The sequence below is a fragment of the Escherichia sp. KS167_9B genome (assembly GCF_030295215.1).
Lineage (GTDB): Bacteria > Pseudomonadota > Gammaproteobacteria > Enterobacterales > Enterobacteriaceae > Escherichia > Escherichia coli_F.
On the sequence record NZ_AP025754.1, the window covers coordinates 173,014 to 1,095,759 of the forward strand.

Annotated in this window: 864 protein-coding genes, 25 tRNA genes, 3 rRNA genes, 2 other RNA genes, 22 pseudogenes, 1 riboswitch and 2 other annotated features (2 of these 919 cut by a window edge); of the genes and pseudogenes, 518 read left to right on the forward strand and 398 right to left on the reverse strand. The window is 50.9% G+C overall.

The genetic code is table 11. The annotated features are described in order from the left end of the window. The 5 genes from mrcB to fhuB form a co-directional block, all read left to right on the forward strand. Positions 1–502, forward strand: the final stretch of a protein-coding gene (gene mrcB / locus QUE34_RS00770; RefSeq protein WP_032302409.1) for a bifunctional glycosyl transferase/transpeptidase. Its footprint begins 2,033 nt before the window's first position; only the last 502 of its 2,535 coding nucleotides appear in the window; the start codon falls outside the window, past its left edge; its stop codon occupies positions 500–502. A gap of 219 nt (positions 503–721) precedes the next feature. After that, positions 722–2,917 carry a ferrichrome porin FhuA gene (gene fhuA, locus QUE34_RS00775; RefSeq protein WP_000124389.1) on the forward strand — a complete coding sequence of 732 codons (2,196 nt, stop codon included), beginning with the start codon at positions 722–724 and terminating at the stop codon, positions 2,915–2,917. A 50-nt stretch (positions 2,918–2,967) separates the two neighbouring features. Next, positions 2,968–3,765 (forward strand): Fe3+-hydroxamate ABC transporter ATP-binding protein FhuC, encoded by a 798-nt coding sequence (fhuC, locus tag QUE34_RS00780; RefSeq protein WP_001158929.1) that lies wholly within the window; start codon positions 2,968–2,970, stop codon positions 3,763–3,765. After that, positions 3,765–4,655 carry a Fe(3+)-hydroxamate ABC transporter substrate-binding protein FhuD gene (gene fhuD / locus QUE34_RS00785; RefSeq protein WP_103253560.1) on the forward strand — a complete coding sequence of 297 codons (891 nt, stop codon included), beginning with the start codon at positions 3,765–3,767 and terminating at the stop codon, positions 4,653–4,655. The genes fhuC and fhuD overlap by 1 nt, the downstream gene beginning before the upstream one ends. Next, complete coding sequence (gene fhuB / locus QUE34_RS00790) at positions 4,652–6,634, forward strand: Fe(3+)-hydroxamate ABC transporter permease FhuB (RefSeq protein ID WP_105268445.1); 1,983 nt, start codon at positions 4,652–4,654, stop codon at positions 6,632–6,634. Before fhuD ends, fhuB begins: the two co-directional genes overlap by 4 nt. A gap of 157 nt (positions 6,635–6,791) precedes the next feature. Here the strand turns inward: fhuB and hemL are convergent, their stop codons facing one another. Continuing rightward, on the reverse strand, positions 6,792–8,072 hold the full coding sequence (gene hemL / locus QUE34_RS00795; protein ID WP_032302414.1) for a glutamate-1-semialdehyde 2,1-aminomutase: 1,281 nt from the start codon (positions 8,070–8,072) through the stop codon (positions 6,792–6,794). A 165-nt stretch (positions 8,073–8,237) separates the two neighbouring features. Between hemL and yadX the strand changes: the two genes are divergently transcribed. The 4 genes from yadX to erpA are packed head-to-tail and all read left to right on the forward strand — an operon-like array spanning position 8,238 to position 10,144. Next, a complete protein-coding gene (yadX, locus tag QUE34_RS00800; RefSeq protein ID WP_211180485.1) occupies positions 8,238–8,285 on the forward strand; it encodes a protein YadX in 48 nt (15 codons plus the stop codon). Between the two features lie 11 nt (positions 8,286–8,296). Next, entirely contained in the window at positions 8,297–9,718 is a 1,422-nt protein-coding gene (gene clcA / locus QUE34_RS00805) for a H(+)/Cl(-) exchange transporter ClcA (RefSeq protein ID WP_000845394.1), read from the forward strand. Positions 9,719–9,741: 23 nt separating this feature from the next. Beyond that, positions 9,742–9,807 (forward strand): small protein YadW, encoded by a 66-nt coding sequence (yadW, locus tag QUE34_RS00810; protein ID WP_120795373.1) that lies wholly within the window; start codon positions 9,742–9,744, stop codon positions 9,805–9,807. After that, the gene (erpA, locus tag QUE34_RS00815; RefSeq protein WP_001295564.1) at positions 9,800–10,144 is read left to right on the forward strand and encodes an iron-sulfur cluster insertion protein ErpA; all 345 of its coding nucleotides are present in this window, start codon (positions 9,800–9,802) and stop codon (positions 10,142–10,144) included. The genes yadW and erpA overlap by 8 nt, the downstream gene beginning before the upstream one ends. A gap of 46 nt (positions 10,145–10,190) precedes the next feature. Here the strand turns inward: erpA and QUE34_RS00820 are convergent, their stop codons facing one another. Genes QUE34_RS00820 through mtnN form a run of 3 tightly spaced genes read right to left on the reverse strand, consistent with a single transcriptional unit; the run spans position 10,191 to position 12,343 of the window. Continuing rightward, on the reverse strand, positions 10,191–10,814 hold the full coding sequence (locus QUE34_RS00820) for a TRIC cation channel family protein (RefSeq protein WP_000964221.1): 624 nt from the start codon (positions 10,812–10,814) through the stop codon (positions 10,191–10,193). A 37-nt stretch (positions 10,815–10,851) separates the two neighbouring features. Next, positions 10,852–11,652: a vitamin B12 ABC transporter substrate-binding protein BtuF gene (gene btuF / locus QUE34_RS00825; protein ID WP_001306218.1), complete on the reverse strand. Its 801-nt coding sequence runs from the start codon at positions 11,650–11,652 to the stop codon at positions 10,852–10,854. Beyond that, positions 11,645–12,343: a 5'-methylthioadenosine/S-adenosylhomocysteine nucleosidase gene (gene mtnN / locus QUE34_RS00830; RefSeq protein ID WP_103253562.1), complete on the reverse strand. Its 699-nt coding sequence runs from the start codon at positions 12,341–12,343 to the stop codon at positions 11,645–11,647. Before mtnN ends, btuF begins: the two co-directional genes overlap by 8 nt. Positions 12,344–12,426: 83 nt before the next feature. Here mtnN and dgt point away from each other — a divergent pair, with 83 nt between their 5' ends. The 3 genes from dgt (at position 12,427) to cdaR (ending at position 16,810) form a co-directional block, all read left to right on the forward strand. Continuing rightward, positions 12,427–13,944: a dGTPase gene (dgt, locus tag QUE34_RS00835; protein ID WP_032302417.1), complete on the forward strand. Its 1,518-nt coding sequence runs from the start codon at positions 12,427–12,429 to the stop codon at positions 13,942–13,944. 129 nt (positions 13,945–14,073) lie between these two features. Next, positions 14,074–15,498, forward strand: coding sequence for a serine endoprotease DegP (gene degP / locus QUE34_RS00840; RefSeq protein ID WP_032302419.1), 1,425 nt, complete (start codon positions 14,074–14,076; stop codon positions 15,496–15,498). 154 nt (positions 15,499–15,652) lie between these two features. Continuing rightward, on the forward strand, positions 15,653–16,810 hold the full coding sequence (gene cdaR / locus QUE34_RS00845; RefSeq protein ID WP_088541426.1) for a DNA-binding transcriptional regulator CdaR: 1,158 nt from the start codon (positions 15,653–15,655) through the stop codon (positions 16,808–16,810). A gap of 53 nt (positions 16,811–16,863) precedes the next feature. Here the strand turns inward: cdaR and QUE34_RS00850 are convergent, their stop codons facing one another. The 5 genes and pseudogenes from QUE34_RS00850 to map all read right to left on the reverse strand — a co-directional run bounded on the left by QUE34_RS00850 (position 16,864) and on the right by map (position 22,660). Then, positions 16,864–17,250 (reverse strand): DUF3461 family protein, encoded by a 387-nt coding sequence (locus QUE34_RS00850; protein ID WP_000272188.1) that lies wholly within the window; start codon positions 17,248–17,250, stop codon positions 16,864–16,866. 161 nt (positions 17,251–17,411) lie between these two features. Next, positions 17,412–18,224 (reverse strand): annotated as a pseudogene (yaeI, locus tag QUE34_RS00855) (phosphodiesterase YaeI). 52 nt (positions 18,225–18,276) lie between these two features. Continuing rightward, positions 18,277–19,101, reverse strand: coding sequence for a 2,3,4,5-tetrahydropyridine-2,6-dicarboxylate N-succinyltransferase (gene dapD / locus QUE34_RS00860; RefSeq protein ID WP_064525011.1), 825 nt, complete (start codon positions 19,099–19,101; stop codon positions 18,277–18,279). Between the two features lie 30 nt (positions 19,102–19,131). Further along, a complete protein-coding gene (glnD, locus tag QUE34_RS00865) occupies positions 19,132–21,804 on the reverse strand; it encodes a bifunctional uridylyltransferase/uridylyl-removing protein GlnD (RefSeq protein ID WP_032302423.1) in 2,673 nt (890 codons plus the stop codon). Between the two features lie 61 nt (positions 21,805–21,865). Then, positions 21,866–22,660, reverse strand: a complete 795-nt coding sequence (gene map / locus QUE34_RS00870) for a type I methionyl aminopeptidase (protein WP_001018200.1) — start codon at positions 22,658–22,660, stop codon at positions 21,866–21,868. A 367-nt stretch (positions 22,661–23,027) separates the two neighbouring features. Between map and rpsB the strand changes: the two genes are divergently transcribed. The 20 genes from rpsB (at position 23,028) to tilS (ending at position 46,779) form a co-directional block, all read left to right on the forward strand. After that, positions 23,028–23,753: a 30S ribosomal protein S2 gene (rpsB, locus tag QUE34_RS00875; protein ID WP_000246882.1), complete on the forward strand. Its 726-nt coding sequence runs from the start codon at positions 23,028–23,030 to the stop codon at positions 23,751–23,753. Positions 23,754–24,010: 257 nt separating this feature from the next. Then, the gene (gene tsf, locus QUE34_RS00880; RefSeq protein ID WP_000818114.1) at positions 24,011–24,862 is read left to right on the forward strand and encodes a translation elongation factor Ts; all 852 of its coding nucleotides are present in this window, start codon (positions 24,011–24,013) and stop codon (positions 24,860–24,862) included. A 146-nt stretch (positions 24,863–25,008) separates the two neighbouring features. After that, positions 25,009–25,734 (forward strand): UMP kinase, encoded by a 726-nt coding sequence (gene pyrH, locus QUE34_RS00885; RefSeq protein WP_000224573.1) that lies wholly within the window; start codon positions 25,009–25,011, stop codon positions 25,732–25,734. 291 nt (positions 25,735–26,025) lie between these two features. Next, the gene (gene frr, locus QUE34_RS00890) at positions 26,026–26,583 is read left to right on the forward strand and encodes a ribosome recycling factor (protein WP_000622418.1); all 558 of its coding nucleotides are present in this window, start codon (positions 26,026–26,028) and stop codon (positions 26,581–26,583) included. Between the two features lie 92 nt (positions 26,584–26,675). Continuing rightward, complete coding sequence (gene ispC, locus QUE34_RS00895) at positions 26,676–27,872, forward strand: 1-deoxy-D-xylulose-5-phosphate reductoisomerase (protein ID WP_032183242.1); 1,197 nt, start codon at positions 26,676–26,678, stop codon at positions 27,870–27,872. Between the two features lie 187 nt (positions 27,873–28,059). Beyond that, positions 28,060–28,818: a (2E,6E)-farnesyl-diphosphate-specific ditrans,polycis-undecaprenyl-diphosphate synthase gene (gene ispU / locus QUE34_RS00900; RefSeq protein WP_001517776.1), complete on the forward strand. Its 759-nt coding sequence runs from the start codon at positions 28,060–28,062 to the stop codon at positions 28,816–28,818. A gap of 12 nt (positions 28,819–28,830) precedes the next feature. After that, a complete protein-coding gene (gene cdsA / locus QUE34_RS00905) occupies positions 28,831–29,688 on the forward strand; it encodes a phosphatidate cytidylyltransferase (protein WP_032302425.1) in 858 nt (285 codons plus the stop codon). Positions 29,689–29,699: 11 nt separating this feature from the next. Next, positions 29,700–31,052 carry a sigma E protease regulator RseP gene (gene rseP / locus QUE34_RS00910; protein WP_032302427.1) on the forward strand — a complete coding sequence of 451 codons (1,353 nt, stop codon included), beginning with the start codon at positions 29,700–29,702 and terminating at the stop codon, positions 31,050–31,052. A gap of 29 nt (positions 31,053–31,081) precedes the next feature. Then, positions 31,082–33,514: an outer membrane protein assembly factor BamA gene (gene bamA, locus QUE34_RS00915; RefSeq protein WP_001240896.1), complete on the forward strand. Its 2,433-nt coding sequence runs from the start codon at positions 31,082–31,084 to the stop codon at positions 33,512–33,514. Between the two features lie 121 nt (positions 33,515–33,635). After that, entirely contained in the window at positions 33,636–34,121 is a 486-nt protein-coding gene (skp, locus tag QUE34_RS00920) for a molecular chaperone Skp (RefSeq protein WP_000758956.1), read from the forward strand. A gap of 3 nt (positions 34,122–34,124) precedes the next feature. After that, positions 34,125–35,150, forward strand: a complete 1,026-nt coding sequence (gene lpxD, locus QUE34_RS00925; RefSeq protein WP_001139282.1) for a UDP-3-O-(3-hydroxymyristoyl)glucosamine N-acyltransferase — start codon at positions 34,125–34,127, stop codon at positions 35,148–35,150. 104 nt (positions 35,151–35,254) lie between these two features. Continuing rightward, positions 35,255–35,710: a 3-hydroxyacyl-ACP dehydratase FabZ gene (fabZ, locus tag QUE34_RS00930; RefSeq protein WP_000210739.1), complete on the forward strand. Its 456-nt coding sequence runs from the start codon at positions 35,255–35,257 to the stop codon at positions 35,708–35,710. Positions 35,711–35,713: 3 nt separating this feature from the next. After that, positions 35,714–36,502: an acyl-ACP--UDP-N-acetylglucosamine O-acyltransferase gene (gene lpxA / locus QUE34_RS00935; protein ID WP_105268446.1), complete on the forward strand. Its 789-nt coding sequence runs from the start codon at positions 35,714–35,716 to the stop codon at positions 36,500–36,502. Beyond that, complete coding sequence (gene lpxB, locus QUE34_RS00940) at positions 36,502–37,650, forward strand: lipid-A-disaccharide synthase (protein ID WP_032302428.1); 1,149 nt, start codon at positions 36,502–36,504, stop codon at positions 37,648–37,650. Before lpxA ends, lpxB begins: the two co-directional genes overlap by 1 nt. Further along, positions 37,647–38,243, forward strand: coding sequence for a ribonuclease HII (gene rnhB, locus QUE34_RS00945; protein WP_000569401.1), 597 nt, complete (start codon positions 37,647–37,649; stop codon positions 38,241–38,243). Before lpxB ends, rnhB begins: the two co-directional genes overlap by 4 nt. A 36-nt stretch (positions 38,244–38,279) precedes the next feature. Continuing rightward, complete coding sequence (dnaE, locus tag QUE34_RS00950) at positions 38,280–41,762, forward strand: DNA polymerase III subunit alpha (RefSeq protein WP_001294748.1); 3,483 nt, start codon at positions 38,280–38,282, stop codon at positions 41,760–41,762. A gap of 12 nt (positions 41,763–41,774) precedes the next feature. Further along, positions 41,775–42,734 carry an acetyl-CoA carboxylase carboxyl transferase subunit alpha gene (accA, locus tag QUE34_RS00955; protein WP_000055746.1) on the forward strand — a complete coding sequence of 320 codons (960 nt, stop codon included), beginning with the start codon at positions 41,775–41,777 and terminating at the stop codon, positions 42,732–42,734. 97 nt (positions 42,735–42,831) lie between these two features. Then, positions 42,832–44,973, forward strand: coding sequence for a lysine decarboxylase LdcC (gene ldcC / locus QUE34_RS00960; RefSeq protein WP_032302429.1), 2,142 nt, complete (start codon positions 42,832–42,834; stop codon positions 44,971–44,973). A 56-nt stretch (positions 44,974–45,029) separates the two neighbouring features. Continuing rightward, a complete protein-coding gene (locus QUE34_RS00965) occupies positions 45,030–45,419 on the forward strand; it encodes a VOC family protein (protein ID WP_000901098.1) in 390 nt (129 codons plus the stop codon). A gap of 64 nt (positions 45,420–45,483) precedes the next feature. Then, a complete protein-coding gene (tilS, locus tag QUE34_RS00970) occupies positions 45,484–46,779 on the forward strand; it encodes a tRNA lysidine(34) synthetase TilS (RefSeq protein WP_032302430.1) in 1,296 nt (431 codons plus the stop codon). A gap of 52 nt (positions 46,780–46,831) precedes the next feature. On the opposite strand, the gene rof is transcribed toward tilS, so the two are convergent. Beyond that, positions 46,832–47,092 (reverse strand): Rho-binding antiterminator, encoded by a 261-nt coding sequence (gene rof, locus QUE34_RS00975; protein WP_000062318.1) that lies wholly within the window; start codon positions 47,090–47,092, stop codon positions 46,832–46,834. After that, positions 47,079–47,279, reverse strand: a complete 201-nt coding sequence (locus tag QUE34_RS00980; RefSeq protein WP_000417058.1) for a YaeP family protein — start codon at positions 47,277–47,279, stop codon at positions 47,079–47,081. Before QUE34_RS00980 ends, rof begins: the two co-directional genes overlap by 14 nt. A gap of 165 nt (positions 47,280–47,444) precedes the next feature. Between QUE34_RS00980 and QUE34_RS00985 the strand changes: the two genes are divergently transcribed. The 3 genes from QUE34_RS00985 to nlpE are packed head-to-tail and all read left to right on the forward strand — an operon-like array spanning position 47,445 to position 49,133. After that, complete coding sequence (locus QUE34_RS00985) at positions 47,445–47,990, forward strand: YaeQ family protein (protein WP_001185281.1); 546 nt, start codon at positions 47,445–47,447, stop codon at positions 47,988–47,990. Then, positions 47,987–48,409 (forward strand): alternative ribosome rescue aminoacyl-tRNA hydrolase ArfB, encoded by a 423-nt coding sequence (gene arfB, locus QUE34_RS00990; protein WP_000605340.1) that lies wholly within the window; start codon positions 47,987–47,989, stop codon positions 48,407–48,409. The genes QUE34_RS00985 and arfB overlap by 4 nt, the downstream gene beginning before the upstream one ends. Positions 48,410–48,422: 13 nt before the next feature. Next, the gene (nlpE, locus tag QUE34_RS00995; protein ID WP_000239168.1) at positions 48,423–49,133 is read left to right on the forward strand and encodes an envelope stress response activation lipoprotein NlpE; all 711 of its coding nucleotides are present in this window, start codon (positions 48,423–48,425) and stop codon (positions 49,131–49,133) included. 155 nt (positions 49,134–49,288) lie between these two features. Here nlpE and QUE34_RS01000 read toward each other — a convergent pair whose 3' ends face one another. From QUE34_RS01000 to metN, 7 genes are all read right to left on the reverse strand, one after another. Continuing rightward, a complete protein-coding gene (locus QUE34_RS01000; protein ID WP_032302432.1) occupies positions 49,289–50,113 on the reverse strand; it encodes a YaeF family permuted papain-like enzyme in 825 nt (274 codons plus the stop codon). A gap of 52 nt (positions 50,114–50,165) precedes the next feature. Further along, on the reverse strand, positions 50,166–51,884 hold the full coding sequence (proS, locus tag QUE34_RS01005) for a proline--tRNA ligase (RefSeq protein ID WP_105268447.1): 1,719 nt from the start codon (positions 51,882–51,884) through the stop codon (positions 50,166–50,168). 110 nt (positions 51,885–51,994) lie between these two features. After that, entirely contained in the window at positions 51,995–52,702 is a 708-nt protein-coding gene (gene tsaA / locus QUE34_RS01010) for a tRNA (N6-threonylcarbamoyladenosine(37)-N6)-methyltransferase TrmO (protein ID WP_032302435.1), read from the reverse strand. Continuing rightward, positions 52,699–53,103 (reverse strand): envelope stress sensor lipoprotein RcsF, encoded by a 405-nt coding sequence (rcsF, locus tag QUE34_RS01015; protein WP_001202321.1) that lies wholly within the window; start codon positions 53,101–53,103, stop codon positions 52,699–52,701. Before rcsF ends, tsaA begins: the two co-directional genes overlap by 4 nt. A 117-nt stretch (positions 53,104–53,220) precedes the next feature. Then, a complete protein-coding gene (gene metQ, locus QUE34_RS01020; protein ID WP_000874224.1) occupies positions 53,221–54,036 on the reverse strand; it encodes a methionine ABC transporter substrate-binding lipoprotein MetQ in 816 nt (271 codons plus the stop codon). 39 nt (positions 54,037–54,075) lie between these two features. Continuing rightward, positions 54,076–54,729, reverse strand: a complete 654-nt coding sequence (locus tag QUE34_RS01025; RefSeq protein ID WP_001294600.1) for a methionine ABC transporter permease MetI — start codon at positions 54,727–54,729, stop codon at positions 54,076–54,078. After that, complete coding sequence (gene metN / locus QUE34_RS01030; RefSeq protein ID WP_000593991.1) at positions 54,722–55,753, reverse strand: methionine ABC transporter ATP-binding protein MetN; 1,032 nt, start codon at positions 55,751–55,753, stop codon at positions 54,722–54,724. Before metN ends, QUE34_RS01025 begins: the two co-directional genes overlap by 8 nt. A 187-nt stretch (positions 55,754–55,940) precedes the next feature. On the opposite strand from metN, the gene gmhB reads away from it, so the two are divergent. The 9 genes from gmhB to dkgB all read left to right on the forward strand — a co-directional run bounded on the left by gmhB (position 55,941) and on the right by dkgB (position 63,792). Beyond that, positions 55,941–56,513: a D-glycero-beta-D-manno-heptose 1,7-bisphosphate 7-phosphatase gene (gmhB, locus tag QUE34_RS01035; protein WP_001140174.1), complete on the forward strand. Its 573-nt coding sequence runs from the start codon at positions 55,941–55,943 to the stop codon at positions 56,511–56,513. A 365-nt stretch (positions 56,514–56,878) separates the two neighbouring features. Then, positions 56,879–58,420, forward strand: a 16S ribosomal RNA gene (locus QUE34_RS01040). 68 nt (positions 58,421–58,488) lie between these two features. After that, a tRNA-Ile gene (locus tag QUE34_RS01045) sits at positions 58,489–58,565 on the forward strand. A 42-nt stretch (positions 58,566–58,607) separates the two neighbouring features. Beyond that, positions 58,608–58,683 (forward strand) — tRNA-Ala (locus QUE34_RS01050). 183 nt (positions 58,684–58,866) lie between these two features. Next, positions 58,867–61,772: ribosomal RNA gene (locus QUE34_RS01055) — 23S ribosomal RNA — on the forward strand. 95 nt (positions 61,773–61,867) lie between these two features. Further along, positions 61,868–61,983: ribosomal RNA gene (gene rrf, locus QUE34_RS01060) — 5S ribosomal RNA — on the forward strand. Together the 16S, 23S and 5S rRNA genes with 3 tRNA genes alongside form the textbook arrangement of a ribosomal RNA operon. A gap of 54 nt (positions 61,984–62,037) precedes the next feature. Next, positions 62,038–62,114 (forward strand) — tRNA-Asp (locus QUE34_RS01065). 182 nt (positions 62,115–62,296) lie between these two features. Then, positions 62,297–62,755, forward strand: a complete 459-nt coding sequence (gene tnpA / locus QUE34_RS01070; protein ID WP_000502112.1) for an IS200/IS605 family transposase — start codon at positions 62,297–62,299, stop codon at positions 62,753–62,755. A gap of 233 nt (positions 62,756–62,988) precedes the next feature. After that, entirely contained in the window at positions 62,989–63,792 is an 804-nt protein-coding gene (gene dkgB, locus QUE34_RS01075; RefSeq protein ID WP_032302442.1) for a 2,5-didehydrogluconate reductase DkgB, read from the forward strand. Here the strand turns inward: dkgB and yafC are convergent. After that, on the reverse strand, positions 63,789–64,703 hold the full coding sequence (gene yafC, locus QUE34_RS01080; RefSeq protein ID WP_032302443.1) for a DNA-binding transcriptional regulator YafC: 915 nt from the start codon (positions 64,701–64,703) through the stop codon (positions 63,789–63,791). The two genes, dkgB and yafC, sit on opposite strands and share 4 nt — an antisense overlap. A 240-nt stretch (positions 64,704–64,943) precedes the next feature. Between yafC and QUE34_RS01085 the strand changes: the two genes are divergently transcribed. Together QUE34_RS01085 and QUE34_RS01090 are read left to right on the forward strand one after the other, a co-directional pair. After that, the gene (locus tag QUE34_RS01085) at positions 64,944–65,744 is read left to right on the forward strand and encodes an endonuclease/exonuclease/phosphatase family protein (RefSeq protein ID WP_001230983.1); all 801 of its coding nucleotides are present in this window, start codon (positions 64,944–64,946) and stop codon (positions 65,742–65,744) included. A gap of 77 nt (positions 65,745–65,821) precedes the next feature. Beyond that, entirely contained in the window at positions 65,822–66,592 is a 771-nt protein-coding gene (locus tag QUE34_RS01090) for a class I SAM-dependent methyltransferase (protein ID WP_032302445.1), read from the forward strand. 47 nt (positions 66,593–66,639) lie between these two features. On the opposite strand, the gene mltD is transcribed toward QUE34_RS01090, so the two are convergent. Further along, on the reverse strand, positions 66,640–67,998 hold the full coding sequence (mltD, locus tag QUE34_RS01095; RefSeq protein WP_000644684.1) for a murein transglycosylase D: 1,359 nt from the start codon (positions 67,996–67,998) through the stop codon (positions 66,640–66,642). A gap of 71 nt (positions 67,999–68,069) precedes the next feature. Then, positions 68,070–68,825 carry a hydroxyacylglutathione hydrolase gene (gene gloB / locus QUE34_RS01100; RefSeq protein ID WP_286338908.1) on the reverse strand — a complete coding sequence of 252 codons (756 nt, stop codon included), beginning with the start codon at positions 68,823–68,825 and terminating at the stop codon, positions 68,070–68,072. 33 nt (positions 68,826–68,858) lie between these two features. On the opposite strand from gloB, the gene QUE34_RS01105 reads away from it, so the two are divergent. Beyond that, positions 68,859–69,581 carry a class I SAM-dependent methyltransferase gene (locus QUE34_RS01105; RefSeq protein WP_032302448.1) on the forward strand — a complete coding sequence of 241 codons (723 nt, stop codon included), beginning with the start codon at positions 68,859–68,861 and terminating at the stop codon, positions 69,579–69,581. On the opposite strand, the gene rnhA is transcribed toward QUE34_RS01105, so the two are convergent. Then, the gene (gene rnhA / locus QUE34_RS01110; RefSeq protein WP_000917883.1) at positions 69,578–70,045 is read right to left on the reverse strand and encodes a ribonuclease HI; all 468 of its coding nucleotides are present in this window, start codon (positions 70,043–70,045) and stop codon (positions 69,578–69,580) included. The genes QUE34_RS01105 and rnhA overlap by 4 nt on opposite strands. Before the next feature lie 64 nt (positions 70,046–70,109). Here rnhA and dnaQ point away from each other — a divergent pair, with 64 nt between their 5' ends. Beyond that, positions 70,110–70,841 (forward strand): DNA polymerase III subunit epsilon, encoded by a 732-nt coding sequence (gene dnaQ, locus QUE34_RS01115; protein ID WP_001308374.1) that lies wholly within the window; start codon positions 70,110–70,112, stop codon positions 70,839–70,841. A gap of 132 nt (positions 70,842–70,973) precedes the next feature. Beyond that, positions 70,974–71,050 (forward strand) — tRNA-Asp (locus QUE34_RS01120). Positions 71,051–71,182: 132 nt separating this feature from the next. Here QUE34_RS01120 and QUE34_RS01125 read toward each other — a convergent pair. The 6 genes from QUE34_RS01125 to tagK are packed head-to-tail and all read right to left on the reverse strand — an operon-like array spanning position 71,183 to position 77,350. After that, positions 71,183–72,229, reverse strand: a complete 1,047-nt coding sequence (locus tag QUE34_RS01125) for a type VI secretion system protein TssA (RefSeq protein WP_103253956.1) — start codon at positions 72,227–72,229, stop codon at positions 71,183–71,185. A gap of 10 nt (positions 72,230–72,239) precedes the next feature. After that, positions 72,240–73,235, reverse strand: a complete 996-nt coding sequence (gene tssG, locus QUE34_RS01130; protein WP_103253955.1) for a type VI secretion system baseplate subunit TssG — start codon at positions 73,233–73,235, stop codon at positions 72,240–72,242. Next, positions 73,232–75,115 (reverse strand): type VI secretion system baseplate subunit TssF, encoded by a 1,884-nt coding sequence (tssF, locus tag QUE34_RS01135; RefSeq protein ID WP_103253954.1) that lies wholly within the window; start codon positions 75,113–75,115, stop codon positions 73,232–73,234. The genes tssG and tssF overlap by 4 nt, the downstream gene beginning before the upstream one ends. Positions 75,116–75,130: 15 nt before the next feature. Further along, positions 75,131–75,625 carry a type VI secretion system baseplate subunit TssE gene (gene tssE / locus QUE34_RS01140; protein ID WP_103253953.1) on the reverse strand — a complete coding sequence of 165 codons (495 nt, stop codon included), beginning with the start codon at positions 75,623–75,625 and terminating at the stop codon, positions 75,131–75,133. Then, positions 75,622–76,452 (reverse strand): type VI secretion system accessory protein TagJ, encoded by an 831-nt coding sequence (locus QUE34_RS01145; RefSeq protein WP_103253952.1) that lies wholly within the window; start codon positions 76,450–76,452, stop codon positions 75,622–75,624. Before QUE34_RS01145 ends, tssE begins: the two co-directional genes overlap by 4 nt. Next, positions 76,439–77,350 (reverse strand): type VI secretion system-associated protein TagK, encoded by a 912-nt coding sequence (tagK, locus tag QUE34_RS01150; protein ID WP_103253951.1) that lies wholly within the window; start codon positions 77,348–77,350, stop codon positions 76,439–76,441. The genes QUE34_RS01145 and tagK overlap by 14 nt, the downstream gene beginning before the upstream one ends. 332 nt (positions 77,351–77,682) lie before the next feature. Between tagK and tssH the strand changes: the two genes are divergently transcribed. The 27 genes and pseudogenes from tssH (at position 77,683) to QUE34_RS01280 (ending at position 105,062) form a co-directional block, all read left to right on the forward strand. Beyond that, positions 77,683–80,316 carry a type VI secretion system ATPase TssH gene (gene tssH, locus QUE34_RS01155; protein ID WP_103253950.1) on the forward strand — a complete coding sequence of 878 codons (2,634 nt, stop codon included), beginning with the start codon at positions 77,683–77,685 and terminating at the stop codon, positions 80,314–80,316. Between the two features lie 12 nt (positions 80,317–80,328). Beyond that, positions 80,329–80,532 carry a hypothetical protein gene (locus QUE34_RS01160; RefSeq protein ID WP_241232144.1) on the forward strand — a complete coding sequence of 68 codons (204 nt, stop codon included), beginning with the start codon at positions 80,329–80,331 and terminating at the stop codon, positions 80,530–80,532. 2 nt (positions 80,533–80,534) lie between these two features. After that, a complete protein-coding gene (locus QUE34_RS01165) occupies positions 80,535–80,825 on the forward strand; it encodes a hypothetical protein (RefSeq protein WP_000144227.1) in 291 nt (96 codons plus the stop codon). Between the two features lie 61 nt (positions 80,826–80,886). Then, positions 80,887–81,432, forward strand: a complete 546-nt coding sequence (gene tssB, locus QUE34_RS01170) for a type VI secretion system contractile sheath small subunit (protein WP_000996814.1) — start codon at positions 80,887–80,889, stop codon at positions 81,430–81,432. Between the two features lie 24 nt (positions 81,433–81,456). Then, the gene (gene tssC / locus QUE34_RS01175) at positions 81,457–82,971 is read left to right on the forward strand and encodes a type VI secretion system contractile sheath large subunit (protein ID WP_165289488.1); all 1,515 of its coding nucleotides are present in this window, start codon (positions 81,457–81,459) and stop codon (positions 82,969–82,971) included. A 235-nt stretch (positions 82,972–83,206) separates the two neighbouring features. Next, a complete protein-coding gene (locus QUE34_RS01180; protein WP_103253949.1) occupies positions 83,207–83,692 on the forward strand; it encodes an Hcp family type VI secretion system effector in 486 nt (161 codons plus the stop codon). A 67-nt stretch (positions 83,693–83,759) separates the two neighbouring features. After that, positions 83,760–84,293: a type VI secretion system lipoprotein TssJ gene (tssJ, locus tag QUE34_RS01185; RefSeq protein WP_016233836.1), complete on the forward strand. Its 534-nt coding sequence runs from the start codon at positions 83,760–83,762 to the stop codon at positions 84,291–84,293. A gap of 3 nt (positions 84,294–84,296) precedes the next feature. Continuing rightward, entirely contained in the window at positions 84,297–85,640 is a 1,344-nt protein-coding gene (gene tssK, locus QUE34_RS01190) for a type VI secretion system baseplate subunit TssK (RefSeq protein ID WP_103253948.1), read from the forward strand. Beyond that, complete coding sequence (tssL, locus tag QUE34_RS01195; RefSeq protein ID WP_103253947.1) at positions 85,637–86,953, forward strand: type VI secretion system protein TssL, long form; 1,317 nt, start codon at positions 85,637–85,639, stop codon at positions 86,951–86,953. The genes tssK and tssL overlap by 4 nt, the downstream gene beginning before the upstream one ends. 5 nt (positions 86,954–86,958) lie before the next feature. Continuing rightward, entirely contained in the window at positions 86,959–87,633 is a 675-nt protein-coding gene (locus QUE34_RS01200; RefSeq protein WP_103253946.1) for a hypothetical protein, read from the forward strand. An 8-nt stretch (positions 87,634–87,641) separates the two neighbouring features. Beyond that, entirely contained in the window at positions 87,642–87,929 is a 288-nt protein-coding gene (locus QUE34_RS01205) for a DUF2645 family protein (protein ID WP_286338909.1), read from the forward strand. Further along, positions 87,929–91,795, forward strand: a complete 3,867-nt coding sequence (gene tssM, locus QUE34_RS01210; protein WP_105268724.1) for a type VI secretion system membrane subunit TssM — start codon at positions 87,929–87,931, stop codon at positions 91,793–91,795. The genes QUE34_RS01205 and tssM overlap by 1 nt, the downstream gene beginning before the upstream one ends. Further along, the gene (locus QUE34_RS01215; protein ID WP_286338972.1) at positions 91,795–92,553 is read left to right on the forward strand and encodes a TagF domain-containing protein; all 759 of its coding nucleotides are present in this window, start codon (positions 91,795–91,797) and stop codon (positions 92,551–92,553) included. Before tssM ends, QUE34_RS01215 begins: the two co-directional genes overlap by 1 nt. 27 nt (positions 92,554–92,580) lie before the next feature. After that, on the forward strand, positions 92,581–93,051 hold the full coding sequence (locus tag QUE34_RS01220) for a glucosaminidase domain-containing protein (RefSeq protein WP_089522471.1): 471 nt from the start codon (positions 92,581–92,583) through the stop codon (positions 93,049–93,051). Then, on the forward strand, positions 93,036–93,509 hold the full coding sequence (locus QUE34_RS01225) for a Tgi2PP family T6SS immunity protein (protein WP_103253942.1): 474 nt from the start codon (positions 93,036–93,038) through the stop codon (positions 93,507–93,509). The genes QUE34_RS01220 and QUE34_RS01225 overlap by 16 nt, the downstream gene beginning before the upstream one ends. A 27-nt stretch (positions 93,510–93,536) precedes the next feature. Continuing rightward, positions 93,537–93,647, forward strand: a pseudogene (locus QUE34_RS01230) (TagF domain-containing protein); the annotation flags it as partial. Positions 93,648–93,839: 192 nt separating this feature from the next. Next, positions 93,840–94,556, forward strand: a complete 717-nt coding sequence (locus tag QUE34_RS01235; RefSeq protein WP_103253941.1) for a hypothetical protein — start codon at positions 93,840–93,842, stop codon at positions 94,554–94,556. Positions 94,557–94,626: 70 nt separating this feature from the next. Continuing rightward, on the forward strand, positions 94,627–94,941 hold the full coding sequence (locus QUE34_RS01240) for a hypothetical protein (RefSeq protein WP_249896388.1): 315 nt from the start codon (positions 94,627–94,629) through the stop codon (positions 94,939–94,941). Positions 94,942–94,965: 24 nt separating this feature from the next. Then, positions 94,966–95,738, forward strand: a pseudogene (locus QUE34_RS01245) (phage late control D family protein); the annotation flags it as partial. Next, a pseudogene (locus tag QUE34_RS28525) lies at positions 95,739–95,810 on the forward strand (hypothetical protein); the annotation flags it as partial. It abuts the pseudogene before it with no gap. A 141-nt stretch (positions 95,811–95,951) separates the two neighbouring features. Next, positions 95,952–96,653 (forward strand): hypothetical protein, encoded by a 702-nt coding sequence (locus QUE34_RS01250; protein WP_176262517.1) that lies wholly within the window; start codon positions 95,952–95,954, stop codon positions 96,651–96,653. Further along, on the forward strand, positions 96,650–97,036 hold the full coding sequence (locus QUE34_RS01255) for a hypothetical protein (RefSeq protein WP_094030461.1): 387 nt from the start codon (positions 96,650–96,652) through the stop codon (positions 97,034–97,036). The genes QUE34_RS01250 and QUE34_RS01255 overlap by 4 nt, the downstream gene beginning before the upstream one ends. A 24-nt stretch (positions 97,037–97,060) precedes the next feature. Further along, positions 97,061–99,280 (forward strand): type VI secretion system Vgr family protein, encoded by a 2,220-nt coding sequence (locus QUE34_RS01260; protein WP_105268722.1) that lies wholly within the window; start codon positions 97,061–97,063, stop codon positions 99,278–99,280. 32 nt (positions 99,281–99,312) lie between these two features. Continuing rightward, entirely contained in the window at positions 99,313–99,744 is a 432-nt protein-coding gene (locus QUE34_RS01265) for a DcrB-related protein (protein ID WP_103253938.1), read from the forward strand. Between the two features lie 30 nt (positions 99,745–99,774). Continuing rightward, positions 99,775–104,196, forward strand: coding sequence for an RHS repeat-associated core domain-containing protein (locus tag QUE34_RS01270; RefSeq protein ID WP_105268721.1), 4,422 nt, complete (start codon positions 99,775–99,777; stop codon positions 104,194–104,196). A gap of 8 nt (positions 104,197–104,204) precedes the next feature. Continuing rightward, complete coding sequence (locus QUE34_RS01275; RefSeq protein WP_001542649.1) at positions 104,205–104,402, forward strand: hypothetical protein; 198 nt, start codon at positions 104,205–104,207, stop codon at positions 104,400–104,402. Positions 104,403–104,447: 45 nt separating this feature from the next. Then, complete coding sequence (locus QUE34_RS01280) at positions 104,448–105,062, forward strand: SMI1/KNR4 family protein (protein WP_103253937.1); 615 nt, start codon at positions 104,448–104,450, stop codon at positions 105,060–105,062. A gap of 166 nt (positions 105,063–105,228) precedes the next feature. Here the strand turns inward: QUE34_RS01280 and QUE34_RS01285 are convergent, their stop codons facing one another. Next, a complete protein-coding gene (locus QUE34_RS01285) occupies positions 105,229–105,693 on the reverse strand; it encodes a hypothetical protein (RefSeq protein WP_105268720.1) in 465 nt (154 codons plus the stop codon). Between the two features lie 238 nt (positions 105,694–105,931). Between QUE34_RS01285 and QUE34_RS01290 the strand changes: the two are divergent. Further along, positions 105,932–106,306: pseudogene (locus QUE34_RS01290) on the forward strand (ISAs1 family transposase); the annotation flags it as partial. Positions 106,307–106,357: 51 nt separating this feature from the next. Here QUE34_RS01290 and yafV read toward each other — a convergent pair. After that, positions 106,358–107,128, reverse strand: a complete 771-nt coding sequence (gene yafV / locus QUE34_RS01295) for a 2-oxoglutaramate amidase (RefSeq protein ID WP_032302450.1) — start codon at positions 107,126–107,128, stop codon at positions 106,358–106,360. Between the two features lie 180 nt (positions 107,129–107,308). Here yafV and ivy point away from each other — a divergent pair, with 180 nt between their 5' ends. Further along, positions 107,309–107,755: an Ivy family C-type lysozyme inhibitor gene (ivy, locus tag QUE34_RS01300; protein ID WP_024212190.1), complete on the forward strand. Its 447-nt coding sequence runs from the start codon at positions 107,309–107,311 to the stop codon at positions 107,753–107,755. A gap of 42 nt (positions 107,756–107,797) precedes the next feature. On the opposite strand, the gene fadE is transcribed toward ivy, so the two are convergent. Further along, positions 107,798–110,242 (reverse strand): acyl-CoA dehydrogenase FadE, encoded by a 2,445-nt coding sequence (gene fadE / locus QUE34_RS01305; protein WP_286338910.1) that lies wholly within the window; start codon positions 110,240–110,242, stop codon positions 107,798–107,800. 239 nt (positions 110,243–110,481) lie between these two features. On the opposite strand from fadE, the gene lpcA reads away from it, so the two are divergent. Together lpcA and QUE34_RS01315 are read left to right on the forward strand one after the other, a co-directional pair. Beyond that, entirely contained in the window at positions 110,482–111,060 is a 579-nt protein-coding gene (gene lpcA / locus QUE34_RS01310) for a D-sedoheptulose 7-phosphate isomerase (RefSeq protein WP_000284050.1), read from the forward strand. A 205-nt stretch (positions 111,061–111,265) separates the two neighbouring features. Next, a complete protein-coding gene (locus tag QUE34_RS01315; protein WP_032302451.1) occupies positions 111,266–112,033 on the forward strand; it encodes a class II glutamine amidotransferase in 768 nt (255 codons plus the stop codon). Here QUE34_RS01315 and dpaA read toward each other — a convergent pair. Beyond that, positions 112,004–112,744 (reverse strand): peptidoglycan meso-diaminopimelic acid protein amidase, encoded by a 741-nt coding sequence (gene dpaA / locus QUE34_RS01320; protein ID WP_001225681.1) that lies wholly within the window; start codon positions 112,742–112,744, stop codon positions 112,004–112,006. The genes QUE34_RS01315 and dpaA overlap by 30 nt on opposite strands. Before the next feature lie 300 nt (positions 112,745–113,044). On the opposite strand from dpaA, the gene QUE34_RS01325 reads away from it, so the two are divergent. Continuing rightward, positions 113,045–113,794 (forward strand): C40 family peptidase, encoded by a 750-nt coding sequence (locus QUE34_RS01325; RefSeq protein WP_000093943.1) that lies wholly within the window; start codon positions 113,045–113,047, stop codon positions 113,792–113,794. 176 nt (positions 113,795–113,970) lie between these two features. Beyond that, complete coding sequence (gene rayT / locus QUE34_RS01330) at positions 113,971–114,468, forward strand: REP-associated tyrosine transposase RayT (RefSeq protein ID WP_032302454.1); 498 nt, start codon at positions 113,971–113,973, stop codon at positions 114,466–114,468. Positions 114,469–114,734: 266 nt separating this feature from the next. Here rayT and QUE34_RS01335 read toward each other — a convergent pair. Beyond that, positions 114,735–115,138, reverse strand: a pseudogene (locus tag QUE34_RS01335) (transposase); the annotation flags it as partial. Positions 115,139–115,210: 72 nt separating this feature from the next. Here QUE34_RS01335 and QUE34_RS01340 point away from each other — a divergent pair. Next, a protein-coding gene (locus QUE34_RS01340; protein WP_269567449.1) for an IS3 family transposase occupies positions 115,211–116,388 on the forward strand; the annotation gives its coding sequence in 2 pieces (ribosomal slippage) (positions 115,211–115,469 and positions 115,469–116,388; 1,179 coding nt in all). 16 nt (positions 116,389–116,404) lie between these two features. Here the strand turns inward: QUE34_RS01340 and QUE34_RS01345 are convergent. Both QUE34_RS01345 and QUE34_RS01350 read right to left on the reverse strand, forming a co-directional pair. After that, positions 116,405–116,614, reverse strand: a pseudogene (locus QUE34_RS01345) (IS110 family transposase); the annotation flags it as partial. A 246-nt stretch (positions 116,615–116,860) separates the two neighbouring features. Then, positions 116,861–118,579, reverse strand: a pseudogene (locus QUE34_RS01350) (flagellar biosynthesis protein FlhA); the annotation flags it as partial. Here QUE34_RS01350 and lafU point away from each other — a divergent pair. The 5 genes from lafU to prfH all read left to right on the forward strand — a co-directional run bounded on the left by lafU (position 118,545) and on the right by prfH (position 122,901). Continuing rightward, complete coding sequence (gene lafU, locus QUE34_RS01355) at positions 118,545–119,330, forward strand: putative lateral flagellar export/assembly protein LafU (RefSeq protein ID WP_162754239.1); 786 nt, start codon at positions 118,545–118,547, stop codon at positions 119,328–119,330. The pseudogene QUE34_RS01350 and the gene lafU sit on opposite strands and share 35 nt — an antisense overlap. Positions 119,331–119,400: 70 nt before the next feature. Then, positions 119,401–120,456 (forward strand): DNA polymerase IV, encoded by a 1,056-nt coding sequence (gene dinB / locus QUE34_RS01360; RefSeq protein WP_001226166.1) that lies wholly within the window; start codon positions 119,401–119,403, stop codon positions 120,454–120,456. Further along, positions 120,453–120,905 carry a GNAT family N-acetyltransferase gene (locus QUE34_RS01365; protein WP_072000924.1) on the forward strand — a complete coding sequence of 151 codons (453 nt, stop codon included), beginning with the start codon at positions 120,453–120,455 and terminating at the stop codon, positions 120,903–120,905. Before dinB ends, QUE34_RS01365 begins: the two co-directional genes overlap by 4 nt. A 245-nt stretch (positions 120,906–121,150) precedes the next feature. Beyond that, positions 121,151–122,290 carry an RNA ligase RtcB family protein gene (locus QUE34_RS01370; RefSeq protein WP_032302477.1) on the forward strand — a complete coding sequence of 380 codons (1,140 nt, stop codon included), beginning with the start codon at positions 121,151–121,153 and terminating at the stop codon, positions 122,288–122,290. Beyond that, complete coding sequence (prfH, locus tag QUE34_RS01375; RefSeq protein WP_032183297.1) at positions 122,287–122,901, forward strand: peptide chain release factor H; 615 nt, start codon at positions 122,287–122,289, stop codon at positions 122,899–122,901. Before QUE34_RS01370 ends, prfH begins: the two co-directional genes overlap by 4 nt. 56 nt (positions 122,902–122,957) lie before the next feature. Here the strand turns inward: prfH and pepD are convergent, their stop codons facing one another. Continuing rightward, a complete protein-coding gene (gene pepD / locus QUE34_RS01380) occupies positions 122,958–124,415 on the reverse strand; it encodes a cytosol nonspecific dipeptidase (protein WP_032302480.1) in 1,458 nt (485 codons plus the stop codon). 260 nt (positions 124,416–124,675) lie between these two features. On the opposite strand from pepD, the gene gpt reads away from it, so the two are divergent. The 3 genes from gpt (at position 124,676) to crl (ending at position 126,929) form a co-directional block, all read left to right on the forward strand. Continuing rightward, on the forward strand, positions 124,676–125,134 hold the full coding sequence (gene gpt, locus QUE34_RS01385) for a xanthine phosphoribosyltransferase (protein ID WP_001291990.1): 459 nt from the start codon (positions 124,676–124,678) through the stop codon (positions 125,132–125,134). A gap of 91 nt (positions 125,135–125,225) precedes the next feature. Next, on the forward strand, positions 125,226–126,470 hold the full coding sequence (frsA, locus tag QUE34_RS01390; protein WP_032302481.1) for an esterase FrsA: 1,245 nt from the start codon (positions 125,226–125,228) through the stop codon (positions 126,468–126,470). Positions 126,471–126,527: 57 nt separating this feature from the next. Further along, entirely contained in the window at positions 126,528–126,929 is a 402-nt protein-coding gene (gene crl / locus QUE34_RS01395) for a sigma factor-binding protein Crl (protein WP_000174675.1), read from the forward strand. Positions 126,930–126,967: 38 nt separating this feature from the next. On the opposite strand, the gene phoE is transcribed toward crl, so the two are convergent. Further along, positions 126,968–128,023 (reverse strand): phosphoporin PhoE, encoded by a 1,056-nt coding sequence (phoE, locus tag QUE34_RS01400; RefSeq protein ID WP_032302482.1) that lies wholly within the window; start codon positions 128,021–128,023, stop codon positions 126,968–126,970. A 287-nt stretch (positions 128,024–128,310) separates the two neighbouring features. Here phoE and proB point away from each other — a divergent pair, with 287 nt between their 5' ends. From proB to QUE34_RS01415, 3 genes are all read left to right on the forward strand, one after another. Beyond that, positions 128,311–129,414, forward strand: a complete 1,104-nt coding sequence (proB, locus tag QUE34_RS01405; RefSeq protein WP_001285288.1) for a glutamate 5-kinase — start codon at positions 128,311–128,313, stop codon at positions 129,412–129,414. Between the two features lie 11 nt (positions 129,415–129,425). After that, entirely contained in the window at positions 129,426–130,679 is a 1,254-nt protein-coding gene (gene proA / locus QUE34_RS01410; protein ID WP_032302484.1) for a glutamate-5-semialdehyde dehydrogenase, read from the forward strand. Positions 130,680–130,793: 114 nt separating this feature from the next. Beyond that, positions 130,794–130,869, forward strand: a tRNA-Thr gene (locus QUE34_RS01415). Positions 130,870–130,883: 14 nt separating this feature from the next. Here the strand turns inward: QUE34_RS01415 and QUE34_RS01420 are convergent. The 20 genes from QUE34_RS01420 to QUE34_RS01510 form a co-directional block, all read right to left on the reverse strand. Continuing rightward, on the reverse strand, positions 130,884–132,002 hold the full coding sequence (locus QUE34_RS01420; RefSeq protein WP_001132557.1) for a tyrosine-type recombinase/integrase: 1,119 nt from the start codon (positions 132,000–132,002) through the stop codon (positions 130,884–130,886). Then, the gene (locus tag QUE34_RS01425) at positions 131,924–132,274 is read right to left on the reverse strand and encodes a helix-turn-helix domain-containing protein (RefSeq protein ID WP_071784265.1); all 351 of its coding nucleotides are present in this window, start codon (positions 132,272–132,274) and stop codon (positions 131,924–131,926) included. The genes QUE34_RS01420 and QUE34_RS01425 overlap by 79 nt, the downstream gene beginning before the upstream one ends. Then, positions 132,246–132,524, reverse strand: a complete 279-nt coding sequence (locus tag QUE34_RS01430) for a DUF4222 domain-containing protein (protein ID WP_000488407.1) — start codon at positions 132,522–132,524, stop codon at positions 132,246–132,248. The genes QUE34_RS01425 and QUE34_RS01430 overlap by 29 nt, the downstream gene beginning before the upstream one ends. Before the next feature lie 47 nt (positions 132,525–132,571). Continuing rightward, entirely contained in the window at positions 132,572–132,790 is a 219-nt protein-coding gene (locus QUE34_RS01435; RefSeq protein ID WP_000763385.1) for a TraR/DksA family transcriptional regulator, read from the reverse strand. 105 nt (positions 132,791–132,895) lie between these two features. Further along, positions 132,896–134,109 (reverse strand): IS3 family transposase gene (locus QUE34_RS01440; RefSeq protein WP_394295875.1). Its coding sequence is split into 2 segments (ribosomal slippage): positions 132,896–133,821 and positions 133,821–134,109, totalling 1,215 coding nucleotides; the frame shifts between segments, so codons are not numbered across the junction. Next, positions 133,712–133,828 (reverse strand) — a sequence feature (AL1L pseudoknot). It overlaps the preceding gene by 117 nt. Before the next feature lie 92 nt (positions 134,110–134,201). Further along, positions 134,202–134,417 carry a hypothetical protein gene (locus QUE34_RS01445; RefSeq protein ID WP_000188870.1) on the reverse strand — a complete coding sequence of 72 codons (216 nt, stop codon included), beginning with the start codon at positions 134,415–134,417 and terminating at the stop codon, positions 134,202–134,204. Positions 134,418–134,493: 76 nt separating this feature from the next. Beyond that, complete coding sequence (locus tag QUE34_RS01450) at positions 134,494–134,685, reverse strand: DUF1382 family protein (protein WP_000548531.1); 192 nt, start codon at positions 134,683–134,685, stop codon at positions 134,494–134,496. Then, positions 134,658–134,840, reverse strand: a complete 183-nt coding sequence (locus QUE34_RS01455; protein ID WP_000682306.1) for a DUF1317 domain-containing protein — start codon at positions 134,838–134,840, stop codon at positions 134,658–134,660. The genes QUE34_RS01450 and QUE34_RS01455 overlap by 28 nt, the downstream gene beginning before the upstream one ends. Next, entirely contained in the window at positions 134,837–135,517 is a 681-nt protein-coding gene (locus tag QUE34_RS01460) for a lambda exonuclease family protein (RefSeq protein WP_000186812.1), read from the reverse strand. Before QUE34_RS01460 ends, QUE34_RS01455 begins: the two co-directional genes overlap by 4 nt. Continuing rightward, on the reverse strand, positions 135,514–136,299 hold the full coding sequence (gene bet / locus QUE34_RS01465; RefSeq protein WP_001302855.1) for a phage recombination protein Bet: 786 nt from the start codon (positions 136,297–136,299) through the stop codon (positions 135,514–135,516). Before bet (QUE34_RS01465) ends, QUE34_RS01460 begins: the two co-directional genes overlap by 4 nt. A gap of 5 nt (positions 136,300–136,304) precedes the next feature. Beyond that, entirely contained in the window at positions 136,305–136,601 is a 297-nt protein-coding gene (locus tag QUE34_RS01470; protein ID WP_000995486.1) for a host-nuclease inhibitor Gam family protein, read from the reverse strand. 74 nt (positions 136,602–136,675) lie between these two features. Then, positions 136,676–136,819 (reverse strand): host cell division inhibitory peptide Kil, encoded by a 144-nt coding sequence (gene kil, locus QUE34_RS01475; RefSeq protein WP_000372937.1) that lies wholly within the window; start codon positions 136,817–136,819, stop codon positions 136,676–136,678. Beyond that, positions 136,788–136,952: a protease FtsH-inhibitory lysogeny factor CIII gene (locus QUE34_RS01480; protein ID WP_001198861.1), complete on the reverse strand. Its 165-nt coding sequence runs from the start codon at positions 136,950–136,952 to the stop codon at positions 136,788–136,790. The genes kil (QUE34_RS01475) and QUE34_RS01480 overlap by 32 nt, the downstream gene beginning before the upstream one ends. Positions 136,953–137,024: 72 nt before the next feature. Next, on the reverse strand, positions 137,025–137,393 hold the full coding sequence (locus tag QUE34_RS01485) for a DUF2528 family protein (protein WP_000065362.1): 369 nt from the start codon (positions 137,391–137,393) through the stop codon (positions 137,025–137,027). 182 nt (positions 137,394–137,575) lie between these two features. Beyond that, entirely contained in the window at positions 137,576–137,827 is a 252-nt protein-coding gene (locus tag QUE34_RS01490; RefSeq protein WP_000394299.1) for a hypothetical protein, read from the reverse strand. A gap of 58 nt (positions 137,828–137,885) precedes the next feature. Continuing rightward, a complete protein-coding gene (locus tag QUE34_RS01495; protein ID WP_000088203.1) occupies positions 137,886–138,158 on the reverse strand; it encodes a transcriptional antitermination N peptide in 273 nt (90 codons plus the stop codon). After that, a complete protein-coding gene (locus QUE34_RS01500) occupies positions 138,136–138,318 on the reverse strand; it encodes a hypothetical protein (RefSeq protein ID WP_000438343.1) in 183 nt (60 codons plus the stop codon). The genes QUE34_RS01495 and QUE34_RS01500 overlap by 23 nt, the downstream gene beginning before the upstream one ends. Before the next feature lie 568 nt (positions 138,319–138,886). Next, on the reverse strand, positions 138,887–139,408 hold the full coding sequence (locus QUE34_RS01505; protein ID WP_001130059.1) for a hypothetical protein: 522 nt from the start codon (positions 139,406–139,408) through the stop codon (positions 138,887–138,889). 238 nt (positions 139,409–139,646) lie between these two features. Beyond that, positions 139,647–139,847: a hypothetical protein gene (locus QUE34_RS28530; RefSeq protein WP_434088152.1), complete on the reverse strand. Its 201-nt coding sequence runs from the start codon at positions 139,845–139,847 to the stop codon at positions 139,647–139,649. 62 nt (positions 139,848–139,909) lie between these two features. After that, a complete protein-coding gene (locus QUE34_RS01510; RefSeq protein WP_001302016.1) occupies positions 139,910–140,605 on the reverse strand; it encodes a LexA family protein in 696 nt (231 codons plus the stop codon). A 74-nt stretch (positions 140,606–140,679) separates the two neighbouring features. Here QUE34_RS01510 and QUE34_RS01515 point away from each other — a divergent pair, with 74 nt between their 5' ends. The 44 genes from QUE34_RS01515 (at position 140,680) to QUE34_RS01730 (ending at position 168,557) form a co-directional block, all read left to right on the forward strand. Continuing rightward, entirely contained in the window at positions 140,680–140,895 is a 216-nt protein-coding gene (locus tag QUE34_RS01515; protein ID WP_000067727.1) for a helix-turn-helix transcriptional regulator, read from the forward strand. A 141-nt stretch (positions 140,896–141,036) separates the two neighbouring features. Further along, the gene (locus QUE34_RS01520; RefSeq protein ID WP_000442612.1) at positions 141,037–141,333 is read left to right on the forward strand and encodes a CII family transcriptional regulator; all 297 of its coding nucleotides are present in this window, start codon (positions 141,037–141,039) and stop codon (positions 141,331–141,333) included. Positions 141,334–141,365: 32 nt separating this feature from the next. Then, entirely contained in the window at positions 141,366–141,527 is a 162-nt protein-coding gene (locus tag QUE34_RS01525; protein WP_000166961.1) for a hypothetical protein, read from the forward strand. After that, entirely contained in the window at positions 141,514–142,335 is an 822-nt protein-coding gene (locus QUE34_RS01530; protein ID WP_000539354.1) for a replication protein, read from the forward strand. Before QUE34_RS01525 ends, QUE34_RS01530 begins: the two co-directional genes overlap by 14 nt. Further along, entirely contained in the window at positions 142,332–143,708 is a 1,377-nt protein-coding gene (locus QUE34_RS01535) for a replicative DNA helicase (protein WP_001248388.1), read from the forward strand. Before QUE34_RS01530 ends, QUE34_RS01535 begins: the two co-directional genes overlap by 4 nt. A gap of 73 nt (positions 143,709–143,781) precedes the next feature. Further along, complete coding sequence (locus QUE34_RS01540; RefSeq protein ID WP_000736913.1) at positions 143,782–144,222, forward strand: recombination protein NinB; 441 nt, start codon at positions 143,782–143,784, stop codon at positions 144,220–144,222. Next, the gene (locus tag QUE34_RS01545) at positions 144,219–144,401 is read left to right on the forward strand and encodes a NinE family protein (protein ID WP_001254257.1); all 183 of its coding nucleotides are present in this window, start codon (positions 144,219–144,221) and stop codon (positions 144,399–144,401) included. The genes QUE34_RS01540 and QUE34_RS01545 overlap by 4 nt, the downstream gene beginning before the upstream one ends. Beyond that, complete coding sequence (locus tag QUE34_RS01550) at positions 144,398–144,568, forward strand: protein NinF (RefSeq protein WP_000566869.1); 171 nt, start codon at positions 144,398–144,400, stop codon at positions 144,566–144,568. Before QUE34_RS01545 ends, QUE34_RS01550 begins: the two co-directional genes overlap by 4 nt. Further along, positions 144,561–145,172: a recombination protein NinG gene (locus QUE34_RS01555; RefSeq protein WP_001108039.1), complete on the forward strand. Its 612-nt coding sequence runs from the start codon at positions 144,561–144,563 to the stop codon at positions 145,170–145,172. Before QUE34_RS01550 ends, QUE34_RS01555 begins: the two co-directional genes overlap by 8 nt. A 43-nt stretch (positions 145,173–145,215) precedes the next feature. Further along, the gene (locus QUE34_RS01560; RefSeq protein WP_000512806.1) at positions 145,216–145,704 is read left to right on the forward strand and encodes an antiterminator Q family protein; all 489 of its coding nucleotides are present in this window, start codon (positions 145,216–145,218) and stop codon (positions 145,702–145,704) included. A 91-nt stretch (positions 145,705–145,795) separates the two neighbouring features. After that, positions 145,796–145,870: transfer RNA gene (locus QUE34_RS01565), tRNA-Asn, on the forward strand. Between the two features lie 5 nt (positions 145,871–145,875). Continuing rightward, positions 145,876–145,951, forward strand: a tRNA-Thr gene (locus QUE34_RS01570). Positions 145,952–146,069: 118 nt separating this feature from the next. Continuing rightward, positions 146,070–146,285 carry a class II holin family protein gene (locus QUE34_RS01575; protein WP_000839574.1) on the forward strand — a complete coding sequence of 72 codons (216 nt, stop codon included), beginning with the start codon at positions 146,070–146,072 and terminating at the stop codon, positions 146,283–146,285. After that, positions 146,285–146,782 carry a lysozyme RrrD gene (gene rrrD, locus QUE34_RS01580; RefSeq protein ID WP_097507830.1) on the forward strand — a complete coding sequence of 166 codons (498 nt, stop codon included), beginning with the start codon at positions 146,285–146,287 and terminating at the stop codon, positions 146,780–146,782. Before QUE34_RS01575 ends, rrrD begins: the two co-directional genes overlap by 1 nt. Then, positions 146,779–147,237 (forward strand): lysis protein, encoded by a 459-nt coding sequence (locus QUE34_RS01585; protein WP_000092271.1) that lies wholly within the window; start codon positions 146,779–146,781, stop codon positions 147,235–147,237. The genes rrrD and QUE34_RS01585 overlap by 4 nt, the downstream gene beginning before the upstream one ends. A gap of 458 nt (positions 147,238–147,695) precedes the next feature. Further along, entirely contained in the window at positions 147,696–148,247 is a 552-nt protein-coding gene (locus QUE34_RS01590) for a terminase small subunit (protein WP_053275910.1), read from the forward strand. A gap of 2 nt (positions 148,248–148,249) precedes the next feature. Beyond that, on the forward strand, positions 148,250–149,872 hold the full coding sequence (locus QUE34_RS01595) for a hypothetical protein (RefSeq protein WP_001519796.1): 1,623 nt from the start codon (positions 148,250–148,252) through the stop codon (positions 149,870–149,872). Next, on the forward strand, positions 149,872–151,338 hold the full coding sequence (locus tag QUE34_RS01600) for a DUF1073 domain-containing protein (RefSeq protein WP_001551494.1): 1,467 nt from the start codon (positions 149,872–149,874) through the stop codon (positions 151,336–151,338). Before QUE34_RS01595 ends, QUE34_RS01600 begins: the two co-directional genes overlap by 1 nt. After that, on the forward strand, positions 151,229–151,963 hold the full coding sequence (locus QUE34_RS01605; RefSeq protein WP_286338911.1) for a phage head morphogenesis protein: 735 nt from the start codon (positions 151,229–151,231) through the stop codon (positions 151,961–151,963). Before QUE34_RS01600 ends, QUE34_RS01605 begins: the two co-directional genes overlap by 110 nt. 14 nt (positions 151,964–151,977) lie before the next feature. Then, entirely contained in the window at positions 151,978–153,198 is a 1,221-nt protein-coding gene (locus tag QUE34_RS01610) for a DUF2213 domain-containing protein (protein WP_021517256.1), read from the forward strand. Positions 153,199–153,201: 3 nt separating this feature from the next. Next, entirely contained in the window at positions 153,202–153,708 is a 507-nt protein-coding gene (locus QUE34_RS01615) for a structural cement protein Gp24 (protein WP_032197766.1), read from the forward strand. A gap of 11 nt (positions 153,709–153,719) precedes the next feature. Beyond that, on the forward strand, positions 153,720–154,661 hold the full coding sequence (locus tag QUE34_RS01620; protein WP_001473318.1) for a DUF2184 domain-containing protein: 942 nt from the start codon (positions 153,720–153,722) through the stop codon (positions 154,659–154,661). A gap of 42 nt (positions 154,662–154,703) precedes the next feature. Then, complete coding sequence (locus QUE34_RS28535; protein WP_021517255.1) at positions 154,704–154,925, forward strand: STY1053 family phage-associated protein; 222 nt, start codon at positions 154,704–154,706, stop codon at positions 154,923–154,925. Further along, positions 154,891–155,298 (forward strand): DUF4054 domain-containing protein, encoded by a 408-nt coding sequence (locus QUE34_RS01630; protein ID WP_021517254.1) that lies wholly within the window; start codon positions 154,891–154,893, stop codon positions 155,296–155,298. Before QUE34_RS28535 ends, QUE34_RS01630 begins: the two co-directional genes overlap by 35 nt. Then, the gene (locus tag QUE34_RS01635; RefSeq protein WP_021517253.1) at positions 155,295–155,849 is read left to right on the forward strand and encodes a hypothetical protein; all 555 of its coding nucleotides are present in this window, start codon (positions 155,295–155,297) and stop codon (positions 155,847–155,849) included. The genes QUE34_RS01630 and QUE34_RS01635 overlap by 4 nt, the downstream gene beginning before the upstream one ends. Beyond that, the gene (locus QUE34_RS01640) at positions 155,836–156,225 is read left to right on the forward strand and encodes a hypothetical protein (RefSeq protein ID WP_001142484.1); all 390 of its coding nucleotides are present in this window, start codon (positions 155,836–155,838) and stop codon (positions 156,223–156,225) included. Before QUE34_RS01635 ends, QUE34_RS01640 begins: the two co-directional genes overlap by 14 nt. Further along, positions 156,215–156,763, forward strand: coding sequence for a phage neck terminator protein (locus QUE34_RS01645; protein ID WP_000069892.1), 549 nt, complete (start codon positions 156,215–156,217; stop codon positions 156,761–156,763). The genes QUE34_RS01640 and QUE34_RS01645 overlap by 11 nt, the downstream gene beginning before the upstream one ends. A gap of 3 nt (positions 156,764–156,766) precedes the next feature. After that, entirely contained in the window at positions 156,767–157,912 is a 1,146-nt protein-coding gene (locus QUE34_RS01650) for a DUF3383 family protein (RefSeq protein WP_000046931.1), read from the forward strand. A 10-nt stretch (positions 157,913–157,922) separates the two neighbouring features. Then, complete coding sequence (locus QUE34_RS01655) at positions 157,923–158,363, forward strand: DUF3277 family protein (RefSeq protein ID WP_000109249.1); 441 nt, start codon at positions 157,923–157,925, stop codon at positions 158,361–158,363. Positions 158,364–158,366: 3 nt separating this feature from the next. Next, entirely contained in the window at positions 158,367–158,819 is a 453-nt protein-coding gene (locus QUE34_RS01660) for a phage tail assembly chaperone (RefSeq protein ID WP_000393958.1), read from the forward strand. Positions 158,820–158,842: 23 nt separating this feature from the next. Beyond that, on the forward strand, positions 158,843–159,007 hold the full coding sequence (locus QUE34_RS01665) for a DUF6889 family protein (RefSeq protein ID WP_369773020.1): 165 nt from the start codon (positions 158,843–158,845) through the stop codon (positions 159,005–159,007). After that, the gene (locus QUE34_RS01670; protein ID WP_097507831.1) at positions 158,997–160,985 is read left to right on the forward strand and encodes a lytic transglycosylase; all 1,989 of its coding nucleotides are present in this window, start codon (positions 158,997–158,999) and stop codon (positions 160,983–160,985) included. The genes QUE34_RS01665 and QUE34_RS01670 overlap by 11 nt, the downstream gene beginning before the upstream one ends. Then, positions 160,985–161,572, forward strand: coding sequence for a phage baseplate protein (locus QUE34_RS01675; RefSeq protein WP_016233441.1), 588 nt, complete (start codon positions 160,985–160,987; stop codon positions 161,570–161,572). The genes QUE34_RS01670 and QUE34_RS01675 overlap by 1 nt, the downstream gene beginning before the upstream one ends. Then, complete coding sequence (locus tag QUE34_RS01680) at positions 161,572–161,874, forward strand: phage baseplate plug family protein (RefSeq protein ID WP_016233440.1); 303 nt, start codon at positions 161,572–161,574, stop codon at positions 161,872–161,874. Before QUE34_RS01675 ends, QUE34_RS01680 begins: the two co-directional genes overlap by 1 nt. A 2-nt stretch (positions 161,875–161,876) precedes the next feature. Further along, the gene (locus QUE34_RS01685) at positions 161,877–162,938 is read left to right on the forward strand and encodes a hypothetical protein (RefSeq protein WP_286338912.1); all 1,062 of its coding nucleotides are present in this window, start codon (positions 161,877–161,879) and stop codon (positions 162,936–162,938) included. Between the two features lie 2 nt (positions 162,939–162,940). Continuing rightward, complete coding sequence (locus tag QUE34_RS01690; RefSeq protein WP_032216971.1) at positions 162,941–163,282, forward strand: STY1065/STY2022 family phage-derived protein; 342 nt, start codon at positions 162,941–162,943, stop codon at positions 163,280–163,282. A 168-nt stretch (positions 163,283–163,450) separates the two neighbouring features. Continuing rightward, entirely contained in the window at positions 163,451–164,023 is a 573-nt protein-coding gene (locus QUE34_RS01695; protein ID WP_032216972.1) for a hypothetical protein, read from the forward strand. A 1-nt stretch (position 164,024) separates the two neighbouring features. Continuing rightward, positions 164,025–164,441: a type II toxin-antitoxin system YafO family toxin gene (locus QUE34_RS01700; protein ID WP_023565512.1), complete on the forward strand. Its 417-nt coding sequence runs from the start codon at positions 164,025–164,027 to the stop codon at positions 164,439–164,441. A 42-nt stretch (positions 164,442–164,483) separates the two neighbouring features. After that, positions 164,484–165,239 (forward strand): Gp138 family membrane-puncturing spike protein, encoded by a 756-nt coding sequence (locus tag QUE34_RS01705; protein WP_032216973.1) that lies wholly within the window; start codon positions 164,484–164,486, stop codon positions 165,237–165,239. Then, on the forward strand, positions 165,239–165,592 hold the full coding sequence (locus tag QUE34_RS01710; RefSeq protein ID WP_001270634.1) for a contractile injection system sheath initiator: 354 nt from the start codon (positions 165,239–165,241) through the stop codon (positions 165,590–165,592). Before QUE34_RS01705 ends, QUE34_RS01710 begins: the two co-directional genes overlap by 1 nt. Next, complete coding sequence (locus tag QUE34_RS01715; protein WP_238064397.1) at positions 165,592–166,791, forward strand: baseplate J/gp47 family protein; 1,200 nt, start codon at positions 165,592–165,594, stop codon at positions 166,789–166,791. Before QUE34_RS01710 ends, QUE34_RS01715 begins: the two co-directional genes overlap by 1 nt. Then, positions 166,788–167,468 carry a baseplate wedge 1 family protein gene (locus QUE34_RS01720; RefSeq protein WP_089582186.1) on the forward strand — a complete coding sequence of 227 codons (681 nt, stop codon included), beginning with the start codon at positions 166,788–166,790 and terminating at the stop codon, positions 167,466–167,468. Before QUE34_RS01715 ends, QUE34_RS01720 begins: the two co-directional genes overlap by 4 nt. After that, entirely contained in the window at positions 167,468–168,115 is a 648-nt protein-coding gene (locus QUE34_RS28385; protein ID WP_096985277.1) for a gp53-like domain-containing protein, read from the forward strand. The genes QUE34_RS01720 and QUE34_RS28385 overlap by 1 nt, the downstream gene beginning before the upstream one ends. A 1-nt stretch (position 168,116) precedes the next feature. Continuing rightward, positions 168,117–168,557 (forward strand): tail fiber assembly protein, encoded by a 441-nt coding sequence (locus tag QUE34_RS01730; RefSeq protein ID WP_032344430.1) that lies wholly within the window; start codon positions 168,117–168,119, stop codon positions 168,555–168,557. On the opposite strand, the gene QUE34_RS01735 is transcribed toward QUE34_RS01730, so the two are convergent. Continuing rightward, on the reverse strand, positions 168,529–169,131 hold the full coding sequence (locus tag QUE34_RS01735) for a tail fiber assembly protein (RefSeq protein WP_116298538.1): 603 nt from the start codon (positions 169,129–169,131) through the stop codon (positions 168,529–168,531). The two genes, QUE34_RS01730 and QUE34_RS01735, sit on opposite strands and share 29 nt — an antisense overlap. Continuing rightward, the gene (locus QUE34_RS01740; RefSeq protein WP_286338973.1) at positions 169,131–169,583 is read right to left on the reverse strand and encodes a phage tail protein; all 453 of its coding nucleotides are present in this window, start codon (positions 169,581–169,583) and stop codon (positions 169,131–169,133) included. Before QUE34_RS01740 ends, QUE34_RS01735 begins: the two co-directional genes overlap by 1 nt. 29 nt (positions 169,584–169,612) lie before the next feature. Between QUE34_RS01740 and pinE the strand changes: the two genes are divergently transcribed. After that, on the forward strand, positions 169,613–170,167 hold the full coding sequence (gene pinE, locus QUE34_RS01745) for a site-specific DNA recombinase (protein WP_286338913.1): 555 nt from the start codon (positions 169,613–169,615) through the stop codon (positions 170,165–170,167). 332 nt (positions 170,168–170,499) lie between these two features. Continuing rightward, positions 170,500–171,798 carry a hypothetical protein gene (locus QUE34_RS01750; RefSeq protein ID WP_053897774.1) on the forward strand — a complete coding sequence of 433 codons (1,299 nt, stop codon included), beginning with the start codon at positions 170,500–170,502 and terminating at the stop codon, positions 171,796–171,798. Between the two features lie 193 nt (positions 171,799–171,991). On the opposite strand, the gene QUE34_RS01755 is transcribed toward QUE34_RS01750, so the two are convergent. Beyond that, a complete protein-coding gene (locus QUE34_RS01755) occupies positions 171,992–172,666 on the reverse strand; it encodes a hypothetical protein (RefSeq protein ID WP_286338914.1) in 675 nt (224 codons plus the stop codon). Positions 172,667–172,844: 178 nt separating this feature from the next. On the opposite strand from QUE34_RS01755, the pseudogene QUE34_RS01760 reads away from it, so the two are divergent. Next, positions 172,845–173,030, forward strand: a pseudogene (locus QUE34_RS01760) (tail fiber assembly protein); the annotation flags it as partial. A gap of 290 nt (positions 173,031–173,320) precedes the next feature. Here the strand turns inward: QUE34_RS01760 and QUE34_RS01765 are convergent. The 5 genes and pseudogenes from QUE34_RS01765 to QUE34_RS01785 all read right to left on the reverse strand — a co-directional run bounded on the left by QUE34_RS01765 (position 173,321) and on the right by QUE34_RS01785 (position 179,549). Continuing rightward, positions 173,321–174,700 carry an RES family NAD+ phosphorylase gene (locus tag QUE34_RS01765; protein ID WP_286338915.1) on the reverse strand — a complete coding sequence of 460 codons (1,380 nt, stop codon included), beginning with the start codon at positions 174,698–174,700 and terminating at the stop codon, positions 173,321–173,323. Between the two features lie 474 nt (positions 174,701–175,174). Beyond that, a pseudogene (locus QUE34_RS01770) lies at positions 175,175–175,377 on the reverse strand (integrase); the annotation flags it as partial. Between the two features lie 8 nt (positions 175,378–175,385). After that, positions 175,386–175,526 (reverse strand): helix-turn-helix domain-containing protein, encoded by a 141-nt coding sequence (locus tag QUE34_RS01775; RefSeq protein ID WP_001424131.1) that lies wholly within the window; start codon positions 175,524–175,526, stop codon positions 175,386–175,388. Continuing rightward, complete coding sequence (locus QUE34_RS01780) at positions 175,523–175,993, reverse strand: hypothetical protein (RefSeq protein WP_000201186.1); 471 nt, start codon at positions 175,991–175,993, stop codon at positions 175,523–175,525. Before QUE34_RS01780 ends, QUE34_RS01775 begins: the two co-directional genes overlap by 4 nt. Positions 175,994–176,339: 346 nt before the next feature. Next, entirely contained in the window at positions 176,340–179,549 is a 3,210-nt protein-coding gene (locus QUE34_RS01785) for a hypothetical protein (protein WP_103253298.1), read from the reverse strand. A gap of 316 nt (positions 179,550–179,865) precedes the next feature. Between QUE34_RS01785 and QUE34_RS01790 the strand changes: the two genes are divergently transcribed. Both QUE34_RS01790 and QUE34_RS01795 read left to right on the forward strand, forming a co-directional pair. Further along, positions 179,866–180,648 carry a type IV toxin-antitoxin system AbiEi family antitoxin domain-containing protein gene (locus QUE34_RS01790; protein ID WP_198600491.1) on the forward strand — a complete coding sequence of 261 codons (783 nt, stop codon included), beginning with the start codon at positions 179,866–179,868 and terminating at the stop codon, positions 180,646–180,648. Continuing rightward, positions 180,635–181,555, forward strand: a complete 921-nt coding sequence (locus tag QUE34_RS01795; protein WP_032302488.1) for a nucleotidyl transferase AbiEii/AbiGii toxin family protein — start codon at positions 180,635–180,637, stop codon at positions 181,553–181,555. The genes QUE34_RS01790 and QUE34_RS01795 overlap by 14 nt, the downstream gene beginning before the upstream one ends. Before the next feature lie 162 nt (positions 181,556–181,717). Here QUE34_RS01795 and ykgR (QUE34_RS01800) read toward each other — a convergent pair. Continuing rightward, positions 181,718–181,786, reverse strand: a pseudogene (gene ykgR / locus QUE34_RS01800) (small membrane protein YkgR); the annotation flags it as partial. Between the two features lie 229 nt (positions 181,787–182,015). Continuing rightward, positions 182,016–182,900: a LysR family transcriptional regulator gene (locus tag QUE34_RS01805; protein WP_001119037.1), complete on the reverse strand. Its 885-nt coding sequence runs from the start codon at positions 182,898–182,900 to the stop codon at positions 182,016–182,018. Positions 182,901–183,164: 264 nt separating this feature from the next. Here QUE34_RS01805 and QUE34_RS01810 point away from each other — a divergent pair, with 264 nt between their 5' ends. Further along, the gene (locus tag QUE34_RS01810; RefSeq protein WP_123058987.1) at positions 183,165–184,223 is read left to right on the forward strand and encodes an alpha/beta hydrolase; all 1,059 of its coding nucleotides are present in this window, start codon (positions 183,165–183,167) and stop codon (positions 184,221–184,223) included. A gap of 141 nt (positions 184,224–184,364) precedes the next feature. Beyond that, positions 184,365–185,492: an MFS transporter gene (locus QUE34_RS01815; RefSeq protein WP_123059891.1), complete on the forward strand. Its 1,128-nt coding sequence runs from the start codon at positions 184,365–184,367 to the stop codon at positions 185,490–185,492. A gap of 178 nt (positions 185,493–185,670) precedes the next feature. Here QUE34_RS01815 and paoD read toward each other — a convergent pair whose 3' ends face one another. Genes paoD through paoA form a run of 4 tightly spaced genes read right to left on the reverse strand, consistent with a single transcriptional unit; the run spans position 185,671 to position 190,474 of the window. Then, positions 185,671–186,627, reverse strand: a complete 957-nt coding sequence (gene paoD / locus QUE34_RS01820) for a molybdenum cofactor insertion chaperone PaoD (RefSeq protein WP_032302490.1) — start codon at positions 186,625–186,627, stop codon at positions 185,671–185,673. Positions 186,628–186,636: 9 nt separating this feature from the next. Next, positions 186,637–188,835, reverse strand: coding sequence for an aldehyde oxidoreductase molybdenum-binding subunit PaoC (paoC, locus tag QUE34_RS01825; protein ID WP_103253300.1), 2,199 nt, complete (start codon positions 188,833–188,835; stop codon positions 186,637–186,639). Continuing rightward, on the reverse strand, positions 188,832–189,788 hold the full coding sequence (paoB, locus tag QUE34_RS01830; RefSeq protein ID WP_000643332.1) for an aldehyde oxidoreductase FAD-binding subunit PaoB: 957 nt from the start codon (positions 189,786–189,788) through the stop codon (positions 188,832–188,834). Before paoB ends, paoC begins: the two co-directional genes overlap by 4 nt. Next, positions 189,785–190,474: an aldehyde dehydrogenase iron-sulfur subunit PaoA gene (paoA, locus tag QUE34_RS01835; protein ID WP_000070682.1), complete on the reverse strand. Its 690-nt coding sequence runs from the start codon at positions 190,472–190,474 to the stop codon at positions 189,785–189,787. The genes paoB and paoA overlap by 4 nt, the downstream gene beginning before the upstream one ends. A gap of 406 nt (positions 190,475–190,880) precedes the next feature. Here paoA and QUE34_RS01840 point away from each other — a divergent pair, with 406 nt between their 5' ends. Next, positions 190,881–191,495, forward strand: a complete 615-nt coding sequence (locus QUE34_RS01840) for a YagU family protein (protein WP_001019920.1) — start codon at positions 190,881–190,883, stop codon at positions 191,493–191,495. 248 nt (positions 191,496–191,743) lie between these two features. On the opposite strand, the gene QUE34_RS01850 is transcribed toward QUE34_RS01840, so the two are convergent. From QUE34_RS01850 to ecpR, 7 genes are all read right to left on the reverse strand, one after another. Further along, positions 191,744–192,073 (reverse strand): YkgJ family cysteine cluster protein, encoded by a 330-nt coding sequence (locus tag QUE34_RS01850; RefSeq protein ID WP_001307600.1) that lies wholly within the window; start codon positions 192,071–192,073, stop codon positions 191,744–191,746. 313 nt (positions 192,074–192,386) lie between these two features. After that, complete coding sequence (gene ecpE, locus QUE34_RS01855; protein ID WP_001361803.1) at positions 192,387–193,097, reverse strand: fimbrial chaperone EcpE; 711 nt, start codon at positions 193,095–193,097, stop codon at positions 192,387–192,389. After that, positions 193,066–194,709, reverse strand: a complete 1,644-nt coding sequence (gene ecpD, locus QUE34_RS01860; RefSeq protein ID WP_032302492.1) for a fimbrial adhesin EcpD — start codon at positions 194,707–194,709, stop codon at positions 193,066–193,068. The genes ecpE and ecpD overlap by 32 nt, the downstream gene beginning before the upstream one ends. Next, positions 194,699–197,224: a fimbrial usher EcpC gene (gene ecpC, locus QUE34_RS01865; RefSeq protein ID WP_032302493.1), complete on the reverse strand. Its 2,526-nt coding sequence runs from the start codon at positions 197,222–197,224 to the stop codon at positions 194,699–194,701. The genes ecpD and ecpC overlap by 11 nt, the downstream gene beginning before the upstream one ends. 25 nt (positions 197,225–197,249) lie before the next feature. Continuing rightward, positions 197,250–197,918: a fimbrial chaperone EcpB gene (gene ecpB / locus QUE34_RS01870; RefSeq protein WP_000716391.1), complete on the reverse strand. Its 669-nt coding sequence runs from the start codon at positions 197,916–197,918 to the stop codon at positions 197,250–197,252. Positions 197,919–197,974: 56 nt separating this feature from the next. After that, positions 197,975–198,562, reverse strand: coding sequence for a common pilus major fimbrillin subunit EcpA (gene ecpA, locus QUE34_RS01875; protein WP_000730972.1), 588 nt, complete (start codon positions 198,560–198,562; stop codon positions 197,975–197,977). A 74-nt stretch (positions 198,563–198,636) separates the two neighbouring features. Next, positions 198,637–199,179 carry an ECP biosynthesis operon DNA-binding transcriptional regulator EcpR gene (ecpR, locus tag QUE34_RS01880; protein ID WP_024166199.1) on the reverse strand — a complete coding sequence of 181 codons (543 nt, stop codon included), beginning with the start codon at positions 199,177–199,179 and terminating at the stop codon, positions 198,637–198,639. An 824-nt stretch (positions 199,180–200,003) separates the two neighbouring features. Here ecpR and ykgL point away from each other — a divergent pair. Continuing rightward, positions 200,004–200,230: pseudogene (ykgL, locus tag QUE34_RS01885) on the forward strand (protein YkgL). 34 nt (positions 200,231–200,264) lie between these two features. On the opposite strand, the gene ykgO reads toward ykgL, so the two are convergent. The 5 genes from ykgO to QUE34_RS01910 all read right to left on the reverse strand — a co-directional run bounded on the left by ykgO (position 200,265) and on the right by QUE34_RS01910 (position 203,915). After that, positions 200,265–200,405 (reverse strand): type B 50S ribosomal protein L36, encoded by a 141-nt coding sequence (ykgO, locus tag QUE34_RS01890; protein ID WP_000866436.1) that lies wholly within the window; start codon positions 200,403–200,405, stop codon positions 200,265–200,267. Then, complete coding sequence (locus QUE34_RS01895; protein WP_000803998.1) at positions 200,405–200,668, reverse strand: type B 50S ribosomal protein L31; 264 nt, start codon at positions 200,666–200,668, stop codon at positions 200,405–200,407. The genes ykgO and QUE34_RS01895 overlap by 1 nt, the downstream gene beginning before the upstream one ends. 365 nt (positions 200,669–201,033) lie before the next feature. Further along, on the reverse strand, positions 201,034–201,135 hold the full coding sequence (gene ykgR / locus QUE34_RS28390; RefSeq protein WP_032183332.1) for a small membrane protein YkgR: 102 nt from the start codon (positions 201,133–201,135) through the stop codon (positions 201,034–201,036). Between the two features lie 472 nt (positions 201,136–201,607). Further along, positions 201,608–202,750 carry an NADH-dependent flavin oxidoreductase gene (locus QUE34_RS01905; RefSeq protein WP_000182343.1) on the reverse strand — a complete coding sequence of 381 codons (1,143 nt, stop codon included), beginning with the start codon at positions 202,748–202,750 and terminating at the stop codon, positions 201,608–201,610. A gap of 244 nt (positions 202,751–202,994) precedes the next feature. Continuing rightward, the gene (locus QUE34_RS01910) at positions 202,995–203,915 is read right to left on the reverse strand and encodes an alpha/beta hydrolase (RefSeq protein WP_000860032.1); all 921 of its coding nucleotides are present in this window, start codon (positions 203,913–203,915) and stop codon (positions 202,995–202,997) included. Positions 203,916–204,071: 156 nt separating this feature from the next. Here QUE34_RS01910 and QUE34_RS01915 point away from each other — a divergent pair, with 156 nt between their 5' ends. After that, positions 204,072–204,998, forward strand: a complete 927-nt coding sequence (locus tag QUE34_RS01915; RefSeq protein ID WP_105268578.1) for a LysR family transcriptional regulator — start codon at positions 204,072–204,074, stop codon at positions 204,996–204,998. Positions 204,999–205,199: 201 nt separating this feature from the next. Next, positions 205,200–206,093 carry a LysR family transcriptional regulator gene (locus QUE34_RS01920; protein ID WP_000910706.1) on the forward strand — a complete coding sequence of 298 codons (894 nt, stop codon included), beginning with the start codon at positions 205,200–205,202 and terminating at the stop codon, positions 206,091–206,093. Positions 206,094–206,123: 30 nt separating this feature from the next. On the opposite strand, the gene QUE34_RS01925 is transcribed toward QUE34_RS01920, so the two are convergent. Together QUE34_RS01925 and QUE34_RS01930 are read right to left on the reverse strand one after the other, a co-directional pair. Further along, entirely contained in the window at positions 206,124–207,113 is a 990-nt protein-coding gene (locus tag QUE34_RS01925; RefSeq protein ID WP_001172288.1) for an aldo/keto reductase, read from the reverse strand. A 26-nt stretch (positions 207,114–207,139) separates the two neighbouring features. Continuing rightward, entirely contained in the window at positions 207,140–207,991 is an 852-nt protein-coding gene (locus QUE34_RS01930; protein ID WP_001174452.1) for an aldo/keto reductase, read from the reverse strand. A gap of 564 nt (positions 207,992–208,555) precedes the next feature. Between QUE34_RS01930 and fdeC the strand changes: the two genes are divergently transcribed. After that, entirely contained in the window at positions 208,556–212,809 is a 4,254-nt protein-coding gene (gene fdeC / locus QUE34_RS01935; protein WP_032302495.1) for an inverse autotransporter adhesin FdeC, read from the forward strand. Between the two features lie 120 nt (positions 212,810–212,929). On the opposite strand, the gene QUE34_RS01940 is transcribed toward fdeC, so the two are convergent. Further along, the gene (locus tag QUE34_RS01940) at positions 212,930–213,787 is read right to left on the reverse strand and encodes a helix-turn-helix domain-containing protein (RefSeq protein ID WP_032183341.1); all 858 of its coding nucleotides are present in this window, start codon (positions 213,785–213,787) and stop codon (positions 212,930–212,932) included. A 247-nt stretch (positions 213,788–214,034) separates the two neighbouring features. On the opposite strand from QUE34_RS01940, the gene QUE34_RS01945 reads away from it, so the two are divergent. Continuing rightward, a complete protein-coding gene (locus QUE34_RS01945) occupies positions 214,035–214,904 on the forward strand; it encodes an aldo/keto reductase (protein ID WP_032302496.1) in 870 nt (289 codons plus the stop codon). A gap of 60 nt (positions 214,905–214,964) precedes the next feature. On the opposite strand, the gene rclA is transcribed toward QUE34_RS01945, so the two are convergent. Next, positions 214,965–216,290 carry a reactive chlorine resistance oxidoreductase RclA gene (gene rclA, locus QUE34_RS01950; RefSeq protein ID WP_032302497.1) on the reverse strand — a complete coding sequence of 442 codons (1,326 nt, stop codon included), beginning with the start codon at positions 216,288–216,290 and terminating at the stop codon, positions 214,965–214,967. Positions 216,291–216,515: 225 nt separating this feature from the next. Here rclA and rclR point away from each other — a divergent pair, with 225 nt between their 5' ends. The 4 genes from rclR (at position 216,516) to QUE34_RS01970 (ending at position 220,733) form a co-directional block, all read left to right on the forward strand. Next, a complete protein-coding gene (gene rclR, locus QUE34_RS01955) occupies positions 216,516–217,370 on the forward strand; it encodes a reactive chlorine-specific transcriptional regulator RclR (protein ID WP_032183347.1) in 855 nt (284 codons plus the stop codon). A gap of 517 nt (positions 217,371–217,887) precedes the next feature. After that, positions 217,888–218,607 carry a (Fe-S)-binding protein gene (locus QUE34_RS01960; RefSeq protein ID WP_001102126.1) on the forward strand — a complete coding sequence of 240 codons (720 nt, stop codon included), beginning with the start codon at positions 217,888–217,890 and terminating at the stop codon, positions 218,605–218,607. A 10-nt stretch (positions 218,608–218,617) separates the two neighbouring features. Then, positions 218,618–220,045: a LutB/LldF family L-lactate oxidation iron-sulfur protein gene (locus QUE34_RS01965; protein ID WP_000023919.1), complete on the forward strand. Its 1,428-nt coding sequence runs from the start codon at positions 218,618–218,620 to the stop codon at positions 220,043–220,045. After that, positions 220,038–220,733, forward strand: a complete 696-nt coding sequence (locus QUE34_RS01970; protein ID WP_032183351.1) for a LutC/YkgG family protein — start codon at positions 220,038–220,040, stop codon at positions 220,731–220,733. The genes QUE34_RS01965 and QUE34_RS01970 overlap by 8 nt, the downstream gene beginning before the upstream one ends. 318 nt (positions 220,734–221,051) lie before the next feature. Here the strand turns inward: QUE34_RS01970 and QUE34_RS01975 are convergent. From QUE34_RS01975 to betI, 4 genes and pseudogenes are all read right to left on the reverse strand, one after another. After that, positions 221,052–221,306: pseudogene (locus QUE34_RS01975) on the reverse strand (hypothetical protein); the annotation flags it as partial. 207 nt (positions 221,307–221,513) lie between these two features. Next, entirely contained in the window at positions 221,514–223,202 is a 1,689-nt protein-coding gene (betA, locus tag QUE34_RS01980; RefSeq protein WP_032302499.1) for a choline dehydrogenase, read from the reverse strand. Between the two features lie 13 nt (positions 223,203–223,215). After that, on the reverse strand, positions 223,216–224,688 hold the full coding sequence (gene betB / locus QUE34_RS01985) for a betaine-aldehyde dehydrogenase (protein ID WP_103253303.1): 1,473 nt from the start codon (positions 224,686–224,688) through the stop codon (positions 223,216–223,218). Between the two features lie 13 nt (positions 224,689–224,701). Then, positions 224,702–225,289: a transcriptional regulator BetI gene (betI, locus tag QUE34_RS01990; protein ID WP_032302501.1), complete on the reverse strand. Its 588-nt coding sequence runs from the start codon at positions 225,287–225,289 to the stop codon at positions 224,702–224,704. A gap of 128 nt (positions 225,290–225,417) precedes the next feature. Here betI and betT point away from each other — a divergent pair, with 128 nt between their 5' ends. Both betT and pdeL read left to right on the forward strand, forming a co-directional pair. Next, positions 225,418–227,451 carry a choline BCCT transporter BetT gene (gene betT, locus QUE34_RS01995; RefSeq protein ID WP_286338916.1) on the forward strand — a complete coding sequence of 678 codons (2,034 nt, stop codon included), beginning with the start codon at positions 225,418–225,420 and terminating at the stop codon, positions 227,449–227,451. Positions 227,452–228,326: 875 nt separating this feature from the next. Continuing rightward, a complete protein-coding gene (gene pdeL / locus QUE34_RS02000; protein ID WP_001305451.1) occupies positions 228,327–229,415 on the forward strand; it encodes a DNA-binding transcriptional activator/c-di-GMP phosphodiesterase PdeL in 1,089 nt (362 codons plus the stop codon). A 41-nt stretch (positions 229,416–229,456) separates the two neighbouring features. On the opposite strand, the gene QUE34_RS02005 is transcribed toward pdeL, so the two are convergent. Both QUE34_RS02005 and QUE34_RS02010 read right to left on the reverse strand, forming a co-directional pair. Then, the gene (locus QUE34_RS02005; protein WP_032302503.1) at positions 229,457–230,389 is read right to left on the reverse strand and encodes a LysR substrate-binding domain-containing protein; all 933 of its coding nucleotides are present in this window, start codon (positions 230,387–230,389) and stop codon (positions 229,457–229,459) included. A gap of 91 nt (positions 230,390–230,480) precedes the next feature. Continuing rightward, complete coding sequence (locus QUE34_RS02010; RefSeq protein ID WP_032302504.1) at positions 230,481–230,978, reverse strand: DUF1097 domain-containing protein; 498 nt, start codon at positions 230,976–230,978, stop codon at positions 230,481–230,483. A gap of 257 nt (positions 230,979–231,235) precedes the next feature. Between QUE34_RS02010 and QUE34_RS02015 the strand changes: the two genes are divergently transcribed. The 15 genes and pseudogenes from QUE34_RS02015 to QUE34_RS02085 all read left to right on the forward strand — a co-directional run bounded on the left by QUE34_RS02015 (position 231,236) and on the right by QUE34_RS02085 (position 246,675). Then, a complete protein-coding gene (locus QUE34_RS02015) occupies positions 231,236–231,841 on the forward strand; it encodes an ankyrin repeat domain-containing protein (RefSeq protein WP_000023646.1) in 606 nt (201 codons plus the stop codon). Between the two features lie 39 nt (positions 231,842–231,880). Beyond that, a complete protein-coding gene (locus QUE34_RS02020) occupies positions 231,881–232,744 on the forward strand; it encodes an oxamate carbamoyltransferase subunit AllH family protein (protein ID WP_032302505.1) in 864 nt (287 codons plus the stop codon). After that, positions 232,734–234,281, forward strand: a complete 1,548-nt coding sequence (fdrA, locus tag QUE34_RS02025; RefSeq protein WP_032302507.1) for an acyl-CoA synthetase FdrA — start codon at positions 232,734–232,736, stop codon at positions 234,279–234,281. Before QUE34_RS02020 ends, fdrA begins: the two co-directional genes overlap by 11 nt. Continuing rightward, a complete protein-coding gene (locus tag QUE34_RS02030; RefSeq protein WP_032302508.1) occupies positions 234,281–235,699 on the forward strand; it encodes a YlbE family protein in 1,419 nt (472 codons plus the stop codon). Before fdrA ends, QUE34_RS02030 begins: the two co-directional genes overlap by 1 nt. 35 nt (positions 235,700–235,734) lie before the next feature. After that, positions 235,735–236,100, forward strand: coding sequence for a hypothetical protein (locus QUE34_RS02035; protein WP_072000926.1), 366 nt, complete (start codon positions 235,735–235,737; stop codon positions 236,098–236,100). A 31-nt stretch (positions 236,101–236,131) separates the two neighbouring features. Next, positions 236,132–237,082, forward strand: coding sequence for a carbamate kinase family protein (locus QUE34_RS02040; RefSeq protein WP_286338917.1), 951 nt, complete (start codon positions 236,132–236,134; stop codon positions 237,080–237,082). 9 nt (positions 237,083–237,091) lie between these two features. Next, a complete protein-coding gene (locus QUE34_RS02045) occupies positions 237,092–238,474 on the forward strand; it encodes an amidohydrolase family protein (RefSeq protein ID WP_105268577.1) in 1,383 nt (460 codons plus the stop codon). A gap of 296 nt (positions 238,475–238,770) precedes the next feature. Continuing rightward, complete coding sequence (locus QUE34_RS02050; RefSeq protein WP_032302547.1) at positions 238,771–239,181, forward strand: ASCH domain-containing protein; 411 nt, start codon at positions 238,771–238,773, stop codon at positions 239,179–239,181. 253 nt (positions 239,182–239,434) lie between these two features. Next, entirely contained in the window at positions 239,435–240,418 is a 984-nt protein-coding gene (locus tag QUE34_RS02055) for an autoinducer 2 ABC transporter substrate-binding protein (protein WP_001042116.1), read from the forward strand. A gap of 48 nt (positions 240,419–240,466) precedes the next feature. Then, positions 240,467–241,951 carry a sugar ABC transporter ATP-binding protein gene (locus tag QUE34_RS02060; RefSeq protein ID WP_000447340.1) on the forward strand — a complete coding sequence of 495 codons (1,485 nt, stop codon included), beginning with the start codon at positions 240,467–240,469 and terminating at the stop codon, positions 241,949–241,951. Continuing rightward, positions 241,944–242,915 carry an ABC transporter permease gene (locus tag QUE34_RS02065; protein ID WP_032302511.1) on the forward strand — a complete coding sequence of 324 codons (972 nt, stop codon included), beginning with the start codon at positions 241,944–241,946 and terminating at the stop codon, positions 242,913–242,915. The genes QUE34_RS02060 and QUE34_RS02065 overlap by 8 nt, the downstream gene beginning before the upstream one ends. Beyond that, positions 242,912–243,868 (forward strand): ABC transporter permease, encoded by a 957-nt coding sequence (locus tag QUE34_RS02070; protein ID WP_032302512.1) that lies wholly within the window; start codon positions 242,912–242,914, stop codon positions 243,866–243,868. The genes QUE34_RS02065 and QUE34_RS02070 overlap by 4 nt, the downstream gene beginning before the upstream one ends. Positions 243,869–243,954: 86 nt before the next feature. Next, positions 243,955–245,004, forward strand: a complete 1,050-nt coding sequence (gene yahK / locus QUE34_RS02075) for an NADPH-dependent aldehyde reductase YahK (protein WP_032302513.1) — start codon at positions 243,955–243,957, stop codon at positions 245,002–245,004. A gap of 242 nt (positions 245,005–245,246) precedes the next feature. Further along, positions 245,247–246,062, forward strand: coding sequence for a hypothetical protein (locus QUE34_RS02080; protein ID WP_001353421.1), 816 nt, complete (start codon positions 245,247–245,249; stop codon positions 246,060–246,062). A gap of 372 nt (positions 246,063–246,434) precedes the next feature. Continuing rightward, positions 246,435–246,675: pseudogene (locus QUE34_RS02085) on the forward strand (hypothetical protein). Positions 246,676–246,691: 16 nt separating this feature from the next. On the opposite strand, the gene QUE34_RS02090 reads toward QUE34_RS02085, so the two are convergent. Continuing rightward, positions 246,692–247,324, reverse strand: a complete 633-nt coding sequence (locus QUE34_RS02090) for a LysE family transporter (RefSeq protein ID WP_032302514.1) — start codon at positions 247,322–247,324, stop codon at positions 246,692–246,694. Between the two features lie 184 nt (positions 247,325–247,508). Between QUE34_RS02090 and yahO the strand changes: the two genes are divergently transcribed. Continuing rightward, entirely contained in the window at positions 247,509–247,784 is a 276-nt protein-coding gene (gene yahO, locus QUE34_RS02095; protein WP_000691948.1) for a DUF1471 family periplasmic protein YahO, read from the forward strand. 97 nt (positions 247,785–247,881) lie between these two features. On the opposite strand, the gene prpR is transcribed toward yahO, so the two are convergent. Further along, positions 247,882–249,468 carry a propionate catabolism operon regulatory protein PrpR gene (gene prpR, locus QUE34_RS02100; RefSeq protein ID WP_032302516.1) on the reverse strand — a complete coding sequence of 529 codons (1,587 nt, stop codon included), beginning with the start codon at positions 249,466–249,468 and terminating at the stop codon, positions 247,882–247,884. Positions 249,469–249,706: 238 nt separating this feature from the next. Between prpR and prpB the strand changes: the two genes are divergently transcribed. The 6 genes from prpB to codA all read left to right on the forward strand — a co-directional run bounded on the left by prpB (position 249,707) and on the right by codA (position 257,991). Then, positions 249,707–250,597, forward strand: coding sequence for a methylisocitrate lyase (gene prpB, locus QUE34_RS02105; RefSeq protein ID WP_032302517.1), 891 nt, complete (start codon positions 249,707–249,709; stop codon positions 250,595–250,597). A 44-nt stretch (positions 250,598–250,641) separates the two neighbouring features. Beyond that, on the forward strand, positions 250,642–251,811 hold the full coding sequence (gene prpC / locus QUE34_RS02110) for a bifunctional 2-methylcitrate synthase/citrate synthase (RefSeq protein WP_001285909.1): 1,170 nt from the start codon (positions 250,642–250,644) through the stop codon (positions 251,809–251,811). A 33-nt stretch (positions 251,812–251,844) separates the two neighbouring features. Beyond that, complete coding sequence (gene prpD / locus QUE34_RS02115) at positions 251,845–253,296, forward strand: 2-methylcitrate dehydratase (protein WP_032302518.1); 1,452 nt, start codon at positions 251,845–251,847, stop codon at positions 253,294–253,296. 39 nt (positions 253,297–253,335) lie between these two features. Next, positions 253,336–255,222 (forward strand): propionate--CoA ligase, encoded by a 1,887-nt coding sequence (gene prpE, locus QUE34_RS02120; protein WP_032302519.1) that lies wholly within the window; start codon positions 253,336–253,338, stop codon positions 255,220–255,222. 236 nt (positions 255,223–255,458) lie between these two features. After that, positions 255,459–256,718, forward strand: coding sequence for a cytosine permease (gene codB / locus QUE34_RS02125; RefSeq protein ID WP_000076233.1), 1,260 nt, complete (start codon positions 255,459–255,461; stop codon positions 256,716–256,718). Then, on the forward strand, positions 256,708–257,991 hold the full coding sequence (gene codA, locus QUE34_RS02130) for a cytosine/isoguanine deaminase (protein ID WP_032302520.1): 1,284 nt from the start codon (positions 256,708–256,710) through the stop codon (positions 257,989–257,991). Before codB ends, codA begins: the two co-directional genes overlap by 11 nt. A gap of 120 nt (positions 257,992–258,111) precedes the next feature. Here codA and cynR read toward each other — a convergent pair whose 3' ends face one another. After that, positions 258,112–259,011 (reverse strand): transcriptional regulator CynR, encoded by a 900-nt coding sequence (gene cynR, locus QUE34_RS02135; RefSeq protein ID WP_032302521.1) that lies wholly within the window; start codon positions 259,009–259,011, stop codon positions 258,112–258,114. A gap of 109 nt (positions 259,012–259,120) precedes the next feature. Between cynR and cynT the strand changes: the two genes are divergently transcribed. The 3 genes from cynT to cynX are packed head-to-tail and all read left to right on the forward strand — an operon-like array spanning position 259,121 to position 261,468. Further along, positions 259,121–259,780: a carbonic anhydrase CynT gene (gene cynT, locus QUE34_RS02140; protein WP_032302522.1), complete on the forward strand. Its 660-nt coding sequence runs from the start codon at positions 259,121–259,123 to the stop codon at positions 259,778–259,780. Positions 259,781–259,810: 30 nt separating this feature from the next. Beyond that, complete coding sequence (gene cynS, locus QUE34_RS02145; RefSeq protein WP_032183399.1) at positions 259,811–260,281, forward strand: cyanase; 471 nt, start codon at positions 259,811–259,813, stop codon at positions 260,279–260,281. Positions 260,282–260,286: 5 nt separating this feature from the next. Beyond that, positions 260,287–261,468 carry a cyanate transporter CynX gene (cynX, locus tag QUE34_RS02150; RefSeq protein ID WP_103253305.1) on the forward strand — a complete coding sequence of 394 codons (1,182 nt, stop codon included), beginning with the start codon at positions 260,287–260,289 and terminating at the stop codon, positions 261,466–261,468. 102 nt (positions 261,469–261,570) lie between these two features. Here the strand turns inward: cynX and lacA are convergent, their stop codons facing one another. From lacA to QUE34_RS02185, 7 genes are all read right to left on the reverse strand, one after another. Further along, on the reverse strand, positions 261,571–262,182 hold the full coding sequence (gene lacA / locus QUE34_RS02155) for a galactoside O-acetyltransferase (protein ID WP_032302549.1): 612 nt from the start codon (positions 262,180–262,182) through the stop codon (positions 261,571–261,573). A gap of 65 nt (positions 262,183–262,247) precedes the next feature. Beyond that, entirely contained in the window at positions 262,248–263,501 is a 1,254-nt protein-coding gene (lacY, locus tag QUE34_RS02160; protein ID WP_000291532.1) for a lactose permease, read from the reverse strand. A gap of 51 nt (positions 263,502–263,552) precedes the next feature. Beyond that, positions 263,553–266,627: a beta-galactosidase gene (gene lacZ, locus QUE34_RS02165; RefSeq protein WP_032302523.1), complete on the reverse strand. Its 3,075-nt coding sequence runs from the start codon at positions 266,625–266,627 to the stop codon at positions 263,553–263,555. A gap of 122 nt (positions 266,628–266,749) precedes the next feature. Continuing rightward, the gene (gene lacI, locus QUE34_RS02170) at positions 266,750–267,832 is read right to left on the reverse strand and encodes a DNA-binding transcriptional repressor LacI (protein ID WP_000805874.1); all 1,083 of its coding nucleotides are present in this window, start codon (positions 267,830–267,832) and stop codon (positions 266,750–266,752) included. Positions 267,833–267,868: 36 nt separating this feature from the next. Beyond that, complete coding sequence (ovrA, locus tag QUE34_RS02175) at positions 267,869–268,822, reverse strand: OI-19-encoded virulence regulator OvrA (protein ID WP_032302524.1); 954 nt, start codon at positions 268,820–268,822, stop codon at positions 267,869–267,871. A gap of 19 nt (positions 268,823–268,841) precedes the next feature. After that, positions 268,842–269,618, reverse strand: a complete 777-nt coding sequence (locus tag QUE34_RS02180; protein WP_000705458.1) for an MBL fold metallo-hydrolase — start codon at positions 269,616–269,618, stop codon at positions 268,842–268,844. A gap of 114 nt (positions 269,619–269,732) precedes the next feature. Continuing rightward, the gene (locus QUE34_RS02185; RefSeq protein WP_032183403.1) at positions 269,733–270,566 is read right to left on the reverse strand and encodes a DNA-binding transcriptional regulator; all 834 of its coding nucleotides are present in this window, start codon (positions 270,564–270,566) and stop codon (positions 269,733–269,735) included. A gap of 190 nt (positions 270,567–270,756) precedes the next feature. On the opposite strand from QUE34_RS02185, the gene QUE34_RS02190 reads away from it, so the two are divergent. The 8 genes from QUE34_RS02190 (at position 270,757) to QUE34_RS02225 (ending at position 279,091) form a co-directional block, all read left to right on the forward strand. After that, positions 270,757–272,421 (forward strand): bifunctional 3-(3-hydroxy-phenyl)propionate/3-hydroxycinnamic acid hydroxylase, encoded by a 1,665-nt coding sequence (locus tag QUE34_RS02190; protein WP_105268575.1) that lies wholly within the window; start codon positions 270,757–270,759, stop codon positions 272,419–272,421. A 1-nt stretch (position 272,422) separates the two neighbouring features. Further along, on the forward strand, positions 272,423–273,367 hold the full coding sequence (mhpB, locus tag QUE34_RS02195; protein WP_000543449.1) for a 2,3-dihydroxyphenylpropionate/2,3-dihydroxicinnamic acid 1,2-dioxygenase: 945 nt from the start codon (positions 272,423–272,425) through the stop codon (positions 273,365–273,367). 17 nt (positions 273,368–273,384) lie between these two features. Further along, positions 273,385–274,251: a 2-hydroxy-6-oxonona-2,4-dienedioate hydrolase gene (mhpC, locus tag QUE34_RS02200; protein ID WP_000121898.1), complete on the forward strand. Its 867-nt coding sequence runs from the start codon at positions 273,385–273,387 to the stop codon at positions 274,249–274,251. 9 nt (positions 274,252–274,260) lie between these two features. Then, on the forward strand, positions 274,261–275,070 hold the full coding sequence (gene mhpD / locus QUE34_RS02205; RefSeq protein ID WP_032302525.1) for a 2-keto-4-pentenoate hydratase: 810 nt from the start codon (positions 274,261–274,263) through the stop codon (positions 275,068–275,070). After that, the gene (mhpF, locus tag QUE34_RS02210) at positions 275,067–276,017 is read left to right on the forward strand and encodes an acetaldehyde dehydrogenase (RefSeq protein WP_000044306.1); all 951 of its coding nucleotides are present in this window, start codon (positions 275,067–275,069) and stop codon (positions 276,015–276,017) included. The genes mhpD and mhpF overlap by 4 nt, the downstream gene beginning before the upstream one ends. After that, entirely contained in the window at positions 276,014–277,039 is a 1,026-nt protein-coding gene (mhpE, locus tag QUE34_RS02215) for a 4-hydroxy-2-oxovalerate aldolase (RefSeq protein WP_032302526.1), read from the forward strand. The genes mhpF and mhpE overlap by 4 nt, the downstream gene beginning before the upstream one ends. 199 nt (positions 277,040–277,238) lie before the next feature. After that, positions 277,239–278,450: a 3-(3-hydroxy-phenyl)propionate transporter MhpT gene (gene mhpT, locus QUE34_RS02220; protein ID WP_032302550.1), complete on the forward strand. Its 1,212-nt coding sequence runs from the start codon at positions 277,239–277,241 to the stop codon at positions 278,448–278,450. Positions 278,451–278,551: 101 nt separating this feature from the next. Then, on the forward strand, positions 278,552–279,091 hold the full coding sequence (locus tag QUE34_RS02225) for a DUF2058 domain-containing protein (RefSeq protein ID WP_032302527.1): 540 nt from the start codon (positions 278,552–278,554) through the stop codon (positions 279,089–279,091). Between the two features lie 325 nt (positions 279,092–279,416). On the opposite strand, the gene fghA is transcribed toward QUE34_RS02225, so the two are convergent. The 9 genes from fghA to QUE34_RS02270 all read right to left on the reverse strand — a co-directional run bounded on the left by fghA (position 279,417) and on the right by QUE34_RS02270 (position 289,714). After that, positions 279,417–280,250, reverse strand: a complete 834-nt coding sequence (fghA, locus tag QUE34_RS02230) for an S-formylglutathione hydrolase (protein ID WP_032302528.1) — start codon at positions 280,248–280,250, stop codon at positions 279,417–279,419. A 92-nt stretch (positions 280,251–280,342) separates the two neighbouring features. Further along, positions 280,343–281,452 carry an S-(hydroxymethyl)glutathione dehydrogenase gene (gene frmA, locus QUE34_RS02235; protein ID WP_000842102.1) on the reverse strand — a complete coding sequence of 370 codons (1,110 nt, stop codon included), beginning with the start codon at positions 281,450–281,452 and terminating at the stop codon, positions 280,343–280,345. A 34-nt stretch (positions 281,453–281,486) separates the two neighbouring features. Further along, positions 281,487–281,762, reverse strand: coding sequence for a formaldehyde-responsive transcriptional repressor FrmR (frmR, locus tag QUE34_RS02240; RefSeq protein ID WP_001141271.1), 276 nt, complete (start codon positions 281,760–281,762; stop codon positions 281,487–281,489). Between the two features lie 159 nt (positions 281,763–281,921). After that, the gene (fbpC, locus tag QUE34_RS02245) at positions 281,922–282,968 is read right to left on the reverse strand and encodes a ferric ABC transporter ATP-binding protein (RefSeq protein WP_032302529.1); all 1,047 of its coding nucleotides are present in this window, start codon (positions 282,966–282,968) and stop codon (positions 281,922–281,924) included. An 11-nt stretch (positions 282,969–282,979) separates the two neighbouring features. Next, the gene (locus tag QUE34_RS02250; RefSeq protein ID WP_032302530.1) at positions 282,980–285,058 is read right to left on the reverse strand and encodes an ABC transporter permease; all 2,079 of its coding nucleotides are present in this window, start codon (positions 285,056–285,058) and stop codon (positions 282,980–282,982) included. A 68-nt stretch (positions 285,059–285,126) separates the two neighbouring features. Continuing rightward, positions 285,127–286,158: an ABC transporter substrate-binding protein gene (locus QUE34_RS02255; RefSeq protein ID WP_000783756.1), complete on the reverse strand. Its 1,032-nt coding sequence runs from the start codon at positions 286,156–286,158 to the stop codon at positions 285,127–285,129. Further along, on the reverse strand, positions 286,155–287,471 hold the full coding sequence (gene uhpC, locus QUE34_RS02260; RefSeq protein WP_077756934.1) for an MFS transporter family glucose-6-phosphate receptor UhpC: 1,317 nt from the start codon (positions 287,469–287,471) through the stop codon (positions 286,155–286,157). Before uhpC ends, QUE34_RS02255 begins: the two co-directional genes overlap by 4 nt. Before the next feature lie 72 nt (positions 287,472–287,543). Next, positions 287,544–289,085, reverse strand: coding sequence for an MASE1 domain-containing sensor histidine kinase (locus QUE34_RS02265; RefSeq protein ID WP_000089295.1), 1,542 nt, complete (start codon positions 289,083–289,085; stop codon positions 287,544–287,546). Continuing rightward, positions 289,085–289,714 (reverse strand): response regulator transcription factor, encoded by a 630-nt coding sequence (locus tag QUE34_RS02270; RefSeq protein WP_032183432.1) that lies wholly within the window; start codon positions 289,712–289,714, stop codon positions 289,085–289,087. Before QUE34_RS02270 ends, QUE34_RS02265 begins: the two co-directional genes overlap by 1 nt. A gap of 302 nt (positions 289,715–290,016) precedes the next feature. Here QUE34_RS02270 and tauA point away from each other — a divergent pair, with 302 nt between their 5' ends. From tauA to tauD, 4 genes are read left to right on the forward strand one after another with little or no spacing between them, the layout of a single operon-like run. Beyond that, on the forward strand, positions 290,017–290,979 hold the full coding sequence (gene tauA / locus QUE34_RS02275) for a taurine ABC transporter substrate-binding protein (protein ID WP_032302534.1): 963 nt from the start codon (positions 290,017–290,019) through the stop codon (positions 290,977–290,979). A 12-nt stretch (positions 290,980–290,991) separates the two neighbouring features. After that, complete coding sequence (gene tauB / locus QUE34_RS02280; RefSeq protein WP_032302535.1) at positions 290,992–291,759, forward strand: taurine ABC transporter ATP-binding subunit; 768 nt, start codon at positions 290,992–290,994, stop codon at positions 291,757–291,759. Beyond that, on the forward strand, positions 291,756–292,583 hold the full coding sequence (tauC, locus tag QUE34_RS02285) for a taurine ABC transporter permease TauC (RefSeq protein WP_032302536.1): 828 nt from the start codon (positions 291,756–291,758) through the stop codon (positions 292,581–292,583). The genes tauB and tauC overlap by 4 nt, the downstream gene beginning before the upstream one ends. Beyond that, entirely contained in the window at positions 292,580–293,431 is an 852-nt protein-coding gene (gene tauD / locus QUE34_RS02290; protein ID WP_032302537.1) for a taurine dioxygenase, read from the forward strand. The genes tauC and tauD overlap by 4 nt, the downstream gene beginning before the upstream one ends. A gap of 39 nt (positions 293,432–293,470) precedes the next feature. Here tauD and hemB read toward each other — a convergent pair whose 3' ends face one another. Next, positions 293,471–294,445 carry a porphobilinogen synthase gene (hemB, locus tag QUE34_RS02295; protein WP_001295337.1) on the reverse strand — a complete coding sequence of 325 codons (975 nt, stop codon included), beginning with the start codon at positions 294,443–294,445 and terminating at the stop codon, positions 293,471–293,473. 525 nt (positions 294,446–294,970) lie between these two features. Between hemB and ehaB the strand changes: the two genes are divergently transcribed. Then, complete coding sequence (gene ehaB / locus QUE34_RS02300; protein ID WP_286338918.1) at positions 294,971–297,919, forward strand: autotransporter adhesin EhaB; 2,949 nt, start codon at positions 294,971–294,973, stop codon at positions 297,917–297,919. Positions 297,920–298,004: 85 nt separating this feature from the next. Next, on the forward strand, positions 298,005–298,628 hold the full coding sequence (gene iprA / locus QUE34_RS02305) for a hydrogen peroxide resistance inhibitor IprA (RefSeq protein WP_001295817.1): 624 nt from the start codon (positions 298,005–298,007) through the stop codon (positions 298,626–298,628). Here iprA and ampH read toward each other — a convergent pair whose 3' ends face one another. After that, the gene (gene ampH / locus QUE34_RS02310) at positions 298,629–299,786 is read right to left on the reverse strand and encodes a D-alanyl-D-alanine-carboxypeptidase/endopeptidase AmpH (RefSeq protein WP_103253311.1); all 1,158 of its coding nucleotides are present in this window, start codon (positions 299,784–299,786) and stop codon (positions 298,629–298,631) included. A gap of 351 nt (positions 299,787–300,137) precedes the next feature. Between ampH and sbmA the strand changes: the two genes are divergently transcribed. Then, entirely contained in the window at positions 300,138–301,358 is a 1,221-nt protein-coding gene (gene sbmA, locus QUE34_RS02315) for a peptide antibiotic transporter SbmA (RefSeq protein ID WP_001353414.1), read from the forward strand. Between the two features lie 12 nt (positions 301,359–301,370). After that, positions 301,371–302,465, forward strand: a complete 1,095-nt coding sequence (gene yaiW, locus QUE34_RS02320) for a surface-exposed outer membrane lipoprotein YaiW (protein ID WP_103253312.1) — start codon at positions 301,371–301,373, stop codon at positions 302,463–302,465. 58 nt (positions 302,466–302,523) lie between these two features. Here yaiW and QUE34_RS02325 read toward each other — a convergent pair whose 3' ends face one another. Then, a complete protein-coding gene (locus QUE34_RS02325; RefSeq protein WP_000763146.1) occupies positions 302,524–302,832 on the reverse strand; it encodes a YaiY family protein in 309 nt (102 codons plus the stop codon). A 259-nt stretch (positions 302,833–303,091) separates the two neighbouring features. Between QUE34_RS02325 and QUE34_RS02330 the strand changes: the two genes are divergently transcribed. Beyond that, on the forward strand, positions 303,092–303,304 hold the full coding sequence (locus QUE34_RS02330) for a DUF2754 domain-containing protein (RefSeq protein WP_000056900.1): 213 nt from the start codon (positions 303,092–303,094) through the stop codon (positions 303,302–303,304). Between the two features lie 182 nt (positions 303,305–303,486). Here the strand turns inward: QUE34_RS02330 and ddlA are convergent, their stop codons facing one another. After that, positions 303,487–304,581 (reverse strand): D-alanine--D-alanine ligase, encoded by a 1,095-nt coding sequence (gene ddlA, locus QUE34_RS02335; RefSeq protein ID WP_032183445.1) that lies wholly within the window; start codon positions 304,579–304,581, stop codon positions 303,487–303,489. Between the two features lie 77 nt (positions 304,582–304,658). Between ddlA and QUE34_RS02340 the strand changes: the two genes are divergently transcribed. From QUE34_RS02340 to adrA, 5 genes and pseudogenes are all read left to right on the forward strand, one after another. Next, positions 304,659–304,862, forward strand: a complete 204-nt coding sequence (locus QUE34_RS02340) for a hypothetical protein (RefSeq protein ID WP_001353412.1) — start codon at positions 304,659–304,661, stop codon at positions 304,860–304,862. A 181-nt stretch (positions 304,863–305,043) separates the two neighbouring features. Next, positions 305,044–305,305 (forward strand): annotated as a pseudogene (gene iraP, locus QUE34_RS02345) (anti-adapter protein IraP). A 99-nt stretch (positions 305,306–305,404) separates the two neighbouring features. After that, a complete protein-coding gene (phoA, locus tag QUE34_RS02350) occupies positions 305,405–306,820 on the forward strand; it encodes an alkaline phosphatase (RefSeq protein ID WP_103253313.1) in 1,416 nt (471 codons plus the stop codon). A 118-nt stretch (positions 306,821–306,938) separates the two neighbouring features. Further along, a complete protein-coding gene (gene psiF / locus QUE34_RS02355; RefSeq protein ID WP_103253314.1) occupies positions 306,939–307,259 on the forward strand; it encodes a phosphate starvation-inducible protein PsiF in 321 nt (106 codons plus the stop codon). Between the two features lie 101 nt (positions 307,260–307,360). Continuing rightward, complete coding sequence (gene adrA / locus QUE34_RS02360) at positions 307,361–308,476, forward strand: diguanylate cyclase AdrA (RefSeq protein WP_000484048.1); 1,116 nt, start codon at positions 307,361–307,363, stop codon at positions 308,474–308,476. Positions 308,477–308,492: 16 nt separating this feature from the next. On the opposite strand, the gene proC is transcribed toward adrA, so the two are convergent. Beyond that, positions 308,493–309,302 carry a pyrroline-5-carboxylate reductase gene (gene proC / locus QUE34_RS02365; protein ID WP_001295331.1) on the reverse strand — a complete coding sequence of 270 codons (810 nt, stop codon included), beginning with the start codon at positions 309,300–309,302 and terminating at the stop codon, positions 308,493–308,495. Positions 309,303–309,421: 119 nt separating this feature from the next. On the opposite strand from proC, the gene QUE34_RS02370 reads away from it, so the two are divergent. The 7 genes from QUE34_RS02370 to QUE34_RS02400 all read left to right on the forward strand — a co-directional run bounded on the left by QUE34_RS02370 (position 309,422) and on the right by QUE34_RS02400 (position 314,994). Then, positions 309,422–309,880 carry a YaiI/YqxD family protein gene (locus QUE34_RS02370; protein WP_103253315.1) on the forward strand — a complete coding sequence of 153 codons (459 nt, stop codon included), beginning with the start codon at positions 309,422–309,424 and terminating at the stop codon, positions 309,878–309,880. 182 nt (positions 309,881–310,062) lie between these two features. Continuing rightward, positions 310,063–310,587, forward strand: coding sequence for a shikimate kinase AroL (gene aroL / locus QUE34_RS02375; RefSeq protein WP_000193393.1), 525 nt, complete (start codon positions 310,063–310,065; stop codon positions 310,585–310,587). Positions 310,588–310,636: 49 nt separating this feature from the next. Then, entirely contained in the window at positions 310,637–310,828 is a 192-nt protein-coding gene (yaiA, locus tag QUE34_RS02380) for a protein YaiA (protein WP_001142439.1), read from the forward strand. 257 nt (positions 310,829–311,085) lie between these two features. After that, positions 311,086–311,763, forward strand: coding sequence for an AroM family protein (locus QUE34_RS02385; protein WP_103253316.1), 678 nt, complete (start codon positions 311,086–311,088; stop codon positions 311,761–311,763). Positions 311,764–311,834: 71 nt separating this feature from the next. Then, complete coding sequence (gene ppnP, locus QUE34_RS02390) at positions 311,835–312,119, forward strand: pyrimidine/purine nucleoside phosphorylase (protein WP_000941942.1); 285 nt, start codon at positions 311,835–311,837, stop codon at positions 312,117–312,119. Positions 312,120–312,262: 143 nt separating this feature from the next. Next, entirely contained in the window at positions 312,263–314,542 is a 2,280-nt protein-coding gene (locus QUE34_RS02395; RefSeq protein WP_129707840.1) for a DUF2773 domain-containing protein, read from the forward strand. Further along, entirely contained in the window at positions 314,539–314,994 is a 456-nt protein-coding gene (locus QUE34_RS02400; protein ID WP_000194192.1) for an SF0329 family protein, read from the forward strand. Before QUE34_RS02395 ends, QUE34_RS02400 begins: the two co-directional genes overlap by 4 nt. 77 nt (positions 314,995–315,071) lie before the next feature. Here the strand turns inward: QUE34_RS02400 and rdgC are convergent, their stop codons facing one another. Further along, positions 315,072–315,983: a recombination-associated protein RdgC gene (gene rdgC / locus QUE34_RS02405; RefSeq protein ID WP_001298537.1), complete on the reverse strand. Its 912-nt coding sequence runs from the start codon at positions 315,981–315,983 to the stop codon at positions 315,072–315,074. Positions 315,984–316,107: 124 nt separating this feature from the next. On the opposite strand from rdgC, the gene mak reads away from it, so the two are divergent. After that, a complete protein-coding gene (gene mak, locus QUE34_RS02410) occupies positions 316,108–317,016 on the forward strand; it encodes a fructokinase (protein ID WP_001219294.1) in 909 nt (302 codons plus the stop codon). 132 nt (positions 317,017–317,148) lie between these two features. Here the strand turns inward: mak and araJ are convergent, their stop codons facing one another. The 3 genes from araJ to sbcD form a co-directional block, all read right to left on the reverse strand. Next, on the reverse strand, positions 317,149–318,333 hold the full coding sequence (gene araJ, locus QUE34_RS02415; protein ID WP_103253333.1) for an MFS transporter AraJ: 1,185 nt from the start codon (positions 318,331–318,333) through the stop codon (positions 317,149–317,151). Positions 318,334–318,458: 125 nt separating this feature from the next. Then, complete coding sequence (gene sbcC, locus QUE34_RS02420; RefSeq protein WP_103253317.1) at positions 318,459–321,602, reverse strand: exonuclease subunit SbcC; 3,144 nt, start codon at positions 321,600–321,602, stop codon at positions 318,459–318,461. Further along, positions 321,599–322,801, reverse strand: a complete 1,203-nt coding sequence (gene sbcD, locus QUE34_RS02425) for an exonuclease subunit SbcD (protein WP_001221329.1) — start codon at positions 322,799–322,801, stop codon at positions 321,599–321,601. The genes sbcC and sbcD overlap by 4 nt, the downstream gene beginning before the upstream one ends. A gap of 189 nt (positions 322,802–322,990) precedes the next feature. Here sbcD and phoB point away from each other — a divergent pair, with 189 nt between their 5' ends. The 7 genes from phoB (at position 322,991) to QUE34_RS02460 (ending at position 332,523) form a co-directional block, all read left to right on the forward strand. Next, positions 322,991–323,680 carry a phosphate response regulator transcription factor PhoB gene (gene phoB, locus QUE34_RS02430; protein ID WP_000113933.1) on the forward strand — a complete coding sequence of 230 codons (690 nt, stop codon included), beginning with the start codon at positions 322,991–322,993 and terminating at the stop codon, positions 323,678–323,680. A gap of 57 nt (positions 323,681–323,737) precedes the next feature. Continuing rightward, positions 323,738–325,033 (forward strand): phosphate regulon sensor histidine kinase PhoR, encoded by a 1,296-nt coding sequence (phoR, locus tag QUE34_RS02435; RefSeq protein ID WP_032183454.1) that lies wholly within the window; start codon positions 323,738–323,740, stop codon positions 325,031–325,033. A 198-nt stretch (positions 325,034–325,231) separates the two neighbouring features. Continuing rightward, the gene (gene tnpA, locus QUE34_RS02440) at positions 325,232–325,690 is read left to right on the forward strand and encodes an IS200/IS605 family transposase (RefSeq protein WP_000502112.1); all 459 of its coding nucleotides are present in this window, start codon (positions 325,232–325,234) and stop codon (positions 325,688–325,690) included. A gap of 461 nt (positions 325,691–326,151) precedes the next feature. Then, the gene (gene brnQ, locus QUE34_RS02445; protein ID WP_103253318.1) at positions 326,152–327,471 is read left to right on the forward strand and encodes a branched-chain amino acid transporter carrier protein BrnQ; all 1,320 of its coding nucleotides are present in this window, start codon (positions 326,152–326,154) and stop codon (positions 327,469–327,471) included. 75 nt (positions 327,472–327,546) lie between these two features. Next, positions 327,547–328,920, forward strand: a complete 1,374-nt coding sequence (gene proY, locus QUE34_RS02450; RefSeq protein ID WP_001353407.1) for a proline-specific permease ProY — start codon at positions 327,547–327,549, stop codon at positions 328,918–328,920. Between the two features lie 154 nt (positions 328,921–329,074). Further along, on the forward strand, positions 329,075–330,892 hold the full coding sequence (malZ, locus tag QUE34_RS02455) for a maltodextrin glucosidase (RefSeq protein WP_032302561.1): 1,818 nt from the start codon (positions 329,075–329,077) through the stop codon (positions 330,890–330,892). Positions 330,893–331,077: 185 nt separating this feature from the next. Further along, positions 331,078–332,523 (forward strand): hypothetical protein, encoded by a 1,446-nt coding sequence (locus QUE34_RS02460; protein ID WP_103253319.1) that lies wholly within the window; start codon positions 331,078–331,080, stop codon positions 332,521–332,523. A gap of 20 nt (positions 332,524–332,543) precedes the next feature. On the opposite strand, the gene acpH is transcribed toward QUE34_RS02460, so the two are convergent. Next, positions 332,544–333,125, reverse strand: a complete 582-nt coding sequence (gene acpH, locus QUE34_RS02465) for an ACP phosphodiesterase (protein WP_001009863.1) — start codon at positions 333,123–333,125, stop codon at positions 332,544–332,546. Between the two features lie 92 nt (positions 333,126–333,217). Here acpH and queA point away from each other — a divergent pair, with 92 nt between their 5' ends. From queA to yajD, 7 genes are all read left to right on the forward strand, one after another. Then, on the forward strand, positions 333,218–334,288 hold the full coding sequence (gene queA / locus QUE34_RS02470) for a tRNA preQ1(34) S-adenosylmethionine ribosyltransferase-isomerase QueA (protein WP_032302563.1): 1,071 nt from the start codon (positions 333,218–333,220) through the stop codon (positions 334,286–334,288). A gap of 54 nt (positions 334,289–334,342) precedes the next feature. Continuing rightward, entirely contained in the window at positions 334,343–335,470 is a 1,128-nt protein-coding gene (tgt, locus tag QUE34_RS02475; RefSeq protein ID WP_000667319.1) for a tRNA guanosine(34) transglycosylase Tgt, read from the forward strand. Positions 335,471–335,492: 22 nt separating this feature from the next. After that, positions 335,493–335,825 carry a preprotein translocase subunit YajC gene (gene yajC / locus QUE34_RS02480; protein ID WP_000007629.1) on the forward strand — a complete coding sequence of 111 codons (333 nt, stop codon included), beginning with the start codon at positions 335,493–335,495 and terminating at the stop codon, positions 335,823–335,825. A 27-nt stretch (positions 335,826–335,852) separates the two neighbouring features. Continuing rightward, a complete protein-coding gene (gene secD, locus QUE34_RS02485; protein WP_064735139.1) occupies positions 335,853–337,700 on the forward strand; it encodes a protein translocase subunit SecD in 1,848 nt (615 codons plus the stop codon). A 10-nt stretch (positions 337,701–337,710) separates the two neighbouring features. After that, positions 337,711–338,682: a protein translocase subunit SecF gene (gene secF, locus QUE34_RS02490; protein WP_001533008.1), complete on the forward strand. Its 972-nt coding sequence runs from the start codon at positions 337,711–337,713 to the stop codon at positions 338,680–338,682. Positions 338,683–338,876: 194 nt separating this feature from the next. After that, positions 338,877–339,335, forward strand: coding sequence for an IS200/IS605 family transposase (tnpA, locus tag QUE34_RS02495; protein ID WP_000502112.1), 459 nt, complete (start codon positions 338,877–338,879; stop codon positions 339,333–339,335). 186 nt (positions 339,336–339,521) lie between these two features. Continuing rightward, on the forward strand, positions 339,522–339,869 hold the full coding sequence (yajD, locus tag QUE34_RS02500) for an HNH nuclease YajD (protein WP_000974813.1): 348 nt from the start codon (positions 339,522–339,524) through the stop codon (positions 339,867–339,869). 176 nt (positions 339,870–340,045) lie between these two features. Here the strand turns inward: yajD and tsx are convergent, their stop codons facing one another. Beyond that, complete coding sequence (gene tsx / locus QUE34_RS02505) at positions 340,046–340,930, reverse strand: nucleoside-specific channel-forming protein Tsx (protein WP_001295328.1); 885 nt, start codon at positions 340,928–340,930, stop codon at positions 340,046–340,048. Positions 340,931–341,227: 297 nt separating this feature from the next. Then, complete coding sequence (locus tag QUE34_RS02510; protein ID WP_032183465.1) at positions 341,228–341,767, reverse strand: SadB/YajI family lipoprotein; 540 nt, start codon at positions 341,765–341,767, stop codon at positions 341,228–341,230. Between the two features lie 150 nt (positions 341,768–341,917). Between QUE34_RS02510 and nrdR the strand changes: the two genes are divergently transcribed. The 6 genes from nrdR to pgpA all read left to right on the forward strand — a co-directional run bounded on the left by nrdR (position 341,918) and on the right by pgpA (position 346,020). Then, positions 341,918–342,367: a transcriptional regulator NrdR gene (gene nrdR, locus QUE34_RS02515; RefSeq protein ID WP_000543535.1), complete on the forward strand. Its 450-nt coding sequence runs from the start codon at positions 341,918–341,920 to the stop codon at positions 342,365–342,367. 3 nt (positions 342,368–342,370) lie between these two features. Continuing rightward, a complete protein-coding gene (ribD, locus tag QUE34_RS02520) occupies positions 342,371–343,474 on the forward strand; it encodes a bifunctional diaminohydroxyphosphoribosylaminopyrimidine deaminase/5-amino-6-(5-phosphoribosylamino)uracil reductase RibD (protein ID WP_032302567.1) in 1,104 nt (367 codons plus the stop codon). 88 nt (positions 343,475–343,562) lie between these two features. Beyond that, positions 343,563–344,033: a 6,7-dimethyl-8-ribityllumazine synthase gene (ribH, locus tag QUE34_RS02525; RefSeq protein WP_001021161.1), complete on the forward strand. Its 471-nt coding sequence runs from the start codon at positions 343,563–343,565 to the stop codon at positions 344,031–344,033. A 19-nt stretch (positions 344,034–344,052) separates the two neighbouring features. Continuing rightward, positions 344,053–344,472, forward strand: a complete 420-nt coding sequence (nusB, locus tag QUE34_RS02530) for a transcription antitermination factor NusB (RefSeq protein WP_000801125.1) — start codon at positions 344,053–344,055, stop codon at positions 344,470–344,472. A gap of 77 nt (positions 344,473–344,549) precedes the next feature. After that, complete coding sequence (gene thiL, locus QUE34_RS02535; RefSeq protein WP_000742107.1) at positions 344,550–345,527, forward strand: thiamine-phosphate kinase; 978 nt, start codon at positions 344,550–344,552, stop codon at positions 345,525–345,527. After that, positions 345,505–346,020 (forward strand): phosphatidylglycerophosphatase A, encoded by a 516-nt coding sequence (gene pgpA, locus QUE34_RS02540; RefSeq protein ID WP_032302568.1) that lies wholly within the window; start codon positions 345,505–345,507, stop codon positions 346,018–346,020. Before thiL ends, pgpA begins: the two co-directional genes overlap by 23 nt. Before the next feature lie 176 nt (positions 346,021–346,196). On the opposite strand, the gene QUE34_RS02545 is transcribed toward pgpA, so the two are convergent. From QUE34_RS02545 to xseB, 5 genes are all read right to left on the reverse strand, one after another. Then, positions 346,197–347,726, reverse strand: coding sequence for a pentapeptide repeat-containing protein (locus QUE34_RS02545; RefSeq protein WP_032302569.1), 1,530 nt, complete (start codon positions 347,724–347,726; stop codon positions 346,197–346,199). A gap of 230 nt (positions 347,727–347,956) precedes the next feature. Continuing rightward, entirely contained in the window at positions 347,957–348,931 is a 975-nt protein-coding gene (yajO, locus tag QUE34_RS02550) for a 1-deoxyxylulose-5-phosphate synthase YajO (protein WP_001199777.1), read from the reverse strand. Between the two features lie 179 nt (positions 348,932–349,110). Further along, positions 349,111–350,973 (reverse strand): 1-deoxy-D-xylulose-5-phosphate synthase, encoded by a 1,863-nt coding sequence (dxs, locus tag QUE34_RS02555; protein WP_000006812.1) that lies wholly within the window; start codon positions 350,971–350,973, stop codon positions 349,111–349,113. A gap of 24 nt (positions 350,974–350,997) precedes the next feature. After that, positions 350,998–351,897: a (2E,6E)-farnesyl diphosphate synthase gene (gene ispA, locus QUE34_RS02560; protein ID WP_032302571.1), complete on the reverse strand. Its 900-nt coding sequence runs from the start codon at positions 351,895–351,897 to the stop codon at positions 350,998–351,000. Then, positions 351,897–352,139 carry an exodeoxyribonuclease VII small subunit gene (gene xseB / locus QUE34_RS02565; RefSeq protein ID WP_001124935.1) on the reverse strand — a complete coding sequence of 81 codons (243 nt, stop codon included), beginning with the start codon at positions 352,137–352,139 and terminating at the stop codon, positions 351,897–351,899. Before xseB ends, ispA begins: the two co-directional genes overlap by 1 nt. 205 nt (positions 352,140–352,344) lie before the next feature. On the opposite strand from xseB, the gene thiI reads away from it, so the two are divergent. Beyond that, on the forward strand, positions 352,345–353,793 hold the full coding sequence (gene thiI / locus QUE34_RS02570) for a tRNA uracil 4-sulfurtransferase ThiI (protein WP_032302572.1): 1,449 nt from the start codon (positions 352,345–352,347) through the stop codon (positions 353,791–353,793). 53 nt (positions 353,794–353,846) lie between these two features. Here thiI and yajL read toward each other — a convergent pair whose 3' ends face one another. Both yajL and panE read right to left on the reverse strand, forming a co-directional pair. Further along, complete coding sequence (gene yajL / locus QUE34_RS02575) at positions 353,847–354,437, reverse strand: protein deglycase YajL (protein WP_001276329.1); 591 nt, start codon at positions 354,435–354,437, stop codon at positions 353,847–353,849. Beyond that, positions 354,400–355,311, reverse strand: a complete 912-nt coding sequence (panE, locus tag QUE34_RS02580) for a 2-dehydropantoate 2-reductase (protein ID WP_000705864.1) — start codon at positions 355,309–355,311, stop codon at positions 354,400–354,402. Before panE ends, yajL begins: the two co-directional genes overlap by 38 nt. 167 nt (positions 355,312–355,478) lie before the next feature. Here panE and yajQ point away from each other — a divergent pair, with 167 nt between their 5' ends. Next, the gene (gene yajQ, locus QUE34_RS02585; protein WP_001138904.1) at positions 355,479–355,970 is read left to right on the forward strand and encodes a nucleotide binding protein YajQ; all 492 of its coding nucleotides are present in this window, start codon (positions 355,479–355,481) and stop codon (positions 355,968–355,970) included. Positions 355,971–356,097: 127 nt separating this feature from the next. Here yajQ and QUE34_RS02590 read toward each other — a convergent pair whose 3' ends face one another. Beyond that, a complete protein-coding gene (locus QUE34_RS02590; protein ID WP_032302573.1) occupies positions 356,098–357,462 on the reverse strand; it encodes an MFS transporter in 1,365 nt (454 codons plus the stop codon). A 416-nt stretch (positions 357,463–357,878) separates the two neighbouring features. On the opposite strand from QUE34_RS02590, the pseudogene QUE34_RS02595 reads away from it, so the two are divergent. Beyond that, positions 357,879–358,814: pseudogene (locus QUE34_RS02595) on the forward strand (tetratricopeptide repeat protein). A 55-nt stretch (positions 358,815–358,869) separates the two neighbouring features. On the opposite strand, the gene QUE34_RS02600 reads toward QUE34_RS02595, so the two are convergent. The 9 genes from QUE34_RS02600 to QUE34_RS02640 all read right to left on the reverse strand — a co-directional run bounded on the left by QUE34_RS02600 (position 358,870) and on the right by QUE34_RS02640 (position 367,244). Beyond that, positions 358,870–359,412, reverse strand: a complete 543-nt coding sequence (locus QUE34_RS02600) for a GNAT family N-acetyltransferase (protein ID WP_105268434.1) — start codon at positions 359,410–359,412, stop codon at positions 358,870–358,872. Further along, entirely contained in the window at positions 359,396–359,707 is a 312-nt protein-coding gene (locus QUE34_RS02605) for a type II toxin-antitoxin system TacA family antitoxin (RefSeq protein ID WP_001353405.1), read from the reverse strand. The genes QUE34_RS02600 and QUE34_RS02605 overlap by 17 nt, the downstream gene beginning before the upstream one ends. Before the next feature lie 184 nt (positions 359,708–359,891). Next, positions 359,892–360,782 (reverse strand): heme o synthase, encoded by an 891-nt coding sequence (cyoE, locus tag QUE34_RS02610; protein WP_000971336.1) that lies wholly within the window; start codon positions 360,780–360,782, stop codon positions 359,892–359,894. A gap of 11 nt (positions 360,783–360,793) precedes the next feature. Continuing rightward, positions 360,794–361,123 (reverse strand): cytochrome o ubiquinol oxidase subunit IV, encoded by a 330-nt coding sequence (locus QUE34_RS02615; protein ID WP_000019869.1) that lies wholly within the window; start codon positions 361,121–361,123, stop codon positions 360,794–360,796. Further along, positions 361,123–361,737 (reverse strand): cytochrome o ubiquinol oxidase subunit III, encoded by a 615-nt coding sequence (locus tag QUE34_RS02620; protein WP_000179807.1) that lies wholly within the window; start codon positions 361,735–361,737, stop codon positions 361,123–361,125. Before QUE34_RS02620 ends, QUE34_RS02615 begins: the two co-directional genes overlap by 1 nt. Next, positions 361,727–363,718 carry a cytochrome o ubiquinol oxidase subunit I gene (gene cyoB, locus QUE34_RS02625; RefSeq protein ID WP_000467180.1) on the reverse strand — a complete coding sequence of 664 codons (1,992 nt, stop codon included), beginning with the start codon at positions 363,716–363,718 and terminating at the stop codon, positions 361,727–361,729. Before cyoB ends, QUE34_RS02620 begins: the two co-directional genes overlap by 11 nt. A gap of 21 nt (positions 363,719–363,739) precedes the next feature. Then, positions 363,740–364,687 (reverse strand): cytochrome o ubiquinol oxidase subunit II, encoded by a 948-nt coding sequence (cyoA, locus tag QUE34_RS02630; RefSeq protein WP_001239441.1) that lies wholly within the window; start codon positions 364,685–364,687, stop codon positions 363,740–363,742. 459 nt (positions 364,688–365,146) lie between these two features. Next, on the reverse strand, positions 365,147–366,622 hold the full coding sequence (gene ampG, locus QUE34_RS02635) for a muropeptide MFS transporter AmpG (protein ID WP_032302574.1): 1,476 nt from the start codon (positions 366,620–366,622) through the stop codon (positions 365,147–365,149). Positions 366,623–366,665: 43 nt separating this feature from the next. Beyond that, complete coding sequence (locus tag QUE34_RS02640) at positions 366,666–367,244, reverse strand: lipoprotein (RefSeq protein WP_001295326.1); 579 nt, start codon at positions 367,242–367,244, stop codon at positions 366,666–366,668. Positions 367,245–367,548: 304 nt separating this feature from the next. Here QUE34_RS02640 and bolA point away from each other — a divergent pair, with 304 nt between their 5' ends. The 9 genes from bolA to fadM all read left to right on the forward strand — a co-directional run bounded on the left by bolA (position 367,549) and on the right by fadM (position 377,889). Next, complete coding sequence (gene bolA / locus QUE34_RS02645; protein WP_000973448.1) at positions 367,549–367,866, forward strand: transcriptional regulator BolA; 318 nt, start codon at positions 367,549–367,551, stop codon at positions 367,864–367,866. Between the two features lie 343 nt (positions 367,867–368,209). After that, positions 368,210–369,508, forward strand: coding sequence for a trigger factor (gene tig, locus QUE34_RS02650; protein WP_001198386.1), 1,299 nt, complete (start codon positions 368,210–368,212; stop codon positions 369,506–369,508). Between the two features lie 245 nt (positions 369,509–369,753). Further along, positions 369,754–370,377 carry an ATP-dependent Clp endopeptidase proteolytic subunit ClpP gene (clpP, locus tag QUE34_RS02655; protein ID WP_000122253.1) on the forward strand — a complete coding sequence of 208 codons (624 nt, stop codon included), beginning with the start codon at positions 369,754–369,756 and terminating at the stop codon, positions 370,375–370,377. Between the two features lie 125 nt (positions 370,378–370,502). Further along, entirely contained in the window at positions 370,503–371,777 is a 1,275-nt protein-coding gene (gene clpX / locus QUE34_RS02660) for an ATP-dependent protease ATP-binding subunit ClpX (RefSeq protein WP_000130305.1), read from the forward strand. A gap of 187 nt (positions 371,778–371,964) precedes the next feature. After that, positions 371,965–374,319, forward strand: coding sequence for an endopeptidase La (lon, locus tag QUE34_RS02665; RefSeq protein ID WP_001295325.1), 2,355 nt, complete (start codon positions 371,965–371,967; stop codon positions 374,317–374,319). Between the two features lie 190 nt (positions 374,320–374,509). Next, the gene (gene hupB, locus QUE34_RS02670; RefSeq protein ID WP_254892905.1) at positions 374,510–374,800 is read left to right on the forward strand and encodes a nucleoid-associated protein HU-beta; all 291 of its coding nucleotides are present in this window, start codon (positions 374,510–374,512) and stop codon (positions 374,798–374,800) included. Positions 374,801–374,991: 191 nt separating this feature from the next. Next, the gene (gene ppiD, locus QUE34_RS02675; RefSeq protein WP_032302576.1) at positions 374,992–376,863 is read left to right on the forward strand and encodes a peptidylprolyl isomerase; all 1,872 of its coding nucleotides are present in this window, start codon (positions 374,992–374,994) and stop codon (positions 376,861–376,863) included. 150 nt (positions 376,864–377,013) lie between these two features. Next, positions 377,014–377,385: a helix-hairpin-helix domain-containing protein gene (locus tag QUE34_RS02680; RefSeq protein WP_000680297.1), complete on the forward strand. Its 372-nt coding sequence runs from the start codon at positions 377,014–377,016 to the stop codon at positions 377,383–377,385. A 105-nt stretch (positions 377,386–377,490) separates the two neighbouring features. Further along, entirely contained in the window at positions 377,491–377,889 is a 399-nt protein-coding gene (gene fadM / locus QUE34_RS02685) for a long-chain acyl-CoA thioesterase FadM (RefSeq protein WP_001194534.1), read from the forward strand. Positions 377,890–377,940: 51 nt separating this feature from the next. Here the strand turns inward: fadM and queC are convergent, their stop codons facing one another. Next, positions 377,941–378,636 carry a 7-cyano-7-deazaguanine synthase QueC gene (queC, locus tag QUE34_RS02690; protein ID WP_105268433.1) on the reverse strand — a complete coding sequence of 232 codons (696 nt, stop codon included), beginning with the start codon at positions 378,634–378,636 and terminating at the stop codon, positions 377,941–377,943. A 64-nt stretch (positions 378,637–378,700) separates the two neighbouring features. After that, positions 378,701–380,401 (reverse strand): SgrR family transcriptional regulator, encoded by a 1,701-nt coding sequence (locus QUE34_RS02695; RefSeq protein WP_105268432.1) that lies wholly within the window; start codon positions 380,399–380,401, stop codon positions 378,701–378,703. Positions 380,402–380,500: 99 nt separating this feature from the next. Here QUE34_RS02695 and cof point away from each other — a divergent pair, with 99 nt between their 5' ends. From cof to amtB, 6 genes are all read left to right on the forward strand, one after another. Then, positions 380,501–381,319, forward strand: a complete 819-nt coding sequence (cof, locus tag QUE34_RS02700; RefSeq protein WP_105268431.1) for an HMP-PP phosphatase — start codon at positions 380,501–380,503, stop codon at positions 381,317–381,319. Positions 381,320–381,471: 152 nt separating this feature from the next. Beyond that, positions 381,472–381,930 carry a DNA-binding transcriptional regulator DecR gene (gene decR / locus QUE34_RS02705; protein ID WP_000884589.1) on the forward strand — a complete coding sequence of 153 codons (459 nt, stop codon included), beginning with the start codon at positions 381,472–381,474 and terminating at the stop codon, positions 381,928–381,930. Between the two features lie 29 nt (positions 381,931–381,959). Further along, complete coding sequence (locus QUE34_RS02710) at positions 381,960–383,732, forward strand: SmdA family multidrug ABC transporter permease/ATP-binding protein (protein ID WP_105268430.1); 1,773 nt, start codon at positions 381,960–381,962, stop codon at positions 383,730–383,732. After that, positions 383,725–385,506, forward strand: a complete 1,782-nt coding sequence (locus QUE34_RS02715; protein ID WP_032183484.1) for a SmdB family multidrug efflux ABC transporter permease/ATP-binding protein — start codon at positions 383,725–383,727, stop codon at positions 385,504–385,506. The genes QUE34_RS02710 and QUE34_RS02715 overlap by 8 nt, the downstream gene beginning before the upstream one ends. A 180-nt stretch (positions 385,507–385,686) precedes the next feature. After that, positions 385,687–386,025: a P-II family nitrogen regulator gene (gene glnK / locus QUE34_RS02720; protein ID WP_000780338.1), complete on the forward strand. Its 339-nt coding sequence runs from the start codon at positions 385,687–385,689 to the stop codon at positions 386,023–386,025. A gap of 29 nt (positions 386,026–386,054) precedes the next feature. Continuing rightward, entirely contained in the window at positions 386,055–387,341 is a 1,287-nt protein-coding gene (gene amtB / locus QUE34_RS02725) for an ammonium transporter AmtB (RefSeq protein ID WP_000685029.1), read from the forward strand. A 48-nt stretch (positions 387,342–387,389) separates the two neighbouring features. Here amtB and tesB read toward each other — a convergent pair whose 3' ends face one another. Further along, a complete protein-coding gene (tesB, locus tag QUE34_RS02730; protein WP_032302580.1) occupies positions 387,390–388,250 on the reverse strand; it encodes an acyl-CoA thioesterase II in 861 nt (286 codons plus the stop codon). A 217-nt stretch (positions 388,251–388,467) separates the two neighbouring features. Here tesB and QUE34_RS02735 point away from each other — a divergent pair, with 217 nt between their 5' ends. Beyond that, positions 388,468–389,040, forward strand: coding sequence for a YbaY family lipoprotein (locus tag QUE34_RS02735; protein WP_032302581.1), 573 nt, complete (start codon positions 388,468–388,470; stop codon positions 389,038–389,040). Between the two features lie 30 nt (positions 389,041–389,070). On the opposite strand, the gene QUE34_RS02740 is transcribed toward QUE34_RS02735, so the two are convergent. After that, entirely contained in the window at positions 389,071–389,382 is a 312-nt protein-coding gene (locus tag QUE34_RS02740; RefSeq protein ID WP_000409907.1) for an MGMT family protein, read from the reverse strand. 162 nt (positions 389,383–389,544) lie between these two features. Here QUE34_RS02740 and ffs point away from each other — a divergent pair. Both ffs and QUE34_RS02750 read left to right on the forward strand, forming a co-directional pair. Beyond that, positions 389,545–389,641, forward strand: an RNA gene (gene ffs, locus QUE34_RS02745) — signal recognition particle sRNA small type. Positions 389,642–389,759: 118 nt separating this feature from the next. Further along, a complete protein-coding gene (locus QUE34_RS02750; protein WP_000878140.1) occupies positions 389,760–390,113 on the forward strand; it encodes a DUF1428 domain-containing protein in 354 nt (117 codons plus the stop codon). Between the two features lie 41 nt (positions 390,114–390,154). On the opposite strand, the gene pdeB is transcribed toward QUE34_RS02750, so the two are convergent. The 7 genes from pdeB to acrA all read right to left on the reverse strand — a co-directional run bounded on the left by pdeB (position 390,155) and on the right by acrA (position 398,708). Then, positions 390,155–391,705: a cyclic di-3',5'-guanosine monophosphate phosphodiesterase PdeB gene (pdeB, locus tag QUE34_RS02755; protein ID WP_001353400.1), complete on the reverse strand. Its 1,551-nt coding sequence runs from the start codon at positions 391,703–391,705 to the stop codon at positions 390,155–390,157. A 163-nt stretch (positions 391,706–391,868) separates the two neighbouring features. Then, positions 391,869–392,339 (reverse strand): YlaC family protein, encoded by a 471-nt coding sequence (locus QUE34_RS02760; protein ID WP_000136192.1) that lies wholly within the window; start codon positions 392,337–392,339, stop codon positions 391,869–391,871. Between the two features lie 115 nt (positions 392,340–392,454). Continuing rightward, the gene (gene maa / locus QUE34_RS02765) at positions 392,455–393,006 is read right to left on the reverse strand and encodes a maltose O-acetyltransferase (RefSeq protein ID WP_032302582.1); all 552 of its coding nucleotides are present in this window, start codon (positions 393,004–393,006) and stop codon (positions 392,455–392,457) included. A 171-nt stretch (positions 393,007–393,177) separates the two neighbouring features. Further along, positions 393,178–393,396 (reverse strand): hemolysin expression-modulating protein Hha, encoded by a 219-nt coding sequence (hha, locus tag QUE34_RS02770; protein ID WP_001291435.1) that lies wholly within the window; start codon positions 393,394–393,396, stop codon positions 393,178–393,180. Between the two features lie 25 nt (positions 393,397–393,421). After that, a complete protein-coding gene (gene tomB / locus QUE34_RS02775; RefSeq protein ID WP_000344800.1) occupies positions 393,422–393,796 on the reverse strand; it encodes an Hha toxicity modulator TomB in 375 nt (124 codons plus the stop codon). Positions 393,797–394,342: 546 nt separating this feature from the next. Then, the gene (gene acrB, locus QUE34_RS02780) at positions 394,343–397,492 is read right to left on the reverse strand and encodes an efflux RND transporter permease AcrB (protein ID WP_001132494.1); all 3,150 of its coding nucleotides are present in this window, start codon (positions 397,490–397,492) and stop codon (positions 394,343–394,345) included. 22 nt (positions 397,493–397,514) lie between these two features. Beyond that, on the reverse strand, positions 397,515–398,708 hold the full coding sequence (acrA, locus tag QUE34_RS02785; RefSeq protein ID WP_001353399.1) for a multidrug efflux RND transporter periplasmic adaptor subunit AcrA: 1,194 nt from the start codon (positions 398,706–398,708) through the stop codon (positions 397,515–397,517). Between the two features lie 141 nt (positions 398,709–398,849). On the opposite strand from acrA, the gene acrR reads away from it, so the two are divergent. Both acrR and mscK read left to right on the forward strand, forming a co-directional pair. Next, positions 398,850–399,497: a multidrug efflux transporter transcriptional repressor AcrR gene (gene acrR, locus QUE34_RS02790; RefSeq protein ID WP_000101737.1), complete on the forward strand. Its 648-nt coding sequence runs from the start codon at positions 398,850–398,852 to the stop codon at positions 399,495–399,497. A 127-nt stretch (positions 399,498–399,624) separates the two neighbouring features. Then, positions 399,625–402,987 carry a mechanosensitive channel MscK gene (gene mscK, locus QUE34_RS02795; RefSeq protein WP_032302584.1) on the forward strand — a complete coding sequence of 1,121 codons (3,363 nt, stop codon included), beginning with the start codon at positions 399,625–399,627 and terminating at the stop codon, positions 402,985–402,987. Positions 402,988–403,198: 211 nt separating this feature from the next. On the opposite strand, the gene rsmS is transcribed toward mscK, so the two are convergent. Together rsmS and priC are read right to left on the reverse strand one after the other, a co-directional pair. Then, positions 403,199–403,360 (reverse strand): pleiotropic regulatory protein RsmS, encoded by a 162-nt coding sequence (gene rsmS, locus QUE34_RS02800; protein WP_000051146.1) that lies wholly within the window; start codon positions 403,358–403,360, stop codon positions 403,199–403,201. Between the two features lie 13 nt (positions 403,361–403,373). Beyond that, positions 403,374–403,901, reverse strand: a complete 528-nt coding sequence (gene priC / locus QUE34_RS02805) for a primosomal replication protein N'' (protein ID WP_032302585.1) — start codon at positions 403,899–403,901, stop codon at positions 403,374–403,376. Between the two features lie 69 nt (positions 403,902–403,970). Here priC and QUE34_RS02810 point away from each other — a divergent pair, with 69 nt between their 5' ends. The 8 genes from QUE34_RS02810 (at position 403,971) to hemH (ending at position 412,002) form a co-directional block, all read left to right on the forward strand. Then, a complete protein-coding gene (locus QUE34_RS02810; protein WP_001502189.1) occupies positions 403,971–404,348 on the forward strand; it encodes a DUF454 family protein in 378 nt (125 codons plus the stop codon). Positions 404,349–404,500: 152 nt separating this feature from the next. Then, positions 404,501–405,052, forward strand: coding sequence for an adenine phosphoribosyltransferase (gene apt, locus QUE34_RS02815; protein WP_000127356.1), 552 nt, complete (start codon positions 404,501–404,503; stop codon positions 405,050–405,052). 128 nt (positions 405,053–405,180) lie between these two features. Beyond that, positions 405,181–407,112 carry a DNA polymerase III subunit gamma/tau gene (dnaX, locus tag QUE34_RS02820; RefSeq protein ID WP_032302586.1) on the forward strand — a complete coding sequence of 644 codons (1,932 nt, stop codon included), beginning with the start codon at positions 405,181–405,183 and terminating at the stop codon, positions 407,110–407,112. Beyond that, positions 406,445–406,509, forward strand: a sequence feature (DnaX frameshifting element). Its footprint overlaps the gene before it by 65 nt. A gap of 52 nt (positions 407,113–407,164) precedes the next feature. Beyond that, positions 407,165–407,494, forward strand: coding sequence for a YbaB/EbfC family nucleoid-associated protein (locus tag QUE34_RS02825; RefSeq protein ID WP_000467098.1), 330 nt, complete (start codon positions 407,165–407,167; stop codon positions 407,492–407,494). Further along, positions 407,494–408,099 (forward strand): recombination mediator RecR, encoded by a 606-nt coding sequence (gene recR, locus QUE34_RS02830; RefSeq protein WP_001195025.1) that lies wholly within the window; start codon positions 407,494–407,496, stop codon positions 408,097–408,099. Before QUE34_RS02825 ends, recR begins: the two co-directional genes overlap by 1 nt. Before the next feature lie 109 nt (positions 408,100–408,208). Further along, on the forward strand, positions 408,209–410,083 hold the full coding sequence (gene htpG / locus QUE34_RS02835) for a molecular chaperone HtpG (protein WP_032302587.1): 1,875 nt from the start codon (positions 408,209–408,211) through the stop codon (positions 410,081–410,083). Between the two features lie 180 nt (positions 410,084–410,263). Further along, positions 410,264–410,908 (forward strand): adenylate kinase, encoded by a 645-nt coding sequence (gene adk, locus QUE34_RS02840; protein ID WP_001220233.1) that lies wholly within the window; start codon positions 410,264–410,266, stop codon positions 410,906–410,908. 131 nt (positions 410,909–411,039) lie between these two features. After that, on the forward strand, positions 411,040–412,002 hold the full coding sequence (hemH, locus tag QUE34_RS02845; RefSeq protein WP_032302588.1) for a ferrochelatase: 963 nt from the start codon (positions 411,040–411,042) through the stop codon (positions 412,000–412,002). Here the strand turns inward: hemH and aes are convergent. After that, positions 411,999–412,958, reverse strand: a complete 960-nt coding sequence (gene aes / locus QUE34_RS02850; protein WP_032302589.1) for an acetyl esterase — start codon at positions 412,956–412,958, stop codon at positions 411,999–412,001. The two genes, hemH and aes, sit on opposite strands and share 4 nt — an antisense overlap. A 151-nt stretch (positions 412,959–413,109) precedes the next feature. Between aes and gsk the strand changes: the two genes are divergently transcribed. Continuing rightward, positions 413,110–414,414, forward strand: coding sequence for an inosine/guanosine kinase (gsk, locus tag QUE34_RS02855; protein ID WP_286338919.1), 1,305 nt, complete (start codon positions 413,110–413,112; stop codon positions 414,412–414,414). A gap of 208 nt (positions 414,415–414,622) precedes the next feature. Here gsk and ybaL read toward each other — a convergent pair whose 3' ends face one another. Both ybaL and fsr read right to left on the reverse strand, forming a co-directional pair. Continuing rightward, complete coding sequence (gene ybaL / locus QUE34_RS02860) at positions 414,623–416,299, reverse strand: YbaL family putative K(+) efflux transporter (RefSeq protein WP_105268429.1); 1,677 nt, start codon at positions 416,297–416,299, stop codon at positions 414,623–414,625. Between the two features lie 237 nt (positions 416,300–416,536). Continuing rightward, positions 416,537–417,757 (reverse strand): fosmidomycin MFS transporter, encoded by a 1,221-nt coding sequence (gene fsr / locus QUE34_RS02865; protein ID WP_001251634.1) that lies wholly within the window; start codon positions 417,755–417,757, stop codon positions 416,537–416,539. A gap of 217 nt (positions 417,758–417,974) precedes the next feature. Between fsr and ushA the strand changes: the two genes are divergently transcribed. Then, complete coding sequence (gene ushA / locus QUE34_RS02870; protein WP_103253322.1) at positions 417,975–419,627, forward strand: bifunctional UDP-sugar hydrolase/5'-nucleotidase; 1,653 nt, start codon at positions 417,975–417,977, stop codon at positions 419,625–419,627. A gap of 36 nt (positions 419,628–419,663) precedes the next feature. Here the strand turns inward: ushA and ybaK are convergent, their stop codons facing one another. From ybaK to copA, 3 genes are all read right to left on the reverse strand, one after another. After that, positions 419,664–420,143, reverse strand: coding sequence for a Cys-tRNA(Pro)/Cys-tRNA(Cys) deacylase YbaK (gene ybaK, locus QUE34_RS02875; RefSeq protein ID WP_000186628.1), 480 nt, complete (start codon positions 420,141–420,143; stop codon positions 419,664–419,666). Between the two features lie 203 nt (positions 420,144–420,346). After that, on the reverse strand, positions 420,347–421,141 hold the full coding sequence (locus QUE34_RS02880) for a TraB/GumN family protein (RefSeq protein ID WP_032302591.1): 795 nt from the start codon (positions 421,139–421,141) through the stop codon (positions 420,347–420,349). 310 nt (positions 421,142–421,451) lie between these two features. Next, the gene (copA, locus tag QUE34_RS02885; protein WP_000083933.1) at positions 421,452–423,956 is read right to left on the reverse strand and encodes a copper-exporting P-type ATPase CopA; all 2,505 of its coding nucleotides are present in this window, start codon (positions 423,954–423,956) and stop codon (positions 421,452–421,454) included. A 261-nt stretch (positions 423,957–424,217) separates the two neighbouring features. Here copA and glsA point away from each other — a divergent pair, with 261 nt between their 5' ends. The 7 genes from glsA to cueR all read left to right on the forward strand — a co-directional run bounded on the left by glsA (position 424,218) and on the right by cueR (position 453,657). Beyond that, entirely contained in the window at positions 424,218–425,150 is a 933-nt protein-coding gene (glsA, locus tag QUE34_RS02890; RefSeq protein WP_286338920.1) for a glutaminase A, read from the forward strand. Positions 425,151–425,152: 2 nt separating this feature from the next. After that, on the forward strand, positions 425,153–426,445 hold the full coding sequence (locus QUE34_RS02895) for an APC family permease (RefSeq protein ID WP_000982158.1): 1,293 nt from the start codon (positions 425,153–425,155) through the stop codon (positions 426,443–426,445). Between the two features lie 337 nt (positions 426,446–426,782). Beyond that, positions 426,783–428,138 (forward strand): TolC family outer membrane protein, encoded by a 1,356-nt coding sequence (locus QUE34_RS02900; RefSeq protein ID WP_032302593.1) that lies wholly within the window; start codon positions 426,783–426,785, stop codon positions 428,136–428,138. Positions 428,139–428,246: 108 nt separating this feature from the next. After that, entirely contained in the window at positions 428,247–449,915 is a 21,669-nt protein-coding gene (locus QUE34_RS02905; protein WP_286338921.1) for an Ig-like domain-containing protein, read from the forward strand. Between the two features lie 3 nt (positions 449,916–449,918). Further along, complete coding sequence (locus QUE34_RS02910) at positions 449,919–452,081, forward strand: type I secretion system permease/ATPase (RefSeq protein ID WP_032302594.1); 2,163 nt, start codon at positions 449,919–449,921, stop codon at positions 452,079–452,081. Then, a complete protein-coding gene (locus QUE34_RS02915) occupies positions 452,078–453,253 on the forward strand; it encodes an HlyD family type I secretion periplasmic adaptor subunit (RefSeq protein WP_105268427.1) in 1,176 nt (391 codons plus the stop codon). The genes QUE34_RS02910 and QUE34_RS02915 overlap by 4 nt, the downstream gene beginning before the upstream one ends. After that, a complete protein-coding gene (cueR, locus tag QUE34_RS02920) occupies positions 453,250–453,657 on the forward strand; it encodes a Cu(I)-responsive transcriptional regulator (protein WP_001026747.1) in 408 nt (135 codons plus the stop codon). The genes QUE34_RS02915 and cueR overlap by 4 nt, the downstream gene beginning before the upstream one ends. Here cueR and QUE34_RS02925 read toward each other — a convergent pair whose 3' ends face one another. The 4 genes from QUE34_RS02925 to QUE34_RS02940 all read right to left on the reverse strand — a co-directional run bounded on the left by QUE34_RS02925 (position 453,658) and on the right by QUE34_RS02940 (position 456,653). After that, positions 453,658–454,881: a hypothetical protein gene (locus tag QUE34_RS02925; protein ID WP_105268426.1), complete on the reverse strand. Its 1,224-nt coding sequence runs from the start codon at positions 454,879–454,881 to the stop codon at positions 453,658–453,660. It abuts the gene before it with no gap. Positions 454,882–454,969: 88 nt separating this feature from the next. Continuing rightward, a complete protein-coding gene (locus QUE34_RS02930; RefSeq protein ID WP_032302596.1) occupies positions 454,970–455,164 on the reverse strand; it encodes a hypothetical protein in 195 nt (64 codons plus the stop codon). Then, entirely contained in the window at positions 455,161–455,583 is a 423-nt protein-coding gene (locus tag QUE34_RS02935; RefSeq protein ID WP_001353390.1) for a hypothetical protein, read from the reverse strand. Before QUE34_RS02935 ends, QUE34_RS02930 begins: the two co-directional genes overlap by 4 nt. A 53-nt stretch (positions 455,584–455,636) precedes the next feature. After that, positions 455,637–456,653 (reverse strand): YadA family autotransporter adhesin, encoded by a 1,017-nt coding sequence (locus tag QUE34_RS02940; RefSeq protein ID WP_032302597.1) that lies wholly within the window; start codon positions 456,651–456,653, stop codon positions 455,637–455,639. A 367-nt stretch (positions 456,654–457,020) separates the two neighbouring features. Between QUE34_RS02940 and QUE34_RS02945 the strand changes: the two genes are divergently transcribed. Then, complete coding sequence (locus QUE34_RS02945) at positions 457,021–457,383, forward strand: hypothetical protein (protein WP_001001644.1); 363 nt, start codon at positions 457,021–457,023, stop codon at positions 457,381–457,383. A 102-nt stretch (positions 457,384–457,485) separates the two neighbouring features. Here QUE34_RS02945 and QUE34_RS02950 read toward each other — a convergent pair whose 3' ends face one another. Both QUE34_RS02950 and QUE34_RS02955 read right to left on the reverse strand, forming a co-directional pair. Beyond that, positions 457,486–457,944 carry an NfeD family protein gene (locus QUE34_RS02950; protein ID WP_103253324.1) on the reverse strand — a complete coding sequence of 153 codons (459 nt, stop codon included), beginning with the start codon at positions 457,942–457,944 and terminating at the stop codon, positions 457,486–457,488. Continuing rightward, positions 457,941–458,858: an SPFH domain-containing protein gene (locus QUE34_RS02955; protein WP_000904502.1), complete on the reverse strand. Its 918-nt coding sequence runs from the start codon at positions 458,856–458,858 to the stop codon at positions 457,941–457,943. The genes QUE34_RS02950 and QUE34_RS02955 overlap by 4 nt, the downstream gene beginning before the upstream one ends. 145 nt (positions 458,859–459,003) lie before the next feature. Between QUE34_RS02955 and fetA the strand changes: the two genes are divergently transcribed. Then, complete coding sequence (gene fetA / locus QUE34_RS02960) at positions 459,004–459,681, forward strand: iron efflux ABC transporter ATP-binding subunit FetA (protein WP_001157551.1); 678 nt, start codon at positions 459,004–459,006, stop codon at positions 459,679–459,681. After that, positions 459,668–460,447 (forward strand): iron efflux ABC transporter permease subunit FetB, encoded by a 780-nt coding sequence (fetB, locus tag QUE34_RS02965; protein ID WP_032302599.1) that lies wholly within the window; start codon positions 459,668–459,670, stop codon positions 460,445–460,447. Before fetA ends, fetB begins: the two co-directional genes overlap by 14 nt. Positions 460,448–460,581: 134 nt before the next feature. Here the strand turns inward: fetB and cnoX are convergent, their stop codons facing one another. From cnoX to tesA, 3 genes are read right to left on the reverse strand one after another with little or no spacing between them, the layout of a single operon-like run. Beyond that, positions 460,582–461,436, reverse strand: a complete 855-nt coding sequence (cnoX, locus tag QUE34_RS02970) for a chaperedoxin (protein ID WP_105268425.1) — start codon at positions 461,434–461,436, stop codon at positions 460,582–460,584. Positions 461,437–461,496: 60 nt separating this feature from the next. Further along, on the reverse strand, positions 461,497–462,306 hold the full coding sequence (gene ybbO, locus QUE34_RS02975) for an NADP(+)-dependent aldehyde reductase (protein ID WP_077756940.1): 810 nt from the start codon (positions 462,304–462,306) through the stop codon (positions 461,497–461,499). Continuing rightward, positions 462,296–462,919, reverse strand: a complete 624-nt coding sequence (gene tesA / locus QUE34_RS02980) for a multifunctional acyl-CoA thioesterase I/protease I/lysophospholipase L1 (protein ID WP_001295836.1) — start codon at positions 462,917–462,919, stop codon at positions 462,296–462,298. The genes ybbO and tesA overlap by 11 nt, the downstream gene beginning before the upstream one ends. Here tesA and ybbA point away from each other — a divergent pair. Further along, positions 462,890–463,576 carry a putative ABC transporter ATP-binding protein YbbA gene (gene ybbA / locus QUE34_RS02985; protein ID WP_001110573.1) on the forward strand — a complete coding sequence of 229 codons (687 nt, stop codon included), beginning with the start codon at positions 462,890–462,892 and terminating at the stop codon, positions 463,574–463,576. The genes tesA and ybbA overlap by 30 nt on opposite strands. Further along, positions 463,573–465,987 (forward strand): putative ABC transporter permease subunit YbbP, encoded by a 2,415-nt coding sequence (gene ybbP / locus QUE34_RS02990; RefSeq protein ID WP_032302600.1) that lies wholly within the window; start codon positions 463,573–463,575, stop codon positions 465,985–465,987. The genes ybbA and ybbP overlap by 4 nt, the downstream gene beginning before the upstream one ends. A gap of 130 nt (positions 465,988–466,117) precedes the next feature. Here the strand turns inward: ybbP and mnmH are convergent, their stop codons facing one another. Then, positions 466,118–467,212 carry a tRNA 2-selenouridine(34) synthase MnmH gene (mnmH, locus tag QUE34_RS02995; protein WP_032302601.1) on the reverse strand — a complete coding sequence of 365 codons (1,095 nt, stop codon included), beginning with the start codon at positions 467,210–467,212 and terminating at the stop codon, positions 466,118–466,120. Positions 467,213–467,280: 68 nt separating this feature from the next. After that, positions 467,281–468,207, reverse strand: a complete 927-nt coding sequence (allS, locus tag QUE34_RS03000) for an HTH-type transcriptional activator AllS (protein WP_000460134.1) — start codon at positions 468,205–468,207, stop codon at positions 467,281–467,283. Positions 468,208–468,435: 228 nt separating this feature from the next. On the opposite strand from allS, the gene allA reads away from it, so the two are divergent. From allA to glxK, 9 genes are all read left to right on the forward strand, one after another. Next, positions 468,436–468,918, forward strand: coding sequence for an ureidoglycolate lyase (gene allA / locus QUE34_RS03005; RefSeq protein ID WP_000776388.1), 483 nt, complete (start codon positions 468,436–468,438; stop codon positions 468,916–468,918). Positions 468,919–468,995: 77 nt separating this feature from the next. Further along, positions 468,996–469,811: an HTH-type transcriptional repressor AllR gene (gene allR / locus QUE34_RS03010; RefSeq protein WP_000141275.1), complete on the forward strand. Its 816-nt coding sequence runs from the start codon at positions 468,996–468,998 to the stop codon at positions 469,809–469,811. A gap of 89 nt (positions 469,812–469,900) precedes the next feature. Next, on the forward strand, positions 469,901–471,682 hold the full coding sequence (gene gcl / locus QUE34_RS03015; RefSeq protein ID WP_001342079.1) for a glyoxylate carboligase: 1,782 nt from the start codon (positions 469,901–469,903) through the stop codon (positions 471,680–471,682). Positions 471,683–471,694: 12 nt separating this feature from the next. Further along, positions 471,695–472,471, forward strand: a complete 777-nt coding sequence (gene hyi, locus QUE34_RS03020; protein ID WP_032302603.1) for a hydroxypyruvate isomerase — start codon at positions 471,695–471,697, stop codon at positions 472,469–472,471. A gap of 99 nt (positions 472,472–472,570) precedes the next feature. Beyond that, positions 472,571–473,449 carry a 2-hydroxy-3-oxopropionate reductase gene (glxR, locus tag QUE34_RS03025; RefSeq protein WP_032302604.1) on the forward strand — a complete coding sequence of 293 codons (879 nt, stop codon included), beginning with the start codon at positions 472,571–472,573 and terminating at the stop codon, positions 473,447–473,449. Positions 473,450–473,618: 169 nt separating this feature from the next. After that, complete coding sequence (locus tag QUE34_RS03030; RefSeq protein WP_032302605.1) at positions 473,619–475,073, forward strand: allantoin transporter; 1,455 nt, start codon at positions 473,619–473,621, stop codon at positions 475,071–475,073. A 60-nt stretch (positions 475,074–475,133) separates the two neighbouring features. After that, a complete protein-coding gene (gene allB / locus QUE34_RS03035) occupies positions 475,134–476,495 on the forward strand; it encodes an allantoinase AllB (RefSeq protein ID WP_000006898.1) in 1,362 nt (453 codons plus the stop codon). Between the two features lie 56 nt (positions 476,496–476,551). Further along, positions 476,552–477,853 (forward strand): uracil/xanthine transporter, encoded by a 1,302-nt coding sequence (locus QUE34_RS03040; RefSeq protein WP_032302608.1) that lies wholly within the window; start codon positions 476,552–476,554, stop codon positions 477,851–477,853. Between the two features lie 21 nt (positions 477,854–477,874). Further along, positions 477,875–479,020: a glycerate 3-kinase gene (gene glxK, locus QUE34_RS03045; protein ID WP_032302609.1), complete on the forward strand. Its 1,146-nt coding sequence runs from the start codon at positions 477,875–477,877 to the stop codon at positions 479,018–479,020. A gap of 128 nt (positions 479,021–479,148) precedes the next feature. On the opposite strand, the gene allE is transcribed toward glxK, so the two are convergent. From allE to allD, 3 genes are read right to left on the reverse strand one after another with little or no spacing between them, the layout of a single operon-like run. Further along, on the reverse strand, positions 479,149–479,934 hold the full coding sequence (gene allE, locus QUE34_RS03050; RefSeq protein WP_032302611.1) for a (S)-ureidoglycine aminohydrolase: 786 nt from the start codon (positions 479,932–479,934) through the stop codon (positions 479,149–479,151). A 10-nt stretch (positions 479,935–479,944) separates the two neighbouring features. Beyond that, the gene (gene allC, locus QUE34_RS03055) at positions 479,945–481,180 is read right to left on the reverse strand and encodes an allantoate deiminase (protein ID WP_022645297.1); all 1,236 of its coding nucleotides are present in this window, start codon (positions 481,178–481,180) and stop codon (positions 479,945–479,947) included. A 21-nt stretch (positions 481,181–481,201) separates the two neighbouring features. Further along, positions 481,202–482,251: an ureidoglycolate dehydrogenase gene (gene allD / locus QUE34_RS03060; RefSeq protein WP_032302613.1), complete on the reverse strand. Its 1,050-nt coding sequence runs from the start codon at positions 482,249–482,251 to the stop codon at positions 481,202–481,204. A gap of 317 nt (positions 482,252–482,568) precedes the next feature. On the opposite strand from allD, the gene QUE34_RS03065 reads away from it, so the two are divergent. Genes QUE34_RS03065 through QUE34_RS03080 form a run of 4 tightly spaced genes read left to right on the forward strand, consistent with a single transcriptional unit; the run spans position 482,569 to position 487,224 of the window. Then, on the forward strand, positions 482,569–484,236 hold the full coding sequence (locus tag QUE34_RS03065; protein WP_032302614.1) for an acyl-CoA synthetase FdrA: 1,668 nt from the start codon (positions 482,569–482,571) through the stop codon (positions 484,234–484,236). Between the two features lie 9 nt (positions 484,237–484,245). Continuing rightward, entirely contained in the window at positions 484,246–485,505 is a 1,260-nt protein-coding gene (locus QUE34_RS03070) for a YlbE family protein (protein ID WP_105268422.1), read from the forward strand. Between the two features lie 10 nt (positions 485,506–485,515). After that, entirely contained in the window at positions 485,516–486,331 is an 816-nt protein-coding gene (locus tag QUE34_RS03075) for an oxamate carbamoyltransferase subunit AllH family protein (protein ID WP_032302616.1), read from the forward strand. Continuing rightward, complete coding sequence (locus QUE34_RS03080) at positions 486,328–487,224, forward strand: carbamate kinase (protein WP_105268421.1); 897 nt, start codon at positions 486,328–486,330, stop codon at positions 487,222–487,224. The genes QUE34_RS03075 and QUE34_RS03080 overlap by 4 nt, the downstream gene beginning before the upstream one ends. Before the next feature lie 433 nt (positions 487,225–487,657). Here QUE34_RS03080 and purK read toward each other — a convergent pair whose 3' ends face one another. The 4 genes from purK to ppiB form a co-directional block, all read right to left on the reverse strand. Next, positions 487,658–488,725, reverse strand: a complete 1,068-nt coding sequence (gene purK / locus QUE34_RS03085) for a 5-(carboxyamino)imidazole ribonucleotide synthase (RefSeq protein WP_103253328.1) — start codon at positions 488,723–488,725, stop codon at positions 487,658–487,660. Then, on the reverse strand, positions 488,722–489,231 hold the full coding sequence (gene purE, locus QUE34_RS03090) for a 5-(carboxyamino)imidazole ribonucleotide mutase (protein WP_001295318.1): 510 nt from the start codon (positions 489,229–489,231) through the stop codon (positions 488,722–488,724). Before purE ends, purK begins: the two co-directional genes overlap by 4 nt. Before the next feature lie 116 nt (positions 489,232–489,347). Then, a complete protein-coding gene (gene lpxH / locus QUE34_RS03095; protein ID WP_032302619.1) occupies positions 489,348–490,070 on the reverse strand; it encodes a UDP-2,3-diacylglucosamine diphosphatase in 723 nt (240 codons plus the stop codon). A gap of 2 nt (positions 490,071–490,072) precedes the next feature. After that, positions 490,073–490,567, reverse strand: coding sequence for a peptidylprolyl isomerase B (gene ppiB / locus QUE34_RS03100; RefSeq protein ID WP_000256002.1), 495 nt, complete (start codon positions 490,565–490,567; stop codon positions 490,073–490,075). A gap of 173 nt (positions 490,568–490,740) precedes the next feature. Between ppiB and cysS the strand changes: the two genes are divergently transcribed. Beyond that, positions 490,741–492,126, forward strand: coding sequence for a cysteine--tRNA ligase (cysS, locus tag QUE34_RS03105; protein WP_032302620.1), 1,386 nt, complete (start codon positions 490,741–490,743; stop codon positions 492,124–492,126). A gap of 35 nt (positions 492,127–492,161) precedes the next feature. Here cysS and QUE34_RS03110 read toward each other — a convergent pair whose 3' ends face one another. The 3 genes from QUE34_RS03110 to folD form a co-directional block, all read right to left on the reverse strand. Beyond that, positions 492,162–492,683 (reverse strand): metal-dependent hydrolase, encoded by a 522-nt coding sequence (locus QUE34_RS03110; protein ID WP_032302621.1) that lies wholly within the window; start codon positions 492,681–492,683, stop codon positions 492,162–492,164. A 107-nt stretch (positions 492,684–492,790) separates the two neighbouring features. Then, positions 492,791–493,003 carry a ribosome-associated protein YbcJ gene (ybcJ, locus tag QUE34_RS03115; RefSeq protein ID WP_000190288.1) on the reverse strand — a complete coding sequence of 71 codons (213 nt, stop codon included), beginning with the start codon at positions 493,001–493,003 and terminating at the stop codon, positions 492,791–492,793. Position 493,004: 1 nt separating this feature from the next. After that, positions 493,005–493,871: a bifunctional methylenetetrahydrofolate dehydrogenase/methenyltetrahydrofolate cyclohydrolase FolD gene (folD, locus tag QUE34_RS03120; protein ID WP_000729155.1), complete on the reverse strand. Its 867-nt coding sequence runs from the start codon at positions 493,869–493,871 to the stop codon at positions 493,005–493,007. Positions 493,872–494,342: 471 nt separating this feature from the next. Here folD and fimA point away from each other — a divergent pair, with 471 nt between their 5' ends. The 5 genes from fimA to sfmF all read left to right on the forward strand — a co-directional run bounded on the left by fimA (position 494,343) and on the right by sfmF (position 499,983). Then, positions 494,343–494,885: a type 1 fimbrial major subunit FimA gene (gene fimA, locus QUE34_RS03125; RefSeq protein WP_000776555.1), complete on the forward strand. Its 543-nt coding sequence runs from the start codon at positions 494,343–494,345 to the stop codon at positions 494,883–494,885. Positions 494,886–495,104: 219 nt separating this feature from the next. Then, the gene (gene fimC, locus QUE34_RS03130; protein ID WP_286338922.1) at positions 495,105–495,797 is read left to right on the forward strand and encodes a type 1 fimbria chaperone FimC; all 693 of its coding nucleotides are present in this window, start codon (positions 495,105–495,107) and stop codon (positions 495,795–495,797) included. A 30-nt stretch (positions 495,798–495,827) separates the two neighbouring features. Further along, positions 495,828–498,437: a fimbrial biogenesis usher protein gene (locus QUE34_RS03135; protein ID WP_032302622.1), complete on the forward strand. Its 2,610-nt coding sequence runs from the start codon at positions 495,828–495,830 to the stop codon at positions 498,435–498,437. Positions 498,438–498,449: 12 nt separating this feature from the next. After that, a complete protein-coding gene (fimH, locus tag QUE34_RS03140) occupies positions 498,450–499,457 on the forward strand; it encodes a type 1 fimbria D-mannose specific adhesin FimH (protein ID WP_103253329.1) in 1,008 nt (335 codons plus the stop codon). Between the two features lie 10 nt (positions 499,458–499,467). Then, the gene (gene sfmF, locus QUE34_RS03145) at positions 499,468–499,983 is read left to right on the forward strand and encodes a fimbria assembly protein (RefSeq protein ID WP_032302624.1); all 516 of its coding nucleotides are present in this window, start codon (positions 499,468–499,470) and stop codon (positions 499,981–499,983) included. 2 nt (positions 499,984–499,985) lie between these two features. On the opposite strand, the gene fimZ is transcribed toward sfmF, so the two are convergent. Then, positions 499,986–500,618, reverse strand: a complete 633-nt coding sequence (gene fimZ, locus QUE34_RS03150) for a fimbria biosynthesis transcriptional regulator FimZ (RefSeq protein WP_000805428.1) — start codon at positions 500,616–500,618, stop codon at positions 499,986–499,988. A 242-nt stretch (positions 500,619–500,860) separates the two neighbouring features. Here fimZ and QUE34_RS03155 point away from each other — a divergent pair. Continuing rightward, positions 500,861–500,937, forward strand: a tRNA-Arg gene (locus QUE34_RS03155). 45 nt (positions 500,938–500,982) lie between these two features. Here QUE34_RS03155 and envY read toward each other — a convergent pair. The 6 genes and pseudogenes from envY to cusR form a co-directional block, all read right to left on the reverse strand. Further along, the gene (gene envY / locus QUE34_RS03160; RefSeq protein ID WP_001177464.1) at positions 500,983–501,744 is read right to left on the reverse strand and encodes a DNA-binding transcriptional regulator EnvY; all 762 of its coding nucleotides are present in this window, start codon (positions 501,742–501,744) and stop codon (positions 500,983–500,985) included. A gap of 182 nt (positions 501,745–501,926) precedes the next feature. Next, on the reverse strand, positions 501,927–502,817 hold the full coding sequence (locus QUE34_RS03165) for a DUF4434 family protein (protein WP_286338923.1): 891 nt from the start codon (positions 502,815–502,817) through the stop codon (positions 501,927–501,929). Then, a pseudogene (nfrA, locus tag QUE34_RS03170) lies at positions 502,818–505,790 on the reverse strand (bacteriophage adsorption protein NfrA). It lies immediately after the preceding gene. Then, the gene (gene nfrB / locus QUE34_RS03175) at positions 505,777–508,014 is read right to left on the reverse strand and encodes a cyclic di-3',5'-guanylate-activated glycosyltransferase NfrB (protein ID WP_032302637.1); all 2,238 of its coding nucleotides are present in this window, start codon (positions 508,012–508,014) and stop codon (positions 505,777–505,779) included. Before nfrB ends, nfrA begins: the two are co-directional and overlap by 14 nt. A gap of 149 nt (positions 508,015–508,163) precedes the next feature. Beyond that, complete coding sequence (gene cusS, locus QUE34_RS03180; protein ID WP_103253840.1) at positions 508,164–509,606, reverse strand: Cu(+)/Ag(+) sensor histidine kinase CusS; 1,443 nt, start codon at positions 509,604–509,606, stop codon at positions 508,164–508,166. Further along, on the reverse strand, positions 509,596–510,279 hold the full coding sequence (cusR, locus tag QUE34_RS03185) for a copper response regulator transcription factor CusR (protein WP_000770953.1): 684 nt from the start codon (positions 510,277–510,279) through the stop codon (positions 509,596–509,598). The genes cusS and cusR overlap by 11 nt, the downstream gene beginning before the upstream one ends. A 156-nt stretch (positions 510,280–510,435) precedes the next feature. Here cusR and cusC point away from each other — a divergent pair, with 156 nt between their 5' ends. The 5 genes from cusC (at position 510,436) to pheP (ending at position 518,051) form a co-directional block, all read left to right on the forward strand. Further along, on the forward strand, positions 510,436–511,818 hold the full coding sequence (gene cusC / locus QUE34_RS03190) for a Cu(+)/Ag(+) efflux RND transporter outer membrane channel CusC (protein WP_000074270.1): 1,383 nt from the start codon (positions 510,436–510,438) through the stop codon (positions 511,816–511,818). A gap of 22 nt (positions 511,819–511,840) precedes the next feature. Beyond that, positions 511,841–512,173 carry a Cu(+)/Ag(+) efflux RND transporter periplasmic metallochaperone CusF gene (gene cusF / locus QUE34_RS03195; RefSeq protein WP_032183576.1) on the forward strand — a complete coding sequence of 111 codons (333 nt, stop codon included), beginning with the start codon at positions 511,841–511,843 and terminating at the stop codon, positions 512,171–512,173. A gap of 15 nt (positions 512,174–512,188) precedes the next feature. Continuing rightward, on the forward strand, positions 512,189–513,412 hold the full coding sequence (gene cusB, locus QUE34_RS03200; protein ID WP_032302640.1) for a Cu(+)/Ag(+) efflux RND transporter periplasmic adaptor subunit CusB: 1,224 nt from the start codon (positions 512,189–512,191) through the stop codon (positions 513,410–513,412). A gap of 11 nt (positions 513,413–513,423) precedes the next feature. Beyond that, positions 513,424–516,567, forward strand: a complete 3,144-nt coding sequence (gene cusA, locus QUE34_RS03205) for a Cu(+)/Ag(+) efflux RND transporter permease subunit CusA (RefSeq protein ID WP_103253839.1) — start codon at positions 513,424–513,426, stop codon at positions 516,565–516,567. A gap of 101 nt (positions 516,568–516,668) precedes the next feature. Further along, positions 516,669–518,051, forward strand: coding sequence for a phenylalanine transporter (pheP, locus tag QUE34_RS03210; protein ID WP_024211934.1), 1,383 nt, complete (start codon positions 516,669–516,671; stop codon positions 518,049–518,051). 156 nt (positions 518,052–518,207) lie between these two features. Here pheP and ybdG read toward each other — a convergent pair whose 3' ends face one another. From ybdG to QUE34_RS28395, 6 genes and pseudogenes are all read right to left on the reverse strand, one after another. Next, positions 518,208–519,455 (reverse strand): mechanosensitive ion channel YbdG, encoded by a 1,248-nt coding sequence (ybdG, locus tag QUE34_RS03215; protein ID WP_001153126.1) that lies wholly within the window; start codon positions 519,453–519,455, stop codon positions 518,208–518,210. Between the two features lie 107 nt (positions 519,456–519,562). Beyond that, positions 519,563–520,216, reverse strand: coding sequence for an oxygen-insensitive NAD(P)H nitroreductase (nfsB, locus tag QUE34_RS03220; protein ID WP_000351455.1), 654 nt, complete (start codon positions 520,214–520,216; stop codon positions 519,563–519,565). Between the two features lie 94 nt (positions 520,217–520,310). After that, positions 520,311–520,679, reverse strand: a complete 369-nt coding sequence (locus tag QUE34_RS03225; protein WP_000360942.1) for an MmcQ/YjbR family DNA-binding protein — start codon at positions 520,677–520,679, stop codon at positions 520,311–520,313. Between the two features lie 64 nt (positions 520,680–520,743). Beyond that, positions 520,744–520,992 (reverse strand): DUF1158 domain-containing protein, encoded by a 249-nt coding sequence (locus tag QUE34_RS03230; protein ID WP_000682514.1) that lies wholly within the window; start codon positions 520,990–520,992, stop codon positions 520,744–520,746. Between the two features lie 65 nt (positions 520,993–521,057). Next, on the reverse strand, positions 521,058–522,176 hold the full coding sequence (locus QUE34_RS03235) for a YbdK family carboxylate-amine ligase (protein WP_105268418.1): 1,119 nt from the start codon (positions 522,174–522,176) through the stop codon (positions 521,058–521,060). 223 nt (positions 522,177–522,399) lie between these two features. Continuing rightward, a pseudogene (locus QUE34_RS28395) lies at positions 522,400–522,659 on the reverse strand (hypothetical protein). Between QUE34_RS28395 and hokE (QUE34_RS03240) the strand changes: the two are divergent. Further along, entirely contained in the window at positions 522,628–522,780 is a 153-nt protein-coding gene (gene hokE, locus QUE34_RS03240) for a type I toxin-antitoxin system toxin HokE (protein WP_000956465.1), read from the forward strand. The pseudogene QUE34_RS28395 and the gene hokE (QUE34_RS03240) overlap by 32 nt on opposite strands. A 107-nt stretch (positions 522,781–522,887) precedes the next feature. Here hokE (QUE34_RS03240) and QUE34_RS28400 read toward each other — a convergent pair. Next, positions 522,888–523,161 (reverse strand): annotated as a pseudogene (locus QUE34_RS28400) (hypothetical protein). On the opposite strand from QUE34_RS28400, the gene hokE (QUE34_RS03245) reads away from it, so the two are divergent. Then, positions 523,130–523,282: a type I toxin-antitoxin system toxin HokE gene (gene hokE, locus QUE34_RS03245; protein ID WP_000956465.1), complete on the forward strand. Its 153-nt coding sequence runs from the start codon at positions 523,130–523,132 to the stop codon at positions 523,280–523,282. The pseudogene QUE34_RS28400 and the gene hokE (QUE34_RS03245) overlap by 32 nt on opposite strands. 121 nt (positions 523,283–523,403) lie before the next feature. Here the strand turns inward: hokE (QUE34_RS03245) and entD are convergent, their stop codons facing one another. After that, on the reverse strand, positions 523,404–524,024 hold the full coding sequence (entD, locus tag QUE34_RS03250) for an enterobactin synthase subunit EntD (protein ID WP_077756944.1): 621 nt from the start codon (positions 524,022–524,024) through the stop codon (positions 523,404–523,406). A 174-nt stretch (positions 524,025–524,198) separates the two neighbouring features. Further along, positions 524,199–526,439 (reverse strand): siderophore enterobactin receptor FepA, encoded by a 2,241-nt coding sequence (fepA, locus tag QUE34_RS03260; protein ID WP_001034939.1) that lies wholly within the window; start codon positions 526,437–526,439, stop codon positions 524,199–524,201. Positions 526,440–526,681: 242 nt separating this feature from the next. Between fepA and fes the strand changes: the two genes are divergently transcribed. From fes to wzz(fepE), 4 genes are all read left to right on the forward strand, one after another. Further along, positions 526,682–527,884, forward strand: a complete 1,203-nt coding sequence (fes, locus tag QUE34_RS03265; RefSeq protein ID WP_105268416.1) for an enterochelin esterase — start codon at positions 526,682–526,684, stop codon at positions 527,882–527,884. A 2-nt stretch (positions 527,885–527,886) separates the two neighbouring features. Continuing rightward, entirely contained in the window at positions 527,887–528,105 is a 219-nt protein-coding gene (locus QUE34_RS03270; RefSeq protein WP_000885808.1) for an MbtH family protein, read from the forward strand. Then, complete coding sequence (gene entF / locus QUE34_RS03275; protein ID WP_103253836.1) at positions 528,102–531,983, forward strand: enterobactin non-ribosomal peptide synthetase EntF; 3,882 nt, start codon at positions 528,102–528,104, stop codon at positions 531,981–531,983. The genes QUE34_RS03270 and entF overlap by 4 nt, the downstream gene beginning before the upstream one ends. A 215-nt stretch (positions 531,984–532,198) precedes the next feature. Further along, a complete protein-coding gene (wzz(fepE), locus tag QUE34_RS03280) occupies positions 532,199–533,332 on the forward strand; it encodes an LPS O-antigen length regulator Wzz(fepE) (protein WP_105268415.1) in 1,134 nt (377 codons plus the stop codon). Here the strand turns inward: wzz(fepE) and fepC are convergent. The 3 genes from fepC to fepD are packed head-to-tail and all read right to left on the reverse strand — an operon-like array spanning position 533,329 to position 536,134. After that, complete coding sequence (gene fepC / locus QUE34_RS03285; protein WP_000140646.1) at positions 533,329–534,144, reverse strand: iron-enterobactin ABC transporter ATP-binding protein; 816 nt, start codon at positions 534,142–534,144, stop codon at positions 533,329–533,331. The two genes, wzz(fepE) and fepC, sit on opposite strands and share 4 nt — an antisense overlap. Next, entirely contained in the window at positions 534,141–535,133 is a 993-nt protein-coding gene (gene fepG / locus QUE34_RS03290; protein WP_000640941.1) for an iron-enterobactin ABC transporter permease, read from the reverse strand. The genes fepC and fepG overlap by 4 nt, the downstream gene beginning before the upstream one ends. Continuing rightward, the gene (fepD, locus tag QUE34_RS03295) at positions 535,130–536,134 is read right to left on the reverse strand and encodes a Fe(3+)-siderophore ABC transporter permease (RefSeq protein ID WP_001295314.1); all 1,005 of its coding nucleotides are present in this window, start codon (positions 536,132–536,134) and stop codon (positions 535,130–535,132) included. The genes fepG and fepD overlap by 4 nt, the downstream gene beginning before the upstream one ends. 110 nt (positions 536,135–536,244) lie before the next feature. Here fepD and entS point away from each other — a divergent pair, with 110 nt between their 5' ends. Next, on the forward strand, positions 536,245–537,495 hold the full coding sequence (gene entS / locus QUE34_RS03300; RefSeq protein ID WP_001041789.1) for an enterobactin transporter EntS: 1,251 nt from the start codon (positions 536,245–536,247) through the stop codon (positions 537,493–537,495). A gap of 3 nt (positions 537,496–537,498) precedes the next feature. Here the strand turns inward: entS and fepB are convergent, their stop codons facing one another. Continuing rightward, positions 537,499–538,455: a Fe2+-enterobactin ABC transporter substrate-binding protein gene (fepB, locus tag QUE34_RS03305; protein ID WP_032302657.1), complete on the reverse strand. Its 957-nt coding sequence runs from the start codon at positions 538,453–538,455 to the stop codon at positions 537,499–537,501. Between the two features lie 188 nt (positions 538,456–538,643). On the opposite strand from fepB, the gene entC reads away from it, so the two are divergent. From entC to QUE34_RS03340, 7 genes are all read left to right on the forward strand, one after another. Further along, complete coding sequence (entC, locus tag QUE34_RS03310) at positions 538,644–539,819, forward strand: isochorismate synthase EntC (RefSeq protein WP_002431411.1); 1,176 nt, start codon at positions 538,644–538,646, stop codon at positions 539,817–539,819. 9 nt (positions 539,820–539,828) lie between these two features. Then, on the forward strand, positions 539,829–541,439 hold the full coding sequence (gene entE, locus QUE34_RS03315) for a (2,3-dihydroxybenzoyl)adenylate synthase EntE (protein ID WP_000026822.1): 1,611 nt from the start codon (positions 539,829–539,831) through the stop codon (positions 541,437–541,439). Between the two features lie 13 nt (positions 541,440–541,452). Further along, on the forward strand, positions 541,453–542,310 hold the full coding sequence (entB, locus tag QUE34_RS03320; RefSeq protein ID WP_032302658.1) for an enterobactin biosynthesis bifunctional isochorismatase/aryl carrier protein EntB: 858 nt from the start codon (positions 541,453–541,455) through the stop codon (positions 542,308–542,310). Further along, a complete protein-coding gene (gene entA / locus QUE34_RS03325) occupies positions 542,310–543,056 on the forward strand; it encodes a 2,3-dihydro-2,3-dihydroxybenzoate dehydrogenase EntA (protein ID WP_000347647.1) in 747 nt (248 codons plus the stop codon). The genes entB and entA overlap by 1 nt, the downstream gene beginning before the upstream one ends. A 2-nt stretch (positions 543,057–543,058) precedes the next feature. Beyond that, on the forward strand, positions 543,059–543,472 hold the full coding sequence (gene entH / locus QUE34_RS03330) for a proofreading thioesterase EntH (protein ID WP_000637953.1): 414 nt from the start codon (positions 543,059–543,061) through the stop codon (positions 543,470–543,472). 180 nt (positions 543,473–543,652) lie between these two features. After that, positions 543,653–545,758: a pyruvate/proton symporter CstA gene (gene cstA, locus QUE34_RS03335; protein ID WP_001043157.1), complete on the forward strand. Its 2,106-nt coding sequence runs from the start codon at positions 543,653–543,655 to the stop codon at positions 545,756–545,758. Between the two features lie 141 nt (positions 545,759–545,899). Then, positions 545,900–546,097 carry a YbdD/YjiX family protein gene (locus QUE34_RS03340; RefSeq protein WP_000460431.1) on the forward strand — a complete coding sequence of 66 codons (198 nt, stop codon included), beginning with the start codon at positions 545,900–545,902 and terminating at the stop codon, positions 546,095–546,097. A 9-nt stretch (positions 546,098–546,106) separates the two neighbouring features. On the opposite strand, the gene hcxA is transcribed toward QUE34_RS03340, so the two are convergent. Further along, positions 546,107–547,195, reverse strand: a complete 1,089-nt coding sequence (hcxA, locus tag QUE34_RS03345) for a hydroxycarboxylate dehydrogenase HcxA (RefSeq protein ID WP_032302659.1) — start codon at positions 547,193–547,195, stop codon at positions 546,107–546,109. A gap of 108 nt (positions 547,196–547,303) precedes the next feature. Here hcxA and ybdL point away from each other — a divergent pair, with 108 nt between their 5' ends. Further along, positions 547,304–548,464: a methionine-oxo-acid transaminase gene (gene ybdL / locus QUE34_RS03350; RefSeq protein ID WP_088542211.1), complete on the forward strand. Its 1,161-nt coding sequence runs from the start codon at positions 547,304–547,306 to the stop codon at positions 548,462–548,464. On the opposite strand, the gene QUE34_RS03355 is transcribed toward ybdL, so the two are convergent. From QUE34_RS03355 to dsbG, 4 genes are all read right to left on the reverse strand, one after another. Then, complete coding sequence (locus tag QUE34_RS03355; RefSeq protein WP_000528558.1) at positions 548,465–549,094, reverse strand: IbrB-like domain-containing protein; 630 nt, start codon at positions 549,092–549,094, stop codon at positions 548,465–548,467. Further along, positions 549,067–550,287, reverse strand: a complete 1,221-nt coding sequence (locus QUE34_RS03360) for a phosphoadenosine phosphosulfate reductase (protein ID WP_286338924.1) — start codon at positions 550,285–550,287, stop codon at positions 549,067–549,069. Before QUE34_RS03360 ends, QUE34_RS03355 begins: the two co-directional genes overlap by 28 nt. 146 nt (positions 550,288–550,433) lie before the next feature. Then, positions 550,434–551,336 (reverse strand): DNA-binding transcriptional repressor CitR, encoded by a 903-nt coding sequence (citR, locus tag QUE34_RS03365; RefSeq protein ID WP_024212087.1) that lies wholly within the window; start codon positions 551,334–551,336, stop codon positions 550,434–550,436. A gap of 207 nt (positions 551,337–551,543) precedes the next feature. Then, positions 551,544–552,290 (reverse strand): thiol:disulfide interchange protein DsbG, encoded by a 747-nt coding sequence (dsbG, locus tag QUE34_RS03370; RefSeq protein WP_001360488.1) that lies wholly within the window; start codon positions 552,288–552,290, stop codon positions 551,544–551,546. Positions 552,291–552,662: 372 nt separating this feature from the next. Between dsbG and ahpC the strand changes: the two genes are divergently transcribed. Together ahpC and ahpF are read left to right on the forward strand one after the other, a co-directional pair. After that, positions 552,663–553,226, forward strand: coding sequence for an alkyl hydroperoxide reductase subunit C (gene ahpC, locus QUE34_RS03375; protein WP_000052796.1), 564 nt, complete (start codon positions 552,663–552,665; stop codon positions 553,224–553,226). 170 nt (positions 553,227–553,396) lie between these two features. Next, positions 553,397–554,962, forward strand: coding sequence for an alkyl hydroperoxide reductase subunit F (gene ahpF, locus QUE34_RS03380; RefSeq protein ID WP_032183601.1), 1,566 nt, complete (start codon positions 553,397–553,399; stop codon positions 554,960–554,962). A gap of 121 nt (positions 554,963–555,083) precedes the next feature. Here the strand turns inward: ahpF and uspG are convergent, their stop codons facing one another. From uspG to citC, 11 genes are all read right to left on the reverse strand, one after another. Next, the gene (gene uspG / locus QUE34_RS03385) at positions 555,084–555,512 is read right to left on the reverse strand and encodes a universal stress protein UspG (protein WP_000278505.1); all 429 of its coding nucleotides are present in this window, start codon (positions 555,510–555,512) and stop codon (positions 555,084–555,086) included. Positions 555,513–555,635: 123 nt separating this feature from the next. Next, positions 555,636–555,725, reverse strand: coding sequence for a small membrane protein YldA (yldA, locus tag QUE34_RS28405; RefSeq protein ID WP_349813939.1), 90 nt, complete (start codon positions 555,723–555,725; stop codon positions 555,636–555,638). 142 nt (positions 555,726–555,867) lie between these two features. Then, a complete protein-coding gene (gene rnk, locus QUE34_RS03390; RefSeq protein ID WP_000089731.1) occupies positions 555,868–556,278 on the reverse strand; it encodes a nucleoside diphosphate kinase regulator in 411 nt (136 codons plus the stop codon). A gap of 229 nt (positions 556,279–556,507) precedes the next feature. Then, on the reverse strand, positions 556,508–557,314 hold the full coding sequence (rna, locus tag QUE34_RS03395; RefSeq protein ID WP_105268412.1) for a ribonuclease I: 807 nt from the start codon (positions 557,312–557,314) through the stop codon (positions 556,508–556,510). A 113-nt stretch (positions 557,315–557,427) separates the two neighbouring features. Next, positions 557,428–558,891 (reverse strand): citrate/succinate antiporter CitT, encoded by a 1,464-nt coding sequence (citT, locus tag QUE34_RS03400; protein ID WP_105268411.1) that lies wholly within the window; start codon positions 558,889–558,891, stop codon positions 557,428–557,430. Between the two features lie 50 nt (positions 558,892–558,941). Continuing rightward, positions 558,942–559,820 carry a triphosphoribosyl-dephospho-CoA synthase CitG gene (citG, locus tag QUE34_RS03405; protein WP_103253834.1) on the reverse strand — a complete coding sequence of 293 codons (879 nt, stop codon included), beginning with the start codon at positions 559,818–559,820 and terminating at the stop codon, positions 558,942–558,944. Continuing rightward, on the reverse strand, positions 559,795–560,346 hold the full coding sequence (gene citX, locus QUE34_RS03410) for a citrate lyase holo-[acyl-carrier protein] synthase (protein WP_000550422.1): 552 nt from the start codon (positions 560,344–560,346) through the stop codon (positions 559,795–559,797). The genes citG and citX overlap by 26 nt, the downstream gene beginning before the upstream one ends. Positions 560,347–560,349: 3 nt before the next feature. Beyond that, positions 560,350–561,882, reverse strand: a complete 1,533-nt coding sequence (gene citF / locus QUE34_RS03415) for a citrate lyase subunit alpha (RefSeq protein ID WP_000192245.1) — start codon at positions 561,880–561,882, stop codon at positions 560,350–560,352. Positions 561,883–561,892: 10 nt separating this feature from the next. Continuing rightward, positions 561,893–562,801: a citrate (pro-3S)-lyase subunit beta gene (gene citE, locus QUE34_RS03420; RefSeq protein WP_000622357.1), complete on the reverse strand. Its 909-nt coding sequence runs from the start codon at positions 562,799–562,801 to the stop codon at positions 561,893–561,895. Beyond that, the gene (citD, locus tag QUE34_RS03425; protein ID WP_097679080.1) at positions 562,798–563,094 is read right to left on the reverse strand and encodes a citrate lyase acyl carrier protein; all 297 of its coding nucleotides are present in this window, start codon (positions 563,092–563,094) and stop codon (positions 562,798–562,800) included. Before citD ends, citE begins: the two co-directional genes overlap by 4 nt. A 14-nt stretch (positions 563,095–563,108) precedes the next feature. Then, positions 563,109–564,167 carry a [citrate (pro-3S)-lyase] ligase gene (gene citC / locus QUE34_RS03430; protein ID WP_000467705.1) on the reverse strand — a complete coding sequence of 353 codons (1,059 nt, stop codon included), beginning with the start codon at positions 564,165–564,167 and terminating at the stop codon, positions 563,109–563,111. 379 nt (positions 564,168–564,546) lie between these two features. On the opposite strand from citC, the gene dpiB reads away from it, so the two are divergent. After that, the gene (gene dpiB, locus QUE34_RS03435) at positions 564,547–566,205 is read left to right on the forward strand and encodes a sensor histidine kinase DpiB (RefSeq protein WP_001305557.1); all 1,659 of its coding nucleotides are present in this window, start codon (positions 564,547–564,549) and stop codon (positions 566,203–566,205) included. Then, entirely contained in the window at positions 566,174–566,854 is a 681-nt protein-coding gene (gene dpiA, locus QUE34_RS03440) for a two-component response regulator DpiA (RefSeq protein ID WP_000126500.1), read from the forward strand. The genes dpiB and dpiA overlap by 32 nt, the downstream gene beginning before the upstream one ends. Positions 566,855–566,894: 40 nt before the next feature. On the opposite strand, the gene dcuC is transcribed toward dpiA, so the two are convergent. Further along, positions 566,895–568,280: an anaerobic C4-dicarboxylate transporter DcuC gene (gene dcuC, locus QUE34_RS03445; RefSeq protein WP_000955057.1), complete on the reverse strand. Its 1,386-nt coding sequence runs from the start codon at positions 568,278–568,280 to the stop codon at positions 566,895–566,897. 588 nt (positions 568,281–568,868) lie between these two features. Here dcuC and pagP point away from each other — a divergent pair. Together pagP and cspE are read left to right on the forward strand one after the other, a co-directional pair. Then, positions 568,869–569,429, forward strand: a complete 561-nt coding sequence (pagP, locus tag QUE34_RS03450; RefSeq protein WP_105268410.1) for a lipid IV(A) palmitoyltransferase PagP — start codon at positions 568,869–568,871, stop codon at positions 569,427–569,429. Between the two features lie 174 nt (positions 569,430–569,603). After that, a complete protein-coding gene (gene cspE / locus QUE34_RS03455) occupies positions 569,604–569,813 on the forward strand; it encodes a transcription antiterminator/RNA stability regulator CspE (RefSeq protein ID WP_000034825.1) in 210 nt (69 codons plus the stop codon). A gap of 53 nt (positions 569,814–569,866) precedes the next feature. Here cspE and crcB read toward each other — a convergent pair whose 3' ends face one another. Further along, positions 569,867–570,250: a fluoride efflux transporter CrcB gene (crcB, locus tag QUE34_RS03460; RefSeq protein ID WP_000939738.1), complete on the reverse strand. Its 384-nt coding sequence runs from the start codon at positions 570,248–570,250 to the stop codon at positions 569,867–569,869. 95 nt (positions 570,251–570,345) lie between these two features. On the opposite strand from crcB, the gene QUE34_RS03465 reads away from it, so the two are divergent. Continuing rightward, entirely contained in the window at positions 570,346–571,134 is a 789-nt protein-coding gene (locus QUE34_RS03465; RefSeq protein ID WP_001305561.1) for a deaminated glutathione amidase, read from the forward strand. Positions 571,135–571,262: 128 nt separating this feature from the next. Further along, positions 571,263–571,466 carry a twin-arginine translocase subunit TatE gene (tatE, locus tag QUE34_RS03470; protein ID WP_000503931.1) on the forward strand — a complete coding sequence of 68 codons (204 nt, stop codon included), beginning with the start codon at positions 571,263–571,265 and terminating at the stop codon, positions 571,464–571,466. 100 nt (positions 571,467–571,566) lie between these two features. On the opposite strand, the gene lipA is transcribed toward tatE, so the two are convergent. The 15 genes from lipA to leuS all read right to left on the reverse strand — a co-directional run bounded on the left by lipA (position 571,567) and on the right by leuS (position 587,101). Next, on the reverse strand, positions 571,567–572,532 hold the full coding sequence (gene lipA, locus QUE34_RS03475; RefSeq protein WP_000042632.1) for a lipoyl synthase: 966 nt from the start codon (positions 572,530–572,532) through the stop codon (positions 571,567–571,569). Positions 572,533–572,740: 208 nt separating this feature from the next. Next, a complete protein-coding gene (locus tag QUE34_RS03480; RefSeq protein WP_000378039.1) occupies positions 572,741–573,694 on the reverse strand; it encodes a YbeF family transcriptional regulator in 954 nt (317 codons plus the stop codon). A 259-nt stretch (positions 573,695–573,953) separates the two neighbouring features. After that, the gene (lipB, locus tag QUE34_RS03485) at positions 573,954–574,595 is read right to left on the reverse strand and encodes a lipoyl(octanoyl) transferase LipB (RefSeq protein ID WP_000284041.1); all 642 of its coding nucleotides are present in this window, start codon (positions 574,593–574,595) and stop codon (positions 573,954–573,956) included. A gap of 100 nt (positions 574,596–574,695) precedes the next feature. Next, positions 574,696–574,959 (reverse strand): DUF493 family protein YbeD, encoded by a 264-nt coding sequence (ybeD, locus tag QUE34_RS03490; protein ID WP_286338925.1) that lies wholly within the window; start codon positions 574,957–574,959, stop codon positions 574,696–574,698. 109 nt (positions 574,960–575,068) lie between these two features. After that, positions 575,069–576,280, reverse strand: coding sequence for a D-alanyl-D-alanine carboxypeptidase DacA (gene dacA / locus QUE34_RS03495; RefSeq protein WP_001092082.1), 1,212 nt, complete (start codon positions 576,278–576,280; stop codon positions 575,069–575,071). A gap of 139 nt (positions 576,281–576,419) precedes the next feature. Further along, a complete protein-coding gene (rlpA, locus tag QUE34_RS03500) occupies positions 576,420–577,508 on the reverse strand; it encodes an endolytic peptidoglycan transglycosylase RlpA (protein ID WP_096310577.1) in 1,089 nt (362 codons plus the stop codon). A 10-nt stretch (positions 577,509–577,518) separates the two neighbouring features. Further along, positions 577,519–578,631, reverse strand: coding sequence for a peptidoglycan glycosyltransferase MrdB (mrdB, locus tag QUE34_RS03505; RefSeq protein WP_000131719.1), 1,113 nt, complete (start codon positions 578,629–578,631; stop codon positions 577,519–577,521). A gap of 2 nt (positions 578,632–578,633) precedes the next feature. Further along, positions 578,634–580,535, reverse strand: a complete 1,902-nt coding sequence (gene mrdA, locus QUE34_RS03510; protein ID WP_000776191.1) for a peptidoglycan DD-transpeptidase MrdA — start codon at positions 580,533–580,535, stop codon at positions 578,634–578,636. A 30-nt stretch (positions 580,536–580,565) separates the two neighbouring features. Beyond that, entirely contained in the window at positions 580,566–581,033 is a 468-nt protein-coding gene (rlmH, locus tag QUE34_RS03515) for a 23S rRNA (pseudouridine(1915)-N(3))-methyltransferase RlmH (RefSeq protein ID WP_000776104.1), read from the reverse strand. Positions 581,034–581,036: 3 nt separating this feature from the next. Next, positions 581,037–581,354, reverse strand: coding sequence for a ribosome silencing factor (rsfS, locus tag QUE34_RS03520; RefSeq protein WP_001161664.1), 318 nt, complete (start codon positions 581,352–581,354; stop codon positions 581,037–581,039). A 259-nt stretch (positions 581,355–581,613) separates the two neighbouring features. Next, entirely contained in the window at positions 581,614–582,225 is a 612-nt protein-coding gene (locus QUE34_RS03525; RefSeq protein ID WP_105268409.1) for an adenosylcobalamin/alpha-ribazole phosphatase, read from the reverse strand. A 23-nt stretch (positions 582,226–582,248) separates the two neighbouring features. After that, entirely contained in the window at positions 582,249–582,890 is a 642-nt protein-coding gene (gene nadD, locus QUE34_RS03530) for a nicotinate-nucleotide adenylyltransferase (RefSeq protein ID WP_032183614.1), read from the reverse strand. A gap of 1 nt (position 582,891) precedes the next feature. Continuing rightward, a complete protein-coding gene (gene holA / locus QUE34_RS03535) occupies positions 582,892–583,923 on the reverse strand; it encodes a DNA polymerase III subunit delta (RefSeq protein WP_032302670.1) in 1,032 nt (343 codons plus the stop codon). Then, on the reverse strand, positions 583,923–584,504 hold the full coding sequence (lptE, locus tag QUE34_RS03540; RefSeq protein WP_001269673.1) for an LPS assembly lipoprotein LptE: 582 nt from the start codon (positions 584,502–584,504) through the stop codon (positions 583,923–583,925). The genes holA and lptE overlap by 1 nt, the downstream gene beginning before the upstream one ends. Positions 584,505–584,518: 14 nt before the next feature. Further along, a complete protein-coding gene (leuS, locus tag QUE34_RS03545; RefSeq protein ID WP_001157890.1) occupies positions 584,519–587,101 on the reverse strand; it encodes a leucine--tRNA ligase in 2,583 nt (860 codons plus the stop codon). Between the two features lie 235 nt (positions 587,102–587,336). Here leuS and QUE34_RS03550 point away from each other — a divergent pair, with 235 nt between their 5' ends. Further along, positions 587,337–587,819: a zinc ribbon-containing protein gene (locus QUE34_RS03550; protein WP_001044880.1), complete on the forward strand. Its 483-nt coding sequence runs from the start codon at positions 587,337–587,339 to the stop codon at positions 587,817–587,819. Positions 587,820–587,888: 69 nt separating this feature from the next. Here the strand turns inward: QUE34_RS03550 and ybeQ are convergent, their stop codons facing one another. Next, positions 587,889–588,866, reverse strand: a complete 978-nt coding sequence (gene ybeQ / locus QUE34_RS03555; RefSeq protein WP_105268408.1) for a Sel1 family TPR-like repeat protein YbeQ — start codon at positions 588,864–588,866, stop codon at positions 587,889–587,891. A 163-nt stretch (positions 588,867–589,029) separates the two neighbouring features. Between ybeQ and QUE34_RS03560 the strand changes: the two genes are divergently transcribed. Continuing rightward, positions 589,030–589,737 carry a DUF1266 domain-containing protein gene (locus QUE34_RS03560; protein ID WP_103253831.1) on the forward strand — a complete coding sequence of 236 codons (708 nt, stop codon included), beginning with the start codon at positions 589,030–589,032 and terminating at the stop codon, positions 589,735–589,737. After that, positions 589,734–591,161 (forward strand): J domain-containing protein, encoded by a 1,428-nt coding sequence (locus QUE34_RS03565; RefSeq protein ID WP_103253830.1) that lies wholly within the window; start codon positions 589,734–589,736, stop codon positions 591,159–591,161. Before QUE34_RS03560 ends, QUE34_RS03565 begins: the two co-directional genes overlap by 4 nt. Before the next feature lie 9 nt (positions 591,162–591,170). Here QUE34_RS03565 and QUE34_RS03570 read toward each other — a convergent pair whose 3' ends face one another. Further along, entirely contained in the window at positions 591,171–591,725 is a 555-nt protein-coding gene (locus QUE34_RS03570) for a tetratricopeptide repeat protein (protein WP_105268407.1), read from the reverse strand. A 100-nt stretch (positions 591,726–591,825) separates the two neighbouring features. On the opposite strand from QUE34_RS03570, the gene QUE34_RS03575 reads away from it, so the two are divergent. Together QUE34_RS03575 and djlC are read left to right on the forward strand one after the other, a co-directional pair. After that, positions 591,826–592,533 (forward strand): DUF1266 domain-containing protein, encoded by a 708-nt coding sequence (locus QUE34_RS03575; RefSeq protein ID WP_032183623.1) that lies wholly within the window; start codon positions 591,826–591,828, stop codon positions 592,531–592,533. Continuing rightward, positions 592,530–593,981, forward strand: a complete 1,452-nt coding sequence (gene djlC, locus QUE34_RS03580) for a co-chaperone DjlC (RefSeq protein ID WP_103253828.1) — start codon at positions 592,530–592,532, stop codon at positions 593,979–593,981. Before QUE34_RS03575 ends, djlC begins: the two co-directional genes overlap by 4 nt. Before the next feature lie 59 nt (positions 593,982–594,040). On the opposite strand, the gene hscC is transcribed toward djlC, so the two are convergent. The 6 genes from hscC to gltI form a co-directional block, all read right to left on the reverse strand. Further along, positions 594,041–595,711: a molecular chaperone HscC gene (gene hscC, locus QUE34_RS03585; RefSeq protein WP_089582969.1), complete on the reverse strand. Its 1,671-nt coding sequence runs from the start codon at positions 595,709–595,711 to the stop codon at positions 594,041–594,043. Between the two features lie 83 nt (positions 595,712–595,794). Beyond that, entirely contained in the window at positions 595,795–596,730 is a 936-nt protein-coding gene (gene rihA / locus QUE34_RS03590; RefSeq protein ID WP_103253827.1) for a pyrimidine-specific ribonucleoside hydrolase RihA, read from the reverse strand. 117 nt (positions 596,731–596,847) lie between these two features. Beyond that, positions 596,848–597,573: a glutamate/aspartate ABC transporter ATP-binding protein GltL gene (gene gltL, locus QUE34_RS03595; protein ID WP_103253826.1), complete on the reverse strand. Its 726-nt coding sequence runs from the start codon at positions 597,571–597,573 to the stop codon at positions 596,848–596,850. Beyond that, entirely contained in the window at positions 597,573–598,247 is a 675-nt protein-coding gene (gene gltK / locus QUE34_RS03600; RefSeq protein WP_000272807.1) for a glutamate/aspartate ABC transporter permease GltK, read from the reverse strand. Before gltK ends, gltL begins: the two co-directional genes overlap by 1 nt. Beyond that, positions 598,247–598,987, reverse strand: a complete 741-nt coding sequence (gene gltJ / locus QUE34_RS03605; RefSeq protein ID WP_000020941.1) for a glutamate/aspartate ABC transporter permease GltJ — start codon at positions 598,985–598,987, stop codon at positions 598,247–598,249. Before gltJ ends, gltK begins: the two co-directional genes overlap by 1 nt. 169 nt (positions 598,988–599,156) lie before the next feature. Then, positions 599,157–600,065, reverse strand: coding sequence for a glutamate/aspartate ABC transporter substrate-binding protein GltI (gltI, locus tag QUE34_RS03610; protein ID WP_001177085.1), 909 nt, complete (start codon positions 600,063–600,065; stop codon positions 599,157–599,159). Positions 600,066–600,520: 455 nt separating this feature from the next. Between gltI and QUE34_RS03615 the strand changes: the two genes are divergently transcribed. Then, a complete protein-coding gene (locus QUE34_RS03615) occupies positions 600,521–602,398 on the forward strand; it encodes a rhomboid family intramembrane serine protease (protein ID WP_103253825.1) in 1,878 nt (625 codons plus the stop codon). Between the two features lie 130 nt (positions 602,399–602,528). Here the strand turns inward: QUE34_RS03615 and lnt are convergent, their stop codons facing one another. From lnt to miaB, 5 genes are all read right to left on the reverse strand, one after another. After that, entirely contained in the window at positions 602,529–604,067 is a 1,539-nt protein-coding gene (gene lnt / locus QUE34_RS03620; protein WP_032302680.1) for an apolipoprotein N-acyltransferase, read from the reverse strand. A 24-nt stretch (positions 604,068–604,091) separates the two neighbouring features. After that, entirely contained in the window at positions 604,092–604,970 is an 879-nt protein-coding gene (gene corC / locus QUE34_RS03625) for a CNNM family magnesium/cobalt transport protein CorC (RefSeq protein WP_001278605.1), read from the reverse strand. A gap of 89 nt (positions 604,971–605,059) precedes the next feature. Continuing rightward, entirely contained in the window at positions 605,060–605,527 is a 468-nt protein-coding gene (ybeY, locus tag QUE34_RS03630; protein WP_000084469.1) for an rRNA maturation RNase YbeY, read from the reverse strand. After that, positions 605,524–606,564 carry a PhoH family protein gene (locus QUE34_RS03635; RefSeq protein WP_001018040.1) on the reverse strand — a complete coding sequence of 347 codons (1,041 nt, stop codon included), beginning with the start codon at positions 606,562–606,564 and terminating at the stop codon, positions 605,524–605,526. The genes ybeY and QUE34_RS03635 overlap by 4 nt, the downstream gene beginning before the upstream one ends. 152 nt (positions 606,565–606,716) lie before the next feature. After that, complete coding sequence (gene miaB, locus QUE34_RS03640; RefSeq protein ID WP_000162740.1) at positions 606,717–608,141, reverse strand: tRNA (N6-isopentenyl adenosine(37)-C2)-methylthiotransferase MiaB; 1,425 nt, start codon at positions 608,139–608,141, stop codon at positions 606,717–606,719. 145 nt (positions 608,142–608,286) lie between these two features. Here miaB and ubiF point away from each other — a divergent pair, with 145 nt between their 5' ends. Continuing rightward, complete coding sequence (ubiF, locus tag QUE34_RS03645) at positions 608,287–609,462, forward strand: 3-demethoxyubiquinol 3-hydroxylase (protein ID WP_032302681.1); 1,176 nt, start codon at positions 608,287–608,289, stop codon at positions 609,460–609,462. Between the two features lie 153 nt (positions 609,463–609,615). Here the strand turns inward: ubiF and QUE34_RS03650 are convergent. The 7 genes from QUE34_RS03650 to QUE34_RS03680 form a co-directional block, all read right to left on the reverse strand. After that, positions 609,616–609,690 (reverse strand) — tRNA-Gln (locus tag QUE34_RS03650). A gap of 37 nt (positions 609,691–609,727) precedes the next feature. Next, positions 609,728–609,802, reverse strand: a tRNA-Gln gene (locus QUE34_RS03655). A gap of 48 nt (positions 609,803–609,850) precedes the next feature. Further along, a tRNA-Met gene (locus QUE34_RS03660) sits at positions 609,851–609,927 on the reverse strand. Between the two features lie 15 nt (positions 609,928–609,942). After that, positions 609,943–610,017: transfer RNA gene (locus QUE34_RS03665), tRNA-Gln, on the reverse strand. Between the two features lie 34 nt (positions 610,018–610,051). Next, a tRNA-Gln gene (locus tag QUE34_RS03670) sits at positions 610,052–610,126 on the reverse strand. Between the two features lie 23 nt (positions 610,127–610,149). Continuing rightward, positions 610,150–610,234: transfer RNA gene (locus QUE34_RS03675), tRNA-Leu, on the reverse strand. Positions 610,235–610,244: 10 nt separating this feature from the next. Next, positions 610,245–610,321, reverse strand: a tRNA-Met gene (locus tag QUE34_RS03680). 332 nt (positions 610,322–610,653) lie between these two features. On the opposite strand from QUE34_RS03680, the gene QUE34_RS03685 reads away from it, so the two are divergent. Further along, the gene (locus QUE34_RS03685) at positions 610,654–611,091 is read left to right on the forward strand and encodes a hypothetical protein (RefSeq protein ID WP_000943486.1); all 438 of its coding nucleotides are present in this window, start codon (positions 610,654–610,656) and stop codon (positions 611,089–611,091) included. A gap of 41 nt (positions 611,092–611,132) precedes the next feature. Here QUE34_RS03685 and asnB read toward each other — a convergent pair whose 3' ends face one another. The 5 genes from asnB to nagB all read right to left on the reverse strand — a co-directional run bounded on the left by asnB (position 611,133) and on the right by nagB (position 617,232). Beyond that, entirely contained in the window at positions 611,133–612,797 is a 1,665-nt protein-coding gene (gene asnB / locus QUE34_RS03690) for an asparagine synthase B (protein WP_000337081.1), read from the reverse strand. A 396-nt stretch (positions 612,798–613,193) separates the two neighbouring features. Further along, positions 613,194–613,946, reverse strand: a complete 753-nt coding sequence (gene nagD / locus QUE34_RS03695; RefSeq protein WP_000153129.1) for a ribonucleotide monophosphatase NagD — start codon at positions 613,944–613,946, stop codon at positions 613,194–613,196. A 47-nt stretch (positions 613,947–613,993) separates the two neighbouring features. Continuing rightward, on the reverse strand, positions 613,994–615,214 hold the full coding sequence (gene nagC / locus QUE34_RS03700; RefSeq protein ID WP_000187590.1) for a DNA-binding transcriptional regulator NagC: 1,221 nt from the start codon (positions 615,212–615,214) through the stop codon (positions 613,994–613,996). A gap of 8 nt (positions 615,215–615,222) precedes the next feature. Then, positions 615,223–616,371, reverse strand: a complete 1,149-nt coding sequence (gene nagA / locus QUE34_RS03705) for an N-acetylglucosamine-6-phosphate deacetylase (protein WP_000271153.1) — start codon at positions 616,369–616,371, stop codon at positions 615,223–615,225. A 60-nt stretch (positions 616,372–616,431) separates the two neighbouring features. Continuing rightward, the gene (nagB, locus tag QUE34_RS03710; RefSeq protein WP_001237072.1) at positions 616,432–617,232 is read right to left on the reverse strand and encodes a glucosamine-6-phosphate deaminase; all 801 of its coding nucleotides are present in this window, start codon (positions 617,230–617,232) and stop codon (positions 616,432–616,434) included. 332 nt (positions 617,233–617,564) lie between these two features. Between nagB and nagE the strand changes: the two genes are divergently transcribed. The 4 genes from nagE to QUE34_RS03730 all read left to right on the forward strand — a co-directional run bounded on the left by nagE (position 617,565) and on the right by QUE34_RS03730 (position 623,741). Continuing rightward, positions 617,565–619,511: a PTS N-acetyl glucosamine transporter subunit IIABC gene (gene nagE / locus QUE34_RS03715; RefSeq protein WP_001023131.1), complete on the forward strand. Its 1,947-nt coding sequence runs from the start codon at positions 617,565–617,567 to the stop codon at positions 619,509–619,511. 202 nt (positions 619,512–619,713) lie between these two features. Then, positions 619,714–621,378 (forward strand): glutamine--tRNA ligase, encoded by a 1,665-nt coding sequence (gene glnS / locus QUE34_RS03720; protein ID WP_032302684.1) that lies wholly within the window; start codon positions 619,714–619,716, stop codon positions 621,376–621,378. A gap of 580 nt (positions 621,379–621,958) precedes the next feature. Continuing rightward, entirely contained in the window at positions 621,959–623,365 is a 1,407-nt protein-coding gene (gene chiP / locus QUE34_RS03725) for a chitoporin ChiP (RefSeq protein WP_032183660.1), read from the forward strand. A gap of 49 nt (positions 623,366–623,414) precedes the next feature. Continuing rightward, on the forward strand, positions 623,415–623,741 hold the full coding sequence (locus QUE34_RS03730; RefSeq protein ID WP_000733594.1) for a ChiQ/YbfN family lipoprotein: 327 nt from the start codon (positions 623,415–623,417) through the stop codon (positions 623,739–623,741). Between the two features lie 83 nt (positions 623,742–623,824). On the opposite strand, the gene fur is transcribed toward QUE34_RS03730, so the two are convergent. From fur to ybfF, 5 genes are all read right to left on the reverse strand, one after another. After that, complete coding sequence (fur, locus tag QUE34_RS03735) at positions 623,825–624,271, reverse strand: ferric iron uptake transcriptional regulator (protein WP_000131702.1); 447 nt, start codon at positions 624,269–624,271, stop codon at positions 623,825–623,827. Then, a complete protein-coding gene (gene uof, locus QUE34_RS03740) occupies positions 624,264–624,350 on the reverse strand; it encodes a fur leader peptide (protein WP_001695552.1) in 87 nt (28 codons plus the stop codon). Before uof ends, fur begins: the two co-directional genes overlap by 8 nt. Before the next feature lie 209 nt (positions 624,351–624,559). After that, entirely contained in the window at positions 624,560–625,090 is a 531-nt protein-coding gene (gene fldA / locus QUE34_RS03745; RefSeq protein ID WP_001018618.1) for a flavodoxin FldA, read from the reverse strand. Positions 625,091–625,229: 139 nt separating this feature from the next. Beyond that, a complete protein-coding gene (gene ybfE / locus QUE34_RS03750; protein WP_001300829.1) occupies positions 625,230–625,523 on the reverse strand; it encodes a LexA regulated protein in 294 nt (97 codons plus the stop codon). A gap of 139 nt (positions 625,524–625,662) precedes the next feature. Beyond that, positions 625,663–626,427 carry an esterase gene (ybfF, locus tag QUE34_RS03755; RefSeq protein ID WP_032302685.1) on the reverse strand — a complete coding sequence of 255 codons (765 nt, stop codon included), beginning with the start codon at positions 626,425–626,427 and terminating at the stop codon, positions 625,663–625,665. Positions 626,428–626,611: 184 nt separating this feature from the next. On the opposite strand from ybfF, the gene seqA reads away from it, so the two are divergent. From seqA to QUE34_RS03770, 3 genes are all read left to right on the forward strand, one after another. Next, entirely contained in the window at positions 626,612–627,157 is a 546-nt protein-coding gene (gene seqA / locus QUE34_RS03760) for a replication initiation negative regulator SeqA (protein WP_000848387.1), read from the forward strand. A gap of 25 nt (positions 627,158–627,182) precedes the next feature. Beyond that, positions 627,183–628,823, forward strand: coding sequence for a phosphoglucomutase (alpha-D-glucose-1,6-bisphosphate-dependent) (gene pgm / locus QUE34_RS03765; RefSeq protein ID WP_105268406.1), 1,641 nt, complete (start codon positions 627,183–627,185; stop codon positions 628,821–628,823). Between the two features lie 203 nt (positions 628,824–629,026). Next, entirely contained in the window at positions 629,027–629,521 is a 495-nt protein-coding gene (locus tag QUE34_RS03770) for a hypothetical protein (protein ID WP_000851056.1), read from the forward strand. 40 nt (positions 629,522–629,561) lie between these two features. Here QUE34_RS03770 and QUE34_RS03775 read toward each other — a convergent pair whose 3' ends face one another. Together QUE34_RS03775 and QUE34_RS03780 are read right to left on the reverse strand one after the other, a co-directional pair. Beyond that, positions 629,562–630,212, reverse strand: coding sequence for a DUF2625 domain-containing protein (locus tag QUE34_RS03775; protein WP_032302686.1), 651 nt, complete (start codon positions 630,210–630,212; stop codon positions 629,562–629,564). A 123-nt stretch (positions 630,213–630,335) separates the two neighbouring features. Continuing rightward, positions 630,336–630,466, reverse strand: a pseudogene (locus QUE34_RS03780) (winged helix-turn-helix domain-containing protein); the annotation flags it as partial. A 226-nt stretch (positions 630,467–630,692) separates the two neighbouring features. Between QUE34_RS03780 and tnpA (QUE34_RS03785) the strand changes: the two are divergent. After that, complete coding sequence (tnpA, locus tag QUE34_RS03785; protein WP_000502112.1) at positions 630,693–631,151, forward strand: IS200/IS605 family transposase; 459 nt, start codon at positions 630,693–630,695, stop codon at positions 631,149–631,151. Between the two features lie 118 nt (positions 631,152–631,269). Here the strand turns inward: tnpA (QUE34_RS03785) and potE are convergent, their stop codons facing one another. The 10 genes from potE to kdpF form a co-directional block, all read right to left on the reverse strand. Continuing rightward, positions 631,270–632,589, reverse strand: coding sequence for a putrescine-ornithine antiporter (gene potE, locus QUE34_RS03790; protein ID WP_000075850.1), 1,320 nt, complete (start codon positions 632,587–632,589; stop codon positions 631,270–631,272). Continuing rightward, positions 632,586–634,784: an ornithine decarboxylase SpeF gene (gene speF, locus QUE34_RS03795; protein ID WP_032302743.1), complete on the reverse strand. Its 2,199-nt coding sequence runs from the start codon at positions 634,782–634,784 to the stop codon at positions 632,586–632,588. Before speF ends, potE begins: the two co-directional genes overlap by 4 nt. 310 nt (positions 634,785–635,094) lie before the next feature. Continuing rightward, complete coding sequence (speFL, locus tag QUE34_RS03800) at positions 635,095–635,199, reverse strand: leader peptide SpeFL (protein WP_001312672.1); 105 nt, start codon at positions 635,197–635,199, stop codon at positions 635,095–635,097. Beyond that, positions 635,178–635,309 carry a TonB-dependent receptor gene (locus tag QUE34_RS28410; protein ID WP_103253904.1) on the reverse strand — a complete coding sequence of 44 codons (132 nt, stop codon included), beginning with the start codon at positions 635,307–635,309 and terminating at the stop codon, positions 635,178–635,180. The genes speFL and QUE34_RS28410 overlap by 22 nt, the downstream gene beginning before the upstream one ends. A 164-nt stretch (positions 635,310–635,473) precedes the next feature. Then, complete coding sequence (kdpE, locus tag QUE34_RS03805) at positions 635,474–636,151, reverse strand: two-component system response regulator KdpE (RefSeq protein ID WP_032302693.1); 678 nt, start codon at positions 636,149–636,151, stop codon at positions 635,474–635,476. Further along, positions 636,148–638,832: a two-component system sensor histidine kinase KdpD gene (gene kdpD, locus QUE34_RS03810; RefSeq protein ID WP_103253903.1), complete on the reverse strand. Its 2,685-nt coding sequence runs from the start codon at positions 638,830–638,832 to the stop codon at positions 636,148–636,150. Before kdpD ends, kdpE begins: the two co-directional genes overlap by 4 nt. Continuing rightward, on the reverse strand, positions 638,825–639,397 hold the full coding sequence (gene kdpC / locus QUE34_RS03815) for a K(+)-transporting ATPase subunit C (protein ID WP_103253902.1): 573 nt from the start codon (positions 639,395–639,397) through the stop codon (positions 638,825–638,827). Before kdpC ends, kdpD begins: the two co-directional genes overlap by 8 nt. An 8-nt stretch (positions 639,398–639,405) precedes the next feature. Then, positions 639,406–641,454, reverse strand: coding sequence for a potassium-transporting ATPase subunit KdpB (gene kdpB, locus QUE34_RS03820; RefSeq protein WP_032302696.1), 2,049 nt, complete (start codon positions 641,452–641,454; stop codon positions 639,406–639,408). A 22-nt stretch (positions 641,455–641,476) separates the two neighbouring features. Further along, positions 641,477–643,150: a potassium-transporting ATPase subunit KdpA gene (gene kdpA, locus QUE34_RS03825; RefSeq protein ID WP_032302697.1), complete on the reverse strand. Its 1,674-nt coding sequence runs from the start codon at positions 643,148–643,150 to the stop codon at positions 641,477–641,479. Next, on the reverse strand, positions 643,150–643,239 hold the full coding sequence (gene kdpF / locus QUE34_RS03830; protein ID WP_001365534.1) for a K(+)-transporting ATPase subunit F: 90 nt from the start codon (positions 643,237–643,239) through the stop codon (positions 643,150–643,152). Before kdpF ends, kdpA begins: the two co-directional genes overlap by 1 nt. Positions 643,240–643,551: 312 nt before the next feature. Between kdpF and QUE34_RS03835 the strand changes: the two genes are divergently transcribed. The 8 genes and pseudogenes from QUE34_RS03835 to phrB all read left to right on the forward strand — a co-directional run bounded on the left by QUE34_RS03835 (position 643,552) and on the right by phrB (position 647,989). Next, positions 643,552–643,758, forward strand: a complete 207-nt coding sequence (locus tag QUE34_RS03835; RefSeq protein ID WP_000424924.1) for a YbfA family protein — start codon at positions 643,552–643,554, stop codon at positions 643,756–643,758. 284 nt (positions 643,759–644,042) lie between these two features. Beyond that, positions 644,043–644,396, forward strand: coding sequence for a hypothetical protein (locus QUE34_RS03840; RefSeq protein ID WP_032302698.1), 354 nt, complete (start codon positions 644,043–644,045; stop codon positions 644,394–644,396). An 82-nt stretch (positions 644,397–644,478) separates the two neighbouring features. After that, entirely contained in the window at positions 644,479–644,736 is a 258-nt protein-coding gene (locus QUE34_RS03845) for a hypothetical protein (protein WP_002431428.1), read from the forward strand. A 117-nt stretch (positions 644,737–644,853) separates the two neighbouring features. Continuing rightward, positions 644,854–644,973 (forward strand): annotated as a pseudogene (locus tag QUE34_RS03850) (IS630 family transposase); the annotation flags it as partial. Positions 644,974–645,062: 89 nt separating this feature from the next. Next, positions 645,063–645,530 (forward strand): hypothetical protein, encoded by a 468-nt coding sequence (locus QUE34_RS03855; RefSeq protein WP_001188052.1) that lies wholly within the window; start codon positions 645,063–645,065, stop codon positions 645,528–645,530. Positions 645,531–645,572: 42 nt separating this feature from the next. Then, positions 645,573–645,980: a contact-dependent growth inhibition system immunity protein gene (locus tag QUE34_RS03860; protein ID WP_105268704.1), complete on the forward strand. Its 408-nt coding sequence runs from the start codon at positions 645,573–645,575 to the stop codon at positions 645,978–645,980. 84 nt (positions 645,981–646,064) lie between these two features. Next, the gene (locus QUE34_RS03865) at positions 646,065–646,574 is read left to right on the forward strand and encodes a YbgA family protein (RefSeq protein WP_001076023.1); all 510 of its coding nucleotides are present in this window, start codon (positions 646,065–646,067) and stop codon (positions 646,572–646,574) included. Continuing rightward, positions 646,571–647,989 carry a deoxyribodipyrimidine photo-lyase gene (gene phrB, locus QUE34_RS03870; protein WP_103253900.1) on the forward strand — a complete coding sequence of 473 codons (1,419 nt, stop codon included), beginning with the start codon at positions 646,571–646,573 and terminating at the stop codon, positions 647,987–647,989. The genes QUE34_RS03865 and phrB overlap by 4 nt, the downstream gene beginning before the upstream one ends. 148 nt (positions 647,990–648,137) lie before the next feature. Here phrB and dtpD read toward each other — a convergent pair whose 3' ends face one another. Continuing rightward, positions 648,138–649,619 carry a dipeptide permease DtpD gene (gene dtpD, locus QUE34_RS03875; RefSeq protein ID WP_032183679.1) on the reverse strand — a complete coding sequence of 494 codons (1,482 nt, stop codon included), beginning with the start codon at positions 649,617–649,619 and terminating at the stop codon, positions 648,138–648,140. A gap of 270 nt (positions 649,620–649,889) precedes the next feature. Here dtpD and ybgI point away from each other — a divergent pair, with 270 nt between their 5' ends. The 5 genes from ybgI to nei are packed head-to-tail and all read left to right on the forward strand — an operon-like array spanning position 649,890 to position 653,789. Then, on the forward strand, positions 649,890–650,633 hold the full coding sequence (gene ybgI, locus QUE34_RS03880; protein WP_000798863.1) for a radiation resistance protein YbgI: 744 nt from the start codon (positions 649,890–649,892) through the stop codon (positions 650,631–650,633). Between the two features lie 22 nt (positions 650,634–650,655). Beyond that, the gene (gene pxpB, locus QUE34_RS03885; protein WP_001188343.1) at positions 650,656–651,312 is read left to right on the forward strand and encodes a 5-oxoprolinase subunit PxpB; all 657 of its coding nucleotides are present in this window, start codon (positions 650,656–650,658) and stop codon (positions 651,310–651,312) included. Beyond that, positions 651,306–652,238, forward strand: a complete 933-nt coding sequence (gene pxpC, locus QUE34_RS03890; protein ID WP_032302700.1) for a 5-oxoprolinase subunit PxpC — start codon at positions 651,306–651,308, stop codon at positions 652,236–652,238. The genes pxpB and pxpC overlap by 7 nt, the downstream gene beginning before the upstream one ends. Then, positions 652,228–652,962: a 5-oxoprolinase subunit PxpA gene (gene pxpA / locus QUE34_RS03895; protein WP_032302701.1), complete on the forward strand. Its 735-nt coding sequence runs from the start codon at positions 652,228–652,230 to the stop codon at positions 652,960–652,962. The genes pxpC and pxpA overlap by 11 nt, the downstream gene beginning before the upstream one ends. 35 nt (positions 652,963–652,997) lie before the next feature. Continuing rightward, on the forward strand, positions 652,998–653,789 hold the full coding sequence (nei, locus tag QUE34_RS03900) for an endonuclease VIII (RefSeq protein WP_032302702.1): 792 nt from the start codon (positions 652,998–653,000) through the stop codon (positions 653,787–653,789). On the opposite strand, the gene QUE34_RS03905 is transcribed toward nei, so the two are convergent. The 7 genes from QUE34_RS03905 to QUE34_RS03935 form a co-directional block, all read right to left on the reverse strand. Then, positions 653,786–654,832 (reverse strand): AbrB family transcriptional regulator, encoded by a 1,047-nt coding sequence (locus QUE34_RS03905; RefSeq protein WP_032302703.1) that lies wholly within the window; start codon positions 654,830–654,832, stop codon positions 653,786–653,788. The genes nei and QUE34_RS03905 overlap by 4 nt on opposite strands. Before the next feature lie 150 nt (positions 654,833–654,982). Then, complete coding sequence (locus tag QUE34_RS03910) at positions 654,983–656,044, reverse strand: fimbrial protein (protein WP_286338926.1); 1,062 nt, start codon at positions 656,042–656,044, stop codon at positions 654,983–654,985. Further along, positions 656,041–656,772 (reverse strand): fimbrial biogenesis chaperone, encoded by a 732-nt coding sequence (locus QUE34_RS03915; protein ID WP_000143540.1) that lies wholly within the window; start codon positions 656,770–656,772, stop codon positions 656,041–656,043. The genes QUE34_RS03910 and QUE34_RS03915 overlap by 4 nt, the downstream gene beginning before the upstream one ends. 14 nt (positions 656,773–656,786) lie before the next feature. Further along, positions 656,787–659,246, reverse strand: coding sequence for a fimbria/pilus outer membrane usher protein (locus QUE34_RS03920; RefSeq protein WP_162754243.1), 2,460 nt, complete (start codon positions 659,244–659,246; stop codon positions 656,787–656,789). Positions 659,247–659,295: 49 nt separating this feature from the next. After that, positions 659,296–659,862: a fimbrial protein gene (locus tag QUE34_RS03925; RefSeq protein ID WP_000472411.1), complete on the reverse strand. Its 567-nt coding sequence runs from the start codon at positions 659,860–659,862 to the stop codon at positions 659,296–659,298. A 392-nt stretch (positions 659,863–660,254) separates the two neighbouring features. Continuing rightward, the gene (gltA, locus tag QUE34_RS03930; protein ID WP_000785834.1) at positions 660,255–661,538 is read right to left on the reverse strand and encodes a citrate synthase; all 1,284 of its coding nucleotides are present in this window, start codon (positions 661,536–661,538) and stop codon (positions 660,255–660,257) included. Positions 661,539–661,743: 205 nt separating this feature from the next. Beyond that, the gene (locus QUE34_RS03935) at positions 661,744–661,851 is read right to left on the reverse strand and encodes a hypothetical protein (RefSeq protein WP_123057340.1); all 108 of its coding nucleotides are present in this window, start codon (positions 661,849–661,851) and stop codon (positions 661,744–661,746) included. Between the two features lie 380 nt (positions 661,852–662,231). Between QUE34_RS03935 and sdhC the strand changes: the two genes are divergently transcribed. The 8 genes from sdhC (at position 662,232) to sucD (ending at position 672,168) form a co-directional block, all read left to right on the forward strand. Next, the gene (sdhC, locus tag QUE34_RS03940; protein WP_000263355.1) at positions 662,232–662,636 is read left to right on the forward strand and encodes a succinate dehydrogenase cytochrome b556 subunit; all 405 of its coding nucleotides are present in this window, start codon (positions 662,232–662,234) and stop codon (positions 662,634–662,636) included. Beyond that, positions 662,630–662,977, forward strand: a complete 348-nt coding sequence (gene sdhD, locus QUE34_RS03945; protein ID WP_000254365.1) for a succinate dehydrogenase membrane anchor subunit — start codon at positions 662,630–662,632, stop codon at positions 662,975–662,977. The genes sdhC and sdhD overlap by 7 nt, the downstream gene beginning before the upstream one ends. After that, positions 662,977–664,743: a succinate dehydrogenase flavoprotein subunit gene (gene sdhA, locus QUE34_RS03950; protein WP_000775540.1), complete on the forward strand. Its 1,767-nt coding sequence runs from the start codon at positions 662,977–662,979 to the stop codon at positions 664,741–664,743. Before sdhD ends, sdhA begins: the two co-directional genes overlap by 1 nt. Positions 664,744–664,758: 15 nt before the next feature. Continuing rightward, a complete protein-coding gene (gene sdhB / locus QUE34_RS03955) occupies positions 664,759–665,475 on the forward strand; it encodes a succinate dehydrogenase iron-sulfur subunit SdhB (protein ID WP_001235263.1) in 717 nt (238 codons plus the stop codon). Positions 665,476–665,824: 349 nt separating this feature from the next. Continuing rightward, complete coding sequence (sucA, locus tag QUE34_RS03960) at positions 665,825–668,626, forward strand: 2-oxoglutarate dehydrogenase E1 component (protein ID WP_001181473.1); 2,802 nt, start codon at positions 665,825–665,827, stop codon at positions 668,624–668,626. A gap of 14 nt (positions 668,627–668,640) precedes the next feature. Beyond that, entirely contained in the window at positions 668,641–669,858 is a 1,218-nt protein-coding gene (gene odhB / locus QUE34_RS03965) for a 2-oxoglutarate dehydrogenase complex dihydrolipoyllysine-residue succinyltransferase (protein ID WP_032302705.1), read from the forward strand. A 274-nt stretch (positions 669,859–670,132) separates the two neighbouring features. Beyond that, positions 670,133–671,299 (forward strand): ADP-forming succinate--CoA ligase subunit beta, encoded by a 1,167-nt coding sequence (gene sucC / locus QUE34_RS03970; RefSeq protein WP_001048602.1) that lies wholly within the window; start codon positions 670,133–670,135, stop codon positions 671,297–671,299. Next, positions 671,299–672,168 (forward strand): succinate--CoA ligase subunit alpha, encoded by an 870-nt coding sequence (gene sucD / locus QUE34_RS03975; protein WP_000025458.1) that lies wholly within the window; start codon positions 671,299–671,301, stop codon positions 672,166–672,168. Before sucC ends, sucD begins: the two co-directional genes overlap by 1 nt. A gap of 97 nt (positions 672,169–672,265) precedes the next feature. Here the strand turns inward: sucD and QUE34_RS03980 are convergent, their stop codons facing one another. Next, positions 672,266–673,663 carry an RtcB family protein gene (locus QUE34_RS03980; RefSeq protein ID WP_032302745.1) on the reverse strand — a complete coding sequence of 466 codons (1,398 nt, stop codon included), beginning with the start codon at positions 673,661–673,663 and terminating at the stop codon, positions 672,266–672,268. Between the two features lie 589 nt (positions 673,664–674,252). Here QUE34_RS03980 and QUE34_RS03985 point away from each other — a divergent pair. Continuing rightward, positions 674,253–675,158 carry a LysR substrate-binding domain-containing protein gene (locus QUE34_RS03985; protein WP_001214260.1) on the forward strand — a complete coding sequence of 302 codons (906 nt, stop codon included), beginning with the start codon at positions 674,253–674,255 and terminating at the stop codon, positions 675,156–675,158. 33 nt (positions 675,159–675,191) lie between these two features. Here the strand turns inward: QUE34_RS03985 and cobO are convergent, their stop codons facing one another. From cobO to QUE34_RS04040, 11 genes are all read right to left on the reverse strand, one after another. Continuing rightward, complete coding sequence (gene cobO / locus QUE34_RS03990; RefSeq protein ID WP_105283010.1) at positions 675,192–675,794, reverse strand: cob(I)yrinic acid a,c-diamide adenosyltransferase; 603 nt, start codon at positions 675,792–675,794, stop codon at positions 675,192–675,194. A 9-nt stretch (positions 675,795–675,803) separates the two neighbouring features. After that, a complete protein-coding gene (locus QUE34_RS03995) occupies positions 675,804–677,456 on the reverse strand; it encodes a class I fumarate hydratase (RefSeq protein WP_032302706.1) in 1,653 nt (550 codons plus the stop codon). A 107-nt stretch (positions 677,457–677,563) separates the two neighbouring features. Further along, positions 677,564–678,844 carry a dicarboxylate/amino acid:cation symporter gene (locus tag QUE34_RS04000; protein WP_000724204.1) on the reverse strand — a complete coding sequence of 427 codons (1,281 nt, stop codon included), beginning with the start codon at positions 678,842–678,844 and terminating at the stop codon, positions 677,564–677,566. Between the two features lie 160 nt (positions 678,845–679,004). Further along, the gene (locus QUE34_RS04005) at positions 679,005–679,322 is read right to left on the reverse strand and encodes a DUF4387 domain-containing protein (RefSeq protein WP_000813947.1); all 318 of its coding nucleotides are present in this window, start codon (positions 679,320–679,322) and stop codon (positions 679,005–679,007) included. Beyond that, positions 679,319–680,689: an acyclic terpene utilization AtuA family protein gene (locus QUE34_RS04010; RefSeq protein ID WP_032302707.1), complete on the reverse strand. Its 1,371-nt coding sequence runs from the start codon at positions 680,687–680,689 to the stop codon at positions 679,319–679,321. The genes QUE34_RS04005 and QUE34_RS04010 overlap by 4 nt, the downstream gene beginning before the upstream one ends. 3 nt (positions 680,690–680,692) lie before the next feature. After that, the gene (locus tag QUE34_RS04015; RefSeq protein ID WP_000695027.1) at positions 680,693–681,934 is read right to left on the reverse strand and encodes a methylaspartate ammonia-lyase; all 1,242 of its coding nucleotides are present in this window, start codon (positions 681,932–681,934) and stop codon (positions 680,693–680,695) included. Beyond that, positions 681,934–683,379, reverse strand: coding sequence for a methylaspartate mutase subunit E (locus QUE34_RS04020; protein ID WP_032302709.1), 1,446 nt, complete (start codon positions 683,377–683,379; stop codon positions 681,934–681,936). The genes QUE34_RS04015 and QUE34_RS04020 overlap by 1 nt, the downstream gene beginning before the upstream one ends. Before the next feature lie 18 nt (positions 683,380–683,397). Further along, the gene (glmL, locus tag QUE34_RS04025; protein ID WP_103253897.1) at positions 683,398–684,786 is read right to left on the reverse strand and encodes a methylaspartate mutase accessory protein GlmL; all 1,389 of its coding nucleotides are present in this window, start codon (positions 684,784–684,786) and stop codon (positions 683,398–683,400) included. Beyond that, positions 684,786–685,235 carry a methylaspartate mutase subunit S gene (glmS, locus tag QUE34_RS04030; RefSeq protein WP_000710393.1) on the reverse strand — a complete coding sequence of 150 codons (450 nt, stop codon included), beginning with the start codon at positions 685,233–685,235 and terminating at the stop codon, positions 684,786–684,788. Before glmS ends, glmL begins: the two co-directional genes overlap by 1 nt. A gap of 543 nt (positions 685,236–685,778) precedes the next feature. Then, on the reverse strand, positions 685,779–686,201 hold the full coding sequence (locus tag QUE34_RS04035; protein WP_077756948.1) for a hypothetical protein: 423 nt from the start codon (positions 686,199–686,201) through the stop codon (positions 685,779–685,781). 79 nt (positions 686,202–686,280) lie between these two features. Continuing rightward, on the reverse strand, positions 686,281–687,225 hold the full coding sequence (locus tag QUE34_RS04040) for a hypothetical protein (protein WP_032302711.1): 945 nt from the start codon (positions 687,223–687,225) through the stop codon (positions 686,281–686,283). An 803-nt stretch (positions 687,226–688,028) separates the two neighbouring features. Here QUE34_RS04040 and cydA point away from each other — a divergent pair. The 21 genes from cydA to pnuC all read left to right on the forward strand — a co-directional run bounded on the left by cydA (position 688,029) and on the right by pnuC (position 700,360). Beyond that, positions 688,029–689,597: a cytochrome ubiquinol oxidase subunit I gene (cydA, locus tag QUE34_RS04045; protein ID WP_000884361.1), complete on the forward strand. Its 1,569-nt coding sequence runs from the start codon at positions 688,029–688,031 to the stop codon at positions 689,595–689,597. A 15-nt stretch (positions 689,598–689,612) separates the two neighbouring features. Next, on the forward strand, positions 689,613–690,752 hold the full coding sequence (gene cydB / locus QUE34_RS04050; RefSeq protein ID WP_000568277.1) for a cytochrome d ubiquinol oxidase subunit II: 1,140 nt from the start codon (positions 689,613–689,615) through the stop codon (positions 690,750–690,752). Positions 690,753–690,766: 14 nt separating this feature from the next. Further along, positions 690,767–690,880 carry a cytochrome bd-I oxidase subunit CydX gene (gene cydX / locus QUE34_RS04055; protein WP_000270282.1) on the forward strand — a complete coding sequence of 38 codons (114 nt, stop codon included), beginning with the start codon at positions 690,767–690,769 and terminating at the stop codon, positions 690,878–690,880. Continuing rightward, the gene (gene ybgE, locus QUE34_RS04060) at positions 690,880–691,173 is read left to right on the forward strand and encodes a cyd operon protein YbgE (RefSeq protein ID WP_000034602.1); all 294 of its coding nucleotides are present in this window, start codon (positions 690,880–690,882) and stop codon (positions 691,171–691,173) included. Before cydX ends, ybgE begins: the two co-directional genes overlap by 1 nt. 149 nt (positions 691,174–691,322) lie before the next feature. Then, entirely contained in the window at positions 691,323–691,727 is a 405-nt protein-coding gene (gene ybgC / locus QUE34_RS04065) for a tol-pal system-associated acyl-CoA thioesterase (protein ID WP_137525730.1), read from the forward strand. Next, positions 691,724–692,416: a Tol-Pal system protein TolQ gene (tolQ, locus tag QUE34_RS04070; RefSeq protein ID WP_000131314.1), complete on the forward strand. Its 693-nt coding sequence runs from the start codon at positions 691,724–691,726 to the stop codon at positions 692,414–692,416. The genes ybgC and tolQ overlap by 4 nt, the downstream gene beginning before the upstream one ends. Positions 692,417–692,419: 3 nt before the next feature. Continuing rightward, positions 692,420–692,848 carry a colicin uptake protein TolR gene (gene tolR / locus QUE34_RS04075; protein ID WP_000090092.1) on the forward strand — a complete coding sequence of 143 codons (429 nt, stop codon included), beginning with the start codon at positions 692,420–692,422 and terminating at the stop codon, positions 692,846–692,848. A 64-nt stretch (positions 692,849–692,912) separates the two neighbouring features. Then, positions 692,913–694,178, forward strand: a complete 1,266-nt coding sequence (gene tolA / locus QUE34_RS04080) for a cell envelope integrity protein TolA (protein ID WP_032302713.1) — start codon at positions 692,913–692,915, stop codon at positions 694,176–694,178. Positions 694,179–694,310: 132 nt separating this feature from the next. Beyond that, positions 694,311–695,603, forward strand: coding sequence for a Tol-Pal system beta propeller repeat protein TolB (gene tolB, locus QUE34_RS04085; RefSeq protein ID WP_001295307.1), 1,293 nt, complete (start codon positions 694,311–694,313; stop codon positions 695,601–695,603). Positions 695,604–695,637: 34 nt separating this feature from the next. Continuing rightward, positions 695,638–696,159: a peptidoglycan-associated lipoprotein Pal gene (gene pal, locus QUE34_RS04090; protein ID WP_001295306.1), complete on the forward strand. Its 522-nt coding sequence runs from the start codon at positions 695,638–695,640 to the stop codon at positions 696,157–696,159. 9 nt (positions 696,160–696,168) lie between these two features. Next, positions 696,169–696,960, forward strand: a complete 792-nt coding sequence (gene cpoB, locus QUE34_RS04095) for a cell division protein CpoB (protein WP_032302714.1) — start codon at positions 696,169–696,171, stop codon at positions 696,958–696,960. Positions 696,961–697,124: 164 nt separating this feature from the next. Continuing rightward, positions 697,125–697,200: transfer RNA gene (locus QUE34_RS04100), tRNA-Lys, on the forward strand. Positions 697,201–697,335: 135 nt separating this feature from the next. After that, positions 697,336–697,411 (forward strand) — tRNA-Val (locus QUE34_RS04105). 2 nt (positions 697,412–697,413) lie between these two features. After that, positions 697,414–697,489: transfer RNA gene (locus QUE34_RS04110), tRNA-Lys, on the forward strand. Positions 697,490–697,540: 51 nt separating this feature from the next. Continuing rightward, positions 697,541–697,616, forward strand: a tRNA-Val gene (locus QUE34_RS04115). Positions 697,617–697,619: 3 nt separating this feature from the next. Then, positions 697,620–697,695: transfer RNA gene (locus QUE34_RS04120), tRNA-Lys, on the forward strand. A 146-nt stretch (positions 697,696–697,841) separates the two neighbouring features. Beyond that, positions 697,842–697,917: transfer RNA gene (locus tag QUE34_RS04125), tRNA-Lys, on the forward strand. Positions 697,918–698,049: 132 nt separating this feature from the next. Next, a tRNA-Lys gene (locus tag QUE34_RS04130) sits at positions 698,050–698,125 on the forward strand. A 31-nt stretch (positions 698,126–698,156) separates the two neighbouring features. After that, positions 698,157–698,282: non-coding RNA, RtT sRNA (locus QUE34_RS04135), on the forward strand. Positions 698,283–698,559: 277 nt separating this feature from the next. Then, complete coding sequence (nadA, locus tag QUE34_RS04140) at positions 698,560–699,603, forward strand: quinolinate synthase NadA (RefSeq protein ID WP_032302715.1); 1,044 nt, start codon at positions 698,560–698,562, stop codon at positions 699,601–699,603. Between the two features lie 37 nt (positions 699,604–699,640). After that, complete coding sequence (gene pnuC / locus QUE34_RS04145; RefSeq protein WP_000345406.1) at positions 699,641–700,360, forward strand: nicotinamide riboside transporter PnuC; 720 nt, start codon at positions 699,641–699,643, stop codon at positions 700,358–700,360. On the opposite strand, the gene zitB is transcribed toward pnuC, so the two are convergent. Both zitB and QUE34_RS04155 read right to left on the reverse strand, forming a co-directional pair. After that, positions 700,357–701,298, reverse strand: a complete 942-nt coding sequence (gene zitB / locus QUE34_RS04150; RefSeq protein ID WP_032183722.1) for a CDF family zinc transporter ZitB — start codon at positions 701,296–701,298, stop codon at positions 700,357–700,359. The two genes, pnuC and zitB, sit on opposite strands and share 4 nt — an antisense overlap. A 113-nt stretch (positions 701,299–701,411) precedes the next feature. After that, positions 701,412–701,792, reverse strand: a complete 381-nt coding sequence (locus tag QUE34_RS04155) for a YbgS-like family protein (RefSeq protein ID WP_000784342.1) — start codon at positions 701,790–701,792, stop codon at positions 701,412–701,414. A gap of 315 nt (positions 701,793–702,107) precedes the next feature. Between QUE34_RS04155 and aroG the strand changes: the two genes are divergently transcribed. Beyond that, complete coding sequence (gene aroG / locus QUE34_RS04160; protein ID WP_001109196.1) at positions 702,108–703,160, forward strand: 3-deoxy-7-phosphoheptulonate synthase AroG; 1,053 nt, start codon at positions 702,108–702,110, stop codon at positions 703,158–703,160. A gap of 157 nt (positions 703,161–703,317) precedes the next feature. On the opposite strand, the gene gpmA is transcribed toward aroG, so the two are convergent. The 7 genes from gpmA to modE all read right to left on the reverse strand — a co-directional run bounded on the left by gpmA (position 703,318) and on the right by modE (position 711,120). After that, entirely contained in the window at positions 703,318–704,070 is a 753-nt protein-coding gene (gene gpmA, locus QUE34_RS04165) for a 2,3-diphosphoglycerate-dependent phosphoglycerate mutase (protein WP_001295305.1), read from the reverse strand. A gap of 202 nt (positions 704,071–704,272) precedes the next feature. Continuing rightward, the gene (galM, locus tag QUE34_RS04170) at positions 704,273–705,313 is read right to left on the reverse strand and encodes a galactose-1-epimerase (RefSeq protein ID WP_103253295.1); all 1,041 of its coding nucleotides are present in this window, start codon (positions 705,311–705,313) and stop codon (positions 704,273–704,275) included. Continuing rightward, positions 705,307–706,455 (reverse strand): galactokinase, encoded by a 1,149-nt coding sequence (gene galK, locus QUE34_RS04175; RefSeq protein ID WP_032302717.1) that lies wholly within the window; start codon positions 706,453–706,455, stop codon positions 705,307–705,309. The genes galM and galK overlap by 7 nt, the downstream gene beginning before the upstream one ends. A gap of 3 nt (positions 706,456–706,458) precedes the next feature. After that, the gene (gene galT / locus QUE34_RS04180) at positions 706,459–707,505 is read right to left on the reverse strand and encodes a galactose-1-phosphate uridylyltransferase (protein ID WP_032302718.1); all 1,047 of its coding nucleotides are present in this window, start codon (positions 707,503–707,505) and stop codon (positions 706,459–706,461) included. A 9-nt stretch (positions 707,506–707,514) separates the two neighbouring features. Further along, complete coding sequence (gene galE, locus QUE34_RS04185; protein WP_001265443.1) at positions 707,515–708,531, reverse strand: UDP-glucose 4-epimerase GalE; 1,017 nt, start codon at positions 708,529–708,531, stop codon at positions 707,515–707,517. A gap of 260 nt (positions 708,532–708,791) precedes the next feature. After that, on the reverse strand, positions 708,792–710,264 hold the full coding sequence (gene modF / locus QUE34_RS04190; RefSeq protein ID WP_000096911.1) for a molybdate ABC transporter ATP-binding protein ModF: 1,473 nt from the start codon (positions 710,262–710,264) through the stop codon (positions 708,792–708,794). A 67-nt stretch (positions 710,265–710,331) separates the two neighbouring features. Continuing rightward, on the reverse strand, positions 710,332–711,120 hold the full coding sequence (gene modE, locus QUE34_RS04195) for a molybdenum-dependent transcriptional regulator (protein WP_032302721.1): 789 nt from the start codon (positions 711,118–711,120) through the stop codon (positions 710,332–710,334). Positions 711,121–711,248: 128 nt separating this feature from the next. Here modE and acrZ point away from each other — a divergent pair, with 128 nt between their 5' ends. From acrZ to modC, 4 genes are all read left to right on the forward strand, one after another. Next, the gene (acrZ, locus tag QUE34_RS04200) at positions 711,249–711,398 is read left to right on the forward strand and encodes a multidrug efflux pump accessory protein AcrZ (protein ID WP_032302722.1); all 150 of its coding nucleotides are present in this window, start codon (positions 711,249–711,251) and stop codon (positions 711,396–711,398) included. Between the two features lie 165 nt (positions 711,399–711,563). After that, positions 711,564–712,337: a molybdate ABC transporter substrate-binding protein gene (modA, locus tag QUE34_RS04205; RefSeq protein ID WP_032302723.1), complete on the forward strand. Its 774-nt coding sequence runs from the start codon at positions 711,564–711,566 to the stop codon at positions 712,335–712,337. Continuing rightward, a complete protein-coding gene (gene modB, locus QUE34_RS04210; RefSeq protein WP_000604034.1) occupies positions 712,337–713,026 on the forward strand; it encodes a molybdate ABC transporter permease subunit in 690 nt (229 codons plus the stop codon). Before modA ends, modB begins: the two co-directional genes overlap by 1 nt. Before the next feature lie 2 nt (positions 713,027–713,028). Next, entirely contained in the window at positions 713,029–714,087 is a 1,059-nt protein-coding gene (modC, locus tag QUE34_RS04215; protein ID WP_032302724.1) for a molybdenum ABC transporter ATP-binding protein ModC, read from the forward strand. Here modC and ybhA read toward each other — a convergent pair whose 3' ends face one another. Then, positions 714,088–714,906 (reverse strand): bifunctional pyridoxal phosphate/fructose-1,6-bisphosphate phosphatase, encoded by an 819-nt coding sequence (ybhA, locus tag QUE34_RS04220; protein ID WP_032302725.1) that lies wholly within the window; start codon positions 714,904–714,906, stop codon positions 714,088–714,090. It abuts the gene before it with no gap. 154 nt (positions 714,907–715,060) lie between these two features. Between ybhA and pgl the strand changes: the two genes are divergently transcribed. Continuing rightward, positions 715,061–716,056, forward strand: coding sequence for a 6-phosphogluconolactonase (gene pgl / locus QUE34_RS04225; protein WP_000815429.1), 996 nt, complete (start codon positions 715,061–715,063; stop codon positions 716,054–716,056). Positions 716,057–716,096: 40 nt separating this feature from the next. Here pgl and QUE34_RS04230 read toward each other — a convergent pair whose 3' ends face one another. Continuing rightward, positions 716,097–717,050, reverse strand: coding sequence for a LysR family transcriptional regulator (locus tag QUE34_RS04230; RefSeq protein ID WP_000679972.1), 954 nt, complete (start codon positions 717,048–717,050; stop codon positions 716,097–716,099). 183 nt (positions 717,051–717,233) lie between these two features. Here QUE34_RS04230 and QUE34_RS04235 point away from each other — a divergent pair, with 183 nt between their 5' ends. From QUE34_RS04235 to QUE34_RS04245, 3 genes are all read left to right on the forward strand, one after another. Continuing rightward, positions 717,234–718,286, forward strand: coding sequence for a 4-oxalomesaconate tautomerase (locus tag QUE34_RS04235; protein WP_103253293.1), 1,053 nt, complete (start codon positions 717,234–717,236; stop codon positions 718,284–718,286). 74 nt (positions 718,287–718,360) lie between these two features. Beyond that, entirely contained in the window at positions 718,361–719,794 is a 1,434-nt protein-coding gene (locus QUE34_RS04240) for an anion permease (RefSeq protein WP_286338927.1), read from the forward strand. A 182-nt stretch (positions 719,795–719,976) separates the two neighbouring features. Next, a complete protein-coding gene (locus QUE34_RS04245; RefSeq protein WP_105268526.1) occupies positions 719,977–722,238 on the forward strand; it encodes a hydratase in 2,262 nt (753 codons plus the stop codon). A 232-nt stretch (positions 722,239–722,470) separates the two neighbouring features. On the opposite strand, the gene QUE34_RS04250 is transcribed toward QUE34_RS04245, so the two are convergent. The 22 genes from QUE34_RS04250 to QUE34_RS04355 all read right to left on the reverse strand — a co-directional run bounded on the left by QUE34_RS04250 (position 722,471) and on the right by QUE34_RS04355 (position 734,485). Next, a complete protein-coding gene (locus tag QUE34_RS04250; RefSeq protein ID WP_032183739.1) occupies positions 722,471–723,754 on the reverse strand; it encodes a putative acyl-CoA thioester hydrolase in 1,284 nt (427 codons plus the stop codon). 134 nt (positions 723,755–723,888) lie between these two features. Then, positions 723,889–724,959: a tyrosine-type recombinase/integrase gene (locus QUE34_RS04255; protein WP_042970712.1), complete on the reverse strand. Its 1,071-nt coding sequence runs from the start codon at positions 724,957–724,959 to the stop codon at positions 723,889–723,891. Continuing rightward, entirely contained in the window at positions 724,937–725,155 is a 219-nt protein-coding gene (locus QUE34_RS04260; protein WP_001303849.1) for an excisionase, read from the reverse strand. Before QUE34_RS04260 ends, QUE34_RS04255 begins: the two co-directional genes overlap by 23 nt. A 39-nt stretch (positions 725,156–725,194) precedes the next feature. Then, a complete protein-coding gene (locus QUE34_RS04265; protein WP_042970713.1) occupies positions 725,195–725,362 on the reverse strand; it encodes a hypothetical protein in 168 nt (55 codons plus the stop codon). Positions 725,363–725,404: 42 nt separating this feature from the next. Then, entirely contained in the window at positions 725,405–726,028 is a 624-nt protein-coding gene (locus QUE34_RS04270; RefSeq protein ID WP_024226604.1) for an antA/AntB antirepressor family protein, read from the reverse strand. A gap of 322 nt (positions 726,029–726,350) precedes the next feature. Beyond that, positions 726,351–727,094 (reverse strand): hypothetical protein, encoded by a 744-nt coding sequence (locus tag QUE34_RS04275; protein ID WP_042970727.1) that lies wholly within the window; start codon positions 727,092–727,094, stop codon positions 726,351–726,353. A 49-nt stretch (positions 727,095–727,143) separates the two neighbouring features. Further along, positions 727,144–727,347, reverse strand: a complete 204-nt coding sequence (locus QUE34_RS04280) for a hypothetical protein (protein ID WP_024226606.1) — start codon at positions 727,345–727,347, stop codon at positions 727,144–727,146. A 1-nt stretch (position 727,348) separates the two neighbouring features. Continuing rightward, positions 727,349–728,119 (reverse strand): ead/Ea22-like family protein, encoded by a 771-nt coding sequence (locus QUE34_RS04285; RefSeq protein ID WP_001289918.1) that lies wholly within the window; start codon positions 728,117–728,119, stop codon positions 727,349–727,351. Beyond that, positions 728,116–728,337, reverse strand: coding sequence for a TraR/DksA family transcriptional regulator (locus tag QUE34_RS04290; protein ID WP_000763383.1), 222 nt, complete (start codon positions 728,335–728,337; stop codon positions 728,116–728,118). The genes QUE34_RS04285 and QUE34_RS04290 overlap by 4 nt, the downstream gene beginning before the upstream one ends. Before the next feature lie 98 nt (positions 728,338–728,435). After that, positions 728,436–728,651, reverse strand: a complete 216-nt coding sequence (locus QUE34_RS04295) for a hypothetical protein (protein WP_000188870.1) — start codon at positions 728,649–728,651, stop codon at positions 728,436–728,438. Between the two features lie 76 nt (positions 728,652–728,727). Further along, a complete protein-coding gene (locus tag QUE34_RS04300; RefSeq protein ID WP_000548547.1) occupies positions 728,728–728,919 on the reverse strand; it encodes a DUF1382 family protein in 192 nt (63 codons plus the stop codon). Continuing rightward, complete coding sequence (locus tag QUE34_RS04305) at positions 728,892–729,074, reverse strand: DUF1317 domain-containing protein (protein WP_001303590.1); 183 nt, start codon at positions 729,072–729,074, stop codon at positions 728,892–728,894. Before QUE34_RS04305 ends, QUE34_RS04300 begins: the two co-directional genes overlap by 28 nt. Beyond that, a complete protein-coding gene (locus QUE34_RS04310; protein WP_000186836.1) occupies positions 729,074–729,751 on the reverse strand; it encodes a lambda exonuclease family protein in 678 nt (225 codons plus the stop codon). The genes QUE34_RS04305 and QUE34_RS04310 overlap by 1 nt, the downstream gene beginning before the upstream one ends. Beyond that, positions 729,748–730,533 carry a phage recombination protein Bet gene (gene bet, locus QUE34_RS04315; RefSeq protein ID WP_047084740.1) on the reverse strand — a complete coding sequence of 262 codons (786 nt, stop codon included), beginning with the start codon at positions 730,531–730,533 and terminating at the stop codon, positions 729,748–729,750. The genes QUE34_RS04310 and bet (QUE34_RS04315) overlap by 4 nt, the downstream gene beginning before the upstream one ends. Before the next feature lie 5 nt (positions 730,534–730,538). Continuing rightward, on the reverse strand, positions 730,539–730,835 hold the full coding sequence (locus QUE34_RS04320; protein ID WP_000995439.1) for a host-nuclease inhibitor Gam family protein: 297 nt from the start codon (positions 730,833–730,835) through the stop codon (positions 730,539–730,541). Between the two features lie 74 nt (positions 730,836–730,909). Next, complete coding sequence (gene kil, locus QUE34_RS04325) at positions 730,910–731,053, reverse strand: host cell division inhibitory peptide Kil (protein WP_000372941.1); 144 nt, start codon at positions 731,051–731,053, stop codon at positions 730,910–730,912. Continuing rightward, positions 731,022–731,186, reverse strand: a complete 165-nt coding sequence (locus QUE34_RS04330; RefSeq protein WP_001198861.1) for a protease FtsH-inhibitory lysogeny factor CIII — start codon at positions 731,184–731,186, stop codon at positions 731,022–731,024. The genes kil (QUE34_RS04325) and QUE34_RS04330 overlap by 32 nt, the downstream gene beginning before the upstream one ends. A gap of 72 nt (positions 731,187–731,258) precedes the next feature. Next, positions 731,259–731,627 carry a DUF2528 family protein gene (locus tag QUE34_RS04335; RefSeq protein ID WP_000065351.1) on the reverse strand — a complete coding sequence of 123 codons (369 nt, stop codon included), beginning with the start codon at positions 731,625–731,627 and terminating at the stop codon, positions 731,259–731,261. A gap of 202 nt (positions 731,628–731,829) precedes the next feature. Continuing rightward, positions 731,830–732,009 (reverse strand): antirestriction Ral family protein, encoded by a 180-nt coding sequence (locus QUE34_RS04340; protein ID WP_000213971.1) that lies wholly within the window; start codon positions 732,007–732,009, stop codon positions 731,830–731,832. Between the two features lie 78 nt (positions 732,010–732,087). Further along, on the reverse strand, positions 732,088–732,414 hold the full coding sequence (locus tag QUE34_RS04345; protein ID WP_000340009.1) for an antitermination protein N: 327 nt from the start codon (positions 732,412–732,414) through the stop codon (positions 732,088–732,090). A 434-nt stretch (positions 732,415–732,848) separates the two neighbouring features. Next, a complete protein-coding gene (locus tag QUE34_RS04350; RefSeq protein WP_000032717.1) occupies positions 732,849–733,691 on the reverse strand; it encodes a BRO family protein in 843 nt (280 codons plus the stop codon). A gap of 80 nt (positions 733,692–733,771) precedes the next feature. Next, entirely contained in the window at positions 733,772–734,485 is a 714-nt protein-coding gene (locus QUE34_RS04355) for a LexA family protein (RefSeq protein WP_001274755.1), read from the reverse strand. Between the two features lie 100 nt (positions 734,486–734,585). Here QUE34_RS04355 and QUE34_RS04360 point away from each other — a divergent pair, with 100 nt between their 5' ends. The 19 genes and pseudogenes from QUE34_RS04360 (at position 734,586) to QUE34_RS04450 (ending at position 743,167) form a co-directional block, all read left to right on the forward strand. Next, positions 734,586–734,786, forward strand: coding sequence for a Cro/CI family transcriptional regulator (locus QUE34_RS04360; RefSeq protein ID WP_000437875.1), 201 nt, complete (start codon positions 734,586–734,588; stop codon positions 734,784–734,786). Positions 734,787–734,904: 118 nt separating this feature from the next. Then, complete coding sequence (locus tag QUE34_RS04365; RefSeq protein WP_000251069.1) at positions 734,905–735,198, forward strand: CII family transcriptional regulator; 294 nt, start codon at positions 734,905–734,907, stop codon at positions 735,196–735,198. 32 nt (positions 735,199–735,230) lie between these two features. Further along, the gene (locus tag QUE34_RS04370; RefSeq protein ID WP_000185505.1) at positions 735,231–736,130 is read left to right on the forward strand and encodes a replication protein; all 900 of its coding nucleotides are present in this window, start codon (positions 735,231–735,233) and stop codon (positions 736,128–736,130) included. Further along, entirely contained in the window at positions 736,127–736,828 is a 702-nt protein-coding gene (locus tag QUE34_RS04375; RefSeq protein WP_000788877.1) for a replication protein P, read from the forward strand. Before QUE34_RS04370 ends, QUE34_RS04375 begins: the two co-directional genes overlap by 4 nt. After that, positions 736,825–737,115 (forward strand): protein ren, encoded by a 291-nt coding sequence (locus QUE34_RS04380; protein ID WP_000145931.1) that lies wholly within the window; start codon positions 736,825–736,827, stop codon positions 737,113–737,115. Before QUE34_RS04375 ends, QUE34_RS04380 begins: the two co-directional genes overlap by 4 nt. A 73-nt stretch (positions 737,116–737,188) precedes the next feature. After that, positions 737,189–737,629 (forward strand): recombination protein NinB, encoded by a 441-nt coding sequence (locus tag QUE34_RS04385; RefSeq protein WP_042970715.1) that lies wholly within the window; start codon positions 737,189–737,191, stop codon positions 737,627–737,629. Then, positions 737,626–738,153 (forward strand): phage N-6-adenine-methyltransferase, encoded by a 528-nt coding sequence (locus QUE34_RS04390; RefSeq protein ID WP_000153280.1) that lies wholly within the window; start codon positions 737,626–737,628, stop codon positions 738,151–738,153. Before QUE34_RS04385 ends, QUE34_RS04390 begins: the two co-directional genes overlap by 4 nt. Continuing rightward, the gene (locus QUE34_RS04395; RefSeq protein ID WP_001254256.1) at positions 738,150–738,332 is read left to right on the forward strand and encodes a NinE family protein; all 183 of its coding nucleotides are present in this window, start codon (positions 738,150–738,152) and stop codon (positions 738,330–738,332) included. Before QUE34_RS04390 ends, QUE34_RS04395 begins: the two co-directional genes overlap by 4 nt. Before the next feature lie 274 nt (positions 738,333–738,606). After that, positions 738,607–739,341, forward strand: a complete 735-nt coding sequence (locus tag QUE34_RS04400) for a P22AR C-terminal domain-containing protein (protein WP_042970717.1) — start codon at positions 738,607–738,609, stop codon at positions 739,339–739,341. A gap of 74 nt (positions 739,342–739,415) precedes the next feature. Further along, positions 739,416–740,139: pseudogene (locus tag QUE34_RS04405) on the forward strand (phage antirepressor KilAC domain-containing protein). Beyond that, a complete protein-coding gene (locus QUE34_RS04410) occupies positions 740,139–740,429 on the forward strand; it encodes a DUF1364 domain-containing protein (protein WP_000002243.1) in 291 nt (96 codons plus the stop codon). Before QUE34_RS04405 ends, QUE34_RS04410 begins: the two are co-directional and overlap by 1 nt. Next, the gene (locus tag QUE34_RS04415; RefSeq protein WP_001008180.1) at positions 740,426–740,788 is read left to right on the forward strand and encodes a RusA family crossover junction endodeoxyribonuclease; all 363 of its coding nucleotides are present in this window, start codon (positions 740,426–740,428) and stop codon (positions 740,786–740,788) included. The genes QUE34_RS04410 and QUE34_RS04415 overlap by 4 nt, the downstream gene beginning before the upstream one ends. Next, positions 740,785–740,973 (forward strand): protein ninH, encoded by a 189-nt coding sequence (locus QUE34_RS04420; protein ID WP_000994511.1) that lies wholly within the window; start codon positions 740,785–740,787, stop codon positions 740,971–740,973. The genes QUE34_RS04415 and QUE34_RS04420 overlap by 4 nt, the downstream gene beginning before the upstream one ends. After that, complete coding sequence (locus QUE34_RS04425) at positions 740,970–741,488, forward strand: antiterminator Q family protein (protein WP_023155362.1); 519 nt, start codon at positions 740,970–740,972, stop codon at positions 741,486–741,488. Before QUE34_RS04420 ends, QUE34_RS04425 begins: the two co-directional genes overlap by 4 nt. Positions 741,489–741,551: 63 nt before the next feature. Beyond that, positions 741,552–741,626: transfer RNA gene (locus QUE34_RS04430), tRNA-Asn, on the forward strand. A gap of 5 nt (positions 741,627–741,631) precedes the next feature. Further along, positions 741,632–741,707: transfer RNA gene (locus tag QUE34_RS04435), tRNA-Thr, on the forward strand. 242 nt (positions 741,708–741,949) lie between these two features. After that, positions 741,950–742,273 carry a phage holin, lambda family gene (locus tag QUE34_RS04440; RefSeq protein ID WP_000783734.1) on the forward strand — a complete coding sequence of 108 codons (324 nt, stop codon included), beginning with the start codon at positions 741,950–741,952 and terminating at the stop codon, positions 742,271–742,273. After that, positions 742,257–742,733 carry a glycoside hydrolase family 24 protein gene (locus QUE34_RS04445; protein ID WP_000229392.1) on the forward strand — a complete coding sequence of 159 codons (477 nt, stop codon included), beginning with the start codon at positions 742,257–742,259 and terminating at the stop codon, positions 742,731–742,733. The genes QUE34_RS04440 and QUE34_RS04445 overlap by 17 nt, the downstream gene beginning before the upstream one ends. Then, positions 742,730–743,167: a lysis protein gene (locus QUE34_RS04450; protein WP_263803060.1), complete on the forward strand. Its 438-nt coding sequence runs from the start codon at positions 742,730–742,732 to the stop codon at positions 743,165–743,167. The genes QUE34_RS04445 and QUE34_RS04450 overlap by 4 nt, the downstream gene beginning before the upstream one ends. 72 nt (positions 743,168–743,239) lie before the next feature. Here QUE34_RS04450 and QUE34_RS04455 read toward each other — a convergent pair whose 3' ends face one another. Continuing rightward, positions 743,240–743,821, reverse strand: coding sequence for a lipopolysaccharide core heptose(II)-phosphate phosphatase (locus QUE34_RS04455; protein WP_040091473.1), 582 nt, complete (start codon positions 743,819–743,821; stop codon positions 743,240–743,242). A 393-nt stretch (positions 743,822–744,214) separates the two neighbouring features. Between QUE34_RS04455 and QUE34_RS04460 the strand changes: the two genes are divergently transcribed. The 28 genes from QUE34_RS04460 to QUE34_RS04595 all read left to right on the forward strand — a co-directional run bounded on the left by QUE34_RS04460 (position 744,215) and on the right by QUE34_RS04595 (position 767,297). Further along, on the forward strand, positions 744,215–744,511 hold the full coding sequence (locus tag QUE34_RS04460) for a hypothetical protein (RefSeq protein ID WP_040091471.1): 297 nt from the start codon (positions 744,215–744,217) through the stop codon (positions 744,509–744,511). A 345-nt stretch (positions 744,512–744,856) separates the two neighbouring features. Continuing rightward, positions 744,857–745,363: a terminase small subunit gene (locus tag QUE34_RS04465; RefSeq protein ID WP_040091469.1), complete on the forward strand. Its 507-nt coding sequence runs from the start codon at positions 744,857–744,859 to the stop codon at positions 745,361–745,363. Continuing rightward, a complete protein-coding gene (locus QUE34_RS04470; protein WP_040091467.1) occupies positions 745,335–747,251 on the forward strand; it encodes a phage terminase large subunit family protein in 1,917 nt (638 codons plus the stop codon). Before QUE34_RS04465 ends, QUE34_RS04470 begins: the two co-directional genes overlap by 29 nt. 3 nt (positions 747,252–747,254) lie before the next feature. Further along, complete coding sequence (locus QUE34_RS04475) at positions 747,255–747,464, forward strand: phage head-tail joining protein (protein WP_040091466.1); 210 nt, start codon at positions 747,255–747,257, stop codon at positions 747,462–747,464. A gap of 44 nt (positions 747,465–747,508) precedes the next feature. Continuing rightward, positions 747,509–749,032 (forward strand): phage portal protein, encoded by a 1,524-nt coding sequence (locus QUE34_RS04480; RefSeq protein ID WP_052319583.1) that lies wholly within the window; start codon positions 747,509–747,511, stop codon positions 749,030–749,032. Further along, positions 749,022–750,629 (forward strand): S49 family peptidase, encoded by a 1,608-nt coding sequence (locus QUE34_RS04485; protein WP_040091464.1) that lies wholly within the window; start codon positions 749,022–749,024, stop codon positions 750,627–750,629. The genes QUE34_RS04480 and QUE34_RS04485 overlap by 11 nt, the downstream gene beginning before the upstream one ends. 38 nt (positions 750,630–750,667) lie before the next feature. Beyond that, entirely contained in the window at positions 750,668–751,003 is a 336-nt protein-coding gene (locus tag QUE34_RS04490; protein ID WP_040091463.1) for a head decoration protein, read from the forward strand. A gap of 68 nt (positions 751,004–751,071) precedes the next feature. Next, on the forward strand, positions 751,072–752,100 hold the full coding sequence (locus QUE34_RS04495; protein WP_040091462.1) for a major capsid protein: 1,029 nt from the start codon (positions 751,072–751,074) through the stop codon (positions 752,098–752,100). Positions 752,101–752,151: 51 nt separating this feature from the next. Continuing rightward, complete coding sequence (gene gpFI / locus QUE34_RS04500) at positions 752,152–752,517, forward strand: DNA-packaging protein FI (protein WP_040091460.1); 366 nt, start codon at positions 752,152–752,154, stop codon at positions 752,515–752,517. Continuing rightward, a complete protein-coding gene (locus QUE34_RS04505; protein ID WP_236927362.1) occupies positions 752,517–752,921 on the forward strand; it encodes a head-tail joining protein in 405 nt (134 codons plus the stop codon). The genes gpFI and QUE34_RS04505 overlap by 1 nt, the downstream gene beginning before the upstream one ends. After that, a complete protein-coding gene (locus tag QUE34_RS04510) occupies positions 752,902–753,624 on the forward strand; it encodes a hypothetical protein (protein WP_042966187.1) in 723 nt (240 codons plus the stop codon). Before QUE34_RS04505 ends, QUE34_RS04510 begins: the two co-directional genes overlap by 20 nt. A gap of 11 nt (positions 753,625–753,635) precedes the next feature. Then, positions 753,636–754,187: a hypothetical protein gene (locus tag QUE34_RS04515; protein ID WP_042966191.1), complete on the forward strand. Its 552-nt coding sequence runs from the start codon at positions 753,636–753,638 to the stop codon at positions 754,185–754,187. Further along, positions 754,171–754,794, forward strand: a complete 624-nt coding sequence (locus QUE34_RS04520) for a phage baseplate assembly protein V (protein ID WP_040091456.1) — start codon at positions 754,171–754,173, stop codon at positions 754,792–754,794. The genes QUE34_RS04515 and QUE34_RS04520 overlap by 17 nt, the downstream gene beginning before the upstream one ends. Before the next feature lie 33 nt (positions 754,795–754,827). Beyond that, complete coding sequence (locus QUE34_RS04525; RefSeq protein WP_040091455.1) at positions 754,828–755,184, forward strand: GPW/gp25 family protein; 357 nt, start codon at positions 754,828–754,830, stop codon at positions 755,182–755,184. Next, entirely contained in the window at positions 755,159–756,073 is a 915-nt protein-coding gene (locus QUE34_RS04530; RefSeq protein WP_040091454.1) for a baseplate assembly protein, read from the forward strand. The genes QUE34_RS04525 and QUE34_RS04530 overlap by 26 nt, the downstream gene beginning before the upstream one ends. Further along, entirely contained in the window at positions 756,066–756,656 is a 591-nt protein-coding gene (locus QUE34_RS04535; RefSeq protein WP_040091453.1) for a phage tail protein I, read from the forward strand. Before QUE34_RS04530 ends, QUE34_RS04535 begins: the two co-directional genes overlap by 8 nt. Beyond that, complete coding sequence (locus tag QUE34_RS04540) at positions 756,653–757,912, forward strand: phage tail-collar fiber domain-containing protein (RefSeq protein WP_064754567.1); 1,260 nt, start codon at positions 756,653–756,655, stop codon at positions 757,910–757,912. The genes QUE34_RS04535 and QUE34_RS04540 overlap by 4 nt, the downstream gene beginning before the upstream one ends. 26 nt (positions 757,913–757,938) lie before the next feature. Then, a complete protein-coding gene (locus QUE34_RS04545) occupies positions 757,939–758,466 on the forward strand; it encodes a tail fiber assembly protein (RefSeq protein ID WP_040091481.1) in 528 nt (175 codons plus the stop codon). A gap of 54 nt (positions 758,467–758,520) precedes the next feature. Then, positions 758,521–759,996 carry a phage tail sheath C-terminal domain-containing protein gene (locus tag QUE34_RS04550; RefSeq protein WP_040091452.1) on the forward strand — a complete coding sequence of 492 codons (1,476 nt, stop codon included), beginning with the start codon at positions 758,521–758,523 and terminating at the stop codon, positions 759,994–759,996. Continuing rightward, complete coding sequence (locus tag QUE34_RS04555) at positions 759,993–760,511, forward strand: phage major tail tube protein (RefSeq protein ID WP_000988219.1); 519 nt, start codon at positions 759,993–759,995, stop codon at positions 760,509–760,511. Before QUE34_RS04550 ends, QUE34_RS04555 begins: the two co-directional genes overlap by 4 nt. A gap of 59 nt (positions 760,512–760,570) precedes the next feature. Beyond that, positions 760,571–760,873, forward strand: a complete 303-nt coding sequence (locus QUE34_RS04560) for a phage tail assembly protein (protein ID WP_001291421.1) — start codon at positions 760,571–760,573, stop codon at positions 760,871–760,873. Next, positions 760,873–761,010 (forward strand): hypothetical protein, encoded by a 138-nt coding sequence (locus QUE34_RS04565; RefSeq protein WP_157839838.1) that lies wholly within the window; start codon positions 760,873–760,875, stop codon positions 761,008–761,010. Before QUE34_RS04560 ends, QUE34_RS04565 begins: the two co-directional genes overlap by 1 nt. Further along, entirely contained in the window at positions 760,991–762,643 is a 1,653-nt protein-coding gene (locus QUE34_RS04570; protein WP_047088967.1) for a hypothetical protein, read from the forward strand. The genes QUE34_RS04565 and QUE34_RS04570 overlap by 20 nt, the downstream gene beginning before the upstream one ends. A 2-nt stretch (positions 762,644–762,645) precedes the next feature. Continuing rightward, positions 762,646–763,134, forward strand: coding sequence for a phage tail protein (locus QUE34_RS04575; RefSeq protein ID WP_040091450.1), 489 nt, complete (start codon positions 762,646–762,648; stop codon positions 763,132–763,134). Continuing rightward, on the forward strand, positions 763,109–763,327 hold the full coding sequence (locus QUE34_RS04580; protein WP_040091449.1) for a tail protein X: 219 nt from the start codon (positions 763,109–763,111) through the stop codon (positions 763,325–763,327). The genes QUE34_RS04575 and QUE34_RS04580 overlap by 26 nt, the downstream gene beginning before the upstream one ends. After that, positions 763,318–764,406 (forward strand): phage late control protein, encoded by a 1,089-nt coding sequence (locus tag QUE34_RS04585; protein WP_042966830.1) that lies wholly within the window; start codon positions 763,318–763,320, stop codon positions 764,404–764,406. The genes QUE34_RS04580 and QUE34_RS04585 overlap by 10 nt, the downstream gene beginning before the upstream one ends. Positions 764,407–764,430: 24 nt before the next feature. After that, a complete protein-coding gene (locus QUE34_RS04590) occupies positions 764,431–766,710 on the forward strand; it encodes a prophage tail fiber N-terminal domain-containing protein (RefSeq protein WP_286338928.1) in 2,280 nt (759 codons plus the stop codon). A 14-nt stretch (positions 766,711–766,724) separates the two neighbouring features. Then, entirely contained in the window at positions 766,725–767,297 is a 573-nt protein-coding gene (locus tag QUE34_RS04595) for a DUF4376 domain-containing protein (RefSeq protein WP_047662566.1), read from the forward strand. 611 nt (positions 767,298–767,908) lie between these two features. Here the strand turns inward: QUE34_RS04595 and QUE34_RS04600 are convergent. Together QUE34_RS04600 and bioA are read right to left on the reverse strand one after the other, a co-directional pair. Next, positions 767,909–768,385 (reverse strand): kinase inhibitor, encoded by a 477-nt coding sequence (locus QUE34_RS04600; protein WP_000767391.1) that lies wholly within the window; start codon positions 768,383–768,385, stop codon positions 767,909–767,911. Positions 768,386–768,443: 58 nt separating this feature from the next. Continuing rightward, positions 768,444–769,733 (reverse strand): adenosylmethionine--8-amino-7-oxononanoate transaminase, encoded by a 1,290-nt coding sequence (gene bioA, locus QUE34_RS04605; protein ID WP_072000938.1) that lies wholly within the window; start codon positions 769,731–769,733, stop codon positions 768,444–768,446. A gap of 86 nt (positions 769,734–769,819) precedes the next feature. On the opposite strand from bioA, the gene bioB reads away from it, so the two are divergent. The 5 genes from bioB to uvrB all read left to right on the forward strand — a co-directional run bounded on the left by bioB (position 769,820) and on the right by uvrB (position 776,023). Next, positions 769,820–770,860 (forward strand): biotin synthase BioB, encoded by a 1,041-nt coding sequence (gene bioB / locus QUE34_RS04610; RefSeq protein WP_097334410.1) that lies wholly within the window; start codon positions 769,820–769,822, stop codon positions 770,858–770,860. Beyond that, the gene (bioF, locus tag QUE34_RS04615) at positions 770,857–772,011 is read left to right on the forward strand and encodes an 8-amino-7-oxononanoate synthase (RefSeq protein ID WP_032302731.1); all 1,155 of its coding nucleotides are present in this window, start codon (positions 770,857–770,859) and stop codon (positions 772,009–772,011) included. Before bioB ends, bioF begins: the two co-directional genes overlap by 4 nt. Next, positions 771,998–772,753: a malonyl-ACP O-methyltransferase BioC gene (bioC, locus tag QUE34_RS04620; RefSeq protein ID WP_000246780.1), complete on the forward strand. Its 756-nt coding sequence runs from the start codon at positions 771,998–772,000 to the stop codon at positions 772,751–772,753. Before bioF ends, bioC begins: the two co-directional genes overlap by 14 nt. Beyond that, positions 772,746–773,423 (forward strand): dethiobiotin synthase, encoded by a 678-nt coding sequence (gene bioD / locus QUE34_RS04625; protein WP_000044827.1) that lies wholly within the window; start codon positions 772,746–772,748, stop codon positions 773,421–773,423. The genes bioC and bioD overlap by 8 nt, the downstream gene beginning before the upstream one ends. A gap of 578 nt (positions 773,424–774,001) precedes the next feature. Further along, positions 774,002–776,023 carry an excinuclease ABC subunit UvrB gene (uvrB, locus tag QUE34_RS04630; RefSeq protein ID WP_000042543.1) on the forward strand — a complete coding sequence of 674 codons (2,022 nt, stop codon included), beginning with the start codon at positions 774,002–774,004 and terminating at the stop codon, positions 776,021–776,023. 158 nt (positions 776,024–776,181) lie between these two features. Here uvrB and QUE34_RS04635 read toward each other — a convergent pair whose 3' ends face one another. Further along, positions 776,182–777,834, reverse strand: a complete 1,653-nt coding sequence (locus QUE34_RS04635) for a hypothetical protein (RefSeq protein WP_105268527.1) — start codon at positions 777,832–777,834, stop codon at positions 776,182–776,184. Between the two features lie 483 nt (positions 777,835–778,317). On the opposite strand from QUE34_RS04635, the gene QUE34_RS04640 reads away from it, so the two are divergent. Further along, the gene (locus QUE34_RS04640; RefSeq protein ID WP_105268528.1) at positions 778,318–780,615 is read left to right on the forward strand and encodes a pentapeptide repeat-containing protein; all 2,298 of its coding nucleotides are present in this window, start codon (positions 778,318–778,320) and stop codon (positions 780,613–780,615) included. Between the two features lie 175 nt (positions 780,616–780,790). Here the strand turns inward: QUE34_RS04640 and yvcK are convergent, their stop codons facing one another. Next, on the reverse strand, positions 780,791–781,699 hold the full coding sequence (gene yvcK, locus QUE34_RS04645) for a uridine diphosphate-N-acetylglucosamine-binding protein YvcK (protein WP_001246025.1): 909 nt from the start codon (positions 781,697–781,699) through the stop codon (positions 780,791–780,793). Positions 781,700–781,964: 265 nt separating this feature from the next. Further along, positions 781,965–782,109: riboswitch (molybdenum cofactor riboswitch) on the forward strand. Between yvcK and moaA the strand changes: the two genes are divergently transcribed. The 10 genes from moaA (at position 782,097) to QUE34_RS04695 (ending at position 787,922) form a co-directional block, all read left to right on the forward strand. Next, complete coding sequence (gene moaA / locus QUE34_RS04650; RefSeq protein ID WP_001295301.1) at positions 782,097–783,086, forward strand: GTP 3',8-cyclase MoaA; 990 nt, start codon at positions 782,097–782,099, stop codon at positions 783,084–783,086. It overlaps the preceding riboswitch by 13 nt. A 21-nt stretch (positions 783,087–783,107) precedes the next feature. Beyond that, positions 783,108–783,620: a molybdenum cofactor biosynthesis protein B gene (moaB, locus tag QUE34_RS04655; protein ID WP_000084639.1), complete on the forward strand. Its 513-nt coding sequence runs from the start codon at positions 783,108–783,110 to the stop codon at positions 783,618–783,620. A gap of 2 nt (positions 783,621–783,622) precedes the next feature. Beyond that, positions 783,623–784,108 carry a cyclic pyranopterin monophosphate synthase MoaC gene (gene moaC, locus QUE34_RS04660; RefSeq protein ID WP_000080885.1) on the forward strand — a complete coding sequence of 162 codons (486 nt, stop codon included), beginning with the start codon at positions 783,623–783,625 and terminating at the stop codon, positions 784,106–784,108. Continuing rightward, positions 784,101–784,346 (forward strand): molybdopterin synthase sulfur carrier subunit, encoded by a 246-nt coding sequence (moaD, locus tag QUE34_RS04665; RefSeq protein WP_000598604.1) that lies wholly within the window; start codon positions 784,101–784,103, stop codon positions 784,344–784,346. Before moaC ends, moaD begins: the two co-directional genes overlap by 8 nt. A gap of 1 nt (position 784,347) precedes the next feature. Then, positions 784,348–784,800, forward strand: a complete 453-nt coding sequence (moaE, locus tag QUE34_RS04670; protein WP_032165520.1) for a molybdopterin synthase catalytic subunit MoaE — start codon at positions 784,348–784,350, stop codon at positions 784,798–784,800. A 135-nt stretch (positions 784,801–784,935) separates the two neighbouring features. After that, on the forward strand, positions 784,936–785,640 hold the full coding sequence (locus QUE34_RS04675) for a Bax inhibitor-1/YccA family protein (RefSeq protein ID WP_000373624.1): 705 nt from the start codon (positions 784,936–784,938) through the stop codon (positions 785,638–785,640). Between the two features lie 108 nt (positions 785,641–785,748). Beyond that, on the forward strand, positions 785,749–786,489 hold the full coding sequence (locus QUE34_RS04680) for a Bax inhibitor-1 family protein (RefSeq protein ID WP_241232088.1): 741 nt from the start codon (positions 785,749–785,751) through the stop codon (positions 786,487–786,489). A 69-nt stretch (positions 786,490–786,558) separates the two neighbouring features. Next, complete coding sequence (locus QUE34_RS04685) at positions 786,559–787,272, forward strand: Bax inhibitor-1/YccA family protein (RefSeq protein WP_032302749.1); 714 nt, start codon at positions 786,559–786,561, stop codon at positions 787,270–787,272. A 58-nt stretch (positions 787,273–787,330) separates the two neighbouring features. Next, positions 787,331–787,687 carry a DUF3969 family protein gene (locus QUE34_RS04690; protein ID WP_032302733.1) on the forward strand — a complete coding sequence of 119 codons (357 nt, stop codon included), beginning with the start codon at positions 787,331–787,333 and terminating at the stop codon, positions 787,685–787,687. 13 nt (positions 787,688–787,700) lie between these two features. After that, positions 787,701–787,922 (forward strand): hypothetical protein, encoded by a 222-nt coding sequence (locus QUE34_RS04695; RefSeq protein WP_000471748.1) that lies wholly within the window; start codon positions 787,701–787,703, stop codon positions 787,920–787,922. 3 nt (positions 787,923–787,925) lie between these two features. Here QUE34_RS04695 and QUE34_RS04700 read toward each other — a convergent pair whose 3' ends face one another. From QUE34_RS04700 to QUE34_RS04710, 3 genes are read right to left on the reverse strand one after another with little or no spacing between them, the layout of a single operon-like run. Then, positions 787,926–788,882, reverse strand: a complete 957-nt coding sequence (locus QUE34_RS04700) for a lysylphosphatidylglycerol synthase domain-containing protein (RefSeq protein ID WP_039021608.1) — start codon at positions 788,880–788,882, stop codon at positions 787,926–787,928. Further along, positions 788,882–790,123, reverse strand: a complete 1,242-nt coding sequence (gene clsB, locus QUE34_RS04705; RefSeq protein ID WP_032302735.1) for a cardiolipin synthase ClsB — start codon at positions 790,121–790,123, stop codon at positions 788,882–788,884. Before clsB ends, QUE34_RS04700 begins: the two co-directional genes overlap by 1 nt. Beyond that, entirely contained in the window at positions 790,120–790,881 is a 762-nt protein-coding gene (locus tag QUE34_RS04710) for an endonuclease/exonuclease/phosphatase family protein (protein WP_001113348.1), read from the reverse strand. The genes clsB and QUE34_RS04710 overlap by 4 nt, the downstream gene beginning before the upstream one ends. Before the next feature lie 132 nt (positions 790,882–791,013). Between QUE34_RS04710 and QUE34_RS04715 the strand changes: the two genes are divergently transcribed. Continuing rightward, positions 791,014–791,424, forward strand: coding sequence for a YbhQ family protein (locus QUE34_RS04715; protein ID WP_000871982.1), 411 nt, complete (start codon positions 791,014–791,016; stop codon positions 791,422–791,424). Here the strand turns inward: QUE34_RS04715 and QUE34_RS04720 are convergent. Genes QUE34_RS04720 through cecR form a run of 5 tightly spaced genes read right to left on the reverse strand, consistent with a single transcriptional unit; the run spans position 791,386 to position 797,027 of the window. Continuing rightward, entirely contained in the window at positions 791,386–792,492 is a 1,107-nt protein-coding gene (locus QUE34_RS04720) for an ABC transporter permease (RefSeq protein WP_000469031.1), read from the reverse strand. The genes QUE34_RS04715 and QUE34_RS04720 overlap by 39 nt on opposite strands. 10 nt (positions 792,493–792,502) lie before the next feature. After that, positions 792,503–793,636: an ABC transporter permease gene (locus tag QUE34_RS04725; protein ID WP_000070131.1), complete on the reverse strand. Its 1,134-nt coding sequence runs from the start codon at positions 793,634–793,636 to the stop codon at positions 792,503–792,505. Then, complete coding sequence (locus QUE34_RS04730) at positions 793,629–795,365, reverse strand: ATP-binding cassette domain-containing protein (protein ID WP_103253286.1); 1,737 nt, start codon at positions 795,363–795,365, stop codon at positions 793,629–793,631. Before QUE34_RS04730 ends, QUE34_RS04725 begins: the two co-directional genes overlap by 8 nt. Next, a complete protein-coding gene (hlyD, locus tag QUE34_RS04735) occupies positions 795,358–796,353 on the reverse strand; it encodes a secretion protein HlyD (RefSeq protein WP_001296990.1) in 996 nt (331 codons plus the stop codon). The genes QUE34_RS04730 and hlyD overlap by 8 nt, the downstream gene beginning before the upstream one ends. 2 nt (positions 796,354–796,355) lie before the next feature. Beyond that, complete coding sequence (gene cecR / locus QUE34_RS04740) at positions 796,356–797,027, reverse strand: DNA-binding transcriptional regulator CecR (RefSeq protein WP_001296991.1); 672 nt, start codon at positions 797,025–797,027, stop codon at positions 796,356–796,358. Positions 797,028–797,255: 228 nt separating this feature from the next. Here cecR and rhlE point away from each other — a divergent pair, with 228 nt between their 5' ends. After that, positions 797,256–798,617 carry an ATP-dependent RNA helicase RhlE gene (rhlE, locus tag QUE34_RS04745; protein ID WP_032302738.1) on the forward strand — a complete coding sequence of 454 codons (1,362 nt, stop codon included), beginning with the start codon at positions 797,256–797,258 and terminating at the stop codon, positions 798,615–798,617. A 105-nt stretch (positions 798,618–798,722) separates the two neighbouring features. Here rhlE and QUE34_RS04750 read toward each other — a convergent pair whose 3' ends face one another. Next, the gene (locus QUE34_RS04750; RefSeq protein WP_157945169.1) at positions 798,723–800,408 is read right to left on the reverse strand and encodes a hypothetical protein; all 1,686 of its coding nucleotides are present in this window, start codon (positions 800,406–800,408) and stop codon (positions 798,723–798,725) included. Positions 800,409–800,711: 303 nt separating this feature from the next. Between QUE34_RS04750 and QUE34_RS04755 the strand changes: the two genes are divergently transcribed. The 4 genes from QUE34_RS04755 (at position 800,712) to hcxB (ending at position 807,374) form a co-directional block, all read left to right on the forward strand. Then, positions 800,712–802,724 carry a type III effector gene (locus QUE34_RS04755; RefSeq protein WP_032302740.1) on the forward strand — a complete coding sequence of 671 codons (2,013 nt, stop codon included), beginning with the start codon at positions 800,712–800,714 and terminating at the stop codon, positions 802,722–802,724. Between the two features lie 283 nt (positions 802,725–803,007). After that, positions 803,008–805,158, forward strand: a complete 2,151-nt coding sequence (dinG, locus tag QUE34_RS04760) for an ATP-dependent DNA helicase DinG (RefSeq protein ID WP_032302741.1) — start codon at positions 803,008–803,010, stop codon at positions 805,156–805,158. 27 nt (positions 805,159–805,185) lie between these two features. Continuing rightward, entirely contained in the window at positions 805,186–806,148 is a 963-nt protein-coding gene (gene ybiB / locus QUE34_RS04765; protein WP_032302742.1) for a DNA-binding protein YbiB, read from the forward strand. Positions 806,149–806,288: 140 nt separating this feature from the next. Beyond that, on the forward strand, positions 806,289–807,374 hold the full coding sequence (gene hcxB, locus QUE34_RS04770) for a hydroxycarboxylate dehydrogenase HcXB (RefSeq protein WP_103253284.1): 1,086 nt from the start codon (positions 806,289–806,291) through the stop codon (positions 807,372–807,374). A 139-nt stretch (positions 807,375–807,513) separates the two neighbouring features. On the opposite strand, the gene ybiJ is transcribed toward hcxB, so the two are convergent. The 5 genes from ybiJ to mcbA all read right to left on the reverse strand — a co-directional run bounded on the left by ybiJ (position 807,514) and on the right by mcbA (position 812,076). Continuing rightward, a complete protein-coding gene (gene ybiJ, locus QUE34_RS04775) occupies positions 807,514–807,774 on the reverse strand; it encodes a DUF1471 family protein YbiJ (RefSeq protein WP_032302754.1) in 261 nt (86 codons plus the stop codon). A 264-nt stretch (positions 807,775–808,038) separates the two neighbouring features. Further along, positions 808,039–808,305 carry a C4-type zinc finger protein YbiI gene (gene ybiI, locus QUE34_RS04780; protein WP_000146357.1) on the reverse strand — a complete coding sequence of 89 codons (267 nt, stop codon included), beginning with the start codon at positions 808,303–808,305 and terminating at the stop codon, positions 808,039–808,041. A gap of 73 nt (positions 808,306–808,378) precedes the next feature. After that, a complete protein-coding gene (gene ybiX, locus QUE34_RS04785) occupies positions 808,379–809,056 on the reverse strand; it encodes a PKHD-type hydroxylase YbiX (protein ID WP_032302755.1) in 678 nt (225 codons plus the stop codon). 212 nt (positions 809,057–809,268) lie between these two features. Then, positions 809,269–811,551, reverse strand: coding sequence for a catecholate siderophore receptor Fiu (locus tag QUE34_RS04790; RefSeq protein ID WP_105268530.1), 2,283 nt, complete (start codon positions 811,549–811,551; stop codon positions 809,269–809,271). Positions 811,552–811,815: 264 nt separating this feature from the next. Further along, positions 811,816–812,076 carry a DUF1471 family periplasmic protein McbA gene (gene mcbA, locus QUE34_RS04795; protein WP_024256498.1) on the reverse strand — a complete coding sequence of 87 codons (261 nt, stop codon included), beginning with the start codon at positions 812,074–812,076 and terminating at the stop codon, positions 811,816–811,818. Between the two features lie 274 nt (positions 812,077–812,350). Here mcbA and rlmF point away from each other — a divergent pair, with 274 nt between their 5' ends. Next, positions 812,351–813,277 carry a 23S rRNA (adenine(1618)-N(6))-methyltransferase RlmF gene (gene rlmF / locus QUE34_RS04800; protein WP_157945170.1) on the forward strand — a complete coding sequence of 309 codons (927 nt, stop codon included), beginning with the start codon at positions 812,351–812,353 and terminating at the stop codon, positions 813,275–813,277. Here the strand turns inward: rlmF and ybiO are convergent. The 6 genes from ybiO to rhtA all read right to left on the reverse strand — a co-directional run bounded on the left by ybiO (position 813,274) and on the right by rhtA (position 819,972). Continuing rightward, positions 813,274–815,499 carry a mechanosensitive channel protein gene (gene ybiO, locus QUE34_RS04805; protein ID WP_001267257.1) on the reverse strand — a complete coding sequence of 742 codons (2,226 nt, stop codon included), beginning with the start codon at positions 815,497–815,499 and terminating at the stop codon, positions 813,274–813,276. The genes rlmF and ybiO overlap by 4 nt on opposite strands. Positions 815,500–815,615: 116 nt before the next feature. Then, positions 815,616–816,338, reverse strand: a complete 723-nt coding sequence (gene glnQ, locus QUE34_RS04810; protein WP_000569080.1) for a glutamine ABC transporter ATP-binding protein GlnQ — start codon at positions 816,336–816,338, stop codon at positions 815,616–815,618. After that, positions 816,335–816,994, reverse strand: coding sequence for a glutamine ABC transporter permease GlnP (gene glnP, locus QUE34_RS04815; protein ID WP_103253282.1), 660 nt, complete (start codon positions 816,992–816,994; stop codon positions 816,335–816,337). Before glnP ends, glnQ begins: the two co-directional genes overlap by 4 nt. A 138-nt stretch (positions 816,995–817,132) precedes the next feature. Then, positions 817,133–817,879 carry a glutamine ABC transporter substrate-binding protein GlnH gene (gene glnH / locus QUE34_RS04820; protein ID WP_000843866.1) on the reverse strand — a complete coding sequence of 249 codons (747 nt, stop codon included), beginning with the start codon at positions 817,877–817,879 and terminating at the stop codon, positions 817,133–817,135. Positions 817,880–818,282: 403 nt separating this feature from the next. Continuing rightward, complete coding sequence (gene dps, locus QUE34_RS04825; protein ID WP_000100800.1) at positions 818,283–818,786, reverse strand: DNA starvation/stationary phase protection protein Dps; 504 nt, start codon at positions 818,784–818,786, stop codon at positions 818,283–818,285. A gap of 298 nt (positions 818,787–819,084) precedes the next feature. Further along, positions 819,085–819,972, reverse strand: a complete 888-nt coding sequence (gene rhtA, locus QUE34_RS04830; protein WP_286338929.1) for a threonine/homoserine exporter RhtA — start codon at positions 819,970–819,972, stop codon at positions 819,085–819,087. Positions 819,973–820,206: 234 nt separating this feature from the next. On the opposite strand from rhtA, the gene QUE34_RS04835 reads away from it, so the two are divergent. Together QUE34_RS04835 and ompX are read left to right on the forward strand one after the other, a co-directional pair. Then, the gene (locus QUE34_RS04835; protein ID WP_120795379.1) at positions 820,207–820,272 is read left to right on the forward strand and encodes a protein YliM; all 66 of its coding nucleotides are present in this window, start codon (positions 820,207–820,209) and stop codon (positions 820,270–820,272) included. A 52-nt stretch (positions 820,273–820,324) separates the two neighbouring features. Next, positions 820,325–820,840, forward strand: a complete 516-nt coding sequence (gene ompX, locus QUE34_RS04840) for an outer membrane protein OmpX (RefSeq protein ID WP_001295296.1) — start codon at positions 820,325–820,327, stop codon at positions 820,838–820,840. Between the two features lie 48 nt (positions 820,841–820,888). Here the strand turns inward: ompX and opgE are convergent, their stop codons facing one another. Further along, entirely contained in the window at positions 820,889–822,472 is a 1,584-nt protein-coding gene (gene opgE / locus QUE34_RS04845; protein ID WP_103253280.1) for a phosphoethanolamine transferase, read from the reverse strand. Positions 822,473–822,743: 271 nt separating this feature from the next. Continuing rightward, positions 822,744–822,872, reverse strand: a complete 129-nt coding sequence (gene mntS, locus QUE34_RS04850) for a manganase accumulation protein MntS (RefSeq protein ID WP_001001761.1) — start codon at positions 822,870–822,872, stop codon at positions 822,744–822,746. Between the two features lie 185 nt (positions 822,873–823,057). Here mntS and mntR point away from each other — a divergent pair, with 185 nt between their 5' ends. Then, complete coding sequence (gene mntR / locus QUE34_RS04855; RefSeq protein ID WP_000091016.1) at positions 823,058–823,525, forward strand: manganese-binding transcriptional regulator MntR; 468 nt, start codon at positions 823,058–823,060, stop codon at positions 823,523–823,525. Next, positions 823,522–824,640 carry an anion transporter gene (locus QUE34_RS04860; RefSeq protein WP_000056408.1) on the forward strand — a complete coding sequence of 373 codons (1,119 nt, stop codon included), beginning with the start codon at positions 823,522–823,524 and terminating at the stop codon, positions 824,638–824,640. The genes mntR and QUE34_RS04860 overlap by 4 nt, the downstream gene beginning before the upstream one ends. A gap of 58 nt (positions 824,641–824,698) precedes the next feature. Here the strand turns inward: QUE34_RS04860 and ldtB are convergent, their stop codons facing one another. Next, positions 824,699–825,619, reverse strand: coding sequence for a L,D-transpeptidase (gene ldtB / locus QUE34_RS04865; RefSeq protein ID WP_001056376.1), 921 nt, complete (start codon positions 825,617–825,619; stop codon positions 824,699–824,701). Positions 825,620–825,837: 218 nt separating this feature from the next. Here ldtB and QUE34_RS04870 point away from each other — a divergent pair, with 218 nt between their 5' ends. Further along, the gene (locus QUE34_RS04870; RefSeq protein ID WP_000961458.1) at positions 825,838–827,430 is read left to right on the forward strand and encodes an ABC-F family ATPase; all 1,593 of its coding nucleotides are present in this window, start codon (positions 825,838–825,840) and stop codon (positions 827,428–827,430) included. 249 nt (positions 827,431–827,679) lie between these two features. Here the strand turns inward: QUE34_RS04870 and QUE34_RS04875 are convergent, their stop codons facing one another. The 4 genes from QUE34_RS04875 to QUE34_RS04890 all read right to left on the reverse strand — a co-directional run bounded on the left by QUE34_RS04875 (position 827,680) and on the right by QUE34_RS04890 (position 833,389). Further along, positions 827,680–828,939 (reverse strand): DUF1479 domain-containing protein, encoded by a 1,260-nt coding sequence (locus tag QUE34_RS04875; protein WP_032302761.1) that lies wholly within the window; start codon positions 828,937–828,939, stop codon positions 827,680–827,682. A gap of 151 nt (positions 828,940–829,090) precedes the next feature. Next, positions 829,091–829,906, reverse strand: coding sequence for a sugar-phosphatase YbiV (ybiV, locus tag QUE34_RS04880; RefSeq protein WP_032302762.1), 816 nt, complete (start codon positions 829,904–829,906; stop codon positions 829,091–829,093). A gap of 145 nt (positions 829,907–830,051) precedes the next feature. Beyond that, positions 830,052–832,484, reverse strand: a complete 2,433-nt coding sequence (locus QUE34_RS04885) for a glycyl radical protein (protein WP_103253279.1) — start codon at positions 832,482–832,484, stop codon at positions 830,052–830,054. 5 nt (positions 832,485–832,489) lie between these two features. Then, a complete protein-coding gene (locus QUE34_RS04890) occupies positions 832,490–833,389 on the reverse strand; it encodes a glycyl-radical enzyme activating protein (protein ID WP_001353332.1) in 900 nt (299 codons plus the stop codon). A 130-nt stretch (positions 833,390–833,519) separates the two neighbouring features. Between QUE34_RS04890 and fsa the strand changes: the two genes are divergently transcribed. Then, entirely contained in the window at positions 833,520–834,182 is a 663-nt protein-coding gene (gene fsa, locus QUE34_RS04895; protein ID WP_103253278.1) for a fructose-6-phosphate aldolase, read from the forward strand. Between the two features lie 178 nt (positions 834,183–834,360). Here the strand turns inward: fsa and moeB are convergent, their stop codons facing one another. Next, positions 834,361–835,110 (reverse strand): molybdopterin-synthase adenylyltransferase MoeB, encoded by a 750-nt coding sequence (gene moeB, locus QUE34_RS04900; protein ID WP_032183812.1) that lies wholly within the window; start codon positions 835,108–835,110, stop codon positions 834,361–834,363. After that, entirely contained in the window at positions 835,110–836,345 is a 1,236-nt protein-coding gene (moeA, locus tag QUE34_RS04905) for a molybdopterin molybdotransferase MoeA (RefSeq protein ID WP_032302765.1), read from the reverse strand. The genes moeB and moeA overlap by 1 nt, the downstream gene beginning before the upstream one ends. Before the next feature lie 203 nt (positions 836,346–836,548). On the opposite strand from moeA, the gene iaaA reads away from it, so the two are divergent. From iaaA to QUE34_RS04940, 7 genes are all read left to right on the forward strand, one after another. Beyond that, complete coding sequence (gene iaaA / locus QUE34_RS04910; protein ID WP_000513761.1) at positions 836,549–837,514, forward strand: beta-aspartyl-peptidase; 966 nt, start codon at positions 836,549–836,551, stop codon at positions 837,512–837,514. Continuing rightward, positions 837,501–839,372 carry a glutathione ABC transporter ATP-binding protein GsiA gene (gsiA, locus tag QUE34_RS04915; protein ID WP_286338974.1) on the forward strand — a complete coding sequence of 624 codons (1,872 nt, stop codon included), beginning with the start codon at positions 837,501–837,503 and terminating at the stop codon, positions 839,370–839,372. The genes iaaA and gsiA overlap by 14 nt, the downstream gene beginning before the upstream one ends. Positions 839,373–839,391: 19 nt before the next feature. Next, on the forward strand, positions 839,392–840,930 hold the full coding sequence (gene gsiB, locus QUE34_RS04920; RefSeq protein ID WP_105268533.1) for a glutathione ABC transporter substrate-binding protein GsiB: 1,539 nt from the start codon (positions 839,392–839,394) through the stop codon (positions 840,928–840,930). 17 nt (positions 840,931–840,947) lie between these two features. Beyond that, complete coding sequence (gene gsiC / locus QUE34_RS04925; RefSeq protein ID WP_032302768.1) at positions 840,948–841,868, forward strand: glutathione ABC transporter permease GsiC; 921 nt, start codon at positions 840,948–840,950, stop codon at positions 841,866–841,868. Positions 841,869–841,870: 2 nt separating this feature from the next. Then, on the forward strand, positions 841,871–842,782 hold the full coding sequence (gsiD, locus tag QUE34_RS04930) for a glutathione ABC transporter permease GsiD (protein ID WP_032302769.1): 912 nt from the start codon (positions 841,871–841,873) through the stop codon (positions 842,780–842,782). 177 nt (positions 842,783–842,959) lie between these two features. Then, the gene (locus QUE34_RS04935) at positions 842,960–845,308 is read left to right on the forward strand and encodes a sensor domain-containing phosphodiesterase (RefSeq protein WP_032302844.1); all 2,349 of its coding nucleotides are present in this window, start codon (positions 842,960–842,962) and stop codon (positions 845,306–845,308) included. 7 nt (positions 845,309–845,315) lie between these two features. After that, complete coding sequence (locus QUE34_RS04940) at positions 845,316–846,644, forward strand: GGDEF domain-containing protein (protein WP_105268534.1); 1,329 nt, start codon at positions 845,316–845,318, stop codon at positions 846,642–846,644. Positions 846,645–846,690: 46 nt separating this feature from the next. On the opposite strand, the gene rimO is transcribed toward QUE34_RS04940, so the two are convergent. Then, a complete protein-coding gene (rimO, locus tag QUE34_RS04945) occupies positions 846,691–848,016 on the reverse strand; it encodes a 30S ribosomal protein S12 methylthiotransferase RimO (protein ID WP_032302771.1) in 1,326 nt (441 codons plus the stop codon). 212 nt (positions 848,017–848,228) lie between these two features. Here rimO and bssR point away from each other — a divergent pair, with 212 nt between their 5' ends. Together bssR and yliI are read left to right on the forward strand one after the other, a co-directional pair. Further along, the gene (gene bssR / locus QUE34_RS04950) at positions 848,229–848,612 is read left to right on the forward strand and encodes a biofilm formation regulator BssR (protein ID WP_000497137.1); all 384 of its coding nucleotides are present in this window, start codon (positions 848,229–848,231) and stop codon (positions 848,610–848,612) included. A 110-nt stretch (positions 848,613–848,722) separates the two neighbouring features. Then, positions 848,723–849,838 (forward strand): aldose sugar dehydrogenase YliI, encoded by a 1,116-nt coding sequence (gene yliI, locus QUE34_RS04955; RefSeq protein WP_286338930.1) that lies wholly within the window; start codon positions 848,723–848,725, stop codon positions 849,836–849,838. On the opposite strand, the gene gstB is transcribed toward yliI, so the two are convergent. After that, a complete protein-coding gene (gstB, locus tag QUE34_RS04960) occupies positions 849,835–850,461 on the reverse strand; it encodes a glutathione S-transferase GstB (RefSeq protein WP_032302772.1) in 627 nt (208 codons plus the stop codon). The two genes, yliI and gstB, sit on opposite strands and share 4 nt — an antisense overlap. A 246-nt stretch (positions 850,462–850,707) precedes the next feature. Here gstB and dacC point away from each other — a divergent pair, with 246 nt between their 5' ends. Continuing rightward, positions 850,708–851,910 carry a serine-type D-Ala-D-Ala carboxypeptidase gene (gene dacC / locus QUE34_RS04965; protein WP_000195961.1) on the forward strand — a complete coding sequence of 401 codons (1,203 nt, stop codon included), beginning with the start codon at positions 850,708–850,710 and terminating at the stop codon, positions 851,908–851,910. Between the two features lie 46 nt (positions 851,911–851,956). Here dacC and deoR read toward each other — a convergent pair whose 3' ends face one another. Together deoR and ybjG are read right to left on the reverse strand one after the other, a co-directional pair. Next, positions 851,957–852,715 (reverse strand): DNA-binding transcriptional repressor DeoR, encoded by a 759-nt coding sequence (deoR, locus tag QUE34_RS04970; protein ID WP_000450117.1) that lies wholly within the window; start codon positions 852,713–852,715, stop codon positions 851,957–851,959. 57 nt (positions 852,716–852,772) lie between these two features. Then, the gene (gene ybjG, locus QUE34_RS04975; RefSeq protein ID WP_024212110.1) at positions 852,773–853,369 is read right to left on the reverse strand and encodes an undecaprenyl-diphosphate phosphatase; all 597 of its coding nucleotides are present in this window, start codon (positions 853,367–853,369) and stop codon (positions 852,773–852,775) included. Between the two features lie 285 nt (positions 853,370–853,654). Here ybjG and mdfA point away from each other — a divergent pair, with 285 nt between their 5' ends. Further along, positions 853,655–854,887, forward strand: coding sequence for a multidrug efflux MFS transporter MdfA (gene mdfA, locus QUE34_RS04980; RefSeq protein WP_286338931.1), 1,233 nt, complete (start codon positions 853,655–853,657; stop codon positions 854,885–854,887). A gap of 40 nt (positions 854,888–854,927) precedes the next feature. Here the strand turns inward: mdfA and ybjH are convergent, their stop codons facing one another. From ybjH to QUE34_RS04995, 3 genes are all read right to left on the reverse strand, one after another. Beyond that, positions 854,928–855,212 (reverse strand): protein YbjH, encoded by a 285-nt coding sequence (gene ybjH, locus QUE34_RS04985; RefSeq protein WP_000605918.1) that lies wholly within the window; start codon positions 855,210–855,212, stop codon positions 854,928–854,930. Between the two features lie 85 nt (positions 855,213–855,297). Beyond that, positions 855,298–856,113 (reverse strand): 5-amino-6-(5-phospho-D-ribitylamino)uracil phosphatase, encoded by an 816-nt coding sequence (gene ybjI, locus QUE34_RS04990; RefSeq protein WP_286338932.1) that lies wholly within the window; start codon positions 856,111–856,113, stop codon positions 855,298–855,300. Next, positions 856,113–857,321, reverse strand: a complete 1,209-nt coding sequence (locus tag QUE34_RS04995; RefSeq protein ID WP_032302773.1) for an MFS transporter — start codon at positions 857,319–857,321, stop codon at positions 856,113–856,115. Before QUE34_RS04995 ends, ybjI begins: the two co-directional genes overlap by 1 nt. Before the next feature lie 83 nt (positions 857,322–857,404). On the opposite strand from QUE34_RS04995, the gene rcdA reads away from it, so the two are divergent. Beyond that, a complete protein-coding gene (gene rcdA / locus QUE34_RS05000) occupies positions 857,405–857,941 on the forward strand; it encodes a DNA-binding transcriptional regulator RcdA (RefSeq protein ID WP_001295289.1) in 537 nt (178 codons plus the stop codon). A gap of 174 nt (positions 857,942–858,115) precedes the next feature. Here rcdA and QUE34_RS05005 read toward each other — a convergent pair whose 3' ends face one another. Continuing rightward, entirely contained in the window at positions 858,116–859,801 is a 1,686-nt protein-coding gene (locus tag QUE34_RS05005) for an aspartate:alanine antiporter (RefSeq protein WP_001024876.1), read from the reverse strand. 269 nt (positions 859,802–860,070) lie between these two features. Here QUE34_RS05005 and QUE34_RS05010 point away from each other — a divergent pair, with 269 nt between their 5' ends. Then, positions 860,071–860,445, forward strand: coding sequence for an inner membrane protein YbjM (locus tag QUE34_RS05010; RefSeq protein WP_000681109.1), 375 nt, complete (start codon positions 860,071–860,073; stop codon positions 860,443–860,445). Positions 860,446–860,477: 32 nt separating this feature from the next. Here QUE34_RS05010 and grxA read toward each other — a convergent pair whose 3' ends face one another. Further along, positions 860,478–860,735, reverse strand: coding sequence for a glutaredoxin 1 (gene grxA, locus QUE34_RS05015; RefSeq protein ID WP_001195231.1), 258 nt, complete (start codon positions 860,733–860,735; stop codon positions 860,478–860,480). Between the two features lie 159 nt (positions 860,736–860,894). On the opposite strand from grxA, the gene QUE34_RS05020 reads away from it, so the two are divergent. From QUE34_RS05020 to rlmC, 10 genes are all read left to right on the forward strand, one after another. Further along, positions 860,895–861,182, forward strand: a complete 288-nt coding sequence (locus QUE34_RS05020) for a YbjC family protein (RefSeq protein ID WP_032302774.1) — start codon at positions 860,895–860,897, stop codon at positions 861,180–861,182. Further along, positions 861,166–861,888, forward strand: a complete 723-nt coding sequence (gene nfsA / locus QUE34_RS05025) for a nitroreductase NfsA (RefSeq protein ID WP_000189133.1) — start codon at positions 861,166–861,168, stop codon at positions 861,886–861,888. The genes QUE34_RS05020 and nfsA overlap by 17 nt, the downstream gene beginning before the upstream one ends. Positions 861,889–861,948: 60 nt before the next feature. Beyond that, positions 861,949–862,851, forward strand: coding sequence for a 30S ribosomal protein S6--L-glutamate ligase (gene rimK, locus QUE34_RS05030; protein ID WP_001755883.1), 903 nt, complete (start codon positions 861,949–861,951; stop codon positions 862,849–862,851). Between the two features lie 87 nt (positions 862,852–862,938). Further along, positions 862,939–863,415, forward strand: coding sequence for a type III secretion system chaperone family protein (locus QUE34_RS05035; protein ID WP_000203025.1), 477 nt, complete (start codon positions 862,939–862,941; stop codon positions 863,413–863,415). Between the two features lie 350 nt (positions 863,416–863,765). After that, positions 863,766–864,878, forward strand: a complete 1,113-nt coding sequence (gene potF / locus QUE34_RS05040) for a spermidine/putrescine ABC transporter substrate-binding protein PotF (protein ID WP_105268535.1) — start codon at positions 863,766–863,768, stop codon at positions 864,876–864,878. Positions 864,879–864,972: 94 nt separating this feature from the next. After that, positions 864,973–866,106: a putrescine ABC transporter ATP-binding subunit PotG gene (gene potG, locus QUE34_RS05045; RefSeq protein ID WP_286338933.1), complete on the forward strand. Its 1,134-nt coding sequence runs from the start codon at positions 864,973–864,975 to the stop codon at positions 866,104–866,106. A gap of 9 nt (positions 866,107–866,115) precedes the next feature. Continuing rightward, positions 866,116–867,069, forward strand: coding sequence for a putrescine ABC transporter permease PotH (potH, locus tag QUE34_RS05050; protein ID WP_000105436.1), 954 nt, complete (start codon positions 866,116–866,118; stop codon positions 867,067–867,069). Beyond that, positions 867,066–867,911, forward strand: coding sequence for a putrescine ABC transporter permease PotI (potI, locus tag QUE34_RS05055; protein ID WP_032302777.1), 846 nt, complete (start codon positions 867,066–867,068; stop codon positions 867,909–867,911). The genes potH and potI overlap by 4 nt, the downstream gene beginning before the upstream one ends. Positions 867,912–867,970: 59 nt before the next feature. Continuing rightward, positions 867,971–868,459 carry a YbjO family protein gene (locus QUE34_RS05060; RefSeq protein ID WP_000389258.1) on the forward strand — a complete coding sequence of 163 codons (489 nt, stop codon included), beginning with the start codon at positions 867,971–867,973 and terminating at the stop codon, positions 868,457–868,459. A 40-nt stretch (positions 868,460–868,499) separates the two neighbouring features. Further along, positions 868,500–869,627, forward strand: coding sequence for a 23S rRNA (uracil(747)-C(5))-methyltransferase RlmC (rlmC, locus tag QUE34_RS05065; protein WP_032302778.1), 1,128 nt, complete (start codon positions 868,500–868,502; stop codon positions 869,625–869,627). 174 nt (positions 869,628–869,801) lie between these two features. On the opposite strand, the gene artJ is transcribed toward rlmC, so the two are convergent. The 6 genes from artJ to QUE34_RS05095 form a co-directional block, all read right to left on the reverse strand. Continuing rightward, complete coding sequence (artJ, locus tag QUE34_RS05070) at positions 869,802–870,533, reverse strand: arginine ABC transporter substrate-binding protein ArtJ (protein ID WP_001354873.1); 732 nt, start codon at positions 870,531–870,533, stop codon at positions 869,802–869,804. 290 nt (positions 870,534–870,823) lie between these two features. Then, the gene (gene artM / locus QUE34_RS05075) at positions 870,824–871,492 is read right to left on the reverse strand and encodes an arginine ABC transporter permease ArtM (protein WP_000895400.1); all 669 of its coding nucleotides are present in this window, start codon (positions 871,490–871,492) and stop codon (positions 870,824–870,826) included. Further along, positions 871,492–872,208: an arginine ABC transporter permease ArtQ gene (artQ, locus tag QUE34_RS05080; RefSeq protein ID WP_001001698.1), complete on the reverse strand. Its 717-nt coding sequence runs from the start codon at positions 872,206–872,208 to the stop codon at positions 871,492–871,494. The genes artM and artQ overlap by 1 nt, the downstream gene beginning before the upstream one ends. Positions 872,209–872,214: 6 nt before the next feature. After that, positions 872,215–872,946, reverse strand: a complete 732-nt coding sequence (gene artI / locus QUE34_RS05085) for an arginine ABC transporter substrate-binding protein ArtI (protein WP_000756580.1) — start codon at positions 872,944–872,946, stop codon at positions 872,215–872,217. Positions 872,947–872,963: 17 nt separating this feature from the next. Next, positions 872,964–873,692 carry an arginine ABC transporter ATP-binding protein ArtP gene (artP, locus tag QUE34_RS05090; protein WP_000027198.1) on the reverse strand — a complete coding sequence of 243 codons (729 nt, stop codon included), beginning with the start codon at positions 873,690–873,692 and terminating at the stop codon, positions 872,964–872,966. Positions 873,693–873,909: 217 nt separating this feature from the next. Further along, positions 873,910–874,425: a lipoprotein gene (locus QUE34_RS05095; protein ID WP_032302779.1), complete on the reverse strand. Its 516-nt coding sequence runs from the start codon at positions 874,423–874,425 to the stop codon at positions 873,910–873,912. 653 nt (positions 874,426–875,078) lie between these two features. Between QUE34_RS05095 and QUE34_RS05100 the strand changes: the two genes are divergently transcribed. The 3 genes from QUE34_RS05100 (at position 875,079) to amiD (ending at position 878,208) form a co-directional block, all read left to right on the forward strand. Further along, positions 875,079–876,848 carry a pentapeptide repeat-containing protein gene (locus QUE34_RS05100; protein WP_032302780.1) on the forward strand — a complete coding sequence of 590 codons (1,770 nt, stop codon included), beginning with the start codon at positions 875,079–875,081 and terminating at the stop codon, positions 876,846–876,848. A gap of 209 nt (positions 876,849–877,057) precedes the next feature. Then, a complete protein-coding gene (locus tag QUE34_RS05105) occupies positions 877,058–877,381 on the forward strand; it encodes a heavy metal-binding domain-containing protein (RefSeq protein WP_105268536.1) in 324 nt (107 codons plus the stop codon). Next, positions 877,378–878,208, forward strand: a complete 831-nt coding sequence (gene amiD / locus QUE34_RS05110) for an N-acetylmuramoyl-L-alanine amidase AmiD (RefSeq protein WP_032302781.1) — start codon at positions 877,378–877,380, stop codon at positions 878,206–878,208. Before QUE34_RS05105 ends, amiD begins: the two co-directional genes overlap by 4 nt. On the opposite strand, the gene QUE34_RS05115 is transcribed toward amiD, so the two are convergent. The 8 genes from QUE34_RS05115 to aqpZ all read right to left on the reverse strand — a co-directional run bounded on the left by QUE34_RS05115 (position 878,205) and on the right by aqpZ (position 888,503). Continuing rightward, positions 878,205–879,218 (reverse strand): 3-beta-hydroxysteroid dehydrogenase, encoded by a 1,014-nt coding sequence (locus QUE34_RS05115; protein WP_032183969.1) that lies wholly within the window; start codon positions 879,216–879,218, stop codon positions 878,205–878,207. The two genes, amiD and QUE34_RS05115, sit on opposite strands and share 4 nt — an antisense overlap. Before the next feature lie 98 nt (positions 879,219–879,316). Continuing rightward, positions 879,317–880,747 carry an SDR family oxidoreductase gene (locus tag QUE34_RS05120; RefSeq protein ID WP_103253274.1) on the reverse strand — a complete coding sequence of 477 codons (1,431 nt, stop codon included), beginning with the start codon at positions 880,745–880,747 and terminating at the stop codon, positions 879,317–879,319. 10 nt (positions 880,748–880,757) lie between these two features. After that, complete coding sequence (gene ltaE, locus QUE34_RS05125) at positions 880,758–881,759, reverse strand: low-specificity L-threonine aldolase (protein WP_000566406.1); 1,002 nt, start codon at positions 881,757–881,759, stop codon at positions 880,758–880,760. A 37-nt stretch (positions 881,760–881,796) separates the two neighbouring features. Beyond that, a complete protein-coding gene (gene poxB / locus QUE34_RS05130; RefSeq protein WP_032302783.1) occupies positions 881,797–883,515 on the reverse strand; it encodes a ubiquinone-dependent pyruvate dehydrogenase in 1,719 nt (572 codons plus the stop codon). Between the two features lie 132 nt (positions 883,516–883,647). Then, entirely contained in the window at positions 883,648–884,616 is a 969-nt protein-coding gene (hcr, locus tag QUE34_RS05135) for an NADH oxidoreductase (RefSeq protein WP_032302784.1), read from the reverse strand. Positions 884,617–884,627: 11 nt separating this feature from the next. Then, complete coding sequence (hcp, locus tag QUE34_RS05140) at positions 884,628–886,280, reverse strand: hydroxylamine reductase (RefSeq protein ID WP_000458799.1); 1,653 nt, start codon at positions 886,278–886,280, stop codon at positions 884,628–884,630. 143 nt (positions 886,281–886,423) lie between these two features. Beyond that, on the reverse strand, positions 886,424–887,323 hold the full coding sequence (gene lysO, locus QUE34_RS05145) for an L-lysine exporter LysO (RefSeq protein WP_000491128.1): 900 nt from the start codon (positions 887,321–887,323) through the stop codon (positions 886,424–886,426). Between the two features lie 484 nt (positions 887,324–887,807). Next, entirely contained in the window at positions 887,808–888,503 is a 696-nt protein-coding gene (gene aqpZ, locus QUE34_RS05150) for an aquaporin Z (protein ID WP_032302785.1), read from the reverse strand. A gap of 425 nt (positions 888,504–888,928) precedes the next feature. On the opposite strand from aqpZ, the gene QUE34_RS05155 reads away from it, so the two are divergent. Next, positions 888,929–890,587 (forward strand): ATP-dependent endonuclease, encoded by a 1,659-nt coding sequence (locus QUE34_RS05155; protein WP_000599806.1) that lies wholly within the window; start codon positions 888,929–888,931, stop codon positions 890,585–890,587. Here QUE34_RS05155 and QUE34_RS05160 read toward each other — a convergent pair. Continuing rightward, the gene (locus tag QUE34_RS05160) at positions 890,584–891,540 is read right to left on the reverse strand and encodes a VirK/YbjX family protein (protein WP_134736206.1); all 957 of its coding nucleotides are present in this window, start codon (positions 891,538–891,540) and stop codon (positions 890,584–890,586) included. The genes QUE34_RS05155 and QUE34_RS05160 overlap by 4 nt on opposite strands. A gap of 150 nt (positions 891,541–891,690) precedes the next feature. On the opposite strand from QUE34_RS05160, the gene macA reads away from it, so the two are divergent. Together macA and macB are read left to right on the forward strand one after the other, a co-directional pair. After that, positions 891,691–892,806 (forward strand): macrolide transporter subunit MacA, encoded by a 1,116-nt coding sequence (gene macA, locus QUE34_RS05165; protein WP_000746460.1) that lies wholly within the window; start codon positions 891,691–891,693, stop codon positions 892,804–892,806. Beyond that, the gene (gene macB / locus QUE34_RS05170) at positions 892,803–894,749 is read left to right on the forward strand and encodes a macrolide ABC transporter ATP-binding protein/permease MacB (protein ID WP_103253273.1); all 1,947 of its coding nucleotides are present in this window, start codon (positions 892,803–892,805) and stop codon (positions 894,747–894,749) included. Before macA ends, macB begins: the two co-directional genes overlap by 4 nt. Positions 894,750–894,821: 72 nt before the next feature. On the opposite strand, the gene cspD is transcribed toward macB, so the two are convergent. Then, the gene (gene cspD / locus QUE34_RS05175; protein ID WP_000410785.1) at positions 894,822–895,046 is read right to left on the reverse strand and encodes a cold shock-like protein CspD; all 225 of its coding nucleotides are present in this window, start codon (positions 895,044–895,046) and stop codon (positions 894,822–894,824) included. 149 nt (positions 895,047–895,195) lie between these two features. On the opposite strand from cspD, the gene yljB reads away from it, so the two are divergent. The 3 genes from yljB to QUE34_RS05190 all read left to right on the forward strand — a co-directional run bounded on the left by yljB (position 895,196) and on the right by QUE34_RS05190 (position 897,317). Next, complete coding sequence (gene yljB / locus QUE34_RS05180; protein WP_001406719.1) at positions 895,196–895,270, forward strand: protein YljB; 75 nt, start codon at positions 895,196–895,198, stop codon at positions 895,268–895,270. 180 nt (positions 895,271–895,450) lie between these two features. Further along, the gene (locus QUE34_RS05185; RefSeq protein WP_097449680.1) at positions 895,451–896,689 is read left to right on the forward strand and encodes a tyrosine-type recombinase/integrase; all 1,239 of its coding nucleotides are present in this window, start codon (positions 895,451–895,453) and stop codon (positions 896,687–896,689) included. 418 nt (positions 896,690–897,107) lie between these two features. Next, positions 897,108–897,317: a helix-turn-helix transcriptional regulator gene (locus QUE34_RS05190; RefSeq protein ID WP_001206972.1), complete on the forward strand. Its 210-nt coding sequence runs from the start codon at positions 897,108–897,110 to the stop codon at positions 897,315–897,317. Between the two features lie 438 nt (positions 897,318–897,755). Here the strand turns inward: QUE34_RS05190 and QUE34_RS05200 are convergent, their stop codons facing one another. After that, positions 897,756–897,935, reverse strand: a complete 180-nt coding sequence (locus QUE34_RS05200) for a YlcI/YnfO family protein (protein ID WP_077170361.1) — start codon at positions 897,933–897,935, stop codon at positions 897,756–897,758. A 198-nt stretch (positions 897,936–898,133) separates the two neighbouring features. Between QUE34_RS05200 and QUE34_RS28540 the strand changes: the two genes are divergently transcribed. The 10 genes from QUE34_RS28540 (at position 898,134) to QUE34_RS05255 (ending at position 904,227) form a co-directional block, all read left to right on the forward strand. Beyond that, positions 898,134–898,613 (forward strand): host cell division inhibitor Icd-like protein, encoded by a 480-nt coding sequence (locus QUE34_RS28540; protein ID WP_097449691.1) that lies wholly within the window; start codon positions 898,134–898,136, stop codon positions 898,611–898,613. Continuing rightward, positions 898,603–898,833: a hypothetical protein gene (locus QUE34_RS05215; protein WP_097449681.1), complete on the forward strand. Its 231-nt coding sequence runs from the start codon at positions 898,603–898,605 to the stop codon at positions 898,831–898,833. Before QUE34_RS28540 ends, QUE34_RS05215 begins: the two co-directional genes overlap by 11 nt. Next, a complete protein-coding gene (locus QUE34_RS05220) occupies positions 898,826–899,053 on the forward strand; it encodes a hypothetical protein (RefSeq protein ID WP_000549000.1) in 228 nt (75 codons plus the stop codon). Before QUE34_RS05215 ends, QUE34_RS05220 begins: the two co-directional genes overlap by 8 nt. A gap of 5 nt (positions 899,054–899,058) precedes the next feature. Further along, positions 899,059–899,373: a DUF4222 domain-containing protein gene (locus QUE34_RS05225; RefSeq protein WP_097449682.1), complete on the forward strand. Its 315-nt coding sequence runs from the start codon at positions 899,059–899,061 to the stop codon at positions 899,371–899,373. After that, a complete protein-coding gene (locus QUE34_RS05230) occupies positions 899,370–901,514 on the forward strand; it encodes a DUF927 domain-containing protein (RefSeq protein WP_286338934.1) in 2,145 nt (714 codons plus the stop codon). The genes QUE34_RS05225 and QUE34_RS05230 overlap by 4 nt, the downstream gene beginning before the upstream one ends. Before the next feature lie 354 nt (positions 901,515–901,868). Next, entirely contained in the window at positions 901,869–902,111 is a 243-nt protein-coding gene (locus tag QUE34_RS05235; RefSeq protein ID WP_061892450.1) for a hypothetical protein, read from the forward strand. Continuing rightward, positions 902,108–902,530 carry a single-stranded DNA-binding protein gene (locus QUE34_RS05240; protein WP_089553105.1) on the forward strand — a complete coding sequence of 141 codons (423 nt, stop codon included), beginning with the start codon at positions 902,108–902,110 and terminating at the stop codon, positions 902,528–902,530. The genes QUE34_RS05235 and QUE34_RS05240 overlap by 4 nt, the downstream gene beginning before the upstream one ends. Before the next feature lie 36 nt (positions 902,531–902,566). Continuing rightward, entirely contained in the window at positions 902,567–903,103 is a 537-nt protein-coding gene (locus QUE34_RS05245; RefSeq protein ID WP_061892452.1) for a ProQ/FINO family protein, read from the forward strand. Continuing rightward, positions 903,100–903,387: a PerC family transcriptional regulator gene (locus QUE34_RS05250; protein WP_000617445.1), complete on the forward strand. Its 288-nt coding sequence runs from the start codon at positions 903,100–903,102 to the stop codon at positions 903,385–903,387. The genes QUE34_RS05245 and QUE34_RS05250 overlap by 4 nt, the downstream gene beginning before the upstream one ends. A gap of 330 nt (positions 903,388–903,717) precedes the next feature. After that, positions 903,718–904,227, forward strand: a complete 510-nt coding sequence (locus QUE34_RS05255; protein ID WP_130532855.1) for a DUF1441 family protein — start codon at positions 903,718–903,720, stop codon at positions 904,225–904,227. Here QUE34_RS05255 and QUE34_RS05260 read toward each other — a convergent pair. Continuing rightward, positions 904,212–904,535, reverse strand: a complete 324-nt coding sequence (locus QUE34_RS05260; RefSeq protein WP_235150673.1) for a hypothetical protein — start codon at positions 904,533–904,535, stop codon at positions 904,212–904,214. The genes QUE34_RS05255 and QUE34_RS05260 overlap by 16 nt on opposite strands. Before the next feature lie 59 nt (positions 904,536–904,594). Here QUE34_RS05260 and QUE34_RS05265 point away from each other — a divergent pair, with 59 nt between their 5' ends. Next, positions 904,595–904,765 (forward strand): hypothetical protein, encoded by a 171-nt coding sequence (locus QUE34_RS05265; RefSeq protein ID WP_157920044.1) that lies wholly within the window; start codon positions 904,595–904,597, stop codon positions 904,763–904,765. 149 nt (positions 904,766–904,914) lie between these two features. Here the strand turns inward: QUE34_RS05265 and QUE34_RS05270 are convergent, their stop codons facing one another. Further along, the gene (locus tag QUE34_RS05270; RefSeq protein ID WP_097449685.1) at positions 904,915–905,517 is read right to left on the reverse strand and encodes a terminase small subunit; all 603 of its coding nucleotides are present in this window, start codon (positions 905,515–905,517) and stop codon (positions 904,915–904,917) included. A 1,481-nt stretch (positions 905,518–906,998) separates the two neighbouring features. Here QUE34_RS05270 and QUE34_RS05275 point away from each other — a divergent pair. Next, complete coding sequence (locus QUE34_RS05275; protein WP_021558664.1) at positions 906,999–907,283, forward strand: hypothetical protein; 285 nt, start codon at positions 906,999–907,001, stop codon at positions 907,281–907,283. Positions 907,284–907,385: 102 nt separating this feature from the next. On the opposite strand, the gene QUE34_RS05280 is transcribed toward QUE34_RS05275, so the two are convergent. Continuing rightward, a complete protein-coding gene (locus QUE34_RS05280) occupies positions 907,386–907,676 on the reverse strand; it encodes a hypothetical protein (RefSeq protein WP_001243000.1) in 291 nt (96 codons plus the stop codon). Positions 907,677–907,790: 114 nt separating this feature from the next. Between QUE34_RS05280 and QUE34_RS05285 the strand changes: the two genes are divergently transcribed. From QUE34_RS05285 to clpA, 3 genes are all read left to right on the forward strand, one after another. Continuing rightward, the gene (locus QUE34_RS05285; protein WP_021558663.1) at positions 907,791–908,093 is read left to right on the forward strand and encodes a PerC family transcriptional regulator; all 303 of its coding nucleotides are present in this window, start codon (positions 907,791–907,793) and stop codon (positions 908,091–908,093) included. A 1,458-nt stretch (positions 908,094–909,551) separates the two neighbouring features. Then, the gene (gene clpS, locus QUE34_RS05290; RefSeq protein WP_000520781.1) at positions 909,552–909,872 is read left to right on the forward strand and encodes an ATP-dependent Clp protease adapter ClpS; all 321 of its coding nucleotides are present in this window, start codon (positions 909,552–909,554) and stop codon (positions 909,870–909,872) included. A 30-nt stretch (positions 909,873–909,902) separates the two neighbouring features. After that, positions 909,903–912,179: an ATP-dependent Clp protease ATP-binding subunit ClpA gene (gene clpA / locus QUE34_RS05295; protein ID WP_000934050.1), complete on the forward strand. Its 2,277-nt coding sequence runs from the start codon at positions 909,903–909,905 to the stop codon at positions 912,177–912,179. Positions 912,180–912,524: 345 nt separating this feature from the next. Here clpA and QUE34_RS05300 read toward each other — a convergent pair. The 6 genes from QUE34_RS05300 to trxB all read right to left on the reverse strand — a co-directional run bounded on the left by QUE34_RS05300 (position 912,525) and on the right by trxB (position 918,685). Then, a tRNA-Ser gene (locus QUE34_RS05300) sits at positions 912,525–912,612 on the reverse strand. A gap of 247 nt (positions 912,613–912,859) precedes the next feature. Beyond that, positions 912,860–913,078: a translation initiation factor IF-1 gene (infA, locus tag QUE34_RS05305; RefSeq protein ID WP_001040187.1), complete on the reverse strand. Its 219-nt coding sequence runs from the start codon at positions 913,076–913,078 to the stop codon at positions 912,860–912,862. A gap of 284 nt (positions 913,079–913,362) precedes the next feature. After that, positions 913,363–914,067 carry a leucyl/phenylalanyl-tRNA--protein transferase gene (gene aat, locus QUE34_RS05310; RefSeq protein ID WP_032302788.1) on the reverse strand — a complete coding sequence of 235 codons (705 nt, stop codon included), beginning with the start codon at positions 914,065–914,067 and terminating at the stop codon, positions 913,363–913,365. A gap of 41 nt (positions 914,068–914,108) precedes the next feature. Further along, on the reverse strand, positions 914,109–915,830 hold the full coding sequence (cydC, locus tag QUE34_RS05315) for a heme ABC transporter ATP-binding protein/permease CydC (RefSeq protein WP_105268540.1): 1,722 nt from the start codon (positions 915,828–915,830) through the stop codon (positions 914,109–914,111). Next, positions 915,831–917,597 (reverse strand): heme ABC transporter permease/ATP-binding protein CydD, encoded by a 1,767-nt coding sequence (cydD, locus tag QUE34_RS05320; protein WP_103253271.1) that lies wholly within the window; start codon positions 917,595–917,597, stop codon positions 915,831–915,833. A gap of 122 nt (positions 917,598–917,719) precedes the next feature. Beyond that, positions 917,720–918,685, reverse strand: a complete 966-nt coding sequence (gene trxB / locus QUE34_RS05325; RefSeq protein WP_000537408.1) for a thioredoxin-disulfide reductase — start codon at positions 918,683–918,685, stop codon at positions 917,720–917,722. A 544-nt stretch (positions 918,686–919,229) separates the two neighbouring features. On the opposite strand from trxB, the gene lrp reads away from it, so the two are divergent. Both lrp and ftsK read left to right on the forward strand, forming a co-directional pair. Continuing rightward, positions 919,230–919,724: a leucine-responsive transcriptional regulator Lrp gene (gene lrp, locus QUE34_RS05330; protein ID WP_000228473.1), complete on the forward strand. Its 495-nt coding sequence runs from the start codon at positions 919,230–919,232 to the stop codon at positions 919,722–919,724. 133 nt (positions 919,725–919,857) lie between these two features. After that, positions 919,858–922,746, forward strand: partial view of a DNA translocase FtsK gene (ftsK, locus tag QUE34_RS05335; protein WP_103253269.1) — the 5' portion only. 1,179 nt of this gene lie beyond the right edge of the window; 2,889 of the gene's 4,068 nt are visible here — the first part of the coding sequence; the start codon lies at positions 919,858–919,860; its stop codon lies beyond the right edge, outside the window.

The following is a 922,746-nucleotide window of genomic DNA, read 5'->3' on the forward strand; positions in this document are numbered from 1 at the left end:
ACAACGCGGTACGGGTCGTCAGCTTGGGGCGAAATACCCGAACCTGCATCTGGCGGGCAAAACCGGGACTACCAACAACAACGTGGATACCTGGTTTGCGGGCATTGACGGCAGCACGGTGACCATCACCTGGGTAGGCCGTGATAACAACCAGCCGACCAAACTGTATGGTGCCAGTGGGGCAATGTCGATTTATCAGCGTTATCTGGCTAACCAGACACCAACACCGCTGAATCTTGTTCCACCAGAAGATATTGCAGATATGGGCGTGGACTACGACGGCAACTTTGTCTGCAGCGGTGGCATGCGTGTCTTGCCGGTCTGGACCAGCGATCCGCAATCGCTGTGCCAGCAGAGTGAGATTCAGCAGCAACCGTCAGGCAATCCGTTTGATCAGTCTTCTCAGCCGCAGCAACAACCGCAACAGCAACCTGCTCAGCAAGAGCAGAAAGACAGTGACGGCGTAGCAGGTTGGATCAAGGATATGTTTGGTAGTAATTAACGTCTAAGCGTGACATACCGGATGGCGAGTCGCCATCCGGTAAAATAACATCCTACCCAAAGTATTAACCCTTTCTTTTCATCTGATTGTTTATTAACCCCTCAGGAATGCTCAGATTGCGTACCGCTTGCGAACCCGCCAGCGTTTCGAATATTATCTCATCTTTATAATAATCATTCTCGTTTACGTTATCATTCACTTTACATCAGAGATATACCAATGGCGCGTTCCAAAACTGCTCAGCCAAAACACTCACTGCGTAAAATCGCAGTTGTAGTAGCCACAGCGGTTAGCGGCATGTCTGTTTATGCACAGGCAGCGGTTGAACCGAAAGAAGACACTATCACCGTTACCGCTGCACCAGCGCCGCAAGAAAGCGCATGGGGGCCAGCTGCAACTATTGCGGCGAAGCACTCTGCTACTGCGACTAAAACGGATACACCAATTGAAAAAACGCCGCAGTCTATTTCGGTTGTGACCCGGGAAGAGATGGATATCAAACAACCCGCAACGGTAAAAGAAGCTCTGGATTATACGCCAAGTGTCTTTTCAACGCGTGGTAGTTCAACAACGTATGATGTTGTTTCTATACGTGGATTTACTACAGCCAGTACAGTAAATACTAACCAATATCTGGATGGCTTAAAACTTCAGGGGGATAACTACTCTGAAGCCTCTATTGATCCTTATTTCCTTGAGCGTGTGGAATTACTCCGTGGCCCAGTATCCGTACTGTATGGTAAAAGCCATCCGGGCGGAGTAGTGAGCATGGTAAGCAAACGGCCTTCAACGGATCCGATTAAAGAGATCCAGTTCAAAATGGGAACGGATAATCTTTGGCAGACCGGATTCGATTTTAGTGATGCAATAGATGATGATGGCGTTTGGTCATATCGTTTGACGGGATTAGGACGTAGTCAGGATGCGCAACAAAAGTACGCAAAAACTACAAGGTATGCAGTTGCTCCCTCATTCAGTTGGCGTCCTGATGATAAAACGGATTTCACTTTCCTGAGTAATTTCCAGAGTGATCCCGATGCGGGCTATTATGGTTGGTTACCGCGCCAGGGAACTGTTGTTCCCTATCAGGATGCAAATGGTAGCTGGCACAAATTGCCAACAGATTTCAATGAAGGCGAGAAAGATAATAAGATGTCTCGTCGTCAACAATTAATTGGCTACAGTTTTGCTCATGAATTTAATGATACTTTTACTGTACGTCAGAATCTGCGCTATACCCGCATTCATACACTCTACGATGCAGTATATGGCAATGGTTACATCGCGCCAGCGCAAATTAGCCGTGCTTATGTACGTTCAGACGAAGATTTAAATTCGTTTACTGTTGATACGCAACTACAGTCCAACTTTGCTACCGGTGCTGTAGCGCATACTTTGCTTACTGGCGTGGATTACCTGCGAATGCGTAACGATATTGATGCAAACTATGGTACTGCTAATCCGATTAGCATGACGGATCCACAGTACGGTAACGCCAATATCAATATCAATTTCCCATATGCGGTAATTAACCGTCAGGAACAGACAGGCCTTTATATTCAGGATCAGTCTGAGTGGAATAAGTGGGTATTGACGCTGGGTGGTCGTTACGATTTTGCGAAAACCTCTACCTATACTCGTTCAACGAGTTCTTTGGATGAAATTAACGATCAGCAGTTCACCTGGAGAGGTGGTATTAATTATCTGTTCGATAATGGTATTTCACCTTATTTCAGTTATAGCGAATCCTTCGAGCCAGTATCTGGAGCGACTAAAGAAGGTAAACCGTTTGATCCTTCTCGCGGTAAGCAGTACGAAGCAGGTGTCAAATACGTACCAAAAGATACGCCTGTCACTGTCACTGCCTCGGTATTCCAATTAACGAAAGACAAAAATCTGACTGCAGATCCAAGTAATACTTTGTTTAGCGTACAAGGGGGGGAGATTCGTTCTCGTGGCTTTGAGATTGAGGCTAAAGCAGCTGTCAACGCTAATATCAATGTGACTGCGGCATACAGCTACACCGATGCTGAATACACCAAAGATACACTGTACAAGGGTAAACGCCCGGCAGAGGTCCCCCGAAATATGGCTTCGCTGTGGGCAGATTACACTTTCCACGAAACAGCTCTTAGTGGTCTGAGTCTTGGTGCAGGGGCACGTTATTTTGGCGACACCTCAAGTTTCTACACTACGGGTGATAAGACCAATCAGACATTCAATGTTGGGGGGTATACCTTGGTTGATGCAATGATAAAATATGATCTTGCTCGTTTCGGTATGCCTGGTTCTTCTGTTGGTGTTAACGTAAATAACCTGTTCGACCGCGAATATGTCTCCAGTTGCTATCGTGATTATGCATGTTACTGGGGCGCAGAACGTCAGGTCGTTGCAACCGCAACCTTCCGTTTCTAATTTCTCTTTTGGGGCACGGATTTCCGTGCCCGTTTCACAAGTTGGCTGTTATGCAGGAATACACGAATCATTCCGATACCACTTTTGCACTGCGTAATATCTCCTTTCGTGTGCCCGGGCGCACGCTTTTGCATCCGCTGTCGTTAACCTTTCCTGCCGGGAAAGTGACCGGTCTGATTGGTCACAACGGCTCTGGTAAATCCACGCTGTTAAAAATGTTGGGCCGCCATCAGCCACCGTCAGAAGGGGAGATTCTTCTTGATGCCCAGCCGCTGGAAAGCTGGAGCAGCAAAGCGTTTGCTCGCAAAGTGGCTTATTTGCCGCAGCAGCTTCCTCCGGCAGAAGGGATGACGGTGCGTGAACTGGTGGCGATTGGTCGTTACCCGTGGCATGGCGCGCTGGGGCGCTTTGGCGCGGCAGATCGCGAAAAGGTCGAAGAGGCTATCTCGCTGGTTGGCTTAAAACCGCTGGCGCATCGGCTGGTCGATAGCCTCTCTGGCGGCGAACGTCAACGGGCGTGGATCGCCATGCTGGTGGCGCAGGATAGCCGTTGTCTGTTGCTCGACGAACCGACCTCGGCGCTGGATATCGCCCACCAGGTTGATGTGCTGGCGCTGGTGCACCGTTTAAGTCAGGAGCGTGGCCTGACGGTCATTGCCGTGCTGCACGATATCAATATGGCTGCGCGTTACTGTGATTATCTGGTCGCCCTGCGCGGCGGTGAAATGATTGCGCAGGGAACGCCTGCGGAAATTATGCGCGGCGAAACCCTCGAAATGATTTATGGCATCCCGATGGGAATTTTGCCGCATCCGGCGGGTGCTGCACCTGTGAGTTTTGTTTATTGATGAGTGGCTTACCTCTAATTACGCGCCGTCGACTGTTAACAGCGATGGCGCTATCTCCGTTGTTATGGCAGATGAATACCGCCCGCGCGGCGGCTATTGATCCAAAGCGTATTGTGGCGCTGGAGTGGTTGCCGGTGGAATTACTGCTGGCGCTAGGCATCGTGCCTTACGGCGTGGCGGATACCATCAACTATCGCCTGTGGGTCAGCGAACCGCCATTACCTGAATCGGTGATTGACGTCGGTTTGCGGACAGAACCTAACCTTGAACTGCTGACCGAAATGAAGCCGTCGTTTATGGTCTGGTCGGCAGGGTATGGCCCTTCGCCAGAAATGCTGGCACGTATTGCGCCGGGGCGCGGATTTAACTTCAGCGACGGCAAACAGCCGCTGGCGATGGCGCGTAAATCGCTGACGGAAATGGCAGATTTGCTTAACCTGCAAAGCGCAGCAGAAACGCATTTAGCGCACTATGAAGACTTCATCCGCAGCATGAAACCCCGTTTTGTGAAGCGTGGTGCGCGCCCGTTATTGCTGACGACGCTTATCGATCCACGCCATATGCTGGTCTTCGGCCCGAACAGCCTGTTCCAGGAAATTCTCGATGAGTACGGCATCCCAAATGCCTGGCAAGGAGAAACCAACTTCTGGGGCAGTACTGCCGTCAGTATCGATCGTCTGGCAGCGTATAAGGACGTTGATGTGCTCTGTTTTGATCACGACAACAGCAAAGACATGGACGCACTAATGGCAACCCCGCTGTGGCAGGCCATGCCGTTTGTCCGTGCCGGACGCTTTCAGCGCGTCCCCGCAGTCTGGTTTTATGGTGCGACGCTCTCGGCAATGCACTTTGTGCGTATTCTGGATAACGCCATCGGAGGTAAAGCGTGAGTAAACGTATTGCGCTTTTCCCGGCATTATTGCTGGCGCTGTTGGTGGTTGCCGCAGCGGTGCTCACCTGGATGAACTTCTCTCAGGCGCTGCCGCGTAGCCAGTGGGCGCAGGCTGCCTGGTCGCCGGATATTGACTTCATCGAGCAGATGATTTTTCACTACAGCTTGCTGCCACGTCTGGCGATTTCGCTGCTGGTGGGCGCGGGTCTGGGACTGGTGGGCGTGCTGTTTCAGCAAGTGTTACGTAACCCGCTGGCGGAACCGACCACGTTGGGCGTTGCTACAGGCGCGCAACTGGGGATTACCGTCACCACGCTCTGGGCGATCCCTGGTGCTATGGCGAGCCAGTTTGCTGCATTGGCAGGGGCTTGTGTGGTTGGCTTAATTGTCTTTGGCGTCGCGTGGGGGAAACGGCTTTCTCCGGTAACGCTGATCCTCGCGGGGCTTGTGGTGAGCCTTTATTGCGGGGCAATCAATCAGTTACTGGTTATCTTCCATCACGACCAGCTACAAAGCATGTTCCTGTGGAGTACCGGAACGCTGACGCAAACCGACTGGGGCGGCGTTGAGCGTTTATGGCCACAGCTGCTGGGCGGCGTGATGTTGACGTTACTGCTACTTCGTCCATTAACCCTGATGGGGCTTGATGATGGCGTGGCGCGTAATCTCGGACTGGCTTTATCGCTCGCGCGTCTGGCGGCGCTGTCGCTGGCGATAGTCATCAGTGCTCTGCTGGTGAACGCGGTGGGGATTATCGGCTTTATCGGGTTGTTCGCGCCGCTGCTGGCAAAAATGCTGGGGGCGCGGCGTCTGCTGCCAAGACTGCTGCTGGCGTCACTGATTGGTGCGCTGATCCTCTGGCTTTCCGATCAAATCATCCTCTGGCTGACTCGCGTGTGGATGGAAGTTTCTACCGGTTCGATGACGGCGTTGATAGGTGCGCCGCTGTTACTGTGGCTGCTGCCGCGTTTACGCAGCATCAGTGCGCCGGATATGAAGGCCAACGATCGTGTCGCGACTGAACGCCAACATGTGCTGGCGTTTGCCCTTGCTGGCGGTGTGCTGCTGATAATTGCTGTGGTGGTGGCGCTGTCGTTTGGTCGTGATGCGCACGGCTGGACGTGGGCGAGCGGGGCGCTGCTCGAGGATTTGATGCCCTGGCGCTGGCCGCGAATTATGGCGGCGCTGTTTGCGGGCGTCATGCTGGCGGTGGCGGGCTGTATTATTCAGCGGCTGACCGGCAACCCGATGGCAAGCCCGGAAGTGCTGGGGATTAGCTCCGGCGCGGCGTTTGGCGTGGTGTTAATGCTGTTTCTGGTGCCGGGTAATGCCTTTGGCTGGCTGTTACCCGCGGGAAGTCTCGGGGCGGCGGTGACGCTGTTGATCATTATGATCGCCGCCGGACGCGGTGGATTTTCTCCACACCGCATGTTACTGGCGGGGATGGCGTTAAGTACCGCGTTCACCATGCTTTTGATGATGTTGCAGGCAAGTGGTGACCCGCGAATGGCGCAAGTTCTGACCTGGATTTCCGGTTCGACCTACAACGCGACCGAGGCGCAGGTCTGGCGCACCGGAATTGTGATGGTGATTTTGCTGGCGATTACCCCGCTGTGCCGCCGCTGGCTGACCATTTTACCGCTGGGAGGTGATACCGCACGAGCCGTGGGAATGGCGCTGACGCCGACGCGAATTGCGCTACTGCTGCTGGCGGCTTGCCTGACGGCGACCGCGACAATGACCATCGGGCCGTTGAGTTTTGTTGGCCTGATGGCACCGCATATCGCACGGATGATGGGCTTTCGACGGACGATGCCGCATATTGTGATTTCGGCGCTGGTGGGGGGATTACTGCTGGTGTTCGCTGACTGGTGTGGGCGGATGGTGCTGTTTCCATTCCAGATCCCAGCGGGGCTGCTGTCGACCTTTATCGGCGCGCCGTATTTTATCTATTTGTTGAGAAAGCAGAGCCGTTAATTTTTCCATATAACGGCCCTTAACTCCTGGATGGATAAAGCTTTTACGCGGCAACGGATGCCCGATGCGACGCTGTGGCGTCTTATCGGGCCTACAAACGGTCCTGATCTGTAGGTCGGATAAGGCGTTTACGCCGCATCCGACAAACCATGCTGGATCACAACTTCGCAAACACCCGACGTGCAGCATCGATGGTGTTATTGATATCTTCCATGCTGTGCGCCACAGACATAAAGCCCGCTTCAAACGCTGACGGTGCCAGGTAAACACCTTCGTCCAGCATCATATGGAAGAAACGCTTAAAGCGCTCGACGTCGCAGGCCATCACATCCTGATAGCACGTCACGGACTCGGCGTCGGTAAAGAAAATACCGAACATGCCGCCAACATGGTTAACGACCAATGGAATTCCCGCTTCTTCTGCCGCTTCCCGCAGACCTTCTGCCAGACGTGTTGTCAGCTCATCCAGCGTCTCGTGAACGCCCGGCTGCGCGACTTCATTCAGACAGGCGAAACCGGCTGCCATCGCAATCGGGTTACCGGAAAGCGTACCCGCCTGATAGACCGGACCGGTCGGGGCCAGCGCATCCATCACATCACGACGACCACCGAATGCGCCTACCGGCATTCCACCGCCGATGATTTTGCCCAGGCAGGTGAGGTCTGGCACCACGTCGTAATAATCCTGCGCGCCAGCCAGCGCCACGCGGAAACCGGTCATCACTTCATCGATGATCAGCAATGCGCCAAATTCGTCGCACAGTGCGCGCAGACCCGGTAGGAACTCTGGCAGCGGCGGAACACAGTTCATGTTGCCTGCTACTGGCTCGACAATAATACAGGCAATCTCTTGCGGGTATTGCTCAAACGCGGCGCGTACAGAGGCCAGATCGTTATAAGTACAGGTTAATGTATGTTTGGCGAAATCTGCCGGAACGCCCGGCGAGTTTGGCTGGCCTAACGTGAGTGCGCCAGAACCGGCTTTTACCAGCAGGCAGTCAGCGTGACCGTGGTAACAACCTTCAAATTTAATGATTTTGTCGCGACCGGTAAAACCGCGGGCCAGGCGGATGGCACTCATTGTCGCTTCAGTGCCGGAGTTCACCATGCGCACCATATCCATGGTCGGGACCAGTTCGGTCACCAGTTGCGCCATTTTCACTTCCATTTCGGTCGGTGCACCAAAGCTTAAACCACGCTCGGCGGCTTCAATCACGGCATTGCGGATCGCCGGATGGTTATGGCCCAGCACCATCGGCCCCCAGGAACCGACATAATCGATATAGGCTTTGCCATCAACATCGTACAGATAAGCGCCGTCCGCTTTTTCGATAAACAGTGGAGTGCCGCCCACGCCGGTAAAGGCGCGAACAGGGGAGTTCACACCGCCAGGGATCAGCTCGCGCGCTGCGCTGTATAGATTTTCAGACTTACTCATGGAGGGTTCCTGATTCGTAGAAAAAGTGAATGGCTGCTATTCTATGTTATTCATAACAAGTTAAATACTCGTCAAACGTCAGGTTGCTTGTGCTGGTGCAATCCTGATTTCATAGAGTATAAAAGTTTTGTGCATTTGAAACATTACGCTTTGCAAAGGATTTTCATGGAACGTGCGAGTAAAATGCCGTCATCTTATTTGTATGACCAATAAGTGATCATTGGATGAAAACTGATACTCCCTCTTTAGAAACACCGCAGGCTGCGCGCCTGCGACGCAGACAACTGATTCGCCAACTTCTTGAGCGCGATAAAACCCCGTTAGCCATTTTGTTTATGGCTGCCGTCGTCGGCACGCTTGTCGGGCTGGCAGCTGTTGCTTTTGACAAAGGCGTCGCCTGGTTACAGAACCAACGGATGGGGGCGCTGGTCCATACTGCCGATAATTATCCGCTACTGTTAACCGTCGCTTTTCTCTGTTCGGCGGTGCTGGCGATGTTCGGCTACTTTTTGGTGCGCAAATATGCGCCAGAAGCAGGTGGTTCTGGGATCCCGGAAATTGAAGGGGCGCTGGAAGATCAACGTCCCGTTCGCTGGTGGCGTGTGTTGCCGGTGAAATTCTTTGGCGGGCTGGGGACACTCGGCGGCGGCATGGTGTTGGGGCGTGAAGGGCCAACCGTGCAGATCGGCGGTAATATCGGTCGGATGGTGCTTGATATATTCCGCCTGAAAGGTGATGAAGCGCGCCATACGCTGCTGGCAACCGGTGCAGCAGCGGGTCTGGCTGCGGCCTTTAATGCGCCGCTGGCGGGTATTTTGTTTATTATCGAAGAGATGCGTCCGCAGTTTCGCTATACGTTAATTTCGATTAAAGCGGTATTTATTGGTGTCATTATGTCGACCATTATGTACCGGATTTTTAATCATGAAGTTGCGTTGATTGACGTCGGTAAACTTTCTGACGCGCCGCTTAATACACTGTGGCTTTATCTGATCCTCGGTATTATTTTTGGCATTTTCGGCCCTATTTTTAATAAATGGGTGCTGGGGATGCAGGATTTGCTGCACCGTGTGCACGGCGGCAATATTACCAAATGGGTACTGATGGGCGGTGCGATTGGCGGTCTGTGTGGATTGCTGGGGTTTGTGGCACCAGCAACTTCGGGCGGCGGTTTTAACCTGATTCCTATCGCCACGGCGGGGAACTTCAGCATGGGAATGCTGGTGTTTATCTTCGTCGCGCGGGTCATTACCACCTTACTCTGTTTCTCTTCCGGCGCGCCGGGCGGTATTTTTGCCCCTATGCTGGCGCTGGGTACTGTGCTGGGAACCGCTTTCGGAATGGTTGCCGTTGAGCTGTTTCCGCAATATCACCTTGAGGCGGGGACGTTTGCTATTGCCGGAATGGGGGCGTTACTGGCGGCTTCTATTCGCGCGCCGTTAACGGGGATCATTCTGGTTCTGGAGATGACCGATAACTATCAGCTCATTTTGCCAATGATTATTACCGGTCTTGGCGCAACACTATTAGCACAATTTACCGGCGGGAAACCGCTATACTCGGCGATTCTTGCGCGCACGCTGGCAAAACAGGAAGCGGAACAACTGGCGCGAAGCAAGGCCGCATCAGCCAGCGAGAATACTTGAACGAAATACCAGGGTATTAGATAATGGCGATTATTATTGGGTTAGAATTTGCCCAATTGCCGATGTCGTTTGGAGCAAAATATGAGTGATGACGTAGCACTGCCGCTGGAGTTTACCGACGCAGCAGCCAACAAAGTTAAAAGCCTGATCGCTGACGAAGATAACCCGAATCTGAAATTACGCGTGTATATCACCGGTGGCGGTTGCAGCGGCTTCCAGTATGGTTTCACCTTTGATGATCAGGTGAACGAAGGCGATATGACCATCGAAAAACAGGGCGTTGGCCTGGTGGTTGACCCGATGAGCCTGCAATATCTGGTCGGCGGTTCCGTTGACTATACCGAAGGTCTGGAAGGTTCTCGTTTCATCGTGACCAACCCGAACGCGAAAAGCACCTGCGGTTGCGGTTCTTCCTTCAGCATCTAATCTGTTGTTCATGTGCCGGATAAACTATCCGGCACATCTTCACTCTTCAACGCCCATTCTCATCCAGCGCAAACGTCGGTAGCTTAAGATGCCAACGAATAGCCGCCAGTCGAATCAATAGCGTCACGACCATGCCCATCATACTGGCTGTTTCCAGGGGCACGGAAAATGTGTAATAAGCCGTAGCGTGGACAATACCGCCGATAATACAGGCCGTTGCGTAGATTTCTGTGCGTAAAATCATGGGGATTTCGCGGGCCAGTACATCACGAATGATCCCGCCGCCAACGCCAGTAATGACGCCCATACAAACCGCGATCAACGGACCGGCTTCCGCATTAAAGGCTTTATTCACGCCAATGCCGACAAACACCGCCAGACCAACGGCATCCAGCACCGGCAACATCCATTTCGGTAAGCGTCTTGGCTGGCGCACCAGCACGATCGTCAGCATACTGGTCACCATTGCAACAACCAGATCGGTGGGATCTTTCACCCAAAAGACCGGGCCGTGATCCAGCGCCATGTCGCGAATTGTCCCGCCGCCTACTGCGGTAACCACGCCCAGTACCAGAACACCAAAAGGGTCCATACGCAATTTTCCGGCTAACAAAACGCCGGAGATGGCAAATACCGCTGTGCCGACTATATCCAGCCAATAGACGAGCATTGTTCTATCCCCACTGAGCACCTGAAAAGATCAGGCGCTAATCTACCTGTGAAAGCGCATTACAGAGCTGTTGTGCAGCGAGGATAATACGTGGGCTTGCACGTTCAAACCAGTCACTCGTGAGAGGAATAACGGGAATTTTGAGCTGTTCACCCCAGTATTGTTTGATTTTAGGAATTTGGTCCGGTCCACCTGTAATGACAATCGCCTGTGGCGCGCGTGCTAACACCTGTTCGCGGCTAACTTGCGGCCAGGGAACCCGGCTGTCTTTAAAGATGTTTTCTCCGCCACAAACTTCGAGTACCTGGTTTTGAATCGACTCTTTTCCACTGGTAAATGGCGGATTAATGCCGAATTGCAGAAAAACACGTTTTTTAGGTTTATCAGCATATTGCGCTTTCAATTGTGCGTACTGGTCCAGCAGGGATTGCGCGGCTTGTTCAGCCTTGTCCGGTTGTGGGCTCCAGGGGGCCAGTTGACGTAACGCATTGGCAATTTGTTCAATGCTTGTCGCATCGACCCACATTACTTTTATTCCCAGCGAAGCTAACTGGTCAACCTGCCGCTCGGCATTACCTCCACGCCAGGCAATCACCAGATCGGGTTTAAGGGCCACAATGCGTTCGAGATTCATCCCCTGCCAGGTTGAAACCTGCTCAATCTTTTGCGCTTGTGGAGGGTAGTCGGAATAACTGCTGACCCCTACCGGCGTGATCCCGGCGGCAAAAGCAAGTTCAGTGTTGGCGGGTGAAAGCGTGATGACGCGCGGCGCGGCGTTGAGCCACAGCGGCGCGAGAAAAGACAGGGCGACCAGCGCCCTGAACAGTGACTTAGCCATGTGCCAGTTTCTGCACCAGTGACTCAACCATCAGACTGGACTGTTTAGCAGCAACAGCCAGGAACTCATCGAAGCTAAGATGAGACTGTTGATCGGCCACGTCGGAGATGGCGCGTACGACAACAAACGGGACGTTAAAATTGTGGCAGACATGAGCGATTGCCGTCGCTTCCATCTCTACAGCAATGGCCTGCGGGAAGTTGTGGCGGATTTTCGCCAGGCCAACAGAACCGTTGATGAAAGCGTCGCCGCTGACAATCAGGCCACGTACAGCGTTAAGATTCAGTTCGGCAATGCAGGCCTCAGCGGCAGCGATCAGTTTATCGTCAGCTTTGAAGCCTGCCGGGCAGCCTGGTAACTGACCGTATTCATAACCAAATGCCGTGACATCCGCGTCGTGATAACGTGCTTCGTCCGAGACAACGATATCGCCCACTTTCAGCGTTGGTGCCAGGCCACCGGCAGAACCGGTGTTAATAATCACATCTGGCTTGCAGTGTTCCAACAGCAGAGTTGCACCCAGTGCCGCAGCGACTTTACCGATGCCCGATTTCAGAAGCACAACTTCGGTTCCATTCAGTTGGCCGGTATAGATTTCGCAACCGCCCAGACTGATAGTTTGGCGGTTTTCGATTTTGTCACGCAGCAGCGTAACTTCTTCTTCCATTGCACCAATGATGCCGATTTTCATAGATTTACTCGCGATAAGCCCGATTTGAAGGCATAGTTTACCATGCGCTTACGGGGAAGCGTATTTCTCACGCGGGAGAGGACATGGCACAGATTGATTTCCGAAAAAAAATAAACTGGCATCGTCGTTACCGTTCACCACAGGGCGTTAAAACCGAACATGAGATCCTGCGAATCTTTGAGAGCGATCGCGGACGTATTATCAACTCTCCGGCAATTCGTCGTCTGCAACAAAAGACCCAGGTTTTTCCGCTGGAGCGAAATGCCGCCGTGCGCACGCGTCTAACCCATTCAATGGAAGTCCAGCAGGTGGGGCGCTACATCGCCAAAGAAATTTTAAGCCGTCTGAAAGAGCTTAAATTACTGGAAGATTATGGTCTGGATGAACTGACCGGCCCCTTTGAAAGTATTGTTGAGATGTCATGCCTGATGCACGATATCGGCAATCCGCCGTTTGGCCATTTTGGTGAAGCGGCGATAAATGACTGGTTTCGCCAGCGTTTGTTTCCGGCTGATGCCGAAAGCCAGCCTCTGACTGACGATCGCTGCTGCGTGGTGGCATTACGTTTACGGGAAGGGGAAGAACCGCTTAACGAACTGCGGCGCAAAATTCGTCAGGACTTATGCCATTTTGAGGGGAATGCACAAGGTATTCGTCTGGTGCATACATTGATGCGGATGAATCTCACCTGGGCACAGGTTGGCGGTATTTTAAAATATACCCGTCCGGCGTGGTGGCGTGGCGAAACGCCTGAGACACATCACTATTTAATGAAAAAGCCGGGTTATTATCTTTCTGAAGAAGCTTATATTGCCCGGTTGCGTAAAGAACTTAATTTGGCGCTTTACAGTCGTTTTCCATTAACGTGGATTATGGAAGCTGCCGACGACATCTCCTATTGTGTGGCAGATCTTGAAGATGCGGTAGAGAAAAGAATATTCAGCGTTGAGCAGCTTTATCATCATTTGCACGAAGCGTGGGGCCAGCATGAGAAAGGTTCGCTCTTTTCGCTGGTGGTTGAAAATGCCTGGGAAAAATCACGCTCAAATAGTTTAAGCCGCAGTACGGAAGATCAGTTTTTTATGTATTTACGGGTAAACACCCTAAATAAACTGGTACCCTACGCGGCACAACGATTTATTGATAATCTGCCTGCGATTTTCGCCGGAACGTTTAATCATGCATTATTGGAAGATGCCAGCGAATGCAGCGATCTTCTAAAGCTATATAAAAATGTCGCTGTAAAACATGTGTTTAGCCATCCAGATGTCGAGCAGCTTGAATTGCAGGGCTATCGGGTCATTAGCGGATTATTAGAGATTTATCGCCCTTTATTAAGCCTGTCGTTATCAGACTTTACTGAACTGGTAGAAAAAGAACGGGTGAAACGTTTCCCTATTGAATCGCGCTTATTCCACAAACTCTCGACGCGCCATCGGCTGGCCTATGTCGAGGCTGTCAGTAAATTACCGTCAGATTCTCCTGAGTTTCCGCTATGGGAATATTATTACCGTTGCCGCCTGCTGCAGGATTATATCAGCGGTATGACCGACCTCTATGCCTGGGATGAATACCGACGTCTGATGGCCGTAGAACAATAACCAGGCTTTTGTAAAGACGAACAATAAATTTTTACCTTTTGCAGAAACTTTAGTTCGGAACTTCGCGCTATAAAACGAATCTGAAGAACACAGCAATTTTGCGTTATCTGTTAATCGAGACTGAAATACATGAAAAAAACCACATTAGCACTGAGTGCACTGGCTCTGAGTTTAGGTTTGGCGTTATCTCCGCTCTCTGCAACGGCGGCTGAGACTTCTTCAGCAACGACAGCCCAGCAGATACCAAGCCTTGCACCAATGCTCGAAAAGGTGATGCCTTCAGTGGTCAGCATTAACGTAGAAGGTAGCACAACCGTTAATACGCCGCGTATGCCGCGTAATTTCCAGCAGTTCTTCGGTGATGATTCTCCGTTCTGCCAGGAAGGTTCTCCGTTCCAGAGCTCTCCGTTCTGCCAGGGGGGCCAGGGCGGTAATGGCGGCGGCCAGCAACAAAAATTCATGGCGCTGGGTTCCGGCGTCATCATTGATGCCGATAAAGGCTATGTCGTCACCAACAACCACGTTGTTGATAACGCGACGGTGATTAAAGTCCAGCTGAGCGATGGTCGTAAGTTCGACGCGAAGATGGTTGGCAAAGATCCGCGCTCTGATATCGCGCTGATCCAGATCCAGAATCCGAAAAACCTGACCGCAATTAAGATGGCGGATTCTGATGCACTGCGCGTGGGTGATTACACCGTAGCAATTGGTAACCCGTTCGGCCTGGGCGAGACAGTAACTTCCGGGATTGTCTCTGCGCTGGGGCGTAGCGGTCTGAATGCCGAAAACTATGAAAACTTCATCCAGACCGATGCTGCGATCAACCGTGGTAACTCCGGTGGTGCGCTGGTTAACCTGAACGGCGAACTGATCGGTATCAACACCGCGATCCTCGCACCGGACGGCGGCAACATCGGTATCGGTTTTGCTATCCCGAGTAACATGGTGAAAAACCTGACCTCGCAGATGGTGGAATACGGCCAGGTGAAACGCGGTGAGCTGGGTATTATGGGGACTGAGCTGAACTCCGATCTGGCGAAAGCGATGAAAGTTGACGCCCAGCGCGGTGCTTTCGTAAGCCAGGTTCTGCCGAATTCTTCCGCCGCGAAAGCGGGCATTAAAGCGGGTGATGTGATCACCTCACTGAACGGTAAGCCAATCAGCAGCTTTGCCGCACTGCGTGCTCAGGTGGGCACTATGCCGGTAGGCAGCAAACTGACCCTGGGCTTACTGCGCGACGGGAAGCAGGTTAACGTGAACCTGGAACTGCAGCAGAGCAGCCAGAATCAGGTTGATTCCAGCACCATCTTCAACGGCATTGAAGGCGCTGAGATGAGCAACAAAGGCAAAGATCAGGGCGTGGTGGTGAACAACGTGAAAACGGGCACTCCAGCTGCGCAGATCGGCCTGAAGAAAGGTGATGTGATTATTGGTGCGAACCAGCAGGCAGTGAAAAACATCGCTGAACTGCGTAAAGTTCTCGACAGCAAACCGTCTGTGCTGGCACTGAACATTCAGCGCGGCGACAGCACCATCTACTTGTTAATGCAGTAATCTCCCTCAACCCCTTCCTGAAAACGGGAAGGGGTTCTCCTTACAATCTGTGAACTTCACCACAACTCCATACATCTTCCTCATCCTTTGGGCATTTGCACAATGCCGTACGTTACGTACTTCCTTATGCTAAGCCGTGCATAACGGAGGACTTATGGCTGGCTGGCATCTTGATACCAAAATGGCGCAGGATATCGTGGCGCGCACCATGCGCATCATTGATACCAATATTAACGTAATGGATGCCCGCGGGCGTATTATCGGCAGCGGCGATCGTGAGCGTATTGGTGAATTGCACGAAGGTGCATTGCTGGTACTTTCACAGGGACGAGTCGTCGATATCGATGACGCGGTGGCACGTCATCTGCACGGTGTGCGGCAGGGGATTAATCTACCGTTACGGCTGGAAGGTGAAATTGTCGGCGTAATTGGCCTGACAGGTGAACCAGAGAATCTGCGTAAATATGGCGAACTGGTCTGCATGACGGCTGAAATGATGCTGGAACAGTCGCGGTTGATGCACCTGTTGGCGCAGGATAGCCGTTTGCGGGAAGAACTGGTGATGAACCTCCTTCAGGCCGAGGAGAATACTCCCGCACTTACTGATTGGGCGCAACGGCTGGGGGTCGATCTCAATCAACCGCGAGTGGTGGCTATTGTTGAGGTCGATAGCGGTCAACTTGGCGTGGATAGCGCAATGGCGGAGTTACAGCAACTGCAAAACGCGCTGACTACACCCGAGCGTAATAATCTGGTGGCGATTGTTTCACTGACCGAAATGGTGGTGTTGAAACCGGCGTTGAATTCGTTTGGGCGCTGGGATGCAGAAGATCATCGTAAGCGAGTTGAACAACTGATTGCCCGCATGAAAGAGTATGGTCAGCTACGTTTTCGCGTTTCGCTGGGTAACTATTTTACCGGACCAGGCAGTATTGCCCGCTCTTATCGTACGGCGAAAACGACGATGGTGGTGGGTAAACAGCGGATGCCCGAAAGTCGCTGCTATTTTTATCAGGATTTGATGTTGCCTGTGTTGCTCGACAGTTTGCGTGGCGATTGGCAGGCCAACGAACTGGCGCGACCGCTGGCGCGGCTGAAAGCGATGGACAATAACGGCTTGCTGCGGCGAACGCTGGCTGCGTGGTTTCGCCACAATGTGCAACCGCTGGCAACGTCAAAGGCGTTGTTTATTCATCGTAATACTCTTGAGTATCGGCTTAATCGTATATCGGAACTGACCGGGCTTGATTTGGGCAATTTTGATGACAGGTTGCTGCTGTATGTGGCGTTACAACTGGATGAAGAGCGGTAGGTCGATTACAAAATTACAGCCGGGTGAGACTTTACCCGGCCCACAGAATGACATTATTTACGCGTCAGTTTTTCCAGATCGGCTTCAATCTCGCTGATCTTATTGGTTACTACTGACTCCAGGTGACGTAAGTCGTCGAGGATCTTACGCTTAAGATCAACTTCGCTGCGGTCACGCTGGCAGATTTGATCTAGCTCATCAATGATATACCGTAGATTCGGGCTGATTTCCTGGACTTCTTTATAACCCTGACCCACACCATCAGCGACGACCGTTTTACGCTGACGCGGATATTTAAACTTCACGCTCTTGGCGAAAAACTCGCCTTTGTCTTTCTGGAAATAGATTTTCAGAATATCGTTGTTGGCTTCCTGCCGGAGGCTGTAACGATCAATTTCTTCAGGATTGGTAATACCCAGACTTTTCAGATTGTCGTACATAGCGTTACCTCAAAATGAGTCAGTAAATTGTGCTTATTTTAGCATTTGGCCTGGCCTGCCCGGCTCGACTGTGATCGCAGAAAGCCTTTTTCTTCCAGACTTCTATCATGGCGTAAAAATCAAAAAATTACCTGCTTTATTCTGGCGATAAAATTCACGTTCTACACCAGTTCCAGCATCGTTACTTCCGGGCGGCAGTTCAGACGCAAACCATACAAACTGCCCACGCCACGGGTTGTGTAGATGTGTCGTTCGCCAAAGGCATTTAATCCGGCGACGTAACGTTTATCTTCGACAGGGGCAAAAGGTTCACCAACCAACGGTACGCGCAGTTGCCCGCCGTGAGTATGGCCGCACAGCATCAGATCCCAGGGTTCATCACGTATGACTTCTTTGCTGTCGGGATTATGTGCCAGCACCAGACGAGGCAGATTTGCTTCGCTGGCGGGAGGTGGTTTGCATTGTCCGGCTCATAAATCACCAGTGCCAACCAGTTCAAATTGCCGTTTTGATGTGGCGATTACCGTTGCCTGGTTAAACAACACAGTGATCCCCGCCGATTTTAACGCCTCGCCAATTAAGCGATTTTTCTCTGTACCCACGGGGTGATCGTGATTGCCAAAACAGGCAAATGTCGGTGCACATTTGGCAAGGGGAGAGAGTACGTCACTGAACGCCGAAAAATTCAGCGGCATATCAAATAAAACATAATCGCCACCCAGCAAAATCAAATCAGGTTTTTGCGCTACGCCAAGGGCAATAGCGTCAGAAATCAGGCTTAAAGGAACAAAACGAGAGTAATGGAGATCGGCCAGAAACAGAATTTTGAATGGTGCGGCTTTTTCTTCAAAAAAGGCGAAGCGGTGATGGCTTAATTCAAGCCAGCCGGGTTCCAGGTAATGCATATAACCGAAACCTGAACTCACCGTTAACGTCGCGGCGGCAGCCTGTAAAAAACGCCTGCGTGTGATCATCATTCATCCCTGTAAAAAAACGGGCAGCTTCATGCTGCCCGTGTACTGACTTTTAGTCGATGGTGCGTAGCAGTTCGTTAATGCCGACTTTGCCGCGAGTTTTCGCGTCAACTTTCTTAACGATAACCGCACAGTAGAGGCTGTATTTGCCATCTTTCGACGGCAGATTACCTGACACAACCACCGAACCAGCCGGAACGCGACCGTAGTGGATTTCGCCGGTTTCACGGTCGTAAATACGGGTGCTCTGACCAATGTATACGCCCATAGAGATGACGGAACCTTCTTCGACAATCACCCCTTCAACCACTTCAGAGCGTGCGCCGATGAAGCAGTTATCTTCAATAATGGTCGGGTTAGCCTGCAGCGGCTCCAGCACGCCGCCGATACCCACGCCACCGGAAAGGTGGACGTTTTTACCAATCTGCGCACAGGAACCGACGGTCGCCCAGGTATCAACCATGGTGCCTTCATCAACATATGCGCCGATGTTGACGTAAGACGGCATCAGCACGGTGTTACGGGCAATGAACGCGCCCTGACGCACTGCCGCTGGTGGCACGACGCGGAAGCCTTCTTTCTGGAAACGTGCTTCATCGTAGTTAGCGAATTTCATCGGCACTTTGTCGAAGTAGCGGCTTTCTGCCCCTTCGATCACCTGATTATCATTAATACGGAAAGAGAGCAGCACCGCTTTTTTCAACCACTGATGCGTCACCCACTGACCGTTAATTTTTTCCGCAACACGCAGTGCGCCGGAATCCAGCAGGGCGATCACCTGATTTACCGCTTCGCGGGTAACGGTGTCTGCATTGGCTGGGGTGATCTCGGCACGGCGTTCAAAAGCGGTTTCAATAATGTTCTGTAACTGCTGCATTGTTAAACTCTTTTCATATCAGTAAACACATCACCCTTTATCGTTTGGATTGAGGGCCTCTGTCAACCGCTGATGCACTTCCTGCTGCAACTCGTTATTAAGCGCACGCCGGTCAGCGGTGGCAATTATGAATAAATCTTCTACTCGCTCGCCAATGGTTGTAATTCGGGCGCCATGAAGCGAAATTCCCAGATCGGCAAAAATTTTCCCGACTCGCGCCAGCAAGCCAGGTTGGTCGAGGGCAATCAATTCGAGGAATGATTTTCGGTCGGTATGGGTCGGCAAAAACGTCACTTCGGTTTCAACAGTAAAATGGCGCAATTTGGCGGGTTGGCGACGTGGCTGCGGTGGCTGCCAGCTACTTTGTGTCAGCACCTGTTCCAGACCAAATCGAATAACGTCATGGCGATCTGCGGACAGCGGGCTGCCATCGGGTTCCAGCACGATGAAGGTATCCATTGCCATACCGTCGCGAGTGGTGAAAATTTGTGCGTCGTGAACGCTTAAATTGCGGCGGTCTAACTCGGCACACACGGCGGCAAACAGATATGGGCGGTCCGGGCTCCAGATAAAAATCTCCGTGCCACCACGCGTAGCCTGCGGGCTAAGCAAGACCAGCGGTTTGCTTAAATCATGCTGTAATAAATGGCGCGCATGCCAGGCCAGTTGATTTGGGCTATGGCGGACAAAATAGTTAGCGCGACAGCGTGACCAGATATGGTGCAGCGCCTCTTCGTCAATATTGTCCATACGCAGTAGCGCCAGCGCCTGTAGCTGGTGATGGCGAACGCGTTCGCGCATATCCGGCGTGTTTTGCATTCCGCGCCGTAGCTGCTTTTCGGTGGCAAAGTAGAGCTCACGCAACAGACTTTGCTTCCAGCTGTTCCACAGTGTTTCGTTGGTGGCGCAAATGTCTGCCACTGTCAGGCATACCAGATAACGCAGACGATTTTCTGTTTGCACTTCTTCGGCAAACTGCTTGATGACTTCCGGGTCCTGAATATCGCGGCGCTGAGCTGTCACCGACATCAGCAAGTGCTGGCGAACCAGCCAGGCGACCAGCTGTGTTTCGCGCGAGTTCAGTCCGTGGAGTTCGGCAAAATGCACTACATCCTGAGCACCGAGAATGGAGTGGTCGCCGCCGCGTCCTTTGGCGATATCATGAAACAGCGCGGCGATGAAAATCAGCTCAGTTGACGGCAGGCGCGGCCAGACGTCCACACATAACGGATGGCGCTGTCGCGTTTCTTCACTGGCAAAACTCTCCAGTTTCAACATCACGCGGATAGTATGTTCATCCACCGTGTAGGCGTGGAACAGGTCAAACTGCATCTGCCCGACGATATGCGACCATTGCGGCATATACGCGCCGAGCACGCTATGGCGATGCATTGGCAATAGTCCGCGTCGCACCGCTCCGGGGTGGCGTAGAATGCTCAAAAACAGTTTTCGCGCTTCCGGAATATTGCACAGTGGTTGTTGCAGATGGCGACGGGCGTGGCGCAACTGGCGCAGCGTGGTGGAGTAAATGCCGGTGATCGCACTGTTGCGCACCATGGTGTAGAACATACGCAAGATGGCTTCTGGCTGGCGCATAAATAGTGTTTCATCACGCAGGTCGATCAGCGTTCCGCGTAGCTGAAACTCATCGTCGATTGGACGTGGTTTTTCGTCGGCGGGAAGGGCGAGGATGGCTTCATCGAACAGTTGCAGCAGCATCTGGTTGAGTTCACTGACGCGGCGTGTAACGCGGAAGTAATCCTTCATCATCCGCTCGACCGGTTCGTTACCTTCACCACTGTAATTCAGACGCTGGGCGACGCTAAGCTGGCGATCAAACAGCAGGCGATTATCGTAACGGCTGACGACCAGATGCAGGGCAAAGCGAATACGCCACAATATATGCAGACATTCGTTTAATTCCGCCCGCTCCGCTGAGGTCAAGAAGCCAAACCCTACCATTTCATCCAGTGAAGTCGCGCCAAAATGACGGCGGGCCACCCATTGCAGAGTGTGGATATCGCGCAAGCCGCCGGGGCTACTTTTGATGTCTGGTTCAAGGTTGTAGCTGGTGCCGTGGTAACGCTGATGGCGCTGGTTCTGTTCTTCAACTTTCGCCGCGTAGAACTTGTCGGAAGGCCAGAATCCTTCGCTAAAAATATGTTTTTGCAGTTCGAGGAACAGCGCAACATCGCCAATTAATAAGCGGGATTCGATTAAATTGGTGGCGACGGTTAAATCCGATAACCCTTCCAGCATGCACTCCTCAAGCGTGCGTACGCTATGACCGACTTCCAGCTTCACATCCCAGAGCAGCGTTAATAGCTCGCCAACTTTCTGTGCCTGATCGTCCGGGAGTTTCTTACGGCTTAAGATCAGTAAATCGATGTCGGAAAGTGGATGCAATTCACCGCGGCCATAGCCACCGACGGCAACCAATGCCAGGTCAGCAATCTGGCTGAATCCCGCTTCAATCCATAACCGTTGCAGGAGTTGGTCGATAAACTCGGTGCGTGCCTCAATCAATTGTTCTGCGGAGTTCCCATTGTCAAAGGCATCACCCAGCCAACGCTGGAAGGTATCAATATGGGCTTTTATCCCACAAACGGTTAATTCATCACGGGGCCAGGCGCATGGATTTTGCGGTTGACCGGGCAGGGTGGGGAGAGCGGTGTTTGCATACTGTTCTGGAAGGGTATTCATTGTGCGCCACCCATAAGATTAAATTATCGTATTAAAAAAGCCGGCATTCGCCGGCTTCATCTTATTCTTCGTGCGAGATTATCGCCGGGATGGTGTCATCCTTGCGTAGCGTCAGAATTTCGCAGCCGTTATCGGTCACCACAATAGTATGCTCATATTGTGCAGACAAGCTGCGATCTTTGGTTTTTACCGTCCAGCCATCTTTCATGGTGCGGATCTCTTTTTTGCCCGCGTTGACCATTGGCTCGATGGTGAAGGTCATTCCCGGCTTCAGCACGACGTTGGTTTCACGGGAGTCATAATGCAGCACCTGCGGTTCTTCATGGAAGCCGCGACCAATACCGTGTCCGCAATATTCACGAACGACGGAGAAGCCTTCTGCTTCGACAAATTTCTGAATTGCCGCGCCGATTTCGCGCAGATTAATGCCCGGTTTTACCATGCGCAGCGCCAGGTAAAGACTCTCTTGCGTTACGCGGCACAGACGTTCGCCCATGATGGTTGGCTTACCGACGATAAACATTTTTGAGGTGTCGCCGTGGAAACCATCTTTGATTACGGTGACATCAATGTTAACGATATCGCCATCTTTCAGCAGCTTGGCGTCGTCCGGGATACCGTGGCACACCACTTCATTAATAGAGATGCAAACGGATTTCGGATAGCCGTGATAGCCGAGGCAGGCAGAAACCGCGTGTTGTTCATTAACAATGTAATCATTACAGATGCGATCCAGCTCGCCGGTGCTGACGCCCGGTTTAACATACGGTTCGATCATTTCCAGCACTTCGGCAGCCAGTCGGCCAGCGACGCGCATTTTTTCGATATCTTCTGGGGTCTTGATTGAGATAGCCATTAATTCTGTCCATCAGCGTCGGTGATACCGACAATATATATGTAAGTGTCGTCAATGGTATCACACCCGGGCAAATTGAGAATCATTCTGAATTTCGCCAAACGTGCCACTGAACGTTTTCTATAATAGAAAATTCATCGTCTGATGCTGTACACAGCGCCAACAATTATTGGTGTCCACGACGTATTTGTGGTATAAAGCGCGCCGGACTTCCGATCCATTTCGTATACACAGACTGGACGGAAGCGACAATCTCACTTTGTGTAACAACACACACGTATCGGCACATATTCCGGGGTGCCCTTTAGGGTCGGTAATATGGGATACGTGGAGGCATAACCCCAACTTTTATATAGAGGTTTTAATCATGGCAACTGTTTCCATGCGCGACATGCTCAAGGCTGGTGTTCACTTCGGTCACCAGACCCGTTACTGGAACCCGAAAATGAAGCCGTTCATCTTCGGTGCGCGTAACAAAGTTCACATCATCAACCTTGAGAAAACTGTACCGATGTTCAACGAAGCTCTGGCTGAACTGAACAAGATTGCTTCTCGTAAAGGTAAAATCCTTTTCGTTGGTACTAAACGCGCTGCAAGCGAAGCGGTGAAAGACGCTGCTCTGAGCTGCGACCAGTTCTTCGTGAACCATCGCTGGCTGGGCGGTATGCTGACTAACTGGAAAACCGTTCGTCAGTCCATCAAACGTCTGAAAGACCTGGAAACTCAGTCTCAGGACGGTACTTTCGACAAGCTGACCAAGAAAGAAGCGCTGATGCGCACTCGTGAGCTGGAGAAACTGGAAAACAGCCTGGGCGGTATCAAAGACATGGGCGGTCTGCCGGACGCTCTGTTTGTAATCGATGCTGACCACGAACACATTGCTATCAAAGAAGCAAACAACCTGGGTATTCCGGTATTTGCTATCGTTGATACCAACTCTGATCCGGACGGTGTTGACTTCGTTATCCCGGGTAACGACGACGCAATCCGTGCTGTGACCCTGTACCTGGGCGCTGTTGCTGCAACCGTACGTGAAGGCCGTTCTCAGGATCTGGCTTCCCAGGCGGAAGAAAGCTTCGTAGAAGCTGAGTAATAAGGCTTGATAACTCCCCCAAAATAGTTCGAGTTGCAGAAAGGCGGCAAGCTCGAGAATTCCCGGGAGCTTACATCAGTAAGTGACCGGGATGAGCGAGCGAAGACAACGCATCTGCGGCGCGAAATATGAAGGGGGAGAGCCCTTATAGACCAGGTAGTACACGTTTGGTTAGGGGGCCTGCATATGGCCCCCTTTTTCACTTTTATATCTGTGCGGTTTAATGCCGGGCAGATCACATCTCCGAGGATTTTAGAATGGCTGAAATTACCGCATCCCTGGTAAAAGAGCTGCGTGAGCGTACTGGCGCAGGCATGATGGATTGCAAAAAAGCACTGACTGAAGCTAACGGCGACATCGAGCTGGCAATCGAAAACATGCGTAAGTCCGGTGCTATTAAAGCAGCGAAAAAAGCAGGCAACGTTGCTGCTGACGGCGTGATCAAAACCAAAATCGACGGCAACTACGGCATCATTCTGGAAGTTAACTGCCAGACTGACTTCGTTGCAAAAGACGCTGGTTTCCAGGCGTTCGCAGACAAAGTTCTGGACGCAGCTGTTGCTGGCAAAATCACTGACGTTGAAGTTCTGAAAGCACAGTTCGAAGAAGAACGTGTTGCGCTGGTAGCGAAAATCGGTGAAAACATCAACATTCGCCGCGTTGCTGCGCTGGAAGGCGACGTTCTGGGTTCTTATCAGCACGGTGCGCGTATCGGCGTTCTGGTTGCTGCTAAAGGCGCTGACGAAGAGCTGGTTAAACACATCGCTATGCACGTTGCTGCAAGCAAACCAGAATTCATCAAACCGGAAGACGTTTCCGCTGAAGTGGTAGAGAAAGAATACCAGGTTCAGCTGGATATCGCGATGCAGTCTGGTAAGCCGAAAGAAATCGCAGAGAAAATGGTTGAAGGCCGCATGAAGAAATTCACCGGCGAAGTTTCTCTGACCGGTCAGCCGTTCGTTATGGAACCAAGCAAAACTGTTGGTCAGCTGCTGAAAGAGCATAACGCTGAAGTGACTGGCTTCATCCGCTTCGAAGTAGGTGAAGGCATCGAGAAAGTTGAGACTGACTTTGCAGCAGAAGTTGCTGCGATGTCCAAGCAGTCTTAATTATCGAAAAGGAGCCGCCTGAGGGCGGCTTCTTTTTGCGCCCATCTTGTAAATTCAGCTAACCCTTATGGGGCTGCGCTGAAAAGCGACGTACAATGTCGCCGGTATTAATTCATTTCAATCGTTGACAGTCTCAGGAAAGAAACATGGCTACCAATGCAAAACCCGTCTATAAACGCATTCTGCTTAAGTTGAGTGGCGAAGCTCTGCAGGGCACGGAAGGCTTCGGTATTGATGCAAGCATACTGGATCGCATGGCTCAGGAAATCAAAGAACTGGTTGAACTGGGTATTCAGGTTGGTGTGGTGATTGGTGGGGGTAACCTGTTCCGTGGCGCTGGTCTGGCGAAAGCGGGTATGAACCGCGTTGTGGGCGACCACATGGGGATGCTGGCGACCGTAATGAACGGCCTGGCAATGCGTGATGCACTGCACCGCGCCTATGTGAACGCTCGTCTGATGTCCGCTATTCCATTGAATGGCGTGTGCGACAGCTACAGCTGGGCAGAAGCGATTAGCCTGTTGCGCAACAATCGTGTGGTGATCCTCTCCGCCGGTACAGGTAACCCGTTCTTTACCACCGACTCTGCAGCTTGCCTGCGTGGTATCGAAATTGAAGCTGATGTGGTGTTGAAAGCAACCAAAGTTGACGGCGTGTTTACTGCTGATCCGGCGAAAGATCCAACCGCAACGATGTACGAGCAACTGACTTACAGCGAAGTGCTGGAAAAAGAGCTGAAAGTCATGGACCTGGCGGCCTTCACGCTGGCTCGTGACCATAAATTACCGATTCGTGTTTTCAACATGAACAAACCGGGTGCGCTGCGCCGTGTGGTAATGGGTGAAAAAGAAGGGACTTTAATCACGGAATAATTCCCGTGATGGATAAATAAGGGTAAGATTCCGCGTAAGTATCGCGGGGGCGTAAGTCTGGTTATAAGGCGTTATTGTTGCAGGTAGTTTGGTCACGGCCAGCGCGCAGCAACCGGAGCGTACACAAGTACGTGAGGATGGCGAGCACTGCCCGGTGCCAAAATGGCAAATAAAATAGCCTAATAATCCAGACGATTACCCGTAATATGTTTAATCAGGGCTATACTTAGCACACTTCCACTGTGTGTGACTGTCTGGTCTGACTGAGACAAGTTTTCAAGGATTCGTAACGTGATTAGCGATATCAGAAAAGATGCTGAAGTACGCATGGACAAATGCGTAGAAGCGTTCAAAACCCAAATCAGCAAAATACGCACGGGTCGTGCTTCTCCCAGCCTGCTGGATGGCATTGTCGTGGAATATTACGGCACGCCGACGCCGCTGCGTCAGCTGGCAAGCGTAACGGTAGAAGATTCCCGTACTCTGAAAATCAACGTGTTTGATCGTTCAATGTCTCCGGCCGTTGAAAAAGCGATTATGGCGTCCGATCTTGGCCTGAACCCGAACTCTGCGGGTAGCGACATTCGTGTTCCGCTGCCGCCGCTGACGGAAGAACGTCGTAAAGATCTGACCAAAATCGTTCGTGGTGAAGCAGAACAAGCGCGTGTTGCAGTACGTAACGTGCGTCGTGACGCGAACGACAAAGTGAAAGCACTGTTGAAAGATAAAGAGATCAGCGAAGACGACGATCGCCGTTCTCAGGACGATGTACAGAAACTGACTGATGCTGCAATCAAGAAAATTGAAGCGGCGCTGGCAGACAAAGAAGCAGAACTGATGCAGTTCTGATTTCTTGAACGACAAAAAACGCCGCTCAGTAGATCCTTGCGGATCGGCTGGCGGCGTTTTGCTTTTTATTCTGTCTCAACTCTGGATGTTTCATGAAGCAACTCACCATTCTGGGCTCGACCGGCTCGATTGGTTGCAGCACGCTGGACGTGGTGCGCCATAATCCCGAACACTTCCGCGTAGTTGCGCTGGTGGCAGGCAAAAATGTCACTCGCATGGTAGAGCAGTGCCTGGAATTCTCTCCCCGCTATGCCGTAATGGACGATGAAGCGAGTGCGAAACTTCTTAAAACGATGCTACAGCAACAGGGTAGCCGCACCGAAGTCTTAAGTGGGCAACAAGCCGCTTGCGATATGGCAGCGCTTGAGGATGTTGATCAGGTGATGGCAGCCATTGTTGGCGCTGCTGGGCTGTTACCTACGCTTGCTGCGATCCGCGCGGGTAAAACCATTTTGCTGGCCAATAAAGAATCACTGGTCACTTGCGGACGTCTGTTTATGGACGCCGTAAAGCAGAGCAAAGCGCAATTGTTACCAGTCGATAGCGAACATAACGCCATTTTTCAGAGTTTACCGCAACCTATCCAGCATAATCTGGGATACGCTGACCTTGAGCAAAATGGCGTGGTGTCCATTTTGCTTACCGGGTCTGGTGGCCCTTTCCGTGAGACGCCATTGCGCGATTTGGCAACAATGACGCCGGATCAAGCCTGCCGTCATCCGAACTGGTCGATGGGGCGTAAAATTTCTGTCGATTCGGCTACCATGATGAACAAAGGTCTGGAATACATTGAAGCGCGTTGGTTGTTTAACGCCAGTGCCAGCCAGATGGAAGTGCTGATTCATCCGCAGTCAGTGATTCACTCAATGGTGCGTTATCAGGACGGCAGTGTTCTGGCGCAGTTGGGTGAACCGGATATGCGTACGCCAATTGCCCACACCATGGCCTGGCCGAATCGCGTGAACTCTGGTGTGAAGCCGCTGGATTTTTGCAAACTCAGTGCGTTGACATTTGCCGCACCGGATTATGATCGCTATCCATGCCTTAAACTGGCAATGGACGCGTTCGAACAAGGCCAGGCTGCGACGACTGCATTGAATGCCGCAAACGAAATCACCGTTGCAGCCTTTCTTGCGCAACAAATCCGCTTTACGGATATCGCCGCGTTGAATTTATCCGTACTGGAAAAAATGGATATGCGCGAACCACAATGCGTGGACGATGTGTTATCTGTTGATACGAACGCGCGTGAAGTCGCCAGAAAAGAGGTGACGCGTCTCGCAAGCTGAGGATAATCCGGCTACAGAGAGTCGTGCTATTTGTTAGCGTAGGGCTTCAGTGATATAGTCTGCGCCATCTGACCATAAGTAGTTGGCTTATAAGGTCAGGTATGCCGTGGTTTTACACGGCTTTTTTTTGTATAGGCTTCAGTATTCCTGAGTACCGTAAACCCTGTCAGGGAATAAGAAACGCGTGATGTTGTCTGCTACTCAACCACTTAGCGAAAAATTGCCAGTACATGGCTGTCGTCATGTTGCGATCATTATGGACGGCAATGGTCGCTGGGCAAAAAAGCAAGGGAAGATTCGTGCCTTTGGGCATAAAGCCGGGGCAAAATCCGTCCGCCGGGCTGTCTCTTTTGCGGCCAACAACGGTATTGAGGCGTTAACGCTGTATGCCTTTAGTAGTGAAAACTGGAACCGACCAGCGCAGGAAGTCAGTGCGTTAATGGAACTGTTTGTTTGGGCGCTCGATAGCGAAGTAAAAAGCCTGCACCGACATAACGTACGTCTGCGTATTATTGGCGATACCAGTCGCTTTAACTCGCGTTTGCAAGAACGTATTCGTAAATCGGAAGCGCTAACAGCCGGAAATACCGGTCTAACGCTGAATATTGCGGCGAACTACGGTGGACGTTGGGATATAGTCCAGGGAGTCAGGCAACTGGCTGAAAAGGTGCAGCAAGGAAACCTGCAACCAGATCAGATAGATGAAGAGATGCTAAACCAGCATGTCTGTATGCATGAACTGGCCCCTGTAGATTTAGTAATTAGGACTGGGGGGGAGCATCGCATTAGTAACTTTTTGCTTTGGCAAATTGCCTATGCCGAACTTTACTTTACAGATGTTCTCTGGCCCGATTTCGATGAACAAGACTTTGAAGGGGCGTTAAATGCCTTTGCTAATCGAGAGCGTCGTTTCGGCGGCACCGAGCCCGGTGATGAAACAGCCTGATGGGGGTCGCTTTTGCTGAAGTATCGCCTGATATCTGCTTTTGTGTTAATACCCGTCGTCATCGCGGCGTTGTTTCTGTTGCCGCCGGTGGGGTTCGCCATTGTAACGCTGGTGGTCTGTATGCTGGCAGCGTGGGAATGGGGACAGCTTAGCGGTTTTACCACTCGCTCGCAGCGAGTATGGTTGGCGGTGTTATGTGGGTTATTGTTGGCGCTGATGCTTTTTCTGTTGCCGGAATATCACCGAAATATTCATCAACCGCTGGTTGAAATCTCACTTTGGGCTTCGCTGGGTTGGTGGATTGTCGCGCTATTGCTGGTGCTGTTTTACCCAGGTTCCGCAGCAATCTGGCGTAACTCTAAAACATTGCGCATTATTTTTGGCGTGCTAACCATTGTTCCCTTCTTCTGGGGCATGCTGGCGTTACGGGCCTGGCACTACGACGAGAATCATTACAGTGGCGCAATATGGCTGCTCTATGTCATGATCCTGGTATGGGGCGCTGACTCTGGCGCATATATGTTTGGCAAATTGTTTGGTAAACATAAGCTGGCACCGAAGGTTTCTCCGGGTAAAACCTGGCAAGGCTTTATCGGTGGACTCGCGACTGCAGCGGTAATCTCATGGGGTTATGGCATGTGGGCGAATCTCGACATCGCTCCCGTCACCTTACTCATTTGCTCTATTGTCGCAGCGTTAGCCTCAGTGCTCGGCGATCTGACCGAGAGTATGTTTAAGCGTGAAGCAGGAATTAAGGACAGCGGTCATTTAATTCCAGGACACGGTGGTATTTTAGATCGTATTGATAGTCTGACGGCTGCGGTACCGGTCTTTGCTTGCTTGTTGTTACTGGTATTCAGGACGCTTTAACGGAAGGTAATATGCTGAGTTTTCTCTGGGATTTGGCTTCGTTCATCGTTGCACTGGGTGTACTTATCACCGTGCATGAATTTGGTCATTTCTGGGTTGCCCGGCGTTGTGGTGTTCGTGTTGAGCGTTTCTCAATAGGTTTTGGCAAGGCGCTCTGGCGCCGAACTGATAAGCTAGGCACCGAATATGTCATCGCCCTGATCCCGTTGGGCGGTTATGTCAAAATGCTGGATGAGCGCGCAGAACCGGTTGTTCCGGAACTCCGCCACCATGCCTTCAATAATAAATCTGTCGGCCAACGTGCGGCGATTATTGCCGCAGGTCCGGTTGCAAACTTCATTTTTGCTATCTTTGCCTACTGGCTGGTTTTTATTATTGGTGTACCTGGCGTACGTCCGGTGGTTGGCGAAATAGCAGCCAATTCGATAGCTGCGGAAGCACAAATTGCACCAGGTACGGAACTAAAAGCCGTAGATGGTATCGAAACGCCTGATTGGGATGCCGTGCGTTTGCAGTTGGTCGATAAAATTGGCGATGAAAGCACCACCATTACGGTAGCGCCATTTGGCAGCGACCAACGACGGGATGTAAAGCTCGATTTACGTCACTGGGCGTTTGAGCCTGATAAAGAAGATCCGGTATCTTCGCTGGGGATTCGTCCTCGTGGCCCGCAAATTGAACCTGTACTGGAAAATGTGCAGCCAAACTCGGCCGCAAGCAAGGCAGGTTTGCAAGCAGGCGACAGGATCGTTAAAGTCGATGGTCAGTCCTTAACGCAGTGGGTGACCTTTGTGATGCTTGTCCGGGATAACCCGGGTAAATCCTTAGCGTTAGAAATCGAAAGACAGGGGAGTCCCTTGTCTTTGACATTAATCCCGGAGAGTAAACCGGGTAATGGTAAGGCGATTGGTTTTGTCGGTATTGAGCCGAAAGTCATTCCTTTGCCAGATGAGTATAAAGTTGTACGCCAGTATGGGCCGTTCAACGCTATCGTCGAAGCCACGGACAAAACGTGGCAGCTGATGAAGCTGACGGTCAGTATGCTGGGAAAATTGATCACCGGTGATGTGAAACTGAACAACCTCAGTGGGCCGATCTCTATCGCCAAGGGGGCTGGGATGACAGCGGAACTCGGGGTTGTTTATTACCTGCCGTTTCTTGCGCTCATTAGCGTGAACTTAGGGATAATTAACCTGTTTCCGTTGCCCGTACTTGATGGGGGGCATCTGCTGTTCCTTGCGATCGAAAAGATCAAGGGCGGACCGGTATCCGAGCGGGTTCAAGACTTTTGTTATCGCATTGGCTCGATTCTGCTGGTGCTGTTAATGGGGCTTGCACTTTTCAATGATTTCTCTCGGTTATGAGAGTTAGTTAGGAAGAACGCATAATAACGATGGCGATGAAAAAGTTGCTCATAGCGTCGCTGCTGTTTAGCAGCGCCACCGTATACGGTGCTGAAGGATTCGTAGTGAAAGATATTCATTTCGAAGGCCTTCAGCGTGTCGCCGTTGGTGCGGCCCTCCTCAGTATGCCGGTGCGCACAGGCGACACGGTTAATGATGAAGATATCAGTAATACCATTCGCGCTCTGTTTGCTACCGGCAACTTTGAGGATGTTCGCGTCCTTCGTGATGGTGATACCCTTCTGGTTCAGGTAAAAGAACGTCCGACCATTGCCAGCATTACTTTCTCCGGTAACAAATCGGTGAAAGATGACATGCTGAAGCAAAACCTCGAGGCTTCTGGCGTGCGTGTGGGCGAATCCCTCGATCGCACCACCATTGCCGATATCGAGAAAGGTCTGGAAGACTTCTACTACAGCGTCGGTAAATATAGCGCCAGCGTTAAAGCTGTCGTGACCCCGCTGCCGCGCAACCGTGTTGACCTCAAACTGGTGTTCCAGGAAGGTGTATCAGCTGAAATCCAGCAAATTAACATTGTTGGTAACCATGCTTTCACCACCGACGAACTGATCTCTCATTTCCAACTGCGTGACGAAGTGCCGTGGTGGAACGTGGTAGGCGATCGTAAATACCAGAAACAGAAACTGGCAGGCGACCTTGAAACCCTGCGCAGCTACTATCTGGATCGCGGTTATGCTCGTTTCAACATTGACTCTACCCAGGTCAGTCTGACGCCAGATAAAAAAGGTATTTACGTCACGGTGAACATCACCGAAGGCGATCAATACAAGCTTTCTGGCGTTGAAGTGAGCGGTAACCTTGCCGGGCACTCCGCTGAAATTGAGCAGTTGACTAAGATCGAGCCGGGTGAGCTGTATAACGGCACCAAAGTGACCAAAATGGAAGATGACATTAAAAAGCTTCTTGGTCGCTATGGTTATGCCTATCCGCGCGTACAGTCGATGCCTGAAATTAACGATGCCGACAAAACCGTTAAATTACGCGTGAACGTTGATGCGGGTAACCGTTTCTACGTGCGTAAGATCCGTTTTGAAGGTAACGATACCTCGAAAGATGCCGTTCTGCGTCGCGAAATGCGTCAGATGGAAGGTGCATGGCTGGGGAGCGATCTGGTCGATCAGGGTAAGGAGCGTCTGAATCGTCTGGGCTTCTTTGAAACTGTCGATACCGATACCCAACGTGTTCCGGGTAGCCCGGACCAGGTTGATGTAGTCTACAAGGTGAAAGAACGTAACACCGGTAGCTTCAACTTCGGGATTGGTTACGGTACTGAAAGTGGCGTGAGCTTCCAGGCTGGTGTGCAACAGGATAACTGGTTAGGTACGGGTTATGCTGTTGGTATCAACGGGACCAAAAACGATTACCAGACCTATGCTGAACTGTCGGTAACCAACCCGTACTTCACCGTAGATGGCGTAAGCCTCGGTGGTCGTCTCTTCTATAATGACTTCCAGGCAGATGACGCCGACCTGTCCGACTATACCAACAAGAGTTATGGTACAGACGTGACGTTGGGCTTCCCGATTAACGAATATAACTCGCTGCGTGCAGGTCTGGGTTATGTACATAACTCCCTGTCCAACATGCAGCCTCAGGTTGCGATGTGGCGTTATCTGTACTCTATGGGTGAACATCCGAGTACCTCTGATCAGGATAACAGCTTCAAAACGGACGACTTCACGTTCAACTATGGTTGGACCTATAACAAGCTTGACCGTGGTTACTTCCCGACAGATGGTTCACGTGTCAACCTGACCGGTAAAGTGACCATTCCGGGATCGGATAACGAATACTACAAAGTGACGTTAGACACGGCGACTTATGTGCCGATCGATGACGATCACAAATGGGTTGTTCTGGGTCGTACCCGCTGGGGTTATGGTGATGGTTTAGGCGGCAAAGAGATGCCGTTCTACGAGAACTTCTATGCCGGTGGTTCCAGCACCGTGCGTGGCTTCCAGTCCAATACCATTGGTCCGAAAGCAGTTTACTTCCCGCATCAGGCTAGTAATTATGATCCGGACTATGATTACGAATGTGCGACTCAGGACGGCGCGAAAGACCTGTGTAAATCGGATGATGCTGTAGGCGGTAACGCTATGGCGGTTGCCAGCCTCGAGTTCATCACCCCGACGCCGTTCATTAGCGACAAGTATGCTAACTCGGTTCGTACTTCCTTTTTCTGGGATATGGGTACCGTTTGGGATACAAACTGGGATTCCAGCCAATATTCTGGATATCCGGACTATAGTGATCCAAGCAATATCCGTATGTCTGCGGGTATCGCATTACAATGGATGTCCCCATTGGGGCCGTTGGTGTTCTCCTACGCCCAGCCGTTCAAAAAGTACGATGGAGACAAGGCAGAACAGTTCCAGTTTAACATCGGTAAAACCTGGTAAGTGTTCTCCACAAAGGAATGTAGTGGTAGTGTAGCGATGACTTTAGGCGATCAATATAAGATCGCCGGGCCACGCAAAGAACTGCACCCTCCGGTGCAAATGGGATGGTAAGGAGTTTATTGTGAAAAAGTGGTTATTAGCTGCAGGTCTCGGTTTAGCACTGGCAACTTCTGCTCAGGCGGCTGACAAAATTGCAATCGTCAATATGGGCAGCCTGTTCCAGCAGGTAGCGCAGAAAACCGGTGTTTCTAACACGCTGGAAAATGAGTTCAAAGGCCGTGCCAGCGAACTGCAGCGTATGGAAACCGATCTGCAGGCTAAAATGAAAAAGCTGCAGTCCATGAAAGCGGGCAGCGATCGTACCAAACTGGAAAAAGACGTGATGGCTCAGCGCCAGACTTTTGCTCAGAAAGCGCAGGCTTTTGAGCAGGATCGCGCTCGTCGTTCCAACGAAGAACGCGGCAAACTGGTTACTCGTATCCAGACTGCTGTGAAATCCGTTGCCAACAGCCAGGATATCGATCTGGTTGTTGATGCAAACGCCGTTGCTTACAACAGCAGCGATGTAAAAGACATCACTGCTGACGTACTGAAACAGGTTAAATAAGTAATGCCTTCAATTCGACTGGCTGATTTAGCGCAGCAGTTGGATGCAGAACTACACGGTGATGGCGATATCGTCATCACCGGCGTTGCGTCCATGCAATCTGCACAAACAGGTCACATCACGTTCATGGTTAACCCAAAATACCGTGAGCATTTAGGCTTGTGCCAGGCGTCCGCGGTTGTCATGACCCAGGACGATCTTCCTTTCGCGAAAAGTGCCGCGCTGGTAGTGAAGAACCCCTACCTGACTTACGCGCGCATGGCGCAAATTTTAGATACCACGCCGCAGCCCGCGCAGAACATTGCACCCAGTGCGGTGATCGACGCGACGGCGAAGCTGGGTAACAACGTATCGATTGGCGCTAACGCGGTGATTGAGTCCGGCGTTGAACTGGGCGATAACGTGATTATCGGTGCCGGTTGCTTCGTAGGTAAAAACAGCAAAATAGGTGCAGGTTCGCGTCTCTGGGCGAACGTAACCATTTACCATGAGATCCAGATCGGTCAGAATTGCCTGATCCAGTCCGGAACAGTGGTAGGCGCAGACGGCTTTGGTTATGCCAACGATCGGGGTAACTGGGTGAAGATCCCGCAGATTGGTCGCGTAATTATTGGCGATCGCGTGGAGATCGGTGCCTGTACTACTATCGATCGCGGTGCGCTGGATGACACCGTTATTGGCAATGGCGTGATCATTGATAACCAGTGCCAGATTGCACATAACGTCGTGATTGGCGACAATACGGCGGTTGCCGGTGGCGTCATTATGGCGGGAAGCCTGAAAATTGGTCGTTACTGCATGATCGGCGGAGCCAGCGTAATCAATGGGCATATGGAAATATGCGACAAAGTGACGGTTACGGGCATGGGTATGGTGATGCGTCCCATCACTGAACCAGGCGTCTATTCCTCAGGCATTCCGCTGCAACCCAACAAAGTCTGGCGCAAAACCGCTGCACTGGTGATGAACATTGATGACATGAGCAAGCGTTTGAAATCGCTTGAGCGCAAGGTTAATCAACAAGACTAACGTTCCATCTTTTGTTCGCCAAACTTTACGGCCTGTCTCATTCTTACGATTGCGGCAGGCCGTGTTATTATTGTCGTTTCTTATATTTTGACAGGAAGAGTATCTTGACTACTAACACTCATACTCTGCAGATTGAAGAGATTTTAGAACTTCTGCCGCACCGTTTCCCGTTCTTACTGGTAGATCGCGTGCTGGATTTTGAAGAAGGTCGTTTTCTGCGCGCAGTAAAAAATGTCTCTGTCAATGAGCCATTCTTCCAGGGCCATTTTCCTGGAAAACCGATTTTCCCGGGTGTGCTTATTCTGGAAGCAATGGCACAGGCAACAGGTATTCTGGCGTTTAAGAGCGTAGGAAAACTGGAACCGGGCGAGCTGTACTACTTCGCCGGTATTGACGAAGCGCGCTTCAAGCGCCCGGTCGTGCCAGGCGATCAAATGATCATGGAAGTCACTTTCGAAAAAACGCGCCGCGGCCTGACCCGTTTTAAAGGGGTTGCTCTGGTCGACGGTAAAGTAGTTTGCGAAGCAACGATGATGTGTGCTCGTAGCCGGGAGGCCTGATACGTGATTGATAAATCCGCCTTTGTGCATCCAACCGCCATTGTGGAAGAGGGCGCATCGATTGCCGCCAATGCTCACATTGGTCCTTTTTGTATCGTTGGACCCCATGTCGAAATTGGTGAGGGTACCGTACTGAAATCTCACGTTGTCGTGAATGGTCATACTAAAATTGGCCGCGACAATGAGATTTATCAGTTCGCCTCCATCGGCGAAGTCAACCAGGATCTTAAATATGCTGGCGAACCGAGCCGTGTGGAAATCGGCGATCGTAACCGCATTCGCGAAAGCGTCACCATTCATCGTGGCACAGTCCAGGGCGGTGGATTGACGAAGGTGGGCAGCGACAACTTACTGATGATCAACGCGCACATTGCGCACGATTGTACGGTAGGTAACCGCTGCATCCTCGCCAACAACGCAACGCTGGCGGGTCACGTATCGGTTGACGACTTCGCGATCATCGGCGGCATGACCGCAGTCCATCAGTTCTGCATCATTGGTGCGCATGTGATGGTTGGCGGCTGCTCCGGTGTGGCGCAGGACGTCCCTCCTTATGTCATTGCGCAGGGTAACCACGCAACGCCGTTCGGTGTCAATATCGAAGGGCTGAAGCGCCGCGGATTCAGCCGTGAGGCGATTACCGCTATCCGCAATGCGTATAAGCTGATTTATCGTAGCGGTAAAACGCTCGATGAAGTGAAACCGGAAATTGCTGAACTGGCGGAAACATATCCGGAAGTGAAAGCCTTTACCGATTTCTTTGCACGCTCAACGCGCGGTCTGATTCGTTAATGACTGAACAGCGTCCATTAACGATTGCCCTGGTCGCCGGAGAAACCTCCGGCGATATCCTGGGGGCCGGTTTAATCCGCGCTCTGAAAGAACGTGTGCCCAACGCCCGCTTTGTTGGTGTTGCCGGGCCACGAATGCAGGCTGAAGGCTGCGAAGCCTGGTACGAAATGGAAGAGCTGGCGGTGATGGGCATTGTTGAAGTGCTCGGGCGTCTGCGTCGCTTACTGCATATTCGTGCCGATCTGACAAAGCGTTTTGGCGAACTGAAGCCAGATGTTTTTGTCGGCATTGATGCACCTGACTTCAATATTACCCTCGAAGGTAATCTTAAAAAGCAGGGTATCAAAACCATTCATTACGTCAGTCCGTCCGTCTGGGCGTGGCGACAGAAACGCGTTTTCAAAATAGGCAGAGCCACCGATCTGGTGCTCGCATTTCTGCCTTTCGAAAAAGCGTTTTATGACAAATACAACGTGCCGTGCCGTTTTATCGGTCACACCATGGCTGATGCCATGCCGTTAGATCCAGATAAAAACGCCGCGCGTGATGTGCTGGGGATCCCTCACGATGCTCACTGTCTTGCATTGCTGCCGGGAAGCCGTGGTGCGGAAGTGGAGATGCTTAGTGCCGATTTCCTGAAAACGGCTCAGCTTTTGCGTCAGACATATCCCGATCTCGAGATCGTGGTGCCGCTGGTGAATGCCAAACGCCGCGAGCAGTTTGAGCGTATCAAAGCTGAAGTCGCACCGGACCTTGCTGTTCATCTGCTGGATGGGAGGGGCCGTGAGGCGATGGTCGCCAGTGATGCGGCGCTACTGGCGTCGGGTACGGCAGCCCTGGAGTGCATGCTGGCGAAATGCCCGATGGTGGTGGGATATCGCATGAAGCCTTTTACCTTCTGGCTGGCGAAGCGGCTGGTGAAAACCGAGTATGTCTCGCTGCCAAATTTGCTGGCGGGCAGAGAGTTAGTCAAAGAGTTATTGCAGGAAGAGTGTGAGCCGCAAAAACTGGCTGCGGCGCTGTTACCGCTGTTGGCGAATGGGAAAACCAGTCACGCGATGCACGATACCTTCCGTGAACTGCATCAGCAGATCCGCTGCAATGCCGATGAGCAGGCGGCACAAGCCGTTCTGGAGTTAACACAATGATCGAATTTGTTTATCCGCACACGCATCTGGTTGCGGGTGTGGATGAAGTCGGACGCGGGCCGTTAGTTGGCGCGGTGGTTACCGCTGCGGTGATCCTTGACCCGGCGCGCCCAATTGCCGGGCTGAATGATTCCAAAAAGCTGAGCGAAAAACGCCGTCTGGCGCTCTGTGAAGAGATCAAAGAGAAAGCGTTGAGCTGGAGTCTGGGCCGCGCGGAACCCCACGAAATCGACGAACTGAACATTCTTCATGCGACCATGCTGGCGATGCAGCGCGCCGTCGCGGGGCTGCATATTGCGCCAGAATATGTGTTGATTGATGGTAACCGCTGCCCAAAATTACCGATGCCTGCGATGGCAGTGGTGAAAGGCGACAGTCGTGTGCCGGAAATCAGTGCTGCGTCTATCCTGGCGAAAGTGACGCGCGACGCTGAAATGGCGGCGCTGGATATTGTTTTCCCGCAATATGGTTTTGCCCAGCACAAAGGGTATCCAACCGCTTTTCATCTGGAAAAACTGGCTGAATATGGCGCGACTGAACATCATCGTCGCAGCTTTGGGCCTGTCAAACGCGCACTGGGACTTGCGTCCTGATTCTTGTGTCGAGATTAAGTAAACCGGAATCTGAAGATGTCTGAACCACGTTTCGTACACCTGCGGGTGCACAGCGACTACTCGATGATCGATGGCCTGGCCAAAACCGCGCCGCTGGTAAAAAAGGCGGCGGCGTTGGGTATGCCAGCACTGGCGATCACCGATTTCACCAACCTTTGCGGTCTGGTGAAGTTCTACGGAGCGGGACATGGCGCAGGGATTAAGCCCATCGTCGGGGCAGATTTTAATGTCCAGTGCGACCTGCTGGGTGATGAGTTAACCCACCTGACGGTGCTGGCGGCGAACAATACCGGCTATCAGAATCTGACGTTGCTGATCTCAAAAGCGTATCAGCGCGGGTACGGTGCCGCTGGGCCTATCATCGATCGCGACTGGCTTATCGAATTAAACGAAGGGCTGATCCTCCTTTCCGGCGGGCGCATGGGCGACGTCGGGCGCAGTCTTTTGCGTGGTAACAGCGCGCTGGTAGATGAGTGCGTTGCGTTTTATGAAGAGCACTTCCCGGATCGCTATTTTCTCGAGCTGATCCGCACCGGCAGGCCGGACGAAGAAAGTTATCTGCACGCGGCAGTGGAGCTGGCGGAAGCGCGCGGTTTGCCCGTCGTGGCGACCAATGACGTGCGCTTTATCGACAGCAGCGACTTTGACGCGCACGAAATCCGTGTCGCGATCCATGACGGCTTTACTCTCGACGATCCCAAACGCCCGCGTAATTATTCGCCGCAGCAATATATGCGCAGCGAAGAGGAGATGTGCGAGCTGTTTGCCGACATCCCCGAAGCCCTTGCCAACACTGTTGAGATCGCCAAACGCTGTAACGTGACTGTGCGTCTCGGTGAATACTTCCTGCCGCAGTTCCCGACCGGGGACATGAGCACCGAAGATTATCTGGTCAAGCGTGCAAAAGAAGGCCTGGAAGAGCGTCTGGCGTTTTTATTCCCTGACGAGGAAGAACGTCTTAAGCGTCGCCCGGAGTATGACGAACGTCTGGATACTGAACTTCAGGTTATCAACCAGATGGGCTTCCCGGGTTACTTCCTCATCGTTATGGAATTTATCCAGTGGTCGAAAGATAACGGCGTACCGGTAGGGCCAGGCCGTGGTTCTGGTGCAGGGTCACTGGTGGCTTACGCGTTAAAAATCACCGACCTCGATCCGTTGGAATTTGACCTGCTGTTCGAACGTTTCCTTAACCCGGAACGTGTCTCCATGCCTGACTTCGACGTTGACTTCTGTATGGAAAAACGCGACCAGGTTATCGAACACGTGGCAGATATGTACGGCCGTGATGCGGTATCGCAGATCATCACCTTCGGTACAATGGCGGCAAAAGCGGTGATCCGCGACGTAGGCCGTGTGCTGGGGCATCCGTACGGCTTTGTCGATCGTATCTCGAAACTGATCCCGCCAGATCCGGGGATGACGCTGGCGAAAGCGTTTGAAGCCGAGCCGCAACTGCCGGAAATCTACGAAGCGGACGAAGAAGTTAAGGCGCTGATCGACATGGCGCGCAAACTTGAAGGGGTCACCCGTAACGCCGGTAAGCACGCCGGTGGGGTGGTTATCGCGCCGACCAAAATTACTGATTTTGCGCCGCTTTACTGCGATGAAGAGGGCAAACATCCGGTCACCCAGTTTGATAAAAGCGACGTTGAATACGCCGGACTGGTGAAGTTCGACTTCCTTGGTTTGCGTACGCTCACCATCATCAACTGGGCGCTGGAGATGATCAACAAGCGGCGGGCGAAGAATGGCGAGCCGCCGCTGGATATCGCCGCGATCCCGCTGGATGACAAGAAAAGCTTCGACATGCTGCAACGCTCGGAAACCACTGCGGTATTCCAGCTTGAATCGCGCGGCATGAAGGACCTGATCAAGCGTCTGCAACCTGACTGCTTCGAAGATATGATCGCACTGGTGGCACTGTTCCGCCCTGGTCCGTTGCAATCAGGGATGGTGGATAACTTTATCGACCGTAAACATGGTCGCGAAGAGATCTCCTATCCGGATGTGCAGTGGCAGCATGAAAGCCTGAAACCGGTACTGGAGCCAACCTACGGCATCATCCTGTATCAGGAACAGGTCATGCAGATTGCCCAGGTGCTTTCTGGTTATACCCTCGGTGGCGCGGATATGCTGCGTCGTGCGATGGGTAAGAAAAAGCCGGAAGAGATGGCCAAGCAGCGTTCTGTATTTGCTGAAGGCGCAGAAAAGAACGGGATCAACGCCGAACTGGCGATGAAAATCTTCGACCTGGTGGAGAAATTCGCTGGGTACGGATTTAACAAATCGCACTCCGCGGCCTATGCTTTGGTTTCATATCAAACGTTATGGCTGAAAGCGCACTATCCAGCGGAGTTTATGGCGGCAGTAATGACCGCAGATATGGACAACACCGAGAAGGTGGTAGGCCTGGTGGATGAGTGCTGGCGGATGGGGCTGAAAATCCTGCCACCAGATATAAACTCCGGTCTTTACCATTTCCACGTCAACGACGACGGCGAAATCGTGTATGGTATTGGCGCGATCAAAGGGGTAGGTGAAGGTCCGATTGAGGCGATCATCGAAGCCCGTAATAAAGGCGGCTATTTCCGTGAACTGTTTGATCTCTGCGCCCGTACAGACACCAAAAAGTTAAACCGGCGAGTGCTGGAAAAACTGATCATGTCCGGGGCGTTTGACCGTCTTGGGCCACACCGCGCGGCGCTGATGAACTCGCTGGGCGATGCGTTAAAGGCGGCTGATCAACACGCGAAAGCAGAAGCCATCGGTCAGGCTGATATGTTCGGCGTGCTGGCAGAAGAGCCGGAACAAATTGAACAATCCTACGCCAGTTGCCAACCGTGGCCGGAGCAGGTGGTGTTAGATGGGGAACGTGAAACGTTAGGTCTGTATCTGACGGGACACCCTATCAACCAGTATTTAAAAGAGATTGAGCGTTATGTCGGAGGCGTAAGGCTGAAAGACATGCACCCGACAGAACGTGGTAAAGTCACCACGGCTGCGGGGCTCGTTGTTGCTGCGCGGGTTATGGTCACCAAGCGCGGCAATCGTATCGGTATCTGCACGCTGGATGACCGTTCCGGGCGGCTGGAAGTGATGTTGTTTACTGACGCCCTGGATAAATACCAGCAATTGCTGGAAAAAGACCGCATACTTATCGTCAGCGGACAGGTCAGCTTTGATGACTTCAGCGGTGGGCTTAAAATGACCGCTCGCGAAGTGATGGATATTGACGAAGCCCGGGAAAAATATGCTCGCGGGCTTGCTATCTCGCTGACGGACAGGCAAATTGATGACCAGCTTTTAAACCGACTCCGTCAGTCTCTGGAACCCCACCGCTCTGGGACAATTCCAGTACATCTCTACTATCAGAGGGCGGATGCACGCGCGCGGTTGCGTTTTGGCGCGACGTGGCGTGTTTCTCCGAGCGATCGTTTATTAAACGATCTCCGTGGCCTCATTGGTTCGGAGCAGGTGGAACTGGAGTTTGACTAATACAGGAATACTATGAGTCTGAATTTCCTTGATTTTGAACAGCCGATTGCAGAGCTGGAAGCGAAAATCGATTCTCTGACTGCGGTTAGCCGCCAGGATGAGAAACTGGATATTAACATCGATGAAGAAGTGCATCGTCTGCGTGAAAAAAGCGTAGAACTGACGCGTAAAATCTTCGCCGATCTCGGTGCATGGCAGATTGCGCAACTGGCACGCCATCCACAGCGTCCTTATACCCTGGATTACGTTCGCCTGGCCTTTGATGAATTTGACGAACTGGCTGGCGACCGCGCGTATGCAGACGATAAAGCTATCGTCGGTGGTATCGCCCGTCTCGATGGTCGTCCGGTGATGATCATTGGTCATCAAAAAGGTCGTGAAACCAAAGAAAAAATTCGCCGTAACTTTGGTATGCCAGCGCCAGAAGGTTACCGCAAAGCACTGCGTCTGATGCAAATGGCTGAACGCTTTAAGATGCCAATCATCACCTTTATCGACACCCCGGGGGCTTATCCGGGCGTGGGCGCAGAAGAACGCGGTCAGTCTGAAGCCATTGCACGCAACCTGCGTGAAATGTCTCGCCTTAGCGTACCGACTATTTGCACCGTTATCGGTGAAGGTGGTTCTGGCGGCGCACTGGCGATTGGCGTGGGCGATAAAGTGAATATGCTGCAATACAGCACCTATTCCGTTATTTCGCCGGAAGGTTGCGCGTCCATTCTGTGGAAGAGCGCCGACAAAGCACCGCTGGCGGCTGAAGCGATGGGGATCATCGCTCCGCGTTTGAAAGAACTGAAACTGATCGACTCCATCATCCCGGAACCGCTGGGCGGCGCTCACCGTAACCCGGAAGCGATGGCGGCGTCTCTGAAAGCGCAACTGCTGGCGGATCTGGCCGATCTCGACGTGTTAAGCACTGAAGATTTAAAAAATCGTCGTTATCAGCGCCTGATGAGCTACGGCTACGCGTAATCAGCAAATGTTCTGAAAAGGGTCACTTCGGTGGCCCTTTTTTATCGCCATGGTTTGAGCGGGCTATGATTAAGGAAGGATTTTCCAGGAGGAACACATGAATATCATTGCCATTATGGGACCGCATGGCGTCTTTTATAAAGATGAGCCCATCAAAGAACTGGAGTCGGCGCTGGTGGCGCAAGGTTTTCAGATTATCTGGCCACAAAACAGCGTTGATTTGCTGAAATTTATCGAACACAACCCACGAATATGCGGCGTGATTTTTGACTGGGATGAATACAGTCTCGATTTATGTAGCGATATCAATCAACTTAATGAATATCTCCCGCTTTATGCCTTCATCAATACTCACTCGACGATGGATGTCAGCGTGCAGGATATGCGGATGGCGCTCTGGTTCTTTGAATATGCGCTGGGGCAGGCAGAAGATATCGCCATTCGTATTCGTCAGTACACCAACGAATATCTCGATAACATTACCCCGCCATTCACTAAAGCCTTGTTTACTTATGTCAAAGAGCGGAAGTACACCTTTTGTACGCCGGGGCATATGGGCGGCACCGCCTATCAAAAAAGCCCGGTTGGCTGTCTGTTTTATGATTTTTTCGGCGGGAATACCCTCAAGGCTGACGTCTCTATTTCGGTCACCGAGCTAGGTTCGTTGCTCGACCACACCGGGCCACATCTGGAAGCGGAAGAGTACATCGCACGGACTTTCGGCGCGGAACAGAGTTATATTGTCACCAACGGAACATCGACGTCGAACAAAATTGTGGGTATGTACGCCGCGCCATCCGGCAGTACGCTGTTAATTGACCGCAATTGTCATAAATCGCTGGCGCATCTGTTGATGATGAACGATGTAGTGCCGGTCTGGCTAAAACCAACACGTAATGCGTTGGGGATTCTGGGTGGGATCCCGCGACGAGAATTTACCCGCGACAGTATCGAAGAGAAAGTCGCTGCTACCACGCAGGCACAATGGCCGGTTCATGCGGTGATCACCAACTCAACCTATGATGGCTTGCTCTACAACACCGACTGGATCAAACAGACGCTGGATGTCCCCTCGATCCACTTCGATTCCGCCTGGGTCCCGTATACTCATTTTCATCCGATCTATCAGGGCAAAAGTGGTATGAGTGGCGATCGGGTGGCAGGAAAAGTTTTCTTCGAAACGCAATCGACCCACAAAATGCTGGCGGCGTTGTCGCAGGCATCACTGATCCACATTAAAGGTGAGTACGACGAAGAGGCGTTTAATGAAGCCTTTATGATGCATACCACCACTTCGCCCAGTTATCCCATTGTTGCTTCGGTTGAGACAGCGGCGGCGATGCTGCGTGGTAATCCGGGCAAACGGCTGATTAACCGTTCAGTAGAACGAGCGCTGCATTTTCGCAAAGAGGTCCAGCGGCTGCGGGAAGAGTCTGACGGCTGGTTTTTCGATATCTGGCAACCGCCGCAGGTGGATGAAGCCGAATGCTGGCCCGTTGCGCCTGGCGAAAAGTGGCACGGCTTTAACGATGCGGATGCCGATCATATGTTTCTCGATCCGGTTAAAGTCACTATTTTGACACCGGGGATGGACGAGCAGGGCAATATGAGCGATGAGGGGATCCCGGCGGCGCTGGTGGCAAAATTCCTCGACGAACGTGGGATCGTAGTAGAGAAAACCGGCCCTTATAACCTGCTGTTTCTCTTTAGTATTGGCATCGATAAAACCAAAGCAATGGGATTATTGCGTGGGTTGACGGAATTTAAGCGCTCTTACGATCTCAACCTGCGGATCAAAAATATGCTGCCCGATCTCTATGCAGAAGATCCCGATTTTTATCGCAATATGCGTATTCAGGATCTCGCGCAAGGGATACATAAGCTGATTCGTAAACACGATCTTCCCGGTTTGATGTTGCGGGCATTTGATACTTTGCCGGAGATGATCATGACGCCACATCAGGCCTGGCAACGACAGATTAAAGGTGAAGTAGAAACCATTGCGCTGGAACAACTGGTCGGTAGAGTATCGGCAAATATGATCCTGCCTTATCCGCCTGGCGTACCGCTACTGATGCCAGGAGAAATGCTGACCGAGAAGAGCCGCACGGTACTCGATTTTCTGCTGATGCTCTGTTCAGTGGGCCAGCGCTACCCCGGCTTTGAAACGGATATTCACGGCGCGAAACAGGACGAAGATGGCGTTTACCGCGTACGAGTCCTAAAAATGGCGGGATAACTTGCCAGAGCGGCTTCCGGGCGAGTAACGTGCTGTTAACAAATAAAGGAGACGTTATGCTGGGTTTAAAACAAGTTCATCATATTGCGATTATTGCGACGGATTATGCGGTGAGCAAAGCTTTCTACTGCGATATTCTCGGTTTCACGCTGCAAAGCGAAGTCTATCGCGAAGCGCGCGATTCGTGGAAAGGGGATTTGGCGCTTAATGGGCAATATGTGATTGAGCTTTTCTCATTTCCGTTCCCGCCGGAGCGCCCCAGCCGACCGGAAGCTTGCGGCCTGCGTCATCTGGCTTTTAGCGTTGATGATATCGATGCGGCAGTGGCGCACCTTGAAAGCCATAACGTGAAATGTGAAGCCATACGTGTCGATCCCTACACGCAAAAGCGCTTCACATTCTTTAACGATCCGGACGGACTGCCGTTGGAACTGTATGAGCAGTAAGGCTTGTCATCGCCATATTTGCCCGGTAACGTGCCGGGCATTGCTACTGTAAAATCGCACCATCATGACACTCACTCTCAATAGACAACTTCTCATCTCACGCCAGATTCTGGTGGCCTTTAGCGGCGGGCTTGACTCCACCGTTCTGCTGCATCAGTTGGTGCAGTGGCGGACGGAAAATCCGGGCGTCACCCTGCGCGCGATTCATGTGCATCACGGTTTAAGTGCCAATGCCGATGCCTGGGTTATGCATTGCGAGAACATCTGCCACCAGTGGCAGGTGCCGCTGGTGGTTGAGCGTGTGCAACTTGCGCAAGAGGGGCTAGGTATTGAGGCTCAGGCGCGGCAGGCACGTTATCAGGCATTTGCTCGTACCCTGTTACCTGGTGAAGTGCTGGTTACAGCGCAACATCTCGACGATCAATGTGAAACGTTTCTGCTGGCGTTAAAACGTGGTAGCGGCCCTGCAGGGCTTTCGGCTATGGCGGAAGTCTCGGAGTTTGCCGGAACGCGGCTGATCCGACCGTTGCTCGCCCGCACACGGGGAGAACTGGAGCAGTGGGCGTTGGCGCATGGTTTACGTTGGATTGAAGACGAAAGTAATCAGGACGACTCATACGATCGTAACTTCCTGCGCCTACGCGTAGTGCCGTTATTGCAGCAGCGTTGGCCGCATTTTGCCGAAGCAACGGCCCGCAGCGCCGCACTTTGTGCTGAGCAAGAGAGCCTGCTGGATGAACTGCTGGCAGATGATTTAGCACACTGTCAAACGCCGCAGGGGACGCTGCAGATTGCGCCAATGCTGGCGATGAGTGATGCCCGTCGCGCGGCGATTATCCGCCGCTGGCTGGCAGGGCAGAATGCACCGATGCCTTCCCGCGACGCGTTGGTGAGGATCTGGCAGGAAGTGGCGCTGGCGCGAGAAGATGCTTCCCCCTGTTTACGTTTGGGGGCGTTTGAAATCCGCCGCTATCAATCGCAACTGTGGTGGATTAAATCCGTCACTGGGCAAAGCGAAACCATTGTGCCGTGGCAGACGTGGTTACAACCGCTGGAATTACCGGCGGCGCTGGGAAGTGTACAGCTTACTGCGGGAGGCGATATTCGCCCTCCGCGTGCAGACGAAGCGGTCAGCGTGCGTTTCAAAGCGCCAGGATTGCTGCATATTGTCGGGCGCAATGGTGGGCGTAAGTTAAAGAAAATCTGGCAGGAACTGGGCGTACCGCCGTGGTTGCGTGACACCACGCCACTGCTGTTTTATGGCGAAACGCTGATTGCAGCGGCAGAGGTATTTGTGACGCAAGAAGGTGTGGCTGAAGGTGAGAATGGCGTAAGTTTTGTCTGGCGGCGAAACACTTAGTTAAGTGAAAGCCGGATAAGACGCATCAAACGTCGCATCCGGCGAAAGTCAATCAGGACTCGCTCACCACCACCGTACCAATTTCCGGGTGGCTAAAGCTGGTAATTTTATCCAGGCGTAGCTCGCGTGTTTCGCCAGCAGCTTCAACGACCAGATATTCCACATTTTTGCGGGAGACTAAATCGCTGGCCTTCCCCTGCAGTTTTTCGCCATCTTTCAGCTCAAGTGTCAGCATTAAATGATGCTGGCAGGCGAGCTCAAGATTATCGTAATCATCACAATTGATTGGTTGATACGTATCATTCATTGACATAATCGCTCACCAGTAAGTTTGCCGCAGCGTATGCTGCTTTTTCCCTGACAGCCTCAGAAAGGGCATCGTCGGCAGCCATTTCATTCAGCACTTTCAAAACGCAGCCCAGCGCGTCCGGAACGTATCCTAAGTCTCCGCTGGCGATTTCCGCGTACCGCTTGCGTATTAACTCACAATATTTTTCCACATGCCCTCCTGTCAGCACTCTGACTTAACCGTGGATGCAAGTCTAAGCCTACGAAGATAAACTCTGTTTCGCAAGGTGACTATACCACACTCATTTCTGCAATATCAGCGTCGCAACTGCACGTATTCCGTTACAATGGCCTCCTGATTCGAAAGGAGTTTTCTTATGGCGCTTAAAGCGACAATTTATAAAGCGACGGTTAATGTGGCCGATCTCGACCGCAACCAGTTTCTCGATGCCTCTCTGACGCTGGCGCGCCATCCTTCAGAAACCCAGGAGCGCATGATGCTGCGCTTGCTGGCGTGGCTGAAATATGCTGATGAACGTCTGCAATTTACCCGAGGTTTGTGTGCCGATGATGAGCCGGAAGCGTGGCTGCGTAATGATCATCTGGGCATTGATTTGTGGATTGAACTGGGATTGCCGGATGAGCGGCGGATTAAGAAAGCCTGCACCCAGGCCGCAGAAGTGGCGCTGTTTGCCTATAATAGTCGGGCGGCGCAAATCTGGTGGCAGCAAAATCAGAGCAAATGTGCGCAGTTTGCCAATCTTTCTGTCTGGTATCTGGACGACGAGCAACTGGCAAAAGTGAGCGCCTTTGCCGATCGTACCATGACGCTGCAGGCAACGATTCAGGATGGGGTGATTTGGTTATCGGATGATAAGAATAATCTGGAAGTAAACTTAATCGCCTGGCAACAACCTTCATGATTATGATTTCCCGACATGTTGCTATCCCCGATGGTGAGTTTGAGATCACTGCTATTCGTGCACAGGGCGCGGGCGGACAGCATGTGAATAAGACCTCAACGGCTATTCATCTGCGTTTTGACATTCGAGCGTCCAGCCTGCCAGAGTATTACAAAGAGCGCCTGCTCGCTGCCAGCCATCATCTGATTAGCAGCGATGGAGTGATAGTCATCAAGGCACAGGAATACCGCAGCCAGGAACTGAACCGCGAAGCGGCGCTGGCTCGGCTGGTGGCAGTGATTAAAGAATTAACAACAGAACAAAAAGCCCGACGACCGACACGACCTACCCGCGCATCAAAAGAGCGCAGGCTGGTATCGAAAGCACAAAAATCAAGCGTGAAGGCGTTGCGCGGCAAAGTGCGCGGCGGTCGGGAATAAAAAGAAGGAATGGATGGTGAAAAAAGCGATAGTGACAGCGATGGCTGTAATCAGCCTCTTTACTCTGATGGGATGTAATAATCGAGCCGAAGTCGATACGCTTTCTCCGGCGCAGGCCGCTGAACTGAAGCCGATGCCGCAAAGCTGGCGCGGCGTGCTGCCGTGTGCTGATTGCGAAGGCATCGAAACCTCTCTGTTCCTCGAAAAAGATGGAACCTGGGTGATGAATGAGCGTTATCTGGGGGCTCGTGAAGAACCTTCCTCTTTCGCCTCCTACGGTACATGGGCGCGAACCGCTGACAAACTGGTATTAACCGACAGTAAAGGTGAAAAGTCATATTATCGGGCGAAAGGAGATGCGCTGGAGATGCTCGATCGTGAAGGCAATCCGATCGAATCGCAGTTCAACTATACACTGGAACCGGCAAAATCCAGCCTGCCAGTGACGCCGATGACTCTACGCGGCATGTATTTTTATATGGCTGATGCGGCAACCTTTACTGATTGTGCGACCGGAAAACGTTTCATGGTAGCGAATAACGCTGAGCTGGAACGGGGCTATTTGGCTGCCCGCGGCAACAGCGAGAAACCAGTGTTACTGTCAGTAGAAGGTCACTTTACGCTTGAGGCTAATCCGGATACTGGTGCGCCGACCAAAGTATTTGCGCCCGATACGGCAGGTAAATTTTACCCGCACCAGGATTGCAGTAGTTTGGGGCAGTAAGCCATCGTGAGACAGAAACAAACGAAAAATTGCCTGATGCGCAGCGCTTATCAGGCCTACAGCCAATAATGCAACATTTTGTATTAGCAAGATTTTGTAGGCCGGGTAAGGCGCTCACGCCGCATCCGGCATTTTGTGCACGAGGCAGGCTTTTATCACTGAGTCAGTCCAACAAAGCGACTCGCTTTAATATAAATTCCTGGCTTCAGGTGCCCAACATAATGTAACTGCGTTTCTGGCTTAAACGCAGAGACATCGCCAGTACGCATATGCATCAGATCGGCAGGGCTAATCCAGCCAGACTGTGCCAGCGTAAGCGGATGTCCGGCTTTGGCAAATGCATCAGTGACAAATTCCGAACAAAACCACGACTTTTTGTCTCCTTCGCTCACACTGCTTAACTGCGCTTTCGCCAGGCCGCTGACGCACTGTTGGCGAAAATCCTCGGAGAACGGATTCAGTGAGCACATCTGGCGAGTCACCATAAATGGAATAAATTCGACAATGCCGCGATAGTTATAACCGCTATCTTTGATTTTATTGGCAAACGCGGTAATTTCTGTGGCTTGTTGCGGGGTAAGATCCGGGACTCGTAAGACGAAAAGCTTATCACTATGCTTCATCGCTTTTTTAAGGGAAACAATCTGGATGCCATCTCCTGTCGCTTCTGCAACGTTATTATCTCCCAAAAAGATTGCAACGTGGCTCACTGAGGAAGTGCTGAAGACGCGGATACCAAATGAGGTTACCCCGAGGCTTGAGGAGAACAGTAAATCGCCGGGTTTGAGATCAGGTTCTGTTATTTCTTTTATTGATTGTTCGGTGAAAGAGCTTTGATGCTGGAATTTGACTGCCCATGTTTTTGCCTTGGCATCTACCGCTGTGGCTGATGAGTCTGGTTGGCTGATATCAACGGTACAGGCCGAAAGTAAAAGAAAGCAGGGGAGAAGCAGGCAGCAGTACGCCTTTGGTTTATCCATTTTATACAATCCATGTAAAAAAGGGTCCTGAAATTCAGGACCCTTTCTGGCATCAGCCTTTAATCTGTTTCACCAGATAATCGACGATGTCACCGGTCTTAATTAACTGTTTCTCACCGTTACGACGGTATTTGTATTCGATATCGTCGTTGTCGAGGTTACGGTCGCCCAACACGATAGTGTGCGGAATACCGATCAGTTCCATATCAGCAAACATCACGCCCGGACGTTCTTTGCGGTCATCCAGCAGCACTTCGATACCCTGTGCGCGCAGTTCGCTATACAGTTTCTCAGCCAGCTCCTGTACGCGGAAGGATTTGTGCATGTTCATCGGCAGAATCGCCACCTGGAAAGGTGCGATAGTGTCAGGCCATACGATGCCGCGTTCGTCGTGGTTCTGCTCAATTGCCGCAGCTACTACGCGCGTTACGCCGATACCGTAGCAACCCATAGTCAGGATCTGATTACGGCCATCTTCACCCTGAACGGAGGCTTTAAGTGCTTCGGAGTACTTAGTACCCAGCTGGAAGATGTGACCGACTTCGATACCACGTTTGATCAGCAGCGTACCCTGTCCATCCGGGCTTGGATCGCCAGCCACTACGTTACGGATATCCGCAACTTCCGGGGTTGCGACATCGCGATCCCAGTTGATACCGAAGTAGTGTTTGCCATCGATGTTAGCACCAGCAGCAAAATCACTCATCGCCGCAACAGTACGGTCAATTACTACCGGAATCGGCATGTTTACCGGACCCAGTGAACCCGGACCGGCTTTAACCACGGCACGAATTTCTTCTTCAGTCGCGAAAGTCAGCGGGCTTGCAACCTGCGGCAGTTTCTCAGCTTTAACTTCGTTCAGCTCGTGGTCACCGCGAACCAGCAGCGCAACCAGCGGGAAGCTACTGCCTTCAACGGCTTTAACCAGCAGAGTCTTAACCGTTTTTTCAATCGGCAGATTGAATTGTTCTACCAGTTCAGCGATGGTTTTCGCGTTCGGCGTATCAACCAGCGTCATTTCCTGGGTAGCAGCAGCGCGCGGTTCTTTCGGCGCGATAGCTTCTGCCAGCTCAATGTTCGCTGCATAGTCAGAGGTGTCGGAGAAGACCACATCGTCTTCACCGCTCTGCGCCAGCACCTGGAATTCGTGAGAGGCGCTGCCGCCGATAGAACCGGTGTCGGCCTGTACGGCGCGGAAATCCAGCCCCATGCGGCTGAAGATTTTGCTGTAGGCCGCATACATTGCATCGTAGGTTTCCTGCAGGGATTCCTGAGAGGTATGGAAAGAGTAAGCATCTTTCATCAGGAATTCGCGGGAACGCATGACGCCGAAACGCGGGCGCACTTCATCACGGAACTTGGTCTGGATCTGATAGAAGTTCAGCGGCAGCTGTTTGTAAGAGCTCAGCTCGTTACGAATCAGGTCGGTAATCACTTCTTCATGAGTTGGGCCGAGTACGAACGGACGGTCACCACGGTCAGCAATACGCAGCAATTCCGGGCCATACTGTTCCCAACGACCACTCTCTTGCCACAGTTCAGATGGCTGAACCACCGGCATTAACACCTCGATCGCACCGGCGTTGTTCATCTCTTCACGCACGATGTTTTCGACTTTTTTCAGAACGCGCACGCCGGTCGGCAGCCAGGTGTATAACCCGGAGGCCAGCTTGCGGATCATCCCGGCGCGCAACATCAGCTGATGGCTGATCACCTCGGCGTCGGCAGGTGTCTCCTTAAGAGTGGAGAGCAGGTATTGGCTAGTACGCATGTTGTTACGGTTCCAGTTGGAAGGTAGAGCAGGCTCAAGGCGAGCCTGGGACAAAAAAAGTGATTTAGTTTACCAGTGCAAAAGAAATGTCAAAAGAGAAGGGCGCGAATTTAACGCGGTTCCAGCGCAAAGACTTCAAAACCAGCGTCGGTGACGCGCCAGCGAACGTTAAAATTATGTAGCCAGACGGCATAGGTTTTGCCCGTTTCCTCACCTTTACGATAGGCTGGACGCGGGTCCTGCGCCAGTACTTCGCGGATAAACAGCGTTAACTGCGGATAGCGCTTCTCCAATGTCAAAAGCTGCTTTTCGACCTCTAAGGTAAAACTCACCGCCATCTCTGCCGCTGGTGCACTTTGCGCATAGCTGGCACTGGCATCAGGAAGCGATTCGGCAAAGGGAAGATACGGTTTGATATCTACCACCGGCGTACCATCGACCAGATCCAGACTGCCGAGCTTCAGAATCACGCTATCTTTATGACAAATAACTTCCTTCAGCTCTACCAGCGACATACCAATCGGGTTAGGGCGGAAAGTAGAGCGTGTGGCGAAAACGCCCATTCTGGCGTTACCGCCGAGGCGCGGTGGACGCACTGTCGGACGCCAGCCGCCTTCCATTGTTTGATGAAAGACAAAAAGGATCCATAAATGGCTAAACGCTTCCAGGCCGCGAACGGCGTCGGCCTGGTTGTAGGGAGCAATGAGATGCAGTTCACCGTTGGCGCTTTTTACCAGACCTGGCTGGCGCGGAACGGCGAATTTTTCTTTATAGGGCGAGTGAATAACGCCTATTTGCTCGAACTGGAAACTGCTCATTTCGCCGTAATGTTAAGCGCAGAACCGATACATACAGCCTGACGATAACAGCCTGGCGTACCGCTGGTAACTTCGCAGCTATGCAGTAATACCGCATTGGCTTTCATTTTAGAGGCATTGATTTGCATCCGCTTACGCGCGGTTGGAATGCTCGGCGGAGAGTCCTGATTAGAGGCCTGGCAAGAATCGCCACTGACTTCACCGAGATCGCGGAATGGTTTGCCGACTAATTCTTCTGCATTGGTATAAATTCGGACCGGCGCGGCGCGCGGTGCTTTCGGTTTTGCAGGCTCCGCTTTCGGCTGGGGTGCAGTGCTTTGAACGGGTTCGACAGGGGATCTGCTTAACATGGAACAGCCGCTTAGCATGAGTGCTACTAAACAGATCGGTAAAGCACGCATAGTATTTCCTCAATGTATGATCAAAACGTCAATATTGAATCAGGAGCTTGTAAAAATGACAAGACGGGCAAGCGCCCGTCCTGAATGATATTACAAATTGTGGAAACAGCCTAAAAATTACCAGCCTTTAACAGCGCCTCCGTTAAACACTTTGTTTGCTGCTTCGTAAACTTCGTCAGACTGATAAGCCTGGACGAATTTCTTCACGTTCTCAGCGTCTTTGTTATCTTCACGCGTTACGATCAGGTTTACGTACGGGGAGTCTTTATCTTCGACAAAGATACCGTCTTTCGCCGGAGTCAGGCCAATCTGGCTGGCATAGGTGGTGTTGATAACCGCCAGAGCGATTTGCGCATCGTCCAGAGAGCGCGGCAGCTGCGGTGCTTCCAGCTCAACAATTTTCAGGTTTTTTGGGTTCTCTACAACATCAAGAACTGTTGGCAACAGGCCAACGCCATCTTTCAGTTTGATCAAGCCCACTTTTTGCAGCAGCAGCAGTGAACGACCAAGGTTAGTCGGGTCGTTTGGCACGGCAACCTGCGAACCATCCTGCAGTTCATCCAGCGATTTGATTTTCTTGGAGTAACCGGCAATCGGATACACAAACGTGTTGCCTACTGCGACCAGTTTGTAGCCACGATCTTTCAGTTGCTGATCAAGGTACGGTTTATGCTGGAAGGCGTTGGCGTCGATATCGCCTTTGCTCAATGCTTCGTTTGGCAGAACATAGTCGTTGAAGGTGACCAGCTCAACGTCCAGGCCATATTTGTCTTTCGCGACTTTCTGCGCGACTTCTGCAACCTGCTGTTCGGCACCAACAATCACGCCGACTTTAATGTGGTTTGGATCTTTTTCATCCTGACCGCAGCCTACCAGTGCCAGTGATCCAATCAGGGCTCCCACTGCCGCAAAGGTTTTGAATTTGAACGCCATACCTTATTCCTTCTTCAATTATTTATGTTGTGTTGAACGTTATTTGCGAGTGACAGCCCGGACGATGCGGTCGCCTGCGAACTGAATTAAATAAACCAGAATGACCAGCAATACCAGTACCGTATTCATCACCGTCGCGTTGTAACCGATGTAGCCATACTGATAGCCAATCTGACCCAAACCACCGGCACCGACTGCGCCACCCATTGCGGAATAACCGACCAGAGTAATCAGGGTGATAGTTGCTGCATTCACCAGACCTGGCAACGCCTCCGGTAACAGCACTTTGCGAACGATCTGCATCGGCGTAGCACCCATTGCGCGGGAAGCTTCAATTAACCCGGTTGGGATCTCCAGCAGAGCGTTCTCGACCATACGGGCAATAAACGGTGCTGCACCAACTGTCAGCGGAACAATCGCTGCTTGCAAACCAATCGATGTACCGACAATAACGCGAGTAAACGGAATCATCCATACCAGCAAGATAATGAACGGGATGGATCGGAAAATGTTCACAATCGCAGAAACGGTACGATACAGCTTCGCGTTAGCAATAATTTGCCCCGGACGCGTGACATAAAGCAGGACGCCAACCGGCAGGCCAATCACAAAACCAAAAAAACCGGATACGAAGGTCATTGCCAGCGTTTCCCATACGCCACGAACCAGCAGCCACATCATCGGCTCAGACATAACCCAGTACCTCTACTTTTACATGGTGTTCCTGCAGCCAGGCAATGGCGGCTTGCGTATCTTGTTGTGTGCCGTGCATTTCAGTCAGCATGATGCCGAACTTAACGCCACCGGCGTAATCCATCTGCGCGCTAATAATGTTGTTATTGACGTTGAAACGACGCGCGGTTTCAGAAAGCAGCGGGGCATCGACCGATTGACCGGTAAACTCCAGACGCAGCATCGGCACGCAGTCAGCGAATGGTTCCGCTTGCAGTCGTTCCTGATAGTCTTCCGGGATATCCAGATGCAGGGTCGACTGAATAAACTTCTGCGCTAGCGGCGTTTTCGGATGCGAGAACACTTCACTTACCGTGTCCTGCTCGATCAACTCGCCATTACTGATCACCGCCACGCAATCACAAATGCGCTTCACAACGTCCATTTCGTGGGTGATCAACAGAATCGTCAAACCCAGACGACGATTGATGTCTTTCAGCAGTTCGAGAATAGAACGTGTTGTTGCCGGGTCCAGCGCGCTGGTGGCCTCATCACACAGCAATACTTTGGGATTGCTGGCTAACGCACGGGCAATCGCCACACGTTGTTTCTGCCCACCGGAAAGGTTAGACGGGTAACTATCATGCTTATCGCCAAGACCAACCAATGACAGTAATTCTGTCACGCGACGTTTAATCTCGTCTTTCGGCGTGTTGTCCAGCTCCAGCGGCAGTGCCACGTTGCCAAAAACAGTGCGCGAAGAGAGCAGGTTAAAATGCTGGAAAATCATACCAATCTGGCGGCGAGCTTTGGTCAACTCGGATTCTGACAGCGTGGTAAGTTCCTGACCATCGACCAGCACGCTACCCTCGGTTGGGCGCTCCAGCAGGTTTACACAACGGATAAGCGTACTTTTACCCGCGCCTGAGGCACCGATAACGCCATAAATTTGTCCAGCTGGCACATGCAGGCTGACGTTGTTCAACGCCTGGATGGTGCGGGTGCCCTGGTGGAACACTTTGGTGATATTCGAAAGTTTTATCATTGATTATTTATTATCGTCATTAAGTTAGTCGTGGCATTTCGAATGCCTGAAACGGTCAAAGCCGTCAATGAAATGGATGTTAAGGCATCCAGACGTCTAAATCAATCAGGTTTATGCGAAGAGCACTTTCTTGCAGGTCGAAACATGCGATACTAGCGTCACATGCCTTATTAAGGAGCTATAAAAGGTGGCGAAGAGCGTACCCGCAATTTTTCTTGACCGTGATGGCACCATTAATGTCGATCACGGCTATGTCCATGAGATCGACAACTTTGAATTTATCGACGGTGTCATTGACGCCATGCGCGAGCTAAAAAAAATGGGCTTTGCGCTGGTGGTAGTAACCAACCAGTCTGGCATTGCTCGCGGTAAATTTACTGAAGCACAGTTTGAAACGCTGACCGAGTGGATGGACTGGTCGCTGGCGGACCGCGATGTCGATCTGGATGGTATCTATTATTGCCCGCATCATCCGCAGGGTAGTGTTGAAGAGTTTCGCCAGGTCTGCGACTGCCGCAAACCACATCCGGGGATGCTTTTGTCAGCACGCGATTATTTGCATATTGATATGGCCGCTTCTTATATGGTGGGCGATAAATTAGAAGATATGCAGGCAGCGGCTGCGGCGAACGTGGGAACAAAAGTGCTGGTGCGTACGGGAAAACCTATTACGCCTGAAGCAGAAAACGCGGCGGATTGGGTGTTAAATAGCCTGGCAGACCTGCCGCAAGCGATAAAAAAGCAGCAAAAACCGGCGTAATGATTAAAAGATGAGCGGTTGAAATAAAAATGCATTTTTCCGCTTGTCTTCCTGAAACGACTCCCTATAATGCGCCTCCATCGACACGGCGGATGTGAATCACTTCACACAAACAGCCGGTTCGGTTGAAGAGAAAAATCCTGAAATTCAGGGTTGACTCTGAAAGAGGAAAGCGTAATATACGCCACCTCGCGACAGTGAGCTGAAAGCCGCGTCGCAACTGCTCTTTAACAATTTATCAGACAATCTGTGTGGGCACTCGAAGATACGGATTCTTAACGTCGCAAGACGAAAAATGAATACCAAGTCTCAAGAGTGAACACGTAATTCATTACGAAGTTTAATTCTTTGAGCATCAAACTTTTAAATTGAAGAGTTTGATCATGGCTCAGATTGAACGCTGGCGGCAGGCCTAACACATGCAAGTCGAACGGTAACAGGAAGCAGCTTGCTGCTTTGCTGACGAGTGGCGGACGGGTGAGTAATGTCTGGGAAACTGCCTGATGGAGGGGGATAACTACTGGAAACGGTAGCTAATACCGCATAACGTCGCAAGACCAAAGAGGGGGACCTTCGGGCCTCTTGCCATCGGATGTGCCCAGATGGGATTAGCTAGTAGGTGGGGTAACGGCTCACCTAGGCGACGATCCCTAGCTGGTCTGAGAGGATGACCAGCCACACTGGAACTGAGACACGGTCCAGACTCCTACGGGAGGCAGCAGTGGGGAATATTGCACAATGGGCGCAAGCCTGATGCAGCCATGCCGCGTGTATGAAGAAGGCCTTCGGGTTGTAAAGTACTTTCAGCGGGGAGGAAGGGAGTAAAGTTAATACCTTTGCTCATTGACGTTACCCGCAGAAGAAGCACCGGCTAACTCCGTGCCAGCAGCCGCGGTAATACGGAGGGTGCAAGCGTTAATCGGAATTACTGGGCGTAAAGCGCACGCAGGCGGTTTGTTAAGTCAGATGTGAAATCCCCGGGCTCAACCTGGGAACTGCATCTGATACTGGCAAGCTTGAGTCTCGTAGAGGGGGGTAGAATTCCAGGTGTAGCGGTGAAATGCGTAGAGATCTGGAGGAATACCGGTGGCGAAGGCGGCCCCCTGGACGAAGACTGACGCTCAGGTGCGAAAGCGTGGGGAGCAAACAGGATTAGATACCCTGGTAGTCCACGCCGTAAACGATGTCGACTTGGAGGTTGTGCCCTTGAGGCGTGGCTTCCGGAGCTAACGCGTTAAGTCGACCGCCTGGGGAGTACGGCCGCAAGGTTAAAACTCAAATGAATTGACGGGGGCCCGCACAAGCGGTGGAGCATGTGGTTTAATTCGATGCAACGCGAAGAACCTTACCTGGTCTTGACATCCACGGAAGTTTTCAGAGATGAGAATGTGCCTTCGGGAACCGTGAGACAGGTGCTGCATGGCTGTCGTCAGCTCGTGTTGTGAAATGTTGGGTTAAGTCCCGCAACGAGCGCAACCCTTATCCTTTGTTGCCAGCGGTCCGGCCGGGAACTCAAAGGAGACTGCCAGTGATAAACTGGAGGAAGGTGGGGATGACGTCAAGTCATCATGGCCCTTACGACCAGGGCTACACACGTGCTACAATGGCGCATACAAAGAGAAGCGACCTCGCGAGAGCAAGCGGACCTCATAAAGTGCGTCGTAGTCCGGATTGGAGTCTGCAACTCGACTCCATGAAGTCGGAATCGCTAGTAATCGTGGATCAGAATGCCACGGTGAATACGTTCCCGGGCCTTGTACACACCGCCCGTCACACCATGGGAGTGGGTTGCAAAAGAAGTAGGTAGCTTAACCTTCGGGAGGGCGCTTACCACTTTGTGATTCATGACTGGGGTGAAGTCGTAACAAGGTAACCGTAGGGGAACCTGCGGTTGGATCACCTCCTTACCTGAAAGAACTGTGCTTTGCAGTGCTCACACAGATTGTCTGATGAAAATGAGCAGTAAAACCTCTACAGGCTTGTAGCTCAGGTGGTTAGAGCGCACCCCTGATAAGGGTGAGGTCGGTGGTTCAAGTCCACTCAGGCCTACCAAATTTGCACCGCAAATTTGAAGAGGTTTTAACTACATGTTATGGGGCTATAGCTCAGCTGGGAGAGCGCCTGCTTTGCACGCAGGAGGTCTGCGGTTCGATCCCGCATAGCTCCACCATCTCTGTAGTGATTAAATAAAAAATACTTCAGAGTGTACCTGCAAAGGTTCACTGCGAAGTTTTGCTCTTTAAAAATCTGGATCAAGCTGAAAATTGAAACACTGAACAACGAAAGTTGTTCGTGAGTCTCTCAAATTTTCGCAACACGATGATGAATCGCAAGAAACATCTTCGGGTTGTGAGGTTAAGCGACTAAGCGTACACGGTGGATGCCCTGGCAGTCAGAGGCGATGAAGGACGTGCTAATCTGCGATAAGCGTCGGTAAGGTGATATGAACCGTTATAACCGGCGATTTCCGAATGGGGAAACCCAGTGTGATTCGTCACACTATCATTAACTGAATCCATAGGTTAATGAGGCGAACCGGGGGAACTGAAACATCTAAGTACCCCGAGGAAAAGAAATCAACCGAGATTCCCCCAGTAGCGGCGAGCGAACGGGGAGCAGCCCAGAGCCTGAATCAGTGTGTGTGTTAGTGGAAGCGTCTGGAAAGGCGCGCGATACAGGGTGACAGCCCCGTACACAAAAATGCACATACTGTGAGCTCGATGAGTAGGGCGGGACACGTGGTATCCTGTCTGAATATGGGGGGACCATCCTCCAAGGCTAAATACTCCTGACTGACCGATAGTGAACCAGTACCGTGAGGGAAAGGCGAAAAGAACCCCGGCGAGGGGAGTGAAAAAGAACCTGAAACCGTGTACGTACAAGCAGTGGGAGCACCCTTTGGGGTGTGACTGCGTACCTTTTGTATAATGGGTCAGCGACTTATATTCTGTAGCAAGGTTAACCGAATAGGGGAGCCGAAGGGAAACCGAGTCTTAACTGGGCGTTAAGTTGCAGGGTATAGACCCGAAACCCGGTGATCTAGCCATGGGCAGGTTGAAGGTTGGGTAACACTAACTGGAGGACCGAACCGACTAATGTTGAAAAATTAGCGGATGACTTGTGGCTGGGGGTGAAAGGCCAATCAAACCGGGAGATAGCTGGTTCTCCCCGAAAGCTATTTAGGTAGCGCCTCGTGAATTCATCTCCGGGGGTAGAGCACTGTTTCGGCAAGGGGGTCATCCCGACTTACCAACCCGATGCAAACTGCGAATACCGGAGAATGTTATCACGGGAGACACACGGCGGGTGCTAACGTCCGTCGTGAAGAGGGAAACAACCCAGACCGCCAGCTAAGGTCCCAAAGTCATGGTTAAGTGGGAAACGATGTGGGAAGGCCCAGACAGCCAGGATGTTGGCTTAGAAGCAGCCATCATTTAAAGAAAGCGTAATAGCTCACTGGTCGAGTCGGCCTGCGCGGAAGATGTAACGGGGCTAAACCATGCACCGAAGCTGCGGCAGCGACGCTTATGCGTTGTTGGGTAGGGGAGCGTTCTGTAAGCCTGCGAAGGTGTACTGTGAGGTATGCTGGAGGTATCAGAAGTGCGAATGCTGACATAAGTAACGATAAAGCGGGTGAAAAGCCCGCTCGCCGGAAGACCAAGGGTTCCTGTCCAACGTTAATCGGGGCAGGGTGAGTCGACCCCTAAGGCGAGGCCGAAAGGCGTAGTCGATGGGAAACAGGTTAATATTCCTGTACTTGGTGTTACTGCGAAGGGGGGACGGAGAAGGCTATGTTGGCCGGGCGACGGTTGTCCCGGTTTAAGCGTGTAGGCTGGTTTTCCAGGCAAATCCGGAAAATCAAGGCTGAGGCGTGATGACGAGGCACTACGGTGCTGAAGCAACAAATGCCCTGCTTCCAGGAAAAGCCTCTAAGCATCAGGTAACAACAAATCGTACCCCAAACCGACACAGGTGGTCAGGTAGAGAATACCAAGGCGCTTGAGAGAACTCGGGTGAAGGAACTAGGCAAAATGGTGCCGTAACTTCGGGAGAAGGCACGCTGATATGTAGGTGAAGCGACTTGCTCGTGGAGCTGAAATCAGTCGAAGATACCAGCTGGCTGCAACTGTTTATTAAAAACACAGCACTGTGCAAACACGAAAGTGGACGTATACGGTGTGACGCCTGCCCGGTGCCGGAAGGTTAATTGATGGGGTTAGCGGTAACGCGAAGCTCTTGATCGAAGCCCCGGTAAACGGCGGCCGTAACTATAACGGTCCTAAGGTAGCGAAATTCCTTGTCGGGTAAGTTCCGACCTGCACGAATGGCGTAATGATGGCCAGGCTGTCTCCACCCGAGACTCAGTGAAATTGAACTCGCTGTGAAGATGCAGTGTACCCGCGGCAAGACGGAAAGACCCCGTGAACCTTTACTATAGCTTGACACTGAACATTGAGCCTTGATGTGTAGGATAGGTGGGAGGCTTTGAAGTGTGGACGCCAGTCTGCATGGAGCCGACCTTGAAATACCACCCTTTAATGTTTGATGTTCTAACGTAGGCCCCTTATCGGGGTTGCGGACAGTGTCTGGTGGGTAGTTTGACTGGGGCGGTCTCCTCCTAAAGAGTAACGGAGGAGCACGAAGGTTGGCTAATCCTGGTCGGACATCAGGAGGTTAGTGCAATGGCATAAGCCAGCTTGACTGCGAGCGTGACGGCGCGAGCAGGTGCGAAAGCAGGTCATAGTGATCCGGTGGTTCTGAATGGAAGGGCCATCGCTCAACGGATAAAAGGTACTCCGGGGATAACAGGCTGATACCGCCCAAGAGTTCATATCGACGGCGGTGTTTGGCACCTCGATGTCGGCTCATCACATCCTGGGGCTGAAGTAGGTCCCAAGGGTATGGCTGTTCGCCATTTAAAGTGGTACGCGAGCTGGGTTTAGAACGTCGTGAGACAGTTCGGTCCCTATCTGCCGTGGGCGCTGGAGAACTGAGGGGGGCTGCTCCTAGTACGAGAGGACCGGAGTGGACGCATCACTGGTGTTCGGGTTGTCATGCCAATGGCACTGCCCGGTAGCTAAATGCGGAAGAGATAAGTGCTGAAAGCATCTAAGCACGAAACTTGCCCCGAGATGAGTTCTCCCTGACCCTTTAAGGGTCCTGAAGGAACGTTGAAGACGACGACGTTGATAGGCCGGGTGTGTAAGCGCAGCGATGCGTTGAGCTAACCGGTACTAATGAACCGTGAGGCTTAACCTTACAACGCCGAAGATGTTTTGGCGGATTGAGAGAAGATTTTCAGCCTGATACAGATTAAATCAGAACGCAGAAGCGGTCTGATGAAACAGAATTTGCCTGGCGGCCTTAGCGCGGTGGTCCCACCTGACCCCATGCCGAACTCAGAAGTGAAACGCCGTAGCGCCGATGGTAGTGTGGGGTCTCCCCATGCGAGAGTAGGGAACTGCCAGGCATCAAATTAAGCAGTAAGCCGGTCATAAAACCGGTGGTTGTAAAAGAATTCGGTGGAGCGGTAGTTCAGTCGGTTAGAATACCTGCCTGTCACGCAGGGGGTCGCGGGTTCGAGTCCCGTCCGTTCCGCCACTTATTAAGAAGCCTCGAGTTAACGCTCGAGGTTTTTTTATGCACAGAAAACCCCCGGCTAGGCTGGGGGTTCCGGAAAGCTTTCAGCTTTGAGCCAGTTATTAAAACCCCTTTTGATTTGTTAAAACACCTTGCGGTCTGGCAACTGCAAGTGTCAAACAAGAAATCAAAAGGGGGTCCCAATGGGGGACGAAAAGAGCTTAGCGCACACCCGCTGGAACTGTAAATATCACATAGTTTTTGCGCCGAAATACCGAAGACTGGCGTTTTACGGAGAGAAGCGTAGGGCGATAGGCAGTATTTTGAGAAAGCTGTGTGAGTGGAAAAGCGTACGGATTCTGGAAGCAGAGTGCTGCGCAGATCATATCCATATGCTTGTGGAAATCCCACCCAAAATGAGCGTATCCGGCTTTATGGGATATCTGAAAGGGAAAAGCAGTCTGATGCTTTACGAGCAGTTTGGGGATTTGAAATTCAAATACAGAAACAGGGAGTTCTGGTGCCGAGGGTACTATGTCGATACGGTGGGTAAGAACACGGCGAAGATACAGGACTACATAAAGCACCAGCTTGAAGAGGATAAAATGGGGGAGCAGTTATCGATTCCATATCCGGGCAGCCCGTTTACGGGCCGTAAGTAACGAAGTTGAATGCAAATGTCAGATCGTATGCGCCTGTTAGGGCGCGGCTGGTAACAGAGCCTTACAGGCGCATTTGAAAAACCTCCGGCTATGCCGGAGGATATTTATTTTCGTCTGTATGTTTATTGTTGCCATAATTGCAAAAATCCTCTGCATTTTATGCCCTTTTTCCGCAACAGTCTAAAGTCCATAATCATCTCAGTTAACGAACATAGCATTAAAAGAGGCATATTATGGCTATTCCTGCATTTGGTTTAGGTACTTTTCGTCTGAAAGACGACGTTGTTATTTCATCTGTGAAAACGGCGCTTGAACTTGGTTATCGCGCAATTGATACCGCACAAATCTATGATAACGAAGCCGCAGTAGGTCAGGCGATTGCAGAAAGTGGCGTGCCACGTAATGAACTCTACATCACCACTAAAATCTGGATTGAAAATCTCAGCAAAGATAAATTGACCCCAAGTCTGAAAGAGAGCCTGCAAAAATTGCGTACCGATTATGTTGATCTGACGCTAATCCACTGGCCGTCACCAAACGATGAAGTCTCTGTTGAAGAGTTTATGCAGGCGCTGCTGGAAGCGAAAAAACAAGGTCTGACGCGTGAGATCGGTATTTCCAACTTCACGATCCCATTGATGGAAAAAGCGATTGCTGCTGTTGGCGCTGAAAACATCGCTACTAACCAGATTGAACTCTCTCCTTATCTGCAAAACCGTAAAGTGGTTGATTGGGCTAAACAGCACGGCATCCATATTACTTCCTATATGACGCTGGCTTATGGTAATGCACTGAAAAATGAGGTTATTGCTCGTATCGCAGCTAAACACAATGCGACTCCGGCACAAGTGATTCTGGCGTGGGCTATGGGGGAAGGTTACTCAGTAATTCCTTCTTCTACTAAACGTGAAAACCTGGAGAGTAATCTTAAGGCACAAAATTTACAGTTTGATGCCGAAGATAAAAAAGCGATCGCCGCACTGGATTGCAACGACCGCCTGGTTAGCCCGGCAGGTCTGGCTCCTGAATGGGATTAAGCCTCTCTGACAGCTCCTCTGGGAGCTGTTTTTACATGCTCGCTAAGGAAATCGATAAAAGCCCGGATGCGCGTACTTACCGCACGGTCGCTGTAATAGACTGCACTGAATGGCATTTCCACTGGCAACACTTTATCTGCCATTAACTCCACCAATTCTCCGCGAGCGATTTCTCTGTCGATCATGTAGTCGGACAAACACGCAATCCCGTTGCCACTCAGGCAAAGCTGTTTCAGTGTTTCCCCACTATTGGATGACAAACCGTACTTTACCTCATGTAATTGTCCATCACTACAGGCTATCGGCCAGGTATTGAGGGAAGCGGGTTCAGTGAATCCCAGGCAAACATGTTGCTTTAAATCGTCGATCGTTTCTGGCTTCCCGTAGCGGGAAATATAATCGGGGGAGGCGATAATTTTTCGATAACTGTTAAACAATGGCCTGGCTCGTAAGCTGGAATCTGTTAACGTACCAGCGCGAATCGCGACATCCACTTTTCGTTCAATCAAATTAATAATCGTTTCGGAGGAGACTAGCGATAAAGTGACTTCCGGATAGCGTTCACGGAAAGGCTTAATCAACGGCATCAGGAAGTGCAGCACCACAGGGGTTGCAGCATCGATCCGTAACAGTCCACGCGGCGTATTACGCGTCTCCATAATTTCTGATTCTGCCGCTGCCATCTCCTGCAAAATTGACTGTACGCGACGAAAATAACGCTCGCCTTCTTCCGTCAGGCTAAGTTGCCGCGTGGTCCGATTAAGCAGGCTAACGCCAAGTTTCATCTCCAGCTTTTTCACCGCCCGGCTTACCGCTGAGTTTGCTTGCCCTAATTGTTCCGCTGCCCGGCTAAAGCTGCCGCTTTCGACGACCGAAACAAAAATGGCGAGTTCTTCCGACGTGGCTTTCATTTTTGCTCCTGTTGCAAAATAGATGAGATATTTTGAATTTATTTGTCATTAAACCATCGGGATGCGTGATATGTCATCCGATTTAATGTTCTCAATAATGAGCAAATTTCTGACCGGTGTAAGCACTTGCTTACATAACAATATACAATTGCTCGTTGAAAGAGTGAGCTAAAATCCCTATAACAGTAGAACCCTCCCGAGTGCGGAAGGGTTGACGTAATAGAGGTTTCAAAGTCAAAAGTGCGAAAAAACACCTATGCCATGCGCTATGTTGCCGGACAACCTGCGGAAAGGATCTTACCGCCGGGGTCTTTTGCGAGCATCGGCCAGGCATTACCACCTGGAGAACCGTTAAGTACCGAAGAGCGTATTCGGATCCTGGTGTGGAACATATACAAACAGCAACGCGCTGAATGGTTGTCGGTATTAAAGAACTACGGCAAAGATGCACATCTGGTGTTATTGCAGGAAGCGCAGACAACGCCAGAGTTAGTACAGTTTGCGACCGCTAACTATCTTGCCGCCGATCAGGTACCCGCTTTCGTGCTGCCACAACATCCTTCCGGTGTAATGACCCTTTCGGCGGCGCATCCAGTGTATTGCTGCCCGTTACGTGAACGAGAACCCATTTTGCGTCTGGCGAAGTCGGCACTGGTGACGGTCTATCCATTACCTGACACCCGCTTGTTGATGGTGGTTAATATACACGCCGTCAATTTCAGTCTGGGCGTGGATGTCTATAGTAAGCAGTTACTTCCTATTGGCGATCAGATAGCTCACCACAGCGGCCCGGTCATTATGGCAGGAGATTTCAATGCCTGGAGCCGTAGAAGGATGAACGCGTTATATCGCTTTGCGCGGGAAATGTCGCTGCGCCAGGTGCGTTTTACCGATGATCAGCGCCGTCGGGCGTTTGGTCGCCCGCTCGATTTTGTTTTCTACCGTGGTCTGAACGTCAGCGAAGCTTCTGTACTGGTTACGCGCGCTTCCGATCACAATCCGCTACTCGTTGAATTCAGTCCCGGCAAGCCTGATAAATAAGGTATGTCAGGTCTGCCACAGGGCAGACCAACGTTTGGCGCTGCCCTTTTATACTCAAATAACAAAAGGACAGCGCAATGACAACACAATCCCACCATGACCACGTAGAAAAGCAGTTTAGCTCTCAAGCCAGCGAATATCTGACCAGTACCGTACATGCATCCGGACGAGATTTACAGCGCCTGGCGGAGCGTCTGGCTGATTATCCTGATGCAAGTGTACTTGATATGGGCTGCGGAGCAGGGCATGCCAGCTTTGTCGCTGCGCAAAACGTGAGCACGGTGGTGGCGTATGACTTATCTGCCCATATGCTGGATGTCGTGGCACAAGCTGCCGAAGCCCGGCAACTGAAAAATATCACCACCCGCCAGGGATATGCCGAAAGTCTGCCATTTGCCGATAACGCATTTGATATTGTTATCAGCCGTTATTCTGCCCATCACTGGCATGATGTTGGTGCAGCACTGCGTGAAGTGAATCGGATATTGAAACCTGGCGGTAAGCTGATTGTGATGGACGTCATGTCGCCAGGACATCCGGTACGTGATATCTGGTTACAGACGGTAGAAGCGTTACGCGATACATCACATGTGCGTAATTACGCCTGCGGTGAGTGGTTGGCGTTAATCAATGAAGCCAATCTGATAGTTGATAATTTAATTACAGATAAGTTACCGCTGGAATTTTCTTCATGGGTCGCGAGAATGCGTACGCCAGAAACGTTAGTAGACGCTATTCGCGTTTACCAACAGAGCGCATCGACAGAGGTGAAAACGTATTTTGCCTTGCAGAATGATGGCTCTTTCACCAGTGATATCATCATGGTAGAAGCACATAAAGCAGCATAAATAAAAAAGGCACCGGGGGAATCGGTGCCTTTTTATTATCTGGTTTGTCAGGAATCTGGCATGTTGTTGTTTTTCACAAACAACGTCAGCTTATCGCCTGGTTGCAGATTCGCAGTGTCGCTGTTCCAGCGCATCACATCTTTGATGTTCACGCCGTGGCGTTTAGCAATGCTTGAAAGCGAATCGCCTTTGCGTACACGATACGTAATGCTATCGCTGTTGTTTGCCAACCGCTGTGCGCTACTACCTGCGCCAATCGTCAAACTTTGGCCTGCTTTCAGCTTAGATCCCCGCAGTTTGTTCCACTGCTGCAAATCTTTGGTGCTTACGCCGAGACGTGAAGCGATGCTTGAAAGCGTGTCGCCAGAGCGTACGGTGTAAACACGGCTGTTAAGCGGCGTATTGTCGGCAACCAGTGTCGACTGTACGGCAGCAATTTCGCCAGAAGCCAGAGATTCACGCAGTTGATCTGCATGCTTCTTTGGCACCATCACGTACTGCGGGCCACTTGCGCCCAGCGTGGAGCCTTTCACGCCAGCGTTGAATGTCTTCAGCTTGCTGACGGAAATCCCCGCCATATCTGCAACCTTCGCCATTTCAACCGGGCTGCTCAGGTGCACACGCGCCAGAGCACGGCTTTCATCAGTCGTTGGCAGACGTACACCATAACGCTTGCTGTTTTTGAGAATATCACTCAATGCCAGCATTTTAGGCACGTATTGCTTCGTTTCCTGCGGCAATGGTAATGACCAGAAGTCCGTGGATTTCCCACGCGCTTTGTTCGTTTTAATTGCCTTCATGACCCGACCTTCGCCGCTGTTATAAGCCGCTACGGTCAGAAGCCAGTCGCCGTCAAACATCTTGTTCAGACGCTGCATCATGTTCAGCGCGGCAGTTGTTGAAGCAACAACATCGCGACGCGCGTCATAATTACGGGTCTGTTTCAAACCATAATTGCGCCCCGTGCTCGGAATGATCTGCCAGATGCCTGCGGCATTGGCGCCAGACGTTGCGTGAGGATCAAAAGCGCTCTCCACTATGGGTAGTAGTACCAGTTCCATAGGCATGTTACGTTTTTTAACTTGCCCGGCTATCCAGTACATATACGGCTCTGCCCGTAAAGTTACATCGTGGAGATAGCTCTTATTGCGTAAATATTTCTGTTTCTGTTCGCGAATCCGGTCATTTTCCGGAATTCCCATCTTTAGCTCGTCGCCAATGAAAGCCCACAAGTCACCATCTGGCGCGATAGACGTCCCATCGTCCATCCATCGTGCCTGACTTGTAAACTTTGCTGCTTCCCCTTGACCAGCTGCAGAAAGGCTCTGTGCGTGCTGTTGAACGTTGCCGGTACTCTGGCAACCCACGAGCAGGACAGAGGCGAGTAATATCGCTTTTGCCTTCATGTGTGTGTCAATAGTTGCTTAAAAGACGACCGATCATAACGGCGAACGGAGCCGATGACAAGAAAGTTTTATCAGAACCTATCTTTCTTTGACCTTAACCATGCAAAACGCTCTTCTGGTTGTTGCAATAATGTTTCTTCATTAATTACATTAATTAAATCAATATTTTCTGTTCGCAAAAAAACATTAATTTGCCGCTCATTTTTCAGAATTACGGGTAGTGTTATTTGATTTTTTGCCCGTAACTCCTTAACTTTACGATAATAATCATTTATGGACAAATCGTGCGGAAGAATACTCAAAGCAAACTTCATATTTGATAACGTATATTCATGAGCACAACATACCAATGTATCGTCAGGTAATGCGCTTAACTTTTTAAGTGATTGATACATTTGGGATGGGGTCCCTTCAAATAACCGGCCACACCCACCAGAAAACAGCGTGTCGCCGCAGAATAGATAAGGTTTGCTGAAGTAACAGATATGTCCTAAAGTGTGACCCGGTGTGGCAATTACACTAAATTCATGCCCCAAAACGAAGGCAGTTTCGCCATCTTTGACTACCTGTGTTGTTCCCTTATCTTGTGTCTCTTGTGGACCATACACCACAATTTGCGGAAACTTTTTCACCAGTTCTTTCACGCCGCCAACGTGATCGTGGTGATGGTGGGTGAGAAATATGGCCTCCGGTTGCCAGTTATTGGCGGTAATGGCGTTTAATACTGGCTCTGCGTCTCCGGGATCGACAATCAGGCAGCGACCTGCTTCATCATTCAAAACCCAGATGTAATTGTCATCAAAGGCGGGAATACTGTTAAGATTCATAGATTACCTCTCAGTGTGAAACGGAAGGTTGTGATGAAACCGGCAAGAGTCCCTCAAACTGTCGTGGCTCCTGATCGCTGGGGCGATTTGCCCTGGGGAGAGCTTTATCGCAAAGCGCTGGAGCGCCAGCTCAACCCGTGGTTCACTAAAATGTATGGTTTTCATCTGCTTAAGATTGGCAATTTAAGCGCAGAAATCAATTGCGAAGCGTGCGCGGTTTCTCATCAAGTGAATGTTTCTGCGCAAGGAATGCCCGTCCAGGTACAGGCGGACCCACTTCATCTTCCTTTTGCCGATAAATCCGTTGATGTTTGTCTATTGGCACATACATTGCCGTGGTGCACCGATCCGCATCGTTTATTACGTGAAGCCGATCGGGTATTGATTGATGATGGTTGGTTGGTCATTAGCGGCTTCAATCCCATCAGTTTAATGGGATTACGCAAACTTGTGCCGGTATTGCGAAAAAACTCGCCCTATAACAGCCGGATGTTTACTCTGATGCGGCAACTGGACTGGCTCTCTTTGTTGAATTTTGAAGTGCTGCACGCCAGCCGTTTCCACGTTCTCCCGTGGAACAAACACGGTGGAAAACTATTGAATGCGCATATTCCTGCGCTTGGTTGCTTACAACTTATCGTTGCCCGGAAACGGACTATTCCTTTAACGCTAAATCCGATGAAACAGAGTAAAAACAAGCCACGAATTCGCCAGGCGGTTGGTGCCACCCGGCAATGTCGTAAACCACAGGCTTAAACTTCGACTTGATAGCCTGTATCTTCCAGTGTGGGATTCATCGCCGCAGCACGAGCCAGTTCATCACAGCGTTCGTTTTCCGGGTGTCCGGCATGGCCTTTAACCCATTCCCATTTGATTTGATGCTGCCCCAATGCAGCATCAAGACGTTGCCAGAGATCGACATTTTTTACTGGTTTTTTGTCTGCTGTTTTCCAGCCACGTTTTTTCCAGTTATGGATCCACTGGGTGATACCCTGGCGGACATACTGGCTGTCGGTACTCAAAATGACTTCGCAATGTTCTTTTAACGCCTCCAGCGCGACAATAGCGGCCATCAACTCCATACGGTTGTTGGTGGTGCGGGTGTAGCCAGCGCTAAAGGTTTTCTCGCGTCCGCGATAGCGTAAAATAGCGCCGTAACCACCAGGTCCAGGATTACCCAGACACGAACCATCGGTGAAAATTTCTACCTGTTTAAGCATCTCTGGTAGACTTCCTGTAATTGAATCGAACTGTAAAACGACAAGTCTGACATAAATGACCGCTATGAGCACTGCAATTACACGCCAGATCGTTCTCGATACCGAAACCACCGGCATGAACCAGATTGGTGCGCACTATGAAGGTCACAAGATCATTGAGATTGGTGCCGTTGAAGTAGTGAACCGTCGTCTGACGGGCAATAACTTCCATGTTTATCTCAAACCCGATCGGCTGGTGGATCCTGAAGCCTTTGGCGTACATGGTATTGCCGATGAGTTTTTGCTCGATAAGCCCACGTTTGCCGAGGTAGCCGATGAGTTCATGGACTATATTCGCGGCGCTGAGTTGGTGATCCATAACGCAGCGTTCGATATCGGCTTTATGGACTACGAGTTCTCGTTACTTAAGCGCGATATTCCGAAGACCAATACCTTCTGTAAGGTCACCGATAGCCTTGCGGTGGCGAGGAAAATGTTTCCCGGTAAACGTAACAGCCTCGATGCGTTATGTGCCCGCTACGAAATAGATAACAGTAAACGAACGCTGCACGGGGCATTACTCGATGCCCAGATCCTTGCGGAAGTTTATCTGGCGATGACCGGTGGTCAAACGTCGATGGCTTTTGCGATGGAAGGAGAGACACAGCAGCAACAAGGTGAAACAACAATTCAGCGCATTGTGCGTCAGGCAAGTAAGTTACGCGTTGTTTTTGCGACAGATGAAGAGCTTGCGGCACATGAAGCCCGTCTCGATCTGGTGCAGAAAAAGGGCGGAAGCTGCCTCTGGCGGGCATAAATACCTGTAAAAGGCGCTAAAAATAGCGACTTGGGCGATTTTTGCAGCAAACGATTCAAAAGATGAGAAAAACCGTTGACGAAGGGTGAGGCAATCCGTAATATTCGCCTCGTTCCCAACGGAACACAACGTGGAGCGGTAGTTCAGTCGGTTAGAATACCTGCCTGTCACGCAGGGGGTCGCGGGTTCGAGTCCCGTCCGTTCCGCCAATATTCAGAAAGCCCGAATCAGTAATGATTCGGGCTTTCGTCGTTTTGGTGAAGCGAGAATTTTTTCACTCAGGAAGTAAAACGAATATGATTTAAAAAATGGCCAGACATTATAAATTCTGGCCACTTCTGTTACTCCAGCGCATCCCATTTTTCCAGCAGTTCTACTGGAATTTCATTTATAACCTCCGAGAAGCGTTTTCCGACCAGGCGCTCTGCCTGGCGCAGCAAAGGAATGGTCGGGCTGCTCGGTTCGCTGTGCTCAAACCAGCGACGGATGACACGCAGGCGTTCCAGCGCGTCGTTCCGGTCGCGGATCTGCCTGGGTTCTGCGCCGGACATCGGTGATATTTCCTCCGCGATATGCACCGGTAGCGCAATCTGCTCTGACGATATCTGTTCAGTATGAACGATGGCGGTGCTCTCCGGCTGTTCAACCACTGGTTGTGGCAGGATCTCCGGCGTGGTGGTCCGTATCGCTCCCGGCAACAGAGCCAGCAATTGTGTCAGACGGGATAGGTTCGGTGCCTGTTCATTCAGCGTTTCACGCGCATGGCGTTGCAGCCGCTCAGTGGTCTCTGCGGCCTGGCGAAAGGCGTCAAGTGGCAGTGCGCCGCGCGCTTCCAGGTCGGCCAGTTGCTGGCGTACCGATTCCGGTGCCAGCGCATCCGCCGGGCGTGATGCAGACAGCGAACGCTCCACATCCCGTACCTGAAGGCGCATGGCGACATTATTTGACAGCGTGATACCCCGGATATCCGCCATTACGCCTTCGTGGTCCAGCAACGCCGCCAGCGCGTTACTGCGTGCCACAGCCGCCTCTTCGGCGGTGATATCTTCAGTCGCGAGCAGTTGCGGGTGGATGGCGTCCGGGTACGTGGCGCACAACGTTTCCAGCAGCGTGAGTACCTCCGCCAGTCCCCTGGCACCGGCCTGCTGGATACGGCAGCGCAGCAGGACAACCAGAATACGGATATCTTTACTGCGCGTCAGCAGGCGGCGGGCATCCCGCTCAAGCTCCGCCCAGTTAATGATTTCCGGCGTACTGACAAAATCGCCATATTGCGCTTCTTCACGCGGTGCGGCGCGGGTGAACAGCAGCAGGTACTCGGGATCGTACTCCAGATCCGGGCCGCAGGGGCATTCCGCCGAAACAGGGTCAGACAGGGATGTATCCATAAAATTATCCTCAGTGCGCCAGATAGTGTTCAGGTTCGAAAATCATGCCCGTCACCGGGTTGTCGTGCATGGCTTTACCGGCCCAGGCGGTCCAGCCAAGCTGGTATGGGCCACCGGTAACAGCCGGAGGGGCAGCATGTGGTTTAAGCTGTAGCTCAATTTCCCAGCAGTATTCAAAACCGGTGAAAGCGCGAACCAGTTCCGTCAGGACTGGCAGGTTATTGCCGCCAGGCAGAAAACGCTGATAATCGGCCAGCGTCAGCGGGCCAATCACCAGCCGGAATTTATACTGCATATCCGGCACCGCCTGGCCGATGAGTGCGCCATTGCCAATAACGGAAGAGGAAGCAGGCATCCCCAGCCGGGTGATCTCATCGTCCGCCACGGCTATCCAGTGCAGGACATACTCTTGTATCCGGAAAGGCACGCCGAAATAGTGAGCCAGCGTGGCGGCCAGCCCGTCGGGGTTGCGGGACTCACGCACCAGATGCGCCGATGCTGCCAGGCGAACGTGATCCGGCAGCGGGCTGTCGGCGCTCTCCCGCAAATCCTGCCCGCTGAGGCTGGCGACATAAAAGGCAAAGCGGTCATGTTGCGGTTTATCCAGACCGCCTCCGGCGGACTGGGCGCTGCGCCAGGCCTGGTAAAACTGCGTCAGCCAGCGGTGATGAAAAAGATCGGAAAAACGGGTCAGCGTCGGATCGCGGCGGCTTTCGGTCCGGTTACGCGCCAGTTCGGTGTAGTGCAGCGGCAGCGGGCCGTTCGGCCCCCACAGCCCGAGACTGTACAGGCTGATGTGCAGGCGTCCTTCCTGCCAGCTCACACTGGCGATTTCCCGTGGCGCAAAGGTCAGCGTGGGCGTTTGTCCGAGGCGAAATTTTTCCATCCGTGGTTGCCAGGTGTTGCCCGCCAGAACGGTACACAACTGCACATCCACGCGGCGCATCAGGTTCAGAAAACCGTAACGCCATGGGGTTTCCTGCGCCTGAGTGAAATCGTCGCTCATACGCTTCCCCGCTGTCCCGCCCTGACAGGCCAGGTCATAATTTTGCCGCGCTGCATGCTGTGCAGCGTCATCTGCGAGAAGGTATTAATGGAAACATGACGGGCGATATAGTGCTCCAGCACCAGGCCGAACAGATACGGACTGATACCGGAGAACCCTTCCTCATCCACCGTCAGTTCACAACTGACGCCGCGTCCATAGACCAGCAGCCCGGTACCGGGCAGACGGCGGGTGACCGGGGTGGTGTTGCAGCCAATCAGACTGCGTACCTGGCGCGACTGTGGGCTGTCATGCGCCGGAATAAACAGGTTAAGCAGATCGCGCAGCGCCTGGCCGCCGGTACGGTGATCCAGATCGGCCAGCGGCAGATAATTAAAGGATAACTGGCGGATCAAACGCCAGGCCATCTCACGTTCAGCCAGCGGGGGCTGCGGCGAGCGCGGCGGGCGGATAAGCCCTACGCCCGCCACTGGGATTGCCGCATCCACGGTTAGATCGTCCCGGCCATTACGTGCAATAAGACAGGGCAGATCGCGGTTAGTGACCATGGCCGTGATGGTGATGTGGCGCAGATTTTCTGGGTACGGCGCTTCATATTGGTCAACCAGCGACAGGAACACTTCCGAGCCCGTATAGGGGGTACGGGTGCCGTAACGGCGGGCGTTTTCTGATAAGCGGCGGGGCTCCCGGCGCAGGGAAAAATAACGTCCGTGATTGCCTTCATCATTATTGCGGGTGTGGTAGAGCGGGCGAAAGGCCATCTTCCGTGTGGTGTCGGTTTCCAGCCCTTCCACTTCCTGGACCGAGAACACCTCATAATCCAGTGGATGGGTTCTGTCTACCACCAGATGCTGTTCCGTCGTGCTGTGCGTGACATCGATCCGTGCGGTGACGCGGGGAAACAGGTTGATAATCGGGGTACAGAACAGGCTGAACTGTGCCGCGTTTGTCTGGTGGATCAGCCAGTCCGGCGGCAGGCGGTTCAGCAGGATAACAATCTCCGCCACGCCACCGTCAATTTTCTGTAACCCGGCAGACAGGCCTGTCGGGGTGAAAAAATAAAAGCGTTCTGGACAGGCAAAATATTCATGCAGCAGGTTATGACCGTGAAACACGTTCCACGCCAGCGGCAGCAGCCCCTGATCCAGCTCCAGGCCTTCGTACATAACGGGATGTTGCAGATTCACATCCAGCGCACCGTCAAAATGCCCCGGAATGCCAGCCAGGGTCGCGATGGCGCTGGTATGTAGCAGTTCGAACAGGTGTGAGGCCGTGCGCTCCTCGCCACAGAGATAAAACGGAAGCCTGTCCAGCCCTGCAAGCTGACTGAATGTCAGTTCACCAAAGGTGCGCAGGGTAATACGCAGCGCACCAGCGACGTGAATGTTGGCTGGCAGAGAGCGGTGCAGGGCAGGCATATCCGGCGGTGCGGCGGTCAGTCGCACCTCTTCGATGGCGAGCGGCCACAGCGTTACATCCTGGCTGCTGCGAAACTGACAGGCGGTACTTTCGCCTTCCGGAATGGCGGAAAAAAAGGCCGTGTCGCGCGGGACGGTAAATCCCTTCGCCAGATCGCCTTCTTCCGGGTCGGGATGGAGCTGCGCCACGCTCATTGAGGGCGTGGGGGTGACGTAATTGGGGCTGACTACTTCCAGCAGGCGCTGGGTGAAACGGGGGAATTCAGCGTCAATTTTTAGCTGCGTGCGGGCGGTCAGGAAGCTAAAGGCTTCGACCATACGCTCCACATACGGATCGGCAATATCCGTTCCCTGCATACCCAGTCTGGCGGCGACTTTAGGATGACGGGCGGCAAATTCGGCTCCCGTTTCCCGCAGATAGCTCAGTTCGCGGTTGTAGTATTCCAGTAGCCGTGGATCCATCGGTTTCTCTCTGAATTAAAAAAACGTAATGCGGCTCTGTTCCATATCCAGCGCGCTGCGTACCCGGAATGCCATCGGGTAGGGCTGCGTGAGGATCTCGCCGCGAATTTCAAACTGTAATGTGTTATGGCCGCTCTGGTGGCGCTCATCCTGAAGTGGGATGATTTGCAGGGTGGACGCTTGCAGCCGGGGTTCAAACCGGATGATGGTACGCAAAATGGCCCTGCGAATATCGTCCCATTTGTGTTCGTACAGAAAGCTGCCCGCCAGTGGCGGCAGGCCATAGTTCAGTACGGATGCCGCCGCGTGTGGGTAACGTGCGGCATCAATATCATCTTCATGGCTGACGGTGTTGAGCAGAAACGACAAATCCCGGCGGATGATCTCCTTAAGCTGAACCGGGCTGACGCTGATATCGTGGTCGCGCTTCTGGTCTGGGGCGTCATCGCACAGGCGGTCAAACAGTGTGGGCAGCAGGTGGCTGCCCGGACGCTGGCGGGAGGTGCTCACGCGTCGCTTCCTTCGGAGGTATTAAAGGTACAGGTGGACAAATCCAGCAGGCTGATATCGCCCTGGCTGGTGAGCCACACCCTCTGACCCTGCGCCTGTACCAGCGTCTCTCCCGGCCCGTCCTGCCAGACCGTTTCCCGGCACAGACGCAGGGTATCGGCGGCCTTTTCAGAGCCGCTGTAGCGGGGAAACAGCCAGGCGCTGTGCGTGTCACCGTTGTGCAGGGTGACGTTGACGGGTTTCCAGAGCAAATCGGTCAGATGCGCAGGCCGCGGCGATTTCAGCGAACAGATTTGTGAAAACGGCAGCCAGATATATACCCCGCCCGCGATCAGTTCGAGTACCGGACCGATACGGGAGTCGCTGTCGCTAATCCAGTCAAATGCGCCGCCATTCCACTGCCCTGCAGTATCTGTTATGGCCTCAAGTGCGCGGCTGCGGTGGGCGTCAGCTTCCTGCGCTTCACCACGGGCGTTACAGGCGAGGGCGGTCAGCAGATCCTCCATCCAGGCGGGCGGCGGAAGAATAAAATCGGGCCGTTGTTCTCCCTGAAAGCAGGCGTGGCGGTATATCTCACAGCGGATCAGCTCGCCAAATACCTGCGCTTCGCGGGTATAATTTGCGTCCATCCGGGCGCATAGCTGGATCTGTTGCAGTGCCCGCGACCAGTCGCCTGCCACGCACAATAACTGAAATAGACTGTGGCGGCGGAAGGTCTGCGCTGGGAGCATCCTGACCTGCTGCTCGGCCATCTGAATGCCTTCCGCCACGGAATAATCCCGCAGCAGCGCCGACAGGGTAGCCGGTAGCTCGTTATTGTTTATCATGAGAGGTATCTCCGTGTTGTGCCGGGTTTATCCGGTAATGGCTGTCAATGCCAATGATGCGATGCTCTTTGCGTGTCAGGTCGGGCAGAACGGTGTTATGCGCTGTTTCCGGGGCGTATTCCGGGGAAAGTAAATGCAGGATGTCAGGGGGAGTGTTTTCGACAGGCCAGATAGTTTCATCTTCGCCGGTGGCATCCAGTACATTGAGAATAGCGTCAATGCTTAACCCGCCAGTGACCATATCCTGCAATGTCTCGGCTTCGGTGACCAGGTCACGCAATGAATCCAGATCCTGCGAGGAGGGTTCTTCGTTAAAGGGAAAAGGATCAGCATGGCGATGAAGATCTTGTTCGGGAGATAACAACGCTTCGCGGTATTCCTGATAAAGTCGGGTCAGGGCATTTTCTTTTTCCGCATCTTCTCCGGTGGAGGAGGCTCCATGAACAGGAATGATATCGAATGGATTTTGTGATGTCAGATGCTGCTGCCTGAACCAATCCAGATCCAGATATTCGGTTATTGTTTCCGACGTGGTGGCAGTCTGCGATGTCTTTACTGCGCTTAGGTTCGGAGATGATGGATTGCCATGCACAAGGCACCATGAAGATAATCCCCATTCTATCAGGTCGCCTTCATTCAGACGCATACGGTGATGAGGTTCCACAATCTGGTCGTTTACCGTACAGCAATATTCGGTAGACTGATTGATAATCCACCATGCTTCTTCGTGGCGGGTCAGTCTGAGCGCAATCTTTACATCATCATTCACATCAAAAACAGGAATCCAGGGAGAGGTAACGGTGAAGATAATTTGTGTTCCTTCAGTCGCGTAAATTGTGTTATCGGCGATCCCATGCGCCTGTATTTTTTGGAGTTCCCACGTAATATTTGGTTTCATTGCGTATCACTGTGTAGAGTGTTTCTTTCAAAAGAATAAGTTTTCTAAATTTTTAGATAAGCAAAGCTGATCAATTTACTTTATCAATATAAGTTTTCACGGAAATATATAGTGGCGATTTACAATTTAATATATTCACGGTGCGTATGAAATTGGCTTGCTCTATTGAATATCACCATGAAAAAGATACTACCTGCTATATTACATTGTGTTCTGTGATATGCATCATTGTTTTATTCTGCCTTTTTGATAATTCTATTAATTAGAAGTTTTAATCGATACAGTTATTTTTATGTATCATTTATATGTTATTACATCATTAGGTGTAACAGATGGACACTCCTGTTTCGCGCAGTGCACTGTATGGAAAGCTAACCAAATCTTTGTTTAGATCTTTGGAATCTGCGACGACGTTCTGTAAATTACGCGCTAACCCTTATGTCGAACTGACGCATTGGTTGCATCAGTTAATACAACAACCAGAGAATGACATTCACAATGTGCTTCGACATTATCAAATAACATCTGCTGATGTTGAGAAGGCGTTAATTCAGCAATTGAATATATTGCCTGCCGGAGCGAGTGTAATTAACGATTTTTCCCATCATATCGATCTTTCAGTTGAAAAAGCCTGGATGTTAGCAAGTATCCGCTTTGGCGATCAAAAAATTCGTAGTGGATGGTTATTACTTGCCTGGTTAACCACGCCAGAATTGTGTCGGGTGTTAAAAAATATTTGTGCGCCATTGGCAGAGCTACCGGTAGATGAACTATTAGATATTCTTCCGTCTTTAATCACTTCATCTCCTGAATTAACAGAAATGCCTTATGACGGCTCGGATTTAAATTCTGCAGTACCGGGGGAAGCTAGCCAGGTCTTTGCCGGCGAATCAACCGGAAGCAAATCCGCGCTGGCGAAATACTGCCAGGACATGACTGCGCTGGCCCGTGAAGGCAATATCGATCCGGTCACCGGTCGCGAACACGAGATCCGTACTATGACGGATATTCTGCTGCGCCGTCGCCAGAACAACCCGCTACTGACCGGCGAAGCGGGGGTCGGGAAAACGGCAGTGGTGGAAGGATTCGCGCTGGCGATTGCCGGGGGGGAAGTACCGCCGTCACTGCGTAACGTGCGATTGCTGTCACTGGATGTTGGAGCGCTGCTGGCTGGGGCCTCCATGAAGGGTGAATTTGAATCCCGCCTGAAAGCGTTGCTGGAAGAGGCCGCGCGCTCGCCGCAGCCGGTGATCCTTTTTGTTGATGAAGTTCACACGCTGGTGGGCGCTGGTGGTACATCCGGTACGGGGGATGCTGCCAACCTGCTGAAACCGGCGCTGGCGCGTGGCACCCTGCGCACCATCGGCGCAACCACCTGGAGCGAGTACAAACGCCATATCGAAAAGGATCCGGCGCTGACCCGGCGTTTTCAGGTATTGCAGGTTGCTGAGCCGGAAGAGGTTGCGGCTGTTGAGATGGTACGCGGGTTAGTCACCACGCTTGAAAAACACCATGACGTGCTGATCCTTGATGAGGCCGTGCGTGCCGCCGTACAGCTTTCTCACCGTTACATTCCGGCCCGGCAACTACCGGATAAGGCCATCAGCCTGCTGGATACGGCGGCGGCCCGTGTAGCGCTGTCGCTGCATACCCCGCCTGCGAGAGTCCAGTATCTGCGCCAGCAGCTCAACGCTGCCGAACTGGAGCAGGAGTTGTTATTAAAGCAGGAAAAAATGGGTATCCGCTCGGAGCGGGGCGATGTACTGACGGCGCGGATTATATCGCTTAATGCCGATCTTTCTGACACCGAAGCGCGGTGGCAGCAGGAACTGGAGTTGGTTCGCAGTTTACAGGAGCAACGCGGCGCAGCGCCTGGCGAGCGCGACGAAATCACTCTACAACAGGCAGAAACGGCATTAAGAGGCTGGCAGGGTGAAAACCCCGTCGTGTACCCGGAAGTCAGTGCAACCGTGGTGGCAGAGATTGTCTCTGACTGGACCGGTATTCCCGCCGGACGGATGGTGAAAGATGAAGCCAGTCAGATACTGGAATTGCCCACCCGTTTGGCGCAGCGTGTTACCGGGCAGATGGATGCGCTGGCGCAGATTGGCGAGCGTATTCAGACCGCGCGGGCGGGGTTAGGCGACCCGCGTAAACCGATGGGCGTCTTTCTGCTGGCCGGGCCGTCCGGTGTCGGCAAGACCGAGACCGCGCTGGCGCTGGCGGAATCTATTTACGGCGGTGAGCAGAACCTGATCACCATCAACATGAGCGAGTTTCAGGAGTCTCACACCGTCTCCACGCTGAAAGGCGCGCCGCCCGGCTACGTCGGCTATGGCGAAGGCGGTGTGTTGACGGAAGCCGTACGCCGTCACCCCTGGAGTGTAGTGCTGTTGGATGAAATTGAAAAAGCCCATCACGACGTCCACGAGTTGTTCTACCAGGTATTCGATAAAGGCGCGATGGAGGACGGCGAAGGTGTCCACATCGATTTCAAAAATACCACGCTGTTGTTGACTACTAACGCGGGGGCGGAACTTATCAGCCAGCTCTGTGAGGATCCGGCGCTGATGCCTGATTCGGCAGGACTAAAAGAGGCGTTAATGCCGGAGTTACGTAAACACTTCCCGGCGGCTTTCCTGGGGCGTGTGACGGTTATTCCTTATTTACCGCTGGATGAGACCGCGCGTGGTGTTATTGCCCGCCTGCATCTTGGCAGATTGATGGCTCGGATGGCGGAGCAGCATGGCGTTTCACTGGTGTATGGCGATGAACTGATTACGCATATTGTGTCGCGCTGCCCGATGCACGAAACCGGCGCTCGTTTGCTCATCGGCTATATCGAACAACATATCCTCCCACAACTGTCCCGTTATTGGTTGCAGGCGATGACAGAGAAAACGGCCATCACGCAAATCCGCATTCGTGTTGATGAGGATGAACAGATTATTTTTGAAACGGATTAATGGAGCATCCTTATGGCAAAAGAATTAAGTGGCGCAATGTGGGTCAGTCGCTTTCCTGTAAGTTCTTCCACTAATGATTTGCAGGGGACTTTTCGTGCATCGGTAGAAAATTTTTTGCGCGCGCTTGGTAATGCGCGTGCAAGGGGCAGTATCTCTGCAACATATCGCCCTCCCGCCAGAGCATATCTCATGCACTGGTCAATTGATGGACATTAAGTATGACATTTCGTTATCCGGTGTTGTGGACATTCCTGTTAATGATGTTCGCTTTCAGTGTTCAGGGGGAACCGTCTTTACCACAGGATGTGCAGCATTTTCTGAGTAATGCGGAAATGTGCCAGCATCTTGCTGGTGAATGGGACAGTTCTTTACCAGAGAAGGATAAAAGAGACATCGAAAAGGGGGTTGATACCTGGTGTCCTCCAGCGAAGAAATCACTCCCTGTGCTGCGGGAAAAGTACAAAGAAAACAAAGAGATTATAAAAATACTCTCTGCGTATGATTTTTAAACTGTACCGTCGAACCGCTCCCCTGGTGGTCGTCGGCTCACTGATAAGGAAATGAAGGATTATGGCTATCAACAACAGCGCGCAGAAGTTTATTGCCCGCAACCGCGCGCCCCGCGTGCAGATTGAGTATGACGTTGAGATTTATGGCTCCGAGAAAAAAATCGAACTACCGTTTGTCATGGCAGTGCTGGCCGATCTGGCCGGTAAACCACGCGAAGAGCTGCCACCGGTCACCGATCGTAAATTCCTTGATATTGATATCGATAACTTCAACGAGCGGATGAAAGCCATTGCGCCGCGCGTGGCGTTTGCTGTCCCCAATACGCTGACGGGCGAAGGGCAGTTAATGGTCGATATCACGCTGGAGAATATGGACGATTTTTCGCCTGCGCAAATTGCCCGTAAGGTGGATGCCCTGAACCAGCTGCTGGAAGCGCGTACTCAGCTTGCCAACCTACAAACGTATATGGATGGTAAAGCGGGAGCAGAAAATCTTATCAACAAACTATTACAAGACCCTACGTTACTGAAAGCTCTGGCCAGTGCGCCAAAACCTGTCGCTCAACAGGAAAGTGTCTTATCAGGTGAAACAGGAACAGCAGACTAACTGCGATTTTATTAAGGAACTTTCATGGTAAACGATACTCTTCTGGCGACTGGCGATCTCTCTGCTGCGCAAACCACTGCCTATCAGGACACTGAATTTGATTCGCTCCTGGATAAAGCCTTCCGTCCCAAGACACCTCAGGCAGCAAAGGCTGTTGAGGCAGCAGTTCAGACGCTGGCCCAACAGGCTCTGACAAATACCGTCACCGTCAGTGACGACGCTTATAAAAGTATTGCTGCGATTATTGAGCAGATTGATTTCAAATTAACCGAGCAGATCAAACTCATCCTGAGTCATCCGGAATTTCAGAAACTGGAGTCCTCCTGGCGTGGGATGGAACATTTGGTTTACAACACTGAAACCGATGAAAAATTAAAAATCCGCTTTATGAACCTTTCGAAGGATGAATTGCGGAAAAATATGAAACGTTACAAAGGGATAGCCTGGGATCAAAGCCCCATGTTCAAAAAGCTGTATGAAGCTGAATATGGACAGTTAGGTGGAGAACCTTACGGTTGTATTATTGCGGATTATTATTTTGATCACACGCCACCGGATGTGGATCTGCTCGGTTCCATTGCCAAAGTAGCAGCCTCAGCCCATGCGCCGTTTATTGCCGGTGCCTCTCCGTCAGTGTTGCAGATGGACTCCTGGCAGGAACTGGCTAACCCGCGTGATTTGACCAAAATCGTGACCCAAAACCTCGAATACGCACCGTGGAACTCGCTGCGAAAAAGTGAGGATTCTCGCTACATTGGCCTGACGATGCCACGTTTTCTCTCCCGTTTGCCTTATGGAGCGAAAACAAACCCTGTCGATGAGTTTGATTTTGAAGAAGATGCGGATGGCGCAGATCACAGCAAATATGTCTGGAGCAATGCCGCCTATGCGATGGGTGTAAATATCAACCGTTCTTTCAAACATTATGGTTGGTGTACGTTGATCCGTGGTGTGGAATCTGGTGGCGCGGTGGAAAATCTGCCCTGTCATACCTTCCCGACCGATGACGGCGGCGTGGACATGAAATGCCCGACGGAAATTGCCATCTCTGATCGCCGTGAAGCTGAACTGGCCAAAAACGGTTTTATCCCGCTGATCCACCGCAAAAACTCTGATTATGCCGCCTTTATTGGCGCACAGTCGCTGCAAAAACCGCAGGATTATTACGATCCGGACGCCACGGCCAACGCCAATCTCTCCGCCCGGTTGCCCTATTTGTTCGCCTGTTCAAGATTTGCACACTTCCTCAAATGCATCGTGCGCGACAAGATCGGCTCGTTCAAAGAGCGCGAAGATATGCAGCGCTGGCTCAATGAGTGGATCATGAACTACGTCGATGCCGATCCGGTGAACTCCTCACAGGAAACCAAAGCTCGTCGCCCACTAGCAGCTGCCGAAGTGGTGGTGGAAGAGGTGGAAGGTAATCCGGGTTATTACGATGCCAAATTCTTCCTGCGCCCGCATTTTCAGCTTGAGGGATTAACGGGGTCGCTGCGCCTGGTCACAAAACTGCCGTCAGTAAAACAGGGTAATGCCTAATTTATTTATTTTGTGAATATATTGAGTGAGAAACGCAGGGCTAAAATTATTGTTTTGATGATTTATTTATAAGGTAAATAAATATCTTCCCGGTATTTCAGTACCGGAAATTATACAGCCTTCTGTTCTTCTGAAATTAAGGAGAGGGGGTTCTGTACGGCAATGGTTTACCTGTATCCAGATGTACAGATAAATCAGAGGTTATTTTTAAGTAATTCTAAATAAGGAAATGAAAATGGCTTATGACATTTTTCTGAAAATTGACGGTATTGACGGCGAGTCAATGGATGACAAACATAAAAATGAAATTGAGGTGCTGAGCTGGCGCTGGAATATCCACCAGGAATCCACCATGCACGCGGGCAGCGGTCTGGGATCCGGTAAAGTCTCCGTGACTAACCTGGACTTTGACCACTATATCGATCGCGCCAGTCCGAACCTGTTCAAGTACTGCGCCTCTGGCAAACACATTCCGAAAGCTGTGCTGACCATGCGTAAAGCAGGCGGCAATCCGCTGGAATATCTCAAATATACCTTCACTGACCTGATTGTGGCGGTTGTATCGCCCAGCGGCAGTAAAGAAGGTGAAATTGCCTCCCGTGAAACAGTCGAACTCTCTTTCAGCACCGTGAAGCAGGAATACGTGGTGCAAAACCAGCAAGGTGGCAGCGGCGGCACCATCACCGCAGGCTACGACTTCAAGGCCAATAAAGAAATTTAAGCGGTACTTTTCCGGCCCGGCAAATAGCCAGGCCGGTTTTTATCATTTGATTTTAAAGGAAATTACAGTGAATAAATGGCGTAACCCCGGTGGGTGGTTATGTGCGGTAGCTTTGTCTTTTGTCTGCCTGCTTTCCGGGTGCAGCATTGACAGCGACGACGTGCCGGACCTGATGTCACAAAGACTCGATCTGGTGATGAAGGCTTCCGATAAGGTGAATCCTGACAATCAGAAAAAAGCCGCGCCCATAGAGATACGCGTTTATGAACTGAAAAATGATGCAGCTTTCACGGCGGCGGACTGGTGGTCCCTTCAGGACAATGACAAGGCTGTTCTTGCTGATGATTTACTCCACCGCGACAGCTTTATTCTGCGTCCGGGCGAGGAGAAAAAATTGCGCCGCTCCCTCAATAAGGAAACCACCACGCTGGGGATCCTCGCCGGATACCGCAATCTGGGAAAATCGGTCTGGCGGGCTACATATAAAATTCCTGATCCACCGGAAAAAAGTTGGTACAGCCGCTTTATGCCAAAGAAAAAAGTCGAACTGGATGCAGGCATAGAGCAAAGCGCCATAGTGATTAAAGAACGGGATGAGTAAATTATGAGTTGGAATAACCGGGTGGTCTGGAGTGAAGGACAATTTTTGCTGCCACAGATGTTTCAGCAGCAGGAACGCTATCTGGAACATGTCATTCATTATCGCAGTTTGCCTCTTTCACCTTTTTTCTGGGGCTTCAATGAGTATGGTATTGGTAGTGAGGCGCTGAACATCGGAAAGCTGGTACTAACGAAGGCTTCCGGGGTATTTGCTGACGGTACACCTTTTAATGCGCCGGGGCACACACCACTCCCGCCGCCTCTGACCATCCTTCCTGAGCATCTTAACCAGTTGATTTATCTGGCTGTGCCAATACGCACGCCGAACAGTGAAGAAACCAGTTTCGACAATAACCCTGAATCACTGGCACGTTTTTCGGTACATGAAAGTGAAATCCGTGATGCCAATTCGCTGGGGCGAGGCGCGCAACTACTGCAACTTAGCCACCTGCGCTTGCGACTGTTACCTGAAAAGGCGGTGACAGACGCGTGGATCGGCCTGCCGCTGACACGCATCACGGCGCTGCATCCCGATGGTCGGGTCGATATAGACAAAGAGTTGATCCCGCCAGTAGCGAACTACCAGGCCAGTACGCTGATATGTACCTGGCTATCGTGGATTAACGATCTGATAAAAATGCGTGCAAATTCACTGGCGGAACGATTGACGGGGAGCGACAAACACGGTCATGAAGCGGCGGAAGTGTCTGATTACCTGCTTCTGCAAGTTCTTAATCGTTTCGGCCCCTTACTGATCCATATGTCGAAAACACCGCTGTCGCCTGAGGTGCTGTATCGTAACCTCTGCGCACTTGCCGGAGAACTCTCTACCTACGTGCGCCCGCAAACACGCCGTCCGGAAGAATATAAAGAATATAAGCATTTGACGCCCTATGCCGGGCTGAAATCGGTGGTGGACGAGGTTCAGTATCTGCTGAATGCTGTGCTAATACGTGGGGCGCAGCGAATCCCTCTGGAAGAGGGAATTTACGGTATTCTCAATGCGGTGGTTGAACCTACCGAACTGTCAGATTTCAGCTCGTTAGTATTGGCGGTGAAGGCACAGATGTCCGCCGACACCTTACTACAACATTTTTCGGCTCAGACCAAAATAGGGCCGTCAGAACGCCTGCCGGAACTGATTCGCTCGCACCTGCCGGGTCTTGCTTTACAGGTATTGCCGGTGCCGCCGCGTCAGATCCCGTTCCAGTCCGGTTACATCTATTACGACATCCGCCGCGACGGCGTGTTGTGGGAACATATCGCCCGCTATGGTGGTATGGCAATGCATACCGCCGGAGAGTTTCCAGGGCTGGAGCTGGAGCTGTGGGGAGTTCGCGATAAATGACCGATGAGATCCTGACGCCGCCTGCGGCGAATACCCTGCCCTTCCAGCCATCAGCCGGGGGAGTAAAACTGCCCGACAGTGACGGTTACGATACGGCAATACAGGACAACCTTCGCAGGGAAGATATAAAGGTGGTGGTTGAAGACGGCCCGGATGTGAAGATCCGGCTGGCTGAAATCACCGCTGCCGTGAATCCCCTTTTAGCGGCGGCAAGCCCTCTGCTGTGCGCGCTGGCGCAAATGCCCCGTGAACTATCCCCTGGTTTTGTCGAACATTATCGTGCCCTACTGGAGCGTGAAGTTCGTCGATATCAGACGTTATGCGATCAGGCAAACCTTCGCCGCGAACATGTGCTGGCTGTGCGTTATTGCCTATGCACTTCGCTGGACGAAGCCGCCAACAACACCACCTGGGGGCGGCGCGGTGTCTGGGCTGGAAAAAGCCTGCTGGTCACTTTTCATGGCGAAAGTGAAGGCGGCATCAAGCTGTTTCAGATAATTGGGCGTCTGGCCGCAAGCTTCCAGGAGCACAACGATGTACTGGAGATCATTTACCACATTCTGGGGCTGGGTTTTGAAGGCCGCTACAGTGTACGGCCTGACGGACGTAAACAACTGGACGATATTCGTCAGCAACTGCTGACTCAACTGGTCCAGCGTCGCGATCCGATCACGCCGACGCTCTCGCCGGGTTTTGCCGGTGCCGTCAGTGGGCGAATGCGACGGATGCGCCGCGTGCCGGTCTGGCTGAGTGCCGGAATCGCCCTGCTGGTGATGCTGACGCTGTTTGGCCTTTACAGCCACCGGATGAACCTCGCTATCGAAACCGTACAACAGCGTATCGACGCCATTGGTAAAAATCTACCGCCGCCACCCGTTCCAGTGCATAAACTGCGGCTGAAAATCCTGCTGGCGAACGAAATCGCCCGTGGCCTGCTGACGGTGGAGGAAGATGACCATCACAGCCGTGTAATCTTTCGTGGCGATACGATGTTTATACCAGGGCAGAAAACCGTGAATGATGCGCTAAGCCCGGTGATTGATAAGGCCGCGCGAGAGATTGCGCGTGTGGGCGGCGCGGTGACGGTGACCGGACACACCGACAGTCAGCCGATCCACTCCGCTGAATTCCCCTCCAACCAGGTGTTGTCGGAAAAACGGGCGACGGAAGTGGCTTCACTGCTGACGTCCGGTGGTGTTCCGGTCAGCCGGATTCGGGTCGTCGGGAAAGGAGATACCGTACCGGTGGCCGATAACAGCACTAAAACCGGACGGGCGCAGAACCGTCGGGTGGAAATTCTGGTGGTGGAGTGAGAAAAATGAATAATCTGGACTGCAATGCATCGAATCATTCACCGGTATGGGGCGTGACCGAATTTCTTTTCTGGAAATTAGCGCCAAAAAAATGGGGCGGTGGTGTACCGTTTGGGCGTTATTTCAAAGATGGCTGGGTAAAACATAACCATCTTCTGATAACATCGGCTGCCAATACATATAATTTGCCAGCACCTTTACTGGCAGGTGTGTGTTGGATAGAAGTCGGGGGGGATCCCAGTATTGTAGATATGCTGGCATTTGATGCTCGGACTATTGACTGGAGTGGGCCTGAGTGGATTGATGAACATATCACAATAACTTCGAGACCAGAAAAAACATCTTTTGGTGCAGTGAGTATGCAATTGCGAACCGCAGCCAGAACGCTTGGGCTTGATGAGTCAAAAATGGATACCTCTCAATTGCGTGAACTGGCAAATTGCCTCCAGCATGATATTTTTAATATTCAACTTGTGGCCAGACATCTTTATCAATTAGCTGAAAGAGATGAATTTCAGTCCTCCTTACCACACCTGACGAAAGAGCAGATAAGAATTATTGGTGCCCGTTATAACCGGGGTATGTCGCTTACTCTGGAGAAAATAAAGGAAGATACCAGCTATGGCAATTTTATTGTCAACAACTGGTTGCATTTCTCTAATTTACTCATCGCCCATTAGGAGTCTTCGTGAGAAGAATAATTCAGATATCAGGATGGTTGTTATTCATTATGGGTCTGATCATCATCATGCTTTTTTCCGGGAATGAGTATCAATGGATGCAGGATATGGATCCTTCAATGACAACGTTGCCTCAGGGAAATGGGAACAGAGAAATAATCAAAATGTTGATTTATTTTATTTTGATAATTGTTCAGATTGCTCTTTATTTTCTTTCAGTAGCCCGTACTGGAAGGATTTTTTCAGCTTGCGGCATTTTGCTATTACTGATTCTCGCATGGAGTTCTGAACAATAATGCAAAAATTTCTCAGTATGCTGTTTTCCCGCCGCGCGCTGGCCGTTGTCGGCGTGGTGATGCTGGCGTTGCTGGTCTGGTTTATCGGGCCGCTGGTGGCGTTTGATACCCTGCATCCGCTGGCATCTGTGGGGAGCCGGGTAGTCACCATCGTTCTGTTACTGATGTTCCTCGCCCTGTGGCTGGTGAACTGGTCGATGAGCATCATTGGCGTAACGGTTCTGTGCCTGGTCATCGGTTTTGTTTCACCCCTGCTGGCCTTCGGTGACGTTCGCCCGTTTGCGCCGCTGTGGCTGCGTCTGACGCTTATCGGCCTGATCCTGCTGACTTATGCGCTTTATGGCCTGTACCGACTGTGGCGGGCGCTGCGCCTGGATGAACAACTGCTGCGCCGTTTCCTGCATCCGCGCGGGGAAGACGTGCCGGTGGCCGGGGAAATTAAAGCCGACCTGCGCACGGTCAGCCATATTGTCACCCGTGCCATCCGGCAACTGAAACAACTGCGGGTGGACCTGCCCGGCTGGCGTAAGGTCCTGGAAGGGAAGCGCTTCCTGTACGAACTGCCGTGGTTTATGGTTATCGGCAGCTCCGGCGATGGCAAAACCACCGCGCTACTTAACACCGGGCTACAGTTTCCGCTGGCGGAGCAGATGGAGCAGACCGCGCATATCCTCACCGTGCCGGGCGGCGGCACGCTGCACTGTGACTGGTGGTTCACCAACGAGGCTGTACTCATCGATACCGCCGGGCGCTATGCCCGCCACGATGACGGCGGCGAAATCAGCGCGACTCAGCGTAACGCCGGGGAGTGGCAGGGGTTTCTTGGGCTGCTGCGTAAGCACCGCCCTGGCGCACCGCTCAACGGTGTGATCCTGACGCTGAACGTGGCGGATCTGACCGCGCAGTCCCCGGCGGAACGACTGGCTGCCTGTGCGGCCCTGCGTGCGCGGCTGGCGGAACTGCGGGAGACGCTGGGTATTCGTTTTCCGGTCTATCTGGTCGTCACCAAAATGGATCTGCTGCCGGGCTTTACGGAGTATTTCCACGGGCTGACCAGCCACCTGCGCGCCCAGGTTTGGGGCTTCACCCTGCCTTACAGCCGCAGGCGTCACGCCAGCGATCCGCAGTCGCTGCATGCGCTCTGTGGCCGGGAACTGGCAAACCTGACGCTGCGGCTGGATCAGGGGCTGGATACCCGGTTGCAGGAAGAGTACGACCTTCAAAGCCGCCAGCGGCTCTACCGCTTCCCGCGTGAATTTGCCGCGCTGGGTGCGCCGCTGCTGGAAGCCATTGAGCAGATTTTCCTCGACTCAAAATTTGACGCCACCCAGCTTAACAACACCCTGCGCGGCGTATTTTTTACCAGCGCCGCGCAGGCGCAGGCAGACGCCGTGGCTGACCAGTCGGGCATCTGGCAGCGTTTTGTCCGGGCGATCAAAGGGAAGGCTGATTCCCCATCCCATACCCTGCCGGACGGCAACCGCAGCTATTTCCTGCACGATCTACTGACGCAGTTTATCTTCCGCGAAGCGCACCTGGTGGAGCCGAATCTTCAATGGGCCTGGCGTTATCGCCTGCTGCGTACTGGCGGGCATCTGCTGGTACTGGCGCTGGCTTTCTGGTTGTGGCAGGGCATGCAGGGTAGCCAGCAGGGGAACAGCGGTTATCTGAATGAAATCGCCAGCCGGACGACCCAACTGGATGGTGATGTCAAAGCCTATACCGGAAAACCTGCTATGCAGCCTGTTCCGGCCCTGCTGAACCAGGCACGGGCGCTCTCTGCATGGCCGGGACTGGACCCGGACTCGCCGCCGCTGGCCTGGTGTTATGGTCTTTACAGCGTTCCGCCGGTGATGGAGAGCGTCGCATCCCTGTATGACCGTCTGCTGGACCAGTTACTGCTGCCACCGCTGGTGAAACGCATGGAATACGTGCTTTCGGATGCGATTGCGCGTCAGGACAGCAAAGCCGCCTATGACGCCCTGCATGTTTATCTGTTGCTGAACCTCGATAAGGACCACGAGGATAAATACAACGCGGCGGAGATCCACGCCTGGGTGCTGAACGACCTGGGCAACCGCGACAGCGTGGCGGAGTTCGGCGGTCGCGCCGCCGTGCTGGAGCATATCGATGCCCTGTTTGACGGCAGCCGCGTGGTGCATTTGCCCTGGGAAAAAGATGAGGGGCTGATCCGCCAGGCGCGAGCTTTCCTTGACGGCCATACCAGCACCGAGCGTATCTACACTCGAGCCCTGGCTTCCATGGAGAGCGAAGCACCGCAGGAGTTTTCGCTGGTTCGCGCTGTGGGCGCGGATGCGGGAACGGTTTTTGTCCGCACGGATGGCGCGCCGCTGGATCGGGGCGTGCCCGGCATCTTCACTCGCGAAGGCTACCGGGAACTGTTCGACAAACGGCTGTCGGAGTTTGTCGCAGCCGCATCAGCGGACGACGCCTGGGTGATGGGCCGGGAAAACACGCAAAAAAAAACGACGGATATTGTGATGAGCCAGTTGCCGGGGCAGGAACTCCCGGTTACCCGTGAGGTACGCCGCCTGTACCTGGCTGAATATGCCCGCCGCTGGCAGGATTTTCTGGCCAGTATTCACAGCATCAACAGTGCCGGGGAAGACGGCAGTCCCGGGCTGGCGTATGACCTTCAGGTGCTGCGTACCCTGGCCTCGCCGGATTCCCCGCTGATGCGCCTGAGTAAAGCGGTGGTGGAGCAGACCACGCTGGTGCCGCCGCTGGATGCGCAGGCCAGACAAAAGCAGATGGCCCAGCGCACGCAGGACCGGCTCTCCGGCAATGTGGGAAAAGCAGTGCAGACGGCAAAGCTATTGCAGGACATCCACCCGGAAGAGCGGCTAGAGAAATCACTGGTGGATGACCGTTTCGCCGCCTTGCGGGAAGTGGTTTCCGGGCGGACAGACAGCGGGCAGGGCGGCGGCGCGCCGCAGTTAAATTCGCTGCTGACGATGCTCAATGAGTATTACACCCAGCTCACCATCGCTGATAGTGCACTGGCAGCGAGCACATTACCTGGCCGCATTTCTGCGGCGGATAAACTGCAATTGGAGGCGGCAAAACTGCCCGCGCCACTGAAAAATATTCTGCTGGATCTCACGCAGCAGGGAACGCGAAAAATCAACGCCGGCACCGGTGAAGTGCTGAACGCGCAGATGGAAGCGGTGATCGGTGATGAGTGCCGCGACGCCATCGACGGGCGCTACCCCTTCACCGACAGCCCGCAGGAAGTCAGCGCGGACGATTTTAACCATATCTTTGCCAGCGGCGGCGTGCTGGATGCGTTCTGGACGAAGCAACTGGCCCCACTGGCGGACACCGCCAGCAACCCGTGGCGCTACAAACCGACCGAAGGCAACATGACGTTGCTTGGGCCGGACCTGACACCGTTTCAGGAGGCGAAACAGATCCGCAGCGTTTTTTTTAATGGGGAAGGCGGGAAAAAGTTTTCCTGGGCGATGCAGGTGCGGGTGGTGGATATGGACCCTGCCATCACCGAACTGGTGATTGACATTGACGGCCAGGTGCTTCGCTACGCTCACGGCCCGGTCAGGCCGCTGAAAGTGAACTGGCCGGGGCCGCGCAACGGCTCAATGGCGGAAATCACCGCCAGCCCGCGCATCCGCCAGGACACCTCGACGTTGCTGACTAACGGGCCATGGGCGCTGTTTCACCTGCTGGATGCGGGTAACGCGCAGGAGACGGTGGTACGGGGAACACAGCAGGTGGAGTACAGTTTTGACGGGCGGCGGGTGGTGCTGGAAATCACCGCCGGACGGGATTTTGACCCGGTGAACCGCGGGCTATTGCAACGCTTCGCCTGCCCGGAGCGAGCGCTGTGATGCGCCGGGCAGAGGTATCGGCTCCGGCGATGTTCGGCAGACTGCCGGACCAGCGGGACTACGTGCGCTGGCGGGTGAGCGCGAACGAAGGGCAGGTGTGGCAGGCGTGGCTGAACCAGCAGACGTGGCTGGGACAGGGGCGGCATATCGTGGTGCCGGACGGCGCGGATGCCGAGAAGGCCGGAACAAATGACGGCTGGATGCACCTGTCACCACGTGAGAAAACGGCACTACCGGAGCACCACCCATTGCCGTGGAGTTTTGTGCTGTCGCCGGGATTTCTCCCCATTGGCGGGCGCGATGAGTGGCTGACCGGGGTGCTGACCGCCTCGCGTGACAGTACGGGCAGGCCGTGGCCACTGGTGATTTACCAGCGTGTCGGGCGGGAATGGCTGGAAGAGAGCCTGGATGACACACAGGGCTGGCTGTACTGGCTGGCGCAGTTGACGGCAGCTCATGTCTCACCACAGACAGAACGCTGCGGTCGACTGGCGGAGCAGACAGACCAGCTCTGGGCGATGTGGCGACCGGGGCCGCGCTGGGCGCAGTGGCTACGCGGCTTACGACGTGTACCGCAGCGTAGCCGGGAACTCACCGGCCTGCCGGACGTGCCGGTAGTGGAACTGCCCGGTGTGCGCCACCTGCCGTGGCCGGGCTGGCCGGACAAAATGCTGACGCAGGCGCAGGGCTGGTTCTGGCAGCAGAACAGCGAGGGGCGGTATGTGGATGCGTTGCGGCTGGATATCCGGCCGCATTAAAAATAATCAGACAAGGAGTAGTGAATCATGGGGTCTTATGATAAAGCCTGTAATAACACTGGTGCAGTCAGGTTTGTACAGCAATATCTGAAAGAATGTGAATTAATCGCTAAGCAACTTGATGTGCCTGTGGAAAATATCCTGGGGCTTGCTGCAAAGGAGTCCTTTTACGGGCAGGGTAGAATCGCGACAGAATACAATAACTACTTTTCCATGCATGGTCCGGCACCTTTACAGTCAGGACAGGTTCACCCGCTGGGGAGTAATCAAGTGTGGGTTGCCACTTATACCTCTTTTTCAACTAGCGGAAAGTCCTTTGCAATCCGATTTGGTAATGCGGTCAGAAATAAAAAATCTCCGGAGCAATTTGCGCAGGCATTGATTGATTCTGGTTTTAATTCAGGTAAAAACAGTAATGGCGGCCATACCGGTTATGCTAGTGAGTTAGTGGGGGTGATTAATATGGTTAAGCGGAGAATAACATGTCCTGTAAATTAATATCAGTATTGCTTTTCATGGTCGTGTCCGTGAATTGTTGTGCTGAAATTCTTATCAGGAATGTGCCGCGGTTTGATCTAACGACTGTTAACCAGTCAGGTCTTACTGAAATACAGGCGCAGGCATTATTGGTTTTTTCACTAAAAAATGAAAAATATAATGTGGAATTGTCTGGGTTTTTTCTTGACGGTTCTCTGAAAGATAAAAAAGGTAACCTGTATCATCCTGGGTATTTTAGTTTTGGGGTAGGTTATGATTCTCCTTCCGCCGGAGCGACAGATGTGTGGGGACTATTTTCAGTTAGCCCTGTAACTGGTGATATATGGGAAGAGGATTCATGCAGGAGAATCTCATTTCCCGCGCTGCAAAAAATACAAAAAGGAATAATGAAAAAAACCGGAGCTACGTTTGCCAGTGAAGTGGTTCAGCGCCGGGGGCTGGGTTGTACGGATGAGTAGTACCTGTCATAGAATTGCCTGCCGTGACCGTGCTGGCTAGCAAAAATGTTAACGCAGGCGCAGCAGGGGCTGGGCTGGTTGTGGCAGCAGAACAGCGAGGGGCGGTATGTGGATGCGCTGCGGTTGGAAAAAAAATAATCTACCCACGAATGCTGAGAATAGCTATACAAAAATATGACGATAAACGTGTAGATGGGGAAACAAATATCCCCATGAACTTCAAGTTGATTGCTATCTGTTGACTTCAGGCTACCCTTGGTCCCGTCTGCGTTGGTGGGTAAGCAAGCATCTTCAGGTTTATTGGATATATAGCAATATAAGGAGGTGAACATGGGTGACTCTCATGATGAGGCTATTCAGCAGGCATACGATGCTTATGACGACTTAATGCTGGATAAACGATATATCAGGGACAATGATGCCTGGGGAGATTTAAGAATTGACCGTGAAAATGGTGCAATCTCATTGTTGCTGAGATGGAAATATAATTGGATAAAAAGATGGGATGCAAAAACTGATTGGACAGATATGGAAAAAAAAGCCTTTCATGGAAAAGTTATTTTTGTCATTAATCAAACATGGAATAATAAGGTTTTTTTATCCGTTTCTGGGAAGTCTGAGTTTGTCAGTAAGTTTAATGGTAAGGATTTATCTTTCACAATAGAAATAATTCAGACTGATCGTCATGGGTATTGGGATGTGGTGGTGTTTAAAATTGATAATGATGATCCAAATAGTTTTCGTCAGAGTTCCATTGTCTGGAATAGTCGATACGTTGAACTTGACTCTAAAGATATAGTTGCAGCAGCTAAATGTCTTGGTTCATCAAAAGTTTGCTCTAAGCAAATGGGGCTGTCTCATGAGCTTGGGCATATTATTGGATATCTTACCGATGAATACTATAGTGATGATGCAGATAAAGCAACTACACCATTCTCCGGGGATGCCAGTGCGTTAATGAATATTGGTATGGAACTGCGCTCTCGTTATATGGGAAATGTCATTGAGCGGTTAAATAGAATGGTTCCGGGTTCTAATTTTTTGTGAAAAGCGTAAAAAAATGAAACTAATATACGCTGTGATTATTTTTTTGATAGTGGGTGGGGCGAAAAATAGCATGTCTGATATTCCTGGGTATGCTTATCTGAATGCGAGTGGTGTGTATAATGGAGTTGAAGAGAATGTTCTATTAAATAACTATGGTCAGCCAGCGTATGAATTTATAAAGCCTCGTTATAAATTAGTCGGTGAGTATTATATAGAGATTGAAAATGTCTATCGCTCAACGAATCCTGAATTCAGAAATATCCCCATCAAAGAAATGTTTTGGCATTTGCGGGGGGATTTAAATCTGACATGTTTTTTTCATTATAAAGATGGACAGTGGCGGGTTATTTCTTATTTTTTCTGGCCGCCGGGCGCAAAATTTTAATCCGATATTAAAGGAATAAATATCATGAGTTTTGTATCTACGGGTAATAAATCTGGCAGTAACGGTGGGCCAGCTATCTCCACGCCACCGATAGCCGGAGAAAGTAGTGCTGTAAGCGCCAGTTCAGCCGCAACCGATGTAGCTGATGCAGCCGAGCAGATGGCAGAACAGGCCGCGGCGGACCTGTTTGGTGCGTTGCCGGAACCGTCAGGTCTGGTTAAAGCCGCAGTAGCTGCTGCGCAAGCCGCAGCCGCCGCAGCAGGGATCTCGGATATGGCTGGTGCAGTTCAGGATGCGGCGGCGTCGCTTGCTGCCGGTGGTCCGGGGGGCATAACGTCACAGTAAGTGGTAGTGCGGTGCCGCCGCAGCTGCTTTTGTTTGCAGGCATGAATGGTTCGGAAGGGCTTGGAAACCTGTTTTCCTACATAGTACAGCTTAAAACCCCGGACACCCTGAACCTCGGATATGTCTCCCTCGCCGCCAACCTGCCGCTTCAGCCCATGGTAGGCAAAGACCTGTGCGTCAGTATCGAACTGGACGGTGGCGGAAAACGGTATATCAGCGGGCTGGTGACGGCGGCGAGGGTGGTCGGCCATGAGGGCCGTTCGGTAACGTATGAATTACGCATTGAGCCATGGCTGAAGCTGCTGACCCATACCAGCGACTACAAAGCGTTCCAGAACAAAACCGTGGTGGATATTCTCGATGAAGTACTGGATGAATATTCCTTTCCGGTGGAAAAGCGGCTGGTGGAAAATTATCCACCCCGCGCCTGGCAGGTGCAGTACGGCGAAACCAAGGCAGGGTTAAGACGTAAGATGATAAAAGCAGCCATGGACAGAAACTACCTCGCGTCAGTCCTTGCGGGGCGGGCTTTCGTAATCTTGCCCTGCAGTGAAGGACGGTATGTGGATGCGCTGCGGCTGAAGGGGCAATACTCGTAATATATAAAATAATATTTTTCCAGATAATATTTTCGATACAAACAATTAGTATTTAATGAGAGTAAAATGACCAAGCTTAAATATGATGAGAATAGTTTGCTGGCCGAATACTATGAAAAAACAAATATTGATGGCGATATCATTATACATAAGGATGGTAGGAGGACGTATTTATTAAATCAAAATACTGGTTCGATTACGGCTGTGATAAGATGGAAGTATGAGTGGTATAAAGATAATACCGTTACAGATGACTGGATTATATGGGAAAAAGCTATTTTTATGCGAGCGATATATTTATCTGTTCAGCAGGCATGGAATGGGAAAATAACTTATTCTGTTTCCGGTGAATCTGAGTTCGCTAAAAAATTTCAGGGTAAAGCTTTGCCTTTTGATGTAAGAATAATTTCTGCATCTCAGAATGAAGACTGGTTGGTTATTGCAACAAAGGTTTTGCCTGGTGCTGATTTAAGAACATATGTTGATTTTAAAAACAGTACGGTTCATGTTGATTCAGCGGACCTGGAAAAAGTAGCGAAATGTATTAACTGTAATAATACGTTGCAAGTAAATATACCTCATGAAGCCGGACATGTACTTGGTTACTTAGATGATGATTATGATTCTTCGTCTCCGTATGTTGGAGATATTAGTGGGTTGATGAATGTGGGAATGGAGCTTCGGGAACGATACCTTAAAAACGCAACTATAACGTTGAATGTCATAATGCCTGAAACTAAATTTACTTTATTGAATGTAACCAAATGAAATTTTTCTGTATTATAGTGATTTTCCTTTCAATAACTTACATAACTACAGTGAATGTTTTCTCGCCTTCTGCAGTTGCTCAATCCACCAAATATTATGAAGAAAATGATATACATGATGGAAGTAATGACATCTTTTTTATGAAGAAATATGGGCCGCCTGCTCATGAGTTCGTGAGGCCACGATATAAATTTGTTGGTGAGTATTATATCGGCTTGAATCAAACTTATCGCATAACAGATCCTGAATTTCAAAATGTTCCTATTAAGGAAATGTTCTGGAATTTGCAGGGGGATTTGAATCTGACATGTTGGTTTCATTATAAAGACGGGCAATGGAGAGTGATTACTTATATTTTTTGGCCACCAGGGGCTAGATTTTAATCCGGTATTAAAGGAGCAAATATCATGAGTTTTGTATCTACGGGTAATAAACCAGTTGGAAACGGTGGACCCGTCATCACCACACCACCAATAGCTGGCGAAAGTGGCAGTATGAGCACAGGTTCAGCCGCAACCGATGTAGCTGATGCCGCCGAGCAGATGGCAGAACAGGCAGTGGCGGACCTGTTTGGTGCGTTGCCGGAACCGTCAGGTCTGGTTAAAGCCGCAGTAGCCGCTGCGCAAGCCGCCGCCGCAGCAGCAGGGATATCGGATATGGCTGGTGCAGTTCAGGATGCGGCGGCGTCGCTTGCAGCCGGTGGTCCGGGGGCGCATAACGTCACAGTAAGTGGTGGTTCGGTGCCGCCGCAGATGCTGCTGTTCGCAGGCATGAATGGTTCGGAAGGGCTTGGGAATCTGTTTTCCTACACAGTACAGCTTAAAACGCCGGACGCCCTGAACCTGGGATACGTTTCCCCCGCGGCCAACCTGCCGCTTCAGCCCATGGTAGGCAAAGACCTGTGCGTCAGTATCGAACTGGACGGTGGCGGAAAACGGTATATCAGCGGGCTGGTGACGGCGGCGAGGGTGGTCGGCCATGAGGGCCGTTCGGTAACGTATGAATTACGCATTGAGCCATGGCTGAAGCTGCTGACCCATACCAGCGACTACAAAGCGTTCCAGAACAAAACCGTGGTGGATATTCTCGATGAAGTACTGGATGAATATTCCTTTCCGGTGGAAAAGCGGCTGGTGGAAAATTATCCACCCCGCGTCTGGCAGGTGCAGTATGGTGAAACCGACTTCGATTTCATCCAGCGCCTGATGCAGGAGTGGGGAATCTACTGGTGGTTTGAGCACAGCGAGAACTGCCATACGCTGGTGCTGACGGATGCCATCAATGGTCATAAAGCGTGCCCTGACTCGCCACTGGTGGAGTGGCACCAGGAAGGGCTGAAACTGGACAAAGAATTTATCCACACCATTACGGCCAGTGAGAGACTGCGTACTGGAAAGTGGGTGATGGACGATTTTGATTTTATGAAGCCTCGTTCGCTGCTTAAAAGTACCGTGGCTAGTCCGCGTAATACCGGTCATGCTGAATATGAGCATTATGAATGGCCTGGTGATTACTTCACTACGGGCGAAGGTGAGATGCTGACGCGCATTCGTATGGAAGCGCAGCGCAGCCCCGGCAGCCGGGCACATGGGGCCGGTCATATCCGTACCCTCATGACCGGGTACACCTTTACGTTGATGAATCACCCGACGGCAGAAATTAATCAGGAATATCTGTTGGTACAAACCACGCTGTTTTTACGGGACAACGCGCAGCACAGCGGCCAGGATCAGCATTTTACCTATGTCACCACGTTTGAACTGCATCCCACCCGCGAAGTTTACCGCCCACAACGAACCCTGAGCAAACCCCACACCAAAGGCCCGCAGAGCGCCATCGTCACCGGCCCGGTAGGGCAGGAAATCTGGACGGATAAATATGGCCGGGTGAAGGTGCAGTTTGGCTGGGATCGTTACGGTAATAATGACGAAAACAGCTCCTGCTGGATCCGCGTCAGCTATCCGTGGGCGGGTAAAGGATTCGGCATGATCCAGATCCCGCGCATCGGCCAGGAAGTGCTGGTGGATTTCAAAAATGGCGACCCGGATCTACCGATTATCGTGGGGCGCACCTACAACCAGGACACCATGCCGCCGTGGGGGCTACCGGGCATGGCGTCGCAGAGCGGGATATTCAGCCACTCGTTACAGGGGGGGCCGACCAACGGAAACATGCTGCGCTTTGACGATAAAACGGGGGCGGAAGAAGTGAGGTTTCTTGCGGAGAAAGATCTGAATACCGTCGTGAAAAATAACGAAACACACACGGTAAAGGCAGATCGGACGAAAACCATCATTCATAACGAAACATCCACGGTAAAAATCGACCGCACGGAATTTGTTGATGGTAAGCATACCGAAACCATCAAAGGCAACCGGAATATTACCGTAACGGAAGGCGACCAGTCTCTGACGGTGAAAACGGGTAAACGCGAGGTGACGGTAGAAACGGGAACCTGCACGGAGACGGTAGAAGGGAATATCACCATCACGTCAAAAACCGGGGCGATACACCTTACCGCAGCAACGCAGATAAAGTTGACTGTCGGAAAAAGCACTCTTGTTATGAATTCAGACGGCACTATCACCCTCGATGGACCCACCCATCTGGCGCTAAATCCACAGTAATCCATTTCATTAATTTTCAGGGAAAAATAACAATGCAATATCTCATTAATGAAGGGCATTTCACTCTGCCGGGAAACTGGCAGGACAGCAGTATGAATATTCTGACGCCAGTACTAAGTGCGGTTGCCGGAGCAAATGTAGTTGTCACTCGTGAAATATTGCCGGAAGGCGCGCAGTTTGATGACTATCTGGCGGTGCAGAAAAAGAAATTCCGTACCGAACTGTCGAAAATGGTGTTCACCGTAGAAGAACGCTGTCATGTGCAGGAGCGCCCGGCGGAATACTGGGAATTTAGCTGGGATAACAAGGGGGTGATGATACAGCAGTTGCTGCTGGTAATCCTGAACGAGCGACAAGTACTGACGCTGACCTATTCCTCAACGCAGGCGCTGGCAGAGGAGGATCGTAAAGCGATGCGGGGAGCATTATTGAATTTTTGTTTTGGAATGCCACAGGATAAATAACCCAGCCAGTTCAGCGGGAAGGACGAACAGATGACGGAAAAAAGCGCGCAGGAGAAGTTAGCGGAGCTGGATCAACGGGACAGTAATGCCGAAACAGTGGAGAGTATTGCTACCACAGGACATATTGCCAGTACTGGAATAATGGCTGTCAGTATGGTGGGAGCAACGGCAAAGGTAGGACTGGCAGCCGCAGCAGCAAACACCTGTGCAGCCGGAATAGCCAAAGCTGTTGCAGGATTTGGAGGCCCTTTGATTGCCGGACTGGTTGGCGGGATGCTGGGGGGATGGCTGGGCACCAAAGCAGGTGACTGGTTCATGGATACCTGGGGTAAAGATCACGCAGTTTCCGGCCCAACAGATATACCTGCGTGTGTGGGTCATCACATTGTTCATAACAATTCCTTTCTGGGTGCTATTGGTGGGTTAATCGGTGGACTTATTGTAGGGATTGCAGTGGGAGCTCTGGTTGTCGCTACAGGGGGCGCGGCATTGGGTGTGCTGGCTGCCACCGTTGCTGCCGGGGCCGGGGGATTAGCTGGTGGATTTGTCGGTGGCGCAGCGATGGTAATTGGTTCCCGCTGGGCATCTGAAACCGGACAGATTGTAGAAGGCTCTCCTAATGTTTTTTTTGAAGGAAAAGCGGTAGCTCGCGTCACTGATCCGGTTGAATGTAGTAAGGATCCGGGCAGTCCTCCTCCACAGATAGTGGAAGGGAGCAAAATTATTTCCGTCAACAGCCTGCCGCTGGCGCGTAAGGGCCATAAAATTACCTGCTCGGCAGTTATTCAGGAAGGATGTAAAACCATTACGGCTGATAAGACGACCGGACAGTATGGGCCGATTAATGCCGATATGACGGTGCTGGAGCAATCTGTTGTATCAAGTCTGGAAGTGTTAACAGCTCTATGGGGAGCAAAGCAGTTAAACAGAGCCGCAAATGAGCGTATCAGTCAGGGGTTCAGCGATCCGGTGGATACCGGAACGGGTGAATATCTGGATTACCGAACTGATTTCAACTATCCGCATATTTTACCGCTGACGCTGAAACGTGCTTATACAGGCCGACATCCGGTTAGTGGTTTGCTGGGCAGTCGCTGGTTGTGTAACTGGTCGCAGTTTCTGGAGTTCGATTGCAACGGGAAAAACGTCACCTACTTTGATGCTGAGGGGCTATGTCTGGCCTACTCCACGGAGCAGGCACCATACAGTAGCCGTAACCTGCTTGTCCCGCACTATCGCCTCCTGGGAAACCGTGAGCGGGCTATTATCTTCGACGAATACTCACAATTGGGTTATATCTTTACGCCCATCTCCCCCGGCGCACGCCGCCTGCGGCTAACGGCAATAAAAGACCGCAACCGCAACGAAATTCGCTTCACCTATAACGTCATCGGCCAACTGACAAACGTAACCCACAGCAGCGGCCTGAATCTGCGGGTGATGTGTGGCCCGCAGGGGCAGATATTCCGTGTGATCGACGAGTCAGACGGCAGCGAGCTGGTGCGCTATGACTATATCAGTCACGGCGATGAACAGCGACTGAGCGATGTGCAGACCCGCTTTAATGGCGCGTTGCATTATACCTATACCGAACAGGGCTGGCTGAGTTCCTGGCGCGACAACGGCCCGACGCACTTCCACCTGCGCTATGACGATGAAGGCCGGGTGACTGCCACAGGCACACAGGAAGGCCTGTATAACGACACCTTCCGCTACTTCCCGGAGGAGCGCAGAACCGATTACACCGATGCCACCGGAGCCACCACCACGCTGTGGTTCGATGAGTCCTGGCTGCTGAAAAAACAGCGTGACCCGCTGGGGCGTATCACTGAATGGGAGCGTAACGAATACGACCAGCCGCTGTGTATTCGCCAGCCGGGTGGGCGCATTACTCAGATAAAACGCGATTATGCCGGGCGTATCCTGAGCGAAACGGACGAGAACGGGCGTAAACGTGAATGGCAGTGGGATGAATTTGGTCAGGTTACGGCATACCAGGACCACCGCACCACGGCGGCGTACCATTATAACGCCGAAGGGAATCTTATCCGCCGGGAGGTGAACGGGCAGAACTGGCAGTACCGTCATACCGAAGACGGTCTGCTCAAGGAGATACAGTACCCGGACGGCAGCCACGAACAGTGGAGCTACAGCGCTCACGGTGGCCTGCTTTCCCATACCGATGGTGAAGGCCGCACAACCCATTACACGGAAGACCGCTGGCTGCGGCTGACGGGGCTGGTGGATGCTGAAGGGCGCAGCGTGAACTGGCAGTACCGCCCCGGTGCCGATAACCCGCATGAGAAACTGAGCGCAGTAATCCGGGCCGACGGTGGCGCTGAAACCTTCCGCTATGATGGTGAAGGCAAAATCACTCTCCACACCGGGGCCATGGGCCAGACCACGCGCTACCGCCACGGGGCATTTGACCTGCTGCGGGAAGTGGAGGACGCGGGCGGGCAGCGGATACTTTGCGACTACGATGGTGCCGCAAGGCTCACGCAGCTTACGCGCAGCGGCAACCAGCAGTGGCGGCTGTACTACGATGCGGCGGGCCAGATGGCCGGGGAGGAGGACTGGTCGGGACGCAGAACCGTCTATATCCGTGATGAACAGGGCCGGCTGGCAGAAAAACACCGCCCGGACGGCAGCGTATGGCGCTATGCGAGGGATGAATATGGCCGGGTGGCGACCATCAGCGGCGAGCATCAGAAACTCAGCTATCAGTACGACCGCCATGACCGGATGGTGAGTGCGCAGGTGTATGAGCGCAGCGACGGCAGTGAAGCAGGCTATACGCTCACCAGTGAGGTAAAACTGGAGTGGGACGAACGCCATCGTCTGGTGGCGGAAGAGCAGGACGGCCAGCGCACGGAGTACCGTTACGACGAAGCCGGAAGGCTGACTGGCACCACAACGCCGGACGGGGAAACACAGAGAGAATACGACGCTTCGGGCATTCTGACGGGCTACCGCAGCAACGGTCACCGGATGGACTTCAGTCATTCCCCCGCGGGCCTTGAAAAAAATCGGCGTTACCGCCCGGAGGATGAGGAAAGCTGGCTGGCGCAGACGCCGCTGAACCATGCGGTCTATATGCAGGAGCAGGGATACGACACCTGCGGACGTACGGCATGGCAAAAACAGGGCGCAGAGCGGCTGGCAGGCAGCCACCAGAGCGTGGCATCGTGGCGACCGCTGGGCGAACACCGTTACGCGTGGGATAAATCGGGCCGCCTGACCGGGCATGAAGTGTGGTCGAAAACGCGTACGGAGCGGGAAACGCGCTACCAGTACGATGCCCGCGACCAGATAACCAGCGTACTGCGGCTGGACGCCAGTGGTCCGGCACAGGAAGAGCGCTACCGCTATACGGTCAATGAGCAGATAGCGGAAAGCCGGATAAACGGTATTCTGTCGCAGCACCAGTACAATAATGAATGTGTGAACCAGGCCGGTGACAGCCGCTACGGATACGACGCCTGCGGCAGGGTGACAAAGCGCACCGACCAAAAACTCGGCTTTCGCCCGCAGGAGTGGCGCTACCGCTGGGATGACTTCGACCGTCTGCGCGAGATAAAGACACCAGATGGTGAAGTGTGGCAGTACAGCTACGACGCCTTTGGCAGACGAACGGCAAAACGCTGCGTTATCCGGGCAGCGTGGAAACGAAGCCCGCACGCCATCAGCGAAGTACGCTACCAGTGGCTTGGGATGGCGCTTTCCACAAGTGAGAAACGCTATGCAGACGGCAGCCCGGCGCTACGGGAGCAGTGGCACTACCGGGGCAGATTTGAACTGCTGGCGAAGGAAAGCCGGGCGGCGAATGATGACAGAAGTTATTTTTACCCGGTAGTGACCGGCCCGGACGGCGCGCCGCAGGAGATGTACTGCGCGAACGGGCGGAAGGTGTGGACGAAACACCGCAGCCTGTGGGGGCTGGCTGCAAACGACTCGCCGGACAGTGAGCGTGAAAGCTGCGATGCGGGCTTCATGGGCCAGTGGCAGGATGAGGAGAGCGGGCTGTGGTATAATTTACACCGCTACTACGACGCCGGGACGGGGCAGTATTTAAGCCAGGATCCGCTGAAACTGAGCGGCGGGCTGGATACGCAGTCTTATGTGCATAATCCGGTGGGTTGGTGCGACCCGTGGGGGCTGGCAGGTGAAAAATGTCCTACCCAAATGAAAACCATCATAGAGGAGGATTTGGCGGCGAAGAAGGGGGATGCGCTCAAAGGAAAACAAGCTGAAGCCTATGATGCTATTAAAATTATGCTTTCTCGTGGTGAGTCAGGAAAAAACCAGCATTCTTTACATGGTGATTTAAAAGGGAAATCAGCAGCCGACTTACCAGGAAGTGGTAAAGGAAGAGGGGGAGATAGAGTTTTATATTCTGAAACAGAAAATGAAATAATTATTCATGATATTGTTGATTATCATAAAAAATAGGAGGAGATATGACTTGGAATTATAGAGTTATGCAATTTAAAGGGGAGCTTGCTATCTATGAGGTATATTATAATGAAGCAGGTAAGGTTTGTGGATATAGTGAAAAACCAGTGTCTCCGCGAGGTGAATCCCTTGAAGATTTGCGAGAGAATCTTCTTCGTTATTCAGAAGCATTAGATGAGCCAATTCTGGATTATGAAAATTGAAACTGTGCTTAATGATTCTATACTGAATCCAATAGGGAACTGACAATGTCTATTGATATGATAAAGAAAATAATTCCGCCACCAGCAGTTATTAATGAGAAAATAACTACTTATTGGGGACGGTTAGAATCTGAACTCGGTATTCAATTGTCTAATGATTATAAAAACCTTATTGACGATTATAATGGCGTCAATGACTGGCGGAAAGCAGAGTCTAGGCTAGGTATTTTGTTGCCAGAAGATTATAAATCCTTTATTGATGAATATGGGATAGGACGAATAAATGGGTTCCTTTGGATCTTTAGCCCGTTTGTTGATAATCCATATATTAATTTAATCGAGCAAGCAAAGGAAATAAATTCGGCTCTTGCTGAGGTCAAACTTCATGGCGAAAAATTCCCATACAATTTTTTTCCATCGGAAGATGGTGTTCTCCCGTTTGGTATAACTGATAGTGGAGAGGTTTTATTCTGGAAATTAGAAAAAAATTGTAATTGGAAAATAGTTATAAATGAAAGTCGTGGACCTCTTTGTGATGAATTTGACTTAGGGTGGGCAGAGTTTATGGTTGAACTGCTATCAGCACGACTAGAGTCTTTGGTACTACCGAAAAAGGAATTTGCCCGTGTTGCTGATTTTAAATCACTTACGGATATATGAGTTTAATTACATCAGCTACGGAACATCAGTTCATCTACGATGCGGACTGTGACTGACAGAGGAACCGCGCGCGGATGGTCTGGCAGGAATGTTTGCGCTGAATGTATGCGGGTATTCTCCCGGATCTCTGCCTGCACTTACAGGCGAGAATCCGGGGATATCCATCTTATGGTTCGATCAGATCTTCGATAAAGACCACGCCATCAGCAGTATGCAGCCAGCGTGGTGCTTTCAGTTTTGCTGCAAAGAACCAGACCAGTTCGCACAGTAATCCAGTAAGGGATTGTTGTGTTTCCGATCCCTGCGCCCGTTCCGTCAGAAGCTGGAGCAACGTCAGGCAATACTGACACAACTGTTCTGCATCTGGTTCAAAGCGCGGAAACGACGTCGGCAAATCATCAAGCGTCAGGCTGTCCACCAGATGGGACGGAATCGGCTCGTTCAGCGTGGGATGCAGAATGGCGAGACAGGCGCGAAGACGCCTATATAGCGCCATTTTCAGCGCCGGATCGTGACACTCTATAAGAGTTTCAGCGAAACGATCGCAGTGATCGGCCAGGTCAGTTAAATCGGTGGCAGAACTGAAAGGAATGGACAGTAAATCATAATCAGGGGGGAGGATTGTAGCCATAAGGCAACCTCCACTAAGTGATTTTAATACCGCCAACGGAGAGGCTAATCTCACGGGTGGCGGAACCAGACGAGGTTAGCCTTACCGGCCTTAGCAGGGAAAGATCACGTAACGCTGCTTTTTTGTACTAAACAATTCGCATTTTATGTTTAAAAATTGAGATATTCCTCATTACCTGAAGCTGTTTTTTATTGCTTATACATGATCAAATACTCCTTACATAATTAAGGAGAACAAAATGGAACTTAAAAAATTGATGGAACATATTTCTATTATCCCCGATTACAGACAAGCCTGGAAAGTGGAACATAAATTATCGGATATTCTACTGTTGACTATTTGTGCCGTTATTTCTGGAGCAGAAGGTTGGGAATATATAGAGGATTTCGGGGAAACTCATCTCGATTTTTTGAAGCAATATGGTGATTTTGAAAATGGTATTCCTGTTCACGATACTATTGCCAGAGTTGTATCATGTATCAGTCCTGCAAAATTTCACGAATGCTTTATTAACCGGATGCGTGAATGTCATTCTTCAGATGACAAAGACGTCATCGCGATTGATGGAAAAGCACTTCCACACTCCTATGATAAAAGTGGTCGCAGGAGAGCGGGCTTTCGTAGTCATACCCCAACTCTCCCCGGCCCTAAACACAACCCCCACTCACCACAACCTAAACTCATCCGCATCCTGCCATGCCGGAAACTTTTCTCTATATTCCCGTAACACCGCCATCGACAGCTCCGCATCAATGCGCGTTGCCTGATGCGCGTCGGCAGTAGCGATAATCTCGCCCTGTGGATTAATCACCCGGCTGTCACCGCGATAATGGCAGCCGTTGCCATCGCTGCCGACGCGATTACATCCCGCTACATACGCCTGATTCTCAATCGCGCGGGCTGTCAGCAATGCCTGCCAGTGCAGAGAGCGCGGAGCAGGCCAGTTGGCAACGTACAGGGCGAGGTCATAATCGTTGAGATTGCGCGACCACACCGGAAAACGTAAGTCGTAGCACACCAGCGGCAAAATACGCCAGCCGCGCCATTCCACAATCACTCGCGCATTGCCCGCTTTATAATGCAGATGCTCATCTGCCATTCGGAACAGATGACGCTTATCATAAAAATGTACCGTGCCGCCCGGCTCAACCAGCAAAAAGCGGTTAACCGAACCAGACTCCGTTTGTAATGCAACACTGCCTGCAATCAGCGCATTGCACTGCTGCGCTTTAGCTGTCATCCAGTTCACTACGTCATCTTGTGCTAGCGACGAAGCTGCCGCTTCCATGGCAAAGCCGCTGGTAAACATCTCCGGTAGAACGATCACATCGCGCCCGGTAATACCTTCCAGTTGACGATCAAAATGACGCAGGTTGGCAGGACCATCCATCCACACCAGTGGTTGCTGTAAAAGCGTAATCTTCAAACCAGGCACGGTGTACAACTCCTTTATGCGAAGGGTTTTATAACTCTAACACCTTATCAGGCAGTTGCCTTAGCGCAGAATAAATTGATAACAAATGCTGATATTGGAAATATCTGATTTGCAAATTATCGTGTTATCGCCAGGCTTTAGGAGGTTAATAACATGGGCAGGATAAGCTCGGGAGGAATGATGTTTAAGGCAATAACGACAGTCGCCGCACTGGTCATCGCCACCAGTGCAATGGCGCAGGATGATTTAACCATTAGCAGCCTTGCAAAGGGCGAAACCACCAAAGCTGCGTTTAGTCAGATGGTGCAAGGGCATAAGCTGCCTGCCTGGGTGATGAAAGGCGGTACTTATACCCCCGCACAAACCGTGACATTGGGAGATGAGACGTATCAGGTGATGAGCGCGTGCAAACCGCATGACTGTGGCTCGCAACGTATCGCTGTGATGTGGTCCGAGAAATCTAATCAGATGACGGGGCTGTTCTCGACCATTGATGAGAAAACCTCGCAAGAGAAACTCACCTGGTTGAATGTGAATGATGCGCTTTCGATTGATGGTAAAACGGTGCTATTCGCGGCGTTGACCGGCAGCCTGGAAAATCATCCGGATGGCTTTAATTTTAAATAATTAGCGGATAAAGAAACGGAGCCTTTCGGCTCCGTTATTCAATTATGCGGCTTCAACTTTCCGCACTTTCTCCGGCAACTTTACCGGCTTCGTCGCCAGCTCTTCCGGATCAAAGTCATCAACGTTAATACTGCGCAGACGACTCTCTTCAGCTTTCACAAGAATAGCGGCTTCATCTTTATCAATCAGCCCCTTCGCCAGCGCGTTATGCGCCAGTTCATCCAGACGGGTAAACGGCAGGTTTTTACCCAGCTCTTTACAGATCCGCTGATGAATTGGGTCGGCGGCAATCACATCCACCAGCGCCTCTTCCAGTAAACCAACCGGGTTATGCTCGCTCGGGGTCAGGTACTGACCGCGACCAATACGTGAACGGGTGGCGTTCGGCACTTGTAAAATCTTCGCCACCTTATGATCCAGCTTGTCAGACGGTGCCAGATAATGACGTCCGGTCGGGAAGATCACCACATTCAGCAGCCCGGCAACCACGCGGTTCGGGAAGTTTTGCAGTAAATCATCCATCGCCTGTTCAGCCTGATACAGCGCATCCTGTACGCCCCAGTGCACCAGCGGCAGATCGGCTTCATTACGGCCTTCGTCGTCATAACGCTTCAGAACGGCAGAGGCGAGGTAAAGCTGGCTTAAAATATCCCCCAGACGTGCCGAGATACGCTCACGACGTTTCAGGCTGCCGCCCAGCACAGCCATCGAGACATCAGAAAGCAGGGCGAGGTTGGCACTCAGGCGGTTCAGGTGCTGATAATAACGTTTAGTGGCATCGCCGGTTGGTGTGCTGCTGGTTAAACCGCGCGTCAGGCCCAGCCAGAAGCTGCGAACTTTGTTACTGCCGACGTGGCCAATATGTTTGAACAGCAGTTTATCGAACGCGTTAACGTCATTGTTCTTCGCCGCTTCCATCTCTTCCAGCACGTACGGATGGCAACGAATCGCTCCCTGACCGAAGATCATCATGCTGCGGGTCAGAATGTTGGCCCCTTCAACGGTGATGGCAATCGGTGCGCCCTGGTAAGCTCGTGCCAGGAAGTTGCTCTGACCGAGCATAATGCCTTTACCCCCGGTGATATCCATCGCATCAATAATCGACTGCTGCCCACGGTGGGTACAATGATACTTAACGATAGCCGACAGCACGGCAGGTTTTTCACCGAGCATAATTCCGTAGGTAATCAGCGATGCCGCAGCATCCATCACGTAGGCATTACCGGCAATACGCGCCAGCGGCTCTTCAATCCCTTCCATCTTACCGATAGAGATTTTGAACTGACGGCGAATGTGCGCATACGCGCCCGTTGCCAGTGCTACCGATTTCACGCCGCCGGTTGAGTTGGAAGGTAGGGTGATGCCGCGGCCCACGGAGAGACACTCCACCAGCATCCGCCAGCCTTGCCCGGCCATTTTTGGTCCGCCGATAATGTAGTCGATCGGTACGAAGACATCTTTACCTCGCGTCGGTCCGTTCTGGAACGGTACGTTCAGCGGGAAGTGGCGACGACCAATTTCCACGCCTGGCGTGGTGGTCGGGATAAGTGCACAGGTAATGCCTAAATCTTCTGCGCCACCCAGCAGTTTTTCCGGGTCGGAAAGTTTAAACGCCAGCCCAAGCACGGTCGCAATTGGCGCGAGCGTAATGTAGCGTTTGTTCCAGGTCAGTCGCATCCCCAGCACCTGCTGGCCCTGCCACTCGCCCATGCAGACAATCCCGGTATCCGGGATAGCGCCCGCATCGGAACCCGCTTCCGGGCTGGTCAGTGCAAAGCAAGGGATTTCCTGACCACGCGCCAGACGCGGCAGATAGTGATCTTTCTGCTCATCAGTGCCGTAATGTTGCAGCAGCTCGCCCGGGCCTAATGAGTTCGGCACGCCGACGGTAATCGCCCGGATCCCGCTCACGCCGGAGAGTTTTTGCAGCACACGAGACTGGGCATAAGCCGAGAACTCCAGCCCGCCGTACTCTTTTTTGATAATCATCGCGAAGAAACGATGCTCTTTAAGGTACGCCCACAACTCCGGCGGCAGATCCGCCAGCTCATGAGTAATCTGGAAATCATTCGCCATCCGGCAGGCTTCTTCTACCGGGCCGTCGAGAAACGCTTGCTCTTCTGCGGTCAGGCGCGGCTGCGGATAGTTATGCAGCTTTTTCCAGTCCGGCTTACCCTGGAACAAGTCGCCTTCCCACCAGGTAGTGCCTGCATCAATCGCTTCTTTTTCAGTGCGTGACATCGGTGGCATCACCTTACGGAATCCACGAAATACCGGCGCAGAAATCATCGACTTACGCATAGGCGCAAAGTTAAACGGTACGAGGATAATGGCCAGAGGCACCAGTACCCACGCCGACCACAGACCAGCGACGCCGAGGGCGGCTGTCCAGGCGAGCAAAATCAGACTGCTGATAAATAAGCTCACGCGGTGATAGAACAACGCGCCGAGCAGGACAACCGTAGCGAGAATACTCAAAATCATCATAACGAAAAGCCCCTTACTTGTAGGAGGTCTGACCACTTGTGATGATATGGTTGTAGTGGATGTAAAAATATTTAGCAATGTGTTTACAATATAATTACAACAAAGCTCACATTGTTGCTGTTTTTATCCGCACTTCAGGTCAAAAAGTCCTGGTCATCGCACCTGCCCGTACTTCTCGCTTTTGGCGGTATCCGGTACACTGCATTTTGTCTATTACATTTATGCTGAAGGATATCCTCATGTACCAGGATCTTATTCGTAACGAACTGAACGAAGCGGCGGAAACGCTGGCTAACTTTTTAAAAGATGACGCCAATATTCACGCCATTCAGCGCGCGGCGGTCCTGTTAGCAGACAGCTTTAAAGCCGGTGGCAAAGTGCTTTCCTGCGGCAACGGCGGTTCCCATTGCGACGCCATGCACTTTGCCGAAGAGTTGACGGGGCGCTACCGTGAAAACCGTCCGGGCTATCCGGCGATTGCCATTTCTGACGTTAGTCATATTTCCTGCGTCGGTAACGATTTTGGTTTCAACGATATTTTCTCCCGTTACGTTGAAGCGGTAGGTCGCGAAGGCGATGTACTGCTGGGGATCTCCACTTCCGGTAACTCTGCGAACGTGATCAAAGCGATCGCAGCGGCGCGTGAGAAGGGGATGAAAGTGATCACCCTGACCGGTAAAGACGGCGGCAAAATGGCTGGCACGGCGGATATCGAAATTCGCGTTCCACACTTTGGTTATGCCGACCGCATTCAGGAGATTCACATTAAAGTGATCCATATCCTGATCCAGTTAATTGAAAAAGAGATGGTTAAGTAAGTCTGGCGTAGGCTGGATAAGGCGTTTACGCCGCATCCGGCACTTGTGCGCTGATGCCTGATGCGACGCTGATGCGTCTTATCATGCCTACAAATCTGTACCCGAACCGTAGGCCGAATAATGCGTTCACGCCGCATCCGACCTGAAAATTCTTAAATCAATCTTCGCCGGGGGCCATGCGCCCTCGCTGTTGTGGAGGTTACCCATGTGCGAATTGCTCGGGATGAGCGCTAACGTCCCTACCGATATCTGCTTTAGTTTCACCGGTCTGGTGCAGCGTGGTGGTGGAACCGGGCCACATAAAGATGGCTGGGGCATTACCTTTTACGAAGGTAAAGGCTGTCGCACATTTAAAGATCCGCAACCCAGCTTTAATTCCCCTATCGCCAAACTGGTCCAGGACTATCCAATCAAATCCTGCTCGGTAATTGCTCATATTCGCCAGGCGAATCGGGGCGAGGTGGCACTGGAAAATACTCATCCGTTTACCCGCGAGTTATGGGGGCGTAACTGGACTTATGCCCATAACGGACAACTGACGGGCTACAAATCACTGGAAACTGGCAACTTCCGCCCGGTAGGCGAAACCGACAGCGAAAAAGCCTTCTGCTGGCTCCTGAATAAATTAACGCAGCGTTACCCGCGCACACCGGGCAACATGGCGGCAGTGTTTAAATATATCGCCTCACTGGCGGATGAACTGCGGCAGAAGGGCGTTTTCAACATGCTACTTTCGGACGGACGCTATGTAATGGCGTATTGCTCGACCAATCTGCACTGGATCACCCGCCGCGCGCCGTTTGGCGTGGCAACGTTGCTGGATCAGGATGTGGAAATCGACTTCAGCTCGCAGACCACACCGAATGATGTGGTCACGGTGATTGCGACACAGCCGCTGACGGGCAATGAAACCTGGCAAAAGATTATGCCAGGCGAATGGCGCTTATTTTGCCTCGGGGAGCGTGTAGTTTGATGCCAGCTGTGGCTGCACCACTTCATGGCTCAACGGTTTGCTGACGACGTAACGGCCATTGACCACAGAAACGGTCGGTGGCTTACGGGTCTGTTCAAAGTAGTCGTAGCCCGGCTTCAGTTGCTCCCAGAAGTCCTTAAAGTTGGAATATTTATGGCGCTGCATGTTGGCGTCGGTCATGCGGAACGGGTAAATACTTACCTGCACACTCGGCTGACCAAACACCAGCGCGCCGGTAACGAACTGGAAGATCTCATCAATACCTTGATTGGTCATCGCGTAGCAGCCGATGGAAACACAATCGCCGTGGATCATCAGGTATTTCCCTTCATAACCATGCGCACGGTCATAGGCATTGGGGAATCCAATATTAATCGCTTTGTAGTAACGGCTGTCTGGTTTTAACTGATTACGCTGGACGCTATAAAACCCTTCCGGGCTTTTGAAATCGCCCTGACGCTGTTTTGGCCCTAAGCCGCCGGAATATTTACAGATTTTATAGCTGTCGAGCAGTTGATATTGCTCGCCCATTTTGACGTAGAGATCGAGCGTACGTTCTTCCTTGAAGATCTGGATGTAGACAGGGGATCCCATCAACTGCTGCTTATACTCTTTGCTCACTGGCGTGGTCGAGCTACTGCTGCCCAGCAAACCGGCAAACGAAACGCACGGGATCAACAACATCGCAAGAATTAATGCGATTTTACGCATACTGCTTATTCCTTGATAAAACGGTTACACACGCCAGGACGGCAAAATGGATCCCAAATCGGAATAGTCTGGATTTGGAAGGCTCACATTATCACCAAAAGAGTTTTACGCAAGCCTGTCGGCGCAGGGTTTACAAATTTAGCACAAGGGCAGTTTTCATTAGTCCGAAAAGCGCATGTATCATTTATTTCCTAAGATTATGAAACCTCAATAGTAATATGCAAATAAGCAATTAATAATCCCGTTTACTCCTCCGGTCTTTTAAAATTCTCACCTTCATTCAGCCGGTTTATGTCCTTCATGTCTTCGTTCTTGCTCGGCAGATTTCTGCATCCAGGCGTGTTTTCGTTATGCGTTTTGCTCCCTTTACTCGCCAGCGCCACCACATCACATATCTCTTTCAGCTACGCCGCCCGCCAGCGGATGCAAAACCGTGCGCGTTTATTAAAACAGTACCAAATTCATCTGAAAAAGCAGGCCAGCTATATTGTGGAAGGCAATGCTGAAAGCAGAAGGGCACTGCGGCAACACAACCGCGAACAGATAAAACAGCATCCAGAATGGTTTCCTGCGCCGCTCAAGGCGAGTGACAGACGCTGGCAGGCGCTGGCGGAAAACAATCATTTCCTCAGCAGTAACCACCTGCATAATATCACCGAAGTGGCGATTCACCGTCTGGAGCAGCAGCTTGGCAAGCCATACGTCTGGGGTGGCACGCGACCCGATCAAGGCTTCGACTGTAGCGGGTTGGTTTTTTATGCCTACAACAAGATCCTCGAGGCGAAACTCCCGCGCACGGCCAATGAGATGTATCACTACCGTCGGGCAACCATTGTGGCAAATAACGACCTGCGCCGGGGAGATTTGCTGTTTTTCCATATTCACAGCCGCGAGATTGCCGACCATATGGGCGTGTATCTGGGAGACGGTCAGTTTATCGAGTCGCCGCGCACCGGGGAAACCATTCGGGTAAGTCGGTTAGCTGAACCTTTCTGGCAGGATCACTTTTTGGGCGCGCGCAGGATTTTGACAGAAGAGACGATTTTGTAGGGCGGATAAGGCGTGTACGCCGCATCCGGCGGTTATGCGCCGATGCCTGATGCGACGCTGGCGCGTCTTATCATGCCTACGAGTCTGCGAATATTTTGCGAGCCGCTTTCCCGATATAACACACCCGCATTGTCGACTTTTCCTTTTCTTCTTACCGTTGAGAAAAAGGAGTCGCTATGTCTGAATATCGTCGTTTTTATATAAAGGGGGGAACATGGTTTTTCACGGTAAATTTACGGAATCGTCGAAGCCAACTTTTGACCGCTCAGTTACAGATGCTCCGTAACGCCATTATTAACGTTAAGCGAGACAGGCCTTTTGAAATTAACGCCTGGGTCGTTTTGCCGGAGCATATGCACTGTATCTGGACATTACCCGAAAGCGATGATGATTTTTCCTCGCGCTGGCGGGAGATTAAAAAGCAATTCACCCATGTTTGCGGATTGAAAAATATCTGGCAACCGCGTTTTTGGGAGCATGCCATCCGCAACACCAAAGATTATCGCCATCATGTTGATTATATTTATATAAATCCAGTAAAACATGGCTGGGTAAAGCAGGTAAGTGATTGGCCATTCTCAACGTTCCATCGTGATGTCGCGAAAGGGTTATATCCCATCGATTGGGCGGGGGACGTAACGGATTTTAGTGCCGGAGAGCGTATCATTTTATAATTGTGCACCGATGCCTGATGCGACGCTGGCGCGTCTTATCATGCCTACAAACTGCACCCAACCGTAGGCCGGATAAGGCGTTTACGCCGCATCCGGCGGTTGTACGCAGATGCCGGATGCGCTTACGCTTATCCGGCCTACAAATCTGTGCTTTAACAGTAGATACTGTTACGGCCTGCAAGTTTTTTCCTGGTCCAGTCTCCCGGATTGCAGGCATGCCAGACACAGCGCCGTCAGGCGCTGTTGTTTCATCCCTTCCGCGATTTTTACGCAGCTACCGGATTATGCCGTGACGCATCGAACGGCACGCCTGACTTCAGCACTCCATACGCCACCTGTGCCAGCTTGCGCATCATCGCGCCGAGAATCACCTTTCCTTTCTTGCCATTAGCCGCCAGACGGTCACGGAACATCCGTCCCCACTAGTCTTACTGGTGGCTACCATTGCAGGCATATACAACGCCCTGCGAAGCGACACATGTCCGGCTTTACTCAACCGGCTTGCCCCTCTCACACTACTGCCTGATTCATAACGCCGTGGTGTCAGACCCGCAAAAGCGGCGAACTGTCTGGCATGGGCGAAACGGTCCTTCAGACCAATTTAAGCCAGCAATACCGCAGATGTTTTTTCTCCGATACCCGGGATGCTTTCCAGCAGTTTCCTGCGGTGTGTAGTGGCACAGTAAATTTGGCCACCTGATTAAAGGTGATATTCTCACCTCAACACAAAACAGGTGACTTAATGAACAAGAAAACCAAACGTACTTTCACCCCTGAGTTCAGGCTGGAATGTGCACAGCTGATTGTTGATAAGGGCTATTCATATCGACAAGCCAGTGAGGCGATGAATGTCGGTTCTACCACGCTTGAGAGCTGGGTACGTCAGCTCAGGCGAGAGCGCCAAGGTATTGCGCCCTCTGCAACACCCATTACCCCTGAACAGCAACGTATTCGCGAGCTGGAAAAGCAGGTTCGCCGACTGGAGGAACAAAATACGATATTAAAAAAGGCTACCGCGCTCTTGATGTCCGACTCACTGAACGGTTTACGATAGTTTCCAGACTGAGTGACAGCCACTCAGTTGTCAGCCTCTGTTCCGCACTGGGAATACACCGTAGCAGTTACCGGTACTGGCGAAAACGACGCGATACGGTTAATTCGGCTCGCGTCAGGTTGTGCAGCGAAATACGCCGGGCATGGAACCAGAGCCGGGGCTCTGCAGGCGCGCGCACGCTGGCTGAAATGCTGACCCAAAACGGCGTCCCGATGAGCCGTTATCGTGCCGGACGGCTGATGAAATACCTGAACCTGAGCAGTTGTCAGCCCGGAAAACATCAATACAAAAATGCCTGTCAGGAGCATACGTGTTTGCCGAATCTGCTCGAGCGTCAGTTCGCTGTACCGGAGCCAGACAGGGTATGGTGCGGAGATATTACGTATATCTGGGCAGGAAATCGCTGGTGCTATCTGGCGGTCGTCATGGATCTTTTTGCCCGCAGGGTTATCGGCTGGAGCCTGTCAGCGAATGCCGATACTGCACTGATAAGCAGTGCCTTGCGGATGGCGTATGAGGTGCGTGGTCAGCCGCGGGACGTCATGTTCCATAGCGACCAGGGAAGTCAGTATACAGGACTGAAATATCAACAGCTTCTCTGGCGTTACAGGATAAAGCAAAGTGTCAGCCGACGGGGAAACTGCTGGGATAACAGTCCTATGGAACGCTTCTTCCGCAGTCTGAAAACAGAATGGGTGCCGACGGATGGTTACGTAGGCAAGGACGAGGCCCGGCAACAAATTAGCGGTTATATCCTGAATTATTACAATAGCGTCAGGCCTCGCCATTACAACGGTGGGTTGACGCCGGAAGAATCAGAGAACAGATACCGTTTTTACTGTAAAACCGTGGCCAATATTACTTGACCACTACAAGGCACTCTGCGACAGGTTCCATATAGGTGCCGGTCGCTTCGATGCAGATATGCGCATGGCCAATCTTGTGACCTTTCAGCCAGCTCACCAGCTCATCGTGCCCTTTAGTGGTGTTAGCGAATTTTTTGGTGCGATGACGACCATCAGGACGCAACACATCGACATCCAGTTTCTCTTTAGCGGTGTCGATACCGATATAATGAAGTTCATGTTCCATAGTGAAACCAACCTTGCAAATACGGATTACCGGGAAAACCGGTCCATGATACTGTCCGGTTTATCACTTTGGGAGAAAGGCAGTCCGCTGCATAAATCTACCGCGCAGGTTAGAACCCAAGGCCGGATACGGCATGCGGACTGCAGGCAGAGAAAACTGGCCGATTTTCTCTGCACAGGAGGGATAATACAAGGCCGGATAAGGCGTTCACGCCGCATCCGGCAATTGTGCACCGATGCCGGATACCTACATCAACGCCCCCATTATCTTCAACTCCAGCTCATCCGGCACTTCGTTATACGACAGCACATGCAACCCCGGCGCAAACAACTTCGCATAACGCGCCAGCAACGGGCGCAGCTGCGGCGGCACCAGCAGCACCGGGTCTTTCCCCGCCGCTTTCATCTGCTCTTTTACCTGCGGCATCGTACTCTGGAACTGGTTGAGCATATTCGGGTCCACTGGCACGCTATCAAGCATCACTTTGCCGCCCTGTTGCGCCTGATTCACCACGTTGGTCAGCAGATTTTCCAGTTCATTATTCAGCGTATACACCGCCAGCTCCTGCTTGCGAACGAACGGATGGGTAATGCTGCGCCGCAGTGCCAGGCGCACATCGGCCGCCAGCAGAATATGATCTTTGGTGACGGTGCTACTGGCGACCAGCACGGTGGCGATGGTGACGATATCGCGCAGGGAAACGCCTTCGGTCAGCAGTGCCCGGTACACTTTCAGCAACTGGCTGTAATTCAGCGCCGCACTCAAATCCTCCGCCAGGCGCGGTGCCATCGACGACAAACGGTTATGCAGCTGAGTAATATCGTCATAGTTAAACAAATCAGGAATATAGCTGCGCACAATCTTATTCACATGCGTGGCAATTACGCTGGCGCTGTCGATCACCTGATACCCCATATTCAGCGCCTTCGCTTTCTGCGCAGGCTGGATCCAGGTCACCGGCATCCCGTACGCCGGGTCGTTCCCCAGCACGCCGTCAATCTCACCGTAGGTTTCACTGGAGGGCAGAGCCATCAGCTTATCCGCCGGAATATCCGCTTCATCGGCCTTAATGCCGTTGATGAAAATGGCGTACTGACTGGGCTTGAGGCGGAAGTTTTCGCGAATGCGGATCTCCGGCAGCAGCACGCCGTTGCCGTCGGAAATCACCTGCCGCACGCCGCGAATACGCTGGGTGAGCGGGTTGCCCTGCGCTTTATCCACCAGCGCCACCAGTTTGTAACCGAGGCTTAAACTGATGGGCTCGATCAGCGGAATGGTTTCCCAACTGACCTGTTGCTCGCTGGTTTCAGTGATTGTGCGGGTCAGCGTTTCGAGGCTTTTCTCTTCCGCCTCCGCCGCCTGCGGGCGTTTGCTCATTCGCCAGCCGGTAAAGCCAAGCAAGGCGCTGAACATCAGGAACGGGAAGTGCGGCATTCCCGGCACCACCGCCAGCACGAACATAATCCCGGTGGCGGTGTAGAGCACCGACGGGCTTGCCAGCAGCTGGTGGCGCACATCATGGGCGATATCGCCGTTGTCGCTGACGCGGGTGACGATAATCGCCGCCGCGGTGGAGAGCAGCAGGGAAGGGATCTGCGCCACCAGGCCGTCACCGATGGTCATCAGCACATACTGCTGGAAGGCGGCATCGGCGCTCAGGTTGTATTTGAAGATCCCGATACAAACGCCGCCAATCAGGTTGATCGCCAGAATCATCATCCCGGCGATGGCATCCCCGCGCACAAACTTCGATGCCCCGTCCATCGCGCCGTAGAAATCGGCCTCGCTGGCAACATCTTTGCGGCGGGTCTGCGCCTGCGCCTGGTTGATCAACCCGGCGTTAAGATCGGCGTCAATCGCCATCTGCTTGCCGGGCATCGCGTCCAGGGTAAAACGGGCAGAAACCTCGGAAATACGCTCGGCCCCTTTGGTGACGACAATAAAGTTGATTGTCAACAGTGTTAGTAAATCTGAGCGTGAAAGCATTATCGCCGCGCTGCACGGGCAGTCGATTTTCAATGGCGGCGGGCTGTCGCCGTTAAATAAAATCAGCCCGACGCATCCGCCGAAACCTGCCACCGTGGCGGTGCCGGAAGAGACGGAGAAAAAAGCCCGCGACGTCAACGAGAAAACGGCGCTACTGAAGAAGAAGTCTGCCACTGAGCTTGGCGAGCTGGCGACCAGTATCAACACCATCGCCCGCGATGCGCATATGGAAGCCAATCTGGAGATGGAGATTGTCCCGCAGGGATTACGCGTGCTGATTAAAGATGACCAGAACCGCAATATGTTTGAACGCGGCAGCGCGAAGATTATGCCGTTCTTTAAAACGCTGCTGGTGGAACTCGCGCCGGTATTCGACTCGCTCGACAACAAAATTATTATTACCGGGCATACCGATGCGATGGCCTATAAAAGCAATATCTACAACAACTGGAACCTTTCGGGTGACCGCGCGCTCTCGGCCCGTCGGGTGCTGGAAGACGCCGGGATGCCGGAAGATAAAGTGATGCAGGTAAGCGCGATGGCGGACCAGATGCTGCTGGATGCCAAAAACCCACAAAGCGCGGGTAACCGGCGCATTGAGATTATGGTGCTCACCAAAAGCGCGTCCGATACGTTGTATCAATATTTTGGTCAGCATGGGGATAAGGTGGTGCAGCCGCTGGTGAAAAAGCTGGATAAGCAGCAGGTGCTTTCGCAGCGAACGCGTTAAATGCTGAATCTTTACGCATTTCTCAAACTCTGAAATCACTGTATACTTTACCAGTATTGAGAGGTGAGCAATGCGTAAAATCATTCATGTGGATATGGACTGCTTTTTCGCCGCGGTGGAGATGCGCGACAATCCCGCCCTGCGCGATATCCCTATTGCTATTGGCGGCAGCCGCGAACGCCGGGGGGTGATCAGCACCGCCAATTATCCCGCGCGTAAATTTGGCGTGCGTAGCGCAATGCCAACCGGCATGGCGCTCAAACTGTGTCCGCATCTCACCTTGCTTCCAGGGCGCTTTGACGCCTACAAAGAAGCGTCAAATCATATCCGCGAAATCTTCTCTCGCTACACATCGCGTATTGAGCCGCTGTCACTGGATGAAGCCTATCTCGACGTCACCGATAGTGTCCATTGCCACGGCTCTGCGACCCTTATCGCTCAGGAAATCCGCCAGACGATCTTCAACGAGCTGCAACTGACGGCGTCTGCGGGCGTTGCGCCGGTCAAGTTTCTCGCCAAAATCGCCTCAGACATGAATAAACCCAACGGTCAGTTTGTGATTACGCCGGCAGAAGTTCCGGCATTTCTGCAAACCTTACCGCTGGCAAAAATTCCCGGTGTCGGCAAAGTCTCGGCGGCAAAACTGGAAGCGATGGGGCTACGAACCTGTGGCGATGTACAAAAGTGTGATCTGGTGACGTTGCTTAAACGCTTTGGCAAATTTGGCCGCATTTTGTGGGAGCGTAGCCAGGGCATTGACGAGCGCGACGTTAACAGCGAAAGGTTGCGAAAATCCGTCGGTGTAGAACGCACCATGGCGGAAGATATTCATCACTGGTCTGAATGTGAAGCGATCATCGAGCGGTTGTACCCGGAACTTGAACGTCGTCTGGCAAAGGTAAAACCTGATTTACTGATTGCCCGCCAGGGGGTGAAATTAAAGTTCGACGATTTTCAGCAAACCACCCAGGAACACGTCTGGCCGCGGCTGAATAAAGCTGACTTGATCGCCACTGCGCGTAAAACCTGGGATGAACGCCGTGGCGGGCGCGGTGTGCGGCTGGTGGGGCTGCATGTGACGTTGCTGGATCCGCAAATGGAAAGACAACTGGTGCTGGGATTATGAATAACATACAAATAAGAAACTATCAGCCTTGCGATTTTCAGCAACTATGCGCTATTTTCATTAGAGCGGTTACGATGACCGCCAGTCAGCATTATTCACCACAACAAATTGCCGCCTGGGCGCAGATTGACGAATCTCGCTGGAAAGAGCAACTCGCGAAATCACAAGTGCGAGTTGCTGTGATTAATGCACAACCGGTTGGTTTTATTTCCCGCATTGAACATTATATCGATATGTTATTTGTTGACCCTGAATATACTCGCCGTGGGGTTGCCAGCGCTTTGTTAAAACCTTTGATTAAGTCTGAATCCGAACTTACGGTGGACGCCAGCATAACCGCAAAACCCTTTTTTGAACGTTATGGTTTTCAGACAGTTAAGCAGCAACGCGTTGAATGCCGGGGAGCGTGGTTTACTAATTTTCATATGCGATATAAACCGCAACATTAAATCCAGCTTGCAATGAAAATAACGCCCGCCTAATATGTGCGCGTTTTCTTATTCCACAAACTGCAAGGAGGTAAATCATGAAAAATCCTTTATCAATGACTCTTTGCAGACCTTTCCAGGATTAATTCTTTTTTTCTTGCCCTGGATTCGTCTGCCATTTCCTGATTTTTATATTTATATACTCTAAATAATTCGAGTCGCAGTACATGCAACTTGAAGTATGACGAGTATAAATGGAATGATACATGGGCAAATATATTCGTCCCTTATCCGATGCGGTATTTACCATCGCATCTGATGACCTGTGGATCGAGAGTTCAGCGATCCAACAATTACACACCACGGCAAATTTACCCAACATGCAGCGCGTAGTGGGGATGCCAGATTTGCACCCCGGACGCGGCTATCCGATTGGCGCAGCGTTCTTCTCCGTAGGCCGTTTTTACCCGGCACTGGTCGGCAATGATATCGGCTGCGGTATGGCGCTATGGCAAACAGATATTCTCGCGCGTAAATACAACGCCGATAAGTTTGAAAAGCGATTATCTGCGCTGGATGACGTTGCTGAAGAAAGCTGGCTGGAGGAAAACCTGCCGTCAGCGTTTGCACAGCATCCGTGGCGCTGCGCGCTTGGCTCTATCGGTGGCGGTAACCACTTTGCAGAACTGCAACAGATTGATCAAATCATCGACGCGGAACTGTTTGCACTGTCAGGTCTGGATGCGCAGCATCTGCAACTGCTGGTCCATAGCGGCTCGCGTGGTTTAGGGCAGTCTATTTTACAGCGGCATATTGCCTCGTTTTCGCATCATGGTTTGCCGGAAGGCAGTGACGACGCGCTAAGTTATATTGCGGAACATGATGATGCGCTGGCGTTTGCGCGTATTAATCGCCAGCTGATCGCTTTGCGCATAATGCAACAAGTTAAGGCCAACGGAAATTCGGTTCTGGATGTGGCGCATAACTTTGTTAGCGCATGTCGAATCGGCGATCAACAAGGATGGTTACACCGTAAAGGGGCTACGCCGGATGACAACGGTCTGGTGATTATTCCCGGTTCACGCGGTGATTACTCCTGGCTGGTTAAACCTGTTGCGAACGAAAAAACGCTTCACTCACTGGCGCATGGGGCAGGGCGTAAATGGGGGCGCACCGAGTGTAAAGGGCGTCTGGCAGCGAAATACACGGCGACGCAACTCTCACGTACTGAACTTGGCAGTCGGGTAATTTGTCGCGATAAACAACTCATCTTTGAAGAAGCGCCACAAGCCTATAAATCGGCTGAAAGTGTGGTGCAATGTCTGGTGCAGGCCGGTTTAATTATTCCTGTCGCGCGACTGCGTCCGGTGCTGACGCTCAAAAACAGTGGAGGGAAAAAAGGATGATCTTGCTACAACTCTCCTCAGCTCAGGGGCCGGAAGAATGTTGTCTCGCAGTGAAAAAGGCACTGGACAGGCTGATTAAAGAAGCTGCCCGACAAGACGTCGCGGTAACGGTGCTGGAAACAGAAACGGGTCGCTACTCTGACACACTGCGTTCGGCGCTGGTTTCACTTGATGGCGACAACGCATGGGCACTAAGCGAAAGCTGGTGTGGCACTATCCAGTGGATTTGTCCGAGTCCGTATCGCCCTCATCATGGGCGCAAAAACTGGTTTCTGGGCATTGGGCGTTTTACTGCAGATGAGCAGGAGCAATCCGATGCGATCCATTATGAGACGCTGCGTTCGTCGGGGCCGGGCGGTCAACATGTCAATAAAACCGACTCGGCGGTACGCGCCACGCATCTGGCATCCGGGATTAGCGTGAAGGTTCAGTCAGAGCGCAGCCAACATGCCAACAAACGGCTGGCGCGATTGCTGATTGCCTGGAAGCTGGAGCAACAGCAACAGGAAAATAGCGCGGCGCTGAAATCGCAGCGGCGAATGTTCCATCACCAGATTGAACGTGGCAACCCGCGACGGACGTTTACAGGGATGGCTTTTATCGAAGGATAAGAAAGGATGAAACTGCCGGAAGGCGATCAAACGCCATCCGGCAGCAAATCAAAAAATTACTTCGCCGGAATTTCTTTCAGCAGTTCTGTCAGCAGTGTCCAGTAATGGCCTACGCTTTCGATGTGAACTTGCTCATCCGGAGAGTGTGGACCGGTGATGGTTGGCCCGATAGAAACCATGTCCATTTCCGGATACGGCTTTTTAAACAGGCCACATTCCAGACCCGCGTGAATAATCTGGATGTTCGGCGTCTTGTTGAACAGACGCTGATAGGTTTCACGTACCAGATGCATCACCGGAGAGTTAGCGTCCGGCTGCCAGCCAGGATATGCGCCTTTCGCTTCGGTTTTCGCGCCTGCCAGTTTACCCAGCGAATCCAGCATGCTCACCACGTAGTCTTTACCGCTGTCGATCAGAGAACGGATCAGGCAGTGAATTTCTACGTTGTTGTCGGTCATGGTCACGACACCGACGTTCAGTGAGGTTTCAACCACGCCTTTTGCCACGTCGGAGTTGCGGATCACACCGTTCGGGGTGGCGTTCAGCAGACGAATAAAGGTATCGCGAGATTTCGCAATCAGGGCAGCTTTATCGTTCGCAACAGAGTCCAGCAGCAATGCCAGATTTTTCTCTTTCTCTGCCAGCTCGTTTTTCAGGATCTCCTGATAGGTATTCACCAGCGTTTTCAGGGCGTCGACTTTATCAGCTGCGACAGCGATGGTCGCAAAGGCTTCACGCGGGATGGCGTTACGCAGTGTGCCACCGTTGAAATCGATAAGGCGCAGGTCCAGCTCTTCCGCATGACCCGCCAGGAAGCGCACCAGCAGTTTGTTGGCATTACCCAGGCCAACGTGGATTTCACCGCCGGAGTGACCGCCTTTCAGACCTTTTAAGGTTAACTTGAAGGTTTCAAAACCAGCTGGAACCGCTTCACGATCTAAATGCAGGTTGGAGGTGAAGTCGATACCCCCAGCACAACCCATGTAGATTTCACCTTCTTCTTCGGAGTCGGTGTTAATCAGAATGTCAGCCTGCAACCAGTTGCTCTGTAAGCCGAACGCCCCGTCCATACCGGCTTCTTCGGTCATGGTTAGCAGCACTTCCAGCGGGCCGTGAACCACGTTTTCGTCAGCCAGAACCGCCAGTGCAGAGGCCATACCAATGCCGTTATCCGCACCCAGCGTGGTACCGCGCGCTTTAACCCATTCGCCATCAATATAAGGCTGGATAGGATCTTTAGTGAAATCGTGCACGGTATCGTTATTTTTCTGCGGCACCATATCGAGGTGGGCCTGCAAGACGACTGGTTTACGATTTTCCATACCTGCGGTAGCAGGTTTACGAATCAGGATATTACCCACCTGATCGCGTTCGACATGGAAACCTTTCTCTTTTGCCCAACCAACAATGTATTCAGCGAGTTGCTCTTCATGATAGGACGGGTGAGGAATAGAACAGATTTTGGCAAAAATATCCCACAGCGGCTGTGGAGATAATTGAGACAGTTCAGACACGTTAAGTCTCCTTGTCGATCACCCGCAAAACAGTATTGCAGGTCACAGGGTTAGCAGAAAATGTTGTCAACACAAGACAGGCTTGCGAGATATGTTTGAGAATACCACTTTATCCCGCGTCAGGGAGAGGCTGTGCGTAAAAAGACGCGGACTCATGTGAAATACTGGTTTTTAGTGCGTCAGATCTCTATAATCTCGCGCAACCTATTTTCCCCTCGAACACTTTTTAAGCCGTAGATAAACAGGCTGGGACACTTCACATGAGCGAAAAATACATCGTCACCTGGGACATGTTGCAGATCCATGCACGTAAACTCGCAAGCCGACTGATGCCTTCTGAACAATGGAAAGGCATTATTGCCGTAAGCCGTGGCGGTCTGGTACCGGGTGCGTTACTGGCGCGTGAACTGGGTATTCGTCATGTCGATACCGTTTGTATTTCCAGCTACGATCACGACAACCAGCGCGAGCTTAAAGTGCTGAAACGCGCAGAAGGCGATGGCGAAGGCTTCATCGTTATTGATGATCTGGTGGATACCGGCGGTACTGCGGTTGCGATTCGTGAAATGTATCCAAAAGCGCACTTTGTCACCATCTTCGCTAAACCGGCAGGTCGTCCGCTGGTTGATGATTATGTTGTTGATATCCCACAAGATACCTGGATTGAACAACCGTGGGATATGGGCGTCGTATTCGTCCCGCCAATCTCCGGGCGCTAATCTTTTCAACGCCTGGCACTGCCGGGCGTTGTTCTTTTTAACTTCAGGCAGGTTACAATAGTTTCCAGTAAGTATTCTGGAGGCTGCATCCATGACACAGGCAAACCTGAGCGAAACCCTGTTCAAACCCCGCTTTAAACATCCTGAAACCTCGACGCTAGTCCGCCGCTTTAATCACGGCGCACAACCGCCTGTGCAGTCGGCCCTTGATGGTAAAACCATCCCCCACTGGTATCGCATGATAAACCGTCTGATGTGGATCTGGCGCGGCATTGACCCACGTGAAATCCTCGACGTTCAGGCGCGTATTGTGATGAGCGATGCTGAACGTACCGACGATGATTTATACGATACGGTGATTGGCTACCGCGGCGGCAACTGGATTTATGAATGGGCCACCCAGGCGATGGTGTGGCAACAAAAAGCTTGTGCGGAAGAAGATCCACAACTCAGTGGTCGTCACTGGCTGCATGCGGCCACGTTGTACAACATTGCCGCCTATCCTCATCTGAAAGGGGATGACCTGGCCGAGCAAGCGCAGGCTTTGTCAAACCGTGCCTATGAAGAGGCCGCCCAACGTCTGCCGGGCACGATGCGGCAGATGGAGTTTACCGTACCAGGCGGTGCGCCCATCACCGGCTTTTTGCATATGCCGAAAGGCGATGGCCCGTTCCCGACGGTATTAATGTGTGGTGGTCTGGATGCGATGCAGACGGATTATTACAGTCTGTATGAACGTTATTTTGCCCCGCGCGGCATTGCGATGCTGACTATTGATATGCCGTCGGTGGGCTTTTCTTCAAAATGGAAGCTCACCCAGGACTCCAGCCTGTTGCATCAGCACGTCTTAAAGGCGCTGCCTAACGTCCCGTGGGTGGATCACACCCGTGTCGCGGCCTTTGGTTTCCGTTTTGGCTCTAACGTTGCTGTGCGTCTGGCATATCTTGAATCGCCGCGTCTGAAAGCGGTTGCCTGTCTTGGTCCGGTAGTTCATACCCTGTTGAGTGATTTTAAGTGCCAGCAACAGGTGCCGGAAATGTATCTTGACGTTCTGGCGAGTCGTTTGGGGATGCATGATGCTTCCGATGAAGCGTTGCGTGTGGAACTGAATCGTTATTCATTAAAAGTGCAAGGATTGCTGGGCCGTCGCTGCCCAACGCCAATGTTATCAGGCTACTGGAAGAACGATCCGTTCAGCCCGGAAGAGGACTCACGCTTAATCACCTCATCATCTGCTGATGGTAAATTGTTAGAGATTCCGTTTAATCCGGTGTATCGGAATTTTGACAAAGGTCTTCAGGAAATCACGAGCTGGATCGAAAAACGATTGTGTTAAAAATTTGCTAAATTTTACCAGTTTGGTAAAACAGGTGCATCACAACAGGAGATCGCAATGACGTTACCGAGTGGACACCCGAAGAGCAGATTGATCAAAAAATTTACCGCACTAGGCCCCTATATTCGTGAAGGTAAGTGCGAAGATAATCGATTCTTTTTCGATTGTCTGGCTGTATGCGTCAACGTGAAACCAGCGCCGGAAGTGCGTGAGTTCTGGGGTTGGTGGATGGAGCTTGAAGCGCAGGAATCCCGTTTTACTTACAGTTACCAGTTTGGTCTGTTCGATAAAGCAGGCGACTGGAAGAACGTTCCGGTAAAAGATGCCGAAGTGGTTGAGCGACTGGAACATACCCTGCGTGAGTTTCATGAGAAGCTGCGTGAACTGCTGACGACACTGAATCTGAAGCTGGAACCGGCGGATGATTTTCGTGATGAACCGGTGAAGTTAACCGCGTGAGTGAAAAGTGCCGGATGCGCCGCATCCGGCAATCTCCATTAAAACTGATAGGTTATCCCAACCGCGACAATATCATCATTATTAATATTTAATTTGTTATCGCTGTCCAGTTGGTTGATTTTATAATCAACAAACGCTGACATATTTTTGTTGAAATAATATGTAGCACCGACATCAATATAATTGACCAGATCCTCATCACCGATGCCCTCAATATCTTTCCCTTTCGATAAGACATAACCCAGCGATGGACGCAGGCCAAAGTCGAATTGGTATTGAGCGACTGCTTCAAAGTTCTGCGTCTTATTGGCAAAGCCGCCAGAGATTGGCGTCATTTTACGCGTTTCAGAATAGAAAGTTGCCAGGTAAATATTATTGGCATCGTATTTCAGGCCTGTTGCCCATGCTTCTGCACGCTTGCCCGTGCCACGGCTTTGCAGGTTCTGCTCGTTGGTGCGATCGGAGTTGGTATAGGCCCCACTAATGGCAAAATCGCTGCCGCCAAAGTCATATGTCAATGACGTGCCGAAGCCATCACCGTTTTGCTTTTTAACGTCGCGGTTTTCGTTTTTTCCTTGATATTGCAGGGTTAAGTTCAGACCATCGATAACGCCGAAGAAGTCGGTGTTCCGATACGTTGCCAGTCCGCTGGCGCGTTTGGTCATAAAGTTGTCGGTCTGCGCGGAGGAATCGCCGCCGAATTCCGGGAACATATCGGTCCAGGCTTCCACGTCATACAGCGCCCCCAGGTTACGACCATAGTCGAAAGAACCCAAATCTTTATATTTCAACCCGGCAAAGGCAAGACGCGTTTTTTGCTGAGCAGTATCACTCTCTGCTTTATTTCCGGCAAACTCTGCTTCCCAGCGACCATAACCGGTCAGTTGATCGTTAATTTGTGTTTCGCCTTTAAAACCAAAACGGATATAACTTTGGTCGCCATCTTTACTGTCATTATCGCTCATATAATGCATGGCTTTAACTTTGCCATAGATATCCAGTTTATTACCGTCTTTGTTATATATTTCTGCGGCCTGTACGGATGCCGATGCCACAATGCCCATCACCACTAATGCCAGAGTGCTCTTTTTCATTTTCATTCCTGATTTTAATTAACGCGCGAATATTCAGCGGGAGTGTCCCGTTGAAAACAGGAAAGTTTTTAACCTGAGATTGTTAAAGATATATTACAGATTAATGATATTCTTAAAATGTGGTAATTTATTAAATCTGTAATAAAAGCGTAAACAACTGCCGCTACGCTTGCTGATCCCGCGCAACAAAACGCCATGCTTTGCTTGCAGATGGTTGGCAACCGGCGACAGTCCTGCTAAAACGTTCGTTTGATATCATTTTCCCTAAAATTGAATGGCAGAGAATCATGAGTGACAGCCAGACGCTGGTGGTAAAACTCGGCACCAGTGTGCTAACAGGCGGATCGCGCCGCCTGAACCGTGCCCATATCGTTGAACTTGTTCGCCAGTGCGCGCAGCTACATGCCGCCGGGCATCGGATTGTAATTGTGACGTCGGGGGCGATTGCCGCCGGACGTGAGCACCTGGGTTACCCGGAACTGCCAGCGACTATTGCCTCGAAACAACTTCTGGCGGCGGTAGGGCAGAGTCGACTGATTCAACTGTGGGAACAGCTGTTTTCGATTTATGGCATTCACGTCGGGCAGATGCTGCTAACTCGTGCTGATATGGAAGACCGTGAACGCTTCCTGAACGCCCGCGACACCTTGCGTGCGCTGCTCGATAACAACATCGTTCCGGTAATCAATGAGAACGATGCTGTCGCTACTGCAGAGATTAAAGTCGGCGATAACGATAACCTTTCGGCGCTGGCGGCGATTCTGGCGGGTGCCGATAAACTGTTGTTGCTGACCGATCAAAAAGGTTTGTATACCGCTGATCCGCGTAGCAATCCGCAGGCAGAACTGATTAAAGATGTGTACGGCATTGATGACGCTCTGCGCGCGATTGCTGGTGACAGCGTTTCAGGTCTTGGAACCGGCGGCATGAGCACTAAATTGCAGGCCGCGGACGTGGCTTGCCGTGCGGGTATCGACACCATTATTGCCGCGGGCAGTAAGCCGGGTGTCATTGGTGATGTGATGGAAGGTATTTCCGTCGGTACGCTGTTCCATGCCCAGGCGACTCCGCTTGAAAACCGCAAACGTTGGATTTTCGGTGCGCCGCCTGCGGGTGAAATCACGGTAGATGAAGGGGCAACCGCCGCCATTCTTGAACGCGGCAGCTCCCTGTTGCCGAAAGGCATTAAAAGCGTGACTGGCAATTTCTCGCGTGGTGAAGTCATCCGCATTTGCAACCTCGAAGGTCGCGATATCGCCCACGGCGTTAGTCGTTACAACAGCGATGCATTACGCCGTATTGCCGGACACCACTCGCAAGAAATTGATGCAATACTGGGATATGAATACGGCCCGGTTGCCGTTCACCGTGATGATATGATTACCCGTTAAGGAGCAGGCCGATGCTGGAACAAATGGGCATTGCCGCGAAGCAAGCCTCGTATAAATTAGCGCAACTCTCCAGCCGCGAAAAAAATCGCGTGCTGGAAAAAATCGCCGATGAACTGGAAGCACAAAGCGAAAGCATCCTCAATGCTAACGCCCAGGATGTTGCTGACGCGCGTGCCAATGGCCTTAGCGAAGCGATGCTTGACCGCCTGGCACTGACGCCCGCACGGCTGAAAAGCATTGCCGATGATGTGCGCCAGGTGTGTAACCTCGCCGATCCAGTGGGGCAGGTAATTGATGGCGGGGTGCTGGACAGCGGCCTGCGTCTGGAACGCCGTCGCGTGCCGCTGGGGGTGATTGGCGTGATTTATGAAGCGCGCCCGAACGTGACGGTAGATGTTGCTTCGCTGTGCCTGAAAACAGGTAACGCGGTGATCCTGCGCGGCGGCAAAGAAACGTGTCGCACTAACGCGGCAACGGTGGCGGTGATTCAGGACGCCCTGAAATCCTGTGGCTTACCGGCGGGTGCCGTGCAGGCGATTGATAATCCTGACCGTGCGCTGGTCAGTGAAATGCTGCGTATGGATAAATACATCGACATGCTGATCCCACGCGGCGGGGCTGGGTTGCATAAACTGTGCCGCGAGCAGTCGACGATTCCGGTAATCACAGGTGGTATAGGCGTATGCCATATTTACGTTGATGAAAGTGCAGAGATCGCTGAAGCATTGAAAGTGATTGTCAACGCGAAAACTCAGCGCCCGAGCACGTGTAATACGGTAGAAACGTTGCTGGTAAATAAAAACATCGCAGATAGCTTCCTGCCCGCATTAAGCAAGCAAATGGCGGAAAGCGGCGTGACATTACACGCTGACGCAACTGCGCTGGCGCAGTTGCAGGCAGGCCCAGCGAAGGTGGTGGCTGTTAAAGCCGAAGAGTATGACGATGAGTTCCTGTCATTAGACTTGAACGTTAAAATCGTCAGCGATCTTGACGATGCCATCGCCCATATTCGTGAACACGGCACGCAACATTCCGATGCGATCCTGACCCGCGATATGCGCAACGCCCAGCGTTTTGTTAACGAAGTGGATTCCTCCGCTGTTTACGTTAACGCCTCTACGCGTTTTACCGACGGCGGCCAGTTTGGTCTGGGGGCGGAAGTTGCGGTAAGCACACAAAAACTCCACGCGCGCGGCCCAATGGGGCTGGAAGCTCTGACCACCTACAAGTGGATCGGCATTGGTGATTACACCATTCGTGCATAAATAAAACCGGGTGATGCAAAAGTAGCCATTTGATTCACAAGGCCATTGACGCATCGCCCGGTTAGTTTTAACCTTGTCCACCGTGATTCACGTTCGTGAACATGTCCTTTCAGGGCCGATATAGCTCAGTTGGTAGAGCAGCGCATTCGTAATGCGAAGGTCGTAGGTTCGACTCCTATTATCGGCACCATTTAAATCAATAAGTTACACATCATTAGTACCTTCCTTATTTTTTGACTGGGACAAATTTGGGACCGATGGGTTCAGGATCGAGTCTATTTGCCGTGCGTGTTCGGTAAGGTGATTAGGTGCAAGGTGAGCATATCGACGAACCATTTCGATAGACTCCCAGCCTCCCATTTCCTGTAACACTGACAACGGGACTCCGGCTTGAACCAGCCAACTTGCCCAGGTGTGTCTCAAGTCGTGAAATCTGAAATCATCAATACCAGCCCGTCTCAGCGCCGCTTTCCAGGCTGTGTTTGCGTCATACCGCATCTTCCTTACTGTTGGCGCTTTCGTTCCGTCTGGTTTGGTACAGCTTTCCTTGTACACAAATACCCAACGGTGATGATTCCCGATTTGTTTTTTCAAAACGCGACATGCAGTATCATTCAGCGCAACGCCAATTGCGCGGTTTGATTTACTCTCTTCCGGGTTTATCCATGCCACCCGGCGCTGCATGTCTATTTGTTGCCATTCAAGGTTGATGATGTTCGAGCGTCTTAAGCCTGTTGCAAGTGCAAATTCAACAACAGACTTTAATGGCTCCGGACATTCATCAATCAGCCTTTGTGCTTCATGAGGCTCCAGCCAGCGGATCCGTTTATTCTTTGGTTGAGGCACTTTAATAATTGGTGCCTTATCCAGCATTTTCCATTCACGCTCTGCGGCTCTTAGCAGGGCCTTTATAAATGAAAGATGCGTTGCCTTCGTCGCAACGGACGCTGGTTTTGGCGTGTATTCTGGAACTGGTTTCCCTTTTTTTCTGCATGCTTCTGCCCTGAGTTTCCAGTTTTCCTCATGACGCCGGTTCGTCATTTTCTGCATTGCTGAATAAATTTTTGATTCAGTAATGTCTCTTAGTTGCATTCCTGCGAAATGTTGAAGCCAGAATCCGATCCGGCTTTTGTCATCGTCCAGTGATTTTTTATGTGCTTTCTCTTCAAGCCACCTGACACACGCTTCCTCGAACGTTATATCAGGTATTTCACCAAGTTTGCTGACCCGCCATGCTTCAGCCTTTAGCTTGTCATGGAGTTCTGTCGCCTGCCTTTTGTCCTTTGTTCCAAGAGACTGTTTAAATCTTTTACCGTTCGGCAATGTGAAACTGGCGTACCATATTTCACCTCTGCGGAAGAGTGACATTTTCTTTCCTCTGTTATGCCATCACCCGCGCTCACCTGGACAGTATGCAGCGGAGACTGAAGCGCCGCAATGCAGGCTTGTCGTGTTGTGAGGTAAGGAGATTTTAGTTTAGTGGGGTCTTTGCGTGTTGCCTGTAGGCGGCCTGTTCGTATCCAGTTGGTAGCGGTAGGTCTGGATATCTTGAGAAACTGACAGGCCTCATCGAGTGTGAGGCTGTATGATTCCATGGTTACCTCTGCTTTTTGAACGCATGTCACGTAACTTCTTAATGTGTTCTGCCGTTTCGATCTCTTCTGCTATCCGATCTGCATCAGCTTTATTCACAGGTTCAAAGTCATGATTAAAGCGGAACATGCTGGCGATACATGTTCTGCCTTTTCGGATGTAGTGAACTTTGTTGTGGGTAGAACGCAGGATTTTGCAGGGAGTGCCGTGGTGGTCGACGTACCAGGTGTTAGGAAAAATGATTCTGAACATTTTTACACCTCAGTTGGACGATGTTGAAATTTGCTGCTTTGAGGCCATCACAGTCCCCATTGTTTGTTCTTAAGTTCGATCTCCTCCTGGCAACTTGCACAAGTCCGACAACCCTGAACAGCCAGGCGTCTTCGCTCATCTATCGGATCGCCACACTCACAACAATGAGTTGCGGATACAGTCTGGTAGTTCAGACGACGCATTTTTATTGCTGTATTGCGCTGTAATTCTTCGATTTCTGATGCTGAATCAATGATGTCTGCCATCTTCCATTAATCCCTGAATTGTTGGTTAATACGCTTGAGGATGAATGCGAACAATAAAAAAGGTGAACCGCCCCGGTTTTCCTGGAGAGTGTTTTATCTGTGAACTCAGGCTGCCAGATCATCGTTTCTGATGGAAGCATAATAAGCTTTTTCTGCTTCTGCCGGAGGGATATGACCCAGCCTTCCCAGCAATCGTCGATTGTTATACCAGTCCACCCACGTGAGTGTGGCCAGTTCCACTTCTGCACGGTTTTTCCAGCTCTTACGGTGTATTACCTCCGCTTTGTAAAGACCATTGATGCTCTCCGCCATCGCGTTGTCATACGAGTCACCTGTACTCCCTGTTGATGCCAGCAGTTTTGCTTCTTTTAGTCGCTCCGTATAGGCCAGTGATACATACTGAGAACCTTTATCACTGTGATGGACTGTGCCGGACGGCCGACGGGCCCACAACGCCTGCTCCAGTGCATCCAGCACGAATGTCGTTTCCATAGACGATGAGACTCGCCACCCCACGATACATCCGGCAAACACATCAATGATGAACGCCACATAGACGAAGCCCTGCCATGTGCTGACGTAAGTAAAATCAGCCACCCACAGCTGGTCAGGACGTTCTGCCACGAACTGACGGTTTACGCGGTCGCCTGCGGAAACGGCTTTCCGGCTGACGGTAGTACGGACCTTTTTACCCCGGAGAACACCGGCAAGTCCCATAACCGCCATGAGGCGCGCCACTGTACATCTGGCCACCCTGATACCTTCGCGTAACAACTGGCGCCAGACTTTACGCACACCGTACACCTGATGATTTTCATCGTATACGCGCTGTATCTCTCTCTTCAGCCAGTCATCGCGCTGAGCACGGGCACTGCGTTTATCAGGATGATGTCGCTGTTGCTGACAGTGGTAATACGTTGACGGGGCAATATGCAGCTCACTGCATACCGGTCCGACCCCGTACTGCTCACGCAGCTTATCCAGCAGTGGCATTATTTTTTCCAGAGGCGGTCGAACTCCGCCTTCGCAAAATAAGCGGAAGCCTGGCGAAGGATATCGTTACTGCGGCGCAGTTCACGATTTTCACGTTCCAGCTCTTTCAGACGCTGACGTTCAGCGGTGGTGAGTCCACCATCACCGCCCCCGGTATCCCGCTCATGCTGACGAACCCACACACGCAGAGTCTCTGGTGTACAGCCAATCTTTGGGGCAATGGAACAAATTGCCGCCCATTGTGAGTCATATTCGCCCTGACTTTCCAGAACCATACGGACTGCCCGTTGACGGACCTCGGGGGAAAAACGTGTATTTTTAGTCATCCTGTTTACCTCTTTCTCAGGGAGTTTAGTCTCCAGGATTCCCGGGGCGGTTCAAGGAGCCTGTAGCTCCCTGATGATTTTGCTTTTCATGTTCACCGTTCCTTAAAGACGCCGTTTAACATGCCGATCGCCAGGCTTAAATGAGTCGGTGTGAATCCCATCAGCGTTACCGTTTCGCGGTGCTTCTTTAGTACGCTACGGCAAATGTCATCGACGTTTTTATCCGGAAACTGCTGTCTGGCTTTTTTGATTTCAGAATTAGCCTGACGGGCAATGCTGCGAAGGGCGTTTTCTTGCTGAGGTGTCATTGAACAAGCCCCATGTCGGCAAGCATAAGCACACAGAATATGAAGCCCGCTGCCAGAAAAATGCATTCAGTGGTTGTCATACCTGGTCTCTCTCATCTGCTTCTGCTTTCGCCACCATCATTTCCAGCTTTTGTGAAAGGGATGCGGCTAACGTATGAAATTCTTCGTCTGTTTCTACTGGTATTGGCACAAACCTGACTCCAATTTGAGCGAGGCTATGTGCCATCTCGATACTCGTTCTTAACTCAACGGGAGATGCTTTGTGCATACAGCTCCCCGTTTATTATTTATCTCCTCAGCCAGCCGCTGTGCTTTCAGGGGATTTCTGATAACAGAAAGGCCGGGAAATACCCAGCCTCGCTTTGTAACGGAGTAGACGAAAGTGATCGCACCTACCCGGATATTATCGTGAGGATGCTTCATCGCCATTGCTCCCCAAATACAAAACCAATTTCAGCCAGTGCCTCGTCCATTTTTTCGATGAACTCCGGCACCATCTCGTCAAAACTCGCCATGTACTTTTCATCCCGCTCAACCACGACATAATGCAGTCCTTCACGCTTCATACGTGGGTCATAGTTGGCAAAGTACCAGGCATCTTTTCGTGTCACCCACATGCTGTACTGCACCTGGGCCATGTAAGCCGACTTTATGGCCTCGAAACCACCGAGCCGGAACTTCATGAAATCCCGGGAGGTAAACGGGCATTTCAGCTCAAGGCCATTGCCGTCACTGCATAAACCATCGGGAGAGCAGGCGGTACGCATACTTTCGTCGCGATAGATGATCGGGGATTCAATAACATTCACGCCGGAAGTGAACTCAAACAGGGTTCTGGCGTCGTTCTCGTACTGTTTTCCCCAGGCCAGTGCTTTAGCGTTAACTTCCGGAGCCACACCGGTGCAAACCTCGGCAAGCAGGGTGTGGAAGTAGGACATTTTCATGTCAGGCCACTTCTTTCCTGAGCGGGGCTTTGCTATCACGTTGTGAACTTCTGAAGCGGTGATGACGCCGAGCCGTAATTTGTGCCATGCATCATCCCCCTGTTCGACAGCTCTCACGTCGATTCCGGTACGCTGCAGGATAATGTCCGGTGTCATGCAGCCACCTTCTGCTCAGAGGCTTTCTGTTTCAGGAATCCAAGAACTTTCACTGCTTCGGCCTGTGTCAGTTCTGACGATGCGCGAATGTCGCGGCGAAATATCTGGGAACAGAGCGGCAATAAGTCGTCATCCCATGTTTTATCCAGGGCGATCAGCAGAGTGTTAATCTCCTGCATGGTTTCATCGTTAACCGGAGTGATGTCGCGTTCCGGCTGGCGTTCTGCAGTGTATGCAGTATTTTCGACAATGCGCTCGGCTTCATCCTTGTCATAGATACCAGCAAATCCGAAGGCCAGACGGGCACACTGAATCATGGCTTTATGCCGTAACATCCGTTTGGGATGCGACTGCCACGGGCCGGTGATTTCTCTGCCTTCGCGGGTTTTGAATGGTTCGCGGCGGCATTCATCCATCCACTCGGTAACGCAGATCGGATGATTACGGTCTTTGCGGTAAATCCGGCATGTACAGGATTCATTGTCCTGCTCAAAGTCCATGCCATCAAACTGCTGGTTTTCATTGATGATGCGGGACCAGCCATCAACGCCCACCACCGGAACGATGCCGTTCTGCTTATCAGGGAAGGCGTAAATTTCTTTCGTCCACGGATTAAGGCCGTACTGGTTGGCGACGATCAACAATGCGATGAACTGCGCATCGCTGGCATCACCTTTAAATGCCGTCTGGCGAAGAGTGGTGATCAGTTCCTGTGGGTCGACAGAATCCATGCCGACACGTTCAGCCAGCTTCCCTGCCAGCGTTGCGAGTGCTGTACTCATCCGCTTTATACCTCTGAATCAATATCAACCTGGTGGTGAGCAATGGTTTCAACCATGTACCGGATGTGTTCTGCCATGCGCTCCTGAAACTCAACATCGTCATCAAACGCACGGGTAATGGCTTTTTTGCTGGCCCCGTGGCGTTGCAAATGATCGATGCAGAGTGATTCAAACAGGTGCTGGGGCAGACCTTTTCCCATGTCGTCTGCCAGTTCTGCCTCTTTCTCTTCACGGGCGATCTGCTGGTAGTGACGCGTCCAGCTCTGAGCCTCAAGACGATCCTGAATGTAATAAGCGTTCATGGCTGAACTCCTGAAATAGCTGTGAAAATATCGCCCGCGAAATGCCGGGCTGATTAGGAAAACAGGAAAGGGGGTTAGTGAATGCTTTTGCTTGATCTCAGTTTCAGTATTAATATCCATTTTTTATAAGCGTCGACGGCCTCACGAAACATCTTTTCATCGCCAATAAAAGTGGCGATAGTGAATTTAGTCTGGATAGCCATAAGTGTTTGATCCATTTTTTGGGACTCCTGGCTGATTAAGTATGTCGATAAGGCGTTTCCATCCGTCACGTAATTTACGGGTGATTCGTTCAAGTAAAGATTCGGAAGGGCAGCCAGCAACAGGCCACCCTGCAATGGCATATTGCATGGTGTGCTCCTTATTTATACATAACGAAAAACGCCTCGAGTGAAGCGTTATTGGTATGCGGTAACGCCGCGCTCAGGCGGCTTTGATAGTCATATCATCTGAATCAAATATTCCTGATGTATCGATATCGGTAATTCTTATTCCTTCGCTACCATCCATTGGAGGCCATCCTTCCTGACCATTTCCATCATTCCAGTCGAACTCACACACAACACCATATGCATTTAAGTCGCTTGAAATTGCTATAAGCAGAGCATGTTGCGCCAGCATGATTAATACAGCATTTAATAAAGAGCCGTGTTTATTGAGTCGGTATTCAGAGTCTGACCAGAAATTATTAATCTGGTGAAGTTTTTCCTCTGTCATTACGTCATGGTCGATTTCAATTTCTATTGATGCTTTCCAGTCGTAATCAATGATGTATTTTTTGATGTTTGACATCTGTTCATATCCTCACAGATAAAAAATCGCCCTCACATTGGAGGGCAAAGAAGATTTCCAATAATCAGAACAAGTCGGCTCCTGTTTAGTTACGAGCGACATTGCTCCGTGTATTCACTCGTTGGAATGAATACACAGTGCTGTGTTTATTCTGTTGTTTATGCCAAAAATAAAGGCCACCATCAGGCAGCCTTGTTGTAAATGTTGCAGGTATCAAGTAAGTAATTAGATGGAGCGCCATAAATTATGAATTCATCGTTTGTCGGGTCCATCTCCATCTCTTGTCCTATTGCCATTCTTGCGTCAGTGTCGTCAGCGGCGAAGCATAAAACAGCCCACGCACCCATTGTTTTAAAAAGAACTGCAATTGGCTGTGGTTTTACTGAATTTGCGTTAGCGCGAAAATCACAAATCGCACTTTCATGAAATTCCATATATCACCTCAAATAAGTGGTTTGCTGCCTAATTTCATTTTCTGGCGACCAACACAAGTCATCTTGCTGTCAGTTGTTTGGATTTACGGTAGCCTGCCGCGTAAAGAGCTACATTTGGAAGACAAGTTGAGCCTTCATATTTTCTGGTCAACGTTGTCAGTGTTATTACTTCTGCTCTCATTGCTGGTTTGCGTTTGCATTGTAAGACCACTCGTGATGGGGTTGGCCTGTGTAGTTTGTCGGAGCTAATCGCCTCCTGACTTTGCAGGTTTGCGCGACGAGCTCTACGGCGAGAAGCTGCGGTGCCTTTAAATTCTGTTTTTCTGGACATAGATTCCTCCCGAATAAACTTTGGCGATGCAATCTCGAAGCTCCTCCTGAGACGGTTGCTTCGGCATTGCATCCCACAGCTTATGTGGTTGGGTGATCTGGCTTTTCAGCCACGTAGTCGAGAGTCGACGTTGTTTAAAGAGCCTGCCAGTCTGTTCCATTTGGCTTCCAGCGTCCTGCTGATGGTTAAATAGTACGATATGTACTTCACTTGGTCAATACAATTTGTTCTAAAACGGGGCGTTTTTTTACAACGCTTTGTATTTAATAGTATTGTTTTTTAGCGTGGGTGTATTGCCTCGGCGATGTAAGGAGAGATCAGAATTGCGTTGTTTAGTGAGTTGTATCTATTTATTTTCCAATAAATACAATTGGTTATGTGTTTTTTTGGGCGAGAGGAAAAGAAAACCCGGCATGGAGGCCGGGTTGATGATTAGCGGTGTGGCCTTGAGCGATAATGCTCACACACATGTTCAAGATTTCCATGCCTTATCCGTTCATAGGCATTCACATGAACTTCTCGATCGAATTGGTCATTCAAATTGTATGTAGACATCTGTGTTTTCTCATATTGGCGGCAGCCCTACAACCGCTTGAAAAAATGTACCAGACGCGCTAAGGTTACATCGCAAATATTGTGTACCTTAACAAGGGCTCCTTTTGGAGGCTCTGGTTAAACAGCATCAATGTCGGACTGGGGAGTTGGACATTGTGCTGAATGCTTTTGCATTATTGAGGCCGAACGTAAACCTTCAGAATTGAAGAGATGCGTTCGGCTTCTTCGTTTGTGATATCGTTAGGAATGCCTTTAATCGTTACTGTAACCCCTGATTCAGGTCGAAGAACTACTGGAAGATCATAGGTATGAAGTGCATTAGCCTTGCCTTCGACTTTTGTTGGTTCGCCAGTCAAATCTTTTTCCTCACTGGATTCTTTGTCAATCGGAGTGTATGGGATTTCTTCACCAGACTGGAAAGCTACAAACTTTTTGATTGCACTTTCCATGCGGCTTTTATATGCAGTAATGCTGCTGTCGCTAGGCTTCGGCTCAGTTGCGTTGATGTATCGCTCGGCAAGCTCATTCACATCAAGCTGAGTAACATCACCCATTTCCTCTTCTTGGACTACCGTTAAGAGGCGAGCGGATGAGTTTTTTAAATTTCGAGCGGTGGCCTCCTTCATTATGTTCAGCGACATAAGCTCTTCAAGGAAGTCCTTGAATGCCTGCACGCTAACGTTTGACTTTGCCATTTGCTCTCTCTCTAAGTTATTGACTCAGATCGAGTTTATCCAGGAATTGATTTGCATGCAAGACTCAAGTCTTGAGAATTTCCGTTCAAGATCCACTCTCAATAAAAAAGGCCGCACCTCTGCGACCTTTCATCTCCTAAATCTCTTTTCTCTTACCTAAAGAAACAGCAGGCTGGGTCAGCCCTAACAACTTCAAGTGCATCGGTCAGAGAAAGCTCCGTGCTATACAGGTGTTATTTCATATCTTTTTGCATCCAATAAATTTTCCATCTGTCCAGAGAGCGGATGCACTTGATTCTTGTTGATGGCAGGACGTTTTTTCACCTGCCTCACCCTGCCATACAGGACGCTGCTCACCGATATCTATCGTCCGGTCATTGATGTTATAGACAATATCCAGATCATTACGGATATACTCAGATGGCCTTATGCTTTCAATGAATAGATGAACTTCTTTTTGACCGCTTGATACTCATGGCCATTAAACTCCATCTATCCTCTTTACCCAAACGTCTCTTCAGGCCATTGGCTGGCGATAACTTTCCCCACAACGGAACAACTCTCATTGCATGGGATCATTGGATATTGCGGGTTTAGTGGTTGTAGAAACACCTGACCGCTATCCCTGATCAGTTTCTTGAAGGTAAATTCATCACCACCAAGTCTGGCTATGCAGAAATCGCCGGGCTCAACAGCTTGCTCAGGGTCAACCAGAATTAACATCCCGTCAGGAAAACTAGGTTTGGAACCTGTTGGTGCGGTCATTGAGTTACCTTCAACCTCAAGCCAGAATGCAGAGTCACTGGCTTTTTTGGTTGTGCTTACCAATCTCTCCGCATCACCTTTGGTAAAGGTTCTGAGTTCTGGAGAGAACATCCCAGCCTGAACATGAGAAAAAACAGGGTACTCATATTGTTTTTTAACTGGGGCCGATGAGTATTCGCCAACAGGTGAAAATGTCCCGTCGTGGTTGAATGATATGTTATCAATACCAAGGTATTTAAACACCACACCAATATCACTAAGAGATGGATGACGAGATCCGCGCAACCAGTGTCCAATTCCACCCTGCGTCATACCTAGCTCTTCGGCTAACTTCTCTTGAGTTATGCCGAGCTCTTTCATTCTGGATCTAGCCAGTTCATACCATTTCATTTTCATGTCCTTATTATTACGCTCTGTACTGGAACCATCCATGCACAATGTGTATTTTTACTTGTATTTGAGAAGTACATATTGTATTTTTTATTCGTGGTTACTATGGAGGGCATATGAGCAACCTACGAAAATATCGAGAGTCACTGAATATCTCTCAAACAACACTTGCTAAGGCAGTTGGATGCACACAGGGAGCTATCGGACATTGGGAATCTGGTCGTCGCTTCCCAGACCTTAAAACATGCCGTGCTCTTGTTGCGTGTCTAAACAAGTTAGGCGCAAAAGTAAGTCTTGATGACGTGTTCCCGCCGGAGCACAAAGCCGCTTAATAAGCGGAGCCGCTCTTTGTAACAACGGACATTCGTCCTACGTCGCTGAAAAGCGAGTCCCAAGATATCTGACCAACTAAGGCCATATGCGTTTCCACGCATACCTTTCAACTAACTATTCACTATTGGAAATCTTAAGAAATGGAACGAACAAGTTACAGCAAACTATCACAGCGCGACGTTGATCGCGCAGAAACAGATTTACTCATCAACCTGTCAACGCTTACACAGCGCGGTCTGGCAAAGATGATTGGCTGTCATGAATCGAAGATAAGCAGAACGGACTGGCGGTTTATTGCTTCGGTCTTGTGTGCTTTCGGAATGGCATCAGACATCAGTCCGATTAGCAGGGCTTTTAAGTATGCGCTTGATGAAATCACAAAGAAAAAATCCCCGGCTGCCACCGAGGATTTTAAGCAAATTGATATGCAATTCTGAGGGAATTACTGGATCAATCCACAGGAGTAATTATGACAAAACGTCGTAAGAAATACCAGGAAAAAGAAGAGATTCGACACCCTGATTCACCTGAGGGATTAGTGGTAGCCGCAGCAAATAACAGGGCGTTCGCAGAGCGCCTTGTTGGTGTTTACAGACTAGCCAAAGCAGGAGTGAAACATGGGCGTCGTTAAGTTAGCTGATTACAGGCCTCAACTGGAGGTCGTGGAGCATCGCGTGGCAGATACCGAAGATGGTTTCATGCGCGTTGCTAACGAGATTACCGACAGTCTGCTGATGGCTGATTTAACCGTCCGGCAGTTGAAGGTGATGCTCGCTATCATGCGCAAGACATACGGATTCAATAAGCCGATGGATCGACTCACAAACACGCAGATAGCAGCCATGACAGGTATTCATCACACTCATGTTTGCGCTGCCAAGCGCCAGCTTATTGAGCGTAAATTCCTCATTGCTGATGGCGTGAAAATCGGAGTGAACAAGGTGGTTTCTCAGTGGATTAGCCAGGACAGCTTAACATTAGCTAAAACAGCTAATAAAACATTAGCCAAGTCGGCTAATGGGTATAAGCCAAGTCAGCTAAACACAAAAGACAATATACAAAAGACAATAAATACAAATACCCCCTTACCCCCTAACGGGGATGGCGATGGGCAGGTTAAACCTGAACGTCGCAAGGCAGAACGAATCGACTACGAATCCTTCCTGAACGCCTACAACACCGAAGTCGGTGACAGACTTCCACACGCTGTTGCGGTCAACGAGAAACGAAAACGCCGCCTGAAGAAAATTATCCCGCAACTGAAAACGCCAAACGTGGACGGTTTCAGAGCGTATGTCAGGGCGTTTGTGCATCAGGCCAAGCCGTTTTACTTCGGAGACAACGACACGGGCTGGACGGCAGATTTTGATTACCTGCTGAGGGAAGATTCGTTAACGGGAGTTCGGGAAGGGAAGTTTGCAGACAGGGGGATTGCATGAGACAGGATATCGAAGCTAGCGTTATCGGTGGCCTGCTGATTGGTGGATTAACTCCAACCGCCAGTGACGTTCTGGCAACGCTGGAGCCGGAAGCGTTTTCAATTCCGCTCTACCGGAAAGCCTTCGAGGTTATTCGCAAGCAGGCGAGAAACAGAAACCTAATCGATGCGCTGATGGTTGCCGAGGCGTGCGGAGAGGAGCATTTCACGTCAATCCTGATGACCAGCAAAAACTGCCCGAGTGCCGCAAACCTGAAGGGATATGCCGGAATGGTCGCGGATAACTATCACCGCCGTCTGGTGCTGGAAATCATGGATGAAATGCGTGAACCAATCCAAAGCGGAACCATCGACGCATCGAGTCAGGCGATGGATGAACTTGTAAAGCGTCTTTCAGCCATCAGAAAGCCCCGTGACGAGGTTAAACCTGTACGGTTAGGGGAAATCATCACTGACTACACTGACACGCTTGACAGGCGTCTGAGGAACGGAGAAGAGTCAGATACCCTGAAGACCGGAATCGAAGAGCTTGACGCTATCACTGGAGGGATGAACGCAGAAGACCTGGTGATTATCGCCGCTCGTCCTGGTATGGGGAAAACCGAACTGGCGCTGAAGATTGCCGAAGGTGTGGCAAGCCGCGTTATTCCTGGTTCTGACGTCCGGCGCGGGGTATTGATTTTCTCAATGGAAATGAGCGCATTGCAGATTGCAGAGCGAAGCATTGCCAACGCCGGGAGGATGTCGGTTAGCGTACTGCGAAATCCTGCATCGATGGATGACGAGGGCTGGGCACGTGTTGCTAACGGCATGAGTCAGCTTGCAGATTTGGATGTATGGGTAGTCGATGCTTCGCGGTTATCGGTCGAAGAAATACGCTCAATCGCAGAACGGCATAAGCAGGAAAATCCAAACCTGTCACTCATCATGGCGGATTATCTTGGCCTGATTGAGAAGCCGAAAGCAGACCGCAACGACCTCGCAATTGCTCACATCTCCGGAAGCCTGAAGGCGATGGCGAAAGACCTGAAAACACCGGTTATCTCCCTGAGTCAGCTTTCGCGCGATGTTGAGAAGCGACCAAACAAACGCCCGACAAACGCAGATTTGCGTGATTCAGGAAGCATTGAACAGGACGCAGACTCAATCATCATGCTCTATCGGGAAGCGGTATATGATGAGAACAGTAGCGCCGCGCCATTTGCTGAAATCATCGTGACGAAAAACCGTTTTGGCTCGCTTGGTACAGTTTACCAGCGGTTCTGTAACGGACACTTTGTTGCATGTGACCAGGATGAAGCCAGACAGATTTGCACAGCATCAAATGCACCTGCTGCGCGTGGCAGACGATATGCACAAGGGGCTGACGTATGACCATCTACATCACTGAGCTAATAACAGGCCTGCTGGTAATCGCAGGCCTTTTTATTTGGGGGAGAGGGAAGTCATGAAAAAACTAACCTTTGAAATTCGATCTCCAGCACATCAGCAAAACGCTATTCACGCAGTACAGCAAATTCTTCCAGACCCAACCAAACCAATCGTAGTAACCATTCAGGAACGCAACCGCAGCTTAGACCAGAATCGAAAGCTTTGGGCTTGCCTTGGTGACGTCTCTCGTCAGGTTGAATGGCATGGTCGCTGGCTGGATGCAGAAAGCTGGAAGTGTGTGTTTACCGCAGCATTAAAGCAGCAGGATGTTGTTCCTAACCTTGCCGGGAATGGCTTTGTGGTAATAGGCCAGTCAACCAGCAGGATGCGTGTAAGCGAATTTGCGGAGCTATTAGAGCTTATACAGGCATTCGGTACAGAGCGTGGCGTTAAGTGGTCGGACGAAGCGCGACTGGCTCTCGAATGGAAAGCGCGATGGGGAGACAGGGCGGCATGAGACGACAGCGACGAAGTATCACCGACATCATCTGCGAAAACTGCAAATACCTTCCAACGAAACGCTCCAGAAATAAACGCAAGCCAATCCCAAAAGAATCTGACGTAAAAACCTTCAACTACACGGCTCACCTGTGGGATATCCGGTGGCTAAGACATCGTGCGAGGAATACAAGGTGATTGACCCAAATCGAAGTTACGAACAAGAAAGCGTCGAGCGGGCTTTAACGTGCGCTAACTGCGGTCAGAAGCTGCATGTGCTGGAAGTTCACGTGTGTGAGTACTGCTGTGCAGAGCTGATGAGCGATTCGAATAGCTCGATGCACGAGGAAGAAGATGATGGCTAAACCAGCGCGAAGACGATGTAAAAACGATGAATGTCGGGAATGGTTTCACCCTGCATTCGCTAATCAGTGGTGGTGCTCTCCAGAGTGTGGAACCAAGATAGCACTCGAACGACGAAGTAAAGAACGCGAAAAAGCGGAAAAAGCAGCAGAGAAGAAACGACGACGAGAGGAGCAGAAACAGAAAGATAAACTTAAGATTAGAAAACTCGCCTTAAAGCCCCGCAGTTACTGGATTAAACAAGCCCAACAAGCCGTAAACGCCTTCATCAGAGAAAGAGACCGCGACTTACCATGTATCTCTTGCGGAACGCTCACGTCTGCTCAGTGGGATGCCGGACATTACCGGACAACTGCTGCGGCACCTCAACTCCGATTTGATGAACGCAATATTCACAAGCAATGCGTGGTGTGCAACCAGCACAAAAGCGGAAATCTCGTTCCGTATCGCGTCGAACTGATTAGCCGCATCGGGCAGGAAGCAGTAGACGAAATCGAATCAAACCATAACCGCCATCGCTGGACTGTCGAAGAGTGCAGGGCCATCAAGGCGGAGTATCAGCAGAAACTCAAAGACCTGCGAAACAGCAGAAGTGAGGCCGCATGACGTTCTCAGTAAAAACCATTCCAGATCACAAGGGAGAAGGCGCATGGGCATAAGAGAACTAAACCTCACCAAAGAACAGCACGAGTGGCTGAATGGCTGGCTTGAACTGTGGGGGGCATGGGTTTATTCAGGTCGTCTGGAAAAGCGCATGAGTAGCGTAATAGCTAAGTTCATGGAGAGCGTAGAGCCGGGAAGAGTTATGACAAGGCCAATGTGTAATGATGATGATGGAATGTTGATTTCTCAGGTCGTCGATTCCGTCATGTACATTGACAAGAAAGCCTTTGGCATCCTCCTCAGCTACTACGCCCACGGCTCTTCCAAGCACGCCATTGCATCTTACTATCATCGCGTCGCAAGACCTCGCAAGATGTTATGCCGGGGCGGCGGGCGCATTCAAAAACCATCGCTCGCAACCTGTCGACGGGAAGTTGACGAAATCCTCAATGCCTCGTTGTTTATGATTTACCCGGTTCTGGATAGTGCGTTTAAAAACCGGAAACGTGTAGAGAAAATTAAACATGTAGCATAGAACGTGTTGACATCATTGAGCAAATGAGCAACACTATTCGCATAAGCTGCCGTTAGTGACTCTTAAGTTGCAACGGTGGCTTTTTTTATTTGGGTCAGTCGTATAAAGGTCATTACGGAAGGCTGTTAACCTTCTTATCGTGGTTCGAGTCCACGCTGTCCCGCCAAATATGCTGGTTTAGCTCCAATGGTAGAGCGGTCGCCTTGTAAGCGAATGGGTAGCGGTTCAAGTCCGTTAACCAGCACCATAACTGAGCCGTAGCCACTGGATGTCCTGAATTCATCAGTGATAGTTATGCTGCGGTCTTCTTTTTCTCCCTTCCCAATATAAGAACTACGCAATCCGTTACTGGCGGAGGCGTTGCTATGAAATCAATGGACAAAATCTCAACTGGCATTGCCTACGGAACATCCGCTGGTAGTGCGGGATACTGGTTTTTGCAGTGGTTGGATCAGGTCAGTCCATCACAGTGGGCTGCGATTGGGGTGCTTGGAAGCCTTGTGTTGGGCTTTCTCACCTATCTGACAAATCTGTACTTCAAAATCAGAGAAGACAGAAGAAAGGCTGCGAGAGGTGAATAATGCCTCCATCATTACGAAAAGCCGTTGCTGCGGCTATTGGTGGCGGGGCTATTGCTATAGCATCTGTGTTAATCACTGGCCCAAGTGGTAACGATGGTCTGGAAGGCGTCAGCTACATACCATATAAAGATATCGTTGGTGTATGGACTGTATGTTACGGGCATACCGGAAAAGACATTATGCTCGGTAAAACGTATACCGAAGCAGAATGCAAAGCCCTCCTGAATAAAGACCTTGCCACTGTCGCCAGACAAATTAACCCGTACATCAAAGTCGATATACCGGAAACAACGCGCGGCGCTCTTTACTCGTTCGTCTACAACGTGGGTGCTGGCAATTTCAGAACATCGACGCTTCTTCGCAAAATAAACCAGGGCGATATCAAAGGCGCATGTGACCAGCTACGTCGCTGGACATACGCTGGCGGTAATCAATGGAAAGGACTGATGACTCGCCGTGAGATTGAGCGTGAAGTCTGTTTGTGGGGGAAACAATGAGCAGAGTAACCGCGATTATCTCCGCTCTGGTTATCTGCATCATCGTCTGCCTGTCATGGGCTGTTAATCATTACCGTGATAACGCAATCGCCTACAAAGAGCAGCGCGATAACAAGGCCAGTGAACTGGAGAAGGCGAACGCCACCATCGCTGACATGCGGAAGCGTCAACGTGATGTAGCAGAACTCGACGCAAGATACACAAAGGAGCTTGCTGATGCTAACGCGACTATCGAAAGTCTCCGTGCTGATGTTTCTGCTGGGCGTAAGCGCCTGCAAGTCGCCGCCACCTGTGCAAAGTCAACGACCGGAGCCAGCGGCATGGGCGATGGAGAAAGCCCAGGACTTACAGCAGATGCTGAACTCAATTATTACCGTCTCCGAAGTGGAATCGACAAGATAACCGCGCAGGTTAACTACCTGCAGGAATACATCAGGACGCAATGCCTGAAATAATTTTTTTTGCAAATCACAAAGTCCATTTAATGAGCCTCGCGATGCGGGGCTTTTTTCACATCTGAATTTCAACGCGCATCTCAGCGCACAATAACCACCTGACCATTTGGAATGAGTCGTTGAAGATACCTGCAGAGTAGACAGAAAAACCAGCAGAATAAACAACAGAGTAACGAATTAGCTAGCAGGAATGATTGGCCATCAACTACAGCAGTTCCGATTTGATGGCCGCAAAAAAGTTAGTTCAGATCGGCAACGTAGTTGGTAGCTTCGAGATTAGTGATACTAAATTCTGACGCCAAAATACGAGCAAGCTCTTCTTTCGAGCTTGCTGTGCGGTTTTGATTAGACCAGGCGATCAAGTAAAAACCATTGCTCTTCGCAAGCATGATTTGTATTGCATTGATAGTTATGTAGTAACTGTCCAAGAATAAATTACCTCAGTGTTAGGAAAAGTAATGGCACTCACCGACAAGCAAGAAATGTTCTGTCGCGAGTACCTCATCGATTTAAACGCCACGCAAGCGGCTATTCGGGCGGGGTACAGCGCAAAGACAGCCAACCGTACTGCGTCCGAAAACATGTCAAAACCTGACATACAATTCAGAATCTCCGAATTGAAAGCACAACGCAATGACTCTGTTGGAATAAATGCAGAATACGTACTTAATCGCCTTATTGAAATCGACCAGATGGATGTGCTCGACATTCTCCTGCAAAACGGTGAGTTAAAACCCATCAAAGACTGGCCTAAGGTATGGCGCACAACGCTATCAGGAATGGATGTCGTGGAGATGGTATCCGCAGATAGCGCCGCACTTCTGAAGAAAATCAAATGGCCTGATAAGGTTAAAAATCTTGAATTGCTTGGGCGTCATGTTTCTGTTCAGGCGTTTAAAGACAACGTCAAAAATGAAGTTACTGGCGCTGATGGAGGACCAGTCAGAACAGAAATTACCAACTTAACGCCGGAGCAGGCTGCAGAGGCGTATAGAAAAATGATGGGCTAAGTATGCCGTTACCATTCCCCTTCGATTTTAAACATCCTGATTACCAGATGGTTTTTGAATGGCGGATGGAACGCCTACAGCGCATTCGCCAGAATCCTGAAATATTGCCTGCACTAAAACAGTTTTACCGAACCAATCCGGCTCAGTTCATCATCGACTGGGGCATGACAACGGACCCGCGTAATATTGATTATGGCCTGCCGGTGACCATTCCGTTTTTACTCTTCCCTAAGCAGGAGGAGTGGATCCACTGGATTATGGAACGCTGGAGCAATCGGGAGAATGGTATTACCGAAAAATCCCGTGAAATGGGGCTCAGTTGGACCGCGATCGGACTGGCCTGCTCGCTTTGTCTCTTCAACAAAGAAATGGTTATCGGTTTCGGTTCCCGTAAAGAGGAATACGTCGACAGCACCGGTGACCCGAAAGCATTGTTCTGGAAGGCGCGCAAGTTCGTGGAAACGCTACCTGTAGAGTTTCGCGGTTCGTGGAGCGAGAAGAAGCATGCGCCATATATGCGTGTTGAGTTTCCTGAAACTGGTGCCGTTATCAAAGGCGAGGCTGGCGATAATATTGGTCGTGGTGACCGTACCACGCTTTATCTGGTTGATGAGGCTGCATTCCTTCAGCGTCCTCTGCTGATTGATGCGGCGTTGTCACAAACGACGCGTTGCCGTATCGACCTGAGTTCAGTTAACGGCATGGCTAACCCGTTCGCTCAGAAGCGTCATGGCGGGAAGATACCGGTATTCACATTCCACTGGCGGGATGATCCTCGCAAGGATGAAGAGTGGTATCGCAGGGAATGCGAGAAAATCGATAATCCGGTGGTGGTGGCACAGGAACTTGATCTGAACTACAGCGCATCAGCGGAAGGCGTTCTGATTCCATCAGAATGGGTACAGGCTGCCGTTGATGCGCATATCAAACTGGGTATCCAGCCAACAGGCAAACGACTTGGCGCGATGGATGTCGCCGACGAAGGCAGGGACAAAAATGCCTTTTCCACCCGTCATGGCTTCCTCCTGGAAAATGTGCGGGAATGGTCTGGTGTGGGCAGCGACATTTATCAGTCCGTCGAGAAGGTCTTCGGTTTTTGCGAACAGGACAACCTCGAAGAGTTTCGCTTTGACGAGGACGGGCTGGGCGCTGGCGTTCGCGGCGATGCGCGCGCTATCAACGAACTGCGTAACGCTGCGCGCCGACCGTCAATACTCGCCACACCGTTTCGAGGTAGTGGCGCGGTATTTGATCCGGATGATGAAGCTGTTCGCGGGGACAACGGGCAAGCCGCACGTCTGAACAAGGACTTCTTCGCTAACGCCAAAGCCCAGAGCTGGTGGCGGTTACGTAAACTTTTTCAGAATACCTGGCGCGCCGTGGTTGAAGGTATGGCTTACAACCCGGACGAAATCATCTCAATCAGCAGTAGCATGGCGCTCAAAGATAAACTCATCATCGAGCTTTCGCAGCCGACCTATTCCATTAATGGTGTGGGAAAAATCGTTATTGATAAACAGCCTGATGGAACCCGGTCGCCAAACCTTGCCGACTCGGTGATGATCAACTATGCCCCAATGAATTCAGCCCTGAACATCTGGGAGCTGCTAGGGAGACAGGCCTGATGGCACGAAACAAACAAGCCCTGCGGCGAACTGCGCAGGCCACAGCTGATGGTTATGAGAATTTTATTGCCCGCGTAGGGATGCAGACACCTAACCAGCACTCAGCATCCACCTATCGGGCTAATTTCACCAGTCGTAACCGCATGCTGGTGGAATGGTCCTATCGTTCATCCTGGATTATCGGCGAAGCAGTCGATGCTATCCCGGATGATATGACCCGCAAAGGCATTCGCATTACTTCGGAAATTGATGCAAAAGATCGTGGCATTCTAGAATCACAACTGGATGAGTTGCAAATCTGGGATGCGCTGAATGACGTGCTGAAATGGTCGCGCCTCTACGGCGGCGCGGTGGGTTTCATCATGATTGAGGGGCAGGCACCAATGACCCCGCTGCGACCCGAAACCATCGGTAAAGGCAAGTTTAAGGGGATTCTCCCGCTCGACCGCTGGATGATTGACCCGGTACTGACCCGCCGCATTAAAGATATGGGGCCGGACCTGGGTAAACCTGAGTTTTACGATGTGGTGACCACAGCAACGGGAATTCCTGCCTGGCGCATTCATCACAGTCGCCTGATTCGCTTTGATGGCGTCACGCTGCCATTTCAGCAGAAGATGACCGAGAACGAATGGGGAATGTCGGTTGTAGAGCGTATCTGGGATCGTCTTACCGCGTTCGACAGCGCTACTGTCGGCGCGGCGCAGCTGGTCTACAAAGCGCATTTGCGTACCTACAGCGTGGAGAAGCTACGTGAGCTTATCGCACTTGGTGGTCCTGCGTATGAAGCGTTGCTGAAGAATATTGACCTGATTCGACAGTTCCAGAGCAATGAAGGCATGACTCTCATGGACTCGCGGGATAAGTTTGAAACCCATCAGTACAGCTTCAGTGGTCTGGATGACATCCTTTCACAGTTTGCAGAACAGATTAGTGGCGCTGTTGGTATCCCACTGGTGCGGTTGTTCGGACAGTCCCCGAAGGGATTTTCTACCGGCGATGCAGACCTTGCCAACTATTACGACCGGGTAAGCTCGTTGCAGGAGAGGCGTTTACGTCTTCCGGTGCGGCGGATACTGGACATCATGCATCGTTCGGAGCTTGGCAAGCCGCTGCCGGACGATTTCACGTTTGAGTTTAACCCGCTCTGGCAAATGTCTGATGTCGATCGCTCAACGGTGGCGTTAAACACTACCAACGCAATCAGTACAGCGCTGGGTGATGGTCTGATGACACTGAAAGCCGCTATGACTGATTTGCGAGAAAATTCTGACGTAACCGGCATCGGGGCATCCATTACCGACGAGGACATCGAGAATGCCGAAGATGAAGCGCCGCCCGGCATCGGCGAACCTGATGACGAACCGCAGGAACCGTCAGGCGGAAATCCGGTATCGAACCAGCCTACGCAGGATAGCGCGGGCGGTCGGGGACATCGTAAATGGTCACTACGATGGTTCAAATGACAGTATCACGGAAATTATTGAGGCGCTGGAACGCTACAGTGAAATCATCACCCCCTGGGCGACAAAGGTCGCGGAAAACTTTACCGCCGATATTGTGCGCAAGAATGATGAGCAGTGGCGTAAACACAGCAAAACCATCAGCCGTGAGCTACGCAATCTGGTAAACAGTGCCCCGCCAGGGCAGGTGATGAAATCCATCGTTGCTGAACAGGTTAAGTACATTAAATCGCTACCCCTCGAGGCGGCTGACAGGGTGTACGACATCCGGAATCGGGCGATTGAAGCTGTTGTGACCGGTGGGAGAGCGGAACATTTTGCTAAAGAAATAGCCGCATCGGGTGATATAGCAAAGTCCAGAGCTGACCTGATTGCCCGTACTGAACTTGGACGTGCAACCGGCGCGCTGGATCAGGCGCGTGCGCTGGCAATTGGTTCGAATGGTTATATCTGGCGTACAGCCGAAGATGGTGACGTCAGGCATTCTCATCGGGAAATGGAAGGTAAATTTGTCGAATGGGGCGAACCTCCAACGCTTGATGGCATGACCGGTCACGCTGGCGAGCTCCCGAATTGTCGCTGTTATAAAGAAATCGTTTTTCCCACCTCCCATTCTTATCCCGCCTGAATCGCAGGTAACACATGAAATATTTTTTCAATACCCGGCTGGGGGAAACCCGCTATCAGCTGGCTGACGGCTCGTTGCTGTGCAAAGACGTGCCGATAGGACGAACAGGTAAGCAGCTCTATGGTGCTGATGACCTGCCAAAACTGAAACCCGATAAGTTCGGTGAAATAGTCGTCACGCGTTCTCCTGAGCAGGTATTCCATCCCGCCACGCTTGCCTCATTCGAAGGAATGAGTATCACGGTGTTGCATCCCGAGGATGAAAACGGGGATGTGCGGCTGGTGAATCCAGAGAACTGGAAAGAGCTCGCGGTCGGGCATCTTCAGAATGTCCGGCGCGGGACGGGTATGCAGTCTGATTTGATGCTGGCTGACCTTATCGTCAAAGACGAAAACGCCATTCAGCTGATCGAAGATGGCCTGCGCGAAGTGTCGTGTGGCTATGACGCGGAATATAAGCAGACTGAGCCGGGTAAGGCTGAGCAGGTTGATATTACCGGAAACCATGTGGCTCTTGTCCCTAAAGGCAGAGCCGGAAATCGTTGTGCAATTGGAGACAGAGACACAATGGCAAATCAAAAGAAAAGCTGGTGGACCCGCATGCGCACGGCCATCAAAACGGGTGACGCTGACACCATGAACGAACTGGTGGAGTCGGCTCCCGCATCGGTTACAGGAGATGAGGGGGATTTGCCGCAGGGCGTTAATCTCAACATCAACCTGTCCCCGCAGCAACCACTACCGGACAAAGCACCAGAGATGGGTGGAGGTCCAACCGGCGACAGTGATGATGACCTCAAAACATTACTGAAAGCCCTGCTGGCTAAGCTGGAAGGAAATGCCACGGGCGATAACGATAATAAGCCTGACGATAATCCGACCGGTGACGGCGAGGACGATGAAGAGGAAACCACGATTACTGGTGACTCAGCCTGGCGTGCCGAAGTTATCGTTCCGGGTATCGATCTGAGCCGTAAGATGAAACCGACCGCGTTCAAACGCGAGGTTCTGGCTTCCGCAGATAAAACGCTGGTTCGCCAGATCGTCGGTGATGCGGATATCCGCAAATTGCCGAAACAATCGGTCGACATGGCGTTTAATGCCGTGTCTGAGATTGCCAAAGGGCGAAACACCCGCGCCACCACCGGCGATGCACAGCGCCTAAACATGGGCATGACCAGTATCGCTTCCCTGAACAAACAAAACGCTGAATTCTGGGCAAACCGTAAAGGGTAAAAAATGAATAATGTATTTCTGTACCGGATGCCTGTTGGCATTGCCGGGGCTGTCTCTCGCCCGCAGGACTTAACCGTCGAACCGGTGGTCCTTAAATCCGATAACGCCTTCGCTGCCTATGGCCTGGCTGGTAAATACGATGATGACGGTTTTTTCGTGCCGCTGGCAGATGGTGATACCGCAGACAAGGTGAAGGGGATCTACGTGCGCCCTTATCCGACCACGTCGCAGCCGGACATGGTTCGCCAGGTGGGAACAGGCAAGAACTTCCCGGGCGACGCAATGAAGCGTGGCTACGTGACCGTTAATCTCGGTTCTGATTTTGATGCCAGCACCATCAAAAAAGGCGACCCGGTATACGTTGTCGTCTCCACTGATGAATCCATCAAAGTGCCGCTGGGTGGATTCATGGCCACGTCAGTCAGTGGCAAAAACGTGGTGCTGACCAACGCTGAATTCACAGGTGCCGGTGATGCTAACGGCAATGCAGAAATTTCCTGGAAGATTTAAGGAACAGACGAATGATTACTTTTGATCAGGCAACCGTTGACAGCTCTGGTGCCTTTCTCATCGGGGAGCTGGAGCGACTCGACCAGACGCTGAACCTGCCACTGGTGGGGTACACCTGGACCCGCGATATCCAACTGCGTGAAGATGTCTCCATCGCAGATGACATTTCCAGCTGGACGAATACCAGCTTCGCCGCTGCGGGTACTGGTGCAAATCCGAATGGCAAAAACTGGGTAGGCAAAGACTCAACCGCTATTGCTGGCGTGAACGTGGATATCGGCAAATCTGGTAACCCGCTGAACCTGTGGGGGATGGAACTTGGCTGGACGGTCATAGAATTGCAGGCTGCTCAGCAGGTCGGCCGCCCGATTGATACGCAGAAGTATGACGGTATGCAACTGAAATGGCAGATGGATAACGATGAACAGGTATATGTTGGCGATTCCGCATTAAACCTGAAAGGCCTTGTTACCCTGGACGGCGTGCCTGTCAACAACGCTGCCAAAACGTGGGCAACCTCAACACCGGACGAAATCCGCGCAAGCATTAACCAGGTACTGTCTGATGCGTGGGCCGCTTCCGGTTACTCTGTGGTTCCGCGTGATTTGCTGATCCCGCCTGAGCAGTTTGCTCTGTTGTCCAGCATCATCGTTTCATCTGCGGGTAACCAGTCCCTGTTGACGTATCTTCAGACCAACACCATCAGCTATCACCAGAACGGTGTTCCGCTGAATATCCGCGCGGTTAAATGGCTGAAAGGCCGTGGTGTGGGGAAAAAGGATCGCATGGTTGCGTACACCAACGATAAAAAATACGTCCGCTACCCGCTGGTTCCGCTTCAGAGCGTGCCGGTGCAGTATCGCGGTCTGTATCAGATCGTCACTTACTACGGCAAGCTGGGTGCAGTCGAGCCAGTGTACAAAGAAACCATTTCGTACGTTGATGGCATTTAACAGCCACATGGCCCCCCTGGCGGGGCCATTAAGGATGACCCGATGGCAAAAAATGATGCAGTAATACACGTACATACCCCGTTTGTGCTCACGCTTCCCGACGGTTCTCGGCGCGAGTTTGTTAAAGGCCGTCATGCTGTGGAGGAAGACGTTGCCACGCACTGGTTCACTCGTGCGCACGCGGAAGTATCCGTTGGCAAAGCCACAGACGCGTGTAACGAGGTAAAAAATGCCAAAGAATCAAAGTCTGCCAGCGGTAAGTGATTTTCGCCGCGACTTCCCGCAGTTTGCTGACCCTGCCAAATATTCCGAAGCGCAAATCCAGTTTCGTCTGAATCTGGCCGATGAACTGCTGAGCGAAAACGTCACCGGCAAAAAGTTGTTTCCGTACTTTGCCGGGTTGTTCGTTGCGCACTACATGACGCTCTGGGCGGCAGACAGCCGGGCGATGCTGGCTGGTGGTTCTGGCGGTTCAACCAATGGCGTTCAGTCCTCAAAGTCCGTGGATAAGGTAAGCGTCAGTTATGACACCAGTGCGACGCTGAATCCTGATGCAGGTTTCTGGAATAACACCCGATATGGCGCTGAATTTTATCAGTTGATCACGATGTTCGGTGCAGGCGGTCGCCAGCTATGAGTTTCAAAAGCGGTGTAACAACGAGGGTGGATAACGCTAAGGCCATTCTGGATGCGCTCAGGTCGTTAACCAAAAAAGATGTGCTGGTCGGCATCCCTTCGGAAGACAGCGAGCGGGATGATGTTCCGTTTGGTAATGCGGGCATCGGTTACCTCAACGAATACGGCTCACCAGAGCAGAACATCCCGCCACGACCTCACCTGGTCCCCGGCGTAAAATCGGCAGAAGAGCAGACGGTGCCGCAGCTCAAAACCGCGGCGCAGGCTGCTCTTGATGGTAATGCTGCGGGAGCAGAACGCGCACTCAACCGTGCCGGAACGCTGGCCGCTAATGGCGTCAGGCGTTACATGACTATTACCGGCTTTACGCCGCTTGCTGACAGCACTGTTGAAGCCCGGGCTCGTCGGGGGCGCAAGGGGGCAACACTGGAACTTGCCCGGCGTGTTGCTGGCGAATCTCCCGGAACCGATCTGGCGAAACCATTAATTGACACCGGGCAATATCGCAGAGCTATTACCCATGTAGTGAGGGATAAAGATGCCGACTCTTGATGTAACAGATGTGCTTTTTGACCCCGATTTTTGCGACTTCAATTTGTGGGTAACACGCCGAGTGCAAACGGTGGATGAGGACGGGATCGGCAGCGACAGTGAAGTTAAAAAGCAGTTTGCCGGAGTCGTAACTGTTGATCGCTCTCTGGAAAACCGCCGTATGCAGGCAGGGCAGGTAATCAGCGGTGCAATTCTGATTGTGACGACTGAGCGACTGACGCAGGGACAGACTGGCCGTGATGCCGATATCGTGACGTATCAGGGCCGTGATTATCGTGTGACCTTCGTCGACCCGTATACAGCTTATGGGGCCGGATTCGTTCAGGCGCATTGTGAGTTGATGCCGTTTGATGGGGGAACTCCGGTTGAGCAATAACACCAGTACAGAGCGCGGATGGTTAATACCAACCAGTGGCGATCCGGATTATGACGAAGCGCTCGACAGGCTGTTAAGCCAGTGGATGCGTAACGTTTCCGGTCTGTCTGCCGGGATGGTTCGCCCGCGCTGGCAGAAAGAGCAGCCGCCACTGCTACCGGTTGAAACGAACTGGTGTGCGTTTGGGGTTATCGGATGGTCAGGTGATGACAGTCCGGCATTCACCAGACAGACCGATGATGGCTCTCAGCTCTGGCGGCATGAAACGATTGAGTGTATGGCTTCGTTTTATGGACCGGCGGGGATGGTGTATGCGTCCCGGTTTCGTGACGGTATATCTGTGCCGCAGAACAACGCAGCACTGAATGCGCTGGGGCTGTCTCTTGGCGATTACACAGGTCTGACTCCCTTCCCTGAACTTATTAATCAGCAATGGGTCCGCCGCTACGATATGACGGTGCGCCTGCGCCGGAAGGTTGTGCGCGAGTACGGTATTAAATCGCTGGTGGAAGCACCAGTCATCTTTTTCGGAGATTAAGCTATGGCACAGGGCTTGCCTGTATCAAACGTTGTTAATGTTGATGTGATCATGTCGCCGCGTGCAGCATCAGGGCGAAATTTTGGTGCATTACTCATTCTCGGCCCGTCCACAATCATTCCGGTAAGTGAGCGCATTCGTCGTTATTCTGCCGCGGAAGATATTGGAAAAGATTTTGGCGTGGAATCACCAGAATATAAAGCTGCGCAGGTGTTTTTCTCACAATCACCGAAACCTCAGGAGGTTTTTGTTGGTCGTTGGGTGAAAACGAAGGGAGACAGCGAACAGGCCACGCCTGAGACGCTGGAGCAGGCTGTGAATGCCATGCTTGATTATACTTCATGGTATGGGCTGGGGATTGCAGACGATGAAGATATTCCGGATGCAGACTGGCTGAAAGTGGCTGCGGCGATCGAATCCTCTTCTGTAAGCCGTATTCTGGCGATTACGACAAGCGATGAGAAATGCCTGCAGACTGCATCCAGCGATGATTTGGCATCAAAACTGAAAACCGCCGGATATTCACGCAGTTTTATTCAGTATTCATCGGGTAATAAATACGCTGCGTTATCTGCATTTGGCCGGGCATTCACGGTTAATTTCAATGGCAGTAATACCGCGATTACGCTCAAGTTTAAGCAGGAGCCGGGTGTCGGGTATGAAACACTGACAGTCAGCCAGGCATCGGCACTTGATGCAAAAAACTGCAATGTGTTCGTGTACTACCAGAATGATACAGCTATCCTCCAGCAGGGAGTGATGGCTAACGGCGATTTCTTTGATGAACGCCACGGCCTGGACTGGTTACAGAATTATGTGCAGACCAACCTCTATAACCTGCTTTATACCAGCACCACGAAAGTTCCCCAGACTGAAGCCGGTATTACCCGACTGTTATCAAATGTTGAAAAATCACTGGATCAGGCCGTTCAGAATGGACTGATTGCTCCGGGCGTATGGAACGGGGGCGACCTTGGTCAGTTGTCATCAGGTGACACACTACCCAAAGGTTATTACGTATACGCCCAGCCGCTGGATGAACAGGCACAATCAGAACGTGAAGCCCGTAAGGCTCCGGTGATTCAGGCTGCAATAAAACTTGCAGGCGCGGTTCATTACGCTGACGTACAGATTAACGTTGTTCGCTAAGGGGAAGTGAATGTCTACCTATTCTTTTATGGATGTCACTGCGACGCTGACCGGGCCGACCGGTTCGATTGACCTCGGGTACGGTTCGGCAAGTTCTGAAGAGGGGATTGTGGTTGCGATGGGCGGTCCTAAAAACACCATGACCATCGGTGCTGATGGCGAAGTGATGCACAGTCTCCATGCAGATAAAAGCGGGACGATTACCGTTAACCTTCTGAAGACATCACCGACAAATAAAAAATTGTCGCTGGCGTATAACGCACAGAGCCAGTCTTCTGCCACATGGGGGAATAACGTTATCGTGATCCGCAACAAGGTCAGCGGCGACATCATCACGGCACGCAGTGTTGCGTTCCAGAAACAACCGGATAACGCCAACGCTAAAACCGGTAATACGATGCCGTGGGTGTTTGACTGCGGCAAGATTGACCAGGTTCTCGGGGAGTTTTAATACATGGAATTCGAAATCAAAGGCGTGAAATATCGCGTGGCAAAACTCAGCGTTTTTGACCAGCTGAAAGTGACCCGCAAACTTCTGCCGGTACTGGCAGGAATGATGTCAGATTTCGGGAGCATTCGCTCCCGTTTGCCTGCTGACGGCAAAATCGACACCGTGAAATTCGAGCAGTTAAAACCGGTGTTTGAAACCATGCTCCCGCGTATCGCTGAGGAACTGTCTTCCCTGACCGAAGATGACACCGATGCGATTATTCATCCCTGTCTTGCGGTGGTGTCGCGGCGTCATATGGATGGATGGGTGCCGGTATTTACCCAGGGCGAACTGATGTTTGATGATATTGACTTGCTGGTCATGCTTCATCTGGTGGCGCGGGTGGTCGCCGATTCGCTGGGAAATTTTTTGCCTACACCCCTTACCAGCACGACACAGAGCCTGCAACAGGGCTGACGTTTAACAGCCTGCCGGACGGGCTGTCCTACCTTCTCAATCCGGTTGACGCCGGGTTAATTCCCTATACAGCACTTAAAGATGGCTCTGTCGATTTGTATGACATTGCTATCTTGAATGACCATCTGGCGGTAAAAGCGGATAACCAGCGGCGCATTGAGAAATGGAGAGAGGATAATGAACGCTGAAACTATTAAAGATTTCCTCGTCTCGCTTGGCTTCAGTGTGGATGATGCAGGAGCGAAAAAGTTCGGTTCTGTCCTCGCCGGTACAACTGCAAATGTCATCAAAATGGGGCTGGCCGTCGAAGGAACTGCACTGTCCGTGGTGGCCTTCACGGCTAAGATCGCCTCCGGCCTGGATAGTCTTTACTGGGCGTCACAGCGCACCGGCGCGACAGTCCAGGGAATTCAGTCTATTGGCTATGCGGTTTCGCAGGTTGGCGGCAGCGTGGACGCTGCGCGATCTTCTCTGGAAAGCCTCTCCCGGTTTATTCGTAATAATCCCGGTGCAGAGGGATTTCTGAATCGCCTGGGGGTACAGACACGGGATGCCAGCGGTAACATGCGTGACATGGCCGCTATTTTTACAGGTGTAGGCCAGAAGCTCAGCGGCATGCCGTATTACCGGGCTAACCAGTATGCGCAGATGCTGGGCATTGACGAAAATACCCTTATGGCGATGCGTCGGGGTGTGGGTGGTTTCTCCGGGCAGTACAGCGCAATGGCGAAAGCTATCGGCTTCAATGCTGACGAGGCGGCCAGAAGCTCCAACAAATTTATGACCTCCCTGCGTGAGTTTAGCGCGATGGCAGGCATGGCCCGTGACAAAATCGGCTCTAATCTTGCGGGTGGGCTTGCGGGTTCGCTGGACACCCTGCGCCGCCATATCCTGGACAACTTCCCTCGTATCGAGCTGACCCTGACGAAAGCCATAAAAGGCATTCTGGCGCTCGGGGATATTATCGGGCGGCTGTTCTTCAGACTGATTGAAGGAACATCAGGTCTCATCACCTGGTGGCAATCGCTGGATAAGCAAACGCGGCAGTTGATCTCGCTGTTTGGCGCACTGACGATTGCGCTGCGCATTCTGAACAGTACGTTCTGGATGTCGCCGATTGGCCTTATTACTGCGCTGGCGGCGGGGATTGCCCTTCTGTGGGAGGACTATCAGACCTGGAAGGAAGGCGGCGACAGCCTGATTGACTGGGGCAAGTGGAAACCGGAGGTCGATGCCGCGTTGAAGATGGTTTGTGACCTTAAAACAACCGTTAACGACCTGGCGAAAGCGCTGGCGAAACTGCTCAATATTGACCCCAAATCATGGTCCCTGAAGTGGGATTTCAGCAACTTCATCGACCAGATGGGCGAATTCAGCAAAATGCTGAACATGATCGCCGACCTGCTCAACGCTATCAAAGATGGCCGCTGGGCTGATGCCGTCAGCATCAGCAAACAGATACTTAATCAGGGCAGCGAAAATCCGTCAGCGATGCCGATGGTTACAGACAGCGCTAACAGTACTGCCGACTGGATTAAAGAGCACTGGGGATTCGATCCTCGCAGCGTGGGCCGGACGGTACGCGGCTGGTTTGGTGATGATGAGCCGGAACAATATGCACAGGCTACGAAACGAGGAGAACGGAATAACAATCCGGGAAACCTTAATTTTGCTGGTCAGGCAGGGGCTTCTCTTGAACGCCCGGGCGGGCGATTTGCCAGATTTGAAACTGCTTTTGATGGATTACGGGCTCTTGCTCGTCAGTTAATGCTGTACGCCGGACGGGGAATAAACAGTGTGGAGAAAATTATCTCTACCTGGGCACCTGCGTCTGATAATAACAACACAACTGCGTATATCAGGGCTGTATCGCAACGACTGGGAGTGGATCCCCGGGCTGCCCTGAATATGAGCGATCCGCAAACCATGTCAGCATTGATGAGCAGCATTATCCAGCATGAAAATGGAAGAAATATCTATTCCCGAGAGCTGATTAATAAGGCTGCCGTGGCAGGAATTAGTGGCAAAGTGACAGAGGTTAACCAGCAAAATACCTACCACATTTACGGTGGCGGAGATCCGCACGCTGTCGGTAATGAGGTTGCACGTCGGCAACAGTCTGCAAATGCTCAGGTCATGCGAAGTAATCAGGTGAGGGTGGGTTAGTGGATATTCTCTCTACACTTTTTCATCAGCAGAGCAGAAAAATAGGAATGATTGTTCCCAGTGTTGTTATTTCAGAGAAGCATACAGATATGCTTGAAATAACAGAGCATCCGGTAGAGGTCGGGGCTGCTGTCGCTGATCATGCCTATAAAAAACCGTCAGAAGTGGTGATGGAGGTTGGTTTCGCCGGTGGCGGCGCATTGCTGGATTTTGCCAGTAACCTGACGGCTACCAGCCTGCTCGGCCTGAGTCCTCAGCAGACGTATCAGGAGCTACTGGATCTGCAGGAAAGCCGTATCCCCTTCGATGTGGTAACCGGTAAACGGCTGTACAGCAACATGTTGATCCGGGCGCTGGAAGTGACGACGGACAAGACAACCGAAAACGTCCTGTCCGCCGTCCTCACCCTGAGGGAGGTCCTTATCTCCCGGACACAGCAGATCACCGTCGCTGATAAAACCAACATGAAGGAAGGGGCCAGCACGTCGGCGGTACAGAACAGCGGCAACAAAACCACAAAGCCTCCAGATACTTCACTGCTGAAAAGCATCACGGGTAACGTGGTGTCATTACTGGGAGGCGGATAATGACAATTCAGGAAATTCCGCTGACAGCGGACAACCAGCAGTTCAGCATCGTCCTGGGTGGTGTCACCTGGCGGATTAGCATCATATGGCGCGATCCTTACTGGATTATGGACCTGCAGAACGACAGAGGGGAGCCGGTAATCTCCGGTATACCTCTCGTCACTGGCGCTGACCTGCTGGCGCAGTACGCCTGTATGGGACTTGGTTTTAAGCTGTTGGTGGTCTGCGATGACAACACACAGGATTATCCCACGAAAACTGACCTGGGCGGGCGCAGTCATTTACTGGTATCAACGGAGTAAGCATGACACAGAACTGGATGAGACATTTCGAGCTGCAGCTTGTGGACGGGAACGGTCAGGGAATTGAGCTAAGTGATTTCAAAGTCACCTTTACGATCGACTGGTTCAACATCAGCAGCGCGTCCCGGGTAGGGACTATCAAAATTTATAACCTCTCGGCAGATACTGTGAACCGAATTACCGGGCAGGAGTTTTCGAAAGTGCGTCTGATTGCGGGTTACGACGGTATCGCGCCGGAGGTGTCGGCAAGCGATGTCGGGACCGTGCGGGAGGTTGATGCGGCGGACGTGGGCCAGAGTGATGGCCGCAACTACGGACTGATTTTCAGCGGTGAAATTCGCTACTCGGTCACAGGAAAAGACAGCCCGGTTGATTCCTACGTCCTGATTCAGGCAGCCGATACAGATCTGGCTTTTGCCACCAGTATAACCTCACAGACGCTGGCTGCCGGTTACACGGTCGCTGATGTGAACCGTGCGCTGATGAAAGACTTCGAAGCCAAAGGCGCGACCGAAGGCCTGACGCCTGAAATGCCTGCTACCGTATTCCCTCGAGGGCGGGTGCTGTTCGGCATGACACGGCATCTTATGGATAACGTGGCCGGACAATGTGGCGCAACATGGCAATTCGTGGACGGTCAACGCCAGATGGTGGCGAATAACGAATATGTTCATGAAGCGATTGTGCTCAACAGCGCTACCGGGCTTATTGGCATGCCGCAGCAGACTATCGGTAACGGCGTAAACGTCCGCGCGCTTATTAATCCGAACATCCGGGTTAACGGACTCATTCAGCTGGATCAGGCTTCCGTGTATCGTACCGCCTTGTCGAACAACGATATTGCGATGGCTGGTGGTCAGATCACCGACCAGAACACGGATGGAAATATCACGCTAAGCGGCACCACATCGCAGCCTGCCAGCATCGCAACGGATGGCGTTTATATTGTGCGCGGGATTATGTACACTGGCGATACAAGGGGCCTGGCGTGGTACATGGATATGATGTGCGAAGCGCGTGGCGCGGCGGATCTCCGCACTCAGGACTCGCTTAACCGGGGGTAAATGTGAAAGCCTTAGCCATTTTAATTGTTGCCTTTATGTCATTTGGGGCATCTGCAAGCGGTTACACCGCTTATTGTGGACCTTACACCATCACTGCAAGGTTGGGGGAAATGGACATGATTAACGGTGAACGCGTCACATCTCAGAAAATTACAAATCTTGGTGCTGATGGCATTAAGATTGATATGGGGCTAATGCCTGCCAAAGACGGCAACAACTACGGCTTTGAATACATTCGTCGTCCGGGTACCGAAACGCGCTTCCTGAACGTCCAACTGCTGCAGAACAGCATGGATGCGCCGAAAATCATCGGCTCTTTCCCGTGTAAAAAGGTTTCTGGTTAACCAAAAGTTACATTTCTGCATAGTGTTGAGTTTGTTCACATTCACTAAATAATGATTTTTTATCGCTTGCTAGGTGGTTGCATGATCACTAAACTTTGCGAACTTTTAGCGCTCAGCTAACTTTGAATAAGTGGTGTATAGTCGTTTAAAACGACAGAGGGATTGGGTATGGCGATTAGCTACGCATTTGCGCTGGCAACAATTACACAACAAATGAATCAGGTTCAGGAAGCTGTTAACGGTGCTTTCAAACCCCTGATCTCTAATGCTTGTGAACTGCCACAACGATTAGATGCTGAAGAGGCATTTCGTCGTTGTACCGCGATTGCTGCACGCGCTCAAGAAATCGAAAATACCGCGAAGGAAGGCATGTCTCATCTCGAAGCTTTTCGAAATGGAAGAATCATTGTTGATGAGCTTCCGGAAGGGTTTTTATCCCATCTCGAAGGTCTTGCCAAGGCATGCCGAAATGCTAAAGGACATTTAGTGGATATGTTCTCTGAAGCGGAAAGGTCCCCTATGTGGCAAGGCCATCTGCAAATGTTGCGCCCATTAAAACGCAAATATGTTCGTGCGTTGACCGCCGTCGAGAACACTGCAACTCAGTTGGCCGCTGAAGTTAGGCAATCGCAGCCTTTCCAGGCTGAACTCTTGTCAGATAATGTTACCCGTGAAGAGGCGATTGAACTGATCTCAACATCGCATAAGATGCTGGGAGCCGACGCCCCTAAATGGATGTGACATGGCAAAAGTCAGTATCACGGGAGAATTGCGTCATTTAGCTGCAGCACATAAGTATGCTCAAATGCTTGCCGATTATATTTCAAAGGGTTCCCAGTTCTGGTGTTTTGGTTCGTTAGGCGGTTTTGAACGTAACTATGATGCGATGGCTGCCAACATCAGGAAAATTCACTTAAAGCTACCTGGCGATAAACCCTGGCCTCCAGAAGCATCTCTGAGTGAACGGACATGTGATAATTTTTTGGTATATGCTCAGCATCTTTATATCGATGAACACTATCAGATATTGGCAATCATCAGCCCAAACGCTCATCAGCAAGCTGATTCGATGCTTCCCCGGCTGATAAAATTAGCAGAGGAAACCTTCATAGAACTTCCTCCTGATGAACTCGAAAAATTGAAAACCTACGATTCATAAACCCGCCACCCGGCGGGTTTTTTGCTTTCTGGAGCCTACTAAATGGCAGTATCTGACCAGACCCGCAGCGGCGACCTTGCTGAAACATTCAAATCTGAACGGGAAACAACAAAGAACCAGATCCGAGTCGCTTTGCCTGGCATCGTCCAGTCATTCGATCCTGACGCTGTGACGGCGGTTGTGCAGCCTTCTATCCGTTCGGTTGAAACGGATAACGACGGCAATCGCGTTACCAAAAATTACCCGCTGCTGGTGGATGTGCCGGTGGTATTCCCACGCGGCGGAGGCTGTACGTTGACTTTTCCGGTAAAGGCTGGGGATGAGTGTCTTGTCGTTTTTGCCGATCGTTGTATTGATTTCTGGTGGCAGAGCGGCGGGATACAGGAGACGGTTGATGACAGAATGCATGATTTATCGGATGCGTTCTGTATCGTCGGTCCGCAGTCTCAGGCGCAGAAAATCAGCGGAATCAGCACCAGCGCCGCGCAACTGCGTACTGATGATGGCGCTGCGTTTGTGGAAGTGGCCGCAGGCCATAACATCACGGTTAAAACCCCCGGCGCGCTGACGGCGACAGCAGAAGGAGGAACCACGATCACATCACCCACCATCACGCTAAACGGCAACGTGACAATAAACGGGAATCTCTCTCAGGGGATGGGCGAAAGCGGCGGCACCGCGACGATGCTTGGCCCTGTCACGGTGACTAACGATGTAAAAGCTGGTGGTAAGAGCCTGATGACGCACACGCACGGCGGAGTACAGACCGGCGGCGGTAACACAGGAGCGCCTAACTGATGCGATACAGACGTGAAGACGCCGATGGCGATTATACCTTTGGCAGCGGTGATGACACCTGGCTGATTAACTCACCGGAGGCCGTGGCGCAGGCGGTAAAAACGCGATTCGAATTGTGGTATGGGCAATGGTTTCTCGATACCACCGAAGGGACTCCGTGGATCCAGTCCGTACTCGGTAAGCAGAAGCCGGAAACCTACAACCTGGCGATCCGTAAGCGCATCCTCGAAACGCGGGGCGTTAAATCAATCCTCTCTTTCAATACGACGGTGGATACCACGACCCGACGTGTCATGTTTTCCGCTGAAATCGACACTCTTTATGGAATAACGACTGTTACATCGGAGGCGTAATGGCTCTGAACCTTGATTCTCTTGGTTTATCTGCAAAGGTAACCGCAGAGGGGATCAGTGCGCCTGATTATCAGACGATACTCAGCACCCTGATTAGCTATTTTCAGCAGATTTATGGCAGTGATGCCTACCTCGAACCGGACAGCAAAGACGGCCAGATGGTGGCTCTGATGGCGCTGGCGATTCATGATGCCAATAATATGGCGATAACTGTCTACAACTGTTTTTCACCGGCAACCGGCTATGGGGCTGCACTGACCAGTAACGTGAAAATAAATGGTATTTCACGTAAAGGCGCGACGAACTCTACGGTTGATTTGCTTCTTACAGGAACTGCCGGAACAACCATCATTAATGGCAGCGTGAAAGACAGTAATAATGTGATATGGCGTTTGCCTGCTTCAGTGGTGGTCGGCGTGGATGGTACAGTGATGGCGACCGCAACATGTTCCGTCAGTGGTGCAGTGGCGGCGCTGGCTGGAACTATCACTGAAATTAATACGCCAACCCGTGGCTGGGTTTCGGTAACTAATCCTGCTGCGGCTACTGTTGGCTCTCCGGCAGAAACTGATGCTGAGTTACGTATCCGCCAGTCGCAAAGTGTTGCGTTGCCATCAATAACCCCATTTGAAGCACTGGATGGTGCTGTTTCTAATGTTACCGGTGTAACCCGCCACAAACTCTATGAAAACGATACTGGTTCGGAGGACGGTAACTGGTTACCGCCACACTCTGTTGCTGTAATTGTGGATGGCGGTGATGTGACGGATATTGCTCAGGCTATCAGAGGGAATAAAGGCCAGGGGACAGCCACTCACGGTACAACATCCGTTACGGTTCCGGATAAATACGGCAATCCCCATGTAATCAAATTCTCGCGTTCCAGTGATGTGCCTGTTTATGCCCGGATTAAATTAAAAGTTTTTACGGGTTATACCTCACAGATAGGGCAGCAGATCCAGCAGGCTATTTCCGACTATATCAATAGTTTGACGATTGGTGATTCGGTCCTTTTAAGTCGCATTTACTCACCGGCGAATCTTGGCGTGGTGAGTGGCGGGAATGCACGCTATTACGATATTCAGGAACTGACGATTGGGAAATCCCCGGGGGCTTTGTCGTCATCAAACATTGATATCAGATACAACGAATCTGCGTCCTGTACCCCGGAAAATATCGTTATAACGGTGGAGTCATGAGCAAATACACCGAACTAATCACGAACTACCACGCCACCAAACCTAAATTTCTTGCGCATGTTGATCTGATGACCCGGCCGCTTATTGATGTTGCGGCTGCCACCAGAGGGCTGATTACTGCATTTGATATTGACTCTGCGGTTGGTGTGCAACTTGACATTCTGGGATTGTGGATCGGACGTAGCCGTGTTGTCAGCCAGCCTATCTCAGGTGTCTATTTCAGCTGGGATACCGACGGGCTTGGATATGATCAGGGGGTATGGCAGGGACCATACGATCCTGATTACGGATACATGTACCTCAGCGATGAAACTTATCGTGTCATTCTTAAAGCGAAGATTGCGATTAATAACTGGGATGGACGGAATGATTCGCTTCCGGCAATTCTTGACGCTGCAACAGCAGGATCCGGGCTGCGAATGCAGATAGTCGATAACCAGGACATGACGATATCGGTCTGGGTCTTTCCTGATACTGATATTTCAGATGTATCGCGTGAGTTAATTGCGGCAATTAAACAGGGGTATCTCACAGTAAAAGCTGCCGGGGTATGGGCGGGTGGCATTGAAACACCTTCGGTGGAAACCCCATCGGAAGGCTCAAAATTTTTTGGTTTTGATATGGATAACGAATTCATCAGTGGTTTTGATGTAGGAGCATGGGGAGTATTACTCTGATGGCGAAAAATGACTTTAAAGCGTTTGCAACTGATCGGAATGCCAATGTTATGTCGCAGGAGGAATGGGAAGCGTTGCCTGCGCTTTTATCCGGATTTACAGCAGGGAAAGCATCCAGTGCGCAAGTCAATAAGGTTATTCGGCAGGCCAGCTTTATTGCTGCAGCTCTGGCCCAGTTTGTAAGTGACAAAACGCAACGGGATGTGCTTGATAATGGTGATCTGCCCGGTTTTGTTGAATTGCTGGGATCGGGGTTTGCTGTTGAATACCTGAGCCGCAAGAATCCGTTTGGTGATATCAAATCGGACGGCACGGTGAAAACGGCTCTCGAAAACCTTGGTTTAAGAGCAAGCGGGCAGTACACCGATAATTTGTTATTTACAGGTCCTGATGGTCTTAAGATTCAGGTGTTTCGCCGGACGCTCGCAAATTTGACTACTGTCGGTGTAGTAAATTCTGTGCCAGTGACTTTCCCTGTCCCGTTCCCTGTTAATTGCTGGGGCGTTTTTTCTACCAAATTAACATGGGTTCAGATAACTAACTCATGCGAGTGGGTAAGCAATACAGGATTTACCGCTCAGGTCATGATGAATATTGCTGTAAATACAAACACCTCAGACGCTATGTTTTTAGCTATAGGATATTAATATGAATCGTTTTGTGTTCAGTCCATCTGAGTCCCGTTTTTATGCCATCGAGTGGCAGGCTGATTATGTTGATAATAATTGTTGGCCGCATGATGCCATTAACGTTAGTGACAGCATTTATTATGAGTTTTCCGGCACTCCCCCTACAGGTAAGCAACTTATAACTTTAAATAACATGCCATCATGGGGTGATATTCCTCCACCTACACGAGAAGAATTAATTGTCACCGCTGATGTCGAGAAGCAAAAAAGAATAGATTTAGCCAATGATTACATGAACGGTAAGCAATGGCCTGGTAAAGCAGCTATTGGTCGTCTGAAAGGTGAGGAACTGGCACAATATAATTTGTGGCTGGATTATCTGGACGCACTGGAGCTGGTCGATACCGCCAGTGCGCCAGATATTGAATGGCCTACGCCTCCGGCAGTTCAGGCCAGATGACATCCGGCGCGGTGCTGGTATCTGTTGCCGTCACCGCGTCAATGTAATCCAGCACAGCGTTAAGTCGGGTGGTTTCTGCCTGCGTCAGCTTCCGTCCGGCCTGTAGTTTCAGTTGAATCAGACTAATGGAAGCCATTGCTGCATCAATAAGTGACTGGCGCAGTGCTTCTGCCGCGTCTACTGCGGCATTATGCTGTGCCTCAGTATCTGTCACCCATTTCTCACCATCCCATTTATCGTATGGCGTTAACGGGGCGATAGTGGTTGTATTATCAGGGTAATCACCCGGAGCTGTGATTTCTTTTGATTCTCCTGTTTCGGTGCTAAAGACGATTTCACCGCGATGGTCTGGCACATATTCCCATGAGTTTAAATCCATCGAACGGCAGATAGCATAACCAGCTTTACGTGTAACTGGTGCATCTAAACAGGAATATGCAGGGATACCGACACCAATGGCAAGATATTCATTTGAAGTAGAAATATATTCCCGAGTTTTACCATCATAGTTATAGACGATAATATTCCCCGCCTTCGTGGCAATAATCTCGCTATTTAATACGGCGTTATCCATTATGCAGCCCTCACGATATAGTTAAATGCAATATTTCGTGGACGGGTTTCGCTCCCGCCATATGATGATGTAAATCCCGAATATGCCCGGTGTCCCGCATCCGTCGTATTAGCCCAGGAAGGACCGCTAGAAGTATAGATGGCCCCATTGTAATCATGGCCGTGTGCCTCAATGCTCCCGTCCTGAGCAGACAGGAGAGTCCGTCCTGAATCAATTCCTCTTCCATCATCCCATCCACGAATAAACTCACCACGGAGATCAGGTAGTTTCCCTGATGGATATGCTGTAGCAAGATGGGGATATTTCACCTTATCAAAGGCAGCACCGTTGCATTTCAGCCAGCCTGTTGGCGGTGTGACTGAAGGCCATGGAACAGGCACACCAACAGGTAATGCAGAGCCTTCTCCCAAACCAACGTTTATGAAAATGAAGAAATAACAAGCAAATGGCATCATTCCTGCTTTTACCAGGGGGATTTAACATGCTTATTGGCTATGTACGTGTATCAACAAATGACCAGAATACCGATCTACAACGTAATGCGCTGAACTGTGCAGGATGTGAGCTGATTTTTGAAGACAAGATAAGCGGTACAAAGTCCGACAGACTAGGACTGAAAAAGCTGCTCAGGACATTATCGGCAGGTGACACGCTGGTGGTCTGGAAACTGGACCGACTGGGGCGCAGTATGCGGCATCTTGTCGTGCTGGTGGAGGAGTTGCGCGAACGAGGCATCAACTTTCGTAGTCTGACGGATTCAATTGATACCAGTACCCCAATGGGGCGCTTTTTCTTTCATGTGATGGGTGCCCTGGCTGAAATGGAGCGTGAACTGATTGTTGAACGAACAAAAGCTGGACTGGAAGCTGCTCGCGCACAGGGACGAATTGGTGGACGTCGCCCCAAACTTACACCAGAACAATGGGAGCAGGCCGGACGATTAATTGCAGCAGGAATTCCTCGCCAGAAGGTAGCGATCATCTATGATGTTGGTGTATCGACACTGTATAAGATGTTTCCGGTCGGAGATAAATGAAACCGCAGGCTCGTCGTATGCAAGAACGTGCTGCGGCTGGCTGGTGAACTTCCGATAGTGCGAGTATTGAATGATTTACAGCCGTTATTGATTTTACATATTTTTTGTATGAAAGGATTAGCGCCTCCTCCCACCGATCCTCCATGACTTTACGCCACTGTCTCTCGGACTGCTATGTGCCAGGAGCGGATGCGACCCATCGGCATGTTTTAGTCGTCGCAAGCAAATCATAACGGTTAATTGTTGAGTAGATTTTTCATGTCAATTTATATTATTGTAGATAAGTCTGATAAAAATTTCAGTCACATCCTCTTGGATAATAAGGAAGTTATATGAAAGCTCGTTTAATACCACCGTACGAAAACTACACTGGCAATGTTTTATGGCGAAAAGAGGATTTTATTAATAAAGTCGACGATATCTCAACATCTCTAAAAAAGTTAAGAGATATGGGATATTGGGCCAGTGCCTATCCTGAAGGAGATGGCATTACATTTAAATATACCAAGGATAGTTATCAAAAAAGCAGTATCGAAATTCTAGAAGACTTCTCAATATGCTTTGAGTGGGTAGAAATAGAGTTAGCTAAATCAAGAAGCTCTAACCTAGAATTAGCTGAATTAGAGGGTAAAAACAAAAATATGGAGTGCATAGTTATTGTGCCGATTGAGAAGATTTTCATTCAGGAAACCATCGAGATCGGAAAGTATATTTTTTATTGCGGAAGACAATTTGATGAAGAGTCACATAAGCGATTATCAGAGCAAGATGGTTCGTATATACAGTTTAACTGTGACCTACCATATATTGATTTATTAAAACTTAATTCAAGCATTGATCATAACAACCATGTTATAAACATGTGTTTATCTATAGCTGAATATGCGCTTGATTTAGTCAGATTTTCTCACAGCTCATTTACACGTATGGAATATACCCCTAATCCTGCAGGTCAACGCTCTGACGGATTTTATGATGTAGAAATCATTCCTCGTGAGAGGACTCATCTTAAACCAATTAAGATAAGTGGAATATCAAGACCCCTTGCTGTGAGTAATAATTGGCTAGGCCCTCAGGTTGACAGCTTGTATTACCCTGGGTTGCAATATTTATCTTCTATCTACGATGGAGTCGTTGAAAATGAACTTTCAAAATTAGTTAGCTCCGTAGTTAGGGCATGTAGGCAATCTTTTTATTCAATTGGCGCGGAATCACAATTTCTAAACCTAGTCTTTGCACTTGATGGTCTTGCTAATATTGACCCAAATTGGAAAGGATGGAAGCAAAGGACCTACATTGCAGCACTTACATGTAATAACTCACTAATCAAATTTAAGAAAAACCTAGAAGTTTATGACGAGTTATATACTGACGTAAGAAACAAGCTTGTTCATGATGGTAAAGATTTTTACGAACTTAACGTCAACGCGAACGAATCCTCTGAACAAATCTTTAAGTATATTAAGATAATTATAATACTCATCGAAAGTAACGGCTTTTCCACTTTGCAAGAATTGAGAGATTATGCAGTTCACCTACTTCAGCAGGAGGATTATAGAACTGCTTCTGTTGAGATAATTGACAAAGTATCTCTTTTAAGAGGAAAAAAACCTAATTATCCTTCATGGTGATTAAATCAACGTGCTAATTAATTTTTAATATAACTTCTGCTCCTCGCTCTCAGCGGACCTTCAGCTCAGTGATATCGTCCGCTCTGTGCCAGGAGCGGACGTTACTGACATCACAATGTGTTAATCAATGGAGAGCAGGTCACCATAATGTCATGGGTATCGCTGGTGATATGATCGCAATACACGACAATTATTATTTAATGATTTTAAAAAGTTCATTGTAGCTACAACCTTTGAATATTTCGAACTGATCATGGTAATTTGAATAAGCGCTTGCCATCATTCCGATATAACTATCCCATGATGACTCAGAAACTACCCTTTCACCACGCTCTAATTCATCAATTAAAATATAAATGATATTAAATTGTGCAACAAGAGCAGTGTAGGTGGTGATGAGATTATTTAGAAGGTCTGAATGATTAGGTTTGATTTTCCACAAACCAAAACTATCCCGAATTGCAACTAATTCGAATCGTAAATCTTTTGACTCAGAAAGTAACTCCCTCCCACTTGTAGTGAGATGCTTGTAGAGTATGGGGTTCTCACTTTTTATTCTTGGCTGTATAGAAATAAGTGATTGATAACATTGATTATTTAAGTCCTTTGATCGAAACATGCTGTCGATGAACAATGTAGTTCTCTCGAAAGCCTTTTCTGATTTTTTGTTTTTAATCCATTCATTTACCCTTGTTAATGCATAAATCGCTAGTCCAAGTGTTATTGTTGAAACTGTTGCAGTAATTGTTGATGGTTCAATTTTTTTAAAAAACCAGATATCAATCCATGCAAAAGAGACTGAGCCGAGATACATAAACAACATGTGACTCGCGAAGTATTCCCAAACACCTTTTAAATAGCTTTTCATGTAGATCCTTAACATTTTCTTAATTATATTTTATGGTGGTATTTTTGTTAGTATCGGCATGGATTAGAAATAGTTGATACTTTTATGCCCTGAGAGCATGAAAACTGGAAAAGCCTTGCTCATGATATAAATAGTGTTAGTTGCCACTGCTTTGGAAGTTATCCTTTAAATGGGCTATCGGAAAGCCAGACTTCTAGCAGATGCTGAATCCGTGATTTTGCCGCTGGAGCGCGCTGTCAGGCTGAATATGGCAACAGATGAGGAGCGCAGTCGACTGGAGGCATGGGAACGCTACAGCGTTCTGGTCAGTCGTGTGGATCCTGCAAATCCTGAATGGCCGGAAATGCCGCAAGAAGTTGTATGAGCTCTGGTGTGAGCTTACATATCTATGGCACAGAGTAAAGCCTAATCTGACAGTCCGCTCTGTGCCGAAGCTAGCAAAGCCATGGTCCTTTCGCAGCAAGTTGCGTAAATAAGGCGTTTTTATCTCTTGAAGCATTCTACAAAGCCAACTCCTCGCTCAAACAGACGTGTCTGTTCAGCAATCTGCCCGCTTGGTATCAAGGGACGCCAGTAACGCGATACCGGGTGAATTCCTTCCTTAACTGCCCTCACATCATCTTTAATAATAGTTTACCCTGATATAACGGATGATCAGAAGTCAATCAGGTCATCGAATTTCTGAGGTGGCTCTTGTTTTCGAACGCTATCTCCCTGATGAATCTCCGTCTCACTTGTTTGGTATTTTACACCAGTAATTTTATGATAAGTCATACTGTTGGTTTTCAACAGTAGTGCATCATTTTTGTCATGCGATGATGAAAATGAACCCATATGTCTCGGTTTTATTTGTTCCTCAACTATCAACTGAATTTCCGGAACAAAAGCATACTGGTCATCTTCGATGTGTTCATACATCTCAACATTATATCGGCGAGATTTATCTGCGGCATGCCTGACGCCGGAAGACTTATTAAACAGAACGACATTATATCCTATCTCAGCATCCTCACCGTTGGCATCTACCTGGGTAGATTTAAAGCTGACACCATCAAGCTTAAATTTATTTCGGTCACCTAGGTAATCGGCAACCACTTGGGTGATGAGGTAATCACTGTCCTGCCTTTTTCCAAAAGTAGGAAGCGTCAACTTACGGGAAAGCGTACTGAAAAAAATCGCGCGCTCACTGGTTTTGCGAGTCTGAGGATCAAATTTACTACCTGAGCCGAAACTAATCGAGTCAAGGGCAGAAATGTCCAGCACTTTTAGCTCGCGTAACGGTACAAAACAGGCCGTTACTACAATACTGCCGACGGGCGGCCTTACTTCAGCAATTGCCAAATTCACTGAGGTTGCACCGTAAAATACTGAAATCCCCTGTGCGTTCATACGGCCCGAGCGAGCCAAAGTTGTTGGGGGAGGTCCAAAATTTTTCTCGGGATGCTCCAAGGCTTGCTTTACTTCCTCTTGGTCCTCAAAAACCCTTGCACGAAAAAGATGAACCTCATCGGTCAGAGTTTTTATCGGTGAATTACTGTCTCTGTTTTTTAGTTTATCGATATCACTGAAAAGTGAATCTAGGAAATCATTAACTTCACGGTTAAAATATCGTGTTTCTTTCATAAGGGAGTCAGTGGCTTTACTCCAGGTATGCGCAAGCTCTCCGCTATAGTGATTTATGTGCCGATAAAGAAACCCGTCATTATACCGGATGTAGTCATAATCGTTATGCGGATTATATTCATCACAAAGAAATTCATAAATATCTTCAGCTACGTCCCATTCGACGCCCAGTTCTCCGTAGATGACATCCTGCGCGCTATCACCGCGCCCGGAATCATAGATATCCTCATATATATCATAGTAGTACTCAAAAACCTCATTCATCATCTTGAGAATATATTTGAGGTGGATGTTTTTACGCTTCCTTTTGCAGTAAGAGCAAATCTGAAAATTATTTCCAGTTTTTATTATATGCTGCATGACATATTTATCGTTCACGCATTTATGACAAATATACTTATCTTCCCACATTTTTTACTCACTCATCATCAGCTGATACAAGGTCACTTTCCTGCAATTTTATAATTAAATCAAGCATAAAAACCCTCTTCACACCTTAATGCTTTCAGTGTGAAAATAATTAGTGGTGCACTGTACTGATAATAATTACGAACTTCCGCTTATCGCTCATAACAGACATTCACTACAGTTATGGTAGAAGGTATGTATGCTGATTGGGGAAAGTGTGAAAGAAAAGAAGACTGCTGCGCTGTTTGTCGTCACCTTTATCTTCATTGGCTATGCAAGTCATAATACAAGGTGGGACAAAACTGAGACACATAAGGCCTCACAATGGCTTGCAAGGCTTTACATGTTTTGATGTGGTGGGACGTGTGAGCGCAGTGTTGATGGGGTAATACTTTGAATTAGAAGCGGATTCTTATAATTCGTAATGCGAAGGTCGTAGGTTCGACTCCTATTATCGGCACCATTTAAATCAAGTAGTTACCCCATATTTAAATACACCACGCTTCCTCCTGTGCCGTATTTGTGCCATTGCGACTTATGATCGTGCCGATTTTGCTTGCGTGCTCGGTGAGATGCCCGGCTGAAAGGTGAGCGTATCTCTGAACCTTTTTGAGAGTTTCCCATCCTCCCATCTCTTTAAGTGCAAGAAGAGAGACTCCGGACTGAACCAGCCAGCTTGCCTTTGCTATCAAAGTACCTTGAGGACCAGATGATTTCTGGCGATATTTACAGCGCTTCCGCAATGAGTTTTTCTCTGTGCCGCCAGAGGCGTTCCCCGCTTTTTCAGCACCGCAATAATGTCGGCGGAATGCCAGTCCTGTTGCATCATGCGGCCACCTCGCTGATAAATTTTACGCCGTCGGCGGTACGCATCCAGCGCGGGGCTTTGAGTCCTTCCGTGAAATACCAGACCAGCTCACACAGCAGCCCGGTCAGGGTTTGCTCCATTTTTGGTTCCGCCGGACGTTCCAGCAGAAGCTGGAGTAGTGCGAGGCAGTATTCGCACAAGGAATCAGGTTCGGAAATAAAGTGCTCTGGTGTGGCGGGAAGGGTATCCACGGTCAGGCTTTCGGTAAGATGCGGTGGGATGGGGTCGTGTAGTGTGGGTTGCAATAGCGCAAGAGCCGCGTGAAGCCGCCCGCAGAGCGCCAGTCGTAGCGCGGGATCGTCGGTTTCAATCAGGGTTTCGGCAAAGCGGGCGCAGTAGTCAGCAAGGACAGTGAAATCCGTGGTGGCATTGAAGGGGACGGTCAATAGATCGAGTAAATCGCTGTCAGTGGTGAGGATTGTAGCCATAGGGCAACCTCCGATAAGTGGGTGTTCAAGCCACCACCGGAGAGGCTAATCTCGCGGGTGGTGGAACCGGGCAGGGTTAGCCTTACCAGCCTTATCGGACACTGGCGCGTCTTGCGACGCCCCCGCCCGGCCCACCATTGAGGTGTAACCGTGCGAACAACACAAAAAAAGACGCTGGCGCGTCATGTGTCGCCGATAAGATTTCTTCAGGAGGCTAATCCCGACGCCTGATTTTGCAGGCGCGGGAGAAAGATACTGCGATTGGTCATGAGTGGCAAGAGCTACATCATGTTTACCGACATCTCACGCAAAAATACCCTGATTATTAATAGCGAAAATCAGTTTCTTATTTTGGCGGTAGCTTTTTGCGGTTCTTTGCCAACTGGAATCCTTCAGGTAACGGTTTGAATTTATCGCCGCCTTTAGGCCAGCGTTTTGCCCTGCTCTGAAATGCCCTTAACGAGTCGATATCCAGCGTTGCAGCGACCACAAAGTCATTATCACCGCCCTTCACACGAGCAATATCACGCATAAAGGGTTCTTTTGCCGGGGAACGTACGCGACTATCGCCGTATTTTCGGTTATTCACTAAAATAGTATAGGCATGAATATCCAGCGCTGCTGATTCAATCAACGATGCAAACGTATCTAGATCTTTATTCCAGCTCAATACCATTAATGCATCGAGTGCGCCCTGAAAACGGATCCTCGCTTTACTATTCTGGAGTTCAGAGCAAATCATAACGCCAAAATTGACGCCATGATGAATATATACCGGCTTACGTTGTTTAACATTAAGTGTCGAGTCCCAAGACTTACCATAAGTTGAAAATAATGCCTCATCTTCACCTACGGCGGGTTCCAGCTTGGGTTGCCATATTTTGACACTCGCTGGATAGCCGAGTCTGTTATCTGAAAGGACAAGTACGGCCTCACTCTTCAGTTGATTATCGTCTAAGTGGCGGTATTCTGTTCCCGCAATTAGACTGATACCCGCCGAACTCAAACGATCAGCAATACTGTTAACCCAGCGTAACGGGATTGAAAGCTCAGGGAATAAAACATAATCAGGTTTAGGAGATAGTTTCAATGTTGCATTAACCAGTTCAGAAATCCGCTGGTACCTTGAACGGGACAAGTTAGATTTATTGCAGGCCATTTTAGCCCAGTCGTCCTCCTCTGTTTTAATGCTGGTTAGCGCAACGACAACTTTATGTTTCCTGTCTGTGCCAATATGAATGAATTTCTTAGGCCGAGCTTTTTTTGTCGCTTCATCTGAGTCCTGCTCCGATGCTAGCAACGTCGGTTTGATCCATACTCCGCGTAATGCTTGAGTATATTTTGCCCAAATGGTGGACGGTCTCTCATCTGGTTTTTTGTCGGATGTGGAGGGTAATCCAACACATTCGGGGGCCAGTTCTGATATTTCAGCGGGTGTTAAAGGACGTGTAGGGAAAATGTAAGGTAGGTAACTTTCGTTCTTACGATTTCCTTTAGCCACTTTTTCCAGTCGGGTATTCTTGGTTGATTTCAAAAATAGCTTAATAACGTCAATATCAATAAGCGATGAGTCGCTCATTAATTTCAGTATTTTAACTTCTTTTTTACTATCACGCTGATTAACAAGTTTTTCTGCCGACTGACTCTTTACGATCTGTTTATAAGGTTCCTTTGCTAAATCAGCTCGAGCTACCAATGGCGCTTTTAAATAAAAATCTGCTGAATCAAAGCGAAGATCCAGTAAATCCTTTAGATTCGTCAGACTTTGTGAAATATGATTAAAAAATGTATCCGCAAGGCACTCTTCTTTCTTTGAACGTTTATCAAGAAATAATCTGTCAGGACTGTAATATCGTGTCGCTGCATCAACAAATAGCCAGCTTAATGTGCCTTTTATACAGCGCCAAAGATCATTTACTGCTCGAGTTTTGCAACCATTTATATTCACTTCCTTACCTGAAGTAATCACCGATGCCAACAGGTTGATGGATTCGTAAGCTTTAAGTACAATTGTTTCCGCGTGCTGCCATTCATTCATACTGATAGCAAAGCCAAGCAGCCTTGGCAGATAACTAAAATGTGCAAATAGATTATCAGCCCTAAGAATATGGTTGTAGGCAAACTGATAAAACTCTTCCCGCTGTTCTTTCCATTCACTTGGAGGCAGATCTCGTGCCAGTGTTTCAACGTAGCGTAATTGCAGTGACCAGCCCAAACGACGAATGGTTAATCCATCTGCACGGCGCAGAGTATCGGCATTTTCACCTACACTACCGGCAGCGGAAAGGACTTTAGCTGCGGTTGAGTGTTCCAGTTGATCCGGTGAAGGCATCAAGCGGTGTTCACTAGAAAGCTCGTAGATCTCCTTTTCGATACTGTCGAGCAGGTCTATTCCAGCCCTCCCTTGAAGCACGAAAAGTTTTTGCTTATCGGATTGTAACTGGATGGTGGTCTTACCCTGGAAATGCTCGCCCTGCTGTATTTGCCATATTTGTTTTTGCTCGTTTTTCAAATAAACGCAATCATTGCCAAGCCTATCTTGCAGCAATAACATAAATTCGTGATTATTAGTAATTTTCCCTGTATCGCGTATTACAAGGAACATATCATCGACATAACGACCGTAGTGAATTGGTGATAGTTTTTCAATGACTAATTTATCCCAATGGTGTAGCAATATATTTGAAATGATCCGACTGGCTGTTAATCCAATGACCAGACCACCATTAATAACAGGTGTTTTGTACGCTATTTTCTTTCCAAATGCCGCTGCGCCGTCAGACCAGTGCTTTAAGAATACTGCTAACTGTGCAGTAAACGCTTTTTCATCCTCAGTCAGTTTTATGTTTAGTGTGTTATAGAGATCATCAGAGGTTATAGCCAGTGGATCAATAAAATGATAGTAACTTTTTAAATCCAGTGAGGCGGCGATAATGTCACGATCTTTTTCCAACTCGTCACGTATAGCTTTTAAGCCATCACCACGCCATTTTTGGTAGGGCTGGAAGTAGGGGCTAAAAGAACCCACTGCACTGATATGGAATGGATTATCCTGCTCATTGCTAAATAATTCATCATTACGAATACGCTTTAGCCGCGCGCCATAGCAACAGTTATCTAAGCTGGCATCAAATTTATGCCCGACCATGTTAATCCATAGTGCAGAGATAATGTGACTATCAACCGGGAAGTCACCAATAATACGAAACTCTGGTATCAGATCAAAATTATTAAATAAATGGTCGGCTGCTCGTTTAGGATTAGAAAAGTGGACGTGTCCATTTTGGGATTCATGTTTTTTCTTTGTGGTTAATTTTTTCGGTAACAAACGAAATTTGCCAATCAACTTCTTATTGCTACTGAATCCATCTTCGCTCTGTAAAAGATCTAAGAGTTTTTGCAGGTTTTCAAGTAATTCCTGCTCATACTCGGCAAATTTGATAGCAACAGGAAATGTATTCTCAAAGAAGCTATCGGCTTTTGCTTTCCGGTAAGCGACCAGAAGGTCTTCAATCGTCAGATCATCCCAGCCAGTGAAAGTTGCCTGATATGTCATGCGTTATCGTCCTTAGATTAAAGTCTGTACAGAATTAGCCAGCCGTTTCATGCCCGAAGGAGGTGCTCTTGACACCAGTAATCCATCAGTGAGGCTGGCAATAATTTTGATTTGTATCCATGTTACACGCTCCCCGCAACCAGTCCGAGCATATATTTGTCACATTTTTCCCGAAAGTGATTAAGTTTGAATTTTTTGTTTAATGTCGAGTTTAAGTAGACAAAATGAGGAATAAGTAAACTATTTCTTGCTGTGGCGTATCCCTTAATCTACACTAGTTTATATATTATTGTTAATGTCTATTCAGAGGCGACATTTGCCAAACTATCTAAACTGGCTGATGCAGCATACACTACCCGGTCAGGTGCTGCTCCAGTCATGGCTTACCCGCAACGGCGTAGATCGTAAGCTTTCTTATCTCTATGTTCAGAATGGCTGGCTCAGGCGCATCGCTCACGGTGTGTACTTCCGGACGGGCCGTGAGCCGGATTGGGTAGACGCGGTTTACTGCCTTCAAACACAGTGGGAAAAGCCTGTTCGGGTGGCGGGGCTAACCAGCCTTGCGCTTCAGGGCCATGCGCACTATACCGAACCGGGTAAGCCGCAGGTCTGGCTCGCGCTTCCGGCTTACGTTAAGCTGCCGGGATGGTTTGCTGCCTTCGAACAATCTGCAACATTTATCACGCTGTATACATCGGGGCTTACCGTAGATGTAACGTCATTGACTACGGAACTGAAAATTGGCGACCGCCAGTTAGCAGGCAGTGTTCCGGAACTTGCCGCGTATGAGATCGCCTGCGGCGTTCCTTCGTTGATCTCGTTCGAACATGCCGATGCTCTGTTTCAGGGGTTGAATCTTCTCAGCCCACGCAAATTGCAGGCACTGCTTCGCGCCAGTCATTCGATTAAAACCAACCGGGTGATGCTTTACCTTGCCCGGCGTAATGGACACCCTTATTTTCAGTATCTGGATCAAAGCGGTATAGAAACAGGTACGGGAAAGCGGCAAATCATACCTGGTGGCTGGCTGGAGCCGGATTATCAAATTACTGTTCCATGCGAATTTAAACCGGAAGGAGTCGAAGATGGATCTGCGTGATAGCTATACCCGGCAGGTCAAACTGTTGATGGCCGCTCTGCCGCATGTGGCGAAGGAGTCCTGTTTCGCATTAAAAGGCGGCACCGCAATCAATTTGTTTGTGCAGGATTTTCCCCGTCTGTCGGTGGATATCGATCTGGCGTATAAGACTTTTGCGGATCGCGATACCGATTTGACGGCGATCAACGACTCTTTGAAGAGAATTACTGCATCGCTGAACAGTAAACCGGGGATTACCGCGATTCGGCAGGAAAATAAAACGGATGAAAAGCGCATCATTGTGAATACGGCTGATGCCCAGATTAAGATCGAGGTTAGTCCGGTCTGGCGTGGGCTGTTGTTGCCTCCGGCAGAAATGTCGGTGTGCGAACGTGTGGAAATGGAGTATGGCTTCACCACTATGAGTGTCGTTTCGCTGGCGGATCTTTATGGCGGTAAAATCTGCGCAGCGCTTGATCGTCAGCACCCGCGCGATCTGTTTGATGTGCTGAATATGCTGGAGAAACCGGGACTGATGCGGGAGATCTTTGACGGTTTTCTTTGTTATCTGGCAGGCCATCCCCGCCCCATTGCCGAGTTGCTGGCCCCAAACTGGGATACAGAGCGGATCACGACGCTGTATGCTCAGGAATTTTCGGGGATGACTCAGCAGGAAACGTCGCTGGAATCGCTGCTGTCAGTAACGACTTTGCTGCCGCAGGCGTTGAAGTCACATCTTACGGATCTGGATCGCGAGTTCTTGCTCAGTTTTAAGCAAAACAGCCCTGACTGGTCGCGGTATCGCTATCCTGAAATTCAGCATTTTCCGGCTATTCGCTGGAAGCAACGTAATCTGGCGGTGCTGAAAGATAAAAATCCGGCGAAGTATGTGGCGGCGGTGAATAAGCTAGAGAGGGTGCTGGCGTAATCAATAGACCAGCATTAATCACAGATGATTACCAATCAGACAGAAATGGTTAAATCGTCGAATTCATATTTAATACGTTTTCTTACGCCGCTGAACAACTTGAAAAGCAGGAAGAGGATGCATATTTTAAATATCATTGAAGTGAACAGTTTATGGCCGTTATTAATAGAAATGGAGGAATAAATAGGCGTATTCTACTATTGCAACAAAAACAACGATATTGATCGGTTTTCATAATGAAGTAACCTGACAGATATAAAAATGTTGATTGAGGCTAAATTCCCGGATGAAGGTTGTCGAGGGAGCCAGGTACTTTTTTCTTATGGGTGATCTCAATTACTGGATAGTCCCCTTGTACAGATAAGACCGCTCTTTCTCGCTCAAAGCGGCCCCTGGAATTGAACGCAGAATGACTACCTGACACAATATTGCACAGTGAAGAGTCGGTCGTTGTTAACGTTCAGATTTTCAATGTATCAATGACCATCCGCAGAGCGGGGGAGACGTTGCGATGAGGGTAATAGAGAAACAATCCCTCCATTCGCAGGCTGTAACGCTGCAACACTCTGATAAGCTTACCGTGTTCTAAATCATCCGCAACCAGTTCAACAGGAACATAGGCCAATCCGAGGCCCAGTCGGGCGGCTTCTGCTTCCATATAGCTGTCGGATAGGGCCCATTGCCCTTCAGGCCGGTGGGTAATTTTTTTATCATCCTGATTGAGTTCCCACTGGTATACGCTGCCGTCGGCAAACTGATAGGCGATACAGGGATGCGCCTTTAAATCCGCCGGGGTTTGCGGAAAACCATAGCGACGAAAATGTTCCGGAGTCCCCACAATTGCCATCTCCATATCGGGCGTGATGCGTACCGCGACCATACCCTGGCCGACTTCAGGCCCCAGGCGGACACCAGCATCGAATCTTTCCTCGATGATATCGACGAACCGGCTCTCATTTATCAGTTCAAGCCGGATATCAGGATATCGCTGTTTAAATACCGCCAGCTTTGGCAGCAGGCATTTATCAATCGCGTGCTGGCTGGCATTGATACGCACCGTGCCGGAGGGCGTCTCTCGATAGTGCGCCAGTGTGGCAAGCCCAAGATCTAACATTTCAAATCCAGATGCCGTCTTCTGGTAGAGCTGCTCGCCTGCTTGCGTCAGCGACAGTTTACGCGTGGTGCGCACCAGCAGCTGGACGCCGAGCCTTTCTTCAAGCTCGCGAACAGAACGGCTGACTCCTGACTGAGCAAGACCCAGCCGCTGAGCCGCTGCGGTAAAGCTGCCTTCCCGCACCACCTGCATAAACAGGTACAGCTCGTTGTAGTTCTCCCTTTTCGCCATTGAAACATCCCCCCTTCATGCCGGCAATCTCCGCATTAATTTATAACAATATGGTATTAATCTTAGCATTAATCGCCCCCTAATCAGCACTAATTCTGCTCACTATAATGACCCCATCAAAGTAAAGCACCGCAGTGTTGTCCGTCGGAAACCTGTATCTCTCTGTTGTTTTTTATGGGGATTTTTATGAAAGCCTTCACCCGAACGCTAAAAACCGCGATGCCGACCATGCTGCTTTTCGCATCATTAAGTGGAGTCACGACAATGAGTTATGCTGATTCAACCAATCCTAATGCCCCTGTGTCCATGACAGATAAATGGGATAAAACGTTCGCCGAGAGCCAGAAAGTCGATCACCGTAAAGTCTCGTTCCCGAACCGATATGGCATCACCTTAGTGGGCGATCTTTACCTGCCTAAAGACCGTGGCGATCGCAAGCTGGCGGCGATTGCGGTCAGTGGGCCATTTGGCGCGGTGAAAGAGCAATCCAGCGGCCTGTATGCGCAGACGCTGGCGGAACGAGGGTTTGTTACCCTGGCGTTCGATCCTTCTTACACCGGGGAAAGCGGCGGCTATCCGCGAAACGTCGCCTCACCGGATATCAACACTGAAGATTTCAGCGCGGCGGTGGATTTCTTAGGGCTGCAAAAAGAGGTAGATCGCAACCGTATCGGGCTACTCGGTATTTGTGGCTGGGGCGGCATGGCGCTGAACGACGTGGCGATGGATACCCGCGTTAAAGCGGTTGCTACCAGCGTGATGTATGACATGAGCCGGGCGATGGGCCATGGTGTGGGGGATGGCGAAGACCGTTATTCTACCGCCGACCGTCGTGCTGTTCTGCAATATCTGAATGAACAGCGCTGGAAGGATGCGCAGAGCGGAACGTTCGCTCACGGTGGTCATGATATTAATGTCGATAGCAATGGCAAGGTCAGTGCGGGCGAGCGCATTCTGCCAGAAACGCTGCCGGCAAATCCTCATTCGGTACTGAAAGAGTTCTTTGACTACTATCGCATGCCGCGCGGCTTCCACGAACGTTCCGTTAACTCTACCGGGGCGTGGACGGCAACGATGCCGCTGTCATTTATGAATATGCCGCTGTTGAGTTACGCCAGTGAAATCACCATTCCGACGCTGATTGTGACCGGTGAGAAAGCACATTCACGCTATTTTGCTGAAGATGCTTACAAGGCGGTTGGCAGTAAAGATAAAGAGCTGGTGGTGGTACCAGGGGCAAATCACGTGGACCTGTACGATAACGTGGCCGGAAAAATACCTTTCGCGAAGTTCGAACAATTTTTCCAGACCAAACTGAAATAAAACCTCTCCTGAATTGATGCAAAGCCACCGGCCATAGGCTGGTGGCTTTTATCCTGGCCTTCGTGAAATTTCACTATGTCGACGCTAAACCAAACACCATCACCTCATCATCATCGCGCATACTGGGGCGGTATTTTTGCCATGACCCTGTGCGTGTTTGTGCTGATTGCTTCTGAATTTATGCCCGTCAGCCTGCTCACGCCGATTGCCCGCGATTTAGGCGTGACGGAGGGGGTGGCTGGGCAGGGGATTGCTATCTCCGGCGCACTGGCGGTTCTGACCAGCCTGACGCTTTCAACGCTAGCAGGAAAAATGAATCGTAAATTCCTGCTGCTGGGAATGACGGTTCTGATGGCCGTATCGGGGCTTATTATTGCGCTGGCTTCCAGTTATCTGATGTATATGGTTGGTCGCGCGATGATTGGTGTGGCCATTGGCGGATTCTGGTCGATGTCTGCGGCAACGGCGATTCGTCTGGTGCCGCAGCAACAGGTCACGCGTGCGCTGGCGATTTTCAATGCCGGTAATGCGCTGGCGACGGTCGTGGCCGCGCCGCTGGGAAGCTATCTGGGGGCTACGGTCGGATGGCGAGGCGCTTTCTTGTGCCTGGTGCCCATGGCGGTTGTCGCCTTTATCTGGCAGTGCATCAGCCTGCCCAGTATGGATGCGAATAAAAGCCACACGTCATTTGGCACGGTATTCCGCTTATTTAGCCGCCGCATGGTTGTGGTCGGCATGATAGCTTGTGGCCTGTTTTTCATGGGGCAGTTTGCGCTATTCACCTATGTGCGCCCGTTTCTGGAGTCGGTGACACGGGTTAATTCCTCAGGCTTGTCGTTGATTTTGCTGATTATCGGCGTGGCCGGTTTTATTGGCACGCTGGTTGTTTCGGCATTTCTCAACAGAAAATTCTACCCCACGCTGATGGCCATACCCGGACTTATGGCCGTCATTGCTATCGGCCTGATGCTGACCGGGCATCTGGTCTGGACGGTTTCGTTGCTGTTAGGACTCTGGGGCATGCTGGCCACCGCCGCGCCAACCGGATGGTGGACATGGATTGCGCGTACGTTGCCTGACAACGCCGAAGCCGGAGGCGGGCTCATGGTCGCGGTGATTCAGCTCGCCATCGCCCTTGGATCAACGGCAGGAGGCATTGTGTTTGACCGCCTTGGCTGGCAGAGCACGTTTGCTATGAGTAGCGTGCTGCTCCTTTGCGCTGGCGTACTGACCTTTGTTACCGCACGCCAGAAGGCCGGTGCGCTTTAGTCCGGCGAGGGCGCGTGTTGCTGAATAAGTTACACAAGGCGATGAGCGCCCACTATGGGTTGGGCGCTCTTTTAAACGATTTAGGTGATTTTCTAAAACGGCTACTGCAGATTTTTCTCTTAATTTATGGTATTTCCCCCGGAGGCGAGAAAGCGCTCTCCACGCCCGGCCGCAAGGATCACGACGACGGGGGCAGGCATGAATCCTCCTCCTGATGGAGACGTACAGAAGCGACTTCTGCCAGCACGGAGAGTGCCAGAGTATGCGCATCCCGGGCTTTGGGGAATATCCCGATGGGTGCCCGGATTTGCGCTGTCTCCTCCCTGGACCATCCTAGCTCGTGGAGCTTTTGCAGACGTAACGTGTGGGTTCGATAGCTGCCCAATGCGCCGAGATAAAAGGGTTTTGCCTCTCGCGCGGCCTGCAACACTGGCAGCTCCCGGTTGAGATCATGGCACAGCAAAATGACCGCCGTATCGGTATCGATCTGAGCGCTGGCTGAGGCCGGAAAAATATCGAAGATATGGCTGTCATAGCCTGTGGCTGCTGCAAGACTCGCGGTTGCCTGCGCCTCAAGAGAACGTCCGTAAATCATCAGCCTGACGCATGGCCTGAACCCCACCTCAAAGCCATTGAGATTCCAGCCCGTTCGGGTTTGCGTGGGCAGGCACACCAGCGATTGAGCTTGCGGATCGTAGCGCAGACCCGCCGGTTTTCTCTGTTCCAGGCGGTTCAGCACGGCGAGCAGAGGCTGTGCCGAGCGTAGTTTATGGAGCGTCAGCGTGATCCCACCGCCGCAGGGCAGAACGATGTCAAACCACGGCGAACCTTCGCCATAGCGAATTTCGCGATCGCAGCCTGAGCCCATCACCTCCAGCGCTTCAAAAGCGGCAGCGGCCTCCACGCAGCCGCCAGAGACAAAACCGCAGTAACGACCATCTTCGCGCACCACCATCTGTGCTCCGAGCGGGCGCGCCGCGCCGCCGCGTATCTCCACCAGCGTCACCAGCACCGCTCCTTTACCGGACATTAGCGCCTCTACGGCGAAGCGCAGAATGGTCCGGTGGTCATCGGTGAGAAACGCCTGCTCTGGCTTATGCCAGTGCTCGTCTTTGTCAAAAAGCGAGTATGACATTGTTCCTCCTTAAACCACATCCGGCAGTTTATCGAGCAGCTTATCCAGAGTGATGGGATAATCCCGTACCCGAATACCGGTGGCGTTATACACCGCGTTGGCGATAGCCGCGCTCACGCCGCACAGGCCCAGCTCACCGACACCTTTGGCCTTCATCGGGGAGGAGATGGGGTCGGTATCATCCAGGAAAATCACCTCCTGTTTTGGGATATCCGCATGAACCGGCACCTCATACCCCGCCATATCGTGATTAACGAAGTAGCCCAAACGGTCATCTACCGCCAGCTCCTCCATCAGTGCCGCGCCCATGCCCATAGTCATCGCGCCAATGACCTGGCTGCGTGCAGTTTTCGGATTCAGAATGCGCCCCGCTGCGCACACGGCGAGCATACGCCGGACCCGAACTTCTCCCGTCGCGCTATGCACGCCGACCTCCACAAAATGCCCGGCAAAGGTCGATTGCTGGTACTTCTTGCTGAGAGTGCCGAACTCAATGCTCTCTTCCGCTGTCAGTCTGCCGCCTGCGGTGGCCTCATGTAGCGTGGCGCTTCGGGTACCGTTGGTAATCTTGCCGTCGGCAAACTGCGACTGCTCAGGATCAAACCCGACCGCCGAGGCAATCATTTCGCGAAGTTTCACACAGGCGGCGTAAACGCCGGAGGTGGAGGTATTCGCGCCCCATTGTCCACCAGAACCCGCAGAAACCGGGAAACTGGAATCGCCGAGGTGAACCGCAACCTGCTCCAGCGGTACGCCAAGCATTTCCGCTGCCGTCTGGGCCAGAATGGTGTAGCTGCCGGTGCCAATGTCGGTCATGTCCGTTTCTACGGTAACGGTGCCATTTTGTTCGAGGTGAACCCGAGCACCCGATTTTTCCAGCAGATTATTGCGAAAGCCCGCCGCAACACCGTGGCCGACTAGCCACTCCCCGTCGCGCACCTGTCCGGGTGTGGCGTTGCGCTGCTTCCAGCCAAATTTATCCGCTCCGGTGCGCAAGCACTCGATAAGCTGACGGCGAGAGAAGCGGCGCGTCGGGTCGGCGGGGTCAACCTGAGTGTCATTCAGGATGCGAAACTCGACGGGATCGATGCCCGCTTTTTCCGCCAGTTCGTCGATCGCGATTTCGAGCGCCATCAGACCGGGGGCTTCGCCGGGCGCACGCATGGCGTTCCCTTCCGGCAAATCAAGCGCGGCGAGCCGCAGGCCGGTATGACGGTTTGCCCCTGCGTAGAGTAATTCGCTTTGCTGTACCGCCGTTTCCGGCGTGCCGCCGGGCAGGTTTCCGGACCAGCTTTCATGTGAGATAGCGGTGATTTTCCCGCTCTGGTCGGCACCGATACGCAGGTGCTGAAGGGTGGCGGGGCGGTGCGTGGTGTTATTGGGAATAGTGGGGCGGGGGAGCATCACTTTAACCGGACGTTTCACCGCACGGGCGGCGAGGGCCGCCAGCAGCGCATCGCTTCTCAGGAATAGCTTGCCGCCAAACCCTCCGCCGATATACGGGGAGATAATACGCACATTCTCCACGGGCACTTTCAGCGTTTTTGCCAGATCGGTGCGGCACCAGTCAATCATCTGATTTGAGGTCCAGAGGGTAAGCTTATTTCCATCCCAGACGGCCATCGAGGCATGCGGCTCCATCGCCATATGGCTCTGGTCCGGGGTCGTGTATGTAGCATCAATTTTCACCGCAGCGGAGGTGAAAGCCCCGTCAAAGTCACCAACGTTTTTATCGGGCGTGTCTTCCGGCGGCTGACTGACGGCCTGTTTCTCGTCCGCCAGGGAGTAAGCTCCTTTATTACGGCGATAGTGCGCCTGCACCAGCGAGGCCGCCGCTCGCGCCTGTTCGAAGGTCTCGGCCACTACCAGCGCAATGGCCTGATGATAGTGCTCAATAGTGGGGCCGCCTAACAGCCTGGCGGTGTTTTTGTCGCCTTTGCCGAGTGCCCCAGCGTTACTGGCGGTAATGACAGCCAGTACGCCCGGCGCTTTTTGCGCGGCGTCCGTATCAAGGGCGGTGAGGCGTCCTTTGGCAATGGCGGAACCGACGATATAGCCATAGGCGGCGTTGGGGGCTTCTTCATGCCATTCGTAGGCGTAGCGTGCCGTGCCGGTAGTTTTCAGCGGTCCGTCGATGCGGTCATGGGGACGACCGACAACCTTCAGCTGATCGATCGGGTTTTCCTCTGCGGGTTTATCAAATTTCATGCCTGTGCCCTCGCTTCAGCCAGTACGGAGGCAAGCGTTCGCTTCGCCAACAGGAGTTTAAAGGTATTTTCAGCGGTGGGATGGGCGCTGGCGAACAGCGCGTCATACACGGCCTGCGCCCCCTGGGATAGCTGAGCATCCGCAGCCTCAATGCGCCAGGGCTTATGTGCTACTCCGCCCAGCGCGACGCGCCCGCTGCCGTCAGGCTGAATAATCGCCGCGACCGATACCAGGGCAAAGGCGTAGGAGGCGCGATCGCGCACCTTGCGGTAGATATGTTTTCCGCCGAGCGGCGGAGGTAACGTCACCGCAACGATAAGCTCACCGGGAAGCAGGGCGGTTTCAATGTGCGGCGTTTTCCCCGGTGGGTGATAAAAATCAGCTAGTGTGATACTGCGAGTTTTTCCCTCCGGCGTGATGGTTTCCACCACCGCATCCAGCAACCGCATTGCGACCGCCATATCGCTCGGATGGGTGGCAATGCAGGCTTCGCTTACGCCTACCACCGCGTGCTGACGGCTAAAGCCTTCAAGTGCCGCGCAGCCGCTCCCGGGCAGGCGCTTATTGCAGGGCTGATTGGTGTCGTAAAAATAGGGGCAGCGCGTGCGCTGGAGCAGATTACCTGCGGTGGTTGCCTGATTACGTAACTGACCAGACGCGCCAGCGAGCAGAGCGCGGGAGAGTACCGCGTAATCACGACGCACGCGCTCGTGAGCCGCCAGGTCGGTGTTCCGTACCAGTGCGCCGATGCGCAGCCCACCCGCGTCGGTCACTTCAATCTTATCGAGCCCGAGCCCGTTCACATCGATAAGGTGGGTTGGCGTTTCAATTTCCAGCTTCATCAGGTCCAGCAGATTGGTCCCGCCAGCGATAAATTTTGCGCCGGGTACGCGCTGAGCGCTAAGTGCCGCCTCGGCAGGGGTGTTCACACGTTCATAGGTAAACGCCTTCATGATTTTATCTCCCCCGCAGCGTCTTCAATGGCGGCAAGGATGTTAGCGTATGCACCACAGCGACAGATGTTGCCGCTCATACGTTCACGGATCTCATCGGCAGTTCTTTCTGGAGGGGAAACCAAATCGACCGTGACGTGACTGGGAATGCCGTCCTGAATCTCTTTTAGCACCGCTACTGATGAGCAAATTTGCCCGGAGGTGCAGTAGCCGCACTGGAAGCCATCATGCTTGATAAAGGCCGCCTGCATGGGGTGAAGATTCTCTGGTGAACCCAGGCCTTCAATGGTGGTGATCTCGGCCCCCTGATGCATGACTGCCAGCGTCAGGCAGGCATTAAGCCTGCGACCATTGACCAGTACGGTACAGGCTCCGCACTGTCCGTGATCGCAACCTTTCTTGGTACCGATCAGATGCAGATTTTCACGCAAAGCGTCCAGTAGCGTGGTTCGGGTATCCACCTCAAGCTGCTCGGTTTTGCCGTTCACCTTAAGTGTCAGGGGCATTATCTCTGGCGCGGGTGTAGCTGCCGGAACGCTTGCCGCAAGCGTAGAATGAGGATAAACCACGGCGGTCGCCGCCGTTGCGGCGCTCACTTTAATCAGATCGCGGCGGGTCAAACTAAAATCGTGCGGCTCGTGCTTCCCAACCCGATTATCTTCGGGGTATTCGCCTTGGTTGCTCATACCAGGCCTCCGGTATTCTAAAGGGGAAAATAAGAGTGCGTTGCGAGAGTGTTGATGCTTTTTTAAACGTTAAGCATAGTCGGTGAGAGCAGGAGGATTATTCTTAAAACGCGAATGCAGCTATGAGCCCGGCTAATTAATTCATATTCGCCGATGACGGGAGCTAGTTTATTGCTTTAGTTGTGCGATGCAAAAACCGATAAGGAAACCTGTGATTGTCAGCTCTGCATCACCCTGCAAATCGTTGTCACTTCTAACAAAAAAATATGAAGAAATAATGGAGCTTATATTAATTGGCGATTAGGTAACCATGTGGTTATACAAAACAATACAGTTCTTTACATTCATCTTGTTTTATGAATACTCCTGAAGAGGTGTACAACATAATGAAACAAACAGGGTAAATATGAATATATTTGAACAAACTCCACCGAACCGCAGACGTTATGGTCTTGCTGCATTCATTGGGCTAATTGCTGGCGTTGTTTCCGCATTTGTGAAGTGGGGGGCTGAAGTTCCATTGCCGCCACGTAGCCCGGTGGATATGTTTAATGCAGCGTGTGGCCCGGAATCATTAATCAGGGCTGCTGGGCAAATTGATTGCTCCCGTAATTTTCTCAATCCTCCGTATATTTTTCTTCGGGATTGGCTGGGGCTGACAGATCCCAATGCGGCTGTTTATACCTTTGCCGGGCATGTCTTTAACTGGGTTGGTGTTACGCACATTATCTTTTCGATAGTGTTTGCTGTCGGTTATTGTGTGGTCGCTGAAGTATTTCCAAAAATTAAACTCTGGCAGGGCTTACTGGCAGGTGCTTTAGCACAACTTTTTGTTCATATGATTTCATTCCCTCTCATGGGACTTACGCCACCTCTCTTTGATCTTCCGTGGTATGAGAATGTCTCTGAAATTTTTGGACATTTAGTCTGGTTCTGGTCCATTGAAATTATTCGCAGAGATTTACGAAACAGAATTACTCATGAGCCAGACCCTGAGATCCCTTTAGGCTCAAACAGATAATGCATTGAATGATAAAAATGGCGCAAATACAGCGCCATTTTTATAGGTTAAAAACATTGTTTTTAACTTTCTGATGCAGATAGCCAGTGAGTACATCGCGCTACTTCAGGATGCTGTAGATCCGGAGAACCCTATAGAGGAAGAGGCATTGTTGCTGGCAGATGGAAGAAGTTTCGGGTTTTGTTATCCCTGAAAAACGAAGCCCCGCGATTATAGCTGGCGGGGCAGTGCAATTAATTATTGCATCTTTATAACGGTGTCAGCCCGTATTTAGCTCTTGCACGATTGCAAGCCTCATTGACTTCTCCGTTCTCACCAGACATGGCGAATTCTCTGCACGTGGACGATCGATTTTTATATATCGTGCAGCAGGCATTTTTGCCCGGTGTTCCTGCAAGGGCAATACATCTGGGGTTTTTCTGATTGGTACCGCTCATGCATCGGTGAAAAGGGGATATTTGTTCAGTGAGCCTGGCGGGAATGGTACCGCCAGCATCGTCGGCTTCGGCCCAGTAAAAAGAGACGCGGAAAAATGCACAACAGGCACCACACGTCATGCATGGATTCAGATTGCTCATAATTCACCAGTACAGCTATAAATCGTAAAGAGAACAGCGGTACATCGTATGTAAGAACGTACCGCGGTTGGCTGGGGAACTTTCGATAGTGTGAGTATTGAATGATTTCCAGCCGTTACCGATTTTACGTACTAATTCGTGAAGAAACCACTCGTTAGCAGGCTGCCTGGCACTTTTCCGTGTCTCCTGAACACTATGGTGTACATATGAGAAAGCCCATCATTACAGGTGACATTGACGATCGCTTCCACATCATTTAAACGATTATTTGAGTCTCTGAGGTGGAATTCTTCCCTCGTCCGATGGATAAGTCTTAGTCCGCCGAAGGGGGCTTAGCAGGACAGGAATCGCTAATCTTAATGAATTTGTCGTTATAGACCAGATAATGATTCCCCGGCTGACGTAACTCAGGCTGATGAACTACGTCTCCCGGACGTAGATACCAGGCGTCGCCTTCCTCTTCGGTCGAATCACATCCTGGTTTAATCAGTAGCTTAAACCACGTGTTGCCGGTGTTACTTACCGTTCCTGTCACCTGGTCGAAGGACCATTTAAACTGAACCTGACGAGGTCGTACTACCAGAATGGTATCCATCACCACCACCGGCTCAGTGCTGACCTCGCCGCCGGTTGGGCTGCGTCTTGTCTGGTTGCGAGTGGGGACCTCGCGAAATGAGACCCGGTAGTAGCGCTCGCGGTTATCCTGGGGGCCATGATAGTAAAATTTAAAATACTCACTCTCACCAGCCTGCAACGCCAGCTGGCGGGGAGCGAAAAGCAGTTCACCATCCACCGGTCGAGTGCGCAATTCACTGCTGCCTGGGCTATCGATGGCACTGATGGCAATACGGTATATCCGCGCGCTTTTGTTGTTATTCACTACACGTTTGCTGACAAAGTCAGTCTCGGACGGCAGCGAAAATGTCAGATTGCCGACCGAAATCGCCTGTGTCAAAGGTGCCGCCAGCATACAGACCACTGTCAGCAGGGCCTTAGTTAATGTTACGCCACGTCGCCTGAACATGAATCTCTCCTGAAGCGCTGACTTCGCCAAACCAGCCGTTATCATCTACCGTACGCAGCGAAATGGCGTTATCCATTGGAATCGAAAATTTGACTGTGGTCTTATCCATCTGCCCCACTTCGCCAGAGATATCAGTCCACGGTGTAGTCAGCCACAGCGCATCGGTCATATCCCGCCAGCTATCATCGCACCCGGCATCGTAGGTTTTTGTAGCTCCGTTGCGGGTAATAAAGGAAAGCGTCGCCGGGAACGGTACTTTCGCCTTACCGTCATCGGAGCTGAAGACACAATAGGAGCGCCCGCCAATCACCTGCGCGGGTCCGGTCACCTTGATCAGCACTTCGTCGGCAGCTGTTTTACCGCTGGTGGTTACGATATAGCCGAAATCGAGTGCCGACTCGCCGCTGCCAACATATCCCTCCCGCGACGGTGTCTGAGTATATTCATCGGAGATAATACTGATGCTGAAATCACGGGGTTTGATAATCAGCGTGTTGGAGGTAGAAAATTCATACCAGCCAGACTCCGGTGATGTGGTGTTCTGAAAGCGAAAGTTGAATAGATCTTTGGTGTTGATATCGCTGATCCCCAGGTTCACCATCTGCTTAAAGAAGTTGCTCGAGAAGAAAACATAGATCGAGTCTGCGCTCTTCATCTCGTTGAAGGTGTAGTAATAGGCGGTATTGCTCACCGGTTTCCATGAACTGCCATTCAGACTGAACTGCATATCGTACGCCCCGACGGCCGAGGCTAACGACGAGTTGGCGATCGCCGGGAATATATGGATTGAGGTGTTGCTGAGCCCGTTTGTTTGCAGGGTATAGTTAACCATCTTACAACTTAATCCTGAACGGCTGCCGATGGTTTGCGTCCGGCAGTCGGCGTTCCCTTCGCCCAGAGTCGGTACTCCGTCGCTGTTGATAAATACCTCCGCCAGCGAGTGGGTATTTATCAACCGCAAATTTGCTGCTTTCGTATGGGTGACGTTGCGAACATACCAGTTGCCGGAGGCCTGATCCTTACAGCGCGCGCCGCTGCTGGCGTCATAGTTCACTGAGGTTTGGCAGGCATTGATGGTCATCGTAAAGCTGCTGCCAACGGGCATTTGTTGCAGATACTGGTAAAACGCGTCTGACAACATGCCGTGCATCCACTTCGAGCCGCCGCTGGTCACCGTCGCGCCATAAAATCCACTGGCGTCGGTGGTTTGCGGCAGGATAAGACTGGTGGTCATATTACACCCTGCGTACCAGTTGATGCAGCGCAAGCCAGTTAAAGGAGATGAAACCGGCGAATTTTCCAGCCACATATCAAACTTCCAGTTGGTATAAAGGCCGGTGTTGTAACCGTTATCAATGTAGCCGAGGCTTTGTTGATAGATGGTTCCTGAGCCAGTGTATTTTAAACCGGTCCAGCGGTTGGCACCGGTCAGGCGCGGATCCAGCGCCCCGCCAGGAGTGACGAAAAAGTTGTCGTCTGAGTTGTTTTCGACAAACACAAACTCGCGTGCCGGTGCATCCGCCCAGATTGTTTTGCTCACTGCAGCTCTGAGCGCGGTTGCTGGCCAGAATAGCGCAAAGATTATCATCGCTATCAGTAGGTTAACTCTCATTCTCTTCTCCTGTCTGCGTCACCGCCGCCCACGATGAGAGGCCGCTGCAGACCACATCACCGACCCAGACGGCACCGCGCGCCTGGTTGAGTTCCAGTGCCACTTCGCAGGTTTTATTGCCACTGTAGCGAAAATCGATAGTGGGGTATTTCTTATCCACGTCCATGACAAACTCGCCGTTTTCATCGGTTCGGGTTCGGCCGATATGGTTGTTAATCCGTGCGTTAGCCAGCAGTGTGCCGTCTTCTGCACGGATACGACCGGAGACGGTAACCATCTGCTTCACCTCTGGCTCAATGACGGCGACATTGCCTGGATAGAGGGTCAGATGGCTTTTGCGGCCGCTGACGATATCGTAGCTGTCGAGTGAGTTTTTGCTGTTCTGCAACTCCACCTCATATCTCCCATACGCAGAGAGCGGGAGGTAGTTGCGCTTGCCGTTAAGCGGGAAAATCCGTCCGTTGATTTTGGCGCTGATCTGACCGTCGTCCTCCAGCCCGGTATTGAATATCACCCCGGCGTTGCCATCAGTCCGCCCGCTGGCAGCAATGTTTTTACCCTGCCAGCCAACGCTGCCATTGGCAGTTAAGTTGGTATTGACGTAGCCGTCCGCCGCGCTATTGACGTTCAGCGTTCCGCTGGCGTAACGAGCGTCGAACTGTGCATACGCCCCACCGCTGAGGGTTTTGTCATCACCGGTATCGCCGGAGATGGCTCGTGACAGATTGGCACCAACAGTGCGAATGGTCCCTTCATCAAACTGCTTGCGTGCTGACAGGTTTGCCATGGTGTAGCCGTTTTGATGAGTCATCCCTGCGCTAAACCAGTTGCCCAGTGGTAGCGAGAGATCGAGAGCGATATATTTCCCTGTATTGGCGTTGCTATCGCCGTTGTTATAGCGCTGAATACCGGCTCGCAGGCCAAGCGAACCAAAGGTACCGCTGTAGACATTTTGATAGTAATCTGCCGTGTAATAATGGCTGTTGTAACGGCGGTCATCATTGTAGCTGATGCTGAATGTGCCCAGCTTCGACCACAGTGAGTTCAGGTTGAGTGTGCCGCCGATTGCACGGTTGTCGGCATCGCTACGTCGCAATTGATTGCCAATGCGGGTTTTTTCCTGATTAACCCATAGCGAACTAAAGCCTCCCGGTAGAGTGGCGCTGATGCTGCCGATGCTGCTCCATGAGCTGTCACTGGCCAGCATATTTTGCAGGTTAACGTTGATCGCTCCCCCAAGCGGCAGCGTCAGACGGGTTTCACCCACGGCCTGATTATCGTATCCATATCCCGTTGCCGCCCAGCTAAGCGTACTCAGTGAGCCGGAGCTCGAGGCACCTGCTAGCCAGCTATCTTTAGCTGGTCGCGTCTTTTTCCCGTTTTCCGACCAGCGATCCATATGAAAGTTACCGCCCCATATTTGCCACGCCAGTGGCGCACCGACGCCGCGCCCCCGGCTAAACAGCTTATTGACCCGCTGGGTGCGTTTGCTGATCACGCGACCGTTAACGATCACCTCAACTTCCACATCGTAAATACCGTACGGTAGACCTCGGGTATCCACTTCATGATTGCCCATGGTGAAGTTCTGAACACTCAGTAACCGCCCATCACGGGTGAGATGTACTTCGCCCGCTGCAGGTAAAAAGGCGATCACTGGCGTGGCCGACTGGCTGCTGTCGAAGATGGTGGAGCTGGCCTGGTTTCCCCAGGAAAGGCCGTAAATCTTCCCTGCTGAAATGGCGGTCATCGGCCCTAAGGACTGCAAGTTCCAGGTGTCGAGCATTCCACCGGCAAATCGGTGACCAGCAAAATCGCGTTCATACATCGCTTTATATAATTCACTGTCCTGTTGACCGCTACCGATCCCATACAGCGAGCCGTCGAGTACCACATGATGTTCGCGCAGTGCTGTCACGTTATTTAGCGACAGATAGCTGGATGTATTGTTCCCGCCGTTACGCAACTGGTTGTTATAGATGCCGAAGTTATAGCTCAGGTTACTGCTGAGGGTGTTAACACTGGATTGCCCGATGTCTTCGCTACGTGAGCGTAGTACGGTGCCCAGTGCTTCGCGCTTGACCACCAGCTGCAGCAGCAGTTGGCGCAAGCTGAGATCCAACTGCGCGTTGTCAGTCAGGGGGATGGTAAGGGCCTCATTGAACGGGGTGTTCGCCAGATCCATCAGCTGCTGTCGAGTTTGTTCGCTGACACTGGCGTTATCTTCACTCTCTTCCAGCTGTATTTTCCGGATGCGTAACTGTCCATCATCCAACCAGATAAAAGCGCTGCCGATTCGCTGATCGTCCTGGCGACCCTGGCTACCGGCAAGATGAATATAGAGCGGGACGCTCATGCCGTCCTGAAGCGCCTGACTGAAGGCCTGCGGAATAATCACCCCACCTATTTGCTGCGCACTTATGTCAGCAGCGCTGGCATCGGGCTGAACGAACAAAAAGACCATGCCGAAGGCAAACTGGGCTTTCAGTCCTGGGGAGAACCGTCGTAAAGGCATTGTCGTTATCCATCTGCACAGCTATCTATTTCACGGGAATGAACTTATCACCCTGCCAAAGTGCAACCCGTCCTTTGTTATCCGCCGTGTCCACGCGGGTAAAACGACGCGACTTGCCCGGCATCAGGTAGTAGTTCTCTTTACACTCCTTACCATTGGCGGCTTTCAGGCAGGGGCCGTAGGCGAGGATCCGCAGCGTCGCATTTCCTGTATTTGTCAGGGAGCCGTTGGCGTACTGAAAGCGGTAGTTCGCCTGGCGGGGGGCGACGACCAGAATGGTGCCGATGCGGGCGGAAGCAGTGGCTACAGCGCTGCGGTTGGCATTATCGCGCTGCGCATCACTGAGGGCCTGATCAAACCAGACAATGCGGTAGTAGCGCTCTTTTTCATCTACTGGTCCCTTATAGAAGAAGCGGATCACTTCGCTGGCTTGGGCGGGTAGCAGCAAGCTGGCGGGAGTGAGTAGCAACTCATCCGGCTTGTCCATTGCGATAACCTGCCCGTCGTCAAGCGGTGAAGAGAGCCGTTCGAGACGGATATTGATGAGGCGACCACTGTCGGTACTGTTTTTGATTGTTTTGCTCAGCGTGCTGCTGTCACTGTTCATAAACGATGATATATCGCCGACATCCAGCGCCTGGGCCGGAGATATTCCGGCAAACAGCAGAGCGAGAGGCAGAAGGTGCTTTTTCATAACAATTCCGTCCAGGAATAAAGCAGGGGGCTACCCCTGCTGGTACATCAAAGAGATCAACTGGTCCAGGTAGCGTCGAACTGTACGCTAACGTCGCCGCTCCAGATGCCTTCCGGTAGAGTGCTGTAATCGGTTACTGCGGTGGTACCATTGGTGGTACCGCTGATGATGGAGAAGGTGAAACCATCCTGTGCGGTGGTACGATTGCTGGCATTGTAACCGTTAGCCAGCGGGCTAAGGTTGCCGCCCAGTACGCCGTTGGCGGTATCGATCATCACGGTATCGCCAGTTTTTTCGACTGCCGCGCCGTTATAATCCACGCCCACATTCAGTGTGGAACCTGAGGTATCCAACTGGGTTAAGGTGTTGGTGATAAGACGTGAGGTCAGTTTAAAGGCGGTAGCCGTTGAGTCACCCTCAATAGCCACGTCAAATAGACCTTTCTGTGAGTTAAAGCCTTTAATGCCTTCGGCATACTGGAACGCCAGGCTACCGAGTGGCGTCACAACCAGTTTACTGGTGGTGTCTTTTTTGGCTGTTGCCGACCAGGTCGCTACAGCCTGAGCTGTTACGTCAGCAGCCTGCGCCACACCCATGCCGGTAAACACCGTTACCAGAGCTATTGCCAGAACCTTTTTTTTCATTGCTTTTCTTCCCGAGTTAAATTGAGGACATGATGTCCCTGTGAGTCATTTTTTAAAACTAACTTGCCTGGAGTTTACGGAACCAACTTATATATTTTTGAGTACAGCTTGGCCTCAGCATTACGCCGATGGGTATACACTGTCTTCACACTACAATTTTCAATTCTGGCAATCGATTTAGGCAGCATTCCCTGGGCCGTCATGCGGATAATTTCCATTTCCCGGTCCGTGATTTTATCTTTCTTAATATCTTTTTTGAGAAACCTGCCATTAATCACATAGGCCAATTCGTTTCTAATATCACGACTCAGCCCAGCGTATACCACGCCCCTAATATTGCTGTTGTAATACCAATAATTTGCTAAGGCTTCTGACTTTCTGGCCGCAATCAATACGACCTGTTTCCCCTTTACCGCGGATAACCATTCGTTATCACGGTTTATAAACTCAGTTAAAGAATCCGTATTGAGATTGATAAACACGAAATCTTTTCTAATTTTCTCCAGCGATAGATAAATTAATCTGTCGATATCCACAATCAGTTCAGAGAGTCCTTTATAGAAGTAGGCGTCATGGGGAGACCAGATGTATTTATCAGAACGGTTTTGATATTCCATATGGTTTTTAACCTCATAGTCCCTGCTGTAATCATTTTGCCATGTCACTACTTTCCAAACCTGTAATTTTTACAGGTACATTCAGTGTTGTTAGTAAATCGGAAGTAAATAAGATACGTAGCACATATCAATATAGGTTAAACGAGATTAAGTTTTAATTATTTTCGATTGGGCTTAAATTTATGTTTTTTTCCTGATGAGTGTCAATATGTGAACAGAAAAGGAATTCCATGGTTAAGTCAATATTTACTAAAAATGAAAATATTGCTTTTTTGATAAGAAGAAAAAGACATTCAGTTTCATAAGGTTATTGGCAATATAACGTTCAATTCTTACTTGCATTTTATATTAGCCAGGAACTTTGCCCTGAGGTGTTAGGAATAGTCTTAATGCGTTTTGTGCTCGACTAGTAAAAAAACAAGTTTTAATGATAATAAATAGAACATAAAACTATTATTGGCCATCATTAAAGAATATTTGACAATCAATAAGATATTTTAATGGATTAACATGCCGCACAAAATGGTTATAAGTGTTCATTCCAATAAGTGATGGAAAATTGAACGGGTGTAAGTACGTCATCTGTTCGGTAAGCCCCCCAAGAGCCAAATTAAGTGAAGTTAAACGAAGGCTGCCAGCTGTCACAGGAACGATGGCCTCTTTGACAGGGCACTGCGTGCAGTCATCTGTGCGCGTTACTCTAACTGGCACTCGAACGTCGGCGATGGGGTTACTGGTGGATCAGGCTGTTCCTGTGGCGTAAACGTTTTTATGTTAGTACCAACAGATTTACCACATTTATCATCTTAACAGTTTGAGTGTAAATGCAGGCTGCTCCGCAAAGGGAGGGGGCGGAGTGGCTTGTTCAGTCTAAAAGAGAGTTGATACCAGCATACAGGGGCGAAGCTGGTCAACAAATCAACATTAATATAATGGAATATTCGGAGAGAAACGTCAGGCAGTTGGCTTTAAATGAACAGGAAGAATATATCCCCAGGAAATTAATGTTGGTGTTATAAACACACCAACATTAATCCGGTCTGATTATTAATCAGACAAATATCGTTAATCCGGCGAATTATGAATCAACGCTTTTTCTTACGCCCCTGAACGGCCTTAAAACGTGGATTAGATTTACAAATCACATACAGCCGTCCTTTTCGCTTCACAATCTGACAGTCTGGATGGCGTTCTTTTGCGGTACGCAGAGAGTTAAGGACTTTCATCACGCCCCCTTTTTCGTGCTAACAAAACGACCAAAACGTTGGGTGAACCGTGCAACATTTCCTTCTGATGCCACTGTTCTCAGCTTCCCTGTATAGAACGGGTGCGATTTCGAAGAGACATCAATTGTCACGTACGGATACGTTACGCCATCCAGCTCAATCTCACGGTCTGTTTTGATAGTCGAGCCGATTTTAAAGTACTCATCAACACTGGTGTCATGGAACACCACAGTACGATACTCAGGATGGATATTGGGTTTCATCATTTTTATCTGTTATGTTATAACATAACTGTAAAGATACATGCTCATCCGGATCATTTCAACACCCAATCCCTGTGACCATTTGTGGTATGTGGAATTTCGGCAACGGGGAAGTCTGGCATTGTTAGCAGCCATTGGCGACGCTCCCATAAACGCCTGGATGAGTGATTGATGATGGTTTCGCTGAGAGTATGAATTTTTCGAGAATGGAGGCTATCTCCACTTTACTGGCCGATGATTTATCGCAGTTTGATTGATTACCTGACAGCGTGTATTCCTCTCCCACGGATATAATAATTACTTAAAAAAAAAGGGAGAGGATGCATCTTTTGAATATTGCTGAAATGAACAGTTTATTGCCGTTATTAATAGAAATGGAGGAATAAATAGGCGTATTCTACAATTGCTACCAAAACAACGATATTAATCAGTTTATGACTGATTTGCTGTACTTTATTCTCTTTCATTGGTACTTCCTCGCTTTAAAAAAGAGTGCACTTCGTAAGTGCCCTTATATAAATAACGAGTTTGGTCAACCAATTTTTTGACATGTATCACAAATTTGAATAGATGTATTACATCGGCTATCTTTTATTGCCCCAATGTCATTGATATATGTCGCCTGAAGTCAGTCCGGGAATGAGTCTGATCTCAAAACTGGCCCAGCCCTGGCGTTGATTGGCGCTGAGGAGCATACCTCATCTCATCATAATGTCGTATCTCCTGGGGTGTTATACAAGATATCGTTGTTGGTAACCTGGGAAAGGAATTGAGTTCTATTAAACCGTCAAGTATGCCGGATACATACTGGATTACACAGCAGGCACGCCTTATGAGAGAACGTGCCGCAGTGACGGGTTAATTATCTGAAAGAATTTGCGAGGCTGTATCGGTTACTCATTGGTTTGATAGTTTTACTCTCGGGAGAGTAATAGATATTTAATCCATTAACGGAAACCAGCCAGTTCCTTTCGATGCCTGAATTTGATCCCATAGTTTATCCGGAATGGTTAATTCAGGAACGCGTTGTGGATTAAGGGCTGTTTGAATTTCATGACTTCTACCTGATTCAGCTAAAGTCACCCATTCTGGATTTATTACCAGCCCTTTACCGATTGCAACAAGTGGCAGGCCAGCGGAAATTGCTTCTTGAGCCTGAGACGGTGTGCGTATTTTACCTGCGGCGATTACCGGCACTCTGCCTGCAATATGATTTAAAATCAATTCAATAGTTCGGGGGCCATTTGGCGACTCAACAGGGTAGCTATCGTTAATACTGACCAGCGAGGTATGTATATACGAAATACCGGATGAAATGAGCCGATCAAGGAGTTTATAAGTATCCTCTATCCGCAGACCCCCTGTTACAGATTCTTCAGGAGATATTCTGTAACCGATGGCAAAGGGCTTTGTCGCATATTCATAGACTACATTTTTTACTTCCTGTAATACGGCCAGCGGGAAGCGCATACGTCCTTCAAGATCTCCTCCCCATCGGTCATTACGCTGGTTAAATAGAGGGGAGAAGAAATTCTGCAGAAGGAATCCGTGCGCACCATGAAGTTCAACGCCATCAAAACCTGCTTTAATCGCCCTTTTTGTGACATCTCCGAATGCTCTAATGGTTTCCTGAATTTCGTTTTCAGTCATTTCCCTGCTTTGTACCACTCTCTTCATAAAGTCACCAGATTTTACGCTTGATGCGCTGGCACTAATAACATCGTAATTTGGCACAAGCTCCGGGATGGCTTTATTACCGGCGTGGAAAATCTGCAAAATAGCCGGAGCACCGCCACTTTTGGCTGCAGCAGCTAACTTTTCAAGGCTGTTAATGAAACGGTCGTCATACGCGGCAAATTCATGAGTAAACCCAATGCCGCTTGGCGTGACATAGGTGCATCCTGTTATTACTAAACCAACATTTTGTGAGCGACGTTTATAAAATTCGAGTTCTTGCTCAGAGATGGTTCCATCAGGATTAGCTGACCAGGTTGTCATAGGAGCCATAACGATACGATTACGTAGCTTTATTTTTTCTGTCAGCATAAAAGGAGAAAACAATGATGGGTGTTTATTTGTCATAACAATACCTCAAATGTTTATCTGATTTTGATGCGTATGTTTTAACTGGTTAGTTGTTGCCAGCTTTGGAACCAAGATTTCTGGCTTTATTTATAATCCCTTCAAAGGGTTTCTAATAATCTTAATGATTGAGTTACTGCTTTTTTGTTTCTTTAATGAAATTTCTTTTTGAGTAATTTCATTATTGTTGTGTAGTCAATAAAGGATAAATGTCAGGGAGATAAGGAATCTCCCTGTAAGATTATTACAAATGTGTTTTATAAAAAGGAATTAATTTATCGAGCGCCTGTTTCACAGGTTCTGGCTTATCATACAGGTCGTAATGTGAATAACCTTCAACCACGACCAACTCTTTATGTTTTGAGGCTGCACGACCAATAATTTCGCAGCCGTCACGATAGGCACCAAAAGCGCCCACTCTATCGCCCACTACAACCATTAGTGGTTGAGTTAACAGGACTTCTGCAAGATGAAAAGCATCCCAGCCCACGGCAACAGTCTGATGTGAAAATAGCGAACGATTTACCCCATTAGGCGCACAGCCTCGTGGTGAACGATAATATTCTGTTGCTTCAAAAAGGTCTATTTCTGTTAATCCCGCTTCAAGAGCTGCTTCCGGAGAAGAAGGGAGCAAATCATCTACGCGAAGTTTTGCGCCGTTAGCTTCGTCTGTTCTTTGTTGCGCCATTGCTTCGAGTGCTCCGATAGGATTAAACGCTGTAAATCCCTCACGCATAAGACGCCCGTAGTTTGCACCCGTGACAGTACCAATGGCTTTAATCCGACGTTCTGTCATTGCGGCATTAATGGCATATCCACCTCCACCACAAATACCCAGTACACCAATACGCCCGGCATCAACGTAAGGTAAGGTGGTAAGGTAATCAACGACAATGCTGAAGTCTTTTACTCGCATTGTTGGATCTTCCAGATAACGCGGTTCTCCACCGCTGCTTCCCTGAAAACTGGCATCAAAAGCAATGACGATAAAGCCAGCTTTTGCCAGGGCGGCACCATACACACTACCCGATGTCTGTTCTTTGCAGCTTCCAATTGGATGGGCACTGATAATGGCAGGATACTTTTTTTCACTATTAAAATCGTCAGGGAAATAGATATCAGCAGCTATATCCCAGTAAGTGTGTTTTATCGAAACCGTTTTCATTTCAAGCTCCAGGGATTTGCCTAAACAGATTTAAATATCATTTCTATTATCCGCAACTGGCATTCGTGTTCATATCGCGAACGGCGTAATAGTATGACTTGTATTGGTTATCATCAATGGTCTAATATCTATCACAGTGTTAAGTTAAGGTTTACAATGATGAAAATAGAGCCTTCAATTTTGCCTTCTCTTGCCAGGTTTGCGCTGATTGTTCGTGCCGGCAGTTTTTCCAGGGCAGCCTCTGAAATGGGTATTACGCGGGCCGCATTGTCCCAGAATTTAAAATCTCTTGAGGAACGTCTTAACACCAAGCTGATATACCGTACGACCCGCAATATGTCGCTTACTGAGGAAGGACAGCATCTGTATGAAGTGCTGGTGTCGGCTTTGGGGCAAATTGATGATGCGTTGAAAGATGTCGGTGATACCCAACTTGAACCTACAGGACTGTTGAGAATAAATTCCTCCCGTGTTGCAGCAAGGATGCTTATTGAGCCTCATATTGGCGAGTTTCTTACTCGTTACCCCAAAACAAAGATAGAACTCATTATGGATGACGGTTTATCTAACATTATTGCGGACGGCTGTGATGTGGGCATACGTCTTGAGCAAGGACTGGATGAGCATATGACTGCCGTTCCTGTTTCTCCGCTTATTAAACTGGTTACTGTGGCATCGCCAGATTATTTAAAAGAACACGGTATTCCTGAAACTCCTCAGGAATTGAGTAACCATAATTGTCTTCGGTTGCGGCATAAAAGTAGCGGTGCACTCTCAGCATGGGAGTTTTCGAATGTTGTGGGGGGTAATGAAGAGTTCGAAATAGAGGTGTCAGGTAAGTATATTTCTAATGATGACGAAAGCATGATACGAATGGCGCTGAATGGAACGGGTATCATTCAACATCTGGATTTTGCAATCGCTGAACATATCAATGCGGGCAAGTTACAGCCGATTCTTGAGGATTGGGCCGTTTCATTTTCTGGATTTTATATATATGTTTCATCACGGGTGAGAATGCCCTCTAAAGTTCGTGCTTTTATTGATTTTATGGTGGAGAAAAGAGTAAAAATAGAAAGTTAATGATGTGTGTCAGAATATCGGTAAGAAGAATGACGCAATCGTGAGGATACGTTTATTCATAATAAATCTCCTGAAAGTTTAGAATTATTTTCGATACAGCCAGATTATCATTGTTACTAATAATGTGGTTAAAATAATAGCATCTATGCTCCCCCCTTCATGAGTGTCTGTGAAGAGGATGCTTCTACAAGGAAATCGCCAATGCTCAAAGAAAACTTCAACGAACTGCAAATCTTTCTTGTGGTGGCAAGAGAGCGAAGTTTTACCAAAGCAGCGGGCAAACTCGGCGTCTCTCAGTCTGCACTTAGCCATGCAATAAAGGCTCTGGAGGAAAGGCTCAATATCCGCCTCCTGACACGGACTACCCGCAGTGTGGCTCCCACAGAAGCGGGGGAGAGAATCATTGCCTGCCTTGAACCGCGTATTGACGAGCTTGAACAGGAACTGGAATCACTTATTCAATTGAACGGCACGCCCTCCGGGAATATTCGGTTATCTGCCGGGGAACATGCCGCGCGAAGTCTGGTCTGGCCGAAGCTAAAACCTTTTCTCAGAGAGTATCCCGAAATCAATGTCGAACTGGTGGTGGATAACGGTTTTGTCGATATTGTTGAAGGCCGTTTTGATGCCGGGATACGACTGGGTGAAAATGTTGATAAAGATATGGTTGCAGTCAGGATTGGACCAGATATGCGGATGGCTGTGGTGGGAGCTCCGGCGTATTTTGCTGCAAACCCTGCGCCTGAAACGCCTCACGAGCTACAAAATCATCGCTGCATCAACATGCGTTTGCCAACTGCCGGTGGGCTTTACCACTGGGAGTTCGAGCGAGAAGGGAAACCGCTTCGCGTTAAGGTTGATGGGCAGCTGACGTGTAGTCCGTTGCCAGAAAGAATTGATGCCGCCTTATCAGGGTTTGGGATCGCTTGTGTCCCTGAAGACATGGTTCAGGAGTATATAAAGTCAGGCAAGCTTATTCAGGTGTTACAGGAGTGGTGTCCAACTTTTCCTGGGTATTATCTTTACTACCCCAGCCGCAAGCAGCATCCGCCAGCTTTTGCGCTGTTGATCGATGCGCTTCGCTACACCGAATAACGGGTCCTTTATCCTGGACCCGTTTGGGTATTAGCGGCCTACGCGTGCCTGATGTTCAGGCGAGTAACGTTCACCGACGATTTTAATTGTTTCCAGCGCCTCGGTTATCTGCTGCGTATCTTTCTGCGAAAGAACAATGTCAGCAGCGGCCAGGTTTTCTTCCAGCCGGTTCAGTTTAGTGGTGCCAGGAATGGGAACAATCCACGGCTTTTGTGCTAATAGCCATGCCAGTGCGATTTGTGCAGACGTTACCCCTTTCTCCGCAGCCAGTTCACCTAACAAGGTGACCAGTTTTTCATTGGCTTCAATGGCTTGTGTTGCGAAACGCGGTACGGTGCTGCGGTAATCATCTTTGCCGAAAGTGGTTCCCGGCTTAATCGCCCCTGTCAGGAAACCTTTACCTAGTGGGCTGAAGGGGACAAAACCAATTCCCAGTTCCTCCAGCAACGGCAGAATTTCCTGTTCAGGCTCACGCCACCACATGGAATATTCGCTTTGCAGGGCGGTGACAGGTTGTACCGCATGTGCACGACGAATGGTTTGTGCTCCTGCTTCAGACAGGCCGAAATGTTTGACCTTACCTTCTGCGATGAGGTCTTTCACCGTTCCTGCAACATCTTCAATAGGAACATCTGGATCAACACGGTGTTGATACAGCAGGTCAATAACATCTGTTTTCAGACGACGTAATGATCCTTCAACGGCTTCACGGATATGTTCCGGACGGCTGTTTAAAATCTGCTGCTTATTATCATCGCCGAAGGTAAAACCGAATTTAGTGGCAATTACCACGCGGTCACGAAACGGTTTTAAGGCTTCGCCGACCACTTCTTCATTCAGATACGGACCATACACTTCGGCGGTATCGAAGAAGGTGACACCACGTTCAACCGCAGCACGAATAAGTTCGATAGCCTGACGGGTATCGGTTGCCGGGCCGTAGCCGTGGCTTAAGCCCATGCAACCGAGCCCAAGGGCGGAGACTTCGAGTCCGGATTTACCCAGATAACGTTTTTGCATTGAATGAATACCTCTTTTATCGCGGCTTAAACATCAAGTTTGCGGCCAGTCAGCCATTCCACCATTGCGGGATCGCGGTGAGAGAAGAACGCGCTGGTTGCGGTATCCAGGGCGGTAATTTGCAGCATATCTTCAGGGCTGAGTTCAAAATCGAGAATGTTGATGTTCTCTTCCATGCGTTCTTTTCGCACTGATTTTGCCAGTGAAACAATGCCTCGTTGGTAGATCCAGCGCAGAACAACCTGGCCCACGCTTTTGCCATACTTCTCGCCAATTGCTGTGAGAACAGGATGCTGGAACAGACCATTTTTCCCTTCCGCAAACGGTGCCCAGGCTTCTGGCTGAATGCCACGACTTTGCATCCACGGAACGGCCTGTAGCTGCTGATTGAAAGGGTTAACTTCAACCTGGTTTACCGCCGGAACGACGTTATTAAAAGCGATAAGGTCTGCCAGTCGGTCAGGATGGAAGTTACTTACGCCAATAGCGCGAATTTTACCGGCCTGTTGCAGCTCTTCCATGGCACGCCAGGCTCCGTGGACATCGCCATATGGCTGGTGAATCAAGTACAGGTCAACGTAATCAAGTTGCAGTCGATTCAGAGAGCGTTCGAACTGGGCTTTGGCCCCTTCGTAACTGGTATCCTGCAACCAGAGTTTCGTGGTGACAAAGAGTTCGTTACGGGCGATACCGCTTTGTTTCAGTGCGTTCCCGACCTGGATTTCATTTTGATAAGAGGCGGCGGTGTCAATCAGTCGATAACCGCTGTTAATAGCGTCAATGACCGCTCTTTCGCATTCGGCGGCATCGGTCATCTGAAATACACCAAAGCCCAACAGGGGCATTTCAATACCGTTGTTCAGTTTTACTTTTTGCATGGTGTTATCCTTTCGTTATCGTTCATGAGAAGCATAACGTAAAGGGAAAAGCTCGATTAGACGGCAGGATTTGTCAGGGGTTATGAACAAAATTCATAAATCTGTTTGAGGGTTGAGATTAGTCGTGCAAGTTCGATATCCCCGGAATTTACAGTCCGACGAAGGAAAATGAATATCCATAAAAAATATATCGGTTTATCCTGGGGTATATACCTACTTCGACGTATTTCCAATCGTGGTAAATTAAAAGCAGGTCATTATTATTCACTCTGAATAATGAATTATTCACTGTCCGCAGAGTAAGAAATATAACATAGGTATCTATTTAATGACTTGCACAAAAAGCTAAATTTTCACCCATAAATAAAAATATAATCCCGCGCCCAACCACCTGATGAGTGGCTACAGGCACTGGATATATTAGGTGGCGGTGTACTTTCTTACATAAAGGTATTTCCTTTTCTGCGGAAAAGGAAACCGGGAAATCCCGGTTTTTCTGACAAGCAGACGCCATTATTTGTGTCTGCCTATGTTCGTTAATTCGTTCATCAGGAAATTATCTCAATGTCACGTTATAAAACAGGTCATAAACAACCACGATTTCGTTATTCAGTTCTGGCCCGCTGCGTGGCGTGGGCAAATATCTCTGTTCAGGTTCTTTTCCCACTCGCAGTCACTTTTACCCCAGTAATGGCGGCACATGCGCAGCATGCGGTTCAGCCACGATTGAGCATGGAAAATACTACGGTAACTGCTGATAATAACGTGGAGAAAAATGTCGCGTCGCTTGCCGCGAATGCCGGGACATTTTTAAGCAGTCAGCCAGATAGCGATGCGACACGTAATTTTATTACCGGAATGGCCACCGCTAAAGCTAACCAGGAAATACAGGAGTGGCTCGGGAAATATGGTACAGCGCGCGTCAAACTGAATGTCGATAAAGATTTCTCGCTGAAGGATTCTTCGCTGGAAATGCTTTATCCGATTTATGACACGCCGACAAATATGTTGTTCACTCAGGGGGCAATACATCGTACCGACGATCGTACTCAGTCAAATATTGGTTTTGGCTGGCGTCATTTTTCAGGAAATGACTGGATGGCGGGGGTGAATACTTTTATCGATCATGATTTATCCCGTAGTCATACCCGCATTGGTGTTGGTGCGGAATACTGGCGTGATTATTTGAAACTGAGCGCCAATGGTTATATCCGGGCTTCTGGCTGGAAAAAATCACCGGATGTTGAGGATTATCAGGAACGCCCGGCGAATGGCTGGGATATTCGTGCTGAGGGCTATTTACCTGCCTGGCCGCAGCTTGGCGCAAGCCTGATGTATGAGCAGTATTATGGCGATGAAGTCGGGCTGTTTGGTAAAGATAAACGCCAGAAAGACCCGCATGCTATTTCTGCCGAGGTAACCTATACACCAGTGCCTCTTCTGACACTGAGCGCCGGGCATAAGCAGGGCAAGAGTGGTGAGAATGACACTCGCTTTGGCCTGGAAGTTAACTACCGAATTGGCGAACCTCTGGAAAAACAACTCGATACAGACAGCATTCGCGAGCGTCGAATGCTGGCAGGCAGCCGCTATGACCTGGTTGAGCGTAATAACAATATCATTCTTGAGTACCGCAAATCAGAAGTGATCCGTATTGCTCTGCCTGAGCGTATTGAAGGCAAGGGCGGGCAGACTGTTTCCCTGGGGCTGGTGGTCAGCAAAGCGACTCACGGTCTGAAAAATGTGCAGTGGGAAGCACCATCATTACTGGCTGAAGGTGGCAAAATTACCGGGCAGGGGAGTCAGTGGCAAGTAACGCTCCCGGCTTACCGTCCAGGCAAAGACAATTATTATGCGATTTCAGCAGTTGCCTACGATAACAAAGGCAATGCCTCGAAACGTGTGCAGACAGAAGTGGTTATTACCGGAGCTGGTATGAGCGCCGATCGCACTGCGTTAACGCTTGACGGTCAGAGCCGTATTCAAATGCTTGCTAACGGTAATGAGCAAAAGCCGCTGGTGCTGTCTCTGCGCGACGCAGAGGGCCAGCCAGTCACGGGCATGAAAGATCAGATCAAGACTGAACTATCCTTCAAACCGGCTGGAAATATTGTGACTCGTACCCTGAAGGCCACTAAATCACAGGCAAAACCCACACTGGGTGAGTTCACCGAAACTGAAGCAGGGGTGTACCAGTCTGTCTTTACGACCGGAACGCAGTCAGGTGAGGCAACGATTACTGTTAGCGTTGATGGCATGAGCAAAACCGTCACTGCAGAACTGCGGGCCACGATGATGGATGTGGCAAACTCCACCCTGAGCGCTAACGAGCCGTCAGGTGACGTGGTTGCTGATGGTCAGCAAGCCTACACGCTGACGCTGACTGCGGTGGACTCCGAGGGTAATCCGGTGACGGGAGAAGCCAGCCGCCTGCGACTTGTTCCGCAAGACACTAATGGTGTTACCGTTGGTGCCATTTCGGAAATAAAACCAGGGGTTTACAGCGCCACGGTTTCTTCGACCCGTGCCGGAAACGTTGTTGTGCGTGCCTTCAGCGAGCAGTATCAGCTGGGTACATTACAACAAACGCTGAAGTTCGTTGCTGGGCCGCTTGATGCAGCACATTCGTCCATCACCCTGAATCCTGATAAACCGGTGGTCGGCGGTACGCTTACGGCAATCTGGACGGCAAAAGATGCCAATGACAACCCTGTAACAGGCCTCAATCCGGATGCACCGTCATTATCGGGCGCAGCAGCTGCTGGTTCTACGGCATCTGGCTGGACAAATAATGGTGATGGGACGTGGACTGCGCAGATTACTCTCGGCTCTACGGCGGGTGAATTAGAAGTTATGCCGAAGCTAAATGGACAGGATGCGGCAGAGAATGCGGCTAAAGTGACCGTGGTGGCTGATGCGTTATCTTCAGGCCAGTCGACAGTGTCTGTAGCCGCAGATCGCGTAAAAGCAGGCGAAAGCACAACCGTGACGCTGGTGGCGAAAGATGCGCATGGCAACGCTATCAGTGGTCTTTCGTTGTCGGCAAGTTTGACGGGGACCGCCTCTGAAGGGGCGACCGTTTCCAGTTGGACCGAAAAAGGTGACGGTTCCTATGTTGCTACGTTGACCACAGGCGGAAAGACGGGCGAGCTTCGTGTCATGCCGCTCTTCAACGGCCAGCCAGCAGCCACCGAAGCCGCGCAGTTGACGGTCATCGCCGGGGAGATGTCATCAGCGAACTCTACGCTTGTTGCGGACAATAAGACTCCAACGGTTAAAACGACGACGGAACTCACCTTCACCGTGAAGGATGCGTACGGGAACCCGGTCACCGGGCTGAAGCCAGATGCACCCGTGTTTAGCGGTGCCGCCAGCACGGGATCAGAGCGACCTTCAGCAGGAAGCTGGACAGAGCAAAGTAATGGGGTCTACGTGGCGACCTTAACGCTGGGATCGGCTGCAGGTCAGTTGTCTGTCATGCCACGCGTGAACGGCCAAAATGCCGTTGCTCAGCCACTGGTGCTGAATGTTGCAGGTGACGCTTCTCAGGCTGAGATTCGTGATATGACGGTGAAGGTTGATAACCAGCTGGCAAATGGACAGTCTGCTAACCAGGTAACCCTGACCGTCGTGGACAGCTATGGTAACCCGTTGCAGGGGCAAGAAGTTACGCTGACTTTACCGCAGGGTGTGACTAGCAAGACGGGGAATACAGTAACAACCAATGCGGCAGGTAAAGCGGATATTGAGTTGATATCAACCGTTGCAGGGGAACTTGAAATCGCGGCCGCGGTGAAAAACTCTCAGAAGACGGTCACGGTGAAATTCAACGCGGATGCCAGCACCGGTCAGGCAAACCTGCAGGTAGACACCGCCGTTCAAAAAGTGGCAAACGGCAAAGATGCCTTTACGCTGACGGCGACCGTTGAGGATAAAAACGGTAACCCTGTTCCAGGAACTCTGGTGACATTTAATCTGCCCCGGGGTGTCAAGCCGCTTACTGGCGATAATGTCTGGGTGAAAGCCAACGATGAGGGGAAAGCAGAGTTGCAGGTGGTTTCAGTGACTGCCGGAACGTATGAGATCACGGCATCGGCAGGGAATAGCCAGCCTTCGAATACGCAGACTATAACGTTTGTAGCCGATAAGGCTACCGCAACCGTCTCCAGTATTGAGGTGATTGGCAACTATGCACTGGCGGACGGCAAAGCCAAACAAACGTATAAAGTTACGGTGACTGATGCCAATAAGAATTTGGTGAAAGATAGCGAAGTGACGCTGACCGCCAGCCCGGCTTCGTTAAACCTGGAACCGAATGGCACTACGACAACGAATGAGCAAGGGCAGGCTATTTTCACCGCCACCACTACTGTTGCGGCGACATATACACTCACGGCGCAAGTGAGTCAGAACAACGGTCAGGTATCAACGAAAACCGCCGAAGCTAAATTCGTCGCGGATGATAAAAACGCGCAGCTCACCGCATCATCTAATGTGCCTTCGCTGGTGGCGGATGGGAAATCGACTGCGAAGCTGGAGGTGACCCTGATGTCGGCAAATAACCCCGTTGGCGGGAATATGTGGGTCGACATTCAGACGCCGGAAGGGGTGACGGAGAAGGATTATCAGTTCCTGCCGTCGAAAAATGACCATTTCGTGAGCGGAAAAATCACGCGTACATTTAGTACCAGCAAGCCTGGTGTCTATACGTTCACATTTAACGCCCTGACCTATGGCGGGTACGAAATGAAGCCAGTGACGGTGACCATTACCGCGGTGGAGGCCAATACGGCAACGGGCGAGGAGGCGATGAAATAATATTAAGAGTATGAAAGTAACATTCTAATAAACAATAATGGCGTTGACATCTTCAACGCCATTATTTATTGAATTGCCTGACAGTAGTCTTGTTATAAATTCATTTAGACATAGCGATAACTAAACCGGACGAACAGGGATAAATATTTCGCAAACAACATCATTGCTATCCTTTTCTACGAAATCTTCATTGTAATAAAATCGCTCAATATCACTGCCGTTCACTCTGGCTAACCCCCTGGCAGGTAATTCCATCAGATAGAGGTTTCGCGCCCATTCAGGGTAGTGCTCCCACTCACCTTCATAGCGGAAAGAGGCATACAGTCCTCGGTTAATTGTCCACTCTTTCGACATCTCTGAATCGGTTTGTTTGCATACCGTACCGGCAAAAGTTTCAACTGTGAGCAAATCGACCGATTTTGTTGACGGTTCGAACGTGGAGACGAAATAGATATCCGTCTTAAAATTCTTCATACATCTGGCTAAATGATGACGTCGCAGTTTGACTTCTTCATCCGGTGATTTATTCGACACTTCAATATCATATTTAAATGAATTGCCAAAAATAGGCGTCTCAGGAAAGTTGACTAATCTACACTCCGTCTTTTGCTGTTGACGTATTAAAAAAGAAGGGAAGATATTTGCGAGATCCCAATAATCACGGTGGCGGTATTCACGGGGAGAGCAGCCGAATAACTTTTTAAATTCGCGGCTGAATGACTGCTGTGAATCAAAATGCAAAGAGAGTGCAATATCAAGCATAGATTTCGCGGTGAGCCGGACAAGAATGGCGGCGCGACAAAGCCTTCGTTTGCGAATGTATTCTCCCAAAGGTACATGCATGAAATTTCGGAACAGAAGCTGGATGTTGCGTCTGCTGTAGCCAGATTTCTGTGCGATATCTTCGATTGAAATAGGGTGCTCAAGATTGCACTCAATCCACTCCAGGAGCTGCTGTAGAATCTTCTGCCTGATCATCACATTCTCCGTTAATTCTTTGTCATATCGCACATTTTCGTTATGTCCTGGGCCCTAAGTGTATCAAAAACAGCAAGTCCCAAGGCAAAAGCACTGATAGCGTCTGCTTCATTGCCCCAAAAATAGAGAGGTTTCAGTCCTACATTATTAATGAATTTTTTGCATAAGTGATATCAAAATCCACATACTAATTTGAGGTTACGTTTTAACGTAGACTCATTGTTCATACCTAATGGAGGGACTGACAGTGGAATTTTCCGTATTAAGTAACAATCTGAAAATGCCGATGATGGGATTTGGTGTTTTTCAGGTTACCGATAAAGACGTGTGCAAACAGTCAGTGTTGAATGCTATCCGCACGGGTTATCGACTCATCGACACTGCAGCGGTATACGGTAATGAAGATGCCGTCGGTGAAGCCGTTCGTGAAGCCATATCTGAAGGTTTATGTACCCGAGAAGAGTTATTTATAACGTCTAAATTGTGGGTGCAGGATATGTTGAATCAGGATATTGCAGCAGCAGGTATTGAAGAATCATTAAAAAAATCGGGACTGGAATACTTCGATCTCTTTTTATTGCACCAGGCCATGCGCGATTATTTCAGTGCGTGGCGTGCACTCGAAGATGCCTATGAAGAGGGCAAATTAAAAGCGATTGGGGTTTCCAATTTCTACCCTCATGTTCTGGCGAACTTTTGTGAAACGGTAAGAGTTAAACCGATGGTCAACCAGGTCGAGTTGCATCCCTATTTTGCCCAACCAGAGGCGCTGGCAACCATGAAGTATTATAACGTGCAGCCTGAAGCATGGGCTCCGTTAGGTGGTGGACGACATAAACCCTTTGAAAATAATCTGCTTCAGAGTATTGCAGATGCCCATCAAAAATCGATTTCTCAAGTCATTCTGCGTTGGAATATTCAACGGGGAGTGGTCGTTATTCCGAAATCGACACATCAACAGCGTATCGAAGAAAATTTTGCTATCTGGGATTTCTCACTGACAGAGAAAGAAATGGCACAAATTAGTTCGCTTGATTTGGGTTATGTTGGGGAGTCAGTAAAACATTTTAATCCTGAGTTTGTTCGTGGTTGTCTTGCTGTAAAAATACATGATTGATATTAATCACTTATTTTCTCTGAGACGCCAGAATATTTGTCCTGGCGTCTGATTTTGAGTTTATTTGACTAATGAAAATAGATCATTGAGTGATTCGCTCATCGACGGATGAGTAAATATCTGATCGCGTAATATGCTATAAGGCAGCCCGGCATCCATCACCATTTTCACTATATTAATCATCTCGTGGGAGTCAACACACAGCAGTGATGCCCCTAATATACGTTGGGTTTTATTATCAACAATCGCTTTTAATACCCCACGGGTATCGTTCATCACTCTGGCGCGCGGAATTGCAGCTACAGGCAATGTCACCACCTGAATATCAGCACCACTCTCTCTGGCTTGTTCTTCTGTCATACCAACCCTGGACAGGGGTGGTGTCATAAATACGGAATAAGGCACATTTTTCCGATCATCAGTACTACGTTTGCCTTCTCCCAGCAACTCATCACGCACAATGCGGTAATCATCCAGTGAAATGTAAGTAAATTGCAGCCCGCCGGTAACATCTCCCATCGCCCAAATATTGTCTGCGGTGGTATGTAATTGCTTGTCAACGACAATTGCCCCGCGCTCGTTTACTGCGATACCTGCATTTTCTGGATGTAACGAAGCGGTAGCCGGTTGACGACCGGAAGCTATTAACAGTGCATCCACCGCCAGTTGGGCGTGCTCGCTATGCACTTGCACTTGATTTTCATGGTGACTGATTCGCTCCACATGGGCATTGAGGATTATATCGACGCCCTGATCGCGTAAAATCGTCGCGATATTATCAGCAATATCCCGATCTTCCCGAGGCAAAAACAGCGAAGCTGCCTCTAAAATGGTTACTTTGCTGCCAAAATTAGCGAACATAGAGGCGAACTCAACGCCAATATATCCGCCGCCCAAAATACCTAAATGCCCAGGCAATTCTTTTAGATTAAGTAATCCGGTGCTGTCATATACACCAGGCGTGGTGGTAATTCCAGGAATTGGCGGAACCACGGTTTGTGCACCGGTATTAATAAAAATTTTCTCGCCATGAATCTCCAGATTTCCCTCAGGCCGATGAACACGCAGGCTATGATTATTGATAAACTCCGCCTGGCCGTCGATCACGTCGATATTGGGCATATCCGCAAGATTATGAAAATTCTTATTACGTAAAAAATTAACCACTTCATCTTTACGCTGTATGGCACGGACAAGGTCTGTGTGCTGCTGTGCGTCATGAACCAATGTTTTGGTTGGGATACAGCCGATATTAATACAGGTCCCGCCATACATTGCATTTGATTGTTCGATGAGAGCCACACGCCAACCTGCTTTTGCCAGCGTGACGGCTAATGTTTTTCCAGCCTTGCCAAAACCAATAATAACTGCCTGATATTTATTCATGATGATTTCCTGTCGAAACGCGTTCATTTGACATCATGACTATAGACGCAAAAGAGCAAATAACATTTCTTCACAACGCTTGATATTTTGTCTTATCGTCTGGTATTTTCTTTTTCTTAATCAGAATCACAAAACAAAAATCATGATTAACTATTTGATGGTATTAGATTAATTATTGACTAAGATTGTTGGTGTTTGTAATCAAAAACCACTCAGGAGTCTGATATGGATGCCCTTAGCCGTTTGTTGATGCTTAACGCTCCACAAGGAACGATCGATAAGAATTGCGTGTTAGGAAGTGACTGGCAGCTTCCACATGGTGCCGGGGAATTATCGGTTATTCGTTGGCATGCGTTAACGCAAGGAGCGGCGAAGCTGGAAATGCCGACGGGGGAGATTTTTACATTACGCCCGGGAAATGTGGTCCTGCTACCACAAAATTCAGCTCATCGCCTGAGTCATGTCGATAATGAATCGACCTGTATTGTCTGTGGCACTCTTCGACTGCAACATTCGGCGCGTTATTTTTTAACGTCTTTGCCGGAAACGCTGTTTTTAGCACCGGTTAACCACAGCGTGGAATATAACTGGCTGAGGGAGGCGATCCCGTTTTTACAACAGGAGTCCAGATCGGCAATGCCGGGAGTGGATGCACTGTGTAGCCAGATCTGCGCTACATTCTTTACCCTCGCGGTGCGTGAGTGGATTGCACAGGTTAATACTGAGAAAAACATTCTCAGTTTGCTTCTGCATCCACGTCTTGGTGCGGTAATACAGCAAATGCTGGAAATGCCAGGACACGCCTGGACCGTCGAATCGCTGGCCAGCATCGCCCACATGTCCCGGGCAAGTTTTGCCCAGCTTTTCCGTGATGTTTCCGGAACCACGCCGCTGGCTGTATTAACAAAGTTGCGTCTACAAATAGCGGCCCAGATGTTTTCCCGGGAAACGTTCCCTGTTGTGGTGATCGCTGAGTCAGTAGGCTATGCCAGTGAATCATCTTTTCACAAGGCGTTTGTCCGCGAGTTTGGTTGTACCCCGGGAGAATATCGGGAAAGAGTCAGACAGCTTGCACCCTGAATAAAACCGCCAGGAATCGGAGCAAAGATAATCAGCATTCCGGGTGTTGTGAGCCTTTCAACTATTTCTATTTTCAACTGTGTTTTATATGTTTTTTTGAAGAATGCTGGCCCAGTATGTAAATAAAAACGCAAACTAAATTGCTTTAATTAAATAAAATGCCGACTATTACTTGATACCTGATTATTGCCGGTGATTTTGTTAGTACACCATCATTGTATATCTCAACAACCCCTGAATAAGTAGCTCTGAATAGGTATAAGGGATGTGGCCTTTTTAAATGAATTTCTTATGCCAAAAATGATCGTCGATTTCCCTATAAAATGTGAGCGATGCCGAAAGAAATAAAATTAGTTATTGCATTTGAAGTTTGGATGAAAGATTATCATTTGTCATACAAATGAGGGGTGGTATGTTGCTAGCCAATTAAAAAAGAACGCCATATTTATTGATGATTGATCCCCTGGTGGGGGGAACCATCGGGCATAAATGGGCATGAAGTAATGGAGTATTAGTTGTGAATGTCAATTTCTTTGTCACCTGTATTGGTGACGCCCTGAAATCAAGAATGGCACGAGACTCCGTGCTGCTACTGGAAAAACTCGGCTGTCGCGTAAATTTCCCGGAGAAACAGGGATGCTGCGGTCAGCCTGCGATCAATAGTGGTTATATCAAAGAAGCGATTCCAGGGATGAAAAATCTGATCGCCGCACTGGAGGATAACGACGATCCCATTATTTCACCGGCTGGCTCCTGTACCTATGCCGTAAAAAGTTACCCAACGTATCTGGCGGATGAGCCTGAATGGGCATCACGTGCCGAAAAGGTTGCCGCGCGTATGCAGGATCTCACCTCTTTTATTGTTAATACATTAGGGGTAGTCGATGTAGGTGCCAGTTTGCAAGGGAGAGCGGTGTATCACCCATCTTGTAGCCTGGCCCGTAAGCTGGGGGTGAAGGACGAGCCACTTACGCTGCTGAAAAATGTGCGTGGACTGGAGCTGTTGACCTTTGCTGAACAGGATACCTGCTGCGGATTTGGCGGCACGTTCTCGGTCAAAATGGCCGAAATATCCGGCGAGATGGTGAAAGAAAAGGTTGTGCACCTGATGGAAGTCCGCCCTGAGTATTTAATTGGTGCTGACGTGAGTTGCCTGCTGAACATCAGTGGACGATTACAACGGGAAGGGCAGAAAGTCAAAGTGATGCATATTGCTGAAGTGCTGATGAGCCGCTGAGGATATAAAGATGTCGATCAAAACCAGTAATACAGATTTTAAGACACGCATCCGTCAGCAAATTGAAGATCCGATCATGCGCAAAGCGGTGGCAAACGCGCAGCAGCGTATTGGGGCAAATCGGCAAAAAATGGTCGATGAATTGGGGCACTGGGAGGAGTGGCGCGATCGGGCCGCCCAGATACGTGATCATGTTCTGAGTAATCTCGACGCTTATCTGTACCAGCTCTCTGAAAAAGTGACGCAAAACGGCGGTCACGTCTATTTTGCAAAAACTAAAGAAGACGCCACCCGCTACATTTTACAGGTCGCCCAACGCAAAAATGCCCGGAAGGTGGTGAAATCTAAATCGATGGTGACCGAAGAGATTGGTGTCAATCATGTGTTGCAGGATGCAGGCATTCAGGTGATTGAAACCGATCTGGGTGAATACATTCTCCAGCTGGATCAAGATCCGCCCTCTCATGTTGTGGTCCCGGCAATTCATAAAGATCGCCATCAGATCCGTCGAGTGCTACACGAACGTCTGGGCTATGAGGGGCCGGAAACGCCTGAAGCGATGACCTTATTCATTCGGCAAAAAATCCGCGAAGATTTCCTCAGTGCTGAAATAGGTATTACCGGCTGTAATTTCGCGGTGGCAGAGACCGGTTCGGTATGCCTGGTGACCAATGAAGGTAATGCGCGAATGTGTACCACGCTGCCTAAAACGCATATTGCAGTGATGGGAATGGAGCGTATTGCCCCCACGTTTGCCGAGGTAGATGTATTGATCACCATGCTGGCGCGCAGTGCCGTTGGTGCACGTTTGACGGGATACAACACCTGGCTGACAGGACCGCGCGAAGCGGGGCACGTTGATGGTCCTGAAGAGTTTCATCTGGTTATTGTCGATAACGGGCGTTCTGAGGTGCTGGCTTCTGAATTTCGGGATGTGCTGCGCTGTATTCGCTGCGGGGCTTGTATGAATACTTGTCCGGCATATCGCCATATTGGCGGTCATGGATATGGCTCTATTTATCCAGGGCCAATTGGTGCGGTGATTTCCCCGTTACTTGGCGGCTATAAAGATTTTAAAGATTTACCCTACGCCTGCTCTTTATGCACCGCTTGTGACAGCGTGTGTCCGGTGCGTATTCCGCTGTCAAAACTGATTTTGCGTCATCGTCGGGTGATGGCTGAAAAAGGGATCACCGCAAAAGCAGAGCAACGGGCGATAAAAATGTTCGCTTATGCCAATAGTCATCCAGGATTGTGGAAAGTCGGGATGATGGCTGGTGCTCATGCGGCAAGCTGGTTTATCAATGGCGGCAAAACACCACTCAAATTTGGCGCGATTAGCGACTGGATGGAAGCACGCGATCTTCCTGAAGCTGACGGAGAGAGTTTCCGTAGTTGGTTTAAGAAACATCAGGCGCAGGAGAAAAAGAATGGATAATCGGAGCGAATTTTTGAATAACGTTGCTCAGGCACTGGGTCGCCCGCAGCGACTTGAACCGCAAGCAGAAGATGCGCCGCTTAACAACTATGCTAACGAGCGGCTTACCGAACTTAACCAACAGCAGCGCTGTGACGCGTTTATCCAGTTTGCCAGCGATGTTATGTTGACGCGCTGTGAACTGACCAGCGAGGCGCAGGCCGCAGAAGCTGCAATATGTCTGTGTAAAGAGCTGGGAGAGCAGTCGGTCGTGATTAGCGGTGACACGAGGCTGGAGGAATTGGGGATTAGCGAACGTTTGCAGCAGGAATGCAATGCCGTTGTTTGGGATCCGGCGAAAGGTATTGAGAACATATCACAAGCAGAGCAGGCTAAAGTGGGCGTCGTATATGCTGAATATGGTTTAACCGAATCGGGTGGCGTGGTTCTTTTTTCCGCCGCCGGGCGCGGGCGTTCATTGAGCTTGCTCCCGGAATCTTCTCTTTTTATCCTGCGTAAAAGCACAATCCTGCCGCGTGTAGCGCAACTCGCAGAAAAATTGCATCAGAAAGCGCAGGCCGGTGAACGAATGCCGTCATGTATTAACATCATCAGTGGTCCTAGTTCAACGGCGGACATTGAGCTTATCAAAGTCGTCGGGGTTCATGGTCCGGTGAAAGCGGTGTATCTGATTATTGAGGATTGCTGAGAGAGATATGAAGTCTGGACATAAACCTGAAGGCGGTATACGAGGTTGTGAATAGCGTTAAGGACAACCTGACTTAACCCCGTTCCGTCATGGTTATGCTGCTCTTCTGTAAATATCCTGACATTAATAATGCCAGGATATTTACAGTGAAAAAGACAGGAATCCATTCCTGAAGACGGGCTCCCTTCCCGGTCATTGTCACTTCAGCTTTATACAGGCACTCTCTATCAGAATGCTGTTTATTACTGCCCAGAGTTTTGTTGGTATTCATCTACCATTTTTTTGACAAGGCAATTTTTAGCATTAGTACTGGTCTAAAAAACTCGTAATTCGCTGAATAACATCTTCAGTAATTGTGGTCTGACAGGCAAAGTTATTATTGCTATCACAGCTTACAAGTATGCCTGATGTTGTGTGGTTTATTTTTAGGCTGTAACTCAGCTTTATATTGTCTTTATTGATGTACAGAAATAATAGCACCATTGTCATACAAACAGCTATAATAAACAGAATAACACGAATCTTTTTCTTCAGATAAAATAAAATTTCAATCAGATCGATATCCTGTTTGATTTGTCACTCATAATATATCCAGAAAATGAAATCTGTCGCAGATAAGCTTGAATTAATAGTCTGTATCAGGAATATTCTGGTAAAAACATCAGCAAAAAACCAGCATCATGAATACTGGATATGAAGCATGAGAGTTACCTATGTTTTTTATATAAGGATTCGGTCCTTATCGTAGAACGGTAACTCTCAAGCTTATAAGTTCCTGCGTTAGTTCAAATCGCGATTCAGTTTTTTCGCTCTTACTGGCATCCCATTCGCCACAAAATACGCCGCCAGACTCTTCGGCAACGCTTCTCGTCCGCGAATCATATCCGCCATTTTCTCACCAATCATAATGGTCGTGGCGTTCAGATTGCCGGTGATAATCTGCGGCATAATTGACGCATCGACTACGCGTAATCCTTCCAGCCCGTGCACGCGGCCTTCGCCATCCACAACGGACATCTCGTCGTACCCCATTTTGCACGTACCGCATGGGTGGAAGGCGGTTTCGGCGTGATTACGCACGAACTCATCGAGCTGCTCATCTGTCTGGCATTCCGCGCCGGGGCTGATTTCGCGGCCACGGTATTGATCCAGCGCCGGTTGATGCATGATCTCGCGGGTGATGCGAATCGCGTCGCGGAACTCCTGCCAGTCCTGTTCGTGCGACATGTAGTTAAACAGAATCGCCGGATGCTGGTGCGGGTCGCGGGATTTAATCCGCACATGCCCACGGCTTGGCGAGCGCATCGATCCGACATGGCACTGGAAGCCGTGCTCTTTCACTGCGTTCGAGCCGTTATAGTTAATCGCCACTGGCAGGAAATGGTACTGAATATTCGGCCACGCAAATTCCTCACGGCTGCGAATAAATCCGCCTGCTTCAAAGTGGTTGCTGGCACCCACGCCGGTGCCGCCAAACAGCCACTCCGCACCGATTTTCGGCTGATTCCACCACTGCAGGGCAGGGTAGAGGGAAACCGGTTCTTTGCACTCGTATTGCAGGTACATCTCCAGATGATCCTGAAGATTTTCGCCCACGCCGGGCAAATCATGCACCAGCGGAATATCAAACTCCGCCAGCAGTTCAGCGTTGCCGACGCCGGAGCGTTGCAGGATTTGTGGTGAGGCAATCGCGCCTGCACATAACAGCACTTCTTTATTCGCCGCCGCGCGGGTCGGAATGGTGCTGTCGCCTTCCAGCCACTCGACGCCCACCGCGCGTTTGCCGTCAAAAATGATGTGATCGGTCATAGCGTGAGTACGAATCGTCAGGTTCGGGCGCGATTTGGCCTGATCGAGATAACCCCTCGCGGTGCTGGCGCGACGGCCCTGTGGCGTGACGGTGCGGTCCATCGGGCCGAAACCTTCCTGCTGATACCCGTTAAGGTCGTCCGTGCGCGGATAACCGGCCTGCACGCCCGCCTCAATCATTGCTTCAAACAGCGGATTGACACCCGGTTTTGAGGTGGTCACGCTTACCGGGCCATCACCGCCGTGGTAGTCGTTCTCGCCCACATCGCGCGTCTCGGCCTTGCGGTAGTAGGGCAGGCAGTCGAGGTAGCTCCAGTTCTCCAGACCGGGTTCTTTCGCCCAGTTATCGAGATCCAGCGCGTTACCACGGATGTAACACATGCCGTTGATCAGTGATGATCCACCAAGCCCCTTACCGCGTCCGCACTCCATGCGGCGGTGGTTCATAAACGGTTCCGGCTCGGTCTCATACGCCCAGTTATAGCGTTTACCCTGTAGCGGGAACGCCAGCGCAGCGGGCATTTGGGTACGGAAGTCAAAGCGATAGTCCGGGCCGCCCGCTTCAAGCAGCAGCACGGTAGTGTTCGGATCTTCAGTCAGACGTGTCGCGAGGACGTTGCCGGCAGAGCCGGCGCCAATAATGATGTAGTCAAATTGCAAATAAACCTCCTGGTTAGAATATGGACTGGAATTTAGCCATCTCAACCTGGATGGACTTCACTTGGGTATAACTCTGGAGCGTCATCACGCCGTTCTCGCGGCCAATGCCGGAGTGTTTGTAACCGCCAACGGGCATCTCCGCCGGGGATTCTCCCCAGGTGTTGATCCAGCAAATGCCGGCTTCCAGCTGATGAATGACGCGATGCGCGCGGTTCAGATCCGCCGTGACGATACCCGCCGCCAGACCGTAGTCGGTATCATTGGCGCGGCGAATCACTTCGTCTTCAGACTCATACGTGAGGAGCGACATCACTGGGCCGAAGATCTCTTCGCGCACGATAGTCATTTCGTCGCGGCAATCGGTGAATACGGTCGGAGCAACCCATGCGCCGTTATCGAAGCCATCACCCTTCAGCACATCGCCGCCGCAGAGCACGCGTGCACCTTCCTCTTTACCTTTGGCGATATAGCGCAGCACGTTATCGCGATGCGGGAAGCTGACCAGCGGGCCAAAGTTGGTTTGCGGATCGAAAACGTCGCCCGCGCGAATGCGTTCAACGCGCGCCAGAATCTTTTGTTCAAATGCGGCTTTGCATTTCGCCGGAACGAAGACGCGGGTGCCGTTGGTACACACTTGGCCGGAGCTGAAGAAGTTCGCCATCATGGCGATATCAGCGGCGAGATCGAGATCCGCATCGTCGAAAACGATCAGCGGTGATTTACCGCCCAGCTCCATGGTCGCTTCTTTCAGGGAGGAAGCCGCCGAGTTAGCCATCACTTTTTTGCCGCTGGCGACACCGCCGGTAAATGACACTTTGGCAATGCCCGGATGCTCGGTCAGATACTGCCCGGTTTCCGCACCTACGCCCGGCAGCACGTTAAATACGCCGTCCGGCAGGCCCGCTTCGCTGTAGATTTCAGCCAGCTTTAACGCGGTAAGCGGGGTAACTTCGCTCGGTTTGAATATCATCGCGTTGCCTGCGGCCAGTGCCGGAGCGGATTTCCACAAAGCAATCTGAATCGGGTAGTTCCATGCGCCAATTCCTGCGACCACGCCCAGCGGTTCACGGCGGGTATAAACAAACGACGTTTCGCGTAGCGGGATCTGGCTGCCTTCCAGCGCCGGGATCAGCCCGGCGTAGTACTCCAGTACGTCCGCGCCGGTAACGATATCGACGGTTGAGGTTTCTGAATACGCCTTCCCGGTGTCGAGGGTTTCCAGTTTAGCGAGTTCGTCATTGCATTCGCGCAGAATATCAACGGCTCGACGCAGAATGCGCGAGCGTTCCATGGCGGTCATCGCCGCCCAGATTTTTTGCCCTTGTTGGGCACTCTTCACGGCGCGATCGACATCCTCACGCCCGGCGGCCTGCACGGTCGCCAGCACGTTACCGTTGGCCGGGTTAATGGTCTCGAAGGTGCGACCGCTGGTGGCGGAGGTATAACCACCATGTATATAAAGCTGCTGTTCTGCCATTCGGGACATCACGTCTCCTCGGTTAATCGGTGGGTAAATGCTGAGTAATAAAGTGACGGGTAAGCGAGTGTGCGAGAGGTTTATCCAGCGGTTTGCCGCTCAGTGCCGCGCGCAGCCATAATCCGTCAATCAGCGCGGCAAGTCCGTAGCCCGCTTCCTGCGCCTGTTGGCGCGGTAACTCGCGGTGAAATTCGCTCACCAGATTCGACAACAAGCGGCGGCTGCTCACCTGCTGCAAACGGTAAAGCATCGGCTGATGCATACTGCTGGCCCAAAACGCCAGCCAGGCTTTCATCGCAGCATTACTGACCTGAGTCTCATCGAAATTTCCGTCAACAATCGCCTGTAATCGCTGCTCAGGGCTGCCATCCGGTAGCGCGTGTAAGCGGTTCAAGACCGCGTCACGCAGCTGGCTGGTGATATCACGCATGGTTGCTTCCAGCAGACCATTTTTATCTTTGAAATAGTGGCTAATGATCCCGGTGGAAACGCCCGCCCGGCGGGCGATCTGCGCGATCGTCGCATCGTGCATACCTACTTCATTTATTGCTTCCAGCGTGGCGTCGATCAGTTGTCTGCGCCGGATCGACTGCATCCCCAATTTGGGCATTTTTGCCACTCCATTCATCAGCGTTGTTAATCTATTAAAGCCGTTATTGATTGGACGTTCAATATAAAATGTGTCTTAATTGTTACTAATTTGATTTTAAATGGTAACAATAACAGTGGGGATACTGGATGACAGACCTTTCGCACAGCAGGGAAAAGGACAAAATCAATCCGGTGGTGTTTTATACTTCCGCCGGACTGATTTTGTTGTTTTCCCTGACAACGATCCTGTTTCGCGACTTCTCGGCTCTGTGGATTGGCCGCACGCTGGACTGGGTTTCTAAAACTTTTGGTTGGTACTATCTGTTAGCGGCAACGCTCTATATTGTCTTTGTGGTCTGCATTGCCTGTTCGCGCTTTGGTTCGGTGAAACTCGGGCCCGAGCAGTCTAAGCCTGAGTTCAGCCTGCTGAGCTGGGCGGCGATGCTGTTTGCCGCCGGGATCGGTATCGACCTGATGTTCTTCTCCGTAGCCGAACCGGTAACGCAGTATATGCAGCCGCCGGAAGGCGCGGGTCAGACGATTGAGGCCGCGCGTCAGGCGATGGTCTGGACGCTGTTTCACTACGGCTTAACGGGCTGGTCGATGTATGCGCTGATGGGCATGGCGCTCGGATACTTCAGCTATCGTTATAATTTGCCGCTCACCATCCGCTCGGCGCTGTATCCGATTTTCGGTAAACGGATTAACGGGCCGATTGGTCACTCGGTGGATATTGCAGCGGTGATCGGCACCATCTTCGGGATTGCCACCACGCTCGGCATTGGCGTGGTGCAGCTTAACTATGGCCTGAGCGTACTGTTTGATATCCCGGATTCAATGGCGGCGAAAGCGGTGCTGATCGCGCTGTCGGTAATCATCGCGACTATCTCGGTGACATCTGGTGTCGACAAAGGCATTCGCGTATTGTCTGAACTCAACGTCGCACTGGCGCTGGGGCTGATTCTGTTCGTGCTGTTTATGGGCGACACCTCGTTCCTGCTCAATGCGCTGGTGCTGAACGTCGGCGACTATGTGAATCGCTTTATGGGCATGACGCTCAACAGTTTCGCCTTTGACCGCCCGGTTGAGTGGATGAATAACTGGACGCTCTTTTTCTGGGCATGGTGGGTAGCCTGGTCGCCGTTTGTTGGCCTGTTCCTGGCGCGTATCTCGCGTGGGCGCACCATTCGCCAGTTCGTACTGGGGACGTTGATTATTCCGTTTACCTTCACGCTGTTATGGCTCTCGGTATTCGGCAATAGCGCGCTGTATGAAATCATCCACGGCGGCGCGGCATTTGCCGAGGAAGCGATGGTCCATCCGGAGCGCGGCTTCTACAGCCTGCTGGCGCAGTATCCGGCATTTACCTTTAGCGCCTCCGTGGCCACCATTACTGGCCTGCTGTTTTATGTGACCTCGGCGGACTCCGGCGCGCTGGTGCTGGGGAATTTCACCTCGCAGCTTAAAGATATCAACAGCGACGCGCCGGGCTGGCTGCGTGTCTTCTGGTCGGTTGCCATTGGTCTGCTGACGCTCGGTATGTTAATGACCAACGGGATATCCGCGCTGCAAAACACCACGGTAATCATGGGGCTGCCGTTCAGCTTTGTGATTTTCTTCGTGATGGCGGGATTGTATAAATCTCTGAAGGTAGAAGATTACCGCCGTGAAAGTGCCAACCGTGATACCGCACCGCGACCGCTGGGGCTTCAGGATCGCCTGAGCTGGAAAAAACGTCTCTCGCGCCTGATGAATTATCCGGGCACGCGTTACACCAAACAGATGATGGAAACCGTCTGTTATCCGGCAATGGAAGAAGTGGCGCAGGAACTGCGGTTGCGCGGTGCGTACGTCGAGCTAAAAAGCCTGCCGCCGGAAGAGGGCGAACATCTGGGGCATCTGGATTTGCTGGTGCATATGGGCGAAGAGCAAAACTTTGTCTATCAGATTTGGCCGCAGCAATATTCGGTGCCGGGCTTTACCTACCGCGCACGTAGCGGTAAATCGACCTACTACCGGCTGGAAACCTTCCTGTTAGAAGGCAGCCAGGGTAACGACCTGATGGACTACAGCAAAGAGCAGGTGATCACCGATATTCTCGACCAGTACGAGCGGCACCTTAACTTTATCCATCTCCATCGTGAAGCGCCGGGCCATAGCGTGATGTTCCAGGACGCGTGATTGTTATTGCATAAAACCGCGCCATGTCTGCATATGGCGCGGTTTCTCTTACCTCTTGATACGTTATATCTGTACAGTTAAGCCCTTAGTATCGATTGATGATTGCCAGGCAACAGATAATAAAAAAGAAAAGAACTATTGAAGCCCAAACACTACGTTTGGACTGTTGTGAATGTTCAATAAGCTTAGTCTTATTTAATGTAAATATTGGTGCTAATTTGAAATGACGCTTTATTCATGGGGAACGCATAGCGCAAATCAACTAAAATCAATGTAACTGTTTGTTGTTTAAGGTTTAATTGTTTGTGTCTGATATTTTATTGATTGTTTTAAATATTGTTTTTATTGTCATTGTTATAATGTTGGCTATCTATTGCTGAATGGATTCAGTCTTAAAAAGCAGGTTGTTAAGGGATTGGCATAGAGTAATGACGTGTATGCATAACCAACATCTTTACTCATTATGTCATTGAATGTTGACGCTATGTGTTTATGAGGTTGAGGTATTTTCAGTTGATCTGGATTGTTAAATTCATATAATGCGCCTTTACTCATGAATGGGCGTCAATACGTAGTGGGAAATTATAAATATCGAAATAGTCCAACTACTTCTTTATTACCAAAAATGAGTATCTGAATTTTAATATTGCATTCTTGCGTGATTATCTCCTGAGTTTGACTTGTGATTACCTTTTTAAGGTATTTAGCGTAACTGTTTTTGAGCGAGCATCAGAGGTAAAGATAATCTTCTTGATAGTGATGTGGGATGTTATACGTATGGCATCGCTAATGTTTATGGTTACCCCTTATGTGTGCTCAGGAATCCACAGGTAATCACTCATACTGAACAGCGATAAAAGATAAAAGGTGTGTTCATGAATTCATGTGATTTTCGTGTTTTTCTGCAAGAGTTCGGTACAACGGTTCATTTGTCATTGCCTGGTAGCGTATCCGAGAAAGAACGACTGCTACTCAAGCTGCTGATGCAGGGAATGTCTGTAACAGAAATATCACAGTACAGAAATCGCAGTGCAAAGACCATTTCACATCAAAAGAAACAGCTCTTTGAGAAACTGGGGATTCAGAGCGATATTACTTTCTGGCGGGATATTTTCTTTCAGTACAATCCGGAGATCATATCCGCCACGGGTAATAATAGTCACAAATATATTAATGATAATCACTATCACCATATCGTCACGCCTGAAGCCATCAGTCTGGCGTTGGAAAATCACGAATTCAAACCGTGGATCCAACCGGTTTTCTGCGCGCAGACTGGGGTACTGACGGGCTGTGAAGTGCTTGTCCGCTGGGAACATCCGCAAACGGGAATTATCCCACCGGATCAGTTTATTCCTCTGGCGGAGTCATCCGGTCTTATTGTCATAATGACTCGCCAGCTGATGAAACAGACTGCGGATATTCTGATGCCAGTAAAACATTTGCTGCCGGATAATTTCCATATTGGAATCAACGTCTCGGCAGGATGTTTTTTGGCCGCAGGATTTGAAAAAGAGTGTCTGAACCTGGTCAAGAAATTAGGTAACGATAAAATCAAGCTGGTTCTTGAGCTAACGGAACGCAACCCCATTCCGGTAACGCCAGAAGCCAGAGCGATATTTGACAGCCTTCATCAGCACAACATTACCTTTGCGCTGGATGACTTTGGTACGGGTTATGCGACCTATCGTTATCTGCAGGCGTTTCCGGTCGATTTTATTAAAATTGACAAGTCGTTTGTGCAAATGGCGAGTGTTGACGAAATCTCCGGTCATATTGTGGACAATATTGTCGAACTGGCGCGTAAGCCTGGTCTGAGTATTGTGGCGGAAGGGGTAGAAACTCAGGAACAGGCGGATTTAATGATTGGTAAAGGCGTACACTTTTTGCAGGGCTATTTGTACTCTCCGCCGGTACCGGGTAATAAATTTATCTCTGAATGGGTAATGAAAGCAGGTGGTTGATGTAAACCGCTATTCACAGCGCATCGGGAGGTTGGCAGCGATTAATTCTCCCGATGCAGTAAATCCTGATAGATCCCCGTTAATATGCCATTTGGCGAAAATTGTTTTTTAATCCACTGCGTCACCTGACCGGTGGCAGAGTGCTGGGTCGCCAGTAACATGCGTGAATCCTGGCGCGGATTATGGATTTGTCGGGTAACCAGCAGGGATTGCGCCATCGCCTCACGGACCATGTAATCCGGCAAAAAACCAATTCCTTCGCCTAAAATCTGGCACTGACATTTGGTGTTGAAATCTGGCACCAGAATCGACTCCTGCCCATGCAGCAACCAGCCCACTTTTTTATTAATCGTATGCGCGGTGTCTTCCACCATGATATTAGGATAGAGACGCAGTTGGCTTTCGGCGATGGGTTCCGGCACAAAGGCTAACGGGTGATCCGGGGCGATAGCAAAAGCCCAGCGAATCGCGCCAATCTCCGTGTAATCAATGCCGCCGCCGTCCAGCAGCGTGTCGGGTGCGCCGATAGCGATATTCGCCTGATTATTAATAATCGCATCCCAGACGCCATTATACACTTCGGTGGTGACGGTAATCTGGCAGGTTGGAAATTGCTTTTTCAGTACCTGTAATAAGCGTGCGGTGTGTTTGGGCGTATAAAGCAGCTGATTAATACAAATACGCACACGCGCTTCTATGCCCTGCGAAATAGTATCGATGCTGCGTTTGATGGCGTGAAAATCATTCAGCAGGTCGGTAGCTTTGCGGAAAAAATAACGCCCGGACTCCGTTAACTCAATGCTGCGGGTACTGCGAGTGAACAGCACCACATCCAGCCCTGTTTCCATTCGCTTGATGGTGTAGCTAATGGCGGAAGTGGTTAAACCCAACTCGTCTGCCGCTTTACTGAAGCTGCTAAAACGCGCAGCGGTAGTAAATGCCAACAGATTCTCTTCGGTAAAAATTGAGTTCATTAAACCATTCCCGCCATTATCTACTATGAATTTCTCCAGCTATGACTGTAGAGGTATCGGTTAAAGATAGATAATCATTTTTGAATAACTTTTAATACCCGTCGCGTTTAGTCGTCGCTTCGCTTAATTTTTGTCCGCCATATTCTGAAATTATTCCCACGCAGTTACCCGCCAGAAAACCCAGTAATGTCACCGTCCAGTTCATCCCGCTGGCAAAAAACAGCGTCATGCCGAGAAAGCCTCCGGGAATGAATGACAGTAACCAGAAACGCCCTTGCCAGACCACTACAGCTGAGAAAGGCACGGTAGTCATCACGCTTGCCCAGAACACGGAAAGCCCACTCACCGAGGCCAGCCAACCGGAAGCCAGCGCGGCGAAAAACGCCCACACCATCCCGGAATAATTAACCGCCAGGCTTCTGATAAACCCCGATTTACCGCCGCCTGCGGCATAAAAACTGCAAAAGGCGACGAAGCCAATGGTTCCTAATAATTCCCATCCCTGAGAGAGCCCGACATGTGAAGACACTAACTGCCAAAGCCCTGCACAAATACCGACGGTTATACCCGTTGCCGTGAGTCCGTTCATCTTGTTCCCCTCTGGTTAGACATGGACGAAAGCTACTCTTACATGTGCAGACTATAGAGAAATAAAACCTGATTGAGTGAAAGGGTATCGGGTCAAAGAAACAAATATTGCACTACCGCACACTGCGAAAAGATTGTTGAACATCATTCAACAAAAAGGCGAAATACGGCGAATTAAATTTAAGCGGGTTCTTTTATCAGATTATCGTTGCTATTCTCAATTCATCGAAAACAGCCACAAAAAACAGGGGAATGTTAATGAGTATAAAAAATCTACCTGCCGATTATTTATTGGCTGCACAACAGGGTGATATCGATAAAGTAAAAACCTGCCTTGCTCTGGGGGTAGATATAAATACCTGCGATCGCCAGGGGAAAACGGCAATTACGCTGGCAAGTTTATATCAGCAATATGCTTGCGTTCAGGCGTTAATTGATGCCGGTGCGGATATTAATAAACAAGACCAGACCTGTTTAAATCCTTTTTTAATGAGCTGCCTGAACGGTGATTTAACGCTACTACGAATTATTTTACCGGCTAAACCAGACCTTAATTGTGTAACCCGTTTCGGCGGTGTCGGCCTGACGCCTGCCTGTGAAAAAGGCCATTTAAGTATTGTAAAAGAGCTTTTGGCGCATACGGATATTAACGTTAACCAGACCAACCATGTTGGCTGGACGCCGCTACTGGAAGCGATTGTGCTTAACGATGGCGGGATTAAACAGCAGGCGATTGTCCAGTTATTGCTGGAGCACGGTGCCAGCCCGCATCTGACCGACAAATATGGCAAAACGCCGCTGGAACTGGCGCGGGAACGGGGCTTTGAAGAGATTGCTCAGTTGCTGATTGCCGCAGGCGCATAAACCGGGAGGTTTGCTATCAACACACCAGAAAGACGGTGTGTGTGGGCGCTAACTGCGGATGCTGATTTTCTGGCGCAGCGGGGGCAAGGACAAGTTGAACAGGTCTTTGCCAGAGCGGTAAATATCGCAATCCCGGCTCGCCAGCAGTTGCTGACACTGCTTTGTGAAGAGTACGACAATGCGCCAAACAGTTGTCGGTTGGCACTCACTCACTTTGATGGTCTGTTCCGTCATGGTGATAAGGTTCAGTTTGATGATCAAGGTATTACGGTTGGTCAACATCTTCATATAGAGATGAGTCATTGCCAGCGTTGGCTGTCCCCCGCTTTGCAAATGACCGCTGAAAATTTTCACCTTATCGCCTGGCAACAGTGGCACGACATTATTCATCAACACCTGGGGGAAAATGAAACCCTGTTTAATTATTGTGGCGATAATCCGTTTTATCAGGCGTTAAATAAAGAATTACATATTAAACGACGGGCAGTTATTCAGGCAGTAAACGATAAACAAAATATCGCCTCAGCGGTCGTCAGTATGATGGGGTTAGGGATTGGCCTTACGCCATCAGCCGACGATTATTTAACAGGTCTGGCGCTTATTTTATTTATTCCCGGGCATCCGGCGGAAAAATACAAAGAGGAATTTTATCTCGGTCTGCAACGCGGCAGAAATAATACCACGTTATTAAGTGCCATAACGCTGGAAGCCGCATTACAACAACGCTGCCGGGAAAATATTCATCGTTTTATTCATAACATTATTTATGACATACCTGGGAACGCAACTCAGGCAATAGAAAAAATTAAACATATTGGCTCCAGTTCCGGCTGCGACATGCTGTATGGCATGGCCGATGGTTGTGCGCTGAGCCAAACCTACGGAGGGAATTATGTCAGTTAAAATAGTCATTAAACCGAATACCTATTTTGATTCTGTCTCGCTGATGTCTATCTCCACGCGTGCAAATAAACTCGACGGCGTCGAGCAGGCATTTGTGGCGATGGCGACCGAAATGAACAAAGGCGTGCTGAAGAATTTAGGGCTGCTGACGCCGGAGCTGGAGCAGGCGAAAAACGGCGACCTGATGATTGTCATCAACGGCAAAGCGGGCGCAGACAACGAGCAGTTGCTGGTGGAGATTGAAGAACTGTTCAACAGCAAAGCGCAAAGTGGCTCGCACGAGGCGCGTTACGCCACTATTGCCAGCGCCAAAAAGCATATCCCGGAAAGTAACCTGGCAGTGATTTCGGTCAACGGTCTGTTTGCCGCTCGCGAAGCGCGTCAGGCGCTGCAAAACGATCTTAACGTGATGCTGTTTTCCGATAACGTCTCAGTTGAAGATGAACTGGCGCTCAAGCAACTGGCCCACGAAAAAGGGCTGCTGATGATGGGGCCAGACTGCGGCACGGCGATTATCAACGGCGCGGCGCTCTGCTTTGGTAACGCTGTGCGTCGCGGCAACATCGGTATTGTTGGCGCATCCGGCACCGGTAGCCAGGAACTGAGCGTCCGTATTCATGAATTTGGCGGCGGCGTTTCGCAACTGATTGGCACCGGCGGGCGCGACCTGAGCGAGAAAATCGGCGGCCTGATGATGCTCGACGCTATCGGGATGCTGGAAAACGATCCGCAAACTGAAATCATTGTACTTATCTCCAAACCGCCTGCGCCTGCGGTGGCCCGCAAAGTGCTGGAACGCGCACGCGCCTGCCGCAAGCCGGTGGTGGTCTGCTTCCTCGGTCGTGGCGAAACGCCAGTGGATGAGCAGGGGCTACAGTTTGCTCGCGGCAGCAAAGAGGCGGCACTGAAAGCGGTGATGCTCTCCGGCGTGAAACAAGAACATCTCGACCTGCATACCCTGAACCAGCCGTTGATTGCGGATGTGCGCGCTCGCCTGCAACCGCAGCAGAAATACATTCGTGGCCTGTTCTGCGGCGGCACACTGTGCGACGAAACCATGTTCGCAGTGATGGAAAAACACGGCGATGTCTACAGCAACATCCAGCCCGATCCTGAATTCCGCCTGCAAGATATCAACCGCAGCATCAAACATACCTTCCTCGACTTTGGCGATGACGACTTCACCAACGGCAAGCCGCATCCAATGATTGACCCGACCAATCGCATCAGTCGCTTGATCGAAGAAGCACGTGATCCAGAAGTGGCGGTGATCGTGATGGATTTTGTGCTCGGATTTGGATCGCATGAAGATCCGGTCGGTTCCACCATCAAGGCGATCAAAGAAGCGAAAGCGATCGCTGCCGCCGAAGGCCGCGAGTTGATCATTCTCGCCTATGTGCTGGGTACCGATCTCGATACGCCATCGTTAGCACAACAAAGCCAGATGCTGCTTGATGCCGGAGTGATTCTGGCGAGCAGTAGCACCAACACCGGATTGCTGGCGCGTGAATTTATCTGCAAAGGGGAGGAAGCCTGATGAGTCCGTCACTGTTTAGCCAACCGTTGAACGTTATTAACGTCGGCATCGCCATGTTTAGCGATGATCTGAAAAAGCAGCATGTAGAAGTGACCCAACTCGACTGGACGCCGCCGGGGCAGGGCAATATGCAGGTGGTGCAGGCGCTGGACAACATTGCCGATTCGCCGCTGGCAGACAAAATCGCCGCCGCTAACCAGCAGGCGCTGGAACGCATTATCCAGTCGCATCCGGTGCTGATTGGTTTTGATCAGGCGATTAACGTGGTGCCTGGCATGACGGCGAAAACCATTCTTCACGCCGGGCCACCAGTGACCTGGGAAAAAATGTGCGGCGCTATGAAAGGCGCGGTCACCGGGGCGCTGGTGTTCGAAGGGCTGGCGAAAGATCTCGACGAGGCGGCCGAACTGGCGGCTTCCGGGGAGATCACCTTCTCGCCGTGCCACGAGCACGACTGCGTGGGTTCGATGGCGGGTGTTACCTCGGCCTCGATGTTTATGCACATCGTGAAAAACAAAACCTACGGCAACATCGCTTACACCAATATGAGCGAGCAGATGGCGAAGATTTTGCGTATGGGTGCCAACGATCAGAGCGTGATTGACCGCCTCAACTGGATGCGCGATGTGCAGGGGCCCATGCTGCGCGACGCGATGAAAATTATCGGCGAAATCGATCTGCGCTTAATGCTGGCGCAGGCGCTGCATATGGGAGATGAATGCCATAACCGCAATAACGCCGGGACGACGCTGCTGATTCAGGCGCTGACGCCGGGGATTATTCAGGCGGGCTATTCTGTCGAGCAACAGCGTGAAGTGTTTGAGTTTGTCGCCAGCAGCGATTACTTCTCCGGCCCGACGTGGATGGCAATGTGTAAAGCAGCGATGGATGCGGCGCACGGCATTGAATACAGCACCGTGGTGACCACCATGGCGCGTAACGGTGTCGAGTTCGGCCTGCGAGTCAGCGGCCTGCCGGGGCAGTGGTTTACCGGCCCGGCGCAACAGGTCATCGGCCCGATGTTTGCCGGTTATAAGCCGGAAGATTCGGGGCTGGATATTGGCGACAGCGCCATCACCGAAACCTACGGCATTGGTGGATTTGCGATGGCGACCGCGCCTGCAATCGTCGCGCTGGTGGGCGGTACGGTGGAAGAGGCTATCGATTTCTCCCGTCAGATGCGCGAAATCACTCTCGGCGAAAACCCCAACGTGACCATTCCGCTGCTCGGTTTTATGGGTGTGCCGACGGCAATCGACATCACCCGCGTGGGTAGCAGTGGCATTCTGCCGGTGATCAACACCGCCATTGCCCATAAAGATGCGGGCGTCGGCATGATTGGCGCGGGCATTGTGCATCCACCATTCGCCTGCTTCGAAAAAGCCATTCTTGGCTGGTGCGAACGTTACGGTGTCTGACCTGCAAAGTGCGCGTTGTCTCTGCCGGATGCGGCGTGAACGCCTTATCCGGCCTACGAGTGGCGCAAGAATCTGTAGGCCTGATAAGCGTAGCGCATCAGGCATTTGTCACGATTGCCGGATGCGGCGTGAACGCCTTATCCAGCCTACGAGTGGCGCAAGAATCTGTAGGCCTGATAAGCGTAGCGCATCAGGCATTTGTCACCATTGCCGGTTGTGGCGTGAACGCCTTATCCGGCCTACGAGTGGCGCGAGAATCTGTAGGCCTGATAAGCGTAGCGCATCAGGCATTTGTCACCATTGCCGGATGCGGCGTGGACGCCTTATCCGGCCTACGAATGGCACAAGAATCTGTAGGCCTGATAAGCGTAGCGCATCAGGCTGTCTGGCGTTGGTCATAACCCCATCACCCTCTGTAGCGGACATAACAACATGAAAGAACTTGTGGTCGTTGCCATTGGTGGCAACAGCATTATCAAAGATAACGCCAGCCAGTCGATTGAGCATCAGGCGGAGGCGGTGAAGGCCGTCGCCGAGACGGTGCTGGAAATGCTGGCTTCCGATTACGACATTGTGCTGACCCACGGCAACGGGCCGCAGGTTGGGCTGGATCTACGCCGTGCGGAGATTGCCCACGAGCGCGAAGGGCTGCCCTTAACGCCGCTGGCGAACTGTGTGGCAGATACGCAAGGCGGCATTGGCTACTTGATCCAACAGGCGCTGAACAATCGGCTGGCGCGCCACGGCGAGAAAAAAGCCGTCACTGTGGTGACTCAGGTGGAAGTGGATAAAAACGATCCGGGGTTTGCTCACCCCACCAAGCCCATTGGCGCATTCTTCAGTGAAAGCCAGCGTAACGAATTACAAAAGGCAAACCCTGACTGGCGTTTTGTTGAAGATTCCGGACGCGGCTATCGCCGCGTGGTCGCCTCGCCGGAACCGAAACGTATTGTTGAAGCACCTGCCATTAAAGCGCTGATCCAACAAGGGTTTGTGGTGATTGGTGCGGGCGGTGGCGGAATTCCGGTGGTGCGTACTGACGCGGGAGATTACCAAAGCGTGGACGCGGTTATCGACAAAGATCTCTCCACCGCGCTGCTGGCCCGCGAAATTCACGCCGACATTCTGGTGATCACCACCGGCGTGGAAAAAGTCTGTATTCATTTTGGCAAACCGCAGCAGCAGGCGCTGGATCGGGTGGATATTGCCACCATGACCCGCTATATGCAGGAAGGGCATTTCCCGCCTGGCAGCATGTTGCCAAAAATCATCGCCAGCCTGACATTTTTAGAACAGGGCGGCAAAGAAGTGATTATCACCACGCCGGAATGCCTGCCCGCGGCGCTGCGTGGCGAGACGGGCACCCATATTATTAAAACGTAAGGACGTAAGATGAAAGAAAACAATAGCCGTCGTGAGTTTTTGAGCCAGAGCGGTAAGATGGTCACCGCCGCCGCGCTGTTTGGTACCTCTGTGCCATTCGCCCATGCGGAGGTCTCTGGCACCACCCACTGCGACGCGAATAACACCATGAAAATCACTGACCCGCACTACTATCTCGACAACGTGCTGCTGGAAACCGGTTTTGACTATGAAAATGGCGTGGCGGTGCAGACCCGCACGGCGCGCCAGACCGTGGAGATTCAGGACGGCAAAATTGTCGCGCTGCGCGAGAACAAGCAGCATCCGGACGCCACGCTGCCGCACTATGACGCTGGCGGTAAGCTGATGCTGCCCACCACCCGCGACATGCATATTCATCTCGACAAAACCTTTTACGGTGGGCCGTGGCGCTCGCTCAATCGCCCGGCAGGCACCACTATCCAGGACATGATCAAACTCGAGCAAAAAATGCTGCCGGAACTGCAACCCTACACGCAGGAGCGGGCAGAAAAACTGATCGATTTATTGCAGTCGAAAGGCACCACCATTGCCCGCAGCCACTGCAATATCGAACCGGTTTCCGGCCTGAAAAATCTGCAAAATTTGCAGGCGGTGCTGGCGCGACGTCAGGCGGGCTTCGAGTGTGAAATCGTCGCCTTCCCGCAGCACGGTTTGCTGCTGTCGAAATCGGAACCCTTGATGCGTGAAGCAATGCAGGCAGGCGCGCATTACGTCGGCGGGCTGGACCCGACCAGTGTTGATGGCGCGATGGAAAAATCCCTCGACACCATGTTCCAGATTGCGCTGGACTACGACAAAGGCGTCGATATTCATCTGCACGAAACCACTCCGGCGGGCGTGGCAGCCATCAATTATATGGTTGAAACAGTGGAGAAAACGCCGCAGCTAAAAGGCAAGCTGACCATCAGCCACGCCTTTGCGCTGGCTACCCTCAACGAGCAACAAGTAGATGAACTGGCGAACCGGATGGCGGCGCAGCAAATCTCGATCGCCTCGACGGTGCCGATTGGCACGTTGCATATGCCGCTCAAACAGCTGCACGACAAAGGCGTAAAAGTGATGACCGGCACCGACAGCGTTATCGACCACTGGTCGCCTTACGGCCTGGGCGACATGCTGGAAAAAGCCAATCTGTACGCGCAGCTCTATATTCGTCCTAACGAACAGAATTTGTCCCGCTCGCTGTTTTTAGCCACTGGTTATGTATTGCCGCTCAACGAAAAAGGCGAGCGCGTCTGGCCTAAAGCGCAGGATGACGCCAGCTTTGTGCTGGTGGACGCCTCCTGTTCCGCCGAGGCGGTGGCGCGTATCTCGCCGAGAACCGCAACGTTCCATAAAGGGCAAATGGTGTGGGGGAGTGTGGCAGGTTGATACGAATTTGAAACGCCTGCAACGGTGAATAGTAAGAGATTTAAGCCCCAGGGAGTGGGGCGGGAATGGTTTGTTAATGAATGATCCTGAACTTTATAATCTCCCGGCATAATTTCCAGGGGATTATTTGAGAGAAATACACAAAAGTGAGTTTTAACAAAGGTATTTATCAAGCCATAAATGTGACCTGCTTCGGATAAAAAAGATTAAACATAGAAAAACCAATGATCCTCTTGCTGATGGTTATCAACAGTAATTAAGATGTGATTTTTTTCCGTAATCGCGAAAATATTCTCATGACCATAAAAGAAAAAATCTCACAAAAATATCCCCATGCTTCCTTTTGTACTTTTGGCGATTCAGAAGCGTTGGCCGATCACCTCGCAACGTTGATTGCGACTGGTGTTAAAACAGCTTCCTGTGGTTCGCTGGCGGGATGTATTGAAGACAACGCATTTCCGATGATTGGTGAGTATAAGATTGTAGAAAATAGCCGTGGTGAGCCTGTATGTGTTATCAGAGTTATTGGCCTGCATTTACTGCGCTTTTCTGATGTCACCGCGGAGCTTGCCCGTAAGGAAGGTGAAGGTGACCTCAGTCTTGAATATTGGCGTAATGAACACCGTCGTTTTTTCCAGGCAGAAGGATGCTATTCACCCGAAATGGACGTTATCTTTGAAGAATATGCCCTTATTGACATTGTGTAGATAACTATTTTTCTACGCGAAATAAGCTCATAAACATAAAGTATCGCTAATTTTGTTTATTTTGCTATTTTTTACGTGATGATTGTCACACTTATTGTTACTGCCCGTTTTGTCCATATTTATAACCAAATTTTTAATAGCTGCCTGAAATAGGGCTGTTTATTCTGCATAAAAATATTCGAAAATTCTTATTCTCTCCAGCGCGCTAATTTGGGCGAACACTTCCTGACTACCCTGCAATGAGGCTGAAATGATGAATAAACGTTTTGTTATCAATATGGTGTCTTCGCTGTTATTAGGCGCTGCGCTAATTTCCTCGCCGCTCCAGGCAGCGGAAAAAGTCGTGGTGAATATCTCTAAAGTCGATGGTATGCCGTGGTTTAATCGCATGGGCGAAGGTGTGGTCGAGGCAGGTAAAGCCTTTGGGGTTAATGCGTCACAGGTGGGACCTTCAAGTACTGATGCTCCGCAACAGGTTAAAATTATTGAGGATTTAATCGCTCGTAAGGTTAACGCAATTACTATCGTGCCAAACGATGCCAACGTGCTGGAACCGGTATTCAAAAAAGCGCGAGATGCCGGAATTGTGGTTCTGACCAACGAATCCCCCGGTCAGCCAAGTGCTAACTGGGATATCGAAATCATTGATAACGAAAAATTTGCCGCTGAATATGTTGAACATATGGCGAAACGCATGGGTGGCAAGGGCGGCTATGTGATTTATGTGGGTAGTTTGACCGTGCCGCAGCATAACTTATGGGCTGACTTGCTGGTGAAATACCAGAAAGAGCATTACCCGGATATGCATGAAGTTACCCGCCGCATGCCGGTTGCCGAGAGTGTGGATGACTCACGTCGTACCACACTGGACCTGATGAAAACCTATCCTGACTTGAAAGCGGTTGTCTCCTTTGGTTCAAACGGTCCGATTGGCGCGGGACGTGCGGTGAAAGAGAAACGGGCGAAAAATAAAGTCGCAGTCTATGGCATGATGATCCCTTCACAGGCGGCATCATTGATTAAAAGTGGTGATATCACCGAAGGGATTACTTACGATCCGGCCTCTGCAGGTTACGCACTCGCGGCCGTCGCCAGCACGTTGCTGAAGGGTGAAGAGATCAAACCTGGATTAGAAATGGAGAATCTCGGTAAGGCCGACGTAGATATGGATAAGCGAATTATCCGTTTCCATAAGGTATTACTGGTCAACAAAGACAATATTGACTCACTTTATTAATCCATTTCTTCGGGGCGAAAGCCCCGATTCTTATTGCCAGGGGATGCTATGGAAACCTTCCTTTCCCTTCGTCATATCAACAAAACGTTTCATGCCACGCGAGCGCTGCGCGATGTTTCTCTCGACTTTATGTCGGGTGAGGTGCACTGCCTTGCCGGGCAAAACGGCTGTGGTAAATCGACGTTGATTAAAATTATGTCCGGTGTTTATCGCCCGGATGAGGGGGCGGAAATTACGCTTGGTGGGAAAAACTGGTCAAAGCTGACACCCGCCGCTTCGGTGGCGCAGGGGATTCAGGTGATTTATCAGGACCTCTCTTTATTTCCTAACCTGAGTGTCTGGGAGAATATCGCCGTGAATCACTATCACCACGGACTGTTTGTTAACCGACGTCGTCTGCGTGAGGTGGCGCAGGCGGCAATGACCAGTATTAACGTCACATTGCCACTGGATACGCTCGTTTCTGAGCTTTCAATTGCCCGCTGTCAGCTGGTGGCAATTTGCCGTGCACTGGCGCAGGACGCACGGTTGATCGTGATGGATGAACCAACCGCTTCGCTGACCCATCAGGAAGTGCAAGGGTTATTACAGGTGGTGCATCAATTGCGGGAACGCGGGATCTGCGTGGTCTTCGTCAGTCATCGTCTGGAAGAGGTGATGGAAGTTTCCGACCGTATTTCAGTGTTGAAAGATGGTGAGCTGGTCGGGACCTTTCCGGCTGCAGAGATGACCACAAAACAACTCGGTTTCCTGATGACCGGCCAGGAGTTTGAATATCAGGTGCGAGAGTTGTGGCAGGGAAAATCCAGCACCCCAGTGCTGGAGGTGCGTAATTTAAGTCGTCATGGGGAATATCAAAATATTAACTTGCGGGTGGAAGCGGGCGAAGTGGTGTCGATTGTTGGCCTGCTTGGTGCGGGGCGCACGGAATTATGTCTGAGTCTGTTTGGTATGACCCGACCGGATGCTGGTGAGATCCTCATCAACGGTCAGCCGGTTACACTGCATAGTAACCAGGACGCCATCCGCCACGGTATTGGTTATGTTTCGGAAGATCGCATGTCGCGCGGTTTGGTGATGGCGCAATCTATTGAAGACAACATCATTAGCACTGTTTTTCACAAGGTAAAAGATCGCTTCGGCTTTCTGAGTGAAGCTAAAGTGCGTGACCTGGTGGACAGGCTAATTAAGGCATTGACCATCAAAGTCTCTGACCCACATCTCCCGGTGAATACGCTTTCCGGGGGTAACGCGCAGCGAGTATCGATCGCCAAATGGCTGGCGATTGGGCCACGACTGTTGATTCTCGATAGCCCGACTGTCGGTGTTGATATCGCCAACAAAGCAGGAATATACGGCATTATCAGCGATCTGGCGGCTCATGGCATTGCGGTATTGATGATCTGCGATGAAATTGAAGAAGCGTGGTATCAAAGCCACCGGATTTTGGTAATGCAAAAAGGTCAGATCACCCATAGCTTCCTGCCTGACAGCAGTTCTCAGGCCAGGATTGCGGAGGTGGTAAATGGCTGAACTGAAAAAACGCCATGAATTCTGGCTGGCATTACTGATTATAGTGCTGTTTGTTGGCCTTGCCTGGCGCAGCGACGAGTTTCTGACATTCGGTAATTTGTACGATCTCGCCAATAACTATGCCATGTTGACTATTCTCGCCTGTGGTTTGTTTGTGGTGTTAATTTCCGGTGGAATTGATATTTCGTTTCCGGCAATGACCATCATTGCGCAATACGGCATGGTGCTGTTGCTACAAAAAATGGGTGGCAACTTTGCTGTCGCGTTTGCCCTGGCGGGCGGCATCGGCATTTTACTTGGCTTAATAAACGCCTTACTGGTTAATCGCCTACGGGTGCCTTCTATCATCATCACCATTTCGACGCTGAATATTTTCTATGGCCTGCTGTTATGGTTGAGTAAAGGTGTGTGGCTGTACGACTTTCCGCCGTGGTTTGAGCAGGGGGTAATGTTGTTCAAGTACACCGATGCTGACGGCTATGACTATGGCCTTGGTCTGCCGCTGATCGCCATGATTACGGTGGTGCTGCTGACAGCGTTTATCATGAATTTCACCAGTGTAGGGCGCAAAATTTATGCCCTTGGCGGGAACCGTGAATCAGCCAGTCGCATCGGCTTTAGCGTGCTGAAACTGCAACTTTTCGTTTACGGCTATATGGGATTGATGTCTGGTGCTGCGGGTGTAGTGCAGTCGTGGACGGTGATGACTGTCGCCCCCGATTCTCTTCTGGGTTATGAGCTGACAGTACTGGCTGCGGTGGTGCTTGGCGGCACTAGTTTGCTCGGCGGGCGCGGCACGTTAACCGGTACTTTGCTCGGCGTGGTGTTGTTGGCAGTGATGCAAAACGGGCTAAATTTATTGGGAGTCTCGTCTTACTGGCAAACATTGATCACAGGCATCATCATCGTTGCCAGCATTAGCGCCACGGCGTGGAGTCAGCATCAGAACCGGAGTCTGCTATGAAAAAATCGTGGCGTAATAACGTTGAGTTTTATTTGATCGGCCTGCTGGTGCTAACTGTTGCCGCGTTCAGCATTACTATGCCGGAGATTTTCTGGTCGATAAGTAACTTCCAGTCTGTCGCTTCGCAAATGCCCGTGCTGGGCATTCTGGCGTTGGCTATGGCGGTGACCATGCTTTGTGGCGGCATTAACTTGTCAATTATTGCTACCGCTAACGCCTGTTCACTGGTGATGGCGTGGGTGGCGACTCAGTATCCGCCGGGTATTACTACGGTTGTCGCTACGCTGCTGGCGGGCGCTGGTGCGGCGGTGATAATTGGTTTATGTAATGGCGTATTGATTGCCGGTATTCGAGTGTCGCCAATTCTTGCAACGCTTGGGATGATGACGTTGCTCAAAGGGGTAAATATTCTGGTGACAGGCGGTAGCGCCATTGCCAATTATCCCTCATGGGTGCTGTGGTTGAATCATGCACAGTGGTTCGGTATTCCGCTACCGATGTGGTTGTTTACCGCAGTGGCGCTGGGGCTGTGGATATTGCTGGAGAAAACGCCGCTCGGTAAATCCATTTATCTGATTGGTTCTAACGAACGAGCAACACTTTACTCCGGTATTAACACGCGTCGGGTGCTGATATGGGTGTATGTCATTTCCGCCTTGCTTTGTGCGGTAGCGGCATTTTTGATGATGTCGAAACTCAACTCGGCTAAGGCCTCTTATGGCGAATCGTACTTGCTGGTGTCAATCCTCGCGGCAGTACTCGGCGGGGTTAATCCGGACGGCGGCAGCGGGCGGATAATTGGTATGGTGCTGGCGCTGTTTCTTCTGCAAATTATTGAAAGCGGCTTCAATATTCTCGGGATAAGCCCCTACCTGACGATGGCCTTATGGGGAACGTTGCTGCTCTGTTTCATTCAGGCTCGCGGCATGTTGGGACTGGATCGGGTGGTTTAAATATTGGCTATATTCAATGGACGCGTTTTGCTGCGATGGCATTTCAGTCATCGCCAAATACATATAGCTAATCAGGAGTAAACACAATGAAGATCAAAGCTGTTGGTGCATATTCCGCTAAACAACCGCTGGAACCGATGGATATTACCCGGCGTGAACCGGGACCGCATGATGTCAAAATTGAAATCGCTTACTGTGGCGTCTGCCATTCCGATATCCACCAGGTCCGTTCCGAGTGGGCGGGGACGGTTTATCCCTGCGTGCCGGGCCATGAAATTGTAGGGCGCGTGGTAGCCGTTGGTGATCAGGTAGAAAAATATGCGCCGGGCGATCTGGTCGGTGTCGGCTGCATTGTCGACAGTTGTAAACATTGCGAAGAGTGTGAAGACGGGCTGGAAAACTACTGTGATCACATGACCGGCACCTATAACTCGCCGACGCCGGACGAACCGGGCCATACGCTGGGCGGCTACTCACAACAGATTGTCGTTCACGAGCGATATGTTCTGCGTATTCGTCACCCGCAAGCGCAACTGGCGGCGGTGGCGCCTTTATTGTGTGCAGGGATCACCACGTACTCGCCGCTGCGTCACTGGCAGGCCGGGCCGGGTAAAAAAGTGGGAGTGGTCGGCATTGGCGGTCTGGGGCATATGGGGATAAAGCTGGCCCACTCGATGGGGGCGCATGTAGTGGCGTTTACCACGTCTGAGTCAAAACGCGAAGCGGCAAAAGCCCTTGGGGCCGATGAAGTTGTTAACTCGCGCAATGCCGATGAGATGGCGGCTCATGTGAAGAGTTTCGATTTCATTTTGAATACCGTAGCTGCGCCACATAATCTCGACGATTTTACCACCTTGCTGAAGCGCGATGGCACCATGACGCTGGTTGGTGCGCCTGCGACACCGCATAAATCGCCGGAAGTTTTCAACCTGATCATGAAACGCCGCGCGATAGCCGGCTCTATGATTGGCGGCATTCCAGAAACACAGGAGATGCTCGATTTTTGCGCCGAACATGGCATCGTGGCTGATATAGAGATGATTCGGGCCGATCAAATTAATGAAGCCTATGAGCGAATGCTGCGAGGAGATGTGAAATATCGTTTTGTTATCGATAATCGCACACTAACAGACTGAAACAATTAATAAATACCCTGTGGTTTAACATATTAACTTCGCTCTCCACTTAACTTTTTAGTTAAGGAGAGCGAAATAATATCAAAGTAGCGGTAAAACCTATAACGTAAATTCAAATTGTTAAAATAACTCCCTCCAGTACACAATACTTCACTCGTTAGTTATGAGCGATTTCTGATAGTGCCTGGTTTAATCAGGGCTTTATTATCTGCGACGTTTATTTTTATTTAAGAGAGATCGCAATGATACCATTAAAAGCGCCGCACAATAATTTGTTGCTATATACGAAACAAAGCGTACACAATACGTTTAAAAACAATCAGTTACCTGAAGATATCAGAAGTACACTGGTTTCTTGTGTCGATATATTCAAGGTTTTGATTAAACAATACTATGATTATCCTTATGATTGTCGTGATGATTTAGTCGATGATGATAAACTCATTTATCTCATGGCTGCCGTACGAGATTGCGAGTGGGCAGCCGACAATGCGCTTACCATAAATGTGCAGTTTAATGATTTCCCTGGAGTTTATGACTGGGTGGATTACCCTGATTACCCGATTAAGTTTGTTTTTCGGATACTTGAAAATCAAAAAGGGACCGTTTGGGTATATGATCAGGATGACGTGTTTCTTGATATTAAAGAGAATATCCATGCCGGACGCTTCACCGGACTTAAGAAATTAGTGCAGTTTATCGATTCAGTACGAACAGATTGCAAATGCATTCTTCTTGAGCACCATATGCCTTTGTTGAGACTTTTCCGTGAAGGGAAAGAATGTGAGCATGTAGAAAAATGGCTTCGCGAAATGTCGCGCATTCCGGATGCAGACGCACCTATTAAGCAGGCGCTTGCGTATGAATTATTATTGCACTTAAAAAATATTTACCCTGTTTTTCCTGAATCGCTAGTGATGTTATTGCTCTCCGTTCTGAACGTGAAAACATACAGAGATGATGCACGATTAAATCAATGGGTATCTAATAGAGTGCAGGAATTAGGTGACAAATATTATCCTGTAAATAAGCACGTTAAAATACGCTACACTCTTTAGTTTAGAAACTTTTCCATCTCCAATTTGTTATTCCATCAGAGAGTGAATCGCAAAGCGGGTAATCATTTCATCTGCTTATCTCTACGTCAAATGGCATTTACCCTCCTTTTTCGCCGATATTTTGTTGTGATCGGCGTCATGTTGCTTAAAAAGTGAACTTGTGCGAGTGTTTTATGAATGTGTTGGTTGACATTCATATGAAAAAAATCATAATTCCATCATGTTTGTGTGGGGGCTTTTCTGTATCTTACGCATCGCACTCAAGCCTGACAGACAATATGCTGTAAGGCTCATATCACAAACCGCCATTAGCTCATCAGGAAGAGCAGACGACAACCAGGATTGTTGTATGGTACGGGGTTCGAGGCCTTGATGGCGGTCCAATTTTTCAAAACTCTTCTGAATCAGATCCTCTTATTATCATCCTTGCAGAGTGGATGGAGCATTGCCAGCTACTCACTGAAGCAGACAAATGAAAAAAGCCCACACAGGGGAGAGTGGGCTGAAATGGGAAGCTAAAGACTCAAGTAAACTTATCGGAAATAAGGACCACGCATTACGGGGGGTATCATCGCCGATGAGCGGGATTCGGCAAATCAGGTTGATTACGTAGAGAGTAAATTATCTGCTCACCGCTGTGTTACTCCTTCGTAAATCAGGCGTAGCGCGAATACACCAATAATTGCACCAATAACCCGACTGGCAACGCGTTGCATACGCCCATAAGCACGACGCACAGCGGGCAAAGAAAACGCCTGACTAAGAAAGACTCGCCAGATAATTGATGCGAACACAATTCCCGTCCAGGCCATTAAACGTGCCCAAGTTGGTGTTTCAGCATTTAACGTTACTGAGAAAATACTGATAAAAAATAAAACGGTCTGTGGATTAGAGAGATCGGTAATTAATCCACGGCGAAAAAAGACATACCAGGGGGCGCTAATCGGTTGTTGTAGTGTGCTTATTTGCGGTGTTGACTGGCGGCGCATGCTGCACCACGCAAACCATAAGAGATAAGCGCCGCCTACGATTCTGATAAGCGAAAAAATCTCCTCACACTGCGTAATGAGTGTCGCAAGACCATACAAACCCAACCCGGAATAAAACGCATCGCCCAGTGCCACGCCCAACCCGGTCAGCACTCCTGCGCGTCGACCGGAAGCCAGGCTGGTTTGTACCACCACAAAAAGATTGGCTCCCGGATTAAAAAAAGTCATCACGAACAGTCCTACGGTCAGGTAAACGGCGTGCAAGGGATCCATGTGATTTGATCCATAAATAAGTGAAGTAACTTCATCATATTTCTACAAAAAGTAATCGGATGCGAGAGAGATCACAAAGTGTCTTATTTCCGGTTACTGGCGTTTATGCCCTGACTGAACTAATTATTAATCAACCCAATAATATGGGTGGGTGATAGTTTGATAACAACTCTGGAGCCGTAATATGAAAATAATCTCTAAAATGTTAATCGGTGCGTTAGCGTTTGCCGTTACCAACGTTTATGCCGCAGAATTAATGACCAAAGCGGAATTTGAAAAAGTTGCATCGCAGTACGAAAAAATAGGTGATATTTCAACCAGTAATGAAATGTCGACTGCAGATGCGAAAGAAGATCTGATCAAAAAAGCGGATGAAAAAGGGGCAGATGTGTTGGTGCTGACCTCTGGTCAAACTGACAATAAGATCCACGGCACGGCAAATATTTATAAGAAGAAATAATTCTGCACCCCATGTAAACATGCCCGATGCGTAAGTTTATCGGTGATCATCTATTGAAATTTATGCCGGATAAGGCGTTCGCGCTGGATTCGGCATTTCAGTTTTTCAGCCGCCGCCAGAATGTCGTTCGGCTGATACCTAAATAATTGGCCGCGGCAGTTTTATCGCCATTAAATTTCTCCAGTGCCTGTTGTGGCGTCAGTAAACGTGGAGCGGGAGTTTCCTCCGACTCGCGCGCCAGTTCCGGCAGTAGCAACTGCAAAAATTGCGGCGTTAAATCCGGCGTTGGTTCCACACTTAAAAATAGCGCCAGTCGTTCCATCATATTGCGCAGTTCACGAATATTTCCCGGCCAGTTGTAGCGCAATAGCACAGTTTCACTTGCCTGTAATCCCTGACGTAACGCGGAAGAAAAAGGCGCAGTAAGTGCCGCCAGTGACACTTTCAAAAAGCTTTCCGCCAGCGGCAGAATATCCGCCACCCGCTCGCGTAGCGGCGGCAATTGCAGACGCAAAATACTCAGTCGATAAAACAGATCACGGCGAAAACGCCCTTGCTGCATATCCTCTTCGAGATTGCAGTGAGTGGCGCTAATAACCCGCACATCCACCGGAACAGGCTGATGCCCGCCGACGCGAGTGACCTCTTTTTCTTCCAGCACCCGCAGTAGCCGGGTCTGCAACGGCAGCGGCATTTCGCCTATCTCGTCAAGAAACAGCGTGCCACCGTGGGCGATTTCAAACAGCCCGGCGCGTCCTCCGCGTCGCGAGCCGGTAAACGCTCCTTCCTCATAGCCAAACAGCTCCGCTTCCAGCAGAGATTCAGCAATCGCCCCGCAGTTGACGGCAACAAACGGATGCGACTTTTTGCCCTGTCGCGCATCGTGGCGGGCAAAATATTCCCGATGAATCGCCTGGGCCGCCAGCTCTTTGCCCGTCCCCGTTTCCCCTTCAATCAACACCGCCGCACTGGAGCGGGCATACAGCAAAATAGTCTGCCGTACCTGTTCCATCTGTGGTGATTGACCGAGCATATCGCCCAGCACGTAACGAGTACGCAGGGCGTTGCGGGTGGCATCGTGAGTGTTATGGCGTAACGACATGCGCGTCATATCCAGCGCATCGCTGAACGCCTGGCGCACGGTGGCGGCGGAATAAATAAAAATTCCGGTCATTCCGGCTTCTTCTGCCAGATCGGTAATCAGCCCCGCACCGACCACCGCTTCGGTGCCGTTAGCTTTTAGCTCGTTAATCTGCCCGCGTGCGTCTTCTTCGGTAATGTAGCTACGTTGGTCGAGGCGCAAATTAAAGGTTTTTTGAAACGCTACCAGTGCCGGAATGGTTTCCTGATAGGTGACAACGCCGATAGAAGAGGTGAGTTTTCCGGCTTTTGCCAGCGCCTGTAACACATCGTAGCCACTCGGTTTTATCAGAATCACCGGTACCGACAGGCGGCTTTTCAGGTACGCACCGTTAGAGCCAGCGGCAATGATGGCGTCGCAGCGTTCGCTGGCCAGTTTTTTGCGGATGTAGGTCACCGCTTTTTCAAAGCCAAGCTGAATAGGGGTGATATTCGCCAGGTGATCAAACTCGAGACTGATATCGCGAAACAGCTCGAACAGCCGCGTTACAGATACCGTCCAGATAACCGGTTTGTCGTCATTCAGCCGTGGTGGATGTGCCATAGCGCACCGCAAAGTTAAGAAACCGAATATTGGGTTTAGTCTTGTTTCATAATTGTTGCAATGAAACGCAGTGAAACATTGCCTGAAACGTTAACTGAAACGCATATTTGCGGATTACTTCATGGCTTTATCTATAACAAATTGAAATATAACATTTAATTTCATCCAGGTAATTGTGGCACACCCCTTGCTTTGAGTTTATCAACGTAAATAACAAGTTGATAACAAAGGATGGGCTATGTCTCTACACTCTCCAGGTAAAGCGTTTCGCGCTGCACTGTCTAAAGAAAATCCATTGCAGATTGTCGGCACCATTAACGCCAACCATGCGCTGCTGGCGCAGCGTGCCGGATATCAGGCGATTTATCTCTCCGGCGGTGGTGTGGCGGCAGGTTCGCTGGGGTTGCCGGATCTCGGTATTTCTACTCTTGATGATGTGTTGACTGATATTCGTCGTATCACCGACGTCTGCTCGCTGCCGCTGCTGGTGGATGCGGATATCGGTTTTGGCTCTTCGGCCTTTAACGTTGCCCGCACCGTGAAATCGATGATTAAAGCCGGTGCGGCGGGCTTACATATTGAAGATCAGGTTGGAGCAAAACGCTGCGGTCATCGCCCGAACAAAGCGATCGTCTCGAAAGAAGAGATGGTGGATCGGATCCGCGCGGCGGTGGATGCGAAAACCGATCCTGATTTTGTGATCATGGCGCGCACCGATGCGCTGGCGGTAGAGGGGCTGGATGCGGCGATCGAGCGTGCGCAGGCCTATGTTGAAGCGGGTGCCGAGATGTTGTTCCCGGAAGCAATTACCGAACTCGCCATGTACCGCCAGTTTGCCGATGCGGTGCAGGTGCCGATCCTTGCCAACATTACTGAATTTGGTGCCACGCCGCTGTTTACCACCGACGAATTACGCAGCGCCCATGTCGCAATGGCGCTGTATCCCCTTTCTGCTTTCCGCGCAATGAACCGCGCCGCTGAACATGTCTACAACGTCCTGCGCCAGGAAGGCACGCAGAAAAGCGTCATCGACACCATGCAGACCCGCAACGAGCTGTATGAAAGCATTAACTACTACCAGTACGAAGAAAAGCTCGACGACCTGTTTGCCCGTAGCCAGACGAAATAAAACACAACGAAAAATATCTCGACCCTACAAATGACGAGGACAACATGAGCGACACAACGATCCTGCAAAACAGTACCCATGTCATTAAACCGAAAAAATCTGTGGCACTTTCTGGCGTTCCGGCGGGCAATACGGCGCTCTGCACCGTGGGTAAAAGTGGCAATGACCTGCATTACCGCGGCTACGATATTCTTGACCTGGCGGAACATTGCGAATTTGAAGAAGTGGCGCATCTGCTGATCCACGGCAAACTGCCGACCCGTGACGAACTCGCCGCCTACAAAACAAAACTGAAAGCCCTGCGCGGTTTACCGGCTAACGTGCGTACCGTGCTGGAAGCCTTACCAGCGGCGTCGCATCCGATGGATGTCATGCGCACCGGCGTTTCCGCGCTCGGCTGCACGCTGCCAGAAAAAGAGGGGCATACCGTCTCTGGCGCGCGGGATATTGCCGACAAATTATTAGCGTCGCTGAGCTCGATTCTTCTCTACTGGTATCACTACAGCCACAACGGCGAACGCATCCAGCCGGAAACCGATGACGATTCCATCGGCGGTCACTTCCTGCATCTGCTGCATGGCGAAAAGCCGTCGCAAAGCTGGGAAAAGGCGATGCATATTTCGCTGGTGCTGTACGCCGAACACGAGTTTAACGCCTCCACCTTTACCAGCCGGGTGATTGCGGGCACCGGCTCTGATATGTATTCCGCGATTATTGGCGCGATTGGTGCACTGCGCGGGCCGAAGCACGGCGGGGCGAATGAAGTGTCGCTGGAGATCCAGCAACGCTACGAAACGCCGGACGAAGCCGAAGCCGATATCCGCAAGCGGGTTGAAAACAAAGAAGTGGTGATTGGTTTTGGCCATCCGGTTTATACCATCGCCGACCCGCGTCATCAGGTGATCAAACGTGTGGCGAAGCAGCTCTCGCAGGAAGGCGGCTCGCTGAAGATGTACAACATCGCCGATCGCCTGGAAACGGTGATGTGGGAGAGCAAAAAAATGTTTCCCAATCTCGACTGGTTCTCCGCTGTTTCCTACAACATGATGGGCGTTCCCACCGAGATGTTCACGCCACTGTTTGTTATCGCCCGCGTCACCGGCTGGGCGGCGCACATTATCGAACAACGTCAGGACAACAAAATTATCCGTCCTTCCGCCAATTATGTTGGCCCTGAAGACCGCCAGTTTGTCGCGCTGGATAAGCGCCAGTAAACCTCTACGAATAACAAGAAGGAAACGTACCCAATGTCAGCTCAAATCAACAACATCCGCCCGGAATTCGACCGCGAAATTATTGATATTGTCGATTACGTCATGAACTACGAAATTAGCTCCAAAGTAGCCTACGACACCGCACATTACTGCCTGCTCGACACCCTCGGCTGCGGTCTTGAAGCTCTCGAATACCCGGCCTGTAAAAAACTGCTGGGGCCAATTGTTCCTGGCATCGTCGTACCTAACGGCGTGCGCGTTCCCGGAACTCAGTTCCAGCTCGACCCCGTCCAGGCGGCATTTAACATTGGCGCGATGATCCGCTGGCTCGATTTCAACGATACCTGGCTGGCGGCGGAGTGGGGCCATCCTTCCGACAACCTCGGCGGCATTCTGGCAACGGCGGACTGGCTTTCGCGCAACGCGGTCGCCAGCGGCAAAGCGCCGTTGACCATGAAACAGGTGCTAACCGGAATGATCAAAGCCCATGAAATTCAGGGCTGCATCGCGCTGGAAAACTCCTTTAACCGCGTTGGCCTCGACCACGTTCTGTTAGTGAAAGTGGCTTCCACCGCCGTGGTCGCCGAAATGCTTGGCCTGACCCGCGAGGAAATTCTCAACGCTGTTTCGCTGGCGTGGGTGGACGGTCAGTCGCTGCGCACCTATCGCCATGCGCCGAACACCGGCACGCGTAAATCCTGGGCGGCGGGCGATGCCACGTCCCGCGCGGTACGTCTGGCACTGATGGCGAAAACGGGCGAAATGGGTTACCCGTCAGCCCTGACCGCGCCGGTATGGGGCTTCTACGACGTCTCCTTTAAAGGTGAATCGTTCCGCTTCCAGCGTCCGTACGGTTCTTACGTCATGGAGAATGTGCTGTTCAAAATCTCCTTCCCGGCGGAGTTCCACTCTCAGACGGCAGTTGAAGCGGCGATGACGCTCTATGAACAGATGCAGGCAGCAGGCAAAACGGCGGCGGATATCGAAAAAGTGACCATTCGCACCCACGAAGCCTGTATTCGCATCATCGACAAAAAAGGGCCGCTCAATAACCCGGCTGACCGCGACCACTGCATTCAGTACATGGTGGCGATCCCGCTGTTATTCGGGCGCTTAACGGCGGCAGATTACGAAGACAACGTTGCGCAAGATAAACGCATCGACGCCCTGCGCGAGAAGATCAATTGCTTTGAAGATCCGGCATTTACCGCTGACTACCACGACCCGGAAAAACGCGCCATCGCCAATGCCATAACCCTTGAGTTCACCGACGGCACGCGATTTGAAGAAGTGGTGGTGGAGTACCCAATTGGTCATGCTCGCCGCCGTCAGGATGGTATTCCAAAACTGGTGGATAAATTCAAAATCAATCTCGCGCGCCAGTTCCCGACTCGCCAACAGCAGCGCATTCTGGAGGTTTCTCTCGACAGAGCTCGCCTGGAACAGATGCCGGTCAATGAGTATCTCGACCTGTACGTCATTTAAGTAAACGGCGGTAAGGCGTAAGTTCAACAGGAGAGCATTATGTCTTTTAGCGAATTTTATCAGCGTTCGATTAACGAACCGGAGCAATTCTGGGCCGAGCAGGCCCGGCGTATTGACTGGCAGACGCCCTTTACGCAAACGCTCGATCACAGCAATCCGCCGTTTGCCCGTTGGTTTTGTGAAGGCCGAACCAATTTGTGCCACAACGCCATCGACCGCTGGCTGGAGAAACAGCCAGAGGCGCTGGCATTAATTGCCGTCTCTTCGGAAACAGAAGAAGAGCGCATCTTTACCTTTCGCCAGTTGCATGACGAAGTGAACGCGGTGGCGTCAATGCTGCGCTCACTGGGCGTACGGCGTGGCGATCGGGTGCTGGTGTATATGCCGATGATTGCCGAAGCGCATATTACCCTGCTGGCCTGCGCGCGCATTGGCGCTATTCACTCGGTAGTGTTTGGTGGATTTGCCTCGCACAGCGTGGCTGCGCGGATTGATGACGCTAAACCGGTGCTGATTGTCTCGGCAGATGCCGGAGCGCGCGGTGGCAAAATCATTCCCTATAAAAAATTGCTCGACGATGCGATAAGCCAGGCGCAGCATCAACCGCGCCATGTTTTGCTGGTGGATCGCGGGCTGGCGAAAATGGCGCGCGTCAGCGGGCGGGATGTCGATTTCGCGTCGTTGCGCCATCAACACATCGGTGCGCGGGTACCGGTGGCGTGGCTGGAATCCAACGAAACCTCCTGCATTCTCTACACCTCCGGCACGACCGGCAAACCAAAAGGTGTACAGCGTGACGTCGGCGGTTATGCGGTGGCGCTGGCGACCTCAATGGACACCATTTTTGGCGGTAAAGCGGGCGGTGTGTTCTTCTGTGCGTCGGATATCGGCTGGGTAGTTGGGCATTCGTATATCGTCTACGCGCCGCTGCTGGCGGGGATGGCGACTATCGTTTACGAAGGATTGCCGACTTATCCTGACTGCGGTGTGTGGTGGAAAATCGTCGAGAAATATCAGGTGAGCCGGATGTTCTCAGCGCCGACCGCCATCCGCGTGCTGAAAAAATTCCCTACCGCTGAAATTCGCAAACACGATCTCTCGTCGCTGGAAGTGCTCTATCTGGCGGGAGAACCGCTGGATGAGCCGACTGCCAGTTGGGTGAGCAATACGCTGGATGTGCCGGTCATCGACAACTACTGGCAGACCGAATCCGGCTGGCCGATTATGGCGATTGCTCGCGGTCTGGACGACAGGCCGACACGTCTGGGAAGCCCCGGCGTGCCGATGTATGGATACAACGTGCAGTTGCTCAATGAAGTCACCGGCGAACCGTGCGGCGTCAATGAGAAAGGGATGTTGGTGGTGGAAGGGCCATTGCCGCCGGGCTGTATTCAGACCATCTGGGGCGACGACGACCGTTTTGTGAAGACGTACTGGTCGCTGTTTTCCCGTCCGGTGTACGCCACCTTTGACTGGGGCATCCGCGATGCTGACGGTTATCACTTTATTCTCGGGCGCACTGACGATGTGATTAATGTTGCCGGGCATCGGCTTGGCACACGCGAGATTGAAGAGAGTATCTCCAGTCATCCGGACGTTGCTGAAGTGGCGGTGGTTGGGGTGAAAGATGCGCTGAAAGGGCAGGTGGCGGTGGCGTTTGTCATTCCGAAAGAAAGCGACAGTCTTGAAGACCGTGAGGTGGCGCACTCGCAAGAGAAGGCGATTATGGCGCTGGTAGACAGCCAGATTGGCAACTTTGGTCGCCCGGCGCACGTCTGGTTTGTCTCGCAATTACCGAAAACGCGATCCGGAAAAATGCTGCGCCGCACGATCCAGGCGATTTGTGAAGGACGCGATCCGGGAGATCTGACGACTATTGATGATCCTGCGTCGTTGGATCAGATCCGCCAGGCGATGGAAGAGTAAGGTATTGTCGGATGTGTCGTGTGGCGCATCCGACACCATGCGCCGATGCCTGATGCGACGCTTACCGCGTCTTATTATGCCTACCCACTGTTTTTACACCGATAATTTTTCCCCCACCTTTTTGCACTCATTCATATAAAAAATATATTCCCCCACGAAAACGATTGCTTTTTATCTTCAGATGAATAGAATGCGGCGGATTTTTTGGGTTTCAAACAGCAAAAAGGGGGAATTTCGTGTCGCAAGATAACAACTTTAGCCAGGGGCCAGTCCCGCAGTCGGCGCGGAAAGGGGTATTGGCATTGACGTTCGTCATGCTGGGATTAACCTTCTTTTCCGCCAGTATGTGGACCGGCGGCACTCTCGGAACCGGTCTTAGCTATCATGATTTCTTCCTCGCAGTCCTCATCGGTAATCTTCTCCTCGGTATTTACACTTCATTTCTTGGTTACATTGGCGCAAAAACCGGCCTGACCACTCATCTTCTTGCTCGCTTCTCGTTTGGTGTTAAAGGCTCATGGTTGCCTTCACTGCTGCTGGGCGGCACTCAGGTTGGCTGGTTTGGCGTTGGCGTGGCGATGTTTGCTATTCCGGTGGGCAAGGCAACCGGGCTGGATATTAATTTGCTGATTGCCGTTTCCGGTTTACTGATGACCGTCACCGTCTTCTTTGGCATTTCGGCGCTGACAGTTCTTTCGGTGATTGCGGTTCCGGCTATCGCCTGTCTTGGCGGTTATTCCGTGTGGCTGGCCGTTAACGGCATGGGCGGCCTGGACGCATTAAAAGCGGTCGTTCCCGCACAACCGTTAGATTTCAATGTCGCGCTGGCGCTGGTTGTGGGGTCATTTATCAGCGCGGGCACGCTCACCGCTGACTTTGTCCGCTTTGGTCGCAATGCCAAACTGGCGGTGCTGGTGGCGATGGTGGCCTTTTTCCTCGGCAACTCGTTGATGTTTATTTTCGGTGCAGCGGGCGCTGCAGCACTGGGGATGGCGGATATCTCTGATGTGATGATTGCTCAGGGCCTGCTGCTGCCTGCGATTGTGGTGCTGGGGCTGAATATCTGGACCACCAACGATAACGCACTCTATGCGTCGGGTTTAGGTTTCGCCAACATTACCGGTATGTCGAGCAAAACTCTTTCAGTAATCAACGGTATTATCGGCACGGTCTGCGCACTATGGCTGTATAACAATTTTGTCGGCTGGCTAACCTTCCTTTCGGCTGCTATTCCTCCGGTGGGTGGCGTGATCATCGCCGACTATCTGATGAACCGTCGCCGCTATGAGCACTTTGCGACCACGCGTATGATGAGTGTCAATTGGGTGGCGATTCTGGCGGTCGCGCTGGGGATTGCCGCAGGCCACTGGTTACCGGGTATTGTTCCTGTCAACGCGGTATTAGGTGGTGCGCTGAGCTATCTGATCCTTAACCCGATTTTGAATCGTAAAACGACAGCAGCAATGACGCATGTGGAGGCTAACAGTGTCGAATAACGCTTTACAAACAATTATTAACGCCCGGTTACCTGGCAAAGAGGGGCTGTGGCAGATTCATCTGCAGGACGGAAAAATCAGCGCCATTGATGCGCAATCCGGCGTGATGCCCGTAACAGAAAACAGCCTGGATGCCGAGCAAGGTTTAGTTTTACCGCCGTTTGTGGAGCCGCATATTCACCTGGATACCACGCAAACCGCCGGGCAACCGAACTGGAATCAGTCCGGCACGCTGTTTGAAGGCATTGAACGCTGGGCCGAGCGCAAAGCGTTATTAACCCATGACGATGTGAAACAACGCGCATGGCAAACGCTGAAATGGCAGATTGCCAACGGCATTCAGCATGTGCGTACCCATGTCGATGTTTCGGATGCAACCCTGACTGCGCTAAAAGCGATGCTGGAAGTGAAGCAGGAAGTCGCGCCGTGGATTGATCTGCAAATCGTCGCCTTCCCGCAGGAAGGGATTTTGTCGTATCCCAACGGTGAAGCGTTGCTGGAAGAGGCGTTACGCTTAGGGGCTGACGTAGTGGGGGCGATTCCGCATTTTGAATTTACCCGTGAATATGGCGTGGAGTCGCTGCATAAAACCTTCGCCCTGGCGCAAAAATACGACCGTCTCATCGATGTTCACTGTGATGAGATCGATGACGAACAGTCGCGCTTTGTCGAAACCGTTGCCGCCCTGGCTCACCGTGAAGGCATGGGCGCGCGAGTCACCGCCAGCCACACCACGGCAATGCACTCCTATAACGGGGCGTATACCTCGCGCCTGTTCCGTTTGCTGAAAATGTCCGGTATTAACTTTGTCGCCAACCCGCTGGTCAATATTCATCTACAAGGGCGTTTCGATACGTATCCAAAACGTCGCGGTATTACGCGCGTTAAAGAGATGCTGGAGTCCGGCATTAACGTCTGCTTTGGTCACGATGATGTCTTCGATCCGTGGTATCCACTGGGAACGGCGAATATGCTGCAAGTGCTGCATATGGGGCTGCATGTTTGTCAGTTGATGGGCTACGGGCAGATTAACGACGGCCTGAATTTAATCACCCACCATAGCGCCAGGACGTTGAATTTGCAGGATTACGGCATAGTCGCCGGAAACAGCGCTAACCTGATTATCCTGCCGGCTGAAAATGGGTTTGATGCGCTGCGCCGTCAGGTTCCGGTACGCTATTCGGTACGTGGTGGTAAGGTGATTGCCACCACGCAACCGGCACAAACCACCGTGTATCTGGAGCAGCCGGAAGCCATCGATTACAAACGGTAATCGGCTGGGTTGCAGCGAGCGTAGTTTATGCCGGATGCGGCTTGAACGCCTTGCACTGAACTCGTAGGCCTGATAAGCGTCGCGCATCAGGCAATTCCAGCCGCTGACCTGTGTCAGCGGCTACCGTGATTCATTCCCGCCAACAACCGCACATTCATCCAACGCCATTTGCAAAAATGCCTTTGCGGCGGCTGTCTGCCCGCTATTTTTCCGCCGCAACAAAACCGCCGTTCTCTCCAGTAACGGTGGGGCAAGAGAAATAGCTTTAAGCCCGTCATGTTGTGTGGCAATCGCTGCTGGCAACAATGTGGAAAGGGAAGTGCGGCGAATCAGCGCCAGAACTGCGCTAATTGAGTTCGCCTCTATCACCACCTGTGGATGTAGCCCCGCTTTCTCGCAGTAGTGGTCAATTTGCTCTCTGGTGGCAAATTCCGCGCTGAGCAGTACCAGTTTTTCATCATGCAAGCGACTCAACGCCACCTGTTCATGGGCTGCCAGTGGATGATGTTGCGCCACGACTAACGCTAAACTTTCTGTCAGTAAAGGTATTGCCTCCAGTTCCGGCGAATGCACCGGCGCGAAGGCAATCCCAACATCCAGCTCGTCGCGGCAAAGCAGATCTTCGATTTTCTCCTGTGACATTTCCTGTAGCTGGAGCGTGATGCCGGGATAACGCGCATAGAAATCCGCCATTAAAGGGCCGATAAAGTAGCTCGTGAAGGTGGGGGTGACGGCGATGCGCAGCGATCCTCGCGTCAAATCGGCAACATCATGAATCGCCCGTTTACCCGCCCCCAGTTCCTGTAACGCACGGCTGGCGTACTGTCGCCAGACTTCTCCCGCATCGGTGAGACGAATCGTTCGCCCGCTACGGTCAAACAGCGGTACGCCCAAACTCTCTTCTAACTGGCGAATCTGCTGGGAAAGCGCAGGCTGGGAGATATGCAACGCACTGGCGGCACGGGTGAAGCTGCCATGTTCAGCCACGGCAAGAAAGTAATTGATATGTCGAGAGAGCATTCGCCAACCTATAAGTAAATCCAATAGAACTAATCATAAATGAGTCTTTTACCTTATGGCAATCGGCGAGTAGTCTGCCTCTCATTCCAGAGACAGACAGAGGTTAACGGTGAAAGAGATTATTGATGGATTCCTTAAATTCCAGCGCGAGGCATTTCCGAAGCGGGAAGCCTTGTTTAAACAGCTGGCGACACAGCAAAGCCCGCGCACACTTTTTATCTCCTGCTCCGACAGCCGTCTGGTCCCTGAGCTGGTGACGCAACGCGAACCTGGCGATCTGTTCGTGATTCGCAACGCGGGCAATATCGTCCCTTCCTACGGACCGGAACCTGGTGGCGTTTCTGCTTCGGTGGAGTATGCCGTCGCTGCGCTTCGGGTATCTGACATTGTGATTTGCGGTCATTCCAACTGTGGCGCGATGACTGCCATTGCCAGCTGTCAGTGCATGGACCATATGCCAGCTGTTTCCCACTGGCTGCGTTATGCCGATTCAGCTCGCGTCGTTAATGAGGCGCGCCCGCATTCCGATTTAGCGTCAAAAGCTGCGGCGATGGTACGTGAAAACGTCATTGCTCAGTTGGCTAATTTGCAAACTCATCCATCGGTGCGCCTGGCGCTCGAAGAGGGGCGGATCGCTCTGCACGGCTGGGTCTACGACATTGAAAGCGGAAGTATCGCAGCCTTTGACGGCGCAACCCGCCAGTTTGTGCCACTGGCCGCTAATCCTTGCGTTTGTGCCATACCGCTACGCCAGCCGGCCGCAGCGTAACCTTATTTTTAAACCATCAGGAGATTCACCATGATTCAGTCGCAAATTAACCGCAATATTCGTCTTGATCTTGCCGATGCTATTTTGCTCAGCAAAGCTAAAAAAGATCTCACATTTGCCGAGATTGCCGACGGCACCGGGCTGGCAGAAGCCTTTGTGACCGCGGCTTTGCTGGGTCAGCAGGCGCTTCCTGCCGACGCTGCCCGCCTGGTCGGGGCGAAGCTGGAGCTCGACGAAGACGCCATTTTACTGTTGCAGATGATTCCACTGCGTGGCTGCATTGATGACCGTGTTCCAACCGACCCAACGATGTACCGTTTCTATGAAATGTTGCAGGTGTACGGTACGACCCTGAAAGCGTTGGTTCATGAGAAGTTTGGCGATGGCATTATCAGTGCGATTAACTTCAAACTCGACGTCAAGAAAGTGGCGGACCCGGAAGGTGGCGAACGTGCGGTCATCACTTTAGATGGTAAATATCTGCCGACCAAACCGTTCTGACAGCCATGCGCGACCATCAAAAGACGTTCACGATGCTGCTGGTTCTGGTGCTGATTGGTCTTAATATGCGACCACTGCTCACCTCCGTCGGGCCACTGCTACCGCAATTGCGCCAGGCGAGCGGAATGAGCTTTAGCGTGGCTGCCCTGTTGACCGCTCTGCCGGTGGTCACCATGGGCGGGCTGGCGCTGGTCGGAAGCTGGCTTCATCAGCATGTCAGCGAACGTCGCAGCGTCGCCATCAGTTTGTTGTTGATAGCCGTCGGCGCATTGATGCGAGAGCTTTACCCTCAAAGTGTGCTGCTGCTTAGCAGCGCACTGCTCGGTGGAGTGGGGGTCGGCATCATTCAGGCGGTGATGCCTTCGGTGATTAAACGGCGGTTTCAGCAGCGCACGCCACTGGTGATGGGGCTGTGGTCTGCGGCTCTGATGGGCGGCGGTGGACTTGGTGCCGCCCTGACGCCCTGGTTAGTTCAACACAGCGAGATTTGGTTCCAGACTCTCGCCTGGTGGGCGCTGCCTGCCATTATTGCGCTCTTTGCCTGGTGGTGGCAAAGCTCCCGCGAGGTCGTATCTTCCCACAAGACAACAACCACTCCGGTTCGCGTAGTCTTCACTCCCCGCGCCTGGACGCTGGGTGTTTACTTCGGTCTGATTAACGGCGGTTACGCCAGTCTGATTGCCTGGTTACCCGCCTTCTATATTGAGATCGGTGCCAGCACGCAGTACAGCGGTTCCTTGCTGGCGTTGATGACGCTTGGTCAAGCCGCAGGGGCATTGCTGATGCCTGCTATGGCTCGCCATCAGGATCGGCGCAAACTATTAATGCTGGCACTGGCGTTACAACTGGTGGGTTTCTGCGGCTTTATCTGGCTGCCGCTGCAATTGCCGGTATTGTGGGCAATGGTGTGTGGGTTAGGTCTGGGTGTCGCATTTCCGCTCTGTTTGCTGCTGGCGCTCGATCACTCTGCGCAACCCGCTATTGCTGGCAAACTGGTGGCGTTTATGCAGGGGATCGGTTTTATCATTGCCGGGCTTGCTCCGTGGTTTTCTGGTGTGCTGCGTAGTATCAGTGGCAATTACCTGATGGACTGGGCATTTCATGCGCTGTGCGTCGTTGGGCTGATGATCATAACCCTGCGTTTTGCACCAGCACGTTTTCCGCAGCTGTGGGTCAAAGAGGCATGATGCGACGCTCGTTCCTGCGCTTTGTTTACGCCGGATGCGGCCTACGTAGATCACTGAACTTATAGGCCTGATAAGCGGAGCGCATCAGGCAATTTTGCTTATTTAAACTGACGATTCAACTTTAAAATCTTTGAAATAATATTGCTTATCCCGATCGTTTATTTCGCGAATAACCCGACAAGGAATGCCAGCAGCTACGACGTTTGGTGGAATGTCTTTTGTGACGACACTTCCCGCGCCAATAACAGAATTATCCCCGATGGTGACGCCTGGATTAATGACCACATGGCTGCCGATCCAGACGTTATTACCAATCGTTATCGCAAAAGAGTACATCTCTCCGTTTTTTCTTAATTCATGGTGTACAGGGTGTCCCGTAACGGAAATGGTAACGTTGGGGGCAACCAGTACGTTATCACCGATCGTTACCGTGTAATCATCGACAATGGTTAAATTGAAATTTGCATAAAAATTGCGGCCTATATGGATGTTGGAGCCGTAAGAGAAATAGACAGGTGGTTCAACCCAGGCGTTTTCCCCTACCGTGGCAAACATTTCTTTAAGCAGGCTTTCTCTTTTTTCAACTTCCGCTGGATGCGAGTGATTAAACTCATACATTAATGTTTTCCCACGAAGTCTTTTTTCAGGTAAGCCTTCGCACATATCGGTAAATAGCTTTCCTGCTTTTATTCTTTCTGTCATCGACATGTTCATTTTGATCATTCCGTCCTGATATGTTGGTCGGATAAGGCGCTCGCGCCGCATCCGACATTGATTGCTTAAGCGACTTCATTCACCTGACGACGCAGCAGGGAAAGCGGGCCGGGGCCGCTAAGCGTGAACACGGAAATTAAGGTGAAGCCCAGCGCCACCAGACCCAGCACCAGATAAGCGCCCTGGAAACCGATGCTTTCATACATATTGCCCGCCAGTACAGACATAAAAATCATCGCCAGTTGCTTAAAGAAGCAGAAACAGACCAGATAAATCGTCGCTGAAAAACGCACTTCAAACTGGCTGGTAATATATTTAAAGCAGCCTACCAGCAGGAACGGTACTTCAAACATATGCAGCGTTTTCAGAATAACCACTTCCAGCGCTGAGGTGGCGAATGATGAGCCAATAATACGTACAGACATAATAGTGCCAGCCAGCAGCAGGGCGTTTTTCCCACCGATGCGATTAATGATCAGTGGCGCAAAGAACATAATCGAGGCGTTAAGTAATTCGCCCATTGTCGTTACGTAGCCAAATACCCGCGTACCCTGTTCACCGGTAGCAAAGAACGAAGTAAAGAAATTAGCAAACTGTTGGTCAAAAACATCGTAGGTGCAGGAAACGCCAATAACATACAGTGACAAAAACCACAGTTTTGGCTGTCTGAACAGTTCCAGCGCCAGCTTAAGGCTAAATGCCGAATGGTTGGCACCTACCGCATTGGCAACCGTGGCAGAAGAGGGCGCATCCGTTTTGGCGAAAAAGAGTAAAACGGCGAGGATGAGTGCACAGCCAGAGCCCAGCCAGAAAACAAACTGATTATTGATGGTGAACATGATGCCGACAATCGAGGCACACAGCGCCCAGCCAACACAGCCAAACATCCGCGCGCGACCAAATTCGAAATTACTGCGACGGCTGACTTTCTCGATAAATGCCTCTACTGCTGGCGCACCGGCGTTAAAACAGAAACCAAGATAAATACCACCAACAATCGACCCTACTAAAATGTTGTATTGTAATAGTGGCCCGAAGATAAAAATAAAGAACGGCGCAAACATTACTAACATGCCGGTAATCATCCACAGCAGGTATTTGCGCAGCCCGAGTTTGTCAGAAAGCAGACCAAACAGCGGTTGGAATAATAGCGAGAACAGAGAAATAGCGGCAAAAATAATACCCGTATCACTTTTGCTGATATGGTTGATGTCATGTAGCCAAATGGGGAAAAACGGGAAGTAGGCTCCCATGATAAAAAAATAAAAGAAAAAGAAAAAACCGAACATCCAAAAGTTTGTGTTTTTTAAATAGTACATAATGGATTTCCTTACGCGAAATACGGGCAGACATGGCCTGCCCGGTTATTATTATTTTTGACACCAGACCAACTGGTAATGGTAGCGACCGGCGCTCAGCTGGAATTCCTCCGACACTGACGGGCTCCAGGAGTCGTCGCCACCAATTCCCATATGGAAACCGTCGATATTTAGCCATGTGCCTTCTTCCGCGCGCAGCAGATGGCGATGGCTGGTTTCCATCAGTTGTTGTTGGCTGTAGCGGCTGATGTTGAACTGGAAGTCGCCGCGCCACTGGTGTGGTCCATAATTCAATTCGCGCGTCCCGCAGCGCAGACCGTTTTCGCTCGGGAAGACGTACGGGGTATACATGTCTGACAATGGCAAGTCCCAGCGGTCAAAACAGGCCGCAGTCAGACGGTCGGGATAGTTTTCTTGCGGCCCTAATCCGAGCCAGTTTACCCGCTCTGCGACATGTGCGAGCTCGCAGGTCAGGCCAATCCGCGCTGGATGCGGTGTGTCGCTCGCTACTTCAACACCCACACTGACGACCATCTCACCGCGCCCATCGATACGGTAGGTTTTCCGGCTGATAAATAAGGTTTTCCCCTGATGCTGCCAGACGTGGACCGTGGTAATCAGCACTGCGTCGGCAAGCGTATCTGCCGTGCACTGCAACAACGCGGCTTCGGCCTGGTAATGGCCCGCCCCCTTCCAGCGTTCGACCCAGGCGTTCGGGTCAATGCGCGTCGCTTCACTGACGCCAATGTCGTTATCCAGCGGGGCACGGGTGAACTGATCGCGCAGCGGCGTCAGCAGTTGTTTTTCATCGCCAATCCACATCTGTGAAAGAAAGCCTGACTGGCGGTTAAATTGCCAACGCTTATTACCCAGCGCGATGCAAAAATCCGTTTCGCTGGTGGTCAGTTGCGGGATGGCATGGGACGTGGAGGGGAGTGCCACACTGAGGTTTTCCGCCAGTCGCCATTGTTGCCAGGCGCTGATGTGTCCGGCTTCTGACCAGGCGGTCGCGTTAGGTTGCACTACGTGTACTGTAAGCCAGAGTTGTCCGGCGCTCTCCGGCCGCGTCAGTTCAGGCAGTTCAATCAACTGTTTACCTTGTGGCTCGACAGTCAGAGGCACTTCACCGCTTGCCAGTGGCTTGCCATCCAGCGCCACCGACCAGTGCAGGAGCTCGTTATCGCTATGACGAAACAGGTATTCGCTGGTCACTTCGATGGTTCGCCCGGATAAACGGAACTGGAAAAACTGCTGTTGGTGTTTTGCTTCTGTCATTGCCGGATGCGGCGTGCGGTCGGCAAAGACCAGACCGTTCATGCAGAACTGGCGATCGTTCGGCGTATCGCCAAAGTCACCACCGTAAGCCGACCATGGGTTGCCGTTTTCATCATATTTAATCAGCGACTGATCCACCCAGTCCCAGACGAATCCACCCTGTAAACGGGGGTACTGACGAAACGCCTGCCAGTATTTCGCGAAGCCACCAAGACTGTTACCCATTGCGTGGGCGTATTCGCAAAGGATCAGCGGGCGCGTCTCTCCTGGCAGCGAAAGCCATTTTTTGATGGACCATTTTGGCACTGCCGGGAAGGGCTGGTCTTCATCCACGCGCGCGTACATTGGGCAAATAATATCGGTGGCTGTGGTGTCTGCTCCGCCGCCTTCATACTGCACCGGGCGGGAAGAATCGACAGATTTAATCCAGCGATAGAGTGCGTCGTGATTGGCACCGTGGCCCGATTCATTACCCAGCGACCAGATAATTACGCTCGGGTGATTACGATCGCGCTGCACCATCCGCGTTACGCGTTCACTCATGGCCGGTAGCCAGCGTGGATCATCGGTCAGTCGATTCATCGGCACCATGCCGTGGGTTTCAATATTGGCTTCATCCACCACATACAGGCCGTAGCGGTCGCACAGCGTGTACCACAGCGGGTGGTTCGGATAATGCGAACAGCGCACGGCGTTAAAGTTGTTCTGCTTCATCAGCAGGATATCCTGCACCATCGTTTGCTCATCCATGACCTGACCATGCAGAGGATGATGCTCGTGACGGTTAACGCCGCGAATCAGCAACGGCTTGCCGTTCAACAGCAGCAGACCATTTTCAATCCGCACCTCGCGGAAACCGACATCACAGGCTTCCGCTTCAATTAGCGTGCCGTCGGCGGTGTGCAGTTCAATAACTGCACGATAGAGATTCGGGAGTTCGGCGCTCCACAGCGCCGGATTTTCAACGTTCAGGCGTAGCGTGACGCGATCGGCATAACCACCACGTTCATCGATAATTTCGCCGCCGAAAGGCGCGGTACCGCTGGCGACCTGCATTTCACCCTGCCACAAAGAAACCGTCACCCTCAGCGCATCGCGCAGTTCACCGCACATCTGAATTTCTGTTTCCAGAACAGCGCGGCTGAAATCATCATTAAAGCGAGTGGCAACATGGAAATCGCTGATTTGTGTGGTCGGTTTATGCAGCAACGAGACGTCACGGAAAATGCCGCTCATTCGCCACATATCCTGATCTTCCAGATAGCTACCGTCACTCCAGCGCAGCACCATCACCGCGAGGCGGTTATCTCCGGCGCGTAAAAATGCGCTGAGGTCAAATTCAGACGGCAAACGGCTGTCCTGACCGTAACCGACCCAGCGCCCGTTGCACCACAAATGAAACGCCGAGTTAATGCCATCAAAAATAATTCGCGTCTGGCCTTCCTGTAACCAGCTTTCATCAACATTAAATGTGAGCGAGTAACAACCTGTCGGATTCTCCGTGGGAACAAACGGTGGATTGACTGCAATGGGATAGGTCACATTGGTGTAGATAGGCGCATCGTAACCGAGCATCTGCCAGTTTGAGGGGACGACGACAGTATCGGCGTCAGGAAGATCGCGCTCCAGCCAACTTTCCGGCACCGCTTCTGGGGACGGGAACCAGGCAAATTGCCACTCACCATTCAGGCTGCGTAACTGCCGGGAAGGGCGATTATTGCGGGCCTCTTCACTATTTCGCCAGCTGGCGAAAGGAGGATGCGCCGCAAGGCGGTTGAGTTGGGTAACGCCAGGGTTTTCCCAGTCACGACGTTGTAATACGACGGCCAGTGAATCCGTAATCATGGTCATAGCTGTATCCTGTGTGAAATTGTTATCCGCTCACAATTTCATACAACATACGAGTCGGACACATCAGGTGTAAAGCCTGGGGTGCCTAATGAGTGAGCTGACTCACATTAATTGCGTTGCGCTCACTGCTCGCTTTCCAGTCGGGAAATTTGTCGCGCCAGCTGCATTAAGGAATCAGCCAACGCCTGGGGAGAAGCGGTTTGCGTATTGGGTGGCAGGGTGGTTTTTCGTTTCACCAGTGAGACGGGCAACAGCTGATTGCCCTTCACCGCCTGGCCCTGAGAGAGTTGCAGCAAGCGGTCCACGCTGGTTTGCCCAAGCAGGCGAAAATCCTGTTTGATGGTCGTTAATGGCGGGATATAACACGAGCTGTCTTCGGTATCGTCGTATCCCACTACCGAGATATCCGCGCCGACGCGCAGCCCGAACTCGGTAATGGCGCGCATTGCACCCAGCGCCATCTGATCGTTGGCAACCAGCATCGCGGTAGGAATGATGCCCTCATTCAGCATCTGCATGGTTTGATGAAAACCGGACATGGCGCTCCAGTCGCCTTCCCGTTCCGCTATCGGTTGAATTTGATTGTGTTTAAGATATTTATGCCAGCCCGCCAGACGCAGACGCGCCGAGACAGAACTTAATGGGCCCGCTAACAGCGCGATTTGCTGGTGACCCAATGCGACCAAATGCTCTACGCCCAGCCGCGTACCGTCTTCATGGGAAAAAATAATACTGTTGATGGGAGTCTGGTCAGAGACATCAAGAAATAGCGCCGGAACATTAGCGCAGGCTGCCTCCACAGCAATGGCATCCTGGTCATCCAGCGGATAGTTGATGATCAGACCACTTACGCGTTGCGCGAGAAGATTGTGTACTGCCGCTTTACAGGCTTCGACACCGCTTCTTTCTACCATCGACACCACCACGCTGGCACCCAGTTGATCGGCGCGAGATTTAATCGCCGCGACAATTTGCGACGGTGCGTGCAGGGCCAGACTGGAGGTGGCAACGCCAATCAGCAACGACTGTTTGCCCGCTAACTGTTGTGCTACGCGGTTGGGAATGTAATTTAGCTCCGCCATCGCCGCTTCCACTTTTTCCCGCGTTTTCGCTGAAACGTGGCTGGCCTGATTCACCACGCGGGAAACGGTCTGATAAGAGACACCGGCATACTCCGCGACATCGTATAGCGTTACTGGTTTCACATTCACCACCCTGAATTGACTTTCTTCCGGGCGCTATCATGCCATACCACGAAAGGTTTTGCGCCATTCTGCGGGGCTGACGCCGAAGTGAGATTTAAAATGCTGACGCCAGGTCACAGGTGAGAGAAAACCCACCTCAGCCGCTATCCGCTCAACGGGCAACTGACTGGATCCCAACAGTTCCTGGCTACGGCGTAAGCGTTCAGTGATGAGCCATTCGGCGATACTCGAACCGGTCGCTTTCATAAAATGACGGGTTAGTGTGCGGCGACTCATCATTACTCGCTGAGCCAGCGAGTCGAGATCATGCTGTTGCGCAATGTTTTGCCGCAGGTAATCCAGCAGGAGGTTAATGCGTTCATCATGGGTATTTTTCGGCACCGGTTGCTCTATAAACTGCGCCTGACCGCCGGTGCGATATGGCGGTACGACCATCCGTCGGGCAATATGGTTAGCATAGTCGCTGCCAAAATGTTGCCGAACAATATACAAACAGCAATCCAGCGCCGCGGCAGTACCGGCAGAGGTAATAATGCCATCATCGTCTACATACAACGCGTTAATATCCAGATGTGTTTGTGGAAAACGTGCCTGAAATTCACGCTCGAACTCCCAGTGCGTGGCAGCACGCTTATTGTTCAGTAAACCTGCATAGCCGAGCACAAACGTGCCCAGGCAAAGCCCGACAATCTGTGCCCCGTTATCTCGTGCGATCGTTAAGGCTTCCAGCAGTTTTTGTGGCGGTTTTTGTGTAATTGTTCCCCAGTAAGGAATTATCACAATATCCGCCTGGATGACTGCCGTATAGTCATGGGTGGCGGTTACGGAAAACCCATCGGCAGAGTCCACATTTCCCGGCTTTTCAGCGCAGATAATTACATGAAAGCGTTTTTTCTCCGCCATTTTTTCGCTAAAAACGATAAACGGTACGGAAAGGTGAAAAGGACTAAAACCGGCAACGGCGATAATGGCAACAGTTAGCGGGCGCATAACACTCTTTATCTCCGAATTAGAATGTCAACGTTTCACCATCTTCTGGTACGTTCACAAATTCGATAATTTGATTATCTCTGGCGTATTCCTTGAGCGCATCACGCGTCAGCAAACAGTGGTTTACGGCCTCCATATGTGTCGCGACAATTTGCGCTTCTGGCAGGGTAAAATGTGTTTTGAGAATATCTTCAGCTCCCATAATTATCGCGCCATGCCCCAGAACATGCGCAAATCCGGCATTCAACACCACCACTTCTGGTTGGAAAGTTAGCATTGTAGCCTCGACGTCATCACGCCAGAGGGTATCGCCAGCCAGATAGAGCGTTTTCTCTGTCGGGTGCTGGAAAACAACGCCGCAGGCTGCGCCTAAACGCTTCGCCATAGCCGGGTCTGCATAGGTGCGATCGGAGCCGTGCTGCCCTGTCGTTTTATGCAGAGTAATATCGCCAAATTTAGTCTCGTCGGCAAGTACGGTAAGATGCGTAAATCCTTGTTTATGCAGTGATTCAGCATCTTGCTCATTTTGCACATAAATCTGTTTATCTTTGGGGACGACGCGGGAGGCTGTTTCGTCCCAATGATCTTCATGCAAATGGGTCACTATTAGGGCGTCAACGTTGAGTAACGTTGTTAAATCGCACGGTAATTCTACCGTTGGATTGCGGATTTCTGCGCGTGCCGTTCCGGCAAAACCCGGATAACTTCCTTTAGGCGCGAGTAACGGGTCAATAAGAAATGTTTTGCCAGCGTATTGGATAATTTGGGTGGCATTACGAATTTGAGTAATTTTCATGATTTGCTCCACATCACAGTATTGATGGCATTAGCGTAGCGTGCAGCCCGTACTGTGCATGTGGGCAAATGGGCGAATAACGATGAGAATGGGCCAAATTACACATTGGCGCAACTAGCGTAAATGCACGCCGCTTCGCCGTCCGGCCACCAGAATAGCCTGCGATTCAACCCCTTCTTCGATCTGTTTTGCTACCCGTTGTAGCGCCGGAAGATGCTTTTCCGCTGCCTGTTCGATGGTCATTGCGCTTGCCATATACACCAGATTCAGACAGCCAATCACCCGTTGTTCACTGCGTAGGGGCACGGCAATGGAGGCGATCTTCTCTTCCTGATCCCAGCCACGGTAGTTCTGTCCGTAACCCTCTTTGCGTGCGCGCGCCAGAATGGCTTCCAGCTTTAACGGTTCCCGTGCCAGTTGATAGTCATCACCGGGGCGGGCGGCTAACATTTCGATTAACTCCTTGCGTTCTTGTTCCGGGCAAAAGGCCAGCCAGGTCAGTCCCGAGGCGGTTTTCAGGAGCGGTAAACGCCGTCCGACCATTGCCCGGTGAAAAGATAAACGGCTGAAACGGTGGGTGGTTTCGCGTACCACCATTGCATCAACATCCAGCGTGGACACATCTGTCGGCCATACCACTTCGCGCAACAGATCGCCCAGCAGCGGGGCTGCCAGTGCAGAAATCCATTGTTCGTCACGAAATCCTTCGCTTAATTGCCGCACTTTGATGGTCAGACGAAAACTGTCATCGGAGGTACTGCGCCGGACATATCCCTCTTCCTGCAGCGTTTCCAGCAGTCGCCGCACAGTGGTGCGATGCAGGCCGCTGAGCTCCGCCAGCAGCCCGACGCTGGCACCGCCATCGAGTTTATTTAACATATTTAATAACATTAGACCGCGGGTTAAGCCGCGCACGGTTTTGTATTCCGTCTGCTCATCTTTCTGCATATTAATTGACATTTCTATATTTAAAACAACGTTGTGCACCTGGTGCACACTCAGGCATGTTTTGATTGTAGCCGAAAACACCCTTCCTATACTGAGCGCACAATAAAAAATCATTTACATGTTTTTAACAAAATAAGTTGCGTTGAACTGTGCGCGCAACGGCATTTTTTCCGAGTCGTGAGGTACTGAAATGGCAATACAACACCCTGACATCCAGCCTGCTATTAACCATTGCGTTCAGGTGGCGATCGCTGGTGCCGGTCCGGTCGGGCTGATGATGGCGAACTATCTCGGCCAGATGGGCATTGACGTGCTGGTGGTGGAGAAACTCGATAAGTTGATCGACTATCCACGCGCGATTGGAATTGATGACGAGGCGCTGCGCACCATGCAGTCGGTTGACCTTGTCGATAATGTTCTGCCGCACACTACGCCGTGGCATGCGATGCGTTTTCTTACCCCAAAAGGCCGCTGTTTTGCTGATATTCAGCCAATGACCGATGAATTTGGCTGGCCGCGTCGTAACGCCTTTATTCAGCCGCAGGTCGATGCGGTGATGCTGGAAGGGTTGTCGCGGTTTCCGAATGTGCGCTGCCTGTTTTCCCGCGAGCTGGAGGCCTTCAGCCAGCAAGATGACGAAGTGACCTTGTATCTGAAAACGGCAGAAGGGCAGTGGGAAACGGTCAAAGCCCAGTGGCTGGTAGCCTGTGACGGTGGAGCAAGTTTTGTCCGGCGCACCCTGAATGTGCCGTTTGAAGGTAAAACCGCACCAAATCAGTGGATTGTGGTGGATATCGCCAACGATCCGTTAAGTACGCCGCATATCTATTTGTGTTGCGATCCGGTGCGCCCGTATGTTTCTGCGGCTCTGCCTCATGCGGTACGTCGCTTTGAATTTATGGTGATGCCGGGCGAAACCGAAGAACAGCTCCGCGAGCCGCAAAATATGCGCAAGCTGTTAAGCAAAGTGCTGCCTAATCCGGACAACGTCGAGTTGATTCGCCAGCGTGTCTACACCCACAACGCGCGACTGGCACAACGTTTTCGTATTGACCGCGTACTGCTGGCGGGCGATGCCGCACATATCATGCCGGTGTGGCAGGGGCAGGGCTATAACAGTGGTATGCGCGACGCCTTTAACCTCGCCTGGAAACTGGCGTTGGTTATCCAGGGGAAAGCTCGCGATGCGCTGCTCGATACCTATCAACAAGAACGTCGCGATCACGCCAAAGCGATGATTGATCTGTCGGTGACGGCGGGCAACGTACTGGCTCCGCCGAAACGCTGGCAGGGTACGTTACGTGACGGTGTTTCCTGGCTGCTGAATTATCTGCCGCCAGTAAAACGCTACTTTCTCGAAATGCGCTTCAAGCCGATGCCGCAATATTACGCCGGTGCGCTGGTGCGTGAAGGCGAAGCGAAACACTCTCCGGTCGGCAAGATGTTTATTCAGCCGAAAGTTACGCTGGAAAACGGCGACGTGACGTTGCTCGATAACGCGATCGGCGCGAACTTCGCGGTAATTGGCTGGGGATGCAATCCACTGTGGGGGATGAGCGATGAGCAAATCCAGCAATGGCGCGCGCTGGGTACTCGCTTCATTCAGGTGGTGCCGGATGTGCAAATTCATACCGCGCAGGATAACTACGACGGCGTGCTGCGCGTGGGCGATACGCAAGGTCGCATGCGTAGCTGGTTCGCACAACATAATGCTTCGCTAGTGGTGATGCGCCCGGATCGCTTTGTTGCCGCCATCGCCATTCCGCAAACTCTGGGTAATACGCTGAATAAACTGGCGTCCGTGATGACACTCAACCGCCCTGATGTCGACGTTTCTGTCGAAAAGGTAGCCTGATATGCACGCTTATCTTCACTGTCTTTCCCACTCGCCGCTGGTAGGGTATGTCGACCCGGCGCAAGAGATACTCGATGAGGTCAATGGCGTGATTGCCAGTGCCCGCGAGCGTATTGCGGCCTTCTCCCCTGAACTGGTGGTGCTGTTTGCGCCAGATCATTACAACGGTTTTTTCTATGACGTGATGCCACCCTTCTGTTTAGGCGTTGGGGCGACGGCAATTGGCGATTTCGGCAGTGCGGCAGGAGAGCTTCCTGTGCCTGTGGAGTTGGCGGAGGCTTGTGCACATGCCGTCATGAAGAGCGGGATTGATCTTGCCGTTTCTTACTGTATGCAGGTGGATCATGGGTTCGCCCAGCCGCTGGAGTTCTTGCTCGGTGGGCTGGATAAGGTGCCGGTCCTACCTGTATTCATCAACGGTGTCGCCACGCCGCTACCTGGTTTTCAGCGTACCCGCATGTTGGGTGAAGCCATTGGACGTTTCACCAGCACGCTGAATAAGCGCGTGCTGTTCCTGGGTTCCGGTGGGCTTTCCCATCAGCCGCCAGTGCCAGAACTGGCGAAAGCGGATGCCCATATGCGCGATCGTCTGTTGGGTAGCGGGAAAGATTTGCCCGCCAATGAGCGCGAAATGCGCCAGCAACGGGTGATTAGCGCCGCTGAGAGGTTTGTTGAGGATCAGAGAACTCTGCATCCGCTCAACCCGATTTGGGATAACCAGTTCATGTCTTTGCTGGAGCAGGGACGCATACAGGAACTGGATGCCGTCAGTAACGAAGAGCTTTCCGCCATTGCAGGAAAGTCGACACATGAAATCAAAACCTGGGTCGCTGCTTTTGCCGCTATTTCTGCGTTTGGCAACTGGCGTAGCGAAGGGCGTTATTACCGCCCGATCCCGGAGTGGATTGCCGGATTTGGCTCGTTAAGCGCCAGAACAGAGAACTGAATATGCAGGAGAAGATGATGAGTTATCAGCCACAAACCGAAGCCGCCACCAGCCGTTTTCTAAATGTAGAAGAAGCGGGTAAAACGCTGCGCATCCATTTTAATGACTGCGGTCAAGGCGACGAAACCGTTGTCCTGCTGCACGGCTCCGGCCCGGGGGCTACGGGCTGGGCGAACTTCAGCCGCAATATCGATCCGCTGGTAGAAGCGGGTTATCGGGTGATCCTGCTGGATTGTCCTGGTTGGGGTAAGAGCGATTCGATCGTTAACAGTGGTTCGCGATCGGATCTCAATGCGCGCATCCTGAAAAGCGTGGTGGATCAACTGGATATCGCCAAAATCCACCTGCTGGGCAACTCGATGGGCGGCCACAGTTCTGTGGCGTTCACCCTTAACTGGCCGGAGCGCGTCGGCAAACTGGTGCTGATGGGCGGCGGTACAGGTGGCATGAGTTTGTTTACGCCGATGCCAACTGAAGGCATTAAGCGACTGAATCAGCTTTATCGCCAGCCGACTATCGAAAATCTGAAGCTGATGATGGATATCTTCGTTTTCGATACCAGCGATTTGACTGACGCCCTGTTTGAAGCGCGCCTGAATAATATGCTGTCGCGTCGCGATCACCTGGAAAACTTCGTTAAGAGCCTGGAAGCCAATCCGAAACAGTTCCCGGATTTTGGCCCACGTCTGGCGGAAATCAAAGCGCAAACTCTGATTGTCTGGGGGCGTAACGACCGTTTTGTGCCGATGGACGCAGGGCTGCGTCTGCTTTCTGGCATCGCCGGTTCTGAGCTGCATATCTTCCGCGACTGTGGTCACTGGGCTCAGTGGGAACATGCCGACGCTTTCAATCAACTGGTACTGAATTTCCTCGCACGTCCTTAAGGAACGGTCATGACGAAGCATACTCTTGAGCAACTGGCGGCGGATTTACGCCGCGCCGCAGAACAGGGCGAAGCGATTGCGCCGCTACGCGATCTGATTGGTATTGATAACGCTGAAGCGGCCTACAGCATTCAGCACATAAATGTGCAACATGACGTCGCGCTGGGGCGTCGCGTTGTGGGGCGTAAAGTGGGACTGACGCATCCGAAAGTGCAGCAACAACTGGGGGTTGATCAACCGGATTTCGGAACATTATTTGCCGACATGTGTTATGGCGATAACGAAACCATTCCTTTTTCCCGTGTTCTGCAACCTCGTATTGAAGCAGAGATCGCACTGGTGCTAAACCGCGATTTACCCGCAACGGATATTACCTTCGACGAACTGTATAGCGCCATTGAATGGGTGCTTCCGGCGCTGGAAGTGGTGGGCAGCCGCATTCGCGACTGGTCGATTCAGTTTGTCGATACCGTGGCAGATAACGCCTCCTGTGGGGTATATGTCATCGGTGGTCCGGCGCAACGTCCGGCAGGGTTAGATCTGAAAAACTGCACTATGACGATGACGCGTAATAACGAAGAGGTTTCCAGCGGGCGCGGCAGCGAATGTCTGGGGCATCCACTTAATGCCGCCGTCTGGCTGGCACGCAAAATGGCCAGCCTGGGTGAACCGCTGCGCGCCGGAGATATCATTCTTACCGGGGCATTAGGTCCGATGGTGGCGGTAAATGCGGGCGATCGTTTTGAAGCCCATATCGAAGGCATAGGTTCAGTTGCTGCGACATTTTCAAACGCAGCCCTAAAAGGAAGTCTGTCATGAGTAAGCGTAAAGTCGCCATTATCGGTTCTGGCAACATTGGCACCGACCTGATGATTAAAATTTTGCGTCACGGTCAGCATCTGGAGATGGCGGTGATGGTCGGCATTGATCCTCAGTCCGACGGTCTGGCGCGTGCCAGACGTATGGGCGTCGCTACCACCCATGAAGGGGTGATTGGGCTGATGAACATGCCTGAATTTGCTGATATCGATATAGTGTTTGATGCGACCAGCGCGGGCGCGCATGTGAAAAACGATGCCGCTTTGCGCGAAGCGAAACCGGATATTCGCTTAATCGACCTGACGCCAGCTGCCATCGGCCCTTACTGCGTGCCGGTTGTTAATCTCGACGCAAACGTCGATCAATTGAACGTCAACATGGTCACCTGCGGCGGCCAGGCCACCATTCCGATGGTAGCGGCGGTTTCACGCGTGGCGCGTGTTCATTACGCCGAAATCATCGCTTCTATCGCCAGTAAATCTGCTGGCCCTGGCACGCGTGCCAATATCGATGAATTTACGGAAACCACCTCGCGGGCCATTGAAGTCGTAGGCGGCGCGGCAAAAGGGAAGGCGATTATTGTGCTTAATCCGGCAGAGCCGCCGTTGATGATGCGCGACACGGTGTATGTATTGAGCGATGAAGCTTCACAAGATGATATCGAAGCCTCAATCAATGAAATGGCTGAGGCGGTGCAGGCTTACGTACCGGGATATCGCCTGAAACAGCGCGTGCAGTTTGAAGTTATCCCGCAGGATAAACCGGTTAATTTACCGGGCATTGGTCAGTTCTCTGGGCTGAAAACGGCGGTCTGGCTGGAGGTCGAAGGCGCAGCGCATTATCTGCCTGCCTACGCAGGCAACCTCGACATTATGACTTCCAGTGCGCTGGCGACAGCAGAAAAAATGGCCCAGTCACTGGCGCGCAAGGCAGGAGAAGCGGCATGAACGGTAAAAAACTTTATATTTCAGACGTCACGTTGCGTGACGGTATGCACGCCATTCGTCATCAGTATTCACTTGAAAATGTCCGCCAGATTGCCAAAGCACTGGATGATGCCCGCGTGGATTCGATTGAAGTGGCCCATGGCGATGGTTTGCAGGGTTCCAGCTTTAACTATGGTTTCGGCGCACATAGCGACCTTGAATGGATTGAAGCGGCGGCGGATGTGGTGAAGCACGCCAAAATCGCGACGTTGTTGCTGCCAGGAATTGGCACTATTCACGATCTGAAAAATGCCTGGCAGGCTGGCGCGCGGGTGGTGCGTGTGGCTACGCACTGCACCGAAGCTGATGTTTCCGCTCAGCATATTCAGTATGCCCGCGAACTCGGAATGGATACCGTTGGCTTTCTGATGATGAGCCACATGACCACGCCGGAGAATCTCGCAAAGCAGGCAAAGCTGATGGAAGGCTACGGTGCGACCTGTATTTATGTGGTGGATTCTGGCGGTGCGATGAACATGAGCGATATCCGCGACCGTTTCCGCGCCCTGAAAGCGGTGCTCAAACCGGAAACGCAAACTGGCATGCATGCTCACCATAACCTGAGTCTTGGTGTGGCGAACTCTATCGCGGCGGTGGAAGAGGGCTGTGACCGCATCGACGCTAGCCTCGCGGGGATGGGCGCGGGTGCAGGTAACGCACCGCTGGAAGTGTTTATTGCCGCCGCGGATAAACTGGGCTGGCAGCATGGGACCGATCTCTATGCGTTAATGGATGCCGCTGACGACCTGGTGCGTCCGTTGCAGGATCGTCCGGTACGTGTCGACCGCGAAACGCTGGCGCTGGGATACGCTGGTGTTTACTCAAGCTTTTTGCGTCACTGTGAAACGGCGGCGGCGCGTTATGGTTTAAGCGCGGTGGATATTCTCGTTGAGCTGGGTAAACGCCGGATGGTCGGCGGCCAGGAGGATATGATCGTCGACGTGGCGCTGGATCTGCGCAACAACAAATCATGTGACTGCTGACAACGTGCATTTTGTATACCCATCCCAGGCCTGATAAGACGCATCAGCATCGCATCTGGCATGGCGCACGACTGCCGGATGCGGCGTAAACGCCTTATCCGGCCTACTTTCGTCCGTAGGCAGTCATTAAATGGTTTTGATTACGCGGCTGGCAATGTATCAGCCGCGATTCACCTGCATTCGCAACGAGGTTCATCTTATGTCGACTCGTACCCCTTCATCATCTTCATCCCGCCTGATGCTGACCATCGGGCTTTGTTTTTTGGTCGCTCTGATGGAAGGACTGGATCTTCAGGCGGCTGGCATTGCGGCGGGTGGCATCGCCCAGGCTTTTGCACTCGATAAAATGCAAATGGGTTGGATATTCAGCGCCGGAATACTCGGTTTGCTACCCGGCGCGTTGGTTGGTGGAATGCTGGCGGACCGTTATGGTCGCAAGCGCATTTTGATTGGCTCAGTTGCGCTGTTTGGTTTGTTCTCACTGGCAACGGCGATTGCCTGGGATTTCCCCTCACTGGTCTTTGCGCGGCTGATGACCGGTGTCGGGCTGGGGGCGGCGTTGCCGAATCTTATCGCCCTGACGTCTGAAGCCGCGGGTCCACGTTTTCGTGGGAGGGCAGTGAGCCTGATGTATTGCGGTGTTCCCATTGGCGCGGCGCTGGCGGCGACACTGGGTTTCGCGGGGGCAAACTTAGCCTGGCAAACGGTGTTTTGGGTAGGTGGTGTGGTGCCGTTGATTCTGGTGCCGCTGTTAATGCGCTGGCTGCCGGAGTCGATGGTGTTCGCTGGCGAAAAACAGGCTGCGCCGCCGCTGCGTGCGTTATTTGCGCCCGACACGGCAACCGCAACGCTGCTGCTGTGGTTGTGTTATTTCTTCACTTTGCTGGTGGTCTACATGTTGATCAACTGGCTACCGCTGCTTTTAGTGGAACAAGGATTCCAGCCATCGCAGGCGGCAGGGGTGATGTTTGCACTACAAATGGGGGCGGCAAGCGGGACGTTAATATTGGGCGCACTGATGGATAAACTGCGTCCAATGACCATGTCGCTACTGATTTATAGCGGTATGTTAGCTTCGCTGTTAGCGCTGGGAACAGTGTCATCATTTAACGGTATGTTGCTGGCGGGATTCGTCGCAGGGTTGTTTGCAACAGGTGGGCAAAGCGTTTTGTATGCATTGGCTCCGTTGTTTTACAGTTCGCAGATCCGCGCAACCGGCGTGGGAACCGCCGTGGCGATTGGGCGTCTGGGTGCCATGAGCGGCCCGTTGCTGGCAGGGAAAATGCTGGCATTAGGCACTGGCACGGTTGGCGTAATGGCCGCATCTGCGCCGGGTATTCTTGTTGCTGGATTAGCGGTGTTTATTTTGATGAGTCGAAAATCACGAATGCAGCCGTGCGCCGATGCCTGACGCGCCTTATTAGGTAGGGGCGAAAGGGACTTGCCCCCAATACACCTACGGCGTTTACAGGTATACTCGCTAAAAATTATTCAGCGGGTTTGGAAACAAAGATGGCAAAACTTACCTTACAAGAGCAGTTGCTCAAAGCAGGATTAGTCACCAGCAAAAAAGCGGCGAAGGTCGAGAGAACGGCGAAAAAATCGCGCGTTCAGGCGCGTGAAGCTCGGGCGGCGGTAGAAGAAAATAAAAAGGCACAGCTTGAGCGTGATAAACAGCTTAGCGAGCAGCAAAAACAAGCGGCGTTGGCGAAAGAATATAAAGCCCAGGTGAAGCAGCTCATTGAAATGAACCGGATCACCATTGCTAATGGCGATATTGGTTTTAACTTCATTGACGGTAATCTGATTAAGAAAATCTTTGTCGATAAGCTCACGCAAGCGCAGTTGATTAATGGTCGTCTGGCGATTGCCCGCTTGTTGGTCGATAACAATAGCGAAGGTGAATACGCCATTATTCCCGCCAGCGTTGCCGATAAAATTGCTCAGCGTGATGCCAGCAGTATTGTGTTGCACAGCGCGCTCAGCGCCGAAGAGCAGGATGAAGACGATCCGTATGCCGACTTTAAAGTGCCTGATGATTTGATGTGGTAATCATCGATAAGCCGTGCACAGATGCCTGATGCGACGCTGACGCGTCTTATCATGCCTACGGCTCATGGGCGAAATGTAGGCCGGATAAGGCGTTCACGCCGCATCCGGCAGTTGTGCGCAGATGCCTGATGCGACGCTATGCGCGTCTTATCATGCCTACGGTTTATGGGCGAAATGTAGGCGGATAAGGCGTTCACGCCGCATCCGGCAGCTGTGCGCAGATGCCTGATGCGACGCTATGCGCGTCTTATCATGCCTACGGTTTATGGGCGAAATGTAGGCGGATAAGGCGTTCACGCCGCATCCGGCTGGCGTGCGCGGATGCTCAACGCATATTCAGTTTATTGGCGTGGTAGGCAATATGCTCGCCAATAAAACTGGAGACAAAATAATAGCTGTGATCATAACCCTCGTGATAACGGATTAACGTTTTGATATTCATCTCCTGGCAGATCTTTTCAAGATTTGGAGTCCGCAGCTGTTCTGCGTAAAAATCATCACTCAATCCTTGATCAACCATGATTTCCGCAACGCGTTGACCTTGTGAAATAAGGCTCACCGGATCGTAATCCATCCAGGTTTCTTTATTTTCACCAAGATACGCGGCAAAGGCTTGCTGTCCCCACGGTACTTGCGATGGGGAGACAATGGGCGAAAATGCCGAGACGCTGACATATTCATCTGGGTTACGTAACGCCAGCACCAGCGCGCCCAGGCCGCCCATTGAATGACCCGCGATTGACTTTCTTTCCGTTGCCGGAAAATGTTGCATCACTAAATCCGGCAGCTCGTTGTGGATATAATCATACATTTTGTAATGTTCATTCCACGGCGCTTGCGTTGCGTTCAGGTAAAACCCGGCACCTTGCCCGAGATCATAACGGTCGGCATCTGCGACATGACTGCCTCGCGGACTGGTGTCTGGCGCAACAACAATAATGTTGTGCTCAGCCGCGTAACGTTGCATCCCCGATTTAGTAATGAAATTCTGCTCGTTACAGGTCAGGCCCGAAAGCCAGTACAGTACCGGCAATTTTTCATTCCCGGCTTTTAGTGGGAGATAGACGCCGACATTCATTTCACATTTCAGTAATTGGGAATAATGCCGATACACATTTTGCCAGCCGCCAAAGCTGGCATGTTTTTCAATGAGTTCCATCAGTCATTATCTCATGGTTAATCCCCGGACGGCTGCCCGGGGAGAGTATTAATAACCCCGCCTGAACTGGACGGGGTAAAACCTGCGGGAAATCAGTAACGAATTACGGTTCGAATGGATTTGCCTTCATGCATCAGGTCGAAGGCGTCATTAATTTCATCCAGGCTCATGGTATGCGTGACAAACGGTTCCAGATCGATATCGCCTTTCATCGCATCTTCAACCATACCCGGTAACTGGGAACGACCTTTCACGCCGCCAAACGCGGAACCTTTCCATACGCGACCAGTGACCAACTGGAATGGACGGGTGGAGATTTCCTGACCGGAACCAGCTACCCCGATGATCACCGACTGACCCCAGCCGCGGTGCGCACTTTCCAGCGCCGCACGCATCACGTTGACGTTACCGATGCATTCAAAGGTATGGTCGATACCCCATTTGTTGATATCCAGCAGGACATCTTTAATCGGTTTGTCGTAGTCATTCGGGTTAATGCAGTCGGTAGCACCGAAGCGACGCGCCAGATCGAATTTCTTCGGGTTCGTATCGATAGCGATAATCCGTCCCGCTTTCGCCTGACGCGCGCCCTGAACCACTGCCAGACCAATCGCGCCAAGACCAAATACGGCAACAGAATCACCTGGCTGGACTTTAGCCGTGTTGTGTACCGCGCCAATACCGGTGGTCACGCCACAGCCCAGCAGGCAGACGTGTTCGTGGTTTGCTTCTGGATTAATTTTGGCCAGAGACACTTCCGCGACCACGGTGTATTCGCTGAATGTAGAGCATCCCATGTAGTGATAAAGCGGCTGCCCGTTGTAAGAAAAACGGGTGGTGCCGTCTGGCATCAGGCCTTTGCCCTGAGTCTCGCGAACTGCGACGCAGAGGTTGGTTTTGCCGGAACGACAGAACTCACACTCGCCGCACTCTGCGGTATAAAGCGGGATCACATGGTCGCCAGGTTTGACGCTGGTTACGCCTTCACCGACTTCAACCACAACGCCGGCCCCTTCGTGACCGAGAACTACCGGGAATACACCTTCCGGGTCATCGCCGGAGAGGGTAAATGCGTCGGTATGGCAAACGCCGGTATGGGTGACTTTAATCAGCACTTCACCTTTTTTCGGTGGTGCAACGTCAATTTCAACGATTTCCAGCGGTTTACCGGGAGCAAATGCAACGGCAGCACGTGATTTCATCTCTCGCTCTTCCTCAATATGGTAATAGATTCAGCTATTTAAGATAGGCACGAACCAGTTCAATAGTGTCGTCAACGGATTGGCTGACTTCGCGGCTGTAGCAGTCATTTCGGTCAAACGTTTCCCGGATATGGCTTTCAAGCACTTCTGCCATCAGCCCGTTAGCCGCGCCCCGAACGGCAGCGATCTGTTGGAGTATGGCACGGCATTCGGCATCACCCTCCAGCGACCGTTCCAGAGCATCAATTTGCCCCCGAATACGACGAACTCGAGTAAGGACCTTTTTCTTCTCTTCCGGAGTACTGGGCATTTCGCACCTCATCATCTGCACGCAATATACTATAGGGGGGTATGCTATATGTCAATGCATACCCCCCTATAGTATATAACACCTGAGAATAATTGTTGTCCGACGTCTAAACAGGTGAACGGTCCCTCAAGACAGGTTGGGACCGTTTATGTGCTATTTTTATGCCGCATCCGCTAAAACAAACATCCCGTAAGGATGGATTTCGAGGTAATAGTGCTCACCAATATCGGGCTGTAAACGGGTGGCGTTGACTTGCAATAAAATCTCCTGACCATGCCATTCTACGGTCACTTCGTACTGCGGCCCCATGTAGGCGACATGGCGAATAACACAACGCTGACTCTCTTCGCCGTGATTGCTTAAGGTGATGGCTTCCGGGCGAACGCCGACGGTGCCGCTACCTTGCGCCGGGAAATGCGCCGCGCGCGGCAGGCGATAACCGTAGATATCGACATACTCTTCGCTAAAGTTCGCCGGGAACAGGTTGGCGTCGCCCATAAAACTTGCCATAAAGCGGGAGGCGGGCTGACGATAGAGATCCTGCGGTGAACCAATCTGCATGATGTGACCTTTATTCATCACCAACACGGTGTCGGACACCGCGAAAGCTTCACTTTGATCGTGAGTCACATAGAGCGAAGTGATGTTAAATTGCTTTTGCAGCTCGCGGATTTTATCGCGCATGCTGCGACGCAGGTTGGCATCGAGGTTACTTAACGGCTCATCAAACAGCAGCACTTTAGGCTTAAGGATCAACGCACGGGCCAGAGCCACACGCTGTTGCTGACCACCGGAAATCTGGTCGACATAGCGGTCTTCGAATCCTTCCAGATCCACCATTGCTAGCGCATCTTTCACCCGCTGCTTCACTTCACTACGCGACACGCCAAGCATTTTCAGCCCATAGCCAACGTTTTCGCCCAGCGACATATGTGGGAACAGAGCGTATGACTGAAACACCATGCAGATATCGCGTTGCTGAATGGAACGATGCGTGACATCTTCGCCATCTATAAAAATTTGCCCTTCGCTCGGTTTTTCCAGCCCGGCAACCAGACGCAGAATGGTGGTTTTGCCGCATCCGGAAGGACCGAGCAGCGTCACCATTTGCCCTTGTGGGATGGTGAGATTGATATTGTCGATAACCCTATTACTGCCGAATCGTTTAGTGACGTTGCGCAGTTCCACAAAATTTTTCTGACTCATAGTGCGCTCCATTACGCCTGGTTTTTGGCTTTAGAACGGGAAATACGTGCTTCACCGATCAGCCAGTCAAAGAGGAAAATAATCGCCAGCATCACCACGATCAGAATCGAACCGTAGGCGATGGCTACGCCATATTCGCCGTCTTCTACGCGGTTAAGGATGTAGGCGGTTGCCACGCGTGTGTCCGGCGTGACGAGAAAGACGATGGCGCTGACCGTCGTGATAGCCCGCACAAAGCTGTAAATCAGGGCCGAGAGAATAGCTGGGCGTAACAACGGCAGTAAAATGTGCGTAATGGTTCGCAGGGAACCCGCACGCAGGCTAAGTGAGGCTTCATCCAGCGATTTGTCGATCTGCCCCAGACCTGCAATCCCGGCGCGAATACCCACCGGAACGTTGCGCATCACCATCGAAATAATCACAATTGCTGCCGTTCCGGTGAGATAGACCGGGGCGCTATTAAAGGCAAGAATATACGAGACACCCGCCACTGTACCCGGTACGGCAAAGCACAACATGGTGGTGAACTCTATGGTCTTTTTGCCTTTGAATTGTTGGCGCACCACCACCCAGGCGATGAGCAGGCCAAAGATAGCGGTAATGGGGGCGGCAATCCCGGCGTAGAGCAAGGTATCTAACAGTGAAGGCCACGCGCCGTCGCTCATCCCCTGACCAAATAACTTGATAAAGTTATCCAGCGTCAGGGTGTAGTCAACGCCCCAGTTCACAGTGAAGCTGCCGTAGAAAATGCTGCCATAGAGCAGGGCGTTAAAGGCAATCCATATCGCAAGTATGGCGACCACGCTCCACACCAGGGTGACCGGTAGTGGCTGGACATCGCCGCGGTAGGACTTTCCGGAAACCGTGACGTAAGAGCGTTTACCAATCCACATATACTGGACGCAGAACACCAGTAGCGAGAACAGCAGCAGGAAAGCGCCAAGGGTGCTGGCGGCCTGATAATCCAGCTGCGAGCCGGTAATGTAGAAGTAAATTTGCGTCGCCAGTACGTCGAAGTTGCCGCCAAGCACCAGTGGGTTACTGAAGTCAGCCAGTGACTGCACCACAACGATTAAAAAGGCATTGGCAAGCGCGGGCTTTAACAACGGCACAAACACACCGTTAAAGGTTTGCCAGCGGCTGGCGCGCAGGGTGTAGGAGGCTTCTTCCAGCGAGGGATGAATGGTTTTAATGGCCCCATCGAGGATCATAAAAGCCATTGGCGTAAATGCCAGGACCTGTGCCAGCCAGATCCCGGTAAAACCATACAGCCAGTTGGTGTTGGTCAGCCCAAACCACTCCACCATAAATTCCGTTATGTAGCCGGAGCGCCCCATCATGAGCGTAACGCCTAAGCCGACCACAAACGGTGGCGTGACAATTGGCAGAATGGAAAAGATGCGGCCGATTACGGCGCTGCGTTTAGCGATGCGCGTGGTATATATCGCCAGCACCAGACCGAAGAAAGTACAGCCAATACCCACCGCTATCGATAAGACGATAGAGTTGACGATCACCTGAATGATATGGGCCTGCGAGAGCACATTCATAAACGCCAGTGGGGCGAACTCTCCCGCGTCGTTGGTGAACATCGGGATAAAAATGGCGATGCTCGGCCAGACGATAAAAATGCCAATCAGCGCCACAATCGCAATCAGCGAGCCGATCACAAAGCGGTCGCCACCCAGCCATTCGAGGCGGGTTAAGGCCAGCGTCATTATCGCGCTTAATTCGATAAACAGCACGATGGCGGCGTAGCCTAAACCGCGTCCAGCCACGGTGGCGCTGATGACGATAAACGCCATACAGAGCAATGCCCAACTGGCATCAAAATAATGACGACTACGCTGTTCGCGTGTGGCCTCACGAAACGGACGAACCAGCAACAGACTCGGTAATAAATACCACAGCCAGCTGATATTAAAATGCGACCAGCCATAAGCCTCGAGGATCTCATCACTCGTGGACTCCAGCAGGCCATAATCGAGGCTCCAGCTCGGCAACAGGATAAATGCCAGCCAGCCCAGCAAAACCCAAAGGAAAATCGCATCCCGCTTTTTCACGGGATGGAGTGCAAGTGTCTGTGACATAGCAGTTCCGGTATGGTTGGCCGGGGCAGGCGTTTGTGCTGCGCCCGGCAAATGCACGCAATGCGGGTTTATTTACCCATCTTCACTTCGCTGACCCATTTATTAATCAATGCCTTACGAACATCCGTGGAACCGTATTTATCCATGTCGTAGTTGATTAATTTCAGGTCGTCGAGCTTCAGCGAATTTGGCGACGTTTCGGCGGTGGTATTGGTCAGGATCTGATAAGACTTCCCTTTCTTCCACGCCAGTTCCTGAGCTTCTTTTGATAATACCCAGTCCACAAACAGTTTGGCGTTGTCGAGGTTGCGCGCGCCTTTCAGAATGCTGACGCCGCCAATTTCGTAGCCCGTACCTTCACACGGGGAAATCAACTCCAGCGGCGCACCCTGTTCTTTTTCCAGCGAGTAGTCATGCAGGAAGCCAATACCAATCGCCGTTTCGCCGCGGGCGGCGTTACGTGCCGGGGCAATGCCTGATTTGGTGTACTGGGAGACGTTGGTGTTAAGTTGTTTTAGATAATCAAAGGCCTGATCTTCCCCCCACAGCTGCGCAAAGGTAGCCAGCGCGGTGTAGGCGGTACCGGAACTTTGTGGATCGGCAATCTGAATTTCGCCTTTATATTCAGGTTTGGTGAGATCTTTCCAGCACTTCGGCACAGGCAGGTTTTTCTCTTTCAGACGCTCTGTGTTGACGCCAAACCCGAGGATCCCCACATAAACGGCGGAGGAAAGGTTTCCTTTCACTTTTGCCGGATCGCGGAATTTTTCCATGATCTGTTCAAGGTTAGGCGATTTATATGCCTGTAACAGGCCCATCTCGCCGGCCTGCGACTGCGGGTCTAAGGTGCCGCCGTACCAGACGTCAGCCTGTGGGTTTTTCTTTTCAGCATCGACTTTTGCCAGGGTGCTACCGGAGCCGTTGCGGATAAACGAGGTTTTCACATCATATTTCTCGCCAAACGCTTTGGTTTCGGTCTCACACATTTCATTAGTGGCGCTGCAATAGACCACCAGTCGACCTTTCGCTTGTGCGGCACCCGTTAAGGTTGCCAGCGCAACAGCAGAAGCAATCAGAGTAGAGGTAAGGGGCATTTTCATTGTTTTATCCTTCGAGCGTGAGTGGTGGTGATGCCCGCCATCAGTAACGGCATCAGCAGTAAACCCATAAGTACTGCGGCGACCGAGAGTAAACTGAACATTCCTGACCAGCCGTAGCGTTCGATAACCAGCGACAACGGCCAGCCTGCCAGCGCCGCACCGAGATAGGCGAACAGGCCGAGAAATCCGGTAATTGAACCCGCCGCAGCTTTGTGTCCACATTCCACTGCCGCAAGTCCAATCAGCATTTGCGGGCCAAAGACAAAAAAGCCCACAGTAAAAAAGCACACAGCCAGAAGGGCATAGTGATGAACCGGTGCCAACCAGAGTGCAGCGACCGAAACCATCAACCCAAGGGTAAACAGCAAAATCATGGGGGCTCGCTGCCCGCTAAACAGCAAATCCGAACCCCATCCGGCAAATAACGCGCCGAGTAAGCCGCCCACTTCAAACAGCATTACCGTGGCGTTGGCGCTGAGTAGGTTGACGCCGTGGCTTTCCGTCAGCCAGATATTGCCCCAGTCGTTTAGCGCAATCCGGATCACATAAACCAGTACATAAGAGACACCCAGCAGCCAGATCATCGGATTTTGCAGCATTGTGGTTCGCAACATTTGCCACAGCCCCATCGGCGGACTTTGTTGTTCCTGACGTAATTCCAGCGGATCGTGACGCCACTGACCCACCGTCGGTAATCCCTCTTCCTGGGGTGTGCCTTTAAGCTGTAGCGTTAACCAGATCCCTAATGCCATGCTGATAATCCCCGGTGTCAGCATCGCGGCCTGCCAGCCCCACCAGTGGGCGGCAAAGGCGCTAATCAGCGGAATAATCGCTCCGCCAATGTTGATCGACATATTCCAGCAGCCCCACCAGAAACCACGTTCATTACGGGAGTACCAATGGGTCAGTAAGCGGGCACACGGTGGCCATCCCCAGCCCTGAAAAAAACCGTTCAGTGTCCAGACCACAAGCAGAAGCGTAAGTGATTCGCCAAAGGCAAACACCATGTTCAATAGCCCAGTGGCGAACAAGCCGACGCCCATAAAACCGCGTTGTCCGTGGCTGTCATGCCACAGTCCGGCGGTAAATTTCGACAATCCGTAGCTGAGATAAAACAGCGAACCCAGCAGGCCAATGTCGCCTTTATCCAGTCCGAGGTCGGTTTGCAGCGCCGGAAGGACGTAATTCACGCTTTTTCGCGTCAGATAAAATGCGGCGTAGCCAATAATCATGCACATCAGCAATCGCGGACGTAATGTCCGGTAGCATTGATTAATCTCTCTCGCTGAACGTGCGTGCATGGTCGTCTCCATGTTGCTGACTATATGAAAATGAAAGTGAAAGAGGATGAGAGAAAATCCGGGATGCCTAAGACTTTTTCCTGGTTATCCGGCGATTTGTTGCAAAAATGTGGGCAGGTTAACAATTACTCGCGTACCGTTATGTTTTTCGAGCGTTAAGTCGCCGCCCAGGGCACTGACGCGTTCACGCATCCCCTGAATGCCAAATCCGGTCATTTTCCCGCTGGCGATTCCTATACCGTTGTCGCTGACCTCCAGGTGCAATATCTCTCCCTGCTGGCGCAGAATAATCGTCACTTCGCTGGCTTCGGCGTGTTTACAGACGTTATTGAGTAACTCCTGCAATAACCGATACAGTGTAAAGCGAACCGTTTCGTTTTCTGGCGTGGTGGTTAGTTGATAGGTAAACTGGCAATGAATGCCGCGTTCACTAAAGGCAAATTCATTAATCAGATGAAGTAATGCTTCGCGGAATGTCAGTTCATCAAGCGCGGGTGGCCGCAACTGGCGCAGCAACTGGCGGGTGGAGAGATGAATGCGGCGGGCGAGTTCGTTGATTTGGCTGGCTGCGGAATGAACTTGCGCCGGATCGCGTGCCCGCGTCACCAGTTGCGACTGGATCTGAATGGCGGTAATGTTCTGACCGATTTCGTCGTGCAGCTCGCGAGCCAGGCTTTTACGCGTGTCTTCCTCGGTGTGGATCAGCTTTTCAGCCAATGCCCGCCGTGCTGCCAGTTCTGCCTCCAGTCGCTGACGGTAATGATGCAGGTTTAGCGCCAGATGTTGCTGGCGACTGATGGCAATGCCCAGGCCAATTCCCAGCAATGCCTGGGTTGCGAGAAAAATCTCCAGTTCCACCAGGTTACTAAAGCCCACGCCAATCTGGCGGGCAATAGTGATCATCATGCTGCCCAAAAGCCCCGAGAGTACGCCACCTTGCCAGCCAAATTTCCAGGCCATGACCACATTGGGTAGAAATACCACGATCAGCAGCAGGCGTTCGATTTCAGGCGACAACACCATCTGGGTGCCGATACCAATAATAAAAAATAGGCTACACCAGATGATTAAAGAGGTTCGCAAGGGGGGATTATGCGTATCGAGTCTCAGAAGCTGATAGCGATGCTGCTGGCGCAGAAACTCAAAGATGAGATAGACAAACGGCGTCAACAATACGCCGCCGGTAAATGAGGTCAGACCGGGCAGCATTATTGGGCCTGACATAAAAGGGGTTAGCATGGCTGTATTCAGCAATGAAGCTGCTGTTACTGAGGCTAACAGCAACGTCAGACGCTGCCAGTAAAGTGGAAAACGGTGCCAGACGTTTTGTGCAAGGATGGCAGGAAGCAGGCTAATAACCGGCGTTGCCAGCATGAGATAGCCGTTCAACAGTTGCTCGCTGTGCAGCCAGAACATCATCAGCAAAGGGGGGAGCACCAACGCAGGCCAGTAACGGCGAGAGAGCAAAATAAGAAGAGCGAGGTAAACTCCGTGCGGCAGAAATAACACTGCCTGTTGACCGTTATTGGTCAGATAAAAGCTGAGCGTCCACAACATCAGCCAGCCGCTTCCCCAGGCCAGCACAATAAACAGCGAAATCACCCAATGACGAAGGTTACGCGACATTAATGCCCCGCCAGCAGATGGTGATTGAGTGCAAAATGCACCAGCTCAATGGTGCTATGACAGTTCAGTTTTCCCAGCACGTTGGCGCGATGTACATGTACCGTTTTATGGCTGAGTTCGAGCTTAAAGGCGATCTCTTTGACACTGTCGCCTTTGACTAATAAATCAAACACTTCACGTTCTCGTGGGGTGAGAATTTCCAACGCCTGGGCGGGTTGCCCGCCGCCGCGTAAAGCCCGAATTGCATCGGCGCAGAGATAATGCCCGCCCATCCCGACCGAGCGCACCGCCTGCACTAACTCTTCCGGCCCACAGCGTTTGGTCAAATAGCCGCTGGCACCAGCATCCAGAGCGCTTTGTACAAAGGTTGGCGTGTCATAAATGCTAAGAATAATGGCGCGGAATTGCGGTTTTTGTGCACGCAGACGCTTAAGCAGACTGAGGCCATTTTCGTCCGGCATGGCGATATCAATGACGGCAACATTAACGTCATTATGAGTTAATGCCGACCATGCCTGCGCGGCACAACTGTACTGACCAATGACCTCCAGATCGTCTTCCAGAGAGAGTAACTGTGCGAAGCCAGAGCGCACCACCACATGGTCATCCACCAGCACAACCCTAATCATACTTTTCTTCTCTTATTATCTCATTCTCCTATCATGCATCACGGCGCGGCGCTGGCAATCTACCAGCGACAGATATGGAATGGATGTAACAAAATGGCAATAATTTGCCGGAGAGCGAACATCTGATCTGGTTTGTGAATCGGCATGCTACATTCGCCCAAGCTGCAAAATGCGTAAACTCGCTAACCATTGCCAGTTTTTTTCTAAAAACGCTTTGTTCTTAACAAGACGTTTTAATTCCTTTATCAAACTGACCCGCAACGAAATACTGCTCCCATAACAAGACAGGGGAGCAGACAATCATGGCAATTTCATCGCGTAACACACTTCTTGCCGCACTGGTATTCATCGCTTTTCAGGTGCAGGCAGTGAACGTCACCGTGGCCTATCAAACTTCCGCCGAACCGGCGAAAGTGGCTCAGGCCGATAACACCTTTGCTAAAGAGAGCGGGGCGACCGTGGACTGGCGTAAGTTTGACAGCGGGGCCAGCATCGTGCGGGCACTGGCTTCTGGCGATGTGCAAATCGGCAACCTCGGTTCCAGCCCATTAGCGGTTGCAGCCAGCCAACAGGTGCCGATTGAGGTCTTCTTGCTGGCGTCAAAACTGGGTAACTCCGAAGCGCTGGTGGTGAAGAAAACCATCAGCAAACCCGAAGATCTCATTGGCAAACGCATTGCCGTACCGTTTATCTCCACCACGCATTACAGCTTGCTGGCGGCGCTGAAACACTGGGGCATTAAACCCGGGCAAGTGGAGATTGTGAACCTGCAGCCGCCTGCGATTATCGCCGCCTGGCAGCGGGGAGACATTGATGGTGCTTATGTCTGGGCACCGGCGGTTAACGCACTGGAAAAAGACGGCAAGGTGTTGACTGATTCCGAACAGGTCGGGCAGTGGGGCGCGCCGACACTGGACGTCTGGGTCGTGCGGAAAGATTTTGCCGAGAAACATCCTGAAGTCGTGAAAGCGTTCGCTAAAAGCGCCATCGATGCTCAGCAACCGTACATTGCTAACCCAGACGCGTGGCTGAAACAGCCGGAAAACATCAGCAAACTGGCGCGTTTAAGCGGTGTGCCGGAAGGTGACGTTCCGGGGCTTGTGAAGGGGAATACCTATCTGACACCGCAGCAGCAAACGGCAGAACTGACCGGACCGGTGAATAAAGCGATCATCGATACCGCGCAGTTTTTGAAAGATCAGGGCAAAGTCCCTGCCGTGGCGAATGATTACAGCCAGTACGTGACCTCGCGCTTCGTGCAATAAAAGGAGGCGCAGATGCTGCAAATCTCTCATCTTTACGCCGATTATGGCGGCAAACCGGCGTTGGAAGATATCAACCTGACGCTGGAAAGCGGCGAGCTTCTGGTGGTTCTGGGACCGTCTGGCTGCGGCAAAACCACCTTGCTGAATCTGATTGCCGGTTTTGTGCCTTATCAGCATGGCAGCATTCAACTGGCGGGTAAGTGCATTGAGGGACCGGGCGCAGAGCGGGGCGTGGTTTTTCAGAATGAAGGGCTGTTGCCGTGGCGTAATGTGGTAGACAACGTGGCATTCGGCCTGCAACTGGCAGGTGTAGAGAAAGTACAGCGCCTGGAAATCGCGCACCAGATGCTGAAAAAAGTGGGGCTGGAAGGCGCAGAAAAACGCTATATCTGGCAGCTTTCCGGCGGTCAACGTCAGCGGGTAGGGATTGCCCGCGCGCTGGCGGCAAATCCCCAGCTGTTATTACTCGACGAACCGTTTGGTGCGCTGGACGCCTTCACCCGCGACCAGATGCAAACCCTGCTGCTGAAACTCTGGCAGGAGACGGGAAAGCAGGTGCTGTTGATTACCCACGATATAGAAGAAGCAGTGTTTATGGCAACCGAACTGGTTTTGCTGTCGCCTGGTCCAGGTCGTGTGCTGGAACGGCTGCCGCTCAACTTTGCTCGCCGCTTTGTTGCGGGAGAGTCGAGCCGCAGCATCAAGTCCGATTCACAATTCATCGCCATGCGCGAATATGTTTTAAGCCGCGTATTTGAGCAACGGGAGGCGTTCTCATGAGTGTGCTCATTAATGAAAAACTGCATTCGCATCGGCTGAAATGGCGCTGGCCGCTCTCGCGTCAGGTGACCTTAAGCATTGGCACGTTAGCGGTTTTACTCACGGTATGGTGGGCGGTGGCGGCGCTGCAACTGATTAGCCCGCTGTTTCTGCCGCCGCCGCAACAGGTACTGGCAAAACTGCTCACCATTGCCGGGCCGCAGGGATTTATGGATGCCACGCTGTGGCAGCATCTGGCAGCCAGCCTGACGCGCATTTTGCTGGCGCTACTCGCGGCGGTGTTGATCGGTATTCCGGTCGGGATCGCCATGGGGCTAAGCCCGACGGTGCGCGGCATTCTGGATCCGATAATCGAGCTTTATCGTCCGGTGCCGCCGCTGGCTTATTTGCCGCTGATGGTGATCTGGTTTGGTATTGGTGAAACCTCGAAGATCTTACTGATCTATTTAGCGATTTTTGCACCTGTGGCGATGTCGGCGCTGGCGGGGGTGAAAAGCGCGCAGCAGGTTCGCATTCGTGCCGCTCAGTCGCTGGGGGCCAGCCGCACACAGGTACTGTGGTTTGTTATTTTGCCCGGTGCGCTGCCGGAAATTCTCACTGGATTACGCATTGGTCTGGGTGTGGGCTGGTCTACCCTGGTGGCGGCGGAGTTGATTGCCGCGACGCGCGGTTTGGGTTTTATGGTCCAGTCAGCGGGTGAATTTCTCGCGACTGACGTGGTGCTGGCGGGGATCGCGGTGATTGCGATTATCGCCTTTCTTTTAGAACTGGGTCTGCGCGCGTTACAGCGCCGCCTGACGCCCTGGCATGGAGAAGTACAATGAGTGAACGTCTGAGCATTACCCCGCTGGGGCCGTATATCGGTGCACAAATTTCGGGTGCCGACCTGACGCGTCCGTTAAGCGATAATCAGTTTGAACAGCTTTACCATGCGGTACTGCGCCATCAGGTGGTATTTGTGCGTGAACAAGCCATTACACCGCAGCAGCAACGCGCGCTGGCCCAGCGTTTTGGCGAACTGCATATTCATCCTGTTTACCCTCATGCCGAAGGGGTTGACGAGATCATCGTCCTGGATACCCATAACGATAATCCGCCGGATAACGACAACTGGCACACCGATGTGACATTTATTGAAACGCCACCCGCAGGGGCGATTCTGGCGGCGAAAGAGTTACCCTCGACTGGCGGCGATACGCTCTGGACCAGCGGCATTGCGGCCTATGAGGCGCTCTCTGTTCCCTTCCGCCAGCTGTTGAGCGGGCTGCGTGCGGAGCATGATTTCCGTAAATCGTTCCCGGAATACAAATACCGCAAAACGGAGGAGGAGCATCAACGCTGGCGCGAGGCGGTCGCGAAAAATCCACCGTTACTCCATCCGGTTGTGCGAACGCATCCGGTGACCGGTAAACAGGCGCTGTTTGTGAACGAAGGTTTTACCACACGAATTGTTGATGTCAGCGAGAAAGAGAGCGAAGCCTTGTTAGGTTTTTTGTTTGCCCACATCATTAAACCGGAGTTTCAGGTGCGTTGGCGCTGGCAACCAAATGATATCGCGATTTGGGATAACCGCGTGACCCAGCACTATGCCAATGCGGATTACCTGCCACAGCGGCGGATTATGCATCGGGCGACGATTCTTGGGGATAAACCGTTTTATCGGGCGGGGTAAGGGGGAAATGCCGGGTTGGATAACCCGGCATAATGATCATTAACGCAGAATCTTCTTCTCAGCCAGATCCAGCGCAAAGTAGCTGAAAATCAGATCCGCACCCGCACGCTTAATCGAACCTAAACTTTCGAGCACCACTTTTTCTTCATCTATAGCACCCGCCAGCGCAGCGAACTTAATCATCGCGTACTCACCGCTCACCTGATACGCACCAATCGGCAATTCAGTACGCTCACGCAGCTCACGCACGATGTCGAGGTACGCTCCGGCTGGTTTAACCATCAGGCAGTCTGCGCCCTGGGCTTCATCCAGCAGTGACTCACGAATCGCCTCACGACGGTTCATTGGGTTCATCTGATAGCTTTTGCGGTCGCCTTTTAATGCGCTTCCGGCAGCTTCACGGAACGGGCCATAAAAGGAGGAGGCGAACTTGGTCGAATACGACATAATCGCCGTATCTTTAAAGCCCGCAGCGTCCAGCGCCTGGCGAATCGCTTGTACCTGGCCATCCATTGCGGCGGAAGGGGCGATGAAGTCTGCACCTGCAGCAGCTGCAACCACGGCCTGCTTGCCTAAATTTTCCAGGGTCGCGTCGTTGTCCACGCCATGCTCACACAGCACACCGCAGTGACCGTGAGAAGTGTATTCACAGAAGCAGGTGTCTGACATGACGATCATTTCTGGCACGGTCTGTTTACAGATGCGCGACATACGCGCCACCAGACCATCTTCCCGCCAGGCATCGCTGCCGGTTTCATCGGTATGGTGAGAGATGCCGAAAGTCATCACGGAACGAATACCGGCGTTGGCGATGCGTTCAATTTCGCGTGCCAGATGTTTCTCTGGAATGCGCATCACGCCTGGCATGGCTTCAACGGCTTTGTAGTCGTCAATTTCTTCTTCAACAAAGATCGGCAACACCAGGTCGTTAAGGCTAAGTGTTGTCTCTTCAAACATAGCGCGCAGCGCAGGAGATTTGCGCAGGCGACGAGGGCGTTGGATTAGGTCTGTCATGGTCTGCCTGATGTTTGTGGAATCGAGGAGCATAGTATACCTGAAGCAGGGTGGGGATGTTTTACGAAAGTTGTCGTGATGTTGATAAGAAGAGAATGAATGAGAGGTCAGGACATCTTTGTAATAGAAATAGCAATAAATTTATATTCATTGAAAATATTTTTAATTTTTATTTATAGCTATAGATTATTGTTTTTGGGGATTTGGTGACGTTTTCAAAAAGTGAATAACGTAAAGTTCATTGGTTATTGATAGATTATTTGTCTGTTTTAGTTGTTTTATATTTTCATGGTCTATGTTTTAAAATTAACGCTTTCATTAACGTATTGAAATATTGTGTTTTTGTTATTTCTTTCTGTGTGTGTGTTCACGTGCTTTATATATGTCCGCAATCGGACTTAGGGGAAAGAATAATTGAACCATTCCTCTATAACGCCGCATAATCGTAAACGCGAAACATAATATGTTTTCTATGCATTGATAATTGATGGATCAACTTATTACGTCCCTGAGGAGGGATGACAAATGCACTCCTGGAAAAAGAAACTTGTAGTATCACAATTAGCATTGGCTTGCACTCTGGCTATCACCTCTCAGGCTAATGCAGCGACCAACGATATTTCTGGTCAAACTTACAATACTTTCCATCACTACAACGACGCCACCTATGCTGATGACGTTTACTATGATGGTTATGTAGGCTGGAACAACTATGCCGCTGATAGCTATTACAACGGCGATATCTACCCGGTCATTAATAACGCTACTGTTAACGGCGTGATTTCTACCTACTATCTGGACGACGGTATTTCTACCAATACCAATGCCAATAGTCTGACAATCAAAAACAGCACTATTCACGGTATGATTTATTCCGAGTGCATGACAACTGATTGTGCTGATCGTGCGGATGACTACTACCATGATCGTCTGGCGCTGACTGTTGATAATTCAACAATCGACGACAACTACGAACACTACACATATAACGGCACTTACAATAATGCCGCTGACACTCATGTTGTAAATGTATTTAACATTGGTACTGACATCACTCTGGATCAGGAAGTTGATCTGTCCATCTCTAATAACTCTCATGTAGCTGGTATTACGCTGACTCAGGGTTATGAGTGGGAAGATATCGACGACAACACTGTCAGCACTGGTGTAAACAGCAGCGAAGTATTTAATAACACCATCACTGTTAAAGATTCTACCGTGACCTCTGGTTCATGGACTGATGAAGGTACTACTGGTTGGTTTGGTAATACTGGTAATGCTAGTGATTACAATGGTGATGGGTGGAATGCTGATGATGTTGCATTAGCTGTTATTGCACATCCATATGCTGATAACGCTATGCAAACCACTGCAACATTCGACAATTCCACACTGATGGGCGATGTATTCTTCTCAAGTAATTTTGATGAGAACTTCTTCCCACAAGGTCGTGATAGCTATCGTGATGCTGACGGTGATGTAGATACTAACGGTTGGGATGGTACTGATCGCCTGGATCTGACCCTGAACAATGGCAGCAAGTGGGTCGGTGCGGCAATGTCTGCGCATCAGATTGGTGTTGATACTGATGACGATGGTGTAAATGACTCCTATACATATGGAATCAATACTGAAGCCACTGCAACTCTGATCGATATCGCAGCTAACAGCCTGTGGCCTTCATCAACTGTTGGTGTAGAAAACAGCGACTCTGAATACAGCGAATTTGATCACATCATCGGTAATGAAGTTTACCAGAGCGGTCTGTTCAATGTGACCCTGAACACCGGTTCACAGTGGGATACCACCAAAACTTCTCTGATCGACACCCTGAGCATCAACAGTGGTTCAACTGTTAATGTTGCTGATTCAACGCTGATTTCTGACTCTATCTCTCTGACTGGTCTTTCTGCGCTGAACATCAATGAAGATGGTCATGTTGCAACTGATTCACTGACTATCGACAACAGTACCGTAACCATTTCTGATGAAGTTTCTGCTGGCTGGGCTGTAGGTGATGCTGCTCTGTATGCCAACAACATCAAAGTGACTAACGACGGTATCCTGGATGTAGGTAACACTGCTGCGAATGCTCTGCAGGTTGATACTCTGAACCTGACCAGCACTACTGATACCAGTGGTAACATTCACGCAGGTGTGTTCAACATCGAAAGCAACCGCTTCGTACTCGATGCCGATCTGACCAACGACCGTACCAACGATACTACCAAGTCAAACTACGGTTATGGCTTAATCGCAATGAACTCTGATGGTCACCTGACCATTAACGGTAACGGCGATAACGACAACACTGCTTCTATCGAAGCTGGTCAGAACGAAGTTGATAACAACGGTGACCATGTTGCAGCTGCAACCGGTAACTACAAAGTTCGTATCGACAACGCTACTGGTGCTGGTTCTATCGCTGACTACAACGGCAACGAGCTGATCTACGTCAACGACAAAAACAGCAACGCAACCTTCTCTGCTGCTAACAAAGCTGACCTGGGTGCATACACCTATCAGGCTGAGCAGCGTGGTAACACCGTTGTTCTGCAACAGATGGAGCTGACCGACTACGCTAACATGGCGCTGAGCATCCCGTCTGCGAACACCAATATCTGGAACCTGGAACAAGACACCGTTGGTACTCGTCTGACCAACTCTCGTCATGGTCTGGCTGATAACGGCGGCGCATGGGTAAGCTACTTCGGTGGTAACTTCAACGGCGACAACGGCACCATCAACTATGATCAGGATGTTAACGGCATCATGGTCGGTGTTGATACCAAAATTGACGGTAACAACGCTAAGTGGATCGTCGGTGCGGCTGCAGGCTTCGCTAAAGGTGACATGAATGACCGTTCTGGTCAGGTGGATCAAGACAGCCAGACTGCCTACATCTACTCTTCTGCTCACTTCGCGAACAACGTCTTTGTTGATGGTAGCTTGAGCTACTCTCACTTCAACAACGACCTGTCTGCAACCATGAGCAACGGTACTTACGTTGACGGTAGCACCAACTCCGACGCTTGGGGCTTCGGTTTGAAAGCCGGTTACGACTTCAAACTGGGTGATGCTGGTTACGTGACTCCTTACGGCAGCATTTCTGGTCTGTTCCAGTCTGGTGATGACTACCAGCTGAGCAACGACATGAAAGTTGACGGTCAGTCTTACGACAGCATGCGTTATGAACTGGGTGTAGATGCAGGTTATACCTTCACCTACAGCGAAGACCAGGCTCTGACTCCGTACTTCAAACTGGCTTACGTCTACGACGACTCTAACAACGATAACGATGTGAACGGTGATTCCATCGATAACGGTACTGAAGGGTCTGCGGTACGTGTTGGTCTGGGTACTCAGTTCAGCTTCACCAAGAACTTCAGCGCCTATACCGATGCTAACTACCTCGGTGGTGGTGACGTAGATCAAGACTGGTCCGCGAACGTGGGTGTTAAATATACCTGGTAATATTCTTCACTCTGAAGAAATAGGTTATTTAATCTAAATAATGCCCGTCAAGGATTTGACGGGCATTACTGCAAAGGACGCGCAAATGTTATCTGTAGTTAAACCTCTTCAGGAATTTGGTAAGCTCGATAAATGTTTGTCCAGATATGGCACGCGCTTCGAGTTTAATAATGAAAAGCAAGTTATATTTTCAAGTGATGTCAATAGCGAAGATACTTTCGTTATTTTAGAGGGCGTTATCTCTCTGCGTAGAGAAGAAAACGTACTTATCGGTATTACCCAGGCTCCTTATATTATGGGACTGGCTGATGGTTTAATGAAAAACGATATACCATACAAATTAATATCAGAAGGAAATTGTACGGGATATCATCTGCCAGCCAAACAAACCATTACCCTTATTGAACAAAATCAACTCTGGCGAGACGCTTTTTACTGGTTAGCCTGGCAAAATAGAATTCTGGAATTACGCGATGTGCAGCTCATTGGACATAATTCCTACGAACAAATCCGCGCCACGTTATTATCAATGATTGACTGGAATGAAGAATTGCGCTCACGTATTGGCGTGATGAATTATATCCATCAACGTACACGCATATCGCGTTCTGTCGTCGCAGAAGTTCTCGCTGCTTTACGTAAAGGCGGCTATATCGAAATGAATAAAGGCAAACTGGTTGCTATCAACCGTTTGCCTTCAGAGTATTAATCAGGACGCGGGGATGACCAACGGTTTATTCCCGCTCAGTTCAGTCACCAGGTCATTGATGCCATCGCTCATATTTTTAAAGCGCGTCAATGGCGAACGAGTAACCACCACAAACGCGCCAATATTCTTCTGCGGGATCATCGCCATATAGGTAATGAAACCGCCACCACCACCTGTCTTCTGAATAATCCCCGGACGACCCTCTTTCGGGGCCATATATACCCAGCCTAAACCAAGCGCATCCGCTTTGCCGGGGACATCCATGCCAATCACTTTCGTAAACTGCGCGCGCTGATAAATCAACGTCTGCATACGATCTGCCTGGTTACTGCGCTGATAAAAATCAGATGACAAATATTGCTGCATCCAGCGCATCATATCGCCAGGCGTGGAATAGACTCCGCCGCTGCCAATTGCCGCCAGCGTGTTATTGCATGGACTGGCACCGCGCTCTGCAACCATTAAACGGCGGCACTGGTCCGGCGAGGGGGTGTAGGTGGTGTCTTTCATCCCCAATGGACGGGTAATCTGCTCTTCAAACAACTGGGTATAAGGCTTGCCGGAAGCATTCGCCAGTGCATCTGCCAGCAGGTCGAACGCAAGGTTAGAGTATGCCGCCTGACTGCCTGGCGCGGCTTTCAGCTTCGCCGTAGAAAGGTATTTCCAGCGTTGCTCGCGCGTTGGCCAGACAAACACTGGACGATGTGCCACACCTCCCGGCTGTTCACGGGGCAGGGCACTGGTATGGGTTGCCAGATTCACCAGGGTAATAGGCGTGCCATTGTAAGTCGGCACGCGTGCGCCTGGTGGAGCATATTTACTTAGCGGATCGTTTAACTTCACGGTCCCCTGGTCGAGCAATTTCACCAGCAACTCACTGGTCATTAGCTTGGTAAGCGAAGCAATACGCACGACCGAATCCAGCTGCGGGCGAACATTATTACCCGGGCGCGTTTCGCCATAACTGCGAAAGACGCGCTGGTTACCGTCGATAACAACCAGCGCCATCCCCGTGGCACCACTGCCATAAAAAATATGATCGGCATAACGATCGACAATATCAGAGGCGAACTCCGGTTCAGTGATCGGCTGCGCCGCATGGACGGGGGTCAATAACGCCGCACAAAGCACGGCAGAAAAAAGCAGACTACGTTTCAACGGTGGTGTCCATAGATTGAATGAAGGTAACTGAGCGTATTTATACTACTCATTGATGGATTGCAAAGGGCGAATTAGTGCAATAATAGTGTTAAAAACGTAACGGCGCGTAAACACGATCTTTTTCCTGCTCACCAATGCCTGCATTTGTGATCCTGCGCGTGTTAATCCGCTAATGTAAACAATCTTTGGTTTGTGAAATCCGTCGAAACAATTCTTATGGTCAGGCTGGCGAACTATGCGCCTTGCTATGGGTCACAATGGGCGGTTTCATTTGGCTGATTCTTTGTAGCGGTCATGCGGTTAATACACAGCAGTTGTTAAAACGATAAGAAGTTAGCAGGAGTGCATATGTTTAAGTCTTTTTTCCCAAAGCCGGGAACGTTTTTTCTCTCGGCCTTTGTTTGGGCATTGATTGCCGTTATCTTCTGGCAAGCCGGTGGGGGGGATTGGGTGGCGCGCATCACCGGAGCTTCCGGGCAGATCCCAATTAGCGCCGCGCGTTTCTGGTCGTTAGATTTCCTGATTTTTTACGCTTACTACATTGTTTGCGTAGGGCTTTTTGCACTGTTCTGGTTTATTTATAGCCCGCATCGTTGGCAATACTGGTCAATACTCGGTACTGCGTTGATAATCTTCGTCACCTGGTTTTTGGTGGAAGTTGGAGTTGCCGTCAACGCCTGGTATGCGCCGTTTTATGATCTGATTCAAACTGCGCTAAGTTCGCCGCATAAAGTCACTATCGAACAATTTTACCGCGAAGTGGGCGTCTTTCTGGGGATTGCGCTGATCGCGGTGGTGATCAGTGTGCTGAACAACTTCTTTGTCAGTCACTACGTGTTCCGCTGGCGTACGGCGATGAACGAATATTACATGGCGAACTGGCAACAACTGCGTCATATCGAAGGTGCCGCCCAGCGTGTGCAGGAAGACACCATGCGTTTTGCTTCAACGCTTGAGAATATGGGCGTCAGTTTTATCAACGCTATTATGACGTTGATCGCCTTCCTGCCGGTACTGGTAACGCTCTCTGCGCATGTGCCAGAGCTGCCGATTGTCGGGCATATTCCGTATGGTCTGGTGATTGCTGCTATCGTATGGTCGTTGATGGGGACCGGATTACTGGCAGTGGTTGGGATCAAACTGCCGGGACTGGAGTTTAAAAATCAGCGTGTAGAAGCTGCCTACCGTAAAGAGTTGGTTTATGGTGAAGACGATGCATCGCGCGCGACGCCGCCTACGGTACGCGAGCTGTTTAGCGCCGTGCGGAAAAACTATTTCCGCCTCTATTTTCACTATATGTATTTCAACATCGCCCGCATTCTCTATTTGCAGGTCGATAACGTTTTCGGTTTGTTCTTGCTGTTTCCGTCGATTGTTGCCGGTACGATTACGCTCGGCCTGATGACGCAGATTACCAACGTTTTTGGTCAGGTTCGCGGTGCTTTTCAGTACCTGATTAACTCATGGACCACGCTGGTTGAGTTGATGTCTATCTACAAACGTCTGCGCAGCTTTGAACATGAGCTGGATGGTGACAAAATTCAGGAAGTAACCCATACCTTGAGTTAAAAAGGAGAAGTAATGTCGCGCGTCAATCATCTATCTTCGCTTTCGTTGTTGGCGGTTCTGGTTTTAGCAGGGTGTAGTAGTCAGGCTCCGCAACCGTTGAAAAAGGGCGAAAAAGCGATAGATGTGGCGAGCGTCGTGCGGCAGAAGATGCCCGCGAGTGTGAAAGACCGCGATGCCTGGGCGAAAGATCTTGCCACCACGTTTGAAAGTCAGGGGCTGGCACCGACGCTGGAAAATGTCTGCTCGGTGCTGGCGGTGGCGCAACAGGAGTCAAATTATCAGGCAGATCCGCCCGTTCCGGGCTTAAGCAAGATAGCATGGCAAGAGATTGACCGTCGTGCCGAACGGATGCACATCCCTGCTTTTCTGGTTCATACCGCGCTAAAAATCAAATCGCCAAACGGCAAAAGTTATAGTGAGCGGTTAGATTCTGTGCGTACAGAAAAGCAATTAAGCGCGATTTTTGACGATTTGATCAGCATGGTGCCAATGGGGCAGACGCTGTTTGGTTCGCTTAATCCAGTGCGTACCGGTGGACCGATGCAGGTCAGCATTGCGTTTGCCGAACAGCATACCAAAGGGTATCCGTGGAAAATGGACGGTACAGTCCGTCAGGAAGTCTTCAGTCGCCGCGGCGGATTGTGGTTCGGAACTTACCATTTACTGAATTATCCCGCCAGTTATAGCGCGCCGATATACCGTTTTGCCGATTTTAACGCTGGCTGGTACGCCAGCCGTAATGCCGCTTTTCAGAACGCGGTCAGTAAGGCCACTGGCATGAAGCTGGCGCTGGACGGTGATTTAATTCGTTACGACAGTAAAGAACCTGGGAAAACAGAGCTGGCAACGCGCAAACTGGCAGGCAAACTGGGGATGAGCGACAGCGAAATTCGCCGTCAGTTAGAGAAAGGGGACAGCTTCTCTTTTGAGGAGACTGCGCTGTACAAGAAAGTTTATCAACTTGCCGAAGCGAAAACGGGTAGATCACTACCCCGCGAAATGTTGCCCGGCATCCAACTGGAAAGCCCGAAAATTACCCGCAATCTGACTACGGCCTGGTTTGCGAAGCGCGTAGACGAACGGCGGGCGAGTTGTATGAAACAGTGATCAAACAGGAACGTCTTGCCAGATAAGGCGTTTTAGGCGGCATCTGGAAACGTAAATCTTACTGGCGGCGATGTCGCCAGTGCAGCCATAGCGCCACCACTGCAAAAATGAAGCAGCCAATTAAAAATGGGATCAGCCCGAAAATGGTACCGACACCTAAACCAATTTCCACCCGTGGGCGGCCTGTTTCCTGAGCCTGCATTAAACGCTCATAGACGCCGGGCGCATGCACTAACAGGTTCAGCAATTGCGCCCCAGCCCAAAAGCAAAACAGCACAAACAACGCATAGGCAATGTTGCCAGGCGTAGAAGAGGCATTGCGATATTTTCCGCTAAACAGCGATTTTGACAGGGTGAAATCAGCCATAAAAACCTCCGGAAGTCATCTGCTTCTCTTCTGGTGTCATACCAGCGGCTTATGGCAAGTCTGACAGGACATTTAGATTGTCAATATCAGAATCATGGTAAATTGATGTTGGGAATATTCCCGAAGCGGGAATATTTGTCACGAGTCACAAAACGGTAACTTTAAGTTAAATTTTTTAACGATACGGGAAATGCTGTCTACCCCACAGACGTAAGTTATCGATTATGCGAAGATGTTATTTTTCGTTAACGGAGCTGCCATGAGTCTGCCTGTAAAAATTCGCCGTGACTGGCACTACTATGCGTTCGCCATTGGCCTGATATTCATTCTTAATGGCGTGGTGGGGTTACTGGGATTTGAAGCAAAAGGTTGGCAGACCTATGCCGTTGGTCTGGTGACGTGGGTGATTAGTTTCTGGCTCGCGGGGCTGATTATTCGTCGTCGCGATGAAGAAACTGAAAACGCCCAATAACAGAGGACTGGGCGTTCTGGGGGCTGACAAAGTGCTCGTTGTTTTTGCCGGATGCGGCGCGAACGCCTTATCCTGCCTACAAAATCAGTATATTGCAATTATCTTGTAGGCCTGATAAGCAAAGCGCATCAGGCAATCTTACAATCTTAAATGCCCAATTACAGTTATTGGGCATTTAAAAATTACATTGTGGTTTTCAATGCGTTATCCGCAGCGTGACGCTCCAGCGCCAACTCGATCAGACGTGTGATCAGGTCGGTGTAACCCAAACCGCTGGCTTGCCACAGCTTCGGATACATACTGATGTTGGTGAAGCCTGGCAGTGTGTTGATCTCGTTGATCACCACTTCGTTCTCTGGGGTTAAAAACACGTCTACACGCGCCATGCCTGCGCATCCCAACGTCTGATAAGCCTGAACGGCAATCGCCCGGATCTTATCGTTGATTTCTGGCGCAATGGCTGCCGGAACTACCACTTTCGCGCCATCTTCGTCAATGTACTTGGTGTCGTAGGCATAAAAATCGCTGGTTAGTACGATCTCGCCACAGGTACTGGCTTGCGGATTGTCGTTGCCCAGAACCGCGCATTCGATCTCACGACCTTTGATCCCTTGCTCAACGATCACTTTATGATCGAACTCGAACGCCAGATCGACGGCAATTGCGTACTCTTCTTCACTGGTTACTTTGCTGACACCAACAGAAGAGCCTTGGTTAGCGGGTTTTACAAACAGCGGTAACCCCAGTTTTGACTTCACTTCGGCAAAACTGATGTTTTGACGATTGGTGCGTGTCAGGGTAATAAATGGCGCAATGTTCAGCCCGGCATCGCGTAGCAGACGTTTGGTGACATCTTTATCCATACAGGCTGCTGACGCCAGAACATCAGAACCCACAAACGGTAAATTGGCGACCCGCAGCATTCCCTGCAAGGAACCATCTTCGCCTAGCGTACCGTGAACAATCGGGAAAATGACATCCACCGTCGGCAATGGCTGACCGTTTTGCGCGTCGATAAGCTGATGCTCATGTTTACCAGGCACCTGCGCAAGACTGGTCGCCGAAGGGCGCAACGCAATATGGGCAGGATCGTCTGCATTTAGCAGATAATTGTTGGCATCGCTGACGTGCCATTGCCCTTGTTTATCAATGCCCAGCAGCACAACGTCGAAGCGACTTTTATCAATGGCATCGACAATGTTTTTTGCCGATTGCAAAGACACTTCATGTTCCGCTGATTTACCACCAAAAACGATTCCTACCCGCAGTTTTTCCATCTTGAAAACCTATCCCGTCTAACACAAAGTGCATACATTACCACGACAAAACGGGGGATTCGCGGCCTTATGACAGAATGTTGCAATCTTCTACTGACAAAGTGTGCAACGTACTGGTGAAGAAAGTGCGTTATCTCAAAGATGTGCGCAAGATCACAAAAATGATGAACGGGAAGCTAATTTATTCCTGGTTTAAATGGCCATGCAGTGAGTTTTTTTCTCTTAATTATAAGTTAGCAAAGAGAATATATTTCATAACTTTTACTTATAATAAAGGTTGATAATTAAAAACCTATACTTTGTATGGTTACTTATTTAAATAAGAGAAACGTTTCGCTGATAAATATGGAAAAAATATTTGTGCAAAGTATTTCATTCGTCATAAAAATACTACCTCCAGACACTATGAAGTTGTGAAGCATAATGTTAACTTCTCCATACTTTGGATAAGGAAATACAGACATGAAAAATCTCATTGCTGAGTTGTTATTTAAGCTTGCCCAAAAAGAAGAAGAGTCGAAAGAACTGTGCGCGCAGGTAGAAGCACTGGAGATTATCGTCACTGCAATGCTTCGTAATATGGCGCAAAAATGACCAACAGCGGTTGATTGATCAGGTAGAGGGGGCACTTTACGAGGTAAAGCCCGATGCCAGCATTCCTGACGACGATACGGAGCTGCTGCGCAATTATGTAAAGAAGTTATTGAAGCATCCTCGTCAGTAAAAAGGTAATCTTTTCAACAGCTGTCATAAAGCTGTCACGGCCGAGACTTATAGTCGCTTTGTTTTTATTTTTAATGTATTTGTACATGGAGAAAATAAAGTGAAACAAAGCACTATTGCACTGGCACTCTTACCGTTACTGTTTTCCCCTGTGACAAAAGCCCGGACACCAGAAATGCCTGTTCTGGAAAACCGGGCTGCTCAGGGCGATATTACTGCACCCGGCGGTGCTCGCCGCTTAACGGGTGATCAGAGCGCCGCTCTGCGTGATTCTCTTAGCGATAAGCCTGCAAAAAATATTATTTTGCTGATTGGCGATGGGATGGGGGATTCGGAAATTACTGCCGCACGTAATTATGCCGAAGGTGCGGGCGGCTTTTTTAAAGGTATTGATGCCTTACCGCTTACCGGGCAATACACTCACTATGCGCTGAATAAAAAAACCGGCAAACCGGACTACGTTACCGACTCGGCTGCATCCGCAACTGCCTGGTCAACCGGTGTCAAAACCTATAACGGCGCATTGGGTGTCGATATTCATGAAAAAGATCACCCAACGATTCTGGAAATGGCAAAAGCCGCAGGGCTGGCGACCGGTAACGTTTCTACCGCAGAGTTGCAGGATGCCACTCCCGCCGCGTTGGTGGCGCATGTGACTTCGCGCAAATGCTACGGTCCGAGCGCGACCAGTGAAAAATGTCCGGGTAACGCGCTGGAAAAAGGCGGAAAAGGATCGATTACCGAACAGCTGCTTAACGCCCGTGCCGATGTTACGCTTGGCGGCGGCGCAAAAACCTTTGCGGAAACGGCAACCGCTGGTGAATGGCAGGGAAAAACGCTGCGTGAACAGGCGCAGGTGCGTGGTTATCAGTTAGTGAACGACGCTGCCTCGCTGAACGCAGTGACGGAAGCGAACCAGCAAAAACCCCTGCTTGGCCTGTTTGCTGACGGCAATATGCCAGTGCGCTGGCAAGGACCGAAAGCAACGTACCACGGCAATATCGACAAGCCCGCAGTTACCTGTACGCCTAATCCGCAACGTAATGACAGCGTACCGACCCTGGCGCAGATGACTGATAAAGCCATTGAATTGTTGAGTAAAAATGAGAAAGGCTTTTTCCTGCAAGTTGAAGGTGCATCAATCGATAAACAGGATCACGCGGCGAATCCTTGTGGGCAAATTGGCGAGACGGTCGATCTCGACGAAGCCGTACAACGGGCGCTGGAATTCGCTAAAAAGGATGGCAACACGCTGGTCATAGTCACCGCTGATCACGCCCACGCCAGCCAGATTGTCGCGCCGGACACCAAAGCGCCGGGCCTCACCCAGGCGCTAAATACCAAAGATGGCGCGGTGATGGTAATGAGTTACGGGAACTCCGAAGAGGATTCACAAGAACATACCGGTAGTCAGCTGCGTATTGCGGCGTATGGCCCACATGCCGCCAATGTCGTTGGACTGACCGACCAGACCGATCTCTTCTACACCATGAAAGCCGCCCTGGGGCTGAAATAAAACCGCGCCCGGCGGTGAATTTTCGCTGTCGGGTGGTTTTTTTGCGGTTAGCAACCAGACTTAATGGCAGATCACGGGCGCAAACGCTCATGGTTAAAACATGAAGAGGGATGGTGCTATGAAAATAACATTACTGGTTACCTTGCTTTTCGGACTGGTTTTTTTAACCACCGTCGGCGCTGCCGAGAGAACCTTAACCCCGCAACAACAGCGTATGACCTCCTGTAATCAGCAGGCGACGGCGCAGGCGTTGAAAGGGGATGCTCGTAAGACCTACATGAGTGATTGCCTGAAGAACAGCAAGTCTGCGTCTGATGAAAAAAGTTTGACGCCACAGCAGCAAAAGATGCGCGAATGTAATAATCAAGCAACGCAACAATCTCTGAAAGGTGATGATCGTAATAAGTTTATGAGTGCCTGCCTCAAGAAAGCCGCGTGATACCTGATAGTGCTAACGGGTGAGCTACGAAAATGGCTCACCCGAAATTTCATACTTCTGCCTTTAGCCCCGTCTCTATAATTTGGGAAAATTGTTTCTGAATGTTCCCAAAAATAATGAATGATGAAAACTTTTTCAAAAAAGCGGCGGCGCATGGGGAGGAACCTCCTTTAACTCCTCAAAACGAACATCAGCGGTCCGGGCTGCGCTTCGCCCGTCGCGTCAGACTACCCCGCGCGGTTGGCCTGGCTGGCATGTTCTTACCGATTGCTTCAACGCTGGTTTCGCACCCGCCGCCGGGCTGGTGGTGGCTGGTGTTGGTCGGCTGGGCGTTCGTCTGGCCGCATTTAGCCTGGCAGATTGCGAGTAGGGCTGTCGATCCGCTTAGCCGGGAAATTTATAACTTAAAAACCGATGCAGTATTAGCGGGAATGTGGGTAGGCGTAATGGGCGTAAACGTGCTGCCTTCCACCGCGATGTTGATGATTATGTGTCTGAATTTGATGGGGGCAGGCGGCCCCCGTTTGTTTGTCGCGGGTCTGGTGTTGATGGTGGTTTCCTGCCTTGTCACCCTCGAACTGACGGGTATCACCGTGTCGTTCAATAGTGCGCCGCTGGAATGGTGGCTCTCCCTTCCCATTATCGTCATTTATCCTCTGCTGTTTGGCTGGGTCAGCTACCAGACGGCGACTAAACTGGCGGAACATAAACGCAGGTTGCAGGTCATGAGTACCCGCGACGGTATGACGGGCGTGTATAACCGACGTCATTGGGAAACGATGTTACGCAATGAATTTGATAACTGTCGGCGGCATAACCGCGATGCGACATTACTGATTATCGATATCGACCATTTCAAGAGCATCAACGATACCTGGGGCCATGATGTGGGCGATGAAGCGATTGTGGCGCTTACCCGACAGTTACAAATAACCCTGCGCGGTAGCGATGTGATTGGTCGGTTTGGCGGCGATGAGTTTGCGGTGATCATGTCCGGTACGCCAGCTGAGAGCGCCATTACCGCCATGTTACGGGTGCATGAAGGGCTAAACACGTTACGTTTGCCGAATACGCCACAGGTAACATTACGGATTAGTGTGGGGGTTGCGCCGCTGAATCCACAAATGAGTCACTATCGGGAGTGGTTGAAATCGGCAGATTTGGCGCTCTACAAAGCAAAGAAAGCAGGACGTAACCGCACCGAAGTGGCGGCCTGACGTCCGGCAAAAATCATCAGGATTTGCTGAGTTTTTCTGATTTTTCCATACACTTCGTCATCGCTTCGATTACTGCGGCACGGAAGCCTTTCTCTTCCAGTACGCGTACCGCCTCAATGGTGGTGCCTCCCGGTGAGCAGACCATATCTTTCAGTGCCCCCGGATGTTCTCCCGTTTCCAGCACCATTTTTGCGGAACCCATTACCGCCTGAGCGGCAAATTTATACGCCTGGGCGCGTGGCATCCCGCCCAGCACGGCGGCGTCGGCCATCGCTTCGATAAACATAAAGACGTAGGCTGGCGAAGAACCGCTCACACCGACCACCGGGTGGATCATCGGCTCGGCAATTACTTCCGCTTCGCCAAAGCAGCGGAAAATATTCAGCACATCAGCGGTATCTTCTGGGGTTACCAGCGCGTTTGGCGTTACGGAGGTCATCCCGGCATTAACCAGTGCGGGAGTGTTCGGCATGGCGCGGATAATTTTCCGGTCATGGCCCAGCGCGCGGGCAAGCTGGTCGAGCGTGACACCTGCTGCAATAGAAACGACCAGAGAGTCTTTATTCAGGCTGGAGGTGATTTCGCTAAGCACTTTAATCATGATGCCTGGTTTAACGGCGGCAAAAATGATGTCGGCGATTTGCGCCACTTCTTGCGCCGATTCTGCGGCGTTGATGCCGAACTGGTCATGCAGGGCGGCGACTTTATCCGGGGAGGGGGTATATACCCAGATTTGCCCTGGAAGCACCTGACCGCTGGCAATCAGACCGCCGAGAATGGCTTTTCCCATATTGCCGCAGCCAATAAAACCGATTTTCTTTTCCATTGCCTCACTCCTGCCGTGAAATTCATTGTTTTGATAATCGCTGGCAGAAGCATAAACAGAACTATGCCGGAAGGCAAAAGCGCGACACAATAGAGAATTACCCAACAAAGGATGACTTTATGACAATTTGGGTGGATGCCGACGCGTGTCCCAATGTAATTAAAGAGATTTTGTATCGCGCGGCTGAACGTATGCAGATGCCGCTGGTACTGGTAGCAAACCAGAGTTTACGCGTACCGCCTTCGCGATTTATTCGAACGCTGCGCGTCGCGGCAGGTTTCGACGTTGCCGATAACGAAATTGTCCGGCAGTGTGAAGCTGGCGATTTGGTGATCACCGCAGATATTCCTTTGGCTGCTGAAGCCATCGAGAAAGGCGCTGCGGCGCTTAATCCACGCGGCGAACGTTACACACCAGCGACCATTCGTGAGCGCCTGACGATGCGCGATTTTATGGATACCTTACGCGCCAGTGGGATCCAGACCGGGGGACCAGATAGCCTTACACAACGTGACCGCCAGGCCTTTGCCGCGGAGCTGGAGAAGTGGTGGCTGGAAGTGCAACGTAGTCGTGGCTGAATGTAATTTATTATTTACACTTCATTCTTGAAAATTTATTGGTATAGTAAGGGATGTATTAAAATTTTCACTTTAAGTGGAATTTTTTCTTTACAATCGAAATTGTACTAGTTTGATGGTATGATCGCTATTCTCATGACACCGGCTTTCGCCGCATTGCGACCTATTGGGGAAAACCCACGATGACACAACCTCTTTTTCTGATCGGGCCTCGGGGCTGTGGTAAAACAACGGTCGGAATGGCCCTTGCCGATTCGCTTAACCGTCGATTTGTCGATACCGACCAGTGGTTGCAATCACAGCTCAATATGACGGTCGCGGAGATCGTCGAAAGGGAAGAGTGGGCGGGATTCCGCGCCAGAGAAACGGCGGCGTTGGAAGCGGTAACTGCGCCATCCACCGTTATCGCCACGGGCGGCGGCATTATCCTGACGGAATTTAATCGTCACTTTATGCAAAATAACGGGATCGTGGTTTATTTGTGTGCGCCAGTATCAGTCCTGGTTAACCGACTGCAAGCTGCACCGGAAGAAGATTTACGGCCAACCTTAACGGGGAAACCGCTGAGCGAAGAAGTTCAGGAAGTGCTGGAAGAACGCGATGCGCTATATCGCGAAGTTGCGCATATTATCATCGACGCAACAAACGAACCCAGCCAGGTGATTTCTGAAATTCGCAGCGCCCTGGCACAGACGATCAATTGTTGATTTTCGAGCGCCTATACTTAACGTTCATCCCGTGAAATAAGGAAGAACGATGCCAACGAAACCGCCTTATCCTCGTGAAGCATATATAGTGACGATTGAAAAAGGAAAGCCAGGACAGACGGTAACCTGGTACCAACTCAGAGCCGATCATCCTAAACCAGACTCGTTGATCAGTGAACATCCGACCGCTCAGGAAGCGATGGATGCGAAAAAACGCTATGAGGACCCTGACAAAGAGTGACCGCATCAGACTGCTCGGAAGGGATTCTGAGTGCCACCACAAGGGATCTGCGTCACATTTTTCACAATTCATGTTTTTCAAATAATTAGAATATTAAACAATAACAATCCATTACTGGAATCATTTGGAATCTTTACATTATGCCGTGCAGGTCTGCTGCTACGCTTTTTGTCATTTGTAGCACAGGTAAGTGTCGGCAGTGGTGCTTAGCGCTTGCCTGGTAATTAACGACGAAATAAAAGTAAGGTGGAAGAACAATGAGTGCGTCGTTGGCGATCCTGACCATCGGCATTGTACCTATGCAGGAAGTTTTGCCGCTCCTGACAGAATACATTGACGAAGATAATATTTCCCATCATAGCCTGCTGGGGAAGTTAAGCCGCGAAGAAGTGATGGCGGAGTACGCGCCAGAAGCAGGCGAAGACACAATTCTCACATTATTAAATGACAACCAGCTGGCCCATGTTTCGCGTCGCAAAGTGGAGCGAGACCTGCAAGGTGTGGTTGAAGTGCTCGATAATCAGGGTTACGACGTCATTATATTAATGAGTACGGCAAACATTAGTAGTATGACCGCGCGTAATACGATCTTTCTTGAGCCGTCGCGAATATTGCCACCGCTGGTTTCCTCTATTATTGAAGATCATCAGGTGGGGGTTATCGTTCCGGTTGAGGAGATGCTGCCCGTTCAGGCGCAAAAATGGCAAATTTTGCAGAAATCGCCGGTATTTTCATTGGGTAACCCCATTCATGATTCGGAACAAAAAATCATTGATGCCGGGAAAGAATTACTGGCAAAAGGCGCAGATGTCATCATGCTGGATTGTTTGGGATTTAACCAGCGTCATCGCGATTTACTGCAAAAACAGCTCAATGTTCCTGTCTTGCTCTCTAACGTATTGATTGCAAGGCTGGCAGCGGAATTGCTGGTGTAATTTTGCGTGACAGCCAGCGCCTCTGGCCCCTATAGTGAAGTAGATGTTCAACTACCAGACAGGGCCAGTTTATGCTTCAAAGTAATGAGTACTTTTCCGGCAAAGTGAAATCGATCGGCTTTTCCAGCAGTAGCACTGGCCGCGCCAGCGTAGGTGTTATGGTTGAAGGCGAATACACCTTCAGCACCGCTGAACCGGAAGAGATGACGGTAATCAGTGGCGCGCTGAATGTTTTACTGCCTGACGCGACCGACTGGCAAGTGTATGAAGCCGGTTCGGTGTTTAATGTTCCCGGTCACAGCGAGTTTCATCTGCAAGTTGCCGAACCCACCTCTTATCTGTGCCGCTATCTGTAATTCCTCGCCTTCCCCATGAACGGGAGGGCATTTTTCTGAAATATCCTCTCTTTAACCCATAATAATATTTCCTTTGCTGCGATTTTTTCGATTTCCGATATATTCATAATTCATCAAGGTTGATATAAATATCAGTGAAGATTATGAATAGAATTAATATATTGGTCATCTGTATGGTCGTATTTTTTATGACTGGCAATGCATGTGCCACAGAGTGGATCAGTAGCGAGGACCTTATCACCTCTGACTTTCATCTTATGACGGCAGATGAGCGCAACGTGGTTAAAGCGGCAACCAACGATAGTATGGAAGCTGCTTATATGCTAAAAGATAATATCCGCTGGTATTATCATAATGGTGACCTATCATTACCCACTAACTTCAGCAATCAGCATAAACTGGTGGTGAACGGTAATTTAACGATTTCCGGCGATTATGATGATTATCTGTCAGGTAATGGTCATCTGATTGTATTAGGTAATGTTATTGTCGATAACTTTATTAATCATGATTTCGCGTATGTCAAAGGGCAGATGACAGCAAAAGGTTTAGTTTATGCTGATTATAATGATCACAACTTTGAAGTGATGAAAGGAATTAACGCGCGAGGCATTATTGTTTCCGATAAAGCAACGCAATTTGAGGTCATCAAAGCTGAGTTTTATATCAATGAAGATGAAAGCGGTGAAGAATATAACTGGGACGAGAATATTCAAAAAGCCTATTCACTGGTGACGCCTAATCTTTATGATCATAGTGAAATCGAAACCGATAATATTTCCAATGCGTATCCTGACTATGATAGCGTCGTAGACAATATCGTTCAGGGTTTACCTCTTTTTCGAGATAAAGCTGCTCCTGAAATTAATGAGAAATTAAAATGGATTGAAACGGGGAAACTCGATAATTTCCTTGCGGATAAAATAAAGCATGAAGATCCACTGGTGGCACGTTTTCTGACTCATATAGAAAGTTTGTCAACCGCCGTTATGCTGCAACTGTTACAGCACCCCGATGACCAGACGCGTGAATCAATGGCGCAGTCCTGGCCTGCTCAACACATGCATTTGCTTACCGATGAATTAATTAAAGATGAAGCTGTTGCCAGAGGACTGGTTAAAAACAGCAATATATCCGCCGAAGTGAATAAAAAATTAATGTCTGTACCCGTCGAGAGCGTACAGCTGGAGCAGGCCAGACAGGATAATCTTTCTCCTGATATTGTTGTATCGTTAAGTCAAAGCCCTTTTCTCAGTGTGCGCAAGACATTAATCAGCCATTACGATTACGCCTGGCTGGTTCCAACTGCAGTGGTTGATGAATTGATAAATAGCGAAGATCTGGAGTTACGCGAAAGAATTACCGGAACCGATTTAACCGCACAACAAGCGGTGTTGTTGAGTAAAGATAAATCGCTGAAAGTTCGTCAAGCATTAGCCCGGACGCTTACTGAACTAAAAATCACCCAACTGTCAGCGACCCTGAGGACAGAGGATGTTGAACGTATCGCAGAACAAATGTATCTGGATAATAAAGAAAATAAAAATATCGTGAAGGCGTTATTGGTCGCTTTGCCGGAGTCGCGTCAACTGACTTTGGCAAAAGAAGATGTGCACAATTTACGTGACGGCATGCGTTATCTGACCTCGAAGGAAGTGATTAGTTATCTACTGAATCAGCATGACATTCCCAGCATCTGGTATGAGCTGGCACGCGATAAATTGTTACCTCTGGAGTATAAGAAACAATTATGGCAACACACCTTAAAATTAATGATGAGTAAACGGCAAGAAGATCAAGAGCAAGCCTACGAAGTACAGCTGGCGCTGATTGATAATGGTATTATTGACGAAGAGATGCTTAATAATGCTATCGATTTACTGGTTTATTTACCTGCTGAATACCGCTATCGGATGCGAAACCAGTTATTTGATAATAAAGATTTACCCTCCGGAATTATCAACAAACTCGATCAACAGTATCGTTTTAACTCTGACTGGGCGTTGTCTGTTGTCAGTATGAAAAATAGCACCCGTAGACAAAGTGAAAGAGGATTACACCGCTGGAATCATGAGGAAAGCGATATTTTTGCGGAGCTGGATACGATAAAAGATAAATCAGATGATGAATGGTGGTGCGGATTGCTGAAAAGTCACAATGATCATTTGCGGCAGACGGCGTTGCGCAATGTACATACCCCAGCCTCTTTGTTAACGACATTGACTGAGTCACAGGATCGGGCGCTGGCTATTAATAATCCACAGTTGGCTGCCGATGTGAAAACGGCGTGGTTAAAAGAGGATCCATCATTAATCTTATTTGTCGATCAGCCCGATCTTTCGCAGTTACGTGATTTAGTGAAAACCGGGGCAACGCGGCAAATTCGCAGTGAAGCGCGTAACCGGCTTGAGGAAAAACAATGACACAACGCCCCTGGAGCAAGTTACAGAGGGAGATTTATGACTTACTGACGCCAACGATCAACCTGCAAATTCACTGTACCCGTTATCCCATGCGCAGCCAAAATGGTGGAAGCACCGATTTACCGCGTTATTGGATCACGTTGGATAAAGACGTGATCTGGGATTACCCAAAAGACTTTATGGCAGGCAATGGTGGAGTGCGTAATTTTCATGGTGAAACTTGCTGGTATCCTTATCTGACGGATATTTGTTCAATTTCTGATTTATTGCGTGAATATATTGATACCCCAAAAGCGGAGCTGTTAACGAAACAATTTACCAGCGATAAATGGGGGTTAGTGAATATTCTGCGTGCCGCTGACAGGCGAATAGGGATGAGACGGTTGGATCAGTTACGGCGTAAAACGCATAATATTGCTGCGCTAAAAATTATTGCCCGCCGTAGCGAATGATTATATGCCTGGTGTGGATTCGTACGCCGGATAAGACGCCGCAGGCGTCGCATCCGGCATTAAAGGCAAATCAGCAATTAACGTTGTGCTTCGCCACCTAATCCTTCGATCAGGTTTTGGATTAATGCTGCCAGTTCACCGGTCATCAGGATGAAATCGGCATCAAAACGTTGGGCAAAATCTTCACGGTCGATATCTTCGTTTTGATCGCGCAGCTCGTCGCAGAACTTCAGACGCTTGAGTGAACCATCGTCGCACATCACAAACTGAATGCGCTGCTGCCAGTCGAGCGCCAGTTTAGTCACCACTTTTCCTGCTTCAATGTGGTTGGTGATTTCTTCGCTGGTCAAATCTTGTTTCTTCGCGCGGATCACGCCGCCATCTTCCAGCAACGATTTCAGTTCGGCTTCATCAAGCAGCTGGAAGCCTTGTGCCGCACTACCAGAGCGTACCCATTCGGTCAGCGTCAGTTCAATCGGGTTTTCCATGCTCAATGGTACAACCGGTAACGACCCCAGGCTTTTACGCAGTAATGCCAGCGTATCTTCTGCTTTTTTGGCACTGGCGCAGTCCACCATAATCAAACCGTTTACCGTGTCGATCCACATCATGGTTTGGCTGAAACGGCTGAAAGCGCGCGGCAGAAGAGAGTGCAGCACTTCATCTTTCAGCGAATCTTTTTCGGTTTTCTTCAGCTTGCGCGCCTGTTCCGCTTCCAGCTTGGCGATTTTTGCTTCCAGCGCCTGTTTAATCACCGGAGACGGGAGGATTTTTTCTTCTTTGCGCGCGCAGATAACAATTTGACCATTGGCAACGTGCGTTAACGCATCGCTGTGCGATCCCATCGGAGGAACCCAGCCCATCTTCGCCATGTCCTGGCTGCCGCATGGGGTAAATGCCATCGAGGCTAGCTGTTTTTCCATCTCTTCTGCACGCAGCGAAATCTCGCGGCTAAGACGGTAAACCATTAAATTTTTGAACCACAGCATGATAATTTCCACGGCCTTGTCGTTAAATTTAGCGGGCATGATAACGAATTGTCGGCGGCCTTGCATTGCCAATCCGGTTGTCCGTCTCTACGCTATTGATATTGAAAAAAATAAGGAGAGTACCGTGCGTATAGGTATCGATTTAGGCGGCACCAAAACTGAAGTGATTGCACTGGGCGATGCAGGGGAGCAGTTGTATCGTCATCGTCTGCCCACGCCGCGTGATGATTACCATCAGACCATCGAAACGATCGCCACGTTGGTTGATATGGCGGAGCAGGCGACAGGGCAGCGCGGAACGGTAGGCATGGGCATTCCAGGCTCGATTTCGCCTTACACTGGCGTGGTGAAAAATGCCAATTCAACCTGGCTTAACGGTCAGCCATTTGATAAAGATTTAAGCGCGCGGTTGCAACGGGAAGTGCGGTTGGCAAATGACGCCAACTGTCTGGCGGTCTCGGAAGCGGTAGATGGCGCAGCAGCGGGAGCGCAGACGGTATTTGCCGTGATTATCGGCACGGGATGCGGCGCGGGCGTAGCGTTCAATGGTCGAGCGCATATCGGCGGCAATGGCACGGCAGGCGAGTGGGGACACAATCCGCTACCGTGGATGGACGAAGATGAACTGCGTTATCGCGAGGAAGTCCCTTGTTATTGCGGTAAACAAGGTTGTATTGAAACCTTTATTTCGGGCACGGGATTCGCGACGGATTATCGTCGTTTGAGCGGACATGCGCTGAAAGGCAGTGAAATTATCCGCCTGGTAGAAGAAAGCGATCCGGTAGCGGAACTGGCATTGCGTCGCTACGAGCTGCGGCTGGCAAAATCGCTGGCACATGTCGTGAATATTCTCGATCCGGATGTGATTGTGTTGGGGGGCGGGATGAGCAATGTAGATCGTTTATATCAAACGGTTCCGCAGTTGATTAAACAATTTGTCTTCGGCGGCGAATGTGAAACGCCGGTGCGTAAGGCGAAACATGGTGATTCCAGCGGCGTACGCGGCGCTGCGTGGTTATGGCCACAAGAGTAAAAAAAAACAGGCAATTGGTGCATCATGCCTGATGCGACGCTTGCCGCGTCTTATCAGGCCTACAAAATGAGCAGCTCGCGTAGGTCGGATAAGACGCTCGCGCCGCATCCGACAACAAGCAGTGACTGCAACCTATCCCAGTGGTTTCGCCAGCATCGGACTATCCGCCGCTTGCTGGCGCTTATAGCGACCATACAGCAGCAACGACGACATCGCAGCAAACGAAAGCAGGGCGGCAGGCAGCGCCACGTAATTATAAGTCAGCCCCAGCGTCAGCATCATACCTCCGCAATATGCGCCGACGGCGCTACCGAGGTTAAACGCTATTTGCCCACCTGCGGCACCTAATAATTCTCCACCTTTGGCATTTTGCAGTAACAATATTTGCAGCGGTGCAGAGAGGGCAAATAATCCCGCGCAACAAATAAAAGCAAAAATAAGCGACGTTGTTTTCATGCCGCCGAAGAAAAAGAGCATCAGCAATGCCAGCACAATAATGAAATCAGTCACTGCCGCAATGCGTAGTGGTGAATAACGTCCTGAAATCCGGCCACTTAGCACATTCCCCAACACCATCCCCAGCCCAACTAACATCATAATAAAGGTCATCGCCATTTCCGAAAAACCGGAAATAAACATCATGTATGGCTTTACGTAGCTGAACCAGGCAAATACACCCGCGTTGCCAAACATCGTGGCAGCGAAAATTAACCACGGGGCCGGGCTGCGCAAAAAGTGAAATTGTTCGCGCAGCTTTCCTTTCGCCTCGTCGCGAATATCCGGCACCCAAAAATAGACCGATGCCATCACCGCGATATTAAACACAGAGATCAATAAAAAGGTGTAACGCCAGCTAAACTCCTGACTTAAATACGTCCCCAGCGGAATGCCCAGCAAATTGGCGACTGTCATCCCGGAAACCATCCCCGCCACGGCGGCGGTGACTTTGCCGGGTTTGATAATTTTCGATAACACAATCGCCCCGACGCCAAAAAATGCACCATGCGGAAAGCCGGAAACCAGCCGACCAATGGCGAGCATCAGGTAAGACGAAGAGAGCGTGAACATGGCGTTGCCAATGACGCACAACGCCACCAGAAACAACAAGATATGTTTGAGTGAGTAGCGGCTGGAAAAGAGTGCGATGATTGGTGCACCGACCACCACCCCCAGCGCATAATACGAGATCATATGCCCGGCGGCAGGAATCGAAATACCTACGTTATGTGCCAGCTCCGTAAGCACGCCCATAATGCCAAATTCGGCCATTCCCAAACCAAACGTGCCCAGAGCCAAAGATAAAATAACTTTTTTCATACCACCATCACAACCACCAGAACGGCTACCAATCACCGTAGCCAATAAAGTGATAGCTTGCAGGATAACGACCAGCGAGGCCAAGAGATAATTCGCCCCTCTGTATTCATTATCCTGCTGAATAGTTATTTCACTGCAAACGCACTTTCCAGTTTGCTGTATCCCAGTCCGTTGATCTTTTTCACTTTGATCTGCACCGGAATACGCTCTTTCATCGCTTCAACGTGGCTAATCACGCCGATAGTTTTACCACTGGCATTCAGAGCATCCAGGGCATCAAGGGCGGTATCCAGTGTTTCGCTATCCAGCGTGCCGAAACCTTCATCGAGGAACAGCGAGTCAATACGCGTTTTATGGCTGACCAGATCTGAAAGTGCCAGCGCCAGCGCCAGACTGACGAGAAAACTTTCGCCGCCAGAAAGGGTACGGGTATCGCGTACCGCGTCTGCCTGCCAGGTATCGACAACCTCGACTTCCAGCGCCTCGCTGGCTTTGCGCTGTAACAGATAGCGCCCGTGTAACCGGGTAAGTTGCTGATTAGCGAGATGGACTAAATTATCCAGCGTCAGCCCCTGGGCAAACTTGCGGAATTTATCGCCCTCTTTGGAACCTATTAGCGAATTAAGATATCCCCAGTCCTCAACCTGCTGCGTCATTTGAGCAATTTGCTGCATTAAGGTTTGTTGTTGCTGACGGTTTTCCGCATCCTGTTTCAGCTGTTGACGAATCTCGCCCTGACTCGTGGTGTTTTCACGCAACTTTTGGTGAGTTTGCGCTAACTCTTGCTGAATCTGCTCCACCGTCACACTGAGATCCAGGCCGTCAGGTCGGTGTTGCTGATGCTGTGCCAGCGTTTCAGCTGTCTGAGTGACCAGCGTTTGCGCCTGACGGCGCTGGTTTTCCAGATTCTGCTTGAGCTGTTCCAGTTGCGTTAGTGTTTGTTCATCCATTAGCGCCGCAAGGAACGCCTGTTGATCGTCAAAGACACTGGCCTGTAGCGCGGTGTCAAACTGCGCCTGGGCTTTTTGCAGACTTTGCGCCGCCAGAACATCCTGTTGCTGTAACGTCTGCTGCTGGCTTTGTAACGCGAGACATTGTTCATGAATTTGCCGCCAGTTTTCCAGCGCCACAGTTTCTTCGCTGTGCGGGAATTCATCACTTTGCGGCAACGTTTCCAGAATCGGCGTCAGCTGCTGCATACGGTTTTGCAGCGCGGTTAATTCGTTCTGGCGTTGCTGCCAGCTCTGTGCTTCTTGCTGACGCGTCGCCAACCAGCTCTCTTCTTCATCTTCCTGTGGCAATGTCAGTGCATAACCCGCCAATGCCGTTAAGAGTTGCTGCTGGCGTTGTTCAATTTGCTGTTGATACTGGATAATTTGCTGATTATGCGCGGCAATCTGCCCTTGTAATTCATGCCGTTGGCTGAGTATCCGCAGCTGGCGCTCGTGCTCATCTTGTGCATCCAGCCACGGTTGAATATCGTCCTGTGGCTGCAAGGTGATATTGAGGCTGGCCGTGACAGCTTGCCATTGTTGAGTAAGTGCTTGCTCATCTTGTCGGAGGCTTTGCGCTTCGTTTTCATCACGCTGAAGCTGCTTCGTTAAGGCGTCCAGTTGCCCGCGCAGCGCCGCGCCTTCCTCCCCGAGCTTTTTCACTTCGTTTTCAAGCGTCAGTAAGCGGGCCTGATTAACACCCGGTTCCAGTGCCTGATACGCCTCTACTGCCGGGTGGTTGGTGGAACCACAAAGTGGGCAAGGCTGACCCGCCTGTAACTGCGCACGTTGAACTTCCAGCGTTTTGATACGAGCTTCCTGCTCGCAAATGGTTTTCACATCGGCAAGTTGTTGCGTTTTTTCTTTATAACGCTGGCGCATTTCGTTAAGTGCGGCGTTACGTTGCGTCTGTTCCTGCGTGACATTCTGGATAGCAACCTGTAATTGCGCCAGGCGTTTTTGTTGGGGAACAATCTGCCCATGCAGCGCGACCAGGCGCTGACGCAGCGTGCGTTGCTCAGCATGTTGCGCCTGGGCGCTAGCAACTTCATCGGCGCTTAACGTCAACGAGATCGCCGGAAGTGAATTAAGTTTTTGCTCTGCATGGGTTAACTGTTGCTGCCACTGCCGCAGATGCTCGCGTTCGCTGGTTTGTTGAGAGAATTGCGCACGCCAACCCGCCAGTTCGTTGTTCCACTGACGGAAGCGGTCGTGTTCCTGTAACCAGGCATTCAGGCTTTGTTGCTGCTGATGTAATTCTGCAGACTGCTTCGCCGCGTGGTGGCGAATGCTCGCACGAAGCGCCATTGTGCGCTGTAAGCGAGTATTTACTTCTTCAATCTGCTGGCGAGTATGCGCCAGTGCCGCAGTGTGTTCTGCGATGCGTTCCCAGTGCGGACGAAGATTTCGCGCCGGTTGTGCCAGACTGAGCGCCGCCAGTTGAGGTTGCGCTTTTTCTTCTTCGGCTAACGCCTGTTGCAATGCCTGCTGACGGCGGCTGGCTTCTTGCTGCAATTCGTCCAGACGCGTTAACCAGTTTAACGATTGTTGTTCTTGCTGCTGCGCGGCGAGTAACTGTTTCTCTTCGACAGTGAGTACCTGCAAACTTTCTGTCAGCGATTGCACTTGTTCTGGCGCTAATAACGCGACGCCGCTGGCCTGCGCTTGCAGTTTCTCCAGCTCAGTGCGGGCCGATTTGTGCTGCTCAAAGACCATCGCAGAGATTTGCCCGTAGATTTCGGTGCCGGTTAATTCCTCGAGCAATTCCGCGCGTTCTTTTGGTTTGGCATTCAGGAAGGCAGCAAATTGCCCCTGCGAAAGCAGCATCGAACGGGTGAAACGCCCATAATCCAGTCCGGTTAACGTCGCCGTCAGTTCCAGCTTATCTTTCACTTTGTCAGCGAGAATTTTGCCATCGGTACAGCGCGCCAGCTCTACGCGCGGCACCTGCAAATTACCGTCTGGCTGGTTACGCGCCCGATTCTGGCTCCAGAATGCACGGTACGCTTCACCTTTGACTTCAAACTCCACTTCCGCCAGACATTCGGCGGTATCGCGGGTCATTAGATCATTTTGCGATTGTGAAACGTTAGAAAGGCGCGGAGTTTCGTGATACAGCGCCAGGCAAATGGCATCCAGCAGGGTGGTTTTCCCCGCGCCGGTTGGGCCGGTAATCGCAAACAGCCCATTGCTGGCGAACGGCTCGCGGGTGAAATCAATCTTCCATTCGCCTTTTAACGAGTTCAGGTTTTTCAGGCGCAGGCTGAGAATTTTCATGCTTCGTGTTCTCCGGCGAGGGTCTGCAGCGTCGTGGTGAAAAGATGTTGCAGACGTTGCTGCTGTGATTCATCCAGTTCTTCCAGTGCGAGACGACGATTAAACACCTCTTCGACGCTGAGTTCGCTGAGGGTTTCACGCTGTTGGCTGGCTAACACACGCTCGCGCTGTTCACGGCTGCGGCGTACCAGCAATACTTCGACAGGCAGTGATTCAGTTAATGCCTGGATTTTGCGCTGAATATCATGCAGATACTCATCAGTAGTGATTTCGATATCCAGCCAGACAGGTGGTTCCTGTGATACATCGCGCCACTGTTCCAGCTGTTCGGTAATCGACGCCAGATCGCCTTTCAGTACCGCCATCGGTTGCGTTATCGGCACGCTCAGGTTTTCCACGCTCTCTAATTTGCCGTTTGAAAATGTCACCAGATGGACATATTTACTTTTTCCGCATTCATCAAAACTCAGTGGAATGGGGGAACCGCAATAGCGAACATGTTCCATGCCGCCAATAATCTGTGCGCGGTGAATATGCCCGAGCGCGATGTAGTCGGCTGGCGGAAAGTTTTGTGCCGGGAAGGCGTCCAGCGTGCCAATATAAATGTCACGCACGGCGTCACTTTTGCTGGCACCAACGGTCGTTAAATGCCCCGTGGCGATGATGGGCAGAGGCTGATCGCCGCGCAGTTTGCAGGCATCGGCATAATGTTGTTGGTAATAATCGGTAATAGCCGCCAGCAAATGTTGTTGTTTTTCAATACCGTTAAGCCCCGCCTGGCTGGTAATAATGTCACGCGGGCGTAAAAAAGGAATGGGGCACAGCACTGCGCCTGGCGTCCCGTCGCGACGAGGCAAGATTTGCGGCGCATGTCCGGCGCTGGCGACCACGGTAGTATTGAGGAACGCCATGATATCGCGCGATTCATTCAGCGTGGCGACCGAGTCATGGTTTCCTGCCAGTACCACCAGATGACAGCCCGTTTGCTGTAAATTGACAACAAAACGGTTGTATAACGTGCGGGCGTAACTGGGCGGTGATCCGGTATCGAAAACATCACCGGCAACAATAATCGCATCCACCTGATGGGTTTGCGCTGTTTCCAGCAGCCAGTCAAGAAAGGCCTGGTGTTCAGCTTCGCGGCTTTTACTGTAGAAGTTCTGGCCGAGATGCCAGTCTGAGGTGTGAAGGATGCGCATAACGATTCCCTGGCGAAAAAGCATGGGCGCGATTATACCCAAACAGATGTGCCATTTGCTTTTTTCTGCGCCACGGAAATCAACTACCTGAAGATATGTGCGACGTGCTTTTCATAAATCTGTCATAAATCTGACGCATAATGACGTCGCATTAATGATCGCAACCTATTTATTACAACAGGGCAAATCATGGCGAGACGTATTCTGGTCGTAGAAGATGAAGCTCCAATTCGCGAAATGGTCTGCTTCGTGCTCGAACAAAATGGCTTTCAGCCGGTCGAAGCGGAAGATTATGACAGTGCTGTGAATCAACTGAATGAACCCTGGCCGGATTTAATTCTCCTTGACTGGATGTTACCTGGCGGCTCCGGTATCCAGTTCATCAAACACCTCAAGCGCGAGTCGATGACCCGAGATATTCCAGTGGTGATGCTGACCGCCAGAGGGGAAGAAGAAGATCGCGTGCGCGGCCTTGAAACCGGTGCGGATGACTATATCACCAAGCCATTTTCGCCGAAGGAACTGGTGGCGCGAATCAAAGCGGTAATGCGCCGTATTTCGCCAATGGCGGTGGAAGAGGTGATCGAGATGCAGGGGCTCAGTCTCGACCCGACATCTCACCGGGTGATGGCGGGCGAAGAACCGCTGGAGATGGGGCCGACAGAATTTAAACTGCTGCACTTTTTTATGACGCATCCCGAGCGCGTGTACAGCCGCGAGCAGCTGTTAAACCACGTCTGGGGAACCAACGTATATGTGGAAGACCGCACGGTCGATGTTCACATTCGTCGCCTGCGTAAGGCACTGGAGCCCGGCGGACATGACCGCATGGTGCAGACCGTACGCGGTACAGGATATCGTTTTTCAACCCGCTTTTAACGCCTTGCTCATCGGACGCAGAGCAGGGCTTATGATTTCTTAACTGGAGTATCTTACGTGCTGGAACGGCTGTCGTGGAAAAGGCTGGTGCTGGAGCTGCTACTTTGCTGCCTCCCGGCTTTCATCCTGGGTGCATTTTTTGGTTACCTGCCTTGGTTTTTGCTGGCATCGGTAACAGGACTGCTTATCTGGCATTTTTGGAATTTATTGCGCCTTTCATGGTGGCTGTGGGTGGATCGCAGTATGACCCCGCCTCCGGGGCGTGGTAGCTGGGAACCGCTGCTATACGGCTTACACCAGATGCAGCTGCGTAATAAAAAACGTCGCCGCGAACTGGGCAATCTGATTAAACGCTTTCGTAGCGGCGCGGAGTCGCTGCCTGATGCGGTGGTGCTGACCACGGAAGAGGGCGGTATTTTCTGGTGTAATGGTCTGGCGCAACAAATTCTTGGTTTGCGCTGGCCGGAAGATAACGGGCAGAACATCCTTAATCTGCTTCGTTATCCGGAGTTTACGCAATATCTGAAAACGCGTGATTTTTCTCGCCCGCTCAATCTGGTGCTCAATACCGGGCGGCATCTGGAAATTCGCGTCATGCCTTATACCCACAAACAGTTGCTGATGGTGGCGCGTGATGTCACGCAAATGCATCAACTGGAAGGGGCGCGGCGTAACTTTTTTGCCAACGTGAGCCATGAGTTGCGTACGCCATTGACAGTGTTACAGGGTTACCTGGAGATGATGGATGAGCAACCACTGCAAGGTGCGGTACGTGAAAAAGCGTTGCACACCATGCGCGAGCAGACCCAGCGGATGGAAGGGCTGGTGAAGCAGTTACTGACGCTGTCAAAAATAGAAGCCGCGCCAACGCAGTTGCTTAATGAAAAGGTTGATGTGCCGATGATGCTGCGGGTCGTTGAGCGTGAGGCCCAGACTCTGAGCCAGCAGAAACAGACATTTACCTTTGAAATAGATAACGACCTCAAGGTGTCTGGCAACGAAGACCAACTTCGCAGCGCGATTTCTAACCTGGTATATAACGCCGTGAATCATACGCCGGAAGGTACGCATATCACCGTACGCTGGCAGCGAGTGCCGCACGGTGCCGAATTTAGCGTTGAAGATAATGGACCGGGCATCGCACCGGAGCATATTCCGCGCCTGACCGAGCGTTTTTATCGCGTTGATAAAGCACGTTCCCGACAAACTGGCGGTAGCGGATTAGGGTTAGCGATCGTGAAACATGCGGTGAATCATCACGAAAGTCGCCTGCATATTGAGAGTACGGTGGGAAAAGGTACGCGTTTCAGTTTTGTTATCCCGGAACGTTTAATTGCCAAAAACAGCGAATAATCCGCCTTTGTCATCTTTTATTGCCATAAGCCAGCTGATGCTGGCTTATTTTCTTGTGCACAGAAAACCCCCAGCTAGGCTGGGGGTTCCGGAAAGCTTTCAGCTTTGAGCCAGTTATTAAAACCCCTTTTGATTTGTTAAAACACCTTGCGGTCTGGCAACTGCAAGTGTCAAACAAGAAATCAAAAGGGGGTCCCAATGGGGGACGAAAAGAGCTTAGCGCACACCCGCTGGAACTGTAAATATCACATAGTTTTTGCGCCGAAATACCGAAGACTGGCGTTTTACGGAGAGAAGCGTAGGGCGATAGGCAGTATTTTGAGAAAGCTGTGTGAGTGGAAAAGCGTACGGATTCTGGAAGCAGAGTGCTGCGCAGATCATATCCATATGCTTGTGGAAATCCCACCCAAAATGAGCGTATCCGGCTTTATGGGATATCTGAAAGGGAAAAGCAGTCTGATGCTTTACGAGCAGTTTGGGGATTTGAAATTCAAATACAGAAACAGGGAGTTCTGGTGCCGAGGGTACTATGTCGATACGGTGGGTAAGAACACGGCGAAGATACAGGACTACATAAAGCACCAGCTTGAAGAGGATAAAATGGGGGAGCAGTTATCGATTCCATATCCGGGCAGCCCGTTTACGGGCCGTAAGTAACGAAGTTGAATGCAAATGTCAGATCGTATGCGCCTGTTAGGGCGCGGCTGGTAACAGAGCCTTACAGGCGCATTTGAAAAACCTCCGGCTATGCCGGAGGATATTTATTTTGCAGTCAAAATACGGGCGTTAGATTTTACAACGGTTGGTGATTTTTTGTTCGCATGATTAGCCATGTCTTTTTCACGGAAATAGTGTTTTATACTGGTTGGTGATTTCTTATCGCTATATACCTCTGGTTTTTAGATCCCTTCTTGCTTTAAAACGTTATAAGCGTTTAAATTGCGCTTCAGGTGCTGTCATACTGACTGCATTCACGCGGTAAATCGAAAAACTATTCTTCGCCGCGCCTGGTTGGGAGTATTTCCCGCTAAAATTGTTTAAATATACCGCTGTATCATCCCCAGGGATTGGCACAAAAATTTAACGTTACAACACCACATCCACAGGCAGTATGATTTATGACCCATCAATTAAGATCGCGCGATATCATCGCTCTGGGCTTTATGACATTTGCGTTGTTCGTCGGCGCAGGTAACATCATTTTCCCTCCAATGGTCGGCTTGCAGGCAGGCGAACACGTCTGGACTGCGGCATTCGGCTTCCTCATTACTGCCGTTGGCCTGCCGGTATTAACGGTGGTGGCGCTGGCGAAAGTTGGCGGTGGTGTTGACAGCCTCAGCACGCCAATTGGTAAAGTCGCTGGCGTACTGCTGGCAACGGTTTGCTACCTGGCTGTAGGGCCGTTGTTCGCCACGCCGCGTACAGCCACCGTCTCCTTTGAAGTGGGCATTGCGCCCCTGACGGGTGACTCCGCGCTGCCGCTGTTTATCTACAGCCTGGTCTATTTCGCTATCGTTATTCTGGTTTCGCTCTATCCGGGCAAACTGCTGGATACCGTCGGTAACTTCCTGGCACCGCTGAAAATTATCGCGCTGGTCATCCTGTCTGTTGCGGCAATTGTCTGGCCAGCAGGCTCTATCAGCACGGCGACTGAGGCTTATCAAAACGCCGCGTTTTCTAACGGCTTCGTTAATGGCTATCTGACCATGGATACGCTGGGCGCAATGGTGTTTGGTATCGTTATTGTTAACGCGGCGCGTTCTCGTGGCGTTACTGAAGCGCGTCTGCTGACCCGTTATACCGTCTGGGCTGGCCTGATGGCGGGTGTTGGTCTGACTCTGCTGTACCTTGCACTGTTCCGTCTGGGTTCAGACAGCGCGTCGCTGGTCGATCAGTCTGCAAACGGTGCGGCTATTCTGCATGCCTACGTTCAGCACACCTTTGGCGGCGGCGGTAGCTTCCTGCTGGCGGCGTTAATCTTTATCGCCTGCCTGGTCACGGCGGTTGGCCTGACCTGTGCTTGTGCAGAATTCTTTGCTCAGTACGTACCGCTCTCCTATCGTACGCTGGTGTTTATCCTCGGCGGCTTCTCGATGGTGGTGTCTAACCTCGGCTTGAGCCAGCTGATTCAGATCTCCGTACCGGTGCTGACCGCTATTTATCCGCCGTGTATCGCACTGGTTGTATTAAGTTTTACACGCTCATGGTGGCATAGTTCGTCCCGCGTGATTGCTCCGCCGATGTTTATCAGCCTGCTTTTTGGTATTCTCGACGGGATCAAAGCATCTGCATTCAGCGATATCTTACCGTCCTGGGCGCAGCGCTTACCGCTGGCCGAACAAGGTCTTGCGTGGTTAATGCCAACAGTGGTGATGGTGGTTCTGGCCATTATTTGGGATCGCGCGGCAGGTCGTCAGGTGACCTCCAGCGCTCACTAAATCACTGAACATTTGTTTTAACCACGGGGCTGCGATGCCCCGTGGTTTTTTATTGTGTTGATGGGTTAGGAATTGATGGAAAGTAAGAACAAGCTAAAGCGTGGGCTAAGTACCCGACACATACGCTTTATGGCACTGGGTTCAGCAATTGGCACCGGGTTGTTTTACGGTTCGGCAGACGCCATCAAAATGGCCGGTCCGAGCGTGTTGTTGGCCTATATTATCGGTGGTATCGCGGCGTATATCATTATGCGTGCGCTGGGGGAAATGTCGGTACATAACCCGGCAGCCAGCTCTTTCTCGCGCTATGCGCAGGAAAACCTCGGTCCACTGGCAGGTTATATCACTGGCTGGACCTACTGCTTTGAAATCCTTATTGTCGCCATCGCCGATGTGACTGCGTTCGGTATCTATATGGGCGTCTGGTTCCCGACGGTGCCGCACTGGATTTGGGTACTGAGCGTGGTGCTGATCATTTGCGCCGTAAACCTGATGAGCGTGAAGGTATTTGGTGAGCTTGAGTTCTGGTTTTCGTTCTTTAAAGTCGCCACCATCATCATCATGATTGTCGCCGGTTTCGGCATCATCATCTGGGGGATTGGCAACGGCGGGCAACCGACCGGTATCCATAATCTTTGGAGCAACGGCGGCTTCTTCAGCAACGGCTGGCTTGGCATGGTGATGTCGCTGCAAATGGTAATGTTTGCTTACGGCGGGATCGAAATTATCGGGATTACCGCCGGGGAAGCGAAAGATCCGGAAAAATCGATTCCGCGTGCGATTAACTCCGTGCCGATGCGTATTCTGGTGTTCTACGTCGGTACGCTGTTCGTCATTATGTCTATCTATCCGTGGAATCAGGTTGGCACTGCCGGTAGCCCGTTCGTGCTGACGTTCCAGCATATGGGCATTACCTTTGCCGCCAGCATTCTTAACTTTGTTGTGCTGACCGCTTCGCTGTCAGCAATTAACAGTGACGTATTTGGCGTAGGTCGTATGCTTCACGGCATGGCAGAGCAGGGTAGCGCGCCGAAAATTTTCAGCAAAACCTCGCGTCGCGGTATTCCGTGGGTCACGGTGCTGGTGATGACTACCGCGCTATTGTTTGCGGTATATCTGAACTACATCATGCCGGAAAATGTCTTCCTGGTGATCGCTTCGCTGGCAACCTTCGCCACGGTGTGGGTATGGATTATGATCCTGCTGTCGCAAATTGCTTTCCGTCGCCGTTTGCCGCCAGAAGAAGTGAAGGCACTGAAATTTAAAGTACCAGGTGGGGTAGCAACGACCATCGGCGGTTTGATTTTCCTGCTCTTTATTATCGGATTGATTGGTTATCATCCGGACACACGTATCTCGCTGTACGTTGGTTTCGCGTGGATTGTTCTGCTGTTGATTGGCTGGATGTTTAAACGCCGCCACGATCGTCAGCTGGCTGAAAATCACTAATCACTGCGTTCTGTAAGCCGGATCAAGGCAAGCCCTGATCCGGCTATTCCGAAAGTTATCCGCCCCCGTCCTCCTCCCCCAAATATCCTTCAGATGATGAGTGATCCTGCATTAGGCTATGGCAAGGTGATCAGATTTTCATCACAGGGGAATTATGATGTTAAATGCATGGCACCTGCCGGTGCCCCCATTTGTTAAACAAAGCAAAGATCAACTACTCATTACACTGTGGCTGACAGGCGAAGACCCACCGCAGCGGATTATGCTACGTACAGAAAACGATAACGAAGAAACGTCAGTACCGATGCATAAGCAGCGCAGTCAGCCCCAGCCTGGTGTCACCGCATGGCGGGCGGCGATCGATCTCTCCAGCGGGCAACCTCGGCGGCGTTATAGTTTCAAATTACTGTGGCACGATCGCCAGCGTTGGTTTACACCGCAGGGCTTCAGCCGAATGCCGCCAGCACGACTGGAGCAGTTTGCCGTCGATGTCCCGGATATCGGCCCACAATGGGCTGCGGATCAGATTTTTTATCAGATCTTCCCTGATCGTTTCGCCCGTAGTCTTCCTCGTGAAGCTGAACAGGATCATGTTTATTACCATCACGCAGCCGGACAAGAGATCATCTTGCGTGACTGGGATGAACCGGTCACGGCGCAGGCGGGCGGATCAACGTTCTATGGCGGCGATCTGGACGGTATCAGAGAAAAACTGCCGTATCTGAAAAAACTTGGCGTGACGGCGCTGTATCTTAATCCGGTGTTTAAAGCTCCCAGCGTACATAAATACGATACCGAGGATTATCGCCATGTCGATCCGCAGTTTGGCGGTGATGGGGCATTGCTGCGTTTGCGACACAATACGCAGCAGCTGGGAATGCGGCTGGTGCTGGACGGTGTGTTTAACCACAGTGGCGATTCCCATGCCTGGTTTGACAGGCACAATCGTGGCACGGGGGGAGCTTGTCACAACCCCGAATCGCCCTGGCGCGACTGGTACTCGTTTAGTGATGATGGCACGGCGCTCGACTGGCTGGGCTATGCCAGCTTGCCGAAGCTGGATTATCAGTCGGAAAGTCTGGTGAATGAAATTTATCGCGGGGAAGACAGCATTGTCCGCCATTGGCTGAAAGCACCATGGAATATGGACGGCTGGCGGCTGGATGTGGTGCATATGCTGGGAGAAGCGGGTGGGGCGCGCAATAATTTACAGCACGTCGCTGGGATCACCGAAGCCGCGAAAGAAACCCAACCGGAAGCGTATATAGTCGGCGAACATTTTGGCGATGCACGGCAATGGTTACAGGCCGATGTGGAAGATGCCGCCATGAACTATCGTGGCTTCACATTCCCGTTGTGGGGATTTCTTGCCAACACTGATATCTCTTACGATCCTCAGCAGATTGACGCCCAAACCTGTATGGCCTGGATGGATAATTACCGCGCAGGGCTTTCTCATCAACAGCAATTGCGCATGTTTAATCAGCTCGACAGCCACGATACTGCGCGATTTAAAACACTTCTCGGTCGAGATGTCGCGCGTCTGCCGCTGGCGGTGGTCTGGCTTCTTACCTGGCCTGGCATACCGTGTATTTATTACGGTGATGAAGTGGGGGTGGATGGCAAAAACGATCCGTTTTGCCGTAAACCGTTCCCCTGGCAGGTGGATAAACAGGATACGGCATTATTCGCGCTGTACCAGCGAATGATTGCGCTACGTAAGAAAAGTCAGGCGCTGCGTCGTGGTGGCTGCCAGGTGGTATATGCGGAAGATCACGTAGTGGTATTTGTCCGCGTGCTGAATCAGCAGCGTGTGCTGGTGGCTATCAACCGTGGCGAAGCCTGTGAAGTGGTGCTACCCGCGTCGCCGTTACTCAATGTCGCGCAATGGCAACGCAAGGAGGGGCATGGGCAACTGACGGACGGGATTCTGGCTTTGTCTGCCATTTCGGCTACGGTGTGGATGAACTAAAGCATCTGTTTTATTTGTTACGTCGTTAGTCATCAGCCCTGACACTACGCAGCGAAAAAGCTGCACAATGTCAGGGCTGAGTTTGTTAAATATTTGTCCCGATCGATATGAGCGATTTTTGGTATTCTTTGCCCATGAGGTTATGTACAACCTGCTCCAGGATAACCCTGTAGTGGAGCAAAGATATGACAATTTCAAATTCGAATTTATTGAAACCGTTTATTACTGGTACTGAGTTGCCACCTTTTAAAGAGGATGTCTTTTCTAAAACAGAAGAACAATTTAAAAAAAGCCCCCATGGCAAATTGCTTTTCATTTCCGGAAATGAAAACTTAGTAAACATTTCAGCGGAAAAAATCGATGAAATAAAAAATAGCAAAAGTTTCTTTTCAAACGTTGTAAATATAATAATTTTACTAATTAAGCATCCTGATAAAATTCTGGCCATTCTTCATGGTTGCCCTGCAGAGTCCATCGAAGTCATTAAGAATGCGAAACGAACGGGGCAATGGTCATATGAGATGACTGATAAGTACGGGCAGAGTATTGAAGTGTCCTATATTTTCACTGATACCATAGATGATAAATCTGATGGAAAATTATGCTTAAAAATCTGTAACTCCTGCAACCAAAATGATTCTAGTACACATCAATATAAAATAGATCATCAACAGTTGAAAAATCACATAAGGCAACTTGAGGAGTGGGCCCTTCTTGAAAAGTTTTATGATAACAACGCTTATTATTCTAAACGTACAAAACAATTAGAGAAGAAAATTGCCGATGCGGGGTTTATAACAGGGAAGGTTAATGCCGATAACTTTAATGTAAAAGAGTTTAAAGACGATATAGCCTCGATGCTTTGTGAACAGCCCCCCATGCGTACACACCAGATTTCTTCATCCGGATACTTATCTGCCGATAAAGTGCCCGATCTCTATAAGACAAATTTGAAAGACGCGCAGAGAGATCTGAAAACAACACCGGTTGACATCGATGGTGTTAGTCTAAAATCAAAAACTCGGGAAAAAATTGCTGAAGTAATTGAGAAAAAAACTGAGGAAGAAAATGCGAAACAAAATGCGAAGACCATTGAGGAGAAGAATATCGAAAAAAACAAGAAAGAAACAAATCCTGAGGATAATTTTGTCTTAAAATTCTCACAGGAAGAAATCAATGAGATGCTCCTGGATTACAGCGATGAAGAACAAAACAAATTAAGACCTTTTTTCACTAGTGATCACATGTATTGTTTATTTGATGCTTTTAGTCAGGGGTTGCATAATGTTGCTCGTGATGGCAGTCCACGGTATGCAGGTTTACTACATCAAATAGCATCCAACTCTGAGATATTACAAGATTTTGATCAACAATTGTTCTGGCGCACGTTTACAGGAGGGGTCTTCCATCGACGTATCTCTGTGAACAGCGAGCCAGAAAAGACAGATGTATGGCGATTCAGTGCACAATTTGATTTTCCACATATAAATGAAAACGGAGATTTGTCCAGAACGGTACTCATGTTCGAGGGGGTTGCTGAAAGCAACTTTAAAGATATCGCCAATCATTCCAGCGAATGTTTTTCTTACAGCTGTTATGCCGCCCCGCTGGATGCGAATGCTAAAAAATAGTGACGCTGGAGCTTGAAGTTTCAGAGCGCCTTGCGTGACGCCTGCGCCATCATCCGCGGATAAAACTGCCAGAAGCGGGTTTCGAGAGCATCGTAATGGGCGTCTAAATCGTACCAAGAGTCACGCAGGGCATCCAGACGTGGGCGACGGCTTGCCATGCCGTTTAACACGTTCTGGATGAAATCCATATCGCGATAGCGAACCAGCCATTGCTCAGACCATAAGTAGTTGTTCAGATTGATAAAGCGTGGCGGTGAGTCTGGAAGAATAGTCATCACTTGCTCACGGGCATAACAGGTAAATTCCTGTAGCGGAAAGTCCGGTGATAGCTGCGACCAGTGGCGTGAAAGAAAGTGATCCCACATGACATCCAGTGTAATAGGCGCAACGCGGCGAGTTTCACGACGAAACCATTCCCGTGCCTCGCGGACTTCCGGTAGATTGTCAGTCAATACGTCGATACGTCGATGCATATGAATGCCAGCCACGACGTCGGGCGGAAAATTTTCTTCAGGATTTCCGCGTACGAAATCAGCCAGTAAATTACCGGAAAGCGAACTTTCCGCGAGATGGGCTAGATGCAGGTGAGCTAAAAAATTCATCGATTATATTCTATCCAAAGGGGGGTAAAGGTTGCAGGGAGAGCGCCCCGGCACTAGACTACCCGCCTCTTATTTTAGTCTGAGTCAGTGTCATGCGCGTTACCGATTTCTCCTTTGAATTGCCCGAATCCCTGATTGCCCACTATCCAATGCCTGAACGCAGTAGCTGTCGTTTACTGTCGCTGGACGGGCCGACGGGCGCGCTGACGCACGGTACTTTCACCGATTTACTCGATAAGCTCAACCCCGGCGATCTTCTGGTTTTTAATAATACCCGCGTGATCCCGGCGCGCCTGTTTGGGCGTAAAGCCAGCGGCGGCAAGATTGAAGTGCTGGTTGAGCGTATGCTCGACGACAAACGCATTCTTGCGCATATTCGCGCCTCGAAAGCGCCAAAACCGGGCGCAGAGCTGCTGCTGGGCGATGACGAAAGTATCAACGCAACAATGACCGCTCGCCACGGCGCACTGTTTGAAGTCGAATTTAATGATGATCGTTCTGTACTGGATATCCTCAACAGCATCGGCCACATGCCACTGCCGCCGTACATCGACCGTCCGGACGAAGATGCAGACCGCGAACTTTATCAAACAGTTTATAGTGAAAAACCGGGCGCGGTAGCGGCCCCGACTGCCGGGCTGCATTTTGACGAACCTTTGCTGGAAAAATTGCGCGCCAAAGGCGTGGAGATGGCGTTCGTAACTCTGCACGTTGGTGCGGGTACTTTCCAGCCGGTGCGCGTCGACACCATTGAAGATCACATCATGCACTCAGAATACGCTGAAGTGTCGCAGGATGTGGTAGACGCGGTACTGGCAGCAAAAGCGCGTGGCAATCGGGTGATTGCGGTTGGCACCACCTCGGTACGTTCGCTGGAAAGCGCGGCCCAGGCGGCGAAAAACGATCTCATTGAACCGTTCTTTGACGATACCCAAATCTTTATCTATCCGGGCTTCCAGTACAAAGTGGTCGATGCGCTGGTGACGAACTTCCACCTTCCTGAATCGACGCTGATTATGCTGGTTTCGGCATTTGCCGGCTATCAACACACTATGAACGCCTATAAAGCGGCGGTAGAAGAGAAATATCGCTTTTTTAGTTACGGTGATGCGATGTTTATCACGTACAATCCGCAGGCAATTAATGAGCGCGTCGGGGAGTAATTCCGCGGCGCTGGTTTAAACGTTGGACTGTTTTTCTGACGTAGTGGAGAAAAAATGAAATTTGAACTGGACACCACCGACGGTCGCGCACGCCGTGGCCGCCTGGTCTTTGATCGTGGCGTAGTGGAAACGCCTTGTTTTATGCCTGTTGGCACCTACGGCACCGTAAAAGGGATGACGCCGGAAGAAGTTGAAGCCACTGGCGCACAAATTATTCTCGGTAACACCTTCCACCTGTGGCTGCGCCCGGGCCAGGAAATCATGAAACTGCATGGCGATCTGCACGATTTTATGCAGTGGAAAGGCCCGATTCTTACCGACTCCGGCGGCTTCCAGGTTTTCAGTCTTGGCGATATTCGTAAAATCACTGAACAGGGCGTTCACTTCCGTAACCCCATCAACGGCGATCCGATTTTCCTCGACCCGGAAAAGTCGATGGAGATTCAGTACGATCTTGGTTCGGATATCGTCATGATCTTTGATGAGTGTACGCCGTATCCTGCTGACTGGGATTACGCAAAACGCTCCATGGAGATGTCTCTGCGTTGGGCGAAGCGTAGCCGTGAGCGTTTTGACAGTCTCGGAAACAAAAATGCGCTGTTTGGTATCATTCAGGGCAGCGTTTACGAAGATTTACGTGATATTTCTGTTAAAGGTCTGGTAGATATCGGTTTTGATGGCTACGCTGTCGGCGGTCTGGCTGTGGGTGAGCCGAAAGCAGATATGCACCGCATTCTGGAGCATGTGTGTCCGCAAATTCCGGCAGACAAACCACGTTACCTGATGGGCGTTGGTAAACCGGAAGATCTGGTTGAAGGCGTGCGTCGCGGTATCGATATGTTTGACTGCGTAATGCCAACCCGCAACGCCCGAAATGGTCATCTGTTCGTGACCGATGGCGTGGTGAAAATCCGCAATGCGAAGTATAAGAGCGATACTGGCCCACTCGATCCTGAGTGTGATTGCTACACCTGTCGCAATTATTCACGCGCTTACTTGCATCATCTCGACCGTTGCAACGAAATATTAGGCGCGCGACTCAATACCATTCATAACCTTCGTTACTACCAGCGTTTGATGGCGGGTTTACGCAAGGCTATTGAAGAGGGTAAATTAGAGAGCTTCGTAACTGATTTTTACCAGCGTCAGGGGCGAGAAGTACCACCTTTGAACGTTGATTAATATTAATAATGAGGGAAATTTAATGAGCTTTTTTATTTCTGATGCGGTAGCGGCAACGGGTGCACCGGCGCAAGGTAGCCCGATGTCTTTGATTTTGATGCTGGTGGTATTCGGTCTGATTTTCTATTTCATGATCCTGCGTCCACAGCAGAAGCGCACCAAAGAACACAAAAAGCTGATGGACTCCATTGCCAAAGGTGATGAAGTTCTGACGAACGGTGGCCTGGTCGGTCGCGTAACCAAAGTAGCGGAAAACGGCTACATTGCTATCGCGCTGAATGACACCACTGAAGTAGTTATTAAACGTGACTTCGTAGCTGCCGTTCTGCCGAAAGGCACCATGAAGGCGCTGTAATTAAAATTTTTCCCTAAGGGAATTGCCGTGTTAAACCGTTATCCTTTGTGGAAGTACGTCATGCTGATCGTGGTGATTGTCATCGGTCTGCTGTATGCACTTCCCAACCTGTTTGGTGAGGATCCGGCTGTTCAGATCACTGGCGCGCGCGGAGTCGCCGCCAGTGAGCAAACGCTGATCCAGGTCCAGAAAACGTTACAAGAAGAAAAAATAACTGCTAAGTCTGTGGCACTGGAAGAGGGCGCTATTCTTGCGCGCTTCGACTCCACTGACACCCAACTGCGCGCTCGTGAAGCATTAATGGGCGTTATGGGTGACAAATACGTCGTGGCGCTTAACCTTGCCCCGGCAACGCCGCGCTGGCTGGCAGCTATTCACGCTGAGCCGATGAAGCTCGGCCTTGACCTGCGTGGCGGCGTTCACTTCCTGATGGAAGTGGATATGGACACCGCGCTTGGCAAACTCCAGGAACAAAACATTGATAGCCTGCGCAGCGACCTGCGCGAAAAGGGCATCCCGTATACCACCGTTCGTAAAGAAAACAACTACGGCCTGAGCATCACTTTCCGCGATGCTAAAGCTCGTGATGAAGCCATTGCGTATCTGAGCAAGCGTCATCCGGACCTGGTGATTAGTAGCCAGGGCAGCAACCAGCTGCGTGCGGTAATGAGCGATGCTCGCCTGAGTGAAGCGCGTGAATATGCGGTGCAGCAGAACATCAATATCCTGCGTAACCGTGTTAACCAACTTGGTGTGGCTGAGCCGGTGGTACAACGTCAGGGTGCTGACCGCATCGTTGTAGAACTGCCTGGTATTCAGGATACCGCGCGTGCGAAAGAGATTCTGGGTGCGACGGCAACGCTGGAATTCCGTCTGGTAAACACCAACGTTGATCAGGCCGCAGCGGCATCCGGCCGCGTACCGGGCGACTCTGAAGTGAAACAGACCCGCGAAGGTCAGCCGGTTGTGCTGTACAAACGCGTAATTCTGACCGGTGACCATATCACCGACTCCACTTCCAGCCAGGACGAATACAACCAGCCGCAGGTTAACATCTCGCTCGATAGCGCTGGTGGCAACATCATGTCTAACTTCACCAAGGACAACATCGGCAAACCGATGGCAACCCTGTTTGTGGAGTACAAAGACAGCGGTAAGAAAGATGCAAACGGTCGTGCGGTTCTGGTGAAACAGGAAGAGGTGATTAACATCGCCAACATCCAGTCTCGTCTGGGTAACAGCTTCCGTATCACCGGCATCAACAACCCGAACGAAGCCCGTCAGCTGTCACTGCTGTTGCGTGCCGGTGCGTTGATCGCGCCGATTCAGATTGTTGAAGAACGTACCATTGGCCCAACCCTGGGTATGCAGAACATTGAACAGGGGCTGGAGGCTTGCCTTGCCGGTCTGCTGGTTTCTATTCTGTTCATGATCCTCTTCTATAAGAAGTTTGGTCTGATTGCGACCAGTGCTCTGATTGCCAACTTGATCTTGATTGTCGGCATTATGTCGCTGTTGCCAGGCGCAACGCTGAGTATGCCAGGTATCGCGGGTATCGTCTTAACCCTTGCGGTAGCGGTCGATGCGAACGTACTGATCAACGAACGTATTAAAGAAGAGTTGAGCAACGGACGTACTGTTCAACAGGCAATTGATGAAGGTTATCGTGGCGCATTCAGTTCTATCTTCGATGCGAACATCACCACGCTGATTAAAGTCATCATCCTGTACGCAGTGGGTACCGGGGCAATTAAAGGGTTCGCGATTACTACCGGTATCGGTGTGGCGACGTCGATGTTTACCGCGATTGTCGGTACGCGTGCCATCGTAAACCTGCTATATGGCGGCAAGCGCGTCAAGAAGCTGTCAATCTGAGGAGTGCGATGTGGCACAGGAATATACTGTTGAACAACTAAACCACGGCCGTAAAGTCTATGACTTTATGCGCTGGGACTACTGGGCTTTCGGCATCTCTGGTCTGCTGTTAATCGCCGCTATCGTTATTATGGGCGTGCGCGGCTTTAACTGGGGGCTGGATTTCACCGGTGGTACGGTTATCGAAATTACGCTCGAAAAACCGGCTGAAATCGATGTGATGCGTGATGCATTGCAGAAAGCGGGCTTTGAAGAGCCGATGCTGCAAAACTTTGGTAGCAGCCACGACATCATGGTCCGCATGCCGCCTGCTGAAGGCGAAACCGGTGGTCAGGTGCTGGGCAGCAAAGTTCTGAAGGTGATTAACGAATCCACCAATCAGAATGCGGCAGTGAAGCGTATTGAGTTCGTCGGTCCGAGCGTGGGGGCAGACCTTGCGCAAACCGGTGCGATGGCGTTGATGGCGGCGCTGCTGTCTATCCTCGTGTACGTAGGTTTCCGCTTTGAGTGGCGACTGGCGGCAGGGGTTGTTATTGCACTGGCGCACGACGTTATCATTACGCTGGGTATTTTGTCGTTATTCCATATCGAGATTGACCTGACCATTGTGGCATCACTGATGTCGGTCATCGGTTACTCGCTTAACGACAGTATCGTGGTCTCGGACCGTATTCGTGAAAACTTCCGCAAGATCCGTCGCGGTACGCCTTACGAAATCTTTAACGTGTCCTTGACCCAGACGCTGCACCGTACCTTGATCACATCCGGTACTACCTTGATGGTTATCCTGATGCTGTACCTCTTCGGTGGTCCGGTACTGGAAGGCTTCTCGCTGACCATGCTTATCGGTGTTTCCATCGGTACTGCATCTTCCATCTACGTAGCATCGGCGCTGGCTCTGAAACTGGGTATGAAGCGCGAACACATGCTGCAGCAGAAAGTGGAAAAAGAAGGGGCGGATCAGCCGTCAATTCTGCCTTAATCAAGTTTCAGCTGATGTTGAAAATCCCGGTCAGAAGATCGGGATTTTTTTGTGCACAGAAAACCCCCAGCTAGGCTGGGGGTTCCGGAAAGCTTTCAGCTTTGAGCCAGTTATTAAAACCCCTTTTGATTTGTTAAAACACCTTGCGGTCTGGCAACTGCAAGTGTCAAACAAGAAATCAAAAGGGGGTCCCAATGGGGGACGAAAAGAGCTTAGCGCACACCCGCTGGAACTGTAAATATCACATAGTTTTTGCGCCGAAATACCGAAGACTGGCGTTTTACGGAGAGAAGCGTAGGGCGATAGGCAGTATTTTGAGAAAGCTGTGTGAGTGGAAAAGCGTACGGATTCTGGAAGCAGAGTGCTGCGCAGATCATATCCATATGCTTGTGGAAATCCCACCCAAAATGAGCGTATCCGGCTTTATGGGATATCTGAAAGGGAAAAGCAGTCTGATGCTTTACGAGCAGTTTGGGGATTTGAAATTCAAATACAGAAACAGGGAGTTCTGGTGCCGAGGGTACTATGTCGATACGGTGGGTAAGAACACGGCGAAGATACAGGACTACATAAAGCACCAGCTTGAAGAGGATAAAATGGGGGAGCAGTTATCGATTCCATATCCGGGCAGCCCGTTTACGGGCCGTAAGTAACGAAGTTGAATGCAAATGTCAGATCGTATGCGCCTGTTAGGGCGCGGCTGGTAACAGAGCCTTACAGGCGCATTTGAAAAACCTCCGGCTATGCCGGAGGATATTTATTTGATGTAAGGTGATTGCGAAAACCCTCGCATCTTGGGAAACTGCGCCTAACCCTACATTTCATCCAGGTAACTTCTCATGGCTATCATCCCAAAAAATTATGCGCGGTTAGAAAGCGGCTATCGCGAAAAAGCATTAAAAATCTATCCGTGGGTGTGTGGACGCTGCTCCCGCGAGTTTGTCTATTCCAACCTGCGTGAACTTACCGTTCACCACATTGATCACGACCATACTAATAACCCGGAAGATGGCAGTAACTGGGAATTGTTGTGTCTGTATTGCCATGATCATGAGCATTCGAAATATACCGAAGCGGATCAGTATGGTACGACGGTTATCGCAGGGGAAGATGCGCAGAAAGATGTCGGTGAAGCGAAGTACAACCCATTCGCTGATTTAAAAGCAATGATGAATAAGAAGAAGTGATTAAAACGCAAAATTGCCTGATGCGCTACGCTTATCAGGCCTAAGTAATCTCAGCAATGTATTGAATTTACGTGCTTTTGTAGGCCGGATAAGGCGTTTACGCCGCATCCGGCATGAACAAAGCGCACGTTGTTAACAATCTGAAATGCCGGATACAAGATCCGGCATTTCATTCATCAGAAGTTGTAACCTACTACCAGGTAACCACCCCAGCCGGTAGAGCGAACGTTGAAGTTGCCGTTGCCGAAGTTCAGTTCTGCATCGTCGTTCCACTGACCACCGTCGTGCCAGTAACGAGCTACGACAGAGTAGTGCCAGTGATCGTAGTTCAGAGCCAGAATATGGCTGGAAGCGATGGAGTTATTGGTACGGGTCTTAATACCGTTGATTGCGTTACCGCTGTCATCCCCTAAATCGGAACCCCAGTCGAAGTTGGTGAAGCCGATGTAGCTCAGCTGACCACCCCACAGATCGGTAATCGGCACAAAGTATTTAATTTTGAAACGGTAACCGTCCCACTCGTTTTCATTCGCTGCGCCATAGTTCTGCCACTGGTATTTTGCATAGACGTTCATGGACAGGCTCATCGGCAGGCCAGTATCGATATCGGTACCCAGACCCATGTACCAGGTGCTCTGGCGACCATCTTTATTACGACCCATGTCGTAAATGTAGTTGTTCGCGAAGTACCACTCTTTGAACGGACCAAAGCTAAGGTCAGTATTGGTCAGCTTGTCGATGGAGAAACGTGGTTCGATTTCCATAAACAGCGGGGAACCGTGGTTCCAGATACCTTTTGCATCGGAGTTACCGCCGAAGAATACCGGCGCATCCGCATACCCATAGAAGTCGAACCAGTCTTTTTTAGCGAATGCTTCGTACTCAAGGTAGGTATCGTTGCGGATCTGCGGTCCGAAACGGGTGTGATAGCTTCCGACAACGTTAACGCTCTGGTGCCACCAGTCGGAAAGATACTGCGGTTTGTCGTTTTCAGCTGCGTTAACAGTAAAAGACGAAGAGAGCGCCAGTACCGCACCGGCTGCCAGTAATGTTTTTTTCATATGTATGCCACTGTTTGAAAATCCCTTGCGGGAGTGAAAAAGGCGCAAATTGCGTTTCTAAATATTTCGTATACAGAGGAGCCTATTATAAAAATCATTGCTCACAAAAATATGTTTCGTTTCACAGTTCTATCATTTACGTAATCGATTGCGTTCACGTTTACACACATTCGGGCGGGGATTGTACTGACTTTCACCCTTGTTGCAAACTTTTACTATCAATCTGGGTGATGTAAGCAGAGTAACAAAATGACGGGGAAAGATGTTGCGGGACGCACAAAACGCCCCGCGATACGTTTACTGCATAACAGGTTGAATGTCGTGGATACGTACAAAGCCTAACTGATCCACAGAAATCCCCTTTAACTGTAACGGAATATCAACATCGCTGGGGGCGAGGACGCTGGCAGGGGCGTTAATCAATTGATTCTGCACATTGATTTCCTGAAAATTGTCTATTGTTCCCTGAATTTGCCCATATTCAACAGTGCCACTGAATGCGGGCAAAGGATTGTTCGACTCGCCCTGAATCCGTAGCGTTAGGGTGGTGCCATCTGTATCAGGCGTAATATTCACCAGCGACATACGTAAAGTACCGATCTGGCTTTCCAGCCTTGCTGGTGTTTTCGCTCCCGGCAGAAGGTAAACCCCACTGCTGGATTTTGCATTCAGCTTGTTTTGCTGAGTGATTTTGACCGTTTCTTTATTGAGTTGTGTCATCTCCTGGTTCAGCGTGCTGACGCTGTGTTTCATCTGTCGCACTTCGCTTTGCTGCACACAGGCGCTAAGGCTGAACAGGCTTCCCAGCAGGAGCAGTCGAAAAACGTTTGTATTCATAGGTCGTCCCTTTCTCATCGCAATAAGCCTAATGGTAGAGGGTAAAAGCAGCGAAAGCATCGATCCTTTATCTCAAAAGCGTTGCGCCTTTGTTGTATCGTCAGTTCAGGGTAAAATAGATTTCTGTTAACCACCTGGTCAGGACGCCGTATGCATTGCCCATTCTGTTTCGCCGTGGACACTAAGGTAATTGACTCTCGTCTCGTGGGCGAGGGCTCATCCGTACGCCGCCGTCGGCAGTGTCTGGTGTGTAATGAACGTTTCACCACCTTTGAAGTGGCGGAGCTGGTTATGCCGCGTGTTGTAAAAAGCAACGACGTGCGTGAACCGTTTAATGAAGAGAAATTACGTAGCGGAATGCTGCGGGCGCTGGAAAAACGTCCGGTGAGTTCCGATGACGTCGAAATGGCAATCAATCATATTAAATCGCAGCTGCGCGCCACCGGTGAGCGTGAAGTGCCGAGCAAGATGATTGGCAATTTGGTGATGGAGCAATTGAAAAAGCTCGATAAAGTCGCCTATATCCGTTTTGCCTCTGTCTATCGCAGTTTCGAAGATATCAAAGAATTTGGCGAAGAGATCGCGCGCCTGGAGGACTAAGCCGTGCAGGACGAGTATTACATGGCGCGGGCGCTTAAGCTGGCGCAACGAGGACGTTTTACCACTCATCCCAACCCGAATGTCGGGTGCGTCATTGTAAAAGATGGCGAAATCGTCGGTGAAGGTTACCATCAGCGAGCGGGTGAACCGCATGCCGAGGTACACGCGTTGCGCATGGCTGGCGAAAAAGCCAAAGGTGCCACGGCGTATGTCACACTCGAACCTTGTAGTCATCATGGTCGTACGCCGCCATGTTGCGATGCGTTGATTGCTGCGGGTGTCACGCGCGTGGTTGCCGCGATGCAGGATCCTAACCCGCAGGTCGCTGGGCGTGGACTTTATCGTTTGCAACAGGCTGGCATTGACGTCAGCCACGGCCTGATGATGAGTGAAGCCGAGCAATTGAATAAAGGCTTTCTCAAGCGCATGCGCACCGGCTTCCCTTATATCCAGTTAAAACTTGGCGCGTCGCTTGATGGTCGCACGGCGATGGCGAGCGGTGAGAGCCAGTGGATCACGTCTCCTCAGGCGCGATGCGATGTACAACGTCTGCGTGCGCAAAGTCATGCCATTTTAACCAGCAGCGCAACAGTCATGGCGGACGATCCAGCCTTAACGGTGCGTTGGTCTGAACTGGATGAACAAACTCAGGCGCTCTATCCGCAACAAAATCTCCGCCAGCCAGTACGTATTGTGATTGATAGCCAAAATCGCGTGACGCCGGAACACCGTATTGTGCAGCAGTCTGGCGAAACCTGGTTCGCGCGTACGCAGGAAGATTCTCGCGAGTGGCCGGAAACGGTGCGAACCTTGCTGATTCCAGAGCATAAAGGTCACCTGGATCTGGTTGTATTGATGATGCAACTGGGTAAACAGCAGATTAATAGCATCTGGGTGGAAGCTGGGCCAACGCTCGCTGGCGCATTGCTACAGGCTGGTTTAGTTGATGAGCTGATTGTCTATATCGCACCTAAACTATTAGGCAACGACGCCCGTGGATTATGCACGCTGCCAGGACTTGAGAAATTAGCCGACGCCCCCCAATTTAAATTCAAAGAGATACGTCATGTAGGCCCGGATGTTTGCCTGCATTTAGTGGGTGCATGATCTCCCGGCTCGAAAGGGAAGCAGCGCACGAAATATTATGCTAAAATCCGCCCCCCTGCGGGGCCATACTCGAACCCGAAGGAAGAAAATGAACATTATTGAAGCTAACGTTGCTACCCCGGACGCTCGCGTCGCCATCACCATCGCGCGTTTCAACAACTTTATCAATGACAGCCTGCTGGAAGGTGCAATTGACGCACTGAAACGTATCGGTCAGGTAAAAGATGAAAACATTACCGTTGTTTGGGTGCCTGGTGCCTATGAGCTGCCGCTGGCGGCCGGTGCACTGGCTAAAACCGGTAAATACGACGCGGTGATTGCGCTGGGTACGGTTATTCGTGGTGGCACTGCCCACTTTGAATATGTCGCTGGTGGTGCAAGCAACGGCCTGGCGCATGTTGCCCAGGACAGCGAAATTCCGGTTGCTTTTGGTGTTCTGACCACTGAAAGCATTGAACAAGCGATCGAACGTGCTGGCACCAAAGCTGGCAACAAAGGTGCAGAAGCTGCACTGACCGCGCTTGAAATGATTAATGTATTGAAAGCCATCAAGGCCTGAAATTAGTAAGGGGAAATCCGTGAAACCTGCTGCTCGTCGCCGCGCTCGTGAGTGTGCCGTCCAGGCGCTCTACTCCTGGCAGTTGTCCCAGAACGACATCGCTGATGTTGAATACCAGTTCCTGGCTGAACAGGATGTAAAAGACGTTGACGTCCTGTACTTCCGTGAGCTGCTGGCCGGGGTGGCGACTAACACCGCATACCTCGACGGACTGATGAAGCCATACCTGTCCCGCCTGCTGGAAGAACTGGGCCAGGTAGAAAAAGCTGTACTGCGCATTGCGCTGTACGAGCTGTCTAAACGTAGCGATGTGCCATACAAAGTGGCCATTAACGAAGCGATCGAACTGGCAAAATCGTTCGGCGCAGAAGACAGCCATAAGTTCGTCAACGGCGTACTCGATAAAGCAGCACCTGTGATTCGCCCTAACAAAAAGTGATATCCAGGCCGGTAGATTCACGGAAGACCGTTCCGCGATCGCCGGCCTTTTCTTTTTTACCTGCTGAGGCATAACGTATGGCATGTGGCGAGTTCTCCCTGATTGCCCGTTATTTTGACCGTGTAAGAAGTTCTCGTCTTGATGTCGAACTGGGCATTGGCGACGATTGCGCACTTCTCAATATCCCCGAGAAACAGACCCTGGCGATCAGCACTGATACGCTGGTGGCGGGCAACCATTTCCTCCCTGATATCGATCCTGCGGATCTGGCATATAAAGCTCTGGCAGTGAATTTAAGCGATCTGGCCGCGATGGGCGCCGATCCGGCCTGGCTGACGCTGGCATTAACCTTACCGGACGTCGACGAAGCGTGGCTTGAGTCCTTCAGCGACAGTTTGTTTGATCTACTTAATTATTACGATATGCAACTCATTGGCGGCGATACCACACGTGGACCGCTATCGATGACGTTGGGTATCCACGGTTTTGTCCCGATGGGGCGAGCCTTAACGCGTTCTGGTGCGAAACCGGGGGACTGGATTTATGTGACCGGGACACCGGGCGATAGCGCCGCCGGGCTGGCGATTTTGCAAAATCGTTTGCAGGTTGCCGATGCTAAAGATGCGGACTACTTAATCAAACGTCATCTCCGTCCGTCGCCGCGTATTTTACAGGGGCAGGCGCTGCGCGATCTGGCAAATTCAGCCATCGATCTCTCTGACGGTCTGATTTCCGATCTCGGGCATATCGTGAAAGCCAGCGACTGCGGCGCACGAATTGACCTGGCATTGCTACCGTTTTCTGATGCGCTTTCTCGCCATGTTGAGCCGGAACAGGCGCTGCGCTGGGCGCTCTCTGGCGGTGAAGATTACGAGTTGTGTTTCACTGTGCCGGAACTGAACCGTGGCGCGCTGGATGTGGCTCTCGGACACCTGGGCGTACCGTTTACCTGTATCGGGCAGATGACTGCCGATATCGAAGGGCTTTGTTTTATTCGTGACGGCGAACCTGTCACATTTGACTGGAAAGGATATGACCATTTTGCCACGCCATAAAGATGTCGCGAAAAGTCGCCTTAAGCTGAGTAATCCGTGGCATCTGCTTGCTGTTGGATTTGGTAGTGGATTAAGCCCAATTGTTCCAGGCACGATGGGGTCGCTGGCGGCGATTCCGTTCTGGTATCTGATGACCTTTTTGCCCTGGCAGCTCTATTCGCTGGTAGTCATGCTGGGGATCTGTATCGGCGTCTATCTTTGTCATCAAACGGCGAAAGACATGGGCGTGCACGATCACGGCAGCATTGTCTGGGACGAATTTATTGGTATGTGGATCACGCTCATGGCGCTGCCGACCAATGACTGGCAGTGGGTTGCCGCCGGGTTTGTGATTTTCCGTATTCTGGATATGTGGAAACCGTGGCCGATCCGCTGGTTTGACCGCAATGTACATGGCGGCATGGGGATCATGATAGATGATATTGTCGCCGGGGTGATCTCCGCTGGCATCCTGTACTTTATCGGTCATCATTGGCCGCTGGGTATTCTTTGATGCCATTGACCGGGTGGTGTAGTCGATTCCAGACCACCCGGTTTGATTTATAAATGAACAGAGCCCCAATTTGGGGGCACTCTGTTAAAGTAAAATCCGACATCACCGAATATATTATGGGGAGATATTTCAAGGTGTAACTTTGTCACTCATAATTCAATGACACTGAAATATCGTCAGTCGACGAACTCATAATAATTGCTCATATTCTCTGACTGATGCCGAAAAGTATCATCAAAATTATGCTTAATTGTTTCATTAATAGTGTTGAATAATTTGTTAGAAAGATCATCTATTTTGTCTTGAATCTTTGATTTGATTTCATCTTGAATTTCACGGGTAACCAAAAGTTGATTTAATTGATCATCCATTTTGTATTTTGCAATTAATTGTGCACTCAAAGGTATTTTCTTTAAATAATCATTTTTTGTTATTTTATACTGGTCGGTGAAATCTTGTTTGGCTTGTGCTTCTATATATTTAAAAATTTCATTATACTTTTTCCTGCTTATTTTTCCTTCACGATTCATTGCGCGATTGAATATGTTTTTTAAATGCTGATTGTAGAAAATAAAATTATCGATATCTTGTATTATTTTAGTGGTTGCTAATTTTTCATCAAATTTTAATGACTCAGGGTTTTTATCTGATTCAATATAGTCAAGAATAATTTTTGCTAATGGGCTAATGTCTTTTTCTTCTGTTGATTCTGCGTCTGCTTCTGCTTTTAATATTGGGTTAAAAAGGTCGGTACGGTAAAGTTTCGTGCCTTTCATCATGACGATGTCAGGAAGAATAGTGTTTGAAAGATTAGCCTCGCTAAAGTCCACATTTTGGCAATCACTTTCTGATAAATCTGCCCAATTGAAAGTGGTTTTAACACAGGAGCAGTTAGTTAGAATCATCCCTTTCGTTTCATTCCCATGTGTTTTTTGATAAGTTAACCTTTGCATTATTTGATCGCCTTCTGGATATTGCATCTCAGGTTCTTTACCATATATCACCGCATTATCAAGAATTGCGCCAGTGCAATTCATATTTGTTAGATCGCATTTCATAAATCTACAACTGTTAAAATTAGCTTTTGTACAATTCGCCTTTGTAAAATTGACGTCATCAAAATAAGTATGTTCGAAGTTGACATTGGAGAAGATACAGTTTTCCATATTCATATTGGAAATATTACTGTGTCCTAAATATAGGCCGCTGAAATCGACAACTCCATTATTATCCTTATCTAATTTGATAGAATACATATTTACTACCTCGTTCATAACAGAGATAGTTCCAGTGACTACCAAACTATTTTGGTTATCAGAAAATATAATCTCATGCTTGAACGTAGTGTTGTATGGCTCTGGAAATGTAGAGGCTATTTTCTTCCAGAAACAACAAAGCGTGGTCTGCCTCTGTTTGGGCGAGAGGAGATTAAAATCCAGATTTAAATATGAGTCTAAATCTGAGTTTGCATCTATATTAAAGTTGGGATCCGGTTCTATACGTTCATTTCCAATACTTAATGTATTCATGTATTTATTAATTGATTTAAATGCCTTTTGTTTATCAGTGTATAGAAAAAAATCACAAATTATGTCCCATAGTTTTTCAATAAAATTTTTATTGTAATCTCTTTTCGTTGATTTTATTAAATCTTCAACCGGTACATCAGAAAACCGGATAGGTTGGCTGGAAATGGTTTTCATCATGATTGTAATCCTCTTACATTGACTAAATAAGACAGTTTTAGGGGATATTACCTGGAGAAACTATCAAAAATCGCTCAAAGGGATGAAGATGATGAATAGCTGCAAACTCATTCACCAAGAATTTCTCTTGCAGAGGTGGATTATGGTTACAGAAGATGATGGGAGGTACGTTGTCCCCATCATCGCAGACGATGGGGAATTCAGCAGATAAAATGGGTGAAAAGCGAAATTTACTTAAATCCTACGACCGGATGCGGTTTATACGGCGTTTCCAGTTCAGCAATCTGTTCCGGCTTCAAGGTGATATCCACCGCGTTCAGCAATTCATCAAGTTGTTCTTCCCGCGATGTACCGATAATCGGTGCGGCAATGCCAGGTTTGCTCAACAACCAGGCCAGCGCGACTTGTGCTCGCGTTGCCCCCAGTTCTTCACTGACGCCCGTTAAGCGTTCTGCAATCTGCGCGTCATTTTCATCGCTTTCTTGGTAGAGATTTTTCCCCACTTCATCCGACACCAGCCGCGCGGTGGTTTCTCCCCACGGACGCGTCAGACGTCCCCGCGCCAGCGGACTCCACGGAATCACCGCCACGCCTTCCTGATAACACAGCGGCAGCATCTCTCGTTCTTCTTCGCGATAAATCAGATTGTAGTGATCCTGCATACTGACAAACTGCGCCCAGCCGTGCTGTTTTTGCAGTTCCAGCGCCTGAGCAAACTGCGAGGCGTGCATGGATGACGCGCCGATATAACGCGCTTTCCCGGCTTTTACCACGTCGTTCAGGGCTTCCAGCGTCTCTTCGATCGGCGTGTTGTAATCCCAGCGATGAATTTGCAGGATATCGACATAATCCATGCCGAGACGTCGCAAGCTGTCGTCAATAGAGCGCAAAATTTGCGCACGGGATAATCCTTCCGGCAAATCACCAACGCGATGGAACACTTTAGTTGCAACGACCACGTCTTCACGACGGGCAAAGTCCCGCAGTGCACGACCGACGATCTCTTCGCTGCTGCCGTCAGAATAACTATTGGCGGTATCAAAGAAATTTATGCCGCCTTCCAGCGCGCGTTTAATGATGGGACGGCTGCTCTCTTCGGGCAGTGTCCATGCGTGATTACCGCGATCCGGCTCACCAAAGGTCATACAGCCGAGGCAAAGTCGGGAAATGCGAAGGTCGGTTTTTCCTAAGGGGTTGTATTGCATGCTGCCACTCCTGCCATACTCGTCATACTTCAAGTTGCATGTGCTGCGGCTGCATTCGTTCACCCCAGTCACTTACTTATGTAAGCTCCTGGGGCTTCACTCGTTTGCCGCCTTCCTGCAACTCGAATTATTTAGAGTCTATGAATAATTTCTTAAGCATAGCAGGAGTGGAGTAGGGATTATGCCAGCCAGGCTTTGATTTTGGCTTCCATACCGGCGGCATCGAGGCCGAGTTCGGCGCGCATTTCTTCCTGCGTTCCTTGTGGAATAAAGAAGTCCGGCAGGCCAATATTCAGCACGGGTACTGGTTTACGATGGGCCATCAGCACTTCGTTAACGCCGCTGCCTGCGCCGCCCATAATGGCGTTTTCTTCAATGGTGATCAGTGCCTCGTGGCTGGCGGCCATTTCCAGAATTAACGCTTCATCAAGCGGCTTCACAAAACGCATATCGACCAGCGTAGCGTTCAGCGATTCTGCGACTTTAGCTGCTTCCGGCATCAGCGTACCAAAGTTGAGGATCGCCAGTTTCTCGCCACGACGCTTCACAATGCCTTTGCCAATTGGCAGTTTTTCCAGTGGCGTCAGTTCAACGCCAACGGCGTTGCCGCGCGGATAGCGCACCGCTGATGGGCCATCGTTATAGTGATAGCCGGTATAGAGCATCTGGCGACATTCGTTTTCATCGCTCGGGGTCATAATGACCATTTCCGGAATGCAGCGCAGGTATGAGAGATCAAAAGCGCCCTGGTGGGTTTGACCGTCAGCACCAACAATGCCCGCGCGGTCGATGGCGAACAGGACCGGGAGCTTTTGAATCGCCACGTCATGCAGCACCTGATCATAGGCGCGTTGCAGGAAAGTGGAGTAGATCGCGACAATGGGTTTGTAGCCACCAATCGCCAGACCCGCAGCAAAGGTCACTGCGTGTTGCTCGGCGATTGCCACGTCGAAGTAGCGATCCGGGAATTTACGTGAAAACTCGACCATGCCAGAACCTTCGCGCATCGCCGGGGTAATCGCCATCAGCTTGTTGTCTTTTGCTGCGGTTTCGCACAACCAGTCGCCAAAAATTTTTGAATAGCTTGGCAGGCCGCCGCTGCTTTTCGGCAGGCAACCGCTGGAGGGGTCAAATTTAGGTACGGCGTGGAAGGTGATTGGATCTTTTTCTGCCGGTTCGTAACCACGACCTTTTTTGGTCATGATATGCAGGAACTGCGGGCCTTTCAGGTCGCGCATGTTCTTAAGCGTGGTGATAAGCCCCAGCACATCGTGACCGTCAACCGGGCCGATGTAGTTAAAGCCCAGCTCTTCAAACAGCGTGCCTGGTACTACCATGCCTTTAATATGTTCTTCGGTACGTTTGAGCAGCTCTTTAATGGGCGGAACGCCGGAGAATACTTTTTTCCCGCCTTCGCGCAGTGAAGAGTAAAGCTTACCGGAAAGCAGCTGCGCCAGATGGTTGTTGAGCGCGCCAACATTTTCGGAAATCGACATTTCATTATCGTTGAGAACCACCAGCATATCGGGACGGATATCGCCCGCGTGGTTCATCGCTTCAAACGCCATGCCTGCGGTAATCGCGCCATCGCCAATGACACAGACGGTGCGGCGATTTTTGCCTTCTTTCTCGGCAGCAACCGCAATACCAATTCCGGCACTGATAGAGGTTGATGAATGCCCGACGCTTAACACGTCATATTCACTTTCGCCGCGCCACGGGAACGGGTGCAGGCCGCCTTTTTGACGGATGGTGCCTATTTTGTCGCGGCGTCCGGTCAAAATTTTATGCGGATAAGCCTGATGCCCCACATCCCAAATCAATTGGTCAAACGGGGTGTTATAGACGTAGTGCAGCGCTACGGTCAGCTCGACCGTGCCCAGCCCGGAGGCGAAGTGCCCGCTGGAACGGCTCACGCTGTCGAGTAAATAGCGGCGCAGTTCGTCGCAGAGTTTCGGTAAACTCTCTTTTGGCAACAGTCGTAACTCCTGGGTGGAGTCGACCAGTGCCAGGGTCGGGTATTTGGCAATATCAAAACTCATCAGGGGCCTATTAATACTTATTGTTTATTTATTACGCTGGATGATGTAGTCCGCTAGCGCTTCCAGTGCCGAGGTATCGAGTGACTGTTCAGCCAGTTGTTTTAGCGACTGGCGGGCATCGTCGATCAGATCCTGGGCTTTCTTCCGGGCTTGCTCAAGACCCAGAAGTGCAGGGTAGGTACTTTTACCAAGTTGCTGGTCGGCACCCTGGCGTTTACCCAACGTTGCAGTATCTCCCACCACATCCAGGATGTCATCCTGAACCTGGAAGGCAAGGCCGATGCTCTCTGCGTATTTGTCGAGAATTGGCAGAGCACGACGTCCTTTATCTCCGGCGCTTAATGCACCAAGACGAACGGCGGCGCGAATTAATGCGCCGGTTTTATGGCGATGAATACGCTCGAGTGCGTCCAGAGGTACGAGTTTGCCTTCCGCATCTAAATCTAATGCCTGACCACCGCACATTCCGCCAATACCGCTGGCGCTCGCCAGTTCAGAAATCATCGAAATTCTGTCGCGATCCGACACTTCCGGCATATCGGCATCACTTAAAATCGAGAACGCCAGCGTTTGTAAAGCGTCGCCAGCGAGAATCGCGTTTGCTTCGCCAAACTTCACATGGCAGGTCGGCAAACCGCGACGCAGATCGTCATCATCCATTGCCGGTAAATCATCATGAATTAATGAATACGCGTGGATACACTCCACGGCGGCAGCGGGTGCGTCCAGCGTGTTTGTGCTAACGCCGAACATATGGCCGGTGGCATAAACCAGGAACGGTCGCAGGCGCTTACCACCTAATAATGCGCCATACTGCATGGTTTCGACCACGGGAGTGTTCTGAAAGGGCAGTGGGGCAATAAAACGGCTCAGCGCCTGGTTGGCCTGCTTAACGCAGGCTTCGAGTTGCTGCGGAAAGTCCATTACTCATTGTCCGGTGTAAAAGGAGTTAAAGAGGCGTCTTCATTGTCAGACAGCAGAATTTGTACGCGCTGTTCGGCTTGTTGTAATTTGGCCTGCCCCTGACGTGCCAGCTGCACGCCACGTTCGAACTCGTTCAGCGCCTCTTCCAGCGGCAGGTCGCCACTTTCCAGACGGGTTACAATCTGTTCCAGCTCGCTCAGCGCCTTTTCAAAGCTGGCGGGCGCCTCATTTTTCTTCGGCATAATGAATGTCTGACTCTCAATATTTTTCGCCCCGTCATGGTAACGGACTCAGGGCAAATAGCAAATAACGCGCAATGGTAAGGTGATGTGCGCAGCAAAGCGATGTTAGTGGTATACTTCCGCGCCTGGATGCAGCCGCAGGTGTGGGCTGCTGTATTTTTCCCTATACAAGTCGCTTAAGACTTGCCAACGAACCATTGCCGCCATGAAGTTTATCATTAAATTGTTCCCGGAAATCACCATCAAAAGCCAATCTGTGCGCTTGCGCTTTATAAAAATCCTTACCGGGAACATTCGTAACGTTTTAAAGCACTATGATGAGACGCTCGCTGTCGTCCGCCACTGGGATAACATCGAAGTTCGCGCAAAAGATGAAAACCAGCGTCTGGCTATTCGCGACGCCCTGACCCGTATTCCGGGTATCCACCATATTCTCGAAGTCGAAGACGTGCCGTTTACCGACATGCACGATATTTTCGAGAAAGCGTTGGTTCAGTATCGCGAGCAGCTGGAAGGTAAAACCTTCTGCGTACGCGTGAAGCGCCGTGGTAAGCATGAGTTTAGCTCGATTGATGTGGAACGTTACGTCGGCGGCGGTTTAAATCAGCATATTGAATCCGCGCGCGTGAAGCTGACCAATCCGGATGTGACTGTCCATCTGGAAGTTGAAGACGATCGTCTCCTGCTGATCAAAGGCCGCTACGAAGGCATTGGCGGTTTCCCAATCGGCACCCAGGAAGATGTACTGTCGCTTATTTCCGGTGGTTTCGACTCCGGTGTTTCCAGTTATATGTTAATGCGTCGCGGCTGCCGCGTGCATTACTGCTTCTTTAATCTCGGCGGCGCGGCGCATGAAATTGGTGTTCGTCAGGTGGCGCATTATCTGTGGAACCGTTTTGGTAGCTCCCACCGCGTGCGTTTTGTCGCCATTAACTTTGAGCCGGTCGTCGGTGAAATTCTCGAGAAAATCGACGACGGTCAGATGGGCGTAATCCTCAAACGTATGATGGTGCGTGCCGCGTCTAAAGTGGCTGAACGTTACGGCGTACAGGCGCTCGTCACCGGCGAAGCGCTGGGACAGGTGTCCAGCCAGACGCTAACCAACCTGCGCCTGATTGATAACGTCTCCGATACGCTGATCCTGCGTCCGCTGATCTCTTACGACAAAGAGCACATCATCAACCTGGCTCGCCAGATTGGCACCGAAGATTTTGCCCGCACCATGCCGGAATACTGCGGTGTTATCTCCAAAAGCCCGACGGTGAAAGCGGTTAAATCGAAGATTGAAGCGGAAGAAGAGAAGTTCGACTTCAGCATTCTCGATAAAGTGGTTGAGGAAGCGAATAACGTTGATATCCGCGAAATCGCTCAGCAGACCGAGCAGGAAGTGGTGGAAGTGGAAACCGTCAACGGCTTCGGCCCGAACGACGTGATCCTCGATATCCGTTCTGTTGATGAACAAGAAGATAAGCCGCTGAGAGTTGAAGGTATCGACGTGGTTTCTCTGCCGTTCTATAAACTGAGCACCAAATTTGGCGATCTCGACCAGAACAAAACCTGGCTGTTGTGGTGTGAGCGCGGGGTGATGAGCCGCCTGCAGGCGCTCTATCTACGCGAGCAGGGCTTTAACAATGTGAAGGTGTATCGTCCGTAATTTGTGGTTTTTACGTCGCATCTGGTCAGATGCGACGTTTGCCGCATCCGACACTACTCGTAATAATTATAAATCCCTGCCGCCATCACCAGTTGTGATGCCACCTCATGGGCCTTCTCACGCCCAACCAGCAGATCGATAATTTTCAGACCAAAGTCGATAGCGGTACCTGGCCCCTGACTGGTCAGCAATTTTACCCGAGCATCCCAGACGACGCGCTTGTCCTGCCATTGTTCAGCGGGAATTTTGTCTTTCAACGTCGGGAAGCCGGTCATATTGCCAATCGGGAAGATATCATGAGGCACCAGCACGGTGGCTGGTGCGGCGCAAATAGCCGCGACGATACGCCCGGAACGGTGGAACTGTTTCACGGTTTCAACCAGCAGGGTGCTATCACGAAAACACTCCGCGCCTTTAATGCCACCAGGCAGCACGATCACGTCATATTCGCCATCAGCTACTTCGACCAGCGGCGCATCCGCCAGCAGCTTCACGCCGCGTGAGCAGGTAATTGCCAGGTTACCATCGCTGGCGACGCTGGCAGTGGTGACGTTGATACCGCCGCGAACCAGCAGATCGATAGTGGTGACGGCTTCAGTCTCTTCACTACCAGGGGCGAGGCAAACCAGTGCCGATGCGCTCATATTCACTCTCCTTTCTTTTTACCATTTCAAACAGGCGGGTGTTTTCCGGTACGGCAATCCCATGCGCGCGAGCGCGGCGTAAGAGAAAACCAGTGATATAGTCGATTTCGGTGTGGCGCAGCGCGCGGATATCCTGCAACATCGACGAAATGTTTTCCGCCGTTGCATCAATCACCTGCATAACATAATCACGCAAATCTTCCGCTGAAGTATGATGCCCTTCGCGTTCGATCACCGCCGCGACTTCTTCGCATATCTGCATAATGTCTTGCGGATGATGTCGTAATTCACCATTCGGGCAATTCCAGATGGCGGTCAGTGGATTAATCACACAGTTGACTGCCAGCTTGCGCCACAGCTCGGCGCGAATATTGTTATGCCACGCGACGTCAGGTAACACGGTTTGCAAAATATCCGCCAGATAACTGTAATCGCCGTCCTGTTGCCGTGCCGGGCCAATATGCGTAATACCATTTGCCACATGAATAATGACATTGCCGTCGCGGCGGGCGGCATGAGTGGTGGTGCCCATCAGTAACGGCTGCTGAATGTTTTGCAACTCTTCGATGGTGCCCATGCCGTTGTGAATTAACAGTATTGGCGTGGTTACAGGCAGTGTGGACGCGAGGCTTTTGACGGCATCGGAAACCTGCCATGCTTTCAGCGTCACCAGGAGCAGATCGCTGGTGGCGAGAAAATCGGGATCGTTGGCGGTCAGCGATTCGTTAAATATCGAACCATCTGTCTCAACCAGATTCACACTACAATAAGGTTGCGGTACGCGCAGCCAGCCCTGAACCTCGTGACCCTGTTTACAAAGTGCTGTAAGCCATAATTGCCCTAAGGCACCGCATCCCAATACGGTAATTTTCATTGTTCCTCCTCACCCGCAACCACTCCGGGTGTTCAATAAGGCTATCCCTTAATTGTGCATGCTGTTGCGACTATGCACAATTAAGGGATACGTCCTGGTGCAGGACTGTCGGTTATTTAACTTTGCAGGTATTATGCTTCGCATCAAAAATGAAGGGAGAGGAAAAGATGCCATCTTTCGATATTGTCTCTGAAGTTGATCTTCAGGAAGCACGAAACGCGGTCGATAACGCGAGCCGCGAAGTGGAGTCCCGTTTTGACTTCCGTAACGTTGAAGCCTCATTTGAGCTGAACGACGCCAGCAAAACCATCAAAGTGTTGAGCGAGTCCGACTTCCAGGTCAATCAGTTGCTGGATATTCTGCGTGCCAAGCTGCTGAAGCGCGGCATTGAAGGCAGTTCGCTGGATGTACCGGAAAATATCGTTCATAGCGGTAAAACCTGGTTTGTGGAAGCGAAACTGAAACAGGGCATTGAAAGCGCGACCCAGAAGAAAATCGTCAAGATGATCAAAGACAGCAAACTGAAAGTGCAGGCGCAAATTCAGGGCGATGAGATCCGTGTGACGGGCAAATCTCGTGATGATTTGCAGGCTGTCATGGCGATGGTACGTGGTGGCGATCTGGGTCAGCCGTTCCAGTTCAAAAACTTCCGCGATTAATCGCGACAACCTGCGCTTTGTTCATGTCAGATGCGGCATGAACGCCTGATTCGGCCTACAAAGATTTGTCACTCAGGAACTTTGTAGGCCTGATATGCGTAGCGCAACAGGCAATTCGCCTCGTTTTTTATGCCTGACGAATTGCCTGTTCAACCTCAAAGCGATTCGTCACTTTGCTGTCGATTTTCACATAAGCTGAATGTTCTTCTTCTGCAATCAACACTTCTTTGACACCCGCAGTTTCCATCAAACGCACTTTTAACGTCTCGTTTGCGGCAATGTCCGATGGGATTTCAATGCGCAAACTGCTGACATACGGCGGTTCTTTCATGGTACTGGCGACAGCCAGCCACACAGCGGCCAGCATTGCGCCAGCGAGAAATACGCCCTGACCGTCAAACATGCCGTCAATCCAGCCACCCAGCGAACCGCCAATGGCCACGCCAAGAAACTGGCTGGTGGAGTAAACGCCCATCGCCGTACCTTTGTAACCGGCTGGCGACTCTTTACTGACAAGCGAGGGGAGGAGGGCTTCCATCAAATTAAACGCCACAAAGAAAAGCTGCACGCCGACCACCAGTTGCCAGAACTGCGTTTGTGCGTTCCACAACACAATTTCCGCAACCACGATCAGCCCGACGCAGAAGACAAAGACTTGCTTCATTTTGCGCTTAACTTCCGCGTAGATAATGAAAGGCACAACCGAGCCAAAGGCGATTAACATCGTCGCCAGATAGACCTTCCAGTGCTCAGCCGCCGGGAACCCCGCATCAGCCAACTGTCCGGGCAGGGCAACAAACGTCGACATCAGCAGCATGTGCAGACACATAATGCCGAAGTTGAGTTTCAGCAGTCGCGGTTCTGCCAGCACTTTGCTGAAACTGCCTTTCACCATTCCGGACTCACGATTAAGTACGTGCGTGCTGCTGTTGGGCACAACCCAAATGGTCAACGCAATACCGGTCGTTGCCAGAATAGCGATCATCCAGAATAGCGCGTGCAGTCCAAGTTTGTGAGTGATGATAGGGCCAAGTACCATCGCAATGGCGAAGGTAATGCCAAAACTCACGCCGATAAACGCCATCGCTTTGGTGCGGTTTTGTTCGCGCGTGAGATCAGAAAGTAGCGCCATAACGGCAGCGGCAATCGCTCCAGAACCTTGTAACGCCCGGCCCAGAATAATTCCCCAGATAGAGTCGGAAAGCGCAGCGATAACGCTACCGGCGGCAAACACCGCCAGCCCGCCGACAATTAATGGTTTGCGACCAATGCGGTCGGAAAGCAGGCCAAACGGAATCTGAAAAACGGCCTGAGTCAGGCCATAAATACCAATGGCAATACCGATTAATGCTTCACTGGCACCTTGCAGTGCCATACCGTACGTAGTTAGAACCGGCAGTACCATAAACATGCCCAGCATGCGCAATGAAAATACGGTCCCTAAACCCCAGGTCGCGCGCCGCTCACCTGGCGTCATTTTATAATCGTTCATTACCACCTCTTAAAAAATTGCCCACATAGTGTAGTGCGGAGCGCATGTTGGGTAAACAGAGTGTTAATGAGTAAATATTACATAAGAGCGTGATTTTTACGTCAGGCATGCGCTTCTCTCGTATTCTTGCCATTAATACTTTGTGCGTTAAATATAACAAATGAAAAGCTCGCCTGATTTTATCCTGCCACGAATGATATTATTTTCGGATTTGTTGATGAGTGTGTTATTTTTTATTAAAGGATGGTGTTATTTTATCGCAATAAATAGAGGTGTTGGAGGTGCTGGTTATTCTGCTTCAGCTTAAATGTTTACTTATTACCTGAGGTTGTTATGGCTGTGTATTTATTCATGAAGTGGATGTTTGGTGGTTAGGTATATTGAAAAATATAGTGATGGATGCATAAAGGTTATTTATGTTAAATAAAAAGAGTTTATTGGCTATTTTATTAATTGCCTCACAAGGTTCACTGGCAAGCGAGAAAGCGCATGAATTGTATGACAGCATATACAGTGAAAAGCCTGCCCCCGATGTGATAAGGACACTGTATAAAATGGCTGAGTCGGGGGATGTCGACGCGCAAAGCCTGTTAGGCTGGGAATATTATCAGCCCCGCTACGATACCAAACCCAACGTTCAGGAAGCCATTAAATGGTTCGAGTTAGCCGCTAAACAAGGTGATGAAGAAGCTCCGTTAGCGCTGGGGAATATCTACTACGAAGGTGAACAGGTGCGAGTGGATTACGCCAAAGCGTATACGTTATTTAATCAGGCTACGCAACGCGGTGTGAATTTAGCATGGTCCAGGTTGGGCATGATGTACGCCAATGGTCAGTATGTCGAGGTGGATTGTAGTAAAGCGAAAGAATATCTTGATAAGGGTGTTCACATTTATGCTGGTCCGGAAGACTTTATGGCCGCCTGTCGAAAAGATATGATTGACAGAAAAACGGTTGACGATACGTTACCGGTGATCACGATTACCCGTTCTGGAATGCGGGATAATTTTTTAGATAAAGGTTTTTCCTGCATGGATAGCCTCTTTGCCAAAACCAATAAATTAGGCGAAGTGGCCAATCTTCGTGTTACGTACAACATCAAGAGTCCGTCAGGTAAGGAAACTATTCAAACGGTCGGCTTTGCACCTTTCGGCTTAAACTGACTGGATATTAACTTTACAGATTACCGGCTTGATTCATTTACCAGTAATTCGTTGCTTATTCTTTATAAACCGGAATTTGAACGAAAATCTTGTGCAGCTATAAGGACCACGATCGTTGCCGCAACGGCAACCATTAAAGGCAAGGATGTGGACCTGATGAAAGCGGGGGCAATTGAACAAAAGTGGTAACGCTGCTCAGTCTCCGGCTGAGGCAAAACTTGCCATGGCCGGAGGCGATAATAATCTAAGCCGCGAGAATATGCTGAATCGCTAAAAACATCGGTACAGCACCGAAAACATTGGGCCTCGCTGAAAGCTGAACAAAGCCGAGACGAGTATAAAAGTTAATGGCGGCAGGGTCAGCATCAAGATAAACCCCTTTAATTGGTAATGCCCGGTGAATTATTTTTACATGTTCAAAAAAATCACATAGTAGGTCCTGACCAAAGCCCCGCTTTTGATATTTCCGCGCTACCCCTAACATGACTAATCTGACAACACCAATCTCTGAAGGTTGTGAACCCTGAAGGACGCCAGAAACGCGTTGTTTTTCCAGCGAATATGCCGTAAAAGTACAGATGCCAATCAGTTCACCACTTTGTCTGTCAATAAGTGCTTTAGCAGCACAGTCGCTATTACGCACACTTTTCTTTAGCGATGCGCGTACAAATTTATCGATAACAGGTTTACCGCAATCAAACTGTTTTTGCCCAGGATAAGTAATATCAGACTGATAATTACAGGAGAGGACTATGGGCAGAGTAATCTCTTCATGCTTGTCGACCATCGCTGTTTTTCCTTTTCATTAACGCCTTGAGGGCGAGCGTCGGTTGAGCAGGTTCAGCGATGAGTTGGTTCATCAGTTCCCAGCTTTGATTCGAAAGCTCACGGCGACGTTGGTTATCAAGCACACTTTCGGCGCGTTCCATAGCTGCGCTCAAAATAAAAGCGCTTAAATCTACCCCAACGGCTTGCGCAGCTTCACGAAGTTTGTTTTTGGCGTCGGGACTGGTTTTGAGTTCAACCCGCGCATTTTTCAGCGTTTTATCGATATCGGGTAGAGCGACTGTTTTTCCAGGCATTATGACCTCTTTGATTAACTGAATGAAATCGTAGGGAGTCGATCTCATGCATAATACGGCTATCAACCGTATGATTAATTTATGTGCATATACTCACTCTGTCAAGAGATACGGTTATTAGCCGTATCTCTGTTCTCAGACAATAAAAAAGGTGCCGTAGCACCTTTTTTATAGAGAGGTTGTGTTACCACACAGCAGCCAGCAGCGTATGCGAGTCCGGCACCATAAAATCAACGGACATCATTACCGAGAGGGCAGTGATGGCGATGATCGAGAAGCCGAATAGCTTGCGCGCCCAGATTCTGTCATCAGCAACTTTATAACCGCGCAGGGCCATACCTAACCACCAGACGCTAACCGCCGCGGCGACCACCAGATATTTATACCCAGCGTAACCGCCAAGAGAGAGCATCAGCGTGGCAACGGCAAAGGCGATGATATACAGCGTAATGTGGTTTTTCGCTACCGAAATGCCTTTCACCACTGGCAGCACCGGAATGTTTGCCGCCTGATAATCCTTAAAGCGGAAAATGGCGATGGCATAAGAGTGAGGCATCTGCCACAGGCTGAAGATAGCCAGCAGGATCGCTGCGCCGCTATCGAACTCGCCTGTCACTGCACAGTAGCCAATCACCGGCGGCGCTGCGCCGGAGAGCGAACCAATCAACGTGCCGTAGACCGAGTGGCGTTTCATGTACAGGCTGTAGACGCCGACATAAACCACAAAGCCCATCACCCCCAGCCAGCAGGCCAGCGGATTCGCGCCAAACCACAGCAGCATAAAGCCAGCAATACCCAGCAAGGTGGCGTACACCAGCGAGACAGCAGGAGAGATCAGGCCCTTAACCAGCACCCGATTCTTCGTCCTTTCCATCTTTCTGTCGATATCCCTGTCGATGTAGTTGTTAAACACACAACCCGACGCCACAACCAGTGACACCCCAACCAGCGTGTAGATAAACAGGGGATAATCAATGCTGCCCTTTGAGGCCAGCAGGAATCCCCCAATCACCGAGATCAGGTTGCCAAAGATGATGCCTGGTTTCGTTACTTGCAGGTATTGCTTAAACATCATAACCGCCGCTCTTAGTGCATCATCATGTTGTAGTTGAGGTTCCACATAATCCAGATGGAGCCTACAACCAGGATAGCGATGATTAGCACGGTGAAGACAAACGCCGTCATGTTCCAGCCTTCATCTGATTTGGTATTCATGTGCAGGAAGCACACCAGATGCACCAGAACCTGTACCACTGCCATTGCCAGGATTGTTCCCAGAATTACGGCCGGAGAGGCAGCCCCTGTCATCACCATCCAGAACGGAATCACCGTCAGAATGATCGACAGGATAAAACCTGTCATGTAGGTTTTTACGCTGCCATGGGACGCGCCGCTGTGATCGGTAGAATGACTCATTACATCGCCCCCATCAGATAAACAACAGTGAACACACAGATCCAAACCACATCCAGGAAGTGCCAGAACAGGCTCAGACACATGATGCGGGTACGGTTAGTGCTGGTCAGGCCGCGACGGGCGATTTGCACCATCAGCACCGCCATCCAGATAAGACCGGAAGTGACGTGAAGACCGTGCGTGCCGACCAGCGCAAAGAACGCTGACAGGAAGCCGCTGCGATCCGGGCCCATGCCGTTAACAATCAGGTGATGGAATTCATAGATTTCCATCCCGATAAATCCGGCACCAAATAACCAGGTCAACGCCAGCCAGGAGATAACCTGGCTTTTGTTGTTTTTGTACATGGCGATAGCCGCCATGCCGTAGGTGATGGAGCTGAACAACAGCAAGAAAGTTTCAACCAGAACGAACGGCAGTTCGAAAATGTCCTTACCTGTCGGGCCACCTGCGGTGCCGTTCACCAGAACGGCATAGGTAGCAAACAAGATAGAGAACAGAATGCAGTCGCTCATCAGGTAGATCCAAAATCCGAAGATTTTGTTTCCGCCTGCATCGTGGTGCCCGTGTTCGTGCGCGTGGGCAGTCGCGTGCGTCAAAGTATCAGTTGCCATTTTTCAGCCCTGCCTTAGTAATCTCATCGAAATGCTGGTTTTCCAGTTTTTCGATTTCTGCCACCGGCACGTAGTAATCCACGTCCTCGTCGAAGCTTTTCACGATCCAGGTGATGATCATGCCTGCGAAGCCAACAATCGCCAGCCACCAGATATGCCAAATCATGGCGAAACCGAAGATGGTGGAGAAAGCCGCAATGACGATACCGGCGCCGCTGTTTTTCGGCATATGAATTTCTTCATAGTGGTCTGGCTTTTTGTACGCTTCGCCTTTCTCTTTCATTTCCCAGAATGCATCACGCTCGTGAACGTGCGGCACAACGGCAAAGTTATAGAACGGAGGCGGGGAAGAGGTTGCCCACTCCAGCGTACGGCCACCCCACGGGTCGCCGGTCAGGTCACGGTTCTGGTCGCGGTCGCGAATAGAAACGTACATCTGAATAACGAGGCAGAGAATACCCAGCGCAATCAGTACTGCACCGCTGGCGGCAATCATCAGCATGGTGTGGAACTGCGGGTCAATCTGCTGGCTCAAGCGACGGGTCATACCCATGAAGCCCAGCGCATACAGCGGCATAAAGGCAACGAAGAAGCCGATGATCCAGAACCAGAACGCGCGTTTACCCCAGGTTTCGTTCAGTTTGAAACCGAACGCTTTAGGCCACCAGTAGGTCATCCCTGCGAAGCAGCCGAACACCACGCCGCCGATGATCACGTTATGGAAGTGCGCAATCAGGAACAGGCTGTTATGCAGAACGAAGTCTGCGCCCGGTACTGCCAGCAGCACGCCTGTCATACCGCCCACCGAGAAGGTGACGATAAAACCGATGGTCCACAGCATCGCAGAATGGAACACGATGCGGCCCTGATACATGGTGAACAGCCAGTTGAAGATCTTCACCCCGGTCGGGATGGCGATAATCATGGTGGTGATACCAAAGAAGGCGTTTACGTTCGCGCCCGCACCCATCGTAAAGAAGTGGTGCAGCCAAACGATGAACGACAGCACGGTGATACAGACGGTTGCCCATACCAGCGAGGTATAACCAAACAGACGTTTACGCGAGAAGGTTGCTGCAATTTCGGAGAACACACCGAAAACAGGCAGGATCAGGATGTAAACTTCCGGGTGGCCCCAGGCCCAAATCAGGTTGATGTACATCATCATGTTGCCACCCATATCGTTGGTAAAGAAATGGGTGCCCAGATAGCGATCCAGGGTCAACAACGCGACGGTAACCGTCAGAATTGGGAAGGAAGCAATAATCAGTACGTTCGCGCACAGAGATGCCCAGGTAAATACTGGCATCTTGAACATGGTCATGCCCGGTGCGCGCATCTTCAGAATGGTAACGAAGAAGTTGATACCGGTAAGCGTCGTACCTATACCGGATAGCTGGAGACTCCATATCCAGTAATCGACACCGACTCCCGGACTGTACTCTATTCCCGATAGCGGTGGATACGCCAGCCAGCCGGTCTGCGCAAATTCGCCCACGCCGAGAGAAACGTTTACCAGAATCACACCAACAACGGTAAACCAGAAGCTTAAGTTGTTGAGGAACGGGAACGCAACATCACGCGCGCCGATCTGCAGCGGAACCACTAGGTTCATCAGACCGATAACGAAAGGCATCGCCACGAAGAAGATCATAATCACGCCGTGCGCGGTGAAGATCTGATCGTAGTGGTGAGGTGGCAGGAAGCCCGCTTCGCCCGCAGAGGCAAGGGCCTGCTGGCTACGCATCATAATGGCGTCAGCAAAACCACGCAGCAACATCACAATCGCCACGATGATATACATGATACCGAGGCGTTTATGGTCAACGGAGGTCAGCCACTCTTTCCACAGGTAGGTCCACTTACCGAAGTAAGTGATCAGGCCAACGAGCGCCAGACCTCCCAAAATAATGCCAGCGATCGTAACCATGACGATAGGTTCATGGAACGGGACTGCATCAAGTGATAATTTTCCGAACATCTTTATTCTTCCTCAACCCCTTTAATGGGCGGATTCCGCGTGGCTCATGTCCATGCCTTCCATACCTTCGTGTGCGCTGTGCTCACCTTCTGGCTGGGTCATGTCCATGCTCTTACCGTGAGCCATAAACTTGTTAATCACATCGGCAAACAAGTCTGGTTTCACGTTGGAGAAATATTCCACCTGGTTGTATTCGCTAGGCGCGGCCAGTTTTTCGAACGCTGCCATGTCAGACATGGTGTTCGGCGACTGTTTCGCTTTTGCGACCCACTGGTCGAATTCGGCGCGATCCGGTGTTGCAATAGCTTTGAACTTCATGCCTGAGAAGCCCGGGCCGCTGTAGCTGGCGGAGATACCGTCATAAGTGCCGGGTTCGTTGGCGATCAGATGCAGGCGAGTCTGCATACCGGCCATGGCATAAATCTGGCTACCCAGACGCGGAATGAAGAAGGAGTTCATCACGGAGTTGGAGGTCACTTTGAAGTACACCGGAGTGTTCGCCGGGAAAGCGATTTCATTCACGGTAGCAATGCCCTGTTCCGGGTAGATGAAGAACCATTTCCAGTCCATGGAAACCACTTCGATGGTAATGGGCTTCTCGTCGTGTGCCAGCGGCTTGCTAGGCTCAAGAGCGTGAGTGGTTTTCCAGGTCAGTACCGCAAGGAAGATGATGATTAAGATAGGTACCGTCCAGACCACAGCTTCCACTTTATTGGAGTGTGACCAGTTCGGGCTGTACTTAGCATCTTTATTGCTCGCACGGTACTTCCAGGCGAAACCAACAGCCATCAAGATTGCGGGAATAACGACAATCAACATCAGGCCAAATGCCGTCAGTATCAGTGAACGTTGCTCCAGACCAATCTGTCCTTTGGGATCTAACAGCGCAGAATTACAGCCACTGAGCAATACAGTGCCTGCAAATAATGACAACCATCCCAAACTTTTATTGTATTTCCTGAGTCTCATTTAACGACCTCAATTCCACGGGATCTGGTGGCGTTTAAAGTGTGTGGGCATTTTACGGGAAGGTTGCATTACTGTAAACATGATTAAATTCCTGTTACTTGGATTTGGCTATCAGGTCACATATGTTGCAAAACATATCAAGTTGATTTTAAGAAGCTGTTGCAAAAGGGCGTTATAACGAAAGGGGAGTGCAGAAGGAGTTTGGGCGGGCAATTGGTATAACCAATACAAAATAAAACAATTATTTAACAAACAATTATCATTAAGGTGACAACTGGGTAGTGAGAAAATAAAGACTCATTAGCTGAATCGTGTAAGAAAAATAGAATTCATAAATGGCGTCAATAATTTCCAGACGCTAAGCCGCACAGAAGAACAAATATTAATAAGCGATGTTGATGTTTATTTAGCCGTAATAATTACGGCGAGTGATTACTACGGCTAAATAATATTTACAGATTACGTCAGATGCGTTTTTCGTAGCGCCAGATAATCCAGTAAACCACCAAGCACGACGCCAGAAAGGGCGACTAAAACCCCGACTTCCAGCAGCGCAGGCAGGAAAGAGAAGTGCGTCAAATCCAGCGCGTCCATCGTCAACAGCAGTAACCACACGGCCAACAGGCTGACGCCCGCCGCCAATGTCCACATGGCAAAGGCATAACCTGCCGGATATTCAGTACGGGAGATAAAGTTGTCATTTACTCGTGTATATTCAAGCGTCTGGCGACAAACCAGCAGCAAAAAAAGCCCTGGTACGGCAGCGGCGACGGAGAACAGATAGAATGTCGACCAGCCGTGTGCTTCAACAAACCAACCCGCCACGGGGCCGACATAAACTCGCCCTACAGCAGAAAGCGCTGAGAGCAGGGCAAATTGAGTAGCGGAAAATGACTTATTACACAGCGTCATTAACAGCGCGACAAAGGCTGATGTACCCATCCCGCCACAGAGGTTTTCGAAAAAGACGGCTGCGCCCATGCTGTAGAGATGCTTATCAGTAATCGACAGCAGCCAGTAACCGGCGTTAGACGCACCTTGTAAAATACCGAAAATCAGCAGCGCCCGGAACAGTGACAGGCGCTGCATCAAAATCCCACCGTACAACGCGCCAACAATGGTCGCCAGCAAGCCAAGCGTTTTGTTAACCACGCCTACTTCACCTGCATCAAATCCGACGCCGCGAATCAAAAAAGTGGTTGTCAGGCTCATGGCGAATGCGTCGCCCAGCTTATACAGCACGATGAGAAGCAAAATAAGCCACGCGTTATTGCGACCAAAGAAATCGCGCAGAGGTGCAACAACCGCTTGTTCCAGCGTTTTGGGCACAGGAACGGTGTCGGTTGGTTCTGGTGCAAGTAACGTCGCGATAATACAGGGGATCAACAGCGCCGCCATCAACCAGTACATGCCCTGCCAGCCCAGCCATTTATCTGCCAGCCACAGGGCTAAGCCGCCGGAAACCAGCATCCCTAAACGGTAACCCAGCACGCTGATTGCCGCGCCCGCACCACGCTCTTCTGCCGGGAGCACATCGGTTTTCCACGCATCGAAGACAATATCCTGGGAGGCAGAGCAAAAAGCGATCACCACCGCCAGTGCCGCCATCCAGCGGAGCTGGGTGCCTGGTTCGAGAAAACCCATCGCCGCAATGGCGACTAATAACAGGATTTGCGTGGCGAGCAGCCAACCGCGCCGCCGCCCGAAAAATGGGGGCGTGTAGCGGTCCATCAGCGGTGACCAGAGGAATTTAAAAACGTAAGCCTGGCCTACCAGAGAGAAGAAACCAATGGTTTTAAGATCGATATTCTCGACCGTCATCCAGGCCTGTAAGGTGCCGGATGTCAGGGCGAGCGGTAGCCCGGAAGCAAAACCCAGAATCAGCAATATGGCTGAACGTGGCTGTTGAAAAATACGTAAATATTGACTGGACATGGGCGTCTACAGGCCCGGCTTGCACCGGGCCAGAGGGCAGAAATTAACGCGCGTTCTGCTTGATGAATTCGTGGATGCTGGTGTCCTGAGACATATCAGCGATGGTATCGGTCAGCACACTGTTAACCGCATCGGCGATATTTTTGTTGGAGGCCTGGAACGCACCTTCAACGTTGTAGCTGGCACGATAGTTTTTGGTCATTTTGTTGCCATTCTGCGCGGTAGCGATGATAGCGATATCCGCTTTGGTGGCGATGTTATAGCGCACGTTGCCCTGGGACACGTCAGCATACAGTTGGCTAACGATGATTTGCAGATTAACCGGGCCATTCGGACCAACCATGTAACCGCGCGCGGTCATCTGTTTTTCCAGCACTTCTTGCAGCAGGAAACGCAGATCGCGGGAGGCAGTCAGGGTAACGATTTGATTATCGCGGGTGACTTTTGCCAGCGCCTGATCGGTACGCTGATCGGCACCATTAATGCTTACGGTGACGCCCATCAGGCTTGGATCCTGCTGTGGCAGTGTTATCGTCGGTGAAACTTCAATAGTTGTTGGCGGTTTTGCGCATCCTGCAAGCATAAACAGAGCAACTAACGGGAAGAGGATTTTTTTGAACATGTTCGGGCTCTCAGAGACTCTTAAGCGTGTTTGGTAAAAATTCCCGCCATCATAACATTGCCAACGGCGAGGGGAAGTGGGTAAGGCATGTAAATTCATCATGTTGACGAAATAATCGCCCCTGGTAAAAGAAACGCTGATGCGAGGCCTGTGTTTCAATCTTTAAATCAGTAAACTTCATACGCTTGACGGAAAAACCAGGACGAAACCTAAATATTTGTTGTTAAGCTGCAATGGAAACGGTAAAAGCGGCTAGTATTTAAAGGGATGGATGACATCTCAGCGTTGTCGGAGGAGATATTTCATGATGATACGTGAGCGGATAGAAGAAAAATTAAGGGCGGCGTTCCAACCCGTATTCCTCGAAGTAGTGGATGAAAGCTATCGTCACAATGTCCCAGCCGGCTCTGAAAGCCATTTTAAAGTTGTGCTGGTCAGCGATCGTTTTACGGGTGAACGTTTTCTGAATCGTCATCGAATGATTTACAGTACTTTAGCGGAGGAACTCTCTACTACCGTTCATGCGCTGGCTCTGCATACTTACACTATTAAGGAGTGGGAAGGGTTGCAGGACACCGTCTTTGCCTCTCCTCCCTGTCGTGGAGCAGGAAGCATCGCGTAAAAACGCATTTGCAACTGTCGGCGCTTTTCCAGTATGTTGCTAAAGATTTTATGAAAAACGGCCTGCGGGCCGTTTTGTTTTGTCTGGATTTTGCGCTTTTTGCCCAGCATTCAGACGAAAATTGCCCGGGAATTGTGAAAAAATACGCGACAGCGCGCAATAACCGTTCTCGACTCATAAAAGTGATGCCGCTATAATGCCGCGTCCTATTTGAATGCTTTCGGGATGATTCTGGTAACAGGGAATGTGATTGATTATAAGAACATCCCGGTTCCGCGAAGCCAACAACCTGTGCTTGCGGGGTAAGAGTTGACCGAGCACTGTGATTTTTTGAGGTAACAAGATGCAAGTTTCAGTTGAAACCACTCAAGGCCTTGGCCGCCGTGTAACGATTACTATCGCTGCTGACAGCATCGAGACCGCTGTTAAAAGCGAGCTGGTCAACGTTGCGAAAAAAGTACGTATTGACGGCTTCCGCAAAGGCAAAGTGCCAATGAATATCGTTGCTCAGCGTTATGGCGCGTCTGTACGCCAGGACGTTCTGGGTGACCTGATGAGCCGTAACTTCATTGACGCCATCATTAAAGAAAAAATCAATCCGGCTGGCGCACCGACTTATGTTCCGGGCGAATACAAGCTGGGTGAAGACTTCACCTACTCTGTAGAGTTTGAAGTTTATCCGGAAGTTGAACTGCAGGGTCTGGAAGCGATCGAAGTTGAAAAACCGATCGTTGAAGTGACCGACGCTGACGTTGACGGCATGCTGGATACTCTGCGTAAACAGCAGGCGACCTGGAAAGAAAAAGACGGCGCTGTTGAAGCAGAAGACCGCGTAACCATCGACTTCACCGGTTCTGTAGACGGCGAAGAGTTCGAAGGCGGTAAAGCGTCTGATTTCGTACTGGCGATGGGCCAGGGTCGTATGATCCCGGGCTTTGAAGACGGTATCAAAGGCCACAAAGCGGGCGAAGAGTTCACCATCGATGTGACCTTCCCGGAAGAGTACCACGCAGAAAACCTGAAAGGTAAAGCAGCGAAATTCGCTATCAACCTGAAGAAAGTTGAAGAGCGTGAACTGCCGGAACTGACTGCAGAATTCATCAAACGTTTCGGCGTTGAAGATGGTTCCGTAGAAGGTCTGCGCGCTGAAGTGCGTAAAAACATGGAGCGCGAGCTGAAGAGCGCCATCCGTAACCGCGTTAAGTCTCAGGCGATCGAAGGTCTGGTAAAAGCTAACGACATCGACGTACCGGCTGCGCTGATCGACAGCGAAATCGACGTTCTGCGTCGCCAGGCTGCACAGCGTTTCGGCGGTAACGAAAAACAGGCTCTGGAACTGCCGCGCGAACTGTTCGAAGAACAAGCTAAACGCCGCGTAGTTGTTGGCCTGCTGCTGGGCGAAGTTATCCGCACCAACGAGCTGAAAGCTGACGAAGAACGCGTTAAAGGCCTGATCGAAGAGATGGCTTCTGCGTACGAAGATCCGAAAGAAGTTATCGAGTTCTACAGCAAAAACAAAGAACTGATGGACAACATGCGCAATGTTGCTCTGGAAGAACAGGCTGTTGAAGCTGTACTGGCGAAAGCGAAAGTGACTGAAAAAGAAACCACTTTCAACGAGCTGATGAACCAGCAGGCGTAATTTACGCAGCATAACGCGCTAAATTCGCACAAAGGCCCATCACCGCCAGGTGGTGGGCCTTTTTTTGTCATGAATTTTGCATGGAACCGTGCGAAAAGCCTCTTTCGGTGTTAGCGTAACAACAAAAGATTGTTATGCTTGAAATATGGTGATGCCGTACCCATAACACAGGGACTAGCTGATAATCCGTCCATAAGGTTACAATCGGTACAGCAGGTTTTTTCAATTTTATCCAGGAGACGGAAATGTCATACAGCGGCGAACGAGATAACTTTGCACCCCATATGGCGCTGGTGCCGATGGTCATTGAACAGACCTCACGTGGTGAGCGCTCTTTTGATATCTATTCTCGTCTACTTAAGGAACGCGTCATTTTTCTGACTGGCCAGGTTGAAGACCACATGGCTAACCTGATTGTGGCGCAGATGCTGTTCCTGGAAGCAGAAAACCCAGAAAAAGATATCTATCTGTACATTAACTCCCCAGGCGGGGTGATCACTGCCGGGATGTCTATCTATGACACCATGCAGTTTATCAAGCCTGATGTCAGCACCATCTGTATGGGCCAGGCGGCTTCGATGGGCGCTTTCTTGCTGACTGCAGGGGCAAAAGGTAAACGTTTCTGCTTGCCGAATTCGCGCGTGATGATTCACCAGCCGTTGGGCGGCTACCAGGGCCAGGCGACCGATATCGAAATTCATGCCCGTGAAATTCTGAAAGTTAAAGGGCGCATGAATGAACTTATGGCGCTTCATACGGGTCAATCATTAGAACAGATTGAACGTGATACCGAGCGCGATCGCTTCCTTTCCGCCCCTGAAGCGGTGGAATACGGTCTGGTCGATTCGATTCTGACCCATCGTAATTGATGCCAGAGGCGCAACTGTGCCGCTATACTTATCCAGGGCGGCACAACGCTGTAAGCGGCTTGCGCCTGAGAATGGCATTTGCGTCGTCGTGTGCGGCACAAAGAACAAAGAAGAGGTTTTGACCCATGACAGATAAACGCAAAGATGGCTCAGGCAAATTGCTGTATTGCTCTTTTTGCGGCAAAAGCCAGCATGAAGTGCGCAAGCTGATTGCCGGTCCATCCGTGTATATCTGCGACGAATGTGTTGATTTATGTAACGACATCATTCGCGAAGAGATTAAAGAAGTTGCACCGCATCGTGAACGCAGTGCGCTACCGACGCCGCATGAAATTCGCAACCACCTGGACGATTACGTTATCGGTCAGGAACAGGCGAAAAAAGTGCTGGCGGTCGCGGTATACAACCACTACAAACGTCTGCGCAACGGAGATACCAGCAATGGTGTCGAGTTGGGCAAAAGTAACATTCTGCTGATCGGTCCGACCGGTTCCGGTAAAACGCTGCTGGCCGAAACGCTGGCGCGCCTGCTGGACGTCCCGTTCACCATGGCCGATGCAACCACGCTGACCGAAGCCGGTTATGTGGGCGAAGACGTTGAAAACATCATTCAGAAGCTGTTGCAAAAGTGCGATTACGACGTACAGAAAGCGCAGCGCGGGATTGTCTACATCGATGAAATCGACAAGATTTCTCGTAAGTCAGACAACCCGTCCATTACCCGAGACGTTTCCGGTGAAGGCGTACAGCAGGCACTGTTGAAACTGATCGAAGGTACGGTAGCTGCTGTTCCACCGCAAGGTGGGCGTAAACATCCGCAGCAGGAATTCTTGCAGGTTGATACCTCTAAGATCCTGTTTATCTGTGGCGGTGCGTTTGCCGGTCTGGATAAAGTGATTTCCCATCGTGTAGAAACAGGCTCCGGCATTGGTTTTGGCGCGACGGTAAAAGCGAAATCTGACAAAGCAAGTGAAGGCGAGCTGCTGGCGCAGGTTGAACCGGAAGATCTGATCAAGTTTGGTCTGATCCCTGAGTTCATTGGTCGTCTGCCGGTTGTCGCAACGTTGAATGAACTGAGCGAAGAAGCTCTGATTCAGATCCTCAAAGAGCCGAAAAACGCCCTGACCAAGCAGTATCAGGCGCTGTTTAATCTGGAAGGCGTGGATCTGGAATTCCGTGACGAGGCGCTGGATGCTATCGCTAAGAAAGCGATGGCGCGTAAAACCGGTGCCCGTGGCCTGCGTTCCATCGTAGAAGCCGCACTGCTCGATACCATGTACGATCTGCCGTCCATGGAAGACGTCGAAAAAGTGGTTATCGACGAATCGGTAATTGATGGTCAAAGCAAGCCGTTGCTGATTTATGGCAAGCCGGAAGCGCAACAGGCATCTGGTGAATAATTAACCATTCCCATACAATTAGTTAACCAAAAAGGGGGGATTTTATCTCCCCTTTAATTTTTCCTCTATTCTCGGCGTTGAATGTGGGGGAAACATCCCCATATACTGACGTACATGTTAATAGATGGCGTGAAGCACAGTCGTGTCATCTGATTACCTGGCGGAAATTAAACTAAGAGAGAGCTCTATGAATCCTGAGCGTTCTGAACGCATTGAAATCCCCGTATTGCCGCTGCGCGATGTGGTGGTTTATCCGCACATGGTCATCCCCTTATTTGTCGGGCGGGAAAAATCTATCCGTTGTCTGGAAGCGGCGATGGACCATGATAAAAAAATTATGCTGGTCGCGCAGAAAGAAGCTTCAACGGATGAGCCGGGTGTAAACGATCTTTTCACCGTCGGGACCGTGGCCTCTATATTGCAGATGCTGAAACTGCCTGACGGCACCGTCAAAGTGCTGGTCGAGGGGTTACAGCGCGCGCGTATTTCTGCGCTCTCTGACAATGGCGAACACTTTTCTGCGAAGGCGGAGTATCTGGAGTCGCCGACCATTGATGAGCGGGAACAGGAAGTGCTGGTGCGTACTGCAATCAGCCAGTTCGAAGGCTACATCAAGCTGAACAAAAAAATTCCACCAGAAGTGCTGACGTCGCTGAATAGCATCGACGATCCGGCGCGTCTGGCGGATACCATTGCTGCACATATGCCGCTGAAACTGGCTGACAAACAGTCCGTTCTGGAGATGTCCGACGTTAACGAACGTCTGGAATATCTGATGGCAATGATGGAATCGGAAATCGATCTGCTGCAGGTTGAGAAACGCATTCGCAACCGCGTTAAAAAGCAGATGGAGAAATCCCAGCGTGAGTACTATCTGAACGAGCAAATGAAAGCTATTCAGAAAGAACTCGGTGAAATGGACGACGCGCCGGACGAAAACGAAGCCCTGAAGCGGAAAATCGACGCGGCGAAAATGCCGAAAGAGGCAAAAGAGAAAGCGGAAGCAGAACTGCAGAAGCTGAAAATGATGTCTCCGATGTCGGCAGAAGCGACCGTGGTGCGTGGTTATATCGACTGGATGGTGCAGGTGCCGTGGAATGCGCGTAGCAAGGTCAAAAAAGATCTGCGTCAGGCGCAAGAAATCCTTGATACCGACCATTATGGTCTGGAGCGCGTTAAAGATCGTATCCTTGAGTATCTTGCGGTTCAAAGCCGTGTCAACAAAATCAAGGGACCGATCCTCTGCCTGGTTGGGCCGCCGGGGGTAGGTAAAACGTCCCTGGGTCAGTCCATCGCCAAAGCTACCGGACGTAAATATGTTCGTATGGCGCTGGGCGGCGTGCGTGACGAAGCGGAAATCCGTGGTCACCGCCGTACTTACATCGGTTCTATGCCGGGTAAATTGATCCAGAAAATGGCGAAAGTGGGCGTGAAAAACCCGCTGTTCCTGCTCGATGAGATCGACAAAATGTCTTCTGACATGCGTGGCGATCCGGCTTCCGCACTGCTTGAAGTGCTGGATCCAGAGCAGAACGTAGCGTTCAGCGACCACTACCTGGAAGTGGATTACGACCTTAGCGACGTGATGTTTGTCGCGACGTCAAACTCCATGAACATTCCGGCACCACTGCTGGATCGTATGGAAGTGATTCGCCTCTCCGGTTATACCGAAGATGAAAAACTGAACATCGCCAAACGTCACCTGCTGCCGAAGCAGATTGAACGTAATGCACTGAAAAAAGGTGAACTGACCGTCGACGATAGCGCCATTATCGGCATTATTCGTTACTACACCCGTGAGGCGGGCGTGCGTGGCCTGGAGCGTGAAATCTCCAAACTGTGTCGCAAAGCGGTTAAGCAGTTACTGCTCGATAAGTCATTAAAACATATCGAAATTAACGGCGATAACCTGCATGACTATCTCGGTGTTCAGCGTTTCGACTATGGACGCGCGGATAACGAAAACCGTGTCGGTCAGGTAACCGGTCTGGCGTGGACGGAAGTGGGCGGTGACTTACTTACCATTGAAACCGCGTGCGTTCCGGGTAAAGGCAAACTGACCTATACCGGTTCGCTCGGCGAAGTGATGCAGGAGTCCATTCAGGCGGCGTTAACGGTGGTTCGTGCGCGTGCGGAAAAACTGGGGATCAACCCTGATTTTTACGAAAAACGCGACATCCACGTCCACGTACCGGAAGGTGCGACGCCGAAAGATGGTCCGAGTGCCGGTATTGCTATGTGCACCGCGCTGGTTTCTTGCCTGACCGGTAACCCGGTTCGTGCCGATGTGGCAATGACTGGTGAGATCACTCTGCGTGGTCAGGTACTGCCGATCGGTGGTTTGAAAGAAAAACTACTGGCAGCGCATCGCGGCGGGATTAAAACAGTGTTAATTCCGTTCGAAAATAAACGCGATCTGGAAGAGATTCCTGACAACGTAATTGCTGATCTGGACATTCATCCTGTGAAACGCATTGAGGAAGTTCTGACTCTTGCGCTGCAAAATGAACCGTCTGGCATGCAGGTTGTGACTGCAAAATAGTGACCTCGCGCAAAATGCACTAATAAAAACAGGGCTGGCAGGCTAATTCGGACTTGCCAGCCTTTTTTTGTCTCGCTAAGTTAGATGGCGGATTGGGCTTGCCCTTATTAAGGGGTGTTGTAAGGGGATGGCTGGCCTGATATAACTGCTGCGCGTTCGTACCTTGAAGGATTCAAGTGCGATATAAATTATAAAGAGGAAGAGAAGAGTGAATAAATCTCAATTGATCGACAAGATTGCTGCAGGGGCTGATATCTCTAAAGCTGCGGCTGGCCGTGCGTTAGATGCTATTATTGCTTCCGTAACTGAATCTCTGAAAGAAGGGGATGATGTAGCACTGGTAGGTTTTGGTACTTTTGCCGTTAAAGAGCGTGCTGCCCGTACTGGCCGCAACCCGCAGACCGGTAAAGAGATCACCATCGCTGCCGCTAAAGTACCGAGCTTCCGTGCAGGTAAAGCACTGAAAGACGCGGTAAACTAAGCGTTGTCCCCAGTGGGGATGTGACGAAGTTCAAGGGCGCATCTACTGATGTGCCTTTTTTATTTGTATTCGGTGACTTTCTGCGTCTTGTGGGCTGACAATTGCCCCCGTTTCTTGTCACAATAGGCCTTTGCGCGCATCGATACGTTGCGTGAGGTACACAGTCATCTACAGCGGAGTGTTGTTACACCATGATGGACAGCTTACGCACGGCTGCAAACAGTCTCGTGCTCAAGATTATTTTCGGTATCATTATCGTGTCGTTCATATTGACCGGCGTGAGTGGTTACCTGATTGGCGGAGGCAATAACTACGCCGCAAAAGTGAATGACCAGGAAATCAGCCGTGGGCAGTTCGAGAACGCCTTCAACAGCGAGCGTAATCGCATGCAGCAACAGCTGGGCGATCAATACTCTGAGCTTGCAGCGAACGAAGGCTATATGAAAACCCTGCGTCAACAGGTGCTGAATCGTCTGATCGACGAGGCGCTGCTGGATCAGTACGCTCGTGAGCTGAAACTGGGTATCAGTGATGAGCAGGTTAAACAGGCGATTTTCGCGACCCCAGCCTTCCAGGTTGACGGCAAATTTGATAACAGCCGCTATAACGGTATCCTCAACCAGATGGGGATGACCGCCGATCAGTACGCCCAGGCGCTACGTAACCAGCTCACTACCCAACAGCTGATTAACGGCGTTGCCGGTACCGATTTTATGCTGAAAGGTGAAACCGACGAGCTGGCGGCACTGGTAGCTCAACAACGCGTGGTACGTGAAGCGACTATCGATGTTAACGCGCTGGCGGCGAAGCAGCCTGTGACCGAACAGGAAATTGCCAGCTACTACGAACAAAACAAAAACAATTTCATGACGCCGGAACAATTCCGCGTGAGTTACATCAAGCTGGATGCCGCAACGATGCAGCAACCGGTTAGCGATGCGGATATCCAGAGCTACTACGATCAGCATCAGGATCAATTCACCCAGCCGCAGCGTACCCGCTACAGCATCATCCAGACCAAAACTGAAGATGAAGCGAAAGCGGTACTTGATGAGCTGAATAAAGGCGGTGATTTTGCTACGTTAGCCAAAGAAAAATCTGCCGATATTATCTCTGCCCGTAACGGCGGCGATATGGGTTGGTTAGAAGATGCCACTATCCCGGACGAACTGAAAAATGCTGGTCTGAAAGAAAAAGGCCAACTCTCTGGTGTCATCAAATCTTCGGTCGGTTTCCTGATTGTACGTCTGGACGACATTCAGCCAGCGAAAGTGAAGTCGTTAGACGAAGTGCGTGACGATGTCGCGGCGAAAGTGAAACACGAAAAAGCCCTCGATGCGTACTACGCACTGCAGCAGAAAGTGAGCGATGCAGCAAGTAATGATACCGAGTCTCTGGCCGGTGCAGAGCAAGCTGCGGGCGTAAAAGCCACTCAGACGGGTTGGTTCAGCAAAGATAACCTGCCGGAAGAGTTGAACTTTAAGCCGGTTGCAGACGCTATCTTTAACGGCGGTCTGGTAGGTGAAAACGGCGCACCGGGCATCAACTCTGACATCATCACCGTAGACGGCGACCGCGCATTCGTGCTGCGCATCAGCGAGCACAAACCGGAAGCGGTGAAACCGTTGGCAGATGTTCAGGAACAAGTTAAGGCACTGGTTCAGCACAACAAAGCTGAACAACAGGCGAAAGTGGATGCTGAAAAACTGCTGGTTGATTTGAAAGCCGGCAAAGGTGCAGAAGCTATGCAGGCCGCCGGTCTGAAATTTGGCGAGCCGAAAACCTTAAGCCGTTCCGGTCGTGACCCGATTAGCCAGGCGGCGTTTGCACTGCCACTGCCAGCGAAAGACAAACCGAGCTACGGTATGGCGACCGATATGCAAGGTAATGTGGTTCTGCTGGCGCTGGATGAAGTGAAACAAGGTTCAATGCCGGAAGATCAGAAAAAAGCGATGGTGCAGGGTATCACCCAGAACAACGCACAAATCGTCTTTGAAGCTCTGATGAGTAACCTGCGTAAAGAGGCGAAAATCAAAATTGGCGATGCGCTGGAACAGCAATAATCCTGAAGCCGCCTCGCAAAAAAATGCTTTGCAGCTGTAACAAGAAAAGGTCGCTTTCGCGGCCTTTTCCATTTCTGAACATTGCCATTTGTTTCCTGTTTTCACTGTCGTTAAGGTGATTCCACTGTTAACAAACAAGGAGAAAACAGTATGAAACACGGAATTAAAGCACTGCTCATTACCCTGTCCCTGGCCTGTGCCGGAATGTCTCATAGCGCGCTGGCGGCAGCTCCTGCGGCGAAACCGACAACGGTAGAAACCAAAGCGGAAGCTCCTGCAGCACAAAGTAAAGCAGCAGTACCGACTAAAGCCAGTGACGAAGAAGGTACCCGGGTCAGCATTAATAATGCCAGCGCGGAAGAGTTAGCCCGCGCGATGAATGGCGTTGGCCTGAAGAAGGCGCAGGCGATTGTCAGTTATCGCGAAGAGTACGGTCCGTTTAAAACGGTGGAGGATCTCAAGCAGGTGCCGGGGATGGGCAATTCGCTGGTGGAACGTAATCTGGCGGTATTAACCCTGTAATTAATTTGCATAGTGGCAAATTTTTGCCAGACTGAAGAGGTCATACCAGTTATGACCTCTGCACTTATAACAGTTCTTATAACAACAACGTAAGGTTATTGCGCTATGCAAACACAAATCAAAGTTCGTGGATATCATCTCGACGTTTACCAGCACGTAAACAACGCCCGCTACCTTGAGTTTCTCGAAGAAGCCCGCTGGGATGGGTTGGAAAATAGCGACAGTTTTCAGTGGATGACGGCCCATAACATCGCCTTCGTCGTGGTCAATATCAATATTAACTATCGTCGCCCGGCGGTATTAAGCGACCTGTTAACCATTACCAGTCAGTTGCAGCAATTAAACGGTAAAAGCGGCATCTTAAGCCAGGTCATTACACTGGAGCCGGAAGGGCAGGTGGTCGCGGATGCGCTTATTACGTTTGTTTGTATTGATCTTAAAACGCAGAAAGCATTAGCTCTGGAAGGGGAATTGCGCGAAAAGCTGGAGCAGATGGTTAAGTAAACGTTTTGTGGTGCCGGATGCTCAAGCCGCATCCGGCGACACCCGGAATAATTACTTCAACCCGGTTTTCTGCTTCATCGCTGCCATCACCGTCGGTTTATCGGCCAGATAATGATTCAATCCGTTAGCGCGTAAATTACATGCCGCACAATGACCGCAACCGTCGCCTTTAATACCGTTATAGCAGGTCAGCGTTTCGTAGCGCACTAAATCCAGCTTGCCGTAATAATCCGCCAGCGCCCAGGTTTCCGCTTTATCAATCCACATCAGTGGCGTTTCAAAACGAATATCTTTCGCCATGCCTAAACTGACGGCATGGTTTAGTGCTTTCACAAACTCATCGCGGCAATCCGGGTAACCGGAGAAATCCGTTTCGCAGACGCCGGTAATTACGGCTTCTGCTTTTACCTGATACGCATATATTGCCGCCAGTGTCAGGAACAAAATATTACGCCCAGGGACAAACGTATTCGGGATGCCATCGGCTTCAGGTTCATAATCTGGCACTGGAATGCTGTCACGTGTCAGGCTGCTGACCGCCAGCTCGTTGAGCAGCGTTACATCAAGAACCTTATGCGCGCGTGCCCCCAGTTTCAGCGCCAGTTCGCGTGCCACGTCGATTTCCGCGCGATGTCGCTGACCGTAATCGAACGTCACGCACTGGACTTCATCATATTGTTGTAATGCCTGCACCAGACAGGTGGTGGAATCCTGGCCTCCACTGAACACAACGACAGCACGTTTCATAGATAATCCTGCTTGAACAATAAAAGCGTTATGGTAACGCCTGCGATTAACCCGGACCAGCTATTCATTGCGACGGTGCGGGAAGCCAGGCTTCGGTAAATTCAAACCAGCCGCGCGGAGTCAGTCGCACACCATTCACGCCGGGTGGAGCGCTAATGCGATAGTGATAGTTGAACAGCGGCGTCAGCGTCGCGTCTGCCATTAACTGGCTAAAAACCGCTTTCAGGGCACTAAATCGGTTTTCCTCATCAGGCATTACTTGCACCGCGTCCAGTGTCGATTGCAAATGTGCATATGCTGGAGCGTCGAAAACATGTGGCCACAGTGGATCGCAACGCAGCCATTGCTCCAGGGTATATTCCGGTGCTTCGCCAATTAACCTGTCGCCCATCATGAGGTCTGCGTGTGCCAGTAGGGTCGTGTCGTCCCAGTTTTTTGCGTTATGAAAAATAATTGTAAGTTCACAGCCTTCCGCGGCCAGTGTCGCCTGTAGGCGTTCTGCCATGGTATGAAGTTCTATCGGTAGGTGATAAACCAGCGTCAAGGTTTTCGGTAGTTTGACGTCATCCGGTACTTGCCATTGTGGAATAGTCCAGCCAGGCAGTAATGCATGACTGGCGGTGATCAGGTTTTCTCCGACTTCTAACGTTTGTAATAAACCGGATTGATGAATAATGGAGATCACTTTTCGCGCCTGCCAGAGGGACAGTCGGGGACTTTTGCGCAACGTTAAATAGCAAAAACCTAAACTGATGCCGCTACTGACCTGGCTGACGCGTTGCAGCTCCTCCGGTTTGCCGATGGTGATTTGCACGGGATGCCGACAACTGGTTCCCAAATCTTTTTCGAAAAGCGGCGGAGTTATCCAGTACTCAACCGCTTTAAGCAGCGGATGACGCAAATGGTAATAATCATGGCTCTCCAGGCGCACCAGTTCCGCTGTGAATTGTGTTAAGCGAAAAGGACCAGTGCCGATCAGGGGGAATTGCGGATGCGCCAGATGGCTGCAGTAGCTCGCCAGCCGGTGCGCAAGCCAGTGATCGGGGCGATGTAAAAAGAAGGTCAGACACTGCGGATGGGTGACTTCAATACGCTTCACGCTAATAAATAATTGACCCAGTGCTGGCAGTTGTAACAGCATCAATAACCGCTGGTGTAAGTGTGAGGCTTTTACTGCATCGCCGTTATGCCAGTGTAGGGTTGAACGAAGATAAAAGTCCCAGCGTAACCCGTCAGCAGAGGTTTCCCAGTGATGCGCTAAATCGCCAATCGGGCGCTGGGTATTATTATCGAAGCGGGTCAGGCCGGAAAATATCTGTCCGGCGAGATGCTGCTCGGCACGGCCGGGCAAAAAGCCCGGTTGTAGCGGTTCGAGCGGGCGATAGTAGGGAATACGCAACGTGGGCGTATCGTTTTGCCATTGTCCGCCCATAAACGGCTGTAACAGAGTGCGCAGCTCACCTGGGGCCAGTTGCGCCAGCTCCAGCACATCTTGCTGCTTTCCGGTTTCCAGCGCCTGTTCCATCATCGCATTGCGTAGCGATTCTGGCGTGACCAGAAAGCGTAGTTGACCGCGCTTTCCGCGTCCTGACTGCGCCTGCCACTCCAGCCATCCCGCCTCCTGTGCCTGGCGTAACAGCGTACGAACATGGCGTTCGCTGCAAAAACAGCGTTCGGCCAGTTCGCTGACGGTGACGGTTTGCGGCTTTCCGGCGGAAGGTTGCCATAGTCGTTGATACTGGTTAAGACGGTTGAGCAGTCGCATATAAACCCGGAACAATATTATTTAACTATTCACTATTACTTCCGTATATATCAGGTGATACTCAATCACTATTAACCGTGTCACAGAGTGGAGAAAGAAATGGCTCGTCTGGCAGCATTTGATATGGACGGCACTTTATTGATGCCTGACCATCATTTAGGTGAGAAAACACTCTCTACTTTGGCACGACTGCGTGAACGCGACATTACCCTCACTTTCGCCACAGGTCGTCATGCGCTGGAGATGCAGCATATTCTCGGGGCGCTATCGCTGGATGCGTATTTGATTACCGGCAACGGAACGCGCGTGCATTCTCTGGAAGGTGAACTTTTACATCGTGATGATTTACCTGCGGATGTGGCAGAGCTGGTGCTGTATCAGCAATGGGATACCCGAGCTAGCATGCATATTTTCAATGACGATGGTTGGTTTACCGGAAAAGAGATCCCTGCGTTGTTGCAGGCATTTGTCTATAGCGGTTTTCGTTATCAGATAATCGATGTTAAAAAAATGCCACTCGGCAGCGTCACCAAGATCTGCTTCTGTGGCGATCACGACGATCTTACACGCTTGCTGATCCAACTACACGAAGCATTAGGCGAGCGTGCACATTTGTGTTTTTCCGCGACGGATTGCCTCGAAGTGCTCCCGGTGGGCTGCAATAAAGGCGCTGCATTGACGGTGCTGACCCAACATTTAGGTTTATCGTTGCGCGATTGCATGGCCTTTGGTGATGCGATGAACGATCGCGAAATGTTAGGCAGCGTCGGTAGCGGCTTTATTATGGGCAATGCGATGCTGCAACTGCGCGCGGAGCTCCCTCATTTACCGGTGATTGGACATTGCCGAAATCAGGCGGTCTCTCACTATTTGACGCACTGGCTGGACTATCCACATCTACCTTATTCCCCCGAATAACGAGATCCCTTCCAGCACCGGGCAATTGCCCGGTTTTTTTTGCGTTGAATTTGTCATTTTGTGCCGTGATGTTTAAACCGCACAGAATAAATTGTCGCGATTTCACCTTTAAAATAGAATTAAAAGAGAAAAAAATTCTCTGTGGAAGGGTTATGTTAGATAAAATTGACCGTAAGCTGCTGGCCTTACTACAGCAGGATTGCACCCTCTCTTTGCAGGCATTGGCTGAAGCCGTTAATCTGACAACCACGCCTTGCTGGAAGCGACTGAAACGGTTGGAGGATGACGGTATCCTTATCGGCAAAGTCGCCCTGTTGGACCCGGAAAAAATTGGCCTCGGTCTGACCGCCTTTGTGCTGATAAAAACGCAACATCACAGCAGCGAATGGTATTGCCGCTTTGTGACGGTGGTTACTGAAATGCCAGAAGTGCTGGGGTTCTGGCGCATGGCCGGGGAATACGATTATCTGATGCGCGTCCAGGTTGCCGATATGAAACGCTACGACGAGTTTTATAAGCGTCTGGTAAACAGCGTGCCGGGGCTGTCGGACGTCACTTCCAGCTTCGCGATGGAACAGATTAAATACACCACTTCTTTACCCATCGAATAAATATCCAGAATCAGGTCAGGACACAACGCGTGCGATTATTTGCTCAATTAAGCTGGTATTTCCGTCGGGAATGGCGTCGCTATCTCGGGGCTGTCGCCTTGCTTGTCATTATCGCGATGCTGCAACTGGTTCCGCCGAAAGTGGTTGGTATTGTTGTCGATGGCGTGACAGAACAACACTTTACTACCGGGCAGATCCTGATGTGGATCGCCACCATGGTGCTGATTGCCGTTGTGGTTTATCTCCTGCGTTACGTCTGGCGTGTATTGCTGTTTGGCGCGTCTTACCAACTGGCGGTAGAACTGCGCGAAGATTATTACCGTCAGCTAAGCCGGCAGCATCCTGAGTTTTACCTGCGTCATCGCACGGGTGACCTCATGGCTCGTGCGACCAATGACGTCGATCGGGTCGTGTTTGCCGCCGGAGAAGGGGTGCTGACGCTGGTGGATTCACTGGTGATGGGCTGCGCTGTGTTGATTATGATGTCTACGCAAATTAGCTGGCAGTTGACCTTATTTGCCCTGTTACCTATGCCAGTGATGGCGATCATGATTAAGCGCAACGGCGATGCCTTGCATGAACGCTTTAAGCTGGCACAGGCGGCGTTTTCCAGTCTTAATGACCGCACCCAGGAAAGCCTCACCAGTATCCGCATGATCAAAGCCTTTGGTCTGGAAGATCGCCAGTCGGCGTTATTTGCCGCGGATGCCGAAGATACCGGCAAAAAAAACATGCGGGTGGCGCGTATTGATGCTCGTTTCGACCCGACCATCTATATCGCGATTGGTATGGCGAACTTGCTGGCGATTGGCGGCGGTAGTTGGATGGTGGTGCAGGGCAGTTTAACGCTGGGCCAGCTCACCAGTTTTATGATGTATTTAGGTCTGATGATTTGGCCGATGCTGGCGCTGGCATGGATGTTTAACATAGTGGAGCGTGGTAGTGCTGCGTACAGCCGTATTCGCGCGATGCTGGCGGAAGCGCCGGTGGTGAACGATGGTAGCGAACCCGTGCCGCAAGGGCGGGGTGAACTGGATGTAAATATTCGCCAGTTTATGTATCCGCAGACTGACCATCCTGCGCTGGAAAACATTAATTTCGCCCTGAAACCCGGTCAGATGCTGGGTATCTGCGGGCCGACTGGTTCCGGCAAAAGTACCCTGTTGTCGCTCATTCAGCGTCATTTCGACGTCAGCGAGGGGGATATTCGCTTTCATGATATTCCTCTGACGAAGTTACAACTCGATAGCTGGCGTAGCCGCCTGGCGGTGGTCAGCCAGACGCCATTCCTTTTTTCCGACACCGTGGCGAACAACATCGCGCTGGGTTGCCCGAATGCCACACAGCAAGAGATTGAGCATGTCGCGCGGTTAGCCAGCGTACATGACGATATTTTGCGTCTACCGCAAGGTTACGATACAGAGGTGGGCGAGCGCGGCGTGATGCTTTCTGGTGGGCAAAAACAGCGTATCTCCATTGCTCGTGCGTTATTAGTCAACGCGGAAATCCTCATCCTTGATGATGCGCTTTCGGCGGTGGACGGACGCACAGAGCACCAGATCCTGCATAACCTGCGCCAGTGGGGGCAGGGAAGGACGGTAATCATCAGTGCCCATCGCCTCTCTGCACTGACGGAAGCCAGTGAAATTATTGTGATGCAGCACGGACATATCGCCCAGCGTGGCAATCATGATGCACTGGCGCAACAAAGCGGCTGGTATCGCGATATGTATCGCTATCAACAACTGGAGGCGGCGCTCGACGACGCTCCGGAAATTCGCGAGGAGGCCATCGATGCGTAGTTTTAGCCAACTGTGGCCGACTCTCAAGCGCCTGTTAGCGTACGGTTCGCCGTGGCGTAAACCGTTGGGGATTGCGGTCCTGATGATGTGGGTTGCGGCGGCGGCAGAAGTCAGCGGGCCGCTGCTTATCAGCTATTTTATCGACAATATGGTAGCGAAAAATAACCTGCCGTTGAAAGTGGTTGCCGGGCTGGCGGCGGCGTATGTTGGGCTACAACTGTTTGCCGCTGGGCTACATTACGCGCAATCGCTGCTGTTTAATCGGGCGGCGGTTGGCGTGGTACAACAGTTGCGCACGGATGTGATGGACGCCGCGCTGCGCCAGCCATTAAGCGAGTTTGATACTCAGCCGGTCGGGCAGGTGATTTCCCGCGTTACCAATGATACTGAAGTGATCCGTGATCTCTACGTTACCGTAGTGGCAACTGTCCTGCGTAGTGCCGCACTGGTGGGTGCGATGCTGGTGGCAATGTTCAGCCTCGACTGGCGAATGGCGCTGGTGGCGATAATGATTTTCCCGGTGGTGCTGGTGGTGATGGTGATATACCAGCGTTACAGCACGCCGATTGTCCGTCGTGTGCGCGCCTATCTGGCAGATATCAACGACGGCTTTAACGAAATCATCAACGGCATGAGCGTCATCCAGCAGTTTCGTCAGCAGGCGCGATTTGGCGAACGTATGGGCGAGGCCAGTCGTTCACACTATATGGCGAGGATGCAAACCCTACGCCTCGACGGTTTTCTGCTGCGTCCGCTGCTGAGTCTATTTTCATCGCTCATTCTTTGTGGCTTGTTGATGCTGTTTGGCTTCTCCGCCAGCGGTACCATTGAAGTGGGCGTACTGTATGCGTTTATCAGCTATCTTGGGCGGCTTAACGAACCCTTAATCGAACTGACCACGCAACAGGCGATGCTGCAACAGGCTGTTGTTGCTGGTGAGCGCGTGTTTGAGCTGATGGACGGACCGCGCCAGCAATATGGCAATGATGATCGCCCCTTACAGAGCGGCAACATTGAAGTCGATAACGTGTCATTTGCTTATCGCGATGACAATCTGGTACTGAAGAACATTAATCTCTCGGTGCCTTCGCGCAACTTTGTGGCGCTGGTGGGGCATACCGGCAGTGGTAAAAGTACCCTCGCCAGTTTATTGATGGGCTATTACCCGCTAACGGAAGGTGATATTCGCCTTGATGGTCGTCCATTAAGTTCGCTAAGTCACAGCGCGCTGCGCCAGGGCGTGGCAATGGTGCAGCAAGATCCGGTAGTGCTGGCGGATACATTCCTCGCCAACGTGACGCTGGGACGTGATATCTCCGAAGAACGCGTCTGGCAGGCGCTGGAAACCGTGCAACTGGCGGAGCTGGCGCGCAGCATGAGTGATGGTATTTATACGCCGCTGGGCGAGCAGGGGAATAATCTCTCCGTCGGGCAAAAGCAACTGCTGGCACTGGCGCGCGTGCTGGTGGAGACACCGCAAATACTGATCCTCGATGAAGCCACCGCCAGCATTGACTCCGGTACTGAACAGGCGATTCAACACGCACTGGCGGCGGTGCGTGAACACACTACGCTTGTGGTGATTGCTCACCGCTTATCGACCATTGTCGATGCCGACACCATTCTGGTGCTTCATCGTGGTCAGGCTGTGGAACAGGGGACTCACCAGCAACTGCTGGCAGCCCAGGGGCGCTACTGGCAGATGTATCAACTGCAACTTGCGGGCGAAGAGCTGGCAGCCAGCGTGCGTGAAGATGAATCATTGAGCGCCTGAATAGCGCAATATTTCATCGTTGGTGCAAAAATGTAACGCACTGTGCACTGTCATAGTGCGTTTTTGTTTTCAATCTTCTTAACTTCCTGCTCTCTTTCTCGTTTTTCATTTCTGGCACACCGCTTGCAATACCTTCTTCGTGTAGCAGAACCATTACCGAATTCTGACCGGAGGGGATCTATGAAGCTGGTGACCGTGATAATCAAACCATTCAAGCTGGAAGACGTTCGTGAAGCGTTATCTTCCATTGGTATTCAGGGCCTGACCGTCACCGAAGTGAAAGGTTTCGGGCGTCAGAAAGGGCATGCCGAGCTGTACCGGGGGGCGGAATACAGCGTCAACTTTCTGCCAAAAGTAAAAATTGATGTGGCGATTGCTGATGACCAACTCGATGAAGTGATCGATATCGTCAGCAAAGCGGCTTACACCGGAAAAATTGGCGACGGCAAAATCTTCGTCGCTGAATTGCAACGCGTCATTCGTATTCGTACCGGCGAAGCCGACGAAGCGGCGCTGTAATCTCTGGCACACAGCAACAGGAACGAAAAATGAAGATAGCGACGATAAAAACTGGGCTTGCTTCACTGGCGATGCTGCCGGGACTGGTAATGGCTGCACCTGCGGTGGCCGATAAAGCTGACAATGCGTTTATGATGATTTGTACTGCGCTGGTGCTGTTTATGACTATTCCGGGTATTGCCCTGTTTTACGGTGGGTTAATTCGCGGCAAAAACGTGCTGTCGATGCTGACGCAGGTGACGGTGACGTTTGCACTGGTCTGTATTCTCTGGGTGGTTTACGGTTACTCGCTGGCGTTTGGTGAGGGCAACAACTTCTTTGGCAACATTAACTGGTTGATGCTGAAAAACATCGAACTGACGGCGGTGATGGGCAGCATTTATCAGTATATCCACGTGGCGTTTCAGGGATCGTTTGCCTGCATTACCGTAGGCTTGATCGTCGGGGCGCTGGCGGAACGGATCCGCTTCTCAGCTGTGCTGATTTTCGTGGTGGTGTGGCTGACGCTTTCTTACATTCCGATTGCGCATATGGTCTGGGGCGGCGGTTTGCTGGCTTCTCACGGTGCGCTGGATTTTGCGGGTGGCACGGTGGTGCACATTAACGCCGCTATTGCAGGTCTGGTGGGCGCATATCTAATTGGTAAACGCGTGGGCTTCGGCAAAGAGGCGTTTAAACCGCACAACCTGCCGATGGTCTTTACCGGCACTGCCATTCTCTATATCGGCTGGTTTGGCTTTAATGCCGGGTCAGCGGGCACGGCGAATGAAATTGCAGCACTGGCATTTGTGAATACTGTGGTCGCAACTGCGGCGGCAATTCTTGGCTGGATCTTCGGTGAATGGGCGCTGCGTGGTAAGCCTTCACTGCTGGGAGCGTGTTCAGGCGCGATTGCCGGTCTGGTCGGCGTGACGCCAGCCTGTGGCTACATTGGTGTTGGCGGCGCGTTGATTATCGGCGTAGTCGCTGGTCTGGCGGGCTTGTGGGGCGTTACCATGCTCAAACGCTTGCTGCGGGTGGATGATCCCTGTGATGTCTTCGGTGTGCACGGCGTTTGTGGCATTGTCGGCTGTATCATGACTGGGATTTTTGCCGCCAGTTCGCTGGGCGGAGTGGGCTTCGCTGAAGGTGTGACGATGGGCCATCAGTTGCTGGTACAGCTGGAAAGCATTGCCATTACGATTGTCTGGTCCGGTGTGGTGGCGTTTATTGGCTACAAACTGGCGGATCTGACGGTTGGTCTGCGTGTACCGGAAGAACAGGAGCGAGAAGGGTTGGACGTCAACAGCCACGGCGAAAATGCCTATAACGCGTAATAAGCACTGCAAAAAACAGCCGGACGGTTTTCACCTCCGGCTTTTTTTTTAATTGTGATTACGCATTACCCCTTCCTGAACGGTCGAGGCAATCAGCACGCCGTCCTGGGTATAAAACTCACCGCGCACAAAGCCGCGTGCGCTGGACGCCGAGGTGCTCTCCACGCTATACAGCAGCCATTCATTCAAATTAAACGGGCGATGGAACCACATGGAATGGTCGATGGTTGCTATCTGAATCCCTGGTTCGAGAAAACCGATGCCGTGCGGCTGTAAAGCTACCGGCAGGAAGTTAAGATCAGAAGCGTAACCGAGCAGATACTGATGAACACGCAGATCATCCGGTACGCTACCATTTGCGCGGATCCACACCTGACGATGTGGTTCTGCGACATGCCCTTTCAGTGGGTTATGAAATTCTACCGGACGGACTTCCAGCGGACGATCGCAGATGAATTTATCTTTCAGCACTGGCGGCAGCAGGTGCGCCAGCGATTGGGCGATTTGCGTTTCTGAAGGCAGGCCATCAGGTGCGGGTGCGGGTGGCATAGCTTTTTGATGTTCGAAACCCGCTTCCGGAGCCTGGAAAGAGGCTGTCATATAGAAAATCGGTTTACCGTTTTGAATAGCAGCAACCCGGCGGGCGCTGAAGCTGTTACCGTCACGCAACGTTTCGACATCATAAATAATCGGCTTCTTACTGTCGCCTGGGCGAAGAAAGTAGCTGTGAAACGAATGGACCAGCCGCTCTTCAGGGACAGTCTCTTTTGCAGCATACAAGGCCTGACCCACGACCTGGCCGCCAAACACCTGGCGTAAACCTAAATCTTCACTCTGGCCGCGAAAGAGTCCTTCCTCAATTTTTTCCAGATTTAACAATGTCAGTAAATTTTTTAGCGCCTGACTCATATAACTCTCCAGTAACAAAGCTGCCGCAGCAAGCCAAAGTGAGTTGAGTATAACGCAAATTTGCCACTGGTCCGATGGGTGCAATAGTCTGAATTACTAGCCAATTACAGGCAGAAATGCGTGATGTGTGCCACACTTGTTGACGTTACTATTTTGTTAACCACTCTTCCGGCGAGGAAAGTTAGCCCGCTGGTGCATTGATAATAAGGAGAAGTGAATGAAACTCGTGCACATGGCCAGTGGTTTAGCGGTTGCGATTGCGTTGGCGGCTTGCGCAGATAAAAGCGCGGATATTCAGACGCCAGCACCGGCTGCAAATACGTCTATTTCAGCAAAACAGCAACCTGCTATCCAGCAACCGAATGTTTCCGGTACCGTCTGGATCCGTCAGAAAGTCGCACTGCCGCCTGATGCCGTGCTGACCGTGACACTTTCTGACGCATCATTAGCCGATGCACCGTCAAAAGTGCTGGCTCAAAAAGCGGTGCGTACTGAAGGTAAACAGTCACCATTCAGCTTTGTTCTGCCATTTAACCCGGCAGATGTTCAGCCGAACGCGCGTATTCTGTTGAGTGCGGCGATTACCGTGAATGACAAACTGGTATTTATTACCGATACCGTTCAGCCGGTGATCAACCAGGGCGGAACTAAAGCTGACCTGACATTGGTGCCGGTGCAGCAAACCGCCGTGCCGGTTCAGGCCAGCGGTGGCGCAACGACTACCGTACCATCAACTTCACCAACCCAGGTGAATCCGTCTTCGGCAGTTCCAGCTCCTACGCAATATTAAGCGAAGTTAACCCTCTCCGCCCGGAGAGGGTTAGTAGTTCCAGCGATAACGCTGCAAGTCGATTTGCCCTCTTCCTGACACCATCACACCTTCTGCCAGTAATGCCTGTCGCTGACGCTGTAAATCCGGTCCGGTTAGCGAAATGGTGCCGTGGCGATTAACCACCCGATGCCAGGGCAAGGTGCTGCCTTCCGGGAGACGCTTTAACACACCACCCACCTGGCGCGCGGCGCGGGGCGATCCCGCCAGTTTCGCCACATCACCGTAAGTGGTGACATAGCCTTCGGGAATAGCGGCTACGATTTGCCAGACGCGTTGGGGAAATGAATCTTCTTTTTCCATCTTTTCTTCCTGAGGTAATTTTTCAGCATAATCTGGAAAAACGCCCGAGTGAAGCCGCATTGCGCAAGAAACCAGCATCTGGCACGCAATGGGTTGCAATTAGCCGGGGCAGCAGTGATAATGCGCCTGCGCGTTGGTTCTCAACGCTCTCAATGGGGGCTCTGTTGGTTCTCCCGCAACGCTACTCTGTTTACCAGGTCAGGTCCGGAAGGAAGCAGCCAAGGCAGATGACGCGTGTGCCGGGATGTAGCTGGCAGGGCCCCCACCCATTTTTGCCTCCCCCGTTTCGTCAAAAAATCCCAACATGGCTAAACTTTAACCACAACTGACGTCGCAAGAATTGTCTGGCTGCGCAGTACGCTTCGGAGGTATGTCTGATGAAGTATGTTGATGGTTTTGTGGTTGCCGTTCCTGCCGATAAAAAGGATGCCTATCGGGAAATGGCCGCTAAGGCCGCGCCATTGTTTAAAGAGTTTGGCGCGCTTCGTATTGTCGAATGCTGGGCCAGCGATGTACCGGATGGCAAAGTGACCGATTTTCGTATGGCGGTGAAAGCGGAAGAGAATGAAGAGGTTGTCTTTAGCTGGATTGAATACCCTTCAAAAGAGGTCCGCGACGCTGCTAATCAAAAGATGATGTCGGACCCACGGATGAAGGAGTTCGGCGAGTCCATGCCGTTTGATGGCAAGCGAATGATCTATGGCGGATTCGAGTCAATCATCGACGAATAGGTAGCGTGACGGGCTGTGCGGCGTGCCGTCAGCCCAAAAATTCACAAATGTTGCTCGGCCCAGCGTAAGAAATCCTCTTTCGGTAATGCCTTGCTATAGAGCCAGCCCTGGCCGTAGTGCACGCCATGCTGGCGTAGCCACTCTTCTTGTTTACTGGTTTCGATTCCCTCCGCTACCATTTTCAGTTTCAGTGTTTTTGCCATTTCGATGATATGTGGCGTGACATTTTTATATTCCAGCGCATCAACGAAAGATTTATCGATCTTCAGAATGTCGACATCCAGATCCTGTAAATAGCTTAAACTTGAATACCCCGTACCAAAATCATCGAGATAAATTTCATGGCCCGCCTCCCGGTAGCGAGAAATTATCGGGGCGCTGGTTTTCGGATCGGCAAACTCGCGTTCAGTGAGTTCAAGCGCGATCTGTCTGGGATTAACCTGATAGTGATTGATCATTTCACGCAGCAATTGCGGGATTTTTTCCGAGGTGAGCACGGTGGATTCAAGATTGATCGAAATATGCTGCTGCGGATGCTGACGCAGCCAGTCGCCCATATCTTCAAAGACACTTTTTATAATCAGTAGCGTCAACGGCTCAGAAAGCCCCGTTTGCTGTGCCAGCGGAATAAAACTATCTGGTGACAACCAACTACCGTCTGTCTGCGGCCAGCGCGCCAGTGCCTCAGCACCGACAATTTTGCCATTGGCTAAGGAGACAATCGGCTGATAGTGCACGCAAATATCACGATTTTCGATAGCATCCTGCAGCCGATGATGCGGTGACTGGATACGGCGCAAAATACGCAGCACAAACATCGCTGCCAGCAGGCCAATCACCAACCCGAGCGGTAACCAAATAAAGACTTGCCGATGCCAGCCTTTCTGCAACATTTTCGTTGAAGCCCAGGTGATGATCGAAATATTCATCTCCGGGAAGGGCTGGATATCGTAAATAATTCCATTATTTTCGATATGCTCACCGGGTGTTTTTTGTAGCCTGGTAATAATTCCCTGAGCAATTTCATCGCTGCTGGTTATGACAACATTATGGGCATTGCCAATAATGGCGGCATCAATTTGCCATGAGCTATAGGGAATGACATCAATAAAGGAAGCGGGGTCGATCATGACGACATAATGTGCCGTTCCTATGGCGACCATGTAACGGATAATGCCTAAATCGTTATGCGATGTTAACCAGACCCGATAACCATCTTTCGAAATTTTACCTGGCTCGGGGAAGGCATCGGGTGGGCTTTCATGCTCCAGAGACGAACACTGGGGAACGTTGTTATCGATATAGACCACTTCCTGAATATAGCGATAACTGTAAGATACCCGACGCATTTTCATGAGATGGGCTGCGCTACAGGCCGCACCTTGCCACCTTTCCAGCTCCTGCAGAGCATCTTTCCCTTGTATCGCCACCTTATTGGCCCGAATAGCGACGCGGGAGGAATAAGTATTCAGCTCTTCAATAAACGATGTTTGTACTTGCTGATGGGCCAGCCAGATGCTTAAGCCGACAGGCAGTAATACTGAAAGAATCAGTACTCCCGAAATCAGGCTGACCAGATGTCGTGTTCTCACCAGCATATCCTTATTAACACAGTGTAGGGAAAGTATATCTGATTGTGGAAAAAGGCAGGCAGGAGATAAGGAGGTAGAGCTGGTATTTCATGAAGCGATGGGTGGAAACGATCGTTGTCATTTGACCAGGCGTAGAGCTTTACGCCTGGTATGTAACCCTAACTTAAGATGTTGATTCGGCGCGAGCGAGGGTAAAAATATCGTAAAAAGACAGTTCACCTTTACGGACGATCATTTTTTGCAGTTGTTCTTTATGAACATCCGCGACACGCGGAGAGTTCAGGATGGCTTCAACCAGCGCGGCAGGTACAAAGCGCGTGTTGTACCATTCGCCGTTATAGCAAACGCGGAAATCCAGCACGTCGATATCTTCATAGCGGTAGCGTGGGTAGACATCGAAAAAGAAGAAACCATTAAGCAGGATAAATAATACAACCAGTAGCCAGACAGAGCCTGACAGCGTTTCGGACTGCAACATCACCGCCAGGGTGGCAAAAAAAGCAACGTACATACCGATAAACAGCCCCGGATGTTTACGGATAAAACTGATACTAAAGCGGGGTTTGTTGTCGCGTTTTTCGCGGGTATTCAGAGACTCAATCGTTTCGGTCAGCAGGCGTTGTATTTCGGTCATCGTTTGCCTTCGTGGTATCTGCAACTTTCCAGGGAACACCCTATTTTAACGTGGGAATAGTAGAGGGAAAGTAACAGATTTGCCACGATTTTGCATAACAGTTGCGAAAAACAGGTTACAATTTTTTAATGATTCTGGCTGGATTACCGCCCACGACAACATTGTCCGGGACATCTTTTGTGACAACTGCACCTGAGGCTACCACGACGTTATCACCAATGGTCACACCAGGGTTAATGACTGCGCGTCCGCCAATCCAGACGTTATTACCGATGGTGACGGGTTTCCCCAGTTCAACACCGCTATTACGTGCTACAGGGTCGATGGGATGTGTTGCTGTGTAGATATGAACACCTGGCGCTAACATACAGTTATCACCGATGCGAATAGGGCAGACATCAAGCATCACGCAATCGAAGTTGGCGAAAAAATTATTGCCGAGAAAAATGTTATAGCCATAGTCACAGCGAAACGTTGGCTCAATATAAGCCTCTGTCACCTGACCGAATAAATCAGCGAGAATTTGCTGGCGTAATGTGTGCTCTTCCGCCAGGGAATGATTGTATCGGTGAATAAGCTGACGAGCGCGCAGGCGATCGCGAGATAACGTCTCATCTGCCGAGCGATACAACTCACCAGCAATCATCTTTTCTTTTTCTGTGCTCATTACTGACCTCCGGTTGCTGAAAATGCGGCAACACAGTAAGACGAAAAGTCAGTGAAGAGAACGTTCCCATTACGTCTGTGTGATGAAGATCACATAGGGTGCGCCTTCATGGCGATAAAGTATAAAATTCTTAATAAACAGCTGGTTATAGCTCCGAAAGCCAATTATTTATTAGCGAATAAATTTCCATACTGAGGAAGGGATCTTGTCGTACAGTTTATTCATAGTCAATTCGGCGAGGCGGTGATCTGCGGCTGAGTAAAATACCGCCAGTTCATTATCTGATAATTCGTATTTATTTTTCTCGATAACACGCTCCAGCGTGTCAATTGTCTGGCAACGACGCAAACGCATTAAATAATCGGTTTTCGTTAAAGGTTTTTCGGACATACTTCTACCCATGGTTGTAATAATTCTAACAAGATAAACTCGCAGGATTCTCTTTCGTCGCATTGACAAAACAACGGAATAGTCGATTACCTGACTTCCGCCATTTTTGAAGATCCTGCATATTAATACCATAACTACTGAACAACATAAAGGTGTCATCCAGATATTCGTCGATCTGCTCAATGAGCTTATTGTCTTCATTATACTTAATTTTGTAATTAAGTGCGAAGGTCGCAATATGCTCAATCAGTTCATTCAACTGGAGGTTGATCGCCGAGGTTGGGTCGTTAACCCAGCCATGGTTGCTTTCTTCAAGGTTTGCAAGGCAATCATGATACAGGGTTTCACAGAGAAACTTAAGCTGTGCGATATCATGTCTTTTGGGTGAGTATTCATCCATAACGCGTCCCCTTCTTAGCGGTTGAACTAACGGACACCTTTCGGGATGGAAAAAACTTACTGACCTGGACTTGCCCTCTCGTTTGTTAGCTTAACTATAAGCCACTCTTTGCAGGTTTTCATCGCATTATTACGAAAAATTACAAATAGGAAGGAAGCGGGATAGGACTCACTTTTTCATACTAGCACCAACCCGCTGCAGGTAAAAGCAGTTTGCTCGAACTGTTCATAACATTTCAGGATTATCGCCAGATGAAATTGGTCACACTAATACCAGGAATGCTCTGAATATGTCGTAATAACCGATGAATGAATAAAGAATTACCGCAAATAATTAAGAAAAGCCTCTAAATGATTATGGATTATTAAATCTATTAGCCCTGCTTAATATAAATTAACTAACAATCAGTATTTTTTATGAATTTTATGCGAAGTTAATACTGGTTTTCATATGAGATTCTGAGTTGATTGTTCAGTTCCCCATTCAACTCGTAGGTTATGCATCTAAAAAAGGCCGCTTGCGCGGCCTTAGTGATTACACGTTGTATCAATGATGATCGACAGTATGGCTGTGCTCGATATCTTCATTCTTGCGGCTAAAGCGGCGGCGAACCACCACAAAGAATACCGGAACGAAGAAGATTGCCAGTACCGTTGCGGTCACCATCCCGCCCATTACACCGGTACCTACTGCGTTCTGCGCGCCGGAACCAGCACCAGTACTGATAACCAGCGGCATAACGCCGAGGATAAACGCCAACGAGGTCATCAGGATCGGACGTAAACGCATCCGCACCGCATCAAGCGTCGCTTCAATCAGACCTTTACCTTCTTTATCCATCAAGTCTTTGGCGAATTCGACGATAAGTATCGCGTTCTTCGCCGACAACCCAATGGTTGTGAGCAGGCCTACCTGGAAGTACACGTCATTGGTCAGGCCACGGAAGGTGGCTGCCAGCAAGGCACCGATAACCCCCAGCGGAACGACCAGCATAACGGAGAACGGAATCGACCAGCTCTCGTACAGCGCCGCCAGACACAGGAACACGACAATCAACGAAATCGCGTACAGTGAAGGTGCCTGGTTGCCGGAGAGACGTTCCTGATAGGACATCCCCGTCCAGTCATAGCCAACACCGGTAGGCAGTTTACTCGCCAGTTGTTCCATCAGCTCCATTGCTTCACCGGTACTTTTACCCGGTGCTGCCTGGCCTAAGATTTCCATGGATGGCAGGCCGTTGTAACGTTCCAGACGCGGCGAACCGTACTCCCAACGAGAAGAGGAGAACGCCGAGAACGGCACCATCTGACCATCAGCAGCACGAACATACCAGTCGCCGATATCATCCGGCAGCATACGGTATTTCGCTTCTGACATGACGTAAACTTTCTTCACACGACCGCGGTCGATAAAGTCGTTCACATAGCTACCGCCCCATGCAGCGCCCAGAGTGGTGTTAATGTCGTTGATAGAAACACCCAGCGCCTGCGCTTTTTCCTGGTCGATATCAATCTTAAACTGCGGGGTATCTTCCAGACCGTTTGGACGTACGCTGGTCAACATATCAGGGTGCTTCGCTGCTTCTGCAAGCAGTTGGTTACGTGCCTGAGTCAGTTTTTCGTGACCAAGGCCCGCCTGGTCAATCAGCTCAAAGTCGAAGCCGGTTGCCGTACCCAGTTCCACAATCGCAGGCAGGTTAAAGGCGAAGACCATCGCATCTTTGATTTGCGAGAAAGCGCGTGTTGCACGCATGGTAATCGCTTCAACTTTGTTTTCTTCGCCCGGGCGATCGGCCCAATCCTTCAAGGAAACGAACGCAATACCGGTATTCTGACCACGTCCCGCAAAGCCGAAGCCGTTAACGGCGAACACCGACTCAACGTTGTTCTTCTCTTTGGTCAGATAGTAATTCGTTACCTCATTGAGCACTTTCTGCGTACGTTCCTGCGTTGCACCTGCTGGCAGCTGAACCATGGTCATAAATACGCCCTGGTCTTCATCCGGCAAGAAGGAGCTTGGCAGACGCACGAACAGATAGGCCATGCCGACCACGATGATCAGATACAGCACCAGGTAACGCCCCGTACTGCGCAGAATACCGCCTACGCTGTCGGTGTAGTGGTGCGTGCTCTTCTCGAACATGCGGTTAAACCAGCCGAAGAAGCCTTTTTTGCCTTCCCCATGATCGCCTTTGGCAATTGGTTTCAGCATGGTGGCACAAAGAGCCGGAGTCAGGATCAACGCCACCAGTACCGACAGCGCCATTGCTGAAACAATGGTAATGGAGAACTGACGATAGATTGCCCCGGTAGAACCGCCAAAGAAGGCCATCGGTACGAACACCGCCGACAGCACCATCGCGATACCGACCAGAGCGCCCTGAATCTGCCCCATCGACTTACGGGTGGCTTCTTTTGGCGGCAAACCTTCTTCCGCCATCACACGCTCAACGTTTTCTACCACAACGATGGCGTCATCCACCAACAGGCCGATGGCGAGCACCATCCCGAACATTGTTAGCGTGTTTATCGAGAAGCCAAAGGCGGCAAGGACGGCAAAGGTCCCAAGCAATACCACCGGTACGGCAATGGTCGGAATCAACGTCGCGCGGAAGTTCTGCAAGAACAGATACATAACCAGGAAAACGAGGATGATCGCTTCGACCAGCGTTTTAACCACTTCGTGAATAGAGATTTTCACGAACGGCGTGGTGTCGTACGGGTAAACAATTTTCAGACCTGACGGGAAGAACGGTTCCATCTTCGCCAGTTCAGCACGGATTGCCGCAGCGGTATCCAGCGCGTTCGCGCCGGTTGCCAGCTTGATCCCCAGACCGGAAGCCGGTTGGCCGTTAAACTCTGCGATGATGTCGTAGTTCTCACCACCCAGCTCAATTTTCGCCACATCACGCAGCAGCACGCGGGAACCATCCTGATTCACTTTCAGCAGGATTTTGCCGAACTCTTCAGTAGAGGTCAGACGCGTCTGAGCAATAATAGAGGCGTTAAGCTGTTGGCCTTTCACCGGCGGCGTACCACCGAGCTGACCCGCCGCAACCTGGGCGTTCTGCGCTTTGATAGCGGTAATGACATCAACCGGCGTTAGCTGGTATTTGTTCAGTTCATTCGGGTTCATCCAGATACGCATCGCGTACTGAGAACCGAACAGCTGAACGTCACCCACGCCCGACGTACGGCTGATGGCGTCTTTCATATTCGCCGCCACGTAGTCGGAGATATCCTCCTGCGTCATGGTGCCATCGGTGTTGATAACGCCGACAACCATCAGGAAGCTACTGGACGATTTCTCAACGCTCACCCCTTGCTGCTGTACTTCTTGCGGCAGCAACGGCATTGCCAGCTGCAGTTTGTTCTGCACCTGAACCTGCGCGATATCCGCATCAGTACCAGACTCAAAGGTCAGGGTGATCTGCACGGTACCCGTGGAGTCACTGTTAGAGGACATGTACATCAGGTTATCGATACCATTCATATTCTGTTCGATAACCTGCGTCACCGTGTCCTGCACTGTTTTCGCATCAGCGCCGGGGTAGGAGGCGGAGATCGTTACTGCCGGCGGAGCAATCGTAGGATATTGCGCCACCGGCAGTTTGAGGATCGCCAGCCCCCCTGCCAACATGATGATGATGGCGATCACCCACGCAAAAATCGGGCGATCGATAAAGAAATTAGGCATGTCTTAACGGCTCCTGTTTAAGTTAAGACTTGGACTGTTCAGGCTGAGTACCGCTTGCGGCTTGCTGGTTATTATCAGCGGTAACTTCTTGTGCTTTTACCTGGACACCAGGACGCACTTTCTGCAGCCCACTTATTACTACGCGATCGCCTGCTTTCAGACCTTCTGTCACCAGCCACTTATCGCCAATAGCCTGGCTTGCAACGATCGGACGGGTTTCCACTTTGTCATCCGCGCCAACCACCAGTACGGTAGCATCGCCACGCGGCGTACGGGTTACACCCTGTTGCGGGACTAAAATGGCGTTTGGATTAAGCCCTTCTTCCAGACGTGCGCGCACGAACATACCCGGCAGCAGAGTGTGATCCGGGTTCGGGAAGATAGCGCGTAGGGTGATAGACCCGGTGGTCTGATCGACAGTAACGTCAGAGAACTCCAGCGTACCGTCCTGTGGGAACTTAATGCCGTCACTGGTGATCAGCGACACTTTGGCTTTGCCGTTCTCTTGTTTCAGCGTGCCATTTGCCAGTTCCTGTTTCAGGCGCAGGAAATCGTTGCTGGACTGAGTCACATCAACGTAGATCGGATCAAGTTGCTGCACGGTTGCCAGCGCAGTCGCCTGACCGTTTTGCACCAGGGCACCTTCCGTCACGTTTGACTTACCAATGCGGCCGCTAATTGGAGAGGTGACTTTGGTGTAAGCCAGATTGATACGCGCAGTTTCAACGGCAGCTTTCGCCGCAGTTACCGCGGCATTCGCCTGTTGCGCATCAGCCAGAGCCTGATCGTACTCTTGCTTACTGATGTACTGCGTACCCAGCAGTTTCTGATAACGATTCACCGTCAATTGCGCGATATTGGCTGCAGCCTGGGCTTTCGCTAAATCGCCTTTCGCACTGTCGTATGTCGCCTGATAGGTCGCAGGATCAATCTGATAGAGAGAGACACCTGCTTCGATGTCGCTACCTTCTTTGAAATTACGCTTCAGGATAATCCCGCTAACTTGAGGACGAACTTCTGCGATCCGGTAGGCACTGGTGCGACCCGGAAGCTCGGTTGTGATCTGCAGAGGTTCAGTTTTGACTGTAACTACGCCAACGGCGGGCATCTGCTGGCCACCTTGTTGGGCCTGTTTGTCGTCACATCCTGTTAGGGCTAAGCTGCCTGAGAGCATCAGAACGACCGCCAGAGGCGTAAACCCTCTGTTTTTGTTCATATGTAAACCTCGAGTGTCCGATTTCAAATTGGTCAATGGTCAAAAGTTAATAAACCCATTGCTGCGTTTATATTATCGTCGTGCTATGGTACATACATTCATAAATGTATGTAAATCTAACGCCTGTAAATTCACGAACATATGGCACGAAAAACCAAACAAGAAGCGCAGGAAACGCGCCAACACATCCTCGATGTGGCTCTACGTCTTTTCTCACAGCAGGGGGTATCATCCACCTCGCTGGGTGAGATTGCAAAAGCAGCTGGCGTTACGCGCGGTGCAATCTACTGGCATTTTAAAGACAAGTCGGATTTGTTCAGTGAGATCTGGGAACTGTCAGAATCCAATATTGGTGAACTAGAGCTTGAGTATCAGGCAAAATTCCCTGGCGATCCACTCTCAGTATTAAGAGAGATATTAATTCATGTTCTTGAATCCACGGTGACAGAAGAACGGCGTCGATTATTGATGGAGATTATATTCCACAAATGCGAATTTGTCGGAGAAATGGCTGTTGTGCAACAGGCACAACGTAATCTCTGTCTGGAAAGTTATGACCGTATAGAACAAACGTTAAAACATTGTATTGAAGCGAAAATGTTGCCTGCGGATTTAATGACGCGTCGCGCAGCAATTATTATGCGCGGCTATATTTCCGGCCTGATGGAAAACTGGCTCTTTGCCCCGCAATCTTTTGATCTTAAAAAAGAAGCCCGCGATTACGTCGCCATCTTACTGGAGATGTATCTCCTGTGCCCCACGCTTCGTAATCCTGCCACTAACGAATAACCCTGAATCTGACTCCAGGATTTTTCCTGGACATTTTCGTCGTTGCTATTCTGGTTCACTGCGTCGTGATATTCTTGCGGTTTGACTTTTTCAGGTCGTTCTTCAGGTTCAGAAACCTTCATTCATCATGACTATGTTCCAGTATTACAAACGATCACGGCATTTTGTTTTTTCAGCATTTATTGCTTTTGTTTTTGTCTTGTTATGCCAGAACACGGCGTTTGCGCGGGCGCCATCGAATGGTGATCTGCCAACAAAAGCGGACCTGCAGGCACAACTTGACTCACTGAATAAACAAAAAGATCTTTCTGCTCAGGACAAACTGGTGCAGCAGGATCTGACAGATACATTAGCCACCCTCGATAAAATCGATCGCATAAAAGAAGAGACAGTTCAGCTACGGCAAAAAGTCGCTGAAGCGCCGGAAAAAATGCGTCAGGCGACCGCGGCGTTAACAGCACTTAGCGATGTCGATAACGACGAAGAAACGCGCAAAATTCTGAGCACGCTTTCGTTGCGCCAGCTGGAAACTCGCGTTGCCCAGGCGCTGGACGATTTGCAAAACGCACAAAACGATCTGGCGTCTTATAACAGCCAGCTGGTTTCGTTACAGACGCAGCCCGAACGCGTGCAAAATGCGATGTATAACGCTTCGCAGCAGCTGCAACAAATTCGCAGCCGCCTGGATGGCACTGATGTTGGCGATACTGCCTTACGTCCCAGCCAGAAAGTGTTGATGCAGGCCCAGCAGGTTTTGCTGAATGCTGAGATTGACCAGCAGCGAAAAAGCCTGGAAGGGAACACCGTCTTACAGGATACCTTGCAAAAGCAGCGTGATTACGTGACGGCGAACAGTGCTCGTCTGGAACACCAGTTGCAACTGTTGCAAGAAGCGGTAAACAGTAAGCGCCTGACCTTAACCGAAAAAACGGCGCAGGAAGCCGTCTCCCCGGATGAAGCTGCACGTATTCAGGCTAATCCTCTGGTGAAACAGGAACTGGAAATTAACCAGCAGTTGAGTCAGCGTCTGATTACCGCGACTGAAAACGGTAATCAGCTAATGCAGCAAAACATTAAAGTCAAAAACTGGCTTGAGCGGGCGCTGCAATCGGAACGAAATATTAAGGAGCAGATTGCCGTCCTGAAGGGCAGTCTGCTGTTGTCTCGTATCCTTTACCAGCAACAACAAACGCTGCCCTCGGCGGATGAACTGGAAAACATGACCAACCGCATCGCGGATTTGCGTCTCGAACAGTTTGAAGTTAACCAGCAGCGTGATGCACTCTTCCAGAGCGATGCGTTCGTCAACAAACTGGAAGAAGGTCACACCAACGAAGTCAACAGCGAAGTTCACGATGCGTTATTGCAAGTAGTTGATATGCGTCGCGAATTGCTGGATCAGCTTAACAAACAGTTGGGTAACCAGCTGATGATGGCCATTAACCTGCAAATCAACCAGCAGCAGTTAATGAGCGTGTCGAAAAACCTGAAATCGATCCTGACTCAGCAAATCTTTTGGGTGAACAGTAACCGTCCAATGGACTGGGACTGGATCAAAGCGTTCCCACAAACGCTGAAAGATGAATTTAAGTCGATGAAGATCACGGTAAACTGGGAAAAAGCCTGGCCTGCCGTCTTTATCGCTTTCCTCGCTGGTTTGCCACTGCTATTAATTGCCGGGCTGATCCACTGGCGTCTGGGCTGGCTGAAAGCGTATCAACAAAAACTGGCTTCCGCTGTGGGTTCCCTGCGTAACGACAGCCAGCTCAACACACCAAAAGCGATCCTTATCGACCTGATCCGTGCGCTGCCGGTGTGCCTGATTATTCTCGCGGTTGGCCTGATTCTGTTGACCATGCAGCTCAACATCAGCGAACTGCTATGGTCGTTCAGTAAAAAACTGGCGATTTTCTGGCTGGTGTTTGGCCTGTGCTGGAAGGTACTGGAGAAAAACGGTGTTGCCGTGCGTCACTTCGGCATGCCGGAACAGCAGACCAGCCACTGGCGTCGGCAAATTGTCCGCATCAGTCTCGCGTTGCTGCCTATCCATTTCTGGTCTGTGGTGGCAGAACTTTCCCCGCTGCATCTGATGGATGATGTGCTGGGGCAGGCGATGATTTTCTTCAACCTGCTGCTGATTGCCTTCCTGGTATGGCCAATGTGCCGCGAAAGCTGGCGTGATAAAGAGTCGCACACCATGCGACTTGTCACCATTACCATACTGTCGATAATCCCGATTGCGTTGATGGTGCTGACCGCCACGGGTTATTTCTACACCACACTGCGCCTCTCCGGACGTTGGATTGAAACCGTGTATCTGGTGATTATCTGGAACCTGCTGTACCAGACGGTATTGCGCGGCTTAAGCGTAGCGGCGCGGCGTATCGCCTGGCGTCGTGCGCTAGCGCGTCGACAGAATCTGGTGAAAGAGGGCGCAGAAGGTGCCGAACCGCCGGAAGAACCAACCATTGCACTGGAGCAGGTTAACCAACAGACGCTGCGTATTACTATGTTGCTGATGTTTGCGCTGTTCGGTGTCATGTTCTGGGCAATTTGGTCAGATTTGATCACCGTGTTCAGCTATCTCGACAGCATCACGCTCTGGCATTACAACGGCACTGAAGCTGGCGCTGCGGTGGTGAAAAACGTCACCATGGGCAGTCTGTTGTTTGCGATTATCGCCTCAATGGTAGCCTGGGCGTTGATTCGCAACCTGCCTGGTTTGCTGGAAGTGTTGGTGCTCTCGCGCCTGAATATGCGCCAGGGCGCGTCGTATGCCATTACTACCATCCTTAACTACATCATTATTGCCGTTGGTGCGATGACGGTGTTCGGATCGCTGGGCGTCTCGTGGGATAAACTCCAGTGGCTGGCGGCAGCATTATCCGTAGGTCTTGGTTTTGGTTTACAAGAGATCTTCGGTAACTTTGTCTCCGGTTTGATCATTCTGTTCGAACGTCCGGTACGCATTGGCGATACGGTAACCATTGGTAGCTTCTCGGGGACGGTAAGTAAGATTCGTATTCGTGCGACAACGATTACCGATTTCGATCGCAAAGAAGTGATCATCCCGAACAAAGCGTTTGTTACCGAGCGTCTGATCAACTGGTCGTTGACTGACACTACTACGCGTCTGGTGATCCGTCTCGGTGTGGCCTATGGCTCCGATCTGGAAAAAGTGCGTAAAGTGTTACTGAAGGCGGCGACTGAGCACCCAAGGGTGATGCACGAACCAATGCCGGAAGTCTTCTTTACGGCGTTTGGTGCCAGCACGTTGGATCATGAGCTGCGTCTGTATGTGCGTGAACTGCGTGACCGTAGCCGTACTGTCGATGAGCTGAACCGTACTATCGATCAGCTGTGCCGTGAAAACGACATCAACATTGCCTTTAACCAGCTTGAAGTGCATCTGCACAACGAGAAGGGCGATGAGGTGACGGAAGTAAAACGCGACTACAAAGGCGACGATCCGACACCAGCGGTAGGGTAATAACCAAAGGGGGCGACATTTAGTTGCCCCGAGATTACTGACAAAGTGCGCGTTGTTCATGCCGGATGCGGCGTGACCGCCTTATCCGGCCTACGAAACCGCAAGAATTCAATATATTGCAGGAGCGGTGTAGGCCTGATAAGCGTAGCGCATCAGGCAGTTTTGCGTTTACCCGCAATCTTAGGGGACATTTAGCGGCCCCATTTATTTCTCACTTTTCCGCCTCATCATCGCGCGTTAATTTCTTTTCATAATCGCGTTTTACAATATCCAGCGCGCGCAGTACGGTGCGGGCTGGGATCTGATTTTCTTCCAGCAGCACAATCAAATCGACGGCCAGTTTGACATCGTCAGGGGCATTTTCCAGTGACATACTCTCTCCATTGCTAGCGAGTTAAACGCGCTATCCTGTTTTCGATTTTTTCCAGCGCATGACGGCAGCGTGCCAGGCGTGCTTCATAGGCTTCTACTTCACGATGCAGCGTTTGCTGTTCCACGAGATCGGTCACCCGCGCCAGGCGGGCTTTACGTTCGGCAACCATCTCACGAAGTCGCCGCTCAAAATCCTGATGCTGAATACGTTTACGCTGCCAGCGGGCAATTTTCGGTGGCGCACTGTCCCACTCGCGCAATGACCAGGCGGAGGCTTCACGCGCGATGGCTTCCAGTTGTGCAGCCAGATGTTCCGCCAGCCAGGCCACTTGCGGCATCTGTTGCTGCTCAACCGCATGACGAAGCGCAGCCAGATTATCGCCCGCCTCATCGAGACAAGCCTGTAGTGTTGTCGCACGGGTCTGAAAAAGGTGCCTGTCAAAACGGGCACTTAGCGTGGCAAATTGCGCTACCGGGGCACAACGCTGACGCAGCGTGGCGAGCTGTCCTTCCAGTTTTTCCAGCAGCAGGGCGGTTTTCACGATAAGACCTCAATGAAAATGATAATTGTTATGCTAAAGTAGCCACTCTGTAAGCTGACAACACTCAATATGCAACGAATCATTTTAATCATCATTGGCTGGCTGGCGGTAGTGCTGGGTACGCTGGGCGTGGTATTACCGGTATTACCGACGACGCCGTTTATCCTACTGGCGGCCTGGTGCTTTGCCCGTTCTTCCCCGCGCTTTCACGCCTGGTTGCTCTACCGCTCATGGTTTGGCAGCTATCTACGTTTCTGGCAGAAACATCATGCGATGCCGCGCGGCGTCAAACCGCGGGCGATTTTGCTTATTTTACTCACGTTTGCCATTTCTCTGTGGTTCGTCCAGATGCCATGGGGGCGCATCATGTTGCTGGTAATTCTCGCCTGTTTGCTTTTTTATATGTGGCGAATTCCGGTGATTGATGAAAAGCAAGAAAAGCACTGAAGCACAACAATCGCTGTTGCAATTATCGCCCACAGCCAGTACATTCTGGCGTTTTCGAGCACAGGCGCAGGCGGTCAAAGGTTAAACAACTGTTACTTTTGACTCGTTTAAAACGCGCCGTGAGTACCACCGTAACAAGCAGGCATACACTTATGACCGCGACTGCACAGCAGCTTGAGTATCTCAAAAATAGCATCAAAAGCATTCAGGACTACCCAAAACCCGGCATTCTTTTCCGCGATGTCACCAGCTTACTGGAAGACCCGAAAGCTTACGCTCTCAGCATCGATTTACTGGTTGAGCGTTACAAAAATGCGGGCATTACCAAAGTTGTCGGCACCGAAGCGCGTGGCTTCTTGTTTGGCGCTCCGGTAGCTCTGGGTCTGGGCGTTGGCTTTGTACCGGTCCGTAAACCGGGCAAACTGCCGCGTGAAACCATCAGTGAAACTTACGACCTGGAATACGGCACCGATCAGCTGGAAATCCACGTTGATGCCATCAAACCGGGCGACAAAGTTCTGGTGGTGGACGATCTGCTGGCAACCGGCGGCACTATCGAAGCGACCGTTAAACTGATCCGTCGTCTGGGTGGTGAAGTGGCTGATGCTGCGTTCATTATCAACCTGTTCGATCTCGGCGGCGAACAGCGTCTGGAAAAACAGGGCATTACCAGCTACAGCCTTGTCCCGTTCCCGGGCCATTAATTATTGCCAGTCTTGTGCTGCCCACGCTACGGACAGCACAAGATGTGCATTCAGCCTCGCCGTTCTGACGGGGCTGTGTTAGCATTACCCCTTCGTGAATCCACCTTCCAGCGTTTCAGAGCCTGCCAATGAGTTATCAGGTCTTAGCCCGAAAATGGCGCCCACAAACCTTTGCTGACGTCGTCGGCCAGGAACATGTGCTGACCGCACTGGCGAACGGCTTGTCGTTAGGGCGTATTCATCATGCTTATCTTTTTTCCGGCACCCGTGGCGTCGGAAAAACCTCTATCGCCCGACTGCTGGCGAAGGGGCTAAACTGCGAAACCGGCATTACCGCGACGCCGTGCGGCGTGTGCGATAACTGTCGTGAAATTGAGCAGGGGCGCTTTGTCGATCTGATTGAAATCGACGCCGCCTCGCGCACCAAAGTCGAAGATACCCGCGACCTGCTGGATAACGTCCAGTACGCGCCAGCGCGTGGTCGTTTTAAAGTTTATCTGATCGACGAAGTGCATATGCTGTCGCGCCACAGCTTTAACGCACTGTTAAAAACCCTTGAAGAACCGCCGGAGCACGTCAAGTTTCTGCTGGCGACGACCGATCCGCAGAAATTGCCGGTGACGATTTTGTCACGCTGCCTGCAATTTCATCTCAAGGCGCTGGATGTCGAGCAAATTCGCCATCAGCTTGAGCACATCCTCAACGAAGAACATATCGCTCACGAGCCGCGGGCGCTGCAACTGCTGGCGCGCGCCGCTGAAGGCAGCTTGCGAGATGCCCTAAGTTTAACCGACCAGGCAATTGCCAGCGGTGACGGCCAGGTTTCAACCCAGGCGGTCAGTGCGATGCTGGGTACGCTTGACGACGATCAGGCGCTGTCGCTGGTTGAAGCGATGGTTGAAGCCAACGGCGAGCGTGTAATGTCGCTGATTAATGAAGCCGCCGCTCGTGGTATTGAGTGGGAAGCGTTGCTGGTAGAAATGCTCGGCCTGTTGCACCGCATTGCAATGGTGCAACTTTCCCCTGCTGCGCTGGGCAACGACATGGCCGCCATCGAGCTGCGGATGCGTGAACTGGCGCGCACCATACCGCCGACGGATATTCAGCTTTACTATCAAACGCTGTTGATTGGTCGCAAAGAATTACCGTATGCGCCGGACCGCCGCATGGGCGTTGAGATGACACTGTTGCGCGCACTGGCGTTTCATCCGCGTATGCCGCTGCCTGAGCCAGAAGTGCCACGCCAGTCTTTTGCGCCCGTCGCGCCAACGGCAGTAATGACGCCAACCCAGGTGCCGCCGCAACCGCAATCAGCACCGCAGCAGGCACCGACTGTACCGCTCTCAGAAACCACCAGCCAGGTGCTGGCAGCGCGCCAACAACTGCAGCGCGCACAGGGAGCAACCAAAGCAAAAAAGAGTGAACCGGCAGCCGCTACCCGCGCGCGGCCGGTGAATAACGCTGCGCTGGAAAGACTGGCTTCGGTCACCGATCGCGTTCAGGCGCGTCCGGGGCCATCGGCGCTGGAAAAAGCACCAGCCAAAAAAGAAGCGTATCGCTGGAAGGCTACCACTCCAGTGATGCAGCAAAAAGAGGTGGTCGCCACGCCGAAGGCGCTGAAAAAAGCGCTGGAACATGAAAAAACGCCGGAACTGGCGGCAAAGCTGGCGGCAGAAGCCATTGACCGCGATCCTTGGGCGGCACAGGTGAGCCAACTTTCGCTACCAAAACTGGTCGAACAGGTGGCGTTAAATGCTTGGAAAGAGGAGAGCGACAACGCAGTATGTCTGCATTTGCGCTCCTCTCAGCGGCATTTAAACAACCGCGGTGCACAGCAAAAACTGGCTGAAGCGTTGAGCACGTTAAAAGGTTCAACGGTTGAACTGACTATCGTTGAAGATGATAATCCCGCGGTGCGCACGCCGCTGGAATGGCGTCAGGCGATATACGAAGAAAAACTTGCGCAGGCGCGCGAGTCCATTATTGCGGATAATAATATTCAGACCCTGCGTCGATTCTTCGATGCGGAGCTGGATGAAGAAAGTATCCGCCCCATTTGATCGTAAGCACAGCTTACGTTCGTCATCCTTAACGTGATTGAGAGAGAAACCTATGTTTGGTAAAGGCGGTCTGGGTAACCTGATGAAGCAAGCCCAGCAGATGCAAGAAAAAATGCAGAAAATGCAGGAAGAGATCGCGCAGCTGGAAGTGACCGGCGAATCTGGCGCAGGTCTGGTAAAAGTGACCATCAACGGTGCACACAACTGCCGTCGCGTAGAGATCGACCCGAGCCTGCTGGAAGACGACAAAGAGATGCTGGAAGATCTGGTGGCTGCAGCATTCAACGACGCAGCACGTCGTATCGAAGAAACGCAGAAAGAAAAAATGGCCTCTGTTTCCTCCGGAATGCAGCTGCCGCCTGGCTTTAAGATGCCGTTCTGATGCAAACCAGCCCGCTGTTAACACAGCTTATGGAAGCACTGCGCTGTCTGCCGGGCGTTGGCCCGAAGTCGGCGCAGCGTATGGCGTTCACGCTGCTTCAGCGCGATCGTAGCGGCGGGATGCGTCTGGCGCAGGCGCTCACCCGGGCGATGTCGGAAATCGGCCACTGCGCCGATTGCCGCACTTTCACCGAACAGGAAGTCTGTAACATCTGTTCGAATCCGCGTCGTCAGGAAAACGGTCAAATCTGCGTGGTGGAGAGTCCGGCGGACATTTATGCCATTGAGCAGACGGGGCAGTTTTCAGGTCGTTATTTTGTGTTGATGGGACATCTGTCACCGCTGGACGGCATCGGTCCGGATGATATCGGCCTTGATCGTCTGGAACAGCGTCTGGCAGAGGAAAAAATCACTGAAGTGATCCTAGCCACCAACCCCACGGTTGAAGGTGAAGCTACCGCTAACTACATTGCCGAGCTTTGCGCGCAATATGACGTGGAAGCCAGCCGAATCGCTCATGGCGTACCGGTTGGCGGCGAGCTGGAAATGGTCGATGGCACCACGCTGTCACACTCCCTTGCCGGGCGTCATAAGATTCGTTTTTAAGCAAACGAGAGCAGGATCACCTGCTCTCGCTTGAAATTATTCTCCCTTGTCCCCATCTCTCCCTCATCCTGTTTTTAACCTTAAAATGGCATTATTGAGGTAGACCTACATGAAAGGACAAGAAACTCGTGGTTTTCAGTCAGAAGTGAAACAACTTCTGCACCTGATGATCCATTCTCTCTATTCCAATAAAGAAATCTTCCTGCGTGAGCTTATCTCTAACGCCTCCGATGCGGCGGACAAGCTGCGTTTCCGCGCGCTCTCCAACCCGGACCTGTACGAAGGTGATGGCGAACTGCGCGTTCGTGTCTCTTTCGATAAAGACAAGCGCACGCTTACCATCTCCGATAACGGCGTGGGGATGACCCGCGACGAAGTGATTGACCATCTGGGGACTATCGCTAAATCCGGCACCAAATCATTCCTCGAATCCCTGGGTTCTGACCAGGCGAAAGACAGCCAACTGATCGGTCAGTTTGGTGTTGGTTTCTACTCTGCGTTTATCGTGGCCGACAAAGTGACCGTGCGTACTCGCGCGGCAGGCGAAAAACCAGAAAACGGCGTCTTCTGGGAATCGGCTGGCGAAGGTGAATATACCGTTGCCGACATCACCAAAGAAGATCGTGGTACTGAAATCACCCTGCATCTGCGTGAAGGCGAAGACGAGTTCCTCGATGACTGGCGCGTGCGTTCCATCATCAGCAAATACTCCGACCATATCGCGCTGCCGGTAGAGATCGAAAAACGCGAAGAGAAAGACGGCGAAACCGTTATCTCCTGGGAGAAAATCAACAAAGCGCAGGCGCTGTGGACTCGTAACAAGTCGGAAATCACCGATGAAGAGTACAAAGAGTTCTACAAACACATCGCTCACGACTTTAACGATCCGCTGACCTGGAGCCACAACCGTGTCGAAGGTAAGCAGGAGTACACCAGCCTGCTGTATATTCCGTCGCAGGCACCGTGGGATATGTGGAACCGCGATCATAAGCACGGCCTGAAACTGTACGTCCAGCGTGTGTTCATCATGGACGACGCAGAACAGTTCATGCCGAACTATCTGCGCTTCGTGCGTGGTCTGATTGACTCCAGCGATCTGCCGCTGAACGTTTCCCGTGAAATCCTCCAGGACAGCACCGTAACCCGCAACCTGCGCAATGCGCTGACCAAGCGTGTGCTGCAAATGCTGGAAAAACTGGCGAAAGACGACGCGGAAAAATACCAGACCTTCTGGCAACAGTTTGGCCTGGTACTGAAAGAAGGTCCGGCGGAAGATTTCGCTAACCAGGAAGCGATCGCCAAACTGCTGCGTTTTGCTTCTACCCATACCGACTCTTCTGCGCAGACCGTGTCTCTGGAAGACTACGTTTCCCGCATGAAAGAAGGGCAGGAGAAAATCTACTACATCACCGCAGACAGCTATGCGGCAGCGAAGAGCAGCCCGCACCTGGAACTGCTGCGTAAGAAAGGCATCGAAGTTCTGCTGCTTTCCGACCGCATCGATGAGTGGATGATGAACTATCTGACTGAGTTCGACGGTAAACCGTTCCAGTCTGTGTCTAAAGTTGACGAGTCGCTGGAAAAACTGGCTGACGAAGTTGATGAGAACGCGAAAGAAGCGGAGAAAGCACTGACTCCGTTCATCGACCGTGTGAAAGCCCTGCTCGGCGAGCGCGTGAAAGATGTCCGTCTGACCCACCGTCTGACCGATACGCCAGCGATCGTTTCGACCGACGCGGACGAAATGAGCACCCAGATGGCGAAACTGTTCGCTGCGGCGGGCCAGAAAGTACCAGAAGTGAAATACATCTTCGAACTGAACCCGGATCACGTACTGGTGAAACGTGCGGCAGATACTGAAGATGAAGCGAAGTTCAGCGAGTGGGTAGAATTACTGTTGGATCAGGCGCTGCTGGCAGAGCGCGGTACGCTGGAAGATCCGAACCTGTTTATTCGTCGTATGAACCAGCTGCTGGTTTCCTGATGTAATGCCGGATGACCCTCGTGTCATCCGGCATTTTTCTTTTCATCATCTGTCCTTTCCGCAAATTATCTCGCCATTAACCGTTTCAGCCTCAGGTGCCTTTCTTGAGGCAATCGCCTGATGGTGGTATCGTTTATCGCTTTTTCAAAAAATTCGACACATTTTAAGGGGATTTTCGCAATGCGTATCATTCTGCTTGGCGCTCCGGGCGCGGGGAAAGGGACTCAGGCTCAGTTCATCATGGAGAAATATGGTATTCCGCAAATCTCCACTGGCGATATGCTGCGTGCTGCGGTCAAATCTGGCTCCGAGCTGGGTAAACAAGCAAAAGACATTATGGATGCTGGCAAATTGGTTACCGACGAGCTGGTGATCGCGCTGGTTAAAGAGCGTATTGCTCAGGAAGACTGCCGTAATGGTTTCCTGTTGGATGGCTTCCCGCGTACCATTCCGCAGGCAGACGCGATGAAAGAAGCGGGCATCAACGTTGATTACGTTCTGGAATTCGACGTACCGGACGAACTGATTGTTGACCGTATCGTAGGCCGCCGCGTTCACGCGCCGTCTGGTCGTGTATATCACGTTAAATTCAATCCGCCGAAAGTAGAAGGCAAAGACGACGTTACCGGTGAAGAACTGACTACCCGTAAAGACGATCAGGAAGAAACCGTGCGTAAACGTCTGGTTGAATACCATCAGATGACTGCGCCGCTGATCGGCTACTACTCCAAAGAAGCGGAAGCGGGTAACACCAAATACGCGAAAGTTGACGGCACCAAACCGGTTGCTGAAGTTCGCGCTGATCTGGAAAAGATCCTCGGCTAATTAAGCCGCAGCAGATCTGCTTTCGGGCAGGTCTGCTCATCCTCCTCAGGCAAAACCTCTCACAGCAATTAGTTCTTCTTCTTCACTTTTCCGCTACAATTATCAACAAGTTGAATCGATAAGAGGCGGTAATGCGTCAAACTAAAACCGGTATTCTGCTGGCAAACCTGGGTACACCCGATGCCCCCACTCCTGAAGCGGTAAAACGCTACCTGAAACAATTTTTAAGCGACAGACGCGTGGTTGATACCTCACGGCTGTTGTGGTGGCCGTTGCTGCACGGCGTGATTTTGCCGCTGCGCTCGCCGCGTGTGGCGAAGTTGTATGCCTCTGTCTGGATGGAGGGCGGCTCGCCACTGATGGTTTACAGCCGCCAGCAACAGCAGGCGCTGGCACAACGTTTACCGGAGACGCCCGTAGCGCTGGGAATGAGCTACGGCTCGCCATCACTGGAAAGCGCCGTAGATGAACTCCTGGCAGAGCATGTAGATCATATTGTGGTGCTTCCGCTTTATCCGCAATACTCCTGTTCAACGGTCGGTGCGGTATGGGATGAACTGGCACGCATTCTGGCGCGCAAACGTAGCATTCCGGGGATATCGTTTATTCGTGATTACGCCGATAACCACGATTACATTAATGCACTGGCGAACAGCGTACGTGCTTCTTTTGCCAAACATGGCGAACCGGATCTGCTGCTGCTCTCTTATCATGGCATTCCCCAGCGTTATGCCGATGAAGGCGATGATTACCCGCAACGTTGTCGCACAACTACACGTGAACTGGCTTCCGCACTGGGAATGGCTCCGGAAAAAGTGATGATGACCTTTCAGTCGCGTTTTGGTCGGGAACCCTGGCTAATGCCTTATACCGATGAAACGCTGAAAATGCTCGGAGAAAAAGGCGTAGGTCATATTCAGGTGATGTGCCCGGGCTTTGCTGCAGATTGTCTGGAGACGCTGGAAGAGATTGCCGAGCAAAACCGTGAGGTCTTCCTCGGTGCGGGCGGGAAAAAATACGAATATATTCCGGCGCTTAATGCCACACCGGAACATATCGAAATGATGGCTAATCTTGTTGCCGCGTATCGCTAAAGCTGAGCGGTAAAGAACTGAGCGCCGTCGCGAAGAGCCTCGTCGGCGGCTTTCATCATCCGTGAATAATGCAAAAAGGCGTGCAGCGTGCCTGGGTAGAGTTTGAACTCACAGGGCTGCTGATGCGCCGCTAACGTCTGGTAAAGCAGACGGCTGTCATCCAGCAGCGGATCGAACTCCGCTCCGGCAATAAAACAGGGCGGAACCTCACGAGTGAGATCATTATTAAACAGGCAGTAATACGGCGACTCGCGGTCAGCGTCGTTGCTTAAATACGCCTCTTCATACATCTGTAAATCCTCTTGCGTTAAGCCATCCCAAACACCGCCCAACAGACGACGAGTCACGGAATCCCGTAATCCGTAAAGCCCATACCACAGCAAAACGCCCGCAACTTCACCGCAATCTATCTGTTTATCACGTAACCACAACGCACCGGCGAGCGCCAGCATTGCGCCTGCAGAATCACCAGCAAAACCAATGCGTGACATATTGATTTGATAATCCTCTGCCTGCTGGTGGAAGTGGCAACAGGCAGCCACAATTTCCTCTATTGCCTGCGGAAAACGTGCTTCCGGCGAAAGAGTGTAAGCAATACCAATCACTGTACATTGGGTGTAATTTGCCAGCAGTCGCATAATCCGATCGTGGGTATCAAGATTGCCGAGAATAAAACCACCACCATGCAGATAAAATAGTGTCGCCGGGCTGTGACTTTTGGGTGAGTAGAGGCGAGTCTCGACCTGACCATAAGGTGTGGGAACCATGTAAGCGCTGGTTGCCATTTCTGGAGCGCCCGCATTCCAGAATCGGCGCTCAAGTGTGTAATACTGTCGTTGCTCAGCAATCGTTCCCGTTGCGGGCCAGGGCGGTAAATCCGGCTGAAGAGTATTCACAACGGTCTTCATTTCAGCAGAAATAAGGTCCAGAACGGGTAATTTGTTTTCCGGCTTCATGCAAAAACTCCTTTCAAATTACGTCATTGTAAGGAACCACTGCCATGAAAATGCGATCCCGCCTGCTGATATTGAAACTGGCTGCGTCTCGCGCGCTCCCGTCTGATTGTGTTAACATTCGCCGCTCAGTTAACCACCCGTAAAAACAACCATGAAATTTCCCGGCAAACGTAAATCCAAACATTATTTTCCCGTAAACGCACGCGATCCGCTGCTTCAGCAATTCCAGCCAGAAAACGAAACCAGCGCTGCCTGGGTAGTGGGTATCGATCAAACGCTGGTCGATATTGAAGCGAAAGTGGATGATGAGTTCATTGAGCGTTATGGATTAAGCGCCGGGCATTCACTGGTGATTGAGGATGATGTTGCCGAAGCACTTTATCAGGAGCTGAAACAGAAAAACCTGATTACTCACCAGTTTGCGGGTGGCACCATTGGTAACACCATGCACAACTACTCGGTGCTCGCGGACGACCGTTCGGTGCTGCTGGGCGTCATGTGCAGCAATATTGAAATTGGCAGCTATGCCTATCGTTACCTGTGTAACACCTCCAGCCGTACCGATCTTAACTATCTGCAAGGCGTGGACGGCCCGATTGGTCGCTGCTTTACCCTGATTGGCGAGTCCGGGGAACGTACCTTTGCTATCAGCCCTGGCCACATGAACCAGCTGCGGGCTGAAAGTATTCCGGAAGATGTGATTGCCGGAGCCTCGGCACTGGTTCTCACTTCTTATCTGGTGCGTTGTAAGCCGGGTGAACCCATGCTGGAAGCAACCATGAAAGCCATTGAGTACGCGAAGAAATATAACGTACCGGTGGTGCTGACGCTGGGCACCAAGTTTGTCATTGCCGAGAATCCGCAGTGGTGGCAGCAATTCCTCAAAGATCACGTCTCTATCCTTGCGATGAACGAAGATGAGGCCGAAGCGTTGACCGGAGAAAGCGATCCGTTGTTGGCATCTGACAAGGCGCTGGACTGGGTTGATCTGGTGCTGTGCACCGCCGGGCCAATCGGCTTGTATATGGCGGGCTTTACTGAAGACGAAGCGAAACGTAAAACCCAGCATCCGCTGCTGCCGGGCGCTATAGCGGAATTTAACCAGTATGAGTTTAGCCGCGCCATGCGCCATAAAGATTGCCAGAACCCGCTGCGCGTCTATTCTCACATTGCGCCGTACATGGGCGGGCCGGAAAAGATCATGAACACCAACGGTGCCGGGGATGGCGCACTGGCAGCATTGCTGCATGACATTACCGCCAACAGCTACCACCGTAGCAACGTACCAAACTCCAGCAAACATAAATTCACCTGGTTAACGTATTCGTCATTAGCGCAGGTGTGTAAATATGCTAACCGTGTGAGCTATCAGGTACTGAACCAGCATTCACCTCGTTTAACGCGCGGCTTACCGGAGCGTGAAGACAGTCTGGAAGAGTCTTACTGGGATCGTTAAGTTATCGGACTGATGACAGTCGGATGCGGCATAAACGCCTTATCCGACCTACGAAAGATGGCACCTGTAGGCTGGATAAGATGTGTCAACATCGCATCCGGCAATGACAGTCGGATGCGACATAAACGCCTTATCCGACCTTTGGAAGGTGGCACCTGTAGGCCGGATAAGATGCGCCAGCATCGCATCCGGCAATGGAATCAATGTCTTACCCCGTCACCACTTCACCCGCCGGTGGCGTTTCCAGCAGTTCCAGCATAGTACGGGCGATTTCACGCTCGCCCATTACCACCTGATTCGCCCCGCGCTCGGTAATATATGCTACCTCGTCGTCATAATGGGCGCGGGCGATAATCTCAATATCCGGGTTTTTCGCGCGAGCAGACGCCACAATCTCGCCTGCTTCGTAACCATTGGGAATCGTCAGGATCAGCCATTTTGCGCATTCCAGATGCGCTAGTTGCATAATTTCTTCATTCGCCGCGTTGCCTAATACCGCCCGGACCCCGCGCTCGCGCAGTTCATCGACGCGAGTACGTGACGTCTCAATCACCACTAAAGGAATATCAGATGCGAGCAACTTCTCCCCCAGCAGGCTGCCCACACGACCATAACCTACCAGCAGCGCATGGTTGCAGATATCCACCGGAATCTGCTTCTCCTCTTCGAGAGCTTCTTCCAGCGTCTGCTCTTCCAGCGTTTCGGTCTTCGCCAGATATTTCTCCAGCAGCGCGAACAGCACCGGGTTAAGCATAATCGACAGGATTGCCCCTGCCAGCACCAGGTTTTGTCCGGCCTGCGGCAACAGATCCAGCGCCATCCCCAGCCCCGCCAGGATAAAAGCGAACTCACCAATTTGCGCCAGGCTGGCGGCGATAGTTAATGCCGTACGTTGAGAGTGACCAAACAGTCGCACCAGGAAAAACGCGGCTAATGACTTACCAAACAGAATAATCGCCAGCGTCGCTAGCACCGCCAGTGGTTGCTGAATCAGAATTAACGGATCAAACAGCATTCCGACGGAGACAAAAAACAGCACCGCAAACGCGTCGCGTAATGGCAGCGTATCGTGGGCAGCACGGTGACTCAGTTCAGACTCGTTCAGTACCATCCCGGCAAAGAACGCACCGAGTGCAAAGGAGACATCAAACAGCTCCACCGCACCAAAGGCAATCCCTAACGCCAGCGCCAGCACCGACAGGGTAAACAGCTCGCGGGAACCGGTTGCTGCGCTGCGTGCCATAATCCACGGCACCAGACGGCGACCTACCAGCATCATAATGGCGATAAATGCGATCACCTTGCCGATGGTGATCCCCATATCGACTGCAAGAGTGGCAAAGCCCACATCGCCCTGTTCCATCATTCCTGCTACTGCGGGCAGCAATACCAGCGTCAGAACCATGACCAGGTCTTCCACAATCAACCAACCGATGGCGATTTGCCCACGCTGGCTGTCTATTAATTGCCGTTCTTCAAGTGCGCGCAGTAACACCACGGTACTGGCGGTGGAAAGACATAAACCGAACACGATACCGGTCATTAACGACCAGCCCAGCACGGCGGAGAGCGCCATACCCAGCAGCGTCGCCACGGCTATCTGGGCGATCGCGCCGGGAATGGCGATGGCCTTTACCGCCATCAAATCCTTCAGCGAAAAGTGCAAACCGACGCCGAACATCAGCAGAATAACGCCCAGCTCCGCCAGTTCCGGCGCGAGCTTGGTATCGGCAACAAAGCCAGGAGTGAATGGTCCCGCCAGCACACCTGCTAACAGGTATCCCACCAGAGGAGAAATGCGTAGTTTATTGGCCAGCATGCCGAGGATAAAGGCGAGCACAAGGCCGCCAACAATGGTGGTGATAAGCGGGGTGGCGTGATGCATTCCGTCTCCTTTTCCTGGTGGTTATTGTCCATTTTTGGCCGGGAAAACCAAAATTACAGGTAATAGTTTATGACAATTTCATTGATGATGTTTATGAATAATTGTTGAATTTTGCAGAAAAATGGAATTAGCGGCAAAAAAAGCACGGATCGGAAAACAGAAGGCGGTTTAACAGAGGAAAGGCTTATGGCGACTGTAAAACGATGCAGCCAAAGTTTGCCTTTGGCTGCAATGAAATCAGTCTTTATGCCGGTTATCAGGTAGGAATATGGTCAACATCCCCAATAGTGGCAGGAAAGCACAGATTTTATAGACTAACTCGATGCTGGTGTGGTCGGCGATAAGCCCCAGAACTGCCGCTCCCAGACCCCCCATGCCGAAAGCAAAACCGAAAAAGAGTCCAGAAACCATACCGATACGTCCTGGAAGTAGCTCCTGAGCGTAGACCAGAATGGCAGAGAACGCCGAAGCGAGGATAAATCCAATAATCACCGTTAAAACCCCCGTCCAGTGCAGGCTGGCGTAGGGTAAAATCAGCGTAAACGGCGCAACGCCGAGGATAGAGCCCCAAATCACATATTTCCGTCCAATTTTATCCCCTACAGGCCCGCCGATCACCGTACCTGCCGCAACGGCAAACAGGAATGCAAACAGATGAAGCTGGGCATTCTGGATAGATAATCCGAATTTTTGCATCAGATAAAAGGTGTAATAGCTGCTGATGCTCGCCATATAGAAATATTTCGAGAAAATCAGGATTAACAGAATGCTGACCGCCAGTACCACTTTGTTGCGCGGCAGTGGATTGATAATCGTTGCTTTGGGTTTGCCCTTATTCATTCGGTGCTGTGCAGAGTACCAACGGCTGATTTGCGCCAGCACCACGATAGCTAACAGAGCAGCCAGTACAAACCACGCCACGTTACCTTTGCCATAAGGCGCGATAATTACCGCCGCCAGCAAGGGACCAAGTGAACTGCCAAAGTTTCCGCCGACCTGGAAGATAGATTGCGCCAGACCATGACGGCCACCAGACGCCATTCGGGCCACGCGTGAGGATTCCGGGTGAAAGACCGACGAACCAGTGCCGACCAACGCCGCCGCCAGCAGAACTGCGCCAAAACTGCCCGCCAGCGCCAGCAGCACCAGACCGCTTAAGGTAAAGCACATGCCAATCGGCAACGACCACGGCATCGGATATTTATCCGTCCAGTAGCCGACCACCGGTTGCAATAGTGAAGAGGCGAGCTGGAAGGTGAGGGTTATCATGCCAATTTGCATAAATGTCAGAGAAAATTCTGACTGAAGCAGGGGATAAATCGCCAGAATCAGCGATTGGATCATGTCGTTCAGCAGATGTGAGAGGCTGATAGCACCTAAAATACCAAACGATGTTCGGGCCTTGGTCGTTGACGCAGCAGCGCCAGCCACTGGCTGGGTTTGTTCACTCATTGCCATAGGAAAGTCACTTTTTCAGGGTTGCGATGTAAAGAATGATCTTATTTGTGATTATTACCCGACTAACATACCTGTATGCGCCGCCTGAAGGAAGTCTCAACGCTGAATACAGAATTTCTAATCTGGATGCAGATTTATCTTCACCGGACGCAGACTTGTCTATGATGTCGCGTCATACTATTTTTCAACACGTTGAAATCTGATCAGGGAGAGAAGTATGAAATTATTGCAGCGGGGCGTGGCGTTAGCACTGTTAACCACATTTACACTGGCGAGTGAAACTGCTCTGGCTTATGAGCAGGATAAAACCTACAAAATTACAGTTCTGCATACCAATGATCATCATGGTCATTTCTGGCGTAATGAATATGGCGAATATGGTCTGGCGGCGCAAAAAACGCTGGTGGACGGTATTCGCAAAGAGGTTGCGGCTGAAGGTGGTAGCGTGCTGCTACTTTCCGGTGGCGACATTAATACTGGCGTGCCCGAGTCCGACTTACAGGATGCCGAACCTGATTTTCGAGGTATGAATCTGGTGGGCTATGATGCAATGGCGATCGGTAATCATGAATTTGATAACCCGCTCACCGTATTACGCCAGCAGGAAAAGTGGGCTAAGTTCCCGTTGCTTTCCGCCAATATCTACCAAAAAAGCACTGGTGAGCGCCTGTTTAAACCATGGGCGCTGTTTAAGCGTCAGGATCTGAAAATTGCCGTTATTGGGCTGACAACCGATGACACAGCCAAAATTGGTAACCCGGAATACTTCACTGATATCGAATTTCGTAAGCCCGCTGATGAAGCGAAGCTGGTGATTCAGGAGCTGCAACAGACAGAAAAGCCAGACATTATTATCGCGGCAACCCATATGGGGCATTACGACAATGGTGAGCACGGCTCTAATGCAGCGGGCGATGTGGAGATGGCACGCGCGCTGCCTGCCGGATCGCTGGCGATGATCGTCGGAGGTCACTCGCAAGATCCAGTCTGTATGGCGGCAGAAAATAAAAAACAGGTCGATTACGTTCCTGGTACGCCATGCAAACCGGATCAACAAAATGGCATCTGGATTGTACAAGCGCATGAGTGGGGCAAGTACGTTGGTCGGGCCGACTTTGAGTTTCGCAACGGCGAAATGAAAATGGTCAACTACCAGTTGATTCCGGTAAACCTGAAGAAGAAAGTGACCTGGGAAGACGGGAAAAGCGAGCGTGTGCTTTACACCCCTGAAATCGCCGAAAACCAGCAAATGATTTCGCTGTTATCACCGTTCCAGAACAAAGGCAAAGCGCAGCTGGAAGTGAAAATAGGCGAAACCAATGGTCGTCTGGAAGGCGACCGCAGCAAAGTGCGTTTTGTACAGACCAATATGGGGCGGTTGATTCTGGCAGCACAAATGGATCGCACTGGTGCCGACTTTGCGGTGATGAGCGGAGGCGGAATTCGTGATTCTATCGAAACAGGTGATATCAGCTATAAAAATGTGCTGAAAGTGCAGCCATTCGGCAATGTGGTGGTGTATGCCGACATGACCGGTAAAGAGGTGATTGATTACCTGACCGCCGTCGCACAAATGAAGCCTGATTCTGGTGCCTATCCGCAATTTGCCAACGTTAGCTTTGTGGCGAAAGACGGCAAACTGAACGACCTGAAAATCAAAGGCGAACCGGTCGATCCGGCGAAAACTTACCGTATGGCGACATTAAACTTCAATGCCACTGGCGGTGATGGCTATCCGCGTCTGGATAACAAACCGGGCTATGTGAATACCGGCTTTATTGATGCTGAAGTGCTGAAAGCGTATATCCAGAAAAACTCGCCGCTGGATGTGAGTGTCTATGAACCGAAAGGTGAGGTGAGCTGGCAGTAATCCGAAAGTGCCGGATGTTCGCATCCGGCACAATGCTTAATCGCGACGAGCGATATCAGCAAATTTGGCATCGAGGATCTTCGCCAGGTCGCTTGCCGCCAGTTCGATGTCCAGCCCGCGCTTGCCGCCAGAAACAAAAATAGTGGCAAACTCTTGCGCGGGGGCGTCGATAATCGTCGGCAGGCGTTTTTTCTGCCCCAGTGGGCTAATCCCCCCAACCAGATATCCCGTCGAACGCTGCGCGACCATCGGATCGGCCATCTCAACTTTCTTGGCACCCAACGCCTTTGCTACTTTTTTAAGATCCAGTTGACCGGCGACCGGCGTAACGGCCACTGCCAGATGTTTCATATCACCGTTCACTGCGACCAGCAGCGTTTTGTAGACCTGATCCGGATTCAAACCTAATTTTTTGACGACTTCATCGCCAAAATTGGTTTCAGCTGGATCGTGCTCGTAGGTATGGATTTGAAACGAAATCTTGTTTTTTTCGAGTAATTTAACTGCGGGTGTCATGGTAATTTTCCTGCCTTAAACAAAAAAACGAAGCAAGCATACGCCTGATGGCGGTCCAAAAAAAAGAGTCATCTTGCCTAAGAGTATTGGCAGGATGGTGAGATTGAGCGACAATCGAGTTACACCGTCGCTTAAAGTGACGGCATAATAATAAAAAAATGAAATTCCTCTTTGACGGGCCAATAGCGATATTGGCCATTTTTTTAGCGCAACATTTGTGGCAAATTCCCTTCTCCATACAGGTGTAGTGCACCGACCGCGACCACATAGCGCCCCGGCGGCATAGCGCGTAATTTGTCCCGCCAGGCGAGATTTCGCTGATGCATCAACACATCGTACAGCGACTGACTGAACGTATTGGGCAGCGTTATTTCATTATTTTGCGGTGGTGCATTCAGCCACCAACTCATCATTTGTTGCAGCAAACGAGCGTTGGTGTGCCAGTGGGTCAGCGTATCGTCCAGCAGCGCCAGTCCTTTGTCAGGGAGCTGGAGCAACATGGCAATCTGGTTTTCTGCCCCTTCCAGTTCAATCACGGGTTTATGTTGTTGCTTCGCCACCTGCAATAGCTGGTAATCGATACCATATTCTGCCCGCAGCCCCAGTTTTTGCGCTTGCGTTGCCTGAAGAACCATCGCGATTTGCCACAGCGGTTGGGTAGAAAAGAGCGACGGAGAAATGCCCATCTCCTGGCTAATGTGCTGCAGGTTTTGGAGTTGCTCCTCGCTAATGCGCTCTTCCAGCGCCTCGCAGGCAGGCAAATTGGCAAAAGGCGTATCGCTGGTAGAAACATCCGCCTCGACGATCAGCGCATCGGCGTTTTTGAGCTTTTTGAGCAAACGGGTGGGCAGGGGAGCCATATCGTGGCTACCCATATGAATACTGCCGATTAGATGAAAATGGCGATGGTCGGGAAGAGAGATATCGATAGCAGGCCAGGTGTAATGATTACCGCACAGCGCGGCCCAAAGCGTTTTTACCCGGTACAACAGATCCATACGACCTCCCTTTGTGAAATATCATGCTAGCGCGCGGTGAGGGATGGCGCAAATGGAGTTGGGACGGATTAAATATTTGGCACGCCGGGGAAAACGTGCAAAAAGGTCGCGTAAGGCCAAAACATCGCCGCATCCGGCATCCGGCATCCGGCATCCGAGCACCATTGCCTGATGCGACGCTTACGCGTCTTATCAGGCCTACAACCCTGTGCCTGAATCGTAGGCCGGATAAGGCGTTTATGCCGCATCCGGCAGGCATGCGTCGATGCCAGATGCGCCACCCTAAAGCAGCGCATCCGCAATGACATACTTATTCCTTCGGTTTAAACCGCAGCAACCGGTTGGCGTTACTCACTACGGTAATCGACGAGAGCGCCATTGCCGCTCCGGCAACCACCGGGTTAAGCAGTGTTCCCGTGAACGGCCACAAAATACCGGCGGCGACCGGAATACCAATGCTGTTGTAGATAAACGCACCGAGCAGGTTCTGCTTCATGTTGCGCAGCGTTGCGCGGGAAATTGCGAGCGCATCCGCAACACCCATCAGGCTATGGCGCATCAGGGTAATCGCCGCGGTTTCAATGGCAACATCGCTGCCGCCACCCATAGCAATACCGACATCCGCCTGAGCCAGCGCTGGCGCGTCGTTAATGCCGTCGCCCACCATTGCCACCTGACGTCCTTCACTTTGCAGACGTTTGATCGCTTCGGCTTTACCGTCTGGCAGCACGCCGGCTATCACCTCATCAATCCCTGCTTCTTTGGCGATCGCATTGGCGGTGGTCGGGTTATCCCCGGTTAGCATCACCAGACGATATCCCGCTTTATGCAGACGTTGCAGTGCCGCCACGCTATCGTTACGCAACGGATCGCGCACCGCCAGCAAGGCCACCGCTTTCCCGTCAACCGCCAGCAGCACAGGCGTTGCCCCTTGCGATGCCTGGGCTGAAATATCTGCTTCAATCGCTTTAGTATCGACTTGCTGGTCATTTAACAACGCCTGATTACCCAGCAATAACGCATGACCTTCTGCTTCACCGCTCACGCCCAGCCCACGCAATGTACGGAAGCTGTTGACCTGCGGCAGCTGCATATCGCCTGCTTTATCGAGGATCGCCCGTGCCAGCGGATGGCTGGAACCTTGTTCCAGTGCCGCCGCCAGACGCAATGCTTGCGCTTCATCAACATCAGCAAATGTTTTTACTGCGACAACCTGCGGCTTCCCTTCGGTCAGCGTCCCGGTTTTATCGAACACTACGGTGTCGAGCGTACTGGCGCGCTGCAGCGCGTCGGCGTCCCGCACCAGCACGCCAAATTCAGCCGCACGCCCGACGCCGGAAATAATCGACATTGGCGTTGCCAGCCCCAGCGCACACGGGCAGGCGATAATCAGTACCGTAGTGGCAATCACCAGGGTATAAACAATTTGCGGTGCCGGACCAAAGAAGTACCAGATTGCCGCACTGACCAGCGCAATCACCACCACTACCGGCACAAATACGGCAGAGATTTTATCCGCCAACTGGCCGATTTCCGGTTTACTGCTCTGGGCCTGGCGCACCATACGAATGATCCGTGACAGCGTAGTATGGCTGCCAACCGCACTGGCACGAAACAGCACGCTACCGTCCTGCACCACGGTACCTGCATGAACGCTATCGCCTTCGCCTTTTTGCTGCGGAATAGGTTCGCCCGTCAGCATTGCTTCATCCAGCCACGCTTCGCCCTGGGTAATTTCACCATCTACCGGTACGCGATCGCCGGTCGTCAGGCGTAGTAACATACCAGGCTGAACATCTGCCAGCGGCACGCTTTTTTCACCTTCGTCAGTGACCAGGCGCGCCGTCGGCGGGGTTAAATCGAGTAATTTCTCCAGCGCCTTTGAAGAACGCTGACGTGCGCGCGCTTCCAGCATATGACCGAGATTAATCAGACCGATAATCATCGCACTGGCTTCGTAATAAAGATGTCGCGCTTCCATCGGGAACCACTGCGGCCACAGGTTGACGCTCATTGAATAGAGCCACGCCACGCCAGTACCCAGCGCCACCAGCGTATCCATTGTCGCCGCACCGTTCAGCAGGCTTTTCCATGCGCTACGGTAAAAATGCCCGCCGGCGAAAACCATTACCGCCAGCGTTATCAGGCCGATAACTAACCACAGACTGCGGTTGTCGGCGGTGACCATCATGTTATCGCCGATCATCCCCCAGACCATCACCGGGATACCTACCGCCAGAGCGACAATTGCCTGCCAGCGGAAGCGCTTCATGGTAGCGACGGCGGTTTCCTGCTGGCGCTCGCGGCGTTTAGCGTCATCTTCAATCGCTTCCGCGCCGTAGCCCGCTTTTTCCACTGCCTGCACTAAATCTTGTGGGGAGGCACTGCCCATCACCAGCGCAGTACGCTCCGCCAGGTTTACCCGTGCCTGAGTGACGCCCGGTACGCTTTGCAGCGCATTTTGTACGCGGGTAACACAGCTGGCGCAGCTCATGCCGCTCAGCAGCAACTGCTGACTGTCATCGTCATCGGCGTTTGCTGCCGGAAGCGCCTCAGAAACCGCTGTCAGTGCTTCCGACGGGATTGATGACTCCGCCAGCGGTTTAGCCTTTGGGTGGCTTACAGATGCGTCATAACCCGCTTGTTTGATGGTTTCGATCAGCTGTTCTGCACTGGCAGTACCGGTAACGTGCGCTTCAGTGATAGACACATCCGCCTGCTCAACATCCGGGCGCTGTTCGAGACTTTCTTTCACGCGTTTAACGCAGTGACCGCAGGACAGGCCGTCCAGGGTCAGGTCGATAGTTTGTGACATAACGTACTCCTTTAAGACAGTGTTGACTGACTGTGTTAAAGGTTAAACCTTCCAGCAAGGGGAAGGTCAAGAAATTAATAAACCAGGCGGGTAAAAGTCCGTAAAGATTAAAAAATCGGCTCAATTTGCATCAGGATTAGACATTTATCTCTTTGTTTTCCTGTAGTTAAGTCGCGGGTGCTAAGTTAAATCAGGATGCCTGAAAATCGGCACCGGGGTGAGGAATCCCCTCCCGCATCTATAAAAAGGAGTTAACAAAAGATGTTAGATGCAAACACATTACAGCAGGCAGTGGATCAGGCTTACACCCAATTTCACTCACTTAACGGCGGACAAAATGCCGATTACATTCCCTTTCTGGCGAATGTGCCCAGTCAACTGGCGGCAGTGGCTATCGTGACCTGCGATGGTAAAGTCTTTAGCGCGGGTGACAGTGATTACCGCTTTGCGCTGGAATCCATTTCAAAAGTCTGTACGTTAGCCCTCGCGTTAGAAGATGTCGGCCCGCAGGCGGTACAGGACAAAATTGGCGCTGACCCGACCGGATTGCCCTTTAACTCGGTTATCGCCTTAGAGTTGCATGGCGGCAAACCGCTTTCGCCACTGGTAAATGCTGGCGCTATTGCCACCACCAGCCTGATTAACGCTGAAAATGCCGAACAACGCTGGCAGCGAATTTTACATATCCAACAACAACTGGCTGGTGAGCAGGTAGCGCTCTCTGATGAAGTCAACCAGTCGGAACAAACAACCAACTTCCATAACCGGGCCATAGCCTGGCTGCTGTACTCCGCCGGATATCTCTATTGTGATGCAATGGAAGCCTGTGACGTGTATACCCGTCAGTGCTCCACGCACCTCAATACTATTGAACTGGCAACGCTTGGCGCGACGCTGGCGGCGGGTGGTGTGAATCCGCTGACGCATAAACGCGTTCTTCAGGCCGACAACGTGCCGTACATTCTGGCCGAAATGATGATGGAAGGGCTGTATGGTCGCTCCGGTGACTGGGCGTATCGCGTTGGTTTACCGGGCAAAAGCGGTGTAGGTGGCGGTATTCTGGCGGTCGTCCCTGGCGTGATGGGAATTGCCGCGTTCTCACCACCGCTGGACGAAGAAGGCAACAGTGTTCGCGGTCAAAAAATGGTGGCATCGGTCGCTAAGCAACTCGGCTATAACGTGTTTAAGGGCTGATCATGATGAACACGGAAGGTAATAACGGTAACAAACCTCTCGGTCTATGGAACGTCGTTTCCATCGGCATTGGGGCAATGGTGGGGGCGGGGATCTTCGCGCTGCTGGGGCAGGCTGCGTTGCTAATGGAAGCCTCGACCTGGGTCGCCTTTGCTTTTGGCGGTATTGTGGCGATGTTTTCCGGTTATGCCTATGCGCGTCTGGGGGCGAGCTATCCCAGCAATGGCGGTATTATCGACTTCTTTCGTCGCGGATTAGGCAACGGCGTCTTTTCGCTGGCGCTCTCGTTACTGTACCTGTTGACGCTGGCGGTGAGTATCGCCATGGTCGCCCGTGCTTTTGGCGCTTATGCCGTGCAGTTTTTGCATGAAGGCAGCCAGGAGGAGCACCTTATTTTGCTCTACGCGTTGGGGATCATTGCGGTGATGACGCTTTTCAACTCCTTAAGCAACCATGCGGTAGGGCGGCTGGAAGTGATCCTCGTCGGCATTAAAATGATGATCCTGTTATTGCTGATTATTGCCGGTGTCTGGTCGCTACAACCGGCGCATATTTCCGTCTCTGCGCCTCCCAGCTCCGGTGCGTTCTTCTCCTGTATCGGGATAACCTTCCTTGCCTATGCGGGCTTTGGCATGATGGCGAACGCGGCGGATAAAGTGAAAGATCCGGCGGTCATTATGCCACGGGCGTTTCTGGTGGCGATTGGCGTTACCACACTGCTTTACATCGCGCTGGCGCTGGTACTGCTTAGCGATGTATCGGCATTAGAGTTAGAAAAATATGCCGATACCGCCGTAGCGCAGGCCGCATCTCCGCTCCTCGGGCATGTGGGTTATGTGATCGTTGTCATCGGTGCTTTACTGGCGACGGCTTCAGCCATCAACGCGAACCTGTTCGCCGTGTTTAACATCATGGACAACATGGGAAGCGAACGCGAACTGCCGAAGCTAATGAATAAATCTCTGTGGCGGCAGAGTACCTGGGGCAACATCATCGTCGTGGTGTTGATTATGCTGATGACGGCGGCGCTAAATTTAGGCTCACTCGCCAGCGTTGCCAGTGCCACCTTTTTGATCTGCTACCTGGCGGTGTTTGTGGTGGCGATGCGCCTGCGTCATGATATCCATGCCTCGTTGCCGATTCTTATCGTTGGCACGTTGGTTATGTTGTTGGTGATCGTTGGCTTCATCTACAGTCTGTGGTCCCAGGGCAGTCGTGCGCTGATATGGATTATTGGCGCACTCTTACTCAGCCTTATTGTGGCAATGGTCATGAAGCGCAATAAAGCCGTATAAAACCTCTCTGCGCGCAGTACTTTCTGTACTGCGCCTTTGTCTTTAATTCAAATTTCCTTTCTTATTCCTTTAATAAATAAGTCACAAAAAAATGATATATACGCGATAAATCTGTGATACTAATCACTTATTGCTGTGGATTATTCTTAATGCGTATGATGGTAATCTAAAAGTCGTAGTGTATTCTAAATAAATAACGTATAAGCTTTTTAACTGCATTTCTTTTCCAATCTCAATGTTCGACAAAAGAGGTGCACAAGTTATTACCCTTCTTAATAAAATGAGACTGGTTATAAAAACCAGTTAAAATAATGACCTGGAAGGAAGTGACTTATCTATGGCGCGATTCCAGTTTAAAAACCGTAAAAATAATGGACTTATTTTTTTAATAAGTTTTATGGTGATGGGAGAAGCTACAATTGCTGCACCGCTGCCACAATGGGCGAACGCCCCAGCGGTAACGCCAGTTGCCCGATTATCTTTACAGGAAAGTATATTACGCGCCTTTGCGCGAAATCCCGACGTCACTCAACAGGCGGCGCAGATAGGTATTGGCGAAGCGCAAATCGATGAAGCCAAAAGTGCCTGGTATCCACACGTTGGATTAACCGGCAACGCGGGGCCGTCCCGGCAAACGGACTCCAGCGGCAGGCTGGATAACAACGTCTCTTATGGCATAACCCTGACGCAGCTGGTGTATGACTTCGGTAAAACAGATAACGATATCAAACTACAAACCGCCGCTCGTGACAGCTACCGCTTTAAACTGATGGCAACCTTAACTGACGTAGCCGAAAAAACGGCGACGACCTATATGGAAGTGAGCCGATATCAGGCGTTGTGCGACGCTGCGCAGCGTAATATTCACTCTCTGGAAAATGTCTACAACATGGCGGCACTGCGCGCCAACGCCGGGCTTAACTCATCATCCGATGAATTACAGGCACAGACGCGTATAGCGGCAATGCGCTCGACGCTGGAGCAATACCAGGCGCAAATGGCAAGCGCCAAAGCGCAACTGGCGGTGCTCACTGGTGTACAGCCGGAGAGGATAGCCGCGCCACCTGCTGAATTAGCCGAGCAGCCAGTGTCGCTAAAAAATATTGATTACCAGTCCATACCGCTGGTTCTGGCGGCAGAAAACTTACGTCAGTCTGCTCAGTACGGTGTGGAAAAAACCAAATCGCAATACTGGCCGACGCTCAGTATTCAGGGCGGCAAAACGCGCTACCAGACCAGCGACCGCTCGTACTGGGATGACCAGTTACAACTGAACGTCAACGCGCCGTTGTATCAGGGCGGCGCGGTTTCAGCCCAGGTGCAACAGGCCGAAGGGCAACAAAAAATCTCTGCCTCGCAGGTTGAGCAGGCGAAATTAGATGTTATGCAACGGGCGTCGGTGGCGTATGCCAACTGGACTGGGGCACGGGGACGTGAAGAGGCCGGTTTAGCGCAATCCGAAAGTGCGCACAGAACGCGGGATGTTTATCAAAATGAATATAAATTGGGTAACCGAAGCCTGAATGATCTATTAACCGTCGAGCAAGATGTTTTTCAGGCGCAATCGGCTGAAATAAATGCCAATTATGATGGCTGGGTCGCCGCCGTAAATTATGCCGCTGCGGTGAATAACCTTATTCCATTAGCGGGAATTAAACAGGGCTTATACAACGACTTACCCGACTTAAAATAATCCTGCCATTATTAATATCAGGTATGCATCGTTGTTAAGTGATTACCTTTGTCTTATTTAGATAAATGGACTCGCTAAGGATATGCGCCATTTATCAGGAATGCCATTATGAGCCTGATTATTGATGTTATTTCGCGAAAAACATCCGTCAAACAAACGCTGATTAATCCTGGCGACGTTACGGTTGTCATTTATGAGCCCTCCGTGGTGCAGGTTCATGCTCAGGCCTCTGCCGTTGCGCGTTATGTGCGCGATGGAAACGATCTGCTGATTTATATGCAGGACGGCACGGTGATCCGCTGTAATGGTTATTTCCTGCAAGCGGCAAATACCAGCGAGCAATCCGAACTGGTGTTTGCCGATGGGCAACAGCTGACTCATGTCACCTTTGCCGATACCGCGGCGGGTGGATTAGCGCCCGTGGAGCTGACCGCTCAGACTACCGCAATTGAAAGCATTGCGCCGTATCTTGATACCGTCGCTCAGACCAGTGCCTTCCCGTGGGGATGGTTAGCGGGTGCCGCGGTAGGTGGTGGCGCGCTTGGCGCTTTACTGGCAAGCGGTGGTGATGATGACTCAAAAACTGAAGTGGTTAACAACCCTCCGCCAGCCGAACCCGGCAATGCCACTCCATCGTTTTTGGTAACCGATAATCAGGGCGATCAACGCGGTATTCTTTCCGCCAACGATATCACCGATGACACTACGCCAACCTTTAGCGGCAGCGGACAGGCGGGGGCGACCATCCAGATTAAAGACAGCAATGGTGACACCATCGCCAGTACCCAGGTCGGTAGCGATGGACGCTGGAGCGTCGATTTGCCCACACAAAGCGCGGGCGAACATACCTGGTCAGTGGTGCAAATCGTCGGCAGCACCATTACCAACGCCGGGTCGATAACGTTAACCATCGACAATAGTCAGGCCGCCGTACAGCTCGCCACCACCGCAGGCGATAACATCATTAACGCCAGCGAACAGGCCGCCGGGTTTACCCTTTCTGGCACCAGTAGCCATCTGGCACAGGGAACGGAACTCACCGTCACGCTAAACGGCAAAACTTACACCACCAGCGTAGGCGCTAACGGCGCGTGGAGCGTGCAGGTGCCGACCGCCGACGCCCAGACATTAGGCGAAGGCAATCAGGCGGTGCTGGTCAGTGGGAAAGATGCCACGGGCAATACGGTCACCGGAGCGCAGCTGCTAACGGTCGATACCCAGCCGCCAACACTTGCAATCAACACCATCGCTCAGGACAACATTGTCAGCGCCTCAGAACATAATGCCTCGCTGGTAGTGAGCGGCACTTCGAACGCAGAAGCCGGGCAAACCGTAACACTGACCGTTAACGGGAAAAGCCACACAGCAACTGTCGGTAGTGACGGAACCTGGCAAGTGACGCTGCCTGCCGCAGAAGTGCAGGCGCTGGCAGATGGCGACTACGCCATAAATGCCAGCGTCAGCGACCGGGCAGGAAACACCACCAGCAACAGCGTAAATTTCACAGTAGACACCGGTGCGCCAGTGGTCAGCGTTAACACCGTTGCGGGTGACGATATTCTTAATACCGCCGAACAGATTGTGGCGCAGATTATTTCCGGGCGGGTCAGTGGGGCTTCCCCTGGCGACACGGTCACCGTCAAGTTAGGCGCCACAGTTCTGTCCGGCGTGGTGCAGGCAGACGGTAGCTGGAATGTGGCGCTTGATCCGGCGGTAACTCGCACTCTAGCGCGTGGCCCTAACGATATTATCGTCACGGTGACCGATGCCGCCGGAAATACCGGTACAGCGACTCATAACATCACCCTGGCGGGCGTCGCGCCGCAAGTCGCGATAGATGCTATCAGCGGAGATAACGTACTGAATGCGTTGGAGTCTCAGCAGCCGCTAACGTTAAGCGGCACCAGCAATTTGCCCGATGGCGGTACAGTTAGCGTGACGTTGAATAATGTCACGTATAGCGCTCAGGTCAGCGGCGGCGTCTGGTCGCTGAGCGTTCCGGTGAGTGATGTTGTTAATCTTGCGAACACCAATTACACCGTCACTGCCAGCGCCACCGATGTGACCGGCAACACTGGCACCGCGCAGAGCAATTTGCTGGTCGATACGGTGCTGCCGCAGGTGATCATCAACACCTTTGCGGGCGACAACATTGTCAACAACGCCGAAGCGGGAGCAGATCAAACCCTGAGTGGCGTCGTCGTGGGCGCCGCGCAGGGCGATACGGTCACTATTGAACTGGGCGGCAATACTTACACGGCGACGGTGGGCAGCAATCTCACCTGGAGCGTGAACGTTCCGGCGGCAGATTTACAGGCGCTGGGCGATGGTGCGTTAACCATTAATGCTTCGGTTACTACCGTACATGGCAATACGGGTAGCAGTTCGCTTGATATCACCATCAGCGCCGGGCTGCCGGGGCTGCGCATTGACACCATCGCGGGCGATGATGTGATCAATGCCGTTGAGCAGCAGCAAAACCTGATTATCACCGGTAGCAGTACTAATTTGTCCGCCGGAAGAGTGGTCACTGTTTTGCTCGGCGGCAACACCTACCAGGGGGTGACCGACAGCAACGGCAACTGGCAGGTAGGCGTGCCTGCGGCAGATCTACAGGCACTGACGCCGGGTACGATAGTGGTTAATGCCAGCGCAACGGACCCCGCCGGGAACCCGGTTACTATCGATCGCAACGTGGAGGTTAATCCGGGCGCGGTGCTTATTACCATCAATACCGTCTCCGGCGATGACATTATCAATGCCGCAGAAAAAGGCGCGCCATTGACGCTGACCGGTACCACGCAGCTGGTGGAAACCGGGCAAACCGTAGTAGTGAAATTCGCCGGGCAGACCTTTACCACTACCGTTCAGGCAGGTGGCGGCTGGAGCCTGACCGTTCCCGCCAGCGCGGTGAGTAGCCAGGCAGACGGTGCGACGGAAATCACTGCGACCGTTACTAATATCAGCGGTAACACAGGCGACACCTCCCGCACCATTACCGTCGACAGCCTGGCTCCGGCTTTAAGCATCGACTCGCTGACGGCTGATAACATCATTAACGCCGCCGAAAGTGGTCAGGATCTGCAAATCACTGGCACCACCGACGCTCAGCCGGGGCAGACGGTGACCGTCACGCTTAATGGGCAGACCTATCAGGGCGTCGTGCAGTCAGTTGGCTCCTGGAGCGTGACCGTTCCCGCCGCCAACGTTGGCGCACTGGCTGACGGCAACGCCACGGTGACCGCGAGCGTGAACGATGTCGCGGGTAATCCGACCAGCGTCTCACGGGTGGCGCTGGTCGATGCCACGCCGCCGGTGGTGACCATTAATCCGGTGGCAACCGATAACGTCATTAACACGCCGGAACATACCCAGGCGCAAATCATCAGCGGCACGGTCACCGGCGCGCAGGCGGGCGATATTGTCACCGTTACGCTGAATGATGTGGATTACACCACGGTGGTGGATGCTTCCGGCAACTGGAGTCTGGGCGTTCCGGCCTCCGTTGTCAGCGGACTGGTGGACGGCAGTTATCCGATCAACGTTTCAGTGACTGATCGCGCCGGAAATACGGGTAGCCAGTCACTGACCGTCACGGTTGATACCGCCGCGCCGGTGATTGGCATTAACACCATTGCGGGCGATGATGTGATTAACGCCAGCGAAAAAGGGGCCGATGTTCAAATTACCGGCACCAGCGATCAGCCTGTTAATACCGCCATCACAGTGACGCTGAACGGGCAAAATTACACCACCACGACCGACGCCTCCGGTAACTGGAGCGTCACCGTTCCGGCATCGGCGGTAACCGCACTGGGCCAGGCCAACTATACGGTAACGGCGGCGGTGACCAGCGATATCGGCAACAGCGCCACCGCCAGCCATAACGTGCTGGTCGACAGCGCGCTGCCCGGCGTGACTATTAACCCGGTGGCAACCGACGATATTATTAACGCCGCCGAAGCGGGGGCTGCGCAAACCATCAGCGGGCAGGTGACTGGAGCCGCCGTTGGCGACACGGTAACCGTTACGCTGGGCGGTAATACTTACAGCACCACCGTGCAGGCCGGTTTAAGCTGGAGCGTGAGCGTTCCGGCGGCGGATATTCAGGCGCTGGGTAATGGTGATTTAACGGTGAGCGCCTCGGTCACCAATCAAAACGGCAACACCGGCAGCGGCACGCGGGATATCACCATCGACGCCAATCTGCCCGGTCTGCGGGTCGATACGGTAGCGGGCGATGATGTGGTCAATATCATCGAACACGGGCAGGCGCTGGTGGTCACCGGCAGCAGCTCGGGGCTGGCAGAAGGCACCCCGCTTACAGTTACGATTAATAATGTGGAATACACCACTGCGGTGCAGGTCGATGGTAGCTGGAGCGTGGGCGTCACGGCGGCGCAGGTTAGCGCCTGGCCTGCGGGAACAGTGTCTATTGCTGTATCCGGGGAAAGTAGCGCCGGAAATCCGGTGAGCATTACGCATCCGGTAACGGTGGATCTCACTCCGGCGGCGATCACAATCAACACCATCGCCACGGACGACGTGATTAACGCCGCAGAAAAAGGCGCTGATTTAACTCTTTCCGGCACCACCACTAATGTAGAGCCAGGACAAACCGTCACCGTCAACTTTGGCGGGAAAAATTACACCGCCAGCGTGGCGAGCGATGGTAGCTGGACTGCCACCGTTCCTGCCGCCGATCTGGCAGCATTACCTGAGGGCAGCGCCTCCGCGCAGGCCAGCGTCAGCAATATCAATGGCAATAGCGCCTCGGCGGTGCATAACTACAGCGTCGATAGCAGCGCGCCAACCATCATTATCAATACCGTCGCCAGCGACAATATCGTCAACGCCAGCGAAGCCGATGCGGGCGTGACGGTGAGCGGCAGCACCACCGCTGAAGCGGGGCAGATTGTTACGGTAACGCTTAACAGCCCGACCGTGCAGACCTATCAGGCAACAGTGCAGGCGGACGGCAGCTGGAGTATTACTATTCCGGCGGCAGATCTTGAGGCATTGACCGATGGCAGCCATACCCTGACGGCGACGGTCAATGACAAAGCGGGCAACCCGGCGAGCACCACGCATAATCTGGCGGTGGATCTCACCGTTCCGGTACTGACCATTAACACCATTGCGGGCGATGATATTATTAACGCCGCCGAACACGGGCAGGCGCTGGTGATTTCCGGTTCCAGCACTGGCGGGGAGGCGGGCGATATCGTCAGCGTCACGCTAAACAATAAAACCTACACTACCACGCTGGACGCCTCCGGAAACTGGAGCGTCGGCGTTCCGGCTGCGGATGTCTCTGCGCTGGGCAGCGGCCCGCAAACCGTGACGGCGACCGTTACCGATGTGGCTGGCAACAGCGACAACGAGACGCACACGGTCACCGTTAACCTTACCGCGCCGACCATTGGCATCAACCCCATTGCCAGCGATGACGTGATTAATGCCACGGAAAAAGGCGCGGATCTGCAAATTTCCGGCACCAGTAATCAGCCAACAGGCACCACAATTACGGTGACGCTTAACGGGCAAAATTACTCCGCCACGACGGACGCCGCAGGCAACTGGAGCACCACGGTGCCAGCCTCTGCCGTCGGTGCGCTGGGCGAAGCCAGTTACACGGTGACGGCGAACGTCACCGACAGCGCGGGCAACAGCAATTCCGCCAGCCATAACGTGCAGGTGAATACCGCGCTGCCGGGTGTCACCATTAATCCGGTGGCGACCGACGATATTATTAACGCGGCGGAATCGGGCGTGGCGCAGACCATCAGCGGCCAGGTGACGGGTGCGGCGGCGGGCGATACGGTTACCGTGGCGATTGGCGGGAAAACCTACACCGCTACCGTGCAGGGCAATTTTAGCTGGAGCGTGGACGTTCCGGCGGCGGATATTCAGGCTATCGGTAATGGCGAACTGACAGTTAATGCCTCGGTAACCAACGGCGTGGGTAATACTGGCAGCGGTTCGCGCGATATTGTGATAGACGCCAACCTGCCGGGTCTGCGCGTCGATACCGTGGCGGGCGATGATGTGGTCAACAGCATCGAGCACGCTCAGGCACTGGTGATAACCGGTAGCAGCAGCGGGCTGGCGGCGGGCGCGGCGCTGACAGTGGTGATTAACACGGTCACTTACGCTGCGACAGTATTAGCCGATGGCACATGGAGCGTTGGCGTTCCGGCGGCAGACGTGGGCAACTGGCCTGCGGGGACGGTGGATATCACGGTAAGCGGCACTAACACTGCCGGAACAACCTCCACCATCACCCATCCGGTCACCGTCGATCTGGCGGCGGTGGCGATCTCCATTAACACCGTTTCCGGCGACGATGTGATTAATGCCGCTGAAAAAGGGGCAGAGTTAACCCTTTCCGGCAGCACTTCCGGCGTGGAAGCGGGGCAAACCGTCACCGTCACCTTTGGCGGCAAAACCTATATTGCTACCGTAGCGGGCGATGGTAGCTGGACAACTACTCTACCCACCGCCGATCTCAGCGCGTTACGTGACGGCGACGCCACGGTACAGGCCAGTGTCAGCAATATTAACGGCAACACGGCTTCGGCAACCCACGCCTACAGCGTCGACGCCACGGCACCGACGCTTGCCATTAACACTATTGCCACAGACGATATTCTTAACGCCGCTGAGGCGGGCAATCCGTTAACCATCAGCGGCACCAGCACCGCCGAAGCGGGGCAAACGGTAACCGTCACGCTTAATGGTGTGGCTTACATCGGCACCGTTCAGGCGGGCGGTAGCTGGAGCGTCAGCGTGCCGACGGCGGATCTCAGCAATCTGACCGCCAGCCCGTACACGGTCAGCGCCTCGGTAAGCGACAAAGCGGGTAACCCGGCGACCGCCACTCACGGCCTGGCGGTGGATCTCACCGTGCCAGTTTTAACCATTAACACCGTCTCCGGCGATGACATCATTAACGCCGCCGAACACGGACAGGCGCTGGTGATCTCCGGTTCCAGCACTGGCGGCGAAGCGGGCGATGTCATCACCATCACGTTAAACAGTAAAACTTATACCACCACGCTGGACGCCTCCGGCAACTGGAGCGTCGGCGTTCCGGCAGCAGACGTCACTGCGCTGGGCAGCGGCCCGCAAACCATCACTGCGGCCATTACCGATGCGGCAGGCAACAGCGATGATGCCAGCCGCACGGTCACCGTGAATCTCACCTCGCCAACGATAGGTATCAATACTATCGCCACCGATGATGTGATTAACGCCACAGAAAAAGGCGCGGATCTGCAAATTACTGGCACCAGTAATCAGCCCGCAGGCACCACCATTACAGTGACGCTGAACGGACAAAATTACACCGCTACCACCGATAGCAGTGGCAACTGGAGCGCCACGGTGCCAGCCTCGGCAGCTAGCGCGTTGGGTGAAGCCAACTACACGGTAACGGCGAGCGTTACCGACACGGCAGGCAACAGTAATTCCGTCAGCCATAATGTGCTGGTCAACAGCGCCTTACCTGGCGTTACCATTAACGCAGTGGCAACCGATGACATTATTAATGCCGCCGAAGCGGGCAGTGTGCAAACCATCAGCGGGCAGGTGACGGGCGCGGCGGCGGGCGATACGGTCACCGTCACGCTGGGCGGCAACACCTACACCGCTACGGTGCAGGCTAATTTAAGCTGGAGTGTCAGCGTTCCGGCGGCGGATATTCAGGCGCTTGGTAACGGCGACCTGACAGTTAACGCCTCGGTCACCAACGTCGTGGGCAACAGCGGCAGCGGCTCGCGCGATATTACGATCGATGCCAATCTGCCTGGTTTGCGGGTCGATACCGTAGCGGGCGATGATGTTATTAACAGCATTGAGCACAATCAGGCGCTGGTGATAACAGGTAGCAGCACCGGGCTGACGGCAGGAACGGCATTAACGGTCGTGATTAACAACGTCACTTACGCTGCCACGGTGTTAGCTGACGGTACATGGAACCTCGGCGTTCCGGCGGCAGACGTCAGCAACTGGCCTGCGGGTACGGTGGATATCACGGTAAGCGGCACCAACAGCGCCGGAACAACCTCCACCATTACCCATCCGGTTACCGTCGATCTGGCGGCGGTCGCCATAACCATTAACACTCTCTCCGGCGATGATGTGATCAATGCCGTCGAAAAAGGCGAAACGCTGGTGGTGAGCGGCAGTACCAGCGGTGTAGAAGCCGGGCAGACGGTGACCGTCACCTTTGGCGGCAAAAATTACACCACCACTGTGGAAGCCAACGGTAGCTGGACGGTGAATGTGCCGCCTGCCGATCTCGCTGCGTTGCCGGACGGCGCGGGCAACGTGCAGGCGAGTGTCAGCAACATTAACGGCAACAGCGCCCAGGCCGATCGCGCGTACAGCGTCGATGCCACCGCGCCGCTTGTGACCATCAACACCATCGCCAGCGACGATATTCTCAACGTGAGTGAAGCGGGCGCGGGGATAACTATCAGCGGCACCACCACGGCGCAGGCCGGGCAGACGCTGACTGTCACGCTCAATAACAACACGTACCAGACTACCGTCCAGGCCGATGGCACCTGGAGTGTGAACGTTCCGGCGACAGATTTAAGCGGATTAACCGCCAGCAGTTATACCGTGACCGCCACGGTGAGCGACAAAGCGGGCAACCCGGCAAGCGCGGATCATGCACTGGCGGTGGACGTTACCGCGCCGGATCTCACCATTAATACCGTCGCGGGCGATGACATTATCAACGCCATCGAACATGGTCAGGCGCTGGTGGTGAGCGGCACCAGTACGGGCGCGGCGGCGGGCGATGTGGTCACGGTTAATCTGAACGGTAAAAACTACACCACAACGCTGGACGCCTCCGGTAACTGGAGTGTGGGTATTCCGGCGGCGGATGTCACGGCACTGGCAACCGGTAGCCAGACCATCACCGCCAGCCTGAGCGATCGCGCGGGCAACAGCGACAGCACGACTCACGATGTGACCGTTGATCTCAGCGGCCCGACGCTGACCATCAACACCGTCTCCGGCGATGACATCATTAACAATACCGAGAAAACCCAGGATCTGATCATCAGCGGCGTCTCCAGCGGCCTGGCGGCAGGCACTACGGTCACCGTGATGTTGAACGGCCTGGCGTACAGCGCCACCACCGACGGCTCCGGCAACTGGAGCGTTACCGTGCCTGCTTCGGCGGTCGGCGCACTGGGCGAGGCGGTATACCAGATTAGCGCCAGTGCCACCGACAGCGCGGGCAACAACGGCAGCACCACCCATACGGTGAATGTCGAATCGCTCCTGCCTGGGGTGATTATTAATACCGTGGCGGGCGATGACATTATCAACGCCGCTGAAATCGCCGTTAACCAGACCCTCAGCGGACAGGTTACGGGGACGGCAGCAGCAGGAGATTCGGTCACTGTCACGCTCGGCGGTAATCAATACATTGCCACCGTGCAGCCAGATTTAAGCTGGAGCGTCAGCGTGCCTGCGGCAGATTTGCAGGCGCTGGGTAACGGTGAACTGACCATCAGCGCCTCGGTGACCAATTCCGCAAATAATACCGGCACCGCAACGCACGACATCGTGATAGATGCCAACTTGCCAGGTCTGCGGGTTGATACCGTGGCAGGCGATGATGTGATTAACAGCATTGAGTACACTCAGGCACTGGTGGTCACCGGCAGTAGTACCGGACTGGCGGCGGGCGCGGCGTTGACGGTGGTTATCAATAGCGTCACCTACGGCGCAACGGTACTCGCCGATGGCACCTGGAGCGTCGGCGTTCCGGCAGCGGACGTGGCTAACTGGCCTACGGGGACGGTCAATATTGCCGTCTCTGGCACTAATACCGCCGGAACCACAACCAGCATTAGCCATCCGGTCACGGTCAATCTCGCTGCCGTGGCGATTACCATCAATACACTCTCCACTGACGATGTGATAAACGCCGCCGAAAAAGGCACTGATTTGCAGCTTTCTGGCACCACCTCCGGCGTGGAAGCGGGGCAGACCATTACCGTTATTTTCGGTGGCAAAAGCTACACCACCACGGTTGCCGCGGATAATACCTGGGGGCTGACGATCCCAGCAGCCGATCTCGCAACCTTGCCGGATGGCGCAGCAAACATCCAGGCCAGCGTCAGCAACGTCGCGGGTAACAACGCCCAGGCAACGCATGTTTATAGCGTCGATGCCACCGCGCCCTCCGTTACTATCAACACCATCGCCAGCGACGATATTCTTAATGCCGCCGAAGCGGGATCGGCGCTGACCATCAGCGGCACCAGCACCGCAGAAGCCGGGCAGACAGTGACCGTGACGCTAAACGGCATCAATTACAGCGGCAACGTGCAGGCAGACGGGAGCTGGAGCGTCAGCGTACCAACTGGCGATTTAGCCGACCTTACCGCCAGCCCCTATACGGTGAGCGCGGCGGTCAGCGACAAAGCGGGCAACCCAACCTCGGCGACGCATAACCTGACGGTGGATCTTGCCGCTCCGGTCGTCACCATTAACACGGTAGCAGGCGATGACATCATTAACGCCACGGAATATGCTCAGGCGCAGATTATCAGCGGCTCGGCAACGGGCGCGACGACGGGTAACACGGTTTCCGTGACGATTGGCACGACCACCTACACCACCGTGCTGGACGCCAACGGCAACTGGAGCATCGGCGTGCCTGCCAGCGTGATTTCCGCGCTGGCCCAGGGCGATGTGACCATTACCGCCACGGTTACCGACTCCGCAGGCAACAGCGGCACGGCCTCGCACACTGTCAGCGTGGCGCTCGGTGCACCGATACTCGCCATTAACACCATCGCCGTCGATGACATCATCAACGCCACGGAGAAAGGCGCGGATCTGTCGATTTCCGGCACCAGCAACCAGCCTGCGGGCACGCAGGTAACTGTTACGCTCAACGGGCAAAATTACACCACCACTGCCGATGCTTCCGGGAACTGGAGCGTGACTGTTCCGGCGTCTGCGGTTGGTACGCTCGGTGAAGCGACTTATACGGTGACTGCCGCCGCAACCGATGTTGATGGCAATAGCGGTTCCGCCAGCCATAACGTGCAGGTTAATACCGCGCTACCGGGCGTCACCATTAACGTTGTGGCAACGGACGATATTATTAACGCCGCCGAAGCGGGGGCAACTCAAACTATCAGCGGGCAGGTCACGAGGGCCGCGGCGGGCGACACGGTGACCGTGACGCTCGGTGGGGCGACTTACACCGCTACGGTACAGGCAGACTTAAGCTGGAGTGTCGATGTTCCGACTTCGGCGTTACAGGCGTTGGGCAACGGAGAGCTGAGCATTTCGGCTTCGGTAACGAACAGCGTAGGCAATACCGGTAACGGCACGCGCGAAATCACCATAGACGCGAATCTCCCCGGTCTGCGGGTCGATACCGTGGCGGGCGATGATGTGGTCAACATTATCGAGCACGGTCAGGCGCTGGTGATTACCGGCAGCAGCTCTGGGCTGGCGGTGGGTAGCAATGTCACGCTGACCATTAACGGGCAAACCTATGTTGCGGCAGTGCTGGCGGATGGCACCTGGAGCGTCGGCGTTCCGGCGGTGGATGTCAGCGCCTGGCCTGCGGGGGCGGTGACGATTACGGCGAGCGGCAGCACTACCGCCGGAAACTCGGTCAGCGTTACGCATCCAGTGACTGTCGATCTCTCGGCGGTGGCGGTCAGCATCAACGCCATTACCACCGATGATGTGATTAACGCCGCTGAAAAAGGCGCGGCATTAACGCTCTCCGGCAGCACCTCTGGCGTGGAGGCCGGGCAAACGGTCACCGTGACCTTTGGCGGTAAAACCTATACTGCAAGTGTCGCGGCGAATGGTTCCTGGAGCACCACGGTTCCGGCGGCGGATATGGCAGCCCTGCGTGATGGTGATGCCAGCGCGCAGGCCAGCGTCAGCAACGTTAACGGCAACAGTGCCACCACTACCCACGCTTACAGCGTCGATGCCACCGCGCCAACGGTGACCATTAACACCATTGCGGGCGACGATATTCTTAACGCCGCCGAAGCGGGTGCGGCGCTGACCATCACCGGCAGCAGCACGGCGGAAGCCGGGCAGACGGTGACCGTCACGCTCAATGGCGCAAACTATACTGGCACGGTACAAACGGACGGCAGCTGGAGTATCAGCGTACCGCCAGCCGACTTAAGCGCTCTGACCGCCAGCAACTACACCGTCAGCGCGGCGGTGAGCGACAAGGCCGGAAACCCGACCTCGGTTAACCACAACCTGACGGTGGATACTTCCGTTCCGGTCGTCACCATCAACACTGTCGCGGGTGATGATGTGATCAACGCGACGGAACACGCCCAGGCGCAGATTATCAGCGGCTCTGCCACTGGTGCGGCAACCGGTAACACCGTGACGGTGACTATCGGCACAAATACCTTCACCACGGTGCTGGATGCCAGCGGCAACTGGAGCGTCGGCGTCCCGGCAAGCGTTGTTTCGGCACTGGCAAACGGCACGGTGACCATTAACGCCAGCGTCACTGACGCCGCCGGAAACAGCGGCAACGCCAGCCATCAGGTGACGGTCAATACCGGGCTGCCGACCATTACCTTTAACGCCATCAGCAGCGATAACGTTCTGAACGCCGATGAAAAAGGCCAGCCGTTGACCATCAGCGGTAGCAGTACGGGGCTGGCGACCGGCGCACAGGTTACCGTCACGCTCAACGGTCATAACTACAGCGCTACCACCGACGCAGCAGGCAACTGGACCTTAACCGTGCCGGTGAGCGATCTGGCGGCCTTAGGTCAGGCTAACTATACCGTCAGCGCCAGCGCCACCAGTGCGGCAGGCAACACCGCCAGCAGCCAGGCGAATTTACTGGTCGACAGCGGCCTGCCAGGCGTCACCATCAATACCGTGGCGGACGACGATATTATCAACGCCGCCGAAGCCGGGGCCGATCAAACCATCAGCGGGGGGGTGACCCGCGCCGCCGCTGGCGATACAGTTACCGTGACGCTGGGCGGTAACACTTACACCGCTACGGTACAGGGCAACTTAAGCTGGAGCGTCAGCGTTCCGGCAGCCGATCTCCAGGCGTTGGGCAATGGTGATTTGACCATTACCGCCTCGGTTACCAACGCGAATGGCAATACGGGTAGCGGCACGCGGGATATCACCATTGATGCCAATCTGCCAGGGCTGCGGGTGGATACCGTGGCGGGCGATGATATCGTCAACAGCATCGAGCATGGTCAGGCGCTGGTGATCACCGGCGGCAGTAGCGGCCTGAATGCAGGTGCTGTGCTGACGGTTACCATCAACAGTGTGGCGTATTCCACCACGGTACAGGCGGATGGAAGCTGGAGCGTTGGCATTCCGGCGGCAAACGTCAGCGCCTGGCCTGCGGGGGCGTTAACCGTTGACGTGACAGGCCAGAGCAGCGCCGGAAACCCGGTCAGCGTCAGCCATCCGTTCACCGTCGATTTAACGGCGGTGGCAATCAGCATCAACACCGTTGCCAGCGATGACGTGATTAACGCCGCCGAAAAAGGCACCGACCTGACCCTTTCCGGCAGCACCAGCGGGATTGAAAGCGGGCAAACCGTCACAGTCACTTTTGGCGGTAAAACCTACACCGCAAGCGTCGCCGCCAATGGAAGCTGGAGCGTAACGGTTCCGGCGGCAGATCTGGCAACCTTGCCAGACGGCGCGGCGAACGTGCAGGCCAGCGTTAGCAGCGCGAGCGGTAACAGCGCCTCGGCGACCCATGCGTACAGCGTTGACGCCAGCGCGCCGACGCTCACCATTAACACCATCGCCAGCGATGACATCCTTAACGCCACGGAGGCGGGAAGCCCGCTCACCATCAGCGGCACCAGCACCGCCGAAACCGGGCAGACGGTCACCGTCACCCTTAACGGCGCAACCTACACCGGTAATGTACAGGCGGACGGTAGCTGGAGCGTCAGCGTTCCCACTTCAGCCCTGGGCGCTCTGACTGCAAGCAATTACACCGTCAGCGCCACGGTCAACGACAAAGCGGGCAACCCCGGCAGCACCAGCCATAATCTGGCGGTAGACACCACCGCGCCGGTTCTCACCATTAACACCGTGGCAGGCGATGACATCATTAACGACGCCGAACACGCCCAGGCGCTGGTGATCTCCGGTACCAGCACCGGCGGGGAAGCGGGTGATGTGGTGAGCGTTGTGCTCAACGGCAAAACCTACACCACGACGCTGGATGCCTCCGGCAACTGGAGCGTCGGCGTACCGGCGGCGGATGTTGCGGCACTCGGTAGCGGCGCACAGGCCATCACCGCCAGCGTCAGCGATCGGGCGGGCAACAGCGACGACGCCAGCCGAACCGTCACCGTTAACCTCACCGCGCCAGTGATTAACATCAACACCATCGCGGGCGATGATGTGATCAACGCGACGGAAAAAGGATCTGATCTGGCGCTTTCCGGCACCAGCGATCAGCCTGCGGGCACGGCGATCACCGTCACGCTGAATGGACAAAACTACAGCGCCACCACCGATGCCTCCGGCAACTGGAGCGTCACCGTGCCCGCCTCGGCGGTCAGTGCACTGGGCGAAGCCACCTACAGCGTGACGGCGAGCGTCACCAATGCCCAGGGTAACAGCAGCACCGCCAGCCATAACGTGCAGGTCATTACCGCGCTGCCGGGCGTCACCATTAATCCGGTGGCGACGGACGATATTATCAATGCTTCAGAGGCGGGCAGCGCGCAAACTATCAGCGGCCAGGTAACCGGGGCGGTGGCTGGCAGCACCGTCACCGTTGAACTGGGTGGTAAAACTTACACCGCCACTGTGCAGGCTGATTTAAGCTGGAATGTAAGCGTACCAGCCGCTGACTGGCAGGCGTTAGGTAACGGTGAATTAACCGTTAATGCCTCGGTGACCAACGCCGTTGGCAACACCGGCAGCGGCATGCGTGATATCACCATCGATGCCAGTCTGCCCGGTCTGCGGGTGGATACCGTCGCAGGCGATGATGTGGTCAATATCATCGAACACGGTCAGGCACAGGTGATTACCGGGAGCAGCTCCGGCTTTACGGCAGGTACGGCGCTGACCGTGGTGATAAATAACCAAACTTATGCCGCCACGGTGTTGGCGAACGGCACCTGGAGCGTCGGCGTTCCGGCGGCGGATGTCAGTAACTGGCCTGCGGGAACGCTGAATATTACCGTTAGCGGGGCGAACAGTGCCGGAACACAAACCAGCATTACCCATCCGGTGAGCGTTGATCTCACTACCGTCGCCATCAGCATGAACAGCATCACCAGCGATGATGTGATTAACGCCACTGAAAAAGGTGCGGCGCTAACGCTCTCCGGTAGCACATCCGGCGTCGAAGCGGGGCAAACCGTTACCCTTACTTTTGGCGGCAAAACTTACACCACCACGGTGGCGGCAAACGGTAGCTGGAGCACCACCGTTCCGACTGCGGATTTGGCGGCTCTGCGTGACGGCGATGCCAGCGCCCAGGTGCGGGTGACTAACGTCAACGGCAACAGCGCCACGACAACGCATGAATACAGCGTCGATAGCGCCGCGCCAACGGTGACCATCAACACCATTGCCAGCGATAACATCATCAACGCCAGCGAAGCGGCGGCGGGCGTGACGGTTTCCGGCACCAGCACCGCGGAAACCGGGCAGACGCTGACCGTCACGCTTAATGGCACTAACTACCAGACCACGGTGCAGGCAGACGGCAGCTGGAGCTTAACGCTGCCTGCCAGTGACCTAACCGCACTTGCCAATAACGGCTACACCCTGACCGCCACGGTCAGCGATCTGGCGGGGAACCCTGGCAGCGCCAGCAAAGGCGTCACCGTCGATACCACCGCGCCGGTGATTAGCTTTAACACCGTGGCGGGCGATGACGTGATTAACAACGTCGAACATACTCAGGCGCAGATTATCAGCGGCACCGCCACGGGCGCGGTGGCGGGTGACCGCCTGGTGGTGACCATCGCCGGGCAGCAGTATGTCACCAGCACCGATGCCAGCGGCAACTGGAGCGTTGGCGTGCCAGCCAACGTGGTTTCCGGCCTTGCGGACGGCACGGTGACCATCAGCGCCACCATCACCGATAGCGCAGGCAACAGCAGCACGCAGACGCACAACGTGCAGGTGAACACGGCGGTGGTGTCGCTCTCGGTCAGCACCATCAGTGGCGATAATATTATTAACGCCGCCGAAGCAGGCAGTGCGCTGACCCTGAGCGGCACCGGAACGAACTTTGCCGCAGGTACGGTGGTGACCGTGTTACTTAACGGCAAAGGCTACAGCGCCACCATTCAGAGCAACGGGAGCTGGAGCGTGAACGTGCCGGCGGCAGACGTTGCGGCGCTTGCGGATGGCACCAGCTATACGGTTAGCGCCTCCGCGCAGGACAGCGCCGGAAACAGCGCCACGGCCTCGCGCAGCGTGGCGGTGGATCTCACCGCGCCGATTATCAGCATTAACACCGTTTCGACGGACGATCGACTCAACGCCGCCGAACAGCAGCAGCCGTTAACCCTTAACGGCTCGACCAGCGCGGAAGTGGGGCAAACGGTCACCGTCACCTTTGGCGGCAAAACCTATACCGCCACGGTTGCCGCCAATGGCACTTGGGCGCTGAACGTGCCTGCGGCGGATCTGGCATCGCTCGGGCAGGGTGCGCAGACCATTACCGCCAGCGTGAACGATCGTGCCGGTAACCCCGGTCAAACCACGCACGCCCTGACCGTCGATACCGTTGCGCCAACGGTCACCATCGCCACGGTGGCGGGTGACGATATTATCAACAACGCCGAGCAGCTTGCCGGGCAGACCATCAGCGGCACCACCACCGCCGAAGCGGGCCAGACGGTGAGCGTCACCTTTAACGGACAAAACTGGACCGCAACGGTCGGCAGTGGCGGAAGCTGGTCGGTGTTTATTCCGGCGCAGCAGTTTGCCGGATTAAGCGACGGCAGCTACACCATCAGCGCGACGGTCAGCGATCAGGCCGGAAACCCCGGTAGCGCCAGCCGTGGCGTGACGTTGAATGGCGACGTCCCCACCGTCACCATTAACACCCTTGCGGGCGATGATGTGGTGAACGCGGCGGAACACGGCGCGTCTTTGGTGATCAGCGGCACCACCACCGCCCCAGTCGGGCAGACGCTGACTCTGACCTTAAACGGTAAAACCTACACCACTACGGTGCAGACCGGTGGTAGCTGGAGCTACACCCTCGGCAGCGCCGATGTCACCGCGCTGGCGGACGGCAATGCCTATGTGATTAACGCTTCGGTGAGCAACGCCATTGGCAACATCGGTAGCAGCAATCACACCATTACCGTCGATCTCAGCGCCCCGGCGATGGGCATTAATATTGATTCCCTGCAAGCCGACACTGGCCTTAGCGCCAGCGACTTTATCACCAGCGTCAGCCCGGTGGTGGTCAACGGCTCACTCACCGCCGCGCTTGCCAGTAACGAGACGGCGCAAATCAGTATCGACGGCGGTGTAACCTGGAGCACGCTTACCGTTACTGGCACGACCTGGCGCTATAACGACAGCCGCACGCTGACCGATGGTAACTATCTCTATCAGGTGCGGGTGATTGATGCGGCGGGCAACGTCGGGGCGACTGATAGCCAGAATGTGGTGATCGACACTACTGCGCCAGATCCCGCGGTGAAAACCATCGCCATTAGCGCGATCACCACCGATACAGGTCTGATTACTAATGATTTTGTCACCAGCGACACGACGCTTGCGGTAAGCGGCACGCTGGGCTCGGCACTTTCTGCCGGTGAGTTCGCGCAAATCAGTATCGATGGCGGCACCACCTGGCAGAATCTGGCGGTAAATGGATTAACCTGGACTTATCTTGACGGGCGCACGCTGACCGACGGTAACTACAACTATCAGGTACGGGTGATCGACACCGCCGGAAATATCGGCGCGACCGCCAGCCAGATAGTCACCGTGGATACCACCGCGCCGCTGGCGAGCAAAACCATCGTCATTGCGGGCATCAGCGATGACACCGGGTTAAGCAGCAGCGATTTTGTGACCCGTGACACTACGTTGACCGTGCGCGGGACGCTCGGCGCGGCGCTGGCGGCAGATGAACGGGCGCAAATCAGCCTTGATGGTGGCGTTACCTGGGCCACCTTAACCGTTATCGGCACCAGCTGGAGCTATGCCGATGGTCGCACGCTCACCGACGGCACATGGAATTACACGGTGCGGGTGGTGGATCTGGCGGGGAATGTCGGGCAGACCGCGACGCAAAACGTGGTGGTTGACACCATCAGCCCGGAAGCGGCGAAAAGCATCACTATTACCGGTATCAGCGATGACACCGGAGCCAGCAGCAGCGATTTTATTACCAGCGACACCACGCTTACCGTGCGCGGCGTGCTGGGCGCGGCGCTCGGCGCTAATGAGTTCGCGCAAATCAGTACCGACAACGGCGCAACCTGGGTGAACGTGACCGTTGCCGCAGACGGTCTGAACTGGACATATGTGGACGGGCGTACGCTGACCAACGGCACCACCACCTGGCAGGTGCGGGTGGTTGATTTAGCGGGCAACGTTGGCGCAACCGGCAGCCAGTCGGCGCAGATTGACACCGTTAACCCGGCGCAGGTGCTCACCATCGCCAGCATCAGCACCGATACGGGGAGTTCGGCCACCGACTTTATCACCAGCGATACCACGCTCACGCTGACCGGTTCGCTGGGGGCGGGGCTTGCCAGCGGCGAAGTGGCGCAGATTAGCCTCGATGGCGGCGCGACCTGGACCACGCTCACCACCAACGGTACGCAGTGGACTTACACTGACAGCCGCACGCTGACCGACGGCAGCTACGTTTATCAGGTACGGGTGCTGGATCTGGCGGGAAATACAGGCCCGGTGGTATCGAAAACGGTGGTGGTCGATACGATTAACCCCACCGCCACGCCGACCATTGTGTCGTATACCGATGATGTCGGGCAGCGGCAGGGGACGTTTAGCAATTCGCAGGCCACCGACGACACCACGCCGTTGCTCATCGGCGTGCTCTCTGCGCCGCTTGCCAGCGGTGAAGTCGTTTACCTCTACCGTAACGGTCTGCTGTTAGGTGCGGTAACGATGGTCGGCGCGCTGAACTGGACTTACAGCGACAGTGGTCTGGTCAGCGGCGCGTACACCTACAGTGCGCGAGTGGTGGATCTGGCCGGGAATATCACCTCCTCCAGTGATTTTGTCCTGACGGTCGATACCTCTATTCCGACCACGCTTGCGCAAATCACCAATCAAACCACACGCGATACCACGCCGATTATCAGCGGCGTACTCACCGCGGCACTCGCCAGCGGACAGTATGTTGAAGTGGTGATCAACGGCAAAACTTACACTTCGCAGCCAGGCGGTGCGGTGGTCGTCGATCCGGCGCACAACACCTGGTATGTACAACTGCCGGATACCGACGCGCTGGCGGCGTCTGCGACCGCCTATAACGTCACCGCGCAGGTGAAAAGCTCGGCGGGCAATGGCAACACCGCCAACGTCAGCACTGGCACGGTAACGGTTAACGCGGCGATAGATTACACACCGACCTGGACCACCACCAGCAAATCCACCGCCTGGGGGCTGACTTATGGACTCGACAACCACGGGATGTGGACGGTGCTGGCCAACCAGCAAATTATGCAATCCACCGATCCGCTCACCTGGTCGAAAACCGCCCTGACGCTGGTGCAAAGTGGCAACAACTATGCCACCAGCTCCATCGCCGATTACAACCGTAACGGTACGGGCGATCTGTTTATTACCCGTGATGACTACGGCACGGGGTATATCAACGGCTTTACTAATAACGGCGACGGTACGTTTTCCAGCGCCATCCAGGTGAACGTTGGCACCCTGACGTGGTATGGCTCGATTGTGGCGTTCGATAAAGAGGGCGACGGTTATCTTGATTTCTGGATTGGCGACGCCGGGGGGCCGGACTCCAACACTTTCCTGTGGAACAACGCCGGCACCCTGACAGGCAACTCCACCACCGCTAATAACGGGGGGAGTGCTACGGTCGGTGGGGCGGTGACAGGTTATTTGTCACTCAACGAAGGTTCCGGTGTCGATCTTAATAATGACGGCAGAATTGATCTGGTTCAGCACACTTTCAACCTGAACAACAACTTCACCCTCTCATCGTTGATAAGCCAGGGCAATGGCACCTTCGTCTGGGGACAAAACACCGTCAATACTTTCCTCAGTAGTCCTGGCTCGGGGGGAAACTCGACATCCGTTTCCATGACATGGGCCGATTTCGATGGTGACGGCGATATGGACCTCTTCCTGCCCGCCAGCCAGGGAAGAGCTAACTACGGCTCGCTGTTATTCAACACCAACGGCGTGCTGGGTAGCCCGGTGGCGGTCGGCGCGACGGCAACCACCTACGCCAGTCAATTCAGCCTGGCCGTCGACTGGGATCATGACGGGTTAATGGACATCGCCCGTATCGCCCAGACCGGACAGTCGTATCTTTATACTAACGTCAGCAACGCCAGTAACTGGACACAATCGGCACTCGGTGGCAGCCAGAGCGGCACCACCAGCGGCGTGGCGGCAATGGACTACGACTGGGACGGCGCGGTGGATGTGCTGGTAACCAAACAGTCGGGCAGCGTGTTCCTCATCCGTAACACTAACACGGTGAGCTACGGCACCTCGTTGCACCTGCGTATCACCGATCCCAACGGTATTAATGTCTATTACGGCAATACCGTGAAGCTGTACAACTCGGCGGGCGTGCTGGTGGCGACACAAATCATCAACCCGCAGTCGGGGATGGGCGTTAACGACACCTCGGCGCTGGTCAACTTCTACGGACTTAACGCTGGAGAAACCTACAACGCGGTGCTGATCAAATCCACTGGCACCACCGCCAGCAATATCGACCAGACGGTGAATACCAGCTGGGGTGGCTTACAGGCCACCGATGCTACTCACGCTTACGATCTCAGTGCTGAAGCGGGTACGGCGAGCAACAACGGCAAGTTTGTCGGCACTGGCTATAACGACACCTTCTTCGCCACCGCAGGCACCGACACCTACGACGGTTCCGGCGGCTGGGTGTACAGCTCCGGCACAGGAACCTGGCTGGCGAACGGCGGCATGGACGTGGTCGATTTCCGTCTCTCAACGGTGGGCGTCACCGCTAACTTAAGCGTTACCACCGCACAGGCCACCGGTTTTAATACCTCGACATTTACCAATATCGAAGGGATTTCCGGCTCGAATTTTAATGACACTCTGACCGGCAGCAGCGGCGATAACCAACTGGAAGGGCGCGGCGGCAACGACACGCTCAACATCGGTAACGGCGGTCACGACACCTTGCTATATAAACTGCTTAACGCCAGTGACGCCGCCGGGGGCAACGGTTCGGACGTGGTGAATGGCTTTACGGTAGGCACCTGGGAAGGCACCGCCGACACCGATCGCATTGATATTCGTGAACTGTTACAGGGCAGCGGCTACACCGGAAACGGCAAAGCCAGCTATGTCAACGGTGTGGCAACGCTGGATGCCCAGGCCGGAAACATCGGTGATTTTGTCAAAGTTACCCAGAGCGGCAGCGACACCATCGTGCAGATCGACCGTGACGGCACGGGCGGCGGCTTTGCGACAACTAACGTGGTCACGCTGACGGGCGTGCACACCGACCTCGCCACTTTACTGGCGAATCATCAGTTGATGGTGGTGTAGAGAATGAAAAAAAATGCCCAGTCCGTGGAAGCCTGGCTGGAGGCGATGATCGCCGTGGCGCGCTATTACCGCCTCGATTTTTCCCAGGAGAATGTGCGCGCGACCGTCAACTGGGAGCGCGACAGCAAGCGGGAAGAGTTGCTCACCGACATGGCGCGGCAACTGGGAATGGGGCTACGGCTGGTAGAATTTTCCGCTGATTCGCTTAACCCCTGGCGGCTGCCGCTGATCGCGGTGTTTGATAATCAACAGATTGGCGTTATCACCCGCCGCGACAATCACGACAATATCAGCGTTCAGTTCAGCGGTGACGAAGGGCTGGAAACTACGCTAAACGTCACGGATATAGAAGACAAAATCGTTGAACTGGCGCTGCTACGACCGCTCAGCGCCATTCCCGATGCGCGGGTGGATGACTACATTCGCCCGTATCAGGCTAACTGGTTCTGGAATCTTTCGCTAAAAGACTGGCGGCGCTACGGCGATATTATGCTGGCCTCGCTGGTGGCGAACGTGCTGGCGCTGGCGGCGATGATTTTCTCGATGCAGGTTTACGACCGCGTTGTTCCGGCGCAGTCCTACCCGACGCTATGGGTGCTGTTCGCCGGGGTGATGATGGCGATCCTGTTTGAGTTCTGTATGCGCATGGTGCGCACACACCTTTCCGATGTGATCGGCAAACGGGCGGATCTGCGTATTTCGGATCGCGTGTTTGGTCACGCATTACGGCTGAAAAATAACGTGCGATCGAAATCCACCGGATCGTTTATCTCACAGATCCGCGAACTGGAATCGGTGCGGGAGCTGATCACCTCCACCACCATTGGCGCGGTAGCGGATCTGCCATTCTTCCTGCTGTTTGTTTTTATTCTGTGGATGATCGGCGGCTGGCTGGTGCTGGTTGTTTTGCTGGCGCTGCCGTTGCTGGTGATCCCCGGCCTGCTGGTACAACGCCCGCTGGCGCGGCTGGCGAACGAAGGGATGCGCGAATCGGCAGTGCGCAACGCTACGCTTGTCGAGGCCGTGCAGTCGATTGAAGACATTAAACTGCTGCGTGCTGAACAGCGTTTCCAGAATCAGTGGAATCACACCAACGACGTGGCGTCATCTATCAGCATGAAGCAACGTTTTCTCACCGGGCTGCTGCTCACCTGGACGCAGGAAGTGCAATCCATCGTCTATGTGGTGGTGCTGTTGGTGGGCTGCTTTATGGTGATGAGCGGCGACATGACCACCGGCGCGCTGGTCGGAACGACGATTCTGGCTTCGCGCACCATCGCGCCGCTGTCGCAGATATCCGGCGTGCTTTCGCGCTGGCAGCAGGCGAAAGTGGCGCGTAACGGGCTTGATGAACTGATGAAGCGCCCGGTGGATCAGCCGGAGCACGGCAAACTGGTGCATAAAGCGGTACTGCACGGTAATTATCAGTTTAGCAACGCGGTGTTTTATTACGACGAAGAAGAGAAAATTGCCGATGTAGCGATTGGCAAACTCAACATTCAGGCCGGTGAGAAAATCGCCATTCTCGGGCGCAACGGCGCGGGTAAATCAACGCTACTGCAAATGCTCGCCGGAATGCGTATCGCCCAGCAGGGGCAGGTGCTGCTGGATAACATCAGCATCGGGCAGCTTGATCCGGCAGATCTGCGTCGCGACATGGGGCTGCTCAGCCAGACCGGGCGACTGTTCTTCGGTTCGCTGCGGGAAAACCTCACCATGGGGATGCCGGAGGCCAGCGATGAAGATATCGAACGCGCATTAACCCTCAGCGGGGCGCTGCCGTTTGTGCAGAAGCAGAAAAACGGCCTTAACTACATGATTCAGGAAGGGGGATTTGGTCTTTCTGGCGGCCAGCGGCAAACGCTGCTGCTGGCGCGGCTCCTCATCTCTCAACCCAACATCGTCCTGCTCGATGAACCCAGCGCCTCGCTGGATGAAATGGCGGAAGCGTATTTAATTGAACAACTAAAACAGTGGATTGGGCATCGCACGCTGGTCATCGCCACTCACCGCACGGCGATGCTGCAACTGGTGGACCGCATTATCGTGATGGATCAGGGGCGGATTGTGATGGATGGCGCGAAAGAGGCCATTTTGCGTGAACAGAGCGAACCCACGGCGCGACGGGTGGTGTTGCAGGAGAAGAATAAGGGGTCTGCTGCATGAACGGACAACTGCAATACAACCGTGGCCTGACTGAACCCCGCTTGCCGCGTTCGGCGCTGGCGGTACGCGTTACCGCTGTGATGCTGCTCTGTTTTCTCGGCTGGGCGTGGTACTTCCAGCTTGATGAAGTCACCACCGGCAGCGGCACGGTAGAACCTTCTGGACGCGAACAGGTGGTGCAGTCGCTGGAAGGCGGGATTTTGTATCATCTCGACGTGAAGGTTGGCGATATTGTCGAACAGGGGCAGCCGCTGGCGCAGCTTAACCGCACCAAAACGGAATCCGACGTCCAGGAAGCGATGTCGCGGCTGTATGCGGCGCTGGCAACCTCGGCGCGGCTGCGGGCAGAAGTGAGCAATAAACCGCTGGTCTTCCCTGACGAACTGAATAAATTCCCCGAACTTATCGAGTCGGAATCGGCGTTATATAACACTCGCCGCGACGGGTTGAACAAAGCCACCACCGGGCTGACGCAGGGGATTAGCCTGGTCAACCGCGAACTGGCGATGACCCAGCCGCTGGTGAAACAGGGGGCGGCGAGCAGCGTTGAAGTGCTGCGCCTGCAACGCCAGGCCAATGAACTGGAAAACAAACTTAGCGACGTGCGTACGCAATACTACGTACAAGCGCGCGAAGAGTTAGCGAAAGCCAATGCGGAAGTGGAAACCCAGCGTTCGGTGATCCGCGGGCGGGAAGATTCTCTCACCCGGCTCAACTTTACTGCGCCGGTGCGAGGCATTGTTCAGGACATTGACGTCACCACGGTTGGCGGCGTCATCGCCCCCGGTGGTAAACTCATGACTATCGTGCCGCTGGATGAGCAACTGTTGATCGAGGCAAAAATCTCCCCCCGCGATGTGGCGTTTATCCATCCGGGGCAAAAATCGCTGGTGAAAATAACCGCTTACGATTACTCCATCTACGGCGGCCTGCCAGGGGAAGTGGCGGTGATTTCACCGGACACTGTACAGGATGAAGTGCGGCGCGATGTTTATTACTATCGGGTGTACATTCGCACTTTCAGCAACCATCTGGAAAATAAAAGCAAACAGCAGTTTCCGATATTTCCCGGTATGGTGGCGACGGTCGATATCCGCACTGGCAAAAAAAGCGTGCTGGATTATCTGTTGAAACCCTTTAACAAAGCACAGGAGGCGTTGCGCGAACGATGAACATTAGCGATGTAGCAAAAATTACCGGCCTGACCAGCAAAGCCATTCGCTTCTATGAAGAAAAGGGGCTGGTGACGCCGCCGATGCGCAGCGAAAATGGTTATCGAACCTACACGCAGCAGCATCTCAACGAACTGACCTTACTGCGCCAGGCGCGCCAGGTGGGCTTTAACCTGGAAGAGAGCGGCGAACTGGTGAATCTGTTTAACGACCCGCAGCGTCACAGCGCCGATGTAAAACGGCGCACCCTGGAGAAAGTGGCGGAGATCGAACGACACATTGAGGAGCTGCAATCCATGCGCGACCAGCTACTGGCGCTGGCGAATGCCTGCCCTGGCGATGACAGCGCCGACTGCCCGATTATCGAAAATCTCTCTGGCTGCTGTCATCATCGGGCGGGGTAATTAAGGCATACGGAAATAGTCGTCCATTATTTTCGTCAACTCCGGACGTTCGCCGTCATCGTTGATGGCAAAATCCAGAAAAAAGGCATCTGCTTGCGGCGTTCGGTTTTGCGCCATCAACCGGAAGGTGAGAGGGCGATAAATGGCGTATGCCGGATGGCTGATAACGAATCGAGCAAAGTCAACAAAAAGCGGCGAGTGTGTGGAAAACAGTGCCTGCAAAATAACATCAGCCTTTTCATCCCCCTCCAAACCTTGTTGGATCATGCGCTTAATACGAGCTTCGCTCAAATTCCCGGCCTCAACAATTTGCCAGGCTTGATCCAGTGAAGGGTACCGGCTGACGCTCTGCTGCAACTCTTCTGACCAGGTTTCGGATGGGCTGATGTGCTTATCAGGGCCGAAACTCTCCCATGCGTTGGGCGGTAATGTTTTCCATTCAGTGAGTTTGGGAACGTGACACAGCAGCTCTGTTTTGTGCAGACATTCTCCGCCAGGAAATACCAGGGTTTGTTGCTCATCATTAAAATGGGTTGCCGTGCTGAGCACCAGTGTTTTGAGCGGTCGCCCTTCCAGCGCGGCGGCTGTTGCTTTATGGTGTCCGTCGAGCAGAACGCAGAGATAGGAATCAGGGAGATACCAGGCCAGAGCGCGGGCGTCCGGTTTATTGCGATAAAACGTCGTACGCTCAGGATTAAAATGTGATGGCGGCTGGCCGGGTAGAAGAAAACAGGGGGCGGTGTCACTGAAATAGCAATATTCAGGATCCCAGACGGCAACGGTCGCCGGATTACTGGCGCTATGGTCCGTTGCCGCCCAAAAGAAATGCCCGTTGCCATCCGTCGGGTAAAGTTCACGATCTTCGAGCAGATAATAGCCATCAGCCATGCATGAGAACAGCGGTGTCAGCGCGGCAAAAGCGTCCGTCATGCCAGACCACGGGCGATTCCAGTTTTCGAGAGCAGACAAAAACCGGGCGGCTCCCTGTTCATCATCCGCAAAACCGCTGTAGACAAATTCCGCACAGGTGGGGCAGCCAGCCTCGGACCAGAAACGTATTAACGGGACATCCTGCCAGCAGAGCGAACGGATAAGCCCATAAGGGTGCGGATCGTAAATCACACACTGACACAGAAATCCTTTCCCGGACTTCACCGAAAAAATGACGCCTGCAGCGGTATTATTCAGTAGACGTACTTCAGGTTTTCGACAGGGAAAAAGCATGGCTACTCCTTAGCCAAAATTTCAGTTCCCTGAACTGTGCCAGAAAATTACGCTGGTGACTATTGCTCTGGAAATGGTAACGGTATCCTTACCCATTAATCCCCGTTTGCACCGAAAGAATATGCTGCAAACTTTCTACCATTATGCGCCCCGATTGAAATAAGCCTTCCTGGATTTCATTGTTAACATTCACAGCGTGAACCAGGGAGGCTAATAATACCACTTGCAAGAATGCAAAGATAAAAGCGCCAATAATCATAATATGTATAAGCGTGAGTTTCATTTTAAATAACCCACAAACTGGCCTTCTTTCATTAAGGCGACTTTTCCTGTGTGATGATAAACAATGACGTTATACAGACCCGACTGATAAACCGTGGCATCGGCATTATCTTCATCTATGGCACATAATGAATCATTGAGATAAGCAAAGTTCTTACTGCTCATTCTGAAGGTGACGCCAAATCCTTTATAAATAGATTTTTTAGCGGCCTGGGCATGTTGTGCGGCTTCTGCATTTTTAAATGCCTGTGCTTCTGATGCACTTAAAATAGCCGCCTGACGCTGTTGTTCTGCGAGATAACAGGTGTCATGACTGACTCCCTGCGCTTGGCAATCTGCGATGCGGGAAGTGGGTGAACTACAGCCAGCCAGTAATATAACCGCCAGCAGGGAAAACGATTTAATGGAGCTATTCATCATTGTTAACCTTAAATAATGTGCGGAAAATTGCGAATAAGAAATTGCTGTTAAAATTAGAACGAATATCCCACGCCGACACCCGCACCGAAATCAGATTGTGTATCCGCAGAAATACCTGCTTTAAGTACCGTATGCGTTCCGGCATTAAAAGATGTTCCTACAGACACCGCAGATTCACCGTTGAACGTTCCCGCTCCCGCTGACACCATCATCAAGTCACCGGTTTTCACCTGTGGTTGTGAGGCGATAGCGATGGCAGATGCAGTTCCCGCATTGGCTTCTTTACGATTGTCCTCAACTTCGTTTTTCAGCGAATCGAAATGGTTATTGAGCGTGTTAATTTGTTGGCTGTTATCTGCGACCCGTTTTTGCGTGTTGGTTAACTGTTGTTGCGTTTGTGCGGAATCTTGTCTCAGACTTTCAATTTGCTCATGTGCCTGGACAGACTTCTGCGCCAGACTTTGCATTTGTTTATCGTATTGAGCCCTTTCTTTTTGCTGTTGTGCTGCCACATCGGTTGTCAGTGCATTCATTTTCTGCCCTTGTTCCGTGGTAGTGCGCTGATTAGCCTCATTTTGAGCCGCCAGTCTGGCATTAATCATCTCCTGATAATGCGCAGTATTTTGCGTATCTCCAGTCGCGGCGAGCGTTTTTTGTGTGGCTACGATCTGCGCCTGTTGCTCTGTAATTTGCGTTTGCTGGGCATCAGTTACCGCAGACTGTCGGGCGTTGATCATGCTCTGATAACGGGCGGTTGTCTGTACATCACCTGTAGCGGCAACGGTTTTTTGTCCTGCGTCAGGATCTGTCTGGGCAGGGGGAGTCTGAGTGGTATCAGGTGTTTCAGAAGGGATGTAGTGATGTTCAGTCAAATAGGTATATGCAGCGGGGCTGTTGTCGGTGCGTTCTAAAAAGCGGGTAATCTTCTGCTCAATCTCCGATTGCGACATGCCAGAGTTAATGGCTGAAAGCTCTGTTGCCGCCGCTTCAATGGTATCACCAGCTAAAACAATAGGGCTGGATGTTGCTGAAATTATGAGTGCCAGTAAAGCTACGTTTACAGTTTTCATTCATTTTCTCTTGTTTAAAATAAGTCGCATTAATGTTTCTATAAGAAACAAATAATATTGTTAATAAGAAATAAAATACGTTGCAATATGATCGAAATCTACGCCGCCATTTGTGTGATGTAAAGCGCATTTTTGTCTGGTGTAAGCGTAAACACCACCAATAAGAAACAAAAAATGTTTCTCATATAAATAAAAAAGGAAATTATTTCGTGCTCTTTCAATGTATAAAAGAGTAAAGACTTGTTTTGATAAGCGAAATAAATTCTGTTTCTGGACTAAACGTGAAGCGGTTCCTGATGTGTGCTAAAATGCGTTTCTTTGATAAATCTCAATTTTTAAGAGGTTTACGCCAGGCAGGAACATTTAAATGAATGAATTTGAGAAGATTTTTAATGAAATGAATCTGGACCGGGCATTGCTTCCCATCCTTTTTCGTTCGAACCGGTCAACAGTGTGGAAATATTTAAGTGGCGATAGTACGGCTCCTGCCTCAGCTATGTCACTGATTATGCTGTTGCAGTTGATCCAGAAACGAAACCCCGATCTGTTAGCCGAATGGTTAACGCTTTCTGATTTCACCATTCCGCCAGAAGTTTACCTGGACCAGCCTGATTACTGGAAAGGGTGGGTGTATACGCAACACAAGGTCAATAAAAACGTCCTGGAATATCTAAAAAAACATTATCCGGATGAAGACCAAAAAAGTATGGGTAAAGGCCGGGAAGAGTAATTTTGCCTCTACTCGGCTATATGCCGGATGCGGCGCAAGCGCCTTATCTGGCCTACGATTCGGGCATATTTTGTAGGCATGATAAGACGCGCCAGCGTCGCATCAGGCGATGACCGCACGGATAATCAGCGTTATCCCTTCTATCGCAATCACCTCAACATGCGTACCTGCACTGAGATCCTCGCTGGCGCTGACGGGCCATGAACTGTCACCGACGCGCATATGACCGCGCCCGTTGACCAGCGGAGATTCCAGAACAAAACGTTGGCCAATCAACTGCTGCCCGCGCTGGTTTAAATGACTGTCGCTGTGCTTTTGTTCGCGCACCCGCCGCGACAACCATTTCCACCACAGCCAGGCAGCGAGCAGCGTCAGGATGGCAAACATCACCCCTTGCCACTCCCAGCCCAGCGGCAGCAACCAGACCACCAGGCCGGTAATCACCGCTGCCACGCCGCTCCACAACAGATAACCATTGCCGCCCAGCATTTCGGCAGCCAGCAGCAACCCGCCGAGACTGAGCCAGAAAATATGTGGGTGAACGACCATTAACTCCATCATGGCTGAGTCCGCTTGTTGGCGCTGTCTTTCACCAGTTCAGCAATCCCGGCAATCGACCCCATCAGGCTGCTGGCCTCTAATGGCATCATCACTACTTTGCTGTTACTGGACGAACCGATCTGTTGTAACGCTTCGGTGTATTTCTGCGCTACGAAGTAGTTCACCGCCTGAATATCACCGGAGGCGATGGCTTCAGACACCATTTTGGTGGCGCGGGCTTCCGCTTCGGCAGAACGTTCACGCGCTTCGGCCTGTAAGAATGCCGACTGACGTTCACCTTCCGCTTTCAGGATTTGCGACTGTTTTTCACCTTCGGCTTTGAGGATTTCCGCCTGACGGATCCCTTCCGCTTCAAGGATGTAAGCGCGTTTGGTACGTTCCGCTTTCATCTGCGCGTTCATCGAAGAGATAAGCTCTGCCGGTGGGCGCACGTCGCGAATTTCAATACGGGTGACTTTAATCCCCCACGGGTTGGTGGCCTCATCGACAATACGCAGCAGGCGTGAGTTGATGCTGTCGCGCTGGGAGAGCATTTCGTCAAGTTCCATTGAACCCAGTACGGTACGGATGTTAGTCATGGTCAGATTGATGATCGCCAGCTCCAGATTGCTGACTTCATAAGCCGCGCGCGGGGCATCAATTACCTGAATAAAACAGACCGCGTCGATCGTAACGTTGGCGTTATCTTTCGAGATAACTTCCTGAGAAGGGATATCGAGCACTTGCTCCATCATATTGATCTTACGACCAATGCGATCCATAAACGGCACGACCAGACTGAGCCCCGGCTGTAACGTTTTGGTATAGCGACCAAAACGTTCTACTGTCCACTGATAGCCCTGCGGCACGATTTTGACTCCCGCGCCAACAATGACCAGCGCGACAAAAATGAGAATCGGGATAAAGATAAGCATCGGAAAAACCTCCTGTTGTACCGTCCATAATCAGCAAAATTGCTGCTTGATTAAACAAATTATACCTGATTACTGAAAGAGAGTTCCCCCTTATTCCTGCGAAGGATAAACTGTTTTTAGTAAAAATCAGAAAAAGGGAACAGCGATGCAGGAAAATAGTCCTTTGCTTCAGCTACAAAACGTAGGATATCTGGCGGGTGATACGAAGATTCTTAATAACATCAATTTTTCGCTACGTGCTGGCGAATTTAAGTTAATTACCGGCCCTTCCGGTTGTGGCAAAAGTACGCTGCTGAAAATTGTTGCTTCATTAATCAGCCCAACCAGCGGAACGTTGCTGTTTGAAGGTGAGGATGTCAGTACACTCAAGCCAGAAATCTACCGCCAGCAAGTATCTTACTGCGCCCAGACGCCGACGCTGTTTGGCGATACGGTATACGATAATCTGATCTTTCCCTGGCAGATCCGTAACCAGCAGCCTGACCCAGCCATTTTTCTCGATTTTCTCGAACGCTTCGCTTTGCCGGACAGCATTTTGACAAAGAATATCGCCGAGCTATCTGGTGGTGAAAAACAACGCATCTCATTGATTCGTAACCTGCAATTTATGCCAAAGGTATTATTGCTCGACGAAATCACCAGTGCACTGGATGAAAGTAATAAACATAACGTCAATGAGATGATCCACCGTTATGTGCGCGAGCAAAATATTGCCGTGCTGTGGGTGACACACGATAAAGACGAAATTAATCATGCGGATAAAGTGATTACACTGCAACCGCATGCCGGAGAAATGCAGGAAGCACGCTATGAACTCGCATAATATTACTAACGAATCATTAGCACTGGCATTAATGCTGGTGGTGGTGGCAATCTTAATTAGCCATAAAGAAAAACTGGCGCTGGAGAAAGATATTCTCTGGAGCGTCGGGCGCGCTATAATTCAGCTGATTATTGTCGGCTATGTGCTGAAGTATATTTTCAGCGTGGATGATACCAGCCTGACATTATTGATGGTGTTATTTATCTGCTTTAATGCGGCGTGGAATGCGCAAAAACGCAGTAAATATATTGCTAAAGCCTTTGTTTCATCGTTTATTGCTATTACGGTCGGGGCGGGAATTACCCTGGCGGTGCTGATACTCTCAGGGTCGATTGAGTTTATCCCGATGCAGGTGATTCCTATTGCCGGGATGATTGCTGGTAACGCGATGGTGGCGGTAGGGCTGTGTTATAACAATTTAGGGCAACGGGTGATTAGCGAACAACAACAGATTCAGGAGAAACTGAGTCTTGGCGCGACGCCGAAACAGGCTTCAGCGATATTGATTCGCGACAGTATTCGCGCGGCTTTAATTCCGACGGTCGATTCAGCAAAAACGGTTGGCTTAGTGAGTTTACCGGGAATGATGTCCGGGCTGATATTTGCCGGGATTGATCCGGTGAAGGCGATTAAATATCAGATTATGGTGACCTTTATGCTGCTCTCAACCGCCAGCTTGTCGACCATTATTGCCTGCTATTTAACCTATCGTAAGTTTTATAATTCGCGCCACCAGTTGGTGGTGACGCAATTGACGAAGAAATAAATATTGAATTAGCACGGTTTGGTAGGCCGGATAAGGCGTTCACGCCGCATCCGGCGGCTATGCGCGGATGCCTGATGCGACGCTGGCGCGTCTTATCAGGCCTACAAACCAGCACATCGCATTTCAACGGAAAATCAATACAACAACGCATACAGTTGGCGGCGATACTTCGACGCCAGTGCATCACCCGTACCCAGCGCAGCAAGGATCTCCTGGAACGTTTTACGTGTCTGACCGTCTGCTGCGGTGAGATCTTTACGCAGATGCCCAAACAGCAACTCCAGTGCCTCTTCATTGCGCCCAACCTGATGCAGTTGCAGTGCCAGTTGCGTCGCCAGTGCGGCATCTTCTGGATTCTCCGCTACCTGCTGTTGTAGCTGTTGAATTTCCGGCGTATCAGCCGCCTGCTTCAGCAGTTCGATTTGCGCCACCAGCCCCTGGTAGCGGGTGTCCTGATCCTGCAAAGGAATGGTTTTCAGCACGGCTGCTGCATCCTCAGAACGGTTCAGCGCAATCAGCGTTTCTGCCAGCAGCAGGCCGATCTCCCCGTTTTGATTCGACAACTGCCAGGCGTCTTTCAGCAATGGCAGGGCGTCGGTGTAATTTCCTTCCTGCATCAGCTGCATTGCCTGCTGCGCTTTCAGTTCTTCTTCGCGCGGCAGCACTTTATCCAGCAGGGCGCGGATCGCTTCTTCCGGTTGTGGCCCCTGGAATCCGTCTACCGGTTGCCCGTTCTGGAACAGATACACGGTCGGGATCGCGCGCAGACCAAACTGCGCGGCAATCATTTGCTCCGCGTCGCAGTCCAGCTTCGCCAGAATAAATTGCCCGTTGTACTGCGCCGAGAGGCTTTCCAGAATTGGGGTTAACTGCAAACAGTGCTGGCTACGTTCAGACCAAAAATAGAACAGCACCGGTGTGGTCATCGACTGTTCAAGAACCTGTTGCAGATTAGATTCGTTAATGTTGACAATATTTTCTACGGACATGGAGTCGCTCTCTGTTGTCGATATTTTCTTTGACATGGGGGCTTAAGCGCGCGCTTCAACTCACCCCTGCAATATTTTGTCCATCACGCGCCCCGGCAGCAGGCGCTTAAGCACCATTACTGCCCAGGTCACCAGCGTTACCGGATAGCGCATCTTCGGCTTCTCGCTAATAAAAGCATGGCGCACTTTGTCGACCACCGCTTCCGGTCCCAACGTAAAGCGGGCGGCGATGCCAGGATTTTCGACTGGTTTATCACTTTGCGTCTGGTTGACGTTGTCGGTGAAGCGAGTGCGAATAGGACCGGGTTCGATCAGACTAACTTTAATTCCGCTGTGGCGCAGCTCCATGCGCAGTGCGTCTGACCACGCCTCCAGCGCATATTTACTGGCTGCGTAAGCGCCGCGACCCGGCGTGGAGATTAATCCCATCACCGATGAGGTCATCACAATACGCCCTTCACCGTGCGGTAACATAGCGGGTAACAGGCGCATGGTGAGCTGGTGTGCGCCGAAAAAGTTGGCAGAAAACTGCTGTTCCATCTGCGCGCGGCTGATGGTGGAAAGGGGGCCATACATGCCGAATCCGGCATTGTTAAAGATCCCATACAGACAATTATCGGTCAGGGCGATCACTTCGTCGGCTGCGCGATCAATATTTTCTGGCGAATCCAGATCGATCAACACTCCGGTGAATCCCATATTGTTCATGCGCTCAACATCATCCGGTTTCCGGCAACCGGCCAGCACATGAAAACCCTGGCGTTTTAATTCGAGCGCGCTTTCCAGGCCAATTCCACTGGAACATCCGGTAATTAAGACCGATTTTTGCATAACTTTACCTGTCAGGATCTCCGTTGCTTTATGAGTCATGATTTACTAAAGGCTGCAACTGCTTCGCCATCCAGTCGGCAATAAACGGCTGGGCGTCGCGGTTGGGATGAATGCCGTCATCCTGCATCCATTGTGGCTTGAGGTAGACCTCTTCCATAAAAAAGGGCAGCAGCGGAACATCAAACTCTTTGGCGAGTTTGGGGTAAATGGCGCTAAAGGCTTCATTATAACGGCGACCATAGTTTGCAGGCAGACGTATTTGCATTAACAATGGTTCAGCGTTGGCGGCTTTGACATCCTGCAAAATCTGGCGCAGCGTTTGCTCGGTTTGCTGTGGCTGAAAACCACGCAAACCGTCATTGCCGCCCAGTTCAACCAGCACCCAGCGCGGCTGATGCTGTTTCAGCAGAGCCGGAAGGCGCGCCAGCCCTTGTTGCGAGGTGTCGCCGCTGATGCTGGCATTAACTACCGACGTTTTACTCTGCCACTTATCATTCAACAAGGCAGGCCAGGCCGCGCTGGCAGACATTCGATACCCGGCGCTCAGGCTATCACCCAGAATCAATAACGTGTCCGCTGCGGCGGCACGGAAGGTTAACAGGACCAGGAACAGGAAGGGCAAATGCCAGCGGAAAACATTGTTGAAGTTCATCATCTTAAGAAGTCCGTCGGTCAGGGGGAGCATGAACTCTCCATCCTCACCGGAGTTGAGCTGGTTGTCAAACGTGGCGAGACCATCGCGCTGGTGGGCGAGTCGGGATCGGGTAAGTCAACCTTGCTGGCGATCCTCGCCGGGCTGGATGACGGCAGCAGTGGCGAAGTGAGTCTGGTGGGACAACCGCTACATAATATGGACGAAGAAGCGCGGGCAAAGTTGCGCGCGAAGCACGTAGGCTTTGTTTTTCAGTCATTTATGTTAATTCCTACCCTTAACGCGCTGGAAAACGTCGAGCTTCCGGCGCTGCTGCGCGGTGAAAGTAGCGCGGAAAGTCGTAATGGGGCGAAAGCGTTGCTCGAACAGTTAGGGCTGGGTAAACGTCTTGATCATCTTCCGGCACAGCTTTCCGGCGGCGAACAGCAACGAGTGGCGCTGGCGCGAGCTTTTAATGGTCGGCCTGATGTGCTGTTTGCCGACGAACCCACCGGTAATCTTGACCGCCAGACGGGCGATAAAATTGCCGACCTGCTGTTTTCCCTCAACCGTGAGCATGGCACCACGTTGATTATGGTGACTCACGACCTGCAACTGGCGGCACGCTGCGATCGCTGCTTACGACTGGTTAACGGGCAGTTGCAGGAGGAAGCATGATTGCACGTTGGTTCTGGCGCGAATGGCGCTCGCCGTCGCTGTTAATTGTCTGGCTGGCGCTAAGCCTGGCGGTGGCCTGCGTGCTGGCGCTGGGCAATATCAGCGATCGCATGGAGAAGGGCTTAAGCCAGCAGAGCCGTGAGTTTATGGCGGGCGATCGGGCGTTGCGCAGTTCGCGCGAAGTGCCGCAAGCGTGGCTGGAGGAAGCGCAAAAGCGCGGCCTGAAAGTCGGCAAGCAGCTGACTTTCGCCACCATGACATTTGCAGGCGACACACCGCAGCTGGCGAATGTTAAAGCGGTGGATGATATCTACCCGATGTATGGCGATCTGCAAACCAATCCCCCTGGCCTGAAACCGCAGGCGGGCAGCGTATTGCTGGCCCCACGCCTGATGGCACTGCTTAACCTGAAAACGGGCGACACCATTGACGTGGGCGATGCCACCTTGCGGATTGCCGGAGAAGTGATTCAGGAACCGGATTCCGGTTTTAACCCCTTCCAGATGGCTCCGCGTCTGATGATGAATCTGGCGGATGTCGATAAAACCGGAGCCGTGCAGCCGGGGAGTCGGGTCACCTGGCGCTATAAATTCGGCGGCAACGAGAACCAGCTCGACGGCTATGAGAAATGGCTGTTACCACAGCTTAAACCAGAACAACGCTGGTACGGTCTGGAACAGGACGAAGGCGCGCTGGGGCGCTCGATGGAACGCTCGCAACAGTTCCTGCTGCTTTCGGCGCTTCTGACCTTGCTGCTGGCGGTGGCGGCGGTCGCGGTGGCGATGAATCATTACTGTCGCAGTCGCTACGACTTGGTGGCGATCCTCAAAACGCTGGGAGCAGGGCGAGCGCAATTGCGTAAGCTAATCGTCGGCCAGTGGTTGATGGTGCTGGCGCTTTCAGCCGTTACCGGCGGGGCGATAGGCCTGTTGTTCGAAAACGTGTTGATGGTGCTGCTCAAGCCCGTTCTGCCTGCTGCATTACCGCCAGCCAGCCTCTGGCCGTGGCTGTGGGCGCTGGGCACCATGACAGTCATCTCGCTGCTGGTGGGGCTACGACCGTACCGCTTGTTGTTGGCAACGCAGCCTTTACGCGTATTGCGTAATGATGTGGTCGCGAACGTCTGGCCGCTGAAGTTTTATCTGCCTATTGTCACTGTGGTGGTTGTGCTGTTGCTCGCCGGACTGATGGGCGGCAGTATGCTGCTCTGGGCAGTGCTGGCGGGCGCGGTAGTGCTGGCTTTGCTGTGCGGTGTGCTGGGCTGGATGCTGCTGAATGTACTTCGCCGCCTGACGCTAAAATCGCTACCTCTGCGTCTGGCGGTCAGCCGCCTGTTACGTCAGCCGTGGTCAACGTTAAGCCAGCTTTCGGCATTTTCGCTCTCCTTTATGCTGCTGGCACTGTTGCTGGTGTTGCGTGGCGATCTGCTCGACCGCTGGCAACAGCAGCTACCGCCAGAAAGCCCGAACTACTTTTTAATCAACATCGCCACAGAACAGGTTACGCCGCTAAAAGCGTTCCTCGCGGAACATCAAATAGTCCCGGAATCGTTTTATCCGGTAGTGCGGGCGCGGTTGACGGCGATTAACGATAAGCCGACAGAAGGCAATGAAGATGAGGCGCTCAATCGCGAACTCAATCTTACCTGGCAAAATACGCGGCCCGATCATAATCCGATTGTCGCCGGTAACTGGCCGCCAAAAGCCGATGAAGTGTCGATGGAAGAGGGGCTGGCGAAACGCTTAAACGTTGCCCTCGGTGATACCGTGACTTTTATGGGCGATACCCAGGAGTTCCGCGCTAAAGTGACCAGCCTGCGCAAAGTGGACTGGGAAAGTCTGCGGCCTAATTTCTATTTTATTTTCCCTGAAGGGGCATTAGACGGGCAACCGCAGAGCTGGCTTACCAGTTTCCGCTGGGAGAATGGCAACGGCATGTTGACGCAACTCAACCGCCAGTTCCCTACCATTAGCCTGTTAGACATTGGCGCGATTTTAAAACAGGTCAGTCAGGTGCTGGAGCAGGTAAGCCGGGCGCTGGAAGTGATGGTGGTGCTGGTCACCGCCTGCGGTATGTTGCTGTTGCTGGCACAGGTGCAGGTGGGAATGCGTCAGCGTCATCAGGAGCTGGTGGTGTGGCGCACTCTCGGTGCGGGCAAAAAACTGCTGCGCACGACATTGTGGTGTGAGTTCGCCATGCTCGGGTTTGTATCCGGCCTGGTGGCCGCAATTGGTGCGGAAACGGCACTGGCAGTGTTGCAGGCGAAAGTGTTTGATTTCCCGTGGGAGCCAGACTGGCGATTGTGGATTGTGCTACCGTGCAGCGGTGCGCTGCTGCTGTCGCTTTGCGGCGGCTGGCTGGGCGCGCGACTGGTAAAAGGGAAGGCGCTGTTCAGGCAGTTTGCGGGGTGATGACAGGTGTTAGATTGCCTGATGCGACGCTGGCGCGTCTTATCAGGCCTACAAAACTGCACTTAACCGTAGGCCGGATAAGGCGTTCACGCCGCATCCGGCATGAACAGCGTGCACAGAATACCGCCTATTACCGCGACTTCACCCACTCCGCCACTTCCGCCCACTCACCGCGAAAGACAACTTTTTCCGCTTTTTTCTCAAGCTGATAGCGATACATCGGGTCGTAATATTCTTCAAGTAACGGCACCAGCCAGGCCAGATGACCGTCGGTGCTACCGGTTGCGAGTTGCGTTGTCAGCGCCGCATCCAGCCTTGCAGCCAGTTCGTTATAGCGTTGTAGCCCCAGCCGACGCTTAATCGCCGAAAGTCCGTGATGCAGGTATTCGCAATACTCCTGCCAGCCCTGTTCGTCGCCGTACGCATGGGTAAAATCATGATGCATACGCAAGAAATACTCTTCGTTCAGGCGTTCAAGACGGATCTCAAACGGATCTTCTACCACTGCAATCGCCGCCTGCGTCATGCGTTCGCGCAGGCATTCCGGCAGGTGATTCGAACCGATCATCCGGCTTTCGTCTTCCAGCACCCACAGGTGCAGCTCCTGACGGGCGTCGGTTTTTAGCATTTCGGCAGCCAGCAGGTTTTCAAAACTCGCCTGGCTAAGTTGTGGTTGTAACGTGCGACCAAAAGCAGAGCCGCGGTGACGCGCCAGCCCTTCCAGATCAACACCGTTCGGTTGCTGTTGCACTAACAGCGTTTTGCCGCTGCCGGTACAACCGCCAATCAGCACTATCGGTTTGTGTGACAGTTCAATAGTTGCCTGAATCGCCGTCTGGCGCAGTGCCTTATAACCGCCTTCCACCAGCGGATAATCAATCCCCGCTTCATGCAGCCAGCGTTGCACAATGTGCGAACGTTGACCGCCACGGGCGCAGCAGAGAATACCTTGCGGGTTTTGCAGGCACGCAGCCCGCCAGGCGTCCATGCGCTGCTGACGAATTTCACCCGCCACCAGTTTATGCCCCAGCGCCAGCGCCGCGTCTGACCCTTGCTGTTTGTAGCAGGTGCCAACGGCGGCGCGTTCATCGTTATTCATTAACGGCAGGTTGATAGCGGCGGGCATTGCGCCTTGCTCAAACTCGATGGGGGCGCGAACATCAATAATGGGCGTATCAGCAATCAGCAGGGCACGATAGTCCTGTTCCGTGTGTCTCTCTTGCATAGTTAAAAGTGAACCTCAAATCAGCTTGCACGCTATTTTACGCGCCAACGCGCAAGGAAACTTGATTTTTAACTGCGTGGGTTGCCGAAAATTTCTAAAAATCCGCTGATTTCCGGCCTGCGCTGAGTAAACAAGGTCACAATATCTTCTACCGCTTTGCCACTGCCAAATTTGCGCCATGCCAGACTCAATGGCGAAGGAGGGCGCATCGTTGGGATTACCCGGCAGATCAATTGTTGATTATCGATCATTGACTGGCAAAGTGATTTTGGCAAAAAACCAATGCCAACGCCCGCCAGATGGGCGGCGATTTTCGTTTCCATATCGGGAACAATAATCTCTTTTTGCCCCGGCAAACGCCAGGCGACGCGCTTGGTTAAGGTGCGAGCGCTGTCTTCAATATTAACCGCCGGAAAGCGCCGCAACTGCGCTTCTGTTAGCGGCTCTTCAACTTTCGCCAGCGGATGATCCGCCGCCATGACAAAGCGCCATTGCACCGATCCTAAGGGATCAAGACTAAAGGTATTTGCCAGCGCCTCGGTTCCCGTGACGCCGATAGCCAGTGAAAAACCTTCGTACAATAGCGAGTCCCAGACGCCCATATAGATTTGTCGGGAGATGTGAAACTGGGTAAAGGGGTAACGTTCATTCAGCCACGCCAGCAGCTGGGCGACGGCCTGGGGGTTGTAGAGCAGGTTGTTGATGACAATATTCACCTGGCGTTCCACGCCATCATTCACCTGTTGCAGCTCGCTGGGCATACTTTCCAGCCAGCTCAGCCAGTCTCTGGCCTGAGAAAGTAGATGCTCGCCAGCCGCTGTCAACGTCACGCTGCGAGTCGTGCGGAAAAACAGCGCCACTCCGGTATTCTCTTCCAGAAGTTTAATGCGATAACTGATCGTCGCCGTGGTTTTACATAATCGTTCTGCCGCTTTTGAAAAACTTCCTGTTTCAGCAACCGCAATGAAAGTCCGCAAGGTTTCTGGATCGAACATCTTCAGGTATCCCCTTTTAAATCCGCAAGTTGCGTGATTTTCTTATCCTCTGATTTATCAGTATTTTTACATGATAACCCTGTGTGATTTGTGGACTAAATCTAGTTTTGGAAAAATATTCCAACTTTTGTATTGATGTTGTTCTCTTAAGGTTTTAGATTGCCTGTTATTGAACCACATTGACCGGTCGGCGGTGGTTGAACGGAATTATGTTACAAGGACAAAAAGATGAAACTTCAGGTATTACCGTTAAGTCAGGAAGCCTTTAGTGCTTATGGCGACGTAATCGAAACGCAGCAACGGGATTTTTTCCATATTAACAATGGCCTGGTGGAGCGTTACCACGATTTGGCGCTGGTTGAGATTCTTGAGCAAGACCGTACGCTTATTAGCATTAACCGCGCGCAACCGGCGAATCTGCCGCTGACCATTCACGAACTCGAACGTCATCCGCTGGGCACTCAGGCCTTTATTCCGATGAAAGGGGAAGTGTTTGTGGTGGTCGTGGCGTTAGGTGACGACAAACCAGACCTGTCAACCCTGCGGGCGTTTATTACCAACGGTGAACAGGGAGTGAATTACCATCGTAACGTCTGGCATCACCCACTTTTCGCCTGGCAGCGCGTCACCGATTTTCTGACCATCGATCGCGGCGGCAGTGACAACTGTGATGTTGAAAGTATTCCTGAACAGGAACTCTGTTTTGCGTGACGCCTGTAACCGACTTGCATAAGATAAATTAATTGTTCATTGTTTATGCTCACTTGTAGGTCGGAGTTAACGTAGGTATGACGGAAGTTAGACGGCGCGGCAGGCCAGGACAGGCGGAGCCTGTGGCACAAAAGGGCGCACAGGCGTTAGAGCGGGGAATTGCGATTCTGCAATATCTGGAAAAAAGTGGGGGAAGTTCGTCGGTTAGCGATATTTCTCTCAATCTGGATTTGCCGCTCTCCACGACCTTTCGCTTGCTGAAGGTTTTACAGGCAGCGGATTTTGTCTATCAGGACAGTCAGTTAGGCTGGTGGCATATAGGATTAGGTGTCTTTAACGTCGGTGCGGCGTACATCCATAACCGCGATGTCCTCTCCGTCGCCGGGCCGTTTATGCGCCGCCTGATGTTACTTTCCGGCGAAACGGTCAATGTCGCGATTCGTAACGGCAATGAAGCAGTATTAATTGGTCAGTTAGAATGTAAATCGATGGTCAGGATGTGTGCGCCGCTGGGCAGTCGTCTGCCGTTGCATGCTTCCGGTGCGGGCAAAGCGCTACTTTATCCGCTGGCGGAAGAGGAGTTGATGAGCATCATCTTGCAAACCGGTTTGCAGCAGTTTACGCCAACTACGCTTGTGGATATGCCCACCTTGCTGAAGGACCTGGAACAAGCGCGTGAACTGGGCTATACCGTAGATAAAGAAGAGCATGTTGTAGGTCTGAATTGCATAGCTTCAGCAATTTACGATGATGTAGGTAGCGTTGTTGCCGCTATCTCCATCTCCGGGCCTTCATCAAGACTGACAGAAGATCGTTTTGTCAGTCAGGGTGAGCTGGTCAGAGACACCGCCCGCGATATCAGCACGGCGTTGGGACTGAAAGCACATCCATAGTGTCTGTCGCATCCCGCTCTGCGGAGCGGGTTTTTTTGACAAAATTTGAAAGTTGGAAAATTTTTCCAATTAATAGAGGTAGGAATAAAATGGCAAAAATGAGAGCCGTTGACGCGGCAATGTATGTGCTGGAGAAAGAAGGTATCACCACCGCCTTCGGCGTTCCGGGAGCTGCAATCAATCCGTTCTACTCAGCGATGCGTAAGCACGGCGGTATTCGCCACATTCTGGCGCGTCATGTGGAAGGTGCTTCGCACATGGCGGAAGGTTATACCCGCGCAACGGCAGGGAATATCGGCGTATGTCTGGGGACTTCCGGTCCTGCGGGCACGGACATGATCACCGCGCTCTATTCCGCTTCTGCTGATTCCATTCCTATTTTGTGCATCACTGGTCAGGCACCGCGTGCTCGTCTGCATAAAGAAGATTTCCAGGCCGTAGATATCGAAGCTATCGCTAAACCGGTCAGCAAAATGGCGGTTACAGTACGTGAAGCGGCACTGGTGCCTCGTGTGTTGCAACAGGCATTTCACCTGATGCGTTCTGGTCGTCCGGGTCCGGTACTGGTGGATTTACCGTTCGACGTTCAGGTGGCGGAAATCGAGTTTGATCCTGACATGTACGAACCGTTGCCGGTCTACAAACCAGCGGCCAGCCGTATGCAGATCGAAAAAGCGGTCGAAATGTTAATCCAGGCTGAACGTCCGGTGATTGTTGCCGGGGGCGGGGTCATCAATGCTGACGCAGCTGCACTGTTACAACAGTTTGCTGAACTGACCAGCGTTCCGGTAATCCCAACGCTAATGGGCTGGGGCTGTATTCCGGATGACCACGAACTGATGGCCGGGATGGTGGGTCTGCAAACCGCGCATCGTTACGGTAATGCAACGCTGCTGGCGTCCGATATGGTGTTTGGTATCGGTAACCGTTTCGCCAACCGTCATACCGGTTCGGTAGAGAAATACACCGAAGGGCGCAAAATCGTCCATATCGATATTGAGCCGACGCAAATTGGCCGCGTGCTGTGCCCGGATCTGGGGATTGTCTCTGATGCTAAAGCTGCCCTGACTTTACTGGTTGAAGTGGCGCAGGAGATGCAAAAAGCGGGTCGTCTGCCGTGTCGTAAAGAATGGGTCGCCGACTGCCAGCAGCGCAAACGCACTTTGCTGCGCAAAACCCACTTCGACAACGTGCCGGTGAAACCGCAGCGCGTGTATGAAGAGATGAACAAAGCCTTTGGTCGCGATGTTTGTTATGTCACCACCATTGGTCTGTCACAAATCGCTGCGGCACAAATGCTGCATGTCTTTAAAGACCGCCACTGGATCAACTGTGGGCAGGCAGGCCCGTTGGGCTGGACCATTCCGGCGGCGCTGGGCGTGTGTGCCGCTGATCCAGAGCGCAATGTGGTGGCGATTTCCGGTGACTTCGACTTCCAGTTCCTGATTGAAGAATTAGCCGTTGGCGCGCAGTTCAACATTCCGTACATCCATGTGCTGGTGAATAACGCCTATCTGGGTCTGATTCGTCAGTCGCAACGCGCGTTTGATATGGATTACTGCGTACAGCTCGCGTTCGAAAATATTAACTCCAGCGAAGTGAACGGTTACGGCGTCGACCACGTAAAAGTAGCGGAAGGTTTAGGTTGTAAAGCGATTCGGGTCTTCAAACCGGAAGATATTGCACCGGCCTTTGAACAGGCGAAAGCCTTAATGGCGCAATATCGGGTACCGGTAGTCGTGGAAGTTATTCTCGAGCGTGTGACCAATATTTCGATGGGCAGCGAACTGGATAACGTCATGGAATTTGAAGATATCGCCGATAACGCAGCGGACGCACCGACTGAAACCTGCTTCATGCACTATGAATAAGGGAGATAAATAATGTTACGTTTCTCTGCGAATTTATCGATGTTATTTGGTGAATATGATTTTCTCGCCCGTTTTGAGAAAGCAGCGCAGTGTGGTTTTCGCGGCGTTGAATTTATGTTTCCTTATGACTACGACATTGAAGAATTAAAACAGGTGCTGGCGAGTAATAAACTCGAACATACGCTGCACAATTTACCGGCGGGTGACTGGGCGGCGGGCGAGCGCGGTATTGCCTGTATTCCTGGCCGTGAAGAAGAGTTTCGGGATGGCGTTGCAGCAGCGATTCGTTATGCTCGTGCGCTGGGTAATAAAAAAATTAACTGTCTGGTCGGTAAAACGCCGGCTGGTTTCAGCAGTGAACAGATTCACGCAACGCTTGTAGAAAACCTGCGTTATGCCGCGAATATGCTGATGAAAGAAGATATTTTATTACTGATTGAACCTATCAACCATTTTGATATTCCTGGTTTCCATCTCACCGGAACTCGGCAGGCGCTGAAATTGATTGATGATGTTGGTTGCTGCAATTTGAAAATTCAGTATGACATTTATCATATGCAGCGGATGGAAGGTGAATTAACCAACACTATGACTCAATGGGCCGATAAAATTGGTCACCTGCAAATTGCCGATAATCCGCATCGCGGCGAACCGGGGACCGGAGAAATTAATTACGAATATCTCTTTAAGGTAATTGAAAATTCGGATTACAACGGTTGGGTTGGCTGTGAATATAAACCCCAAACCACCACGGAAGCCGGTTTACGCTGGATGGATCCGTACCGTTAAAACGTAACGCTGTTCAGGCAATGCTTTTTTAGGCCGCTAAGTTGGCAGGGGATCGTGTTGTCTGAATTCAGGAAAAGCGAAATTTAAAAGAGGTTAATTATGAAACTGGGATTTATTGGCTTAGGCATTATGGGTACACCGATGGCCATTAATCTGGCGCGTGCCGGTCATCAACTGCATGTCACAACCATTGGTCCGGTTGCTGATGAATTACTGTCACTGGGTGCCGTCAGTGTTGAAACTGCGCGCCAGGTAACGGAAGCATCGGACATCATTTTTATTATGGTGCCGGATACGCCACAGGTTGAAGAAGTTCTGTTTGGTGAAAATGGTTGTACCAAAGCCTCGCTGAAGGGCAAAACCATTGTTGATATGAGCTCCATTTCCCCGATCGAAACTAAACGTTTCGCTCGTCAGGTGAATGAACTGGGTGGTGATTATCTCGATGCACCCGTCTCTGGCGGCGAAATCGGCGCGCGTGAAGGGACGTTGTCGATTATGGTTGGCGGTGACGAAGTGGTATTTGAACGTGTTAAACCGCTGTTTGAACTGCTCGGTAAAAATATCACCCTCGTAGGCGGTAACGGTGACGGCCAGACCTGCAAAGTAGCAAACCAGATTATCGTGGCGCTCAATATTGAAGCGGTTTCTGAAGCCCTGCTGTTTGCTTCAAAAGCCGGAGCGGATCCGGTACGGGTGCGGCAGGCGCTGATGGGCGGCTTTGCTTCCTCACGTATTCTGGAAGTTCACGGTGAGCGCATGATTAAACGCACCTTTAATCCAGGTTTTAAAATTGCGCTGCACCAAAAAGATCTCAACCTGGCACTGCAAAGTGCGAAAGCACTGGCGCTGAACCTGCCAAACACCGCGACCTGCCAGGAGTTATTTAATACCTGTGCGGCAAACGGTGGCAGCCAGTTGGATCACTCTGCGTTAGTGCAGGCGCTGGAATTAATGGCTAACCATAAACTGGCCTGATACCCGCAATAAAAATGGCCGATATCAGAAAATGAATCGGCCAGCAATATTAAAAAAAGAAAGCAGCCAAAGATGTTGCTTCAGTATTAAAAATAATATTTTTATTTTATTTGTTCCTCATAGCTAGATTAAAAAGACGTTATTTGATACGTGAAATTAAGAGGGATTTATGGAACATCAGAGAAAACTATTCCAGCAACGCGGCTATAGCGAAGATCTATTGCCGAAAACGCAAAGCCAGCGGACCTGGAAAACATTTAACTATTTTACCTTATGGATGGGTTCGGTTCATAACGTTCCCAATTATGTGATGGTCGGCGGCTTTTTTATTCTCGGCTTGTCTACCTTTAGTATTATGCTGGCAATTATCCTCAGCGCCTTTTTCATTGCCGCGGTAATGGTATTAAACGGTGCTGCGGGCAGTAAATACGGCGTACCATTTGCCATGATCCTGCGTGCTTCTTATGGCGTACGTGGTGCACTGTTTCCCGGATTATTAAGAGGCGGGATTGCTGCCATTATGTGGTTTGGCCTGCAATGTTACGCCGGATCGCTGGCCTGCTTGATCCTGATTGGCAAAATCTGGCCGGGATTTTTAACTCTCGGTGGTGATTTTACCCTGTTAGGGCTTTCTCTACCGGGCTTAATCACTTTCTTACTCTTCTGGCTGGTGAACGTCGGAATCGGTTTCGGTGGTGGCAAAGTTTTAAATAAATTCACCGCCATTCTTAACCCGTGTATCTATGTTGTCTTCGGCGGTATGGCGATTTGGGCGATTTCGCTGGTCGGGATCGGTCCAATCTTTGACTACATTCCGAGCGGTATTCAGAAAGCAGAAAACGGTGGCTTCCTGTTCCTGGTGGTGATTAACGCGGTAGTTGCGGTCTGGGCGGCACCGGCGGTGAGCGCATCCGACTTTACGCAAAACGCCCACTCGTTTCGTGAGCAAGCGCTGGGGCAAACGCTGGGTTTAGTTGTGGCCTATATTCTGTTTGCGGTCGCCGGGGTATGTATTATTGCCGGAGCCAGTATTCACTACGGCGCTGACACCTGGAACGTGCTGGATATTGTTCAGCGTTGGGATAGCCTGTTTGCCTCGTTCTTTGCGGTACTGGTTATTCTGATGACGACTATCTCCACTAACGCCACCGGTAATATTATTCCGGCTGGTTATCAGATTGCCGCTATTGCACCGACGAAACTGACCTATAAAAACGGCGTACTGATTGCCAGTATTATCAGCCTGCTGATCTGCCCGTGGAAATTAATGGAAAATCAGGACAGTATTTATCTGTTCCTCGATATTATCGGCGGAATGCTTGGTCCGGTCATTGGTGTCATGATGGCGCATTATTTTGTGGTGATGCGTGGGCAAATTAATCTTGATGAGCTGTACACCGCAGCAGGCGATTATAAATATTATGATAACGGCTTTAACCTCACCGCGTTCTCAGTAACTTTGGTCGCCGTTATTTTATCTCTCGGTGGTAAATTTATTCCGTTCATGGAGCCTTTATCACGCGTTTCATGGTTTGTCGGCGTTATTGTCGCCTTTGCGGCCTACGCCTTATTAAAGAAACGTACTGCAGCAGAAAAAACAGGAGAACAAAAAGTCACAGGTTAATTAATCCCGATATTGAACATTGAGTTAAAAAACCAATCTGTATTTTACAAGGAGTTTGTTATGTCTTTTGATTTAATCATTAAAAACGGCACCGTTATTTTAGAAAACGAAGCTCGCGTTGTAGATATCGCCGTTAAAGGCGGAAAAATTGCCGCTATCGGTCAGGATCTGGGCGATGCAAAAGAAGTTATGGATGCGTCTGGTCTGGTGGTTTCGCCAGGCATGGTTGATGCGCACACCCATATTTCTGAACCGGGTCGTAGCCACTGGGAAGGTTATGAAACGGGTACTCGCGCAGCGGCAAAAGGGGGTATCACCACCATGATCGAAATGCCGCTCAACCAGCTGCCTGCAACGGTTGACCGCGCATCGATTGAACTGAAATTTGATGCCGCTAAAGGCAAGCTGACTATCGATGCGGCGCAACTCGGTGGCCTGGTGTCTTACAACATCGACCGTCTGCATGAGCTGGATGAAGTGGGCGTTGTCGGCTTCAAATGCTTCGTTGCGACCTGTGGCGATCGCGGTATCGACAACGACTTCCGTGACGTCAATGACTGGCAGTTCTTCAAAGGTGCGCAGAAGCTGGGCGAACTGGGACAGCCGGTGCTGGTGCACTGCGAAAACGCGCTGATCTGTGACGAACTGGGCGAAGAAGCGAAACGTGAAGGTCGCGTAACCGCACATGACTATGTGGCTTCGCGTCCGGTGTTTACCGAAGTGGAAGCGATTCGCCGCGTACTGTACCTGGCGAAAGTTGCTGGTTGCCGTCTGCACGTTTGCCACATCAGCAGCCCGGAAGGTGTTGAGGAAGTGACTCGTGCACGTCAGGAAGGCCAGGATGTTACCTGTGAATCCTGCCCGCATTACTTTGTGCTGGATACCGATCAGTTCGAAGAAATTGGCACCCTGGCGAAGTGTTCACCGCCGATCCGCGATCTGGAAAACCAGAAAGGCATGTGGGAAAAACTGTTTAACGGTGAAATCGACTGCCTGGTTTCCGACCACTCTCCATGCCCGCCGGAAATGAAAGCCGGTAACATTATGAAAGCATGGGGCGGTATCGCCGGTCTGCAAAGCTGCATGGACGTGATGTTCGATGAAGCAGTACAGAAACGCGGTATGTCTCTGCCGATGTTCGGCAAATTAATGGCGACTAACGCAGCAGATATTTTCGGTCTGCAGCAAAAAGGCCGTATCGCCCCAGGAAAAGATGCCGACTTCGTCTTCATTCAGCCGAATAGCAGCTATGTTCTTACCAATGACGATCTGGAATATCGCCACAAAGTCAGCCCGTATGTTGGCCGTACCATTGGCGCGCGTATCACGAAAACCCTCTTACGTGGTGATGTGATTTACGACATCGAACAGGGCTTCCCTGTTGCGCCGAAAGGTCAATTTATCCTTAAACATCAGCAGTAATCTGGCCCCTGCAATGCCCGTCCTTGCGGCGGGCATTCTCCGGTTAAGGTGTGTTTATGTTCAATTTTGCAGTCAGCCGCGAAAGCCTGTTATCAGGATTTCAGTGGTTTTTCTTTATTTTTTGCAACACTGTTGTGGTTCCTCCTACGCTACTTTCTGCTTTTCAGTTGCCGCAAAGTAGCCTGCTTACGCTCACGCAATATGCTTTTCTTGCTACCGCACTGGCCTGCTTCGCTCAGGCGTTCTGCGGTCATCGTCGCGCTATTATGGAAGGTCCGGGCGGCCTGTGGTGGGGAACCATCCTTACTATCACCCTTGGCGAAGCATCGCGCGGGACCCCGATCAACGATATCGCTACCAGTCTGGCGGTGGGGATTGCGATTTCTGGCGTGCTGACGATGTTGATTGGTTTTAGCGGATTAGGTCATCGCCTGGCGCGGTTATTTACGCCGTCGGTGATGGTCTTGTTTATGTTGATGCTGGGCGCGCAGCTGACCACTATCTTTTTCAAAGGTATGCTCGGCCTGCCGTTTGGCATAGCCGACCCGAATTTTAAAATTCAGTTACCGCCGTTCGCGCTCTCGGTGGCGGTGATGTGCCTGGTACTGGCGATGATTATCTTCCTGCCGCAACGTTTTGCCCGTTATGGCCTGCTGGTCGGTACCATAACCGGCTGGTTGTTGTGGTACTTTTGCTTTCCTTCTTCGCACTCGCTTTCCGGTGAGTTGCACTGGCAGTGGTTCCCGCTTGGCAGTGGCGGTGCTTTGTTGCCGGGGATTATTCTGACGGCGGTGATTACAGGTCTGGTAAATATCAGCAATACCTACGGTGCGATTCGTGGCACGGATGTTTTTTATCCGCAACAGGGCGCGGGGAATACGCGTTATCGTCGCAGCTTTGTGGCGACCGGATTTATGACGCTGATAACCGTGCCGCTGGCGGTAATTCCATTTTCACCGTTTGTTTCATCCATTGGTTTATTAACCCAGACTGGCGATTACACGCGGCGTTCGTTTATTTATGGCAGCGTTATTTGCCTGCTGGTGGCACTGGTTCCGGCACTCACGCGACTGTTTTGCAGTATCCCCTTACCAGTGAGTAGCGCGGTCATGCTGGTTTCTTATCTGCCTTTACTCTTTTCCGCGCTGGTGTTTAGCCAGCAAATCACGTTTACCGCTCGCAATATTTATCGACTCGCATTGCCGTTATTTGTCGGCATATTTTTAATGGCATTACCGCCTGTGTATCTGCAAGACCTTCCATTAACGCTTCGTCCTCTGCTCAGTAACGGCTTACTGGTCGGAATTTTACTGGCTGTTCTTATGGATAATCTTATTCCGTGGGAACGCATCGAATAATTTGTTGAAAAAGGATTGATAATGAAAATTGTCATTGCACCAGACTCGTTTAAAGAGAGCTTAAGTGCAGAAAAATGTTGTCAGGCAATTAAAGCCGGGTTTTCGACCCTCTTTCCCGATGCGCACTATATCTGTTTGCCGATAGCGGATGGCGGCGAAGGGACGGTGGAGGCGATGGTCGCCGCGACGGGCGGCAAAATCGTGACACTTGAAGTCTGTGGACCGATGGGGGAAAAAGTGAATGCTTTTTATGGCCTTACCGGCGACGGGAAAACGGCGGTGATTGAGATGGCGGCGGCAAGTGGCCTGATGCTGGTCGCGCCTGAGAAGCGTAATCCGTTGCTGGCGTCAAGTTATGGCACTGGCGAGCTGATTCGTCATGCGCTGGATAACGGTATTCGCCATATTATTCTCGGCATTGGTGGTAGCGCGACGGTCGACGGCGGTATGGGCATGGCGCAGGCGCTTGGTGCGAGTTTCCTTGATGCCGACGGTCAGGCGCTGGCGGCTAACGGTGGCAATTTAGCTCGCGTGGCAAGTATTGAGATGGATGAATGCGATCCGCGTCTGGCGAACTGCCATATTGAAGTAGCGTGCGATGTAGATAATCCGTTGGTAGGGGCACGCGGCGCGGCGGCGGTGTTTGGCCCGCAAAAAGGGGCAACGCCAGAAATGGTCGAAGAGCTGGAACAGGGGCTGCAAAATTACGCCCGTGTTTTACAACAGCTCACTGAAATCAACGTCTGCCAGATGGCGGGCGGCGGTGCGGCGGGCGGTATGGGCATTGCGGCGGCGGTATTCCTCAATGCGGATATTAAACCGGGTATTGAGATTGTGTTGAATGCGGTCAATCTTGCGCAGGCGGTGCAGGGTGCAGCACTGGTGATCACCGGGGAAGGGCGCATCGACTCGCAAACGGCAGGTGGTAAAGCGCCGCTGGGTGTGGCATCGGTGGCGAAGCAGTTTAATGTCCCGGTGATTGGGATTGCTGGCGTATTGGGTGATGGCGTGGAAGTGGTGCACCAGTACGGCATTGACGCGGTATTCAGCATTTTGCCACGTCTGGCACCTTTAGCCGAAGTGCTCGCAAGCGGTGAAACCAATCTCTTCAACAGTGCGCGAAATATTGCCTGCGCCATTAAAATAGGTCAGGGAATTAAAAACTGACCCTTACCTTTAAAGCGGATGCGATTTATATCGCATCTTTTTTTACCTGAATTGACTACAAAAAAAGCCACGGTATAAACCGTGGCAAAATCCAACATAGCTAAAAATAATCAGGCGAGTGGTATGAGTTAAATCTCTACGTCGCGGTTGCAATCTTTCGAGTATATATAGCTGAACGCTTCACCACGCCCTACGCCATAACCAGCCTGTAAAGAATAAGCGCCCATAAAGATGTAATCGCCTTTTTTCACCGGGATCCAGTTATTGTCGAGGTTATAAACCCCCTGACCGGAAAGAATATAGGCACCGTGTTCCTGAACGTGTGTTTCGATATAACCGTGGCTGGCACCTGGCGCAAAAGAGAGGATATGCATGTTCATATCAAAACCTAACTCTTTGGGCAGAAAATCCAGCAGAATAACATCGTCCATGCCTTCATAATGAATGCGTTCCAGTTCGCTGGCATTGCCAGAAACCAGCCACGGCGCATGACCTTCTACCGGAACATAGCGACGCTTATATAAAAAGATTTGGCTGTCTTCGGCCTGGGCGTTAACAAACGTCATTAAGGAGCCTGGCGGGCAATAAAGATAGCCACCTTCGCTTAAGGTAAATGTTTTCTCTTCAGCTTTGGCAGTGATATTTCCAGAGATCACATACAGGAACGTTTCAATTCCTTCACCACCGAAGCCCTGTTGGTTACCGCCGTTTTGATGCAGTGTGACCAGATAATCAACAAAAGAGGCCCCCAGCTTTGGCGTGGAGAGGATTGTCGCGTCACAATTTTCAAAGCCCGGAATAATATTTTTTACCAGACCGTCCGGGGTTAACAGTGCGAAATTACCGTGTTTCACAATCGCACGGTTAGCCAGTAAATCATCGCGGTAACCGGTGACGTTATTTAAATATCCCATTTATAACTCCTTATTTCTGCCAGGCAAGTTGATAAAGCATGAGTGCCAACGTTTTGACCCCTTCGGCAAGGTCGGTAATATTGGTGCGTTCCGCCGGGTTATGGCTGATTCCATTGATGCTGGGAATGAAAATCATGCAGGTCGGCACGCGAGGCGCGAAAATTTGTGCGTCGTGCCCGGCACCACTGTGCATTACCCGGTAATTCAGTTTTTCGCTTTCACACAATTCTGTCAGGGTGGCGACAAGCTCCTTGTTCATCGGCACGGGTTCTTCGTCCATCCATAAATCGATATCAATACCAATGTCCATTTCATCGCAAATCGCCCGCATGTCGTTTTCTAACTGTTGGGTAAAATCGCGCAACACGGCAGTGTCGGTATGACGACAATCAATAGTGAACGTGGTTTTACCCGGCACTACATTCACCGTATTCGGGCGCGGCTCCACCTTGCCAAAGGTCAGCACCAGCGGATCGCCCATCTTTTTCGCTTTCTCAACTGACTGATGGCAAATGCGACTGAAAGCGTAAACCGTATCACGACGATAACCCATCGGCGTTGTGCCTGCATGGTTTGATTCGCCGTTCAGCGTCACCGTATAGCGACGTTGCCCGACAATTGCATTCACCACGCCAATTGACTGACCATTACTTTCCAGCACACAACCCTGTTCGATATGCAGTTCGACAAAGGCTTTAATATCCTGACGCGGAGTTAGTGGGGCGTTCGGCAGAGTAAATCCGCAAGCCTTCATTGCATCGACAAAACTATTTCCTTTGGCATCACAGATATTCCGCACGTCGTCAGGATTCGCCAGCCCAAAGATATTTTTACTGCCCCAGAAGACATACGGGAAGCGGCTGCCTTCTTCTTCCGCCATTGCCACCACTTCGACCGTTCGCAGCGGCGCGCCGTATTGCGTTTTCAGCCAGTCAATCGCCAGCCACGCCGCCAGTGCGCCGAATTGTCCGTCGAGGTTACCGCCGTTAACCACGGTATCAATATGCGAACCGCTCAGAATCACTTCCTGAGGGTATTCGCTGCCGTTCAGGCGGCCGTATAAATTCCCCACTTCATCGAAACGTGTTTCCAGCCCACTTGCTGCCATTCTTTTTTTAAATTGCTGCTGGGTTTCCAGCCACTCCGGCGAATAAAGTAAACGGGTCATTCCACCCGTTGGGTCAGCACCAAAAGAGGAAAGCCAGGGCAGCGTTTCTTCTATGGCTTGACGGAAATGTGTAATCATAAGAAAGTCCTGTCTCAACAATTATTGCGCAAAGGGATTTTTCGTTTCGTATGACGTGTTATAAAGCGCGTCGGAAATTAAATACTGGTAAATATCATCAACAATTTCGATGCCTTCGACGGCGGCTTTGCGTTGTTTAATATCCTGATCCTGTCCGGGATAATAAACCTGGTTAAAACCGGGCGCGGGGGTTATGGCATTTAATTCGCGCATGGTCTGGCTAAGATGTTGACGGAATAATTCGCTGGAGGAGAAAAAATTCGGGTTAATAACTACATGTAATTGCCCTAAATTACGCCCGGCGTGTAAATCGTCATACATCGAACTAACCTGTCGCCCGAACGGTAAGCCGAGTAAGACGCCTGAGAGGACGTCAATCATCATCATCAGGCCATACCCTTTCGGCCCAGCGGCGGGGAGCAGAGCGTTAACTGCAAATGGATCGGTTGTTGGTGCACCGTTTTTATCGACCGCCCAGGTATTCGGGATAGACATATTGCGCGAGCGGGCGTCGAGCACTTTTCCCCATGCCTGTACGGTAGTCGCCATATCAAAAGTAAGAATCTCGTCGCCTTCTCCCGGCGCGGCAAAGGCCAGTGGGTTAGTGCCGTAGTAAATTTCCGCGCCGCCAAACGGCACCACCATTGGATCGGACTGGCACATCGAAATGCCAATCAATCCGGCGCGGGCTGCCTGCTGCACAAAATAAGAGATTGCGCCGCTGTGACCCATCCGGCTGATACCGACCACCGCAACGCCATTTTGCTGGGCAGTTTTGATGGCATGTTCCATACCCATTTTTGCCGCGACCTGTCCGGCGGCATTGTCAGCATGTAAAATTGCCGAGCACGGTCCGGTTTCTTCAAGACGAAACTCTGGTTCGCGGTTGGTGCCGCCTTTTGATATGCGCTCTGCGTAGTATTCAACGCGCACCGCGCCATGAGAGTGGATCCCTCTGGCATCGGCGTAAACCAATACTTCAGCCACGGTTGCAGCGTGCTCACGTTTTAACCCAGCCTGGCAGAGTTTATTCTCGATTAGCTGGTGGAGTGTTTCCCGACTGATTTTCATCTGTCTTCCTTTTTAACGACGGTGTGAAGCATGACTGCAATTAACATACAGGGAAAATATCTGGATTATGTGATCCAGACAGGCAAAAAAATATAGTTAGAATTTATTTGATAATCCTCGTGTTTTTAACCTGATTATTTAAAATAACCACGCTTGTTAAAAAATAACGTGTAATAGTCTGGCGGTTATTTGAATTCTTTTGCTAATAATCTCCGTGTGATATTCATCACCTTATTTGTCACCATCCATCGATACCGTAATCGCCACATTAACACTGCTCGTGCAATTGCCATGGGTGCAATTTTTAAGGAGTTGTTATGATCCACGCCTTTATTAAAAAAGGGTGTTTTCAGGATTCGGTCAGTTTAATGATTATTTCACGAAAACTCAGCGAATCAGAAAATGTTGATGATGTTTCCGTAATGATGGGTACGCCCGCCAATAAAGCGTTATTAGATACCACAGGTTTCTGGCATGACGATTTTAATAACGCCACGCCGAACGATATTTGTGTGGCAATTCGTAGCGAAGCGGCGGATGCGGGGATCGCGCAGGCGATTATGCAGCAGCTTGAAGAGGCGCTAAAGCAACTGGCGCAGGGAACGGGCAGCAGCCAGGCGTTGACGCTGGTGCGTCGCTGGGACAGTGCCTGTCAGAAATTACCCGATGCCAATCTGGCGCTGATTTCAGTGGCTGGCGAGTATGCGGCGGAGCTGGCGAATCAGGCGCTGGATCGCAACCTCAACGTGATGATGTTCTCCGATAACGTCACGCTGGAAGATGAAATCCAACTTAAAACCCGCGCGCGGGAAAAAGGCTTGCTGGTGATGGGGCCGGACTGCGGTACATCGATGATTGCCGCCACGCCGCTGGCTTTTGCTAACGTGATGCCGGAAGGCAACATTGGCGTCATTGGCGCTTCCGGTACCGGGATTCAGGAGCTGTGTTCGCAGATTGCACTGGCAGGTGAGGGAATTACTCACGCGATTGGTCTTGGCGGGCGCGACCTCAGCCATGAAGTGGGCGGCATCAGTGCGCTAACGGCGCTGGAAATGCTCAGTGTAGACGAGAAAAGCGAAGTGCTGGCGTTTGTTTCAAAACCGCCTGCCGAAGCTGTACGTCTGAAAATTGTTAATGCCATGAAAGCAACCGGCAAACCAACGGTGGCGCTGTTTTTAGGTTATATCCCGGCGGTGGCCCGCGACGAAAATGTCTGGTTTGCCTCCTCGCTGGATGAGGCCGCGCGTCTGGCTTGCCTGCTTTCACGCGTCACTGCGCGACGTAACGCGATAGCGCCTGTCAGCAGCGGATTTATTTGCGGTTTGTATACCGGCGGTACGCTGGCTGCTGAAGCGGCGGGATTACTTGCCGGACACCTTGGCGTGGAAGCCGACGATACCCATCAACATGGCATGATGCTGGACGCCGACGGACATCAGATCCTCGACCTGGGCGATGATTTTTACACCGTCGGGCGTCCCCATCCGATGATCGACCCGACCTTACGCAACCTGTTAATTGCCGATCTCGGCGCTAAACCGCAAGTGCGCGTGTTGCTGCTTGATGTGGTGATTGGCTTCGGTGCGACCGCCGATCCTGCCGCCTCGCTGGTAAGCGCCTGGCAAAAAGCCTGTGCCGTGCGATCAGACAATCAACCACTGTATGCCATTGCCACGGTGACAGGCACTGAACGTGACCCGCAATGCCGCTCGCAGCAAATCGCCACGCTGGAAGATGCAGGGATCGCGGTAGTGAGTTCGCTGCCAGAAGCCACTTTGCTGGCGGCGGCGTTAATTCATCCGCTCTCGCCTGCCACACAGCAACACACACCGTCATTACTGGAAAACGTCGCCGTGATTAACATCGGATTACGCAGCTTTGCGCTGGAACTACAAAGCGCCAGCAAACCGGTTGTGCATTACCAATGGTCACCAGTCGCCGGCGGCAATAAAAAACTGGCTCGTTTATTAGAACGTTTGCAATAAGGGGTTCCCATGTTTACATCAGTGGCGCAAGCCAATGCTGCGGTTATCGAACAAATTCGTCGCGCTCGTCCACACTGGCTGGATGTGCAACCGGCTTCTTCACTTATCAGCGAACTACACCCGGGCAAAACACTGCTTCACGCCGGGCCGCCAATGCGCTGGCAGGAGATGACCGGCCCCATGAAAGGGGCGTGCGTGGGCGCATGTCTGTTCGAAGGTTGGGCGAAAGATGAAGCGCAGGCGCTGGCGATGCTGGAGCAGGGGGAAGTGAACTTCATTCCTTTTCACCATGTGAATGCCGTCGGGCCAATGGGTGGCATTACTTCTGCCAGTATGCCGATGCTGGTGGTCGAGAACGTGACCGACGGCAACCGGGCGTACTGCAACCTCAACGAAGGTATCGGTAAAGTGATGCGTTTTGGCGCTTACGGCGAAGATGTCCTGACTCGCCATCGCTGGATGCGCGATGTGTTAATGCCAGTATTAAGCGCGGCGCTGGGGCGCATGGAGCGCGGTATCGATCTCACCGCGATGATGGCACAGGGCATTACGATGGGCGATGAGTTCCATCAGCGCAACATTGCATCCTCAGCACTGTTGATGCGCGCGCTGGCACCGCAAATTGCCCGCCTCGATCACAATAAACAGCACATCGCGGAAGTAATGGATTTCCTCAGCGTGACCGATCAGTTCTTCCTCAACCTCGCGATGGCCTATTGCAAGGCGGCGATGGATGCAGGCGCGATGATCCGCGCGGGCAGCATCGTCACGGCTATGACCCGCAACGGCAATATGTTCGGGATTCGGGTAAGTGGGCTGGGCGAGCGCTGGTTTACTGCGCCAGTTAACACTCCGCAAGGTCTGTTTTTCACCGGCTTCTCGCAGGAGCAGGCGAACCCGGATATGGGCGATAGCGCGATTACCGAAACCTTTGGTATCGGTGGTGCGGCAATGATCGCCGCCCCTGGCGTAACACGCTTTGTCGGTGCGGGTGGTATGGAAGCAGCCAGAGCAGTATCTGAAGAGATGGCAGAAATCTTCCTTGAGCGCAATATGCAGTTGCAGATCCCTGGCTGGGATTTCCAGGGCGCGTGTCTGGGGCTGGATATTCGTCGCGTGGTAGAAACCGGCATTACACCACTCATCAATACGGGTATCGCCCATAAAGAGGCGGGGATCGGGCAGATTGGTGCAGGCACTGTGCGGGCACCGCTGGCGTGCTTTGAACAGGCGCTGGAAGCTCTGGCTGAAAGCATGGGGATTGGTTGAGGAACGCGCAATGACGATCATCCTTCCTCTGCTTGCCAGCCGTAGCGCACCGAATTATCGCCAGTCCTGGCGGTTAGCGGGCGTGTGGCGGCGGGCGATTAACCTGATGACGGAAAGCGGTGAATTGTTAACGCTGCATCGTCAGGGTAGTGGTTTCGGTCCCGGAGGATGGGTGCTTCGCCGCGCACAATTCGATGCGTTATGCGGTGGATTATGCGGCAATGAACGACCACAGGTTGTGGCTCAAGGGATTCGCCTCGGGCGTTTCACGGTTAAACAGCCACAGCGTTATTGTTTGCTGCGTATTACGCCGCCTGCGCATCCTCAACCGCTTGCAGCGGCATGGATGCAACGCGCGGAGGAAACCGGGCTTTTCGGGCCGCTGGCGTTGGCGGCAGGCGATCCGCTGCCTGCTGAATTACGCCAGTTTCGCCACTGTTTTCAGGCCGCGCTCAATGGCGTTAAGACCGACTGGCGGCACTGGCTGGGTAAAGGCCCCGGATTAACGCCGAGTCATGATGACACGTTGAGCGGAATGCTGCTGGCAGCCTGGTATTATGGCGCTTTAGATGCGCGCTCCGGTCGCCCGTTTTTTGCCTGTTCCGACAATCTTCAACTCGTTACCACGGCGGTGAGCGTTAATTATTTACGTTATGCCGCGCAAGGATATTTCGCCTCGCCACTCCTGCACTTTGTTCATGCTCTGAGTTGCCCGAAACGTACCGCTGTGGCGATTGATTCGCTGCTGGCGCTGGGGCATACGTCAGGGGCAGATACGCTGCTGGGGTTCTGGCTTGGTCAACAATTATTACAAGGAACACCATGAAAACACTGGTTGTAGCTCTTGGGGGCAATGCCTTACTCCAGCGCGGTGAGGCGCTGACGGCAGAAAATCAATATCGCAATATTGCCAGTGCTGTACCCGCACTGGCGCGCCTGGCCCGTTCTTATCGGCTGGCGATTGTTCACGGCAACGGGCCACAGGTGGGGCTGCTGGCGTTACAGAATCTGGCGTGGAAAGAGGTAGAACCGTATCCGCTGGATGTGCTGGTGGCGGAAAGCCAGGGGATGATTGGCTATATGCTGGCGCAGAGCTTGAGCGCACAGCCGCAGATGCCGCCTGTCACGACGGTGCTGACGCGCATTGAAGTTTCGCCTGATGATCCGGCGTTTTTGCAGCCAGAGAAGTTTATCGGCCCGGTTTATCAGCCAGAAGAACAAGAGGCACTGGAAACGACTTACGGCTGGCAAATGAAGCGTGATGGCAAATATTTACGCCGGGTGGTGGCATCTCCGCAACCGCGTAAAATTCTCGACAGTGAAGCCATCGAGTTGTTGCTCAAAGAGGGGCATGTGGTGATTTGCAGTGGCGGCGGCGGTGTTCCGGTGACGGATGACGGAGCAGGGAGTGAAGCTGTGATTGATAAAGATCTCGCCGCGGCGTTTCTTGCCGAGCAGATTAATGCCGATGGACTGGTGATCCTCACCGATGCTGACGCGGTATATGAAAACTGGGGAACGCCGCAGCAACGTGCCATTCGCCATGCCACACCGGATGAGTTAGCGCCATTTGCCAAAGCCGATGGGGCGATGGGACCGAAGGTAACGGCGGTGAGTGGCTATGTCAGAAGCCGTGGTAAACCTGCGTGGATTGGGGCGTTATCGCGGATTGAAGAGACGCTGGCGGGCGAAGCGGGGACCTGTATTTCGCTGTCGTGATGGGAGCATCCAGCATATGGCGCACCATGCCTGATGCGACGCTTGACGCGTCTTATCAGGCCTACAATGGGTACCGGATTGGTAGTCGGATAAGGCGTTCACGCCGCATCCGGTAATCGGCGCACCATGCCTGATGCGACGCTTGACGCGTCTTATCAGGCCTACAATGGGTACCGGATTGGTAGTCGGATAAGGCGTTCACGCCGCATCCGGTAATCGGCGCACCATGCCTGATGCGACGCTTGACGCGTCTTATCAGGCCTACAATGGGTACCGGATTGGTAGTCGGATAAGGCGTTCACGCCGCATCCGGTAATCGGCGCACCATGCCTGATGCGACGCTTGACGCGTCTTATCAGGCCTACAATGGGTACCGGATTAGTAGGCCGGATAAGGCGTTCACGCCGCATCCGGCAGGAATATGAGTACCAGGTTAACTGAACTTACTCTGCGCCCAAATCACGCCACTGGCATACTCCGGCGGCAGCAGCGGGATTAATGCTTCCAGCGTCGCGGTCAGACGCGATGTGTCGCTGTCGGTCAAATTCAGATGCCCCACTTTACGGCCCGGACGCACTTCTTTGTCGTACCAGTGCAGATGCACCAGCGGCAGTTTCAGCCAGTCATAATTCACATCGCTACCAATCAGGTTGATCATCACCGACGGACTATTCACTACCGGTTGCGGTAACGGCAGATCGGTAATCGCCCGCAGATGCAGCTCAAACTGGCTGATGCTGGCACCGTTTTGTGTCCAGTGACCGCTGTTATGTACACGCGGAGCCAGTTCGTTGATCAGCAGACCTTGCGGCGTGACAAAACACTCCATCGCCATCACGCCCACATAGCCCAAATCCTGCATAATCGCCGACAGCATCTCTTCGGCTTGTGCCTGCTGCTGCGCATTGGCCTGTGGGAAAGCGACGCTGGTGCGCAAAATACCGTCCTGATGCAGGTTATGCGTCAGCGGATAAAACACAGTGCTGCCATCAAAGCCGCGCGCGCCAACCAGCGATACTTCGCCAGAGAAGTTAATGCCCTGCTCGACAATACATTCGCCGTAACACTCTGCCGGTAACTGTGCGGTTTCATCGGCGCGTAAACGCCATTGACCGCGACCGTCATAGCCACCAATACGACGCTTAACAATCGCCAGTTCACCTAAACGATCAAACACCGCAGGCCACTCACTGCGATCGGCAAGTAACTGCCACGGTGCGGTCGGCAGGTGAAGCTTGTCGAAAAGCTGCTTCTGAGTCAGACGGTCGGCAATAATTGGGAACACATCGCGGTTCACAAAGGCTGGATGGCGTGCCAACTCGCGCGTTAATGCGGTTTCCGGCCAGCGTTCGATCTCAGCGGTAATCACGCTTTGTTGAAAGGGCACCGCCGCCGGTTCAGCGTCCAGCCCGACCGGCCAGACAGCAATGCCTAACGGTTCGCCTGCCTGGCGCAACATACGGCCTAACTGCCCGTTACCGAGGACGCAAACCTGTTTCATGCCGCACCTCGCGGGTCCGGGTTTTCCAGTACTTCATCAGTTTGTGCTTTGCGCCAGTCATTCAGACGCTGGTGCAGTTCTTTATCATGAGTCGCAAGAATTTGTGCTGCCAGTAACGCCGCGTTTGCCGCGCCAGCTTTACCAATCGCCAGTGTACCCACCGGAATGCCGCGCGGCATTTGTACGATGGAGTAGAGGCTATCGACACCGCTCAGTGCGGCGCTCTGTACTGGCACGCCCAGCACTGGTACCAGCGTTTTGGCGGCAATCATGCCCGGCAGGTGCGCTGCGCCGCCTGCGCCCGCAATAATCACCTGATAACCGTTCTCTTCGGCGCTTTCGGCGAAGCTGAACAGTTTATCGGGGGTGCGGTGAGCAGAAACCACTTCAACGTGGTGCGGGACATTCAGGATTTCGAAGATTTCGGCGGCGAACTGCATGGTAGCCCAGTCGCTTTTGGACCCCATCACGATGGCGACACGCGCCGGATTATTGCGGGAAGACATGCGTCTTAAAACTCCTGTGGTGCACAACTCTCGGCTTTAGAGGGCACAGAGAATAGCACGGAAAGAGAGCAAGGAAAACGGTTGCGTGGCTGTGAAATCAGCAAAGTTGCGGGTATTTAAAACGGAAAATGAATCAGCTCAACGTCATCCGCCGTGACTTTCACCATTGAACCTTCCGTATGCCAGGCACCCAACACGACACGGAAAGCAGGTTGCTGATTGGCGATAAGTTCATGGATCGCCGGGCGATGGGTATGCCCGTGGATCAGCCATTGCACCTGATGTTTTTCCATCGCACTGACCACCGCGTTTTGGTTAACGTCCATGATCGCCAGCGATTTACTGCTGTTGGCTTCTTTGCTGTTCGCTCGCATTCGCGCGGCAATGCGTTTGCGCACAAACAACGGCAGGGCGAGGAATAGCGTTTGCAACCACGGCTTGTGGACTTTGGCGCGAAAAGCCTGATAACCCGCGTCATCGGTGCACAGCGTGTCGCCATGCATAATCAACACCCGACGACCATAAAGTTCGAGCACTTTTTCTTCCGGCAATAACGTCATGCCACTCTCACGGGCAAAGCGTTTGCCAAGCAGAAAATCACGGTTGCCATGAATGAAATAACAGGGAACGCCGGAATCGGATACCGCTTTGATCGCTGCGGCCATCTGGCGATGGAGTGGGTTGGGATCGTCATCGCCAATCCATGCTTCAAACAGATCGCCAAGAATATACAGCGCGTCGGCCTTGCGGGCTTCCCCCGCTAAAAAACGCAGAAAACCGGCGGTGATCGCCGGTTCTTCCACGCAGAGATGAAGATCTGCAATAAAGAGTGTCGCCACGATTACTCGCTAACGGTCACGCTTTCAATGATAACGTCTTCTTTTGGCACGTCCTGGTGCATACCGCTACGACCGGTTGCAACACCTTTGATTTTGTCTACCACGTCCATGCCTTCAACCACTTCGGCAAATACGCAGTAGCCCCAACCTTGCAGGCTTTCGCCAGAGAAGTTCAGGAAGTCGTTATCAACCACGTTGATGAAGAACTGTGCAGTTGCAGAGTGCGGTGCCTGAGTTCGGGCCATTGCCAGCGTACCGCGGGTGTTTTTCAGACCGTTGTTGGCTTCGTTTTTGATCGGTTCTTTGGTGGCTTTTTGCTTCATGCCTGGCTCAAAACCGCCGCCCTGAATCATAAAGCCGTTGATAACACGGTGGAAAATGGTGTTGTTGTAAAAACCTTCGCGGCAGTAGTCCAGGAAGTTTTTAACTGTTTCAGGTGCTTTATCGTCAAAAGTTTTGATGACAATATCGCCGTGATTGGTGTGGAAAGTAACCATTTTTGCATCCTGTTCCGTTTGATTGGTGCTTCAACCCGATTCGGGTCATATATAGGGTGGTGTTATAGCATAACCGCACGATCGGATCATCACGCAATGTATGCTGATTCGCGCGGGAAATATGGGTATTATACGCAACTCAATTACCCACACATGTCTAAACGGAATCTTCGATGCTAAAAATCTTCAATACTCTGACACGCCAAAAAGAGGAATTTAAGCCTATTCACGCCGGGGAAGTCGGCATGTACGTGTGTGGAATCACCGTTTACGATCTCTGTCATATCGGTCACGGGCGTACCTTTGTTGCCTTTGACGTGGTTGCACGCTATTTGCGTTTCCTCGGCTATAAGCTGAAGTATGTGCGCAACATTACCGATATCGACGACAAAATCATCAAACGCGCCAATGAAAATGGCGAAAGCTTTGTAGCGCTGGTGGATCGCATGATCGCCGAAATGCACAAAGATTTTGATGCTTTGAACATTCTGCGCCCGGATATGGAGCCGCGCGCGACGCACCATATCGCAGAAATTATTGAGCTCACTGAGCAACTGATCGCCAAAGGTCACGCTTATGTGGCGGACAACGGCGACGTGATGTTCGACGTACCGACCGATCCAACCTATGGCGTGCTGTCGCGTCAGGATCTCGACCAGCTGCAGGCGGGCGCGCGCGTTGACGTGGTCGACGACAAACGCAACCCGATGGACTTCGTTCTGTGGAAGATGTCGAAAGAGGGCGAACCGAGCTGGCCGTCTCCGTGGGGCGCGGGCCGTCCAGGCTGGCACATTGAATGTTCGGCAATGAACTGCAAGCAGTTAGGTAACCACTTTGATATCCACGGCGGCGGTTCTGACCTGATGTTCCCGCACCACGAGAACGAAATCGCGCAGTCTACCTGTGCGCATGATGGTCAGTATGTGAACTACTGGATGCACTCGGGGATGGTAATGGTTGACCGAGAGAAGATGTCCAAATCGCTGGGTAACTTCTTTACCGTGCGTGATGTGCTGAAATACTACGACGCGGAAACCGTGCGTTACTTCCTGATGTCGGGCCACTATCGCAGCCAGCTGAACTACAGCGAAGAGAACCTGAAGCAGGCACGCGCGGCGCTGGAGCGTCTCTACACTGCGCTGCGCGGCACAGACAAAACCGTTGCTCCTGCCGGTGGCGAAGCGTTTGAAGTGCGCTTTATTGAAGCGATGGACGACGATTTCAACACCCCGGAAGCCTATTCCGTGCTGTTTGATATGGCGCGTGAAGTTAACCGTCTGAAAGCAGAAGATATGGCAGCGGCAAACGCGATGGCGTCTCATCTGCGTAAACTTTCAGCCGTGCTGGGCCTGCTGGAGCAAGAACCGGAAGCGTTCCTACAAAGCGGCGCGCAGGCAGACGACAGCGAAGTGGCTGAGATTGAAGCCTTAATTCAACAGCGTCTGGATGCCCGTAAAGCGAAAGATTGGGCGGCGGCAGATGCGGCGCGTGACCGTCTTAACGAGATGGGGATCGTGCTGGAAGATGGCCCGCAAGGGACCACCTGGCGTCGTAAGTAATTGCGCTATTGCCGGATGCGAGTTTTCGCATCCGGTTATCGTCTGCGCCACCACAACATTCCCATCAGTAGTATCCCCGGCAACCACACCCACATCAATTCAGAAATAATCACCTGATGCCCGTACGGCGTGGTGTAACGAGACAATGCAAACGGCGCGACTTTAATCACCTGCCAGGGAGCGAAAAAGCGTTCATCTGACCACGGCCACAGCCAGCCAACGCCTTTACCGCCAGTGGTTACCGAATCCAGCAAGCTGTGCGATAGCAACGAAACGGTTAAAAACAGCCAGCAGCGAATCAGCCCAGCCCTGAACCATCGACGTCCAATCAGCACACATAACAGCGGGACAACAAACGCAAACACCAGCGAATGGGTAAACCCGCGATGACCAAAAACATTGCCGTAAGCAACGCCAAATTTAAACGACAATACGTCGGCATCGGGCAGCATCGCCAGGATGATTCCGGCAAATAACAGGCGCGGAGGGATGACTTTCGAACCCAACCCTAAACCAATGCAAAGGGGAACGGCGGCGTGCGTAATAACGGTTGGCATGATGGTCGCTTCGGCAAAATGTCGATGCTATCAGCATGGATGAACGGGGCGTAGAGGGAAAAAGTCTGAAAAGAGAACCGGCCTGTTGATACAGGCCGGGAAAGGGATCAGGCAACAACCTGTACGCTGTGACCTGCAAAACTCACTGTCTGACCGGCGACGATTTTGCAGCGTTTGCGCGTTTCAACCGCGCCGTCGACTTTCACCTGGCCTTCGGCAATCGCGATTTTCGCCTGCGCGCCGCTTTCGCTCCAGCCTTCCAGTTTCAGCAAGTCGCACAGCTCAACGTGCGGATGTTTACCTAAAGAAAATGTCGCCATGTTACTCACCCTGTGGATCATGATATTCAACGCACGCCTGTAGCGTGTTTTCGATCAGCGTGGCAACCGTCATCGGGCCAACGCCGCCCGGAACAGGCGTAATGTATGAGGCGCGTTTAGCCGCGTCTTCAAACACCACGTCGCCCACAACTTTGCCATTTTCCAGACGGTTGATGCCGACATCAATCACAATCGCGCCTTCTTTGATCCAGTCACCAGGAATAAAGCCCGGTTTACCGACGGCAACGATCAACAGATCGGCATTTTCTACGTGATGACGCAGATTTTTAGTGAAGCGGTGAGTCACGGTGGTGGTGCAACCTGCGAGCAGCAGTTCCATGCTCATTGGGCGACCGACGATATTCGATGCGCCAATCACCACGGCGTTGAGACCGAAGGTATCGATGTTGTATCGCTCAAGCAGTGTGACGATACCACGCGGGGTGCAGGGGCGCAGACGTGGCGCGCGCTGGCACAGACGACCGACGTTATAAGGATGGAAACCGTCAACGTCTTTGTCCGGGTGAATACGTTCCAGCACTTTGACGTTATCAATACCCGCTGGTAACGGCAGTTGAACCAGAATGCCATCAATGGTGTTGTCGGCATTCAGCGCATCGATAAGCTCCAGCAGCTCCGCTTCGCTGGTGGTTTCCGGGAGGTCATAAGAACGGGAGACGAACCCGACTTCTTCACAAGCTTTGCGTTTGCTTGCGACATAAATTTGCGATGCAGGGTTGCTACCCACCAGTACTACGGCCAGTCCTGGTGCCCGCAGTCCAGCTGCAATACGTGCCTGAACTTTTTGAGCAACTTCAGAGCGCACCTGCTGCGCAATCGTTTTACCGTCAATAATCTTTGCTGCCATCAGAGAGAGGATTCCATCTGTTACGTAGGTCGAAGGGGATGCGCCTATTTTGTCAGAAGCGGGGCGCGCTGTCAGGTTTCGTTTCAGATTTATCGCGTGAAGCGACCTCTTGCGAAGGTGAGGCGCACCGTCGCTGAGATTGAAAGCTTCATTTTTCGTCCATGATGACGTTGTAAATCTGGAACTGATTTATTTCCTTGTCTAAGGATTAAGATAATTTAAGAAATACCTGACAATATAAAAAGAATTTTCAGCCTGGTAATTTACCGCTTCAGGTCTATATTTGTGTTGAATATATTTTGCGCGGAAATATTCATCTAACGGGGCTCTCTATTTTTTAGAATAGAGTGCATATTTTCAATTAAGACATTCTTAGAGGATAAAAAGGAATTTCACTACTATCAGTGTCTTAAATAAAGTAATCGGTTATATACGGATGTGGAGTCGATAAATGAGATTGAAGGAATATATATGAAATTAAGATTTATTTCGTCTGCGCTGGCTGCCGCACTATTCGCCGCTACGGGTAGTTATGCTGCCGTTGTAGATGGCGGTACAATTCACTTTGAAGGCGAACTGGTGAATGCTGCCTGTTCAGTGAATACTGACTCGGCAGACCAGGTTGTCACACTCGGTCAATATCGTACCGATATTTTCAATGCTGTTGGTAATACCTCTGCATTAATTCCATTCACTATACAGTTGAACGACTGCGATCCTGTTGTTGCCGCTAATGCTGCCGTTGCATTTTCTGGTCAGGCGGATGCAATCAATGATAATTTATTGGCCATTGCATCCAGTACCAATACAACAACAGCAACGGGTGTCGGTATTGAAATACTTGATAATACATCCGCAATTCTCAAACCTGATGGGAATAGCTTCTCAACCAACCAGAACTTGATCCCCGGGACCAACGTCCTTCATTTTTCTGCACGTTATAAAGGCACCGGTACAAGTGCATCAGCAGGGCAAGCAAATGCTGACGCGACTTTTATTATGAGATACGAATAATCAAAACAACGTTGTTTTGAATTATATATCACGTCTTATAACAAAGTAATGTACCGGTTGTCTGAAGCGGTATGGTGGCAATGTAAATCGAAATCACGCTCACTTTGTATCATGCCGCTTTATTAAATGAAAAGGGAATGATGTGTTGTAATAAACCAAAGCAATCATTTCTTTATACTCCTTATTTTTGCCGTCAGGAATACACAAGGCGTATTAACTATGATGACTAAAATAAAGTTATTGATGCCCATTATATGTTATTTAATCATTTCGGCCAGCGCCCATGCTGCCGGAGGGATCGCATTAGGTGCCACGCGTATTATTTATCCCGCTGATGCTAAACAGACTGCGGTATGGATTAGAAATAGCCATACCAATGAGCGCTTTCTGGTCAATTCGTGGATTGAAAACAGTAGCGGTGTAAAAGAAAAGTCATTCATCATTACACCGCCACTGTTTGTTAGTGAACCCAAAAGCGAAAATACCTTGCGTATTATTTACACCGGTCCACCGCTGGCGGCAGATCGTGAGTCTCTATTCTGGATGAATGTTAAGACGATCCCTTCGGTAGATAAAAATGCATTGAACGGCAGGAATGTTTTGCAACTGGCGATTTTATCGCGCATGAAGTTATTTCTCCGTCCAATTCAGCTACAAGAATTACCCGCAGAAGCGCCGGACACACTCAAGTTTTCGCGATCCGGTAACTATATCAATGTTCATAATCCATCACCTTTTTATGTCACCCTGGTTAACCTGCAAGTGGGCAGCCAAAAGTTGGGGAATGCTATGGCTGCACCCAGAGTTAATTCACAAATTCCCTTACCCTCAGGAGTGCAGGGAAAACTGAAATTTCAGACCGTTAATGATTATGGTTCAGTAACTCCGGTCAGAGAAGTGAACTTAAACTAACCGAATCATCTGACAATATCAGAGCTAATTATGAAAATACCCACTACTACGGATATTCCGCAGAGGTATACCTGGTGTCTGGCCGGAATTTGTTATTCATCTCTTGCCATTTTACCCTCCTTTTTAAGCTATGCGGAAAGTTATTTCAACCCGGCATTTTTATTAGAGAATGGCACATCCGTTGCTGATTTATCGCGCTTTGAGAGAGGTAATCATCAACCTGCGGGTGTGTATCGGGTGGATCTCTGGCGTAATGATGAGTTCATTGGTTCACAGGATATCGTATTTGAATCGACGACAGTAAATACAGGTGATAAATCAGGTGGGTTAATGCCTTGTTTTAACCAGGCACTCCTTGAACGAATTGGCCTTAATAGCAGTGCATTCCCCGAGTTAGCCCAGCAGCAAAATAATAAATGCATTAATTTACTGAAAGCTGTACCTGATGCCACAATTAACTTTGATTTTGCAGCGATGCGCCTGAACATCACTATTCCTCAGATAGCGTTGTTGAGTAGCGCTCACGGTTACATTCCGCCTGAAGAGTGGGATGAAGGTATTCCTGCTTTACTCCTGAATTATAATTTCACCGGTAACAGAGGTAATGGTAACGATAGCTATTTTTTTAGTGAACTCAGTGGGATTAATATTGGCCCGTGGCGTTTACGCAACAATGGTTCCTGGAACTATTTTCGCGGAAATGGATATCATTCAGAACAGTGGAATAATATTGGCACCTGGGTACAGCGCGCCATTATTCCGCTGAAAAGTGAACTGGTAATGGGAGACGGTAATACAGGGAGTGATATTTTCGATGGCGTCGGATTTCGAGGTGTACGGCTTTATTCTTCTGATAATATGTATCCAGATAGCCAGCAAGGGTTTGCCCCAACGGTACGTGGGATTGCCCGTACGGCGGCCCAGCTAACGATTCGGCAAAATGGTTTTATTATCTATCAAAGCTATGTTTCCCCCGGCGCTTTCGAAATTACAGATTTGCACCCGACATCTTCAAATGGCGATCTGGACGTCACCATCGACGAGCGCGATGGTAATCAACAGAATTACACTATTCCGTATTCAACAGTGCCAATTTTACAACGCGAAGGGCGTTTCAAATTTGACCTGACGGCGGGCGATTTTCGTAGCGGTAATAGTCAGCAATCGTCGCCTTTCTTTTTTCAGGGCACGGCACTCGGCGGTTTACCACAGGAATTTACTGCCTACGGCGGGACGCAATTATCTGCAAATTACACCGCCTTTTTGTTAGGGCTGGGGCGCAACCTCGGGAACTGGGGCGCAGTGTCGCTGGATGTAACGCATGCACGCAGTCAGTTAGCCGACGACAGTCGTCATGAGGGGGATTCCATTCGCTTCCTCTATGCGAAATCAATGAACACTTTCGGCACCAATTTTCAGTTAATGGGTTACCGCTATTCGACACAAGGTTTTTATACCCTTGATGATGTTGCGTATCGTCGAATGGAGGGGTACGAATATGATTACGATTATGACGGTGAGCATCGTGATGAACCGATAATCGTGAATTACCACAATTTACGCTTTAGTCGTAAAGACCGTTTGCAGTTAAATATTTCACAATCACTTAATGACTTTGGCTCGCTTTATATTTCTGGTACCCATCAAAAATACTGGAATACTTCGGATTCAGATACCTGGTATCAGGTGGGGTATACCAGCAGCTGGGTTGGCATCAGTTATTCACTCTCATTTTCGTGGAATGAATCTGTAGGGATCCCCGATAACGAACGTATTGTCGGACTTAATGTTTCAGTGCCTTTCAATGTTCTGACCAAACGTCGCTACACCCGGGAAAATGCGCTCGATCGCGCTTATGCCTCCTTTAACGCCAACCGTAACAGCAACGGGCAAAATAGCTGGCTGGCAGGCGTTGGTGGGACCTTACTGGAAGGCCACAACCTGAGTTATCACGTAAGCCAGGGCGATACCTCGAATAATGGGTACACGGGCAGCGCCACGGCAAACTGGCAGGCCGCTTACGGTACGCTGGGGGTCGGGTATAACTACGACCGCGATCAACATGACGTTAACTGGCAGCTGTCTGGCGGTGTGGTCGGGCATGAAAATGGTATAACGCTGAGCCAGCCTTTAGGGGATACCAATGTTTTGATTAAAGCGCCTGGCGCAGGCGGTGTACGCATTGAAAATCAAACTGGAATTTTAACCGACTGGCGCGGCTATGCGGTGATGCCGTATGCCACGGTTTATCGGTATAACCGTATCGCGCTTGATACCAATACGATGGGGAATTCCATCGATGTTGAAAAAAATATTAGCAGCGTTGTGCCGACGCAAGGCGCGTTGGTTCGTGCCAATTTTGATACCCGCATAGGCGTGCGGGCGCTCATTACCGTTACCCAGGGCGGAAAACCGGTGCCGTTTGGATCACTGGTACGGGAAAACAGTACCGGAATAACCAGTATGGTGGGTGATGACGGGCAAGTTTATTTAAGTGGTGCGCCATTGTCTGGTGAATTACTGGTTCAGTGGGGAGACGGCGCGAACTCACGCTGCATTGTGCACTATGTATTGCCGAAGCAAAGCTTACAGCAAGCCGTCACTGTTATTTCGGCAGTTTGCACACATCCTGGCTCATAAAGGAAATTATCAATGAAGATAATCTGCAGGTCATTATTGGCAATGGCATGTTTGTGGTTAACAAACATATCCTGGGCTACTGTTTGTGCAAATAGTACTGGCGTAGCAGAAGATGAACACTATGATCTCTCAAATGTCTTTAATAGCACCAATAACCAGCCAGGTCAGATTGTTGTTTTACCGGAAAAATCCGGCTGGGTAGGTGTGTCAGCAATTTGCCCACCCGGCACGTTGGTGAATTATACATACCGTAGTTATGTCACCAACTTTGTTGTTCAGGAAACTATCGATAATTATAAATATATGCAATTAAATGATTATCTATTAGGTGCGATGAGTCTGGTTGATAGCGTGATGGATATTCAATTTCCCCCGCAAAATTATATCCGTATGGGAACAGATCCTAACGTTTCGCAAAACCTTCCGTTCGGGGTGATGGATTCTCGTTTGATATTTCGTTTAAAGGTTATTCGTCCTTTTATTAACATGGTGGAGATCCCCAGACAGGTGATGTTTACCGTGTATGTGACATCAACGCCTTACGATCCGTTGGTTACACCTGTTTATACCATTAGTTTTGGTGGCCGGGTTGAAGTACCGCAAAACTGCGAATTAAATGCCGGGCAGATTGTTGAATTTGATTTTGGTGATATCGGCGCATCGTTATTTAGTGCGGCAGGGCCGGGTAATCGACCTGCTGGTGTCATGCCGCAAACCAAGAGCATTGCGATCAAATGTACGAATGTTGCTGCGCAGGCTTATTTAACAATGCGTCTGGAAGCCAGTGCCGTTTCTGGTCAGGCGATGGTGTCGGACAATCAGGATTTAGGTTTTATTGTCGCCGATCAGAACGATACGCCGATCACGCCTAACGATCTCAATAGCGTTATTCCTTTCCGTCTGGATGCAGCTGCGGCAGCCAATGTCACACTTCGCGCCTGGCCTATCAGTATTACCGGTCAAAAACCGACCGAAGGGCCGTTTAGCGCGCTGGGGTATTTACGCGTCGATTATCAATGAGGTACGGAGAATGAGAAGAGTAATCTTTAGCTGTTTCTGCGGGCTACTGTGGAGTTCCAGTGGATGGGCAGCTGACCCTTTAGGAACGATTAATATCAATTTGCACGGTAACGTTGTTGATTTCTCCTGTACCGTAAACACAGCGGATATTGATAAGACGGTAGATTTAGGCAGATGGCCTACGACACAACTACTGACCGCTGGCGATACCACGGCACTCGTCCCTTTTAGCCTGCGGCTGGAGGGATGTCCTCCGGGTTCAGTCGCGATTTTATTTACGGGAACGCTGGCATCCGATACCAACCTGCTGGCTCTGGATGATCCCGCAATGGCACAAACCGTCGCCATCGAATTACGTAATAGCGATCGCTCCCGGCTCGCACTGGGGGAGACGAGCCCGACTGAGGAAGTAGATGCAAATGGCAATGTCACGCTAAACTTTTTTGCCAATTATCGGGCGTTAGCCAGCGGTGTTCAGCCTGGTGTGGCGAAAGCGGATGCGATATTTATGATCAATTATAATTAATATTATATTAATTCATATAATTTGGCGTAGTCGATAAGCTCTACAATTGAATGCAAACCTAGCTTGCCATAAATATTAGATTTATGCGCACTAACTGTTTTATTGCTAAGTAATAACTTATCGGCAATTTCTTTATTAGATAATCCGCTAACCAGATAACGTAATATGGTCACTTCACGATTAGATAGCACAGTGACCGTTGAACTATTCGTACTGCATTTATTGCTTTTTATATAGTTGAGCGTTTCGCTGGGAAAAAAAGTGTATCCGGAGAGGATCATCTGAACGGCATGAAAAATATCATTCTGATCATTGCATTTACTGACAAAACCGTTAGCACCAGCTTGTATCGCTCTGCCAGCATAAAAGCATTCTGATTTCGATGATAAAAATAATACTTTTACTGTACTCTGGATTTGTTTGATCCTTTTCAGGAAGGTAAAACCGTCTGTACCGGGCAAGTCTATATCCATAATGATTAAATCAACAGGACGGGTTCGGAGATAATCGATGGTTATGCGGTAATCATCCGTTTTCAGGACAATCTGCAATTCACTGTTTTTTTGCAACAGAACTTCAATAGACATTCTGATGATAGGATGAGTATCCATAATGATCACCGACGTTGGTTTCATAGTTATCAGTCTCATAGGATCGGACAATTTTCCGTTAGGGCGGGAAATTGTACTTTGATACATGAAAATACGGGTTTTCTTGATTCAGACGCGCAGCGGTGTACGTTTGTTTGCCGCTATAGCGAAATAAATCAGAAAATCAGACGCGGTCGTTCACTTGTTCAGCAACCAGATCAAAAGCCATTGACTCAGCAAGGGTTGACCGTATAATTCACGCGATTACACCGCATTGCGGTATCAACGCGCCCTTAGCTCAGTTGGATAGAGCAACGACCTTCTAAGTCGTGGGCCGCAGGTTCGAATCCTGCAGGGCGCGCCATTTCTTCTTGATTTATGCCAGTCTTATCTGTTTCCGCTTTGCCCTTCACCACATCACTTTTTGTCGCTGTTTGGCGAGATAATTCAACGGTGTCAGGCCGTAAAACGCCTTAAAAACAGAGATAAAGTACGACGTGCTGCTATAGCCACATAATTGCGCTACCTGAGTGATATTTTTGTTATCCATCAATAACATCTGTACGGCGTAACGCATACGACACTCTGTGACAATCTGGCTATAGCTGGTATTTTCGTTTTTTAATTTCTTTTTGAGCAGGCTGGGGCTTAAACATAGCGAACTGGCGACAATTCGCAGATTCCAGTAATGCTGAATATCGCTTTGAATAATGCGGCAGACGCTGTCGCGGACGCTGCTGCGTAAGATATACATCAGTAGGGCAATAAACCGCGATTGCTCAAGAAAGTTAGACAATACGGTAAAAAGCAATGCGCGCGTCAACTCCGCTTCGCAGGGTTTGCTGGGTTGCTGCTTGCTGTGGTTGGCGGCTAGCCGGAACACTTCCGGTGTACGGCTATGACAAGCGATAACCGGGGTAGCCAGCCGCGACCAGGGCTTTACACAGGTTAAGTTCTTATTTAAAAACAACAGATAATCGTTGATGATGTTACGGTTGATGTGGGTGATTAATACGTGATTTAACGTTGAGAGTTCAATGACGTTATTGTTGCACGCGAAGGCGGCCAGGTAGTTTTTCGGAAGGGTAAACGTAGCATGGTTATTGACGCTTACCTCTACCTCTTTTTCGGTCAGGATCACCACGCAAGGTTCACTGCTGCTCAATTGCATTTCGCACTCCTCAGATATCAGAAACTCCGCTCAAAGGATCTATGCTTCCTGCATGAGTGATCGGCCCGTTCGCCGATAACGATCTTCTTTCTTTAGCACGCTTTTTAGCAATTAATCTTGATGGAATTCTGACGAGAGCGAAAGAGGTAAGCCAGGTCGTACCCGACTTACCTGGAGGAGATTTAATACTCGAGAATGCCGTGCGCGACGGGCAAATAGCGCAGAGAGAAATAGAGCGTGTCTTTACCGCAAGAGGAACGTTTCGCTAACAGCGAGGCGATCTCTGCATCCGGTTTCGGTTTCGCGGTAAAGGTTTTGCCTTTGCCGGCGACAAACAGTTCATAAACAATGCCGCTTGCTGGGGCGGAGCTTTGGCAATCGGCGCTGGCCTGTAGATAACGTTCACGCTGTTCAGCGGTGAGTTTATCAACGCCGCTGCCATCCTGAACCCAGACATTAACGCCGGTTGCTTTAACGTGTTCCAGCAGTTGGCGATAGCCATCGGGCGACATATTTCCGGCGAAAAAACTACTGATATAAACCGGTTTTGCCGAAACATCACTAATCAGCCGCTGCGCATTGTTTAACCACGTTAGCAAGGGCTGACGGACGGCTTCGCTGCGCCAGTTCAGGTCGTCAATTTCCGCGCTGATGTACCAGCCATCCGGCGTTACGCCAGGTACGGCGCTCCATAATCTGGCTTGCTGGAGATCGGCAGCCAGCAGGCGATTAAGATAGCTTTCCAGCACCGCGGATGACTGTTTCTGGTGCATAAAAAATTCCGGATCGGCATTCAGCCCGACAATCAGCTTCAGGCCAGCCTGTTGCGCAGCTGCGGCACGCTTAAACAATAACGCGCGCTGTTCTGGCTGGGTGAATGCATCGCCGTAACGGGTCCATTGCAAAACCAGGGTATCGAAGCCTTGCAAACGTAACTGACTCATCAGCCCCTGCCACTGGGTATCGGTAACCTGACTATCACGGTTTTGTGGTTGCCAGATAATACCTTTCATCGCAAAGGAAAAAGGGCTGACCAAAAGCAGTGTCAGCAATACGAAAATGAACTTACGCATTTACCAGTGCACTCCAATGGTGAGAAACGCGTTGTTGCGCTCTCCGTTACGTTGATTAATCGCCTTAAAGGTATGTTGATATTCGACGCCGAGACTGACTTTGTGCGGCCAGGCGTCGTAGTGCGTCTCGCCGGTCCAGATATTCCAGCGGACACCGACACCGCCAAGCTGCGCGCCCTGGGTACCTTTATCCCGATAGCCGTTGTCCTGAACGTGAGCGTAAGGCTCAATAGTCTGTCCGTTCGCCACCTTCTGATGCCAGCTTAAGCGATAATCTGCCGTCCACGCCTGAATATCCTGGCGGACATATTGCGCCGCATCGAGGTACAGGTTTTGGGCAAACCAGCCTGAACCGTTCGGGTGCCATTCGTCGCTGTATTTGCCGCCATTAAAGAATGAGGCGCTGGCGCGCAGCATGGTATCGGATGCGCCATTTTGCCCGTTCAGCGGCAACTGCTGTTCGACGGCGAGGAAAAAGATCTGATCGCGCAGCGGCTTCCAGCGCAGACCGGTGCCGGACATCGGATTTTTCACCGGCATCATCACCCCGTTTTCTCCGGTATCGGCAAATACACGGCTGTAAACCGAGAGCAGGTCGCCTTCCAGCATCATATTGCGTCCGATGCGGTACTCGGCTTCCAGTTGCCCGTAGCTACGATAGCTTTTCCCTGGCGCTGCGCCGCCGACATTATTGTTAGCGGTACTCATTGCGCCGGAACGCAAGCCGATAGAAGAATCGAAACTGAACGTCCAGCGGCGACCGACCTCCTCATGCAGACGGCGGAAATTGAAGCGTTGCTGATTTTGCTCTGGGGTCAGTGGGGTTATCAGCGCCTGATTATCAATGTCATCAATCACCAGCCGGGCGTAGTGCTGCGTCGCAGGCATATCATCCAGACGCTGGTTCACGTAGGCCAGTTGTCGGATAAGTGCCGGATCGTCCGGTAGCCCTTTATGCGCCTGTTCGAGCATTTCCCGCGACTGTGCAATATCACCGCTATCCCACAAGGCGTAACCGAGCGCTGCCTGGGTGTTGCTATTATTCGGTTCCAGTTCCAGAGCGGCGCGCAAATCACTCACCGCCGCCGGGACATTATGACGTTGGCGATAAATTGTCGCCCGCGCAACGTAAGCGTTGGCAGAAGGCGCAATATTGATTGAGCGCGTGAGATCGTTCAGTGCGAGTTCCGGCTGACCAGGAATGTAACGTTGCGCATGCAGCCACCAGTAGAGGGCATTGTTTCCCAGCCCACGTTGTTCTGCCTGCTGAAGCCAGCGATCGCGAGCCGCACCATTTCCTGCCGCCTGGGCGGTATTGGCAGCAGCAAGCAGATCCTCATTGCTCATGTCGTGAAGACTGATTTTCTGCCAGGCCGCCAGTGCGGTGGCGTAATCCTCAACCTGATACGCCTGATAGGCTACCGCACGATGTTGCTAGGCGTTCGGTTGCCGTTGTTCGGCCTGAAGCCATGCATACAACGCCACGCCGGGTAGCGTGTCCCGATAACACTTTGCCAGACGGTTCCAGGCGGCGGCATCGTAGGAAGGCGACATATCGCCCAGCAAGCGAACTATTGCCGGGCAATTATCTGCAATACCCGGCAACTGACTTTGCCACTGACGTTGCTCCGCCAGCGGTAAGGGTTTCGATAAAATCGCCACCTTCGCCGGAGTTGCCAGGTAAGGATGACTTTCCAGCAGAGACGCCAGTCGCGCCATTAAAGTCTGGCTGACACGCGCATCGCCCTGGAAAGGATAGCGTTGCAGCAATAAATCGGCAGCTTCGCGTGACTGCTCGTTCTGCATCAGTTGCCAGGTCAGTTGATCCAGGCGGGTAAGATTTGCCGGTTCTTGCTGATACAGCAATCGTGCCAGACGCAGAGCTTCAGCCTTGTTATGGGTCGCTACGCTAACGGTATAACGCTCCTCAAGCATTTCATTGGCGGGGAGGGTGGCGAGCAGTTTTTGCGCTGCGTCGTACTGACCTTCTTTTAACAGCACCGGTAGCGTCGCGCCAACAACATACTGGCGGTTATCGGCAAACTGTACCGTATAATTCGCCAACGCCTGAACGGGGTTGGCGCTGTATTTAGATAACAGATAGAGCCAACTTTTCTCTTGTGCGTCCGTGGTAAACAGCGGCTTATTTTCAATGAGATAATGCTGGAGGCGTGCTTTCTCGCCACGATAAGCCAGCGCGGTCGCGTAAGTAATATATGACTGTGGATCGGTGAAGATCCCCTCTGATTGCAGCGCCAGGATCCGATCATCCAGCTGGCCTGCGAGCAGAACATCAAACCACTGACGGCGCTCAGCTGCGTTTAATGTATTTTGTTGCCGTGATTCACTGAACAACGCTTCTGCCAGCGACCACTGCTTGAGGTAGATTGCCCGTTGCAGCAGATCGGTTCGCAGCGTTTTTCCTTCCGTCGATGCAGCAAACGTCGCATCGTTCAGTTGCGCTCTGGCGACAGGTAATTGTGCCAGCCGCAGGGCATTCTGCCCGACTTCACTGCGACAACGCAGGGTCGGCGCAGCGTCGCACGCTTTTTGCTGGGCAAGCAGTTCTTCAACAGTCGTAACGCTTTTCACTTCAACTGGAATAGCCGCCAGACTGCGCTCAAGTCGGGCATCTCCTGGGTGACGTTTCAGTTGATCCTCAAGCAACAGCCGCGCCCGGTCATCATGACCAAAATGGCGATAGGCTTCCGCAAGGTATAAAGTCAGCGGAATATTATCCGGCACCTGCTGGTGTATATATTCAAATTCGCGGATGGCGGTTGCTTCGTCGTTATTTTTCTGTGCCTTCAGCGCCTTATCGAGACGGGGATAAATAACAAAATGGCGATAATCGCTCAGCCCCAGCTCTTCTGCGCTGGTGCCGATATTGTCTGCGAGTGCGCTGGTACTCAATAAAGACGTCAGCAGTAAACCAGACCATCCGATGACGCGATTAAGGTTATTCTCCTTCATTTTCGGACTCCAGTTGCGCAACCTGTTCTGTGTTTAAACCTGCTTTGAGTAATAGTGATTGCATCGAAACTTGTAATTCGCGTTGAATTGTCAGGACGCGATCCAACGTTTCCTGGCTGATAACGCCTTCGGTGACCAAAAACTTGCCGAGCGGCAGAGAACTGCGTTCATGGCGCAATAACAACACGTTAATTGCTGAACGATTAATATGACCGAGCGTGGTCAGTATTTCGGCGAACAGGAACTGATGCGGCACATATTGCCGCCAGATTTCACCGGCCTGCTGTTCCGTGAGCCACTGATGCTGAACCGCATTGTACAACATTGCCCGCGGATCGTGACCGCGTCGGCGTGCATACCAGTGACGTAACCCCGTGACAATTTGTCCCCGCAGAACAATGACGTAACGCACTTTGCATCCAACTTTACGCGTCAGGGCTGCCAGCGAAACCGGGTCAATACCATCTTCACTGCCGACAATTAACTCATCATTTTCCAGACGCAGCGGTAGCACCGCATAATGCAGCGCCACGGAGGCCGGCATCGCGGCAATCAGCGAAGAAGGGATCTGCCAGGCATCGATGGACTCCCACGCCACGCCGTTTTGCTCTGCCAGTGCCTGTGCCAGCTGTTCGGCGCTAATCAGCCCCTGCATCAACATTGAACCGCCCAAGCGTAGACCTTCGACACGATTACGCAGTGCCGTATCGAGTTGTTCTTCAGTGATGACCTGATTTTCCAGCAGAATTTGACCTAACGGGCGCAACGAGCGGGTATCGCCAGTGACGCTGGGGAAGTCATGCGTTGTTTTATCCCACGCGACGCGACGTGGATCGCCGTGTTGAAGTACCTGTCTTAACGCGCGCCAGTTGGCCATGAAGTTAATCAGGTTGCCCCAGAAAAGACGCAGGACAGATAGCAGCCCCTGCGTCAGACCGTAGTAGCCAGTGACAAAAATCACCCGCTGCACGATGCGGTTAACCATCAAACCAAAGTTTAGCCACAGCAGGGTCATTAACCATGCGCTGCCGCTGAAAATAGAAAGGAAATGCCAGGCATCGGGCCAGAAACTTTCATACGCCAGTAACAGCAAAAGCTGGATCATCACCAGCATCGCGAGGAAGCTGACAAAGTTACTGATTGCCCCTTTGCGGTCGCGCCAGAGAAAGTAGTTCAGCGTCAGGCTGGAGGTCCATTTATGGGTTTTAAAGCCCTGGAAAACAATGCCGATGATCCAGCGAGATTTTTGTCGAACCGCCGTCGAAAAGGTATCGGGGAAATATTCGCGCACGCAGATCATGTTTGACGTCCGCGCGTGCTGTAAAAATTTACGCTGCTCGCGTTCTTTGGCTTCGTCCACCACCGGAAAACGGACAAAAATTTCCGTCATACCTTTTTCTTTCAGGCGGAAACCAATGTCGTAATCTTCAGTAAGACTCTGCACGTCGAAAGCAATACCGTCACCATCAGCTAACAGTGCGGTCACGGCGCGGCGGCTGAAACAAGTACCGACGCCTGCGCTGGGCACCTGTCCGGCGAGGGCTTCACGCACCGGAACATCTTTGCCATGCAGTTCTGAAAACTCATCAATGTAAGTCATGCTGGTGAAGTGCGTCCATTCGCGTTCGAATGGGTATACCGGGATCTGAATCAGATCTTTACGCTCGACCAGATAGTTGAACAGACGCAATTCCATCGGTGAAATTACGTCTTCGGCGTCATGCAGAATAAAACCAGCAAAAGCGAAATTGGCGCTACGCTCAAACTGGGTGATGGCGTCCAGCACGTTGTTCAGGCAGTCGGCTTTGCTGGTGGGGCCAGGACGCGCGCAGACTACCTTATGCACGTTTGGGAAGCGAGCGCACACTTCGTCAACATCACGCTGAGTATCTGGGTCGTTGGGGTAGGTGCCAACAAAGATATGATAGTTTTCATAGTCGAGCGTGGTCGCCGCCAGCTCGGCCATATTGCCGATGACGCCCGTTTCATTCCACGCCGGAACCATAATCGCTAACGGTTTTTCATCTGGTTTATACAGTTCGCGGTAACTCATTCGCGGGTAGCGGCGATAAACACTCAACTTGCGTTTAATGCGGCGTACCCAGTAGACGACATCAATAAAAAAATCGTCCAGCCCGCTGATGAACATGATGACCGCTAACGTTATCGCGATTACTTTTAAGCCATATAGCCAGGTTGCAAAAACATCAAGAAGCCAGTCCACACAAAAACCTTACATTAACGCTGGTTATGTTTAGGGTGGCGTATATTAAAGTTTTTTATGAATTGTGACAGCTTTTTATCATTAATAGGTAGGATTATTGCGGCACGTTATTTTTACACTGGTTATAAAAGTTGCCGATTGCTGAAGGATTAAGCGGGTAATATGATAACAAACCTTGTCCCCCGCGCATCTGACGTTACCGCAACCGTGCCTTTATGCGCGACAACAATTGATTTCACTATCGCCAGACCAATACCGCTACCTTCACCTTTTCGCTGGCGGGAAGGATCAACGCGGTAGAAACGGTCAAACAAACGCGGTAAGTGCTCGGGCGCAATGGGCGTACCGGGGTTTTCGACGGTAACTTGCACCTGGTGATCGACCGTTTGACAGCGCACTACAATTGCCTCTCCGGGCGGCGTATAACGCAGGGCGTTAGAAAGCAGGTTGCTTAGCGCCCGACGCAGCATCAGCGGATCGCCCGCAACCTGACATTTGTCGCCAACAAACCGTAGTGCTACGCCGCGATCTTCCGCTAACGCCTCGAAAAAATCGAACACTTTACCAACTTCATCCGCCAGGTTGAGCATTTTCTTTTCGGGGATTAACTGGTTGTTATCGGCCTGAGCGAGAAACAGCATATCGCTGACCATTTTCGCCATTCGCGTCAGCTCTTCGAGATTAGAGTAGAGCACATCTTCCAGCTCCTTCTGGCTGCGCGACTGGCTGAGGGCGATTTCCGTTTGCGTTATGAGATTCGTAATCGGCGTGCGAATTTCGTGGGCGATATCCGCACAGAAATTGGACTGGCGGGTAAAGACATCCTCGATACGCTCGATCATATGGTTGAACGACAGCACCAGTTGTTCCAGTTCAATGGGCACGGTCTGTGGATCGAGGCGAACGTCGAGATCTTTCGAGGTAATGTTCTGGATTTGACGGCTGACGCTGCGAATTGGCGCGTGGCCTTTATGTACCGCCAACAGCACGATAAAGACGATCAGGATGCTGATGATCGATGCGGTCATAATAAGTTTATTCATCAAATCATTAATGTAATGAAGATGAAAATCAATAGACAGCGCGATGTAGAGCGTATAAATCGGTTTGCCGTCCACCAGCGGGCCAACCGGCAAGTTAATCATCCGCCAGTTGCTGTGTTCTATATGCCCGTGACCGTGGCCTGGCATCATCATTGTCGGGCCGGAAAGGAGATACACCTCGCCGCCCCGAGCGTCTTTATCGGGTATGGCATCACGTGCAAACTCGCGGATATCCGGCGCGCCGGGGGAGTGATACACCGTTTTACCGTGGCTATCTGCCAGAGAAATCAACACATTGGAATAACCACTGACAATATCTTCCAGCGTCATTAAGCGTCGGGCTTGCGTTTCGTCAGGGTGATTAAGTACCCGTTCAAGTGTGGCGCTAATCTCTTTTAAATCATTAATATCCTGCTCGGCAAAATGCACTTTTACTGAGTGGATCATGATCCATGCAAAGGCGAAAAACGCCGCGATGGTGGCCAGGCTAATAAAAAAGGTCAGGCGGGTTGCCAGCGAAAACGGGCGCTGAAACGGCTTACTGACCATCCGGCACCTCAAGCATGTAACCCACGCCGCGCACGGTTTGAATCAGCTTCGGCTCAAAGTCGTTGTCGATTTTGCCGCGCAGCCGCTTCACCGCCACATCAATGGCGTTAGTGTCGCTGTCGAAATTCATGTCCCACACCTGCGAGGCGATAAGCGAGCGGGGCAGCACTTCGCCCTGATGGCGAAGGAAAAACTCCAGCAGAGTAAACTCTTTACTGGTCAAAGTGATGCGCGTGCCGCTGCGGGTGACTTTGCGGCTGACCAGATCAACCATTAAATCGGCAACCTGAAACTGACTTTCGATAATCACCGCCGCCCCGCGACGCAGTAGAGTGCGCACCCGCGCCAGCAGTTCAGCAAAAGCGAACGGCTTCACCAGATAGTCATCCGCTCCCAGCTCCAGCCCCTTGACGCGATGTTCAATGGTGCCAAGCGCGGTAAGCAACAGAATCGGCATCCCTTTATTGGCGGAACGCAACATACGCACGATATCCCAGCCGTTCACGTCCGGCAGCATAATATCTAGGATTATCAGGTCATAATCACCTGTCATCGCCAGATGGTATCCATTCAGCCCGTTATCGGCCAAATCAACCACAAAACCGGCCTCGGTTAACCCTTTGGTTAAGTATTCGCCGGTTTTCTTTTCATCTTCGACAATCAACAGTTTCATATTTCCTCCGCATGTTGCCCGGGCAATTCTAGAGTAGCGGGATCAGATGGCAATCGCTTATTGGCAAAATGACAATTTTGTCATTTTCCTGTCACCGGAAAATCAGAGCCTGGCGAGTAAAGTTGGCGGCATAAAATCACCAGAAATTATGAGCCTATGTCTCCTTGTAAACTTCTGCCATTTTGTGTGGCCCTTGCGCTAACCGGTTGTTCACTGGCACCGGAATATCAGCGTCCGGCAATGCCCGTGCCGCAGCAGTTCTCACTCAGCCAGAACGGCCTGGTTAACGCGGTAGATAACTACCAGAACGCGGGCTGGCGCACCTTTTTTGTTGATAATCAGGTGAAGACGCTGATTAGCGAGGCGCTGGTGAATAATCGGGATTTGCGCATGGCGACGCTGAAAGTGCAGGAGGCACGGGCGCAATATCGTCTGACCGATGCCGACCGCTACCCGCAGCTCAATGGCGAGGGTAGCGGCAGCTGGAGCGGCAATCTTAAAGGCGATTCAGCCACGACGCGGGAGTTCTCGACTGGCCTTAACGCCAGCTTTGATCTCGATTTTTTCGGTCGCTTAAAGAACATGAGCGAAGCCGAGCGACAAAATTATTTAGCCACTGAGGAAGCTCAGCGCGCGGTGCATATTCTGCTGGTTTCTAATGTCGCGCAAAGCTATTTCAATCAGCAACTGGCTTATGCGCAATTACAAATAGCCGAAGAAACGCTGCGTAATTATCAGCAGTCATATGCGTTTGTCGAAAAACAACTTTTGACTGGTAGCAGCAATGTTCTGGCGCTGGAACAGGCTCGCGGGGTGATAGAAAGTACCCGCAGTGATATCGCTAAACGTCAGGGGGAACTGGCGCAGGCGAATAATGCATTGCAACTGTTATTGGGAAACTACGGCAAGCTGCCGCAAGCGCAGACAGTAAACAGCGACAGCCTGCAAAGCGTTAAATTACCGGCGGGCTTGTCGTCGCAAATCTTGTTGCAGCGCCCGGATATTATGGAAGCTGAACACGCGTTAATGGCGGCTAATGCCAATATTGGTGCTGCGCGTGCGGCATTTTTCCCGTCTATAAGCCTGACCAGTGGAATATCAACCGCCAGCAGCGATCTGTCATCATTATTTAACGCCAGCAGCGGGATGTGGAATTTTATTCCCAAAATTGAGATCCCCATTTTTAATGCCGGACGCAACCAGGCCAATCTGGATATCGCCGAAATTCGCCAGCAGCAGTCGGTGGTGAATTATGAACAGAAAATTCAGAACGCCTTTAAAGAAGTGGCAGATGCGCTTGCATTACGTCAAAGCCTGAACGATCAAATCAGCGCCCAGCAGCGTTATCTGGCGTCGCTGCAAATTACCCTGCAACGGGCGCGGGCATTATATCAGCACGGCGCGGTAAGTTATCTGGAAGTGCTGGATGCCGAACGTTCTTTATTTGCAACCCGACAAACTTTACTCGACCTGAATTATGCCCGTCAGGTTAACGAAGTTTCCTTATATACCGCCCTGGGTGGCGGTTGGCAGCAATAAATTTTAACTCCAGGAGAGAATAATGAAAAAAGCACTGCAAGTCGTAATGTTCAGTCTGTTTACTGTTATTGGCTTTAATGCCCAGGCTAACGAACATCACCATGAAACCATGAGCGAAGCACAACCACAGGTTATTAGCGCCACCGGTGTGGTAAAAGGTGTTGATCTGGAAAGCAAAAAAATCACCATCCATCACGATCCGATTGCTGCCGTGAACTGGCCGGAGATGACCATGCGCTTTACCATCACCCCGCAGACGAAAATGAGTGAAATTAAAACTGGCGACAAAGTAGCGTTTAATTTTGTCCAGCAGGGCAACCTTTCTTTATTACAGGATATTAAAGTCAGCCAGTAACCCAGGTTTAATGAGATGAAAAAAATCGCGCTTATTATCGGCAGCATGATCGCGGGCGGTATTATTTCTGCGGCAGGTTTTACCTGGTTTGCAAAGGCTGAACCGCCCGCAGAAAAAACGTCGACCGCAGAACGTAAAGTCTTATTCTGGTACGACCCAATGTATCCCAATACGCGGTTCGATAAACCAGGTAAATCGCCGTTTATGGATATGGATCTGGTGCCGAAATATGCCGATGAAGAGAGTTCTGCGTCTGGTGTGCGCATTGACCCGACCCAGACGCAAAATCTGGGGGTGAAAACGGCGACCGTCACGCGCGGGCCGCTGACTTTTGCCCAGAGTTTCCCAGCGAATGTGAGTTACAACGAGTATCAGTTTGCCATTGTGCAGGCCCGCGCCGCCGGGTTTATCGACAAGGTGTATCCGCTCACCGTGGGCGATAAAGTGCAAAAGGGCACACCGCTTCTCGACCTGACCATTCCCGACTGGGTGGAAGCGCAGAGTGAGTATTTACTGCTGCGCGAAACCGGCGGTACGGCGACCCAGACTGAAGGCATTCTTGAGCGCCTGCGGCTGGCGGGAATGCCGGAGGCCGATATTCGCCGCCTGATTACCACGCAAAAAATCCAGACTCGCTTTACGCTCAAAGCGCCCATTGATGGCGTGATCACCGCGTTTGATCTGCGCGCGGGAATGAATATCGCCAAAGATAACGTGGTCGCGAAAATTCAGGGTATGGACCCGGTGTGGGTCACTGCTGCGATCCCGGAGTCCATCGCCTGGCTGGTGAAAGATGCCTCGCAATTTACGCTCACCGTTCCGGCGCGACCGGATAAAACGCTCAGCATCCGCAAATGGACCCTTCTACCCGGCGTGGATGCCGCGACCCGCACGCTGCAACTGCGTCTGGAGGTCGACAACGCCGACGAGGCGCTAAAACCGGGAATGAACGCCTGGTTGCAACTCAACACCGCCAGTGAACCGATGCTGCTCATTCCGTCACAGGCACTGATTGATACTGGTAACGAACAGCGGGTGATTACCGTTGATGCCGACGGGCGCTTTGTACCGAAACGCGTTGCTGTTTTCCAGGCGTCGCAAGGCGTCACCGCGCTACGTTCTGGTCTGGCGGAAGGTGAAAAGGTGGTTTCCAGCGGCCTGTACCTGATTGATTCTGAAGCCAATATTTCTGGCGCACTGGAGCGGATGCGCTCTGAAAGTGCTACCCATGCGCATTGAGGGAATAACCAATGATTGAATGGATTATTCGTCGCTCGGTGGCGAACCGTTTTCTGGTGCTGATGGGCGCGTTGTTTCTGAGTATCTGGGGCACCTGGACTATCATTAACACGCCAGTGGATGCGCTGCCGGATCTCTCCGATGTGCAGGTGATTATTAAAACCAGCTATCCCGGTCAGGCACCGCAAATCGTTGAAAATCAGGTGACTTATCCGCTAACCACCACCATGTTGTCAGTACCTGGCGCGAAGACTGTGCGCGGTTTCTCGCAGTTTGGCGACTCTTATGTGTATGTCATTTTCGAAGATGGCACCGATCCGTACTGGGCGCGCTCGCGGGTACTGGAGTACCTCAACCAGGTACAGGGTAAACTGCCTGCGGGAGTCAGCGCCGAGTTGGGGCCAGATGCCACGGGTGTTGGCTGGATCTATGAATATGCACTGGTGGATCGCAGCGGTAAGCACGATCTGGCCGATTTACGCTCATTGCAGGACTGGTTTCTCAAATATGAGCTAAAAACCATCCCTGACGTTGCGGAAGTGGCGTCGGTGGGCGGTGTGGTGAAAGAGTATCAGGTGGTTATCGATCCACAGCGCCTGGCGCAATATGGCATCAGTCTCGCCGAAGTAAAAAGCGCGCTGGATGCTTCAAACCAGGAAGCGGGCGGTTCGTCGATCGAACTGGCGGAAGCGGAATATATGGTGCGCGCCAGCGGCTATCTGCAAACGCTCGACGACTTTAATCACATCGTTTTAAAAGCCAGTGAAAATGGCGTGCCCGTCTATCTGCGTGATGTTGCGAAGGTCCAGGTTGGCCCGGAAATGCGCCGGGGTATTGCCGAACTGAACGGCGAAGGCGAAGTGGCAGGTGGGGTGGTGATCCTGCGTTCCGGCAAAAACGCCCGTGAAGTGATCGCCGCCGTGAAGGACAAACTGGAAACGCTGAAAAGCAGTCTGCCGGAAGGCGTGGAGATAGTTACAACATACGATCGCAGCCAGCTTATTGACCGCGCCATCGACAACCTCAGCGGCAAGCTGCTGGAAGAGTTTATTGTGGTGGCGGTAGTCTGCGCGCTGTTTCTCTGGCATGTGCGCTCGGCGCTGGTGGCGATTATTTCGTTGCCGCTGGGGTTGTGTATTGCTTTTATTATCATGCACTTCCAGGGGCTGAATGCCAATATTATGTCGCTGGGCGGTATTGCGATTGCCGTCGGGGCGATGGTCGATGCCGCTATCGTCATGATCGAGAATGCGCATAAACGGCTGGAAGAGTGGCAGCACCAGCATCCTGACGCCACGCTGGATAATAAAACGCGCTGGCAGGTGATCACCGATGCATCTGTTGAAGTGGGGCCAGCGCTGTTTATCAGTCTACTGATTATCACGCTGTCGTTTATCCCGATCTTCACCCTGGAAGGGCAGGAAGGGCGTCTGTTTGGCCCGCTGGCGTTCACCAAAACGTATGCGATGGCGGGCGCGGCGCTGCTGGCGATCGTAGTGATCCCGATCCTGATGGGCTACTGGATCCGTGGCAAAATTCCACCAGAAAGCAGTAATCCGCTCAATCGCTTTTTGATTCGTGTTTATCATCCGCTGTTGCTGAAAGTACTGCACTGGCCTAAAACCACGCTGTTGGTGGCGGCGCTTTCGGTGCTGACGGTTCTCTGGCCGCTCAATAAAGTTGGCGGAGAATTTTTACCGCAGATCAATGAAGGCGACTTGTTGTATATGCCATCGACACTGCCGGGGATTTCCGCAGCGGAGGCGGCGAGTATGCTGCAAAAAACCGACAAGCTGATTATGAGCGTAGCTGAAGTGGCGCGGGTGTTTGGCAAAACCGGGAAAGCGGAAACCGCCACCGACTCCGCACCGCTGGAGATGGTAGAAACGACCATCCAGCTTAAGCCACAGGATCAGTGGCGGCCAGGCATGACGATGGACAAAATCATTGAGGAACTGGACAACACCGTGCGTCTGCCGGGGCTGGCGAATCTGTGGGTGCCGCCAATCCGTAACCGTATCGATATGCTCTCGACTGGCATTAAAAGCCCCATCGGCATTAAAGTTTCCGGCACTGTGCTGGCGGATATCGACGCGATGGCGGAGCAAATTGAAGAAGTGGCGCGAACGGTGCCAGGCGTGGCTTCTGCCCTTGCCGAGCGTCTGGAAGGTGGGCGCTATATCAACGTTGAGATCAACCGTGAAAAAGCCGCGCGTTACGGTATGACGGTGGCGGATGTGCAGTTGTTTGTGACTTCTGCGGTGGGCGGTGCGATGGTTGGTGAAACGGTGGAAGGGATTGCCCGTTATCCAATTAATCTGCGTTATCCGCAAAGCTGGCGCGATAGCCCACAGGCGCTGCGCCAGCTACCGATCCTGACGCCGATGAAGCAGCAAATCACCCTGGCGGATGTGGCCGACGTTAAAGTCTCTACCGGACCGTCGATGCTGAAAACCGAGAATGCGCGCCCGACAAGCTGGATTTATATCGATGCCCGCGATCGTGACATGGTGTCGGTGGTTCACGATTTGCAAAAAGCGATTGCCGAGAAAGTGCAGTTAAAACCGGGCACCAGCGTGGCATTCTCCGGGCAGTTCGAGCTACTGGAGCGCGCCAACCATAAGCTGAAACTCATGGTGCCGATGACGTTGATGATCATCTTCGTGCTGTTGTATCTGGCGTTCCGTCGCGTGGGCGAAGCGTTGCTGATTATCAGCAGCGTACCGTTTGCGCTGGTGGGCGGCATCTGGTTGCTGTGGTGGATGGGCTTTCATCTTTCCGTGGCGACGGGCACTGGCTTTATCGCCCTCGCCGGGGTCGCCGCCGAATTTGGCGTGGTGATGTTGATGTATTTACGTCACGCCATAGAGGCAGATCCATCCCTGGATAATCCGCAAACATTCAGCGAGCAGAAGCTGGATGAAGCGTTATATCACGGCGCGGTACTGCGCGTGCGCCCGAAAGCGATGACGGTGGCGGTGATTATCGCGGGTCTGCTGCCGATTTTGTGGGGAACGGGGGCAGGTTCAGAGGTGATGAGCCGGATTGCCGCGCCGATGATTGGCGGCATGATTACCGCACCTTTGCTGTCGCTGTTTATTATTCCGGCGGCGTATAAGCTGATGTGGCTGCACCGACACCGGGTACGGAAATAAAAGCAAGATACCCGGTTTAACCGTGTGGATTGTGTCTTGCGACGATGGGCACTAAATGTTAAAAGGTGCCCCTCAACAAAAAAGACACACAGGGGAAAGGCGTGAAAAACGCGTCAACCGTATCGGAAGATACTGCGTCGAATAAAGAGCCGACGCTTCATCGCGGATTACATAACCGTCATATTCAACTGATTGCGCTGGGTGGCGCTATTGGTACTGGTCTGTTTCTTGGCATTGGCCCGGCGATTCAGATGGCAGGTCCGGCTGTATTGTTGGGCTACGGCGTCGCCGGGATCATTGCTTTCCTGATTATGCGCCAGCTTGGCGAGATGGTGGTTGAGGAGCCGGTATCCGGTTCGTTTGCCCACTTTGCCTATAAATACTGGGGACCGTTTGCGGGCTTCCTCTCAGGCTGGAACTACTGGGTGATGTTCGTACTGGTAGGGATGGCTGAACTCACCGCTGCGGGCATCTATATGCAGTACTGGTTCCCGGATGTTCCCACCTGGATCTGGGCTGCCGCCTTCTTTATTATCATCAATGCTGTTAACCTGGTGAATGTGCGCTTATATGGCGAAACTGAGTTCTGGTTTGCGCTGATTAAAGTGCTGGCGATCATCGGTATGATCGGCTTTGGCCTGTGGCTGCTGTTTTCTGGTCACGGCGGTGAGAAAGCCAGTATCGACAACCTCTGGCGCTACGGTGGTTTCTTTGCCACGGGCTGGAATGGGCTGATTTTGTCCCTGGCGGTGATTATGTTCTCCTTCGGCGGGCTGGAGCTGATTGGGATTACTGCCGCTGAAGCGCGCGATCCGGAAAAAAGTATTCCAAAAGCGGTAAATCAGGTGGTTTATCGCATCCTGCTGTTTTATATCGGTTCACTGGTGGTTTTACTGGCACTCTATCCGTGGGTGGAAGTGAAATCCAACAGTAGCCCGTTTGTGATGATTTTCCATAATCTCGACAGCAACGTGGTGGCTTCTGCGCTGAACTTCGTCATTCTGGTAGCATCATTATCGGTATACAACAGCGGGGTTTACTCCAACAGCCGGATGCTGTTTGGTCTTTCTGTGCAGGGTAATGCACCGAAGTTTTTGACTCGCGTCAGCCGTCGCGGCGTGCCGATTAACTCGCTGATGCTTTCCGGGGCTATCACTTCGCTGGTGGTGTTGATCAACTATCTGCTGCCGCAAAAAGCATTTGGTCTGCTGATGGCGCTGGTGGTGGCAACGTTGCTGTTGAACTGGATTATGATCTGTCTGGCGCATCTGCGTTTTCGCGCGGCGATGCGACGTCAGGGGCGTGAAACACAGTTTAAGGCGCTGCTCTATCCATTCGGCAACTATCTCTGCATTGCCTTCCTCGGCATGATTTTGCTGCTGATGTGCACGATGGATGATATGCGCTTGTCGGCAATTTTGCTGCCGGTGTGGATTGTATTCCTGTTTGTGGCGTTTAAAACATTGCGTAGAAAAGCGAATTAAGCTGATGTGAGGCTGATTTGCCCGATGCGCAAGCTTATCGGGCCTACAATTTGTAACGATTCTGTAAGTCGGATAAGGCGTTCACGCCGCATCCGACAAAACGAAGTCAACCATCTGAATCCGCTCTCATCCATTCGATGAGAGCGGATTTTTTAATTACTGCTTAAATGCACCCGCCAGAGAGCGAATATCATTGCCGGTTGGTGACTGATGAAGCCGCAGACCAAACTCTTCGACAATCGCAAATATGTGGTCGAAAATATCAGCCTGAATACTTTCATATTCCAGCCACACCACGGTGTTGGTAAACGCATAGATCTCGAGCGGTAAACCGTTATCGCCAGGAGCTAGTTGGCGTACCATTAAGGTCATATCTTTACGAATCCGCGGATGGTTACGTAGATATTCGTTCAGATAGGCGCGAAAGGTTCCAATATTGGTCATTCGACGCAGGTTTAATACCGACTCCGTAGAACCTTGCTGGCGATTCCACTCATTAATTTCCTGATGGCGGCTGGTTAAATAAGGTTTTAACAAATGCGCTTTATTCAGACGTTGCATTTCGTCTTCATCAAGAAAATGAATACTGGTGACATCAATGCTGATACTGCGTTTAATACGTCGCCCGCCGGATGCTGACATCCCGCTCCAGTTTTTAAAGGAGTCAGAAACCAGAGACCAGGTAGGAATAGTGGTAATGGTATTGTCCCAGTTACGCACTTTGACGGTGGTTAACCCAATATCGATCACCGCGCCATCCGCGCCGTATTTCGGCATCTCCAGCCAGTCGCCCAGTTTCAGCATATCGTTCGCGGAAAGCTGAATACCTGCCACCAGACCAAGAATCGGATCTTTAAATACCAACATCAGCACGGCAGCCATTGCACCAAGACCGCTGATCAGAATCGCTGGCGATTGACCAATCAGCAGCGAGATCATCAAAATGCCGACCAGAATCGCGCCGATCAGTTTAATCCCCTGAAATATCCCTTTCAGCGGTAACTGAGACGCCGCCGGGAATTTCTGCGCCAGATTCAAAATAACATCCAGCAACGAGAAGACTGAAAGCAGTGCATACATCATGATCCACAACTGCGCGCAGGTGGTCAGAATATCAGCCGCTTCGGTGCCTTTTTGCAGCCAGAATACCGCCTGAATATTGACGATAATCCCCTGCAAGGTGAAAGCTAAACGGTGGAAGAGTTTATTCTGGGTAATGATTTGCAACCATAGCCGTGAACTGGCGATGGCACGTTTTTCGAAGGTCCGTAGTACTACCCAGTGCAAAATAATATGCACTACAACGGCAGTCAGAAAAATAATACCGAAAATCATCACCATCGAGGTGGTGTGATCAAACTCAATACCCGCTAAATCTTCAACCTGGGATATTAAATCCTGCATAACGTCTCCTTTATACAACAGTAGCCTATGATGACGGCTGAAACAGGGTTATGCAAATCAGGATAATCTGAGGGGAAATAGCCGGGCGGATGCCCGGCAAAGGAGAATTACACTTCAGTTATGGTGATGTTTTGCGGCAGACGGGATTTCGGCAGTGTAGCGTTGAAATCTTCGACGCTGTGATGACCCACCGGAACAACCACCAGGCTGGTGTAGCCTTTCTCTTTCAGACCAAATTCTTCATCGAGGATTGCTGCGTCAAAACCTTCGATTGGCACCGCGTCCAGACCCAGCGCCGCAACGCCCAGCAGGAAGTTACCGACGTTGAGGTAAACCTGTTTTGCCATCCACTCAGCATCATCATGCAGATCTTTACGGTGCATATCGGCGAAGAATTTGCGACCTTTATCGTTCGCGGCTTTCGCTTCCGGCGTGGCAAAGCGGCCATCGGCATCTTCCTGGTCAACAACCTGTTTCAGCCAGGCATCGTCCATCGCGGTTTTCGCGCAGAACACCACGACGTGCGAGGCATCAAGCATTTTGCGCTCGTTGAACACGTAATTATCGGCGGCGGATTTGGCAACACGCGCTTTGCCTTCTTCCGTGCTGGCAACAATAAAATGCCACGGCTGGGAGTTGGTGCTGGATGGGCTGTACTGCAGCAGCGTTTTGATCTGCTCGGCCTGTTCCGGGGTAAGTTTTTTGCTGGCATCAAATGCCTTAGTGGAATGACGCTTTAAGGCGACAGAAATGATATCCATAAAGACTCCATGTGTAAGTAATTTTGCGTGCCAGCAGATTACAAGGTTCAACAAGAAATGGTAAGCGAGAAAAATGCGCTATAGATTTTCGCTTTTAGTCTGGGCGCACTCTTTTTTGATCGCGTTTAGATAAGCCATCAACCACTAAATTCCATGAATCATCGATAAGATCGCGCAGTAACGCTTCGGAGATCTCATCGCCTGGATACACTGAAATCCAGTGCTTCTTATTCATGTGATACCCTGGCTTAATGCTCGGGTATATCTGCTGATTTAACAGGGATTTTTGTGGATCGGACTTCAAATTGATAAAGGGGACGCCGCGCAGCTCCGACGACAGCATAAAAATCTTGCCGCCAATTTTAAAAACATCGAACTCCGGGCCAAAAGGCCAGCAAAGCTCGACAAAGGGTAACTCAAGGGCCAGGCGTTTCGCCGTTTCGTGCAGTGATTGCTTATCCATAAACGTTCCTTTAGGCGAAGGAGAATAAGCAAAGTATGCCGTGAAGTACGGCGATAATCGACGTTTAATCCGCCAGCGAGAACCAGCGTCGCCAGATAAAGCGCAGAACAAAATACTCAATTGCGCCCAGCACTAAAAACCACAGGCAAAACAATAAAGTGTAAAGCTGGCTAAGATCCATCAGATGGAACGTGCTCACCAGTTTTTGTGCCAGCGTCAGCCCCAGTGCGGGGGCGGGCAGCAGCAGGCAAGAGAGGAAAGCCATCAGCAAAATGCCTGCTGCGGTGGTTAAGGTTTCTAAAGGGTGTTTCATAACATTGTTAAATGTAAGTTAAAACACCATTGTCAGGGATATTCTTCTGTAAGGCAATTCCCGACTTATTCTCCGGCCCAAATCTCACAATGCTTTTTCACCAGTCCAATCAGAGAGCCGCCATCGGCGACGAAATCACGCATCAGCTGCGCTTCATTCAGACCGCTGACGACCTGGCGATGCAGGGCCTCAATCGCGCTCGATGCGCCAATTTTATCTGCGGAAGGGGCGATTTTTTCCAGTAAACGCAAGGTGGCTTCCGTTAGTGACCGACGATCGCCAGTATGCGGATCGGTAATGACGCCTTCCAGCCCATAGCGACAGGCCTGGAAACGGTTGAATTTATACAGCAGGTAATCTTTCTCCTGATGTTTAAACGGGCGTTCCGTCAGTAACCAGTGGGCGGTAGCCTGAATTAATCCCGCCATATTTACCGCGTGGCTAAGGGTTAACGGGGTATCCATCACCCGAACTTCCACCGTACCAAAATGGGGGCTGGGGCGAATATCCCAGTGCAGATCTTTAATGCTGTCGATCATCGTGGTGTAACTCAGGCAGCGAAACAGGGCTTCAAATTGTTGCCAGTTACTGACCCACGGCATCGGGCCATTATCGGGAAAGGCGGAAAAAATATTCGGTCGTGAAGAGGCAAAACGCGTATCCGTTCCTTGCATATATGGCGACGCGGCGGAAAGGGCGATAAAGTGCGGCACAAACCGTGACAAGCCGTGCAGCAAATAAATGGCGTCATCGCCACTGGCGCAGCCAACATGAACATGCTGACCAAAAACGGTCGCCTGCTGGATGAGATAACCAAAGTTTTCCAGCGTTCGTTGATAGCGTTCGTTATCGCATACCTCCTGACGCTGCCATTTCTGAAACGGGTGCGTGCCACCGCCGCAAATTTCCAGATGATGGTCTGCGGCTGCCTGCAATACGACTTTCTGCATCGCTGAAAATTGCCCGGCAGCCTGGTTGATATCACGGCAAACATCCGTCGCCAGCTCCAGCATGCTTTCGGTGATATCGTGCTTTACTTCCCCGGCAGTGATCTGATTTTTAACCGCGTCAATCAGCGTTGAAGAGTCCTGGCTTAAGTCATAGCCCGGCGGATTAACCACCTGCATTTCCAGTTCAATACCGAGGGTAAAAGGTTCAGAGACTTGAAAATCGGGTAATGGCATAGGTTTCTCTTATGTTGGCGTTTTCTATTCAGTATAGAAGTGGGAGCGACTGGGCGAGATGCGGAAGTTCTGGAATGTTTCTTTTTTTTGGTGATGGTGAACTGATTGCTACTGAAGCAATTTGGCTACTTTTGCAATGTGCCAAGTTATGGCAGAGCTGGCTGGCGGCGGAGAATTTTGACGATTGAGGGGCGAAGGAAAAACTGGCTTAGTTTCGGTTGATCTAATGCGTAGTGAGAAGTCCGAAATAAGACCAACTGTATAAATAAACAGCTATTTTGCTAAGGAAGGGTAAGATGACTGCGGGTGCCTGAAGCTTTCCGGTTTCAGGTTTACTCTGAGGTCTGGAAAGATGAAGCCCCAGGAGATATTTCTATCAACCCTGGGGCTGCCACTCCAAACCCGAACAATTTGGATGGTAGTCCCTTCTTCGCATGGAGGCAATATAAACATGCTGACGAAATATGCCCTTGTGGCAGTCATAGTGCTGTGTTTGACGGTGCTGGGATTTACGCTTCTGGTCGGAGACTCGCTGTGTGAGTTTACGGTGAAGGAACGTAATATTGAGTTTAAGGCTGTTCTCGCTTACGAACCGAAGAAGTAGCCGCTGTGCGGGGAGTAATCCCCGCATATCCGGTTGTCAGGTCAGGATGGTAAGGCACCTGCTTTACATTTTCGCCCGCGGTCAGCAATGGCTGCGGGCGATTTCGTTTAACTGGCATGGGCGATAATACCAATGAAAAGTCCGGAACAGGATTTACTGTATAAATAAACAGCTATTTTGCTAAGGAAGGGTAAGATAACGGCGGGTGCCTGAAGCTTTCCGGTTTCAGGTTTACTCTGAGGTCTGGAAAGATGAAGCCCCAGGAGATATTTCTATCAACCCTGGGGCCGCCACTCCAAACCAGACAATTTGGATGGTAGTCCCTTCTTCGCATGGAGGCAATATAAACATGCTGACGAAATATGCCCTTGTGGCGGTCATAGTGCTATGTTTGACAGTGCTGGGATTTACGCTTCTGGTCGGCGACTCGCTGTGTGAGTTTACCGTAAAGGAACGTAATATTGAGTTTAAGGCTGTTCTCGCTTACGAACCGAAGAAGTAGCCGTTGTGCGGGGAGCAATCCCCGCATATCCGGTTGTCAGGTCAGGATGGTAAGGCACCTGCTTTACACTTTCGCCCGTGGTCAGTGATGGCTGCGGGCGAATCGTACCAGATGTTGTCAATTAATCGTGTTGGCACAGCGTTATGACTATTTTTTCTTTTATCTGCCAGTGCACAGCAAACTGCTCATCCTCTAGTCGAATGATGATCTGCTGTTTATTCCAGCTAATTATCTGATAATCCAGAAAACCTTGAGCGGCCTGTATCTTGCTTGCCTTAAATGCGCTCTCTTTGGCGGAAAATGCCAGTGTCAGCGCCAGAGAAAAGGTTAAACCGCATTCTGCGAGTCGCTCGTGTTCTGCTGGTGTAATAATGTTGTCTGTCAATTCTCTTGCGGTTTGTACAGAGAAAATCTCTTCGATATCAATGCCAATCGGTTGACGAGATACCACGGCTAATGCCGTAGTCCCGCAGTGGCTAATACTGCCGTATACCTCCGCAGGCCACACAGGTTGGCGTAGCTCGCCGATTGCGGGCACACATTTATAGCCATATTCCCGCAAGGCGTAAACAGCAGCGATCCGTCCGGCTAAATGCTCTGTTTTACGTTTACGTCCAGCGTGTTGCAGTTGTGCGTAGTGTGGCAGCCAGAGTAAATCCTGCTCGCGAAAACTCACTGGATCGAACTCAACAAAATGCAGCGTATGTCCTGCAAAGGGGAGGGAGGTATGCGTAGTTTTCATGTCGACCATATTAGAGACTGATGACAAACGCAAAACTGCCTGATGCGCTACGCTTATCAGGCCTACACTATCCTGCAATATATTGAATTGGCAAGATTTTTGTAGGCCGGATAAGGCGTTCACGCCGCATCCGGCATGAACGACGCGCACTTTGTCAACAATCTGACGTTAGCATCAGAAGTGAGTGTTTACGCTCATATACCACGTACGTCCCGGCTCGTTATAGGTATACGCGCCGGCACCCGCGATATAGTTGGCTCCTGCCAAATCGCCCGTGGTCTGGGCATTACCCGCACGCCACAAACGCTTGTCGAACAGGTTGTCCACGCCGCCGGTCAGACTGACATTCTTCGTCACATCCCAGGTCGCGCTCAGGCCAACAATGCTGTAAGGGCTAATTTCTTTGGTTTCCGGTCCAACCGCTGGCTGACCTTTATAGTTGTACTTCTTCGGCTGCTGCTTGCCGTACCAGGTGAAGGTCGTTTGCATCGACAAATCTTCCCGTGCCTGCCAGCTCAGCGTTGAGTTCAACGTATATTCCGGGATGATCGACAAACGGTCGCCCGTGGTTTTGTTTTCACTCTTCAGCATATAAGTGATGTTGTTGGTCCACATCACCGTTTCGCTAACCGGTACGTTTAACGATCCTTCCAGACCTTCAACCACCGCTTTCGGCACGTTATCCCACTGATAGAGATCGGTGCCGACTGCGTTTTGCCCTACAGCCACATAGCCCGCTTCAATCTTATTGCGATAATCGTTACGGAACCAGGTGACGCCCGCCAGCCAGCCGTCGCGTTTGAACTCCAGACCAATCTCTTTGTTGATGCTGGTTTCCGCTTTCAGGTCATCATTACCTTGCAAATAGCAGCCGCCCGCGCTGGCATAGCAGCCCTGACCTTTACTGTAGAGAATGTAGTTCGGGTTAGTCTGGTACAGGCTCGGCGCTTTATAAGCACGGGCGATGCCCATTTTCAGCGTGAAGTCATCGCCTAAACCTTGCGATATATTCAGCGCCGGACTCCAGTTATTGCCGACAATGCTGTGATGATCGAAACGCAGCCCCGGCGTTACGATGGTGCTGTCAGTCAGCTCCATGTTGTTTTCGGCAAATAGCGAGAAAATTTCTGCCTTTGAATATGGGCTACGGTCAGTGGCACTTACACCATCAATAGCACCGCCGGTATTCGTTCCGGTCAGCGCCTGGGTGTTGGAACTTAAGTCCTTCATCCGCTGCTGATTCCACTCAGTCCCCAGCGTCAGCGTCTGGTTAACGAGGAAATCAATCGGCAGGTTAACTTCGCTGTGCAACATCACGTCATCAAGATCGATATCGACGAAATCTTGTGTCGCTTTTTCGTTAAATTTCCCTTCGGTGCCGCCCGCCAAACCTTCCGGTATACGCGAGTTACGGGTGTGTTCGTACTGCACCCAATTGCTGGTGGTCACGCCGTTATCCCAGCCACCGTTCCAGGTCAGCGAGTAGTTCTGGCGATACAGGCGGTTGGTTTCATCGCCATATTTAGAGCGAGTGTAAGCGTCAGAGTTGGTGTTCTGGGTGTCACCCGCATACAGGTTACCCTGGCGGCTGTAGCCCGCTTCAAGTTCGAGTGATTGCATAGGGGCGAAGTCCCAACGCACCACGCCATTGATATCTTTGTTGATCACCCCTTCGCGCCCGGCTGGTAACGTCGTGGCATACGTTCCGGCACGCGCTGACTGATGGCCCTGGTTAATATCCCACGCATCAGCCTGAGTTTTGTCGAGGTTGCCATATAAACGGAAGCTGAATTGGTCGCCCAGCGGACCGGTCAAGCTGAAATTGGTGCGTTTGGTGGCACCTTCCTCTTTATGCTCTGGCGCATTGAAATAAGCATCCCAGGAGCCGTGCCACTCGCCGCTGCCTTTTTTGGTAATGATGTTAACCACGCCGCCCGCCGCGCCGTTGCCATAACGCGCAGCTGCCGGACCACGCAGAACTTCAATACGTTCAATCATTTCAGGCGGCACCCAGGAGGTATCACCACGGGTATCACGCTCGCCACGCCAGCCCTGACGCACCGAGTTACGGCTGCTGACAGGCTTACCGTCAATCAAAATCAGCGTGTTTTCCGGACCCATGCCGCGAATATCAATCTGGCGGTTATTACCACGCTGACCACTAGTGGAGTTACCTGTCAGGTTAACGCCAGGCATGGTACGAATGATCTCCGATACATCGCGGGCAACCGGGTTTTTGCGGATTTCATCTGCGGTGATGGTCGAAACGCCTGGCGCCTGCAAGTTCTGCTCGGCGGCGGTAACGACAATAGTATCGTCATGTGAAACAGGAGTATCGGTTGGCTCTTGTGCCTGCGCTACCCCATAAATCCCCAGATTGACCAACAAGGCCAGGGAATGAATCTTCTTGTTCATTGTTTTATTCCTGCATTTTTGCCACGAATTGCAACTGTCGGGCGTAGTCGTCATCAATACGACGTATCCCGCTACCGCGAAAACCTTTGATCCTGAAAGACACGCAGTGCAGTTGGTTAATTAATGTCCGCGCTTCCCACGGCGCGCCATTACGCTATTGCAAATGCAAATAGTTATCAATAATATTATCAATATATTTCTGCAATCAATGAAAAATTGCACAGTAAACATGGGGTTATGGTGTGACGGCGTTAAAAGTAGGAAGTGAGAGCTGGTGGCAGTCGAAACATGGCCCGGAATGTCAGCGTCTGAATGACGAAATGTATCAGGTCACTTTCTGGTGGCGTGATCCACAAGGTTCTGAAGACCACTCGACGATAAAGCGCGTATGGGTCTATATCACTGGCGTGACCGATCACCATCAGAACAGCCAGCCCCAGTCGATGCAGCGAATTGCAGGGACCGATGTCTGGCAGTGGACGACACAACTCAATGCCAACTGGCGCGGCAGCTACTGTTTTATTCCTACCGAACGTGATGACATTTTTTCTGCTCCATCACCTGATCGCCTCGAATTGCGCGAAGGCTGGCGAAAACTATTACCCCTGGCGATAGCCGATCCGCTGAATCCACAAAGCTGGAAAGGCGGGCGAGGGCACGCTGTTTCTGCACTCGAAATGCCGCAAGCGCCCCTGCAACCAGGATGGGATTGTCCGCAAGCGCCAGAAACGCCTGCCAAAGAAATTATCTGGAAAAGTGAACGGTTGAAAAATTCACGCCGTGTATGGATTTTTACCACCGGCGATGCAACAGCAGAAGAACGTCCGCTGGCAGTTTTACTTGATGGCGAATTTTGGGCGCAGAGTATGCCCGTCTGGCCTGCGCTGACTTCGTTGACCCATCGTCAGCAACTTCCTCCCGCCGTGTACGTGTTGATCGACGCTATCGACACCACGCAACGTGCCCACGAACTGCCATGTAATGCGGATTTCTGGCTGGCAGTACAGCAAGAGTTATTACCCCAGGTGAAAACTATCGCCCCCTTTAGCGATCGCGCCGATCGTACTGTGGTCGCCGGGCAGAGTTTTGGTGGGCTTTCCGCGCTGTATGCCGGACTGCACTGGCCTGAACGCTTTGGCTGTGTATTAAGCCAGTCGGGATCGTACTGGTGGCCGCACCGGAGCGGTCAGCAAGAGGGCATGTTACTTGAACAGCTCAAAGCTGGTGAAGTTAGCGCCGAAGGTCTGCGCATTGTGCTGGAAGCGGGTCTTCGCGAGCCGATGATTATGCGGGCCAATCAGGCGCTGTATGCGCAATTACCCCCCCTAAAAGAATCCATTTTCTGGCGTCAGGTTGACGGCGGACATGATGCGCTTTGTTGGCGCGGTGGCTTGATGCAGGGGCTAATCGACCTCTGGCAACCACTTTTCCATGACAGGAGTTGAATATGGCATTCAGTAATCCCTTCGATGATCCGCAGGGCGTGTTTTACATTTTACGCAATGCGCAGGGGCAATTCAGTCTGTGGCCGCAACAGTGCGCCTTACCGGCAGGCTGGGATGTTGTGTGTCAGCCGCAGTCACAGGCGTCCTGCCAGCAGTGGCTGGACGCCCACTGGCGTACTCTGACACCGGCGAATTTCATCCAGCAGCAGGAGGCGCAATGAGCCAGCATTTACCTTTAGTTGCCGCACAGCCCGGCATCTGGATGGCAGAAAAACTGTCGGATTTACCCTCCGCCTGGAGCGTGGCGCATTACGTTGAGTTAACCGGAGATGTTGATGCGCCATTACTGGCTCGCGCGGTGGTTGCCGGATTAGCGCAAGCAGATACGCTGCGGATGCGTTTTACGGAAGATAACGGCGAAGTCTGGCAATGGGTCGATGATGCGCTGACGTTCGAACTGCCAGAAATTATCGACCTGCGAACCAACATTGATCCGCACGGTACTGCGCAGGCATTAATGCAGGCGGATTTGCAACAAGATCTGCGCGTCGATAGCGGTAAACCTCTGGTTTTTCATCAACTGATACAGGTGGCAGATAACCGCTGGTACTGGTATCAGCGTTACCACCATTTGCTGGTCGATGGCTTCAGTTTCCCGGTCATTACCCGCCAGATCGCCAACATTTACTGTGCATGGGGGTGTGGCGAACCAACGCCTGCTTCGCCGTTTACGCCTTTCGCTGATGTCGTGGAAGAGTACCAGCAGTACCGCGAAAGCGAAGCCTGGCAGCGTGATGCGGCATTCTGGGCGGAACAGCGTCGTCAACTACCACCGCCCGCGTCACTTTCTCCAGCCCCTTTACCGGGGCGCAGCGCCTCGGCAGATATTTTGCGTCTGAAACTGGAATTTAACGGCGGGGAATTCCGCCAGTTGGCTACGCAACTTTCAGGTGTACAACGTACCGATATAGCCCTTGCGCTGGCGGCTTTGTGGCTGGGGCGATTGTGCAGCCGCATGGACTACGCCGCCGGATTTATCTTTATGCGTCGACTGGGCTCAGCGGCGCTGACGGCTACCGGACCCGTGCTCAACGTGTTGCCGTTGGGTATTCACATTGAGGCACAAGAAACATTGCCGCAACTGGCAGCACGACTAGCGGCACAACTGAAAAAAATGCGTCGTCATCAACGTTACGATGCCGAACAAATTGTCCGTGACAGCGGGCGCGCGGCGGGAGAGGAACCGCTGTTCGGTCCGGTGCTCAATATTAAAGTATTTGATTATCAGTTAGATATTCCGGGGGTACAGGCGCAAACCCATACCCTGGCAACCGGTCCGGTTAATGACCTTGAACTGGCCCTTTTCCCGGATGAAAACGGTGATTTGAGTATTGAGATCCTCGCCAATAAACAGCGTTACGATGAGCCAACGTTAATCAAGCATGCTGAACGGCTGAAAATGCTGACGGCGCAGTTTGCCGCGGATCCGGCGCGGTTGTGCGGCGATGTCGATATTCTGCTGCCAGAAGAGTATGCACAGCTGGCGCAGATCAACGCCACTCAGGTTGAGATTCCAGAAACCACACTGAGTGCGCTGGTGGCAGAACAGGCGGCAAAAACGCCGGATGCTCCGGCACTGGCAGATGTGCGTTACCAGTTCAGTTATCGGGAAATGCGCGAGCAGGTGGTGGCGCTGGCGAATCTGCTGCGTGAGCGCGGCGTTAAACCTGGCGACAGCGTAGCGGTGGCACTACCGCGCTCGGTCTTTTTGACTATGGCGCTACATGCGATAGTTGAAGCAGGTGCGGCCTGGCTACCGCTGGATACGGGCTATCCGGACGATCGCCTGAAAATGATGCTGGAAGATGCGCGTCCGTCACTGTTAATCACCACCGATGATCAACTGCCGCGCTTTAGCGATATCCCCAATTTAACCAGTCTTTGCTATAACGCCCCGCTTACACCGCAGGGCAGTGCGCCGCTGCAACTTTCACAACCGCACCACACGGCTTATATCATCTTTACCTCCGGTTCCACCGGCAGGCCGAAAGGGGTGATGGTCGGGCAGACGGCTATCGTTAACCGCCTGTTATGGATGCAAAACCACTACCCGCTCACAGGCGAAGATGTTGTTGCCCAAAAAACGCCGTGCAGTTTTGATGTCTCGGTGTGGGAGTTTTTCTGGCCGTTTATTGCAGGGGCGAAACTGGTGATGGCTGAACCGGAAGCGCACCGCGATCCGTTCGCTATGCAGCAATTCTTTGCTGAATATGGCGTAACGACCACGCATTTTGTACCGTCGATGCTGGCGGCGTTTGTTGCTTCGTTGACGCCGGAAACCGCTCGCCAGAGTTGCGCGACGTTGAAACAGGTTTTCTGTAGTGGAGAAGCCTTACCAGCCGATTTATGTCGCGAATGGCAGCAGTTAACTGGCGCGCCGTTACATAATCTTTATGGCCCGACGGAAGCGGCGGTGGATGTGAGCTGGTATCCAGCCTTTGGTGCTGAACTTGCAGCGGTACGCGGCAGCAGTGTGCCGATTGGCTACCCGGTGTGGAACACGGGCCTGCGCATTCTCGATGCGATGATGCATCCGGTGCCGCCGGGTGTGGCAGGCGATCTCTATCTCACCGGTATTCAACTGGCGCAGGGGTATCTTGGACGACCCGATCTGACAGCCAGCCGCTTTATTGCCGATCCTTTCGCGCCAGGTGAACGCATGTACCGTACCGGAGATGTTGCCCGCTGGCTGGATAACGGCGCGGTGGAGTATCTCGGGCGTAGTGATGATCAGCTAAAAATTCGTGGTCAGCGGATTGAACTGGGCGAAATCGATCGCGTGATGCAGGCTCTGCCGGATGTCGAGCAAGCAGTTACCCACGCTTGTGTGATTAATCAGGCGGCAGCCACCGGGGGGGATGCGCGTCAACTGGTGGGCTATCTGGTGTCGCAATCGGGCCTGCCGCTGGATACCAGCGCATTGCAGGCGCAGCTTCGCGAAAAATTGCCACCGCATATGGTGCCCGTGGTTCTGCTGCAACTGCCGCAGTTACCACTTAGCGCCAACGGTAAGCTGGATCGCAAAGCCTTACCGTTGCCGGAACTGAAGGCACAAGCGTCGGGGCGTGCGCCGAAAGCGGGCAGTGAAACGATTATCGCCACGGCGTTCTCGTCATTGCTGGGTTGTGACGTGCAGGATGCTGACGCTGATTTCTTCGCGCTTGGCGGTCATTCGCTACTGGCAATGAAACTGGCAGCACAACTTAGTCGACAGTTTGCCCGTCAGGTGACGCCGGGGCAGGTGATGGTCGCGTCAACCGTCGCCAAACTGGCAACGGTTATTGATGGTGAAGAAGACAGCACCCAGCGCATGGGATTTGAAACCATCCTGCCGTTGCGTGAAGGTAATGGCCCGACGCTGTTTTGTTTCCATCCAGCATCTGGTTTTGCCTGGCAGTTTAGCGTGCTCTCGCGTTATCTCGATCCTCAATGGTCGATTATTGGCATCCAGTCTCCGCGCCCTCATGGCCCCATGCAGACGGCGGCAAACCTGGATGAAGTCTGCGAAGCACATCTGGCAACGTTACTTGAACAACAACCGCACGGCCCTTATTACCTGCTGGGGTATTCGCTGGGCGGTACGCTGGCGCAGGGGATTGCGGCACGGCTGCGTGCCCGTGGCGAACAGGTGGCATTTCTTGGCTTGCTGGATACCTGGCCGCCAGAAACGCAGAACTGGCAGGAAAAAGAAGCTAATGGTCTGGACCCGGAAGTGTTGGCGGAGATTAACCGCGAACGTGAAGCTTTCCTGGCGGCACAGCAGGGAAATACTTCAACGGAGCTGTTTACCACCATTGAAGGCAACTACGCTGATGCAGTGCGCTTGTTGACCACTGCCCATAGTGTTCCGTTTGATGGAAAAGCGACGCTGTTTGTTGCCGAACGCACGCTTCAGGAGGGGATGACTCCCGAACGGGCCTGGGCACCATGGATTGCGGAGCTGGATATCTATCGTCATGATTGCGCGCATGTGGATATTATCTCGCCGATGGCGTTTGAAAAAATAGGGCCAATTATTCGTGCGACGCTAAATAAGTAAATTTATATTATCTATAAACCCATAATTACAATAAATGATTATGGGTTTATTATTTATTTAATTTATCAATTTAACGGATATTTCTCTGAAATAGAGTGAATGTTGCATTCAGTGGGAGGAATTTACAAACTTCAGCTTCGGATAATTCTCACCAACTGGTAAAGTGAGCGCCGTGGAGATTTCCCCCTATTGGACTCATTTTCAGGTTATACCCCATGTCATCACTGAATATTAAACAGGGAAGTGACGCTCATTTTCCCGAGTATCCTCTGGCGTCGCCCAGTAATAATGAAATTGATTTACTTAATCTAATTGAAGTTTTATGGCGGGCCAAAAAAACGGTCATGGCGGTCGTTTTTGCGTTTGTCTGCGCAGGTTTACTGATCTCTTTCATCCTGCCGCAAAAATGGACCAGCGCGGCGGTTGTCACGCCTCCAGAACCTGTTCAGTGGCAGGCGCTTGAGAAAACATTCACTAAGCTTCGTGTGCTGGATCTGGATATCAAAATTGATCGTACAGAAGCATTTAACCTGTTTATCAAGAAGTTTCAGTCTGTTAGCTTACTGGAAGAGTACCTGCGCTCATCACCTTATGTGATGGACCAATTAAAAGAGGCGAAAATCGACGAACTGGATTTGCATCGCGCTATCGTCGCATTGAGCGAAAAAATGAAAGCGGTTGATGACAATGCCAGTAAGAAAAAAGATGAACCGTCACTGTATGCCTCCTGGACGCTAAGTTTTACCGCGCCAACCAGTGAAGAGGCGCAGACCGTTTTGAGCGGGTATATCGATTATATCTCTGCATTGGTGGTGAAAGAGTCGATAGAAAACGTCCGTAATAAACTGGAGATCAAAACCCAGTTTGAAAAAGAAAAACTGGCTCAGGATCGCATTAAAACGAAAAATCAACTTGATGCAAACATTCAGCGCCTCAATTATTCACTCGACATTGCCAACGCGGCAGGAATTAAAAAGCCCGTTTACAGTAATGGTCAGGCCGTTAAAGATGACCCCGATTTCTCTATTTCTCTCGGCGCAGACGGTATTGAACGCAAACTGGAAATTGAAAAAGCGGTTACTGACGTTGCGGAACTGAACGGTGAATTACGTAATCGTCAGTATCTTGTTGAGCAGCTAACAAAAGCAAATATCAACGATGTGAATTTTACGCCGTTTAAATATCAGTTAAGCCGGTCATTGCCAGTGAAAAAAGACGGGCCGGGTAAGGCGATTATCGTGATCCTTTCTGCGTTGATCGGCGGTATGGTGGCTTGTGGTAGCGTGCTGTTGCGCCATGCCATGGCATCCAGAAAACAGGATGCCATGATGGCAGACCACTTAGTTTAAATCTTCGCGGTTGAAGGTGCCGTTCGTCCGAGCGGCACCACAAGCGGAGTTCCGGCTACCGGATCGTCAATGATCATGCAACGCAAACCATAAATACGCTCAATCAGTTCAGCAGTGACTATCTCTTTTGGTGCTCCTTGAGCGACAATTTTCCCTTCACGTAATGCAATCAAATGGCTAGCGTACCGACAGGCCTGATTAAGATCGTGCAGTACCGCCGCCAGGGTATAGCCTTTCTCGCGGTTCAGTTCGCTTAACAATTCCAGCAAATCAATCTGATGACTGATATCCAGCCAGGTGGTGGGTTCGTCGAGTAGCATAATTGCCGTTTCCTGGGCCAGCACCATCGCGATCCACGCTCGCTGGCGTTGTCCGCCAGAAAGGGTATCCACGCTTTGATCTGCCAGATGAGTTATTCCCGTGGCCTGCATCGCTTTCGTTACCGCTTCTTCATCTTCTTTGCGCCAGCGGGTAAACAGCGGTTGATGCGGGTATCGCCCACGCGCCACCAGCTCCTGCACGGTGATATCTCCCGGCGTGGTGGCGTTTTGCGCCAGTAAACCAATCCGGCGTGCGACCTCTTTACTGGCGTAATGTTGAATGTGCTCGCCATCCAGCCAGACATGCCCGTGAGCAGGCGTCATCAGGCGGCTTAAGGTACGCAGCAACGTGGATTTACCGCAGCCATTTGGCCCGATAATTGCCGTGAAGTGACCATCAGGAATTTCTACAGTCAGATTTTCCGCAACGGTATATTTGCCATATCCTAGGGTTAACTGTTCGCCACGCAAACGGGCTACTGATTCGGTCATTTTTTGCGAGACTCCTGAATTAACAAGACGATAAGGTAAATACCGCCGAGGCTGACGGTAACGACGCCAACCGGAAGTTGATACGGCATAAACAGTTGTTGAGCACAGAGATCGGCTGCCAGCAGTAACAGCGCACCGCACAGCGCTGCCTGGGTTAGACCCCAGCGAGCGGTGCCGCTGATGCGGCGGGCAATGTGTGGCGCAACTAAAGCAATAAAGGAAATCGGCCCCGCCAGGGCAGTGGCAGCTGCGGTAAGTACTACGGCGACCAGCATCATTAACAGCCGCGAACGTTCGACGCTGACGCCTAACGCACACGCGGTGTCATCGCCCATCTCCAGCAAGCGCATCCGCCTTACCAGCAAGGCGGCGGCAATTAGCATCAATATAATGATGGGCGCGGAGGGCGAGGTTTTTGCCCACGTCAGGCCATTGAGCGATCCGGCATTCCACAAACCCGCTGTTAGCGCCGTTTCTAATGACGCTTTCAGCAACAGCCAGGTATTAAAGGCCACCAGCATGGCGCGAACACCGATGCCGATAATAATCAACCGAAAGGTGTCGATACCGTTACGCCAGGCAAGCAGCCAGACCAGCAGCGAAGTGATAATGCCGCCCGCCATTGCTGCCAGCGCGATAGCCGTCAGGTCCTGACCAAACAGCACCATCGCCACCAGCACGCCGCTCCACGCTCCGGTGTTAAAGCCCATTACGTCAGGGCTGCCGAGTGGGTTACGCATCAACGACTGAAAAATCGCGCCGCTGACGCCCAGTGCCGCACCAATCAACAGTGCCATTAGTACCCGCGGTAAACGCCATTCGGTGACCACCATTGTCATACTGCGCGGTGCGTCACCCATCAGCGCGGCAAATACCTGAGAGGTTTCCAGCGTGACGGCACCGCTGCGTAATCCCCACACGCTTGCCATCACACAAGCTATTAGCAACAGCAGACAGGTGATAATTAATCGACGAGAGACGTAAATCATGCGCCACCTCGCGTTTTACGTCGTACAAGGAAGATCAGCACTGGTGCGCCAATAAAGGCACTGACTACAGAAACGCGCAGTTCGCCGGGAACAATCACCCGCCCGATAATATCGGCAAACAGCAGCAGGGCAGGTGTGGCAAGCAGCGTGACGGGCAGCGACCAGCGATGATCGGCACCTACCAGCCAGCGCGCCATATGCGGCATCATCAGGCCAATAAAGGCAATCGGGCCAACTACCGCCGTCGCACTACCACAAAGCACGGTAATCGCCAGCAGCCCAATCAACTGCGTGCGTGCTACGCGACTGCCCAGCGCCGTCGCGGTGTCACTGCCGAGGCTTAAACTGTTCAGTGCGCGGCTCAGTAATAGCGCAGTTGCTCCGGCGATCAGCACAGGGATCAGCACCACTTTTAAGGTGTGTAAATTACGAATATCCAGCGAACCGGCTTGCCAGAAACGCAGTTGATCGTAGACGTCGGGATTAAGCAGGGCGATGCCGCTGGTCAGCCCTTCCAGCACTGCCGCCAGCGCCACGCCCGCCAGAGTTAAACGCACCGGACTTAACTGCCCACCGCCCTGGCTGCCAGTAAAGGCAACAATCAACGAGGCCACCAGCGCCCCGGCGAAGGCCATCGCCAGTTGTTCCTGCGCGGATGAGTAACCAAACAGCGCCGCGCCCAGCACAATGGCAAAGCTGGCCCCGGCGTTCACGCCAAGCAAGCCGGGGTCGGCAAGTGGGTTTCGGGTGAGGGTTTGCATTAACGCCCCGGCAAGGCCAAGCGCGCCGCCTGCCAGTAAACCGGCAAGGGTACGCGGCAGTCGCGCGTCGAGCACGATGGTGCAGTCGGCGCTCTGGCAGGTGCCGGAGAGGGCCTCCAGCACTACGGAAGCGGGGAGTGATTTTGCTCCAATGAGCAGGCTTAATGCCGTCGCGATAATCAGTAATAACAGCAATCCGGGCACGGCAATGGCGCGTGTCACGGCAACAGAACCAGACATACGAACTTCCATGATAATGAAATTAATTATCGTTATCGATCTTATTTGGATATGTTAGCATGTGCAGCCTAAGAATAGGTATTTAAAATATTTGATGGCAAGGCATTGTAATGAATAAACAATCCTGGCTGCTTAACCTCAGCCTGTTGAAAACGCACCCGGCGTTTCGCGCAGTATTCCTCGCTCGTTTTATCTCTATTGTTTCTCTGGGTTTGCTCGGCGTCGCGGTGCCAGTGCAGATCCAGATGATGACGCATTCTACCTGGCAGGTGGGTCTTTCGGTGACGCTGACCGGCGGGGCGATGTTTGTCGGCTTGATGGTCGGCGGTGTGCTGGCGGATCGCTATGAGCGCAAAAAAGTGATTTTGCTGGCGCGCGGCACCTGTGGCATTGGCTTCATTGGTCTGTGCCTGAACGCGTTGCTGCCGGAGCCGTCTTTGCTGGCAATCTATTTACTCGGATTATGGGATGGCTTTTTCGCGTCACTTGGCGTTACGGCGCTTCTGGCGGCGACTCCGGCATTAGTTGGGCGTGAAAATTTAATGCAGGCCGGGGCAATCACCATGTTGACCGTGCGGCTGGGATCGGTAATTTCGCCCATGATTGGCGGCTTACTGCTGGCGACTGGCGGCGTAGCCTGGAACTACGGGCTGGCGGCGGCGGGCACGTTTATTACCTTGCTACCGTTGTTAAGCCTTCCGGCGCTACCTCCGCCACCGCAACCGCGTGAGCATCCGTTGAAATCATTACTGGCAGGATTTCGTTTTCTGCTTGCCAGCCCGCTGGTGGGAGGGATTGCGCTGCTGGGGGGTTTATTGACGATGGCGAGCGCGGTACGGGTACTGTATCCGGCGCTGGCTGACAACTGGCAGATGTCGGCGGCACAGATTGGTTTTCTCTATGCGGCGATCCCGCTCGGTGCAGCTATTGGCGCGTTAACCAGCGGGAAGCTGGCACATAGTGCGCGACCAGGGTTATTGATGCTGCTCTCCACGCTGGGATCGTTCCTCGCCATTGGTTTGTTTGGCCTGATGCCGATGTGGATTTTAGGCGTGGTTTGTCTGGCGCTGTTCGGCTGGTTGAGCGCGGTTAGTTCGTTGCTGCAATACACAATGCTGCAAACGCAAACCCCGGAAGCGATGTTAGGGCGGATTAACGGTTTGTGGACGGCACAAAACGTGACGGGCGATGCTATAGGCGCAGCGCTGTTGGGCGGTCTGGGAGCGATGATGACGCCGGTGGCCTCCGCAAGCGCGAGTGGTTTTGGTTTGTTGATTATCGGCGTGTTGTTGTTGCTGGTACTGGTAGAGTTGCGTCGTTTTCGCCAGACGCCGCCGCAGGTGACAGCGTCTGACAGTTAATGCTTAGAACAGCGCCTTAAGCCGATCCAGCACTTGCATGGCGCTGTAGTAATCCAGTCGGAACGTCTCGGTTCCCAGCGCATAAACCTGCTTGTTTTGTACTGCAGGCAGGTGCGCGAGCAGTGGATTGGCATAAATCGCATCGGCGTCTTTCTGATCACCGGCGAACAGGAATAGCGACTCGCCATTTAACCCTGCCGCCAGATTTTCCCCACCAAGCTGAATGATGTCATGGCGTTTGCCCTGGCTTTGGCTGGCGTTTAAGCCTGCGGGCAACCTGGCCAGCGTAAAGCCGAGTTGTTCCAGCATCTGGCCTTGTGCTGATTCAGGCGTCCAGAGATTGGCACTGTGTGCAGCGGCGGTATAGACAATGGCAGTGACCGGCTGCGGCGGTAATTTGATTTCCTCTTTCGCCGCCACCAGTTGCTTATCAAACTGTGCAATCCGCTCTGCCGCTTGTTTCTCATGCCCGGTAATTTCGCCAAGTTGCGTTAACAGCGACTGCCAGCTTTTATCGTCGTAATTGATGATTAACGTTGGTGCGATAGTGGAAAGCTGATCGTATAGCGCCAGCGCTGAATCGCCGCCGGTCGCGCTAATTAAAATCAGATCTGGCATTTGTGCCGCTACTGCTTCGGCGTTCGGTTCGCCGATATAGAGACGTTGCAGTTTGCGTTCTTTCGCTACCTTACTCCACTGGCGTAAAAAACCCTGGTCATCCGCTACGCGGTTATTCGGCGTGGTCGCGCCGCTGGCGATCACTGGTGCATCAATCGCCAGCAGTGAGCCGGTCAGGGTGACGCTGGTGGAAACAATACGTTGCGGCTGGCTTTCCAGGGTATGAGTACCACGACTGTCAGTAATCTGACGCGGCCAGTCGGCAGCCTGAACTGCGGATATTCCTGAAAGCAAAATTCCAGTTAAAAGAAGGGCGTTGCGGTAGAGCGGGGCGAGTCTCACAAATCAGCTTCCTGTTATTAATGAAGTTAATGCTTCTCATTTTCATTGTAACCACAAGCAGATGCAACCCCGACTTGCAGATTGCATTACCTCAAGAGTTGACATAGTGCTCGTTTGCTTTTAGGTTAGCGACCGAAAATATAAATGATAATCATTATTAAAGCCTTTATCATTTTGTGGAGGATGATATGGATACGTCACTGGCTGAGGAAGTACAGCAGACCATGGCAACACTTGCGCCCAATCGCTTTTTCTTTATGTCGCCGTACCGCAGTTTTACGACGTCAGGATGTTTCGCCCGCTTTGATGAACCGGCTGTGAACGGGGATTCGCCCGACAGTCCCTTCCAGCAAAAACTCACCGCGCTGTTTGCCGATGCCAAAGCGCAGGGCATTAAAAATCCGGTGATGGTTGGGGCGATTCCCTTCGATCCACGTCAGCCTTCGTCGCTGTATATTCCCGAATCCTGGCAGTCGTTCTCCCGGCAGGAAAAACAGACTTCAGCCCGCCGTTTTACTCGCAGCCAGTCGCTGAACGTGGTGGAACGTCAGGCAATTCCGGAACAAACTACGTTTGAACAGATGGTTGCCCGCGCCGCCGCACTTACCGCCACGCCGCAAGTCGACAAAGTGGTGTTGTCACGGTTGATTGATATCACCACTGACGCCGCCATTGATAGTGGCGTATTGCTGGAACGGTTGATTGCGCAAAACCCGGTTAGTTACAACTTCCATGTGCCGTTAGCTGATGGTGGCGTCCTGCTGGGAGCCAGCCCGGAACTGCTGCTACGTAAAGACGGCGAGCGTTTTAGCTCGATTCCGTTAGCCGGTTCCGCGCGTCGTCAGCCGGATGACGTGCTTGATCGCGAAGCGGGTAATCGTCTGCTGGCGTCAGAAAAAGATCGCCATGAACATGAACTGGTGACTCAGGCGATGAAAGAGGTACTGCGCGAACGCAGTAGTGAGTTACACGTTCCATCCTCCCCACAATTGATCACCACGCCGACGCTGTGGCATCTCGCAACACCCTTTGAAGGCAAAGCGAATTCGCAAGAAAATGCATTGACTCTGGCCTGTCTGCTGCATCCGACCCCCGCGCTGAGCGGTTTCCCGCATCAGGCCGCGACCCAGGTGATTGCTGAGCTGGAACCGTTCGACCGCGAACTGTTTGGCGGCATTGTGGGTTGGTGTGACAGCGAAGGTAACGGCGAGTGGGTGGTGACCATCCGCTGCGCGAAGCTGCGGGAAAATCAGGTGCGTCTGTTTGCCGGAGCGGGGATTGTGCCTGCGTCCTCACCGTTGGGTGAATGGCGCGAAACGGGCGTCAAACTTTCTACCATGTTGAACGTTTTTGGATTGCATTAAGGAGCGAGGATGAGCATTCCATTCACCCGCTGGCCGGAAGAGTTTGCCCGTCGCTATCGGGAAAAAGGCTACTGGCAGGATTTGCCGCTGACCGACATTCTGACCCGTCATGCCGCAAGCGACAGCATCGCGGTCATCGACGGCGAGCGTCAGTTGAGTTACCGGGAACTGAATCAGGCGGCGGATAATCTCGCCTGTAGCTTGCGTCGTCAGGGCATTAAACCCGGTGAAACCGCACTGGTACAACTGGGTAACGTCGCTGAATTGTATATTACCTTTTTTGCGCTGTTAAAACTGGGCGTTGCACCGGTACTGGCGCTGTTCAGTCATCAGCGTAGTGAAATGAACGCATACGCCAGCCAGATTAAACCGGTGTTACTGATTGCCGATCGCCAACATGCGCTGTTTAGCGGGGATGATTTCCTCAATACATTTGTTGCAGAGCACTCCTCCATTCGCGTGGTGCAGCTGCTGAACGACAGCGGTGAGCATAACTTGCAGGATGCGATTAACCATCCGGCAGAGGATTTTACTGCCACACCGTCACCTGCCGATGAAGTGGCCTATTTCCAGCTTTCCGGCGGCACCACCGGCACACCGAAACTGATCCCGCGCACTCATAACGACTACTACTACAGCGTGCGTCGTAGCGTCGAGATTTGTCAGTTCACGCAACAAACGCGCTACCTGTGCGCGATCCCGGCGGCTCATAACTACGCCATGAGTTCGCCGGGATCGTTGGGGGTATTTCTCGCTGGCGGCACTGTCGTTCTGGCTGCCGACCCCAGCGCCACGCTTTGTTTCCCATTGATTGAAAAACATCAGGTGAACGTCACCGCGCTGGTGCCGCCAGCAGTCAGCCTGTGGTTGCAGGCACTGGCTGAAGGCGAAAGCCGGGCGCAGCTTGCCTCGCTGAAACTGTTACAGGTCGGTGGCGCACGTCTTTCTGCCACGCTTGCGGCGCGTATTCCCGCAGAGATTGGCTGCCAGTTACAGCAGGTATTCGGCATGGCGGAAGGGCTGGTGAACTACACCCGTCTTGATGATAGCGCGGAAAAAATTATCCATACCCAGGGCTATCCAATGTGTCCGGATGATGAAGTGTGGGTTGCCGATGCTGACGGAAATCCACTGCCGCAAGGGGAGGTTGGACGCCTGATGACGCGCGGGCCGTACACCTTCCGCGGCTATTACAAAAGTCCACAGCACAATGCCAGCGCCTTTGATGCCAACGGTTTTTACTGTTCCGGCGATCTGATCTCTATTGATCCAGAGGGGTACATCACCGTGCAGGGGCGCGAGAAAGATCAGATCAACCGTGGCGGCGAGAAGATCGCTGCCGAAGAGATCGAAAACCTGTTACTGCGCCATCCGGCAGTGATCTACGCCGCACTGGTGAGCATGGAAGATGAGCTGATGGGCGAAAAAAGCTGTGCTTATCTGGTGGTAAAAGAACCACTGCGTGCGGTACAGGTGCGTCGTTTCCTGCGTGAACAGGGTATTGCCGAATTTAAATTACCGGATCGCGTGGAGTGTGTAGATTCACTTCCGCTGACGGCGGTCGGGAAAGTCGATAAAAAACAATTACGTCAGTGGCTGGCGTCACGCGCATCAGCCTGAAGGAGAGAACACGATGGCTATTCCAAAATTACAGGCTTACGCACTGCCGGAGTCTCACGATATTCCGCACAATAAAGTCAACTGGGCCTTTGAGCCGCAACGTGCCGCGTTGTTAATCCATGATATGCAGGACTATTTTGTTAGCTTCTGGGGCGAGAACTGCCCGATGATGGAGCAGGTGATCGCGAATATTGCGGCACTACGCGACTACTGCAAACAGCACAATATCCCGGTTTATTACACCGCCCAGCCGAAAGAGCAGAGCGATGAAGATCGGGCGCTGTTGAATGATATGTGGGGGCCGGGCCTGACCCGTTCACCGGAACAGCAAAAGGTGGTGGATCGCCTGACGCCAGATGCCGACGACACGGTGTTGGTGAAGTGGCGCTACAGCGCGTTTCATCGTTCTCCGCTGGAACAAATGCTCAAAGAGAGTGGACGTAACCAACTGATTATAACCGGGGTGTACGCCCACATTGGCTGTATGACCACCGCAACCGACGCATTTATGCGCGATATTAAACCGTTTATGGTGGCAGATGCGCTGGCCGATTTCAGCCGTGACGAGCATTTGATGTCGCTGAAATATGTGGCCGGACGTTCTGGCCGGGTGGTGATGACCGAAGAATTGCTGCCAGTACCTATCCCCGCCAGCAAATCGGCGCTGCGTGAGGTGATCTTGCCGTTGCTGGACGAGTCCGATGAGCCGTTCGATGACGACAACCTAATTGATTACGGTCTGGATTCGGTGCGCATGATGGCGCTGGCGGCGCGCTGGCGCAAAGTGCATGGCGATATCGATTTTGTCATGCTGGCGAAAAATCCGACCATCGATGCCTGGTGGAAGCTACTCTCCCGCGAGGTGAAATGATGGATTTCAGCGGCAAAAATGTCTGGGTAACCGGTGCGGGGAAAGGTATTGGCTACGCCACGGCGCTGGCATTTGTTGAGGCCGGAGCGAAAGTTACAGGTTTTGATCAAGCGTTCACTCTGGAGCAATATCCCTTTGCGACCGAAGTAATGGATGTAGCCGACGCTGCGCAGGTGGCGCAAGTGTGTCAGCGACTGTTAGCGCAAACGGAGCGACTGGACGTGCTGGTCAATGCGGCGGGAATTTTGCGCATGGGCGCGACCGATCAGCTCAGTAAAGAGGACTGGCAGCAGACTTTTTCGGTCAACGTCGGTGGCGCATTTAACTTGTTCCAGCAGACCATGAACCAGTTTCGCCGTCAGCGGGGCGGGGCGATTGTTACTGTGGCGTCCGACGCTGCACACACGCCGCGTATTGGTATGAGTGCTTACGGTGCGTCGAAAGCGGCGCTGAAAAGCCTGGCGTTGAGCGTCGGGCTGGAACTGGCGGGTAGCGGTGTGCGCTGTAATGTGGTTTCCCCGGGGTCCACCGACACCGATATGCAACGCACGCTGTGGGTGAGTGATGACGCCGAAGAGCAGCGTATTCGCGGCTTTGGCGAGCAGTTTAAACTCGGCATTCCACTGGGGAAAATCGCCCGTCCACAAGAGATCGCCAACACGATTTTGTTCCTCGCCTCTGACCTCGCAAGCCATATCACCCTACAGGATATTGTGGTAGATGGCGGCTCAACACTGGGGGCATAAGCATGATCTGGAAACGCCATTTAACGCTCGACGAACTGAACGCCACCAGCGATAACACAATGGTGGCGCATCTTGGAATTGTGTATACCCGTCTGGGCGATGATGTGCTGGAAGCCGAAATGCCGGTTGATACCCGTACTCATCAGCCGTTTGGCCTGCTGCATGGCGGCGCGTCGGCGGCGCTGGCGGAAACCCTGGGATCGATGGCCGGATTTATGATGACTCGCGACGGACAGTGCGTGGTGGGCACGGAGCTTAACGCCACACATCATCGCCCAGTGTCTGAGGGAAAGGTACGCGGCGTCTGCCAGCCGCTGCATCTTGGGCGGCAAAATCAGAGCTGGGAAATCGTTGTTTTCGATGAGCAGGGGCGGCGTTGCTGTACTTGTCGGCTGGGTACGGCGGTTTTGGGATGAACCCGACAGAATTAAATGAGATTGCAGGAAAACTCAGTTAACGAAGTGATCAAGTTAACATTGTTAAGTTAAATATTGGTTTCAACTCCGATTTACATAGTTGCCGTGTTGTTAAATTGCACAAAGATGTTATAGAAACAAAATGTAACATCTCTATGGACACGCACACGGATAACAACTATGAACAAATCAGGGAAATACCTCGTCTGGACAGTGCTCTCTGTAATGGGAGCATTTGCTCTGGGATACATTGCTTTAAATCGTGGGGAACAGATCAACGCGCTGTGGATTGTGGTAGCGTCGGTCTGTATCTATCTGATCGCTTACCGTTTTTATGGTCTTTATATTGCCAAAAATGTATTGGCGGTTGACCCGACGCGTATGACGCCAGCGGTGCGCCATAACGACGGGCTGGACTATGTGCCGACGGACAAGAAAGTGCTGTTCGGTCACCATTTTGCGGCCATTGCCGGAGCAGGCCCGTTGGTGGGGCCGGTACTGGCGGCGCAAATGGGCTACCTACCGGGGATGATCTGGCTACTTGCCGGGGTGGTTCTCGCCGGTGCGGTGCAGGATTTTATGGTGCTGTTTGTTTCCACGCGCCGTGACGGTCGCTCGCTGGGCGAGCTGGTTAAAGAAGAGATGGGGCCAACCGCCGGGGTGATTGCGCTGGTGGCCTGCTTTATGATCATGGTCATTATTCTTGCAGTACTGGCGATGATCGTGGTGAAAGCCCTGACTCATAGCCCGTGGGGAACGTATACCGTTGCGTTCACCATTCCGCTGGCGCTGTTCATGGGGATTTACCTGCGCTATCTGCGTCCAGGCCGCATTGGGGAAGTGTCGGTGATTGGCCTGGTATTCCTTATTTTCGCCATTATCTCTGGCGGCTGGGTGGCAGAAAGCCCGACCTGGGCACCGTACTTTGACTTTACCGGCGTGCAGCTGACCTGGATGCTGGTGGGTTACGGTTTTGTGGCGGCGGTTCTGCCGGTGTGGTTGCTGCTGGCTCCGCGTGACTACCTCTCTACCTTCCTGAAAATCGGGACTATCGTCGGTCTGGCGGTAGGCATTTTGATTATGCGTCCGACGCTGACCATGCCTGCGCTGACCAAGTTTGTAGATGGCACTGGCCCGGTATGGACCGGTAATCTGTTCCCGTTCCTGTTTATTACTATCGCCTGTGGCGCGGTGTCTGGCTTCCATGCGCTGATCTCTTCCGGCACCACACCGAAGATGCTGGCGAACGAAGGTCAGGCGTGCTTTATCGGCTACGGCGGGATGTTGATGGAATCCTTCGTGGCGATTATGGCACTGGTTTCTGCCTGTATCATCGATCCGGGCGTGTACTTCGCGATGAACAGCCCGATGGCGGTGCTGGCTCCGGCGGGGACGGCGGATGTAGTGGCATCTGCTGCGCAGGTAGTGAGTAGCTGGGGCTTTAGCATTACGCCAGATACGTTAAATCAGATTGCCAGCGAAGTGGGTGAACAGTCGATCATTTCCCGTGCGGGCGGTGCGCCGACGCTGGCGGTGGGGATGGCCTACATTCTGCACGGTGCGCTGGGCGGCATGATGGATGTGGCGTTCTGGTATCACTTCGCCATTCTGTTTGAAGCACTGTTTATTCTGACGGCGGTGGATGCAGGTACGCGTGCTGCGCGCTTTATGTTGCAGGATCTGCTGGGCGTGGTTTCTCCGGGTCTGAAACGGACCGATTCACTGCCTGCTAACCTGCTGGCAACGGCGCTGTGCGTGCTGGCGTGGGGCTACTTCCTGCATCAGGGCGTGGTCGATCCGCTGGGCGGTATTAACACTCTGTGGCCGCTGTTTGGTATTGCCAACCAGATGCTGGCAGGGATGGCGCTGATGCTCTGTGCCGTGGTGTTGTTCAAAATGAAACGTCAACGTTACGCCTGGGTGGCGCTGGTACCAACGGCCTGGCTGCTGATTTGTACCCTGACCGCAGGCTGGCAGAAAGCGTTTAGCCCGGATGCGAAAGTCGGTTTCCTGGCGATTGCTAACAAGTTCCAGGCAATGATCGACAGCGGCAATATTCCGTCGCAGTATACTGAGTCACAACTGGCGCAACTGGTGTTCAACAACCGTCTGGATGCCGGGTTAACCATCTTCTTTATGGTGGTCGTGGTGGTTCTGGCGCTGTTCTCGATTAAGACGGCACTGGCGGCATTGAAAGAGCCGAAGCCAACGGCGAAAGAAACGCCGTATGAGCCAATGCCGGAAAATGTCGAGGAGATCGTGGCGCAGGCGAAAGGCGCGCACTAAAGTCAGAGTGAGGGGGATGTTGGCGTAGTGCCTAGGGTTCCCCCTCACCCTAACCCTCTCCCCGGTGGGGCGAGGGGACTGACCGAGCGCGTTGATAGCTATTAATGCACTCTCTCAGCAATCTGATTACCGGAGGTATTGATGTTTGATTCACTGGCAAAAGCCGGAAAATATTTAGGTCAGGCAGCGAAGCTGATGATTGGTATGCCCGATTACGACAACTATGTCGAACATATGCGGGTTAACCATCCCGATCAAACGCCGATGACCTACGAGGAGTTTTTCCGTGAGCGGCAGGACGCGCGCTACGGTGGAAAAGGTGGCGCGCGCTGCTGCTAAATCTGTACGTCAGACTTTAAACGATTCCACTTTTTCGAACGCTGCACGCAACGTATCTGGTGTCAGCGTGACCGGCAGGTAATGAATGGATTCCGCCGGACGCAAGGTGTGCGCAATCACTTTGTCGATCTCTGCCTGATTATTGATATCCACTTCCAGCTCCGCCAGCGTGGTCGGCAGATGAAAACGCTGATGCGCCCCGGTTAATTGCGCCAGCACATCATCCTGACCCAGCAAGGCGCTTTGCACCAGAATTCCGTAGGCGACTTTGGTGCCGTGGAGAAACTTCTCGGTTTGCGGCAAAACGGTCAGACCGTTATGCACGGCATGGGCCGCCGCCACACGCGTAAAACGATCGCCCAGACCACCGACCATTCCGCCTCCGGCGATAATCGCATCGACCACATCGCAAAATGATTGCGTTAACTGCTGATTTTGCTGATCGGCAAGCGCCTGTTCGCTACTGTTTAACAAGGCGTCGCGAATGACCTGCGCATTATTGATTCCCAGCCGCACGGTTAGCGGCAGCGTTTCTGGCTGAGGAGCCAGCACCACCGCTTCATACCATTTCGCCAGCGTGTCACCGATTCCTGCCAGCAGATATTCTTGCGGCGCATTGAGGATTATCTCCGGTTCCACCAGCACCATAAAATTGGCGTCGTCAAAAATCTCATAATGTAGCGCCTGTCCGGCATCGTTGTACCAGACAGAGAGTGGTGTCCAGGCAGCGCAGGTAGCGGCAATCGTTGGAACGGCAACAAACGGCAGACCGAGACGGCGGGCGAGGGCTTTCGCGGTGTCGAGCAGTGCGCCGCCGCCGACGCCAATCACCACGCTGCGATCGTCACCGGACTCAGCCGCCAGTTGTTGCACATTGCTTTCACTGCAATGACCGCGAAACAAAATATGCTTTGCTCCTGGCAGTTCAAACGCCGATGGAAGTTTGGTTTGCGCCGCGGCAAGTGCACGTTCACCGTAGATCCACACTGCGCGAGAAAGTTGTTCATCAGTGAAAAAATCATGCAGGTGATTGAGACTGCCGGGATGAGAAAAGTAGTTAGCAGGGCCAACGACGACGCGGATAGGATTGTGAGGCATGTTGTGTTGTCCTTATTGTTTTATTTAGACATCTAAACGTCTTGATTGCCAAATACTAGCATCGTGTTATAGTGGCTTCAACACGCAACTTTGTCAGGCACAATAAAAATGACAAATAACCCTCTGATTCCACAAAGCAAACTTCCACAACTTGGCACCACTATTTTCACCCAGATGAGCGCACTGGCGCAGCAACACCAGGCGATTAACCTGTCGCAAGGCTTTCCTGATTTTGATGGTCCGCGCTATTTGCAGGAACGGCTGGCGTACCACGTTGCCCACGGAGCAAACCAATACGCACCCATGACCGGCGTGCAGGCCTTGCGCGAGGCGATTGTTCAGAAAACGGAACGGCTGTATGGCTATCAACCAGATGCCGACAGCGATATCACCGTAACAGCAGGGGCGACGGAAGCGCTGTACGCAGCGATTACTGCATTGGTGCGCAATGGCGATGAAGTGATTTGCTTTGATCCCAGCTATGACAGTTACGCCCCCGCCATCACGCTTGCGGGTGGAATAGTGAAACGTATTGCACTGCAACCACCGCATTTTCGCGTGGACTGGCAGGAATTTGCCGCATTGTTAAGCGAGCGCACCCGACTGGTGATCCTTAACACCCCGCATAACCCCAGTGCTACTGTCTGGCAGCAGACTGATTTTTCCGCTTTGTGGCAGGCAATTGCCGGGCACGAGATTTTTGTCATTAGCGATGAAGTTTACGAGCATATCAACTTTTCACAGCAGGGCCATGCCAGTGTGCTGGCGCATCCGCAACTGCGTGAGCGGGCGGTGGCGGTGTCATCGTTTGGCAAGACCTATCATATGACCGGCTGGAAAGTGGGCTATTGCGTTGCGCCTGCGCCCATCAGCGCCGAGATCCGCAAAGTGCATCAGTATCTGACTTTTTCGGTGAATACCCCGGCGCAGCTGGCCCTTGCCGATATGCTGCGAGCAGAACCTGAACACTACCTTGCGTTACCGGACTTTTATCGCCAGAAGCGCGATATTCTGGTGAACGCCTTAAGTGAGAGTCGGCTGGAGATTTTACCGTGCGAAGGCACTTACTTTTTGCTGGTGGATTACAGCGCGGTTTCTTCGCTGGATGACGTTGAGTTTTGCCAGTGGCTGACGCGGGAGCATGGCGTGGCGGCGATCCCGCTGTCGGTATTTTGCGCCGATCCCTTCCCCCATAAGCTCATTCGTCTCTGTTTTGCCAAGAAGGAATCGACGTTGCTGGCGGCAGCTGAACGCCTGCGCCAGCTGTAATTATTTTACTGTCCAGGCGCGGGAATATTGACGGTCAGCAAATAACTCTTGCAGGCCGTTAATTTGTTTCAGGCGCAACACTTCGTCGCTGTCCATACCCAGCTCTTTGCCGATTTTATTGTCGTCCCATCCTAACTGGCTGAGTTCACGAACGATTTCTGACATGGCTGTAATTTGGTGGCGTCCACGAGCGCGGTTATGACGAATAGTCGCGGCGATGCGTTCGTTACGTGTTCCTTCCAGACAGGTGACCGGTAAATATCCTTTTAATCGCATTTTTAACGTGTTAGAGCCTTTACCAATTTCATGACGGTGAAAGCCATCCACGATTTCCAGAGCATTTTTATCTGTGTGCGTGACCACAATAGGTTGGGTAAAACCATCTATCTCAATGGATTTTTGTAACAGTTTTTTCTCGGGCGGTGCCACATTGTTTGGGTTGTAATCATTTGGCATAAGTTGGCTGTTTTTAACCCACAGAACACAATCTACTGGCTCTTCACGAAAGGGGCTAACCTGATGGATCGCCAGGCGGATTTCGTTAATCGCTTTGATGCGATCGTCTTCCGGCAAGCTGGCGAGAAATTGGGTTAAATCCTGCGTTAATTGTTGTTGCATAGTATTCCCCACTCCTGACGTTTTACTTTTATCCGTTCGTTATAACGCTGATAATTCTTCGCTTTGGTTGGGCTAAATGATAATGCCCGACACCAGTAATCGTTATTCAGTAACACCTTGCAAATTCGCCGCCAGGAGGGGATATCTTTCGCGCCAATGTCCCCGTGCTGGGTCTGTGGCACCTCGACACCTTTTTTCTGATACCAATGCAAGTAAATGGCAATTTTGTTGCGGTAATGCTCAGCCGTTTTCTCCGGCATGCTATCAAGCAGCAATAATGCATACTCTTGCCAGTCTAAATGCTCTGGTTTGAGGATTTTCCGATGACCATAAAAATGATTGTCATGTCCGGCGTAAATGCCGCCACTTTTTACCCCGCTAACTCGTGCGCACATAGCAGCCCAGCGATCCGGTTCGATAACGTGATAGAGCCATAATCCTTGCCGTTGCTCCGGGCCAAAAGGTTCGCAAATTCGCATATGACGCAGGGGAACGCCTGCCTGATACATGATATTATACAATGGGTTACATAGGGATTTATGATTAGCATACCAGGTCCAGATATCAGCTACTTTCCAGTCGTAGATGGGGTAAATGTACCAGCTGTGACCGCCTGGTGCGGCTGTGGTCCAGGGCTTATCATCGGCAAAACGTTGTTTACTTAAACTGGCGATGGCGACAAAACGGTTGTAGGACTCATCCGCACGGATGCCGATCATCATCGCCGCCGGACGTTTTTGTGAAAACCATTCGGCAAACTCACGTACAAATTGTTCGAAGGTCATGCCTGGCTGGTAAAAGGAGAAAAAGTCAGGATCGGTTATCGCTTCTTGCGGGGGCTGACGCACCCATTCGACATCAGATTCCCAGCACTGCCATTCTGGTTGGTATTGTGAAAGGGAATTTTGCGTCTTGAGTGGGAGTGCTACCCAGTAAAACTCTTCAATAACGTCGGTATACAACTCGCGTAACGACTGTACATAGTCGATGGTACAAGAGAACTGTGCTTCCCAGTCGATAAACAAAACGCAGATTTTTTTTCCCAATTTTCTGGCAAGTTCGGCGGTAAGATGCAGCATTAATCCGGAATCTTTACCCCCCGAAAAAGAAACGCAAACACGGGGCAATGTGTTAAGTGTCCAGGTAATACGTTCCTGTGCAGCTTCTAAAATATTCAGCGGAAGAGGGATTTTATAAACAGACATCTGAAAACGCTCTCTGAACGTTACTGGGTGACTTGTGAGATGAATCCGCTAATTATAGGGTAAACGAAGCAAGATAGAGCACATTATTTTATATTCACACAATGAATCAATTGATGCGTAATATAACATTTATCCGTGGTAATAAATCAGAAGCTATCATTTAAACGATCTATGAATCGTGAGAAGACAAGGTTGTTCAACGAAGCCTTGTTATAGGAAATATAAAGTTTAACCGTAGGAAGTGGTCGTTCCAGTTTTATCTCTTGTAACTTCAAAAAATCACGATGTAAATCGTACAGTTCGGTGGGCACAATGCCCAATAAGTCAGTAACAGAAATACTATTAATTATCGTCAACAAAGAAGAACTGCGAAATGAAACTTTACGGTTCATAAAACGTTCATCTATGTCCATTTGAATTTCGTCAATCCCTGCTGATTTAGATATCAACAAGGTGAATTCTTCGGCGATAATTTGTTCATAGTTACTGGTATCGGTAATACGAGGATGTTTGTTGCTACATATAAGAGAATTGCGAATAGTATGTACCGGCATGCAGATGACAGAGCGGCTAATTACTGGTTGCAGTGTAATTGCCAGGTCAGCTTTGCGTTGAACTAACAATTCTTCAGCGTTTTCAGCTGAAAGCAGTATGTCATGGCATTCTATATCGATTGAAGTATCTTGTCTTAGACAGCGGATTAGCATGTTGTTATTACTACAAGAAATAAGCTGAGGACCGTAGATAATAAAATTTTTCTTCAGCTCAGACTTATTAACGATATTGATCGTTTGTTCAAGGCCTCGGAGATTTTTCTCAAGATGGTGATGCAGATTTAACCCTGTTGTAGTCGGCGCGATACCTTTCCCTGAGCGGATGAATAACGGGTCATTAAATTGCGCGCGTAAACGTTGTAACGACTGACTAACGGCAGATGGCGTTATATATAATGATTCTGCTGCTTTGCTAATGCTGAGGTGTTGATAAATGCACTCAAATATGACCAGTAAATTGAGGTCGAATTTTTTTAAATCATAAAGATTAGCCATAACATACTCCGTTATATTATCTTTTCCATAAATCATTCTTGTAATCAATGATTCTACTGTTTTATTTATATTTGTTATGTTTTATTACTTAACTCTGGATTAAGTTTTTCTAAAGTAACACAGTTGTCAGGAGGGGAAGAAGCAATTCATGCGTTTTTAGAATGGTTGAAAAGCAAGAATGTATTTCAACCACCCATGAATTACCTTCTATTTATTTCTCATGATGATATTAAGCGTTTTCTGATCGGGCAACCCCACGGCCTGTTGCAGCGTATTTTCCTTACTCATGTAATAGATAGCCGGTGTGACATTTGCCCCCAGATCGTCCATGAGTTTCTCGTTGTCGCTTAACACTTTCATTTGCTCTGCACTTACGTTTGTAGGCACATTTAGCTTAAGTTTGCCGCCAGAGGCTTCATATTCTTGCCAGGTTTTTGCGGGATCTTTAGAGGCCAGAATTGCCGCGGCTGTCGCCGGACTTTCTGGTTTGATAACCCCAACCAACAATGTTCTCAACTGTACTTTGCCAGAATCAACCCACGGGCGCGCCTGCTGCCAGAACTGTTTACAATATGGGCAGAACGGATCGGCGAAAACGTAGACTATGACTGGCGCGTCTTTTTTACCGTCGAGGAGCCAGTGCGATTGTTCCATCCGTTGCCACATTTCGCGTCCGGCTGGCGCATAAATTTCTTTTTCGATAAGCATGTTACTCAGGTTTTCACCTTTCTCGTTGTACATGTAACCAGAGATAGCGTGCTTACCATCTGGAGTCAGGTAGATGGTGACGCCCATATCCTGATACTTGCCGAGATAACCTTTCATTCCGCCGGGGGCATCGAACGTTTTGATGATCTTAATGCCCTGTTTTTCAATCGCTTTTACCGGAGCAGGAAGTTCCTCTGCAAAGGCGATTGTAGGAAGCAGAGCCAGTAAAAGTATCTTTTTTAACATTAATTTGTCCTTTTCAGTCAGTGCAAAAATGGAGTAAAAGGCATAACCTATCACTGTCATAGGTAAGAGCTTAGATCAGGTGATTGCCCTTTGTTTATGAGGGTGTTGTAATCCATGTCGTTGTTGCATTTGTAAGGGCAACACCACAGCCTGCAGGCAGGCGCTGAAGATACCAAAGGGTAGTTCAGATTACACGGTCACCTGGAAAGAGGGCCCATTTTACTTTTTATCGCCACTGGCGGTGCAAAGTTCACAAAGTTGTCTTACGACGGTTGTAAGGTAAAACTTATCGATTTGATAATGGAAACGCATTAGCCGAATCGGCAAAAATTGGTTACCTTACATCTCATCGAAAACACGGAGGAAGTATAGATGTCCTTGATTAACACCAAAATTAAACCTTTTAAAAACCAGGCATTCAAAAACGGCGAATTCATCGAAATCACCGAAAAAGATACCGAAGGCCGCTGGAGCGTCTTCTTCTTCTACCCGGCTGACTTTACTTTCGTATGCCCGACCGAACTGGGTGACGTTGCTGACCACTACGAAGAACTGCAGAAACTGGGCGTAGATGTATACGCAGTATCTACCGATACTCACTTCACCCACAAAGCATGGCACAGCAGCTCTGAAACTATCGCTAAAATCAAATATGCGATGATCGGCGACCCGACTGGCGCCCTGACCCGTAACTTCGACAACATGCGTGAAGATGAAGGTCTGGCTGACCGTGCGACCTTCGTCGTTGACCCGCAGGGTATCATCCAGGCAATCGAAGTTACCGCTGAAGGCATTGGCCGTGACGCGTCTGACCTGCTGCGTAAAATCAAAGCAGCACAGTACGTAGCTTCTCACCCAGGTGAAGTTTGCCCGGCTAAATGGAAAGAAGGTGAAGCAACTCTGGCTCCGTCTCTGGACCTGGTTGGTAAAATCTAAATTTCCTTCGTCTTTCGCGCTACCAACTCCGGCGCGAAATACTTCGGAAATTCACCTAATTCTTCGGGTGCTGCGGCACCCGATTTTCTTCCCCGCACCATGATGCAAGCTGCATCCAGGTAGCCGCAGAGGCCGCTTGCATGATGATGTTTAAAGCCCAGGAGATAAACATGCTCGACACAAATATGAAAACTCAACTCAAGGCTTACCTTGAGAAATTGACCAAGCCTGTTGAGTTAATTGCCACGCTGGATGACAGCGCTAAATCGGCAGAAATCAAGGAACTGTTGGCTGAAATCGCAGAACTGTCAGACAAAGTCACCTTTAAAGAAGATAACAGCTTGCCGGTGCGTAAGCCGTCTTTCCTGATCACTAACCCAGGTTCCAACCAGGGGCCACGTTTTGCAGGTTCCCCGCTGGGCCACGAGTTCACCTCGCTGGTACTGGCGTTGTTGTGGACCGGTGGTCATCCGTCGAAAGAAGCGCAGTCTCTGCTGGAGCAGATTCGCCATATTGACGGTGATTTTGAATTCGAAACCTATTACTCGCTCTCTTGCCACAACTGCCCGGACGTGGTGCAGGCGCTGAACCTGATGAGCGTACTGAACCCGCGCATCAAGCATACGGCAATTGACGGCGGCACCTTCCAGAACGAAATCACCGATCGCAACGTGATGGGCGTTCCGGCAGTGTTCGTAAACGGGAAAGAGTTTGGTCAGGGCCGCATGACTATTTCCGAAATCGTCGCCAAAATCGATACTGGCGCGGAAAAACGTGCGGCAGAAGAGCTGAACAAGCGTGATGCTTATGACGTATTAATCGTTGGTTCCGGCCCTGCGGGTGCAGCGGCAGCAATTTACTCCGCACGTAAAGGTATTCGTACTGGTCTGATGGGCGAACGTTTTGGTGGTCAGATCCTCGATACCGTTGATATCGAAAACTACATTTCTGTACCGAAGACCGAAGGGCAGAAGCTGGCAGGTGCGCTGAAAGTTCACGTTGATGAATACGACGTTGATGTGATCGACAGCCAGAGCGCCAGCAAACTGATCCCGGCAGCGGTTGAAGGCGGCCTGCATCAGATTGAAACAGCTTCTGGCGCGGTACTGAAAGCACGCAGTATTATCGTGGCGACCGGTGCAAAATGGCGTAACATGAACGTTCCGGGCGAAGATCAATATCGCACCAAAGGCGTGACCTACTGCCCGCACTGCGACGGCCCGCTGTTTAAAGGCAAACGCGTAGCGGTCATCGGCGGCGGTAACTCCGGCGTGGAAGCGGCAATCGACCTGGCGGGTATCGTTGAGCACGTAACTCTGCTGGAATTTGCGCCAGAAATGAAAGCCGACCAGGTTCTGCAGGACAAACTGCGCAGCCTGAAAAACGTCGACATTATTCTGAATGCGCAAACCACGGAAGTGAAAGGCGACGGCAGCAAAGTTGTTGGTCTGGAATATCGCGATCGTGTCAGCGGCGATATTCACAACATCGAACTGGCCGGTATTTTCGTCCAGATTGGTCTGCTGCCGAACACCAACTGGCTCGAAGGCGCAGTCGAACGTAACCGCATGGGCGAGATTATCATTGATGCGAAATGCGAAACCAACGTCAAAGGCGTGTTCGCTGCGGGTGACTGTACAACGGTTCCGTACAAGCAGATCATCATCGCCACTGGCGAAGGTGCCAAAGCCTCTCTGAGTGCTTTTGACTACCTGATTCGCACCAAAACAGCATAAGAAGAAGTAAGATTCACCTGCAATTGCTTAGCCGCCGGGGTCAAACCTGGCGGCTTTTTTATTGCAATAAAAAGCCCCGCCGGGATGGCTCCGGGCAGGGCGACATAAATACTTTTATCTATTAGCGAACGACCAGCACCGGCAGATTGGCGTGGCGGATAACGCTTGAGGCGTTAGAACCTAACAGATGGGTCGAAATCGATGGGTTGCGCGAACCGATAACGACAACATCAGCCCCCAGTTCTTCTGCCAACTCATTGACTTCATCCCGCACGCTACCAAAACGGACATGTTGTTTAATGCGGGAAGGATCGATGGTGAAGTGGCTGACCATCGTTTGCAGACGTTCTTCTGCTTCATGTTGCAGATGCTCTTCAAAACGACGTACATCAGCGGCAAAACGGTGCAGGCTCAGGCTGGCTGACCCCGGTAGTACGTGAAGTAGATGAATAACTCCGTCATCCTGGGCGAGGAATTCAGCGTGGCGAACAGCTTTGTCGCTCAATTCCATTTCGAAAACATCCACTGGCATGATGATTGTTTTGTACATAAGCATTCTCTCCTTGTTTTTGCATGTATACATAACAGCACATTATTGATTATGAATCTATGATTTGCGAGGCTGATTCGATCTGAATTTGCGATTGATCTGGAAAATAAATAAAACCAGGTACTACCAGCGTTGTTCAAGGTATAGCACTGCAGCAACAATAATAGCTGCTATGAATATATAAAACGCAGTGATACTGAGAGCTTCGCTCATATGGGGTTCCGCAGATGAATAACCAGTTCAGATTAGAATGCTGTGCTTAAGAGCAAAATGATAAATCTGGTTGATATTTGAGCGGAAAGAGGATGCGAGTGCATCCTCTGGGCAAAGCGAGTTGTCGCTTGTGCAGATGGGATTAAAGCAGGTAGTCGCCAGCAGCTTCTGGCTGGTATTCGAGTTCCAGCACTTCAAGGTGGGTTGCAACGCCGCCCGGAAGTTCCCAGTGAATGGAATCGCCAACGCGCAGCCCCAGCAGTGCGGCACCTACCGGAGCCATAACGGAAAGCTGAGTATTGCTATCGGTCATTTTTGCCGGATACACCAGCGTGCGCACACGCACTTCGCCATCGCTAAGATTGCGGAATTTAACCCGGCTGTTCATTGTCACCACGTCGTGTGGCATCTCTTCTGGCGAACACATTTGGGCGCGATCCAACTCTGCGTTTAACGCGTCGGCGATTGGCAAACCAGCATAGGCGGGTTGCTCCAGCAGAATATCGATGCGTTCGGCATCCAGGTCGTTAATGATGATAGTTGGTCTGGACATTTTTACTCCATGTCGTCGGTACTGCGAGTGTCGCAGATAAACATACCCAAAAGAAAACCCTCACCGTCAGGCGGCGAGGGTTTAACTCACATGATGATACTGACTGTTGCTCACTCTTTGAAGTGATTTGCGTCACATTCAGGGAATTCCTCAATGCAGCGCATTATGTATAAATCTTAATCGTCATAGTTTATGGAAGACGAATTAGCGTCTTTTGTAAATCAGAGGATTAATAACCTGCTTTATCAATCACAAAGGTTTTGCCACAGTTGCCTGGGTGTGGTTGTGGCAAGAATGAGTTTGCAGAAAGCGGAGCGTTGATGGTGTCAGCTTTGATTGAAATCTGAATTTCAGTCAAATACGCAGGGTTACCCTGGCACGTTAGCTTAACGGCTTTCACGTTCTCTTTTCCCCAGCTTTTGGCAAAGGCGGCATCAAAATCACGGCGGCTCACTGTTTTACCGTAGTTATCCGCAAGAAATTTTCCGGTTTCGCTCTCTTTAATTTCTTGATTCAGACGTACCATCGTGCTGAAGTAAGCGTCCGGATCAAAACCAAAGCAGACGCCGTGTTTGGCATATTCGTAACGTTCCAGGCAGGAACGACCGCCAGCTCCCGGCATGACTTCATTTAGTTTAGCTGCCGTTTCCAGTGATAACCCAGTTTCCGGCGATGAACACATCCGGCTGGCGCGCGCCTCTGGTAGATTCGGGATTGGGCGAGTAGCGCAACCGAAGCGCATCCAGCGGCGTTCATCAACACCACGGGCAGCAACCGATTTAGGCAATCCTGGCCATAGACCATGTACGGTCAGAAAATCAGCTTTGTTGGTCGTTTCGGTTTGCAGGCGACATTCATCTCGTTCGTTACGATTTCGATCGTGTTGACTCTGGCAAAATCCGGTTTGCCAGGAGAGGGCCAGGACATAGCGATCAAAATCGCCATACTGTTTTGCCTGCAACGCCACGGCGTTGGCAAAAGAGAAGGGAAGCAGAGAAACCGCGAGCAACGCGGCGTTACGCCAGAATGCTTTCATAATGGGTGTGGAACTCATACATACACTGAATACTATCTATTAAATCATAAAAAAGCCCGCCAGGTGGGCTTACCTGGCGGGCGTGATGATTTATTCAGCGTTTGGCGAACGTATTAGTTCCACATGGCGAGAATCGGCCAGCCAACCAACAGCAACATAGAGATGTAAATCACCCCGAAGATTGCACCAAGTCGCCAGTAATCTTTTGATTTCACATAGCCGCAGCCATAAATAATCACCCCAGGACCGGTTGCATACGGCGTCAGACAGCCCATGATACCGATAGACAGCACCAGCAGGATACACAGTTGTTCCATTGGTACGCCCGGAATACCTTTACCGACGGCCAGAATAACCGGCAGCATGGTTGCGGTGTGCGCAGACAGGCTGGCAAACAGGTAGTGCGCAAAGTAGAACACCAGAACCAGTACAATCACCGTTGCGTTTGGTGAGAATCCTTCCAGGTGCGTACTCATGGTACCGGCGAACCAGTCAATAAAGCCAGAACGAGTCAGGCCATTAGCCATCACAACCAAAGTTGCCAGGTTGACCAGCGTGTTCCATGCGCTGTTATAGCGGGTAATGTCTTTCCACGGCACAACGTGCAGGGCCAGCATTAGCGAAACTGCCAGCAGACCTACCGCAGTAGCATTAATGACTTCACTGCCAAATACCCACAAACCTAAGCTGAGCAATACAAGGCCAATCAGCGTCCACTCTCTGCGTGTCAGCGCACCCATGGTTTTTAGTTCATCACCCGCCCAGGTTGCTACTTCTTCACTGTGTGTGATTTCCGGTTTGTAAAGCACGTAGGAAAGCCACGGCGCAATGATAAGTAAGATAACGCCAACCGGCAGGAAGCAGAGGAACCACTGCAACCAGCTAATCTGGATGCCGGCAATTTTGCTGACGAACTCCAGACCCAGCACGTTTGGTGCCGCACCGGTGACAAACATGGACGAACTCAGACTGGTACTAATGACCATCATCCACATCAAATAGCCGCCAATACGACGCGCGGACGGATCGTTCGGGAATGATTTAAACAGCGGCGGCAGGTTTTTAATGACCGGAAAAACCGTACCCCCGGTACGCGCGGTGTTGGAAGGTGTAAACGGTGCCAGCAGAATGTCGATAATGACTATCGCATAACCTAACGTCAGCGTGCGTTTGCCCATGAATTTCACCAGGAAAAAGGCAATGCGACGACCTAACCCGGAAACTTCATACCCTAATGCAAAAATAAATGCACCAAATACCAGCCATACCGTGGTGCTGGAAAAACCAGCCAGACCCCATTTCAGCGCCTGTTTTTGCGCATTAAACGCTGGGTCAGCTAATTCTTTGGCATCAAAGAGAAGGTAATTACTGCCAATAACGCAAATAGTAACCGCAATAAAACTGATCGCTGTTGCCGGAATTGGCTCGAGGATCATGCCGACAATCATTGCCACAAACACAGCGAAGTAATGCCATGCCTGCGGTGGCATACCGTCGGGGACAGGGATAAGAAACATGACGCCCATCACCACCAGTGGGGCCAATAGTTTCCATATATTATCTTTTGCTAAAGACATACGGGTTCTCCGAAAATTAATATTTCCAAATTTATCAAGTGCTTAAATAATTAAATCTGTGCTAAAAACCAGGTAAGGATCAGCAGGTCGGCACTGCCGCCTGGACTGAGATTTCGTTCGATACACTCCCTGTCGAACTGCCGGAGATAATCGAGATCGGCGGGGGTTCGGATGCCCCCTTTTTGCAATAATGTTTGCGCCTTGCGCTGTAGCCAGCGCAGGCCCCCCTCGCCACCGCGCGATGCAACGTTGGTATCGCCGTTGATCGCCATCAGTAGGAGTAAGGTATCGAGCAATGCCAGTTCAGGATCTAACCCCTGATCCAGCAGAGTGAGGTAATGCGGCAGGGCGTGGTTGATCACCAGTGGATAACCCGCTTCGGCTTCACCGCGTGCGCCGGTAAGGCCTAGCTGCTGGTACAACCGTTGACCTGCCGTCAGTTGTGGATTATTGGTACGCAGTTCGCGATCGGTCAGGCCACGGCAGAAACTTGCCGCCGTCGCACAAATGGTTATTGGCGTTACCGACTGGTTGAGTTGAAGCAAACGGCCAATTGCCGCACACAGTAGCCCTAAAGAAAAAATGCTGCCTTTATGCGTGTTTACGCCCGCAGTGGCGCGGAACATATCACCTTCGCAAGCCATACCAATTGGGCGTAATCCGTGGAGTACCGCTTCTGGTGCCATTTCAGCACTACAGGCACCAAATTCAATGAAACGGGGTAACCAGCCCTGAATCGCCAGCGCGCTGCGGAGAAAATCTTCCAGCGCCATATCTTTGTGCGCACCGCAGTTAATCCGATCCACGAGGCCTGGTTTCGGTGACAGATTGACTTCAGTCAGCATGGCGCGCCAGCCCAGCAGGGCGTACTCATCGATTAATGACGTCGCAAGCTTTGTGGTTTTAGTTGACGTTGCAGGCATCGACATCGTTCAGCAGCGCCTCCATGCGGTTGAGTAAATCGGTCAGTTGATGGGTTTTTCCACGCGCGCAAACAGCTGCGCTTTGCTCGCACAACAGGCAGCGGCGAGGCGGCAGTGAATAGTCGCGGCGGGAGAGAATTTCGCCTTCGGGTGTCAGGACATCGATATCCCATAACCGCCCGAGAGGATGACTATGTTCAAGCTCAATGGTGGCGAGCTTGAGGTCGCGAGCCGGGGCGGCAATGCTCAACATGCCCTCCGGCCCGCTGGCGGAAACCAGTGCAGCCTGCTCCTGAATTTGCCAGCCCTGTTTTGCGGCTAAGGCACGCAAGGCTGTCACGCCATGATTAAAAATTCGGCGTGTGACCTCGCTGTCTTTAATCGGCCCAGGCGCAACCACGGTAAAGGAGACCAGTGGAACAGGATGGCGCTTGAGCCAGACGTGTTGCCGTGCTTGCCTTTCATCCCGGCTGACGAGCAGCTCGGGAATTGACACCGCATGGTGGCTGGCGAGTTCAGGAAGCAGGTGCATGGCTTATTCCTTCACCTGATGCACAACATCGATCACCGAGCCATCGCGGTAACGCACAACGGCAACGACGCGGTCGGTGAATTCAATCGGCTGTGGTTCACCGGTCAGCAGACGCGCACGTTCACGCAGCCACTCAATAGAAACCACTTTGATCCCCGCTTCCTGCAGACGTTCTGCCAGTTCCGGACGTGCCGGGTTAACTGCGATACCGTGGTCTGTGACCAGAATATCGACACTGGAGCCCGGGGTGATGCAGGTCAGCACGTTATCCACCAGAGTCGGAATACGACCGCGTACCAGCGGTGCGACGATGATGGAAAGTGCAGAGGCAATCGCGGTATCGCAGTGACCACCGGAAGCGCCACGCAGTACGCCGTCAGAGCCGGTCAGCACGTTAACGTTGAACTGGGTGTCAATTTCCAGCGCGCTCAGTACCACCACGTCGAGACGATCAACCGATGCACCTTTTGAACCCCAGTTAGCGTACTGGTTGGCGCTGATTTCGATGTGATTGGGGTTACGGGCCAGCGATTGTGCAGCGTGGCTGTCAAAGCTCTGCACATCCAGCAGTTTGCGGATCAGACCTTTTTCGTGCAGATCAACCATCGTTGCGGTAATACCACCGAGGGCGAAGTCAGCGCGAATATCGCGGCTACGCATTTTGTCTTCCAGGAAACGGGTTACCGCCAGCGATGCGCCGCCGGTGCCGGTCTGCATGGAGAAACCTTCTTTGAAGTAGCCAGAGTTAACAATCACATCCGCAGCGCTACGGGCAATAAGCAGTTCGCGCGGGTTAGTGGTCATACGGGTAGCACCAGCGCCGATTTTTGCAGCATCGCCAACGCGATCAACTTTGACGATCAGATCAACCTGATCTTGCTCAATGCTTGCCGGATTATGCGGATAAGGCAGCAGTTCTTCGGTAAGCATCACGACCTGTTTTGCGTTGTCGGCATCAACCATTGCATAGCCGAGGGAGCCGCAGCAGGCTTTACCGGTGTAGCCGTTGGCATTACCGAATTCATCACAGGACGGGACGCCGAGGAAAGCCACATCAATATTCAGTTCGCCGCTCTGTACCAGATGCACACGTCCGCCGTGAGAGTGGATTTGCACCGGTTCCGCCAGCAGACCACGGGAGATTTCTTCCGCCAGTGGACCGCGCAGGCCAGAGGTATAAATGCGGGTAACCACGCCCTGGCGAATGTGTTCTACCAGCGGCGCATGGCAATCACTCAGGGAGCTGGAGGCCAGAGTCAGGTTTTTAAAGCCCATCTTCGCGATGACGTCCATCACCATATTGACGGTCAGGTCACCGCCACGGAAAGCGTGATGGAAGGAAACCGTCATGCCGTCCTGTAAACCCGAGCGACGAATCGCTTCTTCCAGGTTGGCGCACAGTTTGCGATCGCGCGCTTTTTCAGCCTGGTAGGTTTGCTTTGGCGAGTTCTGGAAAGCGGCAAGATCGCATTCAGCGCGACGATTCCAGGCCGCTACCCGTTCTTGTCGTTGAGATTGTTCAATTTTCTGCGTCATTTTGATTGCCTTATTCTTCGCGGATGCCGGAAAGTTCTGCACGGGAGAGCACCAGACGGGCGCGATCGATAACCGGACCGTCCACCATCTTGCCGTTCAGGGAAACCACGCCGAGGCCTTCGCGAGCGGCGGCTTCAGCGGCTTCTACGACGCGGCGGGCGTGATCCACTTCTTTCTGGGTCGGTGCGTAGAGGTTGTGCAGCAGATCAATCTGACGCGGGTTGATCAGCGATTTGCCGTCAAAGCCCAGCTGTTTGATATGGGCGGCTTCTTGCAGGAATCCGGCTTCGTTGTTTGCGTCAGAATAGACGGTATCGAACGCCTGAATACCCGCAGATCGCGCGGCCTGCAAAATGGAGCAGCGAGCGAACAGCAGTTCAGTTCCTTCCGGGGAGCGTTCTGTACGCAGGTTGCGCACATAGTCTTCTGCACCGAGGGCGATACCGATCAAACGCTCGGAAGCGTGAGCGATTTCCACTGCGCGGGTAATGCCCAGTGGAGATTCAATCGCCGCCAGCAAGCCGGTACTGCCGGGTTCACGACCACAGGCTTTTTCGATACGCAGGATCTCTTTTTCGATATCCAGAACATCCTGAGCGGTATCGGTTTTCGGCAGACGCACAACGTCCGCACCACCGCGAACGACGGCTTCCAGGTCGTTGACACCCCATTCGGAATCCAGCGCGTTTACACGCACAATGGTTTCAATATCGCGATACAGCGGATGTTGCAGCGCGTGGTAAACCATGCGGCGGGCGGTGTCTTTTTCACGTAATGCTACGGAGTCTTCGAGGTCAAACATCAGGGCATCAGCCGGGTAGATGAATGAGTTGCTGACCATCGCGGCATTGGCACCAGGCACAAACAACATGCTGCGGCGGGTGCGAGTTTTACGTTGTTGCAGCGAAGCGGAAATCATTGGCAATCCTCCCATGGCAGAGCCGGGATACCGCTGGTGCGTGCCAGCAGGGCTTCCAGTCGTGCACGTAAAATGCAGTCCAGTGCGCCTTTGTCATCGACATTCAGCTGTACGCCGCGCACGTTGTAGCGGGCGAGAACGTCCAGAATGGTGGTGCGAATGGCATCACCAAACTGTTTTTCAACGCTGCTGTTGATTTGCAGGTCGATATCCTGCGTATCGAGTGGGGCGATGCGTATCATCACATCCCCAGACTCAAGGGTGCCTGCAACGGCGGGCTGGTTTATTTTCATTTTTCACCTGTTTCTCATGCGGGGGTCTTTTGACGAGCTGCCGCGTCCTGGCGGGAGTGCTCAAGCAGGTTCTGCAAATAATGCAGCGTGACTGCAGGGACCAGCGGCGCGATAGCCGTGAGATCGTTTTTCGCCAGCAGTTGACGTACCCGGGAAGCGGATATCGGCATCTCCTGGTAACGCAGCCGCTCAATTTCAACCAGTTCGATGGGCGGTGCGGAGATAGTCGGCGTTTCCAGCCAGTAGCGCATATCCTGGTTGTACTGGGCGGTAACGCGACAAAAGGGTTCAGTACCGACAAAGCGGTGAGTTACACCCAGCGCGGGAGCGAGGTACTGACGGAAAATCTTCAGATCAATTTCGGTGTAACAATGGTTAATGACGCTCTGTTCTTTAATGAAGTAGCAAGGGAACGTAGCGCGGGAGATGATGTATTCGGAGCCGCGATGCACAGTCAGGCGTGGAATATCGGCGGTGCCTTTTAACACCAGATCCAGCCGGTCTTCATAGGGAAAGCGTGAAGAATCTTCTTTAACTAAAAACAGATGCAACCAGTCGCACTGTGCTGCAGCCTGTTGAATCAGATAACGGTGACCATTCGTAAAGGGATTGGCGTTCATCACAATGCAGCCAATCTTGTTCCCTGGATGACGAAATTTTTTCAGCGATTCGGCATAGCGTTTCAGTCGCGTGGCGCTGTTTTCCATCAGCACCATCACGCCGGGTACACTGGTCAGCGTGGAAAAACCGCACTGGCGGAACAGCGCCTCGTATTCGGTTTTGGTATAAATAAACAGATGCGTGCTGTGCCGCTCATAGGCGAGGTTTATCAATTCAGTGGCTAATGTCAGCGCCAGTCCTTCACCGCGAACGGATTCACTGATAGCAACGCATTTAATAATATTTCCGGCAATTCCACCGCACGCGATAAGCTTTTCATCGCGGGTTACGGTAATAAATACTTCGACTGTGGTGTCAACGCTCAAATCATTTTCATGCAGGAATTGGGCGATTTCCGCCATTTTTTTATTTTCTGAACGTTTTACACGGGTGAAAATATCATTGCCGAACATAATAAATAGTATCCTGAAGGTGCATGTTGTTATCGATTTGCAACGAATGTTGTTCGATGTTGCAAACTGATAACCTTTTATTTTCACTTGGGAGAAAGGGGGGCGATCGAGGTATATCTTTTTCTCCTTTCGCTATACATCCTAAGGAGTATTGCAGCGTGAAATTTTGATTTATTTCACATAGAGTTAGTGGTTTTTTATTTATTTAATGGTTTTAAGTTTTTTAATTAATGTAATTACGAAATGACCCGCAGGTTTAAGTGATTTAATTGATTTAATGAATAAAATTTGCCACGATTATATTTAATATCTATGTATTTTGATTCAACATTTTAATTACATCCGTCAAAGAGGCTCGGGACAACCCGCAAGGAAAACAATGTTGCAGCTTAACGAGAATAAACAGTTTGCATTTTTCCAAAGACTGGCATTTCCGCTGCGTATCTTTCTGCTGATTCTGGTGTTCTCAATATTTGTCATTGCAGCCCTGGCGCAATATTTTACGGCCAGTTTTGAGGACTATTTAACGCTTCATGTGCGCGACATGGCAATGAATCAGGCAAAAATTATTGCTTCTAATGACAGTATCATCAGCGCAGTGAAAACGCGTGACTACAAGAGGCTGGCGACCATCGCTGACAAATTACAAAGAGATACTGATTTCGATTATGTGGTGATTGGCGATCGGCACTCGATTCGTCTTTACCATCCTAATCCGGAGAAAATTGGTTATCCTATGCAGTTCACCAAACCGGGCGCGCTGGAGAAAGGGGAGAGCTACTTTATCACCGGGAAAGGGTCAATTGGCATGGCGATGCGTGCCAAAACGCCAATCTTTGATGACGATGGAAAAGTCATCGGCGTGGTGTCGATTGGCTACCTGGTGAGTAAAATCGATAGCTGGCGGGCTGAGTTTTTATTACCGATGGCTGGCGTGTTTGTCGTGCTGTTAGGGATTCTGATGTTGCTGTCGTGGTTCCTGGCCGCGCATATCCGTCGGCAAATGATGGGCATGGAGCCAAAGCAAATCGCACGCGTGGTCCGTCAGCAAGAGGCGCTGTTTAGTTCGGTTTATGAAGGGCTGATTGCAGTAGATCCGCACGGTTACATTACCGCCATCAATCGTAACGCAAGAAAGATGCTGGGGCTAAGTTCCCCCGGACGGCAATGGTTGGGTAAACCCATTGCTGAAGTGGTCAGGCCCGCCGATTTCTTTACCGAACAGATTGATGAAAAACGTCAGGATGTGGTGGCGAACTTTAACGGTCTGAGCGTTATTGCCAACCGGGAAGCTATTCGTTCTGGTGATGATTTGCTGGGGGCTATTATCAGCTTTCGTAGTAAAGACGAAATATCCACCCTCAATGCACAACTGACGCAAATTAAACAATACGTCGAGAGCCTGCGCACATTGCGACACGAGCATCTCAATTGGATGTCGACGCTCAATGGTCTGTTGCAGATGAAAGAGTATGATCGCGTGTTGGCGATGGTGCAGGGGGAGTCTCAGGCCCAGCAACAGCTTATTGATAGCCTGCGCGAGGCGTTTGCCGATCGCCAGGTGGCGGGGCTGCTTTTTGGTAAAGTGCAGCGCGCCCGCGAACTGGGGCTAAAAATGGTCATCGTCCCCGGAAGTCAGCTTTCGCAACTGCCGCCAGGACTGGACAGCACCGAGTTTGCAGCCATTGTTGGCAATTTACTTGATAACGCCTTCGAAGCCAGCCTGCGTAGCGATGAAGGAAACAAGATCGTTGAATTATTCCTCAGCGATGAAGGCGATGATGTGGTGATTGAAGTCGCCGATCAGGGCTGCGGCGTTCCAGAGTCTCTACGAGACAAAATATTTGAGCAGGGTGTCAGTACGCGTGCTGACGAGCCCGGCGAACATGGCATTGGGTTGTACTTGATTGCCAGCTACGTAACGCGCTGCGGTGGTGTTATCACTCTCGAAGATAATGATCCCTGCGGTACCTTATTTTCAATCTATATTCCGAAAGTGAAACCTAATGACAGCTCCATTAACCCTATTGATCGTTGAGGACGAAACGCCGCTGGCAGAGATGCATGCGGAATATATTCGTCACATTCCCGGATTCAGTCAGATATTACTGGCGGGAAACCTGGCGCAGGCCCGAATGATGATCGAGCGTTTTAAGCCGGGGCTAATCTTGCTCGATAACTATCTTCCTGACGGTAGAGGGATTAATTTACTGCATGAACTGGTGCAGGCGCATTATCCCGGCGACGTGGTGTTTACCACTGCAGCCAGTGATATGGAAACGGTGTCTGAAGCCGTACGTTGTGGTGTATTTGATTATCTCATTAAGCCAATTGCCTATGAACGGCTGGGGCAAACGCTAACCCGTTTCCGCCAGCGTAAACATATGCTGGAAAGTATTGATAGCGCCAGCCAGAAGCAAATCGATGAGATGTTTAATGCCTATGCTCGCGGTGAACCCAAAGACGAACTGCCGACCGGCATTGACCCCTTGACGCTAAACGCGGTGCGAAAACTGTTTAAAGAGCCTGGTGTGCAACATACGGCAGAAACGGTGGCGCAGGCACTGACTATCAGCCGCACCACTGCCAGACGTTATCTTGAATATTGCGCCAGCCGCCATCTGATTATTGCTGAAATTGTTCACGGCAAAGTTGGCAGACCGCAACGCATATACCACAGTGGGTGACATGATAAAGCCGGAGGAAGCTTGCCTCCGGCATGACTATTTACTTGCCTGTGACCGCGGCTGCCGTTCCTGGCACCATCAGCTCTGTAGCAACGATAACAATCACCAGCCCAACAAGCACCGGCACCGAGGTGCGTTTTACGACTTCAAATGGTGAGATTTTCGCCATCCCGGCAACCGCAACGACTACGCCAGAAACGGGTGACAGGGTACGACCGAGGTTTGACGCCTGCAGCATTGGGATAGTCAAATACGCCGGGTTAATGCCGGAAGAGTGCGCCAGTTTCGGGATCATCTCAACAAAGGCATAAAACGGCGCATTGCCTGAACCGGTCGTGACTGCCGCCAGCATTGTCAGGATCACCAATACCAGCATCAGGATGATGCTCGCCGAACCAAACGAAGTGGCGATAGAAATCAGACTTTGAATAAAGCCGATGGTGCTAAGCCCCTGAGCGAATACCCCAGCGGCAACCAGCAGCATCACCACGTTAGCAAACGCATCTGCCATCCCGCGATAAGCCACTTCCAGGCCCGAGAAAACTTTCTGGGTATTAAAGCTGCGGATGAACTCCAGAATGGAGGCAATCAGCATACAAATCACCAGAATAGTGATGATGTGTAATTGCGGCCCCCATTTGCCGTCAAAAATCAGCACTCCGATGATCGGCGTGAACGGCAAAATGGCATAAAACGCAGGAGCAGTGGTGGTGATTTCACTGACATCTAACATTTCATGAGAGATGTGCTCTTTTTTATCCAGATAACGTTGCCAGAAGAAGTGGGCGATCGCCATGCCGATAATTGCAGCAATTGAGATAGGCAGCGTCGTTTTGAAGGCGAAATCAATCAGCGACATTTCGGAAGCCTGCGCCGCCAGCACCACATCCCCTGAAGTCGGTGCGAGAATAATCGCCGCCGGGGAGGCACAAATAGCAGCAGCTGCACCACGGCTGATACCAACGTTTACCATCACCGGAAACAGGGTTGCCATCAGCAAAACACCCAGACCGGTTGCGGAAGAGACGGCCAGAGACATCAGACAGGCGACAAAATAGGCGGCAATCATCAGCAGGTAAGGGGAGTTAATATACTGCAATGGTTTTGACGCCAGCTTGACCACCATATCATTCGCGCCGATATGGGTCATGTAAGCGGCAAAGCCACACAGCATCATAATCATCATGCCGAGGTCGCCGCCGCGGCTCATTAGCAATATTTTAACGTATTCAACGATATCCGTGGCGCTGTAGCCTGTTGAAGCCTGGCTGGACGGTAACACTTTGTGCCCCATAATGGCACTGATAATCAGCAATAACAGGCCACCGACAAATAACACGCCGGTGGCGGAATACCCTTTAATGATGTAGCGAGCTACACCCACAATAACCACAACCCCAATAAGGAGTTCAATGAATGTCAGCATAATTTTTCCTGTCTCCAGGCCCCAAGGTAAATAATAAAAAATTCCTAAAGCTTAAGGAAAAAATATGCCCAATAAATTGGCGGTGAATGCTGATTAAAATCAAGAAAAACTGCCATTAAGACATTGAAGTTGCTGTTTTTATACATAGATAACAAAACGCATATTTAGCGGTTGGCAATTATCACATAATAATGTGTGTAAATTGATGGTGGATTGATGCAAATTTGTTAATTGCAATGGTGTTAGCTGCGGTTGTGTGCTCATAAAATAATCTACCATGAGCATGGGTTGACGATATATATTATATACTTCGTTAAGATGATTGTTGTATCTAGTTAAAAAATAAAATAATTTTTCTTTGATTGCATTTTGTCATCAAAAAAGACTTGGTTTTTCTTTTTTGACTATTCCCATCGCAGAAAACGACGCATCATCTTTAATCGATGCGCGGAAATATTTAACTTGAACAAGCGGAAATAAATAGAGCAGCTATTCAGATTATTCTTCATGTTGGGTCTATTAAGGTTATGTTAATTGTAGTTTTGCTATGCTAGTAGTAGATTTTTGATAAATGTTTTATGGTCACAAATGAACGTGAGTAAATATGTCGCTATATTTTCCTTTGTTTTTATTCAGTTAATCAGCGTTGGTAAAGTTTTAGCTAACGCAGATGAGTGGATGACAACGTTTGGAGAAAATATTACACAAACCTGGCAACAGCCTGAACATTATGATTTATATATTCCTGCCATCACCTGGCATGCTCGTTTCGCTTACGACAAAGAAAAAACCGATCGCTATAACGAGCGACCGTGGGGGGGCGGTTTTGGTCAGTCGCGTTGGGATGAAAAAGGAAACTGGCATGGCCTGTATGCCATGGCATTTAAGGACTCGTGGAACAAATGGGAACCGATTGCCGGATACGGATGGGAAAGTACCTGGCGACCGCTGGCGGATGAAAATTTTCATTTAGGACTGGGATTCACCGCTGGCGTAGCGGCACGCGATAACTGGAATTACATCCCTCTCCCGGTTCTACTGCCATTGGCCTCTGTGGGTTATGGTCCAGTGACTTTTCAGATGACCTACATTCCGGGTACCTATAACAATGGCAATGTGTACTTTGCCTGGATGCGCTTTCAGTTTTGAGACAAATGAAATTTTAGTAACTTCTTTAAAATCAATGACTAAAATAATTAACATCAAAAATAACGCGACTTTTATCACTTTTTAGTAAAGTTGCACTGGACAAAGCGTACCACAATTGGTGTACTGGTAACCGACACAGCATTTGTGTCTATTTTTCATGTAAAGGTAATTTTGATGTCTAAGATTAAAGGTAACGTTAAGTGGTTTAATGAGTCCAAAGGATTCGGTTTCATTACTCCGGAAGACGGCAGCAAAGACGTGTTCGTACACTTCTCTGCAATCCAGACTAATGGTTTTAAAACTCTTGCTGAAGGTCAGCGCGTAGAGTTCGAAATCACTAACGGTGCCAAAGGCCCTTCTGCTGCAAACGTAATCGCTCTGTAAGATACGTCAGCAAGAATTCAAAACCCGCTTAATCAGCGGGTTTTTTTTGGTCTTTAGTGTGCGGTTGAGGCCGAAAACAGCCAGAAAGCCAGTGCGGTCATGGCAAAAGACCCCAGAAGGTTGACGAAAACGTTCAGTAATGCCCAGCCAAAGCGGCCCTCTTGTAACAAAAACACCACTTCTGCCGAAAATGTTGAGAAGGTTGTTAGACCGCCACAAAATCCGGTGGTGATTAATACTTTCCACACTGGATCAATGTTCGTCATCCTGCTAAACCAGGCGAATCCCATTCCTATGATGAATGCCCCAATCAGGTTTGCAGCCAGCGTCCCCAACGGAATCGCCTGATGCAGCGGGTTAAATCGCATACTTAACAGCCATCTCGCCACGCTTCCCGTACCACCGCCAATAAAAACTGCTAAAAGAAGTTGTAACACTGCAAAATCCTGCTATTTGATTTGTATGAGTGATAAGTGTAACGCCGAATAATCGCCGTTGGCGAATTTTACGACTCTGACAGGAGGAGGTGGCAATGCTGGTTGCCGCAGGACAGTTTGCTGTTACATCTGTGTGGGAAAAGAACGCTGAGATTTGTGCCTCGTTGATGGCGCAGGCGGCGGAAAACGACGTTTCGCTGTTTGTCCTGCCGGAAGCATTGTTGGCGCGTGATGATCATGATGCAGATCTATCGGTTAAATCAGCACAGCTGCTGGAAGGCGAATTTCTCGGACGTTTACGGCGAGAAAGTAAACGTAACATGATGACGACAATTCTGACGATTCATGTTCCTTCAACGCCGGGGCGCGCATGGAATATGCTGGTGGCGCTACAGGCAGGAAACATCGTCGCCCGTTATGCCAAACTGCATCTCTATGATGCATTTGCCATTCAGGAATCACGCCATGTTGATGCTGGTAATGAAATAGCTCCGTTACTGGAGGTGGAAGGGATGAAGGTCGGTCTGATGACCTGTTATGACTTACGCTTTCCAGAGCTGGCGCTGGCACAGGCATTACAGGGAGCTGAAATTCTGGTACTTCCTGCCGCCTGGGTTCGCGGGCCGCTCAAAGAGCATCACTGGTCAACGTTGCTTGCCGCTCGTGCGCTGGATACCACCTGTTATATGGTGGCGGCGGGGGAGTGCGGGAACAAAAATATCGGGCAAAGCCGGATTATAGATCCCTTTGGCGTCACCATTGCGGCAGCGTCAGAAATGCCTGCACTCATTATGGCGGAAGTGACGCCCGAACGTGTGCGTCAGGTGCGCGCGCAACTGCCCGTCTTAAACAACCGTCGCTTTGCGCCGCCGCAATTATTATGATGTTTTTTTACTCGGCGCTTGATTCACCTTGTTACAGATTGCTATTGTGTGCGCGCGTCGAATGACCGTTAATATTCTCTGGTTTTTAAGGCGCGTTCTGTTGCCGGTTATATGTCAAGAAGGTATCTATGGGTGAGATTAGTATTACCAAACTGCTGGTGGTTGCGGCGCTGGTCGTTCTGCTGTTTGGGACTAAGAAGTTACGTACGCTGGGCGGAGACCTTGGAGCGGCCATTAAAGGGTTCAAGAAGGCGATGAATGATGACGATGCTGCGGCGAAAAAAGGCGCAGACGTTGATCTTCAGGCTGAAAAGCTCTCTCATAAAGAGTGACGTGGCGAGCAGGACGCTCCCTCAATATCTTGTTCGATACAAAAAACCCGCTTCAAAAAGCGGGTTTTTTATCAGACAGATGTAAGTAATTATTACAGGATTACTTAACTTCCATCCCTTTCGCCTGCAAATCGGCGTGGTAAGACGAGCGGACAAACGGACCGCATGCAGCATGGGTAAAGCCCATCGCCAGCGCTTCGGCTTTCATTTCGTCGAACTCATCCGGGCTAACGTAACGTTGAACCGGCAGGTGATGGCGGCTTGGCTGCAAATATTGCCCCAGCGTTAGCATCGTCACACCATGACGGCGCAGGTCGCGCATTACCTCAATAATTTCTTCATTGGTTTCACCCAGACCCACCATCAGCCCAGACTTGGTCGGGATTTCCGGATGCGCTTCTTTAAAGCGTTCCAGCAGCTTCAGCGACCAGTTGTAATCTGCACCAGGCCGTACCTGACGGTAAATACGCGGTACGTTTTCCAGGTTATGGTTGAACACATCTGGTGGTGTGGCGGTCAGAATATCCAGAGCACGATCCATACGACCGCGGAAATCCGGCACCAGAGTTTCAATTTTGATTTGCGGGCTTTTTTCCCGAATGGCAGTAATGCAATCCGCAAAGTGCTGGGCACCGCCATCGCGCAGGTCATCACGGTCAACGGAGGTGATAACCACATAACGCAGCGCCATATCGGCAATGGTCTGCGCCAGTTTCACTGGTTCATTGGCATCCGGAGCTACCGGGCGACCGTGGGCAACGTCACAGAACGGACAACGGCGGGTACAAATAGCGCCGAGGATCATAAACGTTGCTGTGCCGTGGTTGAAGCATTCCGCCAGGTTAGGGCAGGAGGCTTCCTCGCAGACAGAATGCAGGCCATTTTTGCGCATTGCGGCTTTGATGCCCTGGATACGTGTAGAGTCCGCTGGAAGCTTGATTTTCATCCATTCCGGCTTGCGCAGCAGGGCTTCGCGCTCTGTTGCCACGTTTTTAACCGGGATAAGGGCCATCTTATCGGCATCGCGGTATTTAACACCGCGTTCCATCACAATGGGTTTACTCATAGCGTGCGTGTTCCAGTTGCGAATTACGAAGGAAAGCGTTTCAATTCAATAGATTGTTGTAATTATCAACTATTTTTGAATTAACGACTGGCAGTATATCATTGAAACGGACCTGAAAGCAGCCAAAGCGGTCGCGAAAATGTAAAATTGTTGTTGGATTGTGCCATTTTTTCGTTCTTCGCTGTGATCTGGCTGTAACAATACTTTTTCAAAATGCATTACGGATAACATCTATTACCCCGTGCAGGATGGGATCACGCAGGCTGAATTTGTTGTAGTGGATAGAGAAATCTACTTGCTCCTCATTTAAGGACGGAAAAGGCAGTTTTTCCAGCGGCCAGCAACGGCTAAACAGGTTATAAAAACGGCTGGGAATAATCGCTAACATGTCACTGTTGGCAACCAGTGCAGCGATTGTCAAAATGTTGTAGCTGGTGAAACTGATTTGCCGGTCCGGAAACATCTCTTGAACTCTCTGCCGCAGACCGCTGAAATTTTGCCCTTCCGGTAACAGGAGTATATGCGCAGCGTTGTCAATAGTCTCTCTGTCATCTTCTAAAGAGAGTAGCGGATTTCCCTCGCGGCAAATTAACACCATATTGTCGGTGAACAGAACATGATGTTGCACCGTACGATTGGTGCAAAACATGTTATCGATGATGAGATCGGTTTGAAACTGACTGAGTTGGTTTTCCGCGTCGCTGATGGGGGGGTTGCGCAGTAAAAGCTGCGGATAGTGAGATTTAATCGCCCGATAGATGACAGGAAGGACCAGGGCTCCGACCGAGGGGGTGGTCGCGATAGTTATCGTTCGTTGCTTATCATAGGTTCCTTCGATATCCAGCGCGCCGAGAATGGATTCAAGGCCCTGACTGATATACTCATGCAAATGCATTGCAAATGCAGTAGGAGTGACGCCCTGGCCTTTGCGAATAAACAATGGGTCAGGGAATATAACGCGCAGTTTCTGAATAGACTGACTGATTGCCGAGGGTGTCAGATTAAGCACTTTCGCTGCATTAACGATCCCTTTATGCACATACACAGCTTCAAAAATAGTCAGAAGGTTAAGATCAATATTTCGTAAGGTTGTAAATATTTGTGGTTTACCTTCTGACGACTTTCTGCTTAAACAGGGTTCAATTTGATTATTACTATCCACGCACTTACTCCAATTTTATTCATGGAAAAATAATATTTAAAAAAATTACAATAATCTTATATCTAATTTGAATGGAACGCTTTTGCTCACCATAGTCAACTATTTCAATAAGTTAATCAATGGGGTGAGTTACGGAGCGAAGCATTGCATCGCATTTCTGCAAGTGATAAAGAAAATATACAAACGCGAAGGAGAAGTAAAGCATTAGCAGGTATTATGAGTAATGACCCAGTGTAAATTGGGCCATTGATGTATGTAATTAAGCGGTAATATATTCGAAGTCGGGATTGTTTAGTAGCACTAAAATATTTTCTAGCAAACGCGGTGCAATATTATTAGTTGTCGCTTCGGGTTTCCATTGTGATATTTTAGCCATTTCCATTCCGGCATACCCACAAGGATTAATACGTAAAAATGGCGAAAGATCCATATTGACGTTTAATGCCAGACCGTGGAATGAACAACCGCGCCGAATACGTAAGCCAAGTGAGCAAATTTTCTTTTCCCCGACATAGACACCAGGCGCGTCAGCCCGAGGATGTGCTTCTATACCCAGTTCAGCCAGGGTATTCACCACTGTTTGCTCGAGCAAGGTCACCAGTTCACGCACACCGAGTTTACGGCGTTTCAGGTTAAGCAACACATACATCACCTGTTGCCCCGGCCCGTGATAAGTCACCTGCCCACCGCGATCGCTTTGGATCACCGGAATATCGCCCGGCATTAAAATGTGCTCCGCTTTTCCTGCCTGCCCTTGGGTGAATACCGGATAGTGCTCGACCAGCCAGATTTCATCAAGAGTACTTTCATCGCGGGTATCGGTGAATTCATGCATAGCCTGGGAGATTGGCTCGTAAGGCTGAAGACCGAGCTGGCGGACAAGAATTTTATCCTGATACAAAACGGCATCTCCGTGGAGAATGAGTAAAAGTGGGGGAAAAGTATATCACAGCGAGGAGAGGGGAGTTACCCGACCAGGGGCCGGGTAAAGAATACGCGAGTTACAGAACCATGCGGACAATATCGATTTTGCCCAGTTCTTCATACAGTGTTTCAACCTGCTCAATATGAGTGGCGTTGATAGTGATAGATACCGAGTGGTAGTTGCCTTTGCTGCTTGGTTTTACCATTGGGGTGTAGTCACCTGGCGCATGGCGCTGTACCACTTCAACCACCTGATCAACCAGCTCAGGTAACGCCTGCCCCATAACTTTGTAAGTAAAAGGAGTAGGGAATTCAAGCAGTTCGTTAAGTTTGGTTTTCATGTCAGCTCCGGCGTAACGTAATTAAATAGCAACTCCCGCCAGAAGGCGGGAGTTTTTTACTGATGCTTAGTATATGGGGGCGGAAATCACACTTTCAAGTGTTCGATTTTTAACCAAACCAGTGATGGAACATTAACTTAATGTAATCAATGATTTTGCCGAAGAAGTTGCCTTCCGGGATTTCTTGCAGCACAACCAGCGGGCGTTGTTCAATCGTTTTGCCATCAAGCTGGAAGTTGATAGTACCGACGACCTGATTCTTTTGCAGCGGCGCATGCAATTCACTGCTGTTCAGCACATAGCTGGCTTTCAGATCTTTCATGCGGCCACGCGGAATGGTCAGGTACACGTCTTTATCAACACCTAACGAAGCGCGATCAGAATCACCAAACCAAACCGGTTCAGAGGCGAACTCTTTACCTACTTTCAGTGGGTTAACGGTTTCGAAGAAACGGAAGCCCCAGGTTAGCAGTTTTTTACTTTCGGCTTCACGGCCTTTAAAAGTACGTCCGCCCATCACCGCAGAGATCAAGCGCATCTGGCCTTCAGTCGCAGAAGCAACAAGGTTGTAACCTGCTTTGTCAGTGTGTCCGGTTTTGATGCCGTCGACATTCAGGCTGTTATCCCATAACAGGCCGTTACGGTTCAGCTGGCGAATACCGTTAAACGTAAATTCTTTTTCTTTATAGATCGAGTATTCATTCGGTACGTCACGGATCAACGCCTGGCCGATCAGCGCCATATCTCGCGCGGAGCTGTACTGACCGTCAGCGTCGAGACCGTGCACGGTCTGGAAGTGAGTGTTTTTCAGGCCCAGTGCGTTAACGTAGCTGTTCATCAAGCCAACAAAAGCGTCCTGGCTACCAGCGGCAAAATCGGCCATGGCGACGCAAGCATCGTTACCCGATTGCAGGTTAATACCGCGGATCAGCTGAGAAACCGGAACCTGCATGCCCGGTTTGAGGAACATCAGCGAAGAACCTTTAAATACCGGGTTACCGGTGGCCCATGCGTCGTTGCCGATGGTGACTAAATCAGTTTCTTTAAATTTACCGGCTTTCATTGCCTGGCCGATAACGTAACTGGTCATCATTTTGGTCAGGCTGGCAGGATCGCGGCGGACATCTGCGTTCTGTTCGGCGAGCACTTTGCCCGAGTTATAGTCAATCAGGATGTAGGACTCCGCATCGATCTGCGGTACACCCGGGATCATAGTTTTGATATTCAGGTCATCAGCATGTGCAGCAGAGATAAAGGCTGTGCAAAGAGCCGTGGTGAGCGCCAGGCGCTTCATGATACGAGCGGAAAAAATGGTATTCATGGTCTGAACTACGACATCCGTGATGGAATTAAAAAAAGTGCCCTACTATAGCAAATGCACTACCGGCAGGCATCTGACTTTCCGCGTGACTTTGTTAACGTCATTTACAGAAATTGACACATCAGATGCCTGCTTTACGCTACTGCGCGGTGGTAATAAATGACTGTAATTGGGCTTCGGTTTGCAAACGTTGCTGCAAGGTACTGGCTTCGGCTTTGCTGGCGAATGGGCCAAGCTGGATCCGCCAGACCGCGCCATTTTGAGTTACGCGACCGGGGACGCCGAACTTCTGTCCCAGTTGCTGTTGGTACTGTTGCGCACGCGCCTGATCGCTTACGGCCCCAACTTGCACCATAAAGTTGCCGCTAGTGCTTTGCGAGGCGGCTTGCGGTGTCACCATTGCAGGCGAGGTTGCAGGCGTTGTCGAGGGAGCTGTAACAACGGGCTGTGGCGCAGGTGTTGGTTCGCTGCCTTCCAGCACACCAGGCGCTAACGTCGTTGGTGCACCGAGGAAACCGCTGCTGGTTACCGGCGCGCCGGTCGGATCTTCGCTTTTTAGCGTCGAATTACTGACCGGAAGAATGTCACCCTGCGGGCCAGACACTGAACTTGTTCCCGCGCCACCGCTTAAATCGGGAGGTGCAGGCAGGGCGTAAGTCTGTTTGGCAACTGTGGTACAGGCCATACCAGGACCAGAAAGCGAACCATCCTGGGCGACAATAATCGGATCGATACGAACTTTGGTGTTGTTTGACGTGTTAAGACGGTCAGCTGCCGCGCGAGAAAGCGAAATAACGCGGTCGTTGCCGTAAGGACCGCGATCATTAATGCGCACCACGATCATTCGCCCGTTAGCCAGGTTAGTGATTCTGGCGTAGCTGGGGATCGGAAGCGTTGGATGGGCCGCTGTCAGCTGTGTCGGATCGAATGCTTCGCCAGAGGCCGTCAGGTTACTGCCGGGTTCGGCATCATAGATTGCCGCCAGTCCCGCCTGGCTAAATCGAGACGGATCCTGCACGATTTTGTAGCTTTTACCGTCGCGCTGGTAATCCTGATTTGCCGTCGCGTTCAGTGGTTCGAAACGCGGGTCCGCCCCGCTAATTTCAACTATGGGGCCGTTACATACCGCAGGCTGCGGTACACTTACCGTCTGTTGCTGACCATCATCGCTTGTACATGCCGCGAGCATTCCTGCCGCGATGCAGATCCCGAGCCACTGCTTACGCATTGCGCACCTCTTACACGCTTTTCGACAACATTTTCCTGTGGGTGTGGATTGACATTACAATCCCGAACCCAGCCATCAGCACAATTAGCGCCGATCCTCCATAACTGACCAGTGGGAGCGGAACCCCTACAACCGGCAGAATACCGCTTACCATACCAATATTTACGAAGACATAAACGAATAATATCAGCATTAAGCCGCCAGCCATGACGCGACCAAAGGTGGTTTGCGCTCTGGCGGCTATCCACAGCCCGCGCATGATCAGCAGAATGTAGAGAGCGAGCAGAATCAAAATGCCCACTAATCCCAGCTCTTCCGCCAGTACCGCGAAGATAAAGTCGGTATGGCGTTCGGGGAGAAATTCAAGCTGTGACTGAGTGCCATGCAGCCAGCCTTTGCCGCGTAATCCGCCGGAGCCAATAGCAATTTTAGACTGAATAATGTGATAGCCCGCGCCGAGTGGGTCTGATTCCGGGTCCAGGAGCATCATTACGCGCTGGCGCTGGTAATCATGCATCAGGAAGAACCACAGAATCGGAATGAACGCCGCTACCAGCACTACTGCGACGCCAATCAGACGCCAGCTAAGGCCAGAGAGGAACAGTACAAACAGACCAGAAAGCGCAACGAGGATTGATGTTCCCAGGTCAGGCTGTGCAGCCACCAGCAGCGTGGGCATAAATATCAGCACCAGCGCGATGCCGGTGTTCTTCAACGATGGCGGGCAAACGTCGCGGTTGATAAAGCGTGCTACCATCAGTGGTACGGCTATTTTGGCAATTTCCGACGGCTGAAAACGAACGATACCGAGGTCCAGCCAGCGTTGAGCGCCTTTAGAGATGGCACCAAAAGCATCTACTGCTACCAGCAAAATAATACAGATGATATAGAGATAGGGGGCCCAGCCTTCATAAACGCGTGGAGGAATTTGCGCCATCACCACCATGATGACCAGACCCATCGCGATTTGGCCGATTTTACGCTCCATCATGCCAATATCCTGACCGCTGGCGCTCCAGATAACCAGGGCGCTGTAAACCAGCAATGCCAGTAAGATCAGCAGCATTGTGGGATCGAGATGGACTTTATCCCAGAATGTTTTTTTATTCGGATTATCCGTCATGATTAATGGTCCTCCGCTGCGGCAACCGCTGGATTTTCCGCAGGCAGATCGGTGTTGTTATCACCCAGCATAATGTGGTCGAGGATCTGGCGCATCAGCGTACCAACCGCCGGACCCGCACCGCCGTTCTCCAGAATCATGGCGACAGCGACTTGCGGATTGTTGTATGGCGCAAAGGCGGTCATCAGTTTGTGGTCACGTAAACGCTCGGCAATTTTGTGCGCATTATAGGTTTCGTTCGCTTTCAGGCCGAAGACCTGAGCCGTACCGGATTTTGCTGCAATTTTGTACGGTGCGCTGGCAAAGTATTTATGCGCCGTACCGTTAGGGCGGTTAGCAACACCGTACATACCGTCTTTTGCCAGCTCCCAGTAACCGGAATGAATATCGCCGACGGGCGGTTCATGCGGTTGTACCCATGGCACCTGTTTGCCGTCTTCAGCGGTGCTCATCAGCAAATGTGGAACTTTCACGATACCGTCATTAATCAGGATCATCAGTGCCTTACTCATCTGGATTGGGGTCGCTGTCCAGTAACCCTGACCGATACCAACCGGAATGGTGTCACCCTGATACCACGGTTTTTTAAAGCGTTTCTGTTTCCATTCGCGGGTAGGCATGTTGCCGGAACGTTCTTCCGCCAGGTCGATACCGGTGTAATGACCATAACCGAATTTACCCATCCATTCGGAGAGGCGATCGATTCCCATATCGTAGGCCACCTGATAGAAGAAGGTATCCGCAGATTCTTCCAGCGATCTTGTGACATTCAGACGCCCGTGGCCCCATTTTTTCCAGTCACGATAACGTTTTTCTGAACCTGGCAGTTGCCACCAGCCTGGGTCAAACAGCGTCGTATTGCGCGTGATCACTCCGGCGCTCAATGCCGAAACCGCCACATAGGGTTTAACTGTAGACGCGGGAGGATAAACCCCCTGTGTGGCGCGGTTCACCAGCGGTGTATTTGGGTCGTTCAGCAAGGCGGAATAATCTTTGCTGGAGATACCGTCAACAAACAGGTTTGGGTCATAACTAGGCGTGGAAACCAGCGCCAGCACCCCACCTGTACGCGGATCGGTGACTACCACCGCTGCGCGGCTACCCGCCAGCAGCGTTTCAATATATTGCTGGAGTTTGAGATCCAGCGTCAGGTAAATATCGTGTCCGGCTTGCGGTGGCACTTCTTTTAACTGGCGGATAACACGCCCACGGTTGTTAACTTCAACCTCTTCATAACCGGTCTGACCGTGCAGCACGTCTTCATAGTAACGCTCAATGCCCAGCTTACCGATATCATGCGTTGCCGCATAGTTGGCCAGTTTGCCGTCATTATTCAGGCGTTCGACGTCTTTATCGTTGATTTTCGACACATAGCCGATGACGTGGGTCAACGCCGAACCGTAAGGATAGTAACGACGCTTATAGCCTTTAACTTCGACACCCGGAAAACGGTACTGATTGACGGCAAAGCGTGCCACTTGTACTTCAGTCAGGTTAGTTTTCACCGGAATGGAGGTGAAACGGTGTGAACGTGCGCGCTCTTTTCGGAATGCAGCAATATCGTCATCGGTCAGATCAACCACACTGCGCAAAGCGTCCAGCGTTTGCTGCACGTTATCGACTTTCTCCGGCATCATCTCTATCTGGTAGATAGTGCGGTTAAGTGCCAGAGGGATACCGTTACGGTCGTAGATAATGCCGCGGCTGGGCGCGATAGGCACCAGCTTAATGCGGTTTTCATTAGATCGGGTCTGGTAATCGGTAAAGCGAACAATTTGCAGATTATACAGGTTGGCGATAAGCACGCCGGTCAGCAGCAAAATCCCCAAAAAGGCGACCAGCGCCCGGCGCACAAACAGCGCGGACTCTGCCGTATAGTCGCGAAAAGAGTTCTGTAGTTTCATCCGCTGCGTTTTCTACTCAAAGCTCCCTTATCACTCACGGTGATAAGGATGGTTGGTGGTGATGCTCCACGCCCGGTACAGACTCTCTGCGACCAGCACGCGAACCAGCGGATGGGGAAGGGTAAGCGCCGACAGCGACCAGCTTTGTTCCGCCGCCGCTTTGCAGGCAGGCGACAACCCTTCAGGCCCGCCAATCAGCAGACTGACGTCGCGACCATCCAGCTTCCAGCGTTCCAGTTCAGCGGCTAACTGCGGCGTATCCCAGGGCTTGCCTGGAATATCGAGGGTGACAATGCGGTTTTTGCCTGCGGCTGCCAGCATCTGCTCACCCTCTTTGTCGAGTATGCGCTTGATGTCCGCATTCTTGCCGCGTTTTCCGGCCGGAATTTCAATCAGCTCGAAGGGCATATCTTTCGGAAAACGACGCAGGTACTCGGTAAAACCGGTTTGTACCCAGTCCGGCATTTTCGTTCCCACGGCGACAAGTTGCAGCTTCACGCATTAACTCCAGAGTTTTTCCAGTTCATACAGGCGACGGCTCTCTTCCTGCATGACATGGACAATCACATCGCCCAAATCCACGACAATCCAGTCGGCACTGTTTTCACCTTCTACGCCGAGCGGTAACAGGCCCGCTGCGCGAGACTCCTGCACAACGTGGTCAGCAATGGACATAACATGACGGCTGGACGTACCCGTACAGATGATCATGCAGTCGGTGATGCTGGATTTGCCCTGAACGTCTAAGGCGATGATGTCCTGACCTTTGAGGTCATCAATTTTGTCGATAACAAAATCCTGGAGTGCTTTACCCTGCAAGTTTTCCCCCTGGGTGAATCAAATAGATAAAAATGGTCTGTCAGTATACCTGAACCAGAGGCGATTTCGGGACAATTGTCGCCGAATCGGCTTTCGAAAGTGGGCTATCATCCCACCCCGCGCCGCAGATTGCATCGCCATTTTTGTAAAACAATTTCTACAAAGTCGTGTCTGGCGAAAAAAGTCTGGCTGCGGAGAATATCAGCCTGCCCGGGGCTGTCAATGGTCGTTGCGGCTTACCCGTAAAAAAACAGAAAAGTCATGTATTCTCGACCCCGATGGCACGGCTATTGAGGACGCGTAGCGTCGCGAATTTTTGGTTGATATCAATGGCGCTCCAACACCCCTGGTCAACGCGAAAATGCCACATAGCCTCGGCAGGCATACCCATTAAACGGGCGATTAACAGACTCAGCACACCCTGATGGCTGACGACTAAAATATTCTGATAGTGCTGATATTCACTAAGCCTTGCGATAAACCGTTCCACACGTTGTGAAAATGCCTGAAATCCTTCACCGTTCGTGGGGACAGCATGCTGCCAGTCATTGCACCACGCGCTATAGTTTTCGGCATCTTCTTGCATGAGGTCGCGATGATGTCGCATCTCCCAGTCGCCAAAAAACATTTCGTTGAGTTCAGGGATGATTTGCACGGGGAGCTGGCGATCACTGAGAACCCGTCGCGCGGTATGCTGTGCCCGTTCCAGTTCACTGCATAAAACCAGGTCAAAGGAAACACCATGTAGCAGCGTATGCAGATTTTGCGCTTGCTCAATTCCGCGCGCAGTCAGGGGGGTGGGAGCATGACCGCTGTACAGACCATCGATATTCGCTTGCGTTTCGCCATGACGAATTAACCACAGTCGCATCATGCCCTCCGTAACGACAGGTATCAGCGATACAAGCCTTGTTGGTTAATGTAAGTCAGTACCGGTTCCGGCAATAAATCCTCACACGATTCACCGTTTTGCAAACGTTCACGGATGATGGTCGCCGAGATGTTAAACCACGGCGTTTCAGCCAGATAAATTTTACCGGCAGGCTGAAGGTGAAGATCTTCCGGGTTATGTGTCAAATGATCTTCCAGCCATTGCTGGTATTGCGGTTGCGCCATTTCTAGTGGGTAACCGGGACGCCGACAGACGATCAAATGTGCATTGTCGAGTATCGTTTCGTATTCGTACCAGGTTGGAAAGGTGAGCAGTGAATCCTGGCCAATAATAAATGCCAGCGGCACATCTGGCCCTTGTTCCTGCCGCCATTCTTTCAGTGTTTGTGCAGTGTAAGAGGGAGCATTGCGCTTTAGCTCGCGTTCATCAAGGGTAAACAGTGGCTTGTCGGCAATCGCCAGTTCAAGCATGTGTTTACGCTGCACACTGGTTGCTTCCGGCTGGGGACGATGCGGAGGAACATTATTAGGGATGATGGTGACTCGCGTCAGACCAATCAAGTTCGCCAGCGTTTCCACGGGCTTAAGATGACCATAGTGCACCGGATCAAAGGTGCCACCAAACAGAGCCTGTAAAGATTTCATATCAACCGTCGATAAATACGTCCGCCAGCGGTTTATGGCACAACAGAAGAGATAACCCTTCCAGCTCTGCCCATACTGACTGACCGTAATCTTGTTTGAGGGTGAGTTCCGTTCGTGTCAGGAGTTGCACGGCCTGACGTAACTGCGACTGGCTTAAGCGGTTTAGCGCCTCGCCCATCATGCCCCGGCGGTTCTGCCAAACGCGATGTTTATCAAACAACGCACGCAGTGGCGTATGGGCAGACTGGCGTTTCAGGTTAACCAGTAACAACAGTTCTCGTTGTAATGTGCGCAACAAAATAACCGGCTCGCTGCCTTCCAGACGCAGTTGCTGAAGAATATGCAATGCGCGCTTACTTTTTCCCATCAACAAAGCATCAACCCAATGAAAAGGGGTGAAATGCGCGGCATCATTCACCGCCTGTTCAACGCGCGGTAATGTCAGTTTGCCGTCCGGCCAGAGCAGCGATAAACGCTCCAGTGCCTGGGCCAGTGCCAGCAGGTTACCTTCATAACAGTAGCAGAGCACCTGATTTGCGGCGTCATCCAGTTCTAAGTTGAGCTGTTTTGCACGCGCAGCAACCCAGCGGGGAAGCTGAGCCTGCTCCGGCGTCTGACAGGTCACCTGCACGCTGCGATTCGCAAGAGCAGTAAACCAGGCAGCATTTTCTTGCGCTTTGCTTAATTTATTACCGCGGACGATCAACAGCAGGTCGTCATGCAGAAGTCCAGTGAGTGTGAGAAGTTGTTCATTGATCGCCGCATTCGGTCCGTTTTCTGGTAACAACAGCAATAGCGTTTGTCGACTGGCAAACAGACTCATGGCCTGGCATAACGAAAAGACCGCATTCCAGTCAGTGTTGGGATCAATGGAAAAAGTGTGGTGTTCTTCGAATCCTTGTGCCGCAGCGACCTGACGAATAGCGTCCTGGCTTTCCTGCAATAACAGAGGATCGTTACCAAGTAAAAGATACGCCGCGCGCAGCCCTTCATTGAGCTGCGCGCGAAGTTGTTCCGGGTACAACCGAATCATCAGTTACCCAGCGTGGTAGAGACGCGTGCAGGCGTTGCCGGAGTATCCGTTGTGGTCGACGTCTGTTCTTCGTCGGAACGAATATCCGCAGCACGGATGCTTGGCAGCTTACGAATCAGCTGTTCGGCAGCACGGTCGTACATCTCTTTTACGATCATGTCTTGTTCGTTATCTTTCGCTAACGCCATTTGCGGGTTATCGAAGAACGAACGGAAGACTTTGGCGCTAATCGGGTAGATGTCACGGCCGGGGATCAACACGGTCGCATTGACCGTCATGATCATCTGATACTCTGCTGTTTGACCGTTACGGAATACCGATGCGGTATCTTTCGCGATGCTCACTTTACCCAAACGCAGGGATGGAACGTCCTTACGCGTGGTTTCTTTATCAAGCAACTCGACACCGTTCAGACGTAACTGGTTACGTACCGCACGACTTAACGGCCCGTTCGGGTCGCCAGAGTCCAGGATCATGACCTTCATAGTGGAAGGAACCTGCGTAGTATCACGCAGATGCCAGCCACACCCGGCGGTGATTAACACCGCCAGAGATAACAACAATGTTGCCAGATATCGCACGCTTCCTCCCGCGCTTAGCCAACGACCAGATTGAGGAGTTTACCCGGTACGTAAATCACTTTACGCACGGTAACGCCATCAAGATATTTTGCTACCAGATGTTCCTGACCAGCACGTTCGCGAACCTGTTCTTCCGTTGCGTCCACCGGAACAGTGATTTTGGCACGGACTTTACCGTTAACCTGCACCACCACCAGGGTGGAGTCTTCCACCATCGCTTTTTCGTCAGCAACCGGCCACGGCGCGTTGTCGATATCGCCTTCGCCTTTCAGTTCCTGCCACAGCGTGAAGCAGATGTGCGGGGTGAACGGGTTAAGCATACGGACTACCGCCAGCAGCGCTTCCTGCATCAGGGCGCGATCCTGCTCGCCATCGGTCGGTGCTTTCGCCAGTTTGTTCATCAGCTCCATAATTGCCGCAATCGCGGTGTTGAAGGTCTGACGACGGCCGATATCATCGGTCACTTTAGCGATAGTTTTATGAACATCGCGACGCAGTGCTTTCTGATCTTCAGTCAACGCGTCGACATTCAGTGCTGCAACATCACCTTTTGCAGTGTGCTCGTAAACCAGTTTCCAGACACGTTTCAGGAAGCGGTTAGCCCCTTCCACGCCAGACTCCTGCCATTCGAGAGTCATATCCGCCGGAGAAGCAAACATCATAAACAGACGAACGGTGTCCGCGCCGTAACGTTCAACCATCACCTGTGGGTCGATACCGTTGTTCTTCGACTTAGACATTTTGCTCATGCCGGTATAAACCAGTTCATGGCCTGCCGCATCTTTCGCTTTCACGATACGGCCTTTCTCGTCACGTTCAACGATAGCATCAACTGGGGAAACCCAGTTACGCTCGCCGTTTTCGCCAACATAGTAGAAGGCATCCGCCAGCACCATACCCTGACACAGCAACTGTTTTGCTGGTTCGTCAGAGTTCACCATGCCTGCATCACGCATCAGTTTATGGAAGAAGCGGAAGTAGAGCAGGTGCATAATGGCGTGTTCGATACCACCAATGTAGATATCCACCGGCAGCCAGTAGTTGGCCGCTTCGGAATCCAGCATACCTTCTTTGTACTCAGGGCAAGTGTAGCGCGCATAGTACCAGGAGGACTCCATAAAGGTGTCGAAAGTATCGGTTTCACGCAGCGCAGGCATACCGTTAACGGTGGTTTTCGCCCACTCAGGATCAGCTTTGATTGGGCTGGTAATGCCGTCCATCACCACATCTTCCGGCAGGATCACCGGCAGTTGGTCGTCCGGGGTCGGCATTACAGTACCGTCTTCCAGCGTCACCATCGGAATCGGCGCGCCCCAGTAACGTTGACGGGAAACACCCCAGTCGCGCAGGCGGTAGTTCACTTTACGCTCGCCAACACCCATCGCAGTCAGTTTATCGGCGATGGCGTTGAAGGCTGCTTCATGATCAAGGCCGTTGAACTCGCCAGAGTTGAACAGCACGCCTTTTTCGGTCAGGGCTTGCTGAGAAAGATCTGGCTCAGAGCCGTCAGCTGCCAGGATAACCGGCTTGATATTCAGGCCGTATTTAGAGGCAAACTCGTAGTCGCGCTGATCGTGACCCGGAACCGCCATGACTGCGCCGGTGCCATATTCCATCAATACGAAGTTTGCTGCCCAAACCGGAATTTCTTCGCCCGTTAATGGGTGAACCGCTTTAAAGCCAGTATCGACGCCTTTTTTCTCCATCGTCGCCATTTCAGCTTCGGCAACTTTGGTGTTACGGCATTCGTCAATAAAGGCGGCCAGTTCAGGATTATTTTCCGCCGCTTTCTGTGCCAGCGGATGACCTGCCGCTACCGCCAGGTAGGTACAACCCATAAAGGTGTCCGGGCGGGTAGTGTAAACGGTCAGCGTGTTGTCATAGTCGTTAACGTTGAAGGTGATTTCCACTCCTTCGGAACGACCGATCCAGTTACGCTGCATGGTTTTAACGGTGTCTGGCCAGTGATCCAGTTTATCCAGATCGTTGAGCAGCTCGTCAGCGTAAGCGGTGATTTTGATAAACCACTGCGGGATCTCTTTACGCTCAACTTTGGTATCGCAGCGCCAGCAGCAGCCGTCGATAACCTGTTCGTTCGCCAGTACGGTCTGGTCGTTCGGGCACCAGTTGACCGCAGAAGTCTTCTTATATACCAGGCCTTTTTTATACAGCTCGGTGAAGAATTTCTGTTCCCAACGGTAGTATTCCGGTGTACAGGTTGCCAGCTCGCGGCTCCAGTCATAACCAAAGCCCAGCATTTTGAGCTGGTTTTTCATGTACGCGATGTTGTCGTACGTCCACGGTGCTGGCGCGGTGTTATTTTTCACCGCTGCGCCTTCCGCAGGCAGACCAAACGCGTCCCAGCCGATCGGCTGCAGAACGTTTTTGCCCAGCATGCGCTGGTAACGGGCGATCACGTCACCGATGGTGTAGTTACGTACGTGGCCCATGTGTAGTCGACCAGAAGGATAGGGAAGCATAGACAGGCAGTAATACTTCTCTTTGCTCTCGTCTTCTGTTACTTCAAATGTGCGCTTCTCATCCCAATGAAGCTGTACTTTGGATTCTATCTCTTCCGGGCGGTATTGCTCTTGCATGGCAGCCAGTGGTCCTGTTTTCAATACGGCTACAAAAGTAGCGTTAGAGGTGGTTTTTCAGATCCGCATAGCATAGCCCAAACGTCCGCGTCAAAACAGCCTTTCGCGCACTCGACGTTGAAATGATGCCCGGATTATTCATACATTAATTTACAGAGTTTGTGGGCGTAATAGCAAAGCAAGGAACAAAGAACGTCTATTATTATAGTCAGTTAACGACCCGGGAGATGAAACGATGAACAAGGTTGCTCAATATTACCGTGAACTGGTCGCGTCACTGAGCGAACGCCTGCGTAATGGCGAACGTGATATCGACGCACTGGTGGAACAGGCGCGCGAGCGCGTAATAAAAACAGGGGAGTTAACGCGAACCGAGGTCGATGAGCTGACGCGAGCTGTCAGACGTGACCTGGAAGAGTTCGCCATGAGCTATGAAGAGAGCCTGAAAGAAGAGTCTGACAGCGTCTTTATGCGGGTGATTAAAGAAAGCTTGTGGCAGGAACTGGCAGACATCACCGATAAAACGCAGCTTGAATGGCGCGAAGTTTTCCAGGACCTCAATCATCACGGGGTTTATCACAGCGGGGAAGTCGTAGGTCTGGGGAATCTGGTCTGCGAGAAATGTCACTTCCATCTCCCAATCTACACACCGGAAGTGCTGACGCTATGCCCGAAATGTGGTCATGATCAGTTCCAGAGACGCCCGTTCGAGCCTTAATGGTCCGATTTCAAACAGCAATAAAGAGAATATGGGCCGAATAAAATTCCCCGGCCCTTGTTTTTATCTCTACAGTAAATCTTCAATCTCACGGATTTTTTGACTGACATCCCTGGTACCGGATGACTGAACTTTACGATACAGATCGAGAGCCTGTCGGAGATCGACAGGTCTTCCTTCTCCGTAATGATACATAATGGCAAGGTTATACCAGGCAGTGGCATTATCGCATTCAGCGGCTTTCGTAAACCATTCAAAGGCGGCCTGATAATCCTTCTCAACGCCTTGACCGTGTTTATACATATAGCCGATGTTAACGTAAGCGCCGACGCTTTCCTGAGCGGCAGCCTTCAGATACCAGTACATTGCTTGCTTATAGTCCTGGTCAACCCCTTCGCCAGCGTTATAATCCCACGCAATTTGAAATTGAGCGTGCCGATTACCTTGCTGTGCGCTTTTCAAATACCAGAATGCGGCAAGAGCTTTGTTTTGGGCAACACCTTTACCGTCTTCATAAAGATCGGCCAGATTGTCTTGTGCGTAACTATGGCCTTGCAATGCAGCTTGTTTGTACCAGAAAAATGCCAGCGCATAATCTTGTGTGACTCCGTTGCCATTTCTGTACATCCACCCAAGATTATTTTGCGCATAAGACATTCCGCTCTCCGCGGCTATCTGATACCAGGCAACCGCTTCTTTATAGTTGGGGTCTTCTCCACGATCCAGTATCCAGCCAAGGGCGTTGGAAGCGAAAGTATGGCCTTGTAGGGCAGCTTTTTTCAGCCAAAAGATGGCTTGCCCATTATCTTTATGACGGCTTTTATCCTCGGTATACTTTTGCCCTAAGGAATATTGTGCTTCACAATGACCTTGCTCAGCGGCCAGCTTCAGCCAGTAAAAGGCCTTTTCGTCGTCCGGAGAGTCAATTGCGCTATCGCGATTATAATAAAACCCAACAATATATTGAGCCTCGCAATCGCCTTTTTCAGCACGTTCGATAATCTCATCTATTGATAAATTATCGCAGCAACTTGACGTAAAAATCATTATCATTTCCTTATGGTTGTAGATAAAACATATTATATTTTTATGTATTCCATTTTTGCGTAAGCCTTATTTTATGCGTATTATGTTGCGTCAGAAAAGTATAAATAACTGAGTCTCGCAATGTAGTTTGCATTCATTAAATGAATGTTTAAGGATAAATTATATGGACATGGAGTCGCAAAAAATATTGTTTGCACTTTCCACTCCGATGGAAATACGCAATGAATGCTGTTTACCTTCGCATTCATCCCCCAAAATGTATTTAGGTACATGCTTTTTTGACCTTTCTTCCTCATGGGGAATTGATGACCGTGATGACCTGCTGCGTACAATTCACCGAATGATCGATAACGGTCATGCCGCTCGGTTGGCAGGGCTTTATCACCGCTGGTTTCGTTATTCTCCATGTGAATGGCGTGATTATCTTGCTGAACTAAATGAGCAAGGTCAGGCTTATGCGCAATTTGTCGCCAGCACCGCCGAATGCTGTGGCGAAGGGGGAATCAAAGCCTGGGATTATGTCCGGATGGGTTTTTTAAGCCGAATGGGCGTACTTAATAACTGGTTGAGCGAAGAAGAAAGTCTATGGATCCAGTCGCGCATTCATCTACGGGCGCTACGTTATTATAGTAACTGGCAGCAATACTTTGCCGGTTATACCTTTGGTCGGCAATATTGGCAGTCTCCCGAAGATGATAATCTTCAGTTATTACGTGAATTTTTAGCGCGTAAAGAATACGACGATTCCGGCAATGATATGTTTTATCAATTATTTGCCAGTGATGATGCGTATTACCCTACCTTGTCCTGGCAACCATTGGCTTACTATTCTGCATGCCCGGAAACGCTTAAGGATATGAGCGACCTATGAAAAATTGCTGGAAGATTCTCGAAATAGAGGAAACGACTGAAGTCGATATTATCCGCCGCGCTTATCTGGCGCTGTTACCGTCCTTTCATCCAGAAACCGATCCGCAGGGTTTTAAACAACTTCGTCAGGCGTATGAGGACGCGCTACGGATTGCGCAGTCGCCTGCTAAATCTGTTTGGCAACCAGAAGAACATGAAGTTGCAGAACATGAAATACTGTTCGCCTTTCGTGCGTTACTCGCCTCTGATAGCGAACGTTTTCTGCCCTCTGCCTGGCAGCGATTCATTCAGCAATTAAATTATTGCTCGATGGAAGATATTGATGAATTACGCTGGTCACTGTGCACAATAGCCATGAACACTGCCCATTTATCCTTCGAGTGCGTGGCTTTATTAGCAGAAAGATTGCGGTGGCGACAGGAGGAAAACACCGGGGAAATAGACGAAGAAGAACTGGAATCCTTTTTATATGCCATTGCGAAGGGGAATGTTTTTAACTTCCAGACCATTCTGCATCTGCCTGTTGCCGTGCAAAATGAAACCATTGATTTTTACCAAATGTTCGCGCGGATTTGGTCATCGCATCCAGAATGGCTGACATTATATTTATCGCAACATCGTGCGGTAATTATCCCCGATGATGTAAAACTGCACAGAAATTTACTGTGCTGGTATAGCGCAGTCCGCCTGGGAATACCCGAACTCCTGGACTACGCCCGGTCATGGCGGGAAACTGAACCTGATAATGAAGATGCGCGTTATTATGAATACGCGCAACGCGTCTATTGTGGAGAAGGCGAAAGCTTGCTGGCAGAACTTTGTGACTTCTGGCGCGAGTCTCCCTCGACCCAGGCAGATGTATTAATGTTGCAATGGTGCCGTCAGCATCGGGTCGATTATTACCCGTTAGTCGTGATGATGATTGAAGCACGTGAACTGGTTAACGATCAGGGGAAACCGTTACTTTATGTTCCTGGCGACAGTGCGCGTACGCGCTTTCAATTATACGAAATACTCAGCGATGAGAAACTCTCTGCGCTGGGGCGTTCTCTGGTTGAGATGGTTTTGCACAAAGGGCGTAAGCCGCGAATCTCACTCACGCGTGATACAGAACATCCCTTATGGCCATTATATTTAGTTGCTAAACAATTAGTGAAGACCAGCCAACCGACAGAAGAATCATTGATGCCGATCGTCGCCCGCCTTGATGCAGAAGATCGTTGTCCTCTGGACGCATTAATAATTCGACGATTATTAATTCAGTCGGCGAATTTTGCCGGGCAACAAACCGTCAAGCCGGAGCCGCAACCGCAGCCAATGCCCGTTGACGATGGTGGGCCGGGCTGTCTGGGCATCATTAAAATTATTTTCTATATTTTTATCTTTGCCGGTTTGATAGGGAAAATACTTCATCTGTTCGGGTGAAAGTCGACGTTAATGTGCGGGAAGCTCTGCAAGTAATCTTTCCGCATTTTTATAATGTTGCTCTGCCGCCAGTTCTAACCATTTGCGAGCTTCATAATTGTTGGTGCTAATGCCCGTGCCGTTTCTGTAGATCAAACCCAACGTGTATTGTGCATGAACATGCCCTTGTTCAGCTGCTTCCTTATACCAGAGAATTGCTTTACGGGTATCGGGATTGACTCCCAAACCTTTCAGGTAGATCCATCCCAGTTGACTTTGCGCGCGTGGATTTTCCTGTTCCGCTGATTGCTCATACCAGTATCTCGCCTTTGTATAATCCAGAGGCTTACCATCGCTACCATGAAGATAAAATTCGCCAAGTCTATATTGCGACGTTGAGTGACCATGAATGGCGGAAAGCTCTGTTGCTGCCGTGGTAAACGGAAGACTGCCCGGTGAGCTTAAATAATCAAAGACATAATTCGCCATAGCTTTATCGCGCAGGGTCGTTTTGTTGGGTTGGCTAATACAGGTAATTGCCGCAACTATAAATATTGCGAATATATATATTAATTTTTTATTCATGCATGAATACTTCTATTTTCTTTTATTTTGAAAACGTCAAGTTTATACTCATCGATAATAAAAAAGTAGTCAGTTAATGCACTTAAGGGATTATTAACAAATGAATAAGGAAGAACAATATCTTCTTTTTGCGCTTTCTGCACCCATGGAAATACTTAATCAGGGTTGCAAGCCAGCGCATGACTCGCCAAAAATGTATACTGGGATAAAAGAATTCGATCTCTCATCATCCTGGGGAATAAATAATCGTGATGATTTAATTCAGACTATTTATCAGATGACCGATGATGGTCATGCCAATGATTTAGCTGGCTTATATCTGACATGGCATCGCTCTTCCCCTGAAGAGTGGAAAACATTAATTGCTGGCGGCTCGGAGAGAGGGTTGATTTATACCCAATTCGTTGCCCAAACCGCTATGTGTTGTGGGGAAGGGGGAATCAAAGCCTGGGATTATGTGCGGATGGGGTTTTTATCGCGGGTCGGTGTGCTCAACAATTGGCTGACGGAAGAAGAGAGTTTATGGCTGCAATCGCGCGTTTATGTACGAGCTCACCATTATTATCACAGCTGGATTCACTATTTTGCCGCCTATTCATTAGGACGTCTCTACTGGCAATCTTCCCAGTGTGAAGACAACGCTTCGCTACGCGAGGCGCTAACCCTGTACAAATACGATAACGCCGGGAGTCGGATGTTCGAGGAGTTGGCAGCGGGAAGCGATCGTTTCTATGCCACGCTTCCCTGGCAGCCATTAATTGTCCAGCCTGAATGCCCGGTAACGCTTAAGGATGTGAGCGACCTATGAAAACATGTTGGCAAATCCTCGAAATTGAAAGCACGACGCAAATAGACAGTATCCGCCAGGCTTATCTTGCTCGCTTACCGTTGTGTCATCCCGAAACCGATCCGCAGGGGTTTAAAGCATTACGCCAAGCCTATGAAGAGGCGCTGCGACTGGCTGTCAATCCGGACGAAAAAAATGCTGATGACGAGAAAAATCTTGCAGAAGAGCACGAAGCACTGAAAGCGTTCAGAACCTTACTGGCTTCGGAAAGCGATCGTTTTCAGCCCTCCGCCTGGCAGAAATTTATTCAGCAATTAAATACCTGGAACATGGAGGATGTCGATCAATTACGCTGGCCGCTGTGTGCAATCGCTACAGAAGCGCGATATCTTTCATTAAATTGTGCTTCTTTGCTGGCAGAGCGTTTGAACTGGCATTCATTTAATGAAAGTGAAGGCATGGACGAGGAAGAACGGGAGGCTTTTCTTGAGGCCATTCAGGCCGGGGATTGTTTCGATTTTCTAAGCCTTCTGGAATATCCCGTCGCGTTGCAGAACCAGACTGTTGAGTATTACTTCGCATTGGAACGCTGCTGCCGTTATCACCCTGACTATGTCACTGCGTTTTTGGCGATGGAAGGTCCGTGGTTCATTCCCGATGATGCGAAGTTGCATCGCAAATTGTTGCGCTGGTATAGCTCGGTGCAAACAGGTATGGCGGAACTCATTTCTGTAGCGCAACAGTGGCAAACGGAAGAACCAGAAAGTGAAGATGCCCGATATTACCAGTGTGCGCAACGGTTATACTGCGGCGAGGGTGAAAGCATGCTTGCCGATCTCTGTGGTTACTGGGAAAGTTATCCATCTACACAAGCCGATAATTTATTACTGCAGTGGAGTGCGCAACATTGCCCGGATTACTTCGCGCTGTTAGTGATGGTTATCGAAGCGCGAAGCATGGTTGATGCGCAAGGTAAGCCGCTGAAATATGTTCCTGGTGAGAGCGCCCGGACGAGGCTGTTATGGGCGGAAATTTTACATAGCGGAAAATTATCGCCGTTAGGTCAATCGTTTATTGAGTCGTTATTCTTCAAGCGCAAAGCATGGGCATGGTGGAAATCGAGAGTCGGTAGCGAGACAGAACAAGATTCACCGTTACTGGATTTGTATCGGGTAGCGGAACAGGTTGTGCTGGAAGCGTTCCCGAAACAAGAGATGCTGGCCCGTCTTAATACAAGGCTGGAAGGTGGAGATGCTCATCCATTAGAGGCCATTATCACGCGGATGCTGTTGACGAAAGTGAAACTCGAGCCGGAGGATGAAGATGTCGATGAGCCAACACCTGAAAACCACGAAGAAAAAAATGATGAGGATGAAAAACCACAGAGCATTACCAGCATTATCAAAATCAGCTTAACGGTGCTGGTGATAGGTTATGCTCTCGGAAAAATCGCGATGTTGTTTAGCTGAGGATGTGTTTTTTGCGCCGATGCCGAATGCAGCGTTTATGCCGCATCCGGCAGCCGTGTTTAAGGGATCTCAATAGCCAAATAATCGCTCGCCCGTCGCCGAACTTCATCGACGCGGGCCATATCGTTTGACTGCAACGCCGCATCAAAATCGGTGATCACCCGGCCGATCTCTTCTCGCTCGTCACCCAGCGCCCGCGCCCACAACTCTTCCAGTTTGGCCTTAAAGGTGCGGTTGATGAGCATATCGCGCGGATAAATTTTCAATGCGGATAACCGCGTCCGACTCTCTTCAATCTGCTGTGCGCTCAATGTTACAGGACTGTGGTTAATGACTCTGGACTTAACGCTGCCGTCTTCCAGAAGCACGTCAACTTCAAGCAACCCGTTGATATCATAACTAAAGCGAATATCAATCGACTGATAAGCCCCGGTTTTCTTCAACGGCACATCGAAGGATTCTACCAGAATGTTATTTTTAACTTTGTGGTTTTCTCCCTGATAGACGTTAACCGTAATTGAATCCTGTTCCGGGTGCATGGTCGAGTAAGTTTCTACACGCGACACCGGTACAGTGGTGTTTCGTTCAATAATCGGTGAGAAAATGCCGGAAACGCCCTGGCGGTTAACTTCAACACCTAAGGAGTAGGGGCAAATATCGGTGAGGATCACTTCTTCAATGTCTTCGCTGCGTAAGCGGCAGGCGGCCTGGATCGCTGCGCCCAGCGCGACAATAGTACTCGGGTCGTAACTTTGATACGGTAATTTGCCAAACAGACGCACGGCGATTCGCTGCACCAGCGGCATTTGTGATGCGCCGCCAACCAGCACCAGACTGTCGATTTGACTTGGCTTCAGACGTGCATCGCGCAACGCCTGTTCAATCGGCACTCGCAAGCGATTGAGCAGCGGCAACCACAAATCTTCCAGTTCGTTCTCGTAAAATTCGCACTCACGCGTTTCTTCCTGATACTGCCAGCTAATTTGCAGCGGTAATTGATTGCTGCATTTTGCCGCTTCCACGCTGGTGTACAGGGCTGCCAGCTCACTTTCGTTGAGCATGTTTTTAGCCACTGCGGCGCGTTTTAAAACTTCATCCACCAGCATATGAGTAAAATCTTCGCCGCCAAGAAAGTTGTCGCCAGCGGAGGCGTGAACTTCAATCACCGGCGTGGCGTATTCGAGCACCGTGACGTCAAACGTGCCGCCACCGAGATCAAAAACCAGCGAGCGGGTATTTTGTTGCGTATGCAGGCCATATGCCATCGCAGCTGCTGTGGGTTCATTAATTAAGCGTACCGCATTTAACCCGGCTAACTCCGCTGCTAAACGGGTATGCTTGCGTTGTTCATCGCTGAAATAAGCCGGAACGGAGATCACCACATCTTTAATCGGACGTTGCAGAAATTCTTCGGCATCTTCTTTTAATGAGCGTAATACCAAAGAGGACAGTTCAGGCGCGTTAAATGTGTCGCTGCCTAACCGCCAGTTGGTATTACTGCCCATTGCACGTTTAAATAACGCTGCCGTTTTATCCGGATGCGAAGTGCGCCGTGATACAGCGGGTTTTCCGACTAAAATATGATTATTTTCATCCATGCTAATTATGGATGGTGTTAAATATTCACCGAACTTATTTGGAATTAATTGCGCGGCACCGTCTTTCCAGACGGCAATTAAACTATTGGTAGTACCGAGATCGATACCAATGGCGAGTTCTGCATTATCCATTGCATTTATATCTTAAAGGAAAAAGAGATAAACAGATTAAGACCACCCAGGTAACGCGTGGTGATCTTAATCAATGACGTGTGTTAAGCGTAAAATTTCAGACGATCAGCCAGTAAATCAACAAAGCCCTGACGATCAACATCGACCATTACAGTAGCATTCGGTTTATTGCCGGTCAGATAATAATAATCAACAACCGTCATACCCTGGGTATATTTCCCTTGTGTTTCCACGCCAACCCAGCGCTCAACAGTGGTAAACAACTCTGGTTTCAACAGCCAGGCGATGGTGCATGGGTCATGCAGCGGTGCGCCAACAAAGCCCCATTTTTCGTCTTTATGATATTCGAGGAAGAAATCCAGCAGTTCGGCAACAATGGTTGAAACAGGGTTGCCAATCGCGCGGAAACGCTCGGTGTCCTCAACGTAAATTTGCGCTTTGTGAGTAACATCCAGACCGGCCATCACCACCGGGATCCCTGACTGGAAGACAATTTCTGCCGCTTCCGGGTCAACATAAATATTAAACTCGGCGGCTGGCGTCCAGTTACCAATCCCCATTGCGCCGCCCATAATCACGATTCGGGCGATTTTGCTATGCAGTTCCGGGTGGCTATTGAGCAGCAAGGCAACGTTAGTTTGCGGTCCGGTAGAAACAATCGTGACAGGTTCCGCACTTTCACGCAGCGTTTTCGCCATCAACTCCACCGCCGTACAGTTTTGCGGTGCGAACGTCGGTTCCGGTAATGCAGGGCCGTCGAGACCGCTTTCGCCGTGCACATTGTCCGCGATAATCAAATCACGCATTAATGGTTTTACCGCGCCGCCTGCTACCGGAATATCGGTGCGATTAAGCAAGGTCAGCATACGCAGAACATTGCGTAAGGTTTTTTCTGGTGTCTGGTTTCCGGCGGAAGACGTAATTGCTTTGACATCAAGCTCTGGTGAGGCGAGGGCGAGAACTATTGCGATAGCGTCGTCATGACCTGGATCGCAATCTAACAGAATTGGCAGTGCCATTGTTGCTCCTTGTTGTGTGCTTCTTTGCGACAAGGGTAACGCCAGGATGTAACAGATACGAGGGCCGAAACGAGAAAGCGTGAGATGGCGCGCACTTGGGTATGCGCGCCAGAGTGATTAATGCAGGATTTTCGCGAGGAAGTCTTTTGCGCGGTCCGATTTCGGATCATCGAAGAAAGCATCTTTCGGCGAGTCTTCAACAATTTTACCCTCGTCCATAAAGATCACCCGATTCGCCACTTTGCGGGCAAAGCCCATTTCGTGGGTCACCACCATCATGGTCATTCCTTCGTTCGCCAGTTCGACCATCACGTCCAGCACTTCGTTGATCATCTCCGGATCCAGCGCTGATGTCGGTTCGTCGAACAGCATCGCAATAGGGTCCATGCACAATGCGCGAGCGATTGCCACACGCTGCTGTTGACCGCCGGAAAGCTGCGCTGGAAATTTAGTGGCATGTGCGGAAAGTCCTACGCGCTCCAGTAATTTCAGGGCTTTTTCACGAGCGGGCGCTTTATCGCGTTTAAGCACTTTCACCTGCGCCAGGGTCAGGTTTTCAATAATCGACAAATGAGGGAACAGCTCGAAATGCTGGAACACCATCCCGACGCGGGAACGCAACTTTGCCAGATCGGTTTTCTTATCATTAACTACGATGCCATCGACGGTGATTTCACCTTGCTGCACCGGTTCGAGGCCGTTGACGGTTTTAATCAGTGTTGATTTGCCGGAGCCTGACGGGCCGCAAACCACCACCACTTCGCCTTTTCTCACTTCGGTTGAGCAGTCGGTCAGCACCTGAAAGTGACCATACCATTTTGAAACATTTTTCAGGGTAATCATTATGCTGTCCTTCTTTTCAAGTAGCTGACCAACAACGATGCGCTAAGGCTAATAACGAAATAAACAAACCCGGCAAACAGAATCATTTCGACCTGTGTACCATCACGCTCACCAATGGTTGAGGCGGTACGGAAGAAATCGGCCAGAGATAACACATACACCAGTGAGGTATCCTGGAACAGTACGATGCCCTGAGTGAGCAGCAGCGGCACCATAGCGCGGAACGCCTGCGGCAGAATAATCAGTTTCATCGACTGCCAGTGAGTCATCCCCAACGCCAGCGCGGCGCTCGACTGCCCACGGGAAATACTTTGAATACCGGCACGGATAATCTCTGAATAGTAGGCCGCTTCAAACATCGAAAACGCCACCATCGCCGAAATTAAACGGATATCATTTTTTGGCGATAATCCCAGCACGTTTTGCAGAAAACCCGGCACAATCAGGTAAAACCACAGCAAAACCATGACTAAAGGAATCGAGCGGAATACGTTAACGTAGGCTTTGGCAAACCAGGCAATCGGCGCAAAGCTGGACAAGCGCATTACTGCCAGCATCGTACCCCACAAAATACCAATGACCACCGCCGTGATGGTGATTTTCAGGGTGATCACCAGCCCGTCGAGCAGATATGGCAGGGAAGGAACAATGGAACTCCAGTCAAACTCGTACATTATTTGCCCCCCATGTTGCCGGGCAGGCGAACTTTACGTTCAACCAGCGTCATCACCAGCATGATAAAAGCGTTAATCAACACATACGCCAGCGTAATGGCGGTAAATGACTCCCAGGCGTGGGCCGAGTAATCGAGCAATTTACCGGCCTGCGCCGCCATATCCACCAGACCGATGGTCGAGGCGATGGCGGAGTTTTTTACCAGGTTCATCATCTCAGAGGTCATTGGCGGGACGATAACGCGATAAGCGTTAGGCAACAGTACGTAGCGGTAAGCCTGCGGTAGCGTCAGACCCATTGCCAGCGCGGCATTCTTTTGCCCACGCGGCAACGACTGAATCGCGGCGCGTACTTGTTCGCAAACACGAGCTGCAGTAAACAGTCCCAGACAGAGCATGGAGGAGAGGAAAAACTGAATATTTGGGTCTAGTTCTGCCTTAAACCACATGCCGATTTTTTCCGGCAACAGTTCAGGGATAACCAGATACCAGGTAAAGAATTGCACAATCAACGGCACGTTGCGGAACAGTTCGACATACAACGTACCCAGACCGGAGAGAAAACGGTTTGGAACGGTACGTAAAATGCCGAAAAATGAACCGACAAGGAAAGCGATAATCCAGGCGCAGATCGACAAAGCGATCGTCACCTGAAAACCACTCCAGATCCAACCAAGATAGGTGGTGTTGCCGAACGGGGCTTGTTGTAAAAAAATACCCCAGTTCCAGTCTATAGACATAAATCTACTCCAGAAAAAAGAGGGTAGCAGCGTTAACTGCTACCCTCGAAGATTGTTACCCAGCGTATTGCGGTTTTCAGGCCCGATGGGGAACGGCCATCAGGCGTATAGTCTGTCCGTGCTACGTAACAATCGAGAGGGCTGGAATTTCCGCCCCTGGTTCTTGTAATTAGTTCAGTGCCTTGTCATTCGGTTCTTTGAACAGTGCTTTCATTTCGTCCGACAGTTCGAAATTCATGTTCAGGTTTTTCGGCGGAATTGGATTTTTGAACCACTTATCAAACCATTTTTCCGCTTCACCGGAGGTCTGCACCTGAGCGATAGTGTCATCCATCAGCTTTTTGAACTGCGGATCGTCTTTACGCAACATGCAACCGTAGGCTTCCTGAGACTGCGGCTTGCCGACGATTTCCCAGTTGTCTGGTTTCTTCGCTTTCGCTCGCTCACCGGCTAACAGAGCGTCATCCATCATAAAGGCAACGGCACGACCGCTTTCCAGGGTGCGGAAAGAGTCACCGTGATCTTTGGCGCTGATGATGCGCATATTCATTTTTTGCTCTTCATTCAGTTTGTTGAGCAAAACTTCAGAGGTAGTGCCGGAAGTAACGACTACGGCTTTGCCTTTCAGGTCGGCAAAATCTTTGATATCGCCGCCCTTTTTGGTCAGCAGGCGCGTACCGACCACGAAAATAGTGTCAGAGAAAGCCGCCTGTTTTTGGCGTTCGACGTTGTTGGTGGTAGAACCACATTCAAAATCGAAAGTGCCGTTTTGCAGCAGAGGAATACGGTTTTGTGAGGTGATCGGAATCAGTTTCACCTGCAAGTCCGGTTTGTTGAGTTTCTTTTTCACTGCTTCAACAATGGCGTTGGAGTAATCCTGCGAGTAACCCACCACTTTTTGCTGATTGTCGTAATAAGAGAAAGGTACTGAAGATTCACGGTGACCGACGACAATCACACCGTTTTTGGCGATTTTGTCCAGCGTACTGCCCGCTGCCGGGGCGGCGTCATCTGCCTGTGCCAGTCCTGCGGAAAGCGCCAGGGCCAGGATTGCTGTGGCAGGTTTACGTAATTGCATATCCAACTCCTTTATCTTCTGCGTTAAGAACGCATGGATACCCGTTGTGAGTGTTTGTGTTGTTATCATCTGCAACTTTATTGTGCAGTGTTGTGTTTGTTAGGTAACATTTAGTTTGGCTAAATGTAAAGATATTGATGTTTTATTGTTTGTTTTTGCGAGATGCGCCGCACCATTCCGAAGCAAAATTCTTAAACCGCACCTTTTTGGTGCTACCGCTGATTTGTGTTGGTGCAACCCGGTTGCGTTGCGGCTGATTTCATTGCTTACACAGTAAATAAAGCAACTTACATGCCAAAAAATACTTAGGGATGAATTAATTACGATTGTAATTTCAGGCTGAAAAAGTCATATTTCGGACAGAGTTAACTTTTCGGTATGGGACGTTTGCCGGGATGATAACTGCACACGGGAAAAATGCTTTTTTACCTGTCTTTTCAAGGAAGAATCACCTTATGTCTGCATCTTCGGTTAAGCCGTTAAATGTTCAATTACCCGCAATAACCCTGATCCTTTTTGCGCTATGTGTTGGGATATTTTGTTACCTCGCACAATGGATGAGTTATGAAGAAGTCGATCAATCCGCACTCATCCATCTCGGCGCTAACGTTGCCTCTCTCACGTTGTCGGGTGAACCCTGGCGCTTATTGAGCAGTGTTTTTCTGCACAGTAGTTTTTCCCATTTGCTGATGAATATGTTTGCACTCCTGGTGGTGGGGACAGTGGCGGAACGGATACTGGGGAAATGGCGACTCCTGATTATCTGGTTATTCTCCGGCATCTTTGGTGGGCTCATCAGCGCCTGTTATGCGTTACGCGAAAGTGAGCAGATAGTCATCAGCGTTGGGGCATCCGGGGCAATTATGGGAATAGCTGGCGCTGCGATAGCAACACAGCTTTCTTCAGGTGCGGGTACACACCATAAAAACCAGCGGCGAGTATTTTCTCTGTTGGGTATGGTGGCGCTGACACTGTTGTATGGTACCCGGCAAACAGGAATAGATAACGCTTGCCACATTGGCGGCCTGATTGCGGGGGGCGCGTTGGGTTGGCTGAGTGCGCGTTTATCTGGGCAAAACCGACTTGTTACGGAAGGCGGGATTATTGTTGCGGGTAGTCTTCTACTGACCGGGGCTATCTGGCTTGTGCAGCAGCAGATTGATGAATCAGTTTTGCAGGTCAGGCAAAGCCTGCGTGAAGAGTTTTATCCGCAGGAGATTGAACAAGAGCGACGGCATAAAAAGCAGCAGTTAGCGGAGGAACGCAACGCCCTCAGGGAAACATTACCCGCTCCGGTAAGTCGTGAACAGGCCAGTGGTGATTTGCTCGCTGAGATTGCCGATATCCATGATATGGCGATCAGTCGGGATGGTAATACGTTTTATGCCGCAATTGAAAACACGAACAGTATTGTTGTTTTCGACCTCGGACAAAAGAAAATCCTGCATACCTTTACAGCGCCCATAGCGAAAGAAAAGTCAGTCAAACATTGTGGTGGCTGTAAAGATCAGGGCGTCAGATCGCTGGTGTTAAGCCCCGATGAAAAGTTGCTGTATGCGACTTCATTTGAAGCGAATGCAGTATCGGTCATTAACGTGGCGACGGGGGAGATTATTCAGTCGATTACCACCGGCGCCCATCCTGACAGCCTTATCCTCTCGCGTGATGGCACAAAAGCCTGGGTGATGAATCGCACCAGTAATAGTGTGTCAGCGATTGATCTGGTGACTTATCAGCATGTGGCGGATATCCCACTGGAGAAATACGACGGGACGGGGACGAGCGGTAAACCAGGCGCCTGGGTTATGGCACTTTCCCCGGATGAAAAAACATTACTGGTTCCGGGAGCAGGCAGAGGTAACATCGTGCGGATCAATACCATCACGCATCAGAAAGAAGATTTTCCCGCAGGTGATGCGCGTGGTGTCGTTTCTGCGATGGGATTCCGACCAAAAAATGGTGAGGTTATTTTTGCCGATAGTCAGGGGATTTCAGGTATAAGCACAGGGGATCAACAAGCCAGCATTATGACGCAATGGTGTAGCAGGAGCGTTTATTCTGTTGAGGGTATTAGCCCGGACGGTCAGTATTTAGCGTTGGTGTCATATGGCCTGCAAGGTTATGTCATCCTGCTCAATATTAATGCCGGGCAGATTATTGGCGTTTATCCTGCCAGCTACGTTAATCATCTTCGTTTTTCAGCGGATGGTAGAAAGATATTTGTTATGGCGAAGAACGGGTTAATCCAAATGGACAGGACGCGCTCGCTTGATCCGCAGGCAATTATTCGGCATCCCCAATATGGCGATGTGGCTTGTATCCCTGAACCGTAAAAAAAGGGGCATGATAATCACGCCCCACAGCTCAATGAGAAAGTACGTTTTGTTGATACCGGATGTGGTGTGAACAGTTTATCTGGCCTGCAAAAATGATGCGATTTTGCTGGCCAGTGCATCATTCACATTAACGTTGACGTGCTCGCAGTCTCATCAGCACAGCGGCAAAACCAAACAGTGCCGTCAGCACCCACAGCGGCCAGTTGCCGGTACGTGCGTACGGTGTGAGTCCGGTAGTCGGCGTCACATTAGTGGTCAACACCTCGCGGGTGAATTGCGGGATCATCGCCTGAATCTCACCCTGCGGACCAATCACCGCCGTGATGCCATTATTGGTGCTACGCAGCAGCGGGCGCGCCAGCTCCAGCGCACGCATTCGCGCCATCTGAAAGTGCTGCCATGGGCCAATAGACTTACCAAACCACGCATCGTTGGAGATAGTCAGCAGATAGTCGGTATCCGGGCGGAAGTTATCGCGCACTTGCTCGCCGAGAATGATCTCGTAGCAAATAGCCGCAGTAAGCTCAATACCATTTACCGACAGCGGTGGTTGGATATATGGTCCACGGCTGAATGACGACATCGGCAGGTCAAAGAACGGTGCTAACGGACGCAGAATCGACTCCAGCGGGACAAACTCGCCAAACGGCACCAGATGGTTTTTGTTATAGCGATCGGCTGATTCGTAGCTATACGGTGCACCTTTACCCAGCGTGATGATGGTGTTGTAGGTATCGTAGCGGTTCTGCTTATTGAGACGCGCGTCGACAATCCCGGTGACCAGCGAGCTACCTTTATCACGCAACTCACCGTCCAGTGCTTTGAGGAACGGCTGCTGATTAATTTCCAGGTCGGTTATCGCCGACTCCGGCCAGATAATCAGCGATGACTTGCCCATCAGCGGTGCCGTTGCGTTGTAGTAAATCTTCAGCGTATTGAGAAGCTGGCCTTCATCCCACTTCAGCGATTGCGGAATGTCGCCCTGAACCATCGATACCTGAATGGTTTTCTCCGGTTGCGGGGTAAACCACTGGATGTAACGTAGCGGGAAGGGAAGGGCAAACAGCACGACGGCCACCACCAGCGGACGCCAGTTGCGTTTGACCAACGCCAGTGCCAGCAGGCCGCTTACCATCATCAGCAGGAAGTTAATGGCTTCCACGCCCATTATCGGTGCCAGTCCTTTTAACGGACCGTCAATCTGGCTATAGCCGAACTGCAACCACGGGAAGCCAGTCAGCACCCAACCGCGCAGAAACTCGGTCACTTGCCAGAGAGCAGGGGCGGCAATCGCCACGCGTAGCCAGGTGGTTTTCGGCCACAGACGCGACAGCACGCCAGCAAACAGTCCGGTATACAGCGACAAATACGCTGCCAGCAGCACCACCAGGAAGATGTTAACTGGGCCAGGCATTCCGCCAAAGGTCGCGATGCTGACATAGACCCAGTTAATACCGCTGCCAAACAGGCCAAATCCCCAGCAAAAGCCAATAGCGGCAGACTGGAGTGGACGGCGGTTAAAGGTCAGCGCCTGAAGCCCCATCAGCGAAATAATCGCCGCAGGCCAGACGTCGTAAGGAGAGAAGGCCAGCGTTCCGCAGGCACCGAATAATAACGCCAGCAGCAGGCGAATGCGCTGGCGTTCAATTAATGAGGCAAAAGCCATGTAGTTATCTATCCAGTTTCGGTTTTATTCATCCAGCTTTGGCTGGGGTGAGTCATCCGGGATTTTGACATGAACCTGAATAATACGCCGACTGTCAGCCATCGCCACTTTGAACTGGTAACCGTCGATGTCGATGGTTTCGCCACGCGCCGGGAGATGCCCAAATGCCTGCATCACCAGACCTCCGATGGTGTCGACTTCTTCATCGCTAAAGTGGGTGCCGAAGGCTTCGTTGAAATCTTCGATGGAAGCCAGTGCGCGCACGGTCCAGGTATGACGACTCAGCTGACGGAAGTCGATATCATCTTCTTCGTCATACTCGTCTTCAATCTCACCAACAATCAGCTCCAGGATATCTTCAATGGTCACCAGACCGGAAACCCCACCGAATTCGTCAATGACGATCGCCATGTGGTAACGCTGAGAGCGAAACTCTTTCAGCATCCGGTCTACGCGCTTACTTTCAGGAACGACAACCGCCTGACGTAACACTTTGTCCATGCTGAAGGCTTCAGCATCGCTGCGCATAAACGGCAGCAAGTCTTTCGCCATCAGAATCCCTTCAATGTGATCTTTGTCTTCGCTAATCACCGGGAAACGTGAGTGGGCGGACTCGATGATGACATCAAGGCATTCGTCCAGCGTCTGGTTGCGTTTCAGGGTAATCATCTGGGAGCGGGGGATCATGATGTCGCGAACGCGTTGGTCTGCGATGTCCATCACCCCTTCGAGCATATCGCGCGTATCTTCGTCGATAAGGTCGTTCTGCCCGGAATCACGGATCAGCGCCAGCAGTTCGTCACGGTTTTTCGGTTCACCGTGGAAAAGTTGGCTGAGTAACAGGGAGAAAAATCCCTTCTTGTTGCTTATCGTGTCACTACTGTGTGAATTGTCGTCGCTCATGGCGTCGTATGGGTTCTCATGTTAGTTAATCAAAACGCCGTCGTTAATCACCAACGGCGGGGACGTCTGCCAGTCAAATGCCTGGCAAATTATTCTTTCTCGGCAATGTACGGATCCTCATAGCCCAGAGCAAGCATAATCTCTGTTTCGAGGGCTTCCATTTCTTCTGCTTCGTCGTCTTCGATGTGATCGTAACCTAACAAATGCAGACTGCCGTGCACCACCATATGCGCCCAGTGCGCTTCCAGTGGTTTGCCTTGCTCCTGTGCTTCCTTCTCAACCACCTGACGGCAGATAACCAGATCGCCCAGCAGCGACATCTCCATGCCAGGCGGTACTTCAAACGGGAAGGAGAGCACGTTGGTCGGCTTATCCTTACCGCGATAGGTCAGATTGAGACTGTGGCTTTCGGCGGTATCGACCACGCGAATAGTCACTTCCGATTCTTCCTGAAACTGCGGGATCACCGCATTCAGCCATGTCTGAAACTGGCTCTCTTCCGGTAACCCGGAATTATCTTCACATGCCAGTTGTAAATCGAGGATCACCTGACTCATTTTTGTTCCTGTTCTTCGCGCTTGCGTTCTGCTGCCAGCGCCGCTTTTCGTTTTTGTTCGGCTTCTTCCCAGGCTTCATAAGCGTTAACGATACGCGCTACCACCGGGTGACGAACCACGTCTTCGCTGTGGAAGAAGTTAAAGCTGATCTCTTCGACATCGGCTAACACTTCGATAGCGTGACGTAAACCTGATTTAGTATTACGCGGTAAGTCGATCTGCGTGACATCGCCGGTAATAACCGCTTTTGAGTTAAAACCGATACGAGTCAGGAACATCTTCATCTGTTCGATGGTGGTGTTCTGGCTCTCATCAAGAATGATAAACGCGTCGTTCAACGTACGACCACGCATATAGGCCAGTGGTGCGACTTCAATAACGTTGCGCTCAATCAGCTTCTCGACTTTCTCAAAGCCCAACATTTCAAACAGCGCGTCATACAGCGGGCGCAGATACGGGTCCACTTTCTGGCTTAAATCGCCAGGCAGGAAGCCCAGTTTCTCACCGGCTTCTACCGCCGGACGAGTCAGCAGAATACGGCGAATTTCCTGACGCTCCAGGGCATCAACTGCCGCAGCCACTGCCAGGTAGGTTTTACCCGTACCCGCCGGGCCAACGCCGAAGGTAATGTCATGGTCGAGAATATTGGCGATGTACTGCGCCTGGTTTGGCGTGCGCGGTTTAATTACACCGCGTTTGGTCTTGATATTGACCGCTTTGCCATACTCCGGCACGCTCTCCGCACTTTGTTCCAGCACGCGCGCTTCTTTAATCGCAAGGTGGATCTGTTCCGGCTCGATATCCTGAATCTGACCGCGCATCGGGGCAGTATCGACATACAGGCTACGCAGAATGTCTGCCGCAGCGGTGACGCAAATCGGACGGCCGGTCAGTTTAAAATGATTATCGCGGCGATTGATTTCGATGCCGAGACGGCGTTCGAGTTGTTTGATGTTGTCATCAAACGGGCCGCACAGGCTCAACAGACGTGCGTTGTCTGCTGGCTCCAGAGTGATTTCGCGAGTGTCTATGTTCAAACCGTTCCTCTTATCTGTATGCCGCCGGAAGCTGAACATTCACCGGCCTATAAGGAAATTATTCACGCCACAGGAAAAAGGCGCAAGCATTGCGATAAAGATGGGGATAAAGAGAGAAAAAACAAGGCCCACCGGAACGGCGGGCCTGAGAATTACGGCTGATAATAACCCACGCCCAGGTCATTTTCTTTGCGGGTACGGGCAATCACCGATTCCGGTGTTTCTGCCACGCGCAGACCCATTTCATCTTCAGTTCGCACCACTTTACCGCGCAGAGAGTTCGGGTAGACGTCGGTAATTTCTACATCGACGAATTTACCGATCATATCCGGCGTACCTTCGAAGTTGACCACGCGGTTATTTTCAGTACGACCGGAAAGCTCCATGATGCTCTTACGCGATGTACCTTCTACCAGAATACGCTGGGTGGTGCCGAGCATACGGCGGCTCCATGCCATCGCTTGCTGATTAATGCGCTCTTGCAGAATATACAGACGCTGCTTCTTCTCTTCTTCCGGAACATCATCAACCATATCGGCGGCAGGCGTTCCTGGACGAGCGGAGAAGATAAAGCTGTAGCTCATGTCGAAATTGACGTCGGCAATCAGCTTCATCGTTTTTTCGAAGTCTTCGGTGGTTTCACCCGGGAAGCCGACAATGAAGTCAGAACTGATCTGAATATCAGGACGCGCCGCACGCAATTTACGGATGATCGCTTTGTACTCCAGCGCCGTGTGGGTACGTCCCATCAGGTTTAGAATGCGATCGGAACCGCTCTGAACCGGCAGATGCAGGAAGCTCACCAGCTCCGGCGTGTCGCGATACACTTCGATGATATCGTCGGTGAATTCGATCGGATGGCTGGTGGTAAAGCGAATACGATCGATCCCGTCGATCGCCGCAACCAGACGCAGCAGATCGGCAAACGATCCGGTGGTGCCGTCGTAGTTCTCACCACGCCAGGCGTTCACGTTCTGACCGAGCAGGTTGACTTCACGCACGCCCTGAGCCGCAAGCTGGGCAATCTCAAACAGAATATCGTCGGAAGGACGGCTTACCTCTTCACCACGGGTGTAAGGCACCACACAGTAGGTGCAATATTTATTGCAGCCTTCCATGATGGAGACAAACGCGGTTGGTCCTTCGGCACGCGGTTCCGGCAGACGGTCAAACTTCTCGATTTCCGGGAAGCTGATATCTACAACCGGGCTGCGGTCGCCGCGTACGGAGTTGATCATCTCCGGCAGACGGTGCAGCGTTTGCGGCCCAAAAATAATATCAACATAGTGGGCGCGCTGGCGAATGTGCTCGCCTTCTTGCGATGCCACGCAGCCGCCGACGCCGATAATCAGGTCTGGATTCTTCTCTTTTAACAGTTTCCAGCGACCCAACTGATGGAAGACTTTTTCCTGAGCCTTCTCGCGGATTGAGCAGGTGTTCAGCAGCAGCACATCCGCTTCTTCCGCCACGTCGGTCAGTTGATAGCCGTGGGTGGCATCCAGCAGATCGGCCATCTTCGATGAATCGTACTCGTTCATCTGACAGCCCCAGGTTTTAATATGGAGTTTTTTGGTCATCGACTTGCTCTTGCGAAATAGTAGCCAGGAATGCAGGGCGCATAGTGTAATGCTTTGCTGCCGTTGTGACCAGTATGAGCGTTATCAGCCCTTGGGGGTAAAAATCCTGTAAACTTAAAGCATATTGCTAACAGGATGATTGACCATGACAAATCAACCAACGGAAATTGCCATTGTCGGCGGAGGAATGGTCGGCGGCGCACTGGCGCTGGGACTGGCACAGCACGGATTTTCGGTAACGGTAATCGAGCACGCAGAACCTGCACCGTTTGTCGCTGACAGCCAGCCTGACGTGCGGATCTCGGCGATCAGCGCGGCTTCGGTATCATTGCTTAAAGGTTTAGGCGTCTGGGACGCGGTACAGGCCATGCGTTGCCATCCTTATCGCAGACTGGAAACGTGGGAGTGGGAAACGGCGCATGTGGTGTTTGATGCAGCCGAATTGAAGCTGCCGTTGCTTGGCTATATGGTGGAAAACACTGTCCTGCAACAGGCGCTGTGGCAGGCGCTGGAAGCGCATCCGAAAGTAACGTTACGTGTGCCAGGCTCACTGATTGCTCTGCATCGCCATAATGATCTTCAGGAACTGGAACTGAAGGGGGGCGAAGTGATCCAGGCGAAGCTGGTGATTGGCGCTGACGGTGCAAATTCGCAGGTGCGGCAAATGGCGGGAATTGGCGTTCATGCCTGGCAGTATGCGCAGTCGTGTATGTTGATTAGCGTACAGTGCGAGAATGATCCCGGCGACAGCACCTGGCAGCAGTTTACTCCGGACGGGCCGCGCGCGTTTCTGCCGCTGTTTGATAACTGGGCGTCGCTGGTGTGGTATGACTCTCCGGTGCGTATTCGCCAGTTGCAGAATATGAATATGGCGCAGCTCCAGGCGGAAATCGCGAAGCATTTCCCGTCGCGTCTTGGGTACGTGATGCCACTCGCCGCTGGTGCGTTTCCGCTGACGCGCCGCCATGCGTTGCAGTATGTGCAACCAGGGCTTGCGCTGGTGGGCGATGCGGCGCACACCATTCATCCGCTGGCGGGGCAGGGGGTGAATCTTGGTTATCGCGATGTTGATGCGCTGATTGACGTTCTGGTGAATGCCCGCAGCTACGGTGAAGCGTGGGCCAGTTATCCTGTCCTCAAGCGTTACCAGATGCGGCGTATGGCGGATAACTTCATTATGCAAAGCGGTATGGATCTGTTTTATGCCGGATTCAGCAATAATCTGCCGCCACTGCGTTTTATGCGTAATCTCGGGTTAATGGCGGCGGAGCGAGCTGGCGTGTTGAAACGTCAGGCGCTGAAATATGCGTTAGGGTTGTAGCCTTACAACATTGCCGGATGCATGCCAACTGTAGGTCGGATAAGACGCATCAGCGTCGCATCCGACTTTGAAGAATAAGACGTGTCAACATCGCATTCGACATTGAATATACGCAGAAAAGCAAAAAGCTCGCCGAAGCGAGCTTTTTTAATGTGGCTGGGGTACGAGGATTCGAACCTCGGAATGCCGGAATCAGAATCCGGTGCCTTACCGCTTGGCGATACCCCAACTGGGTGCACTTACAAGGTAAGCGTCTTGAATAAATTGGCTGGGGTACGAGGATTCGAACCTCGGAATGCCGGAATCAGAATCCGGTGCCTTACCGCTTGGCGATACCCCAACAAATTGGTTTGTGAATTTGCCGAACGTATTCGACACATTCAGAATTTGGTGGCTACGACGGGATTCGAACCTGTGACCCCATCATTATGAGTGATGTGCTCTAACCAACTGAGCTACGTAGCCAGATTGTTTCTTCGATGGCTGGGGTACCTGGATTCGAACCAGGGAATGCCGGTATCAAAAACCGGTGCCTTACCGCTTGGCGATACCCCAATAACCGGGCGGTGAACCGCTTACTCGAAGAAGATGGCTGGGGTACCTGGATTCGAACCAGGGAATGCCGGTATCAAAAACCGGTGCCTTACCGCTTGGCGATACCCCATCCGTACAACGCTTTCTGGTGAATGGTGCGGGAGGCGAGACTTGAACTCGCACACCTTGCGGCGCCAGAACCTAAATCTGGTGCGTCTACCAATTTCGCCACTCCCGCAAAAAAAAGATGGTGGCTACGACGGGATTCGAACCTGTGACCCCATCATTATGAGTGATGTGCTCTAACCAACTGAGCTACGTAGCCATCTTTTTTTTCGCGATACCTTATCGGCGTTGCGGGGCGCATTATGCGTATAGAGCCTTGCAGCGTCAACCTCTTTTTCAAGGAAAATTGCTCGAAAGTGACTGTTTGGTTAGGTTGCGAACAGCGTGGCGCTATATTCGTCAATTATTGTTTACTTTGTGTTTTTTCCCCACCCTACAGCCATTCTTTTGTCATACAGGATGAAATTCGGAATTCAACAATAGTGGTAGGAAATTAATCTATGAAATACTGACCCGTTGCAACAGGACAGGGCAGGGATCGCTACGCCTGCATCTCTGCTACCACTTCAGGCGATTTATTGAGGGAATACTATGCTGCGTTTTATGACGGCGCTGATGGGTGCGTTATTACTTATGCAATCTGCGTTTGCCGATACGGTCAAACCGGAAATCGGTAAATATGTTTTTGGCTATCGTGGGCAGGAAGGCGCTGTGGTGTGGATGATGCGGATAGGGCCGAAAGCCTCTAATGAAGCCCTCATTCAGGTATCGCATGTTGATAATGACATCGATGGCCAGATTTTTCGCTGTAAAGTGAAAGCATTACAGGAAGGTGAAAAATCCTATACCGCCGTAATTAAGGGCAAATCTTTTGAGTTATTACGCCTGAAAGAGGGGAATGGCAGCCTGCATATTCCGGATGAGCAGGCGACCTGGTCGGTGGCCTACAGTGATGAGTTGTCAAACAGTGATGTGGCAAACCCGGAACATTTCCTTACTGCATATCAGAATCAACAAGCAGCTCAATAACTGAAACAGCCCCGGATTTCTCCGGGGCAGTACCGCCTTTCTTACTTATAGGCCGACTGGTGAACGCCAACCGCACGACCAGACGGATCGTCCATTTTCTTGAACGCCTCATCCCATTCAATCGCTTTAGCGGAAGAACACGCGACGGACGGGCCGCCCGGTACACACTCAGCGGCGCTCGGTAGCGGGAACAGTTCTTCAAAGATCTCCCGGTACAGATACGCTTCTTTTGAGGTCGGCGTGTTGTACGGGAAGCGGAAACGGGCAGTTTCCAGTTGTTGATCAGAAACCTGCTGCGCCGCCACTTCTTTCAGAGTGTCTATCCAACTGTAACCGACGCCATCGGAAAACTGCTCTTTCTGCCGCCAGGCCACACTTGCAGGCAGGTACGACTCAAAACATTCACGCAGGATGTGTTTTTCCATCTTGCCGTTACCGCACATTTTATCCTGGGGGTTAATACGCATTGCCACGTCGAGGAATTTCTTGTCGAGGAACGGAACGCGCGCTTCCACGCCCCAGGCGGACATCGCTTTGTTGGCGCGCGCGCAGTCATACATATGCAGGGCCAGCAGTTTGCGCACCGTCTCTTCATGCAGTTCTTTAGCGTTCGGCGCTTTGTGGAAGTAGAGATAACCGCCAAACACTTCATCAGAACCTTCACCGGACAGCACCATTTTAATGCCCATCGCTTTGATCTTACGCGACATTAAATACATCGGTGTTGAAGCGCGGATAGTCGTCACATCATAGGTTTCAATGTGGTAAATCACGTCGCGGATGGCGTCCAGACCTTCCTGTACAGTGAAGTGAATTTCATGATGCACAGTGCCCAAATGGTTTGCCACTTCCTGGGCTGCCTTCAGATCCGGTGAACCCGGCAGACCTACAGCAAAGGAGTGCAGCTGCGGCCACCAGGCTTCAGAGCGTTCCTGATCTTCCACGCGACGGGCGGCGTATTTCTTGGTGATCGCGGAAATAATTGAGGAATCCAGACCACCAGAAAGCAGCACACCGTAAGGCACATCAGACATCAGATGGCTTTTAACGGAATCTTCCAGTGCCTGACGCAGCTCGTTTTTGTCGGTCACGTTATCTTTCACCGCATCGTAGTCGAACCAGTCGCGGTGATAATAAGAACGGATTTCGCCGTCCTGACTCCATAAATAGCTCCCCGCCGGGAACTCTTTAATCGTGCGGCATACTGGCACGAGAGCTTTCATTTCTGAGGCCACATACAGCTGACCGTGTTCGTCATAGCCCATATATAGCGGGATGATCCCCAGATGGTCGCGACCAATCAGATACGCATCTTTTTCGCTGTCGTACAGGGCAAAAGCGAACATGCCCTGCAAATCGTCGAGAAATTCCGGCCCTTTTTCCTGATACAGCGCGAGGATCACTTCACAGTCAGACCCGGTCTGGAACTGGTAACGATCGCCATATTCAGCGCGCAATGCCTGGTGGTTGTAGATTTCACCGTTTACTGCCAGCACATGAGTTTTTTGTTGGTTGTAGAGAGGTTGCGCCCCCGCGTTAACGTCAACAATGGACAGACGTTCGTGGGCGAGAATGGCGTTATCGCTGGCATAAATACCGGACCAGTCCGGGCCACGATGACGCATCAAGCGTGACAGCTCGAGTGCTTTCTTACGCAGCTCAACTGCGTCTGTTTTGATATCGAATACGCCAAAAATTGAACACATAACCTTCTCCGTTAACCTGGTATTTGTTGCTTGTTGTGTTTGCTTGTTTAAAAAAATGCCGCAAAGCAGCACTATGCGCAAGCGATTTGGCAGGGGGAAAATAAAAAACGTAATGGTGATTGTCGATTGGTGAAAAAAGGTCTGGTGTGAGGATGTATTTATTGATGAATCGATAATTTTTAGCGGGTTTTATTAAATGGTTATATTTTACGGGGGCCAAATTGCTGACAAAGTGCGATTTGTTCATGCCGGATGCGGCGTGAACGCCTTATCCTGCCTACAAAAGCATGAAAATTCAATATATTGCAGGAGCTGCGTAGGCCTGATAAGCGTAGCGCATCAGGCAGTTTGGCGTTTGTCATCAGAGCCAACCACGTCCGCAGACGTGGGTGGTATTCAGATAACGTCGATTTCAGCGACTGACGGGTAAATCCAGCTTGGGCGGAACGGCATACTGTCGATATCGTCGAGCGATGAAACACCAGAAAGCACCAGAATCGTCTCCAGACCGGCCTGGAAGCCCGCCAGAATGTCGGTGCGCAAGTTATCGCCGACAATCACCGTTTCTTCCGAATGCGCCTGCATTTTGTTTAATGCTGCGCGGATGATCCACGGACTCGGCTTACCAACATAGAACGGTTTACGTCCGGAGATTTTTTCGATCCCCGCGCATAGCGCGCCACAGGCCGGATAAAAACCGCGCCCGTGGGTGTCCGGGTTGGTGGCGATAAAGCGTGCACCGTTAGCGACGAAATAGGCTGCTTTATGCATCATGTCCCAGTTGTAGGAACGCGTTTCGCCAACAATCACAAAATCAGGGTTCACATCGGTAATAGTGAAACCGGCTTTGTACAGTTCATGAATCAGTGCGCCTTCGCCCACCACATACGCTTTCTTGCCTTCCTGGCGACGCAGGAAATCGGCGGTCGCCATCGCGGAGGTATAAAACACGCTGTCCGGCACATCGACACCCGCAGTGGCAAAGCGGTTCGCCAGATCTTGCCCGGTCTGCGAAGGATAGTTGGTCAGCAACACCAGCGGCAGGCCTTTATCCATAATCCCGTGCAAAAATTCCGCTGCACCCGGTACGGCGACGTTATCGTGCATTAGCACGCCGTCGATATCGCAAATTACATTTTTAATGGTCATGGACTACCCAGAATATTGACAACAATAAGCGCCACTATAAAAGCACATTAATTTTCCAGCAAATGCTGGAGCAAAATACCGTTGAGCATGGCGCGTTTTACCAGCGCAAAAGCGCCGATTGCCGAGCGGTGATCCAGCTCAGAACGTACCACGGGCAGATTGGTGCGAAATGCCTTCAATGCCTGGGTATTAATGCAGCTTTCAATAGCAGGGAGCAGCACTTTATCGGCTTCGGTGATTTCACCGGCAATAACAATTTTTTGCGGATTAAATAAGTTGATAGCAATGGCGATGGTTTTACCCAGATGACGACCAACATATTCAATCACTTCCGACGCCAGACCGTCGCCTTTATTCGCGGCTTTGCAGATAGTTTTGATGGTGCAGTCGTCCAGTGGCACACGGCTCTGGTAGCCCTGCTTTAACAGATTCAACACCCGTTGTTCAATGGCAGCGTTGGCGGCGATAGTTTCCAGGCAGCCAAAGTTGCCGCAGTGGCAGCGTTCACCCAACGGTTCGACCTGAATATGACCAATTTCACCGACGTTGCCGTTGCGCCCGATAAAAATGCGCCCGTTAGAGATAATCCCTGCCCCGGTTCCGCGATGCACACGCACCAGAATGGAGTCTTCGCAATCCTGGCTTGCACCGAAGTAGTGCTCTGCCAGTGCCAGACTGCGGATATCGTGGCCGACAAAACAGGTCACTTTAAAACGTTCTTCCAGTGCTTCTACCAGTCCCCAGTTTTCCACCTGAATATGCGGCATGTAATGAATTTTGCCGCTGTCCGGGTCAACAAGCCCTGGCAGGATCACGGAAATGGCGATCAGCTCGCGCAGTTTGCGCTGGTAGCTATCAATAAACTGAGCAATGGCATTCAGCAGGGCATGTTCCAGCGTCTGCTGGGTACGTTCTGGCAGCGGGTAATGTTCTTCTGCCAGCACTTTGCTGCTGAGATCAAACAGGGTGATGGTGGCGTCGTGACGACCAAGCCGTACGCCGATTGCGTGGAAATTGCGGGTTTCGGTGACGATAGAGATAGCGCGGCGGCCCCCGGTGGAGGCCTGCTGATCAACTTCTTTAATCAGCCCGCGTTCGATAAGCTGACGCGTAATTTTTGTTACGCTGGCGGGGGCAAGCTGGCTTTGCTCGGCAATCTGAATCCGCGAGATTGGCCCGTACTGGTCAATCAGGCGATAAACCGCCGCGCTGTTAAGCTGTTTTACGAGATCAACATTACCTATCTGAGCTTGTCCGCCTGGTGTCATACTTTCTCTTATTGAGTTACGACCTCGTTACCGTTAACGATGGTCTTGGTGATTTTAAAATCAGGTGTGAATGCAGTCAGGTTGGCTACTTTACCTGCGGCGAGCGTGCCGAGACGTTTCTCAACGCCAATCGCACGCGCCGGATAGAGCGTCGCCATACGCAGCACTTCATCCAGTGCGATACCACAATGTTCGACCAGATTACGCACGCCTTCAATCATGGTTAAGGATGAACCGCTTAACGTACCGTTCTCATCCACACAAAGTCCGTTACGGTAGTATATTGTTTTACCCGCAAAAATGAACTGTTCAATGTTGGCACCTGCTGGTGCGGTGGCGTCAGTAACCAGACACAGTTTGTCGCCTTTCAGACGTTTAGCGTTGCGAATGTTGGCGTAATCAACATGCAGGCCATCAGCGATAATACCGCAATAAATGTCAGCTTCGTCGAGAATCGCGCCCGCCAGGCCCGGTTCACGACCGGTAATATACGGCATCGCGTTGTACAGATGAGTGGCAAAGGTAATCCCCGCGCGGAAACCGGCTTTTGCTTCTTTCAACGTCGCGTTGGAGTGACCGGCAGAAACCACAATCCCGGCATTTGCCAGTTTACTGATCACTTCCGCAGGAACCATTTCCGGTGCCAGCGTCACTTTGGTAATGACGTCGGCGTTCTCACACAGGAAATCGACCAGCGCGGCATCAGGCTTACGCACAAAATTCGGATTATGGGTGCCTTTTTTTACCAGATTCAGCCACGGACCTTCCAGATGCAGACCTAACGCCTGATTCGGATGTTTTGCCAGGTACTCGCGCATAACGCGCACGCCCTGTTTCATCAGCTCGTCGCTGGTGGTGATAAGCGTCGGCAAATAGTTAGTACAGCCTGATTTCTCATTGGCTTTCTGCATGATTTCCAGCGTTTCTACGCTGACCGCTTCAGCAGTATCGTTAAACTGCACGCCGCCGCAGCCGTTTAACTGCACATCGATAAAACCGGGGGAGAGAATGGCCCCGTTCAGTGAACGTTGTTCGATCTCTGGCGGCAGTTCCGCTACCGGACAGACGCTTTTAATCAGGCCATCAGCGATAACAACCGCGTGGTCATCAAGAAATTCGTGGCCGGTAAAGATTCGGCCCTGGGTTAATGCATACATTCTGACCCCCGATTTAAAAAAAATATTGCCCTGAGCAAGGTGTCAGGGCAGGGATAATAATTACAGACCTTTGATATTTTCTGCTTCTAATTCATTGAAATATCTTAAAGTCTTAACTTTCAGCTCCATGGTGGAAGGTTCATCGCACACCATGATGGCTTTCGGATGCAGTTGCAGACAGCTGATGGTCCACATGTGGTTCACGCAACCTTCAACTGCGGCTTGCAGCGCCAGTGCTTTCTGGCTGCCCAGCACCAGAATCATCACTTCTTCGGCATCCAACAATGTACCAACACCGACAGTCAGGGCATATTTTGGCACCTGATTGACATCGTTATCAAAGAAACGAGAGTTCGCGACGCGAGTGTCATGAGTCAGGGTTTTGATACGAGTACGAGAAGCCAGAGAAGACGCCGGTTCGTTAAATGCAATATGACCGTCGTTACCTACACCGCCCATAAACAGATGAATTTTTCCGTAAGAACGGATTTTTTCTTCATACTGGCGGCACTCGGCGTCGATATCCGGGGCGTTGCCGTTGAGAAGGTTGATGTTTTCTGCTGGAATATCAACGTGATCGAAGAAGTTACGGTGCATAAAGCTGTAGTAGCTTTCCGGATGCTCTTTCGGCAGACCGACATATTCGTCCATGTTGAAGGTGACAACGTGCTTAAAGCTGACCTGGCCTGCTTTATGCATTTCGACTAACGCTTTATAGGTGGTCATCGGCGTGCCGCCAGTCGGCAGGCCCAGAACAAACGGACGATCGGCAGTCGGTTTGAACGCATTGATACGATTGACGATATGGCGAGCAGCCCATTTGCCGACCTGTTCAGCGGTAGTCAGGGGGATCAGTCTCATTATTCACCTCAGTAAGTAAAATGTAAGCCGTTGGCGGATTAGGCATCTTTAAGCGTAACCTGGATTTGCGCAGACAGGCGTCAATCCGACCTGATTTTTTGAATGATAAAATAAGTTTTCTGGTTTAGCCAGTAAAAGGGAGTGATGATAACGATATTTGGTGACAAAACTCACAAAAGACACGCGTTTAATTTGCGATACGAATTAAATTTTCACACACTCTGTAGCAGATGATCTAACAATCTGATTACAGAACATCGGCAGTACAATTTGCAGCAAAATAAAAATACGGCTTTAAACGAGCCAAATAGGGTTCTCGTAGGGGGAATAAGATGAATATTTTAGGTTTTTTCCAGCGACTCGGTAGGGCGTTACAGCTCCCTATCGCGGTGCTGCCGGTGGCGGCGCTGTTGCTGCGATTCGGTCAGCCAGATTTACTTAACGTTGCGTTTATTGCCCAAGCGGGCGGTGCGATTTTTGATAACCTCGCATTAATCTTCGCCATCGGTGTGGCATCCAGCTGGTCGAAAGACAGCGCAGGTGCGGCGGCGCTGGCGGGTGCGGTCGGTTACTTTGTGTTAACCAAAGCGATGGTGACCATCAACCCAGAAATTAACATGGGTGTACTGGCGGGTATCATTACCGGTCTGGTCGGTGGTGCTGCCTATAACCGTTGGTCCGATATTAAACTGCCGGACTTCCTGAGCTTCTTCGGCGGCAAACGTTTTGTGCCGATCGCCACCGGCTTCTTCTGCCTGGTGCTGGCGGCCATTTTTGGTTACGTCTGGCCACCGGTACAGCACGCTATCCATGCAGGCGGCGAATGGATCGTTTCTGCGGGCGCGCTGGGTTCCGGTATCTTTGGTTTCATCAACCGTCTGCTGATCCCAACCGGTCTGCATCAGGTGCTGAACACCATCGCCTGGTTCCAGATTGGTGAATTCACCAACGCGGCGGGTACGGTTTTCCACGGCGACATTAACCGCTTCTATGCCGGTGACGGCACCGCGGGGATGTTCATGTCCGGCTTCTTCCCGATTATGATGTTCGGTCTGCCGGGCGCGGCGCTGGCGATGTACTTCGCAGCACCGAAAGAGCGTCGTCCGATGGTTGGCGGTATGCTGCTTTCTGTTGCTGTTACTGCGTTCCTGACCGGTGTGACTGAGCCGCTGGAATTCCTGTTCATGTTCCTTGCACCGCTGCTGTACCTCCTGCACGCACTGCTGACGGGTATCAGCCTGTTTGTGGCAACGCTGCTGGGTATCCATGCTGGCTTCTCCTTCTCTGCGGGGGCTATCGACTACGCGTTGATGTATAACCTGCCGGCCGCCAGCCAGAACGTCTGGATGCTGCTGGTGATGGGGGTTGTGTTCTTCGCTATCTACTTCGTGGTGTTCAGTGTGGTTATCCGCATGTTCAATCTGAAAACGCCGGGTCGCGAAGATAAAGAAGACGAGATCGTTACTGAAGAAGCCAACAGCAACACTGAAGAAGGTCTCAATCAACTGGCGACCAACTATATTGCTGCGGTTGGCGGCACTGACAACCTGAAAGCCATTGACGCCTGTATTACTCGTCTGCGCCTGACGGTGGCTGACTCAGCTCGCGTCAACGATGCGATGTGTAAACGTCTGGGTGCTTCTGGGGTGGTAAAACTGAACAAACAGACTATTCAGGTGATTGTTGGCGCGAAAGCGGAATCCATTGGCGATGCAATGAAGAAAGTCGTTGCCCGTGGTCCGGTAGCAGCCGCCTCTGCTGAAACTGCGCCTGCAACTACCGTGCCTGTAGCAAAACCGCAGGCCGTACCAAACGCGGTGTCTGTCGCGGAGCTGGTATCGCCGATTACCGGTGATGTTGTGGCGCTGGATCAGGTTCCTGACGAAGCATTTGCCAGCAAAGCGGTGGGTGACGGTGTGGCGGTGAAACCGACGGATAAAATCGTCGTATCGCCAGCCGCAGGGACAATCGTGAAAATCTTCAACACCAATCACGCGTTCTGCCTGGAAACCGAAAAAGGCGCTGAGATTGTCGTCCATATGGGTATCGACACCGTAGCGCTGGAAGGCAAAGGCTTTAAACGTCTGGTGGAAGAGGGGGCGCAAGTAAGCGCAGGGCAACCGATTCTGGAAATGGATCTGGATTACCTGAACGCTAACGCCCGTTCGATGATTAGCCCGGTGGTTTGCAGCAATATCGACGATTTCAGCGGCCTTATCATTAAAGCTCAGGGTCATGTTGTGGCGGGTCAAACGCCGCTGTATGAAATCAAAAAGTAATCTTCTTTATGCCTGATGCGACGCATGAGCGTCGCATCCAACAATGACAAGCGGTGGAGATCTTCTCTGCCGCTTTTTTTTTCATCAATCATCCCCATAATCTCAGTGAGATTTTCGATTTTCACTAACTAACAGTTGTCAGCCTGTCCCGCTTATAAGATCATACGCCGTTATACGTTGTTTACGCTTTGAGGAATCCACGATGAGTGAGGCAGAAGCCCGCCCGACTAACTTTATCCGTCAGATCATCGATGAAGATCTGGCCAGTGGTAAGCACACCACAGTACACACCCGTTTCCCGCCGGAGCCGAATGGCTATCTGCATATTGGCCATGCGAAATCTATCTGCCTGAACTTCGGGATCGCCCAGGACTATAAAGGCCAGTGCAACCTGCGTTTCGACGACACTAACCCGGTAAAAGAAGATATCGAGTACGTTGAGTCGATCAAAAACGACGTTGAGTGGTTAGGTTTTCACTGGTCTGGTAACGTCCGTTACTCCTCCGATTATTTTGATCAGCTCCACGCCTATGCGATCGAACTGATCAATAAAGGCCTGGCGTACGTTGATGAACTGACACCGGAACAGATCCGCGAATACCGCGGCACCCTGACGCAGCCGGGTAAAAACAGCCCGTACCGCGACCGCAGCGTTGAAGAGAACCTGGCGCTGTTCGAGAAAATGCGTACCGGCGGTTTTGAAGAAGGTAAAGCCTGCCTGCGCGCGAAAATCGACATGGCTTCGCCGTTTATCGTGATGCGCGATCCGGTGCTGTACCGCATTAAGTTTGCTGAACACCACCAGACCGGTAACAAGTGGTGCATCTACCCGATGTACGACTTCACCCACTGCATCAGCGATGCGCTGGAAGGTATTACACACTCTCTGTGTACGCTGGAGTTCCAGGATAACCGTCGTCTGTATGACTGGGTACTGGACAACATCACCATTCCTGTTCATCCGCGCCAGTACGAATTCTCGCGCCTGAATCTGGAATACACCGTGATGTCCAAGCGTAAGCTGAACCTGCTGGTGACCGACAAGCACGTTGAAGGCTGGGATGATCCACGTATGCCGACCATTTCCGGTCTGCGTCGTCGTGGTTACACGGCGGCTTCTATTCGTGAGTTCTGCAAACGCATTGGCGTGACCAAGCAGGACAACACCATTGAGATGGCGTCGCTGGAATCCTGCATCCGTGAAGATCTCAATGAAAATGCTCCGCGCGCAATGGCGGTTATCGATCCGGTGAAACTGGTTATCGAAAACTATCAGGGCGAAGGCGAAATGGTCACTATGCCGAACCATCCGAACAAACCTGAAATGGGCAGCCGTCAGGTGCCATTCAGCGGTGAGATTTGGATCGATCGCGCCGATTTCCGCGAAGAAGCTAACAAGCAGTACAAACGTCTGGTGCTGGGTAAAGAAGTGCGTCTGCGTAATGCTTACGTGATTAAAGCGGAACGCGTGGAGAAAGATGCCGAAGGCAATATCACCACCATCTTCTGTACTTATGACGCCGACACCTTAAGCAAAGATCCGGCAGATGGTCGTAAAGTGAAAGGCGTTATTCACTGGGTGAGCGCGGCACATGCGCTGCCGGTTGAAATCCGCCTGTACGATCGTCTGTTCAGCGTGCCGAACCCAGGTGCTGCGGATGATTTCCTGTCGGTGATTAACCCGGAATCGTTGGTGATCAAACAGGGCTTTGCTGAACCGTCGCTGAAAGGCGCGGTAGCGGGCAAAGCATTCCAGTTTGAGCGTGAGGGTTACTTCTGCCTCGACAGCCGCCATTCTACGGCGGAAAAACCGGTATTTAACCGCACCGTTGGGCTGCGTGATACCTGGGCGAAAGTAGGCGAGTAGTTTTAAGTTCTACCAGGCCGGGTGAGGCATTTACGCCACATCCGGCAAGAAACATAGAAACAGTTTCAAACGCTAAATTGCCTGATGCGCTACGCTTATCAGGCCTACATGATCTCTGCCATATATTGAATTTGCGTGCTTTTGTAGGCCGGATAAGGCGTTCACGCCGCATCCGGCAAGAAATAGCAAACAAACCCAAACGCCGCGCTCCGCGGCGTTTTTTTTCTGCTTTTCTTCGCGAATTAATTCCGCTTCATAATTTATTCATAAAGCAAATTTAAAATTACAAATCATAATTAAATAAAATGTAACCGCTTTCATCTTGCTGGAAATTCACGCTTTTATTCTTCTGCAAGCCTTTCAACTGCAAACTTAAGCCTTGTAACAAAAATCATCAAAATATGTGCGGTTGCTCATGTTCTTACATTCTGGTTACAGAAAGAGATTGATAATTCGCGTCGCGAAAAATAGTCTGTTCCTGTAGTCAGCGAGACTTTTCTCAACGCTACTTTTTTAATTTTTATTTTTTTTCGCTGTTCACCTTTGGTGCAGCAATTTATACGTCAAAGAGGATTAACCCATGCGTACGTTTAGTGGCAAACGTAGTACGCTGGCGCTGGCTATCGCCGGTGTTACAGCAATGTCGAGCTTTATGGCAATGCCGGAGGCTCGCGCCGAAGGATTCATCGACGATTCAACCTTAACCGGCGGTATCTATTACTGGCAGCGTGAACGCGACCGTAAAGACGTTACCGACGGCGACAAATACAAAACCAACCTTTCTCACTCCACCTGGAATGCCAACCTCGATTTTCAGTCTGGTTATGCTGCTGATATGTTCGGCCTTGATATTGCGGCGTTTACGGCGATTGAAATGGCGGAAAACGGCGACAGTTCTCACCCGAACGAAATCGCGTTTTCAAAAAGCAATAAAGCCTATGACGAAGACTGGTCCGGCGATAAAAGCGGTATAAGCCTGTATAAAGCAGCGGCCAAATTTAAATACGGTCCGGTGTGGGCGCGGGCAGGTTATATTCAGCCAACCGGTCAGACGCTGTTAGCGCCGCACTGGAGTTTTATGCCGGGTACTTATCAGGGGGCGGAAGCGGGGGCGAATTTTGATTACGGCGATGCTGGTGCGTTGAGTTTCTCCTACATGTGGACCAACGAATATAAAGCGCCGTGGCATCTGGAAATGGATGAGTTTTATCAGAACGATAAAACCACCAAAGTTGATTATCTACACTCCCTTGGGGCGAAGTACGACTTCAAAAATAACTTCGTACTGGAAGCGGCATTTGGTCAGGCAGAAGGGTATATTGATCAGTATTTTGCCAAAGCCAGCTATAAATTTGATATCGCCGGTAGCCCGTTAACCACCAGCTACCAGTTCTACGGTACGCGCGATAAAGTTGACGATCGCAGCGTCAACGACCTTTACGACGGCACTGCCTGGCTGCAAGCGTTGACCTTTGGTTACCGGGCGGCTGACGTAGTGGATTTGCGTCTGGAAGGCACCTGGGTTAAAGCCGACGGTCAGCAGGGATACTTCCTGCAACGTATGACTCCAACCTATGCTTCCTCGAACGGTCGCCTGGATATCTGGTGGGATAACCGTTCTGACTTCAACGCCAACGGCGAAAAAGCGGTCTTCTTCGGTGCGATGTATGACCTGAAAAACTGGAATCTTCCAGGCTTCGCCATCGGCGCTTCCTACGTTTACGCATGGGATGCTAAACCCGCTACCTGGCAGAGCAATCCGGATGCGTACTACGACAAGAACCGGACTATTGAAGAGTCTGCATACAGCCTGGATGCGGTCTACACCATTCAGGACGGTCGCGCCAAAGGCACGATGTTCAAACTGCACTTTACCGAATACGACAACCACTCCGACATCCCAAGCTGGGGCGGTGGTTACGGCAACATCTTCCAGGATGAGCGTGACGTGAAATTTATGGTAATCGCACCATTCACCATCTTCTGATGCCCGACGCGGCAGGTTTTGTGCCTGCCGCACGTTTGAGGAATTTGCAATGAAAAAACTGATTCTCATCGCCATGATGGCATCGGGGCTGGTGGCTTGTGCACAATCCACCGCGCCACAGGAAGACAGCCGTCTGAAAGAAGCTTACAGCGCCTGTATCAACACCGCGCAAGGTTCGCCAGAAAAAATTGAAGCCTGCCAGAGCGTGTTAAACGTGCTGAAGAAAGAGAAACAACATCAGCAGTTTGCCGAGCAGGAAAGTGTCCGTGTGCTGGATTATCAGCAGTGCATTCAGGCAACGCAAACCGGTAATGATCAGGCAGTGAAAGCCGATTGTGATAAAGTCTGGCAGGAAATTCGCAGTAATAACAAATAAGTGAGAGCTGTAACTCTCGCTTTTCTTATTTCCCTTGCATAAAAAAGCCAACCCGCAGGTTGGCTTTTCTCGTTCAGACTGGCTTATTTGCCTTCGTGCGCGTGCTCATCTTCGCGGCAATCGCCTTCGGCACAGTGACCGTAAAGATAGAGACTGTGGTTAGTCAGGCGAATGCCATGTTTTGCGGCAATTTCACGCTGACGCGCTTCGATGGAATCATCACTAAATTCGATAACCTTGCCGCAGTCGAGGCAGATCAGGTGATCGTGGTGATGTTGCTGTGTCAGTTCAAATACGGATTTACCGCCTTCAAAATTGTGGCGGGTGACGATACCAGCGTCGTCAAACTGGTTCAGTACGCGATATACCGTAGCCAGACCAATTTCTTCACCCATATCGATCAGACGTTTGTATAAATCTTCCGCACTGACGTGATGGTTGTCCGGCTCCTGAAGAACTTCCAGGATTTTTAAACGAGGAAGCGTTACTTTCAGGCCAGCTTTCTTTAGGGCGGTATTGTTATCAGTCATGCGGAATCTGTCCTGTTACTAAGCGGTTCACTTCATTAGGAGAAGTGACAGAATTTGCTCTTGAGATAATGCGTATCATTATAGAATTGCCACGCCTAAATGAAAACCACAAGTCCCTGGCAAATATTGTTAATAAAAACGTGGCACAGCTTACATTTACAACGGCAAGGCCACTTGAACACCGGGACATTGTACAGGTACAACAGCAAAAGTTACAAATTTGTAGCAATTATTTTGATTGGCATTATCTATTAATACGGCGTAGACATGAGTCTACGCCGCATCATATCAGGCATTGAGAATTTCGTCGAGATGCAATTCTTCAGAAATCTGTTTAACCCATTTTTCTACACGTTCAGCGGTCAGTTCCGGCTGACGGTCTTCGTCGATAGCCAGACCGACAAAGTGGTCGTCATCTGCCAGACCTTTTGATGCTTCGAAATGGTAGCCCGCAGTTGGCCAGTGACCAACGATGGTTGCACCGCGCGGTTCAATGATGTCGCGGATGGTGCCCAATGCGTCACAGAAGTATTCAGCGTAATCTTCCTGGTCGCCACAACCAAACAGCGCAACCAGTTTGCCATTGAAATCAATCTCTTCGAGAGTCGGGAAGAAGTCATCCCAGTCACACTGCGCTTCGCCGTAATACCAGGTTGGGATGCCCAGCAGCAGAATGTCATATGCTTCCAGATCTTCTTTGCTGCTTTTTGCAATGTCATGGACATCGGCAACGTCTTTACCAAGCTGTTTTTGAATCATTTTTGCGATATTTTCGGTATTACCGGTGTCGCTGCCGAAAAAGATGCCAGTGATAGCCATGAGTGAAATAACCTCTTGAAACTTATTGAAATGGGGGTGGAAAATTGCCCACGGATAAAGGCAATCATAGCAGAACAGGCAGTCTTGCGGAATCAGCAAACGAGCAGGACTGCACACTGTGCTACATGAAAGTGGAAATTTAAACGATGCCCTGACTACGCAGCGCCGCCAGTTGCTGCATTAACATCTCTTCGATCAGTTCGCTACGGCTCATATTGCGCGATTCTGCCAGCTCGTTCAGTGCCTCGACAGCTTCCGCGTTCAGCTTCAGTTCGACACGCTTAAGGCCACGTACTTTGTCGCGTTTTAGCTGGTTGCGTTTATTAATACGCAGCTGTTCATCGCGCGAAAGCGGATTAGTTTTCGGTCGTCCCGGTCGACGCTCGTGCGCGAACAGATCTAATGTCGTACGGTCCGTTTGTTCTTTGGCCATGATCTTGGTGACTTCGGGGGAAACAATCAGCCAGGCGCCTGCCCGGATGGATAGCGCGCCATAATACATCAGCGCGATGAGTCACGCCAACGCCCACGCGCGGAAAGCGACGCGGACGCTGGGTTTTTAATCAGTTACGTTAATCATTGAGATAGCGACGGATAGCGCGTAATACCGCATCCGGTTTTTCAGCATGGACCCAGTGACCCGCGCCAGCAATCACATGCGCTCGTGCCTGTGGAAATTGTGTCAGTAAATCATCACGATACTGCTCGCTAACATACGGAGAATTGCCACCAGGGATAAACAGGGCAGGGTGATCCCATGCCGGGATTTTCTCCCAACCCACAATATGCGGATACTGATCCCACAATACCGGCACGTTAAAGCGCCACTCCCCGTCAACAAAAGATTTCAACAGAAACTGAATCACCCCTTCTTCATTAAGATGCTGGCGCATTATTGCCGCTGCTTGCTGGCGTGTTTGTGCGTCTGATTCACTGACTGCGTTGATGGCCGCGAAAATCTCATCATGACGGCGTACGTGATAGTCGACCGGCGCAATATCAATCGCCACCAGTTTATCGATGCGATCGGGGGCCAGTGCAGTCAGTGCCATCACCGCTTTACCGCCCATTGAGTGTCCAATAAATGTTGCCTTATCGATCTGCTGTGCATCCAGAGTGTCAACAAGATCCTGGGCCATCGCCGGGTAACTCATCACCGGATCTCTCGGGGAAAGACCGTGGTTACGCATATCAACCTGGATGATATTGTGATCGTTTACCAGATCGCGAGCCAGTACGCCAAGGTTGTCGAGGCTGCCAAACAGACCATGGACAAGAACGATGGGAGAATTATTGTGCTGGTTTTGTGCAGTTTGCGCGCGGATATTCAATTTCATGGCAAAGTTCTTTTTTTCGCGTTGTCGGGTTAGGGTATTATGTTGACCATTGTGCCACAGGGCTGCAACAAATAAGGTTTAATCCGAGTTTTTCTGCAAGCCAGGCTTGACGCTATCCGCTGCCGGGATTTATTCATATACTCCTGGCGACTTGTATTCAGCTAAGACACTGCACTGGATTAAGATGAAAACGATTGAAGTTGATGATGAACTCTACAGCTATATTGCCAGCCACACTAAGCATATCGGCGAGAGCGCATCCGACATTTTACGGCGTATGTTGAAATTTTCCGCCGCATCACAGCCTGCTGCTCCGGTGACGAAAGAGGTTCGCGTTGCGTCACCTGCTATCGTCGAAGCGAAGCCGGTCAAAACGATTAAAGACAAGGTTCGCGCAATGCGTGAACTTTTGCTTTCGGATGAATACGCAGAGCAAAAGCGAGCGGTCAATCGCTTCATGCTGCTGTTGTCTACACTATATTCTCTTGACGCCCAGGCGTTTGCCGAGGCCACGGAATCGTTGCACGGTCGTACACGCGTTTACTTTGCGGCAGATGAACAAACGCTGCTGAAAAATGGTAATCAGACCAAGCCGAAACATGTGCCAGGCACGCCGTATTGGGTGATCACCAACACCAACACCGGCCGTAAATGCAGCATGATCGAACACATCATGCAGTCGATGCAATTCCCGGCGGAATTGATTGAGAAGGTTTGCGGAACTATCTAAAACGTTGCAGACAAAGGACAAAGCAATGGCAATCCACAATCGTGCAGGCCAACCTGCACAACAGAGTGATTTGATTAACGTCGCCCAACTGACGGCGCAATACTATGTACTGAAACCAGAAGCAGGGAATGCGGAGCACGCGGTGAAATTCGGTACTTCCGGTCACCGTGGCAGTGCAGCGCGCCATAGCTTTAACGAGCCGCATATTCTGGCGATCGCTCAGGCAATTGCTGAAGAACGTGCGAAAAACTGCATCACTGGCCCTTGCTATGTGGGTAAAGATACTCACGCCCTGTCCGAGCCTGCGTTCATTTCCGTACTGGAAGTGCTGGCAGCGAACGGCGTAGATGTTATTGTGCAGGAAAACAATGGCTTCACTCCGACGCCTGCCGTTTCCAATGCCATCCTGGTTCACAATAAAAAAGGTGGCCCGCTGGCAGACGGTATCGTGATTACACCGTCCCATAACCCGCCAGAAGATGGTGGTATCAAGTACAATCCGCCAAATGGTGGCCCGGCTGATACCAACGTCACCAAAGTGGTGGAAGACAGGGCCAACGCACTGATGGCCGATGGCCTGAAAGGTGTGAAGCGTATCTCCCTCGACGAAGCGATGGCATCCGGTCATGTGAAAGAGCAGGATCTGGTGCAGCCGTTTGTGGAAGGTCTGGCCGATATCGTTGATATGGCGGCGATTCAGAAAGCGGGCCTGACGCTGGGCGTTGATCCGCTGGGCGGTTCCGGTATCGAATACTGGAAGCGTATTGGCGAGTATTACAACCTTAACCTGACCATCGTTAACGATCAGGTCGATCAAACCTTCCGCTTTATGCACCTCGATAAAGACGGCGCGATCCGTATGGACTGTTCCTCCGAGTGTGCAATGGCGGGCCTGCTGGCACTGCGTGATAAGTTCGATCTGGCATTTGCTAACGACCCGGATTATGACCGTCACGGTATCGTCACTCCGGCAGGTTTGATGAATCCTAACCATTACCTGGCAGTGGCGATCAACTACCTGTTCCAGCATCGTCCGCAGTGGGGCAAAGATGTTGCTGTCGGTAAAACGCTGGTTTCTTCTGCGATGATCGACCGCGTGGTCAACGATTTGGGCCGTAAGCTGGTAGAAGTACCGGTAGGTTTCAAATGGTTTGTGGATGGTCTGTTCGACGGCAGCTTCGGCTTTGGCGGCGAAGAGAGCGCAGGGGCTTCCTTTCTGCGTTTCGACGGCACGCCGTGGTCCACCGATAAAGACGGTATCATTATGTGTCTGCTGGCGGCGGAAATCACTGCTGTTACCGGTAAGAACCCGCAGGAACACTACAACGAACTGGCAAAACGCTTTGGTGCGCCGAGCTACAACCGTTTGCAGGCAGCTGCGACTTCCGCACAAAAAGCGGCGCTGTCTAAGCTGTCTCCGGAAATGGTGAGCGCCAGCACCCTGGCAGGTGACCCGATCACCGCGCGCCTGACGGCGGCACCGGGCAACGGTGCTTCTATTGGCGGTCTGAAAGTGATGACTGACAACGGCTGGTTCGCCGCGCGTCCGTCAGGCACGGAAGACGCATACAAAATCTACTGCGAAAGCTTCCTCGGTGAAGAACATCGCAAGCAGATCGAGAAAGAAGCGGTTGAGATTGTTAGCGAAGTTCTGAAAAACGCGTAAACACATTAAATAAGAAAAAGGGCGGTCGGAAGATCGCCCTTTTTACTTATGATAGCCTGATACGCTACGTTCATCAGGCCTACGAGGATGGTGCAATATATTGAATTTGCACTATTTTGTAGGACGGATAAGGCGTTCACGCCGCATCCGGCATGAACAACGAGTACTTTGCCAACAAACTGAATAGCTCAAGGGAATTCAAAATGAAGACCAAAAGGAGTCTGGTCGTCAGAGTGGCATTAATTACCGCCACACTACTGCTGACAGCATGCGCCCAACCTGAACAATCATCATTAGCTGGTGACTGGTTACTGACCCCTAAAGATAAAACCAGAGGATTAACGGGTAGCATTGCGGTAAATATTGCGCCTTCCCGGTGTAAGACAAATTGCCGTGGCGATAACTTACCTGATAATACCCGCCGCTGGCAGTTGTCAGGCGGGAACGAAAAAGAACTTACTTATCTTCATGATATGTCAGCACAAGAAAAGACCGGTTTAAATCCTGAATGGCAATGCTACACCTCATTTTTTATGGGGATTTGCCAGGGTAAGCCCGGCACTCGACCGATAGTTAATGAGGATTATGTCAGCGAAAGCGGATTTTTTGGCTCGATGATGCATGTCGGGATTATTGAGTTGCGACGCTGTCAGTCAGAAAATTGCCAGCAAGAATTGAAAGCGATAAACACACATTAAAATAGCGAGTCCGGGAATGAAACCCGGACCTGAACATGTCTTATTGCGTGATTGTTTCTTTCATTTGATACTGCATTTCCCAGAGTTCAGTAAGCGAAATAACTTTTCTTGTTCTTGCTTCTTCACTTTGTACCCATAAGAAAGGGTAGAAAGTGAAGGCTTCCGTTGCCGATAATTTTATTACGTCTTCTTGCCATTGCGGCCAGCGTACATTTTCATAGAAGGTATCTAAATCACCGGATAATGCCCACTGAAGAAACTCAGAATATCCAACCTCCAGACTTTCCCAATTCAGCGTATCTGGCGCAAAATAATAAACGCAGCCAGTATCTTCCCCAAGATCGCCACCATTAAGAGCAAAAATTCCCCCTGCGACATCATCGGCGATGGGTAAAGCCCGCACGCTTGCGAATTCAGGGCGTTGTGTCCAACTTGCTGGATCTCGTGGTAACCGGGGGTGACCAGAGCCTGCTATGCGTAACCAACCGTTATCAATCAGCAGACCTCCGGAGCCATAGACAAGCGCACCCATCGGTGATTTTGTTGTAACCTGTAATTGATAAAGTGCGGTTTCGGCTAAATCTTTATTAACCGGTAAGAGTTCGGCATGGTTTGTGGCTTCTTTTAACCAATTCTGGATTATTGTCCAGGCTGAATCTTCAGTATTTACTAACTGACTCACTTCACGCATCGCTACTTGCTCCTTGTGTGCTACGGTGTCATTTATGATGAGGCATTGTATGGGACATTTTTTAAATATTAAGTTCCTTATATTTGAATAAAAAATGACTTTATCCATACATTGCCACTTTTTTCAAAGCATAAACCGATACCCAATACCGGTTTCAGTAATGAAATGGCGGGGCGGACGTGATCCTGTTCCAGTTTTTGTCGCAAATGCCTCATATAATTACGCAAATAGTTGCTGTGTTCGACCGCGTTTGGATCCTACACCTGCCGGATGCGGCATAAATAACGAACTCTTTGTCAACAAACAGAAAGGGCGATCATTCAATCGCCCTTTTTTTGTGCACAGAAAACCCCCAGCTAGGCTGGGGGTTCCGGAAAGCTTTCAGCTTTGAGCCAGTTATTAAAACCCCTTTTGATTTGTTAAAACACCTTGCGGTCTGGCAACTGCAAGTGTCAAACAAGAAATCAAAAGGGGGTCCCAATGGGGGACGAAAAGAGCTTAGCGCACACCCGCTGGAACTGTAAATATCACATAGTTTTTGCGCCGAAATACCGAAGACTGGCGTTTTACGGAGAGAAGCGTAGGGCGATAGGCAGTATTTTGAGAAAGCTGTGTGAGTGGAAAAGCGTACGGATTCTGGAAGCAGAGTGCTGCGCAGATCATATCCATATGCTTGTGGAAATCCCACCCAAAATGAGCGTATCCGGCTTTATGGGATATCTGAAAGGGAAAAGCAGTCTGATGCTTTACGAGCAGTTTGGGGATTTGAAATTCAAATACAGAAACAGGGAGTTCTGGTGCCGAGGGTACTATGTCGATACGGTGGGTAAGAACACGGCGAAGATACAGGACTACATAAAGCACCAGCTTGAAGAGGATAAAATGGGGGAGCAGTTATCGATTCCATATCCGGGCAGCCCGTTTACGGGCCGTAAGTAACGAAGTTGAATGCAAATGTCAGATCGTATGCGCCTGTTAGGGCGCGGCTGGTAACAGAGCCTTACAGGCGCATTTGAAAAACCTCCGGCTATGCCGGAGGATATTTATTTCGCTTTTTTTAACCGTGTTTGTTTTTCAGTTCAAAGCGTGGTGATACCAGACCATACAGTGTCCAACCAAGGAAAGTCACGATGGAACCGTACAGCATGGCTTCTTCCCCGGATGAGTACAGCGCATAGAAACTGTACATCGCACCAACAAAGGCAACAAAGTTTGCTACTTTCGCTTTTGATGGTGGCACATTGGCGACCTTCTGAATAATGACTAATGCCGCCATCGACAGAATATATGGGATGATATTGGTCACCACGGCCAGGTTAACCAGCACGTTGAACTGGCTGTTCAGTGACGGGCTAATGGTCATCAGTGCCAATCCACTCTGAATAATCACAATGGTCAACATCCCCTGAACCGGTGCATCCACTTTGGTTACACGGGAGAAAATTTTAGGGAAGTAGCCTTCATCAGATGAAGATTTAAACACCTGGGCAATGGTGAACTGCCAGCCAAGCAGTGAACCGCAGCAGGACATCACCATCAGCGCCATAATGACTTTACCCACTTCCGGTGTGAACATTTGCGCGAAGGCCAGACCAAATGGTGCCGTTGAATTTGCCAGCTCCATATTGGGCACAATCCCGGCAATCACGTTGGTGGAGACGATATAAATCACCGCCGCACCTAACGTACCGCCGAGTACCGCGATTGGCACATTACGTTCCGGGTTTTCCACTACATCAGTATTCGCACACGCAGACTCCAGACCAAGAAAAGCCCACAGCGTCATGGCGATGGAAGAACCTACCGCACTGAAGAACGGTGCATGATGCGGATTCCAGGAATCAACGTAAAGTGTCGGGCTAAACCAGAACCAGCCGATAACGCACAGGCCTACCACCGGAATAATGACCCCCCACACGGTAATGCTACTGATTTGCCCGGTAATGCGCGCACCACCAAAGTTAGCCACGGTACAAATCCACAGCACTCCGATGGTTGCCAGACCAATCTGCACTGGTGACAAACTCGCGCCGAGCAGTTCGGTGCCGTAACCAACTGCCGAAATAGCAATCGCCACGTTAGCAATCAGCAGCGAGACGCCGTAGGTATAGTTCGCCATAAAGTTACCGGATTTACCGAAAGCATACTCGGCATAACCGCCCATACCGCCTGATTTACGGCTGAACATACCGCATTTTGCGAATGCCCATGCCAGCGCCATTGAGCCTACGGCTGTCACCAACCAGGAGATTATTGAGATTGTCCCAACTTCGGCAAGCTTTGTCGGCAGCATGATGATGCCGGAGCCCATCATGTTGACCATCGTCAGTATGGTTAACTGAACGACGCCCATTTTGTTCGATTTAGCCTGACTCATAATTTTTCCCCTTTCAACAGGGTGCTTTGCGCATCACGAGGCTTGATGACATAGCACCAAACTTGCTTACGACCATCATGTTCTTCGATATAGACACCCTGCAGCTCCGGTGCAAAACCTGGCAGCAGGTTGATCCCTTCTTCCAGAGCGCTGAAGTAATGCAGAACAGCACCACCCCAGATTTCACCCGGAACAACACACAGCACACCCGGAGGATAAGGAAGCGCACCTTCGGCTGCGATACGGCCTTCTGCATCCGGCAGACGAACCAATTCCACTTCACCGCGTAAGTAGGCATAGTTGGCTTCCTGTGGATTCATGCTGACGCGTGGGAAGTGTTCCTTACGGAACATCTCTTTTTGCAGTTGTTTCACGTTGTGACGGGCATACAAATCATGCATTTCCTGGCACAACTGACGCAGGGTATAACCGGCGTAGCGCTCTTCATGCTGTTTGTAGATGGAAGGCAATACTTCCGCCAGAGGCGCATCAGCTTCCAGTAGTTTTTCGAAGCGTACCAGCAGGGCAACAAGTTGCTGCAGTTTGGCCATATCTTCTGCCGGAGTCAGCAGGAAGAGGATGGAGTTAAGATCGCATTTTTCCGGCACTACGCCATTTTCGCGCAGGAAGTTAGCAAGAATCGTCGCGGGTACACCGAATGCTTCATATTCGCCGTTACGTGCATCAATGCCAGGAGTTGTCAGCAACAGTTTGCACGGATCGACAAAGTATTGGTTCTCTGCGTAACCTTCAAAAGAATGCCAGTGCTCACCGGGTACAAATTTAAAGAAGCGCAGATCAACCGCAATTTGCGCTGTTTCATACGATTGCCAGGGTTTACCATCCACCAGTTCAGGAACGAACGGACGAATGTGCTGACAGTTATCGAGGATCAATTTGCGGGCATTAATACCGTTAACCACACAATCCATCCACATATTACGACCGCTGACACCTTCATGCATTTTGGCGTTAATATCCAGTGCGGCAAACAGCGGATAGAACGGGCTGGTGGAGGCGTGCATCATAAAGGCGTTGTTCATGCGTTTGTGCGGGACATAACGCTGTTGCCCTTTGATATGGCTGTCTTTTTTATGAATTTGTGAAGTCTGAGAAAAACCAGCCTGCTGCTTATGTACAGATTGCGTAACCAGAATACCCGGATCGTTCTCATTAAGCTCCAGTAGCAGCGGCGAACAGTCCGCCATCATCGGAATAAACTGTTCATAGCCGACCCATGCTGAGTCAAACAGGATGTAGTCACACAGATGACCGATTTTATCCACCACCTGGCGGGCGTTATAAATAGTACCGTCGTAGGTGCCTAACTGAATCACAGCGAGGCGGAACGGACGCGCCTCTTTTGCCCGTTGCGGTGCAACTTCTCTAATCAGTTCACGCAGATAACTTTCTTCGAAGCAGTGCGCATCAATACCACCGATAAAACCATACGGGTTACGTGCTGTTTCCAGATAAACCGGTGTTGCACCAGCCTGTAGCAAGGCCCCGTGGTGGTTAGACTTATGGTTATTGCGGTCAAACAGCACCAGATCACCCGGTGTTAGCAGGGCGTTTAAAACCACTTTGTTGGAAGAGGAGGTGCCGTTTAAAACAAAGTACGTTTTATCGGCATTAAACACTTTAGCCGCATGTTGCTGTGCAATGCATGGCGCACCTTCATGAATCAGTAGATCGCCCATTGCTACGTCGGCATTACACAAGTCGGAGCGGAAGAGCATTTCACCAAAATATTCCACGAACTGATTGCCTGCCGGATGGCGACGGAAAAACTCACCCCCCTGATGACCCGGGCAGTCAAAAGCGCTATTGCCCTGATTGACATAATCGACCAGTGCGCGGAAGAAGGGCGGGCGCAACTGCGTTTCATAATGGCTGGCAGCGGTTTCTAACTGACGTCCGTAAAATTCTTTCCGTGATTCACAATGCTCGAAGACACCAGTAATACGTGGCAGATATTCTGCTGGTACACGTTCTTCATTTTCCGTTGCAATAAAAACAGGAATGCCATAGCCAGTAGCGTCTATTTCATCGAGTTTTCCACGTTCAACATCATTGACTGATAAAATAATGGCGGCAACGTCAATATAATTACTTTCGTCAATATTCACGCATGCACGATGAGTGGAAAAACAATCCGGGCAAGAACGACTAACGGCAATTTTTAATTCTGACATTTTGTTCATCTCTTTATTTCAGGTAATAGCAGGTCCTCAATTTCTCAGAGGAGAAATCGATCACGCCGGAAAAAAAGCAAAACTCCACCGCTGATAAATAAATCAGTAGTTTGCTTTTTGCAGATGCAATAACCCAGACCAGCCCGGTAACTGGCTATACTCGTCATACTTCAAGTTGCTAGTGCTGCGACTTGAATTATTTAGAGTTTAAAAGGGTTAGCAGTATATGAGCACCGAGGGATACAGGTATTAACCTGTAATGCTTAAAGTCAGGGAGACCTGTACGCTGGGGTGCCCTTTAGTCAGAAGACTAACGGGCATTAAAGAAATGAAAGTCAAAACTATTACGATGGGCAAACTTCATGATATGGGTTGTCCGCCTTATATGAGGCATTAAGCGGTTATTATTTTCCATTTACCTTTACCTTTTGCTGTGTCAGTTGAAGGTAGAGTTATTCTATCCATGAAAAGGCTATAAACTGTGAAGAAGATCAACAAAAAACGATCACACCCCAAATAATAAATCGTTAATTATGAATAGCGCCATATTAGATGCTGTTTTGTTGTTTAAATGTTGCAATTTCGTAGGTTATATTTTCATTAAGAAATTAAACCTGCCAAATAATAATTTTCGGGGCAGGTTTAATAATAAATTAATAATTAGTTAAGCGTATTTATTGAATAATAATTCATGGCATAAACCGATACCCAATACCGGTTTCAGTAATAAAATGGCGAGGGCGGGCGGGATCTTGCTCCAGTTTTTGTCGCAGATGCCCCATATAAATACGCAAATAATGGCTGTGTTCGACCGCGTTTGGTCCCCACACCTGAATGAGTAACTGGCGCTGGGTGAGCACTTTTCCGGCATTGTTGAGCAGCACCGCCAGCAGGCGGAATTCAATCGGGGTGAGATGCACCTCTTCCTCACTGCGGTGAATCACGCGGGCGGCTAAATCGACGGTAACATCAGAAAATTTCACCCGCGGATCGGGCGCGGTGGTAGCAGAGTGGCGGCGTAAAGCAACGCGCAGACGGGCCTGCAATTCACCAATGCCAAACGGCTTACTCAGGTAATCATCCGCTCCAGCATCCAGCGCGGCGATTTTGTCGCTCTCTTCGCTACGTGCGGAAAGCACAATCACCGGCACCGCGCTCCACTGGCGCAGGTCGCGGATAAACTCAATCCCATCACCGTCTGGCAGGCCGAGATCGAGAATAATCAAATCTGGCTTACGAGTTGCCGCTTCCAGCAGCCCCCGTTGCAGCGTTTCGGCTTCAAAAACGCGCATACCGTCACCCTCCAGCGCCGTGCGCAGAAAGCGACGAATAGCCTGTTCATCTTCAACAATCAGAACGTTTGTCACATATCCTCATGAAATTCTTCAAGTTCAGGGGCAGTTTGCTGGGGAAGTGTAACACGAAAACAGGCACCACCTTCCGGTCGGTTGAACGCGGTAATGGTGCCGCCGTGTACATCCACAATCGCCCGACAAATTGCCAGCCCAAGCCCGACGCCCGGCACCGCCGACTCTTTATTCCCGCGGGCAAACTTATCGAATATCGTCTGCTCCTGGCCTGGCGGAAGACCGGGGCCGTTATCCCAGACATCCAGTTGTAGATTTTCGCCCTCAACGTGGGCATCGATACCAATTTCGGCCTGTGCACCCGCGTATTTCACCGCGTTCTCCAGCAGATTAATCAGCACCCGTTCAAAGAGTGGCCCGTCAACGTGGATTAAGGTCAGCGGTTCTGGCAGAGAAAGATTGATGGGCGACGATAAACCCGGTTCCAGCATTTGCAGCGCGCTGCCGACCACTTCTTCCAGCGTTAACCACTCTTTCTTCAAATTAAAGCCGCCGGACTGAATTCGCGCCATATCCAGTAGATTATTCACCAGTCGGGTCGTGTTCAGCACATGCTGACGAATCTCGCTGGCCTGGTGGGCGTGGGGCGATCCTTCGCTTGCCAGATCGAGCGTTAAGATTTCTGCCTGACCGAACAGCACCGTAAGCGGCGTGCGTAAATCGTGCGAAAGCGCCGCCAGCAGGGCGTTGCGGATCTGTTCACGTTCGCTTGCCATCCGCGCCTGTTCTTCGCTGGCGGTCAGCGTCAGGCGTTCCAGGGCATTGGCGACTAACAACGTAAACGTCTCCAGCAGGCGTTGCTGTTCCGGGATCATCAACTGGCGCAGATTCCCCGGTTCCACCACCACCAGTCCGTAGGTTTTCTCGCCGCTTTTTAACGGCAAAATCTGGTATGGCACACCGGGTAACGTGTCGGTGCCCGCGCCCGCAGGCAGGCCTTTATCAAAACTCCACTGCGCGATGGCATCTTCCCACGGCGTCATTCCTTGCGGATGTGTTAACGGCTGTAATTTACCTTTGTCATCGGGCAACAACACCTGGCTGCGGGCATGAAATGTAGAAGCAATAAATTGTTCGCTGGTGGCGGCGATGTCCTGCGGACTGCGGCCCACAGCCAGAGCTTTCGACATTTCATATAAGTGTCGTGTGCGTTGCTCGCGGTAACGGGCTACCCGCGCCTGATAACGTACGCCAGCAGTAAGATTCCCGATCACCAGCCCGACGGTTAACATCACCGCGAAAGTCAGCAGATACTGCACATCAGAGACGGCGAGCGTGCCGCGTGGGGCGATAAAAAAGAGATCGAAACTCACCACATTAATGACGGTAGCAAGCACCGAAGGCCAGCGTCCATAAAACAGTGCCACTACCACCACGCCAAGCAGATACAGCATCACCAGGTTGGCGGCATCAAACGCCATCAGCCATTGCATGGCAATTAAGGTGATAACGGCGCATAACGCGGCGGCAACCACGCATCCCTGAATTTGTACCCGCCACTTGTCTTTAAAAGAGCGGCTATCCGGCGCGTTGTTAATCGTGCGGGCGGGTGGTTCATCAAGCGCGACCAGCACCTGATCGAGATCGGGGGCGATGCGCGCCAGTCGGTCAGCAAAAGTTTCCCGACGCCACCAGCGGCGTGAGGCCGGGCGACCGAGAATAATCTTGCCGAGATTATGTTCACGGGCATAACGCACTACGGCTTTTTCTTCCGCCGGATCAGAAAGTGTTGCTGTCTCCGCGCCCAGCTCCTGCGCCAGACGTAAGGCGCTGAGAATTGCCCGACGTTTTTTCTCCGGTAAGCGATGCAGGGCAGGGGTTTCAACATACACCGCGTGCCAGACGCTACCCAGCCGTGACGCCAGCCGCGCCGCCGCGCGGACCAGTTTCTCACTACCGATGTTATGCCCGATGCATAAAAGGATCGCGTCGCGCGTGTGCCAGACTTTCTCTTCGCCAGGATGCCCCCGCCAGGCGCGCATTTGCTCATCTACGCGATCGGCAGTACGGCGCAGTGCCAGTTCGCGCAGGGCGATCAGATTGCCTTTGCGGAAAAAATGTTCAATGGCGCGCTCCGCCTGCCCGGCAATATAGACTTTGCCTTCTTTCAGCCGTTGACGCAGATCGTCCGGGGGCAAGTCCACCAGCACTACGTCGTCGGCAGCATCAAAAAAGGGATCGGGCACGGTTTCCCGCACCTGAATTCCGGTGACGCCACTGACCACATCATTCAGACTTTCCAGATGCTGAACGTTGACGGTAGTGAAAACATCAATGCCTGCTTCCAGCAGCTCTTCAATGTCCTGCCAGCGTTTAGGATGACGAGAACCTGGCGCATTACTGTGCGCCAGTTCGTCCATTAAGATCAGCGCCGGACGGCGGGCGAGGGCGGCATCGAGATCAAACTCGCTGATATGCCGCCCACGGTACGCCTGGCGTTTTAGCGGCAGAACAGCCAGCCCTTCCAGCATTGCGGCGGTATCTTTCCGTCCGTGAGTTTCAACCACGCCAACCACAATATCCAGCCCTTGCGCCCGCAGTCGTTGGGCTTCTGCCAGCATCGCCCAGGTCTTCCCGACGCCTGCACAGGCACCGAAAAAAACTTTCAGCTTCCCCCGATGCGGCGCGGCAGTTTGTTCCAGCAGACGATCGGGGTCGGGACGTAAGGGTTCGTTATTCATCAAGCTTATCCAGCGCCAGATTGAGTTCGACAATGTTGACGACCGGCTGGCCGATATATTTCACCAGCGGTTGTTGGCTGTATTTTGCGATCAGCTGCGTGAGCTGTTCAACGCTGAGATTACGCGCTTTCGCCACGCGAGGAATCTGCCAGACCGCCGCTTGCGGGGTAATATTATTGTCCAGCCCGCTTGCCGACGCCGTCACCAGTTCAACCGGAACGTTCGTGCTGGCATCCGGGTTAGCAGCCCGTAATACGGCAACGCGTGCAGCGATTTGTTTATCCAGCTCAGGGTTACTGACCGCCAGATTGCTCCCGCCAGAAGCCTGTGGATTATAGGGCATTTCTGCCGTTGCCGACGGGCGACCATGAAAATAGCCGTTGCCGGTAAAATTCTGCCCGATTAATGCCGAGCCGCGCACCGTATCACCTTCGCGAATCAACGAACCATTGGCCTGCCAGGGAAACCACCATTGCCCCAGCGCGGTGGTCAGCAGCGGGTAAACACCGCCAGTAATCAGTAACAAAAAGAGAAATGTTGATAATGCCGGACGTAATCCACGCATGGTAAACCTCACACCAGACCGCAAACGGTCAGCAGTAAATCAATGACTTTGATACCAATAAACGGCACCAGCAGCCCACCCAGACCGTAAATCCATAAGTTACGGCGCAACATGGCAGAAGCGGTAAGCGGTTTATAACTCACGCCTTTTAACGCCAGGGGAATCAAAAAGACGATAATCAAGGCGTTGAAAATGACCGCACTGAGAATGGCGGAGTCGGGCGAATGCAGGCGCATGATGTTCAGCGCATTTAACTGCGGATACGTTGCCGCGAACGCCGCCGGAATAATGGCGAAGTATTTCGCCACATCGTTGGCAATGCTGAAGGTGGTCAGCGAGCCACGGGTCATCAGCATCTGTTTGCCAATATGCACCACCTCGATCAACTTGGTCGGGTTAGAGTCGAGATCCACCATATTGCCCGCTTCTTTCGCCGCCTGAGTGCCGGAGTTCATCGCCACCGCGACATCGGCCTGCGCCAGCGCCGGAGCATCGTTGGTGCCGTCGCCGGTCATCGCCACCAAACGGCCTTCCGCCTGATACTGACGAATTAACGCCAGCTTGGCCTCCGGTGTCGCTTCAGCGAGAAAATCATCGACGCCCGCTTCCGCGGCAATGGCGGCGGCAGTCAGACGGTTATCGCCAGTAATCATCACCGTTTTTATGCCCATTTGGCGCAGCTGGGCGAAGCGCTCTTTAATGCCGCCTTTGACGATATCTTTCAGCGCAATAACGCCCAGCACGCGGGAACCTTCCACCACTACCAGAGGCGTGGCCCCCTGACGCGCAACCTGATCGACTTTTTGATCGACATCGGCAGGGAAGTGACCACCGTTAGCTTCAATATGGCGGCGAATGGCATCGACAGAACCTTTACGGATCATACGGTTGTCGATATTGATCCCGCTCATTCGACTTTGCGCAGTAAACGGTACAAAAGTGGCGTGAAGCGACTGCACATCGCGCTCGCGCAGGTTAAAACGCTGCTTGGCGAGGATCACAATACTGCGGCCTTCCGGCGTTTCGTCGGCCAGCGAAGCCAGTTGTGCTGCGTCGGCCAGCGTTTTTTCCTCTACGCCCTGCGCGGGGATAAACTCTGATGCCTGACGGTTACCGAGGGTGATGGTGCCAGTTTTATCCAGCAACAGAACGTCAACGTCACCCGCCGCTTCAACGGCGCGTCCGCTGGTGGCAATCACATTCGCGCCCAGCATCCGACTCATTCCGGCGACGCCGATCGCTGACAACAGGCCGCCGATGGTGGTTGGAATCAGACAGACCAGCAGCGCCACCAGTACCGTTACACTGACTGCATTACCGCCCCACGCGGAAAACGGCCACAGCGTGGCGGTTGCCAGTAAAAAGACGATAGTCAGGGCAATCAGCAGGATGGTCAGGGCAATCTCGTTCGGCGTTTTGCGTCGCTGTGCGCCTTCCACCATCGCGATCATCCGATCCAGAAATGTCTCACCGGGGTTAACGCTGCACTCAATCACCAGCCAGTCAGAAAGAATACGCGTGCCGCCGGTGACGGAGGCAAAATCGCCGCCGGATTCACGGATCACCGGTGCCGATTCCCCAGTGATGGCGCTTTCATCGACCGATGCACCACCTTCAATAACTTCGCCATCGCAGGGGATAATATCGCCCGCTTCAACCAGCACAATATCGCCTTTACGCAGTTGATCGGCAGGAACTTTGTCTGTCGCAGCGCCATATTTCGGCTCACGCAGTTTGCGGGCAAAGGCGGTTTTTTTTACACCTTTCAGACTGTTGGCCTGCGCTTTACTGCGGCCTTCAGCCAGCGCCTCGGCGAAATTAGCGAACAGTACGGTGACCCACAGCCATGCGCTAATTGCCGCGCTAAACAGCGCATTGCCAGGCATCGCGCCGCTTGCCATTGCAATGCTAATAAAGGTGGTTAACAGACTGCCGATCCAGACGATAAACATCACCGGATTGCGCCATTGCGCCTGCGGGTTTAATTTTTTCACCGCTTCTTTCAGCGCCTGAACGACAAGTGTTGGTTCGAATAGCGCCAGTTGTTTACGACTCATATTCAGTGCTCACTCAATATCATCAGGAGAGATATTCCGCCACCGGACCAAGCGCCAGGGCAGGGATAAAGGTCAGTGCGCCAACCAGCAACACGGTGCCGATTAACAGGCCAACAAACAGCGGGCCGTGCGTTGGCAGCGTGCCGGAGCTGGCGGGTTGGCTCTTTTTACTCACCAGCGAACCGGCAATTGCCATCACCGGGATAATCACCCCGAAGCGACCGACAAACATGCAGAACGCAAGTAAACAGTTCCAGAACGGGGAGTTGGCGCTTAATCCGGCAAAGGCGCTGCCGTTGTTGTTAGCGGCGGATGACACGGCGTACAGCACTTCGCTAAAACCATGCGGGCCAGGGTTGAGCATGGCGCTACGTCCGGCATCGGTCATCATTGCCAGCGCCGCGCCCATCAGCACCAGCGTCGGGGTGACCAGAATCGCCAGTGCAGTCAGTTTCATCTCACGTACGTCGATTTTTTTACCCAGATATTCCGGTGTACGACCAATCATCAGCCCGGCAATAAACACCGCCAGCAGAACAAACAGCATCATGCCGTAAAGACCAGAACCGACACCGCCGAATACCACTTCACCAATTTGCATCAGCCACATCGGCACCATGCCACCGAGAGCGGTAAACGAATCATGCATCGCAATCACCGCGCCACAGGAAGCCGCCGTAGTCACGACCGCAAACAGGCTACTGACCAGCACGCCGAAACGACTCTCTTTACCTTCCATATTGATGCTGCTGTCCGCACCCAGCGCCAGCAGATGAGGATTACCCTGAACTTCTGCCCACATCACCACGCCTACGCAGATGACAAAAATCACTGACATCGCCCACAGCAACATGCGCCCCTGGCGGCGATCGCCTGCCACTTCACCAAAGGCAAAGCACAGCGCTGTTGGGATCAAGAAGATCGCCAGCATCTGCACGAAGTTGGTCAGTGCGGTTGGGTTTTCAAACGGATGCGACGAGTTGGCATTAAAGAAGCCACCGCCGTTAGTACCGAGCATCTTGATCGCTTCCTGAGAAGCTACAGGCCCCATGGGTAACAGCTGTTGCGCTCCTTCAACGGTATTCACCGCCTGATAGGGCAGAAAGTTTTGCAGCGCACCTTGTTGAATAAAAAACAGTGCGATCAACAACGCCACAGGGACTAGCACCCATAACGTGATGCGTAGCAGATCGATCCAGGCATTCCCGAGTGTGCTCATGCTCTGGCGGGTAAATGCACGAATGAGGGCAAAAATCACCGCAATCCCGCTGGCGGCAGAAAGAAAGTTTTGCACCGTTAAGCCCGCCATCTGGCTGAAATAGCTCAACGTGGTTTCACCGCTGTAAGATTGCCAGTTGGTATTCGTGACAAAGCTGACGGCGGTATTCAGCGCCAGATCCCACGACAGCCCTGGCAACTGCTGTGGATTAAGCGGCAGATAGTGCTGACCGAGCAACATAAAAAACAGCACCGCCAGCCCCAGCATGTTCAGGCCGAGAATGGCACAGAGATACTGCTTCCAGTTCATCTCACTGTCAGAGACGCCAGGTAAACGAAAGAGTATACGTTCAACGCCCGCTGTACCGGGAAGAGGTATGTCATTAATCAGCCGCGCCAGCCCACTGCCCAAAGGGCGCGCCAGCACCATTAACACCAGTAAAAACGTGGCAATCAGTAAGAACCCTTGCGCAGCCATCAGAACGCCTCCGCATTGATCAGGGCATAAACCAGATAACCCAGTAATAAAAACACCAGCAACACGCCGGCTATCACGCCTGCACTCACAGTGCACCTCCAGTGGCCTAAAAGTGATACCGGAAGGGTAGAATTCTGGCTGCAAAGATTTCGCAAAAATCTTCGGGCGGGATGTAAAAAAAGTATAAAAATGGCAAAAGCCATGATTTAACTGATGGTTAGTATTAATTTAACTTTTGTGTAACTTAATTACAGTGTGAATGTAAATAAACCATCAATAAGCAAAAATAAGTGGTCGGATGAGTAGTAAAATTACACAAAAGGCGGTACTATTTTCATCAGATAAACAAATTCATTTTTCCGGTGCCATTCACCGGGTAGATACAAAAGGGGGAGAAAAGTATGGAACTCTACAGAGAATATCCTGCATGGCTTATCTTTTTACGCCGTACTTATGCGGTTGCAGCGGGCGTTCTGGCGCTGCCTTTCATGCTTTTCTGGAAAGACCGCGCCCGCTTTTACAGCTATCTGCATCGCGTCTGGTCGAAAACCAGCGATAAACCGGTGTGGATGGATCAGGCCGAAAAGGCAACCGGTGATTTTTACTGATTGCTGAGTTTTGAAAACATTGAAAACCGCTAGTGGAAACGCTGGCGGTTTTTTTATAATGCGCGATGTAGTATATGGTTCACCATCTGGTCAGAAAGTGTCTTTCTAAAACACTACGGCGTAATGAATTCATAGATTGATTGTCTGGCGGAAGTCAGGTTCATAACGTATTATTAGCGCTTGTCTACAAGGCAATGTGTATTTCCGCGATGAGTAAATGAAAATAAAAAGTGAAGATATATTCATCAAGATAATCAATAAATAATCTTTCATGTATTCTTAACATGAATAAAATTATAGAATATATAAATAAAATTGAATTTGACATGTCAATCAAGTTTCCTCCAGTGTATAAACATTTTTTGATAGAAGAAATTAAAGATAGTGAGACCTATGAAATAACTAATAAGAAGCACGAAACATTATATTTATATAACTATTCTGATCTTATTGAAAGAAATGAAACATATGATATTCAACAAGTGGAACCTGACTATTTTTTGATAGGTCAAGACGGAGATTTAGGCTATTTTATCTATGTTGGGAGTGCTAAGGAAAGTGATACTATATTTAGTATTGATTTAGGTGCCTTAGGAGCCATGGAGTTTTCGGAAGAAGCTGATGATGTATATTTTTGATTTTCATATTGTAATAAATTTATGAATGTTAATTTCATCTTTTTTTGATAGACGATTTACTACTGAAATTTAACTGGATGATATGGAAATTAAAATGCAAGATGTTATTCTTAAATTGATTGCCAGAGGATTGATTGATATCAGAATTGCAGCTAACTCTGGAAATTCAAAGGCTTGTTTTATATTGTCTGATTTTATACATGTTCTGCCTCATACAGCTAATTGTATGGTCAATGATGGGCAGAGTTATGAGGATGTTATGAATGATTTATATGCGCGGGCTAAAATTAAAAACATGGAAGATTGGCTTGATAATGCTTTAAATGATATATACACGTGATCATTGACACTGCTTGATTTTATTCTGTCAGGGGATAATGCTCAAACTATGAACATCAGACTATCACCTGAACTTTAGTTTCAACACCGTCAAGGCTGTGACTGCCGCGTCTGCAACCTGAGTGGTGGCAGGATACGTAACGGTGAGCGTAAATCTGTTAAAACCACTGGCAGTCGTACCCGGATGAATATTATTGCCGGTGCTGTCGCAGGCGGTGCGTTGACCGGATTGATGTGTGGTCCAGGAGCACCTGTTTGCGTACTTATTGGCGGCTTTGTCGGCGGTGCACTTGCCGCATGGGAAATGGGGCGCTTGTGGAATTGATTATGCAACAGGTTAATTCGATATCGTTGGTCAAGGTTCACAAAGCGACTGATTTATCTCAGGCTCAGTCTGACGTTGTGCTCAATGGCAATAACACAGGTATTATTGTACCAGGGCAAATACTGGAAGCGGCAATTCAGGTTAATGACCAGCGTTATATCCTTTTTCTGACGGATGACGTTATTTTTGAGGAATCACTGACAATTGTCCTTATCGATGTTAACGATGGAGTTAAAGAGACCGTACGTTTGGGTAATGAGTATGCGACGGGAAGTTTTGAGGGATTATCCGTTACAGCGGATAGCATCAATTTCAGATTCATTGGTGATTCTCTCTGGACAATCCAAACCGTTGACTCACCATGCTTGACGCTTCCTTTTGGTTCAGATCCGAAAGGTGTGAAACGAGAAGCCAGACTGAAAAAATACATGACAATTTCGGTCATCCCTGCACCTGAGCAAACTCGCTGATGTTATTTCAGAAAAAATTATAGCAAATAAAGGCACTATAAATTGAAAAATAAAGAAACCCTAAAACAGATTTATCACCTGCAATATGATTCGTTCGCTTTCAAAAGTGGTTTAATAAACTGGTATAATTCTTTATTAGATAAAACACCCGATGAACTGGATGAAAATGATATTGCCAAAATGCTTCGTCAGAATCTCTTACCGGCGCTTGCTGTACAAAAAGCAATTGAGATGATAGAGATTAATCTTATGGTGGGCTATTTATATGATGGGGAGCTATTGCTGGTATTGAGTAATCTCATCGGGAGTGACTATTTTTCTCCTTTGCAGTTACTGAAATTAAAAAATATCATCAATAATTTTGATGACAACATGTTAAACGTTGCTGCCATGAGTGATGAAGAAAAGAAACTATTTATCGCTACTATGAACTTTATTATGAATAATTGAATTTCTTTACCGAATTCATTTATTCGTTTCGTTTTTTCAATACTGCCGTCTACACTTACTCCTGTAAACCGTTCAGGAGCAGTAATGAATCAGCAACGATTTGATGAAAGCACCCTAATCCGTATCTTCGCCCTTCATGAGTTACATCGACTGAAAGAACATGGGCTAACGCGCGGGGCGCTCAACGATTATCACAGCCGCTATAAACTCGTCTTTCTGGCTCATTCCCAGCCGGAATACCGCAAACTTGGCCCGTTTGTGGCTGATATTCACCAGTGGCAAAATCTGGATGACTATTACAACCAGTACCGTCAACGCGTAATTGTTTTGCTTTCTCACCCTGCCAACCGGCGTGATCATACTAACGTTTTGATGCACGTTCAGGGATATTTTCGCCCACATATTGATTCCACAGAACGCCAGCAGCTGGCGTCGCTTATCGACAGTTATCGCCGTGGCGAGCAACCGCTTCTTGCGCCGCTGATGCGTATCAAACACTATATGGCGCTTTATCCTGACGCCTGGCTTTCAGGGCAGCGTTATTTCGAACTTTGGCCGCGGGTGATTAACTTGCGCCATGCAGGAGTTTTATGACTACCCATCTGGTCTGGTTTCGCCAGGATTTACGTCTGCACGACAATCTCGCGCTTGCTGCCGCCTGCCGCAATTCGTCTGCACGCGTGCTGGCGTTGTATATCGCTACACCACGCCAGTGGGCGGCGCATAATGTGTCGCCGCGTCAGGCTGAACTTATCAATACACAACTTAATGCGCTGCAAAACGCGCTGGCGGAAAAAGGTATTCCTTTGCTGTTTCATGAAGTGGATGACTTTGCCGCCAGCGTCGAAATAGTTAAACAGGTGTGCGCGGAAAATCGTGTTACCCATCTGTTTTATAACTATCAGTATGAGGTGAATGAGCGGGCGCGGGATGTGGAAGTTGAAAGAGCGCTGAGTAACGTGGTGTGTGAAGGGTTCGATGACAGCGTGATCCTGCCGCCGGGGGCGGTGATGACTGGCAATCATGAGATGTACAAAGTCTTTACGCCTTTTAAGAATGCCTGGCTGAAACGGCTGCGGGAAGGGATGCCGGAGTGCGTCGCTGCGCCAAAAGTTCGGAGTAGCGGATCATTAGATCCCGCGCCATCTATTACGCTGAATTACCCTCGTCAGTCTTTCGATACCGCGCATTTCCCGGTGGAAGAAAAAGCGGCGATTGCGCAATTACGCCAGTTTTGCCAGAACGGTGCGAGTCAGTACGATCAGCAGCGTGATTTTCCGGCAGTGGAAGGCACCAGCCGTTTGTCTGCAAGCCTTGCAACGGGTAGGTTATCGCCTCGCCAGTGTCTGCATCGCCTGTTGGCGGAACAGCCGCAAGCGCTGGATGGCGGGGCTGGTAGCGTCTGGCTTAATGAGCTGATCTGGCGCGAGTTCTACCGTCATTTGATGACGTATCACCCGTCACTGTGTAAGCATCGCCCCTTTATTGCCTGGACCGATCGCGTACAGTGGCAAAGTAATCCCGCGCATTTAAAGGCCTGGCAGGAAGGCAAAACGGGATACCCGATTGTTGATGCGGCCATGCGTCAGCTTAACAGCACTGGCTGGATGCATAATCGCCTGCGGATGATTACTGCCAGTTTTCTGGTGAAAGATTTGCTGATCGACTGGCGGGAAGGCGAGCGATATTTCATGTCGCAACTGATTGATGGTGATTTGGCAGCCAATAACGGTGGCTGGCAATGGGCGGCTTCTACTGGAACCGATGCTGCACCGTATTTCCGTATTTTCAATCCGACAACTCAGGGCGAGAAATTTGACCACGAAGGTGAGTTTATCCGCCGGTGGCTACCAGAGTTGCGCGATGTACCAGGGAAAGCGGTGCATGAACCGTGGAAGTGGGCAGATAAATCAGGTGTGACGCTGGATTATCCGCAACCGATAGTCGATCACAAAGAAGCGAGAGTACGAACGTTGGCAGCGTATGAGGCGGCGAGGAAGGGGAAATAACAGACGCGTCAGGCAATCTTGCCCGGATGCCGGATACTGCGTGAACGCCTTCTCCGGCCTGGCAAATAGTGCAAATTCAATATATTGCAGGGACATCCAGGCCTGATAAGACGCATTAAGCGTCTTATCAGGCATCGGTGCTGGCCTGTTAAGACTCCAGCGCCAGCGCGCGGTTTCTGAACTTAAGCGCCTGATACAGCCAAATCATCAGTACCAGTCCTACACACGCCAGTGCACCCCAGGTGATTTGATCAAACACTTCAATATATGCATTGATGGAGTAGTTGATCGCCCCGGAAGCATCAAACGAAGCTTGCGATGTCTGATCGGCAATCACGCCCGCCAGATAGTTCGCAATCGCGCCAGAAAGCAGCATATAAATACCGGTTAATACGCCGGTCACGCCGGGGATTTCAATGCGCGTAATTTGCGACATGGCAACCGGGTCGATAAACAGTTCGGCAAAGCCCATCACCGCCAGACCTAACACCATCAGTGGCAGAGAAGAGTGACCATACATTGCGGACCAGCGGGCGCTTAAGGTCAGAATGCAGAATCCGGCGCTCATCAGGCCAAGACCAAGAGCAAATTTTCCCCAGATGCGCACGGTACGATTACCCGCGACGCTCTCTTTGACCACCCATGCCAGGAACACACCGCACAGCATGACCGCGAAGGCATTAATCGACTGGAACATAGCGGTCGGAACGGTATAACCAAACATATCGCGGTTAACGAAGCGGTCAATATAAAGGCTAATCGAGCTACCCCCCTGTTGTGCGAAGGCCCAGAACAACATGCTGAAGAAGGTGAGCGTCACAATCAGCCCCAGCTCCTTACGCTGTTTCTGGTTTTCTGCTTTGCGATAAATTTTTGCCAAAACGCCAAGGCCAATGATAGTCGCGACAATCAAGGCGTATACCGACCACTCTTTCCAGAACAGTACGGTAATCAGCGCAGGTGTTGCCACCAGCAGAACCAGCAGCCATCCCCAGTTAGGCAGGAGAAAGTTTGTCGCACGCAGTACGTCTTTGTTAACGCCACGGGTATGAGCAAAATGACGATTGCCACATAAGAAGATAACCAGACCCGCGATCATGCCAACCGCCGCCAGGCCAAAGCCCATCGCCCAACTGTACTCCTCCTGGGCGTAGCCACAGGCGATGGGTGCGATAATAGACCCCACGTTACCTGCCGCATACATCAGCGAGAAACCGCCATCACGACGTGGATCGGTGGGGTCATACAGCTCGCCGAGCAGGCAACTGACGTTGGATTTAAACAGACCGTAACCACAAACGATAATCGCCAGGGACAGATAGAGGAATGACGGATGGATCTCACTGGCACCCAGCACCACATGACCGATCGCCATCAACAACGCCCCCAGCATCACCGCCATGCGATTGCCGAGAACTTTATCCGCCAAAAAGCCGCCGAGGATTGGCGTGACATACACCAGCGAACAGTAGGCGCTAAATAACTCGTAGGCGTGAGTATCGTTGTATTTTAGTTGATTGGTGAGATAGAGAATCAGCAGGGCACGCATGCCGTAAAAGCTAAAATATTCCCAGATTTGCAGCGCAACGACATAGTAAATAGCGCGCGGCTGTGATGCGTGTTTATTCATAATAATTCCACAATTGACTGCAACGTCACGTAATAGTTGCGCGGCGTGCTTGTGTTTCCTTAAAGTTAAAACTTTGATACAGATCTGATTATTTATGCAATATGCTGTCTGATTGCATAAATATACATTAGCTGAAGCGTGATGATATAAACAATTTGCGTCTTTTGGCGTCGGGTTTGTTTCTTAATATGTCAAAAGATTGGCTATCGACGAACAGGCGAGGTAACGCTATGTTAACGGTGTAGCTATCAGAATACGGAAGGCGCGAAGATGAAAAACACCGAACTGGAACAACTGATTAACGAAAAACTGAACAGCGCGGCGATTAGTGATTACGCGCCGAATGGTTTGCAGGTGGAAGGCAAAGAGACGGTGCAAAAAATTGTTACCGGTGTCACCGCCAGCCAGGCTTTGCTCGATGAAGCGGTGCGTCTGGGCGCGGATGCGGTCATTGTGCATCATGGTTATTTCTGGAAAGGGGAATCGCCAGTAATTCGCGGTATGAAGCGTAACCGCTTAAAAACATTGTTGGCGAATGATATCAACCTGTATGGCTGGCATCTGCCGTTGGACGCGCATCCGGAGCTGGGCAATAACGCACAGCTGGCGGCGTTACTTGGGATTACGGTCTTGGGTGAAATTGAGCCGTTAGTGCCGTGGGGCGAACTGACTATGCCTGTGCCGGGACTGGAATTGGCTTCCTGGATTGAAGCGCGTCTGGGACGTAAGCCGTTATGGTGTGGCGATACCGGACCTGAGGTGATTCAGCGCGTTGCCTGGTGCACGGGCGGCGGGCAAAGTTTTATCGATAGCGCCGCGCGTTTTGGCGTGGATGCTTTTATTACTGGCGAAGTTTCTGAACAGACCATTCATTCAGCCCGCGAGCAGGGATTGCATTTTTATGCTGCGGGTCACCATGCCACCGAACGCGGTGGTATTCGCGCATTGAGTGAGTGGCTGAATGAAAATACCGATCTTGATGTGACCTTTATTGATATTCCTAATCCTGCATAACGAATAATCAGAGGGATCGAAAGTGCAACGAGCGCGTTGTTATCTGATAGGTGAAACGGCGGTAGTGCTGGAGCTGGAACCGCCGGTGACGCTGGCTAGCCAGAAACGGATCTGGCGACTGGCGCAGCGTCTGGTGGATATGCCGAATGTGGTTGAAGCCATTCCCGGCATGAACAATATCACGGTGATTTTACGTAATCCTGAGTCGCTGGCGCTGGATGCCATAGAGCGTTTGCAACGCTGGTGGGAGGAGAGTGAGGCGCTGGAGCCGGAGTCTCGTTTTATTGAAATTCCGGTGGTTTACGGTGGTGCAGGCGGACCGGATTTGGCGGTGGTCGCGGCGCATTGTGGATTGAGCGAAAAACAGGTTGTTGAATTGCACTCCTCTGTGGAATACGTGGTCTGGTTTTTAGGTTTTCAACCGGGCTTCCCGTATCTCGGGAGTTTGCCGGAACAACTACACACGCCACGGCGCGCTGAGCCGCGCTTGCTCGTTCCGGCAGGTTCTGTCGGGATCGGCGGGCCGCAGACCGGTGTTTATCCGCTGGCAACGCCGGGCGGCTGGCAGTTGATTGGTCATACCTCACTCAGCCTGTTTGATCCGGCGCGTGACGAACCCATCTTATTACGTCCGGGAGACAGCGTGCGCTTTGTACCGCAGAAGGAGGGAGTATGCTGAAGATTATTCGTGCGGGCATGTATACCACTGTGCAGGATGGCGGTCGTCACGGTTTTCGCCAGTCGGGTATCAGCCACTGCGGCGCACTGGATATGCCTGCGTTACGCATTGCTAACCTGCTGGTGGGTAATGACGCCAATGCCCCCGCGCTGGAGATAACGCTCGGTCAGTTAACGGTAGAGTTCGAAACTGATGGTTGGTTTGCCCTGACCGGTGCAGGTTGCGAAGCGCGGCTGGATGATAATGCTGTCTGGACCGGCTGGCGCTTGCCGATGAAAGCAGGCCAGCGTTTAACCCTTAAACGCCCGCAGCATGGGATGCGCAGTTATCTGGCGGTTGCGGGCGGATTTGATGTTCCGTCGGTTATGGGGTCATGCAGTACCGATCTTAAAGTGGGGATTGGCGGGTTAGAAGGCCGTTTACTGAAGGATGGTGACCGTCTCCCGATGGGCAAAGCGAAGCGTGATTTTATGGAAGCGCAGGGCGTTAAACAGCTGCTGTGGGGCAACCGCATTCGCGCCTTGCCAGGGCCAGAATATCATGAGTTCGATCGTGCCTCGCAGGATGCATTCTGGCGTTCGCCGTGGCAACTTAGCCCGCAAAGTAACCGTATGGGTTATCGCTTACAGGGGCAAATTTTAAAACGCACCACCGATCGCGAACTGTTATCTCATGGTTTGTTGCCGGGCGTGGTGCAGGTGCCGCATAACGGCCAGCCGATTGTATTGATGAACGACGCACAGACCACCGGTGGTTATCCGCGTATTGCCTGTATCATTGAGGCTGATATGTACCATCTGGCGCAAATTCCGCTCGGTCAGCCGATTCATTTTGTCCAGTGTTCACTGGAAGAGGCACTGAAAGCACGGCAAGATCAGCAACGTTATTTCGAACAATTAGCGTGGCGGCTGCACAATGAAAATTGACCTGAACGCCGATCTGGGCGAAGGCTGTGTCAGCGACGCAGAGCTATTAACGCTGGTTTCCTCTGCCAATATTGCCTGTGGATTTCATGCTGGCGATGCGCAAACCATGCAGGCTTGCGTGCGTGAAGCAATAAAAAATGGTGTTGCGATTGGCGCTCACCCGAGTTTTCCCGACAGGGAAAATTTTGGTCGCAGCGCCATGCAGCTGCCGCCAGAAACCGTTTACGCCCAGACGCTGTATCAAATTGGCGCGCTGGCAACGATTGCCCGTGCTCAAGGCGGCGTAATGCGTCATGTCAAACCGCACGGCATGTTGTATAACCAGGCGGCGAAAGAGGCACAACTGGCAGACGCCATCGCCAGAGCGGTATACGCTTGCGATCCGGCATTGATTCTCGTCGGGCTGGCGGGAAGCGAGCTGATTCGTGCAGGCAAGCAATATGGCCTGACAACGCGCGAGGAAGTGTTTGCCGATCGCGGTTACAAGGCTGACGGCTCGCTGGTGCCGCGAAGCCAGCCAGGCGCGCTGATTGAAGACGAAGAACAGGCGCTGGCGCAGACGCTGGAGATGGTGCAACACGGCAGAGTCAAAAGTATCAACGGCGAATGGGCAACGGTCACGGCGCAAACGGTCTGCCTGCATGGCGATGGAGAACACGCACTGGCGTTCGCCCGCCGACTACGCTCTACATTTGCCGAAAAGGGGATTGTTGTCGCAGCATAGCCCCGCTTAATAAAGAATGAAAAAAGGATATCACCATGCCTGAAGGCCCGGAGATCCGCCGTGCAGCGGATAACCTGGAGGCGGCGATCAAAGGTAAACCTCTAACTGATGTCTGGTTTGCCTTCCCGCAGTTAAAACCTTATCAATCACAACTTATCGGTCAACACGTTACCCATGTGGAAACGCGAGGTAAGGCGTTGTTAACTCATTTTTCCAACGGGTTAACGCTCTACAGCCATAATCAGCTTTACGGCGTCTGGCGCGTGGTTGATACCGGCGAAGAGCCGCAGACCACGCGAGTATTGCGGGTAAAACTGCAAACGGCTGACAAAACCATTCTGCTTTATAGCGCCTCGGATATTGAGATGTTGACCCCGAAACAACTGACCACGCATCCGTTTTTACAACGCGTTGGCCCCGATGTACTCGACCCGAATCTGACGCCGGAGGTGGCGAAAGAACGGTTATTGTCGCCGCGCTTTCGTAACCGTCAGTTTGCTGGATTACTACTCGATCAGGCGTTTCTGGCTGGGCTTGGCAATTATTTGCGGGTGGAGATCCTCTGGCAGGTGGGGTTAACCGGCAATCATAAAGCGAAAGATCTCAATGCGGCGCAACTGGATGCACTCGCACACGCGTTACTGGAGATTCCTCGACTTTCTTACGCTACGCGGGGGCAGGTGGATGAGAATAAACATCATGGGGCGCTGTTTCGCTTTAAGGTTTTTCATCGTGATGGCGAACCGTGCGAACGTTGTGGCAGCATCATTGAGAAAACCACGTTGTCCTCGCGCCCGTTTTACTGGTGTCCAGGCTGCCAGCACTAGGCCGACCGCTTCGGCGCATAGGTTGAAATAAACCGCGCAATGGCTGGCCCCGTCAGCAAAATACTGAACAGGCGTAGGGTTTGCATCGCCATAATAAGCGCCATATCGGCATTGCTCCCTGCGGCGATGACCGCCACGGTATCAAGCCCGCCGGGACTGGTGGCGAGGTAGGCAGTCATAAAATCAATATGCATAAACCGGGTCAGTCCCCACGCCATACCTGCACAAATAGCCAGCAGAGTAAAAATCGACAGCAAGATTTGTGGCAGCGGGCGCAATGCCCGCAGTAAGATTTGCTTATCGAAACCAAGACCAATCCGCCAGCCAATTGCCATATACGCCATCGCCAGCAGCCATTCTGGTAGTTCGATGGTGATGAGCTGACCAGACTGGAGCACTGCGCCCGCCAGCATCGGGATGAGCATCGTGCCGGAAGGAAGACGTAGCAAGCATCCCGCCGTACCGGCAACGACCGCGAGCAAAATCGTAAGCAGGAGATTAATGCTCACTGGCGGGAACCAGACGATCTGCTGGTTAACCGCTTCAGCGTTATCACCCAACATCATCCGCGTAACCAGTACCGCCGCCCCCGCGACGAACAGCACTCGTAGGTATTGCATAAACGCCACCAGACGAATATCTGCGCCGTAATCCTGTGCCATAGCAACCATCGCAGCCGCGCCGCCTGGCGAAGAACCCCAGGCACCGGTATTTCCAGGCAGTGAGCTATAGCGCACCAATAACCAACCCACGATGGCGCTGGAAAGTAACGTCACCAGTAAAATAGCTAACACAATCGGCCAGTTCACCGCTAGCGTGGTCAGGATCGAACCGGTCAGGTTTTGCGCAATCATGCAGCCAAGAATGGCCTGCGCGGCGAGAAAAGCGGAGCGGGGGAGTTGCAGGGTAACCCCGCGCATACTGAAGATGATCCCGGCGAGCATCGGCCCAAGTAATAGCGCCGCCGGGAGATGTAATCCGAGGAAGCCAATAGAAAGGAGAAGTGAGAGCACACATAACATTCCCCACTGCAAAACTGGCATCCTTCGCTTCCTCATTATTTTCTCTTTGGTGTATCGATACAGCATAAAGAAAGCCGGGCCAGGAAAAAATAACAGCAATCAAGGAAAAGGGGAAAATCAGCAATTTTCTGAAAGAGATGCCCTTTCGGTTGCAAAGGGCATCATGGGAAATTAGTTATAGTTAATCTTAAAAAGCACCACGGTATCGAAGGAGCCAGCCTCAATGGGAGTGCCGGGAATAGACGAAAGTTCAGCCGTATAGGTTTTTTCGTAGATCAGCATGTCACTGGTGAAGTCGGCATATTCGCTGTATTTGTTGAAGGTATAGGGCGAGGCGTTTTCATCCAGTAAACGTAGCTTCAGACCATTGCCAATCAGCAGTGCTTTATCCTCTTCAATCAATGTTTCTTCGGTATAAAACGAAGAGCTGACTTTGAATCCGTCGGTACATTGATCGTTTTGTGATTTTGTCGTTTTAATACCGAATGTTTTTGTCATGTTGTGTCGCCGGATATCCAGTACATTAAATTTACCAAAATCAATGACCTGGTTGGCTGGGGTAATAGAAAAATTGACGCTGCAATCCAATACCCGAATGTTTTCCAGACCGGTAATATGATATTTCAGGTTTTGGGCGGTAGGGTCCTCATTAACGCTTCCTTCGCCATCAAATTGCACCACAATGTAATCGCTGAGCGTGCTTTGATAATCATGCGGCGGTATCTCTCGTATCTTGACGTATAACCGCATGCGAGCGAGAAACGTACGCGACATATGAATATTATTGGGATCACCAGAGCAAATTTTGTTCTGCCATTCCATCGCGATGATCTGCTCAGGGGTATAAATATTAATGTTTTTGCTGTCGATGCACTGGTTAGTGTCGATGCGGCTTTTTCCCTGGTTAGCATCATAATCAACACCATTGTAAGTTACGCCGAGTTGATAATAGCGATCCTGAATTCCCGGGTACGGGTTTACCCAGGCGTAGACATGCTCGCTCTCAAAGTTGCCGTTGGTATTGTTGTCACAATAGACGGGAATTTTAATATCGTCAGACTCCCAGATCTTATCGCCGGGTTTGGCATTCCCTGGTACAGCAAATGGTTGAATAGATTCCGATTTTTCTACCGAACCACCGGATGAACCAAAGTAACAGTTCAGGGCAAGCGCAGATTTTAACGGTAGAAATAACAAATAGATGATGAGCAACAATCCCTTGCCAGCACTCATTTCTTCGCCTCCACCGCCTGTAAACGGCATTGCCCGTTACAGTTGAGCGTTGTCATGCGTAATGCGCCATAATCATCCATATAACCGAGATAAAACTGGCTGCCACTATAATTTCCAGTGGTTGTGCTTACTGTACTAAAAGGCGCAATCATCACAGTTTTGAAGCCCGGGAGAACGCTTTGCTCATTTCGCCCAAGATACGCGATGGTCAGATAATAGCCAGTAGGGTTTTTTAAGCTAAGCTGATTGCCCTGCTGGCTGACCTGTAACTGCAGTTCGACCTTTTCTCCTGCTTTCTTGCGTAATGCAGACGGTCGCCAGAACACCTTGATACGGCTCTGGATGGCGACTTGCAGAACGGCATGGTCGCTGTTTTTTTCCGGGGCGGGAGGAATTTCACGCATATTGTAGAAAAATAGCGTTTCGCGATCGCCCGGTAATTTCGCGGTCGAGGCTTGCTTGACTATCCGCACCTGCGTTGTTGCTTTCGGTTCCAGACGTTGTATCGGTGGCAGGGCGACCAGAAGATCGTCGCTTTTCTCCCCTTTTTCATTTTCGAGCCAGGAATAAGCGAGGTAGGGGAGTTTATCGCTACGATTATCTACTCGCAGACTGGTAGCTTTATCATTAGCGTTAAACACAATGCGAGTGCGGTCGGGTTGTAGTGCAGCGTGGCTACACAGACTGGTAACCAACAACAAAAGGGGAAGTCCTTTCATAAATGTCATTTTCATTTCCTTAATTAATGACAAGGTAAAATCAGGCGATTTGCGGTGTCTTCCATATGTTCAGGAAGATGGAGCGAGCAACGCTGACTATCACCCCAGACCACGGTAAACTTTTGATTCTCAGCGACTCCGCTTAACCAGGCGTGTCCTTCCTCGCCAACCATCCCCACGCTAATGCTGCTGCCATCCTGACGGATATCTGCACCGAGGGGAGGGAACTGACCGCTGGCGTTGCGAATGATGACGTTAATGTCTTTACCGGAACGGGATGCCAGTGATTTGTAACCTATTGCGCCTTCAATCCACGTTTCTTTGATGACGTTTTCTGTCACCGTCACGCCGTCGGGTAAGTCGTTCATGTTCACGGCCACGGTGGAAGGTTGATAACTGGAAACCAGCGGTACCACTGCAATGCCAAAATGGTTGGTGTAGTCGAGATTGCCCTGAACCGGAATATCTGCCACGCCATCGGTGCTGACCATCAGGCGTGGTTCATTGGTGGAGCTGCGGCGATGGACGGCTGCACCATATTGCGTCGCCGTGAAAGAACCACTCCAGCTGCTGCTAACAGAACTGTAGTCATTGGCAGCATAAGTACCAGAAAGATCCCACTCACCCGCTGAACTCAGGTGCTGATAGTTACCGCTCACCTGGACTCCATTGTCCGGACGGTCGGATTGTAGTCCAGCAGACATCCCCCAGCTATTTCGTTCATCCAGCGTATCGTTCCACGACATGCGGTGTGTGGTGCTGTGGCTACTGTTTTGCATGTCATAACCGACCCGACCACCGTTACCGAAGGGAAGCGAAATCGACAGGTAAATCTGGTTGTCGCGATCTTTATCTTCGTAATGGGTTGTATTGAATGACGTCGAGATCGAGATATCTCTCCAGTTACCAATATCAACATTAAAACCCGCCGTAATGTTGGCGGTCGTGGAGGCGTCTGCATTCCACCAGGTTTGATGCAGCAGGTTGGCGTACAGATTGAGGTTCAGTGGGGTAATCGGTTGCCCCACGGATAAGCTGATCGTCTGTTTTTCGTCCTGCGCATCGTTGTCGTTGTATTTGTGATCCAGATAGTTGGCGTAGCTGTGAAAATGACGATCTGAGAAGCGATAAGCGGCGAGCGAAATCGTGCTGTTAGTGGCATCCACTTGTTTGCTGTAATTAAAGCGGTAGCTTAATCCCCGCTCGTCCTGCTCGGTATCAAAATGGCTACTGGCCCAGGTGACATCAAACGATAGCGCGCCAAGCCACAGCATATTTTGCCCGATACCCATTGCGGCAGAATGGTAGTCATCACCCGAAATCAGCAGGCCGCCGTACAGCGAGGTATTTGACAGCATCCCCCAGGAAACTTCATTGCTAAAAAAGGTTTCATTTTCAGTTTGATGAGACATGGAGGGCCGTGGCTGACCCGCGGCCAGTTTATAACGAACCTGCCCCTGGCGCGTAAGGAAAGGCGTCGATGCTGCCGAAACCTGGAAATTGTTCACCCGACCATCTTCTTCCGTCACTTTGACATCCAGCGTCCCCTGGACGGACTGATTCAGATCATCAATGATAAACGGGCCTGGCGGGACTTTTTTCTGGTAGATGACGCGGCCTGATTGACTGATCGTCACCGTGGCATTGGTTTGTGCAATACCGCTAATTTGTGGAGCGTAGCCGCGCAGTTCCCACGGTAACATCCGGTCGTCACTCGCCAGTGCCGCGCCGGTATAAGAAAAACCGTCGAAAATATTGGAACTAAAATCCGTTTCGCCGAGGGTTAATTTTGAACCTAATTGCGGTAGCGGGCGAAAAAGATAGGTACGTGATATTTCGCCTGACTGCTCATGATTATCATCGCCATCATTTTGATTCAACTGATAGTCACTGCGTAAGCGCCATGCCCCCGCGTTAATTCCGGCTGTTCCGTAGGCGTTAAGATTAGTGCTGCTGCTGCCATCCTGTGGGCGGTAGCTGCTGGCAAACAAGTTGTAATCCATCAGGACACCGGGGACACCTTCTTTCCATGTGGAGGGTGGAGTCCAGTTATCTGAGTGCCACGCCAGCCAGGCCTGTGGGATGGTGATATTCAGTTGCTGACTGGCCTGATCAAAATTGAAGAGCATTTCTGGTCGGGTGCTAAAATTGACGCACTGATTAATCAGGGGTAACGACTGACGGACTTCAGGTTTTAAGCCAAATTTATCGACCAATAAATCATTGATGCACGGAATGGTATTGTCACCCTTTTTTTGCCAGTTAATTTTTTGCCCATTACTGATTTGGTTATTATTTACCGCAATGCTGACAAAATATTCACCGGGAGCAATGACACCTTTTTCCTTTAATAATGAAATATCAATGCGCTCACGCATCGATTTGTCGAGGACATTCAGGTTGAATTCAACCGCCATGGCGGAAGGCATCGCCATGACCAGGCAGGATACAAAAGAGAGTCGATAAATATTCACGGTGTCCATACCAGATAAATATTTTAAGAAAGGCGGCAGTGATGCCGCCCAATAACGCTTATTTATAATCCAGTACGTAGGTTGCATTCGCTGTAACAGCCCCTGCCGTTACTGGTGTCGCTTGATCAATTTGTTCCATCCAGGCAAAGAAGTTCAGTGTTTGTTCACTGGACGTTGGTGCGAGGTCGATATCCGGAGAAGCAGTGCCTAAAATGATATTGCTTTGATCCTTATTCATTAAACGCACGCCGACACCGGTGGCTTCGCCAGTGCTGGTATTGTTGAGTATCGGATCTGCGCCAGTGGTTTTCGCTGAGCTATCGAAGGTGACCGCAACTTTGGAAATCTTGCCACCGGAACCGTTATTAGAGTTTTCCAGGTCGCAGTTGATTAAACGCAGGTCGACAGCAACCGCATCGCTGTGATGAGACTGATTAATGTGGCTGGTGGTCACCTGACCTAGCTCAATTTCTTTATCAATATCATCATGATGTATTTCACATGGTGCTTCTATAACCTCACCTTTAAAGTGAATTTCACCAGAACCTTCATCAGCTGCATAAACCGGTGCAGTGAATAACAGAGATACGGCCAATGCGGCCAATGTTTTTTGTCCTTTAAACATAACTGAGTCCTTTACAGAAATAGAAAAAGTATAGCGATATCAGAATATCTTATTTGATTGTCGAATGTTTTTAGTTTTACTTAAAAATATTATTAATTATATTAAATGCAAGGTTAACTAATTGATGTGATGAATTAATAATTTAATGAATGTTATCGGGGGGAATGAGAGAGATATACCTCATTTTCATGAGGTTATAAATGTAACTAAAAGCAGATACCTTAATTAAAATTTATTATTTTGCCGATAAAATGAACAATTCTATTATTTTGCAATATTAATGTCAGCCGGTTAATTAATTTTATTTTTACATTTTTTTGTGTTCAGGTAGATAAAAATTAACCCGCCTTTTAAAGGCGGGTTAACAGAATTTACAGCTTAGGAATCAGCAGTTAACGTTTGATGTCGCTTTTAAAATCGCGTTTTTCATAGCCGGTATACAGCTGACGTGGACGGGCAATCTTCATGCCATCACTGTGCATTTCGCTCCAGTGGGCGATCCAGCCAACTGTACGTGCCATAGCGAATATGACGGTGAACATGGAAGACGGAATACCCATCGCTTTCAGGATGATACCAGAGTAGAAATCGACGTTAGGGTACAGTTTTTTCTCAATAAAGTACGGGTCGTTCAGCGCGATATTTTCCAGCTCCATAGCTACTTCCAGCAGGTCATCCTTCGTGCCCAGCTCTTTCAGGACTTCGTGGCAGGTTTCACGCATGACGGTGGCGCGCGGGTCGTAGTTTTTGTACACGCGGTGACCGAAGCCCATCAGGCGGAAAGAGTCATTCTTGTCTTTCGCACGACGAACAAATTCCGGAATGTGTTTAACGGAGCTGATTTCTTCCAGCATTTTCAGCGCTGCTTCGTTAGCACCACCGTGCGCAGGTCCCCACAGTGAAGCAATACCTGCTGCGATACAGGCAAACGGGTTCGCCCCCGAAGAGCCAGCGGTACGCACGGTGGAGGTAGAGGCGTTCTGTTCATGGTCAGCGTGCAGGATCAGAATACGGTCCATAGCACGTTCCAGAATCGGATTAACTTCATACGGTTCGCACGGCGTGGAGAACATCATATTCAGGAAGTTACCGGCATAGGAGAGATCGTTGCGCGGGTAAACGAATGGCTGACCAATGGAATACTTGTAACACATCGCGGCCATGGTCGGCATTTTTGACAGCAGGCGGAACGCGGCAATTTCACGATGACGAGGATTGTTAACATCCAGCGAGTCGTGATAGAACGCCGCCAGCGCGCCGGTAATACCACACATGACTGCCATTGGATGCGAGTCGCGACGGAAAGCATGGAACAGACGGGTAATCTGCTCGTGGATCATGGTATGACGGGTCACCGTCGTTTTAAATTCGTCATACTGTTCCTGAGTTGGTTTTTCACCATTCAGCAGGATGTAACAAACTTCCAGGTAGTTAGAATCGGTCGCCAGCTGATCGATCGGGAAACCGCGGTGCAGCAAAATACCTTCATCACCATCAATAAAAGTAATTTTAGATTCGCAGGATGCGGTTGAAGTGAAGCCTGGGTCAAAGGTGAACACACCTTTTGAACCGAGAGTACGGATATCAATAACGTCTTGACCCAGCGTGCCTTTCAGCACATCCAGTTCAACAGCTGTATCCCCGTTGAGGGTGAGTTTTGCTTTTGTATCAGCCATTTAAGGTCTCCTTAGCGCCTTATTGCGTAAGACTGCCGGAACTTAAATTTGCCTTCGCACATCAACCTGGCTTTACCCGTTTGTTATTTGGCTCGCCGCTCTGTGAAAGAGGGGAAAACCTGGGTACAGAGCTCTGGGCGCTTGCAGGTAAAGGATCCATTGATGACGAATAAATGGCGAATCAAGTACTTAGCAATCCGAATTATTAAACTTGTCTACCACTAATAACTGTCCCGAATGAATTGGTCAATACTTCCACACTGTTACATAAGTTAATCTTAGGTGAAATACTGACTTCATAACTTTTACGCATTATATGCTTTTCCTAGTGATGTTTGTAACAACTTTGTTGAATGATTGTCAAATTAGATGATTAAAAATTAAATAAATGTTGTTATCGTGACCCAGATCACTGTTCGGGATAAAACCCGACAAACTATATGTAGGTTAATTGTAATGATTTTGTGAACGGCCTATACTGCCGCCAGGTCTCCGGAACACCCTGCAATCCCGAGCCACCCAGCGTTGTAACGTGTCGTTTTCGCATCTGGAAGCAGTGTTTTGCATGACGCGCAGTTATAGAAAGGACGCTGTCTGACCCGCAAGCAGACCGGAGGAAGGAAATCCCGACGTCTCCAGGTAACAGAAAGTTAACCTCTGTGCCCGTAGTCCCCAGGGAATAATAAGAACAGCATGTGGGCGTTATTCATGATAAGAAATGTGAAAAAACAAAGACCTGTTAATCTGGACCTACAGACCATCCGGTTCCCCGTCACGGCGATAGCGTCCATTCTCCATCGCGTTTCCGGTGTGATCACCTTTGTTGCAGTGGGCATCCTGCTGTGGCTTCTGGGTACCAGCCTCTCTTCCCCTGAAGGTTTCGAGCAAGCTTCCGCGATTATGGGCAGCTTCTTCGTCAAATTTATCATGTGGGGCATCCTTACCGCTCTGGCGTATCACGTCGTCGTAGGTATTCGCCACATGATGATGGATTTTGGCTATCTGGAAGAAACATTCGAAGCGGGTAAACGCTCCGCCAAAATCTCCTTTGTTATTACTGTCGTGCTTTCACTTCTCGCAGGAGTCCTCGTATGGTAAGCAACGCCTCCGCATTAGGACGCAATGGCGTACATGATTTCATCCTCGTTCGCGCTACCGCTATCGTCCTGACGCTTTACATCATTTATATGGTCGGTTTTTTCGCTACCAGTGGCGAGCTGACATATGAAGTCTGGATTGGTTTCTTCGCCTCTGCGTTCACCAAAGTGTTCACCCTGCTGGCGCTGTTTTCTATCTTGATCCATGCCTGGATCGGCATGTGGCAGGTGTTGACCGACTACGTTAAACCGCTGGCCTTGCGCCTGATGCTGCAACTGGTGATTGTCGTTGCACTGGTGGTTTACGTGATTTATGGATTCGTTGTGGTGTGGGGTGTGTGATGAAATTGCCAGTCAGAGAATTTGATGCAGTTGTGATTGGTGCCGGTGGCGCAGGTATGCGCGCGGCGCTGCAAATTTCCCAGAGCGGCCAAACCTGTGCGCTGCTCTCCAAAGTCTTCCCGACCCGTTCCCATACCGTTTCTGCGCAAGGCGGCATTACCGTTGCGCTGGGTAATACCCATGAAGATAACTGGGAATGGCATATGTACGACACCGTAAAAGGGTCGGACTATATCGGTGACCAGGACGCGATTGAATATATGTGTAAAACCGGGCCGGAAGCGATTCTGGAACTGGAACACATGGGGCTACCGTTCTCGCGTCTTGATGATGGTCGTATCTATCAACGTCCGTTTGGCGGCCAGTCGAAAAACTTCGGTGGCGAGCAAGCGGCACGTACTGCGGCGGCAGCTGACCGTACCGGTCACGCACTGTTGCACACGCTTTATCAGCAGAACCTGAAAAACCACACCACCATTTTCTCCGAGTGGTATGCGCTGGATCTGGTGAAGAACCAGGATGGCGCGGTAGTTGGTTGTACCGCACTGTGCATCGAAACCGGTGAAGTGGTTTACTTCAAAGCCCGTGCGACTGTGCTGGCAACCGGCGGGGCAGGGCGTATTTATCAGTCCACCACCAACGCGCACATTAACACCGGCGACGGCGTCGGTATGGCTATCCGTGCAGGTGTACCTGTGCAGGATATGGAAATGTGGCAGTTCCACCCGACCGGTATAGCAGGTGCGGGCGTACTGGTCACCGAAGGTTGCCGTGGTGAAGGCGGTTACCTGCTGAACAAACATGGCGAACGCTTTATGGAGCGTTATGCGCCGAACGCCAAAGACCTGGCGGGCCGTGACGTGGTGGCGCGTTCCATCATGATCGAAATCCGTGAAGGTCGCGGCTGTGATGGTCCGTGGGGGCCACATGCAAAACTGAAACTCGACCACCTGGGTAAAGAAGTTCTCGAATCCCGTCTGCCGGGTATCCTTGAACTCTCCCGTACCTTCGCACACGTCGATCCGGTGAAAGAGCCGATTCCGGTTATCCCAACCTGTCACTACATGATGGGCGGTATTCCGACCAAAGTGACCGGTCAGGCGCTGACGGTGAACGAGAAAGGCGAAGATGTGGTTGTTCCGGGGCTGTTCGCGGTAGGTGAAATCGCTTGTGTTTCGGTACACGGCGCTAACCGTCTTGGCGGTAACTCGCTGCTGGACCTGGTGGTCTTTGGTCGCGCAGCGGGCCTGCATCTGCAAGAGTCTATTGCCGAGCAGGGCGCACTGCGCGATGCCAGCGAGTCTGATGTTGAAGCGTCTCTGGATCGCCTGAATCGCTGGAACAACAACCGTAATGGTGAAGATCCGGTGGCGATTCGTAAAGCACTGCAAGAATGTATGCAGCATAACTTCTCGGTCTTCCGTGAAGGTGATGCGATGGCAAAAGGGCTTGAGCAGTTGAAAGTGATCCGTGAGCGTTTGAAAAATGCCCGTCTGGATGACACTTCCAGCGAGTTCAACACCCAGCGCGTTGAATGCCTGGAACTGGATAACCTGATGGAAACGGCGTATGCAACGGCTGTTTCTGCCAACTTCCGTACCGAAAGCCGTGGCGCGCATAGCCGCTTCGACTTCCCGGATCGTGATGATGAAAACTGGCTGTGCCACTCCCTGTATCTGCCAGAGTCGGAATCCATGACGCGCCGAAGCGTCAACATGGAACCGAAACTGCGCCCGGCATTCCCGCCGAAGATTCGTACTTACTAATGCGGAGACAGGAAAATGAGACTCGAGTTTTCAATTTATCGCTATAACCCGGATGTTGATGATGCTCCGCGTATGCAGGATTACACCCTGGAAGCGGAAGAAGGTCGCGACATGATGCTGCTGGATGCGCTTATCCAGTTGAAAGAGAAAGATCCCAGCCTGTCGTTCCGTCGTTCCTGCCGTGAAGGTGTGTGCGGTTCCGACGGTCTGAACATGAACGGTAAGAATGGTCTGGCCTGTATTACCCCGATTTCGGCACTCAACCAGCCGGGCAAGAAGATTGTGATTCGCCCGCTGCCAGGTTTACCGGTGATCCGCGATTTGGTGGTAGACATGGGACAATTCTATGCGCAATATGAGAAAATTAAGCCTTACCTGTTGAATAATGGACAAAATCCGCCAGCTCGCGAGCATTTACAGATGCCAGAGCAGCGCGAAAAACTCGACGGGCTGTATGAATGTATTCTCTGCGCATGTTGTTCAACCTCTTGTCCGTCTTTCTGGTGGAATCCCGATAAGTTTATCGGCCCGGCAGGCTTGTTAGCGGCATATCGTTTCCTGATCGATAGCCGTGATACCGAGACTGACAGCCGCCTCGACGGTTTGAGCGATGCATTCAGCGTATTCCGCTGTCACAGCATCATGAACTGCGTCAGTGTATGTCCGAAGGGGCTGAACCCGACGCGCGCCATCGGCCATATCAAGTCGATGTTGTTGCAGCGTAATGCGTAAACCCAGGCCTGATAAGACGCGCAAGCGTCGCATCAGGCAAACAGTGCCGGATGCGGCGTGAATGCGTTATCCGGCCTACAAAAGAAATGCAGGAATCGTAGGCCTGATAAGACGCGCAAGCGTCGCATCAGGCAAACAGCGCCGGATGCGGCGTGAATGCGTTATCCGGCCTACAAAAGAAATGCAGGAAATCTTTAAAAACTGCCCCTGACACTAAGACAGTTTTTAAAGGTTCCTTCGCGAGCCACTACGTAGACAAGAGCTCGCAAGTGAACCCCGGCACGCACATCACTGTGCGTGGTAGTATCCACGGCGAAGTAAGCATAAAAAAGATGCTTAAGGGATCACGATGCAGAACAGCGCTTTGAAAGCCTGGTTGGACTCTTCTTACCTCTCTGGCGCAAACCAGAGCTGGATAGAACAGCTCTATGAAGACTTCTTAACCGATCCTGACTCGGTTGACGCTAACTGGCGTTCGACGTTCCAGCAGTTACCTGGTACGGGAGTCAAACCGGATCAATTCCACTCTCAAACGCGTGAATATTTCCGCCGCCTGGCGAAAGACGCTTCACGTTACTCTTCAACGATCTCCGACCCTGACACCAATGTGAAGCAGGTTAAAGTCCTGCAGCTCATTAACGCATACCGCTTCCGCGGTCACCAGCATGCGAATCTCGATCCGCTGGGACTGTGGCAGCAAGATAAAGTGGCCGATCTGGATCCGTCTTTCCACGATCTGACCGAAGCAGACTTCCAGGAGACCTTCAACGTCGGTTCATTTGCCAGCGGCAAAGAAACCATGAAACTCGGCGAGCTGCTGGAAGCCCTCAAGCAAACCTACTGCGGCCCGATTGGTGCCGAGTACATGCACATTACCAGCACCGAAGAAAAACGCTGGATCCAACAGCGTATCGAGTCTGGTCGCGCGACTTTCAATAGCGAAGAGAAAAAACGCTTCTTAAGCGAACTGACCGCCGCTGAAGGCCTCGAACGTTACCTCGGCGCAAAATTCCCTGGCGCAAAACGCTTCTCGCTGGAAGGCGGTGACGCGTTAATCCCGATGCTTAAAGAGATGATCCGCCATGCTGGCAATAGCGGCACCCGTGAAGTGGTTCTCGGGATGGCGCACCGTGGTCGTCTGAACGTGCTGGTTAACGTGCTGGGTAAAAAACCGCAAGACTTGTTCGACGAATTTGCCGGTAAACATAAAGAACACCTCGGCACGGGCGACGTGAAATACCACATGGGCTTCTCGTCTGACTTCCAGACCGATGGCGGCCTGGTTCACCTGGCGCTGGCGTTTAACCCGTCTCACCTTGAGATTGTAAGCCCGGTAGTTATCGGTTCTGTTCGCGCCCGTCTGGACAGACTCGATGAGCCGAGCAGCAACAAAGTGCTGCCAATCACCATCCACGGTGATGCCGCAGTGACCGGGCAGGGCGTGGTTCAGGAAACTCTGAACATGTCGAAAGCGCGTGGTTATGAAGTTGGCGGTACGGTACGTATCGTTATCAACAACCAGGTTGGCTTCACCACCTCTAACCCGCTGGATGCCCGTTCTACGCCGTACTGTACTGATATCGGCAAGATGGTACAGGCACCGATTTTCCACGTTAATGCGGATGATCCGGAAGCCGTTGCCTTTGTGACCCGTCTGGCGCTCGATTTCCGTAACACCTTTAAACGTGATGTCTTCATCGACCTGGTGTGCTACCGCCGTCACGGCCACAACGAAGCCGACGAGCCGAGTGCAACTCAGCCGCTGATGTATCAGAAAATCAAAAAACATCCGACGCCGCGCAAAATCTACGCTGACAAGCTGGAGCAGGAAAAGGTCGCGACGCTGGAAGATGCCACTGAGATGGTTAACCTGTATCGCGATGCGCTGGATGCTGGCGATTGCGTGGTAGCAGAGTGGCGTCCGATGAACATGCACTCTTTCACCTGGTCGCCGTACCTCAACCACGAATGGGACGAAGAGTACCCGAACAAAGTTGAGATGAAGCGCCTGCAGGAACTGGCTAAACGTATCAGTACGGTGCCGGAAGCGGTTGAAATGCAGTCTCGCGTTGCCAAGATTTATGGCGATCGCCAGGCAATGGCTGCCGGTGAGAAACTGTTCGACTGGGGCGGCGCGGAAAACCTCGCTTACGCCACGTTGGTTGATGAAGGCATTCCGGTCCGCCTGTCGGGTGAAGACTCCGGTCGCGGTACCTTCTTCCATCGTCATGCGGTGATCCACAACCAGTCCAACGGTTCTACTTACACGCCGCTGCAACATATCCATAATGGTCAGGGCGCGTTCCGCGTCTGGGACTCCGTACTGTCTGAAGAAGCAGTGCTGGCGTTTGAATACGGTTATGCCACCGCAGAGCCGCGCACGCTGACTATCTGGGAAGCGCAGTTTGGTGACTTCGCTAACGGTGCGCAGGTGGTTATCGACCAGTTCATCTCCTCTGGCGAACAGAAATGGGGTCGGATGTGTGGCCTGGTGATGTTGCTGCCGCACGGTTACGAAGGGCAGGGGCCGGAGCACTCCTCCGCGCGTCTGGAACGTTATCTGCAACTTTGTGCTGAACAAAACATGCAGGTGTGCGTACCGTCTACCCCGGCACAGGTTTACCACATGCTGCGTCGTCAGGCGCTGCGCGGGATGCGTCGTCCGCTGGTGGTGATGTCGCCGAAATCCCTGCTGCGTCATCCGCTGGCGGTTTCCAGCCTCGAAGAACTGGCGAACGGCACCTTCCTGCCTGCCATTGGTGAAATCGACGAGCTTGATCCTAAGGGTGTGAAGCGCGTAGTGATGTGTTCTGGTAAGGTTTATTACGACCTGCTGGAACAACGCCGTAAGAACAATCAACACGATGTCGCCATTGTGCGTATCGAGCAACTCTACCCGTTCCCGCATAAAGCGATGCAGGAAGTGTTGCAGCAGTTTGCTCACGTCAAGGATTTTGTCTGGTGCCAGGAAGAGCCGCTCAACCAGGGCGCATGGTACTGCAGCCAGCATCATTTCCGTGAAGTGATTCCGTTTGGGGCTTCTCTGCGTTATGCAGGCCGCCCGGCCTCCGCCTCTCCGGCGGTAGGGTATATGTCCGTTCACCAGAAACAGCAACAAGATCTGGTTAATGACGCGCTGAACGTCGAATAAATAAAGGATACACAATGAGTAGCGTAGATATTCTGGTCCCTGACCTGCCTGAATCCGTAGCCGATGCCACCGTCGCAACCTGGCATAAAAAACCCGGCGACGCAGTCGTACGTGATGAAGTGCTGGTAGAAATCGAAACTGACAAAGTGGTACTGGAAGTACCGGCATCAGCAGACGGCATTCTGGATGCGGTTCTGGAAGATGAAGGTACAACCGTAACGTCTCGTCAGATCCTTGGTCGCCTGCGTGAAGGCAACAGCGCCGGTAAAGAAACCAGCGCTAAAGCTGAAGAGAAAGCGTCAACTCCGGCACAACGCCAACAGGCGTCTCTGGAAGAGCAAAACAACGATGCCTTAAGCCCGGCGATCCGTCGCCTTTTGGCTGAACACAATCTTGATGCCAGCGCCATTAAAGGCACCGGTGTAGGTGGTCGTCTGACCCGTGAAGATGTGGAAAAACATCTGGCGAAAGCCCCGGCGAAAGAGTCTGCACCGGCAGCAGCTACTACGGCGGCGCAACCGGCTCTGGCTGCACGTAGCGAAAAACGTGTTCCGATGACTCGCCTGCGTAAGCGTGTGGCAGAGCGTCTGCTGGAAGCGAAAAACTCCACCGCCATGCTGACCACGTTCAACGAAGTCAACATGAAGCCGATTATGGATCTGCGTAAGCAGTATGGTGAAGCGTTTGAAAAACGTCACGGCATCCGTCTGGGCTTTATGTCCTTCTACGTGAAAGCGGTGGTTGAAGCCCTGAAACGTTACCCGGAAGTGAATGCTTCTATCGACGGCGATGATGTGGTTTACCACAACTATTTCGACGTCAGCATGGCGGTATCTACGCCGCGCGGCCTGGTGACGCCGGTTCTGCGTGATGTCGATACCCTCGGCATGGCAGACATCGAGAAGAAAATTAAAGAGCTGGCAGTTAAAGGCCGTGACGGCAAGCTGACGGTTGAAGATCTGACCGGTGGTAACTTTACCATCACCAACGGTGGTGTGTTCGGTTCCCTGATGTCTACGCCTATCATCAACCCGCCGCAGAGCGCAATTCTGGGTATGCACGCTATCAAAGATCGTCCGATGGCAGTGAATGGTCAGGTTGAGATCCTGCCGATGATGTACCTGGCGCTGTCCTACGATCACCGTCTGATCGATGGTCGCGAGTCCGTGGGCTTCCTGGTAACGATCAAAGAGTTGCTGGAAGATCCGACGCGTCTGCTGCTGGACGTGTAGTAGTTTAAGTTTCACCTGCACTGTAGACCGGATGAGGCATTATCGCTTTCTCCGGCAATTGAAGCCTGATGCGACGCTGACGCGTCTTATCAGGCCTACGGGGACCATCAATGTAGGTCGGATAAGGCGCTCGCGCCGCATCCGACAAGCGATGCCTGATGCGACGCTTGCGCGTCTTATCAGGCCTACGGGTGACCGACAATACCCGGAAGCGATACGAAATATTCGGTCTACGGTTTAAAAGATAACGATTACTGAAGGATGGACAGAACACATGAACTTACATGAATATCAGGCAAAACAACTGTTTGCCCGCTATGGCTTACCAGCACCGGTGGGTTATGCCTGTACTACTCCGCGCGAAGCAGAAGAAGCCGCTTCAAAAATCGGTGCCGGTCCGTGGGTAGTGAAATGTCAGGTTCACGCTGGTGGCCGCGGTAAAGCGGGCGGTGTGAAAGTTGTAAACAGCAAAGAAGACATCCGTGCTTTTGCAGAAAACTGGCTGGGCAAGCGTCTGGTAACGTATCAAACAGATGCTAATGGCCAACCGGTTAACCAGATTCTGGTTGAAGCAGCGACCGATATCGCTAAAGAGCTGTATCTTGGTGCCGTTGTAGACCGTAGTTCCCGTCGCGTGGTCTTTATGGCCTCCACTGAAGGCGGCGTGGAAATCGAAAAAGTGGCGGAAGAAACTCCGCACCTGATCCACAAAGTTGCGCTTGATCCGCTGACTGGCCCGATGCCGTATCAGGGTCGTGAGCTGGCGTTCAAACTGGGTCTGGAAGGTAAACTGGTTCAACAGTTCACCAAAATTTTCATGGGTCTGGCGACCATTTTCCTTGAGCGCGACCTTGCTCTTATCGAAATTAACCCGTTGGTTATTACCAAACAGGGCGATCTGATCTGCCTCGACGGTAAACTGGGCGCTGATGGCAACGCACTGTTCCGCCAGCCTGATCTGCGCGAAATGCGTGACCAGTCGCAGGAAGATCCACGTGAAGCACAGGCTGCACAGTGGGAACTGAACTACGTTGCGCTGGATGGTAACATCGGTTGTATGGTTAACGGCGCAGGTCTGGCGATGGGTACGATGGACATCGTTAAACTGCACGGCGGCGAACCAGCTAACTTCCTGGACGTTGGCGGTGGCGCAACCAAAGAACGTGTAACCGAAGCGTTCAAAATCATCCTCTCTGACGACAAAGTGAAAGCCGTTCTGGTTAACATCTTCGGTGGTATCGTTCGTTGCGACCTGATCGCTGACGGTATTATCGGCGCGGTAGCGGAAGTGGGTGTTAACGTACCGGTCGTGGTACGTCTGGAAGGTAACAACGCCGAACTCGGCGCGAAGAAACTGGCTGACAGCGGCCTGAATATTATTGCAGCAAAAGGTCTGACGGATGCAGCTCAGCAGGTTGTTGCCGCAGTGGAGGGGAAATAATGTCCATTTTAATTGATAAAAACACCAAGGTTATCTGCCAGGGCTTTACTGGTAGCCAGGGGACTTTCCACTCTGAACAGGCCATTGCATACGGCACTAAAATGGTTGGCGGCGTAACCCCTGGTAAAGGCGGTACTACCCACCTCGGTCTGCCGGTGTTCAACACCGTGCGTGAAGCCGTTGCTGCCACCGGCGCTACCGCTTCTGTTATCTACGTACCAGCACCGTTCTGCAAAGACTCCATTCTGGAAGCCATCGACGCAGGCATCAAACTGATTATCACCATCACTGAAGGCATCCCGACGCTGGATATGCTGACCGTGAAAGTGAAACTGGATGAAGCAGGCGTTCGTATGATCGGCCCGAACTGCCCGGGCGTTATCACTCCGGGTGAATGTAAAATCGGCATCCAGCCTGGTCACATTCACAAACCGGGTAAAGTGGGTATCGTTTCCCGTTCCGGTACACTGACCTATGAAGCGGTTAAACAGACCACGGATTACGGTTTCGGTCAGTCGACCTGTGTTGGTATCGGCGGCGACCCGATCCCTGGCTCTAACTTTATCGACATCCTCGAAATGTTCGAAAAAGATCCGCAGACCGAAGCGATCGTGATGATCGGTGAGATCGGCGGTAGCGCTGAAGAAGAAGCGGCTGCGTACATCAAAGAGCACGTTACCAAGCCAGTTGTAGGTTACATCGCTGGTGTAACTGCGCCGAAAGGCAAACGTATGGGCCACGCGGGTGCCATCATTGCCGGTGGGAAAGGGACTGCGGATGAGAAATTCGCTGCTCTGGAAGCCGCAGGCGTGAAAACCGTTCGCAGCCTGGCGGATATCGGTGAAGCACTGAAAACTGTTCTGAAATAAATATCTGTAATAAGAAATAGCCCTCGCCGCTTCCCTCTACAGGAATGGCGAAGGGCTGTCGGTTTCGACATGGTTGGCCATCGTATGATGGCCTTTTTTATGCTTTAAACGTTAACCACGGTCGAAATCTGACCGCTGGCTGAATTAATCCGGCTTCTTGTTGAGCTTCGATAACCGGACCAATATCTTTATAAGCCGCTGGCGCTTCTTCAAGACGTCGTTCTTCGCGCAATGTGACGCATTGCCACGGCAGCGTTGACTCTTCAGTCGCGCGTGAGCGCATGGCCTGCCGACGCTGGCTGCGTCCTGCTCCGTGACTGCATGACCACAGCCACTCCGGGTTGCCGCAACCAACCGCAAGCCACGAATAATCGCCCATTGAACCGGGGATTAACGCCAGATTGCCCACTCGTGCCGGTGTTGCGCCTTTGCGATGAATATTCATTTCATGCTCGCGAAGGATGATGTTATGTGGCACATCCACCACCAGATGCGAATTGTCCTGATGAAAGAGATTGGCAAGACATACGCGCACCATTTCGGCAATTGTCACGCGATTTAACCACGCGTAACGCGCCGCCATTCCTATCGCTTGTAGATATTCCTCCGCCAGTCCGCCTGCCAGACCATATAACCCGCTTTGTGGATGTTTATGTCCGGTGGGCCATTCAGCACGGGCGCGATCCATCCAGCGTCTTCCGACGTAAAAGCCAACATCTCGTGATCCACTGTGGATCATCACCACAATATCGCCTGTTTTCAGCCCTTGTTGCCAGGCCACATGGCGATCAACCACGTTATCAACGACCTGAAGTTCAATAAAATGATTACCTGAACCCGGCGTACCAAGACAAGGATCGCGGAGTAATGCGCGGTCCGTTGCCAGCAGGGCGGGTGGGGCATAACGCGAATGACTGTTATGCTCTTTAAGCCCAATGCAGCGGTCAATCTCTTGCGTCATCCGGGGGATATTTGTACGTGTCCAGAGACCTGCTGATGGCAAGGCCGACATGCAATCTGCCGGTCCGCCATCAAAAAGCGCGGTGAACGCCTGTGCGGATAACGGAACATCGCGCTCATTTTGCAGTAGCACTTGCGTTAACCGCTGAGCGATGACGTCTTTATGCGCTTCGGCTTGCTCAAGTGTTAATCCGGTCGTCAGCAGCCGCATGCCACAAGAAATATCGGTGCCGATGGCGGCGGGAATGACTAAATCCGGCGTTGAGGCCACCACCGCGCCAACGGGGACGCCATTGCCGGGATGAAAATCTGGCGTCGCGCACGTCTGGCGCACATAACCTGGGTGGTCTGGTAGCTTCACATCTGCAAAATCAAGCAGTTGTGTCACTGCTTTTTCTTCCAGCGGCAGTTCGTCCGGCAGCAGTACGCGGGCACTGGCTCCTGATGGACGACATAATGAAACAATATTGTTGGCGCGGGAAAGTTGGATCCCTTTGCGCAGAAAGGCTTTATCAAGCCTTGAAAGATGATGCATAACGCTGTCCTGAAATATAGACGTTAATCAACCCCCTGTATTGCGAGGGTAATTTTGTCTTTCCGGTCAGCAGCCAGCAAAAGGGAAAGAAAACGCGCGTAGTGTATGCAGCGATAGCAAGTTTTACAAGTGGTAAATCTGGCTTATTGTTAAAGAGGAATTATCTTTTGTGAAGTCTTTTAAGGCTATGACTCATTCAATTTAACCGGACATAGATAATATATAACATAGGGTATATAAATTTATCATTGTATACTTGTCATAATTCAAGTTGCATGTGCTGCATCGATGTTCGCTCACCCAGGTCACTTACTTATGTAAGCTTCTGGATATTCATTATTTGTTCCCTTCCTGCAACTTGACTTATTTAGAGTATATTCATGTATATGAATAATATTCTTGCAATAATAGCTTTAAAGTATTGCATGCGGATAACTGAGGTGAAATTCCTGTTTTAGGATTATTGTCACTTTATTTTCCTGGTTAGACATATAGCTGACTGGTTTGTTTATTTGAATTATGATATTCATTAGTGCTACTGTTTTTTATAAAATAATTTTTGAATTGTTATTTTTTCACGGACGGCATTATGCGAGGAAAAATACCTAAAACGGAGCTGCTGGTGACTTTTGAGGTCGTCGCACGACATGAAAGTTATACCAGAGCGGCAGAGGAGTTAGCGTTAACCCAAAGTGCTGTATTCAGACAAGTAAGTGCGCTGGAGGAATTTTTACATACTCCGTTATTTTCACACTCTAAAAAACGCATTTTTCTTAATGATGCAGGGAAGTATTACCTGGGGATAGTAAAAGAAACATTAAATAAGCTGGAGCGCGATACCAATACGATTATGACATGGCAGCCTACGGTTCAGGTTATTGAACTTGCCGTTAATCCTACTTTTAGTACCCACTGGTTAATCCCAAATTTACATGAATTCACAAAGTTACATCCCGATATTATTGTTAATATTCATTCTTTAGCTAATAACGGCGATTTTCTTAATCGGGAGTACGATGCTGTCATTATGCGCGAAAATTTTTGCGCGCCCTGGGCGGAAGTAGAATATCTCTTTGAAGAGGAGATTTTGCCGGTATGCAGCGGCAGTTTGCTTGCAATGTCCGATCAAAAACTGTCAGTGGCAGAACTGCTTACTGAGTTACCACTTCTGCATCAAAGCACCCGTATTACTGGCTGGGAAGAGTGGTTTGCTTTATCTGGCGTTAGCAGTCCGCTGGTCAATAACGGACCACGTTTCGATTTGCTTTCAATGCTGATTGCCGCCGTGCGCTCTAATCTCGGCGTGGCGCTGTTACCACGGTTCGCTATTCAACATGATTTGGATAGTGGCGATATGGTGATTCCCTGTGATGTGCCTATTCGTACCGGTAATCGTTTTATTATGACGTGGCAGGAAGAGAAGTCTGACTCTCCGCACTTGCAGCAATTTCGTGAATGGTTGCTGGCGAAATCGGTCGTACCGCAGGAGATGTAAAACCTGCGCCTGGCGGGATGCCAGGCGCAGTTATTACCAGTCGATCCCCGGCTGGGCCTGAATGCCGTTATCAAAAGCATGTTTGACGGGGCGGATTTCACTTACCGTATCCGCCATTTTTAATATCTGACTGTGGCAACCGCGTCCGGTGACAATGACACTTTGTTGTGCCGGATGGTTTTGCAGAGAAGTGATCACTTCTTCTGTATCCAGATAATGGTAAGCCAGCATATAGGTGAGCTCATCAAGCACCACTAAGTCGTAACGCTTGTCAGCCAGCATCCGTTTGCTTTCCGACCAGACCTCTTTCGCCGCATCGATATCCGCTTGCCGGTTCTGTGTCTCCCAGGTAAAACCGGTTCCCATAATATGAAACTCCACTCCCAGCGGCTGGAGAAGATTGTATTCGCCGTTGTCCCATTGCCCCTTGATGTACTGCGCAACCCCCACCGTTTTGCCATGGCCCACCGCGCGCGTTACAGTACCAAACGCGGCAGTGGATTTCCCTTTGCCGTTGCCGGTGAAAACAATCAAGATCCCTTTTTTCTCTATCGCCGCCGCGACGCGCGTATCGACCTGTTCCTTCAATTTCTGCTGGCGCTGCACATGCCGTTCAGTTGAAATTCGCGCTTCCATTCATTTTCCTTAATGTCCCGCAGGGCAACTGGCGCAGCGGTGTTGCTGCTCAAACTGGCTAAAGAAATTATTGCCTTTATCATCAACCAGGATGAATGCGGGCAGATTTTCCACTTCCATCATCCACACCGCCTCCATACCCAGCTCCGGGTATTCCAGGCAACGCAGACTTTTGACATATTCTTGCGCCAGTAACGCAGCTGCACCGCCAATACTTCCCAGATTGAAGCCGCCATGTTTGTGACAGGCATCGGTGACCTGCTGGCTGCGGTTACCTTTCGATAACATTACCAGACTGCCGCCAGCCGCCTGGAAGGTTTCGACATAACCGTCCATTCGACCGCCCGTGGTTGGACCCAGTGAACCGCAGGCCATGTTCTCCGGTGTTTTCGCCGGGCCAGCGTAATAGACAATATGATGCTTCAGGTAATCCGGCATCGATTCGCCGCTATCCAGCCGCGCTTTTATTTTTGCGTGGGCGATATCGCGCGCCACTACGATGGGACCACTTAACGACACGCGGGTACCTACCGGTAATCTGGCGAGATCCTGCATCACGTCACGCAACGGACGGTTTAGATCCAGGTGTACATGTAGCGAGTGATTTTCTTCCCGCAATGAGGCTGGAATATATTGCCCCGGATTGTGTTCGAGTTTTTCCAGCCAGATACCGTGCTTGTTAATTTTGGCTTTGATATTGCGATCGGCAGAACAGGAGAGCGCCATAGCTATCGGGCAGGAGCCACCGTGACGCGGCAGACGAATGACGCGAATATCATGAGCGAAATATTTACCCCCAAATTGCGCACCAATACCAAATTGCTGACTGGCTTCGAGCAACGCTTTTTCCAGCTCAATATCACGGAATGCTTGTCCCTGCTCGTTTCCGCTGGTGGGCAAATTGTCGTAATATTTCGTAGAGGCCAGCTTGGCAACTTTTAAGGTTTGATCGGCTGAAAGCCCTCCGACGACAAAGGCGATGTGGTAGGGCGGGCAGGCGGCCGTGCCCAACGATTTCATTTTGTCGATTAAAAATGCGGTCAGTTTTTCTGGTTGCAATAAGGATTTGGTTTCCTGATAAAGTGCAGCTTTATTGGCGGAGCCGCCCCCTTTATTAACACAGAGAAAATGGTACTCATTACCAGCGACAGCGCTGATATCAATCTGCGCCGGAAGATTGGTTTGCGTATTGACTTCGGTATACATATCCAGCGGCGCATTTTGTGAAAAGCGCAGATTATTTTCCTGGAAAGTACTGTAAATGCCTTTGCTTAAGGCTTCAGCGTCGTTACCTCCCGTCCATATCTGTTGCCCTTTACTGGCAACAATAGTTGCGGTGCCGGTATCCTGACAGTTGGGTAATACCCCTTTTGCTGAGACTTCAGCATTACGTAATAACTGCAACGCAACGTATTTATCATTACTGCTGGCCTGCGGATCGTTAAGAATGCTGGCGACCTGTTGCAAATGAGCGGAACGTAAGAAAAAAGAGGCTTCATAAAATGCCTGCCGGGCAAGCAGCGTTAATGCTTCAGGAGCGATTTTTATTACTTCTTCGCCGTCTAATTCCGTTACTGTAATATGTTGATCGCTAATTAATGTATATTCTGTACCGTCTTTATTTTGTAGAAACGGTTCTTGCCAGATAAATGGTTTGGACATATTTCACTTTTCACCTTAAACGTTAGTGTTACTTAATTGCCGTCTAACTTCATGATCCGGCTTATAAAAATGCGTAGTCATTGGCTTCTGATTTCTTAAGATCCCCCTCAGGGCAGAGCAACGTTCGATTCATTGGGTTTTAATGCTTTACCCCGACAACCCTCGCCGAAATGTTCGCCTTCCCACCGACTCACCATCGCAGCGCCCATTGCGTTGCTCATGACGTTTGTCGCGGAACGCCCCATATCAAGGAACGGATCAACGCCCATCAGCAAGATCAGCCCCGCTTCCGGAATATTGAACTGGTTGAGCGTGGCGGCGATAACCACCATTGAGGCGCGTGGTACGCCAGCCATTCCTTTCGAGGTCAACATCAGGATCAACAGCATGGTGATTTGCTCACCGATGGATAAATGGATATTGCAGGCCTGGGCGATGAAAACTGTGGCGAAGGAGCAGTAGGCCATTGATCCAACGAGATTAAATGAGTAGCCAATGGGTAAGACAAAGCTGGCAATTTTGGGGGAAACGCCAAATTGCTCCAGTTTTTCAAGCGTTCCCGGAAAAGCAGCTTCAGAACTGGATGTGGTAAATGCCAGCAGGGCGGGTTCAGAAAGGGCGCGGGTCAGGCGTCTGATGCAGGGGCCGACATAAACGATGGCCAGACCGATAAGCAGCACCCAAAGTAATAACATGGTGAAATAAAATTCACCCATAAAGATCCCGGCGCTCACCATAACTGCCAGTCCTCGTTCAGCAATCAATGCTGAAATAGCGGCGAATACGGTCAGGGGAGCGAAGAGCATGACGTAGCCAGTGAGCTTTAACATGGCATGTGCCAGCGAATCTAAGGCGTGAACGATGGCGCTGCCTTTCTCACCAATCGCCGTCAGGCTACAGCCGAGGAAAATTGAGAACACCACGATTTGCAAAATTTCATTGTGCGCCATGGCATCGACAATGCTGGTGGGGAAAGCATGCGAAATAAATACTTTTAGTGTAAAGGGTTCTGACGCGACCACTCCGGTGGTTTCGGCACCGTGTGCAACAAAATTAATTCCTGTGCCTGGCATGAAGAAATTTACCGTTATCAAGCCTAAGGCAATTGACAGCAATGAGGCGCAAATAAATAAAAAGAGTGTTTTAGAAAAAATACGACCAAGGGCTTTGGCATCGCCCATTTTAGCAATACCTACCACCAGGGTAGAGACCACTAACGGAGCGATAATCATTTTTATCAGTCGTAAGAAAATCGTCGTGAATATCGATATTTCTTGCGCATAGAGTTTTGCTGTTTCCGGTGAAGCAGTGTTATTGAGCACTACGCCGATAATCATTCCAAGTACCAGCGCCAAAAGAATCATCGTGGTTAAACTTATTTTCTTCATTTTTTCCTCCATCAGGTGCACGGCGATAAATCAGAATCAGGAGAAGTGGATGCCTGAATAGAGATTCAGGCATCTACCTGCTATAACAACCTTACAAATAGCTGAAGTGTTGAGCTGCAATAAGTGACGGGATGTCAGTTGGCTAAAAGTGTTCGGATTTTTACAAATCGAAACTCATATTTAATAAAGGTGCATGTTGCTGTGCGCCATAGACATCATTGTCACCTACATTCCCGGAGATAATATCTCGTGGCATGACAATTTTTACTGCGTTAGAAGGATCAAACCAGACAATACGATGAATAAAGTCAGGTTCAACATGATATAAGCGCGCAATCAGTTCTGGGGTTAATTGCCCTGATGATTTTACTCGCTCATAGTTTTCTTTGGTTTTAAATAAAATATCTAAAACCAGTTCGTAAGGTCCGGCATTTTTCGAACGAATGACTTGCGCCAGTGAGACAATTGACTGTTTCATGCCTGAACTCCTTCTGGCGTCACCTGTTCAATATGGAAATCAAAACGCAGAGCGTCGTTGGCTTCAATCAGGTGATATATGGAAAATTCGTATACCGGCCCGCCCTGGATATCAGAAGGGGAGAACGGGAACGCCAGGTTGCCTGCGGTAGCGATGCGGTTTTCATAGCCGTAGTGCAGCATGGTAGAGCGCACCAGCGAGCAAACGCTATTGGCAATATCCTGGGTCGGTGCAACTACATCAAGGACAATCCCCAGCTCATGCCCGGCAGTTTGCATCGGTTCATGGTCGCCCATCACCCCGTTTTTGCCGTACAGGTGGAAATTGATGCGAATGCTGTCATCGTCTAAGGACAGATTACGCGAAACGCTGGTTTTGACTTCATCGATGATGTTATCGATCCCGGCGATCATGATCGGGTCGCGCGTTCCGGCGATGGTCAAACAGCGGAAACCCACCCGCCGCGCACCTTCCAGTTTCAGGGCATAGGGCGTTTCTTCATGCTTAGAACCGCTGACGTAAACTTCGCCATCATTGATCGCTTTAAATGTGCAACCTTTCAGGTTTAGCACGCCGCCAGGTCCTGGCAGAAAGTAGGGATCGGATTTCTCATACAGTGTGTGTGCAGCCGCTGACGTTTCGGTAAATTTACGCTTCGGATTAAATGTCTTCAGCGTAAAGCCGTTGTCATCAATGATGCCCATCGCACAGTCAGAGCCTGAGCCGGGCGTTGCGGCGATTGCCGCGCATTCAAGGATTTTCCCACAATGCAGCGCCAGACCTTCATCAAAGCCTTGCATGATCGGTAGCGCAGCAAAGCAGGCCGGGTCGTAAGCGCGCCCGCCCAGCACCACTTGCGCGCCTTCTTTCAGCGCCTGCTGGAAGGGTTCGATGCCCATTTGCGCGACGATATACGTACTTTCGTCAATCGCGTCGTGGGTTAACGGCGGGACAAAATCCAGCGCCGTGATTTTGCCGTTATCCAGCGCCTGGTGGACGATGGCTTTGTCAACGTCTGCCGGGATCAGCGCCATCGAGAACGCGAGGTGCTCTTCCCGGGCAATCTCATGAATTATTTCTCGGCACCACTCCAGGTGTGGAGCGGCACCAGAACCGCCGGCCGTTCCGATCACTACCGGTATATTATTTTGCACGCCTGCGGTGATCATATAGCGTAGATCGCGCTTGACCCCTGCGCGATCGGTAAACGGTTTGCCCGCCCCGAGGTAGTGGGGGCCAGGATCGGAAGAGCCTGCATCAACGGCGATCAGATCGGGCGATTCTGCCATCGCTTTGCGGAAGCTCTCTTCCGGGAATCCATACCCGAGGATTGCCGTTGGCGATAAGACTTTAAAAGAACGAGCCATTTGTTAATCCTTAGCCTGCAACAGCGCGATAGTACGATTCATTTCGTTGAAGACGATATCGAGGCCTTCGTCAAAGCCCATCCCTGGTTTTACCAGCATACGCATGGGGCGAGCAGCAAGGGCGACGTGGACACAGGTGCGGGCACTGACATCAGTTTCATTGCAGGTGCCGCCCTGGTACGCTTCCATGCTGTGGCTGTTGCAATAAAGAACTGCATCGACGATGTTGTGAATACTGCCCAGATCCGGGGTTTTGATTTGCACCATGTGGCAACTGGCGGCATCAGTGAAATCAACAATATCCTGGTAGGTGTTACACCATTCATCGGCCACGATTTTCACGCCGGAACCGAGGCGCGTCAGCTCTTTGGTAATCGCGGTCAGCAGGCGGATTTGATCGGGCTTGTTACCGGCATCGACCGGCCCCTCAATGTAGAGCGGCAGGCCTTGCGCCTCTTTTTCCAGACTGGCGATGTATTGCGCACAGCGAAGCGGATCCATATCGAAGATCAGACCAATAGTGCCGTATACATCGATGTGCAGGGTAGGGTGGTAGCGTGCGCTGGTGCGCTTGCTCAGAATGCGATCCGACAGCCAGCGGACATATTCGCGCAGTTTTTCACCTTTAAAGCCCAGTTTCTCTTCGACGTTATTAATCAGCGCATGGGGCAGCACGTCGATGCCCTTAAGGATCATCTTATCGACAGCGATATATCGATCGTCGCCGCTCTGACCAAATAATGGAATGGATTCCGCCACGCGTGGCAACTGCCATTCATCACAGACCACTTCAGTTTTCAGACGGCCGGTTGCCAGCGCGGTAGCATCAAGCAGCGCCTGTGATAATCCGTAGCGCACGGCGGTATGTAGCAAGTTGCCGTCAATACGCAATTTGTCGAAGAAACGGGCATTCGGCAGGAAAGCATCCACATCGCGGCCTACCAGTAATGGCTTGATATGGTCGTTGAGGAACGGAATAAAGTGCTCTGCGAGGAACAGTGGATCGCGACCACCTGCCCCGGAATACTGTACGGCAGCACAGTCGCCTACGGCGACCGCACCGTTTTCCAGAATCAACTGAACCGAAACGCACTCCCCGGCCTGACGTACGGCGTTAAACCCCTGTGTTACTGGCTCCCCGGTATAAAAAAAACCGTCGTGACCCGCTCCGTTTTTTATCGCCTGCTGATCATCGAAATAGAATGAGGAGTAGCCAGCGGTAAAAAGGGCCTGTTTTATTTTCATTATGGTCTTCCTATTAATTTACTGTGGGATACAGCATTGATGTCATCTACAACCATCTGGAATGTCGGTTGGCGTCCTTCAAAGCGCGCGCGTTCAGCAACGTAATCGTGGTGGAGGTCGAGAATATCTTTTGGCAATGGAACGGCTCCGGCCTCCAGTACGCGAATCGCGCCAGTGTTGTCACGGACCGGAAGAATTTTGCCTGCGTTGCAGGCGGCTGGCGCAAACGGCACATCCAGTACGCCCGCTTCAAATGCCAGCACCGTACCGCGCGCAATATCACCATTACCCAGTTCGAACACTTTGTTCAGTACCGCGCGAACCTCGCTCTTAATCAGTTCAATTTCTAGTTCAACCGCCGGGCACGGCGGGAATTTCTGCTCGTTGACCATGTTGAGCATCTGGCGGGAGGCTTTTAGCCCCTGAATGTTGGCAGCAGCAGTCGGGATGCCCCAGGCTTCGTGCGGACTTTTGGTGATGACTTTGGTAGCACCAGACATCCCCGCGACGGCAGCACCCCAGGAGATAATGGCGAACGCTTTCGATTCGTCTTCCGGAAAGCCGCCCATCCACTGGTGAAACACGGTACTTAATTCGTAGTCGGTATAGCCATAGCTCTGAAAGTATTCGTGTGCAAGTTCCCGCAGAGACTGGATCGCCGCAACATCCTGCGTCAGGCTACCGACCTGACCATAACCAACGGTGATAGACTTCACACCCTGTTCCAGTGCCAGCAAGCCTTCGATTATTGCGATAGAGTGCGAGATAAACGGCGGGATCAGCGTACCCGTTAGTGGGCCAAACGGTTCGCGGTTGATGCGGATCCCGTGTTCTTCGTACATCCCCATTAAACGATCGCAGTACTGCCAGTCGCGGATCGATTTTTCCAGCGTTACGCGCTTGGCATACGGAATATTGTAGGAAATGCCGCCGCCTTCATAACTGGTAAAGCCGCTGGCCATCGAGATTTCAGCCAGCAGACGCGCATCTGGCGTGCCGTGGCGGATCTGTAGCGGTTTTTGCAGAGTTTCGGTGAGGCGACGGCAAGCTGCGACGCCGTGGTTAACTACCGGTAAACCGTTCAGTTTAGAGGTTCTGGCTTCGATGGATTTTTTAATCCCTACAGCCGCTTCTTCGTACCGATTCAGACGGGTATATGCATCGATAGTGCTCGGCAGCAGATCGCACTCTTCTTGTAGTGTTTTCAGTAGTTCGATGTGTTCGTCCATCAGCGCCACGCCTGCGCGCGGTTGGCTAAGGGTTTTACCTTCCTTGTCTGCTTTCAGCAGGGCAAGAGAGAAGCGTTTATGCTCAGGAATGGTTTGTTGGTATTTAACGCCATCTTCAAAGTTTTCAACATCCTTGCCGGTTTCCCAGGTTTTCAATACCTGTTGCCGCTCGGTCATGAATTCGTCATGGGTTAATTTCTTATTTCGAAGTTCCATTGATTGCAGCCTTAATTGTTATAGGGTTAAGCATTGAATACTGGTGCGCGCGGCGGCCAGCGGATCGACTCTGGCGACGTTTGCCAGCAGTGGTAATAGCCCCCGGGAATCGCGGTAATATTCAAATTCGGTCGGTAAGAGAATGCGTTTACCGTCGTCGTTTAACTCGCGGTATTTCAACCAGCGATGCATATCGAACTGACTGGCACGCGAGAGCCATCCGCCGGAACCCACGACTTTACGCACGGTTGTCAGGTCACGTCCCATCTGTAAATCGACATTGCCGACGCAGGTGCAGACCTCTTTTTTGGTGCCCGCATGTCTTTCGGTGGCATAACCCACACACAGTCCGGCCAGGACGGTATCGAAATATTTTTCATCTGCATTCGCGGGTAAGTAGTCGGGATGAGCGACTAGATGACGGAGGTAATGATAAAAAGCGTCCAACTGTGCGGGTTGCTGAGCAAAATTCACACTGACTAACTCTTTCGCACTTTCACCAACCACCATTGCCGAGACGCGCATTCCCAGATCGCCTTCCACCGTCCGTTTTACGAAGGGTTCCGGTACGCCATGTAAAACAGTGTCGGGCGAGAGCGTGTTGGCACAGGCGGAATAGACATCGGTGGTTGCGCCGCCCATGTCGATCAGCATGAACTCTTTCCAGCTGTGATCGACGTTACTGATTGCCTTAACCAGTTCAAAGACCGTCCATGGTGTCGGCATTGGTTCTTCGCCTGTTTTATCAACAATGACATCCAGCCCTTTCCCTTTAACGATGCGTTTAAGGAATATGTCGCAGATAGCCTGGCGTGCAGCTAAAGGGTTCGGATGGTCAAGATCGGGCAGAACGTTGTCGACGATGGTCAGGTCTTTATGCCCGAGGATCTCCTGCACCTTGTCCTGAATATCCCGGTTTCCGGCATAAATAATGGCGCAGTCGAGTTTGGATTCTGCCAGCACACGGGCGTTATTCAGTCCGTAGCTTTCTTCTCCGCCGTCGGTGCCGCCGGTGAACAAGAGAATATCGGGCTGCGTTTCTTCCAGTGCCTGGATATCACGGCGGTTCAGCTTGTAGGCGTAATATTGCGCAATTTTAGCACCCGCAGAGTGAGCGGTTACTTTCGCGGTTTCCAGAGTGATAGAAGGCACTAATCCCATTGCGGCAACCGCCAGCCCACCTTTGGCAGAGGAGGAATACTTCAATGCAACCTCACCACTGTTTAACAGGGGGAGGGCATCATCTACGTTTAACACCTGGTCCAGGCTGGAGAAAAACCCCTTCGCCAGATGATGGGTGGTGGTTGGGGTCAGAACGTGGTTAACCAACGTTAACGCGTCCCCCTCCCGGGTGAAGAGGGCTGCTTTGGTCCACGTCGATCCAATATCGACAGAGACGATTTGCATCAGATTGCCTCTTCAAGAATGCGAGTATCAACGTCATGACGTTGGTTGATATCGTGGGCCATCAGCTGACAAACATCTTCTAAGTCATGACTTGGGGAAAAGACGCGATCAAATCCCATCTCTTTGAACTTGGTTTCCACGTCAGCGAAGTCATGTTTTCCGACCACCAGGTTACCGCCCACATAGAGCAGGATGTTACCCAGCCCACGCTCGATGCAGCGTTCGCGCATGCCCAGACAATCGATATCGCCATGCCCATAGATAGAGGAGACGACAATCGCGTCAGCGCCAGTTTCAATGGCAGCATCAATATATTCGTCCTGGCTGACCATTACGCCCAGATTAATGACTCTGAAGTCATGGTTGCTAAAAACGCGGTCCAGAACTTTATTGCCTACTGCATGGCAGTCCGCGCCAATAACGCCAATCACAAGTGTTGCTTTCTTCATGGGTAATCCTTTGTAAGACAGAGAGTAAATTAAGTTACACACGTCGTATTTATGGCCGTTCATAACGGCACAGGTTTAATATCAGAGGAGTGTCTTTATCTGACCGTAATGTTGCAATTGATCTATTTTCAAAATGTCTTTCGGGAAATGATTGTTTAAAGTGTGTTTTTAAATTCTCATTTTAATTCAGCGTGTTATGTCAACTAATGTCATGAATGTTAAATTTTTAAAATTAACTTTATTTGATGTATTGAGATAATTGTGATCAACTTCTAATTTGCATTTTGGGGAGATTTTTTAGCCATGAGTAATACATTTTGTAAAATTTAACTTGAATTTCACTGCAATTCATCTCTGCTTAATGTAAAAAAAATGTTGAATATAACAAATGGTTAATGATTTATACGAATTATGCCCTTTGTTAGTTCTTTTGATTGTTCGTAAAAAAGAGAGGCACATGAAGGTGCTACCAGTACGAGTAACGTTAATCAAAGATTCTAATACTTCTGGCATAAATGCAGGACAGGTTCGCACAGAGTGGATTTAATCAGTATAATCCTCATAAAATAGTTCAGAATTATTTGAATCGTTAATGGTGATTTGATGTCGATGTTCAGAAATAGCTGAGTCAATCAATGAAGACAGTATCGAAAAAATGACTGTGTCAGAACTAATTTCAATTAATCCTTCTCGTTGCTGACCAAAAAAGATATTTATCTTGATTTCATTTGTACTACGGCAATCTATATAAAGTAATTTTTGATCGCTGAGATTTTCCGTTTCATAAATGTTTTTGGCGAGTGTCGGGTGTAATGATGCAAGACATCTGCTCAGATAAGCCAGATCCTTTAGGGAATACCCCACTGAGTAGAGGATGTCAGAGAATTTTTGTGTGTTTACTGTTATCTCTGAAGTGCATGTTGCATTGACAGGAAGAGTATTAAAAGAGAGCTGAGATGGGGTCATGATTTAAATATCACCGTGAGGAATAAAAATCAACCCCGGGCACTGATTAGCAATATTTTACACAGGGCTGTATAGAAAATTAAAGTATTTGATTGGCGTCGGTTAACTGATCAATAACTAGTGCTAAATTGGTAAACATTTTGAAATGTCGATACTGGCTCGGAATATCATTTTCAAAGACGAAGGATTCAAGGTTATTGTCTGAAAAATAAAGGACAAGTGTTGCTGATTCGTCAGGGGAAATATGGAAATATATCTGGTTACCAGACGGAGGATTGTCCAGAAGAAGAGCATCTTTGCCCGTCACATACCTGTTATGGTCGTGGACACTACGCTCACACTTCATCAGAGGTGTCATGATACTCATGTATTCATCTGATGTTAATATATTAAAATCGCCATTCATTTTAAAGAAACGATAAAGTATCAGTACATCCTCTAGCGTAACCGGTTGGTTTGTTTTTAGAGGGAAATAAGTGGGAACCAGAAGATGAGGTTCTAATCTATTTTGTTGGGTGCTATAACTGAATTTAAACATAAATTCCGGATCGCTCATCAATTTAGAAACATAATTATGCCTGGCTTCAAAGGTTTTAATTTTTACCAGGTTAAATAAATCTGGTTCTTCATCCTGTATTAAAAGACATTGGCCATAACAGAAAGGTTTTTTTTCATTATAAGCAGAAACGGTTATTCTGTCAGGAGTGTCAACGTTATATCCAAAAGCCAGATAGTTACCCTCCTCATCGCGATCTGTTTCCAGGTTATTTAAATTCATCACATTAAGTGTTTTCAATGCTGATTCAATGAGTTGTTGACCCTCTGAGGTAAATGTTTTGCGCTGCGTTGTATAAAGTGTATCGATACCAACGACTATCCGATGTGGGTCAAGGATGGCGGCAATCAACTTTATTACCTGCACAGTCACGGGTGATGTCATTGATTCGTTATCTGTTTTTAGAGGATCATTTGATGGCCAACCAGAGAAGCGATTGACAACATAACCTATATTATCAAGACCCATGGCAGCAACCTCATTGTAATCAAGCGAGGCGCTCAGCGTACCCGGCTATAGAAAAACTAACTTGCAAAAATCGCTCATTTTTCGTTTATCAGACGAAAGTGCCTGTGTTCATGCAGACACAGTCGCCTCTGTTAAGCGATATCTCTCTCATCGATACTTATTGGTGATTATTACAAATGAAACAATAACATGGCGGTCTTACGGCGATGCTCATAAAGGCAACAATCAATTAACTTTGATAAAAATATGTTATGTAAAATAGCAACAAATTGGCTACTCTAATCAATTGGTATTATAAAAAGTTGATAAGGCGATTCTGTTAAATAAAACACTGGTTTTTTATCTATGTCTTTTTATTGTAATAATTGTGTTACGTAAATATTTCACAATAAATTAACAATAAAATTACCAATGGTCTATGATTTATACATAATTAACATATTCGATTGATTTTGATATTAATCAATTTTTAATTCTTGAAAAAAATCTGCAAAACACGATAAATTGTCGTAGATCAAATTGGTGGGGTCGTGACAATTTCGCTATAAATTGATCACTGTCGAAAAATGCAAATTTGCTCAATAAAAACCTGTTTATTGTAAGGATTTTGCGGCGTAATATAATTACGGGATCAATTTGGTTTATTCATTAACATATTTGTAACTTTTTTATCATTGTCTTTTCCACTTTTGAGGAAAAGACAGCGATAGAGGCGAGCAAATAATTTTGTATTGGGGCATGCGTGTGACCCTTTCTAACGGGGTTCACTCTCGGAGTCTTCATGCGATGAGCAAGGAGTCATGATGTTAGATATAGTCGAACTGTCGCGCTTACAGTTTGCCTTGACCGCGATGTACCACTTCCTTTTTGTGCCACTGACGCTCGGTATGGCGTTCCTGCTGGCCATTATGGAAACGGTCTACGTCCTTTCCGGCAAACAGATTTATAAAGATATGACCAAGTTCTGGGGCAAGTTGTTTGGTATCAACTTCGCTCTGGGTGTGGCAACCGGTCTGACCATGGAGTTCCAGTTCGGGACTAACTGGTCTTACTATTCCCACTATGTAGGGGATATCTTCGGTGCGCCGCTGGCAATCGAAGGTCTGATGGCCTTCTTCCTCGAATCCACCTTTGTAGGTCTGTTCTTCTTCGGTTGGGATCGTCTGGGTAAAGTTCAGCATATGTGTGTCACCTGGCTGGTGGCGCTTGGTTCAAACCTGTCCGCACTGTGGATTCTGGTTGCGAACGGCTGGATGCAAAACCCAATCGCATCCGATTTCAACTTTGAAACTATGCGTATGGAGATGGTGAGCTTCTCCGAGCTGGTGCTTAACCCGGTTGCTCAGGTGAAATTCGTTCACACTGTAGCGTCTGGTTATGTGACTGGCGCGATGTTCATCCTCGGTATCAGCGCATGGTATATGTTGAAAGGTCGTGACTTCGCCTTTGCTAAACGCTCCTTTGCTATCGCTGCCAGCTTCGGTATGGCTGCCGTTCTGTCTGTTATTGTTCTGGGTGATGAATCTGGTTATGAAATGGGCGACGTGCAGAAAACCAAACTGGCTGCTATTGAAGCCGAGTGGGAAACGCAACCTGCACCTGCTGCCTTTACTCTGTTCGGCATTCCTGATCAGGAAGAGGAGACGAACAAATTTGCGATCCAGATCCCTTACGCGCTGGGCATCATTGCAACGCGTTCCGTGGATACCCCGGTTATCGGCCTGAAAGAGCTGATGGTGCAGCATGAAGAACGCATCCGTAACGGGATGAAGGCGTACTCTCTGCTCGAGCAACTGCGTTCTGGTTCTACTGACCAGGCGGTTCGTGACCAGTTCAATAGCATGAAGAAAGACCTCGGTTACGGTCTGCTGCTGAAACGCTATACGCCAAACGTGGCGGATGCAACTGAAGCGCAGATTCAACAGGCAACCAAAGACTCCATTCCACGTGTAGCGCCGCTGTACTTCGCGTTCCGTATCATGGTGGCGTGTGGCTTCCTGCTGCTGGCAATCATCGCGCTCTCTTTCTGGAGTGTCATCCGCAACCGTATTGGCGAGAAAAAATGGCTGCTGCGCGCCGCACTGTACGGTATTCCGCTGCCGTGGATTGCTGTAGAAGCGGGCTGGTTCGTGGCTGAATATGGTCGCCAACCTTGGGCTATCGGTGAAGTGCTGCCGACAGCTGTAGCGAACTCGTCACTGACCGCAGGCGACCTCATCTTCTCGATGGTGCTGATTTGTGGCCTGTATACCCTGTTCCTGGTGGCAGAATTGTTCTTAATGTTCAAGTTTGCACGCCTCGGCCCAAGCAGCCTGAAAACCGGTCGCTATCACTTTGAGCAGTCTTCCACGACTACTCAGCCGGCACGCTAAGACAGGAGTCGTCAAATGATCGATTATGAAGTATTGCGTTTTATCTGGTGGCTGCTGGTTGGCGTTCTGCTGATTGGTTTTGCAGTCACTGACGGTTTCGACATGGGGGTGGGCATGCTCACCCGTTTCCTCGGTCGTAACGACACCGAGCGTCGAATTATGATTAACTCCATCGCACCACACTGGGACGGTAACCAGGTATGGCTGATCACTGCGGGTGGCGCTCTGTTTGCTGCCTGGCCGATGGTCTATGCCGCTGCGTTCTCCGGCTTCTATGTCGCGATGATCCTCGTGCTGGCGTCTCTGTTCTTCCGTCCGGTCGGTTTTGACTACCGCTCCAAGATTGAAGAAACCCGCTGGCGTAACATGTGGGACTGGGGCATCTTCATTGGTAGCTTCGTTCCGCCGCTGGTGATTGGTGTGGCGTTCGGTAACCTGTTGCAGGGCGTACCGTTTAACGTTGATGAATACCTGCGTCTGTACTACACCGGTAACTTCTTCCAGCTGCTTAACCCGTTCGGCCTGCTGGCTGGCGTGGTGAGCGTAGGGATGATCATTACTCAGGGCGCAACCTATCTGCAGATGCGTACCGTGGGCGAACTGCACCTGCGTACCCGTGCAACGGCTCAGGTGGCGGCACTGGTGACACTGGTCTGCTTCGCACTGGCTGGCGTATGGGTGATGTACGGTATCGATGGTTATGTTGTGAAATCAACAATGGACCATTACGCGGCATCTAACCCACTGAATAAAGAAGTGGTTCGTGAAGCTGGCGCATGGTTGGTGAACTTCAACAACACGCCGATTCTGTGGGCTATTCCGGTACTGGGTGTGGTTCTGCCTCTGCTGACCATTCTGACTGCACGTATGGATAAAGCGGCGTGGGCGTTTGTGTTCTCCTCCCTGACGCTGGCCTGCATCATCCTGACTGCCGGTATTGCAATGTTCCCGTTTGTGATGCCGTCCAGCACCATGATGAACGCAAGTCTGACAATGTGGGATGCAACTTCCAGCCAGCTGACGCTTAACGTCATGACCTGGGTTGCGGTGGTTCTGGTACCGATCATTCTGCTCTACACCGCTTGGTGCTACTGGAAAATGTTCGGTCGTATCACCAAAGAAGATATTGAACGTAACACCCACTCTCTGTACTAAGTAAGGAGCTAAAAATGTGGTATTTCGCATGGATTCTGGGAACGCTTCTTGCCTGTTCATTTGGGGTAATCACCGCGCTGGCGCTTGAGCACGTCGAATCAGGCAAAGCCGGTCAAGAAGACATCTGATGAGTAAGATTATCGCAACCTTGTATGCGGTAATGGACAAGCGCCCCCTGCGGGCGCTTTCCTTCGTGATGGCGCTTCTGTTAGCAGGATGTATGTTTTGGGACCCGTCACGTTTCGCCGCGAAGACCAGTGAACTGGAAATCTGGCATGGTTTATTGCTGATGTGGGCCGTCTGTGCTGGTGTTATTCACGGCGTGGGCTTTCGTCCGCAGAAGGTTCTCTGGCAAGGGATTTTTTGCCCTTTGCTTGCCGATATTGTTCTCATTGTCGGGCTGATTTTCTTCTTCTTTTAAATCAGAATTCTCTTTAAAAATTTATGGGCCGCTTCAGGCCCATAAATTTTTACGCTCCCTTAACTTGCCCTCATTCCCAAACCTCAATCGCGCGCGTATAGTAGCAGCGTTTAAAAGCTCTAACTTTTGTTGCATTACCGGGATGTAAAGTGAATACAACGCTGTTTCGATGGCCGGTTCGCGTCTACTATGAAGATACCGATGCCGGTGGTGTGGTGTACCACGCCAGTTACGTCGCTTTTTATGAAAGAGCACGCACAGAGATGCTGCGTCATCATCACTTCAGTCAGCAGGCGCTGATGGCTGAACGCGTTGCCTTTGTGGTGCGTAAAATGACGGTGGAATATTATGCACCTGCGCGGCTCGACGATATGCTCGGAATACAGACTGAAATAACATCAATGCGTGGCACCTCTTTGGTTTTCACGCAACGTATTGTCAACGCCGAGAATACTTTGCTGAATGAAGCAGAGGTTCTGGTTGTTTGCGTTGACCCACTCAAAATGAAGCCTCGTGCGCTTCCCAAGTCTATTGTCGCGGAGTTTAAGCAGTGACTGACATGAATATCCTTGATTTGTTCCTGAAGGCTAGCCTTCTGGTTAAACTTATCATGTTGATTTTGATTGGTTTTTCAATCGCATCCTGGGCCATTATTATCCAGCGGACCCGTATTCTTAACGCAGCGGCGCGCGAAGCCGAAGCGTTTGAAGATAAATTCTGGTCTGGAATCGAACTTTCTCGCCTCTATCAAGAGAGCCAGGGGAAACGGGATAATCTGACCGGTTCGGAACAAATCTTTTACAGCGGGTTCAAAGAGTTTGTGCGCCTACATCGTGCCAATAGCCATGCGCCGGAAGCCGTAGTGGAAGGGGCGTCGCGAGCGATGCGTATTTCCATGAACCGTGAACTTGAAAATCTGGAAACGCACATTCCGTTCCTCGGTACGGTTGGCTCCATCAGCCCGTATATTGGTCTGTTTGGTACGGTCTGGGGGATCATGCACGCCTTTATCGCCCTCGGGGCGGTAAAACAAGCAACACTGCAAATGGTTGCGCCCGGTATCGCAGAAGCGTTGATTGCGACGGCAATTGGTCTGTTCGCCGCAATTCCGGCGGTAATGGCTTATAACCGCCTCAACCAGCGCGTAAACAAACTGGAACTGAATTACGACAACTTTATGGAAGAGTTTACCGCGATTCTGCACCGCCAGGCGTTTACCGTTAGCGAGAGCAACAAGGGGTAAGCCATGGCCAGAGCGCGTGGACGAGGTCGTCGCGATCTCAAGTCCGAAATCAACATTGTACCGTTGCTGGACGTACTGCTGGTGCTGTTGCTGATCTTTATGGCGACAGCGCCCATCATCACCCAGAGCGTGGAGGTCGATCTGCCAGACGCTACTGAATCACAGGCGGTGAGCAGTAACGATAATCCGCCAGTGATTGTTGAAGTGTCTGGTATTGGTCAGTACACCGTGATGGTTGAGAAAGATCGCCTGGAGCGTTTACCACCAGAGCAGGTGGTGGCGGAAGTGTCCAGCCGTTTCAAGGCCAACCCGAAAACGGTCTTTCTGATCGGTGGCGCAAAAGATGTGCCTTACGATGAAATAATTAAAGCACTGAACTTGTTACATAGTGCGGGTGTGAAATCGGTTGGTTTAATGACGCAGCCTATCTAAACATCTGCGTTTCCCTAGCTTGAAAGAGAGCGGGTAACAGGCGAACAGTTTTTGGAAACCGAGAGTGTCAAAGGCAACCGAACAAAACGACAAGCTCAAGCGGGCGATAATTATTTCAGCAGTGCTGCATGTCATCTTATTTGCGGCGCTGATCTGGAGTTCGTTCGATGAGAATATAGAAGCTTCAGCCGGAGGCGGCGGTGGTTCGTCCATCGACGCTGTAATGGTTGATTCAGGTGCGGTAGTTGAGCAGTACAAACGCATGCAAAGCCAGGAATCAAGCGCGAAGCGTTCTGATGAGCAGCGCAAGATGAAGGAACAGCAGGCTGCGGAAGAACTGCGTGAGAAACAAGCGGCTGAACAGGAACGCCTGAAGCAACTTGAGAAAGAGCGGTTAGCGGCTCAGGAGCAGAAAAAGCAGGCTGAAGAAGCCGCAAAACAGGCCGAGTTAAAGCAGAAGCAAGCGGAAGAGGCGGCAGCGAAAGCGGCGGCAGATGCTAAAGCGAAGGCTGAAGCGGATGCAAAAGCTGCGGAAGAAGCAGCGAAGAAAGCGGCTGCAGACGCGAAGAAAAAAGCAGAAGCAGAAGCCGCCAAAGCCGCAGCCGAAGCGCAGAAAAAAGCCGAAGCAGCCGCTGCGGCGCTGAAGAAGAAAGCGGAAGCGGCAGAAGCAGCTGCAGCTGAAGCAAGAAAAAAAGCGGCAACTGAAGCTGCTGAAAAAACCAAGGCAGAAGCTGAGAAGAAAGCGGCTGCTGAAAAGGCTGCAGCTGATAAGAAAGCAGCGGCAGAGAAAGCTGCAGCCGACAAAAAAGCAGCAGAAAAAGCGGCTGCTGAAAAGGCAGCAGCTGATAAGAAAGCAGCGGCAGAAAAAGCCGCCGCAGACAAAAAAGCGGCAGCGGCAAAAGCTGCAGCTGAAAAAGCCGCTGCAGCAAAAGCTGCCGCAGAGGCAGATGATATTTTCGGTGAGCTAAGCTCTGGTAAGAATGCACCGAAAACGGGGGGAGGGGCGAAAGGGAACAATGCTTCGCCTGCCGGGAGTGGTAATACTAAAAACAATGGCGCATCAGGGGCCGATATCAATAACTATGCCGGGCAGATTAAATCTGCTATCGAAAGTAAGTTCTATGACGCATCGTCCTATGCAGGCAAGACCTGTACGCTGCGCATAAAACTGGCACCCGATGGTATGTTACTGGATATCAAACCTGAAGGTGGCGATCCCGCACTTTGTCAGGCTGCGTTGGCAGCAGCTAAACTTGCGAAGATCCCGAAACCACCAAGCCAGGCAGTATATGAAGTGTTCAAAAATGCGCCATTGGACTTCAAACCGTAATCACGATGTTGATTGTTCCAACGGTCAACATCAGGCACCGGTTGACACGGGGTTCTGGTAGTTTTGTGTATTTTAGTTTGTTAACATTCTGCTAAATTATCGTGGGCCATCGGTCCAGATAAGGGAGATATGATGAAGCAGGCATTACGAGTAGCATTTGGTTTTCTCATACTGTGGGCATCAGTTCTGCACGCTGAAGTCCGCATTGTGATCGACAGCGGTGTAGATTCCGGTCGTCCTATTGGCGTAGTTCCTTTCCAGTGGGCGGGTCCTGGTGCTGCACCTGAAGATATTGGCGGCATCGTTGCTGCTGACTTGCGTAACAGCGGTAAATTTAATCCATTAGATCGCGCTCGTCTGCCACAGCAGCCGGGTAGTGCACAGGAAGTACAACCAGCAGCATGGTCTGCGCTGGGCATTGACGCTGTGGTTGTCGGCCAGGTCACTCCGAATCCGGACGGCTCTTACAATGTTGCTTATCAGCTGGTTGACACTGGCGGCGCACCGGGTACTGTACTTGCTCAGAACTCGTACAAAGTGAACAAGCAGTGGCTGCGTTATGCTGGTCATACCGCCAGTGACGAAGTATTTGAAAAACTGACCGGCATTAAAGGTGCGTTCCGTACCCGTATTGCCTACGTTGTTCAGACCAACGGCGGTCAGTTCCCGTATGAACTGCGCGTATCTGACTATGACGGTTACAACCAATTTGTCGTTCACCGTTCACCGCAGCCGCTGATGTCTCCGGCGTGGTCACCAGACGGTTCTAAACTGGCTTATGTGACCTTCGAAAGCGGTCGTTCCGCGCTGGTCATCCAAACGCTGGCAAATGGCGCTGTACGTCAGGTGGCTTCATTCCCGCGTCACAACGGTGCACCTGCATTCTCGCCAGACGGCAGCAAACTGGCATTCGCCTTGTCGAAAACCGGTAGCCTGAACCTGTACGTAATGGATTTGGCTTCTGGTCAGATCCGCCAGGTGACTGATGGTCGCAGTAACAATACCGAACCGACCTGGTTCCCGGACAGCCAGAACCTGGCATTTACTTCTGACCAGGCCGGTCGTCCGCAGGTTTATAAAGTGAATATCAACGGCGGTGCGCCACAACGTATTACCTGGGAAGGTTCGCAGAACCAGGATGCGGATGTCAGCAGCGACGGTAAATTTATGGTAATGGTCAGCTCCAATGGTGGGCAGCAGCACATTGCCAAACAAGATCTGGCAACGGGAGGCGTACAAGTTCTGTCGTCCACGTTCCTGGATGAAACGCCAAGTCTGGCACCTAACGGCACTATGGTAATCTACAGCTCTTCTCAGGGGATGGGATCCGTGCTGAATTTGGTTTCTACAGATGGGCGTTTCAAAGCGCGTCTTCCGGCAACTGATGGACAGGTAAAATTCCCTGCCTGGTCGCCGTATCTGTGATAATAATTAATTGAATAGTAAAGGAATCATTGAAATGCAACTGAACAAAGTGCTGAAAGGGCTGATGATTGCTCTGCCTGTTATGGCAATTGCGGCATGTTCTTCCAACAAGAACGCCAGCAATGACGGCAGCGAAGGCATGCTGGGTGCCGGCACTGGTATGGATGCGAACGGCGGCAATGGCAACATGTCTTCCGAAGAGCAGGCTCGTCTGCAAATGCAACAGCTGCAGCAGAACAACATCGTTTACTTCGATCTGGACAAGTACGATATCCGTTCTGACTTCGCTCAAATGCTGGATGCACACGCAAACTTCCTGCGTAGCAACCCGTCTTACAAAGTCACCGTAGAAGGTCACGCGGACGAACGTGGTACTCCGGAATACAACATCTCCCTGGGTGAACGTCGTGCGAACGCCGTTAAGATGTACCTGCAGGGTAAAGGCGTTTCTGCAGACCAGATCTCCATCGTTTCTTACGGTAAAGAAAAACCTGCAGTACTGGGTCATGACGAAGCGGCATACTCCAAAAACCGTCGTGCGGTACTGGTTTACTAAGAGAATTGCATGAGCAGTAACTTCAGACATCAACTATTGAGTCTGTCGTTACTGGTTGGTATAGCGGCCCCCTGGGCCGCTTTTGCTCAGGCACCAATCAGTAGTGTCGGCTCAGGCTCGGTCGAAGACCGCGTCACTCAACTTGAGCGTATTTCTAATGCTCACAGCCAGCTTTTAACCCAACTCCAGCAACAACTCTCTGATAATCAATCCGATATTGATTCCCTGCGTGGTCAGATTCAGGAAAATCAGTATCAACTGAATCAGGTCGTGGAGCGGCAAAAGCAGATCCTGTTGCAGATCGATAGCCTCAGCAGCGGTGGTGCAGCGGCGCAATCAACCAGCGGCGATCATAGCGGTGCGGCGGCATCAACGACGCCGACAGCTGATGCTGGTACTGCGAATGCTGGCGCGCCGGTGAAAAGCGGTGATGCAAACACGGATTACAATGCAGCTATTGCGCTGGTGCAGGATAAATCCCGCCAGGATGACGCAATGGTGGCATTTCAGAATTTCATCAAAAATTACCCTGATTCAACTTACCTGCCAAACGCCAATTATTGGCTGGGTCAGTTAAACTACAACAAGGGTAAAAAAGATGATGCGGCGTATTATTTTGCTTCGGTAGTGAAAAACTATCCGAAGTCACCGAAGGCTGCAGATGCGATGTTTAAAGTCGGCGTCATCATGCAGGACAAAGGTGACACCGCAAAAGCGAAAGCCGTATACCAGCAGGTTATCAGTAAATACCCTGGTACTGATGGCGCTAAACAGGCACAAAAACGTCTGAACGCGATGTAATGCATAACACACGACCAGAAGTCGCATTATTTCTGGTCGTGTCGTGCGAATCATAAGCAGTTGAGTGATCTGCATCGAAATTTTTGTTGCGCTCAAGTCTGAAATCAGTAATATATGCCGCCGTTGCCACGGGATATCAAACAAACCGAAAGCAACGAAAAAGTGGGTCGTTAGCTCAGTTGGTAGAGCAGTTGACTTTTAATCAATTGGTCGCAGGTTCGAATCCTGCACGACCCACCAATCGCTAAGGTGGAAGCGGTAGTAAAACGTGAAGGATAACGTTGCGTCAGCAACGGCCCGAAGGGCGAGACGAAGTCGAGTCATCCTGCACGACCCACCACTAACCTAGTTAGTTGTAGTATCCAGCGTAGTATCGGGTGATTAGCTCAGCTGGGAGAGCACCTCCCTTACAAGGAGGGGGTCGGCGGTTCGATCCCGTCATCACCCACCACCGGGTCGTTAGCTCAGTTGGTAGAGCAGTTGACTTTTAATCAATTGGTCGCAGGTTCGAATCCTGCACGACCCACCACTAATTACGGTGGGTTCGGTGGAAGTAGTTTGTAGTATCCAGCGCAGTATCGGGTGATTAGCTCAGCTGGGAGAGCACCTCCCTTACAAGGAGGGGGTCGGCGGTTCGATCCCGTCATCACCCACCACTCGGGTCGTTAGCTCAGTTGGTAGAGCAGTTGACTTTTAATCAATTGGTCGCAGGTTCGAATCCTGCACGACCCACCAGTTTTAACATCAAACTCAGATGTTAAGCGTGAAGGATAACGATGCGTCAGCAACGGCCCGTAGGGCGAGCGAAGCGAGTCATCCTGCACGACCCACTAATCTTAAAGATTGGTTCCGAGTAGAAATCATTCAGGTAACACCCGTATGGGTCGTTAGCTCAGTTGGTAGAGCAGTTGACTTTTAATCAATTGGTCGCAGGTTCGAATCCTGCACGACCCACCAATTTAAAGGTGGTTACTGGTAGAGAACGTGAAGGATAACGTTGCGTCAGCAACGGCCCGAAGGGCGAGACGAAGTCGAGTCATCCTGCACGACCCACCATCCTGAATGATTAAAGCAGCATAATCCCGCAAGGGGTCGTTAGCTCAGTTGGTAGAGCAGTTGACTTTTAATCAATTGGTCGCAGGTTCGAATCCTGCACGACCCACCAATGTAAAAAAAGCGCCCTAAAGGCGCTTTTTTGCTATCTGGGATATTCAAAGATTCGAACCTGCAGCAGGTTCGAGTTGAGCGTAGCGAAACAACGGAGCCGCTCGCGGCGACGGCCCGAAGGGCGAGCGAAGCGAGTCATCCTGCACGACCCACCAATGTAAAAAAAGCGCCCTAAAGGCGCTTTTTTGCTATTCAGGCATCTCTCAATTTCAATTCTGACCCTGATGACATACTCCGCGCTTGCTGCGTAAACGACTCTACGTCGGAGGAATAAGACGCAAAGTGTGGCATTCGTCATCTCATACGTAATTCGAGTGACTTTTCCTCACCATTCGACTATCTTGTTTAGCATATAAAACAAATTGCGCCGATAATAGCGAATGTCACGCTTAAGTCGGTGTTAACGTTAAGCATGTAAAACGAGATGGTAAGATGAGCGTGATGTTTGATCCTGAAGCGGCGATTTATCCTTTCCCCCCGAAGCCGACGCCGTTAAGCATTGATGAAAAAGCGTATTACCGCGAGAAGATAAAACGTTTGCTAAAAGAACGTAATGCGGTGATGGTTGCCCACTACTATACCGATCCCGAAATTCAACAACTGGCAGAAGAAACGGGTGGATGTATTTCTGATTCTCTGGAAATGGCGCGCTTCGGTGCAAAGCATCCCGCTTCTACATTGTTAGTCGCTGGGGTGAGATTTATGGGAGAAACCGCCAAAATCCTCAGTCCAGAAAAAACAATTCTGATGCCGACACTTCAGGCTGAATGTTCACTGGATCTCGGCTGCACTGTTGAAGAATTTAACACATTTTGCGATGCCCATCCCGATCGTACTGTCGTCGTCTACGCCAACACTTCTGCTGCGGTAAAAGCGCGCGCAGATTGGGTGGTAACTTCAAGCATTGCCGTCGAACTTATTGATCATCTGGATAGTTTGGGTGAAAAAATCATCTGGGCACCCGACAAACATCTGGGGCGTTACGTGCAAAAACAGACGGGCGCAGACATTTTATGCTGGCAGGGTGCCTGCATTGTGCATGATGAGTTTAAGACTCAGGCGTTAACCCGCTTGCAAGAAGAATACCCGGATGCTGCCATACTGGTGCATCCAGAATCACCGCAAGCTATTGTAGATATGGCGGATGCGGTCGGTTCCACCAGTCAACTGATCGCTGCTGCGAAAACATTGCCACATCAGCGACTTATCGTGGCAACCGATCGGGGTATTTTCTACAAAATGCAGCAGGCGGTGCCAGATAAAGAGTTACTGGAAGCACCAACCGCGGGTGAGGGCGCAACCTGCCGCAGCTGCGCGCATTGTCCGTGGATGGCCATGAATGGCCTTCAGGCCATCGCAGAGGCATTAGAACAGGAAGGAAGCAATCACGAGGTTCATGTTGAGGAAAAGCTGCGAGAGAAGGCGCTGGTGCCGCTCAATCGTATGCTGGATTTTGCGGCTACACTACGTGGATAACTAATAATAAGGCGTCACGTTACGCTTTGGGGGAAAGATGGATTTTTTTAGTGTGCAGAATATCCTGGTACATATACCAATAGGAGCAGGCGGTTATGATCTCTCATGGATCGAAGCGGTAGGCACGATCGCCGGGTTGCTGTGTATTGGCCTTGCCAGTCTGGAGAAGATCAGCAACTACTTCTTTGGCCTGATCAACGTCACCTTGTTTGGCATTATTTTCTTTCAGATTCAGCTGTATGCCAGCCTGCTATTACAGGTGTTTTTCTTTGCCGCGAATATTTACGGTTGGTATGCGTGGTCGCGACAAACCAGTCAGAACGAGGCGGAGTTGAAAATTCGCTGGTTGCCATTGCCGAAGGCGCTCAGCTGGTTGGCGGTTTGCGTTGTTTCGATTGGTCTGATGACGGTATTTATCAATCCGGTGTTTGCATTTTTGACCCGCGTGGCAGTCATGATCATGCAAGCATTAGGATTACAGGTTGCGATGCCTGAACTACAGCCGGACGCTTTCCCGTTCTGGGATTCATGCATGATGGTGTTATCTATCGTGGCAATGATTCTGATGACGCGTAAGTATGTGGAAAACTGGCTATTGTGGGTGATTATTAACGTGATTAGCGTCGTTATTTTTGCACTTCAGGGCGTTTACGCCATGTCTCTGGAGTACATCATCCTGACCTTTATTGCCCTCAACGGCAGCCGGATGTGGATCAACAGCGCACGCGAAAGAGGTTCACGCGCGCTGTCCCATTAATGATGATGATGTGAATGGCCAGACACCCCTTCATTCAGGTGGCAGTCTGGCCCATGACAAGGTTGATATTCCATCTGAATAGTGGCGTGCTCAATCTGATAGTGATCCATCAGGTAGTGTTGGATCTGATCTAACAAGGCATCGTGATCGTGTGGCGGGATCACCTGCACATGCAGCGTCATCACCGGCTTCTCGCCTACCATCCATACATGTACATGGTGCACATTGCGGACTTCAGGGATTTCCCGGCACATACGACGCTTCAGTTCGGCGATATCCAGCGATACCGGTGCACCTTCAAGTAATTCATTCACGCTATCTTTCAACAGTCGCCACGCGCTACGCAGAACCAGAAGCGACACCAGTATTGAGAGAATGGGGTCAGCAGGTGTCCAGCCGGTCCAGATAATAATCAACGCGGCAATAATAGCTCCAACCGAACCCAGAAGGTCCCCGAGGACATGCAGTGCCGCTGCTCGCACGTTGAGGTTTTTCTCTTCGCTGCCGTGATGAAGTAACCAGAAAGAAAGTATATTTGCCAGTAGCCCAGCCACGGCAATTGCCATCATCATGACGCCCTCGACCGGACGCGGCGTGCGGAAGCGTTCTATCGCCTCCCAGACAATCAAAATAGTAATCACCACCAGGGCGATGGCATTCACAAACGCCGCGAGCGTGGTCAATCTTAGCCAACCGAAAGTGTGGCGAATGGTGGGAGGACGACGGGAAAATTGCACTGCGAGTAGGGCGAAAAGCAGGGCGGCAGTATCGGTCAACATATGACCCGCATCGGCCAGCAATGCCAGAGAACCGGAAAGAAAACCACCAATGACTTCTACGAGCATAAACCCGGCAGTCACGCCGAAAGCATACAACAAGCGACGAGCATTATTATCTTCTGGCAGGTGTGAGGACGTGTGTGAGTGTGAGTGCGCCATGACGAGTCATCCCTTAATTATTCTCACTTAACTTTATGACATCATACTGCTTTTAGAAGGGAAAAATTAAAAGGGAGAGACTCCGCTCTCCCATTATTGGCTATTTCGCAGGGTTACTGCGTGGTACCGTCGGTTTTGGTATCGACATCATTGTTGATGCCATCACCGGTTTGGACTTTTTTATTGATATCCGGGCAGCGACCATCTTTGCACATGGTGTTTTTGTGCTCTTCATCTTTGGTCATGCCGTCATTGTTCATTGAAGAACCATCCGGATGCAGCATTGTGCCGCCAGAACCGGTATTTACCCCGTTATTGTCGACGTTATTTGGCGCGACATTTTCACGGGCATCAGGGGCTACCTGGCCCGCATCAGCTGCGGCGTTTGCCTGGCCGTTATTGCTTTGCGCTCCGCTATCGGCAGCCAGTGCGGCACCGCTGGCAAGGCTTAGAGTGGCAGTCAGAAATAGTGTGGCCAGTTTTGTCATTTTCATAGGATGCTCCTGTTATGGTCGTTATGTCGGATAACCTCTTCCAACAGTGCATTTGCAGGTGAATATAAGGCAATGGTTTAAGATTTCAGCCAGGTTATAAAACGCAGCAGAGAATCTTGAAATAATTAACAAACAAAGGAGTTACAGTTAGAAATTGTAGGAGAGATCTCGTTTTTCGCGACAATCTGGCGTTTTTCTTGCTAATTCCAGGATTAATCCGTTCATAGTGTAAAACCCCGTTTACACATTCTGACGGAAGATATAGATTGGAAGTATTGCATTCACTAAGATAAGTATGGCAACACTGGAACAGACATGAATTATCAGAACGACGATTTACGCATCAAAGAAATCAAAGAGTTACTTCCTCCTGTCGCATTGCTGGAAAAATTCCCTGCTACTGAAAATGCCGCGAATACGGTCGCCCATGCCCGAAAAGCGATCCATAAGATCCTGAAAGGTAATGATGATCGCCTGTTGGTGGTGATTGGTCCGTGTTCTATTCATGATCCCGTCGCGGCTAAAGAGTATGCCACTCGCTTGCTGGCGCTGCGTGAAGAGCTGAAAGATGAGCTGGAAATCGTAATGCGCGTCTACTTTGAAAAGCCGCGTACCACAGTGGGCTGGAAAGGGCTGATTAACGATCCGCATATGGATAACAGCTTCCAGATCAACGACGGTCTGCGTATTGCCCGTAAATTACTGCTCGATATTAACGACAGCGGTCTGCCAGCAGCGGGTGAATTCCTGGATATGATCACCCCGCAATATCTCGCGGACCTGATGAGCTGGGGAGCAATTGGCGCACGTACAACGGAATCGCAGGTGCACCGCGAACTTGCGTCTGGGCTTTCTTGTCCGGTCGGCTTCAAAAATGGCACCGACGGTACGATTAAAGTGGCTATCGATGCTATTAATGCCGCCGGTGCGCCGCACTGCTTCCTGTCCGTAACGAAATGGGGGCATTCGGCGATCGTGAACACCAGCGGTAACGGCGATTGCCATATCATTCTGCGCGGCGGTAAAGAGCCTAACTACAGCGCGAAGCACGTTGCTGAAGTGAAAGAAGGGCTGAACAAAGCAGGCCTGCCAGCACAGGTGATGATCGATTTCAGCCATGCTAACTCGTCGAAACAATTCAAAAAGCAGATGGATGTTTGTGCTGACGTTTGCCAGCAGATTGCCGGTGGCGAAAAGGCCATTATTGGCGTGATGGTGGAAAGCCATCTGGTGGAAGGCAATCAGAGCCTCGAGAGTGGGGAACCGCTGGCCTATGGCAAGAGCATCACCGATGCCTGCATTGGCTGGGAAGATACCGATGCCCTGTTACGTCAACTGGCGAATGCAGTAAAAGCGCGTCGCGGGTAAAGTTTAATTGTCGGATGCGCCGTCACAGTGGTTATCCGATGAATCACCGTAGGCCTGACAAGACGCGCAGCGTCGCATCAGGCAATGTGCTCCATTGTTAGCAACAAAAAAGCCGACTCACTTGCAGTCGGCTTTCTCATTTTTAAGCGAATGACGTTTACTTCGCTTTACCCTGGTTAGCAACGGCCGCTGCTTTCGCCGCGATCTCGTCAGCATTACCCAGATAATAGCGTTTCAGCGGTTTGAAATTCTCGTCGAATTCATAAACCAGTGGCACGCCAGTCGGGATATTCAGCTCAAGAATCTCTTCTTCGCTCATATTATCGAGATATTTCACCAGCGCACGTAACGAGTTACCGTGTGCGGCGATGATCACGCGCTCACCGCTCTTCATTCGCGGCAGAATAGTTTCATTCCAGTAAGGGATCACGCGGTCAATGGTCAGCGCCAGGCTTTCCGTCAGTGGCAGCTCTTTCTCGCTCAGCTTCGCGTAACGTGGATCGTGGCCCGGATAACGCTCATCATCTTTAGTCAGTTCCGGCGGAGTTACCGCAAAACCACGACGCCACTGTTTCACCTGCTCGTCGCCATACTTTTCAGCAGTTTCCGCTTTGTTCAGACCCTGCAACGCACCGTAGTGACGTTCGTTCAGTTTCCAGGATTTCTCAACGGGCAGCCATGCCTGATCCAGTTCGTCCAGCACATTCCACAGGGTATGGATAGCGCGTTTCAGCACAGAGGTGTAAGCAAAATCAAAGCTGTAACCTTCCTCTTTCAGCAGCTTACCAGCTGCTTTTGCTTCGCTTACGCCTTTCTCAGACAGATCCACGTCGTACCAACCGGTAAAACGGTTTTCTTTGTTCCACTGACTTTCGCCATGACGAACCAGAACCAGCTTAGTTACAGCCATATACTTACTCCTCAAACCATCTTTTAATGATAATAATTCTCATTATATTGCCGTGACGAAGCAACGGCAATGCTTACGCATAACCATAGCGAAAATAGTGTCGCAGTGTAAGGTTGTTGTGAATATTGAGTTGCAAATATGTCGGTGTTTGCTGGTGATTTGAGCAATATAAGGATAAAGCCCTCATGACGAGGGCTTAAAGTTATTCAGCAATAAACTGATATTCAGTCAGGCTGGAATACTCTTCGCCAGGACGCAGGAAGCAGTCCGGTTGCGGCCATTCAGGGTGGTTTGGGCTGTCCGGCAGAAACTCGCTTTCCAACGCCAGCCCTTGCCAGTCGGCATAAGGTTCGGTTCCCCGCGACGGTGTGCCGCCGAGGAAGTTGCCGGAGTAGAATTGCAGAGCCGGAGCGGTGGTGTAGACCTTCAGTTGCAATTTTTCATCTGCTGACCAGACATGCGCCGCCACTTTCTTGCCATCGCCTTTAGCCTGTAACAAGAACGCATGATCGTAACCTTTCACTTTGCGCTGATCGTCGTCGGCAAGAAATTCACTGGCGATGATTTTGGCGCTGCGGAAATCAAAAGACGTTCCGGCGACAGATTTCAGACCGTCGTGCGGAATGCCGGCTTCATCAACCGGCAGATATTCGTCTGCCAGAATCTGCAGCTTGTGATTGCGTACGTCAGACTGCTCGCCGTCGAGGTTGAAATAGACGTGGTTAGTCATATTCACCGGGCAAGGTTTATCAACTGTGGCGCGATAAGTAATGGAGATACGGTTATCGTCGGTCAGACGATATTGCACTGTCGCGCCGAGATTACCCGGAAAGCCCTGATCGCCATCTTCTGAACTCAGGGCAAATAGCACCTGACGATCGTTCTGATTCACAATCTGCCAGCGACGTTTGTCGAACCCTTCCGGGCCGCCGTGCAGCTGGTTAACGCCCTGACTTGGCGAAAGCGTCACGGTTTCATCGTCAAAGGTATAACGACTATTGGCGATACGGTTTGCATAACGACCAATAGAGGCCCCCAGAAACGCGGCCTGATCCTGATAGCATTCCGGGCTGGCGCAGCCGAGCAGCGCCTCGCGGACGCTGCCATCGGAAAGCGGAATACGGGCGGAAAGTAAAGTCGCACCCCAGTCCATCAGCGTGACTACCATCCCTGCGTTGTTACGCAAAGTTAACAGTCGGTACGGCTGACCATCGGGTGCCAGTGCGGGAGTTTCGTTCAGCACTGTCCTGCTCCTTGTGATGGTTTACAAACGTAAAAAGTCTCTTTAATACCTGTTTTTGCTTCATATTGTTCAGCGACAGCCTGCTGTACGGCAGGCACCAGCTCTTCCGGGATCAGTGCGACGATACAGCCGCCAAATCCGCCGCCGGTCATGCGTACGCCACCTTTGTCGCCAATCACAGCTTTGACGATTTCTACCAGAGTGTCAATTTGCGGCACGGTGATTTCGAAATCATCGCGCATAGAAGCATGAGACTCCGCCATCAACTCGCCCATACGTTTCAGGTCGCCTTGCTCCAGTGCGCTGGCTGCTTCAACGGTACGGGCGTTTTCAGTCAGGATATGACGCACGCGTTTCGCCACGATCGGGTCCAGTTCATGCGCAACAGCGTTGAACTCTTCAATGGTGACATCGCGCAGGGCCGGCTGCTGGAAGAAACGCGCACCGGTTTCGCACTGTTCACGACGGGTGTTGTATTCGCTGCCGACCAGGGTACGTTTGAAGTTACTGTTAATGATGACCACAGCCACACCTTTCGGCATAGAAACCGCTTTGGCGCCCAGTGAGCGGCAATCGATCAGCAAGGCATGATCTTTCTTGCCGAGCGCGGAAATTAGCTGATCCATGATCCCACAGTTACAGCCAACAAACTGGTTTTCTGCTTCCTGGCCGTTAAGTGCGATTTGTGCGCCGTCCAGCGGCAGATGATAAAGCTGCTGCAATACGGTTCCAACCGCGACTTCCAGTGAAGCGGAAGAACTTAACCCGGCACCCTGCGGCACATTGCCGCTGATCACCATGTCCACGCCGCCGAAGCTGTTGTTACGCAGTTGCAGATGTTTCACCACGCCACGGACGTAGTTAGCCCATTGATAGTTTTCATGAGCGACAATGGGCGCATCAAGGGAAAACTCGTCAAGCTGATTTTCATAATCGGCTGCCATCACGCGAACGTTACGGTCATCACGTGGCGCACAGCTAATGACGGTTTGATAATCAATTGCGCAGGGCAGAACGAAACCGTCGTTGTAGTCGGTGTGTTCGCCAATAAGATTCACGCGGCCAGGCGCCTGAATGGTATGAGTGGCAGGGTAGCCAAATGCATTGGCAAACAGAGATTGTGTTTTTTCTTTCAGACTCATTACTTACACTCCGGATTCGCGAAAATGGATATCGCTGACTGCGCGCAAACGCTCTGCTGCCTGTTCTGCGGTCAGGTCTCGCTGGGTCTCTGCCAGCATTTCATAACCAACCATAAATTTACGTACGGTGGCGGAGCGCAACAGAGGCGGATAAAAGTGCGCGTGCAGCTGCCAGTGTTGATTCTCTTCGTCATTAAATGGCGCGCCGTGCCAGCCCATAGAGTAGGGGAAGGAGCACTGGAAGAGGTTGTCATAACGACTGGTCAGCTTTTTCAACGCCAGCGCCAAATCGCTGCGCTGGGCGTCGGTCAAATCGGTGATCCGCAAAACGTGGGCTTTGGGCAGCAGTAGCGTTTCGAACGGCCAGGCAGCCCAGTAAGGCACAACGGCTAACCAGTGTTCGGTTTCGACAACGGTACGGCTACCGTCTGCCAGCTCGCGCTGAACATAATCCACCAGCATTGGCGATTTTTGCTCGGCAAAATATTCTTTTTGCAGGCGATCTTCGCGCTCAGCTTCGTTAGGCAGGAAGCTATTTGCCCAAATCTGTCCGTGCGGATGCGGGTTAGAGCAGCCCATCGCCGCGCCTTTGTTTTCAAAGACCTGCACCCACGGGTATGTTTTCCCCAGTTCTGCGGTTTGCTCCTGCCAGGTTTTGACGATTTCCGTCAAAGCCGCAACGCTCAGTTCTGGCAGCGTTTTACTGTGATCCGGTGAAAAGCAGATCACCCGGCTGGTACCGCGCGCGCTCTGACAACGCATCAAAGGATCGTTGCTTTCTGGCGCATCTGGCGTGTCAGACATCAAGGCCGCAAAGTCATTAGTGAAAACGTAAGTCCCAGTGTAGTCGGGGTTTTTATCGCCTGTCACCCGCACATTACCTGCGCAGAGGAAGCAATCTGGATCGTGCGCAGGTAACACCTGTTTGGCTGGCGTTTCCTGCGCCCCCTGCCAGGGGCGCTTAGCGCGGTGCGGTGAAACCAGAATCCATTGCCCGGTGAGCGGGTTGTAGCGGCGATGTGGATGATCAACGGGGTTAAATTGCGTCATGGTCGTTCCTTAATCGGGATATCCCTGTGGATGGCGTGACTGCCAGTGCCAGGTGTCCTGCGCCATTTCATCGAGTGTGCGCGTTACGCGCCAGTTCAGTTCACGGTCGGCTTTGCTGGCGTCCGCCCAGTAGGCCGGAAGATCGCCCTCGCGACGCGGTGCAAAATGATAGTTAACCGGTTTGCCGCAGGCTTTACTGAAGGCATTCACCACGTCCAGCACGCTGCTGCCTACGCCAGCGCCGAGGTTGTAGATGTGTACGCCTGGCTTGTTCGCCAGTTTTTCCATCGCCACGACGTGTCCATCCGCCAGATCCATTACGTGGATGTAATCACGCACGCCAGTACCATCTTCGGTCGGATAATCGTTACCAAAAATCGCCAGCGAGTCGCGACGGCCTACAGCAACCTGGGCGATGTATGGCATCAGGTTATTCGGAATACCTTGCGGATCTTCGCCCATATCACCCGACGGATGCGCGCCAACCGGGTTGAAATAGCGCAGCAGGGCAATGCTCCAGTCCGGCTGGGCTTTTTGCAGATCGGTGAGGATCTGTTCCACCATCAGCTTGCTTTTGCCGTAAGGACTTTGTGGTGTGCCGGTCGGGAAGCTTTCAACGTATGGAATTTTGGGCTGATCGCCATAAACGGTGGCGGAGGAGCTGAAGATAAAGTTTTTGACGTTAGCGGCGCGCATGGCGCTAATCAGGCGCAGAGTACCGTTGACATTGTTGTCGTAATATTCAAGCGGTTTTTGTACCGATTCGCCAACGGCTTTCAGCCCGGCGAAGTGGATCACGGTGTCGATAGCGTGATCGTGCAGGATCTCGGTCATCAACGCTTCGTTACGGATATCGCCTTCAACAAACGTTGGATGTTTGCCGCCTAAACGCTCGATAACAGGCAGTACGCTGCGCTTACTGTTACAGAGGTTATCAAGAATGATGACATCATGACCGTTTTGCAGTAATTGCACACAGGTATGACTTCCAATGTAACCGCTACCACCGGTAACCAGAACTCTCATAATTCGCTCCATTAGGCTTATGGTATGAAATAACCATAGCATAACAAAGATGCGAAAAGTGTGACATGGAATAAATTAGTGGAATCGTTTACACAAGAATTTAGCCGTTCTTTATGCACGATTAAGTGATTATAAAACAGAGGGTTTATGAATGATTGCGCTTTTTATCTGAAAAAAGTCGCGGTTTCATGCCTGGATGCGTCGAACTTTAGGCCGGAGAGGGCGCTTAGGCCGCCTCCGGTACAGTCAGCATTACCGACTCAGTTTATTTTTGTCAGCGCATAACGATAGAGGTCACCGTCCGGCACGAACTCAAGACGATGTGAAATACAGGCGGGCGCATCTTCGGCGTGGTGTGAAACAAACAATAATTGCGTTTCACCTTCGCTAATCAGCACATCAACAAAACGGCGGATAAGCTGGCGATTGAGTGGATCAAGGCCCTGTAAAGGTTCATCAAGAATAAGCAAAGTCGGATGCTTCACCAGTGCGCGAACGATCAGCGCCAGACGCTGCTGTCCCCAGGAAAGACTATGGAAAGGAGCGTCAGCCGTGCGTTTATCAATGCCGAGAATATCCAGCCACTGCTGCACCAGTTTTTGCTGGCGATCTGAAACGGCCTGATAAATGCCAATCGAATCAAAATAGCCAGAAAGGATCACATTACGCACGGTAGTGCTGACCCGGTAATCCAGATGCAAACTACTGCTGACGTAACCGATATGCTTTTTGATATCCCAGATGGTTTCGCCGCTGCCGCGACGTCGTCCGAAAAGTGTTAAATCGTTGCTGTAACCTTGCGGATGATCGCCTGTAATCAGGCTTAATAGCGTCGATTTTCCCGCGCCATTTGGCCCGACAATTTGCCAGTGCTCGCCTGGATTCACCTGCCAGCTAAGGTTATTAAGAATGGGGCGATCGTTATAAGAAACCACGCCGTTGTTCAGCACAATGCGCGGTTCGTTGGCAGGTAAGGCGTGACGTGCTGAAGGTTCATCTGGCTCCGGCAGTTGCACACCTTCAAGCTGTTCGCTATGCGCCAGTTGCGCGACGAGTGCTTGTTGGAGCAGTTCCTCTTTAGCGCCAGTTTCCGCTAACGTGCAATCCGCCAGCACGCCAGCAAACTGGACAAATTCCGGGATCTCATCGAAGCGATTGAGCACCAGTACCAGGGTAATACCGGACTGATGTAACGAGGCGAGTCGCTCAGCCAGCTGCTGACGTGAGGCAACATCCAGGCCATCGAACGGCTCATCAAGAATCAACAAGTCTGGCTCCGACATCAGCGCCTGACACAGCAGGGTTTTTCGCGTCTCGCCAGTGGAAAGGTATTTAAAGCGTCGGTCGAGAAGGGCGGTAATGCCGAACTGCTGCGCCAACTGCGCACAACGCTGTGCATCCTTAATTTCATCCTGAATGATTTCAGCCGTAGTGCGTCCGGTGTCATCTTCGCCAGGGCCGAGCATATCGGTGTTATTCCGTTGCCATTCGTCGCTGACGAGCTTTTGCAATTGCTCGAAGGAGAGACGAGTGATGTGGGAAAACTGACTTTGTCGTTCACCTTTCAAAAGCGGAAGTTCCCCCGCCAGCGCGCGGGCCAGCGCCGACTTCCCGCTTCCATTCGAACCGACAAACGCCCAACTATCACCCGCGTTTAACGTTAGCTGAGACAATTGCAGCGTTTTTGTGTCGCTAAGACGAAACGTGCCTTGCAAAATTTGCAACGATGACATTTTATATCCCATTTTTTGCAGCGATTACTGACAGGGATACGTGTTTCATAACAAATTGTCAACACGCTTAGCAAAGCGTAGCGATAATCACGCTGTCGGCGTTAAAGTAAGCCGTGGCATTCTGCCCTTGTTCAAGAGAAGCTGCTTCATTTACCGGCACCGTGGCGCACAGAGTTTGCCCGTCAGGTAACGCCATTAATACTTCGCACTGTTCTGCACCGCGCTCTATATGACGAATAATGCCCGGCAATTGGTTGTCGGCACCCTGGGCGACAGTGTCATCCTGAGTAATGTTCACCCACGGCGCTTTCAGCAGAATCAACACTTCTTTGCCTTCATCCAGTCCCAGACGTGCGCCACTTTGTGCGGTAATCGCGACTTTAAGGCGTGTTTTGCCATCGGCCAGTAAGACATCAACATGTTGTTGAATGTCATCATGATCGCGGGCGGTGATGGTGCCAAACCACTGGTTACGGGCACTGGTCTGCAGTGAAAAACGTGAGATCGCGGCCAGCAGGCTGTTCAGCGGCAAGGCGTCATCGTCACTTAACACATCAAAGGCTTTTTGCTGGATTTGCGCCAGTAAATCATAGAGCTGAATCAGTCGCTGACCATAGCGGGTCAGTACTGCGCCGCCGCCACCTTTACCGCCTGTTGCGCGCTCAACCAGAATATGCTCACTTAACTGATTCATCTCGTTAATGGCATCCCAGGCGCTTTTATAGCTGATACCGGCATCTTTCGCTCCCTGGCTAATGGAACCGGAAAGCGCAATGTGTTTTAGTAACGAAATGCGGCGCGGGTCGGCGAATAATTTTTGTTGGAGCTTAAGGGTGAGAAGGATTTCGGCCTGCATAACAATGTCCTGGCAAAAGTCTTATTGTGACGGAAAACGAACGCCACGCAAAGCTGACCGCACAAAAGGGGAGTGCTTTTCTGTGCTTAGCGGTTAGAATAGTCTCATGACTATATCTGGAGTTGACCATGTTAGAGTTATTAAAAAGTCTGGTATTCGCCGTAATCATGGTACCTATCGTGATGGCCATCATCCTGGGTCTGATTTACGGTCTTGGTGAAGTATTCAACATCTTTTCTGGTGTTGGTAAAAAAGACCAGCCCGGACAAAATCATTGATTCTCTGAATGCCCGCTTAGTCGGGCATTTTCTTTTTCTCAACTTCCTGCTTTTCCTGCCGATATTTTTTTCATCAACCTCACAAAGGTTAGCAATAACTGCTGGGAAAATTCTGAACTTGCCGTTATATTGTCGCCTACATAACGTCACATTAAGGGGTTACCAATGGCTCGTAAATGGTTGAACTTGTTTGCCGGGGCGGCATTCTCTTTCGCTGTTGCTGGCAATGTACTGGCAGATGAAGGAAAAATCACGGTGTTCGCCGCCGCATCACTGACTAACGCAATGCAGGACATCGCTACGCAGTATAAAAAAGAGAAAGGCGTAGATATCGTCTCTTCTTTCGCCTCGTCTTCTACCCTGGCCCGTCAGATTGAAGCGGGTGCGCCTGCGGATCTGTTTATTTCTGCCGATCAGAAATGGATGGATTATGCGGTTGATAAAAAAGCGATCGATACGGCCTCGCGTCAGACTCTACTCGGTAATAGCCTGGTTGTTGTAGCACCGAAAGCCAGCGAGCAGAAAGATTTCTCCATTGACAGCAAAACCAACTGGACTTCGCTGCTGAATGGCGGTCGCCTGGCGGTTGGTGATCCGGAACATGTTCCCGCTGGCATTTATGCAAAAGAAGCACTGCAAAAACTGGGCGCATGGGATACGCTCTCCCCGAAACTGGCTCCGGCGGAAGATGTTCGTGGCGCGCTGGCGTTGGTCGAACGCAATGAAGCGCCGCTGGGTATTGTTTACGGTTCTGACGCTGTTGCCAGCAAAGGGGTAAAAGTGGTTGCCACCTTCCCGGAAGATTCACATAAAAAAGTGGAATATCCGGTTGCTGTTGTGGAAGGACATAACAATGCGACAGTAAAAGCATTTTATGATTATCTGAAGGGACCGCAGGCTGCGGAAATTTTTAAACGCTACGGATTTACAACCAAGTAATGATACTGACCGATCCAGAATGGCAGGCGGTTTTATTAAGCCTGAAAGTTTCTTCCCTGGCTGTGCTGTTTAGCCTGCCGTTTGGGATCTTTTTTGCCTGGTTACTGGTGCGTTGCACATTTCCGGGCAAAGCTCTGCTCGATAGCGTACTGCATCTACCGCTGGTGTTACCGCCCGTGGTCGTCGGTTACTTGTTATTAGTTTCGATGGGACGGCGCGGATTTATCGGTGAACGTCTGTATGACTGGTTTGGCATTACCTTCGCCTTTAGCTGGCGTGGCGCGGTTCTCGCTGCCGCCGTGATGTCGTTTCCGTTGATGGTGCGGGCAATTCGTCTGGCGCTGGAAGGGGTTGATGTCAAACTGGAACAGGCCGCAAGAACATTGGGGGCAGGGCGCTGGCGCGTGTTCTTTACTATCACGTTACCGCTGACCCTACCGGGAATTATCGTCGGTACGGTACTGGCATTCGCTCGTTCGCTCGGTGAGTTTGGGGCAACCATAACCTTTGTTTCTAACATTCCTGGTGAAACGCGAACCATTCCTTCTGCCATGTATACCCTGATCCAGACTCCCGGCGGGGAAAGTGGCGCGGCGAGACTGTGCATTATCTCTATTGCGCTGGCGATGATCTCCCTGTTGATTTCTGAATGGCTGGCCAGAATCAGCCGTGAACGGGCGGGGCGCTAATCATGCTGGAACTGAATTTTTCCCAGACGTTGGGCAATCATTGCCTGGCCATTAATGAAACGCTGCCCGCCAATGGTATCACCGCTATCTTTGGCGTCTCTGGTGCCGGAAAAACCTCGCTGATTAATGCCATCAGTGGGCTGACACGTCCGCAAAAAGGGCGGATTGTCCTCAATGGTCGGGTACTAAATGACGCCGAAAAAGGGATCTGCCTTTCGCCAGAAAAGCGTCGCGTTGGTTATGTGTTTCAGGATGCGCGGCTGTTTCCGCATTACAAAGTACGTGGAAATCTGCGCTACGGCATGGCGAAAAGCATGGCCGATCAGTTCGATAAGCTGGTGGCGCTTTTAGGCATTGAACCGTTGCTTGACCGTTTACCAGGCAGCCTGTCCGGAGGCGAAAAACAGCGTGTGGCGATTGGGCGGGCTTTGCTGACAGCACCGGAATTGCTGTTGCTGGATGAACCACTGGCCTCGCTGGATCTTCCGCGAAAACGCGAGCTATTGCCTTATCTGCAACGGTTGACGCGGGAAATCAACATTCCAATGCTCTATGTCAGCCATTCGCTGGATGAGATCCTCCATCTGGCAGACCGAGTGATGGTACTGGAAAACGGCCAGGTGAAAGCGTTCGGTGCGCTGGAAGAAGTCTGGGGCAGTAGCGTAATGAATCCATGGTTGCCGAAAGAGCAACAAAGCAGCATTCTGAAAGTAACGGTACTGGAACATCATCCGCATTACGCGATGACCGCGCTGGCGCTGGGCGATCAGCATTTGTGGGTTAATAAGCTGGATGAACCGCTGCAAGCCGCGCTACGCATCCGCATCCAGGCTTCCGATGTTTCTCTGGTTTTACAACCGCCGCAACAAACCAGCATCCGCAATGTGCTGCGCGCCAAAGTCGTCAATAGCTATGACGACAACGGTCAGGTGGAAGTGGAATTGGAAGTCGGCGGTAAAACGCTGTGGGCGCGAATAAGCCCGTGGGCCAGGGATGAACTGGCGATCAAACCTGGCCTGTGGCTATACGCGCAAATTAAAAGTGTCTCGATAACCGCCTGATTAAATCAGGTGGTTATAAATGAACTGGGCAATGCTGTCGGTGGTGTTATCACCAATCACAATGTTGGCACGCGCTTTTACTGCGTCATCAGCGTTGCCCATCGCCACGCCTGTACCAGCGGCTTCCAGCATACTGATATCATTAAAATTATCGCCGAATGCGACGACGTTTTCCATCGACCAGCCTTGCGCCTCAACCCATTTCGTCAGGCGTTTACCTTTGCTGTTACCACCGCGGGCAATATCAACCTGATCGTGCCAGGACCATTCACACTCCAGTCCCAATTCATGTTCAACATGCTTACCAAAATGCTGCAATTGCGGCAGGTCATCGTGTGTCAGGGCGAACTTCCATACTGCGTTAACTTCCTGCGCTGTCTCGGCCAGTGAAGCAACCTGGGTAAAGGTCGGACGCTGTTCCGGCGGCAGGGTTTGCGCCCAGTTAGACGTGCGAATGACATGCCCGGTCGGGTGCTCATAGACCATTGCATCATCCACATACATCAGACCGTGAATGTGGTGTTCATTCAGCATCTCAATGAGTTGCAGGGCTTTATTAACGGGCATTGGATCGGCTTCAAGTACTGTTTTTGCATGATAATCATACAAATAGGTGCCATTACAGCAAATAGCAGGTGTATCCAGCGCCAGCGCCTGATAAAAAGGATGAATAGCGACGTGATGGCGGCCCGTGACGATGATTAATTGATAGCCTGCTTCGCGAGCGCGGGCCAGGGCTTCTATCGATGAAGGAAGCAAGGTTTTTTTCGGGGTCAATAAGGTGCCGTCTAAGTCGAGTGCAATCACGCGTGTGGTCATGGCGTATTCCAGATTAAGGTTAAGAATTTTCGTCTGCGCGAATGGTACACCGATACCACTATCGGACAAAATTCTGCGTTTTAATTCAGCATTCACCGCCAAAAGCGACTAATTTTAGCTGTTACAGTCAGTTGCTAAATGCAAAGGAGCATTCATGAAGCAAACAGTTTATATCGCCAGCCCTGAGAGCCAGCAAATTCACGTCTGGAACCTGAATCATGAAGGCGCACTGACGCTGACACAGGTTGTCGATGTGCCGGGGCAGGTGCAGCCGATGGTGGTCAGCCCGGACAAACGTTATCTCTATGTTGGTGTTCGCCCTGAGTTTCGCGTCCTGGCGTATCGTATCGCCCCGGACGATGGCGCACTGACCTTTGCCGCAGAGTCTGCGCTGCCGGGTAGCCCGACGCATATTTCCACCGATCACCAGGGGCAGTTTGTCTTTGTAGGTTCTTACAATGCGGGTAACGTGAGCGTAACGCGTCTGGAAGATGGCCTGCCAGTGGGCGTCGTCGATGTGGTCGAGGGGCTGGACGGTTGCCATTCTGCCAATATCTCACCGGATAACCGTACGCTGTGGGTTCCGGCATTAAAGCAGGATCGCATTTGCCTGTTTACGGTCAGCGATGATGGTCATCTGGTGGCGCAGGACCCTGCGGAAGTGACTACCGTTGAAGGGGCCGGCCCGCGTCATATGGTATTCCATCCAAACGAACAATATGCGTATTGTGTCAATGAGTTAAACAGCTCAGTGGATGTCTGGGAACTGAAAGATCCGCACGGCAATATCGAATGTGTCCAGACGCTGGATATGATGCCGGAAGACTTCTCCGATACCCGTTGGGCGGCTGATATTCATATCACCCCGGATGGTCGTCATTTATACGCCTGCGACCGTACCGCCAGCCTGATTACCGTTTTCAGCGTTTCGGAAGATGGCAGCGTGTTGAGTAAAGAAGGCTTCCAGCCAACGGAAACCCAGCCGCGCGGCTTCAATGTTGATCACAGCGGCAAGTATCTGATTGCCGCCGGGCAAAAATCTCACCACATCTCAGTTTACGAAATTGTCGGCGAGCAGGGTCTACTGCATGAAAAAGGCCGTTATGCGGTCGGGCAGGGGCCAATGTGGGTAGTGGTGAACGCACACTAACCGCTGATTCACCCGGCGCAGTCTCTCCTGCGCCGGAGTATTAACCTATCTCCTGTAACGCATGTCTCTGGCGTTCGACGATATTGGTCCACAAGTTGTCTTTATCGTCGGTCCATAAATTAATCAGCAAGGCAAAAAAGCGTTCTGCAGCCGGAGAAAGTACGGCATCTTTGCGGCGAATAATCCCCAATGTCCGACGTATAACGGGTTCCACCAGCGGGATACCAATAATGGAAGAATAGGGCGCATGGGGCATTGCAAGACCAGGAAGCGCTGAAATCCCCAGTCCCGCCTCTACCAGTCCTAACGACGTCGAAAGATGACGCACTTCGTAAAACCAATCCAGCTTCCAGGGCTTGTCGGCCAGTTGCTGTTCTATCAGCAGTCGGTTGCCGCTGGAGGAGCGTACGCCAATCATTTTGTAACCTACTAACTCCTGCCATTCTACAAGCTGCTTTTTGGCTAATGGGTGGTCACGCCGACAGGCCAGCACAAACGGCTCGTTGACCAGTGGGGTAAAATCAATGGATGAATTTGTGACGTTGTTCATGTTTATGCCAAAGTCTGATTCGTTACACAGCACCGATTCCATGCAATTATTCGTGCCTTGTTCCAGAATCCGCACTTTAATATTGGGATACAGCTCATTAAATTTACCGATTGCCAGTGGTAAAAAATAAAATACTGCGGTCGGAATACACGCTAACGTCACCATACCACGATGATAAGCATTCATATCACGAATATTAAAAAGCGTTTCATCGAATTTCTTTATTAATTCCCGTGCCTCCGGGAGCAACCTTTTTCCTGCTTTTGTTAACGTAACCTTGCGAGTTGTACGCTCAAATAGTTGAATATGTAAATCCTCTTCCATCTTTTTTATTCTTCGCGTTAATGCAGGTTGCGTAATATTGAGTAATTTAGCAGCATTGTTAAATGAACTGGACTCTGCCAGTATGACAAATGCCTTCATACTTGATAATTCATGCTTCATTATTACTCCGAAAAATGGATGCGACGATTTTGGATGACAGGCCGTTAAAAATTTTAACTGCATTTAGCCAACTTAAATTAATGAAAAAATGTTATTAATCGTTGAGCTAAAGTCATTAGAGATGCTTTGCCCTTAATGTAACCATATCGCAATAAGTTATGTTTTTAAATTGAGGGCATTATTATGAAAAAAATACCCTGCGTGATGATGCGAGGTGGAACCTCGAGGGGCGCGTTCCTGTTAGCGGAACATCTACCCGAAGATCAAACGCAGCGCGATAAAATATTGATGGCAATTATGGGTTCCGGTAACGATCTGGAAATTGACGGTATTGGCGGCGGTAATCCGCTGACCAGTAAAGTCGCCATAATTAGCCGTTCCAGCGATCCGCGTGCTGACGTCGATTATCTGTTTGCTCAGGTTATCGTCCATGAGCAACGTGTCGACACTACACCTAACTGCGGCAATATGCTGTCTGGCGTTGGGGCATTCGCCATTGAAAATGGTTTGATTGCAGCGACTTCGCCAGTTACCCGCGTACGTATCCGCAACGTCAATACGGGTACGTTCATCGAAGCTGATGTGCAAACGCCAAATGGTGTTGTCGAGTACGAGGGTAGCACCAGAATTGACGGCGTACCGGGTACTGCCGCACCGGTTGCGCTCACTTTCCTGAATGCCGCTGGAACCAAAACCGGAAAAGTTTTCCCGACTGATAATCAGATCGATTATTTTGACGATGTTCCAGTGACTTGTATCGATATGGCGATGCCAGTCGTCATTATTCCGGCTGATTATTTGGGTAAAACAGGCTATGAATTACCGGCGGAACTGGATGCCGACAAAACATTATTAGCCCGCATTGAATCTATCCGCCTACAAGCGGGTAAAGCAATGGGCTTAGGTGATGTCAGTAATATGGTTATCCCTAAGCCTGTGCTTATTTCTCCAGCACAGAAAGGCGGGGCAATTAATGTGCGTTATTTTATGCCGCACTCCTGCCATCGTGCGCTGGCGATAACCGGTGCTATTGCCATTTCCAGTAGTTGTGCATTGGAAGGCACCGTCACCCGACAAATCGTCCCTTCTGTAGGATATGGCAATATCAATATTGAACATCCCAGTGGTGCGCTCGACGTTCATTTAAGCAATGAAGGTCAGGATGCCACAACCTTACGCGCATCTGTTATTCGGACGACCAGAAAAATATTTTCCGGTGAAGTTTATCTTCCCTGAAAAGGTCGTTGTCGTGATAAGGGCAATTAACAAAGGACTTCTGTATAAGTCATACAGAAAGAACAGGATTTTAAATGAATAAAAAATCGTTATGGAAGCTAATTCTGATATTAGCGATCCCATGTATTATTGGCTTTATGCCAGCTCCGGCAGGATTAAGCGAACTGGCGTGGGTGCTTTTTGGTATTTACCTGGCAGCAATCGTCGGGCTGGTTATCAAGCCTTTCCCGGAACCTGTCGTACTGTTAATTGCCGTTGATGCCTCAATGGTGGTGGTCGGTAATTTATCCGCTGGTGCATTTAAGACTACCGCCGTATTAAGCGGTTACTCTTCAGGTACCACCTGGCTGGTGTTCTCGGCGTTTACCTTAAGCGCCGCATTTGTGACCACCGGCTTAGGCAAACGTATAGCCTATCTGCTGATTGGTAAAATCGGTAACACCACGCTGGGGCTGGGTTACGTTACGGTATTCCTCGATCTGGTACTGGCTCCGGCAACACCGTCTAACACCGCGCGTGCGGGCGGCATTGTTTTACCGATCATCAACAGCGTGGCGGTGGCTTTGGGGTCAGAACCTGAAAAAAGCCCGCGTCGTGTCGGACATTACCTGATGATGTCCATTTACATGGTCACCAAAACCACCAGCTATATGTTCTTTACCGCAATGGCGGGGAACATTCTGGCGCTGAAAATGATCAACGACATTCTGCACCTGCAAATTAGCTGGGGTGGATGGGCACTGGCCGCTGGTTTACCGGGCATCATTATGCTGCTGGTCACTCCGCTGGTGATTTACACCATGTATCCGCCAGAAATTAAGAAAGTGGATAACAAAACTATCGCCAAAGCGGGCCTTGCTGAACTGGGGCCGATGAAAATCCGCGAAAAAATGCTGCTCGGTGTCTTTGTGCTGGCGCTGTTGGGCTGGATTTTCAGTAAAACGCTCGGGGTAGATGAATCCACTGTGGCAATCGTTGTTATGGCGACCATGCTGCTGCTGGGGATCGTTACCTGGGAAGACGTGGTGAAAAATAAAGGCGGCTGGAATACCTTAATCTGGTACGGCGGTATTATCGGCTTAAGCTCCTTATTATCGAAAGTTAAATTCTTCGAATGGTTAGCTGAAGTCTTTAAAAATAACCTGGCATTTGACGGTCATGGTAACGTAGCTTTCTTCGTTATTATTTTCCTTAGCATCATCGTGCGTTATTTCTTTGCTTCCGGTAGTGCCTATATCGTTGCCATGTTACCGGTATTTGCCATGCTGGCGAACGTCTCCGGCGCACCGTTAATGTTAACTGCGCTGGCGCTGCTTTTCTCCAACTCCTATGGCGGCATGGTTACTCACTATGGCGGTGCGGCAGGTCCGGTCATCTTCGGCGTAGGCTATAACGATATTAAATCCTGGTGGTTAGTCGGTGCGGTACTGACGATATTAACCTTCCTGGTACATATCACCCTCGGCGTGTGGTGGTGGAATATGCTGATCGGCTGGAACATGCTGTAAATATACTCGTCATACTTCAAGTTGCATGTGCTGCGTCTGCGTTCGCTCACCCCAGTCACTTACTTATGTAAGCTCCTGGGGATTCACTCGCTTGCCGCCTTCCTGCAACTCGAATTATTTAGAGTATATCCATTTATTATCTTTCTGCGTACTTAACGGTGCGCAGATATCTGGAGCATTTGATGATCAAGTTATCTGAAAAAGGCGTGTTTCTCGCCAGTAATAACGAAATAATTGCCGAAGAACATTTCACCGGCGAAATTAAAAAAGAAGAAGCAAAAAAAGGCACTATTGCCTGGTCTATTCTCTCTTCTCATAATACGTCCGGAAATATGGATAAACTTAAAATTAAGTTTGATTCATTAGCCTCTCACGATATTACCTTTGTTGGTATTGTACAGACCGCTAAAGCGTCCGGTATGGAACGTTTCCCGCTGCCGTATGTGCTGACCAACTGCCATAACTCACTCTGCGCCGTCGGCGGCACCATTAACGGTGATGACCATGTTTTTGGTTTATCGGCAGCGCAGCGTTATGGCGGTATTTTTGTGCCTCCACATATTGCGGTCATCCATCAATATATGCGTGAGATGATGGCAGGCGGCGGCAAAATGATCCTCGGGTCAGACAGCCACACCCGTTACGGTGCATTAGGGACAATGGCAGTCGGTGAGGGTGGCGGTGAGTTGGTAAAACAGCTGCTTAATGACACCTGGGATATCGACTATCCGGGAGTTGTTGCGGTGCATTTGACCGGAAAACCTGCGCCGTATGTGGGGCCGCAGGATGTGGCGCTGGCTATCATCGGTGCCGTGTTCAAAAACGGCTACGTCAAAAACAAAGTGATGGAGTTCGTGGGTCCCGGTGTTGCGGCGCTCTCTACCGATTTCCGTAACAGCGTTGACGTGATGACCACTGAAACTACCTGTTTAAGTTCTGTCTGGCAAACTGATGAAGAAGTCCATAACTGGCTGGCGCTGCACGGTCGCGGCCAGGATTACTGCCAGCTTAACCCTCAACCGATGGCGTACTACGATGGCTGCATCAGCGTTGATTTAAGCGCCATCAAACCAATGATTGCGCTGCCGTTCCACCCGAGCAACGTGTATGAAATCGACATGCTGAACCAGAACCTGACTGACATTCTGCGTGAGATTGAAATTGAGTCCGAGCGCGTGGCGCACGGTAAAGCCAAACTCTCGCTGCTGGATAAAGTGGAAAATGGTCGCCTGAAAGTGCAGCAGGGGATTATCGCGGGCTGTTCTGGCGGTAACTACGAAAACGTCATCGCGGCGGCGAATGCGCTGCGCGGTCAATCCTGTGGCAATGACACCTTCTCGCTGGCGGTTTATCCGTCATCACAGCCGGTGTTTATGGATTTAGCCAAAAAAGGCATGGTAGCAGATTTGATTGGCGCAGGCGCAATCATCAGAACCGCGTTCTGCGGCCCATGCTTCGGTGCGGGTGATACGCCAATCAACAACGGTTTGAGTATTCGCCACACCACGCGTAACTTCCCGAACCGCGAAGGCTCTAAGCCAGCTAATGGTCAGATGTCAGCGGTGGCGTTGATGGACGCCCGTTCTATTGCTGCGACTGCGGCAAACGGAGGCTATTTAACCTCTGCCAGCGAACTCGATTGCTGGGACAACGTGCCGGAGTACGCCTTCGATGTAACGCCGTATAAAAACCGTGTTTATCAGGGCTTTGTGAAAGGGGCGACCCAGCAACCGCTGATTTACGGACCGAACATTAAAGACTGGCCGGAATTGGGGGCGCTGACTGACAATATCGTCCTCAAAGTGTGCTCGAAGATCCTCGACGAAGTCACCACCACCGACGAACTGATTCCTTCCGGTGAAACCTCTTCTTATCGTTCAAATCCGATTGGTTTGGCGGAGTTTACCCTGTCACGCCGCGATCCAGGTTATGTTGGCAGAAGTAAAGCGACTGCTGAGCTGGAAAATCAGCGTCTGGCGGGCAATGTCAGCGAGCTGACAGAGGTGTTTGCGCGCATTAAGCAGATTGCTGGTCAGGAGCATATTGATCCGCTGCAAACTGAAATTGGCAGCATGGTCTATGCGGTGAAACCAGGCGATGGTTCTGCGCGTGAGCAGGCGGCGAGCTGCCAGCGTGTGATTGGCGGTCTGGCGAATATTGCCGAGGAATACGCGACTAAACGCTACCGTTCTAACGTCATCAACTGGGGAATGTTACCGCTGCAGATGGCGGAAGCACCGAACTTTGAAGTGGGCGATTACATTTACATCCCTGGCATTAAAGCGGCGCTGGATAATCCGGGGACGACGTTTAAAGGTTATGTGATCCATGAAGATGCGCCGGTAACAGAGATTACGCTCTATATGGAAAGTCTGACTGCTGAAGAGCGCGAGATTATCAAGGCGGGTAGTTTGATTAACTTCAATAAAAACCGTCAGATGTAAAAAGCGCCATGTGAATGTAGGTCGCATCCGGCACTTATTGTCGGATGCGATGCTGACGCATCTTATCCGACCTACAAATCGCATCGAACCGTAGGCCGGATAAGGCGTTTACGCCGTATCCGGCACTTATTGTCGGATGCGATGCTGACGTATCTTATCTGACCTACGAATCGCATCGAACTGTAGGCCGGATAAGGCGTTTACGCCGCATCCGGCAAAAAGTTAATCGCTTTTACTTCTTCGCCTCTGCAACCACTTTGCTACCCACGCCGCGGTTATTGTATTCCCACATGCGGTTGTAGTTAGTGTCATTCAGATTACGCTGTACTTCGTCGTTATCATCAACGTTGCCAGTATTACCCGCAAACGGGCGATTGGAAATCACCGCATCGGCCCACGGTTTAGCCGTGTTAAAACCTTCGTTGATGGCGCTATCACGGATCACCACCTGACCGTTGGTATTGGCATCAACATCCAGCGAGCGGCCCAGTTGCGCCACGCCATCACCGGAAGCATTGAAGCGGCTGTTTACGGCGAGGAAACCGTAATAGATGTTAGACAGCGTAGCCGGTGCAAACACATACGCTTCTTGCTGAGTACGTGAGTTCACCACGCGGAATTCGGTATTATCGAACACCACTGCGCCGCGACCAGAAACGATATCCACATCCCCTTCAATGTAACTGTTGGTCACCAGAGTACGCGGCTGACGGTTGGTTTCCAGACGGTTTTGCACACCACTGTTGGTGACAAAGAATGTATTCTGACGACCGAGAATGTTGACGTTATTGATCTGCACTTTGTCGCCATCAGTACGCAGTGCCACCGCCGGATGGTTACCCGCATCTACGCTATCACCCAGCGTGTTTTCGATGGTCAGGTTTTGCAGTTGCAGGCCGTTGTTTTGTGACCAGAAGACCGCAGAACACAGAACGCCGATACTGTCGCTGCGTTTGCTCTGGCAGCTATCGTACATATACCACGCTGGTTTACCTGGCATATATTTGCCGCGCGGGTTGACGTCGTGACGCCAGTCGGCAGGGCTCATGCTCCCATCAAGGGAAAGCCCAATCTTCACATCAATCGGTTTTTCACCTGTACCGTACAGAGTAATTCCACCCGGAGCAGCAGGGACATACACCGTTCCCTGATACTCACCAGGCATCACGGCAATATACTGGCGCTTGTTGGTGCGCTTGATAATTGCCGCATCTACCGCCGCCTGAATCGTGGTATGCGTTACACCCGGAGTACCCGCCGGGCCGACAACAAAGTCAGGTTGCGCAGGCAGAGTAATCGGGGAAGGATTCCACGCTGCAGCACCTGGCGTCAGGGACGCAAAATAGTGTTGAGCATCGAAATTCTGCGCTTCTTTTGCCGACAGAATCGGGCGAGAAGAGGTACCAGGCGCGGTTTGATCAGAAGGACGTTGATCGGGCGGTGTTGAGCTACAGGCGGTCAGCGTCACGCCAAAAGCCAATGCCAGCGCCAGACGGGAAACTGAAAATGTGTTCACAGGTTGCTCCGGGCTATGAAATAGAAAAATGAATCCGTTGAAGCCTGCTTTTTTATACTAAGTTGGCATTATAAAAAAGCATTGCTTATCAATTTGTTGCAACGAACAGGTCACTATCAGTCAAAATAAAATCATTATTTGATTTCAATTTTGTCCCACTCCCTGCCTCTGTCATCACGATACTGTGATGCCATGGTGTCCGACTTATGCCCGAGAAGATGTTGAGCAAACTTATCGCTTATCTGCTTCTCATAGAGTCTTGCAGACAAACTGCGCAACTCGTGAAAGGTAGGCGGATCCCCTTCGAAGGAAAGGCCTGATGCTTTTCGTGCGCGCATAAAATACCTTGATACTGTGCCGGATGAAAGCGGTTCACGACGAGTAGATGCAATTATGGTTTCTCCGTCAAGAATCTCTTTGCATTTATCAAGTGTTTCCTTCATTGATATCCCGAGAGCATCAACATGCAATGTTGTTGGGATGGCAATTTTTACGCCCGTTTTGCTTTGCTCGACATAAAGATATCCATCTACGATATCAGACCACTTCATTTCGCATAAATCACCAACTCGTTGCCCGGTAACAACAGCCAGTTCCATTGCAAGTCTGAGCCAACATGGTGATGATTCTGCTGCTTGATAAATTTTCAGGTATTCGTCAGCTGTAAGTCTTGATCTCCTTACCTCTGATTTTGCTGCGCGAGTGGCAGCGACTGGGTTTGTTGTTATATGGCCTTCAGCTATTGCCTCTCGGAATGCATCGCTCAGTGTTGATCTGATTAACTTGGCTGATGCCGCCTTGCCCTCGTCTATGTATCCATTGAGCATTGCCGCAATTTCTTTTGTGGTGATGTCTTCAAGTGGAGCATCAGGCAGCCCCCTCCTTATTGCTTTAATTTTGCTCATGTAATTTATGAGTGTCTTCTGCTTGATTCCTCTGCTGGCGAGGATTTTTTCGTAGCGATCAAGCCATGAATGTAACGTAACAGAATTATCACTGTTGATTCTCGCTGTCAGAGGCTTGTGTTTGTGTCCTGAAAATAACTCAATATTGGCCTGTATTGCTTCAGTGATTGCTATCCTCCTGTCTCGGCCTAATCCAAACTCTTTACCCGTCCTTGGGTCCCTGTAGCAGTAATATCCATTGTTTCTTATATAAAGGTTAGGGGGTAAATCCCGGCGCTCATGACTTCGCCTTCTTCCCATTTCTGATCCTCTTCAAAAGGCTACCTGTTACTGGTCGATTTAAGTCAACCTTTACCGCTGATTCGTGGAACAGATACTCTCTTCCATCCTTAACCGGAGGAGGGAATATCCTGCACTCGCGTACCCATCGACGAACTGTTTCAAGGCTTCTTGGGCGTCGCTGGCGTGCGTTCCACTCCTGAAGTGTCAAGTACATCGCAAAGTCTCCGCAATTACACGCAAGAAAAAACCGCCATCAGGCGGCATGGTGTTCTTTCAGTTCTTCAATTCGAATATTGGTTACGTCTGCATGCGCTATCTGCGCCCATATCATCCAGTGGTCGTAGCAGTCGTTGATGTTCTCCGCTTCGATAACTCTGTTGAATGGTTCTCCATTCCATTCACCTGTGACTTTGAATTTCATTAAGTTTCACCTGTAAAAAAAGGAGCCGAAGCTCCTTTGATATTAAAATTCGAATTGTCTCGCCCGAAGGCTTTTTAACATTGGTCTTGCCCGTTCGAAAATGGCGCTTGTCTGGTCAATTCGTGTTGCCTCCCTGAGCAATGCGTCTCTGTTTTTCGTCACCGTGTAGAAAGTCTCAAACGCGATGTCATACAGCTTGCTCGCGTATGATGAGTTCAGTTCCTTCAATATCGGATACAGGCGTTTGCTGATGTCCTGTGCTTTCTCCATCTGTACCTGCATGTAGCAGAGGAGGATGATTTCCTCGTCTGTGAATTGCTGTGCTGGTTGCATGCTGCGAAGTTTCTTTTCGCACTCGATGAAGTATCGGCGTATCTGGCGGCCTTTTTCGTTGTGCTCCACCATCGCCAGTTCTTTGGCTGTGTCGAGGGTGAGGTGGTAATCCTTGCGGTTGTGACCGCCTCTACCAGATGTTTGCTTTCCCAAATTGGAAAGCAAAATATAGTCTTGATTTTCAATGAATTCGTATTCTGAAATGCGATTTGTAATCCATGCCGCAAACACCTTTTTCACGCCTAAAAAAGCATGCAGATCGCGGGCATTGCAGAGTAGGGCTGTTTCGTTGGCGATAGTGCCGTTGAATACGGGGATGAGTTGACTGGTCATTTTTATGTCCTTTGCATTTGTTCAGATAGCCCTGTGTTCAGCAGGGCGGTCAGGTACTTGAACACCGTGCAAAGTCGGCCCGTATCCTTAACCTTTCGGTTGTTTTTCGGTATACGCGCTACCCGACCATATCTGAGAAATGGACATAAAAAAGCCGCATGACTGACGGGTGCGGTTTCCGCTTTGCAAGGTGTGTTCAGCACCATGAAGCGGAATATAGCCCCGTTAATGCGGATTTGTCAAATCATGTGGTCTTTATCTTGCTGTAAGCCGCGCCATTCGGTCTTTTCCCCCAGATTTGGGGAAAACTATCTTGTCAAAATCATGCAGCCTTTCGTTCTCCTTCGATGAGTTCCTCGATCTTGTGCACTCCCGCCTCGTTGTAGCGAAATGTCTCGACCTGCTTGTCACTGTGCGCCGATTTGTCGATGAACCACTTCCCGTACTTTTCTGTTTTGAGCATGTAGGTGTTGGCAATGCGCCCTATCTTGTTGGCTGAAATGCCAAGCATGGTGCCAACCTCCGACGCAGAGTAGTGATGTTCATCAATGACCGGAAGAGGGATTGCACTAAAGCCGACGACGGGATTAATCAGGCTGGCGGCAACGACCTGTTTAGCTTCCGGTGCGAGGTGAGGGAGGAAGTCGAAGAGGTCTTTCATTGTGTCGACGGTCATTTTCAATGCGCGTGCCTTACGGAATTCTTCAAGGCCATCCGGTGATTTCTTCGTGGTCGTTTTTTGTTGCAACTGCTGTTGCATTGATTCAAGTTTGTCGACCAGCGAACGACGGACGGCTTTCGACTCACGTGCGGCGACGCGCAGGGCTTGCTTGTAGGTCATCACTATAACCACCTGATCCGCTCCGCCTTTTTTCTTATCCATGGGGGTTACGAAAATTTCGTAACCCTCCCCCTCAAGCTCATCTTTGATGCGTGCAATGAAGTCGTTGTTGCGTACTTCTTTTTCGCCTCGCAGTCTCCGCGCCTCATTAACCATTTTCAACAGCATCTGGCTGTCAATTGTTGCAGCCGGAAACGAAGACTGATTTGCAATATTGTTAATCATGTATTCTGTCCTTTTCAGATAAAAGAAATCCCCGCCAATGCGAGGATTGTTATTCATTGCTGATACTCACCTTAATCTCAACATTTCGCAGCTTTAGCTCTACTGGCAGGTCTGACTTTCCGGTTAATGCTAATGCGAGATTTTCTGGAGTAATGAGAGCAGTTATTGTTTTCCCCCTCGCCAGACGAATAATCATTCGTATCTCGCAATCGTCACATGCTCCCGGTCGAACAATTGAGATTTGTCCGTTCATCTCACTCTCCTTTGATGCGAATGCCAGCGGCGCGCTCGGCTTCACTTTGTTCCCAAAACCACTTGTGAAGCGCCATAAGCTTTTCGTCAATCGGTGCATATTTGCGATTAAAGTAGGCCTGAGCATCTTTCTCAGATTCGTCCGGTAATTCGCCAGGGCCAAACAGTGTGTTATAAATCCATGCTAGTCCGCTCTTAGCGTCGCCAGTTGCCTGCCATTCGATAATGGCAGCCTGCATGACCAGAATGTTTTTCCCGATTAATAGGTCCAGTTCTTTGTACCGGTTGCGGATGTATGCATTCTCGCTTTGTAATTTTGCGTTGCGCTTTTCTGAGGCTTCAAGTAACGCCTGCTTATCGCGTAGCGCTTCTTCCAGTTCAGCAACATGGCATTCGCTATCAATAAGGTTGTTCTCTGCTGCTTCAAGCTCAACACGCAGCTTCCCTACCGTTAGCGCAATATCCTCGTTCTCCTGGTCACGGCGTTTGATGTATTGCTGGTTTCTTTCCTGTTCATCCAGCAGTGCCAGCACGGTAGCCGGGTTAGCCTCTGCTATGAATTCAGCGTTTGCATAAGCCTGAGCATCTGATTCAATCAGGCAGTTAACATGACATTCCGCAATCACGCCACCGGGTTCTCCTTTCCATTTTTGGCAAACAAAAACTCCTGTTAAATTGCCGTGCTGGTTAACAGATGTATGCCCTACGATGTAGCTTCCTTTAGTTGCTTTCTCTGCCTTTTCACGCAGTGCCTGATAATTAATTTCGCTCACTTCGAACCTCTCTGTTTACTGATAAGCTCCAGATCCTCCTGGCAACTTGCACAAGTCCGACAACCCTGAACTGCCAGGCGTCTTCGTTCATCTATCGGATCGCCACACTCACAACAATGAGTTGCGGATACAGTCTGGTAGTTCAGGCGACGCATTTTTATTGCTGTATTGCGCTGTAATTCTTCAATTTCTGATGCTGAATCAATGATATCTGCCATCTTTCATTAATCCCTGAATTGTTGGTTAATACGCTTGAGGGTGAATGCGAACAATAAAAAAGGAGCCTGTAGCTCCCTGATGATTTTGCTTTTCATGTTCATCGCTCCTTAAAGACGCCGTTTAACATGCCGATCGCCAGACTTAAATGAGTCGGTGTGAATCCCATTAGCGTTACCGTTTCGCGGTGCTTCTTCAGTACGCTACGGCAAATGTCATCGACGTTTTTATCCGGAAACTGCTGTCTGGCTTTTTTGATTTCAGAATTAGCCTGACGGGCAATGCTGCGAAGGGCGTTTTCCTGCTGAGGTGTCATTGAACAAGTCCCATGTCGGCAAGCATAAGCACACAGAATATGAAGCCTGCTGCCAGAAAAATGCATTCTGTTGTTGTCATGCCGGGTCTCTCTCGTTTGCTTCTGCTTTCGCCGCCATCATTTCCAGCTTTTGTGAAAGGGATGTGGCTAACGTATGAAATTCTTCGTCTGTTTCTACTGGTATTGGCACAAACCTGACTCCAATTTGAGCGAGGCTATGTGCCATCCCGATACTCGTTCTTAATTCAACAGGAGATGCTTTGTGCATACAGCCCCTCGTTTATTATTTATCTCTTCAGCCAGCCGCTGTGCTTTCAGTGGATTTCGGATAACAGAAAGGCCGGGAAATACCCAGCCTCGCTTTGTAACGGAGTAGACGAAAGTGATCGTGCCTACCCGGATATTATCGTGAGGATGCTTCATTACCATTGCTCCCCATATACAAAACCAATTTCAGCCAGTGCCTCGTCCATTTTTTCGATGAACTCCGGCACCATCTCGTCAAAACTCGCCATGTACTTTTCATTCCGCTCAATCACGACATAATGCAGGCCTTCACGCTTCATGCGCGGGTCATAGTTGGCAAAGTACCAGGCATCTTTTCGTGTCACCCACATGCTGTACTGCACCTGGGCCATGTAAGCCGATTTTATGGCCTCGAAACCACCGAGCCGGAACTTCATGAAATCCCGGGAGGTAAACGGGCATTTCAGCTCAAGGCCGTTGCCGTCACTGCATAAACCATCGGGAGAGCAGGCGGTGCGCATACTTTCGTCGCGATAGATGATCGGGGATTCAGTAACATTCACGCCGGAAGTGAACTCAAAGAGGGTTCTGGCGTCGTTCTCGTACTGTTTTCCCCAGGCCAGAGCCTTAGCGTTAACTTCCGGAGCCACACCGGTGCAAACCTCAGCCAGCAGGGTGTGGAAGTAGGACATTTTCATGTCAGGCCACTTCTTTCCTGATCGGGGTTTTGCTATCACGTTGTGAACTTCTGAAGCGGTGATGACGCCGAGCCGTAATTTGTGCCACGCATCATCCCCCTGTTCGACAGCTCTCACGTCGATCCCTGTACGTTGCAGGATAATGTCCGGTGTCATGCTGCCACCTTCTGCTCTGCGGCTTTCTGTTTCAGGAATCCAAGAGCTTTTACTGCTTCGGCCTGTGTCAGTTCTGACGATGCACGAATGTCGCGGCGAAATATCTGGGAACAGAGCGGCAATAAGTCGTCATCCCATGTTTTATCCAGGGCGATCAGCAGAGTGTTAATCTCCTGCATGGTTTCATCGTTAACCGGAGTGATGTCGCGTTCCGGCTGACGTTCTGCAGTGTATGCGGTATTTTCGACAATGCCCTCGGCTTCATCCTTGTCATAGATACCCGCAAATCCGAAGGCCAGACGGGCACACTGAATCATGGCTTTATGCCGTAACATCCGTTTGGGATGCGACTGCCACGGCCCCGTAATTTCTCTGCCTTCGCGGGTTTTGAATGGTTCGCGGCGGCATTCATCCATCCACTCGGTAACGCAGATCGGATGATTGCGGTCTTTGCGGTAAATCCGGCATGTGCAGGATTCGTTGTCCTGTTCAAAGTCCATACCATCAAACTGCTGGTTTTCATTGATGATGCGGGACCAGCCATCAACGCCCACCACCGGAACGATGCCGTTCTGCTTATCAGGGAAGGCGTAAATTTCTTTCGTCCACGGATTAAGGCCGTACTGGTTGGCGACGATCAGCAATGCGATGAACTGCGCATCGCTGGCATCACCTTTAAATGCTGTCTGGCGAAGAGTGGTGATCAGTTCCTGTGGGTCGACAGAATCCATGCCGACACGTTCAGCCAGCTTCCCAGCCAGCGTTGCGAGTGCTGTACTCATCCGTTTTATACCTCTGAATCAATATCAACCTGGTGGTGAGCAATGGTTTCAACCATGTACCGGATGTGTTCTGCCATGCGCTCCTGAAACTCAACATCGTCATCAAACGCACGGGTAATGGCTTTTTTGCTGGCCCCGTGACGTTGCAAATGATCGATGCATAGCGATTCAAACAGGTGCTGGGGCAGGCCTTTTTCCATATCGTCTGCCAGTTCTGCCTCTTTCTCTTCACGGGCGATCTGCTGGTAGTGACGCGCCCAGCTCTGAGCCTCAAGACGATCCTGAATGTAATAAGCGTTCATGGCTGAACTCCTGAAATAGCTGTGAAAATATCGCCCGCTAAATGCCGGGCTGATTAGGAAAACAGGAAAGGGGGTTAGTGAATGCTTTTGCTTGATCTCAGTTTCAGCATTAATATCCATTTTTTATAAGCGTCGACGGCTTCACGAAACATCTTTTCATCGCCAATAAAAGTGGCGATAGTGAATTTAGTCTGGATAGCCATAAGTGTTTGATCCATTTTTTGGGACTCCTGGCTGATTAAGTATGTCGATAAGGCGTTTCCATCCGTCACGTAATTTACGGGTGATTCGTTCAAGTAAAGATTCGGAAGGGCAGCCAGCAACAGGCCACCCTGCAATGGCATATTGCATGGTGTGCTCCTTATTTATACATAACGAAAAACGCCTCGAGTGAAGCGTTATTGGTATGCGGTAACGCAGCGCTCAGGCGGCTTTGATAGTCATATCATCTGAATCAAATATTCCTGATGTATCGATATCGGTAATTCTTATTCCTTCGCTACCATCCATTGGAGGCCATCCTTCCTGACCATTTCCATCATTCCAGTCGAACTCACACACAACACCATATGCATTTAAGTCGCTTGAAATTGCTATAAGCAGAGCATGTTGCGCCAGCATGATTAATACAGCATTTAATACAGAGCCGTGTTTATTGAGTCGGTATTCAGAGTCTGACCAGAAATTATTAATTTGGTGAAGTTTTTCCTCTGTCATTAAGTCATGGTCGATTTCAATTTCTATTGATGCTTTCCAGTCGTAATCAATGATGTATTTTTTGATGTTTGACATCTATTCATATCCTCACAGAAAAAAATCGCCCTCACACTGGAGGGCAAAGAAGATTTCCAATAATCAGAACAAGTCGGCTCCTGTTTAGTTACGAGCGACATTGCTCCGTGTATTCACTCGTTGGAATGAATACACAGTGCAGTGTTTATTCTGTTATTTATGCCAAAAATAAAGGCCACTATCAGGCAGCTTTGTTGTTCTGTTAACCAAGTTCTCTGGCAATCATTGCCGTCGTTCGTATTGCCCATTTATCGACATATTTCCCATCTTCCATTACAGGAAACATTTCTTCAGGCTTAACCATGCATTCCGATTGCAGCTTGCATCCATTGCATCGCTTGAATTGTCCACACCATTGATTTTTATCAATAGTCGTAGTCATACGGATAGTCTTGGTATTGTTCCATCACATCCTGAGGATGCTCTTCGAACTCTTCAAATTCTTCTTCCATATATCACCTCAAATAAGTTGTTTGCTGCCTAATTTCATTTTCTGGCGACCAACACAAGTCACACCCATTTCACTGCGTGGCTTGCTGTACCATGTGCGCTGATTCTTGCGCTCAATACGCTGCAGGTTGCTTTCAATCTGTTCGTGGTATTCAGCCAGCACCGTAAGGTCTATCGGATTCAGTGCGCTTTCTACTCGTGATTTCGGTTTGCGATTCAGCGAGAGAATAGGGCGGTTAACTGGTTTTGCGCTTACCCCAACCAACAGGGGATTTGCTGCTTTCCATTGAGCCTGTTTCTCTGCGCGACGTTCGCGGCGGCGTGTTTGTGCATCCATCTGGATTCTCCTGTCAGTTAGCTTTGAGTAACGCGCCGTGATGCTTATCTCCACGGTTGCTGTCTTGCAGCTGCATTTCGCGCTACTCAAAGCCTTCTGCTTTGAATGCTGCCCTTCTTCAGGGCTAAATTTTTAAGAGCGTCACCTTCATGGTGGTCAGTGCGTCCTGCTGATGTGCTTAGTATCACCGCCAGTGGTATTTGTGTCAACACCGCCAGAGATAGTTTATCACCGCAGATGGTTATCTGTATGTTTTTTATATAGATTTATTTTTTGCAGGGTTGTGTGGATTGGGAAGGTGATCGAGAGATCTGAATTGCGATGTTTAGTGAGTTGTATCTATTAATTTTCAAATAAATACAATTGGTTATGTGTTCTTGGGTGAGGGGGATCGTGAGGCAAAGAAAACCCGGCTCTGTGGCCGGGGTATGCATTTATGGTTTTTTTTGGTCGTGCTTTGCTAGGGCTTTATGAGTTTTCTTAATGCTGCTTCTAACTTTCTGAATTTTTTCTTGGGAAAGTTTTATGTTTTCAGGGGCTGTTCCAGTGTTAGAAATCATTACATTGCGAACAGATCTCCCTACGGTCTCAGCAGCATTCTCTAGTTGAGACTGTCCCTTCAGGTTCTGGTTTCTGATTCTTGCTTCTGTCTGTGTAATTCTGAATATATTGGCCGCGAGCTCTTCGCTTCCCATGAAGTCAAGCATCGTTCCATCTTTTTTAGTTAGGCCTTTTCGAGCTTTCAACTGTGAGAGATTCATATTGTACATCCCACGGTAGCCCGCATTTTGAAATAGACCATAGTCGACTACTCCGTGTTTATGGGCTACATGACTGAGAGTTTTCTCTCTAGATGTAATCTCGCCACGCAAATAAACTCGATTAACTGCGTCATGGTTATGATATGTAGTGTGTATTTCTGCTGCGAGCCCAGCAAAATAAGCTTGTGCATTTGCAACTTTTTGATTGCTGATGTCACCATTCATTACAATCAGATAACAAGCGAAACGAGTTAATTTAAAGTCATTTTTCGCATTTTCTGAAGGCATCTGGATGAAGTTATCGTATACAGGGATATCGAGGCTCACACATACAGATGTAGCTTTGTTGATGGCTTTCAATATCTGATCCATGCCATTATATCCAAGCATCATCGCTAAATCAGATGCAAACCAATAGGTAACACCGTTTTCTCTAGCGAAATCATCAAATGTTAACTGTGATGTGTCATCGAAAACAGTAATTTGCCTACTCATATCACACCCGAACTTACTCATCGATTTTCCCTTATATTAATATAATGTGGATAGTTTGTCGCCAACTCGCTAAAGTTATTCATTATGAGGTTTGCCATCCATCACCCAAACGTCTCTTCAGGCCACTGACTAGCGATAACTTTCCCCACAACGGAACAACTCTCATTGCATGGGATCATTGGGTATTGTGGATTTAGTGGCTGTAGAAACACCTGACCGCTATCCCTGATCAGTTTCTTGAAGGTAAATTCATCACCCCCAAGTCTGGCTATGCAGAAATCACCTGGCTCAACAGCCTGCTCAGGGTCAACGAGAATTAACATTCCGTCAGGAAAGCTTGGCTTGGAGCCTGTTGGTGCGGTCATGGAATTACCTTCAACCTCAAGCCAGAATGCAGAATCACTGGCTTTTTTGGTTGTGCTTACCCATCTCTCCGCATCACCTTTGGTAAAGGTTCTAAGCTCAGGTGAGAACATCCCTGCCTGAACATGAGAAAAAACAGGGTACTCATACTCACTTCTAAGTGACGGCTGCATACTAACCGCTTCATACATCTCGTAGATTTCTCTGGCGATTGAAGGGCTAAATTCTTCAACGCTAACTTTGAGAATTTTTGCAAGCAATGCGGCGTTATAAGCATTTAATGCATTGATGCCATTAAATAAAGCACCAACGCCTGACTGCCCCATCCCCATCTTGTCTGCGACAGATTCCTGGGATAAGCCAAGTTCATTTTTCTTTTTTTCATAAATAGCTTTAAGGCGACGTGCGTCCTCAAGCTGCTCTTGTGTTAATGGTTTCTTTTTTGCGCTCATACGTTAAATCTATCACCGCAAGGGATAAATATCTAACACCGTGCGTGTTGACTGTTTTACCTCTAGCGGTGATAATAGTTGCATGTACTAAGGAGGTTGTATGGAACAACGCATAACCCTGAAAGATTATGCAATGCGCTTTGGGCAAACCAAGACAGCTAAAGATCTCGGCGTATATCAAAGCGCGATCAACAAGGCCATTCATGCAGGCCGAAAGATTTTTTTAACTATAAACGCTGATGGAAGCGTTTATGCGGAAGAGGTAAAGCCCTTCCCGAGTAACAAAAAAACAACAGCATAAATAACCCCGCTCTTACACATCCCAGCCCTGAAAAAGGGCATCAAATTAAACCACACCTATGGTGTATGCATTTATTTGCATACATTCAATCAATTGTTATCTAAGGAAATACTTACATATGGTTCGTGCAAACAAACGCAACGAGGCTCTACGAATCGAGAGTGCGTTGCTTAACAAAATCGCAATGCTTGGAACTGAGAAGACAGCGGAAGCTGTGGGAGTTGATAAGTCGCAGATCAGCAGGTGGAAGAGGGATTGGATTCCAAAGTTCTCAATGCTGCTTGCTGTTCTTGAATGGGGCGTCGTTGACGACGATATGGCTCGATTGGCGCGACAAGTTGCTGCGATTCTCACCAATAAAAAACGCCCGGCGGCAACCGAGCGTTCTGAACAAATCCAGATGGAGTTCTGAGGTCATTACTGGAACTATCAACAGGAGTCATTATGACAAATACAGCAAAAATACTCAACTTCGGCAGAGGTAACTTTGCCGGACAGGAGCGTAATGTGGCAGATCTCGATGATGGTTACGCCAGACTATCAAATATGCTGCTTGAGGCTTATTCGGGCGCAGATCTGACCAAGCGACAGTTTAAAGTGCTGCTTGCCATTCTGCGTAAAACCTATGGGTGGAATAAACCAATGGACAGAATCACCGATTCTCAACTTAGCGAGATTACAAAGTTACCTGTCAAACGGTGCAATGAAGCCAAGTTAGAACTCGTCAGAATGAATATTATCAAGCAGCAAGGCGGCATGTTTGGACCAAATAAAAACATCTCAGAATGGTGTATCCCTCAAAACGAGGGAAAATCCCCTAAAACGAGGGATAAAACATCCCTCAAATTGGGGGATTGCTATCCCTCAAAACAGGGGGACACAAAAGACACTATTACAAAAGAAAAAAGAAAAGATTATTCGTCCGAGAATTCTGGCGAATCCTCTGACCAGCCAGAAAACGATCTTTCTGTGGTTAAACCGGATGCTGCAATTCAGAGCGGCAGCAAGTGGGGAACAGCAGAAGACCTGACCGCCGCAGAGTGGATGTTTGACATGGTGAAGACCATCGCGCCATCAGCCAGAAAACCGAATTTTGCTGGGTGGGCTAACGATATCCGCCTGATGCGTGAACGTGACGGACGTAACCACCGCGATATGTGTGTGCTTTTCCGCTGGGCCTGCCAGGACAACTTCTGGTCCGGTAACGTGCTGAGTCCGGCCAAACTCCGCGACAAGTGGACCCAGCTCGAAATCAACCGTAACAAGCAACAGGCAGGCGTGACAGCCAGCAAACCAAAACTCGACCTGACAAACACTGACTGGATTTACGGGGTGGATTTATGAAAAACATCGCCGCACAGATGGTTAACTTTGACCGTGAGCAGATGCGTCGGATCGCCAACAACATGCCGGAACAGTACGACGAAAAGCCGCAGGTACAACAGGTAGCGCAGATCATCAATGGTGTGTTCAGCCAGTTACTGGCAACTTTCCCGGCGAGCCTAGCTAACCGGGACCAGAACGAACTGAACGAAATCCGCCGCCAGTGGGTGCTGGCTTTCCGGGAAAACGGGATCACCACAATGGAACAGGTTAACGCAGGAATGCGCGTAGCCCGTCGGCAGAATCGACCATTTCTGCCATCACCCGGGCAGTTTGTTGCATGGTGCCGGGAAGAAGCATCCGTTATCGCCGGACTGCCAAACGTCAGCGAGCTGGTTGATATGGTTTACGAGTATTGCCGGAAGCGAGGCCTGTATCCGGATGCGGAGTCTTATCCGTGGAAATCAAACGCGCACTACTGGCTGGTTACCAACCTGTATCAGAACATGCGGGCCAATGCGCTTACTGATGCGGAATTACGCCGTAAGGCCGCAGATGAGCTTGTCCATATGACTGCGAGAATTAACCGTGGTGAGGCGATCCCTGAACCAGTAAAACAACTTCCTGTCATGGGCGGTAGACCTCTAAATCGTGCACAGGCTCTGGCGAAGATCGCAGAAATCAAAGCTAAGTTCGGACTGAAAGGAGCAAGTGTATGACGGGCAAAGAGGCAATTATTCATTACCTGGGGACGCATAATAGCTTCTGTGCGCCGGACGTTGCCGCGCTAACAGGCGCAACAGTAACCAGCATAAATCAGGCCGCGGCTAAAATGGCACGGGCAGGTCTTCTGGTTATCGAAGGTAAGGTCTGGCGAACGGTGTATTACCGGTTTGCTACCAGGGAAGAACGGGAAGGAAAGATGAGCACGAACCTGATTTTTAAGGAGTGTCGCCAGAGTGCCGCGATGAAACGGGTATTGGCGGTATATGGAGTTAAAAGATGACCATCTACATCACTGAGCTAATAACAGGCCTGCTGGTAATCGCAGGCCTTTTTATTTGGGGGAGAGGGAAGTCATGAAAAAACTAACCTTTGAAATTCGATCTCCAGCACATCAGCAAAACGCTATTCACGCAGTACAGCAAATCCTTCCAGACCCAACCAAACCAATCGTAGTAACCATTCAGGAGCGCAACCGCAGCTTAGACCAAAATCGGAAGCTTTGGGCTTGCCTTGGTGACGTTTCGCGTCAGGTTGAATGGCATGGTCGCCGGCTGGATGCAGAAAGCTGGAAGTGCGTTTTTACAGCAGCATTAAAGCAGCAGGACGTTGTTCCTAACCTTGCCGGGAATGGCTTTGTGGTAATAGGCCAGTCAACCAGCAGGATGCGCGTAAGCGAATTTGCGGAGCTATTAGAGCTTATACAGGCATTCGGTACAGAGCGTGGCGTTAAGTGGTCAGACGAAGCGCGACTAGCTCTCGAATGGAAAGCGCGATGGGGAGATCGGGCTGCATGACTATCAAATCAAATACGCCAGCACACGATAAGGACTGCTGGCAAACGCCGCTTTGGCTTTTTGATGCACTGGATATTGAGTTTGGATTCTGGCTGGATTCGGCAGCGAGCGACAAAAATGCTCTGTGTGCTCACTGGCTAACTGAGGCCGACGACGCGCTCAATTCTGAGTGGGTAAGCCACGGTGCAATCTGGAATAACCCACCGTACAGCAATATCAGGCCGTGGGTGGAAAAAGCCGCTGAGCAGTGCATACAACAGCGACAGACGGTAGTTATGCTTGTGCCAGAGGATATGTCAGTCGGATGGTTCAGCAAGGCTCTGGAGAGTGTCGACGAAGTTCGCATCATCACTGATGGACGGATTAATTTTATCGAACCATCGACAGGGCTGGAGAAGAAGGGAAACAGCAAAGGCTCCATGCTGCTGATTTGGCGACCGTTCATCAGTCCTCGACGAATGTTTACTACTGTATCCAAAGCGGCATTGATGGCGATCGGGCAGGGCGTCAGGAGGGCGGCATGAGGCGACAGCGAAGAAGCATCACCGACATCATCTGCGAAAACTGCAAATACCTTCCAACGAAACGCTCCAGAAATAAACGCAAGCCAATCCCAAAAGAATCTGACGTAAAAACCTTCAATTACACGGCTCACCTGTGGGATATCCGGTGGCTAAGACATCGTGCGAGGAAAACAAGGTGATTGACGCGATGATTTATTCGGGGCTATATTCCTCAAACGCCAGCAAAATCTGGCGTCGGGATTGGCGTCCTGGATAGAGACCGCGACAGATACACGCCGCGAGCGTGTTTTTTATTGTCGTATGCACGCGCACATCTGAATTATGGTGGGCTGTGTGGGGGCGGAGAGATCCGCGCCGGTCGGTTTCCCGGTTACGCCAACCCTGCACAGTTCACCACCAGACGATTGGCGTCGTCGGTGGTGAGTTATTAAGAAACCACCAGAGGGCGTCATTATGACAACTCAAATTTCTGTTGAAACTCTCTCCCCGATCACCCATAACCAGATTCCTGTTATTACCACCGAACTTTTGGCGCAGCTTTACGGCACTGAGCCGGTGCGTATTCGCCAGAATCATCATGAGAACAAAGTACGCTTCGTTGAAGGGAAACACTTTTTCAAAGTTGTTGGTAATGACCTTAAAGAATTGCGGGTAGCTTTAAACTACTCACAAAATTTGCGGGTTACTTTAAGTAACTCACAAAATTTGCAACCATCTTTAAGAGGGTTACAAATTTCCCCGAAAGCCCGCTCCCTCATCCTCTGGACAGAACGCGGAGCAGCACGCCACGCCAAAATGCTCGAAACCGATCAGGCGTGGGAAGTGTTCGAAAAATTGGAAGACTGCTATTTCAGCCAGTGCGAGAAAAATACTGGCAAACAAGAGAAGAAGCCCAACGGGCTTTCCGCAAAAGAAACAGACAGCCTTGTATGGCTGTGGGATTATGCCAACCGCTCACAGGCATTGTTCCGTGAGTTGTATCCCGCATTAAAACTGATTCAGTCTGGCTATTCCGGCATATGCCACGACTACGGCTATGAGTTCTCGTATATCATCGGGAGGGCGAGTGGCGTTTTAATTAATCACACGCGGGATATAGATATTTATGAGCCTGACGGGCCGACGAACCTTCTGGCATGGGAAAGGCTTAAGAACAAAGAGTTGCCGCCTTCACTGCATCGCTACTGACAATTGACAACTTAACAAACCCAGCTTCGGCTGGGTTTTTTATTGCTGAATTTTCAATATGAGAGGACATGACAATGAATGAGCTGATAAATAGCAGTGTCATCAAAATGACAAGCATTGAAATCGCTGAGTTGGTGGGAAGTCGTCCAGATAACGTAAAAATATCAATAGAGCGCCTGGCTAAATCTGGAGTTATTCAACTTCCTGCATTGCAGGTTTTCGAAAAAAATCAATAACTTAGGACTGCGCCGTAGTGTCGAGGCTTACGTCTTCGAAGGCGAACAAGGTAAGCGCGACAGCATTATTGTCGTTGCCCAGTTGTCGCCGGAATTCACCGCTCGTCTTGTTGACCGTTGGCGAGAACTCGAAGGGGCAACCGCAAAGATCCCACAAACCTTTTCTTAGGCATTGCGCCTTGCAGCTGACCTTGAAGACAAGAAGGCTGAACTGGAGAAACAGCTTGCTCTCGCAGCACCTAAAGTTGAGTTTGCCGATCGCGTTGGCGAGGCCAGCGGAATTTTGATTGGAAACTTTGCAAAGGTTGTTGGAATTGGTCCAAACAAACTGTTTGCGTGGATGCGCGATCACAAAATCCTTATTGCTTCAGGTTCCCGGCGCAATGTGCCAATGCAGGAATATATGGATCGCGGCTATTTCACAGTGAAAGAAACAGCGGTCAACACAAATCACGGAATACAGATATCGTTCACCACAAAAATCACCGGGCGTGGTCAACAGTGGCTGACCAGAAAGCTGCTCGATAACGGAATGCTGAAAGTAACAGGGGAGGCTGCTTAATGGCTAATCTACGCAAAGAAGCACGCGGCAGAGAATGCCAGGTACGTATTTACGGCGTATGCAATGGCAATCCTGAAACTACAGTTCTGGCACATTACCGGATGGCTGGAATTTGCGGAACGGGAATGAAGCCTGACGACCTGATCGGCGCATGGGCTTGTAGCGCGTGTCACGATGAAATCGACCGACGCACCCATAATCTCGACAACAAAGACGCCAGACTTTACCACCTCGAAGGCGTGATCAGGACGCAGGCGATACTGCTGAAGGAGGGGAAGATTAAGCCATGAACGAATATCAGTTTGTGCTTCCATATCCGCCGTCGCTGAACACCTACTGGCGAAGACGGGGAAGCCAATACTACATCAGCGATAAAGGCCAGAAATACCGAAAAGACGTTCAGCAAATCATCCGCCAACTCAAGTTAGACATTTTCACCAAATCACGACTCCGTATCAAAGTCATCGCAGACGTTCCAGACTCCCGCCGCCGCGACCTCGACAACATCCTGAAAGGTTTACTCGACTCCCTTATCCACGCCGGATTTGCGGAAGACGACGAGCAATTCGATGACATTCGCGTAATTCGTGGCGTGAAAGTACCAGGCGGAAGGCTTGGAATAAAAATCACCGAACTGGAGAACGTATGAACGCCACAATTCAAACGATACCAGAGCTTCTTATCCAGACACGAGGCAATCAGACCGAAGTGGCGAGGATGCTTTCCTGCGCAAGAGGAACAGTGCTCAAGTACAACCGAGACAGAAAAGGCGAGCGTCACGTAATAGTTAACGGCGTCCTGATGGTCAAACAGGGCAAGAGGGGAAGACGATGAGCATAAGAGAACTAAACCTCACCAAAGAACAGCACGATTGGCTGAATGGCTGGCTTGAACTGTGGGGCGCATGGGTTTATTCAGGCCGCCTGGAAAAGCGCATGAGCAGCGTAATAGCGAAGTTCATGGAGAGCGTAGAGCCGGGAAGAGTTATGACAAGGCCAATGTGCAATGATGATGATGGAATGTTGATTTCTCAGGTCGTCGATTCCGTCATGTACATTGACAAAAAAGCCTTTGGCATCCTCCTCAGCTACTACGCTCATGGTTCATCTAAGCGAGCAATTGCATCCTACTATCACGCGACTGCAAAGCCACGCAAGATGTGTGGACGTGGTGGCGAGGGATGGAGAAAACCTTCACTGGCAACCTGTAGAAACGAAATTGACGACATCCTGAAAGCGTCATTATTTGTTTTGTACCAACCAATGCAAAATGCTTTCAAAATGCGTAAACGTGTTGAGAAAGTTAAGCATGTTGCTGTTAAAAACCTTGACATGCAATTAGCCATTTAGCCATAATTAGAGGGTAAGCTGCCGTTAGTGACTCTTAAGTTGCAACGGTGGCTTTTTTTATTTGGGTCAGTCGTATAAAGGTCATTACGGAAGGCTGTTAACCTTCTTATCGTGGTTCGAGTCCACGCTGTCCCGCCAAACATGCTGGTTTAGCTCCAATGGTAGAGCGGTCGCCTTGTAAGCGAATGGGTAGCGGTTCAAGTCCGTTAACCAGCACCATAACTGAGCCGTAGCCACTGGCTATCCTGAATTCATCAGTGATAGTTACGCTGCGGCCTTCTACACATGACCTTCGTGAAAGCGGGTGGCATGAGGTTGCGCTAACAACCTCCTGCCGTTTTGCCCGTGCATATCGGTCACGAACAAATCTGATTACTAAACACAGTAGCCTGGATTTGATCTATCAGTAATCGACCTTATTCCTAATTAAATAGAGCAAATCCCCTTACTGGGGGTAAGACATGAAGATGCCAGAAAAACATGACCTGTTAGCCGCCATTCTAGCGGCAAAGGAACAAGGCATCGGGGCAATCCTTGCGTTTGCAATGGCGTACCTTCGCGGCAGATATAATGGCGGTGCGTTTACAAAAACAGTAATCGACGCAACGATGTGCGCCATTATCGCCTGGTTCATTCGTGACCTTCTCGACTTCGCAGGACTAAGTAGCAATCTCGCTTATATAACGAGCGTGTTCATCGGCTACATCGGTACTGACTCGATTGGTTCGCTTATCAAACGCTTCGCTGCTAAAAAAGCCGGAGTAGAAGATGGTGGAAATCAATAATCAACGTAAGGCGTTCCTCGATATGCTGGCGTGGTCAGAGGGAACTGATAACGGACGTCAGAAAACCAGAAATCATGGTTATGACGTCATTGTTGGCGGAGAGCTATTCACTGATTACTCCGATCACCCTCGCAAACTTGTCACGCTAAACCCAAAACTCAAATCAACAGCAGCCGGACGTTACCAGCTTCTTTCCCGTTGGTGGGATGCCTATCGTAAGCAACTTGGCCTGAAAGATTTCTCTCCGAAAAGTCAGGACGCTGTGGCATTGCAGCAGATTAAAGAGCGTGGCGCTTTACCGATGATTGATCGCGGTGATATCCGTCAGGCAATCGACCGTTGCAGCAATATCTGGGCTTCGTTGCCGGGGGCTGGTTATGGCCAGTTCGAGCATAAGGCTGACAGCCTGATTGCAAAATTCAAAGAAGCTGGCGGAACAGTCAGAGAGATTGAGGTATGAGCAGAGTAACCGCGATTATCTCCGCTCTGGTTATCTGCATCATCGTCTGCCTGTCATGGGCTGTTAATCATTACCGTGATAATGCCATCGCCTACAAAGAGCAGCGCGATAAAGCCAGGTACATCATCGCTGACATGCAGAAGCGTCAACGTGATGTAGCAGAACTCGACGCCAGATACACAAAGGAGCTTGCTGATGCTAACGCGACTATCGAAAGTCTCCGTGCTGATGTTTCTGCTGGTCGTAAGCGCCTGCAAGTCGCCGCCACCTGTGCAAAGTCAACGACCGGAGCCAGCGGCATGGGCGATGGAGAAAGCCCAGGACTTACAGCAGATGCTGAACTCAATTATTACCGTCTCCGAAGTGGAATCGACAGGATAACCGCGCAGGTTAACTACCTGCAGGAGTACATCAGGACGCAATGTCTTAATTAACAGAGCCAGCTTAATTGCTGGCTGTTTGTGTAAGGATGGGGTTGTGTCAATGTTCAGGTATTATTATATGAATTACTGGATAAAATCGTTCGGTTTTGAATATCCGTCAAGAACCAGATTGTGATTCTCCCGATGAAGAACCAGTGTATCCATATAATCAGGTTTAAATCTCCAGCCGTTCATCTTTTTTGCAATTTTCGACAGACAGTGGTTATGTGTGAAAATTACAGTAATATTATCAGATTGTGATATTTCCAGTATGTTGTTTACTGCGTCATCATCACAGGTTGAAATATCAGGAATGGTTGCTGTTTTTCCACCCGAAAAAAAAGAGGCTGTCTGTATCGTTCGGACTGTATCTGTTGAATAGAGACCGTAGTCTGGAAACATTTTGCTGAATGCATTTCCATATTGTTGAGCTTTATTGGCTCCATTTATTGTGATGCCATCACGTTCTGACAGACATATATTTGTGGAGCGATCACATCGTTCTCCGTGTCTGATGAGAAAAATAAGCTGATGCTTCTGGTTAATTTCAGCGACGTCATTCATATCAAGTCTGGCCGGAGTTCTTGCTATATATATGATTGACAATAAAACTAATATAACGAATAAAGATATAATCAGAAATTTTATTATTGTGCGGCTGGGCATATAAATATCCTTATACAGGTGTGTGAAAAAGGACATTATTATTTGTAAATCTTATGTAATCCTTAAGGGTGTCTGACGTGGAGAAATGGGCACTGGTAGCGATACTGGTGCCTTTTTTCCTGGTGGGATGCGTCAGCTGGATAAAGCGCGTCAGCTTTTCGATACAGCCTCTCAGGTCTGTGAAATTGTTGATAGTGTCCGGCAGTGTATGCATGACTGAACGCCTGTAAGAGCAGAATATTTTGCTGAAAAATGAAGGGTGAGCCAGCGTCCGGAAAGCATGAAATTCTGCTTACTTGAAAATTTCATAAATAAATCCTTTATGTCGTCGCAAATACACAAGTGTTGAACAGTGCCCGGTGCGGCGACGGGCTTCTATATCAGGAGACGATGATGGAAAAAACAGAAAACAAACCGATTGTAATTGGTGCTGATGCTGCTCCGTTTAAGTTTGAGTTGTCACAACTGGTGGAGATGCGCATCAGTGATGAATGGGGTGAGGTTAAAGCTCGCGCTCAGTATGCGGATGGCGAGAATCAGTACTTACTCCACTACAAAGCAGCTGATGGTCGCGCCACGACGGAGTGGTTTGGTGAGTCAATGCTGGAAGCAACAGAAGATGATCGTCATCCGGGGTGCCTGGTATTTGCCGGCATGAAATTACCGGAAGGCGCTGTCGTTACGGAGTAACAGGTATTACAGCATCCCTTCAACAGTGAGGGGCTGCGATAATGCAGGTATTAGAGTGTGTGTAAATGATAATCGCTCCCATTTTTACGGGTCCTTTCCGGAACCTGAAACACCGGGGGACGGCAGACGCGCAAAAACGCGCTATTTATGAGATTTTTTGAGGGGGTGGTTGTTGTTTAATTGTTTTCTCTATCTCTTTGATAAGTAATAAAAAACAGGGTTTGATACAACAACCTGATGGCGTTTTTTGATGCTATCAATGCGAAAAATGCCAATTAAATCAAATGGTTTTGCAAAAACACATGGTTGTTATATCGCTTTTTATCGATGACTTATGGAGAGGAGATGGCCTTTTTATTGAATAAAAGCGATATGGCCTCCTCCATCGGTATATCCGTTCAGGCATTTGATAAATGGGGCGTTCCTCCTGTTGAGCGTCGGGGGAGGGAAGTTTTTTATGACGTTAAAACCGTACTGGAGATAGATCGCGAGCGGCGACAATACAATCAGAGAACACCTGATGACGGGAGCGATCTGGAGGAAAGATTACTCCGGGCCAGGGTTGAACTGACTGAAGAGCAGGCTGTAGCGCAAAAACTTAAGAATCAGGTAACTGAAGGCAAACTCATTGATTCAGAGTTCTGTATTTTCGCTCTCAGCAAACTGGCGATGGCATTGTCCAGTACGCTTGATTCCATTCCTTTATCCATGCAGCGACAGTTTCCGGATTTAACGCCGCGTCATATTGATCATCTGAAAACCCTTATCGCAAAAGGCGCGAATCAGTGCGCGCGGGCAGGGGATAAATTACCTGAGTTACTCGATGAATATATCCAGACTACAGCTGAATAATATGATGGCTGCCGTTTCAGTTGCGTTGCAACCTCTGGTCAGGGTTGTTCCGATGACGGCAGTTGAATGGGCTGATCAAAATTATTATCTGCCTAAAGAGTCGTCATATGGTGATGGAGAGTGGAAGACCCTGCCGTTTCAGGTTGCCATCATGAACAGTATGGGTAATGACCGGATCCGCACTGTTAATCTGATTAAATCAGCGCGTGTGGGTTATACCAAAATGCTGTTGGGCGTGATCGGGTATTTTATTGAGCATAAATCCCGTAACAGTTTGCTTTTTCAGCCAACAGATTCTGCAGCTGAAGATTTTATGAAAGCGCATGTGGAAGCAACATTGCGGGATGTTCCCTGCCTTAAAGCGTTGTCTCCATGGCTGGGCAGAAAACATCGTGACAACACGCTCACTCTGAAGCGTTTTTCCTCCGGAGTGGGGTTCTGGTGCCTGGGCGGTGCCGCTGCTAAAAACTACCGTGAAAAATCTGTGGATGTGGTCTGCTATGACGAACTCTCCTCGTTTGAACCGGATGTGGAAAAAGAAGGTTCACCAACACTGCTTGGCGATAAACGTATCGAAGGTTCGGTATGGCCTAAATCCATACGCGGCTCAACGCCAAAAATTAAAGGCTCCTGTCAGATTGAAAAAGCAGCGAATGAATCTGCGCATTTCATGCGGTTTTATGTCCCTTGCCCTCATTGCGGGGAGGTCCAGTATCTGAAGTTTGGCGATGATGCGACGCCGTCTGGCCTGAAATGGGAGAAGGGTAAACCGGAAACGGTGTATTACCTGTGTGAACGTAATGGCTGTGTGATCCGCCAGTCGGAACTTGACCAGACAGACGGGCGCTGGATTTGTGACAACACCGGGATGTGGACGCAAGACGGCCTGGCATTTTACAGCGCCGGTGATGAGGAGATGCCGCCACCGCGCTCCGTCACTTTCCATATATGGACGGCGTACAGTCCGTTCACCACCTGGGTACAGATTGTTTATGACTGGCTGGATGCACTGAAGGATCCGAACGGCGTCAAGACGTTTATTAACACCACGCTCGGGGAGCCCTATGAAGAGGCCGTGGCAGAAAAACTGAGCTTTGAGTTGTTGCTGGAAAAAGTCTGCCACTATGGCGCGCAGGTTCCCCTGAGGGTGGTTTACCTGACCGCCGGGATCGACTCCCAGAAAGATCGCTATGAAATTTATGTCTGGGGCTGGGCTCCCGGCGAAGAAGCCTTTCTGATTGATAAGCAAATTATCATGGGGCGACCGGAAGACGAGGACACCCTTAAACGTGTTGATACGGTGATCCGGAAAAAATATCGTCATGCTGACGGTACTGAAATTTCCATTTCCCGTGTCTGCTGGGATACCGGTGGTATCGACCAGGACATTGTGTATCAGCGTTCCAGGAAACACGGCACTTTTTTTGTGCTTCCCATAAAAGGGGCATCGGTGTACGGCAAGCCGGTGATCACCATGCCCAAAAAGCGCAACCAGCGTGGTGTGTTTTTGTGTGAGGTGGGCTCCGATACCGTCAAGGAAATGCTGTACGCCCGTTTTGCCCTGCCAGTGGTCTCTGCCAGTGAAGCCGCCCCGTATACCTTCCGTTTTCCGGATAACCCTGACATTTTTTCGGAAGAAGAGGCGCGTCAGATCGTGGCGGAAGAGCTGGTGGAGAAGGTGGTTAATGGCAGGGTGAAACTGCTGTGGGATAAAAAAGGGCGACGCAACGAAGCCCTCGACTGCCTGGTATATGCCTATGCTGCCCTGCGCGTTTCGGTACAGCGGTGGCAACTGGACCTTGAAGCGCTGGCGAGAGCACGAAGAGATGAACAGGATGAGGATGATATGAGCATGGAAGAGATCGCGGCTGCACTGAGTGGAGGATAAGTGATGATTTATACGCATGAGATGCTTTGTGATGCCCGCCGGGCATTACATGAACTGATGATCGGACGTGCTGTGGTTTCTGTCGGCAGGAACGGACGGCAGGTTCAGTATTCGCGGGCGACGATTGGTGAACTGCGGCAATACATTGAAGAGCTGGAGAGTGCGCTGGGTGTGTCCGGACGGCGTCGCGGTCCGGTGGGAGTGAGGCTGTGAATGTGGAGTTGATAGATGTTCACGGACAGCCCCTGCGACAGAGTATGGGATATTCCGGTGGCGGCTCCGGATTTGGTGGGCAACTTGCGGAATGGTTACCTGCGCCGGAAAGTGCCGATGTGGCGCTGTTGCCTTCCATTCAGCTGGGTAATGCCCGTGCGGATGATCTGGTCCGTAATAATGGCATTGCCGCGAATGCTGTGGAAATCCATAAAGACCATATCGTCGGACATATGTTTCGCCTGAGCTACCGACCCAACTGGCGCTGGCTGGGGATGTCAGAAGCTGATTCGCATGCCTTTATTGAAGATGTGGAGGCGGCGTGGATGGAATACTGCGATCCGGTGTTTGGCTCGATGGATGTGGAAGGACGTCGCTCGTTTACCGAATTTATTCGTGAAGGGGTGGGGGTCCATACTTTTAACGGTGAAATTTTTGTCCAGCCTGTATGGGATGCGGAATCCACGTCATTATTCAGAACAAAATTCAAGACCATCAGTCCGAAGCGCGTCAGTACGCCCGGTTATGGCATCGGCGATCGTTTTATGCGTGCCGGAGTGGAAATCAGCCGGCACGGAAAGGCGATAGCCTACCATGTTCAGGATGATGACTGGCCGGGTTACAGTGTCAGTAACTGGACACGGATTACGGCGACTCTGCCCTCCGGAAGACCGGGCATGATCCATGTGTTTCAGCCGCAGGAGGACGGGCAGACGCGCGGGGCAAACCAGTTTTACTCTGTCATGGAGCGCCTCAAGATGCTCGACACACTGCAGGCCACGCAACTGCAGTCGGCGATGGTGCGGGCGATGTATGCCGCGACGATTGAATCCACACTGGATTCGGAAAAAGCATTTGAATATATCGCCGGGGTGGGGGATGACAGTAAAAACCCGCTGAAAGCCATCATGAAAGGCTATGCGCACTATTACGCCATCAATGGGGTAAAGATGGGAGGGGTTCGTATTCCGCATCTTTATCCGGGGGATTCACTGAATCTGCAGACAGCACAGAATGCGGATAATGGTTTCTCTGAACTGGAAAAGGCGCTGTTACGTTACATCGCTGCCGGGCTGGGGGTGTCCTATGAGCAGCTTTCCCGTGATTATTCACAGGTCAGTTATTCCAGTGCCCGGGCATCCGCCAATGAGTCGTGGCGGTATTTTATGGGGAAACGAAAATTTGTGGCCAGCCGACTGGCGTCACAGATGTTTGCCTGCTGGCTGGAAGAAGCCCTTATTCGTGGTGTGATCCGCCCACCGAAATCCCGTTTCTCATTCTGGGAGGCCCGTTCCGGGTGGTGCCGTGCCGAGTGGATTGGTGCCGGTCGCATGGCGATTGATGGCCTTAAGGAAGTGCAGGAAGCGGTGATGCGTATTGAAGGTGGTTTAAGCACGTACGAGAAAGAACTGGCCCTGATGGGCGATGACTATCAGGAGATTTTCCGCCAGCAACTGCGTGAAAGCCAGGAGCGACAGGCGGCTGGTCTTCCCCGCCCCATCTGGATAAAGGACACGTTTCAGCAGCAGATCCGACAGACAACGGGAGAGAAAGGCGATGCGTCGTAATTTATCGCATATTGCCGCCATGGCATTTAATGAGCCGCTTTTACTGGAACCCGCCTATGCGCGGGTTTTCTTTTGCGCGCTGGGTAAAGAGATGGGGGCCGGCAGCCTTGCAGTTCCTCAGCAGGCTGTTCAGCTTGATGCTGATGGTATGCAACTGGCTGTGACTGACTATATGGCGGGCGGTCAGCGTCCGGCAAAGAGTTACCAGGTGAAGAATGGCATCGCCATTCTGCCGGTGAGCGGCACGCTGGTGCATAAACTGGGTACCCTGCGGCCTTACTCTGGCATGACAGGCTATGACGGTCTGACTGCTCGTCTTCAGATGGCGGTGAATGATCCGGATGTGCGCGGCATTTTGCTGGATATCGACAGCCCGGGCGGTCAGGCAGCCGGGGCGTTTGACTGTGCTGACATGATTTACCGCCTGCGGGAACAGAAGCCCGTGTGGGCGCTGTGTAATGACATGGCCTGTTCAGCCGCCATGTTGCTGGCGGCAGCCTGTACGCGTCGGCTGGTCACGCAGACGGCAAAAATTGGTTCGATTGGCGTGATGATGGCGCACACCAGTTACGAGAAACAACTGGCACAGGAAGGGGTGGACATCACGCTGATTTACTCCGGGCAGCACAAGGTTGACGGCAACAGTATTCAGGCATTGCCGGCAGGTGTGCGTGCAGATTTTCAGCGCCGTATTGATGAGGCCCGCCGGATGTTTGTCGACAAGGTGTCGCTTTATACGGGGCTGAGTTCAGAGGCGGTGATGAATACCGAGGCTGCCGTTTATGACGGTCAGGCAGGGATTGATGCAGGCCTGGCTGATCAACTGATTAATGCTGCAGATGCCGTTGAAGTGATGGTTTCTGCAATAAATAAAGAAATTAATAGAGAGGTAAATATGTCGCAAACGAATGTTTCGATCATTGAGGCTGTGGCCCAGGAAAATCAGCGCGTGATGGAGATCCTGAATTGTCAGGAGGCGAAAGGGCGCGAGCAACTTGCGCAAATGCTGGCAGGTCAGCCTGGAATGACGGTAGAGCAGGCGAAAGCGTTCCTGGCTGCTGTGCCTGCTGCCAGTGTGGCAAATACAGGTGATCAGATTATGGGGCTGCCGGAAGCAAAGGGGCGTGAGCAACTGGCACAGATGCTGGCAGGTCAACCGGGGATGACGGTGGAGCAGGCGAAAGCGTTTCTGGCGGCAGCCCCTGCTGCCGGCACAGGCGATCAGATTATGGCGTTACCAGAAGCAAAAGGGCGTGAACAACTCGCGCAGACGCTGGCTGAACAGCCGGGAATGACCGTTGACCAGGCCAAAACGTTACTGGCGGCGGCACCGGTTGCTGGTTCTGCAAGTGTCGGCGATCAGATTATGGCGCTGCCGGAGGCGAAAGGGCGCGAGCAACTTGCACAGGCACTGACAGAACAACCTGGAATGACGGTGGCGCAGGCGAAAACGCTGCTGGCAGCCGCGCCGGTGGCATCGCAACCGTCACAGGAAACACTTTTTGATCGCTTTATGGCACAGCATGCTGCCAGTGCGGTTTCCGGTGGCGGAACTGCCGGGCGCGGGGAGGAAGACCTGCTGATGAGTATGCCGTAAGCGATATCCGGAATTCAGATAAATCAGGAGACTGAAAAATGATTAAAACCACCACGGAAAAGCGCGCGGATGTGAACATTTTTGCCGGAAGCGATCCGGCGCATACCGCAAAAGCCACCAGTGGTATCAGTGCCGCCACGCCTGCACTGACGCCACTGATGCTGGATGACGCCACCGGTAAACTGGTGGCATGGGATGGTCAGAAAGCCGGAACGGCCGTGGGGGTGCTGACTCTGGCGCTTGCCGGAACAGAACCCACGCTGACGTACTACAAAAGCGGTACGTTTGCCAGTGAGTCGCTGGTCTGGCCTGACTCTGTGGATGCGGTGAAAAAAGCCAACGCGTTTGTGGGAAGTGCCATCAGCCACGCCTGATGGTGAAGTGATTAACTGAAAAACGGGTCGCGATGCGGCCCGTTTGTGTTTCTGAAGGAAAATAAATTATGGGGTTATTTACCACGCGTCAGTTACTCGGGTACACCGAGCAGAAAGTGAAATTTCGTGCGCTGTTTCTGGAGCTGTTCTTTCGTCGCACGATCACTTTCCATACTCAGGAAGTCATGCTGGATAAAATTACCGGCAAAACACCGGTTGCGGCGTATGTGTCTCCGGTGGTGTCAGGCAAAGTGCTGCGCAGCCGTGGTGGTGAAACCCGCGTGTTACGTCCCGGTTATGTAAAACCAAAACACCGCTTTGATTATCAGCAGGCAGTGGAACGTCTTCCAGGGGAAGATCCGGCCCGCCTTAATGACCCGGCTTACCGCCGTCTGCGTATTCTGACGGATAACCTGAAACAGGAAGAGCAGGCGATTGTACAGGTGGAAGAAATGCAGGCAGTCAGTGCCGTTCTGCAGGGTAAATACACCATGAGCGGCGAGCAGTTTGAGACGATGGAAGTGGATTTTGGGCGTTCTGCCGCCAATAACATTACGCAGGCTGGCGGACGCGAATGGTCACAGCAGAATGCTGACACCTTCGATCCGACGCATGATCTGGATGCGTACTGTGATTTCGCTTCCGGCACCATCAATATCGCGATTATGGACGGCACGGTCTGGCGTATGCTGAACGGTTTTAAACTGTTCCGTGAAAAACTGGATACCAGTCGTGGCTCCAAATCTGAGCTGGAAACGGCACTGAAAGACCTGGGCTCCGTGGTTTCCTTTAAAGGTCATTACGGCGATCTGGCAATTGTGGTGGCGAAGACAACGTATGTTGACGAAAACGGGGATGAACAGCGTTATCTGCCGGAAGGAACACTGATTCTGGGGAACACTCAGGCGGAAGGCGTCCGTTGTTATGGTGCCATTCAGGATAATCAGGCACTGAGTGAAGGGATTACCTCTGCGATTCGTTATCCGAAACACTGGGATGAAGTGGGGGATCCTGGTTGCGAATATACCATGACGCAGTCTGCGCCGTTGATGGTGCTGCCGGATCCGGATGCGTTTGTGGTGGTTCAGGTGAAATAAGACGGGGGCGGGATATTCCCGCCTTTTTCTTTAGCGTACGGGAGAGATGTGATGACAAAAGAGCAGATGACTGAACGTTTGCAGGAACTGGCAGTGATTCTGGGGCGTGAAGCAGATATTTCAGGTTCAAAAGCCGATCTTGAGCAGCGCCTGGCGGAATTGGAAGAGGAGGCCGCCGGATTCGATGGGGAGGAGACAGGGAAGGAAGAGGTGGGCAACGATGCATCCGGCGACGGAATGCATTCTGAGCGGGGACTCGCCCGGGTGCGTATGCTGAAAACGGCGCATATGCCAGCCTGTGATGCTGTGACGGGAAAAATGTTGATGTTTGCCCGGGCCTCCAGTGTTGTGCTGGTTAATGAAGCCGCAGTTCCTGCGTTGCTGGCGGACGGTCTGGCAGAAAAAATCCGGGAGTGATGATGTTCGATAATCTGTTCGATCAGGCCATGAGTGATGCGGATGACATCATCCTGGATACGATGGGGACGGAAATCAGCATATATCCGGGCGGCACGGAAAGAAGAATCCGTGCCGTTTTTGATGCCCCGGCAGATAACACCGGGATGAACACTGGCAGCGGCGAAATTCGTGATACTGCGCCCGTGTTATTTACCCGGAGCGCATGGGCCGCCGGTCTGAAAAAATATGACAGGGTCATGATCCACGGCGAACCCTATCAGGTAGTCGATCCCGGCTGGGATGAGTCAGGCACTGCGGGTCAGGGGGTGATTACCATCACCCTTGCGCGTGGAGAGCCGGGGAGAAATACACCTGCTGCACCGGAACGACCGAGTAAACGTTATGGCAGTCAGAGAGCATGAACGAAGCAGTGCCCGGCAGCGACGGCTGGCACGAAACCTCGTCGTCGATATTGATGAAGATGAGGTGCTGAAAATTATCGCTAAACTGGGTGGGTCAAAAAGTCAGATCCGTAAAGCCTGGGGCGTGGCGCTGAAAAGAGCCGCGTCCGCACTGCGGATGAAGGCCATGGCAGAGTTTAAAAAACAGGTTGCCCCACGCAGTCAGAAAATGATCGGAAGGCGTGTGCTGCGTGATTTTGTCATTCGTAGAAACGGCGATGAGTTTGACGAGGCAAAGGTATGGTTCGGCCTGAACGCCATCAAAGTACGCGATCTGCGCGGACGCATCAGTGGTGGACGACGCGGCGAACGCCATCAGTTGCGTGATGTGCGGGGACGTTTTGCTCCAGCTTCACGCAGCAGGAAGGCGAGGGAGATCCGTTTTAAACCTGCCGGTGAGGCAATACCGGTCACCACCTGGTCAGGTGATGAGGCCTTCATTAATGAATTTGAGTCTGAAAACCGGCGCGGACGTATTTCACGGCGTAAGACTGTCCTGGTCCGTCAGGTATCAGGACGACGAAGGGTGCGTGAAGCGGAAATTGATATTTACGAAGCCATGCTGAACCGTATAGAGGATTTTGTTTTTCCGGATGCGGAAGCACTGATCCTGAAAAATTTTGAGCATGAACTGAAATTCCGGGTATTTAAGGGGCTGGAGTGATGGAGCCATTAATGATGGGCGCCTGGCATCAGGCGGTTATTGACAGTCTGAAACAAATTCCCTGGGTGGAAGATGCCGATGAGTACCCGGAAAAAGAGACGCAACTGGTGACGCCTGCCGTGTTTGTTGATGTGCCCGGCTGGGACAAGGCCCAGTTTGCCGACGGGCAGACACGGGTCACGCTGAAATGCGATCTGTTTGTGGTGACAGACCGGGCCGGGAAGACGGAGAACGTGCCAAAACCGCAGATATTTGCCCGTTGTCTGGCGATGGATTTGTCCGACTGGATTGAGGGAGCCACGTTCGGGCTGGATAACGTTGACCCGGCCATTTTTATTGATGCTGAAGTGGATACCTTCGACCGCCTGCTGGATGACTACATCGTTTTCCGCGTTTCTTTTGAACAGGATATTCCGGTCGGGGAAGATCCGTTCGATGTTCCGGCTGGTGCGCCATTACAGGAAGTCTGGCTGGGGAAAGTACCGGAAACCGGCAAGAGACATGAGCAGGATTATCGTCTTATCTGGAAATCGGAGGGCACCGGTGATGAGTCTGGCAGATGAAGTGGCAGAGTTACGCCGCAGGGTGGCGGATATGGTCCGGCGTGGTGTGGTGGAGGATGTGATCCCGGGCAGCCCGGTGATGGTCCGGGTGGATATCGGGGATGTGCTTTCGCCGCCTTTGCCCTGGATTCAGGTACAGTCCGGGCGCTACATGCAGGTCAGTAATTATCCGGCCCCCGGCGATGCCGTTACAGTGATATCGGAGGCGGGCGATTTGCGTAATGGTCGGGTGTATCCGGGGGCCAATATTGACGCCATTCCTGTCCCTGAGGGCAGTGAATACGAACATGTTATTTTGTTTGATACCGGAACGGAAATCCGTTACGACCGTCAGGCTAATGCCCTGTCCATCACGCTGGCTGAAGGCGGCAGCTATAAAATTACAGGCAGGGGAACCCTGGACGGTCCGGTAGAAATCACAGATACCCTGACCGTACAGGGTAAAGCAATCATGAATGCTGAGGCGGTGGTTAAGGCGGATCTGATGGTCGGTGGTGAGGTTTCTGATTATCACGGAACGATGAGTCAAATCAGAATTGTCTATAACGGTCACAATCACCGGGGCGACAGTGGTGGCAGCACCGGACAGCCTGGTCAGCAAATGTAATCTCCTTTCAGTTCTTTTTCCGGAATAAACAACATGATTGGTATTGATTCAGCCACCGGCAGATATCTGCACGGTAACGAACATCTGCGCCAGTCCGTCACCGATATTTTGTCAACACCGGTCGGCAGCCGGGTCCTGCTCAGGGAATACGGCAGCAGACTTTTCAGTCTGCTTGATAACCCACAGGATGATTTCACGCGGGTGAGAATTGTGCGTGAAACGGTAACCGCCCTTGAACGCTGGGAACCCCGCCTGACTCTCCGGCGGGTGGAAGTGACGTGGACAGGAGAAGGAAGCGCGTGGCTGACGCTTGTCGGGGTGAACAACGAAACTCAGGATACGATTCGACTCGAGGAGATAAAAATTGGCAACGTCTCAGGCAATCATTGATCTGTCCGCGATACCGGTACCGGATGCGGTGGAAGTGCCGGATACCGCAATGCTGGTCACTCAGATAGTGGCGAAGTATCAGGAACTGGATACGTTGTTTTCGGCTCTGGTGGAATCTGATCCCGCGTATAAATGGGCAGAGGCGCTGGCTTTTCGGGTGGCGCTGATGCGCCAGCAGATAAATGATGCTGTCCGTGCTGTACTGCTTGCCAGTGCCGGTGAGAGCGATCTGGATCAGGTTGGTGCGAATTATCAGGTTCAGCGGCTGGTCATTACCCCGGCAGACGACAGCACCATTCCGCCCACGCCGGCGGTGTATGAAGATGATGACGCTTTTCGCGAACGTATCCAGTTGTCGTGGGCACGGCTCAGCACCGCCGGCGCGAAAAATGCGTATCACTATTTTGCACAAAGTGCTGATCCTGATGTGCTGGATGTGAAGGCTTACGGGCCGGAAACGCACTCGCAGGAAGGCCGCGTTTTTCTTTATGTTTTATCCCGGTCAGGAAATGGCAGCGCATCACAACCCCTGCTGGATAAGGTGGCAGCATCAGTCAGTGATGATGAAACCCGTCCCCTGACGGATTTTGTCAGTGTCCGGACGGCAGAAATTATTCCCTACGATGTGGTGGCGGATATTCATATTCCCTACGGACTGGATGGTGAACTGGTTATGGCAAATGCCCGCAAGGCGCTGCAGTCATACACTGACAGCGTCCACCGGATTGGCTCGGTGGCATCCCGTTCTGGCATGGATGGTGCCCTTCACCAGACCGGGGTGATTACTGTGAATCTGACCTCTCCGGGCAGTGATATCGTTCCTGCGATGGGGCAGGCACCGTGGTGCCGTAAGGTAACGCTGAATAAGGTGGAGACAACTGATGAATGACGATATCAGGAGCATACTGCCGGTCAGTGCCAGCCGGGCGGAGCGGGTGGTGGACTGTGTCGCCGGAGATATGCTGTCAGATATAGCGGTCTGCCTGATCCGCTATGTGAAAAATCCCGATTTATGTCCTGCTGAATTGCTGCCATGGCTGGCCTGGGAAATGGCGGTGGACACCTGGAATGAACACTGGACGGAGGCGGAAAAACGGTCTGCGATAAAACGTGCTGCTTACATCCACCGCCACAGAGGGACTAAAGCGGCGCTGATGGCATCGCTGGCTGACAGTCCCTTCCGGTCGCAGATTGTTGAGTGGTATGAGCAGACCCCACCCGGGGAGCCGTATACCTTTCGTCTGAACGTGGAGCAGAAGGATTTACCGGTACTGATGAATGATCATCAGGATCTGAAGCATGCGGTACTCCGTGCCAAAAATCTGCGCAGCTGGTTCAGTATTCACGTCTACGGGAACAGCACAGGGCGGGGATTTGGTTACGGCTATGTGATGGCGACAGAAAAAATCAGAAGTACCGGTGTGATAACAAAGACAGTGCCCACTGAAGGGCAGAGTGAGGCAGGAGTATGAATGGACTGATTCTGACAACGTCCGGCGCAGCAGAAATTGAAGCAGCATATCAGAACGGGCAAACCGTGACCGTCCGGCATGTTCTGCTTGGTGACGGGGGCGGGCAGGCATTGCCATCCACGCCGGATGAAATGGCAGCAATGACATCATTGTACGGCGAATTCGGGCAGGAACCCTTTTCCGACGGTGCGGTGGAGGAGGGCTTCATCAGCGGGGATATTGTGATTGACTGTAAATCATACCCCGGTAAAACCCTTCGTGAACTGGGGATGATCAGCGACAGAGGTACGCTTATCGCGTACGGACGTTATCCGGACACCTTTTTACCAGACCAGACGGATTCCGTTATTAAGGAAGTTATTCTGACGCTGGTTCTTGGACTGACGCACGCGCAAAGCGTGGTGCTGGAGGTTGATCCGGACAGAGCCATTATTACTCAGGAAATCGGAGACAGACGCTATCTGCAACGAAAAAATAATCTTTCGGATGTGGAAGACAAGGATGAGTCTGTTGAAAACCTCGGATTAAAACCCACGGTGGATAAGGCAAAAAATGCCGTTCAGCGTGATGGTGACACCATGAGCGGGGAACTGAAAATCCGTGGTGTTAATGCGCTGAGGATTTTCAACGAAGCCTTTGGTCTGATTTTTCGCCGTTCGGAAGAGTGCCTGCACCTTATTCCTACCAGTGAAGGTCAGGGTGAAAATGGTGATATTGGCTCATTGCGCCCGTTCAGTATTGACTTGCGGACGGGGGAGATATCCATGTCGCACAAAGTGTCTGTTGGCGGTGGCTCTCAGGTGAATGGTGCGCTGGGTATCGGTGTTCAGAATGCGCTGGGTGGTAACTCAATTGCAATTGGTGACAGTGATACTGGCTTTAAACAGAATGGTGACGGCCTGCTGGATGTTTATGCCAATGGTCAGCACGTATTCCGTTTTCAGAATGGCGAGTTACAAAGTAACCGGGCAGTGAATGTTTCAGGGCGGGTGACACCGTCAGACTACGGAAACTTCGATGCACGTTACGCAAAAACAGGGGCCAGTATCACTTCTGTAAGGCTGGGGTCAAGACAAAGCTACTCCCCCGCAGGTAACTGGTATACCTGGACGCAGGACCTTGGTAGCGGAAACGTCATGACCGGGATAATCGTTCAGGATACTGGCGACAATTCTGCAGATAACATTGGTGGTATTTATTACCGGACCATTCAGTATTGTGTGAATGGTACCTGGATGAATGTATCGTCGATATGAATTCGCGTAAAAGAACGGTAAACACCATGATAAACATTAAAAACTTCAGAGAATACACACCGGAAAATCCACCAGTAGCGTGGGCGTTATATCTCATCAGTGAGGATGGTCAGGACTGGTACGAATGCCAGAAACAGTTTGCGACGAATACATACAAAATCATGTATGACAGTAATAACATTGTCCGCAGCATTACAACCGATGTTTCTGCGCTCTGTCCACTTAATGCAAGTGTTACCGAACTGGATGTACTTCCTGATGGTGTGAATATTGATGGTGGATGGTATTACCAGGACGGCGAAGTGCTGCCTGTGCCAGTGGATTATGTGGCCAAAGCAGAGGCAGAACGTCAGCGTCTGCTGATGACGGCACAGGATATCACATCCGGTTGGGCTACCGACCTGGCGCTGGGCATTCTCAGTGATGAAGAAAAAGAAAAACTGAAAGTCTGGCGTATTTACGCGAAATCGCTGCAGGCGATGGATTTCAGTACAATTGCAGACAAGACTGCTTACGACAATATTGGCTGGCCTGAGCAGCCACAAAATACCTGAAAAAGAAATGAATCATCTGACCGCCTGAGGGCGGTTTTTTTATGGGAGAAATGTATGTCCGGATTACATGGTGTTGAAACCATTGAACTGACGACGGGTACGGTTGCCGTGCAGACCATCTCCACGGCAGTGATTGGCCTGGTGGGGACTGCGCCGGACGCCTCTGGTGGCGTGTGTGCTTCCGGCACTGCCGGCTCGTGGCTGCTGGGAACGGCACTGGATTTCACGGCGAAACAGGAAGGCAGGGCTGGCAATAATATTTCCGTGGTTGCCGTCGCTGCCACAGAACAAAGTGCGCAGACTACGGCCACGCTGGAAGGTATAACCCTGACGATAACGCTGGGGACGGACGAACACAGCCAGGTTAACGCCACGGTGGACTGTGTGACTGAAGCGGTGAATGCGCTGGGGGATTCGCCTGTGACGGCGGCTGTCAGCACCCTGAATGCAGGAGGCGCTGAAAATAAAGTGGTGTTGCCGTTCAGCCTGACGTTATCCGGCGGAGAAGATGAGGCGTTCCCGGTCAATACACCGGTGGTGGTGGCAGGGGCCATTACTCAGGCAGGGAAACTGGGCACAGCCGGAACATTATACCCGGCCCTGCGAGATATTTTTGACCAGACTGGTGCGCTGGTGATTGTGGTGCGCGCAGAAAGTAAAACAAAGGCGAAAGAGGCCGAACAGCGTGCGGCGGTGATTCAGGCCATGGAGGCGCTGACAGAAAGTAAGGGCGTGACAGGCTATCAACCGCGCATCCTCATTGCCACGGGGTACAGTGAGGATGATGGTGTGGCAAAGGCGCTGGAAACGTATGCCGCGAAGCTGCGGGCTGTGGCCTATATTGACTCGCCTTCAATGGCAACGCCGCAGGATGTGGTTCAGCGGCGCGCGTCATTTGGTGGGCGTGTGGAGCTGCTGCGTCCGCGCGTGTCAGTGACGGATGACAGCGGGCAGACGATATTTCGTCCATATTCGGCCCGTGCTGCCGGGCTGCGTGCCCGTATTGATTACGAAAAAGGGTGGTGGTGGTCCAAATCAAACCAGGACGTGATGAATATCACCGGTCTGGAGCAGGTGGATACGTTTATTCTCGGGGAGCAGAACTGCACGGCAAACCTGCTGAACATGGAAAATATCTCCACCATTATTCGCCATGACGGTTTTAAACACTGGGGTAACCGTCTGTGCACATCCCACAGTCAGTGGCGTTTTGAGCCGGTACGCCGCACTGCAGATGTGATTGAGGACAGCATCCAGGAGGCCATGCTGCCTTATGTCGATCGCCCGCTTGATCGGGATGTGGCAGACGACATTCTTGGCAGCATTAATGCCTATATGCGTCAGCTTAAAAATCTGGGCGCGATCCACGGTGGCAGTGCATGGCTGAACGATGAACTGAACACTGCAGAAACCCTGGCGGCAGGGCAGTTGTATATTGATTATGACTTTGGGCCGAAGTCACCACTGGAGCGCCTGACACTGCGGGCAATGATTAACAATAAACTGGCGCTGGAGGAACTGACAGTATGATGACGGGTGAAAAAAAACTGTTGCGCGCATGGGCGTTATTTCTTCCTGGCGGGATCCGCCTTCAGGGGGCGCATGAATACACACCGCCTGCCATTAATATCACGACAGTGGATATCAAAACCGGCGCAATGGATGCACCGGTGGCAGTGGATGACGGCATGGAAGCACTGACCTGTTCGTTTAAGATTTATGGTTATGATGTTGCCATGCTGACGCTGCTGGGATTACAGGCCGGGCTTTATTCGCCGGAGATTGTTGTCCGCCAGGGCTATCAGGTGGGGAATGCGACCAGCGGACAGGTGGAAACCCTGCAGGGGATGATCACCAGTATCACGCCGGATGCACGTCCGGCAACATCGCAGGCAGACGCCTCGGTGACGGTGGAAATGTCGCTGAGTTATTACCGCCAGGCTGTCGACGGTGTGGAAACCATCTGCATTATTCCGGAGGAGTTTGTACGTCGTATTAATGGCGTTAATGTTCTGGCGGATCTGAAAAAAATCATCCGGGTTTAATCCGGGATCCTGTCATTCAGGCGGCTCAGGCCGCCTTTTCTTTTTTTAAGTAGGTACTTATGTCAGAAAAAAACAGTGTTCCTGCCAGCAGCGTGGAAATTGTGTTATCCGTGCCGTATGTCACCGCATCAGGACAGACGATCACGCACGTCACCATGCGTGCGCCCACTGTCCGCGATCGTCTGTTGCATCGTCGGAGTAACAAACCGGAAGCAGAGGCTGATCTGGATATGATTGCCGGTCTGTGCGGGATGGACGCGGCGGACATGATGAACATGGAAGCGTGTGATTACCTGGCCCTGGAGCGGCAGTTTAATGTTTTTTTGCTGCCGCCGGTCCGGCGGAAGAAGAAAGCATCCTGATGGCGATACGGCGTGCCGGTGTCTGGTTCGGGTGGTCTCCAGGAGATGTGATGGCGCTGCCGTATACGGATTTTGTGGCAATGATGCTGGCGGAGTCGGAAGAGAGGAAGCGATGTTATGGCAACGGTTGGCGATAACCTTAAAGCGAATATCCGGATCGGCGGCACGATAGATCCGTCGTGGAAAAATTCTGTTAATGGCCTGAAAAAGGGCCTTTCCGGAGCCACGCGTGAAGTGGCTCGTCTGACACGCCAGCAGGACGTACTGAAACGAAAAATCCAGGCTGGCGTACTGGCAGGACAGGATATTACCGATCTGCGAAAGCAGTATGAAAAGCTGGGTAAAAAAATCCATGATGCCACCGCTGAGCAGGACAGATTTAACCGCGAACTGGCGCGTGCGGAACGTCTGGCTCGCTGGAAAGGGCGTGGAATGACTGCCCTGAAAGTGGGGGGCGGGCTTTCAGTCGGGGCAGGACTGACACTGGCAGGCGCTGCAGGTGCAGCACTTAGCCGGAACAGTGAAACGGCGGAGCGGGCAGGGATCGCCCGCAGTTACGGAGTGGATTATGAAACCTATGCGGCGTGGGATTCTCTGGCCCGACTGATGGGGCTGAACGGTGAAAACATCGGTGATCTGTTTGAGGAGTACCGGAACAAGGTTTTTGACGATGATAATGGTGCCACGGATAAAGGGGCCATTCAGGAGGTCTTTGGCAAACTGGGACTGAAATCCGGGGTGATGGCAGGGAAAAGTAACCAGGAGCAGGTCGAATTTTTATTTGATCGCTTACTGCAGGTAGAGAATGAACAGGTGGCAGCCGGGATGGCAGATGCGTTGTTTGGTGGTGAGGCCAATAAAATTCTGACCTGGATGCGTCTGTCAGGAAAAACTTACCGGAAGCTTATCAGTGAGCAGAAACGCTATAACCTGGTGACAAAGGCAGGGGCAGATGGCGCAGTTCAGGGGCATATGGCGCTGTCAAATCTCAGTAATGTTCTGAGTTCGTCCATTGATGAAATCAGCGGGCAACTGGGTAAGGAGCTGGCACCACATATTCAACAGGTGACGGATGACCTTGCGGCCTGGTTTAAGAATGGTGGACTGGAAAAAATCCGGGCATTTATTCGTGATGATGCCCTGCCGGCGCTGATCGACTTGGCTGCCTGGATGTGGAAATTTGGAAAAGTTCTTGCCGGAATTACACAAAAAGCCATTGAGTGGGGGCTGGCGGATGATCCGCGAGAGGACCGACGGGAAGTGCTGGAGTATCTGGCAAAAATGGGGTCGCCGGAGCTGGCGAGAGTAGTGGCGCAGAAAAACGGTCAGGGTGAATGGTTTGATGAACTGCTCAGGCAAAATCCTGACCTGACAAAACAGGTTGTACAGGCCTATAAAGACACCCGCGGTTATCTCCCCTGGAATCATGACGATAAAAAGTTTGATGCATTTCTCGACCCTTTGCTGGGACCGAAGGAAGAACCTGATTTTAAGGCGATAAAAGAGAAATCCCGCACCTACATTGACGGACTTCCTGCGGCTGGTCAGGGACAGGAAAATCCTGATCGCCTTTCAGCTCTCCAGTATACACCCGGCAGTATCAGCCAGGTGGAAGTAAAACCCACGTATCAGATACGGGCGGAATTCAACATTACCCAGAAACCTGGCGAGGATGCCGGACAACTTGCAGACAGGGTGATGAAAAATCTGGGGGATATTAATTTTGGCCAGCGTTCCCGTATGACTGATGGTTATGAATCCTGGGGGTGAAGATGGTGGATTTACTGGGCTGGGGCGTAAACCGGCTTGAGCGCGAAGCATGGGACGCAGTGGGCTCATTAACGGAGGTGGCTTCCCGCGTCATGCTGTCGTTTGGTGAGTTTGAATTCAGTATCGATACGGCAGCGTATAACGCCATGAAGCGCACCATGGAATGGCGGTGGGATGAACAACAGCTTATCGGAAAAAACGATCTGCTGCAGTATACCGGTAAGGGGGCCAGAACGATAACCTTTGAAGGTATGTTGCATGCGGGATTTCGTGACGGTGTGGGAATGGATGCCCTTGATACACTGGTTCAGATGGTGGATGACAATCCGGCCCCGCATCTTCTGGTCTCGGGCACAGGTGATGTGATGGGGTATTTCGTGGCAACAGCCTATTCAGATAACACCACCTCCTTTCTTCCCGGCGGTGCGCCAAAGAATAAAACGTTCACTCTGGAGCTGAAATACTATGGCGAAAAACTGGCGGACCACTGACGGCGATATGCTGGATGACATCTGTCAGAGGCACTATGGCAGTGCCGGGCTTAACCAGTCACTGGCGGCGGTACTGGAGGCTAATCCGGGGCTGGCTGACCTTGGTCCGGTCTGTCCGGCGGGAGTGGAAATCGTGTTGCCGGACTGGGTATATGAACCGGAAGTGAAGGAGACGTTTCAGTTATGGGAGTGAATGAGTATCAGCCGGATTTCAGTCTGACAGCGGAAGGTCAGGATATCACGAAGGAAATAAAACGAGGTCTGGCTGAGCTGCGATATACCGATAATGGTGCTGGCACAAAGCGGTCCGATGAACTGATGATAACGCTGTTCAGTGAGACGCTGGCGTTGCCCCCGAAAGGCGCGGTGCTAACGCTGGGACTGGGGTTCAACGGAAATCTGGTAAATAAAGGCAGCTTTACCGTCTGTCAGGTGGCAAGTGGTGGCCCTCCCCGCCGGATCACCATTTATGCCACCGCAGCCCCCATGAATGCGTCAAAACATGGCGCGGACGTGACCGCACTGAAAACCCGCGCTTTCAGTGATATCTCGCTGGGAGACCTGGTAAAAACCATCGCCACTGAAAATAATCTGGTGGCGCAGGTATCACCGGCGCTGGCTGGTATTCATATCCCATGGGTGATGCAGTCATCAGAATCTGATGCAGCCCTCCTGTCCCGCATTGCAGGTATGTACGGTGCCACCAGTAAACCGACCAGTGGCTACTGGTTGTTTCTGGAATACGGGGCATCACGGAGTGCAGGGGGCAGAAATGCCCCTGAGATAACCATTACGCCGGGTATGGTATCAGACTGGGATTATCGTGAAGGTGAGCGACAGGGCGCTGCGGGTGGCGGGAAAGATGGGAAAGTGGGTGTCCGGTATTTTGATGCCCGTGACGGACGCACACGTGAAGTTAAAGTTGACGTGGAGTCAACAGATAAGCGGCATCCCTTTACCCAGCCTGACCAGGGCACCGCAAAACACTGTGCAGAGTCGAAGGTTAAACGTGTGCAGAAAGCCGGACGCCAGATGACGATAACGTTGCCCTGCAGACCGGAACTGCTGAAAGCGGGGGCGGAGGTGCGTTTTATCACGCAGGGATTTGGTGTGCGTGAGGACCATTACTGGCAGGCTGAATCGGTGGAGTTTTCACTGGCACCGGGGCAGGGATTTTCGCTGAATCTGTCGCTGACCACGGATATTTCCGCGAAAGGACAGGCATCAGGGAAGAAGAACGCGGATAAAAAAGGTGTCAATTATTACGGTTAATTTTTTTAAATCAGGAAATTAAAAATGTCTGTATTAATTTCGGGTGTGCTGACGGATGGTGCGGGGCTCCCCTTGTCCGGATACCATATTATTCTGAAAGCCCGGCAAAATACATCCGCAGTGGTCATGAGAACGGTGGCAACAGTGGTGACAGGGCCGGCAGGAGAATATGCATTTGAAGCCCAGACCGGAAGATATGATGTTTATCTTCGTTCGTGTATTGAAAGAGAATATTGCGTCGGTGATATTTCGGTTTACGACGACTCAAAGCCCGGCACACTGAACGACTTTCTGACCGCCCTCGATGAAGGCGATTTAAAACCGGATGTAGTGAAACGCTTTGAGGAAATGGTGGCGCAGGCGCAGCAGAGCGCGGAAGCAGCAGCGGAAAGCGAGCGACAGGCCGGGCAACATGTCGCTGATGCGCAGAAGATAAAGGAAGACTGCGAGACGCTGGCGGATAACGTACAGCAGAATGCAGAAGCCGTTGCCGAAGACAAAAATCAGGTGGCGTTGCTGGCGTCATCTGCCACACAGGATGCGGCCCGCGCAGAGCAGGCTGTCAAGGATGCCGACACGATAGTCCGGAAAGCGGTCGATAAACTTGCTGATGCCGCAACGCTGACCGGCGAGGCAAAGGCCAGTGCCGAAGCTGCCGCACAAAGCGAACAGAATGCGGAAAATCACGCTGATAATGCAGCACAAAGCGCACAGCAGACCGCGCAGGATGTGGAGGCAACGGTCACCGCACGTGATGATGCGGAACGTTTTGCGGGTGAGGCAGAAAACAGCGCACAGACATCAGGCACAGCGCGGGACGAATCAGTCGATGCCGCCGAACGTGCCCGCCTTTATCATAATGCCGCATCATCAGCTGCAACCAGCGCGGAAAATGCAGCAAATGCTGCACTCGGGCATGAAAACAGCGCCGCTGAATACGCCCGACAGGCTAAAGCCAGCCAGGATGCAGGTGCAGACAATGCGCAGGAAGCGAAACAGTACAGGGATGAGGCGCAGCAGATAGTTGATGACCTGAATGCAACAAATGCCTCCACGACAGAAAAAGGTCTGGTGCAACTGTGTAGTGATACGGACAACGACAGCGAGGAACTGGCTGCCACGCCAAAGGCTGTCAAAACCGTCATGGACGAGACGAAAACAAAAGCGCCACTGGACAGCCCGGCCTTCACCGGCACCCCAACCACCCCAACCCCACCGGATGATGCAGCCGGTCTGGAAGCAGCGAACGCAGCGTTTGTGCGCAAACTGCTTGCTGCGCTGGTTGGCTCATCGCCGGAAGTTCTGGACACCCTGAACGAGCTGGCAGCGGCGCTGGGCAATGACCCGAACTTTGCGACGACAATCACAAACGCGCTGGCAGGCAAACAACCGCTTAATGACGTCTTAACGGCAATCAGCGCACTGACGCAACGGGCAGATAATCTTCTGTACTTCAATACGGACGGGAATGCCTCACTGTCTCTGCTGTCAGAGAAGGGCCGCGCATTGCTGGCGCATGACACGGCTGAAGCCATGCGCACGGAGCTTGAGCTGAGCGCGGCTGCGACGATGGAACCCCAGAGTGATATCCGTGACCGCACACCGGGCAGGCTGGCCCTGTCCGGGATGTATGGGTTTGGACAGGCATTCACCAGCGCCGAAGCTCTGTCATTTAACGGACAGGCTGATTTCGTTATATGGCTGCAGACAGTCACCCCGGGGCGTTATGCGGTCAGTATTGCGGACTCCTCCACGCTGCTGGTGGGCACCACGAAATTTAACGGTATCATTGATGTGATGTGGTCACCCTCTGATAACGATGGTTCAGACTCAGCGCGTAAATTCAAAACGCTGCTGTACTACAACCAGTATTACGAGGATGAGCACAGCATACATTGTATGCGTTATCGCTACAGTGGTAACAGCTGGAATGCAACATCAAGCCTTATTGTGTATGACGGCAACTCCCTGGCATATCTGATGTCCTCAACCGCCGGTAATGGCCCGTTCTCATATTACCAATACCCGGCCGTCGGTGTGCCGATTATGGCGGTATATCAGGGAGAAAGTTTTGGTGAAAATGCTTCTCTGGGACTCGGTGATACTGTGCCGGGTTCCCGTCTTGGTCCTCTGGCCATGAGTGCACAGGTTAGTGATACAGGGACATACGCATCCTCACCGCAGGTTGTGATTGGCGGTGCCGGTGAATACAACTTCCCCGGTCGTTACACGGCGCTTTCGGGCCTGGGTAACAATTATGGTACTCAGCGTGGCTTTATCGGTCTTTTTGTACGCATTGAGTAATGAGGAAATCAGGCATGAAAATCAGAGCGGTGAAAGGTATCAGAAACGCACATTATCTTGAAAATGGTGCGGTTGACTGCGAGGTGTTATTTGAAGGTGAAACGGAGTTCGCCCTGTATACTGCCATACAGGATGATATGGCCCCGACAGGCCAGCATGTCTGGCAGGAGCTGCAAAGCGGGAAATGGGGCGAAATCGCCCCGTTCACTGTCACGCCTGAACTTATTGCAGCGGCAAAGGATGCCAAAAGGCGGGAAATTGAGGCATGGCGTACAGAACAGGAAGCACTGTCGTTCACGTTCGAATGGAACGGTCACACCTGGAACGCAGGCCCCGACTCACTAGCCCGTCTTTATCCGGTGGTGATATCGGCGAAATCCTACACTGCACGGGATGTTATGGTGTGGGGTGACGCTGATAATCAGAAGGTGAAACTGTCGATGCTGGAACTTGAGGGGCTGGCTGCAGCGATGGCGCAGGCGCAGGTCGATCGCAACGATGAGATTTATCAGCGTCAGCGTGAGATGAAAGATGCGTTAAATACACTGGAGGATTTGGGATCAATTCGAGCGTTTGACGTTACGTAATTGTTAAGTATGGATCGTGTTGAATTGTTACTCTTAGTTACAAATAGAAAAGCCTCTGACTCCATAATCAGAGGCTTTTTTGAAATGCACGTGCATTTTACGTGTATATTTTTGTCTTTTTCTGGTCCACTCACTGTCTGGTCAGTGTCCGTAACTGGCTGTTTTTATTGCTGCTGTCCGGTTCAGTCCTATCAAAAGTGGTGGAGCTGGCGGGAGTTGAAACCGCAGGCACGTCGTATGCAAGAACGTGCTGCGGCTGGCTGGTGAACTTCCGATAGTGCGAGTATTGAATGATTTCCAGCCGTTACCGATTTTACGACAAAAAATTAGCGCAAGAGGACAAAAATCACCTTGCGCTAATGCTCTGTTACAGGTCACTAATACTATCTAAGTATTTGATTCATAGTGACTGGATATGTTGTGTTTTACAGTATTATGCAGTCTATTTTTTAAGCTAAATGCATTATAAGACATTGATATTAATGGTTTTTAATGTTTCACGTTCAGCTTTTTTATACTAACTTGAGCGAAACGGGAAGGTAAAAAGACAAAAAGTTGTTTTTAATACCTTTAAGTGATACCAGATAGCATTGCGCCATCTGGTTGAGCAATTAACTAAACATCGCAGTAATCGAGGCGCTTGCCAGAGAGTGGAAATGGACGTTAAACCCGACCATCGCGCCACTGGCACCTTCATCGACATCAATACGTTCTACATCCAGCGCGTGAACGGTAAAAATGTAGCGATGAGTTTCGCCCTTCGGCGGCGCTGCGCCATCGTACCCGGTTTTACCAAAGTCAGTTCGCGTCTGCAAAACGCCGTCTGGCATTGCTACCAGACCAGAGCCAAACCCTTGCGGTAATACGCGGGTATCAGCGGGTAAGTTAACAACTACCCAGTGCCACCAGCCAGAGCCAGTTGGCGCATCCGGGTCGTAGCAGGTGACGACAAAACTTTTGGTTCCCGCAGGAACATCATCCCATGCCAGATGCGGCGAAATATTATCGCCATCGTAACCCATGCCGTTAAAGACATGGCGATGCGGCAGCTTATCGCCATCGCGCAGATCATTACTAATGAGTTTCATGAACCCTCCTTTCTTGTTTGCAGAAAGTGTAGCCAGAAAACCTCACGCTGACTGCTCGTTATTGGCAAAAAAATGTTTCATCCTGCACCGCGCAATTAACCGCTGCGGTCAGGCGCTGCAACTGTTGCGGGTGAATGATATAGGGTGGCATCAGGTAAATCAGCTTGCCAAAAGGTCGGATCCAGACACCCTGTTCGACAAAGAATTTTTGCAGCGCAGCCATATTCACCGGACGAGTGGTTTCGACCACGCCAATCGCTCCCAGCACGCGCACATCGGCAACCATTTCGGCGTCACGGGCAGGAGCCAGTTGCTCGCGCAGTTGTGCTTCAATAGTCGCTACCTGCTGCTGCCAGTCGCCAGATTCGATAATGGCCAGGCTGGCGTTTGCTGCCGCGCAGGCCAGCGGATTGCCCATAAAGGTTGGCCCGTGCATAAAGCATCCGGCTTCGCCGTTGCTGATAGTTTCAGCCACTTCGCGCGTAGTGAGCGTGGCGGAAAGGGTCATCGTACCGCCGGTTAAGGCTTTACCGAGGCATAAAATGTCCGGCGCAATTTCTGCATGTTCGCAGGCAAACAGTTTGCCGGTACGACCAAATCCGGTGGCTATCTCGTCGGCAATCAGCAAGATACCTTCACGAACGCACATTTTGCGGATTCGTTTTAACCATTCCGGATGGTACATGCGCATTCCGCCAGCGCCCTGAACAATCGGTTCAATGATCACCGCCGCGATTTCATGACGATGCGCCGCCATCAGACGTGCGAAGCCCACCATATCGCGTTCATCCCATTCGCCATCCATGCGGCTTTGCGGCGCGGGAGCAAACAGGTTTTCTGGCAGATAGCCTTTCCACAGGCTGTGCATTGAGTTGTCTGGATCGCACACCGACATCGCGCCAAAGGTATCGCCATGATAACCATTGCGGAAGGTCAGAAAACGCTGGCGCGCTTCGCCTTTGGCTTGCCAGTACTGCAACGCCATTTTCATCGCCACTTCCACCGCTACGGAGCCGGAGTCCGCGAGAAAAACGCACTCCAGCGGTTGCGGCGTCATCGCCACCAGTTTGCGGCATAGCTCGATGGCCGGCGCATGGGTGATACCGCCAAACATCACATGCGACATGGCATCAATTTGCGACTTCATTGCCGCATTGAGCTGCGGGTGGTTGTAGCCGTGGATTGCCGCCCACCAGGACGACATACCGTCAATCAGGCGTCTGCCGTCAGACAAAATCAGCTCGCAACCTTCGGCGCTCGCCACCGGATAAACCGGTAGCGGGGAGGTCATGGATGTGTATGGGTGCCAGATATGGCGTTGGTCAAAGGCAAGATCGTCCGTTGTCATAATCGACTTGTAAACCAAATTGAAAAGATTTAGGTTTACAAGTCTACACCGAATTAACAACAAAAAACACGTTTTGGAGAAGCCCCATGGCTCACCGCCCACGCTGGACATTGTCGCAAGTCACAGAATTATTTGAAAAACCGTTGCTGGATCTGCTGTTTGAAGCGCAGCAGGTGCATCGTCAGCATTTCGATCCTCGTCAGGTGCAGGTCAGTACTTTGCTGTCAATTAAAACCGGAGCTTGTCCGGAAGATTGCAAATACTGCCCGCAAAGCTCGCGTTATAAAACCGGACTGGAAGCTGAGCGGTTGATGGAAGTTGAACAGGTATTGGAGTCGGCGCGAAAAGCGAAAGCGGCGGGATCGACACGTTTCTGTATGGGCGCGGCGTGGAAGAATCCCCACGAACGCGACATGCCGTACCTGGAACAGATGGTGCAGGGGGTAAAAGCGATGGGCCTGGAGGCGTGTATGACGCTGGGCACGTTGAGTGAATCTCAGGCGCAGCGCTTTGCGAATGCCGGGCTGGATTACTACAACCACAACCTCGACACCTCGCCGGAGTTTTACGGCAATATCATCACCACACGCACTTATCAGGAACGTCTCGACACGCTGGAAAAAGTGCGTGATGCCGGGATCAAAGTCTGTTCAGGTGGCATTGTAGGTTTAGGCGAAACGGTAAAAGATCGCGCTGGATTATTGCTGCAACTGGCAAACCTGCCGACGCCGCCGGAAAGCGTACCAATCAACATGCTGGTGAAGGTGAAAGGCACTCCACTGGCAGATAACGATGATGTCGATGCCTTTGATTTTATTCGCACTATTGCAGTCGCGCGGATCATGATGCCGACCTCTTACGTGCGCCTTTCTGCCGGACGCGAGCAGATGAACGAACAGACTCAGGCGATGTGCTTTATGGCTGGCGCAAACTCGATTTTCTACGGTTGCAAATTGCTGACCACGCCGAATCCGGAAGAAGATAAAGACCTGCAACTGTTCCGCAAACTGGGGTTAAATCCGCAGCAAACCGCAGTGCTGGCGGGCGATAACGAACAACAGCAACGTCTTGAACAGGCGCTGATGACCCCGGACACTGACGAATATTACAACGCGGCAGCACTATGAGCTGGCAGGAGAAAATCAACGCGGCGCTCGATGCGCGGCGTGCTGCCGATGCCCTGCGTCGCCGTTATCCGGTGGCGCAAGGGGCCGGACGCTGGCTGGTGGCGGATGAATGCCAGTATCTGAACTTTTCCAGTAACGATTATTTAGGTTTAAGTCATCATCCGCACATCATCCGTGCATGGAAGCAGGGTGCGGAGCAATTTGGCGTCGGTAGCGGCGGTTCCGGTCACGTCAGCGGTTATAGCGTGGCGCATCAGGCGCTGGAAGAAGAACTGGCCGAGTGGCTGGGCTATTCGCGGGCACTGCTGTTTATCTCTGGTTTTGCCGCTAACCAGGCAGTCATTACCGCGATGACGGCGAAAGAGGACCGTATTGTTGCCGATCGGCTGAGTCACGCTTCATTGCTGGAAGCTGCCAGTTTAAGCCCGTCGCAGCTTCGCCGTTTTACCCATAACGATGTCGCTCATCTGGCGCGACTGCTTGCTTCCCCCTGTCCGGGGCAGCAACTGGTGGTGACAGAAGGCGTGTTCAGCATGGACGGCGATAGTGCGCCACTGGCGGAAATCCAGCAGGTAACGCAACAGCACAACGGCTGGTTGATGGTCGACGATGCCCACGGCACGGGCGTGATCGGTGAACAGGGGCGCGGTAGCTGCTGGCAACAGCAGGTGAAACCGGAACTTCTGGTGGTGACTTTTGGCAAAGGATTTGGCGTCAGCGGGGCAGCGGTGCTTTGCTCCGATACGGTGGCGGATTATCTACTGCAATTTGCCCGCCATCTTATTTACAGCACCAGTATGCCGCCCGCTCAGGCGCAGGCATTACGTGCGTCGCTGGCGGTCATTCGCAGTGATGAGGGTGATGCACGGCGCGAAAAACTGGCGGCACTCATTACGCGTTTTCGTGCCGGAGTACAGGATTTGCCGTTTACGCTTGCTGATTCATACAGCGCCATCCAGCCATTGATTGTCGGTGATAACAGCCGTGCGTTACAACTGGCAGAAAAACTGCGCCAGCAAGGCTGCTGGGTCACGGCGATTCGCCCGCCAACCGTACCCGCTGGTACTGCGCGACTGCGCTTAACGCTAACCGCCGCGCATGAAATGCAGGATATCGACCGTCTGCTGGAGGTGCTGCATGGCAACGGTTAATAAACAAGCCATTGCTGCGGCATTTGGTCGGGCAGCCGCACATTATGAGCAACATGCGGATCTACAGCGCCAGAGTGCTGACGTCTTACTGGCAATGCTCCCACAGCGTAAATACACCCACGTGCTGGACGCGGGTTGTGGACCAGGCTGGATGAGTCGCCACTGGCGGGAACGTCACGCGCAGGTGACAGCGTTAGATCTCTCGCCGCCAATGCTTGTTCAGGCACGCCAGAAGGATGCCGCAGACCATTATCTGGCGGGAGATATCGAATCCCTGCCGTTAGCGACTGCAACCTTCGATCTTGCATGGAGCAATCTCGCGGTGCAGTGGTGCGGTAATTTATCCACGGCACTTCGCGAGCTGTATCGCGTGGTGCGCCCCGGAGGCGTGGTCGCGTTTACCACGCTGGTGCAGGGATCGCTCCCTGAATTGCATCAGGCGTGGCAGGCGGTGGACGAGCGCCCGCATGCTAATCGCTTTTTACCGCCAGATGAAATCGAACAGTCGCTGAACAGCGTGCATTATCAACATCATATTCAGCCCATCACGCTGTGGTTTGCTGATGCGCTCAGTGCCATGCGTTCGCTGAAAGGCATCGGTGCCACGCATCTTCATGAAGGGCGCTACCCACGAATATTAACGCGTTCGCAGTTGCAGCGATTGCAACTGGCCTGGCCGCAACAACAGGGGCGATATCCTCTGACGTATCATCTTTTTTTGGGAGTGATTGCTCGTGAGTAAACGTTATTTTGTCACCGGAACGGATACCGAAGTGGGGAAAACTGTCGCCAGTTGTGCACTTTTACAAGCCGCGAAGGCAGCAGGTTATCGGACGGCAGGTTATAAACCGGTCGCCTCTGGCAGCGAAAAGACCCCGGACGGCTTACGTAATAGTGACGCGCTGGCGTTACAGCACAACGGCAGCCTGCAGCTGGATTACGCAACGGTAAATCCTTACACCTTCGCAGAACCCACTTCACCGCACATCATCAGCGCGCAAGAGGGCAGGCCGATAGAATCATTGGTAATGAGCGCCGGATTACGCGCGCTTGAACAACAGGCTGACTGGGTGTTAGTGGAAGGTGCTGGCGGCTGGTTTACGCCGCTTTCTGACACTTTCACTTTTGCGGATTGGGTAACACAGGAACAACTGCCGGTGATACTGGTAGTTGGTGTGAAACTCGGCTGTATTAATCACGCGATGTTGACGGCACAGGCAATACAACACGCCGGACTGACTCTGGCGGGTTGGGTGGCGAATGATGTCACGCCTCCTGGAAAACGTCACGCTGAATATATGACCACGCTCACCCGCATGATTCCCGCGCCGCTGCTGGGCGAAATTCCCTGGCTTGCAGAAAATCCAGAAAATGCGGCAACCGGAAAGTACATAAACCTTGCCTTGTTGTAGCCATCCTGTATTTGGTTAAATTGCGAGCGAGATCGCGTCTTCGGTTGACTGCAATTTAACCAATTAAATTCTAAAATAATCACGAAAAAAATTTTACTTCCGCATCATGCGGTGAATGTGGGAATTGCCCAGGCGGCGGGGGATAGGGGCTGCAGACAGTTATCCACTATTCCTGTGGATAACCATGTGTATTAGAGTTAGAAAACACGAGGCAAGCGAGAGAATACGCGGCTTGCACGCGAATTGGCGTTAAAGACGGCTCAAAGAAATATCTTTTATTTTTTAACTGGTTAGATAATTGCAATGGCAGTCACTGAAGAGGCATCTCTTGCCATAAAACTGTCATCACTCATCTTGACAAATGTTAAAAAAGCCGTTGCTTTGGGGATAACCCCGTAAGGCCGGAGTTTTATCTCGCCACAGAGTAAATTTTGCTCATGATTGACAGCAGAGTTTACGCTGTAACAGAAATATTATGGTGGGGAACTGTTTTTTTATCCAGTATAATTTGTTGGCATAATTAAGTACGACGAGTAAAATTACATACCTGCCCGCCCAACTCCTTCAGGTAGCGACTCATGAGTAAACCGTTCAAACTGAATTCCGCTTTTAAACCTTCTGGCGATCAGCCAGAGGCGATTCGACGTCTCGAAGAGGGGCTGGAAGATGGCCTGGCGCACCAGACGTTACTCGGTGTAACTGGCTCCGGGAAAACCTTCACCATCGCCAATGTCATTGCTGACCTTCAGCGCCCAACCATGGTACTGGCGCCCAACAAAACGCTGGCGGCCCAACTGTACGGCGAAATGAAAGAGTTCTTCCCGGAAAACGCGGTGGAATATTTCGTCTCCTACTACGACTATTATCAGCCGGAAGCCTATGTACCGAGTTCCGACACCTTCATTGAGAAAGATGCCTCGGTAAACGAACATATCGAGCAGATGCGTTTGTCCGCCACCAAAGCGATGCTGGAGCGGCGTGATGTGGTTGTGGTGGCATCGGTTTCCGCGATTTATGGTCTGGGCGATCCTGATTTATATCTCAAGATGATGCTCCATCTTACGGTCGGTATGATTATCGATCAGCGCGCGATCCTGCGTCGACTGGCGGAGCTGCAATACACCCGGAATGATCAAGCCTTCCAGCGTGGCACTTTCCGCGTTCGTGGCGAGGTGATTGATATCTTCCCGGCAGAATCGGATGACATTGCACTTCGCGTGGAGCTGTTTGATGAGGAAGTTGAACGATTGTCGTTATTTGACCCGCTAACCGGGCAGATTGTTTCCACCATTCCACGTTTTACCATCTACCCGAAAACGCACTACGTCACGCCGCGCGAGCGCATCGTACAGGCGATGGAAGAGATCAAAGAAGAACTGGCCGCCAGACGCAAAGTGCTGTTAGAGAACAACAAACTTCTGGAAGAGCAGCGGCTGACTCAGCGAACCCAGTTTGACCTGGAGATGATGAACGAACTGGGATATTGCTCGGGCATTGAAAACTACTCACGCTTCCTCTCCGGCCGTGGACCAGGTGAGCCACCGCCGACGCTGTTTGATTACCTGCCTGCCGATGGGTTGCTGGTCGTCGATGAATCTCACGTCACCATTCCACAAATTGGCGGTATGTATCGCGGTGACCGGGCGCGTAAAGAGACGCTGGTGGAGTACGGTTTCCGCCTACCATCAGCGCTGGATAACCGTCCGCTGAAGTTTGAAGAGTTCGAAGCATTAGCGCCACAAACCATCTATGTTTCGGCGACGCCGGGTAATTACGAGCTGGAAAAATCCGGTGGTGATGTGGTGGATCAGGTCGTACGTCCAACCGGATTGCTTGACCCGATTATCGAAGTGCGACCGGTGGCAACACAGGTTGATGATCTTCTTTCGGAGATTCGCCAGCGAGCGGCAATTAACGAGCGTGTACTGGTCACAACATTGACTAAGCGGATGGCGGAAGATCTTACGGAATATCTCGAAGAACACGGCGAGCGTGTGCGTTATCTTCACTCAGATATCGATACCGTCGAGCGCATGGAAATCATCCGCGACTTGCGTCTGGGTGAGTTCGACGTGCTGGTAGGGATCAACTTACTGCGCGAAGGTCTGGATATGCCGGAAGTTTCGCTGGTGGCGATCCTCGACGCCGACAAAGAAGGCTTCCTGCGTTCTGAACGTTCGTTGATCCAGACCATTGGTCGTGCGGCACGTAACGTTAACGGTAAAGCGATTCTCTACGGCGATAAGATCACCCCATCAATGGCGAAAGCGATTGGCGAAACCGAACGTCGCCGCGAGAAACAGCAACGCTACAACGAAGAGCACGGCATTACGCCACAAGGATTAAACAAGAAAGTGGTCGATATCCTGGCGCTGGGGCAGAACATTGCCAAAACCAAAGCGAAGGGCAGAGGAAAATCACGACCGATTGTTGAGCCGGATAATGTGCCGATGGATATGTCGCCGAAGGCGTTGCAGCAGAAAATCCATGAACTGGAAGGGCTGATGATGCAACACGCGCAAAATCTGGAGTTCGAAGAAGCGGCGCAAATTCGTGACCAGTTGCATCAGCTACGTGAGTTGTTCATTGCGGCTTCGTGATGTTGGAGATGGGAAAATGCTCGGTTTCGCTTGTTATGTTCAAAAGCAGTTAACATGCATAGTGCAGTTACACTGGTGAAAAAGGAAGCGTACCAGAGTTGCAAGCGGCTCTGGTACGTTGATGTGCTAAACTAAAACTCATTACTTATTTACGTTATTCATAAAATTTGGCATGTTTTGAATGGTTGCGTTAATACAGAAAGATTTCTTTTTGTTCTCTGGGAAGTAGGATTTTCTGTATTTATTTTCTCTATGACGTCAATCAAGGCATTTGATATCTTAATATTTCCATTGTTAAATGCATATTTGATAAAGCTAAAATATTTATCATGGTCAGTGAGAATTAAATATGGTTTTCTTTTGTACATATCAGTAAGCTCGTTTAAATATTCTAATACGGTTTTATTCACATGCTCGATTGTTAACTCAGGCAATGCAAGTATTAATCTTGTTTCAAAGTCTTGAGTTTTGAAATTACATAATGGAAGACGTTTAATCAAATGGCTAAATAGATTTATTTTATTGATGCTTTCGGTATTCTGGTTTATTAAATAAAGTATGGTGTTGTAATAACTCACTCGTCCTTCGAATGTGCTGAAATCAATCATTTCTCGAAAAAGTTCATCGAAAATGAAAACGTTTTCTGGCGATACTCTGTACAGTTCACTAAGCATTTGAAATGTCAACCCATCTAAAGGTATTCTAAGTTGATACTCTGGTTCACCAGGAACTCTTAACTTATAATAATCACATAATCTGTTTACTTTAGTATCCTGAAATAATTTTAAAAGAAAGGTTGAGTAATCTGAAAGATTAATTCCGGAGAGGCAGTATGCATGACCCAATTTAGTTATGAATTGAAATTTATCTTCAATGTCAGGAATGTTTGTAACTAAATTTAATAGTTCAGTTAATTGTTTTGGCATATCTTCTTTATAGGCTGATTCAATAGTAAAATATAGTGATATAATATCGCTCCCTTTTATTTCAGGTAATGCTTTGAATAAATGGGTATAGAGTTCAATCTTAATTTTTATATTAGAAAATCTTAGCTTCTCCAGGAAATTCTTTAAGTTAATCTTGATTTTAATAGCTAGATTTTCAAGATAAGAAATAAATAAAATAATACCTCTTATTTTGTCTTCATCATTATTAAAATGATTGATTATTTCCAGGAATGAGTTTTGTAAGTGTGGTTCTGATAATAACATCTCTTTTTTAAAAGAAAAGACATAATTGTTAGCGATATCAAGTAAAAAATGTAAATTGCACGGTTCGTAAAAGCAGGGATCATCTATCGATTGAGTAAAAATATTCTGAATAATGAAACTTATGGCCTCTTTATTATGAATTTTATTTAGAGCGTTTTTATATATTTCAATTAGTAGTGTGTTATTGTTTGTTATATATTGTATTAGGGCTGCTTTAAAGAGGTTTGCAAACAAAGGTATATTTGCGAATATTCTGTTATATTCACTTTCAAATAACTGTCCCATAACTAATAATGTGTCTAAACTTTCCGAAAGCGGCATTCTTGATGTGTTTTCAATTAATAAATCATGTATTGTATTAATATTATTATGTAAACCATTTGATATATTCTGGTAGGTGCTGATATTATTATTTATATATGAACTTATAAACTGATTATTGAAATCTTTTTCACGCCCGAGCTCTTTCCAGCGTGCAAATTCCTCATTAAATTTTTTTGCGCCATTATCAAACCATGAATGCAAAACTTTTGGGGGGCATTTTTCTGGAAATCTTTCCGGAAGACGGGGAGTGCATGATGTAAAAAATCTAGGGTGCATAATTATTTCCTTTTAATGTTAAAGTACTAAATTCGCCGCATAATAAGATAATCGTTGCTTTTTGAGGGTACTTACTTACTCAATCGTTTGTTATCAAATTGAGTAATTTTTTAAACAAGTAAAGATATTTTTCTATCAAAAATCGCTCATTTAGTCGGACAAAATTAATGTGTTAATGAAAGTTCGAAGTTAAGTGTGTTTAGATCCTTCTACGCAAGACATAACATGAGTCAAGTTTATCCAATGGACTCAATTTATATTAACGACAATACTCTTTATCTCAATTATCTTAAGTTTAATATAATGATAATGCATATATATTAATTGTTATAATTATAGGTGTAATTATTTAAAAGTTAATAAATAATATGCTTTTATTTGTGTAATCGGGAACAAGCCTATTTGAAATGAGCGATTTTTGATAGTAAATAAACTGTATTCAGGAAGACTGCAGCAATTAATTGTTTATCTGATGGAGGCAGCATGATGTTATCAGTTAATCATCGACAGTCATCTTTTGAAATTGATGAAAAGCGCGCAGAGCAATTGCTTCTTGCTGACAATGACCATACTTTTTATATGAGTAAATGGGAGCGGCTTTTTGATGTGCTGCGATTCATTTTGGGTTTCGAAACGAAAAAAGATTTTTTAAGTAGAATGTATAATGATATCCATTCTCGCTATGGATTGTTTTTATCACCTTACCTTACCGATGAAAAAAAAGAATATAATAAAGAACGTAATGAGTTTTTGACCCTGAAAAATTTTTGTCCTCCGCACATGCATGAGCTTTTTAAGTGCAAGATAGAATTTTCAGACAGTGTAATGACAACAACTTATTTTATTGGAGATAAACCAGTCAGAACTCGACAACTAATTATTTTGCAGGATCCCAATGGGCGCTTTGATTTTTCGAGGCTCAATTTTGAAGATACTGAATTCGGTGAATCAAATTTTTCTAACGTTAATTTTAATGATGCTAATATGAAGAGAGCAACACTCATGGATTGCAAATTGAGCGGTGCTAGTTTTGTAAGGACAGATCTAACAGAAGCCAAGGGTTGTGCAGATTTTTCAGGATGTTATATGGAGTATGCCATATTGAATGGCGCACAGTTTGAAAATAGTTCATTCAAGAATGCCACTTTATTTTCCTGTGATGTTGCTGGTACGAATATGTCGGGGGTAAATTTTGAATACGCAACTATAGAGAGAGGTGACTTTAGTACTTGTATTTTAAAAAATATAGTGTTGCGTGAAGCGAAAATAATAAAAATGCATACGGGATCTATGCGGAAATTTTTCTTTGACGATACTCCTCCATTACAAGATTTAATCAGGGTTGATATATGTAAAGCAAAAGAACATATCCAGAAAATTTATCAAATCTTTGAAGATATCTCTGAAGATTCAATGCCTGAAATAAAAAAAATCCTCGCCAACGAACTGAGTACAAAAAATTGTATCTATGACCTTGCAAAATTAAAAAAGGATGTATCAGAAATTAATTGCTTAGCAAAATACTATACGTCTAACAGACCACCAGAGGGATTAAATGATATATTGCAAAATGATGATATAAATATATTTGATAACTTTATTTTGTCATTAATTACAGTTGATTGCTGTATCTCTTCTTCTTTTTTGTTTAATCTTAGTGAAGAGAGGATTAATTATTATTTAGATCGCTTTACAGAACAACCTACATTAATGTTATCATTTAGTACTGCATATGTAATGATGACTGACCTGGCACTAAAAAGTAAAAATAATATATTGGCAGAAAAAGCATATAATATTTATAAAACATATTTACAACATAAGGATGTTAAACCTTATACTGAAGGAAATGATTATCCAGACTTCTCGGAATGGCGTAAACAACAAGATCATGATGATGCTTGGTACGTATTGTTTTCAGCACAGCAAAATAATCGTGCAATGCGTCTTTCATCTAATGCCTTAAATAAAATGTTGGATACCACTATTAAAAATAAGGACTGGGACCATTTTTATCTATATGCAGCACCAGAACAAGTGTGCTCGCTTGCAGATATTAATCTTAATACCGTATTGATGACCGAATTCCCAGTGTTTTCCTACCCATGGAAACGGTCACAACATAATATTTTATTAAAAAATTATCTCAAAATCCTTCAGCTTGGTGATCTATACGAACCATTTGTCACTGCATCACAAAGTTGTTGTTCTCAAACCAAAATGGATGGTATTGATGAACAAATAAAATTAAATGAAATTTTTGCGCCTCTTATGAAACTCATAGATAATTACTCATTGCAGGCGCAATCTATAGAAGGTGCGGGTTACGAAATGTTAAGTAAAAATAAAAAGATAAAACAAAAAAAGAATGTTAGCGAACTATTGAAGTATAAGTCTTGTTTAAATATTAAGGGAAACCATTATAAAGATTTAATGAAGGCTTGCAGAATGGAAAATGCAAATAAAACGGAACAAGCAATGCTTCTGATAAGTTTTGCTGTCGTGTTCGCAAGATATTCTTCAGCTTCAAGTTTAGGAACGGAATACAATTCTCCGCAAATCCTCAGAATTTACTCTGCTGCTCTTTTACTAAAAGCATATGAACTGGAAAACTCGATTGTTGAATCTGAAGCTCTGGATAACTGGTTAACGGTACTACTGGGATTAGGCTCTGGTTTAAATTGCACGGCCATTTTATCAAAAAATATAGCAGATTATACTCGTTCTCATCATATTGATAAATATTTAGATTCGGTGGCTCCCAAAGCATGGGGATTATAACATTTTTAGAATAGTCATGGCACAAGAAACATCAAGAAGCAAAACTAAATTCCAGAAAGTGGAAAGATAAATGAGCTGCTAACAATGGGGTTGTGCCAAAAAAAGGTGACTATGGCCTTCTATAATTTAAAACGCCATAGTCACAGTCGTATTTTTCTGCCCCCGGCACAGGCGCTTAACCTAGTGCCTGTAATGCCTTTTCCAGTGCGTTATGCAGCAACTGGCGGTCATGACGATAAGGAATATCGCTGGCCTCCAGTACTTCCTGAATCACAATTCTGTTGTTAACTGCGGATACATCAGCTTTCGGTCCAACAACTACCGCATCAATCACTTTTTTACCAACATACTGCTCCATAATCGCCAGCTTATTTTCCAGCTTGAGATTTGCAGCAGGCAGGCTTAATTCTCGCCCCAAATTACCGATATACACCATCGGGGCAGGCGTTCGGCGTAATGCCTGAGCCATTTCCTTGAGCAGCAGAATGGGCATAAGACTAGTATAAAAACTCCCTGGCCCAATAATGATCAGATCCGCCTCATTAATCGCCAGCACCGCTTCACGTGTGGCAGGTACGTTGGGGGTTAAGAGTAGCTCCTGTATCGGCGCAGTGAGCTGGTCAATATTGACCTCGCCGTATACTTCATGCCCCTGATCGTCAATCGCCATTAAATCAACAGGATGCTCCGACATCGGAATCAAATGTGCGTCCACTTTCAACAGATTGCGAATCAGATTAATCGCTTCAAGAGGCCGCACGCTAAGGTGATCCAGTGCCTTCAACATCAGGTTTCCAAGGTTGTGCCCGGAAAGTTCGCCATTACCGCCGAAACGATATTCAAACATTGCGGAAGCGACGCTGGGTTCCGTTATCAACTGGTTAAGGCAATTGCGCATATCGCCCCAGGCAATTCCACCTTCTGAGCGGCGAATACGCCCCGTTGAACCACCGTTATCCGTGGTGGTCACGATACCCGTTAAACGAGAACCCAAAGACGAAAGTGATGAGAGAACGCGTCCCAGTCCATGCCCTCCGCCGAGAGCAACGACACGATCAAGGTCAGCCAACGTACGATTGCGCATTATAGTTTCCTGGAGTCAGATTTTCCGCGCTACAGTAGCGCAAATTGCGGGGAAACAGCAATTAACCTGCCAATATTGAGGATACAAACTATTTTCTTCTACCTCTAAAGGACGATGCACGCTATGCCTCCCTGATGATGTATATCAAAGTAAAACCGCCATTTTCCCTTATTCTGTAGCGAAATAGCACGATCATGACGCTATATACATGATTACATAGCGAAAGTGTGGATGGTAAAAATCACATTTACACGCTAGTATCGGCTTAACCACTAAACACTCTAGCCTCTGCACCTGGGTCAACTGATATGGTGCTTTGGCCGTGACAATGCTTACAAAGATTGCCACCAGGGCGAAGGAAGAAATGACTTCGCCTCCCGTATCTGGAAAGGTGTACATGGCTTCACAACTGACTGATGCATTTGCGCGTAAGTTTTACTACTTGCGCCTGTCGATTACCGATGTGTGTAACTTCCGTTGCACCTACTGCCTGCCGGATGGCTACAAACCGAGCGGCGTCACCAATAAAGGCTTTCTTACCGTCGATGAAATTCGCCGGGTTACGCGCGCCTTCGCCAGTCTGGGCACCGAAAAAGTCCGTCTGACGGGCGGAGAGCCGTCTTTGCGTCGCGACTTTACCGATATCATCGCCGCTGTGCGAGAAAACGACGCTATTCGCCAGATAGCGGTCACCACCAATGGTTACCGTCTGGAACGCGACGTGGCGAACTGGCGTGATGCTGGTCTTACTGGTATCAACGTGAGTGTCGATAGCCTCGACGCTCGCCAGTTTCATGCTATTACCGGACAGGATAAATTCAATCAGGTCATGGCAGGGATCGATGCTGCATTTGAGGCCGGTTTTGAGAAGGTCAAAGTCAATACCGTGCTGATGCGTGATGTTAATCATCACCAACTCGACACCTTTCTGAACTGGATCCAGCATCGCCCCATCCAGCTGCGTTTCATCGAACTGATGGAAACGGGCGAGGGCAGCGAGCTTTTCCGCAAGCATCATATCTCTGGGCAGGTTCTGCGTGACGAGCTACTGCGTCGCGGTTGGATCCACCAATTACGTCAACGCAGCGACGGTCCCGCGCAAGTCTTTTGTCATCCGGATTACGCCGGAGAAATTGGCCTTATCATGCCGTATGAAAAAGACTTCTGCGCCACTTGCAACCGCCTGCGCGTCTCCTCCATTGGTAAACTCCATCTCTGCCTGTTCGGTGAAGGCGGCGTTAACCTGCGCGATTTACTGGAAGACGATACCCAGCAACAGGCGCTGGAAGCACGTATTTCAGCGGCGCTGCGGGAGAAAAAACAGACCCATTTCCTGCATCAAAATAACACCGGTATTACGCAAAACTTATCGTACATTGGCGGCTAAAACGTCAAAAGGAGAGATCAGATGAGTCAGGTAAGCACTGAATTTATCCCGACCCGTATTGCTATTCTTACGGTTTCTAATCGTCGCGGTGAAGAAGACGATACCTCCGGTCACTATCTGCGCGATTCGGCGCAAGAAGCGGGCCATCACGTTGTCGATAAAGCCATTGTGAAAGAAAACCGCTACGCTATTCGCGCTCAGGTATCTGCGTGGATCGCCAGCGACGATGTACAAGTGGTGTTGATTACGGGGGGTACTGGCCTGACGGAAGGTGATCAGGCTCCCGAAGCACTGCTGCCGTTGTTCGACCGTGAAGTTGAAGGTTTTGGTGAAGTGTTCCGGATGTTGTCGTTCGAAGAGATTGGCACCTCAACGTTGCAATCTCGTGCGGTAGCGGGCGTCGCTAACAAAACGCTAATTTTCGCCATGCCCGGTTCAACCAAAGCGTGCCGTACCGCCTGGGAAAATATCATCGCACCGCAGCTGGATGCCCGTACGCGTCCGTGTAATTTCCATCCACATTTGAAGAAATAAGTATGTCGCAACTGACTCATATCAACGCCGCTGGCGAAGCGCACATGGTGGATGTTTCCGCCAAAGCGGAAACCGTGCGTGAAGCGCGCGCCGAAGCCTTTGTCACCATGCGCAGCGAGACGCTGGCGATGATCATTGATGGTCGCCACCACAAAGGCGACGTATTTGCCACTGCGCGTATTGCCGGTATTCAGGCAGCAAAACGCACATGGGATTTGATCCCGCTTTGTCATCCGCTGATGCTCAGTAAAGTTGAAGTCAATTTGCAGGCCGAGCCGGAGCACAATCGGGTGCGTATAGAAACCTTATGCCGCCTGACCGGGAAAACCGGCGTTGAAATGGAAGCGTTAACCGCGGCCTCGGTGGCGGCGCTGACCATTTATGACATGTGCAAAGCGGTGCAAAAAGATATGGTAATTGGTCCGGTACGTTTGCTGGCGAAGAGCGGCGGCAAGTCAGGTGACTTTAAGGTGGAAGCGGATGATTAAAGTTCTTTTTTTCGCCCAGGTGCGCGAGTTGGTGGGAACAGATGCAAGCGAAGTGGCTGCGGATTTCCCAACCGTTGAAGCGTTACGCCAACATCTGGCTGCGCAGAGCGATCGCTGGGCGCTGGCGCTGGAAGATGGCAAATTGCTGGCTGCCGTCAACCAGACGCTGGTGAGTTTTGACCATCCGCTGACTGACGGCGACGAAGTGGCTTTCTTCCCGCCGGTGACCGGAGGTTAAAATGGCAGAAACCAAAATTGTTGTCGGCCCGCAGCCGTTCAGTGTAGGAGAAGAGTACCCGTGGCTGGCTGAGCGTGACGAAGACGGTGCGGTAGTCACCTTTACCGGTAAGGTGCGCAACCATAACCTGGGCGACAGCGTCAAAGCATTAACCCTCGAACACTATCCGGGGATGACTGAAAAAGCACTGGCAGAAATTGTCGATGAAGCGCGTAACCGCTGGCCGCTGGGGCGCGTCACTGTGATTCACCGCATCGGGGAATTATGGCCGGGCGATGAAATCGTTTTTGTCGGTGTCACCAGTGCGCATCGCAGCAGTGCGTTTGAAGCCGGGCAGTTTATTATGGACTATCTCAAAACCCGCGCACCGTTCTGGAAGCGCGAAGCCACGCCGGAAGGCGACCGCTGGGGTGAAGCCCGGGAGAGCGATCAGCAGGCAGCAAAACGCTGGTAGTTTTTTGTTAGCCGGATAAGGCACCGCTGCGTCCGGCAATTTCACCGCTCAGTATATGCGTTTACGCTGCGTCGATGCACAGCCTCATCATTTGCAGTATCCTTAAGATATTCCTTATATCTTCAGGAGATCGTCATGGACAGATTCCCACGTTCTGATTCAATTGTACAACCCCGGGCTGGCTTGCAAACTTATATGGCGCAAGTCTATGGCTGGATGACCGTTGGCTTGTTGCTGACCGCATTTGTTGCCTGGTATGCGGCTAATTCCGCGGCCGTGATGGAGCTGTTGTTCACTAACCGTGTCTTTTTAATCGGTCTGATCATCGCGCAATTAGCATTGGTTATTGTGTTGTCAGCGATGATTCAAAAGCTGAGCGCAGGTGTAACGACGATGCTCTTTATGCTTTATTCGGCGCTGACGGGTCTTACGCTTTCCAGTATTTTCATTGTCTATACCGCCGCCTCGATTGCCAGTACTTTCGTCGTTACTGCCGGGATGTTCGGCGCAATGAGCCTGTACGGTTACACCACCAAACGTGATCTAAGCGGCTTTGGCAATATGCTGTTTATGGCGTTAATCGGCATTGTGCTGGCATCGCTGGTTAACTTCTGGCTGAAAAGCGAAGCGTTGATGTGGGCGGTTACCTACATCGGCGTGATTGTCTTTGTCGGATTGACGGCGTATGACACGCAGAAACTGAAAAATATGGGTGAGCAGATTGATACCCGCGATACGTCGAACCTGCGCAAATATTCCATTCTTGGCGCGTTAACCTTGTATCTGGACTTCATCAACTTGTTCCTGATGTTGTTGCGGATCTTCGGCAACCGCCGTTAATTCTTTTTCACCATCAATATCCCGGCCATGTGTCGGGATTTTTTTCGGATTTTATAAAGACTATTCCGCTCATTTACATGAGAACTGAATCGCCGCAAATGCCAGACTATGTCCACTACGCAATTTCAGGGGCAGATAACGCATTTGAACAGACGATCCACTGCTACTCAATTACAGCAAAAAAGCGCTTCGCTCAGCAAAATGCTGTTCCTCATTTGGTGGTTAACAGCTGCTGGAGTATGGGCTACGGCAGGCTGTGCCTGGATATTTCAGCACTTGCATTGGGTTGCTTCACTAGAATCTCCAGGCGCGTTTGTCTTCGCTTTATCTGCGCTGATAATAATTGGTTTCTGGTTAAACGATGCCCTGAAAAGGCTCGAGGCATCAGGCGCATGTCTGGTCTATCTGCTAATAATCCTGCTTAATGGCTTTCTCTTCTCCAGACTTTTTACCTTTTCGAGCATAGCGAGGGTAATGGGAATTACGGGAGGGATGTTTGCCGCTATGGCGCTAATATGCTGTTGTATTAATAGGGTTATCCCACCAGTTAGACAGTTATGTTTATATATCTTCTGTGGTTTGAGTATTGCTTTTGTTGTTAACCTGATTCTTACCAGCAGTTTTTCCGTATGGTTAGCGAGTATTTTGACTGTCGTTATCTGGGGCGTTACGGCTGCCTGTGAAGCAACAACACTGGAAGATTTGATCCGTGTTGCCGACAACTCTGAATTTTCAGGTGTTCTTCGCTGTATTGTTGTAGGGGCAATAACACTCTATTTCAGTATCCTAAGCGTCCTTTTTAGACTTGCTGTAACGGTTCTTGACTTTATTAATGGTTTAGTGTGGTAGCGTGAATTGATGAGTTTTTTTGCGTTAATTGCAATAGATATTGATATTCAACTTAAGGATATAAAAATAATGAAATCGTACTCATCAAAAAACATAACTAATGATTTTCAGTACGAGGCCAGGATATTAAATGCCATATGGCTCATTACCGCTGTCGGTTTGGCGGCAACCGCAGGACTGGCCTGGATAGCTAATTATCTCGAAATTACGGCAACCAAATATGATTCACCACCAATGTATGTTGTCATAGGATTATTATTACTTTGTATGTATGGCTTAAGTAAAGATATCAACAAGATAAATGCCGCCATCGCAGGCGTAATGTATCTGTTTTTAATCTCTTTGGTGGCGATTGTCGTTGCTATTTTAGCTCCTGTATCTGCCATTATCCTTGTGTTCAGCACTGCGGGCGCGATGTTTTTAATCAGTATGCTGGCCGGTTTATTATTTAATGTTGATCCTGGTTCTCATCGTTTTATCATTATGATGACGTTGACAGGGTTGGCCCTGGTGATCATCGTGAATGCCGCATTAATGAGTGAACGGCCCATTTGGGTAATAAGTTGCTTAATGATTTTTTTATGGTCAGGCATTATCTCGCATGGACGAAATAAGCTCCTTGAACTGGCAGGAAAATGCCATAGCGAAGAGTTGTGGAGTCCGGTTCGTTGCGCTTTTACAGGTGCATTAACACTCTATTACTATTTTATCGGCTTCTTTGGGATACTTGCAGCAATAGCGATAACACTTGTCTGGCAAAGGCATACGCGGTTTCATATTTAACGCACTTTCGACTTACGTTTAGAAATGTAGTATCTGAAATACAATAGTGGAGAATATCATGCAGTTAGTTTGTACCATCGATAATAAATATATGGATAAATTTATGGCTATACTGCTTTCAGGAGTGTTACATTCCTTGAAAGAAGGCACGATAACTATAGATGAATCTGAACTACTAGTTTTCAGACCTTTTATTTCCAGGCTTTTACACAAAAATGATTGTGATAAAGAGCTAATAGAGATAATTGATCTTGGTTGTGATCTTGAAAATATTGAATCATTAGTTCCTGAGTATCTTGATGATGCTATAAAAAACTTAATAATCAAAACAAGTGATTTTACATATGCAATAAAAGATAATTATCCCGTAGGTAATAAAATGGAACATGCAGTATCTTTTATGTTTAGAAATTGAAAAGGTTTATAAAATGTTCAAAGATAAGACTCTGGCAGCAGATATCAGCGCATTAATGCTCAATATTGGTTCTCAATTAGATGCATCAGTATTATATGTTCAGCAAGCTTGCGATGAATCTGAGCTTAATATTTATCGTTCCGCCGTCGGGGAAATTATGGGGCGCATGTTAATCGATATCATGAACCCCATCTATAAACAGCATCCCGAACTTAAACCAAAAGAACTTAACTGAACTTCACATCGCCGCTTCATTTTTCGCCCGTAGCTTCTTCGCCTGGCTTTCCAGTAACAGGTAACAGATCAGCGCCAGCAGCAGTGGGATAAAGTAATACAGAACACGGTAAGCGAGCAGGGCGGCGATAATCGTTCCTTTTGATGTATGTTCCCCTGCCAGTAGCGCAATAAACACTGCTTCCAGCACCCCAATTCCTGCTGGAATATGCACAATTACGCCGGCAATACTGCTTACCAGCAACACGCCCAGTACAAAGAAATAGTTCACGTTTTGACCCAGCAACAGCCAGATAATCGCTCCCATTACCATCCAGTTAACGCTGGAAATCAGCATCTGGGCGAGGGCGAATTTCCATGAAGGCAGCACCAGCTTTTGCCCTTTGATGGTCATATGGCGGTGCTTCGCGAAAGCGCAAAACCACAAATAAACCGCGATAATCAGCAGTAAGCCAATGCCGAGAATACGCAGCGTAGTTTGATCGACATACCAGTGGTCCGGCAGCTCCACCACGCCTGCGGTAAAGATAATCCCGGCCAGCAAAATATAGCCCAGCCAGTTGGTGGTAATACTGAGCGAGAAAATCCGCGTAATAGTGCTGCCCGGTAACCCTAGCCGGGAGTACAAACGATAGCGCATACCTATGCCGCCGACCCAGGTACTGAGCGTCAGGTTGAAGGCGTAGCAGATAAACGACACCAGCATCACCTGGCGCTTCGCCAGTTTGTGACCGCAGTAGAAGCGGGCGAGCAGATCATAGCAGCCATATATCAGATAGCTGACGACCACCAGCCCAATCGCACTGAGCAACGCAACGCGATTGTAATCGCGGATGACCTTCCAGACCTCTTCCCAGTCTACCTTTTTGGCGTAGATCACCAGCAACACAATCACTGCGATAAAAAACAGCCAGGTGAGGATCTTCTTTGCTAAGCGCCAGCGCGGGCGTGATTTACTCATCAGGGTTTCACCCCCGTATTTTCAGTTTCTATCCGATCCTGAGTTTCCATTGTCGGCTGAGCGGGCGGGTCAACCTGCGCCAGACGCGGCGTGTGCGCCGGAAGCCAGCCAACCAGCGCCGGGAAGTGGCGTAAAAAGTGGAACGCCAGCACGCTTTTCGTCAGGTTCCACCAGGTGCGTTTGGGCAGCATGGTTTCATCCACCTGCTGACAGTCGGCGGCGATGATGCCGTTCAGATTATCGCGTAGCGTCTGGTTAAAATGACGATCGTGGATGATGACGTTTGCTTCGAGATTTAGCGACAAACTGAGCGGATCGAGATTACTGGACCCTACCGTCGCCCAGTGATCGTCCATCAATGCCACTTTACCGTGGAGCGGGCGGCGGCGGTACTCAAAAACCTGAACGCCACCTTTAACCAGATAGTTATACAGCAAGCGCGCACCGACTCTGACAATCGGCATATCCGGTTCGCCCTGAATGATCAGTTTGATCCGCACCCCGCGCCGTGCCGCTTTACGTAAGGCGTGCAAAAATCGATAGCCAGGAAAGAAGTAGGCGTTGGCGATAATCACTTCCCGCCGCGCCTGAGTGAGCATTTTCAGATAGTGGCGTTCGATATCATCGCGATGTTCTTCGTTATCGCGCCAAACTAATAATACCTGCGCTTCTCCCGGCTGGCGGTTTTCTTCCGCTTTGTGATGACGTCGCCACCAGCGTCGTGCTGCGCTGTGTCCTGGCAGGTTTTCCAGTTCAAACTGGAGAATATCTTCGACAATCGGCCCTTCAAGGCGCACTGCGTAATCCTGTTTAGCCTCTGGACCGTAGCTGGACATATGCTCGGCGGAGTAATTCAGCCCACCAATAAAGGCGATACGTGCGTCGATCACCACAATTTTGCGATGCATCCGGCGAAACACATTGGTGCGCATACCAAAAAGGCGAGGGCGGGGATCGTAGTAGCGGAACACCACGCCAGCTGCCGTCAGTTCATTGACAAACTCATCGCTGAGATCCGGCGAACCGTAGCCATCCAGCAAGACTTCCGCTTTCACCCCGCGTTGCGCTGCTGCCAGTAGCGCCGCATGCAGCTGTTTGCCGACGTCATCCTCAAACCAGATAAACGTTTCAAGAATGATGCGTTCTTGCGCCTCGCCAATCGCCTTAAACACCGCGGGATAATATTGCTCGCCGTTTTCCAGCAACTGGATCTTATTGCCTTCGCGCCAGCTACATTTCATAAATGAATCTCCGCACTTAAAGGGGCATGATCAGAAAGGTGTCGCCATGTCCGCAGCGGCAACGCGGTTGGCGCGCTGGCGCTGGCATTTTTGACATAGATCCTGTCCAGTCGTAGTAGAGGAAATTGCACCGGAAACGTGCGCGCCGGGCGTCCGTGGGCGCGGGTAAAAATCTCATCCAGCCCGGCCTGCACTTTTAAGGGATGATTGGCTTTTTGCCGCCAGTCGTTGAAATCACCCGCCACTAATACCGGTTCGCCGTCCGGCAGCTCATTCACCCATTCAGCGAGCATCGCAAGCTGCGCCTGACGGTGCGCTTCACGCAGGCCCAGATGTACGCACATCACATGAATCGCTTTCCCGGTCATCGGCGGCACAATACGGCAGTAGAGCACGCCACGTTTTTCCGCACCATCGACCGAAACATCGCGATTCTCATAATGTTCAATGGGATAGCGTGACAGTACCGCATTTCCGTGATGCCCTTCGGGATACACCGCATTGCGACCGTAGGCAAAATCGCTCCACATAGTGTCGGCGAGAAACTCGTAGTGCGAGGTATCGGGCCAGTTTTCCACATGCAGCGGATGAACTTCGTGCGCGCCCATCACTTCCTGCAGGCAAACAATATCGGCGCTGACGGTGCGCACGGCGTCGCGAAGTTCCGGCAAAATGAAGCGTCGGTTAAACGCGGTAAAGCCTTTGTGAATATTGATGGTGAGCACCTTGAACGAAAATTGTTGTGTTTGATCGGGCATAATTTTCCTGTCTTTGCCTCTTATCTCATTGAAATAGTGTAGTCGGCGTCACAAAAAGGTGCGGTCTTACGGAATTTTCCGTAAAGTTCGGTACTCTGAGTAAGTAGAGATAAATTCTTCAGGAGAGAAGCCATGAAGTGGCAACAACGTGTTCGTGTCGCAACGGGTCTAAGTTGCTGGCAGATTATGTTGCATTTACTGGTAGTGGCGCTGCTGGTGGTGGGCTGGATGAGTAAAACTCTGGTTCACGTCGGCGTAGGATTATGCGCACTGTATTGTGTCACGGTAGTGATGATGCTGGTGTTTCAGCGCCACCCCGAGCAACGCTGGCGTGAGGTGGCAGATGTGCTGGAAGAGCTGACTACGACCTGGTATTTTGGCGCAGCGCTGATTGTGCTGTGGCTGTTGTCCCGCGTACTGGAAAACAACTTTTTGCTGGCAATTGCAGGGCTGGCAATCCTTGCTGGCCCAGCAGTAGTGTCTTTACTGGCGAAAGATAAGAAGTTACATCACCTTACGTCTAAACATCGCGTACGCCGCTGACCCTGTCGTGGCCGTTATCACCAGTAGCGGCCACAAACTATTCCACACAATATCCAGACTCGCATCCTTCAAATAAATCTGCTTGGTAATGTCCGTAAAGTGGCGAATAGGGTTAATCCACGTCAGGTTTTGCAGCCATACTGGCATGTTTTCCACCGGCGAAACGTAACCGGAAAGAAGAATGGCGGGCATCATAAAGACAAACACGCCGATAAACGCCTGTTGTTGTGTTGAACAGAGTGATGAAATCAACAGACCGAATCCCACCAGCGATAAACCGTAAATCACCATCGTAAAGTAGAACAGCGCCAGCGATCCGGCGAAGGGGATTTGATACGCCCAGATACCAATCGCCAGCACAATGGTGGCCTGGAAGGTGGCGACAATTAATGCCGGTACGGCTTTGCCGATGAAGATCTGCCAGGTGGTGAGCGGCGAAACCAGTAACTGATCGAGCGTACCTTGTTCACGTTCGCGGGCGACGGAAAGTGACGTGACGATCATCACGCCGATAGTGGTGATCATGGCGATCAGCGACGGCACCACAAACCATTTGTAGTCGAGATTCGGGTTATACCAGTTGCGTACCACCAGCTCGCTGTTGTTGGGTTTCGGTTTTCCTTCCAGCAGCTCCTGCTGATAATTTTTGACGATCTGTTGCAGGTAGTTGGCGGCAATTTGCGCACTGTTGGAGTTACGCCCGTCGAGGATCAACTGCAACGGCGCGGTCTGGAAGGTATCCAGTTTGCGCGAGAAGTCAGCCGGGAAACGCACCAGGAGTAATGCCTTTTGTGTGTCGATGGTTGGGCGGATCTCCTGTGGGCTTTTCAGTAGCAGCACATGGGTAAAGGCGCTGGCGCGGGCAAAACGTTGGGTCAGTTCCACCGAATGCTCGCCGTTATCTTCATCGTAGATGGCGATGGTGGCGTTAGTCACTTCCAGCGTGGCGGCGAACGGGAACAGAATCACCTGAATCAGCACGGGTAAAATCAGAATCGCGCGGGTTTGCGGTTCACGCAGCAACGACTGCAACTCTTTGCGGATTAACGTCCATAAGCGATGAAACATGCTCTTCTCCCTAATCCAGCCGACGTTTGGTTTTCAGCCACGTCAGGCCGATAAACATCACCGCCGAAGCGATCAAAAACAGCACGTTCACCACCAGCACCACCGGAATATTCCCGGCGAGGAACAGGCTTTGCAGGGTGCTGACGAAATAACGTGCGGGAATAATGTACGTCACCGCGCGGATCACCGCGGGCATACTGTCTATCTGAAAAATAAAGCCGGAAAGCATAATTGACGGCAGAAAAGCGGCGTTCAGGGCAACTTGTGCGGCGTTGAACTGGTTGCGGGTAATTGTGGAAATCAGCAGCCCCATTCCCAGAGTACTGAGCAAAAACAGGCTGGAGATAAAAAACAGAATCAGCAGCGACCCGCGATACGGCACGCCGAGAATAAACACTGACACCAGCATACACAGCAACATCGCCAGCATCCCAAGGAAGTAATAAGGGATCAGCTTACACAGCAACAGTTCCGTGCGGGTTATCTCCGTAGAGAGTAACGCCTCCATGGTGCCGCGTTCCCATTCTCGCGCCACCACCAGCGAGGTGAGAATCGCGCCGATAACCGTCATGATGATGGTTACCGCACCGGGGATAATAAAGTGCTGGCTAATCGCCGCCGGGTTAAACCAGTAGCGAGTCTGGACGTCGATAAGTGGTTCAAAAGTCTGCCCGTTGTCCTCTGCCCGCTGCATTTGCCAGATCTGCCAGATCCCTTCGACATAACCTTGCACAAAGTTAGCGGTATTCGGCTCACTGCCGTCGGTGATCACCTGAATCGGCGCGGTAGCGTTGGCGCGCTCCATCTGTTCGGCGAAATCCACCGGAATCACCACCAGGCCACGAATTTTTCCCGCCTGCATTTTGGCGATCAATTCCTGACGGTTATCGCTGATGGTGGCGTCGATGTAGGGCGAACCGGTCATGGTATGGGTGAAATCCAGCGCCGCTTCGCTACGCTGTTCCAGCAAAATCCCAACCCGCAGCTTGCTGGAGTCGAGGTTAATGCCGTAGCCAAATATAAACAGCAGCAACAGTGGGATCACCACTGCAATCAGCCAGCTACTCGGATCGCGAACGATCTGCCGTGTCTCTTTGACGCACAGCGCCCGCACGCGACGCCAGGACAGGATCGGATTACTCATTGCCATGCTCCTTATCCCAGTCGTGGATCAACTGAATAAAGGCCTGCTCCATTGTGGGATCGGGTTGCTCGTCGTTGGCCGACTGCGCTTTCAAATCATCTGGCGTGCCGCTGGCGATTAATTTCCCACGATACACCAGGCCGATGCGGTCACAATATTCTGCTTCATCCATAAAGTGGGTGGTGACCATTACCGTGACGCCTTTCTCTACCATGCTGTTGATATGCAACCAAAATTCACGGCGGGTGAGGGGATCAACGCCGGACGTCGGTTCATCGAGAAACAGAATGTCCGGTTCATGCATCAGCGAACAGGCCAGCGCCAGACGCTGTTTAAAACCTAAGGGCAGTTCATCGGTCGCGTGGGAAGCGATACTTTTCAGGCCGAACGCCTCACTCATACGGGCGATTTTTTCGTTCTGCGCCCGCCCGCGTAAGCCATACACACCAGAAAAAAAGCGTAAATTCTGTTCGACCGTCAGGTTGCCATAGAGCGAAAACTTTTGCGCCATATAGCCGAGATGCTGGCGCGCTTTGCCAGAACTCTCTTTCAGATCCATACCCAGCACCAGCGCCTGGCCAGAGGTCGGTACCAACAAGCCGCACATCATCTTAAAGGTGGTCGATTTCCCTGCGCCGTTTGGCCCGAGCAAACCAAAGATTTCACCGCGTTTGACGGCAAAGTTGACGTGATCGGTGGCGGCAAAATCGCCAAACTTTTTGGTCAGCTCTTTCGCTTCGATCACCGTCTCGCCAGGTGTACCTTCCACCGTATGCAATATTGCGCCCAGCGGTGATTCCGAGGTTCCAGCTCCGCCCAGCAAATCAATAAACGCATCTTCAAAGCGGGGCGTGGTTTGGCTGATGTCGATTTCTGGCATCCCGTCGGCGTGGCGAATATCGTCTGGTGTGGCCTCTTTTTTGAGGATCAGACGTACCGATTTCCCCTGAATCATGCCGTCGCTCACCTGTGGCAGTTTCAAGGCGCGTTGCAACAATTTGCGGTTGCCCTCGTGCGGGCTGGTCATCAGAAAGCTACGTCCGGCCATGGTTTGCGTCAGGGCAGTCGGTTCTCCCTGATACAGCAACTCGCCTTCGTTCATCAGCAACACGTCACGGCACTGCTCGGCTTCGTCGAGATACGAGGTACTCCATAGGATTAACATCCCTTCGCCCGCCAGCTCATGCACCATCTGCCACAGTTCGCGCCGTGAGATAGGGTCAACACCGACGCCGGGTTCATCGAGCAGCAACACTTTCGGTTCGCCCACCAGGGTACAGGCCAGGCCAAGTTTTTGTTTCATCCCACCGGAGAGCTTGCCCGCCAGGCGTCCGGTAAACGGGCCAAGAGACGTAAACTCCAGCAGGCGAGCAAAAGTCTGCTTCCGCGCTTCACCGGTGACGCTGCGCAAATCCGCGTACAGATTGAGGTTCTCCATCACCGTGAGATCTTCATACAGGCCGAATTTCTGCGGCATATAGCCGAGAACGGCGTGCAGCGCGCCGTCGTTTTTGATCGGATCAAAGCCAATCACTGTGGCGCTGCCGCTGTCGGGTTTCAGTAATCCCGCCAGCATGCGCATCAGTGTGGTTTTACCTGCGCCATCCGGCCCCACCAGCCCCGTTACATAACCAGCATGAATGGTACAGTCGAGCGGCGCGACGGCGGGCTTGTCCATGCCCGGAAAGCGTTTTTCCAGACCGTTCAGCGTAATAACGGCATCATTCATGTCCTGCCTCGTTACCGAATTGCACCGTCACCGGCATTCCCTGGCGTAAGGCATCATCGGCGTCGGTCACCACAATACGCAGGCGATAGACGAGGTCGGTACGCAGATCCGGCGTTTCGACAGTTTTCGGGGTAAATTCAGCGGTAGGCGAAACGAAACCAATCTGCCCGTGATACGGTTTGTCCGGGCGACCGTCGGTATAAAGCAGCACTTTGCGCCCCGGCTGGGCCTGGTCGAGATTACGTTCATCAACATAAGCGCGCACCCACACCGGACGTGTCAGTGAGACGGTAAAGACTGTGCCACCTTCATTGAGCACCGTGCCAGGCTCTACCGCGCGGGTTAACAGCGTGCCATCAGACGGTGCTATTAACGTTGAGTCCTGTAAATTCAGCTCCGCCTGCGCCAGTTGCGCCTGCGCCTGTTCGAGACTGGCTTTCGCCTGGGCGATGTCCTGTTCACGATTACCGGAGCGATACTGACGCAATTTATCCTGTGCTGATTTCAGCGTTGCCTGCGCCTGGTCGCGCGAGGAGCGGGCATTTTCCAGGTCGTTTGCCGAAATAGTGCGACTTTTCCACAACCCTTGCTGGCGGTTGTAGAAGTTCTGCGCATAGTCATATGCGGCCTGCGCCTGTTTTACGGCGGCGGCGGCCTGAGCGATTTCTTCATCGCGATACCCGGCAAGCATCAGGTCATACTGCGCCTGTGCCACCGAAACACCCGCTTTTGCCTGCATCAGGGCAATTTCATACGGCTTATGATCCAGTTCACCCAGCACCTGGCCCGCTTTAATCGCATCACCTTCGTCCACGGCCAGCGACTCAACGCGACCACCGACACGGAAGCTAAGATTCACGGTGCGAATATCCACGTTGCCATATAACGTCAGGCCGTTATCCTGGCGGCTTTGATACCACCAGTAGCCTCCGGCAACCACGGCGGCAAGTACCACTACCGCCAGTCCGATCACGACAGGTTTTTTCATCACTACAAACTCCTTTGCGATAATCCTTGCAAAATCAGGTCGATATGACAGGTCACCGTCTGGTTGATCAGTTCGGTCTTTTCTTCATCGAACGCGGTCCAGCCGGTACGTAACAAAATAGTTTCTTTGCCAAGACGAAACGCCAGAATCTCGCCAATCAACGCATGGGTATGGAGGATCATGCGGGTGTCGTTGGCATCGCAGCCGGTCCAGGCGGCAATCAGGCGTGTAAGGTGGCTGTGTAGCGGGCTAATCACCTGTTCATGCACCAGGTGGTAGGCTGCCGTAGGAGAGAGTTGCTCACGGGAGATAAACTTGCTGAGGTTGACGGTGTCATCCTGGGTGAGCAGCTTAATCATGTTCCTGCAGGCACGAAGGATCAGTTCACGAATAGCTGCGCGATCCGGCTGTGGTTGTGCGAACAAGCGTTCGGCTTCTTCAGCGTGCGGACGGAACTGCTCGCCAATAAAATCGGCAATCCACTGGGCGCAGGCGAGATACAAATCTTCTTTCGAACCGAAGTAGTAGGTGATGGCAGCGATATTCTGCCCGGCCTGGGCGGCTATCTCGCGGGTGGTGGCGTTCATTCCATATTCACCAAACTGCGCCAGTGCGGCAGCAATCAGCTGTTTTTTCGCCTGTTCACCCTTGATTGTCATGGCAGGATTATTCATCGCACAGTCCATTCTTAATCAAATGATTGATTAAGATTATGACTCCATATGGGAGTTGTCCAGTATGACCAGGAATTTTAGCAACGCCAGTCACAGGGATAATTTATGCGCTGCGTCACAAAAACTGCTACACTCCGCTCCCTCATGACATTGTGGTTTTTGTCATTTTCCTTTTCAGTATCTCCCTGAAAACTACACCGGTAACGGTCGGGGCGGTTCGGAGTAGTTATGTCTTTCGATTCTTTGGGTTTAAGCCCTGATATCCTGCGCGCCGTTGCCGAGCAGGGTTACCGTGAACCCACCCCTATTCAGCAGCAGGCGATCCCTGCGGTGCTGGAAGGCCGCGACCTTATGGCTAGCGCCCAGACCGGCACTGGCAAAACAGCGGGCTTTACGCTGCCGCTGTTGCAACATTTGATTACTCGCCAGCCGCACGCCAAAGGGCGTCGTCCGGTCCGTGCGCTCATTCTTACCCCAACCCGTGAACTGGCTGCACAGATTGGCGAAAACGTCCGTGATTACAGCAAATACCTGAATATTCGTTCGCTGGTGGTGTTTGGCGGCGTCAGCATCAACCCGCAGATGATGAAGCTGCGCGGTGGCGTTGATGTGCTGGTGGCAACGCCGGGACGTCTGCTGGACCTGGAACATCAGAATGCAGTGAAGCTGGATCAGGTTGAAATTCTCGTCCTCGATGAAGCTGACCGCATGCTCGACATGGGCTTTATCCACGATATCCGTCGTGTGTTGACTAAGCTGCCAGCGAAGCGCCAGAACCTGTTGTTCTCCGCCACTTTCTCAGACGATATTAAAAACCTGGCGGAAAAACTGCTGCACAACCCGCTGGAAATCGAAGTGGCACGCCGCAATACCGCGTCTGATCAGGTGACCCAGCATGTTCACTTTGTTGATAAAAAACGCAAACGCGAATTGCTGTCGCACATGATTGGGAAAGGGAACTGGCAGCAGGTGCTGGTGTTTACCCGTACCAAACACGGTGCTAACCATCTGGCTGAACAGCTCAATAAAGATGGTATCCGCAGTGCGGCGATCCACGGTAATAAATCGCAAGGTGCGCGTACTCGTGCACTGGCCGATTTTAAATCGGGCGATATTCGTGTTCTGGTGGCAACTGACATCGCTGCACGCGGTCTGGATATCGAAGAGTTGCCGCACGTCGTCAACTACGAGCTGCCAAACGTACCGGAAGATTATGTCCACCGTATCGGGCGTACCGGTCGTGCGGCTGCTACCGGTGAAGCGTTATCGCTGGTGTGTGTGGATGAACACAAACTTCTGCGTGATATCGAAAAACTGCTGAAAAAAGAGATTCCACGCATTGCGATTCCGGGTTATGAGCCGGACCCGTCAATCAAGGCCGAACCGATACAGAACGGTCGCCAGCAACGTGGAGGCGGTCGTGGACAAGGCGGTGGTCGCGGTCAACAGCAACCACGCCGTGCGGAAAGTGGTGCGAAGTCTGGTAACGCGAAGCCCGCAGAAAAACCGTCTCGTCGTCTCGGCGATGCCAAACCGGCAGGCGAACAACAACGTCGCCGCCGTCCGCGTAAACCTGCCGCTGCGCAGTAATACCATGTAAGGGCAAAAGAGTATCACAGGCTTTTGCCCTTTATTCAGGTAACACGGTCAGACATGCATGTCATGTCTGATTTTATTGTTTTTAATAAATTTGCTTTATGATCTATCTAGTGTATTTAAAATGGCAATGAAATTATTTCTTCTTGCAATTTCACTTATTGTTAATAACATTGGTTGATATTCATAAACAAATTTTGGGAAAGTCTGGAATAAACATGCTATTGCATAAAGTGTTTGTTCATCATCTGGAAAATTATTATGAGATATGTGATTTAGTATTAGCTTGATTCTGTCCCTGATTTTATTATTTTCATTGTCTATAGTGTATCCGACTATCTCCCTAAGCAAAATAAAGTGTGCAGTCGTTTCATTACCGTATATCTTTAGCAGTTCCAATAAACTGTCAAATTCTGACGCCTGAATATTTTTGGCACATAACTTTAACACTTTATCGAGTAACTCCAGATGCCCCGGTTCATAAACTGTTTTTTGTAGAATATTAAGTAATGTTGGCAATGATGAATATGCATAAGGAATATCTGTATTCAATAACAATTTCAAAGATTGAGCGGCAATTTTAGGTTGATATAAATGCCGGGATTCAATTCTGCTAATTAAAAAAGCAGTTGTATTCTTTTTAGTTTCATTGTCGGTAATCTCTATCATCTCAAACAGTCTGCTGAAATATCCTCTCAGATCGTATTGTGTAACAATAGAAATACAATCCGTGAATAAGTCATTATATTCAGTTATTAAATTTGGATAGCTATCAAAAAGTGTATAACACATCTCCATATAATTATGCAATTTTAATATTTGTGAAGAGGATTTAATTGTCGCATCGCTAATGCTAGTTGTTTTTATCGATTCAATAGCGAAAATCAGTGGGCTGATACATTTCGATAAATCATCATGTTGTAACTTCAACACTAAAACTATATCTTTTATCCATTTTATTTTTAAGTCAATGTCTGTTTGTTTTGAGATGATGTTAATCAGTGCGTGTTGGACGCAGCGATGCCTGATTAAACTATGTTGATTTAAATATCCTCTGTGAACAGAGTTATGTGCAATATCCAGTATGGCATCAAAGAGCAAACTATCAGGATTTGAATTTGTGGAGGTAAAGATGTTCGTTATAAGATAATTTAATATCAATATTTTATTTCCGTCGTTATTTATATGGCGTAGTGGTGCCAATAACTTGTTATAGAAAACTTTCTTTTCCTCAGTGTTGTATTTGCTATTTTTGTCATTAATATGATTAAGAATTTTAACCAAAAGGATGATTATTTTGTTCTTATAATCGAGTAAATCTGGCTGAACATGATACGTCGAGAGGTACCCCTGGGTATCAAAAATAGAAGATGCATCGGAGCTATCAAAAATCATTAAATCTTCCGGACTATTTATATCGAAAAGTTTGATATTTTTTATAAATAATTGTGAAAAAAACAAAATACTTTCTTTATGAAATACGTCAGAATTATCATATAAAATATTAATTATTGGTAAGGCTATTTGCTCATTCGAAATTTTTTGCGGTTCTAAATGATAAGGGTTGTTTAATACCTTATTATTATATAAGGTTGATGTTAAATGCTGAATGAACATCTGCTTTTGTTCATGGTTCTTTGTTTTTTTAATAACATCTAGCAGTTTTTTGGCATTATTGTCAAACCAGAAAACCATATCTGTAATGGATAAGTTGTCAGGGAAATAGTTGGAGTTGCCTGGTGTGTTAGGTTTAAATAATGGCCACTGCTCAAACAAATTACGCATATTAACTCCTTTAATACGTCAAATTAAAATTGATAAAAATAATAAGTAATCATTATGTGCAAGCTATAGATAATGAAAGTATTACTATGAAATAATTTAAATTAACTATCAAAAATCGCTCATTTCTGCTTATTGATAGAAAGATTGATAGTCAGTCTGTTTAGAGCCGTGCAGCAGCAAAATTTCATAACCAGGTTATCCTGAGTTTGTTGTGCGAAAAGTTAAAAATGAGCGATTTCTGTAAGATTCCCCATTTTGCCAGGCTTATGATCCGCAGATCATTCAAGTGCAAAGGAGCGGTGTATGGATTGTTCAAAATGCAATGGTTATGCGACGATGTTATTAAATATGGTGCATGGTTCTGACCCGGTTAATTTACTGGAATTACATGGTTTCCTTGAACACTTCGCATATTATGTTTCATTTGGCAAATTTAATGCTGGCCACCAGCGCTATAGTGCATTTAAAAAATTCGTCAGTGAGATTTCGGAGATCAGCGCAAATGATATCAATATGACGATTAAAACCGGGCAATCCAGACATGAAAATGTGATCTCTATAAATATGAATAATGCAATTCATCGTGATGAGAAAGGGATCACCGTCAGAATAGATAATATTAATGGAAAGAAAAATAACTCTAATTCATCAGATGTTTTTATTCCTTATGTAAATACATTTTCTGACCTCAAAAATAAAATACTCAGGATGAAAATTGAACTGACTGAAGGTAGTGGTTTTTCTAAAAGTCTTTTTGACAGTCAGATTGAGACGCATATTCTGAGGGATATTAATTCGCTTAACGTTGGTGAGAAATTGAATGATGATAATCTTGCATATCATTCTATATTCACTAACGAATTCTCTGTTATTATTCCGCCATCCTATTATGATGCGACTTCTGCAGTAAACGCTAATAATATTGTGAGAGAAAAACTATATGAAAGTGATAGTAAAGTTAAAGATATCGTCGATGATATGTCTAATCATGACGTGGAGAGCGAAAAAGATATATTTGTAATCGGGGGGATGATAGAAAAACTAGAGTCTCTGGCAGACGAATCTTTCAATGATAATACTGATAACATAAAAACAGTAAAAGATTTGCTAACGCAATTAACTGATGGCATGGAACTCTTCACGCTGCGGGACATGGTAGCATTCCCATCGTCCATAATAGCAAAACTATTAAAATCCCCACTTAATAGCGATCATGAACTTGTTATGCGCGCATTGGATACGTATCTGTGCTACTTCAGAAATAAAAATCTGAGTAACGATACGGAAATAATTAACTTTTTCCATGCTCTCTTTTTAAAGAGACCAGAGTTGATGGTTTCTGAAAATTATAGATTTATTCAATTTATTGATTTGCTTTTTGAAAACGGAAGTGTGGAAGAGAAAAACTTAGCATTTGACCTTTATCACAATTATCAGGTATTACCTGAAATAAAACAATTCGTTACTGAAGAAATAAAGTTGAATTTCAATCAGCTGCAAGGATTGTTAGATAAAGATAATAAATGTTATATCCTGTTATCATCCGATAACTCTGGGCGAGTAATGCGCTTATCGCACCAGGCGTTAATCTCAATGCTTGAGCCAGAAGTTAAGAAAAAGACCATCTGGAATAATTACTCTATTTATCCATCTTTGCAGGATACCCATGAAGTTGTCAGAGATGATCCAGAAACGATTTGTACGTGTGCATTTCCTTTATTTGCAAAAGGATGGGAATATGCGCAGAAAAATAAGAAACACCAATTGATTCTCAATGCTCTTGGATTGAAAGGTTATATTCGTGATGTATTTATGTCAGCAATAATGCGAAAAACAGACTTTGTGCCAGAATCGGATAATCAATCGACAGAATTTAAATCATTATTTTCCTCTTTGATGACCGATTCAGACCAATGGCAACAGCATACTTTGAAAGAAAAACATTACACTAATCTATTAACGATGCTGGATCTCAAAGAGGCCAGTGAAAGTGATAAATCTAAAATATTTTTCTGTCTGTCCGCCGTATTTGCAAATATTTCTCACAGTAATGTCTTTAACGGTATTCCTGATGCGTCAAAAATTTTAAAACGTTATGCATTTGCTTTATTGGCTAAAGCTCACTCTTTAGATGAAAATATGATAAGCAGTCAAACTTTTAATACATACAAAGCGGTATTGCTTGATTTCAATAATCTGTCTAATGAAGAGGCCAACCAGCTGCGTATAAGTTCGTTATATCGTGATATGGTCCGCTACGCACAATATCGTTTTTCTAAAGTTTTATCCGAGTGGACGCCAGACGCATGGCTGTAAAGATCCCAACAGGATAATGGCATTGATGGCCCTGGCTCAGGCCAGGGCGGGCAATACCGGTTCCTGCGAAGCGATGACGGCGGCAAGTGTAACCACGAAATGAGGTATCACTTGCTGTTTTCTGCCCTGAAGACTGGCGCTCACCGTGCCGTCGAACTTTCAATCAAATATATTGTGTGAGGGCGTGTTTGCGAGCCGCTTTCCAGAAACAGAAAAACCATTACCCCTGAAAACCGAAAAATGCCACAATATTGGCTGTTTATACAGTATTTCAGGTTTTCTCATGGCATTAACCGCCGCGCTTAAAGCGCAAATTGCCGCCTGGTATAAGGCGCTTCAGGAACAGATCCCCGACTTTATTCCCCGTGCGCCGCAGCGGCAGATGATTGCGGACGTCGCCAAAACGCTGGCCGGAGAAGAAGGGCGGCATCTGGCGATTGAAGCCCCTACCGGCGTTGGGAAAACGCTCTCCTATTTGATCCCCGGCATCGCCATTGCCCGCGAAGAGCAAAAAACGCTGGTGGTGAGTACCGCTAACGTGGCCTTGCAGGATCAGATCTACAGCAAAGATTTACCGTTGCTGAAAAAGATCATTCCCGATCTTAAATTTACCGCCGCTTTCGGGCGTGGGCGCTACGTTTGCCCGCGTAATCTGACGGCGCTCGCCAGCACTGAACCCACGCAACAGGATCTGCTGGCGTTTCTTGACGACGAACTGACGCCGAACAATCAGGAAGAGCAAAAACGTTGTGCGAAGCTGAAGGGCGATCTCGACACTTATAAATGGGATGGTCTGCGCGATCATACGGATATCGCTATAGATGATGATCTCTGGCGTCGTTTAAGTACCGACAAAGCCAGCTGCCTCAACCGCAACTGTTACTACTATCGTGAATGCCCGTTTTTTGTTGCTCGTCGGGAGATTCAGGAAGCGGAAGTGGTGGTGGCAAACCATGCGCTGGTGATGGCGGCGATGGAAAGCGAAGCCGTACTACCTGACCCGAAAAATCTGCTGCTGGTGCTGGACGAAGGTCATCACCTGCCGGATGTGGCACGGGATGCGCTGGAGATGAGCGCCGAAATTACCGCGCCGTGGTATCGGCTGCAGCTGGACTTGTTTACGAAGCTTGTTGCTACCTGTATGGAGCAGTTTCGCCCGAAGACGATCCCACCGCTGGCAATCCCTGAACGTTTGAATGCGCATTGTGAAGAGTTGTATGAGCTTATCGCTTCGTTAAACAACATTCTCAATCTCTACATGCCAGCCGGTCAGGAGGCGGAGCACCGTTTTGCAATGGGGGAACTGCCTGAGGAAGTGCTGGAAATCTGTCAGCGGCTGGCAAAACTCACCGAGATGCTGCGGGGTCTGGCGGAGTTATTTCTTAACGATTTAAGTGAGAAAACCGGCAGCCATGACATTGTACGTCTGCATCGGTTGATTTTGCAGATGAACCGCGCGCTGGGGATGTTCGAGGCGCAAAGCAAACTCTGGCGGCTGGCGTCTCTGGCGCAATCTTCCGGTGCACCCGTCACTAAATGGGCGACGCGGGAAGAGCGCGACGGGCAGTTACATCTGTGGTTTCACTGTGTGGGTATTCGTGTTAGCGACCAACTGGAAAGGCTGTTGTGGCGCAGTATTCCGCACATTATTGTTACCTCCGCAACCTTGCGTTCGCTGAACAGTTTTTCGCGTTTGCAGGAGATGAGCGGGCTGAAAGAGAAAGCGGGCGACCGTTTTGTGGCGCTGGATTCCCCCTTCAACCATTGCGACCAGGGCAAAATTGTTATTCCCCGGATGCGCTTTGAGCCTTCCATCGACAACGAAGAGCAGCACATTGCCGAAATGGCGGCCTTTTTCCGTGAACAGGTGGAGAGCAAAAAACATCTCGGTATGTTGGTGCTGTTTGCCAGCGGACGGGCAATGCAGCGATTTCTCGACTATGTGACGGATTTGCGCCTGATGTTGCTGGTGCAGGGCGATCAGCCGCGTTATCGCTTAGTTGAACTGCACCGCAAACGCGTTGCCAACGGTGAGCGTAGTGTGCTGGTGGGCTTACAGTCCTTTGCAGAAGGGCTTGATTTGAAAGGTGATCTTCTCAGCCAGGTGCATATCCACAAAATCGCTTTTCCGCCCATCGACAGCCCGGTGGTGATCACCGAAGGGGAATGGCTGAAAAGCCTCAACCGCTATCCGTTTGAGGTGCAAAGCCTGCCGAGCGCCTCGTTTAACCTGATTCAGCAGGTTGGGCGACTGATTCGAAGCCACGGTTGCTGGGGCGAAGTGGTGATTTACGATAAACGCTTGCTCACCAAAAACTACGGCAAGCGGCTACTGGATGCATTACCGGTATTTCCGATAGAGCAACCGGAAGTCCCTGAAGGTATAGTTAAAAAGAAAGAAAAAACGAAATCCCCACGCCGTCGGCGGCGTTAATGATGTGAGTCAGGTAAGGAGTCGTAAATGGACTATCGCAAAATCATTAAAGAGATCGGGCGCGGGAAAAACCACGCGCGCGATTTAGACCGGGATACTGCGCGCGGTCTGTATGCCCATATGCTCAATGGTGAAGTCCCTGACCTTGAGTTGGGCGGCGTATTGATTGCGCTGCGTATCAAAGGGGAAGGGGAAGCAGAGATGCTCGGCTTTTACGAAGCCATGCAAAATCACACCATCAAGCTGACGCCGCCTGTTGGCAAGCCGATGCCGATTGTCATCCCTAGTTACAACGGCGCGCGTAAACAGGCCAACCTGACGCCGTTGTTGGCGATTCTGCTGCACAAACTCGGTTTCCCTGTGGTGGTTCACGGGGTTAGCGAAGATCCAACTCGCGTGCTGACAGAAACCATTTTCGAACTGATGGGTATTACGCCAACGTTGCACGGCGGGCAGGCGCAGGCGAAGCTCGACGAACATCAACCGGTGTTTATGCCAGTCGGCGCGTTTTGCCCGCCGCTGGAAAAACAACTGGCGATGCGCTGGCGGATGGGCGTGCGTAACAGTGCACATACCCTGGCGAAACTGGCGACGCCATTTGCCGAAGGTGAGGCGCTGCGTCTTTCCAGCGTTTCGCATCCGGAATACATTGGACGCGTCGCGAAGTTCTTTAGCGATATCGGCGGGCGGGCGCTACTAATGCATGGTACTGAAGGTGAAGTGTATGCTAATCCGCAGCGCTGCCCGCAAATCAATTTGATCGACCATGAAGGGATGCGGGTGCTGTATGAAAAACAGGACACTGCTGGTAGCGAGTTACTGCCACAAGCAAAAGATCCGGAAACCACGGCGCAGTGGATTGAGCGTTGCCTGGCTGGCAGCGAACCGATTCCCGAATCGCTGAAAATCCAGATGGCTTGCTGCCTGGTGGCTACGGGTGAAGCGGCAACTATCAGCGACGGCCTGGCGCGTGTTAATCAGGCATTTTAATTTCTTTCTCAGCCGGATGATCCATGTCATCCGGCTTTTACCCCACCGCAATATGAAATTCCTGCATCTTTATTGACCTTCCCGCGCCCGGCGTGCAGCATAAAAAAACAACAAACACATAACATAAACAGGAGTTAACCATGGAAAGTGGTCATCGCTTCGATGCGCAGACGCTGCACAGTTTTATTCAGGCTGTATTTCGTCAGATGGGTAGCGAGGAACAGGAGGCGAAATTAGTCGCCGATCATTTAATCGCGGCAAACCTGGCAGGGCATGATTCACATGGTATTGGCATGATCCCAAGCTATGTGCGCTCCTGGAGTCAGGGGCATCTGCAAATTAACCATCATGCCAAAATCGTTAAAGAGGCGGGGGCGGCGGTCACGCTCGATGGCGATCGCGCATTTGGTCAGGTCGCGGCACACGAAGCGATGGCGCTGGGGATTGAGAAAGCGCATCAGCACGGTATTGCTGCCGTGGCGCTACATAACTCGCATCATATCGGCCGTATCGGTTACTGGGCGGAGCAGTGTGCAGCGGCGGGGTTTGTCTCTATCCACTTTGTTAGCGTGGTGGGTATTCCAATGGTCGCGCCGTTCCACGGCCGCGACAGCCGCTTTGGCACCAACCCGTTCTGTGTGGTTTTCCCACGTAAAGATAATTTCCCGCTGTTGCTCGATTACGCCACCAGCGCCATCGCATTTGGGAAAACTCGCGTCGCCTGGCATAAAGGCGTCCCCGTGCCGCCAGGTTGCCTGATTGACGTTAACGGCATGCCGACGACCAATCCGGCGGTAATGCAGGAGTCGCCGTTGGGTTCGCTGTTGACCTTTGCCGAACATAAAGGCTACGCCCTTGCAGCGATGTGTGAAATTCTTGGTGGGGCGCTTTCCGGCGGTAAAACGACGCATCAGGAAACGTTACAAACCAGTCCCGATGCCATTCTTAACTGCATGACCACTATCATCATCAACCCGGAACTGTTCGGCGCGCCGGATTGTAGCGCGCAGACCGAAGCCTTTGCCGAGTGGGTGAAAGCCTCGCCGCATGATGACGATAAGCCGATTTTGCTACCGGGCGAGTGGGAAGTTAACACGCGTCGCGAACGGCAGGAGCAGGGGATTCCATTGGATGCGGGAAGCTGGCAGGCCATTTGTGATGCGGCACGGCAGATTGGTATGCCGGAAGAGGTGTTGCAGGCTTTCTGTCAGCAGTTAGCCAGCTAAAAAAAAGCCCGTCCAGTGACGGACGGGCAAACAAGGGTAACATAGGATCAATGAGGGTTAGAGCATATGCGTCTGTCGGCAAACAGACAGGGAAATACTTGTGCTGGACGTAGCGTGAACGCCTTATCCGGCCTACGAATTACTTATAGATAACCGCAGTTCCGCTTAATTTATTGTTGTTGGTGGCAGAAGTGATGCTGTATCCGCTGGCACCAGCAGCCGCAGCTTTCTCAGCCAGTTTCGCTTCCAGGGCATCGAGGGTGGATGCGCCATCGGCAGAAACCACGCCGATTTTATTCATGTTCTGTGCCTGGGATGCCGTTACCGGTTCCGCGGCAAACACGCCAAATGACAGAGTTGAAAGAGCCATAGCAGCAACAACAGCATTGATAGTTTTCATAATTAATCTCTCGCAGGTGATTTTTGTTTAAGTGACGTTGTTTCGTCGATGTGATGAGTATCACGTTTTTTTACGAGAGATAAAATCGAAGAGAATTGACCGCCTTATTCAAATAAATTGATTGATATCTAACATACTGATAAACCATTTATTTGTTGTACTTATGGACTTGTTTTATGCAGCGTGGCAGTCACGGCAGCGTTAAAGGCACGGAATGCCACGCAAAATACAAATTATACTCACTATACATCCCGCCAGTTGCAGTTAACGTAACTGGCTGTCTTTCGAACCTCTGCGATTATATCCTGTATAAGCTGGTTTTTGTAAATCTTTCTCCTGTTGGCAGTGAATGCATAAGCGCACGCCAGGAATGGCTTCCCGACGGGCCTGCGGGATGGGGGCGCCGCACTCTTCACATTCATACAGGCTCTCGCCACGCGGAATTTCACCCCGGGCACGAGCAATCGCATCTTCAATTGTACTGTTGATCTGTTCGTTGACGGCGTCATCGTTAGCCCAACCGGATGCCATATCGTCCTCCCCATATCAATGCTTGTACAGTTAAGTGTAGCTAATATAGGGACGAACTCGGGCAGTTCAAGCGTCAGATCTCCGACCATTCCCGCAGCAGATTATGATAAAGATTGAGCAGCGACAGGATCTCTTCACTTTCACCATAGCGGCTTTTCAGCGACTGAATATTGTTGTCCAGATCGAACAGCATGGCGCGCTTTTTATCATCGCGGATCATCGACTGGATCCACATAAATGATGCCACTCGTACGCCGCGGGTTACGGGCGTCACGCAATGCAGGCTGCTGGAGGGATACAACACCAGATCGCCTGCCGGAAGTTTTACCCGATGTTGCCCGAAGGTGTCATTAACGACCAGTTCGCCGCCGTCGTAGCTTTGTGGATCGCTTAAAAACAGCGTGGCAGAAAGGTCAGTGCGCATCCAGCCGTTTTGTGGGTGACTGCGTACTGCGCCATCCACATGAAAACCGTAAGTTTCATTGTTCTGATAACGATTAAACAGCGGCGTGGAAAGGGTACGCGGCAAGGCAGCGGCAAAGAACAATGCATGTTGGTTAACCGCGTTCAGCACCTCATTTTGCAGGGCGGCGTATAACGCGCTGTGGGTGTCTACCTGTTGATTATTCTTAACTTGCGCACCTTGTGCGCCGGTGGTGACGCGTCCATCAACCCATTCGGCTTGTTCCAGTTGTTCACGAAACCGCGCGACGTCCTGTGGCGATAACACGCAGGGAATGTGGTACATCATACAAGTTCTCCAAAAAGTGGGGCTTTTACCCTACACCGATTTTTAACAGCAGGTGCTTTGTTCATGCCGGATGCGGCGTGAACGCCTTATCCGGCCTACCAAATGATGTGAATTCAATGCATTGCACAACCTTGTAGGCCTGATAAGCGCAGCGCATCAGGCAGTCCTGTTCTCGCCATCAACATTAGTGAGCCCTGCGCCCCACATCTGAATCAGAAATGCATATTGGCGGTAAGCAGGAAGGTTCTTGGCTCGCCCGGGTGATAACGGTAGCCGCTCTTGTTGATTGAGGCGACGTAATCGGTATCAAACAGGTTGTAGACGTTTAGCTGGAGGTCGAGATTGCGATTAACCCGATACCCCAGTTTGGCATCGGCGACCCAATAACCCTCGGTAAATGCTGGCGTTCCCACCGCGCCGTCTGAACCTTTATGCATACTGCCGATATAGCGAGCGCCCGCGCCAACAGAGATATCATCGGTTGCCTGATACTGGCTCCATAAGGTAAAGGCGTGCTCCGGGGTATACGGCAGCGATGAGGAACCATCCTGGGCAACATCTTTGCCGTTTTTGATGGTTGCTTTTTGCTGGGTATAGCCGCCAATCACCTGCCACGCGGGAGTGATATTCCCGGCCACGGATATCTCATAGCCTTCGACGCGTTTCTTACCGTATTGCGAGTAAGTTCCGTCATCATTTTGCTCAACTTCATTTTCGATATCAGTACGGAACAGCGCGGCGGTGAGCAACAGGCGTTTATCCAGAACCTGCCATTTGGTGCCAATCTCGCTGGTGTTGGCTTTTTGCGGTTTAAAATCGGTGCGGTTGGCACTGTTACCGCTGCCAGACTGCGCAAGGGCGAAGTTGTTGCCGCCCGGAGGCTGCTGGGAAACGGCATAGTTAATATAGACATTGCCGTTTTCCGTCAGGTGATACAGCGCCCCGGCTTTCCAGTTCACCAGATTGCCAGACTTGGCGGTGTCAACAGTGGTGACCGGAGAACCTTTCGCCACGCCAGCTGGGCAGGTAACGGCACCTCGGCCACTGCCGCCGCAGGCGGTGGCACTGTCATATTCAGTATGATAATTATCCAGACGGATCCCGCCGTTCAGCTCAAAATCACGGGTGATTTGCAGCGTATCGAAGGCATAAATTGCGAAGGTATCCGTCTGACCATTGGCGTTTGCGCCGTTACGCGTCAGGCCGCCAGGATGAATGCTGCTGTCAGGATGATAAATATTCACCGCAGGTAACGTCACCGGATTAACGCCATAGTTAGTCTGCGTTTCACGGGTAAATTCCACGCCAGTACTGACATCATGACCGATAGAACCGGTATAGAACGTCGAGGTCAGGTTGGTCTGGTTGGTGAGAATTTTATTACTCACATCCTTGGTATTCGCCGTGCGTGACCAGGTCCAGCTATTCACATCGCTGGTGGGCTGGGTAATATTCGACGCCCCGCCCATAATCGCCGTCATCAGGTAATCCTGCTTCACGCGCGACCAACGGGTAGTGTTGCGAATGGTGGTGTTATCGTTGATGTCGTGCTCAAAACGCATGGTAGCGGTGTCGGTGGTCGAATCGTCGTAATCGGAATCCGTGCCGTAAAAGTTATGCGTATCAACTTTTCCGGAATGATTCAGGGCCGCCGTTCCCGCCGATGGGGCAGAATAGCCCGGCAAACCGATGGTCGGAATGCCGCCGTCTGGCGTGTTGTGCTGGGTGACATGCAGATAATTAAGATACAAACGATTCGCTGTGCCAAGGCCAAAAGCGACAGAAGGGGCGACGCCGTAACGCTCATTTTTAACTTTGTCGCGTCCGGCATCGTGCGTTTTTTCACCCATCACATTCAGGCGCACCGCGGTGGTATCACCAATGACCTGATTGACGTCCAGCGTGCCGCGGCGGAACCAGGCGCTGCCAATACTGGCGGAAGCGTCAATGCCTGAATCATTGCGCGGCTGCTTGCTGATCATATTGATCGAGCCCGTCGGCGCGCTGCGCCCGTAGTCGGTGCCGGACGGCCCTTTAATTACTTCGACCTGCTCTGTATTGAAAGTGTCGCGCGAGACGCTGCCGATATCGCGAATCCCATCAATATAAATACTGTTAGAAGTATCGGCACCGCGCATATAAATGGCGTCGCCAGTGGTGGAGTTACCGTTCTCACCAGCAAAAAATGCACCCACGCCGGGGACGTTTTTGAGCGCATCGGTAAGGTTGGTTGCACCCTGATCTTTAATCACTTGTTCAGAAATCACCGTCATCGTGCGGGTAGTATCTGCTACCGGACGCGAGAATTTCGGATCGGCAGATTGTTGTGGCGCGTAAAGCGAAGGCGTTGATGCTTCGACAACCAGCGTGTCATCCGCGTTAGCTTGCCCTTCGGCGGCGAGTGCCTGTGCCACAGGCGTGATGCCAATACAAAGACCGGCAAAGAACGTGAGCGAATGAAATTGTCTGGCAGGGAAATTGCGATTGTTTTCCATTTTGCAGGTGACTTTTTCTTATATGTTGAAATTTTCACTGTCACGAGAAAGCCTCTCTGCGGATGCGATGCCACTGTTAATCCCGTGATAGTGTTCGTGCAAGTGATAATAATTTTGATAAGCATTATCACTTAGCGCGATTTTCTATCACCCATTGCGCGAAAAAGAAATACATTTATTTACATTAAGTTCATATTTGATGTTTTTTGATTACAAAACAGGCGAAAACTGCATCCAGAGGCGAATGCAGTTACGTTGGTGGGGTTATTTGTAGATGGTTGCAGTACCGAACATCTGGTCATTTCCGCCTGCGGAATTAATGACATAACCTTTCGCGCCTTGTTCGCGCGCTTTTTCTGCCAGTTTATCCTCCAGATCGCTTAGGTTTGATGCGCCAGTTGCCGAAACGGTACCGGCGGGCCGTAGCTGACCGCTGTCCAGGTTACTCATTGGTTGCGCGGCATAAGCCGTGAGAGAGAGCCCGCTCAGGACGGTGGCAATCAGTAGTGTGAGGCACTTTTTCATAATGACATCCTCATAAATACAACGGGTAGTGCCTGATAAGTGTAGGTCGCCTGCGCGATGCAAATGACGCAAAAAATTGACAGAGATGTGCTTATTTTTTGAACGATATATTTTTACAAAATAAGACAAATCAATGACATGAATGATGCTGATTTTTATGGTGAATAGCCATAAACCATAGTCATGTTAAGGTTTGGAGAATGATAAACGCAGCCAGATATTTACCCTGTCGCGTTATGCGGGTATCTTACGCCGCTGCTTAAAGGAGAATGCTATGTCCGCCCAGAAACCGGGGTTGCATCCGCGCAACCGTCATCACAGCCGCTACGATCTCGCCACGCTTTGTCAGGTGAATCCTGAACTCAGGCAATTCCTCACGCTTACACCCGCCGGGGAGCAAAGCGTAGACTTTGCCAATCCGCTGGCGGTGAAGGCGCTCAATAAGGCGTTGCTGGCCCATTTTTACGCCGTAGCGAACTGGGATATCCCCGACGGTTTTCTCTGCCCGCCAGTACCGGGCCGGGCGGATTATATTCATCACCTTGCCGATTTACTGGCAGAAGCAAGCGGAACAATTCCAGCTAATGCCAGCATTCTGGATATCGGCGTTGGTGCGAACTGTATTTATCCGCTGATTGGCGTACATGAATACGGCTGGCGTTTTACCGGTAGTGAAACCAGCAGCCAGGCGTTAAGCAGCGCGCAGGCGATCATCAGCGCTAATCCGGGGCTTAATCGCGCCATTCGTCTGCGTCGGCAAAAAGAGAGCGGGGCGATTTTTAACGGTATTATCCACAAAAACGAGCAATACGACGCGACCTTGTGTAACCCGCCATTCCACGATTCCGCCGCTGCGGCACGGGCGGGTAGTGAGCGTAAACGGCGTAATCTGGGGCTGAACAAAGACGATGCATTGAACTTTGGTGGTCAGCAACAGGAGTTGTGGTGTGAAGGCGGTGAAGTGGCTTTTATCAAAAAGATGATTGAAGAGAGCAAAGGCTTCGCGAAGCAGGTGATGTGGTTTACCTCGCTGGTATCTCGTGGCGAAAACTTACCGCCGTTGTATCGTGCTCTGACGGACGTGGGCGCGGTGAAAGTGGTCAAAAAAGAGATGGCCCAGGGGCAAAAGCAGAGCCGCTTTATTGCCTGGACCTTTATGAACGACGAGCAGCGCCGCCGTTTTGTCAATCGCCAGCATTAAAGCGTTGGTTCCCCCGGCGGCAACGGTTCAGCCGGGGTCGCGCCCGGAGCAGGCAGCACCTGATAAGTCTGCACTGGCGCGCGAACGCCCGCCAGGTCGAAATGTTTTTTCACCTGGCTGTCGAGGGCAAAGCGGACCGTCCATTGTTTGAGTGGCAGCGTGGTGAACGAAACACGCAGTGTAAATGCGGTATTGCTTAAGCCGACAATCCCGGCAAAGTTCGGTTCACCGATAATCAACCCGCGAATTTCTTCGTTTTCCATTAATTCCGCTACCGCATCTTTCAGTGCCTGATTGGCTTTATCAGCATCTTCATGGCGATCAACATCATAATTTGCCACTACCGAACCAATGCCGCGGACAAAGTTAGCAAAGGTGGTAATCGAAGACCACGGAATGATGTGATACGCCCCGGTATCCTGGCGTACGCCCACGGAGCGAATCGACATCCGTTCCACAGTGCCGGTCAACGGCCCGATAGTCACCAAATCTCCAGTGTTCATGCCGTTTTCAAACTGAATAAATACCCCGGTGATAATATCTTTCACCAGCGTTTGCGAACCAAACGAGATAGCCAGACCTAATGCCCCGGCACCTGCCAGCAATGGCGCGATATTAACGCCGATTTCCGACAACACAATCATGATGGTGATGGTACTGATAATCACCGCCAGCGCGTTACGGAACAGCGTCAGCAGGGTACGCGTACGGGCGCTGGGTAGCGGGCGGCCATGAATATCCGAAGCCAGCCGGTTTTCGATCAAACTGGCGAGCACCGTCCAGCCAACCGCCGAGAAGAAAAGAATGAGTGCGATACGGATCAGGATATCTACGGTTCTCTGCCCCGCGCCGTTTTGCAGCCAGTTCCAGAAATCGAACAATCCCCATGCGCTCAACAGCAACATTACCGCCACGCAGACTGTCAGAATACGCGCCGTTTTCAGCGCCGCCGAAAGCCAGCCGTTCAACCGTTTTTGCAGCTCCGGATAGTTACGCTGAGTATGTGGCGAGAGAGTGATGGTTTTCGCCAGCCAGCGGGAAAACATACCGGAAACAAACGCGGCGATACCAATAATCGCCAGGCTGCGTACCGTTGCACCCATCATAAATTTCAGGCTGTTGCCCGGATCGAACAACGAAAAGAAAAACAGCACGATAAAATAGGCGCTTGCCAACCAGTGCCACACCAGCGCAAAAGCGCGAATAAACAGGCTGAAAAAGGCCAGCGAGTGTTCCGCGAAGTTGAGCAAATGCTGCGTAATCTCTTTTTTATTACGAAAGATCAGGTACAGCGCCCAGACGGTCATGCACAGCATAATGATGACGTTCGCTAGCGCACCGATTTGCACATTCACCTGATTAGAGATAATCGGCACAGCCACAATCAGACCATACCCAATCAGGCTGCTTAACCAGCTCAGGCGACGACTCCAGTAACGGGCGCTTTCGTCCTGAATCGTAAACGGGCGCAGCTCCGCCACGTTGGGGCAAAAAATCAGGCGTAGTACGGCTTTGAAAAATTCAATCAGGGCAAAGGCGTTGAGAAACAAACTTTGTTGGAAAGCGATGGTGCGACTGCCCGCATTCAGGTTGTCGCTTAAAACCTGACCGACAAATAATGTCAGTGCCAGTAACAGCAGGTCGATAATAAACGCCCCGATAATCATCGCCGGAAGCTGCAACCAGTTACTGCGCTCACGATTTTTTTGCCGTGCCCACTGGCCCATTTTGCGATACAGCGGCAGCGCGCACAGGCGAATCAGCCAGTAAAAACCAAACACTAATACCGCTAACATTGAAAAATGGGTCAGCGCATTGCTGAAGGTTTGTGGATTAAACGGCTTATGCGGGGAGCCGGTGATATTGCGATAAAGTTGTCCGAAGCGGGCGGAAAGGGCTTCACCATAATGGCGGCTGACTTCGGTGACTTTTTGCAGCACGGTTTGCTCTTCAACCAGCGTCGGCGGCACGATCTTCGGTACGGGTTCCGCAGGGGGCGTCGCGGCGACGGTGCGCAACTGGTCGATCAACTCTTTACGCGAGGTGTCATTATCCAGCACATCCGCCAGTGCGCCATAGGCCGCTTTTTTTTGTTCGATATCCGGTTCCGGGGCCGGTTCAGTCGTTGAGTCCGTTGTCGTTGTGGTTGTAACGCCGGGTATGGATACCGCGTGGGCAGGTGCGCCCAGCAGGCAGAAGAGGATGAACAGGATCCACCGCATGACTCCTCCAGTGAGAAAACAGAGCAAAAAGATAAGTATAGATGCTGGGGGAGGGGCGATTTTAAATGAGAGGAATCTGGTGTGCCTCCCTTTCGGAAGAAAGGGAGGCTGAGAAGTTAAGAGACGTGCTGCAAAAATTCCTGCAAGCGCTGGCTCGGTGGGTTCTTGATCAACACCTGCGGATCGCCATCTTCCGCAATCCGGCCTTTGTCGATAAAGATCAGGCGCGAAGCGACTTTCTCGGCAAAACCGATTTCGTGTGTCACGATCACCATCGTCATCCCTTCTTCAGCCAGATCCTGCATAACCTTCAGCACTTCATGGCGCAGTTCCGGGTCAAGAGCGGAAGTCGGTTCATCAAACAGCATCATTTTCGGCTTCACCGCCAGCGCGCGGGCGATCGCCACACGCTGCTGTTGACCACCAGAAAGTTCGGAAGGGTAGTGATGTGCACGTTCTGCCAGACCGACTTTCGCCAGCAGCTCACGCGCCAGTTTTTCCGCCTCTTCTTTGTTCGCGCCACGCACGCGTAGTGGACCAAACATCACGTTTTCCAGCGCCGTCAGATGCGGGAAGAGGTAAAACTGCTGGAACACCATACCCGCTTCCTGGCGAATCAGGCGCTCGTCAACTTTCGGATCGTTAACCTTCAGGCCATCGACAATCAGATCGCCGGAGGTGATTTCTTCCAGTTTGTTGATGCAGCGCAGCAGGGTCGATTTACCGGAACCGGACGGCCCGATAATCACCACGACTTCGCCCTGGGCAATGTTCAAATCGATATTGTGCAGCACCTGGGTTGGACCAAAATGCTTGGAGACGTTTTTAAATTCAATCACAGGATTTTCATCCTTCTTTCCAGACGACGCAGAATAAAGCTCAGCACCAGGGTAATAATCAGATAGAACACCGCCACGGCGCTCCAGATCTCAAGGGCGCGGAAGTTACCGGCAATAATTTCTTGCCCCTGACGGGTCAGTTCCGCCACGCCGATAACAATAAACAGCGAGGTATCTTTAATGCTGATGATCCACTGGTTACCCAGCGGCGGCAGCATACGGCGCAGTGCCAGCGGTAAAATGACGTAGCGAATGGTTTCCCAACGTGAAAGGCCGAGAGCCAGTCCTGCTTCACGGAAACCTTTGTGGATAGACAGCACCGCACCACGCGTGATTTCCGCAATGTATGCGCCGGAGTTGATCATGATGGTGACCACCGCCGCAGTAAATGGGTCGATGCGTAAGTCGTTAAACGCCATCGGCAGGGCGAAGTAGATAAACATCACCTGGACGACGATAGGTGTGCCGCGGATCACTTCAATAAAGACCAGCGCGACGTGGTTGGATATCCAACCACCGAAGGTGCGTGCAAAACCTGCCAGCAATCCGATCACCAGGCCGCCAGCTAGACCGAGGACCGAAATCCACAGGGTCATTTTGGCACCTTCAATCAGAAGCGGAATGGCAGGCCAGATGGCACTCCAGTCAAACTGCATATGTTGTTCCTGTTACCGTGGTGTAAATAATCAAATTCAGGGTAATTAATGGCCCCGGAGCGGGTTTGCGCCCCTCACCCTAATCCTCTCCCCAGAGGGGAGAGGGAACTGCCAGTGCGCTTTACAGGCGTAGCATTATTATTTCGGTTCAGTACCGAACCATTTTTTGTAGATTTCGTTGTAAGTTCCGTTCTCGCGCAGGGTTTTCAATGCGCCGTTGACTTTGTCACGCAGCTCATCGCTACCTTTCGGGAACGCGATACCGTATTGCTGTGCTTCCAGAGAGTCACCTACCGCTTTGAACTGACCGTTACCGGCAGTTTTGATGAAGTAAAGAATGTTTGGCGTATCGTGTAGAACGGCGTCTGCGCGGTTAGTGCCCAGTTCCATATAGGCGTTATCGATGTTCGGGAACTGACGCAGATCTTTAGTTTTAATGTTTGCTTTCGCGTAATCAACGGAGCCAGTGCCGCTCTTCACAGCAACCACTTTCCCGTCGAGATCTTTCACGCTTTTCACATCGTTATTGTTAGCTTTCACCATCACTAACAGGCCGCTTTTGTAGTAGCCGTCAGAGAAATCGATCGCTTTTTTACGCTCGTCGGTAATGGTGATGCCCGCCAGCGCCAGATCGACGTTTTTGGTTTGCAGTGCCGGAATGATCCCACTGAAATCCATCGGCTTCAGTTCGTAATCCAGCTTCAGCTCTTTAGCGATGGCAGCCCACAGATCAACGTCAAAGCCCACGTATTTATCGCCCTGTTTAAATTCAAACGGAACGAAGGCGGTATCCGTCGCGACAACTAATTTTTTATCCGCGGCATGAGAAGAAACCGCAAAAGCCAGGGTCAGTGCAGCCAGTGAAACTTTTAATACAGACTTCATAGCATTTCCTTTTTTCTATCCACGGGACGATCCCCTGCGTGACATTCACATATATGAAAAAATCGTGCCAGTTTTGCAACTCATTGATTTATCGAGATGCGGCAAAAACGTAATGCACGATTTATAGGGCAATACCCTGAAGATGCACCATTCTGGGGCACCAAACTGGTGCGCTAAAATTGTGCACTCAACACAGTGATTATTTAGCGTAAAACCTGATGAAAAAACAATCTTTATGTAACGATTGTGTGATGATGTGGATACAAAAAATTTACTTAATCAGCTGGAGATAGCAGATGGATGCACTAAATAAGTGCGTTGAGGTGGGCTGCAAAACAAAACGGCCTCCTGTCAGGAAGCCGCTTTTATCGGGTACTAAAGTTCTCCACCATCAGCGATGGATTTATTCGATGTTAGACTCGATAAACCACAGGAATTTATCCAGGTCGCGAGACGCGGCGGTCAGGATATCTGCGGTGTCGTCATCTTTCGCTTCGCCAATCGCTTTACGTACATCATTAGCGACAATCGCATAACGGTCAGCCAGTTCTTTCAGGTGATCCTGAACGTTGTGGATGTCCAGCGGGTAACTTTTCAGCGGGGTTTTGCTGTTGATAACTTGAGTGGTCCCCAGAGCTACACCGCCCAGCTGCACTGCACGTTCTGCCATGGTATCCAGATGATCGATCAGTGCGGTGCGGAAGCCATCCAGCATTTCATGTACGGCAATGAAGTTAGCGCCGCGCATGTTCCAGTGTGCTTGTTTGGTAATCAAAGAAAGATCAATAAACTGGATAACCTGGCGATTCAGCAACTCTACTGTTGCTTTTTTCTCGCTGTCAGAGACATCGTTGCGGGTATAAAGCAGATTGGTCGCTTTTGATTTAACTAATTTAGCGGTACTCATAATTTCATATCCTCTTGATGTTATGTCCCAGTAATTAACGAGACTAAGTATAGCACCGGCTATGTGTTCCGCTATTCTGGCTGTTCCTATCACACTAATAGTGGTAACAAGCGTGAAAAACAAAACTAATAAAAATTCAATGAGTTAGATATATTGATAAGAACAATTCTTATTTATTGGCTCGCCAGGAATTTTCGGAATAAATATGCTTTTGCATAATTCGATATATAAAGACGGTGTGGAGGAAAAGTAGCGAGAAATTCTGCATGGTTATGCATAACCATGCAGAAATGTAAATTTAATTAATGTCTAATTCTTTTATTTTGCTCTCTTTGCGTACTGTCAGCGTAGAACCCATTGAAGCGGCGATGATAGCGCCGAGCGCCAGCAGCTGTATGGGTGTCAATGTTTCTCCGAGGAAAATCATCCCGGAAACGGCAGCCAGCGCCGGTTCCATGCTCATCAGCGTACCAAATGTCCGCGTTGGCAAACGGGTGAGGGCAATCATTTCCAGCGAATAAGGCAGAGCGGTCGAGAGAATAGCGACCGCCAGACCCAATGGAATAACCGACCAGTGCCAGAGTGCTTCACCAGCCTGAAGCGCTCCAATTGGCACGAAAATTAACGCTGCAATCAACGAACCAATTGCCACCGTCGCAGGGCCATGTTCCGCTCCTGCGCGTTGCCCACTTAAAATGTAAATAGCCCAACAAGCCCCTGCTCCCAGTGCCAGCGCACAGCCGGTTAAATCGACATGGGAAACGTCTTGCCCCAGCGGTAGCAGGAACCACAGACCAAGAACCGCCAGCACAACCCAGATGAAATCTACCGGGCGACGAGAAGAGAACAGCGCCACCGCCAGTGGTCCGGTGAACTCCAGCGCCACCGCAATACCCAGCGGTACTGTCTGAATAGAAAGATAAAAAAGATAATTCATCCCACCCAGCGAAACGCCGTAAAAAAACAGCGGTAACCGCTGCTCTTTGGCAAAGCGCAGTCGCCATGGCTTAAAGAACGCGATGAGGATCAGCGTTCCTAATGCCAGACGCAGCGCAGTGACACCCGGTGCGCCCACCAGAGGAAAAAGTGACTTAGCTAACGAGGCTCCACCCTGAATAGACGCCATGGCAACGAGCAATATGACTATTGGTAACCAGACCAGCATTTTACGTAATGAACCAGGCATCCTTTCTCCCACAAATATCTAAACCTAAGTAAAGCGTGGAGTGTTCTGGATATACCCAATGCTGGTTGAGCATTTGTTGAAAAAATTTTCCCCCGTTTTGACTAAAATGCGCCAGGATTGATGGAATCATTAGTCTGGTGATTAGGAATAATCTGGATGAATGACAGGGAAAACATGCGTAATACTTATGCAGTTCTCTGAAAAAGTGATTTAATTTTAGATGGATAGCGGTTTATGGAAACGTTCTGTTACATGAAATGGCCCGTTAGACATCACAAATCGCGAAGAGTTTCCCATTAATTTTTGATATATTTAAAACTTAGGACTTATTTGAATCACATTTGAGGTGGTTATGAAAAAAATTGCATGTCTTTCAGCACTGGCCGCAGTTCTGGCTTTCACCGCAGGTACTTCCGTAGCTGCGACTTCTACCGTAACTGGCGGTTACGCACAGAGCGACGCTCAGGGCCAAATGAACAAAATGGGCGGTTTCAACCTGAAATACCGCTATGAAGAAGACAACAGCCCGCTGGGTGTGATCGGTTCTTTCACTTACACCGAGAAAAGCCGTACTGCAAGCTCTGGTGACTACAACAAAAACCAGTACTACGGCATCACTGCTGGTCCGGCTTACCGCATTAACGACTGGGCAAGCATCTATGGTGTAGTGGGTGTGGGTTATGGTAAATTCCAGACCACTGAATACCCGACCTACAAACACGACACCAGCGACTACGGTTTCTCCTACGGTGCAGGTCTGCAGTTTAACCCGATGGAAAACGTTGCTCTGGACTTCTCTTACGAGCAGAGCCGTATTCGTAGCGTTGACGTAGGCACCTGGATTGCCGGTGTTGGTTACCGCTTCTAATCACTTCGGTGATATAAAAAATCCGCCTCACGGGGCGGATTTTTGTTTTTAAGGTTTCGGGTCGAAAATATCGGTTCCGAGATGGTTGTAATCTACCTTCTGTAACTGGAAGTTGGTGATGTATATCGGCCCGGCTTTCTTCTCAGATATAAACGGGTATTTGATGTTAATTTCCTTCGCTTTAATTCCCGTCCACTGCGAGAAAAAGCCTAAAAAGTCATTGGCTGAACGGCGGGCTTTAATCACCCGATGCGCTTTATCGTCGCTCGAAATGACCATAAAAGGCACCTGGAAATTTTGCTGATACTTATCATCATGGGCAAGGTATTGCACGTCTTTGCCGCGTTCTTTAAAGGCCAGACCGTGGTCCGCAAAGTAAACCAGCGAGAAGCTGCTGCCGCTATTGCGTAACTGGTCGTACAGCTTACGCAACAAATCGTCCGTTTGTGTCATGGTATAGAGATAGCATGACGTTTCTTTCGATTGCACAAAGGTTGCGTATTTGCCTTGTGTCCGGTCGCAGGCCTGTGGATGTGAGCCCATCAGATGTAAAACAATCAGTTGCGGTTGCGAGTGTTCTTGCGCCAGCACCTGCGCGGTCATATCCAGTAACGCTTCGTCTTTCGTGTTTTTATCTGCTTCAAAATTACCGTCTTTCAGGAAATACACTTCATCTGCCCGTTTGGCGATGCTGGCGATGGCGGTATCGTATTCGCCGATTTGGCCCTGATTGGAAAACCACCAGGTCTGAAAGCCCGCGCGATTTGCCAGGGTGACAAAGTTATCCTGAAACTGTGGTTTGCCATCGACTACGCGATTGAGTGTTAAGCCAAGCGATTTCTGTGTGGAGCCACTGGCAGCAATGTAGTCAGCAAAAAGCAAACCGTTAACGCTGCTGGCAAACGGGGTATTATCCCAGTGACCGCCAAAGGCACCGAGGGCATCGCGACGCGCACTTTCACCGATCACCACCACATAGGTCTGATACTTCGGCTTAACGGCAGTGACCGTCCAGGTATCTTTCATTCCGGAAAGTTTTGCCATCCGTTCTTGCTCTTCAATCACCTCGTTATTATTGACGATGACATCCTTAGCAAAACGAAATACCGGATAGCCAGTATCTTTCAGTTTAAATACGCCGCCCCAGGCCAGATTTTGCACGGGAGCAACAAAAAATGTCGCCACACTGAATACCAGACACAGACTGTCGAAGGTATTCCAGCGCGCTTTTTCGCTCTCTTTTTTCCGCCTGATTGCTATTACGCCGAGCGCAAAAATAAATAAGCCGACCAGGTAGCTGTACCACGGAAAAATCGTCAGGATTTCGGTCGACTCTTCCATATTGGTGGAATGCAATGCCAGCAAGGTATTGAAGTTAGGCGCGCCGTAGGCCTGTGCAAAAGGGAAATAACAAGCGGCGACCAGTGAACTGACGCCGAGCAGAACTTTTTGCACGCGAGGCAATGTTCGCCATAGCAAAAGCAAAATAGCCGTAAATGCGGCGGTGTATAGCAAACTGAAGGGGTAACCTAAGCCGAGGTTAATTAATAGCGACTGTAAAAAGTAGAACGCAGTCCACGGGCTAAATACCCGGCTACGGGTAACAAGCGATTCTTTGAGGGTTAAATTCATATGCCACTATCGTAACAAACGCCATGTGCTTACCCTGGCGTCAAGGGTCAATACCTGCAAGAGTGCGTGAAGAGGGGAAAGGGGTCCGCATCCGCGAGCCGCAATATACGCAGGGCTGCAAGAAGATAGAGCGAGCAGCCGTTCAGGTCAACTACTGACGAACAAATCTTTTGCGAAGGGGATTGCAAATCCGACAAAAAGTGGGGTTTTTCAGAGCAAAACGCGTTGTTCCTGCATAAAAGCAGGAGTGAAGCGGCGTACCGCGACGCCGCTATTTATCGGAAGGTTTATCTTGCTGCGGTTTGTTGTTGACCATATCGCACAACATAGAGAGCAGCATTAACCGTACTTTAAAGGGAGAATGACTAAACACGCGCATACACCTCTTGAACTCATTCATAAGACCTCCTGACTTGCTAATCCCGTCGATCCTTGAGAGATGATTGCATTACATACAGATATAGCACAGGCTATATTATATAGCTATTGCTAAAACGTTAATTTTTTGTACCTTCGCAACTCTGGTTTACAATGTGCACACGAAATGAGAACGCTATGTATGCGTCACCATAATGAGGAAGCACAATGAGTCGTCGCGCAGGTACGCCAACAGCAAAAAAAGTGACGCAGTTAGTGAATGTGGAAGAGCACGTTGAAGGGTTCCGCCAGGTCAGAGAGGCACACCGGCGCGAGCTTATTGATGATTACGTTGAGCTGATTTCTGACTTGATCAGGGAAGTGGGGGAAGCTCGTCAGGTGGACATGGCTGCTCGTCTGGGCGTTTCGCAACCGACGGTGGCTAAAATGCTCAAACGACTGGCAACCATGGGGCTGATTGAAATGATCCCCTGGCGTGGCGTGTTTTTAACGGCAGAAGGAGAGAAACTGGCGCAGGAAAGCCGCGAGCGACATCAGATAGTCGAAAATTTCTTGTTGGTGTTGGGCGTCAGCCCGGAAATCGCTCGTCGCGACGCGGAAGGCATGGAGCACCATGTCAGTGAAGAGACGCTGGATGCCTTTCGTTTGTTTACCCAGAAACACGGTGCCAAATGAGCCTGCCTTTTTTACGCACGCTGCAAGGCGATCGTTTTTTTCAGTTATTAATTCTTGTTGGCATCGGATTAAGTTTTTTCGTTCCCTTTGCACCGAAATCCTGGCTTGCTGCTATCGACTGGCACACTATCATCACCCTCAGTGGCCTGATGCTGCTGACCAAAGGTGTGGAGTTAAGCGGTTATTTTGATGTGCTGGGGCGCAAAATGGTGCGCCGCTTTGCTACTGAGCGTCGGCTGGCAATGTTTATGGTGCTGGCGGCGGCGTTGCTTTCAACATTTCTGACCAACGATGTCGCGCTGTTTATTGTTGTTCCGCTGACAATCACACTAAAAAGACTGTGTGAGATCCCGGTTAATCGACTGATTATTTTTGAGGCGCTAGCAGTCAATGCGGGTTCGCTACTGACGCCGATTGGCAACCCGCAAAATATTCTTATCTGGGGTCGTTCTGGTCTTTCGTTTGCCGGGTTTATTGCCCAAATGGCACCGCTGGCTGGCGCAATGATGCTGACACTCCTGCTACTGTGCTGGTGTTGTTTCCCTGGAAAGGCGCTGCAATATCATACGGGGGCGCAAACACCTGAGTGGAAACCGCGGCTGGTGTGGAGTTGTCTGGGGCTGTATATCGTCTTTCTGACGGCGCTGGAGTTAAAACAAGAGCTGTGGGGACTGGTGATTGTAGCGGCGGGCTTTGCGCTGCTGGCTCGTCGCGTGGTGATCAGCGTGGACTGGACGCTGCTGCTGGTATTTATGGCGATGTTTATCGACGTCCATTTGCTGACCCAACTGCCAGCTTTGCAGGGCGTGTTGAGCAATGTGAGCCATTTATCCGAACCCGGATTATGGTTAACGGCAATTGGTTTATCGCAGGTGATCAGTAATGTGCCGAGCACGATTTTGCTCCTCAATTATGTGCCACCGTCTTTATTACTGGCATGGGCGGTAAACGTCGGTGGCTTTGGTTTATTACCCGGATCGCTGGCAAATTTGATTGCATTACGGATGGCGAACGATCGCCGTATCTGGTGGCGTTTTCATCTTTATTCGATACCGATGCTGTTGTGGGCGGCGCTGGTGGGATACGTTTTGTTAGTTATGTTCCCGGCCAGCTAGGTGCTGGCAAATAAAAAAGGCGGATTATGAGTCCGCCTTTTAATTTAAGTTTTGAAGATTAATTCAGACGAACCGGCATCCCGGAACGATTTTTGATCGCTTCATCCAGCACGACCTGATCCACATCAGGCTGACCAGTTACTGTCTGCACGCTCTTGGTCAGGGTAATTGGCACAATTTCCTGACCTTCAAACTGGGCTTCGGTGGTAGACAGCGGGTTATGGACTTCAATATAACGGCTGCCGTCTGGCTCGGTGGTCGCTTTTACCGGCTCATCAATAAACTGTACGCGAGTACCGACCGGCACTTTCTCGAACAGGAATTTGATGTCTTCGTTACGCAGACGCACACAACCATGACTTACACGCAGGCCGATACCGAAGTTGGCGTTGGTGCCATGGATAGCGTACAGGCGACCGATGTAGAGTGCATACAGCCCCATCGGGTTATCCGGACCTGCCGGAACGACAGCCGGAAGCGGTTCGCCCGCAGCGCGGTACTCTGCGTGCATTTTGGCGGTCGGCGTCCAGGTAGGGCCTGCTTTTTTACGCTCAACTTTGGTGGTCCAGTTGATAGGCGTGTCTTTGCCTAACTGACCAATGCCGATGGGCAGCACGATAACGGTGTTGCTGCCTTTCGGATAGTAATAGAGACGCATCTCTGCGCTGTTAATGACAATGCCTTCATGAACGGTATCCGGCAGGATCAGCTGCTGCGGAATGTTCAGTACAGTACCGCCTTTCGGCAGGAAGGTATCCACACCCGGGTTAGCTTCCATCATGTTGGAAAGACCCATTTGGTACTCGGCGGCAAAATACTCCAGCGGCTGAGTGTTACCTTCAGGAATGGTGATCACCTGATTCTGACCAACCAGGCGACTCCCGTCGGTTGGCAGAGGATAAGTTACCGCAGAGGCGGTACTGCAAAAGCCGACAACAGCGAAGGCCGCTGCGAATAATGTTTTCAATTTCATATTCATGTTAAGCGAGATTTTGTGCCTGGCAGGCCATTGGGTTGAGAATATTAGAGTATTGGAAGCGCATTATAAGTTCATTCCAGCTCACAGTGAAATCAGATGTGTACGAAATCACATTTTTTGCCTTTGGGAAGAGTGTAGACCTTAAGCGGGGGACGGGATCTTCTTTCAGACTTATGGCATAATACGCGGTTTGTCATATCTCTTTTCAGGATACGCCTGTGTTAGTTTCCAGTAACGTCACCATGCAGTTCGGCAGTAAGCCGTTGTTTGAAAACATTTCCGTCAAATTTGGCGGCGGCAACCGTTACGGCCTGATTGGCGCGAACGGTAGTGGTAAATCCACCTTTATGAAGATCCTCGGCGGCGACTTAGAGCCGACGCTGGGTAACGTTTCCCTCGATCCCAACGAGCGCATTGGTAAATTGCGTCAGGATCAGTTTGCCTTTGAAGAGTTCACCGTGCTGGATACGGTGATCATGGGGCATAAAGAGTTGTGGGAAGTGAAGCAGGAGCGCGACCGTATCTATGCTTTGCCGGAAATGAGTGAAGAAGACGGCTATAAAGTGGCCGATCTGGAAGTGAAATACGGCGAAATGGACGGTTACTCTGCGGAAGCTCGCGCCGGTGAACTGTTGCTTGGCGTGGGAATTCCAGTGGAACAGCACTACGGCCCGATGAGTGAAGTTGCTCCTGGCTGGAAGCTGCGTGTGCTGCTGGCGCAGGCGCTGTTTGCTGATCCGGACATTCTCCTGCTCGACGAACCGACCAACAACCTCGACATCGACACCATTCGTTGGCTGGAACAGGTGCTGAACGAGCGTGACAGCACCATGATCATCATCTCGCACGACCGTCACTTCCTTAACATGGTTTGTACCCACATGGCGGATCTGGATTACGGTGAACTGCGCGTTTATCCGGGCAACTACGATGAGTACATGACGGCGGCGACTCAGGCGCGTGAACGTCTGCTGGCTGATAACGCCAAGAAGAAAGCGCAGATTGCTGAGTTGCAATCTTTCGTTAGCCGCTTTAGTGCCAACGCCTCGAAATCTCGCCAGGCAACTTCGCGCGCACGCCAGATTGATAAAATCAAACTTGAAGAGGTGAAAGCCTCCAGCCGTCAGAACCCGTTCATCCGTTTTGAACAGGATAAGAAACTGTTCCGTAACGCGCTGGAAGTGGAAGGTCTGACCAAAGGGTTTGATAACGGTCCCCTGTTTAAAAATCTCAACCTGCTGCTGGAAGTGGGCGAAAAACTGGCGGTATTGGGTACCAACGGCGTCGGTAAATCAACGCTGCTGAAAACGTTGGTGGGCGATCTGCAACCGGACAGTGGCACCGTAAAATGGTCTGAAAACGCGCGCATTGGTTACTATGCTCAGGACCACGAATATGAGTTCGAAAATGATCTGACCGTATTCGAATGGATGAGTCAGTGGAAGCAGGAAGGCGATGACGAGCAGGCGGTACGCAGCATTCTCGGTCGTTTGCTGTTCAGCCAGGACGACATCAAAAAGCCAGCGAAAGTGCTTTCCGGTGGAGAAAAAGGGCGGATGCTGTTTGGTAAGTTAATGATGCAGAAGCCGAACATTCTGATCATGGACGAACCGACCAACCACCTTGATATGGAATCCATTGAGTCGCTGAACATGGCGCTGGAACTGTATCAGGGCACGCTGATCTTTGTTTCTCACGACCGTGAGTTTGTAAGCTCCCTGGCGACCCGAATTCTGGAAATCACCCCGGAACGCGTGATCGACTTTAGCGGTAATTACGAAGATTACCTGCGTAGTAAAGGGATCGAGTAAGTTATTATCAGTAGCCCTGATAGGGTCAGGGCTACTGAAACTGATGACAAATGCAAAATTGCCTGATGCGCTACGCTTATCAGGCCTGACAGTGTATCGCAATATATTGAATTTGCATGATTTTGTAGGTCGGATAAGACAGTCACGCCGCATCCGGCATGAACAAAGCGCACTTTGTCAGCAATCTGAGCAACACCGAACCTGCTTTCTTAACCTCACATCAATTCACTTCTACTAATCCATCACCTCTCAAACATCCATGCCCAGCGCGCGCTTACCGTGATTGTTCAGATCATCCAGCGTAAATCGGCCATCCCAGTTTGCTTCATAATCTTCTCGAGGGAAATCGCCCGGTGATGCCCCTTTTTCCAGTGCTTTCCTAACGTTATGCGCATAAGCCCGGTTTTTCTCACACATCGGCGCGGCAGGGATATACATCACATTCCCCCAGCCTTGTTGATTATTTACCGGTGCGACGGAGTGGATCACGTCGCAGTGCCACCAGACGGAATCCCCCGCTGTAATAGCTGGAATGGAAGTGAGTGCTTTAATCAGTAGTGGATGCCATTTCTCTGAAATGGGCAGAACTTTGCCAGGAGCGACCCCACACAACTCATCGTCCGGTACGTCATCCAGCAGTGGGCGCAATAAAACATACGCCATCGCTTCCGGGATTGGCACCACATGCAATAATCCCTGTCCTGGTAACATATCGGAAAGCGCCGTCCAGCCTTGAAAAGTGCGGAACACCGAACATTTTGTGGTGTTATCCACCGTGTACTCTTCAACATCAGTACGGTATGCAGCATCCCACGGATCGTAATCGTCGACATTACCGTTGAAAACATGGGCAAAAACACGCTGATAAGCGGGTAATAACCAACGTTCCAGCGCCCCAGAATCAGTGTGTGCACCCAGACCTTTAGACGTCGTGCCTGGTGGGCGGCGGCGGATCCTGTCCGGATAGATCACGCTAATATCGGGATCAAACCACTGCCTGCCGTTGCTTTCAGACTTCCACAGGCGGTTAAGGAAAGATTGCACCGCCGCCATATTGTCACTTTGTCGCGCCTGCATTTGTGCCTGCGACCAGTAAATAGGGTAGATTTCAGGACGAGATGCCTCCAGCGATCCAAAGAAGCTGTCGCCGGGACCTTTATAAACATCATCAAAATGATTGGCATCAAGATAGTCAAGCATTGCGCGATCCCATGCCAGTGCCTGTTCGCGGGGGAAATGGCCTTTAATTACTGCACAGCCGCGACGTTTAATTTCATTGCGCGTGGCTTCACTCACTGTACCTGCTGCAACGTCGCTATATGGGACTTCCGGCCAAACCGGTAATCCTTGCCCTTTGAGGGCGTCTATTTCTGCTACACGTGCTTCGATTTTTGCAGAGAGTTTATCGAAGACCTGTTGTAAATCGCCGATCTGTTGTCGCAGCTCCGCTTTCATCTTACGGATAGCCGTTTTCGCATCTGTTGGCAGTGTCTCATAGGTAAAAGTCATATCAACCTCACAACTTTCGTTCGAAAGTAAAAATAGTTATGATTGATACTTTAAGTTAAAAATAAGTTAACGCAAGATGAAAATCTTGAGTAAGTGCACAAAGTGAGCAAAAAAGAGAGATGCCGGAACGATTGCTCCGGCCGGGAAAAGGTTACTTATTGAAAGGAGCGGTGTTATCCAGCACCGCCTGAATCACATTCAGCGCGCCTTCATGATTATTATCATCGGTAGCGTAACGGGAGATTTGTTTAATGTTTTCCGCAGCATTGCCCATCGCAAAGGAATAACGCGCCATTTTCAGCATCTCCGCATCGTTACCGCTGTCGCCAATCGCTACCACATTTTGCGGTGACAGATCCCAGCGTTTCAGTAACCGCGAAATACCATTCGCTTTATGCAGGCCAGGAATAATCAGGTCGATAAAGCCAAAACCACTGGTAACCGGCTTCATAATGCCATCGAGCGTAATATGCAGTTTGTCGATCACTAACGGGATTTGTTCGTCAGGCAGGTTGAGCGAAAACTTGAACAGTACATCATCAATATCCTGGTAATCTTTCACAGGTTTCAGACGATGGTAGTGTTTTGCCATTAGCGCGACGAATGCTTCTGGCGCATTCTCACTGACATACGCGCTTTGCAAACCGCAGGCAACAAAATTGAGCTGCTTGTCTTTCAGCAGTTCACCAATGACAACTCTTGATTCATGTCGGGTCAGTTCGCCGTGGAACAGTTGCTTGCCATGTTCGTAAACCAGTGCGCCGTTTTCCGCGACAAAAGAGATCTCATCCTTTAGCTCAGGAAAGAACGAAATAAGCTGGTAATACTGATTACCGCTGGCGACAACGAACTCAATGCCGCGCTTTTTAAGTTCCTGATACTGCGCCATAAAACGTGGTTGGTTGTACGTTTTGGCGTCGTTAAGAAAAGTACCGTCCATGTCTGTGACGATAACTTTTACGCTCATAGGTGTGCTCCTGGCTCGAAAATGAAACCGTAACAGTGTAATAACAATGTGACGCAGAGCACAAATTATATTTCGAATGAAAGTGAGAGCGGAATTGATGATGTGAATGATTTGGCCCGGCGACGACGCCGCCGGGCGAAGGAGATTACAGCATATGTTCAGTACGGGCGATGATATCGTCCTGTGCGTCTGGAGAGAGCGCAGTGAAGAAGGCGGAATAACCCGCTACGCGCACCACCAGATCGCGGTACTGATCCGGATGTTTTTTCGCTTCCAGCAGCGTTTCGCGGGAAACGATGTTGTACTGAATATGCCAGCCTTTATGCACCTCAAAGAAGGTACGTAGCAGGATCATCAGTTTCTGCTTGTCAGATTCGTTCTCCAGCGTTGCCGGATTCAGTTTCTGGTTGAGCAACACGCCGCCGAGAATCGCTGCCGTAGGCAGTTTACCCACCGAGCCAATGACCGCAGTAGGGCCAAGATGATCAGTACCGGAAGCCGGGCTTGCGCCTTCTGCCAGCGGGGTGTGGGCTTTACGCCCGTCCGGCGTTGCCATAGTCTGCGCGCCAAACGGTACGTTAGCGGAGATAGACGACGTACCTGCGTAATAGTTGCCGCCAATCGGACCACGACCGTAGCGCGGATTATGGTACTGCTTCAGTTCGTCGATATAGGTCTGATAAGCGCGAGCCAGCAGCGTATCGACAGTATCATCGTCGTTGCCGTACTTCGGCGCGCCGTTAATCAGCCGCTGACGCAGCTGCTCGTGCGTCAGGCCGTCGAAGTCATCCGCCAGTGCGGCAGCCAGTTGTTGCTGACCAATCGCGCCCTGTTCAAACACCAGTTTCTTCACTGCCGCCAGGCTGTTGCCGAGGTTAGCAATGCCGACCTGCAGGCCCGATACCCAGTCATATTTCGCGCCGCCTTGCTTGATACTTTTCGCTCGCTCAATGCAGTCATCCACCAGCGCCGAGCAGAGAATATCGTGCACGTTCTCTTCCAGCATGGTGTCGACGACATATTCGATTTCGATTGATTTACGGGTGTAGTAACGGATTTGCGTGTCCCACGCGTCCATCACTTCATCGAAGTTGTTGAAGTTACCCGCTGACAACGCTTTTTCTTGTGGCAGGAACACTTTGCCGCTGGTGGCATCACGACCGCCTTCCAGCGCCGCCAGCATCACGCGGGCGAAGTTGATAAAGCTCATCCCGGTGCAGCGATAGCCCCATTTGCCACCGACGGCGGTTTCGATACAACCAATCGCTGCGTAGTCGTAAGCGTCCTGCGGTTCAATACCGAGTTTAATAAATTCCGGGATGACAATTTCGTCGTTGTTGAACGCCGGCATCCCGAAGCCGCAGCGGATCACCTGCACACAGGCATCGAGGAAATCGTTACTCATTCCCGCGTGGTAGCGCACGCTGAGGTTAGGCTGCGTCGAACGCAGGCGACCGCAGGATTCGAGGATCGCGTAAGAGAGTGGATTCACCGCGTCCATTGGTTGACCATCAACCAGATTTTGCCCGCCAATGGTGACGTTCTGATACAGCGGACTTCCCGCAGAGGCTTTTGAGTGTGAGCCGGAGCGGATCTTGTTCACTTCCAGCAATTTTAACCAGCAGCTATGCAGCATCTCGATGGCGTGTTCACGATCCAGTGTCTGGTTCAGTTCAACATCACGGCGATAGTACGGGTAGAGATACTGGTCCATACGACCAAACGATACCGAGTGTCCGTTGGATTCGATCTGCAAAATCAACTGGATGAAGTAGCACAGTTGCAGCGCCTGCCAGAAAGTCTGCGGCGGCTGGTGGGCGATAAGGTCGCAGTTTTCGGCCATCGCCAGCAGTTCATCGCGACGGCTTTCGCGGGGTTCGGTAGCGGCCATTTCACGCGCCAGGGCAGCGAAACGTTCAATATGTTCACTGACCGCCACCAACACGATATCAATCGCTTTCAGGAACTGCTCGCCGTGCAGATCTTCCAGCACGGTCAGGTTAATACGCATGCGGCGCTCCGCCACTTTCTCGCGCAGACCATCAAGCCCTTTTTCCAGCAACAGTGGGAAATTGACCGCCAGGTGCGCATCGCCGGAGGTCATATTACCTTCCGCTTTAATGATACCGGTCGCCAGCAGGCCTTTTTGCTCATCGGTAAACATGCCATAGCAGCGATCCTGTACCGTCTGACCGCGCCACCAAGGGCACACTTCATGCAGAACGCGTTTGTTCTCTTCGCTCACCGCAAAACCTGCACCCGGACGATCCGCCAGATCATCAATCTCTTTTTCGATCCAGGAGACGGTATATTCCGGGAAGATCGGCGCGGCGCGAACTTCGCTGGCCTGGTTGCCGATGATCAACTCATCGTGTTTGATCCAGATGGTGCGATTCGCCAGGTGATGGGCCAGCGCCAGCGCGCGACGTACCGGGATCGGCTTATCGAGATGTTGTTGATACATCTCGGTATAGTGCTGCGCGCGCTCGGTACAGACCGGCGGTTTCACAATATTCACCAGCGCATTTTTGTGCGCTTTAATGCGGTCGCTGAGCGTGTCCAGTTTCAGTGTGGTCATGGTTGTTATCCTCGTAAGGTCGCGGTTAACCCTTTCTGGCAGGCATACTGCAGGGCAAAGTCGAGCAGTTCTGGCGCATCAAGCGGTTTTTCCGGGGCGTCATAGGGCAGATTAAGTAAGTGATATTTGTTGATGCCCAGCGTGTGGTAGGGCAGGAAATGAATTTCGCCGACGTGCAGCTCGTCGGCGGCAAAATCGGTAATGGCTTTCACAGAGGTTTCATCGGCATTAAAGCCCTGTATCAACGGCACGCGGATGATGATTTTTTTCCCCGCCGCTGCGAGTTTTTTCAGGTTATCCAGCACTCTGGCGGCGTTACCGTCGGTCCACTGTTTAAACGGCACGTCGGCAACGTGTTTTAAATCGGCAAGAAACAGATCGATATACGGCAGAGAAGGGGCGATGTATTTCCACGGCACATGCAGACAGGTTTCTACCGCAGTATGAATACCGGCTTCGTGGCTGGTTTGCAGTAGCCCCATCGCCATTTCCGGCTGCATAAACGGCTCACCACCGGAAAGCGTTAAGCCGCCGCCGCTGCGATCGTAAAACGGTTTGTCGCGCAGAACGGTCGCCATGATCTCCTCAACGCTTTTCACTTCACCACACACGGTTAACGCCTGTGTCGGGCAGCAGTCGGTTAACGCCGTCAGATGCTCCGGGGTTAACTTTTCCCGATGAATAAGCAAACCATTCAGCGCGCGCTCAATCGCTTCCGGCGCGGCCTTAGCGCACAGCTCGCAGCCTTCCAGGCACAGACGTGCGTCATACAGCAGATCCTGCGTGCGGGCGCGGCTTTCCGGGTTCTGACACCAGCGGCAGCCCAGTGAACAGCCTTTAAGAAAAACGACCGTGCGGATACCGGGGCCGTCATGGGTCGAGTAGCGCTGAATATTGAAAATCATAGTTGCCTCTCTGTTTCGTTCAAACATTAAAATACTTTCGAATGAAAGTTAGATTGATGTGCGTCAACTGTTCAGAGAGTTTTCCCGTGATAGTCTACATTCAGACAAAAAGTACATTTTGAGGATGGTTATGGAACTGTATCTGGATACTTCAGACGTTGTTGCGGTGAAGACACTGTCACGTATTTTTCCGCTGGCGGGTGTGACCACTAACCCAAGTATTATCGCCGCGGGTAAAAAACCGCTGGAGGTGGTACTTCCGGAGCTTCACGAAGCGATGGGCGGTCAGGGGCGTCTGTTTGCCCAGGTAATGGCTACCACTGCCGAAGGGATGGTGAATGATGCACGTCAACTGCGTTCTATTATTGCAGATATCGTGGTGAAAGTTCCGGTGACTGCCGAGGGGCTGGCTGCTATTAAAATGTTAAAAGCAGAAGGTATTCCGACGCTGGGTACGGCAGTGTATGGCGCGGCACAAGGGCTGCTGTCGGCGCTGGCAGGTGCGGAGTACGTTGCACCTTACGTCAACCGAATTGATGCTCAGGGCGGTAGCGGTATTCAAACTGTGACCGATTTACACCAGTTATTGAAAATGCATGCGCCGCAGGCGAAAGTGTTAGCCGCGAGTTTTAAAACCCCGCGTCAGGCGCTGGATTGCTTACTGGCAGGATGTGAATCAATCACGCTGCCACTGGATGTGGCGCAGCAGATGATTAGCTATCCGGCAGTTGATGCCGCCGTGGCGAAGTTTGAGCAGGACTGGCAGGGGGCTTTTGGCAGAACGTCGATTTAACCGGACGTTCTGCATCCTCATCAATTGCTGATGACATGGTGGAGTGCACCAACGCTTGCCGCGCCTGGAAATCTGCGCCCGAACCGTAGGCCAGATAAGGCGTTCACGCCGCATCTGGCGTCTGGAGCAAATGCCTGATGCGACGCTTGCCGCGACTTATCAGGCCTGGGGCTGGCAATTACTGCCCGCACACCTCGCACCCCGGATTACGCATCAGTTTCATTTCGCGAAACTGGCAAGTCATCGCATCGTACATGATGATTTTGCCGCTGGCAGGTTTGCCATAACCTGCCAGCAGTTTGATCGCCTCCATTGCCTGCAACGAACCAATCACCCCGATCAACGGTGCCATCACGCCTGCTTCTACGCAGGTTAACGCATTTTCGCCAAACAAACGGCTAAGGCAGCGGTAGCAAGGCTCGCCGTCCTGATAAGTGAAGACCGTGATTTGCCCTTCCATACGAATTGCCGCCCCGGAAACCAGCGGCACCTTTGCGGCAAAACAGCCTGCGTTCAGTTGATTGCGTACCGCAACGTTATCCGTACAGTCGAGCACCAGATCGTGTTCAGCAATCAATGCTGCAAGTTCTGCGTCATCTAGCAGTGCATTGACGGGTGTAATCGCAATATGTGGGTTGATCCGCGTCAGGGCGTCACGGGCGGATTCCACCTTCGGTTGCCCGACCGTGGCATCACTGTGCAGAGTCTGGCGTTGCAGATTCGAGAGCGAAACCGTGTCGAAGTCGAGCAGTGTCAGGTTGCCGACACCGGCGCTTGCCAGATACTGCGAAGCTGCACAGCCGAGTCCACCGAGGCCGACGATCAGCACACGAGAATCTTTTAGCGCCTCCTGACCGTCAAAATCAAAACCGCGCAGAATGATTTGCCGGTTGTAGCGCAGCATCTCCTGATCGCTGAGTTCCGCCATTACAGGCCTCCGAACAACGCGTTAAACGGTTCTACTTCCACCCATTCGCCCACTTCCACATTGCCGCGCTCGCGCTCCAGTACGATAAAGCAGTTGCCGAGGCTAAAGGAGCTAAATATATGTGAACCCTGATGTCCGGTGGTCGTCACTTCCAGTTCGCCATCGGCGTTGCGTTGCAGCACGCCGCGCTGGAAATCAAGGCGTCCTGGCGATTTCTTCAGAGGCGATGCCGTGCGCACACGCTGGCGCGCGGGCAGGCCGCTGGCGGTATTGCCGCTTAGTTTTGCCAGCAAAGGCTGTACCAGTTGATAGAAGGTCAGCGTTGCTGAAACCGGGTTGCCCGGCAGGCCGCAGAACCAGCTATTGCTGAGTTTACCGAACGCGAACGGTTTACCTGGTTTAATCGCCAGCTTCCAGAAGGCGATCTCCCCCAGCTCTTCAAGAATGGTTTTGGTGTAATCCGCTTCACCCACTGAAACACCGCCGGAACTGATCACCACATCCGCCTGGCTATCGGCTTCAATAAAAGCGGCGCGCAGGGCGTGTGGATCGTCGCGAATAATCCCTAAGTTGATTACCTCGCAACCCAGCTGTTCTAACATCAGGTGCACGGCGAGACGGTTGGTATCGTAGATTTGGCCGTCGCCCAGCGGCTGGCCTGGCAACTGGAGTTCATCACCGGTGGAAAACAGCGCTACTCGCACTTTACGAATCACCGGAACGTCGGCAATTCCCAGCGAAGCAATCACTGGCAGCTCTGCGGTAGTCAGGCGTGTTCCCGCTGGGAAAACAACCGCACCCGCAGAGATATCTTCACCGCGACGGCGAATATTTTGCCCGCTACGCACTTCAGCAGTAAAACGCACGCCAGCGTCAGTCTGTTCGGTCTGTTCCTGCATCACCACCGCTTCGCAGCCTTCCGGCACCGGCGCACCGGTCATAATACGAATGCAGGTACCCGCAGGCCATTCACCATGGTACGGCTGACCGGCAAAGGATTTACCGGCAACGGGCAGCGGTTGCCCGGAGGCAATATCGGCTAAACGCACCGCGTAGCCGTCCATAGCGGAGTTATCAAACCCCGGGACATCCAGTGGCGAAACGACATCGCTCGCCAGAATACGACCAAAACACTGTACCAGTGGCAGCGTTTCCTGGGCGGTCAGTGGGGTAACGCGAGAAAGCATCTCATTAAGCGCGGTGTCGAGCGACATCAATCCGGTGGTAAATTCCATGAAAACACTCCTGCGGAGGCAAAATCGAATTTGCCTATTATGTCAGAAAAACGCCACAGACTGTATGCCACCTCGGGCGTAGCGCTGGCTCCTGCCTTTACATGCCATATCCATCTTTCTATATTCAAAAATTGAATGAGTAATTCATAAAAATTCTGATATTTATAGCAAAAGTGGCGAGCCACCCTTAATGGACGAATACTATGGGCAAAGCAGTCATTGCAATTCATGGCGGCGCAGGTGCAATTAGCCGCGCGCAGATGAGTCTGCAACAGGAATTACGCTACATCGAGGCGCTGTCTGCCATTGTTGAAACCGGGCAGAAAATGCTGGAAGCGGGCGAAAGTGCGCTGGATGTGGTGACGGAAGCGGTGCGTCTGCTGGAAGAGTGTCCACTGTTTAACGCCGGAATTGGCGCAGTCTTTACGCGAGATGAAACGCATGAACTCGACGCCTGTGTGATGGATGGTAACACCCTGAAAGCCGGTGCGGTGGCGGGCGTGAGTCATCTGCGTAATCCGGTTCTTGCTGCCCGCCTGGTGATGGAGCAAAGCCCGCATGTGATGATGATTGGCGAAGGGGCAGAAAATTTTGCATTTGCTCATGGCATGGAGCGCGTCTCGCCGGAGATTTTCTCCACGCCTTTGCGTTATGAACAACTCCTGGCAGCGCGCGAGGAAGGGGCAACGGTTCTCGACCATAGCGGTGCGCCACTGGATGAAAAACAGAAAATGGGCACCGTGGGTGCCGTGGCGTTGGATTTAGACGGAAATCTGGCGGCAGCCACGTCCACGGGCGGAATGACCAATAAATTACCCGGACGAGTTGGCGATAGTCCCTTAGTGGGCGCCGGATGCTACGCCAATAACGCCAGTGTGGCGGTTTCTTGTACCGGCACGGGCGAAGTCTTCATCCGCGCGCTGGCGGCATATGACATCGCCGCGTTAATGGATTACGGCGGATTAAGTCTCGCGGAAGCCTGCGAGCGGGTAGTAATGGAAAAACTCCCTGCGCTTGGCGGTAGCGGTGGCTTAATCGCTATCGACCATGAAGGTAACGTCGCGCTACCGTTTAACACCGAAGGAATGTATCGCGCCTGGGGCTACGCAGGCGATACGCCAACCACCGGTATCTACCGTGAAAAAGGGGACACCGTTGCCACACAGTGATGAACTTGATGCCGGTGATGTGCTGGCGGTTGAAAATCTGAATATTGCCTTTAGGCAGGACCAGCAGAAAATAGCTGCGGTCCGCAATCTCTCTTTTAGCCTACAACGTGGTGAGACGCTGGCAATTGTTGGCGAATCCGGCTCCGGTAAGTCAGTGACTGCGCTGGCATTGATGCGCCTGTTGGAACAGGCGGGTGGTTTAGTGCAGTGCGATCAAATGCTGTTGCGGCGGCGCAGTCGTGAGGTGATTGAACTTAGCGAACAGAGCGCTGCACAAATGCGCCATGTGCGCGGTGCGGATATGGCGATGATATTTCAGGAGCCGATGACATCGCTGAACCCGGTATTTACCGTGGGTGAACAGATTGCCGAATCAATTCGTCTGCATCAAAACGCCAGTCGTGAAGAAGCAATGGTCGAGGCGAAGCGGATGCTGGATCAGGTACGCATTCCGGAGGCACAAACCATTCTTTCACGTTATCCGCATCAACTCTCTGGCGGGATGCGCCAGCGAGTGATGATTGCGATGGCACTGTCATGCCGCCCGGCGGTGCTGATTGCCGATGAGCCAACCACCGCGCTGGATGTCACTATTCAGGCGCAGATCCTGCAATTAATCAAAGTATTGCAAAAAGAGATGTCGATGGGCGTTATCTTTATCACTCACGATATGGGTGTGGTGGCAGAGATTGCCGATCGGGTACTGGTGATGTATCAGGGCGAGGCGGTGGAAACGGGTAGCGTCAAACAGATTTTTCATGCACCGCAACATCCTTACACCCGTGCGCTGTTAGCTGCTGTTCCGCAACTTGGTGCGATGAAAGGGTTAGATAATCCCCGACGTTTCCCATTGATATCGCTTGAACATCCAGCGAAACAGGAACCACCCATCGAGCAGAAAACGGTGGTGGATGGCGAACCTGTTTTACGGGTGCGTAATCTGGTCACCCGTTTCCCTTTGCGCAGCGGTTTGTTGAATCGCGTAACGCGGGAAGTGCATGCCGTTGAGAAAGTCAGTTTTGATCTCTGGGCTGGCGAAACGCTATCGCTGGTGGGCGAGTCTGGCAGCGGTAAATCCACTACCGGGCGGGCGTTGCTGCGCCTGGTCGAATCGCAGGGCGGCGAAATTATCTTTAACGGTCAGCGAATCGATACTTTGTCACCCGGCAAACTTCAGGCATTGCGTCGCGATATTCAGTTTATTTTTCAGGACCCTTACGCTTCGCTGGACCCACGTCAGACCATCGGTGATTCGATTATCGAACCGCTGCGCGTACACGGTTTATTGCCAGGTAAAGAAGCGGCTGCACGCGTTGCGTGGTTGCTAGAGCGCGTGGGCCTGTTACCTGAACATGCCTGGCGTTACCCGCATGAGTTTTCCGGCGGTCAGCGCCAGCGCATCTGCATTGCTCGCGCGTTGGCATTGAATCCAAAAGTGATCATTGCCGATGAAGCCGTATCAGCGCTGGATGTTTCTATTCGCGGGCAGATTATCAACTTGTTGCTCGATCTCCAGCGTGATTTCGGCATTGCGTATCTGTTTATCTCCCACGATATGGCCGTTGTAGAGCGGATTAGTCATCGTGTGGCGGTGATGTATCTCGGACAAATTGTTGAAATTGGTCCACGGCGCGCGGTCTTTGAAAACCCGCAGCATCCTTATACGCGTAAATTACTGGCGGCAGTTCCGGTCGCTGAACCGTCCCGACAACGACCGCAGCGTGTACTGCTGTCGGACGATCTTCCCAGCAATATTCATCTGCGTGGCGAAGAGGTTGCAGCCGTCTCGTTGCAATGCGTCGGGCCGGGGCATTACGTCGCACAACCACAATCAGAATACGCATTCATGCGTAGATAACATTCAGGCGGAGAATAAAATGGCAAGAGCTGTACACCGTAGTGGGTTAGTGGCGCTGGGCATTGCGACAGCGTTGATGGCATCTTGTGCATTCGCTGCCAAAGATGTGGTGGTGGCGGTAGGATCGAACTTCACCACGCTCGATCCATATGACGCGAATGACACGTTATCTCAGGCCGTAGCGAAATCGTTTTACCAGGGGCTGTTCGGTCTCGATAAAGAGATGAAACTGAAAAACGTGCTGGCGGAGAGTTATACCGTTTCCGATGACGGCCTTACTTACACCGTGAAACTGCGGGAAGGAATTAAATTCCAGGATGGCACCGATTTCAACGCAGCGGCGGTAAAAGCGAATCTGGACCGGGCCAGCGATCCGGCGAATCATCTTAAACGCTATAACCTGTATAAGAATATTGCCAAAACGGAAGCGATCGATCCGACAACGGTAAAGATTACCCTCAAACAGCCGTTTTCAGCGTTTATTAATATTCTTGCCCATCCGGCGACCGCGATGATTTCACCGGCAGCGCTGGAAAAATATGGCAAGGATATTGGTTTTCATCCGGTGGGAACCGGGCCGTATGAACTGGATACCTGGAATCAGACCGATTTTGTGAAAGTGAAAAAATTCGCGGGTTACTGGCAGCCAGGATTGCCCAAACTGGACAGCATAACCTGGCGTCCGGTGGCGGATAACAACACCCGCGCGGCAATGCTGCAAACCGGTGAAGCGCAGTTTGCTTTCCCCATTCCCTACGAGCAGGCCGCACTGCTGGAGAAAAACAAAAATATCGAGTTGATGGCCAGTCCGTCAATTATGCAGCGTTATATCAGTATGAACGTGACGCAAAAGCCGTTCGATAACCCGAAGGTCCGTGAGGCGCTGAATTACGCCATTAACCGCCCGGCGCTGGTGAAAGTAGCCTTCGCGGGCTATGCAACGCCAGCTACTGGTGTGGTACCGCCAAGTATCGCCTACGCGCAAAGTTATAAACCGTGGCCTTACGATCCAGTGAAAGCGCGCGAATTACTGAAAGAGGCGGGATATCCCAACGGTTTCAGCACCACGCTGTGGTCGTCACATAACCACAGCACCGCGCAGAAAGTGCTGCAATTTACCCAGCAGCAGTTAGCGCAGGTCGGGATTAAAGCCCAGGTGACTGCGATGGATGCCGGACAGCGGGCGGCAGAAGTTGAAGGTAAAGGGCAAAAAGAGAGCGGCGTGCGGATGTTCTACACTGGCTGGTCGGCTTCAACCGGCGAAGCTGACTGGGCACTATCGCCGCTGTTTGCCTCGCAGAACTGGCCACCGACGCTGTTTAATACCGCGTTTTACAGCAATAAACAGGTGGATGACTTCCTGGCTCAGGCACTGAAAACTAATGATCCGGCAGAAAAGACCCGTTTATATAAGGCGGTGCAGGATATCATCTGGCAAGAGTCGCCGTGGATCCCGCTGGTGGTAGAAAAACTGGTGTCGGCACACAGTAAAAACCTGACCGGTTTTTGGATCATGCCAGACACCGGTTTCAGCTTTGAAGACGCGGATTTGCAATAAGCAACGCAGGGAGTGGAATGCTTAATTACGTTATCAAACGCTTACTGGGGTTGATTCCGACGCTGTTTATCGTCTCGGTGCTGGTGTTTTTGTTTGTTCATATGCTCCCCGGCGATCCAGCGCGATTGATTGCCGGACCAGAAGCCGATGCGCAGGTCATCGAGCTGGTGCGTCAGCAACTGGGGTTGGATCAGCCACTGTATCACCAGTTCTGGCACTATATCACCAATGCCGTACAGGGCGATTTTGGCCTGTCGATGGTGTCGCGTCGTCCCGTTGCCGATGAGATTGCCAGCCGCTTTATGCCTACTCTATGGTTGACTATTACCAGTATGACCTGGGCGGTGCTGTTCGGCATGGGGGCTGGTATTATCGCCGCTGTCTGGCGTAACCGTTGGCCGGATCGATTAAGTATGACTATCGCGGTATCAGGGATTTCATTCCCGGCATTTGCGTTAGGAATACTGTTGATTCAGGTTTTCTCAGTTGAACTTGGCTGGTTACCCACCGTAGGTGCAGACAGTTGGCAGCACTACATTTTACCCTCCCTGACGCTCGGCGCGGCAGTGGCAGCCGTGATGGCGCGCTTTACCCGCGCATCGTTTGTCGACGTTTTAAGCGAAGATTATATGCGTACCGCGAGGGCGAAAGGGGTGAGCGAAACCTGGGTCATCCTCAAACACGGGTTACGCAATGCGATGATCCCGGTAGTGACCATGATGGGCTTACAGTTTGGCTTTTTACTCGGTGGTTCCATTGTGGTGGAGAAAGTCTTCAACTGGCCCGGACTTGGACGCTTACTCGTCGACTCCGTAGAAATGCGCGATTACCCGGTGATTCAGGCGGAAATTCTGCTTTTCTCGCTGGAATTTATTCTTATCAACTTAGTGGTGGATGTGCTTTATGCCGCCATTAACCCGGCTATCAGGTACAAGTAAGGATGCGAATATTTAACTGGCGACGTCAGGCGGTGTTAAACGCCATGCCATTGGTTAAACCTGACCAGGTACGTACACCGTGGCATGAATTCTGGCGACGATTTCGCCATCAGCATATGGCGATGGCCGCCGCATTATTCGTCATTTTATTGATTGTGGTGGCCATTTTTGCACGCTGGATTGCCCCCTATGACGCCGAAAATTTTTTCGATTATGACAATCTGAATAACGGACCTTCTTTGCAGCACTGGTTTGGCGTCGATTCACTGGGACGCGACATTTTCAGCCGTGTCCTGGTTGGTGCGCAAATCTCGCTGGCGGCGGGCGTGTTTGCCGTGTTTATCGGTGCGGCGATCGGGACGTTGCTGGGCTTGCTGGCGGGATATTATGAAGGCTGGTGGGATCGGCTGATCATGCGCATTTGCGATGTGCTGTTTGCCTTCCCGGGTATTTTGCTGGCCATCGCTGTTGTTGCGGTGTTGGGAAGCGGCATCGCTAACGTGATTATCGCCGTTGCCATTTTTTCCATCCCCGCGTTTGCCCGCCTGGTGCGCGGCAACACGCTGGTGTTGAAACGGCAAACCTTTATTGAGTCAGCACGCAGTATTGGTGCCAGCGATATGACCATTTTATTGCGTCATATCTTGCCTGGGACCGTCTCGTCTATCGTGGTGTTTTTCACCATGCGCATCGGTACCTCGATTATCTCTGCGGCCAGCCTGTCATTTCTCGGCCTCGGTGCGCAGCCGCCGACACCAGAGTGGGGAGCAATGCTCAATGAGGCACGAGCGGATATGGTTATCGCGCCGCATGTCGCTATTTTTCCGGCCCTGGCTATTTTTCTGACTGTACTGGCGTTCAATTTGTTGGGTGATGGTTTACGCGATGCGCTGGATCCGAAAATTAAAGGATAGTTACGTTTGAATATTGCTTGAAAGGGTAATCACCTCACAGGAAATTATTGCCCTAAGCAAGTGTTGTAACTTTCTGCTGATTTTGTAGAATCGGGTAATTTGGTTAAAAAGCCGCAGCAAGGGACTGTTTTTGCAGCGGCACAGCGTTCAGACAGTTATTTTGTTAAATGTATTAACATGCTGAGTTTATACGAAAAGATAAAGATAAGGCTGATAATTTTATTTTTATTGGCAGCACTGTCATTTATTGGCCTTTTTTTCATCATTAACTATCAACTGGTATCGGAACGCGCGGTAAAACGTGCCGATAGCCGCTTTGAACTTATTCAGAAAAACGTTGGCTATTTCTTTAAAGATATTGAACGTTCGGCCCTGACATTAAAGGACTCACTGTATTTATTAAAAAATACAGAGGAGATTCAACGCGCTGTGATCCTTAAAATGGAAATGATGCCATTTTTAGACTCGGTGGGACTGGTACTTGATGATAATAAATATTATCTCTTTTCACGGAGGGCAAATGATAAAATCGCTGTTTATCATCAGGAACAAGTAAATGGACCGCTTGTCGACGAGTCAGGGCGGGTTATTTTTGCCGATTTTAACCCATCGAAACGACCGTGGTCTGTGGCTTCAGATGACTCTAACAACAGCTGGAATCCGGCATACAATTGCTTTGATCGTCCGGGTAAAAAATGTATCTCTTTTACGCTACGCATCAACGGCAAAGATCACGATTTGTTAGTGGTGGATAAAATTCATGTCGATTTAAACTGGCGATATCTGAACGAGTATCTTGATCAAATCAGCGCTAATGATGAAGTTCTATTTTTGAAACAAGGCCATGAGATCATTGCCAAGAATCAACTCGCTCGTGAAAAACTGATTATTTATAATAGCGAAGGCAATTATAATATTATTGATTCTGTCGATACTGAATATATCGAAAAAACATCAGCGGTGCCAAACAACGCATTATTCGAAATCTATTTTTATTATCCTGGCGGTAATTTATTGAACGCATCAGATAAACTTTTTTATCTGCCGTTTGCTTTCATTATTATCGTATTGCTGGTGGTTTATTTAATGACCACTCGTGTGTTCCGTCGGCAATTTTCTGAAATGACCGAGCTGGTTAATACGCTGGCATTTTTGCCCGACTCAACGGATCAAATCGAGGCTCTGAAAATTCGCGAAGGCGATGCGAAAGAGATTATCAGCATCAAAAATTCGATCGCGGAAATGAAAGATGCCGAAATTGAACGTTCGAATAAATTGCTCTCGCTGATCTCTTACGATCAAGAAAGCGGTTTTATTAAAAATATGGCGATTATTGAGTCCAACAATAATCAGTATCTGGCTGTGGGGATCATCAAACTGTGTGGCCTGGAAGCCGTTGAAGCGGTGTTTGGTGTCGATGAGCGTAATAAAATCGTCAGAAAACTGTGTCAGCGAATTGCCGAGAAATATGCACAATGCTGCGATATCGTGACATTCAATGCCGATCTTTATTTACTCCTGTGCCGGGAAAATGTCCAGACGTTTACCCGTAAGATAGCGACGATAAACGATTTTGACAGCAGCTTTGGCTACCGCAATCTGCGCATCCATAAGTCTGCTATTTGTGAACCTTTGCAGGGAGAAAACGCCTGGAGTTACGCAGAAAAACTGAAACTGGCGATTTCCAGTATCCGTGACCATATGTTCTCAGAGTTTATTTTCTGTGATGACGCGAAGCTCAACGAAATAGAAGAGAATATTTGGATTGCGCGTAATATTCGCCATGCAATGGAAATTGGCGAACTATTCCTGGTCTATCAACCGATCGTTGATATTAACACCCGCGCCATTCTGGGCGCGGAGGCGTTGTGCCGTTGGGTGTCTGCGGAGCGGGGGATCATTTCACCGCTGAAGTTCATTACCATTGCTGAAGATATCGGGTTTATCAATGCGCTGGGTTATCAGATTATTAAAACGGCAATGGGTGAATTTAGACATTTTAGTCAGCGTGCGTCGCTGAAGGACGGTTTCTTACTGCATATTAATGTTTCGCCCTGGCAGTTAAACGAACCACACTTTCATGAGCGTTTTACCACCATCATGAAAGAAAATGGCCTGAAGGCGAACAGCCTCTGTGTTGAGATCACTGAAACTGTGATCGAGCGAATTAATGAACATTTTTATCTCAATATTGAACAACTGCGTAAACAAGGGGTACGGATATCGATTGATGACTTTGGCACCGGTTTGTCAAACCTGAAACGTTTTTATGAAATTAATCCAGACAGTATAAAAGTGGACTCGCAATTTACCGGCGATATTTTCGGTACTGCGGGGAAAATTGTGCGCATTATTTTCGATCTGGCACGCTATAACCGGATCCCGGTGATTGCGGAAGGCGTAGAGAGCGAAGACGTTGCGCGCGAATTAATCAAATTAGGATGTGTTCAGGCTCAGGGGTATCTGTACCAGAAACCCATGCCGTTCTCCGCCTGGGATAAAAGTGGAAAATTAGTAAAAGAGTAGTTTACGTATGTCCAGAATCAATAAGTTCGTACTTACAGTCAGTCTGCTGATTTTTATCATGATTTCAGCAGTTGCCTGCGGGATCTACACTCAAATGGTAAAGGAACGGGTGTATGGCCTGAAACAGTCCGTTATTGATACTGCTTTTGCGGTGGCAAATATTGCTGAATATCGGCGTAGCGTGGCAATTGATCTCATCAACACGCTAAATCCCACGGAGGAACAGCTGTTGGTTGGCTTGCGCACAGCTTACGCCGACTCGGTTTCACCCTCTTATTTGTACGATGTCGGTCCTTATCTGATTTCCAGTGACGAATGTATTCAGGTAAAGGAGTTCGAGAAAAATTATTGTGCAGATATTATGCAGGTTGTTAAGTATCGACATGTCAAAAATACAGGGTTTATCTCTTTTGACGGTAAAACCTTCGTCTATTACCTCTATCCGGTAACTCACAATCGCAGTCTGATATTTTTGCTTGGTCTGGAGCGTTTTTCTTTACTGTCAAAATCGCTGGTGATGGATAGCGAGAACCTGATGTTCTCTCTGTTTAAGAACGGTAAACCGGTGACCGGTGATGAATATAATGCTAAAAACGCCATCTTCACCGTTTCGGAAGCAATGGAGCACTTCGCCTATTTGCCGACCGGATTGTACGTATTTTCGTATAAAAAAGACGTTTATTTTCAGGTATGTATGTTGATTATTTTCTTTGCTGCATTGGTGGCAGTGATATCGGGTGCTAGCTGCCTTTATCTGGTGCGCAGAGTGATTAATCGTGGCATTGTGGAGAAAGAAGCCATTATTAATAACCATTTTGAACGCGTCCTGGACGGTGGGCTTTTCTTTTCGGCTGCCGATGTCAAAAAACTCTACAGTATGTATAACTCGGCGTTTCTGGACGACCTGACCAAAGCAATGGGCAGAAAATCCTTTGATGAAGATTTAAAAGCCCTGCCGGAAAAAGGGGGCTATCTGTGTCTTTTTGATGTCGATAAATTCAAAAACATTAACGACACCTTCGGTCATTTGCTGGGCGATGAAGTGTTGATGAAAGTGGTGAAAATCCTTAAATCACAAATCCCGGTAGATAAAGGTAAAGTCTACCGCTTCGGCGGTGACGAATTTGCGGTGATTTATACTGGCGGAACGCTGGAGGAGTTGCTATCGATTCTAAAAGAAATCGTCCATTTCCAGGTGGGGAGTATTAACTTGAGCACCAGTATCGGTGTAGCGCATTCAAATGAATGTACCACCGTTGAACGTTTGAAAATGCTGGCGGATGAGCGGCTGTATAAGAGTAAGAAAAACGGCAGGGCGCAGATTAGCTGGCAGTAATCATTATTAGCAGGCAGGGCAAATGATGTTGCCCTGCCTGAATTAATTAAACCCGGCTACCCCACAAATCGTACTCATCGGCGTGCTCGACTTTCACTCGCAGGATATCACCCGGCTTAACGTTAGTTTCACCATTGAGATAAACCGCGCCGTCGATTTCTGGTGCATCTGCCATGCTGCGGCCAATCGCGCCTTCTTCGTCCACTTCGTCGATAATCACCAGAATTTCACTGCCCACTTTCTCTTGCAGGCGCTCGGCGGAAATCTGCTGCTGCAGCTGCATGAAACGGTTCCAGCGTTCTTCTTTCACTTCTTCCGGAACCTGGTCAGGCAGGGCATTGGCGTCTGCGCCTTCAACCGGGCTGTATTTAAAGCAGCCAACGCGATCCAGACGTGCTTCTTTCAGGAAATCGAGTAGCATCTGGAAATCTTCTTCCGTCTCGCCAGGGAAGCCGACAATAAAGGTTGAGCGCAGGGTCAGTTCCGGGCAGATTTCGCGCCACTGTTTGATGCGCGCCAGTTGGCGATCTACAGAACCCGGACGCTTCATCAGTTTGAGAATGCGCGGGCTGGCGTGTTGCAACGGGATATCCAGATACGGCAGGATTTTGCCTTCCGCCATCAGTGGGATGACGTCGTCCACGTGTGGATAAGGGTAAACGTAGTGCAGACGTGTCCAGATCCCCAGTTTCGATAACTGTTCACACAGGCTGACCATGCTGGTTTTTACCGGCTCGCCGTTGTGGAAGCCAGTACGATGTTTAACATCGACGCCATAGGCGGAAGTATCCTGCGAGATCACCAGAATCTCTTTAACGCCCGCATCAACCAGTCGTTTCGCTTCACTTAACACTTCGCCAATCGGACGGCTCACCAGATCGCCGCGCATAGACGGAATAATGCAGAAGGTGCAGCGGTGGTTACAGCCTTCAGAAATTTTCAGATAGGCATAATGACGCGGCGTCAGTTTCACACCTTGTTCTGGCACCAGGCTCAGGAATGGGTTGTGTTTCGGTTTTGGTACGTAGTGATGAACGTGCTCAAGAACCTGCTCATAGCTATGAGGCCCGGTGATTTCCAGCACTTTCGGGTGGACTTCGCGGATCTGATCTTCTTTCGCCCCCAGACAACCGGTCACAATTACCTTGCCGTTTTCATTCAACGCTTCGCCAATGGCTTCCAGTGATTCTTGTACCGCGCTGTCAATAAAGCCGCAGGTATTGACGATCACCATGTCCGCATCGTCATAGCTCGGTACCACGTCATAACCTTCGGTGCGTAGTTCGGTGAGAATACGCTCTGAATCGACAAGGTTTTTCGGACAGCCAAGGGAAACAAAGCCGATTTTCGGCTGGGGAGTTACTTTGCTCATAGCTTAAAAAATATTCAGTTACAGGAAAGGTCAGGGCAGGGATTCTACAGAGTTCTGGATAAAATTTGTATCGCAATCTCATTCGCTGGCGGAGGCGAAGGAAATGTAAATTTTGTTAATTCGGCGTGAAGAATTGATCCTGGACAGCATTTTGCTCAATAAATAGCCATACTATTTAATTGCAACAAGGCTGGAAAGAGGAGGATCGAAGTATGTTCGTTGACAGACAGCGAATCGATCTGCTGAACCGGTTGATCGACGCACGCGTTGACCTCGCTGCATACGTGCAACTGAGGAAGGCAAAAGGATACATGTCCGTCAGCGAAAGCAATCATCTACGAGATAACTTTTTTAAACTGAATCGCGAACTGCACGATAAATCGCTGCGGTTGAATCTTCATCTGGATCAGGAAGAGTGGAGTGCTCTTCATCATGCTGAAGAAGCATTAGCGACAGCCGCAGTATGTTTGATGAGTGGGCACCATGATTGCCCGACTGTTATTACCGTCAACGCCGATAAGCTTGAAAATTGTCTGATGAGCTTAACGCTGAGTATCCAGAGCCTGCAGAAACATGCCATGCTTGAGAAGGCCTGAAAACAAAGGGGGAGAAAGCGTCTCCCCCTTCATATTTAAGTTTTTGTAAAAATGAATTTGTTATCGCCTTCACTGACTACGCTTTAAGCCAGAGTCAATCTGGAGGCGTTATGCAGAGACAATCCTTTTTCCTTGTGCCCCTTATCTGTCTTTCTTCTGCTCTCTGGGCAGCTCCTGCAACGGTAAATGTCGAAGTACTGCAAGACAAACTCGATCACCCCTGGGCGCTGGCCTTTTTACCCGATAATCACGGCATGTTAATCACCCTGCGCGGCGGTGAGTTGCGTCGCTGGCAAGCAGGAAAAGGATTATCTGCGCCGCTTTCCGGAGTGCCGGAAGTTTGGGCGCACGGGCAGGGCGGCTTAATGGATGTGGCTTTAGCACCTGATTTTGCCCAGTCGCGCCGCATCTGGTTAAGCTATTCCGAAGTTGGCGATGATGGCAAAGCCGGAACTGCCGTGGGGTATGGTCGTTTAAGTGATGATCTTTCAAAAGTGACCGACTTCCGCACCATTTTTCGCCAGATGCCAAAACTGTCTACCGGCAACCATTTTGGTGGGCGGCTGGTATTCGACGGTAAAGGTTATCTTTTTATTGCTCTGGGCGAAAACAATCAGCGCCCGACGGCGCAGGATCTGGATAAATTACAGGGCAAACTGGTGCGTCTTACTGACCAGGGCGAGATCCCGGATGATAATCCTTTTGCCAGGAGATCCGATGCACGCGCCGAGATCTGGTCTTATGGTATTCGTAACCCGCAAGGAATGACGATGAATCCGTGGAGTAATGCACTGTGGCTGAATGAACATGGCCCACGCGGTGGTGATGAAATTAATATCCCGCAAAAAGGCAAAAACTACGGCTGGCCGCTGGCAACCTGGGGAATCAATTATTCAGGCTTTAAAATACCGGAAGCGAAAGGGGAGATCGTCGCCGGGACCGAGCAACCTATTTTTTACTGGAAAGATTCGCCCGCCGTGAGCGGCATGGCCTTCTATAACAGCGATAAATTCCCCCAGTGGCAGCAAAAATTATTTATTGGCGCGCTGAAAGATAAAGATGTCATTGTGATGAGCGTCAACGGCGACAAAGTGACAGAAGATGGCCGTATTTTAACGGACAGAGGGCAGCGAATTCGTGATGTTCGTACTGGACCCGACGGTTATTTATACGTTCTCACCGACGAGTCCAGTGGGGAATTACTTAAAGTTAGCCCACGCAATTAGCTAACGGGGATCATCACCACTTTGCGCACTGCGGGGCGTTCAGTGAGTTGCTGATACCAGCGTTGCAGATTTGGACGCGGTGTCCAGGTCAGGCCAACGTTAAATAAATTGTAGATGAACGGTGCGATGGCGATATCGCCCACACCAAACTCGTCGCCAGAGAACCATTTTACTTTTGCCAGTTCCGCATCGAGCAGGGCAAACAGGGCGTCACACTCTTTGCAACTGGCATCAATGGCGGCCTGATCGCGCTCTTCCGGTGGTGTTCTGACTAATCCCATCAGGATCCCGCGGTGGGCATTACTGAGCGTCTGGTTTGCCCAGTCCATCCATTTTTCCGCTTCTGCACGGCGTGCCGGTGAGTCGATCCACAGGAGGTTTTGCCCATACTGTGCCGCCAGATAGCGGACAATGGCGTTTGATTCCCAAAGAATGAGATCACTTTCGTCGTCACGCAACAACGGCACCAGCCCGTTAGGGTTCATCGCCAGAAAATCAGCATCGTGGTTTACCCCAAACTCACGGCCCGCGAGAATTTGCTCATAAGGTAGTTCCAGTTCTTCGAGCGTCAGCAATACTTTTTTTACGTTGGTTGAATTATTCCGACCCCACAGCGTAATCATACTTACCCCTTTTCCGACAGGCAGCCACAGGCTGAACAGGACTTTGATGGTGAAGTAAAGTTAACTTTTAAGCAACAGCTGGCAAAAAAATGACGGCAGAAGCAGCGAAGCGGCAGGATATTGCATAAACTTTAAAAACTTTACCAACTTACGGTTTCTTTAAGTTTGTGTGTGCGTTATTAATCACCGAACTTATCATACGGCGATATAACGTATTTTTTTTGAATGGATACTCGGGTGGCATTTATGACGCAATACTCCTCTCTCCTTCGTGGTCTTGCAGCGGGTTCTGCATTTTTATTCCTTTTTGCCCCAACGGCATTCGCGGCGGAACAAACCGTTGAAGCGCCGAGCGTGGATGCGCGTGCATGGATTTTAATGGATTACGCCAGCGGTAAAGTGCTGGCAGAAGGCAATGCGGATGAGAAACTGGACCCCGCGAGCCTGACTAAAATCATGACCAGCTATGTGGTTGGGCAGGCGCTTAAGGCCGATAAGATTAAACTCACCGATATGGTGACGGTCGGTAAAGATGCCTGGGCGACGGGAAACCCGGCACTGCGTGGTTCGTCGGTAATGTTCCTCAAACCAGGCGATCAGGTTTCGGTGGCAGACTTGAACAAAGGCGTGATTATCCAGTCCGGTAATGACGCCTGTATTGCGCTGGCTGATTACGTTGCCGGGAGCCAGGAGTCATTTATTGGTTTGATGAATGGTTATGCCAAAAAACTGGGGCTGACCAACACGACCTTCCAGACGGTGCACGGTCTGGATGCGCCGGGGCAGTTCAGTACCGCACGCGATATGGCATTGCTGGGTAAAGCACTGATTCACGATGTGCCAGAAGAGTACGCCATTCATAAAGAGAAAGAGTTCACCTTCAACAAAATTCGTCAGCCTAACCGTAACCGTCTGCTGTGGAGCAGCAATCTGAATGTTGATGGCATGAAGACAGGAACCACGGCAGGCGCGGGATATAATCTGGTTGCTTCTGCTACCCAGGGCGATATGCGTTTAATCTCCGTAGTGCTGGGGGCGAAAACTGACCGTATCCGTTTTAATGAGTCTGAGAAATTATTGACCTGGGGTTTCCGCTTCTTTGAAACCGTGACGCCAATTAAACCTGATGCCACCTTTGTGACTCAGCGCGTCTGGTTTGGTGATAAGAGCGAAGTGAATCTCGGGGCAGGCGAAGCGGGATCCGTGACCATACCGCGTGGGCAGCTGAAAAACCTGAAAGCGAGTTATACGTTAACGGAACCGCAGCTTACCGCACCGCTGAAAAAAGGTCAGGTTGTCGGCACCATTGATTTCCAGCTTAACGGTAAATCCATTGAACAGCGCCCGCTGATCGTGATGGAAAATGTGGAAGAGGGTGGATTCTTTGGTCGGATGTGGGATTTCGTGATGATGAAATTCCATCAGTGGTTCGGCAGCTGGTTCTCTTAATCTTCTGATAACCGGATGGCGCGAAACGTCATCCGGTTATTCGTTGTTAATACATCAACTTAATACGCTGCGTCTGCGCGTACTTCACATACTCATCTTCCGGGCAACAATCGCTCACTACAATATCAAAGCGTTTCAGGTCACCCATGCGTGCCGGACGCACCTTGCCAAATTTACTGTGGTCGACAACCAGCACATGCTTTTGCGCCATCGACATGGCCCAGTGTTTTACCGGCAACTCTTCAAGATTAAAACAGGTAGCGCCCTTACTGACATGCACCCCCGCCGCGGAATAAAAAGCGATATCCGGGCAAAAATTATTCAGCGTTTGCTGAAAATCGATGGGTTTGAAAATGGCGTTGCTGGCGTGAAATTCACCACCGCAAAGAAACGCGCGGCAATGAGGTTTCTCTTTCAGTGCCAGAAAGGTATTTAGCGAATAACAAATGGCGGTAAAAGGGATTTCATTATCAATCGCTTCAATAATCCACGGTGTGGTGGTGCCACAGTCAAAAAAGAGGGTCTGATCGGGTTCTACCAGCGTCGCAGCCAGTTTTGCCGCCCGGCGTTTTTCCTCTACCAGACGGGATTTTTGATCGCTTAACAGATAATGGCTGGCGCTGCGCGGTTCCAGAACAATATAGCCGCCAAGCAAAACGACGGGGGCGCTGTGGTTGTTCAGATCGCGACGAATCGTCATCTCCGAAACCCCAAGCAGGGCGGCGGCGTCTTTAAGATGTAACTTATCGCTGCGTTTTAATTCTTGCAGCAGTTGCCCGATACGCTCTTCGCGACGTGTTTCCATAATCCCTCTGAATAGTTATTGAAGCGAGCCGCTCAATACTACACTTTTTAGCAGAGATCAGTCACGCACCCAGCCTTTGCGGATCGGTAATGCAAAACAGAAGCGATACCATGATTGCAGACGTTGATAGAGTTTATGCCCTATCGCTTGCCAGATAATCTGAGCGCTAAGGCAGCCAATCATACCTGCCAGCAATCCACCGAGCATATCCAGCGGCCAGTGCACGCCAAGATAAACGCGCGACCAGGCAATGACAACAGCCAGTACCATTAAAAGGGAACCGGACCACAGGCGATGCCAGCATAAAAATGCCAGTGCAAAGGTGAAAATTACCGTACCATGATCGCTCGGGAATGAGTCATCCGCCGCATGATGCAGGAAGTTATAGCCGATATTCTCGACAAAGGGTCGGTCGTGTGGGAAAAGATGCCCCATCGTCCAGGACACTAACAGGCTGACGACTAGCGCGATTGCGATTTTTATCACCAGTTGCCGTTGTGCTGTAAGCCCCCACAACCAAAGTACTGCGGCCAGCAGCGGCACCACGGTAATCAAATCTTTAGCAATAAAAATCGCCAACGAGATCATCCACGGCGCAGAGTCTGGCGTCGCGTTAATAAGAGAGAATAGAGAGAGATTCAAATTTTCCAGCATAACTTCCCGACGCAAAGTGATTAAAAGGGAGCCAATACAGGCAAGTCGTTGAGAATAAAGTGCAGGTTAAACTGGGTAAAGCGGCATCGTCTTATTTCCCTCAAGCGGCCCTGTTTACGGTGGCTGATTGTAACGAGCATAGGTTAAATAAAACTTAAAGAAAGCGTAGCTATACTCGCAATAATGTAAGAATGTGCTTAACCGAAGTTTCAGCTACAAAATTCGCTTTCTCGTTAGCTGCGCTTTTATTAAACTTTGCGCGATTATTATTGGCGAAGAAATTGCATGCAAAATAGATTAGCTTCCGGTGCCAGGCTTGGACGTCAGGCGTTACTTTTCCCTCTCTGTCTGGTGCTTTACGAATTTTCAACCTATATCGGCAACGATATGATTCAACCCGGCATGTTGGCCGTGGTGGAGCAGTATCAGGCGGGCATTGATTGGGTTCCTACTTCGATGACCGCGTATCTGGCGGGCGGGATGTTTTTACAGTGGCTGCTGGGACCACTGTCGGATCGTATTGGTCGCCGTCCGGTGATGCTGGCGGGGGTAGTGTGGTTTATCATCACTTGTCTGGCGATATTACTGGCGCAAAACATTGAACAATTCACGCTGTTGCGCTTCTTGCAGGGCATAAGCCTCTGTTTCATTGGCGCTGTGGGTTACGCCGCAATTCAGGAGTCCTTCGAAGAGGCGGTTTGTATCAAGATCACCGCGCTGATGGCGAACGTGGCGCTGATTGCTCCGCTACTTGGTCCGCTGGTGGGCGCGGCGTGGATCCATGTGCTGCCCTGGGAAGGGATGTTCGTCTTGTTTGCCTCATTGGCAGCGATCTCCTTTTTCGGTCTGCAACGAGCCATGCCTGAAACCGCCACGCGTATAGGCGAGAAACTGTCGCTGAAAGAACTCGGTCGTGACTATAAGCTGGTGCTGAAGAACGGTCGCTTTGTGGCAGGGGCACTGGCGCTGGGATTCGTTAGCCTGCCGTTGCTGGCGTGGATCGCCCAGTCGCCGATTATCATCATTACCGGCGAGCAGTTGAGCAGTTATGAATATGGCTTGCTGCAAGTGCCTATTTTCGGGGCATTAATTGCGGGTAACTTGCTGCTAGCGCGTCTGACCTCGCGCCGCACCGTACGTTCATTGATTATTATGGGCGGCTGGCCGATTATGATTGGCCTGTTGGTCGCTGCTGCGGCAACGGTTATCTCATCGCACGCGTATTTGTGGATGACCGCCGGGTTAAGTATTTATGCTTTCGGTATTGGCCTGGCGAATGCGGGACTGGTGCGATTGACCCTGTTTGCCAGCGATATGAGTAAAGGTACGGTTTCTGCGGCGATGGGAATGTTGCAAATGCTTATTTTTACCGTCGGTATTGAAATCAGCAAACATGCCTGGCTGAATGGGGGAAATGGCCTGTTTAATCTCTTCAACCTTGCCAACGGGATTTTGTGGCTGCTGCTGATGGTTATCTTTTTAAAAGATAAACAGATAGGTAATTCGCACGAAGGGTAAAAAAATGCCTGGTTGCGCAAAGCAATCAGGCATTTTCAAATTAATGGTGATGGTCATCAATCTGGTGTTCGATAACCATCCCTTCACCTACGCTGGCAAGATGGCGAACATACGGATGCGGGCGGTAAGCCGGAGCTGGCGCAGGAGCCACATAGACGGTTTGCGGCACAGTCGCGACGCTGACTGCTTGTGGAACGCTGACTGAATCAGGGACCACAACCACTTTGTATCCACTCGGCACATCGACGGTGACACTTTGCGCCATCGCCACACCAGTAAAGCCCATTAAAAGCGCGCCCAACAGTAGACAATTTCTCATAATCATTTCGCCTGAAATAATGCAGCGGGTTAATTTCTGCGAATTATGCAGCCTTCATTCAGGCTTTGTGTTGCCGGGCGTGCTACCGTTTTTATTGATCAAAAGGCGCTTCGTGTTTAAGAACTTTATCGATCACATCCAGTACACCTTCATGATTATTGGAGCCTGCCCGGTATTTTGCCGCTGCGACGACCGCGCTGCCAGCATTTTCCATCGCAAAACTAAAGCCTGCCTGACGCAGCATCTCAATATCGTTACCACCATCGCCGAAGACCACCACTTCGCTGTCGTCTATTCCCCATAATTTCTGAAGTTGGCGCAGGCCATTCGCTTTATGTACGCCGGGGATAATCAGATCGATGCTGCCGTTGCCGGTGTGGACCGGCACCATAATATCGCCGATGGTCTCATGTAATGCTTTTTGCACTTGTGGAATCAGTTCATCGGAAAGATTCAGGCCAAACTTAAAGAAGATATCTTCTAAATTATCAAAGTTATCGACGTATTCCGGACGGTGATAATACATTTCCGCCACCGTTTTCATGGCATCGTCATATTTTTTGAGGGTATAGGCGCTATTTTTTCCGCAGGCAATAATTTCCACTTCTGGGCGCGTCAGTAAATGTTCCACCACAGTAGCAAACGCATCCTTCGACAGCTCGCCATTAAAAACATCTTTGCCTTCGCTTACAACCCAACCGCCGTTTTCAGCCACAAAGGCAATTTCATTAGCAATTTCAGGGAAGAAAGAGATTAACTGATAATATTGATTCCCGCTGGCGACCACAAAGCGAATGCCTTGTGCTTTCATCTGCTGATACTGAGCCATAAACCGCTCACGGTTATAGGTTTTTTGATCGCTTAAGAAAGTACCATCCATGTCAACCGCAATTAATTTAATGCTCATCAACTATTCTCCATCGCCGTCTGCGTTTTGGTATTGGGTTTGGCGACGGCTTTCGCGACAATAGCCGCAAGAATAACCAGCGCCAGTACAACCAGCATTGCACTACGTAATCCATAATGTTCGCCGAGATAGCCCAGCAGCGGCGGCCCGACGAGGAAAGCCAGATAACCGGTCGTCGCCACTACGCTGACGCGGGTCGGTGCATCGGGGCCGGTATCGCTGGCGGCAGAAATGGTCAGCGGGAAGCCCAGCGAGGCCCCCAGTCCCCAAAGTACAACAGACACCCCAGCGACCCAGGCGCTATCGACAAAAATAATCAGCCCAATACCCAACGCTCCCATCAGTGCACTGGCCCGAACCACGGCAACGCGACTATAACGGTCGATGAACCAACCGCCGGTAAAGCGTCCAACAGTCATCCCCAGGGTAAAACCGGCATAAATCAGCGAGCCGGAAGTAGGGCTAAAACCGTGACCGTCAACCATTAATAAGGGTAACCAGTCGTTGGCAGAACCTTCGGCAAAGGCCATCGCCAGTACCACAACACCAATCAGCAGCAACTGGATATCCCGATAAAAAGGTACGCCTTTTTCACCATGCTGGGTGCCATCGGCAGCATTTTTGCCCGTACCGTCAGGGATTGCCTGAATGGCGATATAAATAGGCGCGATGCCTACCAGCGCCGCCAATAAAATGTGCACCGTTGCCGGAACGCCAAAGGCCGTCAGTGCCATCCCGACACCAGCGCCTGCCAGCGTGCCCAGGCTATAAAAACCGTGCATCATCGGCAAAACCGTCTTATTCATTTCTCGCTCAACGGCAGCACCTTCAACGTTTATCGCCACTTCCGCAGAACCAAAACTTGCCCCAAAGACGCCGAGACCAACGGCAAAGAGCAGGGGCGATGTCAGCCAGAGTGCCAGACTTAATATCATCATCCCGATCAATGCGCAGGACATCGTGACCTGGATGACATTCCGCGTCCCAAAGCGTTTCACTAACCACGCCGAGCAGAGAATACCGCTCATTGAACCGATCGACAGACCAAAGAGGACTCCGCCCATTTCAGCGATCGAAACAGAAAGAATATCGCGGATAGCAGGTGTACGAGTTGCCCAGGACGCCATTAACAGGCCCGGCAAAAAGAAGAACATAAACAGCGCCCAGGTTCGGCGTTTCAATGCATTACGTGAAGAATTTACGGTCATAGATCACGTCAAAATAAGAAGAGGGAAGACAACATTAGCAAGGTTGTGTACATTTGTACACAATTGCAGAGAGAGGAAATGACATGCGTCGCGCTAACGATCCGCAACGGCGAGAAAAAATTATCCAGGCCACGCTGGAGGCGGTGAAACTTTACGGAATACATGCCGTTACGCACCGCAAAATTGCTACCCTTGCCGGGGTACCGTTGGGGTCGATGACCTACTATTTTTCAGGAATTGATGAGTTGTTGCTGGAGGCGTTCAGCAGTTTTACTGAGATCATGTCCCGGCAATATCAGGCATTTTTTAGCGATGTTAGTGATGCTCCGGGCGCATGCCAGGCTATCACCGATATGATCTACAGCTCACAGGTTGCAACGCCGGATAACATGGAGCTGATGTACCAGCTCTACGCGCTGGCTAGCCGAAAACCGCTATTAAAAACGGTAATGCAAAACTGGATGCAGCGCAGTCAGCAAACGCTCGAACAATGGTTTGAACCCGGAACCGCCCGCGCGCTTGATGCGTTTATTGAGGGGATGACGCTGCATTTTGTCACCGACCGTAAGCCGCTATCGCGCGAGGAGATTTTGAGGATGGTTGAGAGGGTTGCCGGGTAGTAGATAAATTTTAGATAACAAAAAACCCACCAACCTTGAACCGAAATGGCGGGGTTGATGGGCTCCACAAAATGGGGACATCAAAGAAAAGCAGTGGCACTAATTAAGACTGATGCCCTGAGGAAAAGTTCTGCGGTTGTGCAAAAAAATTTCATTTTCAGGGCAACTTCAGTTTTATCCTAACCCTGGCCATACCATGACGATGATTGTCCCAGCCAGCGTTAGCAGAACGTTGGCGATTGCGTAGGTGCCCGCATAGCCCAGCGCCGGGATGTTACTGCGGGCTGTATCGCTGATGATCTCCATTGCCGGTGCACAGGTACGCGCACCCATCATTGCGCCGAACAACAGTGCGCGGTTCATTCGCAATACATAAGCACCGAACAGGAAGCAGATAACCACTGGCACCAGACTGACAATCAATCCGGCAATCAGCATCTGACCGCCAATCGCGCCCAGACCGTTATTAATACCGCTACCGGCGCTCAGACCAACGCCTGCCATAAACACCATCAAGCCGAACTCTTTCACCATGCTTAATGCACCCTGCGGAATGTAACCGAAGGTCGGGTGGTTAGCACGCATAAAGCCCAGCATAATTCCGGCGAATAACAACCCGGCAGCGTTCCCCATGCCGAAACTGAATGTGCTGAACTGGAATGTGATCATCCCGATCATCAGCCCAATAACAAAGAAGGCGCAGAATGCCAGCAAGTCAGTGACCTGGCTGTGAATCGAGATAAAGCCGATGCGATCGGCGATGGTTTTTACGCGGCGGGCATCGCCGCTGACTTGTAAAACGTCACCTTTGTTAAGCACGACGTTGTCATCTATCGGCATCTCAATCTGGCTACGAATAACGCGGTTAAGGAAGCAACCGTGATCGGTCAACTTCAGTTGTGCGAGACGTTTGCCTACAGCGTTATGGTTTTTAACGACCACTTCTTCGGTAACGATACGCATGTCGAGAAGGTCACGATCGAAAACTTCTTTGCCATTACGGAAACTGGGATCGAGTCGAGCGTGGGCGTCGGGGTAGCCTACCAACGCTATTTCATCGCCCATTTGTAGCACGGCATCACCGTCTGGATTTGCCAGAATCCCGTTACGTCGAATACGTTCAATGTAGCAGCCGGTTTGTCGATAAATGCCCAGCTCACGCAGATTTTTGCCGTCGGTCCAGGCCACCAGCTCCGGGCCGACGCGGTAGGCGCGGATCACCGGTAAATAAACTTTACGGTTGGCATCAGTGTCCAGGCCACGTTCGCGGGCGATTTGCTGGGCGCTGGTCTGTAAGTCCTGATGCTGCAATTTCGGCAAGTAACGCGCACCAACAATCAAACTCACCAGACCGATTAAATAGGTTAAGGCATATCCGAGGCTCAGATTATCCAGTGCCAGTGAGAGCTGCCTGCTTTCCATGCCGGAATGACGCAGTGTATCGCCAGCACCGACCAGAACCGGTGTCGACGTCATAGAGCCTGCTAACATACCGGCCGTCAGGCCAATATCCCAGCCAAACAGCTTACCTAACCCTAAGGCGATCACCAGCGCACTGCCAACCATCACCAGTGCTAACATTAGGTAATTTTTCCCATCGCGAAAAAAAATGGAAAAAAAGTTCGGTCCGGCTTCGACCCCGACGCAGAAAATAAACAGCATAAAGCCAAGATTAAGCGCGTCGGTGTTAATGCTGAAATGTTGTTGGCCTAATAACAGCGATACGACTAAAACGCCAATGGAATTACCCAGTTGGATCGAACCAAGTCGTAATTTCCCGAGACATAGCCCAAGCGCGAGGACCACAAATAATAACAGAATGTAATTCCCATTTAACAATTCGGCGACGTTTATATTCACGGAGGCTAACTTCTTGTTTACTAGTAAGCTGTTGAAAGAAATGGTAATTTACGATAATGTTTTTTACCAGAATTCAGGGCGCAGATTCATTCAGCGCACCTAAACGATAGTAAAGTAACAATATATTTTACTAGTGTAATCACATTAGGTATCAACGGCTATATGAATTGCGTTGGCCTATATTAGCATGGAATGCGAAGCGGCTTTATCTTACTGAACGCCACACTGGCGAAAAATGTGTTCGATAGACGCAGTGTCAGGAGGAACGAGTGAAACATAAACAACGTTGGGCGGGGGCAATCTGCTGTTTTGTCCTCTTCATTGTGGTGTGCCTTTTTCTGGCGACGCACATGAAAGGCGCTTTTCGGGCTGCCGGGCATCCTGAAATTGGTTTGCTGTTTTTCATTCTTCCTGGAGCGGTTGCCAGCTTCTTTTCACAGCGTAGAGAAGTCCTGAAACCTCTGTTTGGCGCAATGCTGGCGGCACCCTGTTCGATGCTCATAATGCGGCTGTTTTTTTCACCAACGCGCTCATTCTGGCAAGAGCTGGCATGGTTATTAAGTGCGGTGTTCTGGTGTGCGTTGGGGGCACTGTGTTTCTTATTTATCAGCAGTTTGTTTAAATCACAGCACAGAAAAAATTAATTAAGCCCTCAACACGAGGGCTTGTCAGACGCTCAGGCGTCCAGATTCTCTTTCACCCATGCAGCAAAATCGGTATAGCCGCCGATATGTTGCTGATCGACAAAAATCTGCGGCACGGTTTCTACGGGTTTACCTGCCTTTTGTTGTAGATCTTCTTTAGTGATCCCTTCCGCACGAATATCTACATACTGATACTGAAAATCATCGCGTTCATTGCTCAACTTCTCAGCCAGATCTTTTGCACGCACACAGTAAGGGCAACCCGGACGACCAAAAATAACGGTTTGCATTGTTTCTCTCCTCATCGGTTTATGCCGGTAATGATCACGCCAAAATGTATTCGCTGAAAGTAGGTTTAACCTGTTGCATTAATTGCTAAAAGCTATAACTGTTAAACACAATACAGTGAAAAGTTTTAGACTGAGGGCTTACTTTGCTGAGGGAAGCGTATGCGCGCGATCGGTAAATTGCCTAAAAGCGTGGTGATACTGGAATTTATCGGGATGATGTTGCTGACGGTGGCGCTACTGTCGGTAAGCGACGTCCTGTCGCTGCCTGAGCCATTTTCTTGGCCAGAGGGGCAGATTCTGATGATTTTTCTCGGTGTTTTGCTCATGCTTCCCGCTGCGGTGGTGGTTACTCTTCAGGTGGCAAAACGTATAGCACCACAGTTGATGAACCGTCCACCGCAATATTCACGTTCAGAAAGAGAAAAAGATAATGACGCCAACCATTGAACTTATTTGTGGCCATCGCTCCATTCGCCATTTCACTGATGAACCCATTTCCGAAGCGCAGCGTGAGGCGATTATTAACAGCGCCCGTGCGACGTCCAGTTCCAGTTTTTTGCAGTGCAGTAGCATTATTCGCATTACCGACAAAGCGTTACGTGATGAACTGGTGACGCTGACCGGCGGGCAAAAACACGTAGCGAAAGCGGCGGAGTTTTGGGTGTTCTGTGCCGACTTTAACCGCCATTTACAGATCTGTCCGGATGCACAACTTGGCCTGGCGGAACAACTGTTGCTCGGTGTCGTTGATACGGCAATGATGGCGCAGAATGCGTTAACCGCAGCGGAATCGCTGGGATTGGGCGGGGTATATATTGGCGGCCTGCGCAATAATATTGAAGCGGTGACGGAACTGCTGAAATTACCGCAGCATGTTCTGCCGCTGTTTGGGCTGTGCCTTGGCTGGCCTGCGGATAATCCAGATCTTAAGCCGCGTTTACCGGCTTCCATTTTGGTGCATGAAAACAGCTATCAACCGCTGGATAAAGACGCACTGGCGCAGTATGACGAGCAGCTGGCGGAATATTACCTCACCCGTGGCAGCAATAATCGCCGGGATACCTGGAGCGATCATATCCGCCGAACAATCATTAAAGAAAGCCGCCCATTTATACTGGATTATTTGCACAAACAGGGTTGGGCTACGCGCTAAAACCGCCACGCCGATGTATGATACGCGGGCTTTTGACCAGGTCTGACAGAGAGGTGCAGGGTGAAAATTGCCATATTGTCCCGGGATGGAACGCTCTATTCGTGTAAGCGGCTGCGTGAAGCCGCTATACAGCGTGGTCACCTGGTTGAAATTCTTGATCCGCTTTCTTGCTACATGAACATAAATCCTGCGGCGTCTTCTATTCACTACAAAGGCCGCAAGTTACCCCATTTTGACGCTGTGATCCCGCGTATTGGCACCGCCATTACCTTTTATGGGACGGCGGCGCTACGTCAGTTTGAAATGCTGGGGAGCTATCCGCTCAATGAGTCGGTCGCCATTGCCCGGGCGCGTGACAAGTTGCGTTCCATGCAGCTGTTGGCGCGTCAGGGCATCGACCTGCCTGTCACGGGCATTACGCATTCGCCGGATGATACCAGCGATTTAATCGACATGGTCGGTGGTGCGCCGCTGGTGGTTAAGCTGGTTGAAGGTACGCAGGGAATTGGTGTCGTGCTGGCGGAGACGCGTCAGGCGGCGGAAAGCGTGATTGACGCTTTCCGCGGTCTGAACGCGCATATTTTGGTGCAGGAATATATCAAAGAGGCGCAAGGGTGCGATATCCGCTGTCTGGTTGTTGGCGATGAAGTGGTCGCTGCGATTGAACGGCGGGCGAAAGAGGGCGATTTTCGTTCCAATTTGCATCGTGGAGGCGCGGCAAGCGTCGCCAGTATCACACCACAGGAGCGTGAAATCGCGATAAAAGCCGCGCGAACGATGGCGCTGGACGTTGCTGGTGTGGATATTCTGCGTGCTAATCGCGGGCCATTGGTGATGGAGGTGAATGCGTCGCCGGGGCTGGAAGGAATAGAAAAAACCACCGGTATCGACATCGCGGGTAAAATGATCCGCTGGATCGAACGCCACGCTACGACCGAATATTGCCTGAAAACGGGTGGTTAGTCGCAATCACATTACTGATCATGGTTTTGCCTGCGCTTTTTGCGTAAGCTGTGCCGGTCTTTTTATCGAAAGAGGTTGTACAAAATTATGACATCGCTGGTCGTTCCTGGTCTGGATACGTTGCGTCAATGGCTCGATGACCTGGGGATGAGTTTTTTTGAATGTGATAACTGTCAGGCTCTGCATCTGCCCCATATGCAGAATTTCGACGGTGTCTTTGATGCCAAAATCGATCTGATCGATAACACGATCCTGTTTTCTGCCATGGCGGAAGTCCGACCTTCAGCCGTGTTACCGCTGGCGGCGGATTTATCAGCCATCAATGCCAGTTCGCTGACCGTGAAAGCATTTCTTGATATGCAGGATGATAATCTGCCAAAGCTGGTGGTTTGCCAGTCTTTATCCGTTATGCAGGGCGTAACCTATGAGCAGTTTGCATGGTTCGTGCGTCAGAGCGAAGAGCAGATTTCGATGGTCATTCTTGAAGCTAATGCCCATCAACTGCTGTTACCGACTGACGATGAAGGGCAAAACAACGTTACCGAAAACTATTTCCTCCACTGATAACTCCTTTAGAGTACGCAGTCGCTGCCGCAGTGACTGCGTGCTGCAAAATTATCTGCTGTTTTTAACCTTTTCTTAAAGATTATTTCACTTCTCTTGTGCCGATTTGGCTTTATCACATAGAGCAAATACGCATAAAAATTTGTTAAATACCGTTTTTTAAATCGAGCTATAGTCTCAAACCCTGGCTAAAGTTATTCTTGCGATGCTTTTATATAGCGAGCAGTGCTGGCCGGGAGAGAGTTCTCTTTTCTTACACCGAGCCGATAAAAAATATGCACGAATATTGCATATCTTTCAGTGTGACAACTTTTGTTCGTTTGTTAACGAACTTTCAGAAGGAAAGAGATATGACCGCCTTAAATAAAAAATGGCTATCGGGTCTGGTTGCGGGTGCTCTGATGGCCGTCTCTGTCGGCACGCTCGCGGCTGAACAAAAAACACTCCACATCTATAACTGGTCTGATTATATCGCCCCGGATACGGTGGCCAATTTTGAAAAAGAAACCGGTATTAAAGTCGTTTACGATGTTTTCGATTCCAACGAAGTACTGGAAGGAAAATTAATGGCGGGGAGCACCGGGTTTGACCTGGTGGTGCCGTCAGCAAGCTTTCTTGAACGCCAGCTGACAGCGGGAGTTTTCCAGCCACTGGATAAAAACAAATTGCCGGAGTGGAAGAATCTCGACCCGGAACTGCTGAAGCTGGTCGCTAAACATGACCCGGATAATAAATTTGCTATGCCCTATATGTGGGCGACGACCGGGATTGGCTATAACGTCGATAAAGTCAAAGCTGTACTGGGTGAAAACGCGCCCGTCGATAGCTGGGACTTGATCCTCAAACCTGAAAATCTGGAAAAACTGAAAAGCTGCGGCGTCTCTTTCCTTGATGCACCGGAAGAAGTGTTTGCTACCGTGCTGAATTATCTCGGTAAAGATCCCAACAGCACTAAAGCAGATGATTACACCGGACCGGCAACCGATCTGCTGTTAAAGCTGCGCCCGAACATTCGTTATTTCCATTCATCTCAATACATTAACGACCTGGCAAACGGCGATATCTGCGTCGCTATTGGCTGGGCGGGCGATGTCTGGCAGGCGTCAAACCGCGCGAAGGAAGCAAAGAATGGCGTGAATGTCTCGTTCTCGATTCCGAAAGAAGGGGCGATGGCATTCTTTGATGTATTTGCCATGCCTGCGGATGTCAAAAATAAAGACGAAGCTTATCAGTTCCTGAATTACCTGCTGCGTCCGGATGTCGTAGCGCATATCTCTGACCATGTGTTCTATGCCAACGCGAACAAAGAAGCTACGCCGCTGGTAAGCGCGGAAGTGCGTGATAACCCCGGTATTTACCCGCCTGCGGATGTCCGTGCGAAGCTGTTCACTCTGAAAGTGCAGGATCCGAAAATCGACCGTGTGCGCACCCGCGCGTGGACCAAAGTGAAGAGCGGAAAATAATCCGCAGCCGTAGATGCCGGACGGGCGCACCACACCCGCCGGCAATTCGCACCATCAGGGTGCGCTTGCACACATTCAATGCCGGAGAGCAGCCGTGAATGACGCTATCCCTCGCCCCCAGGCGAAAACCCGTAAGGCGCTGACGCCGCTATTAGAAATCCGTAATCTGACTAAATCTTACGATGGTCAGCATGCGGTCGATGATGTCAGCCTGACCATCTATAAAGGCGAAATCTTCGCGCTGCTGGGCGCATCCGGCTGTGGCAAGTCCACGCTGCTGCGTATGCTGGCAGGTTTCGAACAACCTTCTGCCGGGCAGATTATGCTCGATGGCGTCGATTTATCACAGGTACCGCCTTACCTGCGCCCTATCAATATGATGTTTCAGTCTTACGCGCTGTTTCCGCATATGACCGTGGAACAGAACATCGCTTTTGGCCTGAAACAGGACAAATTGCCGAAAGAGGAAATTGCCAGCCGGGTCAATGAGATGCTTGGGCTGGTGCATATGCAGGAGTTCGCCAAACGCAAACCGCATCAGCTTTCCGGCGGTCAGCGACAGCGTGTGGCGCTGGCCCGAAGCCTCGCCAAACGTCCGAAACTATTACTGCTCGACGAGCCGATGGGCGCGCTGGATAAAAAACTGCGTGACCGGATGCAGCTTGAAGTGGTGGATATTCTGGAACGTGTCGGTGTGACCTGCGTGATGGTTACTCACGATCAGGAAGAGGCGATGACGATGGCGGGGCGTATCGCCATTATGAATCGTGGGAAATTTGTCCAGATTGGCGAGCCGGAAGAGATCTACGAGCATCCGACCACGCGCTACAGTGCTGAATTTATCGGTTCGGTAAACGTCTTTGAAGGTGTACTCAAAGAGCGTCAGGAAGATGGTCTGGTGCTTTATTCGCCGGGGCTGGTGCATCCACTGAAAGTTGATGTAGATGCTTCGGTGGTCGATAACGTGCCGGTGCATGTGGCGCTGCGGCCGGAAAAAATCATGCTTTGCGAAGCACCGCCCGCCAATGGTTGTAACTTCGCGGTAGGGGAGGTGATGCACATTGCCTATCTCGGCGATCTTTCGGTGTATCACGTTCGTCTAAAAAGCGGGCAGATGATTAGCGCCCAGCTACAAAACGCCCATCGTTATCGCAAAGGGTTACCGACCTGGGGCGACGAAGTGCGTTTGTGCTGGGAAGTGGACAGCTGTGTGGTGTTGACGGTTTAAGGAGCAAAGATGAGTACACTTGAACCTGCTGCCCAGTCGAAACCGCCGGGCGGATTTAAGCTGTGGTTGTCGCAGCTGCAAATGAAGCATGGGCGCAAACTGGTCATTGCGTTGCCGTATATCTGGTTGATCTTACTGTTTCTGCTGCCATTTCTGATCGTCTTTAAAATAAGTCTGGCGGAGATGGCGCGCGCTATTCCACCTTATACCGAACTGATGGAGTGGGCTGACGGGCAACTTTCCATCACCCTCAATCTTGGTAATTTCCTGCAACTGACTGACGATCCGCTCTATTTCGATGCATATCTCCAGTCGTTACAGGTAGCGGCGATTTCGACAATTTGTTGTTTACTGATCGGCTATCCGCTGGCGTGGGCGGTGGCGCACAGTAAGCCTTCGACCCGCAATATCTTATTGCTGCTGGTGATCCTGCCGTCGTGGACCTCGTTTCTGATCCGCGTCTATGCCTGGATGGGAATATTAAAAAATAACGGCGTGCTGAATAACTTTCTGCTGTGGCTGGGAGTTATCGACCAGCCGCTGACCATTCTGCATACAAACCTGGCTGTTTATATCGGCATTGTTTATGCCTATGTACCGTTTATGGTGCTGCCGATTTATACCGCGTTGATTCGTATTGATTATTCGCTGGTGGAAGCGGCACTGGATCTCGGTGCACGACCGCTGAAAACGTTCTTTACTGTGATCGTGCCGCTGACCAAAGGCGGGATTATTGCCGGATCGATGCTGGTGTTTATCCCGGCTGTGGGCGAGTTTGTGATCCCTGAACTGCTCGGTGGCCCGGACAGCATCATGATCGGGCGCGTGCTGTGGCAGGAGTTTTTCAATAACCGCGACTGGCCGGTGGCCTCGGCGGTAGCGATCATCATGTTGCTGCTGCTAATTGTGCCGATAATGTGGTTCCACAAGCATCAGCAAAAAAGCGTGGGAGAACACGGATGAATAATTTACCGGTGGTTCGTTCGCCCTGGCGGATTGTGATTTTGCTGCTGGGCTTCACCTTTCTCTACGCGCCAATGCTGATGCTGGTGATCTATTCATTCAACAGCTCGAAGTTGGTGACGGTATGGGCGGGTTGGTCAACGCGCTGGTATGGCGAATTACTGCGTGATGACGCGATGATGAGCGCGGTTGGTTTAAGCCTGACAATTGCAGCCTGTGCGGCAACGGCAGCGGCGATCCTCGGGACGATTGCGGCGGTAGTGCTGGTGCGTTTTGGCAGGTTTCGCGGATCAAATGGTTTTGCCTTTATGATCACCGCGCCGCTGGTAATGCCAGATGTCATCACAGGCTTGTCGCTGTTGTTGTTATTCGTCGCACTTGCACATGCCATCGGCTGGCCTGCGGAGCGAGGCATGCTCACCATCTGGCTGGCGCATGTCACTTTCTGTACGGCTTATGTGGCAGTCGTTATTTCGTCGCGTCTGCGGGAACTGGATAGCTCGATAGAAGAAGCAGCGATGGATCTTGGTGCGACGCCACTGAAAGTGTTTTTCGTCATTACGCTACCGATGATCATGCCCGCGATCATTTCTGGCTGGTTACTGGCTTTTACTCTGTCGCTCGACGATCTGGTGATTGCCAGCTTTGTTTCCGGGCCAGGAGCCACCACGTTACCGATGCTGGTCTTCTCCAGCGTGCGGATGGGGGTAAATCCGGAAATCAACGCCCTGGCAACATTGATCCTCGGCGCGGTCGGAATTGTCGGATTTATCGCCTGGTATCTGATGGCGCGCGCAGAAAAACAGCGGATACGCGACATCCAGCGTGCAAGACGTGGCTGAAGACACTAAAATTTGCCAACCTGGCTACATAATGCCGCGCATGTCGCGGCATTGTTTTCATGGAAGACGAAACGTTGGGATTTTTTAAGAAAACATCTTCATCTCATGCTCGCCTGAATGTGCCTGCGCTGGTGCAGGTGGCGGCGCTCGCCATTATTATGATCCGTGGCCTCGACGTGCTGATGATTTTCAATACGCTGGGCGTGCGCGGTATTGGCGAGTTCATTCATCGCAGTGTACAAACCTGGAGTTTAACACTGGTCTTTTTAAGCAGCCTGGTGCTGGTTTTCATTGAGATCTGGTGTGCGTTTTCACTGGTGAAAGGGCGTCGCTGGGCGCGCTGGCTGTATCTGTTGACACAAATCACGGCCGCCAGTTATTTGTGGGCGGCTTCGCTGGGGTATGGTTATCCGGAGCTGTTCAGCATTCCCGGTGAATCAAAACGTGAAATCTTCCATAGCCTGATGCTGCAGAAGTTGCCGGATATGCTCATCCTGTTGCTACTGTTCGTTCCCTCAACCAGTCGGCGGTTCTTCCAGTTGCAATAATGTGTATAATCGTCGCCCCTGATGATGTGAAGGTCAATGTATGCAGTGCGCACTTTACGACGCGGGTCGCTGTCGTTCCTGTCAGTGGATAACGCAGCTGATTCCAGAGCAACTCTCCGCTAAAACCGCCGATCTTAAAAATCTGCTCGCCGACTTTTCGGTTGAGGAATGGTGCGCGCCGGTGTCAGGCCCGGAGCAAGGGTTTCGTAATAAAGCCAAAATGGTGGTGAGTGGTAGCGTTGAAAAACCACTGCTCGGTATGCTGCATCGCGACGGCACACCAGAAGACCTTTGCGATTGCCCGCTTTATCCTGCCTCATTTGCGCCCGTTTTTGCGTCGCTAAAACCGTTTATCGCCCGTGCGGGGCTAACCCCCTACAATGTGGCGCGTAAGCGTGGCGAACTGAAATACATTCTGCTGACTGAAAGCCAGAGCGATGGTGGCATGATGCTGCGCTTTGTACTGCGTTCCGAAACCAAGCTGGCACAACTGCGTAAGGCGCTGCCGTGGTTACAGGAACAACTGCCGCAGCTGAAAGTTATTACCGTCAACATTCAGCCGATACATATGGCGATTATGGAAGGGGAAACGGAGATTTACCTGACCGAACAACAGGCGCTGGCGGAGCGTTTTAACGATGTGCCGCTGTGGATCCGTCCGCAAAGTTTCTTCCAGACTAATCCGGCGGTAGCCAGCCAGCTGTACGCTACTGCGCGCGGCTGGGTACAACAGTTGCCGGTTAAACATATGTGGGATCTGTTCTGTGGCGTGGGGGGCTTTGGTTTACACTGCGCGACGCCTGACATGCAGTTAACCGGGATCGAAATTGCGCCAGAGGCCATTGCCTGTGCGAAGCAGTCAGCTGCTGAACTGGGCTTAACGCGTTTGCAATTTCAGGCGCTGGACTCCACTCAGTTTGCCACCGCTCAGGGGGAGGTGCCGGAGCTGGTGCTGGTTAACCCGCCGCGCCGCGGCATTGGTAAACCGCTGTGTGATTATCTTTCAACGATGGCACCGCGTTTTATCATCTACTCCAGCTGTAACGCCCAAACGATGGCCAAAGATATCCGCGAACTGTCAGGTTATCGTATTGAACGGGTACAGCTTTTTGATATGTTCCCGCACACCGCGCACTATGAAGTGCTGACACTGTTGGTGAAGCAATAAAAAAGCCGCGGCTGCGGCTTCAGATTGCTGATAAGGTGCGCGTTGTTCATGTCGGATGCGGCGTGAGCGCCTTATCTGGCCTACAAAATCGTGCTAAATCAATGCATTGCAGGGTAAATGTAGGCCTGATAAGCGTAGCGCATCAGGCAATCTTACTTTTGTCATCAGTCCCGATTACTGCGGGAACCACTGGTCATTGATTTTCTGATACGTACCATCTGCTTTAATCGCTGCCAGTGCGTTATTCAGTTTTTCCAGCAGGGCTTTATTATCCGGACGTACAGCGATGCCCAGACCGGTGCCGAAGTACTGCGGGTCGGTTACTTTCTCTGTTGCAACGCCCAGTTGTGGATTGGTTTTCAGCCATTCATTAACCACCGCTGTGTCACCAAATACCCCATCAATACGACCATTTTTCAGGTCGATAAAGGCATTTTGATAACTGTCATAGGAGACAGTTTTTACTTCCGGGTGTTGATCCTGAATATATTTCTGGTGCGTTGTACCGTTTTCCATCCCAATGCGTTTGCCTTTCAGGTCGGCAAACGTTTTGTAGGTATCTTTTTTGGCAATCACAACAGCTGAGTTTTCGTAGTAGGGCGTGGTAAATGATACCTGCTTGCTACGCTCCGGCGTGATATCCATACCGGAGATAACGGCGTCATATTTTCTGAATTTCAGTGACGGGATGAGGCTGTCGAAAGCGTGATTGGTAAAAGTACATTCTGCCTGCATCTGTTTGCATAACGCTTTTGCCAGGTCGATATCAAAGCCGACAATCTCATTATTAGCACCTATAGATTCAAAGGGAGGATAGGTCGCTGATACGCCGAAATTGATTTTCTCTGCGGCAGAAGCGCCGAATGCACAGGATGAAAGTAAAGCGGCAAGAACTAACTTTTTCATGATGGAACTCCCGTCTGTCAATCTTATGATTTTTGGCCGTGTCTGCGGCATGAGATAACAATGCCATTAAGTGAATTTATATGCAATAAATATGATTAAATAATTCGTAATGAATAAAAAAAGACGGACAACTTAGTGGGTTGCCCGTCTTTATTATATTAATCTATGCACTATGTAGGCCGGATAAGGCGTACACGCCGCATCCGGCATAGGCACCGTGCTGGTGTCTGATGCGACGCTGGCGCGTCTTATCAGACCTACAAATCATCTGGCATCAGCATGCAGCCATGTCAATTCCGTCGCTCGAACGCCAGCGCTTTGCGCTCGATCAAACGCATCATCAGTGTCAGCAGGCCGTTGACGACCAGGTAAATAATTCCCGCCGCGCCGAACACCATGACATCGTAGGTGCGTCCGTACAACAACTGGCTGTAACCCATCACTTCCATCAGCGTAATGGTGTAAGCCAGAGAGGTACTTTTAAATACCAGCACCACTTCGTTGGAATAAGAAGAGAGTGAGCGTTTAAAGGCATACGGCAGCAGGATCGCCAGCGTATCTTTTTTGCTCATCCCCAGGGCGCTACAGGACTGCCACTGACCTTCCGGGATTGCACGAATTGCACCGTAAAATAGCTGCGTGGTATACGCCGCACTGTTCAGCGACAACGCAATCAGCGCGCACAACCACGGTTCTGACAACAGATGCCACAGTGCCGGATACTCCTGCAATGTCGGGAACTGGCCTGGACCGTAGTAAATCAGGAAGATCTGCACCAACAGCGGCGTACCGGTAAACAGCGTGATATAGCCCCGCACCAGCCACACCAGTACCGGCGTTTTCAGCGTCAGGATGATGGTAAAAATCAACGCCAGAATTAGCGCCACAATCAGCGAGGCAATCGTCAGCGTCAGGCTGGTGTGCAGCCCTTTCATCAGTTCGGGTAAATACTCAAGCATCAGCCAGGCCTCCGCTCAAAACGTGTCGCGCGCAGGTCAATGCGTTTGAGAATGTACTGACTGAGCAGGGTAATCACCAGATAGATCGCTGCTGCCACAATGTACCAGGTAAACGGCTCCTGAGTACGGGTGGCAATGCTTTTAGTTTGCAGCATTAAATCATTCACACTTATCAAACTGACCAGCGCGGTATCTTTCAGCAGTACCAGCCACTGGTTACCAAGACCAGGCAGCGCATGACGCCACATCTGCGGCATCACCAGGCGGAAAAAGATAGCCGATTTCGACAGCCCCAGCGCCTGACCGGATTCCCACTGGCCCACCGGCACCGCTTTCAGTGCGCCACGCAGGGTTTGCGAGGCATAGGCGGCATACAGTAGCGACAGGGCGATAACCCCACACAGGAACGGGCTAACGTCGAAGTTCTCAATGTCCATCTGCACCGGGATCTGTACGATCCCAAGATTGATGGTGAAGCCATCCGAAAGCGTCAGCAGTAACTGCGAGGAGCCAAAATAGATAAACAGCACCACCAGAATTTCTGGCAGACCGCGCAGAATGGTCACCAGCGCTGAACCTGCCCACGCGACAGGACGCCATTTTGCTGACTCCCACACCGCAAAGAACATCGCCAGCGCCAGTCCGACAATCAATGCACAAACGGCAAGGCCGACGGTCATCCCGGCGGCGCTTGCTAAAGGAAAAAATTCATTCATCAGGTATTACTTCTGGAACCATTTGTTGTAGATGGTTTCGTAAGTGCCATCTTTCTTCACTTTTTCCAGCGCAGTGTTGAATTTCTGCTGCAGTTCAGTGTTGCCCTGACGTACCGCGATGCCGAGGCCAGTACCGAAGTAATCTTTATCGGTCACTTTGTCGCCGACAGCCGCCAGTTTCGGGTTATCTTTCAGCCATTCGGTTACCACTGCGGTGTCACCAAAAACGCCGTCGATACGACCGTTTTGCAGATCGAGTTTCGCGTTCTGGTAGCTATCATAAGGAACCGTGGTGATTTCCGGATGTTTATCCATAATGAATTTCTGGTGCGTCGTCCCGTTCTGAACGCCGACTTTTTTGCCTTTCAGCTGATCAACGCTGGTGTATTTACCTTGTTGACCCACAAACAGGGCAGAGTTGTCATAGTACGGCGTGGTAAACAGCACCTGCTTTTCACGCTCCGGGGTGATATCCATGCCAGCCATCACCGCGTCTACGCGACGGAATTTCAGGCTTGGGATCAGGCTGTCAAACGCCTGGTTAGAGAAAGTGCAGGTCGCATCAATCTCTTTACACAATGCCTGCGCCAGGTCGACGTCAAAACCAACGATCTGGTTGTTTGCATCCATTGATTCAAACGGAGGATAGGAGGCTTCGGTGGCAAAACGAATAGTTTCGGCAGCTGTGGCGGAAAGACTAAAACCTGCAATTAACGCGGCAATCAGAACTTTTTTCATTGTTGTTATCCCGAATCTTAGTGAGAGAGATAGTTTTTAAATGCTTCGGTTTGCGGCTCGGTAAAGCAGCGCGCGTCGCCTTGTTCTACGATATGACCATTTTCCATATACACCACACGGCTGGCGGTTTTACGCGCCACTTCCACTTCGTGGGTGACGATCACCTGGGTAATATTGGTTTCTGCCAGCTCACGAATGATGCTGACGATTTGTGCCGTAATTTCCGGGTCCAGCGCGGCGGTCGGTTCATCAAACAGCAGTACCTGCGGTTCCATCATTAACGCACGGGCAATAGCAACACGCTGCTGCTGACCACCAGAAAGATGCAGTGGATAGCGATCACTGAAAGGTTTCAGGCGCAGACGTTCCAGCAATTTTTCTGCACGGGCCAGCGCCTGATCTTTACTCAATCCCAGTACACGGCAGGGCGCTTCAATCAGGTTTTGCTGCACGGTGAGGTGCGGCCACAGATTGTATTGTTGAAACACCATACCGACGTTACGACGCAGATCGCGAATCGCTTTGTCTGAGGGCGTTTTGGTGAAATCGAAATGGTTGCCTGCAATGTTGAGCGTACCGGAGCGCGGCATCTCAAGCAGATTGAGTACACGCAGCAGCGAGCTTTTACCCGCGCCACTGGGGCCAAGTAACACCAGCGTTTCGCCCTGTGGGCAATCCAGCGTGATATCGAACAGCGCCTGATGCGCGCCGTAAAAGCAATTAATGCCGTTTAATTGAATACTCATTGACACTCGTATACTGGCAGTCTGATAGCTATTGAGGTCGAAGATAGTACCTTTGACAGAATAATTATGCAATATTTCTGCTTTAAAAGTTAAAAGCAAAGCGCATTATTCACTAAACATAGCACAAAATAACGGGGGCGGTGGGCGGCGAGCATAAATGTCGGCATTCCTCACGAAATGCCGGACAATTTACGGGGGTTATTGGTTGATCAAGGCGTTAGCGATTCTCGATTGACTGACGGAGTGTACCTGCTGTGGCATGAACGCTGCCGCCTAAGTAGCGCACATCGTCAATCACCCAACACTGGCCTTCCTGAATCATTAGCACTTCATCCTGCCAGCTCTGATCCCCCTGTTTGAGTTCCACACGCAATGGAATATTACGGGCATCACGATTCGGGATAGTCGATGCACTGGCAACGTGGGCGCTGTCTGGCAAGGTGGTTCGACTGGAGAATGGATCGCTGCTTAACAATTCACGATGACTGTTATCGCGGCTGGCATCGCTAAGTAGGGTTGCCAGTTTGTCACTCAAATAGGGGCGCAGAGCGGTAATGTCATTGCTGCGATGTTTAATGCGGTAGTCATAGAATTGTTGAGCCACGCTGTCAGGGCCACCCTGGACACAGGAACCGGTGCGGGGGCCGTTATCTTTATAAGCTGGCGTGACGGTGGTACAGGCACTCAGCAGCAGTGCACATGGAATAAGTAGAGATAGTGAACGGTAGCGCATAATCATTTCCTTATTGGCTTGCTTTCTGCGTCACACTATGACCAAAAACAATCAGATTATTTAATACATTGTTTTTTATACAATTCTGAAACAATCTGAAGACCCGATTAGGCTTAAGTCCATTGCTGGCTCCCCATTCAAGGTTGATCGTAGCTGACTTACTTAAATTACCCAAACAATAGACAGTGTAAACCATTTGTGAGGCTGAGCGTGTTATAAGACTGAAATGATCATTTAAGGTAAATATGATAGTTCTGAAACGCTGGTATAAATCCTGCTGTAGAAGTTAAGAGCATCTGCAGGAAGCCAGTTGCACATTTATAACGCATGATAGGTGACCAAGATTCATTTCTATTATTGACAAAATTTTAACATATGATGATAGGCCCTAAGATTAAGATGATTGCAAAAATCACAATGTATGTTTGAAATGAGCGAAATTTGATAGTCCCAACTTTAACTTTCGATAATATTATTTTTGTTACGGTTGTGAGTGAAGAATATAAGCTTATTTAGCTAATGGATTTGAGTTAAGAATAATATGATTTTTTTCAATGCGCCATTAATTAATATGAATATAGAATGTGTTGTGACTTTATGTTTATAAAGCACAGGGAGTACAGTGGGTTATCGTTTTTTTGGGTGATTTTTATATGATAAATAATGTCTCTGAACAATCGTCATCATTTCTAAGCACACAACCGAATCAAAGTGATAATCTCATGGCCTCGCTGAGGGAATTTTTTACCATATTAAAATCCAGTCATAAGGATGAGTTATCTACATGGGACACCATCTACTTGAATCTAGTATTAGCAATAAATGCTGATAGTGAAACTATTAAAAATGATATGTCGCTCGGTAACATTATTTATTCAGCAAATAATTATTTTAATTCTTTTTTTAGTAGTGCTTTCGAAACTGGTACTAAAACATACCTTGGTACATCACAAAACAATGAAGTTGAAATAAAAATTGGCAATGAAAGAATCACCATTGGGGTGCGAAATAAAGTCAGCGGAAAAATGGAAAGACAAGAATTTCTTTTTCCTCTGCATTACGAAAATAAACTGCAGTGTGAATTGGAGAAGAATTTTACTATTGATTCTTATCCATTGTTATATAGGTATACTCTTGGTTGTAAGATTGCGAATGCGATCTTTGAAAAAGTATACAATCGAATTGTATTTAATAAGGAACAATATATAACAATTATAAAAGACGCATTTATTCATTTCTATGATTATAGCAGGCGATATACAATGAGTGAGGATATCGACAAAGAGTCCGTTATAAATACCATTGCATTGATGAGCACCTTTTGTAACAGTGATAATACATCAGGTGAAATTTTCAGTGATGATATTGCTCTTGAAGACTCACCTGAACCTGACCTAAATGTAGAACATACAATTACACTTGGTTTTGCTAATGACGATCTTAAGTTTAATCCAATTACTTATTCGGAAGTATTAACACGATTTTACTCCTTTCAAAATATTGTATTGAATCTGTGTCCGGAAATGCATTCATCGCATTACAACGATATTTGTAGTGTAAGTGTGGATATGACAAAAGGCAAGCAATGCATGATTCACTTGATGGTCAATGAAGAGGTTTTCATGTCTCTTCCAATCCCTATCACAACTATGGCACGTGATCATGATAGTAATTTAGTCAATCTAAAAACGCTACTCAATGATGGTTGTTTTATTAAATATAGTCATTTTGATGCTGTGGGTTTAATGAAGAAAAACTTAAATCATCTGTATTTATCACATTCTCTTGTAAATGAAAGTATATTGAAGGGATGTTGTTTTGAGAACGGCAGTTTAGGTGATGTTAAGATAACAAATAGTAATTTAACGAAAAATGTATTCAGTAACTTTACGTTTAGAGCGACTAAAATTAATAATGTAAATGCTCATTCTTCAAAATTTGTCCATTGCCATTTTTACAGTGTTGATATGATAAGAGTTAATCTCTATAAATGTCTTTTTCATGAGTGTAGTATGCATGATGTCAAGATAAAACCATGGTTACCAGTAAAATGGACAAAAGAATTAATAAATGATTATTTGTATGGTTGTTTACTATCACTGTACTCTATCTGTGTAAGAGATATATTTAATATGACCGTTGGGAATAACGTAAAGGTTGCAGCGGATGCTTTCATTGAAATCCTTTACTCTCTAAAGAATAAATATTGTATTAAGCTATTAAGCGCTCAGGATCGGGCATTTATTTACGAATTTGCAAAAATGATCTTTGCTTATATTAATGATAGAAGTCTTGAGGTTACATTACTTTCATGTTTTGCGGAGACCGATCAAACAAGAATTCAGAGCTATATTCCTCAGCCTCAAGATGCGGAAAAATTTTGGAATAATTTACAATATAAGGTGACTCTTCCCATTCATTAATGTTGCAGGTACAACATAATACAGCAGGTCAGCGCTATCCCATAATGAAACCAATATCGGGTTAGGAGACGGGTAATCGTAAAGGCATATGCGCTTGTTTTTGACACAATGAGATGATTTCCTAAACTGATCAAAACCTTCTTCCCAACATGGCATATCAGCCCGATAATGCTTTGAGATCGAAGGATTAGCAAACAAGGAGATCGATCATGCAATTTTCTACAACCCCAACTCTGGAAGGCCAGACCATCGTCGAATATTGCGGTGTGGTGACCGGCGAAGCGATTTTAGGTGCGAATATTTTCCGTGATTTCTTTGCCGGTATCCGCGATATCGTTGGCGGACGCTCCGGGGCTTATGAAAAAGAATTGCGTAAAGCGCGGGAGATTGCCTTTGAGGAACTTGGTGAGCAGGCGCGGGCGTTGGGGGCCGATGCCGTAGTCGGTATTGATATCGACTACGAAACGGTCGGGCAAAACGGCAGTATGCTGATGGTTAACGTCAGCGGTACGGCGGTGAAAACACGTCGATGAGAAGAGTCTTCTGGCTGGTCGCCGCCGCTCTGTTACTGGCAGGGTGTGCAGGCGAAAAAGGCATTGTTGAGAAAGAGGGATATCAGCTTGATACCCGACGCCAGGCGCAGGCGGCGTATCCGCGCATTAAAGTGCTGGTGATCCACTACACCGCAGATGATTTTGATAGCTCGCTGGCGACACTGACCGATAAACAGGTCAGCTCGCATTATCTGGTCCCTGCTGTGCCACCACGATACAACGGTAAACCGCGCATCTGGCAACTGGTGCCGGAACAGGAACTGGCCTGGCATGCGGGGATTAGCGCCTGGCGCGGGGCAACACGCCTTAACGACACCTCTATTGGCATTGAGCTGGAAAACCGAGGCTGGCAAAAATCATCCGGAGTGAAATATTTTGCCCCGTTTGAACAGGCACAGATTCAGGCGCTTATTCCGCTGGCGAAAGATATTATTGCCCGTTATCACATCAAGCCGGAAAACGTAGTGGCGCATGCGGATATTGCGCCGCAGCGCAAAGACGATCCGGGGCCGTTATTCCCCTGGCAACAACTGGCGCAGCAGGGGATTGGTGCCTGGCCGGATGCGCAACGGGTGAACTTTTACCTTGCCGGGCGCGCGCCGCACACACCGGTAGATGCCGCATCATTGCTGGAGCTTTTGGCGCGCTACGGTTATGACGTTAAACCTGATATGACACCGCGCGAGCAGCGGCGCGTGATTATGGCGTTCCAGATGCATTTCCGCCCGACGTTATACAACGGCGAAGCGGATGCAGAAACTCAGGCGATTGCCGAAGCGTTGCTGGAGAAATACGGGCAGGATTAGCGCGGCAGTTTTCCGTGGTCGCGTAGCCAGGCGGCAGTTTTCTCGATACCTTCATCCAGGGTGAGGACTGGTTGATAACCTAACTCTTCCTGCGCACGCGTAATATCCAGCGTAAAGTCAAAATTCAACTTGGAGACGCCGTAGTGGGTCAGCGGCGGCTCTTTTGCTGACTTGCGGCCTAAACGCTCCATGCTGCGGGCGATCATATCCAGCATCGGGTAGGGGACGGAACGAATACGACAGTCAATATTCAACTCGTCGATCAGTTTTTGCACGATGCTGCGTAGAGTGCGATGCTCGCCGTTGGTAATGTTATATGCTCGCCCGGAAGGCAGCTTATCGCAGGCTTCCTGACTTGCCAGCCACATGGCGTGCACGGCATTTTCATAGTACGTCATATCGACCAGCGCACTGCCGCCGTGTGGTAACAGAATGCTGCCGTAGTGGTGCATCATATGCGCCAGACGGGGAATAAAGACTTTATCGTGCGGCCCGAACAGACTTTGTGGGCGTAAAATAGTAAAGCGTGTTTGTGGATTCGCCTGCGAAAGCATATTGATCACTTCTTCGCTGGCCGCCTTGCTGCGGGCAAACTCGTTAGCGAAGCGGTGAGGGCGAAAATCTTCTTTAATATCGCGATGGTGGTGATAATCGAAGTACAGGGAGGGGGAAGAGATATGAATAAAGTTACGTACTCCCCAGGCGACAGCCCATTCACCCAGACGGCGAGTGGCGCGAACGTTAGCCAGATCGAAAGCCTGTTGTGTCCCCCACGGAGAGGTAAAGCTGGAGCAGTGCCACAACGTATCAATGCCTGCGAGCATCACTTTAGCTTGTGATGAGACCAGCTCGGTCAGATCCGCTGGAACAAACTCTGCGCCCATTTTTTCCAGCAATTTACCCATTGCCTCGTTGCGACCGGTCGCACGCACGCTGATGCCTTTCTGGCATAAAAACTCTACCGCGTTTCGACCTAAGCCGCTGGTGGCGCCGGTAACCAGTACCTTCATATCAATCCACTGTTGTTGAGAAAATGACGTGCGCATTCTTCCGTGATTTCCCCCTTGATGCAATGGGAAACATGAAAGAATAACGCAGGTTTTGTCGATTAATCTGTGCTTTGTTCTGCCAGTCTGGCGATTCGTTTTGCCATTCCGCGAAAAATAAACAGATGCGCGGGGATCATCAATAACCAGTAAAACAGCCCCGGCATACCGTGCGGATGCCAGAATGCGCGAACATCGATAGTACGATAGTCACCTTTATCTTCCAGGGTAAAACACAGTCGTCCCAGCCCCGGCGCTTTCATGCCAAATAACAGCGTAAGTTGTTTTTCCGGTTCAACGACAATCACTTTCCAGCTATCCACCGCATCTCCGGTCTGCAAATATTCACGCTCCGGGCGGCCTTTCGCCAGCTTATGACCGATCGCGCGGTCCATCAACGCCCGGGTTTGCCACAAAATATTGCCAAAGAAATAACGCTCTTTACCGCCGATTTGATTCACCACCTGCCATAAAGCCGCAAGGCTGGCGGACGTTTTAACGGTAAACCCCGCCTGTTTGGCGAAATAACCGTACTCCGGTCGCCAGCGGGCAAAGGCCTGAGCGTCGTATCCCCAGTCGCTGGAGTTGACCAGCTTTTCTTCTTCTTTCAACGTGCGACGTACCGCGTCATCGAAAGCGATCAGTTGTTGTGGAATGAGTGCACGTAGCGCGGTGTCATCCGCCAGCAGATCGTGTTTCAGCCCCTGAATCAACGCTTTGGCGGTGGTTGACGGTACGGAAGTAATCACATTGAGAAACCACACCGAAATCCAGCGGGTGGGAAAGGGGATGGGGATTAACCAGCGGCGCTTACCGCTCACCGCCATAAAATGTTCAAACTGTTGTTGATAACTGAGCACCTCTGGTCCGGCGGCTTCGAAAATGCGATGTTCCCAGGCTGGATGGTCCAGTAACGCCACCAGATAATGCAGCAGGTTTTCCAGTGCAATGGGCGTGGTGCGTGAACGAACCCAACGCGGCGGGGTTAACACCGCCAGGTTGTAGACCATATCGCGCATAACTTCGAACGCCGCTGAACCTGCGCCAACGATAATTCCGGCACGCAATTCGGTCACCGGGACACCCGCTTCACGAAGAATATCCGCCGTAGCCTGACGGGCGCGCAGATGGTCCGACTGCTCGTGAGGCGGGGCCTGCAATGAACTCAGAAAGATTAATTGTTTAACCGGTGCTTCGCGCAGCGCATCGCGGACGTTAAGAGCTACCTGGCGTTCCTGAGCGATAAAATCGCCGCCTTCGCCCATGCTGTGCACCAGAAAATAGACGGTATCGATATTCTGCAACAGGGCCGGAAGGTTATCCGGCCAGCTGAGATCGACTTTATGGCAACTGACGTTTGCCAGTTGCAGTTTTGCAAGCCTGTCGACGTGACGTGCTGCCGCCAGGATCTGATGCCCTTGTTGGCTGAGCGCGTGCACCAGATGCTGACCAATATAGCCACTGGCACCGAGAACTAAAATGCGTTGCGGCACGTCTCTCTCCTTAACGCGCCAGGAAAGCGCGCCAGTGGGCTGCGACTTCTGCCAGTTGTTCACGCGAGACATCAAGATGGGTTACCAGGCGGACAATCGGCGAGGCGTTAATCAGTACGTTTCTCGCTTTCATGTATTCGCCTAACGCGGCAGCATTTTCTTGTCCGACGCGAACAAACAGCATATTGGTGTCCTGACGCATCACATCCGCGCCTGCTTCACGCAACTGCTCCGCCATCCAGGCTGCGTTGTCGTGGTCTTCCTGCAAGCGTGCGACGTTATTTTTCAGCGCATACATCCCTGCGGCAGCCAGAATGCCGGATTGACGCATCCCGCCGCCAGTCATTTTCCGCCAGCGGATGGCGCGTTTAATGTAATCACGATTGCCGACCAGTAATGAACCGACTGGCGTACCAAGACCTTTCGACAGACAAATGGTGAACGAATCACAATATTGCGTGATCTCTTTCAGTTCGCAGCCGTAAGCCACCACGGCATTAAAGATGCGCGCACCGTCAACATGCAGTGCCAGATTGCGCTCGCGAGTAAATTCCCATGCTTCTTTCAGGTATTCCCGCGGCAGCACTTTTCCATTGTGGGTGTTTTCCAGACTGAGTAATTTGGTGCGGGCGAAATGGATATCGTCGGGTTTGATTTTCATGGCGACTTTATCCAGCGGTAGCGTACCGTCGGCGTCAGCATCGATGGGTTGCGGCTGAATACTGCCCAGCACCGCTGCGCCACCGGCTTCAAACAGATAGTTATGCGCGGCCTGACCGACAATATACTCTTCGCCGCGCTCGCAGTGACTGAGCAGAGCGACCAGGTTGGCCTGAGTGCCGGTAGGCAGAAAAATGGCGGCTTCTTTCCCGGAAAGCTCTGCCGCATAGTCCTGCAGAGCATTAACGGTAGGGTCGTCTCCGTAAACGTCGTCCCCAACCGGGGCGGCCATCATTGCTTCGAGCATGGCGCGGCTCGGTCGGGTAACGGTATCACTGCGTAAATCAATCATGGCATGTCCTTATTTATGACAGGAAATGCCACCCTTTTTACCTTAGCCAGTTCGTTTTCGCCAGTTCGATCACTTCGTCACCGCGTCCGCTGATGATTGCGCGCAACATATACAGGCTAAATCCTTTGGCCTGTTCGAGTTTGATCTGCGGCGGAATGGCTAACTCTTCTTTCGCGACTACCACATCCACCAGCACCGGGCCGTCGATGGAAAAGGCGCGTTGCAAGGCTTCATCGACTTCAGCGGCTTTTTCTACGCGGATGCCCGTAATACCGCACGCTTCAGCAATGCGGGCAAAGTTGGTGTCGTGCAGTTCGGTGCCGTCAGTCAGGTAGCCTCCGGCTTTCATCTCCATCGCTACAAAGCCCAGCACGCTGTTGTTAAAGACGATAATTTTCACTGGCAGCTTCATTTGTACCACTGAGAGAAAATCGCCCATCAACATACTGAAACCACCATCACCGCACATGGCGACCACCTGACGTTCTGGCTCTGTCGCCTGAGCACCCAGCGCCTGCGGCATGGCGTTGGCCATTGAACCGTGGTTAAACGAACCTAACAGGCGGCGCTTGCCGTTCATTTTCAGATAACGCGCCGCCCATACCGTTGGTGTGCCGACATCACAGGTGAAAATGGCGTCATCGGCAGCAAAATGGCTAATTTGCTGCGCCAGATATTGCGGGTGAATGGCTTTCTCACTCGGTTTAGCTAAATCGTCCAGCCCTTTGCGGGCATCGCGGTAATCTTCCAGCGCTTTATCCAGAAATTTGCGATCGGTTTTTTCTTCCACTAAAGGCAGCAATGCACGCAGAGTCGATTTGATATCACCGACCAGTGCCATATCCACCTTACTGTGCGCGCCGATGCTGGCCGGGTTGATATCAATCTGAATAATTTTGGCATCGGTCGGGTAGAACGCACGGTAGGGGAATTGGGTGCCGAGCAGCACTAACGTGTCGGCGTTCATCATGGTATGAAAACCTGACGAGAAGCCGATTAATCCCGTCATTCCGACATCATACGGATTATCGTATTCGACATGTTCTTTACCGCGCAGGGCATGAACAATAGGCGCTTTAATTTTTCCGGCAAACTCGACGAGCTCTTTATGCGCCCCCGCGCAACCGCTGCCACACATCAGAGCGATATTGCTGGAGTAACGCAGCAGTTGCGCCAGTTTGCGTAACTCTTCCTCTTCTGGGGTGACGACTGGTTGTGGCGCATGATACCAGTGCGTGGTTGCCCCTTCCGGTGCCGGTTTTAACGCCACGTCGCCCGGTAACACGACAACGGAAACGCCACGGTTTAACACCGCTTTACGCATAGCAATCGCCAGCACTTGTGGGATCTGCTCCGGGCTGGAAACCAGCTCGCAATAATGGCTACATTCGCGGAATAACTCTTGCGGGTGGGTTTCCTGGAAATAGCCGCTGCCAATTTCGCTGGAAGGGATATGAGCGGCAATTGCCAGTACCGGAACGTGATTACGGTGACAATCGAACAAACCATTGATTAAGTGCAGGTTGCCAGGTCCGCATGATCCGGCGCAGACCGCCAGTTCCCCGCTAAGTTGGGCTTCAGCGCCAGCGGCAAAGGCCGCCACTTCTTCATGACGGGTGGACATCCACTCGATGGTGCCCATGCGATTAAGACTGTCGCTAAGACCGTTCAGAGAGTCGCCAGTCACTCCCCAAATGCGTTTTACCCCTGCTGATTCGAGTGTTTTGGCGATATAAGCTGCAACCGTTTGTTTCATGGTTCTCCATCTCCTGAATGTGATAACGGTAACAAGTTTAGTTCATCTGACGGAGGGGGAAGAGATGGGAGAAAAATGAGGCACTAACGGTTAAACTGCCCGATGACAGGTATATCATCGGGCATAATACGATTATGCGAGAACCAAATCCCCCTGCGGATGGCAGGAGCAGGCCAGTACGTAACCTTCAGCGATTTCGGCGTCGGTCAGCGTCATCGTGCTGCTCACCGTATATTCACCGGAAACCACCTTCGTTTTACAGCAGCCGCAAACACCCGCACGGCAGGCGGCGACAACCGGAACTTTGTTGCTTTCCAAAGCCTCCAGCAGTGTGGTGCCAACAGGTGCGTAAAATTCTTGCGCCGGTTGCAGTTTGGTGAATTTCAGACCGCTGGTTGCTGCTTCCGCCACTGGCGTAAAGAACTTCTCTTTAAAGAAACGCGTCACGCCGAGCGCTTTCACTTCCTGTTCTACCCAATCCATATACGGAGCCGGGCCACAGGTCATCACAGTACGAGAGGCTAAATCAGGAACGCTTGTCAGCAGTTCACGTGTCAGACGTCCGGCAACGAATCCCTCCGTAACATCGTTTTCCGCTACCAGTGTCACCGGGTAATTACGCCACTCATCCGCGAAAATGACATCCTGCGGCGTACGCACGTTGTAGATCACCTGCACATCCGCCTGCGGGCGATTTTTCGCCAGCCAGCGACGCATCGACATAATCGGTGTGACGCCGCAACCGGCCGCCAGCAACAGGAATTTATCTTCTGCTTTATCGTCGCAGGTAAATTCCCCCATCGCGTCCGAAAGCCAGAGGTAGTCACCGCGTTTTACATCGCGGGTCAGCCACTGGGAACCGACACCGTCATCAATCCGCCGCACGGTCAGAGTGATGTATTCACTCACGCCTGGCGTGGAGGAAATGGTGTAAGCACGCAGCGTTTCCGCTGAGTTTCGCACGCTGACCAGTGCATATTGCCCGGCGCGATATGGGTAGTAATCGTGGCAAATCAGGGAAATCGTCCACACATCCGGCGTTTCTTGCGTAATGTGATGAACCTGCATCCGCCAGGGGCATTGATTGGTTGGCATCGTCATCGACAAACTCCTTACGCGCTCAACAGTTGCTTCATATCTTCTTCAACAGTGGTGATAGAACGCAGGCCGAATTTCTCGTTCAGTACCGCCAGCAGGTCTGGCGTCAGGAAGCCAGGTGCAGTCGGGCCGGTAACGATATTTTTCACGCCCAAAGAAAGCAGCGTCAGCAGAATAACAATCGCTTTTTGTTCGAACCAGGAGAGTACCAGCGACAACGGCAGATCGTTGACACCGCAGCCCAGTTTTTCTGCCAAAGTGACAGCCAGAATAATCGCTGAGTAAGCATCGTTACATTGACCAGCATCTACCAGACGCGGCAGACCTTCGATATCGCCGAACTCAAGTTTGTTAAAGCGATATTTACCGCAGGCGAGAGTCAGGATCAGGCAGTCATCTGGCACGCTGGTGGCGAAATCGGTGAAGTAGTGGCGCTCGCCGCGTGCGCCGTCACAGCCACCGAGCAGGAAGATATGACGCAGTTTTTCACGGCTCACCAGATCAATCAGCGTATCCGCCGCGCCAAGCAGCGTCTGACGACCAAAGCCCACGGTGATCAGGTGCGGAATTTCGCTGTACGGGAAGCCCGCCATTTGTTGTGCCTGGGCAATAACTGCTGAGAAATCATCACCATCCAGATGACGCACACCCGGCCAGCCAACGATGCTGCGGGTCCAGATACGATCGTCATAAGCCCCTACGGTTGGGTCGATGATGCAGTTCGAGGTCATCACGATAGGTCCAGGGAAGCGAGCGAACTCTACTTGCTGATTCTGCCAGCCGCTGCCGTAGTTACCGACCAGATGCTTGAATTTACGCAGCTCCGGGTAGCCGTGGGCAGGCAGCATTTCGCCGTGAGTGTAGACATTAACGCCCGTGCCTTCGGTCTGTTCCAGCAAGTTGTAGAGATCTTTGAGATCGTGACCGGAAATCAGAATGCATTTACCCGCCGTCGCTTTGACGTTGACCTGAGTTGGCGTCGGGTGACCGTATTTACCGGTTTCGCCTGCGTCCAGAATGCTCATCACTTTGAAGTTCATCTGGCCGATTTCCATGGAGCACTCGAGAAGTGCGTTCATATCGGCAGGCCAGGTACCCAGCCATGCCATGATTTTATGGTACTGGGCGTAAATATCGTTGTCATATTGACCGAGAACGTGCGCGTGTTCCATATAGGCGGCAGCACCTTTCAGGCCATACAGGCAGAGCAGACGCAGGCCGAGAATGTTTTCGCCAATCGCCGCTTTATCTTTATTGGGAGTAAATTCCGCCGCCTGACGTTGCAGTTCGCCGAGATCGTCACTCACCAGTTGCAGGTCAGCCATCGGGTTATCGACGTGGGCGTTGGCATCTACAGCCAGGCACTGTGCTTTCAGCGCCTCGCGCAGGGCAATTGCTTCACGAGCGTAGCCGACAATACGCGGAGAATCGAAGTTAACGTTAGTCAGGGTTGAGAAAAATGCGCGCGGCGCGAAGCTGTCTACATCGTGGTTGATGATGCCGTATTCACGCGCTTTTACCGCCCAGGCCGAAAGCCCTTGCAGCGCCGCAATGAGTAAATCCTGAAGGTCAGAGGTTTCCGCCGTTTTACCACACATCCCCTGCGCGTATGAGCAGCCGTTTCCTGCCGGAGTACGGATAGTTTGTTCACATTGCACACAAAACATGATCACACCTTTTAAAGTTATATTTAATATACATGTTTAAGATTAAGACGCTTAACACGGGGATAAAAGGGATTTTTCATCCAACTTTAAGGGAGATTGATTTAGCGCAATTTTGGCGGCAGGGATCTACCGCCAGAGAGGTATTACGCGGAGAAAAAGGCGATGAGGATAGGTACTAACAGGCTGAGAATAAAACCGTGAACAATCGCCGCCGGGACCATATCCAGCCCGCCAGTACGTTGAAGAACGGGCAGGGTGAAATCCATCGAGGTTGCACCGCATAAGCCCAGTGCAGTCGAGCGGCTACGGCGAATCAGCCCAGGGATCAACATAATAGCAATCAGCTCACGGGCCAAATCATTAAAAAACGCCGCGCTCCCGATTACCGGACCAAAAGATTCGGTCAATAAAATACCGGAAAGAGAATACCAGCCGAAACCGGAAGCCATTGCCAGCGCGGTATTGATGGGAAGATCAAGAATAAAGGCGTTAATTAAACCACCAATTAAAGAACTGGCCACCACCACCACAGCGACAATCATTCCCCGGCGATTAAGGACAATCTGCTTTAAGGTCATGCCATTATTGCGCAACTGAATACCGACGAGGAAAAGTAGCAGAATTAACGTGTATTCGCTGGCTTCCGTAGCGTGTTGTAAGAAACCTAATCCGCTAAGGCCAATAGCAAAGCCAATCACCACCACACCGCAGAGCTTGAGGGACTCCAGCGCCATCGCAATACGTGACGGGAGTTTTTCTTGCTGATGGTGGTTGCGCCACGGTAGGCCTCGCTCCAGCCACATCAGGGCGGCAATATTACACAGTAAAATAACGGTAATACTGACGGCGGAATAATGCAGAATCGCCAACAGGTTACTGGCGAGGTTATCGAGAAACGCCAGACTGATACCCATAAAAAAGAGAATAAGGTAAACCATCCAGCTTAATAGCTGATTAATAACCTTTAATGCAGCTTTTTGGCGAAGCGGAATGAGGTAACCCACAATCAGGGGAACCAGAATGATTAACAGCCCAGAAAACATGAAAAACCAGTCCTTGCAAAGAAAGAAGTCGAAATGCGCGATGACACACTACTGAAAGCGGAAGGACGAGTAAAGTTGCAATTAAAAGGAAATGTTATGCATAAGGATCGGTAGGGTATTCATTTTCATTTAAAGATATTCTTGCGCTTTAATTACAAACCGCACCGGTGTTGGTGGCGTCAAAATCGCCGAGGCGTTCCCTGAAGGCCGGGGCAGCCCACATGGATGTGGGCTGAGGGCGCGTTTTACCGGGATGTTACCTCGCGCCCGACCCGGTAGCCGCAAGGGATAAGTCGAGGGCACCGCGCAGCGGCGATTTTGTTCGCCAGAGCCCGGGGGGGCAGGGGGCGGCGGCGATTGGCCGCCCCCTGCGCGCTCCCTGCGCCAGTGACTATATGTGGCTTAACACATCAAGGAGCGCAACAGGAAGATGAATCAATATATTTAAAAAAGGCCTGACATTGCGCCAGGCCTTCTGCGTTAATTAATTACGTTTTTCCAGCAGAGTCCGGTAAATCAGACCACCGATAATACCGCCGATAATTGGCACTACCCAGAAGAACCACAGTTGTTCTAACGCCCAGCCGCCCTGGAAGATGGCAACCGCAGTACTGCGCGCCGGGTTAACGGAAGTGTTAGTCACCGGAATACTGATTAAGTGAATCAGCGTTAATGCCAGACCAATGGCAATTGGTGCAAAACCCGCCGGAGCGAATTTGTCGGTTGCGCCGTGGATCACCAGCAAGAAACCTGCACTCAATACCAGTTCAACTACCAGCGCGGAAAGCATGGAATAACCGCCTGGTGAATGCTCGCCATAACCGTTAGAAGCAAAACCGCTGGCTGCCGCGTCAAATCCCGTTTTACCACTGGCAATTAAATACAGCAGCGCCGCTGCAACAATACCGCCGACAACCTGGGCAATTACGTAGCCAACGACTTCTTTTGCCGGAAAACGTCCGCCAGCCCATAAGCCAATAGTGACCGCCGGGTTAAAATGACCACCAGAAATATGACCAACAGCGAAGGCCATCGTCAGAACGGTTAAACCGAATGCCAGCGCCACGCCGGCAAAACCAATGCCTAATTCCGGGAAGCCTGCGGCCAGTACGGCACTACCACAGCCACCAAAAACAAGCCAGAAAGTACCAAAACATTCAGCTGCTAATTTTCTGAACATATCCACCTCAATTAAAAATTGACCCTGTGAAAAATATGGTCGTTTTATAGGGTCGTCGTAAAAAAGTGACGACGGAAATAATGCGCGGCTATTTTAAAAACGAAGGCGAGTCATTCACCAGATAAATAAATCCAGTAAATTTGATTTAGGGCAACAGCGGGTTGCCCCATATAGTCATTTGTCTGATTGACAGTGTAGTGCAAGCAAAAGATTTAATCCTTTAGGCGTAATAAAAAATAATTTATCATGCTAATTATTTGATTTTGTTGTTTTTGCAGACTTATCAGCAAGAGGGAGTATAACGCGATTATTCGCTCATTTTTCAGACATTTGCCATGCTTAAATGTGATGTCATCACGTATTAGCAAGGCCTTTCCCGTTATACTGCCAGCGTAAAGGATAAGTCACATATTTCTGGAGGGGATATGATTCTTGAGCGCGTTGAAATTGTGGGTTTTCGCGGTATCAACCGTTTGTCGTTGATGCTGGAACAAAACAACGTCCTGATTGGGGAGAACGCGTGGGGTAAATCCAGCTTGCTGGACGCCTTAACTCTGCTGCTATCGCCAGAATCAGATCTCTACCATTTTGAGCGCGACGATTTCTGGTTCCCGCCGGGAGATATCAACGGGCGAGAACATCATCTGCATATTATTTTGACCTTCCGCGAATCGCTGCCAGGCCGACATCGGGTTCGCCGCTATCGGCCGCTGGAAGCGTGCTGGACGCCATGCACCGATGGTTATCATCGAATTTTTTATCGCCTGGAAGGAGAGAGTGCGGAAGATGGCAGTGTGATGACACTCCGCAGTTTTCTCGATAAAGACGGACATCCGATTGATGTCGAGGATATTAACGATCAGGCACGCCATCTGGTGCGTTTAATGCCGGTGCTGCGCTTGCGTGATGCCCGTTTTATGCGCCGTATTCGTAACGGCACGGTGCCAAATGTCCCTAATGTGGAAGTCACCGCGCGCCAGCTCGATTTCCTCGCCCGTGAGTTATCCTCACATCCGCAAAATCTCTCTGATGGGCAGATTCGTCAGGGACTTTCCGCAATGGTACAGCTGCTTGAGCATTATTTCTCTGAACAGGGGGCCGGACAAGCGCGATATCGTTTAATGCGGCGGCGGGCCAGTAATGAGCAACGAAGCTGGCGCTATCTGGATATCATCAACCGGATGATTGACCGACCAGGAGGGCGCTCGTATCGGGTTATTTTGCTCGGCCTGTTTGCTACTTTATTGCAGGCAAAAGGCACATTGCGACTGGATAAAGACGCCCGTCCATTGTTGCTGATCGAAGATCCAGAAACCCGTTTACACCCCATTATGCTTTCAGTTGCCTGGCATCTGTTGAATCTTCTGCCATTGCAGCGCATTGCCACCACCAACTCGGGTGAGTTGCTTTCGTTAACGCCGGTAGAGCATGTTTGCCGTCTGGTACGTGAGTCCTCTCGCGTTGCCGCCTGGCGTTTGGGTCCGAGTGGCTTGAGTACCGAAGACAGCCGACGTATCTCTTTCCACATTCGTTTTAACCGTCCGTCATCGCTGTTTGCTCGCTGCTGGCTGCTGGTGGAAGGCGAAACGGAAACCTGGGTTATCAATGAACTGGCGCGTCAGTGTGGACATCATTTTGATGCCGAAGGGATCAAGGTCATTGAGTTTGCCCAGTCCGGGCTAAAGCCACTGGTTAAATTCGCCCGCCGGATGGGGATTGAATGGCATGTACTGGTCGATGGCGATGAAGCAGGGAAGAAATATGCCGCTACGGTACGCAGCCTGTTGAATAACGATCGGGAAGCCGAACGAGAACATTTAACGGCGTTACCGGCGCTGGATATGGAACATTTTATGTATCGCCAGGGATTTTCCGATGTGTTCCACCGCGTGGCGCAGATCCCGGAAAATGTGCCGATGAATCTGCGTAAAATTATCTCGAAAGCGATCCATCGCTCTTCCAAACCCGATCTTGCCATTGAAGTGGCAATGGAGGCAGGACGTCGTGGTGTGGATTCCGTACCGACGCTGCTGAAAAAAATGTTCTCACGCGTGCTGTGGCTGGCGCGCGGTCGCGCGGATTAACCGCGAAACATCGTGGCCATTTGTGGCTGAATAGCGTCGAGCATCTCATAGCGCCGACGGTATTCAGCCCGTTTTTTACTGGCGATTTCGGCAATCTCTTTTCGTGCTATCTGTGCCGGAAGGCGGTAATGGCGTTCAGCATCACATACGCCGCCAACCGACTCCCAGAACGCGTTGTAATCAGCATGGATCTTGCCTTCTTTATCGCGATAACGCAGGCTGCGGTAAATATGTGTTTCATTGCTGACGGCAATGATCTGCTCTACCTGCAAACGTTGGGCAAACAGACAGGCCGCTTCCATCACGAGACGTTTGGGAAATAGCCCGTGGCAGGCTTTCGTCGCATTCTGGATTTCCTGATGTGGAATTTCCCATTTCGCACCTTGCAGCCCGCCAATAAACATTGTTCTTTTCCCCTGGTATTCACACAGAGTAAAGGTGATCTCTGCCAGAGGAATACCTTCGCTGTTGCGGAACAGGATTGTGCTGTCACCTTCTTTATCCATTGAGATCATCATGGTCAGCTCAAGTGTGAACTGCTCGCCGTTTTTGCCTTCCAGCTTCGCCAGTTGCAGCCCGGGAGTATTCAAATATAAGCTGAATTCTTCTGCCGACATGCAGGCACGAAGCAATGCATAATGGTAACGTAACGCCTCCAGCAATTGCTTGCGGCTAAGATTCGCCGCAAGGTAAGGGCGATGCAGACGCACAGGCAGTCGCGGCTGGCGCGTTAACAACACATGGAGATTCGGCCAGTGGGAAAGTTCGTTCATCCACTCAACGCTTAAACGCGGCATAATCAACGAGCGCAGCAAAAATTTCTGGCGAAAACTACGGCGATGCCAAAATTTACCCGGCCGACACTGTCCACGTGCCAGACTAAGAAAAAGTGACAGGCTGCTGAGAGATTCAGATGGCGTAAAGGTCCGTTCAGTTAGCTGCGACATATTCATGAAATCAATGGTTATACATAACGTCGATTTCACCATGGCGTATCTTAACCAAACATCAATAGTGTGATTACTAACGTAAATTTTAGGGTTTTGTTGATATTTCGTTGAAGTTAATGACCCGGATTGGCATATGGAGTATTCAGAATATTTATGAAAAAGCGGAAAACCGTGAAGAAGCGTTACGTTATTGCGCTGGTGATAGTCATTGCCGGGCTGATTACGTTATGGAGAATTCTTAACGCACCCGTGCCGACTTATCAGACGCTGATTGTGCGTCCAGGCGATTTACAGCAAAGCGTGCTGGCGACCGGAAAGCTGGACGCGCTGCGTAAGGTTGACGTGGGTGCACAGGTCAGCGGTCAGTTGAAAACGCTGTCGGTGGCGATTGGCGATAAAGTAAAAAAAGACCAGCTTTTAGGGGTTATTGATCCTGAACAAGCTGAAAACCAGATCAAGGAGGTGGAAGCAACGCTGATGGAGCTACGCGCGCAGCGGCAGCAGGCGGAAGCGGAGCTGAAACTGGCGCGGGTGACGTATTCCCGTCAGCAACGTCTTGCACAAACGCAGGCGGTTTCACAGCAGGATCTCGATACCGCCGCGACGGAGATGGCTGTGAAACAGGCGCAAATTGGCACCATTGACGCGCAAATCAAGCGCAATCAGGCCTCACTCGATACGGCTAAAACCAATCTCGATTACACCCGCATCGTTGCCCCGATGGCCGGGGAAGTCACGCAAATCACCACTCTGCAAGGCCAGACGGTGATTGCCGCACAACAAGCACCGAACATTCTGACGCTGGCAGATATGAGCACCATGCTGGTAAAAGCGCAGGTTTCTGAAGCGGATGTAATCCACCTGAAGCCGGGGCAAAAAGCCTGGTTTACGGTGCTTGGCGATCCGCTGACGCGCTACGAGGGGCAAATCAAGGATGTGCTACCGACGCCGGAAAAGGTTAACGACGCTATTTTCTATTACGCCCGTTTTGAAGTACCCAACCCCAATGGTTTGCTGCGTCTGGATATGACTGCGCAAGTGCATATTCAACTCACCGATGTGAAAAATGTGCTGACGATCCCTCTGTCGGCGTTAGGCGATCCAGTCGGTGATAATCGTTATAAAGTCAAATTGTTGCGTAATGGTGAAACACGCGAACGTGAAGTGACGATTGGTGCACGTAACGACACCGACGTTGAGATTGTCAAAGGGCTGGAAGCTGGCGATGAAGTGGTGATTGGTGAGGCCAAACCAGGAGCTGCACAATGACGCCCTTGCTCGAATTAAAGGATATTCGTCGCAGCTATCCTGCCGGTGATGAGCAGGTTGAGGTGCTGAAGGGCATCACCCTCGATATTTATGCTGGTGAGATGGTGGCGATTGTCGGCGCTTCGGGTTCCGGTAAATCGACCCTGATGAATATTCTCGGCTGCCTGGATAAGGCCACCAGCGGCACCTATCGCGTCGCCGGTCAGGATGTTGCCATGCTGGACGCCGATGCGCTGGCGCAACTGCGTCGCGAACACTTCGGCTTTATTTTCCAGCGTTACCATTTGCTTTCACATTTAACCGCCGAGCAGAATGTTGAAGTACCCGCCGTCTATGCGGGTCTTGAGCGGAAACAGCGACTGCTTCGTGCCCAGAAGTTATTGCAACGACTGGGGCTTGAAGACCGTACAGAGTATTATCCGGCACAGCTTTCGGGTGGTCAGCAACAGCGCGTCAGCATCGCGCGGGCATTGATGAACGGCGGTCAGGTAATTCTTGCCGATGAACCGACAGGCGCACTGGACAGCCATTCCGGTGAGGAGGTAATGGCGATCCTGCATCAGCTGCGCGATCGCGGGCATACGGTGATTATCGTCACTCATGATCCGCAGGTTGCTGCTCAGGCAGAGCGGGTGATCGAAATTCGCGACGGCGAAATTGTGCGCAATCCTCCCGCCATTGAAAAAGTGAATGTTGCTGGCGGGACGGCACCTGTTGTCAAAATGGCCTCTGGCTGGCGGCAGTTTGTCAGCGGTTTTAACGAGGCGCTGACGATGGCATGGCGGGCGCTGGCAGCGAATAAAATGCGTACTTTACTAACCATGCTGGGGATTATTATCGGTATTGCGTCGGTGGTTTCAATTGTCGTGGTGGGCGATGCCGCCAAACAAATGGTGCTGGCGGATATCCGTTCTATTGGTACGAATACTATCGATGTCTATCCCGGAAAAGATTTTGGCGATGACGATCCGCAATATCAGCAGGCGCTAAAGTACGACGACTTAATTGCCATCCAGAAACAACCGTGGGTCGCCTCAGCCACACCTGCCGTCTCGCAAAACCTGCGCCTGCGTTATAACAATGTTGATGTGGCTGCCAGTGCCAATGGCGTGAGCGGCGATTATTTCAATGTCTATGGCATGACCTTCAGCGAAGGGAATACCTTTAATCAGGAACAGCTGAATGGCCGTGCGCAAGTCGTGGTTCTCGACAGTAATACTCGCCGTCAGCTTTTCCCCCATAAAGCAAATGTGGTTGGCGAGGTTATCTTGGTTGGTAATATGCCAGCGAGAGTCATCGGCGTGGCAGAGGAAAAACAGTCGATGTTTGGCAGTAGTAAAGTGCTGCGCGTGTGGTTACCTTACAGCACGATGTCCGGGCGAGTTATGGGCCAGTCGTGGCTGAACTCTATTACTGTCAGGGTGAAAGAAGGATTTGACAGCGCTGAGGCGGAACAGCAACTCACGCGTTTACTTTCACTGCGCCACGGTAAGAAGGATTTCTTTACCTGGAACATGGACGGCGTCTTGAAAACCGTTGAAAAGACCACACGTACTTTACAACTGTTTCTGACGCTGGTGGCGGTGATTTCGCTGGTGGTGGGCGGTATTGGTGTAATGAATATTATGCTGGTGTCAGTGACCGAGCGGACGCGGGAAATTGGCATTCGCATGGCTGTAGGTGCGCGAGCAAGCGATGTTTTGCAACAGTTTCTGATCGAAGCCGTACTGGTTTGCCTGGTCGGTGGCGCGTTGGGAATAACACTGTCACTGTTAATTGCTTTCACCTTGCAGCTTTTCTTACCCGGCTGGGAGATTGGTTTTTCACCGTTGGCGCTGCTGCTGGCGTTTCTCTGCTCGACGGTCACCGGGATTTTATTTGGCTGGTTACCCGCACGAAATGCGGCACGACTGGATCCAGTAGATGCTCTGGCACGAGAGTAATTTTTGAGATAAAAATGCCAGCCGATCGGGCTGGCATTTTGCCTTTAGGATGTACACAATGAGACAGAAGAGCTATGCGACTGCCGCTTCTACTTCGACGGGCACAATAACACTGGCGTGATTGCCTTTTGGCCCCTGGTGGACATCAAACTGAACGGATTGTCCAGCTTTTAGCGTTCTGTAACCATCCATCTGAATGGTGGAATAATGAGCGAAAATATCTTCGCCGCCGCCTTCAGGGCAGATGAAACCAAACCCTTTGGCATTGTTGAACCACTTAACAGTACCCTTTTCCATGCTTCGACATCCTTCGCAAATCTTATACAAGTAAGATGGAATAAACCGGGGTCAGAGAGGGGGCTGTTCAAAACCTCGCCAACTCTAGAAATACAATTTAGAGAATTAGGGCGAGCCGTCAAGCATTTGACAGGGGCCAGGGGGCAGGTATGAATCAAAAATTTGAAGCAGTTAACGCTATTGACAGGAATGTGACAGATGTCGCTGATGCCAACGATAGATGATAGTTATTTATCAGTTAGTGTTCGCGGGTGTTCGCCGTGGTGTATCTGTCTCATTTATTGCTATGATTATAAAGGAAAATTTCGTTTTTCTTGTTCGCCCTTGTTCGTCGCTGTTTGCCCTTGTACGATGCACGGTGTAGTCAATGGTGTAGTTAATTTTGATGACCGGAAATGCGAAACATGAGCAGGGCAATTCATAGACTTAGCGACACTCTTTTACGAAAATTAAGCGGATCACCAACCACAAAAAACGCCTTTTTTAATGACGGTGGCAATCTTAGCGTAAGACATTCCACCAGCGGCCTGTTAACCTGGTATTTCACTTACAGGGCTGGAACTGGTAGGCAGGTATCACCGGAACGTCTGAGACTGGGCAATTATCCCGATCTGAGCCTGAAAGCAGCCAGGGAAAAAGCGGCACAGTGTCGCGCCTGGCTGGCTGAGGGGAAAAATCCGCGCTATGAACTTAATCATGCTGTACAGGACGCGTTAGCCCCCGTGACGGTTAAGGAAGCGCTCACTTACTGGCTTGAATCGTACGCAAAGGAAAAGCGCACTGACTACGAATCACTGAAAAGCCGGATCAATAAACACATAATCAGCCAGATTGGCGCTATGCCACTGGAAAAATGCGAGCTACGGCACTGGTTGGCATGTTTTGACCAGATGGCAAAGCGAAGCCCAGTATCTGCCGGATTTTTGCTACAGGTATGTAAACAGGCGCTTAAGTACTGCCGAAAACGACGATACGCAATCAGCAACGTTCTTGATGATATGGTTGTCGGTGATGTGGGAAAAAAAGCAGAAGTGAGCGAGCGCGTACTAACAAACAAGGAGCTTGGGGAATTACTCCGCGCCCTGGATAACAAAATATTCCCGCCGTACTACAGCGCCCTAATTCGCCTCCTGATTGTTTTCGGATGCCGTACCACCGAGCTAAGGCGCTCAGAGGTGCAGGAGTGGGATTTTAAAGAAATGCTCTGGACAGTACCGAAGGAGCACAGCAAAACGAAGGTCGCCATATTCAGGCCAATACCGGAAAGCATTTTGCCGTTCGTCACGAAGCTGGTGGAGCAGAACAGACACACGGGCTTATTGCTTGGTGAACTGAAAGGACAATCGTCGGTAGCAGAGTACGGAAGAACAGCGCACAGACGAATTAATCAAGCACCCTGGACGTTACACGATATCCGGCACACATTTACAACCATGCTGAACGATTTAGGCGTGGATCCGCATATTGTCGAGCAGCTTACAGCCCACCAGATGCCAGGGATGCAACGAGTCTATAACCACTCCCGCTATCTTGATGCAAAACGTGATGCTCTTAATCTATGGGTAGACCGTCTCGAGCTTCTCCAGAACAATGATGAAAAAATCGTTGTTATGACCCCGCGAATTTACACCCAAAATTCTTGACAAATTACGGCTGTTTTTTCTTTAAGAGATTACAGCCGTGAATAAATCGTAGAATATCGGAAAATATCTGCAAATATCTTCGCTTTATATATGTCAACCATCGAAAAAATTGGAATATCTTCTTCTGAATTTTTATTCTATGTTTCTTGATTGTTCCAATACCTGATGGTTTATCTATTTGTTTTTAATGAGATAATTCAAGCAAACCGCCAAATGACGCCATTTTTTGTTGCGTCTCTGAAAAACTCGTGACACGATTTTAAACACTAACGAGCTTCTACGAACCTTAGCGAACAAAGCCTTTAGCAAGGTTGTGTTTTTAACTTAAGAGGTGAAAAAGAATCTAAGTAATATCCGGTCTCATATATCTACAGCTAAGAGAAAAGTTTATATACGTAATTTTTATGTAGGTTTTTGTATGCGTGAAATAAATGAAGATCGCGTAATCCGTGAGGATGAATGTCGTAAGTTAACTGGAGTGTGCCGCACTACACGCTACGAACTGGAGAAAAAAGGGCGATTTCCGTCACGCCTTAATCTGGGCGGTCGTTCTGTAGGTTGGCTGCTGTCCGAGGTTATGGAATGGGTTAAAAGCCGGGATCGCATTAATTCAGGCAAGGCAGCGTAAAGGGGAGTATATGGCACATAAAACAAAGGCGACCGGGGGCGGTCGCCAGTGGGAAAACACTAAACATAAGCCCGAACATCATAGCGATTTGCTGGCTGGTGGGCAATCTGTCAGGTTTGCACCAATGACTCTAGGTTTAACCGAGGGTCATTATGGTGAATATGCTGGCTTGCTGGTGGGCTATTCCTGCTCTTTAATATCGCTATGTCGCGATGTTTTCCAGGTATGTGGCCCTAATTTTGTGCGCCTGTACTCTTTAAGGAACGTCTCAAGGACAAACGCACACGGCGCGAATCTGTCTGATTCATGCTCGTGCGTCATATTTTTGCGACGTCTCTTCCGGGTTGGTGATGGTATTTTTGTTAACTTTTTATTGTTCATAATGGCCTCCTGCATAGCAATGCGCCGTAGTTCCTCACACCACGGCATTGATAGTTTTTATCCTTTAGATTCTATGCCGCGTTGCTGTAATTCTTTGCGGATTATTCGCTTTATCCAGGCTGCAAGAGAATCATCGCCGTCCTGTTGTTGTGCTTTTTCCATCTTTTCCCGTAAGTCAGGATCTAAACGGAACTGGAACGGAGGATTACCACGCCTTTCGCTTTTGTGTGTTGACACGTCAATTACACCTCATGTAATGTATTTATGTGTAATTACACATTACACACAATCAGAGCAAAAAGTAAAGCCCTGCAAGTGTCGGTACCACTGGCAGGGCCTCTAACCACCAACGATAGCAGAAGTATCGAGGTAGCTATGAGAAATCATACCACACACCCGCAAGGGCGGGACTCGCACAACCTGAATAAAGCGGGTATGAAAAACCTGTTGATCGCCACTGCCAGCCAGGGCTATGATTTACCCGCACCAGCAAAATCTGGTGCCGGGATTGGCGTCCTGGTATTTAACGAAGCGCACAACACGCGCCCTGCGTGTTTTTTTGTGCCGGATAGTCACACCTTATCAATGGTGGGCTGTATGGGGGCGGAGCAATCCGCGCCGGGTTCTTCGTTAACCGGTTACGCCAACCCTGTACAGTCCACCGCCAGCGAAATTGGCGTTTCCTGCGGTGGGTTTATTAAACCTAACGAAGAGGCTGCCAACATGGCTACTACCCCTACCCTTGTACATTCTCAAATTGCCTTTATCTGGCGCTTTATCATCTTTGGCGCGTCAGAGTCCCAAATCATCCACGTCACCGCCTGGACGGAACGCGAAGCGCGTAACCATTGCCCGTCAGGTTGTGTCGCTGTATTCGCCGCCCGTATTCGTCAGGGGGTACGCTATGTGCAATAAAAACACGCCGGACGCAGCAGGCGAAGCACTGAAAGTACTGATACATGCGCTTGTGGATATAAATTGCATGGTAGAGATCATGGAGAGGAAATCACAGTCGGAGTACGACAAAAGAAAATTTAAAACAATAAAAATAATTACCAAAAACTCGCTGACAAAAGCTACAGGCATCCTCAATGAGGACACTAAAAGAATCAGGGAGAAACTGTGTGATGCATAAAATACCTTTTGATGTTCTTATTCATTCTGAGAATGCATTAATCCGCGCAAAGGAAATGGAGGCATTATTACTTAAGTTAATGGAAGTGCCGGAAAATGGCGATGAATCATATCCCATGATGTTTTCTGCCGTGCACACATTATTAACGCCAGTAATTAATGAATTAAATACGGTGATGGCAATTCACGAGAATAATAAAGCGCATCACACCGGAGAATAAAAACCATGAAACAGAAAAATTCTGGCTTTACTGCCAGCGGCCCCGCTCGGCCTGAAATCCGCCCAGGCGATATTTTCAAAGATAAATATGGTGGACGAATAACGATAAAAACCGTTGACGATTTTCGCGTGACTTATATCCGCGAAGGTTATGCGCATCCCTGCGTGTCGTCTCATATGCGTTTTGAGAGTGAGTTCACCCTGGTAAGTAAAGCGCCACCAGCAGAATTAAGCGACATCGACAGAATCATGCGCGTTACAGGAATGGAACGCATTAAGGCAGTACGTGAAATTATTCGTGAACGGGGAAAGGCAAAATGAAACTGGCACCGAACGTAAAAAAACAGCCTCGCGGAATAAAAAACAAAGACACAGAGGTAATTATTTTCGCGGGTAGTGATGCCTGGTCGCATGCACAACAGTGGCAGGAGAAGGACGGTCCCGCATCCGGCGATAATGTGCCGCCTGTGTGGCTTGGGCCAAATCAGCTTGCCGAACTTGATGCGCTGAAAATTGTTCCGGATGAAAAAAAACGCGTAAGGCTGTACCAGGCCGGAGAACTGGATTTAGTGGAGATCAAAAAGATTGGTCAGAAGCTGGCGGCGGCAGATATTCAGGATGCGAATTTTTACCCTGAAGGAATGCACGGCCAGAAGTGTGAAAACTGGCGGCGCTATCTGAACGTTGAGCGTCAGAATCTTTCTGCAGATCTGGTAATTAAGCTTCCGGTAAAGAAAAAAGCCACTACAAGCCCGGGTGATGATGAATTAAAGCCCCGCGTTGAAAGTCGCGCCGATGGTGTTTTCTGGGTAACGCCCAAAGTGGATAAGCAGTCAGGAGAAATTATCCGGCCTGAGACGTGGTTATGTTCTCCGCTTGAACTACTGGGAACTGGCACGATTGGTAAAGAGCATTACCGCGTGATGCGCTGGAAAAAGCCAGCAAATCATGAAGTCATCACAATGGCGATTCCGTGCGGTGGCATTGGCGACCGTGACGGCTGGCGGCTACTGAAAGACCACGGACTGAACGTAACAACCAACGGCAAATACAGGGCTATCCTGGCTGACTGGATGCAGTTAAGCGGAAGCCATGAGGAATGGCAGTTAAGCACAACAACGGGCTGGCATTTTGGCGCGTACATCATGCCGGACGGTTCGGTCATTGGTGAGTCTGAAAAACCGATTCTGTTTACCGGAAAAAGTGCCGCTGTTAATGGCTATTCGGTTGCGGGTACGGCGGAGGGCTGGCGCGACTGCGTGGCGCGGCTGGCTGGTGGCAATCCGTCCATGATGCTGGGTGTTGCCACGTCACTGGCAGCACCTTTGATTGGCCTTGTTGGTGCGGACGGCTTCGGGGTACATCTTTTCGAACAGTCATCGGCAGGGAAAACCACCACGCAGAACATCGCATCAAGTTTATGGGGAGAGCCGGACGCACAACGGCTGACCTGGTACGGCACGGCGTTAGGCATCGCCAACGAGGCAGAGGCACACAATGACGGGCTTTTACCCCTGGATGAAATAGGCCAGGCCGGAAACGCGCGGGAGGTGTCCACATCGGCTTATACGCTGTTTAACGGTTCCGGGAAATTACAGGGAGCGAAGGACGGCGGCAACCGGGAGATCAAACACTGGCGAACTGTGGCAATCAGTACCGGAGAAATGGACGTTGAAACATTCCTCAAAACGGAGGGGATAAAAGTCAAGGCGGGGCAGCTTGTCCGTCTGCTTAACGTGCCGATGGAAAAAGCCACGCAGTTTCACGAATACAGCACCGGAAAGGCACACGCAGACGCGTTAAAGGATGCCTGGACAGCAAATCACGGGGCGGCGGGTCGTGAATGGGTTAAATGGCTGGCAGACCACCAGCAGGAGGCAAAGGACACGGTAAGGGCATGCCGTGAACGGTGGCGCAACCTGATACCGGAGAGCTACGGCGAGCAGGTACACCGCGTGGGTGAGCGTTTCGCCATACTGGAGGCCGCGCTTGTGCTTTCCGGTCATGTTACTGGCTGGGATGAGCAGGAATGCCGCGATGCCATTCAGCATAATTTTTATGCCTGGGTGAAGGAATTCGGTACGGGCAACAGGGAACACAGGCAGATTATTGAACAGGCTGAGGCGTTTCTTGCGGCCTATGGCCTGAGCAGGTTCGCCCCTGTCAATTATGACCCTGCCAGCCTGCCGATTTCAGAACTGTACGGCTACAGGGAAAGCGACGGACGTTATGACGAGCCTGTTTTGTTTTACGTGCTGCCGGAGCCGTTTAGCTCACATGTGGCGAAGGGATTTAACAAGGATGCCGTAGCAAAGACCCTTCATGAAGCCGGAATGCTGAGAAAACCAGCCAGCGGGCGGGGATGGCAAATCAGGACACCACGACTAAAACACCTGAAAGGGGCGCGGCTAAGAGTGTATGGCCTTTTGCTGACACAGGACCACGATGCTGAAAATGATTAATCTCGCGTGTAGGAGGTAAAAATATGTTGTCCCAGTCGTCCCAGTAAGCAACAAGCAATCGTAACACATTGAATTACATATATTTCACTTACAAAAAGTGGGACAACAGCGGGACAATATTCAGGCATTTTGGGACAACATAGCGGCATTTTGGGACGACACGACATGTATTTTTTACCGTGCTGGAGGGTGGGACAACACAAAAAACCTCATGTCGTCCCAAAATCGCCTTATGTCGTCCCACTTTGTGGAGTGTGTTTTTAATAAAATCAACAGGTTAACATTAAGTGGGACAACCGGGACAACTGGGACGACGTGTTTTGTATATATATACGAAAAATCGAGATCTGAACTATGAAGTTAAACCGCAAACAACCACACTACCGCGCCATTGACCTTACAGAGCACTGGCTGAGGGTGGCGATAAAAATCATCGACCGCAACGCGGGAGAAGGATACGCGAAAGCACATCCCGAACTGATAAGCGCATTCATGGCCACGGCGGCGGCAAATTTTGCCACGCTGACAGAGCGGGAGATTGCCGAAGCGGAACAGGTGACAACCATCAACGTTAAAACCGGAGAGCAGACAGCATGACAGCACAGATAGCGGCTTACGGGCGGCTGGTGGCTGACCCGCAGTTAAAGACCACCAGCAAAGGGACACAAATGGCGATGGCGAGTATGGCGGTTCCCCTGCCATGCAGCCAGGCAGATGACGGAACGGCGACGATGTGGTTATCCGTCCTGGCGTTTGGCAGACAGGCCGATGCACTGGCCAGGCACCAGAAAGGCGAACTGGTGAGCGTGGCGGGTAACATGCAGGTAAGCCAGTGGACAGGCCAGAACGGCGAAACGCGGCAGGGCTGGCAGGTCATCGCAGACAGCGTAATCAGTGCGCGAACGGCGCGACCGGGCGGCAAAAAAGGTCAACAGGGCCAGGCTACTGACGCACTGAACAGGGCAAAACAACAGGCGGGAAATGATGACCCGTACGGGGATAACATCCCGTTTTAATTCACAACAGCGAACAGAGTAATTACAGGGGAAGGCATGACAACGCTGACCATTAACCGAAAACCGAAAGGCATTTACGGCACGCAGTCAGAAACGACGCAGGCGGCACAGCAGCAGGATAAAACCACATCGGCGCATAAAGTGATACCCGGCAATCAGAACGCACAGCAGAGCCGCAAAGGGCAGCCCACAGGGGTGACACCGTGGCGGCATATGACCAAACGCCAGCGCAAAAACCGCAGACGCGTTAACCGCCTTATTGAGCTGTGGCCTGATTTATTCAGCCGGGAAACACCGAAGCCGCTTAAGGTGGGGATATTCGACGACCTGATGCAGGATCTCGCCGTCAGGGGGCTGGCATTCGGGCCAGGGGCATTACGTGCGACGCTGGCATCTTATGCGCAGTCTCCGCGCTATTACCGCGCCTTAATGGCTGGTGGTGCACGTTACGACCTGAAAGGCCAGCCATGTGGGGAAGTGACACCACAGGAACAGCAGGAGGCAGAAACGCGGCTGGCAGCACTGAATGAAAAGCGCAAACGTCAGGCGACAAAGGAGAGGACAGGCGCATGATTCGTGACAGCAAAGCGGAAGAACTGGAGACTAAAGGCCTGTACCGGAGAGCGGCGGCGCGGTGGGCTGAGGTCATGCAGCTGGTGAACACCGATAAGGAGCGCGAACAGGTGGCAAAGCGTCGCGCGGAATGCATCCGCAAGGCAGCACGCCCACCCGTTATGGCGGATAACTTCGGGGCGCTGAAAGAGGCTGTAAACCGCACTCATGCGGTGATGGGGATGGAAGACGCGGGTAAATCCGTCTGGCGGAACTACCCGAAGCAGCCTGGCAGCAACCAGTGATGCCGGATATTATCCTGAAAAATGACCATCACTCCCGTGGGCGGATAACATAAAATTCTGCATATGTGCACACACACAGACGAAGCCGGAACACTCCGGCTTTTTTTACGGGTCCTTCCGGAGGGGGGCCTTACCGCGGGGCGACGGACGCGCGGAAAAAGGCTAATTTTTACATTTTCATCCGTCATCATCATCTTTCCAACATGTTGAATTAAAATGAAATATATTTTAACTATGTTAATTTGGGGTGTTTTTTGTTCAACATACAGAACACTTTTAACCCACTGAAAGATGAGCGCACGATACGCATTTAAAACTACCGGAGGACGAATGGATCGGGAGCTTAAAAACCTGAAACTTAATATCAATCAACTCGCAGAACTGGCGGGAGTTTGCCGCCAGACAGTAGCGAAAAGGCTAAAGGACATTCAGCCAGCCGGAGGGCATGAAAAATTAAAGCTGTACCGACTGACGGATATAATCAGCGCATTCATGAATATACCCGCCCCCGCATCACTCGAAGACATGGATCCACAAAGCCGTAAAGCCTGGTACCAGTCTGAGCGTGAGCGCCTTAAGTTCGAGCAGGAAACGGCTGAACTTATCCCCGCCGTGGATGTGCGCAGGGAGTTGGTTATTTTTGGGAAAATCTTAAGCGAGGAACTGGCAAAACTCCCCGACATTCTGGCGCGCGATGCAGGCATCAATCAGAACGCAGTAAACCGCGTCAGGCAGATTATTGATGACCTGTGCAGGCAAATTACTACCAGAGTGATACAGGCTAACGACTGGCACGACAGCACGCCGCAGGTAGTGCAGGAGATTCACCAGGGGGAATAATTCGCGGTACCGGAAAACATCCACCAGCAGGGAACGACAAAAAAATAAAAGCGCACCGCTAAAGATGCGCCTTGATTGAGGTTCAATGAGTAAGACATGCACACACATTGTGTCGCACCTCGTTCATTCTGGCAATGTATCAGGCTGGTGCGTGCGGTAAGCCTCCAGATTTGCGCAATGGTTCCGCCTGTGATGTTAAGGTTTGTTAAGTTGTTTTGCGCAGAGATGGGCGGAATAAACATTGATGTAAGCCCCGTAATTACTGGCCTTGCCACGTAAAAACCGCGAACAATGATCAGGTTGATCATGCTTAGAAATGCCAGGGGTATTTGCGCAAAAATGACAGGTAGTGCAGGAGATTCACCAGGTGGAGGATTCGCAACCATTCTCTTTATTTCTCGTCATCACGCTGACCTGTATTCAGCTGGTTGGTCTGTGGCACATCCCCGGATATTTAATTACACCTTACGGTAGCTATCTCCGGCGGGTCCTTCCCGGAACCTTAAGCGCCGGGGGTACGGGTACGCGCAATTCTTAACTGTTTATGAAAATTTTTCGGGAAAAGTCAGATCCGTTCTTCTTCTCTGTAACTCATTGTTTAATCGTAAAATCATCAAAAAAAGAAAGGATCTGGCAGTGGTCATTTTGGGACAAAAATGACGTTATCAGATCCTTTCTCAGTTTTGTTCAATAATTGCGCTGTTGTCGCTCACCTTTCTGTTGCCGTAATTTCTCCGGCACGTTTCCGGTTGTTTCCATCAGGTAGTCTTTCAGAATGCGGGGCAGATTATCGGCAGTTTTGGCGCACGCATTACAGGCCCGTGCTGTTTCCTTCCTCAGCCCATCGAGCATTGCCGGAGTCATCCCGGGGAACTGCCTTTGCATTGTGAGCGGTAAACTATCCATGATCGAAGAAATCTGACTCGCCAGTCCACGAAGCGCATAGAGCACGAACTCAGTATCTGTAACCTCCCCCGTCTCTCTGGCGTTCTTCAGTTCCTGCCCGTCAGCCTGTGCTTTGGTGAGACGGTAGCGTTCGTACTCTGTTGTGCCTGGCTGTAAATCTGATTCACCAGCAGCACGTAAATCATCAAGCTCCCTGCGGAGTTTTTCGTTTTCGATGTCCTTCTCCCTTTGTGCATACCATTCGATCACCTGTGCAGAGTCGAAAGTCACTTCCACGCCTTTTCCGCCACCAGATGTATGAGGAAGGCCCAGCGTCTGCCAGCGTTCAATTGTGCGCGGATCAACGCCGAAAATCTCCGCCAGTCTCTTTTTGTTAACATTCATCTATCAAATCCTCATCAAAAACCACCTCCGACATGAAACGCCAGAAAAACGGGATTTTCCGGTGTTATGGTGTCGTATGTTTATGATAGTTAATTTAAATAAAAACATAATGTTACATGCAAGAAGTACCGACATGCTTTTTCCCTGAAAAATTTTCATAAATAGTGAAAATCTGCGCGTCTGCCGCCCCGTGGTGTTAATGGTTCCGGAAAGGACCCGTGAAAAGTCTCCGCCCCTGTCCGGCAGTGTAAGAGGTGTTTTTTAGGGAGACCCTTTTCAGCCCATAAAACTGGAAAAATCACGGTTTTTTTAGTCTGCTGGTGGAGTGAGTTTTTTTAACGATGCCAGTAATGGCGCGGGTTGGGCGTGGTTTTGTCTGATAGGTTTTATCTATCAACTCTGCGCACACCTTCCCAAAAAAAAGTTTTCGATCCTGCGGCGATGCGAAGAAGGGTTGGTAGGCGGTCCCTGACATCCAGGGCCACAGGGATTTGATCTGCCCCTCCCGTTGATGATAACCGTTATCAATTACTCCACCAGCCGGCAGGACGGTAACAATACATCGGGCTACCCGTTCCGGTACTGGTTAATCCTGGCTTTCGCAATCAGCGTGACGTGATGGTGACATGCCGTGACACATCGTGACGCTACCAACAGCACAGGGGAGAACGGCAGAACGCGGGTAAAAAAATCCCCGTGATTACGGGGCAGAAGGATAATAACCATCAGGAAATGTTAGCTACCACAAAGCAAATAACCATGAACAACGATTAAGAGTACGGAGAATAACCGCTCGTTCATGCCGGATAATGCCACCAGGCCAGGAGAATGGCAATGCACGGACCATAACGCATCGCCACCAGCCTTGTGGGTTATCACGCAGCGGTACCGGGAGTCTGGTATCGTGATGCGGCATGATTCAGTGATAAGCATCACCGCTTCCGCTCACATTTGACACTGGCAACTCCATCTGGCAGGTGAAAATCAGATTTATTTATATATTTCAATTGATTGCGAACTGGTCTAATGACAGGGGAGAAAAAAGATTGTACAGGTGAAAACAGAAATAACTTTTAATTATCAATATATTACTACACATGCTGCCGCCGCCATGAAAATGCAAAAACCAGCCTTTTTCCGCGCGTCCGTCGCCCCGCGGTAAGGGTACCCATCCAGGAGGACCCGCGATGATCGGGGCGTTTCATCAACGTCATGCGTTATGCCGGATTAACTGCGTACGTAATACGTATGCACATCCCGGACAGGAACAGCCAGAATCGCGCCGCTGACGTTGTTTTTGTGGTTATCCCCCTGCCATGAGTCATCGCAATGGTTTTATGCGTCCTGCGTTGCGCTGGTGGGCTTTTCCACCATTGGTGGGAAACATGGCACCACATCCACCAGCTTAAACGCGCTTCACCTTCCCGTTATCAGTCGCCACAATTACGGCATTGTTTTCCCATCCTCTGGAGGCCATGACAATGACCGAAGCCGAAATGCTCAAAATGATTCGCCAGATTGCCGGGATCAGACCACCAGCAGGCAAACAGGAGGCCACGCAGCCGGACAGCGTTATCGCTGAGAACTATGCGCGTGTGGTGGCTGAGGTGATGCGCCGTGACGGTATTGAGCTTAACGGAGTGGATATGCGCGACATACGCACCAGGGTACTCGAGTTATTGGCCTACCGTCGCCGCGTGCAGATGTACCGGGAGAGCGAGAAAAAGACTTACCAGTGGAAGAAGCCGGAGCGGTTACGGCGGTAACCAGTTGATAAAAAGGCTCCTCAATTTTGAGGAGGGTAGCTGGTGGCTGGCAGAATGTAAATTTACATTCTGGTGATTTAATCATCTGATTTACCCGATGGCTTACCTTACCAGGCCATAGCGGATTACCGTGCAATGCGCACCATCGCCACCAATACGCACATCAAAACGTGGCTCACGGACTTTCACACGCTCCAGCAACTTATCACGAACCATAGCGTTTAGCGTCCTTCGTGTTGCCTCTATGTGATATCGCTGATATTCGGAACCATAGAGCAGCACTGTAACACCACGAACATCAAAAGGTGGATCTCCAGCCTCCACCCGCACCCAATCGCGATACTCAGGTTTGTAGAGTTCAAGGATCTGTTTTTTGTGCCTGGTCATTCTCATGCGTGCAACTCCTTATTGTGGGACAGTACTGTCATACAATAAGCTATGCGGAAAATTATCAAAAGAACAGAAACCAACCATTCAGATTTAACAGGTATCAATGGGATTATGCTTATGGTGCATGATGACAAAGCGGAAGAACTGGAAGCGAAAGGTTTATGGCGACGGGCGGCTAATCGCTGGGGTGAGTTACTGAAACAGGCGGCAAGTGATGAAGCGCGTCAGTATGTAACGGAACGACGAACGGCATGCATCCGGAAGGCAACCATAACCCGGGAACCGGAAAGAGACCTGATTTGTGCCATAAGAACCGCCGCCACAAAAACACTAACGGACATGGGGATCGACCTGAAAAAAGAAGATCCACTGCGGGGCATTCAGCACGGGCATACAAAGCAGGATAAACGCAGGAAGTAAATTTTTTCGTGTAACCAGGCAACCGACTATCTGAAAGATAGTCACACCCTACCGGGGTCACGCTAGTAACGCACAACAGAGTGACCGATAGCCACCCTGTTCAACCGTTCCGGCTGGCTGGGCAGATTTTGCGCGGGTCTTATAGTCCCTCACAACAGAGTAAATAAAATTGACTTGGTTACAGAGTAACCAAACCGGAGATTCCCGGTTTGCTCAAAAAATGACAATGAGTTACGCCCCCTAACCTAAGTAATCCTTACATTCACTGCATCATCACCATGATGGTGACGCAGCCCACCAGCAACCATAACGATTTCCGTTACAGTTGATGTGCTTTTTTGCTGGTAAGGCGTAACCCATTGATTGTTCCAGAATCCCCCATTGGGGGAAGCTGAAAAACTCACCCACCAGATTCTGAATGGTGAAAATCACCGCGCCGCTTCATGTGTCCATTTTCCCGAAACAGGAAAACCCGTTTTCGGGAGAAGGTGCGATCATGTTCGTCATACCTGTTCCGTTGAAACGGAATACCCCATTCCGGCGTAGCTGGTGGACGCACAGCCACATACAACTAACTTTGCGCGTCAGTATTGCTGACCCGCAAACAACAACCAGGCAACAGAACGTTACCCGATTCAGCCGTTCGGTGGCATCACTGGACCCACTTTCCTGATGCGTTTGCGGGTTATTTGGGGGGTGTTTGCGGGTTATTTTGAATGTCTTGCGGGTTACGTTTTGGCTAACATTTAAACACCCCATTTTTCAACACATTGATATTAAAGAATAAAAAATACTTTGCACGCGAAGATAACCCGCTAACCCGCATAACCCGCACTGTTTTGTATATATATACGAAAAATTGCATTCAGGAGGGGGGATCGGAATCCCTACAACCCATTGCTTATGGGACCGCCCGCCTCGTCAAATTCTTACACCCGCGAAATTAAAAAAATGCGTCGCGCTGGTGGGCATGATGCCGATATGGTGAGCCACATACCGGAAATATCCACCAGCACGGCAACGGCAGAATAGCCACAACACAGAAAACCCACGAATATGGGGTTTTTGTTATGGCATGGGCCTGATGCCGATACCGGGATCTCGGTATCGGTTTATCCGTGATCATCCACCAGCCTCATTTGGAACTATGCAAATCTGCATAGAACAAACATCCACCAGCTTGATCATGGATAACCGGGAAATAATAACGGTTAAAGCGTGTTGATCTTTGTTCGTGGTTGTTCGATATTGTTCGTGAAACGGTGTAGTTAATGGTGTAGTTAATTTCGCTGTTTTTGACGGGCTTATTATTTTTAATGCGTTGAAAATTAAAATCTAATTTACTAAATGCTATAAATGATAGTTATCTATCATGTGGAGTAGATTGGTCAGGCAAATAAGCTCTTGTCAGCGGCAGGGCGTTCTGCCGATAACCGTAACCGAAGATGATAACTGACAATGGGTAAAACGAACGACTGGCTGGACTTTGATCAACTGGCGGAAGAAAAAGTTCGCGACGCGCTAAAACCGCCATCTATGTATAAAGTGATATTAGTCAATGATGATTACACTCCGATGGAGTTTGTTATTGACGTGTTACAAAAATTCTTTTCTTATGATGTAGAACGTGCAACGCAATTGATGCTCGCTGTTCACTACCAGGGGAAGGCCATTTGCGGAGTCTTTACCGCCGAGGTTGCAGAAACCAAAGTGGCGATGGTGAACAAGTACGCGAGGGAGAATGAGCATCCATTGCTGTGTACGCTAGAAAAAGCCTGAATGCAGGCATAAAAATTGGGGGAGGTGCCTATGCTCAATCAAGAACTGGAACTCAGTTTAAATATGGCTTTCGCCAGAGCGCGCGAGCACCGTCATGAGTTTATGACCGTCGAGCACTTGTTACTGGCGCTGCTCAGTAACCCATCTGCCCGGGAGGCGCTGGAAGCGTGTTCCGTGGATTTGGTTGCGCTCCGTCAGGAACTGGAAGCCTTTATTGAACAAACCACACCCGTTCTGCCTGCCAGTGAAGAGGAGCGCGACACACAGCCAACGCTGAGTTTTCAGCGTGTACTGCAACGTGCGGTCTTCCATGTCCAGTCCTCCGGTCGCAATGAGGTTACCGGTGCAAACGTTCTGGTCGCTATCTTTAGCGAACAGGAGTCGCAGGCGGCATATCTGTTGCGCAAACATGAAGTCAGCCGTCTCGATGTGGTGAACTTTATCTCTCATGGCACGCGTAAAGACGAGCCGACACAGTCTTCTGATCCTGGCAGCCAGCCAAACAGCGAAGAACAAGCTGGTGGGGAGGAACGTATGGAGAATTTCACGACGAACCTGAATCAGCTTGCGCGTGTGGGCGGAATCGACCCACTGATTGGTCGTGAGAAGGAGCTGGAGCGTGCTATTCAGGTTCTCTGCCGTCGCCGTAAAAACAACCCGCTGCTGGTGGGGGAATCCGGTGTCGGCAAAACCGCGATTGCGGAAGGTCTTGCCTGGCGAATTGTACAGGGCGATGTGCCGGAAGTGATGGCTGACTGTACGATTTACTCTCTCGATATCGGTTCTCTGTTAGCGGGCACAAAATATCGCGGCGACTTTGAAAAACGTTTTAAAGCGTTGCTCAAGCAGCTGGAGCAGGACACTAACAGCATCCTGTTTATTGATGAGATCCACACCATTATCGGTGCGGGTGCAGCCTCTGGTGGTCAGGTTGATGCGGCTAACCTGATCAAACCGTTGCTCTCAAGCGGTAAAATTCGCGTAATTGGTTCGACAACCTATCAGGAGTTCAGCAACATTTTCGAGAAAGACCGTGCTCTGGCGCGTCGCTTCCAGAAAATTGATATTACTGAACCGTCGATCGAAGAAACCGTACAGATCATCAACGGCCTGAAACCGAAGTACGAAGCGCACCATGACGTGCGTTATACCGCAAAAGCGGTGCGTGCAGCGGTAGAGCTGGCGGTGAAATACATTAACGATCGTCATCTGCCGGATAAAGCCATTGACGTTATCGACGAAGCGGGCGCTCGCGCACGCCTGATGCCGGTAAGCAAACGCAAGAAAACCGTTAATGTGGCGGATATTGAGTCCGTGGTGGCCCGTATTGCGCGCATTCCAGAGAAGAGTGTTTCTCAGAGTGACCGCGATACCCTGAAAAACCTCAGCGATCGCCTGAAAATGCTGGTCTTCGGTCAGGATAAAGCCATTGAGGCGCTGACTGAAGCCATTAAGATGGCGCGTGCAGGTTTAGGTCACGAACATAAACCAGTCGGTTCGTTCCTGTTTGCCGGCCCTACCGGGGTCGGGAAAACAGAGGTGACGGTACAGCTTTCGAAAGCTTTGGGCATTGAGCTTCTGCGCTTTGATATGTCCGAGTATATGGAACGCCATACCGTCAGCCGTCTGATTGGTGCGCCTCCGGGATACGTTGGTTTTGATCAGGGCGGTTTGCTGACTGATGCGGTCATCAAGCATCCTCATGCGGTGCTGCTGCTGGACGAAATCGAGAAAGCGCACCCGGACGTGTTCAATATTCTGTTGCAGGTGATGGACAACGGTACGCTGACCGATAACAACGGACGCAAAGCGGACTTCCGTAACGTGGTGCTGGTGATGACCACTAATGCCGGGGTACGGGAAACTGAGCGTAAATCCATTGGTCTTATCCACCAGGATAACAGCACCGATGCGATGGAAGAGATCAAGAAGATCTTTACACCGGAATTCCGTAACCGTCTCGACAACATTATCTGGTTCGATCATCTCTCCACCGACGTGATCCATCAGGTAGTGGATAAATTCATCGTCGAGTTGCAGGTTCAGTTGGATCAGAAAGGTGTTTCTCTGGAAGTGAGCCAGGAAGCGCGTAACTGGCTGGCCGAGAAAGGTTACGACCGGGCAATGGGCGCACGTCCGATGGCGCGTGTCATCCAGGACAACCTGAAAAAACCGCTCGCCAACGAACTGTTGTTTGGTTCGCTGGTGGACGGCGGTCAGGTGACGGTTGCGCTGGATAAAGAGAAAAATGAGCTGACTTACGGATTTCAGAGTGCACAAAAGCACAAGGCGGAAGCAGCGCATTAATCTAATTGTTAGGTAGGTTGGTGAAGTCCGTAATCTCGAAAGAGGTTACGGACTTTTTATTTATGGGGTGGAGGAGGTTCAGACCCTTTTTTTGATGATGATGGTAAGTTGTTGATAAGTAGTGCAGCTGAAAGGTAAGGATAAAAAAGGGGGGGCAGCAGGAAAATGAGATGGTTTTGCTTTATTAACAACGGGCTAGACGTGTAGTATTTGAGTTCACTGCCGTACAGGCAGCTTAGAAAGCCAACCGAAAGGAAAACTCGATTTTTATACCGTTCACTGCCGTACAGGCAGATAAAATGCGAAAAAAAAGCCCGTACTTTCGTACGAGCTCTTCTTCAAATATGGCGGTGAGGGGGGGATTCGAACCCCCGATACGTTGCCGTATACACACTTTCCAGGCGTGCTCCTTCAGCCACTCGGACACCTCACCAAATTGTTTTGCTGCCTGACCTCATGGGGGGGCAACGGGGCGCTACTATAGGGAGTTGGAGTAAAACGGTCAAGAAGAATTTTACTGACAATTCTCGTTTGCTCATACTGTAAACAAGTTGTGCAGTATATCTACATCGAGACAAGTTATGTACTTATACTTCCAGCGTTCTTCGTACAAAATAAAAAGGCCGGTTAAACCGACCTTTTACTCGTTCTTTCTCTTCGCCCATCAGGCGGTAAAACAATCAGCGACTACGGAAGACAATGCGGCCTTTGCTCAGGTCGTACGGGGTCAGCTCAACAGTCACTTTGTCGCCCGTCAGGATGCGGATGTAGTTTTTACGCATTTTACCGGAGATGTGTGCAGTAACCACGTGACCGTTTTCTAACTCTACGCGGAACATGGTGTTAGGCAACGTTTCAAGAACGGTACCTTGCATTTCAATATTGTCTTCTTTGGCCATCTAATCCTCTGGGGTATCACTACCGTAATTTGAACCGGCAAGATAATGCCGAAGTTCTGTAAATAAGTAAAGATTTGCGCGCTAAATCGCAACAAACAGGTTCGGCACATTACTCCGAAAACACACGGCTAAGCCGCACCAAAAGCGCAACGTATAAGGGAGCGGTGAGATAAACGATGGGCGTTACCTGACGCGAAAAATTCCTTATCGGCAGCGGGGTAATGAGCGTAACCAACTCTGCGACCGCAATTATAACACTCTGGGGAGAAAAGTGCCGAAAACATTCATTCTTGTGGTGAAAACAAGCACCGTGGTACCCAGAAATTATTCGGCAATCGTCCGAGGCGCATTTGATTGAGATAATTTAGATAATCCCGGCGGGGAATTTCGCAGGCACCAAGCGAAGCTGTGTGATCGTTAAGGACCTGGCAGTCGATAAGTTTGCCACCGTGACGGATAAATTCCTCACAGAAGACCAGTAGCGCCGTTTTGGACGCGTTTTCCATCCGGCTGAACATGGACTCGCCACAAAATAGCGTTCCCTGGGCCACGCCGTACATACCGCCAACAAGCTCATCTTCACACCAGACTTCGATGGAGTGGGCATGACCGAGTTCGTGAAGACGATGGTAGGCTTCGACCACGCCACGCGTGATCCAGGTTCCTTCTTCGCGATCGCTGGCACAGCCTTCAATGACCTGACCAAAGGCGTAATTCATCGTGACACGATAGGGCGAGCGTTTATGAAATCGCTTCATACTACGGCTGATATGCAGTGATTCTGGCCATAGCACCGCGCGAGGATCGGGCGACCACCAGAGGATGGGGTCGCCTGGAGAAAACCACGGAAAAATACCACGCTGGTAAGCCATTAACAGGCGCGCAGGGCTAAGATCGCCCCCCAGTGCCAGCAGGCCGTTAGGCTCACGTAATGCGCCTTCCGGGGAAGGGAAGGCTATTGAATGGCGAGAAAGCTGAACCAGGCGCATGACCGCAAAACTCCACGCAAGTCGGATCGTTCAATAATAGCTTACAAACCCTGCTTAAACTGGTAATAACGCCCCTGTCTGGCAAGCAGTTCTGCGTGAGTACCTTGCTCAATAATTTGCCCGTTGTCCATCACTATTATTTGCTGGAAACGAGAGAGCCCGCGAAGTCGATGGGTGACCATTAACACCGTTTTCTCACGCATCATTTCTGCAAGTAATTCAAGGATCTGACTTTCAGTTGTGGCATCTAAGCCTTCGGTAGGTTCATCCAGCAATACCAGTGGCGCATCATGTAACAGCGCACGGGCGATAGCCAGACGGCGCAGTTCACCACCGGAGAGCTGGCGTCCGCCTTCACCTAACCAACTGTTGAGACCTGCATCCTCGAGCAGCTTCTCCAGACCAACTCGACGCAAGATCTCCGCCAAAACTTCATCACTACTGCCAGGGGAGGCGAGTAACAGATTATCACGCAGCGTGGCGCTAAACAGATGCACTCGCTGAGGAACAACGCTGATGGTCTGTCGTAGAGTCGCTTCATTCAGGCTGGCTATGGGGCTATCGTTAAGCAAAATCTCGCCCTGTTGCGGGTCCCATGCGCGGGTCAGCAGTTGTAACAGTGTTGATTTGCCGCATCCGGTTCGCCCGAGAATCGCCATATGTTCTCCGGCGTTTACCTGAAGAGAAATCCCTTTAAGTGCCTGTTGGGACTGCTCCGGATAAGTGAACTGAACATCCCGTAACGTCAGCGAAACACGATCGGCAACATGGGTTTGGGTATCAGGGAAGGTGACTTCCGGTTTTTGATCCGTTAAATCAGTGATCCGTACGGCAGAGGCAATGACTTGCCCCAGATGCTGAAATGCACCCGTTACCGGTGCCAGTGCTTCAAACGCGGCTAACGCACAGAAGACAAACAGGGCAATTAACGCGCCTGGTTGAGTATTGCCACCAACGCCGCCAGACGCCATCCACAGCATCAGGATCACCGCTAACGCGCCAATTAACAGCATTATTGCTTGCGACAAAGCTGTCAGTTCAGATTGACGGCGTTGCGCTTCCAGCCACTGAATTTCAGTATTCTCTAATTGCGTGCGATAACGATCGCTGGCACCAAAAATGGTCAGCTCAGCTTGCCCTTGCAGCCAGGCTGTCAGTTGTTGGCGATACTGCCCGCGAAGATGAGTCAGATTTTGCCCGGTGCTTTTTCCCGCACGATAAAACAGCGGTGGCATCAGCAAAAGCGTCAGTAACATAATGCCGCCCAGCGTAAAGGCGAGGGTGAAATCAAGGAAACTTAACCCGATTGTCACCACCATAATCACCACAAAAGCGCCCACCAGCGGCGAGATAACGCGCAGGTAAAGATGATCGAGCGTATCAACATCCGCCACCACGCGGTTGAGCAATTCGCCCTGACGATAGCGCGCCAGTCCGGCAGGGGAGAGGGGGAGCAATTTGCTGAAGGTGTAAATACGCAGATGCTGCAACACGCGGAAAGTCGCGTCGTGACTTACCAGACGTTCAAAATAGCGCCCGGCAGTACGGGTGATTGCTGCACCACGCACGCCCGCAGCGGGTAGCATATAGTTGAAGCTGTACAGTCCGGCAACCCCCGCTACCGCTGAGGCCGAGAGGAACCAGCCGGAAAGTGTCAACAGACCGATACTGGCGAGCAGCGTGACAATTGCCAGCACAATACCAAGACTTAACATCCATTTATGACGTTTATACAGTGCCAGATAGGGTAGCAAAGCGCGCATTTAAATCTCCTCCTGACGATGGGCCAGCAATGTGGCGAAAGGACCACCAGCCACGCTTAATTCCGCGTAACGTCCTTGCTCGATAATCTGACCATCCTGCATTACCCAAATGACATCCCAGTCAGCAAGATCTTCTAACTGGTGGGTGACCATTAACGTTGTCTGGTGCAGAGAGGCGGCATTCAGCGCCTCCATTACGCGCTGTTCACTGTGAGCATCAAGGCTTGCTGCGGGTTCATCCAACAGTAATAGCGAACAGGGATTCAGTAATGCACGCGCCACCGCCACACGTTGTGCCTGGCCTACGGAAAGGCGGGCAGCCTGGTCGCCAACAGGCGTATCAACTCCTTGTGGCAGGAGCGGTAGAAACTCACTGACCCACGCGTTATCCAGTGCTGTTTGTAACTCTTGTTCGCTGGCATCAGGTCGTGCCAGCAGTACGTTATCTCGTAGTGTTGCTGCTGGTAATTGTGGATTTTGACCAACCCAGGAGAGATGCTTACGCCATGATTCCGGTGATAAATCACGTAATTCTATTCCGTTGATTCGTAGCGATCCCTGATATGAAAGAAAACCGGAAAGCGCATTCAGTAGTGAGCTTTTACCTGAACCGCTACGACCAACCAACACCGCTCGTTGGCCTGCTGGCAAAGTAAAGTTCAACGGACCTGCCAGCGTTTTACCTTCCGGCGACGTGATAAACAGATCCTCGGCCTCAATGGTCACCGGATCGGTCGACGTTAATTCAGCCTCACCGCGCTGCGGATGGGCGAGCGGGGTTTCCATAAACGTTTTCAGACTGTCCGCCGCGCCAACAGCCTGGGCTTTAGCATGATAAAACGTACCCAGATCGCGCAATGGCTGGAAAAACTCCGGCGCAAGGATCAGGGCCAGAAAACCCGCAGCTAGCGTCACGCCAGTATCGTAGTGACCAAAATTCAGCTCACCGAGATAGGAGAAACCAAAATAGACCGCCACCAGAGCAATCGACAGCGAGGTAAAGAATTCCAGAATGCCGGAGGATAAAAACGCCAGCCGTAGCACTTCCATTGTCCGTTGGCGGAAATCTTCCGAAGCAGAACGAATACTTTCAATTTCAGCTTCGCCACGACCAAAAATACGCAATGTTTCCATGCCGCGCAGGCGATCAAGAAAATGCCCACTTAAGCGAGCAAGAGCGAGAAAGTTACGTCGGTTAGCATCGGCAGCCCCCATTCCAACCAGCGCCATAAACAACGGAATTAACGGAGCAGTGCCCAGCAGAATGAGCGCCGCAGCCCAGTTAGAGGGGAAGATAGCCACCACAATCAGCAACGGCACCGACACTGCCAGCGCCATTTGCGGCAGGTAGCGCGCATAGTAATCATGCATATCGTCAATTTGCTCGAGTACCAGCGTCGCCCAGCTCCCCGCCGGTTTACCCTGAATCCACGCTGGCCCTGCTTGTTGCAGACGGTCGAGAACCTGACGTCGGATGGCAAAGCGGATATGCTGCCCGGCGTGATAACCCACCCGTTCTCGTAACCAGACCACCCATGCGCGCAGTACAAAGGTCAGAACCAGTAACGTAAAGGGAAGCAGCAGGGCTTCACGGGGAATATTCTCCATAATCATATGTTGCAGAATTCGCGCCATGAACCAGGCCTGGGCAATGATCAATATGCCGCTCACAAAGCCCAGTAGACGAGAAATATTCAGCCAACGTTGGGAGATGACGCTTTGCTGTTTTAACCAGCGGGTTAACTCTTTTTGACGGGATTTATTCATTGCACGCTTAGCAGGTGAGTTATCAGAATTATTTGCAGAGCAATGTTACAACGGGGAAAAAATAAAGGCGACCCATAGTCGCATGGTGTCGCCTTCTTTACTTTTGTTACTGATTTGTAAAATTATTTTGCGTCAGCTAAACCATCGAGGTAGCGTTCCGCATCAAGTGCCGCCATGCAGCCTGTACCGGCCGAGGTAATAGCCTGGCGATAAATATGATCCATCACGTCGCCTGCGGCAAATACGCCAGGGATGCTGGTCTGGGTGGCATTACCATGAATACCCGACTGCACTTTGATATAGCCGTTTTCCAGTTCCAGCTGCCCTTCGAAAATAGCCGTGTTCGGGCTGTGGCCGATAGCCACAAACAGACCGGCAACGTCGAGTGACTCGATGTTATCGCTGTTTTGTGTATCGCGCAGACGAACGCCAGTGACGCCCATCTGATCGCCGGTCACTTCTTCCAGCGTACGGTTGGTGTGCAGAATGATGTTGCCGTTTTCCACTTTATCCATCAGACGTTTAATGAGGATTTTTTCTGCGCGGAAACTGTCACGACGGTGGATAAGATGCACTTCCGAAGCGATGTTAGACAGATACAGCGCCTCTTCAACCGCGGTATTGCCGCCGCCGATGACCGCAACTTTCTGGTTACGATAGAAGAAACCATCGCAGGTTGCACAAGCAGAAACCCCACGCCCTTTAAAGGCTTCTTCAGACGGCAGGCCGAGATAGCGAGCAGAAGCTCCAGTGGCAATAATCAGCGCATCACAAGTGTATTCGCCGCTATCGCCAGTAAGACGGAACGGACGATTCTGCAAATCTACTTTGCTGATGTGATCAAAAATGATTTCAGTTTCAAATTTAGCGGCATGTTCGTGCATGCGCTCCATTAATAACGGACCGGTCAGATCGTTTGGATCGCCTGGCCAGTTTTCCACTTCCGTGGTGGTGGTCAGTTGGCCGCCTTTTTCCATGCCGGTAATCAGCACAGGTTGCAGGTTGGCGCGCGCCGCGTAGACAGCAGCGGTGTATCCCGCCGGGCCTGAACCCAGGATAAGCAGTTTACTGTGTTTGGTCGTGCCCATGAGATCCCCATAGTTGTTGGCAGACAATGGGCAGGATTGTAGGGAATTTACAGACGTAAAAAAAGAGTATGACGATTTTGTTAACAATTTGTGCAATCGGCAGTATCGATAAGTAGGTCAAACTCCCTCCGGCATTATCACCTCTGCTACTTAAATTTCCCGCGTTATAAGCCGATTAAATGATGAATAAACGCCCCTGTTAATGAATATCTGGCATGTTGTACTAAAAATCGATGTTTTGCTTTGACAATCCCCTGGTGTTTTGCGAAAACATTCGAGGAAGAAAAAAAACAGTATTCTTATATGCGCATAACCATGCATGTAAATACCATGTTTACCGTGCTAGTGAAATCTACGTATGGCGTGGACAGACGCCATTCGTGATGTCGATAGCTGCCACCAGGCAACGGTCTTCTCACCGTAGACCAGGCATTGCGCGCCGTGAATCTTAATGATTTCGGTCTATCGTGACGGGTAGCGACTCTGAACAGTGATGTTTCAGGGTCAGACAGGAGTAGGGAAGGAATACAGAGAGACAATAATAATGGTAGATAGCAAGAAGCGCCCTGGCAAAGATCTCGACCGTATCGATCGTAACATTCTTAATGAGTTGCAAAAGGATGGGCGTATTTCTAACGTCGAGCTTTCTAAACGTGTGGGACTTTCCCCAACGCCGTGCCTTGAGCGTGTGCGTCGGCTGGAAAGACAAGGGTTTATTCAGGGCTATACAGCGCTGCTGAACCCCCATTATCTGGATGCATCACTTCTGGTATTCGTTGAGATTACTCTGAATCGTGGCGCACCGGATGTGTTTGAACAATTCAATACCGCTGTACAAAAACTTGAAGAAATTCAGGAGTGTCATTTAGTATCCGGTGATTTCGACTACCTGTTGAAAACACGCGTGCCGGATATGTCAGCTTACCGTAAGTTGTTGGGGGAAACCCTGCTGCGTCTGCCTGGCGTCAATGACACACGGACATACGTTGTTATGGAAGAAGTCAAGCAGAGTAATCGTCTGGTTATTAAGACGCGCTAACACGAACAGGTGCAAAATCGGCGTATTTTGATTACACTCCTGTTAATCCATACAGCAACAGTACTGGGGTAACCTGGTACTGTTGTCCGTTTTAGCATCGGGCAGGAAAAGCCTGTAACCTGGAGAGCCTTTCTTGAGCCAGGAATACACTGAAGACAAAGAAGTCACATTGACAAAGTTAAGTAGCGGCCGCCGCCTTCTGGAGGCGTTGCTGATCCTTATTGTCCTGTTTGCCGTCTGGTTGATGGCTGCCTTACTAAGCTTTAACCCTTCGGACCCCAGCTGGTCGCAAACGGCCTGGCATGAGCCTATCCATAATTTAGGTGGAATGCCCGGTGCGTGGCTGGCAGATACGCTGTTCTTTATTTTTGGCGTGATGGCTTACACCATTCCCGTCATTATCGTCGGCGGCTGTTGGTTTGCCTGGCGTCATCAGTCCAGTGACGAATACATTGATTATTTTGCCGTTTCGCTACGCATCATTGGCGTTTTGGCGCTCATCCTTACCTCTTGTGGTCTGGCGGCAATCAACGCTGACGATATCTGGTATTTTGCCTCTGGTGGCGTCATCGGCAGCTTACTAAGCACTACGCTACAACCACTGCTACACAGTAGCGGGGGAACTATTGCGCTGCTCTGCGTTTGGGCAGCGGGCCTGACGCTGTTCACCGGTTGGTCATGGGTGACCATTGCTGAAAAACTCGGCGGCTGGATTTTAAACATTCTCACCTTCGCCAGTAATCGTACCCGTCGCGATGATACCTGGGTCGATGAAGATGAGTATGAAGACGACGAAGAATATGAAGATGAAAATCGCGGCAAACAGCATGAATCGCGCCGTGCCCGTATTCTTCGCGGCGCGCTAGCACGTCGTAAACGTCTGGCGGAAAAATTCATTAATCCGATGGGGCGGCAAACAGATGCTGCGTTGTTCTCCGGTAAGCGGATGGATGATGAAGAAGAGATTACCTACACTGCACGCGGTGTGGCTGCCGACCCTGACGACGTCCTCTTTTCGGGCAATCGTGCAACGCAGCCAGAATATGACGAATACGATCCATTATTAAACGGTGCGCCAATTACCGAACCTGTTGCTGTAGCAGCTGCTGCTACCACGGCGACACAAAGCTGGGCTGCACCGGTTGAACCTGTGACTCAGACGCCGCCAGTTGCCTCTGTTGATGTTCCACCTGCGCAACCTACAGTAGCCTGGCAGCCTGTACCGGGGCCACAAACGGGAGAGCCGGTTATTGCTCCTGCACCGGAAGGTTACCCTCAGCAGCCACAATATGCGCAGCCTGCAGTGCAATATAATGAGCCGCTGCAACAACCTGTACAGCCACAGCAGCCGTATTATGCGCCTGCAGCTGAACAGCCTGTGCAACAACCTTACTACGCTCCTGCGCCGGAACAGTCTGCGCAACAGCCGTATTACGCCCCTGCGCCAGAACAACCGGTGGCAGGTAACGCCTGGCAAGCCGAAGAGCAGCAATCCACTTTTGCTCCACAGTCTACATACCAGACGGAGCAAACTTATCAGCAGCCAGCCGCTCAAGAACCGTTATACCAACAGCCGCAATCCGTTGAACAGCAGCCTGTTGCGGAGCCTGAACCCGTTGTAGAAGAGACAAAACCCGCACGTCCGCCGCTTTACTATTTTGAAGAAGTGGAAGAGAAGCGTGCCCGTGAACGTGAACAACTTGCGGCCTGGTATCAACCGATTCCTGAACCGGTTAAAGAACCAGAACCGATTAAATCATCGCTGAAAGCACCTTCTGTTACAGCAGTACCTCCAGTAGAAGCCGCTGCCGCTGTTTCTCCGCTGGCATCTGGCGTGAAAAAAGCGACATTGGCGACGGGGGCTGCCGCAACCGTTGCCGCACCAGTCTTCAGTCTGGCAAATAGCGGTGGACCGCGTCCGCAGGTTAAAGAGGGGATTGGCCCGCAGTTGCCACGACCGAAACGTATCCGGGTGCCAACTCGTCGTGAACTGGCGTCATATGGCATTAAGCTGCCCTCACAGCGTGCAGCAGAAGAAAAAGCCCGTGAAGCCCAGCGCAATCAGTACGATTCCGGCGATCAGTATAACGATGATGAAATCGATGCGATGCAGCAGGATGAACTGGCGCGTCAGTTCGCCCAGACGCAGCAGCAACGCTATGGCGAACAGTATCAACATGATGTGCCAGTCAACGCAGAAGATACAGATGCTGCAGCAGAGGCAGAACTGGCTCGTCAGTTTGCTCAAACTCAACAGCAACGTTATTCGGGCGAACAACCGGCTGGGGCGAATCCGTTCTCGCTGGATGATTTCGAATTTTCGCCAATGAAAGCTTTGCTGGATGATGGGCCACACGAACCGCTGTTTACGCCAATTGTTGAACCTGTACAGCAGCCGCAACAACCGGTAGTGCCACAGGCGCAGTATCAGCAGCCGCAACAACCGATAGCGCCGCAGCAGCAATACCAGCAGCCACAACAACCGGTAGCGCCGCAGCAGCAATATCAGCAGCCACAACAACCGGTTGCACCGCAGCAGCAATATCAGCAGCCGCAACAGCCGGTTGCACCACAGCAGCAATATCAGCAGCCGCAACAGCCAGTTGCGCCGCAGCCGCAGTATCAGCAGCCACAACAACCGGTTGCGCCGCAGCCGCAGGATACCCTGCTTCATCCGCTGTTGATGCGTAATGGCGACAGCCGTCCGTTGCATAAACCGACGACGCCGCTGCCTTCTCTGGATTTGCTGACACCGCCACCGAGCGAAGTGGAACCGGTAGATACCTTTGCGCTTGAACAAATGGCGCGTCTGGTGGAAGCGCGTCTGGCTGATTTCCGTATTAAAGCCGATGTCGTCAATTACTCTCCGGGACCGGTTATCACTCGCTTTGAATTGAATCTGGCACCGGGCGTAAAAGCGGCGCGCATTTCTAACTTGTCTCGTGACCTTGCCCGTTCACTTTCGACGGTCGCGGTGCGTGTCGTTGAAGTTATTCCTGGCAAACCTTATGTAGGTCTGGAG

Excerpts from the sequence above, each read along its gene's own strand:
- dpiB (WP_001305557.1), top strand. The coding sequence starts at position 564,547 with ATGTTGCAGCTTAACGAGAATAAACAGTTTGCATTTTTCCAAAGACTG.
- cydC (WP_105268540.1), bottom strand. The coding sequence starts at position 915,830 with ATGCGCGCTTTGCTACCCTATCTGGCACTGTATAAACGTCATAAATGG.
- QUE34_RS01485 (WP_000065362.1), bottom strand. The coding sequence starts at position 137,393 with ATGTCAAACATCAAAAAATACATCATTGATTACGACTGGAAAGCATCA.
- QUE34_RS01220 (WP_089522471.1), top strand. The coding sequence starts at position 92,581 with ATGGGGTCTTATGATAAAGCCTGTAATAACACTGGTGCAGTCAGGTTT.
- QUE34_RS02180 (WP_000705458.1), bottom strand. The coding sequence starts at position 269,618 with ATGAAAATTACTCAAATTCGTAATGCCACCCAAATTATCCAATACGCT.
- rna (WP_105268412.1), bottom strand. The coding sequence starts at position 557,314 with ATGAAAGCATTCTGGCGTAACGCCGCGTTGCTCGCGGTTTCTCTGCTT.
- modA (WP_032302723.1), top strand. The coding sequence starts at position 711,564 with ATGGCTCGTAAATGGTTGAACTTGTTTGCCGGGGCGGCATTCTCTTTC.
- QUE34_RS01455 (WP_000682306.1), bottom strand. The coding sequence starts at position 134,840 with ATGAAGCATCCTCACGATAATATCCGGGTAGGTGCGATCACTTTCGTC.
- QUE34_RS03855 (WP_001188052.1), top strand. The coding sequence starts at position 645,063 with ATGCAACAGGTTAATTCGATATCGTTGGTCAAGGTTCACAAAGCGACT.
- QUE34_RS04310 (WP_000186836.1), bottom strand. The coding sequence starts at position 729,751 with ATGACACCGGACATTATCCTGCAACGTACAGGGATCGACGTGAGAGCT.
- yajC (WP_000007629.1), top strand. The coding sequence starts at position 335,493 with ATGAGCTTTTTTATTTCTGATGCGGTAGCGGCAACGGGTGCACCGGCG.
- nei (WP_032302702.1), top strand. The coding sequence starts at position 652,998 with ATGCCTGAAGGCCCGGAGATCCGCCGTGCAGCGGATAACCTGGAGGCG.
- frsA (WP_032302481.1), top strand. The coding sequence starts at position 125,226 with ATGACACAGGCAAACCTGAGCGAAACCCTGTTCAAACCCCGCTTTAAA.
- QUE34_RS01650 (WP_000046931.1), top strand. The coding sequence starts at position 156,767 with ATGGCACAGGGCTTGCCTGTATCAAACGTTGTTAATGTTGATGTGATC.
- mdfA (WP_286338931.1), top strand. The coding sequence starts at position 853,655 with ATGCAAAATAGATTAGCTTCCGGTGCCAGGCTTGGACGTCAGGCGTTA.
- QUE34_RS01240 (WP_249896388.1), top strand. The coding sequence starts at position 94,627 with ATGTCTGATATTCCTGGGTATGCTTATCTGAATGCGAGTGGTGTGTAT.
- mhpF (WP_000044306.1), top strand. The coding sequence starts at position 275,067 with ATGAGTAAGCGTAAAGTCGCCATTATCGGTTCTGGCAACATTGGCACC.
- cspD (WP_000410785.1), bottom strand. The coding sequence starts at position 895,046 with ATGGAAAAGGGTACTGTTAAGTGGTTCAACAATGCCAAAGGGTTTGGT.
- QUE34_RS04305 (WP_001303590.1), bottom strand. The coding sequence starts at position 729,074 with ATGAAGCATCCTCACGATAATATCCGGGTAGGCACGATCACTTTCGTC.
- QUE34_RS02750 (WP_000878140.1), top strand. The coding sequence starts at position 389,760 with ATGAAGTATGTTGATGGTTTTGTGGTTGCCGTTCCTGCCGATAAAAAG.
- QUE34_RS02185 (WP_032183403.1), bottom strand. The coding sequence starts at position 270,566 with ATGCAGAAAGATGAGCAGACGGAATACAAAACCGTGCGCGGCTTAACC.
- uhpC (WP_077756934.1), bottom strand. The coding sequence starts at position 287,471 with ATGGAGACGACCATGCACGCACGTTCAGCGAGAGAGATTAATCAATGC.
- QUE34_RS04995 (WP_032302773.1), bottom strand. The coding sequence starts at position 857,321 with ATGACCGTAAATTCTTCACGTAATGCATTGAAACGCCGAACCTGGGCG.
- mtnN (WP_103253562.1), bottom strand. The coding sequence starts at position 12,343 with ATGAAAATCGGCATCATTGGTGCAATGGAAGAAGAAGTTACGCTGCTG.
- kdpC (WP_103253902.1), bottom strand. The coding sequence starts at position 639,397 with ATGCGTGGATTACGTCCGGCATTATCAACATTTCTCTTTTTGTTACTG.
- QUE34_RS04380 (WP_000145931.1), top strand. The coding sequence starts at position 736,825 with ATGACGGGCAAAGAGGCAATTATTCATTACCTGGGGACGCATAATAGC.
- QUE34_RS04675 (WP_000373624.1), top strand. The coding sequence starts at position 784,936 with ATGGACAGATTCCCACGTTCTGATTCAATTGTACAACCCCGGGCTGGC.
- QUE34_RS04750 (WP_157945169.1), bottom strand. The coding sequence starts at position 800,408 with ATGCGTAATTTGTTTGAGCAGTGGCCATTATTTAAACCTAACACACCA.
- ybgI (WP_000798863.1), top strand. The coding sequence starts at position 649,890 with ATGAAAAACACCGAACTGGAACAACTGATTAACGAAAAACTGAACAGC.
- bssR (WP_000497137.1), top strand. The coding sequence starts at position 848,229 with ATGTTCGTTGACAGACAGCGAATCGATCTGCTGAACCGGTTGATCGAC.
- QUE34_RS04440 (WP_000783734.1), top strand. The coding sequence starts at position 741,950 with ATGAAGATGCCAGAAAAACATGACCTGTTAGCCGCCATTCTAGCGGCA.
- modF (WP_000096911.1), bottom strand. The coding sequence starts at position 710,264 with ATGTCATCGTTGCAAATTTTGCAAGGCACGTTTCGTCTTAGCGACACA.
- prpB (WP_032302517.1), top strand. The coding sequence starts at position 249,707 with ATGTCTCTACACTCTCCAGGTAAAGCGTTTCGCGCTGCACTGTCTAAA.
- QUE34_RS05255 (WP_130532855.1), top strand. The coding sequence starts at position 903,718 with ATGGATCGGGAGCTTAAAAACCTGAAACTTAATATCAATCAACTCGCA.
- QUE34_RS04255 (WP_042970712.1), bottom strand. The coding sequence starts at position 724,959 with ATGGGAAGAAGGCGAAGTCATGAGCGCCGGGATTTACCCCCTAACCTT.
- cydD (WP_103253271.1), bottom strand. The coding sequence starts at position 917,597 with ATGAATAAATCCCGTCAAAAAGAGTTAACCCGCTGGTTAAAACAGCAA.
- hemB (WP_001295337.1), bottom strand. The coding sequence starts at position 294,445 with ATGACAGACCTAATCCAACGCCCTCGTCGCCTGCGCAAATCTCCTGCG.
- QUE34_RS01235 (WP_103253941.1), top strand. The coding sequence starts at position 93,840 with ATGGGTGACTCTCATGATGAGGCTATTCAGCAGGCATACGATGCTTAT.
- QUE34_RS03845 (WP_002431428.1), top strand. The coding sequence starts at position 644,479 with ATGGAAATTAAAATGCAAGATGTTATTCTTAAATTGATTGCCAGAGGA.
- paoC (WP_103253300.1), bottom strand. The coding sequence starts at position 188,835 with ATGAAATTTGATAAACCCGCAGAGGAAAACCCGATCGATCAGCTGAAG.
- tauB (WP_032302535.1), top strand. The coding sequence starts at position 290,992 with ATGCTGCAAATCTCTCATCTTTACGCCGATTATGGCGGCAAACCGGCG.
- glxR (WP_032302604.1), top strand. The coding sequence starts at position 472,571 with ATGAAACTGGGATTTATTGGCTTAGGCATTATGGGTACACCGATGGCC.
- speFL (WP_001312672.1), bottom strand. The coding sequence starts at position 635,199 with ATGGAAAATAATAACCGCTTAATGCCTCATATAAGGCGGACAACCCAT.
- QUE34_RS05225 (WP_097449682.1), top strand. The coding sequence starts at position 899,059 with ATGAAACAGAAAAATTCTGGCTTTACTGCCAGCGGCCCCGCTCGGCCT.
- ybiO (WP_001267257.1), bottom strand. The coding sequence starts at position 815,499 with ATGCGGTGGATCCTGTTCATCCTCTTCTGCCTGCTGGGCGCACCTGCC.
- adrA (WP_000484048.1), top strand. The coding sequence starts at position 307,361 with ATGTTCCCAAAAATAATGAATGATGAAAACTTTTTCAAAAAAGCGGCG.
- QUE34_RS04860 (WP_000056408.1), top strand. The coding sequence starts at position 823,522 with ATGAGCCTGCCTTTTTTACGCACGCTGCAAGGCGATCGTTTTTTTCAG.
- QUE34_RS04245 (WP_105268526.1), top strand. The coding sequence starts at position 719,977 with ATGATCAAGTTATCTGAAAAAGGCGTGTTTCTCGCCAGTAATAACGAA.
- QUE34_RS02460 (WP_103253319.1), top strand. The coding sequence starts at position 331,078 with ATGACAATTTCAAATTCGAATTTATTGAAACCGTTTATTACTGGTACT.
- QUE34_RS03070 (WP_105268422.1), top strand. The coding sequence starts at position 484,246 with ATGTTTACATCAGTGGCGCAAGCCAATGCTGCGGTTATCGAACAAATT.
- dnaE (WP_001294748.1), top strand. The coding sequence starts at position 38,280 with ATGTCTGAACCACGTTTCGTACACCTGCGGGTGCACAGCGACTACTCG.
- rnhB (WP_000569401.1), top strand. The coding sequence starts at position 37,647 with ATGATCGAATTTGTTTATCCGCACACGCATCTGGTTGCGGGTGTGGAT.
- QUE34_RS04340 (WP_000213971.1), bottom strand. The coding sequence starts at position 732,009 with ATGACTACGACTATTGATAAAAATCAATGGTGTGGACAATTCAAGCGA.
- fbpC (WP_032302529.1), bottom strand. The coding sequence starts at position 282,968 with ATGAGTCAGAAAAATTTTGTGGAACTGCGCAACGTCACTAAACGATTC.
- QUE34_RS04565 (WP_157839838.1), top strand. The coding sequence starts at position 760,873 with ATGGCGATACGGCGTGCCGGTGTCTGGTTCGGGTGGTCTCCAGGAGAT.
- yajL (WP_001276329.1), bottom strand. The coding sequence starts at position 354,437 with ATGAGCGCATCGGCACTGGTTTGCCTCGCCCCTGGTAGTGAAGAGACT.
- QUE34_RS03615 (WP_103253825.1), top strand. The coding sequence starts at position 600,521 with ATGTCTGCATCTTCGGTTAAGCCGTTAAATGTTCAATTACCCGCAATA.
- corC (WP_001278605.1), bottom strand. The coding sequence starts at position 604,970 with ATGAGCGACGACAATTCACACAGTAGTGACACGATAAGCAACAAGAAG.
- QUE34_RS01780 (WP_000201186.1), bottom strand. The coding sequence starts at position 175,993 with ATGGCTACAATCCTCACCACTGACAGCGATTTACTCGATCTATTGACC.
- QUE34_RS01540 (WP_000736913.1), top strand. The coding sequence starts at position 143,782 with ATGAAAAAACTAACCTTTGAAATTCGATCTCCAGCACATCAGCAAAAC.
- QUE34_RS04535 (WP_040091453.1), top strand. The coding sequence starts at position 756,066 with ATGAATGACGATATCAGGAGCATACTGCCGGTCAGTGCCAGCCGGGCG.
- QUE34_RS28385 (WP_096985277.1), top strand. The coding sequence starts at position 167,468 with ATGGCGAAAAATGACTTTAAAGCGTTTGCAACTGATCGGAATGCCAAT.
- dpaA (WP_001225681.1), bottom strand. The coding sequence starts at position 112,744 with ATGCGTAAAATCGCATTAATTCTTGCGATGTTGTTGATCCCGTGCGTT.
- QUE34_RS03995 (WP_032302706.1), bottom strand. The coding sequence starts at position 677,456 with ATGTCCAAACCATTTATCTGGCAAGAACCGTTTCTACAAAATAAAGAC.
- ybfF (WP_032302685.1), bottom strand. The coding sequence starts at position 626,427 with ATGAAATTGAATATCCGCGCGCAAACTGCACAAAACCAGCACAATAAT.
- fepC (WP_000140646.1), bottom strand. The coding sequence starts at position 534,144 with ATGACCGAATCAGTAGCCCGTTTGCGTGGCGAACAGTTAACCCTAGGA.
- hokE (WP_000956465.1), top strand. The coding sequence starts at position 523,130 with ATGCTGACGAAATATGCCCTTGTGGCGGTCATAGTGCTATGTTTGACA.
- QUE34_RS04590 (WP_286338928.1), top strand. The coding sequence starts at position 764,431 with ATGTCTGTATTAATTTCGGGTGTGCTGACGGATGGTGCGGGGCTCCCC.
- QUE34_RS01720 (WP_089582186.1), top strand. The coding sequence starts at position 166,788 with ATGAGCAAATACACCGAACTAATCACGAACTACCACGCCACCAAACCT.
- QUE34_RS01755 (WP_286338914.1), bottom strand. The coding sequence starts at position 172,666 with ATGAAAAGCTATTTAAAAGGTGTTTGGGAATACTTCGCGAGTCACATG.
- QUE34_RS04390 (WP_000153280.1), top strand. The coding sequence starts at position 737,626 with ATGACTATCAAATCAAATACGCCAGCACACGATAAGGACTGCTGGCAA.
- bioB (WP_097334410.1), top strand. The coding sequence starts at position 769,820 with ATGGCTCACCGCCCACGCTGGACATTGTCGCAAGTCACAGAATTATTT.
- gltI (WP_001177085.1), bottom strand. The coding sequence starts at position 600,065 with ATGCAATTACGTAAACCTGCCACAGCAATCCTGGCCCTGGCGCTTTCC.
- ovrA (WP_032302524.1), bottom strand. The coding sequence starts at position 268,822 with ATGCGCCCGCTAACTGTTGCCATTATCGCCGTTGCCGGTTTTAGTCCT.
- lpxD (WP_001139282.1), top strand. The coding sequence starts at position 34,125 with ATGCCTTCAATTCGACTGGCTGATTTAGCGCAGCAGTTGGATGCAGAA.
- QUE34_RS00985 (WP_001185281.1), top strand. The coding sequence starts at position 47,445 with ATGGCGCTTAAAGCGACAATTTATAAAGCGACGGTTAATGTGGCCGAT.
- rimO (WP_032302771.1), bottom strand. The coding sequence starts at position 848,016 with ATGAGCAAAGTAACTCCCCAGCCGAAAATCGGCTTTGTTTCCCTTGGC.
- QUE34_RS01685 (WP_286338912.1), top strand. The coding sequence starts at position 161,877 with ATGACACAGAACTGGATGAGACATTTCGAGCTGCAGCTTGTGGACGGG.
- QUE34_RS01365 (WP_072000924.1), top strand. The coding sequence starts at position 120,453 with ATGAATAACATACAAATAAGAAACTATCAGCCTTGCGATTTTCAGCAA.
- kdpB (WP_032302696.1), bottom strand. The coding sequence starts at position 641,454 with ATGAGTCGTAAACAACTGGCGCTATTCGAACCAACACTTGTCGTTCAG.
- pgm (WP_105268406.1), top strand. The coding sequence starts at position 627,183 with ATGGCAATCCACAATCGTGCAGGCCAACCTGCACAACAGAGTGATTTG.
- QUE34_RS01500 (WP_000438343.1), bottom strand. The coding sequence starts at position 138,318 with ATGGAACAGACTGGCAGGCTCTTTAAACAACGTCGACTCTCGACTACG.
- tgt (WP_000667319.1), top strand. The coding sequence starts at position 334,343 with ATGAAATTTGAACTGGACACCACCGACGGTCGCGCACGCCGTGGCCGC.
- yvcK (WP_001246025.1), bottom strand. The coding sequence starts at position 781,699 with ATGCGCAATCGTACGTTGGCTGACCTTGATCGTGTCGTTGCTCTCGGC.
- QUE34_RS02715 (WP_032183484.1), top strand. The coding sequence starts at position 383,725 with ATGCGTAGTTTTAGCCAACTGTGGCCGACTCTCAAGCGCCTGTTAGCG.
- QUE34_RS01505 (WP_001130059.1), bottom strand. The coding sequence starts at position 139,408 with ATGGCAAAGTCAAACGTTAGCGTGCAGGCATTCAAGGACTTCCTTGAA.
- ppiB (WP_000256002.1), bottom strand. The coding sequence starts at position 490,567 with ATGGTTACTTTCCACACCAATCACGGCGATATTGTCATCAAAACTTTT.
- galK (WP_032302717.1), bottom strand. The coding sequence starts at position 706,455 with ATGAGTCTGAAAGAAAAAACACAATCTCTGTTTGCCAATGCATTTGGC.
- QUE34_RS02225 (WP_032302527.1), top strand. The coding sequence starts at position 278,552 with ATGGCAAAACTTACCTTACAAGAGCAGTTGCTCAAAGCAGGATTAGTC.
- QUE34_RS04515 (WP_042966191.1), top strand. The coding sequence starts at position 753,636 with ATGATGGGCGCCTGGCATCAGGCGGTTATTGACAGTCTGAAACAAATT.
- QUE34_RS01370 (WP_032302477.1), top strand. The coding sequence starts at position 121,151 with ATGGGCAAATATATTCGTCCCTTATCCGATGCGGTATTTACCATCGCA.
- ubiF (WP_032302681.1), top strand. The coding sequence starts at position 608,287 with ATGACAAATCAACCAACGGAAATTGCCATTGTCGGCGGAGGAATGGTC.
- nagB (WP_001237072.1), bottom strand. The coding sequence starts at position 617,232 with ATGAGACTGATCCCCCTGACTACCGCTGAACAGGTCGGCAAATGGGCT.
- yafC (WP_032302443.1), bottom strand. The coding sequence starts at position 64,703 with ATGAAAGCCACGTCGGAAGAACTCGCCATTTTTGTTTCGGTCGTCGAA.
- dapD (WP_064525011.1), bottom strand. The coding sequence starts at position 19,101 with ATGCAGCAGTTACAGAACATTATTGAAACCGCTTTTGAACGCCGTGCC.
- glnK (WP_000780338.1), top strand. The coding sequence starts at position 385,687 with ATGAAGCTGGTGACCGTGATAATCAAACCATTCAAGCTGGAAGACGTT.
- fepA (WP_001034939.1), bottom strand. The coding sequence starts at position 526,439 with ATGAACAAGAAGATTCATTCCCTGGCCTTGTTGGTCAATCTGGGGATT.
- QUE34_RS02940 (WP_032302597.1), bottom strand. The coding sequence starts at position 456,653 with ATGAAAACTGTAAACGTAGCTTTACTGGCACTCATAATTTCAGCAACA.
- arfB (WP_000605340.1), top strand. The coding sequence starts at position 47,987 with ATGATTATGATTTCCCGACATGTTGCTATCCCCGATGGTGAGTTTGAG.
- QUE34_RS04685 (WP_032302749.1), top strand. The coding sequence starts at position 786,559 with ATGAAATCGTACTCATCAAAAAACATAACTAATGATTTTCAGTACGAG.
- QUE34_RS01810 (WP_123058987.1), top strand. The coding sequence starts at position 183,165 with ATGAGTTATGCTGATTCAACCAATCCTAATGCCCCTGTGTCCATGACA.
- clcA (WP_000845394.1), top strand. The coding sequence starts at position 8,297 with ATGAAAACTGATACTCCCTCTTTAGAAACACCGCAGGCTGCGCGCCTG.
- QUE34_RS01270 (WP_105268721.1), top strand. The coding sequence starts at position 99,775 with ATGACGGAAAAAAGCGCGCAGGAGAAGTTAGCGGAGCTGGATCAACGG.
- QUE34_RS04385 (WP_042970715.1), top strand. The coding sequence starts at position 737,189 with ATGAAAAAACTAACCTTTGAAATTCGATCTCCAGCACATCAGCAAAAC.
- citR (WP_024212087.1), bottom strand. The coding sequence starts at position 551,336 with ATGGCTAATCTTTATGATTTAAAAAAATTCGACCTCAATTTACTGGTC.
- QUE34_RS04370 (WP_000185505.1), top strand. The coding sequence starts at position 735,231 with ATGACAAATACAGCAAAAATACTCAACTTCGGCAGAGGTAACTTTGCC.
- QUE34_RS03570 (WP_105268407.1), bottom strand. The coding sequence starts at position 591,725 with ATGAATAAAAAATTAATATATATATTCGCAATATTTATAGTTGCGGCA.
- QUE34_RS04020 (WP_032302709.1), bottom strand. The coding sequence starts at position 683,379 with ATGGAACTTCGAAATAAGAAATTAACCCATGACGAATTCATGACCGAG.
- fimC (WP_286338922.1), top strand. The coding sequence starts at position 495,105 with ATGATGACTAAAATAAAGTTATTGATGCCCATTATATGTTATTTAATC.
- yaiW (WP_103253312.1), top strand. The coding sequence starts at position 301,371 with ATGTCGCGCGTCAATCATCTATCTTCGCTTTCGTTGTTGGCGGTTCTG.
- cynS (WP_032183399.1), top strand. The coding sequence starts at position 259,811 with ATGATTCAGTCGCAAATTAACCGCAATATTCGTCTTGATCTTGCCGAT.
- QUE34_RS01915 (WP_105268578.1), top strand. The coding sequence starts at position 204,072 with ATGATGAAAATAGAGCCTTCAATTTTGCCTTCTCTTGCCAGGTTTGCG.
- hcxB (WP_103253284.1), top strand. The coding sequence starts at position 806,289 with ATGGAAAGTGGTCATCGCTTCGATGCGCAGACGCTGCACAGTTTTATT.
- QUE34_RS00850 (WP_000272188.1), bottom strand. The coding sequence starts at position 17,250 with ATGTACGACAATCTGAAAAGTCTGGGTATTACCAATCCTGAAGAAATT.
- ecpC (WP_032302493.1), bottom strand. The coding sequence starts at position 197,224 with ATGCCTTTACGACGGTTCTCCCCAGGACTGAAAGCCCAGTTTGCCTTC.
- nagE (WP_001023131.1), top strand. The coding sequence starts at position 617,565 with ATGAATATTTTAGGTTTTTTCCAGCGACTCGGTAGGGCGTTACAGCTC.
- QUE34_RS04700 (WP_039021608.1), bottom strand. The coding sequence starts at position 788,882 with ATGAGTAAATCACGCCCGCGCTGGCGCTTAGCAAAGAAGATCCTCACC.
- QUE34_RS04485 (WP_040091464.1), top strand. The coding sequence starts at position 749,022 with ATGCGTCGTAATTTATCGCATATTGCCGCCATGGCATTTAATGAGCCG.
- QUE34_RS04730 (WP_103253286.1), bottom strand. The coding sequence starts at position 795,365 with ATGAATGATGCCGTTATTACGCTGAACGGTCTGGAAAAACGCTTTCCG.
- artJ (WP_001354873.1), bottom strand. The coding sequence starts at position 870,533 with ATGAAAAAGTTAGTTCTTGCCGCTTTACTTTCATCCTGTGCATTCGGC.
- QUE34_RS02740 (WP_000409907.1), bottom strand. The coding sequence starts at position 389,382 with ATGGAAAAAGAAGATTCATTTCCCCAACGCGTCTGGCAAATCGTAGCC.
- QUE34_RS04290 (WP_000763383.1), bottom strand. The coding sequence starts at position 728,337 with ATGGCAGATATCATTGATTCAGCATCAGAAATTGAAGAATTACAGCGC.
- mhpC (WP_000121898.1), top strand. The coding sequence starts at position 273,385 with ATGAGTTATCAGCCACAAACCGAAGCCGCCACCAGCCGTTTTCTAAAT.
- QUE34_RS02080 (WP_001353421.1), top strand. The coding sequence starts at position 245,247 with ATGATACCATTAAAAGCGCCGCACAATAATTTGTTGCTATATACGAAA.
- QUE34_RS01670 (WP_097507831.1), top strand. The coding sequence starts at position 158,997 with ATGAACGCTGAAACTATTAAAGATTTCCTCGTCTCGCTTGGCTTCAGT.
- tssF (WP_103253954.1), bottom strand. The coding sequence starts at position 75,115 with ATGGATCCACGGCTACTGGAATACTACAACCGCGAACTGAGCTATCTG.
- QUE34_RS02945 (WP_001001644.1), top strand. The coding sequence starts at position 457,021 with ATGAATGAATTTGAGAAGATTTTTAATGAAATGAATCTGGACCGGGCA.
- nadD (WP_032183614.1), bottom strand. The coding sequence starts at position 582,890 with ATGAAATCTTTACAGGCTCTGTTTGGTGGCACCTTTGATCCGGTGCAC.
- rihA (WP_103253827.1), bottom strand. The coding sequence starts at position 596,730 with ATGGCACTGCCAATTCTGTTAGATTGCGATCCAGGTCATGACGACGCT.
- QUE34_RS01940 (WP_032183341.1), bottom strand. The coding sequence starts at position 213,787 with ATGATCAGGCAGAAGATTCTACAGCAGCTCCTGGAGTGGATTGAGTGC.
- moaA (WP_001295301.1), top strand. The coding sequence starts at position 782,097 with ATGGCTTCACAACTGACTGATGCATTTGCGCGTAAGTTTTACTACTTG.
- QUE34_RS01705 (WP_032216973.1), top strand. The coding sequence starts at position 164,484 with ATGGCAGTATCTGACCAGACCCGCAGCGGCGACCTTGCTGAAACATTC.
- tilS (WP_032302430.1), top strand. The coding sequence starts at position 45,484 with ATGACACTCACTCTCAATAGACAACTTCTCATCTCACGCCAGATTCTG.
- QUE34_RS04460 (WP_040091471.1), top strand. The coding sequence starts at position 744,215 with ATGGAAAAAACAGAAAACAAACCGATTGTAATTGGTGCTGATGCTGCT.
- QUE34_RS04585 (WP_042966830.1), top strand. The coding sequence starts at position 763,318 with ATGGGAGTGAATGAGTATCAGCCGGATTTCAGTCTGACAGCGGAAGGT.
- dcuC (WP_000955057.1), bottom strand. The coding sequence starts at position 568,280 with ATGCTGACATTCATTGAACTCCTTATTGGGGTTGTGGTTATTGTGGGT.
- QUE34_RS01635 (WP_021517253.1), top strand. The coding sequence starts at position 155,295 with ATGAGTTTCAAAAGCGGTGTAACAACGAGGGTGGATAACGCTAAGGCC.
- cysS (WP_032302620.1), top strand. The coding sequence starts at position 490,741 with ATGCTAAAAATCTTCAATACTCTGACACGCCAAAAAGAGGAATTTAAG.
- sucC (WP_001048602.1), top strand. The coding sequence starts at position 670,133 with ATGAACTTACATGAATATCAGGCAAAACAACTGTTTGCCCGCTATGGC.
- ivy (WP_024212190.1), top strand. The coding sequence starts at position 107,309 with ATGTTTAAGGCAATAACGACAGTCGCCGCACTGGTCATCGCCACCAGT.
- QUE34_RS01520 (WP_000442612.1), top strand. The coding sequence starts at position 141,037 with ATGGAACGAACAAGTTACAGCAAACTATCACAGCGCGACGTTGATCGC.
- aqpZ (WP_032302785.1), bottom strand. The coding sequence starts at position 888,503 with ATGTTCAGAAAATTAGCAGCTGAATGTTTTGGTACTTTCTGGCTTGTT.
- QUE34_RS01735 (WP_116298538.1), bottom strand. The coding sequence starts at position 169,131 with ATGGATAACGCCGTATTAAATAGCGAGATTATTGCCACGAAGGCGGGG.
- QUE34_RS05220 (WP_000549000.1), top strand. The coding sequence starts at position 898,826 with ATGCATAAAATACCTTTTGATGTTCTTATTCATTCTGAGAATGCATTA.
- tnpA (WP_000502112.1), top strand. The coding sequence starts at position 630,693 with ATGGGGGACGAAAAGAGCTTAGCGCACACCCGCTGGAACTGTAAATAT.
- QUE34_RS01315 (WP_032302451.1), top strand. The coding sequence starts at position 111,266 with ATGTGCGAATTGCTCGGGATGAGCGCTAACGTCCCTACCGATATCTGC.
- fdrA (WP_032302507.1), top strand. The coding sequence starts at position 232,734 with ATGTCAGTTAAAATAGTCATTAAACCGAATACCTATTTTGATTCTGTC.
- metQ (WP_000874224.1), bottom strand. The coding sequence starts at position 54,036 with ATGGCGTTCAAATTCAAAACCTTTGCGGCAGTGGGAGCCCTGATTGGA.
- QUE34_RS02905 (WP_286338921.1), top strand. The coding sequence starts at position 428,247 with ATGAGCCTGATTATTGATGTTATTTCGCGAAAAACATCCGTCAAACAA.
- QUE34_RS03575 (WP_032183623.1), top strand. The coding sequence starts at position 591,826 with ATGAATAAGGAAGAACAATATCTTCTTTTTGCGCTTTCTGCACCCATG.
- QUE34_RS01285 (WP_105268720.1), bottom strand. The coding sequence starts at position 105,693 with ATGGCTACAATCCTCCCCCCTGATTATGATTTACTGTCCATTCCTTTC.
- QUE34_RS01105 (WP_032302448.1), top strand. The coding sequence starts at position 68,859 with ATGAAACCGGCAAGAGTCCCTCAAACTGTCGTGGCTCCTGATCGCTGG.
- dnaQ (WP_001308374.1), top strand. The coding sequence starts at position 70,110 with ATGAGCACTGCAATTACACGCCAGATCGTTCTCGATACCGAAACCACC.
- mltD (WP_000644684.1), bottom strand. The coding sequence starts at position 67,998 with ATGAAGGCAAAAGCGATATTACTCGCCTCTGTCCTGCTCGTGGGTTGC.
- proC (WP_001295331.1), bottom strand. The coding sequence starts at position 309,302 with ATGGAAAAGAAAATCGGTTTTATTGGCTGCGGCAATATGGGAAAAGCC.
- pnuC (WP_000345406.1), top strand. The coding sequence starts at position 699,641 with ATGGATTTTTTTAGTGTGCAGAATATCCTGGTACATATACCAATAGGA.
- apt (WP_000127356.1), top strand. The coding sequence starts at position 404,501 with ATGACCGCGACTGCACAGCAGCTTGAGTATCTCAAAAATAGCATCAAA.
- QUE34_RS04420 (WP_000994511.1), top strand. The coding sequence starts at position 740,785 with ATGAACGCCACAATTCAAACGATACCAGAGCTTCTTATCCAGACACGA.
- rnk (WP_000089731.1), bottom strand. The coding sequence starts at position 556,278 with ATGTCCAGACCAACTATCATCATTAACGACCTGGATGCCGAACGCATC.
- recR (WP_001195025.1), top strand. The coding sequence starts at position 407,494 with ATGCAAACCAGCCCGCTGTTAACACAGCTTATGGAAGCACTGCGCTGT.
- hcr (WP_032302784.1), bottom strand. The coding sequence starts at position 884,616 with ATGACGATGCCAACCAATCAATGCCCCTGGCGGATGCAGGTTCATCAC.
- bioC (WP_000246780.1), top strand. The coding sequence starts at position 771,998 with ATGGCAACGGTTAATAAACAAGCCATTGCTGCGGCATTTGGTCGGGCA.
- ispA (WP_032302571.1), bottom strand. The coding sequence starts at position 351,897 with ATGGACTTTCCGCAGCAACTCGAAGCCTGCGTTAAGCAGGCCAACCAG.
- potH (WP_000105436.1), top strand. The coding sequence starts at position 866,116 with ATGAGTACACTTGAACCTGCTGCCCAGTCGAAACCGCCGGGCGGATTT.
- QUE34_RS01515 (WP_000067727.1), top strand. The coding sequence starts at position 140,680 with ATGAGCAACCTACGAAAATATCGAGAGTCACTGAATATCTCTCAAACA.
- QUE34_RS04595 (WP_047662566.1), top strand. The coding sequence starts at position 766,725 with ATGAAAATCAGAGCGGTGAAAGGTATCAGAAACGCACATTATCTTGAA.
- ykgR (WP_032183332.1), bottom strand. The coding sequence starts at position 201,135 with ATGAAAGAGAATAAAGTACAGCAAATCAGTCATAAACTGATTAATATC.
- glnP (WP_103253282.1), bottom strand. The coding sequence starts at position 816,994 with ATGCAGTTTGACTGGAGTGCCATCTGGCCTGCCATTCCGCTTCTGATT.
- cydA (WP_000884361.1), top strand. The coding sequence starts at position 688,029 with ATGTTAGATATAGTCGAACTGTCGCGCTTACAGTTTGCCTTGACCGCG.
- rcdA (WP_001295289.1), top strand. The coding sequence starts at position 857,405 with ATGCGTCGCGCTAACGATCCGCAACGGCGAGAAAAAATTATCCAGGCC.
- QUE34_RS04375 (WP_000788877.1), top strand. The coding sequence starts at position 736,127 with ATGAAAAACATCGCCGCACAGATGGTTAACTTTGACCGTGAGCAGATG.
- tnpA (WP_000502112.1), top strand. The coding sequence starts at position 62,297 with ATGGGGGACGAAAAGAGCTTAGCGCACACCCGCTGGAACTGTAAATAT.
- cusC (WP_000074270.1), top strand. The coding sequence starts at position 510,436 with ATGTCTCCTTGTAAACTTCTGCCATTTTGTGTGGCCCTTGCGCTAACC.
- QUE34_RS03865 (WP_001076023.1), top strand. The coding sequence starts at position 646,065 with ATGAATCAGCAACGATTTGATGAAAGCACCCTAATCCGTATCTTCGCC.
- maa (WP_032302582.1), bottom strand. The coding sequence starts at position 393,006 with ATGAGCACAGAAAAAGAAAAGATGATTGCTGGTGAGTTGTATCGCTCG.
- QUE34_RS01225 (WP_103253942.1), top strand. The coding sequence starts at position 93,036 with ATGTCCTGTAAATTAATATCAGTATTGCTTTTCATGGTCGTGTCCGTG.
- QUE34_RS01660 (WP_000393958.1), top strand. The coding sequence starts at position 158,367 with ATGGAATTCGAAATCAAAGGCGTGAAATATCGCGTGGCAAAACTCAGC.
- tauD (WP_032302537.1), top strand. The coding sequence starts at position 292,580 with ATGAGTGAACGTCTGAGCATTACCCCGCTGGGGCCGTATATCGGTGCA.
- tssH (WP_103253950.1), top strand. The coding sequence starts at position 77,683 with ATGGACACTCCTGTTTCGCGCAGTGCACTGTATGGAAAGCTAACCAAA.
- potF (WP_105268535.1), top strand. The coding sequence starts at position 863,766 with ATGACCGCCTTAAATAAAAAATGGCTATCGGGTCTGGTTGCGGGTGCT.
- ybjG (WP_024212110.1), bottom strand. The coding sequence starts at position 853,369 with ATGCTGGAAAATTTGAATCTCTCTCTATTCTCTCTTATTAACGCGACG.
- QUE34_RS01450 (WP_000548531.1), bottom strand. The coding sequence starts at position 134,685 with ATGCACAAAGCATCTCCCGTTGAGTTAAGAACGAGTATCGAGATGGCA.
- bet (WP_047084740.1), bottom strand. The coding sequence starts at position 730,533 with ATGAGTACAGCACTCGCAACGCTGGCTGGGAAGCTGGCTGAACGTGTC.
- lacZ (WP_032302523.1), bottom strand. The coding sequence starts at position 266,627 with ATGACCATGATTACGGATTCACTGGCCGTCGTATTACAACGTCGTGAC.
- QUE34_RS05105 (WP_105268536.1), top strand. The coding sequence starts at position 877,058 with ATGCAATTTTCTACAACCCCAACTCTGGAAGGCCAGACCATCGTCGAA.
- nfsB (WP_000351455.1), bottom strand. The coding sequence starts at position 520,216 with ATGGATATCATTTCTGTCGCCTTAAAGCGTCATTCCACTAAGGCATTT.
- QUE34_RS02190 (WP_105268575.1), top strand. The coding sequence starts at position 270,757 with ATGGCAATACAACACCCTGACATCCAGCCTGCTATTAACCATTGCGTT.
- QUE34_RS01180 (WP_103253949.1), top strand. The coding sequence starts at position 83,207 with ATGGCTTATGACATTTTTCTGAAAATTGACGGTATTGACGGCGAGTCA.
- cusA (WP_103253839.1), top strand. The coding sequence starts at position 513,424 with ATGATTGAATGGATTATTCGTCGCTCGGTGGCGAACCGTTTTCTGGTG.
- nagA (WP_000271153.1), bottom strand. The coding sequence starts at position 616,371 with ATGTATGCATTAACCCAGGGCCGAATCTTTACCGGCCACGAATTTCTT.
- QUE34_RS01965 (WP_000023919.1), top strand. The coding sequence starts at position 218,618 with ATGTCGATCAAAACCAGTAATACAGATTTTAAGACACGCATCCGTCAG.
- QUE34_RS01490 (WP_000394299.1), bottom strand. The coding sequence starts at position 137,827 with ATGGAATTTCATGAAAGTGCGATTTGTGATTTTCGCGCTAACGCAAAT.
- nrdR (WP_000543535.1), top strand. The coding sequence starts at position 341,918 with ATGCATTGCCCATTCTGTTTCGCCGTGGACACTAAGGTAATTGACTCT.
- QUE34_RS01560 (WP_000512806.1), top strand. The coding sequence starts at position 145,216 with ATGGGCATAAGAGAACTAAACCTCACCAAAGAACAGCACGAGTGGCTG.
- QUE34_RS02950 (WP_103253324.1), bottom strand. The coding sequence starts at position 457,944 with ATGATGGAGTTAATGGTCGTTCACCCACATATTTTCTGGCTCAGTCTC.
- QUE34_RS04320 (WP_000995439.1), bottom strand. The coding sequence starts at position 730,835 with ATGAACGCTTATTACATTCAGGATCGTCTTGAGGCTCAGAGCTGGGCG.
- QUE34_RS04885 (WP_103253279.1), bottom strand. The coding sequence starts at position 832,484 with ATGACCACACTGAAACTGGACACGCTCAGCGACCGCATTAAAGCGCAC.
- QUE34_RS01000 (WP_032302432.1), bottom strand. The coding sequence starts at position 50,113 with ATGGATAAACCAAAGGCGTACTGCTGCCTGCTTCTCCCCTGCTTTCTT.
- QUE34_RS01470 (WP_000995486.1), bottom strand. The coding sequence starts at position 136,601 with ATGAACGCTTATTACATTCAGGATCGTCTTGAGGCTCAGAGCTGGACG.
- acrZ (WP_032302722.1), top strand. The coding sequence starts at position 711,249 with ATGTTAGAGTTATTAAAAAGTCTGGTATTCGCCGTAATCATGGTACCT.
- QUE34_RS04935 (WP_032302844.1), top strand. The coding sequence starts at position 842,960 with ATGCTGAGTTTATACGAAAAGATAAAGATAAGGCTGATAATTTTATTT.
- QUE34_RS03770 (WP_000851056.1), top strand. The coding sequence starts at position 629,027 with ATGAAGACCAAAAGGAGTCTGGTCGTCAGAGTGGCATTAATTACCGCC.
- artQ (WP_001001698.1), bottom strand. The coding sequence starts at position 872,208 with ATGAATGAATTTTTTCCTTTAGCAAGCGCCGCCGGGATGACCGTCGGC.
- rseP (WP_032302427.1), top strand. The coding sequence starts at position 29,700 with ATGCTGAGTTTTCTCTGGGATTTGGCTTCGTTCATCGTTGCACTGGGT.
- ampG (WP_032302574.1), bottom strand. The coding sequence starts at position 366,622 with ATGTCCAGTCAATATTTACGTATTTTTCAACAGCCACGTTCAGCCATA.
- mntR (WP_000091016.1), top strand. The coding sequence starts at position 823,058 with ATGAGTCGTCGCGCAGGTACGCCAACAGCAAAAAAAGTGACGCAGTTA.
- QUE34_RS02090 (WP_032302514.1), bottom strand. The coding sequence starts at position 247,324 with ATGGATCCCTTGCACGCCGTTTACCTGACCGTAGGACTGTTCGTGATG.
- acrA (WP_001353399.1), bottom strand. The coding sequence starts at position 398,708 with ATGAACAAAAACAGAGGGTTTACGCCTCTGGCGGTCGTTCTGATGCTC.
- aes (WP_032302589.1), bottom strand. The coding sequence starts at position 412,958 with ATGAAGCCGGAAAACAAATTACCCGTTCTGGACCTTATTTCTGCTGAA.
- dinB (WP_001226166.1), top strand. The coding sequence starts at position 119,401 with ATGCGTAAAATCATTCATGTGGATATGGACTGCTTTTTCGCCGCGGTG.
- QUE34_RS02935 (WP_001353390.1), bottom strand. The coding sequence starts at position 455,583 with ATGATGAATAGCTCCATTAAATCGTTTTCCCTGCTGGCGGTTATATTA.
- QUE34_RS04280 (WP_024226606.1), bottom strand. The coding sequence starts at position 727,347 with ATGAACGGACAAATCTCAATTGTTCGACCGGGAGCATGTGACGATTGC.
- cyoA (WP_001239441.1), bottom strand. The coding sequence starts at position 364,687 with ATGAGACTCAGGAAATACAATAAAAGTTTGGGATGGTTGTCATTATTT.
- QUE34_RS05060 (WP_000389258.1), top strand. The coding sequence starts at position 867,971 with ATGGAAGACGAAACGTTGGGATTTTTTAAGAAAACATCTTCATCTCAT.
- QUE34_RS01925 (WP_001172288.1), bottom strand. The coding sequence starts at position 207,113 with ATGCAAAAACGTTATCTGGGTAAATCCGGACTCGAAGTCTCCGCCCTT.
- tssK (WP_103253948.1), top strand. The coding sequence starts at position 84,297 with ATGAGTTGGAATAACCGGGTGGTCTGGAGTGAAGGACAATTTTTGCTG.
- QUE34_RS01730 (WP_032344430.1), top strand. The coding sequence starts at position 168,117 with ATGAATCGTTTTGTGTTCAGTCCATCTGAGTCCCGTTTTTATGCCATC.
- acrR (WP_000101737.1), top strand. The coding sequence starts at position 398,850 with ATGGCACGAAAAACCAAACAAGAAGCGCAGGAAACGCGCCAACACATC.
- QUE34_RS04400 (WP_042970717.1), top strand. The coding sequence starts at position 738,607 with ATGACAACTCAAATTTCTGTTGAAACTCTCTCCCCGATCACCCATAAC.
- allA (WP_000776388.1), top strand. The coding sequence starts at position 468,436 with ATGAAACTTCAGGTATTACCGTTAAGTCAGGAAGCCTTTAGTGCTTAT.
- brnQ (WP_103253318.1), top strand. The coding sequence starts at position 326,152 with ATGACCCATCAATTAAGATCGCGCGATATCATCGCTCTGGGCTTTATG.
- grxA (WP_001195231.1), bottom strand. The coding sequence starts at position 860,735 with ATGCAAACCGTTATTTTTGGTCGTCCGGGTTGCCCTTACTGTGTGCGT.
- tauC (WP_032302536.1), top strand. The coding sequence starts at position 291,756 with ATGAGTGTGCTCATTAATGAAAAACTGCATTCGCATCGGCTGAAATGG.
- QUE34_RS04600 (WP_000767391.1), bottom strand. The coding sequence starts at position 768,385 with ATGAAACTCATTAGTAATGATCTGCGCGATGGCGATAAGCTGCCGCAT.
- gloB (WP_286338908.1), bottom strand. The coding sequence starts at position 68,825 with ATGAATCTTAACAGTATTCCCGCCTTTGATGACAATTACATCTGGGTT.
- QUE34_RS04475 (WP_040091466.1), top strand. The coding sequence starts at position 747,255 with ATGATTTATACGCATGAGATGCTTTGTGATGCCCGCCGGGCATTACAT.
- opgE (WP_103253280.1), bottom strand. The coding sequence starts at position 822,472 with ATGAATTTAACCCTCAAAGAATCGCTTGTTACCCGTAGCCGGGTATTT.
- QUE34_RS02060 (WP_000447340.1), top strand. The coding sequence starts at position 240,467 with ATGGAAACCTTCCTTTCCCTTCGTCATATCAACAAAACGTTTCATGCC.
- allS (WP_000460134.1), bottom strand. The coding sequence starts at position 468,207 with ATGTTCGATCCAGAAACCTTGCGGACTTTCATTGCGGTTGCTGAAACA.
- QUE34_RS04155 (WP_000784342.1), bottom strand. The coding sequence starts at position 701,792 with ATGAAAATGACAAAACTGGCCACACTATTTCTGACTGCCACTCTAAGC.
- citE (WP_000622357.1), bottom strand. The coding sequence starts at position 562,801 with ATGATTTCCGCTTCGCTGCAACAACGTAAAACTCGCACCCGCCGCAGC.
- asnB (WP_000337081.1), bottom strand. The coding sequence starts at position 612,797 with ATGTGTTCAATTTTTGGCGTATTCGATATCAAAACAGACGCAGTTGAG.
- dinG (WP_032302741.1), top strand. The coding sequence starts at position 803,008 with ATGGCATTAACCGCCGCGCTTAAAGCGCAAATTGCCGCCTGGTATAAG.
- ybeQ (WP_105268408.1), bottom strand. The coding sequence starts at position 588,866 with ATGATTTTTACGTCAAGTTGCTGCGATAATTTATCAATAGATGAGATT.
- QUE34_RS02930 (WP_032302596.1), bottom strand. The coding sequence starts at position 455,164 with ATGAAACTCACGCTTATACATATTATGATTATTGGCGCTTTTATCTTT.
- accA (WP_000055746.1), top strand. The coding sequence starts at position 41,775 with ATGAGTCTGAATTTCCTTGATTTTGAACAGCCGATTGCAGAGCTGGAA.
- clpS (WP_000520781.1), top strand. The coding sequence starts at position 909,552 with ATGGGTAAAACGAACGACTGGCTGGACTTTGATCAACTGGCGGAAGAA.
- chiP (WP_032183660.1), top strand. The coding sequence starts at position 621,959 with ATGCGTACGTTTAGTGGCAAACGTAGTACGCTGGCGCTGGCTATCGCC.
- QUE34_RS01555 (WP_001108039.1), top strand. The coding sequence starts at position 144,561 with ATGGCTAAACCAGCGCGAAGACGATGTAAAAACGATGAATGTCGGGAA.
- cecR (WP_001296991.1), bottom strand. The coding sequence starts at position 797,027 with ATGAATAATCCTGCCATGACAATCAAGGGTGAACAGGCGAAAAAACAG.
- QUE34_RS01680 (WP_016233440.1), top strand. The coding sequence starts at position 161,572 with ATGACAATTCAGGAAATTCCGCTGACAGCGGACAACCAGCAGTTCAGC.
- QUE34_RS05155 (WP_000599806.1), top strand. The coding sequence starts at position 888,929 with ATGATTCTTGAGCGCGTTGAAATTGTGGGTTTTCGCGGTATCAACCGT.
- moeA (WP_032302765.1), bottom strand. The coding sequence starts at position 836,345 with ATGGAATTTACCACCGGATTGATGTCGCTCGACACCGCGCTTAATGAG.
- yajQ (WP_001138904.1), top strand. The coding sequence starts at position 355,479 with ATGCCATCTTTCGATATTGTCTCTGAAGTTGATCTTCAGGAAGCACGA.
- QUE34_RS02250 (WP_032302530.1), bottom strand. The coding sequence starts at position 285,058 with ATGTCACAGACACTTGCACTCCATCCCGTGAAAAAGCGGGATGCGATT.
- QUE34_RS01700 (WP_023565512.1), top strand. The coding sequence starts at position 164,025 with ATGGCAAAAGTCAGTATCACGGGAGAATTGCGTCATTTAGCTGCAGCA.
- nadA (WP_032302715.1), top strand. The coding sequence starts at position 698,560 with ATGAGCGTGATGTTTGATCCTGAAGCGGCGATTTATCCTTTCCCCCCG.
- QUE34_RS05275 (WP_021558664.1), top strand. The coding sequence starts at position 906,999 with ATGACCGAAGCCGAAATGCTCAAAATGATTCGCCAGATTGCCGGGATC.
- gsk (WP_286338919.1), top strand. The coding sequence starts at position 413,110 with ATGAAATTTCCCGGCAAACGTAAATCCAAACATTATTTTCCCGTAAAC.
- glmL (WP_103253897.1), bottom strand. The coding sequence starts at position 684,786 with ATGCAAATCGTCTCTGTCGATATTGGATCGACGTGGACCAAAGCAGCC.
- QUE34_RS04260 (WP_001303849.1), bottom strand. The coding sequence starts at position 725,155 with ATGTACTTGACACTTCAGGAGTGGAACGCACGCCAGCGACGCCCAAGA.
- phrB (WP_103253900.1), top strand. The coding sequence starts at position 646,571 with ATGACTACCCATCTGGTCTGGTTTCGCCAGGATTTACGTCTGCACGAC.
- moeB (WP_032183812.1), bottom strand. The coding sequence starts at position 835,110 with ATGGCGGAACTCAGCGATCAGGAGATGCTGCGCTACAACCGGCAAATC.
- QUE34_RS02955 (WP_000904502.1), bottom strand. The coding sequence starts at position 458,858 with ATGCTTATCTTTATCCCGATTCTCATTTTTGTCGCGCTGGTCATTGTT.
- QUE34_RS02030 (WP_032302508.1), top strand. The coding sequence starts at position 234,281 with ATGAGTCCGTCACTGTTTAGCCAACCGTTGAACGTTATTAACGTCGGC.
- QUE34_RS02395 (WP_129707840.1), top strand. The coding sequence starts at position 312,263 with ATGAATAGAATTAATATATTGGTCATCTGTATGGTCGTATTTTTTATG.
- fdeC (WP_032302495.1), top strand. The coding sequence starts at position 208,556 with ATGTCACGTTATAAAACAGGTCATAAACAACCACGATTTCGTTATTCA.
- leuS (WP_001157890.1), bottom strand. The coding sequence starts at position 587,101 with ATGCAAGAGCAATACCGCCCGGAAGAGATAGAATCCAAAGTACAGCTT.
- QUE34_RS04455 (WP_040091473.1), bottom strand. The coding sequence starts at position 743,821 with ATGCCCAGCCGCACAATAATAAAATTTCTGATTATATCTTTATTCGTT.
- QUE34_RS02545 (WP_032302569.1), bottom strand. The coding sequence starts at position 347,726 with ATGATGAAAACCATTTCCAGCCAACCTATCCGGTTTTCTGATGTACCG.
- QUE34_RS04395 (WP_001254256.1), top strand. The coding sequence starts at position 738,150 with ATGAGGCGACAGCGAAGAAGCATCACCGACATCATCTGCGAAAACTGC.
- QUE34_RS02760 (WP_000136192.1), bottom strand. The coding sequence starts at position 392,339 with ATGACCGAAATACAACGCCTGCTGACCGAAACGATTGAGTCTCTGAAT.
- decR (WP_000884589.1), top strand. The coding sequence starts at position 381,472 with ATGTTAGATAAAATTGACCGTAAGCTGCTGGCCTTACTACAGCAGGAT.
- QUE34_RS04425 (WP_023155362.1), top strand. The coding sequence starts at position 740,970 with ATGAGCATAAGAGAACTAAACCTCACCAAAGAACAGCACGATTGGCTG.
- dsbG (WP_001360488.1), bottom strand. The coding sequence starts at position 552,290 with ATGTTAAAAAAGATACTTTTACTGGCTCTGCTTCCTACAATCGCCTTT.
- yaiA (WP_001142439.1), top strand. The coding sequence starts at position 310,637 with ATGCCAACGAAACCGCCTTATCCTCGTGAAGCATATATAGTGACGATT.
- prpD (WP_032302518.1), top strand. The coding sequence starts at position 251,845 with ATGTCAGCTCAAATCAACAACATCCGCCCGGAATTCGACCGCGAAATT.
- QUE34_RS04555 (WP_000988219.1), top strand. The coding sequence starts at position 759,993 with ATGATGACGGGTGAAAAAAAACTGTTGCGCGCATGGGCGTTATTTCTT.
- cusF (WP_032183576.1), top strand. The coding sequence starts at position 511,841 with ATGAAAAAAGCACTGCAAGTCGTAATGTTCAGTCTGTTTACTGTTATT.
- rof (WP_000062318.1), bottom strand. The coding sequence starts at position 47,092 with ATGTCAATGAATGATACGTATCAACCAATCAATTGTGATGATTACGAT.
- QUE34_RS01125 (WP_103253956.1), bottom strand. The coding sequence starts at position 72,229 with ATGGATACATCCCTGTCTGACCCTGTTTCGGCGGAATGCCCCTGCGGC.
- ybbO (WP_077756940.1), bottom strand. The coding sequence starts at position 462,306 with ATGACTCATAAAGCAACGGAGATCCTGACAGGTAAAGTTATGCAAAAA.
- ldcC (WP_032302429.1), top strand. The coding sequence starts at position 42,832 with ATGAATATCATTGCCATTATGGGACCGCATGGCGTCTTTTATAAAGAT.
- QUE34_RS03730 (WP_000733594.1), top strand. The coding sequence starts at position 623,415 with ATGAAAAAACTGATTCTCATCGCCATGATGGCATCGGGGCTGGTGGCT.
- gsiC (WP_032302768.1), top strand. The coding sequence starts at position 840,948 with ATGCTTAATTACGTTATCAAACGCTTACTGGGGTTGATTCCGACGCTG.
- QUE34_RS01255 (WP_094030461.1), top strand. The coding sequence starts at position 96,650 with ATGAAATTTTTCTGTATTATAGTGATTTTCCTTTCAATAACTTACATA.
- QUE34_RS01275 (WP_001542649.1), top strand. The coding sequence starts at position 104,205 with ATGACTTGGAATTATAGAGTTATGCAATTTAAAGGGGAGCTTGCTATC.
- ispU (WP_001517776.1), top strand. The coding sequence starts at position 28,060 with ATGTTGTCTGCTACTCAACCACTTAGCGAAAAATTGCCAGTACATGGC.
- QUE34_RS04240 (WP_286338927.1), top strand. The coding sequence starts at position 718,361 with ATGAATAAAAAATCGTTATGGAAGCTAATTCTGATATTAGCGATCCCA.
- tesA (WP_001295836.1), bottom strand. The coding sequence starts at position 462,919 with ATGAACTTCAACAATGTTTTCCGCTGGCATTTGCCCTTCCTGTTCCTG.
- thiI (WP_032302572.1), top strand. The coding sequence starts at position 352,345 with ATGAAGTTTATCATTAAATTGTTCCCGGAAATCACCATCAAAAGCCAA.
- frmA (WP_000842102.1), bottom strand. The coding sequence starts at position 281,452 with ATGAAATCACGTGCTGCCGTTGCATTTGCTCCCGGTAAACCGCTGGAA.
- panE (WP_000705864.1), bottom strand. The coding sequence starts at position 355,311 with ATGAAAATTACCGTATTGGGATGCGGTGCCTTAGGGCAATTATGGCTT.
- QUE34_RS02680 (WP_000680297.1), top strand. The coding sequence starts at position 377,014 with ATGAAACACGGAATTAAAGCACTGCTCATTACCCTGTCCCTGGCCTGT.
- betI (WP_032302501.1), bottom strand. The coding sequence starts at position 225,289 with ATGCCCAAATTGGGGATGCAGTCGATCCGGCGCAGACAACTGATCGAC.
- hyi (WP_032302603.1), top strand. The coding sequence starts at position 471,695 with ATGTTACGTTTCTCTGCGAATTTATCGATGTTATTTGGTGAATATGAT.
- QUE34_RS04015 (WP_000695027.1), bottom strand. The coding sequence starts at position 681,934 with ATGAAAATAAAACAGGCCCTTTTTACCGCTGGCTACTCCTCATTCTAT.
- proS (WP_105268447.1), bottom strand. The coding sequence starts at position 51,884 with ATGCGTACTAGCCAATACCTGCTCTCCACTCTTAAGGAGACACCTGCC.
- cyoE (WP_000971336.1), bottom strand. The coding sequence starts at position 360,782 with ATGATGTTTAAGCAATACCTGCAAGTAACGAAACCAGGCATCATCTTT.
- tssB (WP_000996814.1), top strand. The coding sequence starts at position 80,887 with ATGGCTATCAACAACAGCGCGCAGAAGTTTATTGCCCGCAACCGCGCG.
- sfmF (WP_032302624.1), top strand. The coding sequence starts at position 499,468 with ATGAGAAGAGTAATCTTTAGCTGTTTCTGCGGGCTACTGTGGAGTTCC.
- infA (WP_001040187.1), bottom strand. The coding sequence starts at position 913,078 with ATGGCCAAAGAAGACAATATTGAAATGCAAGGTACCGTTCTTGAAACG.
- QUE34_RS02590 (WP_032302573.1), bottom strand. The coding sequence starts at position 357,462 with ATGAACGATTATAAAATGACGCCAGGTGAGCGGCGCGCGACCTGGGGT.
- QUE34_RS04875 (WP_032302761.1), bottom strand. The coding sequence starts at position 828,939 with ATGACTTTTACCTATGAGACACTGCCAACAGATGCGAAAACGGCTATC.
- QUE34_RS05285 (WP_021558663.1), top strand. The coding sequence starts at position 907,791 with ATGGTGCATGATGACAAAGCGGAAGAACTGGAAGCGAAAGGTTTATGG.
- rlmC (WP_032302778.1), top strand. The coding sequence starts at position 868,500 with ATGCAGTGCGCACTTTACGACGCGGGTCGCTGTCGTTCCTGTCAGTGG.
- QUE34_RS04000 (WP_000724204.1), bottom strand. The coding sequence starts at position 678,844 with ATGAAGAAAATAAGTTTAACCACGATGATTCTTTTGGCGCTGGTACTT.
- QUE34_RS03935 (WP_123057340.1), bottom strand. The coding sequence starts at position 661,851 with ATGCGTAAAAGTTATGAAGTCAGTATTTCACCTAAGATTAACTTATGT.
- adk (WP_001220233.1), top strand. The coding sequence starts at position 410,264 with ATGCGTATCATTCTGCTTGGCGCTCCGGGCGCGGGGAAAGGGACTCAG.
- QUE34_RS04275 (WP_042970727.1), bottom strand. The coding sequence starts at position 727,094 with ATGATTAACAATATTGCAAATCAGTCTTCGTTTCCGGCTGCAACAATT.
- ybeY (WP_000084469.1), bottom strand. The coding sequence starts at position 605,527 with ATGAGTCAGGTGATCCTCGATTTACAACTGGCATGTGAAGATAATTCC.
- QUE34_RS28535 (WP_021517255.1), top strand. The coding sequence starts at position 154,704 with ATGGCAAAAAATGATGCAGTAATACACGTACATACCCCGTTTGTGCTC.
- QUE34_RS03360 (WP_286338924.1), bottom strand. The coding sequence starts at position 550,287 with ATGTCTGTTTATAAAATCCCTCTTCCGCTGAATATTTTAGAAGCTGCA.
- QUE34_RS01265 (WP_103253938.1), top strand. The coding sequence starts at position 99,313 with ATGCAATATCTCATTAATGAAGGGCATTTCACTCTGCCGGGAAACTGG.
- QUE34_RS04755 (WP_032302740.1), top strand. The coding sequence starts at position 800,712 with ATGGATTGTTCAAAATGCAATGGTTATGCGACGATGTTATTAAATATG.
- pxpC (WP_032302700.1), top strand. The coding sequence starts at position 651,306 with ATGCTGAAGATTATTCGTGCGGGCATGTATACCACTGTGCAGGATGGC.
- QUE34_RS04540 (WP_064754567.1), top strand. The coding sequence starts at position 756,653 with ATGAATGGACTGATTCTGACAACGTCCGGCGCAGCAGAAATTGAAGCA.
- dacC (WP_000195961.1), top strand. The coding sequence starts at position 850,708 with ATGACGCAATACTCCTCTCTCCTTCGTGGTCTTGCAGCGGGTTCTGCA.
- QUE34_RS04040 (WP_032302711.1), bottom strand. The coding sequence starts at position 687,225 with ATGGGTCTTGATAATATAGGTTATGTTGTCAATCGCTTCTCTGGTTGG.
- cstA (WP_001043157.1), top strand. The coding sequence starts at position 543,653 with ATGAACAAATCAGGGAAATACCTCGTCTGGACAGTGCTCTCTGTAATG.
- iprA (WP_001295817.1), top strand. The coding sequence starts at position 298,005 with ATGTTATCTGTAGTTAAACCTCTTCAGGAATTTGGTAAGCTCGATAAA.
- iaaA (WP_000513761.1), top strand. The coding sequence starts at position 836,549 with ATGGGCAAAGCAGTCATTGCAATTCATGGCGGCGCAGGTGCAATTAGC.
- QUE34_RS01840 (WP_001019920.1), top strand. The coding sequence starts at position 190,881 with ATGAATATATTTGAACAAACTCCACCGAACCGCAGACGTTATGGTCTT.
- entH (WP_000637953.1), top strand. The coding sequence starts at position 543,059 with ATGATCTGGAAACGCCATTTAACGCTCGACGAACTGAACGCCACCAGC.
- kil (WP_000372941.1), bottom strand. The coding sequence starts at position 731,053 with ATGGATCAAACACTTATGGCTATCCAGACTAAATTCACTATCGCCACT.
- rhlE (WP_032302738.1), top strand. The coding sequence starts at position 797,256 with ATGTCTTTCGATTCTTTGGGTTTAAGCCCTGATATCCTGCGCGCCGTT.
- QUE34_RS05160 (WP_134736206.1), bottom strand. The coding sequence starts at position 891,540 with ATGAATATGTCGCAGCTAACTGAACGGACCTTTACGCCATCTGAATCT.
- tolR (WP_000090092.1), top strand. The coding sequence starts at position 692,420 with ATGGCCAGAGCGCGTGGACGAGGTCGTCGCGATCTCAAGTCCGAAATC.
- QUE34_RS02400 (WP_000194192.1), top strand. The coding sequence starts at position 314,539 with ATGACACAACGCCCCTGGAGCAAGTTACAGAGGGAGATTTATGACTTA.
- QUE34_RS01910 (WP_000860032.1), bottom strand. The coding sequence starts at position 203,915 with ATGAAAACGGTTTCGATAAAACACACTTACTGGGATATAGCTGCTGAT.
- ybaL (WP_105268429.1), bottom strand. The coding sequence starts at position 416,299 with ATGCATCACGCCACCCCGCTTATCACCACCATTGTTGGCGGCCTTGTG.
- fepD (WP_001295314.1), bottom strand. The coding sequence starts at position 536,134 with ATGTCTGGTTCTGTTGCCGTGACACGCGCCATTGCCGTGCCCGGATTG.
- cnoX (WP_105268425.1), bottom strand. The coding sequence starts at position 461,436 with ATGTCCGTAGAAAATATTGTCAACATTAACGAATCTAATCTGCAACAG.
- glnD (WP_032302423.1), bottom strand. The coding sequence starts at position 21,804 with ATGAATACCCTTCCAGAACAGTATGCAAACACCGCTCTCCCCACCCTG.
- QUE34_RS04510 (WP_042966187.1), top strand. The coding sequence starts at position 752,902 with ATGGCAGTCAGAGAGCATGAACGAAGCAGTGCCCGGCAGCGACGGCTG.
- macB (WP_103253273.1), top strand. The coding sequence starts at position 892,803 with ATGACGCCCTTGCTCGAATTAAAGGATATTCGTCGCAGCTATCCTGCC.
- QUE34_RS04360 (WP_000437875.1), top strand. The coding sequence starts at position 734,586 with ATGGAACAACGCATAACCCTGAAAGATTATGCAATGCGCTTTGGGCAA.
- artP (WP_000027198.1), bottom strand. The coding sequence starts at position 873,692 with ATGAGTATTCAATTAAACGGCATTAATTGCTTTTACGGCGCGCATCAG.
- lacA (WP_032302549.1), bottom strand. The coding sequence starts at position 262,182 with ATGAACATGTCGATGACAGAAAGAATAAAAGCAGGAAAGCTATTTACC.
- tesB (WP_032302580.1), bottom strand. The coding sequence starts at position 388,250 with ATGAGTCAGGCGCTAAAAAATTTACTGACATTGTTAAATCTGGAAAAA.
- ybiJ (WP_032302754.1), bottom strand. The coding sequence starts at position 807,774 with ATGAAAACTATCAATGCTGTTGTTGCTGCTATGGCTCTTTCAACTCTG.
- mhpB (WP_000543449.1), top strand. The coding sequence starts at position 272,423 with ATGCACGCTTATCTTCACTGTCTTTCCCACTCGCCGCTGGTAGGGTAT.
- dps (WP_000100800.1), bottom strand. The coding sequence starts at position 818,786 with ATGAGTACCGCTAAATTAGTTAAATCAAAAGCGACCAATCTGCTTTAT.
- QUE34_RS05185 (WP_097449680.1), top strand. The coding sequence starts at position 895,451 with ATGAGCAGGGCAATTCATAGACTTAGCGACACTCTTTTACGAAAATTA.
- hokE (WP_000956465.1), top strand. The coding sequence starts at position 522,628 with ATGCTGACGAAATATGCCCTTGTGGCAGTCATAGTGCTGTGTTTGACG.
- hlyD (WP_001296990.1), bottom strand. The coding sequence starts at position 796,353 with ATGAAAAAACCTGTCGTGATCGGACTGGCGGTAGTGGTACTTGCCGCC.
- ybiB (WP_032302742.1), top strand. The coding sequence starts at position 805,186 with ATGGACTATCGCAAAATCATTAAAGAGATCGGGCGCGGGAAAAACCAC.
- ehaB (WP_286338918.1), top strand. The coding sequence starts at position 294,971 with ATGCACTCCTGGAAAAAGAAACTTGTAGTATCACAATTAGCATTGGCT.
- lnt (WP_032302680.1), bottom strand. The coding sequence starts at position 604,067 with ATGGCTTTTGCCTCATTAATTGAACGCCAGCGCATTCGCCTGCTGCTG.
- proB (WP_001285288.1), top strand. The coding sequence starts at position 128,311 with ATGAGTGACAGCCAGACGCTGGTGGTAAAACTCGGCACCAGTGTGCTA.
- fimH (WP_103253329.1), top strand. The coding sequence starts at position 498,450 with ATGAAGATAATCTGCAGGTCATTATTGGCAATGGCATGTTTGTGGTTA.
- entS (WP_001041789.1), top strand. The coding sequence starts at position 536,245 with ATGAATAAACAATCCTGGCTGCTTAACCTCAGCCTGTTGAAAACGCAC.
- QUE34_RS01510 (WP_001302016.1), bottom strand. The coding sequence starts at position 140,605 with ATGGATGGTTCCAGTACAGAGCGTAATAATAAGGACATGAAAATGAAA.
- seqA (WP_000848387.1), top strand. The coding sequence starts at position 626,612 with ATGAAAACGATTGAAGTTGATGATGAACTCTACAGCTATATTGCCAGC.
- QUE34_RS04035 (WP_077756948.1), bottom strand. The coding sequence starts at position 686,201 with ATGACCCCATCTCAGCTCTCTTTTAATACTCTTCCTGTCAATGCAACA.
- fetB (WP_032302599.1), top strand. The coding sequence starts at position 459,668 with ATGAACTCGCATAATATTACTAACGAATCATTAGCACTGGCATTAATG.
- gpt (WP_001291990.1), top strand. The coding sequence starts at position 124,676 with ATGAGCGAAAAATACATCGTCACCTGGGACATGTTGCAGATCCATGCA.
- tssL (WP_103253947.1), top strand. The coding sequence starts at position 85,637 with ATGACCGATGAGATCCTGACGCCGCCTGCGGCGAATACCCTGCCCTTC.
- ahpF (WP_032183601.1), top strand. The coding sequence starts at position 553,397 with ATGCTCGACACAAATATGAAAACTCAACTCAAGGCTTACCTTGAGAAA.
- entD (WP_077756944.1), bottom strand. The coding sequence starts at position 524,024 with ATGAAAACTACGCATACCTCCCTCCCCTTTGCAGGACATACGCTGCAT.
- gltL (WP_103253826.1), bottom strand. The coding sequence starts at position 597,573 with ATGATTACCCTGAAAAATGTTTCAAAATGGTATGGTCACTTTCAGGTG.
- pal (WP_001295306.1), top strand. The coding sequence starts at position 695,638 with ATGCAACTGAACAAAGTGCTGAAAGGGCTGATGATTGCTCTGCCTGTT.
- QUE34_RS01595 (WP_001519796.1), top strand. The coding sequence starts at position 148,250 with ATGCCGTTACCATTCCCCTTCGATTTTAAACATCCTGATTACCAGATG.
- tsx (WP_001295328.1), bottom strand. The coding sequence starts at position 340,930 with ATGAAAAAAACATTACTGGCAGCCGGTGCGGTACTGGCGCTCTCTTCG.
- QUE34_RS01610 (WP_021517256.1), top strand. The coding sequence starts at position 151,978 with ATGAAATATTTTTTCAATACCCGGCTGGGGGAAACCCGCTATCAGCTG.
- betB (WP_103253303.1), bottom strand. The coding sequence starts at position 224,688 with ATGTCCCGAATGGCAGAACAGCAGCTTTATATACATGGTGGTTATACC.
- ybdL (WP_088542211.1), top strand. The coding sequence starts at position 547,304 with ATGACAAATAACCCTCTGATTCCACAAAGCAAACTTCCACAACTTGGC.
- QUE34_RS05280 (WP_001243000.1), bottom strand. The coding sequence starts at position 907,676 with ATGAGAATGACCAGGCACAAAAAACAGATCCTTGAACTCTACAAACCT.
- ybjH (WP_000605918.1), bottom strand. The coding sequence starts at position 855,212 with ATGATTATGAGAAATTGTCTACTGTTGGGCGCGCTTTTAATGGGCTTT.
- QUE34_RS02065 (WP_032302511.1), top strand. The coding sequence starts at position 241,944 with ATGGCTGAACTGAAAAAACGCCATGAATTCTGGCTGGCATTACTGATT.
- dacA (WP_001092082.1), bottom strand. The coding sequence starts at position 576,280 with ATGAATACCATTTTTTCCGCTCGTATCATGAAGCGCCTGGCGCTCACC.
- yahO (WP_000691948.1), top strand. The coding sequence starts at position 247,509 with ATGAAAATAATCTCTAAAATGTTAATCGGTGCGTTAGCGTTTGCCGTT.
- ushA (WP_103253322.1), top strand. The coding sequence starts at position 417,975 with ATGAAATTATTGCAGCGGGGCGTGGCGTTAGCACTGTTAACCACATTT.
- nfsA (WP_000189133.1), top strand. The coding sequence starts at position 861,166 with ATGACGCCAACCATTGAACTTATTTGTGGCCATCGCTCCATTCGCCAT.
- pyrH (WP_000224573.1), top strand. The coding sequence starts at position 25,009 with ATGGCTACCAATGCAAAACCCGTCTATAAACGCATTCTGCTTAAGTTG.
- QUE34_RS05250 (WP_000617445.1), top strand. The coding sequence starts at position 903,100 with ATGATTCGTGACAGCAAAGCGGAAGAACTGGAGACTAAAGGCCTGTAC.
- QUE34_RS01480 (WP_001198861.1), bottom strand. The coding sequence starts at position 136,952 with ATGCAATATGCCATTGCAGGGTGGCCTGTTGCTGGCTGCCCTTCCGAA.
- QUE34_RS02640 (WP_001295326.1), bottom strand. The coding sequence starts at position 367,244 with ATGTTCAAAAAAATCCTCTTCCCGTTAGTTGCTCTGTTTATGCTTGCA.
- QUE34_RS03560 (WP_103253831.1), top strand. The coding sequence starts at position 589,030 with ATGGACATGGAGTCGCAAAAAATATTGTTTGCACTTTCCACTCCGATG.
- QUE34_RS01740 (WP_286338973.1), bottom strand. The coding sequence starts at position 169,583 with ATGCCATTTGCTTGTTATTTCTTCATTTTCATAAACGTTGGTTTGGGA.
- fhuC (WP_001158929.1), top strand. The coding sequence starts at position 2,968 with ATGCAGGAATACACGAATCATTCCGATACCACTTTTGCACTGCGTAAT.
- phoE (WP_032302482.1), bottom strand. The coding sequence starts at position 128,023 with ATGAAAAAGAGCACTCTGGCATTAGTGGTGATGGGCATTGTGGCATCG.
- cobO (WP_105283010.1), bottom strand. The coding sequence starts at position 675,794 with ATGGAAGCGCGAATTTCAACTGAACGGCATGTGCAGCGCCAGCAGAAA.
- ecpA (WP_000730972.1), bottom strand. The coding sequence starts at position 198,562 with ATGAAAAAAAAGGTTCTGGCAATAGCTCTGGTAACGGTGTTTACCGGC.
- citG (WP_103253834.1), bottom strand. The coding sequence starts at position 559,820 with ATGTCGATGCCTGCAACGTCAACTAAAACCACAAAGCTTGCGACGTCA.
- QUE34_RS02895 (WP_000982158.1), top strand. The coding sequence starts at position 425,153 with ATGATGAACACGGAAGGTAATAACGGTAACAAACCTCTCGGTCTATGG.
- QUE34_RS04560 (WP_001291421.1), top strand. The coding sequence starts at position 760,571 with ATGTCAGAAAAAAACAGTGTTCCTGCCAGCAGCGTGGAAATTGTGTTA.
- QUE34_RS02810 (WP_001502189.1), top strand. The coding sequence starts at position 403,971 with ATGCAACGAATCATTTTAATCATCATTGGCTGGCTGGCGGTAGTGCTG.
- QUE34_RS03135 (WP_032302622.1), top strand. The coding sequence starts at position 495,828 with ATGAAAATACCCACTACTACGGATATTCCGCAGAGGTATACCTGGTGT.
- allR (WP_000141275.1), top strand. The coding sequence starts at position 468,996 with ATGACGGAAGTTAGACGGCGCGGCAGGCCAGGACAGGCGGAGCCTGTG.
- QUE34_RS04335 (WP_000065351.1), bottom strand. The coding sequence starts at position 731,627 with ATGTCAAACATCAAAAAATACATCATTGATTACGACTGGAAAGCATCA.
- pxpA (WP_032302701.1), top strand. The coding sequence starts at position 652,228 with ATGAAAATTGACCTGAACGCCGATCTGGGCGAAGGCTGTGTCAGCGAC.
- clpA (WP_000934050.1), top strand. The coding sequence starts at position 909,903 with ATGCTCAATCAAGAACTGGAACTCAGTTTAAATATGGCTTTCGCCAGA.
- prfH (WP_032183297.1), top strand. The coding sequence starts at position 122,287 with ATGATCTTGCTACAACTCTCCTCAGCTCAGGGGCCGGAAGAATGTTGT.
- tig (WP_001198386.1), top strand. The coding sequence starts at position 368,210 with ATGCAAGTTTCAGTTGAAACCACTCAAGGCCTTGGCCGCCGTGTAACG.
- aat (WP_032302788.1), bottom strand. The coding sequence starts at position 914,067 with ATGCGCCTGGTTCAGCTTTCTCGCCATTCAATAGCCTTCCCTTCCCCG.
- QUE34_RS03920 (WP_162754243.1), bottom strand. The coding sequence starts at position 659,246 with ATGGACACCGTGAATATTTATCGACTCTCTTTTGTATCCTGCCTGGTC.
- QUE34_RS03040 (WP_032302608.1), top strand. The coding sequence starts at position 476,552 with ATGTTCAATTTTGCAGTCAGCCGCGAAAGCCTGTTATCAGGATTTCAG.
- QUE34_RS01525 (WP_000166961.1), top strand. The coding sequence starts at position 141,366 with ATGACAAAACGTCGTAAGAAATACCAGGAAAAAGAAGAGATTCGACAC.
- QUE34_RS01435 (WP_000763385.1), bottom strand. The coding sequence starts at position 132,790 with ATGGCAGACATCATTGATTCAGCATCAGAAATCGAAGAATTACAGCGC.
- mntS (WP_001001761.1), bottom strand. The coding sequence starts at position 822,872 with ATGAATGAGTTCAAGAGGTGTATGCGCGTGTTTAGTCATTCTCCCTTT.
- lon (WP_001295325.1), top strand. The coding sequence starts at position 371,965 with ATGAATCCTGAGCGTTCTGAACGCATTGAAATCCCCGTATTGCCGCTG.
- purK (WP_103253328.1), bottom strand. The coding sequence starts at position 488,725 with ATGAAACAGGTTTGCGTCCTCGGTAACGGGCAGTTAGGCCGTATGTTG.
- citD (WP_097679080.1), bottom strand. The coding sequence starts at position 563,094 with ATGAAAATAAACCAGCCCGCCGTTGCAGGCACCCTTGAGTCTGGGGAT.
- nagC (WP_000187590.1), bottom strand. The coding sequence starts at position 615,214 with ATGACACCAGGCGGACAAGCTCAGATAGGTAATGTTGATCTCGTAAAA.
- QUE34_RS01215 (WP_286338972.1), top strand. The coding sequence starts at position 91,795 with ATGCGCCGGGCAGAGGTATCGGCTCCGGCGATGTTCGGCAGACTGCCG.
- sucA (WP_001181473.1), top strand. The coding sequence starts at position 665,825 with ATGCAGAACAGCGCTTTGAAAGCCTGGTTGGACTCTTCTTACCTCTCT.
- trxB (WP_000537408.1), bottom strand. The coding sequence starts at position 918,685 with ATGGGCACGACCAAACACAGTAAACTGCTTATCCTGGGTTCAGGCCCG.
- tsf (WP_000818114.1), top strand. The coding sequence starts at position 24,011 with ATGGCTGAAATTACCGCATCCCTGGTAAAAGAGCTGCGTGAGCGTACT.
- allC (WP_022645297.1), bottom strand. The coding sequence starts at position 481,180 with ATGATTACACATTTCCGTCAAGCCATAGAAGAAACGCTGCCCTGGCTT.
- map (WP_001018200.1), bottom strand. The coding sequence starts at position 22,660 with ATGGCTATCTCAATCAAGACCCCAGAAGATATCGAAAAAATGCGCGTC.
- QUE34_RS01260 (WP_105268722.1), top strand. The coding sequence starts at position 97,061 with ATGAGTTTTGTATCTACGGGTAATAAACCAGTTGGAAACGGTGGACCC.
- proY (WP_001353407.1), top strand. The coding sequence starts at position 327,547 with ATGGAAAGTAAGAACAAGCTAAAGCGTGGGCTAAGTACCCGACACATA.
- QUE34_RS04330 (WP_001198861.1), bottom strand. The coding sequence starts at position 731,186 with ATGCAATATGCCATTGCAGGGTGGCCTGTTGCTGGCTGCCCTTCCGAA.
- yahK (WP_032302513.1), top strand. The coding sequence starts at position 243,955 with ATGAAGATCAAAGCTGTTGGTGCATATTCCGCTAAACAACCGCTGGAA.
- gpmA (WP_001295305.1), bottom strand. The coding sequence starts at position 704,070 with ATGGCTGTAACTAAGCTGGTTCTGGTTCGTCATGGCGAAAGTCAGTGG.
- QUE34_RS01710 (WP_001270634.1), top strand. The coding sequence starts at position 165,239 with ATGCGATACAGACGTGAAGACGCCGATGGCGATTATACCTTTGGCAGC.
- QUE34_RS01795 (WP_032302488.1), top strand. The coding sequence starts at position 180,635 with ATGGATCTGCGTGATAGCTATACCCGGCAGGTCAAACTGTTGATGGCC.
- QUE34_RS03925 (WP_000472411.1), bottom strand. The coding sequence starts at position 659,862 with ATGTTTAAAGGACAAAAAACATTGGCCGCATTGGCCGTATCTCTGTTA.
- QUE34_RS04355 (WP_001274755.1), bottom strand. The coding sequence starts at position 734,485 with ATGAGCGCAAAAAAGAAACCATTAACACAAGAGCAGCTTGAGGACGCA.
- aroL (WP_000193393.1), top strand. The coding sequence starts at position 310,063 with ATGACACAACCTCTTTTTCTGATCGGGCCTCGGGGCTGTGGTAAAACA.
- yldA (WP_349813939.1), bottom strand. The coding sequence starts at position 555,725 with ATGAGCGAAGCTCTCAGTATCACTGCGTTTTATATATTCATAGCAGCT.
- QUE34_RS01655 (WP_000109249.1), top strand. The coding sequence starts at position 157,923 with ATGTCTACCTATTCTTTTATGGATGTCACTGCGACGCTGACCGGGCCG.
- ybgE (WP_000034602.1), top strand. The coding sequence starts at position 690,880 with ATGAGTAAGATTATCGCAACCTTGTATGCGGTAATGGACAAGCGCCCC.
- lysO (WP_000491128.1), bottom strand. The coding sequence starts at position 887,323 with ATGTTTTCTGGGCTGTTAATCATTCTGGTTCCCCTGATTGTGGGTTAC.
- modB (WP_000604034.1), top strand. The coding sequence starts at position 712,337 with ATGATACTGACCGATCCAGAATGGCAGGCGGTTTTATTAAGCCTGAAA.
- prpR (WP_032302516.1), bottom strand. The coding sequence starts at position 249,468 with ATGGCACATCCACCACGGCTGAATGACGACAAACCGGTTATCTGGACG.
- sdhB (WP_001235263.1), top strand. The coding sequence starts at position 664,759 with ATGAGACTCGAGTTTTCAATTTATCGCTATAACCCGGATGTTGATGAT.
- paoB (WP_000643332.1), bottom strand. The coding sequence starts at position 189,788 with ATGAAGGCGTTTACCTATGAACGTGTGAACACCCCTGCCGAGGCGGCA.
- QUE34_RS01165 (WP_000144227.1), top strand. The coding sequence starts at position 80,535 with ATGACATTTCGTTATCCGGTGTTGTGGACATTCCTGTTAATGATGTTC.
- QUE34_RS01815 (WP_123059891.1), top strand. The coding sequence starts at position 184,365 with ATGACCCTGTGCGTGTTTGTGCTGATTGCTTCTGAATTTATGCCCGTC.
- tsaA (WP_032302435.1), bottom strand. The coding sequence starts at position 52,702 with ATGAGCAGTTTCCAGTTCGAGCAAATAGGCGTTATTCACTCGCCCTAT.
- rsmS (WP_000051146.1), bottom strand. The coding sequence starts at position 403,360 with ATGTCACTGGAAAATGCCCCTGACGATGTCAAACTGGCCGTCGATTTG.
- dxs (WP_000006812.1), bottom strand. The coding sequence starts at position 350,973 with ATGAGTTTTGATATTGCCAAATACCCGACCCTGGCACTGGTCGACTCC.
- QUE34_RS01425 (WP_071784265.1), bottom strand. The coding sequence starts at position 132,274 with ATGGAATCATACAGCCTCACACTCGATGAGGCCTGTCAGTTTCTCAAG.
- yajD (WP_000974813.1), top strand. The coding sequence starts at position 339,522 with ATGGCTATCATCCCAAAAAATTATGCGCGGTTAGAAAGCGGCTATCGC.
- QUE34_RS02900 (WP_032302593.1), top strand. The coding sequence starts at position 426,783 with ATGGCGCGATTCCAGTTTAAAAACCGTAAAAATAATGGACTTATTTTT.
- QUE34_RS03065 (WP_032302614.1), top strand. The coding sequence starts at position 482,569 with ATGATCCACGCCTTTATTAAAAAAGGGTGTTTTCAGGATTCGGTCAGT.
- QUE34_RS01430 (WP_000488407.1), bottom strand. The coding sequence starts at position 132,524 with ATGTTCAGAATCATTTTTCCTAACACCTGGTACGTCGACCACCACGGC.
- gstB (WP_032302772.1), bottom strand. The coding sequence starts at position 850,461 with ATGATTACGCTGTGGGGTCGGAATAATTCAACCAACGTAAAAAAAGTA.
- QUE34_RS05235 (WP_061892450.1), top strand. The coding sequence starts at position 901,869 with ATGAAGTTAAACCGCAAACAACCACACTACCGCGCCATTGACCTTACA.
- lrp (WP_000228473.1), top strand. The coding sequence starts at position 919,230 with ATGGTAGATAGCAAGAAGCGCCCTGGCAAAGATCTCGACCGTATCGAT.
- QUE34_RS01445 (WP_000188870.1), bottom strand. The coding sequence starts at position 134,417 with ATGACACCTCAGCAAGAAAACGCCCTTCGCAGCATTGCCCGTCAGGCT.
- fadE (WP_286338910.1), bottom strand. The coding sequence starts at position 110,242 with ATGATGATTTTGAGTATTCTCGCTACGGTTGTCCTGCTCGGCGCGTTG.
- ispC (WP_032183242.1), top strand. The coding sequence starts at position 26,676 with ATGAAGCAACTCACCATTCTGGGCTCGACCGGCTCGATTGGTTGCAGC.
- fhuA (WP_000124389.1), top strand. The coding sequence starts at position 722 with ATGGCGCGTTCCAAAACTGCTCAGCCAAAACACTCACTGCGTAAAATC.
- QUE34_RS02735 (WP_032302581.1), top strand. The coding sequence starts at position 388,468 with ATGAAACTCGTGCACATGGCCAGTGGTTTAGCGGTTGCGATTGCGTTG.
- erpA (WP_001295564.1), top strand. The coding sequence starts at position 9,800 with ATGAGTGATGACGTAGCACTGCCGCTGGAGTTTACCGACGCAGCAGCC.
- QUE34_RS02255 (WP_000783756.1), bottom strand. The coding sequence starts at position 286,158 with ATGAAAATGCCCCTTACCTCTACTCTGATTGCTTCTGCTGTTGCGCTG.
- ecpB (WP_000716391.1), bottom strand. The coding sequence starts at position 197,918 with ATGAAAAAGCACCTTCTGCCTCTCGCTCTGCTGTTTGCCGGAATATCT.
- pgl (WP_000815429.1), top strand. The coding sequence starts at position 715,061 with ATGAAGCAAACAGTTTATATCGCCAGCCCTGAGAGCCAGCAAATTCAC.
- fimZ (WP_000805428.1), bottom strand. The coding sequence starts at position 500,618 with ATGAAACCAACGTCGGTGATCATTATGGATACTCATCCTATCATCAGA.
- QUE34_RS04445 (WP_000229392.1), top strand. The coding sequence starts at position 742,257 with ATGGTGGAAATCAATAATCAACGTAAGGCGTTCCTCGATATGCTGGCG.
- xseB (WP_001124935.1), bottom strand. The coding sequence starts at position 352,139 with ATGCCGAAGAAAAATGAGGCGCCCGCCAGCTTTGAAAAGGCGCTGAGC.
- QUE34_RS05270 (WP_097449685.1), bottom strand. The coding sequence starts at position 905,517 with ATGAATGTTAACAAAAAGAGACTGGCGGAGATTTTCGGCGTTGATCCG.
- moaD (WP_000598604.1), top strand. The coding sequence starts at position 784,101 with ATGATTAAAGTTCTTTTTTTCGCCCAGGTGCGCGAGTTGGTGGGAACA.
- tssG (WP_103253955.1), bottom strand. The coding sequence starts at position 73,235 with ATGAGCGACGATTTCACTCAGGCGCAGGAAACCCCATGGCGTTACGGT.
- zitB (WP_032183722.1), bottom strand. The coding sequence starts at position 701,298 with ATGGCGCACTCACACTCACACACGTCCTCACACCTGCCAGAAGATAAT.
- QUE34_RS02340 (WP_001353412.1), top strand. The coding sequence starts at position 304,659 with ATGTTGCAATCTTCTACTGACAAAGTGTGCAACGTACTGGTGAAGAAA.
- fepG (WP_000640941.1), bottom strand. The coding sequence starts at position 535,133 with ATGATTTACGTCTCTCGTCGATTAATTATCACCTGTCTGCTGTTGCTA.
- sbcC (WP_103253317.1), bottom strand. The coding sequence starts at position 321,602 with ATGAAAATTCTCAGCCTGCGCCTGAAAAACCTGAACTCGTTAAAAGGC.
- QUE34_RS03835 (WP_000424924.1), top strand. The coding sequence starts at position 643,552 with ATGGAACTCTACAGAGAATATCCTGCATGGCTTATCTTTTTACGCCGT.
- entA (WP_000347647.1), top strand. The coding sequence starts at position 542,310 with ATGGATTTCAGCGGCAAAAATGTCTGGGTAACCGGTGCGGGGAAAGGT.
- QUE34_RS04465 (WP_040091469.1), top strand. The coding sequence starts at position 744,857 with ATGGCCTTTTTATTGAATAAAAGCGATATGGCCTCCTCCATCGGTATA.
- QUE34_RS04005 (WP_000813947.1), bottom strand. The coding sequence starts at position 679,322 with ATGAAACAGTCAATTGTCTCACTGGCGCAAGTCATTCGTTCGAAAAAT.
- bioF (WP_032302731.1), top strand. The coding sequence starts at position 770,857 with ATGAGCTGGCAGGAGAAAATCAACGCGGCGCTCGATGCGCGGCGTGCT.
- mcbA (WP_024256498.1), bottom strand. The coding sequence starts at position 812,076 with ATGAAAAAGTGCCTCACACTACTGATTGCCACCGTCCTGAGCGGGCTC.
- ybiI (WP_000146357.1), bottom strand. The coding sequence starts at position 808,305 with ATGGCATCCGGTTGGGCTAACGATGACGCCGTCAACGAACAGATCAAC.
- uvrB (WP_000042543.1), top strand. The coding sequence starts at position 774,002 with ATGAGTAAACCGTTCAAACTGAATTCCGCTTTTAAACCTTCTGGCGAT.
- QUE34_RS02045 (WP_105268577.1), top strand. The coding sequence starts at position 237,092 with ATGAAAGAAAACAATAGCCGTCGTGAGTTTTTGAGCCAGAGCGGTAAG.
- QUE34_RS01280 (WP_103253937.1), top strand. The coding sequence starts at position 104,448 with ATGTCTATTGATATGATAAAGAAAATAATTCCGCCACCAGCAGTTATT.
- potI (WP_032302777.1), top strand. The coding sequence starts at position 867,066 with ATGAATAATTTACCGGTGGTTCGTTCGCCCTGGCGGATTGTGATTTTG.
- tolB (WP_001295307.1), top strand. The coding sequence starts at position 694,311 with ATGAAGCAGGCATTACGAGTAGCATTTGGTTTTCTCATACTGTGGGCA.
- gsiB (WP_105268533.1), top strand. The coding sequence starts at position 839,392 with ATGGCAAGAGCTGTACACCGTAGTGGGTTAGTGGCGCTGGGCATTGCG.
- ahpC (WP_000052796.1), top strand. The coding sequence starts at position 552,663 with ATGTCCTTGATTAACACCAAAATTAAACCTTTTAAAAACCAGGCATTC.
- QUE34_RS01695 (WP_032216972.1), top strand. The coding sequence starts at position 163,451 with ATGGCGATTAGCTACGCATTTGCGCTGGCAACAATTACACAACAAATG.
- QUE34_RS04505 (WP_236927362.1), top strand. The coding sequence starts at position 752,517 with ATGATGTTCGATAATCTGTTCGATCAGGCCATGAGTGATGCGGATGAC.
- fsr (WP_001251634.1), bottom strand. The coding sequence starts at position 417,757 with ATGGCAATGAGTGAACAAACCCAGCCAGTGGCTGGCGCTGCTGCGTCA.
- nagD (WP_000153129.1), bottom strand. The coding sequence starts at position 613,946 with ATGACCATTAAAAATGTAATTTGCGATATCGACGGCGTGCTAATGCAC.
- QUE34_RS04410 (WP_000002243.1), top strand. The coding sequence starts at position 740,139 with ATGGCTAATCTACGCAAAGAAGCACGCGGCAGAGAATGCCAGGTACGT.
- QUE34_RS01640 (WP_001142484.1), top strand. The coding sequence starts at position 155,836 with ATGCCGACTCTTGATGTAACAGATGTGCTTTTTGACCCCGATTTTTGC.
- QUE34_RS04690 (WP_032302733.1), top strand. The coding sequence starts at position 787,331 with ATGCAGTTAGTTTGTACCATCGATAATAAATATATGGATAAATTTATG.
- ecpR (WP_024166199.1), bottom strand. The coding sequence starts at position 199,179 with ATGGAATATCAAAACCGTTCTGATAAATACATCTGGTCTCCCCATGAC.
- QUE34_RS04520 (WP_040091456.1), top strand. The coding sequence starts at position 754,171 with ATGAGTCTGGCAGATGAAGTGGCAGAGTTACGCCGCAGGGTGGCGGAT.
- QUE34_RS01090 (WP_032302445.1), top strand. The coding sequence starts at position 65,822 with ATGACAACACAATCCCACCATGACCACGTAGAAAAGCAGTTTAGCTCT.
- tssM (WP_105268724.1), top strand. The coding sequence starts at position 87,929 with ATGCAAAAATTTCTCAGTATGCTGTTTTCCCGCCGCGCGCTGGCCGTT.
- QUE34_RS04580 (WP_040091449.1), top strand. The coding sequence starts at position 763,109 with ATGGCGAAAAACTGGCGGACCACTGACGGCGATATGCTGGATGACATC.
- tatE (WP_000503931.1), top strand. The coding sequence starts at position 571,263 with ATGGGTGAGATTAGTATTACCAAACTGCTGGTGGTTGCGGCGCTGGTC.
- holA (WP_032302670.1), bottom strand. The coding sequence starts at position 583,923 with ATGATTCGGTTGTACCCGGAACAACTTCGCGCGCAGCTCAATGAAGGG.
- hcp (WP_000458799.1), bottom strand. The coding sequence starts at position 886,280 with ATGTTTTGTGTGCAATGTGAACAAACTATCCGTACTCCGGCAGGAAAC.
- QUE34_RS01750 (WP_053897774.1), top strand. The coding sequence starts at position 170,500 with ATGAAAGCTCGTTTAATACCACCGTACGAAAACTACACTGGCAATGTT.
- QUE34_RS03525 (WP_105268409.1), bottom strand. The coding sequence starts at position 582,225 with ATGCGACTGTGGTTAATTCGTCATGGCGAAACGCAAGCGAATATCGAT.
- rrrD (WP_097507830.1), top strand. The coding sequence starts at position 146,285 with ATGCCTCCATCATTACGAAAAGCCGTTGCTGCGGCTATTGGTGGCGGG.
- pagP (WP_105268410.1), top strand. The coding sequence starts at position 568,869 with ATGAACGTGAGTAAATATGTCGCTATATTTTCCTTTGTTTTTATTCAG.
- amiD (WP_032302781.1), top strand. The coding sequence starts at position 877,378 with ATGAGAAGAGTCTTCTGGCTGGTCGCCGCCGCTCTGTTACTGGCAGGG.
- dgt (WP_032302417.1), top strand. The coding sequence starts at position 12,427 with ATGGCACAGATTGATTTCCGAAAAAAAATAAACTGGCATCGTCGTTAC.
- QUE34_RS01605 (WP_286338911.1), top strand. The coding sequence starts at position 151,229 with ATGACGAACCGCAGGAACCGTCAGGCGGAAATCCGGTATCGAACCAGC.
- QUE34_RS03075 (WP_032302616.1), top strand. The coding sequence starts at position 485,516 with ATGACGATCATCCTTCCTCTGCTTGCCAGCCGTAGCGCACCGAATTAT.
- QUE34_RS04570 (WP_047088967.1), top strand. The coding sequence starts at position 760,991 with ATGGCAACGGTTGGCGATAACCTTAAAGCGAATATCCGGATCGGCGGC.
- citF (WP_000192245.1), bottom strand. The coding sequence starts at position 561,882 with ATGACGCAGAAAATTGAACAATCTCAACGACAAGAACGGGTAGCGGCC.
- rlmF (WP_157945170.1), top strand. The coding sequence starts at position 812,351 with ATGTCCGCCCAGAAACCGGGGTTGCATCCGCGCAACCGTCATCACAGC.
- pinE (WP_286338913.1), top strand. The coding sequence starts at position 169,613 with ATGCTTATTGGCTATGTACGTGTATCAACAAATGACCAGAATACCGAT.
- ppnP (WP_000941942.1), top strand. The coding sequence starts at position 311,835 with ATGCTTCAAAGTAATGAGTACTTTTCCGGCAAAGTGAAATCGATCGGC.
- proA (WP_032302484.1), top strand. The coding sequence starts at position 129,426 with ATGCTGGAACAAATGGGCATTGCCGCGAAGCAAGCCTCGTATAAATTA.
- ybbP (WP_032302600.1), top strand. The coding sequence starts at position 463,573 with ATGATTGCACGTTGGTTCTGGCGCGAATGGCGCTCGCCGTCGCTGTTA.
- QUE34_RS04525 (WP_040091455.1), top strand. The coding sequence starts at position 754,828 with ATGATTGGTATTGATTCAGCCACCGGCAGATATCTGCACGGTAACGAA.
- ybbA (WP_001110573.1), top strand. The coding sequence starts at position 462,890 with ATGCCAGCGGAAAACATTGTTGAAGTTCATCATCTTAAGAAGTCCGTC.
- gsiD (WP_032302769.1), top strand. The coding sequence starts at position 841,871 with ATGCGAATATTTAACTGGCGACGTCAGGCGGTGTTAAACGCCATGCCA.
- QUE34_RS04940 (WP_105268534.1), top strand. The coding sequence starts at position 845,316 with ATGTCCAGAATCAATAAGTTCGTACTTACAGTCAGTCTGCTGATTTTT.
- QUE34_RS02925 (WP_105268426.1), bottom strand. The coding sequence starts at position 454,881 with ATGCTTTTTCCCTGTCGAAAACCTGAAGTACGTCTACTGAATAATACC.
- QUE34_RS02825 (WP_000467098.1), top strand. The coding sequence starts at position 407,165 with ATGTTTGGTAAAGGCGGTCTGGGTAACCTGATGAAGCAAGCCCAGCAG.
- QUE34_RS03340 (WP_000460431.1), top strand. The coding sequence starts at position 545,900 with ATGTTTGATTCACTGGCAAAAGCCGGAAAATATTTAGGTCAGGCAGCG.
- queA (WP_032302563.1), top strand. The coding sequence starts at position 333,218 with ATGCGCGTTACCGATTTCTCCTTTGAATTGCCCGAATCCCTGATTGCC.
- cyoB (WP_000467180.1), bottom strand. The coding sequence starts at position 363,718 with ATGTTCGGAAAATTATCACTTGATGCAGTCCCGTTCCATGAACCTATC.
- sdhD (WP_000254365.1), top strand. The coding sequence starts at position 662,630 with ATGGTAAGCAACGCCTCCGCATTAGGACGCAATGGCGTACATGATTTC.
- mhpD (WP_032302525.1), top strand. The coding sequence starts at position 274,261 with ATGACGAAGCATACTCTTGAGCAACTGGCGGCGGATTTACGCCGCGCC.
- QUE34_RS04715 (WP_000871982.1), top strand. The coding sequence starts at position 791,014 with ATGAAGTGGCAACAACGTGTTCGTGTCGCAACGGGTCTAAGTTGCTGG.
- tagK (WP_103253951.1), bottom strand. The coding sequence starts at position 77,350 with ATGAAACCAAATATTACGTGGGAACTCCAAAAAATACAGGCGCATGGG.
- fur (WP_000131702.1), bottom strand. The coding sequence starts at position 624,271 with ATGACTGATAACAATACCGCCCTAAAGAAAGCTGGCCTGAAAGTAACG.
- ykgO (WP_000866436.1), bottom strand. The coding sequence starts at position 200,405 with ATGAAAGTCCTTAACTCTCTGCGTACCGCAAAAGAACGCCATCCAGAC.
- moaE (WP_032165520.1), top strand. The coding sequence starts at position 784,348 with ATGGCAGAAACCAAAATTGTTGTCGGCCCGCAGCCGTTCAGTGTAGGA.
- ybaK (WP_000186628.1), bottom strand. The coding sequence starts at position 420,143 with ATGACACCCGCAGTTAAATTACTCGAAAAAAACAAGATTTCGTTTCAA.
- aroG (WP_001109196.1), top strand. The coding sequence starts at position 702,108 with ATGAATTATCAGAACGACGATTTACGCATCAAAGAAATCAAAGAGTTA.
- ybhA (WP_032302725.1), bottom strand. The coding sequence starts at position 714,906 with ATGACCACACGCGTGATTGCACTCGACTTAGACGGCACCTTATTGACC.
- cydX (WP_000270282.1), top strand. The coding sequence starts at position 690,767 with ATGTGGTATTTCGCATGGATTCTGGGAACGCTTCTTGCCTGTTCATTT.
- kdpD (WP_103253903.1), bottom strand. The coding sequence starts at position 638,832 with ATGAATAACGAACCCTTACGTCCCGACCCCGATCGTCTGCTGGAACAA.
- QUE34_RS05100 (WP_032302780.1), top strand. The coding sequence starts at position 875,079 with ATGATAAATAATGTCTCTGAACAATCGTCATCATTTCTAAGCACACAA.
- QUE34_RS05260 (WP_235150673.1), bottom strand. The coding sequence starts at position 904,535 with ATGATCAACCTGATCATTGTTCGCGGTTTTTACGTGGCAAGGCCAGTA.
- rclR (WP_032183347.1), top strand. The coding sequence starts at position 216,516 with ATGGATGCCCTTAGCCGTTTGTTGATGCTTAACGCTCCACAAGGAACG.
- allE (WP_032302611.1), bottom strand. The coding sequence starts at position 479,934 with ATGGGATATTTAAATAACGTCACCGGTTACCGCGATGATTTACTGGCT.
- paoD (WP_032302490.1), bottom strand. The coding sequence starts at position 186,627 with ATGTCATACTCGCTTTTTGACAAAGACGAGCACTGGCATAAGCCAGAG.
- rpsB (WP_000246882.1), top strand. The coding sequence starts at position 23,028 with ATGGCAACTGTTTCCATGCGCGACATGCTCAAGGCTGGTGTTCACTTC.
- ybiV (WP_032302762.1), bottom strand. The coding sequence starts at position 829,906 with ATGAGCGTAAAAGTTATCGTCACAGACATGGACGGTACTTTTCTTAAC.
- dkgB (WP_032302442.1), top strand. The coding sequence starts at position 62,989 with ATGGCTATTCCTGCATTTGGTTTAGGTACTTTTCGTCTGAAAGACGAC.
- cusS (WP_103253840.1), bottom strand. The coding sequence starts at position 509,606 with ATGGTCAGTAAGCCGTTTCAGCGCCCGTTTTCGCTGGCAACCCGCCTG.
- QUE34_RS04270 (WP_024226604.1), bottom strand. The coding sequence starts at position 726,028 with ATGACCAGTCAACTCATCCCCGTATTCAACGGCACTATCGCCAACGAA.
- QUE34_RS03270 (WP_000885808.1), top strand. The coding sequence starts at position 527,887 with ATGGCATTCAGTAATCCCTTCGATGATCCGCAGGGCGTGTTTTACATT.
- QUE34_RS04725 (WP_000070131.1), bottom strand. The coding sequence starts at position 793,636 with ATGAGTAATCCGATCCTGTCCTGGCGTCGCGTGCGGGCGCTGTGCGTC.
- fsa (WP_103253278.1), top strand. The coding sequence starts at position 833,520 with ATGGAACTGTATCTGGATACTTCAGACGTTGTTGCGGTGAAGACACTG.
- kil (WP_000372937.1), bottom strand. The coding sequence starts at position 136,819 with ATGGATCAAACACTTATGGCTATCCAGACTAAATTCACTATCGCCACT.
- ybiX (WP_032302755.1), bottom strand. The coding sequence starts at position 809,056 with ATGATGTACCACATTCCCTGCGTGTTATCGCCACAGGACGTCGCGCGG.
- envY (WP_001177464.1), bottom strand. The coding sequence starts at position 501,744 with ATGCAATTGAGCAGCAGTGAACCTTGCGTGGTGATCCTGACCGAAAAA.
- QUE34_RS02600 (WP_105268434.1), bottom strand. The coding sequence starts at position 359,412 with ATGGTCGACAAGCATGAAGAGATTACTCTGCCCATAGTCCTCTCCTGT.
- tnpA (WP_000502112.1), top strand. The coding sequence starts at position 325,232 with ATGGGGGACGAAAAGAGCTTAGCGCACACCCGCTGGAACTGTAAATAT.
- QUE34_RS01590 (WP_053275910.1), top strand. The coding sequence starts at position 147,696 with ATGGCACTCACCGACAAGCAAGAAATGTTCTGTCGCGAGTACCTCATC.
- cydB (WP_000568277.1), top strand. The coding sequence starts at position 689,613 with ATGATCGATTATGAAGTATTGCGTTTTATCTGGTGGCTGCTGGTTGGC.
- ecpE (WP_001361803.1), bottom strand. The coding sequence starts at position 193,097 with ATGTTCAGGCGACGTGGCGTAACATTAACTAAGGCCCTGCTGACAGTG.
- yliI (WP_286338930.1), top strand. The coding sequence starts at position 848,723 with ATGCAGAGACAATCCTTTTTCCTTGTGCCCCTTATCTGTCTTTCTTCT.
- QUE34_RS01600 (WP_001551494.1), top strand. The coding sequence starts at position 149,872 with ATGGCACGAAACAAACAAGCCCTGCGGCGAACTGCGCAGGCCACAGCT.
- tomB (WP_000344800.1), bottom strand. The coding sequence starts at position 393,796 with ATGGATGAATACTCACCCAAAAGACATGATATCGCACAGCTTAAGTTT.
- citC (WP_000467705.1), bottom strand. The coding sequence starts at position 564,167 with ATGTTCGGCAATGATATTTTCACCCGTGTAAAACGTTCAGAAAATAAA.
- uspG (WP_000278505.1), bottom strand. The coding sequence starts at position 555,512 with ATGTACAAAACAATCATCATGCCAGTGGATGTTTTCGAAATGGAATTG.
- QUE34_RS04295 (WP_000188870.1), bottom strand. The coding sequence starts at position 728,651 with ATGACACCTCAGCAGGAAAACGCCCTTCGCAGCATTGCCCGTCAGGCT.
- acpH (WP_001009863.1), bottom strand. The coding sequence starts at position 333,125 with ATGAATTTTTTAGCTCACCTGCATCTAGCCCATCTCGCGGAAAGTTCG.
- metN (WP_000593991.1), bottom strand. The coding sequence starts at position 55,753 with ATGATAAAACTTTCGAATATCACCAAAGTGTTCCACCAGGGCACCCGC.
- QUE34_RS03465 (WP_001305561.1), top strand. The coding sequence starts at position 570,346 with ATGCTGGTTGCCGCAGGACAGTTTGCTGTTACATCTGTGTGGGAAAAG.
- QUE34_RS01920 (WP_000910706.1), top strand. The coding sequence starts at position 205,200 with ATGCTCAAAGAAAACTTCAACGAACTGCAAATCTTTCTTGTGGTGGCA.
- QUE34_RS01585 (WP_000092271.1), top strand. The coding sequence starts at position 146,779 with ATGAGCAGAGTAACCGCGATTATCTCCGCTCTGGTTATCTGCATCATC.
- moaB (WP_000084639.1), top strand. The coding sequence starts at position 783,108 with ATGAGTCAGGTAAGCACTGAATTTATCCCGACCCGTATTGCTATTCTT.
- hscC (WP_089582969.1), bottom strand. The coding sequence starts at position 595,711 with ATGGATAATGCAGAACTCGCCATTGGTATCGATCTCGGTACTACCAAT.
- sbmA (WP_001353414.1), top strand. The coding sequence starts at position 300,138 with ATGTTTAAGTCTTTTTTCCCAAAGCCGGGAACGTTTTTTCTCTCGGCC.
- mrdA (WP_000776191.1), bottom strand. The coding sequence starts at position 580,535 with ATGAAACTACAGAACTCTTTTCGCGACTATACGGCAGAGTCCGCGCTG.
- QUE34_RS01785 (WP_103253298.1), bottom strand. The coding sequence starts at position 179,549 with ATGACATATCAGGCAACTTTCACTGGCTGGGATGATCTGACGATTGAA.
- sbcD (WP_001221329.1), bottom strand. The coding sequence starts at position 322,801 with ATGCGCATCCTTCACACCTCAGACTGGCATCTCGGCCAGAACTTCTAC.
- QUE34_RS03030 (WP_032302605.1), top strand. The coding sequence starts at position 473,619 with ATGGAACATCAGAGAAAACTATTCCAGCAACGCGGCTATAGCGAAGAT.
- QUE34_RS04265 (WP_042970713.1), bottom strand. The coding sequence starts at position 725,362 with ATGAAATTCAAAGTCACAGGTGAATGGAATGGAGAACCATTCAACAGA.
- QUE34_RS01145 (WP_103253952.1), bottom strand. The coding sequence starts at position 76,452 with ATGATAAACAATAACGAGCTACCGGCTACCCTGTCGGCGCTGCTGCGG.
- QUE34_RS05245 (WP_061892452.1), top strand. The coding sequence starts at position 902,567 with ATGACAACGCTGACCATTAACCGAAAACCGAAAGGCATTTACGGCACG.
- QUE34_RS04350 (WP_000032717.1), bottom strand. The coding sequence starts at position 733,691 with ATGAGTAAGTTCGGGTGTGATATGAGTAGGCAAATTACTGTTTTCGAT.
- QUE34_RS02880 (WP_032302591.1), bottom strand. The coding sequence starts at position 421,141 with ATGGATCTGTTGTACCGGGTAAAAACGCTTTGGGCCGCGCTGTGCGGT.
- bolA (WP_000973448.1), top strand. The coding sequence starts at position 367,549 with ATGATGATACGTGAGCGGATAGAAGAAAAATTAAGGGCGGCGTTCCAA.
- hemH (WP_032302588.1), top strand. The coding sequence starts at position 411,040 with ATGCGTCAAACTAAAACCGGTATTCTGCTGGCAAACCTGGGTACACCC.
- uof (WP_001695552.1), bottom strand. The coding sequence starts at position 624,350 with ATGATACGCATTATCTCAAGAGCAAATTCTGTCACTTCTCCTAATGAA.
- fimA (WP_000776555.1), top strand. The coding sequence starts at position 494,343 with ATGAAATTAAGATTTATTTCGTCTGCGCTGGCTGCCGCACTATTCGCC.
- QUE34_RS01775 (WP_001424131.1), bottom strand. The coding sequence starts at position 175,526 with ATGATGCAACAGGACTGGCATTCCGCCGACATTATTGCGGTGCTGAAA.
- rclA (WP_032302497.1), bottom strand. The coding sequence starts at position 216,290 with ATGAATAAATATCAGGCAGTTATTATTGGTTTTGGCAAGGCTGGAAAA.
- fhuD (WP_103253560.1), top strand. The coding sequence starts at position 3,765 with ATGAGTGGCTTACCTCTAATTACGCGCCGTCGACTGTTAACAGCGATG.
- QUE34_RS04550 (WP_040091452.1), top strand. The coding sequence starts at position 758,521 with ATGTCCGGATTACATGGTGTTGAAACCATTGAACTGACGACGGGTACG.
- citX (WP_000550422.1), bottom strand. The coding sequence starts at position 560,346 with ATGCACCTGCTTCCTGAACTCGCCAGCCACCATGCGGTGTCAATTCCC.
- QUE34_RS04640 (WP_105268528.1), top strand. The coding sequence starts at position 778,318 with ATGATGTTATCAGTTAATCATCGACAGTCATCTTTTGAAATTGATGAA.
- QUE34_RS03840 (WP_032302698.1), top strand. The coding sequence starts at position 644,043 with ATGAATAAAATTATAGAATATATAAATAAAATTGAATTTGACATGTCA.
- QUE34_RS03915 (WP_000143540.1), bottom strand. The coding sequence starts at position 656,772 with ATGACATTTATGAAAGGACTTCCCCTTTTGTTGTTGGTTACCAGTCTG.
- artM (WP_000895400.1), bottom strand. The coding sequence starts at position 871,492 with ATGCTTGAGTATTTACCCGAACTGATGAAAGGGCTGCACACCAGCCTG.
- galT (WP_032302718.1), bottom strand. The coding sequence starts at position 707,505 with ATGACGCAATTTAACCCCGTTGATCATCCACATCGCCGCTACAACCCG.
- QUE34_RS01615 (WP_032197766.1), top strand. The coding sequence starts at position 153,202 with ATGAATAATGTATTTCTGTACCGGATGCCTGTTGGCATTGCCGGGGCT.
- QUE34_RS02005 (WP_032302503.1), bottom strand. The coding sequence starts at position 230,389 with ATGAACTCAATTTTTACCGAAGAGAATCTGTTGGCATTTACTACCGCT.
- dpiA (WP_000126500.1), top strand. The coding sequence starts at position 566,174 with ATGACAGCTCCATTAACCCTATTGATCGTTGAGGACGAAACGCCGCTG.
- QUE34_RS02040 (WP_286338917.1), top strand. The coding sequence starts at position 236,132 with ATGAAAGAACTTGTGGTCGTTGCCATTGGTGGCAACAGCATTATCAAA.
- galE (WP_001265443.1), bottom strand. The coding sequence starts at position 708,531 with ATGAGAGTTCTGGTTACCGGTGGTAGCGGTTACATTGGAAGTCATACC.
- gltJ (WP_000020941.1), bottom strand. The coding sequence starts at position 598,987 with ATGTCTATAGACTGGAACTGGGGTATTTTTTTACAACAAGCCCCGTTC.
- allB (WP_000006898.1), top strand. The coding sequence starts at position 475,134 with ATGTCTTTTGATTTAATCATTAAAAACGGCACCGTTATTTTAGAAAAC.
- rlpA (WP_096310577.1), bottom strand. The coding sequence starts at position 577,508 with ATGCGTAAGCAGTGGCTCGGGATCTGCATCGCGGCAGGAATGCTCGCG.
- QUE34_RS04575 (WP_040091450.1), top strand. The coding sequence starts at position 762,646 with ATGGTGGATTTACTGGGCTGGGGCGTAAACCGGCTTGAGCGCGAAGCA.
- QUE34_RS03080 (WP_105268421.1), top strand. The coding sequence starts at position 486,328 with ATGAAAACACTGGTTGTAGCTCTTGGGGGCAATGCCTTACTCCAGCGC.
- lpxB (WP_032302428.1), top strand. The coding sequence starts at position 36,502 with ATGACTGAACAGCGTCCATTAACGATTGCCCTGGTCGCCGGAGAAACC.
- QUE34_RS05095 (WP_032302779.1), bottom strand. The coding sequence starts at position 874,425 with ATGCGCTACCGTTCACTATCTCTACTTATTCCATGTGCACTGCTGCTG.
- QUE34_RS02910 (WP_032302594.1), top strand. The coding sequence starts at position 449,919 with ATGAAAAAAAATGCCCAGTCCGTGGAAGCCTGGCTGGAGGCGATGATC.
- ecpD (WP_032302492.1), bottom strand. The coding sequence starts at position 194,709 with ATGAGAGTTAACCTACTGATAGCGATGATAATCTTTGCGCTATTCTGG.
- thiL (WP_000742107.1), top strand. The coding sequence starts at position 344,550 with ATGGCATGTGGCGAGTTCTCCCTGATTGCCCGTTATTTTGACCGTGTA.
- lpcA (WP_000284050.1), top strand. The coding sequence starts at position 110,482 with ATGTACCAGGATCTTATTCGTAACGAACTGAACGAAGCGGCGGAAACG.
- QUE34_RS02915 (WP_105268427.1), top strand. The coding sequence starts at position 452,078 with ATGAACGGACAACTGCAATACAACCGTGGCCTGACTGAACCCCGCTTG.
- prpE (WP_032302519.1), top strand. The coding sequence starts at position 253,336 with ATGTCTTTTAGCGAATTTTATCAGCGTTCGATTAACGAACCGGAGCAA.
- malZ (WP_032302561.1), top strand. The coding sequence starts at position 329,075 with ATGATGTTAAATGCATGGCACCTGCCGGTGCCCCCATTTGTTAAACAA.
- deoR (WP_000450117.1), bottom strand. The coding sequence starts at position 852,715 with ATGGAAACACGTCGCGAAGAGCGTATCGGGCAACTGCTGCAAGAATTA.
- QUE34_RS03980 (WP_032302745.1), bottom strand. The coding sequence starts at position 673,663 with ATGCATCATCTTTCAAGGCTTGATAAAGCCTTTCTGCGCAAAGGGATC.
- QUE34_RS01545 (WP_001254257.1), top strand. The coding sequence starts at position 144,219 with ATGAGACGACAGCGACGAAGTATCACCGACATCATCTGCGAAAACTGC.
- rayT (WP_032302454.1), top strand. The coding sequence starts at position 113,971 with ATGTCTGAATATCGTCGTTTTTATATAAAGGGGGGAACATGGTTTTTC.
- paoA (WP_000070682.1), bottom strand. The coding sequence starts at position 190,474 with ATGAGCAACCAAGGCGAATACCCCGAAGATAATCGGGTTGGGAAGCAC.
- glxK (WP_032302609.1), top strand. The coding sequence starts at position 477,875 with ATGAAAATTGTCATTGCACCAGACTCGTTTAAAGAGAGCTTAAGTGCA.
- poxB (WP_032302783.1), bottom strand. The coding sequence starts at position 883,515 with ATGAAACAAACGGTTGCAGCTTATATCGCCAAAACACTCGAATCAGCA.
- QUE34_RS04010 (WP_032302707.1), bottom strand. The coding sequence starts at position 680,689 with ATGGCTCGTTCTTTTAAAGTCTTATCGCCAACGGCAATCCTCGGGTAT.
- fghA (WP_032302528.1), bottom strand. The coding sequence starts at position 280,250 with ATGGAACTCATTGAAAAACATGCCAGCTTTGGCGGCTGGCAAAATGTG.
- ybjI (WP_286338932.1), bottom strand. The coding sequence starts at position 856,113 with ATGAGCATTAAATTAATTGCGGTTGACATGGATGGTACTTTCTTAAGC.
- QUE34_RS05190 (WP_001206972.1), top strand. The coding sequence starts at position 897,108 with ATGCGTGAAATAAATGAAGATCGCGTAATCCGTGAGGATGAATGTCGT.
- modE (WP_032302721.1), bottom strand. The coding sequence starts at position 711,120 with ATGCAGGCCGAAATCCTTCTCACCCTTAAGCTCCAACAAAAATTATTC.
- QUE34_RS01905 (WP_000182343.1), bottom strand. The coding sequence starts at position 202,750 with ATGACAAATAAACACCCATCATTGTTTTCTCCTTTTATGCTGACAGAA.
- QUE34_RS03910 (WP_286338926.1), bottom strand. The coding sequence starts at position 656,044 with ATGAGTGCTGGCAAGGGATTGTTGCTCATCATCTATTTGTTATTTCTA.
- dnaX (WP_032302586.1), top strand. The coding sequence starts at position 405,181 with ATGAGTTATCAGGTCTTAGCCCGAAAATGGCGCCCACAAACCTTTGCT.
- entF (WP_103253836.1), top strand. The coding sequence starts at position 528,102 with ATGAGCCAGCATTTACCTTTAGTTGCCGCACAGCCCGGCATCTGGATG.
- btuF (WP_001306218.1), bottom strand. The coding sequence starts at position 11,652 with ATGGCTAAGTCACTGTTCAGGGCGCTGGTCGCCCTGTCTTTTCTCGCG.
- QUE34_RS02015 (WP_000023646.1), top strand. The coding sequence starts at position 231,236 with ATGAGTATAAAAAATCTACCTGCCGATTATTTATTGGCTGCACAACAG.
- QUE34_RS03225 (WP_000360942.1), bottom strand. The coding sequence starts at position 520,679 with ATGGATAAGCAATCACTGCACGAAACGGCGAAACGCCTGGCCCTTGAG.
- QUE34_RS04230 (WP_000679972.1), bottom strand. The coding sequence starts at position 717,050 with ATGAAGCATGAATTATCAAGTATGAAGGCATTTGTCATACTGGCAGAG.
- QUE34_RS01460 (WP_000186812.1), bottom strand. The coding sequence starts at position 135,517 with ATGACACCGGACATTATCCTGCAGCGTACCGGAATCGACGTGAGAGCT.
- lacY (WP_000291532.1), bottom strand. The coding sequence starts at position 263,501 with ATGTACTATTTAAAAAACACAAACTTTTGGATGTTCGGTTTTTTCTTT.
- mhpT (WP_032302550.1), top strand. The coding sequence starts at position 277,239 with ATGTCGACTCGTACCCCTTCATCATCTTCATCCCGCCTGATGCTGACC.
- araJ (WP_103253333.1), bottom strand. The coding sequence starts at position 318,333 with ATGAAAAAAGTTATTTTATCTTTGGCTCTGGGCACGTTTGGTTTGGGA.
- bet (WP_001302855.1), bottom strand. The coding sequence starts at position 136,299 with ATGAGTACAGCACTCGCAACGCTGGCAGGGAAGCTGGCTGAACGTGTC.
- djlC (WP_103253828.1), top strand. The coding sequence starts at position 592,530 with ATGAAAACATGTTGGCAAATCCTCGAAATTGAAAGCACGACGCAAATA.
- QUE34_RS02010 (WP_032302504.1), bottom strand. The coding sequence starts at position 230,978 with ATGAACGGACTCACGGCAACGGGTATAACCGTCGGTATTTGTGCAGGG.
- sdhC (WP_000263355.1), top strand. The coding sequence starts at position 662,232 with ATGTGGGCGTTATTCATGATAAGAAATGTGAAAAAACAAAGACCTGTT.
- QUE34_RS01630 (WP_021517254.1), top strand. The coding sequence starts at position 154,891 with ATGCCAAAGAATCAAAGTCTGCCAGCGGTAAGTGATTTTCGCCGCGAC.
- QUE34_RS01325 (WP_000093943.1), top strand. The coding sequence starts at position 113,045 with ATGTCTTCGTTCTTGCTCGGCAGATTTCTGCATCCAGGCGTGTTTTCG.
- QUE34_RS02265 (WP_000089295.1), bottom strand. The coding sequence starts at position 289,085 with ATGTCGCGTAACCTTCGTCATTGGGTGATTTCGCTGTTTATTGTGCTG.
- QUE34_RS04470 (WP_040091467.1), top strand. The coding sequence starts at position 745,335 with ATGAATATATCCAGACTACAGCTGAATAATATGATGGCTGCCGTTTCA.
- glnH (WP_000843866.1), bottom strand. The coding sequence starts at position 817,879 with ATGAAGTCTGTATTAAAAGTTTCACTGGCTGCACTGACCCTGGCTTTT.
- moaC (WP_000080885.1), top strand. The coding sequence starts at position 783,623 with ATGTCGCAACTGACTCATATCAACGCCGCTGGCGAAGCGCACATGGTG.
- artI (WP_000756580.1), bottom strand. The coding sequence starts at position 872,946 with ATGAAAAAAGTTCTGATTGCCGCGTTAATTGCAGGTTTTAGTCTTTCC.
- QUE34_RS01535 (WP_001248388.1), top strand. The coding sequence starts at position 142,332 with ATGAGACAGGATATCGAAGCTAGCGTTATCGGTGGCCTGCTGATTGGT.
- ybfE (WP_001300829.1), bottom strand. The coding sequence starts at position 625,523 with ATGGCCAAAGAACAAACGGACCGTACGACATTAGATCTGTTCGCGCAC.
- QUE34_RS05035 (WP_000203025.1), top strand. The coding sequence starts at position 862,939 with ATGACATCGCTGGTCGTTCCTGGTCTGGATACGTTGCGTCAATGGCTC.
- QUE34_RS03235 (WP_105268418.1), bottom strand. The coding sequence starts at position 522,176 with ATGCCATTACCCGATTTTCAAGTCTCTGAACCTTTTACCCTCGGTATT.
- sucD (WP_000025458.1), top strand. The coding sequence starts at position 671,299 with ATGTCCATTTTAATTGATAAAAACACCAAGGTTATCTGCCAGGGCTTT.
- QUE34_RS02330 (WP_000056900.1), top strand. The coding sequence starts at position 303,092 with ATGAGTCTGCCTGTAAAAATTCGCCGTGACTGGCACTACTATGCGTTC.
- degP (WP_032302419.1), top strand. The coding sequence starts at position 14,074 with ATGAAAAAAACCACATTAGCACTGAGTGCACTGGCTCTGAGTTTAGGT.
- rnhA (WP_000917883.1), bottom strand. The coding sequence starts at position 70,045 with ATGCTTAAACAGGTAGAAATTTTCACCGATGGTTCGTGTCTGGGTAAT.
- cueR (WP_001026747.1), top strand. The coding sequence starts at position 453,250 with ATGAACATTAGCGATGTAGCAAAAATTACCGGCCTGACCAGCAAAGCC.
- QUE34_RS02270 (WP_032183432.1), bottom strand. The coding sequence starts at position 289,714 with ATGATTAGGGTTGTGCTGGTGGATGACCATGTGGTGGTGCGCTCTGGC.
- lipA (WP_000042632.1), bottom strand. The coding sequence starts at position 572,532 with ATGAGTAAACCCATTGTGATGGAACGCGGTGTTAAATACCGCGATGCC.
- QUE34_RS03230 (WP_000682514.1), bottom strand. The coding sequence starts at position 520,992 with ATGAAACACCCTTTAGAAACCTTAACCACCGCAGCAGGCATTTTGCTG.
- cspE (WP_000034825.1), top strand. The coding sequence starts at position 569,604 with ATGTCTAAGATTAAAGGTAACGTTAAGTGGTTTAATGAGTCCAAAGGA.
- QUE34_RS02385 (WP_103253316.1), top strand. The coding sequence starts at position 311,086 with ATGAGTGCGTCGTTGGCGATCCTGACCATCGGCATTGTACCTATGCAG.
- QUE34_RS02070 (WP_032302512.1), top strand. The coding sequence starts at position 242,912 with ATGAAAAAATCGTGGCGTAATAACGTTGAGTTTTATTTGATCGGCCTG.
- QUE34_RS03165 (WP_286338923.1), bottom strand. The coding sequence starts at position 502,817 with ATGCGTAAGTTCATTTTCGTATTGCTGACACTGCTTTTGGTCAGCCCT.
- miaB (WP_000162740.1), bottom strand. The coding sequence starts at position 608,141 with ATGACCAAAAAACTCCATATTAAAACCTGGGGCTGTCAGATGAACGAG.
- QUE34_RS02620 (WP_000179807.1), bottom strand. The coding sequence starts at position 361,737 with ATGGCAACTGATACTTTGACGCACGCGACTGCCCACGCGCACGAACAC.
- mrdB (WP_000131719.1), bottom strand. The coding sequence starts at position 578,631 with ATGACGGATAATCCGAATAAAAAAACATTCTGGGATAAAGTCCATCTC.
- QUE34_RS01715 (WP_238064397.1), top strand. The coding sequence starts at position 165,592 with ATGGCTCTGAACCTTGATTCTCTTGGTTTATCTGCAAAGGTAACCGCA.
- QUE34_RS01530 (WP_000539354.1), top strand. The coding sequence starts at position 141,514 with ATGGGCGTCGTTAAGTTAGCTGATTACAGGCCTCAACTGGAGGTCGTG.
- QUE34_RS02695 (WP_105268432.1), bottom strand. The coding sequence starts at position 380,401 with ATGCGACTGCTCAACCGTCTTAACCAGTATCAACGACTATGGCAACCT.
- hemL (WP_032302414.1), bottom strand. The coding sequence starts at position 8,072 with ATGAGTAAGTCTGAAAATCTATACAGCGCAGCGCGCGAGCTGATCCCT.
- QUE34_RS04490 (WP_040091463.1), top strand. The coding sequence starts at position 750,668 with ATGATTAAAACCACCACGGAAAAGCGCGCGGATGTGAACATTTTTGCC.
- ldtB (WP_001056376.1), bottom strand. The coding sequence starts at position 825,619 with ATGAATATGAAATTGAAAACATTATTCGCAGCGGCCTTCGCTGTTGTC.
- clpP (WP_000122253.1), top strand. The coding sequence starts at position 369,754 with ATGTCATACAGCGGCGAACGAGATAACTTTGCACCCCATATGGCGCTG.
- prpC (WP_001285909.1), top strand. The coding sequence starts at position 250,642 with ATGAGCGACACAACGATCCTGCAAAACAGTACCCATGTCATTAAACCG.
- QUE34_RS01025 (WP_001294600.1), bottom strand. The coding sequence starts at position 54,729 with ATGTCTGAGCCGATGATGTGGCTGCTGGTTCGTGGCGTATGGGAAACG.
- ybdG (WP_001153126.1), bottom strand. The coding sequence starts at position 519,455 with ATGCAGGATTTAATATCCCAGGTTGAAGATTTAGCGGGTATTGAGTTT.
- kdpA (WP_032302697.1), bottom strand. The coding sequence starts at position 643,150 with ATGGCTGCGCAAGGGTTCTTACTGATTGCCACGTTTTTACTGGTGTTA.
- QUE34_RS02325 (WP_000763146.1), bottom strand. The coding sequence starts at position 302,832 with ATGGCTGATTTCACCCTGTCAAAATCGCTGTTTAGCGGAAAATATCGC.
- QUE34_RS02370 (WP_103253315.1), top strand. The coding sequence starts at position 309,422 with ATGACAATTTGGGTGGATGCCGACGCGTGTCCCAATGTAATTAAAGAG.
- potE (WP_000075850.1), bottom strand. The coding sequence starts at position 632,589 with ATGAGTCAGGCTAAATCGAACAAAATGGGCGTCGTTCAGTTAACCATA.
- cpoB (WP_032302714.1), top strand. The coding sequence starts at position 696,169 with ATGAGCAGTAACTTCAGACATCAACTATTGAGTCTGTCGTTACTGGTT.
- QUE34_RS05115 (WP_032183969.1), bottom strand. The coding sequence starts at position 879,218 with ATGAAGGTACTGGTTACCGGCGCCACCAGCGGCTTAGGTCGAAACGCG.
- betT (WP_286338916.1), top strand. The coding sequence starts at position 225,418 with ATGACAGACCTTTCGCACAGCAGGGAAAAGGACAAAATCAATCCGGTG.
- QUE34_RS02510 (WP_032183465.1), bottom strand. The coding sequence starts at position 341,767 with ATGAATACAAACGTTTTTCGACTGCTCCTGCTGGGAAGCCTGTTCAGC.
- QUE34_RS03550 (WP_001044880.1), top strand. The coding sequence starts at position 587,337 with ATGAACAAGGTTGCTCAATATTACCGTGAACTGGTCGCGTCACTGAGC.
- QUE34_RS04450 (WP_263803060.1), top strand. The coding sequence starts at position 742,730 with ATGAGCAGAGTAACCGCGATTATCTCCGCTCTGGTTATCTGCATCATC.
- frmR (WP_001141271.1), bottom strand. The coding sequence starts at position 281,762 with ATGCCCAGTACTCCGGAAGAGAAGAAAAAGGTCCTTACTCGAGTTCGT.
- rhtA (WP_286338929.1), bottom strand. The coding sequence starts at position 819,972 with ATGCCTGGTTCATTACGTAAAATGCTGGTCTGGTTACCAATAGTCATA.
- modC (WP_032302724.1), top strand. The coding sequence starts at position 713,029 with ATGCTGGAACTGAATTTTTCCCAGACGTTGGGCAATCATTGCCTGGCC.
- gltK (WP_000272807.1), bottom strand. The coding sequence starts at position 598,247 with ATGTACGAGTTTGACTGGAGTTCCATTGTTCCTTCCCTGCCATATCTG.
- QUE34_RS01200 (WP_103253946.1), top strand. The coding sequence starts at position 86,959 with ATGAATAATCTGGACTGCAATGCATCGAATCATTCACCGGTATGGGGC.
- entC (WP_002431411.1), top strand. The coding sequence starts at position 538,644 with ATGGATACGTCACTGGCTGAGGAAGTACAGCAGACCATGGCAACACTT.
- ltaE (WP_000566406.1), bottom strand. The coding sequence starts at position 881,759 with ATGATTGATTTACGCAGTGATACCGTTACCCGACCGAGCCGCGCCATG.
- phoB (WP_000113933.1), top strand. The coding sequence starts at position 322,991 with ATGGCGAGACGTATTCTGGTCGTAGAAGATGAAGCTCCAATTCGCGAA.
- QUE34_RS01970 (WP_032183351.1), top strand. The coding sequence starts at position 220,038 with ATGGATAATCGGAGCGAATTTTTGAATAACGTTGCTCAGGCACTGGGT.
- QUE34_RS04495 (WP_040091462.1), top strand. The coding sequence starts at position 751,072 with ATGGGGTTATTTACCACGCGTCAGTTACTCGGGTACACCGAGCAGAAA.
- QUE34_RS01575 (WP_000839574.1), top strand. The coding sequence starts at position 146,070 with ATGAAATCAATGGACAAAATCTCAACTGGCATTGCCTACGGAACATCC.
- gcl (WP_001342079.1), top strand. The coding sequence starts at position 469,901 with ATGGCAAAAATGAGAGCCGTTGACGCGGCAATGTATGTGCTGGAGAAA.
- QUE34_RS03685 (WP_000943486.1), top strand. The coding sequence starts at position 610,654 with ATGCTGCGTTTTATGACGGCGCTGATGGGTGCGTTATTACTTATGCAA.
- glsA (WP_286338920.1), top strand. The coding sequence starts at position 424,218 with ATGTTAGATGCAAACACATTACAGCAGGCAGTGGATCAGGCTTACACC.
- QUE34_RS01620 (WP_001473318.1), top strand. The coding sequence starts at position 153,720 with ATGATTACTTTTGATCAGGCAACCGTTGACAGCTCTGGTGCCTTTCTC.
- crl (WP_000174675.1), top strand. The coding sequence starts at position 126,528 with ATGACGTTACCGAGTGGACACCCGAAGAGCAGATTGATCAAAAAATTT.
- cdaR (WP_088541426.1), top strand. The coding sequence starts at position 15,653 with ATGGCTGGCTGGCATCTTGATACCAAAATGGCGCAGGATATCGTGGCG.
- QUE34_RS04720 (WP_000469031.1), bottom strand. The coding sequence starts at position 792,492 with ATGTTTCATCGCTTATGGACGTTAATCCGCAAAGAGTTGCAGTCGTTG.
- queC (WP_105268433.1), bottom strand. The coding sequence starts at position 378,636 with ATGAAACGTGCTGTCGTTGTGTTCAGTGGAGGCCAGGATTCCACCACC.
- ribH (WP_001021161.1), top strand. The coding sequence starts at position 343,563 with ATGAACATTATTGAAGCTAACGTTGCTACCCCGGACGCTCGCGTCGCC.
- cof (WP_105268431.1), top strand. The coding sequence starts at position 380,501 with ATGGCTCGTCTGGCAGCATTTGATATGGACGGCACTTTATTGATGCCT.
- htpG (WP_032302587.1), top strand. The coding sequence starts at position 408,209 with ATGAAAGGACAAGAAACTCGTGGTTTTCAGTCAGAAGTGAAACAACTT.
- fetA (WP_001157551.1), top strand. The coding sequence starts at position 459,004 with ATGCAGGAAAATAGTCCTTTGCTTCAGCTACAAAACGTAGGATATCTG.
- glmS (WP_000710393.1), bottom strand. The coding sequence starts at position 685,235 with ATGAAGAAAGCAACACTTGTGATTGGCGTTATTGGCGCGGACTGCCAT.
- rcsF (WP_001202321.1), bottom strand. The coding sequence starts at position 53,103 with ATGCGTGCTTTACCGATCTGTTTAGTAGCACTCATGCTAAGCGGCTGT.
- bamA (WP_001240896.1), top strand. The coding sequence starts at position 31,082 with ATGGCGATGAAAAAGTTGCTCATAGCGTCGCTGCTGTTTAGCAGCGCC.
- QUE34_RS01850 (WP_001307600.1), bottom strand. The coding sequence starts at position 192,073 with ATGAGCAATCTGAATCCATGCATGACGTGTGGTGCCTGTTGTGCATTT.
- entB (WP_032302658.1), top strand. The coding sequence starts at position 541,453 with ATGGCTATTCCAAAATTACAGGCTTACGCACTGCCGGAGTCTCACGAT.
- QUE34_RS28540 (WP_097449691.1), top strand. The coding sequence starts at position 898,134 with ATGAAAAACCTGTTGATCGCCACTGCCAGCCAGGGCTATGATTTACCC.
- QUE34_RS03905 (WP_032302703.1), bottom strand. The coding sequence starts at position 654,832 with ATGCCAGTTTTGCAGTGGGGAATGTTATGTGTGCTCTCACTTCTCCTT.
- pdeL (WP_001305451.1), top strand. The coding sequence starts at position 228,327 with ATGAATTCATGTGATTTTCGTGTTTTTCTGCAAGAGTTCGGTACAACG.
- QUE34_RS03775 (WP_032302686.1), bottom strand. The coding sequence starts at position 630,212 with ATGCGTGAAGTGAGTCAGTTAGTAAATACTGAAGATTCAGCCTGGACA.
- tauA (WP_032302534.1), top strand. The coding sequence starts at position 290,017 with ATGGCAATTTCATCGCGTAACACACTTCTTGCCGCACTGGTATTCATC.
- QUE34_RS04680 (WP_241232088.1), top strand. The coding sequence starts at position 785,749 with ATGTCCACTACGCAATTTCAGGGGCAGATAACGCATTTGAACAGACGA.
- glnS (WP_032302684.1), top strand. The coding sequence starts at position 619,714 with ATGAGTGAGGCAGAAGCCCGCCCGACTAACTTTATCCGTCAGATCATC.
- cynX (WP_103253305.1), top strand. The coding sequence starts at position 260,287 with ATGCGCGACCATCAAAAGACGTTCACGATGCTGCTGGTTCTGGTGCTG.
- mhpE (WP_032302526.1), top strand. The coding sequence starts at position 276,014 with ATGAACGGTAAAAAACTTTATATTTCAGACGTCACGTTGCGTGACGGT.
- hcxA (WP_032302659.1), bottom strand. The coding sequence starts at position 547,195 with ATGCCTCACAATCCTATCCGCGTCGTCGTTGGCCCTGCTAACTACTTT.
- QUE34_RS04415 (WP_001008180.1), top strand. The coding sequence starts at position 740,426 with ATGAACGAATATCAGTTTGTGCTTCCATATCCGCCGTCGCTGAACACC.
- QUE34_RS05240 (WP_089553105.1), top strand. The coding sequence starts at position 902,108 with ATGACAGCACAGATAGCGGCTTACGGGCGGCTGGTGGCTGACCCGCAG.
- ybcJ (WP_000190288.1), bottom strand. The coding sequence starts at position 493,003 with ATGGCGACATTTTCTTTAGGTAAACATCCGCACGTTGAGCTGTGCGAC.
- fldA (WP_001018618.1), bottom strand. The coding sequence starts at position 625,090 with ATGGCTATCACTGGCATCTTTTTCGGCAGCGACACCGGTAATACCGAA.
- QUE34_RS05020 (WP_032302774.1), top strand. The coding sequence starts at position 860,895 with ATGCGCGCGATCGGTAAATTGCCTAAAAGCGTGGTGATACTGGAATTT.
- amtB (WP_000685029.1), top strand. The coding sequence starts at position 386,055 with ATGAAGATAGCGACGATAAAAACTGGGCTTGCTTCACTGGCGATGCTG.
- folD (WP_000729155.1), bottom strand. The coding sequence starts at position 493,871 with ATGGCAGCAAAGATTATTGACGGTAAAACGATTGCGCAGCAGGTGCGC.
- QUE34_RS03565 (WP_103253830.1), top strand. The coding sequence starts at position 589,734 with ATGAAAAATTGCTGGAAGATTCTCGAAATAGAGGAAACGACTGAAGTC.
- sdhA (WP_000775540.1), top strand. The coding sequence starts at position 662,977 with ATGAAATTGCCAGTCAGAGAATTTGATGCAGTTGTGATTGGTGCCGGT.
- QUE34_RS02615 (WP_000019869.1), bottom strand. The coding sequence starts at position 361,123 with ATGAGTCATTCTACCGATCACAGCGGCGCGTCCCATGGCAGCGTAAAA.
- cusB (WP_032302640.1), top strand. The coding sequence starts at position 512,189 with ATGAAAAAAATCGCGCTTATTATCGGCAGCATGATCGCGGGCGGTATT.
- purE (WP_001295318.1), bottom strand. The coding sequence starts at position 489,231 with ATGTCTTCCCGCAATAATCCGGCGCGTGTCGCCATCGTGATGGGGTCC.
- mscK (WP_032302584.1), top strand. The coding sequence starts at position 399,625 with ATGACTATGTTCCAGTATTACAAACGATCACGGCATTTTGTTTTTTCA.
- ybeD (WP_286338925.1), bottom strand. The coding sequence starts at position 574,959 with ATGAAAACCAAACTTAACGAACTGCTTGAATTCCCTACTCCTTTTACT.
- QUE34_RS04790 (WP_105268530.1), bottom strand. The coding sequence starts at position 811,551 with ATGGAAAACAATCGCAATTTCCCTGCCAGACAATTTCATTCGCTCACG.
- QUE34_RS00820 (WP_000964221.1), bottom strand. The coding sequence starts at position 10,814 with ATGCTCGTCTATTGGCTGGATATAGTCGGCACAGCGGTATTTGCCATC.
- QUE34_RS04345 (WP_000340009.1), bottom strand. The coding sequence starts at position 732,414 with ATGGATGCACAAACACGCCGCCGCGAACGTCGCGCAGAGAAACAGGCT.
- mnmH (WP_032302601.1), bottom strand. The coding sequence starts at position 467,212 with ATGCAAGAGAGACACACGGAACAGGACTATCGTGCCCTGCTGATTGCT.
- rdgC (WP_001298537.1), bottom strand. The coding sequence starts at position 315,983 with ATGCTGTGGTTCAAAAATTTAATGGTTTACCGTCTTAGCCGCGAGATT.
- cusR (WP_000770953.1), bottom strand. The coding sequence starts at position 510,279 with ATGAAACTGTTGATTGTCGAAGATGAAAAGAAAACCGGCGAATACTTA.
- QUE34_RS02050 (WP_032302547.1), top strand. The coding sequence starts at position 238,771 with ATGACCATAAAAGAAAAAATCTCACAAAAATATCCCCATGCTTCCTTT.
- QUE34_RS05230 (WP_286338934.1), top strand. The coding sequence starts at position 899,370 with ATGAAACTGGCACCGAACGTAAAAAAACAGCCTCGCGGAATAAAAAAC.
- QUE34_RS05215 (WP_097449681.1), top strand. The coding sequence starts at position 898,603 with ATGTGCAATAAAAACACGCCGGACGCAGCAGGCGAAGCACTGAAAGTA.
- odhB (WP_032302705.1), top strand. The coding sequence starts at position 668,641 with ATGAGTAGCGTAGATATTCTGGTCCCTGACCTGCCTGAATCCGTAGCC.
- dtpD (WP_032183679.1), bottom strand. The coding sequence starts at position 649,619 with ATGAATAAACACGCATCACAGCCGCGCGCTATTTACTATGTCGTTGCG.
- citT (WP_105268411.1), bottom strand. The coding sequence starts at position 558,891 with ATGTCTTTAGCAAAAGATAATATATGGAAACTATTGGCCCCACTGGTG.
- QUE34_RS01805 (WP_001119037.1), bottom strand. The coding sequence starts at position 182,900 with ATGGCGAAAAGGGAGAACTACAACGAGCTGTACCTGTTTATGCAGGTG.
- yajO (WP_001199777.1), bottom strand. The coding sequence starts at position 348,931 with ATGCAATACAACCCCTTAGGAAAAACCGACCTTCGCATTTCCCGACTT.
- QUE34_RS01895 (WP_000803998.1), bottom strand. The coding sequence starts at position 200,668 with ATGAAACCCAATATCCATCCTGAGTATCGTACTGTGGTGTTCCATGAC.
- clpX (WP_000130305.1), top strand. The coding sequence starts at position 370,503 with ATGACAGATAAACGCAAAGATGGCTCAGGCAAATTGCTGTATTGCTCT.
- QUE34_RS04890 (WP_001353332.1), bottom strand. The coding sequence starts at position 833,389 with ATGATTTTCAATATTCAGCGCTACTCGACCCATGACGGCCCCGGTATC.
- QUE34_RS04480 (WP_052319583.1), top strand. The coding sequence starts at position 747,509 with ATGGGATATTCCGGTGGCGGCTCCGGATTTGGTGGGCAACTTGCGGAA.
- pgpA (WP_032302568.1), top strand. The coding sequence starts at position 345,505 with ATGACCATTTTGCCACGCCATAAAGATGTCGCGAAAAGTCGCCTTAAG.
- QUE34_RS01250 (WP_176262517.1), top strand. The coding sequence starts at position 95,952 with ATGACCAAGCTTAAATATGATGAGAATAGTTTGCTGGCCGAATACTAT.
- ompX (WP_001295296.1), top strand. The coding sequence starts at position 820,325 with ATGAAAAAAATTGCATGTCTTTCAGCACTGGCCGCAGTTCTGGCTTTC.
- tnpA (WP_000502112.1), top strand. The coding sequence starts at position 338,877 with ATGGGGGACGAAAAGAGCTTAGCGCACACCCGCTGGAACTGTAAATAT.
- QUE34_RS01495 (WP_000088203.1), bottom strand. The coding sequence starts at position 138,158 with ATGTCCAGAAAAACAGAATTTAAAGGCACCGCAGCTTCTCGCCGTAGA.
- QUE34_RS04235 (WP_103253293.1), top strand. The coding sequence starts at position 717,234 with ATGAAAAAAATACCCTGCGTGATGATGCGAGGTGGAACCTCGAGGGGC.
- entE (WP_000026822.1), top strand. The coding sequence starts at position 539,829 with ATGAGCATTCCATTCACCCGCTGGCCGGAAGAGTTTGCCCGTCGCTAT.
- nlpE (WP_000239168.1), top strand. The coding sequence starts at position 48,423 with ATGGTGAAAAAAGCGATAGTGACAGCGATGGCTGTAATCAGCCTCTTT.
- bioA (WP_072000938.1), bottom strand. The coding sequence starts at position 769,733 with ATGACAACGGACGATCTTGCCTTTGACCAACGCCATATCTGGCACCCA.
- QUE34_RS04710 (WP_001113348.1), bottom strand. The coding sequence starts at position 790,881 with ATGCCCGATCAAACACAACAATTTTCGTTCAAGGTGCTCACCATCAAT.
- macA (WP_000746460.1), top strand. The coding sequence starts at position 891,691 with ATGAAAAAGCGGAAAACCGTGAAGAAGCGTTACGTTATTGCGCTGGTG.
- speF (WP_032302743.1), bottom strand. The coding sequence starts at position 634,784 with ATGTCAGAATTAAAAATTGCCGTTAGTCGTTCTTGCCCGGATTGTTTT.
- gltA (WP_000785834.1), bottom strand. The coding sequence starts at position 661,538 with ATGGCTGATACAAAAGCAAAACTCACCCTCAACGGGGATACAGCTGTT.
- hha (WP_001291435.1), bottom strand. The coding sequence starts at position 393,396 with ATGTCCGAAAAACCTTTAACGAAAACCGATTATTTAATGCGTTTGCGT.
- clsB (WP_032302735.1), bottom strand. The coding sequence starts at position 790,123 with ATGAAATGTAGCTGGCGCGAAGGCAATAAGATCCAGTTGCTGGAAAAC.
- gpFI (WP_040091460.1), top strand. The coding sequence starts at position 752,152 with ATGACAAAAGAGCAGATGACTGAACGTTTGCAGGAACTGGCAGTGATT.
- QUE34_RS04695 (WP_000471748.1), top strand. The coding sequence starts at position 787,701 with ATGTTCAAAGATAAGACTCTGGCAGCAGATATCAGCGCATTAATGCTC.
- copA (WP_000083933.1), bottom strand. The coding sequence starts at position 423,956 with ATGTCACAAACTATCGACCTGACCCTGGACGGCCTGTCCTGCGGTCAC.
- ppiD (WP_032302576.1), top strand. The coding sequence starts at position 374,992 with ATGATGGACAGCTTACGCACGGCTGCAAACAGTCTCGTGCTCAAGATT.
- QUE34_RS02605 (WP_001353405.1), bottom strand. The coding sequence starts at position 359,707 with ATGCCTGGAAAAACAGTCGCTCTACCCGATATCGATAAAACGCTGAAA.
- QUE34_RS01160 (WP_241232144.1), top strand. The coding sequence starts at position 80,329 with ATGGCAAAAGAATTAAGTGGCGCAATGTGGGTCAGTCGCTTTCCTGTA.
- acrB (WP_001132494.1), bottom strand. The coding sequence starts at position 397,492 with ATGCCTAATTTCTTTATCGATCGCCCGATTTTTGCGTGGGTGATCGCC.
- QUE34_RS02055 (WP_001042116.1), top strand. The coding sequence starts at position 239,435 with ATGAATAAACGTTTTGTTATCAATATGGTGTCTTCGCTGTTATTAGGC.
- fadM (WP_001194534.1), top strand. The coding sequence starts at position 377,491 with ATGCAAACACAAATCAAAGTTCGTGGATATCATCTCGACGTTTACCAG.
- QUE34_RS03110 (WP_032302621.1), bottom strand. The coding sequence starts at position 492,683 with ATGCCAACCGTTATTACGCACGCCGCCGTTCCCCTTTGCATTGGTTTA.
- QUE34_RS04545 (WP_040091481.1), top strand. The coding sequence starts at position 757,939 with ATGATAAACATTAAAAACTTCAGAGAATACACACCGGAAAATCCACCA.
- QUE34_RS01930 (WP_001174452.1), bottom strand. The coding sequence starts at position 207,991 with ATGCAAAAAGTAAAACTGAACAACGGTATTGAAATGCCCCTGTTGGGC.
- psiF (WP_103253314.1), top strand. The coding sequence starts at position 306,939 with ATGAAAATAACATTACTGGTTACCTTGCTTTTCGGACTGGTTTTTTTA.
- ddlA (WP_032183445.1), bottom strand. The coding sequence starts at position 304,581 with ATGGAAAAACTGCGGGTAGGAATCGTTTTTGGTGGTAAATCAGCGGAA.
- QUE34_RS04635 (WP_105268527.1), bottom strand. The coding sequence starts at position 777,834 with ATGCACCCTAGATTTTTTACATCATGCACTCCCCGTCTTCCGGAAAGA.
- QUE34_RS04365 (WP_000251069.1), top strand. The coding sequence starts at position 734,905 with ATGGTTCGTGCAAACAAACGCAACGAGGCTCTACGAATCGAGAGTGCG.
- QUE34_RS01765 (WP_286338915.1), bottom strand. The coding sequence starts at position 174,700 with ATGTGGGAAGATAAGTATATTTGTCATAAATGCGTGAACGATAAATAT.
- QUE34_RS00965 (WP_000901098.1), top strand. The coding sequence starts at position 45,030 with ATGCTGGGTTTAAAACAAGTTCATCATATTGCGATTATTGCGACGGAT.
- cynR (WP_032302521.1), bottom strand. The coding sequence starts at position 259,011 with ATGCTCTCTCGACATATCAATTACTTTCTTGCCGTGGCTGAACATGGC.
- tssC (WP_165289488.1), top strand. The coding sequence starts at position 81,457 with ATGGTAAACGATACTCTTCTGGCGACTGGCGATCTCTCTGCTGCGCAA.
- allD (WP_032302613.1), bottom strand. The coding sequence starts at position 482,251 with ATGAAAATCAGTCGGGAAACACTCCACCAGCTAATCGAGAATAAACTC.
- QUE34_RS04300 (WP_000548547.1), bottom strand. The coding sequence starts at position 728,919 with ATGCACAAAGCATCTCCTGTTGAATTAAGAACGAGTATCGGGATGGCA.
- QUE34_RS03985 (WP_001214260.1), top strand. The coding sequence starts at position 674,253 with ATGCGAGGAAAAATACCTAAAACGGAGCTGCTGGTGACTTTTGAGGTC.